The sequence below is a fragment of the Lentzea jiangxiensis genome (assembly GCF_900104175.1).
Classification (GTDB): Bacteria; Actinomycetota; Actinomycetes; order Mycobacteriales; family Pseudonocardiaceae; genus Lentzea; species Lentzea jiangxiensis.
Genome location: NZ_FNIX01000002.1, coordinates 1 through 812,562 on the forward strand (window position 1 = coordinate 1; position 812,562 = coordinate 812,562).

The following is an 812,562-nucleotide window of genomic DNA, read 5'->3' on the forward strand; positions in this document are numbered from 1 at the left end:
GTCATTTCCGCAGGCTAGCGTTGTCGTCATGCGGCTCTCGGGCGGGCGCGCCGCCGTCGTCGCCCACTCCGCTGCCGCTCTGCTGTTCGGGTGAGTTTCGCCTGGTCAGACGTTGGATGTTCATTTTTTGTCAGACCCCCGTGGCAGCATGTCGAACAGGTGTTCGTGTGCGTGCTCAAGGAGGTCAGTCCCGATGCAGATCGAACCCCGTCGCTGGCCGGGCCGCGTGGTGCCGTCCACCACCGCCGACGTGGACGTCGCCGTCGAGTCCCTGTGCGTGCGCGCCTCCTGGCCGGACGCCGACCGCCGCTGGGTCCGCCGCCTGCTCGAGCCGTGGTTCACCGCGGGCTGGAGCGTCGACGCCCTCCTGATCGCCGTCGACAAGAAGCCCGACGGCACCCGCCAGGGCGCCCCGCGCTCCCGCACGCAGGTGGCGCACGAGTTCCTCAGAGCCCGCCTCCGCACCTGGACGGCGGACGGCGCCGGCCTCGCCACCCCACCGCTGAAGGGCGTCAGCCTCGGCGAGTGGTACCGCGTGAACCGCCGCAACGCCGCCCTGCACGCCCCGCGCCGGAGCTCCGGCCTGACCTCGGAGGGCGAACGAGCCCGCGCCGAGTCCCGCGCCCTGGCCCACCGCCGCGACCCGGTCGAGCGCAGCCGCGAGAAGGGCCGGCGCCGGCAGGAGGTGCTGGACAGCCTGCTCGTGCCGGGGCAGGAGGTGCCGTCGTTCGCCGACTCGTGGCGACTGGTCGCCGAGCTGGTGCCGGTGCCCCGGGTCTGCTCGGCCTGCGGGCACGTGCGGAACGAGGTGGCGCGGCCGGCGCACCGGGTGGCCTAGGAGGTTGAGCGAGGCTGTGCCGGGAGACGGTGGTCGGCGCGGCGAGGCGGCACGCCACCCGTGCGTCGCCTGACACGAGCCGTGAATGCCCGCTCGTCGTTCCCCGACCAGGCCATCTGCCTGCGACTTCGGTGAGCGGTGGTTGAACCCGCCACCCGCCGGGAACACGGGACGAGTTTCCTGTTTCCGATGTAAGGGGCCCGACATGCTCGAAGTGACGCCGATGGCCGCCGAGGTCATCAACGAGTTGACGTCACAGTCCGAGGGCGCCAACGACGACATCGGCCTGCGTTTCGCCCTGGCCACCGAGCAGGAGCAGGCGGCTCTGGAACTGTCGCTGAGCGAGGTCGTCGACGGCGACGAGGTGGTGGCGGCCCCGGCGGGCGCCAAGGTCATGATGGAACCGGCGGCGGCCCAGTACCTGGACGACAAGGTCCTCGACGTGCGCCAGGACGAGCAGGGCAACCCCGCCTTCGCGATCGCGCGCCAGGACCACCAGGAGCCCCAGGCCTGAGAAGGCCGGCGGAGCCCGGGCGTCCGCCGGTCCCCACGACGAAGGGGCCGCACCGTCCGGTTCTGCCCGCGGTCCCCGGGATCAGGGAATGGTCAGCACCTGACCGGGGTGGATGAGGTCGGGGTTCGCGATGCCGTTGGCCGCCGCGATCTCCCCGTAGCGGTTGCCGTCGCCGTAGTGGTTCTGCGCGATCGCCCACAGCGAGTCGCCGCTCTGCACCTCGTAGGTCCGCACGGCGGGGGCCGCCGGGGCTTCCTCGGCCGGAGCCGGAGCCGGAGCCGCAGCGGCGGCGGGTGCCTCGGACGCGGCCTGGGGCGAGTCGGTGTTGGTGTTCGTGGCCCACTTCGGGCTGCCGTCGCCGCCGATGACGACCAGGTTCCTGTCGTCCTGCAGGACCAGGCGGGCGCCGGGGTTGCCCATGGTGCCGGTCGCCCAGACGGCGTTGTCGCCGTCCGCGTAGAGCACGAAGTTGCCGTCGTCCTGCATCGTGGCGCGGACGGCGCCCTTGCCGTCGGTGCCGCTGGCCCACACCGTGCCGGTGTTCTCCGACAGGACCAGGTTGCCGTCGGGCTGCAGCGTCAGCATGTAGCCGTTGGTGGTGATGAGCTGCTCGCCACGGCTGAGTTCCTGACCGGCTTGCAAGGTGTCCACTGAACGCTCCACTTCGGACTGTGACGACCGCCGGATGGGCGGTGCCCGAAGCGGAAACCTAGCCAAGGGGCAGGAATCCCGCCGGGTCACGAGGGCACGTGCACCCGCTGGGGTGACAGCAGAACGCCTCCCGCCCATCGGGCAGGAGGCGTTCGCACGAAGCGGGGAATCAGCCCTCGATGCGGCGGATCGCGGTGACCGGGCCGATCGAGTCGATGTCGGCGACCTTCACCGGCACACCCTCGGTGGACGCGTGCACGGCGCGGATGCCGTCGATGGCCATGGCCACGTGGGACTGGCTGGAGTAGTACACCAGGATGTCGCCGGCCTTGACCTCGCTGCGGCTGACCGGACGGCCCGCGGCCGCCTGCGCGTAGCTGGTGCGGCCGATGGAGACGCCCGCGGAGCGGTACGCGGCCTGGATCAGCGAGGAGCAGTCCCACGAGTCCGGGCCGTTGGAGCCGTAGACGTAGGGCTTGCCGCGCTGGTTGAGAGCGAACTGCAGCGCACGGCCCGCGGTGCCCGCCGGCACCGAGATGTTCGACATGTCGCCGGACTGCGCGAGCTGGTTCTTCACCGTCGTGCTGAGCGAGCGGTAGTGCGCCTGCGCCTCGGCGAGCTGCTTGTCGAGGTCCGCCTTCTTCTGGCCCATCTCGGCCAGGAGCTTCTTCGACGCCTCGGTGGCCTCGTTCGCCGACTTCGTCGCCGCGTCGGCCGTGTTGACGGCGTCGGTCAGCTTCTGCAGGGCCTCGGCGTTGTCGGCCGCGAGGATGTTGATGGCCGACATGCGGTTGAGGAAGTCCTGCTGCGAGTCGCTCACGAGCAGCGCGGAGATCTGGCTGAAGTTGGCGCCGGAGTTCGTGGCCTCGGTGAGGAGGTCCACCTGGCCGCGGAGGGTCTCCTCGGCCTTCTGCGCGTTGGCCAGGTCGCCCTTGGCCTTGTCCAGTTCACCCTGCTTGGCCTTGAGGTCGTCCTGGGCCTTCAGGTGGTCCTGGTTGAGCTTGGAAGCCTGCTCGGACAGCTCGTTGTACTTCTTGAGCGCGTCCGCCGCGTTGTTCGGCTGTGCGGTGGCCGGGGCCGTGGGGAGGGCTGCTGCGACGACCGCTGCGGTCGCCACGAGTGCTCCACGCACGGTACGGCGTGAGGGTTGCGACACCACGTCGCGGGTCCTCCTTTTTTCCGGCAGCCGCCCTCGCGAGAACTACTCCGCGTAAGGCAGCAACCTTGGCGTGTGCCCCGAGTGGGTTAACTGCTGGGCCGAAGGTCTCGGACAGGTTATGGAATGACCTTGTTCCCGTCCAGCACCGGTTCCTCAGCGGTTCCCCGGTCAGCACGCTCTCACAGTCGTCTACGTCGGCTTATCGCGGGGTGGGAGAGACGCGTCACCCGACTACGCGACGAATCACCGAAATGGGTCCGATGGAGTCGATGTTCGCAATCTTCACCGGCACGCCCTCGGTCGACGCGTGCACCGCGCGCGTGGCGTCCACGACCATGGCGACGTGCGACTGACCCGAGTAGTAGATGACGAGGTCGCCGGGCGCGACCGCACCGCGGGTCACCGCGCGGCCGAGCTTCGCCTGGTCGTACGTCGTGCGCGGGATCGACACCCCGGCGGCCCGGTAGGCGGCCTGCATCAACGACGAGCAGTCCCACGAGTTCGGCCCGTTCGACCCGAAGACGTACGGCTTGCCCTGCTCGCCCAGCGCGAAGTTGAGCGCGATGCCGGCGGCGCCCGCGGGCACCGGCACGGAGACCTTGGGCGTGGGCGCCGCGAGGGTCTGCTTCTGCGGCGCGCTCAGCGACTGGTACTTGGCCCGCGCGGTGGAGACCTGCTGTTCCATCGCGACCTTGCGGGTGGACACGTCGGCGGCGAGCTTCTCGGCGGCCGAGGCGGCGTTCGTGGCGTCGGTTCGCGCCTTCTGGGCCGCGGACAGGGTGGCGTCGAGGCGCACCACGGCCTCGTTCTGGTCGGCGGCGATGATCTGCATCGCCTGCATCCGCTCCAGGAAGTCCTGCTGCGACGACGAACTGAGCATCGCCGACAGGTTGGTGAAGCGGGCGCCCTCGAACGACGCCTCGGTCAGCGTGTCGACCTGGCCGCGGAACTGCTCGGACTCGGCGAGCGCCTTCTTCTCCGCCTCGGTGGCGGTGGCGACGGCCGCGTTCGCCGCGGCGAGGTCGCTCTGGGCCTTGAGGTGGTCCTGGCTCAGCTTCTCGGCTTCGCGGGTGAGGTCGGTGTAGACCTTCAGCGCGTCGTCAGCGGGCTGGGCGTGCGCCGAAGGCATCGACACCACCGTCGCGGCGATCACGGCGGCCAGGGCAGTGGTCCTTGCAGCACGGCCGGGCACGCGGCCTCCTCGGAGTCGGAATCGGCTTCTGAGGAGGCGTACGGCCGAACGGCCGTCCCGGTTCAGCCTCCGACGTGGTCGATCACGTCGTCGGGGCCGGTGCGGCTTCCACTGGAACTTCCTGTTGCCGCACGGCTCCGCACGGTGACAACCGCGCCTCGATTCTCGTTTTGCCGGAGCTTCTTGATAGGTTAGGCATGCCTAATCAGGAGGTGGACAGGTGCGCAGGACAATCGCCGCGGTTCTGGTGCTCGGCCTAGTGGCCGGGTGTGGTGGAACCGCTCCCGCGGAGCAGCAGCAGAGTGGCCAGTGGTCCTTCAAGGACGATCGGGGCAAGGAGGTCACCGCGGAGAAGCGTCCGGAGCGCGTCGTCGCGCAGGTGTCCGCCGCGGGTGCCCTCAAGGACTACGGGATCAACGTCGTCGGCACGTTCGGCCCGCTCAAGCGCGCGGACGGCACGACGGACCCCGAGGCGGGCAGCATCGACCCGAGCCAGGTCACCGACGTCACGGGACCCGGCTACGGCGAGATCGACTTCGAGAAGTTCGCCGCGCTGAACGCCGACCTGGTCGTCGCCGGCTACTACCCCGAGGTCAGCGGCCTCTGGCACCTCACGGCCGAGTTCGAGGAGAAGGTCCTCAAGGTCGCCCCGACCGTCGGCATCGGCCAGTCGAAGATCCAGCTGCCGGACGGCGTCAAGCGCTTCCGCGAGCTCGCCAAGGCGCTCGGTGCCGACATCGAGTCCGCGAAGGTGAAGGCCGACGAGGCGGCCTTCGACAAGGCTGCGGCGCGGCTCAAGGACATCGGCGGGAAGATGACGGCCGCGAACCAGAAGATCCAGGTCGTGGGTGCCGACCCGAAGCTCTTCTACGTCGCCGTCCCGGCCCGCAACCCCGACCTCGACTGGTACGCCGAGGAGCTGGGCCTGCCGCTGCTCACCCCGGACAAGCCCGACTCCGAGGGCGGCGGCTACTTCCAGTCGCTGTCGTGGGAGAACTCCGGCACGTACAAGGAACACGTGATCATGTGGGACACCCGCCAGCACGTGCTCGACCCGGAGAAGATGAAGGAGGGCCACCCGGTCTTCCAGGCCCTGCCCGCCGTGCAGGCCAACCGGTTCGTGGAGTGGAACGCGGTCGCGCCGCTGAGTTACGCGTCCTATGCCGCGATCATGAACAAATTGGCTGACCAGTTGGACCAGGTGTTGGCAAAGTAACCGTGTGCTGACGCTTCTGAAGGAAAACGGCCCGTTGCGCGTGCTCAGCACCGCACGGGTCGTTTCCGTCGTGGGGGACGCGCTCAGCCTCGTCACGCTGATGGTGCACGTGCAGTCCGTGCTGGGGAAAGCCGTCGCGGTGGCGGCGCTGCTGCTCGTGGGCGACTTCGCGCCGTCGTTGCTCAGCCCGCTGACCGGCCTCATCAGCGACCGGTTCGACCGCCGCACGGTCATGATCGCCTGTGAGGTCGCGCAGGGCGTGCTGCTCGCGGTCATCGCGTTCACCCTGCCGCCCCTGCCGGTCCTGCTCGCGCTCGTCGGCGTGCGGGCCGTGATCGGGCAGATCTTCGTCCCGGCCTCCCGCGCGGCGGTGCCGAGCCTCGTCGCCGAGAAGGACCTGGGACAGGCGAACACCGCGCTGGGCCTGGGGTCCAACAGCGCCGACGTGATCGGGCCCTTCCTCGCCGCCGTGCTCCTGACGTTCCTGGACGTCCGCGGGGTGCTGCTCGTCGACGCGGTCTCGTTCGGACTGTCGGCGTTGCTGCTGCTGCGCCTGCCGAAGCTCGTCGTGCCGTCCGGACCGGGGGAGTCGGTGCTCGCCGACGTCAGGGCCGGCGTGGGCGAGATCCGGCGCAACCGGGCGCTGCGGATCCTCTTCCTCGGCTTCTGCGGTGTCGTCGCGTGCACCGCCATCGACGACGTCGCGGTGCTGCAGCTGACGATGGGCGTGTTCGGCGAGCCGGACAGCGTCGCCGGCGTCGTGCTCGGCGCTGTCGGCGTCGGCCTGCTGCTGGGATACGCGTTGCTGGCCAGGGGATCCACCCGGTGGGGCATGGTGGCGCTGCTCGTCACCGGGTTCCTGATCAGCAGCGCCGGCAACCTGTTCACCGGTCTCGCGTGGGGCGTGGCGTCGGCGTTCGCGCTGCAGGCCGTGCGCGGGCTCGGCATCGCGGCCATGGACGTCGCGCACAGCACGCTGATCCAGCGGCTCGTGCCCGCCGATCGGACCGGCCGGGTGTTCGGCAACTTCTACGGCGGCATCGGGGTCGCGGCGGCGGTCTCGTACGTCGCCGGTGGCCTCGTCATCGACGTGATCGGTCCGCGGCTGACGCTGGTCGTCGCCGGTGGTGCGGGAGTTGTGGTGGCGCTGTGGGTGTTCGCCGCTTCACGGGCGAGAGGTGTCGACTGGGAGCGGGCCTCCTGAAGGGGGCACCGCTGTCGGTGCCGCTCGGTACGCTCGATCCCGTGGAGCCCTACGAACACGGCATGCTCGACGTCGGCGACGGCAACCAGGTCTACTGGGAGACCGTCGGCGATCCCGGCGGCAAGCCCGCGGTGTTCCTGCACGGCGGCCCCGGCGCCCCGTCGCAGGGCGCCCGCAAGGCCCTCGGGCCGGGGTTCCGGCTGGTGGTCCTCCACCAGCGCGGGTGCGGCCGCAGCACCCCGCACGCGAGCGACCCGGCCGTGGACATGAGCGTCAACACGACCGAGCACCTGATCGCGGACCTGGAGAAGCTCCGCGAGCACCTGGGCATCGAGAAGTGGTTGGTGTACGGCGGTTCCTGGGGCACGACGCTCGCGGTCGCCTACGCGCAACGCCACCCCGGACGCGTCTCCGAGATGGTCTTGATCGCGGTCACGCTCGCCTCGGAGCGCGAGCTGGACTGGCTCTACGGGGGCGTCTCCCGGTTCTTCCCGGAGGCGTGGGCGAGGTTCAGCGGGCACGTCGGCGACGCGCCGGACGTGGTGCGCGCGTACTCGGACCTCATGGAGAGCCCGGACCGGGAGGTGCGCGAGCAGGCCGCCGCCGAGTGGTGCCGCTGGGAGGACACGGTGCTGTCACTGGAGGACTTCGGCCAGCCGGACGTGTTCTCGGGCAGGCCGGACGACGACGTGATCGCGCTCGTTCGGATCATCACGCACTACTACGCCCGCAAGGGTTTCGTGGGCGACCTGCTGGGAGGCGCCGGCAAGCTCGCCGGCATCCCCGCGGCGCTGGTCCACGGCCGGCGCGACCTGAGCTGCCCTGCCGACACCGCGTACGCGTTGGCGAAGGCGTGGCCGGACGCCGAGCTGACCCTCGTGGACGACAGCGGCCACAAGGGCAGCCCCGCCTTCAGAGAGGCGATCGAGGCCGCGGTCAGGAGGTTCTCCCCATGACACAACGGAAACCGCACGCCACGGACTTCGAGACGTGGGTCGACCGGCAGATCCGCGAGGCCCAGGAGCGCGGCGAGTTCGAGAACTTGCCGAGCGCCGGGAAACCGTTGCCGGGCGCGGGCGAACCGCTCGAAGAGGACTGGTGGATCAGGAGGAAGGTCCGGGAGGAAGAGGGCACGACAGGGTTGCCCCCTTCCCTGGTCCTGCGCAAGCGGGCCGAGACCGCCAGGGCGCGTGCCCTGGCGGCCCGGACCGACGACGAGGCGCGCGCGATCATCGGCGAGGTGAACGCGGAGATCCTCGAAGCGCTGCGGAAACCGTTGTCCGGTCCGCCTTTGGCGCTGATGCCGTTCGACGTCGACGAGCTGCTGCGTGAGAGGAAGGGGACCTCACGCGGTGGGTGATCAGCTCGCGTTGATGTCGATGCAGGAGTAGAAGGCCATCGGTGTGTCACCGATGTTCCACACGGCCAGGACCTTGTGCCTGCCGGGGGAGCCCACGTTGACGGTGTGCGACACGGTGGCCGGCGGCTGCTGGTTGTTGCCGCTGAACGTCGCAACCTTGCGGCCGTCGACGAAGTAGTCGTAGTCGCGCGTGCGGTGGCGGGCGGTGAACGTCCAGTTGAACGTCACCGAACGACCGGTGTTGTGGACCCTCCAGCCCTTGTTGTCGTTGCTCAGCACGGAGAACTGCGACAGGTTGGCGTGGCAGCTCTGCAGGCCCTTCGGGCCTTCGACCGACTGCGGCTCCCACTGGATCGACCCGCAGTCCTTCACGACGCCGCTGGCGCACTGCGCCTGACGGCTGGCGGGGGCGGACACGTAGCCGTGCGCGTTCGCGGTACCGGTCGGGAGAGCCACGACGATCAACGGAGCGGCGAGAACGCCGGCCATGGCAGCAGTAACCCTGCGTCCACTCTTCATGTGACTTCCTTTGCCTTGATGTCTGAGTTGCTCCCGTTGCATCGCGGCGGCGATTGAAGGTCTAGACCATACCGCGCGTAATCGCGGTGCCACAAGGTGTGCTGGTGGATCAGGCGGGAAAGGTTGTGTCCCGTCCAGCCGAACATCGCGGTGTCCAGGGCAAGTTTGCGGTGCTTGCTACGGCGTCCGAGCTGGTTTGCGGGCCGCCACACGTTCTGCCTGAAGTTGGCGCATTCTCAACAACCGCGTTGGATCCCCGCCGACGGCCTGTAGCGCCTGTACGCAGCCTCGAGGTCAGGGCAAGCATGCCGCGACCTTGCGGCCACCCATGTGCCACGCCGTGGTCAGGCGGCCTCCAGGACGAAGAACATGAAGCTCAGGAAGGCCCCGGAGGGGAAACTCGCCATCTCGTCGGGAAAGAGTTCGTGGGCTTCCGGCGCCGGAGGCGGCTCGCTGATGACGGCGGTGCGGAAGCCTGCTGCGGTGAAGGCATCGGTCATCGCGTGCAGCGGCCGGTGCCAGTAGGTGAGCACGGCCTTCTGGCCGTTGAAGTCGTACTCGTCGGACCACTTGGTGGTCGCGAAGTAGTCAGTCTCGCGATGCACCATCTTGAGGAGGATGGGGTGGTTGACGACCACGATCAGCCGGCCACCGGGCTTCAGCACCCGCCGCAGCTCAGCCAGAGGTGCGGTCCAGTCCTCCAGGTAGTGCAGCACCAAAGCGGCGACGGCGTCGTCGAACGCGCCGTCGGGGTACGGCAGCGGGCCCGTTATGTCGGCGACCCGCAGGTCCACGTCGTCGCCGAGCCGCTGCCGGGCCAGCTCCACCATCTTGGCGCTGCGGTCGAAGCCGCTCACGACGGCTCCCCGATCACGTAGCGCCGCGGACACAGGACCAGCACCGCAGCCGGCGTCGAGAATTCGTCGGCCGGCCACGTCGCCGGCCAGGTCCACGATCGCGGGCCGGGCGTAGTAGGCGTTGAGGAGGCTGGTCTCGTTCTCGGCCGTGTACGCCTCGGCGAAGCCGTCGTAGTCGTTCTCCACGGCCACATCGGCGATGACGGCGGAGCTCTCGGGAATGGCAGGCATGTTTCCCATACTGCCCAGTGATCAATCAGGGCCGCCAGGAGATCATCTCCCTCGCCAACCGCCCTCTTGGGCAGCGCGCTCCCAACGCGAGACACGGGCCGCCAAGCTCCACGCACACCCACCAACCAGCACCGGCAGCGCCACGCTCCCCGGCATCGAAGGAGACACCCTCGCGCTCGCAGGCGAGCAGTTCGAACGCCCCCAGCCAGTGTCCTCACCGTTCTGGGACACCGCGATCGAGCCGATTCCCTGGCCTCCCCGACCACGACAGACGGTTCGTTCCCGCCTTGACCCTTGGCCAACATCGACGACCCAGGGCCTGGCTTGGCCATCCGTGAGGTCGGAGCGGACAGGACAAAGGATTTCCGAACAGCTTCGTACAACGCCGATGCTGAGGGCGTCGACCGCCGGAGTGGTTGTGCCGTGGCGAGTTGTGAGGCGCCGTGCTCAGCGGCGGGCTTCGTCGCGCAGGTTCGCGGGCAGCCGCGGGAACGGCCCGCGCCGGATGTAGCGCCAGTGCGAGACGAACACGACGAGGGTCATCACGAGGTTGACCAGCCCCCAGAACAGGTAGGCCGTCCAGTCGTCGTACACGTGCACGCCCAGGGCGATCGAGGCGGCCAGGAACGCGCTGTTCCACAGCAGTCCGCGCAGCGTGAAGTGCTTGACCTCGCGCATCCGCTCACGCTGCTCGGCGTCCATCTCGCGCTTCCCCACCCACCGACTGTCCCACGCCGGGCAGCGGCGGGACGACGCTTTCAGAGCATCGGCAACAAGTCGCCCGCGACGGGGTAGCGCCCGTTCTCCAGCCTGAACACGCAGGCGCGGAGGCCGGTCTCCAGATCGCCCGCCAGGTAGAAGAAGTCGCGTGCACTCGCTCGCGACGTCCATCCCCGAGCAGGCCAGGGACTACCCGTTCGCGCGCATCGGGTCGCTCGACCGCTACGCGCCGGACCGGATCGACTTCGCGTGGGTCAACCCGACCTCGGACAGGTCGGTGATCCACGCGCACGCCCGGCTCGACCTCAAGTGGGTCGAGGTGCAGGGGTACTCGGAGGCGGGCACGGTCACCGAGGTGATCGACCTGGTGCGGGAACGCGTGCGGCGGCAGCTCGTCTCGATGAGGGGCGTGCTCGCGCACCACTGACCTCGTGAGCCGATTCCACCACCCGGCGGTGGACGGGTGGTGGACCGCTGCACCCTCGCCACGGGTGCCACGGCCCGCCGGTTGCGCCGAACACCTCCAGCGGGCCCTCCGTCGACCGCTCGCGGGACGCGCCCTTGTCCCCCGGCTGTCGCCAGGACCGCGCGCGGGTCGTCGAGCGGGAGGATCAGCGGGATCATGGCCGCCGTGGTGTCGAATCCGGGCTACCGCGTTCGTACAAGGGGGAAAGGAGACCACGATGACCCAGAAGTACCTGCTCGGCATCTACCAGCCCGACGGAGAGGCTCCTCCGCCCGAGGTGCTCGACCCGATCATGGAGAACCTGGCCGCGCTGAACGAGGAGATGCGGGCCAAGGGGGTGTGGGTGTTCGCCGTCGGCCTGCACCCGCCGTCGACCGCCACCGTGCTGCGGGCCGAGGGCGACGACGTGCTGATGACCGACGGCCCGTTCACCGAGGGCAAGGAGCACATCGGCGGCTTCACGGTGATCCGGGCGGAGGACCTCGACGAGGCGCTCGAGTGGGGCCGCCGGCTCGCCGGGGTGCTCAGCCCGCTGCCGGTCGAGGTCAGGCCGATCGCCGTCTGATGGTCGAGGAGGTCTTCCGGGCCGAGTACGGCCGAGCGGTGTCCGTCCTGACCCGCGTCCTCGGGGACATCGACCTCGCCGAGGACGCGGTGCAGGACGCCTTCGCCACGGCCGTGCGGAGGTGGCCGGTTGACGGCGTCCCCGCGTCCCCGGCGGGCTGGATCATCACGACCGCCCGCAACCGCGCCGTCGACCGGCTGCGCCGCGCGGCCAAGGGCGCGGAGAAGCACGCGCAGGCCGCACTGCTGGCGCACGAACCGGAAGAGGGGGAGGTGGGAGACGTGCCCGACGACAGGCTCCGGCTGATCTTCACGTGCTGCCACCCCTCGCTGGCGCCGCAGGCCAGGGTCGCGCTGACGCTGAAGCTGCTCGGCGGCCTGAGCACGGCGGAGATCGCCAGGGCGTTCCTGGTCGCGGAAACCACGATGGCGCAACGGATCGTGCGCGCGAAGGGCAAGATCCGGGCGGCCCGCATCCCGTACCGGGTGCCACGTGACGCCGATCTGCCCGCGCGCCTCGAAGCCGTGCTCGCCGTCGTCTACCTGATCTTCAACGAGGGCTGGCTCGACAGGGCGGACCTCGCGGACGAGGCGATCCGGCTCGGCCGGGTGCTCGCCGAGCTCATGCCGGACGAACCCGAGGTGTGGGGGCTGCTCGCGCTGATGCTGCTCGTCGCGTCACGCCGGGAGGCACGGCTGCGCGACGGCGAGATCGTGCTGCTGCGCGATCAGGACAGGTCGCTGTGGAACGCCGCGCTGGTCGCGGAGGGCCAAGACCTCGTGCGCCGCTGCCTGCGCTGGAACCGGCCCGGGCCCTACCAGATCCAAGCCGCCATCAACGCCGTGCACAGCGACCCGCCGACCGACTGGCACCAGGTCGTCGCCCTCTACAACCAGTTGATGGCGATCGCGCCCAGCCCGGTCGTCGCACTGCACCGCGCCGTGGCCGTCGCCGAGGTGGAAGGACCCGCGGTCGCGTTGCTCGAGGTCGACACCCTCGACCTCGACCGCTACCACCTCTTCCACGCCGTGCGCGCAGACCTGCTGCAACGCCTGGGGAAGAACCCCGTGCCGGCGTTGGAGGCCGCGCTCGAGCGGGCGGAACACCCGGCCGAGCGCGACCTGCTGCGGACGAGGCTAGGCCTGGCGGCGGCGGACCAGCAGGATCGCGCCGACGACGACCACCAGCGCGACCACGATCCACACCCAGACCGGCACGCCGCCGGACTCCGGCGGCGTGGCCGCCGAAGGTGAGTTCGACACCGGCGCGCTCGGCGTCACCGACGACGGCGGCGCCGCGGACGACGACGGCTGCCCCGCGACGTTCATCGTGAAGGCGATCGTGCCGGAGATGGTGTCCCCGTCGTCGGCCTTGGCCAGCCAGGCGATCGTGTGCGGGCCCGCCTTCGCCGCGGACGGGTCGATCGTCGCGGTGATGGTGTTGTCGAGCGCGTGCACCTGCGTGACCGGCCACGAGGTGCCTTCCGGTCCCGTGATGGTGACCGGTGTGCCGTCGGGCAGGCTGACCACGCCGGTGAACACCAGCTCGACGTTGCGGGGGAGGGCGTCGAGGGCCGCGCCGGACGCCGGGTTGCTGCTCTTGAGCTCGGCGTGGGCCTGCGCGGGGACGGCCACGGCCGTCGCGGCGAGCAGTGCCAGCACGAGCGCGCTGAAGTAACGCCTCACGTGCGCAGCGTAATGGCTTCGTCGATCAGTGCGGCAGGTCCGCGGGACCGGGTCGCGGCACGGGTGACGCCGCGACGGGCAGCAACGACAGCACCACGGCGAGCGCGGCCGCCGCACCGGCGGCGATCACCGGCACGACGGGACCCACCTCGTGGAGCACGGTGCTGAGCACCGGCCCGGCCACGAACGTCAGCCCGCTCGTCATCGTCACCAGCCCGGCGACGATCCCCTGGTGCCGCGGCGCGACGCCGAGCGACGCCGTCGCCGCGAACCCGGTGATGGCGAAGCCGACACCGATCGACACCACCAGGAACGCCAGGGCCATCAGCGACGGCACGGCCGCGACGACCGCGTACCCGGCCAGTGCGATCGACGCGCCGGCCTTCATCAGCCGCGCGGGGGACCACTTCAGCAACGGCACGAGCAAGCCCTGCGCCAGCACGAGCCCGGCGGCCCCTGCGAGCATCACGCCCTCGACGGCACCCGGCTCCGCGTCCCGGTGGAGGGCGGCGACCTGCACCAGGCCGAGGGACAGGTTCGCCAGCAGGCCGACGCCGAAGGCGGGCAGCAGCTCCCAGCTCCGCGACGGCGCGACGTCGTGCGGACGATCACCGGGCTTGTACGTGGCGAGCACCAGAACCATGACCAGCAGGACGAGCACGGGCGCGAGGTAGAGCGGGACCTGCAACGACGCCACGACGAGAGCGCCGCCGACGAAAGGCCCGAGCAGGCTGGCCAGTCCCTGGGCCGCACCGACGAGACCGACAGCGGTCGTGCACGCGGTCACCCCGGAGACCGAGGTGCCGGCGACGGCCAGCGCGACGACCGGCAGGGCGGCGAGGCCCGCGCCGAACAGGAAGCCGCGGAACACCAGCAGGAAGACGAACGCCAGCTCGGGCGCCGAGGTCTCGCCGGCGGCGACCGTGACCGCGGCGGCGTGGCCCACCAGGCCGAACAGGCCCAGGCCGAGGCCCGCGACCAGCACGGGGCGGGGTCCGGCGGCGTCGAGCAGCAGGCCCCAGAGCGGGGCGGCGAGGGTGATCGCCACGGACGACACCGCGAAGACGAGCCCCAGCTGGGACGCGCTGAGCCCGAGGTCGATCGAAGCAGGGCCGAGGAGCAAGGTGAGCATCTGGTGCACCGACTGCACGACCAGCAGTGCGATCAGCGGCAGCGACAGCGTTCTGGGCACGCGGTTCCCCCTGGAGTGCGGCGGAGTCGTGAGAGTAGTTCAGTCCGGTGAACAAGTGGTTTGGCCGTTGATGCACTGGGGTAACCGCCCGCGGAACTGATCAACTGACCGAGGAGCGGTTTGGCTCGCGACCAGGCAGCGGCGTGGACGGGTGAGGCGGCGGACCTGCCCCTGGGCAGGCAACGGCCGTCGCTCGCGGCCGTCCGGCGCTGGGTGCGCCTGGAACTGATGCGCGAGGACGCCGACGCGGTCGCGGACGTGCTGCTCGTGGTGAACGAGCTCGTCAGCAACGCGTACCGGTACACGTCGGAACCGTCGTTCCTGCGCGTCGTCGTGGAGACGTCCAAGATCCATGTCGAGATCGCCCACGACGCGCGCGCCCACCCGCCGCTGCGCAAGGTGTCCCGGCCGCAGCGCGGGTACGGTCTGGTCCTGGTGGCCCGGCTGTCCGACCGCTGGGGCGTCGACAGGGCCCACGGCGGCACCGTGGTCTGGGCGGACCTCCCGAGGGCGCCGTGAGTGCAGTTCGCCGTGTTTTGATTTGCGCGTCCGTGGGTATGGAACCTCCTGCCCTGCACGAAGAGGGCGCGGGGAGAGGCTGATGGGAATCGCAGGACGGTCCAGCGAACGACTGGACCTGGTCCTACCGGATGGGGGCCTGCCGCTCGCCGACGTGCGGGCGGAGGTCCGTCGACTCCTGCGGGGGATGCACGAGAACGTCGTGGTCGACGTGATGGTCGTGGCGACGGAGCTCGTGAGCAACGCGTACCACCACGCCGCCCCTCCGCGGCGTGCCCGCATCCTTTGCCTGCCGGAGCGCGAGGTCGTGCGCGTGGAGGTCGACGACGGCACGCCCGGCCGGTTCCCGCAGCTCGGGCGGATCGGGTTCCTGGGGCGTCGGCAGCGGGGTCTGCTGCTGGTCAACGGCCTGGCGCAGGTGTGGGGGCACAACCGGTTCCCCGACCTCAAAACCGTGTGGGCGGACGTCTCCTCGGTCAGGTGAGGGTTTCGACCACGTAGGCGGCGGCTTCGGCGACGAGAGCCTCGTCGTAGTTCGCGTCCGCTGCCCGCTTGCTGGACATGACCGCGATCAGCAGCGGTTCCCGGCCGGGCGGCCACACGACGGCGATGTCGTTGACGGTGCCGTACGAGCCGGTGCCGGTCTTGCTCGCGACCCTGCTGCCCGCGGGCACCCCCGCCCGGACGCGCCTGGCTCCGGTGACGGATCGTTCCAGCAGGTCGTTGAGGAAGTCGCGCTTGTCCCGGGGCAGGGCGTCGCCGAGCACGAGCCGCTGGTAGTCGGTGCCGAGCGAGCGCGGGGTGGCGGTGTCGCGCGGGTCGCCGGGCACGGCCGAGGTGATGTCCGGCTCGACCCGGTCCATGCGGGTCTCGGTGTCGCCGAGTTCGCGCAGGTACCCGGTGAGCTCCGCCGGACCGCCGAGGTCGCGCAGCAGCAGGTTGCCGGCGGTGCCGTCGCTGTGGCGGACCGCCGCGTCGCACAGGTCGCGCAGCTTCATGCCCGTCCCGACGTTCCGCTGGGTGATCGCCGAGCTCTTCATCAGGTCGGCCTCGGTGTAGGTGACGACGGTGTCCAGGTGCGCCATCGGGTTGCGGTGCAGGACGGCCGCGGCGGCGAGGCCCTTGAACGTCGAGCAGAACGCGAACCGCTCGTCCGCCCTGTGCTCGATCGTCCTGCCGGTGTCGCTCATCGCGTACACGCCCAGGCGTGCGTCGTACTTCTTCTCCAGTTCGAACAGCGCGTCGTGCCGCACGGGCGCCGCACTGGTCGTCGTGGTGGTCGTGCCGGTGGGCGTGGTCGGCGTCGCGGTTCGGGATGCCGGTGGGGTGGCGCAGCCGGCGAGCGGGAGGAGGGCGAGGGTTTTCAGGACTGCGCGTCGATCCGTCACCCTTCCACCGTATTTGATCTCGGCAGCGCGAGGTGCGCGCGGTCGCTGCGCAGCAGGACCGCCGACCGGCCGGCCGCCTGGCCGCGCGCGTCGTGGCTCAGCCACGTGACGGACAGGACCGGGGTGGCCGCGCGGACCTCCAGCCGGGCGGCGACGTGAGGTGTGGCCAGAGTGGTCGCGCACTGCGGTTGTGCGGTGCTCTCGAACCCGTAGGTGTCCATGAGGAACTTCGGCAGCGGGGTGGTGCGGTCGTAGAGCCGGGCGAGGCCGGGGAACCGGGAGACGCGCAGGGACGCCGACCGCACGCCGATCGGCTCGTCGCCGTGCACCAGCACCGATTCGACGACGACCAAGTCCTGTGCGACCGATCTGACCGTGGTCGACTCGCGGGTGACCAGGTCGCGGACCAGGGCGTCGAGGCCCAGCCGGTGCACGGGCCTGCGCGGTGCGACGGCGGTGCCCCGGCGGCCCGCCCCGCGCACGAGCCTGCCCTCCAGCACGAGCTCGTCCAGCGCCTTGCGGATGGTGGCGCGGGACATGCCGAAGAGGTCGGACAGCGCGCGCTCCGGTGGGAACGGCGTGTTGTCCTGCCGTTCGTTCAGCAGGTCGAGGAGCTTGGCCTTGGCCTGGTAGTAGCGCGGGACGGGCACGCCCCGACGCTAGGGCCGGGCGATAACCGGCGACTCATCGTGCTTCTCGTGCGTCCGGCACGGAGCCGATTTCCTCGTAGACCCGGACGGCCTGCGCCCTGTCGCCCGCCAGGTACGCGGTGGCGGCGTCACGCCAGCGCGACCACGACACCCCCACCAGGCTCTCCGGGCCGTGCCCGGTCCGGGCGAGCACGATCGGCAGGCCCGCCCCGACGAGTCCGGTGATCTGGCGGCCGGGCAGCGACGTCAGCAGCTCGCCGACCTCCGGCCGTTCGCCGCGGTGGAGCGCGATGCGGGCCTGGAGCACGAGCGGGTGCTGCAGTTCGCCGGGATGGCCCTTGGCCCTGGCGAGGTGCAACGCCGTGCGGGCGTCCTCGGTGGCGCCGGCGAGGTCACCGGCCAGCAGCCGGCCACGGCCGCGGTCGGCGTGCAGGTGGGACTGGCCGGGGGAGCGGGCGATCACCCCGTCGAGGTTCGCCAGCGCTTCGGTGAGGCGGCCGTCCCAGAACAGCTCGGCGTACTGCGACGAGTCGAGCCACGAAAGCGTGTAGCTGTCGCCGCGGCGCAGCGCGTCCACCCTGGCTCCGGTCCTCGTGGCGAGCCGCTCGCCGAGGTCGCCGAGCACGGAGTGGGCGGTGCTCAGGTTGAACAGGCAGAGGCCGGGGGACAGTCCGGCCGCGCGGCGGTCCGCCACGGCCTGCCGCAGGTCGTCGAGACCGCCCGGGTCGCCCTGCTCGACCCTGGCCAGTCCCCGCGCCTCCAGGGCGATGGCGCGGTGCTCGCCCGCCGCCGACGCGAGGGCCGCCTCCGCGGCGGTGACGGCCTCGTCCGGCCTGCCCGCCAGCGTCAGGGAGTGGGCGAGGTGGGCCTGGACGCCGGACACCCGGTCACCGGGTCCGGCCTGCGCGAGGAACTCGATGGTCCGGTCGAGGTGTCGTCCGGCCGCCGCGTGGTCGCCGCGGTGCCACGCGGCTTTCCAGGACGCCCGCGACGCCTCCGCCGCGCCTGCGAAGTCCCCCGCGTCGAGGTGGAGCGCGATGGCCTCGGCCAGCTCGTCGAGGCCGCCGCCGTTCCAGGTGAGGCTCGATCCCAGCAGCGTCAGCAGCTCGACCCGATCGGGCAGCCCCGGTGGGCAGACCGCGAGGGCGGCGCGGTAGCAGCGGATCGCGGTGTCCCTCGCGGCCAGTGCACTCGCCCGGCGGCCCGCGTCCGTGAGAGCTGTTCGCGCCGCGCGTCCCATGATGTCGCACGGACGCCCGGAAGCCTCCGCGAGCCACACGGCTTCCTGGAAGTGGTGCGCCAGCAGGGGAACGTGCTCCAGCGGCAGCGCCCGCACCCACTCCGCGGCGCGGTAGTGCTTCATCGCCTTGGTGCCGCGCGGCACGCGGTCGTAGGCGACGTCGCGCACCAGCACGTGGCTGAACGCGTACTCGACCTCGCCGACGACGTTGCTGGTGGTCCGGCGCTGCAGGAAATCGCGCTGCCGCAACACCTCCAGGCACCGCGAGACCTCGTCGACGTCGCGTTCCGCGACCATCGCGACCGCGCCGGGCCAGACCGTCGAACCGAGGACCGCCGCGTCCTGAAGCACGGCCTTCTCCCGCGGCGGCAACGAGTCCAGTCGCGCGCCGATGACGCTCTGCACGGTGTCCGGGAGGGCGTCCGGCACGCCGTCGCGGAGCATGCGGACGTACTCGCCGGCGAACAGCGGGTTGCCCGCCGATCGCCGCAGGAGCGCCAGCAGGTCGGCGGTCACGTCGTGCCGGCTCAGCAACGCTTTCAGCAGCACCGCCGTGTCCTCTTCGGACAGTGCGTCGACCACCAGGGTGCTGCGCCAGTCCGGGCGGCGGTGCAGGAGCTCCGGCCGTGCGGTCATGAGCACCAGCAACGGCACGTCGTCCGTGCTGTCCGTCAGACCGTGCAGGAAGTCCAGCACCAGGTCGCCGGCCCAGTGGACGTCCTCGACGACCACGACGAGCGGTTCCGCGGCGAGGTGCTCGACGAACCTCCGCCACGCCATCAGCACGTCACCACCCCGCGGGCTCACCCCGACCAGCGCGGACAGCTGCGTGACCAGCCAGGGGTCGTCGGTGACCGCCTCGATCTTCGCGGTGACCACGTCGGCAGGGTCGGTGTCGAAGATCCGGGCGTGGGCCCGCACGATCTCGGCCAGCGGGGCGAAGGCGTCGTTGCGGGCGAACGGCGGGGTGCGTCCCGTGAGCGTTCTCCTGCCGGTCGTGAACTCCTTGACGAGCCTGCTCTTGCCCGCTCCCGGTTCGCCGATCAGCGTGACCGCGCTCGGGCGGCTCGTGGTGACCGTCCGGTGGTGGACCTCGGTCAGGTGAGCTGTTTGCCTTGCGCGGCCCACGAACGGGGTGTCGTCGTCCACCGGGGCGAGCAGCCGTTCCGTCACCGGGCAGGTCTTGACCTCGTTCGGGCTCGTGCCTGCCAGCAGGCGCAGGGCGGCGTCCAGCACGGTGCCACCGACCTCGACGCGGTCGCCGGACGTCACGAGCGCCGGGCCGGTGGACACCGCGGCCGCGGCGGGGTGCTCGCCGGTGACCTCCCCAGCGGCGCGGACCGCCCGTGCGGCGTCGTCTTCCCGGTTGACCGGGGCACCGAACGCCGCGCAGATCGTCGAGCCGAGCGTGGTGACCGTCATTCCGCCCATCGCCTCGATCCGCTCCTTCACCCGGGCGACGGCGGTTTCGAGTCGTTCGTCGGCGGCTTCGCCTTCTCCCCGCTGGTGCAGGCGGACCACCAGGACGCTGACCTTCTTGCGTTCCAGCAGGGGCGGTGCCGCGGACGTGGTGATCGTCAGCGCCGGGTCCCCGGTGAGGATCGCCCGGTGCAGGTCCGCGAGTTCGCGGCTCGGCACGATGCCGAGTTCTTCGGTGAACCTGTTGTGCGCGTTGCGGTACACCGCCAGTGCGTCCGCCTGTCTGCCGGATCTGCAGAGAGCCAGCATCAGGTGGCCTTGCAGCCGTTCGCGCAGGGGGTGGTCGCGGATCAGCGCCCGCAGTTCCGGGATGACCTCGTGGTGGTGGCCCGCCGCCAGCTCCGCTTCGAACCTGTCCTCGACGGCCTGGTCGCGCAGGGTGGTGATCTCGGTCAGGGCCGGCCAGGTGACGCCCTCCGCGGCCAGGTCGGCGAGGACCGGCCCCTTCCACAGGGCCAGGGCTGCGCGGAGGGTGGTGGCGGCCTGGTCCGGGGTGGGGGACGCGGCGGCGTGGCGCAGAGCGGTCCGGAACCGGTGCAGGTCGACGGCGGCCGGGTCGGTGTTCAGCTGGTAGCCCGGTTTGCGGGTGGTGATGTCCAGACCGGCTTTGCGGAGCGCGGAGATCGCGTTGAGCAGCATTCCCCTGGCTGTCGGGGGCTGTTCGTGTGGCCAGATCGCCGTGGTCAGGTCGGTGGTCGCGACCGTGCGGTTCGCGTTGAGCAGGAGGTAGGCGAGGGCCGCTCGGCGGGTGAAGCCGCCGATGTGCTGGTCTCTGCCGTCGAGGTGGACCCGGAGGGGGCCCAGGACGGCGAACTCCGCGGACATTGGTTCGGACCATACCGGGGATCCGCGGTGTGCGGGGGTTGCCGCCTTCGGGTTCGCGGGCTTGTGGGCTCGGTGATCCGGTGCCATGTTGGGGGGTGACGTACCGGCTGGTCCTCTGGGTGGGGAGATCACGGATGCGGCGAACGGCGGGACTGGGGCTGCTGGCGGTGTGCGGGTTGCTGGCGGGGTGCCTGGGGCAGACGCAGAGCGGTGATCAGGCGCGCAACGCCGACGCCAAGGAGATCACGCTGACGATCGTGGCCAACGCGGTGTCGGGCGGGAAGAACGCCCGTGGGGCCGGGTGGTTGCGGAACTGGGTGATCCCGCGGTTCACCGAGCTGCAGAAGGCCAAGGGTGTGACGGCCACCGTGGAGTTCGAGCAGAACGGGGCCGGGGACGAGGACTACAAGACCAAGGTCGCGCTCGACCTCAAGACCGGTGGCGGGGGCGACGTCGTCGAGATCGACGGGATCTGGCTCGGGGAGTTCGCGCAGGCCGGGCTGATCAAACCGTTGGACGAGGTCGTCGGCAGCACGGACTGGGACGGGTGGGAGCAGATTCCCGACGCCGTGCAGGGGCTGGGGGAGTTCGGCGGCAAGCGGTACGGGGTGCCGATGGGCACGGACGGGCGCGTGCTGTTCTTCAACAAGAAGCTGTTGGCGCAGGCCGGGTTGCCGGTGGAGTGGCAGCCGCGGTCGTGGCAGGACGTGCTCGACGCCGGGGCCGAGCTGAAGGGGCTGGCGGGGGTCACGCCGATCCAGCTCAACGCCGGGACCGCGATGGGCGAGGCGACGACCATGCAGGGCGTGCTGCCCGCGCTGGCGGGTGCGGGGCGGCCGATCTACGAGAACGGGAAGTGGCAGGGGGATTCCGCTCAGGTCAAGGACGTTCTCGAGCTGTACCGGAAGGTGTACGGGGGTGGGCTCGGGGATCCCGTGCTGCAGCAGGAGGTCAAGGGGCGGGACCGGTCGTTCCAGCTGTTCAGCGAGAACAGGATCGGGATCCTGCTGGAGAGCGACTACTTCTGGCGGTCCGTGGTGGAGCCGCGCAACGGCGTGGCCAGGATGGCCGACCGCGACACCGCGGTCGGGTGGGCGCTCATCCCGGCCAGGCAGGCCGGGGCCGGTGTGGGTGGGCAGGACTTCGTGAGCATGTCCGGGGGCGGAGTGCGGGTGGTCAACCCGAACACGAGGTACCCGAAGCAGGCCTGGGAGTTCCTGCAGTTCCTCAACTCCGCGGAGGCCGTCGAGGAGTCCCTGGCCGGTACGGCGCAGCTGACCCAGCGGCAGGACGTCAACGACAAGGTGCTCCGAGGTGACCCGATGCTGACGTTCGTCTCGGAGAAGGTCCTGCCCATCACGCGCTACCGGCCCGGGCTGGCGGACTACCCGAAGGTGTCCGCGGCGTTGCAGCAGGCCACGGCGGACGTGGTCGCCGGGAGGAGCCCGGACGAGGCGGCCGGTGCGTACCGGGCGGCGCTGGTGAAGGCCGTCGGCGAGGGCAACGTTGGATAGCTCCGGGCTGGGGGTCCGGCGCGCTGTCGGGTTCGTGGCGCCCGCGCTGCTGCTGATCGGGGTCTTCCTGGTCTTCCCGGCGTTGTGGACGTTGTACATCGGCATCACGGACTACCGGCTCACCGGACCGGCCGCGGCGAACCCGCGGGTGGTCGGGGTGGACAACCTCGTCGAGGCCGTGCGGGACCCGCTGTTCACGAACTCGGTGTGGCTCACGGCGTTGTTCGTGCTGGGGTCCGCGGTCGTCGGGCAGAACGTGCTCGGGTTCGGGCTGGCCTGGCTGCTGCGGACCGTGCGGCCCGGGGTGCGGCGGCTCGTCGAAGGGCTGGTGCTGCTGTCGTGGATCCTGCCGGGCACGGTGGTGGCGTACCTGTGGTTCGCGGTGCTGAGCCGCGACACCGGGACGCTCGGGCTGCTGCTAGGGTCGCCGGAGACGGCGTGGCTGGTGCGGTACCCGATGACCAGCCTGATCATCTTCAACGTGTGGCGCGGGACGGCGTTCTCGATGCTGCTCTACACCTCGGCGCTGGCCGCGGTGCCGCCGTCGCAGCTGGAGACCGCGCGGCTGGTGGGCGCGTCGGGGTGGCAGACCGTGCGGGACGTGGTGTTCCCGCACATCCGCGGGCACGTGCTGACGAACACGCTCCTGATCAGCCTGTGGACGGCCAACGACTTCACGCCGTTCCTGCTGACCGCGGGCGGGCCGGACCACCGGTCCGAGGTGCTGCCGGTGCTCATCTACCGGCAGGCGCTGGAGAGCGGGCAGCTCGGGTACGCGTCGGCCCTGTCGATCCTGCTGCTGGTGGGCAACCTGGCCATCGCGCTCGTGTACCTGCGGTTGCTGCGGAGGCGCGCGTGAGTCCTCTGTGGATCGTCCGCCGGATCGGCTTGTACGTGCTGGTCTCGGTGGTGCTGGCGTTCTTCGCGGTGCCGATGCTGTGGCTCGCCTCGGCGCCGTTCGACGCGAAGCCGGGGCTGGGACTGCGCTGGCCGGACTGGACCTCCTCGAACGTCGTGGCGACCTTCGAGCACCCGTACGCGCTGACGTCGTTGGTGAACTCGCTGGTGTTGTGCGTCGTCGCGACCGTGGTGACGACGGTGCTCGCGGCGCTGGCGGCCTACGCGCTGTCGCGGGTGCGCATCCCCGGCCGGGACCTGCTGCTGTACCTGCTGTTGCTGCTGTCGAGCGTGGTGACGGGCACGGCGGCGATGGTGCCGATCTTCGTGATGATGCTGCAGCTCGGGCTGATCAACTCGCAGCTCGGCACGGCGCTCGTGATCTCGGGCGGCCTGCTGCCCGCGGCGATCTTCATCCTCAAGGACTTCATGGACGCCGTGCCGCGTTCGTACGAGGAGTCGGCACGGGTGTTCGGCGCCTCGCCGCGGCAGGTGCTGAGCCACGTGGTGCTGCCGGTGGCGCGGCCGGGGGTGGCGACGATCTTCGTGTGGGCGTTCGTCAACGCCTGGGGCAACTTCCTGCTGCCGTTCCTGCTGCTGCGCGACGTCGGCCGGCAGCCGGCGGCGGTGCTGTTGCGGACGCTCTACGACGAGGGCGGCAGCGCCAACCTGACCGTGATCCCGGTGTTCTCGCTGCTGTACTCGATCCCGGTGGTCGTGCTGTACCTGTTCGTGAACAAGCGGTACGGGTTCCGATTCCACGGAGGCATCAAGAGCTGATGGCGAGCATCACTGCCGAGGGCCTGTCGACCGTCTACCCCGGCGGGGTGCGGGCGGTGGACGACCTGGACCTCGAGATCGCCGACGGCGAGCTGTTCGCCCTGCTCGGCCCCTCCGGCTGCGGCAAGACCACGCTGCTGCGCACCATCGCGGGACTGGAGGCGGCGGCCGGCGGTGCCGTGACGATCGGCTCGCGGGACGTCACCCGGCTGCAGCCCGGTGACCGCCGGGTGGCGATGGTGTTCCAGGACTACGCGCTGTTCCCGCACATGACGGTCGCCGAGAACATCGCCTACCCGTTGCGGGTGCGGGGCGCGGCGAAGTCCGTGCAGCGGGAGACGGCCGCCGGGACCGCCGCCGGGCTGAGCCTCGACGGGCTGCTCGGACGCCGGCCGGGACAGCTGTCGGGCGGCCAGCAGCAACGGGCGGCGCTCGCCCGCGCGGTCGCCGCGTCGGCCGAGGTGCTGCTGCTCGACGAGCCGTTGTCCAACCTGGACGCCCGGCTGCGGCTGGAGGCGCGGACGTTCCTCAAGAAGCTGCAACGGGAACTGGCGCTGACGACGGTGTTCGTCACGCACGACCAGGCGGAGGCGCTGGCGCTGGCCGACCGGATCGCCGTGATGGACGCCGGGCGGATCCGCCAGCTCGGCACACCGCGCGAGGTGTTCCAGCGACCCGCGGACACGTTCGTGGCGAACTTCATCGGCTCCACGCCCATGAACCTCGTGCCGCGCGGCTCGCAGATCATCGGAGTGCGGCCGGAATACCTGGCACCGGCCGAGGAGGGGCTGTTCACCGGTGTGGTGTCCATTGTGGAGAACCTCGGCGTGACGTCGCTGGTGACGCTCGACTGCGGCGACGAGCAGATCGGGTACGTCGTGCCGGAGGACGACGAACCGCCGGTCGGCACCGCGGTGACGGTGGACGCCCCGCCCGCGCGTGTTCTGAGCTACGACAGGGAGACCGGCCTACTCGTGAGGTGACGCCCGATGTTCCAGACCGACGGCTACGAGACGTACGAGAGCGTGCTCGCCCCAGACCGGTTCGAGGCGCTGGTGGCGCACTTCGAGGCCAAGCTGGCGGCTCTGCCGCGAGGACGGCGTCCCGAGCACATGGACGTGCCGCACCTGACCGATCCGGCGCTGTTCGAGTGGCTGCTGGACCCGGACGTCCTCGACCTCGTCGAGTCGCTGATCGGGCCCGACATCGCGCTGTTCTCGTCGCACTTCATCTGCAAGCCCGCCGGTGACGGCCGGCCCGTGCCGTGGCACCAGGACGCGCACTTCTGGCGCGACAGCCTCGACCCGGCCGGTGACGCCATCACCGTCTGGCTCGCGATCGACCCGTCGACCACCGAGAACGGCTGCCTGCGGGTGATCCCCGGCAGCCACCTCGCCGCCGCCGAGCACACGGGCAGCGCCGACTCGTTCTTCAACCAGGAGACGGCGGTCGACGAGTCGCTCGCCGTGGACGTGGAACTGGAGCGTGGGGCGTGCAGCGTCCACTCGGCGATGCTCGTGCACGGGAGCCCGCCGAACCGCAGCACTTCGAGGCGGTGCGGCTACACCATGCGGTACGTGCCGACGACCGTGCGTTTCCTTCAGCCGGACAGCCACCGGATCTACCTCGCCCGTGGCCGCGACCACGCCGGCAACACCTACAGCTCGCCCGGGAGCCCCTGAGAACAGTCGAGCTGGAGCTCGTCGCCTTCGGGCGCGGCACCACCTGATGACCGGCTGGGTCAGCCGAACGTGAGAACGCCCTGGGCGGCCGGCTGCAGCGTCCCGACCTCGGCCTCGCTGACCCTGAGCGAGCTGAGGTCCGCGACCGGCCGGCCGTCCGCGCCGATGACGGTGACCTCGGCGGGCGTCGCGCCGGGCAGCTCGGCGGTCATCGACCCGATGGCGACCGAGCCGGCCTCGTCGCCGACGTCGAGCCGCACGCCGGCGAACGCGGTCCGGCCCGGCTCCAGGGTGATCGACGGACCCTCGCCGGGCACGAGCTTCTGCTCGACCGGGATGGCGGCGAGCTCGTCCGCAGGGGTGGTGAACGAGAGCTTCGGCCACCCCCGGAACGTGAGCGGTGTCGTGCCCTCGTTCGTCACGGTGAGCAGGCCCAGGCCGGGCTTGCCCTGCAGGGTCAGCTCGGCCTTCAGCGTCGGTTCGCGCTTGTCGGACACCGTGGCGGACGTCGACGCCGGGGACTGCGTGGACTGAGGGGTCTGCTGGGCCGCCGGGCCGGGCGTCGGCGTCGCGCAGGCCGTGGCGGCGATCGCGAGAACAACGGCGAGGACGGTGACACGCATTCGCTTACCCCTTGGCCGGCCGGCGACGGATGTTGATCATCGCCGAGTAGCCGGCCGGTCACCGGGACAAACCGCCGTCGCCCGATCGGGTGTTCAGAGGGTGGCGGTCCGCACCGCCTTCGCCATCGCCTCGAAACCCCGGTCACCGGGGTGCAGGTGGTCGCCCTCGTCGTAGTCCGGCCTGATCCGCTGCGGGTCCGCCGGGTCACGGATGACCTGGTCGAAGTCGACGACCGCGTCGAAGTCGGAACTGGTGCGGATGAACGCGTTCACCGCCTGGCGCACCGACTCGAGCTCCTCGGTGTAGCTGTTCCAGCCCTTGAACGGCGTGATGGTCGCGCCGACGACCCGCAGGCCGCGGTCGTGCGAGCGCTGGGCGATCTGCTTCAGCGCCGCGATGATCCGGGCCGGGTCGGTCTGGTGCGGCGTCTGCTGGATGTCGTTGATGCCCTCGAACACGATCACCGAGCGGACGCCGGACTGGGTGAGCACGTCGCGGTTCAGCCTCGCCGGTGCGTTGGGGCCGGACGAGCCGCCGTCGAGCAGGAGCCGGTTGCCGCTGATGCCCGCGTTCAGCACGCCCAGCCGGGTGTTGACGCGGTCGGCGAGCTGGTCGGGCCAGCGCAGGTTCGCGCCCCACGTCGAGTTCGCGCCGTCGGTGATCGAGTCGCCGAGCGCCACCACGCTGCCCTTCAACGTCGACGAGCGCACGTCCACGCCCGAGACGTAGTGCCAGTTCGTCGTGCGTTCGCGATAGGCGGCCGCGGACTCGTCGGCTGTGTGGTTGCCTTCGCGGGTGAAGTACGAGTTCTGCATGGCCAGTTGGTGGTGCGTTACGGGGCCGCCGGGCTCAGGCGTGTAAACGCTCACGAGCAGGTCGGAGTCCGCCGGGACGGTCAGCGCCACGCCGTCGCTCACCACGTCGGCACCGGGCGGAGCCGTGACGGACCGCGAACCGCCGAACGTGAGCGTGCGCATCGTGCCGGGCAGCGCCAGCGGCGTGTCCGGGCCCGCCGCGCGCGCCACCGTGACCTGGCCGAACACGACGGGCGTGCGGCCGTAGGCGTTGGAGAGGCGGACGCGGATCTCCTTGCCGCCCGCGCTGACGTGCACGATGTTGCGGATCGAGTGGTCGACGTAGCCGTTGTCGGTCCCCGGCACGGCCGAGGACGGCGCTGCCGCCCAGGTGCCGACCCATCGGGGCGGTGCGGCCTGCGCGGGTGAGGCCGCCGCCACGAGCAACGCCACCGCCAGCAGAAAGCGCGTCATGTCCTCGACCTTGGCAGCGCTCTCCCACGTCCGGTAGCCGCCGATCTTCGGATCTATGCTGTGCCGCGTGTGGAACGGGGCGGAGTACCAGCGCAGGTTTGACTCGCTCGCCGAGTCGGGGATGGACGTGCACGGCGAGGCGACGTTCGTGCGCGCGTACGAACCGAAGACCGTGCTGGACGCGGGCTGCGGCACCGGGCGCGTCGGGATCGAGCTCGCACGGCACGGCATCGAGGTCGTCGGCGCGGACCTCGACGCCTCGATGCTCGACTACGCGCGCGAGCAGGCACCGCACGTCAGCTGGGTGCGGTCCGACCTGGCCGAGCTGGACCTCGGGCGCACGTTCGACGTGGTCGTCATGGCGGGCAACGTGCCGCTGTTCACCGCACCCGGCACGCAGGACGCACTCGTCGCGGGCGTCGCGCGGCACGTGGGCGGCGTGCTGGTCGCCGGGTTCAGCCTGGACCGCGGGTACACCGCCGAGGAGTACGACGAGCACTGCGCGCGAGCGGGCCTGCGGCTGGTCGAGCGGTTCGCGACGTGGGACCGCACACCGTTCGAGGGCAACGACTACGCGGTGTCCGTCCACCGCCTCGACGGGACAGAGCGCTAGAGGCGCGCGTGCGCCTGCGTTGCCGCTTCGACGAAGTCCCTGGTGAGCGGGTCGTCCTCGCGCCACGCGATCAGGACGGGGCTGGGCGGCAGGTCGGCCAGCGGGACGACGACCAGCCCGTCGCCGAGGTCGTGGCCCAGCGGGGCGAGACCGACGGATCCGTTCCACAGCACGGATTGCACGCACTCCTGCACGGCCCGGACGGTCGGGCCACCGCGGGGTGCGCCGCCGTTCCAGTAGTCGCGCCAGACCGGGTCCGTGCCCTCCGGGAACTGGAACCACTCGCGGCCGGCGAGGTCGGTGGTGGTCAGGTGCCGCGATGTGGCGAGCGGGTCGTCGGCCCGCAGCACCGCTCCAACCGGGTCGTGGCGCAGGATCCGGGTGCGCAGACCGCTTTCGTCGAACGGGCCGCGCGTCAGGGCCACGTCGACCCGCCCGGTGCGCAGGCCGCAGGTCGGGTCCGTCAGGTCGGTCTCGCGGACGCGGACCTCGACGTCCGGGCGCCTGCGCCGGAACGCGGCGGCGACCCGCGCCGCGCCGTGGTCGCCGAGCACGCCCACGGTGATCGTCGTCCGGGCGATCTTGGCCCGGATGCGGCCGGCGTGGTCGAGCAACGCCCTCGCCTCGTGCAGCAGCAGGCGGCCCGCGTCCGTGAGCGCGACGCCGGCGGGGGAGCGGTGCAGGAGCGCCGTGCCGAGGTCGTTCTCGAGCTGTTTGATCGCCCGGCTGAGCGGCGGCTGGCTCAGGTGCAGGCGGCGCGCGGCGCGGCCGAAGTGCAGCTCCTCGGCGACCGCGACGAAGTACCGCAGCGTGCGCAGCTCCATGACCAGGCACGATACTCGTCCGGTATCGGGTGTGCGCACACGGTCTTGGACGGCAGCCGGGCAGCGCCGGTGGAGTGGGGGCATGAACCTCCCCGACCCCGCCGTCCACGTCTCCGCCGCCGTCGAGGTGGCCGCGGACGTGCTGGTGATCCCCAACGAGCACGTCAGCCTGGTGCCCAACATCGGGATCATCGGCGGCTCCGAGGCCGTGCTCGTCGTCGACACCGGACTCGGCCTCGCCAACGCCTCCGAGGTGCTCGCGTTCGCGTCCGAGGTGGCGCGCGGCCGGCGCGTGCACCTCACGACCACCCACTTCCACCCCGAACACGCCTTCGGCGCCTCCGCGTTCGACTCCTACCTGGTCAACCGCGCGCAGGCGGACGACCTGCGCCGCAAGGGATCCGGCTACCTGGAGATGTTCCGCGGCTTCGGCGGCGCGGTCGCCGAACGGCTGGCCGGCGTCGAGGTGCCGGTGCCGGACCTCGTGTTCGACGGCGTCCACGCGCTCGACCTCGGCGGCCGGACGGTGCTGCTGAGGCCGACCGGCCGCGGCCACACGCCGGGGGACCAGGTCGTCGAGGTGCCGGACGCGGGCGTGCTGTTCACCGGCGACCTGGCCGAGACCGGGCAGTTCGCGATCTTCCCGTGGTTCCCGCCGCACGACACGGACGTCTCGGGCCTCGGCTGGATCGACGTCCTGGAGCGGTTGATCGCCTCGGAGCCGCGGACCGTCGTACCGGGACACGGGTCGGTCGGTGGTCTCGCGGTGCTGGAGGACGTCCGGGACTACCTGCGGGAGCTGCGCGACGAGACCTGGCGGCGGCGCTCCGCCGCGGACCTCGCCGAGGTCGTGGCGGAGGTGCGGGCCGTGCTGGTCGAGCGGCACCCGGAGTGGGCGGGGCGGGAGTGGATCGAGCCCGGGGTGGGCTGCCTCTGCTCGGAGGGTTTGTCCGCTTGATGACTTCAGTGTCGACTAAATAAAATCCTCGCCGAGGTGGGCGCGGATGACCTTCTTGGGCACGCACATCGTCCAAGCGCCCGTGACGAGCTCCGTCATCTCCTCGGCGTCCAGCTCGGCCATGGAGGCGTGCACCCACTGGAAGCGCATGTCGGACTGGCTCGGGAACGCGAACTTGACCGGGTCGCTCGCGACGAGCGCCTCCCGCTCCTCGCGCGGGTAGCCGAAGCCGAGCACCGTCTCGTCGTGGGACAGCGCCGCGTAGACGATCCGGCCGACGCGGAACTTCACGCGGTCGCGGATCAGGTGCTCGGTGGTGCGGGGCAGTGTCAGCGCGACGGCGCGGACGTCGGCGGTGGTGACCATGCCGGAATCCTCCTCGTCGCGCTGTCCCGTGTCTCGTCACTCGCGGTGACGGGTGCAATTGCAAGCCCTTGGCGATTCCGAATTCGGCAATGGGAACGAATCGGACAATAGCGATTTGGAACTTCGTGGTTCATCATTTCTGCGGCTTGCTCCGGTTGTTGCGGTGACAACTTCTGTTGCTGGTTTCGGCGCGGGTGAGCTGCGCTGATGTTCCGGATTGCACCTTTTGACCCACTGCTGTCGAAGGTGTTGTTCCAATTAAGACGAGGGAGTGAGTTCTTGGGGTGAGAGTGCGAACACACTTCGCTTCCCCATTTCACTCGATCGGGTGAAAAGTGGGGCGATGAACCTCAAGCGGTCCCTTCCGGGCCTTCTTCCGCTCGTGCTCACCGCGTCGTTCTTCGCCGTCGGCTCCGCCGAGTCGGCCACCCCGACGCAGAGCCCGATCAACGTCACGCCCCAAGCGATCCGGCTCGACCCGCACGCGGCGAAGCTCGACGTGACCTACGGCCACTCCGCACTGGAGCTCAAGTACGTCCGCAAGGACACGGCCAAGGCCGACGGTTGCACCACCCGCGACCACGAGGAGACGGAGGAAGCCGAGGTCGAGCCGGGCGCAGGCCACGTCACCGTGGCCGGCACCCGCTACGACCTGGTGCAGTTCCACTTCCACACGCCGTCCGAGCACCAGTTCGGCGGCCGCGGTACCCCGCTGGAGATGCACCTCGTGCACCGCAGCGCCGCCGGCAAGCTGCTGGTGGTCGGCGTCCCGCTCGTCGTCGGCTCCCACTCGGTCGTGGACGACGTGCTGGCCACGCTGTCGCCCGAGTGCGGCGCGCCGGTCGAGATCGAGCCGATCGACCTCAACCGCCTGCTGCCCCCGGGACACCACACGCTGCACTACACGGGCTCGCTGACCACGGCGCCGTTCACCGAGGGCGTCGAGTGGTACCTGACCGGCCCGCAGCACGTGACGGCGGCGACGATCGCCCGCTTCCAGGGGCTGTTCACCACCGGCAACGCCCGTGCGCCGCAGCCGCTCAACGGTCGGACGATCGTCGAGGTGCCGCGGATCTGACGCCGGGGTGCTCGGTGGGCCGGTCCCGGGGATTCGGGGCCGGCCCTGTGGCTTGTCGGGGTGGAGGGGTGCGGGGTGGCAGTGGTACGGCTGGATGGCGGTTTGGGCGGCGCGGCTTGGGGTGGCGCGGGAGGGTGGGCCGAGCGCTGGTGGGGCGCTGGCGGGATAGCCGCCACCGGCCGCCACCGCCGCGGCGTTCAACCTCGGCAACGCTGGGCCACCCGGCTCGGTCGATCGCGATCGGCAACGGGGGCTCGGACACACCACGCCCGACTGGATCGGAGCGCTGCTCGCGCTGGGCAGGCTCGCGGTGGCGCTGATGCCGGTATTCCGCGCCCGGCGTGTGAGCATCGGCACCGCTCCGGAGCCTTCTGAAGCGCGTCAGAAGAACCGTAGGATCGATGCGGTAGCTAACTAATCTGCCCACCACCTGTCTGGGGAAGCCTTGAACACCACCCGCGCCATGACCGCGCTCGCGCTCGGCGGGTTCGGCATCGGAACGACCGAGTTCGCGACGATGGGTCTGTTGCCGCAGATCGCGGAGACGTTCGGCATCCCCGACTACGAGGCGGGCCACGCGATCAGCCTGTACGCCGCCGGTGTCGTCGTCGGTGCGCCGTTGATCGCGGTCTTGGGCGCCAAGTTGCCGCGCAAGGGCATGCTGATCGGCCTGATGGTCGCGGTGGCGCTCGGCAACGGGCTCTCCGCGGTCGCCCAGGACAAGACGCTTCTGCTCATCGCGCGGTTTGTCGCGGGACTGCCGCACGGTGCGTTCTTCGGCATCGCGGCGGTCGTCGCCGCGGCGCTCGTTGCTCCCGAACGGCGTGGCACGGCTGTTGCGCGCGTGATGGTCGGTCTCACCGTGGCGAACCTTGTGGGCGTACCGCTTGCCACGGCGGCGGGGCAGCAGATCGGCTGGCGCACGGCCTACCTCGCGGTCGCGGTGATCGCCGTGATCACCGCGCTGGCGATCGCGGCCTGGGTGCCGCGGGTGCCGAAGGTCGAGGGTGCGTCGATGAAGGCCGAGGTGCGGGCGTTCGGCCGGCCGACGGTCTGGTTCGCGATCTTCACCGGCATGATCGGCTTCGGCGGCATGTTCGCCGTCTACTCCTACGTCGCGCCGCTCACGACCGAGGTCGGCGGGCTGCCGGCGGGCGCGGTGCCGTGGGTGCTCGCGGTGTTCGGCCTCGGCATGACGCTGGGCGCGACGTTCGGCGGCCGGTTCGTGGACCGGTCGGTGACGGGCTCGGTGTTCGGCGGGCTGGTCGCGGTCTGCGTGATCCTCGTGCTGTTCGGGCTCACCGCGACCGTTCCGGTGCTGCTGTTCGCGTTCTTGTTCCTGCTGGGCTTCACCATCCAGATTCTCGCGGCGGCGCTGCAGATCAGGCTTATGGACGCCTCACCCGACGCGCCGTCGCTCGCGGCCTCGTCGAACCACTCGTCGCTCAACGTCGCGAACGGCGCGGGCGCGTGGCTCGGCGGGCTGGCCATCGCGGCGGGCTGGGGCTACACCTCGACGGCGTGGGTCGGCGTGGCCCTGTCGCTGGCGGGCCTCGCGATCGCGGTGGTGTCGGTGTTCTACGAGCGGCGGGCCTTGGACCGCGAGACGACGAACCAGATGATGGCGATGGCCAGCCCGGCGAGCACGACGATGGAGACCCAGCCCAGGTAGCGGTCGACGAGCTCGTAGTTCTCGCCGAGCGCGTACCCGGCGAGGATCAGCGCGGTGTTCCACACGAGGCTGCCGGCCGCGGTGTAGACCGTGAACTTCAGGATCGGCATCCCGGACACCCCGGCCGGGATGGAGATCAGGCTCCGCACCACCGGCACCATGCGCCCGAAGAACACGGCCTTGTTGCCGTGCTTGTCGAACCACTCGTCGGCTTTGTCCACATCGGACGCCGTGACGAACGGGATCTTGTCCGCCGCCTTGCGCAGCCGGTCGACCCCGAGCCACGCGCCGAGCCCGTACAGCACCAGGGCTCCGACGACGGAGCCCGCCGTGGTCCACAGGATCGCCGCGATCAGCGAGATCTTGCCCTGACCGGCGGTGAACCCGGCGAGCGGCAGGATCACCTCGCTCGGCACCGGGGGGAACACGTTCTCCAACGCGACGGCGATGCCCGCGCCGGGCGAGCCCAGCGCCTCCATCAGGCGGGTGATCCAGTCCATGGTCGTCGAATTACCCGTTTCGCCCGGTGATCCAACCTCCGGCCGGTCACGCGACCCCGGCGAGGCCCGGCTGGCCGCTGATCGTGCACGGGTCTACCGTTGTTCGCCTTCCCTTTCTGGAGGTAGACCGTGCGAGGCGCGATCGCGGCGGGCCACCCGCTCACCGCACAGGCGGGCGCGGCGGTGCTGCGCGCGGGCGGGAACGCCGTGGACGCCGCCGTCGCGGCGATGCTGACGTCGTGCGTCACCGAACCGCTGCTGACCGGCCTCGGTGCCGCCGGGTACATGATGATCGCGCCGGCCGGCGGGACCCCGGTGCTGCTCGACTTCTCCGCCGAGGCACCGGGCCGCGCGAAAGCGGGGGACAGGGCGCCGCTCGACCCCATCACCGTCCACTTCGGCGACGCGCAGCAGGAGTTCCACGTCGGACCGTCCTCGGTCGCCGCGTACGGCATGCCCGCGGGTGCCGCGAAAGCCGCCACGTACGGGCGAGCGCCGTTGCACGAGCTCGTCGCCACGGCGGCGATGCACGCCCGCGAAGGCCACCGGGTGAACCGGTACCAGGCCTACGTGACGTCGTTGCTGCTGCCGCTCGCCCAGAGCGCGGGCCTGAACGCCTTCGAGGAGGGCGAACTGCTCGTGCAGCCCGAGCTCGCCGAAGCCCTCGACCGGCTCGGCAGCGACGGCGCCGCGCCGTTCTACACCGGCGACGTCGCGGCCGCGATCGCCGACGAGATCTCCTCTCGGGGCGGTGACCTCACGCGCGCCGACCTCGCGGCGTACGAGGCCGTCGAGCGCGAGCCGTTGCACGTGCGGCACCGCGGCCGTGACATCCACACGAACCCGCCACCCGCGGCGGGCGGTGCGCTGCTCACGCAGATGCTGGAGGCGTTGCCGGACACCCCTTCGCAGCAGGACCTCCTGCGCGCGCTCGCCACCCCGAAGACGCACCTGAACCGCCTCGGCTCCACGACGCACATTTCCGTGCTCGACGCCGACGGCACCGCCTGCGGCGTCACGACCACGAACGGCGCCGGCTCGGGCATCTCGATCGCGGGCGTGCACCTGAACAACATGATGGGCGAGGAGGACCTGTCCCCGGACGGGTTCTTCAGCCACGCGCCCGGCGACCGCCTGCCGTCGATGATGGCGCCGACCGTCGTCACGCACCGCGGCGGGACCGAGCTGGTGCTCGGCAGCGCGGGCTCGAGCCGGATCTGCGGCGCGATCCTGCAGGTGCTCGTGAACGTGCTCGACCGCGGCATGCCCGCCCAGGAGGCCGTTGACGCGCCCCGGATGCACCTGAGCGGGGACCACCTGCACGTCGAACCGGGAATCCGGCCGGAAAGCGAGCTGCCGGTGACGCGCTTCCGCGCCCCGAACATGTTCTTCGGCGGGTGCCAGGTGGTCGAAATGACCGGATCGGGCCAGCTCAGGGGTGGTGCGGATCACCGTCGGGGCGGCGCGATCGTCGTTGTGTGAGATGTTGCCCGCATAATGGGATATTTGGTTTCCTGATTCACCGCTCGACGCGCACGATGGGCGGGTGACGGCACTCAGCGACAGAAGATCCTCGCCGCTCCTGTCCCGTACGTTCCTCCAACTCTCCGTCATCAGCGTCGTGTCCGGCGTGTCGATGGCGTTCGCCCTGCCGTTCAACTCGCTGTTCCTCACGAGCGAGATCAAGGTGACGCCGTTCCAGCTCGGCTTCTTCCTGATCGCGAGCCCGCTCGCGTCGGTCGTCGCCAGCACGATCATGGGCAAGCTGTCCGACGGCCGCGTGCAGCGCCGGTACATGCTCGCCGCGGGCGGTGTCGCCGGTGCCGTCGGCTACGGCCTGTTCGCCGTCCTGCGCGACTACTGGTTCCTGCTCGGCACGTCCGTCGTCTTCATCGCGATCACCGGGTCGTTGCTGCCGCAGCTCTTCGCGTACGGCCGTCAGGTCTCCCGAGGGCCGTCGATGGTCGTCAGCGTTCTGCGCACGCTGCTGTCGGTCGCCTGGGTCGCCGGACCGCCGGTGGCCGCGCTGCTCGTCGCGAAGACCGGGTGGGTCGGCCTGTTCGCCTCCACGGCCGTGCTGCAGCTCGGCGTCGCGGTCCTCGCGCTCACCCTCCCCGTGCCGCCCGCCCGGGACGAGGAGGCGGAAGCGGCCGAGGAGGTCGCGGGACCGGCGCGCGGCAACATGACCGTCGTCTCCGCCGCGTTCCTGTTCCTGCAGGGCGCCGTGGCGCTCGCGGTGAGCGGCCTGCCGTTGTTCGTCACGACCGAGCTGGACGGCACGGCCGGCGACGCCGGGCTCGCGATGGGTCTGTGCGCGGCGCTGGAGATCCCGATGATGCTGTGGTTCGGCTCGCTGGCGAACCGGATGTCGCAGCACAAGCTCGTGCTCATCGGCGCCGTGATCGCGTTGGGCTACCACGGAGTGATGGTGTTCACCGACGCCATCTGGCAGGTGATGGCCGCACAGCTGCTGCACGCCACCGTCATCTCGTTGATCATGGGTGTCGGGATCACGTACTTCCAGAGCCTCGACCCCGGCCGCCCCGGCCACGCCACGACGATGTTCAGCAACACCCAGATCGTCGGCGGCATGGTCGCGGGCGCGTTGCTCGGCGTCTCCCAGGGGCTGGGCTTCCGCTGGGTCTACGGCTTCAGCCTCGCGATGAGCGTGCTCGGACTGGCGCTGCTGCTCGTCGCGGGCAGGCTCACCGCACCGTCGAGGCGGTGACCCGCGGCTTCTCGCCGACGCCGAGGTAGAAGATCCCCTTGATCGTCTCGAAGCCGAGGCTGGGGTTGCGGCGCAACGTCGAGCCGCCCTCCACCGACAGCGAGCCCGTCCTGTCGTTGCTGACGAAGAAGATCGCGCCGCCGCCCTCGTTGGCCTGGTTGTCCTCGATCAGCGTGCCGGCGATCCGCAGCGTGAACGTGTTGCCGTCGTTGTAGATCGCGCCACCGCTGCCGCCACCGGGTGTGCCCGCGCGCGCCGGGTTGGCGCCGCGGCCGATGGCCTTGTTGCCCTTCATCAGGCTGTTGAGCACGACCCACGACGCGCCGATGCTGCTGAGCGCGCCGCCGTTGGAGCACACGCCGCCCTCGAACGTACTGCCGGTGATGTGGACCGGCTTCTTCTCCTCCCAGGCGACCACGCGGATCGCGGCGCCGCCCAGGTCGGGACCGGCCGCATCGCAGCGGTTGTTCGCGAAGCGCGAGTTCACGACCTTGAGCTGGCCGCCGAGCACCATGATCGCGCCGCCGCCCCCGCCCCCGGCCGTCTCACCGGTCGAGTTGCCGTCGGCGAGAGTGATGTTCTGGACGACCAGCCGGGGAGCGTTCTGCTCGAGCAACCGGCGCTGTCCCTGGCCGCTCAGCGTGATCCGGCCGCCGCCGTCGAGCACCGTCCGGGCGCGGACCTTCGCGGTCGCGGTCATCGGGATGGTGTGCGCCTGCGGACCGCAGTCGAACGTGACGACCCCGCCGGCGGCGACCGCGGCGACCACGGCCTGCGACGTGCAGCTCGCGGGCGTGCCGGTGCCGATCACGCGGGTGGGCTTCGAGGTGTCCTCGGCGGCGGCTTCGGGCGGGACGGCGGCGGTGCCGGCCGGGTTGCCGAACTTCGCGGCGGGAGCGGGAGGAGCCGGGGACGGCGGAGCAGACGGGGGAGAGGCGCTGCTCGGCGGTGGTGTCGTCGGCACGACCGTCACGGTCTGCGAGGTCGACGTCAGGGGTAACCGCGGTCCTGCGACGGGGGAACCGGGGATCGCCGTGCCGCACCCCGCCACGAGGGCGGCAAGCAGCACGACGGCCTGTCTACCTGAAGGCATGGCGGGCACCCTAAACGGGTTGGGAGGGCTTGGCCAGCACTTGCCGGCCGAGGCGAGATCAAGGCGTTCTCCAGGTGTTTCCCGACCGTGATCGGCTCTGCCGGAACCCGCTCTGGTCCGGTCGTCGTGACGGTGCGTGGACAAATGGCGCAACGACCGGCACGGCATGCGGTGCATTGAAGGCAAACGACCCATTCGTGAAAGAACCACACGTTTGAGTGCTCCCGCCGCCCTGGCACACTGCGCTCCGTGCCGACCCAGTTCCCCGACGAACCACCGACCGAGCGCCACGTGGCGCCCGACCCGGCGTTGATGGAGGCTGCCCGCGCCAGGGGAGCCGCTCGCTGGGCCGCGGCCGGTGACCGGGCGGCGCGGCAGGAGAAGCCGCCGGCCGGCGGCCCGCTCAAGCCGCGCGCCGCCGCGATCGCCGCCACCGTCGCGCTGCTCGTGCTCGGCGGGATCGCGGTCGCGACGTTCGACGGTGACCCCGGCGTCGGCGGGACCGACCTCGCGCAGCCCTCGCACAGCTACATCCCCGGCCTGATCACCCCGCCGGAGGAGCTGCCGGAGGAGTCCGCGCCGAGCCTGGTGCCGACGCAGAACGCCGTGCCGCCACCCGCCCCGGACACGGGCAGGGCGCCCGCGGGCGTCAAGTCGTTCACCACCGGCCCCGGCTGCGGCGGGTTCAGCGGCGTCGGCTCGTACCGCGACGGCCGCAAGGGCTGGGTCGACCGCGGCGACGGCCGGTGCGGCTCGACGTTCGTGTCGATCCCGATGTCCGGTGACGCCCGTCGCGACGAAAGCTCCGCGTACGGCATGTGGACGTTCGCGGCTTCCGGCACGTGCGAGCTCTCGGTGCACATCCCGAACGGCAACCTCGAACAGGTCGGGGGTAACCCGACCGTGTACTACGTGTTCGACCGCAACGGCGTCGGCGGCACCCCGATGGCGTCGTTCGCGATCAAGCAGGTGGACAAGCGCGGCCAGTGGGTCGTCGCCGGGAAGTTCAAGGCCAGCGGAAACCTGACCGTGCAGCTGCTCACCCGAGGTCAGGACTGGAACGGCTCCGGACCCACCTACGCCCATCACGCCGCCGGTGCCGTCAGGGCAGACTGCACGGCGTGACAAGAGATCTGCACCTGGTCCGGCACGGCGAAGCGACGAAGGACGGGGCCCGGCTGACGGCACGGGGCCGCAGGCAGGCCGAGGCGCTCGCGGAACGGTTGCGGGGCACGGGTTTCGCCGCAGTGCACCACGGTCCGGCCGCCCGCGCGGCGGAGACCGCGTCGATCATCGCCGGTGTGCTGCGCGTGCCCTGCCGAGTCGAGTCGGCCGCCGACGACTACGTGCCGCACTTCGTCCCGGACCACGACGACTTCTTCGACCGGTTCCCCGAGTCCGAGCGCACCCGCGGCCCCGCCCTGGCGCACGAGGCCGAGACCCGGTTCGCACGCCCCGGCGACGGCCCGGTGCTGGTCGTGACGCACGCGTTCCTGATCGGCTGGCTCGTGCGGGACGCCCTGGACGCCCCGCCCGAGCGGTGGCTGACGCTGAACCACGACCACGCCGCGCTGACCGTGATCCGCTACACGACCGGCGAGTCACCCCGCCTGGTGCGGTTCAACGACGGCGGGCACCTCAACTCGCCTTGAGCGTGAGCAGCGTGATCTCGCTGGGCGCGAAGACGCGCATCGGCGGGCCCCAGAAGCCGGAACCGCGGCTGGTGTAGAGCTGCGTGCGGTCGCCGTGCCTGCTCAGGCCGGCGACCACCGGCTGCTGCAGCCGCACCAGGTAGTGGAACGGCCAGATCTGACCGCCGTGCGTGTGCCCGGACAGCTGCAGGTCCACGCCCGCCGCGACGGACTTCTTGACCTCCGACGGCTGGTGCGCCAGCAGCACGACCGGTGCGCCGGGATCGGCACCGCGCAGCGCCGTGGCGAGGTCAGCGGCGTGACCGGGCTCGCCGGAGTGGCTCGCCGTGACGTCGTCGATCCCGGCGAACACGAGCTTGGCGCCACCGCGCTCCAGCACCACGTGCTCGTTGCGCAGCGCCCTCCAGCCCAGGCGGGTCATGAGGTCGACCCAGCCCTGGCCGTTCGAGTAGTACTCGTGGTTGCCGGTGATGTAGAAGCGGTGCTCGGTGTTGACGTCGCCGAGCGGGGTGGCCTGCTCCAGGCGCTGCTCGGCGGTGCCGTCCGCGATGTCGCCGACGTGCACGGCGACGTCCGCGCCGAGCCCGTTGACCGCGTCGACCATGCCCCGGGACCACTTCGCGCGGTTGATGGCGCCGTAGTGCGTGTCGGTGACGACCGCGACGGTCAGGCCGTCGAACGCGGGGTCGAGCCGGGGAATCGTCACGGCTTGCCGCTTGATCCGGGGCACGCGCATCGCCTCGTACACGCCGTACACCGTCACGGTGACGATGAGGACGGCCAGCAGCACCGCGATGAACCGGGAGCGGAACGGGTTCTCGACCCCCGCCACCGCCAGGCCGATCCGCACCACGTCGGAGATCAGCGTCCAGACGAACGCGATCCAGGCGAAACCGAGCAGGAACTGCGAGATGCGTGCCGCCCGGTCACTGCCGCGCTGCGTGAACAGCACGATCATCGTGATGGCCGCCGCGACGAACACGACCGCGGCGATCGGGCGGACCGGGTCCGGCCACTCGGCGCTCGCCGCGAACAGCCCCTCGAAGGGCACCCAGAACAGCAGCGTCGTCACGGTGAAGAGGACGAGCGTGAACACCACCCGCCGAACCGTGACGCGGGGCCGGGCAGCGGTGGTCGTCATGCTTGCATCCTCCTGAAAGGGCTTGGAACTCGTTCAACGCACAACGGCCGCCGTTTGTTCGCTTCCGTCGGCGTAGACGTCCGTCACAGGCGTTTCCGCTGTCCGCAACGCAACCGGTGAGGCGCTCGGGAGTCCTCTGAGCAACACCGGAACAACGACCTGGAGTGGACCACATGATCTTCTACACCGACGAGGAGAGCCGCACCCTGCGCACCGCGGTGTACGGCGCGATGCTGCTGGTCTCGCACGCCGACCCCGGTCCCGTGCTGGAGGAGCGCTTCGCCGGCCTGCGTGCTCTGCGCAACCTCTCGCCGGACCTGCGCACCGTCCTGGGCGGCGCGCGCCCGTCGGTGCCGGCGGGGACCGACGAGGAGATCGAGCCGGTCGTCCTCGAGGCGCTGCGCTCGTCGATGAAGACGCTGGCCGCCAAGTCGCCGGAGGACGCCGTCGAGTTCCCCCGCGGGGTGCTCGCGATCTGCCGTGAGGTCGCTGAGGCGGATGGTGTCGTGGTGGACGCCGAGGACGCGATGGTGGCCCGGATCGAGGGCGCGCTGGCGCTGTGAGCCGTGGGCTGTTGCGGTGAACGGCCCTGCCGCGGACTCCGCGTCCCACTTGGTGGGCGCTGCTCCGAACGGTAGATGGCGCGGCCGCGGTGCGGTGCCAGGGTGGATCTCCGAGGGGATCGACACCGGGGAGTGCCGCCATGGAACTGTCGCGTCGCGAACTGCTGACCCGCACCGGGCAGGCCGCCGCCGTCGCCACCGCCGCCTCCGCGCTCACGACCGGCGCCGCGCGGGCGGAACCGGGGTCGCGGGTGAAGCTGACGCAGGGCACCAACATCTCGGTCGCGCGATCACGGGACGGCCGGTGGCTCGCCATCGACCTCGTCACCGCCATCTGGGTGCTGCCGGCCTCGGGCGGGGAGGCGCGCAAGCTCACCGGCGAGCTGCAGGACGCCACGCTGCCTTCTTTCGGACCCGGTGACCGGATCGCGTTCCAGTCCTACCGGGACGGCAACTACCACCTGCACGTCATCGGGTTCGACGGCCGCGGGCTGGAGCAGCTCACGTCCGGCCGGTACGACCACCGCGAGCCCGCTTTCTCGCCGGACGGCAAGCGCATCGCGTTCGTCAGCGATCGGGCGGGCAGCTACGGCGTGCACGTGCTCGACGTGGCCACGAAGCAGATCACGCAGCTCACCGGTGTGCCGGACGAGGCCGCGGCACCGCAGTGGTCCGCCGACGGCACGCGGATCATCTTCACCGTCGGCAACGCGGCGGTCGACACCGTGACGCTCGACGGCAAGCGTGAACGTCTCGTCACGGCCCCCACGGGCACGCAGTTGTTCGGTGCGGCGTTCGGACCCGGCGATCAGCCCAGCTACACGCGGATGCGGCCCGGTCAGGCCGACCTCGTGCTCGGCACGACCGCGGTCGTGAGCGGGCAGGACGTCTTCGGGTTCGCGCCGATCTGGGACGGTGACAGCGTTCTCTACACGGCGGACGGCAAGATCCGCTGCCTCGCCCGCGGGTCCACGAAGGACATCCCGTTCGAGGCTACGGTTCCGGTGCGGGAGAACCGCGGGCAGCGCCGGGCCGGGAACCTCACCGGTGGCGCGGTGAAGGGCATCGCGAGCCCGGTCGTGTCGAGCGACGGGAAGATCGCGTTCCGGGCGTTGAACGCGCTGTACCTGCTCAGCGGCGGCAAGGCCGTGAAGCTGACCGGCGGCCGGTACTTCGACTCCGACCCGGACTTCTCGCCCGACGGCAGGAAGCTCGTCTACGCGAGCGACCGGACCGGCGTCGCGCAGCTGCGGGTCCGCGACCTGGCTTCGGGCGAGGACGAGCTGTTCGCGCCCGCACCGCACGCGCAGACCACGCCCCGGTTCTCGCCGGACGGGACGCGGGTCGCGTACCTCGACCAGGACGGCCAGGTGTGGATCACGGACCGGCAGGCGCGCAGGCAGGTCACGCCCGCGTTGTTCCAGCCGGGCCGGCCGACCTGGTCGAAGGACGGCGGCACGATCGCGCTGGCGGCGGTGAAGCCGTTCTCACGGCGGTTCCGCGAGGGCACCAGCCAGGTCCTGAGCGTCGACCTCGCGAGCGGCGAGCTGAGGTACACCGAGCCGATGCCGTTCCGCTCCATCGCGACCCGCGGCGACGACGGCCCCGTGTGGTCGCCGGACGGCAAGCACCTCGCGTTCGTCGTGGAGAGCGTCGCGTGGGTCGTGCCGGTCGACGCCAAGGGCACGTTCCAGGGCGAGCCGCGCAAGGTGACGAACGAGGTCACCGACTCGCTGGCGTGGCACGGCAACGACGCGCTGGTGTACCTGAACAACGGCCGGCTCCGCAAGTCCACTGTGGACGGCAGGGTCACGACGATCCGCCACGGCCTGACGTGGCGCAGGCCGAAGTCCCCGAACCGCAAGGTGGTCCGCGTCGGCGCCTACTGGGACGGCGAGGCGCACCAGCTCGAGCGCGACGTCGACATCGTCGTGGCGAACGGCGAGGTCGAGGAGGTCCGGCCGCAGCGGGGACGGGCCGATGTCGATGCGGCGGGCCTGACCGCCATCCCCGGCCTGATCGACGCGCACAACCACTGGCACCTGCGCGGCCGCCAGTGGGGCGCGCGGCAGGGCAACGTCTGGCTCGCCTACGGCGTCACGACCGTCCGCTCACCCGGCGACCCGGTCTACCAGATGGTCGAGACCAGGGAGGCGCTCGCCGCGGGAACCCTGACGGGGCCGCGGTTCTACGCGACCGGCGAGGCCGTCGACGGCTCCCGCGTCTACTACAACTTCATGCGGCCGACGCTCAGCAGGGCGCAGCTCGACCTGGAACTGCGCCGCGCCCACGAGCTCGGCTACGACCTGATCAAGACCTACGTCCGCCTGCCCGTCGAGCTGCAACGCGCCGCCGTGCAGCGGTCACGCGTGCCGCTCTCCAGCCACTACCTCTACCCGGCGGCGAACATCGGCATGGACGGCATGGAGCACGTGGGCGCCACCAACCGCCTCGGCTACTCCCACACGATCACCCGCCAGGGCAAGGCCTACCAGGACGTGGTGGCCCTGTTCACCCGCTCCGGCATGTCCATCACGCCCACGCTCTTCCAGTCGCGCGCCCTCTACGACACCGACAAGTCGCTCGTCATCGACGAACGCACCCGCGTGCTCTACCCGCCGTGGGAGTACGAGCGCTACGTCGCCGACGCCAACAACCAGGGCACCCCGGCCGGCACGTCGTCGCGCGCGATCCTGCGCGGCTGGGTCGAGCTGGCGCTGCAGGTCCACCGCGGCGGCGGTTTCGTCATCACCGGCACCGACGCACCGCTCGACAGCCCCGCCACCGCGACGCACATGAACCTGCGCGCCCTCGTCGAATACGGCTTCACACCACGGGAAGCGCTCATCACCGCGACCCGCAACCCGGCGAGGTGGCTGGGCCTGCCGCTCGGCGCGATCAAGCCCGGTGCGCCCGCCGACATCGCTTTCGTCGAGGGTGATCCGCTGGCGGACATCAAGGCCGCGGCCGACGTGCGGCAAGTGATGGTGGGTGGGCGGCTCCACAGCGTGTCCGAACTGCTCGAGCCGTACCGGCAGACGCCGGCTCTCGCGATGTCGGCGGCGCTCGACCCGTTGCCTTCGGCGGAGAAGAAGCACTGGTGGCACGAGCCGGAGTGGGCCGAGCGGGTCTGCTGCGACCACTGAGCCGGCACGACGTCGAAGCGGGAGCGCCCACGCCCCGTCCGTCCGGGATGACCTGTGGTCGGGCGCACGCCACGAATCCGCCGCCGGTGCGGGGCCGCCGTAAATGATCTGCGGCCACCCGCGTCGTCGTGACACGATCCCCGTCATGACAGCTTTCGCGACCCCCGAAGAGATCGCCCACCGCACCACCGCGGCCCGTGACGCCGCCGTGGCCGCGGGGCGCGAGCTCGGCCTGGAGATCACCGAGGGCAGGGTGCTCTACGAGCTGTTCTCCGTCGTCGTCCACCTCGCCCCGTCCCCCGTCGTGGCGCGCGTCCCGACCGTCCTGCCGCACACCACGACGCCCGAGAGCCTCGCCAAGCGGCAGCAGCAGGAGCTCGACGTGGCGCAGTGGCTGCACGACCGGGGCACGCCGGTGATCCCACCGAGCCCGCTGGTCGAGCGCAAGCCCGTGCGGCGCGACGGGTTCTCCATCACGTTCTGGCCGTTCACCGACGAGGACGGGTCGTCCGAACCCGACTACGTCAAGAACTCCGAGCTCAGCGCCGACCTGCACAAGGCGCTGCGGGACTACCCCGGCGAGCTGGAGTTCCTGTCGTCGGCGGAACCGCGGTTCGTCCGGGAAGGCCTGCGACGGCTCGAAGGCGGGGACCTCGTCACGCCGGCCGACCTGCGGCGGGCCAGGGCCGAGTGGGAGGTGCTGGAGCCCCTCGCCAGTGACGAGGCGGCGTTCCGGGCGAAGTTCCCGCAGGTGGACCTGCAGCCGATCCACGGCGACTCGCCGCCCGCGAACATCTTCGCGAGCACGGACGGGCCGCTGTTCTCCGACTTCGAGCTGATCACGTACGGGCCGGTCGAGTGGGACCTCGCCGGCCTCGGACCGGAGCTGACCGCCGCCTACGACCGGGGCGCGCGGAAGAACGGGCTGCGCGAGCTCGACCCGGAGGTGCTCCGGTTCGTCAACGCCGTCGGCGCGATCCGGGTGCTCGCCTACCTGTCGTGCGCGGACCAGCTGCCCGCCATGGTCGAGTTCATGCAGCCGTTCATCAACCAGTGGCGGGACACCGATCCCTACGCGTGAGCCGCCGCCCGGTCACCGAGCCAGGACACGACTTCCTCGGCGGGCAGCGGCTCGCTGAGGAAGTACCCCTGCACCACGTCGCAGCCGGCCTCGGCCAGCGCGGTCCAGGTGTCCTGGTCCTCCACGCCCTCCGCGACGGCCTGCAGCCCGAAGTTGCGGGCGAGGGCCACCAGGGCGTGCACGATCGCCGAATCACCCGCGTCGGTGCACATGTGCGTCACGAACGACCGGTCGAGCTTCATCTCGTGCACCCGCATGCTGCGCAGGTACGAGATCGACGAGTAACCGGTGCCGAAGTCGTCGATCGAGAGCCGCACGCCGAGCTCGGTCAGGCCGCGCAGCACCTCCACCGCGCGGTCCGGGTCGGAGATGATCGCCGACTCGGTGATCTCCAGGGTCAGCAGGCGCGCGGGCAGGCCGTGGCGCTTGATCAGGTCGGCCACGTCGCCGGGGAACTCGGTGTGGTGCAGGCAGGCGGCGCCCACGTTCACCGACACCGGCACCTCCCAACCCGCGTCGGACCAGGCGCGGCACTGGCGCAGCGCCGCGTCGATCACGTAGCGGGTCAGCGGCTCGATGAGGCCGTTCTCCTCGGCGACCGGGATGAACTCGTCCGGGCGCACCAGGCCGCGCGTCGGGTGCTGCCAGCGGGCCAGGGCCTCGACGCCGCACACCACGCCCGTGTCGGCCAGGGCTTTCGGCTGGTACTGCAGGAACAGCTCGCCGCGGTCGATCGCGTGCCGCAGTTCCGTCACGGCGGTCAGGTGGGCGGCGCCGCGTTCGTGCAGGCGTGCGTCGTACACGGCGACGCCGGACTTCTCGCGCTTGGCCGCGTACATCGCTATGTCCGCGTGCCGCAGCAGTTCGTGGCCGTCACCGGAGTCCGCCGGGCACAGCGCCACGCCGACGCTGCCCACTATCTCGAGTTCCAAGCCCTCCAGCGTCACCGGCATGGCCAGCGCCTGGAGGATCTTCTCCGCCACCATGCCGGCGTTCTCGGCCGAGCCGACGCCCGGCAGCAGGACGGCGAACTCGTCGCCGCCCAGGCGCGCCACCAGGTCCGTGTCGCGCACCGCCCACGAGAGGCGGTTCGCCACCTGGCGCAGCAGCAGGTCGCCGATGTGGTGGCCGAGCGAGTCGTTGACCTCCTTGAACCTGTCGAGGTCCACGATCAGCAACGCCAGCGGCTCGTCGTTCTTGCGCGCCTTGTCGACGGCGGTCTCCATCCGGCGCGCGAGCAGCGTGCGGTTCGCGAGACCGGTCAGGGCGTCGTGGTGGGCCTCGTGCTCGTTCTTGGCGGCCTGGCGCAGGATCTTGCGGCGGTGGCCGAGCAGCACCATGCCGAACAGCGCCACCAGGAGCCCGTCGACCACCAACGCCACGATCTGCGCGATCCGCAGCCGCGCGTTCTTCTCGTCGGCCGCGCGCAGGTACTCGGTGGTGTCGAGGCGCTTCGCCCCGATCTGCGCGGAGACCTGGCGCCGCAGCGACGAGTGCGCGAGTCCGGCCTGGTCGACCTGCGGCGGGTCGTCCCCGGCGACGACCTCGCGCAGGATCTCCGTCGTCTGGTCGTAGAACGGCAGCAGCCGTGCGGCGACGCCGGCGTCGGACGGCATGCCGCTGGTGCGCAACCACTCCAGCTCGCCGCGCGCCGAACCCGCCGAGCTCCGCAACGGCTCGATCGTCTGCGGCGTCCGCTTGAGCCGCAGGTCGCGCAACGCGTCATCAGCGACGTTGACGTGTTCCAGCACGCGGGCCCACCGCTCGCTGGTCTCGTTGAGCTGCCGCACGTGCGCGGTCGTGGCCTGCGCGCTGACACTGCTCCACAGCGCCAGCCCCGCGAGGGCCAGCAGCCCGACCGTCAGCCCCGCCGTCGCCACCCGTGCGGTGGCGCGGCCCTCCCCAAAGCTCACCGTGCCTGCTCCAACGGTCGCACCCAGCTCGCCGGATCCTCGGCGAAGCTGTCGATCTGAGGCTGGAAGAACTCCCCGCGCGCCTTCCCGGACTCCTGCCTGTGCAGCACCGTGCCGAGGTTCGCGGTGGTCACCGTGAGCCCCGGGGTCTCGATCCAGCCCTGCGGCAGCACCTCTCCGCCTTTCGCGTGCCTGGCGAGCAACCAGCCTGCCACAGCGCCCTCGAGGTAGTGCTCGGGTGAGATCGTCGCCACCATGGCGCCGTCCCGCACCGCCCGCAACGTTCCCGGGTCGACCCCGAACCCGCCCACCAGCCACCTCGCCGACTTCTCCGTCTTCAGCGCGGCGGGGCTCACCCCGTCGCAGTCGCCCGTTCCCTCGAACGCGAGCGCGTCCGGGTTCGCCGAGACCAGCCTTCGCCGCGCGTCGCGGTTCGCTTCGTCATCACGTTGTGTGTCGAACGGCCCCAGCACCACTACCCCCGGTAGCTTTTCGGCGAAACGGCCCCGGATCCCGTCGGCCCGGTCGTCGACACCGGCGAGTCCGGGAGCGGTGCTGCCCACCACCACGGTTCCGGTCGCGTCCGGGGGCAGTCGGCGCATCAGTTCGTCAGCCAGCTTTTCGCCGAGTTCGTAGTTGCCGTTACCGATGTGCAGCCCGACCCCGGAGCTCGCGGTGAGGCGCGTGTCCACGCCGATGACGGACACGTGCCGGGCCGGCGCCTCACCGATCGACGGCGTCATCAGCGCCGGTTCGGACGTGGCGACGGCGATTCCGCCTTTCGCCGCCATCGTCACATCGCGGAACAACTCGACTTCCTCGTGCCCGTCCTGCCCGGGAGGACCCGTCACGGTCGCGCTCACTGCGCCGACCCGCCCGACACCCTCGTGGAAACCGCTGGTCATCTCCTGGGCGAACGAACCACCCGTGCGCTTGACGACGAAACCGACGTGCGGCAACGCCTCGGAGCGGGCGGCGCCACCGCAGCCCGCCAGCAGCACCAGACCCAGCACCAGTGCCGCAGCTCGCATGGATGACCTCGGGCTCGCTCGACCTTCAGGTGATTGATCTCCGGAGCGGCCGATGCTACATCGCTTGGTGTCAAATCGAGACAACGCCTCCCGTACCGGGAAGCGCTTTCACGTTCCGCGGGTGTCAGGCGGGTTCATATCCCAGGTTGGGGCGCAGCCACTGCTCGACTTCCGCGAGAGGCTTGCCGTATCGGCGCGCGTAGTCCTCGACCTGGTCGCGCCCAAGGCGCCCCACGGTGAAGTACTTCGCCTCCGGGTGCTGGAAGATCAGCCCGCTCACGCTCGCCGCCGGCGTCATCGCAAACGATTCAGTCAGTCCCACCCCGATTTCCTCGGCGCCGAGGAGGTCGAACAGTTCGCGCTTCACCGCGTGGTCGGGGCAGGCCGGGTAACCGAGAGCGGGGCGGATGCCGCGGAACTTCTCGGCGTGCAGGTCGGCGAGCCGGGGCTGCGCGTCCGGCTCGAACCAGTCGCGGCGGGCCCGCAGGTGGATCCACTCGGCGAACGCCTCGGCGAGCCGGTCTGCCAGCGCCTTCGCCATGATGGCGCGGTAGTCGTCCTGCTTGGCCTCGTAGTGCGCGGCCAGCTTCTCCGCGCCGAGGATCGTCACCGCGAAACCGCCGATGTGGTCGCCTTCCGGTGCCACGTAGTCCGCGAGGCACCGGTTCGGACGCGAGAGCGGCTTTTTCGTCTGCTGGCGCAGCATCGGAATGAGCACGCCGTTGTCGAGGCGGATGTCGTCACCCTCGGAATGCGCGGGCCAGTAACCGTAGACGCCCTTTGCGGTGAACAGGTCTTTCTCGACGATTTCGTCGAGCAACGCCGTCGCGTCGTCGTACAGTTCGCGCGCTACGGGCTGTTCGAGGATCGCGGGGAACTTGCCTTTGAGTTCCCACGCGAGGAACAGGAACGTCCAGTCGATGAACTCGCGCAGTTCCGCGAGCGACGGCGTGATCGTGCGGGTTCCGGTGAACGCCGGGGTGGGCAGTTCGGAGAAATCGACCTCTTCCCGATTCGCGCGCGCGTCCTCGAATGCGAGCAGCGCGACCTGCTTGCGGTTCTCGTGCTGTTCGCGCAGCCGTGCCTGTTCGGCGCGGTTCGCGAGGTTGAGCTCGTGGGCACGGCGGTCGTCGAGCAGGTCGGAGACGACGCCGACGACCCGCGAGGCGTCGAGGACGTGCACGACCGGCTCGTCGTAGACGGGGGCGATCTTCACGGCCGTGTGCTGGCGGGACGTGGTGGCGCCGCCGATCAGCAGCGGCAGCTTCATGCCGCGCCGCTGCATCTCCTCGGCGACCGAGACCATCTCGTCCAGCGACGGCGTGATCAGCCCGGACAGGCCGATGACGTCGGCGTGCTCCTTGATCGCCGTGTCGAGGATCTTCGCGGCGGGGACCATCACGCCGAGGTCGACCACCTCGTAGTTGTTGCAGCCCAGCACGACGCCGACGATGTTCTTGCCGATGTCGTGGACGTCGCCCTTGACCGTGGCGAGCACGACCTTGCCGTTGCCGCCGGCCGTCGACTTCGGCTCGGCGTCCATGAACGGCTCCAGGTACGCGACCGCGCGCTTCATCACGCGGGCGCTCTTCACGACCTGGGGCAGGAACATCTTGCCCGCGCCGAACAGGTCGCCGACGACCTTCATGCCGTCCATCAGCGGGCCCTCGATGACGTCGAGAGGCCGGGGGAGCTGCTGACGCGCCTCCTCGGTGTCGGACTCGATGAAGTCGACGACGCCGTGCAGGATCGCGTGCTCGAGCCGCTTCGCGACCGGGGCCTCGCGCCACGACAGGTCGACGACGCGCTTCTGGCCGGGGCCCCTGACGGTCTCGGCGTGCGCGACGAGGCGGTCCGTCGCGTCCTCGCGCCGGTTGAAGATGACGTCCTCGACCAGTTCCAGCAGCTCCGGCTGGATGTCCTGGTAGACGACGAGCTGGCCCGCGTTGACGATGCCCATGTCCAGGCCGGCTTTGACGGCGTGGAACAGGAACGCCGAGTGCATGGCCTCGCGGACGACGTCGTTGCCGCGGAACGAGAACGACAGGTTCGAGATGCCGCCGCTGGTGCGGGCTCCCGGACATCGCTGCTTGATCAGCGGCAACGCGTCGATGAACGCCCTGGCGTAGCCGTTGTGCTCCTCGATGCCGGTCGCCACCGCGAGCACGTTCGGGTCGAAGATGATGTCCTCGGCGGGGAACCCGGCCTGCTGGGTGAGCAGGTCGTACGCGCGGGCGCAGATCTCGACCTTGCGCTCGGTCGTGTCCGCCTGGCCCTGCTCGTCGAACGCCATCACGACGACACCGGCGCCGTAGTCGCGGATCGTGCGGGCCTGCCGCAGGAACGGCTCCTCGCCCTCCTTGAGGCTGATCGAGTTGACCACGCCCTTGCCCTGCACGCAGCGCAGGCCGGCCTCCAGCACGCCCCAGCGCGAGCTGTCGACCATCACCGGGATGCGGGCGATCTCCGGCTCGGTCGCGATCAGGTTCAGGAACGTCGTCATCGCCTGCTCGCCGTCGAGCAGGTCGGCGTCCATGTTGACGTCCAGCAGGTTCGCGCCACCGCGTACCTGCTCCAGCGCCACGTCGAGCGCCGCCTGGTGGTTGTCGGCCTCGATGAGCCTGCGGAACTTGGCCGAGCCGGTGACGTTGGTGCGCTCGCCGATCATGACGAACCCGGTGTCGGGGCCGATCTCGAACGTCTCCAGGCCGCTGAACCGGGTGGAGCGGCGGGAGGCCGTGACCTCGCGCGGCGCCCTCCCGCGCACGGCGTCGGCGATGGCCCTGATGTGCGCGGGGGAGGTGCCGCAGCAGCCGCCGACGACGTTGACGATGCCGTTGCCCGCGAAGTCCTCCAGCAGGGCGGCCGTCTCGTCCGGGGTCTGGTCGTAGCCGCCGAACGCGTTGGGCAGGCCCGCGTTCGGGTGGCAGGCGACGTAGGTGTCCGCGAGTCGCGCCAGATCCGTGACGTGCGGGCGCATCTCCTCGGCGCCCAGCGAGCAGTTCACGCCGACGACGAGCGGCTCGGCGTGCGCGATCGAGTCCCAGAACGCCTCGACGGTCTGGCCGGAGAGCGTGCGGCCGGACAGGTCGACGATCGTCACCGAGATCCACAGCGGCAGGTCGGGCGCGACCTCGCGGGCCGCGGCGATGGCGGCCTTGCAGTTCAGGGTGTCGAAGATCGTCTCGATCAGCAGCAGGTCGACGCCGCCCTCGTGCAGCGCCGAGATCTGCTCCGCGTAGGAGGCCTTCACCTGGTCGAACGTCACGGCGCGGAACGCCGGGTCCTCGACCTTGGGCGACAGCGACAGCGTGACGTTGAGCGGTCCGACCGACCCGGCGACGAACCGGCCGCCGAACTCGTCCGCGGCCTGGCGGGCGAGCCGCGCGCCGGCGATGTTCATGTCGCGGACGCGGTGCTCCAGCCCGTAGTCGGCCTGGCCGATCGAGGTGGCGGTGAACGTGTTGGTGGTCGTGATGTCCGCGCCCGCGGCGAGGTACTGCCGGTGCACGTCGAGCACCAGGTCCGGGCGGGTGAGGTTCAGCAGGTCCGGGTCGCCCGCGACGTCGAGGTGGTGGTCGCCGAACTCGGTGCCGTAGTAGTCGGCCGGGGACAGTCCCGCCTGTTGGAACATCGTGCCCCAGGCGCCGTCGAGCACGACGATCCGCTGGTTCAGCAGGGACTTCAAACCGGCCACGCGCGCTCCCGAAAAGTCGGAAGCGCCCTTGTTCCGTGGTGGTGCAAAGCCGAGCGTGGCAGGCCCGCGGGCCCGTTGCAGCGCTTCTCGGCTTCGCCGCCAAGGTTACCAACACCGACCATGGACCAGGAGCCCGTCCCACTCCATAGGATGGTGGGCGTGACCGGACAACGCGCATTGGTGCTGGGTGGCGGTGGTGTCACCGGAATCGCCTGGGAGACAGGGCTTTTGCACGGACTCGCCGAACAGGGTGTCGACCTGGCGGAGGCCGACCTGTTCGTGGGCACGTCGGCGGGGTCGGTGGTGGCCGCCGAGCTGGCGGGCGGCTCGGCGCTCGCCGACCTCTACGCGGGCCAGCTGCTGCCGCCGGACGGGGAGGTCCCTGCCCGGCTGACCCCGTGGATGCTGGCGAGGTACGCGCTCTCCTACGTGATGCCCGGCAAGCCCGCGGCGAAGCGCGCCCGGCTCGGCCGTGCCGCGCTGAAGGCCCGCACGCCGTCCGAGGAGTCGCGGCTCGCGGTGTTCGACAGCCGGCTGTCCACCAGGGACTGGCCGGACCGCGCGCTCAAGGTGACCGCCGTGGACGCCACGACCGGGAAGTTCGTCGCGTTCGACCGGGACAGCGGGGTGCCGCTCGTGAAGGCGGTGGCGTCGAGCTGCGCGGTGCCGCTGGTGTGGCCGCCGGTCACCATCGACGGCAGCCGGTACATGGACGGCGGCATGCGGTCGGTCGCGAACGTCGACCTGGCGGCCGGCTACGAGCGCGTGGTGGTCGTGGCGCCGTTGACGCGCGCGGCCAGTGCCGCCGCGACGCCGCAGGCGCAGGCCGCGAAGCTCGGGGTGCCGTCGATCGTGGTCAGCCCGGACGGGCAGGCGCTGGCCGCCATCGGCACGAACCTGCTGGACCCGGCCCGGCGCAAGCCCGCGGCCGAGGCGGGCAGGGCACAGGCCGCCTCGATCGCCGACGCCGTCCGGGAGGTCTGGGACAGGTGACCGGACAAGTGGGGCGCACCTCTTGTCCGGAGGTGGCGAACCGGCCTACTGTCGCGCCGACCGCGATCAGGCAGGTTTGTTAACCAATAGGCATGAGGTGGTTCATGGCCAGGAAGTGGCTGTTGGGGACGCTCGTGCTCGGGCTCCTCGCGACAGGGACGACCAGCGCGACGGCGGCGGATCCGCTGGTCTCCCGCGGCAAGGCGGTGACGGCCTCCTCGGTCGAGGCCGCCGGGCTCGAGGCGGGCAAGGCGGTCGACGGCAGCACGTCGACCCGCTGGGCCTCGGTGGAGGGACGCGATCCCGAGTGGATCCGGATCGACCTGGGCTCGACGCACTCGGTGAGCCGGGTGCGCCTGCACTGGGAGACCGCGCACGCCAGGGCGTACCAGGTGCAGACGTCGGCGGACGGTGTCGTGTGGACGGACGTCCACTCGACCGGCAGCGGTGACGGCGGGGTCGACGACCTGACCGTCTCCGGCACCGGCCGGTACGTGCGGGTGCACGGCACGGCGCGTGCCACGGAGTGGGCTACTCGCTCTGGGAGTTCGAGGTCTACGGCACCCCGTCGTCCACCGGGGTGGCGGTGCCGTTCGGCAGCAGGCAGCAGCCGTACGCGGCGGGGATCCTCCGCCCGTCCGGCAGCACGGCCACCCTGGACGCGCAGGTGGTCGACCACTACCGGCGCTGGAAGTCGGCGTTCGTGCGGCAGAACTGCGGAAACGGCTGGTACCAGGTGATCTCGCCCGACGCGGACCACCCGTACGTCGCCGAGGCGCAGGGCTACGGCATGGTCGTCGTCGCCACGATGGCGGGCGCCGACCCGGACGCCCGCAGGATCTTCGACGGGTTCGTGAAGTGGAAGATCGACCACCCGTCGTCGATCAACCCGGACCTGCTCGCGGCCGAACAGGACGTGAACTGCCGCAGCGTCAACGGCGGTGACGGCGCCACGGACGGCGACCTCGACGTGGCCTACGGGCTGCTGCTCGCCGACCGGCAGTGGGGCAGCTCCGGCACCTACGACTACAGGCAGCTGGCGATCCGGCACATCAACGCGATCAAGGCCAGCGAGGTCAACCCGTCGACGAACCTGCTCAAGCTCGGCGACTGGGCGAGCGCGGGCAGCCAGTACTACTACCTCTCGCGGTCGTCGGACTGGATGGCCGACCACTTCCGGGCGTTCCGGAAGGCGACCGGTGACCCGGCGTGGGACACGATCCGCACCGCGCACCAGAACCTGGTCGCGCGGCTCCAGCGGGACTACGCGCCGAACACCGGGCTGCTGCCGGACTTCGTGGAGAACACGAACTCCTCGCCGCGCCCGCCGGCCGGGCAGGTGCTCGAGAGCGTCAACGACGGCAAGTACTACTGGAACGCGTGCCGCGTGCCGTGGCGGATCGGCGCGGACGCGGTGACCAGTGGCGACCCGGCGTCGCTGGCGGCGGCCCGCAAGCTCAACACGTGGGTGAGGGCGAAGACCGGCGACAACCCGAACGGCATCGCGATGGGCTACCACCTCGACGGCACGCAGCTCTCCGGCGGCAGCGCGGCGGCGTTCTTCGCGCCGTTCGCCGTCGTGGCCGCGACCGACCCGGGCAGCCAGGCGTGGCTGGACGCGTTGTGGGGCAAGATGCTCCAGACGCCGATCGACTCCAGCAGCTACTTCTCGGCGAGCATCCAGCTCCAGGTGATGATCACGGTGACCGGCAACCACTGGGTGCCCTGATCCGCTCCGCTCCGCTCCGCTCCGCACCGCCCCGGCAGGCCGTTCCCGGCTGCCGGGGCGGTGTGCTGTCCGAACGTGCGCCTCTTGTTGCGGTGTCCGGGGTGGGTACCAGCTGAACGGGATCCAGTCGCAGCTGGTGGACGGGGTCAGGACCGTCACCGGGCGGTGTCGGGCACGGAGTCCCCTCGCCTGACTCGAGTCCGGCTTGAGCCGTCCGTCCTACGGTCGAATCCATGAAGATCCGACGGGTGATGTGCGTGGTCTTGGCTGGTCTTCTGGTCGTGTCCGGCGCGGGTCCCGTGTCGGCCGGGGAGCGGCAGTTGCTGTTCTACAACCACGTCTGGGGCACTTCCGACCGCTTCACCGCGGACGCCGTGGAGCGGTCGGCGTACCTCAGGGACTTCGCCGACTTCGAGGTGCGCACCACCAAGGGAGCCGACGGCAAGGTGTGGACGGGGCGCTACCTGCGCGGCCGCGAGACGTACCTGGAGGTCTTCGGGCGCGGCGACGTTCCCGGGAAGGACGGTGAGCCCGGGGCCGTGGGGCTGGGACTCTCGACCGAGCGGGACGGCGACGTCGAGGCGCTCGAGGTCCGGTTGCGCGAGGCCGGTGCCGAGCCGATCGACTTCACGCAGACCCGCGACTTCGGCGACGGCAAGCCCGTGCCGTGGTTCGACTCCGTGTACCTCGCCCAGGAGTACCAGCGGTTCGGGGCGTGGGCGATGGAGTACCGGCAGGAGTACCTCGACGACCCGCGCAGCCGGGTCGAGCCCGCGCGGTTCCCCGGTGACGTGACCCGCGAGCGGTACCTGCCGGACGTGTACCGGGACAAGCTGATGCGGGACGTCACGTCCATCCGCCTCGCCGTCACCGAGCGGGACTTGGCCGACACCGTGCCGCTGCTGCGCGCGGGCGGGTTCGCGCTGCAGGTCCGGCCCGAGTCCGTCGTCGCCACGCGCGGGGGGACGACGATGCGGTTCGACGAGGTGCCGTCCGGGAGGACAGGGCTCAAGCGGGTCGACTTCGAGCTGAACCGCGCGGTGGCGCGGCACGTCGAGGAGTTGGGCACGTCCACGCTGGTCGTCGGTCCGGGCAAGCGCGCGGTCTGGACGTTCTGACTTCCCCGTCCGGACGGATCGGCGGATCCCGCGAGCGGTTCAGCGGGCGGTTCGAGCACCGGATCCCCGACGGGACCGGGCACGACGCGCCGCTGAACCGCCCCCGGTCAGCTCGGCGGCGTGAGGATGCCGCCGGCGGACGTGCGGATGCGCAGCGAAGAGGCGCGCGCGTCCCGCACGATCCGGTCGACGTCGTAGGCCACCAGCCGCCCGCCGCGCTTGACGATCCGGCCGTCCGAGAACACGGTGTCGACGTTGGCGGGGTTCGCCGCCTGCACCAGCGTCGTCTCGACCAGCCCGCCCGGAGCGAGGTTGATGTCGTTCGTGCGCACGAGGACGACGTCCGCCCGCTTGCCGACGGTGATCGACCCGGTGACGTCGCCGAGGCCGAGCGCGCGAGCGCCGTCCAGCGTCGCCATCCGCAGGACCTCCCGGAAGCCGACCTCCGGCAGGCCCGCGGACGGCGTGCCCTGCCACGGGATCCCGGTGTTCCAGACGAGCCGCATCGCCTCGAACATGTCCGACGGCGCGATGGACGTGGCGTCCGAGGACAGCGACACCGTCACCCCGGCCCGGCGGAACCGCAGCAGCGCGTCACGCGGGTCGCCCGCCGAGCCGAGCCGGAACTCCGAGTGCGGGGACCAGCTCAACGGCGTGCCGGTGCGGGCCATGACCTCCATGTCGCCGTCCAGCGCCGTGACGTAGTGCGTCAGCAACGTCCGCGGGCCCAGCCAGCCGCGTCGCTCGTAGTCCGCGGCCTCCACGATCCGCGGCGGCGCCTGTCCGGCGTGGATCGCGATCGGAAGGCCGCGCCGCACCGCGGCGTCCATGTCCGCGAAGAACGCCGGTTCCGCGCTCTGGGAGAGCCCGCGGACCGCGACGCCCAGGTGCACCAGCCCGTCGAACGCGCTGCCCGCGGAGAAGTACTGCTGCCGCACGCGGTCCACGTCCGTGAAGTCCATCGGCACGTCACGCGACATCTGGTCCACGTGTCCATACGAGAATCGTGCGCGCAGCAGACCGTCTCGGTGCGCCCGCAGTTCTGCGTCGGCGTGGGCGGGGGAGCGGGTGTTGTTGGACCAGTTGTGCACGGTCGTCACGCCCGCGTTCGCCAGTTCGGCCAGTCCGAGCAGGACGCTGCGGTAGACGTCCTCGGCGTCGTACAACGTGGACGTCGCCCGTTTCGCGGCGAAGTACGGGAACCCGTCGGCCACGAAGTTGCGGCCGAGCGCGCTCCACATGTGGAGGTGGGTGTTGACGAAGCCGGGCAGGACGATCATGTCGGTGGCGTCCACGACCTTGGCGCCACTGGCGTCCAGGTCGCGGCCGACTCCGGCGATCGCGCCGTCGTCGATCAGGACGTCCGCGCGCGGGAGCACTCCCAGCGCGGGGTCGGCGGTGACGACGGCGCCGCCGCGGACCAGGTAGCGGCGGCGCCGTGAGTCCTCGTCGTCCGCGCCGGCGACGCCGGTCGTGGCGGTCGCGGCCAGTGCCATGCCGAGTGTCTTGGTGAGAGTCCGGCGGTTGATCATGCGGCCTCCAAAGGCAGGGATCGCCGCCATGCTCGCCGACGCCTCCGCCGGCTGTCACCGCGCGGACGTGCCGCTGCGCCGCCTGGCTCAGCGAGCCTGGTCCAGTGGACGGAGGTGCTTGAGCGGGTTCGCGGTCAGCTCGTCGATCCGCGGCCGCGCCGCCTCCATCCGGGTCGCCTCGCTGGACTGGCGGTGGATGATCTCGTCCACGTTGGACGCCCGCACCAGCAGTCCCGGCGCGACGAACCAGCCCTCCGGCAGCTTGCGGCCGCTCTTGGCGTGCTGGGCGAGCATCCAGCCGGACACCGCGCCCTTGAGGAAGTGCTCGGCGGAGATCGTCGCGAACAGATGACCGTCCTTGACGCCCTGCAGCGCCTTCGCGTCGATGCTGAACGCCGCGGCCAGCCACGTCGCGTTCTTCTCCGCGTGCACGGCCGCGAGGTTGATGGCGTCTACGTCCCCCACGCCCAGCAGCGCGAGGGCGTCGGGGTTCGCGTCGGCCAGCCGCCGCCACGTGGCGAGGTTCGTCGTCAGGTCGCGCCCGGTGTCGAGCGGGCCGAGCACCTGCAGCTTCGGCAACCGTTCGGCCAGCCGGGACCTTATCCCGAGCGCCCGCTGGTCGAGCGCGGGCATGCCGGGGGAGTTGCTGCCGATCACGACCTTGCCGGCGGCGTTGGGCGGCAGCCGATCGGCCGTGGCGTCCGCGAGCATCGCGCCGAGCCCGAAGCTGTCGTTCTCGATCATGAACTTGACGCCGCTGCCGGGCGCGACCTGCCCGCCCGCGACCGCCATCACCGGAATGCCCTGCTCCACGACCCGCGCCACCGGCTCGGCGACCAGTTCCGGCGCCACCGCGGACACGCCGATGCCGCCCCTGGCGCGCGTGGCCAGGCCCTTGAGCAGCTCGACCTGCTTGAGGCCGTCGTGCGTGTCCGGTCCGGTGACCTCGGCGTTGACGCCGCCCGCGATCCGCACGCCCGCCCGGAAGCCCTCGCTCATCTCGCGCGAGAAGTCGCGGCTGTTGTTCTGCGCCAGGAACCCGATGGTGGGCGGGTCATCGGACGTCTGCGCCGGACCGCATCCGCCCACCCCCGCCACCGCGAGCAAAACCGCAGGCAGGACGACATGGGCGACGCGGATCATCAAGAAGCCCCATCAGTTGGTCCTGGAAAGCCGTCAAGGTTAGTGCACTGCCGATGGCTGTGTCGGCTTGCGTGCACTCCTTTGGCTGCGTACCAATAGCACCTTCGCCGGAAAGCGATGTCCGAGTGAGGCGCCGGTAGATGCTGTCCAACTGGGTCGAGTCCCGCACCACCGTGCAGACGACCGTCATCAGCCTGACGATCGGTCTCGCCGCGCTGGCGGGTCTCGCGCTGTGGACGAGCCTGAGCATGCAGCGCGCCGCCAGACACCTGCACGAGCTCAACGAGATCAGCGACCGGTGGGGTCTGGTCGTGCAGAACGTCGACGTCGCCGACCACGCCCTCGCCGACCACCTGCGCTCCGGCACGCCCGTGATGCGCCAGCCCGTGGCGAACGCCGCCGGCGCCGCGGAGGAGAGCCTGCGGTGGCTCGAGGACCACGGCGGCACGGCCGACGTGCGGGCCGCGGTGATCGTCAGCGACCTCTACGGCGACTACTCGGTCCTGCTGCGCGAGACGGTCGCCGCCGGCGACCGCGGGGACACGACCACCGCGTCCCAGAAGGCCGACCAGGCCGAGCTCACGCTCGTGTCGTTGCGCAAGCAGCTCTCCACGGTCGTGCAGCTCAAGCGCCTGGAGACCACCGACTACCTGCGGTCCGCGGAAGGCCAGAACGGGAGGCTGCGCTTCGCCGCGGTCCTCGCGTTCGTCGTCGACCTGGGCCTGGTGGGGTTGTGCGGGGTGGTGCTGCTCGGGCACCGGCGGCAGATCCTGAGGCAGGCGGCCAAGAGCGAGCACGAGGCGATGCACGACGCGCTGACCGGCCTCGCGAACCGCACGTTGCTGGTGCAGCGCGCCCAGCAGGCCATCGGGCGCTCCGACCGGACGGGCGACCCGCTCGGCCTGTTCCTCATCGACCTCAACCGCTTCAAGCCGATCAACGACACCCTCGGCCACGCGTTCGGCGACCGGCTGCTCCAGCTCGTCGCGAACCGCCTGACCGCCGCGGTCCGGGACGTCGACACGGTGGCGCGCCTGGGCGGCGACGAGTTCGCGGTGCTGTTGCCGATGGTGAGCTCACCGGCGAACGCCCTGGTGGTCGCCGAACGCGTGCACCGGGTGCTGGAGGAACCCTTCGACCTCGACGGGCTGTCGGTCGACGTCGGCTGCAGCATCGGCGTCGCGATGTACCCGGCCGACTCGGCGGACGTCCACGAGCTGCTCAAGCACGCCGACATCGCCATGTACGCGGCCAAGCGCGCCCGGCTCGGCACGTCGGTCTACGAACCGAGCCTCGACGTGCACAACGCCGCCCAGCTCACCGTGATCAGCGACCTGCGCCATGCCATCGACCAGGCCGAGCTCGTCCTGCACTACCAGCCCAAGGCGGACGCGCGCACCGGCGCGGTCTGCGGCGCCGAGGTCCTGTGCCGCTGGCAGCACCCGCGCCTCGGCCTGCTCGGCCCCGACCGGTTCATCCCCGCCGCCGAGGAGACCGGCCTGATCGAGCCGCTCACCCGGTACGTGCTCGACCACGCGCTCGCGCAGTGCCACGCGTGGCACCTCACCGGCTGGGACGTGCCCGTCTCGGTCAACGTCGGGGCACAGTGCCTGCACGACACGACGTTCCCCGACCAGGTCGCGGGCCTGCTCGCCCGCCACGGCCGCCCCGCCTCCGCGCTGACCCTGGAGATCACCGAAAGCGCGATCATCGCCGACCCGATCCGCGCGAGCGACGTGCTGACGAAGCTGCGGGAGCTGGGCGTGCGGCTGTCGATCGACGACTTCGGCACCGGCTACTCGTCCATCGCCTACCTGCGCACGATGCCCGTGCACGAGATGAAGATCGACCGGTCGTTCACCACGAACATGCGCACGGACGCGTCCAGTGGCGCGATCACCCGCTCGTTGCTCGGGCTCGCGCAGAACCTCGAGCTGGAGGTCGTGGCCGAGGGCGTCGAGGACGAGGAGACCTGGAGCGCCCTCGCCGCCCTGGGCTGCGACATCGTGCAGGGGTACTGCCTGAGCAGACCGCTGCCGCCCGACGATTTCGCCACGTGGCTGCGGGACCGCGTGCTCGGCGAGCTGACGGCCCCGACGTCCTAGACCGCGTCCCGTGGGCCGTTCGAGACCTGCGGGACACGGTCTATCGCCGGCTGGCCAGCCGGTAGGCCGCCGCGCCGATCAGCTCCAGCGACACCTGCAGCCGCTCCAGGCTGATGTTGTCGCGGATCGTGTCCTCCGGCGTGTGGTAGATCGGTTCGAGCTGTGCCGGCCCGCCCTCACCGCGCCAGCTGAAGTTCGCCGACGCCAGCCCCTTCTCGTGGAACGGCACGTGGTCGCTCGACCCGCGCGCCACCGGCCCGTGCACCCGCGGGTCGTAGCCGAGGCGTTGAGCGGCGGCGCGCACCGCCGCCGTGGTCGCGTTGTCGGCGCCGTCGACGGACAGCAACCAGTACGCCGTCGCCGGGTCGTGGCTGGTGGCGACCATGTCGTTCTGGAACACGCCCTTGATCCGCGCGATCTCCTCGGGCGGGAGCTGCGAGACGTAGTGCCGCGACCCGAGCAGGCCCTGTTCCTCCGAGCCCCACAACGCGAACCGCAGCGCCTTGTTCGTCGGCAGATGCCGCAGCACGCGCGCGAGCTCCAGGCACAGCACGGTGCCGCTGCCGTCGTCGTTGGCGCCCGGTGAGCCCGGCACGCTGTCGTAGTGCGCCGTCACCATCACGACCCCGTTGTCCCGCCACGGGAACGTCGGCGGCCGGTCGGCGATCACGTTGTAGGAGGTCAGGTTCGGGTGGTGCGTCGTGGTGATCGTCAGCTCGCCGGAACCCCGGGCGCGCAGCTCCTCCGTGTGCACCTGGGCGAGCCCGATCACCGGAACCGCGACGGTGCGGTCGAGGGTGGGGGAGAAGGCGCCGGCCTTGATCGCGGTCGCGGAGAGCCGGCCGAGGACGACCGCCACGGCGCCGCGTTCGATCGCCGCGTGCGTGGGTCCGGAGCCGGCGGGGGCGTTGACGTAGAAGGCGATCTTGCCGGTCAGGTCCGGCAGCCGGCCGTCCACCACCTCGACGAACGGGGCCTTGACGGTCACCCCGAGCGCGCCGAACCGCGAGGCGCCCGACTGCCACCGGCCGTTGACCTCGGCGAGGTACTTGTCCGGCACGGTGAACGGCTGCGTCGTCACCTGGTACCGCAACGCCTCGAGCTCGCGGACGAGGTAGTCGCGGGCCCGGTGCTCGGACTCGGTGCCGCCGATGCGCGGCCCGATCCGGTCGCTGAGCACCTCGAGGTGTTCGAGCGCCCTGCGCGCCCGGACCCTCGCCACGACCGGGAAGTCGCCGAGGTCGAGGTCCGGCGCCTGCGAGGCGCCCGGTCGTCGTCCCGTCGCGGCGAGCGCGCTCGCGGGGCTGGCCACGACAGCGGCGACCCCGGCCGCCGCGGCGAAGAAGTCACGTCTGCGCAAGTCGTTCCCCCATCTCCGAAGGTGCAGGCAGAACGTAGGCAGGCGGACCGGGACGGGGCAACCGACTAGTGGCTGGCTTTCGGCATCTCGGCGTCGGCGTGGTCGAGCACCAGGTCCTGCACCTGTCTGCGCGCGTCGGCCCGTGCCTTCTGCACGCACGCCATGAGTTGCGCCGAGAGCACCTCCGGGTCGAGCTCGCGGACGGCGGGGCTCAGTTCGATGCCGGTGGTGAGGCCGTTCGAGTCGACGGTCACGCTGATGCCGCCCCGTGTCGCGGCACCGCTGACGGCCGCGAGCGACTGCACCAGGTCGAGGTAGCGGCGCTGCTCGCGCTCGGCGGCGGCGTCGCGGCGCTCCTCCCACCACGCGATCCGGCGGCGCAGCAACGCCTGCGCGGTCAGAGGGTCGGACACCGGGACCGTCCACGAACCGGAGGTGGTGTGCAGCACGATCGCGTGCGAGTGCGCCGTCACGCGCTGAACGCGGGCGAACGAGACCCCGGCGTCGACCCGGCCGCCGTGGCGAGTGGTCCAGTCGGCGCGGTCGGTGCCGATCACGAGCCGCGTGCCGTTCCCCGCCAGCACGAGCGGGAACGCCGTCGAGCCCAGTTCGAGCACCGGCGCCGAGAGCAACGAGCGGTGGGCCAGCCGGGCCAGTGCGCTCGCGGACCCCGCGCCGAGCACCCCGGCCGCGCACAGCGCCTTCACCGCGATCGCCGCACCGGGGCTCAGCCGCAGGGCGATGCCGGAACCGGGCAGGACGCCGAGCACGAGCTGTGCCGACGTCATCAGGGTCGTGGCGGGCAGCCACGAGTGCGGGTCGCTCAACCCGTTGCGGCGCAACCACGAGAGCAACGCGCAGGCGCACGCCGCCGCGGCGACGGCCGGGATGGCCGACCACCACGGCATGATCTGCCGCCCGGCCGATGTCATGCCGGCCAGCACGATGCAGACGATGCCGATCGCGACGGGCAGCACGCCGGCGGAGAGCAGCAGCAACGTCCTGGTGCGGCGCCAGCGCGCGGCCAGCGCGTGCACGACCTCGGGATCGTTGATCGCGGGGATGGCACGGGGAATGAGAGTCATCAGGGCACCCCTCGTCAGCTCTCCGCCGCCACCTGCGTGTGACGTGCGGGCCGACCAGACTTCCCGGCTCACCTGCCCGTCACTATGCCGCAAATGTCCAGTTCAGGCAAGCTATGTCCACTGTGGACGGTAGCGGCGCGTGGTTCGCGCCACACCGTTGCGTTGTGTCAGACCGTTTTCGCGCGCCGGCCGAGCAGGACGTCGACGACGAGGAAGACGACGAGGCTGATCCCGAGCAGCGGCGCGAACCACCCGACGAGCAGCGCGCCGAGGCCCAGACCGGCCAGCGCGCCGCGCGGAGCCTTGCGCCACTGGCCGCGCGGGGCCGGGCGGCCGAAGCCGCTCGTCGGCCTCCGCTTCCACCACATCCGGTAGCCGAGCACGACCAGGGCGACCAGGCCGCCGCCGATGAGCAGCAACAGCAGCTGGTTGGGCCAGCCGAACAGCACGCCCATGTGCGCGTCGATGCCCCACTTGGTGAGCTTCGCGCCGAGCGGGAAGTCGTCGAACTCCACCGACGCCACGACCGCGTCGTCCTGGACGGCCACGGAGTCGCCCTGGGAGGGCAGGCCCTTCTCGATCTCGACGACCTTCCAGGCACCGCCGGGCGTGGCGGGCAGGCCGATCTCGACCAGTTTCGCGTCGACACCCCACGACCGCGCCGAGCCCAGCACCGCGTCGATGTCGCCGTGCCCGCCTCCGGTCGAGGTGTGCTCGGCGTGGTCACCGTGACCACCGCTGCCGCCGGGGATCTGCAGCGTCGGCGTGGACCACCCCACGGCCTCGCGGAGCACGCCGACGTTCTCGCCCGCGTAGGCCGACCACGTGAGACCGGTGGCGGACAGGAACAACGCTCCGGCGAGCACCCACACGCCGATCAGGCCGTGCGTCCGGACGCGCTTGCTGCTGCGCGCCCGGGAGATCCACAGGACGAGACCGCCCAGCGCGACGACCCACAGCCACGACGCGGCGAGCTCGCTGTAGAGACGACCGGGTTCGCCGAGCATCAGGTTGCGGTGCAACTGGTCGAGCGTCGTGCGCAGCGGCAGGACGCCACTGGTGCCGTAGACGACGAGATCACCGGTGACGCGGCCGGTGCCGGGGTCGACGAAGACCGCACGGCGTTCCGACTCGCCCAGGCCCTCCTCGGCGAACAGGACCCGCGTGGTGGCACCGGGTTCGGGCGCGGGGCGCACCGCGACGAGCGAGCCCCGCGGTGACGTCGCCACCGCGGCGTCGACCTGCTGGGACAGCGGGAGCTGCTGGGAGGTGGCGGGAACGCGGAGCTGGTCGGAGTAGACCCACGACTCCAGCTGCGGGGTCAGGGCGTACAGGACGCCGGTCAGCGAGGCGATCAGGATGAACGGTCCGACGAGCACACCGGCGTAGAAGTGCAGGCGCAGGAAGAGTCCCCGCCACGCGAACGACGTGCGCGGCGGAGTGGCTGCGGTGGTCATGGAGCTCCAAAAGGCGTGAACAGGGGCAGGACTGCTCGGTGAGCGGCCCTGTGGGGAGGGAGGTTTCAGGCCTGTTCAGCCGGAGGGCCGCGCCACGACAGCACGGCGGGCAGGACGGTCGTGACCGGCACGCGCGCGGGCGTGGCGACGACCAGGGGAGCGCTGGCGGGCAACGGGACGGGCCTGCGCGGCAACACGGAGGCGACGGCACGGGCCAGCGCGAGCACGGTGCGTTCCGCGAAGGTCAGCAGGGCCACGGCAAGGGCGGTGGCCAGGACGTGCGACACGATCATGTGCGCCGGGTTCGCGGGGTGCTCGTGCCGCGACACGGCCAGGGACACCAGGACGTGCATCGCGGCCTGTCCGCCGCCGATCAGCAGGAGCAGCCTCGTCCACGTCAGCTCGTGCCTCGCGAACCCGCTCGTCGCCCACGCGAGCAGCCCGACGAGTGAGAACACCAGCCCGGCGTCGGGCAGTTCGCCGTCCGCGTTGGAGTGGGCGAGCACGGCCAGAGTCCCGTTGACCACGCCGACGACCGCACAGCGCGCACGGCGCAATGGAGCGGTCGGCAGGGCCATGACCAGGAGCCTAGCGTCGAACGCGGGCGAAACCAGCCCCACGTGAGTTCGACGGAGTTGGTTCAATTCGACGGTGATCACTTATGCCACCGATGTCGGCGACCTCACCGAGGACGACCTCACCGGGTTCTTCGTCGGCTGGCCCCAGCCGCCGTCACCCGCCCAACACCTCGCCGTCCTGCGCGGGAGCTACCGCGTGGTGGTCGCACGCTCCGGCGGCACCGTCATCGGTTTCGTCACCATGATCAGCGACGGTGTGCTGACGGCGTTCGTCCCGTGGCTCGAGGTGCTGCCGGAGTTCCAGGGGCAGGGCGTCGGCACCGAGCTGATGCGCCGGGTGGTGGCCGAGGCGGCGCACCTGTACTCGGTGGACCTCGTGTGCGACGACGCTCTGCGGCCGTACTACGAGCGGCTCGGCATGACCGCGGTGACCGGCATGATCCTGCGCAACCGCGACGCCTGCGGGGGTTAGATCCCTTCCAGCTCCAGCTCCAGCTCCAGCGTCTGCTGGTGCGGGCCCCCGGTGAACGAGCTGGCGAGCAGTCCGGCGCTGCGGCACCGGCCGCACGTCACCGGTGAGGTCGTGGCCTTGAAGCGGGTGAAGTCCCAGCTGCCCGTGCCGACGTGGCAGCCGGGGCCGGGCACCTCGAGGCCGAGCCAGCCCTGCAGCCGCACGGCGTGCACGACGTCCGACCCCTCCAGGTAGCCGTTGAGCCGCCCCGCGAACCGGTCGCGCGCCTGCGCCGCGGGCGCGCTGAGTGCCTCCTGCAACACCGAGATGCCGTTCATGAGCCCGATTCAACCTCACGTCGCCGCGTCGAGCCGGGCACCACGCCGCTCCAGCACGGTGAGGCTCCGGGCACACCACCGCACGTTGTCCCGCTCGAACGACAGGCCGCGCAACAACGTCAGGTAGGGCCCGACCCGCTCGGCCGTGGCCAGGAACTCCTCCTCGGTCCGGCCGCCGAGCAGCTTGGCCCGCAACCGTTCGTACCGCTCGACCTTCGCCTCCGCCCACCGCCGGCGCCGCGTGATCGACGCCTTCACCGCCTCGAGGTCGCCGGAGTCCGCCGCCATCACGGCGACCAGCAGCTCGTCGCGGATCGCGGCGGGCTTGTGCTGTGCGGCCGTGAACCTCGACAGCTCCTCGACCCCTTTGCCGGTGAGCGAGAACAGGCGCTTGTTCGGCCGACGCTCCTGCTCGACCACGCGGGCGGCGACGAGCCCGTCCGCCTCCATGCGGTCGAGCTCCCGGTAGAGCTGCTGCGGCGTGCACATCCAGAAGTTCGCCACGGACGCGTCGAACGCCTTGGCCAGGTCGTAGCCGGACGACTCCCCGTCGAGCAGGGTGGCCATCACGGCGTTGCGCAGTGACATACCCGCAGGTTACGGTGCCTCAACCTAGTCAACAAGTTGAGTATGCGAGGAACCGGCGTGGACGCATTCCGCAAGGCGGTCGAAGCACGCGACACCGACGCGATGGCGGCCTGCCTGGCCGACGACGTCGTGTTCACCAGCCCCGTCGCGTTCAAGCCGTATCCCGGCAAACCCATCACCGCGGCGATCCTGCGCGGCGTCATGCGGGTCTTCGAGAACTTCCGCTACGAGCGCGTGATCACCGACGGCCCGAACCACGCGCTGGTGTTCCGGACCGAGGTCGGCGGCAAGGAGATCCAGGGCTGCGACTTCCTGCACCTGAACGCCGACGGGTTGATCGACGAGTTCACCGTGATGGTGCGGCCGTTGTCCGGCGCCCAGGCGCTGTCGGAGGCGATGGCGGCCCAGTTCGAGCAGATCCAGGCCGAAGCTGTGGAAGCGTTCGACTCCTAGGGGTGTCAGGGCCGGGTTGCCCGACCCCTGCTGGGCTCGCGGACGGAGGAGCTGACCCCGTTCGACGCGGCCTGCCGGGAACTCGCTTGCCGCACAAGAACGTCACGCGGCTCTTTCGTAGACGCTCACGTGCCGCGTGCTGTCGGCCGTGAACGGCTCGCCGTTCCACCCGCCCCACCGGTCGCGCAGCCGCAGCCCCGCGATCCTCGCCATGAGGTCGAACTCGCCGGGGTAGGTCAGGCGTTGGCGGATCGGGCCGAACCGGATGCCGTCCACGCCGATGTGCACGTGGTTCTCGTCGAGCATCTGGGTGACGGGGTCGTAGCGGTTGACGTCCAGGCGCACGTGGTCGACCTCGACGGCCTCCACGTCGACGAACTGGTGGCGGTCCCGCGCGGCCCAGCCCGGCAGGCCGCACTCGACCACGAACACGCCGTCCGGTGTGAGGTGGCGTGCCGCGTTCTCGAAGCAGCGGACCTGGTCGTCCTGGGTGAGGAGGTTCGTGATCGTGTTGAAGACCAGGTACACCAACGGGTACGTGCGGCCGGTGCCGGCGGTGGACATGTCGCCCAGGACCACCTCGACCGCCTCGCCGCCGGGTTTCTCCCGCATCCGGGCGACCATGTCCGGCGAGAGCTCGACGCCGTCCACCTCGACGCCGCTTTCCCGCAGCGGCAACGCGATGCGGCCGGTGCCGATCGCGAACTCCAGCGCTCTGCCGCCGAACCCCGCGAGGAAGCGGACGGTCTCCGCCTCGTCGCCGCGGGGCGAGTTGTCGTAGTTCCTGGCCGTTTCGGGACCGAAGCTCGGGTTGAAGCCCTTCACGACTGCCACGGTAGCTCCGGCCGCCACCGATTTTTCCGGTCGAGCGCCCGCAGCAGCGCGAGGTCGTGCAGGTCCCGTTCGCGTGGCTCGTAGTCCTGGTGGAGGTGCAGCTGCTGTTCGACGGACAGGCACGGCACGGTGGTGCCGAGGATCGTGCCGGTGACGAAGCACCCGGCCGGGTACCGGAACGGCTCACCGGGCGTGAGCGAGGTCTGCTCGGCGCCGCCGTCCTCCGTGAACCGCAACGGGTGCAGGTCGATCTCGCGTCCCCGGCCGTCGGTGACCACGAACCGCACCGGCCGCCACGACAGCGTTTCGGTGAACCCCAGCGCGGCCAGGGCCGCCACGACCCCCGGCTCGTGCTCCTCGCGGTGCAGCAGGTCCAGGTCGTCGTGCGGGCGCGTCTGCTCGCCGGCCAGCGCGTCGACACCCCAGCCACCTGCGACGTGGACGTCGAAGGCCCGCAGCGCGGCCAAGATCTCGAGCACGTCGTCGCCGGTCACGCCCCACAGCGTGCAACCGGGGTGTGCACACCGCCACGGCTTTTCGTCCGGCGCTGCTACTTTCAGGCCCGTGACGGACTTCAAGCTGCCGCTCTACGGCGCTGACACCGAACGCGGCGACCTCGCTCCCTGAGCCGCTCCCGTTCCTCCGCCACCCCCACCTCCGCCCTGCCAGGGAGCTTCGCCATGCGCTCGTTCGTCCACGCCCTGCCCAAAGTCGAGCTGCACGTCCACCTCGTCGGGTCCGCCGGCCTCGACACCGTCCTGGAACTCGCCCGGCGCCACCCGGAGGCCGGGGTGCCGACGGACCGCGCCGAGCTGGAGCGCTTCTACGCGTTCCGGGACTTCGACCACTTCCTGCGGGTGTTCTGGGCCGTCCAGTCGATGATGAAGGGCCGCGACGACGTCCACAGCCTCGTCGTCGGTCTCGCCCGTGAGCTGGCCAGGCAGAACGTCCGGTACGCCGAGGTCACCGTGACGCCGTACAACCACCTGGTGGACGGCCTGTCCGGTGACGAGGTGCTGGCGGGCCTGCAGACCGGTCGCGCCGAGGCGTCGGCGCTCGGGGTCGAGCTGGCGTGGTGCTTCGACATCCCGGGCGAGAAGGGCTTGGCCGCCGGCCGGGAGACGCTCGCGTTCGCGCTGTCGGAACGTCCGGAGGGCCTGGTCTCCTTCGGGCTCGGCGGGCCGGAGGCCGGTGTCGGCCGAGCCCAGTTCGCGCCCTTCTTCGACGCGGCGCGGGAAGCCGGTCTGCACAGCGTGCCGCACGCGGGGGAGACCACCGGCCCGGAGACCGTCTGGTCGGCGGTGCGGGACCTGCGGGCCGAGCGGATCGGCCACGGCACGAGCTGCGTCGAGGATCCGGCGCTGGTGGAACACCTGGTGCACAAGGGGATCGCGCTGGAGGTGTGCCCGACGTCGAACGTCCGGACGCGGCAGGTGGCGTCGATCGAGGCGCACCCCGTGCGGCGGATGCTCGACGCCGGGGTGGTGGTCACGCTGAACACCGACGACCCGCCGTTCTTCGGCGCCACGCTGGAAGGGGAGTACGTGGCCGTGGCGGAGGCGCTCGGACTCGGCCACGCGGACGTGGCCCGGCTGGCCGAGAACGCGGTGCTGGCCTCGTTCCTGCCGAACAGCCGCAAGACCGTTCTGCTGGAGGAGATCGCAGGCGTGCTCGCGTCGATCCGGTAGCAGCAGCCGACAGTCCACTTCGGACGGATTTCGGCGCGCCGCCCGGATCTGACGGGCCAGACGGCGCTGCGGTGCGTGACCGTCCGCACCGGTGGAACCGTCCGTCTTGGCGATGGACACCGCCGGTGCGGGCGAGGATCGTGCTGGACGTGGAGCAGGTCGTCGAGGTGACGGACTTGGACGCGGCCAACGAGGTGTTGAACGCCGCTTATGGCCAGATGCGGCTCAACCGCGGCATCGAGCACCCGCACATGTGGATGTCGTCGCGGATACACGGGCAGATGAGGTTCGACCAGCTGCACGGGAGCATCAGACTCGAGGTCAGCGTCGACCCGATGCAGAACTACGTCTTCGGGCACACGGGTGCGGGGATGGTCTACTACGGCTCGGGCGGCGAGGACCGCTACTGGCTGCCCGGCGAGTCGTTCCTCACGGCACCACCCGACAGCAGGTTCATCGGGGCGGTCTTCGACCCGCGGCTGTCGACGGTGACGCTGCCCCGGCCGGTCGTCGACGAGGTGGCCGACGGCGTCCGGTTCGCGGGCTTCCGGCCCCTCTCGCCCGAGGCCGGTGCCGCGTGGTGGTCCACCTGCGTGCACCTGCGCGACGAGGTGCTGCCGCTGTTCGGGGACCACCCGCTGGTGTCGGCCAACGCGACCCGGTTGCTGGTGTCGGCGACGCTCGCCGCGTTCCCGAACAACTCGCTCGGCGGCCCGCCACCGTCCGATCGGCGCGACGCGCACCCTCGGACCGTGCGTCGCGCCATCGCGTTCGTCGAGGCCAACGCCGCGAATGACATCACCGCCGCCGACATCGCCCGCGCCGCGCGGGTGTCGATCCGGGCGGTCCAGCTCGCGTTCCGCCGCCACCTCGACATGACACCGATGGCCTACCTCCGGCGCGTGCGCCTCTCTTGCGCGCACGCCGACCTGCGTGCGGCGAACGGCACCGTCACCACGATCGCCGCACGCTGGGGCTACGCCCGTCCGAGTGTCTTCGCGGCCCACTACCGCGCCGCGTACGGGGTTGCGCCGTCGAAGACGCTGCGGTCGGGCTGAGGCACTTCGTTTTCCCGGGCGCCGCTTCGTTCCCGCTGCTATCGACCGGGCCCCCGGTGCGGTGAAGTGGTGGTGTCCCGTCCAGGGAGGCGAAATCTGATGACCACCTGTGACACCACCCCGTTCGCCGTGCGGACGCAACGCTCCGGCACCCGCTTCGTGGCCACGTGCCACGGCGAGCTGGACATGACGACCTGCGAGGTGTTCTTCGCCGCCGTGCTGCCCGGCATCACGGACACCACCACCGACCGCGTGCAGGTCGACCTCGCCGAGGTGACGTTCCTGTCCGCGAGCGGCCTGCGCACCCTCCTGCTGCTGCTCTGCGCCGCGCACCGCAACGGCAAGTCGTTCGAGCTGCACCACCTGCGGCCCCAGGTGCGCCGGGTGCTCGACCTGTTCGGCTGCACCACCTTCGCAGCGGGCCTTGTGTGGGAGGCAACCATGTCGCCGGGAGGCCGCCGTCACTAGCTTGACCAGCTATGTTGCTGCCCCTGGTCCTGGTGCTCGCGCTGACCCCGCCGACGTCCGCGATGACGGTGCCCGGCGCCGAGCACCAGCAGCTCACCCACCTCGCCGACCTCACCACCACGGGCCTGGTCGCCACCGGTCACACCGACCCGGCCGACTGGGCCGGCCTCACGAGCGCCGCCCTGCCCGTGCCCGGCGCCGTCCCGGGGATCCAGATCGACGGCTACTTCCCGGACACCTCCCGCACCAACACCAACCACGGCTGGCACGACTCCCAGTTCGTGGTCAGGCTCCCGGACCGCTGGAACGGCGGCCTGGTCGTCACAGGCGCACCGGGCGTCCGCGAGCAGTACGCCAACGACCGCGCCATCTCCGACTGGGTCCTCTCCCGCGGCTACGCCTTCGCCTCCACAGACAAGGGCAACACCGGCGCCCAGTTCTACCGCGACGGCCGGGCGGTGGAGGAGTGGAACCACCGCTTCACCCAGCTGACCCTCGCCGCGAAGAAGGTCGTGTCCCAGCGCTACGGCCGCGCCCCGCGCCGCACCATCGCCACCGGCATCTCCAACGGCGGCTACCTCGTCCGCTGGCAGCTGGAGAACCGCCCGCACCTCTACGACGGCGGCGTGGACTGGGAAGGGACGCTGTGGACGGTCGCGGGCCCGAACCCGCTGACGTTCCTGCCGCCCGTGCTCCGCGCCTACCCGGCCTACCTGGCGGGCGAACCGGGCGCGCACGAGGCGATGGTCGCGGCGGGCTTCCCGGCGGGCACGGAGTTCCTGTGGGACTACCACCACCGCTATTACTGGGACCTGACGCAACGCATCTACCGCGAGGAGTTCGACCCCGGTTTCGACGGGGCTCTGGAGGCTGGCGTGCCGTTCTGCGCTTCCGGGACGCCCGCCTGCGACGCGGACTACTCGTACTCGGATCGCCGCCGGGTCGCGGGGCCGGCGGTGTCGCGGGTCGCGTTGACGGGGAAGGTGAAGAGGCCTTTGCTGACCGTGCACGGGACCTATGACGTGTTGCTGCCGATCAGCCAGGACTCGGACGTCTACGCGGGGATGACGCCCGACCGCCTGCACCGGTACTACCGGGTCGAGCAGGGAACCCACGTCGACGGGCTCGTGGACGCCTACCCGGATCGGTTGAGGCCGTTGGCGCCTTGCCACCGGGCGGCTTTCACGGCGTTGGAGCGGTGGCTGGACGGGGTGCGGCCACCGGCTTCGGCGACGCTGCCCAGGCCCGCTGACGTGGCCACCTGTCCGTTGTCGTGATCCAATCGGGGACGTGACCACCATCGAGTACGTCCTCGGCGACATCACCGAGCAGGAAGTCGACGTGATCGTCAACGCCGCCAACTCCTCCCTCCTGGGAGGCGGCGGCGTGGACGGCGCGATCCACCGCAAGGGCGGCCCGGAGATCCTCGCCGAGTGCCGCGAGCTCCGGGCGGGGCACTACGGCGGTGGGCTCAAGACCGGTCAAGCCGTCGCCACCACCGCGGGCAGGCTCCGGGCGCGCTGGGTCGTGCACACCGTGGGTCCCGTGTACTCACCCACCGAAGACCGCTCCGCTCTCCTAGCTGCCTGCCACCGCAACTCCCTCCGGGTGGCGGCGGACCTCGGCGCGCACACCATCGCGTTCCCCGCCATCTCCACCGGCATCTACCGCTGGCCGGTCGAGCACGCCGCCGAAATCGCCCACGAGGCAACGAAAGACGCCCCGCTGGACCTGATCAGGTTCGTGCTGTTCGACCAGACCGTCTACGACGCCTACGCGCGCCCGTAGCCGTGGTCCGGGCCGGACGTCACCGGGCCACGGTGCTTTCCCTGACCAGCAGGGAGAACGGGGTCTGGACGTCCTCCAGGGCGTCGTCGCGGGCCTCGACCCGGCGGTGCAGCAGGTCGACCGCGGCGCGGGCGATGGCGGTCTTGTCGGGGGCCACGGACGTCAGGGACGGGGAGCTGTAGGCGCTTTCCTCGTTGTTGTCGAAGCCGACGACGGCGAGGTCGGAGGGCACCCGGACGAGGCGTTCGGCGGCGGCTCGCATGGCACCGATGGCGAGGAGGTCGTTGAAGCAGAACACCGCGTCCGGTGGGGTGCTGAGGTCCAGCAACGACTTCATCGCGGCGGCGCCGTCGGCGCGGTGGTAGTTCAGGGCCGGCACGACCAGCTCGTCGACGAACGGCAGGGAGGCCTCCTCGAGGGCGGTGCGGTAGCCCTCCAGGCGCAGGGCGGCGGTGCCTCGGTGGGGGTGGGCGCCGATCGCGGCTATGCGCGTGCGTCCCAGCGAGATCAGGTGCTTCACGGCGGTCTGGGCGGCGGCCACGTTGTCGATGCCGACGCGGTCGATCGGGACGTCGACGGCGTGCTCGCCGAGCAGGACCGCGGGCACTGACAGCTGGAAGTCGTCGTCCTGCAGCGCCTCCGGGCTGAGGATCGCGGCGTCCACCAGGTGCGGGCCCAGGGACGCGAGCGCCGAGCGTTCGCCCGCGAGGGTGCCGAAGGTCTGCTCGATGAGCACGTTCCACTCGTGCTCCTGGGCCGCGGCGATGACGAGGCCGGCCAGCTCCGCGAAGTAGGGGATCGAGAGCTCGGGCAGGACCAAGGCGATGAAGCCGGTGCGGCCGCGGCGCAGGTTGCGGGCGCCGAGGTTGGGTCGGTAGCCGGTCGCCTCCAGCGCCTCCTCGACGCGGCGGCGGTTGTCCGGTTTCACGAACGAGTAGCCGTTGACCACGTTCGACACGGTCTTCACCGAGACGCCCGCCAGGCGAGCGACGTCCTTCAGCGTGGCCAACACAGCCTCCTGGAAAAAGGTACCGGGAAGAGTACCGGGAAGTCCTCAGTCTTTACATCGTTGGAACAACGATGCAAATCTAGCGCCTGAGAGCGCGTCCACGCATAGCCCGGTGTAGGAGCCAAAGATGTCTCGCTTACTGCTCGTCGCTGTCGCCGCCCTGCTCGTGACCGGTTGCACCGCGAGGGAGAACCCGCAGACCACGACCAGTGGCGGGCCCGCCGCCAGTGCCGCGCAGAACCAGGCGTCCGGTCCGGGCTGCTCGCGCGGCAGGTCCGGGTACCCGCAGGTGGACCTCAAGGGCGCCGTCGTCGGCTTCTCCCAGTCGGAGAAGGAGGCCAACCCGTTCCGCACGGCCGAGACGCAGTCGATCAGGGACGAGGCCGCCAAGCGCGGAGCCGAGCTTCTCTACACCAACGCGCAGAGCGACTTGAACAAGCAGATCAGCGACATCAAGTCGCTGATCGACCGCGGCGCGAAGCTGCTGGTCGTGGCGCCGCTCAACTCCGACGGCCTGCAGCCCGCGTTCGACGCGGCCAAGGCCAAGCAGGTGCCGGTCGTGACGATCGACCGCAAGGTGACCTCGCAGCCGTGCACGGACTACCTGACGTTCATCGGCTCGGACTTCGTCGAGCAGGGCAAGCGCGCCGCCCAGCAGATGATCAAGGCGACCGGCGGCACCGGCAAGGTCGCGATCCTGCTCGGGGCGTCGGGCAACAACGTCACGGTCGACCGCACCAAGGGCTTCAAGGACGGCATCGCGGGCACCCCCGGCCTCACCGTGGTCGCCGAGCAGACCGGTGAGTTCGACCGGTCGAAGGGCCAGGCCGTGATGGAGCAGCTCATCCAGAGCAACCCGGACATCACCGCTGTCTACGCCGAGAACGACGAGATGGGCCTCGGCGCCGTCACCGCCCTCAAGGCCGCGGGCAAGCAGCCGGGCAAGGACGTCAAGATCGTCTCCGTCGACGGCACGCGCAACGCCGTGCAGCTCGTCGCGGACGGCAGCTACACCGCGGTCGTCGAGTCCAATCCGCGCTTCGGCCCGCTCGCGTTCGACACGCTGGAGAAGTTCGGCAAGGGCGACGAGATCCCGAACACCATCGTGATCTCCGACGACGAGTACGACACCACCAACGCCGCGCAGAAGCTCGCCAATGCCTACTGACACGCCCACCGGCCCCGTCATCGAGGTCGCCGGCGTCACGAAGACCTTCGCCGGCGTCCGCGCCCTCGGCGACGTGGACTTCACCCTCGCTCGGGGTGAGATCCACGCGCTGGTGGGGGAGAACGGCGCCGGCAAGTCGACGCTGATCAAGGTCCTGACCGGCATCCACACCCCGGATGCCGGCCGGGTCACCCGGAACGGGCGGATCTCCACGATCTACCAGGAGGTCAACCTCGTCCCGCTGATGAGCGTGTCCGCCAACCTGTTCCTCGGCAGGGAGCCGCGCAGCCGGTTCGGCCTGATCGACCGCGCCCGCCGGGACGCCGACGCCGCGGAGCTGTTGCGCGGCTACGGCATCACGGCGGACGTGCGCAGCCCGCTCGGGACGCTCGCGGTCGGCGAGCAGCAGATGGTCGCGCTCGCCAGGGCGGTCGAGGCCGACGCGGACGTCGTGATCATGGACGAGCCCACGTCGTCGCTGGAGCCGCGCGAGGTGGAGACGCTGCTCGGCGTCGTGCGCACGCTGCACGAGGCCGGGATAGCGATCATCTACGTGAGCCACCGGATGGACGAGCTGTACCGGATCTGCGACACGGTCACGGTCCTGCGCGACGGGCGGAACGTGCACAGCGGCCCGTTGCGGGACCTCCCGCGCATCGAGCTGGTCTCGCTGATGCTCGGCAGGTCGGTGAAGGAGATCGAGAGCCACGGCACCACGGCGTTCGGCGAGAGCCACCACGCCGACGCGCAACCGGTGCTCGAGGCGCGGAACCTGAGCAGCAAGCCGCGCATCAACGGGGTCAGCGTCTCGATCCGGCCCGGCGAGGTCGTCGGCCTCGCCGGCCTGCTCGGGTCCGGCCGCACGGAGACCGCGAAGGCGATCATCGGCGCGCTCCCGATCGACGGCGGCACCGTCGTCGTCGCGGGCGCACCGGTGGCGCGCGGCGTCAAGGCGGCCACCAGGGCGGGCATCAGCATGCTCGCCGAGGACCGCAAGACCGAGGGGATCATCCCGAACCTGTCCGTGCGCGAGAACATCGTCCTCGCGGCGCTGCCGAGGCTCAGCCGGTTCGGCGTGGTCAGCAGGGCGAAGCAGGACAGGATCGTCGGCACGTTCGTGAAGCGCCTGCGCATCAAGGTGTCGAGCCCGGAGCAGAAGGTCTCGGAGCTCTCCGGCGGCAACCAGCAGAAGGTGCTGCTGGCCCGGTGGCTGTGCACCGAACCGAAGATCCTGCTCCTCGACGAACCGACGCGCGGCATCGACGTCGGCGCCAAGGCCGAGGTGCAGGCCCTGATCGACGAGCTCGCGCGGGAGGGTTTGGCGGTGCTGTTGATCAGCTCCGAGCTCGACGAGCTGCTCGACGGCGCGGACCGGCTCGTCGTGCTGAGGGACGGCACCGTCGCCGGGGAACTGGAAGGAGACCGGCTCACCCGTGAGCACGTGCTCGAGGCCATCGCGGCGGAGGTGACCGATGACGCTGAAAGCCACTAGAACGGCCGCACGAACGCGGTGGTTGCAGGACAACGGCGTCTACGTCGCCGTTGGCGTGCTGCTGCTGTTCAACGCCCTGTTCACGGCGAACTTCCTGACGCTGGGCAACGTCACCACCCAGCTCGTGCAGGCGGCACCCGTGCTGATCGTCGCGCTCGGCATGGCGCTGGTGATCGGCACCGAGGGCGTCGACCTGAGCGTCGGCGCGGTCATGGCGCTGGCCGCCGCGATCATCCCGCTGTACCTGGGCGCCGGACCGCTCGTCGCGATCACGATGGCCCTGGTGGCGGGCGTGCTCGCCGGGGTGTTCAACGGCTTCCTCGTCGCCAGGGTCGGCATCCAGCCGATCGTCGCGACCCTGGCGCTCCTGGTGGGCGGGCGCGGCCTGGCGCTGGTCATCGCGGACGGCCAGCTCGTCCAGCTGCACGACCCGGCGTTCCTCGCGCTCGGCACCGGCGACGTGCTCGGCGTCCCGATCAGCGTGCTGGTCGCGGGTGTGCTGGCGGTCGCGGTGGCGGCGTTGACGAACCGCACCACGTTCGGCCGCCAGCTCGTCGCGATCGGCGGCAACCGCAAGGCGGCCACCCTGGCGGGGCTCCCGGTCACCCGGGTGCTGATCGGCGTCTACGCGATCTGCGGCGTGCTCGCCGCGGTCGCGGGCGTGCTGGCCACGTCGAGGCTGTCCGCCAGCGACCCGGCCGACATGGGCCTGCTGATGGAGCTGTCCGCGATCACCGCGGTGGTCGTCGGGGGGACCCCGCTCACCGGGGGCAGGGTCCGGGTTCTCGGCACGGTGTTCGGCGTGGTCCTGATGCAGCTCGTCAGGGCGACGCTGATCAAGCACGACCTGCCGGACTCGATCGCGCAGATGATCCAGGCCGCGATCATCATCGCCGCCGTCTACGTGGCACGGGAGCGCCGATGACCACCACCGCCACACCGGCGAACACCGCCGCGGTCCCGGCCGGGGCGTCGCGGACGAAGGTCCTGCAACGCCAGGGCGCCGCCGTCGCGCTCGCGCTGGTGGTCGCGGTGTCCTGGCTGGTCTTCCCGCGCTTCGGCAGCCTCGACAACCTGCGCGACCTCGCGCTGCAGGGCGCGTTCCTCGCGGTCATCGCGCTCGGCATGACGTTCGTGATCATCACCGGCGGCATCGACCTGTCCGTGGGCTCGGTCTACGCCCTGGGCGGTGTGCTCGCGGCCTGGGGCTCGCAGCACGGGTTCCTGGTCGCGTTGCTGCTGCCGCTGGTGGTGTGCGGGCTCATCGGGCTGGTCAACGGCCTGCTGATCGCCCGCACGAACATGGCGCCGTTCATCGTCACGCTGGCGTCCCTGCTGTTCGCGCGCGGCCTGCTGCTCGTCATCACCGACGAGGGCGCCACCACCTACCAGATCCCGCCGGACAGCGCGTTCGTCGAACTCGGTCGCGGCACCGTCTTCGGCTTCGGCTACCCGATCTTCGTCGCGGCCGTGCTGTGCCTGCTGGGCGGGGTCGTGCTGAACCGCACCAGCTTCGGGCAGAACGTGTTCGCCACCGGGGGAGCCGAGCAGTCGGCCGTCCTCATGGGCGTGCCGATCGCCAGGACGAAGGTCCTCGTCTACACGACGAGCGGCACGCTGGCAGGCCTCGCCGGCGCCCTGACCGCCGCCTACCTGCAGTCCGGCGTCACGGTCATCGGCGTCGGCCTCGAACTCGACGCCATCGCCGTCGTCGTCATCGGCGGCACCCTGCTGACCGGCGGCATGGGCACGGTGCTCGGCACCGTGATCGGCGTCGGCCTGATCAAGGTCATCCAGAACGTCATCAACCAGATCGGCACGCTCGACAGCAACTACCAGTCGGTGGTCAGCGGCGTGTTCCTCCTGATCGTCGTCGTCCTGCAACGAATACTCCGGAGATAGGAGCATCATGACCAGACGCGTCCTGGGCGTATTGGTCGGCATCCTGATCACATCCACCTTCCTCACCCCCACAGCGCACGCGGCGGAGTGGGTCCCCAAGACCCCTCCGCTGTCGACGCCCTGGACCTCCCAGGTGTCGCCGGCGAATGCGCTGCCCGAGTACCCGCGTCCGCAGCTCCAGCGCCCCGAGTGGCAGAACCTTAACGGTGTGTGGGAGTTCGCGGGCGCACCGGACCTCGGCAACCCGCCGATCGGCAGGCCACTGGCCGAAGGCGTCCTCGTGCCGTACCCGATCGAGTCCGCACTGTCGGGCATCAAGCGGCACGAGGACAACATGTTCTACCGCCGGACCTTCACCATTCCGTCTACTTGGAACGGTCGCAACGTCAAGCTCAACTTCGGCGCGGTGACCTGGGAGACGCGCGTCTGGGTCAACGGCCGGCAGGTCGGCACGCACACCGGCGGCTTCGACGCGTTCTCGTTCGACATCACCTCCGCGCTCCAGGCGGGCACGAACGAGATCGTCGTCGGCGTGCACTCGCCGGTCGACGGCAGCCGGTACCCGATCGGCAAGCAGCGCCGCAGCCCGAGCGGCATCTTCTACACCGCCGCGTCGGGGATCTGGCAGACGGTGTGGCTCGAACCGGTGCGCGGCGCGCACATCACGCGGCTCGACACCACGCCGAACGTCGCCGCGGGCGCTCTCGACCTGGTCGTGCAGGGCACCGCGGGGCAGGCCGTCACCGCCGAGGTGCTCAGCGGCGGCCAGGTCGTCGGCAGGCAGACCGGCACGACCGGCACCTCGCTGCGGGTCCCCGTGCCGAACGCCCGGCTGTGGTCGCCCGACGACCCGTTCCTCTACGACCTGCGCGTGACCCTGGGCAGCGGTGACTCCGCCACCGGCTACTTCGGCATGCGCTCGCTCGGCAAGGCGGTGGTCGGCGGCGTCATGCGGCCGTTGCTCAACGGGAAGTTCGTCTTCCAGAGCGGCACGCTCGACCAGGGCTACTGGCCGGACGGCATCTACACCGCGCCGACCGACGCGGCCCTGAGGTGGGACCTCGAACGCCAGAAAGCACTGGGGTTCAACATGGTCCGCAAGCACATCAAGGTCGAACCGGCGCGCTGGTTCTACCACGCCGACCGGCTGGGCCTGCTGGTGTGGCAGGACATGCCGTCGCTCGACGCGGTCGACGAGGTGCCGAACGGGCGTGCGAACTACGAGTCCGAGCTGCGCCGGATGATCGACCAGCTCAAGGGCATCACGTCGATCGTGCAGTGGGTGCCGTTCAACGAGGGCTGGGGCGAGTACGACGCCGGCCGGATCGCCGACCTCGTGCGCTCGATCGACAACACCCGCCTGGTCAACCACAACTCGGGGTCCAACTGCTGCGTCTCGGACCCCGATCCCGGCAACGGCGACGTCATCGACGACCACCACTACCAGATCTCCGCGAACACCCGGCAGCCCGACGCCAACCGGGTCGCGGTGCTCGGCGAGTTCGGTGGCCTGGGCCGCAGGGTCGTCGGCCACGAGTACCAGCCGGGTGCCGGATTCGCCTACGGAGCCCTGTACCCGGACGAAGCGTCGCTGACCAAGCGCTACGAGGAGGTCATCAAGCAGGTCCAGCGGCTGGTCCACACACGCGGGTTGTCCGCGATGGTCTACACCGAGCCCTACGACGTGGAGAACGAGGTCAACGGCTTCTACACCTACGACCGGCGCGTGCTGAAGATGACCGAGTCGCGGGTGCGGGCCGTCAACCTCGGGGTGCTCGCCGTCGCGCGCGGCACGGCGGTGAGCCCCGACGACGTGGTGTCGTTGCGCGTCACCACTTCCGGCTACACGAACCGGTACCTGCGCCACCAGGACTCGCTGGCCCGCACCGACGTGGTCAGCACCGACCTCGGCAGGCTCGACGCCACGTTCCACCCGCGTCCCGGACTCGCCGACGCGGCCTGCCTCTCGTTCGAGTCGCGGAACTTCCCCGGCCGGTTCCTCAGGCACAGCAACGGTCGCATCCGGACCGACGTGAACAACGGCACGATCGCGGCAGACGCCACGTTCTGCGCGCGGGAAGGTTCGGGCGGCACCGCGCTGGAGTCCTACAACGTGCGCGGTTCGTTCGTGCGGCACTACAACGAGGGCGTGCACCTGGCGCGCTCCGGTGGCCCGAACCCCTGGGACACCGCGAGCTCGTTCGCCGCGGACACCACGTGGGCGGTCGGCACAGGCCTGTGGCGCAGCGGCGCGGACCTGCCCCTCGACCAGGCGCGGTCGTTCCGGGTGACCACGCCCGGCTTCGCGGACCGCTACCTGCGGCACCGGGAGTCGTTGGCGCGCACGGACGTCGTGACCGGCACGAGTGACGCGCTGACGAAGGGCGACGCGACGTTCGTGGTGCGCCGCGGGCTCGCCGACCCGACCTGCTACTCGCTCGAGTCGCGCAACATCCCGGGGCAGTTCCTGCGGCACGCGGACTTCCGCGTCCGGCTCGGCAGCAACGACAACACCGACGTGTTCCGCCGCGACGCGACGTTCTGCGCGCAGCAGGGCAGTGGAGGCGTGCGGCTGGAGTCGGTCAACGAACTGGGCACGAACATCCGGCACTACCAGGAGGAGGTCTGGGTCGCCTCGAACGGAGGCGCGCACGTCTACGACAACCCCGTCTCGTACGACCAGGACGTGAGCTGGGCCGTCAGCTCGCCCTGGACGCCGTAGGGGAGATGGCCGCCGCCTGGGGACGCGTGCGTCCCCAGGCGGTGTCAGGTGAACAGGATCCGCTTCGCCACGGCCTTTCCCGGCGGGGTGCGCAGTGCGTTGAAGGCGAGCTCGGCGAGACCCGGCCCGCGCACGAGCGACAACCCGCGCCGCAGCAGGGACCTGCCGCGGTACCGGCGCCGCAGGGCCGCCGCGTCGTAGTGCTCCAGCACGTACCTGTTGCCGCTGCGCAGGTAGTCGAACGTCACCGACGCGGCGAGCTCGGACATCCGCATGCACGGGTCGAGCCCGCCCGCCGTGAGCGGCGAGACCGCTCCGGCCGCGTCCCCGACCAGAAGACCTCGCGGCGACACGATCCTGCGCAGCAGCCCGCCGACCGGGATCGGCCCGCCCCGGCGCTTGACCGGGCCGGCGGGCTCCGGCGTCGGGAAGCTGTCGCGGAAGCGCCGCAGCAGCTGGGGGAGCGGTGCGCCGAACCGGTCGGCGCGGCCCGCCAGCCCGACGTGCGCGTGCTCGCCGTCGTCGATGACCCAGGCGATGTAGCCGGGGGCGAGCCGGGGGTCGACCACGCAGTGGAACGTCGGCACCGAGCCGGTCCTGACCGGGTAGACCTCCTCGATGCCGGTGATCAGCTGCCGGTTGACGTCGAGGCCGAGGGTCTTCGCCACGGTGGACCGCGCGCCGTCCGCGCCGATCGTGAACCGCGCCTTCGTGGACCTAGCCGGGTAGCTCGCGTTGAGGCGGACCTGCGCGCCCGCGCGTTCGGCGTCGCGGACCGCGGCGGCGTAGATGGCCTCCATGTCACCGACGCGGAACTCGTCACGGGCGCTCACGAGCTCGACCGGTTCCCGCAGAGATGGCGGGTAGAGGAGCACGCGCCGCACCGCCGGCCCGAGGTGCGGCAGCTCGTAGTCGTCGAGCGTGTGCCGGACGAAGATGCCGGTGGTGCGGATGCCGGTCTCGAGGCTCGTCCTGCGCTCGCACACGGCCACGTCGAGCCCCGCGCCGGCGAGCAGCCGCGCGGTGTTGAGGCCGGCCAGCCCGGCGCCGACCACGAGCACGTCCACGGTGTCCATACCGCATGACGCTAGATCCGGGTACGGTCCGGATTTCCGCCTACGGCCACACCTTCACCGGATCTGCACCGGATCTCCACAGGTGTGGCGAGGTGGCTGTGCTGCCGCGTCGCGCAGACGTGAGTGCGATGGCGTTCGCCGGGAGCGACCAGTACCGGCTCGTGGTGCACATGCCACCTCGTCGAAGGGCACCACGGTGTGCCGGAATGAACAGAGGGTGTTCCCAGAAGGCCTTCCACAGGCGAGAATTACCCGTGTGGGGGATGTACACGGACGAACTGTCGAGAGCAGGGCCGGCGTGGCCGCCTTCCTGGCCGGCGTGTGGCTGGTCGCCGCGCCACCGGTGCTGCACTTCGGCGCTTCGCTGCACGCTTTCCGGCCGTACTGGTGGCCCATGGGCCTGGCCGTCGTCATCATGCTGCTCGGCATGGTGCGGGCGATGGCGCCGCTGGACGTGCCGTTCATCCAGCCGGTGACGATCGCGCTGGCCGGGTGGCTGATCATCGTGGCGCTGCGGCCGGCGGAAGGCGGCGTGTGGGCCGTTTGGCTCAACCAGCTCGTCGTGGCGGGCATTGTCGCGCTGTCCGCCGGGATCGCGTTGTTGATCAGTCTGCGCCGTTGAGGTCGTGGCGCGGTCCGCGGTGCTCGTCACCGCGTCGACCGGCCGCGGTCAGGCTTCGCGGGCACTGCTCCGCGTCGTCTTCGTCACTCAACTTGATAGTCAAAGTTAGTGACTATACGGTGGAGGCATGACGGAGAAGAAGATCGTGGCCGTGGTCGGGTCGACCGGTGAGCAGGGCGGTGCGGTGGCGCGGGCGCTGCTGGCCGACGGGGAGTTCGCGGTGCGCGCGCTGGCCCGCGACCCCGAGTCCGCGGGAGCGCGCAAGCTCGCCGCGCTCGGCGCCGAGGCCGTGGCGGCGGACCTGTACGACGTGGAGAGCCTGCGGAAGGCGTTCGACGGGGCTTACGGCGCCTACCTGGTGACGCCGTTCTTCACGCACATGTCGCCCGCCAAGGAGTTGGAGGAGGTGCGCAACCTCGTCGCGGCGGCCGACGGGGTGCGGCACGTCGTGTGGTCGACGCTGGAGGACACCCGCGAGGTCGTGCCGCTCGACGACGACCGGATGCCGACGATCGAGGGGAGGTACAAGGTCCCGCACTTCGACGTGAAGGGCGGCGAGGCCGACCCCCTGTTCGAGCAGGCCGGCCTGCCGACGACGTACCTGCGGCTGTCGTTCTACTGGAACAACCTGCTGCGCGGCATGGCCCCGCGCCGCGCCGAGGACGGTTCGCTCGTGCTGTCGCTGCCGATGGGGGAGAGCCGCCTGTCCGGCATCGCCGCCGAGGACATCGGCAAGGCCGTGGTGGGCATCCTCCGCGACCCGGCGACCGTCGGGCGGACGATCGGTCTCGGCGTCGAGCACCTGACCGGGCAGGAGGTCGCGCGGGCGTTCAGCGAGGTGCTGGGCGAGGAGGTCGTCTACCGGCCGATCCCGCACGACGACTACCGCGCCCTCGGGTTCCGCGAGGCCGTCGAGATCGGCAACATGTTCCAGTACTACGCCGAGTTCGACGGGCACGTCCTGGCGCTGCGCCCCACCGCCGAGACCCGGGAACTCGTGCCGCAGTGGCTGACGCTCAAGGACTTCCTCGCCGCGCACCGCGACGAGGTCGTGCTCGGCTAGTACGTGCGGGCGATCTCGTCGAACACGGCCTTGAACTCCGCGAACCGCTCCGCGCCGACGAGCTCGGCGAACCGCCCCTCGATCTCACCGACGATCCTCCTGGCCAGCACCATCTCCGCGCGGCCCCGCTCGGTGGGCACGACGAGCTTCGCGCGGCGGTCCGCCGGATCAGGCTGGCGGATGACGTAACCGAGGGTCTCCAGCTCGTCGATCAGCGTGCCGATGACCTGCTTGTGCTGCCCGGAGCGTTCGGACAGCTCGCTCGCCCGGCTGCCGTCCGCGCCGAGGTGGGCCATGACGGCGCCGTGCCGCGGGCGGAGCTGTCCGTGGCCCGACTCGGAGAGACGGGTGAAGAGCTCCTTCTGGAACCCGGAGAGCAGGTGCGCGGAAAGGACGCCGACGTCTGGCATGGCGACGATGGTAACGCGGGCGGACGGGTCGTCCGAAGAGGACGGACGGGTGGCCCGTCCCGCGGCGGGCCACCGGGGGTCGGCCTTGCGGCTCGTACAGGCTGAACGGCGTGCCCTGGTCGTCGGTGCAGTGGGCGATGCGGCCGACCTCCGGCACCGCCTGGACGTCGTCGGCCTTGCCGCCCAGCTCGGCGACCCCGAGCACGGACGCGTCGATGTCCGCGTGTGCAAGTGGATCCGCGGCTGGGTGGGCCGGGTGTGCCTGGCCGCGCCGGCGCCGGCCGCGCCGTTGGTGATCACGTGGTGGTCCTCGCCCATCGGGCTGGTGTCCCAGCCGAACACCCCGGCTTAGAAGGTCCGCGCCCGCCCGGTGTCGTCGGCGGGCAGTTCGAACCAGTTGACCTGTCCGGACATCTCGATCGCTCCTTCGGCGCGGTCGGTGTGGCGAGCGGGGAGCCCGGAACTCGACATCAGGTCCGCAAATTCCTCGTGCCCTGGTCGAAGTGGTCGAGGGCGGCACCCACGGCGGCGGCGACGGTCACCTCGAAGATCTCGTCCTCGGTGTGTTCCCGCGCCAGCCGTGCCACGTCCTCGTCGGTGATCCGGTGGGAGGCCGACCGGACCGTTGCGGCATAGGAACCCCACGCCTCTCCGGCGGCCGCCGCACGGCGCAGTGCGACGGGCGTGCGGGCGGGGGTGTCGAGCACGGCACGGCGCAGCTCTTCGGGACCACCGGCGCCCGGACCGGTGAGCAGGCGCGGGAACCGGTAGCCGAACCTGTGCAGCGACCGGGTGCCCGACTCGAGCTGGCCCGGCCGCAGTGCGAACCCGAAAGCGTTCGCGAGCCGGTTCACCACGTGGAAGACCAGGCTGACGTCCAGCGCTTCCGCCAGAGCGGTCCGGGACACAGCTCCGGGAGGGGACAGGGTCTCCAGGAACCGCGAGGCCGCGACGAGCTCGGGACGCGGCGGCGACGGGTCTCCGGCGATCTTCAGCAGTTCGGCGTGCGTGGTCGCGCAGAAGGGGCACCGCAGGAGCTCGGACGTGCTCCGCGCCAGGTGCTCCCGTTCGCCCGCCGTCCAGGACGACGGTCCGCGCATCGTCCTGGCCGTGAGGTCGAGGAACACCGCGCCGAAGAACTCCGGGCGGTACAACAGCGCCTTCGGCACGTCCGACATCGGAACGCCCGACACCAGCCTGCTGAAACCGAAGAACAGCCGCACCGCCGGCCGGTGACCGCGGTCGAGCACGTCCAGCCTCATCAGGACAGCAAGCTCACGATCATCACCCGGACGTGCTCCCAGCACCGTGACGGCCTTGCTCTTTTCGCGGACCTCTCATCAATGATCTGCATCGGTCCACCCTCCGATCGTCGGTCCCGCACCGCGCCAATGGATGTAATCATGCCGCGTCGAGTGGACTGAACGAGTTGCTCCACTCGGCCATCCCTGCACCGTTAGGAAGTCAACATGGCGAACAGCCTCCGTCGGCGCGCGTTCCGCGTGTCGTTGCTCGCGGTCGTGGCCGCATCGGGTGTGGCGGGACTCTCCACCCCCGCCCAAGCCGAGCCAGGGGAGTCCGCGGCGATCCTGCACGCCGCGCCCGGCCAGACCGTGGTGAAGGACCGGTTCGTGGTGGTGTTCAAGGACACCACCGTGGGAACCGCAGCCGTCCGAACGACCGCGGACAACCTGCTCAGAGCGCATGGCGGGCACCTCCGCCACACCTACGACAGCGCACTGCGCGGTTTCTCCGCGGACATGACCGAACAAGCCGCGCAGGCCGTGGCGAAGAACCCGAACGTCGCCTTCGTCCAGCAGGCCTACGAGGTCAAGGCACTCGACACCCAGACCAACGCCACCTGGGGCCTCGACCGCGTCGACCAGCGCGACCGCCCGCTCAACGGCACCTTCACCTACCCCGCCAACCCCGGCCAGGGCGTGCGGGTCGTCGTGATCGACACCGGCATCAACGCGAGCCACGCCGAGTTCACCGGCCGCGTGGCCGCCGGGTACGACTTCGTCGACAACGACTCGAACCCCAGCGACTGCAACGGCCACGGCACCCACGTCGCGGGCACGGCGGCGGGCCGGACCTACGGCCTGGCCAAGGCCGCGACCATCTCCGCGGTCCGCGTGCTCAACTGCCAGGGCAGCGGCAGCAACGACGACATCATCGCGGGCATCAACTGGGTGAAGAACAACGCGCCGCGCCCCGCCGTCGTCAACTACAGCATCGGCTGTTCGCAGCGCTGCTCGGACCCCGCGACCGACCAGGCCGTCAAGGACCTGATCGCCAGCGGCGTGCAGTTCGTCCAGGCTGCGGGCAACTCCAACGACGACACCTGCTACTACAGCCCGCAGTACGTCAGCGCCGCCATCACGGTGGGCAACTCGACCAGCACGGACACGCGCTCCAGCTCGAGCAACTGGGGGAGCTGCGTCGACATCTTCGCGCCCGGCACGAGCATCACCTCGGCCTGGCACACCGGCACCACCGCCACCAACACCATCACCGGCACCTCGATGGCCTCGCCCCACGTGGCGGGCGCGGCGGCGATCTACCTCGGCCAGAACCGCGCGGCGACGCCCGCCCAGGTCCACGGCGCGCTGGTGAACAACGCCTCCACCAACAAGCTCACCGGCATCAACACCGGCTCGCCGAACCGCCTCCTCCACACGGCGTTCATGAACGGCACCACCCCGTCGCCGACGTGCCCGGCGGTCACCAGCACCACCGACGTCACCATCCCGGACAACACCACGGTGCACAGCAACATCGGCATCTCGTGCACCGGGAACGCGTCGGCCGGCAGCACCGTCACCGTGGACATCGTGCACACCTACCGAGGTGACTTGGTGATCGACCTGGTCGCCCCGGACGGCAGCACCTACCGCTTGAAGAACTCCAGCGACAGCGACAGCGCTGACAACGTTTCCGGCACGGCGACGGTGGACCTGTCCGGCGAAGCCCGCTCCGGCACCTGGCGCCTGCGCGTCCAGGACATCGCCACAGGCGACACCGGCTACATCAACAGCTGGACGCTCCAGCTGTGACGTGACACCGCCGCACGCGGCGGTGGTGCGAGCGCGTGTGAGGCACTCGGCTGCTGCGAACACCGAGCCGGGCGCCTCACACGCGGGCCGGTCCGGCCGCGCTGCAAGCGCCGCACCTCAGGCCGTGCCGGGACTTGTCGACCCGTTCCACGTCGGGTCCTCCCGGCGAAGCCGCCGAGCGGGCGAGGCAGAGCTCGGCGTTGTTGCGCGCCGCTCTGGTCGGTTGAAGGGCGGCGAGGCTGTGATCACCGCCTTCGCGGCGGCGCTTGACACTCGGCACACCTGTCGCGATGGCGTGCGGCTCTTCGGCGGCTCGTGTCGGACAGCAGTCTCGCGCGGTCTTCTGCTTGGTCCGAGCGTTCATCGCGACGGCATCGTGCGAGCGGATCGCGGACTACCTCCGCTCGGCTGAGAAGGCACCCGCCCGAAGCCGCGTAGTACTCATGGTGGGAGAACTACCGTGAGGCCATGATCGATCCCCATGCCAGGCGTCGCTGGCCGGCGTACACCCTGGCGCTGCTGTTCCTCGGCTACGCCGCCGGCAAGGCGGTGTTCGCCGCGCAGTCCCGGCTCGGTTTTCCCGGCGGCCCGCCCGTGTCGGAGGCGGAGACCGAGGCCTACCTCCTCGACCCCGCTCTCGCCCAGTGGTTCGCGACCGCGTCGGGCCTGATGGGTGCGGTGATCGCCCTCGCCACCGTGACGGAGTGGGGGCTGCGCACGGTGCCGCGGCCGCTGATGCTGGTGGTGCTCACCGGACTGGCGCTGGCCGTCCTGGGCGGCGCCGGGATCATGGTGCTGGACGGGTTCATCGGGCTGGGCGTGGGCTGGCGGTGGTACCACGGCCTCCTGGGGCTCGCGGTGGGCGCGCTGTGCGTGGAGATGCTGCGGTCCTATGTGAAGGCGACGAACCGTGTCGCGGCCTGACGGCGGGCGATGGGCCGGGTACGGCGCAGCGGCGTGCGCGGCTGCCTACGGCTCGATGAAGCTGGCACAGGCGTTGGGCGCCAACGCTTTGGCGGACAAGGATCCGTTGCCACCCCATCTGCGCGAACGGCTGTTGGCCCGCGACCCCTTCTTCGTGACCAGCCATTGGGTGCTGGCCGGCGCGGCGGTCGTCGGTGTCGTGGTCGCGCTGGCCACCGTCCGCGGCGGGCCGGTGCCGCGCCTGCTGCGGCTGATCTGCTGGACCCTGGCCGTCTTCATGATCACGCGGTCGATCGGCTTCGTCGGCTGGGGGATCGTCGGTGACGTCCTGACGCTGACCGGCCTTCGCCGGCCACCGGCCGAGCACGCCGAGCTTGCCCGCATGCTGGCCCGATGGGATTTGCTGCTGTGGTCGCCGTTCTTCCTGCTGTGGGGCGGGTGCTGGGCGGTCGCGGGGTGGCGGCTCGGCCGGATGCGCCGCGCACGGGCGGCGGGTGCTCCGGACCGGCAGCGCGTACTGGATCTCCTCGAACCGGGGGAGCGGCACCGGCTCCGGCGCGGAACCGGACGATAGCGACGGCGCGGAGAGCACCTTGCTGTCCGATGTGGACTCCATTCGAGCGTCCGTCATACGCGCTCGCGGACAAGACGGGGTCGACCTCGTAGGTGCCGCGATCCGTCAGAGGAGCTGTGGTGGCGTCCAGTGCTGTCCGAGATGTTCCCGCGCGCCGAGCCCGCTCGTCCGTCCACAGCGGCGTGGACATCGCCGTCCAGTGGGATGAACACGCCGTACGCCGAGGAATGAGCGGAGGAAGAGCCAGGCTCCGAATCGGCGAACCCCGCGGTTGTGGCGGCGGCGTGTCAGGGCAGGGTGCGCAGCAGGTCCGTCAGGTGGGCGATGTTCTCTGCGCCCACACGACTGGCCAGGGCTTGTTCATGGGCGGTGGCCAAAGCTTCCAGCCGGCTCAACCTGGTGTGGCCCAACGCGGAGACGCCCACCACGACACGACGGCGGTCCTGCTCGGACTGTGAGCGGTACAGCAAGGCCGAGTCGGCGAGCGCGTCCACCACGCGGGTCAGGGTCGGGTGGGGGATCTCGACGGCGGCGGCCAGGTCGCCCATCGTCCGTTCCTGGGACGCCAACGCGCGCAGCACCCGCCACTGGTCGACCGTGAAGCCCTCCTCCTCCAGGACCGCGCCCAGGTCGCGGACCAGCGCGCGCCGGGCTCGGGTCAGCAGGTCGACCAAGTCCGCACGGGCGACCTGGGCGTCGTGCTGACCAGCCATGACGAGCCTTCCTCCGCGAGTCTGGACACCGAGCATACTGTGACCCCCATGAACTCCGCGTCGGTCGTGCGCGCGGTCGTGCGGGATCGGATCGAGGTCGTGGTGGCCGGGCCGGACCCGGGCGCGCTGCGTCTGGGCATGCTGCTGCCCCTGTCCGGCGCGCTGGGGCTGACCGGTCCGTCGGGGTTGTCCGCCGCCGCGTTGGCGGCCACCGAGCTCAACGCGGCGGGCGGGGTGCGCGGCCGGCGGGTGGAGCTGGTGCTGCTCGACGCCGGGCGTGCGCCGCACGAGGTCGCCGCCGACGCCGTCGGCATGGTGGGCTTGGTCGACGCTTTCGTCGGCTTCCACACCAGTGATGTGCACCGTGCCCTGGAGCGCTGCCTGGGCGGCAGGGCGCCGTACGTGTTCACCCCGCCGCACGAAGGCGGCTCGCGCGCGCCGGGCGTCGTGCTGCTCGGCGACTCTCCCGCGCGCCAGTTCGCTCCCGCCGTGCGGCGGCTGGCGGCCGGGCACGGACTGCGTCGCTGGGCCTTGGTGGGCAGTGACTACATCTGGCCGCGTGCGGTGCACCGGGCGGTTTCGGTGATCGTCCGCGACGCCGGCGCCGAGGTCGTGTGGGAGCGGCTGGTGCCGTTCCCGGGCTCCGGGGCCGACATCGAGCGGATCGTGGCCGCGCTGGCCAGGTCGCGGGCGCAGGCGGTGCTGGTCAACCTGGTCGGCCGGGAGCTGGCCCGGTTCAACCTCGTGTTCGCCGCGTCGGCGCTGGCGCGGCGGGTGGTGCGGCTCTCGGGGGCGCTGGAGGAGAACGTCCTGCTGGCCACGGGCGGGGACGAGACCGGCGAGCTGTACGCGGCGATGCGGTCGTTCGCGGGCCAGGGCGACGACAGGCGGATCGCGCTGGCGCAGCGGTACCGGGCGTTGTTCGGTGGGAGTGCTCCGGTGCTCGACGCCTACGCCGAGGGGTGTTACGACGGAGTGCTGCTGACCGCCGCCCTGGCCGCGTCCGGCGCGCTCACCGCGTCGGACGCGCAACGCGGGGCGGCGCGGTTGCTGGCCGCACCGCGGCGCGCGTGGCCGGCGGCGTCCCTGGGGCCGCCGAGTCCCGGCGGTTACCTCGCCCGCGCCGACGGTTTGGACCTCACCGTCATCGCCCGCCTGTGAGACCAAGATTCTTCCGAATGAAATCTTTCCAACTGGAAGGAGTCCATCTAGGCTGCGCGCACTGTCGAACGGCGAGGAGGACGGCGATGAGCCAGGACACGGAGCTGGGCCGCTACGGTTACACCCAGGAGCTGCGGCGCTCACTCGGCTTTCGGGACCTGCTGGTCTACGGGTTGATCTTCATGGTGCCGATCGCCCCGTTCGGCATCTTCGGCGGCGTCTTCCAGGGCTCCGGTGGCATGGTCGCCCTGACCTACGCCATCGGCATGGTCGCCATGCTGTTCACCGCCAACTCCTACGCCCAGATGGCCAAGGCCTTCCCGCTCGCCGGATCGGTGTACACCTACGCGGGCCGGGGCATCGGCGCGCCGGTCGGCTTCCTGGCCGGGTGGATGGTCCTGCTCGACTACGTGCTGGTGCCCGGACTGCTCTACCTCATCGCCAGCGTGGCGATGAACTCGCTCGTGCCCGGTGTCCCGGTGTGGTTGTGGCTGGTGGTGTTCGTCCTGCTCAACACCGCAGTGAACTACCTGGGCATCGAGATGACAGCCAAGGTCAACCGGATCATGCTGGTGGCCGAACTGGTCGTGCTGGCGGTTTTCGTCGGGATCGGCGTCGTCGCGGTGGCACAGGGCAAGGGCAGGGGCTTCAGCTTCGACGCCTTCTTCACCAGCGAGACGTTCTCCTGGCCGTTGGTCTTGGGCGCGGTGTCCATCGCGGTGCTCAGCTTCCTCGGTTTCGACGGCATCTCCACGCTGGCCGAGGAGAACCGCGAGTCCGCGCGGGCGATCGGCCGGTCGATGGTGGCCGCGTTGCTGCTGGTCGGCGTGCTGTTCGTGGTGCAGACGTGGGTGGCGGCCATGCTCGTGCCCGACGCGCAGGCCCTGATCACCGACGGCGACCCCGGCGGCACGGCGTTCTACGACGCGGCACGCGTGGCGGGCGGCGAATGGCTCGCCGTCCTGACCGCCGCGGCGACGGCTGTGGCCTGGGGTTTCGCCAACTCGCTGGTCGCGCAGGCGGCGACCTCGCGGTTGCTGTACGCGATGGCCCGCGACCGGAGCCTGCCGAAGTTCCTGGCCAAGGTGCACCCGACGCGGCGCGTGCCGGTCAACGCCACGCTCCTGGTCGCCGGCGTCTCACTGGTGCTGGGCCTCTACATGCAGTCCCGTGAGGACGGCATCACGCTGATGAGCTCACTGGTGAACTTCGGCGCGATGATCGCGTTCCTGGTCCTGCACGTGGCCGTGGTGATGCACTACGTGGTCCGGCAGCGCAGCCGTGACTGGTGGAAGCACCTGGTGGCCCCGGTCATCGGGTTCGCGATCCTCGCGTTCGTCGTGATCAACGCGAAGCTGGCCGCGCAGACCAGCGGCCTGGTGTGGCTGGGCGGTGGCATCGTGCTGATGATCATCCTTCTCGTGACGGGCCGAGGGCTGCGCCTGTCCGGGATCGGCGGGACGGAGGAGGAGAAGTGAGCATCGAGGTCGTGCGCCTGGACTCCGAGCCAGGCCGATTCGCCTACGCCTTCGGCGGGCAGGCGCCGGTGCTGACCGTGCGGCCCGGCACCGTGGTCGAACTGTCCACAGAGGACTGCTTCGGCGGGGCGGTGCGCACCGTGGACGACCTGCCCAGCCGCGTCTGCACCTTCCCCTACCTCAACCCGGTGACCGGACCCATCGCGGTCGAGGGCGCCGAGCCGGGAGACGCGGTGGCTGTGCACTTCGTGGACATCCGCCCACTGCGCGACTGGGCTGTGTCCACGACGTTTCCGCACTTCGGAGCGCTGACCGCCACCCACGCCACGGCCATGCTGCACGACGCCCTGCCCGAACGGGTCTGGCGCTACGACGTGGACGTGGCCAGAGGCGTGTGCCGGTTCCGCGCGCGCGGCGGCGATTTCGAGGTGGAACTGCCACTGGACCCGATGCACGGCACGGTCGGCGTCGCCCCCGCCGCGAACGAGGTGGTGATGAGCATCAGTCCCGGTGCGCACGGCGGGAACATGGACACCCCGGAGATGCGTGCGGGTACCACGGCGTACTTCCCGGTCAACGTGCCCGGCGCGCTGATCTCCCTCGGCGACGGCCACTGCCGCCAGGGAGAGGGGGAAGTCTGTGGCACGGCGGTCGAGGCGGCGATGTCCACGGTGGTCGTGATCGACCTGATCAAGGGCGCGGCTCCGGCCTGGCCCCGCCTGGAGAACGACGACCACCTCATGTCCACCGGGTCGGCGAGGCCGTTGGAGGACGCCTTCCGGATCAGCCAGCACGACCTGGTGGGGTGGACGGCGGAGCTGCTCGGGCTGGACGCGCTCGACGCCTACCAGCTGGTCAGCCAGGCGGGTCTGGCCCCGGCGGGCAACGTGGTGGACACGAACTACACGATGGTGGCGAAGTTTCCGAAGAACGTCCTGGGGCGGGTCACCGCCTACGACGGCATCCACGCGAGGCTGCGCGAGACCGCGGCCCGCTACGTGGCCGAACGGTGACCGGCCGGGGCGCGGTCTCGCGCCCTCGGTGCCCGCCGGTTCTGCTGTGCGCGGCTACATCCGATCAACTTCCGCGATCTGGAGTCTGCTCAGCGGTTCAAGAAGTACGTCATCGTGCCGATCAAGGTGAAGCCGGCTCGTAACGATCCTCGTGTCGAGAGGTGGCAGCCGGACATGACAGTCTGGAGGTATAGGAGTACCTCAAGCCCCAGGTGACCGCGTTCGTGAGCGCCGTCTTGCCGAACCCCCGCTTGCGGGAGATCGGGTTCAGGCGGACATCGACGAGGACGTCGGTCCTCAATGGACTTGAACGAAACCATGTCGACCTGCGGAAGTCTTGTTTCCGCAGGTCGACAAGGTCTCGGTCTCTCAGTGGCCGCCGAGGTGCTCGTGCGCCTCGGCGAACGGCCCGTCGGTGAGCATCGCCCTGCCCTCCCGCACCCGCACGGTGGTCGCCTTGATGACGGGTTTGAGCGGGTCACCGGCCACGAACGCGCCCCGGCGGCGGCACTCGTCGGCGAAGGCGTTGACGCGGGTCAGGATCTCCTCGAACCCGGCTCACCGGCTTCGGGCGGTCCTCGCAGTTGTGGACGAGGAACGAGTAGTGCATGCCGTGTCCTCCAGTCGTCGTTCCGAGGACGAACGAGGTCCCGGGAACTCGACATTCGAGCACGCGGTCTTCCCCACGGCACGCCGGGCAGCGGTCAGGGCTGGGCCGCGAGGTCGGAGGGGTGCGTCGCGAGCGGGGTCACCTCGACCCGCATGAACTCCCACAGCGGTAACGACGACAGCAGCGCGTGCAGCTCGTCGTGGGTGGGCACGTCGAAGATGCCGATGTCGCCGTACTGCCCGACCACGCGCCAGAGGTGGAGCCACACGCCCATCTTCTGCAGCTCCAGCGCGCGGTCCTTCTCGGCGCGCACCAGCTCGGCGCGGCGGTTCGGGTCCAGGTCGTGGGGCAGGGAGACGTCCATCCGCACGTGGAAGAGCACGATCACCTCCGGGTCTGGCCGCCGTCGTGGCGGCGATGCGGGTCGGCGGCCCTCTCGCACGGGCGACGCCGTGAGCAGGAATACCCGCCCCGACCTCGATCGAAGCGACGGGCGGGTGGGGTGTGCGCTGCGCAGTCGGGCGGTTCCACCGCGCAGTCGGCGCCGGTGGGGAGGTCCTCGCGCGTAGAAGTCGCCGAGCCAGGTCGCCCGGCGCCGCGACCGGGCGCTGACGAGCTGGTGGAGGGTGGACGCCAGGGAAACGTCCGCCCTCCACACCCCCAGGTTCGGCGTCGTTGACGCCTGCTCATGATCATAAATCTGAGTTGACGCCACTCTCGCACGCACCGGAAAGTGCGGTCAAGCGGATGCCGTGTGATCGCGGTCAACTAGGATGGGCGGGTGGTAGCCCAGGGGGAGCAGCCCGGCTCGCTGGCCGGGCGGCTGGATCGGCTGTTCAAGGCGGTGCGCCCGGCGGGTCAGCGCGAGTACACCTACGAAGAGGTGGCCGCCGCCATCCGCGAGGCCGGCATCTCGATCTCGCACACCTACGTCTGGCAGCTGCGCAAGGGCCTGCGCGACAACCCGACCAAGCGCCACCTCGAAGGTCTCGCGCACTTCTTCGGCGTGCCGACGTCGTACTTCCTCGACGACGACACCAGCGGCATCGAGGACCAGCTGGAGCTGCTGGTCGCGCTGCGCGACAGCGATGTGCGTTCACTGGCGTTGCGCGCGAACGGACTCTCGCCGGCGAGCATCAAGGCCGTGCTCGGGATGGTCCAGCACGCCCGCTCGATCGAGGGCCTGCCGCCCGCCGGGGACGACGACGAGCCGTGACGGGGTGGGGCCGGCTGCGCAGGCGGTCGCGGGAGCGGCTCGCCGGGTTCGAGGTGCCCAGGCCGTTCTCGATCGAGGCCCTGCGCGCGCAGGTCGCCGCCAGTCGCGGGCGTGAGCTCCACCTGCACCCGCTGCCCTACACGGGCGCGGCGGACCTGCCGTGCGGGCTGTGGGTGTCGACGGCCGCGGCCGACCACGTCTTCCACGCGCGCGGCGCGTCCGCGCTGCACCAGCAGAACATCATCCTGCACGAGATCGGGCACATGCTCTGCGACCACACGCTCGCCCACGACGACAGCGGGCTCACCGCGCTGCTCGGTGACCTCGACCCGGCCGTCGTGCGGCGCGTGCTGCTGCGCACCCGCTACTCCACGCCCGAGGAGCAGGAGGCCGAGATGGTCGCCGCGCTCATCCGCGAGCAGGCGGGCTGGGGTGCCGCGCCGCCGCGTCCGGACGGGGCGCTGGGCGTGATCAACGACGTGTTCGGCCCATCGGGAGACGGCTAGTGCTCAAGTTCCCGTCCGTGGAGCTGCCGGCTCCGGTGTTCGCCGTGCTGGTGGTCGTCTGGGGCTTCGTCGTCTTCCGGCTGCGCACGATCAGCCGGTCCCCGCAGGACCGGGTGGTGGCGCTCGCGTTCCTCTGCTTCGCCGTGTCCGCCACGACGGTCGTGCGCGAGCTGCGGTACGCGATCGACCAGGTCACCGGTGTGCCGGACCTCGCGATCATGATCGGGCACCTCGCGGCGCTCGCGGGCGTCGCGTCCGTGCTGCGGTTCGGGCTGATGGTGACGGGCAGGCGCACCCGGCTGGTCACGGCGGGCCTGTGCGTCCTCGCCGGCGCCGCCGTGGTGATGACCGCGATGTTCCTGGTCGTGCCGCGGTCCCTGGAGGAACCGGACTTCGCCTACTGGCACCCGGCGCACCCCGCGACGATCGTCTACCACCTGACGAACATCGCCGTCACGAGCGCGGGCATGGTCGCCGGAGCGGTGCTGCTGTTCCCGCTGTGGCGCCGCGAGGCCCGCGGACCTCTGCGGGTGGCGTTGTTCCTGCTGTGGCTGGCCTGCCTGGCGAACCTCGCCTACTCGGGCCTGCGGTGCTGGTACGTGGTCGCGTACGGCTTCGGGTTCGTGCCGCGCGGCACCCGGTACGTGACGTACGGGCAGATCACGGAACTGACGCTGTTCCTGGGGATCCTGCTCGCCGTCACGGCCGGGCTGGTCCAGGTGGGCCTGAACGTCGCGCGCTGGGTGCGGCGGCTGCGCGGGTACCGCCGGCTGGGTCCGTTGTGGACGGAGCTGGCCGAGGCGGTGCCCTCGGTGGTGCTCGGAGCACCGCCGCGCTGGTTCGCCGGGTCGCTGGAGCTGCGGCTGTACCGGCGGACCGTGGAGATCCGCGACGCCCAGCTGGAGCTGTCCGGCCGGGTGTCGCCGGACACGCGGGCCTTCGCCGGCGTGGAGCTGGGGGAGGCGGGCGTCGTGGAGCCGCTGGCGCTGGACGCGTGCGTGCTGCGGATCGGGCTGCTGTCACCGCCGGCGCTGCACCCGGCGGAGACCTCCGCGTGGTCCGCCGCGTCCGATGTGGACGCCGAGGTGGCCGACCTGCTGGCGCTGCAACGGCATCTGCGCGACCCGGCCGTCGTGGCGGCGGCGCGGCGCAGCCTCACGCCCCGGTGACGCCGTCGATCCCCTCGCGCAGGAAGTCCGCGTGGCCGTTGTGCCGCGCGTACTCGTGGCACAGGTGGTTCATGACGAGCCGCAACGACACCTCCTCGCCCCACCGCGGCTGGTAGCCCGTCACGTCGAGCGACTCGGCCTCGCGTTCGATGCGGCGCGAGTGCTCGACCTCGGCCTGCCACGCGGCGAACGCCTCGGACCTCGTCGACCCCGAGGCGTCGTAGGCGACCTGGTAGTCGCCCTCGTCCGACCACACCAGCGGGACGTCCTCGCCGTTGATGACCTTGCGGAACCACGTCCGCTCGACCTCGGCCATGTGGCGGACCAGCCCGAGCAGCGTGAGCGTGGACGGCGGCATGGAGCGGCGGCGCAGGTCGTCGTCGGACAGGCCTTCGCACTTCATCGCGAGAGTGGCGCGGTGGAAGTCGAGGAACGCGCGCAGGGTCTCGCGTTCGCCCGCCTGGAGTGGTGGACTGGGACGTTCGGTGATCATCGAGCCAGTCTGCGCACGAAAGGGGTCACGCGCATCCGGATTTGGTGTACGTCCGAAGACGTCGTCCACGTGGTTCTGGGGGAATCATGATGCGTGGATCAGCGCTGGCCGACCCCTCCGCCTGCGAGTGGGCCGTCCCGGTGCCGTCCGTGTGAGGCGCCACAGCACGCCCCTCGCCGAACGGCGCTAACGTTGCCGCGGAGAGAGGGGCGCGCTGATGTCGCAGCAGCTGGACCGGGCAGAGTCGGCGTTCGCGGCGGCGAGGCCCAGGCTGTTCGGCATCGCGTACCGCATGAGCGGCAGCGTGGCCGACGCCGAGGACCTGGTGCAGGAGGTGTGGCTGCGCTGGCAGCTCGCCGACCGCGCCGCCGTGCACAACCCCGAGGCGTACCTGGCCACCGCCATCACCCGGCTCGCGATCAACGAGTCGCGGACCGCGCGAGCCCGCCGCGAGACCTACGTCGGCCCGTGGCTGCCCGAGCCGGTGGACACCTCGGCGGATCCGCAGGTCGGGGCCGAGCAGGGTGCGGTGCTGGAGCTCGCGGTGCTGATGCTGCTGGAGAAGCTCACCCCGGCCGAACGGGCCGCGTACGTGCTGCGCGAGGCGTTCGACTACCCGTACGGGGAAATCGCCGAGATCGTGCAGACCAGCGAGGCCGCCACGCGGCAGCTGGTCAGCCGGGCGCGCAAGCACCTTGCGGCCGGGCGGCGCGCGCCCGTCGACCGCGCGGACCAGCGCAGGCTGCTGGAAGCGTTCGTCGCCGCCGCGCAGGCCGGTGACCTGGCGGCGCTCGAGGAGCTGTTCGCGCGGGACGTCGTGAGCTACTCCGACAGCAACGGCGCCATCAGGGCGGCCGGCCGTCCGCTGGTCGGCGCCGCCTCACTGGCCAAGATCGTGTCGGGCTGGGCGCCGTCGTTCTGGGCGGGTGCGGAAGCGTCGTTCGTCGAGGTGAACGGCCTCGCCGCGATCCGGTTGCGCAACGAGAGCGGCACCTACGCCGTGATCACCGTGACGGCCTCGCGAGAGGGCATCGATCAGGTGTTGTGGCTGGTCAACCCCGAGAAGCTGAAAGCGTTCCAGTAGGTCTGTCACAACCGCGGGGGCTGTCCTGTCTTAGCTCGTGAACACCCGCACGGGGCGGGCTCACGAGAGGAACGGACCCATGAGGATCGTTGTCATCGGCGGCACGGGCTTGATCGGCGGCAAGGTCGTGAAGAGGCTCACCGGGCACGGCCACGACGCCGTGCCCGCGTCCCCGAACAGCGGCGTGAACACGCTGACCGGAGAGGGCGTCGAGGAGGTGCTGAAGGGCGCCGACGTGCTGGTCGACGTGTCGAACTCGCCGTCGTTCGCCGACGACGACGTCATGGACTTCTTCACCACCGCCACGACCACCCTCGCCAAGGCCGCCACCGAGGCGGGCGTGGGCCACTACGTCGCGCTGTCGATCGTCGGCACGGACGAGCTGCCCGAGTCCGGCTACCTGCGCGCGAAGGTGGCGCAGGAGAAGCTGATCCGCGAGTCGGGCCTCACGTTCTCGATCATCCGCGCCACCCAGTTCTTCGAGTTCGCGGGCGCCATCGCGAACTCCGCCGAGGCCGACGGCACCGTGCGCCTCCCGCACGGCGGCGTGCAGCCGGTCGCGGCCTCCGACGTCGCCGCGGTGGTGGCCCGGACCGCCGCCACCGAGCCGGTCGGCGGCGTGCTGGAGATCGGCGGACCGCAGGAGTTCACAATGGACGGTTGGGTCCGCACCGTGCTGACGCACCGCGGTGACGAGCGCGAGGTCGTGGGTGACCCGCGGGCCAAGTACTTCGGGACGTCGCTGACGGGCAGGCAGCTCGTGCCGGGCGAGGGCGCGCAACTGCAGCCCACCAGCTTGGCGGAGTGGCTGGCCGCAGGGAACTGAGCCTCGTGCGGAGGGTCGGCCCTCCGCGTGAGTCCACATCGGACTGACTGCCGGAAGTGGGTGGGAAGGCCTGGTCACGACGATCTCCCCGCTGGTAGGGTCGACCCCGTTGACTCACAGATCTGGGGGGATGAGATGAGTCGTGTTCTGGGCATTGCGCTGTCCACGGCGCTGTTCGTGTCGGTCGCGTCGGCACCGGCACACGCGGCCACCACCGTGACGGAGCTCGACAGGCTTCCCGGCACCACGGCGCACCAGGCGGAGGCGGTCAACGACGCGGGCGTCGCGGTCGGCACCGCGACGCTCGGCGGTCAGATCCGCGCGGTGAGGTGGGACGCGGACGGCGGGATCAGGGACCTCGGCGGCCCCGCGAGTGCGCCGGACATCAGGGCGAAGGCGGTCAACAGCGCCGGCGTCGTCGCCGGTCAGGTGGGGACCAAGGCCGCGCTGCGGTTCGACCTCGACGGGACGCACACGGTCCTGAGCACACCTCCCGACCGCCGCACCACCGTCACCGGGATCGACGACACCGGCGTGGTCTACGGCTACTACCTCGATCCGGTGGGGCTGACCGAGTGGGTCGCGGTCCGCTGGGACGTCCACGGCGTGCCGACGCCGTTGGCGGTGCCGGAGGGCACCCGCTTCAGCCAGGTGAACTCGGTGTCGCCCAACGGTTTCGCGACCGGGTGGATCGACGACGGAACGACCAGGGCGGTCCGCTGGAACCCCGACGGGTCGTACGCCCTTCTCGACTCGCCGGGGAGCCGTTCGTCCAAGGGGACCGGCGTGAACCGGCACGGTGACGTCGTCGGGGAGTCGGAGGGGCGCTCGGTGCGCTGGAACAGCAACGGTTCCACCACCGAGTTCGGCGGCAACGGCCGCGCGGCGTGGATCGACGACAGCGGCTCCGTCGTCAGCACGGTGAACTCCAAGCCCTACCGGTGGAATGCCGCCGGTGAGCGGATCGCCTTGCCGTTGCCCGCCGGCACCTACGTCGGCAGGGTGACGGCGGTCAACGGCGGCGGTGTCGCCGTCGGCTCCGCCGGGGACGTGGACGAGATGGCCAGGACCGCGGTCAGGTGGACTTCGGGCTGAGCCGGGTGGCTGGAACTTCGCGTCGCGCAACCGCCGGCGCGAAGTCGCCCCGACCTCGCCGGACACCTCGCGCAGGTGCCGCTCCACGGTGCGAGGGCTGAGGAACAGCCGCGCTTCTGCGTCCGGGGAGGAGATCCGGGCTCGCCGTAGGGGTCGTCCCCGATGTGGCCGGGTGCCTTCACCGCCTACCTTTCTGCGCAAGTGAGGGAGGCCGAGATGAAGGCGATCGTCCAGGACAGGTACGGCTCCGCGGACGTGTTGGAGCTCAGGGAGGTCGAACGGCCGGTGCCGGGCGACGGCGAGGTCCTGGTGCGGGTGCGGGCGTCGTCGGTCAACGCCGCCGACTGGCACATCATGCGCGGGGACCCGTACTTCGCCCGGCTGTTCCTCGGGCTGAAGGCGCCGAAGACGCGCATCCGGGGGAGGGACTTCGCGGGGGTGGTCGCGGAGGTCGGGCCCGGTGTGAGCGGGATGCTGCAGGTGGGGGACGAGGTGTTCGGCGAGGTCGAGGGCTCCTTCGCCGAGTACGTCCGCGTGCCGGCGCACCTGGTGGAGCACAAGCCGTCGAACTTGACGTTCGAGCAGGCGGCGACGCTGCCGCTGGCGGGCAACACCGCGTGGACGGGGCTGCGCGAAGTGCGGGCCGGGCAGAAGGTGCTGATCAACGGCGCGTCGGGCGGCGTGGGGTTGATGGCGGTGCAGATCGCCAAGGCGCGCAAGGCGGTCGTGACCGGTGTGTGCAGCACGCGCAACGTCGAGCAGGTGCGGTCGGTCGGGGCCGACCACGTCGTCGACTACCGGACCACCGACTTCACCCGCACCGGCGAGCGCTACGACGTCGTCTTCGACCTGGTGGGGAACCGGTCGATGCGCGAGCTGCGGGGGCTGCTCGCGCCGGACGGCACGCTGGTGCTCTCGGGCGGGGGCAGCTTCACCGGAGGAGTGCTGTTCGGGCCGTACCGGCTCATCATCGGGGGCAAGCTGCTCGGCTCGTTCACCCGGCAGCGGCTCGTGGTGCTGGAAGCCAAGCCCGGCAAGGAGAACCTCGCGGCGCTGCGGGACCTCGCCGAGTCGGGACGGCTCGTGCCGGTGATCGAGCGGGTCTACCCGCTCACCGACGCCCCGGACGCGATCCGGCACGTCGAGTCGGAGCACGCGCGGGCCAAGGTCGTCGTGACGGCCTGAGCGGCCCGGTGGTAATTCCCTGGCCCTCCCGGGGGTGCGGGGGTCACGATCCGCGCATGGTCGACGTGAGGGTGGACGCTGGGACTGTTCGTGGTGCGGTGGAATCGGGCACGGCGGTGTTCCGCGGCATCCCGTTCGCGACGCTGCCGGTGCGGTTCGGCGCACCGGCACCGGTCGAGGCGTGGGGCGGTGTGCGGGACGCGCTCGCGTTCGGTCCGCCGCCACCGCAGCCCTCGGTGTTCGGCATGGACGAGCTCGGCGGCAGCGGCGACGACTGGCTCACGGTGAACGTGTGGTCGCCGGACGTCACGGACTCGTTGCCGGTCATGGTGTGGATCCAGGGCGGTGCCTACCTCTTCGGCACGTCCGGTCTGCCCGAGTACGACGGCGCCCGGCTCGCTTCCGGCGGCGTCGTGGTGGTGACGTTCAACTACCGCGTCGGCATCGAGGGTTTCGCGCAGCTGGAGGGCGCTCCGCCCAACCGCGGCCTGCTGGACCAGGTGGCGGCGCTGGAGTGGGTGCGCGCGAACGTCCGCGCGTTCGGCGGCGACCCGGACCGCGTGACGGTCTTCGGGCAGTCGGCCGGCGGCGGATCGGTCGCCGCGCTGCTCGCGATGCCCCGCGCGCGAGGCCTGTTCCACCGGGCGGTCGCGAGCAGCGTGCCGGGCACGTTCTTCACGCCGGAACTCGCCTCCGACATCGCCGGGGTGTGCGCCGCCGAACTGGGCCTGCGCCCCACCGCCGCCGATCTGTCCACTGTGGAACCGGAGCTGCTGCCGGCCGTGTGCGACGAGGTCATGTCCCGAATGGACCGGTTCACCGAGCGGTGGGGACAGGCCGCCCACAAGATGATCCCGTTCGCCCCGGTGGTCGACGGTGACGTCCTGCCGGTGACGCCGTGGGAGGCGCTGGAGTCGGGGACGGCGCGCGAGGTGGAGCTGGTCGTCGGTCACACCCGGCACGAGCAACGGCTGCTCTCCGCCGTGCTGGGGTTGCTCGGCGAGGTGACCCACGAGCAGGCGTCCGTTGCGGCGCAGGTCTTCGCGCCCGGCTTGACGTACCCGGACCTCACCCCTGGCGAGCTGTTCGAGGAGGTCTGCTCGGACTGGCTGTTCCGGATGCCGACGCTGCACCTGGCGCAGGCCGCGATCGCCGGCGGCGGCCGCGCCCACGTCTACGAGCTGACCTGGGAACCGCCGGGCGGGCTCGGCGCGTGCCACGGACTGGACGTGCCGCTGGTGTTCGGCACCCCCGGCCTCGGGCAGACCGCGGCGATCGTCGGTGACGTCACCGACGAGACGCTCGCCCTGTCGGACCGCATGCGATCCGCGTGGACGGCGTTCGCGCGCACCGGCGACCCGGGCTGGCCTGCCTACGGCGCCGACCGGCTCACGCGGGTGTTCGACGTGCGGGACGAGGTGCGCGCCTACCCGGAGGAGGTCTCGCGGCGGATCTGGCAGCACCACACCTTCCGCGCGCTGCAGTGAGGGAATACCAGCCGGTGCGCGGCGTTGTACGCGTCCGGAAGGGAGGTTCTGCGATGGGGAACGAATTCGCGGTGCACGACAGCACGGGGTACGACTTCAACGCGTACCACCGCAACGGTGAGGTGGCGGCCGATCGCTGGGTGACGGCGACGCGCCTGTTCGACGCGGGCCACGTCGAGACGCCGGCCGAGAAGTGGGAGCGCGCACAGCTGCTGTTCGAGGCGCGCGACTACATCGGGGCCGCGCGGCTGCTCGCGTCGGTCGCCGGGGAGGTGCCGTTCCAGACGGACCTCCACCTGCTGCTGGCCCGCGCCTACTACCACTCGGCGCAGCTGGGCAAGGCCGAGGCGACGCTCCGCGTGGTCGTGGACCGCGACCCGGTCGAGCACTACGCCCACCTGCTGCTCGGGCGGACGCTGGAGCGGCAGGGACGGTCTGAGGAGGCCGCGCCCTGGCTGCGGCTCGCTGCCGCGTTCGGCGGGGAGCTGGCGGAGGTCTGACCTGGCGGTGTGGCTCGGCGACGTGCCGAGCCACACCCCGCCTACCCGAGGTCGAGCTTGGCGAACGTCCGCAACAACCCCGGCGCCACCCGGCCGGCGATCCGGGCGGCCTTCGCCTCGACCGTCACCGGCACCACCGGGCGGTTGCGCCGCACCGCCCGCACGATCTCGGCGGCCACGCGCTCGGGACCGAAGCCGCGCCGGGCGTAGAGCCGGGACGCGCGGTCCTGCTTGCGGCGTTCCTCCTCGGCGCTGACGCCGGAGAACGTCGTGGTGGCGGTGATGTTCGTGTTCACCACGCCGGGGCAGATCGCGCTGACGCCGATGGCGTGCGGGGCGAGCTCGGCGCGCAGGCAGTCCGAGAGCATGAACACCGCCGCCTTGCTCGTGGCGTACGCGGAGAGGATCTTCGACGGCAGGTAGGCCGCCGCCGAGGACAGGTTCACGATGTGGCCGCCCTCTCCGCGTTCCACCATCAGCTCGCCGAACGCCCGGCAGCCGTGCACGACGCCCCAGAGGTTGACGTCCAGCACCCGCCGCCACTGCTCCGCGGACGTCGACAGGAACGATCCGGAGTGGCCGATGCCCGCGTTGTTCACGACGACGTCCGGCACGCCGTGCTCGTCCGCGACCCGCCGTGCCCACGCCCGCACGGCCTCTTCGGACCGGACGTCGACCTCGTAGGCGTGGCCGTCGACCATGCCCGCGGTCTCCTCCGCCGCGGCGAAGTCCACATCGGACACGACCACGCGGGCGCCCGTCGCGGCGAACGCCACGGCCGTCGCCCGGCCGATCCCGCTGCCACCGCCGGTGATCACGACCAGCCGCCGCGGGGGAGTGGCGTCCTCGACGAACTCGGAGATCATCCGAGCGAGCTGTTCCGGGTGGGTCAGCGGTGCCCAGTGCCCGGCCGCGATCCTGCGCCGCCGCAGGGACGGCACCCAGCGTTCGAGGTCGAGCGGCTCGGTGCGGATGTAGCGGTCGCGGGTCGGCTGGACCACCTGCACCGGCATCGGTGCGCGGCGCTGCCGGGGTGAGCGCATCACGGGGCGGATGTTCGCGCGGTACAACGACAAGCCGTTCACCGCGTCCGAGGCGATGGTCGGGGCGGGCTCGGTGCGGACGCCCTCCAGCCGCCGCAGCACGTCTCCCCAGCGGCGCGCGAGGTACAGGCGCCAGAACAGCGGTGCGAGCACCGGCACGTGGAACGCGCCGATGTACCAGGACCGGACGAACTGCCTCAGGTGGGCGAGCGACAGGCCTCCGCGCGACCAGTGGCCCATGTGGTCGAGGCACGGCCCGGAGATCGAGGTGAAAGTCGCGATCCGCGCGCCGGGGGTGGTGACGGCCTCCCACGACTGGATCGAGCCCCAGTCGTGCCCGACCAGGTGCACCGGTTCGCCGGGGCTGACCGCGTCGATCACGGCGAAGAGGTCCGCCGCCAGCCGTCCGAGCCGATAGCCGTCCTGAGTGGACGGTGCGGTCGAGGCCCCCGCGCCGCGCACGTCGTAGGTGACGACGCGGAAGTCGCCCTCCAGCAGGGCGGCGACGCGGTTCCAGACGGCGTGGGTGTCCGGATACCCGTGCACCAGCACCACCGTCGGCCCGGACGTGCCGCGCACCTGCACGGCGAGGTCGACTTCCCCGGAACGCACCTTCACAGTTCCTCCAACACGAGCCGGTCACCGGTGGGCCTGTCCACGTCGCACGTGCCGCAGAACCCCTGGCGGAGCCGACCGGTCGGCGGGCACGTCGAGGGATACCCCGCCGCGGCGCGGTTCGACCGTGAACGAGTGGCCGTCCACGACCGGGGGCGGGCTGAAGCGCTCGCGGTGCGGCCGGCGCGAGGAGAGCTCGGTCCGCACCCGCTCGGGCATCGACGCCGGTCCTCCTGCTCGACGAACCCGGGCACCTCCTCGGGCAGCAGCAGGTACGGGACGTTCATGCCGTGCGTGGTCACCGGCTCGTCCGGCTCCATCGCACACCTCCCCGCATTGCTACGCGCCCGTAGCTTGGTGAAAGCTACGCCACCGTAGCAATATGGTCCGGTGAGCACAACGCGCCGGAAGTACGCCCGCCGCCTGCCGCCGGGGGAGCGCCGCGAGCAGCTGCTGGACGCCGCCCTGCGCCTGATCCCGGCGGGCTTCGACACCGTCACGATGGAGTCGGTCGCGAAGGAGGCGCAGGTCACCAAGCCCGTGCTCTACGACCTGTTCGCGAACAGGGGAGAGCTCATCAGCGCGCTGCTGGAGCGCGAGGCGGGCAGGGCGACGGACCAGGTCCTCGCCGCCCTGCCCACCGACTTCGCCACGCGCTCGCCGGACGACGCCTTCGCCGACGCCGTCCGCGTCTTCGTCCACGCGGTTGTGGAGGCGCCCGACCGGTGGCGTCTCGTGCTGCTCCCGCCCGAGGGCACGCCGGCGGAGTTCCGCGCCCAGGTCGAGCGGGTGCGCGCGGGGGTCGTCGCCCAGGTCGAGGACCTCGCCGCCCTGGGGCTCGAGCAGCTGGGTCTTCAGGAGTTGGGCGGCCTGGACGACCTCGACTCGGCCCTGCTCGGGCACGCGATGCTGGCGCTCGCGGAGATGTCCGGGCGGCTCGTGCTGACCGACCCGGACAGGTTCACACCGGACCGGCTGGTGGCCTTCGTGACCCGGATCGCGCACGGACTCCGTTGAGCTGCGTCAGCGCACCCGAGCGTGCGTGAGCAGCGCGAGCCCGGTCGGGTCGTGGGTCACCGACACGTCGCACCTCGGCAGCAGCGCGCGCACGGCCTGCTCGTCGCGCTCGATCACCTGCCAGTCCATCAGGTACTCCAGCGGCCACCGGAACTCGTTGCCGGGAACCGTGCCGGCGAAGTAGACCGTGCTGCCGGGACGGGTGAGCTTGGTCAGCACGGCCTCGGTCAGCCGCACGGCCGCGCGGTCGTTGAGGTAGCCGTACAGGCCGTTGGCGAGCACGAGGTCGTACGGTCCCTGCTCGGCGAGCTTGGGGATGGCGCGGAAGATGTTGCCGGGGACCGCGGTCGTGAACTCGTTGAGCGGGCCGAGCCGCTGCTGCGCCAGCTCCAGCGCGTCCGGGTCGACGTCGGTGAGCACGAACCGGTCGCCGGGCCGCACGATGCCGGGCGGGAGGGTGCGCAGGTCGGGCGCGGCACCGGCGTCGATCACCAGGATCGTCCGCGGGCCGGAGCGCGGCGCGGTGAGGCAGTCGCCGATCAGCCGGGCCTGGTGCACCACCCGGTTGCGCAGCTGCTGGGCCAGCGCCGAGCGCTGCAGCTGGGCCTCGACGTGCCAGCCGAGCGTGCCCGGCGCGCCGCCGTTGGCCTGGGCGAGGACGTGCTCGACGAGCCGGAAGTCGCTCGGGTAGCCGCGCGCCCACTCGTTCTCGTCGCGCATGAACGGCGAGCGCGCACAGGCCGACTTCGCGGGCTGGACGATCGCGGCGACGTCCTCCTCGGGCACGCCCGCGAGGACGGTGGCGCCGATCTGGTCGCCCAGCGCGCGGAAACGGCCGCCGACGAGGCCGTTGGCGGCGGGATCGGCGAGGTCGAACTCCTTCTCACTGCGCAGGAAGCCGTCCACGGTGTCGCTGAGGCGGTGCAGGACATCGGTGCTGTGCATCGTCACTTCCTCGCTGTGGCAACGGTTCCGAAGCCTGTCAGCTGCGGTGGCCGCACGACAGGGTCTTTCGGGTAGTACGGGCAAGATCCTGCACCGGTTCGGGTGAAGATCACCAACTTGACGCGCCGGACCTGCGCGTCCTCATCTGCTCGCGGCCGTGACGGCGTCCGCGATGGCCTGGTGGCCCGCGGGCGTCGGGTGCACGTCGGTTCGGTCGCAGAAGTAGGTGAGCGAGCACACCTTGGCGACGGAGACCGGGATCTGGCCGTACTTCGGGTCCGGGGCCAGCTCGGTCAGCGCGCCGTAGCCGCCCGTCGCGGTCGTGACGTCGGCGAACCGGGCCCCGAACTTCCCGTACTGGGCGGCGATCCGCGAGTTGAAGTCCTGGAACATCGTGACCGACAGCCGGGCGAGGTTCTTGCCGTTGGGGAACGACGGGTTCACCCACGCGCCGAGGAAGACGTCCGGGTAGGTCAGGCCGACGATCTTCACGTCCGGCGCGGCCGCCCGCAGCTCGGTGAGCACGCCGGCGACGTTGGTCTGGATGCCGGCGACGGTCCTGGTCGCGCACTCGACGGGGTCCTGGACGATCGCGCACGGCGTCAGGTCGTTGCCGCCGATCACGATGGTGACGAGGTCGACGTTCCCGCCCTTCAGCGTCTCGGCCGCGGCGTCGAGCTGGGTCTTGCCGCCGGCGTCCGGCCCGCAGGCCGTCCTGGTGGCGAGGTCGGCGGACGTGGCGCCGTCGCAGGCCAGGTTGACGAGCCGCAGTCCGGCCGTCTCGGCGACGATCTGGGCGAAGCTCGTGTTCTTGCCGCCCGGCGCGAAGCCGGTGGCGTAGGAGTCGCCGATCGAGAGGTGGATCTTCTTCTCCGGCACGGGCGCCGGCGCGCTGCCGTCCGGCGCCGGTGGGGAGGCGGGCGGTGGCGGGGTCGAGGTGCACGCCGCCAGCGCTGTCAGCAACGCCACGACCAGGGCGAACCTCGGCACAACCGCTCCTTCGCATCGGAAGCTGATGTGCCGAGGTTACGAGATCGCCCGTGAGGGTCGTGTCAGCGGAGGCCCCGCAAGCCGGCCGAGCGCGCCAGTGGCAGTGCGGCGACGGTGATGGCGGACACTCGAGACAGGCCGTGGCGAGCGTCCGCCGCGGCCATCAGGTCGCGCGTGCCGGCGGTGGTGCGGGGCCTGCGGCCGGCAGGGGAGGCCGCAGACCCCGCAGGCCCGCGCGGTCAGGCGCTTTCCGCAGCGGCTGCCCGGCCCGCGACCCGCCCGGAGAACAGGCAGCCGCCGAGGAACGTGCCCTCGAGCGCCCGGTACCCGTGCACGCCACCGCCGCCGAACCCGGACACCTCGCCCGCCGCGTAGAGGCCGGGGATCGGCTGCGCGTTCGCGCCGAGGACGCGTCCCCGCAGGTCGGTCTGCAGGCCGCCCAGCGTCTTGCGGGTCAGGATGTTCATCCTGATCGCGATCAGCGGGCCGGCGGCGGGGTCGAGGATCTTGTGCAACGAGGCCGTGCGGGCCAGGCTGTCGCCGCTGTAGGCCAGCGAGTTGCGGATCCCCATCACCTGGACGTCCTTGGTGAACGGGTTGTCGACCTGCTGGTCGCGCGCGACGATCTGGCGCCGCAGCTCGTCGAGGCCGACGAGGTTCTGCCCGGTCAGCGCGTTCATGCCGGCCACCAGGTCCGGGAGGTTGTTCCTGATGACGAAGTCGACGCCCCTGTCCATGAACGCCTTCACGGGTGGCGGCGTGCTGTTCAGCAGCCGCATCGCGAGGTAGGCGACCAGGTTCTTGGCGGTGATCTCCGGGTTCTGCTCGGAACCGGAGAGCACGAACTCCTTGTCGATGATCTTCTTGTTGAGGATGAACCACGAGTAGTCGTAGCCCGACCTGCCGATCAGCTCCAGCGTGCCGAGCGTGTCGAGCGACGGGATGCCCGGGTTCGCGAACCGGCGGCCCCGCGCGTCGAACCACAGCGACGACGGCGCGGCCAGCACGCGGATGCCGTGGTCGGGCCAGATCGGCGTGTGGTTGATCATCCCCTCCGTGTAGTGCCACATGCGGTCGCGGTTGACCAGCCGCGCGCCCGCGAGCTCCGAGATCGCGAGCATGCGGCCGTCGACGTGCGCGGGGACACCGGTGACGAGCCGCTGAGGGGCCGGGCCGAGGCGGGCGGGCCAGTTGCGGCGCACCAGGTCCTTGTTGCCGCCGATGCCGCCGGAGGTCACCACGACCATCGGCGCGTGCAGCTCGAAGTCGCCGACCTTGACGCGGGAGCTGGGCTTGCCGCGCTGGGCGGTGCTGGGCTCGAGGACGCTGCCGCGCACGCCGGTCACAGCGCCGTTGGTGACGATGAGCCCGTCGACCTGGTGGCGGAACCGGAAGGTGACCTTGCCGTCGCGGACCGCGTCGCGGACCTTCTTCTCGAACGGCTCCATCACGCCGGGACCGGTGCCGAGCGTCATGTGGAAGCGCGGCACGGAGTTGCCGGGACCGTCGGCGAACTGGCCGCCGCGCTCGGCCCAGCCGACGATCGGCACCCAGCGCACGCCGAGCCCGTGGAGCCACTCGCGCTTCTCGCCGGCGGCGAAGTCCAGGTAGGCCTCCGCCCACTTCGCGGCCCAGTGGTCCTCGCCGCGGGGGTCGTTCACGCCGCGGTCGAACCCGGCGGTGTTGAACCAGTCGGCGCGGGCCAGCTCCAGGGAGTCCTTGATGCCGGCGGTCCGCTGCTCGGGGGAGTTGACGAAGAAGAGACCGCCGAGCGACCAGAACGCCTGGCCGCCCAGGCTGGCCTCGGGTTCCTGGTCGAGCAGCAGGACCCTGCGGCCCGCCGCGGCCAGCTCGGACGTGGCGACGAGCCCGGCCAGGCCGTGCCCGATGACGATGACGTCCGCGTCGACCCGCGGCGCCGCCCCGGCGACGGCCTGTCCCAGCGTCCCGCTCGTGGCGATCGCGCCGATCGCCCCGCCGGCGGCCAGGAGGGTGCGACGGCTGATGTTCCGGTCCGACATCCCAGGGCCTTCCTCGTTGAAGGGTGGTGCCAACGCGAATTACTCTCGCGTAAAGCAACTAACCAGCAACCGGAGAGCCGGGGATAGGGTCCCGCCACCAAACGGCGACGGCCGCGTTGTGGCCGTCACACAACCTGTGCTGCGGAGGTGTCGTGCCGGGGATGTCCGCGATGGTCCGGCAGGTCCTCGAAGCCGTCGCCGCCGACGACGAGGTGGTCGGGCGGGTCGTCGACGCGGCGCGCGGCCACTCGCCGGAGGTCGCCCGGCTGCCCGCGGAGGAGAACCGCCGGCACATCGCGTTCCTGCTGGCCGAGGGCATCGCGCACCTCGAACGGGGCGGGGCGCCCGACGACGGCGACTTCTCCGCCGCCCTGGCGCTGGGAGCCGACCGCGCCGCCCAGGGCGTGTCGATGGCGGGACTGCTGCGCGGCGTGCACGCCGGCCGGACCGAGCTGATCAGGGCCGCGGTCGAGCTGGCGCGGTCGCTCGGCGTCGACGACGGCGCGATCCTGGACTTCATGATCGACCTCGACCAGTACGTCGGCGCGGTCGAACGGCACGTCGTCAGCGGCTACCACGCCGCCGAGCTCCAGCTCTCCCGCACGGCCCGCGACCTGAACGCCCAGGTGCTGCGGCGGCTGCTGGTCTCCGGTGAGCTCCCCGACGCGTCCGAGCTCGCGCGTGCCGGGCTGCGGCCCGACGGCCGGTACCACTGCGTCGTCTCCGGGGTGACCGACCCGAGCCGCGCGCGGGCGCTCGAACAGCGGCTGCACGCGTCCGGCGGCGTGTACGGGCTGGTCGAGGGAAGACTGGTCGGACTCACGCCCGTGCCGCCGTCGTGGTCGGACGACCTGCTCGTGGTGTCACCGGCGACCGCGCTGAAGTCGTTGCGGGGCATGTACTCGATGTGCGCGCAGGCACTGGCGGCCGCGGGTGCGCCGCTGGGGGTGCGGCGCCTGGTCGACCTCGCCGCCGAGACCGCTCTCGCGGCGTTCCCGGCACTGGCGGAGACGCTGGCGGACTCGGTGCTCGGCCAGCTCGACCCGAAGAGCACGTTCCACCACGAGATCGTGGCGACGGCGCTGTGCTACCTGGACAACGGAGGCCGGCTCAGCGCCACGGCCACGGCGTTGCACATCCACGCGAACACCGTGCGGTACCGGCTGGACCGGCTCGTGGAGCTGACGGACGCCGACCTCGGCGAGAACCCCGTCGCGGGGCGCTCGCACGTGCTGACGACGCTGCACACCTGGTGGGCGCTGCGGTCGTGGATCGACCGCAGCGCCAGGTGATCCTTTAAAGGCGGTAGAAGTTCGCGTAGTGGTCGGGCGAGAAGTACACGTAGCCCGTCGTGCGGTCGACGACGATCCGGTACGCGTCACGGGACGCGTTGCAGGCGCGCGGGTAGACGTCGAACTCCTGGTAGCTGTGGCCGGACGGCAGCTGTCCCTCGCGGTTCTGGAACGTGCCACCGGCGAAGTTGCACTGGCCGTTCGGCCAGCTGTACCAGCCGCGCGAGCCGGGGTAGCCCTTCGACCTCCACGTCGAGTTGGCCGAGCTGGCAGCGGAACAGCGCGTCTGCGTGCAGGAGGTGTGGACGGCGGCGTCGGCGGCGGGGGCGACCACCGTGGTCACGGCGAACACGGACGCGACGACGGCGAGGGCGGCGAGCAGTCGACGTGTCCAGTGCGGTTGCAGGGTGTGCACTTCAGACCTCCATCGGCGGGGAACGAGGAACGTGGTGATCATTTCGGTCGAGCACCACGAGCCGGTGAACGGCAGGGAACCATCCGTGCAATTGTGCCCCCGGACCCGCACACCCCGCGCCGTCCGGCCGCGCGACGACTCCGAAAGCCAGCGTTGATCAACTCCGAACAGCCGATTGCGGATGCTGCCTCCGGCGATAGATTCGTCCAATGGCAGCACGGAAGCACATTTTGGTGCTGTTGACCTTGCTCGTGGCCGGGTGCACGGCCGAACACAGCGGCGCGCCCCGTCCCGCGCCGCGAGCCCCTTCCTCCTCTTTGGAGCAGCAGCCGTCCACAAAGGTGCGCACCGTTGTGGACGCTCGCACCGTCGAGCTGGCCGACGGCACGCGGGCGCGCGTCTCCCTGCTGGCGGAACCGCCGTCGTGCGTCGCTGCCGCCGCTCTGGACTTCGCTACGAAAGTGTTGCTGGACAAGGAGGTCCGGGTCAGCAGCATCACGCCGGGCGAGGTCTCGCTGGAGCTGCCCGACGGCACGGACTACGCGACGCTGGCCGTGCAGCACGGCTTCCTGCGCACCACCGGCGTCGACGGCGGCCCGCTGCTCGAGGCGGAGACCAAGGCCTCGCAGGCGAAGCTCGGCCTGTGGGCACAGGACTGCTCCACCTCGACGCCGGCGCCACCGCCTCCCGCGCCGGCCTGCGTCGTGGTCTACCGGGTCACCGGCGAGTGGAGCGGCGCGTTCCAGGCCGAGGTGACCGTCCGCAACGTCAGCGGCGCGCTGGTCAACGGCTGGTCGTTGAGCTGGAGGTTCACCGACGGCCAGACCGTGTCGCAGGCCTGGAACGCCACCGTGTCCCAGCCGTCCGGGGACGTGGAGGTGACCGACGCGGGCTACAACGCGCTGATCGTCGTGGACGGCTCGGTCTCGTTCGGCTTCAACGGCACGGTGTCCGGGTCGAACTCCGTGCCCGGCTCGTTCACCCTGAACGGAGCGCCCTGCACGGCGGGCTAGGTCCTGTGCCGAAGCCCCCGTTCGACGGGAGTCGCGCCTGAGGTGGTTCCCGGCCGTGCCCTCCGGCTGCCGATGTGAGCGGTCGTCTCGACGACGTCGAATCGAGGAGCACCTTTCCGTTCAGCGGAAGCGTGCTGTCGACTCCGGCGCGGTCCGTCCCTAGGGTTGCACCGCGTGACGACCAGCCAGCACGAGATCAGCGACGAGATCGCGAAGATCCACGCCGACTCACCGGGGGGTGCGCCGCTGCTGGACTTCCCGCCCTACCGCAGCACCCTGCTGCGCCACCCCACCAAGGAACCGCGCCACGTCGACCCCGAGGGCGCGGAGCTGCTGGCGCCGGTCTTCGGCCACTCCGACGTCGCCCCGGTCGAGGCCGACCTGACCGTGCAGCGCGGCGGCGACCCCATCGGCGAACGCATCCGGGTGCACGGCCGCGTGCTCGACGGCGACGGCCGCCCGGTGCGCCGCCAGCTGGTCGAGATCTGGCAGGCCAACGCCGCCGGCCGCTACTCCCACCAGGGCGACCAGCACCCGGCGCCGCTCGACCCCCACTTCACCGGCGTCGGCCGCTGCCTCACCGACGACGACGGCCGGTACTCGTTCACGTCGATCAAGCCCGGCCCGTACCCGTGGCGCAACCACCACAACGCCTGGCGGCCCGCGCACATCCACTTCTCGTTGTTCGGCACCGACTTCACGCAGCGGCTGATCACGCAGATGTACTTCCCGGGCGACCAGCTGCTGGCGCTCGACCCCATCGCGCAGTCGATCACCGATCCCGCGGCGCTGAACCGGCTCATCGCGGCGTACGACCACTCGCGGTCGGAGCACGAGTGGCTGCTCGGCTACCGCTGGGACATCGTGTTGACCGGGAGCCACGCCACCTACCTGGAGCCGTCCGATGACTGAGGCGACACCGGGCCAGACCATCGGCCCGTTCTTCCACCACGCGCTCGCGTTCCCGGGCGACTGCGAGCTCGTGCCGTTCGGCTCGGCCGGGTCCGTGGTGCTGCACGGGTACGTCCGCGACGGAGCCGGTGACCCGGTGCCCGACGCGATGATCGAGATCCGCCAGTCCGACGCCGCCGGTGTCGTGCCCCGCTCGGGCGGCTCCCTGCGGCGCGGGGGAGCCGAGTTCACGGGGTGGGGCCGCTGCTGCACCGACGCCGCCGGGCACTACTGGTTCAGCACGGTCGAGCCCGGCCTGCCGTTCTTCGCGGTCACGATCTTCGCGCGTGGACTGCTCGACCGGCTGTTCACGCGCATCTACCTGCCCGGTGCCGCCGGCGCCGTGGACGGGCTCGTGGCCGAGCGCGAGCCGGACGGGCGGCTGCGGTTCGACCTGCACCTGCAGGGACCGTCCGAGACGGTCTTCCTGACCTACCCGCGGACGTGATCGTGCTCCCCGGTTCCCACCGCGCCGCCGGCCTCGTCGACGACACCGCCCTCGTCCGGGCGATGCTCCAGGTCGAGGTCGCCTGGGCCCGCGTGCTCGGCACCCCGATCTCGGTGGACGGCTGGGTCCCGGTGCTCGACCCGGTCGAGGTCGAGGCCGCGGGCAACCCGGTGCTGCCCCTGGTGACGGCTCTGCGCGCCAGGGTTCCCGGTCCGGTCCACACCGGACTGACGAGTCAGGACGTCCTCGACTCGGCGTTCATGCTGCTGGCGCGCGGGGCGGTGGAACGGGCCTCGGCCGACCTCGCGCGGGTCGCCGGCGCGCTGGCCCGGCTGGCCGGGGAGCACCGGTCCAGCGTGATGGCGGGACGGACGCTGACGCAGCACGCCGTGCCGATCACGTTCGGGCTCAAGGCCGCGCGGTGGCTGGTGGGCGTGTTGGACGCGGCCGGCGAGCTGGAGGCCGTGCCGCTGCCGGCGCAGTGCGGGGGCGCCGCCGGGACGTTGTCGCGCGCGGAGGACCCGATCGCGTCCGCCACGGCGTTCGCGGAGCACCTCGGCCTGGTGTGGCCCGGCATGCCCTGGCACACCTACCGCGCGCCGGTCACCCGCCTCGGTGACGCGCTGGTGCGGACGTGCGACGCGCTCGGTGTGATGGCCGCGGACCTGCTGACGCTCGGACGGCCGGAGATCGGCGAGGTGAGCGAGGGCGCCGTGGCCGGGCGGGGCGGGTCGTCGACCATGCCGCACAAGCGCAACCCGGTGCTGGCGGTGCTGGTGAACAGCGCGGCCCTGCAGGCTCCGGGCCTGGGCGCGCGGCTGCACCTGTGCGCGGCAAGGGCGGTCGACGAACGGCCGGACGGCGCCTGGCACGCGGAGTGGCCCGCGCTGCGGGCGTTGCTGGAGCTGGTGGTCGTGGCGGCCTCGCAGGCCGCCGAACTGGTCGAGGGCCTCGAGGTGCACGCGGACGTGATGGCCCGGCGTGCCGGGGAAGCGGCCGCGGACCTGCTGGCGGAGCGCGGCGGCGGCACGGATCCCGGCGCGTACCTCGGCGCGGCGGAGACTTTCGTGGACGAGGCGCTGAAGCGGTGGAAGGGATGAGGACGCGGTGTCGTACGACGACGGGATGAAGGTCCGGCGCGAGGTGCTCGGGGACGCGCACGTGGACAGGGCCGAACCGGACGAGTTCACCGCCGACTTCCAAGACCTCATCACGCGGTACGCGTGGGGTGAGATCTGGACGCGGCCCGGCCTCGACCGGCGCACGCGCAGCGCGATCACGCTCACGGCGCTGATCGCCCGGGGGCACTGGGAGGAGTTCCAGCTGCACGTCGCCGCGGCGGTGCGCAACGGGTTGAGCCAGGACGAGATCGGCGAGGTGATCCTGCAGAGCGCCGTCTACTGCGGGGTGCCCGCCGCCAACCACGCGTTCTCCGTGGCGCGTCCGGTCTTGAAGGAGCACTCGTGACGCGCACCCAGGTCGGGATCGTCGGCGGGGGCCCTGCCGGCCTGATGCTGTCACACCTGTTGTCGCTCAACGGGATCGACAGCGTCGTGGTCGACAACAGGACCAGGCCGGAGATCGAGAACACGGTCCGCGCCGGCATCCTGGAGGCCGACAGCGCCCGGCTGCTCGTCGACACGGGCGTGTCCGACCGGGTGTTGCGCGACGGGCACCCGCACGAGGGCATCGACCTGCGGTTCGGCGGCGAGAGCCACCGCGTGGACTTCCGCGCGCTGGTGGGCGAGCCGGTCTGGCTGTACCCGCAGACCGACGTGTTCGTGGACCTCGCGAACGCCCGCGCACGCGACGGCGGCGACGTGCGGTTCGGCGTCAGCGACACCTCGGTCGACCTCACCGGGCCCGCGATCCGCTTCACCGACAGCGAAGGCGTGCGCCAGGAGGTGCGCTGCGACCTGCTCGTCGGCGCCGACGGCTCCCGCTCGACCTGCCGCGCCGAGATCCCGGAAGCCGTGCGCACGCACAGCTTCCGCGAGTACCCGTTCGCCTGGTTCGGCATCATCACCGAGGCCCCGCGCAGCGCCGACGAGCTGGTCTACGCGCACTCGTCGCGCGGGTTCGCGCTGATCAGCCAGCGCACCGAGACCCACCAGCGCATGTACTTCCAGTGCGACCCGTCGACCGACGTGGCGCAGTGGTCCGACGACCGGATCTGGGAGGAGCTGCAGGCCCGCGTCGCCGGACCGGACGGGTTCACGCTGAAGGAAGGCCCGATCACCGAGAAGACGGTGCTGCGCTTCCGGTCGTTCGTCGCGGAACCCATGCGGCACGGCAGGTTGCTGCTCGCCGGCGACGCCGCGCACACCGTGCCGCCGACCGGTGCCAAGGGCCTGAACCTGGCGCTGCAGGACGTCCGCGTGCTCGCCGAGGTGGTCGAACGGGCGTTGCGCAAGGACGACCTCGACGCGCTGGACGAGTACGGCCCGCGCGCCCTCGGCCGGGTGTGGAAGGCGCAGCACTTCTCGTACTGGATGACGACGATGCTGCACGCGCTGCCCGCGGCCACCGAGTTCGACGTCCGCAGGCAGCTCGGCGAACTGGCGTCGGTGGTCGGTTCGGAGGCGGGGTCGAGGTTCCTGGCGGAGGGGTACACGGGCTGCTGGCCCGCTTGAGCGGGGCCGGTGGGACCGGCCCCGCGGACGTCGCGGCGCTGCGCACGCGGCTGATGCGCGGCTCGATTCACCGAGTCCTGGCCGAGGACGTCCGCCGGAATGCTGTGGCGGCCCGTGCTGGAGACCTCCGTGGAGGCGCAAGCGGCCGTCAGTGGAGGACGAGCCCGCCGACCGGGACCGCGGGGACGTGACCGGTCGGCGGCCTCGACCGCGCCAGCTCCAGGCCCACGTCGACCAGCGACGCCCGGCGCAGCCCGCCGACCTCGGCGAGCGCTGTCCACAGAGGATCGAACGTGGCGCCGTCCGGTTCCGGCCGCGGCGCGCCGGTGATGCGGACGAGGTAGAAGACACCGACGTTCTGGTGCACGCCCTTCTCCGGCTGGTGGCGCTCGGCCGCGGGAACGACCCGCGAGTCCACGCCCAGCAGGCGCTCGACCTCCGCGGCGCACCCGGTCTCCTCGGCCACCTCCCGGACGACGGCGTCGATCGGGTCCTCGCCGTGTTCCACCGCGCCGCCGGGCAACGTCCAGTGGCCCTCGTCGAACTCCGACGCGCAGCGGACGAGCAGCACGCGGTCGTTCTCGATGCCGACGGCGTAGGCCCCCAGCCGAAAGGTCGTCATGGGACCACGTTAGTCCGGAAGGCGTCCTCCGCGAGGATGATGCCGCGCGGCGGACGCGATCTTGAACGCGCCGCTCTACCGTTCCGGTCATGTTGACTGTGAGGGGGATCAGCCGGAGCTTCGGCGATCACAAGGTCCTCGACGAGGTGAGCTTCGACGTGCGGCCCGGCCGCATGACGGGATTTCTGGGCGCGAACGGGTCGGGCAAGACGACCACGATGCGCATCGTCCTGGGGGTGCTCGCCGCGCACGGCGGGACGGTGAGCTGGAAGGGGACCGAGGTCGGGCCGCAGAACCGGCCGGACTTCGGGTACATGCCGGAGGAGCGCGGGCTCTACCCCAAGATGAAGGTGCGCGAGCAGATCACGTGGCTGGGGCGCCTGCACGGCGTCGACCGCGTCACGGCGGAGCGCAACACCGACGAGCTGCTCGAGGACCTGGAGCTGACCGGCCGGGCCGGTGACCGGCTGGAGGCGTTGTCGCTCGGCAACCAGCAGCGCGTGCAGATCGCCGCCGCGCTGGTGCACGACCCGGACGTGCTGATCCTCGACGAGCCGTTCTCCGGCCTCGACCCGATCGCCGTCGAGACGGTGCTGGACGTGCTGCGCAAGCGCGCCGCGAACGGCGTGCCCGTGCTGTTCTCGAGCCACCAGCTCGCGATCGTGGAACGGCTCTGCGACGACGTCGTGATCATCTCGAAGGGACGGATCGCGGCGAACGGGTCGCGCGAGGAGCTGCGCACCCGGCACGCCGGCGAGCGCTACGAGATCGTCGTCGCCCAGGACGCGGGCTGGGTCCGCGACGTGCCCGGCGTGACGATCCTGGAGCTCGACGGCCCGCGCGCGGTGTTCGAGGCGGAACCCCAGCAGGTGCTCAGGACGGCGCTGGACCGCGGCGAGGTCCGCTCGTTCACGCCCGTCGTGCCCACGCTGGACGAGATCTTCAAGGAAGTGGTCTGACATGGCGCGCGCGTCCTTCAGCCAGGCGACGTGGCTCGTCGCCGAACGCGAGATGAAGACCCTGGTCACCACCAAGGGTTTCTGGATCGGTTTCGCCTTCACGATCATCGGCCTGTTCGCCCTGACGGTGCTGCCCACGGTGTTCGGCGGTGACGACCCGAAGGTCGCCGTGGTCGGGTCCGCCGCGCAGGCGGTGCAGGGCAAGGCGCTCGACGTCCAGGAGGTCGGCAGCGTCCAGGAGGCCGCGGACCTCGTCCGCGCCGACGACGTCGAGGCCGCGATCGTGCCCGACGGCGCCGGCATCAAGGTCCTCGCGCTCAACAGCCCGCCGAACGACGTGGTCCGCGAGCTCGTCGAGTCGCCCCCGGTGGAGCTGCTGGCGGCGTCGGCGGTGACCTCGGGCCAGCGGTCCGTCACGGTCATCGTGTTCGGGCTGGTGTTCCTCATGTTCGGCATGGGCGGCGCGGCGATCGCGCAGAGCACCGTGACCGAGAAGCAGACGCGGATCGTCGAGATCCTCGTGTCCACGGTGCCGGTGCGGGCGCTGCTCGCGGGCAAGATCCTCGGGCACACGATCCTGACGCTCGGCCAGGTGGTCGTGCTCGCGCTCACGGCACCGATCGCGTTGCGGGTCGCCGACCTCGGCACGCTGCTGGGGGTGGTGGCGCCCGCGCTGGGCTGGTTCATCCCGTTCCTGATGTTCGGGTTCGTGCTGATCTCGTCGATGTGGGCGGTCGCCGGCGCGCTGGTCAGCCGCCAGGAGGACCTCGGCTCCACGATGGGCCTGGTCATGCTCGCGGTGATGGGCCCGTACTTCGGCGTGCAGTTCTTCTACGAGAACCCCGCGGTGCTCAAGGTGATGTCGTTCGTGCCGTTCACCGCCGGGGTCGCGATGCCGGTGCGGTTGTTCGCCGAGCAGGCGCAGGCGTGGGAGGCGTTGCTCTCCCTCGGCATCCTCGCCGCGACCGTGGTCGTGATCCTGCTGGTCGCGTCGCGGCTCTACACCGGCTCGCTGCTGCAGACCGGTGGGCGGGTGAAGCTCGCCAAGGCGTGGGCACCGGCAGAATAGGCCCATGACCGCTGATCCGATCCGCCTCGCCGTCGTCGGCCTGGGAGCCATGGGCACCCGGATGCTGACGGCGGCGCGGGCACATCCCGGCTACACCGTGGTCGCGGGTGTCGACGTCGCACCCAGGACCCTCGACCTCCCCGTCGTCACGTCGCTCGACGACGTGCTGTCCGAAGTGGACGCGGTGTACGTCTCGACGCCACCCGCCTCGCACGCCGGGCTCGTGCTGAAGGCCTTCGCGGCGGGCAAGGCGGTGTTCTGCGAGAAACCGCTCGCCGTCGACCTCGGCGAGGCCCGCGCGATGGCCGAGGCCGCGCGGGGCCGTCCCAACGCGGTCAACTTCGCGCTGTCGGACATGGTGGCGACGATCGAGATCGAACGGCTGCTGCCGGAACTGGGCACGCTGCGCGGCGTGGAGGTCCGGTTGCAGTTCCCGCGCTGGCCCAGGGCGTTCCAGGAGGAGGCGACCTGGCTCTCGCACCGCGAGCAGGGCGGGTTCGTCCGCGAGGTGCTGTCGCACTTCGTCTACCTCACCGACCGGCTGCTCGGCCCGCTCACCGTCGAGTCGGTGTCGTCGGACTTCCCCGGGCCGGACGCGGCCGAGGTGGCCGCCCGCGGCGTGCTGCGCGGCAGCGGGGTGCCCGTGCACGTGTCGGCGTTCTCCGGACTGGCCGGTCCGGAGGTCTACGAGTGGACCGCGTGGGGCACCGAACGGTCGCTGCGCCTCGACCAGTGGGCGCTGCTGTCCACTTCGGACGGCGGCCCGTGGGAACAGGTGCCGCTGGAGCAGACCGGGTCCGACCACTCGCGGCTCACCCTGTTCGCGCAGGCGGTCCGGGGAGAGCACCCGCGCGACCTGGCGGACTTCGCGAGCGGTCTGCGGGTGGCCGAGGTCGTCGAGGCGTTCCTGCGGTAAAACCTCTTGACCCGGTTCGGCAGGATCGGTGGATGGGCATCCTGTTCGTCACACTCGCCGGGCACGGCCACGTCACGCCGACGCTGGCGGTGGTCGAGGAACTCGTCGGACGCGGCGCCGATGTCGAGTACGCGACCGGCGCCGAGCACGCCGAGGCGGTGAGGAGCGCGGGCGCGCGGTGGGTGGAGCTCCCCGCGCTGCCCGAGTTCCGGCCCGTCACCGCCAACCCGGTCGACGAGTGGTTCCCGCACTACTTCGCCGCGATGAGCGTCGCGTACCCGATCCTGCTCGACCGCTGCCGGACCGCGAGACCCGAGCTGATCTGCTACGACGCGACGAACTGGCCGGCGCGGCTCGTGGCGCGCAAGCTCGGCGTCCCGGCGGTGCGCACAGTGCCGCACATCGCGTCCAACGAGCACCACCGGGTCATGGACGTCGACCTCGACCGCTACCTCACCGGGCACACCTCGCGGTTCGCCGCCGAGCACGGCGTCGAGCTCGACCCGTGGAGCACCGTCGATGCGCCGGAAGCGTGCAGCATCGTGTTCGTGCCGCGCGAGTTCCAGCCGTGCGGGGAGACTTTCGACGAGTCGTTCCACTTCGTCGGGCCCGTGCTCGGGCGCCGGGCCGACGAGCGGTGGGCACCACGCCGTGACGACCGGCCGCTGCTCTACGTCTCGCTCGGTTCGATCATGAGCGACCCGGCCTTCTACCGGGCGTGCGCCGACCAGTTCTCCGACGGCGTCTGGCAGGTGGCCATGAGTGCGCGCGGTGTCGCCGGGACGCACGACGTCGAGGTGCGGCCGTGGTTCCCGCAGCCCGCGGTCCTGCGGCACGCCAAGGCGTTCATCAGCCACGGCGGCATGAACTCGACGATGGAGGCGCTGCACGGGGCAGTGCCGCTGGTCGTCGTCCCGCAGACGCCGGAACAGGAGCAGAACGCCGACCGCGTCGCCGAACTGGGCCTGGGCGAACGGGTCGACGACCACGCGGACCTGCGCGCGGCCGTCGACCGGGTCGCGGCGGACGGCACGATCCGGCGCAACCTCGACCGGATGCGTGCCGCCATCGCGAGCAGCGGCGGCGCCGCGAGGGCCGCCGACGTCGTCCTCAGCCGAGCACCTCGCGGAGCTTGACCGCGAACTCCTCGGGCTTGCCCGCGTACCCGAACTCGCCACCGAGGAACCCGCCGTGGTGGCTCGGGAACACGACGGCCTCCTGGCCGAGCAGCCGTGCCGTGTGGATGGCCGTGCGCGCCGTGAACGTGTCACCGGTCTCCTCGCCCACGGCGATCACGACACGGGTGGGGGCGGCGGCCAGCGCGTCCACCCGCACCTCGTAGTCGGTGATGGCGAGCGAGGAGGTGCCCAACAGCGGGTCGTCGCGCCTGCCGTCGTCCTCGGACGGCATGCCGAACTGGGCGGGGTCCGGTGCGGGCAGGGCGAAGTACTCGTCGGTGTACTCGCCGGCCCACGAGCTCATCTGGATGAACGCGGCCATGCCGGCACCGCCGCCCTTGGCCTGGTACACGTCCATGAACGCGTCACGGGCGCGGCGGGCGGCGGCCGCGTCGGGCAGCACGTCGATGATCGGCGGCTCGTGCGCGACGAGCGTGACGACGTCGTCCGGGTAGGCCGCGACGAGCTCGAGCGCCGTCACGGCACCGCCGCTGGACGCGAACAGGTCGACCGGGCCGCCGACGGCCTCGATCACCGCGTGCACGTCCGCGGCCTGGGTCTGCGGCGTGTTGTCGGTGCGGCCGTCCGACCGGGTGCTCCTGCCGAGACCGCGCGGGTCGTAGGTGATCACCTTGCGGTCCGGGAACTGCGCGCGCAGGGCGGTGAAGCCGCTGGCGTCCATCGGCTGGCCGATCATCATCAGCGGGCGGCCCTCGCCGCTCACGTCGTAGGCGATGGAGGCGCCGTCGGTGTCCAGGAAATGGGTTTCCATGTGGGTTCTCCCCAGTGGAGTCGGGTCTGGACAGCCTAGTCGCAGCACAGCGCGGCGCGGCGGACCTCGAAGCGGTGCGGGCGCTGAGCGACCTGCCGTCGCGAGTGGACGTTCCGGCGACCGGCGACGTGGCTCGGGGTTTCTACGGCGCGGCCGAGGCGGCACCGTGAGCGAGGTCCTCGCGGTCCTGCGGCGAACGGCCGCGCGGGCACAACACCGCCCGAGGTCACCGGCGTGAACGGCGGGGAGTCCTCTGATCCGGACCCGGGAGATCAGTCGCTGTCGACGGTCTCCTCGGACGTCTTGTGGTCGTGGTAGGTCCGGCGGGTCTGCTCCGCGTGGCGGTGCATGACCTCGCCGGCCCGCTCGGCGTCGCCGTCGGCGATGGCCGTGACCAGGTCGGCGTGCTCGTTCCACGAGTCGCGGCTGCGGGGGCGGGCGATCGGCGTGTAGTACCAGCGCACCCGGCGGTCGACCAGCCCGATCATCTCGGACAGGACCTTGTTGCGGCCGATCGTCGCGACCGCCGCGTGCAGGTCGGCGTTCGCCTTGACGAGGCGGTCGACGTTCGCGGAGGCGAGGGCTTCCTCGCCGGCCTTCTGCAGCTTCCTGAGGTGCTTCACGTCGGTCGCGGTGGCGTGCTCGGCGGCGAGCTTCGCGGAGTAGGTCTCCAGCACGCCGCGCACGGCGAGCAGCTGGTCGGCCTCTTCCTCGGTCGGCGTGTGCACGAAGGCGCCCTGGGCTGGCCGCAGGTCGACCCAGCCGTCGGTCTGCAGGCGTTGCAACGCCTCGCGCACCGGCTGCCTGCTCACGCCGAGGTGCGCGGCCAGTTCGGCCTCGACCAGGTGCTGGCCGGGGGCGAGGGTGCGGTTGACGATGAGCTCGAGCAGTGCCTCGTAGACGGCCTGGCGCAGCGGAGCGGGTCGTTCGACCCGGCGCGTCGCAGCGGCGCTGAGGGGGCCACGGGGAGCCCGGCGCCGACTGGACGGGGAGGTCATGCCGCGAGAGTACAGCTTTTCGTATGCAAAAAGCCCTGCTGGACCACGCCAGGCGGGTTGTTCGGAGGAATCAGTGCCCACGTCGGCGCGGCGGTGCACCGCGCAGGCGTGGAAGTGCACCTGCCTCGCGCGTGGAGGCGCGCTCGCCGCCGCGTTGTCCTCGAGCCGACGGTCATCCGGCCCTCCGGCAGGTCTCCGCGACGATCTCCAGCACCTGGCCGGACGGCACCGGGGGCGCCTCGGTGCGGCGGACGTGACCTCGGGGTGGCGGGACAGGAGGCGGGACAGCCGGCGCAGGTGCAGGGCGTTGGTGAGGTCCGCGTGCTCTCCGGCGTCACCACCCGGCCCGCGGCCGTCCAGCCAGGCTGGAGAAGCGCGATGCGGCACGGATCGCGCTCCGCTTGGCCGCAGCCGCTACAGGCGCCCGCGGACCTCGTCGGCCTTGGGTTCGCCCAGTTCCTCGAACAGGGCGACCGACTCGAGCCAGCACTTCTCCGCTCCCCGGCGGTCGCCGAGGCCGTCCAGCGCCAGCCCGAGGTTGTCGAGCGACTCGGCCTGCCCGTACAGGTCACCGATCTCGCGGAACACCACCAGCGCGCGGTCGACCACCGATGCGGCCTCGGCGAAGTCGAGCAGGCCCCGGTGCGCCTCGCCGATGTTGTTGAGCAGGATGGCCTCGCTGTACGGGTCCTTGATCTCCTGCCGGATCTCGAGCGCCCGCAGGTACCGCGCCAGGGCGACGTCGAACCGGCCCGCGTCGGCGTGCAGCAGGCCGATGTTGTTCAGCAGCACTGCCTCGGTGTGCGCGTTGCCCAGCTCACGGGCGATCTCGGCGGACTGCTCGTAGCACGCCAGCGCCTCGTCGACCCGTCCCTGGACCATGTAGGCGATGCCCAGGTTGTTGAGCGCCGGTTCCTGTCGCGACCGGTCCCCGGTGGCGCGGAAGATCGCGAGGGCCTGCTGGGTGTGCTCGATCGCCTCGTCGTGCCGCCGGACCTCGCGCAGCGCGATGCCGAGCGTGATCAGCATCCTGCCCTCGGCGGCCCGGTCGCCGGTCGACCGCGCGGCGGCCAGCGCGATGCCGTGCGTGTCGATCCAGTCCGCCCAGTGCTTGCGCAGGTTGAAGAAGTCCCACAGGCACTGGGCGAGGCTCCAGGAGTGCTCCGGCAGGTCGTGTTCGGCGGCATCTCGGACGGCGGCGACGAGGTTCGCGCGTTCGGTGTCGCACCACAGCAGGGCGGCGTCCCGGTCGGCGAACGAACGCGGGTGCACGGCCGGGTCCGGTGCCGCGATCTCCAGCTTGCGCTGCGGGTTCAGCCGCCGGGCGCTCTGCCACGCGGTGTTGACGTACCAGTCGAGCACCCGGCGCCGCGCCAACGCCCTGGCCGGCGGCGGTTCGGCGGCCGTGACCTGTTCGACGGCGTACGCGCGCAGCAGGTCGTGCAGGCTGTAACGACCCGGGGTGTGCTGTTGCAGCAGGTGTTCGTCGAGCAACGTCTCCAGCAGGTCGCCCGCCTCGAACGCGGTCAGCCCGGCGAGGGCGGCGGCGGACTCGGCGGTGACGTCCTCCCCGGGGTGGAGTCCGAGGAGGCGAAACAGACGCCTCTGGTTTTCGGGCAACGCCTGGTACGAGAGGTCGAACACGCCCCGCGCACCGAGACCGCCCCCTCGCTCCAGTCGGGTCAGGAGGTCCCGCATGGTCCACTGTGGACGACGGGCTAGGCGTTTCGCGGCCAGTGCCACGGCGATCGGCAGGTGCCCGCACAGCTCGGCGATCCGCTCCGCCGCCTCGCGGTCGGCCTGCACGCGGTCCTCGCCCGCGATCCGGGAGAGCAGTGCCAGGGCCTCGGTGGCGGTGAAGACGTCGAGGAAGAGCGACCGCACGCCGTCGAGGCGCAGCAGCGTGCGGCGGCTCGTGATCAGCACCATGCAGGTCGCGCCGCCCGGCAGCAACGGCAGCACCTGGTCCTCGCCGGCGGCGTTGTCCAGCAGCACCAACGCGCGCTTGCCCGCCAGCCGGTCGCGGTAGAGCGCCGCGCGTTCCTCGAGCGACTCCGGGATCTGCGCGCCGGACACGCCCAGCAGGCGCAGGAAGCTCTCCAGCACGGCGGACGGGTCCGCGGGCAGCTCGTCGGCGTCGAAGCCGTGCAGGTCCGCCCACAGTTGCACGTCCGGATACCGCTGCACCAGCTGGTGTGCGGCCCTCACGGCGAGCTTGGTCTTGCCGACCCCGGCCATGCCCTCGATCGCGGAGATCACGACCGTGGTCTGCGGTCCCGGTGCGCACAGCTGCCGCAGCTCCGACTCGCGGCCGGTGAACTCGGCGATGTCCATCGGCAGCTGGCGGTGCGCGTTCAAGGCCGCGGGTGAGGGCACCCGGCTCTCCAGGACCACCTGCTGCAACTGGCGCAACCGCGCGCCCGGTTCGACGCCGACCTGCTCGACCACGTGCCGCCGGGCCGCGGCGTAGGCCTCCAGCGCCTCGCCGCGGCGCCCGGAGCGGTCCAGGGCGATCATCAGCTGCGCCCAGAGCTCCTCGCGCAGCGGGTGCAGCGCCGTCTCCAGCCGCAACCGGTCGATCACGTCGTCGAACCGGCCGAGCTCCAGCGACGCCTTGGCGAACCGTTCGACCGCCGTCAATCTGCGCTCCTGGATCCGGGTGAGCTCCGCGCGCAGCAACGGTCCCGCGTTGAGCTCGGCGGTCGGGACACCGCGCCAGAGGGCGAGCGCCCGTCCGAAGTGGTCCGCCGCCGCTTCGGCCGCACCTTCGATGAGAGCGCTCTCACCTGCTCGGAACTGGTCTTCGAACACGTCCAGGTCGAGCTCGCCGGGTTCGACGACGAGCTCGTAGCCGTGACCCGGTCTGGTTCTCAACCGGTCCCCGAGGACCTTGCGCAACCCTGCGACGTACGTGCGCAGGTTCGACTCGGGGGAAACGGGCGGTGAGTCCCAGGCGGCGTCCGTCAGCTGTGCGACGCTGACAGCCTCGTTGGCGTGCAGCAGCAGCATGGTGAGCACCGCGCGCCGCCTCGGTCCGCCCAGCTCCAGCAGTGTGCCCGCCCGCCGTGCCTCCAGCGAACCGAGCAGCAGGAACTCCACAGGTGCATCTCTCCTCGATGATCCGGGCACCGGGGTGCACAGCCATCCTCGCGCACTTCCGGGCCACCTGTGCGCGGCCTGGGCGAAATCTGTGCGCGCCTCCTGGCACCTTTGTACCCAGATCCGGAACCTGCGCCGCCAGGCCCGGTCAACCTCCCGGGAGTGGGGGTCGGCGCAGTTCCCGGGTCCGGTTCCCCCAGAACCCGGCCGGCGTGTGAAAGTCACCGCGCACGTCGGCCACCTTTCCGCAAGACCGGTGGCCCGGACGGGTCCCCCAGACTGAATCCGGGCCACCACCTTGCGGGAGCTGTTCCAGGCGTTCGAGCGCCTCACGACGTTCCGGCAGCGTCCGCCGCCTTCGCTCTGGACTCCTCACCCGGGAGGTCCACCCGCGACTGGGCGCGGTCACCCCTTCCCGGCCGGCAGGACGACCCGGACGTCACCGAGCCCGCGGGCGATCAGCACCTCGCCGCCGGTCAGCGGGTGCCAGCCGTCCGCCCACACCCGTTGCACGCGCTCCGAACACGGCACCTCGACCCGCGCGGTCTCGCCGGCGCCGACGTCCGCGACCGCGAAACCGATGAGGCGCACCGGTTCGTCCCGCGGCCGCAGGTAGACCTGCACGACCTCGCGACCGTCCCGTTCGCCGGAGTTGGTCAGCTCCACCTCGACCCGGCTGATCGTCCCGTCCGCGACGGACGTGGAGGCCTCGCCGTACTCCCAGGTCGTGTAGCCGAGGCCGTGGCCGAACCAGAACAACGGGTCGGTCGCCGCCCGGTAGCCGAGGGCGGTGCCCTCGCAGTAGCGCAGTTCGCCGTCGGACGGAACGGGCGGCAACGCGTCCTCGTCGGTGCGGGGGAACGTGGTGACCAGGCGTCCGGCCGGCTCGACGTGGCCGAGGAGCGCGGCGGCGACGGCGTCACCGGCTTCCTGGCCGGGCAGTCCCGCCCACAGCACCGCGTCGACCTCGGCGAGCCACGGCATCAGCACCGGTGTCGCGGCGTTCACCACGACGACCGTGCGCTGCGCGGCCGCCGCCACCGCCGCGACCAGCGCGTCCTGTTCGCCGGGCAACGCGAGCGTGGTCTTGTCGAAGCCCTCGGTCTCCTGCTCCTCGGTGAGGCCGACGACCACGACCGCCACGTCCGCCTCGCGCGCGGCCCGCACGGCGGCACCGATCGCGTCGGCGGGAGCGCGGGGGACGGGCTGGGTGATGAGGCCGGCCAGCGCGCTGGCCCCGCGGACGCGCGCGGTGATCCGGTCCCCGGGGGCCAGCAGGACCTCGGTCGTCCAGTGCGGCGGCTTGAGCAGCGCTTCCTCGACGATGCCGTCGGCCCAGGCCAGGTGCTCGGAGTACGTCGATCCGGCGGCCTCGACCGTCCACTCGCCGAACCCGCGGACCCCGACGAGCATCCGCGCGGGCGCGGCCGCCGCGAACTCGCCGGACAGTTCGATCGACGCGGCGCCCTGCGCCCAACCGCCGTACGCGGCGAGCTCCGCGATCTCCATCTCGCGCGACGCCAGCACCTCGCCGTTCGCGTCGAACGTCGTGGCGCGGATGTTCCGCAGCACCCCGGCCAGAGGAGCGGCGTGGCGCAGGCGGACCTCCACACCGTCCACAACGGACACCCGGTCGCCGAGCAGCGAGGTCAGGCCGTCCGCGATGCTGACGACGTGCGGCGGCCGCACCCCGGCCGAGCCACCGCCCTGCGCGACGGTGTCGGTGGCGTGCCGGCCGATCAACGCGATCGCGGGCTCGGCCAGCGGCAGCACACCGGAGTTCTTCAGCACGGCCATGCCGCCCGCGGCGAACCTCCTCAGCTGTTCGCGGCGTTCCGGGCTGTCCGGCGCGGGCAGGTCCCGCGGCCACGACCGGGGGACGCCGAACGCGCCGGTCCGCGACGCCAGGAGCAGCAGCCGGCGCACGTGGTCGTCGACGACCGGCTCGGCGACCTCGCCCGCCTCGACGGCCGCGACGAGCCGGTCCTCCCAGGGGCCGCCGGGACCGGGCATGACGAGGTCGAGGCCGCCGTTGGCGCTCGCCGCCGTGGACTTGGTGGCGAACCAGTCGGACATCAGCAGGCCGTCGAACCCCCACTCGCCCTTCAGCACGCCCTCCACCAGTTCGGTGTGCTCGGTCGCGGGAACGCCGTTGACGTTGTTGTAGGCCGCCATGACCGCCCACGGCGAGGAGTCCTCGACCACGATCTCGAACGGCAACAGGTACACCTCGCGCAACGTCTTGTCGTCGAGCACCATGCTCGCCGTGCGCCGCTCGGTCTCGGACTCGTTGGCCACGTAGTGCTTCGGCGTCGCCGCGATGCCCTTTCCCTGCAGGCCCCGGACGTAGGCGGCCGCCAGCGCTCCCGTGAGCAGCGGGTCCTCGCTGTAGGCCTCGAACAGGCGGCCGCCGAGCGGGGTGCGGTGCAGGTTGACCGTCGGCCCGAGCACGACGTGCACCTGCTGCGCCTGCGCCTCGTCCGCGAGCACCTCGCCGACCTCGTGGGCCAGCGCCGTGTCCCAGTGCTGGGCGAGCAAGGTGGCGTTCGGCAGTACGCACGCGATCGTGCCGCCCCGGAGCTCCGCGCCGCGGACACCGGTCGGCCCGTCGGACAGCTTGAGCGACGCCAGTCCGATCCGGGGCTCGTCGTGCAGCGCGAAGAGCGCGGAGCCCGTCAGCAGCCGCACCTTCCCGGGCAGGTCCAGGGCCGCGATCGCCTTCTCGATGTCCATGACCCGAGCACACCAGCCCGGTCGACCGGGCGGTTGGCCGGTGTGTCCGCCGTCACCATTCGGTTGTTCTCGGTGATGTGCCGTGCTGCGACCCCATGTCCGGAGAGGACTCAGCGATCTTCCAGGTAGCGGGTGTGGTCGGCCTGCCGTTGTGCGTCGGCCGCGTGGAACCGCTCCGCCGCGGTGATCGCGTCGGCGTGCAGCAGGTCCAGCTGCCGGAGCAGTTCCGCGCCGGAACCGCGTGCGGCGGAGTACCACCACGGCAGGTTCAGGTACGACTGCACGGACAGCGGCAGGTCCGTGCCGACGAGCCGGGTGACGGCGTGCAGGGCGTCCGGGTCCGCGCGCAGCTCGCGCGGGCGGTTCAGCATGCCGCGCAGCACCTCGGCGACCTCCGCGATCCTCGGCACGGCCTCGGCGGGCACGCGCAGGCCCGCCACCCGGTTCACCAGCGCGTCCAGCTCCGACCGCAGCGCGCCGGCTTCCTCCTCCGGGTCCGTCACGAGGGTGATCCGCTCGGGTGGCGCGGCCAGGGCGCCCGCGCCGTACAGGCCGGCCACCACGAGCAGCCAGTAGGAGCCGGCCAGCCCGGCGAAGTGCAGCCCCAGGCCGATCAGGCCGCCGGCGCAGCCCGCGAGGTTCTTCCAGGAGGCGAGGTACCTACTGATAGCCACGGATCTCCTTGAAGGCGGAGGAGAGCGAGCGGCTGCGGGCGTCGAACACCTTGCCGCCGCTCATCTTCGCCACCTGCTCCATCTCGGCGGTCGCGCTCTCGCCGAACAGCACCGGGAAGATCGGGACGCCCTTGAGGTCGCGCGGCAACGCCTGGTGGAACAGCTGGAAGTCGGTGACGCCCTCACTGCCCGTGTTCTCGCCGTCGGTCATGAGCACGATCGACGTGAACCTGTCCGGATCGGCGTCGACCTGCCGGCGCAGCACGTCGTAACCGCCGCGCAGGCTGCTGTAGATCGCCGTGCCGCCGGCCGCGTCGAGCGAGGTCGCCGTCGAGCGGATCCGGTCGAGCACCGGCCGCGGGTCGTCCTGCGGCACCTCGTAGGTCAGCGGCGGCCGCGCGGTGCTGCTGAACGGCAGCAAGGTCACCTGCTCGCGGCCGTGGAAGCGGCTGAACCTGCCGGCCAGCGACTCGTCGGCCCCGGTCAGCCCGGTCAACGCCTGGCGCAGGCCCTCGATGCGGTCGCCCTGCATCGACCCGGACGTGTCGAGCACGTAGAGGGTGCGCGACGGGCGGCGCAACTGGTCGAAGTACGTGGTGATCAGACCGTCCACAGCGGACTGGCTGCCGGGGAACGGGAGCTCCACCAGGTCCTTGACGGCGAACCTGTCACCGAGCTGCACCTGCGGCACGGCGGGGCGGCGGTGGGTGGTCTCCACGATCCTGCGCTGGACGTCGGCGCCGCGGAGGTGGTCCGACAGCTTCCGGTGCGCCTCACGGGCTTCCGCCGACGCCGAGGTGAGCAGCGTCAGCGGGTAGTCCGCGGTCACCACCCCGTCGCTCGGGTAGACCAGGGTCAGCGGCTCGGGCAGCGACAGCAGCACCGACTCGTAGTTGATCAGACCGTCCACGCCGGCGCCGGGGTCCTCGCCCCTGGCTCGCCTCGTGTAGGCCTCGGACAGCCAGCCCGACGAGCCCGCCGACAGCGTCTGCGCCGAGAAGAACTGCTTGAGCTGCGGCGCGACCGCGTCGATCCGCGCCGCGTCCAGTGCCGAACCCGATCCCGACAACGCGGCCGCGACGCCGACCAGCGCGGAGAACCCGGAGTTGGAGGCGGACGGGTCGGTCATGCCGTACGTGAACTTGCGCGCCCCGGCCGCTTCGGCGATCTCGGCCCAGCCGACGCGCCTGCCGTCCCAGCCGAGCTCCCTGACCTTCGCGGCGGGCAGTCCCAGCACGACCGGGGAGGACATGACCTTGGTCGGCGTGCCGAGCCGCTTCTGGGCGTCCGGCACGAGTTCGAGGTAGCGGTTGGAGGAGAACCAGACGGCGTCGAAGCCCTGCTCGGCCGCGCCGCTCGCGACCTTCTCGGCGCCCTCGACCGTGCCGGTGAAGCTGAACTTCACGCTGACGCCGGTGGCCCTGGCGGCCTCGTCGAGGATCGGCTGGAGGTCGGCCAGTTCGCTGCCGGCGAGAACGCGCAGCGTGCCGGGTTCGGCGTCGCCGACGGGTTTCGCCGGGTCGGGGGAGTCGGAACATCCCGCCAGCAGCGCCACGACGGCGGCTGCGGGAAGGAGACGGCGGATCATGCTTGCTCCTCGGCGCCGCGCACGCGGCTCAGGTGGTCGTGGGCGCGGCGGATCTCGGCGTCGAGCGCGGTGACCGTGCTCGCCAGGGAGTCGGCCGCGCGGGCCTTGAAGGTGTCGATCGAGTCGATCGCGGCGTAGATCCGGTCGAACGACGTCCGCACCGCCTCGACGCCGACGGCCGGGGTGGCGGCGATGCGCTGGACGTCGTGCCCCTGCGAGGACATCAGTGCCGCGTTGGACTCCAGGATCGAGTCGGTGAGCCCGCGCACGGCGTCGACCTGGTCGACCACCTCGCGCTGCCCGGCCAGCGCCGCCGCGACCGCGACACCGATCCGCAGCGCCGTCACCGTCGTGGTGACGGCTCGTTCGACGCCCTTGACCAGTTCGTCGTTGTTGCGCCGCACGACGTCCAGCGCCATGTACCCCTGTGCACACACGGCGAGCTGGGTCAGCAGGTCCTGACGTCGTTGCCGCAGTCCGAAGAGGACGTCGGCGCGCAACGCCTCGGCACGCTCGGGTTCGGCGAGGTCGAGGATCGCGACCTGGCGTTCGACGGCCTCGTCCATCTCGGCGGCCAGGGCGGAGGCCCGCGACAGCTCGGTCATCAGGTCCCACAGCCGTTGCCGCTCGCCCTTGATGGCCGCGTTGTCGCGTTGGAGGGCGTCCTGGCTCGACCGCAGCCTCAGCACGATCCGGTTGACCGGCTCGTCCGCCGCCCGCAGCCGTGCCAGCAGCCCCTTCGCCGCGCCGCCGCCGGGGAGGAACCCCAGGACCTTGCGGCCGGTGAGCTTGCTCAGGTCCCGCGGGTCGAGTTCGCGCACCGAGCGGCGCAGCTCGGCGAGGCTCGTCGACACCTGTGCGCCGAGCGGTGACGAGACGGACGCCAGCGTGCGGTCGAGCATCCTGCCCGCGATCTGCGCCGCCACGCGCATCTCCGCCTCGCCGAGCACCAGCGCCTCGTCCACGATCCGGCCGAAATCGGGGGACCGCGGGTCGACAGCACCCAGCGCGGCGACGAACGCCTCGGCGCGCGAGGACAGCTCGGCGGAGTCGGTGACGGGGATCAGCCCGGCGGCGCGGTCCGCGGCCACGGGCTCGACGGGTTCCGGTGGGGTCAGGACGAAGTCGGCCACGTCAGTACTGCTTCGCGATCGCCTCGAGCATCCGCTCGAGCGTCTCGTGCGCGGGCGGCTCGACCACGTCCACGATCGTCCGCGGCACGGTCAGCCGCTTCTCCCGCACGACGTCGTCGAAGTGCTTCGGGTCGGCCGTGCGGAACCCGAACGCCGCCGCGAGCCGTCCCAGCTCGGCGTCGGTCTGGAGCAGCTGCCCGACCCGGTCACCGGCCTCGCGCAGCGGCACGAGCGTGTGCTTGGACAACACCGTCGGCGCCGGGTAGAGCAGCTCCATGTCCGGCCGGACCGTCGAGTCGCCGCGCACCACCCGGTCGACGAACTGCGCCTCGTACGCGAGCACGAGCGGCGTCTTGCCCATCCCCGCGGACAGGTAGTCCTCGAACGGCCCCTCGGTGCTGCTCTGCGTGTACCCCTGCTCCAGGAACAGCCGCGACACCGCGGGCAGCACCTTCGCCTCGGCGTCCGGACTGCTCACGACACCGCCGTTGGCGACGAACGACGTGATCGCGAGGTACATCGCCGCCGAGTTCGAGTCGCGCGGGTCGGTCGTGGTGACGAGCAGGTTCTTGCGCGCGGGGTAGAAGCTGTTGCCCGGCAGCTGGTCCCACCGCGTACCGGTCGCCGCGATCGCCAGGTAGGCCTGCACGTCGAACGTCCGGTAGCCCGGTCCGGCCTTCACCACGCCCGCCTTGGCGAGCAGGTCGACGATCGGGTCGAACGTCGCGACCACCATCGGCGAGGAGAACGGCGCGTACGTCCGCGCGGCCTTGCGGTCGCGCTGGATCTTCTCGGCCGCCGGCGCGCTCGACGGGAACGCGAAGTCGTACGGTTCGAGGTCGGTCGCCGTCGCGATCTGCCGCGACCCGGCCGGGTCCACCTCGACCACCAGCCCGTGCCTCGCGAACACGTCCTTGACCCGCTGGTCGGCGAAGAACGCGAGCTTCTCCGAGCCGATCACCCCGCGCACGGTCCGGAGGCCGGCGGCCCCGTCGCCCCGACCCAGGACGATCGCGGTGACCACACCCGCGAGCAGCACGACCGCGAGACCGATGCCGAGCGTTCTCTTCACTTCCCACCTCTGCGGAAAAACCCTGTCGGAGAACAGATCTTTCGTCACTTCGACGCCGTCGCGAGGGTGGTGGTGGCAGCCATGAGGTGAACAGTCGATGAACGTGCCGATGAGTTCCGGGCCGCCGGGGAGTCGGTACCGGTGAAGGGGTCCGGAACGAGGAGGTTCAGCGGTGAAGTTCGTGACGATCGGCTATGGAGAGCGCTCGGACTACGACCGGACCGACCCGGCTGTCCGCGATGCCGCGCACGCGCACGACGACCGGCTGCGGGCGGCGGGGGCCGAGATGGGCATCGCCGGGGCACCGGTGCAGGTGCGCAACCCGGGCGGGGCGGGCGTGGCGGTGGCGGAAGGGGCGTTCCTGAGGTCGGACCTGCCCGTCGCGGGGTTCGCGATCATCGAGGCCGAGTCGGTGGAGGAGGCGGTCCGGATGGTGTCCGGGACCCCGTGCGCCGTTGCGCACGGGGTCGTCGAGGTGTGGCCGCTGACGCAGGGTTGACCTCGGCCGCCCCGACTGGCCGTCCATTCAGGACAGTGGAATGAGTCGTCGACGGACAAATCAGGTCTGCTGTTCCAGGCCACGACTCTTCCGGGAACACGCTCCAGCACCGGTGCTGATCCCGTCCTGGCCGAGCAGGGGTTTCCCCTGCTCAGCTCAGCAACCAGGCCACGTCGCGCACCAGCGCGTGCCGCCAGCCCACCCGGTCGTGCCCCGACGGCGACCGGTTCACCCGCACCGCCGCACCCGCCTGCGCCGCGAGCTCCTCCACGACCGAGCAGTGCCGGTGCGTCCGAGGCTCGTGCTCGCCGACGTCGAACGCCACCCGCAACCCCGACAGGTCCGGCAGGGCGCTCAGGCGTTCGGCGGTGTCCCCACCGGCGGGCCCGTCCAGGGACAGGCCCCGGTCCGGCAGGTCGCGCGTCCACCAGAACGACCCCGACTGGCACGCCACCCGCGTCACGAGGTCCGGGAAGTCGAGCGCCGCCCGGAAAGCGCTGAGACCGCCCAGGCTCTGCCCGGCGACCACGAACCGCGAGAGGTCGACCGCCACGCCGTTGCTCGCCAGCAGCGGCAGCAGCTCGTCCCGGATCGCCTGCCACAGCTCGGGTGAGCTGTACTCGGCGGCGCGATCACGGGGCGTGGGGAGGAAGACCAGCGTCGCCGGCGGCATCTCGCCGTTCTCCACCGCGGACTCGAAGGCGGCGAGAGCGGGGTGTGCGTACATCCAGTCGTCGCCGTCGAGCAGCAGCACGACCGGTTCGCCGCCCTGGTGCACGCGCACCGTCTTGCGCCCCAACGCGCCTGTCCACCGGATGCGCAGCGACGGCACGTCCAGCACCTCGTCGGGTCCGACGACGGGCCAGTGCGGCTGCGGCTCGAGGTCCGGGGTCGTGAAGATCGACCGGTTCGGGCCCGCTCCGGCCGGGTTCGACGGGTCGGCGTGCTCCTCGCCGTCGGCGTCGGCGAAGTGGTACGTCACGCGCAGCCGGGGTGGCATCTCGACCTCGGCGGCGAAGAGGTCGCCTTCCTCGTGCCGCAGCTCGACCGGGGCCAGCACGTCCTCGAACCGGAGCTCCGCGGGCCCTCCGCGCCACTCGAACCTCGTCATCGGGCCACCGCCAGCTGGTAGGAGGAGTCGCGGCCGAGCAGTTCGCGGTGCGTGCCCTCGGACGTCACCGTGCCGCCGTCGAGGACGATCACGCGGTCGGCGGCGTCGAGCAGCGCGGGGCTGCTCGTGAGCACGATCGTCGTGCGGCCGCGGCGCAGCTCGGCGAGGTTGCGGGCGATGAGCTGCTCGGTCACCGCGTCGACGGCCGTGGTCGGGTCGTGCAGCACCAGGATCTCCGGGTTCGCGGCCAGGGCGCGGGCCAGGGACAGGCGCTGGCGCTGGCCGCCGGACAGGTTCGCGCCGCGGTCGCGGACGGCGTAGTCGAGGCCTTCGGAGTGCAGCGCCACCACGTCGGTCAGCATCGCGGCGGACACCGCCTCCTCCACCGACGTGCTGGTGCCGGACGGGTCGACGTTCTCGCGCAGGGTGCCCGCGAACACCTCGTGGTGCGACGGGTTCACCAGCAGGTGGGTGCGCAGGCTCTCGATCGACAGCGACGCGACGTCGTGCTTGCCCACCCGCACGACGCCCTCGTACGACGACGGCGGCACGTCGGCGGACAGCACCGACGCCAGCTCGGCCGCGGCCTGCGGCTGGTAGGCCGCGACCGCCACGAACTCACCGGGCTCGACCGAGAACGTCAAGTCCCGCAACGTCCCGTGGGTGACCGACGAGAGCTCGAGGCCGCTGTCCGGGTCCGGTTCCTCGACGCCCGGCGTCATGCGGGCCGGCGCCGCCAGCACCAGCGCCATCCGTTCCGCCGACGCCCGCGCGATCATCACGTACTTGGGCATCTCGGAGAACAGCTTCAGCGGCTCGATCAGGAACTGCGCGAGCCCGACGACCATCACGAGCTCGCCGATCGTGATGTCGCCCCGGAACGTCAGCAAGCCCGCCCACAGCGTGACCGCCGCCGCCAGCACCGAGTTCAGCGCCAGCGACAGACCGGCGTAGACGCCGTTCACGCGCGCCACGACGATCGACTGCTCCTTGGCCTCGGTGCTCACCTTCCGGTACGCCTGGAAGGCCGCGTAGCTGCCGCCGAAACCGTGCAGCGGCCGCAGACCCGCGATCAGGTCGGACACCTTGGCCCCGGCCCGCGCGACCTTCGCCTGCTGCACCTGCGTGTTCGAGCCGATCCGCCGGGACATGACGCCCAGCACGCCCAGGATCCCCACCGTGCCGGCGAAGACCAGCACGCCGAGCGGCACGCTGATGACCGCCAGCACGACACCGGTGATCACCACCGAGACCAGCGAGCTGATCAGCAGCGGCACCACCTCGATGATGTCCGCCGTCTGGTCGGCGTCCTCGGTGGCGACGGTGAGGACCTCGCCGGACTTCAGGTCGATCTCGCGGGCGACCGGCCGCAGGCCGCGGTCGGCGACCGCGACCCGCCACCGGTGCGCCTCCGTGGTGTTCGCCTTCTGCAGGATGCGCATGCCGAACCGCCACGAGTACGACACCGTCGCCATGACGAGCCCGAGCGCCAGCAGCGCGAGGCCGAGCGAGCTGAGCCGGCCGCCGCGCAGCGCGTACTCGACGATCACGCCGAGCAGGATCGGCACGGCGGTCTCGGCTGCCTGGTAGGACCCCATCAGCAGGGTCCCGGCCGTCATGGCGCCGCGGTTGCGGCGCAGGGCGATCCGCAGGATCTCCCTGCCGGTGCGGACTTCAGTGTTCGTCAACGTGGCGCGCAATCGCTTCGGGGGTGGAGAGGGACAGCAGGTCCCGGATGGTGACGACGGGGCCGAACTCGCGGCGCAGCAGACCGATGAGGCGCACGGCGAGCATCGAGTGCCCGCCCAACTCGGTGAAACCGCTCGCCATGCCCACCTCGTCCTCGTCGAGGTCGAGCGCCTCCGCGAACATCTCGCGGACGAGCGTCTCGGTCTCGGTCAGTTCCCGGTCCTCGGCCTTGGTCATCAGCGTGCCGAGCGGGCGGGCCTCGGGCAAGGCCGACGTGTCCGCCTTGCCGTTGACCGTGAGCGGGATCGCGTCCACCGCGGCGTAGTGCGTCGGCCGCAGGTAGTCCGGCATGCCCGCGCCGACCTCGGCGGCGATCGGCGGGATGTCCGCCCCGTCGGCCAGGACCAGGTAGGCCGCGAGCCGGTAGGCGCCGTCGACCTGCGGGTCGGCCTGTGCGACGGCGGCGACGAACCGGACGTCCGGGTGCGCGGCGAACCGCGCCTCGACCTCGCCCAGCTCGACGCGGTGGCCGCGGATCTTGACCTGCTTGTCGGTTCGCCCGAGGTAGAGCAGGTTGCCGTCGGAGCGCCGGATCACGAGGTCGCCCGTCCGGTACATCCGCTGGCCGGGGACCCACGGGCACGCCACGAATCGTTCCGCGGACTGCCCAGGCTGGCCGAGGTAGCCGCGCGCGATGCCCACACCGCTCACGTACAGCTCGCCCGCGACCCCGTCCGGCACGTGCCGCAGCCACGGGTCGAGGACGTGGACATCGGTGTTGTCGATCGCCACGCCGACCACCGGGTCGACGCAGTCGAACGTGCCGACGCCGAGCGTGTTGATCGTGTACTCCGTCGGCCCGTAGAGGTTGTAGCCGACCACGCCGGGGGTGTCGGCGAGCAGCTGCCACAGCGCCGGCGTGACCGCCTCACCGCCCAGCAGCACCAGCGCCGGCTTGTGCTCGCCACCGAGCAGCCCCTCGGCCACCAGTTGCTGCGCGTAGGTCGGCGTCACGTTGACGACGTCGATCTCGTGCTCCAGGCAGTACTCGACCAGCCCGGTGGCGTCGCGGCGCAGCTCCTCGTCGCAGATGTGCACCTCGTGGCCGTCGGCGAGCCAGAGCAGCTCCTCCCACGACATGTCGAAGGCGAACGACACGGTGTGCGCGATCCGGAACGTCCGGTGCCCGTGCTCGGCCAGCACCGGCTCGAAGATCCGCCGCTGGTGGTTCACCAGCATGTTGGTCAGGCCCGCGTACTCGGTCACCACGCCCTTGGGCTTGCCGGTCGAGCCGGACGTGTAGATCGTGTAGGCCGCGTGCCGGAGCCGGTTCGGGTTCTCCGGTTCGAACGTGGTCACCGGCTCGGCGTCCGGCCACGGCTCGTCGAGCACGAACACCTCGCCGGAGATCCTGGGCGCCACCGCGGTGGTCGTGATGACCAGCGACGGCCGTGCGTCGTCGATGATCGCGGCGATCCGCTCGTCCGGGTGGTCCAGCTCCAGCGGCACGTACGCCGCGCCGCAGCGCAGGATGCCGAACAGCGCGACGACCCAGTCCAGCGACCGCGGCACCGCGATGGCGACCGACGTCTCGACGCCCACGCCCTTGTCGCGCAGCACTCCGGCCAGGTGACGGCTGCGGTCCCTGAGCTGCGCGAAGGTCATCGTCGCGCCGTGCGCCACGAGAGCGACCCGGTCGGGGTTGCGGTCGGCGGCCTGGTCGAACAGGTCGACGACCGTGAGGGTGCCGAAGTCGTTGGCGGGGTTGAGGACCGGCTGCGGACCGGTGCCCGCGATCGCGCCCAGCGGCCCGTCGGCGGTGAGGTCCCGCAGGATCCGCAGGTACTCGTCGAACAGGCGCTCGGCCCGCGCGGGGGCGGTGACCTCCGGCCGGTACTCGAGCTTGACCGTCAGCCGGCGGCCCGGCGTCACGACCCAGGTGAACGGGTAGTGCGTGGAGTCCTCCGACTCGTGGCCGACGATGCCGTTGGCGCGGTTGAGCTCGTCGAACGTGCTGTCGTCCAGGAAGTTCTGCAGCACGAACAGGGTGTCGAAGAGCTGGTCGTGGCCGCTGGCCCGCTGGATCTCGCCCAGCCCGACGTGCTCGTGCTCCATCGCGTCGACCCGCGACGCCTGCACGCTCGCGAGGAACTCGGGCACGGTGTCGTGCGGACGGGCGGACACGCGCATCGGCACGGTGTTGAGCAGCACGCCGACGATGTCCTCGGTGCCTTCCTCCTCGCGCCCGGAGACCGTGACGCCGAAGACCGCGTCACCCCGTCCGGTCTCGCTGCCGAGCAGCACCCCGAGAGCACCCGTGACGACGGAGTTCAGCGTGACGCCGTGCCTGCCGGCCGTCTTGCGCACGAGGTCGGAGTCCTCTTCGGACAACGTGCGCACGATCTTCGTCGGCAGTGAGTCCGAAGTGGACCCGTCGCTGAGCAGCGTCGGGCCCGGCAGGTCCGCGAGGTACCCCGCCCAGAACCGTTCCGCGGCCTGCTGGTCCTTGGCCGCGAGCGCGCGGCAGTGGTTCTCGAAGCTCGGCGCCGGCGTGGTGTCGGGCCGGTCGCCGTTCAGCAGCGCCCGGTAGGCGCCGAACAGGTCGCGCAGCACGATCTCGCGCGACCACCCGTCCCACAGCAGCAGGTGGTAGCTGAACAGCAACGCGTCCGTGCCGTCCGGCAGCCGCAGCACGGTGAGCCGCACGAGCGGAGGCCGTTCGAGGTCGAAGCCCCGGGCGCGGTCCTCGGTCCGCATCGCCTCGACGGTGTCGTGGTTCAGGACGTCGACCACGCGCACCTCCGCCTCGCCGCCGGGCGTGATGACCTGGACCGGCGTGCCGTCCTCGTCCGCGAACCCGGCACCCACGACGGGGTGCTTGGCGATGACGTGCCGCACGGCCTTCGCCAGGGCGTCGGTGTCGAGCCGCCGGTCGAACGCGAAGTAGCTCTGCGCGACGTAATGGCCGGCGTTGCTGCTGAGGGCCTGGAAGTACAGACCCCGCTGCAACGGCGACAACGGCGCGGTGCGGGTAGTCGTGACCGAGGTGTCCGCGATCCGTTCGAGCGCCAGCAGCCACCGCGCCGCGATCTCGTCCGACACGTCCTCGGAGAGCGCGAACGTGGCTTTGAGGCTCCCGCTCGTCGTGTCGGCCCAGCAGTTCACCTCGACCGCGTACGGGCTCGGCTGGGAACCCGTGTCGAGGTGCAGGGCCTGCGACTCGCTGCCGCGCCCGAGGTAGTTGAACAGCACCTGCGGCCGCGGCAGCGCGGCCAGCACCGGCGCGGTCTGCGGGTTGAGGTACCGCAACCGCCCGAACCCGACGTGCCGCTCCTCGTCCGGCTGCCGCGCCGTGAGCTCCCGCGCGGCCTCGATCGGGTCGGTGTGCGGGCTGAGCTTCACCGGCGCGATGGAGGTGAACCAGCCGACCGTGCGCGTGTAGTCGTGGTGGTCCAGAACCGGCACACGGCCGTGGCGTTCGAGCTCGACCACGAGGTCCGTCGGCGTGCCCTGGATTTCGGTCAGCGCGGTGCGCAGCGCGCCGCACAGCAACTCCGTCAGGCCGAGGCCGAGGGCCTGCGGAGCGGTGCGCACCACCCGGTCGGTGATGTCGGCCGAGAGGGTGACGGTGACTTCGCGCTGGACGCCGATCTCCGGGGTCAGCGGCGGGGTGTCGAGCACCTCGACCCAGTGGCGCAGGTCGGCGCCGGACTGCGCCTGGAGGGTCAGGGCGCTCGCGTAGGCGCTGAACGGGGTGGTGGTCGGTGCGAGGTCTTCGCCCCGCACGGCCGCGGCGATGTCGTCGAGGAGGATCAGCCAGGAGACGGCGTCCACGGCGAGGTGGTGGACGACGACGACCAGGGTCTTCGAGTCTTCCAGCCAGGTGAAGGCGGTCAGGACGCCGGACTCGGGGTCGAGGCGGCGGGCTGCCCGGCCGGCGGCGGTGTCGAGGTCTCCGGTGGCGGTGACGACCGACCCCGCCCGCGCGTCCGGATCGATGCTCAACGACCACACGCCGTGCTCGACCGTAAGCCGCATCCGCAGCGCCGCGTGCGTCTTCACCACCGCCCGCGCGGCCCGTTCGGCGTCGGCGAGGCTCGCGCACGGCAGGTGCCGCGCCTGTGCGAACAACCGGAGGTCCCCGCCCAGCTCCCGCTGCCGCAGCACGATCGGCGTCGGCACCACGGCCCCGTCCGCGACCTCGGGGACGGCGGTCACCGGAACAGGCGCGGCAGCCGGGGCGACGGCGGCGGCCAGAGCGCGCGGAGTCTTGTGCAGGAACAGATCGCGCGGCGCGAGCCGCACCCCGGCCGCACGCGCCCTGTTCACCACGCCGATCGCGATGATGCTGTCCCCGCCGGCCACGAAGAAGTCCGTGTCCGCGTCGACCGGCACCCCGGGCAGCACGTCGGCGAAGATGCCGACCAGCGAGTCCAGCGCAGGCGAAGCGACCGGCACCGCGGCCGGTTCGTCCGCGACCCGGGCCCGCTGTTCCAGGGCCTTGCGGTCCAGCTTCCCGTTCACCGTCAGCGGCAGCGCGGGAAGCGGGAGGAACCGCTGCGGCACCATGTGCGCGGGCAGCTTCGACGAGAGCACAGCCGCAACGTCGGAAGCAGGTGACCCTACGACGTGCGCGACGAGGTGGTCGAGGGTGTCCGCCACGGTCACGGCCACGTCGACGACACCGGGGACGGCGCGCAGGGCCGACTCGACCTCGCCGAGCTCGATGCGGAAGCCCTTGAGCTGCACCTGGTCGTCGGCGCGGCCGACGAACTCCAGCGAGCCGTCCAGCGCGCGCCGGGCCAGGTCGCCCGAGCTGTACATGCGCGAGCCGTCGCCCGCGAACGGGTCCGCCACGAAACGCGCCGACGTCAGCGACGGCTTGTCGTGGTAGCCCTGCGACAGCTGCGGGCCGGACACGTAGATCGCGCCGACCTGGCCGGGGGCGACCGGGCGCAGCGACGGGTCCAGCAGGTACGTGCGCAGGCCCGGGACGGGGCCGCCGATCGGGCTGACCTCGCGGCCGGACGTGAAGTCCGCCGGCTCCAGCACGCGGTGCGTCACGTGGACCGTGGTCTCGGTGATGCCGTACATGTTCACGAGCTCGGGCCGCGAGGTGCCGTAGCGCTCGACCCAGCCGGAGATGCGCGACAGCTCCAGCGCCTCACCGCCGAAGATCACGCGGCGCAGCGCGGTCAGCGGCTCGCCGAGCCTGTCCGCCTCGACGAACTGGTAGAACGCCGACGGCGTCTGGTTGAGCACGGTGACCCCGCGCGCACGGACCAGGGCGTGGAAGTCGACGGGGGAGCGGGTCAGGGCGTGGTCCGGCACGAGCAGCTCGCCGCCGTGGACCAGGGCGCCCCACAGCTCCCAGACCGCGAAGTCGAACGAGTACGAGTGGAACTGCGTCCACACGTCGTCCGGGCCGAAGCCCATGTCGGGCTGGGTGTTCGCGAGCAGCGCCACGACGTTGGCGTGTGACACGACAACGCCCTTGGGCTTGCCGGTCGAGCCGGACGTGTAGATCACGTACGCCGGGGTGCGCCAGTCGAACGAAGGCAGCGGCGCGTCTCCCGGGACCTCCTCGCCGTGCACCAGCACCCGTGCCGCCACACCGGCCTCCGCGAGCAGCCGCTCGAAGCGCTCCCGGTGCTCGGCCTCGACCAGCACGACCTGCGGTGCCGAGTCGGCGAGGACGTACCGCAGGCGCTCGTCCGGGTACGCGAGGTCCAACGGCACGTAGGCGCCGCCGGCCGACACGATGCCGACCAGCGCGACGACCTGCTCCAGCGAACGCCCGATGGCGACCGCGACCCGGTCGTGCGGTCCGACCCCGGCGTTGACCAGGGTCCGGGCGAGCCGGTTCTTGGCGTCGGCCAGCATCCCGTACGACAGGCCCTCGGCACTGCCGTCGAGGTGGCACGTCGTCACGGCCCGCGCGGACGGGTCGCGCGAAGCCGCCGCGTCGAACAGCTCCGCCAGCGTGGCCGGTTCGACCTCGGCCGCGGCCCGCGCCGTGCCGAAGGACGGCGCGGGAACGCTTTCCCCGTGCAGCAACGAGTTCAGCGTGTCCGAGAACGCCTGCACGATCGCACGGGCACCCTCGCCGCGCACGACGGTCGTGTCGTGGATCAGGTTGAAGCGCAGCCCGCCGTCCAGCGACCGCTCGACCACCAGCGTCAGCGGGTAGTGCGAGGCGCCCTCGTTGACGATCTCCTCGATCGTGAACGGCCCCTTCAGCGCGGTCACGTCCGTGGCGACGTCGAACACCACGAGCGTGTCGAACGCCCCGCCGTGCTCGGCCAGCCGCCCGATGCGGGTCAGCGACACGTGCTGGTGCGGCAGCACCGCGGTCTGGTGGTCGCGCACCGACTCCAGCAACGACCGCGCGGTCGACGACGCGGACCACCCGACGCGCACGGGGACGGTGTTGATGAACAGGCCGACCATCTCGTCGATGCCCGGCACGTCGGCGTCGCGCCCGGACACCGTCGACCCGAACACGACGTCCCGGCTGCCCAGCAGCGCGCCCAGCGTCACGCCCCAGGCGCTGTGCACGGCGGCACTCAGCGGCACACCGGCGGCTCGCGCCGCGGCGTCCAGGTCCGGGGCCGCGTCGACCACCATGTCGGCGAACGACTCCGACGCCGTGTGCCCCTCCGCCACGAACGACGGCGAGGTGAGCCCGGCGAGCTCCGACGCCCAGACCCGGTCGCTCTCGTCGGCGTCGGCGTCGGCCAGCCAGCGCACGTAGTCGGCGTAGCTGCCGCGCACGTGCACCGAACCCGGGGTGTCGTACTCGGCCAGCAGCGCGCGCAGCATCGGCGGCACCGACCAGCCGTCCGCGATGATGTGGTGCACGGTCTGGACCAGCACGAACCGCTGCGGTGCCGTGCGGATCAGCGTGTAGCGCATCAACGGACCGGTCGCGAGGTCGAACCCGGCGACGCGGTCGCGTTCGGCGTACTCCCGGATCTCCTCCTCGGTCATGCCCTGACCGTCCACAGTGGAGAACTCTGGTCGGACACCGGACTCCAGCACCGACACGACCCGGCCGTCGGCGAGACCGGTGAAGCGGGCGGCGAGGTTCGGGAACAGCTCCAGCACGCGGGTCGCGGCCGCTTCGAGCCTGCGGGCGTCCACGGCGCCGGTCAGGGTCAGCAGCTGCTGCTCGACGTACCGGTGCGCCGACTCGCCGTCGAAGATCGAGTGGAAGTAGAGGCCCTCCTGCAACGGCGTCAGCGGCAGGACGTCCCGCAGCGCGGGGGAGTCCAGCGCGTCGACGTCGGCCTGCGTGAGCGGCACCAGGTCGAAGTCGCTGGGGGAGTGGCCGCCCTCGCTCAGCGCCGCCAGACCCTCCAGCGCCTCGACGAAGTACGAGCCGATCTTCTCGGTGTCGGCGTCGGTGAACACCCCGGACGGCCACGAGATCACCGTGACCAGCTCCAGTTCGCCGTCGGCGCCGGGCTCGGCGGAGGCGTTGAACTCCAGGGCGCGCGGCAGCCGCATCGCCGGGTCGCGCTTCTCACCGAGCTGGCCCGCGTTCTCCGCGAGCTGCCAGTCGCCGGTGGTGCCGCCGCCGAACCGGCCCAGGTAGTTGAACAGCACCTGCGGCCGCGGGGCATCGAAGTCGTGGCGTCCCAAGTACCTCAGCGCCCCGTACGAGACGCCGTTGCTCGGCACCCGTGCGAGGTCCTCCTTGACCCGCTTCAACGCCGAGCCCAGGTCGTCGACGTCGACGGGGTCCACCGTCACGGGGAACAGCGTCGTGAACCAGCCGACCGTGCGGGACAGATCGGGGTCGAGCGGCACGAACCGGCCTTCGCGGCCGTGCCCCTCCAGCTCGACGTGCGCGAAGGTCTGGTCCTGCCCGTTGTCGCGCCGCCACTTCGCCAGCGCGACCGCCAGACCGGTCAGCAGCACGTCGTTGACCCTGGCGTGGAACAGTGCGGGCACGTCGCCCAGCAGGGCGGCGGTGGACTGGGACCCGACCGTCACCGTGCGGACCCGTTCGCCCGCGACGACATCATCGTCGGTCAGCTCGCGGCGGCCGAGCAGCCGGTCCTCACCCGGCAGGGGCCGCCGGTAGTACTCGCGGTCCGCCTCGAAGCCCGCCTGCTCCAGCAGTTGGGTCCAGCGCCGGAACGACGTGCCGACCGGCCGCAGCTCGACCGGGGCACCGGAGGAGACCTGCTGCCAGGCCAGCGCGAGGTCGTCGAACAGGATGCGCCACGAGACGCCGTCGACCACGACGTGGTGGATCACGATCACGAGCTGCCGGGCCCCGGACCGCCACACCGCGCGCAGCATGACGCCCGCGTCGGGGTCCAGTTCCCGGGTCGCCGCGGCGACGCACTCCTCCAGCGGCGCGGTGCTCTCCTCCCACAGCGCCCGCCCGTCCTGCGGGATGTCGAACGACCAGCGCTCGCCGCGGACCAGCTTGGCGCGCAACATGTCGTGCCGCTCGACCAGGGCGTTGAGGATCTGCGTCAGGGCGTCGGCGGTCAGCGCTTCGGGCGTGTTCAGCACGACCGACTGCACGAACCCGTCGATCGCGTCAGTGGTCTCGCCGAGCCACTGGACGATCGGCAACCCCGCCACCGGCCCGGTGGGGACGTCGTCGTGGTCGACCGCGGAAGCGCCGTCCCGCGACGCGACGGCGGCCAGCGCGCGAGGCGTGCGGTGGACGAAGATCTGGGTGGCCGTGACGAAGACGCCCTCGGCCCGCAGCGCGGACAGCAGCGAGATCGCGAGGATGCTGTCGCCGCCCAGCTCGAAGAAGTCCTGGTCGGCGCCGACCTGCTCGACCCGCAGCACCGACGCGGCGGCGGAGCAGATCGCGGCCTCGACGTCGTTCTCGGCCGCGGTCACCGGACCGGTCTCGACCGCCGGCTCCGGCAGCGCGCGGCGGTCGAGCTTCCCGTTGGGCGTCAACGGGAACTCGCTCATCACCACGATGTGCGCCGGCACCATGTACTCGACGAGGTTCTCGGTCGCCCACTGCTTCACGGCGTCCGCGGTCAGCTCGTCGTCCGACGGGACGACGTAGCCGACGAGGTAGTTGCCCCCGGCCGAGTTCTTCCTGACCACGACGCACGTGTGGCGCACCCGCGGGTGCTCGGCCAGGGCGACCTCGACGTCCTCCAGTTCGAGCCGCATGCCGCGGATCTTGACCTGGTTGTCGACGCGGCCGAGGAAGTCGAGCGACCCGTCCGGGGCGAACCGCGCCAGGTCGCCGGTCCGGTAGAGGCGCGACCCGTCGGAGGCGAACGGGTTCGCGACGAACCGCGACGCCGTCAGGCCCGGTGCGTTCACGTAACCGCGCCCCAGCAGGAAACCACCGATGTAGAGCTCCCCGCCGACGCCGACGGGGCACGGCCGCAGCTCGTCGTCGAGCACGTACAGGTCGGTGTTCGGGTTCGCCTTGCCGATGGACGTCGACAACCGCTCGGCCTCGCCGCGGTAGATCACGTGCGAGACGCCGATCGTGGCCTCCGCGGGGCCGTAACCGTGGTACATCGGGATGTCGAGCTGCGTGCGGAACCGGTCGTACAGCTCGGGCGTGAGCACCTCGCCGCCGCACCACACGTGCCGCAGGCTGGAGAGCTCCCCGTCGCCCGCGATGTTCAGCAGCACGTCCAGCATCGACGACACCAGGTACACGAACGTCACGCGGTGGCGGGCGATCGTGTGCAGCAGGTGGTGCGGGTCGCGCTCGCCGCCGGACCGCACGACGACGGTCCGCCCGCCGCACACCAGCGGCAGGAAGACCTCGTTGACCGAGATGTCGAACGACAGCGGCGCCTTGAACAGCGAGGCGTCGGAGTGTCCGAAGTGGAGGATCTGGTCCACCTGCCACAGCAGGCGTTCGCTGATGGCCTCGTGCCGGATCATCGCGCCCTTGGGGCGGCCGGTCGAGCCGGAGGTGAACATGACGTACGCGAGCTGTGCGCCCTTGACCGAGATGTCCGCGGGCTCACCGGAGTAGCCGGAGAAGTCCCACTGCGCGAGGTCGACCGCGACGGCGGGAGGCTCGCCCTCCTGGCCGGTGCCGAGGAGCAGCACCACCCGGGCGTCGGTGATCACGGACTCGCGGCGCGACGCCGGCCACTGCGGGTCGAGCGGCACGAAAGCGCCCCCGGCCTGCAGCACGGCCAGCAGGCTGATCACCATCTCGGCCGAGCGGTCCAGCGAGATGCCGACGACCTGCTCGGTGGTCAGACCGCGCTCGAGCAGGTGGCGGGCGAGCTGGTTGGACAGGGCCAGCGCCTCGCCGTAGGTCACCGCCCGGTCGCCGTCGTTGATCGCGACGGCGTCGGGGCGCTGCCGGGCCTGTTCGCGGAACAGCTCGACGACGGACGGCCGGTCGCGCGGGAACTCGTTGTCGTTCCAGCGGGCCAGGTCCGCGAGCCGCTCCTGCGCGGTCTGCGAGGTCAGGGTGCCGATGGCGCGGTGGGGGAACTCCGCGAGGTCGTCGAGCACCCGTTGCGCCTCGGCGGCGTCCACGCCGTCCGGGAGCGGGATCGTCCAGCCGTCCGGGGTCTCCGCGACGTCGGACCGCTGCCCCTTGTCGGCCCACACGAGCAGGTCGCCGAACGGCGTGGCGGGGGTGAGCTCGAAGCCGTCGACCCGGAACGCCGGGTCGGCCCAGTGGTGCAGCGCGACGGCGGTCGCGATGGCGATGGTCCGCTGCGGGTACTCACCCGCCCGGCGCCGAACGGAGGCGATCCGGGCGGTCGGAAGAAGTACGTCACGCTCGGCCATCTGTTCCATCGACGACTCAGCCATCCCTTCACGATCGGTGAAGGTAGCCTAACCTAAGTAGTTGCGGTTCCGAATCGCCAAGCGGCCCAAAGTGCCGCGTAACGCCCGTCACGCGCCACAAGTTCTTCGTGCGTGCCGTACTCCAGAACGCGTCCCGCGTCGAGGACGGCGACGCGGTCGGCGGCGATCGCCTGGGTCAGGCGGTGCGCGACCAGGAGCGTGGTGCGGCCGCGGCAGGCCGCGAGCGCCGCCCGTTCCAGCGCGGCGGCACCCTGGCTGCCCGCCTCGGCCGTCGACTCGTCCAGCACGACGACGGGGGAGCGGCCGAGCACGAGCCGGGCCAGCGCGATCTGGGCGACCTTGGTGACGTCGAGGCGTTCACCGCCCTCGCCGACATCGGTCCGCAGCCCCCGGGGCAGCGCCGAGACCCACGTGTCCGCGCCGACGGTCCGCAGCGCGTCCATCAGTTCGTCGTCGGTCGCGTCGGGAGCGGCCAGCCGCAGGTCCTCGGCGAGCGGGCCGGCGAAGACGTGGGCCTCCTGGGTCAGGATGCTGACCAGCGCGCGGGCCCCCGCCTCGTCGAGATCGGCGAGGTTCGAGTCGCCGATGTGCACGGATCCGGTCAACGGCGTGCCGGTGCCCGCGACGAGCGCGGCCAGCGTCGTCTTGCCCGCTCCCGTGGCGCCGACGAGTGCGAGCGACGTCCCGGCGGGGATCTCGAGGTCGACGTCCCGCAGCACGTCGTGCTCGGATTCGGGGTAGCGGAAGGAAAGCCCGCGCACCGACACCGGCAGGGGCCGGGCGTCCGCGTCGACGGCCACCGCGCTGCGCACGAGGTCGTCGCCGTCGGACTCGGAGAGCACACCGACCAGGCGCGTCAGACCGGCGCCGGACTTCTGCGCCTCGTCGAAGAACGCCATGATCAGGCCGAGCGGCACGAAGAGCTTGTGGAACAGCAGAGCCGCGACGGACACCTGGCCGAGCGAGGACTGCCCGTTCGTCACCAGGAGGTAGCCGACGACGAGGATCAGGCCGAGTCCGATGAACTCCGCGCGGTTCTCCCGGCCGATGAACCGCCCGAAGAACCGGAAGACCTCGATGCCGATGTTGCGCACCCGCCACGATTCGGCGGTCACCTTGTCCCGGAACGCTTCCTCCAGGCGATAAGCCCGCACGGTCGCGATTCCGTCGAGGCCGCTGATCAACGCCTGGGCGCGGTCGGCCTGGGCTTCGGAACGGGCGCGGTAGAGCGGTTGCGAGCGGGGCAGGTACCAGCGCAGCGCGAACCAGTAGGCGGGCAGCGCGCAGGCGCCCGCGAGGCCGAGCCGCCAGTCGAGGCCGAACATGCCGGCCGTGGCGATGACGACCAGCACGGCCGCGGAGAAGATCGTCGGGATCGCCGTGCGGAAGCCCTTGGAGATGACGGCGACGTCGTCACCGACGCGCGAGAGCACGTCGCCGCGGCCGACCTCCTCGATCCGCGCGCTCGGCATCCCGAGCACGGCGCGGACGGCGCCTTCCCTCAGGCGTGCCAGCATCTCCGCGCCCACGCGGCCGACGAGGTAGGTCGAGACCGCGGTCATGACCGCGCCGGCCAGCGCCGACACGACCGTCGCGACGCCGATCGTCCAGAGGATCGACGCGTCACGCCCGCCGACGACACCGTCGACCACGGTGCCCAGCAGGAAGACGGGGACGATCTGCAGCACCGCGCCCACCACCGTCGCCACCGCGGTGGCGATCGGCAGGGCGGGGGCGGAGCGGCAGTGGTCGAGGATCCACCGGGAGGCCTCCCGCCCGGACGCCGTGCGCAGGATCTTCGACGGCGCCGCGGACAGGGTTGTGCTCACGGGGTTCCTCTCGTGGTGCCGGGGTGGGTCAGCCGGCGGACTTGGCGGCCTTGACCAGCTCGTCCACCGCGTACGGCATGGACGCGAGGGTCGCCTGCGAGATCGCGGCACCGACGGCGGGGCCCTCGCTGTCGAGGATCCAGTGGACCTTGCCGGCCTTGACCGCGGGCAGGTTGTTGAACAGCTCGAAGCCCTTGAGCGACTTCTGGTCCGCCTCGTCCGCGATCACGAAGATGCGGTCGACGTTCATCACGTCGATGCGCTCCGGGGACAGCGACACGTAGAACTTGCCGGCCGCGAGCTCGTCGACCTTCGTGTTGCCCTTGAAGCCGATGCCGGTGACGACCTGGCCGCGCACGTCGGTCGTCGCGAACGGCGCGACGGCGTCCTTGTACCAGGAGGTCACGACCGCGGTCTCGTTCGCCCACGCCGGGTTGGCCTTCTTGGCGTCGGCGATCTTGTCGTCGATCGCCTTGATGGCCTTGGCGCCCTCGTCGCCCTTGCCGACCGCCTTGGCGACCTGCAGCGCGTTGTCCTGCCACTTGGCGGAGAAGGGCTCCTTCTCCGCCTTGGTGCGGCCGACGGTCGGCGCGATCTTGCTGAGCTTGTCGTACCAGGCCTGGTCGGCCTCGGAGTAGACCGCGACGATCAGGTCGGGGCGCAGCTGCGCGATCTTCTCGTAGTTCGGCTCGGTGTCACCGTTCTTCATGATGACCTCGGGCGTGGTCGAACCCCACTTGTCCTTCACCCAGGGCCACTGCGTGTTGATGTCGGGCTTCTTGCCCTCGGGGTTCGGGTACTGGTCGACCATGCCGACCGGGACCACGCCGAGCGCGAGCAGCGTCTGGTCGTCGGTGTAGCCGAGGGAGACGACGCGCTTGGGCGCTTCCTTGATCTCCGTCGTGCCGAAGAAGTGCTCGACCTTGGTCGGGAACGTGCCACCGGAGGCGTTGCCCGTGCCGTTCGTCGTCTCAGGCGTGGAAGAACCGCACCCGGCGAGGACGCTGGCACCGACCACCGCGGCCGCGGCCACTGCGGTCAGTCGCTTCCAGGTCATGGTCGTTCTCTGGCCCATTCGGCACCTCGTTCTTCGCTGCCCACGCGGCGGGGAAATTAGGACAGCCGAACCTTATCACCCGGTTAGGGCAGGCTAACCAAGGTTTTGGTCACTCTTCGGTACCACGTGGGTCCGGCCGATCGGCACGATCAACGGCCGCTCGCTGACGGGGTCGTCGATCACTCTCGCCTGCAGCCCGAACGTGTCCAGCAGCAGTTCGCTCGTGATCACCTCGCTCGGATGTCCCTGCGCGACGATCGACCCCGACTTCATCACGATCAGGTTGTCGCTGTAGCGAACGGCCAGGTTCAGGTCGTGCAGCACCATCACGACCGTGCAGCCGCCCTCGTGCAGGTCGTCGACCAGGTCGATCACGTCGATCGCGTGCGCGAGGTCGAGGTAGGTCGTGGGTTCGTCCAGCAGCAGCAGATCGGTGCCCTGGGCGAGCGTCATGGAGATCCACACCCGCTGCCGCTGCCCGCCCGAGAGCGAGTCGACGGGCCGGTGCGCCAGGTCGGCCACCCCGGTCATCCGCAGCGCCTCGGCGACCACGTCCGCGTCGTCGCTCGACCACTGCCGCACCCAGCTCTGGTGCGGGTGGCGCCCGCGCGCGACCAGGTCGGCGACCGTGAGCCCCTCCGGCGCGATCGGCATCTGCGGGAGCAGACCCATCCGCTTCGCGACGTCCTTGGTCTTGAGCCGCGCGATGTCGTGGCCGTCGAGCAGCACCGTGCCCTGGCGCGGTTTGAGCAACCTCGACAGCGTCCGCAGCAGCGTCGACTTGCCGCAGCCGTTGGGCCCGATGACCGTCGTGATCACCCCGGTCGGGATGGTGACGTCGAGGTTGTCGAGCACGACCCGGTCGGCGTACCCGACCGTGACGCCCTCGGCGCCCAAGCGGGCGGCATCGTTGCGCAGCGCGGTCATAGGGCAACCTTACTTAATGCAGGCTTGCCTCAGGCGGCGCGCTTCACGTTCGCGCGCACCAGGAGGTAGACGAGGAACGGCCCGCCGATGATCGCGGTGACGATGCCGACGGGCAGGTCGTTGGGCAGCACGACCCTGGCGATCAGGTCCGAGCCGATCAGCAACAAAGCGCCGAACACCCCGGACGCGAGCAGCGGCGGCACGGGGGAGCGCACCAGCCGCATGGCGATCTGCGGCGCCACCAGTGCCACGAACGGCACCGGGCCCGCCGCCGACACCGCGACGCCGGCCAGCAGCACCGCGCACAGCAGGAGGACCGCGCGCACGGCGCCGTAGCGGACCCCGAGACCGGCGGCCACGTCGTCACCGAAGTGCATGGGCCGCAACTGGAACGACACCACCACGACCACCAGGACCAGCGCCGCGGTGACCCACAGCGTCGTCCAGACCTCGTTCCACGACCGCGAGTCGAGCGAGCCGACGAGCCACGCCTGCGCGCGGGCGACGTCGCGGATGTCCGCGAGCGCCAGCAGCCACGTCGTGACCGCCTGCATCGCCGCGCTGACCGAAACGCCGATGAGGATGAGCCGGAACCCGTCGATGCCCCTCCTCCACGCGAGGAAGTAGACGAGCAACGCGGTCAGCAGTCCGCCGGTGAGCGCCGCCGCGGGCAGGCCGATCGCGCTGGACACCGCCGCCCCGCCGCTCGCCGTCACGACGAAGACCGCCGTGGCGCTGGCGCCGAAGGTGATGCCGAGGACGTCGGGACTCGCCAGGGCGTTGCGCGCGATCGACTGCGTGAGCGCGCCGGAGATCCCGAGCGCGAGGCCGACGACCAGGCCGACGAGCGCACGCGGCATCCGCAGGTCCATGATCACGAACTCGTCGACCCGCTCGCCCTGCCCGATCAGCGTCCTGAACACCGCGGGCAGCTCGATCGTGAAGTCGCCGACCGCGATCGACACGCAGAACACCAGGAACGTCGCCACGGCCAGGACGAGCGTGACGAGCACGACCCACGGCCGCCAGACCCAGGACCAGCCGCCGACGCGGACACCGGGGTGCATCCGAGTGCTCATGCCTGCCTGAACTTCCCGAGCCAGACCAGCGCCGCGAAGAACGGGGCGCCGATCACGGCGATGACGATGCCCGCCTGGAGTTCGGCGGGACGCACGACGAGCCGTCCGACGACGTCTCCCAGCAACAGCACGACCGAGCCGAGCAGGCCGGCGTACGGCACCATCCAGCGGTAGTCCGGCCCGGTGATCCACCGGGCGACGTGCGCGACCATCAGCCCGAGGAACGCGATCGGCCCGCACGCCGCCGTCGCCGCTCCGGCGAGCAGCGTGACGGCCACGACGCCGACGGTCCGCCCCGCCAGGACGTTCACGCCGAGGCCGCGCGCGACGTCGTCACCGAGGTTGAGCAGGTTGAGCGCGGGGAGGTTGACCAGCGCCAGCACGATCCCGACGGCGATGAACGCCGAGGCCGTCCCGATGACGTCGTACCCGACGCCCTGCACCGACCCCGCGTTCCAGAACCGCAGCACGTCGAGCGACTGCGTGTTGCCCAGCGCCACCGCGGTGGTCATGGCGGCGAGGAAGATCGTGACGCCCTGACCCGCGAGCACGAGCGTCAGCGGGTTGCCCGCACCCCGGCCGAGGCTCGACAACCCGAACACGACCACCCCGGCCGCCGCCGCGCCGAGCAGGGCGAACCACAGGTACTGGACGGGGCTCCGCAGGCCGAACAGGGCGATCGAGAGGACCACCGCGAACGACGCCCCGGAGTTGACGCCGAGCAGCCCGGTGTCCGCGATCGGGTTGCGGGTGTGACCCTGGATCACCGCGCCGGCCATGCCGAGCGCGAGCCCGGCCACGATCGCGAGCACCGTCCGCGGGACGCGCAGCGTGTGCACGATCAACGTGATCTCGGTGAGCTGCTGGTCGGTGCCGGGGTCGCCGAACAGCCCCTGCCACACCTCGGCCGGCGTGAGCGACCGGGCGCCGATCACGAGCGACAGCACGGCCACGGCGGCGAGCCCCGCGACCAGGAGTGCCAGGCCGAGGAGCCGCCTGCGCTGGGGGCTGCGCCCCGGTGGTGCGGACTGCGGTCCGCGTTGCTCCACGACCATGCTCACGACGGGCAACGTTAGCTTCCGCCGCTCGGCTGACCCAGGGCACCCTTACCTAACCGACTCCGCCGGCTCGTGCGGAGGGGTCGCCGGCGTGGGCCGTGCCGGGGGACAGGTGGCCGCCGAGACGGTGATCGGGCCCCGCGCGGCGTCGGCGGGTGCGCCGCCACCCGTCGCCCCACCGGCCTGCCGGTGACCGTGCGGGTGTGGCCGGACCGCCCGCCCCACGAGGTGGAGTCGACGGTCCGGGCCACGACGCGACCGACGTGCCCACTCGGGGGATCAGCTCGGAGCCCGTTGACCACCCCGGTCGATCACGCCCTGAGCCGGCGCGTGAGCCACTCCCGGATGTCGTGGCGTGCCGCGCGCGCCATGCCCGTCTCGCGGTTGGTGAAGCCGTGCAACGACTCCGGGTAGACCCGCAGGTCGGCCTCGCCGCCCGCCGCCCACACGCGGGCGGCCATCGCCAGGTTGTCCTCCAGCAGCACGTCGAGCTCGCCCACGACCATCAGCAGCGGGGGAAGGCCGCGCAGGTCGCCGTAGACCGGGGAGATGTCCGGCAGCGTGCGGTCGGGCGCGTGTCCCGCGTAGGCCTCGAGGAAGAACTCGTCGGCGATCCGCCGGCCCGCCGGGGTCAGGCCGCTCAGGTCGTACGTGCCGAACTGCAGTGCGGCCCCGGAGAAGCGGTCGCCCAGGCCGCGGTCCTTCAGGCGCAGCAACGTCGTCATGGCGAGGGTGGCGCCCGCCGAGAAGCCGCCGATGACGAACCGGTTCGTGCCGAAGCGGTCCTTTTCGAGGAGCCACAACGCCGCGGTTTCGCAGTCGTCGGGCGCGGCGGGCCACGGGTTCTCCGGGGCGAGCCGGTGGTCGACCCCCACCACGACCACCCCGAGGGAGTCCGCGAGCCGTTGGTTCCGTTCGCCGTCCTGTGCCGTCGGTCCCAGGTAGAAGCCGCCGCCGTGGAAGTTCAGGTACACGCCGCGCGGTGCGGTGCCGGTGGGGGAGCAGACCCTGATCGGCACCCGCCGCCCGCCGGCCTCGACCACCCTCGCTCCCGGAGGCGCCTGGGACCTGATCGCCCGCAACTCGTCGAGGGTCCTCGGTCCCCGTCTGGTTCCCCGCGCCGCGTTCAAGGCCCGCGACTCTTCGGCGAACCCGGCGAGTTTCGGGTCGACGAATCCGGCCAAATTCCTGCGATTTCCTGCTGTCACTCGTTGTGTCCTTGTGATCTCTGAGAGTTATCGGTACGGTTAATGGTCTGGGAGCGTTCCCAATCCGCCGCCGCCGTTCGATCATCCCAGAATGGAGGGCTCGTTCATGCGCACGCGCGGCACCTTTGGATCACTCACCAGAAGGCGTGGCCTCGTCACGCTGATCATCGGCGTGCTGCTGTGCACGTTCGTCTGGGCGCCACCGGCTTCGGCGCACGGCACGATCGCCAGTCCTGCCACCCGCGCCTACCAGTGCTGGCAGACCTGGGGCAGCCAGCACACCAACCCGGCGATGCAGCAGCAGGACCCCATGTGCTGGCAGGCCTTCCAGGCCAACGCCGACACCATGTGGAACTGGATGAGCGCGCTGCGCGACGGGCTGCGCGGGAACTTCCAGGGGTCCACTCCGGACGGACAGCTCTGCAGCAACGCCCTGGCCCGCAACAACGCGCTGAACACGCCGGGCCGGTGGAAGACCACCAACCTTGGCAGCAACTTCACGATGCACCTGCACGACCAGGCCAGCCACGGCGCTGACTACTTCCGGGTCTACGTCAGCAAGAACGGCTTCGACCCGACCACGCAGCGCCTCGGCTGGGGCAACCTGGACCTCGTCACGCAGACCGGCAGGTTCGCGCCTGCCAAGGACATCAGGTTCAACGTCCAGACCAACGGCTCCTACCGCGGTCACCACATCGTCTTCACCATCTGGCAGGCCTCGCACCTCGACCAGACCTACATGTGGTGCAGTGACGTGAACTTCGGCTAGGCGTCCGGTCCGATCGTGGTGCGTGCCCCAGGGCGCGCACCACGATCACGCCGCTCGCAGACCCTCGACGAGGGTCTCCACCAGGAAGCGGTGGCTCCGGGCGACATCGCGGGGCAACCCGAACCCGCCCGCGCATTCCAGCGAGACGAACCCGTGCAACGCCGAGCGCAGCACCCGTGCGGCGTCGACCGCCTGCGCGCCGTGCAGCCCGAAACCGTTGAGGACGTTCAAGAAGACCTGCATGGCTTCGCCGACCACGCGCTGGCCTTCCTCGTCGTCGGTGGCCGGTGCGCGCACGGTGGCGGCGTGCCGTCCAGGGTGGTCGAGCACCCAGCGGCGGTGGGCACCGGCGATCGCGCGGACCGCGTCCGGTCCGGACCGCCCGGCCACTGCTCCGGCGACCGCGTCCCGGAGCTCGCGCATCGCCTGGACGCAGATGCCGTGCCTCAGGGCCTCCAAGGACTCGACGTGCTTGTAGAGCGACGGAGTTCGCACCCCGACCCGCTCGGCCAGCAGGCCCATGGTCACGTTCGGGAAGCCGATCTCGTCGGCGAGCGCGGCACCGGCGGAGATCACCGCGGCGCGGTCCAGGCCCGCCCTAGGCACTGACCTCGCCCAGGAACGCGAGAGTCAGCGCCACCACCTGCTCCGGGAACTGGACGTGCGGGTAGTGGCCCGCGCCGGGGATCACCTCGAGGTGTCCGAGACCGGCGGGCAGCGCCGCGACGACGGCTTCGCCCTCCGCCCGCGGTGAGACCCAGTCGGGGTCGAGCGCGCCCTCGACGACCAGCACCGGGCACCGCACGTCGCCCAGGCGCGCACCGGCGTCCGCGGGACTCGTCAGACCCATCTTCCGCAGCGCCTTCATCCGCCCCGGTTCGCGCAGGCTCGCCTCGATCCGCGCGAGGCGTTCGTCCCAGTCGGCCGGCTTCGATCCGGGGTAGGCGATGTCCAGGTACTCCTTCCAGAGCCGGGTGCTGCCGAACAGGGCGGTGCCGAGCAGCCGCAGCGTGCCGCGGCGGTACCGGGTGACCCGCAGGTCGCCGATGCTCTGGGCGCGGGTGAACGGCGCCAGTTCGACGACGGCGGTGACGAGCTCGGGGGCGTCGGCCGCCGCGATGGTCGCGGCGCCGCCCGAGATCGAGTGGCCGACGAGCACCGCCGGGCCGCCGAGGTGCTTCACCAGGGCGACCAGGTCGCCCGCGATGTCCGTGCGGGAGAAGGAACTCCAGTCGGCGCTCGACTCGCCGCACCCCCGCAGGTCGACCGCGGCCACCCGGTACCCGGCCTCGGCCAGCATCGGCGCCATGAACCGGTACGCCTCCCGGCTGTCCCCGATGCCGTGGGCGAGCACGACGAGCGGCCCGGTGTCCCCGGTCAGTTCGTAGGCGAGCGTGCCGCCTTCGACGGTCAGCAGTTCCGGCATGACGACCTCCGTAGTAGCTAATGGTGTTAGCTGAAGGCTAATGACATTAGCTAGGGGCGTCAAGCGGTCCTCTCGCACCGATTGAGACGCATACGTCGAGAGAGCGCTTTCAGTGCTACGTTCGGTGAGGAGTGGACCACTCGGAGTGGAGCGGCCTGTGACCGTCCTGTGGGGAGTTTCGTTCGACGCCACGGCGATGTCCGGCGTGGTGGTGGAGTTCATCAAGATCGCCAGAACCTTCGCGGACCGGGGGTACCGGGTCCACCTCGACCTCGGTTACGACATCAAGGCCGACAAGGGGCGGTTCTTCCAGCCCTACAGGGAAGAACGGGTACCGGACTGGATCGCGCTGGACCGGGTGGACGGTGTCGCGGAGATCTCCGGCTACGACGAGGAGTTCGTCGCGGGGACGCTGGAAGCCGTGCGCCGGGACCGGGTTCCGGACACCGGCGGCGTCACGGCCCGGCTCGCCGACGCGATCGTGCGGACCTGGGAGGACCGCGGCGTCACGCTCGTGATGGTGGAGAACGGCACGCTGCCGGAGAACGTCGCGTACACGAAGGCGCTCTACCGGGCGATCGCCGTCTACGGAGCCAGACACGACCTCGGCAGATACGTCCTGTGGCGCGACCACGACCTGATGTGGCAGAGCGAACCGGACAAGTACGGCAGTTTTCCCTATCCGGCAACGCCTCCGATGGTCGACTCGCCGCACATCCACTACTTCGCGCTGCACGAGGAGGCGAAGCGGCGCACGCTCGAGTGGATGCCGCACCTGCGCAACCTCGACGTGCTGCCGAACACCTTCCTCCCGCCCAGCCGCCCGGGACGACCGGACTTCCGCTCCCACCACGGCATCGCGCCGCACGAGAGGATCATCGCCCGGTTCACGAGGATCATCCCGCAGAAGCGCGTCGACCGGGACCTGCACCTGGCCGCCCTGCTCCCGGGAACGTGCCTGTTCGTCGCCGGGGACACCGAGGAGAACCCCGACGAGACCAGGAGGCTCCGCCTGCTCGCGGACGAACTGCGGGTCCGGGTCGTGTTCGGCGGCGTGCTCGAACCGTGCGAGTCGACGGGCGACGGCTTCTCGGTGCGCGACCTGCTGGCGCACGCCGACGTCGTGTCGTTCCTGACGTCCTACGACTACGAGAGTTACGGAAACCCGATCGGCGAGGCGATCGCGGCCGGTGTGCCCTACATCGCGAGCCGCTACGCCCTGTACGACACGGTGTACGCGGGCTTCGAGGCGCCGCTGCTGGACATCTCCGAGCACGACCTGCCGACGCCGGAGTTCGCGCGCCAGGTCTCGGAACTCATGACGAACGCGGAGAGGCGGGCGGAAGTGGTGGAGCACAACCGGAAGCTGGGCACGCACAACCGCGAGGCCGCGACCGCGCTGGTGGAGGACCTGTTCCCGCCCGCGATGGGCGAGAACGTGCGGCTCAGCGTCGTGCTGCCGGTCTACAACGAGGCCGCGAACATCCACGACGTGCTGCGGTCCCTGCTCGACCAGGACGACATCGGTCCCGAGGCGTACGAGATCGTGCTGGTGGACAACAATTCCACCGATGACACGGTCGCGATCGCACGCCGGTTCGCCGAGAGCACCGAGGTCGCGCTGCACGTGATCAGCGAACGCGAGCAGGGCGTGGCACCGGCGCGCAGGACGGGCATGGAGTTCGCCGTGCGGCGCAGCCGTGAGCGCAAGAACCCCGGTGAGCGCTTCTACCTCGTCTCCGCCGACGCGGACTGCCGGGTGGACCGCCGGTGGCTCGTCGAGCTCTTCGCCGCGATGGAGGAGGACAAGGCCGCGATCGGCGTGTGCGACTACTACTACAACGCCGACCACTTCGTGGGCAGGCCACGGCTCTGGGACGCGATCCAGCGCACGTTGCGCTGCCGCGCGGTGACGTTCTCGCTGTTCGGCGGCTTCCCGGACGGCAAGGGCTTCGCGGTGGAACGCGAGGCCTACGAGAGCGTCGGCGGCATCGAGATCTTCTACCAGCTGCGGGACGGGCGGTTCGTCAACCACCTCTCCGACGACTGGGACTTCGGCATCAAGGTCCGCGGCTCCGGCCACGACATCACCTACGCGCCGCGGTCGAGGGTCGAGATCAACCCCCGGCGCGTCAACCACGCCATCGACGAGGTGATCACCGGGCGCGCGTACGGCACCGACGGCATCATCGTCATGCGCGACATCAGGCCCGAGGCGCCGGAACGGGCCGTCGACCTCACCGAGGAGGAAGCGCTGCAGGCGTGGGAGTTCTCCATCAAGGACTTCACGCCGAAGAACGTCGTCCTGCCTATCCTGCTCACCCCGTCCTTCCTGGACTCCGACGCCGTGGTGGCGTTCCTCGGCGAGGACCTGGCGGACCGGCTGGGCCGGCGCATCGCGGAGGTCAAGGCCGAGATGAGCGTCGTGGACTTCGTCCCGATCCACTCCTACAAGACGCCGTCGTACCGGCTCTACCTGGAGTTCCGGGACGAGATCTTCGCGTGCCTGCGCGCCGCCGTCGGTGAGGACGTCGGATACCCGCCACCGCTGCCGGAGTGCTTCGACGACGTGCCGCCGGAGCGGTTCGCGGAGTTCGTGAAGTACTACTGCGAGGACCGCGAGTCCGGGGAAGCGCACAACTACTTCGGCAACGGCGGGGTGTTCTGATGGAACCCAAGGTCTGGGCCGCGCTGCAGGACCCCGCCAACAGGCACCTGCTGGACTACGTCACCGAGGACCCGTTCGGCGCGCACGTCTTCCCCGGCAACGTTCCCGGCTACGGTGTCGAGGACTTCCTGGACGACCTGAGCGACCAGCTCACCCGCACCAACCCGATCCACCTGTGGTCGTACATCCCGACGTGCGCCTACAAGTGCCGCTTCTGCCAGTACCCGGTCGTGCTCGTCAAGGGCGGCCGGAACGAGGAGAAGCTGTCGCAGTGGGTGGACTGGAACATCCGGGAGGCCGAGCTGTGGCTGCGGCGGGTCCCGGAGCTGGCGAACGCCCCGGTGGGGGAGTTCAACGTCTTCGGCGGCACGCCGTCGTTGCTGCCGGAGAAGGACATCCGGCGGCTGCTCGGCTTCTACCGGGACAACTTCGGGTTCACCGGGGACACGACCATCCGCTTCGAGGGCGACCCCAGCACGTTCACCCCGGCGAAGCTCGAGGTGCTGCGGGAGCTGGGCTGCACCAAGCTGTCCAGCGGCGTGCAGTCGTTCGACGACCACGTGCTGCGCGAGTGCGGCCGCGAGCACTCCTCGCGGATGTGCGTCGACTTCGTGCGCAACGCCCAGGCCGCCGGGTTCGACTGGATCAGCATCGACCTGATGTACGGGCTGCTGGACCAGACCGTCGACAGCGTCCGGCGCGACCTCGACGTGGTGCTGGAGAACGAGGTCACCGCCGTGGTGTGCACCAAGCTGCACCTCAAGTCCTACGCCGAGACCAGGACCGGCGTGGCGGGGGAGCAGCCGGCGCCGTGGCAGCTGCCGCAGTACCGCGAGAAGCTCGTGCTCGACGGGCACTTCTGGCCGGAGCTGCGGGACCAGTACCTGATGCGCGAGGTGCTGACCGACGGCCTGCGCGCCGCCGGCTACACCGAGCACCCCACGATGTACTTCGCGCGCGACGGCCTCGGCCCGGAGAAGTGGAAGTCCATCATGGTGGACCAGGACAAGCAGGAGGCCGAGGTCGCGATCGGCCTCGGCGGCAGTTCGAGCTGCCGGGTCTCCGAGGCGATCACCGACGTGAACTGGAAGAACTACGCGGCGGCTGTCGAGGAGGGCCGCGTGCCGCTCGGGTCGGCGACCGGGTTCGACGCCGACGCCCGGGAGGCCAGGGCGGTGAAGATGGCCCTGTCGACGCTGCAACCGGTGCGAGAGGACCTGCACCGCGCCACCTACGGCCGTTCGTTGCACGACTCGCCGTGGCGCGAGAAGTTCGCGTCACTGGCCGAGCGCGGACTTCTCGTGGTCGACGAAGGGGGAGTGGCGTTGACCGAGGACGGCGAGGTGCTGGTCGAGGCGATCATCAACACCGAGCTGTGACGGCCGGGGCGCCGGCCGTCACAGCCGTTCGTCAGAGCGCGCCGATCGCCTCGCAGGCCTTGCGCACGCCCTCGCCGTAGGCCGGGTCGGCCTTGGCGCAGTTGCTGACGTGCCGCTCGACGGTCTCCCTGCGAGCACCCTTGATCGCTCGCGCGGTGTTGTCGAACAACGCCTGCTGCTGGTCGCCGGTCATCAGCCGGAAGAGGTTCCCCGGCTGCTCGTAGTAGTTGCTGTCGTCCTCGCGGAAGTCGAACCGGTCGGCGGTGGCGCCGACGGCCTGCGCGGGCTCGGCGTAGGCGGGCTGCTCGGCCCAGCGGCCGAAGTTGTTCGGCTGCACACCGGGCACCCCGCCCTGGTTGCCGTCGACCCGCATGGCGCCGTCGCGGTGGTAGCTGTTGACCAGCCGCGCGCCGTTGGAGCGGTTGACCGGGATCTGGTGGTGGTTGACGCCCAGGCGGTAGCGGGCGGCGTCGCCGTAGGAGAAGAGGCGTCCCTGCAGCATCTTGTCCGGGCTGAACGAGATGCCGGGCACGACGTTGGCCGGCGTGAAGGCGGCCTGCTCGACGTCGGCGAAGTAGTTCTCCGGGTTGCGGTCGAGCGTGAGCACGCCCGCCTCGACCAGCGGGTAGTCCGCCTTGCTCCACACCTTGGTGAGGTCGAAGGGGTGGAACCGGTAGCCGGCGGCGTCCGCCTCCGGCATGACCTGGACGAAGAGCTTCCAGGACGGGAACTCGCCCCGCTCGATCGCCTCGTGGAGGTCGCGCTGGTGCGACTCGCGGTCACCGCTGATCAGCCCGCCCGCCTGGTCGTCGGTGAGGTTCTCGACCCCCTGCTCGGTGCGCAGGTGGAACTTGACCCAGTGCCGCACACCGGCGGCGTTGACCATGCTGAAGGTGTGCGAGCCGAAACCGTGCATGTGCCGGTACGAGCGCGGGATTCCCCGGTCGCTCATGACGATCGTGACCTGGTGCAGCGCCTCGGGCAGGTTCGTCCAGAAGCCCCAGGTGTTCTCGGGGTCGCGGAGGTTGGTGCGGGGGTCGCGTTTCACGGCGTGCGCGAGGTCGGGGAACTTCAGCGGGTCGCGGAAGAAGAAGACCGGCGTGTTGTTGCCGACCAGGTCCCAGTTGCCCTCGGTGGTGTAGAAGCGGGTCGAGAAGCCGCGGATGTCGCGTTCGGCGTCGGCGGCACCGCGTTCGCCCGCCACCGTCGAGAAGCGCACGAACGTCTCGCACTCGTTGCCGACCGCGCTGAACAACGCGGCGCTGGTGTAGGCGGTGAGGTCGCCGGTGACGGTGAACCGGCCGAACGCGCCGGAGCCCTTCGCGTGCATCCGCCGCTCCGGGATGACCTCGCGGCCGAAGTGGGCGAGCTTTTCGAGCAGCCACAGGTCCTGCAGCAGCACGGGGCCGCGTGCCCCGGCGGTGAGGCTGTTCTGGTTGTCGGCGACCGGGGCGCCGGCGGCCGTGGTCAGCGGGGTGGTGTTGTCCTCGAACGACATCTGGTGGACTTCTCCGATCAGGGGTGGTGGACACCGGGCCGGCAGGCGGGGCACAGCCCCCGGTGCAGGACCTCGGTCTCGTCGACGCGGAACCCGAGCGCCTGCGGGAGGTGCGGAGGTGGGGAGTCGCTCCGCTCGACGTCGGCCAGCGCGCCGCAGCCGCGGCACACCACGTGGTCGTGGTCGTGGCCGCGCAGTTCGAAGCGCGCCGGCTGCCCGGTGTCGAGCCGCCGGACCAGGCGCGCGTCCGTCAGCGCGGTCAGCACGTCGTAGAGGGCCTGCGTGGACACGGATCCGAGGTCCTCGCGGACGATCCTGCCCAGCTGGTCGACGTCGGCGTGCGGGTGGTGCGCCAGGGCGGTCAGCACGGCGATCCGCTGCTTGGTGACCCGCAACGAGGCGCCGCGCAGGGCGGTGACCGGGTCGTCTGGGGGCAACTCGCACTCCTCAAGTAGGTAGGACTCCTAGCTATACTGTGGCATGCTGGGCGCACTCGGGGCAAGTAGTCCGGACCGGTTCAAGAAAACGAGGTCTTCCGTGCGCTCGGTCGTCATCCAGCACGTTCCGTTCGAGGGGCCGGGGCTCATCGCGCCGGCGTTGTTCGCCGTGGGGAGCAAGGTCGCCGTGGTCCGCGCCGATCTCGACGACGAGCTGCCCGCCGCCGCCCAGCTCGACGTGCTCGTGGTCCTGGGCGGGCCGATGGGGGCCCTCGACGACCACGACCACCCGCACCTGGCGCGCGAGCGCGAGCTCATCGCGGAGTGCGTCCGGCTCGGCAAGCCGGTTCTCGGCGTCTGCCTCGGCGCACAACTGCTCGCGGCCGCTCTGGGAGCCCGTGTGCGGCGGGGGCCGGTGCCGGAGATCGGTGCCGGCGCGGTGGAGCTGGTGAGCGCGGACGATCCGGTGTTCTCGCCCGCCGGGCCGCGGATCCCGGTCGTGCACTGGCACCAGGACACGTTCGACCTGCCGCCGGGAGCCGAGCTGCTGGCGAGCTCGGACCTCTACGCGCACCAGGCGTTCCGGGTCGGGACGGCCTACGGACTGCAGTTCCACGTCGAGATCGGCCCGCAGGAGCTGTGGGAGATCACGCCGCACCTGCCGCCGGACGGGAAGATCACCCTCGCCGAGGTCGACGAGGTGCAGGCCGTGGGAGTGCAGGTGCTGCGGCGGTGGGCGGCCTGCGTTGCCGCCGTGGTGGAAGGGGGCCGATGAGCAAGGCGCGCGTGGTCGTCGTGTCGACCGGTGCGGTGCGGCAGCTTCCGTGGCGAGGACGTGCCGTGCCCACGGCGATCGCCAAGGCTCCCGTCGAGGGGCGGGTGGACGTCGGTGTCCTCGGTCTCGCCGGTGACGAGCAGGGCGACCGGGTCCACCACGGCGGCCGGGACAAGGCGGTCCTGCTCTACGCGAGCGAGCACTACGCGTCGTGGGCCGATGAGGTCGGTGTGCTGGACACGCCCGCGTTCGGCGAGAACCTCACCATCGCCGGGTTGCTGGAGAGCGACCTGGTGATCGGCTCCGTGCACGCCGTCGGAACCGCGCTGCTGCAGGTGAGCCAGCCGCGCCGGCCCTGCTTCAAGCTCGCGGCGCACCACGGCGTCGTGGACATGGCCGTGCGGACCCAGCGCACCGGCCGCACCGGTGTCTACTGCCGCGTGCTGCGGCCGGGAGACGTCGGTGCGGGTGACGGGATCGTGCTCGTCGACCAGCCCTCGCACGGGATCACGGCCGCCGAGGTGCACCGCGTCGTCAACGTCGACCGGGATGACGCCGAGGCCGCCCGGCACCTGCTGCGGCACGACGGCGTGCTGCCCGAGTCGTGGGTGCGGCTGCTGTCCCGGCGCTTCGACGGAGTGCTGGAGGACCAGGCCGCGCGGCTGCACGGCTGACAGGTCACTTGCCGGCGGTGCGCTTGCGCCGGCCCGCCGGGGCGTCGGCCGGTTCGTGCTCCGGGCAGTCCGTGCGCAGGCCCGCCAGCGGCAACGGCATCCGCAGCAGGTGGCAGTGGTGCGGCACGGCCGGGTCCGGGTGCTCGTCGCGCCCGAAGAAGCGGCACGTGGTGCACGTGTGCGTCACGTTCACCACGCCCGTCCGGTGCAGGCCCTCGATCACCCGCAGCAGGGTGTGCAGCGTGGTCGCGCGGTCGGCCTCGGGGATCCCGGCGAGCGCACCCGTCAACGGGTCGTCCCAAGAGGACAGTCCACCCGCGACCTCCGCGCCGGACCCGGTCAGCGTCAGCAGTCGGCGGCGCCCGTCCGTGCCGGGGGAGCGCGTCACGAGCCCCTTGCGCTCCAGGGCCGCCACCGCGTCGGACATCGTCGGCGTGGACACGTCGAACTCCGCGGCGAGCGCCGCCACCTCGTGACGGGTCTGCGGGTGCTGGGCCAGTGCCAGCACCGCCTGCTGCTGCAGCGGCGTCAGCGCGTACTCCCGCGCCGTGCGCTGCGCCAGCGCCCGCATGCCGTGCCCGAGCCGCTCGAGCGCGTCGGCCAGCCGCCGGTCGAGCCCGGCCGTGCCGTCGGTGTCAGTCATGCGTTCCGCCTCGCCAGTGGGACTTTCCACGCCGATCGTACGTGCATTCCCGCTTGAGACCTGGATCACCGTGGAGCAAAGTTGGTAGGAGTCCTACCTAGTTTGTGGCAGACTGGCGATCGCACCACCGAGGAACCCCCGCTTCGACCACCACGAAGGAAGCGACGATGACGTCATCCGAACCAGTACCGGGCTACACCCACGACGACCCGGACCTCGCGCCGTCCCCGGTCACCCGCGCCGAGCTCGACCTGCTGCTGGCGAGCGTCCTCTTCGGACCGGCGGACCAGCAGGCGCTGCACACCGCCGGTAAGGTCCTCAGTGGACAGATCGAGCAGATCCTCGACGTCTGGTACGGCTTCGTCGGCTCGCACCCGCACCTGGTGGCCTACTTCTCCACCCCGGACGGCGCCCCGATCGGCGACTACCTGGCACGGGTGCGCGCCCGCTTCGCCCGCTGGATCGCCGACACCTGCACCCGCCCGTACGACGAGCGGTGGCTGGCCTACCAGCACGAGATCGCGCTGCGGCACACCGAACCGAAGAAGAACGAGACCGACCACGCCGACTCGGTGCCGCACATCCCGTTGCGCTACATCATCGCGTTCATCTACCCGATCACCGCGACGATCCGCCCGTTCCTGGCTGCCGGTGGGCACTCCGAGGAGCAGGTCGAGGCCATGCACCAGGCCTGGTTCAAGGCGGTCACCCTCCAGGTCGCGCTGTGGTCGCAGCCCTACGCCGGCCGGGCCTGGTGACGGCATGAGCCTGCTGATGTCGCCGTCGAGCAGCCTCCTCACGCCCGCCCCGCCCTGGGAGACGACGCAATGGTTCAACAGCGAGCCGTTGGACCTCGCCCAGCTGCGCGGCCGCGTGGTGGTGCTGGAGGCGTTCCAGATGCTCTGCCCGGGCTGCGTGAGCCACGCCCTCCCGCAGGCCGTGCGCCTGTCCAGGACGTTCGGCGACGACCTCGCCGTCATCGGCCTGCACACCGTCTTCGAGCACCACCAGGCCATGACCCCGACGAGCCTCGAGGCGTTCCTGCACGAGTACCGCATCCCGTTCCCGGTCGGCGTCGACGCGTTCCGCAGCGCCGATCCGGCACCGGTCACCTTCAGCCGCTACCGCATGCGGGGCACGCCGACGACGGTGCTCATCGACCGTGACGGCGTGCTGCGGGCGCACAGGTTCGGCCAGGTCGACGACATGGCGCTCGCTTCGGCGGTGACCCGCCTGCTCGACGGGGCGGCGCCGCGCCTGCTCGACGAGGAGGCGGCGCCGGGCGTGTGCGCCGTCGACGGCACCTGCACCTGACCTGAAAGTCCTCGCGGCGGCGAAGTGCGCCGCCGTCCCACCCGAGACCGGCGCTTCCCGTCCGGCCCCCAACCCGCTCCACCCAACACATCGAGGAGAACCACCATGTCCCGCGTCGAACTCACCAACCCCGACCAGATCACCGACGAGCGCGCCGAGACCCTCGCCCAGATCAAGGGCGCCTTCGGCATCGTGCCGAACATGTTCAAGGCCGTCGCGAACTCGCCCGCCGCCCTGCAGAGCATGTGGGCGCAGTTCGGCGCCCTCGGCAGGGGCACGCTGGGCGCCAAGGTCGGCGAGATGATCGCCGTCGCCGTCGCCGACCAGAACCGGTGCGACTACTGCCTTTCCGCGCACACCATGCTCGGCAAGAAGGCCGGCGCCACCGCCGAGGAGATGAGCAACGCGCAGGGCGGCAGGTCCGACGACCCGCGCACGGCGGCCGTGCTGGCGCTGGCCACCGCGCTGATCGAGCACCGCGGCCAGATCTCCGACGCCGACGTGCAGGCCGCGCGGGACGCCGGGCTGAGCCAGGAGGAGATCGTCGAGACGGTGGCGCACGTCGCGCTGAACGTGTTCACCAACTACATCAACGTGGCTCTCGACGTCCCGGTCGACTTCACCCGCGTGGCGCTCACCCGCTGAGGACACGGGGAGCCCGGTCCCGCAACCGGGCTCTCGTCCGAAAGTACTAGAGGGCAACTCGTTGTGGTGCAACGGCTCCAGGTGCGCCCTACGGTCGTGATCATGACTACTGCAACGGGTAGGACCACGCCGCCGAGCACCGTCATCGCCGCGTTCATGGGGTTCCTCGTGTCCTGCGTCTTCGCCGTGACCTCTGCCGGTGTCCTGGTGGGCACCCACGACGACCTCGTCGAGGCGCTGAGGTCGTCGGGGACGTCGATGACCGAGGAGCAGCTGCAGAGCGCTGCCACCTTCACCCAGGTCCTGGTGGCGAGCATCGCCGTCGTGATCGCGCTGGTCCAGCTGTGGCTCGCGTTCAAGCTCCGGTCGGGGCGCAACTGGGCGCGGATCCTGCTGACGGTGTTCACGGTGTTCCAGATCGGCAGCCTGTTCATCGGGCAGGGAGCGGCGACGCTGCCCGCGTACGGGGGCGCGCTCGTGGCCGCGTTGGCGGTGGTGGCGAGCTACCTGCCGGCGTCCAACGCGTACTTCGCCAAGCGGGCGTAGCGGAGAATGCCGGTATGACCGCAGGGGGAGCGCCGGCGCCGCGGCGCAGCGTGTTCGTGGCCGAGGTCGTCGCGCTGGTCGTGGCCGTGGTGGCCGACGGGGTGCTGGCCGCCGGTGGCGACGCTCCCACGGGCGTCCTCGGGCCGCTGCTCACGATGGTCGTGCCGTACGCCGGTGAGGCCGCGGCGGTCCTCGCGGTGCTGCGCCGCCGGTTCCCCCGCCAGTTGGAGCTGCTGGCCGGTGCGGTCGTCGCACTGTCCCTGCTGGGCACGGCCGCGGCCGGACTCGTGGACCGGGTTCCGGCCCAGCCGCCGGTGACGGAGGTGCTGGCGGTGCTGTTGCTGGCCGCCGCCGGATGCCGCCGGCTCCCTCCGGCGCGGGCGGCGGTGCTCGTCATCGCCGCCTGCGCCACCGTCGTGCTCGCCCCGCTCGTGCGCTACGGCCTCGGCCACGCGGCCCCGGTGGCCGCGGCGCTCGCGTGGGGAGCCGCGGTGGCGCTGGGACTGATCCTGCGCGACGCGGACGCCCGGCACCGCAGCGAGCTCGCGCGCATCCGCACCGAGGACCGGCTCCAGGTGGCACGGGACCTGCACGACCTGGTGGCGCACCACGTGACCGGCATCGTGGTCCGGACCCGCGCGGCGCAGGCGCTGGCCGCGAACCCGGCGGCACCGGTCCAGGACCCCGCCGAGGTCTACGACCAGATCGAGCACGCGGCGGCCGAGGCGCTGACCGCGACGCGCGGCCTGGTCGGTGTGCTGCGCAGCGACGAACCGCTGCCGTCACCGAGCCTCGTGCTGGGCGACGTGGTGCGGGCCGCGGTGGGCGACGGGGCTTCCGTCCACATCGCGCACGACGTCGAGGCCACCACGTTGCCGCCACAGGTGTCCGTCGCGCTGCACAGGCTGTTGCTGGAGGCGTTGACGAACGTCCGCCGGCACGCGCGGGCCACCGAGACCAGGGTCGAGGCGCGTTCCGACGACGGCGACCTCGTGCTGGAGGTCGACAACGACGGCGTTTCCGCGCCACCACGGGAAGGCGGGCACGGCATCATCGGGATGACCGAACGGGTGGAGGCGTTCGGCGGCGAGCTCGCCGCGGGTCCGCGGGACGGCGGCTGGCGGGTCACCGCGCGGCTGCCGCTGGGCGACGGCCACGCCGGGCCGAGGGGGATCTGATGACCATCCGGGTGCTGATCGCCGACGACCAGACCCTCGTCCGCACCGGGTTCCGGCTGGTCCTCGACGCCGAGCCGGGCATCAAGGTGATCAGCGAGGCCGCGGACGGCGAGTCGGCGGTGCGGATGGCGCGGCAGCTGCGCCCGGACGTGACGCTGATGGACATCCGCATGCCGAAGCTCGACGGCCTGCGCGCGACCGAGCTGCTGGCGGGCCCCGGCGTGGAGAACCCGTTGAAGGTGCTGGTCGTGACGACCTACGACGTCGACGAGAACGTCTACGCGGCGCTGCTCGCCGGCGCCTGCGGGTTCCTGCTCAAGGACGCCCGGCCGCGGTTGCTGGTCGAGGCGGTGCACGCCGCGCACCGGGGAGAGGCGATGGTCTCGCCCGCGGTCACCGTGCGGCTGCTCTCGCACTTCACCAGCGGCGCCGAGCAGCGGGGAGCGCCGCTGACCGGCCGGGAGCTCGACGTCGTGCTGGCCGTGGGCCGCGGCTTCACCAACGCCGAGATCGCGCAGCGGCTGACCGTCTCGCTCTCGACGGTGAAGTCGCACCTCACGAACGTCCAGGGCAAGCTCGGCGTCCGCAACCGCACCGAGATCGCCATCTGGGCGTGGCGCAACGGACTGCTCAGGTAGCGCGCACCACGACCGTGCCGGCCACCATGTCGCCGAGCCGCTGGTGCCGGGGCGTCACGGCGATCAGCACGGCGCCGACCAGGCCCAGCAGCAACCCGTCCACGGCCATCAGCAGCCACCGCACGAAGTACGCCCGCAACGGCGGCTCACCGCCGCGCAGCGTCGTGATCCGCAGACCGAGCCACCGCATCGCCGGTGTCGCCCCGCCGTGGCGGAACGGGTACCAGATCTCCATCCACAGCACGCCGAGCAGCGACACCACCACGACCGCCGCGAAGGGCAGGACCCGGAACAGCTCGACCGGCAGACCGAGCTTGATCAGCGGCAACGACAGCAGGACGCCGAGGACGAGGCTCAGGACGGCGGCGACGCACAGCAGGACGAACTCGACGACGTGCTGGCAGTACCGGCGGAGCACGACGGAACGGGCATCGGTGGCCACCCGCCCATCATGCCAAGGGGGCGCGCGGGGGTGTCGCGCGGCCGGTACTTCGCCCGTCGGTGACCAGCGCGGCATGACCGGACCGCCCAGGGCGCCCGAGGACCTGGCTGCTGGGGGAACCACCGGTTCTGCGCGAGTGGGGGTGAGGCTTCGCGGGTCGGCTTGGGGTGGCTGGGCGCCGGCACGGCTGGGTCGCGAGGATGTCGCGCGAGTCGGGACGAAGCGCCGGGGTCGTCGTGCTGGAGTGCGGTCGCGTGCGTCCGCCCGGCCTGTGTTGCGGGTCGGTTCGTGAGACTGCCGCCTCCCGCCTCTTCGCAGGCCGACTTACGTCCACAAAGGACCGGAATCGAAACGTCCCGGCGGCGTTCGACGAAGAGTTCGACGGCGTTCGACACCTCCCTTGACGCTGGTGGTGCACCGATGCAGACTCCGGAAAGCGTTTTCCCGACTACGGGGTCAGGAGTTCATGAGCGCCCTCGACGAACTGCGGCAGCTGCGCCGGGGTGGTGTGCAGGTCCGCAAACGCGACAACAAGGCGGCGTTCTGGTTCTTGCTGCCGTGGTTCGCCGGGCTGGTCTTCATCACGGTCGGGCCCGTGCTGGCCTCGTTCGCGCTCGGGTTCACGAAGTACAACCTCATCCAGCCCCCTCGGTTCATCGGACTGGACAACTTCGCGCGGGTTCTCGGTGACGAGCGGTTGCACAACGCGCTGCGGGTGACGTTCACGTACGTGTTCGTGTCCGTGCCGTTGCAGTTGGCGTGCGCGCTCGGGGTCGCGCTGTTGCTCGACAAGGGGTTGCGCGGGCTTGCGTTCTACCGGTCGGCGTTCTACCTGCCTTCGCTGCTCGGGTCGAGCGTGGCGATCGCGGTGCTGTGGACGCAGGTGTTCGGCACCGACGGGTTGGTCAACCGGGTGCTCGGGTTCTTCGGGGTCGAGGGCAGGGGGTGGATCTCGGACCCCGACACGGCGTTGTCGACGCTCATCGTGTTGAACGTGTGGACGTTCGGGTCACCGATGATCATCTTTCTGGCCGGGTTGCGGCAGATCCCGGTGGTGTACTACGAGGCTGCCGCGATCGACGGGGCCGGGTGGTGGTCGCGCTTCCGGCGGATCACGATGCCCCTGCTGTCGCCGATCCTGTTCTTCAACCTCGTGTTGCAGATCATCCACGCGTTCCAGTCGTTCACGCAGGCGTTCGTGGTGTCCGGGGGGACGGGAGGGCCGTCGGACTCGACGATGTTCTACACGCTCTACCTCTACCAGCAGGGGTTCAGCCGGTTCGACATGGGCTACGCGTCGGCGCTGGCGTGGTTCCTGCTCCTGATCATCGCCGCCTTCACCGCGGTCAACTTCTGGGCGGCGAAGTACTGGGTGTTCTATGACGACTGACGTCCGCAGAAGGATTTCGGTGCCCCTCAAGCACGTCGGGCTCGTGCTGATCGGGTTCGTGATGCTGTACCCGGTGCTGTGGATGGTCGTGAGCTCGTTGCGGCCCGGTGATGAGATCTTCCGCAGCCCGGGGCTGGTCCTCGACAGCTTCCAGACCGAGAACTACGTCGAGGGGTGGAACGCGCTCACGCCGTCGTTCGGGACGTACCTGCTGAACTCGGCGGTCCTGGTGCTCGGGTGCATCGTCGGGAACCTGGTGTCGTGCTCGATGGCGGCGTACGCGTTCGCGCGGTTGCAGTTCACCGGGAAGCGGTGGTGGTTCGGGATCATGCTCGGCACGATCATGCTGCCGATCCACGTGATCATCGTGCCGCAGTACGTGCTGTTCTCGCAGATCGGGTGGGTCAACACGTTCCTGCCGATCATCGTGCCGAAGATCCTCGCCACCGACGCGTTCTTCGTGTTCCTGATGGTGCAGTTCATCCGGGGGCTGCCGCGCGAGCTCGACGAGGCGGCGCGGATCGACGGGTGCGGGCACCCCCGGATCTTCCTGCGGATCGTGCTGCCGCTGATGACGCCGGCGCTCGCCACCACCACGATCTTCACGTTCATCTGGACCTGGAACGACTTCTTCAGCCAGTTGATCTACCTGACGGACCCGGAGATGTACACGGTTCCCGTCGCCCTGCGGTCGTTCGTCGACTCGACGGTCGCGACGTCGTGGGGCTCGCAGTTCGCGATGAGCGTCGTGTCGCTCGTCCCGATCTTCCTCGCGTTCCTCATCGGCCAGCGGTACCTCGTCAAGGGGATCGCGACGACCGGGGGCAAGTAGCCGGAGGGAAAGCCCATGCTCAGAGGTGTTCGCCGCGGGACCGCGTGGGCGGTCCTGCTGTCGGTGACCGCGTCCCTGCTCGCGGCCTGCGGATCCGGGTCCGACGCCGGTGGTGACCTGACGACGGAGAAGGTCACGCTGCGCTTCACGTGGTGGGGCGCGGACGACCGGCACAAGCGCACCCAGAAGGTCATCGACATGTTCCAGCGCAAGTACCCGAACATCACCGTCAAGGGTGAGTTCAAGGAGTGGAACGGCTACTGGGACAGCCTCGCCACCACGATGGCGGCCAACGACGCCCCGGACGTCATGCAGATGGACGAGCTCTACATCGCCTCCTACGCCGAGCGCGGCGCGCTGCTCGACCTCAACGAGGCCAAGAAGCACCTCGACACCTCGAACTTCGACCAGAAGGCGCTCGCCACGGGCACGATCGCCGGCAAGCGGTACGGGCTGCCGGTCGGTCTCGGCATGTACTCGATCATGGTCAACACCGACCTGCTCGCGAAGTACGGCATCCCGGTGCCGGACGACACCAAGTGGTCGTGGGACGACCTCAAGACCATCGGTGAGCAGGTGTCCAAGGCCGGCGGTGGCGCGGTGTTCGGCGTCCAGTCGCCGGGCATCAACGACGCGGCCGGGCTGAGCATCCGGGCGCGGCAGCAGGGCCACGCGATGTTCGACGCCGACGCCAAGGTCGTGCTGCCGCAGGAGATCGCGCGCGACTACTGGCAGTACGTCCTCGACCTGTCGAAGTCCGGTGCCGCGATGTCGCCGTCCGCGACGATCGAGAAGGCCTCCGCGGGCCTCAACCAGTCGGCGACGGCGACGAACACGGCGGCGTTCGGCCTGTGGTGGAACACGCAGCTGACGGCGCTGACGGCAGCCAGCGGTGCCAAGCTCAAGCTGCTGCGGCTGCCCGGTGAGACGCAGGGCAAGGCACCCGGCGCGTACTACAAGTCGTCGATGTTCTGGTCCGTCTCCGCGCGGTCGAAGTACCCGGCCGAGGCGGCGGCCTTCGTGAACTTCCTCGCCAACGACGAGGAGGCCGCCAAGGTGCTGCTGACCGAGCGCGGTGTGCCCGCCAACCAGAAGATCCGCGAGACGATCTCGGGGCAGCTCAAGGACACGGACAAGGCCGCCAAGGAGTACCTCGACACGGTGCCCGTGAGCGACCCGCCGCGGATCACGCCGAACGGCGCCAGCACGCTCGACACGATCCTCAAGCGGCACACCGAGGACGTCCTGTTCGGCCGGACGACACCGGACCAGGCCGCCGCGTCGTTCATCAGGGAAGTCCAGTCCGAAGTGGACGCCGCGCGGTGAGGCGCGCCGCCGTCGTCGGCACGGGTTCGATCGCCGCCGCCCACGCCGAGGCGCTGCGGGCCGTGGGGGAGCGCGTCGAGCTCGTGGCGGTCGTGGACGTGGACGCCGATCGGGCGACGGCGTTCGCCCGGGAGTGGGGTGTGCCGCGGACGCACCCCACTCCCGCCGCGCTCCTCGACGCGGAGGACCTAGACCTGGTGCACGTGTGCACGCCACCGCGCCACCACGTGCCGCTCGCGCTCGACTGCCTCGCCGCCGGGGTGAACGTGCTGGTGGAGAAGCCCCCGGCGATGTCGCTGAGCGAGGTCGACGCGCTGATCGCGGCCGAACGGCGCTCGGCGGGGCGGGTCGCGACGGTGTTCCAGCACCGTTTCGGCCCCGCGGCGCTCCGGTTGCGGCGCCTGGTCGCCGAGGGCGTGCTCGGCCGGTCGTTCGTCGCGAAGTGCGACACCCTCTGGTACCGCGGCGACGCCTACTTCGAGGTGCCGTGGCGCGGGACGTGGGACAGCGAGGGCGGCGGCCCGACGATGGGCCACGGCATCCACCAGTTCGACCTGCTGCTGTCGGTGCTGGGGCCGTGGCGGGAGATCCGGGCCGTCGCGGCACGGCAGGCGCGCGACGTGCAGACCGAGGACGTCTCGATGGCCCTGGTGACCTTCGCCGACGGCACGGTCGCCTCGGTGGTGAACTCCCTGCTCTCACCGCGGGAGACCTCCGAGCTGAGGTTCGACTTCGAACGCGCCACGGTCGAGGTCGAGCACCTGTACGGCTACACCGACGCGCACTGGACGATCACCCCCGCACCCGGCCACGAGGACGTCGCCGCACGCTGGCGGGAAGGGCGGTCGGGGATCGTCAGCGGTCACCGGTGCCAGGTCGAGGCGCTCCTCGACGCCCTGGACGAGGGCGCACCGCCACCGGTGGCGCTGGCGGACACGCGGATCACGATGGAGTTCATCGCCGCGCTGTACGCCTCCGCGTTCACCGGGACCGTGGTGAAAGCCGGGCAGATCGGCCCTGAGAACCCGTTCTACGCGACGATGGAAGGGATCGGTGCCCCGTGGGCGACCGCGCGGTGACTTTGCGGCACGACGACGAGGAGCTCGTCGCGTCCGCCGGTGACGTCGAGATCTTCCGGTACGTGCACCGGCCGTCGACGCCGGCGTTCGAGGGCCCGAAGCCCTACCTGCACCCCGTGCGCACGCTCGCCGGCGACGTCGTGACGGCGTTCCGGCCGCACGACCACCGGTGGCACAAGGGCGTGCAGATGACCGCGACGGACGTGTCGGGGGAGAACTTCTGGGGCGGCGTCACCTACGTGCGCGACCAAGGCTACGTGGTGCTGCCCAACGTCGGCACCATGCGGCACGACGGGTTCGAGGTCGACGGGCCGCGCGTCGAGGAGCTGCTGTCGTGGTTCACCGAGGCGGGCGAGCACTGGGTCGCTGAGCGGCGCTCGTTCGCCGTGCGCGACGTCGAGGACGACTCGTGGACGCTCGAGTTCGCGACGACGCTCACGAACGTGCGGCCGGAGACCCTGGTCTTCGGCAGCCCGACGACGAACGGCCGCGAGCTCGCGGGCTACACCGGCTTCTTCTGGCGTGGACCGCGCTCCTTCACCGACGGCGAGGTGATCGCCGCCGGCGGGGGAACGGGGCAGGAGATGATGGGCGAGGCCGCGGCGTGGCTCGCGTTCGTCGGGCGGCACGACGAGGTGGACCGGTCGTCGACCCTGCTGTTCCTCGACCACCCGGACAACAAGAGCACGCACTGGTTCGTGCGCAGCACACCGTTCGCGGCGGTCAACCCGTCCTTCGCCTTCCACGACACGGTCGAGCTGCCTGCCGGTGAGGTGCTGGAGCTGCGGTACCGGCTCGTCGTCGCCACCGGGGAGTGGGGCCGGGAACGGCTGGAGTCCTACGTGGAGGCGCACCCGTGGTGACGCCCTTCCCCGGCGGGGTCGGCCTCTCCGGCCTGAGGGTGTACGACTGGCCCGCGGTGGACGGGGTGTGCGGCGGGTCGCCGCACGTGCACCTGGCCTGCGCGGAGTGCTACTACGTGATCGGCGGGCGGGGCAGCGTGCAGACGCTGACCCGGCGCGGGTTTGCCGAAACCGCGCTGCACGAGGGAGTCGTCGCCTGGTTCACGCCCGGCACGATCCACCGCCTGGTCAACGACGGCGACCTGCGGATCATCGTCGTGATGCAGAACAGCGGTCTGCCGGAGGCGGGCGACGCGGTGTTCCCGTTCCCCGCCGAGGTGCTCGCCGACGAGGAGAGCTATCTCGCCCACGCCGGGGCGGGCGACGAGAACGCTGCTCGACGACGCCGGGACCTCGCCCTGGAAGGGTTCCTGGAGCTGCGACGGCGGGTCGAGTCCGGAGAGGACGCGGCGCTCGACGACTTCTACCGCGCCGCCGTCCGCCTCAAACGGGGTGTGCTGGACGACTGGGAGGAGCGGTGGCGCGGCGGGGCGCTGGCCTCCGCCGAACGCACCGGGGAGCACCTGACCCTGTTGCGGGACGGGAAGATCACGCACCTCGCCGAGGCGGACATCCACGTGGTGCCGGCGCGGGGACCGCGCCCGGGGATGTGCGGCAGGCTCGACACCCACGATCCCTCCGAGGGTGGATCTCCTTACTGATCAACGCTTTCGTCGATTCGATTCGAAGAAATCCCGCGCGGTGCGTTCGACTTGTTCGACGCTACCGTCACCCGTATGAAACGTTTCAATTCGGTGAGACTCAGTGTGCTGCTCGCGGTGGTGCTGACCGCGGGCGGCGTTCCCGCCCTCGCGGACGAGGTGCAGGAGCGCGGGCTGGTCAGCATCAGATCGGTGCACGGCAACGGGAACTTCGTGTCTTGGCGGCTCCTCGGCTCGGACGCGGCGGACGTGGCGTTCAACGTCTACCGCGACGGCGTGCGGGTCAACCGGGCCCCGGTGACCACGGCGACGAGCTACCTCGACGCGGGTGCGCCCGCGACCGCGTCCTACTCGGTGCGCCCGGTGGTCGGAGGCGTGGAACCGGCGGCGGCCACGCGGTCCGTCGGGACGCTGGCGACCAGCAGGGACGTCCCCCTGCAGATCCCTCCCGGCGGAACGACCCCCTCGGGCGAGGCCTACACCTACGTGGCGAACGACGTGTCGGCAGGCGACCTCGACGGCGACGGCGAGCAGGACCTGGTGCTGAAGTGGGATCCCACGAACGCCAAGGACAACTCGCAGTCCGGCTACACGGGCAACGTGTACCTGGACGCGTACCGGTTGAACGGCACCAGGTTGTGGCGGATCGACCTCGGCCGCAACATCCGGGCCGGCGCGCACTACACGCAGTTCCAGGTGTTCGACTACGACGGCGACGGCCGCGCCGAGGTGGCCGTGAAGACCGCCGACGGCACGCGGTCGGGCACGGGGCAGGTGATCGGCAACTCGGGCGCGGACCACCGCAACAGCAGCGGCTACGTCCTCGCCGGGCCCGAGTACCTGTCGGTGTTCCGCGGCACGGACGGCGCGGTGCTCGACACCGAGAGCTACGTGCCCCCGCGCGGCACCGTGTCGTCGTGGGGCGACAACTACGGCAACCGGGTCGACAGGTTCCTCGCCGGAACGGCCTATGTGGACGGATCACGGCCGAGCATCATCATGGCGCGCGGCTACTACACCCGCAGCGTGATCTCCGCGTGGGACTTCCGGGGCGGCCAGCTCACCCAGCGCTGGACGTTCGACTCGGCCGCGCAGCCGAACCGCGCGGCCTGGGAGGGCAAGGGCAACCACCAGCTGTCGGTGGCCGACGTCGACGCCGACGGCCGCGACGAGATCATCTACGGCTCGATGGCGATCGACGACAACGGCCGGGGCCTGTGGCAGAACGGCACCCGCCACGGCGACGCGCTGCACGTCGGCGACTTCATCCCGTCCCGCGCGGGCCTCGAGGTCTTCAAGCCGTCGGAGTCGACCACCGATCTCACGCACTGGATGGGCGACGCGCGCACCGGCCAGATCATCTGGAGCGCGCCGTCGTGCGGCTGCGACAACGGCAGGGCGGTGACCGCCGACATCTGGGCGGGCAACCCCGGTGCGGAGGCGTGGTCGTCGTCGGTCGCCGGCCTGCGCAGTGCCACCACGGGCGCCCAGGTCTCGGCCCGCAAGCCGGGTTCCACGAACTTCGTGATCTGGTGGGACGGTGACGCCCAGCGCGAGCTGCTGAACGGCACCACGATCGACAAGTACGGTCCCAACGGCGACACGAGGCTGCTCACGGGGTCCGGCGTGGCGTCGAACAACGGCAGCAAGTCCACGCCGGCGCTGTCCGCGGACATCCTCGGTGACTGGCGCGAGGAGGTCGTCTGGCGCACCTCGGACAACCGGGCGCTGCGGATCTACTCGACCACCGAGCCGACGGACATCCGGCGGGTGTCGCTGATGCAGGACCGGCAGTACCGCGTGGCGGTGGCGTTCCAGAACACCGCCTACAACCAGCCGCCGCACCCGAGCTTCGCCACGCCCTGAGGCGGGTGGAGGTGGTGGCGCGACACGAGCCCGGCGGGACCGGTCGCGCCACCTGCGGGAACGGCCTACAGGTGCTGACGCAGGTGCCGCAGCTGCGTCTCCAGGTGGCTGGTGGGCGTGGTGTGCTTGCCGAACGGCGACACCGTGATCTCCTTGGGCGCGCGGACCTCGTGGTACGCCGCGTACACGGTGGACGGCGGGCACGTCTCGTCCATCAGCCCGACGCTGAACAACGTCGGCGCGGTGATCCGCCGGGCGAGCAGGGCGCAGTCGACGTACCGCAGGGTGTTCAGGGCGGTGGGCACGAGAGCGTCGTGCTGCGCCAGGAAGTCGCTGATCTCCGTGTAGGGCGGCGTGGTGCCGATGCGGACCGCGCGGTGCAGGTCGCACAGGAACGGCACGTCGGAGTGGCAGACCTTCACGCGGTCCGCGCGCAACGCGGCGGCGGCCAGCGCGAGCGCGCCACCCTGGCTGCCCCCGGTCACGGCGATGCGGCCGGGGTCCACGCCCGGTAGTCCGGCGGCGACGTCCACAGCCCTCGCGGCGTCGAGGAACAGCCGCGTGTAGTAGTAGCCCTCCGGGCTGGAGATGCCCCTGGTCATCACGCCGGGGTGCTCCGGACCCGTGCCCGCTCCCGCGTCGGCGGTGGCGCCCACGGACCAGCGGCCGCCCTGGGCCCTGCTGTCCATCACGAACTGCGCGAAGCCGAGGCTCGGCAGCAGCGTGTGCTGGGCGGGGACACCACGGCCGCCGCCGTAGCCGATGTACGTCACGACCACCGGCAACGGGTCGTCGCCGGCGGGGCGCAGGTACCAGCCGCGGACGGGGTGGCCGTGGGCGCCGGAGAACTCCACGTCGTGCACCACCAGCGGCCGGTACAGGTCCGGTTCGTGCGGCGTCAGCACGGGCGGGCTCGCGGCGGCCGACGTCTCGGCCAGCCGGGCCGCCCACCACTCGTCGAGGTCGTCCGGTTCCGGGGTGGTGACGCGGTGCCGGAGCAGGTCTTCCTCGGGCATGTCGACGACGGGCACGCAGATCTCCTCACTCGAGCGGTCCCTGCGATCTTCACACGGGTCAGCGGCGCGGCGGCAGGGGAACGCGCGACCAATCGGTGTCCGAGGCGAGGTGGAAGCCCGGGTGGGACGGCTGGTTGTAGGCGGTCTGCTGGCGGGCGACCTCGACGCGGTACTGGCGGTCGTGCATCAGCGTGTACGTCTTGTGGTTCGTCGGCTCGGTGCTGAGGTGGAAGCGCAGCGCCGAGCTGTCCAGGGTGCGCACCACCAGTTCCTCGCGCCAGTCGCCGAGGACGTCGGCCACCAGCGACGGCGTGCCCTTGGTGCCGTTGTTGGTCCGCGTGCCGATGGCCGTCAGCAGCGTGCCGCGCCGCCAGTCGTCGATGGTCGGCGTGGCGTCCTGGGCGCCGTTCACGATCTGCGTGGTCAGGTCACCCGCCCAGCGGATGCTCATGTTCGTCCCCGGCGAGCGGGTGTCCAGCCGGCGGCCGTCCGCGCTCCAGAGGCCCGAGGAGTCCGAGCCGCTCGGCATCGACGCCCACGTCTCGATGCCGCGCACGTCCGGCCGGACGTCGCCGATCATGCCGCGGCCCGTGTCCATCCCGGAGTAGCCGCCGTGGAGCACTTCGCCGGTCCGCGCGTCGCGCAGCGTGTAGCCGTACGGCGCCGAACGCGCTCCCTCGTGCACCATGTGGATCTCCAGACCGGGCCGGTCCGGGTCGACGTCGGTGACGTGCAGGGCGTCGCCGTGGCCGATCCGCGCCACCGCACCGGGATCGGCGCTGCCCGGTGGCAGGACGCCCGTGGAGCTGTACTTCAGCGAGCCGTCGTCGTCGAGCGTCGCACCGCCGTAGACGATCTCGTGGCGGCCGTCCCCGTCGACGTCGGCGACGCTCAGCGAGTGCGCGCCCTGCGTGGTGAGCTTCGCGTGGCTCGGGTTCGTGCCGTCACGGCCGTGCGGGGTGTCGCGGAAGGGGTTCGCCATCGGCACGTGCCCGCTGTCGGCGAGCCACCTCTTCGTGAGCTTGCGGCCGTTCCAGTCGTACGCGGCGACCGTGGAGCGGGTGTAGTAGCCGCGGGCGAAGATCGCGGACGGGCGCTTGCCGTCCAGGTAGGCCACGCCGGACAGGAACCGGTCCACGCGGTTGCCCGGCTCGATGCGGCTCATGGCGTAGTCGCCCCACATCAGCCCGTCGTCGCCGCGGCCCGGTTCGTAGCGCACGGTCTGCAACTCCCGGCCCGTCGCGCCGTCGAACACCGTCAGGTACTCCGGGCCGTCGACGACGAACCCCGCGAACTGGCGCAACCGGTTGCCGGCGCTGCGGGAGGGCGCGTAGACGTCGATGAAGTGGTCGGCGAGCGCGGCGGCGTCGGTCTCCGACAACGGGTAGGCGTAGCGAGGTTCGAGGCCCAGCGCCTGCTCCAGCGTCGCGGGCCACCGCCCGGCGACGACCTCGGGGTGCGCGTGCCAGCCGCGGAAGACGCCGATGAGGTGGGTGCGGTACCCGTCGGCGCTCAGGCGGTAGTCGTCGGTGTGCGCGTAGCCCGCGCGGACGTCCTCGCGCGGCAGGGTGATGTACCGCGACCGCCCGTCCCGGTCCACGGTCCTGGTGCCGGGCGCGGTCTTCGTCATCAGCTCCGACCTGCCGTCGCCGTCGAAGTCGTAGACCAGGAACTGCGTGTAGTGCGCGCCCGCCCTGATGTTCACGCCGAGGTCGATCCGGTGCAGCAGCGTCCCGTCCAGGCGGTAGGTGTCGAGGTACACCGGCCCGGTGTAACCGGTCTGCGAGACGTCCTTGGAGTTGCCGGGGTCCCACTTCACGACGTACTCGTACCGGCCGTCCCCGTCCACGTCGCCGACGCTGACGTCGTTAGCGGAGTAGGTGTAGCTCTCGCCGGCCGGCGTCACCCCGTCCGCGGGCCTGCGCAGCGGGAGGTCGTGGTGCGGCGCGGCCCAGGCCTTCACCGCCCGGCCGCGTCCGAGCGGCACCCCGCGCACGACGGGAGCCACCTGGTAGCGCGCGCCGGGCCGGGGGTCCGGGTCGGTGTGGGTGGTGCTGCCGGTGACGGTCGCGATCCGCCTGCCGTCCCGGAAGACCGCGAAGTCCGGACCTGCGAGACCGGTCGCGGTCGCACCGGTGGCCTCGTGGCCGAGCAGCCGCCAGCTCAGGTGCACGCCGCCGGGCGTGGGAACCGCGACGAGCCCGCGGTCGAGCCGTTCGGGGACAGCGGGCCGCGCGGCGGGGTTCCGCCTCCCCTCCCCAGCGGCCCACGCGGAGGCGGGAGCCTGTGCCGTGAAGAGCGCGATGACCACCAGCGGGAGCAGAACGCTTCGTCGCAGATCCACGGGCGCTACCCTGGCCCGTCCGCGCCGAGCAGCGCAAGAGGTGGTGCCGCGGAATCTGGAAAGCGTTTTCCGAATCGAATTCGCGGCACCGTTCGAACGTGGTCCGTCGAACGGGGCGAACGGCGAGTCGATGGCGGCGAGACGGCGTGGGGCTTGTCCGGCAGGACATGACGAGGTCAGCCGGTCGCCTGCGGCGGACAGGCGTTCGCGGTGGTCCACTCGGCGGTGTCGCCGGGTGGTCGGCTGGTTAGTGTCCCGGTTCTGGGAGCGCTCCCAGAACCGGACGTACCAGCCCTTCTTCCTCCCAGGAGGTCGTCGTGACCTTGCGATTTCTCCGAGCGGTGGTGACCGGTCTGCTGCTGGCGGCCTGCGTCGTCATCGCCGCGTCCCCGGCGAACGCCGCACCAGCGCGGGTGATGGCGCTCGGCGACTCGATCACCGGCTCGCCGGGGTGCTGGCGGGCGTTGCTCGCGAAGCACCTGCAGGACACCGGGCACAGCGTTGACTTCGTCGGCTCGCTGCCCGCGCCGGGCTGCGGGTTCACCTACGACGGTGACAACGAGGGCCACGGCGGCATCCTGGCGACCGGCATCGTGCGCGACAACCGGCTGCCCGGCTGGCTGTCGGCCGCGCGTCCCGACGTCGTCCTCATGCACCTCGGCACCAACGACGTCTGGAGCAACATCCCGGCGAACACGATCCTGGGCGCCTACACCACGATGCTCGGCCAGATGCGGGCGAGCAACCCGGCGATCAAGCTGGTGGTGGCCCAGATCGTCCCGATGAACCCGTCGAACTGCACGGCGTGCGCGCAGCGGGTCGTGGACCTGAACGCCGCGATCCCCGGCTGGGCGCGGGCGAACAGCACCGCGGCGTCGCCGATCACCGTGGTCGACCAGTGGACGGGGTTCGACACCGCGGCCGACACGACCGACGGCGTGCACCCGAACAGCTCCACCGGCATCCAGAAGATCGAGAGCCGCTGGTACCCGGCCGTCGTGGCGGCGCTCGGCTCGCAGCCCCCGGCGGCGGTGGGTCTGCGCGTCGACGGCACGCGGGTCGTCGAGGCCGACGGCACCCCGTTCGTGATGCGCGGCGTGAACCACGCGCACGTCTGGTACCAGTCGCAGACGAGGGCGTTCGCGGACATCAAGTCCTTCGGCGCCAACACGGTCCGCGTCGTGCTCGGCAGCGGCCAGCGCTGGGGCCCGACGCCCGCCTCCGAGGTCTCCAGCGTCATCTCGCTGTGCAAGCAGAACAAGTTGATCTGCGTGCTGGAGGTGCACGACACCACCGGTTACGGCGAGCAGAGCGGGGCCGCGACCCTGGACCAGGCCGCCACGTACTGGATCAGCGTGGCGAGCGCGCTCAAGGGGCAGGAGGACTACGTCGTCATCAACCTCGGCAACGAGCCGTTCGGCAACAACGCCCAGGTGAGCGCGACGTGGGCGAGCGCCACGAGCAGCGCGATCAGCCGCCTGCGCGGTGCGGGGCTGCAGCACCTGCTGATGGCCGACGCGCCGATGTGGGGCCAGGACTGGGGCAACATCATGCGCGACGGCGCGGCCTCGGTGCTCAACGCCGACCCGCAGCGCAACACCGTGTTCTCCATCCACATGTACGGCGTCTACAACACCGCGGACAAGGTCAACGCCTACTTCGACGCGTTCCGCACCGCCGGCCTGCCGCTCGTCGTGGGGGAGTTCGGGCACGACCACAGCGACGGCGACCCCGACGAGGACACGATCATGGCGCAGGCCCAGGCGCGCGGCCTGGGCTACCTCGGCTGGTCGTGGAGCGGCAACAGCGGCGACGTCGCCTACCTGGACATGGTCAACTCGTTCAACCCGGCGAGCCTCACGCCCTGGGGTGAGCGGTTCCTCAACGGCGCCAACGGAGTCCGGCAGACGTCGAAGGAGGCCACGATCTACGGCGGTGGTGGCCCCGCGGACACCGAGGCGCCGACCACGCCCGGCACCCCTTCGGCCTCGGGCGTCACGTCCACCGGCCTCACGCTGAGCTGGGCGGCGTCCACGGACAACGTCGGCGTCACCGGCTACGACGTGCTCCGCGCGACGGGCAGCGGTTCGTTCGCGCAGGTCGGCACGTCGGCGACGACAACGTTCGCCGACAGCGGCCTGACCCCGTCGACCACCTACCGCTACCAGGTGCGGGCCAGGGACGCGGCCGGCAACGTCTCGGCGGTCTCGGCCGCCGGCACGGCGACCACGAGCGCGGGCGGCGGCACGGGCACCTGCAAGGTCGCCTACTCCGCCCAGAACTGGGGTGGCGGCAGCGGTTTCACCGCCAACGTCACCATAACGAACACGGGTGCCAGCGCGATCAACGGCTGGACGCTGGCGTTCAGCTACGCCAACGGCCAGAAGGTGACCCTGCCGGGCTGGGGCGCGACATTGGCGCAGTCCGGCGCCAACGTCACCGCGACCAACCTGTCGTGGAACGGCTCGCTCGCGCCGAACGCGTCGACCGGCATCGGGTTCAACGGCACGTACAGCGGCTCCAACCCGGCGCCGTCGTCCTTCACACTGAACGGGAGCACCTGCACGACCGGTTGAGGTTCGAACGATTCACCAGGCTGTCCGATTGCGGACAGCCTGGTGTCGTCTGCCTCGACTCGCGGATCCCGGTGGCCTAGGCGAAGGCCGGCGGTGTGCTGCGGCTGACCGTCGAGGTGCCGGTCGGCGCCATCGCCGAGGTGCACGTTCCCGGCTCCTCGGCGATGGCGGTGCCGCACGGCAGGTGGACGTTCAGCGGAAGAGCCTGAGAGGAACGGACTCCGCCAGCATCCGGTACCCCGTGGGGTTGAGGTGCAGGCCGTCCCCGACGTCCGCGACGGGCAGCAGCCGTCGCGGGCGCGCGGGATCCCTGACGACGGCGTCGAAGTCGAGGACCGCGTCGAACCCCCGGCTGGTGCGGATCCAGTGGTTCACCGCCTGCCGGGCCGACTCGCGGAAGCCTCCGGCGTCGTCGTAGCCGTGGCCGCCGAACGGCAGGAGCGTCGCGCCGCAGACCTTGATGTCGTGGGCGTGGGCGCGGTCGAGGACCTGCCGGTAGGCGGCGATCAGGTCCTCGGCCACCGCCTTCTGCGCCACGTCGGTCGCGTCCGCCGTGCCGATGTCGTTGACGCCCTCGAACAGGACCAGCCACCTGACCCCGCTCTGGGCCAGCAGGTCGCGGTCCAGGCGCGCCAGCACACCGGGGCCGAGACCGTCCTGCAGCACGCGGTTGCCGCCCGCGGCCTGGTTGACCACCGCGACCCGGCCGCGCAGGCGGTCGGAGAGCTGGTCGGGCCAGCGGTCGTTGCCGTTGGTGGTGGAGCCGCGGCCGTCGGTCAGGGAGTCGCCGATCACCACGACGGCGTCCGCCTCCGACGGCACCTCGACGCCGCTGAGGAAGTACCAGTGGTCGGTCGGTGTCGCGCCCGGCAGCGCGACGGACCCGGTGTGGTCGCCGGCGACCAGGTGGGACGTCGTGCGGGAACCGGGATGCGAGGTGATGTCGGTGGAGGCCTGGCCACGCGCGAGGTACGCCGTCACGGTCAGGTTCGTGCCGGGCTCGACGGCGAAGTCCAGCGGATCGGACACGACCAGAGCGCCCACCGGGACGTCCGCGGACGTGCGGCCGCTGAACGTCACCCGGCGCACCGAACCGGGCTCGACCGCGCTGGTGCCCGCACGACCGTCCTGCGGCCGGGCGACGGTGACGGCGGTGAGCGGCAGCACCGCGCCACCGAACGCGTTGCTGAAGCGCAGCCGCAGTCGTGGGCCACCGGCGGTGACGCGGACGGTCTGGCGCAGCGTGGCGTCGGCGAGCACCAGGCCGTCGCCGGTGAAGGGTGTCGGTGGCATGTTGTGCGGTTCGGTGAGCTGGGGCATGGCTGCCCAGGTGGTCAGCCAGCGGGCCCGGCGGGGGAGCTGAGCCTGCGCCACGGCGGGGGTGAGAACGCCGGTGGCGGCCAGGCCGAGGAAGGAGCGCCTGCGCATCTGTGCCGTCCTTTCGTCAGCGGGGCAGATAACGCTGGAGCGGCTGCGACCTTCCTACCAGTTCGCGGAGTTCGGCGAGAGTGCCTTCGACGGCTCCCGCGGCACGGGCCTGCACGAGGACGTTGCCGAGCGCGGTGGCCTCGGCCGGTCCCGCCACGACGGGAAGTCCGCACGCGTCGGCGGTCAGCTGGCACAGCAAGGCGTTGCGCGAGCCGCCTCCGACGACGTGCACGACCTCGACCTCCTTGCCGGACAACCGTTGTGCGTCCACGATGGCGTCGCGGTGCGCGAGAGCGAGACTGTCCAGGACGGACCGGACGACCTCCGGCCTCGTCATGCTCCTCCCGCACCACCGCTCGATGCGGGCGGGCATGTCACCGGGCCGGAGGAACACCGGGTCGTTGGGGTCGAACGTCGAACCGGTCGCGTTCGACGCCTCGCGCAGCAACGGTTCCAGCTCGGCGCCCCACGTCCGCAGGCACTCCTGCAGCAACCAGAGGCCCATCACGTTGCGCAGGTAGCGGATCGTGCCGTCGACGCCGCCCTCGTTGGTGAAGTTCGCCGCCCTGCTCGCACCGGTGAGCACGGGAGCGGTGAGCTCCACGCCCACCAACGACCAGGTGCCGCACGAGATGTAGGCGAACCGGTCGGTCCCGGCGGGGACGGCGACGACGGCGGACGCGGTGTCGTGCGAGCCGACCGCCGTGACCGGGACGCCGTTCCAGGAGCCCGCCGGATCGCCGGGGTGGCGCAGCTCCGGCAGCAGACCGGGTGGGAGGTCACGGGTCAGCGACGGCGACCACCGTCCTGTTCGGACGTCGATCAGGCCGGTGGTCGTCGCGTTGGTGTACTCGGCGCCGCGTTCGCCGGTCAGCCAGTAGGACACCAGGTCCGGGATCAGCAGGAGCTGGGAGGCGCGGGGGAGCAGCGGTTCCACGCGCAGCTGGAACATCGTGTTGAACGGCTGGAACTGCAGGCCGTTGACCTCGTAGAGCCCCTCCTCCGGCTTGATTCCCCCGGTGCGGGGATCGCGGTGGTGCACGGGGTCGCCGAGCAGCTCGCCGGAGCCGTCGAGCAGGCCGTAGTCGACCGCCCAGCTGTCGATGCCGATGCTGCCGACCTCACCGGCCAGGCGCAGCCCGGTGAGGATCTCGCGGTACAGGCCGCGCAGGTCCCAGTGCAGCCGGCCGCCGGAGTGCACCGGCCCGTTGGGGAACCGGTGCACCTCCTCGACCGCGACCCGGCCACCGGTGACGACCCCGCGCACCACGCGGCCGCTGGACGCGCCGAGGTCGACCGCGGCGACCGCCGTCATCGCAGGAACGCCGCCGCGACACCGGCGTCGACCGGCACGTGCAGGCCGGTCGTCAGCGAGAGGTCGCCCGCCGTCAGCGCGAACACCGCCGCGGCCACGTGCTCGGGCAGCACCTCGCGCTTGAGCAGGGTGCGCCGGGCGTAGAACGAGCCGAGTTCCTCCTCCGGCACGCCGTAGACGGCGGCGCGCCGGGCGCCCCACCCGCCGGCGAAGATCCCCGAGCCGCGGACCACGCCGTCCGGGTTGATGCCGTTGACCCGGATGCCGTCGCCGCCCAGCTCCGCCGCCAGCAACCGCACCTGGTGCGCCTGGTCGGCCTTGGCGGCACCGTAGGCGACGTTGTCCGGACCGGCGAACACGGAGTTCTTGCTGGAGATGTAGACGATGTCGCCTCCCACGCCCTGAGCGCGCATGACCTTCGCGGCCTGCTGGGAGACCAGGAACGAGCCCTTGGCCATGACGTCGTGCTGGAGGTCCCAGTCGGCCTCGGTGGTCTCCTCGAGCGGCTTGGAGATCGACAGACCGGCGTTGTTGACCACCAGGTCCACGCCGCCGAACGCGAGTGCCGCGGCGCGGAACGCTTCGGCGACGCCGCCCGCGTCGGTGACGTCGACGGTCACCGGCACCGCCACGTCCGCCGGCCCGATCGCCTCGGCGACCTCCCTGGCGGCGTCGCCGTCGCGGTCGGCCACGACGACGCACGCGCCCTCGGCCGCCAGCCGGTGCGCGACCGCCCTGCCGATGCCCGATCCGCCACCGGTGACGAGCGCGACGCGCGTGGCGAGCGGCCTGGGCTCCGGCATCCGCCGCAGCTTCGCCTCCTCGAGCGCCCAGTACTCGATGCGGAACTTCTCGCGCTCCTCGATCGGCGCGTACCGCGAGACCGACTCGGCGCCCCGCATCACGTTGACGGCGTTGACGTAGAACTCCCCCGCGACGCGCGCAGTCTGCTTGTTCGCGCCGAAGCTGAACATGCCGACGCCCGGCACGAGCACGATCGCCGGGTCGGCGCCGCGCATCGGCGGGCTGTCCGGCTCCGCGTGCCGCTCGTAGTAGGCCCGGTACTCCTCGCGGTAGGCCTCGTGCAGCTCCTTCAGGCGCGCCACCACGACTTCCAGCGGCGCGTCGGGCGGCAGGTCGACCACCAGCGGACGGACCTTCGTGCGCAGGAAGTGGTCCGGGCACGACGTGCCGAGGGCCGCGAGATCCGGATGCCGTTCGCGGGACAGGAAGTCGAGCACCACGTCGGCGTCGGTGAAGTGACCCACCTGCGGGCTGTCCGCGGACGCCAGCCCGCGGATGACCGGCGCGAGCTCGGCGGCCCTGAGACGCCGGTCCGCCTCGGGCAGCGGCGCGTGCACCACCGGGCCGAACGGCTCGGGGCGGCCGTGCTCGTCGAGGTAGCGCCGGGCGGTCCGGATGATCTCCAGCGAGTGCGCCTCGCACTCCTCGCTCGTCGCACCCCACGCGGTGATCCCGTGCCCGCCCAGCACGACGCCGATGGCCTCCGGGTGGTCGCGCTCGACCGCCGCGATGTCGAGGCCCAGCCGGAAACCGGGCCGCCGCCACGGCACCCACGCCACGCGGTCGCCGAAGCACGCCTTGACCAGGGCCTCGCCGTCGGCCGCCGTGGCGAACGCGATGCCCGCGTCCGGGTGCAGGTGGTCGACGTGCGCCGCGCCCACGAGACCGTGCATGGCCGTGTCGATGGACGGCGCCGCGCCTCCCTTGCCGTGCAGGCAGAAGTCGAACGCGGCGACCACCTCGTCCTCGCGCTCGACGCCGGGGTACACCTCGGTCAGCGCCCGCAGCCGGTCGAGCCGCAGCACCGCGAGCCCGGCCTCGGTCAGCGTGCCCAGGTCGCCGCCGGACCCCTTGACCCACAACAGGTCCACGGGCTGCCCGGTCACCGGGTCGACGGCGGACCCCTTGGCCGAGGTGTTGCCGCCCGCGTAGTTGGTGTTGCGCGGATCCGCGCCGAGCCGGTTGCTGCGGCCCAGCAGGGCTTCGACCTCGCTCATCACGCACCCCACCCGGCGGCCTCGCCGCCGACTCGTTCCCGGACGATCTGCTCGGCGTACCCGGACCGCCGGTACGCGGCCACCGGGTCGGGGTCCAGCCCCATGTCCTCGCGCAGCTCCCGCAGCAGCGGCCGCACGTCGGTGTTGTAGGCGTCCATCAGCACGGCGTTCGCCCCGAGCACGTCACCGGCGCGCTGGGCCTCGTCCAGCGCGCCGTGGTCGACGAGCAGCGCCTTCGCCGTGGCCTCCTGGACGTTCAGCACCGACCGGATGACCGCCGGGATCTTCGGCTCCAGGTTGTGGCACTGGTCGAGCATGAACGTGATGCCGGCCGCCGGCTCCAGCGCGTCGGCCAGCACGATCTCGTGCATGATCCGGAAGAGCTGGAACGGGTCGGCCGCCCCGGCCATCAGGTCGTCGTCGGCGTAGAAGCGCGAGTTGAAGTCGAACGCGCCGAGCTTCCCCGCCCGCAGCAGGAACGACACGATGAACTCGATGTTCGTGCCGGGGGCGTGGTGCCCGGTGTCGATCACCACCTGCGCCTGGTCGCCCAACGTCAGGCAGTGCGCGTACGCGGTGCCCCAGTCCGGCACGTCGGTCACGTAGAACGCGGGTTCGAAGAGCTTGTACTCCAGCAGCATCCGCTGATCCGGACCCAGTCGGGCGCACGTCTCGCGCAGCGCCTCGGCCAGACGGTCCTGGCGGGCGCGGATGTCGTCCTGGCCGGGGTAGTTGAGCCCGTCGGCGAACCACAGCTTGAGGTCGCGCGACCCCGTCCGGTCCATGATGTCGACGCACTCGAGCAGGTGCCCGACCGCCTTGCGCCGCACCAGCGGGTCCGGGTGGCAGACGCTGCCGAGCTTGTAGTCGTCGTCCTGGAACACGTTGGAGTTGACGGCGCCGAGCGCGACACCGCGGTCCCTCGCGTAGGAGGCGAGCTTGCCGTAGTCGTCGACCCTGTCCCACGGGATGTGCAGCGCGACGGTCGGCGCGATCCCGGTGAGCCGGTGCACCACCGCCGCGTCGTCGATCTTTTCGTACGGCGTGCGCGGGACCCCCTGCTGCGCGAAGACCTTGAACCGGGTACCCGAGTTCGCGTAGGCCCAGGAAGGGGTCTCGATCCGCTGCCCGCGCAGCGCGTCCTTCACGCTCATGGTGTTCTCCCCAAACTCAGTCGAGGTGGAAGACCTCGTCGAGGGGCCGCATCCGTTCGTCGGCGTTGCCGCCGCCGACGAAGAACTCCGCCATTTCGGTCTGCCAGCGCGCGTTGACCTCGGTGCGGGCCATCTCCGCGAGGGCCGCGTCGAAGTCGTCGCACTCGAGGTAGCCGATGAGCAGGCCGTCCTCGGAGAGGAAGAGCGAGTAGTTGTGCCAACCCGCCTCGGTGAGGGCTGCCCGCATCTCGGGCCACACGTCGCGGTGGCGCGCCCGGTACTCACCCAGACGATCCGGGCGGACCCGCAACGTGAAGCAGACGCGCATGTCAGAAGTCCCTTGCAGAAGAGCTGGAGAGTCGCGGCTGACCATCCGGCGCACCATGGCCCGCCGGTGCGACACGAACAGCACGGCCGTGTCCTGCGACCGCAACGCCCGCACCGCGCCGAAGAGCCGCCGCACCTCGTGCTCGGACAGGCCGCGGTCGGCTCGTCCACCACGATCACACGGGCGTCGAACGACAGCTCGCCGAACAGCGCCGGTTCCCGGTAGATGATCGCGATGCCCGCGGCGAGCGCGTCGGCGGGACCGGAGAACCTCCGCGGAGAACCGTCGACCAGCACCTGGGCGGAGTCCGGGCGGTGCACGCCGGCGAGCGTCTTGATCAGCGTCGACTTGCCGGTCCCGTTCTCCCCGAGGAGTGCGTAGGCCTCGCCGGACAGCAGCCGCAGCGACACCCCGTTCAACGCACGCACGGCGCCGAAGGACTTGCTCACCCCGTCCAGTGCCACCACGGGAGGTCGGTTCACATCCGTCCCCTCGGTGTTGAACCGTTTCAACGTTGAGCTACGAGCACTCTGGGCATGCTGCGTCACCATGTCAAGGGCTGCGGGTACGATTGGTTGCCACGTTTCAACCAAGGAGCCGCCGGTGAGGCCGTCAGTGGGCATCCGCGACGTCGCGCGGCACGCCGGCGTGTCCAACGCGACCGTCTCGAACGTGCTGAACCGGCCCGACGTCGTCGCTCCGGCCACGCGGCAGCGGGTGCTGGCCGTGATCGAGCAGCTCGGCTTCGTGCGCAACGAGTCCGCGCGCCAGCTCCGCGCGGGCCGCAGCCGGGTGCTCGCCTACGTCGTGCTCGACGCGGCGAACCCGTTCTTCACCGACGTGGCGCGCGGCGTGGAGGACGCGGCGCGGGAGGCGGGGTTCGCGCTGTTCCTGTGCAACAGCGCCTCCGACGGCGGTCGTGAGCGCGAGTACCTGGAGCTGCTGCACGAGCAGCGGGTCGAGGGCATCCTGATCACCCCGGTCGACGCCGAGAGCGCGCTGCTCGCCGAACGCGGCACGCCCGTCGTGCTGGTCGACCGCGAGGCCTCGGACGGGGCGCGGTGCTCGGTGGCGGTGGACGACGTGCTCGGCGGCGAGCTCGCGGTCACGCACCTCGTCGAGAACGGTCACACCCGCATCGCCATGATCGGCGGCCCGCTGTCGATCCAGCAGGTGCGCGACCGGCGCGAGGGCGCGTTGCGGGCGCTCACCGGCGCCGGGCTGCCCGCGGACGCGCTGACGTTCCTCGAGACCAGGGGGCTGCAGGTCGCGGAGGGCAGGGGCGCGGGGGAGCGGCTCGCCGGCCTGCCCGCCTCGCGCCGGCCCACGGCGGCGTTCTGCGCCAACGACCTGCTGGCGCTCGGCCTGCTGCAGTCGATGACCCAGCAGGGCCTGCGCGTCCCGGACGACCTCGCCGTGGTCGGCTACGACGACATCGAGTTCGCCGCGGCCGCCGCCGTGCCGCTCACGTCGGTGCGCCAGCCGCGCGAGGAGCTCGGCCGCACCGCCGCCCGGCTGCTGCTGTCGGAGAACGACGCGGACCACGAGCACCGGCACGTGAAGTTCCAGCCGGAGCTCGTGGTCCGCGCGTCCACCGCGGTGCGGCGGACTACCTGACGATGGAAATCACGCGGTCTTCCTCGACCGTGCGCGAATTGTCCGGCGGGAGGAAGGCGTTCAGCGAAGCGGTCGAGAACGCGACGCCCGGCCGAAATGCTTTCGTGCGCGACACCACGGTCACGTCGACCTGGTGGAAACCGCCGGTGCACGGAACGCTCGGCGTGTACTTGTCGCCGATCGCGAGCTCACCGCGCACGTTCTGCGTGACCTGGAGCCACATCGACCCCGTGGCGCCGTTTTCGCACATCACACGGGTCGGCACGGTGACGGCGGCACCCCGTGCCTCCAGTCGCGCCTGTGCCTGCAGCGCGAGGGACGCTTCGACCTGCGCCGCCGATGCCGGCAATGCGCTCGCCACCAATGCCGCACCGGTCAGCACGATCGCCGAAATTGCACGCACGATTGTTCACCTCGTTCGAGTGGAAGGGCTGAATGCGGCCGCGAACCGACATTAGCCACGAGGTGAAGAACGTCGCGAGGGGCCATTGATCGTGGGTGCGGACCCATTCCGCGTGCGCCGGAGCACGCAGTACGGCCGTGACGAGCCACCGCGAGTGGATGAGCGAGGCCCCGCACACGCCCCACTGGGGACGCTTTCCGGGATGGGGCCGCGAACTCGTGGCGTGCGGAAGAGTTTTGCCCGTTGACGATGAGGTTCGCGCACCGCTGACCGTGGCGCACGACAGGCCCGTCACCAGTGCTGTTCCCGGTACGTGCACGGCGCCGGCCCCGCCGTCCGCCGAAGAAGATCCACCCACCTGGCCGCCGTCGTGAGGCGGAGTCCGCTCCAGCGTGATTGGAAGATCGGCCGGGTGGGTATCCGGGACCCATGCCCGACACCCTCCTCCTCGCCAACCGGTACCAGGTCGGCGCCCTGCTCGGCGCCGGCGGCATGGCCGAGGTGCGCAGGGGACGAGACACCGTGCTGGTGCGCGACGTCGCGATCAAGCTGTTCCAGCCCGGCGAGGACGTCGCCGACGCGCAGCGCATCGACAACGAGATCCGCACGCTCGCGGGCCTGTCGCACCCCGGCCTCGTCGCGGTCTACGACGCCGACCCAGGCGGAGAGACGCCGTACATGGTGCTGGAGCTGGTCGAGGGCCGCACGCTGCACGCCCGCATCGCTGAGGGGCCGATGCCAGTCGAGGACGTGCGCCGCCTTGGTGCCGCGGTCGCCGACGCGCTGGCCCACGTGCACGAGCGCGGCATCATCCACCGCGACGTCAAACCGTCCAACGTTCTGCTGGGCGACGAGGACGCTCCCCGCCTCGCCGACTTCGGCCTGGCGCGGCTCGCCGACAGCGCCCGGCTGACCAGGGCGGACCAGGTCGTCGGCACGGCGGCCTACCTGTCGCCCGAGCAGGTGCGCGGTGACGCGATCACCCCGGCCGCGGACGTCTACGCCCTCGGGCTGGTGCTGCTGGAGTGCCTGACCGGCCGCCGCGAGTTCCAGGGCGGGGAGGTGGAGGCCGCCGTCGCGCGCCTGCACCGGTCGCCCGAGGTGCCCGCCGACCTGCCGTTCGACCTGCGGCGGCTGCTGATGCTGATGACCTCCACGACGGCCGCCCGCCGTCCCAGCGCGCGTGAGTGCGCGAGGGTCTTGAGCGCGGAGGGACCGGCGACGGTCGCCGCACCGCTGCCGCGCCGGTCGCGCGGCGCGTTCGTCGCGGCGGCGGTCGTGCTCGCCGCCTCCGTCGGCACCGGGCTCCTGCTGCAGGGCGGTCCCGCCGTGCCGGCCGAGTCGGCGCCGCCCGCCACCACCGAACCGGCCTCGACCCGGGTGCACACCGTGCAGTGGACGCCCGCACCCGCGCCCGTGGCCCACACCGAGGCCGAGGTCCAGGCCCCGCCTCCCGCGCAGCAGCAGGTCAGGGCCGAACCCGGGATGGTCAAGCCCAAGCCCGCCAAGGCGGGACCCGGCGACGGCAAGGGCAAGAAGAACCCCTGACCCGTCAGTCCCGTTCCGGTTCCCGGTGGCCGCGCAGGGAGCCGGGGTGCGCCTTGGCGGACGGGTCGTTGCGGGTCTTGACCAAACTGGCGACCGTCACGACCACCAGGATCGCGATGATCACGCCGAGGCTCAGCGGCGTGGGCACCTCCGGCACGCTCGGCGAGATGTCCACGTGCGCCCAGTGCAGGATCAGCTTGACCCCGATGAACGCGAGGATGACCGCCAGACCGGCCGAGAGGTACACCAGCCGGTCGAGCAGGCCCTTGACCAGGAAGAACAACGCGCGCAAGCCGAGCAGCGCGAACGCGTTGGCGGTGAAGACGATGTACGGCTCCTCGGTCACGCCGAACACCGCGGGGATCGAGTCGAGCGCGAACAGCAGGTCGACGCCGCCGATCGCCACCAGCACGACGAACAGGGGAGTGGCCATCCGGCGGCCGTCGAGGCGGGTGAAGATCTTGCCGCCCACGTAGTCGTCGGTGACCGGCAGCAACTTGCGCGCGGTCTTCACCACGACGTTGTTCTCGACGTCCGGGTCCTCGTCGCGGTGCCGGAACAGCTGCACGGCCGTGAAGATCAGCAGCAGGCCGAACAGCAGGAACATGAACGAGAACAACGACAGCAGCGTCGCGCCGACCGCGATGAAGATGCCGCGCATGACCAGCGCCAGCACGATGCCGAACGTCAGCACCTTGTGCTGGTGCTCCTCCGGCACCAGGAACGTCGTCATGATGATCACGAAGACGAACAGGTTGTCGACCGACAGGCTCTTCTCGACGATGTAGCCGGCGAAGTACTCCGCGCCGTACCCGCCGCCGTGCGCGGTGGCGAACCACACGCCGAACCCGACCGCGACCAGGATGTAGAACACCGACCACAGGCTCGCCTCGCGGAAGCCGATGCGGTGCGGCCGCCACGCGGCGAGCACCAGGTCGACCGCCAGCAGCGCCACGATCACGCCGATCGTGGCCGCCCACGTCAGTCCGCTGATCTCCAGCACAGAGCACCCCTCCGACGACCCGGTTCGTCCGCAGTGGACGTTACCGGGGCGCCGGAGGTGGTGCGGGGACGTCAGGGGGTGTCGAACACCGGGGTCAGGACGCGGTCGAAGCCGACCGCGCGCCGCGGTCCCGTCATCGACAACCGCAGCCTGGTGTGGATGTTCGCGCTCGACGTGCCGACGTGGAGCTCGACGTCACCGGGATCGACCTGCCGCTGCCCGGCCCGCCCGGTGTAGGAGGTGAGGTCGGCGTGCAGCGCCGCGCTCACGGTGCGGGTCTGGCCGGGTTCGAGGTCCACCTTCACCGCGCCGATCAGCTGCCGCACCGGCCGGGCGACCTCGGCCACCGGGTCGTGCAGGTAGATCTGGACGACCTCGGAGGTGACGACGTCCGACTCGTTGCGCACGACCACGTGCACCCGGCAGACGCCGTCCGTCGGCCACTCCCGCTCTTCGGAGCCCACCGCCACCCAGGTCGCGGGCGCGTAGGAGAGCCCGTGGCCGAAGGGGTAGAGCGCGGTCGGGTCGACCGTGCTGACCTCCGTGCGCGCACCGAGCTGGGCGGACAGGTAGGTCGACGGCTGGCTGGAACCGGCACCGGGGAAGCTGACCGGGAGCCTGCCGGACGGGTTGACCCGCCCGGAGAGGACGCCGGCGAGCGCCGCGGCACCCTCCTCGCCGGGGTAGAAGCCGCACACCACGGCGGCGAGCCGGTCGGCCTGCCGGGACAGGTCGTAGGGCCGGCCGGACAGCAGCACGAGCACCACCGGCATCCCGGTGCCGAGCACCGCCTCCAGCAGCTCCTCCTGGCGGCCGGGCAGCTTGAGGTCCGCGGCGTCGCAGCCCTCGCCGGAGGTGCCCTTGCCGAAGAGCCCCGCCAGGTCGCCGAGCACGACGACGCAGACGTCGGCCTGCCGGGCCGCCTCGACGGCCTCGGCGATCTCCTCGTCGGTGCCGCCGAGCACGGGACAGCCCTGCGCGAAGACGACGTCGTGCTCGGCGCGCAGCGCGTCCAGCACGGTCGGGACGTCGATGCCCATCTCGGCGTCCGGGTGGTGGACGCCGACGTGCAGCGGGAAGGAGTAGCAGCCCATCATCGCGCCGGGTTCGTCCGCGCGCGGGCCGATGACGGCGAGGCGCTTGCCCGCCAGCGGGAGGACGCCGTCGTTCTGCAGCAGCACGACCGAGCGCTCGGCGATCTCGCGGGCCAGGGCGCGGGACTCGTCGTCGTCCAGGTCGAGGTCCGCGGAGGGCGCGGGGGAGTAGCCGGGGTCGAGCAGGCCGAGCTCGAACTTCTGCGCCAGCACGCGGGTGAGCGCCCGGTCGACGAGGGCCATGTCGATCCGGCCGGCCTCCAGGCCCTCGAGCAGCGGGTCGCCGAAGCAGTCCACAGTGGGCAGTTCGACGTCGATCCCGGCCGCCAGCGCCAGTTCCGCCGCCTCCTCGCGTCCGGCGGCGACCCCGTGCAGCTTGTGCAGGAACGCCACCGAGAAGTAGTCGGACACGAGGGTGCCGGTGAAGCCGTACTCGTCGCGCAGCCGGTCGGTGAGCAACGCCGAGTCCGCCGCGGCGGGCACGCCGTCGTTGTCGGCGTAGGAGTTCATCACCGACCGGGCACCGGCCCGCAGCGCCATCTCGAACGGCGGCAGGATCACGTCGGCGAACTCGCGAGGCCCGATCGAGACCGGCGCGTGGTTGCGTCCCGCCCGCGACGCCGAGTACCCGGCGAAGTGCTTGAGCGTGGACACGACCCCGGCCGACTCGAGACCCTCGACGTAGGCGGCGCCGACGACGCCGACGAGGTGCGGGTCCTCGCCGATGGTCTCCTCGACCCGGCCCCAGCGCAGGTCGCGCGTGACGTCGAGAACCGGGGCGAGGCCCTGGTGGATCCCGAGGCGGCGCATCGAGTCGCCGAACTTGGCCGCCATGCGCCGCACCAGGTCCGGCTCGAAGCTCGCGCCCCAGCACAGCGGCGACGGGTACACCGTCGCCTGCCACGCGGCCAGACCGGTCAGGCACTCCTCGTGCGCCAGCGCGGGAATCCCGAAGCGGCTCGCCTCGACGATCTGCCGCTGGGTGCGGGCGAGCGTGCGCGCGCCGACCTCGGGATCGATCGGCCGGGTGCCGAAGACCCGGGTGAGCTGACCGATGCCGTGCTTGGTCAGCTCGTCGAAGTCCCGCGGTGCCACGGCGAACTCGTGCTGGTGCGGTGCCATCTCGCCGCCGGCGTCGATGCCGGCCCAGATGCCCTGCAGCTGCGCGAGTTTCTCCTGCGGCGTCATCCGCGCGACGAGGTCGCGCACACGGTCGGCCACGGGGGCGTGCGGGTTTCGCCAGACCTCGTCCGGCGTGGTGGCTTCTGTCGTCACAGGAGGAACCTCAGGGTGAGAGTGGACGTGTCGACTGCCGGACGACCAGATCGGTGCCCAGGGTGACGTGCGTGTCGGCGGGCTCGTCGCCGTTGATGAGCCGCACGAGCAGCTCGAGGGCGCGGTGGCCCATTTCGCGGATCGGCTGCTGCACCGTCGTGAGCGGCGGTGTGCACAGCGCGGACTCGGGGATGTTGTCGAAGCCCACCACCGAGATGTCCTCCGGCACGCGCAGGCCGAGCTCGAGGGCCGCCTGGATGGCGGCGATGGCGGTGGTGTCGTTGGCCGCGAAGATCGCGGTCGGCCGGTCGGGTCCGGTCAACAGGTCGCGCGCCGACGCGGCGGCCACGTCCGCGTCGTAGTCACCGCGCCGGACCAGGTGCTCGTCCACCGCCACGCCGGCGCTGGCGAGCGCCCCGCGGTAGCCGGTTTCGCGCTGCTGCGCCGATTTCAGGTCCTCGCGACCGGTGAGCATCGCGATCCTGCGGTGGCCCAGCGCCAGCAGGTGCTCCGTCGCCAGGCGGCCGCCGTGCAGGTTGTCGGAGTCGACCGTCGGCAGTGCGGCGCGCCCGGTGTGCGGGTCGACCGCGACGACGGGCGTGCCGGGGATGCCTTCGAGGTCGACGGCGGGCGTGACCAGCACGGCGCCGTCGACGAGCGTGCCGCTCAGCCGCGTGAGGTACCGGTGCTCCCAGCCGTGCGGGTCACCCGTCCGGCCGCCCGCCGAGTAGACGACCAGTTCGAAGCCGGTGCCGCGGATGGCGTCCGCCGCGCCCTTGAGCAACTCGGTGCTGAACGGCTCGATGTCGGCGACCAGGATGCCGATGACGTTGGTGCGGTGGTTGCGCAGGCTCTGCGCGACGAGGCTGGCCTCGTACCCCAGTTCCTTGATGACCGCGGTGACGCGGGCGAACGTGTCCGCCGAGACGCCGTACCGCTGGTTGAGGACCTTGGACACGGTGGCTACCGAGACGCCGGCCTGAGCGGCGACGTCCTTGATCGTGACGCGAGAGCGTGGAGGCACCGGGTCAGGCTAGCCGTGTAAAACGTTATCGACAACGATTGACACGGGGCGGGTTCATCCGAGAGTCTCTGGCCCCAACACAGGCAGTCCAACCGGCCGACGTCGTCAGGAGTGGACCCCCAATGCGTTCGAGAAAGCCCCTTGCCCTCTTCGCCGCCGCGGCGTTCGTGCTGGCCGGGTGCGGTGGCGGCGGCACAGACGCCTCCACCGAAGGACCCGTCACGCTCACCTGGTGGCACAACCGCACCACCGAACCGATGAAGTCGAAGTGGCAGCAGATCGCCGACGACTTCCACAAGACCCACCCGAACACCTCGTTCACGATCGAACCGCTGCAGAACGAGCAGTTCCAGACCAAGGTCCCGCTCGCACTGCAGGGCAACACCCCTCCGGACCTGTTCCAGCAGTGGGGCGGCGGCGCGCTCGCCGACCAGATGAAGTCCGGCAAGATCGCCGACATCACCCAGGCCTCGTCCGGCTGGATCGGCCCGCTGGCGAAGAACGCCGACGGCTGGAAGGTGAACGGCAAGCAGTTCGGCGCGCCGTACCTGATGCACGCCGTCGGGTTCTGGTACCGCAAGGACGTCTTCGCCAGCGCGGGTGTCACCTCGCCACCGACCACTTTGGACGAGTTGAACGCGGCCGTCGCGAAGCTGAAGGCGGCGGGCGTCGTACCGATCGCGCTCGGCGGCAAGGACCGCTGGCCCGACGCGTTCTACTGGGCGTACTTCGCGGTGCGCCAGTGCTCGGTCGACACGCTGAAGAAGGCGGTCGAGAAGACCGAGCTGACCGACCCGTGCTTCACCAAGGCGGGAGAGACCCTGAAGAGCTTCCTGGACACGAAACCGTTCCAGGACGGGTTCGTCGGGACGCCCGCTCAGCAGGGGGCCGGCAGCTCGGCGGGCCTGGTCGCCAACGGCAAGGCGGCCATGGAACTGCAGGGCGACTGGAACCCGGACGTGATGCAGGCGCTCACCGAGGACAAGGAGATCGGCTCGAAGATCGGCTGGTTCCCGTTCCCGAGCGTGCCGGGCGGCCAGGGCGATCCGAGCGTGCTGCTCGGCGGCGGTGACGGGTTCTCGTGCACCACCCGCGCGGCCAAGGCGTGCGCGGAGTTCCTCGGGCACCTCGTCGGCGACGACGTGCAGAAGATCCTCGCCGAGACCAACTCCGGTCTGCCGGTGACCCCGGCCGGTGTGGCCGCGCTGAAGAGCGAGCCGCACAAGACGATCGCCGATGCCATGACCAAGGCGTCGTACCTGCAGTTCTACTTCGACACCGCGTTCCCGACCAAGGTCGGTCAGGCCCTCAACGACGCCATCGCGAACTTCTTCGCGGGGCAGGGCACACCCGACACCATCGTGAAATCGGTGAGTGAAGCAGCAGCCGGGAACAAGTGATGAGTGCCGCGATCACCACGCGGCCGCCGACCGCCCCCGTGCCGCACGCGCCAGCGGCCGGGGGCACCCGGCGGCGGTCCCGACTCCGCACCCGCCTCGAACTCGCCCTGCTGCTGACGCCGGCACTGGTGTTGTTCACCGGGTTCGTCCTGATCCCCATCGGCGTCGCCGCGTACTACAGCCTCTACTCGTGGAACGGCTTCGGCCCGCTCACGGACTTCGTGGGGCTGGACAACTACGCCGACGCCCTCTCCGGTGACGTCTTCCAGGGCGCCATCGGGCACAACCTCATCATCGCGGTGCTGTCCATCGTCGTGCAGCTGCCGCTCAGCATCAGCCTCGCGATGCTGCTCAACCGGAAGCTGCGCGGCCGGGCCTTCCTGCGCATGGTGGTGTTCGCGCCGTACGTGCTGTCCGAGGCCGTGACCGCGGTGATCTGGCTGCTGATGCTGCAGCCCGGCGGGTTCGTCGACGAGGTCCTGCGGGCCGTGGGCCTGGGCGGGCTGGTGCAGCTGTGGCTCGCCGACCAGTCGATCGTGCTCTACACGCTGTTCGCGGTGATCACCTGGAAGTACATCGGGTTCGGCGTGATCCTGCTGCTCGCGGGCCTGCAGGGCGTGCCGGCCGAGCTGAGGGAGGCGGCCGCGCTCGACGGCGCGAGCTCCTGGCAGACCACCCGGCACGTCGTGCTCCCGTTGCTGGGACCGACGATCCGCGTGTGGATCTTCCTGTCGGTGATCGGGTCGCTGCAGCTGTTCGACCTCGTCTGGATCATGACGCTCGGCGGTCCCGCCAACGCGTCCACGACGATGGCGACCTACCTCGTGGACCACGGTTTCAAGCGCTACGAGTTCGGCTTCGGCAGTGCGGTCGCCGTGATCCTGTTCATCATCTGCTTCGTGTTCGCGCTGTTCTACCAGCGGTTCGCCCTGCGCCGGGACACCGAGGGCGCTTTGACGGGGGTTCGCTGAGATGACACGTCGCAACACAATCGGCTACCTCGCCGCGTTCGCCGTCATCGGCATGACGGTGGTGCCGCTGCTGTTCGTGGTGCTCGGCGGGTTCCGCACGACGGCGCAGATCAACGCGTCGCCGGCCGGGTTGCCCGGCCCGTTCGTGTGGGACAACTACGCGGAGGTGGCGACGTCGCCGGTGTTCTGGCGGCTGCTCGGCAACAGCGCGCTGATCGCGGTCATCGCGACGACGCTCGCGGTCGTGCTCGGTGCGATGGCGGCGTTCGCGTTGTCCCGCTACCGGTTCCGGGGCCGTGAGGGCTTCTACGCGCTCTTCACGCTCGGCCTGCTGTTCCCGCTCGGCGTGGCGACGCTGCCGTTGTACCTGTGGCTGCGCCAGCTCGGGATGCTCGAGAACCCGCTCGGCGTCGCGATCCCGGAGGCGGCGTTCTCGCTGCCGGTGACGATCGTGATCCTGCGGCCGTTCATGCACGCCATCCCCGGCGAGCTGGAGGACGCGGCGCTGCTCGACGGTGCCGCCAAGCTCGGCTTCTTCTGGCGGATCCTGCTGCCGCTCTCGCGGCCGGCGCTGATCACGGTGTCCGTGCTCGCGTTCGTCACCAGCTGGAACTTCTACCTGTTGCCCTTGCTCGTGTTCAACGACTCCACGAACTTCACGCTCCCGCTCGGCGTGGCCATGTTCCAGTCCGAGCACACCCAGGACACCGCGAAGGTGCTCGCCTTCACCGCGCTGTCCATGATCCCCGCGCTCACGTTCTTCGTGCTCGCCGAACGCCGGATGGTCGGCGGACTGACCGGCTCAGTGAAGGGATGATCGTGAAAACCCGATTGGCTGTTGGCCTGGCCGTGCTCGTGGTGGTGGCGCAAGCAGCGCCCGCCTCGGCCGCGGGACCGTTGAAGCACACCACGAACAGGTACGTGGGCAGCGCGGTGGCTGCCCAGCACCTGGCCGCCGAGGCCGACTACAAGAAGGTGCTGACGCGCGAGTTCGACAGCGTCACGCCCGAGAACGAGATGAAGTGGGGCACCGTCGAGGCGGTGCGCGGCCAGTACGACTGGTCCGGCGCCGACGCGATCGTCGACTACGCCCGCAGGACCGGCAAGTCGATCCGCGGGCACACGCTCATCTGGCACAGCCAGCTCCCCGACTGGGTGGGCGGCCTGGAGGCGGCCGAGCTGCGCGAGGTCGTCAAGGACCACATCCGGACCGAGGCGGGCCGCTACCGCGGCAAGATCCGCGCCTGGGACGTCGTGAACGAGGCGTTCAACGAGGACGGCACCCGCAGGCCGACGGTGTTCCAGGAGAAGCTCGGCGACCGCTACATCGCCGACGCGTTCCGCTGGGCGCACGCCGCCGACCCGAAGGCGAAGCTCTACATCAACGACTACAACGTCGAGGGGCTCAACCCCAAGAGCGACGCCATGTACGAGCTGGTGAAGTCGTTGAAGCGCCAGGGCGTGCCGATCCACGGGGTCGGGATCCAGGCGCACCTGTCGCTGATGTACGGGTTCCCGTCCGGCATGAAGGAGAACATCGCCCGGTTCGCCGCGCTCGGCCTGGACGTCGCGATCACCGAGGCCGACGTGCGCATCCCGCTGCCGGTCACGCCGGAGAAGCTCGAGGACCAGGCGGACTACTTCGAGCAGGTGTGGGACGCCTGCCACGCGGTGCGCCGGTGCGTCGAGTTCACCACGTGGGGCTTCACCGACCGCCACTCGTGGGTGCCGGACGTGTTCCCCGGTGAGGGCGCGGCCTGCCTGTTCGACGAGAACCTGGCTCCGAAGCCCGCCTACACGCGCCTCAACCCGTAGCGGGAGCGTCTGAGTTGGCACAGTTCACGAACCCGGTCCTGCCCGGCTCGCACCCCGATCCCTCGGTGTGCCGGGCGGGATCGGACTTCTACCTCGTCACGTCCACCTTCGAGTACTTCCCCGGCCTGCCGATCTACCACAGCAGGGACCTGGTGCACTGGCGGTTGCTCGGGCACGTGCTGGACAGGCCGTCGCAGCTGCCGTTGCAGGGCGTGCGCGCGTCCGGCGGCCTGTACGCACCGACGATCCGGCACCACGAAGGCGTGTTCTACGTGGTGTGCACGCTGGTCGACGGCACCGCCAAGAGCGGCAACTTCGTCGTCACGGCAACGGATCCGGCGGGGGAGTGGTCGGAACCGCGGTGGCTGCCGGAGGCGGACGGGTTCGACCCGTCGCTGTTCTTCGACGACGACGGCGGCGCGTGGTGGACCGCGACCCGCGAGGTGCCCGGCGGCCGGCCGGGGCAGACCGAGGTGTGGCTGCGCGAGTTCGACACGCTGGGTCTCGACCTGGTGGGTGAGGAGCACGTGCTGTGGACCGGCGCGTTGCGCGACTCCGTCTGGCTCGAAGCACCTCACCTCTACCGCGTGGACGGCAAGTACGTGCTGCTGTGCGCGGAGGGCGGCACGGACTTCGAGCACTCGGTGGTCGTGGCGACGGCGGACGAGGTCACCGGGCCGTACACCGGCTCCCGGCTCAACCCGCTGCTCACGCACCGCCACCTCGGCCGCGGCCACCCGATCGCGGCGACCGGGCACGCGGACCTCGTCCGCACGCAGACCGGCCAGTGGTTCGCGGTGCTGCTCGCGACCCGGCCGTACGGCGGCTACTTCGACAACCTGGGGCGCGAGACGTTCCTCGTGCCGGTGTCGTGGGAGGCGGGCGGTCCGGTGTTCAGCCCGGGAACCGGCCGGGTCGAGGAGCGCTACGACGTCCCGGACCTGCCCGCCCACCCGTGGCCGCGGGCCGCGGCGACCGACGACTTCGACGCGCCGGTGCTCGACCCCGCCTGGATGTTCCTGCGCACGCCGGACGAGGTGTTCTGGTCGCTGACCGACCGCCCCGGCCACCTGCGGCTCGCGGTGCGCTCGGAGCAGGTCACCGACCCGGTCACGCCGAGCATCGTGCTGCGGCGCCAGCAGCACCAGGACTTCCACGCGTCCTGCGAACTCGACTTCACCCCGGCGGGACCGTCGGAGGCGGCGGGTCTCGTGCTGCTGCAGAACAACGACCACCACGTCCGGCTGATGCTCGGCGCCGGACGCGAGGTCACCCTCGTGCTCCGCGTCGGCGGACGCGACGAACCGCTGGCCGGTGCGCGCGTGCCGGAAGGCCCGGTGCGGCTGGGGTTCGAGGCCACCGGCCAGGAGCACCGGGCACTGGTCGCCGCCGGTGACGGGGAGTGGACGCCGCTGGGGGAGCCGTTCGACGGGCGGGTGCTGAGCACCCGGGCGGCCGGCGGGTTCACGGGTGTCCACATCGGACTCTACGCGACCGGCGGTGGAGCGCCGAGCACGTCGTGGGCGGACTTCGGCAGCTTCACCTACCGCAGTCTGGAGGGGTGACCGCGGGCGGAGGCGATCCCGGGCGCGGGGTCGCCTCCGCCGGTCACGCCCTCCCGCGACCGGTGGCCACCTCGCCGTCCGCCGCGGTGATCCCCGTCAGCGGGCCGCCGTGCTCCCCCGGTCGGTGAGCCTCGGCTGGAGCAGGCGGACCTCCGGCGCCTGATCCCTGGCGAGCCGGGAGACGACCATGTCGACGGCGATCGCACCCAGCTCCTGCGCCGGCACGGAGATCGAGGTCAGTGGCACCGGAAGGCCCACGGCGGCGTCGTCCGGGCACAGCGTGACCACCGACAGGCCGGCCGGGACGTCCAGCGAACGGCGCCGCAGCTCGAGCAGCAGCTGACCGAGGACCGCCTCGTTGTGCACGACCAGCCCGGTGATCCCGCGGCCGGGCTCCAGCACGGTGTCGAGGCACGCGGCGACCGAGTCGTAGCCGGGGGCGCACGAGTGCACCGACGCCGGCAGGTTCCTCCTCGTGGTCTCCCGCTGGAACCCGGCCAGCAGGCGGGTGGCGTAGCTGGTGCCGCGTTCGTACACGGCCGGAGGCGAGCCGATCAGCGCGATCGACCGGTGGCCGAGGTCCGCCAGGTGCGCCACCATCCGCCGGCCCGCGGCGGCGAAGTCGAGGTCGACGCAGCTCAGGCCCTCGTGGTCGTCCGGCACGCCCAGCAGGACCACCGGCGCGTCGACGGTGCGCAGTTCGGGCACGCGCGGGTCGGCGCTCTCGACGTCCATCACGATGATCGCGTCCGCCATCGACCGGGCCGTGACGCGGTGGGCCTCGCCGGGGCCGGCCTCCTTGGTCAGCAGCAGCACGTCGTAGTCGTGGTCGCGCGCCCTCGCCACGATCGCCGACACGAACTGCATGACGACGGGCAGGTTCTGGTCCGAGTGCAGCGGCACGACGAGACCGATCACGTGGGAGCGGCTCGAGGCGAGTGCGCGGGCACCGGCGTTCGGGTGGTAGCCGAGGGCCGCGATGCTCTGCTCGACGCGGCGCTTCGTCTCCTCCGAGATGCTGCGCTTCCCGCTGAGCACGTAGGACACCGTGCTGATCGACACGCCGGCGTGACGGGCCACCTCCTTGATCGTGATCATGCCCGCCCCCTGTCGTCGGATGGTGGCGATCATCGTAGTGCCGCCACCGGCGTCACCGGCGCTCCAGCGCGCCGGTGACCTTCGACGACGTGATCGTCGAAATCGTCGAACGCGGGGCAATTCCTTGACGGCCCAGTTTCGGCTGTGTCACATTCTGGAACCGGTCGAAGCGCTTCGATTCGTTGCGGTCCGGAGGTGTCGGCGTGGTCACCATTGTGGACGTGGCGAAACACGCGGGTGTTGCCCCGAGCACGGTTTCCTACGTGCTGACGGGCAAACGCGCGGTTTCCGCGGACACCCGAGTGCGAGTGCGGGAAAGCATTCAGCTGCTCGGTTATCGCCCGCACGGGAATGCGTTGGCACCGATGCACAGGAGGACGAACGTCCTCGCTCTCGTCCTGCCGTTGCGCGAAGGCGTGCACCTGCCGGTCGTCATGCGGTTCGTGACGTCGGTCGTCACCGCCGCCCGCGCCCACGACATGAACGTGTTGCTCGTGACCGCCGACCAGGGCGCGGCGGGCCTGCGCGCGCTGGCGGGGGGCGGCAGGGTCGACGGGTTCCTGGTGATGGACGTGGAGCTCGACGACGAACGGGTCCCGGCGCTGCGCGAACTGGGCCGCCCGTCCGTGCTCCTCGGCCACCCCACGGCGTTGAAGGGCCTCACCTGCGTCGACCTGGACTTCGAGGCCGCCGGCGCGCGCTGCGTCGACCACCTCGCCGACCTGGGACACCGCAGCATCGGCTTCCTCGGCGCGCCGAGCATCGTCTACGAGCGCAACACCGGCTTCGCACAACGGACTCTCGCCGGCTTCGGCGCCGCGGCCATGCGCCGGGGGGTCGCCTCGACCGCCCTGCCCGCCGAACAGCGGCACGACTCCGTGCTGTCGGTGGTCAGCACGTTGCTGCGCGAGCTGCCGCGGATGTCCGCGCTGGTCGTGCAGAACGAGGCGGTGCTGGGCCAGGTGGTGGACTGCCTGCGGGCGAGCGGGAAGCGGGTGCCCGAGGACGTCGCGGTCGTGGCGATCTGCCCCGACGAGCTCGCCGAACGGCTGCGGCTCACCTCGGTCCAGCTGCCGGTCGAGGCGCTCGGCAGGCGGGCCGTCGACCTGCTGATGGCGAAGCTGAACGGACGCCAGCCACCGGCGTTGACGTTGCTGCCGCCCAAGCTCGCGTGCCGGAGCGCCCAGCGGGGCGCTCCGGTGCTGAGGGTCGCCGAGTGACTCAGCCGGTCCTGAACCGGAAGGCGGCGAGCCGGACGCCGCCGTGCAGGACGACCCGGAGGTCGTGGACGCCCTCCAGCGGTGCCGGCAGGGCGAGCGACATCGTGGTCCACGCGTGGCGGTCGCCCGTGGCGGGGACGCCGATCGCCGCCAGCGGCGCGGAACCGGACCGGAACTCCAGCCTGCCGTCGTCCTCGCCGGCCACCTCGACCTCGACGGAGTGCGCGCCCGCGAGGTGGGTCGAGCGGAAGACCAGCGTCGCGGGCGTCGACGGATCCGCCGCTGTGACGGCATCTCCGGTCGTGCGGGTGGCGTCGACGAGGGTGGCGCGGTCGTGGTCGTCGAAGTCGGCCGCGAGCAGACGGCGGTCGACGCCGGGGCGTGGTCCGGGCGCGGGGCCGGTGACCGTGAGAGGGGCGGTCAGCACGACGTCCCGGGCGGAACGGGCGACGAGCACCTCGTAGTCGCCCGGATCGACGGTGAACGCGCCGGTGGTGACGTCCCAGTGGGAGAGCTGCCCGGACAGGCGCACGGTCACCACCTCGCTCCCGCCGGGAGCGAGCGACACCTTGCCGAAACCGGCGAGCCGCAGCAGCGGCGCCTCGTACCGGGCGTCGAGCGCGCGGACGTAGACCTGCACGACCTCGCTGCCCGTGCGCTCGCCGGTGTTGGTCACCGCGACCGACACGTCCACCGCGCCGTCCTGGGGCAGGGAGGCGGACGACAGGACCAGGTCGTGGAGCTCGAACTCCGCGTAGGAGAGCCCGTGGCCGAACGGGTACAGGGGATCGGCGCGGTGGTACTGGTAGGTCCAGCCGGCCTTGATCACGTCGTAGTCGAGCGGGTGCGGCAACGGGTCGTCACCGCGGTACCAGGTCTGCGGCAGCCGTCCGGCGGGGTCGGCCTCGCCGAGCAGGACGGCGGCCACCGCCCGGCCCGTCTCCTGACCGCCGTGCGAGGTCCACACCACGGCGGGCAGGTTCGCGTCCGCCCAGTCGAGGGCGTACGGGTAGCTGCTCATCACGACCAGCACGGTGTCCGGGCGCACGCCGGCGACCGCGCGCAGCAACGCGTCCTGCGGGGAGGGCAGCGCGATGCCGGTGCGGTCCTCGGTCTCCCGGCCGTGGATCAGCGGGTGGTTGCCGAGGACGACCACCGCGACGTCGGCCGCCAGCGCTGCGGCCAGCGCCTCCTCGGTGCCGTCGCGCAGCACCTCGCGCTCCCAGCGCTCGGCGGCGTCCGCGGACTCGGCCGTGACGCTCACCCGCCCGTCCACCGGGTCCACGACGGCGTACCGGCCCGTCAGGACGTTCTGCAGCAGCACGGAATCCTCGACGGGCACGAGGCGGAACGTCTCGCGGACGTCCCAGCTCTTGATCAGCTTCTGGTCGGCCACCAGCGCGGTGTCGTGCAGGCTCAGGTACCGGCCGGTCTCCGCCGACCGCAGCGTCAGCACCCCGTCGCCCCAGTCGACGACGTCGAACGCCGTCTTGCCCAGCAGCGCGCCGCTCGTGCGCGACCGCAACGCGACCCGGTCCGCGCCGTCCGAGACGGTCACCTCGCCGCCGTGCACCGCGCTCAGTCCACTCGCGACGGAGACCTGGTACGGCAGCGTGCCGCTGTACCAGTCCTCGCACACCGTGTCGGCGAGCGGCCCGATCACCGCGATCTTCGGCGCGGCGAGGGGAAGCAAACCGGTGTTGCGCAACAACACCACCGACTCGGTCGCCGCTCGCAGGGCGAGGGCGCGGTGCTCCTGGCAGTCGATGACCTCGGGTCCGATGGCCGCGTACGGGTCGAGGTCCGGGTCGAACTCGCCGAGCCGGAAGCGGACCTCCAGCTGCCTCCGCACCGCGCGGTCCACATCGGACTCGTCGATCAGTCCGCGCTCCAGGGCTTCCCGCAGCCGGCCCAGCGGGGTCGCGCTGTCCTCGCCGTGGTCGGTGAAGCTGTCGATGCCCGCCTTGAGCGCGGCGGCGTGCGACTCGGCGTGGTCGTCGAAGTAGTGCTCCTCCGAGACCAGGTTGGACGGCGCCTCGGCGTCGCTGACCACGAAGAGCTCCTGGTCGGTCCAGCGCCGCAGCTCGTCCGCGAGCAGCGGCGTGACGTGGCACGGACGCCCGTTGACCAGGTTGTAGGCGGCCATCACGCCGGTGGCCGCACCGGAGGCGATCACCGGGCGGAACGCGGCGAGGTCGTACTCGTGCAGCACGCGCGGGCGCAGGCCCGACGACGTGACGCAGCGGTCGTTCTCGTTGTTGTAGGCCAGGAAGTGCTTGAGCACCGGGGCCGCGCGCAGGAACCGGTCGTCCTCGCCCGCGAGCCCCCGGCAGAACGCCGTGCCGAGCTCCGCTGTGTGCAGCGGGTCCTCGGAGTAGCCCTCCTCGTTGCGCCCCCAGCGGGGATCGCGCAGCAGGTTCAGCACCGGCGCCCACGCCTGCAGGCTGTTGCGGCCCGTTCCGACGGCGGGGAAGCGGTGGTAGTGGAACGCCCGCAGCTCGACGGAGACGGCCTCGGCGACGCGGCGCACCAGTTCGGGGTCCCACGTGGCACCGAGACCGACGGCCTGCGGGAAGACGGTGGCGGGACCCAGCCACGCGACGCCGTGCAACGCCTCCGTCCCGGTGCGGAACGCGGCGACGCCCAGCCGCGGCACGGCCGGCGAGTACTGGTGCAGCATCGCGATCCGCTCGTCGAGCGCAAGTCGCCCGAGCAGGTCGTCGATGCGCTTGCGCGTCGGCAGCGCCGGGTCGCGAAACGGCGGCCGATCGGCGCCGGGATCGTGCTCGAAACCCACGTGGCAACCCCTTGGGTCGGTGCTGTCAGCGAAGCGTTTCGACGTTGGCACGACCGCGTTTCCGCTGTCAACGGTCTTGTCACCTGAGACGGGCGTCACTAGCCTCGCCGACATCTGTTTAAGCGCTTCGACACTTCGACGACGAAGGATCGGTTCCGCCATGGGCATCGAGTTGAACCGCAGAAGCTTCCTCAACGCCGCCGCCACAGCCGCCGCCCTCGCCGCGGCGGGACCGCTGTTGTCGGCCTGCGGTGGCGGTGGGGCGCAGCGGGCAGGGGTGAACTCCGAGTCGGGGCTGCGCGCCGCCCTGCCCGCCCACGTGCCGCTCAGCTCGATCAAGCCGGACATCGCGTCGATCGCGGGTGGCCCGGACGCCCTGACCGATCCCGGTTTCCTCACCTACCCGGCGAACCGCGTCGCCACCGTGCCCGGCGTGCCCGGCAAGGGAGGCAGGTACTCCGCCGTCGTTCCGCTGTGGGGCACCATCCCACCCGCCGACAACGCCTTCTACCAGGCCATGGACAAGGCGCTGGGCATCCGGCTGGAGATGAAGCCCGCCGACGGCAACACCTACAACACGATCGTCTCGACGATGACCGCGGCGAAGCGGCTGCCCGACTGGATCACCCTGCCGTCCTGGTGGAACCCGAACTTCAACACCGGCGGCCTGGCCGGCAGCCAGCTCGCCGATCTCACACCGTTCCTCTCCGGGGACAACGTCAAGAAGTACCCGAACCTCGCCGCGATCCCCACCGCCGCGTGGCGGGCCGGGGCGTGGGGCGACAAGATCTACGGCATCCCGAGCTTCTCCTCGGGCTTCGCGATCACCGGCACCACCTTCTACCGGCGCGACGTGCTGGAGGCCAGGGGGATCACCGCGGACCAGGTGAAGTCCGCCGACGACCTGATGAACCTCGGCAAGGAGCTGACCGACGCGAAGGCGGGCGTCTGGGCGTTCGACGACCTCTACACCTACCTGTACACCTCCTTCGGTGCGCCGCTGAAGTGGAAGGTGGACAACGGCAAGCTCGTGCACCTCTTCCAGACCGACGAGTGGTTCGAGGCGCTCGACTGGCTGCACCGGCTCGCCACCGCGGGGTACGTGCACCCCGACGCGCTGGCGGGCGACCAGGCCGGCACGACCCGGTTCTACGCGGGCAAGGTGCTGATCGCCGGTGGCGGCACGGGCGCGTGGAACCTCGCCGACCACCAGAACGGCGTCGCCGCGAACCCGGCCTACCGGCGCGGCGCGTTCGACTTCTTCACCGCCGACGGCAAGGGCACCCCGCGCGTCGACATGGGCCCGGCCACCAGCATCGTCAGCTACCTCAACGCGAACCTCAAGCCGGAGCAGGTCGAGGAGCTCCTGGCCGTCGCGAACTACCTCGCCGCGCCGTTCGGGTCCGCCGAGTACACGATGGTCAACTTCGGCGTCGAGGGAACGCACTTCACCACCGAGGGCGGCGTGCCGGCGCCCACCGAGGCCGGGCGCAAGGAGGTGCAGGCGCAGACCTACCCGTTCCTCGCCTCGCCGGCGCAGGTGATCAGCAACCAGACAGCGCCGAACGTCACGAAGGACCTCGCGGCCTGGCAGGCCGCCAACGTGAAGGCGCTCGCCAAGCCGGTGTTCTGGGGGATGAACGTCAGCATGCCGCAGGCGCAGGCCACCGCCGAGGCCGCGCAGGCCGTGATGGACACCGTCAAGGACTGCTACCACGGCAAGAAGAAGGTGCAGGACGTCAAGGACGCCGTCGCCACGTGGAAGGGCAGCGGTGGTGGTGACCGGCTGATCGCGTGGATGGACGAGAACGTGCTCCAGAAGCACGGCACCGGGCAGTGACCGCCCTGCGACCGGCCCTGCGACCGGCGCGGCGGAACTGGCGGGTGAGACTGCGCCGCGACCGCTCGCTGGTGCTGATGGCGTTGCCGGCGGTCTTGCTGCTGCTGGTGTTCAACTACGTGCCGCTGTTCGGGCTCGTCACCGCGTTCCAGGAGTACGACCCGCTGTCCGGCGTCTCCGGCAGCGCGTGGGTGGGCCTCCACCAGTTCGAGCGGCTGTTCGGCGACCCGCTGTTCTGGAGCGCCGTGCGCAACACCCTGTACCTGAGCTTCGTGCAGCTCGTGTTGTTCTTCCCCGTGCCCGTCGCGCTCGCGCTGCTGCTCAACTCCGTGCTGAGCGATCGGATCCGCAACTTCATCCAGTCCGTGGTGTACCTGCCGCACTTCTTCTCGTGGGTGCTGGCGATCACGATCTTCCAGCAGATGCTCGGCGGCGCGGGCGTGCTCAACCAGTTCCTGCGCTCCCACGACATCGGCACGTGGGACGTCATGACGAACCCGGACACGTTCGCGCTCCTGGTGACCTCGCAGGTGATCTGGAAGGAGGCGGGCTGGGGGATCATCGTGTTCCTCGCCGCGCTCGCCGCCATCAACACCGACCTCTACGAGGCGGCCGCGGCGGACGGCGCCGGGCGCTGGCGGCGGTTGTGGCACATCACCCTGCCCGGCCTGCGCGGCGTGATCGTGCTGATGCTGGTGCTGCGCCTCGGGAACGCGCTGACCGTCGGCTTCGAGCAGTTCCTGATCCAGCGGTACGCGGTCGGCCACGACACGGCGGACGTGCTCGACACGTTCGCGTTCTACTACGGCATCGCCACCAACGACTACAGCTACGGCGCGGCGGCGGGCCTGTTCAAGAGCATCATCTCGCTGCTGCTCATCTGGGGTGCGAACAAGCTGGCGCACGCCTTCGGCGAAGACGGGTTGTACCGCGCATGACCGACACGCTGACGATCGCCCGGACCGAGGAGCACACCGTTGCGCCGCGACCACCGCGGCGCAGGAGGCGCGGCGCGCGCCGGTCGTGGGAGGAACCACCGACCGCCGCCGGCGAGGCCGCCAAGGGCGTGACCCTCGGCGGGGTGCTCCTGGTGGTGCTGGTGCCGCTGTGGATCGTCGTCGTCACCAGCCTGTCGACGCAGGGATCGGTGAACCGCGCCGGCGGGCTGGTGATCTGGCCGGACGAGCTGACCTTCGCCGCCTACCGCGTGATGCTCGAGGACGGGACCGTGCGCACCGCGCTGCTGGTGAGCCTCGGCATCACCGCCGTCGGCACGCTGGTGTCGATGGTGGTCTCGGTCCTGTGCGCCTACGGCCTTTCCCGGTCGCGGTCGTTCGCCCACCGCTTCCTGCTGACGCTGCTGATCGTCACGATGTTCGTCAACGGCGGACTGATCCCGACGTTCCTCGTCGTGACGGGGCTGGGCGGGTACGGGCAGTGGTGGTCCCTGGTCCTGCCGAGCGCCGTGTCGGTGTTCAACATCCTGATCCTGCGGGCCTTCTACTCGAGCACCTCGGCCGACCTGGTCGAGGCGGCGCGGATCGACGGCGCGGGGGACTGGCGGATCCTGTGGTCGATCGTCCTGCCGACCTCGCGGGCCGTCACGGCCGTCATCGCCCTCTTCTACGGCGTCGGCTACTGGAACTCGTTCTTCAACGTGATGCTCTACCTGCCGACGGACAGCGAGAAGTGGCCGTTGCAGTACGTGCTCTACACCTACGTGAGCCGGGGCAACGGCATGCCGGGCTCGGTCAACCAGGGCTTCGGCGACGCGCTCTCGCAGACCGCGCCGCTGTCGTTGCAGATGGCCGTGGTCGTGCTGACGCTCGTGCCCCTGCTCATCGTCTACCCGTTCGTGCAGAAGCACTTCCGCACGGGCGTCCTCACCGGCGCGATCAAGGGCTGAACCATGGTGACCATCGCCGACGTGGCCCGGCACGCGGGCGTGTCGTCCAGCACCGTCAGCTACGTGCTGAGCGGCAAGCGCGCCATCTCGGAGGAGACCCGGTCGCGGGTGCAGAGCTCGGTGCGCGAGCTCGGCTACCACCCCAACGCGGGCGCGAGAGCGCTGGCCGCGAGGCGGTCGCACATCATCGCGCTGATGGTGCCGCTGCGCACGGACGTCTACGTGCCGGTGATGATGGAGATCGCCATCGCGGTGACCACGGCCGCCCGCCGGCACGGCTACGACGTCCTGCTGATCACCAACGACGAGGGCCCGGACGGGGTGCGCAGGATCGCCGCCAGCGGCCTCGCCGACGGCCTGGTCCTGATGGACGTCGAGCTGGACGACGAACGCATCCCGGTGCTGCGGGCGCAGGGCACCCAGGCCGCGCTCATCGGCCTCGCGGACGACGCCCGCGGACTGTCCTGCGTGGACCACGACTTCGCCGCCGCCGGGGCGTTGTGCGCGAACCACCTCGCCGACCTCGGGCACCGCGACGTCGCCTTCATCGGCTACGGCTCCGGGGTCTACCACCGGCACGCCGGCTACGCCGAGCGCACGATCGCCGGATTCCGCTCGCAGGCCGAGGAACGCGGCCTGAGGTTCCTGCACCGGACCTGTGAAGGCACCTACGAGAGCACGGCGGGCGCACTCGCCCGCGTTCTCGCCGACCGTCCCCGCACCACGGGGTTCGTGGTGCAGAACGAGGGCGCGATCGGGCCGCTGCTCAGCCTGCTGCGCACCAGCGGGCGCACCGTTCCCGAAGACGCCTCCGTGGTCGCGCTCTGCCAGGACCAGCTCGCCGAGCAGTTCGCGCCGCGGCTCACGGCCGTGACCGGGTCGGCGCAGGACCTCGGCCGGGTCGCCGTCGAGCAGATCATGCGCCGGCTCGCCGCGGCGAACGACGGCGGCCGGCCCGCCGACGACCGCGTCCTGCTCACCCCCGTCCTGACCGTGCGCGACAGCACGGGACCCGCGCCGCGCCTGCCCTGAGCTCACCCACGCCCCGCGAGGAGTTCCGCATGTCCCCGTACTTCCGAGACCTCGGCACGGCGCTCGAGTGGCGTGCCAAGGGGGAGACCCTCCGCGTCGAGGCCTGGGGTCCCGACGCCGTCCGCGTCCGGGCGACCCCCGCGGGGCCGTTGCTCGACGACCTCCCCGGCGCGCTGCTCGCCACCCCGCCGCCCGGCGAGGTGCGGGTCAAGGTGTCCGAGCACCACGCCACGCTCGTGAGCGGCGCGCTGACCGTGCGGATCGACGCGGGGACCGAAGGCGCGCTCACGCCCGAGCTGTGGCCGTCGGCGGGACGGCTGACGTTCGGCAGGACCGAGGACGGCACCGAGCTGCTGGCCGAGGAACCCGCGCACTTCTGGTGGCCGGGGCCGCGGCTGGCCACCGCCACCGGTAACGGTCATCACCGCCTCGAACAGCGCTTCCGCGCCTACCGGGAGGAAAAGCTCTTCGGCCTCGGTCAGCACACCCACGGCCTGCTGGACCAGAAGGGCGCGGTCATCGACCTCGTGCAGCGCAACGCCGAGGTCTCCATCCCGCTGCTGATCTCCGACCGCGGCTACGGCCTGCTGTGGAACTCGCCCGCGATCGGCCGCGTGGAACTGGCCGAGACCGGCACGCGCTGGGTGGCCGACAGCGCCCGTCAGATCGACTACTGGGTCACCGCCGGCCCACCGGCCGACGTGCTGCGCCGCTACGCCGCCGTCACCGGGCACTCGCCGGAGCTGCCCGAGTGGGCCTCCGGCTTCTGGCAGTGCAAGCTGCGCTACCGCACCCAGGACGAGCTGCTGGAGGTCGCTCGCGAGTACCGCCGGCGCGGCCTGCCGCTGTCCGTGATCGTCTGCGACTTCTTCCACTGGACGCACCTCGGCGACTGGCGGTTCGACCCCGCCGAGTGGCCCGATCCCGCCGCGATGGTCCGCGAGCTGGACGAGATGGGCGTCAAGCTGATGGTGTCGGTCTGGCCGTCGGTGAGCCCGGCCAGCGAGAACTACCACCCGATGCTCAACCAGGGCCTGCTGATCGGCACCGAGTTCGGCCCGATGGCGCACGCCGACTGGCCGGACAAGGGACTCGGCGCCTACTCCGCCCAGGTCGCGTTCTACGACGCCACGAATCCCGAGGCGCGCGACTACGTCTGGGAACGCCTCCGGCGCGGCTACCACGACCTCGGCGTGAAGGTGTTCTGGCTGGACGCGGGCGAACCCGAGATCAAGCCCGGCAACCAGTACAACCTGCGCTACCACGCCGGACCCGGCCTGGAGGTCGGCAACCTCTACCCGCGCGAGAACGCCCGCACCGTCCACGACGGACTCCGGGCGGCGGGGGAGACCGAGGTCATCTCGCTCAACCGCTCGTCGTGGGCAGGCGCGCAGCGGTACGGCGCGGCACTGTGGTCCGGTGACATCGGCACCGACTTCGCCACGCTGCGCACGCAGATCAAGGCCGGGCTCAACGTGATGCTGTCCGGCATTCCGTGGTGGACCACGGACATCGGCGGGTTCCACGGCGGCGACCCCGGCGATCCCGCCTACCGCGAGGTGCTCGTGCGGTGGTTCCAGTACGGCACGTTCTGCCCGTTGTTCCGGCTGCACGGGTTCCGCGGCTCCGAGCAGGTGCTGGAGCCAGGCATGAGCGGTCTGCCCAACGAGGTCTGGTCCTACGGCGAGGAGGCCTACGAGATCCTCGCCGCGCACCTGCGCCTGCGCGAACGCTTGCGCCCCTATCTGATGGAGCAGATGCGGGTGACCTCGCGGACCGGTCTCCCGCCGATGCGCCCGGTGTTCCTCGAGTTCCCCGACGACGCGGAGGCGTGGCGGGTCGAGGACGCCTTCCTGCTCGGTCCCGACCTGCTCGTCGCCCCGGTGACCGAGGCGGGTGTCGCACAACGGGAGGTGTGGCTGCCCGCCGGTGCGCGGTGGACAGACGCGTGGACCGGTGAGGAGCACGCCGGCGGGCAGACGGTGGTGGCCGCGGCACCGATCGAGCGGATCCCGGTGTTCCTGCGCGACGACGCCCGGCTGCCCGTGCGGGACGAGTCGTGATCACGCGACGCCTGGGAGGCCTGGCGTTCGGGGGCGACTACAACCCGGAGCAGTGGGGCGAGGCGGTGTGGAAGGAGGACGACGCGCTGATGCGCGAGGCCGGGGTCAACCTGGCCACGGTCGGCGTCTTCTCGTGGGCGTTGCTCGAACCCGAGGAGGGGCGTTACGACTTCGCCTGGCTCGACGCGCACCTGGACCGGCTGCACGCCAACGGTGTCGCGGTCGACCTCGCCACCCCGACCGCCTCGCCGCCGCCGTGGTTCACCCTCGCGCACCCCGACGCCCTGCCGACCACCCCGGACGGCGTCCGGCTCGTGCACGGCAGCCGCGACACCTACTGCCTCACCGCGCCCGCCTACCGCGCTGCCGCCCGCACCGTCGCCTCGGCGCTCGCGGAACGCTACGGCGACCACCCGGCGGTGGCGTTGTGGCACGTGCACAACGAGTACGCGACGTTGTGCTGGTGCTCGCACACCGCCGCCGCGTTCCGGGTGTGGCTGCGGGCGCGGCACGGTTCGCTCGACGCGCTGAACGAGGCGTGGGGGACGGCGTTCTGGAGCCAGCGCTACACCGACTGGGAGCAGGTCCTGCCACCGCGCGCGACCCAGTGGCACCGCAACCCCGGTCAGTCGCTGGACTTCAGCCGGTTCTTCTCCGACGAGGTGATCGCCGCGTACCGGGAGCAGCGGGACGCGATCCGCGCGGTCAGCGACCGGCCGGTGACGACGAACCTGATGCTGCCGGGCTACCAGAACGTCGACCTGTGGGCGCTCGGCCGCGAGGTCGACGTGGTGGCCGTCGACCACTACCCGGACGCGCCCGGTCTCGACGCCGCAGCCGACGTCGCGTTCGCCGCGGACCGCGCGCGGTCGTTCGCCGGGGGCAGGCCGTGGCTGCTGATGGAACAGGGGACCAGCACGGTCCACGCCGGTGACCGGGTGCTGGCCAAGGAACCGGGGGAGGTGCTGCGGCACTCGCTCGGCCACGTCGCGCGCGGCTCGGAGGGGGCGCTGTTCTTCCAGTGGCGCCAGTCGCGGGCCGGTGCCGAGCAGTGGCACTCGGCGATGGTCCCGCACGCCGGACCGGACAGCCGGATCTTCCGCGAGGTCAAGGAGACCGGTGCGGCCCTCGCCCGGCTGGCCGAGGTGGCGGGGTCGGTCGTGACGGCTTCGGCGGCCGTGCTGCACGACTCGGACGCCTGGTGGGCGTTGAGCTCCGACGGCCTGCCTTCGTCCGAACTGGACTACCACCCGGCACTGCGCCGCGCTCACCGGGCGCTGTGGGACGCCGGGGTGGTGGCCGACTTCGCGCACCCGGAGGCCGACCTGAGCCGCTACCGGCTGGTGCTGGCCCCGGCGCTGTACCTGCTGTCCGACGAAGGCGCGGAGAACCTGCGCCGGTTCGCCGCGAAGGGCGGAACGGTGCTGGTGCAGCACTTCAGCGGGGTCGTCGACGGCCGCCTGCACGCCCGGCTCGGCGGATATCCGGCCGCACCCCTGCGGGAGGCGCTCGGCATCCGGGTCGAGGAGCACCGGCCGTTGCGCCGCGACGAGCGGATCACGTTGTCCGACGGTTCGCACGGCACCGCCTGGAGCGAGTCGATCCGGCTGGAGGGCGCCGTGGCGGTCGCCTCGTACACGCACGGCGTGCTCGACGGATCTCCCGCGCTGACCAGGAGGCGCACCGCCTGGTACCTGTCCACCCGCCTCGACGCCGTGGACTACGCGGCACTGGTCGGCGAGCTGCTGGACCTCGCCGGAGTCCGCCCGGCGCTGCCGGGACTGCCTCCCGGCGTCGAGGCCGTCACCCGCACCGGTGAACGGCACCGCTGGCACTTCCTGCTCAACCACCGCGCCGAGCCCGTGTCGCTGCCCAGGCCCGCCCTCGACCTGCTCACCCGCAGGAGGGTGGACGCACTGCCGGCCGGGGGGTGCGTCGTGGTGCGGGAAGGACGGCAGCGGTGATCCCGGGGATGCACCCCGACCCGAGCGTGTGCCGCGTCGGGGACGACTACTACCTGGACTGCTCCAGCTTCGAGTACTTGCCAGGCACGCCGCGGGACGCACGGTCCGGTCCCGACACGCTGTCGTTCGGCGTCGAGGCCCCGGACCTCACGGTCCTGGCCGCGCTCGACGGCAAGTACCTGTCGACCGAGGTGGCGGGTGGCTTCACCGGACGCGTCATCGGCCTGTACGCGGCCGAGGGCACCGTCCGCTTCGACTGGTTCGAACACCGGCCGTTCAACTGATTGCGAGGGTTCATGAACGGATCACGCAGGACAGTGGCAGTTCTCGTCGCGGTGGCGGCCCTGGTGGTGCCGGCGGCGCCGGCGACCGCGGGGGTCCTGGCGCAGGCGCACACCGCGGGCCGCGTCACCGCGGCGGGCCAGTACACGTGGCCCGGCGTCTACTTCGAGGGGAGGTTCTTCGGCACCGGCGTCGGGGTCGTCCTCGACGACTCGGTGAACGACTACGACGTGCAGGTCGACGGCAGGACCGTCGCGTCGCTCGTGACACCGGGCCGCACCACGCACTGGGTCCGCGGTTTGAGCGACGGCGTGCACCGCGTCCGGCTGGTCAAGCGGACCGAGAGCCCGTGGGCGGCGGGGCAGTTCGGCGGCTTCGTGGCGGACGGGGCGGTGCTCGCGAAACCGGCTCCGCGCACCCGGCAGATCGAGTTCGTCGGCGACTCCCTGACCGCGGGCTACGGCAACCTCTCGACCACCCGCGACTGCTCCGCGAACGGCGGCGTCACCCGCAACACCAACACCGACCTGAGCTTCGGCGCGCTCACCGCCCGCGCGTTGAACGCCGACTACCAGGTCAACGCCTTCTCGGGCCTCGGCGTGGTGCGCAACTACAACGGCCACTCCGCCGGGACCAGCTACCGCACCTACTACGACCGGGCGTTGCTGAACGTCGAAGGCGACGTGTGGCGCAAGCCCGCGTCGTGGAGGCCGCAGGTGGTCGTCGTGGGCCTCGGCACCAACGACTTCTCCACCCCGCTCAACCCCGGCGAGCCGTGGACGCCGGACACCCTGGTGGCCGACTGGAAAGCGGCCTACCAGGGCTTCCTCGCCAAGCTGCGGACCAGGTACGGCACCGCGACCACGATCGTGGTGAGCGTTCCCGAGGCCACCGGCACGTTCGCCGACGCCGCCCGGCAGGTCGTGCGGGAGAGCGGTGACCCGCGCGTGCGGCTCTGGAACTACGCCGACCCGGCGCTCGACCGGCTGGGCTGCGACTGGCACTTCTCCGCGCGCGACCACCGGTTGATCGCGGGAAAGCTCGGCGAGTACCTCGCGGGCCTTTCCCTGCGCTGGTAACGGTCATCTCGGGTCGAGCACGAACAGCGGGGCTTGAACTCCGGCCGGATCGACGTCGCTTGAACCGCGGCGCGGCTGGCCGGCGCCTGCCGGTCCTCCCGACTGCGCGTCGACAGGTCTGAGCACGTGCGGTGTGCCGACCGACCTGGATCCCGATCGCGTAGCACGGGCGGTGATGGCTTTGCTGCACGGCTTGCCCTGCAGTGCACGGCGTTCGGGCTCGACGACATCGCCGACCTGCTCCGACGAGCTAACCGGCAGGCTCCAGGCAGATCGCCGGCAGGACGAACGAGCGCAACGCCTCGAAGTCCTCCGGCAGGCCGGTGGGCCCGTCGTCGACCACGTCAGCGCGAGCCCAGAGCAAGCGCCGGGCGTCTTCCAGTTGAGTCGCGAGCATCGTGTCGTCGGCGCAAGTCGTCGCCGACGGCGCGTGTGTGGTCACCGCGGAGCGCAGATCTGGCAACCCCGGCGGGAGGGGAGCCGTGTCGCGGTGCCGCCACAGTCCCGCCATCGGGTCGAAGGTGTAGTCGCTCAGCAGGCGGTGGCCGTATCGGGCGACCAGTCGCACGGCCTCGACGAGGTAGTCGCGGACGGCGTCGGTGATGAAGTAGTTGAAGTTGAGCCGAGCCCAGCCGGGCTTGACCCCGTGGCAGCCGACGGCGGCGTTGCGGTCGTAGCCGTCGGACTGCTCGGTGGTGATCTGGAGCAACCGGTGTCCGTAGGGCCCTGCGCACGAGCACCCACCGCGGGACTGGACGCCGAACAGGTCGTTGAGCACGGCGATGACGAAGTTGTGGTGCAGGAACCGTTCTCCGCGACGAATGCGGAACGACACGATCGACAACCGGTCGGCGTGGTGGTTGCCGAGGACCTCGATGGCGGGTTCCTGCTCCCACTCGGCGAGGGCGTGCCGCCACAGCCCTTCTTCGCGCGCCTGGATCACCTCGGTGCCCACGGCGTCCTTGAGCGCGAACACCAGACCCGCGCGAATGGACTCGACGATCGCGGGGGTGCCACCTTCTTCCCTGGTCACCGGGTCGTCGAGGTAGCGGTGGCCGTGGGGGTGGACGAACGCCACCGTGCCGCCGCCCGGCGTCGTGGGCACGCTGTTGTTGACCAGGTCACGGCGCACCACCAGCACACCCGGCGTCTGCGGACCGCCGACGAACTTGTGCGGTGACAGGAAAACGGCATCCTTGTGGTCCCCGCGCCCCGGCGCGCTCTCCCGGACGCGGATGGGAACGTGCGGGCCGGCTGCCGCGTAATCCCAAAAGGACAGTGCGCCGTGTTCGTGCAGCAGCGCCGCGATGCTGTCGGTGTCGGTCAGCACCCCGGTCACGTTGGACGCGGCCGAGAAACTGCCGATCCGCACCGGGCGGTCGGCGTGGAGGACCAGCTGCCTGCGCAGTTCGGCGATGTCCACCTGTCCGCGGCTGTCTTCCCCGATGACCACGACGTCCGCGGTGGACTCGCGCCACGGCAACTCGTTCGAGTGGTGCTCGTAGGGTCCGACGAAGACGACCGGCCGCTCCTCGTGCGGAATCCGTTCTGCGAGTGAGTACTTCTCGTCCAGCCCTGCGGGCAGCCGGATCTCGAGGATCCCGATGAGCTTGGTGATCGCGGCGGTCGCACCGGAACCGCAGAAGATCACGAGGTCGTCCTCCGTGCCGCCGACGGAGTCGCGGATGAGCCGTCTGGCCTGTTCCCGCAGCAGAGTGGTGTACCGGCCGGTGCTCGAGCTCTCGGTGTGGGTGTTCGCGTAGTGGGGCAGGACGTGCGCACGAACGAAGTCTTCGACGAAGTCCAGCGCCCGGCCCGACGCGGTGTAATCCGCGTAGATCATCCTTCGCGGACCGTAAGGACCGTCGAGTACCGCGTTGTCGCCGATGAGTCCGCGTCGGACGCGTTCGAGCACCGGCACATCCGATGAGCTGGGATTTTTGCCGATCACCTTTCGAGTGTAGATCCGAATCAGCGCCGCGAGCCAGCAGATCAATGTACTTTTACAAGTTTCTTGTCTCAATTGGAGTTGCGCGTACGACGCGAATCTATTTGCGGGAACAAATTCATCGCGGCAGGGAAGTGGTGATCAGTTCCCTGCCGCCGTCAGTGCGCCAGCCCCAGCCGCCGTCCGCGTGTCGACCCCGCAGGACGAAGTTCAGCGCTCGCCCGTCGGCCCTTGGGACGGACAGGGGGAGTGAGCCGGTGTTCGTGAGGTCGCCGGCACCGCCCGGACCCATCACGGAACCTCTGGCTTGAGCATGAGGACGTCTTCGCGACCGGCGCCGTTCCCGATCCGCAGCGACATCGCGTGGTCACGCCATCCTTTCGGCCGCGAGGCTGACGCGGTAGCAGTCAGATCGCGGATGGAAGATCCTTCACCAGTTGGAGAACATGTCGCCGGAGAACTCCGCCGGCCCGATGACGTGCTGACTGGTCAGCTCCACAACACCGCCGGATCAGATCCGGCGTGAGCGGATTCTCCTTCCGGGTGCGTGACGACGGCCCGGAGGAACTCGCTTTCGGCCGCGACTTGGAGTTCCGGGGGAAGCACTCCGCGCCTTGGCGGATGACGAATGCCGTGAACGGCTCCGGGTTGCGTTCGACGTGGTTCGCGGTGCTCGGGTAGCAGATCCGCAGGACGCTCCACAGCGCGAAGCCGCGCGGCTTCGGGAACGCCGAGCCAGCAGAACGAGTGCATCGGTGCACACCGTCGAGGCCTCGACCGGCATTGCCGGTCGAAGCCTCCAACGTCCGCTGGTCGGCAGCAACACGCTCAAGCAACACGCTCCGCGGCATGACCGGATGTTCGTGATGACGCGAACAAGATGGTCCTGTGGTGCTTGCCGGTCTGCGATTGGTCCATGATCGTCGCGATTTGGCGGTGTTGTCGATCCATGTTTGTAGTGCGTCGGCTTGGTCGTGCTGATCAAGGTCGCGGAGAACCGAGACGAGATTGCGCCCCGTCCGCAGGGTGTCGGGGTGGTCCTCGCCCAGCACGCGGCGGTAGCGCGCCAGGGTGTCCTCGTCGAGATCGCGCGCGGCCCGATGGTCGCCTGTGGTGTGTAGTCGGAGGGCGAGGTCGTTGGCGGTGCCGAGGGTGGTGGTTGGGTTCTTCACCAGCCCGCCCGATCCCTGCACGAGCAGGGCCGAGCTGTTGAGCAGGGTGGTGGCCTCGCGGTAGCGGGCCAGCGCCTGGCACAGGATGGCGAAGGCGTCGGCGTCCCAGACGGTCAGCACCTTGCGGGCGACCAGTCCGGGTGCGAGCCGGTCCCGGATCGCGCGGGCCGAGTCGGACAGCCAGTCCGGCGGTTCGACCTCGGCATCGGGTGGGACCGGCTCGCGGGTGTTGATCCGGTCGGGGCGGTCACCGTGCAGCACGCGCAGCGACGTGGGCTTGGGTACGGGTCCACGCTTGCCCACTGACCACCCCGTCTCGTGGCAGTCGGCGAGCTGATCGGAGGGCTGGAACCCGTACAGGCGGGGGATGCGCTCGCCCTGGCAGCCACGAACGTCATTCGTATTAAGGTGAGCCGGTGTCCATGACGATCACGGTGCCGTACGACGAGCGCCTGTTCAAGCGCACGACCCAGTTCCTGCTCCGTCCGCAGCTCAACCGGCTCTACGTGCTGGGCGCGGTGCTCGTCGCGCTTGGCGTCGCCATGCTGACCCTGACGACGATCGACAAGGTGGTGGGGGTCGTCTGTGCGATCCTCGGCCCCCTGCTGGTGTTCCGCATCGGGCGGGTCACGGCCGCCCAGGCGCTGGAGGCGCAGTGGTCCGCCACTCGGGCCGCGTTCAACCTGGTGATCGACGACCAGTGGGTGAGCATCGCGTACCCGCTGGCCCAGATGCGGTGCCACTGGGAGACGCTGGCGCGGGTCGTGGAGAAGCCCGACGTCTGGTACCTGATGTTCACCAAGTCGCAGGCCGTCCCGCTGCCCAAGAACCTCATGACCCCGGAGCAGCAGGCCGAGTTCGCCGCCCTCGCCGCCGCGCGGACGTCGATGGTCCCGCTACGGCGTGCGCCGGCCCAGCGCGCGTGAAATAGACCGGCCACTGGCCCGCACGGCGGGCAGCACGGTGTCGGTGCGGGTCTCGATCGGCACCACCACGGAGACGGCGGCCACCACGTCGCCGTTCGGGCCGCGCACCGGGGCGGCCACCCGCACCCGCAGCACGGCCTTCTCCACCGCATCCACGAACGATCCACCCACAGGGTACTTCCGCAGCTCGGAGGTATGACTGAGAAACACCCGCCGAGCCGACCCACCCACCACGAACCCCCAAGCCCACGACACCGATACCCCCACATCGTCCCGACAATCCACTACGTTGCACCACGCAACACGCGGTCATCGGCATGAGCGTGCTCGGCCTGCGCTCAGGGAGCCATGAGAGCGCGTTCCATCGTTGAGCGCAGGTGCAGGTTCTGCGCGGTGCGCCTCCGGTCGCATTGGTGCGTGGTGGGAAGGAAGCGCAGTCGGTGCCGGGTGTTGCCCGAGACTCGATCAGGCTGACTGTGGCGATCGAGGTCGGTCGATCAAGGCCGGGCGGAGAAGGACACGCTTTCCGCGCCCACGAACGGCAGCAGGCGTTGAGCCTCGTCCTCGAGCGCGGCCCGGTTGTCGACCGTCAGCGGCCGGAACGGCGTCAGCCGCAGCTCCCCGCCGGACAGCGACCAGCTGCCGTGCACGCGGCCGTCGACGAGGAACGCGGGCAGGACCAGCGCCCGGCCGGGCATGATCCGCTTCCGGTCCTCGTCGGCGATGATCCGGGTCCGGTCGGTGTGCCCGAGCAGAACGTTGTCGAATGCGGGCAGCAACCGCACAGGAGCCGGGGTGTCGGCGTCGGGCAGCTGGGCATCGGCCAGGTCGACCAGTTCCCTGCCGTGCGGATCCCGGTAGCGGCGCAGCTCGCCGCTCATGCTCGCGACGACCTCGCTCAGCCGGGTCAACCCGCTCCACGCCTGCACGTCCTGGACGCTGGCCGGCCCGAACGCCGCGAGATAGCGGCGGATCAGTTCCTCGGCGTTCGCCGGCTCTCCGACACCGACGGCCGTGACCGACACGGACGGCCGGGTCCCCCAGGCACCCCATCCAGCGGTGGCCGGATCGTGGATCAACGCGGACCGCATTTCCACCTCGCTGGCCAGGATCCGTCCGTCACGACCCCGTAGGTCTCCGCCAGCCGCCGGGCCAGCTCCCTGCGGGGCATCGCCCGATCGCCGAGGAACTCCAAGCCGGCCGCCACCAGCTCGCCGGTGTCCAGGCCCGCGCTGGTGCGGCTGAAGCAGGTCGCGCTCGCGGTGCGGTCGAGCACCGGTTGCAGCAGCGGCCGGAACCGGCGGAAGTCGTCGGCCAGGGTGAGGTGCTGAGTGCTGCGCAGCAAACCCGATCGCACGACTCGCCGGTCCTCCAGCAGGGTGGTGAGCCCGGCGTGCTCGAATTCCCGGATTCGGCTCCACAGTCCGACGAACGGCCAGTTCGGCTCCTGGGCCTGCATCGCGACCAGCCGCCTGATCACCTCCAGCGGGGTGTGCCCGGGTCGCGCCAGCAGGAACTGCCGCTGCAGCAGGGCCCGGTTCAGGACACGAAGCGGCAGCGTGCTCACGTCAAACGCACCGAGACGTTGCCGCGGTAGGCGCCCTGGAGCAAGGCCAGGAACGCCTGTGGCACATCGGTGATCGCGCCCTCGACCACAGTCTGCGGGTAAACGAACCGTCCTTCGTCCAGCCAGGCGCGGAAGTGCTTCTGCCAGGCCGAGATCTGCTCTGGAGTGTGGTGGCAGGAGAACGGCGACAGCACGACGCCCCTGGCTTCCGCTTCGGCGCGGTCCGGTTGCGGGAATCGCTCGGCGGCGTCGCCGAGCTGGCTGGACAGCGAGCCGCACAGCGCGAACCGCGCGCCCGGCCGTGCCACCTGGAGCGCGGCGTCGTACTGCGCGCCGCCGACGACGTCGAAGAACACGCTGATGCCCTCGGGCGCCAGTTCCTTCAGCCGTGCGGCGGGATCGTCGTGGTAGTCGAACGCGGCGTCGAAGCCGAGATCGTCGACCAGGTGGTCGACCTTCGCCGCCGTGCCCGCGCTGCCGATCACCCGCGCGGCGCCGAGCTGCTTGGCGATCTGGCCGGCCAGCGAACCGACACCGCCCGCCGCGCCGGACACGAACACGACATCTCCCACGCCCACCTGCGCGATGTCGGCCATGCCGTAGAAGGCGGTCGGGCCCTGACCGAGGTGGAAGCCGGGATCGGGGAACGCGTCGCGGTCGAGTTCGACGTAGGACCGGGCGGGACCGGCGGAGTACTCGCTCCAGCCCGTCATCGACTGGACCAGGTCGCCCACCTGGAGCGCGTCGCTGGCTGAGCGGACGACGGTGCCGATCGCGGCCAGGCCCACCCGCTGACCCGGCTGCCACGCCGGCACGGGGAGGTGGCAGTCGGCGCGCATCAGCTCCAGGTAGGTGGCGGCCAGCCCCACCTGCTCCGTGCGCACCAGCACCTCACCGTCGACGTCCGCCTCGGCGACGGTGAAGTGCTCCAGGCCGGGGACGCCGGTGACGTGGCTGCTCAACTGGATCTCGCGGGTGATCATCGTTCTTCCCATCGGTCGATTCGGCCTTCGGGGAGAACGCTAGGCAGGCTTCCGGTCACTTCTTGTCCTGAAGCCCTGGCAGGATCGGCGACATGGCGAACACCAGCTCCCGCGCGCTGCGATTGCTGTCGCTCCTGCAGACCCATAGGCACTGGACAGGACCTGAACTGGCCGACCGGCTCGACGTTTCCGAGCGCACCCTGCGCCGCGACATCGACCGGCTGCGCGACCTGGGGTACCCCGTCCAAGCCTCCCGGGGCACCGACGGCGGGTACCAGCTGGCGCCGGGCGCCGTCCTGCCGCCGCTGGTGCTGGACGACGAGGAGGCGGTCGCGCTCGCGGTCGGCATGGGCGATGCCGCGCAGAGCGGGATCGGCGGCATCGAGGAAGCCGCCGTCAGGGCGCTCACCAAGGTCGTGCGGGTCCTGCCGCCCAGGCTGCGCGCACGAGTGGACGCGTTGCGCGCCATGACCGTCTCGCCGGCCTTGGCTGGACCGGTCGTCGCGGCCGGCACCCTCACCGCGGTCGCTCAGGCATGCCGGGACGAGGAACGTCTCCGGTTCGGTTACGCGGCACGAGGTGCCGCGGCGACCGAACGCGAAGTCGAACCGCACCGGCTGGTCGCGCAGGGCGGACGCTGGTACCTGGTCGCCTACGACCTGACCCGGCACGACTGGCGCAGCTTCCGCCTGGACCGGCTGACCGACCCCCGCCCGACCGGGGCGCGGTTCCTGCCGCGCGAGCTGCCCGCCGAGGACGCGGCGGCCTTCGTGCGCACCAGCGTCGGCGCTCCCGCTGTTCACACGGTCCGGGCCTTGGTCCATGCACCCGAAGCGCGGGTACGGCAGATGGTAGGTCAGTGGGGGACGGTCGAGCCCGCCGGAGAAGACCGCTGCCACCTCACCATGATCTCGACCGGTTTGGACTGGCCGACACAGGCGCTGGGCAACGTCGGCGCGGACTTCGAGGTGCTCGGGCCGCCTGAGTTCACCGCGCACCTGCTCGAATGGGGCACCCGGTTCGTGCGGGCCGGCGGGCCGGCCGCAGAGGGAGCATGACGAAGTTCTCGGCCCGCGCCGGTCTCATTCCCCGGCGCGGCGGAACTGCGCCTTCGTGGCCTGCACGGCGCCGGGCCGGATCGGCAGCGCGTCCACGACCAGGCGTTCGCCGTGCAGGTCGGTGATCGCGACGGGACCCCCGCAGCCCGCGCCGTTCTCGGAGAGGAAGTGGTTGTACTCGGCGCGGGGCAGTGGCCGCCACTGGCTGCCGACCCGCACCTCGAGCCGTGCCACCGGGTTGCGGTGGTCGAGGACCTGGATGCCGCACCAGTGCCGGCTCGACCCGGACTTGTAGCGCAGGGAGAGGGTTTTGGACGTCTCCGGGCTGACGAGGGTCCAGGTCACCGGGAGCTCGCCCCGCACCGGCGGGGCGAGCATCGCGAACGCTTCGGCGCTCAGGTCCAGCTGACCTGAGCGGCACGGCGCCGGGCAGAGGTTCGTGACCCGCACGGTGATGCTCTTGCCGGCCGCCTGGACGAGGAGGTGCGCACCGCACGCGGCGGAGTTCTCGTAGTCCGCCACGTTCATCGCGGCGGTCAGCGGGTCGGGGCCGGGGTCGTAGGAGCACGCCCCGCCGCCGTCGGAGTCGTAGAACGTCGCCACGCCCTGGCGCGGCTCGCCCGGCTTGATCTTCCCGGCCGGGGACGCCGCCGCCCGGCTGGTGGTCGTCGTGACCGGCGCCGTTGTGGTCGTCGTGCTAGGGGGTGGTGGGGTGGTCGTGGGCACGGCGGCGGCCGAATCGGCCACCGGCGTACCCGCGACGCCCTCCGGATCTCGCAGCACCACCACGCCGACGGCCGCCACCAGCACCGCGACCAGGACGAACAGCAGTGGGCGAGTACGTCTCACCGCCGAACCATAGTCCGTTGCACCGCGATGAACACCAGCAGCAGCACGCCGATCACGATCTTCGTCCACCACGAGCTGAGCGTGCCCTGGAACGAGATCAGCGTCTGGATCGTGCCGAGCACCAGCACCCCGGCCAGTCCGCCGAGCACGTAACCGACCCCGCCCGCCAGCAGCGTGCCGCCGATGACGACGGCCGCGATGGCGTCGAGCTCCATGCCGACCGCGTGCAGGCCGTAGCCGGACAGCATGTACAGGCTGAACAGCAGACCCGCCAGCGACGAGCAGAGACCGCTGATGACGTACACGCCCACCTTGACGCGGGTGGTCGGCAGCCCCATCAGCAGCGCGGACGACTCGTTGCCGCCGACCGCGTAGACCGTGCGGCCGAACCGCGTGCGGTGCAGCACGTACATCGCGGCCGCGACGACCAGCAGTGCGATCACGACGTTGTAGGTGATCGTGACGCCGCCGGGCAGCTCGATCGCGGCCGTGGCCACGGCGCGGAAGGTCTTGTCCTTGATGGACACCGACTCGACGCTGATCAGGAAGCACAACCCGCGGGCGAGGAACATGCCGGCGAGCGTGACGATGAACGGCTGGATGTCGAACTTGTGGATCACCAGCCCCATCAGCAGGCCCAGCGTCGAGCCGATCAGCAGCACGGCGACGATGACGAGCGGCACCGGCCACCCCGCCTGCAGACCCGACGCCGTGACCATCGTGGACAGCGCGACGACCGACCCGACGGACAGGTCGATGCCGCCGCTGAGGATCACGAACGTCATGCCGGCCGCGAGCACGATCAGGAAGGCGTTGTCGATGAACAGGTTCGCGACGACCTGGCCCGACGCGAACCCGTCGTAGCGCGCCGACCCGACGCCGAACGCGAGCACGAAGAGGACGACGGTCGCGAGCACCGGCAGGAACCGCGACGGCACCCGTTGCGCGAGAGCGGTCATGATGGGACGGCCACCTTCCGGAAGCTCAGTGCGGCACGGGCCTTCGGCGCCTGGACGAGGCACACGGCGATGACGACGATCGCCTTGAACACCAGCGTCACCTCGGGGGCGACGCCGATCGTGTAGACGGTCGTGGTGAGGGTCTGGATGATCAGCGCGCCGAGCAGCGTCCCGGTGAGCGAGTACCGGCCGCCCGCGAGCGAGGTGCCGCCGATGACGACCGCGAGGATCGCGTCCATCTCGATCCACAACCCGGCGTTGTTGGCGTCGGCCGCGCTGACGTTCGAGCTGATCATCAGCCCGGCGATGCCCGCGCACACCGCGGCGAAGACGTAGACGGTCCAGATGATCGTGCCGGACCGCACCCCGGCCAGCCGCGACGCCTCGGGGTTCACGCCGACCGACTCGATCAGCATGCCCAGCGCGGTCCGGCGGGTCACGAACGCCACCAGGCCGAGCACGAGCAGGCTGATCAGGATCGCGACCGGCAGCACCACGAACCCGGCGCCGACCTGCTTGTAGGCGGAGTTGTTGACCGTGACGATCTGCCCCTCGGTCACGAGCATCGCGATGCCGCGACCCGCCGTCATCAGCACCAGGGTCGCGATGATCGGCTGGATGCCCATCCCCGCGACCAGGAACCCGTTCCACAGCCCCAGCAGGGCGCAGAGCAGCAGCGCCATCGCCATGCCCGCGAACGCCGTGCCGGCGCTGTCCGACGTTCCGATGTGGACACACGAGACCGCGCCCGCGATGGCCGCGACCGCGCCGACGGACAGGTCGATGCCCCGCGTCGCGATCACCAGCGTCATGCCGAGCGCGATCAGCAGGGTCGGCGCGCCGTTCTTCAGCACGTCGACCAGACCGCCGTAGAGGGCGCCGTCCTGGATGCGCAACGCGAAGAACGACGGCGTCACGACGAGGTTGAGCAGGAGCAGGGCCGCGAGTGCGACCAGCGGCCAGATGAGCCGGTTCTTCACGACACCACCTTCTCGGGAACGGGTTCGCCGCGGTGGGCGTGGGGACGGGTGGCGGCGCGGTGGAAGGCGCCTCGGTTCTCGTGGGCGGCGGTTCCTCCGGGGTGCTGACCGGTGGCCCCGCTCGGCGCGCTCACGACACCACCTTCTCGGGTTCCGGCGCGGCTCCGCCGGCGATCAGCTCGACCACCTCGTCCACCCCGGTCACCGACCCGTCCAGCTCCGCGATCTTGCGCCGGTCCCGCAGCACCACGATCCGGTCCGCGATGCGCACGACCTCTTCCAGCTCCGCCGAGATGAACAGCACCGCGGTGCCCTCGGCGGCCAGAGCCGTCACGAGCTGCTGGATCTGCGCCTTGGCGCCGATGTCGATGCCGCGCGTCGGCTCGTCGAGGATCAGCAGCCGCGGTTCGGTGACGAGCCAGCGCGCCAGCAGGACCTTCTGCTGGTTGCCGCCCGACAGGGTGCGCACCAGCGCGTCCGGGTTCGCGGGACGGATGTCCAGCGCCTTCAGGTACTTCTCGACCAGCTGGTCCTTCGTCCTGCGCGACAGCGGCCGGGTCCAGCCCCTCGCCGCCTGCATCGCGAGCACCAGGTTGTCGCGGATCGACAGGTCCGCGACCAGCCCCTCGCCCTTGCGGTCCTCGGAGCTGAACGCGATGCCGGCCGCGATCGCCGACCGCGGTCCGCGCAGGCGCAGCGGCGCGCCGTCCACGAGCACCTTGCCCGAGTCGGCGCGATCGGCGCCGAAGAGGAGCCGCGCCAGTTCGGTGCGGCCGGAGCCGAGCAGACCGGCCAGGCCGACGACCTCGCCCGCGCGGATCTCGAGGTCGAACGGCTCGATCGCGCCCTTCCTGCCGAGACCGGACGCCTGCACCAGCACCGGACCACCGGTCTTGCGCTTCTCCGCCGCGTCCTCGATCGCCTCCAGCGCGCCGAGGTCGCGGCCGATCATCTGCGCGATGAGCGTCCGCCGGTCCACCTCCGCGGTGAGGTGCTCACCGACGAGGGTTCCGTTGCGCAGCACCGTCATCCGGTCGGAGATCTCGTAGACCTGGTCGAGGAAGTGCGACACGAACAGGATCGCGACGCCCTCGTCGCGCAGCACGCGCATGATCCGGAACAGCTCGGCGACCTCGCCGGCGTCCAGGCTGGACGTCGGTTCGTCGAGCACGAGCACGCGGCAGTCGACCGCGATGGCGCGGGCGATCGCGACCAGCTGCTGCACGGCGATCGGGTGCTCGCCGAGGCTCGACGCCGGGTCGATGTGCACGCCGATGCGCGCCAGCACCTCCGCGGCGCGCTTGCGCATGGCGGAGAAGTCGACACCGCCGAACCGCCGGGGCTCACGGCCCAGGAGGATGTTCTCCGCGACCGTGAGGTTCGCGCAGAGGTTGACCTCCTGGTACACCGTGCTGATCCCGGCGTGCTGCGCCTCGCCGGGGGAGGAGAACGCCACGTCGGCACCCGCCAGCGAGACCTGCCCGCTGTCGGGGCGGTGCACGCCGGTCAGGGTCTTGATGAGAGTGGACTTCCCGGCGCCGTTCTCGCCCATGAGAGCGTGCACCTCGCCGGGGAACAGCCGGAAGTCGACGTCCTGCAACGCCTTCACGCCGGGAAACGCGAGACTGATGCCCCGCATCTGCACGACAGGGGGCGGTGACTCGGTCATGGGCTCTGGCCTTCGTCGGTGGGCCGCGGGACCCGTCACCGGATGCGCCGGGTGACGGGCCCCGCGGGGCTGCGGGGTGAACTCAGTACTGGCGCTGGGGCAGGGCGGTCTTCGCCTGCTCCTGGGTGAACGTGCCCTCCTCGGTCACGACCCGCGCCGGCACGTCCTCACCGGCGACGACCTTCTTCGCGAGGTCCATCAGCTGCTTGCCCAGCAACGGGTTGCACTCGACGATGAAGTTGATCTCGCCGTTGGCGAGCGCTGTCATGCCGTCCTTCACCGCGTCCACGGTGATGATCTTGATGTCCTTGCCGGGCACCTTGCCCGCGGCCTTGATGGCCTCGATCGCGCCCAGGCCCATGTCGTCGTTGTGCGCGTACACCACGTCGATCTTCGGCTGGGACTTCAGGAACGCCTCCATGACCTGCTTGCCACCGGAGCGCGTGAAGTCACCGGTCTGCGAGGCCACGACCTTGATGTCGGGCTTGGCGGCGATCTTCTCCTCGAAGCCCTTCTTGCGGTCGTTGGCCGGCGCGGCGCCGGTCGTGCCCTGCAGCTCCACCACGGTCGTGGGGCCGGACGCGTTGGCGACGAGCCAGTCGCCCGCCTTGCGGCCCTCCTCCACGAAGTCCGAACCGAGGAACGTCTTGTAGAGCGACGTGTCGTCCGAATCGATCGAGCGGTCGGTGAGGATCACCGGGATGTTGGCGCGCTTGGCTTCCAGCAGCACCGTGTCCCAGCCGGTCTCGACGACCGGGCTGAAGGCGATCACGGACACCTTCTGCTGGATGTAGGACCGGATCGCCTTGATCTGGTTCTCCTGCTTCTGCTGCGCGTCGGAGAACTTGAGGTCGATGCCGGCGGCCTTGGCCTCGTCCTGGATCGACTTGGTGTTGGCGGTGCGCCATCCACTCTCGGCGCCCACCTGGGCGAAGCCCATCGTGATGGTGCCACCGCCGTTGGACGGAGCAGTACCCCCACCACCTCCCGAGCTGCACGCGGTGAGCGCGCTCAGCAGGACCACGCTGGCGACGGTCGTGATCTTCTTCAGCACTGGGATTCCTCCGGTGTGACGACGGTGTCGCGGAGCTCCACCGCGTGTCCGCGGTTGTCAGGTGGACAAGAGTGAACGTTCACAACTTCTGCGTCAAGGCCTTGCTCGTAACGAGTTCGCAGCCCTATGTTAACGCTCACTTCCGAGTGAGGGAGGAAAATCCCGTGCCCCGCAAGCACGTCCTGCTGAGCGCCGCTCTCGCGGCCAGTCTCCTGGTCGCCGTTCCCGGCTCGGGAACGGCCGCCGACACCGATTACACGCTGAAGGTCGACGCCACGAAGAAGGGCGCGCCGATCGACGACACGATGTACGGCGTTTTCTTCGAGGACATCAACCGCGCCGCGGACGGTGGTCTGCACGCCGAGCTGGTGCAGAACCGCTCGTTCGAGTACGACCCTGTGGACAACGCGAGCTACACCGGACTCACCTCGTGGGCCCCGCACAGCGGCACGCTCGACGTCGTCGACGACAGCGGCCGGCTGAACGAGCGCAACCGGCGCCACCTGAAACTCGGCCTGCCCGCGGGCGTCATCAACTCCGGCTACAACAGCGGGATCGCCGTGCGGAGCGGCCAGCGCTACGACTTCTCGGTCTGGGCGCGCACCGACCAGGTGAGCACCCCGCTCACCGCCGCGATCACCGACCCCGCCGGCACACCGCTCGGCGACCCCGTGAAGATCGACGTCCGCGGCGACGGCTGGACCCGCTACACCGGCACCGTCCGCGCGAAGACCTCCTCGACGACCGGCCGGTTGCTGGTGACCGGTGGCGGCACCGGCACCCTGCGCCTCGACATGGTCTCGCTGATGCCGCAGGACACCTTCAAGGGCCACGGCCTGCGCCGCGACCTCGCCGAGAAGATCGCCGCGCTGAAGCCCGGCTTCGTCCGGTTCCCCGGCGGCTGCATCGTCAACACCGGCAGCCACCACGGCTACGAGGCGCCGAACTACGAGCGCCGCCGTTCCTTCCAGTGGAAGGACACGATCGGCCCGGTCGAGCAGCGCGCGACCAACTGGAACTTCTGGGGCTACAACCAGTCCTACGGCCTCGGCTACTACGAGTACTTCCAGTTCGCGGAGGACATCGGCGCCATGCCGCTGCCCGTCGTCCCCGCCCTGGTCACCGGCTGCGGGCAGAACCGCGCCACCGACGACCCCGCGCTGCTGCAGCGGCACGTCCAGGACACGCTCGACCTCATCGAGTTCGCGAACGGTCCGGCCGACTCCACCTGGGGCCGCAAGCGCGCCGAGATGGGGCACCCCGAGCCGTTCGGGCTCACCCACCTCGGCGTGGGCAACGAGGAGAACCTGCCCGACGAGTTCTTCGCGCGGTTCACCGAGTTCCGCAAGGCGATCAACGCGAGGTACCCGGACATCACCGTCGTCAGCAACTCCGGCCCGGACGACACCGGTGCCACGTTCGACCGCCTGTGGCAGCTCAACAGGCAGGCCGGCGTGAAGATGGTCGACGAGCACTACTACAACAGCCCGAGCTGGTTCCTGGAGAACAACAACCGTTACGACTCGTATGACCGCAACGGTCCCAAGGTGTTCCTCGGTGAGTACGCCTCGTTGGACAACAAGTTCTTCAACGCGCTGAGCGAGGCGTCGTTCATGACCGGGCTCGAGCGCAACGCCGACGTCGTGAAGCTCGCCTCCTACGCGCCGTTGCTGGCCAACGAGGACTATGTCCAGTGGCGGCCGGACATGATCTGGTTCAACAACCACGCGTCGTGGGGCTCGGCGAGCTACGAGATGCAGAAGCTGTTCATGACCAACGTCGGTGACCACGTCGTGCCGAGCACCGCGTCGGCCACGCCGTCCACCCGGGAGCCGATCACGGGCGCCATCGGGCTGTCGACGTGGGCGACGGCCGCGACCTACGACGATGTGAACGTCACCGACGCCGCCGGGCGGTCGCTGTTCAGCGACGACTTCTCCGCAGGCGACACCCGGTGGACCAAGTCGGGCCGGGGCGCGTGGAACGTCGTGAACGGCGCCTACGTCCAGTCCGACGCCGCCGCCGAGGACACCCTCGTCACGGCGGGGGACAGGACGTGGCGGGACTACACGCTGAACGTGAAGGCCACCAAGCAGTCCGGCCGTGAGGGCTTCCTCGTGGCGTTCGGCGTGAAGGACACCGGCAACTACTACTGGTGGAACCTCGGCGGCTGGAACAACACCCAGTCCGCGGTGGAGAAGGCGGTCGGCGGTGGCAAGAGCGTGCTGGTCTCCGACGGCACCCGCATCGACACCGGGCGCACGTACGACGTGCGCGTCGAGGTGCGCGGGCGGCACGTCGCGCTGTACCTCGACGGCCAGAAGTGGGGCGAGTTCACCGACGACGAGGTGGCCGAGCCGTTCCGCCAGGTCGTCACCCGCGACCTCACCACCGGCGAGCTGATCGTCAAGGTCGTCAACGCCCAGGACAACGCCGCCCGCACCCGCGTCGACCTCGGCGTGCCGGTGTCCTCCACCGCGCGGGCGACGGTGCTGCAGGGCCGCCCCGACGACGTGAACACCGAGTTCGCCCAGCCGATTCGGGCCCGCCACGAGCAGGTCGGGGTCGCGAGCAGCTTCACGCACACCTTCCCGCCGAACTCCGTCACGTTCCTCCGGATCAGGAGCCGCTCGTGATCAACCGACGATCCCTGCTGCGCACGGGCGGCGTCCTCGCCGCGACCGGAGCGCTCGCCTCGGCCGCGCCGGCCACCTCCGCCGCCGCCGAGCCCGAGGTGGAACTGACCACCCGCAACCCGCTCGTCGAGCAGCGCGCCGACCCGTTCATCACGCCGCCGACCGACGGCATGTACTACCTGACCGGGTCCGTGCCCGAGTACGACCGGGTCGTCATCCGCGGCGCGTCCACTCTGGACGGTCTGTCGTCCGCCCGGGAACGCACGATCTGGCGCCGTCCGGCGTCCGGGGCGATGGGCGGCTACATCTGGGCGCCGGAGCTGCACCGCATCGACGGGAAGTGGTACGTCTACTTCGCCGCCGGGGACGAGGACGAGCCGTTCCGCATCCGCACCTACGTGCTGGAGTCCGCGAACGCCGACCCGCGCGAGAGCGGCTGGGTGCTGCGCGGGCAGATGGTGACGGCGTGGGACACGTTCACACTCGACGCGACCACGTTCGCCCACCGCGGCAGGCGCTACTTCCTGTGGGCGCAGAGCGAACCCGGCATCGCCACCAACTCGAACCTCTACATCGCCGAGATGGCCTCGCCGCTGGCCCTGAAGACGGCGCCGGTGCGGATCGCGACGCCCACGCTGCCGTGGGAGGTGCAGGGCTTCAAGGTGAACGAAGGGCCCGCGGTGCTGATCCGCAACGGCCGCGTGTTCGTGACGTTCTCCGCGAGCGCCACCGACGCCCGCTACTGCATGGGCCTGCTGACCGCCGACGAGAACGCGAACCTGCTCGACGCGCGCTCGTGGACGAAGTCGCCGAACCCGGTGTTCACGACGAACACGGCAACCTCGCAGTACGGGCCGGGGCACAACTCGTTCACCACGGTGGGCTCGACCGATGTGCTGGTCTACCACGCGCGCGACTACCGCGACATCACCGGTGACCCGCTGTTCGACCCGAACCGCCACACCCGCGTGCAGCGGCTGCACTGGAATGCCGACGGCACACCGTCGTTCGGCGTCCCGGTCGGCCGCGGCGGCCCGATCGTGCGCTTGTCGCCCGGGGACGCACCCGCGCTGGTGGTGCGGCACCACGAGTACCGGTTGCGGGTCGACGGCAACGTCCGCGACGTCGCCGACAGCCAGTTCCGGTTCGTGCCGGGGTTCCTCGGCGCCGGTACGGTCGCGCTGCAGTCGGTGAACTTCCCGGACCGGTACGTGCGGGTGAGCCCGGACGCGATCACGATCGACCCGTTCGAGGACACCGACGCGTACGGCCGCGCGGCGAGTTTCGTTCGCCTGCCCGGCCTTTCGGACAGGAGCGCGGTTTCGCTGCGGGCCGGCACGGACACGTACCTGGCCCACGACAACGGCCGCCTGGTGTTGTCCAGACCTGGCGGTGACCGCGACGCGCGCCGACGTGCCACATTCCGGCTCGAATGAGTGGACAATGAGCACTGCATCGAAGCCGACCTGGTGTTATCGCTAACATCACCGGCGCAGATCAAGGATCGGAGACCGCCAGTGGAGAAGACCTCGCGTGACCCCGCGATGACCGATGTCGCACGACTCGCCGGGGTGTCGCACCAGACGGTCTCGCGTGTGCTCAACAACCACCCCAACGTGCGCGAGCAGACCCGGCTGAGGGTGCAGGCGGCCATCAAGGAGCTGGACTACCGGCCCAACCGCGCCGCCCGCGCCCTCGTCACCGGCAAAACGCAGCTCATCGGCGTGGTGGCGCAGAACTCGACGCTGTACGGCCCGGCCTCGCTGCTGTCGGCCTTCGAGGAGGCGGCGGGCCAGGCCGGCTTCGCCGTCAGCGTCGGCAGGGTGAAGGTGCTCGACCGCGGCTCGATCGCCGCGGCCGTCGAACGCCACCGCGACCAGCGCGTGGCCGGCATCGTCGTGATCGCCCCGACCTCCTCGGCCGCCGACGCCCTGGCCGACGTCCCGGCGGGCGTCCCGCTCGTGACCGTCGACGGCGATCCGGACCGCCCGACCCCGCTGGTCACCGTCGACCAGGCCAGGGGAGCCTTCGAGGCGACCATGCACCTGCTCAAGGCGGGCCACGAGACGGTCTGGCACGTCTCCGGCCCCGCCGACTGGTTCGACGCGGCGGGCAGGGTCGAGGGCTGGCGCCAGGCCCTCGACACGGCGAGCGCCGAGGTCCCCCCGGTGGTGGCGGCGGACTGGAGCGCCGCCTCGGGCTACCGCGCCGGCCAGATGCTGGCCCGCATGCCCGAGGTCACCGCCGTCTTCTGCTCGAACGACCACCTCGCCCTCGGCGTGCTGCGGGCGATGAGCGAACGGGGCAGGAGCGTCCCGCGCGACGTGAGCGTCGTGGGCTTCGACGACGTGCCCGAGGCGGCGTACTTCATCCCGCCGCTCACCACCGTCCGCCCGGACTTCGCCGCGGTGGCGCGGGAGACGCTCGGGCTGTTGCTGGAGCAGGTGAGCGACGGGGAGACGACACGGCCGCAGCGGACGATCGCGCCGATGCTGGTGTCGCGGGAGAGCGTGGCGCCGCCGCCCAAGTAGTCCGCGGGCAGGCCGTGGGAGTGGAGCCGCCGCTCCCGCCGGACGTCGGTGGGGCGGCGGTGCGGTGGAACGCCGCGACATAGGCCGGGGGACGTCCCGCGCCAGAGGCACCGGTGAGGCGATGGCATGCCGGCAGCGGCGAACGCCGTGCGCCTCGGCCTCGCCCGCTTCGCGCGGGGGCGTGTGACTGGCCGTCGGCTTCTTGCTGAGGCGGCACCGCCGACCTGGTCCACCTTCACCACGATGTGTCGGCGCGGGGGGCATGACCGGCGGTCGGCTTCTGCGGAATGCGGCACCGCCGACCTGCTCCACCTCTGCCACCAGGCGCCGGCGCGGCTGGACCGGGCGGTGTCGCTGCTCGACCCGAGCGGCAACGACTACGGCAAGGCCTTCTGCGGGAGATCTGGTGACCACCCGCCGCCGTCGTGCCTTTCCACGACTGCTCGCGGCGCCGCCCGCCGTCCTCTCCCGTGCTCGCCCCCGCTCGCCACAGGACCTCCTCAGCAGGTCACGCGACCAGTCCGCACCCTTCGGCTCCCCACGAGCCGGCCCTCGTCCGCGAGCCCCGTCCGCCGTGTCTGCGGCACCGCTGTGTTGTCGTGCGCTCACCCGTAACACATTTCGGCCGCTCCCAGGGAAATCACGATGTATCGGGCGCATCTTGACTCGCGGAATGTTAGCGATAACACTCAGGTCGTGACTGACATGACGATCGACCGCGACGCGTGTGTGGTGGGTGTCGACTTCGGCACGCTGTCCGGCCGCGCTGTGGTCGTGCGCGTCCGTGACGGTGCCGAGCTCGGGACCGCCGTGCACGACTACCGCCACGGAGTGGTGGACCAGGTTCTGCCCGCCACCGACCGGCCGTTGCCACCGGAGTGGGCGTTGCAGGTCCCATCCGACTACCTCGACGTCCTGCGCACCGCCGTCCCGCAGGCCGTCGAAGCGGCCGGCATCTCGGCGGACCAGGTGGTCGGCATCGGCACCGACTTCACGGCGTGCACGATGGTGCCGGTCACCGCCGACGGGACCCCGCTGTGCGACCTGCCCGAGTTCGCGGAGAACCCGCACGCCTACATCAAGCTCTGGCGCCACCACGCCGCCCAGCCGCAGGCCGACCGCATCAACGAGCTCGCGCGGCAGCGCAAGGAGCCGTGGCTCGCCCGCTACGGCGGGCTCATCTCGAGCGAGTGGGAGTTCGCCAAGGGCTTGCAGGTGCTGGAGGAGGCGCCTGAGGTCTACGCGGCGATGGAGCACTGGGTCGAGGCCGCGGACTGGATCATCTGGCAGCTCACCGGCACCTACACGCGCAACGCGTGCACCGCCGGGTACAAGGGCATCCTCCAGGACGGCCAGTACCCGGGCGAGGAGTTCCTGAAGGAGCTCAACCCGGAGTTCGCGCGGTTCGTCGCCGACAAGCTCGACCACCCGCTGTCCGCGCTGGGCGACAGGGCCGGATCCCTGACCGCGCAGGCCGCGGGGTGGACGGGTCTGAAGGAGGGCATCGCGGTCGCGGTCGGCAACGTCGACGCCCATGTCACCGCGCCCGCCGCACAGGCGGTGGAGCCGGGGCAGATGGTCGCGATCATGGGCACCTCCACGTGCCACGTGATGAGCGGCGACGTGCTGCGCGACGTTCCCGGCATGTGCGGCGTCGTCGACGGCGGCATCATCCCGGGGCTGTGGGGCTACGAGGCCGGGCAGAGCGGTGTCGGCGACATCTTCGCGTGGTTCCTGCGCAACCAGGTGCCGCCCGCGTACCACGAGCAGGCGGCCGAACGCGGCATCACCGTGCACGAGCTGCTCTCGGAACTGGCCGCACGGCAGGAAGTCGGCGAGCACGGGCTCGTCGCGCTCGACTGGCACAGCGGCAACAGGTCCGTGCTCGTCGACCACGAGCTGTCCGGCGTGGTCGTCGGCCAGACGCTCGCCACGAAGGCCGAGGACGTCTACCGCGCGCTGCTGGAGGCGACGGCGTTCGGCACGCGGGTCATCATCGACACCTTCACCGACGCGGGCGTGCCGGTGACCGAGCTCGTGATCGCGGGCGGCCTCACCAAGAACCCGTTGCTCATGCAGATCTACGCCGACGTCGTGAACCTGCCGCTGTCGGTGATCGGGTCGGCGCAGGGACCGGCGCTCGGCTCGGCGATGCACGCCGCGGTCGCCGCGGGTGGGTACAGCGACATCCGCGAAGCCGCGGCCGCGATGGGGTCGGTGCGGCGCAACGTCTTCACGCCCGTCCAGAAGAACGTCGAGGCGTACGAACGGCTGTTCCTCGACTACCTCGAGCTGCACGACTACTTCGGCCGCGGCGCCAACGACGTCATGCACCGCCTGCGGGGATACCGCCGCGACGCCCTGGAGGGGAAGAGCTGATGTCCGCCACGGCAGAGCTGCGGCGCACGGTCGCCGAGCTGCACCGCGAGCTGACCCGCTACGAGCTGGTGAGCTGGACGGCCGGCAACGTGTCGGCCCGCGTGCCCGACCAGGACCTGATGGTGATCAAGCCGTCCGGTGTCTCCTACGACGAGCTGGGTCCTCACGCGATGGTCGTGACGGACCTGCACGGCAAGCTCGTCGAGGGTGAGCTGGCGCCGTCGAGCGACACGGCCGCGCACGCGTACGTGTACCGGCACATGCCGGACGTCGGCGGAGTTGTGCACACGCATTCCCCTTACGCGACGGCGTGGGCGGCGCGCGGGGAGCCCATCCCGTGCGTGCTCACGATGATCGCCGACGAGTTCGGCGGCGACATCCCGGTCGGGCCGTTCGCGCTGATCGGCGACGACTCGATCGGCAAGGGCATCGTGGAGACGCTGCGCACCAGCCGGTCCAAGGCCGTGCTGATGCGCAACCACGGCCCGTTCACCGTCGGTGCGACGGCGAAGGCGGCCGTGAAGGCCGCGGTGCTGCTCGAGGACGTCGCCCGCACCGTCCACTTCGCACTCCAGCTCGGCAAGCCGGACGTGATCGACCAGCAGGACGTCGACCGGCTCTACGAGCGCTACCAGAACGTTTACGGCCAGTGAGCCCAGAAGGAGAGCACATGCCGGACAAGCCCCAGATCTGGTTCCTCACCGGCAGCCAGCACCTCTACGGCCCCGAGACGCTCGACCAGGTCGCGGCCCAGTCCCAGCAGATCCAGCGGATGCTCTCGGACTCCGGCCGGATCAGCGCGGAGATCGTGTGGAAGCCGGTCCTGACCGACTCCGGCGCGATCCGGTCGGTGATGCAGGAGGCGAACAACGACCCGTCCTGCGTCGGCGTGATCGCGTGGATGCACACCTTCTCCCCGGCGAAGATGTGGATCACCGGTCTGGACCTGCTGCGCAAGCCGTTGCTGCACCTGCACACGCAGCTCAACGAGGCGCTGCCGTGGTCCACGATCGACATGGACTTCATGAACCTCAACCAGGCCGCGCACGGTGACCGCGAGTTCGCCTACGTGCAGACCAGGATCGGGGTGGCGCGCAAGACCGTCGCGGGCCACGCGAGCGATCCCGTGGTGGCCGAGCGGATCGACGGCTGGGCGCGCGCGGCGGCCGGCGTGGCGCACCTGCGCGGGCTGCGGCTCGCCCGGTTCGGCGACAACATGCGCGACGTCGCGGTGACCGAGGGCGACAAGGTCGAGGCGGAGCTGCGGTTCGGCGTCTCCGTCAACACCTACGGCGTCAACGACCTCGTCGCCGTCGTCGACGAGGTGCCCGACGCCGGCATCGACCTGCTCGTCGCCGACTACGCCGAGGCCTACCGCCTCAGCCCGGAGCTGGCGCGCGGGGGAGAGCGGCACGAGTCGCTGCGCTACGCCGCCCGCATCGAGATCGGTCTGCGGTCCTTCCTGGACGACGGCGGGTTCGGCGCGTTCACGACGAACTTCCAGGACCTGGGCGGGTTGCGGCAGCTGCCGGGTCTCGCCGTGCAACGGCTGATGGCCGACGGCTACGGCTTCGGCGGTGAGGGCGACTGGAAGACCTCGGCGCTGCTCGCGGCGGTGAAGGCGATGGGCACCGGCACGGGCCGCGGCACGTCGTTCATGGAGGACTACACCTACCACTTCGGGCCCGGCGAGCCGAAGATCCTCGGCGCGCACATGCTGGAGGTCTGCCCGACGATCGCCGCCTCCCAGCCGTCCTGCGAGATCCACCCGCTGGGCATCGGCGACCGCGAGGACCCGGTGCGGCTGGTGTTCGACGCCGCGTCCGGACCCGCCGTCGTGGTCGGGCTCGCCGACATGGGCGACCGGTTCCGCCTGGTGGCCAACGAGGTCACGGTCGTCCCGCCGGACGAGCCGCTGCCGAAGCTGCCGGTCGCGCGGGCCGTGTGGAAGCCGGAGCCGTCGCTCTCGACGTCCGCGGAGTGCTGGCTCACGGCGGGCGGCCCGCACCACACGGTGATGACGCAGGCCGTCGGGGCCGAGGTGCTGCGCGACTTCGCGCAGATGGCCGCCACGGAGCTGGTGCTGATCGACTCCGCGACGACCCCCGCGTCGTTCGCCGACCGGTTGCGCTGGAACGCCGCCTACCACCGCCTGGCGGCCGGGATCAACTGACGGGCGTGGAACTCGGCTATCTGCCGCCACGTGGCGACGGGGTTGGAGTACATCGGGAGATGTCCGCTGTGCGGGATCTCCGCGAGCTCCACCCCGTTCGCGTCGAGCAGCGGCAGGTAGGAGAGCCCGGCGCACTGCTCGCCGTAGACGAACAGCCGCGGGCACGGCAGTGACAGGAACTTCGGCAGCAGGTCGCCGTGGTCGGCGAGCTCGACCATCGAGCGGAACAGCGTGGCCACGGCGCCGCGCCGCACCTTGTTCGGCAGGTTCGCCGCGAACAGGCCGCCGCCGTAGCAGGGCGAGTCGCGGCAGCTCTCGGCGAGCTGGAACAGGTGCTCGCCGGGATCGCGGTGCGTCAGCGCCTCCCGGCTGAGCACGCAGTCCTCCGGCGCGAGGATGCCCTTGATGTTCACGAAGCTCAGCACGCGGCCCGGTTCCTGGTGCGCGAGCAGCAAAGCCGTCAGCGCGCCGCTCGAGTGCCCGACGACGTGGAACCGGCCGATGCCCGCGCGGTCGAGCACGGTGCGGGCGGTGTCGGCGAGGAACGGCAGGTCGACCTCACCGAGGTCGGCGCACTCCGTTGCGCCGCAACCCGGTGCGTCGTAGGCGAGGAACGGGCGTCCGGCGAAGTCGTGCCGCTGGTTGACGTCGAGGTAGTCCTCCTTGCTCGTGCCGAACCCGTGCAGGAAGACCACCGGGGCGTCGGTGCCTCCCCGGCGCACCGACGCGACCTTGACGTTGACCCCGCGGACGCGCAGCGGGATCTGTTCGTGGACGACTCTGTCTGCCGACGGCATGGCTGTTCCCCGGATTCTTCGCAGGTGCTGACTGCGGCGGAATGAAGCGAGAGCATGCCATCGGCTGTGAACGCTCACAAGTAGTTGAACCCTTTACCTTTCCGGTCCGTATCCCGTTGTGCCGGCAGCAACGTCCCCTACTCGTGAGGTTCGAAGATGTCGAGAGCGCATGCACGACCGCAACGGAGCAAGCGGGTCATCGTCGCCGGAGTCGCCGTCGCGGCGACCCTGACCGCGGTGACGGCCGCCGTCGCCTTCGCCGGAGGGGAGACCGCGACCGGCTCGATCGCGTGCCCGCAGCCCGTCGTCGCGGCGGTGCCCGCCGCGGCGCAGGTCGAGGTGCAGCGGGAGCTCGCCAACCTCGACAAGCAGATCGCCGAGGCCGACGAGCGGCTCCGCGCCTCGGCCGGCGAGGGCGGGCCCGACTTCGTGCAGAACGCGATCCTCGGTCCGCTGGCGAGCAAGCGGGTCGCGGCGCTGAACCGCATCGAGACCGCCATCGGCCGGGTCGCCACCAAGCCGGAGGGGCTGGAGAGGTTCGCGACCTGCGGCCTCGGTCAAGCGCCGGCCGTGTCCGCGCCGCCGGCCACGTCCCGGACGTCCCCCGCGGGCTCCACCGGGTCGGCCGCGCCGGTCGCGGCCGGGACCATCGAGTGCCCGTCACCCGTGGTGCAGAACGTTCCCGCGGCGGCGCGGGCGGAGGTCGACCGCGAGATCGCCAACCTGGGCAAGCAACTGGCGGAGGCCAACGAGCGGCTCCGCACGTCCGCGGGCCAGGGCGGGCCGAACTTCGTGCAGAACGCGATCCTCGGTCCGCTGGCGAGCAAGCGCGCCGCCGCGCTGGACCGGATCGCGCTCGCCATCGGCCGCGTGGAGGCGCGGCCCCAAGGGCTGGAGCGCTTCGCCACCTGCTCGCTCGAGTAACTCTCCTCGGGGTTCGAGCGGCAGTCCCGTCTCCTCGGGAGCGAGCGTTCCGAAAGGTCCTGCCGGTGGCCGCGCCTCCACCGGCAGGACCTTGACGCACCAGTAGGTTCTCGATAGGTGTTAGCGTGAACATCGCGCGTTCAACGGAGAACCGATGACCAGACTTCTCGCTCTGCTCGCCGTTTCGGCGCTCACGCTCTCCACCGCGGCGCCCGCTGCCTCCGCCGTCGAGCAGGTGTCGGTGCGACCGGATCCGACCTACCAGCAGGAGCCGTTCCAGGGCTGGGGCACGAGCCTGGTGTGGTTCGCCAACGCCACCGGCGGCTACCCGGACGAGATCCGCGACCGGTTGGCGGAGCTGCTGTTCGGCGAGGACGGCCTCAACCTGAACATCGCCCGCTACAACGTCGGCGGCGGCAACGCGCCGGACGTGCCGGAGTACCTGAGGGCGGGTGCGGCGGTCCCCGGCTGGTGGAAGGCGCCGGAGGGGACGACCCGCGAGGACACCGACTGGTGGAAGCCCGGCGACTCGCGCTTCCTCGACACGGCGGCCGATCCGCGCCAGCGGTGGTGGGTCGACCGGATCAAGCGGGACGTGACCCGCTGGGAGTCGTTCAGCAACTCGCCACCGTGGTTCCAGACCGTGAGCGGGTACGTGTCCGGCGGCTTCGACCCGAACGCGGACCAGCTGCGGGAGGACAGGATCGGCGACTTCGCCGCCTACCTCGCGCAGGCCACGGCGGAGCTGGAACGGGCGCACGGCATCAGGTTCGCGACGGTCGACCCGTTCAACGAGCCCAACACCCCCTACTGGCGCACGACCCTGGGACCGGACGGCAACCCGACGGGCGGCCGGCAGGAGGGCGCCCACATGGGTCCGGCGCTGCAGGCGAAGGTGGTGCCCGCGATGGCGGAGGCTTTGCGCGCCACAGGCCTCGGTGCCGCGGTCTCCGCGCCGGACGAGACCAACCCGGGGCTCTTCGCCGACGACTGGGCGGGCTACCCCGCCTCGGTTCGCGCGCAGGTCGGCCAGTTGAACGTGCACACCTACGGCACCGCACGCCGCACCTCGGCCCGCGACATCGCCAAGGGCGCGGGCACACCGCTGTGGATGAGCGAGGTCGACGGGCACTGGGGCTCCGGGCAGAGCTTCACGAGCATGGACCCCGGCCTCGGCATGGCCGAGCGGGTGATCGACGACCTGCGCGAGCTGGAGCCGCGCGCCTGGCTGCTCTGGCAGGCGGTCGAGGACTACGACAACATGAAGCCCGGCGCCGAGTCGCCGAACGGCATGAACTGGGGCGTCGTCCAGATCCCCTTCGACTGCGGGCCGCGGGACACGCTCGCCACGTGCCCGGCGCGCGTCAACACGAAGTTCCACACCCTGCGCAACTTCACCCACTTCGTGAAGCCGGGCGACCGGCTGGTGAAGGTGAACACCACGACCGACGTGGCGGCGGTGCGCGACACCGAGCTGAAGACCGTGGTGCACCTCAACAAGACCGACCAGGCGCAGTCCGTGACGCTGGACCTGTCGGCGTTCGCGACCGTGCGGCAGAACGCGTCCGTCCGGCCGGTCGTGACGGATCAGCACGGCGCGTTGGTGAAGGGCGCCTCCGTGCGTGTGCAGGACCGGAAGGCGACGCTGTCCGCGCCTGCCAGGTCGGTCACGACGTTCGAGGTGAGCGGGGTCAGCGGCGTGAACCGCGCGGCCGCGCTCGGCGGGGAGTACCGGCTCACCGGCGTGCAGAGCGGCAAGTCCCTTGCGCCGTCGGGCACCTCGCTCGTCCAGCGCACCACGGACCTCGCCGCGGCCGACCAGGTGTGGCGGGTGGAGCGGCGGTCGGGCGGGTACGACCACCGCGCCCAGTTCTCCATCACCAACTCCGCCACCGGGCAGCGCGTCGCAGCCGCGGGAGGCGACGTCGTGCTGGGTGTCGCGGACGGCCCTGCCGCGCGGTGGGTGCTGTCCTCGACAGGGGACGGCACGTGGACGTTCGTGAACGCGGCGACGGGTGGTCTGCTGGACGTCATCGCCGAGTCGCGTGAGGACGGTGCCAGAATTGGTCTGTACCAAGCGACTTCGGGCGCGAACCAGCGCTGGTTCGTCGTTGCGCGCGGCTAGCGGACTCGTGGCGGCCCTGGTGCTGTTCGCCGGGGCCTGCACCGCGGAGCCACCGGCGCCGGCGGCACCCAGGACGCGGACGCCGTTGAAGCCGCCCACGCTCATCAACGAGCAGGTGCGGTCGGAGCGCGTGCTGCACGTCGTGCGGGACGTGATCGACGGCCGGACCGTCGAGCTGGCGGACGGCACGAAGGTGCGCGTGGCGCAGCTGGCGGCTCCGGCCGAGTGCTGGGCCGCGGGAGCGCTCACCTTCGCCAGGGCGACGTTGCTGGCTGCCTCCGTCCGCATCAGCCCCGTGCTGTCGGGAGACGTGGACCTCGCGCTCGAGGACGGCACCGACTACGCCCTGCTGGCCGTGCGGCAGGGCGCTTTGCGGCCCGAGGGCGTCGACGGGGGAGCGCTGCTCACCGCCGAGTCCGAGGCGGCGGCCGCCGACCGGGGGTCGTGGGGACCGCCGTGCGACGGCCAGGCGGTCGCGCCTCCCGTCGTGACGACACCCGGCGCGACGACCACGACGACCACACCTCCTCCCACGACCACCACGCCACGGCCGCCGGCCAGGACGTGCGCCGTGGCCTACCGCGTCGTCGGGCAGTGGCCCGGCGGGTTCCAGGCGACTGTGAACGTGCGCAACACCGGCACCGCGCCGGTCGACGGGTGGACGGTGCAGTGGGCGTTCGCCACTGGACAGGTCGTGGGTGAAATGTGGAACGCGACGCCGCGGCAGTTCCGCGGACTGGTCAACGCGGCCAACGTCCACTACAACTCGAAGATCGCACCGGGCGGTTCGGTGGAAATCGGGTTCAACGGCTCGGTCAGAAGTGACAACGCCGTTCCTGAGGCGTTCAGCCTGAACGGCGTCCCGTGTTCGGTGGAATGATCAGGCGCTGTCCCGGACGACGAGCGTGGACGGGTAGAACGTCGCCCTGGCACCGTCCCTGCGGTCGAGCACGGAGGTCGCCGCGGCCGTGGCGATCTCCTCGACCGGGTGCGTGCTGGTCGTGAGCGCCGGGCGGCTGAGGCCGGCGAACGCGATGTCGTCGAACCCGGCGACCGCCACGTCGCCCGGCACCCGCACGCCGAGCGCGTGCAGTCCGTCGAGGACACCGAGGGCGGTGAGGTCGCTCAACGCGAAGACCGCGTCGGTGTCGGGCCAGCGCTTCATGACCTCGATGGCGGCGTCGGCACCCCGCGCGGCCGTGAAGTCGCCCTGGACGAGGCGCGGCTCGCCACCGGTCTCGTGCAGCACCTGCCGGTACGCCTCGACGGCGCGGTCGCAGCAGGGCAGCCACGACGGCCCGGTGACCATCGCGATCCGCTGCCTGCCGGTGCGCACCAGGTGCCGCACGACTCCGTCCGTGCCGGCGCGGTTGTCGACGTCGAACGAGGGCACGTCGCGGGTACCGACCCCGACGGCCGCGACCCGGCCGCGCAGCCCCCGCGGCACGGTCTCGAGCGCGGGTCGCGTCGGGTTGACGACCACGAGCCCGCCGAGCCCGCGCCCGTCGGCGAGCCGGGCGAGCGATCCGGGGTCGTCGAGGGGCAGCCAGTGCAGGGAGACGCCGACCTCGCGCTCGGCGGCGACGTGCGCCGCCGAGGTCAGCACACGGCCCACGTACGGGTCGTCGAGCACGGCGGCGCTGTGCCCGATGACGGCGATCGCGAGCCGCGTGCCGGTGCGCGTGACCAGTGCGCGGGCGGAGGCGTCCGGCACGTACCCCAGCGCCGTCACCGCCGCGGTGACCCTGTCCCGCGCCCGCGGTGAGGCGGGGCCCTGCCCGGTGATGACACGGGAGGCGGTCGCCCGGGACACGCCTGCGGCCCGTGCCACGTCGTCCAGCGTCGCGGTGCGTTCTGCCGTCATACCGGCAGTATTGCGGTGGAAGCGCTTCCATGTGTGGGGTGAGTACTTCGTGTATCGAGAAAGGGAGGGACCGGGATGTCGGTCACGGTGCCACGCAGCCAGGTCCGAGCCGCCGCGGCGGGCGTGGCGGTCACCTTCGGGTTGAACGGCGTGGCCGTGGCGACCTGGTTCGCCCGCGTCCCCGCCGCCCGCGACGCACTGGGGCTCACCCCCGGCGCCCTGGGCCTGCTGCTCCTGTCGATGTCCGTGGGAGCCTGCCTGGCGATGCTCACCGCGGGCGAGGTCACCCACCGCCTCCGCCCACGCCGCACGGTGGCGGTCTCCGCCGTGACCGTCGCCGTGGGCCTCGCGGTGGCGGGCGTCGGTATCGGCGCGCACCCGTCCGCCGTGCTGACCGCCATCGGCATCTTCACGCTCGGCTACGGCTCGGGCCTGTGCGACGTCGCGATGAACGTCGAGGCCGCCGAAGTGGAACGCGCGCTCGGCAAGACGGTCATGCCCCGCTTCCACGCGATGTGGAGCCTCGGCACCGTCGTCGCCGCGGGCCTGGCCTCCTTCGCCGCCTGGGCCGTCCTGCCCGTGACCGCCCACCTGGCGGTGGTGGCCTTCATCGTCGCCGCCGGCACGCTCGTGGCGTCGCGCACCTACCAACTGGCGGTCGAGGCCGAGCACGGTGGCGGCAGCGGGGTCCTGGCCGCGTGGCGCGAACCCCGCACCTTGCTCATCGGGCTACTCGTGCTGGTGCTGGCGTTCACCGAGGGCACCGCGAACGACTGGGTGGCGGTCGCGTTCATCGACGGCTACGCACTGGACCCGGCGCTGGGCGCGGTGGTGTTCGGCGTGTTCGTCACGACGATGACGTTCGGCCGGATCTTCGGCACGATCGCGCTGGACCGCTGGGGAAGGGTGCCGGCGATCGTCGTGTCGATGCTGCTGGCGGCTTCCGGGGTGGCTCTCGCGGTGTTCGCCGGATCCGTGTGGCTCGCGGTCGCCGGGGTGGCCGTCTGGGGGCTGGGGACCGCCCTCGGGTTCCCCGTCGGGATGAGTGCGGCGGCGGATGACCCCGAGCGGGCCGCCGCCCGGGTCAGCGTGGTCGCCGTGATCGGGTACACGGCGTTCCTGGCCGGGCCTCCGTTGGTCGGGTTCCTCGGGAACGGCGTGGGTGTGTTGAAGGCTCTGCTCATCGTGCCGTTGCTGTTGCTGCCCGCTTTGGCGTTGGTGCCGATGTTGAGGCCGGTCAAGAGCTGACCACCGCGCCGTCGCGGAGCTACGACGGCAGCACCGCTCTCCTGCCGTCCGCGTGCCACGGGGTCTCCCGTCGCACGCGGACGGTTTTGTTTGTGGCGCGTGGACGAGCTGGACATGAGTTCACGAACATGAATTGATCAATCGCTGATCCACCTCACCGTGAATTCGACGGCGTTCGATTCGAACAATCGTCGAACGCCGGGTCGAATTGTCGAATGAATTCACTTCGTTGACGCACGCCGGACGCATTCGTAATACTCGTTTCACGATCGTGGACGCTGTTCAAGAATGTGAATCCTTTGCGAAGGGTATTCCGTCATGCGGCTTTTCGTTGGCGCGCTGGCTGTGGCCTGCGCGTGCACCGGGGTGGTGAGCGTTCCCGCGCACGCCGGCCACGACCCCGCCCGGCAGGTGCTGCCCGCGGGTGACGGCTGGGGGTCGGCCGGCACGGGGACCACCGGTGGTGCGGCGGCGCCCAGGGGGAACGTGCACGAGGTGCGCACGCGGGCCGAGCTCGTCGCGGCGCTCGCGGCTCCGGCGCCGCGCATCATCAAGGTCAAGGGTGTGATCGACGCGAACAGCGGCGATGACGGGAAACCGCTGCGGTGTGAGGACTACGCGACGGACGGGTACACGCTGGCCGGGTACCTCGCGGCCTACGACCCCGCCGTGTGGGGGTGGGAACGCGAGCCCGAGGGGGTGCTGGAGGAGGCGCGGAAGGCTTCGGCGAAGAAGCAGGAAGCCGTCATCGCGCTCGACGTGCCGTCGGACACCACGATCGTCGGCGTCGGCGGCGGGGCCGGGATCACGGGCGGGAGCCTGCGGATCCACAACGTGCGCAACGTGATCGTGCGCAACCTGACCTTCCGCGACACCCGCGACTGCTTCCCGCAGTGGGATCCCACCGACAACAGCCCCGGGGCGCCTCCCGGCAACTGGAACTCGCTCTACGACTCGGTGTCGGTCCAGCGCTCCGAGAACGTGTGGGTGGACCACAGCACGTTCACCGACGAGCCGAACGTCGACAGCACCCAGCCGCTCCACTTCGGACGGCCCTACCAGGTGCACGACGGGCAGCTCGACATCACCAACGGCAGCGACCTGGTCACCGTGTCGCGCAACGTCTTCGCCGAGCACGGCAAGACGATGCTGATCGGGTCGTCGAACTCGTCCACGACCGACCCGGGCAAGCTCAGGGTCTCCGTGCACCACAACGTCTTCCGCAACGTGCTGGAGCGCGCGCCGCGGGTGCGGTTCGGGCAGGTGCACGTCTACAACAACCTCTACGAGGGCGCGCAGACCTACAGCTGGGGCGTCGGCGTCAAGTCGCAGATCGTCGCGCAGAACAACTTCGTCAAGGGCATCGCACCGGAGAAGGTCGTCTACAACTGGGGCGGCACGGCGATCACCGACACCGGCAACCTCCTCGACGGGCGGCCGTTCAGCTTCGTGAACGCTCACAACGCCGCGTTCCCCGACAAGGCGCTCGGCACGGACGCGGGCTGGACGCCGACGCTGGCCCGCGGCCTCGAACCCGCGCACCGCGTCAAGCACCTGAAGGCGGGCGCGCAGCCGGCGGGACGTCACCTCGTCGTCGGCAAGGGCTTCCCGTCCGTCCAGGCCGCGATCGACGCGGCGCCAGCTGGAGCCGTGATCACGGTGCCCGAGGGCGTGCACCGCGAGGTCGTGAAGATCCCGGGCAACAAGCAGAACCTCACGCTGCGCGGCGCCACCGGCAACGCCGCGGACGTCGTGATCGACTACGACAACGCCAGCGGGACGAAGAAACCCGACGGCACGACATACGGCACCACCGGCAGCGCGACGGCGACCATCGCCGCGGACGGGTTCACCGCGAAGGACATCACCTTCCGCAACTCGTTCGACCGCGCGAAGCACCCGGAGATCACGGCCACCCAGGCCGTCGCGGTCAAGGCCACCGGTGACCGGGTGTTGTTCGACCGCGTCCGGTTCGAGGGCCACCAGGACACCTTGTACGCGGACACGCCGTCCACGACGGCCCGGTCGCGCCAGTACTACCGGGACTGCGCGATCACCGGTGACGTCGACTTCCTCTTCGGGCGGGCGACGGCGGTCTTCGAACGGGCGACCATCACGGCGCTGAGCCGCGGCCAGGACCCCAACGGGTACGTGACCGCGGCGAGCACCCGCAGGGACAACCCGCACGGCTTCCTGATCGTCGACTCGAAGATCCGCAGCGACGCCCCGGCCGGGACGTACTTCCTCGGCAGGCCGTGGCACCCCGGCGGTGACCCGGACGCGATCGCCCAGGTCGTCATCCGCGACACCGAACTGCCGGCGGCGATCAAGGCCGGGCCGTGGACGGACATGTCCGGCTTCCCGTGGCGGGGCGCCAGGTTCGCGGAGTACCGCAACACCGGGCCTGGCGCGGGCACGAACGCCGACCGCCCCCAGCTCACCGACGAGCAGGCGCGCCGGCACACCAGGGCGGCCTACCTGGGCGGGTGGAACCCGGCGTGAGGACCCGCACCTGGGCGCCCTACGCCCTGATCGCCCCGACGCTCGTGCTGATGGCGGTCTTCCTGGTCTACCCGATCGCGAGCGTCGCCTGGTTCAGCCTGCGGCAGCACACCGTCACGCAGCCGTGGAAGAACGGGTTCATCGGCTTCGAGAACTTCCGGCGGATGCTGTTCGAGGACCAGCTGTTCTGGCAGAGCCTCGTGTTCAGCGCCAAGTGGGTCGTGGTCGAGGTCGGCCTGCAGCTGGTGCTGGGCCTGGTGCTCGCCCTGATCGTCAACGAGACGTTCGTGGGCAGGGCACTGGCGCGAGCGCTGGTGTTCTCGCCGTGGGCGGTGTCGGGCGTGCTCACGACCGGTATCTGGATCCTGCTCTACAACCCGTCGACGGGCGTCTTCCAGCAGCTCGCGCAGTGGGGCATCGGTGACCCGGGCACGTCGGTGCTCGGCGACCCGGCGACCGTGTTCCCCGCGACCGTCGTCACCGAGCTGTGGCGCGGTGTGCCGTTCTTCGCGATCCTGCTGCTCGCCGACCTGCAGACCATCCCGAAAGACCTGTACGAGGCCGCGAGCGTCGACGGTGCCGGTAGGTGGCGCCGGTTCGTGAGCGTCACGCTGCCGCACCTGCGCGACGCGATCGTGCTGTCCACGTTGCTCAGAGCGGTGTGGGAGTTCAACAACGTCGACCTCATCTACACGCTCACCGGTGGTGGCCCGGCGAACCAGACCACCACGCTGCCGCTGTACGTGGCGCGCAAGGCCGTCGACTCGCACGACTTCGGCTACGGCTCGGCGCTCACGATGGCGGGCTTCGTGATCCTGCTGTTCTTCTCGATCCTCTACCTGAGGCTGTCCAAGTTCGGGAGCCGGGCATGACCCAGACGCTGATCCGCCCGGAAACGCCGGTCGTGCCACCGCCGTCGCGGCCGAGGCGCTCGAAGCACCGCGACCCGAGCCGGTTCTTCCGGCTGCACCTGCCACTGGTGCTCTACCTGTTGTTCACGCTCATCCCGTTCTACTGGATGCTGGTGTTCGCGGTGCGGCCCGCGGGGGAGACCTCGCTCGTGCCGTGGCCGATCACGTTCGAGCACTTCGACACGGTGTGGAACGGCGTCGGCTTCGGGTTGTTCTTCCAGAACAGCCTGATCATCGGCGTCGGCACCCTCGTCACGGTCACGGTGTTCGCGCTGATGGGCGGCTACGCGCTGGCGCGGTTCAAGTTCCGGGGCCAGCGGGTGTTCCTGCTCGCGTTGCTGTGCACGCAGTTCATCCCCGGCGCGATGATGCTGATCCCGTTGTTCGTGATCTTCAAGTCCGCCGGGCTGCTCAACAGCCTGACGGGGCTCATCATCGCGGACACCGCGTTCCAGCTGCCGCTCGCGCTGATCCTGATGAGCGGGTTCGTGCGCAACGTGCCGGTGGAGCTCGAAGAAGCGGCGATGGTCGACGGCTGCACGAGGCTGCGGGCGTTCTTCGCGGTCACGCTGCCGCAGCTGCGCCCGGCGCTGGTGGCGGTCGGGTCGTTCGCGTTCATCGGTGCCTGGAACAACTTCCTGTTCGCGCTGATGTTCGCGAGCAAGCAGGACAAGTTCACGTTGCCGGTCGGGCTGAGCTACGCCCTCGGCGAGTTCAACACCGACTTCGGGGCGCTCGCGGCCGGCGGCGTCGTCGCCGCGGTGCCCGTCGTGCTGGTTTTCGCCGTGGTGCAGCGGTTCCTGGTGCAGGGACTGAGCGCCGGCGCGGTCAAGGGATGAGGGAGAGAAGCATGAGAAGACTGCTGCTCGCGCTGGCGCTCGTGCTGAGCGCCTGCTCCGCGGGAGGGGACGGACCCACGACGATCACGTTCTGGGACAACAACGGCGGCCCCGGCCGCACGCCGATCTACCAGGAGCTGATCAAGAGGTTCGAGGCCGCGAACCCGGACGTCAAGGTCGAGTACGTCGGCATCCCCAGCTCGTCGGTGCAGCAGAAGTACGACACGGCCATCGCCGGCGGCTCCACCCCGGACGTCGGCGGCGTCACGACGTCCTACCTCGCGCACCTGGTCGGCCAGGACGCGCTCGAGCCGGCCGACGAGCGGATCGAGAGCGGCCCGCTCAAGGGCAAGCTGCTGAACGGCCTGCTGGAGACCGTGCGGCAGACCGCGCCGGACGGCAAGCTCTACGCCGTCCCCGCGTCGGGCAACATGGACGTGATCTGGTACCGCTCCGACCGCTTCGAGGAAGCCAAGATCGCCGAGCCGTCCACCTGGGACGAGCTGGCGAACGCGGCTGTGCGGCTGACCAACCCGGCGGCCAACCAGTACGGCTTCACGATCCGCGGTGGCGCCGGCTCGGTCTTCCAACTGCTGTCCGAGGCGTACTCCTACTCGGGCGTCGAGAAGTTCTACGAGGGCGGCAGGAGCACCGTCGCCGACCCGCGCAACGCCGAGCTCGTGCGGAAGGTGGCCGAGCTGTACAAGAAGGCCACGCCCGAGGCCGACGTGAACAACAACTACACCCAGATGGTCGCCCAGTTCACCGGGGGCACGGTGGCCATGATGCACCACAACCTCGGTTCCACCGCCGACGTCATGAAGGCGCTCGGCCCGGAGCGGGTCGCCGCCATGCCGCTGCCGAAGGGACCTTCGGGCAAGCGGACCGTCGTGCCGAACCCGACCGACGGCTTCGCGGTGTTCAAGGGCAGCCGGAACCCGGACGCGGCCTGGAAGTTCGTCGAGTTCCTGACCTCTGCCGAGAGCAACGGCCACTGGAACGAGAAGGTCGGCCAGATCCCCGCCAACACCGACGTCCGCGGCGCGGAGTGGATCCAGAAGAACGCGGCCGTGAAGATGGCGCTCGGCGTGCTGGAGGACCCGGCGACCGTGCTCGTGCCCGCGCCGGTCTACCTGCCCGAGTACTCGTCGATCACCAAGACCGACACCGAGCCGATGTACCAGAAGGTGCTGCTCGGGCAGATGTCCGCGCAGGAGTTCCTCGACCAGCTCGCGGCCAAGCTCACGACCGCCCAGCAGGACTGGGAGAAGCGCAGGTGATCGAACGGGTAGCGGTGCGCACGTTCACCACGACGGCGTGCACCTCGGTCGACGCGGAGGGGCACCGGCACCCGGCACCCGAGCACGAGGTCACCGAGGCGCTGCTGGAGATCACCGACACCGACGGCGCCACCGGCTACTGCGCCGTGCAGCCCGACCAGGTCCGCCCGGCGGTGCTGGACAAGCACGTGCGGCCGGTGCTGCTGGGACAGGACCCGTGGGACCGCGAACGGCTCTGGCGGCTGCTCGCGAGGCGTCAACGCGGCTCGCACGGCGGTTTCACCGACCGCGCGCTCGGGTTCGTCGACACGGCGCTGTGGGACCTGGTGGCGCGCAAGGCGGGACTGCCCGCGTGGAAGCTCGCCGGTGGCGCGCGCGACCGGATCCCGGCCTACGCCAGCACGATGTGCGGCGACACGGACGGCCTGGCGACGCCGGGGGACTACGCGGACTTCGCGAAGCACCTCGTGTCGGTGGGCTACCGGGCGATCAAGCTGCACACCTGGATGCCGCCGGTCCCCGGCGCGCCGAGCGTCTCGCGGGACGTCGAGGCGTGCCGGGCCGTGCGGGAGGCGGTCGGACCGGACGTCGCGCTGATGCTCGACGCGAGCCACTGGTACTCCCGCACGGAGGCGCTGCGGCTCGGCAGGGCGTTGCAGGAGCTCGACTACTACTGGTTCGAGGAACCGATGGAGGAGGCGTCGGTCAGCTCCTACCGGTGGCTCGCGGACCAGCTGGACATCCCGGTGATCGGTCCGGAGGTGGCGTGGGGCAAGCACCACACGCGCGCCGAGTGGATCAGCTCGGGGGCCTGCGACGTCCTGCGCGCGGGTCCGGCGGGAAGCGGCGGGATCACGCCGGTGCTCAAGACCGTGCACCTCGCCGAGGCGTTCAACGTCGACTGCGAGATCCACGGCAACGGGTCGGCGAGCCTGACCGTGCTCGGCGCGACCGATGCGGGACGGTGGTACGAACGGGGGCTGCTGCACCCGCACGTCGACTTCGACCGGGTTCCGCCGCACCGCGGCTCGATCGTCGACCCGCTGGACGACAACGGGAACGTGACCCTCCCGGTCCGGCCGGGAATCGGGGACGACTGGAATTTCGAACACATCGGAGTTCACACTCTTGAAGAATGGTGAGAAAAGCCCCGGCGCCGCGCCGGGGCTTTTCCTCTACCGATAGGTGATGTCCGAGGACTTGAACAGGCAGTGGGTGCTGTCGGAACCGGTTCCGATTTTCTTCGGCTCACCGCTCGTGACACCCTGGTACTTGTCGCAGACAGCGATCTTCCTGCTGCTGTCGCCGACGATGGTGATCCGCGAGAACCGCGCGGTGTCGCCGTAGTTGGTGTTGATGCCGGCGAGGTTCTTGCCAGGGGAGAACGCCGTGACGTTCTCCACCACGACGTGCCGCTTGTGCTGGGTCTTGCAGTTGCCGCAGGACCGGTAGAGCTTGCCGAAGTCGTCCACCTGGAAGTTGCGGATGATCATCGTGCCCGGCCCGTTGTGCTGGAACACCTTGTCGGAGGCCTTGCGCGCGCCGCCACCGCTGATGGTCATGGTCTGCGAGGACGACGTGCCCTTGAACGTGGCCGCGTCCTCGCCGACGTCCTCCCACCACACGTTGGTGAGCGTGCACGTGCCGAGGCAGTGGACGCCGTCCGCGGCCGGCGCGCCGAGCACGACGTTCTTCAGCGTCGCGCCGTCGGCCAGCTGGAAGATCGGGTCCTGGCCCTCGTTCTGGCCGCCGGAACCGAGGTTGCCGGTGCCGTGGAACCGCTGCATGCCTCCGTCGTACGTGCCGGCCCCGACCTTGATGGTCGCGCCGACGGGTTTCGGTCCCGTCGGCGTCGGGAACGTGCTGCCCGCCGCTTGTGCCACAGGGGCGAGAAACGCGGCCAACGCCGTGGCCAGAACCGCTGTCAGAACTTTCTTCATGTGCGCTCCGCTTGCAGGTGGATGCGCGGCGGTAATTCAATCCTAGGGCGGGTGCCGGTCGAGTCAACCGATTTCGATTGTTCGAGTCGAATATCGTCGAACTGGTTGACCGTTGCCTTTGTGGCTGGTTGTGTGGTTTGCACCGCCGCTCACGAATTGGGAGCGTGGAATGATTCCAAAGCGTGCAGCACTAGTTTCCGCCACCGCGCTGGTCCTCGGTGCGGTCTTCGTCCCCCAGGCGACCGCCGCCCCGTTCGGGCTGGTCGGCTGGGCCACCCAGGGAGGAGGCACGACGGGAGGCGGCAGCGCGTCGCCGATCACCGTCACGACGGCGTCGGCGTTCGTCGAGGCCGCGAAGTCGTCGAGCGCCGCGGTGATCCGGGTCTCCGGCACGATCTCGCTGCCGAGCATGACCAAGGTCGCCTCGAACAAGACCATCGAGGGCGTCGGCTCCAGCGCGGCGATCACCGGGCAGGGCCTCAACATCGCCAACGCCTCGAACGTGATCGTGCGCAACCTCAACTTCCGCAGCTGGGGTGACGACGCGATCAACGTGCAGTACTCCACCCGCGTGTGGATCGACCACAACACCTTCTCCAACGGCTACGACGGTGCGGTCGACGTCAAGCGGGCCTCGGACTACGTCACGGTGTCGTGGAACAAGTTCACGAGCCACAACAAGACCATGCTGCTGGGCCACAGCGACGGCAACGGCTCCGAGGACCGCGGCAAGCTCCGGGTGACCTACCACCACAACTGGTTCGACGGAACGCAGCAGCGCCACCCGCGCGTGCGGTTCGGCAACCCGGTGCACGTCTACAACAACTATTACGGCGGTGTGACCGACTACGGCGTCGCGTCGACCGTCGAGGGTGGTGTCCTCGTCGAGGGCAACTACTTCGAGAACACGAAGGACCCGTTCCACCGCGGTGAGGGCAGCTCGCCCGGTGGCTCGCTCGTGGCGCGCGACAACCACTTCGTCAACTCGGGAACGGGTGACCAGGGCGGCTCGGTCAAGAGCGTGCCCTACTCGTACCCGCTCGACAGTGCGAGCAGCGTGAAGAGCGTGGTCACGGCCGGGGCCGGAGCCGGCCGGGGCTGACGAGTCCAGGGGACGCCCCGACTGGCGGAGGGGCGTCCCCGTCTTCGTCTGGGACCGCTCCCAGAATTCCACTCGAAGAGAGCAGCAAGAGGAACTGGCGGACGTATCCCCGTTGCGCCGCAAGAACTATCCACGAGCACCCTTCGGTGCAACTTCCGTTGCAACGGCGGCCGGTTGGCTGATGTGGCCCACGTTACAGTGCCGTGAACTCTGGGAGCGCTCCCAGTTGTCGAGAGGGCGGCGGCATGACTCGGCGAACATTGGCGTTGACGGTTGCGGCGGTGGTGCTGGCCGGCGGGGTTCCCGCCGTCGCGGCACCAGCCGCGGTGGCCTGCACCGTCACCTATCAGATCACCAACGAGTGGAACACCGGATTCGGCGCGGCCGTGTCGATCCGGAACGACGGGGAGGCGTTGAACGGCTGGAACCTCACGTGGACGTTCCCCGACGGGCAACGCGTCACGCAGGGCTGGAGCGGCACCTTCACGCAGAACGGCGCTGCCGTGAGCGTGACCAACCCGCCCTGGGCCCCGGCGCTGGCCGCGGGTGGCACCGCGCAGGTGGGCTTCAACGGCAGCAAGGGCTCGACCAACCGGCCACCGACGGACTTCGCCGTGAACGGCGTGTCCTGCACGGGACCGAACCAGGCGCCCTCCGTGGCGCTGACGGCGCCCACGAGCGGCAGCAGCTACACCCTGCCGGCGCAGATCCCGCTGGCGGCGACCGCGACGGACACCGACGGCACGGTGGCCAAGGTCGACTTCTACGCCGGCGACACCCTGGTCGCGACCGACACCAGCGCGCCGTTCAGCGGCACGTGGACGTCGGCGCCGGCCGGTGACCACAGCATCACCGCGCGAGCCACGGACAACCGCGGCGCCGTGAGGACCTCCGCACCCGCGGCGGTCAAGGTGCTGGAGGGACCGGCGGTCCTCGCGTCACCGAGCGCGGTCTCGGTCAAGCAGGGCCAGACGGCCACGTTCGACGTCTCACTGGCCACGGCACCGAGCCAGCCCGTCACGGTCACGATCGCCCGCAGCGGCAGCGCGGACCTGACGGCGACCCCGGCGACGCTCACGTTCACCGGCACCGCGAAGCAGACGGTCACGGTGACGTCGGCGAACAACGGCGGCGAGCTCGGCACGGCGACCTTCACGGCGTCGGCCACCGGCTACAGCCCGGCGAGCGTCACGGTCAAGGAGCTCGACCCGTCGACCTCGGACTTCAACAAGGCGTTCCTCGACCAGTACAACAAGATCAAGGACCCGGCGAGCGGCTACTTCCGCAAGTTCGGCGACCTGCTCGTGCCGTACCACTCGGTCGAGACGCTGATGGTGGAGGCACCGGACCACGGCCACCAGACGACGTCCGAGGCCTTCAGCTACTACCTGTGGCTGGAAGCGAGCTACGGCCGCGTCACGGGCGACTGGGCGCCGTTCAAGTCGGCCTTCGCGTCGATGGAGAAGTTCATCATCCCCGCGAAGGCGGACCAGCCGACCAACGACAAGTACGACCCGTCGAAGCCGGCGACCTACGCGCCCGAGCACCCGAGGATGGACCAGTACCCGTCGACGCTGGACGGCACCGTCCCGGTCGGCCAGGACCCGATCGCGGCGGAGCTCAAGACCGCGTACGGCAACTCGGACGTCTACGGCATGCACTGGCTCATCGACGTCGACAACACCTACGGCTTCGGCCGGTGCGGTGACGGCACGACAGCGCCCGCGTACATCAACACCTACCAGCGCGGCTCGTCGGAGTCGGTGTGGGAGACCATCCCGCAGCCCTCGTGCGACACGTTCAAGCACGGTGGCCCCAACGGGTTCCTGGACCTCTTCACCAAGGACTCGTCCTACGCCAAGCAGTGGAAGTACACCAACGCGCCGGACGCGGACGCCCGCGTGGTGCAGGTGGCGCTGCTCGCCCAGCAGTGGGCGACGGCGCAGGGCAAGGCCGGCGACATCTCGGCGGAGATCGGCAAGTCCGCGAAGATGGGCGACTACCTGCGGTACGCCATGTTCGACAAGTACTTCAAGCGCATCGGCAACTGCAACAGCCCGTCGTCGTGCCCCGGCGCGACCGGCAAGAACAGCGCGCACTACCTGATGTCCTGGTACTACGCGTGGGGTGGCGCGACCGACACGTCCGCCGGCTGGGCGTGGCGCATCGGTGACGGTGCCTCGCACCAGGGCTACCAGAACCCGCTGGCAGCGCACGCTCTCGCGAACGTGCCCGCGCTCAAGCCGTTGTCCGCCACCGGGCAGCAGGACTGGGCGACGTCGCTGAACCGGCAGCTCGAGATGCTGCAGTGGCTGCAGTCGGCCGACGGCGGTCTCGCCGGTGGCGTGACGAACAGCTGGGAGGGCCAGTACGCCTCGCCTCCCGCCGGCACGCCGACGTTCTACGGCATGCACTACGACGCCCACCCGGTGTGGCGCGACCCGCCGAGCAACCGGTGGTTCGGCTTCCAGGTGTGGGGCATCGAGCGCACGGCCGCGCTGTACCGGCTGACCGGTGACGCGCGTGCCAAGAAGATCCTCGACAAGTGGGTTCCGTGGGCGATCGCGAACACCACGACCGGCACGAACTTCCAGATCCCCGCGGACCTGGAGTGGTCGGGAGCGCCGGACACGTGGAACGCGACCAACCCCGGCTCGAACGCGAACCTGCGGGTGCGCGTGGTGAACCACAACCAGGACGTCGGCATCGCCGCGTCGTACGCGAAGGTGCTGCTGAACTACGCGGCGCGGTCGGGCAACGCCTCGGCCAAGACCACGGGTGAGGCGCTGCTGACCGGGCTGCTCGCGCACCAGGACAGCCTCGGCATCGCGACGCCGGAGACGCGCGCGGACTACAACCGGTTCGACGACGTCTACAACACCTCCACCGCGGAAGGCCCGTACGTGCCGAGCGGCTGGACCGGCCGGATGCCCAACGGGGACCAGATCGGGCAGGGCTCGTCGTTCCTGTCGATGCGGTCGATGTTCCGCAACGACCCGCAGTGGCCGAAGGTCCAGGCCTACCTGGACGGCGGACCGGCACCGACGTTCACCTACCACCGGTTCTGGGCACAGGCGGAGATCGCGACCGCCTTCTCCCTGCACGCCGAGATCTACGGGTGAGGAGTTCGCAGATGAGGAAACGCATAGCACTCCTGGCCGTGGCGGCCGCGGTCGGCGCCGTCCTGGTGCACACCGGTGGCACGGCCGTCGCGCACGGCTCGATGGTCTGGCCCGGCAGCCGCACCTACCTCTGCTACGAGGACGGCCGCGTGGGCGGCGGTGGCGGCGACCTGCAGCCCACCAACCCGGCGTGCGCCGCGGCGGTGGCCCAGGGCGGGAAGCAACCGCTGTGGGACTGGTTCGGCAACCTGATCAGCAACGCCGCCGGACGCCACCGGGAGATCGTGCCCGACGGCAGCCTGTGCGGTCCCACCACGAAGTTCGCCGCCTACAACCTGCCGCGGGCCGACTGGCCCACCACGCAGGTAACGGCGAACAGCACCGTCACCTTCCGGTACAACGCCTGGGCACCGCACCCCGGCACGTGGGAGCAGTACGTCACCAAGGACGGCTTCGACGCCACGAAGCCGCTCAAGTGGTCGGACCTCGAGTCCGTGCCGTTCGACAAGGTGACGAACCCGCCGCTGGCGAACGGTGAGTACGCCTGGCAGGCCCGGCTGCCCAACAAGACCGGCCGCCACATCATCTACTCGCTGTGGCAGCGCTCGGACAGCCCGGAGGCGTTCTACAGCTGCTCGGACGTCGTCTTCGGCGGCGGCACCGGCACGCCGGACACCACCGCGCCGTCGGCACCGGGCACTCCCGTCGCCTCCGGCGTCACCGGGAGCTCGGTGAAGCTCGACTGGGCGGCGTCGACGGACAACGTCGGCGTGACCGGGTACCGCGTCTACAGCGGTGGCCAGGTGGTCGCGACCTCCGCCACGAACTCGGTGACGGTCACCGGGCTCAGCGCGGACACGTCGTACTCGTTCACCGTGGTCGCGACGGACTCGGCCGGGAACGCCTCGGCGGCCTCGTCGGGCGTCGCGGTCAGGACGTCGGCGGGTGGCGGCGGTCCCACCGGTTCCTGCACGGTCGCCTACTCGCGGCCGAGCACGTGGAACGGCGGGTTCACGGCCAACGTGACGGTGACGAACACCGGCACCAGCGCGCTCAACGCCTGGGAGCTCGTGTGGGACTTCCCCGCGGGGCAGCAGCTCTCGCAGGCGTGGTCGTCGACCGTGACCGTCGCGAATGGACGGGCCACCGCGAAGGGCGTGTCGCACAACGCGAACATCGCGCCCGGTGGCACGGCGTCGTTCGGCTTCAACGCCACGACGGCGTCCACGCCGGCTGATCCGACGTCGTTCACGCTCAGCGGTTCTTCGTGCGCCATCCGGTGACGAGGGCGTTGATCGCCCTTCTGGTGGTGGGTTCGGTGACGTTCGCCCTCCTCGTAGGACGCGCCGAACCCACCCCCGACCTGAGCAGGGGCGTCGACGGCATCGCCGCCTGGCTGAACGAGCTGACCGACGAGTGCGCCACCGTCCGGCGGGGTGATGACTTCACGGACTTCGCCGGACCGGTGCGGTCGAAGGTCTACGCGCCGTTCGTCGCCGAATGGGGGACCTGCGCCAAGGAGCCGTACGGGCGGCTCGGGCTGCTGGTCCTGCGGCCTGGCTTGGACCAGGCCTGGCGGACGGCGCTCGCGAACGGCGAGGTCCGGGGCGACCCGGACCTCGCCTTCGGGGACGGCTTCGCGCTGACCGGCTCGATCGGCATGGAGTACCTCGGCCTGAAACGGCTCGAATGCACGCCCTCCGCGTGCTCCCTGGTCCAGATCCAACACCACTAGGAAATCAGGAGATCAATGAAGCTCAACGGACAGAGGCGGTGGGCCGCGGCGGGTGTCGTGGTCGCCACCGCCGTGGCGACCTTCGGGGTGGCGATGAGCGCACCCGCGGGCGCCGCACCCGGCTGCCGCGTCGACTACAAGGCGAACAGCTGGGGCGGCGGAGGGTTCGGAGCCTCGGTGAAGATCACCAACCTCGGTGACGCCGTGTCGGGCGGCTGGACGCTCAAGTTCACCTTCCCGGGCAGCCAGCGCGTGGCCCAGGGGTGGAACGCGACCTGGTCGCAGTCCGGCGCCGACGTGACCGCGACGAGCCTGTCGTGGAACGGCAACCTCGGTACCGGTGCGTCCATCGACCTCGGCTTCAACGGGTCCAACGCGGGCGCCAACGACGCCAACCCGTCGGCTTTCACGCTGAACGGCACGCTGTGCACCGGTGACACGGTGCCCACCACCACGACGACCACCACTACCACCACGACGACGTCGAACGGACCTGGCCCCGGCCCGGGCCGCGTCGACAACCCGTACGTGGGTGCGAAGCAGTACGTGAACCCCGACTGGGCGGCCAAGGCCGCCGCGGAGCCCGGCGGCAGCCGGATCGCGAACCAGCCCACCGGTGTGTGGATGGACCGCATCGCGGCGATCAACGGCACGGTCGACTCGCGCGGCCTGGTCGGACACCTGGACGAGGCGGTGCGCCAGGCGGCGGGCTCACCACTCGTCATCCAGGTGGTCATCTACAACCTGCCCGGTCGTGACTGCTCGGCCCTCGCCTCGAACGGTGAGCTCAAGCCGACGGAGATCGACAAGTACAAGACCGACTACATCGACCCGATCGCGGCGATCTTCGCCAGGCCCGAGTACGCGAACCTGCGCATCGTCACGACGGTGGAGATCGACTCGCTGCCGAACCTGATCACCAACGTGTCCCCGCGGCCGACCGCTGTGCCGGCGTGCGACGTGATGAAGGCGAACGGCAACTACGTCACCGGTGTCGGCTACGCGCTCGCGAAGCTGGGTGCGGTTCCGAACGTCTACAACTACCTGGACATCGGCCACCACGGCTGGATCGGCTGGGACGACAACTTCGGCCCGACGGCCGAGCTGCTGTACCAGGCCGCGAACGCCTCCGGCAGCACGAAGGCGAACGTCCACGGCTTCATCGCCAACACCGCGAACTACGGCGCGCTGCGCGAGCTGTACTTCAAGATCGAGGACTCGGTGGGCGGCACCTCGGTCCGCCAGTCGAAGTGGGTGGACTGGAACCGCTACGTCGACGAGCTGTCCTACGCGCAGGCGTTCCGGCAGCGCGCCGTGCTGGCGGGCTTCGACGCGAACGTCGGCATGCTGATCGACACCAGCCGCAACGGCTGGGGCGGCAGCGCCCGTCCGACGGGCCCCGGCCCGACGACGGGTGTGGACGCCTACGTCAACGGTGGCCGGATCGACCGGCGCATCCACCTCGGCAACTGGTGCAACCAGTCGGGTGCCGGTCTGGGTGAGCGCCCGAAGGCGGCTCCGGAGCCCGGTATCGACGCCTACGTGTGGATGAAGCCTCCGGGCGAGTCCGACGGTGCGAGCGAGGAGATCCCGAACAACGAGGGCAAGGGCGCGGACAAGATGTGCGACCCGGCCTACACCGGCAACGTGCGCAACGGCAACAACATGTCGGGCGCGCTGCCGAAGGCACCGTTGTCCGGCAAGTGGTTCTCCGCCCAGTTCCAGGAGCTCATGCGCAACGCCTACCCGGCGCTCTGAGCTGCGGGATGTGAGCGTGCCCATGCGGCCGGCGCCGGATCACGGTGTCGCGCCGCGTGGGTGCGCTCTTCCACCCTGCACTGGTCTTCCGTCCAGCAAGTTTCCAGACAGAGGCGAATTCGTCTGGACCACTCGAAAAGCGCAATGTTAACGCACACATAACTCTTGATGTCATCAGAAGGTGCTCCTTATGGTGTCGACACCGTCACTGACTGCGAGCGGGAAGGGGGGCTGTGTGGTCACCATCGCCGACGTCGCGAGGCACGCCGGGGTCGCTCCGAGCACGGTCTCCTACGTGCTGACGGGCAAGCGGTCGATCTCCGCGGACACGAAGTCGAGGGTCCGGGAGAGCATCAGGCAGCTCGGCTACCAGCCGCACGCGTCCGACCGCGCGGCCTCGGCCGGCAGGACGAACGTGATCGGCCTCGTGCTGCCCCTGCGCGCGGGCACGCACCTGCCCGCCGTGATGCGCTTCGTCACCGCCGCCGTCACGACCGCGCGCCGCTACGACATGGATCTGCTGCTGATGACCGCGGACGACGGCGCGGCCGGCCTGCGCCGGGCCGCGAACAGCGCCCAGGTCGACGGCTTCCTCGTGATGGACGTGGAGATGGACGACGAGCGCGTGCCCCTGCTGCGCCAGCTGTCCAAACCGTCCGTCCTCATCGGACATCCGGCCGCCGCGCGCGGCCTCACCTGCGTGGACCTGGACTTCGAGGCGGCGGGCGCCAAGTGCGTCGACCACCTCGCGGACCTCGGCCACCGCTCGATCGGCTTCCTCGGCGCCCCCAGCGCGGTCTACCGGCGCAGCACCGGTTTCGCGCACCGCACGATGAACGGTTTCAGCGCCGCCGCCATGCGCAGGGGAGTCGCCGCGACGGCGTTGTCCGTCGAGGGCGACCACGACTCCGTGCTCAGGGCGACCAAGGCCCTGATCCGGGCCCACCCGTCGATGACGGCGCTGGTGGTGCACAACGAGGCGGCTCTCGGCTGGATCACGACGTGCCTGCGCGCGGCGGGCCGCCAGGTCCCCGGCGACGTGGCCGTGGTGGCGATCTGCCCGGACGAGGTGGCCGAGCAGACCTCACCCCTGCTCACCTCCGTCCGGCTGCCCGCGGAAGAGCTCGGCAGGCATGCCGTGGACCTGCTCGTGGCCAAGCTCTCCGGCAAGCAGCCGCCCGCGCTGATGCTGCTGCCTCCCCGGCTCTCCCGCCGGGCGAGCACACCGGATCCCGCCGCGCACCGCGGCGCCACCGGCTGACCGGTTCCCGTTCCGGGAACCGGTTGTCGACGGACGGCCGTCGAGATGATGTTGCCCCGTGCGAAAATGCGGCGCGCACGGGTCGGCGTCGGCTCCGGCGGTCGTTCTGGGGGAGTGCGCGATGTTCTCGGCGGAGCGGCTGTCGCGCACTCCTCCTCACCACTCGTTCCGTAGACTTCTCCGGGTGGAACTGGCAGCGGCGCTGGCGCAGCGGGTGGTCGTGCTCGACGGTGGCATGTCGACCGCCCTGGAGCTCGCCGGGCACGACCTGTCCGACGAGCTGTGGTCGGCACGGCTGCTGCTGAGCACCCCGGACGCCGTGCGCGCCGCCCACCTCGCCTTCTTCCAAGCGGGCGCCGAGGTGGCCATCACCGCGAGCTACCAGGCGAGCTTCGCCGGTTTCGCCCGCCGGGGCATCAGCTCGCGGGAGACCGGCCGCCTGCTGAGGTCCAGTGTGGAGCTGGCTCGCTCCGCCGCGTCCGATGTAGACGGCCGGCGGTGGGTCGCCGCGTCGGTCGGCCCGTACGGCGCGGTGCTGGCGGACGGGTCGGAGTACCGCGGGCGGTACGGCCTGAGCCGGCAGCAGCTGGCCGAGTTCCACCGGCCGCGCATCGAGGAGTTGTGCGCCGCCGATCCGGACGTGCTCGCGGTCGAGACCGTGCCGGACGTCGACGAGGCCGTCGCCGTGCTGGACGTCGTGCGCGGCAGCGGCGTGCCGCTGTGGCTGTCCTACAGCGTGCGAGGCGGCCTGACCTGCGCCGGGCAGTCGCTCGAGGAGGCGTTCTCGGTGGTGTCCGGCGTGGACGAGGTGATCGCGGTCGGCGTCAACTGCTGCGCGCCCGCGGACGTGGCCGAGGCGGTCGCCGTGGCGCGGCGGGTGACGGGGTTGCCCGTCGTGGTCTACCCGAACAGCGGCGAGGAGTGGGACGCGGACGCGCGGGCGTGGACCGGGGACGGGACCGGGTTCGCCGCGTCGGCGGGGGAGTGGACCGAGGCAGGGGCGCGGTTGGTGGGCGGGTGCTGCCGGACCGGGCCTTCGGCGATCTCGGTGCTCGCGGGAAGCCTGGCGGCGCGGGCCTGAGCGGTTGGCCGGGCGAGGTGCCCGCAGCGCGGTCGGTGCCGGTTCGCCCGCGTGGGACGCGGACTCGTCGACCGGGGCATGGGCGGGTTCGCGACGCGGTCGAATGCCACCATGTCGGCGTGGAACGCATTCGACGGGCCATGACCGGAGGAGGAGTGCGCCCCGCGGCGGGCGCGTGAGCCTGGCTCGCGGGTGGATCTCGCCGGACCGCAACCCCGGCATCTCGGTGCTGGAAGCCGCGCTCCGCCGTCAAGCCCGGAACGGCTTGCCGGGCGAGGCGCCCCGCCGGCGTCGAACGCCGGTTCTCCGTGCGGTCGAACGATTCGACACCCGTCAACCGCAACGGGGTTCGCCGCACCGGTGGCGCGCTGGGCCGAAGTCAGGGCCCGGCTGGTGGGCGGCTGCTGCTGGACAGGCCCTCCGCGCCTCCCGGTGCCCGCGGAGAGTCTCGCGGCCGAGCCCGCAACGGTTCGCCGGGCACGCTGCCGCACCGTGGTCGAACGCCGGTTGTCGTTGCAGTCGAACGCATTCGACGCGCCTTGACCACGCGGAGATCGTCCTCCACAGTTTGGAGACGACCCGGTTCCAGCATCCGTCGTAGTTCATCGGCGTGATCGCTGCTCGTCCCCCGGAGCGCGTGGTGGACCGCTCGGCGCAAACGGTCCATCGAACGTCGTTTCTCACCGCGGTCGAACCCCACCTCGACGAAGAGGAGCACGCCCATGGCCGGATCAGGCCATCGCCCACCCGTTCCCCGCGCCCGCGGACGTCATCGTGCCGCCGCCGTCACCGCCGCCGTGGCGGTTCTGCTCGGCGGTCTGCTGGCGGCTTTCAGCACCACACCCGTGTCGGCGGCGACCGTCGACACCTCCGCCTGGTACGTCCTCGTCAACCGCAACAGCGGCAAGGCGCTCGACGTCTACAACCTCGCCACGAACGACGGCGCCCGCATCACCCAGTGGACCCGCAACGACGGCAACCAGCAGCAGTGGCAGTTCGTCGACTCCGGCGGCGGCTACTACCGGCTGAAGTCGCGGCTGTCGGGCAAGGTGCTCGACGTCCACAACTTCTCCACCGCCGACGGCGGCAACATCGTCCAGTGGGCCGACTCGAACGGCACCAACCAGCAGTTCCGCCTCGCCGACTCCGACGGCGGCCACGTCCGGCTGGTCAACCGCAACAGCGGCAAGGCCGTCGAGGTCCAGGGCGCCTCGACCGCGGACGGCGGCAACGTCGTGCAGTACAGCGACTGGAACGGTTCCAACCAGCAGTGGCAGCTCGTCCGCGTCGGTGGCGGCACCGGTCCCACGACCACGACGACCACCTCGCCGGGCGGCACCTGCCAGCTCCCGTCGACCTACCGCTGGTCGTCGACCGGTCCGCTGGCGCAGCCGAAGCAGGGCTGGGTGTCGCTCAAGGACTTCACCCACGTCCTGTACAACGGCAAGCACCTGGTCTACGCGACGACGCACGACACCGGGTCCACGTGGGGCTCGATGAACTTCGGCACGTTCACGAACTGGTCGGACATGGGCTCGGCCAGCCAGAACGGGATGAGCCCCGGCGCGGTCGCGTCCACGCTGTTCTACTTCGCCCCCAAGAACATCTGGGTGCTGGCCTACCAGTGGGGACCGACGGCGTTCAGCTACCGGACGTCGAACGACCCGACCAACGCCAACGGCTGGGGCCCGGCGCAGACGCTCTTCACGGGCAGCATCCCCAACTCCGGCACCGGTCCGATCGACCAGACGCTCATCGCCGACGGCCAGAACATGTACCTGTTCTTCGCCGGCGACAACGGCAAGATCTACCGCGCGAGCATGCCGATCGGGAACTTCCCCGGCAGCTTCGGCTCGTCCTGGACCGAGATCATGAGCGACACCCAGGCCAACCTGTTCGAGGGTGTCGAGGTCTACAAGGTGCAGGGCCAGAACCAGTACCTGATGATCGTCGAGGCGATGGGGCGCAACGGCCGCTTCTTCCGCTCGTTCACGTCCAGCAGCCTGAACGGCTCGTGGACGCCGCAGGCCGCGACCGAGAGCAACCCGTTCGCGGGCAAGGCCAACAGCGGTGCGAACTGGACCAACGACATCAGCCACGGTGACCTCATCCGCAGCAACCCCGACCAGACCAAGACCATCGACCCCTGCAACCTGCAGCTGCTCTACCAGGGCCGCGACCCGAACTCGGGTGGCGACTACGGCCGCCTGCCCTACCGGCCGGGTCTCCTGACGCTGCAACGCTGACCGTCTGACACAGCACGAGGCCCTCGGCGTTCTCGAACGCCGAGGGCCTCGTGTTCTGGCGTCAGCCGGTGGTGCAGGTGTTCCCGTTGAGGCTGAACGACGACGGCGCGGCGGCGTTGCCGGTGTGCGTCGCCTGGAACCCGACCGTGATCGAGGCGCCGGCAGCGATGCCGGGGTTGTAGGAGACGTTGCGCGCCGTGACCTGGCCCGAGGTGGGGGAGTACGTGGCGCTCCACCCGCCCGTGATCGTCTGTCCGCCGGGCAGCGTGAAGGCCAGCGACCACCCGTCGACCGCGGACGAACCGGTGTTGGTGATGGTGATGTTCGCCGTCAGGCCGTTGTTCCACGCGTTGACCGCCGTGCTCACGCGGCAGGCCGCGTCACCGGGAGGCGGGGTGGTCGTGGTGGTGGTCGTGGTCGTGGTCGTAGGCACGTCGCCGGCGAACTGCGTGAGGAACTTCCACGCCTCACCGGAGGTCCACGTGCGCCAGCCGTCGCCGCCGGAGTCGATCGGCGCCGGTGTGTGGCCGCCGTCGAACGCCGCCCACACGACGGGATATCCCGCCCGGCACCCGCTGTACGTGGTGACGATGTGGGTGCGGCTTCCCGCGGAGGGTTCGCGGGGGTTCTGCGGTGTGCAGCCGTTGTTGCGCACGAACGTGTCGCGCAGACCGCGGCCCAGGCCGATGCCCAGCACGTTGTCGCTGATGCCGTGGAAGCCCAGGTAGCCGATGGGCTGCGTGCCTCCGTCGCAGCCGCTGAGCTGCGCGCCGGCGTAGACGACGACAGCGCGGAAGACGTTGGCACGAGCGCAGGCGACGGCGTAGGACATGCCACCGCCGTAGCTGAAGCCACCGGCGAAGCGTTGGGTCGTGTCGATGCACAGGCTGGAGCCGAGCAGCGCCACGAGGTCGTCGACGAACCTCAGGTCCTGGCCGCCGGGGTTGGCCCAGCCGTTGCCGTTGCCCTGCGGCGCCACGAAGATCGTGCCGTTGTTCGCGGCGTCGGAGAGCCTGCGCAAGCCGTAGTAGGACCAGTTGTAGCCGTCGGACCCGCCGGAGTCGACGTCGTTCGCCGTGCCGCCGCGCCAGTGGAAACCGACGAACAGGCGGTACTGGCGGTTGTTGTCGTAGTTGGGGGGCAGTCGCAGGATGTAGGACCGGTTCTGCCCACCGCTGCTGATGGTGTGCTGGCCGCTCGTCAGTGCCGGTGGCTTGCCGCAGCCCGGCGTGGCCGCCGCCGTGCCGGTCTCCCCGGCGACGGCACCGCCGACGGCGATGCCGGCCGCGCCGAGGAAGACCACCGTGCTCGCGACGGCCGCCGCGAGCACCGACCTATGCCGGGACATGGCTCGTCCCTTCGAGTTCGTGGTACATCGGGGATCCCTTCATGGCGCTGGATCAGGCGACGGCGCACTGCACGCCGTTCAGCGTGAACCCGGTGGCGGGCGCGCTGTTGCCGGTGTGCGTGGCCTGGAGGCCGATCGAGATCTGGGCGGAGGGCTGGATCTGACCGTTGTACGAGACGTTCGACGCGGTGACCTGGCCCGTGGTGGGGGAGTAGGTGGCGCTCCAGCCACCCGTGATCGTCTGTCCGCCCGGCAGCGTGAACTGCAGCTTCCAGCCGTTCACGGCCGCGGACGACGTGTTGGTGATGGTGATCGTCTCGGTCAGGCCGTTGTTCCAGGCGTTGACGGCGGCCTTGACCGAGCAGCCCGGGGACGGCGGCGGGGTCGTGGTGGTCGTAGTCGTGGTGGTCGTAGTCGTGGTCGTCGTGGTGGTGGGGTCGGTGCCGGGGCGGTCCAGGCCGAGGAACGTGATGGCGTACCCGACCATCCCGGCGGTCGGCACGTCGTGCCCGGTTCCCTGGGCGCTGATGCCCTCGACGACGCCCGAGGCGCCGTAGCGGGTGCGGGTCCAGTTCGCCTGGGGCTGGTCGGTCGACACCGGGGTCCTGCTGACGCCGTGCACGTTCGTCCACTGGTCGAGCGCCTCACCGAAGTTCGGGTACGCCAGCGTGGTGTCGTTCGTGCCGTGCCACAGCTGCATCCGCGGGTAGCTGCCGGTGTAGCCGGGGAACATGGCCCGCGCCTGGTCGCCCCACTGCTGCGGCGTCTTCAACAGGGTGCCGCCGGAGCACTGGCTGTTCCACATCGACCCGTCCGCGGTCGCGAAGCACCCGGCGGGCACACCGGCGAACGCCGAGGCCGCGCTGAACACGTCCGGGTACTGGGCGGCCAGCACGTTGGTCATCATCGCGCCGGACGAGATGCCGGAGACGACGATGCGCGACGGGTCGACGTTGTAGCGCTGGCGCGCGTACGACACCATGGACATGATGCCGGTGGAGTCGCTACCTCCGTTGCGGCGCAAGCCGTTCTGGGTGGAGACGTCGAAGCAGCGGCCTTCCCGCGTCGCCTCCGGGTAGACGATGACGTACCCGTGCCGGTCCGCGGCGGCGACGTAGTCCCGGCCACCGCCGTTGTGCACCGCGCTCGCCGTGCCGGTGCAGTAGTGGATCATCAGGAGCAGCGCGGGACGGGCGGCGAGCCGGTCCGGCGCGTAGACGTACATGTTGAGGTTCGTCGGGTTGGTGCCGAAGCCGGTCACCCGCGTCAGGGACGCGGCGTGCGCCTGCTGCGGCGTGTAGGAGAGGGCGACGGCGGCGATGACCGACAGCACCGCCGCGACGAGCGCGATGACTCGGTACCTGGTCGTGTGCTGCCAGGAGGAGTGGGAGAGGGTCACGGTGACCTCGTTCTCGTGCTGGGAAGGGAGTTCGAGGGGATCAGGCGCTGCACTGCCACTGGTTCACGTCGAGCGGGTGGCTGCCGCCGCCGGTGAGGCCGTTCACCGCGCAGGAGGCGGTGGTCCACGTGTGCCGGCCGCCCGTGTCCGGGACGGAGCAGCCGCCCGCGAGACGCCGGCTTCACGTGGTAGCCGTGGTGGTGAGCGCACTGGTCGCGGGTGGACAACCCGCGGTCCGGCTCGACGGCGCTCTGACCGGCAGGGGCGGTTTCACCCGCTCCGCCGCGAGGATCGCCTGCAAGACCTCGCGGCTGTCACTGCCGCGCAAGGGCAGGCGGGCTCCCGCGGAGGACGGTTACGTCGCACCGCGGGAGCCCGCCGGGATCGTCAGCGCGCCGAGCAGGTCGGGTTCAGCTCCGCACCGCTGCCGCTGCCCTGGAAACCGAACTCGGTGGACCCGCCCGCCGGTACCTCGGCGTTGTAGTCCACGTTGGTCCAGGTGACGGATCCGCTGTTGCCGCTGCGGTTCGCGCTCCACGAACCGGTGACCGTGCCGTCGGACAGGGTGGTCGTGACGGTCCAGCCCCTCAGCGCGCTGGACCCCGCCGTGACCTTGACCGTGGCGACGAAGCCCTCGTTCCACTGGTTCAGCGACACCGTGGCCGTGCAGGCGCCGTTACCGGGATCGTTGCTCGTCGTCGTGGTGGTCGTGGTGGTCGTGGTCGTCGTCGGGCCGGGGCCACCAGCCGCGTTGAGCGCGGCCAGCGTGGAGTTGTACGCGGCCTTCTTGTTGCCGTTGCCGTCGAACAGCAGCGGGGTGCCCGAGGCACGCCACGAGTCGGTGTCGCGGATGCCCCACACCGTGATGCCGGTGCAGCGCGCGACGTTGAGGCACGCCTGGGTGACCCTCTGGTAGTTCTGGGCCTGCGTGCTGCCGGAGCCCTCGATGTCGAGCTCGGTGATCTGCACGTCCACGCCGAGGTTCGCGAAGTTCTGCAGCGTGGTCTGGTAGTTGGACGGCACCGGGCTGTTGTTGTTGAAGTGCGACTGCAGCCCGACGCAGTCGATCGGCACGCCGCGGGACTTGAAGTCCTGCACCATCCGGTAGACGGCCTGGGTCTTGGCGTGCGTCCAGTCGTCGGTGTTGTAGTCGTTGTAGCAGAGCTTCGCGCCGGGGTCGGCGGCCCTCGCCGCGCGGAACGCCGCCTCGATCCAGTCGTTGCCGGTGCGCTGGAGGTTGGAGTCGCGCCGCGCGCCGCTGCTGCCGTCGGCGAAGGCCTCGTTCACGACGTCCCAGGCGTAAATCTTGCCGCGGTAGTACGTGGCGACCTGGGTGACGTGGTTCAGCATCGCGTTGCGCAGGGTGGTGCCGGACATGCTCTGCATCCAGGCCGGCTGCTGCGAGTGCCACGCCAGCGCGTGACCGCGGATGCGCTTGCCCTGACCTCGGGCGTGGTTCACGATCCGGTCCGCGTTGCCGTAGTTGAACCGGTTCTGGGCCGGCTCGGTCGCGTCCATCTTCATCTCGTTCTCGGCCGTGACCATGTCGAACTCACGGTTCAAGATCCCGACGTAGGTGGAGTCGCTCAACCTGTTCGCCGCGACGGCGGTGCCGAAGTACCGGCCGCTCTGCTGAGCGGCGGCGGCGAGGGTGGTCGCCGCGTTCGCGACGGGTGGGGCGATCAAGGTGGCGCCGATCGCGGCGGTCGCGACCGTGGCGATGATCGGGATCAGGGTCACTGACTTCGATGTCAGTCTCATCTTCCACACTTCCCGGGGTCGACCCGAATGCAAGGCGGGTGATGGGCAGGACAGAAGGCCGGACCCGGTGCGCCATTGCCGGATCGCGGTGGGCGGTGAGAATTGACGGGAGTTGTTCCGCCGCCGCCCTCCGTTGCCGTTCCGGAGTGTCGCAGCCACTGCGGCGCGGTCACAAGAAGTGGTCGTCGAATTCGACAGCAGGTTGCCCTGATCGGCGTAAACCGGTGCGGGAGCGCTCCCAACTACCACGTCACAGCGTTGATCGCAGTTCAGGGAAAAGTTTCGAAACTTCCTCTCCGGCATCGACGGGTGAACGCTCCCAGCGTTGACGATTCAGAGTTCCGTGGTTACGTTGGCCCGAACTCGCATTCGCTTCTCCGACGTTATGAGAGCGCTCTCGCGTCGCTGATTCTCAACTCCGGACAGCAATGACGCTGCGAGAACTGAATCACTGCAACCGAGCGAACTGGAGACACGATGACACGGTGGAAGCGGGGTGCGGGCGCGGGCCTGCTCTCGGCGGCGGTCGTCGCGGGAACCGTCACACTGGTGGTCGGAGGCGGTGCGTCCGTCAGCGCCGCCGAGTCGGCGTTCTACGTCGACCCGGCGAGCTCGAGCGCGCGTTGGGTGGCCGCGAACCCGGGCGACTCCAGGGCGGCGGTCATCCGCGACCGCATCGCGTCGGTCCCGCAGGCGCGCTGGTACACCACGACCAACACCTCGACGGTGCGGTCCGAGGTCAGCTCCTTCGTGGGGGCGGCGGCTTCCGCGGGCAAGATCCCGATCCTGGTGGTCTACAACGTCCCCAACCGCGACTGCGGCGGCCCGAGCGGCGGCGGCGCGCCCTCCCACGCGGCGTACCGGGCCTGGGTCGACGAGGTCGCGGCGGGCCTCGCCGGCCGTCCGGCGACGATCGTGCTGGAGCCGGACGTGCTGCCGTTGATGACGAGCTGCCAGGACGCGGACCAGCAGAACCAGACCAAGGCGTCGATGGCCTACGCGGGCAAGAAGCTCAAGTCCGGGTCGAGCCAGGCCAAGGTCTACTTCGACATCGGCCACTCCGCGTGGCTGAGCCCGTCGGAGGCGGCGAACCGCTTGCGCGGGGCGGACATCTCCAACAGCGCCGACGGCATCTCGACCAACGTGTCGAACTACCGCGCGACCTCGGACGAGGTGAACTTCGCCAAGAACGTGCTCAACGCCATCGGCGACAGCCGCCTCAAGGCCGTGGTCGACACCAGCCGCAACGGCAACGGTCCCGCCGGCAGCGAGTGGTGCGACCCTGCCGGGCGCGCGATCGGCACGCCCAGCACGACGAACACGGGCGACTCGAGGATCGAGGCGTTCCTGTGGGTCAAGCTGCCGGGCGAGTCGGACGGCTGCATCGCGCCGGCCGGTCAGTTCGTGCCGCAGCGGGCCTACGAGCTCGCGATCGCGGCGGGCCCGATCACGACTACGACCACCACTACTACCACCACCACCACCACCACCACGTCCGGCGGTGGCAACCCCGGTGGCTGCACGGCGACCCACCGCGTGACGAGCCAGTGGCAGGGCGGCTACTCCGCGGAGGTCGTGATCGTCAACCGCGGCGCGGCTCTCAACGGCTGGACCTTCTCGTTCTCGGCCCCCGGTGTGTCGGTGACGCAGGGCTGGAACGGCACGTGGAACGACACGGGTGACGAGGTCCGGGTCACGAACGCGGCCTGGAACGGCACGCTCGGGTCCGGCGCCCAGGTGAGCATCGGCTACAACGCGAACTACAGCGGCACTCCGCCGTTCTCGTCGCCGGTGCTGAACGGCGTCGCCTGCTCCTGATGTGGTGACGAGGGGTCCCTGGCCGCTGCTCCGGCCAGGGACCCCGTTCCCGTGCCGTCGCAACGGCGGCTCCCGGCCCGAGAGCGGCAGGAGGCGGACCCGCGGTGGGACGTTCGCGCGTGACCCTGGCCGACGTGGCGGCGGCGAGCGGGGTGTCGGTGACCACGGCTTCGCTCGTCCTGACCGGACGGGCGAGGGAGCTGCGCATCTCCGAGGCGGCGGAGCAACGGGTGCGGTCCACGGCGAGGGAGCTGGGCTACCGGCGGGGCTCGCCGGAGGCGTCGCGGCCGGGGCTGTCGCGGACGATCGGGTTCGTCCTCGACGCCGTGGAGTCCCCCGGCTCCACCGGCGACCTGGTGAAGGGCGCCCTCGAGGCGGCTCACCGCCTCGGGTTCATGCTGCTCGTCGCCGAGTCCGGCGGAGACCCGGCGCGGGGGCGGAGCCTGGTCGAGGCGATGCACGACAGACGGGCGGACGGCGTGGTGTTCGCCGCCGTGCGTTCGGGGGCTGTCGCCGAAGCGCACGGCCTGCGGTACGGGCCGGCCGTGCTGCTCGGCGCCACCGCACCCCGCTCCGGCCTGCCCGCCGTGGTGGCCGACGAGGCGCAGGGCGGCCGCTCGGCGGCGCGACGGCTGCTGGAAGCCGGGCGCGCCCGCGGCATCCACCTGATCGGCGCCGACCCGGGCGCCCGGGACGTCCCGGGACGGCTCACCGGTCTGCGCGAGGTGTTCGAGGCTTCCGGCGCGGAGGTGGTCAGCGCGCTCGACTGTCCTGAACGGACGCCGGAGTGCGGGTACGCCGCGACCGCGGAACTGGTGCGCCACCGGCGTCCGCAAGCACTGGTCTGCCTCGACGACCGCCTCGCGTTCGGGGCGTACCAGGCGCTCGCCGACGCCGGGCTGTCGGTGCCGGGCGACGTGTCCGTGCTCGGGTTCGGCGACCTCCCCGCCGCTTCCTGGATGCGTCCCCGGCTGACCACGATCGCCACGCCCCACCACGAGCTCGGTGAGCGGGCCGTGGAGGTCCTGGTGGAGCTCGTGCAGCGGCGTGGACGCGTCGGCAGGACGCCACTGGTCCACCGGGTGCCGATGCGGGTGCGCGAGGGTGGTTCCGTGGCGCGAGCGACCGGGTGACGTTCGCATGTTTGCGTTAACAGTGCGCTTACCAGCCACGTTGAGCAAGTGGTTCCGATAACTGGAAGTGCTAAAAGTTAGCGCTCACATTTAGCTTTGACCCCGAAGAAAGCGCGTAGTTACAGTGCTGGGAGCCGCCCCTGCCGTTGACCGTCGTCGACGAAAGGCTCACCATGCCGTGCCTGCCGAAAGCGCTGTGCGGTGCGCTGGTCGCCGCCCTGCTGGCCACCTCACCCGCGCTCGCCGACCAGTCCACCGCGCAACCAGCGGCCGATCCCGTGCGGGTGATGCCGCTGGGCGACTCGATCACCCAGGGCGGCTCGATCGGCGGCTACCGGCTCGACCTCGGCGCGAAGCTGCGCGCCGCCGGACGCACCGTCGACTTCGTCGGGTCGCTCGCCGACGGTCCGGGCTCGCTGCCCGACCGCGACCACGAGGGCCACCCGGGCTGGACCATCGCCCAGATCGACGCGATCGTCGTGAACCGGCTCAGGACCTACACCCCGCGCACGATCCTGTTGCACATCGGCACGAACGACATGTACGGCAGTGATCCCGCCGGCGCGCCACGACGGCTCTCCGCGCTGGTGGACAAGATCACCGCGCAGGCGCCGGGTGCGGAGGTGTTCGTCTCGACGATCATCCCGATCCGGTTCGCGGACGCCACCGTGCGCAACTACAACGCGGCCATCGTCCCGATGTTGCGGGCAAAGGCGGCAGCGGGCAAACGCGTGCACGTCGTGGACATGTACCCGGCCGTGCCGATCTCCGACCTGCCCGACGGCATCCACCCCAACGCCGCCGGCTACAGCAAGATGGCGAACGCCTGGTTCAACGCCCTGTCGTCGGTGCCCGGCAGCATCGGTGACCCGCCGGCACCCGGCGGCACCTGCACCGCGACGCCGAAGGTGACGGGCACGTGGAACGGCGGCTTCCAGGCCGAGGTCACCGTCACCAACCCCGGTGCGACCGCCACCGCCGGCTGGACCGTGCGGTTCACGCTGCCCGGCGGGCACGTCGTGACGCAGCTGTGGGGCGGCACGGCGAGTGGCCAGGTCACCGTCACCAACGCGGCCTACAACGGCGCGATCGGTCCCGGCGCCTCGACGACGTTCGGGTTCATCGCCTCCGGTTCCTCCGCGGCCCAGGTCAGTCCGGCCACCTGCGCCTCCGCGTGATCCCCGCCCCCTCCAACGACGAAGGGTGATCATGTTCTTCGCACGGTTGTTCACGTCCCGGCGTGCCCGGCTCACCGCGCTGGCGGCGGTCCCGCTCGTCGCGGTCACCACGCTGACCGCGGTGGCCCACCAGCCCGCCTCGGCCGCACCCGGTTGTTCGGTCACCTACACGGCACCGTCGCAATGGGACGGTGGCTTCACCGCCAACGTCGTCGTCACCAACCTCGGTGACGCCGTCGACGGCTGGACGCTCACCTGGAGCTTCGGTGCCGGGCAACAGGTGCGGCAGGCCTGGAACGCCCAGGTGACCCAGTCCGGCGCGGAGGTGACCGCCCGCAACGTCTCCTACAACGCGGCGATCCCGACCGGCGGGCGCGTCGAGTTCGGGTTCAACGGTTCCAGCAGCGGCTCCAACCCCAACCCGACCGCCTTCACCCTCAACGGGACCCTGTGCACCGGCGACGTCGGTCCCACCACGACGACGACCACGACCACGACCACGACGGGCAACCCGCCGGTGGGGAACCTGCCGTCGAGCTTCCGCTGGTCCTCGAGCGGCCAGCTGATCAGCCCGAAGCCCGACGCCACGCACCCCAACGTCGCGGTCAAGGACCCGAGCGTCGTGTACTACAACGGCAAGTACCACGTCTTCGCGTCGACCTACACCAACGGCTACAACCTGATGTACACGAGCTTCAGCGACTGGTCACAGGCGTCGTCGGCACCCCACTACTACCTCGACCGCTCCGGCATCGGCGGTGGTTACCGGGCCGCGCCGCAGGTGTTCTACTTCGCGCCGCAACGCCTCTGGTACCTCGTCTACCAGACCGGGTCGAACGCCTCGTACTCCACGACGACCGACATCTCGAACCCCTCGTCGTGGTCGGCGCCGAAGAACTTCTACGCCAACGGGATGCCGCAGATCATCCGCGACAACATCGGCAACGGGTACTGGGTCGACTTCTGGTTGGTGTGCGACACCGCGAAGTGCTACCTGTTCTCCTCCGACGACAACGGCCACCTCTACCGCTCGGAGACGAACCTCTCGCAGTTCCCCAACGGCTTCACCAACACCGTGATCGCCATGCGGGACAGCGACCGCAACCGGCTCTTCGAGGCGTCCAACGTCTACAAGATCGCCGGCAAGAACCAGTGGCTGCTGGTGCACGAGGCGATCGGCACCGACGGCCGCCGCTGGTTCCGCTCCTGGACCGCGCCCTCGATCACCGGGCCGTGGACGGCGCTGGCCGACACCGAGTCGAACCCGTTCGCCCGCGCCAACAACGTGACGTTCCCGGGTGGACAGTGGACCCGCGACATCAGCCACGGCGAGATGGTGCGCACGAACGTCGACCAGACGATGGAGATCAGCCCCTGCAAGCTCAGCTACCTCTACCAGGGCATGGATCCCAACGCCGGTGGTGACTACAACCGGTTGCCCTGGCGGCTCGGGCTGCTGACGCAGACCAACTCGACCTGCTGATCCCCCCAGGACAGACGCCGCCGGTCGCGCCGCCGGCGGCGTCTCCCACCCCTGCCAGAGAGGGGCGACGATGCCCACCCGGTTCCGAAAGATCGTCCTCGCCGCAGCCGTGCTGGCGGCGACCACCACCTCGCCGCCGGCCGCGGTCGCTGCACCCGGCAGCCCGGCCCTGACCCCGCCGCTGGGCTGGAACAGCTGGAACAGCTTCGGCTGCGGCATCACCGAGAGCCAGGTCTGCCAGGCCGCCGACGCGATGGTGTCGTCGGGCATGCGCGACGCCGGCTACCAGTACGTCGTCGTGGACGACTGCTGGTTCGACCCGCAGCGCGACGCGTCCGGTGCCCTGCGTTCACACCCGACGAAGTTCCCGAGCGGCATGAAGGCCCTCGGCGACTACATCCACGCACGCGGCCTCAAGTTCGGCATCTACCAGGTGCCCAACGAGAAGACCTGCGCGCAGGGCACCGGCGCGTTCCCCGGTTCGACCGGCAGCAAGGGCCACGAGGTCCAGGACGCGCGCACCTTCGCCTCCTGGGGCGTCGACTACCTGAAGTACGACTGGTGCTCCGGCGCCGGCACGCGCGACGAGCAGGTCGCCCGGTTCACGATCATGCGCGACGCCCTGCGCGCCACCGGCCGCCCGATCGTCTACAGCATCAACCCCAACAGCTTCCACCCCATCACGGGCGACCGGTACAACTGGGGCGAGGTCGCCGACCTGTGGCGCACCACCGAGGACCTGCTGGACATCTGGCAGAACGGCAACACCAACAGCTACCCGATGGGGGTCGGCAACGTCGTCGACGTCACCGCCCCGCTCGCCGTCCAGGCGGGGCCCGGCCACTGGAACGACCCGGACATGCTGGTCGTCGGCCGGCCGGGACTCACGCTGACGGAGTCCCGCTCGCACTTCGCGCTCTGGGCTCTGATGGCGGCGCCCCTCATGGCGGGCAACGACATCCGCACGATGTCGGCCGACGTGAGCGCGATCCTGCGCAACCAGCGCCTGATCGCCGTGAACCAGGACCGGCTCGGAGCGGGCGGCCGTCGGGTCCGCGACGACGGTGCCATCGAGGTCTTCGCCAAACCGCTCTCCGACGGCTCGGTCGCCGTCGGCCTGTTCAACCGGGGCGGCGGCACCGCGACCGTCGCCACCACCGCCGCCCAGATCGGTCTCTCCGGGAGCGGTTTCACGCTGACCGACCTGTGGACGGGGGGCACTTCGACCACGTCCGGCGCGATCTCCGCCTCGGTGCCCGCCCACGGCGTCGCCGCGTTCCGGGTGAGCGGCGGCAGCTTCATCGAGAACACCACCTCCCGGCTGCGGGGCGCGGGGTCGAACCGCTGCCTCGACGTGGAGAACGGCTCCACGGCCTCGGGAGCCGCCGTCGTGGTCCAGGACTGCCTCACGCCCGCTTCCCAGCACTGGACGTCCTGGGCGAACGGTGAGCTCCGCGTGTTCGGCGACAAGTGCCTCGACGCTTACGACCAGGGCATGACCAACGGCACGCGGGTCATCGTCTGGCAGTGCAACGGCCAGGCCAACCAGCGGTGGACGCTCGGCTCCGACGGAACGGCCCGCAACGCCGGCGCCGGGCTGTGCCTCGACGTCGAGGGCGCCGCGACCGGGAACGGCTCCCGGCTCGTCCTGTGGACCTGCAACGGCCAGTCCAACCAGAGGTGGGGGCGATCATGAGATGGGTTCCGGCAGGAGCGGCGCTGTCCGCCCTCGTCCTGGTGGCCGCGGGTGTCGCGGCGAGCACCACGGCGCAGGCGGCACCGGGGTGCTCGGTCACCTACACCAAGACCTCAGAGTGGCAGGGCGGCTTCGGGGCGTCCGTCTCCATCACCAACACCGGTGACGCGATCACCGGCTGGACGCTGGAGTGGACCTACGCGTCGGACCAGCAGGTCGGGCAGCACTGGAACGCCGTGATCACGCAGAGCGGCGGCCAGGTCAGCGCGCGCAACGTCTCCTACAACGGGTCCGTGCCGACCGGTGGCAAGGTCGAGTTCGGGTTCAACGCCACGGCCGGCTCCACCAACACAGACCCGGTCTCGTTCCGCCTCAACGGCACCACCTGCGGCGGTACAGGAGGCCCGACCACGACCACGACGACGACCACCACCACGACCACCTCCACGACCCCGTCGTCGTTCACGAACCCGGTGTTGTGGCAGGACTTCGCGGACATCGACATCATCCGGGTCGGCGACGCGTACTACTACTCGGCGTCGACCATGCACTACTCGCCGGGTGCTCCCGTGCTGCGGTCCTACGACCTCGTGAACTGGGAGTTCGCCGGGCACTCCGTGCCGCGCCTGGACTTCGGCTCCAAGTACGACCTCAACGGCGGCAGGGGGTACGTGCGCGGGATCTGGGCGTCGTTCCTCAACCACCGCAAGAGCAACAACACCTTCTACTGGGGCGGCTGCGTCGACTTCGCCCAGACCCACATCTACACGGCCACGTCGGTGGACGCGCAGTGGTCGAAGCTGTCGACGATCAACAAGTGCTACTACGACGCCGGGATGCTGGTCGACGACAACGACACGATGTACGTCGCCTACGGCAACACGACGATCAGCGTGGCGCAGCTGTCGGCCGACGGGAAGTCCGAGGTGCGGTCGCAGCAGGTGTTCCAGACGCCGTCCAACATCGGCACCCTGGAGGGCGCGCGGTTCTACAAGCGCAACGGCAGCTACTACATCTGGCTCACCAGGCCCGCGAACGGCCAGTACGTCCTCAAGGCCTCCAGCCCCTTCGGCCCGTACACGGTGCAGCAGGTGCTGCTGGACATGCGCGGCCCGATCCAGGGCGGGGGAGTGCCGCACCAGGGAGGCATGGTCCAGACGCAGAACGGCGACTGGTACTACATGGCCTTCGTCGACGCCTACCCCGGCGGCCGCGTGCCGGTGCTGGCCCCGATCACCTGGACCTCCGACGGCTGGCCGCGCGTCACCACGGTCAACGGCGCCTGGGGGGTGAACTACCCGAGGCCGAACCTGCCGTCGAGACCGGTGAAACCGATGACCGGTGTCGACACCTTCGACGGCACGGCGCTCAAACCGCAGTGGGAGTGGAACCACAACCCGGACACGACGAAGTACAGCGTCAACAACGGTTTGCGGCTGTCCACCGCGACCGTCACCAACGACCTCTACAGCGCCCGCAACACCCTCACCCACCGGGTCCAGGGTCCGACCTCGACCGCCACCGTCACGCTGGACCTCGCGTCGATGCGCGACGGTGACCGCACCGGGCTCGCGATGCTGCGCGACTCGTCGGCGTGGATCGGCGTCAAACGCGACAACGGCCGCAACAGGGTGGTCATGGTCAACGGCCTCACCATGGACAGCAGCTGGAACACCACGGGCACGGGAACGGAGGTGGCGAGCGCGACCCTGTCCGGCACGAGGATCTGGTTGCGCGCCAACGCGGACATCCGGCCCGGCAGCGGACGCCAGGCCCGGTTCTCCTACAGCACCGACGGGGTGAACTTCACGCCGCTGGGCACCGGCTTCACGCTGAAGAACGAATGGCAGTTCTTCATGGGCTACCGCTTCGGCATCTTCAACCACGCCACCCAGGCGCTGGGCGGGTCCGTCGCCGTTCAACGTTTCGAGCTCACGACTCCATGACCCCGTTCTCCAGCAGCGTGCGCCTCAACGCGTGCAGACCGTGGTGCAGCCGCGACTTCACGGCACCCTGCGGCAGCTCCAACGCCTCGGCGAGCTCGGCGACGGACTCACCGCGGTAGAAGGCCCGCACGACCACCACCCGGTGCTCGGGCTCCAGCGCCGACAGCGCGTCGGCGACGAGCGAAGCGCCGGGTGGCAGGTCGTCGCGGGCCTTGCGCGTGGTCACGGACGCCCGCCCTACCCGCGCAGGGCGGGCGAACGTCCGTCCAGGCAGGACAGCAGGGCGCGTCGATCGACCCTGCCGCGCCCGGTGGTCGGCAGCGCGTCGACCGGAACGATCAGCGTCGGCACGCAGTAGTGCGGCAACCGCTGGGAGACCGCGAGCTTGGCCAGTTCCGGCGCCGCGGTCCGGGGGCTGATGAACCCGACCAGCCTGCCGTCGTGCACCAGGGTCGTGGCCTGCTCGCAGTCCGCCGCGCGTTCCAGGGCGGCGGTGACGGTGTCCAGCTCGAACCGGTACCCGAGCACCTCGACCTGGTCACCGGCGCGGCCGTGGTGCTCCAGCTGCCCGTCGGCCGTCCAGCGGCCCAGGTCGCGCGTCCGGAACATCAGACGGCCACCACCGAGGAACGGATCGGGGCGGTAGCGCCGCGCCGTCAGCTCCGGGTCGCCCACGTAGCCGGCGGTCACGCCCGCGCCGCCGACCCACATCTCCCCGATCTCGCCCGGCGGAAGCGGCTCCTGCGCGTCGTCGAGCACGTACACGGTCGTGTTCGGCACCGGCCGCCCGATGGTGAGCTGACCGCGACCGGCCTCGTAGCGCTGCACGGTGTTGACGATCGTCACTTCGGTGGGACCGGACGCGTTGTGGAAGGTCGCCCGGCGGGACCACCTGTCCGCCAGCGACTGCGGGCAGCGCTCACCGGCGACGGCGACCGTGTGCACCCGCGGACACGTTTCGGGGTCCACAGTGGCCACGACGCTCGGCGTCGCGATCAGGACGTCCACCGCTCGCGCCGTCTGCCGGACGTCCTCACCGCGCAGCACGAGAGTGCCGCCGTTGGCGAGCGTGCCGAGCACCTCCCACATCGCGAGGTCGCAGCCGATGTCCAGCAGCTGCGCCACCCTGGTGCCCGGCGTGACGCCGAGTGAACCGGGAGCGGTGAGCAGGAGGTTGCACAGGCCGGCGTGCGAGATCCGCACGCCGCTGGTGCCGGTGAAGACGACGGCGGCGATGTCCGACTCGGCGGTGTTGGTGCGGCAGAACGACCCCACGTCGGGCAGGGTGTCGATCGCGACGACCGCGGCCAGGTGGCCGGGCAGGGTGTCCGCGCTCGTGGTGAGCACGACGTCGATGCGCGCGACGCGGACGGCGTGCCGCAGCTGCGCCTCCGGCGTGGTGCTCACGTCCAGCGGCACGTACGAGGCACCTGCTTTGAGCACGGCGAGAACGCCCACGACCATGGAGATCGACCGCGTCAGGAACAGTCCCACGTGGTCACCGGGGCGCACGCCGCCGCGGACCAGGAACTCCGCCAGCAGTCCGGCCTTGGCGTCGAGCTCCGCGTACGTCAGCGACTCACCGAGGTGCTCCACGGCCGTCAGCCGCGGATGCCGCGCGACGTGCGCCTCGAAGGCGTGGTGGACGTGGTCGAACGGAGGGGTTCGGATCGGTCCGGCGCCGTACGCCTGGAACAGCGCGCGGTCGGCGGCGGACAGCTCTCCGAGAGCGGGTTCGAGGAACTCGGCTGTCACAACGGCCTCCTCTCGTGCGGTGTTCTCCATCTTGAACGAGACAGACCACTGAACGCGGGCGAGTTGTCGAATCACCTGTCGAATCGATTAAGTTCCTGTGTCGCAGGAACTTGCCGCACGCAGCCGACGCAGGCAGAGTCGCGGTGTGGACGAAGGCACCAACATCGTGATGATCAACCCCGCCGGCCAGGTCCTGCTGTACCTGCGCGACGACAAACCCGACATCCGGTTCCCGAACACGTGGTGCCTGCCGGGCGGCTACCTCGAAGAAGGAGAGCGGCCGCACGAGTGCATCAGGCGGGAGATCGAAGAGGAGATGGGCGTGGTGCTCGCGCCGGACGCCGTCCACTCGTTGTGCTCCGAGCGAAGGCCGTACGGCGTCGAGCACACGTTCTGGGCGGAAGCCGACCTCGACCTCAATCAGGTCGTGCTCACCGAAGGGCAGCGTCTCAGGTGGTTCACCCGCGAGGAGGTCGAGGCGCACGAACTGGGGTACGAGGACAACGCCGTCCTCGCCGAGTTCTTCGCGCGCCGCGACCGGGGCGACCTGACCACCTGACCGTTACCCGGACAGCTGATCAACCTCGGGACGACCACCTGCACGCGACCTGGCGTATCAATCCGTTGTGGACAGCTGGAAAACCGTCTCCTGCCGGTAGACCTCGCCGGGGCGCAGCACCGCGCTCGGGAAGTCCGGGCGGTTCGGCGAGTCCGGGAAGCGCTGGGCCTCCAGGGCGAAGCCGGCGCCGCGGCCGTAGGGACGGCCGCCGGTGCCGACCAGGTCGTCGGTCAGGAAGTTGCCCGAGTAGAACTGCAGGCCCGGCTCCGTGGTCCACAGGGTGAGCAGGCGGCCCGACTCCGGATCGCACGCCTGCGCCGCGAACGACGCCCCGGAGGAGTCCAGCACCCAGTTGTGGTCGTACCCGCCCGCGACGTCGAGCTGCGGGTCGGACGCGCCGATGCGGGCGCCGATCGCGGTCGGCAGCCGGAAGTCGAACGGGCTGCCCTCGACCGGTGCGGGATCCCCCACCGGGATCAGGTCGTCGTCGACGCGGCAGTAGCGGCTCGCGTTCAGCATCAGCGACTGGCGGAGCACGTCGCCGCTGCCCTCGCCGGCGAGGTTCCAGTAGGTGTGGTTGGTCAGGTTGAGCACCGTCGGGGCGTCCGTCGTCGCGTGGTAGGCGATGCTCAGGCGGTTCTGCCGGTCGAGCCGGTACGTCACCTGCGTGGTCACGGTGCCGGGGAAGCCGCTGTCGCCCGCCGGGCTGACCAGCTCGAGCCGCACGCCCACGCTGTCGGCTTCGTGCAGCTCGGTCGCCGACCACACCTTCGTGTCGAAGCCCTCCGGCCCGCCGTGCAGGCTGTTCGGGCCGTTGTTGAGCGGGAGCCGGTGCACCACGCCGTCGAGGGTGAACGTGCCGCGGGCGATCCGGTTGGCGTACCGGCCGATCAGGGCGCCGAAGAACACCCTGTTCGCGCCGGGCTCGCTGTTCTTGACGTAGTCGTCGAGCGAGGGGAACCCGAGCACCACGTTGGCGGGAACGCCGTCGCGGTCCGGTGCCTCCAGCGACTGGACCACGCCGCCGTAGTCCAGCACCCGCACGGTGACCCCGCCCGGCCACGACAGGACGTACCGGTGGACGTCGGCTTCACCGACCCGGCCGAACGGCTCGCGGACGAGCCCGGGTTCCCGCTGTGACATCGAACTCCTCGGATCAGTTGACCAGGGCCCGGCAGTGCTGAGGCCGGATCCGTTGTGGTGCGGCGCTTTCGGGAGTCGGCGCAGCGGGGACGATCACACCGTCCCTGCCGAACCTCGTCCTGTCGATCGTGGTCTTCCGGTGCGTGCCGTCCCTGCTGGGATGGCGAAGCGGTGCTGGACCAGGTACCAGTCGTCGGTGCCCGGCGCCTGGAGCACCGAGCTGTGGCCCGTGCCCAGGATCCCGAGGTCCGGCTCCTTGTTCAAGATCAGACCCCTGTTCGTGAAGGGGCCGGTGGGGCTCGGAGCGGTGGCGTGGGCGACGCGGTAGTCCTCGCTGCGGGTGTCGTCGACCGACCGCCGACCGGCTGCCGGTGCGCTGCGCCGCGTCCCAGCCGCGGCCACCGTCGCTCTTCAGGGCGGTGGCCGGCAGGGAGAACCTGTCGCGCACGCCCACCTCGCCGAGGCCTGACGTCAGGATCGGCCGGCCGTTGCCGAGCCCGGAGAAGTCCGGCGCGGCCGCCGCCGTCCGCACGAGCGGTTCGGCGGCGGCCGGCGGCACCGGGACCAGCGCGTCCGTCACGACCGCGACGGGGCAGAGGTGGCGCAGGGATGCCATGGTCGCCTTCAGGGCTGGTGAGGGGTCAGGCGCGGCGCTTGGTCCAGACGTCGTAGGCAACCGCGATGAGCAGGACGAGACCCTTCACGAGCATCACGCGCTCGCTGGGCGCGCCGATCAGCGACATGCCGTTGTTGATCACACCCATGATCAGGCCGCCGGTGATGGCGCCGATGACCTTGCCGACACCGCCCTGCACCGCCGCGCCGCCGATGAACGCGGCCGCGATGGCGTCGAGCTCGAAGGACATGCCCGCCGTCGGCCCGGCCTGGTTGAGCCGTCCGGCGAAGATGACGCCGGCGAGCGCGGCGAGCGCGCCCATGTTGACGAACACCCAGAACGTGACGGCCTTGACCTTCACGCCGGACAGCGTGGCGGCCTGCAGGTTGCCGCCGATCGAGTAGATGTGCCGCCCGAACACGGAGTTGTTCGCCATCAGCGAGTAGCCGAGCGCCAGCGCCGCCAGCAGCACCAGCACCCACGGCAGGTTGCGGAACCGGGCGAGCTGCACCACGACGGCCATGACGACGACGGCCACGCCCACGATCTTGAGCACGAACATCGGCATCGGGTCGACGGTCTGGCCGTACCCGAGCCGGGCCGAGCGCTTGCGCCACTGCGACAACGCGAAGCCCGCGACGCACAGCCCGCCCGCCAGCAGGCTCACGAGGTCGGCGCCACCGAGCGGGCCGAGGCCGACGTTGCCGAGGTAGCTGCCGGTGAACCCGTTGGCCAGCGAGCGGATCTCGTCGGGGAACGGCCCGATGCCCTGGTTGCCGAGCGTCGTCAGGGTGAGAGCGCGGAACACCAGCATGCCGGCCAGCGTCACGATGAACGCGGGGATGCCGAAGTAGGCGATCCAGTAGCCCTGGGCCGCGCCGATGAGCGCGCCGGACAGCAGCGTCAGCAGCACCGCGACCGGCCACGGGAGTCCCCATTGGACGGTCAGCACCGCGCAGATCGCGCCGGTGAGCGCCACGGTGGAGCCGACCGAGAGGTCGATGTGCCCGCCGATGATCACCAGGATCATGCCGATCGCGAGGATCAGCACGTAGGAGTTCTGCACGATGATGTTCGAGATGTTCTGCGGCTGCAGCAGTGCGCCGTCGGTCAGCACCGTGAACAGCACGACGATCAACGCGAACGCGACGTAGATGCCCGACTGCCGCAGGTTGATGTTGATCCGGCGGGACGGCAGCGGAGGAGCGGCGGCCGGAGCGGGGGCGGTCTTCGTGGTCATGAGCTCTGTCCTCGCGTCATGTACTGCATCAAGCGTTCCTGCGTGGCCTCTTCGCGGCTCACCTCACCGGTGATGCGGCCTTCGGACAGCGCGTAGACGCGGTCGCACAGGCCGAGGAGCTCCGGCAGCTCCGAGGAGATCACCAGCACCGCGCGGCCCTGGGCGGCGAGGTCGTTGATGATCGAGTAGATCTCGTACTTGGCGCCGACGTCGATGCCGCGCGTCGGTTCGTCGAGGATCAGCACGTCCGGGTCGGTGAACATCCACTTCGCCAGCACGACCTTCTGCTGGTTGCCGCCCGACAGCGTGCCGGTCGGCGTCGTCACGGTGGACGTCCTGATGCCCATCGACCTGCGGAACCGCTCCGCGACCGTGTACTCCTCGTTCTCGTTGACCCAGCCGCGCTTCGAGAGCTTGCCGAGCGCCGCCGCGGAGACGTTGCGCTGCACGCCCTCGATCAGGTTGAGCCCGTAGCGCTTGCGGTCCTCGCTCACGTACGCGAGCCCGTTGCGGATCGCGGCCTGCACCGACCGGGTGTCGATCTCCCGGCCGTCCTTGAGCACACGTCCGGAGATGCCGACACCGTAGGAGCGGCCGAACACGCTCATCGCGAGCTCGGTGCGACCCGCGCCCATCAGCCCGGCGAGACCGACGATCTCCCCGCGCCGCACCGACAGCGTGGCGCGGTCGACGACCACCCGGTCCGGCTGCGCGGGGCTGTGCACGGTCCAGTCCTCGATGCGCAGCACCTCCTCGCCGATGTCCGGGGTGCGCGGAGGGAACCGGTGCTCGAGGTCGCGGCCGACCATGCCGGCGATGATGCGTTCCTCGCTGAGACCCTGCGCGGGCAACGTCTCGATGGTCCTGCCGTCGCGCAGCACCGTGACGGTGTCGGCGATCCGGGTGACCTCGCCCAGCTTGTGGGAGATGATCACGCAGGTGATGCCCTCCGACCGCAGGCCCTCGAGCAGGTCCAGCAGGTGCTGCGAGTCGTCGTCGTTGAGCGCCGCCGTCGGCTCGTCCAGGATCAGGAGCTTGACCTCCTTGGACAGCGCCTTGGCGATCTCGACGAGCTGCTGCTTGCCGACGCCGAGGTCGTTCACCGGCGTCGTGGGGTTCTCGCGCAGCCCGACGCGGTCCAGCAGGGCCTGCGCCTCGTGGTTGGTGCGGTTCCAGTCGATGAGCCCGCGCCGCGCCCTCTCGTTGCCCAGGAACAGGTTCTCCGCGACGGAGAGCTGACCGCACAGGGCCAGTTCCTGGTGGATGATCACGATGCCGCGGCGCTCGCTGTCGCGAACACCGCCGAATGCGCACGGCTCGCCCTCGAAGAGGATCTCGCCGTCGTACGTGCCGTGCGGGTGCACCCCGGACAACACCTTCATCAGCGTGGACTTGCCCGCGCCGTTCTCACCGCAGATCGCGTGGATCTCACCGCGCCGCACGGTCAACGAGACCTCGTGCAGCGCGGTGACCCCGGCGAACCTCTTGGTGATGCCGCGCATCACCAGGACGTCGTCAGACACTCGGCTTACCTGAGCTGGTCGGCGGTGTAGTAGCCGGACTCGACCAGTTCCTTCTGGTAGTTCGCCTTGTCCACGGTGACGGGCTGCAGCAGGAACGAGGGCACGACCTTGTTGCCGTTGTCGTAGTCCTTGGTGTTGTTGACCTCGGGCTTGCCGCCCTTGAGCACCGCGTCGGCCATCTTCACCGTGACGTCGGCGAGCTTCCGCGTGTCCTTGTGGATCGTCGAGTACTGCTCACCGGCGATGATGGACTTCACCGAGGCGACCTCGGCGTCCTGACCGGTGACGATCGGGTACGCCTGCGCCGGCGTGCCGTAGCCGCTGCTCTTGAGCGCCGACAGGATGCCGATCGAGATGCCGTCGTAGGGCGAGAGGACGCCGTCGACCTTGGCACCGCCGTAGGTCGAGGTGAGGATGTCCTCCATGCGCTTCTGCGCGGTGGCCGGGTCCCAGCGCAGGATGGCGACCGTCTTGAAGTCCTTCTGACCGGACTTCACGACGAGCTTGCCCTGGTCGATCAGCGGCTGCAGCACGGACATGGCGCCGTTGAAGAAGAACGTGGCGTTGTTGTCGTCCGGCGAGCCCGCGAACAGCTCGACGTTGAACGGCCCCTCGCCCTTGGCCTTGAGACCGGCGAGGAGGGAGTTCGCCTGCTCGACGCCGACCTTGAAGTTGTCGAACGTGGCGTAGTAGTCGACGTTCGGGCTCTTGCGGATCAGCCGGTCGTAGGCGATGACCGGGATCTTCGCGTCCGCGGCCTGCTGCAGCTGCGAGGTGATCGCGGTGCCGTCGATCGAGGCCACGATCAGCAGCTTGGCGCCCTTGGTGATCTGGTTCTCGATCTGGTTGGCCTGCGTGGGGATGTCGTTCTCCGCGTACTGGAGGTCGACCTTGTACCCCTTGCCCTCCAGGGCGCTCTTGATGTTGTCGCCGTCGTGGATCCAGCGCTCCGACGACCGCGTCGGCATGGTGACGCCCACCAGCGCACCCTCGCTCGAGGTGCTCTGCTGGTCGACCGTCTTCTGCGCCGAGCCGCAGGCGGCGAGGGTGACGGCGAGTGCGGTGGTGGCCGCTATCCGGACAAGCCTCATTGGTTCTCCTCGATGTCACCTACTGGCAACAGTGCTGTTGGCGAGGGAGTGTTATCGCTAACAACTTTGCCGTCAAGTGTCATCTGTATAACGCCAGGTTGGGGCTGTTAGCGCTCACAGTGAAGAGTTCAGCGGAGGTGAGCTGCCGGGCGGGCGCCGTGCGCGGTCGAGGGGCAATGGTCTGGTTGAGGTGAATTCTGGTGGGTGACGGCGGAGCTGGCAACAGGAGGCGGCGTGTTGCTGTTCGGTCCTGTTCGTTGTGGGCTTTTGTGCGTCACGTGCGGGGTGTCATGGCTGCGCAAGTCGGCGTGGTGGGCGGTCGCCTCGGGTCGCGAAGTGGGCGTGGTGAGGTGGTCGCCTTGCGGTGCGAAGTCACCTCTGCGGGGCGGTCACCTTCGCAGTGATGTCACCCGGGGATGGTGGTCGCCTCGGGTGCCGCATCGCGCGTGGGTCGGGTCATCGCGACCTCGCCGCTTCCTCCGCGACCCGAGGGTTCGCGGCTCGCCTTCGGCTGCGCGGGTGGTTCCGCCGGCGGAAGCCAAGCGCCCGCTGCCACCGGAGTGGCAGCGGGCGCATCCCTGGTGCGTGCCTGTGGATCAGGCGGTCTTGCAGGTCTTGCCGTTGACCGTGAAGGAGGTCGGATCAGTCCCGGCGCCCGACCCGTTCAGCCCGATGTAGACGGACTTGCCGGGGTCGACCTTGCCGTTCCAGGACAGGTTGGCCGCCGAGACCTCCTGGCCGGTCTGGCTCCAGGTCGCCGACCACCCGGTGGTGAGCCGCTGGGTGCCGGGGAACGTGAAGCCCAGCTTCCAGGACGACCAGGCGGAGGAGCCGGTGTTGGTGATCTTCACGGAAGCCGAGAGGCCGTCGGACCAGCGGTGGGCGGTGAAGCCGACCTCGCAGTCGGACTTCGGGGTGGTGGTGCCGCCGGACTTCTCGGCTGCCCAGCCGGAGACCCAGGCGAGGGCCGAGTTCCAGTTGATCGCGACCTCGTTCACCGAGTAGGCGCCGATGTCGTCGACCCAGCACTTCTGCTGCGGGCAGCCCGTGAGCAGGCGTTGGGCGACCGGGTCCTGCAGTCCGCTGTTCGGGCCGCCGGAGAGGGAGCCCGCGGGGGCGATGGGGAGGGTCGGGTCGTTCTGGTGTGCCCAGAAGCGGTGGTGGGCGTTGACCATCGCCTGGTCGCCGTAGCCCGCGACGTAGGAGGTGCTGAGCGGGTTGCGGCCCTGGATGTAGTGCAGGGCCTCGAAGACGCCGTCGCGGTACTTGGTGGCTCCGGTGAAGTCGTGGGCCAGGGCGAGGACCTGGGCGTTGTTGAGGACCGTGGAGTTCGAGCCCCAGACGTAGCCCGCGGTGCTGTTGTCGTACGGGGTGGCGTAGCCCATCGCCGCCATGGCGGTCAGGTGCTCGTCGGCCACGGTGGCGAACTTCTGCTTGATCGCCGTCACGTCCGCCGCCGGGAGGCCGGGGACCAGGGCGAGGGTGATGTCGCCCAGGGGTGCCGTGCCGCCCCAGTGGAAGCCGCCGCGGTTCAGGCTCGCCGCCTTGTAGTGCGGTGAGGCGGTGACGTCGGTGCGGTAGGTGCTCTCGCCCGTGGTGGCGAGCAGCTCCGACGCGGCCCAGTAGAACTCGTCGGTCACGGTGTCGTCGCTGTAAGCGCCGCCGCCGGTGCCGTCGTTGGGGTCGGCGAGCTTGGCCGGGTTCGCCTTGGCCGCCGTGTAGGCCTTGCGGGCCGCGGCGAGCAGGGTGGCCGAGTAGGTGGCGTCGACGCCCTTCCACAGGCGGGACGCCTGGGCCGCCACCGCGGCCAGGTTCAGCGTGGCGGCGGTGCTCGTCGCCGAGAGGCGGCGGGGCTGGTCGTCCAGTTCGGGACGGGTCGGCAGGGCGGTCCAGTTGGCGTCGTGGATCTTGTGGTGTGCCATGCCGTCGGGCGCCTGCATCTTCAGCAGGAAGTCGACCTCCCAGCGGGCCTCGTCGAGGAGGTCCGGGACGCCGTTGGACTTCTCGGGGATGTTCAGCGAGCCGTCGCGGTACGCGGTGGCGTCGCCGAGCACGGACGCGCGCTCGTAGGCGTTGAGGAGCTGCCAGGTGGCGATGCCGCCGTTGACGACGTATTTGCCGTGGTCACCCGCGTCGTACCAGCCGCCGCGCACGTCCAGGGTGTAGCCGCAGGCGAGGTCCGCGCGGCACGGCACGTTGTTGTCGCCCTGGTTGGGGGCGACGTTCACGTGGCCGGCGGGACGCGCGTACTCCTCACCGACGTACTGCGCCTCGATCGGCGTGCCGCTGCGCTGGTGGTAGAAGAACGCGAGCGAGTCGTAGCGCAGGCGCTTCACCGGGTCGGCGGAGATGTCGAACGGGAAGCTGCTGTCCTCGCCGACGGACAGCACGTAGCCGGTGCCGGCCGTGTCGAACGACGAGAAGTCGATCAGGTGCACCGAGTCGCCGGACGTGGCGTCCAGGCCCTTCGGCGTGCTCTGCCCGGACGCCACCGTCGCGCCCGCGGAGTTCTTGAGGGTCCACGTCTGCGGCGTCGTGGCCGTGGAGACGAGCGTCGCGCGCTTGGGCAGGCCCGGCACGTACGCCACCAGGTCGACCTGGACCTTCTTGGTGGGGTTGGGGTTCACCCCGCCGGGCGGCTTCACGCCGCCGATCACCGAGACGTTGTCGACGCAGATCGTGTTGTCGGACGGCTGGCCGCCCAGCTGGAACGCGACCTGGCCGTTGCCCGCGTCCGGGAAGTCCAGGGTGGACGTGAAGGTGAACGAGAAGCGCTGCTTCTCCGGGGAGACCGTGAACTGCTTGCTCGCGATCCCGCGGTACGGGCTGACGCTCTCGCCCGCGGCGGCCGTCACGGGCTGCGCGGTCGTGGCGCGGGCGTCGAACGAGAAGGTGTAGGACTGGCCCTCCTCGAACGGGACGCCGTTCTGGCCGATCAGGGCGTCCCACGGGTTGGTGGTGCCGCCGGTGACGGCCGCGCACAGTTCCCCGCCGGTCACGCGGTGGGTGACGCCGGCGCCGGCCCACCAGGGGTCCGCCGAGCCGCTGTCGAACGTGCCGTTGAGCACGCGCTCGTAGTCCGCGGCCGCGGCGGCGGACTGGAGCGAGGTCGCCGTCAGCACCGCGAGCAGGGTCGCGGCGAGGAGACGTGGGGGTTGAGATCTCATGCTGTGAGGTTCTCCGTCCTCGTCGACGGTGCGTCTGGGAGCGCTCCCAGGGGCACCGTAGGACGAGTCCGGCGACGGCAACAAGCTCCGGCGCGGTCATCGGTCGAATTCGACGCGTGATTCGACTCGAACCGAACGGGGGAGTCAGCGCAGGAGGCGGTCGAGGAGGTCGTGCCAGCCCGCTTCCGCCCGTGCGAGCGCCCTGTCGCGGGGGTGGCCGAGGTGCTCGACGAGGACCACATCCACCGACGCCAGCAGGGTGTGGGCGAGCAGGTCGGCGTCGGCGTCCGGGAGGGCCGCGCGCACCAGCAGGGCCACGTGGCGGTGGCGCAGCTGCCGGGCGGGGACCGTGAACCGGCGTTCGGGCGACGGCTCGGCGGCGAGGTAGAGGTCGAAGTGGGCGTGTTCGTGGCGCAGCAGGGCCGGGCCGAACGCCCGCAGCCTCGTCACCGCGTCGGCGTCGGGGCCGAGCGGCGCGGGGCCGCTCAGGAACGCTTCCTGGAACCGGCGCTCCGAGTGGTCCAGCAGGGCCTGCAGCAACCCGTGCCGGTCGCCGAAGCGGCGCGACACCGTGCCCTTGCCGACGCCCGCCGCGGTGGCCACGGACTCCATCGTGATCGCCGCCGCCCCCCGTTCCGCCGCCAGTCGCGCCGCCGCTTCCAGCAGCAACGCCCTGTTGCGCACGGCGTCCGCGCGCAGGGGAGCCTCCGGCCCGGCGAGGGGGAGAGGTGTGCCGTCGCTCACCTCGGCAGCCTAGCCGGAAGATAGACGGAACACGTCCCGTTTAAGGTGTAGTCGTTCAACCGCACCCCGTACACAGGAGTCCCGCCATGACCGTCCGCATCCTCACGCTCGTCGGCAGCCTCCGCTCCGGATCGCACAACCGACGGCTCGCCGAGGCCGCGGTCCAGATCTCGCCGGACCACGTCGAGGTCGGCGTGTTCGAGGGCCTGGACACCGTGCCGTTCTACAACGAGGACATCGACACCGAGGGCGCCGTTCCCGCCCCCGCCGTGAAGCTGCGCGAGGCCGCCGCCGAGGCGGACGCGCTGCTGCTGATCTCGCCCGAGTACAACGGCACCATCCCCGCCGTGCTGAAGAACGCCATCGACTGGCTGTCCCGCCCCTACGGCGCCGGCGCCCTGTCCGGCAAGCACGTCGCCGTCGTCGGCACCGCGTTCGGCCAGTACGGCGGCGTGTGGGCGCAGGACGAGGCCCGCAAGGCCGTCAAGATCGCCGGTGGCGTGCCCGCCGAGGACCTGACCCTGTCGATCCCGGGTTCCGTGGTCCGCTTCGCCGAGCTGCACCCGGTCGACGACCCCGAGGTCACCGAGAAGCTGTCCGGTGTGATCGAGGGCCTGGCCAGCCGCGCGAAGGCCGCTGTCTGACCACGAGCGGGGGCTAGGCGCTCGCCCGGCGCACCAGCGACGTCGGCAGCAGCATCGACGACGGGAGCTTCTCCTCGCCAGCCAGCTCGGCGAGGAGGCGCCACGTCATGGTGCGCCCCAACTGCTCGACGTCCTGGCGCACGGTGGTGAGCGGCGGCGTCGCGGTCGAGGCGAGCACGGAATCGTCGAACCCCACCACGGCGACGTCGTGGGGAATCCGGTAGCCGCGCGCGTGGAGCACCCGCAACGCGCCCACGGCCAGGATGTCGGCCGCCACGAAGACCGCGTCGAGATCGGGTGCGCGGCGCAGCAGGTCCTCCATCGCGAACGCCCCGCTCTCGGGCGTGAAGTCGCTGCTGTGGGCCACGAGCCCCACGGGCATCCCGTGTTCGGCGAGGCCGCACCGCCAGCCGCTCAGGCGGTCCATGCCGACCGCCATGTCGTGCGGGCCGGCGATCGTGGCGATCTTCTCGCGGCCCAGTGAGATCAGGTGGCGCACGGCCCCCAGCGCGCCGTTGAAGTTGTCCGCGTCGACGAACGGGACCGCGCCGCCCGCGAGCGGACGGCCGCCCGACACCACGGGCAGCCCCGTCTCGTGCAGGATCCTCGGCAACGGGTCCTCGCCGTGCAGGCTCACGACGAGCGCCCCGTCGACGTGCCCTCCGGTGAGGTAGGCGACCTGGTCCTCACCGTCGAGCGGCTGGTTCATCATCAGCAGGAGCTGGACGTGCCGTCCGGTGAGCTCGGCGTGCACCCCGCGCAGGATCCCGGCGAAGAACGGGTCCGCGAGGACCTGGCTGCCCTGTTCGGAGATCACGAGCGCGATCGCGTTGGCCTTGCTGCCCGCCAGGGTGCGCGCGGCGTGGTTGGGGCTGTACCCGAGCATGGCGATGGCGCGGTGCACCGCCTGGCGCGACCGCTCGCTCACGTACTTCTCGCCGTTGATCACCCTGGAGACGGTGGACTTCGACACCCCGGCCACGCGCGCCACTTCCTCGATGCGCGGGCCGGGGCGACGACTCCTGCCTTCGGTCATGAGGTGGCGACCAGCGCGTTGTCGCGTGCCACCCTGCTGAACCACCTCGCACTCATCTTCGGGGTGCGGATCTGGGTGTCGTAGTCCACGTGGACGATGCCGAACCGCTTCGCGTAGCCCTCTGCCCACTCGAAGTTGTCGAGCAGCGACCAGCAGAAGTACCCGCGCAGGTCGACTCCCGCCTCGATCGCCGCGTGGGCGGCGCGCAGGTGGGAGGCGATGAAGCCGGTGCGGTCCACGTCGTCGATGGCACCGTTGCCGGTGAAGTCGTCGCGGAACGCGGCGCCGTTCTCGGTGATGTACAGCGGGAGCCGCGGGTAGTCCTGGTGCACCCGCATCAGCACGGTGGTCAGCCCGTCCGGCCTGACCTCCCAGCCCATGTCGGTGACCGGGGCGTTGCGGACGGGGAACGACGCGTGCTCCACGCCGACCCACGGGTTGCGGCCGCCGTCGTCGCCGTTGGGCGTCGAGCTGACGTAGTGCTCGGTGTAGTAGTTGACGCCGAGCATGTCCATCGGGCCGGAGATGACGCCGAGGTCGCCGTCCTTGATGTGGTCGCCGAAGCCGAACGGCTCCAGGTCCTCGAGGATGTCGGCCGGGTACTCGCCGCGCAGCAACGGGTCCAGGAAGATCCGCTGCTGCAGCCCGTCGAGCCGGCGGGCCACGTCGAGGTCGGCCGGGTTGTCGGGGTCGACCGGGATGATCGGGTACATGTTGAGCGTGATGCCGACCTTGGCGTCCGGCTGGGCCGCGCGGATGGTGTCGGCGGCGAGCCCGTGGCCGAGCAGCAGGTGGTGCACCGCGGCGACGGCGGCCTTCGGCTCCTGGCGGCCGGGGGCGTGGATGCCCGCGGCGTAGCCGAGGAACGCCGAGCACCACGGCTCGTTCAGCGTCGTCCACGTGCCGACCCGGTCACCGAGCGCCTCGACGGTGGCGGCGGCGTAGTCGGCGAACCGGTACGCGGTGTCGCGGTTGGCCCACCCGCCGTTCTCCTCCAGCGTCTGCGGGAGGTCCCAGTGGTAGAGCGTCGGCCACGGCACGATGTCGTGCGCCAGCAACGAGTCGATGAGCCGCTTGTAGAAGTCGAGACCCGCCGGGTTGACCTTCCCGCCGTCCGGCCGCACGCGCGGCCAGGCGATCGAGAAGCGGTAGGCCTGGAGCCCGAGGTCCGCCATCATGGCGACGTCCTGCTCGAACCGCCGGTAGTGGTCGGCGGCGGGTTCACCGCAGTCGCCGCCGACCACCCTCCCGGGCTGCCGGCAGAACTCGTCCCAGATGGAGTCGGTGCGGCCGTCCACGGCGGTCGCACCTTCCACCTGGAACGCCGCGGTAGCGGCTCCCCACAGAAATCCCTGTGGGAAAAGAATGTTCTCCATTTTCACCCCTTGACGGCGCCCTGCATCACACCGGCGACGATCTGCCGCCCGAGCACGAGGAAGACGATGAGCACCGGAACGGTCGCGAGCGTGGTTCCGGCGAGTACGAGCGAGTAGTCGACGTAGTAACCGCTCTGCAGCTTCTCCAGAGCGACCTGCAGCGTCGGGTTGTCGGCGTTGAGGACGACCAGCGGCCACAGGAAGTCGTTCCAGGACTGCATGAACGTGAACACGCCCAGCATCGCGGCGGCCGGCCGGGCGGCGGGCAGCGCGACGTGCCAGAACGCGCGCCACAGGCTGCAGCCGTCCATGCGCGCCGCTTCGACGAGCTCGTCGGGAATGGCGTCGACGAGGTACTGGCGCATCCAGAACACGCCGAACGCCGTGACGAGGTTCGGCACGATGACGGCTTCCAGCTCACCGGCCCAGCCGAACTCGGCCATCGCCATGTAGAGCGGGATGATGCCGAGCTGCGTCGGCACCGCCAGCGTCGCCACGACGAACAGGAACAGCACCCCGCGGCCGCGGAACTTCAGCTTGGCGAAGGCGAACCCGGCGAGCGTCGACAGCAGCACCACCGAGAACGTCACCGTGCCGGAGACGATGAAGCTGTTGCCCAGCGCCTTCCAGAACGGGACCGTGTCGAACACGCGCGAGGCGTTGGTCCAGAAGTTCCCGCCGGGGACCAGCGTGAAGTCGCCGGTCAGCACCGAGTTGTCGCGGCTCGCGACGAGGAACGACCAGTAGAACGGGAAGGCGGAGCCGAGCACGAACGCGGCGAGGATGCCGTAGATCGCGAAGGACGGTCGTTTCATCATCGGACGGCCCTCCTGGTGAGGAAGAAGTTGAGGACCGCTACACCGATCACGACCAGGAACAGCACCCACGCGATCGCGGAGGCGTAACCGAGGTCGAGCCCCTGGAAGGCCGACTGGTAGAGGTAGAGGACGACGGTCTGGTACTGGTGCTCTGAGCCGCCGCCGCTGCCGCCCGCGGGCTCGAACAGCTTCGGCTCGGTGAAGATCTGCAGGCCACCGATGGTCGAGGTGACGATCACGAAGATCAGCGTGGGCTTCAGCATCGGGAGCGTGATGCTGAAGAACCGCCGCAACGCGCTCGCGCCGTCGACCAGCGCCGCTTCGTACACGTCGCGCGGGATCGCCTGCATCGCCGCGAGGATGATCAGCGCGTTGTAGCCGGTCCACCGCCAGTTGACCATCGACGCGATCGCGACGTGGCTGCCGAAGGTGCTGGCCTGCCAGTCGATCGGGCTGATGCCGAACAGACCGAGCACGTCGTTCACGAGGCCGTACTGCGGGCCGAACAGGCTGCCGAAGATGATCGTCAACGCCACGAGGCTCGCGACGTAGGGCAGCAGAACGCCCATCCGCCAGCCGGTGCGGGCGCGCAGGTTCGCGTTGAGCAGTGCCGCGATCACGACAGCGACGATGATCTGGGGGACGCTCGAGAGCAGGAAGATGCTGAACGTGTTGAACAGCGCGTTCCAGAACTGGTCGTCCTCGAACAGCGTCCGGTAGTTCTCCAAGCCGATGAACAGCGGCTCGTCGGCGCCCACCTCCCAGTCGAACAGGGAGACGTAGGCGGTGTACAGCAGCGGGAAGAGCCCGATGGCGCCGAAGAGCACGAAGAACGGTGCGACGAACAGGTAGGGCGAGACCTTGGCGTCCAGGTTGGACAGCCGGTACCGCCGCGGAGGCCGCGGGCCGGCCTCCTGTGCCGGCCCGCGGTCCACCTTGGAGAGAGTGGCGGTCACTACTTGGCCGCCTTCTGAGCACCCTCGACAGCGGCCTTCCAGGCCTCTTCGGAGCTCTTGCCCTGCTCGACCGACTGCAGAGCCGGGCTGAACACCGTCTCCTGGATCTGGCCGTCGGCCGGGCCCTTGTACTGCGCGGCCTTGATCTTCTTGGCCTGGGTGGCGAACAGCGCGCCGGCCTTCACGTCACCGAAGTAGGCGTTGGTCTGCTCCAGCAGCTCCGGCGCGTCGAGAGCCTTGAGCTGGCTGGGGAAGGTGCCCTTGGCCTTGAACGCCTTGACCTGCTGCTCCGGCGCGGTCAGCCACGCGGCGAGCTCGGCGGCCTTCTTGGCGTTCTTGCTCTGCTTCGGCACGGTCAGGTACGAGCCGCCCCAGTTGCCGCCGCCGTTCGGGAACGCGTCGGTGACCGCCCACTTGCCCTTGTTCTCGGGACCGGCCTGCGTCTCGACGACACCGAGCATCCACGACGGGCACGTCTTGGTGGCGAACTTGCCGAGCTTGAAGCCGGTGTTCCACTCGGGGCTGAACGCCGCGAGCCGCGCCGACTGACCCTTCGCGACGGCCGCGGTCACCGCGGTCCAGTCCTTCTTGATGTCGGCGTTGGTGTCGACGACCAGCTTGTCGGACTTGTCGTAGTAGCCCGTCTCGAGCTGGTTGTGCATCGCGTTGTAGACCTGGGCCGCGCTGTCGAACCAGGCGACACCCGGAACCTTCGCGATGAACTGGTCACCGGCGGCGAAGTAGCTGTCCCACGTGGCGAAGAGCGCCTTCACGCCCTCGGGGTCGGACGGCAGGCCGGCCTGCGCGAAGAGGTCCTTGCGGTAGCACATGGCCAGCGGACCGATGTCCGTGCCGTAGCCGATGAGCTTGCCGTCCTTGGACGTGATCGCGTCGGTCTTCCACTGCAGCCAGCGGTTGTCCTCGATCTTCGGGCCGATCTCCTTGAGATCGTTGAACTGCCCGGACTTCGACATCACCTGGCTGAGGTAGCCCTCTTCGACGCCCTCGATGTCGGCGAGGCCGGAGCCGGCGCCGAGCTTGGTGAACAGGTTCTGGTGGTGGGGCTGGCCCTGACCGGTCTTGCGCTGCGTGATCTTGACGTCCGGGTGAGCGGCTTCGTACTCCTTGAACAGCTCTTCGTAGCCGAACTCGTTGAACGTCGCGATGGTGAGCTCGGTCTTTCCGTCTGCGGACTGGCTCGCTCCACCTGACCCGCACGCTGTGGTGGCGGCGGCGGACACGGCGGCACAGATCAGCACGCTGACCCAACGGTGTCGCACGGGAGAACTCCTCTGGTCTCGGCGGCGGGTTCTGGGAGCGCTCCCAGACGGGGAGGAGTGTCGTACCGGCTTCGAACGTGTGTCAAGACACACTCCTGGGTACACCAGGTGTTTACGCCGTCGCTCGACCGGGTGACCTCGTGGTTTGCGGCTCAGGTCACAGTTGAGAAAACTGGGAGCGTTCCCGGAAGTGTGACCTTTGGGTTAACACTGAGTGCTGCGGCCGGTACGTACAGCGCCAGTGCCGGCGAGGGGAAAGCGCGCGCCCAGGGCTCGGGCCGGGGGCTGTGGTGGGAGCAATGCCCTGGTGCGACCGGACGTGTGGGGATGAGGACGAACGGCGCGCGGTGGCTGGGTCGGTGAGGGACCGCGCGGGGTCGCGGGTGAACGCGCGGGTGGCCTGGGGGTGACCCCCGCAAGGCCGCGGGGGCGGGCGGCGGAAGGGGGCGAGGCCGTCGCGTCAGGCGCTCGCCCGGCGCACCAGTGAGGTCGGCAGCAGCAGCGACGGCGGCAGCCCGTCGTCCCCGGCCAGCTCGCCCAGCAGCCGCCACGTCATCGTCCGCCCGAGCTGCTCGACGTCCTGCCGCACCGTGGTGAGCGGCGGGGTGGCGGTCGACGCCAGCAGCGAGTCGTCGAACCCGACGACCGCCACGTCCTCCGGGATGCGCCGCCCGCGGGCGTGCAGCACCTGCAGCACACCCAGCGCGATGATGTCCGCGGCGACGAACACCGCGTCGATGCCGGGGGCGCGGTCGAGCAGCTCGGTCATCGCACGCGCGCCGCTCTCCGGCGTGAAGTCCGCCTCGACCACCAGGTCGGCGGACAGCCGGGCCTCACCCAGCCCCCGGCGCCAGCCGCTGAGCCGGTCCAGGCCCGCCGCCATGTCGCGCGGCCCCGCCACGGTCGCGATGCGGTTGCGGCCCAGCGAGACGAGGTGCCGCACGGCGTCGAGGCCGCCGGTGAAGTTGTCCGAGTCCACGAACGGGACCGAGCTGGCGCCGAGCGGCCGTCCGCCCACGACCACCGGCAGGCCGACCTCCTGCAGGCGGTGGGGGAGCGGGTCGTCGCCGTGCAGGCTCACGAGCAGCGCGCCGTCCACGTGGCCGCCCGCCAGGTAGACGAGGAGGTCGTCGTGGTCCTGCGGGCGGCTCATCATGAGCAGCAGCTGGACGTGCCGGCCGGACAGCTCGGCGTGGACGCCGCGCAGGACGCCCGCGAAGAACGGGTCGCCGAGCACCCGGCTGCCCTGTTCCGAGACGACCAGCGCGATGGCGTTCGCCTTGCTGCCCGCGAGGGAGCGGGCGGCCTGGTTCGGGCTGTACTTCAGGTGGGTGATCGCCGTGTGGACGGCGTCGCGCGCCCTGGCGCTCACGTACTGCTCGTCGTTGATCACCCTCGAGACGGTCGACTTGGACACGCCGGCCAGCCGGGCGACCTCCTCGATGCGGGGGCCTGGCCGGCGGTACCGGTCTACGTCCGTCATGATGCTCATCGTAGGAGCACGCGAAGATCAATTCGAACGTGACGAAACGCCCGCGTGTCACCGTGAGAGCGCGACCGCGGCCCGGCGGCGTGCGCGGGGTGCGGCTGGGATCGGGGCGGGACGCCTGTGCCGCGCAGAACGTCCCGCCCCGAAGATCGTCAGGGCTCGACGCCCCACACGAGCGTGTCGCCGGTGTGGGCGGTGACCCTGTCGAAGTCGGTGAGCGCGCCGCTCACCCGGTAGCTGTGGTCGTCGGTCTGGGTGAAAGTGGACCAATCGGACTTCGCGATCCGCACCTGGACGTCACCGGTGCTCGCTCCCGCCGCGAGGCTGCCGGAGGTGAACGACACCTCGGCGTACGCGTCGGCGCCGGGCCGGGCGGCGGGGAGCTTCACCACCCGCACCTGCACGCCGGCACACCCGATCCGGGCCCAGTCGCACCACGCCTGGTAGCTCGCCGAGGGAGCGTCGCCGGTGAACCAGTACCGGATGGTCGTGCCGGTGAGGCTGACCGGCGTCGTGCCGCGGTTCGTCAGCTGCACCGTGGCGCCGATCTGGTTGGCCGTGGCCGCCCCGGAACCCCTGTGCTGCACGGACAACGTGCTCGCGCTTCCCGGCAGCGTGCGCGTGGTGACCGGAACGCTCGTGGCGGACACGTTGCCGGACGTGTCTCTCGCCCGCACCGAGAACGTGTACGGCGTGTCCGGAGTGAGGCCGGTGACGACAAGACCGGTCGTGGCCGACGAACCCGTGACGGTAGTGCCGTCGAGCACGTCGTACCCGGCGACGCCGACGTTGTCCGTCGAGGCCGTCCAGCTCAGCGTCGCGCTCGTGCTCGACACGGCCGAGACCGTGAGGCCGCTGGGAGCCGAGGGCGGTTCGGGGTCGTCGACGACGCCGCCGGGCTCGGCGCCCCACACCGTCCTGCCGTCCTGCCGCAGCACGATCCGGTCGGTCTGCACGACCGCGTTGCCGGTGCCGAGGCCCACCGCCGACCAGTCGTTGGACGGGTCCCAGGTGCCGGCGCTGGTGATCCGGAACTGGACCTCCTTGCGGAACGCCGACTGCCCGGCCGGGGCCACGCCGGTGCACGGGATCTCGACGTAGTACACCGAGCCGCGGTACTGCACGGGGGCGCTCGCCGCGCCGCACTGGTTGTAGTTCGTGGTGACGCTGATCTGGCTCGGCGCGGTCGTGCCGTCGAGGGTGAAGTAGTAGCGCAGCGTGCCGTTGAACGTCCGCGCGGGCCAGGCGCTCTTGTTGAGCACGAACGCCTTGACCTCGGTGAACTGGGCGGCGCTCTGGTTCACCGACGCCTGGACCGTGAGCTCAGGGCCGTCCGGGGTCTCCACGACCGGGAACGAGGCGAGCGGCGTGCCGCCGTACTCCCCGTACAGGCGGGCGAGCGCGCCGGTGAAGCCCGCGTTGTAGTCGAGCGCGACCTCGTTCATCACGTAGTCGCTGCGGCTGTCGGTGTAGGCGTCGTTGTTGGTGCTGGGACCACCGACCAGTGCGCCGTAGAGCACGTGACGGCTGACGGCCGGTTCCTGGATGCTGTCGGCCCACGAGCCGTGCGCGCCGCGGTGGTGCGGGTTGCGCGGCGGGTTGGCGCCGAACCCTACGACGTAGCTCGCGTTGCGCGGGTTGTCGCCGAGGGCGTAGTTGATCTGCCGCACACCGAAGTCGTGGTAGGTCTTCGCGCGGGCGGTGTCTCTTGTGGACAGCCAGTCCGAGTAGGTCAGGGCGGCGAACGCCGTGTTGGCGGCGTAGCGCAGGGAACCCCAGCTGTCGAGCACCGCCTGGCCGCCGGGGGAGTAGCGCACCCGGTTGCCGTTGTAGCCGGTCGTCCAGAAGTCGAGCCACCGGTTGGCGTCGGTGATGTAGGTCTGCTCGCCGGTCAGCTTGGCCATCAGGACGTAGGCGCCGTAGGACTTGTCGTCCCACGCGATCGTCCACCGGTAGGAGCGCTCGGTGCTCTGCGGTTCGGTGCCGAGCTTCTGGTACTCGGTCTTCGCCTTGGTCAGGTAGCTCGCGTCCCCGGTGGCGCGGTGCAGCCAGATCGCACCCCACACCAGCTCGTCCTGGTAGCCGCTCCAGGAGTTGTAGAAGGTCGCGGCGTCGGTGATGCACGAGCTGTACTTGCCGCGGTAGGTGTCCGCGAAGGTGTAGAGCTGCTTGGCGTGCGTGAGCAGGGTCGCCGCGTACGTGGGATCGGTGTCCTTGAAGACCATCGACGCCGACGCCATCGCCGCCGCGTACTCGCCCGCGAGGTCGGAGCCGGGGCACGAGGCGTCCACCTTGTAGGACGGACGGGCCATCGGCATCACCTCGGCCGAGCCCCACCAGGCGTGGTCGGGGTTGCCGGCGCCGACCTGGCCGTAGACGACGTTCGGGGACGGGTGCGCCTTGATGATCCAGTCCGTGCCGTGCCGCAGGTTCGCGAGCAGGTGCGGGAGTTGCCCGGAACTCGCGTAGGCGGCCCGGTTCTCCACGGCGCCCCAGGCGAGCATGGACATGCTGAACGCGAACGGCAGCCCGAACTTCACGTGGTCGCCCGCGTCGTAGAAACCGCCGGACAGGTCGAGCCCGACGTCCGCGCCGTCGCGCAGGGCCGAGTCGGCGCGCCAGCTCACGCGGTTGCCCGCCGGCAGCTGCCCCGACCGCTGGGCGTCGTAGAACCAGACCGACTTCTGCAGCGCCTCGCCGTAGTTGAACGCGGGCGCGGCCACCGAGGGCCGCACCAGCGGACCGGTCGCCGCCGCGAGCACCGCGACCAGCGCGGCTGCGACAGCTCTCCACCTGCGACTGTGCACGTGGGCCTCCGAGGAATCCGGGCTCCGACTGAATCTGGGAGCGCTCCCAGGTTCGGGACTGTAACGGTCACGAATCCGGTCCGACAGGGGTGGAGGTGAATGTTCGCGACAGGACCGCTGCTCGGCGCAATTTCACCCGGCATTTGCGAGCAGGACGATTTCCGGCGCTCACCGCAATGTCGTGGCCGTTCGACGATTCGATGCACAGTGCGTGGTCAGCGCCTCGGCCGTGTGGGGTACGCCGCTGGGCGAGAAGTGCTAAACAAAGGACGACGACCTGTCGCGGAAAGTGCAACATGAGGTTCGCTATCGATTCGACCGCGATTCGACAGCACTTCCTCGGGATGTTGCCGGGTGATTACAGTCCGCCCCAATCTGGGAGCGTTCCCAGGCTTGGAGGTGTGTCATGACCGGAAGGCGCGGCGTCGCGCTGCTCGCGGCCTTCGTCTCGGTGACCGCGACCGTCGGCCTGGCGGTGGTCGCCCCGGCCGCGGCGGCACCCGGCTGCAAGGTGGACTACGCGGTGCCCAGCCAGTGGCAGGGCGGGTTCACCGCGAACGTGGCCGTGACGAACGTCGGGGACCGCGTCGACGGCTGGCGGCTGACCTGGACGTGGCCGTCCGGGCAGAAGGTGACGCAGGCGTGGAACGCCACCGTGACGTCCTCGGGTGCCGAGGCCACGGCCGTCAACGTGGGGTACAACGCGGTGATCGAGCCGAACGCCAAAGTGTCGTTCGGCATCAACGGCAGCTGGTCCGGTGCGAACACGGCACCGACGTCGTTCGCCCTCAACGGCGTCACGTGCACCGGCGGCGGCACGGACCCGACGACGACCACGACCACCACCACGACCACCACCACGACGTCGAACAACCCGGTGCCGGGTGACGCGATGGCCCAGGTCGCGGCGATGCAGCCGGGGTGGAACCTCGGCAACTCGCTCGACGCGACCGGCGCCGACGAGACGTCCTGGGGCAACCCGCGCATCACCGAGGCGTTGCTGGACAACGTGAAGGCGCAGGGCTTCAAGAGCATCCGCATCCCCGTCACGTGGGGGCAGCACCAGGGCGGGGCACCGGGCTACCAGATCGAGGCTGCGTACCTCGACCGCGTCAAGGAGGTCGTCGGCTGGGCGCTGGCGGACGGCTTCCAGGTGATGATCAACATCCACCACGACTCGTGGCAGTGGATCTCGGCGATGCCGTCCGACCGGACCGGTGTGCTCGCCCGCTACAACGCGATCTGGACGCAGCTCGCCACCGCGTTCAGGGACTCACCCGCGAAGCTCGTGTTCGAGAGCGTCAACGAACCGCAGTTCACCGGCAGCTCGGGTGACGCCCAGAACGCCCAGCTGCTGCACGAGCTGAACGCGTCGTTCCGCACCATCGTCCGGAACTCGGGTGGCAACAACGCGAGCCGCCTGCTCGTGCTGCCCACCCTGCACACCTCGTCGGAGCAGGCACGCCTCGACGAGCTGGCGGCGTCGATCAGCGGGTTCGGCGACAGGAACCTGGCCGCGACCGTGCACTACTACGGCTACTGGCCGTTCAGCGTGAACGTCGCCGGTGGGTTCCGCTTCGACGCGACCGCGCAGAAGGACCTCACGGACTCGTTCGACCGCGTCTTCAGCACCTTCGTCTCCCGCGGCATCCCGGTGATCCTCGGCGAGTACGGGCTGCTCGGCTTCGACCGGCACACCGGCACGATCGAGCAGGGCGAGAAGCTGAAGTTCTTCGAGCTCTTCGGGTACTACGCGCGGACCAAGAAGATCACGACGATGCTGTGGGACAACGGCCAGCACCTCGGCCGCACGTCCTTCCAGTGGAGCGACCCGGAGCTGATCGCGCAGATCAAGTCGAGCTGGACGACCCGGTCCGGCACGGCGTCGGGCGACCAGGTGTTCAGCGCCCGGTCGAGCGCGGTCACCGCGAAGACGATCACGTTGCACCCCAACGGGACCACGTTCACGGCGCTGCGCCAGGGCTCGACGGACCTGGTGCGCGGCACGGACTACACGGTCTCGGGCGATCAGCTCACCCTGACCGCGGCGGCGATGACCAGGCTGAGCGGTTCGCGGAACTACGGCACGAACGCCGTGCTGACGGCCCACTTCTCCGCCGGGGTGCCGTGGCGGATCAACCTAATCACCCACGACACCCCGGTGCTGTCGGCCGCCACGGGCACGACGAGCGCGTTCTCGATCCCGACGAACTTCCGCGGCGACGTGCTCGCCACGATGGAGGCGAGGTACGCGGACGGGTCGAACGCGGGGCCGCACAACTGGACGTCCTTCAAGGAGTTCGACCGGACGTTCGCGCCGAACTACACCACCGGCGCCACGACGCTGACGCCCGAGTTCTTCGCGGAGGTCAACGACAACGCGCGGGTGACGCTGACGTTCCACTACTGGAGCGGAGCGACCGCCACCTACCACGTGACGAAGTCGGGAAGCACGGTCACGGGGAGCCTGTGACCCCGAGCCCGCGGCGCAGCGCGTCCACCTCGCCGGCGAACATCCGGCGTGAGGTGGACGCGCTTTCCACGAGCGACGAGGAGGACGGCCACCCCGTGGCGCCTGATCGGCTCGTCCCCCCTCCGCAACCCGCCGTGGACATCCGAACGAGCGGCGCTCGACACCTCGGTGAGGTCAGGGGACGAGGTGGTACGCGACCGTGGGCCAGACCTCGCCCTTCACCTCGCGGTCCTCGTCGCGGGCGGGGTCGCGGACGAACCCGGCGCGTTCGGCGACCTTGCGGGAACCGGCGTTGTCGCGGTGGGTCCACAGCCTCAGCTCGGTGACCGGGTGGTGCGCGAGGATCCACGCGACGAACTCGGTGAGCGCCCCGGTCGCGAGGCCCCGCCCGCGGGCTTCGGCCGCCACGAGGTACGAGACGTGCCCGACGCCGTCCTGGAAGTCGACGGCGACGTTGCCGCAGCGCTCACCGGCGTCCTCGACGCAGAACGACGCGACCGCCGGGTTGCCGGGCAACGCCTGGATCGCCGCGGCGACCTGCTGCTCGGTGGTCGTGGGCGGGTCGGTGGTGTACCGCTGGACCTCGGGGTCCCTCGTGACCTGCGCGTACCAGGCGGCGTCCTCGACGGTCCACTCGCGCAGCCTCACCCGAGCTCCGCCGAGTCGGTGAGCCGCAGCTTGCGCCGCGCCCGCTGGTAGAAGGTCGTCATCCCGAGCCGCACCACCCGCGCGGCACGGGCGCGTCCGCGCAGCGACACCCGCTGCCCCGGCTCGACGTACCCGGCGACCATGCCGTCCACCTCGACGGCCAGGCGGCCGCTCGACGGCAGCAGGTCGAGGTCCACCTCGTCGTCGACCGACAGCACGACGCCGCGGCTGTAGGCCGAGTGCGGGGAGGCCGGGGTGACGAGCAGCGCCTCCACGGACGGGCTGGTGATCGGCCCGCCCGCGCTGAAGCTGTAGGCCGTGGAACCGGTCGGCGTGGCGACGATGACGGCGTCGGCGGAGTAGCTCACGAACGGCTGGCCGCCGACGCGGACGGCGACCCGCGCACTGCCCTGGCCGGGAGTGCGGACCACGGCGATGTCGTTGAACGCCGTGACCTTCCGGTCGGCGAACACCGCGTCGACGGCGAGGCGTGGCTCGACGGTGAAGTCGTGGGCGTCGATGGCCGACAGCGCCGCCGGCAGGTCCGGGACGTCGACCTCGGCGAGGAAGCCGAGCTTGCCGAGGTTCACGCCCAGCACCGGGGCGTGCGCGCCGTCGGCCAGGCGCATGGCGCGCAGCATCGTGCCGTCGCCGCCGAGGCTCACTACCAGGTCGGCGCGGCGGCCCAGCTCCTCCGCGGTGACCGGGGTGGCCTCGCAGCGCAGGCGCTGGATCTCGTCGGAGATGCCGAGGATCTCGACACCCCGGTGGGCCGCCCAGCCGAGGACGGCCTCGACGGCGGCGGCGGAGTCCCGTCGCGGGTGCAGCACCAGGCCGGCGGCGTGCACGTCAGCACTTCCTCAGTCGGGTCACCCGACCAGTCTGCCGAATTCCCACGGGTCGTGTGCGCTGAAGAGCGTGACCTCGGCGGAGTGGTCGCGGGCGAGCGCCCTCAGCCTGTCCTGGGTCGTGACGCGGTCGCCGTGGTCGTGGGCGGAGCGGGTCTGCACGACGTCGAGAACCGGGTGTGTTTCGGGCGTTTCCTCCAGTTCGCGGTGGTAGTAGTAGGCGTCGCCGCAGTGCAGGAGCCACCGCGAGCCGTCGTGCACCGCGATTCCCGCATGGCCTTGCGTGTGCCCCGGCAGCGGGACGAGCTTGAACTCCTCCGGCAGGCCTTCCGGCTGGACGGCGCCGAAACCGAACCACGAGTCGTCGGCGGACTCGTAGGCGCGCCACTGCGGACCGTGCGCCCAGTGGGCCGGGCGGTAGCGGTAGCTCGGGGCCTGGGTCAGGGCGGTGCGCAGTTCGGCGGCCAGGACGTGGACCGTGGCACGGGGGAAGTCCGGCAGACCACCGCAGTGGTCCACGTCGAGGTGGGTGACGAGGACGTGCCGGACGTCGGCGGGGTCGTGGCCGAGGTCCTCGACCTGGCGGAGAGCCGTTTCCGCCTCGTCGAGAACCGGTTGCGCCATCTCGGTCCAGGCCTCGCCGAGCGTCTCGAGCGGAGTGCGGACGTCCGCGAGCCCGAGTCCGGTCTCGACCAGGACGAGGCCCTCGCCGGTCTCCGCCAGCAGGCAGTGGTTCACCGCGGGGGCGCTCGGCAGACCCGCGCGGGTGGGGTCGAGGCGGCGCATCGAACCGCAGTTCAGGTGGTGGATCTTCATGGCGCAGAGCGTGCGACTTGAAGCGCGGTTCAAGTCAAGCCCCGCGTCCGGTCGGCCTGGTCCGAGGCCGGACTAGCCTCGATCCCGTGCTGGACATCGCCGAAGTCGCGCAGAGGTCAGGGCTCGCGCCGTCCGCCCTGCGGTTCTACGAGAAGAAGGGCCTGCTCTCCTCGAACGGCCGCAACGGGTTGCGCCGCACCTACGAACCCGAGGTGCTGCACCGGCTGGCGCTCATCAGCTGCGCCCGCCGGGCCGGGTTCTCCGTCGCGGAGATCGGGAGGTTCCTCCTCGCCATGCCCGGCGACACCGCCGTCCAGCAGCAGATGGCCGTGAAGGCAGCGGCGCTGGACGAGGACATCGCGCGGTTGCGGCGCATGCGCGACAGCCTCGACCACGCCTCCACCTGCACCCACGAACCGCTGGTCGAGTGCCCCGAGTTCAAGCGGATGCTCGCCCCTTAGGCGCAGAAGGCCGCGATCGTTCCGGTCAGGACGTCGGTGAGCCGGTCGAGCGAGGCGAGGTCGACGTGCTCGGTGGCCGCGTGGGCTCCGGCGCCGTCCACGCCGAACAGCAGGCAGGGGATGCCGGCGCGGTCGAGCAGGGCGCAGTCGGTCCAGAACGGCTCCGCCCGGACGACCGGCGGTTCGCCGAGCGCGGCGACGAGGGTCCGCACGATCTCCGCGTCCGGGTCGGCCTCGAACGGCTCCCTGGCGAGGCCGCGGGTGAGCGTGGCGCTGAAGTCCGGGACGGTGGCCTCCAGCCGGTCGATGATCGCCTGCAGCTCGTCCTCGGTCCGCCGCGGTGACTCGCCGGGAACCGTGCGGCGTTCCAGCGTGATCCGGCAGCTCGCCGGGTAGGTCGACGCCTCCTCGCCGCCGCTGATCAGCGACGCGTGCACGGTTCCGGTGCCCAGCAACGGGTGCTGCGGTCCGGTCGCGAGGTCGTGGCCGAGCTGTTCCAGCGCCACGAGGAAGTGCCCGGCCTTGGCGATCGCGTCGACACCGAGCTCCGGCCGCGACCCGTGGGCCGCCCTGCCCCCGATCTCGACCTCGAACCACACGAAGCCCTTGTGCGCCAGCGTGACTTCGAGGTGGCTGGGTTCGGTGACGATCGCCGCGTCGGCGGTGAACGACTCCAGCACCTCCTCGGTGCCCGAACTGCCGTGCTCCTCGTCGGCGACGCACGCGACGATCACGTCGCCGCGCAGCGGTCGTCCGGTGGCTCGGGCGGCCGCCACCATCATCGCCGCGATGCCGCCTTTCATGTCGAACGTGCCGCGGCCGAACATCCTGCCGTCCTCGACCACCGGTTCGAGCGGGTCGCCGTCGTAGCCGGCCAGGCCGACCGTGTCGACGTGACCGTTGAGCATCAACGACTTCCCGCCGCCGGTGCCCTTGCGGACGGCCACGATCGAGGGCCTGCCCGGTCGCCTCTCCAGCCGGTGCGCCGCGAAGCCGCGCTCCTGGAACCACCTCGCGCAGAAGTCGGCGATCTCGCGTTCGCCGTTGCCACCGGGGACGAGGTCGGGGTTGACCGAGTCGATGGAGACCAGCCGCGCCAGCAGGTCGCGTGGTGTCACGAACGTCCCTCCGTGCTGATGAGGACAACGGTGCCGAGGTGGCCGAGGTCGTCCCGGATGGCACGCAATCCTGCGAGAGCAGCGGCACCACACGGTCCTGAATGGACGTTCTGCGCGAAGAGGTCTTCGACGGCTTCGGCGCACTCTTCTTCGGAGACGGACACGGCGGCGTCCAGGCCGTTCTGCAGGAATGGCCACGCGGTGCTGGAAGGCGTACCGCAGTTGAGGCCCGTCATGATCGTGTGGCCGGTCGGGATGCTCCTCAGCTCGCCCGCCAGGAGGCTTTCGAGGACGCAGGCGGCCCGGTCGGGTTCGACGGCGAGAATCCTGGTGCGCGAGTCGCGGCCGCGGTAGTGCGTGATCACGGCCTGCGCGAACGACCCGACGCCCACGGGGACGACGACCAGGTCGGGTTCGGAGCCGAGCTGCTCGTCGACCTCGTGGCAGAGCGTGCCGTAGCCCTCGACGATCCAGCCGGGGACCTCCTCGTAGCCGTCCCAGCCCATGTCCTGCACGAGGATCCCGTCGGCCTGCGCGGCCAGTGCCACCGCGTCGTCGTACGTGCCGTCGACGACGGTGACCTCGGCGTTCTCCGCGCGGATCGCTTCGATCGCCTTCTCGGGCACCGTGTTCGGCACGAAGACGTGCGCGCGTTGACCGCGGAGCCGGGCCATGCGCGCCACCGCCCGGCCGTGGTTGCCGTCGGTCGCGGTGGTGAGCGTGACCTGCCCGGTTCGTCCCTCCAGAACGCGGTGGACGGCCCAGGACGCGCCGAGGGCCTTGAAAGCGGGCAGGCCGAGCCGGGAGGATTCGTCCTTGACGAACAACCGGCCGATCCCGAGTCCCGCGGCGAGCGCGGGCAGCTCGGTCAGCGGGGTGGGCGCGTAGCCGGGCAGCCCGGCGTGGAAGTCGCGCACGCCGGCGGGTGCGGGCGGGCACTTCCAGCGCGGGGCGTCTGGCCGCAGGAACCTCATGTCCGACAGCGTGCTGGTGGCCCGGATCATCGGTCCAGCACATGTTGCCGACGTGTACCGGTGGGAGAATTCGACGAGTCGGGGAGAGGAGGAGCAGGTGACCGAGGACGAGCTGGTCGTCGAGTTCGCGCTGACCCGCCTCGACCACCCGGGCCTCGACCTGGAGGAGGTCGCCGCACTCGTGGTGCGGCGGGTGGGACCCGACCGCATGCTCGAGTTCGCCGGGCGGACCCTGGCGCACCGCGACGAGCTGCGCGGAGCCGTGTTCCCGGCCGCGGTCGAGCACGTCCTGCGGGTGGTGCTGACGTTGCGCGGGCCGCGCGACTAGAGCTCGCCGGCGACATCCCCGGTCAGCTCGCCCACGCGTGCAGCACACGGCTCGACTTCGGCGGGGCTGGTTCGTTCGGCAGATCAGCCACCGCCGTTCAACGGCCTCCAAACGACCTGTCGTCGCCTCTGGACCCGGTGTGCGGGCGGATCGCTGATCGACCACAGCCTCAACCTCGTGCTGCTGTCGGTCGTGCTCACGACGTTCTGGAAGTCGCGGCTGCCGGACGGCGAGTGGCGCACGTTGATCGAGTCGCTCCACGAGCGCTGCGACGAACCGCCCGTGCCGGTGCTCGGGATCGGGATGCCCGTGCCGGCCACTGTGGACACCAACGGCCTCGCGGGGCGGACGTCGTTGCGCGAAGCGGCCAGGGAGGCCCGCTTCACCGGTGGCCCCGACTCGGCGTTGCTCGACATCATCGACGGCCTCGGGGTGCCGCGCGTCGACCACGGCACCGAGTTCGCGGTGCTGGACGCGTGGCTGGGCTCCACGAACAGGGCTGCCGGCACCCGCCACACCGGCGGGTGGACCTGGTGGTGGTGCTGCGGTCCGTGGACTTCGGCGGGATCCGGCAGCACCGGCCGGACGTGGTCTGCCGAGCGGGGACCGTGGCTCACGAGATCGGGTTGTTCGACTGAGCTCGAACGCGACTCGAGCACGGCTCCGGGCACGACCGTCCATTTTTGTCGGTCCCGCCCGGTAACGTCCCGCCCATGAGTGCTGGGGACCGGATTCAGGAGCTCGCCGCGCGGATCGTCGAGCTGCGTGACGCGTACTACCAGGGCGAGCCGCTGGTGGCGGACGCCGAGTACGACGCGATCGAGGACGAGTTCCGTTCGCTGATCGCCGAGCACCCGGAGTCGGCGCCGGCGGACAACCCGCTGGACCACGTGGGTGCGCCGTCGGTGCTGCACGCGCCGGTGCGGCACTCACGGCCGATGCTGTCGCTGGAGAAGGCGAACAAGCCCGAACAGGTCGAGGCGTTCTTCTCGCGGTTCCCGGGCCAGCCGGTCGTCGTCATGCCGAAGCTCGACGGTCTGTCGTTGGCGCTCGTGTACGAGAACGGCCGCCTTGCGCGCGCTGTGACGCGTGGGGACGGCACGACGGGTGACGACGTCACGTTCCTCACGCGCGCGCTGTGCGACGGCGTGCCGGACAAGGTGGACGCGCCGGGCCGTGTCGAGGTGCGCGGCGAGTGCGTGATGCTGCGCTCGACGTTCGACGAGTACAACAAGGCGCACCCGGACAAGCCGTTGATCAACCCCCGCAACGCGGCCGCCGGCACGTTGCGCGCGAAGGACCCGAAGGCCGTCGAGGGCAGACGGATGCAGTTCTTCGCCTTCGACCTGACGACCGAACCCGAGAGCGCCGACTCCGACCTCGACGCGGGCCTGCGCAAGCTCGGGTTCAGCGTCGCCGAGATGCGCCACTGCACCACCGCTGCCGAAGCGCAGGAGCTCATCGGCGGCATCGAACAGGCCCGCAACGCACTCGACTACGACCTCGACGGGGCCGTGCTGCGCCTGGCCAACCGCGACGCGTTCGCCGCCGCCGGCACCCGCTCGTCGTCCCCGCGCGGCGCCATCGCCTACAAGTTCGCCGCCGAGGAGAAGACGACGGTCCTGCTCGACGTGAAGTGGGACGTCGGCAAGACGGGCAAGATCGCGCCGGTGGCGTGGCTGGAGCCGGTGTTCGTGGGCGGCACCACCGTCACCCGCGCGACGCTCGCCAACCAGGAGGTCATCCGCTCCCGCGGCATCAAGATCGGCGACACGGTCCTGGTCCGCCGCGCGGGCGACGTCATCCCGTTCGTCGCGGGCGTCCTGGACGAGTCGAAGCGCACCGGCGAGGAGCGCGAGATCGTGCCGCCGTCGCAGTGCCCCTCCTGCGCCCAGCCGCTGACCGAACAGGGCAACAGCCGCGAGCTGTTCTGCACGAACGCGGCCTGCCCGGCCCAGACCGTCCGCCGCCTGATCCACTGGTCCTCCCGCGCCGCCGCCGACATCGACGCCATCGGCCAGGTCTGGATCGAACGCCTGGCCGAAACCGGCGACCTGGTGAACCCGTCCGACTTCTACACCCTCACCAAGGAACGCCTGCTGGAGTTCGACCGCGTGGGCGAGGTCTCCGCCACCCGCATGATCGAGTCGATCGAGCGCAGCCGGGCCGTGGGCCTGCGCCGAGCCCTGATCGGCCTCTCCATCCCGATGGCGTCCGAAGGCACCGCCGCCCGCCTCTGCCGAGCGGGCTTCGGCTCCCTGGAAGAGGTCGCCGACGCGGGCGTCGAGGAGCTCGTCGCCGTGGAGGACATCGGCGCCAAGGTCGCCGAGTCCCTCACCCACCACCTCGAGCGCCTGCGCCCGGAGATCGAACGCCTGCGAGCCCGAGGCGTCTCCCTCGACGTCCGCTCCGAAGACCTCCCGCCCGTCGTCGTCGCCGGCGCCCCGCTCGAAGGCAAATCGGTCGTCATCACCGGCTCCATCAGCGACCCGCGCTCCGGCGAGAAGGTCACCCGCCCGACGTTCCAGAAGATGTGCGAACGAGCCGGCGCCACCGCCGCCTCCTCGGTGTCGGCCACCACCGACCTGCTCATCACGGGCGAGGGCGTCGGCGCGAGCAAGCTGACGAAGGCGGAGAAGCTCGGCGTCGAAGTGGTGGACCAGAGCGAGATCTGGGCGAAGCTGATCGCCGCCGGGGTGGCCTGACCGGCCAGTTCCGCGCTGTTCCGCCCAGTCGATCGAGCACGTGCATGCGGGCGTTCTCCGTCCACCGGCAGGCGTTGCGCCTGCCGGTCGGAGGTTGCGAAGCTGGTACGAGGGGGATCGGCGCCTCCTGTCGCAGGGCGCCCCGACGGCCTTGAGTGGGGAGTGGCGTTCGTAGTGGCGCAGCTCGGTTCCCGCGGACGGCGCAGGATCGTCCGACAACCTGTGCATCCGGTCTGTGCCGGCGGCGAAAGCCTGTCGGCACAGGGACCGCTCGGGGGCTTCCTCGCGGCCCGAGGACTCCTGTGTGCGATCTGCGGGTACGCGGCAGGAACGGAGATGGGCCGGTACCCGGACAGAACTGGAAGGGATACCCGCTGTCAGCGAGATCTGGTGGTGCTCCACCGGCCGGTGCATCCTGGTCGCATGCCTGAGCGGTTCAGGGTGCACAACGTCGTCAACGGCGATGTCACGGGGACTGTCGTGCAGGTCGGCGAGGTCGTCGTCCAGGCTGGGCGGCCAACGCCCCGGCAGTTGCCCGCCTCGCCGTCGCGCTTCGTCGGCAGGGCCTCCGACGTGGCCGTTCTGGCTGACAGCCCTGGGGTGCACGCGGTAGTCGGGATCGGCGGTGTGGGCAAGACGTGGCTGGCGGTGCACTGGGCGCATGCCCACCGGCACCGGTTCCCGGACGGCCAGCTGTTCGTGGACCTGCGGGGGTTCTCGCCGGACCAGCCCCTGGCTCCCGCTGTCGCGCTACGCGGTTTCCTCGACGCTCTCAACGCCTTGGACGTCCCGCCCGATCCGCACGCACAGGTTGCGCTCTACCGGAGCCTGACCGCGGACAGGCGGCTGCTGGTGGTGCTCGACAACGCCGCGGATGCGGCTCAAGTGGAGCCGCTGCTGCCCGGTGGGTCTTCCTGCACGGTGCTGGTGACCAGCCGCCGTCAGCTGACCTCGCTGGTCACCCGGTGGGGAGCGCTGCACTTCCGGCTCGGCCCGCTCGGCGACGCCGAGCCCGCGCCCTGCTGGTCGCGCGACTGGGATCTGCCCGGGTCGATTCGGACCCCGAGGCGGTGCGGCGGATCGTGCGGCACTGCGCGGGACTGCCGTTGGCCCTGGGGATCGTGGCCAGTCGTGGCCAGATGTCTCCCGAGACGCCGCTTGCGCGGATCGCTGACGAGCTGGGGCAGTTCGACGACGAGGACCCGAGCACCAGCGTGCCGGCGGTGCTGTCGTGGTCGTTGCGCGGGTTGACCGACGCGCAGTCGCGCGTCCTCGGTCTGCTCGCCGCCGCGCCGGGCCCGGACATCGGCCCTGCCGCCGTGGGCAGCCTGACGGGATCGATGTCCGAACTGCCTGCTCTGGAGCGTCTGTGCCTGCTGGAGAGGAAGGCCGATGGACGCTACCGCATGCATGACCTGGTCCGGGCCCAAGTCCGCGTCGAGGACGTCGACGCCCTGCGGCGGGTGGTCGACCACTACCTGCACACCGCCCATGCCGCGGATCGCTGTCTCCAACCGCACGGATCGCCTGCGGCCTTGCCGCCGATGTCGCGTGGATGCCGCCCGGAAGCGCCTGCGGACGTCGACGCGGCGCTGGCCTGGTTCGATGCGGAACACCAGTGCCTGCTCGCAGCCGCGGACACCGCCGCGGAGTACCGGTGGCACGACGTCGTCCGGCATCTGGCGCGAACACTGACCACCTACCACCACCGGCGAGACCAGCCTGACGCCGACATCCGCACCTGGAGCCTCACGCTGCACGAGCGGGAACGAAGTCCAGCCCTGGTGACCTCCCACCGGCGACTCGGTGAAGCTCTGGCCCGCGCTCACCGCTACTCCGAGGCTTTGGCACACCTGCGGGAAGCACGCGTCCTCGCCGAGCAGTTGGGCGACGTGCACCAGCTGTACCGCGTCCATCGCGCCCTGGCGTGGGCACTCGGTCGCCAAGACGAAGACGTCGAAGCGCTGCACCACGCCCAGGAAAACCTGCGTCTGTCTCGGGAACTCCACGACACCACCAGCGAAGCACACGCCCTGAACGCGGTCGCGTGGTTCACCGCCCGACTCGGAGATCTGGGCCGGGCTCGCACGTTCGGTGAAGCTGCCCTTGCCGCGCAACCCCACCCGGAAGGTGAGGCGTCCTGCCGGGAAACCTTGGGCTACGTAGAACATCGCGCCCGCCGACCGGGCAGGTCGATCGAGCACTACGAGCGGGCTCTCGCTCTACGGCGCGCCCACGGCTACCTCAGGCATGTGGCCAACACCCTCGACAGGATGGTCGCCCCTCTGCGCGACCTGGGCCGCGATGAGGAAGCCGAAGCCCTGGCGCGAGAAGCAGAAGAGCTGTTCATCCTACTTCGGAGATGACCCGCCGCACCTCTGCGCGCAGGTTCCCTTCAACCCCACAGCGGTCGAGCTCGCCTGGCAAGACGACGGAAGCCCCCACACTGCCTGGGGGAGGACGGCAGCCTGGGGGCGAGTAAGGGTGGTCGGTGTGGCGGTCGCCTCTCGGCGGTGTGCACGACGCGGCTCCAGCCGAACGGTGTTCCGCGAAGGCTGTCTGGTGGGGCCCGGGGACTCGTTCCGCACCGACCACCTGGTCCAACAGAGCTGGCTTCTGTTGTGTTCCAACGGTGATCTGTGTGGTGGCTCACCGCTTGGAGTTGCTTTCCCTTGACGTGCAAGGGGTGTGAGAGTGGGAAGGCCCTCGAGCCGGCTGGGGGGTGGGCGGCCCGAGGGCGTGGCTTGTGGTCGGTGTGGCGGTCGCCTCTCGGCGGTGTGCACGACGCGGCTCCAGCCGAACGGTGTTCCGCGAAGGCTGTCTGGTGGGGCCCGGGGACTCGTTCCACACCGACCATCTGGTTCAACGGCGCGGGCTTCCGTTGTGTTCCAACGATGATCTGTGTGGTGGCTCACCGGTCAGGTGGAGCAACCACCCGCGGTTCCGTTGTGTCGCAAGGTGCGAGTACGGGTGGCCGACGCGGCAGGAGAGTTCCGCGCCGGCCCGACGTCCCCAGGCCACCTGTCGGGGAGAGCTGCGGCCTGGGGACGGGCTTTCGTGGAGGTCGGTGCGGCGGTCGCCTCTCGGCGAGGGGCTCAACGCGGTACCAGCCGAACGGTCTTCCGCGAAGGCTTTGAGGTGAGGCCCGGGGGACACGGACCGCACCGACCAATCTGTACAACGGGGGCCGTGCCCGCGGTGTTTCCGTGCGGGCTGTGGGGTCGCTCACCGTGTCCACGAGGCCTGGAATCCCGGTGGGACAGGGGAAGCGGCGGCGGGGAAGCGGCGAGGGGTGAAAGCCTGCCGAGCCCCGGAGCGAGCGGAACAGCGAACCATCACGGCGCCAGCTCGGCCCACCACCTGGCCGCCGAGCAAAGGCCCCGACGCCGAGAACCGAGGGCCGGACTCCGCCCCGACTCGGGGCAGCGGGAACAACCGGTCCGAGGCGGCGACGACGGCTTGGGTGGGCGTGTGACCGCCGAAGCGCGGAGTCCTACCCGCGCTCGGGGGCCTGCGGCACGACCAGGCCCGACTCGTAGGCGATCACCACGAGCTGGGCGCGGTCGCGGGCGTGCAGCTTCGCCATCGCCCGGTTGACGTGCGTCTTGGCGGTGAGCGGGCTGATCACCATGGTCGCGGCGATCTCGTCGTTCGACAGGCCCCGCGCGACCAGCACGAGGGCTTCGCGCTCGCGGTTGGTGAGCTGGTCGAGGCACTGCTTCGGCCGCGGAGGCTGGCTCACGTACCGGTCGATCAGGCGGCGGGTGATCGACGGGGCGAGCAGCGCGTCGCCGCGGGCCGCGACCCGGACGGCGTGCAGGAAGTCCTCCGGCTGGACGTCCTTGACCAGGAACCCGGCCGCGCCCGCCTTCAGGGCGTGGAAGACGTACTCGTCGAGGCCGTAGTTGGTGAGGATCACGACGTGCGTGCCCGCGAGGTCCGGGTCGGCGGCGATCCGCCGCGTCGCCTCGATGCCGTCGACCTCCGGCATCTGGACGTCGACCAGGGCGATGTCCGGGCGGTGCTCCCTCGCCCTGGCGACGCCTTCCGCCCCGTTCGCGGCCTCGGCGACGACCTCGATGTCGTCCTCCGCGTCGAGCAGTGCGCGGAAACCGCTGCGGATCAGCGGCTGGTCGTCCACCAGCAGGACGCGGATCACGGCTGTGCCACCGGGAGCTCGGCCCGCACGGTGAACCCGCCCTCGGAGCGCGGCGCCGCCTGGAGGCTGCCGCCGAGCGCGGTGACGCGTTCACGCATGCCCAGCAGGCCCACGCCCGATGCTGCCGCCTTCGGCGGTGCCGTGCCGTCGTCGTCGACCCGGATGACCAGCGCTTCCGGCGTGCAGTCGATGTGGATCCGGGCGGTCTCGGCGGCGGCGTGGCGGGCGATGTTGGTGAGCGACTCCTGCACGATCCGGTAGGCGGTGCGGTCGACGGCGGCCGGCACGTCCTCGTGGCGGCCCTCGATCGTGAGTCGGGCGTCCAGGCCGGTGGACCTGGCGCGCTGGACCAGGTCGGGGACGTCGTCGATGCCGTGCGGCGGGTTCTTGCCGTCGTCCCTGAGCGCTTCCAGCGTCGCTCGGAGCTCCCTCGCGGCTTCGCGGCCGGCGTCGCGGATCACCAGCAGCGGCTCGGGTGGTTCCTCGCCGCGCTTGCGGGCGAGGTGGACGGCGACCTCGGCCTGCAGCTTGATCACGGAGATCTGGTGGGTGAGCGAGTCGTGCAGTTCGCGGGCGATGTGGAGGCGTTCCTCGTTGGCCCTCCTGCGTGCCGTTTCCTCTTTGCTGCGTTCGGCTTCGTCTGCTCGTTTCTCGGCTTGTCTCAGTGCTTCGCCCGCGGCTGCCGCGGCGATGAGCCACGCGATCTGCAGGACGTCCCGCGTCTGCGCGAACGCCTCGTAGGTGGTGAGGTCGCGGGGCGAGAGGAGAGCGGCAAGGGGGAGCGAGGCAAGCATCAGCACGGAGCCGATGAGGGTGAAGACGCGGTGGCCCGCCCGCATGGTCGAGTAGACGGCGAAGAGGAACGCGATCACCGGCACGTCGGCGCCCGTCGCCTGGTAGCCGAGCGCGAGGAGGCCCGTCGCCACGAGCACCGCTCGCGGTGCCGTCCGCCGCGCGACGAGCACCAGCCCGCTCGCGGCCAGCAACGCGTAGCCAGGACCGGTGGCGGGGTGCCCGGCCACCACCAGGCTCGCGGCGACCCCGGCGGCGATCGACCGGTCCAGCCAGCGCCTGCTCATGCGGTGCAGCCTATGCCCCCGTCGGCGCTGGTAGATCGTGCGCCGGGAGGACTTCCCGACTACCGCGGACGCGGTAGTCGTTGTCTGCGCCGACACGACGACCTGATGTGATTTCGCGGCCAGGCTTGTCGGCATGGTGCTTGCTGCTTATGAACTGAGTGCTGGACGTGCGTGGTCTCTGGTCGGTGCGGTGCTGGGCGTCGCAGGTGTCGTGTTCGGCGTGTTGGCGCTGACCCGGCTCCGGGGTGCGCTGGTGGCCGTGGCGCTGGGGGCGGCCGGGGTGGTGATCGGCGCGGTGGTCGTGCTGATGGCCGAGGGCGGTCCCGGCACCGGCTACGGCATCGTCGGCGGCTACGTGTCCGCGGTGGTGGGGCTTGCCGGCGTGGTGCTGGGCGTCGTGGCTAGGCGAAAAGGCGCTCGGGCTGCTGCACAGCGCGCCTCGTGATCAACCCCGCCGCGCCCCGGACGACCGCGAACTCGCCGAGCGGTGAGGCGAGCAGGCGCGTGTGCCGTTCGCCTCCCGCGAGCACCCTGCCGTCCATTTCGGACTGCACAGCTTCGCTGAGGTGGTCGTACAGCACGGCGTAGCTGCCGCCGAGGACGACCGTGGGGACGTCGAAGAGGTTCATCAGCGTCGCGATCCCGACGCCGAGGGCCTCTCCGGCGTTCCTGACGGCCCCCACCGCCCTGGGGTCGCCGGCCTGCAACGCCTTGCCGAGCGAGTCGAGGTGCCTGCGCCCCGCCTCGCGCAGGATGACGTCGAGTCCCGCGTACCGCTCGACACAACCGCGGCTGCCGCAGGTGCACCGGACGCCGTTGCGCTCTATCACGACGTGCCCGAGCTCGCCCGCGAACCCGCTGGCCCCCCGGTACACCTCGCCGCCCAGCACGACGCCCGCACCGATGCCGACGTCCGCGGTGACGTGCACGAAGTCCTCGCCCGCCAGGTGCTTCGGCCACAGGTGGGCGAGCGCGGCGAGGTTCGCCTCGTTGTCCAGCTCGACCTCGACGCCGAGCCGTGCGGTGAGGCCTTCCGCGAGGGGCACGCCGACGAGTTTCGGCAGGTTGGGCGCACGGACCACGACGCCGTCGTGCACGACACCGGGGATCGCGAGCCCGGCACCGAGGAGCTTCCGCGGTCCGCTGACCTCGCGCACCAGCGCGGCGACGCGGTCGAGCACCTCGTCCGCCGGGACCTTGCGCATGTCGGCGGGCACGAGGTGCCGGTCGAGCGTCTCGCCGTCGAGCCCGAGCGTCTCGACGGCGAGGTGGCTGACGTTGATCTCGGCCCCGACCGCGACCGGCCCGTCGGGGTGGAAGCGCAACGGCTTGGACGGCCTGCCCATGCCGGCCAGCGTGGCGGGCTCCTCGACGAGGATCCCGTTGGCCAGCAACGGCTCGGTGAGGTTCGACAGGGTCGCCTTGGTCAGGCCCGTGCGCGCGGCGAGGTCGGCCCGGGAGCCGGGGCGGTCGACCAGGGCGAGCAGGACCGTCCGGAGGTTGCCGAGGCGAACCTGGCGCAGGTGGTCGACTGTGGTCATCGGACCCAGTATCGCGGCGAGGGGGTGCGGGGGTGCGCGCGCGGGTGCTGTGCCGGCCGCGGACGGCCGGGCGCGAGCGGCAGCGTCGCGGCCGGCCTCGACCGGCCCACCCCGCCACCTCGCCGCTCTCCGCCCGGCCTCCGCCCGGTCATCGCGTCAGGTACCGCTCGGCAGCCTCGCGGTAGCGCTCCCGGACCGAGGCCACCGCATCAGCCTCGTACCGGGTGCTCTCCGCCCCGGCCCACTCCGGCGGTGTGGCACCGCCGGTGAGCGTCCAGGCCGCCTGCCGTGCCGCCCCGTCCGCCACGTACTCGCCCGGAGCCGGCACCGTGACCGGCACGCCGAACACCGTCGGCGCGATCTCCCGCACCGCGCGTGAGGCGGCAGCGCCACCCACGAGCCGCACGCCGCTGACGTCCGCTCCCTGCGACACCAGGGCGTCCAGGCCGACGGCGAGGCCGCAGAGCATGCCCTCGACCGCGGCGCGGGCGATGTTCGCGGGGGTGGCGTTGGTCAGGGTCAGGCCGTGCAGCGCACCGGTGGCGTCCGGCAGGTTCGGCGTCCGTTCGCCTTCCAGGTACGGCACCAGCACCAGTCCCTCGGCACCCGCGGGGGCCGAGAGGGCGAGGGTGCTGAGCTGCTCCAGGTCCACGCCCAGCATGCGGGCCGTCGCGTCCAGGACGCGGGCGGCGTTGAGGGTGCACGCCAGGGGCAGGTACCGGCCGGTGGCGTCGGCGAAGCCCGCGACGATGCCCGACGGGTCCTCGGCGCGGACGTCGCTGGTCGCCGTCACGACGCCGGACGTGCCGAGGGACACCACGACGCCGCCGCCCACGCCGAGCATCGCCGCGGCGTTGTCCCCCGCCCCGGCGCCCAGGCGGACCGGGCCCTCGACGAACTCGGCCGGGCCGAGAACGCGCGGCAGCACCACGTCGGAGCGGCCCAGGCCCAGGGACACCAGGTCCGGGACGTAGGAGTCGGTCACCGAGTCGAAGTAGCCGGTGCCCGAGGCGTCCGAGCGGTCCGTGACCAGGTCGGCCAGGTCGCCGGTGCCGCGCAGCCGCCACGTCAGCCAGTCGTGCGGGAGGCAGACGGCGGCGGTGCGCTGGGCGTTGGCCGGCTCGTGCCGGGCGAGCCAGCGGAGCTTCGTGATGGTGAACGACGCGACCGGCACGAGGCCGATGCGCGCCGCCCACTCCGAGGCACCGAGCTCGGCGGTCAGGTCCGCCGCCGCCGCCGCGGAACGGGTGTCGTTCCACAGCAGCGCCTCGCGCACCACCTCGCCGTTCTCGTCGAGGCAGACCATGCCGTGCTGCTGACCGGCGACGCTGAGCGCCGCCACGTCGTCCAAGCCGCCGGCGTCGGACAGCGCGGTCTGCAACGCGGACCACCAGTGCGAGGGGTGCACCTCGGTGCCGTCCGGGTGGGAGGCGCGCCCCTCGCGGACGAGCTCGCCGGTCTCCGCGTCGCGGATCACGACCTTGCACGACTGCGTCGAGGAGTCGACGCCGGCGACCAGCGTCATGTCAGCGCGCTCCGGTGAGGTGCTCGAGCGCGAGCTGGTTCAGGCGCACGAAGCCGAAGCCGCGCTCGGCCGCCTGGTTCGGGTCGAACCCGTCGTCGTCCTTCAGCAGGTCGTCGTAGGACTCGCCGGCGTTCAGGGTCGGCTGGCCCAGCTCGGCGACGCCCGCGATCTGCAGCGCCTCCTGCACCTCGGGGTCCGCGCGGAAGGCCGCGGCGCGGTCGCGCAGCAGCAGGTACGTCGCCATGTTCGCGCGCGCGGAGTCCCAGACGCCCTTGATGTCCTCGGTCCGCGACGGCTTGTAGTCGAAGTGGCGCGGGCCGTCGTAGCCTGCGGTCTCCAGCAGGTCGACCAGCGCGAACGCGTTCATCAGGTCGCCGTGGCCGAACACCAGGTCCTGGTCGTACTTGATGCTGCGCTGGCCGTTGAGGTCGATGTGGAACAACTTGCCGTGCCACAGCGCCTGCGCGATGCCGTGCACGAAGTTCAGGCCCGCCATCTGCTCGTGCCCGACCTCGGGGTTGAGCCCGACCAGTTCGGGCTGGTCCAGCTCGGAGATGAACGCGATCGCGTGCCCGATCGTGGGCAGCAGGATGTCGCCGCGCGGCTCGTTCGGCTTGGGCTCCAGCGCGAACCGGATGTCGTAGCCGCGGTCGGTGACGAACTGCGTGAGCAGGTTCATGGACTCGCGGTACCGGTCGAGCGCCGCCTGCACGTCCTTGGCGGTGTCGTACTCGGAGCCCTCACGGCCGCCCCACAGCACGAACGTCTTGGCCCCGAGCTCGGCCGCCAGCTCGATGTTGCGCAGCACCTTGCGCAGCGCGAACCGCCGCACGCCGCGGTCGTTGCTGGTGAGACCGCCGTCCTTGAACACCGGGTGCTCGAACAGGTTCGTCGTCACCATCGGGATGACGAGACCGGTCTCGGCGAGTGCGCCCTGCAACCGGCTGATCTGCTGGTCGCGGTGCGTGGCCTCGAAGCCGAACAGGTCGTCGTCGTGGAACGTCAGGCCGTACGCGCCGAGCTCGGCGAGCCGGTGCACCGCCTCGACCACGTCGAGCTCGGGCCGCGTGGCGTGGCCGAAGGGGTCGCGACCCTGCCAGCCCACGGTCCAGAGACCGAAGGAGAACTTGTCCGCCGGAGTGGGCGTGCTCATCATCCACCTCATTCGTTCAATGCTTGAACTTAGTGCGGACAGTACGACGTCACGGCCTTGATCGCAATCGGTCAGGCCGACCGCCGTGCCGCGACGGACTCCACGGCGGGGGCGAGCGCGGTGGCGATCTCGCGGTAGCCGGCGGCGGACGGGTGGAAGCGGTCGGCGGCGAAGAGCGACGGGTCGGAGGCGAAGCGCGGGGTGACGGCACGCTCGACGTGGGCGACCACGCCTCCCGCCCGGATGACGGCCTGCTGCTGCACCCTGGCGTAGTCGCGGCTCACGGTCGACACGACGTCGCGCAGCGCGGGCGGCACGTGCGAGACGATGCTCAGGTCCGGTGCGGTGGCGACGACCACCTCGGCTCCGGCGGCGCGGAGGTCCGCGACGGCGTCGTGCAGCTGCTGCGCGCCGACCTGGGCCGGGACGAACCTGGTGAGGTCGTTCGCACCGATCACGACCACCGCGATGTCGATCCCGCCCGCCACCGCGGCGCGCACCTGGGACCGCAGGTCGGCCGAGCGGGCGCCGGCGACGGCGTGCACGCGGAGGTCGACGTGGTGTCCGGCGGCGCGGAGGTGGGTGGCGAGCAGCGGGCCGAGCGTGTCCTCCCGGCGGGTGCTGCCGACACCGGCGGCGATCGAGTCTCCGAGCAGGCACAGTCGCATACCCGTAGCAACGTCGAGGATGGTGGAGGTGTTCCTAAAAGCGTTGTGAGGCGCCGCTCACGGTGTCTACACTCCACGATCAACATCACCTGGGACGACGAGAGGGGACCGGCCGTGCGCACCACCGTCGTCCTCCCGTCCCGTTTCGACGTGATCCTCGTGTCTCCGCGCCCCGGCTGCTCGCTGCGCGCCGGGCACCGGAGTGTCTGACGAACCTCTCCCGAGGTGTTCGTCGGGTCATCGCGCTGACCCCGCAAGTCCTTGACACCAAAGGCACACGACCATGCGCACGACCACGTTGAACACTGTCCGCAACATCGGCATCCTCGCCCACGTCGACGCGGGCAAGACCACGCTCACCGAACGCGTCCTGTACGCCACCGGCAGCACCTACAAGCGCGGCGAGGTCCACGACGGCACCACCGTCACGGACTTCGACCCGCAGGAGCGCGACCGCGGCATCACGATCTTCGCCGCGGCCGTCACCTGCACGTGGGACGGCCACCGCGTCAACCTCATCGACACGCCGGGGCACGTCGACTTCTCCGACGAGGTCGAACGCTCCTTGCGCGTGCTCGACGGGGCGGTCGCGGTGTTCGACGGCGTGGCCGGGGTGGAACCGCAGAGCGAGTCGGTGTGGCGGCAGGCGGACCGGCACGGCGTGCCGAGGATCGCGTTCGTCAACAAGCTCGACCGGGCGGGCGCTGACCTCGACAACGCCGTCGAGTCGATCCGCACGCGCCTGCACACCGTGCCGCTCGTCGTGCAGCTGCCGATCGGCGCGGAGGACGGGTTCCGCGGTGTCGTCGACCTGGTGCGCCTGCGGGCGCTGGTCTGGGACGACGACGGGATGACCGAGGGGCCCGTGCCGGAAGCGCTGCTGGCGGAGGCACAACGCCGTCGCAGGCTGTTGGAGGAGGCGGTGGCGGAGCTGCACGCCGACGCCGTCGAGGAGTTCTTCACGGGAGGGTTGTCCGAAGAGACGCTCCGGAACGCTCTGAGGGAGTTGACGGGTCAGGGCAGCGGGACCGTCGTGCTGTGCGGCTCGGCCTACCGCAACCGCGGTGTCGAACCGTTGCTGGACGCGGTGATCGCGTATCTGCCGTCCCCTGTGGACGTTCCGCCGGTGCGGGGCGTCGACGGCGAGGAACGGGAAGCGGATCCGGACGCGCCGTTCGCGGCGTTGGTGTTCAAGGTGAACTCCACCGCCACCGGACGGCTGGCGTACGTCCGCGTCTACTCGGGCACCCTCCACAAGGGAGAGACCGTCCTCGTGGCCGGCCGCGGCGAGCGCATCGGCCGGGTCCTGCGCGTCCAGGCCGACCGGCACACGCCGGTCGACCGGGCCGTCGCGGGGGACATCGTGGCACTCGTCGGGCTGAGGTCGGCCCGCATCGGGGCGACCCTGTGCGCGCCGGACGCTCCTCTGCTGCTCGAACCGCCGGTGTCGGCCGACCCCGTCGTGTCGGTGGCGGTGGAGGCGAGGACCAGCGCGGACAACGCCCGGCTGGCCGAGGCGCTGGCGCACCTGGTCGACGAGGACCCGTCCCTGCAGGTCAGGACGGACCCGGAAACCGGCCAGACCGTGCTGTCCGGCCTGGGCGAGCTGCAGCTGGAGGTCGCGGTGCAGAAGGCTCGCACGAGCCATCGCGTCGAGATCGGCATGGGACGTCCGCGGGTGTCCTACCGCGAGACCGTCGCGAGCGGTGTCACGGGGTTCGTCTACCGGCACGTGAAGCAGGACGGGGGTGCGGGCCAGTTCGCCCACGTGGTGATCGACACCGAACCGCTGGAGGCCGGGTTCGAGTTCCGCTGCGCCGTCACCGGCGGCCGGGTGCCGCGGGAGTTCGTCCGCGCGGTCGAGCAGGGCTGCCGGGACGCGCTCGCCGAGGGGCCTCTGGGCCACCCGGTGACCGGCCTGCGGGTGACGCTCACCGACGGGTCCACGCACGTCAAGGACTCGTCGGAGATGGCGTTCCGCACGGCGGGACGGCTCGGGCTGCGCGAGGCGCTGAAGGCGGGCGCCACGACGCTGCTCGAACCGATCGCCGAGGTCACGGTCACCGTGCCGGAGGAGTACCTCGGTGGTGTGCTGGGCGACCTGGCCTCGCGGCGCGGCCGGATCCTCGGTTCGCGGGCGAGAGCCGGTGAGACGGTCGTGACGGCGAGCGTGCCGCTGGCGGAGATGTTCGGCTACGTGACGAGGTTGCGCAGCCGGACGCAGGGCCGCGGCACCTTCACCAGCACGCCGACCGGCTACGCGCCCGCTTAGGTGAACACGGGCCTGCCCCTTGCCCGGGGCAGGCCTGTGCCATGCTCGGCACGGTGTCGACCTTGAGCGTGATGTCGTTGAACCTGCGGTACGCCTCGGATGCCGAGCCGAACTCGTGGGCCACGAGACGGCCGGTGATGGCGCAGCTGCTGATGAGCACGCTGCCGACCGTCATCGGCACGCAGGAGGGCCTGTACGGGCAGCTCGGCGACATCGCGCACGACCTGCCGGACCACTACGACTGGATCGGCCTCGGCCGGGCGGGCGGCAGCCGCGACGAGTTCATGGCGGTCTTCTTCGACACCATCCGGGTGCAGCCGCTCGAGTTCGACCACGAGTGGCTGTCCGACACGCCGAACGTCGTCGCCTCGCGGTCGTGGGGCAACAACGTGGTCCGCATGGTCACGTGGGTCAGGTTCGCGGACCGCCTCACGGGCAAGCAGTTCGTGCTGGTCAACACCCACTTCGACCACGAGTCGGCGAACGCGCGCCTGTGCGCGGCCGAGTTCGTGCGCGACCGCCTCGCCGCGCAGACGTTGCCGGTGGTCGTCACCGGTGACTTCAACGACGTGCCCGGCTCACCGGCCTACGCCACCCTGACGTCGATCCTGACCGACACGTGGGTCGCCGGGCCGCAGACCACGCCCGCCTACGGGACGTTCCACGGCTTCGGCCCGCCGGTGCCGAACGGTCCGCGCATCGACTGGATCCTCACCCGCGGCGCCGCGGTCGAGGCGGCCGCGATCAACGCCTTCCAGCGGGACGGCCAGTACCCGACCGACCACCTCGCCGTCCAGGCGTTGATCAGGTTGTAGCCCGCGCGGCCGACGGCCAGGTGAGACGGGTTGTCAACGGTGAAGGGAAATGGTTCATACCAATCTCCGCTACGGTCCGCGGGATGCGCCTGAAATCGACGTCCGGACGCGTCGCGGTGATCGCGTGCGCGCTGCTGTTCACCCTCGGCTCGACCGCGGTCGCGAACGCCTCGCACGGCCGCGAATGCGCCACCCCGTCCATCGACCGGTACCAGCAGTGGATCGCCAGTGGTGAAGGTGCCACGGAACCCGCGACCGGGAGCATCCTCGTGCCGAAGGGACGGCACGACCACACCGCGAAGATCAAGTTCCTCGCCGACGACTGGGCCGTCATGGTCGTGTGGCTGGGCAACAGGTTCGAGGCACAGGCAGACCTGTCGGACTCGCGCGGTTTCTGGCTCACGTACCGCGCCACCGACGACCTGCACGTCCAGCTGCGGCCCGCCGAGTTCTGGAGCGGCGGCGACAAGTGGGTCACCAAGATCCCGTCGACCGGCGGCCGGCTCGTGAAGGAGTTCTTCAGCTTCAAGGCGGAGAACTGGACGTACCTGCCGGCGCTCGGCAAGCCGTCCTACCCGCTCGCCGAGGCCCTCGACGACGCCCGTGGCCTGGTGTTCGTCGGCAACACGAAGAACGACCTGGAGTTCCAGGGCCTGAAGGTCGACGGCTACCGGCCACCCTGCGTTCACTGAAACCGGGTTGGGGTCCGGGACGTGAGAGCGCTCCCGGTCCTCCTGGTCACTGTCCTCACCGCCGCACTGGCGACCCCCGTCAGCGCGGCGGTGGGAGACGACACCCGGTACGTCGACCCGCTGATCGGCTCGGCGGGCGGCGGCAACACCTATCCGGGCGCCGTGCGGCCGTTCGGGATGATCTCCTGGAGCCCCACGTCGACCCGCGGCGACCAGACCGGCACCGGTGCCGCCAACGAGTACGCCTACGACGCCACCAGGGTCCGCGGCTTCAGCCTCACGCACGTCAACGGGGCGGGCTGCCACCCCGGCGCCGCGGGCGACGTCCCGATCATGCCGCACGTCGGCGAGATCACCTCGTCGCCGACCGCGGACACCCGGGACCAGATCTTCGCCAGCGACTTCTCGCACGCCGACGAGAAGGCCGAGGCCGGCCGCTACCGCGTGGGCCTGAAGTCCGGTGCCACGGCGGACCTGTCCGTCACGACTCGCGCGGGCATCGGCGAGTTCACCTTCCCGGTCAGCGGTTCGCTGCTGTTCCGCACCTCCAACTCGCTCAACGGCAGCGAGGACGCCGACATCACGATCGACCCGGCGACGAGCAGCGTCTCCGGCTCGGTGCTGACCGGCGCGTTCTGCGGCCGGCGCGCGAACGGCGGCGCGAACAACCAGAAGACCTACTACCGCCTGCGACCTCGGCACGATGTCCGCCTGTACGTCTTCGCCGCGCTGGGCCTCTACCCGCGCACGCCGAGCAGCGCCGAACTCCACCTGTCCAGCCCGATGTTCCCCCGGGCCCGGATCACGAAGAAGAACATCACGGTCCTCGCCACCGGCACCCCCGGTGTCCACGTGCGGGAGACGCGGTGGAACGGCCGCGAGGTCGAGCGGCCGTGGCTGCCGGAGGCTTTCGTCGAACGCGGGGGAGTGCTGGTCTCCCGTCTCGAGGGCTGACCCGGCAGCGATCGGACCCCGGCGAGGAGCCGCGGTTCACGACGCCCTCTGCGCCCAGCTCGACAGGGCCGAAACCGGCAGCTCTCCCCGTGCCGAACGGCCTGGGTGTCCGCTGAGCTGGTGTTTGCCGCCGACGACCACGGGAAGACCCACGTCGACGACGCAGGGAGGCGGAAACGTGAAGGCTGTCGTGTGGCACGGCGAAGGCGACATCAGGCTCGACGACGTGGAGGACCCGAAGGTCCTCGAACCGACGGACGCGGTCATCCGGATCACCCGCAGCGCCATCTGCGGCACCGATCTGCACATGGTGCGCGGCACGATGCCGGGCATGGTCGAGGGGACCGTGCTGGGGCACGAGGCGGTCGGTGTCGTCGAGGAGGTGGGGTCCGCCGTGCGCGGGTTCTCGCCGGGCGACCGGGTGGTGATCCCGTCCACGATCGGGTGCGGCACGTGCTCCTACTGCCGCGTGGGCTACTACGCGCAGTGCGACACCGCGAACCCGAACGGCCCGGCCGCCGGCACCTGCTTCTTCGGCGGACCCGAGGCGACCGGCCCGGTCGACGGCCTGCAGGCCGAGTTCGCCCGGATCCCGTACGCGGCCACCACGATGGTGCGCATCCCGGACGGCGTGAGCGACGACCAGGCGGTCCTCGTCTCCGACATCTTCCCGACCGCGTGGTTCGGCTCGCGCCTCGCCGAGGTCGGCTCCGGCGACACCGTGCTGGTGCTCGGCGCCGGGGTGGTCGGCCAGTTCGCGATCGCCTCGGCGAAACGGCAGGGAGCCGGCCGCGTGATCGTCGTCGACGGCATCGCGTCGAGGCTCGACAAGGCCCGCGAGCAGAACGCCGAGACCGTCGACTTCAACTCCGAGGACCCCCTCGAGGTCGTGAAGGACCTGACCGGCGGCATCGGGCCGGACCGCGTGATCGAAGCCGTCGGTGTCGACGCGGAGAGCCCCGGAGAGCGCGGGCGCGAGCAGTGGAAGCCGGGCGACTCGCCGGCGCTGGCCCTGCAGTGGGCCGTCGAGCTCGTCGCCAAGGCGGGCTCGATCGGGATCATCGGCGTCTACCCGCCGGGGTTCGGGCAGTTCCCGATCGGCGACGCGATGAACAAGAACCTCACGCTGCGCATGGGCAACTGCAACCACCGCCGCTACATCCCGAACCTGCTCGACCTCGTGCTCACCGGCGTGGTCGACCCGACCGCGTTCATCACCCGGCACGAGTCGCCCAGCGCCGCGATCGAGGCCTACCGGTCGTTCGACCTCCGCGAGGACGGCTGGCTCAAGACGGTGCTCGATGTCGCCTGAACGAGTGGTCGTGACGGGCGGGGCGGGCTTCCTCGGTTCGCACGTCTGCGAGGCGCTGCTGCGGGAGGGCGTGGACGTGGTGTGCGTCGACTCGTTCCGCACCGGGTCGCGCGAGAACGTGCCCGCCGGGGTGGGGATCGTCGTGGCCGACGTGTCGCGGCCGCTCGACCTGCTCGGCCCGGTCGACCTCGTCCTGCACCTGGCGTGCCCCGCCTCGCCCGCGGACTACCTGCGCATGCCGGTGGACACGCTGAAGGCGGGCGGGTTCGGCACCTACCACGCGCTGGAACTGGCGCGCCGCAAGGGAGCCCGCGTCGTCGTCGCGTCGACCAGCGAGGTCTACGGCGACCCGGAGGAACACCCGCAGCGCGAGTCCTACTGGGGACACGTGAACCCGATCGGGCCGCGCAGCGTCTACGACGAGGCCAAGCGGTTCGGCGAGGCGATGACCGTCGCGTTCCGGGCGGAACACGGCGTCGACACGGGGATCGTGCGGATCTTCAACACCTACGGGCCCAGGATGCGCGCGCACGACGGCAGGATGATCCCCACGTTCCTGCGGCAGGCGCTGGCGGGCGAGCCGCTGACCGTCCACGGCGACGGGTTGCAGACCCGTTCGCTGTGCTACGTGGACGACCTCGTGCGCGGGCTGCTCGCGATGGCGCGCTCCGACCACCCCGGACCGATCAACCTCGGCAACCCGGACGAGGTCACCGTGCTCGACGTCGCGCGCCGCAGCATCGAGGTGACCGGCAGCTCGTCGGTGATCCGCCACGTCGAGTCGATGGTGGACGATCCCCGCCGCCGGCGCCCGGACATCGCCCTCGCGCGGGAGGTCCTCGGCTGGCAGCCGAGCGTTCCGCTGGAAGAGGGACTGCGGTCGTTTGTCCGGGAATTCGCCGGGTAGCCGCACGTCATGCGAGTTCTCGGGATCAACGCGGTGTTCCACGACCCCGCCGCGGCTCTGGTGGTCGACGGTGAGGTCGTGGCGGCGGCGGAGGAGGAACGGTTCTCCCGCCGCAAGCACGGCAAGCGTCCGGTGCCGTTCTCCACGTGGGAACAGCCCGAGCTGTCGGCGCGCTGGTGCCTGGAGCGGGCCGGCCTGACCGCCGCTGATCTCGACGCCGTCGCGTACTCCTACGACCCCGCCCTGGTCGACGCGGAGTACGCACCATGGGAGGAACTGCGGACGACCTACGCGCGCAAGGCTCCGCAGTTCCTCGCCACCTCGCTGCCGGGTCTCGATCCCGACATCGTCCAGTTCGTGCCGCACCACGTCGCGCACGCCGCGTCCACCGGCCTCGCCGCGCCCTTCGGCGGCAACTGCGCCGTGCTGGTGGCCGACGGCCGCGGCGAGTGCGGCTCGCACCTGGCCGGGCGGTACGTGGACCAGACGCTGACGACCTTCGCGTCCCAGCGCCTTCCGCACTCGCTCGGCCTGATGTACGAGGACCTGACCGAGCACCTGGGGTTCCTGCGGTCCAGCGACGAGTACAAGGTCATGGCGCTGGCCTCGCACGCCGAACCGGTGCACCTCGACCTGCTGCGCGAGCACGTCGTGGTGCGCGACGGCGGCTTCGAGATCCGGCCGCTGGACTGGAGCACGCTCGCAAAGCAGCGCGGCGAGGACGAGGACCTCACCCGCGAGCACGCCGAGCTGGCGGCGAGCGTGCAGGTGCGCCTCGAGGAGGTGCTGCTGGAACTCGTGCGGTGGCTGCACGAACGCACCGGCGAGACCCGGCTGACGATGGCCGGCGGCGTGGCGCTGAACTGCGTGGCCAACACCAGGATCTTCGCGGAGGGGCCGTTCGACGAGGTGTGGGTCCAGCCCGCCGCCGGGGACGCGGGCACCGCGCTGGGAGCGGCGCTGCACGCGAGCGCGGACGTCGTGTCGCCGATGCCGGGCGCGGACCTCGGGCGCGGCTTCACCGACGACGAGATCGAGTCGGCGCTGCGGGTCGCCGCCGTGCCGTACAAGAGGTCCGACGACGTGGCGGGGGAGGTCGCCGAGGCGCTGGCCGCGAACAAGATCGTGGCGTGGTTCCAGGGCCGCAGCGAGTACGGCCCGCGCGCCCTCGGCCGCCGCTCCCTGCTCGCGAACCCCTGCTACGCCGAGAACCTGACGCGGCTCAACGACGTGAAGGGCCGCGAGCAGTTCCGGCCGGTGGCGCCCATGGTGCTCGCCTCGCGTGCCGCGGACGTGTTCACGCGCGGCCCGATTCCCAGCCCCTACATGCTCTTCGTGCACGACGTCCGTCCGGAGTGGACCGATCGCATCCCGGCCGTGGTGCACGTGGACGGCACGGCCCGCGCCCAGACCGTCGACGGTGACCCGCTGCTCGAGCGGATGCTGCACGAGTTCGAGGCGCGCAGCGGCGTCCCGGTGGTCGTGAACACCAGCCTCAACACCGCGGGACGGCCGATGGTCGACAGCCCGCGCGACGCGCTGGAGTGCTTCGGCTCGTCCCCGATCGACCTGCTCGCCATCGGCCCCTTCGTGGTGCGTCGATGAGCTACTCCGTCGTGATCCCCACCGTCGGGCGGCCGAACCTGGACGTCCTGCTGCGCGCGCTGGCCGAGGGCGAGGGACCCGACCCGTGCGAGGTGCTCGTGGTGGACGACCGCGAGACCCGCCTCGGCCCGGCCGCCGCGCGCAACACCGGCTGGCGGGAGGCGACGGGCGACTGGGTGGCGTTCCTCGACGACGACGTGGTGCTAGCGCCCGACTGGAAGGCGCGGCTGTGGGCGGATCTCGCCGACCTGCCCGAGGACGTCGGGGCGAGCCAGGCGCGGATCGTCGTGCCGCTGCCGCAGGACCGCAGGCCGACCGACGCCGAGCGCGGCACGGCGGGTCTCGCCACCGCCCACTGGATCACCGCCGACATGGCGTACCGGCGTGAAGCCCTGGCGCGGGCCGGCGGGTTCGACGAACGGTTCCCGCGCGCCTACCGCGAGGACGCCGAGCTGGCGTTGCGCGTGCAGGGCCTCGGTTACCGGATCGTGCGCGGCTCCCGCGTCACGACGCACCCGGTGAAGCCCTCGACCTTCCTCACCAGCGTCCGCGACCAGCGCGGCAACGCCGACGACGCCCTGATGCGCCGGCTGGTGGGACCGAAGTGGCGTTCGCGGATCGGCGGGCAGCGAGGACGGCTGCCGTCGCACGCGGCGACCACGGCGTCCGGCCTGCTCGCGGTGCTGTGCGGAGCGCTCGGCCTGCGCCGCGTGGCGGGGGCGTGCGTCGCGGTGTGGGCGGGACGCACGGTGTGGTTCGCGGTCGTGCGGATCGCACCGGGACCGCGGACCTGGGACGAGGTGGCCCGGATGCTGGTGACGAGCGCGCTGATCCCTCCCGTCGCCTGCTGGCACCGGGTGCGCGGCGAGCTGCGGCACCGGCGGGTGCGGCCGTGAGGATCCTGGTGCTGCGGGCGCTCGGGCTGGGCGACCTGCTGACCGCCGTGCCGGCCCTCAGAGGGCTGCGGGCGGCGTTCCCGCGGGCCGGGATCACCCTCGCCGCGCCCGAGTGGCTCGCGGACGTGGTGTCCAGGATCGAGGCGGTGGACGCGCTGCTGCCCACCGCGGAACTGGCGCCGATCGACTTCTCCCGGCCCGATCTCGCGGTCAACCTGCACGGCAGGGGACCCCAGAGCGTCGAACGGCTGCTCGCCACACAGCCGCGCCGCCTGATCACCTACGCCGACGGCCGGTGGGACGAGAGGGTGACCGCCCTCGAGTGGCCCGCCGAACAGCACGAGGTGCTGCGGTGGTGCCATCTGCTGCAACGGCACGGTATCCACTGCGATCCCGACGACTTCAGGCTGGCGCCCCCGGGAGAGCGGACCGGCCGGATCGTGGTCCACCCCGGCGCGAGCACGGGCGCGCGGAGGTGGCCGGCGGAGAGGTACGCCGCGGTCGCGCGGGCGCTCGGACCCGAGGTGGTGATCACCGCCGGACCGGGGGAGGAGGACCTCGCCCGCCGGGTGGGACCGAACGTCGTGGCGGGCACCCTCGCCGACCTGGTGGACCTCGTCGGCACCGCCCGGCTCGTCCTCTGCGGCGACACCGGGGTCGCCCACGTGGCCACCGCCTACCGGACGCCGTCGGTGCTGCTGTTCGGCCCGGTTCCGCCTGCCCTGTGGGGACCGCGCCGGGGCCCGCACCGGGCGCTCTGGCACGGCACGACCGGCGACACGTTCGCCGACGTCCCGGATCCGGGACTGCTGCGGATCACGGTCGAGGAAGTCCTGGACGCCGCGGGAGGTGTGCTGTGCGAATCGGAGTCGTCGGCGCCGGCTACGTCGGCCTGACCACCGCTGCCTGCTTCGCCCACCTCGGGCACAGGGTGACGTGCGCGGACGTGGACGCGGCCAAGGTGCGGGCGCTGTCCGCGGGCGAGGTGGCGCTGCACGAGCCGGGGCTGCGCGAGCTCGTCGCGGAAGGGCTGGAGAGCGGCCGCCTGCGGTTCGTCCAGGGCAGCGCTCTGTCCGATGTGGACTACACGTTCATCTGCGTGCAGACGCCGACCGGTGCCGACGGCGAGGCCGACCTGTCCGCCGTCGAGGACGTGCTGGGCCGGACTTCGACCCCGGTCGTGCTCAAGTCGACCGTGCCCGTCGGCACGGCGGCCAGGCACCCCGGTGTCGTGTCGAACCCGGAGTTCCTGCGCGAGGGCCACGCCGTCGAGGACTTCCTGCGCCCGCAACGGATCGTGGTCGGCGCGCAGGACGAACGGCAGGCCCGCGAGGTGGCCGGGCTGTACGGGGCGACCCGCGCTCCCGTCGTCCTCACCGACAACACCAGTGCCGAACTGGTGAAGTACGCGAGCAACTGCTTCCTGGCGCTGAAGCTGTCGTACGTCAACACGCTGGCCGAACTGTGCGAACAGCTGAACGCCGACATCGACGGCGTCACGGAGGGGATGCGGCTCGACGACAGGATCGGCGCGTCGTGCCTCGCGCCCGGTCCGGGCTGGGGAGGCTCGTGCCTGCCCAAGGACACGCTGGCGCTGCTCGCGACGGCGCGCACCGCCGGAGTCGACTTCGCCACGCTCGAGGCGGCCATCGCGACCAACCGGCACCAGCCGCGGCGGGTCGTCGACCGGATCCGTTCGGAGACCGGGCCGCTCGCCGGGGCCCGGATCGGGTTGCTGGGGCTGACGTTCAAGGCGGGCACCAACGACCTGCGCGACTCGCCGGCCCTGGTGGTGGCGGGGATGCTCGCGCGGGAAGGCGCCACGCTGACGGCCTACGACCCGTGCGTCACGGGCAACAGGCCCGGCATCGCGGTGGTGGGCAGCGCGGCGGAGGCGGCGGCCGGGGCGGACGTCCTGGTGGTGCTGACGGAGTGGCCGGAGTTCGCCGAGCTGGACTGGCCGGAGCTGGCGCAACGCGTGCGCGTGCCGCTCCTCTTCGACACCCGTCACGTGGTGCCGCCGGAGAAGGCGGAGGAGGCCGGGTTCCGGCTCGTCAGAATCGGGCACTGAGAACCGGGCACTGAGAACCGGGCACTGGGGGGGAAGGCGCCCCGACTGGGCACCGGCGTCTCCGGCCGATCAGGACCTGGTGCGGGGAACCCCGAGGTGGACCACCTTGGTCGTGGTCATCTCGTCGAGCAGCTCCGGCCCGTAGCCGAACCCGGTGCCGGACGCGCCACGCGGCTGGGCCGCGCCGCCGGGCGCGCCGCCGAACACCGCGTTGACCTTCACCGTGCCCACCGGCAGCTCCCGCCAGGCGCGCTGGGCGTTCTCCATCGACGCGGTCAGCACCGTCGCCGCGAGGCCGTAGTCGCCCGTGCAGGCCTCGGTCAGGCCCTCCTCGAACGACGACACCAGCTGCACCGGCGCGACCGGGCCGAAGGTCTCCTCGCACATCACCCGCATCGCGCTGCCGCAGTCCGCCAGCACCGTCGCCGGGTAGAACGCGCCGGGACCGTCGGGCACCGATCCGCCCACCAGGGCCGAGGCGCCTGCCGCGAGGGCGCTCGACACCTGCTCGTGCACGAACTCGCGGTGCCGGGTGTCGACCAGCGGCTGCGGATCGGTGTTCCACTCGCGGGCCCGCGCGCACAGCGCCTCCAGGAACGGCGTCGCGATCGCCTTGTGGAGGTAGATCCGCTCGACCGAAGTGCAGAGCTGACCCGCGTTGGTGAACGCCCCCAGCGCGGCCTGGGAGGCGGCCCACGCCGGGTCGACGTCGTCGTCGACGAGCAGCGGGTCGTTGCCACCGTTCTCCAGCAACAACTTCGCCGACGAGGTGCGTGCGATCGCACGGCCCGTCGCGGTGCTGCCGACGTGGGCGACGAGGTCGACGTCGGGGGAGCGGACGAGCGCGGAGCCGACCTCGCCGTCACCGACCAGCGTCTGCAGCACCCCGGCGGGGAAGTGCGGCCGCAGCACGGTCGCGAGCAGCAGTCCGGTGTGCGGGCAGCGCTCGCTCGGCTTGTGCACCACCACGTTCCCCGTCACCAGTGCGGCGCCGAGAAGGCCGCACGCCACCGCCACCGGGTCGTTCCACGGTGTCAGCGCCACGACGAGCCCGCGCGGTTCCGGGACCATGAAGTCGACGGCGGAGCCGAGCAGGGACCGTCCGCGGTGGACCGGGCCGAGCTCGGCGTACTGCTCCAGCGTGGAGACGCCGGCCATCACTCCCTCGCGCGCGGAGGCGAACGGCCGTCCCGTCTCGGTCTCCACCACCGTCGCGAGGTCGTTCGCCCGCTCCCGCAACGCCGCCGCGGCTTCGCGCAGCGCTGCTCCGCGTTCGGCGGCGGGGGTGGCGGCCCAGCCGGGGAAGGCCGACCGGGCGGTGGACAGCGCGGAGGAGACCTCGGACGGCGTGGCGGTGGGGAGCCATCCGACGAGCTGCGAGTCGCGCGGGCTGTGGACATCGATGGCGTGCATGGTCGTCATGTCGTTCGGGTACCCGTCATCGCAGGTGAAAACCTTGGAGGAGAGCCATGCCCGGACGGCAGGAACTGCCCAGCACGGTGGCCCGCTCGTCGGAGAAAGCGCAACGGACGTGGATCAAGGCGCACGACTCGGCAGTGGAGTCCTACGGCGAGGGCGAACGTGCGCACCGCACCGCCTTCTCCGCGTTGAAGCACGGCTTCGAGAAGGTGGGTGACCACTGGGAGGCCAAGGAGGAGAAGGGGCCCTCCGACCCGCAGGCCGAGCGCGGCACCCCGGCCGCCGGCGAGACGGCCGGCGGAGTCGACGCGAACGCGAGCAAGGAGCACCTCTACGACATCGCGACGAGGCTGGAGATCGAGGGCCGCTCCCGGATGACCAAGGACGAGCTCGTCGACGCCATCCAGAAGGCGAACGACCGCGAGACGGCGAGGGCGCGCTCATGAAGGTCGTCGTCACCGGTGCGAGCGGGAACGTCGGAACGGCTCTCTTACGCCGCCTGGCCCAGGAGCCGGACGTCCAGGTGCACGGCCTGTCCCGTCGCCCGCCGGGCGACGCGCCGCCGTACCGCGGGGTGCCCTGGACACCGGTCGACCTCGGCCGGGCCGGCGCGGAAGAGGTGCTGAAGACGGCTTTCGAGGGAGCCGACGCCGTGGTGCACCTGGCGTGGATGATCCAGCCCTCCCGCGACGAGCGGCGGCTGTACCGGACGAACGTGGCCGGCTCCGCGCAGGTCTTCAGCACGGCGGCCGAGGTCGGTGTGCCGCACCTGGTGCACATGTCGTCCGTCGGCGCGTACTCACCGGGCGGCAAGGACCGGCACGTGGACGAGTCGTGGCCGGTCAACGGCGTGACGTCGTCGTTCTACAGCAGGCACAAGGCCGCTGTGGAGCACATGCTGAACAAGTTCGAGTCGCAGCTGCTGATCTCGCGTCCGCGCCCCGGCCTGATCCTGCAGTCCGACGCCGGGTCGGAGATCCACGAGTACTTCCTGGGCAAGCTGGTGCCGAAAGCGCTGTTCCGGCAGCGCATCCCCGTCCTGCCGCTGCCGCGCCGCCTGATGCTGCAGTTCGTCCACGCCGACGACGTCGCCGACGGACTGGCCCTCATCCTGAAGCACCGGCCGCACGGCGCGGTGAACCTCGTGGCCGATCCCGTCGTCACTCCCCGTGTTCTCGCGGAGGTCCTCGGCGGTCGTCACGTCACGGTCCCGGAAGGGCTGGTGCGGGCTCTGGCGAGCGCGAGCTGGCACCTCCGGCTGCAGCCCACCCCGCCCGGTTGGGTGGACCTCGCGCTGAAGTCTCCGCTGCTCGACGCCTCGCGCGCACGAATCGAGCTCGGTTGGAAACCCCAGTTCGACGCGCAGGAAGCCCTCCGGGCACTGGTGCGCGGGATCGGGGAGGGCAAGGACGTGCCGGCGAGTCCGGCGCTCTAGAAGCGCTTCGCCGAGTAGCGTTTCAAGCCGCTTTTCTCGGCTAACTCTCCTCTATGGACGAGCCTTTCGACGCGGTGCTGTTCGACCGCGACGGCACGCTGATCCGGGACGTCCCGTACAACGGCGACCCGGATCGCGTGACCCCGATGCCAGGTGCCCGCGAGGTGTTGCGGGCCCTGCGCGCCCGTGGTCTGCGCACCGGCGTCGTGAGCAACCAGTCCGGGATCGGCCGCGGAATCCTGGCCCACGAGCAGGTCGCGGCGGTGAACGCGCGCGTCGAGGAACTGCTGGGCCCCTTCGGCACCTGGCAGATCTGCCCGCACCACCCCGACGAGGGCTGCGCGTGCCGCAAACCCGCGCCGGGTCTGGTGCTGGCGGCCTGCGAGGCCCTGGACGTCCGCCCCGAACGCGTTGTCGTCGTCGGTGACATCGGGGCTGACGTGGACGCGGCCGCCGCGGCCGGTGCGTCGTCGGTGCTCGTGCCCACCGAGGTCACCCTCCGCGAAGAGGTCGACAGGGCACCGCGCACCGCGCCCGACCTCGAGTCCGCGATCGGGATGATCTTGTGAGGACGCTCGTCGCGCGTCTGGACAGCGACGGGGACGTGCTGCTGGCCGGGCCGGCGGTGCGTGCCGCCGCGACGGCGGGTGAGGTCGTCTTCCTCTGCGGCCCGAACGGCGTCCGGGCCGCGGAGCTGCTGCCCGGCGTCACCCGCGTCATCGAGTGGGAGTGCCCGTGGATCGCGAACCCGGCTCCCGAGGTCCGCCCGTTCGACGTCGAGGCCGTCATCGCGTTGCTGCACGGCGTGCGCGCCGACGTGGCGTTGATCCTGACGTCCTTCCACCAAAGCCCGCTGCCACTCGCTCTCGTCCTGCGGCTCGCGGGCCTGCCGAAGATAGTCGCGCGGTCGGTCGACTACCCCGGTTCGCTGCTCGACGTACGTCTGACCGGCGACGAGGACGTCCCCGAGACGCAGCGGGCGCTGGAGGTCGCGCTGGCCGCCGGGTTCGCGCTCCCGGACGGCGACGACGGCCGCCTGGCCGTCGTCGACCCCCCGAAGTCACCACTGGGCCGTCCGTACGTGGTGGTGCACCCTGGTGCGACGGCTCCCGCCCGCACCTGGTCGCCCGACAGGTGGGCCAAAGCCGTGGTCGCCCTGACCGCGGCCGGCCACCGCGTGGTCGTGACCGGAGGACCGGCGGAAGCCGCGCTCACCGGGCACGTCGCGGGCGCGTGCGGAACCGATCTCGGCGGACGCACCAGCTTGCTCGAACTGGCCGGGGTGCTCGCCGGCGCCGATGCCGTCGTGGTCGGCAACACCGGCCCGGCCCACCTCGCCGCCGCGGTCGGCACTCCCGTCGTGTCGCTGTTCGCCCCGGTCGTCCCGGCGGCCAGGTGGGCACCGCACGGCAGGCACGTGCTGCTCGGTGACCAGAACGCGCCGTGCCGCGGGACGAGGGCCCGCCACTGCCCGGTGCCAGGACATCCCTGTCTCGACCAGGTCGACCCGGCTGACGTCGTGGCCGCGGTGGCGGAGGTGACGGCGTGAAGATCCTGCTGTGGCACATGCACGGCTCCTGGACGCACTCGTTCGTCCAGGGCGGTCACGAGTACCTGGTCCCGGGGCCGCCTCACGGCATCGGGCTCGCCGGGAGGCCGTGGGACGCGCGGGAGGTCGATCCGTCCGAAGTGGACGCCGACGTCGCGGTCGTCCAGCGGCTGGAGGAGCTGTCGCAGGTGCCGTCCGGGATCCCGGTGGTGTACCTGGAGCACAACACGCCCAGCCGTCCGGCGCAGGAGCACCCGCTGGCCGGCTGGGACGGGACGCTGGTCCACGTCACGCACTTCAACGACCTGATGTGGGACTGCGGCACGACGAGGACCGTCGTGATCGAGCACGGCGTCGTCGACCCCGGGCCGCTCTACACCGGAGAGCTCCCACGTGCGGCGGCGGTCATCAACGAGCCGGTCCGCCGCGGCCGGATCGTCGGCACCGACCTGCTGCCGAGGTTCGACCCGGTCGACGTGTTCGGCATGGGGACCGAGGAGATCGGCGGCATGGGCGACCACGGACTCCAAGCGCTGCACCGGGAACTGGCCCGGCGCCGCGTCTACGTGCACACCCCGCGCTGGACCTCCCTCGGGCTGTCGCTGCTCGAGGCCATGCACATCGGCATGCCGGTCGTCGCGCTGGCGAGCACGGAGGCGATCAGGGCGGTGCCCCCGGAAGCCGGCGCGATCTCGACGAACGTGGACGAACTGGTGGCCGCGACACGGGAGCTCATCGCCGATCCCGTTCTCGCACAGGAGAAAGGACGACGGGCTCGCGAGACCGCGCTGGCCCGCTACGGGCTCGACGCGTTCCTGCGCAACTGGGACGCGACCCTGAAGGAGGTGATCGGATGAGGATCGCGATGGTGTCGGAACACGCCAGTCCGCTCGCGGCTCTGGGTGCTGCCGACGCGGGAGGGCAGAACGTGCACGTGGCCGCGCTGGCGGCCGCGCTGGTGCGGCGTGGTCACGAGGTCGTGGTCTACACCCGGCGCGACTCGCGCCGCCTGCCCCGCCGGGTGGGCACCCCCGACGGCTACGAGGTCGTGCACGTGCCCGCAGGTCCTGCGAAACAGGTGCCCAAGGACGACCTGCTGCCGCACATGACCGAGTTCTCCCGCTTCCTCGCGCACGACTGGGGCGATCGGCCGCCCGACGTGGTGCACAGCCACTTCTGGATGTCCGGCCTGGCCTCGGTGCTCGCCGTGCGGCACACCCGGATCCCGCTCGTGCACACCTACCACGCCCTCGGCACGGTCAAGCGCCGCCACCAGGGCGCGCAGGACACCAGCCCGGCCGAACGGATCGCCGTGGAGCGCCTGGTCGGCCACGAAGCCGACGCCATCGCCGCCACGTGCGACGACGAGGTCGAGGAGCTCCTCTCCATGGGCCTGCGGCGGAACAAGATCGCGGTCGTGCCGTGCGGCGTGGACACCGCGTTGTTCAGCCCCGCCGGTCCGGCGGCGCCGCGGACGGGCCGGCGCAGGATCGTGTCGGTCGGCAGGTTCGTGCCCCGCAAGGGTTTCGACGACCTCATCGCGGCGCTGCCGCTGGTGCGGGACGCGGAGCTGGTGATCGCCGGTGGACCGCCCGACCTGAAGGCCGACCCCGAGGCGCGCCGGCTGCTCGCCCGCGCGGAACTGTGCGGGGTGGCGGACCGCGTGCGCCTCGCCGGGCAGGTGGCGCGTGCGGACATGCCCGCGTTGCTGCGCTCGGCGGACGTGGTGGCGTGCGTGCCGTGGTACGAGCCGTTCGGCATCGTCCCGCTGGAGGCGATGGCCTGCGGCGTCCCGGTCGTCGCGTCGGCGGTCGGTGGTCTCACCGACACCGTCGTCCACGGCGTCACCGGTGTGCAGGTGCCGCCGCGTGATCCGCGCGCTCTCGGACGGGCGCTGCGCGAGCTGCTGGCGAACCCGTCGCGCGGCTTCGCCTACGGGATCGCGGGCAAGGACAGGGTGGACGTCAAGTACACCTGGGACGAGATCGCCGCCCGCACGGAGCTCGTCCACCGGCGGGCGCGGACGACCGGAGACCTGGCGGTGGCCCAGTGACCGTGGAAAGCCACCTCGACGGGCTGACGACCACCCTGGCGGGGCTGCGCGCCCAGTCCTCCCGCATCCACCGCTGGGGGGAGCACCTGGCGCGGCTGCTCGTGAGCGGCGGCCGGGTGCTCGCGGCCGGCAACGGCGGTTCGGCCGCCGAGGCCCAGCACCTCACCGCCGAGCTGGTCGGCCGCTACCGCGACGACCGCGCGCCGTTCTCCGCGCTGGCGTTGTGCGCCGAGACCTCCAGCGTCACGGCGATCGCCAACGACTACGGCTACGACCAGGTCTTCGCCCGCCAGGTCACGGCGCACGCCCGGCCCGGCGACCTCGTGGTGCTGCTGTCCACCAGCGGCAGCAGCCCGAACCTGCTGGAGGCCGTGCACGCCGCGCGGCGGGCGGGAGCGATCTCGTGGGCGCTCACCGGGCCGCTGCCGAACCCCCTGGCGTCCCTGGCCGACGACGCGCTGGCCCTGCCCGGTCAGGCCTGCAACGTGCAGGAGGCGCAACTGGTCGTCGTGCACGCGCTGTGCGAGGCCTTCGAAGCGGCGCTGCCGTCGTCGATGAGGAGGGCGTCGTGAGGATGGTGGTGGTCGGTGACGCCCTGCTCGACGTCGACGTGGAGGGGACCGTCGAGCGCGTCTGCCCGGACGCCCCCGCCCCCGTGCTGGACGTCGTCGGCGAGCACGCCAGAGCCGGGGGCGCTGCCCTGGCGGCGATGATGGTGGCGCGCGACGGCGTGGACGTGACGCTGGTCAGCGCGCTGTCGTGCGACGAGGCGGGGGAGCGGCTGCGGTCGCTGGTCGAGGTCCCCGCCCTGTACGGGCGCACCGGGGCGGTGCCGGTCAAGACGCGGCTGCGGTCCGGTGGCACCTCCCTGGCGCGCGTGGACCGCGCCGGTTCGGGAACGCCCGAGGTCACCGACGACATGCTCGACGTGGTGCTGTCCGCCGACTTCGTCCTGGCCTCCGACTACGGACGCGGGCTGCTGCGCGACGAACGGCTGCGGTCGGTGCTCACGCGCGTCCCGGTGGTGTGGGACCCGCATCCCCGCGGCCCGGCGCCAGTGCCGGGCGCGCGCCTGGTGACGCCGAACCTGGCCGAGGCCACGGCGTTCAGCGGCCTGGCCGCCCCCGACGAGGCGGCGCGCGAGCTGGCGGCCCGCTGGCGGGCCCGTGCCGTCGTGGTGACGCTGGGCAGCCGGGGCGCCCTGCTGCACTGCGGCGGGACGCCCGTCGCCGTGCCCGCGCCGGCGGTGCGGGCGGCGGATCCCTGCGGAGCGGGGGACCGGTTCGCCGCGTCGGCGGCCGTCCAGCTCGCCGGGGGCGCCGCGCCGGACGACGCGGTGGCACGGGCGGTCGCGGACGCGGCCGAGTTCCTCGCCGGCGGCGGGGTCTCGGGCCTGCGGGTGCCGCTGCCGTCCACTGTGGAGTCGGTGCGCCGTCGTGGCGGGAAGGTCGTCGCCACGGGCGGGTGCTTCGACGTCCTGCACACCGGGCACGTACGGATGCTCGCCGCCGCCCGCGCGCTGGGCGACTGCCTGGTGGTGTGCCTCAACTCCGACCAGTCCGTGCGGAGGCTCAAGGGCGAGGGACGGCCGGTCAACCGGGAGTCCGAGCGCGTGGAGGTGTTGCGCGCGTTGGAGTCCGTGGACGACGTGGTCGTGTTCGGGGAGGACACCCCGGAGAACGTGCTGGGCCGGTTGCGCCCCGACGTGTGGGTGAAGGGCGGCGACTACACCGCCGACCAGCTGCCGGAGACCGTTGTCCTGCGGCGCTGGGGTGGGCGGACGGTCGTCGTGCCGTACCACCGGGGCCGTTCGACGACCGCGATCCTGTCGAGGAGGGCTTGATGCTGGGCAACGTGCTGGTGACCGGAGGTGCCGCCGGACTCGGAGCGGCGGTGGCGCAGGCGGTGCGCGAAGCCGGGGGGACACCGCTGGTGCTGGACAAGTCCGCACCGGACACCGGGGAGTTCGAGCTGGTCGACCTCGCGGACGGGCGTGCCGCCGAAGAGGCGGTCCGGACGCTCGCCGAACGGCACGGCCGCTTCAGCGGTGTGGTGACCGCGGCCGGCATCGACCGCTGCGGCACGCTCGCCGAGGTGCCGCCCGACGAGTGGGAACAGGTGGTGCGGGTCAACCTGTTCGGCACGGCGGCGGTGATCAGGGCCGCGTTGCCGCACCTGGAGAACGGCCGCGTGGTCACGGTCGCCTCGACGCTCGGGCTGCGCGCTGTCAGCGACGCGACGGCCTACTGCGCCTCGAAGTTCGGCGTCGTCGGGTTCACCCGCGCACTGGCCGCCGAGACCGCGGGGGAGGTCGGCGTCACGCTGGTGGTGCCCGGCGGGATGCGCACGAACTTCTTCGACGACCGCACCGAGCAGTACCGGCCGCGGGACCTCGACAAGCTGAACCCGCCGGACCGGGTGGCGGCGGCGATCGTGTTCGCGCTGAGCCAGCCGGAGGGCTGCGAGATCCGCGAGCTCGTCATCGCCCACGCGGAAGAGCCGTCCTGGCCGTAGGTTGGCGAAATGGCGTTCCGGGTACACGACGCGTCATGAGCGGCGCGGACGAGCTGGAAGAACTGGACGCGGACTCGTTGCACGACAGCGAGGCGCTGCCCTTCAGGCGTCCGCACCCCGTCATCATCGCCGCCAGCGTCACGGCACGCGGTGGCGTGCTGTGGTTGCCGGTGGCCGGCCTGCTCGCGCTGGCCGGGCGGCGCAGGACCGCGAAACGCGCGCTCACCGCGGCCGCGGTGGCGATGCCGCTGGGCCATCTGGTGAGCTTCGTGGTGCACCGCCGCAGACCGCCCGCCGCGAACCTGCCCGCACGGCAGGCGTTGCCGGAGCACCCCGACTCGTCGTCGTTCCCCTCCAAGCACGCGGTGACGGCTGCCGCGTTCGGCACCGCCACCGCGCTGGAGGACCCCGCGGCCGCCGTGTTCGTGATCCCGCTGGTGCTGCTGGTCGCCTACAGCCGCCTCAGGACCCGTGTGCACTGGCCGACGGACGTCCTGGGCGGCTTGGCGATGGGTGCGCTCGTGGCGCTGGCCCAAGCCGGGGCAGGGCGTTCGGCCAGGGCCAGGGCGACGGCGCGCAGGCTGGCGGCCGTCGTGCGATCGGTCTTCTCCGGCCACTCGTGACCTTCGTCGGTCTCGGAGATCGTCGTGTCCACCCGCTCCAGCACCCGCTGCGTGAACGTGGACGGTTGGACTGATCGGGGGCGACCTTTTGAAGGTCAGCTCAGCGCCACCGCACGCATCAGGGCTGCCTCCACTTCCCGTCGGTCATCAGCTGGCTCGCCTGCGGGCCCATCAGGGACATGCCGCCGTCCACGACGAGCGACGCCCCGGTCACGTAGCTCGCGGCCGGGGTGGCGAGGAACGCCACGACCGCGGCGACCTCGTGCGCGCTGCCCGGCCTGCCGAGCGGCACGCCCGGACGGGACTCGGTGTGCGGGTCCACGTCCTCCTGCCCGGTCATCGGCGTCGAGATCTCACCCGGCGCCACGGAGTTGACCGTGATGCCGTGCTCGGACAGTTCGAGCGCGAGCACCTCGGTCAGCGCGCCGAGCCCCGCCTTCGCGGCGCAGTACGGCGCGGCACCCACCCGCGGCAGGTGCTCGTGGACCGAGGTGATGTTGATGATCCGGCCGCCGCGCCCCGCGGCGATCATGTGCTTGGCGGCGCGCTGGCAGCACAGGAACGCGCCGTCGAGGTCGACGGAGAGCACCTCGCGCCACTTGTCGAACGACATGTCCACGACCTTCTCGCTGCTGCCGGTGCCGGCGCAGTTCACCAGGACGTCGACGCCACCCAGTTCCCCGGCGAGCTCGTCGACGACGGCCGCCGCCGCGGGCAGGTCCGTGAGGTCGAGCTGCCGCACGGCGCACCGGGCACCGGCCTCGCGCACCTCGTCCGCTGTTCTCGTGGCTCCGTCGGCGTCGCGGTGGTAGGTGATGCCGACGTCGAGGCCGCCCCGTGCCAGCGCGACGGCGATGGCCTTGCCGATGCCGGAGTCGGCTCCGGTCACCACGGCGTGCAGAGGTGTGTTCATGCGACGCGAGTACCCGTCGGCGTGGTCCGCAAGCGGATCGCGAAGTGGTTCAGCGTGGCGGGCAGCGGGGCGGTGAGCGCCGGGAACGACAGGTGCTCGCCGAGCGTGTCGAGCACCGCGGCGCCGGTGGCCAGCACCAGGTCGCGGCCGGGGCACACGCCGGGTCCACCGCTGAACGGCACGATCGCCGGGTCGAGAGGCCGGTCCCAGATCTCCGGCGCGTACCGGTCGGCGTGCGGCAGCCGGTCCGGGTCGCGGTGGAAGAACGGCGTGAACACCACGAACAGGGTGTCCTCCGGCAGCCACGTGCCGTGCCAGCGGGTGGCGATCGTGCTCTCCCGCAGGATGACGGGCGTCGTCGGCCACAGCCGCGCCGACTCGAGGATGCCGTGCGTCCCGCGTGCCCCGATGGCCAGCGCTCGCATCGTGACGATCCCGGCGGCGTCGAACGCGAACAGCCAGTGGGGGACCTGGCCGGAGAGGTCACCCGGCTGGGCGGCCAGGCTGCCCTTCTCGGCGCGGGCGAGGTGGTCGTCGAGCCTGCGCTGGAAGCGTTCGCGCAGGCCGCGCTGCTTCGGGTGCAGGAACGCCCAGTTGGCGTTCTGGCGGAGTGCCAGCAGGTCGTCGGTGAGCTGGTCGTCACCACGCGCACCGTCACCGAGGACGATCCTGCGCACGATCCGCCACCACGTCTGGGAAAAGGCGTCCCAGGTGAGCTCACCCGTGCTCATCACGTGGCGGGTGAGCAGGTCGGCCTCGTCACGCACGATCGCCTCGACCGGCACGTTCTCCGGCCGCAGCGCCCGTTCGTTGATCTCACGCAGCCGCTCCCTCTCCGCGCCTTCCGAGATGAGCACGCCGTGCGGCTGGAAATGCTGGAGCGCGGCCTTCTTCTCCTTGGTGGCCAACGCGAACGGCTCGGGTGACTCGTCGAGCAACCGGTGAACGTCCGTCGGGTCGACGAGGACCGCGATGCTGCGGCCGGTGACCCGCAGCCGGATCGGTTCCGGTCCGTAGCGGTCGCGGAGCTTGCGCATGGTCTCGACGGCGCGCTGGTCGGACTGGAGCTTCCCGGCCGCCGCCATGACACCCGGCCTGCGGACGATGACGCCTTTGGCGAGGGTCGGCAGCAGCACCGTCGCCAGCACACGCGCGGTGTCGAGTCGTGAGGAAATCGCCATGTCCGGGGTTACCCGGTGACCCAGGTGTGAACCGCACCGGCCGGGGGTACTCGCGGGCCAGCACCGAGCAAGGAGGTCGTGATGCCCGCGGGATCGAACGCGAAACGCGAACGCCAGTACCAGCACATCAAGGACTCCGCTGAAGACCGCGGCGCGTCGCCCAAGCGCGCGAAGGAGATCGCCGCACGCACGGTGAACAAGAACCGCGCCCAGGCCGGGGAGTCCAGAACCGCCAGCAGGTCGTCCACCCAGGACACGTCGCCGCAGAAGCGCGGTGGTCAGCGGTCGGGCACGAACCGGCCGAAGGGCCTCACCAAGGAGCAGCTCTACGACGAGGCCAAGAAGAAGAACGTCCAGGGCCGCTCCACCATGACGAAGAAGGAGCTGGCGAGCGCGCTGGGTCGCTGATGTCTGATGTGGACAAGTCCTCGATCCTGACGATCCTCACCACCGAGCACTACACGTTGCAGATGGTGCGCACCGCGACGATCACCGACGCGGCCAGCCGGGCGGGACACCTGCTCACCACGATCTCCGCGTCGATGATCGCGATGGGGTTCGTGGCCCAGCTGGTGCCGCCGGAGGTGCTGCTGGTCATGATGCTGGTCATCTCCACCGGACTGTTCCTGATCGGGCTCGCGACCCTGTTCAGGACGGTGGAGCTCACCATCGAGGACGTGCAGGCGGGTCTGGGGATCAACCGGATCCGGCACGTCTACGGCGATCTCGAACCCTCCACCAGAGACGTTTTCGTGCGGCAGATGCACGACGACACGACCAGCGTGCAGCTCGACGCCGGTCAGACCGGCTGGCGCAACGCCAGGCGGCCGCGGCTCATCGGCACCGCACTGGGCGTGTCCGGCCTGGTGAACCTCGTGAACGGACTGCTCGCCGGCGTCATCGCCGGTGCCGCCGCGGGGCTACTCGACGCGGGCCTGACCTGGTCCATCGCGATCGGTGCCGTTGCCTGTGCGGCCGTCATCAGCGGCTTCGGCATCGCGCTCGGACGCATCGGACGGCGCGGCGTCGCGCCCATCACCACGCGCTATCCGAGGAACAACCCGAACTGAAGGGGAAACCACCACCATGCAGTACGACGTCGTCGACCTGATCATGCAGGACCACCGCGAGGTGGAGCGCCTGTTCGACGAGCTGAAGAACCACCCGGAGAAGCGACCCCTGCTGACCCCGGTGCTCTGCGGTCTGCTGGTCGCCCACAGCCGGGCCGAGGAGGCCGAGGTCTACCCGGTCGCCAAGGACGCCGGCGGCGAGGACGAGGTCGAGCACAGCCAGGAGGAGCACGCCGAGGCCGAGCAGTTGCTCGCCAAGCTCCTCGACACCGCCTACGACTCGCCGCAGTACGAAAAGGCGCTGCAGGAGGTCGTCGACTCCATCACCCACCACGTGGAGGAAGAGGAGAAGACGGTGCTCCCGGGCATGCGCCAGCGCCTGAGCGCGGAACGCCGCCACGAGCTCGGCGAGGCGTTCGCGCGCAGCCGCGCCGACCACCTCGGTGAGCTGCCCGGCCAGGCCACGCGCGAGGAACTGCTCCTGCAGGCCAAGAACATGGGCCTGGACGGCGCGTCGAGCATGACCAAGGAGCAGCTGCGCCGCGAGCTGCAGAAGGCGGCGTCCTCCTAGGCGTCGTCCGTCCGCACCGTCTGGATGTGCACGATCCGGGCGCCGGTGTGCGCCTCCCGGCCGTGCCAGCAGCGGTAGTTGTCGAGGGCCAGCACGTCGCCCTCGTCGAGCTCGATCCTCGGCAGCTCCCGCTGGACCCGCTCGACCTCGGTGTCGAAGCGGGCGAGCATCTCCTCGACGTGGTCGGCCTCGGGGTCGCGGTGCAGGGCCGTGACCCCGTCCGAGCGCCGGGTGATGCGCCTGCCCGTGCGGGTGTACTCGATGTGGCAACCTACCCGCGGTGTCGCGGGTAGGCCGCGCGTCTGCGCCCAGCGTCCGTAGAGGTCGACGTCCTTGCCCCGCAGGAACTCCCTGAGCTCCGCGTCCAGCGAGTCCGTGAACTCGTGCGCGTCGAGCACGAACGACTGACCTCCGCACGGCGCCCGCGACGCGAGCAGCACCAGGACGTGGTCCTCGTCGGGATGCCTGCGCCGCACCGGTTTCCCGCCGACGTCCACCACCACGTCGAAGCTGTCCGCATGCAGACCCACCACCCCGCCGTCCACGGACCGGCGCGTGCGGTGGGGGAAGAGCTCGCGCAACGCCGTGCCGAACAGCAGCGCGGCGGCCGCCGGCAGCGAGCCGGGGGAGTTCGGCAGCCCGGTCAGGACCACCGCGCCGTTCTCCGCCAACGCGGTGCGAGCGGCGGGGTCGGGGACCGGGACGCGGGGGACGATCACCGGCGCGGCCCGAAGTCGCGGGACGACGGCACGAGCGCCGCCAGGGCGGGTGCGGCGAAGCAGATCACCGCGCAGACCGCGAGCACCGCCGGGGCACCGAACTCGGAGATGGCCGGGGCGATGAGCGCGAGGCCGACCGGCGCGAGGCCGTACGACATCAGGAAGTCCAAAGAGGACACCCGAGCGAGCTTCGAGGGCTCCACCTCGCGCTGGGTCGCGGTGAACCACGGCACGTTGAACAGCTCGATGCCGATGCCGGCGACGACGTAGGCGGCGATCACGACGAACGGGTGCACCGGCAGCAGCAGGCTCAGCGGCGCGAACCCGTACAGCGCCAGGCCGGACAGCGCGGTCCACCCGGCGTGGCGCGGCCGCCAGCGGGCGATCAGCAGCGCCCCGGCCAGTGCGCCGAGGGTGTAGGCGGTCATCGCCCCGGCGAGCACGGCCTCGGTGTCGTAGCGGTCGCGGCTGACCAGCGGCAGCACCACACCGGTCGCCGAGTAGCCGGTTGCGATCACGGCGGTGAGCGCGCCCAGGCCCGCCAGGAACCACGGGTGGCGCCGCGCCTCCCGCACGCCCTCCCAGAAGTCGGCCACGAACCCGTTGCCGCTGCCCGGTGCGGTGAGCCCGGTGCCGGCGGGCGGGACCAGCGCGGCCACGAGCCACAGCGCGCCGATGCCGAGCAGCAGCACCTGGGTGTTCACGAACAGCGCCAGCAACGCCGTGAGGCCCGGTGCCACCAACGTGGTCACGCGCACCGACAACGTCATCGCGGCGTTGGCCTGCTGGCGCTGGTCGCCTTCGACGACCTCGGCGGTCAGCGCCTGGAACGCCGGGCGGCACGCACCCTGTCCCGCACCCATCGCCGCCGCCGCGAGAGCCGCCACCACGAGCGAATTGCCCACGAACGCGGCCAGCACGGGGGCGGCGACGGCGGACGTCAGACCCGACCACAGCACGACCTGGCGGCGCGCGTAGCGGTCGGCGAGCACACCGCTGACCGGCACGGCGGCGAGGAAGCCCACCGTGCGCGCGGCCAGCAGCACGCCCAGCTCCACGGCGGTGATGGAGCGGGAGAGCACCGCGAGACCCAGCACGAACGGCAGCGCCCAGGTCGCGATGCCGGACGCCGTGGTCGCGGTCCAGAGGCGGAGAAAAGTGGTGCTGCGCAGCACCGACGGGCTGCGCACTGTGTCGTGGACCACGTGTTCGACCTCTCGGCAGGGTTGCAATGAAAATGATTGTCGTTACAGTAGCGCAAGCCGTTCGAGTGAATCTCTGGAGGATCTGATGTCACACCCGAGCCGGTTCGGCCCGGTGTTGTTGGTCGCGGTGCTCGCCGCGGGCTGCGCCACCCCAGGAGGTGCCGAGGTACCGGCGGCGCAGTCGGTGGTGGTCGAGAGCTGCGGCAAGCGGCTGTCGTTCGCCGGCACTCCGCAGCGGGTGGTGACGCTGGACCAGAACTCGACGGAAACCCTGCTGGCGCTGGGACTTCAGGACAAGATCGCCGGCACGGCGAACCTGAAGACCAAGGTCGCGCCCAGGTTCGCCGAGGCCTACGCCAAGATCCCCGTCCTCTCGCCCAAGGTCCTCACCTCGGAACCGTTGCGGGCGGCCAACCCCGACCTCGTGGTGGCGTCGTTCAAGGAGCTCTTCACCGCCGACCGCGCCGGCACGCGCGACGAGCTGGAGTCCCTGGGCGTGCCGACGTTCGTGAGCGCGGTGAACTGCTCCGACGGCGCGACCGCGCCGTTCGAGCGGCTGTTCCGCGACTACGAGAACTTCGGCAAGATCTTCGGCATCCAGGACCGGGCGAACCAGCTCGCCGCCGAGCAGCGCGCCGCCGTCGCCGAGGTGCAGGCCGTCAAGCGGGAACCGGTGAAGGTCGTCTGGGTCTACTCGGTGTTCAAGGGCGTCCCGTACGTGGCGGGCAGGGACGGCATGGCCAGCCAGATGAGCAAGATCGCCGGTGCGGTCAACGTCTTCGACGACCTCAACCAGGAGTGGCCGGAGGCGTCCTGGGAGGAGATCGCGCGCCGCGACCCCGACGTCGTCGTGATCGGCGACCTGTCCGAGCGCGGCAACCCCGGTGACAAGGCGAACGAGAAGCTCGCGATGATGCGTGAACACCCGGCCGTGTCGCAGCTCAAGGCCGTGCGGGAGAACAAGGTCATCGAACTGCCCGGCATCGAGATGGACCCGTCGGTCCGCACGGTCGACGCGCTCAAGGCGTTGGGCGCGGGACTCGACAAGATCGCCGGCCGTGGCTGACGCCGCCGTCCTCGATCAGGACCCGGTCGTCGCCCCGGCCCCGAAATCCCTGCACGGCAGGAAGAACACGTTCGTCGTCGTCCTGAGCCTGGTCGTCCTCGTCGTGTCGCTGGTGCTCGCCGTGCGCATCGGCGTGGGGGCGGGCTGGGCGGAGATCGGTCGTGCCGCGGGCAGCCGCCTCGGGCTCGCCGTGGTGCCGCTGCCGCGCCTGCTGGACTCGTTGATCTGGGACCTGAGACTGCCCCGGGTGCTGCTCGCGGCACTCGTCGGCGCGGCTCTGGCGGTCTGCGGCGCGGTGCTGCAGAGCGTCACGCGCAACTCGCTCGCCGACCCCTACCTCCTCGGGGTGTCCTCCGGTGCCTCGACGGGCGCGGTGGTCGTCGTGGTGCTCGGGTTCGCCGGGTCGCAGCTCGGCATCACCGGTGGTGCGCTCATCGGCGCGCTCGTGTCGTTCGGGCTGCTGATGGTGCTGTTGCGCCGCACCGGCCTCGACTCCTCGCGGATCGTGCTGACCGGTGTGGTCGTGGGGCAGCTGTTCGCGGCGCTCACGTCGTTGATCCTGCTCTCGTCCGGTGACGCCGACAGCATCCGCGCGGTCACCAACTGGCTGCTGGGCTCGCTGGCCTCGGCGCGTTGGACGTCCGTGGCGGTGTGCGCGGTGGTCCTCGGTGTGGGGCTGCTCGTGGTGTGGCTGTGCTCGGCCGCGCTGGACGGGTTCGCGTTCGGCACCGACACGGCGTCCTCGCTCGGCGTCGACGTCCGCGCCACCAGGGCCGTGCTGCTGGTGACCACCTCGGTGCTGACCGCGGTGGCGGTGGCCGCCGTGGGTGCGGTCGGGTTCGTCGGGCTGATCATCCCTCACGGCGTCCGGTTCCTCGTGGGTCCGTTGCACCGCAAGCTGCTGCCGATGTCGGCGGTGGTCGGCGCGGTGTTCCTGGTCTGGACGGACGCGCTGACCCGCGTCGTGTTCTCGCCGCTGGAGGTGCCGGTGGGCGTGTTCACCGCGCTGATCGGCGTGCCGCTGTTCCTGCTGGTGCTGCGCAAGCGGGGTGAGCTGTGAGGATCGAGGTCCGCGACCTCAGCTGGGGCGTGCCGGGCAAGACCATCGTGCACGACGTGAGCCTGGTGGTGGAGCCGGGGGAGACCGTCGGGTTGATCGGACCGAACGGCTCCGGCAAGTCGTCGCTGCTTCGGTGCGTCGCCGGGCTGCGCACCCCGACCGGCGGAACCGTGCTCTACGACGGCGCGGAGATCGGGGCGTGGTCCGCCCGCGACCGCGCGCGCAAGCTGGCGTTCGTCGAGCAGACGGCGGACACCGAGAGCGACCTGCGGGTGGCCGAGGTGGTCATGCTCGGCCGCACGTGCCACCGGTCGCGCTGGCGCGGCCCGGACGCCTCCGACCACGAGATCGTCGCCGCCGCGCTGGCGCGACTCGACCTGACCGGGCTGGCGGACCGCCCGTGGAAGCAGCTCTCCGGGGGTGAGCGGCAGCGCACGCACCTCGCGCGGGCGCTGGCGCAACGCACGTCCGGGCTGCTGCTCGACGAGCCGACCAACCACCTGGACGTCCGCCACCAGCTCGAGCTCATGGAGCTGGCGGGCAGCACACCGCAGACCGTCGTGGTGGCGCTGCACGACCTCGCACTGGCCGCCCGGTACTGCGACCGGCTGGTCCTGATGCACGGCGGCGCGGTCGTCGCGGACGGCCCGGCGACCGAGGTGCTGACGGCCCCGCTGCTGCGCGAGGTGTTCGACGTGGAAGCCGAGATCGGCCGCGACGGCCTGGGCCACCTGGCCGTGGGCTACCGCGAGCCGGTTCGCCGATGAGCCCCGGGATTCGCGCCGCGATCCGGAACGACCAGACGAGGGTGAGCTATGTCCACTGTGGATGAACTGACGACAGAGGTGCTGGAGGGGAAGCACGGTCCCGACCCCCGGGAGATCCCGGCGACGAGCGTGTTCTGGGTCCACCACGGCACCAGGCTGGCGGGCGGCGACACGACCTACCGCAACCAGTACGTGCTGGCGCGCATCGGAACCGCGTTCGGCGCGTGCGCGTTCGCGGAGGGCGACGCCGATCCCGCGGTCTGCGCGAACTACTCGGGCGCCCCGGTGGCCGAGCTGCTGACCGAGGCGCCCGCCCCGGTCCGGGTGGCGGCGCTCGACGCCTACCTCGGCAGCGTCCGTCCACATCGGACCTCCGACGCCGAGCGGGTCGTGCTGCCGGTGGGAACGCCGGAGGAGCGGGCGCGAGCCCGGGACGCCGCCGTGGCCGGGTTGCTGGACGTGCCGGTGGGCGCCAAGGTCGCGTTGATCGGCGTGGTGAACCCGCTCGTGGCGGCGATCCGCGACCGCGGGGCCGAGTGCCTGCCCTGCGACCTCTCGCTGCGCGCGACGCAGTGGGGCGACCCGGTGACCCCGGACATGCGCGACGTCCTCGGTGTCGCGGACGCCGTCGTCGCCACCGGCATGACGATCGGCAACGGCACCTTCGACGAGATCCTGCGCACCTGCCGCGAACGCGACGTCCCGCTCGTCGTCTACGCGCAGACCGCGAGCGCCGTCGCCCGCCACTTCCTCGGGCAGGGGGTCACCGCGGTGTCCGCGGAACCGTTCCCGTTCTCCCAGTTCAGCGCCGACGAGACCGCTCTGTACCGCTACCGAGTCCGGACGTGAGAGAAGACGTGGACCACCACATCGCAGACGCCCTCAGCCGCCCCGCCCTGGTTCGCCTCGACTCCCGCACCCTCTGCCTGCGCTTCGAGACCATGAAGGTCGCGTCCGCGCTCGAAGCCGTCCGGTTCCTCCTCGAACGCGGCACCATCGCGCACGGGGACACGCTGGTCGACAGCTCCAGCGGCATCTACGCGCACGCCCTGGCGCTGGCCTGCCACCGCTACGGCCTGCACTGCCACATCGTCGCCTCGACGACGGTCGACGCGACGCTGCGCACCCAGCTGGAGATCCTCGGCGCGACGGTGGAGCCGATGCCGCCGTCGGCGAGCCTGAAGCTCGACCAGAGCAGGCGGGTGGCACGGGTGCGCGAGATCCTGCGCGACCACCCGCGGCACCACTGGATGCGCCAGTACCACGACGACGTCCACTACCGCGGCTACCGGCCGATCGCCGACCTGGTCCGCGAGCACGCCGACTGCTCACGGCTGTCCGTCGTCGGCGGTGTCGGCACCGGGGCGTCGACCGGGGCGCTGACGAGCTTCCTGCGCGAGACCTCGCCGGAGGTGGAGCTGGTGGGTGTGCAGCCGTTCGACAGCGTCACGTTCGGCAGCGAGCACGTGCACGACCCGGAGATCATCATCGCCGGGATCGGCAGCTCGATCCCGTTCGGCAACGTCGACCACACGCTCTACGACACCGTGCACTGGTTCGGGTTCGACGCGGCGCTGAGCGGCAGCGTGGCGCTCCTGCGCGAGCACGCGATCTTCGCCGGCCTGTCGGCGGGAGCGGCGTACCTCGCGGCGCGGTGGGAGCAGCGCCTCGACCCGGACCGGCACGTGGTGGTGCTGGCACCGGACACCGGGCACCGCTACGTCGACGCGGCCTACTCCCGGCACGCGCAGGCCCCGTCGCCCGACGAGCTGGAGCCGCGTCAGATCAGCAGGCTCGCGGACATGGACCTGCCGTGGTCGCGGATGCGCTGGAACCGGGCCGACGCACCACCGAAGGCGGTGGCGAAGGCGGCGATCCCGGTGGCGTCCTAGAGCAGGAGCAGCGCCAGCGCGACGACCAGGACGCCCGCCAGGACGGACAGCAGCACGGCGGCGAACTGGCGCCGGCGCTGAGCCTCGGGGCCGTCGCCGAGCGCGCGGGCGAGGTCGGGATCGGAGGCGCGGAACCACCGCTCGATGTCGAGCAGCTGCTGCTGTTCCTGAGCACTGAGCACGTCCGCTCCCCAGGTCGGTCCGGCCTGACGACCGCGTGTACCCAGGGATTTCGGCGTTCAAACCACCGATGTGCGGTGCGTGGCGGATTTCTCCGCCACGCACCGCATTCGGCTTCTCAGAGGGGCCTCGGCTCCGGCGGCAGGGGATCCGGGTCGGGTCCCGGCGGCCGCAACGGGTCGGGATCGGGACCCGGTGGCTGGGGCTGGTCGGGTCCGGTCGGTCGTGGCTGGTCCGGGCCCGGCGTCGTCGGCACGGGCTCCGCTGGGGGTACTGGCTGGCTCATGTCCACTGGATACCCGCCTGCCAAACCCTTTCGCACCCGCTTCGAACCACTGGGAACGCGCCACCGAGCCGCCCGCGCTGATCGGCAATCCGTCGAGTCGCCCGTTCAGGACCGGCAGAACGGGGGCGGCGTGTCCCGTTCGCGCTGTACGACGGCTCGGTGGAGCCACTTCGTCCACGCCGGGGTGTCGCAGCAGGTCAGCGTTCCGCGCCCAGCACCGGCTTCACGTCCACGACCGGCGTGCCGTCGAGCGCCTCCAGGTGCGCCACCCGCACGCGCACGCCGTCGACGGCGACGATCCGCACGTGGTGCAGCCCGATCGGGTTCGGCCGGTCCGGTGAGCGGGTCGAGAACACCCCGGTCTCCGGCCGGTCGAGGTCGTCGCGCGGGTGCACGGCCAGCACCGACCTGTCGGCGCGGTCGAGCCACGTCAGCACCAGGACGTCCTGGCCGGGCGCGAGCTCCCGCATCGCCCGCTCGTACTCGGGTGCGAACACGAGCCAGGCCTCCGGCGCGCCCTCGTCGGCCTGCCGGGGCGCGGCGGAGCGGTCGGTGAGGGGCGACTCGACGTGGCCGATCGGTTGCAGCTTCATCAGGTCCCGCAGAAGGTCCGGTAGGTGGCGCTGAAGTCCTGCGGCGCCGGTGCGGCGAAGTGGTGCAGACCGGGGCGTTCCCCGTACGGCGAGGTCACCGCTTCGAGCAGGTTGTGCAGCGGAGCCAGGTCGCCGGCGGCGCCCGCAGCCAGCGCTTCCTCCACGAGGTGGTTGCGCGGGATGTAGACGGGGTTGACCCGGTCCATCTCCTCCGCGTCCGGACCCAGCTCGCGCCAGCGCGCGATCCAGGCGTCGATGCCCGCGAGGTCGAGGAACAGCGACCTGGCCGGTTCGGCGTCGCCCCGCGCGGCCTTGCCGAGCAGGTGGAAGAACGAGGTGTAGTCGACGTGGTTCTCTTGCATCAGCACGAGCAGGTCCTTGAGCAGCGGTTTCACCTCGCCGGACACGCCGAGCTTCCTCCGCGTGCCGCTGATCCAGGCCTCCTCGAACCGCGTGCTGAACGTGCCGAGCACCTCCATCGCCAGTTCGACGGCCTTGTCCTGGTCGTCGGCGAACAACGGCAGCAGCGCCTCGGCGAGACGGGCGAGGTTCCACTCGGCCACGATCGGCTGGTTGCCGAACGCATAGCGGCCGCGATGGTCGATCGAGCTGTACGTCGTCGACGTGTCGTAGGCCTCCATGAACGCGCACGGGCCGTAGTCAATCGTCTCGCCGGAGATCGTCATGTTGTCCGTGTTCATCACACCGTGGATGAAGCCGACGTGCATCCACCGGGCCACCAGGGACGCCTGCGCGGCGACGACGTGGTCGAACAGCTCCAGGTGGGTGCTGCCGGGGTAGTGGCGGGCGATCGCGAGGTCGGCGAGACGGCGCAGCAGGTCCACGTCGCCGGTGTTGCGGGCGTACTGGAAGCTGCCGACCCGCAGGTGCGACGAGGCGACCCGGGCCAGGACGGCGCCCGCCAGCGGTTCCTCGCGCTGCACGACCGCTCCGGTCGACACCACGGCGAGCGAACGGGTCGTGGGGATGCCCAGCGCGTGCATGGCCTCGCTGACGACGTACTCGCGCAGCATCGGGCCGACCGCCGCGAGCCCGTCGCCGCCGCGAGCGAACGGGGTGCGGCCGGAGCCCTTGAGGTGCAGGTCGCGCAGCCGGCCGTCGGCGCCGGTCAGCTCGCCCAGCAGCAGGGCGCGGCCGTCGCCGAGCCGGGGGGAGTAGCCCCCGAACTGGTGACCCGCGTAGGCCTGGGCGACCCCGCGGCCGCCGGCGAGGAACGGCAGGCCGTCACCCCGCAACCAGGCGGGATCGAGGCCCAGCTCCTCCGCGAGGGGCTCGTTGAGGAGGAGCAGTTCCGGTTCGGCGACCGGGACGGCCTCCCACGAGACCGCCATCTCCGGCACCGCTGTCGCGAAATCGCTGCTCAGGCTGATGTCCACGTCTTCCAAGGTACCCGGTGCCGCCCTGTCGACCTGTGATCGCGGTCTCACGGCGAACTCGGCTGAACCGTTTCCGCGCCGCGCACGTGACAGGGGTGAACAGGTTGGTGCAAGTCCACTCGGGAATGAGAAAAACAATGCTTCGCAAGCAAGTGGGGATCGCTGCTGCCCTTTTCGCGATCGGTGCCGTCACGTTGACGGCGTGCGGACAGGGTGCCACGCAGACCGGAAACGCCGCTCCCGCAACAGAACAGGCGCAGGTCGGGGAAACGTCGCAGGCGCCGGCCGACGAGTCCGGAGTGGACTTCCTCCGCGGATCCGCGAACTCCAACAACGCCGACAAGACCACGGGCGACCGCGCGCCGGAGTCGGCGCCCGCCGAGGTGAAGCAGAAGTGGGTGGAGCTGCGCGTCGGCAACGCCGGTGGTCTCGAACCCGCTGTGGTGAACGGGAAGGGCCTGTCCGTCTACTGGTTCAGCGACGACCCGGTGAAGGGCGGGGTGTCCAACTGCAACGGTGACTGCGCCAAGACCTGGCCTCCCGTCACGGTCACCAAGGGCACGAAGCTCTTCTTCCCCGGCATCAAGCGCGAGAACATCGGGTTCGTCAAGCGCCAGGACGGCCAGACGCAGGTGACGATCGGCGGCCGCCCGGTCTACCTGTTCTCCAAGGACAAGAAGGCCGGTGACGTCCTCGGCCAGAACGTCGGGAACAAGTGGTTCGTGATCAACCCCGAGGGCGGGCGCGCCGTCGCCCCCGCCGAGGCGCCGACGACCCAGCCCGCGCCGACGACGTCGGGCGCCAAGCCCGCCACGTCCGTGACCTTCTTCACCGGCAAGAACTTCGACGATTTCAGCGGCGACAACTTCGCCACCGGCGTGAAGCCCGAGGCGAAGTGCGCGGACCTGCGCGGCGCCTTCCGGTCGCTGTCGCCGTCCGGTGCGGTGAAGATCTGGTCCGAGCCGGGCTGCAAGGGCAAGTCCGCCGTGGTGAGCGAGGACGTCCGCGACGCGGCCGAGCTCGGCTTCGCGAACGGTGTCCGGTCCTACATCCTCCCCTGACCTGATCGGGTGAACGACCCCGGCCGCCGGAGCACTCCGGCTCTGGCGGCCCCTCCGCCTCGCTACGCTCCAGGCATGCGCTACTCCGCCATTGCGCTGGCTTTCCTGCTGGCCGGGTGCGGTACCGGGACCTCGTCCCTGCCCACGATCACCCCGGCCCCCGCCTCCTCGGCCGGCTCACCGCTGCCGGACCTGCAGCCCCGGCTCGACGCGATCGGTGTCCTGCTCACGGACTGCGCCGCCCGCCTGCGCGGCGAACCGGTCGACCCCGCCGACAACTGCACCCACGTCATGCCCGACGTGACAGGCGTGGTCGCGGAGGTCGAGAAGCAGTCCTCCAAGCTCCCGCCCGCGGGCCAGGCCGCCCTCGCCGAGGTCCGCACCCAGCTCGCCGCCATCACGCCCTGCGAGCCGTGGTTCGCGGCCGGTGGCACGAGTGCGGACAGGGAGCTCGACGCCCGCTGCAAGAAGGCCTGGGACGCGCTGTTCCGGGGGTACAGCGCCGTGCGGAACACGGCCTGACCGCGACTCCACTGTGGACAGGGCGGTCGGGGCCGGTGTCCGTCAGGGCGCCGGGTCGACCGGCGTGAAGCGGCTCGTGAGCTCGGCCGAGATCTCGTAGTGGCGCACCAGGAACGCGCGCTCGTCGAGCTTCTTGCGCCGCAGCCAGCCCGTCACCTCGGCGTTGCACTTGCTGGCATTGCAGGAGCCGCACGCGGGCACGACGTTCGCGAGCGTGTAGCGGCCTCCGCGCGAGAGCGCCTGCACGCAGTCCTTCTGCAGCGAGGTGGCGGGGGCGCCGCAATAGGCGCAGCCGCCCCACGACGTCTTGAGGGCGTCCCACTGCGCGTCGGTGAGGTCGTTGACGACGCCCGCCATGCGCTTCTTGCGCTTGCGCGCGGCACGAACCTGTTTGCTACCGCCGGTCGGCACGATCGGTGAGACTACGCGTCGCGATGGCCAGGAGGTCGGCGGCGGGGCCCCGGGGTGTCCTGCCCGCCGGCCACACCGCCCGCAGCGCGCGGTGCAGGTTCACGCCGGCCACCTCGACGCGCACGAGCGTGCGGGCGGCGACGTCGGTGGCGACGGTGTGCAGGCTCAGCACGGCCGGGCCGATGCCGCCGATCGCGGCCGCCTTGATGGCCGTGGTCGACGACATCTCCAGCAGCGGACCGGCGGACTCGCCCACGCCCGCGGCCGTCAGGGCGTGCTCCCACGCCTGGCGCGTGCCCGAACCGGGCTCCCTGACGACCAGCGGGGTCGCGGCGGCCTTCCCGGCCGTGACGCGGCGGCGCCGGGACCAGGGGTGGCCGGGAGCGACGACGAGCACCAGTTCGTCGTGGGCGACGACACGGGTGGCCAAGCCCGCCGGCACGTCGGTGCTCTCGATGAAACCGAGGTCCGCGCGGTCGGCCAGCACCTGCTCGGCCACGTGCACCGAGTTGCCCGCGGACAGCACGGTCGCCGTGTCCGGGCTGACGGCCCGCAGCGCGATGAGCCACGCGGGCAGCAGGTACTCGGCGACGGTGAGGCTCGCGGCGACGCGGAGGTGGCTCTGCCGGTCCGCGCGCAGGCTGGTGATGCCGGCGTCGAGGTCGGCCGCCCGCTCGAGCACCTGCGCCGCCCACCCGGCGACGAGCTGGCCCTCCGTGGTGAGCCGGGCACCGCGTGGGGTGCGGTCGAGCAACGGCACGCCGACGCGGGACTCGAGCGTCCTGAGCCGCTCGCTGGCGCTGGGCTGCGACATGCCGTGGGCGCGGGCCGCCCGCCCGATGCTGCCCAGCTCCGCCACGCTCAGCAGCAGGTCGAAACCGGTCAGGTCGGCGACCCTGGACGGCAGAGGCATAGGGGCAGCCTATGTGCACATCGGTGATCGCCGCCTACCGGAGCCGGTGCGGCGGGAGGATCGTCATGTCGTGACCGCTCTCGCACCTCAACCACACCGTGCCCCCGAGGTGCGACGAGCGGCGCCCTTCGGCCCGAACCTCTTCGCCTCCGTGATGGGGACCGGGATCGTCGCCACGGCCGGTGCCTCGATGCCCGGCCTGCGCGCCGCCGCCACGTACGTCTGGGCGCTCGACGCCGCGCTGCTGGTCTTCCTCGTGGCCGCCGCCGCGAGGCGCTGGACGTGGTCCGCGGTCCGGGCGCAGCTCGCCGACCCCGTGATGGCGCAGTTCTGGGGCGCGCCACCGATGGCGCTGATGACCGTCGGCACCGGCGCGTTGCTGCTCGGCGGGGATTGGATCGGGCTGCCCGCGGCCCTGGCCGTCGACTGGGCACTGTGGACGGTCGGCAGCCTGCTCGGCCTCGCGACGTCGGTGCTGGTCCCGCTTCGGATGATCGGCAGCGGCGAGCGCGCGTCCGGCGGCTGGCTGATGCCCGTCGTGCCGCCGATGGTGTCCGCGGCGTCCGGCGCCCTGCTCGCCGGGCACCTGCCGGAAGGACCGCTGCGGCAGGGCCTGGTCCTCTGCTGCTACGCCCTGTTCGGCGTCAGCCTCTTCGCGACGGTCGTGATCGTGCCGCAGATCTGGCAGCAGCTCGTCCGGCACGGGCCGGGAGCTGCCGCCACCGTGCCGACGCTGTGGATCGTGCTCGGCCCGCTCGGCCAGTCGATCACCGCCGCGAACCTGCTCGCCGGCGTGCCCGTGCTCCCCGGCCAGACCGCGTTCGGCGTCCTGTACGGCACGATCACGTGGGGCTTCGCGTTGCTGTGGACGGCACTCGCGGCGGCCGTGACCGTCCGGACGGCGCGGCGCGGCCTGCCGTTCGCGTTGACGTGGTGGAGCTTCGTCTTCCCGCTCGGCACTCTCGTGACCGGGACGAGCGCGCTCGCGACGCGCGTGCCGTCGCCGATGTTCACCGGTGTCGCCGTTGTGCTGTACGGAGTGCTGGTGCTCGCATGGGCCACTGTGGCCGTTCGCACGCTGGTGCGGCGTTAGGGATGCCCTAGACTGCCCCGAAAGCTCTGGGGGGATCGCAGTGGGTGTGGACGTCGACAGCTGGGGCCTGCGGGACCACTACGCCGCGGAAGAGGACCCGAACGTCCGGTACGTCATCATTCTCGTTGAAGGCCAACGGCTTCCGCACGCCGTCGTGCGACTGGCCGGCACGGTGGAGGAAGCCTTCGGCCACGAGCTGCGGTGGGAACCGTCGGACCTGTTGAGCCGCGTGGAGTCCGAGCCGTCGTGGACGGCACGTGACGCGAACGTCGGCTACGCCAACGGCTTCCTCGTCGAGATGATCCGCGTGCTCCGTGCGCGCAGGCACGAGTCGGAGCTGGCGGACTACAAGTACTACGCGAGCTTCAAGCACGCCCTCGGCGTGCTGGACCTCGGCAACGCCGACCGGCTGATCCGCCGCCCCGAGGGCAGCGTCGAGGAGGAGTACGCCGGCCACGGGACGTGGGAGCGGTCCGACAAGCTCCACCGCGTCGACTTCGGCCACGACCCGGACGACGAGTACGTCGCGATCAGCGAGTCCGAGGCCCTTCGGCTCAAGGAGCTGATCGACGACAGGTGGGACCGCGGTTGCAGCCACCACGTCGTGCTCGTGGACGGGAACCCGGTCGCCGTCGTCGTCAAGGTGCGCGCCAGCCCGGACGACGAACTGGCCTGCACCGGCGAGGCGGAGCCCCAGCCGTCCCGGCTGCTCGACCAGGCGACGCGGGAGCCGCGGATGAACGCCGTCGAGGTCACCATGCGGAAGGCCGTCGAGGTGATGGCTGTGCTCACCCAGCGCCGCCGCCTGCGCGACCAGGCCACCCTGACCGGTGGCTTCGCGCTGTTCGACAGCCTGACCGACGTCCTCGACCCGGACGCGGCCACCGAGGTGGTGCCCGCGCGCGAGGACCGGCAGCGGATCTTCGCGCCCCTGAGCCCCCGGGAGGCCGAGCAGGTCAGCCTGCGCCTGCACGTGCGGGAGGCCCGCCGCACCGCCGAACCGGTCGGCGGCCACCACCACTTCGCCGTCTTCTCGCGACTCCAGGACGTCGTCGACCCCGTCGTCGCGTCCTCGGTGATCCGCGTGGACCCGCACGGCCACTGGGAGATGTACCTGCGTGGGGGAGTGTGGCTGCGCACCCCGAAGCCGTCGAGGCTCATCACCCTGCCGCTGGCCGGGTCCGGCCTCGACCGCGTCACGCGCGCGCTCGACGACCTGCGGCCCCGCTACTTCGAGGCCCGCGGGCCGCAGGGCCGGGTAGCGCTGCTCCGCCTGGCCGGGAGCACCGAGGAGTCCGCGCGCGACCTCCGGTGGGAGCCGTCGGCGTTGCTGTCGCGCTGGCAGGACGAACCGGACCGGGTCATCACCGAGTACGACGAAGAGGCGATGACCCTGGCGAGGTACCACCGGGCGAGCAGCGAGAGGGCCGAGCGGCACCGCGGCGACGCTTGCGGGTACTTCGCGGTCTTCGCCGACTTCGCGGCCGCGCTGGACTTCCGGCGCGCCGAGACGGTGGTGCGGCGCAGGGACGACGTCGACGAACGGCACGTCGAGCGAGGCCGGTGGGTCCAGACGGACCTGTTGTCCCGCAACCCGAGCGTCCCGTACCTCGCCGTGGGCGAAGCCGAGCTGGAACGGTTGGGCCAGAACTGATCTACGACCAGTAGGGCGCAACCTAAAGGGTATAGGCTAGGTCGCATGCGCCAAGCCCTGACCGCACCGGCTGTGATCGCCGAAGCAGCCACCCTGGCCGACGAGCAGGGCTTCCAGGCCGTGACCCTCTCGGCCGTGGCACGACGCCTGGGCGTGCAAGCCCCCAGCCTCTACACCCACGTCCAGGACCTGGAAGCCCTCAAAGACGGCGTCACCGCACGAGCACTGGCCGAACTGTCCGCCGGGATCAGCGAGGCGATAGCCGGAAGATCCGGCAGACACGCCCTCCAGGCCTTCGCCGACACCCACCGCGGCTACGCGCGGGCGTTCCCGGGCCGCTGGCAGTCCCTCCAACGCCGGGCAGGCCGGCCGGTGGTCCGCTCGGACGCGGCCAGGACCCTGGCGGAGCAGGCCGGCGCGGTCCTCAGGGGCTATCCGGTGCCCTCGACCGAGCACGTGCACGCCATCCGCCTGCTGGGCAGCACGATCAACGGCTTCCTGTCCCTGGAGCGCACCGGCGGCTTCGACCACAGCGAGCCGGCGCCGGAGGAGTCCTGGCACAGGACGGTGACAGCCCTCGACGCACTCCTGAACGCCTGGCCCTCCACCCGGGACGAGACGCGACCATGATCACCACCCCGCTGACCGACGAGATCGTGCGAGGCGCCGCCGAGCTGGAGCGGACCAGCCGAGGCGTCCGCCCGCACCGCCTCCCCGCCTGGGTCCGCACCCGTTTCCCGGACCCCCGGCTGCTCGGCGCGGAAAGCCGCCCGGCGGGCGTGCGCCTGGTGTTCGCGACGAAGGCCACCACGATCGAGCTGGACCTCCACACCACCCATGTCTCGTACACGGGCGTCAGCCGCCCACGCGGCTATGTCGACCTGGTCGTGAACGGCGACCGAGTCGCGAGCGACCAGGTCGGCGGCGGGGACCGGGTCGAGATCGACCCGGAGACCGGAGCGACGCGGCTCCACGCGGGCGTCCCGTGCACCACCAGGTTCAGCGACCTCGGCACGGACGAGAAGCACGTCGAGCTCTGGCTGCCGCACAACGAGACCGTGGACCTGCGGGCCCTGCGCACCGACGAACCGGTCGTGCCGCTGACCTCGGCCAGGCGGATCTGGCTGCACCACGGCAGCTCGATCAGCCACGGGTCGAACGCCACGACGCCCACCCGGACCTGGCCCGCCGTCGCGTCCCGCCTGGGTGACGCCGAGCTGCACAGCCTCGGCTTCGGCGGCAGCGCGCTGGTCGACCCGTTCGTCGCCCGCGTGATGCGCGACCGCCCCGCCGACCTGATCAGCGTGAAGCTCGGCATCAACGTGGTGAACTTCGACGTGATGCGGCTGCGGGCGTTCGTGCCGGCGGTGCACGGGTTCCTCGACACGATCCGCGACGGCCACCCGGAGACGCCGCTGGTGCTGATGTCGCCGATCTTCTGCGGCGCCTACGAGGACACGCCCGGTCCCGGCCGGATGGACCTCGACGGCCGGGGCGGGGTGCGCTTCTCCGCGACCGGTCCGCACGGTCCGGCGCCGCAGCTCACCCTGCGGGTCGTCCGCGAGGCCCTGGAGTCGCTCGCCGGGCGCAGGGAGGACCCGAACCTGCACCACCTCGACGGCACCCGGCTCTACGGCGAGCAGGACGCGGCCGAGAACCCGTTGCCGGACGCGCTGCACCCGGACACCGCCGCGCACGAGCTGATCGGCGAGCGCTTCGCCCGCTACGCCTTCGCACCGGGCGGCCCGTTCGCGACCCGGTGAGCGCTACCGCCCGCGTCCGGCACCGCGATCCCGGGCAGCCACGCCGTCCGGAGCGTCACGGGGTCGCGGTGCAGGGCACGACCGCCCACACGGCCTTACCGGTCTCCTGCGGTGTCACGCCCCAGCGCTCGCAGAGCTGGTCGACCAGCACGAGGCCACGGCCCCGCACGGAGTCCGGGGAGGACGGCTGCAGCGCCGGGGGAGTGGCGGAGGCGTCCTCCACCACGACCTCGACGCCGTCCTCCGCGCCGGTGCGGTGCAGCCGCAGGCGCGCGGGGAACCGGCCGTGGTCGTAGACGTTCGACACGAGCTCGGTCACGACCAGCTGCACGTCGAGCAGGTCGTCCTCGTGCAGCGACGGCAGCGAGGTGCGCGCCCACTGGCGGACCACGGCGATGTCAGGCACCTCACTGTCCAACTCCAGCACGTGGGAGGAATCAGGAGGGTCGTCGACGACGGCCAAGAGCGTGCCTTCCTGTCACTGGTGAGCAGGCAGGAGTTACCTCCGGGACGAACCTCCTAAACGTGGTGACCACCTGTGGTGGTTCCCGGGTGCACGGCTACTGTCTGCGGAGAGGTTGACCGTTTGAGGAGGACCGAGTGACTTCGGACGCAGGGCATGCCCCGCGCTTGATCGAGTTGTTGCGGACGAACACCGAGTCCTTGATCGACAAGTGGGTGGACGCCGTGGCCGTCCTGCTGCGGGGACGGTCGACCAAGGCCGAGCTCGAGTCCGACTTCAAGGAGTTCTTCGCGGTGCTGCTGCCCCTGGTCGGCACCGACGGCAGGGACACGAGCAGGCCGGAGTTCGCCGAGATCCGGTCGCTGCTGGAGGAGTACTCGCGCAACCGGGTGCGGTCCGGCTTCACGCCGTCGGAGACCGCGTCGAGCCTCTTCTCGCTCAAGCGCGAGGTCTTCGGCCTGACCGAGGGTGACGAGGACCCGGAGCTCTTCCGCCAGGTGCTGGAGTTCTCCAGCCTTCTCGACGCCCTCGGCCTGCTGACCTTCGAGTTCTACGCGCGGGCGCGCGAGGAGATCATCCGCGAGCAGTCCGAGCAGCTGCTCGAGCTCACCACCCCGGTCGTGAAGATCTGGGAGGGCGTGCTGGCGGTGCCGCTCGTGGGCACGCTCGACTCCGCGCGCACCCAGGTCGTCATGGAGAAGCTGCTCGAGATGCTGGTCGAGACCGGCTCCGAGCACGCGATCATCGACATCACCGGTGTGTTCGCCGTGGACACCCAGGTCGCGCAGCACTTGCTCAAGACCGTCGTCGCGGCACGGCTCATGGGCGCGGAGTGCATCGTGTCCGGCATCCGCCCGCAGATCGCGCAGACGATCGTGGCGCTGGGCATCGAGTTCGGCGACATCGTCACGAAGGCCTCGCTGGCCGACGCCTTGCGGCACGCGCTGCGCCGGGACGGCGTGGACGTCGTGCGCCGCGAGGTCGTGTGATGGAACGCGTCCCGATTCTGAAGATCGGCGGCGTGCTGCTCGTCTCCATCCAGATCGACCTGCAGGACCAGAGCGTGCTGGCGCTGCAGGAGGACCTGGCGGAGAAGATCAGCACGACCGGCGCGCACGGCGTGGTCATCGACATCTCCGCGGTGGAGATCGTCGACTCGTTCATCGGCCGGATGTTCGCCACGATCGCGTCCATCTCGCGGCTGTTCGACGCCGACACCGTCGTGGTGGGAATGCGTCCGGCCGTCGCGATCACGCTCGTGGAACTGGGTCTCACGCTCGGTGGCGTGCGCACGGCGCTGAACCTCGAACGCGGCATGAAGATCCTGGAGCAAGTCCGGCGGGACGCCTGATGCCGCCCCGGTCCGACGGCCCGGAGGAGCTGTCGATCACCGGTGACGACGACGTGGTGCGCGTGCGCCAGCTCGTCCGCACGTACGCGCAGCAGACGAAGCTGTCGCTGGTCGACCAGACGAAGCTGGTCACCGCGGCCAGCGAGCTCGCCCGCAACACGCTGATCTACGGCGGCGGGGGCTTCGCCCGCGTCGAGGAGGTCAACGACGGACGGCGCGCCGGCGTCCGCGCGTCGTTCCACGACGAGGGTCCCGGGATCCCCGACCTCACGCTCGCCCTGGCCGACGGCTGGAGCAGCGGGAGCGGACTCGGCCTCGGGCTGAGCGGCGCCCGCCGCCTGGTCGACCAGTTCGACCTCGACACCGAGGTCGGCCGCGGCACGGTGGTGACGGTGGTCAAGTGGAAGAGATGACCACCGCGACCTGCCTGCCGCTGGTGCGCGACGAGGCCTGGCTGCCGGTCGAGGAGACCGCCCACGTGGGCAGGGTGCGGCGAACGGCCACGGTGCTCGCCGAACGACTCGGGTTCTCCGAGTCGCGCGCCGCCGAGGTCGGTCTCGCGGTCACCGAGATCGGGACGAACCTGCACAAGCACGCCCGGCAGGGCGTCGTGCTGGTCAGGTCGGTGCGCGGTGAGCAGGACGCGGCGGTCGAGGTCCTGGCGGTGGACCGCGGCCCCGGCATCGGCGACCAGGCCCTGGCGTGGCAGGACGGGCACTCCACCGCCGGCACGCTGGGCGTGGGGCTCGGCACGGTGCGCAGGCTCGCGTCGAGCTGCGCCATGACGTCCCGCCTGGGCAAGGGGACGGCGCTGGTCGCGCGGTTCGCGTCCCGGGCCGGGTGGACACCCGAGTGGGGCGTGGAAAGCGCCGCCGGGGTGACCAGGCCGATCAAGAACGAGGACGTGTGCGGTGACGCGTACGCGGTGTGCCGCAGCTCCGACCGGCTGACGCTCATGATGTGCGACGGCTCGGGCCACGGACCGCTGGCCGCCGCGGCGTCCGATGCGGCCGTGCGGTACTTCCAGGCGAACGCGCCCCTGCCGCCGGACCAGATGGTCACGCGGCTGCACGCGGCGTTGCGCGGCACCCGCGGCGGAGCGGTGGCGGTCGCCGACATCGACCTGGTCGCACGGACGGTGCGCTACTGCGGGCTCGGCAACATCGCCGCCGCGGTGCTGGCGGACGGGCGCAAGCACGGCATGATCTCGGTGCCCGGCGTGGCGGGCCACCAGGCGCGCACGATCCGGACGTTCGACTACGCGCTGCCGGACCGCGCGGTGGTGGTCCTGCACTCCGACGGCCTCACCGAACGCTGGGGCGTCGACCACGGCAGCGACCTGGTCAACGACGCGCCTGTGCTGATCGCGGCGACACTGCTGCGGGAGGCCGGTGTCCGCAACGACGACGCCTGCGTGCTCGTGGCCAGACCGGCATGACGACGACCGAGCTGCTGCGCCTGGTGATCGGCGACGAGCGGGACGTGTTCCTGCTGCGTCAGCGCGGTCGCCAGGTCGCGGCCGCCGTCGGGCTCGACGGGCAGAACCAGGTCCGCGTGGCGACCGCGCTGAGCGACATCGGCCGGGAGCTGGTGCGCCAGGACGTGAGCACGACCGCGGTCTTCCGGCTGCGGCGCACCCGTCCCTCCGCGCTGCTCGTCGAACTGTCGTGGCAGGCCGGGGTGACGGCGTCCGGGCCCGGCTGGGACACCGCGACCAGGTTGATGGACGAGCTCGTCGTGACGGCGAGCGGCGCGACCCTGGTGAAGAACGTGCACCAGGTGGCCGCACCGGACGAGGGTCTTCTCCGGGACCTGCGCGAGGACAGCGGCACCAGTGCGCTCGACGAGCTGCGCACCCAGAACCAGGAGCTCCTGGAGACGCTCGAGAACCTGGAGGCGAAGAGCAAGGAGCTCGAACGCCTCAACGACGAGCTCGAGGAGACCAACCGCGGCGTCGTCGCGCTCTACCAGGAGCTGTCCGGCGAGCTGGAGCAGACCAACCAGGGCGTCGTCGCCCTGTACGCGGAGCTGGACGCGAAGTCCGCCGAGCTGCGGGACGCCGCGGCCGCGCGCATCCGGTTCTGGTCCAACATCAGCCACGAGCTGCGCGCGCCGATCAACTCCGTGGTCGGCCTGACCCGGTTGCTCGCCGCTCCCGGCGGCGACCCCCTGACCACCGACCAGCGCCACCACGTCGACCTGATCAACGAGTCCGCGGCGACGTTGCTCGCGCTGGTCAACGAGCTGCTCGACACCGCGAAGGCCGAATCGGGCAGCCTGCAGCCCCGGATGGCGCCCGTCGCGCTCGACTACGTGATCACCCAGCTGCGCTCGGCCGTGCGGCCGATGCTGCGCTCCGGTGACGTGAGCCTGGTCGTGGACGCGATCCCGGAGCTGCCGTCGCTGGTCACCGACGAGACGATGCTCGTGCGGATCCTGCGCAACGTGCTCTCCAACGCGGTCAAGTTCACCAAGCGCGGCGAGATCCGCTTCACCGCGGAGAAGGGACCCGGTCCGGACGAGATCCGGTTCGTGGTCAGCGACACCGGCATCGGCATCCCGCCCGAGGAGCAGGACCGGGTGTTCGAGGAGTTCTACCAGGTGCCGAACGCGTTGCAGGTAGGGGCGAGCGGCACCGGGCTCGGCCTGTCGTACGCGCGCAAGCTCGCCGAGATCCTCGGCGGCGCGCTGGTGCTGAGCAGCACCCCCGGCGTCGGCACCGAGGTCGTGCTGACCCTGCCGACCGCGACGGACGAGTTCGTCCAGCCGGCGCCCGTCGCGTGCGCGCTGATCGCGGACGGCGACGAGAAGGCCCGCGCGCTGCTGCGCGACGCGGTGCGGGACATCGCCTCCGAGGTCGTCGAGGCCGAGGACGGCCGCACCGCCCTGAACCTCGCGAAGGCCCGGCGGCCCGACCTGGTCGTGGTGAGCGCGAGCACGCCCGTGATGAGCGGCAGCGCCGTGCTGTCCGTGCTGCGCCTCGACCCGGACCTGCGGACGGTGCCCGTCGTCGTCGTGTCCGGCGACGATCCCGGTGGTCTCGCCCGCAGCGTGCACAGCCTCGGGGCCGCGCTGGTGCACGAGTCGCGGATCTCCCCCGAAACGGTGGGCCGCGCGATCAGGGACGCCCAGCTCACGGCGCGCAGAACGGAGGGCCGATGAACCCGTCAGCCATGGGGGGCGGACCGGCCAGGGTCCTCGTCGTCGACGACCTGGAGGCGAGCCGGTTCATCGCGTGCAGCTGGTTGCGCCGCAGCGGCCACACGGTCGTGGAGGCGACCACCGCGGCAGAGGCGCTCAGGGCGCTGGGGTCCCAGTCGTTCGACCTGGTCCTGCTGGACGTGCACCTGCCCGACATGAGCGGCTACGACGTCACGGAGAGGATCAAGGCCGACCCGCGCACGAGCTCGATCCCGGTCGTGATGCTCTCCGCGACCTACATCGAACCCGAGGACAAGGTCACCGGCCTGACCAGGGGAGCGGACGCCTACCTCACCGAGCCCGTCGACCCCGGCGAGCTGCTGGCCAACGTCGAGGCCGCGCTGCGCTACCACCGCGCCCGCGCGCTCGCCGAGCACCTCGCCGTCCGGCTCACCCGGCTCACCACGGCGACGTTCGCCATCAACGCCGCGACGACGTTCGAGGGCCTGGCCGAGGCGGCCGCGATCGGGGCGGCGGACGTGCTCGACGCGGAGGCCACGGCCGTCCTGACCAACCCGGACGGCGTCGTCTGCGTCGCGACGGGCGGTGTGCGGCAGCCGGAGGCCCGGTTGCGCCCCGGCAACGCCGACGTCGAGCAGTGGATGTCGTCGCACAACCCCGGCGTCGGCGTCACGGTGGTGGAGGCCGACTCGGTGCCGTGGCACGCGGCGCTCCCGGCCGTGGCGGCGCTGGCCCGCACGAAGCTGCGCAGGCCACCCATCGGCATCGCGGTGCCGCCGTGGGCCGTGATCGGCGACGACGACCGCAACCTGCTGCGCCAGCTCGCCCAGGCGACGGCACTCGCGGCGGAGGGCCTGCTGACGTTCGCCGAGGAGCACTCGCTGGCGCTGACGTTGCAGCGCAGCCTGCTGCCCCGCGAGCTGCCGCACAACGCCGATCTGCCGATGACGGCCCGGTACGTGCCGGCGTCGAGCAACGCCGAGATCGGCGGCGACTTCTACGACGTGATCGAGCTCGACGGCCGCATGCTGATCGCCATCGGCGACGTCTGCGGCCACTCCATCGAGGCCGCGACGGTGATGGCCGAGGTGCGCCACACCCTGCGCGCCTACGCCGTCGAGGGCCACCGCCCCGCCGAGATCCTGCGCCGGGTCGACGCGCTCCTCGAACGCTTCCACCCGACCGGCGGCCTCACCACGATGTGCCTGCTGCTGGTCGACCTGGAGGCGGGCACGATGGCCGTCGCGAACGCGGGCCACGTGCCACCGCTGATCGCCGATGAAGACGGCGCCCGCTACAGCACGGTCAAGGGCCCGCTGCTCGGCATCGGCCTGGACCGCCCCGAGGCCACCGAACTGCCGTTGCCGCGCGGCACCACCGTCCTGCTCACCACCGACGGCCTCGTCGAACGCCCCGGTGTCGACCTGGACGAGGGCATGGAGAGGCTGCGCGCCGCCGTCTCGCACGACGACGACATGGACGACCTCGCCGACCGCCTGCTGGCCGAGCTCGGCCAGGGCAAGCAGGACGACATCGCCCTGCTCGTGCTGCGTCGGCGCGCATGACACCCCCCGTCGTGGACGTGCCGGTGCGGCCGGGCATGTCGATGTCGCGGCTGCGGCACGACCTCACCACCGCCTTGGCCGACGTCGGTGAAGACCACCTCTACGACGTGCAGCTCGTGGTCACCGAGCTCGTGTCGAACGTCCTCGACCACACCCCGGGCACCGGCCACCTGCGCATCGTGCACCACCGCGACCCGTGCGTGGTGGCCGTGGAGGTGGACGACGAGTCGCCGGTCGAGCCGGTGTACGGGCGGTCCCGGCTGGGGGAGCACCGGGGACGGGGGATCATGGTGGTGGACAGCATGTCGCGGCGGTGGGGGTACCGGGCGCGGGCCGGTGGCGGCAAGACGGTGTTCGCGCTGGTGGAGTGCACGGGCTGACCGCGGGGTGCGTCGGCCGGTGGGCGTTGCCGTCGCTTGCGGCACCTCCGCCGGCGTCTGCTCCCGGCCGCGCCTCAGTCGCGCGTCGTGTGGGCGAGCCCTGACAGCTCCAGGATCCGGGCCGGAGCCCCTGCCGCCACCAGCGTCAGCTCCCGCCCCCGTCCTCTCGCGGCCGCCATCGCCTGCAGCAGCAGCGCCACCCCGGAGCTGCTGAGGTACCGCAGCCCCGTCAGGTCGACCTCCACCGGTCGCGGGTCGGCCACGTCGATCCGGCTCAGCAGCGGTGCGCGCAGCTCGTCGACCGTGGCGATGTCGAGGTCACCGGTGAGCAGGACGACCTGCGCCCGTTCGTGCGGGACGTCGGTCAGGCCGGTGGCCGCGGCGGGTGGGACCACGCGCTTGACGGCCGCCGGGGTGGCCGGTGGGGTGGCGGGGACGTGGAAGCGGATGGTGGTGCCCCGCTCGCCCGCGTCGAGGTCGGTCTCGTCGCTGAGCGCGCGGATCATGGTCAGGCCCCGGCCGCGGTTGCCCTTGTCGGCCGGCTGGGGGCGCCAGTGGCCCTCGTCGGCGATCGTGACGCGCACGCCGCGGCCCGACCACTCCAGGGTCGTGTCGAAGGTGCCGCCACCGTGGGGGTAGGCGTGGTCGACGACGTTCGCGGCGGCCTCGCCGATGGCGAGTTCGAGGTCGTACACCGCGTCGTCGGACAGGCCCGCCGCCGCCCCCCAGGCCGTGGCGGTCCGCCGGAGCGCGGACAGTTCCGAGGCCGAGGCGGGCAGGTGGCGGTGCAGCGGCGCGGGCAGGTGGCGGGCCACGACCAGTGCCACGTCGTCCGACTGGTCTTCCGCCAGCAACGCCTCGACGACGAGCTGGACCAGTGCCTCGGGAGGCAGGGCCGCGGCGGCGTCCACGGCGGAGATGAGCCTGCGGACGCCCTCGTCCACCACCTCGTCGCGGCGTTCGACCAGACCGTCGGTGTAGAGCACCACCGAGGCGCCCGGCGGTAGCGGTGCGGCGTGTTGTGGATGCGCCGAAACGGATCCCGCACCGAGGACGGGGCCCGTCCCCCCGGTCAGCGACCAGGCTCCCGAGCCGTCGACGACCACGGGCGGAGGGTGGCCCGCCGACGCCCAGCAGAGCTCGCCCGAGCTCCAGTCGAAGACGCAGCACGCGCTCGTGCTGCCCACCGCGCCGTTGATGCGCCTCGCGAAGACGTCCAGGCGCTGCAACGACTCCGCGGGCGAGTGGCCGTCGAGGAGGTAGCCGGTGAGCGCGCTGCGCAGCTGGCCCATGACCGCCGCGGCGGCCGGTCCCTTGCCGACGACGTCGCCGACCGTCAGGCCGACGCGCGTGCCACCGAGCGGCACGACCTCGTACCAGTCGCCGCCGATCTGGGAGTGCTGCGTGGCGGGCAGGTACCGCGCGGCGCACGTGAGCCTCGGCAGTGCCGGGAGCTCGCGGGGCAGCAGGCCTTCCTGCAACGCCGCCGCGATCTCGTGCTCGCGTTGCAGCAGCAGTTCGCGCTCGGCCTCCGCGCGCTGCCGCTCGGTGACGTCCCTGCCGATCGCCTGCAGACCCGTCGGGGTGGCCTGCGTGCTGAGCTCGAGCGCGACCTCGCTGCCGTCGGCGCGGCGCATCGTCACGACCTGGGACACCGACAGGTCGGCGGGCAGGCCGTCCACGAGCAACCGGGCGATCTCGGTGCCGACGAGCTCGTCCGCCTCGTACCCGAGCAGGTGACCGGTCGCCGGGTTGACCGAGACGAACCGCAGGTCGTGGTCCAGCAGCCAGATCGCGTCCGTGGCGCGTTCGACGAGCTGGCGGTGGCGCTGCTCGCTGTCGCGCAACGCCCTGTCGGCGTGCGTGCGCTGCATCCACTCCCAGCACCGGTTCACCACCACGGACACCAGGTCGATCTCGGCCCGCGTCCAGTGCCGGACACCGGCCTGGTGCACCGCCATCGCGGCCACGAACCGGCCGCCGCGCAGCAGGGGCAGGCAGATCACGGCGCGGATGCCCGTCACGCGGTAGGCCGCCAGGTCCTCGGCGCCGAGCCGCTCGTCGTTCAGCGCGTCGTCCACGACCCAGGGTTCGCCCGCGCGCATGGCCTTCAGGGCGCCGTCGCCGAACTCCCGCATCGCGAACCGGCCCGGCAGCGGCGGCAGACCGGTCGCGTGGTCACCGCTCATGACGATGTGGTTCTCGTCGGCCTCGGTGCGGGCGTAGGCGCAGCGGTCCACGTCCAGGTGCTCGCCCAGCAGCCTCGTGGCGAGCGACATGAGGTCCTCGGCGTCGTCGAGCAGCTGCGACTCGCGGTCGAGCAGGTCGAGGAACCGCTGCCGCTCGTCCGCCGCCTGCTGTGCGGTCACGTCGATCAGCACGCCGCTGCGGCGCGTGCCGTGCACCCGCGCCTTCTCCAGCAGCCACATGACCTCGCCGGTGGCCGTGGCGACGCGGTAGACCTTCTCGTAGTCGGTGTCCGAGCCCCAGCGCAGCCGCAGGGTCTCCTCGCGGTCGTTCGCGTGCGTGATCTCCGCCCAGAAGCCGGGGTCGTCGAGCCAGCGCCGCGCCGGGTGGCCGAGGAGGCGCTCGACGGTGCCGGACAGGTATGTCAGCGCACGGCTGTGCGACTCGCCCTGCCAGACGACCACGGGGAGGTCGTCCACCAGTGCGGTCAGCTCGTGTTCCGAGTCGTTCATGTACCCGCGGCCTCCGGGTGAGGTGGAGTCCACGACGCCGGCTGTTTGACGCCCTTCACCGCATCGTACGGGCACCGGTCCGGCCGGCCCCGTTCCGCCTGATCTGCGGGCACCGGGGCGGTGGGCTACGGTCGGAAGTGGGTTCAACCCGCAGCCCTCCGTCCCGGCGCCGCCGTGCGGACTGGGAGGTGCTGCCGTGCACGTCGCCGGTCGGCCGTGCTTCCGCCGTTCCGAGCAGGAAGCAGACAGATGAAGATCTCCATGGTGCTCGCCGCCGGGAACCCGCACGTCGCGGACCTCTCCGCAGCTCTCATCGCGGCAGGCCACGAGGTCACCGTCCACAGCAGCGACGTCCTCGAGACCACCTCGGCCGACGGCCGGGAGCCCCACCTGGGCGACTACGTCGACGCCTTGCGCGCCGAGTGGGACAGCGCGCCGCCGGACCTCGTGCACGCGCACCACTGGCGTCCGGGCCTGGCCGCAGTGCTCGCCGCGCAACGGGCGGGCCTGCCGGTCGTGCAGTCGCTGCACGGCTGCGGCCGGCGGACGGACGTCGAACGGCTGCTGGGCCGGGAGTCGGCGCTGGTGCTGGCGAGCTGCGAGCAGGAGATGCTCGACCTGGCCGCCGCGGGGGTTCCGCGCTCACGGATCTCGGTCGTCGCCCGAGGCGTCGACGTCGACCTGTTCAAGCCGCACGGCCCGGCCTTCGCGCGCAGCGGCCTGCGCCGCGTCGTCACGGTCGTGGACCCGTCGTCGGACAGCGGCGTGGGCGGCCTCGTCGCCGTCCTGCCGCGGCTGAAGGACGCCGAGCTGGTGGTCGCCGGGCCGATGCCGCCCGCCGCGGCGGACGCCCTGCGCGGACGGGCGCGCAGGCTCGGCGTGGAGGAACGCGTGCGGCTGCTCGGGCCCGTCACGCGTGCGGACATGCCCGCGTTGCTGAGGTCGGCGGACCTGGTGGCGTGCGTGCCGGACCGGGCGTCGTGGGACGTCTGGCCGTTGGAGGCGATGGCGTGCGGCGTGCCGGTGGTGGCCACTGACGTCGGTGGGCTCACCGACGCGGTGACCGACGGGGTGACGGGCCTGCTCGTGCCGGTCGGCGACCTGAAGCAGCTGATCAGGAAACTGCGGCTGCTCCTCGACGACGACACGCTCAGGACGTCGCTGAGCATCGCGGCGGTGGACAGGGTCGACGCCCGCCACACCTGGCCGGACGTCGCGCGCGGGGTGGACCGGCTCTACCGGCTCCTGCTCGACCCGCCGCAGCCCGTGCGCCCCCGCTCCGCCAGGAGGAGCGCGGGCGGAGCACCGGCGGTGGCGTCGCAGGCCGACGAGTCCTGCACGACCTGACCGGGCCCCGTCACCCGGCCGGACAGCGCCTCCGCCGCGTCGCCCCGATCAGGGTCAGACCGGCGTCTGGGCGGCGTTGTCCGCGCCGCCCTCCTGCCGCCGCTTGCGGTCGAGCAGCCACATGACGGGCGACGCGGACAGGCCGTGGACGAGGACGGACCCGACGACGACCAGCCCCACGATCCGCCAGATCGAGTCGTGGTCCGTGAACTGGCCTTCTTGCAGCGCGTAGGTCACGTAGAACAGCGAACCGACACCGCGGACGCCGAAGAACGCGATGACCGTGCGTTCCCGTGGACCCGTGCGCCCTTTCAGCAGCCCGATCCACCCCGCCAGCGGCCGCACGACCAGCACGACGGCCGCGGCGACGGCGATCTCGCGCCAGCTCGTCCCGGCGAGCAGCCCGGTGGCCGCGGCACCGCCGAGCAGGAAGACGATCAGGACGGTGAGCATCCGCTCGGCCTGTTCGACGTAGCGGTGCAGGACCTGGTGGTAGCCGTGGTGCCGTTCCGCCGCCCTGATCGTGCAGGCGGCCACGAAGACCGCGACGAACCCGTAGCCCTCAAGCAGTTCCGTGATGCCGTACGCGAGGAACGTCGCCGCGAGCGCCACGAACCCCTCGGCGTGCTCGGCGAGGCGGAACTTCTCCGACGGCGCGGAGAAGAACAGCTTGCCCAGCAACCAGCCGATGCCCACGCCGATCGCGAGACCGCAGGCGAGCCGCCACACGACGTCCACCCCGAGCCAGTGCCCGAGCCACGCCGACGGCGCCGCGCCGACGACGCTGATCGCGATGGCGGCGTAGGTGAACGGGAACGCCAGCCCGTCGTTCAGCCCCGCCTCCGAGGTGAGCGCGAACCGGGCCTCGTCCTCGTCCTGGTCGGGGTTCTCGGCGGGTTCGGCGACCTGCACCTCGCTGGCGAGAACCGGGTCGGTGGGCGCGAGCGCCGCCGCCACGAGCACCGAGGACGCGACACCGAGCCCGAGCGCGCCCCACCCGAGCAACCCGACGGCGAGCATCGACAACGGCATCGTGATCGCGAGCAGGCGCCACGTGGTGGCCCAGCGGCGCAGCCCCGGCGGCCGGTTCAGCGCGAGACCGGCACCCATCAGCGAGATGATCACGCAGATCTCGGTGAGGTGCAGCAGCACCGTGACGTGCTCGTCGGGATCGGGCGAGGGCAGCGCGTCGACGACCGTGAACGTGAGGGCTCCCGCGCCGAGGAAGAGCATCGGCATCGACACCGGAGCGCGGTCCAGCAGCCGGGGCAGGAAGGCGGCGGCCAGGGTCGCGAACCCCGCACCGGTGTACAGCAGGGAGCCAGGATCCACAGTCGGCCTTCCGCGTCGTCGGGTGAACGGACGTGATACCCGTGCCTTAGCAGGGCAAACCGCGACGCGACGCCCGTCACGCCGGGCGTGACGGGCTGGTCCCCGCGCGGAATGTCCCGAGTGGATCAGGCGTTGACAGGGCTGGACCAACTACAGGGACGGACGTACCGCACGGCATGAAGAAGATCGGTTTTCTCTCGTTCGGGCACTGGTCGGACAGCCCGCATTCGCAGACGAGGACGGCGGCGGACACGTTGCTGCAGTCCATCGACCTCGCGGTGGCCGCCGAGGAGCTGGGCGCGGACGGCGCCTACTTCCGCGTGCACCACTTCGCGAGGCAGCTCGCGTCGCCGTTCCCGCTGCTCGCGGCGGTCGGCGCCAAGACCGAGCGCATCGAGGTCGGCACGGGCGTGATCGACATGCGGTACGAGAACCCGATGTACATGGCGGAGGACGCCGGGTCCGCCGACCTCATCGCCGGCGGCAGGCTGCAGCTCGGCATCTCGCGGGGATCGCCCGAGCAGGTCGTCGACGGCTGGCGCTACTTCGGCTACCAGCCCGCCGAGGGCCAGACCGACGCCGACATGGCCCGCGGCCACTCCGAGGTGTTCTTGAAGGTGCTGGAGGGCGGCGGATTCGCCCAGCCGAACCCGCGGCCGATGTTCCCGAACCCGCCCGGGCTCCTGCGGGTCGAACCGCACGCGCCGGGCCTGCGCGACCGAATCTGGTGGGGCGCCGGCTCCAACGGCACCGCGGTGTGGGCGGCCGAGCAGGGCATGAACCTGATGAGCTCGACCCTGAAGTTCGACGAGGGCGGCGCGCCGTTCCACGTCCAGCAGGCCGACCAGATCCGGGCGTTCCGCAAGGCCTGGACCGAGGCGGGCTGGGAGCGCGAGCCGCGCGTGTCGGTGTCGCGCAGCATCTTCGCCATCACCACGGACCTCGACGACGCGTACTTCGGCGACGACGGCGAGAGCCGCGACAGCGTCGGGTTCATCGACGGCCCCACCAAGGCGATCTTCGGCCGTTCCTACGCCGCCGAACCGGACGTGCTGGTGGAGCAGCTGGCCGAGGACGAGGCGATCGCCGAGGCCGACACGCTGCTGCTGACCGTGCCGAACCAGCTGGGCGTCGAATACAACGCGCACGTCCTGGAGAACATCCTCGTGCACGTCGCCCCGGCGCTCGGCTGGCGCTGAGACGGCTCCCTTGTCGGAATGTTGACATTCCGACAACTCGTTCTGACTGCCCGGCACCCGAGTGGGTGCCGGGCAGCGGCGTTTCAGGCGTTCGCCCACCTCATGACGTCGGCGACGGCCGCGTTCCCGCCGCACACCACGATCCCCAGCCGGGCACCTCCGCCGACGCGGTCGAGCACGGTGCGGGCCGCCGGCACCAGACATCCGGCAGCGGGCTCGGCCCACGCCTTCTGCCGCTCCGCCAGCGCGATCGACCCCCGCGCCGCCTGCGCGTCCGAGACCGTGAGGACGTCCTCGAGCAGCGCGACGGCGTGGTCGTACGTCAGCTGTGACACGTGCGGCGCTGACAGCGTCGACACGACCGATGTCGGCGTGATCTCCACAGGACCACCCGCGTCCAGCGCCTGCCGCATCGCGTCGGCACCCTCGGTCTCGACACCCCACACGCGCACACCGGGCACGAGCGCCCGGAACGCCGTCGCCACCCCCGCCGCGAGCCCGCCGCCGCCGATGCTCACCAGCACGTCGGTGACGTCCGGCGCGTCCTGTGCGAACTCCAGTCCCACGGTGCCCTGCGCGGCCGCCACAACGGGGTCGTCGTAGGGGTGCACCAGCGTCGCCCCCGCCTCCACCAGCTCGCGGAGCAGCCCGAACGCCGCCGCCAACCCGTCCGTGAGGCGTACATCCGCCCCCGCCGCACGAGCGAGCTCCACCGACCGGGCGGGCGCGGACGAGGGCATCACGACCGTCGCCGCCACCCCCAGCTCACCCGCGACGTCGGCCAGCGCGATCCCGTGGTTGCCGCCGCTCACCCCGACCACACCCGCCGCCCGCGCCTCGTCGGACAGTGAGAGGATCTTCGCGAACGCCCCGCGCGCCTTGAAAGAACCGCTGCGCTGCAACAGTTCCAGCTTCACGGTCGTCGGAACGCCCAGCAGCGCCGACAGGCCGGGGGAGGGCAGGGTGGGCGTGCGCAGCACCCGTCCGTCGATCGCCTCGGCGGCGGCCCGGACGTCGTCGACGGTCAGCAGTTCAGCCACGCCGTCACCCTAGTGCGAGCGGCTCCGGGGTGGCGGTCACGGGCGCAGCAGGCGTTCGCTCAGCCAGGTGAGCGATGCCGTGATCTGCTGCTGGGTCAGGCCTCGGCGCCGCTGTTCCTGGTAGACCTCGGGCGCCAGCGGGGCCAGCAGGGTCTCCAGGAGGGCGTCCGGGTCCGGGGCGTCGGTGAGCAGGGTTCGGACGTGCGTGCGCCAGAAGCCGTAGGCGCCGGTCACGGGGCAGCAGGTCGCCTCCGCGGTGATCGATCACCGCGGCTCCTTCCGGATGCCGCGCAGGCCGCTCACCGCCGTTCGCCTCGCAGGGCTCTCGCTGCTCGTCGCCGGCTCGCTGCTCGTGCAGCTCACCTAGTCGTGCCGGCGCGGGGGAGTCCACGCGATGAGGCTCGCGACCAACGCTCCGAGCGCCACCACGCCGAACATGACGCCCGCGACCCGGTGCGCCTGGTCGTTGTCGGCCAGGGCGGCGTCGGCCACCCGGCCCTCCCGGAGGTCGTACCGGACCGTCACTCGCTCGCCGGGCCGGCGGGCCGGGCCGTTCTCCGACAGCGTCGCGACCTGCTTCGAGCCGTCCGGGAGGGAGTACTCGACCTCGACCGAGACGCTCTTTCCGGACTTCAGCCGTTCCCGCACCACGCCCTCGGTGCTGGCCCACGACCGCTGCTCGGCGGAGTTCTGGAGCACGACCACCACGCCCAGAACGGCACCCACCAGCACGGCACCGGCCACGAACCGGCCCGTGCGCGACTTCAACGTCTTCGCCACCACGCCTCCTCCGCGGAGAAGATCGCCGGGAGGAGCAGGAACGTCACAGCCGCGCGACCGTTCACCGCGGTGGCGAGGTCGTCCGATCGCGAGATCCGTCAAGCGGGGTGATCTTCTCGTTGCGTACCATTCTTCGTACCGCCCGCGCGGCGGGAGGAGCAGAAGGCGTCCGAGGTTCAGCAGCGTGCCCGGGACGCATGGCGGGAGGGCGCGCCGTGAGCGTATTTGACATGCAGGAACCGCAGGGGTTCGTGGCGGTCGAGCAGGACGACCTGCGGACCCTTTTCGGGCAGTCCGCGGCCGTCTACGCGGCGTTCGTGGGGCCGGAGCACGTTGTCGAAACGGCCAACCCCGCGTTCCACGCCGCTGTCGGGGAAGAGCGCGCGCTGCTCGGTCGTGCCGTGGCGGAGGTGCTTCCCGAACGGGGCGACCAGGGGTTTGTCGCGCTGCTGAACCAGGTGTACCGCACCGGTGAGCCGAGCACGGGGCGTGACGTGCGGGTCGTGCTGGGCACCGGACCGCACGCGCGGGAGGCGTTCTTCGACCTCACCTGCGAGCCGCGCCGCGATCGCGACGGCGGCGTGGCCGGGGTGCGCGTCATCGGCGTGGAGACCACGCAGGTCAAACACGCGCAACGGTTGATGGCCGAGCACCGCGCGTTGCTGGAGCAGATCGCGCGCCAGGCGCCGCTGACCGAGGTGCTCGACGGGATGGCCCGGTGCATCGAGGAGCTGACGCCCGACGAGATCCTCGTGTCGGTCCTGCTCGCCGACGCCGACGGACGGCACCTGCGGCACGGCGCCGCGCCGAGCCTGCCCGACTTCTACAACGAGGCCATCGACGGCATCGCCACCGGGGAGGGCGTCGGTTCCTGCGGTACGGCGGCGCACCGGCGGGAACCGGTGATCGTCACCGACATCGCCACCGACCCCTTCTGGGACGACTTCCGCCCGCTGGCCGACCGCGCCGGACTCGGTGCCTGCTGGTCCACGCCGATCCTGGCGCGCGACGGGACACTCCTGGGCACGTTCGCCATGTACCACCGGACCGCGAGGGCCCCGCAGGAAGCGGACCTCGCGCTGGCCAGGCTCTTCGCCGACACCGCGGCCCTTGCCGTCGAACGCCACCGCAGCGAGGTGGCGCAGCGCGAGGCGGAGGCACGGGCGGAAGCGGCGCGCAAGGCGCTGGCGGAAGCCGTGCGCGCGGAACGGGAGCTGCGTGCCGAGGCCGAACGACGTGCCGACGCCGCCGCGGAGCTCAACGCCCAGATGCGGGCCGCGGCGGCCGCGCAGGCGAACGCGCCGCACCCCGAGCACTGCCAGCTGGGCGGGACGGCCGGGTGCGCCGCGGCGGCGGAGATCAAGGTGGCCGACTCGTGGGGCGACTCGGCGTGGGGGTGTCCCGTGCACGTCGAGGAGGCGTTGATCCACGTGCGGTCGGTGTTCATCGCGGGCGAGGAGCTGGGCGGGCTGGCCGCCTACCTCCACCGCTGATCGGTGGTGCGGGCCGCGCGGGAGAGCGGGGCCGGGGCGGCACGGGTGGCCAGGGCGGCGTGTCGTGCGGCCAAGGGGTGAGGCGGCGCGTAACGCGCGGCACGGATGGCCCGTCGGCAGGGGTGGCGTGGTGGGCGGCGGAGCCGGGAACTTCGCGGTGCGGCAGCCCGTCTACTTCGAACGCTGTCCGGCGGCGCGAGCGGCACGGCCCGCCAGGTCGGCGAACGCCTCGCGCAGCGCGGGCGGCCCGACCACCTCCACCTCGGCGTCGAAGCGCGCGAGCCGGGCGGCGAGCGCTGCCCACGACCACGAGCCGGTCACCAGCCGCGTCCGGCAGGGGCCGGTCTCCTCCGCCGTGTCGCCGCCGGCGAAAGGCGCCACGTCGGCGAGCGGCAGGTGCAGGACCACCTCGCCCCGGCACGGCCAGGTGCCGGTCTCCGAGCCCCGGAAGCGGGCCGACAGGAACGCGGCGACGTCACCGCCGGGCACCTCGCGCGGGGTGAAGCGCGGGCCGTTCGGCACGCGCAGGGTCATGCGGTCGGCTCGGTAGGTGCGCCAGTCCTGGCGGTCCGGGCTCCAGCCGACGAGGTACCAGCGGCCCGAGCGGACGACGAGGTGGTGCGGTTGCACCCGGCGGGGTGGCTGCTCGGGTGACGGAGGGCGGCCCGGCGCGTCGTAGTCGAACCGCAGTTCCTCGCGGGCACGGACGGCGGTGCTCAGCGCCATCAGCAGGTCGGTGTCCACCTGGGGGCCGCGGCCGGCCGGCTCCACCTCCAGCGCGTCGATGCGGGCGCGCAGCCGGGCCGGCATGACCTGGCGGACGGTGGCGAGGGCTCGGGCGGCGGCCTCCTCGATGCCCGCTCCCGTGCCCACGGCGATCCTCAGCGCGACGGCCAGGGCGACGGCCTGGTCCTCGTCGAACAGCAGGGGCGGCACCTGGCTGCCCGCTTCCAGCCGGTAGCCGCCGTCGGGGCCTTTCACGGCGTGGACGAGGTAGCCGAGCTCGCGGAGGCGGTCCACGTCGCGGCGCACGGTGCGTTCGCTGACGCCGAGGCGGTCGGCGAGCAGGAGGCCCGGCCAGTCGCGGCGGACCTGCAGCAGCGAGAGCAACGACAGCAGGCGGGCCGAGGTGGTCGTCGAGGTGGCGATCGGCATGGTTTCACCATCTCACGAGTAGCGGACGTTCCCTGTCCGGTACTGCTGACAAAGTCGTGTCCATCGCCGGAGACCTCCGGCGGCGGAACGAACCGAAGGACCGAGAAGATGCCGCTCAACGCTGTTGCCCACCTGAACTTCCGCGGCCAGGCGCGGGAGGCGCTCGAGTTCTACCGCTCGGTCTTCGGCGGGCAGCTCAACGTCGTCACCTACGCCGACTTCGGGATGCCCGCCGAGGTGCCCGGCGCGACCGGCGTGGTGTTCGGCGAGGTCGTCGCCGAGAACGGGTTCCGCGTCATGGCCTACGACGTGCCGGGCGCGGGCGAGCCGGGCGCGCCGGGCGCGCCGACCACCCGCAGGGAGAACGGCACCACGGTGACCGAGGAGCCGTTCTTCCTGTCCGTGCGCGGGCAGACCGCCGACGAGGTCGCACCGGTCTGGAAGGGCCTCGCCGAGGGCGGCACGGTGATCGAGGAGTTCGCACCGAGCCAGTGGTCTCCCGGGTTCGGGATGCTCGCCGACAGGTTCGGCGTCACCTGGATCGTGGACGTCGCGGTCGCCCACGCCTGAGCCCGGTGAGGGTGGGATGCCGCGGGCATCCCACCCTCAGCCGAGGATCTCGACGTAGCCGTCGGTGCCGTTCACCCGGATGCGCTGACCGTCCCGGATGGACCGGGTGGCGCCCTCGACGCCCACGACCGCGGGCAGGCCGTACTCCCGCGCGACCACAGCGCCGTGGGTCATCAGGCCACCCACCTCCGTCACCAAGCCCGCGGCCGCGACGAACAACGGCGACCAACTGGGGTCCGTGTGCGCGGTGACCAGGACGTCACCCGGTTCGAGGCCGGCCCGGGCCATGTCCAGCACGACCCGGGCACGGCCCTCGACGGTGCCACCGGACACCGCGAGCCCGACCAGTGCACCGGCGGGCAGGTCCTCGCGCCGGTACGTGCCCGAAATGGCCTCACCATCCGAAGTGAGCACCCGCGGGGGCGTGAGCGACTCGTGGGACGCGAACTCCTCCCTGCGCCGGCGGATCAGGGCGGAGTCGGCCTGGGAGGTCCGCGCCACGTCGTGGAATTCCTGGAACGTCAGGAAGAAGGCGTCCTCAGGCGTGTCGAGCACTCCGGCGCGCGTGAGGCGCTTGGCCTCCTCGAGCAACGCCACCTTGTAGGCGAAGTAGCGGCTGACCATGCCGTACTTGGGATACTCGCGGTATCCGATGAACGTCCGCAGTCGGTCGACCATCCGCTTGGTCTCGGCGGCCTTCTCCTCGCCGCCGGGCAGCACCCGCAGGCGCTCCAGGACATCCTGCTCCTTCTTCCACGCCTCCTGCCGGCCCTGCTCGAAGCGGTGCTCGCCGGCGCCCTGCTCGAAGTTCCGGACGTTGGTGAGGATCAACGGCAGCAGAGCCGCCGGGCGCTCGCTCCACCGCTGCCTGGTGATGTCGATCTCGCCGACGCACCGCATGCCGTACCGCGCGAGATAGCCCTCGATCGCGTCACGCGCCTGCCGTCCACCGGGCACACGTGGCAACTCCTCGAGGAAGTCGTCCCCGGCCTTCTCCAGCAACGCCACGACCTCCGGGTGCGGGCGGACGGCATCGGCGACGTCGAGGAGCGCCAGCCCCATCTCGGAGGTCACGTTGTGGGGAGCGGACAGCGACAGCGCGTCGGCGGCGTTCTTCTCGCCCAGCCACTCCCGCAGGTTCTCGTTCAGCCACCACGTCGCCTGCATGCCGGCCGTGATCACCTGGCTGCCGCGCGGGTCGAACAACAGCCGGCGCAGCTCCCGCAGGTCGGCGAGGACGAACTCGAAGAGCTCCGGTCCCGACCTGCCGCGGATCTCCCCGCGGAGCGCGGCCACGGACGCCTCGGTGGTGCCGATCAGCTCGGTGACGACGTCCGGGTCGGTGTCGATCGTCGCCGGCGCGGCACCGACGATCGGTGGCACGTCCTCGTCGGTCCGGGCAGGAGGGAGGAAGCCCTCGCGGTCGAGGACCGTCCGCATCGCGTCGCCCATCAGCGGGTCGGACTTGCCGAGGACGTCGAGGTAACCGGCACGACTGGACGGCGTGGTCAGGATCCGGGTCACGTCCACGAACAACCGCCCGCCCACCACCGTCATCGGCCGGGGCGTCGTGAGCTGCCAGATGGACAGGCCCAGCGGCTTCATCGCGTCGGTCATCATCTGCTGGTGCCCGACGGACACGTAGACGTGGTTCTCGCCGTCGTCGGTCTCCGGTACGGGGAACAGCGTGGTGATCGGCCGGCTCTGCACCACCCGGAACCCGCTGCCGTCCAGGCACCACTCGACGTCCTGGGGCCGGCCGAAGTGCGCCTCGATCCGCCGCCCGAGCCGGACGAGCTCCAGCACCTGCTCGTCCGCCAGAGCCGGTTCCCGCTGCCGTCCGGGAGCGACCACCTCCTCGCGCGTGCCCCCTCCGGCAGCGGCGTGCAGGGCGGTTTCCTTGGCAGCGATGGACTTCCGCAGGATCCCGGTGTCCGCGACCTGGTAGACGTCCGCGTTCACCAGGCCGGAGACGAACGCCTCCCCGAGACCGAACGTCGCCTCGACGCAGGCGACCTTCCGGTTCGACGTGGCCGGGTCGGCGGTGAAGAGCACCCCGGCCGCGTGCGGGAAGACCATCCGCTGCACGACGACGGCCATCTCGGCCCGGTGGTGGTCGATCCCGTTGCGCTGCCGGTAGGACACGGCCCGTTCGGTGAACAGCGACGCCCAGCACCGGCGGACGTGCTCCAGGACCGCGTCCGCTCCGACGACGTTGAGGTAGGTGTCCTGCTGGCCCGCGAACGACGCCGCCGGCAGGTCTTCGGCCGTGGCGCTCGACCGGACGGCGAACGCGGTCCCGCCGGGGAACCCCGCCACCGCCGCGGTGATCTCCTCGGCGACGTCGGCCGGGATCGTCACGTCCTCCAGCCGCGACCGGACCGCCTCCGCGTCGCAGTGCGCCTCGATCGAGGACGGGTCGAGAACCCGCCGGTACGCGTCGGTCGTCACGCAGAACCCCGCCGGGACGTCGATGCCGCCGATCCGCGTGAGTTCTCCGAGGTTCGCCGCTTTGCCACCGCACAGCGCCACCCGGGTGCCGTCGACGTCGCCCAGGTCCAGCACGAAACTGCCCATCTGCGTTCTTCCCCCTGTTCACAGGCTCCGGCCGCAGAGTGTGGAGCACGGCCGGGGTCTTGCCGCAAGACCCCGGTCGCGCTATAAGTTGGGTGTGGCGGGGAGAGGGGGTCTCCTCGCTTCCGTCGTTTCCGCGGTGGGGGTCAGGCGGTGCCGACCGCCGGCCGCGGGCTCCTGCACCTCCGGCCGCTCGGCCCTGACCGACGCGATGCCCGCGAGGATCAGCAGACCACCGGCGAGCTGCAGCGGGGAGAGCTCCTCACCCAGCAGGACCCACGCGAACAGCGACGCCGAGACGACCTCCAGCAGCGCGATGAACGACGCCACCCGCGAGCCGAGGATCCCCGAGGCGGTGATGCCGGACGCGTAGGCGAGCGCCGTGCCGACGACCGCGACCACGAGCAGCGGCACCCACCAGGCCGTGGTGGCGCCCAGCAGCCGCAGGTCGTCGAACGTGGCGGTGAACGGCAGCAGGCCCAGCGCGCCGACCAGTGCCAGCACGGGCGCGGCCAGCAGCAGGCCCGCACCGGCGAGCGCGACCGGGGGAAGGCCGTTGTTGGGGCGTGCGGCGATCACGAAGTAGACGGCGCACCCGATGGCGGCGCCGAACGCGGCGGCGAGGCCGATCGGGTCCACGGCCCGGATCGCACCGGGCCCGATCACGAGCACGAGACCGCCGAGCGCGAGCACCGAGCCGACCAGCACCACGGGCGCGGGCGTCTTCCTGCTGACCGCCCACGTGAACCCGACCAGCAGGAGCGGCGCGAGGAACTCGATCAGCAGCGCGGTCGCCACCGGGATCCGCTGGATGGCGGCGAAGTACAGCACCTGCGTGACCGCCACGCCGGCCAGTCCCATGCCCAGCACCGGCCACCGCGCCTGCCACAGCACGGTCCACTTGCCGCGCAACGAGAACAGGACGAACGGCAGCAGCACGAGTCCCGCGACGAGCGCGCGGGCCGTCACGGCGGCGGTCGGCGACCAGCCCGCCTCCAGCAGCGGTTTGACGAACGCCCCGGAGGTGCCGAACGAGATGAACGAGATCGCGGCCGCGACCAGACCGGCCGACTTCGACGCCATTCCCACGGTCTGCCTCCCGGCCCTCGGTGCTGTCATGACCTAATCTGTTCTTCACCCCTGACGTTAGGTGCGTCCGAGTGAGGAGTCAACTTGCGTTTTGCCCCTGACACAGAGGAGTCGCTGGCCTTCGTCGTGGCCCTGTGCAACACCCACCCGTCGGCGTCGCGCGGCGGCGAGGACGAACTGGCCACGGTCGACGGGCTCATGGCGCTGCTCGGCCGCTACCCCTACACGGGCCGCATCGACCGCGACGAGGCCGAGCTGCGCGAGGTCCGGAACACCCGCGAGCTGCTCAGGCACGTGTGGACGCTCAGCCGCGACGACGCCGTGGAGGCCGTCAACAAGATGCTCCGCGACGGCAAGGCGCTCCCTCGCCTCGTGCGGCACGACGACCTCGACTGGCACATCCACGCCACCGAACCCACCTCCCCGCTGGCCGAGCGGATCCGCGTGGAGGCGGCGCTGGCCCTGATCGACGTGATCAGGACCGACGAGGTGGACCGCCTGCGGATCTGCGCGGCCGACGACTGCGAGGGCCTGCTGCTCGACCTGTCCCGCAACGGCCTCAAGCGGTTCTGCGGCGTGCGCTGCGGCAACCGGATGAACATGATCGCCTTCCGCGAACGACAGGCAGAGCGCGGCTGACGAGCGGTGCGCCGCGCCCCCGCCGGCGCTCGCGGGCACTACGGTGGTGATCAGCGAAGCGGCGAGAGGGGCGGGGACGCGACATGACGTCGTGGAACGAAATCGTCAACTACGTTCGGCTGCGGTACGAGGTGCTGGAGGAGACCGACGTCTGGCTGCGGTTCCGGCTCGACACCGGGAACGGGCGCACCCAGCAGGTCTCGGCGCACCACGTGCACGAGTCCGACGTGGACTGGATCGAGATCTCCTCCGCCGTCGGCCGGGCCGAGGAGATCGACCTGCGCCGGTTCCTCGAGCTGGCCGGTGTGTCGCTGATCGGCGGTGCGGGCGTGGTCGACGGCATCGCGCTGCTCAAGCACACGGTGCCCCTGGAGAACCTGAGCGTGCGCGAGGAGTTCGAACGCCCGTTGGCGCTGCTGGTCGCCAGTGCCGACGCGTTCGAGCACGAGCTGACCAGCAGCGACCACTTCTGAGGCCGCTCAGCCGCGCTCGCGCGCGGTGAGCAGCTCCAGCATCTCGGTCAGGTCGAAGAACCGCGCCACGTCGAGCGCCGACCGCGGCCCGAGCGCGGGATCGGCACCTGCTCGCAGCAGCAGCTCCACACTGCGCCGGGAGCGGCGGAAGACCGCCGCTCCCAGTGCCGTCTGGCCCCGGTCGTTGACCCTCCCGGTGTCGGCGCCGCGCTCCAGCAACGCCGCGACGGTGTCCGGGTGGTCGTGGTACGCGGCCAGCACGAGCAGCGAGTCGCCCGCGCCGTTGGTGAGGTTCACCGGCACCCCCGCGTCGACCGCCTCGGCCAGCCGGGCGGTGTCGCCGGTGCGGGCGAGGTCGAACAACGAGCGGAGGAAGGCGAGGTCCTCCTCGGTCAGCGCTTCGGTCACGAGCGGGCTCCTCAGGAGATCGTGGCGGGGAAGCGTTCCCAGACGCGGTGGGCGCCCAGCAGCGCGGCCACCTCGCCGAGCACCTTCGTCGCGTCGTCGCCGACCGCGATGCCCGCACCCGCGACCCCGGAGGCCTCCAGCGCGGCCTGACCGGCGCCCCACGCGCCGATGGCCTTGGCGTGCCGGAAGCACTCCTGGACCATCAGCACGACGCGCGGGTCGACGAGACCGCCGGGCGCACCGGCCTTCGCGTCACGGGCGGGCGCCGCGTCCGGACCGGGCGGCGGGCTGCCCGCGAGCAGCAGGGCGTCGAACTCGACCGACCGCGCCGTGAGGAACGTGCGCTGCGCCACCAGGCCGGAGTCCCCGATCGGGCCACCGGTCGGAGCGATCAGCAACGGCACCATGCCGGCCGCCAGGATCGTCTCGCGGACCGTGCGCACACCGTCGAGGTCGGCCGGGTCGACCACGATGCCGATCATGCGGCCGTCGGTCGGCCAGGTCTTCCCGACCTGCGACAGGGCGGGACTGGGCGCGACCTTCTTCGGCTGGACGGCCGGTGCCGGTGCCGGGAGCCCGAGACCCTTCGCCACCTCCGCGCACAGCGTCGGGTCGACGTTCGCGAGCACCCGCAGCTGGCGTTCCTTGATCGCCTGCTCGTAGCACTTGCCGAGCTCGAAGGTGAACGCGCGCACCAGGTGTTCCTTCTCGACCGGCGACAGGCTCAGCCAGAACAGCCTGGGCTGCGTGTAGTGGTCGGAGAACGAGGCGGGCGACTGCCGGACCTTGGCCGCCTTCGGCAACGGCTGCGCGACCTCGACGAACGGCCGATCCGCGGCCGAGGCCTCGAACGGGTTGCCGCCGTCGAGGGTGTTCGGCTTGTACGGCGCCACGCCCGCGTGCACGGCGTGCTGGTGGTACCCGTCGCGGAACATGTCGTTGACCGGCGCGTGCGGGCGGTTGATCGGGATCTGGTTGAAGTTCGGCCCGGCGAGCCTCGTCAGCTGCGTGTCGAGGTAGGAGAACAGCCGGGACTGGAACAGCGGGTCGTCGGTGACGTCGATGCCCGGCACCAGGTTGCCGAGGTGGAACGCGACCTGCTCGGTCTCGGCGAAGAAGTTCATCGTGTTGCGGTTGAGCGTGAGCAGGCCGATCGGCTGCACCGGCGCGAGCTCCTCCGGCACGAACTTCGTCGAGTCGAGCAGGTCGATGCCCTCGAACGTCTGCCGCGGCGTGTCCGGGAAGAGCTGCACGCCGAGCTCCCACTGCGGGTGCGCGCCGGACTCGATGGCGTCGGCGAGGTCGCGGCGGTGGAAGTCCGGGTCGATGCCGTTGATCATCTGCGCCTCCTCCCACACCAGGGAGTGCACGCCGAGCTTGGGCTTCCAGTGGAACTTCGCGAGCGTGGTCCCGCCCTCGGCGTTGACCAGCCGGAACGTGTGGACGCCGAAGCCCTCCATCGTCCGGTAGGAGCGGGGGATGCCGCGGTCGGACATGTTCCACATGACGTGGTGGGTGGCCTCGGTGTGCGTCGAGACGAAGTCCCAGAACGTGTCGTGCGCGCTCTGCGCCTGCGGGATCTCCCGGTCGGGGTGCGGCTTGCCCGCGTGGATGACGTCGGGGAACTTGATCCCGTCCTGGATGAAGAAGACCGGGATGTTGTTGCCCACGAGGTCGAAGTTGCCCTCCTGGGTGTAGAACTTCGTCGCGAACCCGCGGGTGTCGCGCACGGTGTCCGCCGAGCCGCGCGACCCCAGCACGGTCGAGAACCGCACGAACACCTGCGTCTCGACGCCGTCACCCAGGAACGCGGCCTTGCAGACGTTCGAGGCGGTGCCGTAGCCGACGAACGTTCCGTGCGCGCCATAGCCACGTGCGTGCACCACGCGCTCGGGGATGCGCTCGTGGTCGAAGTGCATGATCTTTTCGCGCAGGTGGTGGTCCTGCAGCAGCGTCGGGCCGCGCTCGCCGGCCTTCAGCGAGTGGTCGGTGTCGTACAGCCGCGCACCGGCCGAGGTGGTGAGGAACTCGCCCTGCTGCCCCATGCTGAGCTTCGGGGCACCGGTCGGCGCGCCCGTCGGGGACACCGTCTCCGGCCCCGTCTGGTCCGGCTTGGGCGGTAGCGGCGCGCGGGGCTCGGTCGGCTCGTCGAGCGAGGGCGGCTCGCTGTTCGGGACTCCGGGGATCGGCGGGTTCACCATCTCGGTGACCTTGTCCACCGCCTTCTCGACGGCCGCCTTCACGAGCTTGCCTGGCTTCTTGCTGGCCAACTGCGTCCTCCTCAGAACAAGCAACGTACGAAGGCGTTACCCGCGATCTCGCCGTCTATGCGTCATCGCCGTGTATTGGCGATGTATCGGCCGTGGATGCAGCCCCGGGACGCTGCCCCAGCAGTGCAAACGTTGGGAAAAGGGGATGTCATGCGGTTCACCAAGATGACGGCGGCGGTAGTCGGCCTGCTGGGTGCGGCTCTGATCGGCACGGCGGCGCCGGCCGGTGCGGCGAGCCAGGAGGTGTTCAGCCCGAGCGTCGAGGTCGCGCAGCCGTGGCTCGAGGACACGGCCTCCGTGAGCGTCGCCGAGGGCGACGTCTCGATCCAGCAGACGGCGGCCGGCGCCATCAGGTGGATGTCCGACCGCCGCGGCAGCACCGCGTACGAGGGCTACTGCGAGCGTGCCGTGCGGCTCGCGTGGAACCGCAGCACGCACCATGCGTCGGCTATCGCGCACTGGCGTTCATCGGACGGCACGCGGCGCACCACCGGCACCCCGCCGAGGGGCGCGTTCGTCTTCTGGAACACGAGCCAGTACGGCCACGTGGGCATCGCGGACGGCAACGGCGGCTTCTGGTCGACCAGCGTCGGCGGCAGGATCGGCCACGCGAGCTCGGTCGGCTACTTCCGCAACTACCTCGGCTGGAAGCCCGGCAACAGCAACTGATCGAGTGCGCCCGCCGCGCGTGCCAGCGTGCGCAGCGCGGCGGGCTCGCCCTCGCGGTTGCCCGTGCGGCGGTAGGTGTCGAGCGCCTGGCACACCAGGTCGTGCGCCGCCTGCGGGTGACCGTTCGACAGCAACGCCTCGGCCAGCTCGACCTGGGCGAACGCCGTGCACCGCTCGTCGGTGAGGTCCATCAGGATCATCACGGCCCGGCGCGCGCTGACCAGTTCCGCGTCGTGCTCGCCGGTGCGGCGGTACAGCGTCGCGAGCCGGACCAGCACGAGCGCCTCCCGGTGCGCGTCACCGAGGTCCGCGGCGAGCCGCCGGGCACCGGTCAGCCACGCCCGTGCCTCCTCCAGCGAGCCCAGAGCGCAGTGCACCGCGCCGATCGACGCCCGCACGTGCGCGATGGAGTGCAGGTCGCCGGCGGACTCCAGCAACGCCAGGGCCTCGCGGTAGCAGGCCATCGAACGCTCGTGCTCCGCCCGCAGCCGGTGCACCACGCCGAGGCCCGCCACCGCGGTGCCCTGGCCGCGTTCGTCGCCGGCCGAGCGGTAGAGCTCCCGCGCGGCGAGCAGGTCGCGTTCGGCGTCCGCGAACTCGTCGCGGTAGATGTGCACCTGGGCCAGGCCCCGCAGCAACGCCGCCTCGCCCGCCGCGTTCCCTGCCGCGCGGACGCACTGCAACGCCCTCGTGTGCGTCCTGGCCCAGTCCTCGTAGTGGCTGTGCAGGTCGAAGAACGGCACGCAGGCCGCCGCGAGCTGCCACGCCACGTCGTCGAGCCCGGCGGAGGCCGCGAGGTCGACCAGCCCGCACAACGTCCTGCGCTCCGCCTCGAACCACGCGACCGGCTCGGCCAGCAGGTGCTCCGGCGCGCGCACCCGGTCGACGGCCGCGATCGTCGTGCCGAACGTGACGGGCAGCCGGTGCGCCGCCGTCACCGCGAGCCACAGCCACGCCCGCACCGTCCGCTCCAGTGCGCTGTGGCGGTCGGCCGCCGTGCCGGCGAGTTCCAGCGCGTGGCAGCGCAGCAGGTCGTGCAGCCGGTAGCGGGGCTGGCCGATGCCGTCCGCACCGCACGACTCCAGCAGGTTCGCGTCGACCAGCTCGTCGAGGAGGTCCTGGCTGTCCGGCTCGCCGAGCAGCGTCTCGACCACCCAGCCGGGGAAGTCGTGCGGACCGAGCAGCGCGAGCCGCGCGAACGCCCGGTGCTCCCGGTCCGCGAGCTGCCGGACGCTGAGGTCGAAGCTCGCCCGCACGGCCAGCTCCCCGGAGCTCAGCTCGCGCAGCCGCGTCGACTCGTCCACCAGCCGTTCCCGCAGCACCTGCATCGACCACCCGCTGCGGCCCGCGAGCCGTGCGCCCGCCACCCGGATCGCGAGCGGCAGGTGACCGCACGCGAGGGCGACGGCCGCGGCCTCGGCGGGCTGGGCCCGCACGCGGTCCTCGCCCGCGATGCGCGCGAGCAGCGCGGTGGCCTCGTCCGGGGCGAACGGCCGCAGCTCCACCTGCACCGCGCCGGGCAGCTCCGGCAACCGGCGCCGGCTCGTCACCAGCACCGCGCACCCGGCGCCCGCGGGCAGCAGCGGCACGACCTGGCTCACCGACGCGGCGTCGTCGAGCACCACCAGCACGCGTGTGCCGGCGAGCCGCGAGCGGTAGAGCGCGACGCGGGCGGTGAGCTGCGACGGCAGCCCGGCACCGGTGATCCCGAAGGCGTGCAACAACTCCGTGATGACGTCGCCCGGATCGCGCGGCTCGCCGGTGGTGCCCGCGAGGTCGACGTGGAGCTGACCGTCCGGGAAGTGGCCGCCGACCAGGTGCGCCACCCGGAGCGCGAGCGTGGACTTGCCGACGCCGGGCGGTCCCGTCACCCCCGCCACCGGAGCGGACACCGAGTCGCGCCGCAACGCCGCCACCAGCACGCCGATCTCGTCGTCCCGGCCGCAGAAGTCCGACACCGACGGCGGCAGCTGCCGGATCGGCGTGCCCGTGGGTTCCTCCCGCAGCACCGCGAGCTGGGCTTCGCGCAACGCCGGTCCCGGTTCCAGGCCGAGCTCGTCCGCGAGGCGCGTGCGCATGTCCGAGTAGACCTGCAACGCCTCGGCCCGCCGGTTGTCCCGCCGCAACGCGACCACGAGCTGCGCGCAGACGCTCTCGCGGTAGGGGTGCTCCGCCAGCAACGTCCGCAGCTCGGGGATCGCGGTGGTGGTCTCACCCCGCGCCACCTGCAACGTGAGCCGCTGCTCGGTCGTGGCGAGCCTCGCCTCCTGCAGCCGGGCGATCGCGGGTGCCCACGCGTCGTGGTCCGGCAGGTCCTCCAGCGGCCGGCCGCGCCACAGGGACTCCGCCCGCCGCAGCAGCTCCAGCGCGGCGCCGGGCCTGCGGCGGGCGTCGGCCACCAGTTCGTCGAACAGGAGCGCGTCGAGCTCGTCCGGCCGCACGGCCAGGACGTAGCCGGTGCCGTGGGTGCGCAGGTGGTCGTCGAGGACCTTGCGCAGCTGCCAGACGTACGTGCGCACGTTCGACACCGCCGACCTCGGCCGGGAGACCGGCCACAGCGCCTCCACGAGCTGGTCGAGCGAGACCCCGGTGTTCGCGTGCAGGGCCAGGTGCGCGAGCAGCGCCCGTTGCCGGACCCCGCCCAGGCCTTCGCGGCGGCCGTCCCGCCACACCTCGAGCGGTCCCAACACCCGCACGCCCAAGCCGCTGATGGCTCCTCCGCTCGCCGGGCCCTCCGGCGGGAGGGCGGTGGTGCCACCGGCGGCGTCGTGCGGGACTGCGGCAGTTCGTCAACCGGCGGCCTCACTCCGACGCTTGCGCCGCTCGACCAGTTCCGTGCCGATGCACACCCCGAGGAACGAGAACGCCGCACTGACGAGCCACCTCGCGGAGTCGTGGAACACGACCGCGAGCACGACCAGCACGACGAAGACGGCAGCTTGGAGGAGGAAGGGGAGACGGCGTCCGCGCTTGATCCGGTCCACGCCTGCGGATACCCCGTGCGTCAGCAGTTCGCACGCAGCAGCGCGCCGCTCGTGCCCGGCAGCTTCACCGACCTGACCTGCTTCCCGTCCTGGTCGGTGTGGGTGCGCGGGAGCCGCACCTCGACCTCGCGGCTCCCGGTCGGGTTGGCGTTGACCACGACCGCGCCGCAGGTGAAGTCCCGGCGGTAGACCTTGTCCGCCACGGCCCGGTACACGCCGGCCGGGTGGCCGAGGTGCCAGTCGTACTCGGCGTGCCACGGCGTCGGGTCGCCGTAACCGTCGGTCTTCGCGACCTCGGCGATCGCGGTGTTGCCGTTCGTGGTCATGAACATGCCGGCCACCGCGTACCGGAACGCCTTCGCGTCGCCCACGTCGAAGTGCGGCTGCACCCACGTCATCTTCCCGGCGGCCTCGTTGGCGGCGATCTGCGCGACCTGCTTGCGCCAGCCCTCCGCGTAGTCCTCCAGCAGCCCGTTGCTCGCGAACACGAGCCACCACTCGTCGAACCCGCCGTCGAGGAAGGCGCTGTAGGTCTCCCAGCCACCCGGCTGCAGGCGGGCGTTGGTGAGGTTGCCGACCGCGAGCAGCCCCGCGGCCGAGAACCCGGTCCTGACCTCGGCGAGCATGCCCCTGTAGGCCCGCTGGAACGACGCGTGGTCCGGGTACTTCGCCGGGCACGTCCCCGAGTGGTAGGCGTCGCAGGTGAAGAGGGCGTTGTCCAGGAACACCCCGTCGAACCCCGTGGCCTCGGCGTTCGCGACGACCGCGGTCACCCACGCCCTGCGGTAGCCGGGGTTGCCGACGTCCATCTGCCAGTGGCCCTCGTAGCCGGAGTAGACCAGCTCCCTGCCGCCGGTCCCGCGCAGGAACCACTCGGGGTGGGTGGCGCGGACCCGGCAGTAGCCGAGCCCGGCGGGCAGCTGTTCGTCGTCCCTGCCGTTCTTGCACGCGTACGAACGGGTGGAGGAGAGGTCCTTGTAGACGTAGACCTTCACCGCCGGGTTCACGGCCTTGAGCTTGCGGAGGAGGTCGCCCTCCCAGGCGTTGAGCACGATGTGCGCGCGCCGTCTCGCCTCGACGGCGAGGGTGGCGTCGTCGACCGGGGTGCTGTTCAGGTGCAGCCAGAAGGACTGGGCGCGTCCTGCGGGAGCGGCTTCCCGCGCGGCCAGCGGTGGCGCCGCGGAGCCGGTCAGGAGAGCCGCCACGAGTAAGAGGGAACTCCCCGCGATGCCTGTCCGCTCAACCATTTTTCCTCCTGGCCCGGAAAGGTCTTCGTTTCGCAAGCGCATTCCCGGGATGCCCGCTCTCCGGTCCACGGGCGGTACTTGCGCGGTAAACCACCTGGTGCGGTCCGGGGATCGGGTCCGAACGACACCGAGGGTGTGCCCGAAGTTCCTGATGGCGCAGCGGTGCGGCCAAGAGGGCGGCATCCGTTGCAGAACGCGCACACTCCGCGTGCGGCGCGATGACATCGACCGCGCAGTGTCGGAGGAGTCGGATTCCGGCACCATTCACGGGAGATCAGCGGTGGTAATGCGAACGGTTCCGGTGGCCGCGCTCGTCCTCGCGGTGGCGGCCTGCGCACCCGGAGCGGATCCCTCGCCCATCGGCACCACCGGGGACGGCAGCATCCCGGCGAACCAGAGCATCTCGCTGGACGACAGCGGCCACGCCGCCCTCGCGAACCTCGACCCCGCGCTGCTGGCCGCGGTGCGGGCGGCCGCCGCCGACGCGGCGGCGCGCGGGGTCGAGCTGAAGGTGACGTCGGGCTGGCGCAGCAGGGAGTACCAGCAGCGGCTGCTGGACGAGGCCGTCGCCCGCTACCGCAGCGAGGAGGAGGCCAGGAAGCTGGTGCACCCGCCGGACAGGTCCAGGCACGTGACGGGGCAGGCGATCGACATCGGGCCGACCGCCGCCGCCGACTGGCTGGTCCAGCACGGCGCGGACTACGGGCTGTGCCAGGCGTACGCCAACGAGATGTGGCACTTCGAGCTGCTGACCACGCCCGGCGGCCCGTGCCCGCAGCCGCAGGACAGCGCGAACGGGTGAGGGGCCGTCAGCGGCAGGCCGCCTCGATCAGCGCCGCCAGCGACCGCGCGGCCCTCTGCTCGCCGCTGATCCCGCGCAGCATCGCCGCCCCGAGGGCCTCACCCGCCCCGACCAGGCCGATGCACCGCCGCTTCAGCTCGGCCAGGGACAGGGACGAGTGCGGCTTCAGCACCGACGCGAACAGCCGCACGTAGCCGTCGAGCAGCTCGTGGTGCACGGCCACCTTCTCCGCGCTGCCCTCCAGCGCCGCGCCGATGGCGTGCCACTCGCCGCCCGTGTCGAGGAAGCAGCGGATGTACGCCACCGCCAGGACGTCCGCGGTCTCCCGGAGGTCGCGCCCCCGCGCGAGCTCGGTGCGCAGCGCCTGCACCTGTTCGGCGTCGATCGTCCGGTACAGCTCGATGAGCAGCACCGACCGCGAGGGGAAGTGGTCGTACACGACCGGCTTCGACACGCCCGCCCGTTCGGACAGGCGGGCCAGCGTCAGCCGGTCCGCGCCGTCCTCGCGGACCATCCGGCGGGCCGTGGCGAGCAGCTGGTCGCGGCGTTCCTGCTTCGAGAGGCGCTTCACGGCGTCAGGTCGGCCCGGTGGTCCGCGGCGAAGGCGGCCAGGGTGCGCGCGGGGCGGCCCGTGACCTTCTCGACCACGTCCGTCACGTCGGCGAACACGCCGTCCGACACCCGGTCGAGCGTCCAGACGAACTCTTCCCGCTCGAAGCCCTCGAGACCGGAGACCGCCTCGTCGGCCGTGACCTCCTCGTGCGCGATCGGGCGACCGAGCGCCTCGGTGAGCACCGCGGCCGTCTGGGGGAGCGTGAGCGACTCCGGGCCCGTCAGTTCGTAGACCCGGCCGTCGTGACCCTCGTCGAGCAGCGCGCACTCGGCGACCGCGGCGATGTCCCGCGCGTCGATCCACGCCAGGCTCGCCCCCGCCCCGGCGAACGGCAGCCGCCCGTGCTCGGTGATCTCGCCGCGGTAGAACCGGTCGTCGGTCAGCACCTGCATGAACCAGCTCGGCCGCAGGAACGTCCACGGGTGCCCGCTCTCCCGGACAGCGCTTTCCGCCCGCACGGACCAGTCACCCGGTTCGAACGAGTCGACGTCGCGCTCGGACAGCAGCACGATCCTCGTGGTGGTGGGGATCCTGGTGAGCAGGGAGGAGATGAGCTCCGGGGCGTCCGGGCGGTCGGGCCGCACCAGGAACACCGCGTCGACGCCCTCGACCGCGGCGTCCCAGCCGCCGGGGTCGTCCCACGAGAACGCCGTCGGGACCACACCTCCGAGGGTCACGGACGACGGGTTGCTGCTCCCGCCCAGGACCTCGACGCCGGGGCGGGCCGCGAGCAGAGCGGCGAGCGGGACTCCGGTCTTGCCGCGGACTCCCGTGATCAGAACGCGGGGCATGGAAGCTTCTCCTTCGACGGTCTCGGCTGAACTGCTTCTGGCACCGGCACCACCTTACCTACTTTTTGTAGGTTACGCGGATCGCTGTGCGCCGTTCCACATCGCGGGAGCCCTTGCCGCACCTGCTCCGCTGCTCTGACCATTGCCGCCACCACGAGTGGACGGAGGGGCGGCGTGAGCGCGGAAGAGGGTGTCGGCCGCGAGCGCAGGCTCGCGGTGAACGAGGACTGGGCGGCGACGATCGCCGGACTGGTGCTCCTGGTCCTGGTGCTGGCGCGGGTCGTGCCCGGCTGGCTGGTGCCGTGATGGCGGAAGTCGAGACGGGGCGACGTCCTCGGCTGCTCCGGGCGGTCGGCGGCGCGGTCGTCGTCGTGGTGCTGGCGGCGCTGACCCGCTACCTGGAGCAGAACGTCCCGGTGTTCACCAAGGGCACGTGGCTCGGCGGCATCGCGAAGAGCGTCGAGTACCCGGTCTACGCGATCCTGCTCGGCCTGCTGGGCAACGCGGTGCTGGCCGGACTGGGGGTGCGGGACAGGCTCGCCGCGGGGTTCCGCACGGAGTTCTTCATCAAGACCGGCCTGGTGCTGCTCGGCGCGTCGATCAACTTCGCGGTGGTCGTCAAGGCGGCCGGGCCCGCGATCGCCCAGGCGTTCCTGCTCATCGCGCTGGTCTTCGGCTTCACGTGGTGGCTCGGCGGCAAGCTCGGCCTCGACTCGAAGCTGCGGGCGCTGCTGTCGTCGGCCGTGTCGATCTGCGGCGTGAGCGCGGCCATCGCGGCGGCGGGCGCGGTGCAGGCCAAACGCGAACAGCTCGCGTACACGGCGAGCCTGGTCATCATCTTCGCGCTGCCGTCGATCTTCGTCCTGCCGTTGCTGGTCGACGCCCTCGGGCTGTCCACGGCGGTCGCGGGCGCCTGGATCGGCGGCAACATCGACACGACCGCGGCGGTGAGCGCCGCCGGCGCGCTGGTCGGTGAGGAGGCGTTGCAGATCGCCACGATCGTCAAGACGACGCAGAACGCGTTGCTCGGCGTCGTCGCCGTGGCGCTGACCGCCTACTTCGCGCTGAAGGTCGAGCGGACCGGTGACGCGAAGGTGAGCGGCCGGGCGCTGTGGGAGCGCTTTCCCAAGTTCGTGCTCGGGTTCCTGGCGGCGTCCGTCATCGCGACGGTGTTCCTGGAGTCCGGCGGCGACAGGTCGGTGATCACCACGGTCAACGACCTGCGCACGCTGTTCCTGATCCTGGCGTTCGTGTCGATCGGCCTGGAGTTCCGGGTGGCGCCGCTGCGCGAGGCCGGGTGGAAGCCGATCGGCGTGTTCGCCGGCGCGACCGTGTTCAACCTGGCGGTGGGTCTCGGCCTGGCCAGCGTGCTGTTCGCGGGGTTCGGCGGGTAGAGGTGAGCGGGTCGGGCGGTGCCGCCGGTGCGTTGCCGGCGGCACCGCCGCGAAGCCGGCCACGATCCGGGCCTTGCATCCGCAAAAGCGGAGTCTAGGATGTTCTCATGCCGAATCTGCGGATAAGCGAGGCGGCCGGACTGCTCGGCGTCAGCGACGACACCGTGCGGCGGTGGATCGACAACGGGCGCCTGACGTCCACGACGCTCGAGAACGGCCGCAAGGCCATCGACGGCAAGGAGCTCGCGGCGTTCGCGCAGCGGCTGACGGAGTCGTCCGAACCCGGCGTCACCGTCGCCGCCTCGGCCCGCAACCGGATGCGGGGGATCGTCACCCGCGTCGTCAAGGACGGCGTCATGGCGCAGGTCGAGATGCAGGCCGGGCCGTTCCGCGTCGTGTCGCTGATGAGCCGCGAGGCCGCCGACGAGCTGGGGCTCGAGGCCGGCAGCGTCGCCGTGGCGTCGATCAAGTCCACCAACGTCGTCGTGGAAATCCCGGAGGCTTGAGCCCCATGCGCGCGAGCGTGCTCGCCACCGCCGGTGCGGTGCTGGTCCTGGCCGGCTGCGGCCCGGCCGCGCCGTCCACATCGGACAGCGGGAAGGCAGGCGGCGGCGTGACCGTCTTCGCCGCGGCGTCGCTGACGGAGGCGTTCGCCCGGCTGGGCGAGGACTTCGAGGCCGCGAACCCCGGCACGGAGGTGAAGTTCAACTTCGCCGCCAGCTCGGCGCTCGCCCAGCAGCTCAACCAGGGCGCCCCCGCGGACGTGTTCGCCTCGGCGGCGCCCGCGAACATGAAGCAGGTCACCGACACCGGGGCCATCACGGACACGCCCACGACGTTCGTGAGGAACAAGCTCGCGATCGCGGTGCCGAAGGGCAACCCCGGCAAGATCACCGCGCTCGCCGACTTCGCCGTGGCCGACAGGAAGATCGCCCTGTGCGCGGAGCAGGTGCCGTGCGGCGCGGCGTCGCGGAAGGTGTTCGACGCCGCCAAGGTGACGCCCGCGCCGGACACGCTGGAGCAGGACGTGAAGGCCGTGCTCACCAAGGTCGCGCTCGGGGAGGTCGACGGCGCGCTGGTCTACAGGACCGACGTCAGGGCCGCGGGTGAGAAGGTCGAGGGCATCGACTTCGCCGAGGCGGACCAGGCCGTCAACGACTACCCGATCGCCCCGGTCGCCAAGGCCCGGAACGCGGCCGCGGCCAAGGCCTTCGTCGCGTTCGTGCTGTCCGCCCGGGGCCGTTCGGTGCTCGGCCAGGCCGGTTTCGTCCTCCCGTGACGCGTCATCGAGCCCGGGGACGGCTTCCGGTCGTCCTCGCCCTTCCCGCCTTCATCGGCCTGGCGTTCCTGCTCGTGCCGCTGGCCGGGCTGCTGGTCAGGGCGCCGTGGGGCAGCCTGGCCGGTCAGCTCTTCAACGCCGAGGTCGGCCAGGCGCTGAGGCTGTCGCTGATCTGCGCCTCGCTGGCCACGGTGCTGTGCCTGCTGCTCGGCATCCCGCTCGCCTGGTTGCTGGCGAGGTCCGGGCTGCCGGGTCGCGGGTTCCTCCGTGCGCTGGTGACGGTGCCGCTCGTGCTGCCACCGGTGGTCGGCGGTGTGGCGTTGCTCCTCGTGCTGGGCCGTCGCGGCCTGATCGGGCAGCACCTCGACGCGTGGTTCGGGATCTCGCTGCCGTTCACCACGGCCGGGGTCGTCGTGGCCGAGGCGTTCGTGGCCATGCCGTTCCTGGTGATCTCGGTCGAGGGAGCGCTGCGGGCCGCCGATCCCCGGTTCGAGGAGGCCGCGGCCACGCTCGGAGCGTCCCGCTGGCTCACCTTCCGGCGCGTGACGCTGCCCTCCGTGCTTCCCGGTGTGGTGGCCGGTGGCGTGCTGTGCTGGGCACGGGCGCTCGGCGAGTTCGGCGCGACGATCACGTTCGCGGGCAACTTCCCCGGTGAGACGACGACCATGCCGCTCGCGGTGTACCTCGCCCTCGAAACGGATCCGGACGCCGCGATCGTGCTGAGCATCGTGCTGCTGCTGGTGTCCGTCGGGGTGCTGGCCGGTCTGCGCGACCGGTGGATCAGCGGGCCGACATGACCCTGCGCGCCGAACTCCGCGTCACGCGCGGGAACTTCACCCTCGACCTCGACCTGACCATCGCGCCGGGGGAGGTCGTCGCCCTGCTCGGCCCGAACGGCGCCGGCAAGTCCACCGCACTGCGGGCGCTGGCGGGACTGCTGCCGCTGACGTCGGGGCGCATCACGGCAGGTGAGTCCACCTGGGACTCCCCGGAGTCGTTCGTCCCGCCGGAGAAGCGCCCGATCGGTGTGGTGTTCCAGGACTACCTGCTCTTCGCGCACCTGTCCGCGTTGGAGAACGTGGCTTTCGGCCTCCGGGCGCGCGGCACCCGGCGCGCCGAGGCGAGGGCGGAGGCCGCGCGCTGGCTCGACCGCGTGGGGCTGGCCGGGCACGCCCGGGCCAGACCCCGTTCCCTGTCGGGAGGTCAGGCCCAGCGCGTCGCCCTCGCCCGGGCGCTCGCCACCGGCCCGAGCCTGCTGCTGCTCGACGAACCGCTCGCCGCGCTCGACGCGAGCACCCGCCTGCAGGTGCGGTCGGAACTGGGCCGGCACCTCGCGGACTTCGGCGGCCACACCCTGCTGGTGACGCACGACCCGCTCGACGCCATGGTCCTCGCGGACCGGCTGGTGATCCTCGAGGACGGACGCGCCGTCCAGCAGGGCCCGCCTGCCGTGGTCGCCAGGCAGCCGCGCACCGACTACGTCGCGAACCTCGTCGGCCTGAACTTCTACCGCGGCACGGCCTCCGGCACCGCGGTGGACCTGGACGGCGGCGGCAGCCTCACCATCCCGGCGCCGGTCGACGGACCGGTGCACGTGGTGTTCCCGCCGACCGCGGTCAGCCTGCACCCGCGGCGGCCGACGGGCAGCCCGCGCAACGCCTGGCCCGTCACCGTCGCCGCGATCGAGCAGCACGCCCACACCACCAGGGTGCGGCTCGACGGCGTCCCGGCCGTGCTCGCCGACATCACCACGGCGACGCTCGCCGAGCTGCGGCTGCGTCCCGGTGACGAGCTGTGGGCCGCGGTGAAAGCCACCGAGACGCACACCTACCCGATCTGACGACCGGGGCTGCGCGGAGCCGAGCGGGAAGTCGCGGACGACCGGGACGTGCAAGGCGTCCTTCCACCTCGCGCAGTACTCTCGTGGGCACGGAGTGACGGAGAGGTGGCATGGTCCAGTCCGGAAGTGCACCGATCCGCCTGCGCGTCCTCGACGCCGTCACCGACAGCGCGCTCAAGGAGTTCGACCTCGACAAGCTCCTGGACGTGCTGCTGGAGCGGACCCGCGAACTGCTCGCGGTCGACACCGCCACCGTCCTGCTGGTGGACCGCGGCGGCACGCAGCTCGTCGCGAGGGCGACCACCGGGCTCGAGGAGGAGGTCTTCCAGGGCGCGCGGGTGCCCGTCGGGAAGGGCTTCGCGGGCCGTGTCGCCCAGCTCCGGGAAGCGGTGCAGATCGAGCAAGTCGACCCGTCCACCGTGGTCAACCCGCTGCTGTGGGAGCACGGTCTGCGCGTGCTGCTCGGTGTGCCGATGATCGCCGAGGGCGAGCTGACCGGGGTCCTGCACGTCGGCAGCACCACCTCGCGCCGGTTCACCGACGAGGAGGTCGACGCGCTGCAGCTCGTCGCCGACCGCCTGGCCGTGGCCGTCTACATGGACCGCACGCGGTCCGAACGCGCCGCCGCCACGCTGTTGCAGGAGAGCCTGCTGCCCGCGAGCCTGCCGGCCCCCGAGGGCTGGGACCTCGCGGCGCGGTACGTCGCCGGCGCGGAGAGCGGTGTCGGCGGTGACTGGTACGACGTGTTCGAACTGCCCGGCGACCGCATCGGCGTGGTCATCGGGGACGTCGTCGGCAACGGCCTGCGGGCCGCCGTCGTGATGGGCCGGCTGCGCAGCGCCTTGCGCGCCTACGCCCTGGAGTACCTCGACCCCGCGCAGGTGCTGAGCAAGCTCGACCGCAAGGCGAGCCACTTCGAGCACAACACGATGGCCACCGTCGCCTACGCGATCATCGACACGGCCACCCACCGCATGACGCTCGCCGTAGCCGGGCACCTGCCGCCGGTCATCGCCGTGCCGGGTGAGGAGACCCGGTTCGCGTCGACCCACGTCGGCCCGCCCGTCGGGTTCGACCTCGGCATCTCCGGCCGCCGCAGCACCGGCGTCGACGTCCCGCCGGGCACCCTCGTCGTCCTCTACACCGACGGGTTGGTGGAGCGCCGCGGGCAGGACCTCGACTCCGGAATGGAGCACCTGCGGCAGGCGGTGAGCGCGATGGAGCCGGAGGCCGCGTGCATCCAGGTCATGGCCACGATGGTGGGCGACCAGCCGGCGACCGACGACATCGCGCTGGTGGCGATCCGGCGCAGCGGGTGACCTACGGGTGGTGTGAGCGCGGCACCGGGTTCGCGCGGGTCCAGTCGTCGACGTGGAACGGCCTCTCCGCGCCCGGCAGGGCCTTCGCCGCGTGTGCGGCCACCTCGGCCGGCAGCGGTCCGCCGGTCAGGGAGAGCCGGGAGCGGTAGTCCGCCGCGAACGCCGCGGCGACCTCCTCGGCGGTGAGCGCCGGCGCGTAGTCGGCCAGCCCCGCGATGGAGCTGCGCCGCAGGTCGTAGCCGAGCGCCTCGGAGACGTCCGTGATCACCGCCCGCACCCGGTCGGAGACCACGACCTGGACGACCGTGCTGAACAGCGAACCGGTGGCGGTGACGCGCTGGGCCGAGCCGACGACCTTCGCGGTGCCACCGACGTTGATGCTGTGCTCGCCGGGGCAGTACTCGCCGTCCACCTCGCCGATGCGGGCGTCGACGTCGCCCAGGTCGCGGAGCACCCGCACGTGGCTCCCGGCGTTCGCGGCGAAGGTCGCGCTGCCCGCGTGCCGGATGTCGGTGGTGCGGTCGAGGTGGTCGATCACGACGGCACCGCTGTCGTAGGCGACCATGCGCCCGCCCGGTGACCGGACGACCGTCTCGAAGCCCGCCGCCCTGGCGACCTCGGTGGCGTCGGCGATGCCGGGGGAGCGCAGGTCGCGGCCGCTGAACGCGACGGTCGGGCCGTCCGGCACGTAGACGTGGACGAGCTCGGACCACGCCGCACCGGGGGTGCGCAGCAGCAGCGCCGGGGTCACCAGCTCGGTGACGGCGTGACCGGCGCTTCCGGTCACGAGCAGCCGGGCGTGGTCGAGGTTCTCAGCGGTCGGCACACCGCGATTCTCGGCCACGTCCCGGCCGGGCACCCGGTCAGGGCGCTCCCAGGAGAGCGAGGAACTCCGCTCGCGACCGTTCGATGCGCGCGCCCAGCTCCCGTGCCGTCGCGCTGGTGCCGGACGAGAGCTCGGCGCGCGCCACGGTGCACGCCTCCTCGGACTGCGTGCGCAGCAACGCTTCCAGGTGTTCGTCGAACGCCTCGCCGTCGGCGGCCCCGACGGCCGCCAGCTCGGCGGCCGTGATCATGCCCGGCATGTCGTGACCCTCGTGCTGACCGGACTCCGGACGGCCTGCGCGGGCGAGCAGTTCCCGCGCCAGGGCCAGCTCGGCGCGGTAGTCCTCACCGAGCCGGTCCGCCACCGGGCGCAGCGCCGAACCGGGCCTGGTGGCCGTCAGGGCGAGCGCGGCGAGCGCGGACTCGTTCTGCGGGATCACCAGGTCCACGAATGCCAGGTCCGTGGCACCCAGGTCCGCGGCGGCCGGGCTCGCGGGTGCACCGGGCGGTGCGGGCCGCGAAGTCCCGCAGCCCGTCACCACCACCAGCGCCGCCGCGACGACGAGAGCTCGCACTACGGGCGGCCGTTCGGTCCGCACTTGACGATCCGGTTGATGCAGTCGCGCACGCGCTGCGCCATCTCGGTCTGCGGCCAGGCGTTGAAGAAGTCGCCGTGCATCGTGAAGCCGGGGCCGGAGGACAGCTTGAACCGCGCGGGGTCGCCGCTGGCCGGGTAGCGCAGCACCTGGCGCAGCTTCGGCACGGGCACCGGGTGCGTGGCCGGGCAGTCGCCGGCGACCGGGTAGGACATGTGGCTCTTGTGGTCGGGCGAGTCGAGGTCCTTGCCGTTCCAGCACTGCGGGAAGTCCAGGTAGGACTCGATCATCGTGCCGGCGGGGCAGTTCACGAAGTCCTTGGAGGCGCCGACGTGGCCCGCGTGCAAGCACGACCAGCGCGACTGCGTGCTGCCGTCCGGCGCGGTGGCCTTGGCGTTGCCCGCGACGATCCGCAGCCCGTACGGCAGCGGCTGGGTGCGCGCGATCACGTCGTCGCGCACGCCCTCACCGAGGTAGTAGAACGTCGTGCCGGTCGGTTCGACGGGCTGGCCGTCGACCAGCAGCGTCGGCACCCAGTACGACGAGAGGTCGGCCTTCGGGCTGCACGTGCTGGTGGCCTTCTCCAGGCTCGCGATGTCCGAGTGCGCGTTGGTCGAGACGTTGCCGAAGAAGCTGTGCAGGTGCGACGCGCCGGGCAGGTTCGGCATGACGATCGGGTCGTCCGGGAGCCGGTGCGTGAACGGGCACTCGGCGACGAACTCGGCGACGCGCACGGCGTTCGGGGGGATCGGTTCCTGCGGCGGCAGGGGAGCGGCGGCCTTGGTGGTCGCCGGAGCTGCCGCAGGAACCGAAGTGCCGGGCTCCGCGGGCGCGGACGTCGCCGGAGCGGCCGTCCGGTGCTGCGAGGTGGTGGTCGTGGCCGTGGTCGTCGTGGAGACGGCGCTCGGCCGCGGCTTGGGCGGCGAGAAGAACATCGCGTTCGCGGTGACCGCGGACGCCACGACACCCGCCACGGCGAGGGTGGCGATCAGCACGCGTCGCCGCAGCCGGGAGGTGGGGACGGGGGACATGGAGAAGTCCTTTCGGGCAGGGTGAACTGACACAGGGGTGGTGCGGGATCGGCGAGCGGAGGGACTCAGCCCGCGTCGCGGTAGGCCTGACCGGCCTGGTTCGGGGTGCCACCGGGGGCGTAGAGGCCGGTGCCCGGCTTGTCGGCGGGCAGCGCGAACCACGCGTACCGCTCGACGTAGGGGAGGCCTTCCATCATGGCGCTGGAGCCGCGGGCGAACGCCGCGAGCTGCGCCTGGGTCGGGTAGCGCGGTGAGCCGCCGGAGAAGTCGATGAGCGCGTACTCGGTGAGCCACACCGGCTTGCCGTACCGCTTGTGCACCGCTTCGAGGTAGTTCTTCAGGTGGCCGACGGCGGCGTCGCTGAAGTCCGAGCCGTACCAGTGCACCGCGATGAAGTCGACGCGCAGGCCGCGCTGGGCGGCACCGGTCATGAACCGGTCGAGCCAGCCACCCGCCTTGTCACCGCTGTGCGCGACGGCGGGGCTGCCGAGCCGCAGCCCGGTCGCCGCCAGCTTGGGCCACAGGTCGAGCGCCTGCTCCGGCGTCATGTTCGCCTGCTCGGGGAAGTCCGGCTCGTTGAACCCGAGCAGCACCTTGCCGCCTGCCTTCGCGCGGGCGATCGTGGCGTCGTCGGTGGACTTGGCGCCCCAGATCATCGGCACGAACTCGACGTTCTTCGGCGCGGTGACGCCGTCCGGGTGCGCGGCCCAGTTGTAGTACCAGCCGGCCCGCACGTCGCCGAGCGCCTTGCCGACGCCGTCGAAGTTCCAGGTGCTGACGCCCTTCTTCACCGACGCCGCGACGGCGGTCGGGGGAGCGGCGGGCACCGGCGGCGGGACGGTGGTGGTGGTCGTCGTCGTGGTCGCGGGTGCGGACGAGGTGGTCGTCGTCGTGGTGGTCGTGGGCGCGACCGATGTGCTGGTGACGGTGACCTGCGCGACCGGCTCCTCGCGCGAGGGCAGCACGGCGACCACGATCCCCGCGGCCACCACCACCGCCGCCGCGGCCGCGATGGGCTTGACCAGCGCGCCCTTGAACAGCAGCCCGATCTTGCCCGTCGTGACCGGGTCCGCGGGAACGGCCGAGATGGAGGTCTGGGTGCCGCCGAGCGCCGCCGGGTCGAACGCCAGCGCGGCGGGCAGCGGCACCAGCGGCAGCCGGGCGATCAGCCCCTCCACCGCCGCGAGGTCGTACCCGCAGCGCTCACACCGGCGGCAGCCGCGGCTGTGCCGGGCGATCCGCTTGCGCCACAACGCACTCGGGTCACCGTCCCAGTCGGCCAGCACCTCGGCCAGCTCGGGACAGCGCGGCGTGCTCTCCAGCGTCCGCACGACGATGCGCGCCGCGTCCAGCTGCGCCTTGACCCGCTGCACGCGCACGGCCGTGTGCTGCGGCGTGAGCTCGAGCGCCTCGGCGACCTCCGCGCGGGTGAGCCGCCCGGCAGCCTCCAGCCACCAGAGGCTCAGCAGCTCGCGTTCGTCCGCGCTGAGCCACCGCGTGGCCGCGACCACCTCGCGGCGCTGCCCCGACAGCTGCAGGCGCATGATCGTGAGGTCGACGAAGTCCGCACCGGGGTCCGCCACGTCCTCCGGCACCGGACCGGTGACCGGCACGCGCTGCTGTTCGCGGTGGCGCAGCCGGATCTGGTTCATGGCGATCACGACCAGCCACGACCGGAACCCCGCCGGGTCCCGCAACCCGGTCAACCCGTGCACCGCCCGCAACATCGTCTCCTGGACGACGTCGTCGGTGTCGGCGTGCCCGCCGAGCGCGTGGCCCACGATGTTGTAGACGAGGGGCAGGTACCCGCTCACCAGGTCGTCGAGCGCGCGCTGGTCACCGTCGCGCGCGGCCACCACCGTCGCGACGCCGGGTTCCTCGGCCACCGCCATGCCCACCTCACTTGCCGATCCAGAAGTCCTCTGACCAGGAGATGTCCTCGGGACGCGGCAATAACGAAAAATTTTCGACGAGTTGGATCCGGTTGGGCACGGGCTCGTCGGACAGGGGAAGTAGAGCACGGTGGGGGTCTCGGGCCGTGTGAGGCCGGGTGGGACGGGGCTGGGGGCACGGAGGTCTGCGAGGCGGGTTGCCGGCGAGGTCGGGTGAGCGGGAGGTGCCGGGTGAGCTGGGACCGCGAGGTCAGGCGGACCAAAGCTGCCGCGCGCCGCCGGTCCGGCTCGGTGAGGCCGCCGGCCGCGGCGCGCTGGGTCAAGTCGGGCAGCGCTGGGCGGGCGGCCCCACCGGGTGGACCGGCGGACGCCGGAGCGGGCTGGACGCGGCGATCTCCAGTAGGGCCCCACCAGCCGGTCTCCCGGCCAGAGCTCGGTCCAGGGTGCGCGCGGACCGCGGCAGACGGAGATCGTCCTGCCCTGCTCCTGGGACTGCAGGCCGTACCCGTTGTCGATCTGCGCCACGGCGGTGCACTGGCGGAAGTCCCGCCCCAGCTGCGGGCACCCGCACGCCCCAGGCCGAGTCGCCGAACAGCACCGCGCCCGCCTTCGCGAGCAGCGGCGCGAGGGCGGGCTGGTCGAAGTAACCTCAGCGCGGGTCGTCGCCCAGCATCCGGAAGTACAGCTCGTCCGCCATGAGCCCGTAGCTCCCGGCGAACGGGAACACCAGGGCCGCGTAGAGCACCGCGACCACCGCCACCGGGCGTCGCGCGAGCGGTGCGGCCCCACTTCCGCGCGCCACCGCGTCCTGCGCCGTCAGCGTTCTCCCCTCGAGGCCGCGGCCATCCGCGTTCTTCGGCCACTGGCACGCGCGTTCACGATGCTGTAGATGGTCGACTCACCCCCTTTGCTCCGATCGGCGGCATTCGCCGCCGATGTGGAAGGACATCAGGAACACTTATGGCAAAAAGAGGTGTGGGTGATGTGAAGAGAATTCTGTGATTTTCCGTGTGGTGGGAATTGGAGCGCGCGTGGAATTCGCGGTTCTACGTATCTTTCTCCGGTGTCGCTGTCGATGCGGTTCGACAGCGAGAACGACGCGGACGTCATGCCGCAGGACCGGTGCGCGACACATCGCAAGGCTGTCCGGATTTGGCCGGATGAGAGGTTTCGTCCGAACTGGCGTCGTCGTGTCGACCGCAACGCGGCAGTGCGGCGCGAAGTGTCTCAATTGGATCGCCACGAGGCTTCGCTGGTCGCGGGTGTGTCCGGCCAGGTCTGAGCGCCGAGCGCCGGTGCGTCGATGGGATCTATCGGCGCTGAATCGATCTGTCGAGCCGTTATGGTGCGACGACCAGCGCGGGGTCCCATGATCGGGGTGTCTGGTTTGCGCCATTCCACGTCGGAGGGCGCAGTGTCGTCGGGGTCGGGTTCGAAGGTCCCGGGTCTCGGGCTCGTGGTGCGGAACCCTATCTGCTACGTGGCCTGAATGTGGGCGAAATGGCGATTCTTCTGAGGTGGCCAAAAGGGGTGATCGCTCGTTCGTGTGCGGCGCGAGCCATCGGAGACCCTGATCGCAGGGAGTGCGTGTGCGGATGCACGAGGTGACTGGTACTCGCGCGCGTCGATACGTCGGCTCGGAACTTGTTGAATTGCACAGCACCTGAAATTCGACTGTTCGGCGGATCCGTCCCGGTCGCGGTGATGGCTAATCTGCGGGTGTCACCGATGTGACACGGGGGTTTTCTTTGGGGCGGACGCTTCCGGTTGATCGAGGATTCACGTGCGTGCCACGTGAATCTGTGAGTCGGCGGATGACGCAGGGGGCATGTTTGTCGAACGAGCGATTCTGTACACCGCGCGAACAGGCTGGTTACCTGTTCCCGCGTTGAGTCAAATCGCCTGGAACTGGAGGTTCCGGGTCTTCCCGGTCATGTGATCGGCGTCGTGCGGTAGCGAGGTGCAGGGGCCTCGTGCGCCGCCTCAACGGCGACGGTCCCAACAGCCTGCACGCGGCGTTCAGCCGTGCCGTTCGCGCTCACCGTGAGTAGCTGCGGCGTCGCTGGATCCTGCGCTTTCGCGGCGCTCCTTCACTCGCTGTATCTGCGACTCGAGCGGTCGTTCCCTGGTAGCGGAGCGGTTTCGTACTTCCCGGCAGCCGCACGCCAACGCATCCGTGAGGTGCCGGGGGGCAACGGTTCGAGAGGGAGCGGTTCAGTTGGTGGAGCGGCGTGCGGCAGGGGATCGGTACTCGCTGACCGCGGCGCAGGTGGACATGTGGCTGTCGGCGGAGCTGCTCGGGGACACCCCCGAGTTCAACCCCGCCCAGTACGTGGTGCTGCGCGGGCCTCTCGACGTGGAGCGCCTGCGGGCCGCCGCCCGTGTGGTGGCGGAGGAAACCGAGGCGTACCGGCTGTTCTTCGGCGAACACGCCGACGGGTCGCCGTGGCAGGCCTTCGCCGACGAGCTGCCCGCCGACGTCCTGCCGGTGGTCGACCTCCGCGGTGAGGACGACCCCGCGGGGGCGGCGCGGGCGTGGATGCGCGCCGACAGCGGCCGGCCGCTCGACCACCGGACGGCTCCGCTGTGGCGCTGGGCGCTGCTGCGCGTCGCCGACGGCGAGAACTGGTGGTACCACCGGGCGCACCACCTGATCACCGACCTCTTCTCGTTCGCGCTGATCACCCGTCGCGTCGCCGAGGTCTGCGCCGGGGACGGCCCGCGCTCGTTCGGCTCCTGGGCCGACGTCGTGGCGGAGGACCAGGCCTACCGGGGATCCGCCGACCGGGCCGACGACGAGCGGTACTGGCTCGAGTCGGTGGCGGAGGCGGTGCGGAACCGCGAGACCGAGCGCCGGCCGGAACGGCGACGACCGTCCCGGCGCCGCACGGTCGCGGTCGACGGGGCGTTGCGCGACGCCGTCCGCGATCGCAGCGCGGAGCTCGGCCTGCGCGTGCCGCACTTCCTCGTGTCGGCTTTCGCGGCGTACCAACGGGAACTGACCGGCCGCGACGACGTCGTGTTCAGCCTGCCGACGGCCGCGCGCCGCAGTCCGCTGGCCCGCACCACTCCCGGACTGCTGGCCAACGTCGCACCTCTCGCACTGCACGTGCCGGAGGGCACCACGATCCGGCAGCTGGCGGACGCCACCGCCGCACGCCTGGCCGGGAACGCCCCGAGGTCGCGGTACCGGGGTGAGGACCTCGCCCGGAAGCTCGGCGTGACCGGCGGTGGCGCCTGGTTCGGCCCGGCGTTCAACGTCGTCGACTTCAGCCGCCCGCTGAGCTTCGGCCCGGACGTGCACGCCGGCACACCGCGGAACCTGGCGGTCGGCCCGATCCGCGACCTGACCGTCACGACCTACGGCTGGTCCGGCGGTGACCGGGCGTGGCTGGACGTCGACGTCGAGGACGGTGTCGCCGCCGAGGCCGAGCTGGCGCTGCACGAGGAACGGTTCCTCAGCGTGCTCGACCGGCTCGCGCGTGGACCGGCCGGCAGCGCACCGAGACCCTCCACCGTGGACCTGGCGCGGACCCGCAGCTGGGGAGCCGGTGCCGCCCAGCCCGGTGCCGCCCAGCCCGGTGCCGCCCAGCCCGGTGCCGCCCAGCCCGGTGCCGCCCAGCCCGGTGCGGCCTGCGTTCCCGATCTCGTGGCGGACCACGCCGGCACGCGTCCGGGAGCAACGGCGGTGGTGTGCGGCGACGAACGGCTCACCTTCGGCGAGCTCGGGGAGCGGGCCGACGCGCTCGCCGCCCGGCTGCGCCAGGCCGGGGTGACCGTGGGTTCCCCGGTCGCCGTGCTCGTTCCCCGTGGGCTCGACCTGGCGGTGGCGTTCCAGGGCGTGCTGCGCTCCGGCGGCGTGTACGTGCCGGTCAACCCAGGCCTTCCGGCGGAACGACTGGCGTTCCTGCTGGCGGACGCGGGCGTGGTGGCCGCGGTCACGACGTCGGCGCTGGCCGGTGAGCTGACCGGGTCAGCCGGAGACGTGCTGCTGCTCGACGACCACGTTCCGGCCGGCAGCGCGCCGCCGGTCGGCGTCGACCCGGAGGCGGTGGCCTACATCGCCTACACGTCAGGATCGACGGGACGTCCCAAGGGCGTGGCGGTGACGCACAGGGCGTTGTCGTCGTACGTCGCCGGCTGGACGCAGGCGCTTGAACCGCTGGGCGGTGCGGGCACGGTGCTGTCGATGTCCGGTCCGGGTTTCGACGTGTCGATCGGCGACATGACGCGCGCGCTGGCGTTCGGGCGGACGCTGGTGTTCCTGCCGCACGACGAGCACGTGACCGTGGAGTCGTTGCACCGGACGTTGGTGGACCACGAGGTCGAGGTCGCGGAGATCGTGCCCGGCATGCTGCTGCGCGACCTGGCCGCGCACTGCCGTGAGGCGGGACCGGTCGAGTCGCTGCGCCTGGTCATCTCGGGCACTGACATGTGGACCTACGACGCGTTGACGGCGGCGGTCGAGGCCGTGGCGCCGAACGCGGTGCCGGGCAACGTCTTCGGCGTCACCGAGGCCGCGATCGACTCGATCTTCCACCCGGTGGTGGCACGGCCGGAGCACGAGGGTGAGGTCGTCCCGATCGGCGTGCCGCTGGCCGGTGTCGACGTCTTCGTGGTGGACGGCCTGCTGCGACCGGTGCCCGTGGGCGTCGAGGGTGAGCTGCTGGTCGGCGGTGCCGGCGTGGCCCAGGGCTACGTGGGTCGCCCGGACCTGACCGCCGAGCGGTTCCTGCCCGACGTGTTCGGCGCTGCCGGTGGACGTCTCTACCGCACGGGTGACCGGGCGAAGTGGCGTGCGGACGGGGTACTGGAGTTCCTGGGCCGGGTGGACGAGCAGGTGAAGATCCGCGGCTATCGCGTCGAGCCCGGTGAGGTCGAGGTCGTCCTCGGCGATCACCCCAGCGTGCGTGATGTCGTTGTGGTGGCGCGGGATGGTGGCCCGCACGGCGGTAAGCGCCTGGTGGCCTACGTCGTCGCCGAGGACGCGGGCGCCAGCGGTCAGGAGTTGCGGTCGTGGCTGCGGGAACGGGTGCCGGACTACCTGGTGCCGTCGGTGTTCGTGGCGCTCGACCGGCTTCCGCTGACGCCGAACGGCAAGGTCGACCGCCGCGGCCTGCCCGACCCCGAGCCGGAGGCGACCGGGGCCTACGAAGCGCCGCGATCGTCTGCGGAGGACACTCTGGCGGCGGTGTGGGCACAGGTGCTCGGTGTCGAGCGCGTCGGTGTGCACGACAACTTCTTCGAGCTGGGCGGGGACTCGATCCTGAGCCTGCAGATCGTGGCACGCGCCCGTGCCGCCGGTCTGGGCGTGGACGTGGCCGACGTGCTGTCCCACCAGACCGTCGCCGGGCTGGCGGCCGTCGTGCGCGACGCCCCCGCCGTGACGCTCGCGGAGCAGGGCGTGGTCACCGGTCCCGTGCCGCTGACGCCGATCCAGCACTGGTTCACCGCTCAGGACATCGGCGACCGGGACCACTGGAACTGGTCGGGCGTGTTCGAGCTGGCGCCGGGGACCGATCCCGGACGACTGGCCGAAGCCCTCGACACCCTGGTCGCGCACCACGACGCCCTGCGCCTGCGGTTCTCGCCCGAGGGCCAGCACAACGCCGGGATCGAAGCCGCGGACCTGCTGAAGGTCGTGGCAGGCGACTCGGCGGTGGCCGAGGAGATGACGGCGGCGCAGAAGTCGTTGCGGCTGACCGACGGTCCGCTCCTCGCGGCCGTCTTCTTCGACCGCGAGGATGAGCCCTCGTGGCTCGGGCTGGTCGCGCACCACCTGGTGATGGACGGGGTGTCGTGGAACGTCCTGCTGGAGGACCTCGGCACCGCGTACCGCTCGGAGGCGTTGCCCGCCAAGACGACCTCGTTCCGGCAGTGGGCGGAGCTGCTCCGGACCTTCGACGCCGCCGCCGAGCGGGACCACTGGGCCGCCGCGACCTCCGGCGTCGTCGCGCTGCCGGTCGACGGTGGAGGACCGAACGACGAACGTTCGTCCCGGATCCACACGACGCTGCTGGACGCCACGACGACCGCCGCGTTGCTGGGTGACGCGCACAAGGCGTACCGGACGCAGGGCATCGACCTGCTGCTGGCGGCACTGGTGCGCACGCTGGGCCCGTGGGCCGGCACCGATTCGCTGACCATCGACCTGGAGAGCCACGGCCGCGAGGCGATCGCGGACGGCGTCGACCTGTCCCGCACGGTCGGCTGGTTCACGTCGATCTTCCCGGTGCGGCTGAGCCGGCACGAGGACCTCGGCGCCACGGTGAAGGCCGTCAAGGAACAGCTGCGCGCCGTGCCCCGCCGCGGTGTCGGCTACGGCGCTCTGCGGTGGCTGCACGGCGAACTGTCCGACGCGCCGGATCGACCGGTGCTGTTCAACTACCTCGGATCCGTCGCGGGCACGGGAGACCTGCTCCGCCGTGAGCTGCCGGTGGCGCTGCGGGGTGCGGCGACGTCCGGCCGCGGCACCCGGTCGCACGTGCTGAACCTCGAGGTGACCCGCACCGCTGACGGGCAGTTGCAGGTCGAGTGGCACTACAGCGCCGAACTGCACGAGGCCGCGACTGTCGCGCGGCTGGCCGAGACCTACCGGCGTGAGCTGGAGGCGCTCGTCGAGCACTGCCGGTCGGGAGCCGCGGGGCTCACGCCGTCGGACTTCCCGCTGGCCTCGCTGGCGCAGGACGAGGTCGACCGGCTCGCCGCCCGCTTCCCGGGCCTGGCCGACGTGTACCGGCTGGCGCCGGTGCAGTCCGGCATGCTGTTCGGTGTCGCGGGCGCACCGGCCGAGGGCGACGGGCTCTACTGGGGCCAGGGGATCTACGAGCTCACCGGCACCGTCGACGCGGACCGCCTCGCTCGCGCCTGGCAGGAGGTGATCTCCCGGCAGGCCGCGCTGCGCAGCGCGTTCGTGTGGGAGGGCGTCGGCGAACCGGTGCAGGTCGTGCTGGAGGCCGTCGACGTCCCGCTCCAGCTCCGCGACTGGTCCGATGTGGATGGTGACGTCCAGGACGCGCGGCTGCGCGAGCTGCTGGCGCAGGACCGCGCGCTGGGCTTCGACCCGGCGGCGCCACCGCTGACGCGCCTGTACCTCGTCGACCGGGGTCACGGGCGGTACTGGCTGGTGTGGGGGCTGTACCAGGGCCTGTGCGACGGGTGGAGCCTGCCCGTCGTGGTGGACGAGGTGTGCGCCGCCTACGAGGGCACGACCCTCGCCCCGGTGAGGTCCTACCGCGAGTTCATCGCGTGGCTCGACCGGCGCGACCCCGCCGAGCCGGAGCGCTTCTGGCGGTCCTACCTGGACGGTTTCGAGGCGCCGACGCCGTTGCCGGTCGACCGGCTGGCGGCGCACCACTACGCCCAGGACCGGCGCGGGACCGCGCTGACCCCGGACGTGACGGCGAAGATCGTCGACCTGGCGCGTCGCGAGCGCGTGACGCTGTCCGCGGTGGTGCAGGCGGCGTGGGCCAAGGTGCTGTCGGCGGCCTCGGGCGAGGACGACGTCGTGTTCGGCCTGACCGTGTCGGGCCGCCCGCCGGAGCTGGCCGGGGTCGAGTCGACCGTGGGGCTGTTCATCAACACGCTGCCGGTGCGGACCACCGTGCCCGCGGACGTGCCGTTCACGTCGTGGCTGCGCGACCTGCGGGACAACCAGGTCGCGGTGCAGCGGTTCGAGTACACGCCGCTGGTCGACGCGCAGCGCTGGTCGTCGGTGCCCGGCGGCCGCGCGCTGTTCGACAGCATCGTCGTGCTGCGCAACTACCCCGGCGGCCGGACGCGCGTCGCCGGTTTCGAGCTGTCGCCGCTGCTCGACTCGGTGGAGCAGGGCAACTACCCGCTCACGTTCGCGGTCGACCTGGGCGAGACCCTCCAGGTCGAGGCCGAGTTCTCCACCGCCGCGTTCGACGCCGCCACCGTGGACCGGGTCCTCGACCAGATCGCGGTCGTGCTGACCGCGGTGGCCGAGCGGCCGGACCTGCTGGTCCGGGACGTGCCGCTGCAACGCCCGGAGCAGGCGGCGGTGCTGGTGGCGTGGGGCGAGACCCCCGAGCCCGCCACCGAGCGGCCGGTGCCCGACCTGGTCGACGACTGGGCGCGGATCTCCCCCGAGGTCGCCGTGATCTGCGGCGACGAGCGGCTGACGTTCGCCGAGCTGGGCTTCCGGGCGGAAGCGCTGGCCGGGCGGCTCCAGCAGACCGGCGTCACCGTCGGATCGCGCGTCGCCGTGCTGGTGCCGCGCGGGGTCGACCTCGCCGTGGCGTTCCAGGGCGTGCTGCGCGCCGGTGGCGTGTACGTGCCGGTCAACCCCGGACTTCCCGCCGAGCGACTGGCATTCCTGCTGGCCGATGCCGGCGCGTCGGTCGTGGTGACGACCTCGTCGTTCGCGGGCGAGGTGGCCGGGCTCGCCGAGGTGCTGCTGATCGACGACGAGGCCCAGGGGTTCGGCGCCCTGCCGGTGCCCATCGACCCGCACTCGCTCGCGTACATCGCTTACACGTCCGGCTCGACCGGACGTCCCAAGGGCGTGGCCGTGACGCACGCCGCGTTGTCGTCCTACGTCGCTGGATGGCGGCGAGGACTCGTCGAGCTGGGCGGTCCGGGCACGGTGCTGTCCATGTCCGGCCCCGGTTTCGACGTGTCGATCGGCGACATGACGCGCGCGCTGGCGTTCGGCCGCACGGTGGTCTTCCTGCCCCACGACGAGCACGTGACCGTGGAGTCGTTGCACCGGACGTTGGTGGACCACGAGGTCGAGGTCGCGGAGATCGTGCCCGGCATGCTGCTGCGCGACCTGGCCGCGCACTGCCGCGAGGCGGGACCGGTCAAGTCGCTGCGCCTGGTCATCTCCGGCACCGACATGTGGACGCACGACGCGCTCACCAGCGCGGTCGCCGACGTGGCGCCGAACGCCCTGGCGGGCAACGTGTTCGGCGTGACCGAGGCCGCGATCGACTCGATCTTCCACCCGGTCACCGAGGACCACCCGGCGTCGGTGGTGCCGATCGGCACGCCGCTGGCCGGCGCGCGGGCGTTCGTCGTGGACGGCGCGCTGCGGCCGGTGCCGGTGGGGGTGCCGGGTGAGCTGCTGGTCGGTGGTGCCGGTGTCGCTCAGGGCTACGTCGGCCGCGCGGACCTGACGGCGACGCGGTTCGTGCCGGACGTGTTCGGCGGTTCCGGTGGACGCCTGTACCGCACGGGAGATCGGGCCCGGTGGCGTGCGGACGGCGTGCTGGAGTTCCTCGGCCGGGTGGACGAGCAGGTGAAGATCCGCGGGTACCGGGTGGAGCCCGGTGAGGTCGAGGTCGTGATCGGTGATCACCCGGACGTGCGTGATGTCGTTGTGGTGGCACGGGATGGTGGCCCGCATGGCGGCAAACGCCTCGTGGCGTACGTGGTCGCCGAGGACGCCGAGGTCACCGGTTCCGCGTTGCGGTCGTGGCTGCGCGAGCGTGTGCCGGACTACCTGGTGCCGTCGGTGTTCGTTGCGCTGGAACGGCTTCCGCTCACGCCCAACGGCAAGGTCGACCGGCGCGGGTTGCCGGAGCCGGAGCCCGAGGCGGCCACCGAGACCTACGTGGCTCCCCGCAACGCCGTCGAGGAGACCCTGGCCGCCGTGTGGAGCGGTGTGCTCGGCGTCGAGCGCGTCGGTGTGCACGACAACTTCTTCGAGCTGGGCGGCGACTCGATCCTGAGCCTGCAGATCGTCGCCCGCGTGCGCGCGGCGGAGCTGGGCGTCGACGTGGCGGACGTGTTCGCCCACCAGACGATCGCCGAGCTGGCCCTCGCGGTGCGCGAGGCCCCCGAGGTCTCGGTGGCCGAGCAGGGCGTCGTCACCGGTCCCGTGCCGCTGACGCCGATCCAGCACTGGTTCCTGGCGCAGGACGTTCCGGACCGGGACCACTGGAACTGGTCCGGGATGTTCGAGCTGGCGCCCGGCACCGATCCGGAACGGCTGCGGCAGGCGTTCGACGTCCTGCTCACCCACCACGACGCCCTGCGCCTGCGGTTCTCCGCCGACGGCCAGCACAACGCCGGGATCGAGGCCGCGGACCTCCTGCGGGTCGTCGAGGGCGACTCGGACGTGGTCGCCGAGATGACGGTGGCCCAGAAGTCGTTGCGGCTGGCCGATGGCCCGCTGCTCGCGGCTGTCTTCTTCGACCGCGGCGGCGAACCGGCGTGGCTCGGTCTGACCGTGCACCACCTGGTGATGGACGGCGTGTCGTGGAACGTCCTGCTGGAGGACCTCGACACCGCGTACCGCTCGGAGGCGTTGGGACCCAAGACGGTCTCGTTCCGGCAGTGGGCAGGACACGTCCTGGAGCTGGACGCCGGCGGCGAACGGGACCACTGGGCCGCCGCGACCTCGGACGTGGTCGCACCGCCGCTCGACGGCGACGGCCCGAACACCGGGGAGTCCGGCGCCGTGGTGCGCACGTGGCTCGACGCCTCCACCACCTCCGCCCTGTTCGGCGAGGCCCACAAGGCCTACCGGACGCAGGCCAACGACCTGCTCCTCGCCGCTCTGGCCGACGTGCTGGGGGAGTGGACCGGGAGTGACCACGTCACGGTCGACCTGGAGAGCCACGGCCGCGAAGACCTCGACCTCTCGCGGACGGTCGGCTGGTTCACGTCGATCTTCCCGGTGCGGCTGAGCCGTCGGGAGGACCTCGGCGGGACGGTCAAGGCTGTCAAGGAGTCCCTGCGATCGGTGCCGCGCCGCGGTGTCGGCTACGGCGCCCTGCGGTGGCTGCACGGCGAGTTCGCCGGTGCGCCGGACCGCCCGGTGCTGTTCAACTACCTCGGCGCGTTCGACGCCGTCGACCCGGCGGGTCTGCTCCGCCGTGAGCTCCCCGCCGACCTCGCCGGGCCGATGGAGGCACCGGGCGGGACGCGGGCCTACCCGCTGCAGCTCGAGGTCGTGCGCGAGGACGACGGCCGGCTGCGCATCGAGTGGCTGCACAGCACGAACCTGCACCGCACCGAGACCGTCGAGCGCGTCGCGGACCGGTACGTGGCGGCGTTGCGCGCACTGGTGGAGCACTGCCGGTCGGGCGTCTCCGGCTGCACGCCGTCGGACTTCCCGCTGGCGTCGTTGACGCAGGCCGAGGTCGACGGGCTGGCGGCGCGGTATCCGCTGGCGGACGTGTACCGGTTGGCGCCGGTGCAGTCGGGCATGCTGTTCGGTGTCGTCGGGTCGCCGGTCGACGGCCTCTACTGGGGCCAGGGCGTCTACGACCTCGCCGGCCCGGTCGACGCCGAACGGCTGGCGCGGGCGTGGCGCGAGGTGGTCTCCCGGCACGCCGCGCTGCGCAGCGGGTTCGTCTGGGAGGGCGTCAGCGAGCCGGTGCAGGTCGTCCTGGCGGAGGTCGACGTCCCGCTCGCGGAACGCGACTGGTCCGGCCTCGACGGGGCCACCCAGCAGGCGCGGTTGCGGGAGTTGCTGGCGGAGGACCGCGCGCTGGGTTTCGACCTCGCCGTGCCGCCGTTGACGCGCCTGTACCTGGTGGACCGCGGCGAGGGCCGGTTGTGGCTCGTCTGGGGGCTGTACCAGGGTCTGTGCGACGGGTGGAGCCTGCCGGTCGTCCTGGACGAGGTGTTCGCCGCGTACGACGGTGAAACCCTTGCCCCGGCACGGTCCTACCGCGAGTTCATCGCGTGGCTGGACCGGCGCGACCCCGACGAGTCCGAGGAGTTCTGGCGCCGGGCGCTCGACGGGTTCGAGGCGCCGACGCCGTTGCCGGTCGACCGGCTGGCGACGCACCACTACGCCCAGGACCGCCGCAGGACCGCGCTCGACGAGGACGTCACGGCCAGGCTGGTGGAGCTGGCCCGCCGCGAGCGCGTGACGCTGTCCACGGTCGTGCAGGCGGCGTGGGCGAAGGTGCTGTCGGCGTCCTGCGGCGAGGACGACGTGCTGTTCGGCCTCACCGTCTCGGGCCGCCCCGGTGACCTCGCCGGCGTGGAGTCCATGGTCGGGTTGTTCATCAACACCCTGCCGGTGCGGACCACCGTGCCCGCGGACGTGCCGTTCACGTCGTGGCTGCGCGAGTTGCAGGACAACCAGGTCGCGGTGCAGCGGTTCGAGTACACGCCGCTGGTCGACGTGCAGCGGTGGTCGGCCGTCCCGGGTGGCCGGGCGTTGTTCGACAGCATCGTGGTCTTCGGCAACTACCCGCACCAGGAGCTCCCCGACGACCCGGAGGCGATCTCCGGCGGCTACGCCACCGTCGACTCGGTGGAGCAGGGCAACTACCCGCTCACGTTCGCGGTCGACCTGGAGCGCCGCCTCCGGATCGAGGCCGAGTTCTCGACGGCCGCTTTCGACGCCCTCACGGTCGAGCGGATCCTCGACCAGCTGGTGGTCGTGCTGACCGCCGTGGCGCGGCGACCCGGGCTGGTGGTCGCCGAGGTGCCGTTGCAGCGTCCGGAACAGGCCGCGCAGCTCGTGGCGTGGGGCGAGACGCCGGTTCCCGCCGCCGAACCGCCGGTGCCCGAGCTGGTCCGCGGCTGGGCCGGCTCCGGCGCCGTGGCCGTGGTGTGCGGTGAGGAGAGCCTGACGTTCGCCGAGCTGGACGCTCGGGCGGATGCGTTGGCTGCACGGCTTCGGCGCGCCGGGGTGACCGCGGAGTCGCCGGTGGCCGTGCTGGTGCCGCGGGGGCTTGATCTGGCGGTGGCGTTCCAGGGCGTGCTGCGCTCCGGTGGCGTGTACGTGCCGATCAACCCCGGTCTGCCCGCCGAACGCCTGGCGTTCCTGCTGGCGGACTCCGGTGCGGTCGCCGTGGTCACGACTTCGCCGCTGGACGGCTTCGCGGGTGCGGTGCTGCTCGTGGACGACTCGACGGCGCCGGCTGAACCGCTTCCGCCGGTCGACCCGTCGGCGTTGGCGTACATCGCCTACACCTCGGGTTCGACCGGTCGTCCCAAGGGTGTGGCGGTGACGCATGCGGCGTTGTCGTCCTATGTGGCCGGTTGGCGTGATGGTCTGCGCTCCTTGGACGGTCCGGGCACGGTGTTGTCGATGTCGGGTCCGGGTTTTGACGTGTCGATCGGTGATATGACTCGTGCGTTGGCGTTCGGGCAGACCGTGGTGTTCCTGCCCCACGATGAGCACGTGTCGGTGGAGTCGTTGCACGCCACGTTGGTGGAGCACCGGATCGAGATCGCCGAGATCGTGCCGGGCATGCTGTTGCGCGATCTGGCCGCGTACTGCCGGACTGCCGGTCCCGTCGAGTCGTTGCGGTTGGTGATCTCGGGTACGGACATGTGGACGCATGACGCGTTGACTTCCGCGGTGGCCGAGGTGGCGCCGAATGCGGTGCCGGGCAACGTGTTCGGTGTGACCGAGGCGGCGATCGACTCGATCTTCCACGCCGTAGCGGAAGATCATCCTGCTGCTGTGGTGCCGATCGGCACGCCGCTGGCCGGTGCTCGTGCCGTCGTCGTGGACTCCGCGCTGCGGCCGGTGCCCGTGGGCGTTCCCGGTGAGCTGCTGGTCGGCGGTGCCGGTGTGGCGCGGGGGTACCTGGGGCGCCCCGACCTGACGTCGGTCCGGTTCGTCCCGGATCTGTTCGGTGAGGCCGGCGGGCGGCTCTACCGCACGGGCGACCGGGCGAAGTGGCGTGCGGACGGGACGATCGAGTTCCTGGGCCGCGTGGACGAGCAGGTGAAGATCCGCGGGTACCGGGTCGAACCCGGTGAGGTCGAGGTTGTCCTCGGTGACCACCCTGATGTGCGTGATGTTGTTGTGGTGGCGCGGGATGGTGGTCCGCACGGTGGCAAGCGCCTGGTCGCCTACGTGGTCTCGGAGGGTGAGTTCAGCTCGAAGGCGTGGCGCGACTGGCTGCGCGAGCGTGTGCCGGACTACCTGGTGCCGTCGGTGTTCGTTGCGCTGGAACGGCTTCCGCTCACGCCCAACGGCAAGGTCGATCGGCGCGGTCTGCCCGAACCGGAGCCCGAGGCGACCGGGGAGGCGTATGTCGCGCCCCGGACGGCCGTCGAGGAATCGCTCGCGGCGGTGTGGAGCGGTGTGCTCGGGGTCGAGCGCGTCGGTGTGCACGACAACTTCTTCGAGCTGGGCGGGGACTCGATCCTGAGCCTGCAGATCGTGGCGCGCGTGCGGGCGGCGGGTCTGGGTGTCGAGGTGGCGGACGTGTTCGCCCACCAGACCATCGCCGCGCTGGCGGGCGTCGTCCGCGACACTCCCGCGGTCACGCTGGCCGAGCAGGGCGTCGTCACCGGTCCCGTGCCGCTGACGCCGATCCAGCGGTGGTTTCTGGCGCAGGACGTTCCGGACCGGGACCACTGGAACTGGTCGGGGATGTTCGAGCTGGCGCCGGGCACCGATCCGGTCCGGCTCGGGCTGGCGCTGGACGCCGTGGTCGCGCACCACGACGCACTGAGGATCCGGTTCACGCCGGAGAGCCAGGTCAACGCTCCCGTGGGCGACGGCGGGCTCCTCCGGGTCGTTGACGGTGAGTCCGTGGTCGAGCGGATGACCGAGGCGCAGAAGTCGTTGCGGCTGGCCGATGGTCCGCTTCTCGCGGCTGTGTACTTCGACCGTGGCGACGAGCCGGCGTGGCTTGGTTTGGCCGTGCACCACTTGGTGATGGACGGGGTGTCGTGGAACATCCTGCTGGAGGACCTCGACGCGGCTTACGCGGGCCGGGAGCTCGCGCCGAAGACCACGTCGTTCCGGCAGTGGGCCGAGGTGCTGGGGGAGCTGGACGCGCGGGACGAGCGGGAGACCTGGCTCGCCCAGACCGCCGACGTCGTGGACCTGCCGCAGGACCACCACGGGCCCAACGACGAGACCTCGGCCGGCGTCGTCCGGTCGTGGCTGGACGCGGACAGCACCGCCGCCCTGCTCGGCGACGCCCACCGCGCGTACCGCACGCAGGGCAACGACCTGCTGCTCGCCGCTCTCGCCCAGGCGCTGGGGGAGTGGACCGGCACCGGTCACGTCACGGTGGACCTCGAGAGCCACGGCCGTGAGGCGGTGGCCGACGGCGTCGACCTGTCCCGCACGGTCGGGTACTTCACGTCGATCTTCCCGGTGCGCCTCACGCACGAGAGCGACCCGGCGGCGGCGATCAAGGCCGTCAAGGAGGAGCTGCGGGCGATTCCGCGCCGTGGCGTCGGCTACGGCGCGTTGCGCTGGTTGCAGGGAGACCTGACCGGTGCGCCGGACCGGCCGCTGCTGTTCAACTACCTCGGCGCCTTCGACGCCGTCGACTCCGTCGGCCTGGTCCGCCGGGAGCTCCCCGCCGAACTGGCCGGCCCGAGCGAGGGCCTCGGGGGAACGCGGTCGCACGTCCTGCAGGTCGAGGCCCAGCAGGACGCCGACGGACGCCTGCGGGTGGAGTGGCACTTCAGCCACAACCTGCACGACGGCGCCACCGTCGAACGCGTCGCCGCGCGCTATGTCGAGGCCCTGCGTGCGCTGGTCGCGCATTGCCGTTCCGCCGGCGGCTTCACGCCGTCGGACTTCCCGCTGGCGTCGCTGACGCAGGCCGAGGTCGACGGGCTCGCCGAGCGTTATCCGCTGGTCGACGTGCACCGGTTGGCGCCGGTGCAGTCCGGCATGCTGTTCGGTGTCGCGGGTTCTCCCGTGGACGGCCTGTACTGGGGTCAGGGCGTCTACGACCTGACCGGTCCGCTCGACGCCGGGCGCCTCGCCCGGGCCTGGCGTTCGGTGATCTCCCGGCACGCCGCGCTGCGCAGCGTCTTCGTGTGGGAGGGCGTCAGCGAACCCGTCCAGGTCGTTCTGCCGGACGTCGAGGTGCCGCTGGAGCAACGCGACTGGTCCGGCCTCGACGACGCCGCCCAGCAGGAACGCTTGCGGGAGCTGCTCGACGAGGACCGCGCGCTGGGCTTCGACCTCGCCGTGCCGCCGTTGACGCGCCTGTACCTGGTGGACCGCGGTGAAGGCCGGTTGTGGCTGGTGTGGGGCCTGTACCAAGGCCTGTGCGACGGGTGGAGCCTGCCGGTCGTCATGGACGAGGTGTCGGCGCTCTACCAGGGGCGTCCGCTGGAGCCGGTGCGGTCCTACCGGGACTTCATCGCGTGGCTCGACCGGCGTGACTCCGCTGAGTCGGAGGGGTTCTGGCGCAGGTACCTGAGCGGTTTCGAGGCACCGACGGCACTTCCGGCCGACCGGCTCGCGACCGGCCACCACGACCAGGACCGCCGTCGCATGCACCTGGACGAGGCGGTCACGGGTCGGCTGGTCGAGCTGGCCCGCCGCCAGCGCGTGACGTTGTCGACGGTCGTGCAGGCCGCGTGGGCGTTGCTGCTGTCGGCCTGCTCGGGCGACGACGACGTGGTGTTCGGCCTGACGGTCTCGGGTCGTCCGGCTGATCTGGCCGGTGTCGAGTCGATGGTCGGGTTGTTCATCAACACCCTGCCGGTCCGGGCGACCGTGCCGGCGGACACCTCGTTCGCGGCGTGGCTCCCGGTGTTGCAGGACGACCAGGTCGCGCTGCAACGGTTCGAGTGCACGCCGCTGGTCGACGTGCAGCGGTGGTCGGCTGTCCCGCACGGCCGCGCGCTGTTCGACTCGATCGTCGTGTTCGGCAACTACCCGCAGGAGGAGCTGCCGGAGGACCTGGACGGGCTGCGGGCCGCGGACTCGGTGGAGCAGGGCAACTACCCGCTCACCTTCGCCGTCGACCTGGACCGCACGCTGCGCGTCGAGGCGGAGTTCTCGACGGCGGCGTTCGACGCCATCACCGTGGAACGGATCCTCGACCAGCTCGCGGTCGTGCTGACCGCGGTCGCCGAGCGCCCCGGGCTGGCGGTGCGCGACGTGCCGGTGCAGCGGCCGGAGCAGGCGGCGGAGCTGGTGGCGTGGGGTGCCACGCCGGTGCCGGCCGCCGAACCGCCGGTGCCGGAGCTGATCGCCGCGCGGACCTCGTCCGAGGTCGCCGTGGTCTGCGGCGACGAGCGGCTGACGTTCGCCGAGCTGAACGCGCGCGCCGATGCTCTCGCCGCCGGGCTGCGCCGTGCCGGTGTGACCGCGGGAGCGCCGGTGGCCGTGCTGGTGCCGCGGGGGCTTGATCTGGCGGTGGCGTTCCAGGGCGTGCTGCGCTCCGGTGGCGTGTACGTGCCGGTCAACCTCGGACTCCCCGACGAACGCGTGGAGTTCCTGCTGGCCGACGCCGGTGTGGTGGCCGCGGTGGCGACGTCGCCGCCGGCCGGGTTCACCGGTGAGGTGCTGTCGCCGGACCTGCCCGCCACCGTCGATGAACCGCTTCCGCCGGTCGACCCGTCGGCGTTGGCGTACATCGCCTACACCTCGGGTTCGACCGGTCGTCCGAAGGGTGTGGCGGTGACGCACCGGGCGTTGTCGTCCTATGTGGCCGGTTGGCGTGATGGTCTGGCTGCTCTGGGTGGTCCGGGCACGGTGTTGTCGATGTCGGGTCCGGGTTTCGACGTGTCGATCGGTGATATGACCCGTGCGTTGGCGTTCGGGCAGACCGTGGTGTTCCTGCCGCACGACGAGCACGTATCGGTCGAGTCGCTGCATCGGACGTTGGTGGACCATCAGGTCGAGGTCGCGGAGATCGTGCCGGGCATGCTGTTGCGCGATCTGGCCGCGCACTGCCGGACTGCCGGTCCCGTCGAGTCACTGCGGTTGGTGATCTCGGGTACGGACATGTGGACGCATGACGCGTTGACTTCCGCGGTGGCCGAGGTGGCGCCGAACGCGGTGCCGGGCAACGTCTTCGGTGTGACCGAGGCGGCGATCGACTCGATCTTCCACGCCGTGTCCGAGGACCATCCTGCTGCTGTGGTGCCGATCGGCAGGCCGCTGGCGGGCGCGCAGGCGTTCGTCGTCGACGGGTCCCTGCGGCCCGCGCCGGTCGGTGTTCCGGGCGAGCTGCTGGTCGGCGGTGCCGGTGTGGCCCAGGGGTACGTGGGCCGGCCCGATCTGACCGCTGAGCGGTTCGTGCCCGATCTGTTCGGCGGGTCGGGCAGCCGGTTGTACCGCACCGGCGACCGGGCGAAGTGGCGTGCGGACGGCACGATCGAGTTCCTCGGCCGCGTGGACGAGCAGGTGAAGATCCGCGGGTACCGGGTCGAACCCGGTGAGGTCGAGGTTGTCCTCGGTGACCACCCTGATGTGCGTGATGTCGTTGTGGTGGCGCGGGATGGTGGTCCGCACGGTGGCAAGCGCCTGGTCGCTTACGTGGTCTCGGAGGGCGAGTTCAGCTCGAAGGCCTTGAGGGACTGGCTGCGTGAGCGCGTGCCGGACTACCTGGTGCCGTCGGTGTTCGTTGCGCTGGAACGGCTTCCGCTGACGCCGAACGGCAAGGTCGACCGGCGCGGTCTGCCCGACCCGGAGCCCGAGACGACCGGGGAGGCGTACGTCGCGCCCCGGACCACCGCCGAGGAAGCGCTGGCGGCCGTCTGGTCGCAGGTGCTCGGTGCGGACCGGGTCGGTGTGCACGACAACTTCTTCGAGCTGGGCGGCGACTCGATCCTGAGCCTGCAGATCGTGTCGCGCGTCCGGGCGGCTGGCCTGGGGATCGACGTCGCGGACGTGTTCACCCACCAGACGATCGCGGAACTCGCGCTCGCCGTGCGCGACACCGTTGCGGTGACGTCGGCCGAGCAGGGCGTGGTGACGGGCGCGGTGCCGTTCACGCCGATCCAGCGGTGGTTCCTGGCGCAGGACCTGCCGAACCGCGACCACTGGAACTGGTCCGGCATGTTCGAACTCGCCCCCGGCACGGACCCGGTCCGCCTCGGGCTGGCGCTCGACGCCCTGATCGCGCACCACGACGCACTGAGGATCCGGTTCACGCCGGAGAGCCAGGTCAACGCTCCCGTGGGCGACGGCGGGTTCCTGCGGGTGGTCGACGGTGAGTCCGTGGTCGAGCGGATGACCGAGGCGCAGAAGTCGTTGCGGCTGGCCGATGGTCCGCTTCTCGCGGCTGTGTACTTCGACCGTGGCGACGAACCGGCGTGGCTCGGTCTGACCGTGCACCACCTGGTGATGGACGGGGTGTCGTGGAACATCCTGCTGGAAGACCTCGACGCGGCCTACGCGGGCCGGGAGCTCGCGCCGAAGACCACGTCGTTCCAGCAGTGGGCGGTGCGGCTGCAGGACGACGAGGCGGAAGGCGAACGGGACCATTGGGTTGCCACGACCGCCGACGTCGTCGAGCTCCCGGCGGACGGCGACGGCCCGAACGACGACGCGTCCGAGGCGGTCGTGCAGTCCTGGCTGGACGCGGACACGACCGCGATCCTGCTGGGCGACGCGCACAGGGCGTACCGCACGCAGGGCCACGACCTGCTGCTGACCGCGCTGTTCCAGACCCTGGGGGAGTGGGCCGGCAGTGACCACGTGACGATCGACCTGGAGAGCCACGGCCGTGAGGGCGCGGACCTGTCGCGCACGGTCGGCTGGTTCACGTCGATCTTCCCGATCCGCCTGAGCGGCGGCGGCGATCCCGGTGCGGTGATCAAGGCGGTCAAGGAGGAGCTGCGGGCCGTCCCGCGCCGGGGTGTGGGTTACGGCGTGCTGCGCTGGCTGCGGAACGAGCTGGCGGAGGCGCCGGATCGCCCGGTGCTGTTCAACTACCTCGGCGCGTACGACGGTGCCGACTCGGACGGGCTGATCCGGCGCGAACTTCCCGCCGACCTCGCGGGTCCGAGCGAGGCCGGGGGCGGCACGCGGTCGCACCTGCTGCAGCTCGAGGTGCAGCAGACCGCGGACGGCCGGTTGTCGATCGAGTGGTTCCACTCCACCAACCGCCACGACACCGCCACCGTCGAACGGATCGCGGACCGCTACGTCGAGGCGCTGCGGGCGCTGGTCGAACACTGCCGCACGGCCACCGGGTTCACGCCGTCGGACTTCCCGCTGGCCTCGTTGACGCAGGCCGAGGTCGACGGGCTGGCGGCGCGGTATCCGCTGGCGGACGTGTACCGGTTGGCGCCGGTGCAGTCGGGCATGCTGTTCGGTGTCGTCGGGTCGCCGGTCGACGGCCTCTACTGGGGTCAGAGCGTCTACGACCTGGCCGGCCCGATCGACCTCGACCGGTTCGCGGCGGCGTGGCGCGCGGTGGTCGCGCGGCACCCGTCCCTGCGCAGCGGGTTCGTCTGGGAGGGCGTCAGCGAACCGGTGCAGGTCGTGCTGAACGAGGTCGACGTGCCTTTCGAGGCTCACGACTGGTCGTCGTTCGACGAGGCCGTGCAGCGGGTGCGGCTGGAGCAACTGCTGGAGCAGGACCGCGAGCGCGGGTTCGACCTGGCACGGCCGCCGTTGATGCGCCTCTACGTCGTCGACCGCGGCAACGGGCGGAACTGGCTGGTCTGGGCGCTGTACCAGGGCTTGTGCGACGGGTGGAGCCTGCCGGTCGTCCTGGACGAGGTGTCCGCCGCCTACCAGGGCGGTGCCCTCGCACCGACCCGGCCGTACCGGGACTTCATCGCGTGGCTCGACGGACGTGACCCGGCCGAACCGGAAACGTTCTGGCGCACCTACCTCGACGGCTTCGAGGCACCCACGCCGGTGCCCGCGGACCGGCTGGCCGCGAGCCACCACGCGCAGGACCGCCGGCGCACGCACCTCGACGACGACGTCACCGCCAGGCTGGTCGGCCTGGCGCGGCGGGAGCGCGTCACGTTGTCGACGGTCGTGCAGGCCGCGTGGGCCAAGGTCCTCGCGGACACCTCCGGTGAGGACGACGTGGTGTTCGGCCTGACCGTGTCCGGTCGTCCGGCCGATCTGGCCGGTGTCGAGTCGATGGTCGGGTTGTTCATCAACACGCTGCCGGTCCGGGCCGTGGTGCCGACGGACGTGCCGTTCAGCTCGTGGCTGCACGAGCTGCGGGACAACCAGGTCGCGGTGCAACGGTTCGAATGGACGCCGTTGGTCGATGTCCAGCGCTGGTCGGCTGTTCCGCACGGCCGCGCGTTGTTCGACAGCATCGTGGTGTTCGGCAACTACCCGCAGGAGGAGCTGCCGGAAGACCTCGGCGAGGACTGGCTGCAGGCCACCGAGTCGGTGGAACAGGGCAACTACCCGCTGACGTTCGCGGTCGACCTGGAGACGACGCTCAAGATCGAGGCCGAGTTTTCCACGGCCGCGTTCGACGCCACGACCGTCGAGCGCGTGCTCGACCAGATCGCGGTGGTGCTGACCGAGGTGGCACACCGGCCGGACCTGCGCGTCGGGGACGTCCCGCTGCACCGGCCGGTCCAGGCAGCCGAGATCGTCGAGTGGGGCAGCACGCCCGCACCGGCTGTCGAGCTGCCGGTGCCGGACCTGGTCGCGGGGCAGGACTCCTCCGAGGTCGCGGTGATCTGCGGAGACGAGAAGCTGTCGTTCGCAGGGCTCGTCGCAAGGGCAGATGCGCTCGCGGCACGCCTTCAGCAGGCGGGCGTCACGGTGGAGACTCCGGTGGCCGTGCTGGTGCCGCGTGGGCTTGACCTGGCGGTGGCGTTCCAGGGCGTGCTGCGCTCCGGTGGCGTGTACGTGCCGATCAACCCCGGTCTGCCCGCCGACCGTCTCGCGTTCCTCCTGGAGGACGCCGGTGCGCGGATCGCGGTCACGACGTCGGCTCTGGCCGGGGAGCTGACCGGGCTCGCCGAGGTGCTGGTGCTGGGCGAAACCGCGCCGGTGCACGACTTCGAGCCGGTTTCCATCGACCCCGCCGCACTGGCGTACGTCGCCTACACGTCCGGCTCGACCGGGCGTCCGAAGGGTGTGGCGGTGACGCACCGGGCGTTGTCGTCGTACGTGGCGGGCTGGCGGGACGGGCTCGCTGGGCTGGGTGGGCCGGGTCCGGTCCTCTCGATGTCCGGGCCTGGTTTCGACGTGTCGATCGGTGATATGACCCGCGCGCTGGCGTTCGGGCAGACCGTGGTGTTCCTGCCGCACGACGAGCACGTGTCGGTGGAGTCGTTGCACCACACGCTCCGCACGCACGAGGTGGCCATCGCGGAGATCGTGCCGGGCATGTTGCTGCGCGATCTGGCGGCTCACTGCCGGGTCGCGGGGCCGGTGGAGTCGTTGCGGTTGGTGATCTCGGGTACGGACATGTGGACGCATGACGCGTTGACGTCCGCTGTGGCCGAGGTGGCGCCGAACGCGGTGCCGGGCAACGTGTTCGGTGTCACCGAGGCGGCGATCGACTCGATCTTCCACCCGGTCACCGAGGACCACCCGGCGTCGGTGGTGCCGATCGGCACGCCGCTGGCCGGCGCGCAGGCGTTCGTCGTCGACGGGTCCCTGCGGCCCGCGCCGGTCGGTGTTCCGGGTGAGCTGCTGGTCGGCGGTGCCGGTGTGGCCCAGGGCTATGTCGGTCGCCCGGACCTGACCGCGGAGCGGTTCGTGCCGGACGTGGTCACCGGCTCCGGCGGACGGCTCTACCGCACCGGTGACCGGGCGCGCTGGCGGGCCGACGGGACGATCGAGTTCCTCGGCCGCGTCGACGAGCAGGTGAAGATCCGGGGCTACCGGGTGGAGCCGGGTGAGGTCGAGGTTGTCCTCGGTGACCATCCCGGCGTGCGTGATGTCGTTGTGGTGGCACGGGATGGTGGTCCGCACGGAGGCAAGCGCCTGGTCGCCTACGTTGTTCCGGAGGGCGAGTTCAGCTCGAAGGCCTTGAGAGACTGGCTGCGTGAGCGCGTACCGGACTACCTCGTGCCGTCGGTGTTCGTTGCCCTGGAACGACTTCCGCTCACCCCGAACGGCAAGGTCGACCGGCGCGGGCTGCCCGACCCGGAGCCGGAGATGGCCGGGGAGGTGTTCGTAGCACCCAGGACCGCGGTCGAGGAGACCCTCGCGGCGGTGTGGAGCGTCGTGCTCGGCGTGGAGCGCGTCGGCGTGCACGACAACTTCTTCGAGCTGGGCGGCGACTCGATCCTGAGCCTGCAGATCGTCGCCAGGGCGCGCGCCGCCGGACTCGGCATCGACGTGGCGGACGTGTTCGCCCACCAGTCGGTGGCCGAGCTGGCACCGGTGGTGCGGGACGCCCCGGCGGCGACGCTCGCCGAGCAGGGCGTGGTGACGGGTCCGGTGCCGTTCACGCCGATCCAGCGGTGGTTCCTGGCGCAGGACCTGCCGAACCGGGACCACTGGAACTGGTCCGGCATGTTCGAGCTGGCTCCCGGGACGGATCCGGTCCGCCTCGGGCTGGCGCTGGACGCCGTCGTCGCGCACCACGACGCCCTGCGGATCCGGTTCACGCCGGAGAGCCAGGTCAACGCACCGGTCGAGAACGGCGAGCTCCTGCGCGTGGCGGGCGGCGACTCGGTCGTCGAGCACATGAGCGAAGCGCAGAAGTCGTTGCGGCTGGCCGATGGCCCGCTCCTCGCGGCCGTGTACTTCGACCGCGGTGACGAACCGGCGTGGCTCGGTTTGACCGTGCACCACCTGGTGATGGACGGCGTCTCGTGGAACATCCTGCTGGAGGACCTCGACACGGTCTACAACGGCGGATCGCTCGCGCCGAAGACCACGTCGTTCCAGCAGTGGGCGGTGCGGCTGCAGGACGACGACGCGAGCGGCGAACGGGACCACTGGGCCACGGCGACCGCGGACGTGGTCGCGCTGCCGGCGGACGGCGACGGCCCGAACGACGACGCGTCCGAGGCGGTCGTGCAGTCCTGGCTGGACGCGGGCACGACCGCGGCCCTGCTGGGCGACGCGCACAAGGCGTACCGCACGCAGAGCCAGGACCTCCTGCTCGCGGCTTTGGCCCAGGTGCTCGGCGAGTGGGCCGGCAGCGACCACGTGACGATCGACCTGGAGAGCCACGGTCGCGAGGGCGCTGACCTGTCGCGCACGGTCGGCTGGTTCACGTCGATCTTCCCGGTGCGACTCAGCAGCGGGAACGACCCGGCGGCGGCGATCAAGGCGGTCAAGGAGGAACTCCGCGCGGTGCCGCGCCGGGGCGTCGGCTACGGCGTGCTGCGCTGGCTCCGCGACGAGTTCGCCGAGGCGCCGGACCGTCCGGTGCTGTTCAACTACCTCGGTGCGCACGACGGCGCCGATGACCCGGCCGGTCTGATCCGGCGGGAGCTGGACGCCGACCTGGCGGGTCCGAGCGAGGCCGGGGGCGGCACGCGGTCGCACCTGCTGCAGCTCGAGGTGCAGCAGACCGCCGAAGGACGCCTGTCCATCGAGTGGTTCCACTCGACAGGTGTCCACGACACCGCGACGGTCGAACGGGTCGCGGCCCGCTACGTCGAGGCGTTGCGGGCGCTGGTCGAGCACTGCCGCACGGCCACCGGCTTCACACCGTCGGACTTCCCGCTGGCACCGCTCACCCAGGCCGAGGTCGACGGGCTGGCCGGGGACCATCCGTCCCTTGTGGACGTCTACCGGCTGGCGCCCGTGCAGTCCGGGATGCTGTTCGGCGTCGTCGGCGCTCCGGACGAGGGCGACGGCCTCTACTGGGGCCAAGGCGTCTACGAGCTCGCCGGTCCGATCGACGCCGACCGGCTCACCGCCGCCTGGCGGGAGGTGATCGCGAGGCATGCCGCCCTGCGCAGCGGGTTCCTGTGGGAGGGCGTCAGCGAACCGGTGCAGATCGTGCTCGGCGACGTCGAGGTGCCGGTGGCGGTCCACGACTGGTCCGCGCTCGACGACGCCGCGCAGCAGGAGGAGCTGCGGGAACTGCTGGCGGACGACCGCGCGCTCGGCTTCGACCTGGCCCGGCCGCCGCTCACGCGCCTGTACCTCGTCGACCGCGGCAACGGGCGGAACTGGCTGGTCTGGGGCCTCTACCAGGGCCTGTGCGACGGGTGGAGCCTGCCCGTCGTCATGGACGAGGTGTCGGCGGCCTACCGGCGGCAGCCACTGCCGCCCGCCCGGCCGTACCGGGACTACATCGCCTGGCTCGACCAGCGCGACCCCGCGGACACCGAAGCGTTCTGGCGCACCTACCTCGACGGCTTCGAGGCACCCACCGCACTGCCGGTGGACCGCCTGGCCGCGAGCCACTACGCGCAGGACCGCCGGCGCACGCTCCTCGACCACCACGTCACGACGAGGCTCGTCGAGCTGGCCCGGCGCGAACGCGTCACGCTGTCGACGGTCGTGCAGGCGGCGTGGGCCAAGGTCCTCTCCGCCGGTTCGGGCGAGGACGACGTGGCGTTCGGCCTGACCGTCTCGGGTCGTCCGGCCGACCTGGCCGGCGTGGAGTCGATGGTCGGGTTGTTCATCAACACGCTGCCCGTGCGAGCGGTGGTCCCGCGCGGCACGCCGTTCGCGACGTGGCTGCACGAGTTGCGGGACAACCAGGTCGGGCTCCAGCGGTTCGAGCACACCCCGCTGGTCGACGTCCAGCGCTGGTCGGCTGTTCCGCACGGCCGCGCGTTGTTCGACAGCATCGTGGTGTTCGGCAACTACCCGCAGGAGGAGGCACCCGCCGACGCCGACGAGGAGTGGGCCGACGCCGTCGAGTCCGTCGAGCAGGGCAACTACCCGCTCACGTTCGCGGTCGACCTGGAGGACACGCTCAAGATCGAGGCCGAGTTCTCCACGGCCGCGTTCGACGCCACGACCGTCGAGCGCGTTCTCGACCAGTTGGTCGTCGTCCTCACCGCCGTCGCCCACGAGCCGGAGCTGGCCGTGGCGGACCTGCCGTTGCAGCGCCCGGAGCAGGCCGCGGAACTCCTGGCACGGGGCACGACCACGGCACCGGCCGCCGAACCGCCAGTGCCCGAACTGGTCCACAGCTGGGCGCGCACCGGTGCCGTGGCCGTGAAGTGCGGCGACGAGCGGCTGACGTTCGCCGAGCTGGACGCGCGGTCCGCCGGTCTCGGCGCACGGCTGCGGCGGGCGGGCGTGACGGTGGAGTCCCCGGTGGCGGTGCTCGTGCCGCGGGGGCTCGACCTCGCCGTCGCGTTCCAGGGCGTGCTGCGCTCCGGTGGCGTGTACGTGCCGGTCAACCCCGGTCTGCCGCGGGAACGTCTCGCGTTCCTGCTCGCCGACGCCGGGGTGGTCGCGGCGGTCACCACCGAGGACCTCGCCGGTGAGCTGTCCGGGTTCGGCGGCGAAGTCCTGGTGCTGGACGGCACGGTCGGCGACCTGCCGGTGCGGATCGACCCGGACGCGGTGGCGTACGTCGCTTACACGTCCGGCTCGACCGGGCGTCCGAAGGGTGTGGCGGTGACGCACCGGGCGTTGTCGTCGTATGTCGCGGGCTGGCGGGACGAGCTCGCTCGGCTGGGTGGACCGGGTCCGGTCCTCTCGATGTCCGGGCCTGGCTTTGACGTGTCGATCGGTGATATGACCCGTGCGTTGGCGTTCGGGCAGACCGTGGTGTTCCTGCCGCACAACGAGCACGTGTCGGTGGAGTCGTTGCACAGCACGCTTTCCGATGACCGCGTGGCGATCGCTGAGATCGTGCCGGGCATGCTCCTGCGCGACCTGGCGGCTCACTGCCGGGAGGCGGGTCCGATCGAGTCGTTGCGGCTCGTCATCTCGGGCACGGACATGTGGACGCACGACGCGCTCACCACCGCCGTGGCCGAGGTGGCGCCGAACGCGGTGCCGGGCAACGTGTTCGGTGTGACCGAGGCGGCGATCGACTCGATCTTCCACCCGGTCACCGACGACCACCCGCAGGCCGTCGTGCCCATCGGGACGCCGCTCGCCGGCGTCCGCGCCGTCATCGTCGACGACGCGCTGCGCCCGGCCCCGGCCGGTGTTCCCGGTGAGCTGCTCGTCGGCGGTCCCGGTGTGGCGCGGGGCTATGTGGGCCGCCCGGACCTGACCGCGGAGCGGTTCGTGCCGGACGTGTTCGGCGGCTCCGGAGGCCGGTTGTACCGCACCGGCGACCGGGCGAAGTGGCGTGCGGACGGCACGATCGAGTTCCTCGGCCGCTTCGACGAACAGGTGAAGATCCGCGGCTACCGGGTCGAACCCGGTGAGGTCGAGGTCGTCCTCGGCGACCACCCCGGCGTGCGTGATGTCGTTGTGGTGGCACGGGACGGCGGTCCGCACGGCGGCAAGCGCCTGGTGGCCTACGTCGTAGCGGAAGGCGGGTGCGACTCGAAGGAACTGCGGTCGTGGCTGCGTGAACGGGTGCCGGACCACCTGGTGCCCTCGGTGTTCGTGGCCCTCGACGAGGTGCCGCTCACGCCCCACGGCAAGGTGGACCGGCGCGGATTGCCGGACCCCGAGCCGGAGACGACCGCGGAGGTCTTCGAGGCGCCCCGGACGTCCGTCGAGGACACCCTGGCGGCCGTGTGGGCACAGGTGCTCGGCCTCGAACGCGTCGGTGTGCACGACAACTTCTTCGAGCTGGGCGGCGACTCGATCCTGAGCCTGCAGATCGTCGCCAGGACGAGGGCGGCGGGCCTCGGCGTGGACGTGGCGGACGTGTTCGCCCACCAGACCATCGCCGAGCTGGCGCCGATCGTCCGCGACACCCCGACGGCGACGCTGGCCGAGCAGGGCGTTGTGACCGGACCCGTCCCGCTCACGCCGATCCAGCACTGGTTCGTCGAGGAGGACGTCCCGGACCGCGACCACTGGAACTGGTCGGGCGTCTTCGAGCTCGCGACCGGCACGGAGAAGGAGAGGCTCGCGAGGGCGCTCGACGCCGTTGTGGCGCACCACGACGCGTTGCGCATCCGGTTCCGCCAGGAAGGCGACACCTGGGTGCAGGACAACGACGGTGAGCTCACGGACGTCCTGCGCGTTGTCACCGCACGGACCGAAGACGAGGTCATCGCGCACATGACCGAGGCTCAGACGTCGTTGCGCCTCGCGACCGGTCCGCTCCTCGCCGCGACCTACTTCGACCGCGGCGACGAACCGGCCTGGCTCGGTCTCACCGCGCACCACTTCGTCATGGACGGCGTGGCGTGGAACGTCCTGCTGGAGGACCTCGACACCGCCTACGAGGCGGGGCCGGAGGCCTTGGCGCCCAAGACGACCTCGTTCCGGCAGTGGGCCGAGGTGCTGCACGCCGACGACCCCTCGGCCGAACGCGACCACTGGGCCGCGCAGACCGAACGGGTCACCGCCGTCCCCGTCGACGGCCGGGGTGCCAACACCGAGGCGTCCGCCGACACCGTCCGGACGTGGCTCGACGCGAAGTCCACCGAACTGCTGCTCGGCGAGGCGCACAAGGCGTACCGCACGCAGATCAACGACCTGCTGCTCGCGGCACTGCTGCGAACGCTGGGGGAGTGGGCGGGCGTCGGCGACGTCACGATCGACCTCGAGAGCCACGGCCGTGAGGCAATCGCCGACGGTGTCGACCTGTCCCGCACGGTCGGCTGGTTCACGTCGATCTTCCCGGTGCGCCTGCGGCACCCGCGTCTCGGCGACAGCGGCGAGCTGATCAAGGGGGTCAAGGAGCAGCTGCGCGCCGTTCCGCGCCGCGGCGTCGGCTACGGCGTCCTGCGTTATCTCGAACGCGACGAACGACTGGCCGACGCACCCGCGCGGCCGGTGTTGTTCAACTACCTCGGCGCGTTCGACGCGGCGGGCGACGACGCGGTCGGGTTGATCCGGAAAGAACTGCCGTCCGTTCTCTGCGGGCCCACCGAGAACGAAGGGGGAAGCCGCTCGCACCTCCTGCAGATCGAAGCCGAGCAGACCTCGGACGGCCGTTTGCTCGTCGAGTGGTATTTCAGCACCAATGTGCACCGGGCGGCGACGGTTGAACGGCTCGCCGCGCGTTACATGACCGTTCTGCGCGAGCTCGTGGAGCACTGCCGATCGGGAGCCGGCGGTGTCACGCCGTCCGACTTCCCGCTGGCCAACATCGACCAGGCTGCTCTCGCCGCCGTGCTCGAGCAGATGGGAGGCTGATCCCGGCAAGTCAGGGGCATCCAGCGCACCGGGGCCGCGCATCTGGGGCAAGGAATTGACCGGTGATGAAGAGTTCTTTTCGGCGCGCCATTTTCAATTGTTCATGACAACTGTTGATGCCCCTCATGCGAATGCCTTATGACGGGTCGAGCGGAATGGCTTGACCCCTTAAATGACAGTTGTGTAAAAAGGGTGTCAGGGGAGGATCAGATCTGTGATCGAAGATATGTATCCGTTGGCGCCCGTTCAGCAGGGCATGCTTTTCCACGTCCTGGAAGCGCAATCGGACAAGGGTGTCTACTGGGCGCAGGGGCTCTACGAGTTCGACGGCGTCCTCGACGTCGACGCCATGCGACGGGCCTGGGCGCAGGTGGTGCACCGCCACGCCGTGCTGCGCACCGGCTTCGTGTGGGAGGGCGTGCCCGAACCGCTCCAGGTCGTCATGAGCGACGTCCAGGTGCCGTTCGAGGTGCACGACTTCTCGGGCGTCGACGACCAGCAGGCGGCGCTCGACGACCTGCTCGCCCGCGACCGCGCCGAAGGCTTCGACCTCACCAAGCCGCCGCTCATGCGCGTGCACCTCATCGACGACGGCACGAGCCACCACCGCATGATCTGGGCGCTCTACTCCGGACTGTGCGACGGCTGGAGCGTGCCCGTCGTCCTCGAAGAGGTCGGTGCCACCTACGACGCCCTCTGCCGCGGCACGACGCCCGACCTCGAACCCGTCCGGCCCTACCGCGACTTCATCGCCTGGCTCGCCAAGCGCGACCGCGCCGAGGCCGAGGCGTTCTGGCGCGGCTACCTCGCCGGCTTCGACGCCCCGACGGCGCTGCCCGTCGACCGCGCGGTCCGCGACCACTGGGCCCAGGGCCGCCGGCGCGTCGAGCTGCCGCAGGACCTGACCAGCTCGATCATGCACCTGGCCCGCCGCCGGCACGTCACGCCGTCGACGATCGTCCAGGCCGCCTGGGCACTGCTGCTGTCCGCCTACTCCGGCGACGACGAGGTCGTCTACGGCCTCACCGTGTCCGGCCGCCCCGCCGACCTGCCCGGCGTGGAGTCGATGGTGGGCGTCTTCATCAACACGCTGCCGGTGCGCGTGCGGGTGTCGTGGGAGTTGTCGTTCGCCGACTGGCTGGACGAGCTGCAAGCCGGCCAGATCGCGGTGCAGCGCTACGAGTTCACCGCGCTGTCGGACGTCAAGCGCTGGTCGGACCTGCCGCGCGGCAGCGGTGTCTTCGACAGCATCGTGGTGTTCGGCAACTACCCGCAGGCTCTGCTCGCCGAAGAGGAGGAGAGCGACGACGAGGACCGCTTCGGCGCCGTCGACTCCATCGAGCAGGTCAACTACCCGATCGCGTTCGCGGTCGACCTCGAGGACACGCTGAAGATCGAGGCCGAGTTCTCGACCGGCGCGTTCGACGAGAGCACCGTCGACCGGCTGCTCGAGCAGCTGCAGGCCGTGCTGACGAGCGCGGTCACCCGTCCCGATCGACCCGTGCGCGCGGTGACCGCCGCGCCCGCCCTCGGCTGGGGCACCGGTCCGGCCTTCGACGAGCCGTACGTCGGTCTGGCCCAGCGCTTCCGCATGGCCGTCAACGACTTCTCCGGTCAGGTCGCCGTCCGCGGTGGTGGTGTCGAGCTGACCTACGCCGAACTGGGCGAGCAGGTGGCACGTGTGGCATCCGGCCTGCGCGCCGCCGGTGTGCGAGAGGAAACCCGCGTCGGGCTGTGGTTCGAGCGTTCGGTCGACCTCGTCGTGGCGGTTCTCGCCGTGGTGCAGGCGGGTGGCGCGTACGTGCCGCTCGATCCGGCACTGCCGCACGGCCGGCTCCGCGACGTGATGACCGCCGCCGGCGTCGACCTGGTCGTGTCGCGGGGCGACTACGCCCTGGACGCGCCGCGCCTCGGCGTCGTCGAGCCGGCGGACCTCGCCACCGCGCCCGCCGAGTGGCCTGAGCTCGCCGCCCTGCCGGGACGTCTGGTCTACACGATGTTCACGTCCGGCTCGACCGGCGTGCCCAAGGGCGTCGAGATCGCCGAGGAAGGTGTCGTGCGCGTGGCGCTCGACCCCGCGGTGGCCGCCGCGCCCGGCGACGTCGTGGCGCACATGGCCGCGGTGTCGTTCGACGCGTCCACGTGGGAGATCTGGACGGCGTTGCTCGGCGGTGCGACGCTGGCCGTCGCTCCGGCGAACCTCGCCGAACGCCTGGACGTGGCGAAGCTGTACGCCGAGCACGGCGTCACGGTGTCGTTCATGACCACCGGGTTGTTCCACCAGCTCGCGGACACCGACCCCGCCGTGTTCTCCGGGCACCGCCTGGTGCTGGCCGGCGGCGAGGCGATGTCACCGGTCCAGGCCCGCAAGGTGCTCGACGCGAACCCGGCCGTGGCGATCCACAACATGTACGGCCCGACCGAGTCCACTGTGTACGCGTCGTCGCACGACATGCGCGCCGGACGCCTCGGCCCGTCGTCCGTCCCGATCGGAACGGCGTTGCGGGGCCTGCGTTTCCAGGTGCTCGACCGCTGGCTCCAGCCGGCCCCGGTCGGCGTGCCGGGGGAGCTGTACATCGGTGGCACCGGTCTGGCGCGCGGCTACGCGGGCCGGCCGGACCTCGCCGCCGAACGCTTCGTGCCCGACCCGTCCGTTCCCGGCGCCCGGATGTACCGGACCGGTGACCTGGTGCGCTGGGGTGCCGACGGCGCCGTCGACTTCGTCGGCCGCACCGACGACCAGGTGAAGATCCGCGGGTTCCGCGTGGAGCCCGGCGAGGTCGAGCACGTGCTCGCCGGCCACCCCGGCGTCGCCAACGCCGCTGTGGTCGTTCGCGAGCTGCAGCAGGGCAAGCGGCTCGTGGCGTACGTCGTGGGCACCGCCTCGCCCGCCGAGCTGCGCGAGTTCCTCGCCGGGCGGCTGCCCGAGTTCCTCGTCCCGTCGGCGATCGTGCCGCTCGACGAGCTGCCGTTGAACAGCAACGGAAAGCTCGACAAGCGAGCACTGCCGCTGCCCGACGCGCCGGAGTCGGCGTCGTACGTGGCACCGGGCACAGACGTCGAACGCACCCTCGCCGCCGTGTGGCAGGACGTCCTCGGCGTCGAGCGCGTCGGCGTGCACGACAACTACTTCGAGCTGGGCGGCGACTCGATCGTCAGCCTGAAGATCGCAGCCAGGGCGCGGGAAGCCGGCCTGGAGCTGAAGATCGCCGACATCTTCACGCACCAGACCGTCGCCGAGCTCGCCGCCCACACCGGGGTCGCCGCCACGGAGGCGGCTGAGGTGAAGCCGCTGGCGGACCTCGAACCTCTCCGCGAGCGGGTGCCGGGTCTGGTCGACGCCTACCCGTTGTCGCCCCTGCAGCAGGGCATGCTCTTCCACGTCCTGGAGGCGCCCGCCGACACCGCGGTGTACTGGGCGCAGGACGTCCGCGAGATCCGCGGGCCGCTCGACGCGGCCGCCCTGCGCGAAGCCTGGCGCACGGTCGTCGGCCGGCACCCCGCGCTGCGCAGCGCGTTCGTGTGGGAGGGCGTCGAGGAACCGCTGCAGGTCGTGGCCGGCGAGGTCGACGTGCCGTTCGAGGTGCTCGACTGGACCTCCGTCACCGACCCCGACGCCGCGCTGGACGAGCTGCTCGACGCCGACCGGCGCCGTGGCTTCGACGTCACCACCGCGCCGTTGCTGCGGGTGTACGTGGCCGACCGGGGCGACCGCCAGTGGGTCGTGTTCACGTTCCACCACCTGTACCTCGACGGCTGGAGCATCCCGCTCGTCTGGGACGAGGTGATCGCGGCCTACCGCGGCGAGCCGCTGCCGCCGGTGCGCCCGTACCGCGACTACATCGCGTGGCTGCGGGAGCAGCCCCCGGCCGACGACTTCTGGCGCACGTACCTCGACGGCTTCACCTCGCCCACCGCGCTGCCGGTCGACCGCACCACGCGGCTGCACTGGGAGCAGGGCAGGCGGCACCGCGAGCTGCCCGAGACCGTCGCCCTGAGGCTGGAGGACCTGGCCCGCCGCGAACGCGTCACGATCAGCGCCGTCGTGCAGGCGGCCTGGGCGCTGCTGCTCGCGTCGCACAGCGGTGACGACGACGTGGTCTTCGGCCTCACCGTCTCGGGTCGCCCCGCGGACCTGGCCGGCGTCGAGTCGATCGTCGGCCTGTTCATCAACACGCTGCCGGTGCGGATCGCCGTCCCCGGCGACCGCACGCCGTTCGACCAGTGGCTGCGGACCGTGCAGACCGGCCAGGTCGCCGTGCAGCGGTTCGAGCACTCGCCGCTGGTCGACATCCAGCGGGTGGCGGGCGTGCCGAGGCTCTTCGAGAGCATCGTCGCGGTCCAGAACCTGCCCGGCGGCGCCGACGACGGCGCCGACGGTGCCGACGGTGGGGACGAGTTCGACTCGCCGGCGTTGCTGGAGCAGGGCCGCTACCCGCTGAAGCTCGTCGTCGACGTCGACGGTCAGCTCGCCCTGCTGTGCGAGTACTCGGCGGGCGCGTTCGACGACGCCACCGTCGAGGCGCTGCTGGACCAGCTGGAGCTGATCCTCATGACCGTCGCCTCCGCTCCCGGCACGCCCGTGCGGGAGGTCGCGCTGCTGGACGCCGGTCAGCGCGCCGAGGTGCTGTCGTGGAGCACGTCCGAGCCGCGCGAGCTGCCTTCCGCACACCTGGCGGCGTTGTTCGGACGCCAGGTGGCCGCCCACCCGGACCGGGTGGCGCTGCGCGGCGGCACCGAGTTGACCTACGCGCAGCTCGACCGCCGGGCTGCCGGGGTCGCGGAGCAGTTGCGGGGCCTGGGTGTGGGCGTGGGGACGCGGGTCGGGCTGCACCTCGACCGGAGCGCGGAGCTGATCGTCGCGATGCTCGGGGTCGTGGGGACAGGTGGCAGCTACGTGCCGCTGGACCCGGCCCAGGGCACGGCACGGCTCGGGCAGATGGTGAAGACGGCCGGGGTGGAGCTCGTCGTGACGGCGGGCGGGTGGCCGGAGTCCGAGGTGCCCGGCGTGCGCGTGGTCACCCTGACGGACGCGACGGCCGAAGGCCCGCTCCCCGTCACCGGTGACGCTGCTGACGAGCTCTACGTCCTGTTCACCTCCGGCTCGACCGGCGTCCCCAAGGGCGTGTCGCTCACCCACGAGGGTGTCGCCAGGGTCTGCACCGACCCGGCCGTCCGCGTCGAGCCCGGCGACGTCGTCGCGCACCTCGCCGGCATCGGCTTCGACACCGGCGCCTTCGAGATCTGGCTCGCGTTGCTGGGCGGAGCCACCCTCGTCGTCGGCCCGGCGGACCTCGCCGAGCGGATGGACGTCGGGAAGTTCCTGCGCGACAACGGCATCACGGCCTCACTGCTCACGACGGGCCTCTTCCACCAGCTGGTCGAGACCTCGCCCGACGTGCTCGACGGCCTGCGCCTGCTCGTCGTCGGCGGTGACGCCCTGCAGGCGCAGCACGCCCGCACGGCCCGCGAGCGCCGGCCCGGCCTGCGCATCGTGAACGCCTACGGGCCCACCGAGACCACCATGACGTGCACGATCCACCCCCTCGGGGAGATCGGCGCGCACGTGCCGATCGGCCGGCCGTTCGCGGGCATGCGGGCGTTCGTGCTCGACCCGTGGCTGCAGCCGGTCCCGGCCGGGGTGGCGGGCGAGCTGTTCGTCGGAGGTCCCGGTGTGGCACGCGGGTACGTCGGCCGTCCGGACCTCACGGCCGAGCGGTTCGTGCCCGACCCCACCCGGTCCGGCGCACGCCTGTACCGCACCGGGGACCGGGCGCGGTGGAGGGCCGACGGCACGCTGGAGTTCCTCGGCAGGGCCGACGACCAGGTCAAGATCCGGGGCTTCCGGGTCGAGCCCGGCGAGGTCGAGGCGCTGCTGAACACGCACGGGGACGTGCGTGCCGCCGCGGTCGTCGCCCTGGCGTCCGGCACCGGCAAGCGCCTCGTGGCCTACGTGGTCACGGACGCCGGAACGGCGGAGCTGCGCGCGTTCCTGCGCGGGCAGCTACCCGACCACCTGGTGCCGTCGGCGTTCGTGACGCTCGACGCGCTGCCGCTGACCGCCAACGGCAAGCTCGACCGCCGCGCCCTGCCCGAGCCCCCGGCACCGGAGGCGGACGGCGCGTACGTCGCCCCCCGCACCGAGGGCGAACGGGCACTGGCCGGCATCTGGGAGCGGTTGCTGGGCGCCGAAAGGGTCGGCGTGCACGACAACTTCTTCGAGCTGGGCGGCGACTCGATCGCCAGCCTGCAGGTCGTGGCGCGGGCGCGTGCCGCGGGTCTCGGCCTCGCGGTCGCGGACCTGTTCACCCACCAGACGGTCGCCGAGCTGGCCGCCGCGGCGACCGCCCCGGCGCAGGTCGAGGAGGGCCCGGTCACCGGACCGGTGCCGCTCACGCCCATCCAGCGGTGGTTCACCGGTGCCACGATCGACGACCGCGACCACTGGAACTGGTCGGGACTCTTCGAACTGGCACCGGACGTCGACGCCGGCAGGCTCGCGGAAGCGCTGAACACCTTGGTGACGCACCACGACGCCCTGCGCACCCGCCTGCACCACGGGCCCGGCGGCTGGCACCAGCGGATCGCCGAACCGGGTGAGGCGGCGAGGTTCGCGGTCGTGCGGGGCGACGTCCGGCACCACATGGACGAGCTGCAGCGGTCGCTGGACCTCGCCGAAGGCCCGCTGGTGGCGGCAGTGCTGTTCGACCGCGGCGACGCACCGGCGTGGCTCGGCCTCGTGGTCCACCACCTGGTCGTCGACGGCGTGTCGTGGAACGTCCTGCTGGAGGACCTCGACGCGGCGTACCGGGGCGAACCGCTCCCGCCGAAGACGACGTCGTTCCGGCGCTGGGCCGAGTCCGCCACCGCGTTCGCGGACAGCGGCGAGGCGCGCGACGAGCTGCCCTACTGGCTCGACAAGGTCGAGACGGCCTTCACGCTGCCGGTCGACGCCACCGGTGCCAACACCGAGGACTCCGCGGCGGTCGTCGAGGTCGCCGTGGACGCCGGGACCCTGCCCAACGCGCAGGTCCTCGACGTGGTCCTGGCCGCGCTCCACCAGACGCTGGGGGAGTGGGCCGGCACGGACACCGTGGTCGTCGACCTCGAGCACCACGGCCGCGAAAGCCTCGCGCCCGCAACGGACCTGTCGCGCACGGTCGGGTGGTTCACCTCCGTCCACCCGGTGGTGCTCCGGCACGACGACCTGACCGACGGCGCCGGAGTCCTCGACGCCGCAAGGGAAAGCCTGAACTCCGTGCCACGCCACGGAGTCGGCTACGGCGCACTGCGCCACCTGACGGCCGAGGACCCGGAGGTGCGCCGCCTGCGCGACGCGCCGGAACGGCAGATCAACATCAACTTCACGGGCGGGCTCGACGCCGTGAACGACGACGGGGTCAGGGGCCTCGTCGTCGACGAACTACCGGGTGACCTGTGCGGCGACAGCACCAGCGGAGGTGTCCGCCCGTACGCGCTGCACCTGGAGATCGAGCGCACCGGCGGGGGAGAGCTCCTCGTCGAGTGGCACCACAGCACCAACCTCCACCGCACCGAGACCGTGCAGCGGGCCGCCATCCGCTTCCGGCAGGCCGCGGAGGCCCTGATCGCCCACCTGAACAGCAACTGAGGGGGAGCAGTCCTTGTCCACGCCCAAACGCATCTACACGCTGTCGTCGGAAGAAGCCGCCGAGGCCGAGAACCTGACGCTGCGCATCGCCAAGGAGTACTCGGGTCCCGCCGACGAGCAGCTGCTGCGCGACCTGCCGCTGCTCGCCGCCGAACTGCCCGTCGGACAGCGCCGCTTCCTGCGCGACTTCGCGCTCGAGGACGAGCTCGGCTACTGCGTCGTCCGCGGTCACAACATCGACGACGCCCGCATCGGCCCGACGCCGCAGCACTGGCGCGGCCGCCCGAACCCGACCCCGGAGTTCGCCGAGGAGATCCTCCTCCTGCTGCACGGGGCCCTGCTCGGGGAACCGTTCGGCTGGAAGACCCAGCAGGACGCCCGGCTCGTGCACGACATCTTCCCCATCAAGGGGTTCGAGACCGAGCAGATGGGGATCGGCAGCACCGACACGCTCACGCTGCACACCGAGGACGCGTTCCACCCGTGGCGCGCGGACTACCTGCTGCTGGAGTGCCTGCGCAATCCCGACCGGGTCGCCACGATCGTCTCCGAGCCGGACCTGCGCTCGCTCGACCCCGAGCACCTCGCGCTCCTGCACGAGCCGAACTTCCTGATCCGGCCGGACGACTCGCACCTGGCGAAGCACAACGTCACCCAGGGCGTCGACGCCGAGTTCTCCGAGATCGACGAGATGAAGGCCGACGACAACCGCGTCGCGGTGCTCTACGGGTCGCGCGAGCACCCGTACATCCGCATCGACCCGTACTTCATGGAGATCCCGACGGACCCGGCGCCGCGCGCGGCCCTGCAGGCCGTCAGCGACCTGTTGGAGGCGTCCTGCCTGGACGTCGCCCTGACCCCCGGCGACGTCCTCGTCATCAACAACCACCGCCTCGCGCACGGGCGGCAGGCGTTCCAGGCCCGCTACGACGGCACGGACCGCTGGCTCAAGCGGGTCAGCATCACGACCGACCTGCGGAAGTCCCACGAGCGACGCGCCTCGGCGACCGCACGTCTCATCTGACGGATACGGAAGTCATGCCTAACCCGCTCCACGGCCTCCCGCCCACCGCCAGGGGCATCCTCGCCGTCCTCCGGGTACTGCCCCGGGTCAGCCGGCCGCGCACGGTGCTCCTGGCGGGCGGCGTGGTGGTGAGCGCCGTCCTGCCCATCGGGATCGCGGTCCTCAGCGGACTGCTCATCGGCGCGATCCCCGATGCGGCCAGGGACGGCGCGGGCTCACCCGCCGCAGACCGGGTGGGATCCCTGCTCGTCGCGGTCGCCGTCGCGATCCTCGTCGAACGCCTGACGTCCCCGCTGCTGCGGGCCGCGGTGTCGACGCTCGGCCGCGACGTCGACCGGTACCTCCAGGAGGTCGTGCTCACCGCACTGGGCCGCCCGAGGGGCATCGCCCACCTCGAGGACCCCGATGTGATGGACGAGGTCCGCATCGTGCGTGGCCTCGGCATGAGCGCGCACCGGCCGGGCCAGACCGTCGAGGCCCTGCCGGAAGTGCTCACGTCGTGGCTGCGGGCCGTCGGCTCGGCGGCCGTGCTCACCTGGTTCCACTGGTGGCTCGGCCTGCTGTGGCTCGTGGTCTGGCCGATCATCGTCTACCGGATGCAGCGCGACTACCTGCGCGTCGGCGAGGAGGGGTTCGGGCAGAGCGCCCAGCTCCGCCAGGCCGAGTACGCGCGAGACCTCGCGCTCGACCCGGCCCCGGCCAAGGAGGTCCGCCTCTGGGGCGCCCTCGACTGGCTCGTCACGCGGTTCGACACGTTGTGGCAGGCCGGGATCGGCCCCATCCGCAGGGCCCGCCGGCCGCGGCCCGGCATGGTGCTCGGGTCGGCGTCCGCGATCCTAGTGATCAACGTCCTGTCGTACGGCCTGCTCGCGTACGCCGCGGTGGAGGGCGACCTGACGCTCGCCGCCCTCGCCGTGTTCGTGGAGGCGCTGGCGAACGCCAACGAGTACGCCGTCGGCGACGAGCACCTGTACCTCTCGAACGCCGCCGTCACCGTGCCGAAGCTCCTGTCGCTGGAGAAGCGGCTCGCGGACAGCGGGCCACCCCAGTCCGGCCTGCCGGTCGGGGCGGACGTCCCGGCGCGGGAGATCCGTTGCGAAGGCGTGTCCTTCAGCTACCCCGGCAACGACCGTGAAGTCCTGAACGGACTGGACCTCGTGATCCCCGCCGGGAAGTCGCTGGCGGTCGTCGGCGACAACGGCGCCGGCAAGACCTCGCTCGTGAAGCTGCTGGCCGGTTTCTACGAACCCACCGGCGGCAAGATCACCGTCGACGGCGCCGACCTCGTGGGTCTCGACCCGCAGGAGTGGCGCAGGCGGGTCGCGGTGCTGTTCCAGGACTTCACCCGCTACCACCTGCCGGTGCGCGACAACATCGGGCTGGGCGCTCCCGAGCACGCGGGCGACGAGGCCATGCTGCGCCGCGCCGCCGAACGGGCCGGGATCGGCGATCTGGTCGAGTCGCTGCCCAACGGCTGGGACACCGTGCTGTCCCAGGCCTACAGCGACGGCGTCGACCTCTCCGGCGGGCAGTGGCAGCGCGTCGCCCTGGCCCGTGCGATGTTCGCCGTCGAGGCGGGCGCGAGGGTCCTCGTGCTCGACGAACCCGCCGCGGCACTCGACGTGCGGGCGGAAGCCGAGCTGTACGAACGGTTCCTGGACCTCACCCAGGGCCTCACCACGATCATCATCTCGCACCGCTTCTCCACCGTGCGGCGCGCCGACCGGATCGTGGTCGTGTCCGAGGGCCGTGTCGTCGAGAACGGCGGCCACGACGAACTGCTCGACCTCGACGGCCGCTACGCCCACCTGTTCCGCCTGCAGGCGGAGCGCTTCCAGCCGGCGGGAGGCACCGATGCGTGACACCTGGAGGGCTTTCCTCACCACCATCAGCTTCGGCTTCCGGGCGGCGCGCCGGCACGCGGTCTTCCAGATCGTCACGGAGATCGCCCTCGCGCTCACCGGTCCCCTGATCGCCTACAGCGCCGGCAACCTGGTCGACGCCGCCCACGACGGCGACCTGGAGGGCGCGCTCACCGCCGGGTTCGGCATCGCCGCCGCCACCGGCCTGCTCATCGTCGCCCAGTACTACAACGCCCACTGCGTGTTCGCCGTGCTCGAACGCACGCAGGCGTTGTCGGACCGGACGCTGATGCGCCTGCTCGGCGGGATCGGCAGCCTCGCCCCGCACGAGAACCCGAAGTACCTGGACCAGGTCCAGCTCCTGCGCGAGGAGCGCGAGAGCCTCGCCGAGATGACCAACGCGACCGCGGGCCTGATCAGCGCGGTCGTCGGCTTCGGCACCACCGCGCTGCTGCTCGCCGACGTGCACCCCGCGCTGATCTCGCTGGCCCTGCTGGCGTTCATCTCGCTGTGGATCACCAGCCGGGCCAACGACCTCGCGGTGGACGCCCAGGAGGACACCGGCGAGACCGAGCGGTTGCGCCGCCACCTGTTCGACATCGGCACGACCGCCGGCGCGGGCAAGGAGCTGCGGATCTTCGGGCTCACCCGCGAACTGGTGCGCCGCCACCACGAGGTCTCCGACGAGGTGCTGGACACCCGCAACCGCGCGGCCTGGCGCGGCGCGGCGCTCAAGAGCATCGACGCCGTCGTCAACGCGGCCGGGTTCTTCGGCGCCATCGCGCTCGTGGTCTGGCTCGCGGTGCAGGGCAGGGCGACGCCCGGTGACGTCGTCCTGGTCCTCGCGCTCACCATCGAGATGGCCGCCGTCGTCGCCTCGTCCGTCGGCTACAGCGGCGACTTCCTGTGGTGCCTCAAGCAGGCCCGGCGCTACGTGTGGCTGGAGCGGTTCGCCGCGTCCGCCGCGAAACAGCCGGACGAGCCGGTCACCCCGCCCGCGTCGCTGAGCCGCGGCATCGACCTCGTCGACGTCACCTACCGCTACCCCGGCAGTGAGCGCACCGTCCTCGACGGCGTCTCGCTGCACCTGCCCGCCGGCTCGGTCGTGGCGCTGGTGGGGGAGAACGGCGCGGGCAAGTCGACGCTCGTGAAGCTGCTGTGCGACTTCTACGAACCCGACGAGGGCAGGGTCGAGGTCGACGGCGTCGACCTGCGGCGCTTCCCCGTCCCGCAGTGGCGCGCCCGGCTCACCGGTGCCTTCCAGGACTTCGTGGAGCTGCGGTTCGCGGCCCGCGAGAGCATCGGGGTCGCCGACACCGCGAAGATCGACGACGACGCCGCGTTGCGGGGCGCTCTGCGGCGGGCGGGAGCGACGTCCGTCGTGGACCGCCTGCCGCACGGCCTCGACACGCGGCTGGGCCGGGACTGGGACGGTGGCGTCGAGCTGTCGGGCGGCCAGTGGCAGAAGCTGGCGCTCGCCCGCGGCCTGCTGCGCACCGATCCGTTGCTGGCGGTGTTCGACGAACCGACCGCCGCCCTGGACCCGCAGACCGAGCACGCCTTGTTCGAGCGCTTCGCCGAGGCGGCACGGGAAGGCAGGTCGCGCGGCACGGTGACCCTCCTGGTGTCGCACCGCTTCTCGACCGTGCGCATGGCCGACCTGATCGTCGTCCTCGACGGCGGCCGCATCCGCGAGGTGGGCAGCCACGCCGACCTCATGGCCCACCCCGACCTCTACGCCGAGCTGTACGAGCTGCAGTCCTCGGCCTACCGCTGAAAGGAGCCGTCCCGATGAAGTTCGAACCAGCACCTCTCGAGGACTGGATGCGTCTGTACTACTTCGCGGTCGACGACGACATCGGCAGCAGCGGGGTCGAGGACTACTCGCTCGCCGACCTGCGGGCGATGCTCGGCATCGACGCCGCCGAGCTCGACGCCGTGGTGTTCCGCGACAGCACGTCGTTCGGCAGCGAGGAGGTCCGCACCGCCATCGCCGACGAGTGGGGGACCGGCGACCCCGAGCGGGTCATGGTCACGCACGGCGGCAGTGAGGCGATCTACCTCGTGCTCAGCACGCTGCTCGACCCGGGCGACGCCGTCGTCGTCACCGAGCCGACCTACCACACGCACACGTCGATCGCCCGGACCATGGGCTGCGAGCTGCGGGTGTGGCCGCTGCGCCCCGAGAACGGGTTCCGGCCCGACCTCGACGACCTGCGTGCCGTGGTCGGCGGTGCCAAGGCCGTCGTCGTGAACTTCCCGCACAACCCGACGGGGGCGTCGCTCACGCCGGAGCAGCGCGACGAGTTCGTCGCGATCTGCCGCGAGGCGGGCGCGTACCTGGTGTGGGACCAGGCGTTCCGCGAGATGGTCGTCGAGGGTGAACCGCTGGCGGACCCCGTGCACGACTACGACAGGGCCATCTCGATCGGCACCCTGTCCAAGGGCTACGGCCTGCCGGGGCTGCGGGTCGGCTGGGCGATCGGGCCGCAGGACGTGCTGCGCGGCACGCTGGACCTGCGCGACCGCATGACGCTGCACCTCTCGCCGTTGGTCGAGCTGCTCGCCACCCGCGTCGCGCGCAACGCGGGTCTCCTGGTCGGTGTCCGCATGGAGCAGGCCCGCCACAACCTGGGGCTGCTGCGCCGGTGGGCCGCCGACCACCCGGACCTGATCGACCTGCCGGAGCCGATGGGCGGCGCTTCCACGTTCCCGCGGCTGCTCGGTCACGCCGACACCACCGGCTTCTGCCACGACCTCGCCAGGGAGCACCGCACGCTGCTCGTCCCGGGGTCGTGCTTCGGTGACCCGGCCCGCGTCCGGCTGGGCTACGGCGGCCCCACCGCCTCGTTCACCCGAGGCCTCGACACGCTCGCACTCGCAGGGGAGAAAGCCCGTGTTCAGAATTGACCTGTCCGACTCCGACGTCGCCGAGGCCGGCGCCCTGGTCGCGTCGCTGGCCGAGCGCTACCGCACGGTCGAGGACCCGGCCTTCGTGCGCGACGCGACGATCATCGCCCACGAGCTGCCCCGCGCCCTGCGCGCGGGCCTGACCGAGTTCCGCCTGACCGAGCCGCACCCGCTGTGCGTCGTCGGCGGCTACCGGATCGACGACGCCGGCATCGGCCCGACGCCGGCGCACTGGAAGGACTGCGGCGGCGAGGGACGTCCCACGCTCGCCGAGGACCTGTTCTTCTACCTGTGCGCGTCGCTGCTCGGTGACCCCATCGCGTGGTCCACCCAGCAGGACGGCCGGCTGCTGCACGACGTGTTCCCCATCAAGGAGCACCAGTACGAGCAGCTCGGCTCCGGCAGCGAGGAGCTGCTGACGTGGCACATCGAGGACGCGTTCCACCCGATGCGCACGGACTACGTGGGCCTGATGTGCCTGCGCAACCCCGACGGCGTCAACACCACCTACGGCTCGCTGGAGGGCGTCGACCTCCCCGCGGACGTCGTCGAGGTGCTGCGCCAGGAGCGCTTCCCGATCCGGCCCGACCGCTCGCACCTCGCCGCCAACCGCCAGAACGACGAGGAGGACGAGCAGCTGCGCCGCCTGCGCGACCGCAGCTACGAGTGGATCTCCGGCCTGGACGCGAACCCGGAGCCCATCGCGGTCCTGTTCGGCCCGCAGGAGGACCCGTACCTGCGGCTGGACCCGTACTTCATGGAGGTCCCCGCGTCGGACCCCGAGGCGGCCGCCGCGCTGGACGCGATCGTGAAGGCGATCGACGCCAACATCTCCGGCTACGCCCTGAAGCCCGGTGAGGTCCTGTTCCTGGACAACTACCGCGGCACGCACGGCCGGGAGCCGTTCAAGGCCCGTTTCGACGGCACCGACCGGTGGCTCACCCGGCTGAACATCGCCCGCGACCTCCGCAAGTCGCGTGCCCACCGCCGCAGCGCGGACGCCCGCACCATCTACTGAAAAGAGCCGATCGATGCGCACCAGCCCTTTCGACGACGAGGACGGCCGCTTCTTCGTGGTGGTCAACGACGAGGGCCAGCACGCCCTGTGGCCCGCGACGCTCGCCACCGTGCCCGACGGCTGGACCGTCGTGCACGGCGAGGAGACCCGCCAGTCGTGCCTCGACTACGTGAACGAGCACTGGACCGACATGCGCCCGCGCAGCGTGCGCGAGCAGCTCGACCGCGCCGCCGCGCGGCACTGAAGGCGTGAACGCAAAACCCCGCGCCCGGCCGGTCCGGGTGCGGGGTTTTGCGTTGAGGCGCAACAGCTGCTGCGAGTGCGCGCTGTTTACTGCCGCCGTGCGTTCGAGGAGCTTCCGCAGGATCGTCCGCTGGGTCGCCGCCGCAGCAGCGGCGGCGCTCTCGGTGATCACCGTGAACATCTCGCCCGCCGGTGCCGCCGCGCAGGAGTTCCCCTTCTCGGGACCGAACCACGGCTACGCCGGGGCGACGTTCGACTGGACCGGCCGGTGTACGCGTACTTCCTGTTCTGCAACGGAGGACCGCTCGACCTACGACAACCTGTCCGGCCGCAACCCCTACGCCTGAGCGGTCAGCACGATCCTGCCGAAGACCTCGCCCGCGTCCATCTTCCGGTGCGCGAGCGCGGCCTGCTCCAACGGCAGCGTCTCGTGCACGACGGCCCGCAGTTCGCCGCGGACCGCGGCGGCGAACTGCGCAGCCCCCACCGTCCGCCTGTCCTCTCCGGACACCGAATCGGCGCTGAAGGTGCTGAAGGACAACGATTTCCGGAACGCCGCCATCATCCGCGCGCTGACGTCGCCGGGCGGAGGCCCGGCGACGGCGCCGACCACGACGAGCCGCCCGTTGGGGTTGAGCCTGTCGAGGAACGACGGCAGGTCCTGCCCGGCCACGACGTCGACAACGACGTCGTAGCCGTCGTCCGTGGCGCCGGAGCGGCCCAGCACGCGGGTCGCTCCGAGCACGCGCAGCCGTTCACCCCGTGCGGCCGAGGACGTCGTGACCGCCACGGCTTTCGCGCCCCGCCGGGCCGCGAGCTGGACCGTCATGATGCCGATGCCGCCGGACGCACCGCGCACCAGCACGGACTCGCCGGGGGAGAAGCGGGCGTGGGCCAGGCCGAAGTGCGCCACCACCCCGGCGCCACCGAGCGCCACCGAATCCTCGGCGGACAGTCCCGCGGGAAGCTCGACGACCTCGCCGGCCGGCACGACCGCCAGTTCGGCGTACCCGCCCCCGACACCGGTGGGCGCCCACACCCGCCGCCCCACCCAGGACGGGTCGACCCCGCTGCCTGCGGAGAGCACGGTGCCCGCGACCTCCCCGCCGGGCACGTGACCCTCCCGGAAACCGTAGGCGGCGAGGTCACCGCGCCTGATCAGGACGTCGGCACCGCCGACCCCGGCCGCTTCGACCGCCACGAGCACCTGCCCCTCGGCGGGAACGGGATCGGGGAGGTCGACGGCGACCAGTCCGTCCGGCGAGCCGAACGTCTGCACCACAATGGCTTTCACAACATCGACGGTAGATGGACGCACCCGTCCGCTTCGCTAAAGTGAGAGTCATGACAGCGCGTTTGTCCCACCCCGTGCGCTCCGATGCCCGGTACAACCGCGAGCACATCCTCGAAGCGGCCCGCGAGGTGTTCGCCACCGACGGCCTGGGCGCGCCGATGCGCGAGGTGGCCCGCCGCGCCGGCGTCGGCCCCGCGACCCTCTACCGCCACTTCCCGACCAAGGAGGCGCTGGCCACCGAGGCGTTCGCGGAGCAGATGCAGGCGTGCGAGGTCATCGTGCGCGAAGGGCTCGCGGACCCCGACCCGTGGCGCGGCTTCTGCACCGTCATCGAGAGGATCTGCGCCCTGCACGCCCGCGACCGGGGCTTCACCGCGGCCTTCACCTCCAACTTCCCCCGCGCCCTGGACTTCGCGGGGAGCCGCGAGCGGTCGCTGAAGGCGGTCGCGAAACTCGCCCGCAAGGCCAAGCGGACCGGGCGGCTGCGCGAGGACTTCGTGGTCGACGACCTCGTCCTGGTGCTCATGGCCAACGGCGGCATCCGCGCCACGACCCCGGAGGGCCGGGCCGCCGCGTCCCGGCGCTTCGCCGCGATCGTGATCAGGGGGTTCGCGGCGCACTGATCACGTCGCCCGGGCCGGACCGATCCCCGCCACCGCCACGGCGAACAGCCGTCCGGCCGACGCGGCCGGATCGCGGTGGTGCTCGGTCACCATCGCGATCCCGACGATCAGCGACACCAGCTCGACCGCCGTGACGTCCGGCGTCACCGCGCCCTCCGCCACCGCCCGCCGCAGCAGCGGTCCGGCGGCCTCGCTGATCACCGTCGCGCAGGAGTTCTCCCCGACCGGGTCCCCGTCGTGGGCGAGCGCCGTGGCGAGCCCCTTCGCGGTCACGCAGTAGGTGACCAGCTCATCCAGCCACGTCAGCAACGCCTCCCGTCCGTCCGGAGCACCGGTCAGCTCGCGGGCCCGCTCGCACAGCAGCTCGATCCGGTGCCCCAGCACGGCTTCCAGCAACGCCTGGCGGGTGGGGAAGTGGCGGCGCACGGTCGCCGACCCGACGCCCGCGACCCTGGCGATCTGCTCGAGCGAGGCCTGCGCGCCGTGCGCGGCGACCTCCCGCTCGGCGACGGCGAGGATCCGCTCGTGGTTGCGCCGGGCGTCGGCGCGCTGGCGATCGGTCATGACCACCTCGTGGTTGATAAACGGCGGGGGCCGCCATATCGTAGCGGACACCTAAACGGCGGCCCCCGCCGTTTTCAACCGAGGAGAGCCATGTCCGCACCAGTTCTGGTCACGGGAGCCACCGGCAAGCAGGGAGGCGCGGCCGTTCGAGCCCTGAAGGCGAACGGGGTGCCCGTGCGCGCGTTGGTCCGCGACCCGCAGTCCGAACGCGCGAAGGCGCTGGACGTCGAACTCGTCACCGGCGACCTGCACGACCGCGAGTCGCTGCTCCGCGCCACCCGGGGCGCCCGCGCGGTGTTCTCGGTGCAGATGGCCGAGTTCGACGGGACGAACTTCGACTTCGACGGCGAGCTCACCCAGGCCGCCAACCTGGTGGACGCCGCACGGGAACAGGGCGTCCGGCAGTTCGTCCAGACGACGGTCGACGGTGCCGGCCCGCGCGTCGAGGACGAGCTGCACCCGGTCCGGGCCGCGTCGCTGAACACCAAGGCCGCGATCCAGGACCGCGTCCGCGAGGCGGGCTTCGAGCGGTGGACGCTGCTCAAGCCCGGCTTCTTCATGGAGAACTTCCTGCCGTCGGCGGCGTTCCTCTTCCCGCGCGGGGTCGAGGGCGGCCTGGTGAGCATGCTCAAGCCGGACACCCGGCTGGCCCTGGTCGCGGTGCGGGACATCGGCACGGCGGTCGCCGCCGCCGTCGCGGACCCGGCGCGGTTCGACCGCGTGGAGCTGGAGCTGGCGAGCGAACACCTGTCGATGGCGGAGATCGCCGCGGTGCTCTCGCGCGCGCTCGGCGTGGAGCTCCGGGCGCCCGACCTGACGCTGGAGCAGGCCCGCGCGGCCGGGATGCCGGAGATGGGGGCAGGGCACGACCGGATGAACGAGACCGGCATGGCGGGCCGGCCGGAGTTCGCACGGGCGCTGGGCCTGCCGCTCACGAGCTTCGAGGAGTGGGCGCGACAGCACCTGGCCTGAGGCCGCCGGGTCGAACGTGTCGCGGCCGACCGCCTTTCCCCGCGTGAGCGGCTCCACCACGCCACTAGTCACGGCTGGTGAAGTGTTCAAACGACTACAGACTGATGACCCGAATCGAGAAGCAATGGACAAGGCATCCGTCGCTCGCTTCCTGCTGCTGGCTTTGCTGTGGGGGAGCAGCTTCACCTTCATCAAGGTGTCCCTTGAAGGCCTGACGCCGGGGCAGCTCGTGCTCGCCAGACTCGTGCTGGGCGCGGCGGTGCTGCTCAGCATCGTGGCCGTCCGCAAGGTCACCCTGCCGCGCTCCGCCCAGGTCTGGGGCCACATCGCCGCCGCCGGCCTGTTCGGCAACGTGATCCCGTTCCTGCTGCTGTCCTACGGCGAGAAGACCACGGGCGCGGGCATCGCGGGCGTCCTGATCGGCGCGACACCGCTGTTGACGCTGGCGCTCGCCACGGCCGCGCTGCCGACGGAGCGGGCGACCTCGCGCAAGGCGGTCGGCCTGGCGCTGGGCTTCGTCGGCGTGGTGCTGCTGATCGGCCCGTGGCACGAGTCGCTCGGGTCGCTCAGCGGCAGGCTGGCCTGCTTCGGCGCGGCCATCAGCTACGCGATCGGCTTCGTGTACGTGCGCAAGTACCTGTCGCCGCTCGGCCTCGCGCCGCTCGCCCTGGCCGCGTCGCAGCTCGTCTCGGCGGCGGTGCTGCAGGCGCTCGTGACCCCGTTCCTCGAGTGGCGCACACCGCACTTCACCGGCCCGGTCACGCTCAGCATCGTGCTGCTCGGCCTGCTCAGCACCGGCCTGGCGTACGTGCTCTACTTCCGCCTCATCGGCGACGTCGGCGCCACCACCGCCTCGGCGGTCAACTACGTGGTCCCGGTGTTCGCCGTGCTCGTCGGCGTGACGTTCCTCGGCGAACCCGTCACGTGGAACCTGCTGGCGGGCGGCCTGGTCGTGATGGTCGGCGTGGCCTACGCGGAGAACCGGCTCGGGCAGCTGCGCAAGGACAAGGCGGGAGCGGTCCGGTGACCCCGCGGGCGCTGCTGCGCGTGGTCACCGACGACCTCGACATGGTCATGGACCGCGACCCGTCGATCCTGTCGCGCAGCGAGGCGCTGCTGCACCCGACGGTCATCGCGATCTGGGGCTGGCGCGTGTCGCACGGGCTGCACCTGCGGGGTCACCGGCGCGGCGCCCGCCTGGTCATGGTCCTCGCCCGCCTGCTCACCGGGGGCATCGAGATCCACCCCGGTGCGCGGATCGGCCGCGGCTTCTTCATCGACCACGGCGCGGGCGTCGTGATCGGCGAGACGGTGGAGATCGGCGACGACGTCACGATCTTCCACCAGGTGACGCTCGGCGCGGTCGGCTGGTGGCACGACAACCAGCGGCCCGAGGGGTCGCGACGGCACCCGAAGCTCGGCGACCGGGTGGTCGTCGGGGCCAACGCGACGATCCTCGGTCCGGTCACCGTCGGGCACGACTCGGTGGTGGGCGCCCAGGCCCTCGTGATCCGGGACGTGCCGGCCGACTCGCGCGTCCTCGCACCGTTCTCCATCCCGAACCTGAGGTCGAGCCGCAGCGTCGCGAAGGCGGCCCGCCCGCGCCAGTCCGTGGTCGTCGCGGGCCAGCGGCACAAGGGCGCAGCGGTGTTCCCCAGCTGGTGAAAACCAACCGATCGGAGTGCTCGTGGAGACCCGGCTCAGTCAGCCCCTCACCCGGCGGCCGCCCGCCCACTCGCTCGTCGACCTGATCGGCGGCACACCCACCGTCCGGCTCGACCTCGGCGTCACGACCGCGCAGCTCTTCGCCAAGCTGGAGATGGCCAACCCGCTGTCCAGCGTGAAGGACCGCGCCGCGCTCTACATGATCAACGGCGCGGAGCAGCGCGGGCAGCTCAGCAGGGGCACGGGCACCATCGTCGAGGCGACCTCGGGCAACACCGGCATCTCGATGGCCGCCATCGCCGCGGCACGCGGCTACAGGTGCGTGATCGTCCTGCCGGACAGCGCCACCAGCGAACGCCTGCAGCTGCTGCGCGCGTTCGGCGTGGAGATCGTGCTGACCCCGTACCAGGAGGGCTACGCGGCGGCGATCGCGAAGGCCGAGGAGATCCACCGCGAACGGCCGGGTTCGTGGTTCGCCTGCCAGCACGAGAACCCCGACAACGTGGCGGCGCACTACGCCACCACCGGCCCGGAGATCTGGAACGACACCGACGGCGAGGTGGACGTCTTCGTCTGCGGCGTCGGCACCGGCGGAACGCTCAGCGGCACGGCGCGGTACCTGAAGGAGCGCAATCCCGCGATCCGCGTGGTCGCGGTGGAGCCGGAGGGCTCACCCGTGCTCAGCCAGGGGTGGGGCGGCCTGCACCGCATCCCCGGCCTGAACGGCGGTTTCGTCGCCCCGACGACCGATGTCGACGTGATCGACGAGGTTCTGGCGGTGTCCAACGAGGACGCCTACGACACCGCGCGGGAGCTGGCGCGGACGGCGGGACTGCTGGTCGGCGTCTCGTCCGGCGCGGCGGCACACGCCTGCCGGGTCCTCGCGGCACGCCCGGAGTTCGCGGGCAAGAACTTGGTCACCGTCTTCCCGGACACGGGCGAGCGGTACCTCTCGTGGTTCAACCAGGAAGACACGACGGCTCACAGCGGCGAGAAGCGCGAAGCGATCAACGAGGAGTGACCAGACATGACTCAGGTGTCCAACATCCTGCTTCCCGGCGAGGGTGAGTCGGTGCAGATCGGCACCACCACCCACACGACCTTCAAGGCGAGGGGCAGCGAGACGGACGGCCGGCTCGGCCTGTACGAGCACCGCATGGCCGCCGGAGCCCCCGGTGCCTCGCCGCACGTGCACAACGAGCAGCTCGAAGCGTTCTACGTCCTGCACGGCATGGTGGAGCTGCACCTCGACGGCAAGTCGTTCGCCGCCCCGCCCGGCACCTACGTGAACGTGCCGATGGGGGTCTCGCACGGGTTCCACAACCCGTACGAGGACCAGGCCACGATGCTCATCATCTTCACGCCCGCGCTCAACCGCGAGGAGTACTTCCGCGGCCTCGCCGAGATGTACGCGGACGGCAACAAGCCCAATGAGGACGAGCTGCTGACGCTGATGGCGAAGTACGACCAGTTCGAGGTGACGATGAACGGCCACAACGTCCCGAACTGGGGCCGGCACTGAGAACGGGCACTGAGAACGGGCACTGAGAACGGGTGCGGGGCGGGCGCTCGAGGGCGCCCGCCCCGCACCGGTCAGGGCAGGGCCACGAACGGGCGCAGGAAGTCCCGCGCGCCGGGTGTGTCGAGCCGGTAGACGACGTTGGTCGCGTAGCACGGCGAGTCACCGGTGATCGTGGTGGCGGCGAGGACCCGCTTGCCGTCGATCGTGGCGAAGTTCGGGCCGCCGGAGTCGCCGTAGCAGGCCCCGCCGTTGCCCTGCGGCGCGGTCATGGCGAGCCGGACCCACGCGTTGTTCAGGGCGTTGAACGTGACCGGCGCCTTCATCCGCACGCCGCCACCGGGGTGCGTGTGGCCGCCGGGACCGCGGCGGGCCTCCTGCGTGCCGTAACCCGCGACGACCCACGACGTGTCGTCGAGCCCCTGCGGGCCGAGCTGCCCCAGGCGGTTCGCGGCCGGCAGCGTCGCCGGGGTGAACGACCACCGGGCCTTCATCTGCTCAGCCGAGACCTCGACGACCGAGATGTCGTGCGTGTCGGCCGCCGTGCCGGGGTAGGCCGGGTGGTTGTGCGCGGTGCCGGGGACGCCGACGGCCGCGGCGATCTGCGCCGGGGTGCCGGTGGCGCTGTCGAGCGCGGACTGGACGTCCTGGTGCAGCGAGACGTAGAACTTCACGTTCGCCGGCCAGTCGCTGGTGCAGTGCGCGGCGGTGAGGAAGGTGTCGGCGTCGGCCATGGTGCCGCTGCACACCCAGTCCACGCGGTCCGGGGTCGCCGGGTCGTCGTCGTCGTCCCAGGTGGCGACGAGTGCGCCGACCTCGGTGCGTTCCGGGGCGGGCGTGGCGTTGTAGGAGTTGATCGCGGACGCGGGAAGCGCTGCCGCGACGAGGATCGCGGCGGTGGCCGCGGTTGCTCTGATCAGACGCATGGAGTTGCTCCTTCGACGGCTGCGCGGATTCAACCTCCGCGCGCGCCGTCCCGGAAGCCTTCACAGATGACTGGCGCGGCCGCCGCGGGCGAACAACACCCTGAACGCGGGTATGCGCTGCCACGCGTCTTGGCGTGCTGGACATCGATGCCCGCTTCGCCGCGCAGCACCGGTGCCGCGGCCTGGAGCCCGCCCGCGACCCGCCGCCACCGCGGCACCTTCGCGGACACGAGCCTCAGCCGCCGGGAGGCCGAACTCCTCACCGGCTCCCGGTCGTGCTCTCACACGACCGCCACCGGGAGCCGGACCGCGCGGACTTCTTCTCAGGGACAGGCGGAGAACAACTTCCGGGTGCCGGGACCCGCGTACGCCGCGCGATCGGTGAACCGGCACCCGAACGTCTCCGAGGCCACCGCGGACCGGTCACCGACGGCGTCACCGGCGGGCTTCCTGCCGCGGTCGGTCCACGCCACCAGGTCGTCCCAGGCCGCACCGACCTCCGAGGGCGAGAACTCGCAGTGGTCCACCGTGCGGATCGCCCGCTGCACCAGCCACCTCGACTGGCCGTTGCGGGCGACGTCGCTGCGGTACTCCTGCTCCATCGAGAACGGCACGAACAGGTCGCCCAGGCCGTGCAGGGAGACCACCGGCACCCGCGGCTTGCCCGCGATCCTCGGGACCTCGGTGAGCGCGGGGGACAGGCGCGAGCGCCAGTCGGCCGGCAGGACTCGCTGCACCGTGCGGTTCAGGTCGACCGGCGAGCTGGGCCGGTAGCGGGTGCCGAGGTTGGTCGCGAGGCGGCCCGGGTCGAAGGCGAGCGGCGCGTCCGGGGCGGGAGGGGAAGCGAGGCCGAAGAGGAAGTTCTTCCAGAACGCGAACGCGGGGGTCGCGCCGGGACGGGGGCCGCCGCTGCGTTCGACCGTGACCGCGCGGAACTGGGCGCCGCGGTCCGTCACGGTGTCGGGGCCGCCCGGCAGGAGGGTGGTCAGCCCCAGTTCCTCCTGGATGCGCGGCACCACCGCGGTGAGGTAGTCGGCCGGGACCGGGTAGGTGCCGATGCCGGAGAGCTTCTGCGCCGTCAGCTGGTAGTCGAGGAAGAAGTCGAACAGCTCGTGGTCGCCGAGCACGCCGCACATCGGCAGGGCGCCGTCGTAGAAGCCGGGGTACTGCTCCAGCGAACGGCCGATCACGTGGCCGCCCATCGAGACGCCCGCGATCAGGACCTGCTTCGGCCTCGCCACCAGCGTGCCGAAGTGGCGGGCCAGGTCGTGCGTGGCCTGCACACCGGCGCGGACGTCGTACCCGTTGCCGTAGTAGGAGGACGCCGCCCACGCGTAGCCCTGGCCGAGCAAACGGGTGCGCAGTCCGTAGGCGGGCGGGTCCACGGTGAGGACGGTGCCGGTGCCCCGGTAACCGTGCGCCCACATGGCCAGCCGGCCGTTCCAGTCCGGGGGCACCTCGACGATGTACGCCGAATGCTTGTGCACGCCCTGCAGCACGCGCGTCGGCTTGCCACCGACGACCTCGGGCTTCAGCGGCGGGTTCGAGATCGTGTAGCCCGGCAGGGGCTGGTCACCGGGCGTCGGTGGTGACGCCAGAGCGGGAGCACCACCCGCGAAGAGCACCAGTCCGAGCAACGACACCACGAGCCGTGTACGCATGCCACACCTCCGTCGGGCTCCATTCCACCCGCCGGACGCGTCCCGGTCACCCCCTCAACGGCCGAATGACGAACCCGTCCGGTCGTCGCCGAGGAGGCCGGGGTGGTCCTTGAGCTGACGGCGCGAGGCCACGCCGAGCTTGCGGAAGATCGCGCGCAGGTGCGCGTCGACCGTGCGCTTGCCGATGAACAGCTGGGTGGCGACCTCGGCCGACGTGACCACGGCGGTCGCCGCCGCGGTCCAGAGGACCACCGCCGCGGTCACGGCGGTCGTGGTGACCACCGTGACCTGACGGCTGCCGGGGCGCTCGGAACACGAGCGCGGGCAGGAGAGCGGTTCGAGCCGCGGGAGGGTGGTGCGGTCGAGTCGCAGGATTGGGCCGGACGGTGCCGGTAGCGGCACGACGCCGTGGCAGTGCTTGCCACTGCCACGGCGCCGCCCAGTGCCGCAACGCCTTTGCGCGCTGAGGCTGCGGGCATCGCGGCCACCGCCGTCAGCCGCGATGCCCTGCCCGGTGCGGGAGGGTCCCGACGGGAGCCGGGGCCCTCCCGCCCCCGATCACGCGGCCTGGCAGGAGATGCTCGGCCAGTTCCAGTTGCCGCCGTGCTGGATGGTGAACCCGAACGTGTTGCCGCTGCCGTTGGGCCGTGCGGTCATGACGTTCGCCGACGACCAGGTCGCGCTGGTGTTCCAGGTCGCGATGATCCGCTGCGGCGAGCTGACGGTGACCGTGACGACCCAGTTGTCCGTGCCCGTGACGGTGACGTTGCCGTTGAAGCGGTCATTCCACTTCTCGCCCTCGGAGTACGTCGCGGTGCAGCCCCCGCCGCCGGGGTTGCTGGACGTGGTCGTCGTCGTGGTGGGCGGCGTGGTGCCGGTGCCGCTGTTCAGGACGTTGAGGACCGAGTTGTACGCGGCCTTCTTGTTGCCGCTGCCGTCGAACAGCAGCGGGGTGCCCGAGGCACGCCACGAGTCGGTGTCGCGGATGCCCCACACCGTGATGCCGGTGCACCGCGGGACCGAGAGGCACGCCTGCGTGACGCCCTGGTACTGCTGGGCCTGCGTGTTGCCGGAGCCCTCGATGTCGAGCTCGGTGATCTGCACGTCGACGCCGAGGGCGGCGAAGTTCTGCAGGGTGGTGTGGTAGTTGGACGGAACGGGGTTGCCGCTGTTGAAGTGGGCCTGGAAGCCGACGCAGTCGATCGGCACACCGCGGGACTTGAAGTCCTGCACCATCCGGTAGACGCCCTGGGTCTTGGCGTGCGACCAGTTGTCGGTGTTGTAGTCGTTGTAGCAGAGCTTGGCCCCGGGGTCGGCCGCACGGGCGGCGCGGAACGCCGCCTCGATCCAGTCGTTGCCGGTGCGCTGGAGGTTCGAGTCACGACGTCCGCCGCTGTTGCCGTCGGCGAAGGCCTCGTTCACGACGTCCCAGGCGTAGATCTTGCCGCGGTAGTACGTGGCGACCTGGGTGACGTGGTTCAGCATCGCGTTGCGCAACGCCGTGCCGGACATGTTCTGCATCCAGCCCGGCTGCTGCGAGTGCCACGCCAGCGCGTGACCGCGGATGCGCTTGCCCTGACCTCGGGCCTGGTTCACGATCCGGTCCGCGTTGCCGTAGCTGAACTGGTTCTGGTTCGGCTCGGTCGCGTCCATCTTCATCTCGTTCTCGGCCGTGACCATGTCGAACTCACGGTTGAGGATCCCGACGTAGGTGGAGTCACCGAGCTTGTTCGCCGCGACGGCGGTGCCGAAGTACCGGCCGCTCTGCTGAGCGGCGGCGGCGAGGGTGGAGGCGGCACCACTGGCGGGCGAGGCCGCGAGGACCGCGGCGCCCACGGTCGCGGCGACCAGGGTCGACACGAGCGATGCTCGTGCAACTGACTTCGCTGTCAGCGTCATTTTCGGCGCTTTCTGGAGAGCACCCGCGAAAATGCGGGTGGAAACGGTTTTCGGGCGAGGAGAACCCGGTTCGAGCGGGCGGATCGCGCCAAATCCGCACTCCGCTCGACTCAGGTCTCCAGCAGTATCAGCAGACGTGCTCGGCCCGATCAAGGCCTGTTCACCCGGCTGGTCTCCCGTCGGAGGGGATCGGGAACGGGCGAACCGGAGTCGAATCACCGTCGAACGCGCAAGTCGGCGGGTCGATCGGTGTCCGGCCGTTCGACGCGGTGGTTGTGAATGTTTCGAAAACTTCCGGGCCGAGAATTGCCGTGATTCGCGGCCCGTCCTCTCAGGAGGGACCGGCGAGGTAGCGGGTCACCATGTCGACGAGCTCCTCCTCGATCTTGTCGACGGGCCGCTCGAACGCCGCCAGGCGGTGCGTGTTCAGCTCCACGGTGAAGACGACGAGGTCGACCGCCGCGTCGAGGTCCCGCACGCGCACGTCCGGGTGGCGGGCGAACACGGCGCGGACCTCGGCGATGCGCTGCTCGCCGTGCCGGGTGATCGTCTCGCGCAGCTCCGCGGAGAGCTGGCCCTCCTCGATCATGATCCGCAGCAACCGCGGGTCGTCGCGGTGGTTGTCGATCGCGTCGCGGACCAGCGCCCGCACGACCGACTCCAGCGAGCCCGGGGAGAAGTCGAGCCGGTCGGCCCGCGTCCAGGTGCCGCGGTCGATGTGGCGGACCATCAGCTCGGCGAGGATCGCGTCCTTGTTCGGGAAGTACTGGTACAGCGACCCGATCGACACGCGGGCCTGCTCGGCGATGCGGTTGGTGGTGCCCGCGGCGTACCCGTGCTCGGAGAAAACGTGAGCAGCCGCGGTCAGGATGCGGTCGCGGGTCAGCTCCGCGCGCACCTGCCGGGGCTTGCGACGTGGCTCGACATCGCGGTTCGACGACGGCATGGCGTCCTTTCCGAGTGCGGGGCGAAAGCGAGTACCCAGAACATGAGCAAAAGCTCATAATAGTGCCATGAGCTGCGAAAATGATGTGACACACCGGCTCGGTACCGTGGAGGAGGTCGAAGCCGTCGTCGGGCGCCCGGCGTCGATGATCATGCTGAAGCAGCTCTCCGCGCTCGACGACGGCTGCCTCGACGTCCTCGCCCGCAGTCCGATCGCCGGCTTCGGCCACCGGGACTCCGCGGGCACGAGCAGGACCACGTTCGTCGGTGGCGCAAAGGGTTTCGTGCGCGTGCACTCGCCGACGCGGATCTCCTTCCCGCTCGACGGGGCCGCCGACGGCCCGGCGTCGCTGGTCTTCCTCCTGCCGGGAACGGGGGAGACGTTGCGGGTCAACGGTGTCGTGCGCCGAGGCGGTTTCGACGTCGAGGAGGTGTACGTGCACTGCGCCCAGGCCGTGCTGCGGTCGGGGTTGTGGCAGGCGCCCGCGGTGGCGCCGCCCGCCCCGGAGGTGGAGGACGGCCCGCTCGCGGCGCCCGGCGTCGCGGACTTCGTCGCCGCCGCACCGTTCCTCGTGCTGTCCACCTGGGACTCCTCGGGCGGGAGCGACACGAGCCCGCGCGGCGACCAGCGGCAGGTGGCGCGGATCGTCGACGGCCGCACACTCGTCCTCGCGGACCGCCGGGGCAACCGGCGGGCGGACACGCTCCACAACCTCCTGAGCGACAACAGGATCTCGTTCGCGGCGCTCGTACCGGGGCGCAACGGCGTGCTGCACGTCCGCGGCCGGGCGACGATCACCGCGGACCCGGCCGTGCTGGAACCGTTGTCGCTGCGCGGCATCCCGCCGCACGCCGCCTTGCTGATCGACGTCGAGGCCGCCGAGCTGACCGCGAACGACGCGGTGACGCGCTCCCGGCTGTGGAACCCGGCCGCCCGCGGGGAGGTCCCGGACCTGATGGCCCTCGCGAGCCGGCACCTCGCCGCGAACTCCCCGAAGGGGCGCTCCGCGCTGCTCGGGATCGCGGAACGGGTGCCGGCGCGGTGGCTGCGGGCGTTGATGAACCTCGCCTACCGCTCGGGCCTGCGCAAGGAGGGCTACGAGGTCGCCCCTCTCGAAGTCCGCGCGACCGCACCGCAAGCCGATCCGGTGCGGGAGGTGCGCGTCGTCGAGGTGCGGCACGAGACGCCGAGCGCCGTGACGCTGGTGCTGGAGGACGGCAGGCAGTTCGACTTCCGGCCCGGCCAGTTCTTCACGCTGGTGACCGACATCGACGGCGAGCAGGTGCGCAGGCCGTACTCGGCGTCCTGCGCACCGGGTGGCACGCGCCTGGAGGTCACGGTCAAGCAGACCGGCCGGTTCTCCACGCACGTCCGCTCGCTGCGGCCCGGCGACCGGCTGGGCGTGCGCGGCCCGTCCGGTGACTTCCGGGTGGGGACCGGCCACGACGTCGTGCTGGTCGCGGCGGGCAGCGGCATCACGCCGGTGATGAGCGTGATCCGCACCCTGCTCGCCGGACCGGGCGGCGACCGGATCGCCCTGCTCTACAGCAACCGGACCGCCGAGGACGTGATCTTCGCCGCCGAGCTCGCCGCACTGGGGGAGAAGCACCCCGATCGGCTCTCGGTCACGCACGTGCTGACGTCCCGCGACGGACGCCTCGACGGCCCTCGTTTCCGGAGCTGGACGCGAGAGCTCGCGCTCGGGCCGGCCGCCCGGTTCTACCTCTGCGGTCCCGAGCCCCTCACGGAGGCCCTGCGGCGGACGCTGGAGCAGCTCGGCGTCCCGGACGACCACGTCCACGCCGAGAGCTACGCCAGCTCCTCGACCTCCGCCTCGACCCCGGTGGGAGCCGCCACCCCGCAACGGGTGCACGTCGAGAGCGGTGGCCGCGCCGTCGGCACGGCGGTGGTCGAACCGGGCCAGACGCTGCTCGACGCCGGCCTCGCCGCGGGCCTGCCGATGCCCTACAGCTGCACGGTCGGCAGTTGCCGGGAGTGCGCGGTGAAGCTGCTCAGAGGACAGGTCTCCCGGCAGACGGACGACGGCCGTGTGCTCACCTGCACGAGTGCACCGCTGACGGACGTGACGCTGGAGGTGTAGCCCTCGTCCAGTTCGCCCGGGTCCCCGGTCCGGCGGAGCTCGGGGGCCACGGCCCGGGTTGATCTTTTCGCGGCAGCGGGTAGCGTGCGCCGCACGGCTGCGATCAACGTTGGGGGCGTGGATGACGGACGAGACTGCTGCTCCGGGCGGGGTGGACCTGACCCGCCCGAGCGCGGCGCGCGTGTACGACTACTACCTGGGTGGCGCGCACAACTTCGCCGTGGACAGGGAGATGGCCGAACGGGCGATCGGGCTGTGGCCGGACCTGCCGCAGATCATGCAGGCGAACCGGGCGTTCCTGCGGCGCGCTGTGCAGTTCTGCGTCGACGCCGGCATCCGCCAGTTCCTCGACCTGGGCTCCGGCATCCCCACGGTGGGCAACGTGCACGAGGTGGCGCAGAACCTGGCGCCCGACGCCAGGATCGTCTACGTCGACAACGACCCCGTCGCCGCCGCGTACAGCGAGAACATCCTGCGCGGCAACGACCGCACGGCCGTCGTCCAGGCCGACCTGCGCCAGCCGGACCAGGTCCTGGACCACCCGGCGGTGCGGTCGCTGCTCGACTTCGACGAGCCGGTCGCGGTCATGATGGTCGCGGTGCTGCACTTCGTGCCGGACAGCGACGACCCGGCGGGCATCATCACCCGGTACCGCGAGGTGATGGCGCCCGGCTCCTGCCTGGTGCTGTCCCACGCGAGCCAGGACGGCCAGCCGGGGCAGGCGGACTCCCACCAGGACCTCTACCGCCGCACGGCGACCCCGATGACCATGAGGTCCAAGTCGCAGGTCGCCGCGCTGCTGGCGGACTTCGACGTCGTCGAGCCGGGAATCGTGTTCTTCCCGCAGTGGCGGCCCCTGTCGCCCGAGGACGTCGACGACAACCCCGAGCGCTTCACCGGTCTCGCGGCGGTCGGCCGCAAGCCCTGACCGGTCCGGGCACCGTCCTGTGCGGACGGTGCCCGGCTCCTGCCACTACCGCGCCACGACCACGGTCGTCTCCGCCACGCGCTCGTTGTCGGTGGGGTTGTTGTCGTCCCGGCCGTCGAGGCGCACCCGCGCCTTGAGCGTCGCCTTGCCCAGCGCCGCGTCATCCGCGGAGTAGGTGTAGGGGAACGACACGACCTCCGTGCCGTCCTTCGCCACGGTCCGCCGGGCCGTGCCGACGACGGTGTGGTAGCCGTCCGCCCTGCGGCGCAGCAGCTCCACGACCACGGCCTCGTCGTAACGGGTGTTGGTCACCGACACCACGACCTGGCCGGTCTCGCCGACCTTCGCGGAGGCGGGGGCGACGACGTTCGACACCGTGACGTCGTGCGTCTCGATCTTCACCTTTTGGGTCGTGGTGCCGGTGCGGCCGTCCGCCGTGTACCCGGTGATCGTGAGCTCGTACTCGCCGTCGGCGGCGTAGCGGTGCGACACCTCGGCCTGGCCGGGAACCGCGGGGATCGGCGCCGACGTGCCGTCACCGAAGCGGACCTCGCCACCCGAGAGCCAGCGGCCGGCCGGGTCGCCGGGGTCGATGCCGAAGCGGACCTGGTCGAAGACGCCGGGCTGCTGCGGCAGCACCCACGACGCGAAGGGCTTGACCTGCGGCGCTTCCTCCAGCCGCACCGTCAGCGGCGCCGAGCCGTAGACGTCGTCCGAGACCCGGACGTAGTAGGTCTCGCCGGGCGTGACGGCGAAGACCACCAGGTCGTGCGAGGTGTGCCGGCAGTCCACTTCGGACAGCGAACCGAGTGCGGTGCCGCGGAAGGCGGCGACGGCCGCGCCGCTGCTGGGCTGGGTGACCTTTGCCGCGAGGAACCCGCTGCCGCCCGCGGTGTGGCGGTACCACACAGACCGCGTGGAGGGGTACTGGCACGCGGGCTTCGGCTCACCCGGCTCGAGCGTGGAAGGGCTCGGGTCACCGGGGACGTCGGTGTTCAGCGGCAGGTCGGCGGCCGACGCGAAGTCGTCGTTCGCCGCTCTCGGCACGAGCTCCAGCCCGAGCGTCACAGGCCCGGCGAACGTCGTGTCCTGCACCAGGAAGTGGTAGGTGGTGCCGGCGGTGACGGCGAAGGTGGTGGAGCCGCCGCCGTGCGGGGCCTGGCAGGCGTCCGTGACCCACGTCAGCGCGCCGCGTTCGCCCGTGTAGGCGGAGACGGCGGGCTTCTCACCGTCGGGCCGGTCGGTCGACACCTTGACGAACCCGTCGGCGGGCGCGGTGTAGCGGTACCAGACGCTGCTGGTGCCCCACCAGCAGTGCGAAGGGTCGTCGCTGCCCGTGGTGGCCCCACGAGTGTCCACAGTGGACGCAAACGGCAGTGAGGTGACCGCCGTGGCGTCGGCGAAGTCGTCGTTGGACGGTGGTGCCGCGTGGGCGGAACCCGGTGCCAGCGCGGCGGTCAGCAGGACCGCCGCACCGATCATCAATGCGCGCAAGGAAGAACCCCAGTGTCCGTGGGCCGCTCCGGCGCGGCCCCTCATGGGCAGAAACGCGCGCCACGGCACCGGGGATGGCTCCCCGCGCGAATTCGATCATCCGCACCAACGGCGCGGGGCCAACGGGAGGCACCCCGCCTACGCCGCGCCGAACCAGCGGGCGAGGTGGTCGTCGAGGTCCTGCTGGAGCTCACCGGCCCAGGCCACGTACCCGTCGGGTCGCACCAGGACGGCCGGGAGGTCCAGCTCCGCGGCGGGATCGGTGACGAGGTCCACGCGGTTCCGCCAGGCTCCCGCCGCCAGCCGTCCGGTCCGGTCGAGCACCAGGCCGCGGCCCGCGCGCAGCCGCTCGTGGAGCCGGCCCTCCTCCAGGGCGACGTCCGGCATCCTGCGGCCGACCAGGTCGTGGCCGGAGCCCAGGTCGTAGCGGATCCCGAGCCCGGTGATCTTCTCGGTCAGGTGCCGGTTGACCTCCTCGAAGCCGACCAGTTCGGTGACCAGCCGCCGCAGCGCCCGCGCGCCGGGTTCGGGGGAGTGCAGCGCCACCTGGGCGCGGGTGTTGTCGAGGACGTCCGCGGCGACCGGGTGGCGTTCGGCGTGGTAGGTGTCGAGCAGCGTCGCGGGCGCCCACCCGCGGACCTGCGCGGCGAGCTTCCAGCCGAGGTTGACGGCGTCCTGCAGGCCGAGGTTGAGGCCCTGGCCACCGGCGGGCGGGTGGACGTGCGCCGCGTCGCCCGCCAGCAGCACCCGTCCGACCCGGTACCGGTCGGCCAGCCTCGTGGCGTCGCCGAAGCGGGACAGCCAGCGCGGCGAGTGGACCCCGAAGTCCGTTCCGGCGACGGCCCGCAGCTCCCGGCGGAAGTCGTCGACGGTGGGCGGTTCCGCGCGGTCCTCGCTGACCGCCGCGCAGGGGACGACGACCCGGTAGATCCCCTCGCCGAACGGCCCGAAGGAGAACACCCCGCTCGTCCGGCGGACCTCGGCGACTCGGGCGGCGATCTCCTCCGGCGCCGCGCTCGCGGCCATCTCGCCCATCAGCGTGTCGTTGCGCGAGGGTTCGCCGGGGAAGCCGACACCGAGCAGCTTCCGCACAGTGCTGCGCGCGCCGTCGCACCCGACGAGGTAGCGCGACCGCAGCCGCTCACCGCCCGCCAGCGTGACCGTGACGCCCTCGTCGTCCTGCTCGACACCGGTGACCGCGCCACCGCGCCGGACCTCCGCGCCCAGGGCGAGCGCGTGTTCCTCGAGCAGGCGCTCGACGACCGGCTGCGGGATGCCGAGCAGGTGGTCGTGCTCGGAGTCGAGGCCTTCGGGCGCCGGTGCCGGGATGGCGGCGAAGAGACCGGCGGCCGGCCGCCGCCTCCCGTGTTCCAGGAAGCGGTCCAGCAGGCCGCGCATCGCCAGGACCTCGAGGCTGCGCACGTGGAGGCTCACCACGCGCACGAACGACGACGTGGGCTCGGGCTCTTTCTCCAGGACGAGCACCCGCACGTCGTGCAGCCGCAGCTCGGACGCGAGCACCGCACCCGTCGGCCCGCACCCGGCAATGATCACATCGAACATGAACCACCCGTTCGCACAGAGTTCCACTTGATCGCGGCGGCCGATTGTTCGGCAGCCCGGTGACCGGTCGCAACCGATTTGCGGGTCTGACGTGCGGGCCCGGGCCGCACCGGAGATCCTGGACACGACGGAGGAGGTCACCGTGAAACGCGTGGGCGTGGTCGTGCTCGGAACAGTGCTGCTCCTCGTGGGGATCGCGCTGCTCGTGCTGCCCGGCCCCGGTCTGCTGCTCGTGCTCGCCGGCCTGGTCACGCTCGCGTCGGAGTTCCCGAAGCTGGAGCGCTACGTCGACCCGGTTCGCGACCGCGCGATGAAGGCGGCGGAGGACAGCGTCTCCACGCCGCTGCGCATCGCCTTCTCCGTGGCGGCGGGCCTGGGGCTGATCGCGGTGGGCGTGGTGTGGGGAGTCGTCGAGTGGGTGCCCCTGGCGGGGTGGAGCACCGGCACGAGCCTCATCCTGTCCGGGCTGGTGCTGCTGGGCCTGCTGGGGTGGAGCTACCGCAAGGTCCGTGCGCGGCGGGGCACCGCGAGGTCACGCGGCTGACCGGTCCGGATCACCGACGACGACCTCGGTGGCGGGCTCGTGCCGCAGCCGCGCCGTGCCGTCCACCACGAGCGTCGCCCTGCGCCAGGGCTGCTCGCGGAGCAGGAACGGCAGTTCCTCGGCCAGCCACCCGGCGACGTGCCGCCGTTGTTCGGGGGAGTCGCCGTCCCGCGTCACCAACCGCCGTTCCTGCTCGTCCAGGTCGCCCTGCACCCAAACAGCGGCGTCGAACCACGGAGCGAGCGCCTCGCGGACGACCCCCGTGCCCTCCACCCACACGACGTCCAGGCCCGCGGGGACGCCGATCGCGCCGGGCCGGCCGTGCGCGGCCCAGGCGGGCGGCCGGAACCGCACCGCCTCGCCCCGGTGCAGCGGCCGCAGCACGTTGTCCGCCAGCAGGTCCGCCCAGTCGAAGAACGCCTGGTTCCACGCGATGTCGTCGGTGTGCACCACCGCGGACGAGGTGACGACCGACCGCAGCCGCCGCACGAGGGTGGACTTCCCGGCGCCACCGCGCCCGTCGACGGCGATGAGCACCGGACGTCCCTCCACGCCGGGCGGGCGCAGCCGGGCGGCCACGTCGGACAGCCGCTCGACCCGCCAGCCCGTCGCCTCGGTCTCCCCGGGGTGCAGCCGCACGTCACCTCCCTCCGTCAGCGGTGGGCGACCGCGATGTCGTCGAACGCCGCACCGGTGTTGAAGACGCGGACACCGTTGGCACCGCTGGTGAAGCTGGTGTCCGTCACGGAGATCCTGGGCGTCGTCAGGTCACCGGCGTAGACCTTGATCGACGAGCCGATCGCCTCGACCCGCAGGCGGTGCCGGGCGTTCGGCCGCACGGTCATCGGCGCCGACGCCAGCTGAGTCCAGCTGCCGTCCGCCTTGCCGAGCACGACCCGGCCGCTGCCGGTGATGCCCGCGTAGTAGCCGCGGTAGGCGTCCGTTCCCGTGCCCGCGGCCGTCGCGCGGAACACGACGCCGCTGTCCCCGGCGGCGGACCTCGGGATCACGGTGGCGTCCTGCACGAAGTCGGAGAAGTTCGTGTCCAGCAACGACTTCCCGCCGAAGGAGTGACCGGTCTCGTAACGGCCGGTGCTCGCCGACCAGGTGCCGCCGTGCGTGGTCCAGCCGAGGGCGTTGCGGTCGTCGAAGTCGTCCTGCACCCGCATGGTGACCGGCTGGATCGTGCCGTCGGCGTTGAACGTCATGCGGTCGTAGGCGAGCTGCCGGTCGTTGGCGCCGGTGCGGCTCAACGGCCTGCGGTGGTAGACGATGTACCAGATGTCGGTGCCCGGCACGTTGAGCACGGAGTTGTGGCCGGAACCCCGTGCCACGGCGGCGTCCTGGGCGAGCACCCGGCTGATCTTGGTGAACGGGCCGGTGGGAGAGTCGGAGATCGCGTAGGACACCGCGTAGTTCGGGCCGGTCCAGCCGTCCTCGGACCACATGAAGTAGTACTTGCCGTCGCGCTTGAACATCTGCGCACCCTCGGTGAAGTTCGCCGGGGTGATCTCCTTGTACGTGCTGCCGTCCGGGAACTGGCCGAGGCTCGTCATGTCCGCGTTGAGCTTGACGACGTTGGCATGGCCCCAGCCGCCGTAGTACATGTACGCCTGGCCGTCGGTGTCGATGAAGACGTCCTGGTCGATCGGCTGCGCCCCGTTGACGAACTGGCTGATCAGCGGCTTGCCGATCGCGTCCCGATACGGGCCCTCCGGCCGGTCGGCGACCGCGACGCCGATGCCGCCGAGCTCGGAGTTGCTCTGGATGTCGTTCGCGCCGAAGTACAGGTAGTACTTGCCGTTGCGCTGCACGGGTGCGGGTGCCCACACGGCCCGGCGTGCCCACGAGACGTCCGCCTTGGTCAGGACGTCGGGGTGCTTGGTCCAGTTGACGAGGTCGGTCGAGGAGAAGGCGTCGAGGTAGGTCTGCTCGTCGTAGGGACGGGACGAGGTGGGGAAGACCCAGTACCTGCCGTCGTACACGGCCACATCGGGGTCGGCGTACCACCCGTCCACGAAGGGGTTGCCGGCCTCCGCCGTCGAGAAGTCGGGCACGGCGGCCGCGGAGGAGGCCACCGCGGGCACACCGCCGAGCAGCAGGGCGGCCAGAGCGGCGCTGATCAGCCTTGACGTCAACGTCTTGTCCAATCTGCAGGGTCGGACAGGTTTACAACGTTGTAACCACGCTGCGCATCGATCCAAACACCCGCCGTGCGGTGCTGTCCAGGCCGGGGAACGACAACGCGGTGGCCGGCACGCCGCCGGCCACCGCGTCGTGGGTGCTCCGGCGTCAGATGCCGCAGCTCGGGGCGGACCAGAAGCGGGACGACTTGTGCGCGACGTGCACGTGGTCGTTGTGGCCGGTGTAGCCCGGGCCGAGGATCTCGTTGAAGCCGTGGTTGCGGGCCTGCCGTGCCAGCGCGCAGAAGCCCTGGGCACCGGCGCCCAGGTCGACGGCGTCGCCGTAGAGGTGGCGGCTGCCGGCCGCGCCGCCGACGGCGTTGTTGCAGGAGACGCTGCGGAAACCGCCGTTGACGTCGATCGGGCGGTCGCCCATGGCGTGCCGCATGGCCTGCAGCTTCCACATCGACACCAGGGCGTTGGCGCGGGCGGTCGCGGCGGAGACGTTGCCGCCGGACCAGTCGGAGTTGCAGTTGTTCAGCTCGTCGTAGGAGAAGTTGACCGGCGTGCAGTCGTCGTCCTGCAAGGCGTAGAGCTTCGAGAAAGTCGCCGAACCGGCGATGCCGTCCGCGCCGAGGCCGTAGGCCTGCTGGAACCGCGTGACGGCGGCCTTCGTGGCGGGCCCGAACTGGCCGTCGATGCCGAGCACGGCGCCGTAGCCCGGGTAGCCCGCCACCCGGATCTGCAGCTGGCGCACGTCCTCGCCCGACGCGCCTTCCGACAGGGTGCGTCCCCAGGTGTAGCAGGCGTCGGCGGCCGTCACCGGGTCCGCCTGTGCTGCCGCGACGGGGGTGACGACGACGGCGGAGAGCAGGGCGACGACCGGTAAGAGGAAGCGGAGTTTCATGACAAGCGGCACCTTTCGATCACAGGGAGGTGCAGCTTTTCGAGTCCGCGCCGGATCTGTCAACGAGCCACCAAATGAACTCTGAGTTCGACGAAGAGGAACCACCTGGATGGCCCTGTCACGCCCGCTGGTCGCGGCGCCGGACCAGGCACGCGATCTCCGCCGTGTTGCCCGTCAGCTCGACGGCCCGGTCGTAGGCCGCCCGGGACTCCGCTCTGCGTCCCAGGCGGCGCAGCAGGTCGGCACGCGTGGCGTGGAACGCGTGATAGCCGGCCAGTTCCGGCTCCAGGCGGTCGACGACGGCCAGCGCGACCTCCGGCCCGTCCAGCTCGGCCACCGCGACGGCCCGGTTGAGCGCGACCACGGGGGAGGGGTCGATGCGGACGAGCAGGTCGTAGAGCGCGAGGACCTGCGACCAGTCGGTGTCGTGCATGTGGCGGGCCGAGGTGTGCACGGCGTTGATCGCGGCGAGGACCTGGTAGCGACCGGGAGCCACCCCGGCGGCGAGCCGTTCCCGCACCAGCGCGTGCCCCTCGGCGATCAACGCGTGGTCCCAGGCGCCGCGGTCCTGTTCGTCCAGCGGGACCAGCTCGTCCCCGGCGACGCGGGCCGGGCGGCGGGCCTCGGTGAGGAGCATCAGCGCCAGCAACCCGGTCACCTCGCCGTCGTGCGGCAGCAACGCGTGGAGCAGCCGGGTCAGCCGGATCGCCTCGGCGGTCAGGTCCGGCCGCACGGGGCCGGTGCCGGTGGCGAGGTAGCCCTCGTTGAACACCAGGAAGAGGACGGTGAGCACGCTCGACACGCGGGCGGGCAGGTCCTCGGCCGACGGCACCCGGTACGGGACGCGCGCCGCCTTGATCTTGGCCTTCGCACGCGTGATCCGCTGTCCCACGGCGCTTTCCGCCACCAGGAACGCGCGCGCGATCTCGGGCACGGTCAGCCCGCCGACGAGGCGCAACGTCAGCGCCACCCGCGCCTGCACCGCCAGTGCCGGGTGGCAGCACGTGAAGAGGAGCCGGAGCCGGTCGTCATCGATGGCGCCGTCGGCGCCGGTCGGCTGCGGCTCGTGCACCACGAGTGCCTCCCGGTGCTTGTCGTCGCGCTTGGCCTCCCGCCGGAGCCGGTCGACGGCCTTGCGCTGAGCGGTCGTGGTCAGCCAGGCGCCGGGGTTGGGCGGCACGCCGTCGGCCGGCCACCGTTCGACGGCGGTCGCGAACGCCTCGGCGGCCGCCTCCTCGGCGACGTCGAGGTCACCGAACCGCCGGGTGAGCGCGGAAACCACCCGCGCCCACTCGTCGCGGTGGGCGCGGGTGACCGCCTCGGTCACCGAAATGGCCGGACCTCGACCTTGCGGTGGCAGCTGCGCGACCCCGCGGAGGCGAGCGCCAGCGCCACGTCGAGGTCGGGCGCCTCGACGACCCAGAAGCCGGCGAGGTACTCCTTCGACTCGAGGAACGGCCCGTCGGTGACCAGCGCCGCGCCGTCCCGGTTGTCGACGACGGTGGCCGCGTCGGGCGAGGCCAGCCCGCCCGCGAACACCCAGTGGCCCCCGGCCCGCAACCGGTCGTTGAACACGTCGATCGCGGCGTCCACCTCGGGGCCGGTGATGCCCGTGCCGTCGTCGACCACGGAGAACAGGTACTGCATCGAACGATCCTCTCCTGTGCTTCAGCGGCCCGCGTACCGCGGCCGTCCGGCGGGCCGGTACACCTGCGTCATCACGCCCTTCGAGTCGACGCGCGACTCCACGAGGTCGAGCGCGAGGTCCGGCCCGTTGTCCGGGAACAGCCGAGCGCCCTGACCGACGACGACCGGGACCACGATCAACGTCATCTCGTCGACCAGCCCGTTCGCCAGCAGCCACCGGACCAGCGTGCCACTGCCGTGCACCTGCAGCTCGCCGCCGCGCTCCTCCTCGAGCCCCGCGATGGCGTGCGCGTCGGACAGCACGGTGGTCCCCGCCCATTGCGCGCTGCCGAGCGTCTTGGACACCACGTACTTGGGTCGCGCGTGCAACGCCCGCCGCACGGGCTCCCACTCCCCGGAGTCCTGTTCGGTCATGGCTCCCCACGACGCGGCGAACAGGTCGTAGGTCCGCCGCCCGAACAGGAACGCGTCGGCGCGTGCGTAGGTCTCCTTGATGAACGCGTGCGTGTCGGCGTCGCCCTTCCCGAGGGCCCAGCCGCCGCGGTCGAACCCGTTCGCGCGGTCCTCGTCGGTCGCGCCGCCGTTGCCCTGCACCACACCGTCGAGGGTGATCTGCGTGGTGGTCGTCAGCTTCATGATCGGGTGCTCTTCCTGTCCGGGTGCCGTCCGCTCGTGGACGGCCTCACCCTTGCTACGAACGCGGCCGGCCCGATCCGACATCGCCTCCGGGATTTCTTCGATGAACTCTCTCGGGAACGACGCAGGGATGCTGCGAGAGGTGGCCAGCGAGAAACGCCGGCGTTCCGAGCACCCGGTCCTCGGGAACACCGGACGTGGTCCCATGATCTGGCCGGCGGCAAGCGCGCGCAGGATCGAGCTTTCGGATCGCGGGAGGCTGCTGATGCGGGCAAGAGGTTGGAGCAACGGATCACCGCTACCGTCCGGGGCCGGCTACGGCGTGCGGATGTCTTCGACGGACCGGGACCTGTACTTCGAGCCGGCCTGGTCGTGCGTGGAAGTCGCCCTCGGATCCGGTGATTTCGTGAAGGTGCCCGTGACGAAGTCGTTCTGGCGGAAGTGCACCGAGTTGCGCAGCACCGCGATCGGTCAGTGGCTGCTGACCCCCGGCCTTGCGCCGTGGCCCAGAGGAGCGCCACCGCGCCTGGAACTCGTGCGCTCGGAGGACAACCGGTTCCGGCTGATCGCGCCGTCGTCGCGATCGTGAACGTGGCGCATGCCCAGATTTCCGCCAATCCGCACGGCGTCTTCACACGGTGGCTGAATCGACCGTGCACTGCGCCCTCTCTGCCATTTCTTCCGTCGAAGTGCCGCCTTCTCCACGAATCTCCGCAAGTGATCTCGCTCCGCCAATACCGTGGCGCCCCGACCACGACGAAGGGGGAGGCACATGGGGGACGGCTTCACCACCCAGCTCGAGAACCTGGACAAGGCCGCGACCGTTCTGGAGCAACGGATGGCGGGTGGGATGGAGGCGACGCGACGCAGCCTGACCTCCGCGGTGGAAATCGAGTTCAAGGCGTTCGACACGGCCGATCAGTGCGTGTACCACCTGTTCAGCCGCCTCGGACGTGAGTTTCGGGAGACGGCCGACTTCATGCAGCAGGTGCTGGAGGACAACCGCGACAACCTCGTCCTCGCCGCGCAGGCCGTGCGGGAGATCGCGCACCGCTACCGCGAAGCGGACGGTCAGGCATGAGCGCCGACGGCGACTGGAAGCGCAGCATGATGGAGCTCAGCGGCAGGTTCACCGAGATGCTCGAGAACGCCGCGCTCGAGGACGGGCGGTACGGCGAATACCGCGAACACGGACCACGCATCGCGCCGTTGTTCGGTGTCTTCGCGTCTGGGCAGATCCTGGAAGTCCAGGCGATGGCGAAGCACGTCAAGAACGCGCTCGACAACCTCATGGACGTCTACACCAAAGACGCCGGCGAGGTGAACATCCTCCTCGCCGAGTGGGAGGGCGAGGCGGCCTCCGACTTCAAGATCTACATGAACGACATCGCGTCCGCCGCGGAGCAGTACTTCTTCTGCTTGGAGGCGTTGAAGCTCATCATCGAGGGCGCCGAGCGGCTCATGACCAAGCTCCGCGAAGACGTCAACGGCCTGGTCGCGCGAACGCTGACTGCCTACGACGCGGCCGCTCAGAGCCAGGAGAAGATCGAGCTCGCGGTGGCAACGGCGTTCGTCGGCCTGCTCAGCGCGGCGAGCGGGTCGCTCACCGGTGTCATCCTGGCCGGGCTGACGGGATCGATCGGCGTGAAGATGGAACAGCTCGGCGCCGACAACGAGGTCGACGTCATCAAGAGCATGATCGAGCAGGGCCACCAGATCGTCCGCGGCGTCGACGTCGAACGCGACAAGCTCGAGGACGCCCTCGACAACCTCTGCACGTACGTGACGGGCGCGAAGCTCAAGAAGGTGCGCCCAGAGCGGCCGAGCGTCATCACCGCGCCCAGCTTCGACCCCGGCGCCTTCGGCCTGCCGCCGCACCTGCAGGGCGGCCACCGGCGCCCCGCGCCCGGCGGTGAGCTGGTCGAGGAGCCGCAAGCCAAGGCGGACGGTCCCTACGACGAGAAGACGGTCGACTCGGGAGGCAAGGAACGCGTCCGGGACCGCTACGAAGAGCAGGTGCCGCGATGACCGACCCGGGATCGCTGGCGGGTCAGGCAGGCCAGCTCGTCGAACAGGCCTCCTTCCTGTCGGACCGCGCACGCCGGAGGCTGGAGGCCTTGCGGTCCACGAGGGAGAGCGCTCTCGCCTCCACGGGGGAAGCGTCCACCCCGGACGGTTCGGTGCGCGCCACCGTCGACGCGGGCGGCATGCTGACCGCTCTCGTGCTCACACCCGCCGCGCTGCAGCAGAACCCGCGCCGTCTCGCGGCGGCGGTTCTCCAGGTCGCGCAACAGGCCGCGTCCTCGGCACGGGCCGGGGTGCGGCAGGCGTACACGAGGCTGGAGAACGAGGGACTGGTGAAGCACATGCCCTTGCTGCTGCCGGAGGTGTCCGTCGCCCCGCCCGCGCCCGCACCGGCGCCGGTGCGACGGCGGCCGGTGGAGGAGGACGAGGAGTTCGGCGGCCCGGTCATGAAGGACCAGGGCTGGTGAACACGACCGTGCCGTCCGGAGCAGCGCCGAACGGCACGGTCACGATCGACTCCGTCATCGCCCGCCCCGGTTCCGCTGTGGGAAGTCGGAACGTCTCACGCCCTGGTCGCAATCGGGTGGCGCTTGGCGTGCAGGGAGGGGCAGATGCCGTTGATCGCGGAGTAGGCGACGGCGGTCCGCGCTCACCGGATGACTCGCCTCCAGGTCGCGATCACTGCCAGGATCGGGGGCCGGTGACGCGACCATCGGGAGGGGCGAGTGGTGCGGAACGAACGCCGATCGGCACGCGCGATCAGGAGGGCGGCGGCCGTCCTGGCGACGTTCGTGGCGGTGTCCTCGACGGCAGCTGTGCCGGCACGAGCGGCGACCGGCTCGGTCGAGTACCTCCCGGCGACGCCGGTGGTGGTCGCGCCGACGGGGGAGGCGGTGAGCACGGCCGCCGAACGGTTCTGGGAGCTCCAGCTGAACCTGTGCAACAGCGGGATCGCCGGCTGCTACTCGCAGGGCCGGGCGGTCCCCGAGGCGGCGGACCTCATCCGTCAGGTGCGCCCGAACCTCGTGACGCTCAACGAGATCTGCTCCGGCGACCTGCCCGCGCACCTGGTCCCGGCGATGGTGTCGGCGTGGCCGGGCGACGCGGTCTACCAGGTGTTCGCCCCGGCCGTCCGGCGCGACACCGGCACGCCGGTGAAGTGCGCCAACGGCCAGGACTACGGCAACGCCGTAGTCGGTCGCGTGGCGGCGGCGAGCCACCGGGGCGTGCGGGCGTGGACCGGCCGCTACACCAGCCAGGACAGCGGCAACGAGCAGCGCACGTTCGCCTGCGCGTACGCCGTGGGGGACCACCTGAGCTGCGCGACGCACCTCTCGGCGAGCAGCGAACCGGTCGCGCTGGCCCAGTGCCGGGCGCTGCTGTTCGACGTGGTCCCGGACATCCGGTCCGCCGAGGGCCTGAGCGGGAAGACGGTCGTGGGCGGCGACTTCAACCTGGAGTACGACACGTCCGACCCGGAGAACGCGCAGAACTGCGTCCCGCCCGGTCACGTCCGCAAGGGTGACGGCGACGTGCAGCACGTGGTGTTCTCCAGCGACAACGCGTTCGTCAGCACCTCGAAGCACGGCTTGGTCCACACCGACCACGACGGCTGGCTGGTGCGGCTGACCAAGCCGTGACCCGGGGCGTGCCAGTCCACTTCGGACTGACACGCCCGCCCCCGGTTCACCCGCGTTTGCCGTGGCGGTCCAGCAGTGCGCGCAACGCGGACATCTCCTCGGCCAGCGCGGTGCGTCCCGCGGCCGTGATGCTCACCCAGGTCCTCGGGCGCTTGCCCTCGTACCCCTTCTCCACCACGAGCAGCCCGGCCTCCTCCAGCACCGCGATGTGCCGCGACAGGTTGCCCGCGGTGAGGCCCAGGGTGGACTTCAGGTACCCGAACTCCACCTTCCCGGCCTCGTCCGCGATGGTGAGGATGCCCAGCCGGTGGCGCTGGTGGACGACGTCGTCCAGCGCCGCTGTGGGGTGCTCGCTCATGCGGCGCCCCGGCGCGCGGCGAGCGCACCCAGGCCGCCGAGCACGAGCACCGTCGCGGGGAGCAGGACGTCCTGGGCGAAGCCCAGCGCGGGGAGTGTCACGGCTGAATTGTTGACGATCAGCACCGTCGCCGTGAACACGGCCGTGATCACGGCGCACAGCACGCTGCGTTCGAGCCACGCCAGGGTCGCGAGCCCGAACGCCATCACCGTGAACTGCGCCATGCCGCCCATCCCGAGGTCGACGTCGACGTCGGGCACCTGCAGCAACGACAACGACATCGACAGCAGCAGCAGGCCCACCGGGACGAACAGCGGCCTGCGGTGCCGGGCGCGCAGGGCGAACACGGCCGGCACCAGCAGCAGCGCCATCGCGATCGCGACCACGAGCGGGGTCGGGTAGACCGGGCTGTACTCGTAGAACAGCGTGAGGCTCAGCGGCAGCCCGAACAGCACGGCGACCATGCCGAACACCGCGGCGAGGACGTACGTGCGGGTCGGGGTCTCCACCCCGACCCGCCGGGCCCGCCACTGGTACCACCAGACGGTGGCGACCACTCCGACGACCAGGACCGCGAGCCAGTACAGCGAGAGCGGCAACGGGTGCAGCACCTCAAGTTGAGACCTCGGCCCGAGATGGACCAACGGGTTGAGGAAGCTCCACGGATCGCCCTGCGTCATGTGGTCGGTCGGGTTCGGATCGGGCCGCGTGAGCGGGATCGCGCCGAGCGACAGGACTCCGAGAAGCAGCAACGGGAACCAGTACCCGTGCCGGTCGTCGCGCGCCCGCCTGCGCAGCCCCGCCAGTTCGTCGAGCAGTTCCGCCGGATCGTCTGCCATCGTCATCCCCCAAGTTGACTGTTTTGCCATCAGGTTTGCACTGCAAACGTGATGCGTCAACCCGGAGGCGGCCTCAGTCGTTGCCGGCGACCCCTTCGGCGAGGGAGGCGAGCGCGGTCTCCGCGCTGGCGGCCATGTGGTCGCGCAGTGCCTCCGCGACGGTCGCCCTTCCAGGTGGCGCTGGAACTGATGCGCTCATCACTATCATTTCAGTGTTGATCAAAACCAAACCTCGTCGGAGGGGCACCCGCAGGACGGCTGTGCCGGTCGCAGCACTACCAGGACGAGGGACGGGGAACGCCGGCCGACGTCAGGTGGACACCGGCTGGTGCTCGCCGAAGATGAGATCCCAGTCCAGTTCCGGCGCAGGCGCCGGGCGTGGTTCGGGGACGTGGCCGTGCGCCGGGACGATCGAGCCGTTGAGGAACTGCCACACCTCATCGCCGACGCGCTGCTGCGCGAGGACGGCGGCCTTGCGCTGCTGGGGGATGCCGGTCGGGATCGTTGCCACGAAACGGATGCCGCGGAACCCCTCGGCGTCGGTGGCCTCCAGCGTGCCCTGGTGCCGGGTGGCGATGCGCCGGGCGATCGCGAGCCCGAGGCCCGCGCCGCCCGCCGCACGGGTGCGGGCCTCGTCGAGCCGGGTGAAGCGGTCGAAGACGCGTTCGCGGTCGGCCTCGGGGATGCCGGGGCCGTCGTCGATGACCTCGAGCGTCGCCGTGGTCCCGCCGCGCAGCCGCACGACCACCGCGGTGCCGGCGTGGCGTTCGGCGTTGTCCAGCAGGTTGCCGAGCAGGCGGGACAGCTGGGCGGGCCGGCCGGGGACGAGCACGTGCTCGTCGGCCTCCAGGGTGACCATGGCCCGGCGGGAGACCTCGCGTGCCACGACGGCGCTGAGGTCGACGGTGTCCTGCTTGTCGAGGGCGTCGGCGTCCAGCCTGGCCAGCAGCAACAGGTCGGTGGTCAGCTCCTGCAGCCGTTCGGCGTCCTCCAGCGCGGCCTTGACGACCGTGGGCCAGTCCGCCATGTGCGGGTGCGACAGCGCGATCTCCAGCTCGGCCCGGAGCGCGGCCAGCGGGCTGCGCAGCTCGTGCGAGGCGTCCGCGACGAACCTGCGCGTGTCCTCGACCCCGCGGTGGACCCGGTCGAGGGTCTCGTTGAGCGTGGCGCCGAGGCGGGCGATCTCGTTGTCGGCGGACGGCACCGGGACGCGGCGGGTGAGGTTGTGCTCGTTGATCTCGGCCAGTTCGGCGCGCATCACCTCCACCGGCCGCAGGACCCGCACGGTCGTGGCCAGCACCGTGATCGACACCAGGGCGGTGACGGAGGCGAGCACGCTGAGCAGGGTCAGCGTGGCGCGGTTCAGTTCGTCCTGGGCCTGCGCCGCGATCGACCGGGCGGTCTCGGCGACGGGGTCCGGTCCCTCCCCGGCCACCTGGTACGGGGTCCCGGCCGGGTCGGAGAGCGGCCACAGCGACAGCTTCGGCCGTATCTCGGTGCTCGCGTAGTGGACGGGCGACACGGGCGTGGGCACTGGCGTCCGCGTGTGCAGCGGGACGCAGACCACGATCGAGCACATGTAGTGCCGGCGTGAGCTGTCCGCGGTCTGGGCGGTGATCTGGTCGCGCTGCGCCACGAGCATCAGCGACCCGGCGAGGGCGATCAGCAGCGCGGTGATCACCGTGGCCAGCGCGGTGACCTTGAACTGCAGCGACCTCACCGGTCCACCAGCCGGTAGCCGACACCGCGCACGGTGGTGATGCTCCGCCGGTCGAACGGGGTGTCGATCTTGCGGCGGAGAGCGCTGATGTAGACCTCGACGAGGTTGGGGTCGGGGTCCTGCGCCGAGTCCCACACGCCGTCGATGATCTCGGACTTGGTGACGACCTCGTTGGTGTGCCGGAGCAGGAAGTTCAGCACCGAGAACTCCTTCGCCTTCAGGTCGATCCGCGTGGTCCCCCGGTGGCACTCGCGGCTGACGGGGTCGAGCACCAGGTCGCCGGCCCGCAGCAGCACCGGCTGGGCGGTGCGCGACCGCCGCGCCAGCGCCCGCAGCCGCGCCACGAGCACCACGTAGGAGAACGGCTTGGTCAGGTAGTCGTCCGCGCCGGTGTCGAGGCCCTCCGCCTCGTCGAACTCGCCGTCCTTCGCCGTGAGCATGAGGATCGGCGTCCACACGCCCGCGTCCCGCAGCTCCTGGCAGACCCGGTAGCCGTTGAGGCCGGGCAGCATGATGTCGAGGACGATGACGTCGTACGGGTGCTCGCGCGCCCGCCACAGCCCGTCGGTGCCCGTGCGCTCCACGTCGACGGCGAACCCTTCGGCGGTCAGGCCGCGGGTGAGCAGGTCGGCGAGGCGGGGGTCATCTTCCACGACGAGCACGCGCATGGGGGCAGCGTGCCGCATCGATCATGGTCGCGTCCTGAAATCCGGTTCAGGATCTTTCAGCGTCCCTTCAGGTTCACCCTGGCAGGCTCTGCACCGTGGACAAGGGGGATCCACGATCGGGGGGAGGAGGTGGCGGCGCGCTCCGGGGGGAAGCGGCGCCGCCACCTCTTGGTCGTCGGCGGGGGCCCGGGTGACCGGATGCGTGCGCCCGTCTCCCGCGTCCGGCTCGCCAACCGCCTCCGCTGCCGCCTACGCTCACCTCCGCGGCTCCGTCCGACGCGGCGGACTGGCCTCCGCCACCCCTTCTGGTCAAGGGAAAAGATGGCCGATATGTGCCACTTCAACTACCTTGACCGGCTGAAAACCCGCTCCTACGGTGAGTCCTCGTAAGGCCGAATTCCTTCTGGCACAACGGTTGCCAGGCCCCCGGAGGACTCAATGGCGAGCTCACCCGCGCGTTGCCGCGCGCTCGACCGGCCGTGGACGGGAGTGTCCCGATGACGGCCGCCGCACTGCTGTCCGTCCGGGGGGTCGTGAAGCGCTTTCCCGGCGTGACGGCCCTGGGTGGCGTGGACTTCGAGGTCCGCGCCGGTGAGGTGCACTGCCTGCTCGGGCAGAACGGTGCCGGCAAGTCGACGCTGATCAAGGTGTTGTCCGGTGCTCATCGGCCCGACGAGGGGGAGATCCGCTGGCGGGGCGAGGTCGTCGAGTTCGGCAACCCGACCGCGGCGATGCGCAGCGGTGTCGCCGCGATCTACCAGGAGCTGGACCTCGTGTCGGGGTTGTCCGTGGCGGACAACGTCTTCCTCGGGCACGAACTGTCCAAGGCGGGCTTCACCAAGCGAGCCGACGCACGGCGCAGGACGCGGGCGTTGCTGCGACGGCTCGGGCACCCGGAGATCTCGCCCGACCGCGATGTCGGCCGGTTGTCAGTGGCGCACCAGCAGATCGTGAGCATGGCGCGGGCGCTGTCGCTGGACGGGCAGCTGCTCATCATGGACGAGCCGTCCGCCGTGCTGGACCCGGACGAGGTGCGGGTGCTGTTCGGGATCATCAGGGAGCTCACCGCCCAGGGGGTGGCGGTGATCTACATCTCGCACCGGTTGGCCGAGATCAGGGAGATCGGCGACCGGGTGACCGTGCTCAAGGACGGCCGCACCGTCGCGACGGGACTGGACGCGCGTGAGGTCAAGACGGCGGACCTGATCGCGTTGATGACCGGCCGGGTGCTGGAGAACGTGTACCCGCGGCGGAAACCGGTCGACCCGGCCGCGCCCGTGGTGCTGCAGGTGCGCGGGCTGGCTGACGAGGACCGCTTCCGCGAAGTGGACTTCACCGTCCACGCCGGGGAGGTGGTCGGGCTCGCGGGCCTGGTGGGGTCCGGGCGGTCGGAGATCCTGGAAACCGTCTACGGCGCGAGGAAAGCAGCCGGGGGAACCGTCGAGGTCGACGGCAGGAGGTTGCGCCGCGGGAGTGTCGGCGCGGCCGTGCGCGCGGGGATGGGGTTGTGCCCGGAGGAGCGCAAGAGCCAGGGGCTGCTGCTCGACCAGGCCGTGTACCGCAACATCACCGTCAGTTCGATGTCGTCGTTCGCCCGCTTCGGGTTCCTGGACGACCGCGCCGAACGCGCCCGTGCGGCCACGCTCACCGAGTCGCTCGACGTGCGGCCCGCCGGCGTCGAGCGTGTCGTGCGCGGGCTGTCGGGCGGCAACCAGCAGAAGGTCGTGCTCGCGCGGTGGTTGCTGCGGGAGTGCCGGGTGCTGCTGCTGGACGAACCCACCCGCGGCGTGGACGTGGGTGCGCGCAGCGAGATCTACGAGCTCATCCGCGCGCTGGCGGACTCCGGTGTGGCCGTGGTCGTCGTGTCGAGCGACGTCGAGGAGGTCCTCGGTCTGGCCGACCGGGTCCTGGTGGTGCGTGAGGGACGGGTGGTCCACGACGGCCCGGCCGACGAGATCGACGAGTCCCGGGTCCTCGACCTGGTCATGGAAGGACACGCCGCATGAGCGAGGACACCGCCGCCGTGCCCGCGCAGCAAGTGAAAAGTGCTCCGGCGAAGAAGGAATCCGGCATCTCGGCGCTGCTCGGCTCGCCGGCCGGGCGCAACACGGGTCTCGTGGTCGCCCTGGTCCTGTTGTGCCTGGGCGGTGTCGTCACCGCCGGGGACCGGTTCGCCGACGTCGACAACGTGCTCACCATCCTGCGGCTCGCCGCCGTGATCGGGGTCGTGAGCGTCGGCATGACGTTCGTGATCACCGGTGGCGGGATCGACCTGTCGGTGGGCGCGATCGTCGCGCTGTCCTCGGTGTGGGCCACGACCCTTGCCACACAAGGCATCGCGAACGACTCGCACTGGATCGTCATGGTGTTCACCGCGTTGCTGGTGGGCGGTGCGTGCGGGCTGGTCAACGGCGCGCTCATCGCCTACGGCCGGGTCGTGGCGTTCATCGCGACCCTGGCGAGCCTCGCCGCCGCACGCGGGCTCGCCGAGATCATCTCCAACCGCAAGACGCAGATCGTGAACGTGCCCGGCTTCACCGCGTTCTTCGACGCGTCGGTGCTGGGGGTACCGGTGCTCGTGGTGATCTTCGCGCTGGTCGCCGCCGGCGGCTGGGTGCTGCTCAACCGCACCACGTTCGGGCGCCGCACGTTCGCCGTCGGCGGCAACCCGGAGGCGGCGCGCCTGGCCGGCATCGACGTGCGGCGCCACACCGTGATGCTCTACACGCTGCTCGGCCTGTGCTGCGGGCTGGCCGCCGTGATGCTCATCGCCCGCACCACCACCGGAAGCGCGACGCACGGCGGTTTGTACGAGCTCGACGCCATCGCGGCGGTCGTCATCGGCGGCACTCTGCTCTCCGGCGGGCGCGGCACGATCGCCGGCACCGTCTTCGGCGTCCTGATCTTCACCACGCTGTCGAACGTCTTCACGCTCAACAACCTCTCCATCTCCGCCCAGGCCGTCGCGAAGGGGGCGATCATCGTCGTCGCCGTCCTCCTGCAGCAGCGGCTCGCCCGACGCAGCGGCGCTTGACGCCGCACCTCACGACCGCTGCCACCCGAGGAGACAAAGAACCCCATGCAACTCAAGAGAATCACCCTTCTCGTCGCCGCCTCCGCGCTCGCGCTCACCGCCTGCACCGGCAACACGCCGCAGAGCCAGGGCGGTGACCAGGGAGGCGGCGCGAAGGTCGCCAACGACGAGCCCGGCGACAAGGTCGTCATCGGCTTCTCCGCCCCGGCGGCCGACCACGGCTGGATGGCCGCGATCACCGACGCCGCGAAGAAGGAGGCCGGCAAGTACTCCGACGTGGAGCTGCGCGTCGTCGAGGGCACCAACGACGTCAACCTCCAGATCAGCCAGGTCGAGACGTTCATCAACGACAAGGTGGACGCGATCGTCCTGCTGCCGTTCGACGGCGCCGCACTCACCCCGGTCGCGCTCAAGGCCATGAAGGCCGGCATCACCGTGATCAACGTCGACCGGCAGTTCGACAGCCCGTTCGCCGCCCGCTCCACGGTGCTGGGCGACAACTACGGCATGGGCGTCTCCGCCGGCACGTACGTCTGCGAGCGGCTCAAGGACAAGCCGAACGCCGTCGTCGCCGAGATCGCGGGCATCGACTCGCTGCCTCTGACCCAGGACCGCAGCAAGGGCTTCGCGGAGGCGCTCTCGGGCTGCGGGCTGAAGGTCGGCAACCGCGTCGCCGCCGAGTTCACCGTCGAGAGCGGTGAGCGGGCCGCCGCGAACCTGCTGCAGGCCGCGCCCAAGATCGACGCGCTCTGGAACCACGACGACGACCAGGGCGTCGGCGTCACCGCCGCGATCAAGAACTCCGGTCGCAGCGAGTTCTTCATGGTCGGCGGCGCGGGCTCGGCGAACGTGATGCGCGAGATCAAGGCGGACAACGGCCCGCACAAGGCGACCGTCATCTACCCGTCCACCCAGGGCGCGGACGGCATCCGCCTCGCCCGGCTCGCCGTGCAGAACAAGAGCCTCGGCGACCTGGTCGAGGTGGAGATCCCGCGCCAGGTGCAGCTCTACGCGCCTGTCGTGACGAAGGACAACGTCGACCGCTACCTGCCGACCGCCTTCGAGTCCTGAGAACCTGAGAGGACCGCATTGTGACGACGCAGGACCTTGGCATCGCGATGATCGGCCACGCCTTCATGGGAGCCGCGCACTCCCAGGCGTGGCGGGTCGCGCCGCGCTTCTTCGACCTGCCGCTGCGGCCGGTCATGTCCGTGCTGGCCGGCCGCGACGCGGACCGCACCGCGGCGGCCGCCGACCGCCTCGGCTGGGCGGAGGCCGTGACCGACTGGAAGGCCGTGCTCGACCGCGACGACGTGCACGTGGTGGACATCTGCACGCCGGGCGACACGCACGCCGAGATCGCGATCGCCGCGCTGGACGCGGGCAAGCACGTGCTGTGCGAGAAGCCGATGGCCAACAGCGTCGACGAAGCGGCCGCGATGGCCGAGGCCGCCGCACGCGCCGCACAGCGCGGTGTGCGCGCGATGGTCGGTTTCAGCTATCGGCGGGTCCCGGCCCTGGGCCTGGCCCGCGACCTGGTCGCGCAGGGCAGGCTCGGGCGGATCCACCACGTTCGCGCCCAGTACCTGCAGGACTGGATCGTCGACCCGGCCGCGCCGCTGTCGTGGCGGCTCGACAAGGACAAGGCCGGTTCCGGCGCGCTCGGCGACATCGGCGCGCACATCGTGGACGCGACCCAGTTCATCCTCGGTGACACGATCAGCGAGGTGATGGGGACGCTCGTGACGTTCGTGCCGGAGCGCCCGCTGGCCACCAGCCACTCCGGGCTGTCCGGCACCGCCTCCGACGAGACCGGGCCGGTCACCGTGGACGACGCCGCGTTGTTCCTGGCGCGGTTCGCCGGCGGCGCGCTCGGCTCGTTCGAGGCCACGCGGTTCGCCAACGGCCGCAAGAACGCGCTGCGCATCGAGGTCAACGGCTCGGCGGGCAGCCTGGCGTTCGACTTCGAGGACATGAACGTGCTGCAGTTCTTCGACGGCGCGGAGGACTCGTCCGTCGCCGGGTTCCGCCGGATCATGGTCACCGAACCGGAGCACCCGTACGTCGGTGCCTGGTGGCCCGCCGGGCACGGTCTCGGGTACGAGCACGCGTTCACCCACCAGGCCGTCGACCTCGTGCGGGCCATCGCCGAGGGCGCCGACCCCGCACCGACGTTCGCCGACGGGCTCCAGGTGCAGCGCGTCCTCGCCGCCGTCGAGGCGAGCGCGGAGTCCCGCACCTGGCAGCAGCTTTGAGGAGGAGACCCCAGATGGCACGTCCGATCACGCTGTTCACCGGCCAGTGGGCCGACCTGCCGTTCGAGGAGGTCTGCCGCCTTGCCTCGGGTTGGGGCTACGACGGTCTGGAGATCGCCTGCTGGGGCGACCACCTCGACCCGTGGCGCGCGGCGGAGGACGACGACTACGTCGCCGACCGGCTCGCGGTCCTCGCCGAGCACGACCTGCGGGTGTGGGCGATCTCCAACCACCTCACCGGTCAGGCCGTGTGCGACGACCCGATCGACGAGCGGCACCAGGGCATCCTGTCCGCCCGCAACTGGGGCGACGGCGACCCCGAGGGCGTGCGGCAGCGCGCGGCCGAGGAGATGAAGATGACCGCGCGGGCCGCGGCGAAGCTCGGCGTCGACACCGTCGTGGGCTTCACCGGCTCGTCGATCTGGAAGACCGTCGCGATGTTCCCGCCGGCGCCCACGTCGATGATCGACGCCGGCTACCAGGACTTCGCCGACCGCTGGAACCCGATCCTGGACGTGTTCGACGAGGTTGGCGTCCGGTTCGCGCACGAGGTCCACCCGTCGGAGATCGCCTACGACTACTGGACCACCGTGCGCGCGTTGGAGGCCATCGGGCACCGGCCGGCGTTCGGGCTGAACTGGGACCCGTCGCACTTCGTCTGGCAGGACCTCGACCCGGTCGGGTTCCTGTGGGACTTCCGCGACCGGATCTACCACGTCGACTGCAAGGACGCCCGGCGTCAGGTCGGCAACGGCCGCAACGGCCGGATGGGCTCGCACCTGCCGTGGGCGGACCCGCGGCGCGGCTGGGACTTCGTCTCCACCGGACGCGGCGACGTGCCGTGGGAGCAGTCGTTCCGGATGCTCAACACCATCGGCTACTCGGGGCCGATCAGCGTCGAGTGGGAGGACGCGGGCATGGACCGGCTCGTCGGCGCCCCCGAGGCGCTCGAGTTCATCCGCCGCAACGCCTTCGACCCGCCGTCGGCGTCGTTCGACGCCGCGTTCAGCTCCGGCGGCTGACCGGGGCGCGGGACGAGAGCCCGCCTCGCGGAGCCGATGGGACAATTGATCGATGGAGAGCACCTTGGGTGTCGAGGCGGGGTCGCCGGCCGCTGTGCTGCGCATGCTGATGGACGGCGGCCCGAGCACCCGTGCGGAGATCGTGGCCGCGACCGGCCTCGCCCGGTCCACGGTGCGGGCGAGGCTCGACCTGCTCGTGGCCGCGGGCCTGGTGACCGGCAGCGGCACGGGGGAGTCGACCGGCGGCCGTCCCGCCGGCCGGTTCGGCTTCAACCCCGGCGCCCACCTGGTGCTGGCGGCCGAGGTCGGCGCCACCCACGCCACGGTCGCGGTCTCCGACCTCTCGTGCCGCCTGCTCTCGGTCGAACAGGTGGACCTCGACGTCGCGGACGGGCCGGAGGCGATCCTGCCGCTGCTCGTCGCCACCTGGCGCTCGTTGCTGACGACCGTGCCCGCCGCCGAGGTGGCGGGCGTGGGCATCGGCCTGCCCGGCCCCGTCGAGCACTCCACCGGCCGCCCGAACAACCCGCCGATCATGCCGGGCTGGGACGGCTTCGACGTGCCGGCCGCCATCACGGCGGAGCTCGGCGTGCCGGTGCTCGTCGACAACGAGGTCAACCTGATGGCGCTGGGCGAGCACACCGCCTCGCACCCGGACGTCCGCCACATGATCGTGGTGAAGGCGGCGACCGGCATCGGCGCCGGCCTGATCAGCAACGGCGTGCTGCACCGCGGCGCGGCGGGTGCGGCGGGCGACCTCGGGCACATCAGGGTCCCCGACGGCGGCGAGGTGCTCTGCCGGTGCGGCAACACCGGGTGCCTGGAGGCGGTCGCCGCCGGTCCCGCGCTGGCCGCGAAGCTCCGCGGCCTGGGACATCCCGCGCACTCGACGGCCGACGTGGTGAATTTGGTCCGCGGCGGCACCCTCGAGGCGGGCCGCGTCGTGCGGCAGGCGGGGCGTGACATCGGTGAGGTGCTCGCCGGGTGCGTGAGCATGTTCAACCCGTCGCTCGTGGTCATCGGCGGTCTGCTCGCGGAGGCGGGCGAGATGCTGCTGGCGGGTGTGCGCGAGTCGATCTACCGCCGCTCGCTGCCGCTGGCCACCGAGAACCTGCGGATCGTCGCCTCGGGCGCCGGGGTGACGGCCGGGGCGCTGGGGGCGGCCGCGATGGTGGTGCGGCACGTGCTGTCGCCGGAGGTGCTGGACGCGCGGCTCGGTGAGATCGCGGCGGGTGTCTCGACGCGCGAGGTGCAGCTCTCCTCTCACGCCACGTAACACCCGTTGTTGCTTGCCCAGGAAGGCCTTCGTGCATCCGCACGGAGGCCTTCCTGGCGTTCGCGCACCTGGGTAATGACGGCGCTCATCCTTAAGATGGGTTCGATATGACAACAAGCCGATGACTTTTGATTGACAGTCGCCAATAGTCTGCCTACCGTCACCTCATGACTGTGACCCGCGCTACACCGGGGGTGGCCGCACACCCCGCTGGGCGAACGCGCGCGCTCGTGGCAGCCGTGGGCAAGGAGCCCACGACGGCGACCCAGCACCTGCTGGGTCTCATGCGCACCGGCGCGACGGACCGGGCGATCGCCCGTGAGCTCGACGTCAGCCTGCGCACCTTGAACAGGCGGATCTCACGACTGCAGTCGTTGCTCGGCGTGCAGTCGCGGTTCCAGCTCGGTGTGCTCGCGGCCGAGCTGGATTGGCTGTCCGCGGTGCCGCCGCGGGCAGTGGGGGAGTAGGGCTCAGGCGCCCACCGGCCGGTGGCCGTCGAGGAACCGCCGCACCACGGCCACGGGATCGGCGGGCGCCTGGGTCGCCCGCCGGTCGACCCGCCGGGCCAGCGACCGCATCATCAGCGGGCCGACCAGAGCGAAGAACGTGTGCCGCGGCGGCTCCACGACCAGGGCGCCTCGCCGCTGGTGGTGCAGGATCACCTCGTCGACCCGTTCCAGCAGCTTCTCCGGCTCGGCGAGCACCGCCGCCACCTCGGGGCTGAACTTCGCCTCCCGCATCAGCGTGAGCACCACGCCGCCCCGCGTCTCGTAGAGCCTCGCGTAGTAGCTCACGATCGTGACGAGGTCGGCCTCCACGTCGTCGCCCGGTGAGCCGAGGTCGAGCGCGAATCCCTTGAAGTTGCCGCGCACGGCCTGGCGCAGCAGGTTCTCCTTCGAGGTGAAGCGCCGGAAGAGCGTGGCCTCATTGATCCCGGCGGCGTCGGCGATGGCGCGCGTGGTCGCCCGCTCGTAGCCCTGCTGGGCGATCACCGCCAGCACGGCGTCGAACACCTTCTCGTCGGGCACCCGGCCGGCCACACACTCCTCCTCGCTCAAATGCAAGTGGGCACTTGCACAAGTGTGGCCGGGATGGCTACCTTGATTGCAAGTGACCGCTTGCATTCAGCCTATCGAAGGACAGGGCCATGGCCGACACCAGCCTCCCCGCACGCTCCTCAGTTCTCGCGCCCTCCACCGGCGAGATCGTCGTCAGCCTCCTGGGCGCCGCGGTCGTCTCCGTGGCCGCCAACGCACTGATCGCCTTCGTCGCGGGCAAGTTCATCCCCGAGGGCACCGAGCGCATGGGGCTCGCGCTGGCCGAGTACGCGCCGGCCACGGTGATCGGGATCCTGCTCGGCACGCTCGGCTGGTACCTCGTCCGCCGGTTCGCCGTCCGCCCGCGCCGGGTGCTGCGGTCCCTCGTGCCCGCGGTCGTCATCGCCTCCTGGATCCCGGACATCGGCATCCTCGCGGGAGGCGCGAGCATCGTGAACTCGCTCGCGCTCGTCGCCATGCACGTCGTCGTCGCGGCGATCGCGGTGCCCACGCTGTCGCGCGTTCTGCCGCTCGGCAACAGGAGCTAGCCGAGCGGGCCGGCGACGTCCTCCTGGTCCGGCGGCTTGGTGCCGACCCGGTGCAGCCAGCTGTCGAACAGGTCCCGGTAGCGCGCCGCGCGAGGGGAGGGGTCGTCGGTGCCGATGCGGTCGTAGAACTCGAACGGCCGGATGCGCCCGTTCTCGGTCCATTGCAGGTACGACAGGAAGACCGTGCCGTCACCGAAGCGGAAGCCGTGCACGACGGGCACGCACGCGTAAGGCTTCAGCTCCACGGTGATCTTGCGGCGCGCGAGGTCGTCGGCCTCGTCGGCGAGGAACGACCGGATGCGGTGCTGGCTGCGCCGCGCCTCGGCGGCCCAGTCCTCGGGCAGTTCGCCGGACCGTGCGAGGAAGTCCGGGTCCAGGCAGTGCAGCGTCACCTTCCAGCCGTGCGGAGGGGCGTTCGAGGTGAGCCACGCGGCCAGCGCGGGCCACGTCGTGTTCAGCGTCAGCCCCAGCACCTCCACCTGCCGCGCCCGCCGCCCGGTCCCGGTCGCGCCCATGACCGCCAGCACGTCGGTGAGGGAGTGCGTGACGTCGCGCCGCTCCCGTTCGGTGATCAGCGCCCGCAGCGCGCGGACGTCCCTGCCGTGCTGGTAGATCGCGATGGTGGCGATCTCCAGCATCACGGCGACCAGCGCGACCAGCCCCTGCAGGTCGAGCTTGCCGACGTAGCGCTCCAGCACGATCCGCGTCGGCTCGATGGTCGTCAGGACCAGGTAGACGCCGGCGAGCAGCGCCAAGGTCGTGGTGACGAGCTCCCACCCCCGCCGAACCCGAGCCGAGATCGCGCCGCGGCCCCGCCGTCTCTTGATCGCCACCGTCGCATCCTCATCCACCCGGCCGCGAGGCACGACGTCCGAACGGATGAGATGGGTTCTCGCACTCCGCCACCTCGCCGGATCACGACTTTGTAGGCTGCTCCCCGCAGGCTGCGGAACCCGAGCCGGTCGGCGCGCGTCGACACGGACGGACATGGCGCTCGGGACGACGAGGACGATGACGGAAGAGACGTTCGGGCCGTACCGGATCGAGGAACTGCTCGGTCGCGGCGGGATGGGCGAGGTGCACCGCGCCTACGACACGGCGCACGACAGGATCGTGGCGCTCAAGAGGCTGTCGCCCGGCTACCACGACGACGAGGAGTTCCGGGCCCGCTTCCGCCGGGAGGCGCAGATCGTCGCGCGGCTGCGCGAGCCGCACGTCATCCCGATCCACGCCTACGGCGAGATCGACGACCGCCTCTACCTCGACATGCGGCTGGTCGAGGGCGCCGACCTCTCGGACCTGATCAGCGACGGCCCCATCGACCCGTCCCGCGCCGTGCGCATCGTCGACCAGGTCGCGAGCGCCCTCGACGCCGCGCACGCCGACGGCCTCGTGCACCGGGATGTGAAGCCGTCCAACATCCTCGTGACCTCCGGCGACTTCGTGTACCTGGTGGACTTCGGCATCGCCCGCAGCGCCTCGCCGGCCGCGACGAGCCTGACGGCGTCCGGTTCCGTCGTCGGCACCCTCGACTACATGGCCCCGGAACGCTTCGAGAGCGTTCCGGTGGACGGCCGTGCCGACGTCTACGCCCTGGCGTGCGTGCTGTTCGCCTGCGTGGCGGGGCGGCGCCCGTTCACCGCGGAAGGCACGGCGGCGCAGATCTGGGCGCACATGAAGGAGGAGCCGCCCAAGGCCTCGCCGTTGAACCCGGCGGTCCCGGCGGCCCTGGACGACGTCATCGCGAAGGGCATGGCGAAGGACCCGGCGGATCGGTACGCCACGGCCGGGGAGTTCGCCCGTGCGGCAGCGCTCGCCCTGACGGCTCCGGCCGCGGGGTTCGGGTTGCCGGGCGCGCCGGTGACTCCGCCCGGTGGGCAGCCGGGGTTCGGCGCTCCCGTGCCTCCACCGGGGTTCGGCGCGGCGGCACCGTTCGGCGCTTCCGCTCCCGGCCGGCCCGGTGCTCCCGCCGGATCGCGTGGTCCGTCGGCCCCCGGTACGCCACCCGGCGGTCAGCCGATGCCCGGTGGCCCCGGCACCCCGCCCGCAGGACTCGCCACCCCACCCGGCGGCCAGTTCCCGCTCGCCGGCCGACCCCCGCTGACCGCTCCGCCGCACCCCGCGACGACCGGTCCGCAGCACCAGCCCTCGTGGCCCCCGTCCGGCTTCGGGCACACCACGACCGGCCCCCGGCCCCAGTACCCACCGGCCCGGTCCCAGCCCGGCTCCCGCTCCCGCGCCAAGCACCTCGCCCTCGTCGGCGGCGCCCTCGCCGTCGTGGCGGCGGTCGTCACAACGCTGCTGATCGCCGCGAACGGCGACAGGAAGCTCGGCTCGGGCACCTCCAGCACCACCCCGACCAGCTCCACGACGGTGAAGACGACCACGACCACCACGAGCGCGTCGAAGACCACCACCACGACCCGCTCACCCCAGGACGACACCCTGATGAACGCCCTGCCGGGCGTCTACAAGACCGCCAACTCGTGCGTGTCCGCCACTCCGGAGAACGGCGTGGCCGCCGCGGTCCGCTGCGGCACCCCGAACACCGCCGACGACCCCAGGCTCGCCACCCCCGAGGTGGCCGAGTTCCGCCTCTTCGCCGACCGCGCCGCCCAGGACGCGTACTTCCAGGCGCTGGTGACGAGCCGGGGCATCCCGCGCAGGGACGACCGCGGCGGCTGCCGGCCGAAGGACGACCCCATCCACTACGCGCTCTTCTGGCGCGACATGTCCGGCCCGCTGCCGGGCGAATTCACGACGTGCTTCCTCGAGGCCGGCACCGCCCAGGTGTGGTGGGTCGACTCGAAGACCCTCACGATCGGCGCGCTGAAGAAGCCGGGCGACATCAACGTCCTCGACAAGCTCCACCTGTGGTGGAACACCTCGATCCTGACGAAGTACTAGACCCGCGTTCGTCGCGCCGCACCTGACCCGCTCTCTCGTCGGCGGCAGGCACGCGCGGGTCATCCCCGCCGGAAGTGCTGCCTGCGCAAGGGGTTGTCAGGCCCGGGTCGCCAGCGCGGCCGCCGGGCGTGGTGCGGCCGCGGGTCCGAACCGCTGGGGGCTATCGAGTCCTGGCCAGGGCGCGCAACGGCGTGGGGCCGCGGTACTCGGCGAGCCTGCGCCGCGACTGGTTCTCGTCCAGCGCGACGGCGTCGAGGAGCTCGAAGAGGTTCCTGGTCCGCTCCACGGCCGCCTCGTCCTGGGCGAACACCTTCGCCAGGTCGGACTCCACGTAGACGAGGGGCGTAGCCTTCTCGAACTCGAACAGCGTGCACGTCGACTGGAACGCGGCCGTCGCGGCCTCGGCGGGCACGATGCGCACGAGGTTCGAGTTCGCCATCAGCCACGCGCACTGCTCCGCCATCACGTGGGCGTCCCCGAGCCGCAGCCGCAGCGCCAGTTCGTGGAGGTAGAAGACGCAGTCGGGTCGCGTCGGCCGGCGCAGCACCGCCTGCCGGTCGACGTCGTCGGGCACGGTCCCCGTCACCGCCTGCAGGGCGGTCGCGTAACCCGGTGTCTGCAGGAGGCTGTTCACGGTCAGCACGTCGTACGCCGTGATCTTGGTGGCCATCGCCTCCGTCATCACGAGCGTGCGCGGGTTGTCCGGCACCTGGGCGAGGTACGGGTCGAAGGCGTTGCGGTAGCGGCGGAAGAAGCCCTCGATGAAGTCGATGTCCTTGCCGCAGGCCGTGAGGTACTGCACGAGGTCGATCTCGCTCGCCCGGACCTTGCCGTGCTCGATGTTGGACACCTTGCTGGGATCCCAGCCGAGCTGCACGGCGAGCCCGCGGCCCCTCAGCCCGGTGAACCTCTGCCGGAGCCGGCGCAGTTCGTCGCCCAGATCCCTGCTGTACGCGGTGGAAGTCGTCACGGTCACGACCTCGAACGTATGGGTTGGAAACAGTCCAAGGTACGCGCTCGTTCGGGTGAAAACGGGCTCCGCGACGCTCTAGTCGAGCAGCTTGCGCAACTCCGCGTCGAAGTCCACGAAGTCGTTCTCACAACCGGGGGCGACCACGTCGTAGGTGGAGTTGAGGAACTCCTGCAGCTCGGACGACCGCACGTGGAACACCGCGTGCGACACGTCGGACTGCAGCTCGAGCACTGCGGTCGTCGAGTTGTGGGGGCGCAGCCGCACGTCGCCCGCGCCACTGGTGGTGATCAACCCGTCGGCGAGCAGGTCGCGGCTCACGAGCCACACGGTCTCCTGGCGGCCCATGCGGAACGTCATGGTCACGGCGTGCGGGTCGTCGGCGCGGTAGCCGAGCTCGACCTCGACGGGCATGGTGCGCCCGGAGGGGGCGATGAAGGCGAAGACCGACTCGGCACCCACTCGTGTCACGTTCGTCATGCCCCCTTGGACGCGCGGCACCCTTCGTGGATGCCTCGATCAGGAAAAGCGATGGGAACGTGATTTTCAATGGTCCTGAAGTATGATTTGTGACAACCGGGGTCGGCCACGGGGTGAGACGAGTCAACTCACCTCGTCTGACCTGGTGTTTTCATCACTTTGCGCTGGTGGGTTCGGTCATCTGTGGATGGCGGCGCGGCTTCGGCTGCCCGAATGTCGAGACCGTGGGATGACGCCACCTTGCATTCGACTTAAGGAATTCGGCGCTTTCCGTAGGTGGTTCGGCACGGAAAGTGAGGGATGCTCGTGTGGCGCTGTCGGGCCGCCGACGGGCGGTTCGCCGCCCTCCTGTCAGGCCGGGTTGCCGCGCGGCCGCAACCGCCCACCCGGCAGCGGCGGCGCCGGCAGCCGGTCACCGGGGTAGCCCTCGACCCGGCCGAACCGGTCTCCGCCCGCCTGCCACTCGTCGCGGAACGCCACGATCTCGTCGTGCGTGCGGCCGACGAAGTTCCACCACATGACGATCTCCTCGCCGAACGGCTCGCCGCCCAGCAGCACGATCCGCGCGCCCTCGGCCGACGACAGGGTGAGCGTGGAGCGACCCGTGCCGACGTACCCGAGGTCTCCTGGCCGCAGAGCGGTCTCCCCGACCGCGACATCGCCCGTGTCGAGCAGGACGCCGTGTTCGAACGCCGGGTCGACGTCCAGGGTCAGCGTGCTCCCGGCCGGCAGGACGACCTCGGCGCCGAGCAGCGGCGTGAACGTGCGGACGGGGGACGTCGAGCCGGCGAGCGAGCCGAGGAACACGCGGACGGCGGCGCCGTCCACCTCCACGGTCGGCGGGGCGTGGTGCTGGAAGTCGCGCGGGGCGTCGCGGTGGGCGTCGGGCAGGGCCAGCCAGAGCTGGACGCCGTGCAGCACGGTGGAGGAGGGCGTGGAGACCTCGGAGTGGGCGATGCCGCGGCCGCCGGTCATCAGGTTCAGCTCGCCGGGGCGCACGTGCGCGTGGACGCCGAGGCTGTCGCGGTGCTCGATCTCGCCGGTGAAGAGCCAGCTCACGGTCTGCAGACCGGTGTGGGGGTGCGGGGCGACGTCCATGCTGACGTCGTCGGGGCCGTAGTGGTCGCAGAAGCACCAGGCGCCGATCAGCGAGCGCTGCTTCTGCGGCAGCGTCCGACGCACCGTCATCGCGCGCGGGCCGCCCAGCGGGACGTCTCGCGGACCGAGGACCTCCACGCCGCCGGGGGTGGAGGTGCACGTCACTTCTGCGGGCTCGGCCTCGACATTGCTCACGGGTCCGATCGTAAGCTGGCGCGGGGGTGGCGGTGGATCTTCGGGCACACGTGTCGAGCAGCGGGTACGTGCTCGACGAGGCCCAGCTGGCGGTGGTCGCGCGGCTGGAGGAGCTGGGGGAGCGGCGCCGGGGCGTCTACCTGCACGGTCCGGTGGGGCGGGGCAAGAGCTTCCTCGCGGACGCGTTCTTCGACGTGGTGCCGGGACCCAAGAAGCGGGTGCACTTCCACGCCTTCTTCCGGGAGCTGCACGCGCGGATCTCCGAACGGCTGCACCGGCGCGGCGCCGTCGAGAAGGCGGTGGAGGAGCTCGTCGGCAAGGCCGAGGTGCTGGCGTTCGACGAGTTCCACCTGCACGACGTCGGTGACGCGATGCTGATGACCCGCCTGCTGGAGTTCCTCCGGCGGCGGCGGGTGATGATCATCGCCACCTCCAACCACCCGCCGGACGGCCTGCTGCCCAACCCCCTCTACCACGACCACTTCCTGCCCGGCATCGCGCTGGTGAAGGAACTGATGGACGTCGTCGAGCTCCACGGCCCCACCGACTACCGGCACCTGCACGGGACACCGCGGTCGCGGTTCGAGACGGGGGAGATCCGCGGGCACGCCGAGGTCCCCGCCACACCCGTCACGCTCGATGTCCACGGTCGGGCGATCACCGCCCTCGGCGTCGAGGGGTCGCGGGTCTGGTTCGGCTTCGGCGACCTGTGCGAGAAACCGACGTCCACGCACGACTACCTCGCACTCGCCGCGCGTTTCGACGACTGGGTGCTCGTCGGCGTGCCGCGCATGAGCACGTGCGACCGCGAGGCGCAGCAACGGTTCGCGAACGTCGTGGACGTCCTCGTGGACGCCGACGTGCGGCTGACACTGGTGAGTGACCACGCCCTCGCCGAAATCATCGGTGGCGATGCACTCGACCTCGCCCGCACCGCCAGCCGACTGGAGCTGATCAACTCGACCGGGTGAACGGTGAGGCCGCTCCCACCGCCGATGGGGAGCAGAACCCCTGCCATTGGCGTGATCGTGGTCAACGCGATCACGCCGGGAAGCCGAGACGTCGACCGTCCCGCAGGCGGAGTTCGGGCCGCTGCCGACGACGATCGGCCACTTGGCGCTCGCGATCTTCGCGTTCGAGTCATCCGGTAGGGCGCGGGAACCCCACGAAAGTGGGGGGTCCAGGACCCGTTGGCCAGGTTAAGGGACCTGTACGCACAAGCATTGCGGCCTACCCGTTCGTGTCCGAACCAAGCCTGAACGGTGGATCGCTCGTTGGGCCGGAAGCTGCAAGGGTCAGTGGCTGTTCGACAGTGAGCGTTCCAACGAACAGGAGCCACCCAGGTATGGCGAGCCCCACTGTGAAGCCGGTCCTGCGCACCGACTACCAGCGTTCCGTAGCGGACTACTGGAACAAGGAGAAGGACCCGGTCAACATCAAGCTCGGCGAGGTGGACGGCCTCTACCACCACCACTACGGGCTCGGGCAGTACGACCCCGCGGTGCTGCAGGCCCCGCCCTCGGTGCGCGACCAGGTGATGATCGCCGAGATGCACCGGCTGGAGACGGCCCAGGCGGAGGTGCTGCTCGACGCGTTCGGCGACCTCCCGGCCACCCCCCACCTGATGGACGGCGGCTCCGGCCGCGGTGGCACGAGCTTCATGGCCAACGCCCGGTTCGGCGCTCGCGTCGACGGCGTCAGCATTTCCGAGGAGCAGGTGGCGTTCGCCAACCGGCAGGCCGTCGAGCGCGGTGTCGCCGACCAGGTGAAGTTCCACTTCAAGAACATGCTCGACACCGGCTTCGAGACCGGCTCGTTCAACGGCATCTGGACCAACGAGACCACGATGTACGTGGACCTCCAGCAGCTGTACGGCGAGTTCGCGCGGCTCATCGCCCCCGGCGGCCGGTACGTCTGCATCACCGGCTGCTCCAACGACCTGACCGGCCTGCGGTCGCGCGCGGTCAGCCAGATCGACCAGCACTACATCTGCAACATCCACCCGCGCAGCGAGTACTTCCGCGCGCTGGCGGACAACGGGTTCGTGCCGATCAGCGTCGTCGACCTGACGCCGGACACCATCCCGTACTGGGAGCTGCGCGCCCAGTCGTCGGTCGCGACCGGGGTGGAGGACCCGTTCCTCACCGCCTACCGGGAGGGGTCGTTCCACTACCTGCTGATCGTCGCCGACAGGATCTGACGCCACCGTGTCCGACTTGAGGGATCTCCTCACCAGGCCGTCCGGGCTGGGCACCTCCGCCGCCCGGTTCGGACGGCCCGGGGCCGCCGAGCTGTCCGCCGACGCCGGCTACGCCGACCGCCCGTGGGGTGACGGCACGGCGCCGCCGCTGTACGTGCCGGTGCTCGAGCGCGAGGACGCCCTGCTGGCGGCCGCCGTGGACGAACGGCTGGTCGCCTGGGCGCGGGAGTGCGGTTTCGAGGAGCCGGAACGGTTCCTGGGCGGCCTCTTCGGCCGGCTCGCGGTGCTCACGCACGTGGACACCGACGACGTCGACCAGCTGCTGATCGCGGCCAAGCTGAACGCGGCGTGGTGGGCCGCCGACGACCTGTACGCCGACGACACCGAGATGGGCGCCGTCCCGGCCGAGCTGCCGCCGCGCCTGGCGCTGGCGATGGCCGCGATGGACCCGGTGGCGCCCGCCGCCGAGTTCACCGAGGACCTCGAGGGGAGGATCGCGTCCGACCCGGTGCTCGTCGGCCTCAGATCGGGCATCGCGCACCTGGCTTCGCGCAGCACGGCGACCGTTGTGCAGAGGGTCTGCTACTCCACGTTCGCGATGTTCGTGTCGTGGGGCGCCTACGCGGCCTGGCGTCACACGGGCAACTACCCGCCAGCGTGGCAGTACCTCGCGACAAGGCAGCACGACACCTTCTACACGTCGATGACGCTGATCGACGCCGTCGGCGGCTACGAGCTGCCGGCACCGCTGTACTACGACCCGCGCGTGCGGCAGCTGCTCACGGCCGCGGGCACGGCTTCGGTGGTCGTGAACGACCTGGTGTCGGTGGAGAAGGACGCCGCCGACGAGAAGCCGGTCTGCAACATGGTGCTGCAGATCGCCGCGGACAGGGGCTGCTCGATCGCCGAGGCCACCGCGCGGACCGTCGAGCTGCACAACCAGCTGGTGCGCGACTTCGAGGCCGGGCACAGGGCGCTGCTCGCCGTTCCGTCGCCGGAGCTGCACCGGTTCCTGAAGGGCACCAAGGCCTGGATGGGCGGCGGCTTCGAGTGGCACACCACCCACCCGCGCTACCGGTAGCCGCCACGCCCCTCGCGGGTACCCGCGAGGGGCTCAGGCGAGGGACCAGCCGCGGACCCAGGGCGCCGGCCGGCCGCAGCACGAGCACCGGCACGCCGTCCGCGTCCTCTTTGGTGACTGCGCCACCCGGTCAGTTCGGCGCCGGTGAGCACCCGCCCGGAGGCTCGCCGTTCCGCGAGGGCGGATTCCCTTGGTGGTGAGGGATTCCGATGCCGTCGCCCTCGGCCCGCTCGGCCTCTCCCTCTCCCGAGGACGCGTCGTCGTGCGGTTCGACCGGGGGCCGGGAACTCGCTCCCGCGCTGCGGTCGACGTCGTCGGGCACCTGTCGTGCACGGCGGATGCAGCTCCTGGCCGTGCCGCACGACGGGACCTCCACTCTCGCGACCACGGCGAGTTAGTCCATTGTGGACGGATAGATTCACTCTGATGTCGCAATTGCATCGCGCATGTTCGCGCAGCTCACGGGGTATTCGATGGTCCCAAACCCCAGGTCCCCCGTTCGGGTAACTGCCCGGACGCGTGTGTCCTCCGTCGGTCGTGAGGAGTGGTTGTCATGGCACACGTGCGTCATCTCGTGGACGTTCGCACCGGTGACGAGTTCGATCAGCCGGTTCCCTTCGGCCTGGTGTACCCCGTGTGCACCGCCGACGGCTCGGCGCCGCCCAGTCAGCGCGGGCGGACCTGGGAGCACCTCGTGGCGAGCGATCGGGAGCTGCGCCAGGTCTCGTGAAAACCGTGTGAAGTCCACCCTCGCCGGGTACTGCCTGGTGAGGGTGGCCCTGCCGGGCGCCCGTGCGAAGGGAGCTCGACATGGACTTCCAACAGGGGCTGACCGACGCCTGGCGCGCCGTAGCCACCTTCGTGCCGAAGCTCGCGGCGTTCCTGCTGATCCTGCTGATCGGGTGGTTCGTCGCGAAAGCGGTCTCGAAGCTCGTCGACAAGGTGCTCGAACGGGTCGGCTTCGACCGGCTCGTGGAGCGCGGCGGCGTGAAGCAGATGCTGGCGCGCAGCAAGTACGACGCGTCCGACCTGCTCGCGAAGCTCGTCTACTACGCGCTGATCCTCATCACGCTGCAGATCGCGTTCGGCGTGTGGGGCCCGAACCCCGTCTCCGAGCTGCTGACGGGCATCGTGGCGTGGCTGCCCAGGGCAGCGGTCGCGATCATCATCGTCGTCGTGGCGGGCGCCGTGGCCACCGCGGTGAAGGACTTCATCGGTGGTGCGCTCGGCGGGCTGTCCTACGGCCGGATCGTCGCCAACATCGCCTCGGTGTTCATCTGGGCGCTGGGCATCATCGCCGCGCTGAACCAGATCGGCGTCGCCACCACGGTGACCACGCCGGTGCTGATCGCGGTGCTCGCGACGGTCGGCGGCATCCTCGTCGTCGGTGTGGGTGGCGGCCTCGTGCGGCCGATGCAGCAGCGCTGGGAAGGCTGGCTGGGTCGTGCGGAGCAGGAGCTGCCCCAGGCGCAGGCACAGGCACAGGCCTACCAACGCGGGCGTGAGGACGCCGTGCGCGGTGGGGTCCAGCCGACCCCGGCCGAGCCCATGACCGAGCCGGTCCCGGCGGTGGGCCGGCAGGCGCCGGTGGAGGACCCGGTGCTCGGCACGCGGAGGCCTGAAGACCGCTGACCCCGGCTCGTCGAACGAGGCGCATCCCGCTCGGGGCGCGCCTCGTTGTTCATGCGAGGCGGGGGAGCGCCACGACGTCGTCGTTCAGCGGTTTCACGTCGTGCAGGTGCGCGAGCTGGCAGACGGCCATGAGCCGGACACCGAGCCAGGACGTCGGCGTCCAGTCCGCGTCGGTCACGTCGTCGAGCAGACCACGTCCGTACGCCGCCAGGAGCACGACCGCGCCCACGGTGCCTGCGCCCTCCACGCCGAGCAGCAGGATGTCGCGCACGGCCGCGCCGTGCTGGTCCACCTCGGCGGCGAGTGCGGGCGTCATCGCCAGCGCCGTCCACCCGGCCAGCCCGATCCGGCCGGACAGTTCCGAGATCCACTGTCGCGCGTTCTTCTCACGCCAGGTCGCACGCATCCCGCCACGGTATCCAAAGTCCCCTCCAGCGCCGGTTTGGGGGTGCTCGAAAGGGGGTATCCGGCTCAATTGCAGCAAGCAGTCGGCGCGATCCACGGCTGTTAAGGCGGGCGATGACCGTGACCACGGAACTCGACGAAACATCACTGCGGCAGATCCGCATGACCGCGCTGGAGAAGCTGGACAACGCCGTCTGCTCGGCGCTGGCCGACGTCGAGGGGCACGATGCGCGGAAAGGCCTCAGGGAGGCCGTGGCCGCGTGCGCCGCTGCCGGGGCGGTGGTGTCCCCGCAGGTCGTGGGGTGTGTCGAAGCGGCGGAGGAACATCTGCGCTTCGGCGAGCGGATGGAGGCGAGAATGCTCCTGACCGTCGCGCACCGCCTGCTCGCCGGCGTGCGGCCCGCAGTGGTCGTGCCCGGGCCGTCCACTCCGGGGGACGTCGTCCTCGGCCGGTGATTAAGCCGCCGTCACCCCGGGTATCTCGAACGGGCGTTCGAGTGAAAGGGGACGGTAGTGAACCGCACGCCCGAGAAGGACCCGCAGGACTGGACGACCGGTGACGAGCCGATGACCGGCCCGCAGGAGTCTTACCTGAACACCCTCGCCCAGGAAGCAGGCGAGGAAGTGCCCGCCGAGCTCACCAAGGTCGAGGCGTCGCAGCTCATCGACCAGTTGCAGGACAAGACCGGCCGGGGGAACTGACCACCCGGACGGACCTGGCCCGACAACGCCGGGCCGGACGGGTGCGCCTGTCCGCCCGGCGGGCCGCGTCCCTCCCGCGTGCCGTTTGCTGTGTGTGATCGGGGGAACCCGGTCCGCGTGGACATCAAGCACGAAGTGACCAGGACCGAGTCGAGCCTGCTCGCGACCTTCGCCGACTACCTCGGCGCCCAGCGGCTCGTCGACAGGATGTCCGACGACGGCTTCCCCGTGGAGAGCGTGCGGATCGTCGGCGACGGCGTGCGCACCGTCGAGCAGGTGACCGGACGGCTGACCAGGGGCCGCGCGGCGTTGGCCGGCGCGGCCAGCGGCGCGTGGTTCGGCGTCTTCATCGGCCTGCTGTTCGGGTTGTTCTCCGCCGACACCACCTGGGTGTGGTTCGTGCTGATCAGCCTCGTGATCGGTGCTTTCTGGGGAGCGGTGTTCGGCTTCGTCGCGCACTGGAGCACGCGCGGCCGGCGAGACTTCTCCAGCGTGATGTCGCTGGAGGCCCAGCGGTACGAGGTGCACGTCGACCGGGAGCGGGCCGCGGAGGCGGCGCGTTACGTGCTCTGAGCCGTGCAGACCTTCCTGCCGTACCCCGACTTCGCCGCTTCAGCCCGTGTGCTGGACCGGCGGAGGCTCGGAAAGCAGCGGGTCGAGACCCTTCAGGTGCACCGGGCGCTGGTGGTGCCGGGGCACGGCTGGCGCCACCACCCCGCGGTGAAGATGTGGGTCGGGTTCGAGGAGGCGCTCGTCCGGTACGGCGTCGAGATCTGCGCGGAATGGCGGGCCCAGGGGTTCGTCGACACCTGCGAGGCCACGATGCGCACCGACCTCGCCCAGGCCAGGGGCATCACGGTGGTGCGCACGCAGGCCGAGCTCGCCGCCGCGGGTGAGCTGCCGGGGTGGCTCGGCGACGAGGCGGTGCACCGCAGCCACCAGTCGGCGCTGGTCCGCAAGGACCCCGGGCACTACCGCCGGTTCTTCCCGGATGTGCCCGACGACCTGCCCTACGTCTGGCCGCCCACGCTCACCCGCACGGTGAACCCGTCGGCGTCGCGGCCCATCGACACGTAGTCGCACGTGCGGTGCAGGATCCACAGCCCGAGCCCGGCTGACAGGGTCTCGGTGGTCGGCACCAGGCCCGCCAACGGGTCGGACGGTCCGCTTCCCTGGTCGGTCACCGAGACCACCACGCGCTTTTCGTCCGCCCACAGCCGGAACCTCACCGGAGCGGTGCCGTGCGTCAGCCCGTTCGTGACGATCTCGCTGGACGCGTAGACGACGTCGTGCGACTCGTCCTCGCCCAGGCGCAGCCGACCGATGACCGAGCCGACGGCTTCGCGCACCGCGCCGGCGGTCGGGTCAACGAGCTCGACCAGCGGACTGCGCCGTTCCAGCGGGTCGGGGACCTGCGTCGAGCCGGGGACGCCTTCGCGGTAGCCGGGGTTGACCTCGTGGGTGCCGGGTGCGGTGGCCACGTTCGGGTGCGTCCTGGTGACGTCGGCCAGCACCTCGGGCGGAGTGGTCCTCGTGTCGTACGGGCACAGGCCCCACACCGGGAACTCCGCGTAGGCCTGGTTCACGGCGGCCTCGTACCGGGCCCACCAGTCCCACCGCACGCCCACGCCGGGGTGCGGCACGTCGCCGACCACGCGCATCTGCCGCGAGCCCGCCTCGGTGTGCTCTCGGAACAGGGCGCGGTACTGCGAGATGGCCTCGGACGGCCGCGAGTACTGGTCGGCGCCGGGCACGTAGAGAACAGCCGTGCCACGGCCGAGAGCGCCGCGCACCAGGGAGGTGTTCCACTCGCCGCACGCCACCACCGACGGCTCTCCCGCGCGCAGCCCGTTCTCGAGGAACGGAACGACATGTGCGAGGAAGTCGTCGTCGGAGCCGTAGAAGGCGGTCTCGTGGAAGAAACCGGTCACGACGACCGATATTACCTCGAAATACCGCAGGCCGATCGAGGCAGCCGCAGCGCGGCCGATGCCGGGGAATCCGTCGCTCCGCGTGCACACGGGGACTGCGCTACGGTCGGAGCGGGTTGAGCAACCAGCCCGTGCGACGGCCGTTCGCGCCGGGTCCGACTGGAGGTTGCCTCGTGCTCACCGACGGTGAAGTCCCCTTCCGAGCCACCCGCGAGAGAGTGGGCGACGCCGTCCTCGTGCACGTCGCCGGCGAGATCGACTGCACAACGGCCGACCACCTGTCGAACTGCCTCGCCGAGGCGGTAGGTGCCGTCGTGCCGCCCGCTCCCGTCGTGGTGGACCTGACGGGCCTCGCGTTCCTCGGTGCCCAGGGCATCGGCCTGCTGCTCGACCACCGGGACCTGAGCCTGCGCCGCGGCAGCGCGCTGGTGGTCGTGGCGAATTCCGCCGTGGTGCTGCGGCCGTTGCGGGCGCTGGAGCTGACCGGCGTGCTGGGCGTGCGGTCGTCCGTGAGGGACGCGTTCCTGCCGCCCGCCGTGGCCTGACCCCGTCGGACCCGCATCCGCCCCTGCGTTCAGGAGGGTGGCACCCCCGCCGTGGTCCGGGACGGCGAGGACGTCAGGCCTCGGTCCTGGCCCGTTCCTCCGCGCTGCGCAGCACGCAGAACTCGTTGTCCTCCGGGTCGGCGAGGATCGCCCACCCGGTGCCGTCGGGGTTGCGGTGGTCGCTCACGAACGTGGCGCCGAGGCCCAGCAGCCGCTCGATCTCGTCGTCCCGCGTGGTCTCGGGCCGCAGGCACAGGTGCAGGCGGTTCTTGACCTGCTTGGGCTCCGGAACTTGGTTGAAGTGCAGCACCGGGCCCTCGGCGAGCAGCACCTCGACCTCCGCGTCGCCCGGCTTGTCGTCCGGGTGCATCGGGCGGCCGGTCACCTCGCTCCAGAACCGGGCCAGCTCGTAGGCGTTGGCGCAGTCGATCGCCACGTTCTGCAGCACCGAGACCATGCGGGACAGCCTAGACCTCCTGCGAAGGACTAGAGCATCGGCGGCATCAGCCGGTAGCTGTCGGCGTAGTACTCGTCGGTGCGGCCGCGGTAACCGTCGTGGTCGTCGGCGTCGTACTCCGGCGCGTTCTTGATCTGCTCCTTGGTGCGGTCGACGTGGACCTTCCGCTCGGCGTGGTCCACGTGCCGCACGGTGCCGACCGGCAGCACCACCTTGCGGCCGAAGATCCACGGACCGGTGTCGACCATCAGGCAGTCGTGCGGGACCTTCGCGTTGTCCTCGTCGACCTTGCCGATGCCGCCATCGGTGGCCTCGACCTCGTAGCCGATCAGGCCGGTGTCGGGGCGGTCGGCGAGTTCGTCCTGGTCGTGTTCCGGCGGGTCCACCCAGGACGGGTCGCGCCAGACCCACGGGATGAACGGGACGGGTTGCATGTCGGCCTCCTCGGTCGGGGCTGGTGGTAGCGCGGCTCCGGCCGGACTCAGCGGTGGTCGGAGCGCGGCACGCCGTCGATCAGGAGGGACAGGCCGATGCCGAGCAGCCACACGTCCTTCGCGAGGCCGATGCCCTCGTCGGTCGGCCAGATGCTGCCTTCCTGCCGCATCCCGGGCGTCTTCGCGTAGAGGCCGAGCAGGCCCCCGGCGAACCCGGTGAGCGCCAGGCCCGCGACGGCCGCCGGGACGAAGGGCGCCAGCAGGACCGCGCCGACGGCGATCTCGCCCGCGGACAGGAGCTTCGCGAACCGCTGCGCGTCGATCCGGCGCAGCACCGGGTAGGTGCTCGACGCCCAGCCGTGCAGACGTTCGGCCGTCTCCCGGTCGGCACCGCGCTTGCCGAGACCGGAGTGCAGCACGAACGCCCCGGTGACGGCGCGGACGGGCAGTTGCCCCAGCAGTGAGCGGCTGATCATGGCCTGACCTCCTCGGTGCGTGACCACCGAGTACCCGTCACGTCGTGCCGAGGAACTTCTTCATCAGGCCGATCTGGGCCGTGCGGGACTTCTCGATCCGGTCCGCGAGGTCCTTCACCTCCTGGTTCGCACCGCTGCCGACCTCCCACCGCGCCATCTGCACGGCGTCGTCCTGGTGGGCGATCATGACGTTGAGCAGGCGTTCGTCGAACTCCGCGCCGCGCAGCGCCGACAGCCGGGCGACCTCCTGCGGATCCGACTGCCGCATGCCGCCGTGGCCCGCGTGCGAGTCCGGCGGTGCCGTCAGCGGCTCTCCCCACGACGTGAGCCAGTTCCTCATCGTGTCGGCCTCGGTCGCCTGGGTCTTCTCGATGGCGGCCGCGAGCATGCGGAGCTCCTCGTTGCGGGCGCGGTCGCGGGCAAGCGCGACCATCTCCACTCCCTGCTGGTGATGGGGGAGCATCATCTGCAGGAACATCACGTCGAGCGGATCGCCGCGCAGCACGGCGTCCGGCTGCGTGGTGGCGCAGCCGGACACCGCGAAGGCGAGCGCCAGCAGCAACAACCGCATCAGAGGCGTCGCCACAGGGCGGGCGTGTTCGGCGGTTCCCAGCCGGCGAGGGCGGTGTGCGCGAGCTGGCACTCGTAGTTCACGCCGCCGTAGGTGACGCGGTTGCCGACCGAGTACGTCGTTCCCGCGGCCCACGTGCCCCCGGCAGGCGGGGGAGTCGTCGTGGTGGTCGTGCTCGGCGGGGGTGTGGTGGTCGTCGTGCTCGGCGGCGGCGTGCCGCCACCGCCGTAGTCGACGTCCGAGCAGGTGTAGAAGGCCTCGTTGCTGCCGACCACGCGCTGCCAGATCGAGTAGAGGACGTGGCGGCCGGAGCGCTGCGGCAGGTTCAGCGTCCAGTTGGTGAACGTGCCGGGGTTCTGGTTGTTGAACGTCTGCAGGTGCACGAGGTCCGACCACCGCAGCGGCTGCGTCGGGTTCCAGCCGTCCCTGGTGATGTAGAACTCGAAGTTGCTGTTCGAGTGCGGCGCGGACGCGTGGTAGGTCACCGTCAGCGGCCCGGCGGAGACGCGCTTCGCGGGCCAGTCGGCGCGTTGCAGGTCGAGGCCGCGGTACTTGTCGCGGCCCGCGCTGCACAGCTTGCCGTCGGGGATGAGCTGGCGGTGTCGGCCGCCGGCTTCGAGCAGCGACACCTCGTTCCAGTCGTAGTACGCCTGGGTGCCACCGGCGGCCACGGCCGCCTTGCACGCGTCGGACTTCGGCGTCTCGGGGCCCTCGTTCTTGCACGTGTAGACCCGGCTCGCCGGGTCGGACATGGTGCCGTGCGCGATGGCGGGAGTGGTGGGGACGATGAACGCGACGACCACGGCGGTGGTGGCCGTGAAGCTCGCAAGGGCAAGCCGGTTCCGTGTCTTCACAACGCCTCCTGGCAGGCGGAGGTGGCGAACACCCCACGGGGAGGTGGTCGCGTGTCGGGTTCGGCGGCCCTGTTCACGAGTGTAAAGAGGTGGTTGAACCATTTCACTGCGTCAACCGGACGAATCGCCCTCATTCGGACACCGTCCACAACGCACTCGCGGTGTGCGGCACGCCGAGGTGCTTCGACAACCTGCCGCAGCCGCGTCCCGTCCTCCCGCGAGTGCGGCGAGATCGTCGTAGAGTCGGGCGGATGAGCGACGAGGACGTGCTGGGCCGTATCAACGAACTGGTCGACGAGGAGCACAGGCTGCGTGAGCAGCTCGCGGCCGGCGAGATCTCGACCGACGAGGAGCACGCCCGGCTGCGGTCCGTCGAGGAGGCCCTGGACCAGTGCTGGGACCTGCTGCGCCGGCGCCGGTCGGCACGGGCTCGGGGCGAGGACGCCGACGACGTCCCCGCCCGCCCGGTCGGCGAGGTCGAGGGCTACCTGCAGTAGGTCAGGCTGCAGTAGGTCAGGCTGCAGTAGGTCAGGCCTTCGCGTCGCGGAAGACGACCCACCGCATCACGCTGTACATGAACGCGGCCTCGCACGCCCCGGCGACGATCCGGGACAGGTGGTACTGCAGGCCGAGCTCGGTCAGCGCGCTGCCGACGCCGAGGACGAACGCCAGGTAGTTGACCAGGACCGCGACCGCGTAGAGCCCGGCCTGCGGCCCGACCGGCGCGTGCGAGCGGAAGTTCAGCGCGCGGTTGAGCGCGAAGCTCAGGCCGAACGCGATCACGTAGGCGATGGTGAACGCGATCGGCACCGGCAGTCCCAGGCCGCCGCGGAAGAGCGTGAGCAGCAGCAGGTCGACGCCGAACGTGAACCCGTTGATCAACGCGAACCCGAGGAGGCTCGGCGCCACGACGCGGGAGAGGCCGAACGGCAGCCACCTCGCGACGACTTCCATCGCGTCGTGGAACCTCGCACCGAGGTCTCGTCGGCCGTCGTGCACGGTGGTGGTGCCGGTCATGCCCCCGACAGTGCCATGCCGCAACGGGACGAATCCGGCGAACCGCGGGTGATCGACAGGCCGTCCCCGGGAGTTCAGCGCCCGTTCAACTGGTTCGACCCGCGCCACCGCGTCGGGCTCGTCCCGTGCACCTTGCCGAACGTGCGCGCGAAGTAGCCGGGGTCCGGGAAGCCCACCTGCCGCCCGATGTCGCCGATCGGCAGGTCCGTGACGGCGAGCAGCCGCCGCGCCTGCACCATCCGGCGTTCGGTGATCCACTCCTGCACCGTGCGGCCGGTCCGCCTGCGCACCGTCGAGGTGAGGTGACCGGGGGAGATGCGGACCGCGGCGGCGACCTCGCGCAGCGACAGCGGTTCCGGGTAGCGGCGTTCGATCACGTCGAACACCTCGGCCAGCAGCGGTTCCGCGTTCTCGCGCAGGTCGCCGACGACGTCCGCGGCGAGCCTCGACACCGCGACCAGCAGCAGGACGAGGTGTGCCGAGACCGCCTCCCGGTAGCCCTCGCGGCGGTGCCGCAGCTCGTCGTGCAGCGCCTCGACGCGGGCGGTCCACTCGCCGCGCTGCTGCTCGGGAACCCTGAGCCGCAGGGCGTCGACGGCCCGGCCGTGGACGAACGGGAACAGCAACGGGTGGGTGCGCCAGGCCAGGTGCGCGCCGGGGGTGTCGGGGCCGAGCGCGTCGGCGGTGAAGAAGACGCCCCAGCCGTGCGCGTCGAGCAGGTCGTCGCTGTGGGTCCGGCCCATCACGTCGCCGGGCGCGATGACGAACAGGTCGCCGGCCTCGACGTGGCGGACCTGCTTGCCGGTGCGCACGACGCCACCCGGCTCGGCGAAGTACGCGAGGCCGGGGAAGTCGTGGGCGTGCGCCTCGTGAGCGCCGTTGACGTCAGCGCCGTGGCCGAGCCGCATGGCCGCGACCGCCAGCTCGCCGGGAGCGGGCTGCCAGGTGTAGGTGGCGGGCTCGTCGGCGTTCGGTGCCGTTCGTCGGGTGCGCACCGTCAAATCATCCCACTCAAACCGTCAATCGACGCAGAAACCTTGCTGTCCTGGGCGCGAGAATGGGTTCATGACCGAAACATCGTCCCAGGAGCGGGACTACCTGCCCGGCATGGGCAAGCACTACCTGCTGCCCTTCTACGAGGTCGTGCACCGGGTCTCCGGACTGGGTCGTGTGCACGGCAGGATGGCCGCGGCGGCGGGGCTGAGGCCGGGGCAGCGCGTTCTCGACGTCGGCTGCGGCACGGGAAACCTCTTGCGCACCATCGGGAAGCAGCACCCCGGTGTCGAGCTCACCGGCGTGGACCCCGACCTGAAGATGCTCGCGAGGGCGGAGAGCAAGCTGCGCCGCGCCGGCCTGCGCGTGCGGCTGGACCGCGGCTTCGCGCAGGAGCTGGACTTCCCCGACGACTCGTTCGACGCGGTGTTCTCCAGCCTGATGCTGCACCACCTGGACACGTCGTCGAAGGACGAGATGCTCCGCGAGGTGCACCGCGTGCTGCGGCCGGGCGGGGTGCTGGTGCTCGCCGACGCCGTGTTCCACGACCACGGGCACATGAGGGAACACCTGCGCGACAACGTCGGTGACGCGGTGCCGAAGCGGATCGCCGCCGCCGGGTTCTCCGTCGAGCCCACCAGGCGCCACCGGCTGCGGCTGTTCGGCGAAGTCGGCGTCGAGGTCGCGACAGCCCACTAGCGGCAAGTCCATTGTAGACCGATTGGGCCTGCGCGATGTCGCCTTGACGCCAACGGTTCCGGTAGCGGGGAAGCTCGGTGGCGCACCGCTACCGGCTCGTCGGCGTGGAAGGAGTGGATCTGCTCGCTGTGCCCGAGCCCGGATCATGACGGCCGCCACGTGCTCCCCGCTCCCTGACCGGCGTGGCTCCACGGGCGAGTCCGTCCTGGTGGGACAAACTGCACGTCATGCAGGAATGGGCCTTGCTCGCCGTCGCGGCCGTGCTGATCATCGTGGTGGTGTCGTACGCCGCGCCCGGGCTGGGCGTCGCGGCGCCCGTGCTGCTGGTGCTCGTCGGCATGGGGTGCAGCCAGCTGCCCGGCGCGCCGCACCTGGTCGTGGAACCCGAGTGGATCCTCGTGGTCGTGCTGCCACCGATCCTCCACGCGGCGGCGGTGAACGTGCCGGTGGTCGACTTCCGGCGCAACCTCGCCACGATCGGCTCGCTGTCGGTGCTGCTGGTGGCGGTGTCGGCGTTCGGCACCGGCCTGCTGATCTGGTGGCTGCTGCCCGAGATCGGCTTCGCGGCGGCGCTGGCGCTCGGCGCGGTGATCAGCCCGCCGGACGCGGTCGCCGCGACGTCGATCGGCAAGAAGCTCGGCCTGCCGCCCAGGCTCGTCACGATCCTGGAAGGTGAAGGCCTGGTCAACGACGCGACCGCGCTCGTCCTGCTGCGCACGGCCGTACTGGCGATCACGGCGAGCGTGACGTTCGGCGGCGCACTGGGCGACTTCGCGTACGCGGTGTCCGTCGGTGTCGTGGTCGGCGCCGCCGTCGGACTCGTGTCGGTGTGGGCGAGGTCGAGGATCCAGGGCCAGCCGGTCCTCACGACCGCGATCTCCTTCGTGGTCCCGTTCCTCGCGTTCATCCCGGCCGAGGAGCTGCACGCGTCGGGCGTGATCGCCGTCGTCGTGGCGGGACTGATCACCGGTCACCTGAGCGCCCGCCGGTTCAGCGCGCACGACCGCATCTCCGAACGCACGAACTGGCGCACCATCCAGCTATTGCTGGAGAACGGCGTCTTCCTGCTGATGGGCTTCGAGCTCACCTCGGTCGTCGGTGCCGTGGCCCGCGACGGCGTGACGCGGGCTCTCGTCATCGGCGTCGTGGCCACCGCGGCTCTCGTCGTGCTGCGCGTGGCGTTCATGGTTCCGCTGATCGCCTTGCTGCGCCGCCAGCAACGCCGCGCCGACGCGTTCACCGGCAAGCTCGACTCGTTCGTGGACCGGTTCACCGCCCGTGGACCTCGTCCTGGTGAAGAGCGCAGGTACGACCGCGGGATCCGCGTGCTGCGACGGAAGCAGGCCGACGTCGCCTTCTACGCGAGCGAAGGCCTGAGCTGGCGAGGTGGCGCGGTGCTCGCCTGGTCGGGCATGCGCGGGGTGGTGACGGTCGCCGCCGCGCAGACGTTGCCCGAGGACCTGCCGTTCCGCTCCGAGCTGGTCCTGATCGCCTTCACGGTCGCGATCGTGACCCTGGTCGTGCAGGGCGGTTCGTTGCCGCTGGTCATCCGCTGGCTCGGCATCCGCGGCAACGACGCCGACCACGAACGGCGCGAGTACGCCCGCCTCGCCGGGGAGCTCGTGACGGCCAGCAGGACGCTGCTGGAGAGCTCGGCGTTGTGCCGCGAGAACGGCGAGCCGTTCGACGACGAACTGCTGGAGCAGACGCTGGAGCGGACGATCGCGATGAGCGAGAGCATCGAGGAGAAGCTGGTCGAGCAGGACGGGGACAGCCGGCTGCACCAGCGGTTCGAGCTGCAGCGCCTGATGCTGGACGCTCAGCAGAACGCCCTGCTGGACGCGCGGGCGAGCGGGACCTACGCCTCGCACACGCTGGAGAAGGCGCAGAACTTCATCGACAGCCAGAGCGCCCGCTTCGCGTGATCAGAACGGGCCCGAGCCGCCGATCCGCGCCTGCACGTCCACGGTGCTGCGCGGCGACGCCCCGAGCGTCAGCCGCGACATGATCCGGTACCGGTCCCCGCGGTAGATCGAGTGCACGTACTCCACCTGCCGCCCGTCGGCGTCGGTGGTCAGCCGTTCGAACAACAACGCGGGTGCCAGCACGGGCACCCCGAGCAGCGAGGCCTCGGACTCGTTCACCACGGTCGGCTCGATCGACTGCACGGCCTCGAGGACGTGCACCCCGTGCTCCCGAAGGCGGTCGTAGAAGTCGCCGGACTCCATGTCGTGCAACGTCAGCGACGGCGCGACGGCGGCGGGGACGTGCAGGTGCTCCAGCGCCATCGGCTCGCCGTCCACGAGGCGCAGCCGGGCGATGTAGTGGATCTCGGCGGCGGGGGAGAGGCGCAGGCGCCGGCCCACCCGTGCGCCCGCCGGGATGCGGGCGTGCTCGAGCACGCGCGACGCCCAGGTGCCCGAAGCCCGGGGCAGGGACATGGACCCGGGGCCGGAGACCATCTCCTGGGTGATCTTGGCGCGGGCCACGAAGGTGCCGCGGCCGTGCTGGCGGACGAGCAGGCCGGTGTTGACCAGCTCCTCCACGGCCGAGCGGACGGTCGGGCGCGAGACCGAGAGCTGCTGGCACAGCACGCGTTCGGCCGGGATGGGGGCGCCCGCCGGGTGGGTCTCGATGAGTTCGAGCAGGTAGTCGCGAACCTGCTCACGTTTGAGGATCGCCTCGCCCATGCCTCTCCGCTTCGTAGGCGGCCAGTATGGCATACCACTGGTAAGTAACCAGTCTGATCCACGCCGAGAGCGCTCTCACGCATCCAACCAGGGTATTGACCTGAGAAGTGGTCTATGCCACTTTCTACTTCACCCGTCGAGACCTGACCAATTGGTCATATCCCAGCGAGAGGTGAGTCGTGTCGCGCTCCGCTGCCCTGTTAGTCCTCGCGCTCACGTTGTCCGCCTGCGGCACGTCCGCGGGAGGGGGTGAGAAGCAGGAGATCACCGTGTGGCTGATGAAGGACACGGCCACCGAGGAGTTCGTGTCGAAGTTCGAGAGCGAGTTCGAACGCGATCACGCGAACCTCGACCTGAACATCCAGATCCAGGAGTGGAACGGCATCACGCAGAAGGTGACCAGTGCTCTGGCCAGCACCGATCCGCCCGATGTGATCGAGGTCGGCAACACCCAGGTCGCGCAGTACGTGGCCAGCAAGGGTGTCACGGATCTGTCGGCGCGCAAGGCCGAGCTGCGGGGTGACGACTGGATCCCCGGCCTCGCCGAGCCCGGCGCGGTCGACGGAAAGCAGTTCGGCATCCCGTTCTACGCGGCCAACCGGGTGGTGATCTACCGCAAGGACCTGTTCGAGGCCGCGCAGGTGACGCCGCCGAAGACGCGCGCGGAGTGGCTCGCCGCCACCGCGAAGCTCGACCAGGGCGACCAGCAGGGCATCTACCTGCCCGGCCAGAACTGGTACACGCTGTCCGGGTTCGTCTGGGACGAGGGCGGTGACCTCGCGAAGAAGGACGGCGGCAGCTGGAAGGGCTCGCTGAACACGCCGGAGGCGTTGGCGGGCATGGACTTCTACAGGCAGCTGCAGGCGCTCGGCGACGGCCCGAAGGACTCCGACGAGGCCAAGCCGCAGCAGACCGACGTGGTGGCGGGAGGCAAGGTCGCCCAGTTCATCGCGGTGCCCGGTGCGGCGAAGCTCGTCACGAAGGCCAACCCGGAGCTGGAGGGCAAGATCGGCTTCTTCCCGATCCCCGGCAAGACCGCGGACAAGCCCGGCGCGGTGTTCACCGGAGGTTCCGACCTGATCGTGCCGCTCGCGTCCAGCAGGCAGGACGGCGCGTACGAGGTCGTCAAGGCGCTCGCCGGCGACAAGTGGCAGGTCGAGCTCGCGAAGGCGATGAACTACGTGCCGAACCGCAAGTCGCTCGCGTCCTCGGTGGGCGACGACCCCGGCACGGCGGCGATGGCAGTCGGCGCGGCCAACGGCTTCGCCACCCCGAACTCGCCCAACTGGACGGCGGTCGAGGCCCGCAACCCGATCAAGGAGTTCCAGACCGCCGTGCTGACGGGCGCCGACCCGAAGACGGCGGCCGCCAAGGCCGACGAGGTCATCACCCAAGCGCTCAACTCGGGCAAATGACGTTGCTCGCCGAACGGCCGGTGCGGGAGAGCGCGCCGGCCGCCCCGAAACGCCGCAAGCGACCGGTGCTGCCGTACCTGCTGATCGCACCGACCCTCCTCACCACCGCCTACCTGCTGCTGTACCCGTTGGTCCGCAACGTGGTCATCTCGCTGCAGGAGTTCGGGCTGCCGCAGCTCGTGCGCGGGGACGCGAGGTTCGTCGGCCTCGCCAACTACGCGCGGGTGCTGGCCGACCCGGAGTTCTGGGCGGTGGTGAGGCGGACGCTGTGGTTCACCGCGATCAACGTCGTGCTGATCATGGTGCTGTCCACCCTGGTCGCCCTGCTGCTGATCCGCCTCGGGAAGTGGTTGCGGCTGCTGGTGATGGGCGGGCTCGTGCTCACCTGGGCCACGCCGGTCATCGCCGCCACCACGGTGTTCCAGTGGCTCTTCCAGTCCCGGCTCGGCGTCGTGAACTGGGCGCTGGTCGCACTCGGTTTCGAGGAGTACCGCGACTACACGTGGTTCGCCGACGGCGAGGCGACGTTCGGCATCCTCGTGGCGCTGATCGTGTGGCAGTCGATCCCGTTCGCCGCGCTGTCGCTGTACGCGGCGATGATCACCGTGCCGCAGGAGCTGTACGAGTCCGCGCGGATCGACGGCGCCGGGGCGTGGAGGGTGTTCACCACCATCACCTTCCCCCTGCTGCGGCCCATGTTCGGCCTGATCACGTGCCTGGAGGTGATCTGGGTCGTCAAGGCGTTCGTGCAGATCTGGGTCATCAGCCAGGGCGGCCCGGGGCAGGCCACGACGACGCTGCCGGTCTACGCCTTCCAGGTCGCGCAGTCGTTGCAGCGCTACGACCTCGGCGCCGCGGTGTCGATGCTCATGGTGCTGCTGCTCGTGCTCGCCCTGCTGGCGTACTTCCGCCAGCTCTACCGGCAGGAGCGGGAAGCATGATCGGACGGATCTCCCGCACCACGGCGGCGTTGCTCGTGTTCGCCGTCTCGGTGTTCCCCGTGTACTGGATGGTCCTCACGGCCTTCAAGCCCACCAGGGACATCCAAAGCGCCACCCCGACGTTCCTGCCGATCCCGATCACGTTCGACCACTTCGGCACCGCGGTCGCCGCGAAGGGGTTCTTCTCCTTCTGGCGCAACAGCCTGCTGGTCGCGGGCGGGGCGGTGCTGCTCGCGCTGCTCGTGGCGCTGCTGGCGGCGTTCGCGATCGCCCGGTTGCAGTGGAAGGGGCGCAGGGGTTTCGTGCTCATGGTGTTCATCGCGCAGATGACGCCCTGGGAGGCGTTGCTGATCCCGATCTACGTCATCGCCAGGGACACCGGCATGCTCGACACGCTCTGGATCCTCACGCTGGTCTACTTCATGATGACGCTGCCCTTCACGATCGTGACGCTGCGCGGGTTCCTCGCGGCCATCCCGGTCGACCTGGAGGAGGCGGCGCAGGTCGACGGCTGCTCGCGCGGGCAGGCGTTCCGCAAGGTCGTGTTCCCGCTGCTCGCGCCGGGGCTGCTGGCGACGTCGCTGTTCGGGTTCATCACCGCGTGGAACGAGTTCGCCTTCGCCAACGTGCTGATCATCAAGGACCAGGACGACCGCACGCTGCCGGTCTGGCTGTCCTCGTTCAACAACACCTTCGGCACCGACTGGGGGGCCACCATGGCCGCGTCGACGCTGTTCATGCTGCCCGTGCTGCTGATCTTCATCGTCCTGCAGGGCCGGGTGACGACCGGCATCGTCGGAGGGGCGGTGAAGGGGTGATCGTCCCGCTTCCCAGCAGGACCGTGCGCCGCGGCAAGGGGTTCACGCTGGACGCCGGCACCGGCGTCCGGGTGACGCCGGGCGCCGAGCCCGCCGCGAGACTGCTGCGCACGCTGCTGCGCCCCGCCACGGGCCTGCCGCTGCCCATCACCGACCACGGCCAGGTCCTCGTCACCCTCGACGCCAAGCTCGTCGGGCTCGGGGCGGAGGGCTACGCGCTGACCGTCACCGAGCACGGCGTCCTGCTGCGGGCCGGCACCGCTGCCGGTCTGGCGCACGGCGTCCAGACGATCCGCCAGCTCCTGCCGGTCGAGGCGCTGCGGTCGCAACGCGTGCCCGGCGTGGCCTGGACGTTGCCCGGCGTCGACATCCGGGACCTGCCGAGGCTGCCGTGGCGCGGGTTCATGCTCGACGTCGCCCGGCACTTCCAGCCGGTGCCCGTGCTGCGCCGGTTCATCGACCTCATGGCGTTCCACAAGCTCAACGTCCTGCACCTGCACCTGACCGACGACCAGGGCTGGCGCATGCCGGTCCCGAGGCACCCGCTGCTCACCTCGGTCGGCGGCTGGCGCACCGAGACCAACGGCGACGGCGTCCCGCACGGCGGCACCTACTCCCGCGCCGAGCTGGAGGGCCTGGTCGCCTTCGCCGCCGAGCGCGGCGTCCGGGTCATGCCGGAGATCGAGATGCCCGGTCACGCCCGCGCCGCGCTCGCCGCCTACCCCGACCTGGGCGTCGCGCCGGAACCGCTGCCGGTCTGGACCCGCTGGGGCATCAGCGACGCCGCGTTCGGACTGCACGCCCTGGGGTTCGTCCGCGAGGTGCTCGACGAGGTGCTGTCGGTCTTCCCCGGCGAGCACGTCCACCTCGGCGGCGACGAGTGCCTGCTGCCCGAGGACGTGCACGGCAGCTTCCTGCGCCAAGCCGCCCAGTACCTGCTCGACCACGGCCGCGTCCCCGCCGCCTGGGAACCGACCGGCGACCCGCGCTCGGTCGTGATGCCGTGGAAGGACGAGACCCAGGCGGAGAAGGCCCTCGAACGCGGCCAGCCGGTCGTGATGACCCCGCACACCTCCACCTACCTCGACTACCCGCAGTCGGACGGCACGCACGAACCGCCCGGCCAGCCCGGGTACGTCGTGACCGCCCGCGACGTCTACCACGTGCCGCTGCCCGACGGCGTGTTCGGCGCCCAGTGCCAGCTGTGGACCGAGCACGTCCGCACCCGCGACCACCTCGAGTACCTGGCGTTTCCCCGCCTCGCCGCGCTGGCCGACACCCTCTGGTCCCAGCGTCCCGAGTGGGAGGGCTTCACCACCCGGATGCGCTCCCACTCCTCCAGGCTCGCCGCCCTGTCCATCCCTGCCGAAATGAGGAGAGAACGTTGCGAGCACTCCTAGCCGCGTCCTGCGCGGCGCTCGCCGTGGGGGCGCTGGCCGTCGCGCCGAACGCCTTCGCCGCCGACGCGATCACCGCCCAGTACCGGACCAGCGCGTCCGGTGCGACCGCCGACCAGGTCGAGCCCTGGCTCAAGCTGGTCAACTCCGGCACGACCAGCGTGCCGCTGTCCGACATCAAGGTCCGCTACTACTTCAGGAGCGAGACGCCCGACGTCGGCTACCGCTTCGCCTGCTCCTGGGCGGTGCGCGGCTGCGGCAACGTCACCGGCCAGTTCGGCACGCTCACCGGCGGCCCGGCCGACCGCTACCTGGAGGTCGGCTTCACCTCCGGCGCCGGCACCCTGGCCCCCGGCCAGGACTCCGGTGACCTCCAGCTGCGGTTCTACCGCACGAACTGGGGCCCCATCACGCAGACCGACGACTACTCGTTCCGCGCCGACAGCTCGTACACGGCGTGGAACCGCGTGACGGTCCACCGCGGCGGCACGCTGCTGTGGGGCACCGCCCCCGGCGGAACCCCGCCCACCACCACGACGACGTCGTCTACCCCGCCGAACCCCAACGGCCCCAGGATGTTCGACGACTTCGCCTACAACAACTCGAGCGACTCGCGGATCAGCCAGCGCGGCTGGACCGTCCGCTCGGGCGCGGGCGGCCCCGGTGTGCCGGGAGCCGAGTGGGACGCGTCGCGCGTGACGTTCCCGACCGTCGACGGCCAGAAGGTCCTGCGCCTCGACTCGTGGAACAACGGCTCCGCCGCGAAGCAGACGGAACTGTTCCACCAGCGCAAGTTCTTCGAGGGCACCTACGCCGCCAGGGTCAGGTTCAGCGACGCGCCGGTCTTCGGCCCCGACGGTGACCACGTCGTGCAGACGTTCTTCACCATCACGCCGCTCGACGCGCCGATGGCCCCGAACTACGGGGAGATCGACTTCGAGTACCTGCCCAACGGCGGCTGGGGCGAGCAGGGCAACATCATGTACGAGACCACCTGGGAGACCTACCAGAACGAGCCGTGGGTGGCGGACAACATCCACAACTCCCAGCGCCAGAGCTACAACGGCTGGCACGACCTCGTGTTCCAGGTGTCGAACGGCCGCGTGAAGTACTACATCGACGGCACCCTCGTCGCCGACCACGGCGACAAGTACTACCCCGAGACGCCGATGTCGATCAACTTCAACCTGTGGTTCATCTCGGGCGGCCTGCAGGGCAGCTCGGCCGAGCGCGCCTACCAGCAGGACGTCGACTACGTCTACTTCGCCAAGGACCAGGTGCTGAGCCCGGCCCAGGTGAGGACGGCGGTGCAGGACTACCGCAACTCCGGTGTCACGCACGTCGACAACGTGTGACCGTGCGGGCGCCTCGGGATCCGGGGCGCCCGTTCACCGGTCAGGTTTGACCGGGCACGACATCGCCGAACCCCGGGGGAGTCGCCGACCGGTGCGGGCGGCCTGGGGAAAGGAGCGGCTCCGTGCTGCGCAAGATCCGCGTGTGGGAAGTGCTCGGCCTGGTCCTGCTCGGGTTGGTCGTCGGGATGGCGACGGCACTGCTGGGCGTCGAGCTGCTTTGGGCCTATGTCGTGGTGGGAGTGGTCGTCGTCATCGTGGTGCCGGTGGTGCTGCGGCGGCTCGAGCGCCGGTGACCAGGCCTAAGCGCCGCGCTCCAGGTACTTCTTGATGCAGTGCACGACTCCCTGGCGGCTCGCGAAGGCGTTGAAATCGCCCAGCCGGTGCACCGTGAACCCCAGGCCCGTCCACAGCCGGTCCATCTCGTCGTCGATCGCGGCGAGGTCGGCGTTCTCGCCGTGGCCGAACGTCGGCAGGTAGACGTTCTTGCCTGCTTCGGCGCTGTTCTCGACGAGGCAGTTGTTCCAGGTGATGTGGTGCCACGCGCGCACGTTGATCGTCGTGTCCGGTTGCGCGCCCGCTGCGGCGAACTCACCGACCACCTCGCGCAGTTCGGCACCGTCGGGCGTGTCGGCGAACGCGCGCAGGACTTCGAACGACAGCCGCTGGGAGATGTGCGGCCGGTGCACCAACGGGTTGCGCACGACCTCGAAGCCGCGCGTGTCGAAGTCCGCCGCGATCTCGTCGTAGGCGTTCTGCAGCCCGAACGGCGAGGTGGTGCCGAGAACGGCGTCGGCGAGCGCGGGACTGCCGACCAGCACCCGGAAACGCCCGTCCTCCCGGCCCGCGAGCGTCACGAACATGTCGATGTGGAAGATCGGCTGGACGTCACCGACACCACCGCCCGGGATGTCGAGGTGGTACTCGCCGGCCTCGACTGTCGCGTAGTACGGCTTCAGCCCCAGCGGTCGCTTCGTGCCGACGAGAACCAGTTCACGCGCGCTGTCGACGTGCCGGCGGAACAGTTCGCCGACGAACTCCACCGCGGTCCGGCCCGGCGGCACCGAGATCGGCAGCTCGCCGCTCTGCACCAGCTCCAGCGTGTCGAGGAAGTAGTCCGTGCCGAGCAACCAGAAGTCGTCGCCCACCAGGCAGTTGCCGCCCTGGAACACGAGCGGCGCCTGGGTCGCGCGCACGGGGCCGTGCTCCTCGACGGCGTCGGCGATCAGCGAGTCGCCGGAACGCGGGAACGACCACGGCTCCAGCAGGTACGTCCCGGTCTCGCCCTGGTCGGTGAGCGCGAGGTAGCCGTCCTCGGCCCAGTCGGTGAAGTCGACGTAGTCGGGCATCGGCACGAACTGGGCGCTGTGCCCGGCCTCGCGGAACCAGGCCTCGACGGTCTCGCGGTCGCTCTCGTGGTGCACCACCACGAACCCGGTGTCCGGCCGCAGCGCGCCGATCACCGAGCGGTAGCCCGCGGCCAGTTCCGGGCTGTGCACGCCGTAGGACGGGAACGCGAGCAGCACCCGGTCGATCGACCCTGACCAGGAGGAGACCAGGCTCGGGTTCGCGATGCCGGGTGTGGTGCGCAGCTGGTTCAGCGTGCCGATGCGCGACGGTGCCAGCGCCGGGGCGCCGTCGCCCTCGGTGCGCCGGTGGCGGGGAGCGTCGGGAACGAGGAACCGGAAGGCGGCGTCGCCGTGCAGACCCATGCCCCGATCCTAGTGACCCGGCCGGTGCGCCGAGGTCACTTCAGCAGCAGGCGGACCGTCAGCTCCAGGCGGTTCGCCACGTCCGTCGCCGTGGCACGGCGCGTCACCCACGCCACCAGGTTCGACAGCCACACGTCGCCGATCACCCGCGCGATCGCCTTCTGCTCGTCGGTCGGTTCGTCGTCGCTCATCGCCTTGGTGAACATGCTCTCCATCAGCAGCGAGACGCGGTCGATCTCGGCGCCCGCGGAGGCGTCGGCGAACGTGAACGCGCGCGTCATCGCCTCGGTGAGGTGCGGGTTGCGCTGCAGGCCGCGGGTGATGCGGCCGAGGACGAACAGCACGCGCTCGTACGGCGACTCGCCGGGAACGGTGGTGCGGTCCATCTTCTCCTGGGCGCGCTCCAGCTCCACCGCGAGGCTCGACACGAGCAGGTGGACCTTCGACGGGAAGTAGCGGTACAACGTGCCCAGCGCGACGTCCGCCCTGTCCGCCACGGCGCGCATCTGGACGGCGTCGAACCCGCCCTTCGACGCCAGCGCGATGGTCGCGTCGACGATCCGCTTGCGACGTTCGCGCTGCGCGGCCGAGCTCAGCTCGTCGCCCGCCATGAGCGCGTCCGTGCGCGACTTCGAAGGTGACACGGAGATGATCCTCCTGGAACGTGTTGCACCGGCGCGCTCATCGTACTCGATCGGTTTCGCGGCCATGATCTGTTGCCGGAGATAGAACACGTTCTATAAACTTCTTCACGTACTGGAGGAGGCCGCATGCCGATCGCCACGACCGGGGACCAACGAGCGTTGCGCGACAGCGTGGACGCCACCAAGGGCGAGTGGGCCGATCTGGTCCGGGTCGGGTTCTTCGAGGTGACGCGGGAGGGCGGCACGGTCGCCGATCTCGCGGTGCTGCTGGAGCGGGCGGCGGAGAACCTCGTGCCGGGACCCCTGCTGCCGACGGCGCTGGTGTCGGTGCTGGTCCCCGGCTTCGAGGGCGTCGCCGGGTTCGGCTTCACCTCCCGGCACGTGGTCGGTGCGGCCGAGGCGACGCACCTGTTGCTCAGAACGGACAGGTGGGTCCTCGTGCCGGCCGGCCAGGCCGAGATCACGCCTCTCGAAGCCGTGGACCGCTCACGTTCGCTCGCCCGGGTGGTGGTCACCGGGTCCGGTGAGGAGACGGCGGACCCGGCCGACCTCGCGATCACGCTCATGGCCGCCGAGGCGAGCGGGGTCGCCGCGTGGTGCCTGAACACCGCTGTGGAGCACGCGAAGCAGCGCCGGCAGTTCGGGCGTGCCATCGGGTCGTTCCAGGCCGTCAAGCACCTGTGCGTCGAGATGCTGTGCCGCGCGGAACAGGCGTCCTCGGTCGCGTGGGACGCGGCGCGTTCCTTCGGGGAGGACGAACACCCGCTGGCGGCCGCCGTCGCCGGGGCGGTGGCGTTCGACGCGGCCGTGCGCAACGCCAAGGACTGCATCCAGGTGTTGGGCGGCATCGGGTTCACCTGGGAGCACGACGCGCACCGGTACCTGCGACGGGCGCTCGCGTTGCAGCAACTCGCGGGCGGTGCCGCGCGGTGGCGCCGGCGCGTCGCGGAACTGGTCCTGGCCGGCGCGCGGCGTTCGCTGTCGGTCCAGCTCGACTCCGATCCGGACGTGGCGGCGTTCGCGCGGGAGGTCGCCGCGCTCGACCCGGCCGCCCAGCGGGAACGCCTGGCGGACAGCGGGTACCTGGTGCCGCACTGGCCGAAGCCGTTCGGGCAGGACGCCGGACCCGCGCGGCAGATGGTTCTCGACGCCGAGTTCACCCGCGCCGGGGTGCGCAGGCCGGACCTGGTCATCGGCGGCTGGGCGGGACCCACGATCCTCCGCCACGGCACGCCCGGGCAGCAGGAACGGTTCGTGCGGCCGACGTTGCGCGGCGAGCTGACCTGGTGCCAGCTGTTCAGCGAACCCGAGGCGGGCTCGGACCTCGCGTCGTTGCGCACCAGGGCGGTGAAGGTCGACGGTGGCTGGAGGCTCACCGGGCAGAAGGTGTGGACGTCGCTCGCGCACGAGGCCGACTGGGCGATCTGCCTGGCCCGCACGGATCCGGGCGCCCCCAAGCACAAGGGCATCACCTACTTCCTGGTCGACATGCGGTCCGACGGCGTCGACGTGCGGCCGTTGCGGGAGATCACCGGGGAAGCGCGGTTCAACGAGGTGTTCCTGGACGACGTGTTCGTGCCGGACGACTGCGTGGTCGGCGAGGTGGGCGACGGCTGGCGGCTGGCCCGCACGACCCTCGCCAACGAGCGCGTCGCGATGGGGTCGTCGCTCGGCGAGCCGTTGGAGGACGTGCTGAGGTCACCGGCCGCCGCGGACCACGCGGAGCGGCTGGGGGCGTTGGTGGCGCGGGGACTCGCCGTCTCGGTGCTCGACCTGCGCGCGAGCCTGCGGGTGCTGAGCGGGCAGGAGCCGGGCGCGGAGTCGAGCGTCCGCAAGCTCGTCGGTGTGCGGCAACGGCAGGACGTCGCGGAGTTCGCCGTCGAGCTGCTCGGCCCGGACGGTGCCGTGGACGGCGGCGAGATCCACGAGTTCCTGCTGTCGCGGTGCCTGAGCATCGCGGGCGGGACGACGCAGGTGCTGATGAACCTGGCGGGAGAGCGGATTCTCGGCTTACCGAGGGAGCCCTAGATGGACTTCGAGCTCGACGGGACCCAGCGCGAGATCGCCGCCCTGGCGGCCGACGTGCTGGGCAGGGAGAGCGGCACCCCCTGGAAGGCGCTGGGGGAGGCGGGGCTGCTGGCCCTGGCCGTTCCGGAACGGCTCGGTGGTGACGGGCTCGGCGTGCTGGAGACGGCCGTGCTGCTCACCGAGGTCGGCCGGCGGGCGGTGGACGTCCCGGCGCTGGCCACGCTCGCGCTCGGGGTGCTGCCGATCGCGCGGTACGGGACGGCGGAGCAGCAGGACGCCCTGCTGCCGTTGGTGGCGGAACAGCACGGGGTGCTCACGGCGGCGTTGAGCGAGCCGTCGAGGCCCCTGCCCGCCGCGCCGGAGACCACGGCGGGACCGGACGGCATCTTCGGCGTGAAGATCAACGTGCCGCACGCCGCCGACGCCCGGCGGATCCTGGTGAGCACCGGCAGCGGCGTGTTCGTCGTCGACCCGGCGCAACCCGGAGTGTCCATTTCGGACGACACGGTCCGCTTCGAAGGCGCGCGGGGCGAGCTGCTGGAAGGCGCGGAGGAGGGGATCCGCCGGTTCGCCCTCGCCGGGGCCTGCGCGGTGGCGGACGGCGTGCTGGCCGGGGCCCTCGACCTCACCGTCCGGCACGTCGGCACCCGGCACCAGTTCGGCAAGCCGCTGGCGGCGTTCCAGACCGCCGCCTGCCTGGTCGCCGACGTCCACATCGCCTCCCGCACACTGCACCTGGCCGCGTTGGCCGCCTGCTGGAGCCTCGACGACGCCGACCTCGCCACCGCGGCCTACTGGCTCGCGGCCGAGGCGCTCCCGGCCGTGCACACCTGCCACCACCTGCACGGCGGGCTGGGGCTCGACATCACCTACCCGCTGCACCGCTACTACGGCATGGCCAAGGAGCTGACGCGGTTCGTCGGCGGGGTGGAGCACCGCTTGGGGGCCATCGATGTTCATTGACCTCACCGACGACCAGCGCAAGCTCCGCGATGAGCTGCGCGAGTACTTCGCGGGCGTCATGACCGCCGCCGACCGCGAGGCGATGCTGACCGAGCGGCACGGCGAGACCTACCGCGAGCTGGTGCGCAGGCTCGGCCGCGACGGACGGCTCGGCGTCGGCTGGCCGCGCGAGTACGGCGGCCTCGGGTTCGGCCCGGTCGAGCAGCAGATCTTCGTCAACGAGGCCGCGCGCGCCGACGTCCCGCTGCCGTACGTGACGCTGCAGACCGTCGGCCCGACGCTGCAGGCGTACGGAACGCAGGAGCAGAAGGACTTCTTCCTGCCGAGGATCCTCAGCGGCGACCTGCACTTCGCCATCGGCTACACCGAACCGCACGCCGGCACCGACCTGGCGTCGTTGCGCACCAGGGCCGTGCGGGACGGTGACCATTACGTCGTCAACGGCCAGAAGACGTTCACGACCGGTGGCCACGACGCCGACCACGTCTGGCTGGCGTGCCGCACCGGAGCGCCGGACTCGCGGCACAAGGGCATCACGATCCTGATCGCCGACACCAAGGACCCCGGCTACTCGTGGACGCCCATCATCACGTGTGACGGCGCGAACCACGTCAACGCCACCTACTACAACGACGTCCAGGTGCCCGAGAACCGCAGGGTCGGCGAGGAGAACAAGGGGTGGCGGCTCATCACCACGCAGCTCAACCACGAGCGCGTGATGCTCGGCCCGTCCGGCCGCCTCGGCGCGCTGGTCGAACGCGTGCACGGCTGGGCCCGCGAGCGCGGGCTGCTCGACGAACCGGACGTGCGGCGGGCGCTGGCCGAGGCCCGGGCCGTGGTCAGGGTGAACGAGCTGCTCAACTGGCAGGTGGCGAGCGGTGAGCTGGAGGTCGCGGACGCCAGCGCCACCAAGGTGTTCGCCGCCGACCGCACCCAGCGCGTCGGCCGGCTGCTGGAGGAGCTCGTCGGACGCCACGGCGCCGACGCGGAGCTGGTGCGGTGGCTCGACGTGCAGGCCCGGCGCAACCTCGTGCTGACCTTCGGCGGGGGAGTGCAGGAGATCCAGCGCGAGCTGATCGCGAACATCGGACTGGGTCTGCCACGGGTGGTGCGATGATCGACATCGAGAAGGAAGCCGCACGCGTCGCCGAGCAGGGCGAGAGCGCACCGCGCCTCGCGCGCGACCCGGTCAACCTGCCGATGATCCGCAACTGGCTCGAGGCCCTCGGCGACGAGCACCCCGGCTACACGGAGGTCGCACCGCCCGCGATGGTGCAGGTGTGGACGATGGCCGGCCTGCGCGGTCAGCGGTCGCCGGACGACCCGCTCGGGCAGATGATGGCGATCCTGGACGAGGCCGGGTACACGTCCGTGGTCGCGACCAACAGCGACCAGACCTACCACCGGTACCTCGGGGTGGGCGAGCAGCTGTCGGTGACGACGAGCCTGGAGGACGTGACCGGGCCGAAGAGGACGGGGCTCGGCGAGGGGTGGTTCGTCACGACGCGGAGCACGTGGTGGGTCGGCGACGAGGCCGTGGCGGAGATGCGCTTCCGGGTGCTGAAGTTCAAGCCCGCGCGGAAACCCGAACCGCGGAGACGGGAACCGGGGGCGCAGGCGATCAGACCGTCCGTCAACCGCGACACCGAGTACTTCTGGGAGGGCACGCGGCAGGGTGAGCTGCGCATCCAGCGCTGCGGCGGCTGCGGCCTCCTGCGCCACCCGCCGGGCCCGATGTGCCCGGAGTGCGGCGCCACCAAACCGACGTACCTCGTCTCGGACGGCTACGGCGTGGTCTACAGCTACGTCGTGCACCACCACCCGCAGGTGCCCGGCAAGCAGACGCCGTTCGTCATCGCCCTCGTGGAGCTGGACGAGGGTGTGCGGATGCTGGGCGAGCTCGACGGCGAGCCGAGCATCGGGCAGCGGGTCGAGGTCGTGTTCACGGAGATCGACGACGAGCTGACGATGCCGAGCTGGAGGCCCCGTGCGGATCGGTGATCCCCTGCCCGAGTGGCACGTCGAGGCCACGCCGACGTTCGTGATCAGCACCGCGCTGGCCACCCGCGACTTCCAGGACGTCCACCACGACCGCGACCTCGCGGTCCGGCGCGGCTCGAAGGACATCTTCATCAACATCCTCACCACGACCGGCCTGGTCCAGCGCTACGTCACCGACTGGGCGGGGCCGGAGGCGCTGGTGCGCCAGGTGAACATCAAGCTCGGCGCGCCCTGCTTCGCCCACGACACCCTGAAGTTCTTCGGCCAGGTCGTCGGGCGTGAGCAGCAGGACCTGACCATCGAGGTCGTCGGGCGGACCGCCCACGGCGACCACGTCACCGGCACCGTGAGGATCGAGGTGCCCGCGTGGACGCCGTGATCGCCGGGATCGGCGCGACCGACTTCTCCAAGGACTCCGGCCGCAGCGAACTGCGGCTCGCCGCCGAGGCGGTGAGGGCCGCGCTGGAGGACGCCGGCCTCGAACCGTCCGATGTGGACGGGCTGGTCAGCTTCACCATGGACACCAACGCCGAGATCGCGGTCGCGCGCGAGCTGGGCATCCCGGAGCTGACGTTCTTCAGCCGCGTCCACTACGGCGGCGGGGCGGCGTGCGCGACCGTCCAGCAGGCCGCGATGGCCGTCGAGACCGGCGCCGCGAAGGTCGTCGTCTGCTACCGGGCGTTCAACGAACGCTCCGGCCACCGGTTCGGGCAGGTGCAGACCGCGGCCGCCGCGAACGTCGACAACAGCTGGTCGTACCCGATGGGCCTCGGCACGCCGGCCGCGATGGTCGCCATGTTCGCCCGCCGGTACATGCACGAGTACGGCGTCACGAGCGAGGACTTCGGCCGGATCGCGGTGATCGACCGCAAACACGCCGCCACGAACCCGCACGCGTGGTTCCACAACCGGCCGATCACCCTGCGGGAGCACCAGTCGTCGCGCTGGATCGCCGAGCCGCTCCGGCTCCTCGACTGCTGCCAGGAGAGCGACGGCGGGGTCGCGCTCGTGGTGACCTCGGCTGACCGGGCGGGAGACCTGCCCAACGAGCCCGCGCACGTCAGGGCCGCCACCCAGGGCAGCGGTCCCGGCCAGTTCACGATGACGAGCTACTACCGCGACGACCTGACCGGGCTGCCCGAGATGGGTGTCGTCGCACGGGGCCTGTGGGAGAGGTCCGGCATCGGCCCGTCCGATGTGGACGTCGCCGTGCTCTACGACCACTTCACGCCGTTCGTGCTGGTGCAGCTCGAAGAACTGGGTTTCTGCGGCAGGGGCGAGGCCGCGGACTTCGTCAGGACGGGCGCGCTCGAACTGGACGGGAGCCTGCCGCTCAACCCGCACGGCGGCCAGCTCGGCGAGGCCTACCTGCACGGCATGAACGGCATCGCCGAGGGTGTCCGCCAGATCAGGGGCACCGCGGTGAACCAGGTCGCGAACGTGGACCACGTCCTCGTCACCGCCGGCACCGGCGTCCCGACGAGCGGCCTAGTCCTCGGCCGGGGTTAGCACCGCGTCCGCGAGAACGGGACGGTCTCCGGCCGAGGTGGTCAGCACGAGCCGCGGACCGTCCCGCCACACCCGCGTCGTCAGCGTCTCACCGGGGAAGACCACGCCGGCGAACTTCGCCCCGAACGACGACACCCGCTCCGGCCCGTCGAGCACCGCGTCGACCACCGCCCGGCACACCACGCCGTAGGTGCACAGGCCGTGCAGGATCGGCCGGTCGAACCCCGCGCGCCGCGCGAAGGCGGGATCGGCGTGCAGCGGGTTGCGGTCACCGCAGAGCCGGTAGAGGTAGGCCTGCTGCGGCAGGGTCGGGGTCTCGATCACGAAGTCCGGCTCGCGGGAGGGCGGCTCCACCTTGCCCGACGGCCCGCGGTCGCCGCCGAACCCGCCCTCACCGCGGGCGAAGATGCCCGACCGCGTCGTGAACAACGCCGTCCCGTCCGGGGTCACGGCCGTGGCCTCCTGGACGATGACCGCGGCCTTCCCCTTGTCCCACACGTCCGAGATCCGCGTCCGCAGGACCGCCTCACCGGAGGCGGGCAGAGGCGTGTGCACGGTGATCTCCTGCGTCCCGTGCAGCACCCGTGCGAGGTCGATCTCGACTCCGGGGAACGACACGACCGGTGGCGCCGTCTCGTGGAACCGGGGTGCGACCACGCCGAACGTCGGCAGCACCCGCAGGCCTTCCTCGTAGACGTAACGGAGTTCCGTGGCGCCCAGCGCCAGGTGGTAGAGCAACACGTCCGAGTGCGTCCAGGTGAACTCGACCTCGGGCAGTTCCGCCCCGATCGCAACGGCGGGATCGATCGGCATCAGGCGCCTCTCACTCGTAGGTGATCTTCACGGTGTCGGTGACCGGAACCGACTGGCACGCCAGCACGATGCCCTCGGCGACGTCCTCGGCGTCGAGCACGTCGTTGTTGAGCATCTTCACCTCGCCCTCGACCAGCCGGCACGCGCACGCGCTGCACGCGCCCTCCCGGCACGAGTAGGGCGCGTCGAGCCCGTTCTCCAGCAGCAGGTCGAGCAGCTTCGTCCGCGCGGGCCAGGCCAGCCGGTGCTCCTCGCCGTCGAGGGAGACCTCGACCACCGCGTCCGGCCGGTCGGCGGCCACCGGCACCACCTCGGCGAACGGATCGCTCGACAGCGACACGAACTTCTCGACGTGGACGACCGGGACGTCGTGCAACGCCTTGCGGGCAGCCTCCATGAACGGCCCCGGACCGCACACGAACGCCTCGTCGCACGACCGGACGAACGCCCGGAGCCCGGTCGCGGAAGGCAGCCCCTGCACCGACTCCAGCCAGTGCACGACGGTCAGCCGGTCCGGGTGGGAGCGGACCAGCCCGGAGAGCTCCCGAGCGAAGATCACCGAAGCCTCGTCCCGGTTGGCGTAGAACAGGAACACCCGCCCCGAACCCCCGGTCAGCACCGCCCGGATGATCGACATCACCGGCGTGATCCCGCTGCCCGCGGCGAACGCCAGCAGCGAGGAGTCCAGCGACGACGGCGTGAACACCCCGGCCGGCGCCAGCACGTCGAGCTCCATGCCCGCTCTCAACGACGAGCACATCCACGCCGAGCCGTACCCGTCCGGCGTCCGCTTCACCGTGATCTTCAACGGCTCACCGGGCGCGCTGGACAGCGAGTAGCAGCGCGCCACGTCGCCCGCCCGCACCGTCAGGAACTGCCCCGGCTTCACGTCGAACGACGCGCCGGACAGGACGAACGAGCGCGCGTCGGCGGTCTCCTCGATCACGGCGTCGACCCGGAGCCGGTGCACCTCAGCCATCGGCGACCTCCAGCGTCCCGTCGCGCACGGCCTTCTCGATGCTGTCGCGCAGCCGCAGGCAGGTCGGCACCAGCGCGGCCCTCGCGCCGCACAGCTCGGGGCAGTCGCGGGTGTCGGACAGCCACTGCACGCTCGTGTGCTGGGGACTGTTCTTCTTGACCAGCACCCGGTTCCCGCAGTCGCAGCCCACGGGGACCATGCCTGCGGCCAGGAACTCGTCGCGCTCGCTCACGTGGCCTGCTCCTGGGGCTGCTGCTGCCGGGCGAGGTTCTCCGCGACCTCCTCCTCCCACACCTCGATCGCGCGGCTCGTGTCGACCTCGAACTCGAAGCGCCGCACCATGTCGTCGGTGACGTCCTCGACGTCGACGTAGAACTGCTCGTACCAGCGCCGGAGCTGGTAGACCGGCCCGTCCTCCTCGCACAGCAGCGGGTTGTCGACGCGGGTCTTGTTCTGCCAGATCTCGACGTCCTGCAGGAACCCGACGCCGATGCCGCGCGCGAACTTGGCCGCGATCCTGTCGGCGTGCTCGTCGTCCACGCCCGGCAGCTTCTTCACGATCGCGCCCCACTGGAGCTTGAACGACGTCGGCGAGATCGGGTAGTGGCAGTTGATCAGCACCGTCTCGATCTCGAGGCCCTTGTAGTCGTTCCACAGGTAGTCGATCATGTAGGACGGCCCGTGGTAGGCGGCCTCCGACCGCACCTCGACGTCCCCGGTGTAGTTCGAACCCATCGCCACGTCCGGACGGCCGCGCGTCGTCAGGTACTGCGAGGCGACGTGGCCCTCCATCACGTTCTTGAAGTACGTCGGGAACGCGAAGTGGATGTAGAAGAAGTGGGCCATGTCGACGACGTTGTCGATGATCTCGCGGCAGTTCGCGCCGTCGATCACCACCGAGTCCCACGTCCAGTTGCTCCACTCGTCGCTGAACGCGGCGTCGATGCGCGGGATCGTCACGTGCTCCGGCGGCGGGTTGCCCTGCGGGTCGTTCCACACGAAGAGCTGCTTGTTCTCCTCGAGCGTGATCCACGACCGGGTGCGCGCCCGCAGCGGAACCCTTTTGGCGTAGGGGATGTCGACGCACCTGCCGTTGCCCGCCCAGCGCCAGTCGTGGAACGGGCAGGCGATGGTGCCGCCCTTGATCGTGCCCTGCGTGAGGTCGCCGCCCATGTGCCGGCAGTACCCGTCGAGCACGTTGATCTTGCCGTCCCCGGTCGCGAACACCACCAGCTTGGTGCCGAACGCCTCCACGGCGTGGGGTTCGCCGTCGCGGAAGCTGTCCGCGAGCCCGAGGCAGTGCCAGCCGCGCGCGAACCGTGCCGGCGGCGTGCCCGCGTCGATCGTCCGCACGCTGTCCTGCGTCATCGCTCTCCTCCAGAGATGTCGAGGCCGGCGAGGTACCCGAACGTCATCGCCGGTCCGAGGGTGGCGCCCGCGCCCGCGTAGGTGTGGCCCATGACCGAGGCGCTCGTGTTGCCCGCCGCGTACAGGCCGTCGATCACCGAACCGTCCTCGCGCAGCACCCGCGCCCGCGCGTCGGTGCGCAGGCCGCCCTTGGTGCCGAGGTCACCGGGCACGATCCTGACCGCGTGGAACGGGCCGGTGGTCAGCGGCGCCAGGTTGGGGTTCGGCTTGTTCCGGGGATCGCCGTAGTAGCGGTCGTACGCGCTGTCACCGCGGTGGAAGTCGGTGTCCCTGCCGTCCACCGCCAGCGCGTTGAAGCGCCGCACGGTCTCGGTCAGCTCCGGGAGTCCGGCCTGCCGGGCGAGCTCTTCCAGGCTGGGAGCCGTCAGCACGGACTCCTTCCAGCGCCGGGGGAGCGGGCGGCGGGGCGGGATGCCGCAGAACGGGTAGCGGCCGCGGTAGGTGTGGTCGAAGACGAGCCAGGTGTCGCCGGTCATCGCGTTGACCACGTCGATGTAGGGCGCCGCCTCGTTCACGAACCGGCGCCCGGCCCCGTCGACGAGCACGCAGCCGGGCAGGGAGCGTTCGGCGAGGAGGAAGAACGGGCCGCGCGGCAACGGGACCGACGGCCCCCACCAGGCCTCGTCCATCAGCCCGACCGCGGCACCGGCCCGTTGGCCTGCCTCGATGCCGTCACCGGTGTTGGCCTTCGCACCGACCGTCCACTCGGTACCGGTGTTCTGGTGCTGCTTTCGCATCCGCTCGTTGTGCTCGAACCCGCCGCACGCCAGCACCACGTGCTCGGCCAGGACCAGCCTGTCGCCGGCCGTGATTCCCGCCACCCGGCCGTTCTCGTGGTGCAGGTCGGTCATCGCGGTGTCGAGCCGGATCTCGACGCCGAGCGCCTTCAGCCCGGCGCGCAGTCCCGCGACCAGCGCCTGCCCCATCGTGAGGCGGCGGCCGGGCAGGAACCGGCGGCCGAACACCTTGGCGGCGGTGAGGACGCCGCGCGGATGGCGGCCGATCAGGGTCAGCCAGCGGTAGTCGGTCTGGGTGATCACGATGCCCGCCGGGGTCGGCACGTACGGCGGTTCGAGGTCCCGGATCTCCTCGCCGAGCAGCTTCACGTTGAACGGCAGCGGTTCCACGGAGCGGCCGCGCGGCTGTCCGCCGGGCGCCTCGGGGTAGTAGTCGGCGTAGTCGCGCACCCAGCGGAACCTCAGCGGCGTGTGGTCCTGGACGAAGGCGAGCATCGCCGGGCCGGCGTCCAGGAACGCCTGCCGCAGTTCGGCCGGGACCTCGGGGGCGATGTGCGCCAGGTAGGTGGCGGCCCGCTCCGGCGAGTCGGCGATGCCGCCGGCGGCGACCACGGCGTTGTTCGGCACCCAGATGCCGCCGCCGGACCGCGCGGTGGACCCGCCGTAGTGCCCGGCCTTCTCGACGACGAGGGTCCGCAAGCCGTGCCGAGCGGTGCAGAGCGCGGCTGTCATGCCCGCCGCGCCGCTGCCGACGACGATCACGTCGTACATCGCACCTCCCCGAAGCCAAGACTAGAACAGGTTATAGTTCTGGGGCGGTTTGGCGCTATGGTGTAGCAGTTCCAGGCAAGCCGACTCACCAAGAACCTGTTTCCGGCAAGTACCTGTTCCAGGAGGGCTGCGTGGAGGTCACCGCTGACGTGGTCGTCGTCGGGTTCGGTGCGGCGGGTGCGTGTGCCGCGATCGAGGCCGCGACGGCCGGTGCGTCGGTGGTGGTGCTGGACCGGTTCGCCGGTGGGGGCGCGACCGCGTTGTCCGGCGGGGTCGTCTACGCGGGTGGCGGCACGCGGCAGCAGGTCGAGGCCGGGGTCGCCGACTCGGTGGACGCGATGGTCGCGTACCTGCGGCACGAGGTCCGGGACGCGGTGTCGCCGCAAACCCTGCGGCGGTTCTGCGAGGACAGCGCCCAGTCGCTGGCGTGGCTGGAGGACCAGGGCGTCCCGTTCGGCGCGCGCGTGTCGCCGTTCAAGACCTCGTACCCGACCGACGACTACTACCTGTACCTGTCCGGCAGCGAGGACGCCTGGCCCGACCCCGCGCCGCGCGGGCACCGGACCAGGGCGAAGGGCACCTCGGGCAGGGTCTTCTTCGCCCGGCTGGCCGGGGCGACCCGGCGCGCGGGCGCGCGGATCATGCCGCAGACGCGAGCCGTCGGCCTGGTGGTCGAGGACGGCCGGGTCACGGGCGTGCGGTGCCGGACGCTGACCGGGCTGCCGCGCGTCCTGCACCGGGCCCTGTCCAGGGCGGGCGCCAAGCCGTGGCTCTACCACCCGCCGTTGGGCAGGAGGCTGTTCGGGCTGGCAGCGCGGCTCGAACGGTTCGGCCGGCCGCTGGTGGTCCACGCCGGGCAGGGCGTCGTGATCGCGGCCGGCGGCTTCATCGCGAACCGCGCCCTGGTGCACGAGCACGCTCCGGCGTACCGCGGCGGACTCGCGCTGGGCACGCCCGGCGACGACGGCAGTGGCATCCGGCTCGGTGTCGCGGCCGGTGGGAAGACCGCGCGGATGGACAGGATCTCGGTGTGGCGGTTCGTCACGCCGCCCAGCGCGTTGCAGCGCGGCGTCTTCGTCGACTCGGCCGGGCAGCGGTTCGGCGACGCCACCCGGTACGGCGCGGCCAACGGGACCGAGATCGTCGAACGCGGTGGCAAGGCCTGGCTGCTGGTCGACGACGAGATCCTCCGGGTCGCTCGCGCCCAGGTGAAGACCCAGACCGCGCCGTTCCAGCGCTGGCAGGTCCGCCACCTGCTCGGCCGCGGCCTGGTCACGGCGCCGACGATCGAGGAGGTCGCGGCGAAGGCGGGCATCGCGCCGCCCGAACCGTTCGGGACGCCGCCCTACTCGCTGATCAACGTGTCGGTGCGCGCGGGGTTCGGCTACCCGTGCCCGATGCTCACGCTCGGCGGGCTCGTCGTGGACGAGGACACCGGTCAGGTGCGGGGCGTCGCGGGCCTGTACGCGGCGGGCCGGTCGGCGGTCGGGGTGTGCTCGGAGTCCTACGTCAGCGGCCTCGCGCTCGCCGACTGCGTCTTCTCCGGCCGCCGGGCAGGGCAACACGCAGCGAAGGAGGCCAGGTGCTGACGATCCAGTCCAGGGAGGCTGCCGCCGAGTTGCTGCGCGCGGCCGAACGCGACCGCGTGCCGATCAAACCGCTGGTGGAGCTGTACCCCGAGATCGACGTGGTGGACGCGTACGAGATCCAGCTGCTCAACGTCCGCCACCGCAACCGTGACGTGATCGGCCACAAGGTCGGGCTGTCGTCGCTGGCGATGCAGCAGATGATGGGCGTGGACGAACCGGACTACGGCCACCTGCTCGACGACATGCAGCTCGCCGGCACCGCGGACGCGTCGGCGTACCTGTACCCGCGCGTGGAGGTGGAGATCGCGTTCCTGCTGGCCCGCGACCTGCCCGGTGAGGGGTGCACGGTCGAGGACGTCCTGGAGGCCACGGAGTTCGTCGCGCCGGCCATCGAGCTGATCGACAGCCGGATCGAGAACTGGCGGATCGGGTTGCAGGACACCATCGCCGACAACGCGTCCTCGGCCGGGTTCGTGCTCGGCTCCGAACGCGTGCGTCCCTCCGAAGTGGACATCGGCGCGGTTGCGGCCACCCTGCGGCGCAACGGCGAGGTCGTCGCCGAGGGACGCGGTGACGCCGTGCTGGGCGATCCGGCGATCGCGGTGGCCTGGCTGGCCGCGAAGGTCGCGAGTTTCGGCGTCCGGTTGCTGGCCGGGGACATCGTGCTGCCCGGTTCGTGCACACGCGCCATCGACGCCCGGCCGGGTGACGAGTTCCGCGCCGAGTTCGCCGGACTCGGCTCCGTCGACTTGAAGTTCGAATGAGGTGACTGGGTGAAGGCGGCCATCGTCGGCTCCGGCAACATCGGCACCGACCTGCTCCACAAGCTCCGGCGCTCGTCGGTGCTGGAACCCCGCTGGATGGTGGGCGTCGACCCGGCCAGCGAAGGGCTCCGGCGTGCGGCGGACCTCGGGCTCGAAGTCTCGGTCGACGGCGCGGACTGGTTGCTGCGCCAGGACGAGCTGCCGGACGTCGTGTTCGAGGCGACCTCCGCGGCGGTGCACCGGGCCAACGCCCCGCGCTACGCCGAGGCGGGCATCCGGGCGATCGACCTGACCCCGGCCGCGGTCGGCCCGTACGTCGTGCCGCCGGTGAACCTCGGCGAGCACCGGGACGCGCCGAACATCAACCTGATCACGTGCGGCGGCCAGGCCACGATCCCGATGGTGCACGCGGTCTCGCGGGTGGTCCCGGTGTCGTACGCGGAGATCGTCGCGAGCGTCGCGTCGGTGTCGGCGGGACCGGGGACACGGGCCAACATCGACGAGTTCACCCGCACGACCAGCCGCGGCATCGAGGTGATCGGCGGTGCCGCGAAGGGCAAGGCGATCATCGTCCTGAACCCGGCGGACCCGCCGATGATCATGCGCGACACGATCTTCTGCGCGATTCCGGAGGACGCCGACCCCGGCCCGGTCACCGACTCGATCGCGCGGATGGAAACCGACATCCGGTCGTACGTCCCGGGATTCCGGTTGCTGCGCGAGCCGCAGTACGACCCCGGCCGCGTGGCGATCTTCGTGGAGGTCGCGGGCGCGGGCGACTTCCTGCCGGAGTACGCGGGGAACCTCGACATCATGACCGCCGCCGCGACGAAGGTGGGGGAGGAGATCGCCCGTGCAGCAGCGTCTGAGCCTGCGGTTGACCGACACGTCACTGCGTGACGGCTCGCACCACAAGCGGCACCAGTTCACGGCCGACGACGTGCGCTCGATCGTGGCGGCGCTGGACGGTGCCGGCGTGCCGATCATCGAGGTGGCGCACGGCGACGGGCTGGGCGGGTCGTCGTTCAACTACGGCTTCAGCCACACACCGGAGCAGGAGCTCATCAAGGTCGCGGCCGAGACGGCCACGCAGGCCAAGATCGCCGTGCTGATGCTGCCCGGCGTCGGGGTGAAGGACGACATCCTGGTGTCGCAGGACAACGGCGCCTCGATCGTCCGGATCGCCACGCACTGCACCGAGGCCGACGTGTCCGTGCAGCACTTCGCGTTGGCTCGCGAACGTGGCCTGGAGACCGTCGGCTTCCTGATGATGGCGCACTCGCAGCCATCGGAGGCGTTGGCTCGCCAGGCGAGGATCATGGCCGACGCCGGGTGCCAGTGCGTCTACGTGGTCGACTCGGCCGGAGCCCTGGTGCTGGAACAGGTTTCCGAGCGGGTCGAGGCACTGGTCGCCGAGTTGGGCTCCGATGCCCAGGTCGGCTTCCACGGGCACGAGAACCTCGGGCTGAGCGTCGCGAACTCCGTGGCCGCGGCCCGAGCCGGAGCTGCGCAGATCGACGGCAGCGTACGCGGATTCGGGGCAGGCGCCGGAAACACGCCCCTCGAAGCGTTCGTCGGCGTCTGCGACAAGCTGGGTTTCTCCACCGGCGTCGACTTCTTCAAGATCGTGGACGCGGCCGAGGACGTCGTGCGGCCCGTCATGCCCGAGGAGTGCCTGCTCGACCGGATGGCGCTGATGATGGGCTACGCGGGCGTCTACTCCAGCTTCCTCAAACACGCGTACACGCAGGCCGAGCGCTACGGCGTGTCCGGCGCGCAGATCCTCGTCCGCGCGGGCGAGCGCAAGCTCGTCGGCGGGCAGGAGGACCAGCTGATCGACATCGCACTGGAGCTGAGCAGGGAGAACGTCCGATGAGCGAGGAAATCCTCGGCAAGGTGCGGGAGCTGCTGCCCTCCCTGAGGGAACGCGCGGCGGAGGCGGAGGAACTGCGCAGGGTGCCGCCGGAGTCGGTGAAGGCGTTGCAGGAGACCGGGTTCTTCCGGATGCTGCAGCCCGCCCGGTACGGCGGCTTCGAGTCGCACCCGCTGGACTTCTACACCGCGGTCAGGATGATCGGCAGCGCGTGCGGGTCGACGGGCTGGGTCGCGTCCGTGCTGGGCGTGCACCCGTGGCACGTCGGGCTGTTCGACGTGAAGGCGCAGGACGAGGTGTTCGGCGAGGACCAGGACACCCGGATCTCGTCCTCCTACGCGCCGACGGGCCGCGCGACGCCGGTCGAGGGCGGGTTCCGGTTCAGCGGCAAGTGGAGCTTTTCGTCCGGCTGCGACCACGCCACGTGGGTGCTGCTCGGCGGCCTGGTCATGAACGACGAGGGCAAACCGGTCGACTTCCGGACGTTCCTGCTGCCGATCTCCGACTACCTGATCAACGACGTGTGGGACGCGGTCGGCCTGCGCGGCACCGGCAGCAACGACATCGTGGTGGAGGACGTCTTCGTGCCGGAGCACCGGGCGCTGAGCATGATGCACACCGCGCGGTGCAAGTGCCCCGGCCAGGAGGTCAACCCCGGCCCGCTGTTCCGCATGCCGTACGGGACGATCCACCCGTACGCGATCACCGCGCCGATGATCGGCATGGCGACCGGCGCGTACGAGCTGCACGTCACCGCGACCCGCGAGCGCGTCCGGGCCGCCTACCTGGGCGAGAAGTCGGTGGACGACCCGTTCGCGCAGGTGCGCGTCGCCACGGCGGCCGCCGACATCGACACGGCGTGGTGGCAGCTGGAGAAGGACATCACCGAGGAGTGGGAGCACGCCGTCGCCGGCACGAAGATCCCGGTCGAGCTGCGCCTGCGGGCGCGGCGGGACCAGGTGCTGGGCAGCGCGCGGGCGATCTCCGCGATCGACCGGCTCTTCGAGAGCGCGGGCGGCAAGGCGATCAACGCGGGACTGCCGCTGCCCCGGTTCTGGCGCGACGCGCACGCCGCACGCGTGCACGCGGCCAACGACCCCGAGCGCGTGCTGGTGCTGTACGGCAAGAACGAGCTCGGCATCCAGGTCCGCGACGGGTTGTTCTGAGAGGGCGTCGATGAGCGTGCGGTTGCACTACCACGAGGCGGGCGCGGACAACGCCGAGACGCTGGTCCTGCTGCACGGCGGCGGGCCCGGTGCGTCGGCGATGTCGAACTTCCGCGCGAACATCCCGGTGTTCGCGAAGTCCTTCCGGGTGCTGGCGGTCGACCTGCCGGGCTACGGCCAGTCGGACAAGCCCGCCGAGCACGACCAGTACTTCTCCTTCGCCGCCAGGGCGGTGAAGGACCTGCTGGACTCGCTGGGGGTCGAGCGGGCACACCTGCTCGGCAACTCGCTGGGCGGCGGCACCGCGGTCCGGTTCGCGCTGGACAACGGGAAGCGCGCCGGGCGGCTCGTGCTGATGGGCCCGGGCGGGCTGTCGGTGAACGTCTTCTCGCCCGACCCGACCGAGGGCGTGCGCAGGCTCAGCGCGTTCGCCCGCACACCCACGCGGGAGAAGATCGAGGAATTCCTGCGGATCATGGTGTTCGACCAGTCGCTGATCACCGAGGAGCTGGTCGACGAACGGTTCGAGGCGGCGCGTCAGCCGGAGTCGCTGCGGGCGATGGCCGCTCTGGGCCGGTCGTTCTCCGGCCCGGACTTCGAGCAGGGCATGCTCTGGCGCGAGGCCCACCGGCTGCGCCAGCGGGTGTTGCTGGTGTGGGGCCGCGAGGACCGGGTGAACCCGCTGGACGGCGCGTTGCTGGCGACGAAGCTGATCCCGCGCGTGCAGTTGCACGTGTTCGGCGGGTGCGGGCACTGGGCGCAGCTGGAGAAGTTCGACGAGTTCAACAGGCTCGCCCTCGACTTCCTGAGCGAACCATGATCTGGCGGGAGGCGTGATGGGAATCCGGTCGCTGGGCTATCTGCGCATCGAGGCCACCGACGTGGACCGGTGGCGCGAGTTCGCCCTGAAGGTGCTGGGGATGGTCGAGGGCAGGGGTACCACCCCCGGTGCGCTCTACCTGCGGATGGACGACTTCCCGGCGCGTCTGGTGATCGTGCCGGGCGAGGAGGACCGCCTGCGGGCCTCCGGGTGGGAGACCGCCACCGAGGCCGATCTGGAGGAGGTCGCGAAACGCCTGGCCTCGGCCGGGGTCTCCTACGTCGAGGGGACGGCGGAGGACCTGGCGGAACGGCGGGTGAACGGGCTCATCCGGTTCGAGGACCCGTCGGGCAACACGCTGGAGGTGTTCCACGGCGCCGCCTTGGAGCACCGGCGGGTCGTCTCGCCGTACGGGCACCGGTTCGTGACGGAGGAGCAGGGGCTCGGGCACGTCGTGCTGTCCACTTCGGACGACGAGGCCGCACTGCACTTCTACCGCGACGTGCTGGGCTTCCGGCTGCGCGACTCGATGCGCCTGCCGCCGCAGTTCGTCGGCAGGCCCGAGGACGGCCCGCCCGCGTGGCTGCGGTTCTTCGGCTGCAACCCGCGCCACCACAGCCTCGCGTTCCTGCCGATGCCGACGCCGAGCGGGATCGTGCACCTCATGGTCGAGGTCGAGAACACCGACGACGTGGGCCTGACGCTCGACCGCGCGCTGCGCCGCAAGGTGCCCATGTCGGCGACCCTGGGCCGGCACGTGAACGACCTGATGCTGTCGTTCTACATGAAGACACCCGGCGGGTTCGACGTCGAGTTCGGTTGCGAGGGACGGCAGGTGTCCGATGAGGACTGGATCGCACGGGAAAGCACGGCGGTGAGCCTGTGGGGACACGACTTCAGCGTGGGAGTCCAGCGGTAGCGACCCGCTACCGCTCCGTCCTCGGCCACTTCTGCACGGGGGTGACCGTGGTGACCGGCACGTCCCCGGACGGGCCGGTCGGGTTCGCCTGCCAGGCGTTCGCCGCCCTGTCGCTCGACCCGCCGCTGGTGCTGTTCTGCCCACAACGGACTTCGCGCAGCTGGGCCGCGATGGCCTCCACCGGCTCGTTCTGCGTGAACGTGCTGGCCGAGGACCAGCGCGAGGTGTCGACGGTGTTCGGCAGGGCGGGCGCGGACAAGTTCTCCGGCCTCTCCTGGACGCCGTCGCCCACCGGGGCCCCGGTGCTCGACGGCGTCCTGACGTGGGTGGACTGCCGCGTGACGGTCGTGCACGACGAGGGCGACCACCACGTCGTCATCGGCTCGGTCGTCGAGTTGGGTCCGGTGCGCGAGGCGCAGCCGCTGCTGTTCTACCGCGGCCGCTACGCCTCGCACGCCGAGCTGGACCCGCGCGGCTGGTCCGGCGAGGTCCTCGACAACCTCCTGACCTGGCAGCGCCAGTCAGAGTGGAGCTGACGCCGTGACGTGCCAGCACGCGCCCGGGATCCGCACCTCGTCGTCGTGCACGAACCCGTCGAACGCGCTCCGCACCCCGGCGAGGATCCCGGCCCGGTCCTCCTCCGGCGCCTCCCTCAGCGCGCGGGCGATCGGGCCGAGGTTGCCCAGGTACGTGCCCAGCAGCTTGTCGGGCATCGTGCAGATCCGGTCCACCGGCCTGAGACCGACCTCGCCCCACCCGGCCCGATCGAGAATCTCGCGGGTCTTGCGGGCGTCCGCGAGCGAGAACGGCCCCGGCCCGTCCGGGTCCGGCGCGGGCGCGTCGGGCACCAGCTCCTCCGCGGCCCTCGACGCGGTGGTCATGAACGGGTTCTCGTCCGCCGTGCGCCAGACGACCAGGCTGAGCTCACCGCCCGGCGTGGTGGCGTCGAGCAGGTTGCGGAAGGCCGCCTCCGGATCGGCGAAGAACATGACCCCGAACCTGCTGAGGACCAGGTCGAAGCTCTCGCCGAACGCGTGCACCTGCGCGTCGGCCTCGACGAACCGCGCCACGCCGTGCTCCCGTGCCGCGGCGAGCATCGTCGAGGAGATGTCGACGCCCAGGCAGTCCGCCCCGGTGGCCTCGGTGACCGCCCGGGTGACGCCGCCCGTGCCGCACCCGACGTCGAGGACCTTGACGCGCGGCCGTTCGAGAGCGTGCCGCACCAGCACGTCCTGGAACGGCCGCAGCACCATCTCCACGACGTCCTGCGCGTTCGCCCAGCCCCGGCCCGCCGCGTTCCACCAGGCCGCCTGCTCGCTGTTGACCTCAGATGTCATGCTCACACCGTCCTACTTCAAGTCGGCTTGAGGTCAAGTGTCGTGGACTTCGCGGAAATCGGCATCGGTGAGGTCGTCCGCCGCTCCGGCGTGCCCGCCTCGACCCTGCGCTACTACGAGGAACGGGGCCTGATCGCGTCCCTGGGCCGCCGCGGCCTGGCCCGCGTGTTCTCGTCGGCCGTGCTGGAACAGCTGGCGCTGATCGCCGTCTGCCGCTCGGCGGGGTTCTCCCTCGACGAGATCACGCTGATGTTCTCGCCCGACGGCCGTCCGTCGCCGAACCGCGCGATGCTCGCGGCCAAGGCGGACGAGCTGGACGCGACCATCCGCAGGCTCGCCTCCATGCGCGACGACCTGCGGCACGCCGCGGACTGCCCGGCGCCGTCGCACCTGGAGTGCCCGAAGTTCCGCCGCGTGCTGAGGGAGGGGTTCAGGCGGCCGGACGGCGACGCGGGTCCATGACCGCCGCGCTCACCCGCGGGTGATGCGGGCGAGTCTTCCCAGGTGGACCTGCGGACTGCCGAACAACTGCCCGCTCCCGTGCGCCCGCTTCAAGTACAGGTGCGCGTCGTGCTCCCAGGTGATCGCGATACCGCCGTGCATCTGCACCATCTCGGCCGCGACCTTGAAGAAGGCCTCGGAGCAGTACACCTTCGCCACCGCCGCCGACACCTCGTCCACCGCCGCGAGCGAGGCCGATCGCGCCGTCTCCACGAGCACGTGCAGGTCGGCCATCCGGTGCTTCAGGGCCTGGAACGACCCGATGGGCTTCCCGAACTGGACCCGCGTCTTGGTGTACTCGACGGTGAGCTCGAGCGCCCGTGCGGCAGCACCCACCTGCTCCGCGCTCAACGCCGCCAGCGCGATGTCGCGCACGCGGGAGGACCACGGCCCGAGGTACGTGGCGGCACCACCGGTCAGCCGGACGGTGGCGAGGCGGCGCGTCGGGTCCATCGCCGGGGTGTGCGAGCGGGTGACGCCGGCCGGGTCGGCCTCGTACAGCGAGACGCCGTCCGTGACGAGCAGGATCTCGGCGGTGTCCCCGTCCAGGACGTAGCGGACGCTGCCCTCCAGAGGACCCTCCGAAGCCGCCGTGGTGGTCTCCGGGTGATCCGGCGGCGCGACGCTCACCCCGTCACCGGCGGCCCACGGCCAGGCGAGAGCGGCGATCTCCCCGCCGGCGATCCGGGGCAGCAACCGGGCGCACGCCTCGGCGTTCCCGCTGGCCAGCAACGCCTGCGAGGCGAGCGTCGAGGCGAGCAGCGGTGCCGGGGTGAGGGTGCGGCCGAGTTCTCCCAGCGCCACGTGGGTCTCCGGCAACCCGGCGCCGGAGCCGCCGTACTCCTCGGGGATCGGGAGCACACCGATGTCGCACAGCCGCGCCCAGAGGTCTTCGTCGTGGCCGTGCGGTGCCTCGATGGCCGTGCGGACGTCCGAGTGCCTGTCGAGCAAGCCGCGGACGGCGTCGCGCAACGCCAGCCGTTCCGGTGTCACAACGCCTCCAGCACTCGGGCCCGGTGCGTCGACGGGCTGCCCCACGCCGTGCGCAGGGCTCGGGTCTGCAGCAGGAACCTGCCCAGCTCGTGCTCGGCGGTGTAGCCGATGGCGCCGTGCACCTGCAGGGCGGTGCGGGCGGCCCGCCAGGCGGCGTCGGAGGTGGCCACCTTGGCGGCGGACACGTCGCGGGAGGTCATGGTGACCGCGGCGCCGAAGACCAGGGGCCGTGCCATCTCCAGGCCGACCAGGACAGTCGCGAGGTGGTGCTTGACGGCCTGGAACCGGCCGATCGGCTGGCCGAACTGCGCGCGTGCCGTGGCGTACGAGGTGGTCATCTCCAGCATCGCCCGGCCCAGGCCGAGGAGCTGGGCCGAGCAGGTCAGGACACCCAGGTCGAACGCGCGGGCGGCCTGCACGCCGGTGGCGACGACCGGGCCCGCGGCCAGTTCGGCCAGGCGGCGGGACGGGTCCACGGACCGCAGGAACGAGGTCGGGGACGCCTCGTGCACGTCGGAGCCCTGGACCAGGAAGTACCGGTCGGCCTCGACGGCGTGGGGCACCAGGGGCGGGAAGGCGACGGAGCCGGGACCCACCCCCAGGGCGGGCAGCACCGCGAGGGACTCGACCAGGGACCCGGCCGACGCGTGGTGCCCCAGCTCCTCGAACACCACCACCAGGTCCACCGGGTCGGTCACCTCGTCCAGATCGAGCGCGCCGAGGTCGGTCCTGCCCGCGGCCAGGAAGTCGTGCAGCACGGAGGCGAGGACGGTCTGCTCGGCGGACAGCGTGAACATCATCGCGGCAGCCCCAGGAGTCGTTCGGCGATCACGTTGCGCTGGATCTCGTTGGTGCCCGCGTAGATCGGTCCCGCCAGCGAGAACAACCACCCGTCCCGCCAGCCCGGCGCCACCTCGCCGAGCAGGTCGAGCGCGGTCTCGTGCAGGGCCACGTCGAGCTCGGACCAGAACACCTTCGTCACGCTCGCGGCAGGCCCGCTCAACGGCTGCGACAACGCGCCGAACGTGTGGAGGCGGTAGGCCTGCGCGCCGATCCACGCGTCCACGACCCGGTCGCGCAACGCCGGATCGGGGTTCTCGCGGTACAGCTCCACCAGGCGCGTGGCCGCGGCGGTGAACCGGCCCGGGCTGCGCAGGGTCAGGCCGCGCTCGTCGCCCGCGGTGCTCATCGCCACGCGCCAGCCGTCGCCGGGTTCGCCCACGACGTCTCGGTCCGGCACGAACACGTCGTCGAGGAAGATCTCGGCGAAGCCCGGCTCGCCGTCGAGCTGGGCTGTCGGCCGCACCGCCACGCCGGGGGCGCGCAGGTCGAACAACAGGTAGGTGAGGCCCCGGTGGCGTTCGCCGGGGCCGGTGCGGAAGAGCCCGAACGCGCGGTCCGCGAACGCCGCCCGGGAGCTCCAGGTCTTCTGGCCGCGCAGCAGCCAGCCGCCGTCGCGGCGGACGGCGGTGCTGCGCAGCGACGCCAGGTCCGACCCCGCCTCGGGTTCGGACCAGGCCTGCGCCCAGACCTCGTCGGCGCGTGCCATCGCGGGCAGGATCCGCGCGCGTTGCTCGTCCGTGCCGTGCGCGAACAACGTCGGCGCGAGCAGGAAGATGCCGTTCTGGGAGACGCGGCCGGGTGCGCCGGAGGCGTGGTACTCCTCCTCGAACACCAGCCACTGCAGCAGTGAGGCCTCCCGGCCACCGAACTCCTCGGGCCACGAGACGACCGACAACCGCGAAGAGGCGAGAAGGCGTTCCCAGGCCCGGTGTTCCTCGAAGCCCTCCGCGGTGTCCATCGAGGACAGCGGACGGACGTGCGCCGCCAGCCACGAGCGCACCTCGGCCTGGAACTCGAGAGTCGACGCGTCAAGGGAAAGATCCATCAGCCGGAGGCCTTCTTCATCGCGCGGGCGTCCATGCCGGCCAGCGCGTCGGTGCCGGCCTCGGCGTTGTGCGCGTGCGCGAAGTGGTGCAGCCCGAACACCGAGTCCATCCCGGCCCGCATCCCCATCAGGTCCTCGGACTGGTTGACCGCCTTCTTCGCGAGCGCCAGCCCGAACCGCGGCATCGCCGAGATCCGCCCGGCCAGCTCGAAGACGGTCGCCTCCAGCGACTCCCGGGGAACGACGCGCGACACCATGCCCCACTCGTGGGCGCGCCGGGCCGAGAACCGGTCACCCGTGAACAGCACCTCCTTCGCGGCACGAGGGCCGAGGACCCACGGGTGCGCGAAGTACTCGACGCCGGGAATCCCCATGCGCACCACGGGGTCGGCGAAGAACGCGTCCTCGGAGGCGACGATCAGGTCGCAGACCCACGCCAGCATCAGGCCACCGGCCACGCACGCGCCCTGCACCATCGCGATCGTCGGCTTCGGGATCTCCCGCCACCGGCGGCACATCCCGAGGTAGACCTCCATCTCGCGCGCGAACCGGAGGTCGCCGCCCTCACGGCCGACGTGGTCCCACCACAGGACTGCCTTGCGTTCGAACGAGGTGTCGACGTCACGCCCCGGTGAGCCGATGTCGTGGCCCGCGGAGAAGTGGTCGCCGGCACCGGCCAGGACGACCACCTTGACCTCGTCGTCGTCGACCGCGCGGGTGAAGGCCTCGTCCAGCGCGTAGGTCATCGCCGAGTTCTGCGCGTTGCGGTACTCCGGGCGGTTCATGGTCACGACGGCGACCGCGTCCCGCCGCTCATACGACACAGTCACGGGTTCTCCTTGCGCAGTCGGGTTTTGAGGACCTTGCCCATGGCGTTGCGGGGGAGCGCGGGGTGGAACTCCACCGCACGCGGCACCTTGTAGTTCGCGAGCCGCTCCCGGCAGAACGCGATCACCTCGTCCGCCGTCAGCGTGGAACCGGGCGCCGTGACGACGTGCGCCACGCCGACCTCGCCGAGCCGCGCGTCGGCCGTCCCGACCACCGCCGACTCCGCGACCCCCGGCAGCCGGGCCAGCGCCTGCTCGACCTCCGCCGGGTAGACGTTGAACCCGCCGCAGATGTACATGTCCTTGAGCCGGTCGGTGATCGAGAGGTTCCCGTGCTCGTCGACCGTCCCGGCGTCACCCGTGTGCAGCCAGCCGTCCGCGTCGACCGCGGCGGCCGTGGCCTCGGGATCGTCGAGGTAGCCGAGCATCACGTTCGGGCCGCGCAACAGCACCTCGTCCCGCTCGCCCAGCCGCAGCTCGAACCCCGCCAGGGGGCGCCCGCACGTGTGCGCGACGGTCTCCGGCGAGTCGCCGGGCCGGCACATGGTGGCGACGACCGCCTCCGTCAGCCCGTAGGCGGTGAGCACGGTCAGCGACAGCTCCGACCGCATGCGCTCGACCAGCGCCACCGGGACGACCGCGGCACCGGTGACGGCCAGTCGCAGGCTCGACAGGTCGAACGAGGCGCGCCCGGGGTGGTCCAGCAGCGCCTGGAAGATCGTCGGCGGACCCGGCAGCACGGTGATCCGCTCCCGCTCGACCAGCCGCATCGTCTCGGCGACGTCGAACACCGGCTGCGGCACGATCGTGGCGCCGCTCGACAGGCACGCCAGGATCCCCGCCTTGTAGCCGAAGGTGTGGAAGAAGGGGTTGACGATCAGATAGCGGTCCGCCGAGGTCAGTTCGCCGCACGAAGCCCAGGCCTCGGCCACCCCGAGCGACTGCCGGTGCGCGCTCATCGCCCCCTTGCTGCGCCCGGTCGTCCCGGACGTGAACATGACGTCGCACAGCTGGTCCCCGGTCAGGGCGGGCAGGTCCACGTCGGCCGGGACCCAGGACGTCGGCAACCGCACCACCTCCGGGAGTTCCGGCGACAACGCCCGCAGCTCCGCCTCCCTGTCACGCCCCAGGAACTCGCCCTCCACGACCAGCACGCGGGCGGCGCTGCGGCGCACCACGTCCAAGGTCTCCGTCGCGGTGAACCGCGTGTTGATCGGCACGAGCGCCGCGCCCGCGTGCAGCGCCCCGAGTGCCGCGACCACCCACTGAGCGGAGTTGGGCGCGCACAGGGCGACCCGGTCACCCGGCCGCACGCCCATCCCCACGAGCGCGCGAGCGGCGTCCAGCACCGCGGAACGCAGTCCCGCCCAGCCGATCCGGACCTCGCCGTCCACCAACGCCTCCGCGTCGATGTACGAAGCAGCGGCCCGGTCGAGCACGGCTGAAACCGTGTGCCTGCTTGGATCTACGGCCACAACGCCTCCAAAGCAAGTGCTTGGTAGGTTAGAGTATGGCGCATGGAGTCCTTCCGGCGCGAGGTGCGGGAATGGTTGTCCGCCAACCTCGTCGGTGAGTTCGCTCAGCTGCGCGGCCTGGGGGGACCGGGCCGCGAGCACGAGGCGTTCGAGGGGCGCTTGCGCTGGCACCGGCACCTCGCCCGGAGCGGGTGGACGTGCCTCGGCTGGCCCGGCGAGCGCAGCGTCGAGGAACAGGTGGTCTTCCACGAGGAGTACGCGGAGGCCGACGCCCCGGCGAAGGTCGACATCGTCGGCGAAGGCCTGCTGGGCCCGACGCTCGTCGCGTTCGGCACGCCGGAGCAGAAGGAGCGCTTCCTGCCCAAGATCCGCACCCTCGAAGAGCTGTGGTGCCAGGGCTACTCCGAACCGGGCGCGGGATCCGATCTGGCGTCCGTGCGGACCAAGGCGCGGCTCGAAGGCGGTCAGTGGGTGATCGACGGCCAGAAGATCTGGACGTCGAACGCGCACCACTCGGACTGGATCTTCGTGCTGTGCCGCACCGAACCGGGCTCGCGGCGGCACCAGGGCCTGTCGTACCTGCTCGTCCCGCTGCGCCAGCCGGGGATCGAGGTGCGGCCGATCCGCCAGCTCACCGGCACGTCCGAGTTCAACGAGGTCTTCTTCGACGGCGCGGTCACGGCGCGGGAGAACGTCGTCGGCCGCCCCGGTGAGGGCTGGAAGATCGCGATGGCCACCCTCGGCTTCGAGCGCGGTACGGCGATGCTCGGCCACCAGGTCGCGTTCCGGCGGCAGCTCGACGCGATCACGGCGCGGGCTCCGGCCGACGAGAGGCTCACCAGGGCGTGGGTGGAGCTGCACGTCATGCGCTCGCACACGCTGAGGACCCTGGAGGACGAACCGGAGGCGTCCGTGCTGAAGCTGTTCTGGGCGGGCTGGCACCGCAGGCTCGGCGAGCTCGCGGTGGACTCGCTCGGACCCGAGTCGATGATCGACGACAACGAGTGGCAGCGCCTGTTCCTGTTCAGCCGCGCGGAGACCATCTACGGCGGCTCGGACGAGATCCAGCGCGAGATCATCGCCCACCGCGTCCTGGGGCTGCCGCGATGACCGGCCACGACCTGCTGAAGGGCAAGGTCGTCGTGGTCACGGCCGCGGCGGGCACCGGCATCGGCTCGGCGACCGCGAAGCGGTGCCTCGAAGAAGGCGCCACCGTCGTCATCAGCGACTGGCACGAACGCCGCCTCGGGCAGACCCACGAGGCACTGGGCGCCGCCCACGCCATCCCGTGCGACGTCACCGACGAGCAGCAGGTGCAGCGGCTGGTCGACGAGACGGTCGAGCGCTACGGCCGCATCGACGTGATGGTCAACAACGCCGGCCTCGGGGGCGAGAACTCGGTCCTCGACATGGCCGACGAGGAGTGGTCGCGGGTCCTCGACGTCACGCTGAACGGCACCTTCCGCTGCACCAGGGCCGCACTGCGCCAAATGGTCGTCCAACGAAGCGGTGTCGTCGTCAACAACTCCAGTGTGATCGGCTGGCGCGCCCAGAGGGGTCAAGCCCACTACGCGGCAGCGAAAGCGGGGGTCATGGCGCTCACCAGGTGCGCCGCGATGGACGTCGCCGAGCACGGCATCCGGGTGAACGCCGTCGCGCCGAGCTTGGCGGCGCACCCGTTCCTGGCCAAGGTCACCAGTGAGGAGTTGCTGACCGAACTGGCGTCCCGCGAGGCTTTCGGGCGCGCCGCCGAGCCCTGGGAGGTCGCGAATGTGATCGTGTTCCTCGCCAGCGACTACTCGTCCTACCTGACAGGCGAGGTCGTCTCGGTGAGCAGTCAGCACCCGTGAGAGAGGAACGACCGATGAGCACCCGGAGGGCCGAGCTGTTGGAGCTCGCCGCGCAGATGTTCGCCGACCGAGGCTACGGGCAGACCACGGTCAGGGACATCGCGGACGCGGCCGGCATCCTGTCCGGCAGCCTCTACCACCACTTCGACTCGAAGGAGTCGATGGTGGACGAGATCCTGCGGACGTTCCTGGACGAGCTGTTCACCCGGTACCGGGAGATCGTCGAGGCCGGCGTCGGTCCGAAGAAGACGCTCAAGGCGCTGGTCGTGGCGTCGTTCGAGGCGATCGACACCCGGCACGCCGCGGTCGCGATCTACCAGAACGAGGCCAAGCACCTGGCGCCGCTGGAGCGGTTCTCCTACATCGAGGACCGCAGCGTGGAGTTCCGCAAGCTGTGGACGGTGCTGCTGGAGGAGGGCATCAGCGCGGGCGTGTTCCGCGCCGACCTCGACGTCGACGTGGCGTACCGGTTCATCCGCGACACGGTGTGGGTGGCCGTGCGCTGGTACCGGCCGGACGGCGACCTGTCCGCGGAGACGGTGGCCGACCAGTACCTCGCCATCCTGCTCGACGGCATCGCCACGGGACGCCGGACGAACTCGAAGACGTAGAAGGAGGGCCCTCGTGGCCGAGGCGTACATCATCGAGGCGGTGCGGACCCCGGCGGGCAGGCGCGGTGGCGAGCTCAGCCGCGTGCACCCCGCCGATCTCGGCGCGCACGTGATCACCGCACTGCTCAACCGGGTCGACGTCGACCCCACGGACGTCGACGACGTGATCTTCGGGTGCGTGGACACCGTCGGCCCGCAGGCGGGCGACATAGCGCGCACGTCGTGGCTCGCGGCGGGGTTCCCGGAACAGGTGCCGGGCGTGACGGTCGACCGGCAGTGCGGCTCGAGCCAGCAGGCGCTGCACTTCGCGGCGCAGGCGGTCATGAGCGGCACGGCCGACGTCGTGGTCGCGGGTGGCGTGCAGAACATGTCGCAGGTGCCGATCGGGTCGGCCATGACGGCCGGTCCACGGGCGGACGGCCCGTTCGAGGGCTGCGAGGGCTGGCGGCACCGCTACGGCGACGAGGAGGTCTCGCAGTTCCGCGCGGCCGACCTGATCGCCGTGCGGTGGGACCTGTCGCGGCGCGAGATGGAGGAGTTCGCGCTGCAGAGCCACCTCCGCGCGATCACCGCGATCAAGGAGGGCCGGTTCGACCGCGAGATCGCCCCGGTCAACGGCGTGGCGGCCGACGAGTGCCCGCGCCCGGACACCAGCGCCGAGAAGATGGCGAAGCTGGCGCCGTTGCGGCCGGGCGGCCGGACCACCGCCGCGCTGTCGTCGCAGATCTCCGACGGCGCCTCCGCGGTGCTGGTGGTGTCGGAACGGGCCGTGCGCGAGCACAGGCTGACGCCGCGGGCACGCGTGCACCACCTGTCGGCGCGCGGGTCCGACCCGATCTACATGCTGACCGCGCCGATCCGGGCCACCCGGTACGCGCTGGAACGCGCCGGGATGTCCCTCGCGGACATCGACCTGTTCGAGATCAACGAGGCGTTCGCGTCGGTGGCGCTGGCGTGGGCCAAGGAGCTGGAGATCGACCTCGGCAGGGTCAACGTCAACGGGGGAGCGCTCGCGCTCGGCCACCCGATCGGCGCGACCGGCACGAAGCTGTTCACGACGTTGCTGCACGAGCTGGAGCGGACGGGCGGCCGGTTCGGGTTGCAGACGATGTGCGAGGGCGGTGGCCAGGCGAACGTGACCATCATCGAACGGCTCTGAGCCGGTCGATCGCCGCCTCGGCGTCCCGCACGATCCCCTCGACCAGGTCCGCGCACGTGGGCAGGTCGCCGAGCAGTCCGGCGACCTGGCCGGACGCGAGCACGCCCGCGTCGGTCCTGCCCTCGACCAGACCGGCTTTGAGCAGCATCGGCGTGTTCGCGGCCATGACGACCTGCGACCACGTGAGGTCCCTGCCGTGCCTGAGGGCCAGGCCCTCGCGGATCATCGCGCGCCAGGACAGCCCGGTGTGCCGCCGGAACCGGGCCGCGTTGGCGACGGCCCTGGCCAGGCCGCTGACCCGGCCGGACCTCTCGAGGTGCTCGACGAGGTCCGACCGCAGGACCCGGTGCGGCAGGCCGTCGACGCGGGTGGTCACCACCGTGCCGTTCAGGTCCCGTCGCAGGTAGGCCTGTTTGACCGCGTCCGGCACCGTGCTCTCCCGCGTGAGCAGGAACCGGGTGCCCATCGCGATGCCGGCCGCGCCGTACGCGAGCGCGGCGGCCAGTCCGCGTCCGTCGAAGAAGCCGCCGGCCGCGACCACCGGGACGTCCACGGCGTCCAGCACGCTCGGCAGCAGCAGGGTCGTGGCCACGCCGCCGGTGTGGCCACCGCCCTCACCGCCCTGGACGATCACGGCGTGCGCGCCCCACTTCGCGACCTTCTCGGCGTGCCGGGCAGCGCCGACCGACGGGATCACGACGACACCGGCGTCGTGCAGCTTCGCGATCATGTCCGGTTTCGGGGCCAGCGCGAACGAAGCGACCCGGACCCGTTCGCGGATGAGCAGGTCGATCCGCTCCGGTGCGTCGTGGGCGTCCGCGCGCAGGTTGACGCCGAACGGCGCGGTGGTGCGCGAGCGGGTCTCCCTGATGGCGGCTTCGAGCTCCGGGTAGGTCATCGTGGCCGAGGCGAGGATGCCGAGCCCACCGGCCTCGGCGGTCGCGGACACGAGCCGCGGGCCCGCGACCCAGCCCATGCCGGTCTGCACGACCGGGTGCCGCACGCCGACCAGGTCGGTGAACGCGGTCCTCACCGCGGCACCTCCCTGTCGCGCGTGGCGTGCGGGTCGAGCCTCGTCCTGATCAGGTCGAGCTCCTCGCCGGTCGGGAGCCTGGTCTCGGTGACCCCGTCGGCGACCAGGGGGAACGACGTCTGCCTCCGCACCTCGTCGACGGACACGCCGGGGTGCGCGGACACGATCCGCATCGAGTGGTCCGGGGTGGCGAAGTCGAGCACGGCGAGGTTCGTGACGACGCGGTGGACGTCGTGGAAGGGCCCCACGGCCCGGTCGTAGCCGACTCCGGACACCACGTCGACCGCCTCGACGAGCACGCGCGGGCTGTGCCGCGGCACCCAGTAGCTGGTGCGGTGGTTGATCGTGTTGCCCGGCGCGCCCCGGAAGCCGAGGAGCTGGCGCGTGGGCCGCGCGTGGTCGCCGATCGCGGAGATGTTCTGGTTGCCGAACCGGTCGACCTGGTTCGCGCCCATCACGACGTGCCGGCGGCCGTGCGCGACGACGTCGAACACCTTCCGGTACGGCAACCACCCCTCCACAGCGGACTCCGCCGTGAGCAGGAACGCCTCGCCGTCGCTGAGCAGCAGGCCGGGTTCGGTCGTCAGCCGGGCGAGCTTCGCGCCGAGGGACGGGATGAGGCCCATCGGGCTGGCGAGCGTCTCCCCGGCGCCGAGGAACAGGTCGGCGCACGCGGCGACGCAGACTTCGGCGCGCGTGATGTCGCTCATCCGAGGAACCTCTCGTAGAAGTCCGGCCACTGCTCCAGGTCCGTGGCGGCGCTGGCGTACTCGCGCTGGAGGGCCTCGTCACGGCCGTAGTCGGGCACGCAGCTCGTGAACCCCGCGCCACCTGGTGCTTCCACCACGCCGTCCACCATCATCCGGTTGAGCAGCAGGGTTTGCGGCGGTCCGTCGAACGTCTCGACGACCTGCTCGCACGAGACGTACCTCTTGTCCGCGGCCAGGCAGAACAGGTCGTCGAAGTACGGGTCCGGCCCGAGGTACTGGGCGTTGCCGTGCCTGTCGGCGCGGTTGAGGTGCACGAGAGCCACGTCGAGCTTGAGCGCGGGCATCGCGACCAGCTCCTCGCCGTCGTCGTAAGGAGATCGCACGGTCTTGAGCTCCGGCGCGCACCGCAGCACGTCCGACCCGAGGCCCGCCCGGATCGGCAGGAACGGCAACCGGTGCCCGGCGGCGCGCAGCCCCGTCTGGAGCATGCCCTCGTCGAGCTCCAGCACCTCGATCGCACCGGTCTCGCGCGCCCGCTTGAACCACGGGTCGTACGGGATCGAGTCGAGCGAGACGAAGCCGTAGACCAGCTTGCGGACCTTGCCGGCCGCGCACAGCAGACCGGCGTCCGGACCGCCGTACGTCACGACCGTGAGGTCGGTGACGCCGGACCGCAGCAGGGCCTTGACCAGGGTCATCGGCTTGCGCCGCGAGCCCCAGCCGCCGATGCCGACGGTCATCCCGCCCTCGATCCCGCCCACGACCTCGTCAGCCGTCATTCGCTTGTCGCGCATGGTCTCCGTCCAGGAAGGCCTGCCGGGCGTGGTCCGACACGCCGGTGAGGTTCAGCTCGAAGGTGAAGCCCTGCTCGAAGCGGTAGCTCCGGTGCACGCGCTGCGGGTCGATGCCGTTGATCGCCTCCTTGGCGGCGCGGATCACCGTGGTGTCCTTCTTCGCGATTTCTTCCGCGATCTCGCGCGCCGCGTCGTCGAGCTGTGCGCGGGGCACGACCTCGACGACGCTGCCGTGGTGGTGCAGGGTTTGCGCACTGACGTTGCGGGCCGTGTAGTAGAGCGTGCGCATGAGGTGCTGCGGGACGAGCCGCGCGAGGTGGGTGGCCGCGCCGAGCGCGCCGCGGTCGACCTCGGGCAGTCCGAACGTGGCGTCGTCGGACGCGACGACGACGTCCGCGTTGCCGACCAGCCCGACACCGCCGCCGAGGCAGAACCCGTTGACGGCGGCGATCACCGGCACCTCGCAGTCGTAGACGGCCGCGAACGCCTTGGCGCACCCGCGGTTGGCCGCCACGAGCGCGTTGTAGCCCTCCGCGCGCTGGATCTCCTTGAGGTCGACGCCCGCGCAGAACCCGCGGTTCTCCGCGCGCAGGACCACCACCCGCGCTCGCGGGTCCTCGCCCGCGGACGTGACCGCCGTGGCCAGGTCGAACCAGCCACGGGAGGGGACGGCGTTGACCGGGGGGTAGTCGATGGTGACCTCGACGATGCCGTTTTCGGTGTGGCTGCTGGAGATCCCCATCGCGCCGCCTTCCGAACCAAGCGATTGCTTGGTAATTTAGCAGTGCCGGAGCGACCGGGGTAGGTGCTGGTGGAACTGGACCTCGACTCAGCGGTGGTCCTGGTGACGGGCGGCGTGCGGGGTGTCGGTCTCGGCATCACCCGTGCGTTCCTCGCCGCCGGAGCCGTCGTCGTCACGTGTGCGCGGCGTCCCGCGGAGGTCGACGGCGCGTCGTTCGTGCCGTGCGACGTCCGGGACGCGGACCAGGTGGCCGGCCTGGTGTCCGGTGTCGTGGCCGAGCACGGCCGGCTCGACGTCGTGGTGAACAACGCCGGCGGAGCGCCGTTCGCGTGGGCGGACAGGGCCTCGCCGCGGTTCCACTCGAAGATCGTCGAACTGAACCTGCTGGCGCCGCTGCTGGTCTCCCAGGCGGCGAACGCCGTGATGCAGACCCAGGGGTCCGGTGGCGCGATCGTGAACGTGAGCAGCGTCAGCGGCCGGCGCCCGTCACCGGGAACCGCCGCCTACGGTGCCGCGAAGGCGGGGCTCGACAACCTGACCTCGACGCTGGCCGTCGAGTGGGCGCCGCGGGTCCGGGTCAACGCCCTGGCCGTCGGCATGGTGCGCACCGAGCAGTCGCACCTGCACTACGGCTCCGAGGCGGGGATCGAGGCGGTCGCGAAGACCGTGCCGCTGGGACGCCTCGCCACGCCGGACGAGGTCGGGGCGTGCGCCGTGTTCCTGGCCTCGCCGCTGGCCTCCTACGTGAGTGGCGCGACCTTGGTCGTCCACGGCGGGGGAGAGGCACCCGCGTTCCTGTCCGCAGCCGAGGGGGGATCTTCATGAGCCGGGTCGTGGTCGTGACGGGGGCCGGTCGGGGCATCGGCCGAGCTCACGCGCTGGCGTTCGGCGCCACCGGAGCCAGGGTCGTGGTGAACGACCTGTCCGCGGCCGTCGCGGGCGAGGTGGCGGAGCTGATCGGGCCGCGAGCGGTGGTCAGCACCGACGACGTCGGCACGTGGGCCGGTGCGCGGCGGCTGGTCCAGACGGCGGTCGAGACGTTCGGCGGGCTGGACGTGCTCGTGAACAACGCCGGCATCGTGCGCGACCGCATGGTCGTGAGCTGCGGCGAGGACGAGTGGGACGAGGTCGTCCGCGTCCACCTCAAGGGCCATTTCGCGACGCTGCGCCACGCCGCCGCGCACTGGCGGGCCGTGCACAAGGCCGGGGGCGCGGTGAGCGGCCGGGTCGTCAACACCTCGTCCGGCGCGGGCCTGTTCGGCAGCGTCGGCCAGGCGAACTACTCGGCGGCCAAGGCGGGCATCGCGGCGATGACCCTGGTGGCGGCCGCCGAGCTGGCCCGTTACGGCGTCACGGTCAACGCCATCGCACCGGCCGCGCGCACGCGGATGACCGAGGCGACGTTCGCGGAGGAGATGGCGGCGCCGGAGGACGGCTTCGACGCGATGGCGCCGGAGAACGTCTCGCCGCTCGTGGTGTGGCTCGGCAGCGAGGAGGCCGGGGACGTGACCGGGCGGATGTTCGAGGTCGACGGCGGACGCGTCTGCGTGGTGCACGGCTGGCGGCGCGGCCCGGAGGTCGACAGGGGTGAGCGCTGGTCGCCGGACGAGCTGGGCGACGTCGTGCGCGAGCTGGTCGCCGACGACCACCCGACCCCTGTCTACGGCGCCGGGTAGCGTCGACCGGGTGACCCGTCCGGCCTCCCACGCCGCCGTCTCGGCCGCGTTGTCCCAGTTCGGCGACGACGACCTTCTCGCTCTGCTGGAACGGGCCAGACCGGCGGGAAAGGGCATCGGCGGTCCGACGGCGGTGCTGGAGGTCGAGGGCACGCCGGTGTTCGTGAAGCGGTTGCCGCTGACCGACCTCGAGCTGCGCGACGCCGGATCGACGGCGAACCTCTTCGGCCTGCCCGTGCACACCCACTACGGCGTCGGGTTGGTCGGGGGAGCGGGCTTCGGGGCGTGGCGGGAGCTGGCCGTGCACAAGATGACCACGAACTGGGTGCTGGAGGGCGAACACCCGGGCTTCCCGCTGATGTACCACTGGCGCGTCCTGCCGCACCCCGGCCAGACCCTGCCCGGCGAACTGGAGCAGGCGGTCGGCTACTGGGGACCGGACATCGCTCCCCGGATCGAGGCGCTGCGGGCGTCCACGTGGAGCATCGCGCTGTTCCTGGAGCACTTCCCGCACAACCTGCACGACTGGCTCAACGGCGTCGCCGACCTCGAAAGCGCCTGCGAGATGGTCGAACGGGAGCTGGCGGCCGGGGTGGAGTTCATGAACTCCCGCGGCCTGCTGCACTTCGACGCCCACTTCCAGAACGTCCTGACCGACGGCGAACGCCTCTACTTCGCCGACTACGGCCTCGCGATCTCCTCCGCGTTCGACCTGTCCGAGGAGGAGACCGCGTTCTTCGCCGAGAACGTCGACTACGACCGCTGCTACACCGTCACGCACCTGGTGATGTGGTTCGCCCACGCCCTGCGGGCACAGGGGGTTCCGCCGCGGATCGCCGCGGTCCTGAACCGCCACAACGAGGTCGCGGCGGTGATGAAGGACTTCTACCGGCGGTTCCAGCACGAGAGCAGGCGCACCCCGTACCCGGCCGGGGACCTCAGAGCCGTTCGATGATGGTGCCCGTCGCCATCGCCCCGCCCGCGCACATCGTGATCAGCGCGGTCGACGCGTCCCGGCGCTCCAGCTCGTGCAGCGCGGTCGTGATGAGCCGCGTCCCGGTGCTGCCCACGGGGTGCCCGATGGCGATGGCTCCGCCGTTGACGTTGACGCGGTCGAGGTTCGGCCGGTGCACCGCCGCCCACGACAGGACCACGGACGCAAACGCCTCGTTGACCTCGAACAGGTCGATGTCGGCCATCTTCATGCTGCTGCGCTCCAGCAGCCGCGCGGTGGCGTCCACCGGCCCGTCCAGGTGGTAGTACGGGTCGGAGCCGACCAGGCACTGCGTCACGATCCGGGCGCGTGGCTTGAGCCCGTGCGCCCGCGCGAACTCCTCGCTGACGACCATGACCGCCGACGCGCCGTCCGAGATCTGCGACGACGTCCCCGCGGTGTGCACGCCGTCCGGGACGACGGGCTGCAACGCCGCCAGCGCCTCCAGCGACGTCTCCCGCAACCCCTGGTCGACGTCCACCAGGTCCTCGCCGACCTTCACCGGCACCACCTCGGCGGCGTAGCGCCCCGCCGCCCACGCCGCCCGCGCCCGGTTCTGCGACTGCACGCCGAACCGGTCGACCTCCTCACGCCCGATCCCGCGCCGCGCGGCGACCCGTTCGGCGGCGACGAACTGGTTCGGCAGGTCGACGGTCCACGACTCGGGCCGCGGCATGCCGGCCTCGCCGATGTTGCTGCGCAGGGGCACCCGGCTCATCGCCTCGACCCCGCACGCGATGCCGGCGTCGATCGCCCCGGCCGCGATGAGGCCCGCGACCAGGTGGGTGGACTGCTGGGCCGAGCCGCACTGGGCGTCGACGGTGGTGCAGCCGGTGGTCTGCGGCAGGCCGGCGTGCAGCCAGGACGTCCGGGTGATGTTGGTGGACTGCTCACCCGCCTGGGTGACGGTGCCGCCGATGACCTGTTCCACCGTGGACGGATCGACACCGGTCCGGTCGAGCAAGCCCCGCTGGGCCGCGCCGAGGAGCTCGGCGGCGTGCACCCCGGCCAACCAGCCGTTGCGCCTGCCGATGGGGGTGCGCACCGCTCCCACGATCACCGGACTGCCCACGCGAGCCTCCTCGCCTAGAAACTAGAACACGTTCCTGCGTTTCTCCAGATTGGCCGCATGGGGGCTTCAACACAAGTCGCAAGCGTGTTTGAATCGGATAGAACGCGTTCCACCAAGGAGGTGCCTGTGGGCAAGCCCCGCATCCCGGAAGGCTTCGACTTCACCGACCCGGACATGTACGCGACCCGGCTGCCGTTCGAGGAGTTCGCCGAACTGCGCCAGACCGCGCCGATCTGGTGGAACTCCAAACCGCTGGGCCAGGGCGGGTTCCCCGACGAGGGCTACTGGGTGGTGACCAAGCACCGCGACGTCAAGGAGATCTCGCGCAACAGCGAGCTCTTCTCCAGCAGGGAGAACACGGCGATCATCCGGTTCCGGGACGACATGCCGCGCGACAACATCGAGATGCAGCGGCTGCTCCTGCTGAACATGGACCCGCCCACGCACACCAAGCAGCGCGGCATCGTCTCGCGCGGGTTCACGCCCAAGGCGGTCAACAGCCTGCGCGACGCCCTGACCGAACGCGCCGGACGCATCGTGTCCGAGGCGCTGGAGAAGGGCAGCGGGGACTTCGTCACCGACGTGGCGTGCGAACTGCCCCTGCAGGCGATCGCCGAGCTGATCGGGATCCCGCAGGAGGACCGGCGCAAGATCTTCGACTGGTCCAACCAGATGATCGCCTACGACGATCCCGAGTTCGAGATCGAACCGCTCGCCGCCGCCACCGAGCTCCTCGGCTACTCGTGGACGATGGCGGAGGACCGGCGCAGGTGCCCGCGGTCCGACATCGTCACCAAGCTCGTCCAGGCCGATGTGGACGGTGCCGGCCTCGCCTCGGAGGAGTTCGGCTTCTTCGTGCTGCTGCTGGCCGTCGCCGGCAACGAGACCACCCGCAACGCGATCACGCACGGCATGAAGGCGTTCTTCGACCACCCCGAGCAGTGGGAGCTGTTCAAGGACTCCAGGCCCGCCACCGCCGGGGACGAGATCGTCCGGTGGGCCACGCCGGTCGTGTCGTTCCAGCGCACCGCGATGGCCGACACCGAGCTCGGCGGCGTCGAGATCAAGCAGGGCCAGCGGCTCGGCATGTTCTACTCGTCGGCCAACTTCGACGAGGAGGTCTTCGCCGAGCCGGAGAAGTTCGACATCCTCCGCGACCCCAACCCCCACCTCGGGTTCGGCGGCAGCGGCGCGCACTTCTGCATCGGCGCCAACCTGGCCCGGCTGGAGATCGACCTGATCTTCAACGCCATCGCCGACGCCATGCCGAACATCAGGCAGGTGGCCGAGCCGCGGCGGCTGCGGTCCGGGTGGCTCAACGGCATCAAGGAGTTCCGGGTCCAGTACGCGTGAGAGACGACCGAGGCCCCTCCACCGGCGGATGGAGGGGCCTCGTGCTGTGACGGGTCAGGGTTCGACGCGGAACGTGGCCATCGCGCGTTCGGTCTCCCAGAACGCGCGCACCGACCTGATCAGGCCGTCCTCGCCCACGTTGTAGACGAACACGCCCTCGGTGTCGACGCGTGCGCCACCGGGCAGGAACGCGCTGATGGTGCCGACGTTCGCGCATTCGGAACCCGCCGCGAACGAGTCGTGCACCGCGAACTCGAAGCGCTCCACGTTGGCGATCGCGAGGTCCCAGAACGCCGCGATGGCCTCCTTGCCGTGGTGGCCCTTGCCCTCCTCGTCGAACATCGAGGGACCCACCGGGTCCTCGACGACGGCGTCCTCGGCGAACAGGGCGAGCCACTCGTTCTTGGCGCCGCGCGTCACGCAGTCCATCGAACGCCACGAGGCCACGCGGGCGGGCGTTTCGGCCTTGGAGGCCGTCCAGGTCACCGCGGTCATGCGAACTCTCCGATCACCTCGTCGGCGAAGCGCCGAAGTCCGTCCTTCTTGGCCTGGAGGCTGCCGTCGAAACCGACGCCGTAGAACAGCCAGGGCACCACGATCGTGTCGGTCACGCCGATCCCGGCGAGCTGCCGGTAGCCGTCGAGGCCGAAGCGGTCGACGCACACGGCCTGGACCTCGAACGGGCGCTCGAAGGCGCCGAGGTCGGTCAGGTCGGCGATGACCTGCTCCAGATCGGCGAACTTGATCATCGCCGACGTCCAGCCGTCGCCGGCGCGGGCGGCGCGCTTCAACGCCGCGGGGGAGTGGCCACCGACGTAGAACGGCACCGGCTCGGTGGGGGCCGGCGACATCTGCAGGCGGTCGAAGTCGAAGTAGTCGCCGTGGTACTCGACCATTCCGCCGCCCAGCACCAGTTTCAGGACGTCGATCATCTCGTCGACGCGCGGCCCGCGGTTGCGGTACGGGACGCCGCACCACTCGAACTCCTCGGGCGACCAGCCGAGGCCCACGCCGAGGCCGAAGCGGTTGCCGGTCAGGTGCGCGACCGAGCCGACCTGGCGGGCGAGCAGCAGCGGGTTGCGGGAGCCGAGCTTGAGGACCTGCGTGTAGAAGCGGATGCGCGACGTCACGGCACCCATCGCGGCGGCCGCGACGAACGGGTCCACCCACGGGGTGTCGGCGTTCCACATCCGGGAGCCGTCCGGGGTGTACGGGTAGTCCGCGGACACCTTCTCCGAGAAGAACAGGGAGTCCGGGAGCGCGATCGACGAGTAGCCGCACTCCTCGGCGCACCGGGCGAGCTCGGTCAGCTGGTCGAGCGGGCTCATGGCGATGCCGACGGTGAACTTCATGGCTTCTCCGATCCGACCACCCACATGGCGAAGAACTGCGACCCGCCGCCGTACGCGTGGCCCAGCGCGACCCGGGCGCCGTCGACCTGGTGCTCTCCCGCGGTGCCCATGACCTGCATGGCGGCCTCGGCGAAGCGCAGGAGCCCGGACGCGCCGATCGGGTTCGAGGACAGCACGCCCCCGCTCGGGTTCACCGGCAGCAGCCCGCCGATCTCGGTCTGGCCCGCCTCGGTGAGCTTCCAGCCCTGACCGACGTCGGTGAAGCCGAGGTTTTCGAGCCACATCGGCTCGAACCACGAGAACGGGACGTAGATCTCGGCGGCGTCCACCTGGGACAGCGGGTCGGTGATGCCCGCCTGCTTCCACAGCGCGCTCGCCGCGTCCCTGCCCGCCTGCGGGTTGACCTGGTCGCGGCCGGCGAACGTCGTCGGCTCCGTGCGCATCGCGGTCGCGCGGATCCAGGCGGCACGCCCCGACGTGGGTTCGGAGGAGATGACCACGGCACAGGCGCCGTCCGAGGACGGGCAGGTCTCGTCGTAGCGGATCGGGTCCCACAGCATCGTGGACGCCCGCACCGACTCGACGGTGATGTCCGGCTGCTTCAGGTGGGCGTAGGGGTTCTTGGCGCCGTTGCGGCGATCCTTGGCGGCGACCATCGCGCCGACGTGCTCGGGAGCGCCCGCACGGCGGATGTAGGAGCGGACGTGCGGGGCGAAGTAGCCGCCCGCGCCCGCGTGGACGGGCATGGTGAACGGCGTCGGCACCGACAGGGCCCACATCGCGTTCGACTCCGACTGCTTCTCGAAGGCCACGGCCAGCACCCGGTCATGCACACCGGACTGGACGAGGCTCGCGGCCACGTTGCCGGTGCTGCCGCCGACCGAACCCGCGGTGTGCACGCGCAGCAACGGTTTCCCGACGGCGCCCAGCGCGTCGGCCAGGAACAGCTCGGGCATCATCACGCCTTCGAAGAGGTCCGGCGCCTTGCCGAGGACCACGGCGTCGATGTCCGGCCAGTCGACCCCGGCGTCGGCCATCGCGCGGTCGACGGCCTCGCGGCACAGGCCCGCCATCGACACGTCGAGGCGCTTGGCGGCGTGGTGCGTCTGGCCGGTGCCGACCACTGCTGCCGGTCGCATCACTCACGCCCTTCCATCACGCAGACGAGGTTCTGTTGCAGGAGAGGCCCGCTGGTGGCGTGGCCGAGGACCTTCGACGCGGTGCCGTCGTGGACGCGCCTCGCGGCCTCGCCGATCCGCGCGAGACCGGCCGAGAACATCGGATTGCCGGCCAGCACGCCCCCGGACGGGTTCACGCCGACGTCGTCGCCGAGCCCGAGGGCTTGGCGCAGCAGGATCTCCTGGTGGGTGAACGGCGCGTGCAGCTCCGCGACCTCGACGCCGTCCGCCCCCGCGGCCTTGCCCGCGGCCACGGCGGACGGGGAGGTCGTGAGGTCGCGCGTGCCGAACGACGGCGAGTCGGTCCGGTGCTCGAACCCGGTGATCCACGCCGGGCGCTCGCACAGTTCCCGTGCCCGGTCACCCGCCGCCAGCACGATCGTCGCGGCACCGTCGGTGATCGGCGCGCAGTCGTGGCGGCGCAGGGGCTCCGCGACGTACGGCAGGTCGAGCAGCTCGTCGGCGGAGACCGTCCCGGACAGCTGCGCCAGCGGGTTGGACAGGGCGGCGGCCCGGCTCCGCGCGGCCACGGCGGCCATCGACCGCTCGTCCCAGAGCCCCGCCTCGATGCCCATCCGGGCCTGGATCCCGGCGAGGCCGAGCGTGTCCGGCCACAGTGGAGTGACGAGGTAGGGGTCGAGCTGCATCGCGAGGACGCGGCGCAGCTGACCGGCCGACGACTTGCCGAAGCCGTAGACGAGAGCGGTGTCGACCTCGCCGCACAGCAGCTTCACCCAGGCCTCGTAGAGCGCCCAGGCGGCGTCCATCTCGACGTGCGACTCGGCGATCGGGGGGAAGGCGCCGATCGCGTCGACCGCCGAGACGAACGAGAACGCGCGCCCCGCCAGGTAGTCCGAGGAGCCCGAGCACCAGAAGCCGATGTCGGCCTTGGTGAGCCCGAGGCCGCCGAGGACCTCGTGGAAGATCGGCACCAGCATCTCGACGCCGTTGGTGGTGCCGTCGGTCTCGCGCACGCAGGGCGTCTGCGCGAAGCCGACTACCGCGATGTCACGCACGTGAGCCTCACAGGTGCTGGGAGTAGGAGTCGAACGGGGCGTCCGGTTCGCCGGAGGGCTTGAAGTGGTCGATGTTCTGCATCGTCGGACCCCACTCCTCGCGCGGCTTCCACACCGCCTCCACCCGCATGCCCATCCGCACGTCCTCCGGCGCGACGCCGAGCAGCAGGTGCAGGAACGGGATGTCCGCGCCGTCGAGCAGCACGTACGCCGAGACGTACGGCGGCGGGATGCGCTGACCGAGGAACGGCACGTTGACCACGCAGAACGTGGTGATGGTGCCGCGGTCGGCCAGGTCGACCTGGTCCGTCGTCGGCACGCCGTCGGTCGGGCAGGCGGGCCGCGGCGGGAAGTAGACCTTCTCGCACTCCGGGCAGCGCTGCGCGATCAGGCGGCCCTCCATGAGCCCGCGCAGGAACGGGTCTTCGGTCGGTGACGCCGAATGCGTGTAGTGGAGGTTCACCGGCGTGGTGACCATCGTGACGTCGTCGGCCTCGGCCGGCGGGTCGGCGGGGGCGTCGGAGATCTCGAAGCACTCGATGTCGGTGATGGCGCCGACGCGGTCGCCGCGCCACCTCGCCCGCACGCGTGCTCCTGTGGAGATCCCTTCCGGAGAACCGGCGTCGACGGCGTGCAGCAGCGAGGTGTCCGCTCCGTCGAGCTGGATCAACGCCCACGCGAACGGCCGGTCGAGCGGCTGGCCCTCCAGGGGTTCGGGGGTCCACGACCAGCCGCGCACGACGCCGGTCGCCGCCACCTCCACGAACTCCGACAGGCGTTCGGCGGTCACGGGGTCGTACTCCAGCGGTGGTACGTGCACGCGTCCGTCGCTGCCGCGGATCCCGGTCACCCTGCGGCGGCGCAGATCGGAGAGGAACCGGCCCAGCGTCGGGCCGAGGGAGCGCGTGTAGTCGAAGCCAACGTCGAGCGGAGCACTCAGCGGCCGAGTCACAGATCAAAGTGAAACAGGTTCTCGAAATGGTGGCAAGATGAGTGCATGAAGCTCGGTCTGCAGCTCGGGTACTGGGGCGCCGGTCCGCCTCGGAACGCCGCCGAACTCGTGGCGGCGGCGGAGGAGTTCGGCTTCGACGCGGTGTTCGCCGCCGAGGCGTGGGGCTCGGACGCCTTCACGCCGTTGGCGTGGTGGGGATCGGAGACGCGGCGGGTGCGGCTGGGCACGTCCGTCGTGCAGATGTCGGCCCGCACGCCGGCGGCCTGCGCGATGCAGGCGCTGACGCTCGACCACCTGTCGGGTGGCCGGTTCGTGCTGGGCCTCGGCGTGTCCGGGCCGCAGGTGGTGGAGGGCTGGTACGGCAGGCCGTTCGCGAAACCCCTTGCGAGGACCAGGGAGTACGTGTCGATCCTGCGGCAGGTGATGGCGCGGGCGGCGCCGGTGGTCAACGACGGCCCGCACTACCCGTTGCCCTACCGGGGTCCCGGCTCGCTCGGCCTGGGCAAACCGCTGAAGCCGATCACCCACCCGCTGCGCGCCGACCTGCCGATCTGGCTCGGTGCGGAGGGTCCGAAGAACGTCGCGCTGGCGGCGGAGATCGCGGACGGGTGGCTCGCGATCTACTACGCGCCCCGGCTCGCCGGCATGTACGACGAGTGGCTCGCCGACGGGTTCGCGAAATCCGGCCGGAGCAGGGAGGACTTCGAGGTCGCGGCCACCTGCCAGGTCGTCGTGACGGACGACCCGGCGGCCGTCAGGGCGGTGCTGAAGCCGTTCGTCGCCCTCTACGTCGGCGGGATGGGCGCCCCCGGCATGAACTTCCACGCCGAGGTCTTCACCCGCATGGGATACGGCGAGGTCGTGCGGGACGTCGGCAGGCTCTTCCAGGCGGGCCGCAAGGAGGCGGCGGCGCGGGCCGTGCCGGATGAGCTCGTGGCCGAGATCAGCATCGTCGGGACGGCGGAACACGTCCGGGCGGAGATCGGCAGGTGGGAGAAGGCAGGCGTCACGATGCTGCTCGTCGGATGTCGTGACGTCGCCTCGATGAAGGCCGTCGCGGAGGCTTGTCAGTAAGTGAAACGCGTTCTACTTTGAGGGTGTGGTCACAGGACTCTGGAACATCGCCGCCGATCAGCCGGACCTGACCGCGCTGGTGGGTCCGAGCGGTCGGGAGATCAGCTACTCCGGGCTCGCGGATGCCGCGAACCGCTACGGGCGGGGGTTCCGGTCACTGGGGCTGGAACCCGGGGACAGCATCGTGCTGATGCTGCCCAACAGCGCCGAACTGGTGGCGGTGTACTTCGCCGCCTACCAGACCGGCCTCTACGTGGTGATGGCCAACTGGCACCTGACCGGGGCCGAGGTCGCTTACCTCGTGCAGGACAGCGGCGCCAAGGCGTTCGTCGGCCACGAACGCTTCGCGGCGGCGGCCGTGGAAGCCGCGGCGGGCCTGCCTGCGGGCGCGCGGTTCGCCGTGGGCGAGATCGACGGGTTCGAGCCGCTGACCGCGCTCGGCGAGGGCGAGGAGGGCAGGCCCGGCGACCGCACCACCGGGTCGCCGATGCTCTACACCTCGGGCACCACGGGACGGCCCAAGGGCGTGCGCCGGCCGTTGACCGGAGCCGACCCCGACGTCGTCCCGCCGTCCGCGGCCTGGTTCTTCGGCATCTTCGGGATCAAGCCGCACGACGGGCACGTGCACCTGTGCGGGTCTCCGCTCTACCACACGGCCGTGCTCAACTTCGTCACCATCTCCGTCCAGCTGGGCCACACCGCGGTGCTCATGGACCACTGGGCGCCGGAGGAGATGCTGCGGCTGATCGAGCGGTACAAGGTCACCCACAGCCACATGGTGCCGACCCAGTTCCACCGGCTCCTCGCGCTGCCGGACGACGTGAAGTCCAAGTACGACATGGGTTCCCTGCGCGCGATGATCCACGGCGCCGCGCCGTGCCCGGTGGAGGTCAAGCGCCGCATGCTCGACTGGTGGGGGCCGGTCGTGATCGAGTACTACGCCGCCACCGAGGGCGGTGGCACGGCGATCACCGCCCAGGAGTGGCTGCGCAAGCCGGGCTCCGTCGGGTTGCCGTGGCCGACGTCCGAGATCAAGATCCTCGCCGAGGACGGCACCGAGCTGCCGGCGAGCGAACAGGGTCTGGTCTACATGCGGATGGGCGACTCGACGTTCGAGTACCACAAGGACTCCGAGAAGACCCGTGCCGCGCGCGTCGGCAAGCTGTTCACGTTGCAGGACATCGGTTATCTGGACGAGGACGGCTACCTGTTCCTGTGCGACCGCAAGAACGACATGATCATCTCCGGTGGGGTGAACATCTACCCGGCGGAGATCGAGAACGAGCTCGTCTGCCACCCGAAGGTCGCGGACGTCGCCGTGTTCGGCGTCCCGCACCCGGACTGGGGCGAGGCCGTCAAGGCGGTCGTGCAGCCCGCGGACGGGGTCGTCGGCGACGACGCGCTGACCGAGGAGCTGCTGGAGTTCGCCCGCACGCGTCTCGCGAAGTTCAAGCTGCCGCGCACGGTCGAGTACGTGGCCGAGCTGCCGCGCGACCCGAACGGCAAGCTCTACAAGCGGAAGCTGCGCGAGCGTGCGTGACGCGATCAGGATGACGGCCGCCGAGGTCGAGGACTTCCTGCGCGGGCAGAAGACGTTGGTCGTGGCCACCATCGGCCGCACCGGGCTGCCGCACCTCGCGCCGATGTGGTTCGCGTGGGTGGACGGCGAGATCGTGTTCTGCACCGACCGCAAGTCGCAGAAGGTCGTGAACCTGCGGCGGGACCCGCGCTGCAGCGTGCTCGCCGAGGCGGGGGAGTCCTACGGGCAGCTGCGCGGCGTCCACATGGAGGGCGTCACCGAGTTCACCGAACTCGGCCCGGTCGTGGACGCCGTGGTGGAGCGCAACTTCGGCGAGGTCGGCGACGACCCCCTCGCCCGTGAGGCCCTGCGCAAGGCGATGGCGAGGCGCGTCGCCGTAATCTTCCGTCCGACCAGGACCGCCAGCTGGGACCACCGCAAGACGATGTCGGGAGCGACCCCATGACCGTGAACCGCCGCCAGGTGCTCGCCGGAGCCGGCCTCGCGCTGGCCTCCGGACTGGTCAGACCCTCCAGCGCGGCCGCCGGCCTCGGCGAGTTCGACGTCGTCGTGGTCGGAGCGGGCGCGGCCGGCATGACCGCCGCCCTGACCGCCGCCAAGCGCGGCCTGAGCTGCGTGGTGCTGGAGAAGGCGCCGACCTACGGCGGGTCCGCCGCCCGGTCCGGCGCGGGCATCTGGATCCCGAACAACGAGGTGATCCTCGCCGCCGGGGTGCCCGACACCCCGGCCAAGGCCGCCCAGTACCTCGCGGCGGTCGTCGGCGACGTCCCGGTGGCGCGCCAGCAGGCCTACCTGGCGCACGGGCCGCGGATGATCTCGTTCGTCATGTGCAACAGCCCGCTGCGCTTCCGGCACATGGACGGCTACAGCGACTACTACCCGGAACTGCCCGGCGGCATCGCGAAGGGCCGGTCGATCGAACCGGAGATGATCGACGGCCGCATCCTCGGCGCCGAGCTCGCGAACCTCAACGCCCCCTACCTCGCCACCCCGGCCGGCATGGTCATCTACGGCGCCGACTACAAGTGGCTCGCCCTCGCCCTGGTCAACGCCAAGGGTGCCGCCACCGCCGCCGCCGCTCTGGCCCGTGGCACCGCCGCGGCCGTGGCGGGCCAGAAACCGCTGACGATGGGCCAAGCCCTGGCAGGCGGTCTGCGCGCGGGTCTGGCGCAGGCCGGGGTGCCGGTGTGGCTGAACACCGGCCTGCAGGACCTGGTGGTGGAGAACGGCGCGGTCAGGGGAGTCGTGACCACCCGGGGCGTCGTGCGCGCCCGCCGCGGCGTGATCATGGGCTCCGGCGGCTTCGAGCACAACGCGGCCATGCGCGCCCAGTACCAGCGCCAGCCCATCGGTACGCAGTGGACGGTCGGTGCCGAGGAGAACACCGGCGACGGCCACCGCGCGGGCGAGCGCGCGGGTGCCGCCCTCGACCTGATGGACGACGCCTGGTGGGGTCCTGTGATCCCGACGCCCGGCTCCCCGTACTTCTGCCTCGCCGAACGCACCCTGCCCGGCGGCCTGATGATCAACGCGGCCGGTCGCCGCTTCGTCAACGAGGCCGCGCCCTACAGCGACGTCGTGCACGTCATGTACGACAAGAACCCCGCCGATCCCTGCATCCCGGCCTGGCTGGTCGTCGACCAGAACTACCGCAACAGGTACCTGTTCGCCGACGTCGCCCCGGCCCTGCCGCTGCCGGACGGCTGGTACCGGTCCGGTGCCGTGGTGAAGAACTGGTCGCTCGACGGCCTGGCGTCGGCGATCGGCGTGCCCGGCGCCGCGCTGAAGGCCACCGTCAGCCGCTTCAACACCCAGGCGCTGACGGGCCGCGACACCGACTTCCGGCGCGGCGACAGCGCCTACGACCACTACTACACCGACCCGGCGGTCATCCCGAACTCGTGCCTCGCGCCGCTGTGGCTGGCGCCGTACTACGCCTTCAAGATCGTGCCCGGCGACCTCGGCACCAAGGGCGGGCTCGTGACGGACGCGCGGGCTCGTGTGCTGCGGCCGGACGGGTCGGTGATCCCGGGGTTGTACGCGGCGGGCAACGTGAGCTCCGCGGTGATGGGGCGGAGCTACGCCGGGGCGGGTTCGACGATCGGGCCCGCGATGACGTTCGGGTACATCGCGGCCAACGACGTCTGAAGGCGGTGGTGGACTGCGGCCGGCCTTCGCCAGGGTGGCGGGCAAGGGCGGCCAACCACCATCCGAAGGTGTTCATGCACTACGGCCCGAGCACGGGCTCCGGCTTCTGCGGTCAGTACGACGACCAGTTCTGGTCCATCGGCAGCAGCGGCATGATCCAGAACCTGTTCAGCGGCAACTGTCTCGCGACGCACGGAGCCGAGGTCTTCACCTCGACGTGCAACTCGAACTATGCGGACCAGCGCTGGAACAGGTAGGTCCTCGGTGGAGCACCTGGCCCGCGAGGCCGAGTGCTCCACCGCCTAGCGGCCCTTGAACTCCGGCTTGCGCTTCTCCGCGAACGCCCGCGGCCCCTCCTTCGCGTCTTCGCTGGAGAACACCTCCATCCCCAGGCGGGCGTCCACTGTGAACCCGTCGTTCTCGTGCATCGCCTCGGTCTCCCGCATCGTCCGCAGGATGTTGCGCACCGCGAGCGGCCCGTTCGCCGTGATCAACGCCGCCAGCTCCATCGCCTTGGTCAGGGCTTGGCCGTCCGGCACGACGTGCCCGATCAGCCCGATCTCCTTGGCCTCCGCGGCCCGGATGTGCCGGCCGGTCAGCAGGAGGTCGGCCGCGACCGTGTAGGGGATCTGGCGCGGCAGCCGCACCGCCGAGCCGCCGAGGGGGAACAGGCCCCAGCGGGCCTCCGAGACGCCGAAGCGGGCGCTCTCGCCGGCCACGCGGATGTCCGTCGCCTGGAGGATTTCCGTGCCACCCGCGACCGCCGGTCCCTCCACCGCGGCGATGAGCGGTTTCGTCAACCGGCGACCTTTCAGCAGTGGTTCGATGACGGAGAAGTCGAACTCGCCCGCGTTGTCACCGGGGTGGTGGGACGTCATGGCCTTGAGGTCGGCGCCCGCGCAGAACGCGCCGCCCGCGCCGGTCAGGACGCAGACGCGGACCTCCGGATCGGAGTCGACGCGGTCCCAGGCGTCCCGCATGATCGCGAGCATCGGGCCGGAGAGGGCGTTGCGGACCTCCGGGCGGTTCATCGTGACGACCAGAACGTTGTCGACCAAGTCCACCAACGCGTGTGGTTCCGTCGTGGTCGTCATTCGCGCGCCTCCTGGATCGAGTCTGACCGCACGGGGGATTGTCGAGAACAGTAACACGTTCTACTTTGCGTGCTATGGCCCTCAACGTCGCAGACCTCGTCGAACACGCCGCAGACACCGTGCCCGACCGGACCGCGCTCGTGTGCGGGGCCAAGAGGGTCACCTACGCCGAGCTCGAGGAACGAGCCAACAAACTGGCTCATCACCTGGCAAAGAACGGCGTGACGCAGGGTGCGCACGTGGGGCTCTACGCGCGCAACTCGATCGAACTGGTCGAAGCCATGATCGCGGTCTACAAGCTGCGGGCCGTGGCCATCAACGTGAACTACCGCTACACCAAGAACGAGTTGCAGTACTTGTTCGGGGAAGCGGACCTGACCGCTCTCGTGCACGAACGGCGGTACTCGCCGTTGGTCGCGGAGGTCGGCGTGCCCGGCCACGCGGTCGTGATCGACGACGGGACCGAGGAACCGTTCGAGGGCGCGGACTACGAGACCGCGCTGAGCGAGGAGTCCGGTGAACGGGACTTCGGGCCGCGCAGCCCGGACGACCTCTACATCCTCTTCACCGGCGGCACGACCGGCATGCCCAAGGGCGTGATGTGGCGGCACGAGGACGTGTGGCGCACGCTCGGCGGCGGCATCGACTTCGTGACCGGCGAGCGGCTGACCGACGAGTGGCACCAGGCGAAGTCCGGCAGGGACTTCGGGCTCGTCCGGCTGTGCCTGCCGCCGCTGATCCACGGCGCCGCGCAGTGGGCCGTGCTCGGCGCCCTGTTCTGCGGCAGCACGGTGGTGCTGGTGCCCAAGTTCGACCCCGCCGAGATCTGGCGGGTGATCGAGAGGGAGAAGGTCCAGGTCGCCGCGATCACGGGAGACGCGATGGGCCGGCCGCTCATCGAGGAGTTCCAGCGCGGCGGCTACGACGGCTCGTCGCTGTTCATCCTCAACAGCAGCGCCGCCCTGTTCTCCTACCCGGTCAAGAAGCTCTACCAGGAGCTCCTGCCGCACACGACGCTGCTGGAGTCGATCGGGTCGAGCGAGACCGGGTCCACCGGCATCGGCGCGGTGCCCAAGGAGATCGTCAAGACCGACGGCACCAAGGTGAAGCTCAACGAGGACACCATCGTCATCGACGAGGACGGCAACAAGCTCGAACCGGAACCCGGCGTCGTCGGCAGGCTGGCGCGCGGCGGGCACGTCCCGATCGGCTACTACAAGGACCCCGAGAAGACCGCCCGGATGTTCGTGGAGGTCGGCGGCAGGCGGTTCACGGTGCCCGGCGACTTCGCGCGGTTCGAGGAGGACGGCGACATCACGTTGCTGGGGCGCGGCAACACCTGCGTCAACACCGGTGGCGAGAAGGTCTTCCCCGAAGAGGTCGAGGGCGTGCTGAAGTCGCACCCCGACGTGTTCGACGCGCTCGTGATCGGTGTGCCGGACGACCTGCTCGGTCAACGGGTCGGCGCCATCGTGCAGCCGCGCGACGGGGCGACGCCCACGCTGTCCGAACTGGACGCCCACGTCCGCGAGGCGCTCGCGGGCTACAAGGTGCCGCGGTCGCTGTGGCTCGTGGACGAGATCGGCCGCACCCCGAGCGGCAAACCCGACTACCAGTGGGCCCAGCGCCACGTGGAGGACCATGCGCACCAGCCTGTGTGACGAACTGGGCATCGAGCACCCCGTCTTCGGCTTCACGCCGTCCGAGCACGTGGCGGCGGCGATCAGCCGGGCCGGGGGACTCGGTGTCCTCGGGTGCGTGCGGTTCAACGACGCGGAGGACCTCGACCGCACGCTGACATGGATGGACGAGAACACCGGCGGCAAGCCGTACGGCGTCGACATCGTCATGCCCGCGACCGTGCCGGAGGAGGGCACGCAGATCGACCTCGCCGGGCTCATCCCGCAGAGCCACAAGGACTTCGTGCAACAGACGCTGCTGAAGCTCGGCGTGCCACCGCTGCCGGACGGCGAAGGTGGGGAGGGCGTGCTGGGCTGGCTGCACAGCGTCGCCCGCTCGCACGTCGACGTGGCGCTGGAGCACCCGATCCGGCTGATCGCGAACGCCCTGGGCTCGCCGCCCGCCGACGTGGTCGAACGCGCGCACGCCCACGGCGTCCCGGTCGCCGCGCTGGCCGGGAAGGGCGAGCACGCACGGCGGCACGTCGCCAACGGCGTCGACATCGTGGTGGCGCAGGGCTACGAAGCCGGCGGCCACACGGGTGAGGTCGCGACGATGGTGCTCGTGCCGGAGATCGTCGACGCGGTGGACGTCCCCGTGCTCGCGGCCGGCGGCATCGGCTCGGGACGCCAGGCGGCCGCGGCGATGGCGCTCGGGGCGTCCGGCGTGTGGATGGGCTCCTGCTGGCTCACCACCGCCGAGTACACCCTGGGCAACTCGAGCACCCAGGAGGCGTTGCTGGCGGCCGGGTCCAGCGACACCGTCCGCACCCGCGTCTACACCGGCAAACCCGCGCGGCTGCTCAAGACGCGGTGGACCGAGGCGTGGGCCGCCGCCGAGGCTCCCGAACCGCTGCCGATGCCGTTGCAGAACCTGCTGGTGAGCGAGGCGCACCTGCGCATCGCCCGGTCCGACGACCCGTCCGTGGTCTCGATGCCGGTCGGGCAGGTCGTCGGGCGGATGAACGAGGTGCGGCCGGTCGCCGAGGTGGTGGCGGACCTGCTGGCGGAGTTCGACGCGACGGTCGAGCGCCTCACCAAGCTGCGCTGAGCGCGAGGAGCTGGGCGGTCGCCCCGCCCAGCTCGAACTCGTGGCGCTTGGCCGCGGTGAAGTACCGGTGCACCTGGTGGCTCATGTCGATGCCCGTGCCGCCGTGGACGTGCACGGCGGTGTGAGCCACGCGGTGCCCGGCGTCGGCGGCCCAGAACTTGGCCGTCGCCACCTCCTCGGCCGCGTCGAGGCCCTCCGACAGGCGCCAGGCGGCCTGCCAGAGCGTCAACCGGATCGCCGCGACGTCGATGTAGGCGTCAGCGAGGCGTTGCGCCACGGCCTGGAAGCTGCCGATAGGACGGTCGAACTGCACGCGGGTCCGCGCGTGCTCAGCCGTCAGTTCCAGCGCCCGTTCGGTCACACCGAGCTGCAACGCGCACAACCCGAGCGTGTACCGCGTGATCAGCCAGCCGGGGGAGAGGCCGGGCACCACCTCGCCGGTGCCGCCGAACTCGAAGCAACCCGCGTCCGAGCCGTCGACCAGCTCCTGCGCGAGGATCTCCAGCTGGTCCGCCTCCACGAGGAACACCCGCTCCTCGTGCGCGACCAGGAATGCCGCTGCGGTGCCGGCGAACGGCACGGTCGTCTTCACACCGTCGGCCTCGGACAGCGCGACCGACAGGACGGTTCCGGGCGTCCGCCAGCGCGACCGCTGCTCCGGCGTCCCGAACTCCGCGAGCGCCGCCGACGCCACCGTCGTGGGCAGGTAGGGAACGGCCGAGACCGCCCGGCCCAGCTCGACGAGCACGGCGCACTGTTCCAGCACGCCGAACTCCTCGGGCTGCTCCGGCACGACGCCCGACTTCACGAGGTCGGACCACGGCGCGTCCGACGACTCCAGGATCTTGCGGGTCAGGGCGGCCAGCTCGCGCTGCGCCTCGGTCAGCGTGAAGTCCACGGAATCTCCCTACCGAGGTGCGGCGGGCAGTCCGAGGCCCGCCCGCGCGATGATGTCCCGCTGGATCTCGTTGGTGCCGCCGCCGAACGTGAGGATCAGCGACGAGCGGTGCATGCGTTCCACCCGGCCGTGCAGCACCGCTCCCGGTGAGCCGGCGCGCACGATCCCGTTCGCGCCCAGCACCTCCATCAGCAACCGGTAGCCCTCGGTCGCGAACTCGGTGCCGAACACCTTGGTGGCGGAGGCCTCGGCGGGGGACGGTGCCTCGTCGGAGCCGGACGCGATGCGCCAGTTGACGAGCTTCAGGAACTCGGTCTTGGCGTGGACGCGGGCGAGGTGCAACCGCACCCACTCCTGTTCCACTGCACCGGTTTCGTCCGCCCATTGACGAACCTCGCGCAGCGCTGCCTGCAACGGCGCGGCCGAGCACAGGGCGACGCGTTCGTGGTTGAGCTGGTTGGTGATGAGCTTCCAGCCCTTGTGCTCCTCGCCGATGAGGTTGCCGGCCGGCACGCGCACGTTGTCGTAGAAGGTGGCGCTGGTCGTGGGCCCGGACATGGTCGGCACGGGCGTCCAGGAGAAGCCGGGCGAGGTGGTCGGCACCATGATCACGCTCAGGCCGCGGTGCCGCTGCGAGTCGGGGTCGGTGCGGCAGGCGAGCCACACGTAGTCGGCGTACTGGATGAGGCTCGTCCACATCTTCTGCCCGTTGACCACGTACTCGTCGCCTTCGCGGACGGCCCGCGTGCGCAGGGCGGCGAGGTCGGTGCCCGCCTCCGGCTCGGAGTAGCCGATGGCGAAGTGCAGCTCGCCGGACGCGATCTTCGGCAGGTAGAAGGCCTTCTGCTCGGGCGTTCCGAGCGACATGATCGTCGGCCCGATGGAGTTCAGCGTCAGGAACGGCACCGGCGCGCCGGCCGCGGACGCCTCGTCGAGGAAGATCAGCTGCTCGAGCATCGGGCGGTTGCGCCCGCCGTACTCCTCCGGCCAGCCGATCGTCAGCCAGCCGTCGAGCCCCATCTGCCGGACGGTGTCCTTGTAGACCGCGGCGTCGCCGTAGTCGCCGCCCCCGGCCAGGCCCGCCCTGCGTTCCGGCGTCATGAGCGCGGCGAAGTACGCCCGCAACTCCTGGCGCAACTGCTCCTGTTCGGGCGTGAAACCGATGCGCATGCTCGCTACTCTAGAACAAGTTCTACTTTCTGTCAGGAGGTCGCGATGAAGGTCGGCGTGGACCCCTCGCTGTGCGAGGCGCACGGGGAGTGCGTGGCAATCCTGCCTGAGGTGTTCGACCTTGATGATGACGAGGTTCTGCAGATCCGGGAGGGTGAGCTGGCGTCGGCGGAGGAGGCTCCGGCGCAGCGGGCCGTCGTCGCCTGCCCCAAGGGCGCACTGCGCCTCTCACGCTGATGGGCCTTGTCAAGAACAGGAACAGATTCTAGTGTCCGTCGAGTACGTCGACCGTGCGCTCAGCGAGGAGTGATACCGGTGAAGGCTGCCGTGCTCAACCAGGTAGGCGACGACAAGCTCGAGCTCCGCGACGACGTCACGACCACACCCGTGGGACCGCAGGAGATCCGCATCAGGATCAAGGCGTGCGGGGTCTGCCACAGCGATCTGTCCGCAATGGACGGCACGCTGCCCGCGCTCGCGCCCGGTGTCATCGGGCACGAGGGCGCCGGTGAGGTCGCGGAGGTCGGCAGCGCCGTGACCTCACTCGCGGTCGGCGACCACGTGGCGATCACCTTCGTTCCGCCCTGCGGCAAATGCGCTCAATGCGTCACCGGTCAAGCGCATCTGTGCCTCGTGCACACCATCTCCGCTTTCACGTCACCGCGGTTCGTCGTCGGGGGCAACCCGGCCTTCGGGTACGCGGGGCTCGGGGCGTTCGCCGAGGAGATGGTCGTGCCGGCGGACGCGGCGGTGAAGATCGACGACGACGTGCCGTGGGACGTCGCCGCTTTGCTGTCGTGCGGCATCCTGACCGGCGTCGGCGCCGTGCTCAACACCGCGAAGGTCGAACCGGGTTCCAGCGTCGCGGTCATCGGCTGCGGTGGTGTCGGCGTGGCGGTCGTCCAGGGCGCCCGGCTCGCGGCCGCCGCGCGGATCGTCGCGGTCGACCCCGTCGAGGAGAAGCACGAGGTGGCGCGGAGGTTCGGCGCGACGCACGCGACGGCGCCCGACGGCATCGCGGACCTGAACAACCAGCTGAACATGGGGATGGGCTTCGACTACGTGTTCGACGTCGTCGGCATCCCCGCCACGATCCGGCAGGCGTGGGACCTCACGCGGCGCGGTGGCCACACGGTCGTCGTCGGTGCGGGCCGGGCGGACGCGATGGTGTCGTTCAGCGCCCAAGAACTCTTCCTGCACGACAAGACGTTGCACGGGTCGTTCTACGGGACGGCGAACTTCCGGCGGGACGTGCCGCGCATGATCGCGCTGTGGCGGCAGGGCCGGCTCGACCTCGAGGGCATGATCTCCAAGCGGATCAGGCTCGAGGACGTGAACGAAGGCCTGCAGGCGTTGCGCGGCGGCGGATCGCTGATCCGCCAAGTCATCCTGTTCGACTAGGGAGTCTCTTGTGGACCTTGCGGGAAAGGTCGCCGTCGTCACCGGCGCCGGCGCCGGGCTCGGCCGCGCGGAAGCGCTCGAGCTCGCGCGGGCCGGCGCCTCGATCGTGCTCAACGACCTGCCGGGCTCGGCCGGCGCCGCCGCGGCCGAGATCGAGGAGCTGGGCGCGAAGTGCGTTGTGGTGGAAGGGGACGTGGGCGAGCGGAGCACCGCCGACGCCCTCGTCGCCGCCGCGGTGGAGCAGTTCGGCGGGCTGCACGTCGTCGTGAACAACGCGGGCGTGCTGCGCGACCGGATGCTGTTCAACATGACCGACGAGGAGTGGGACCTGGTCGTGCGGGTGCACCTGCGCGGCCACTTCCTGCTCTCGCGCAACGCCGTCGCGCTGTGGAAGCAGCAGTCCAAGGCGGCGGGTGAACCCGTCTACGCGCGGATCGTCAACACCTCGTCGGAGGCGTTCCTGCTCGGGTCCGAGGGGCAGGCCAACTACGCGGCGGCCAAGGCGGGCATCACCGCGTTGACCGTCGCGACGGCCAGGGGGACGAGCCGGTACGGCGTGCGCGCCAACGCGATCTGCCCGCGCGCCAGAACGGGGATGACCGCGCACGTGTTCGGCGAGGCGCCGCAGGGCGACGACCCGCTGGCCCCCGACCACGTCGCGAAGTTCGTGGCACACCTGGCGGGACCGTCCGCCGAGAAGATCAACGGACAGGTCTTCGTCGTGCACGGCGGCAAGGTCGCGCTCATGGCGCCGCCGACCGTCGAGCAGGAGTTCGGCTCGTTCACCGATCTCGACGGCCACTTCGCCGGCCGGGATCCGCAGAGGACTTTCGCCTGTACGGAAACGATGGCCCTGTAGGAGGAGCTGTGACGCTCACCGTCCAACCGCACCGCGAGACGCTGGGACTCGAGGACGGCCGGCTCCTCATCGGAGGCGAGTTCCGCGAGGCGGACAAGACCTGGACCCACCGCCACCCGGCGACGGGGGAGGAGGTCGGCAGCTTCGCCGTCGCCTCGGAGCAGGACGTCGACGCCGCCGTGCGCGCCGCTCGCAAGGCGTTCGACGAGGGCCCGTGGCCGCGGTCGAAGGCGGGCGAGCGAATCAAGGTCCTGCGCCGCTACGGCGATCTGCTGCGCGAGCACGCCGACGAGCTGAAAGGCCTGCAGGCACTCGACAACGGCGTGCCGCTGTCGTTCGGCCAGATCTACGCGACCTCGGTGAGCATCGCGGCCGACATCTTCGACCACCACGCGGGGTGGATCGACAAGGTCGGCGGCCAAACCCTGCCGCCGTACCAGGGCGGCGATCACCTCGCGATGACGTTCCGGGAACCGGTCGGCGTCGTCGCAGCCATCCTGCCGTGGAACGCGCCGTTCGTGCTGTTCGCCCAGAAGCTCGCCCCCGCGCTGGCGGCGGGCTGCACGGTCGTGGTGAAACCGTCGGAGTACGCGAGCTTCTGCGTGATCCGCATGGTCGGGCTGCTGCTCGAAGCGGGCCTGCCCGAAGGCGTCGTCAACCTCGTCACCGGCCCCGGCACCCCGACCGGCGAGGCGCTGATCACCCACCCGCTGGTCGACAAGATCAGCTTCACCGGCAGCCGCGCCGTCGGCCGCCGGATCGTCGAAGCCTCCGCCGGCACGATGAAGCGCGTCTCCCTGGAACTGGGCGGCAAGTCGCCCGCGATCGTGTTCTCCGACGCCCCGAACGTCGGCCTCGCCGCGATGACCTGCATGGGCATGGTCACGATGGGCCTGTCCGGCCAGGCGTGCGTCGCGCACACGAGGGCGTTGGTGCAGCGCGACGCCCAGGAGGAGTTCATCGCGATGGCGCAGGTGCTCGCGGGCGCGGTGACGTTCGGCGACCCGTTCGACCCGGCGGTGCTGGCCAGCCCGCTGATCAACGCCAAGCAGCTCGACCGCGTGCTCGGCTACGTCCAACGCGGCCAGGAGGACGGCGCGCGGCTCGTCACCGGCGGCACGAGGCTCGAAGGAGATCTCGCGTCCGGCAACTTCGTCGCACCGACGATCTTCGCCGACGCCACCAACGACATGGCCATCGCCCGCGACGAGATCTTCGGCCCGGTGCTGACCGTCGTGCCGTTCGACACCGAGGAAGACGCCATCCGCATCGCCAACGACACCGAGTACGGCCTGGGCGCCGGCGTCTACACCAACGACGTCCGCCGCGCGTTCCGCGTCTCGAAGTCGTTGCGCGTCGGCATGGTCGGCATCAACGGCTTCCAGCTCGAACCGCACATCCCGTTCGGCGGTTACAAGCAGTCGGGACTCGGCCGCGAGGGCGGCCAGAGCGCCTACGAGGCCTACACCGAGCTCAAGACCGTGATGATGCCGCTGACCGACGAGATGATGTAGATGCGCCTGAACGGGAAGGTCGCCCTGATCACCGGCTCGGCGCGCGGTCAGGGCGCGGCCGCGGCACGCCGGTTCGCCGCCGAGGGCGCACGGGTGGTGATCACCGACGTCCTCGACGAGAAGGGCAAGGAGCTGGCCGCCGAACTGGGCGCCGAGTACTGCCACCTCGACGTGTCGTCGGAGGAGTCGTGGGCCGAGGCGATCGCGCTCACCACCTCGGCGTTCGGTGACATCACGGTCCTCGTGAACAACGCGGGCGTCCTGCACTTCTCCGCCCTGGCCGAGACGACGCTCGCGGACTACCGGCGCGTGATCGGCATCAACCAGGTCGGCACGTTCCTCGGCATGCGCGCGGTCGTGCCGTCGATGAGGCGGGCGGGCGGCGGTTCGATCGTGAACGTGTCGTCCGTCGAGGGCCTCGGCGGCATGCCGTACCTGGTGGCGTACACGGCGTCGAAGTTCGCGATCCGCGGCATGACCAAGGTCGCCGCGATGGAACTGGGACAGCACGGCATCCGCGTCAACTCGGTGCACCCCGGCGCGATCGACACCCCGATGGTGAGCGAGGCGCTCGGCCGGCCGATCGACGTGTCGCCGATCGGGAAGAAGCTGGCGCTGCGGCGGATCGGGCAGCCGGAGGACGTCGCGAACGTCGTGCTGTTCCTCGCCGGCGACGAGAGCGCGTACTGCACGGGTGGCGAATTCGTGGTGGACGGAGGGGCGACGGCGACGCACGCGCTGAGCTGACCAGCGCGCAACTGAGCGGCCGCACCCCCGGATCTGGCCTACGTTGGGGTGCATGCGGAACCCGTTGAGCGCCCTGTCGCTGGACCGGCTGCGGCAGCGCACGAGCGTGAAGTGGCGCGAGTTCCCCGGCGACGTGCTGCCGCTCTGGGTGGCCGAGATGGACGTCGACCCGGCCGAGCCGGTCAAGAAGGCCCTCGTCGACGCCCTCGAACTCGGGGACACCGGCTATCCGGCCGGCACCGCCTACCAGGAGGCCCTCGCGGCGTTCGCGAAGAAGCGCTGGGACTGGGACCTGCCCGTGGACCGCACGGCGCTCGTGTCCGACGTGATGCTCGGCGCCGTCGAGCTGATCAAGCTGGTGTCCGGCCCGGGCGCCCCGGTGATCGTCAGCCCGCCGGTGTACCCGCCGTTCTACCTGTTCGTCCGGAGCGCGGGCCGCGCGGTCGTCGAGGCGCCGCTGCACGACGGGCGGCTCGACCTGGACCTGTTGGAACGGACGTTCCGGCACGTCAAAGCCGACCGCCCGGTGTACCTGCTGTGCAACCCGCAGAACCCCACCGGCACCGTCCACACCGCCGAGGAGCTGACGGCCCTCGCACGACTGGCCGAGGAGCACGGCGTCCGCGTGGTCGCCGACGAGATCCACGCCCCGCTCGTCGCCACGACCTCGAAGTTCGTGCCGTACCTGAGCGTCGACCCGCGCGGCCTGTCGCTCATGTCCGCGTCGAAGGGCTGGAACCTCGCGGCCGTGCGCGCCGCCGTCGCCACCTCGAACACCGACGAGCTCGCGGCCCTGCCCGAGGAGGTGAGCCACGGGCCGAGCCACTTCGGCACGATCGCGCACGCCGCCGCGTTGCGGAAGGGCGGCGAGTGGCTCGACGCGGTGCTGGCGGGCCTCGCCGAGAACCGGGTGCTGCTGCGGGACCTGCTCGCCGAGCACCTCCCCGAGATCGGCTACACACCCTCCGAGGCGACCTTCCTCGCCTGGCTGGACTGCCGCGCCATCAGCGACGACCCCGCCGCGTTCTTCGTCGAACGGGCGCGGGTCGCACTGATGCCGGGCGCCGGGTTCGGCAGCGGGGGAGAGGGCCACGTCCGGCTCAACATCGGCACCTCGTCCGAGATCATCACCGAGGCCGTGCGCCGGATGGCGGCCGCTGTCAGGGGCTGACAGCGCGCTGTGCGCGGTCTGCCAGCGCGGCGGCGCAGACTTCCACCGGAACCACAGGGAGGAACGATGGCGCTCGCGATCAGGGCAGAAGGCCTGGTCAAGCACTACGGGGAGACCAAGGCGCTGGACGGTGTCGACCTCGAGGTGCCGGAGGGGAGGGTCGTGGGGGTGCTCGGGCCGAACGGCGCGGGCAAGACCACGGCGGTGCGGGTGCTGGCGACGTTGCTGCGCCCGGACGCGGGGCACGCGACGGTCCACGGGCACGACGTCGTGAAGGACCCGCGGGCGGTCCGGTCGCTGATCGGGCTGACGGGGCAGTACGCGTCGGTGGACGAGGACCTGTCCGGCACGGAGAACCTCGTGCTGCTCGCGCGGCTGCTCGACCACTCGCGGGCGGGGGCCAGGGCGCGGGCGGCCGAGCTGCTGGAGCGGTTCGAGCTCACCGACGCCGCCGGGAGGGCCGCGAAGACGTACTCCGGCGGTATGCGCCGCCGGCTCGACCTCGCCGCCAGCCTGGTCGGCAACCCGTCCGTGCTCTACCTGGACGAACCGACCACCGGGCTCGACCCGCACGCCCGCAACGAGGTGTGGGCGGTGGTGCGCAAGCTCGTCGCGAACGGTGTGACGGTCCTGCTCACCACGCAGTACCTGGAGGAGGCCGACCAGCTCGCCGACTCCATCACGGTGTTCGACCACGGCCGGGTGGTGGCCGAGGGACGGCCGGACGAGCTGAAGCGCCGCGTGGGCGGGCAGACGCTGCAGGTGCGGCCCACGTCGCTGAGGGACCTCGACGTCGTGCAGCGGATCCTCGGTGACCTGACCGGTGTGCGGCCGACGCGCGACGACGACACCGGACTGCTGACGGCGCCGGTGAACGACCCGGTGCTGCTGTCCACCCTGGTCCGCAAGCTCGACGACGCCGGGATCACCGCGGACGAACTGGCGTTGCGGCTGCCCTCGCTCGACGAGGTGTTCCTGGCGCTGACCGGCAAGCAGACCGAAGGGAGCCCGGCATGAGCACGATCGCACTGGACCGGGGCGTGCGCCACGGCTTCTCGCTGGCCTGGCGGGGAATCCTCAAGATCCGGAAGAACCCCGAGCAGCTGATGGACGTCACGCTCGCGCCGATCATCTTCCTGGTGATGTTCACCTACCTGTTCGGCGGCGCGCTCGCCGGCAGCACCGACAGCTACCTGCAGATGCTCGTGCCGGGGATCATGGTGATGAACATCCTGCAGGCCAGCATGACCGCCGGCGTGCAGCTCAACACCGACGTGTCCAAGGGCGTGTTCGACCGGTTCCGCTCCATGCCGATCGCGCGTTCGGCGCCGTTGGTCGGGGCGGTGCTCGCGGACGTCGTGCGGTACGTCGTGTGCATCGTCGTGCTGCTCGTGGTGGCCACGATCATGGGCTTCCGGGTGCAGACCGGGCCGGTCGAGCTGCTGGTCGCGGCGGGACTGACGATCGCGTTCGGGCTGTGCTTCTGCTGGGCCTCGGTCTTCGTGGGCATGCTGCTCAAGACCCCGCAGGCCGTGCAGGGCATGATGTTCGTGCTGATCATGCCGTTGACGTTCGGCAGCAACGTGTTCGTCGGCACCGACACGATGCCGGGCTGGCTCAAGGCGTGGGCCGACATCAGCCCCGTGAGCCTTCTTTCCGACGCGCTGCGCGGCCTGCTCAACGGCGGCGCGATCGCCGGGCCGCTCACCGGGTCGCTGGTCTGGATGGTCGCGGCCGTGGCGGTCTTCTTCCCGCTGGCGACGTGGGCCTACCGCAAGCGCGTGTGAGCCGAGAGGGACGGGCGGGCTTCAGCCGGTGCTGAAGCCCGCCTCTTCGCGTATCCGCCGCAGCGCCTCGGCTTTGGTGATCGCCAGGCGTTCGGGCTCGCCCAGCTCGGCGACCAGCCGCCGCACGTCCGGGTCGCCCATGTCGAGGCTTCCGCGGACGACCTGGGCCAGGGCGAGCAACCGCTCGGTCGCCCGGGCGCGGCCCTGGGCGTGCCGGACCAGGGCGAGCAGTTCGGTGGCCGTCGCGAGGTCCGGCATGTCGGCGCGCTCCGACGTCGTCCCGACCGCCACCGCGGCGAACCCGGCGGCCTCGTCGAACCGGCCGTCGGCGAGGGCGATGCGCGTGTCGAGCATGGCCACCCACTCCGCGATGAACGACCCGAGCGCGGTCGGCGTCGCGGCGCGCTGCCTGAACGCCGCGCTCAGCGCACGTGCCTCCTCGACCCTGCCCGCGCGCAGCCGGACCTCGGCCTTGGCGTAGTCGAGCATCGTGGACAGCTGCTCGTTGCCGACCGTCCTGACGAACTCCTCGGCGCCGGTGATCTCACGCTCTGCCGCGGCGTGGTCTCCCATCCGCGCGTACTCGACCGCGAGCCGCCACCGCTGCTGCACGGCGTCGTCCTGGGACCGCAGCTCCGTCGCCACCGCCAGCCCGCGCTCGTACAGGTCGATCGCCGCCTGGTTGTCGCCGGTGTGCGAGACGAACGCGGCCTTCATGCCGAGCGTCATCGCCGATCCCCACCGGTCGCCGACGGCGGTGAACTGGTCGTACGCGCGGTCGCGGGCCCGTTCGGCGCCTTCGAGGTCGCCCTCGTCGACCAGCATGAAGCTCAGCGCCCACTCCGCGCCCGCCCGCGCCCACGGGTCCTCGCTCTCCGCGGCCCGCTTCACCTCGCGCCGGGCGAGCTCGAAGTTCTGGCTCAGGAAGCCGAGCATGGGCAACGCGATCGCGAGCGACGGATACTTCTGCACGGCCCCGCTGCTGACGCAGTGCTCGATGACCGCCGCGGCCTCGGCGGCGTCCGTCACGCCGGGTATCGCGGCCATGAGGAGCTGCATCGCCCGGAACGTGGCGTAGCGGTCGGGCGGCAGCAGGTCGCCGAGCGCGAGGACGTCGCGCACCGACATCTCCGCGCGTTCGTTGTCGCCCTTGACGAGCCAGTACCAGAACGTGCCGCCGAGCAGGTCCGCCGCCAGCTCGACCTCGCGGTCGTCGATCGCCCCGCGCAGGGCCGCCACGACGTTGTCCTGCTCCGCCTCGTACACGTCGATCGCCTCGAGCTGGCGCGCGGTGCGGGTGAGCGGTTCCCACCGCTGGGTCAGCTCGCGGTAGTGGCGCCGGAACCGGCCGACGACCTCCCACTTCTCTCCGGACGCGTCGAGCTGCTCGTCGGCGTAGACCCTGATGGTCTCCAGCATCCGGTACCGCGGCTCGCCCGCGATCTCGACGACGTCCACTATGGACTTCTCCACCAGGGACGTGAGCACGTACAGCGCGTCCGGCAGGCAGACCGCCTCGATCGCGGCGAGGTCGGCGCCGGCCGGGAAGACCGCGAGCCGCCGCGCGAGCCGCAGCTCCTCCTCGGTCAGCAGGTCCCAGCTCCACTCGACGACCGCGCGCAGCGTCCGCTGGCGCGGCAGCGCGGTGCGGCTGCCCGAGGTGAGCAGCCGGAACCGGTCGTCGAGGCGCTGCGTGATCTGCCGGACCGTCATCGACCGCAGCCGCGCCGCCGCGAGCTCCAGCGCGAGCGGCATGCCGTCGAGCCTGCGGCAGATCAGCCGCACGTCGTCCACAGTGGACTCGTCGAGCCGGAAGCCCGGCCTCACCGCGCTCGCGCGGTCGAGGAACAACCGCACCGCGCCGAAGCCGGACAGGTCCGCCTGGCCGTCCGGCACGGCGAGCGGGCCGACCGGGCACAGCGACTCGCCGTCGATGGCGAGCGGCTCGCGGCTGGTCGCCAGCACGCGGAGGTTCGGCACCCTGCGCAGCAGCTCGGTGGTGAACTCGGCCGCCGCGCCGACGAGGTGCTCGCAGTTGTCCAGCACCAGCAAGGACTCCCCGGCGCCGAGGACCTCGGCCATCCGGTCCATGCCCTCGCCCGCCCGCCGCCGCGGGTCGCCGGCGAACGTCACCTCGAACGCGCTGAGCACCGCACCGGCCAGGTCCTCCGCCGCACGCACGCTCGCCAGCGCCGCGAACCACACGCGTCCCTTGCCGTGCAACGGATGCCGCGCCGCCACCTCGGTGGCGAGGCGCGTCTTGCCCGCCCCGCCGGGCCCGACCAGCGTCACGAGCCGGTACCGGCCGAGCCCCCCGGTGATCTCCGCGAGCTCGTCGTCACGCCCGACGAAGCTGGTGAGCCGCACCGGCAACCGGTCGACGACGGGCCGCGGCCCGAGCTCGCCGCGCAACGCCGCGAGGTGGACGTTTTGCAACTCCTGCGAGGGGTCGACGCCCAGCTCGTCCGCGAGCCTGCCGCGCACCTCGGCGTAAAGGCGCAGCGCCTCGGACTGCCTGCCCTGCGCGCACATCGCCCGCATCAGCAGACCCGCCAGCCGTTCGCGCAGCGGGTGCTTCTCGTGCAACGCCGTCAGCGCGGCGACGTCCAGCTCACCGCGGTCCTCCTCGGCGGACAGCCGCGCTTCCTCGAGGCGAGCGGCGGTGGGCCCGGCGAACGGTGCCTCCCGCACGTCGGCCAGCGCGTCACCCCGCCACAGCGCCAGCGCCTCGCCCGGCCGTCCGGCGGCACGCAGTCGTTCGAACCGGAAGACGTCGACGTCCTCGGTCGCGACGCCCAGCCGGTACCCGCCGGGCTCCAGCGCGACCGGGCAGACCTTGCGCAGCCGCGACACGAGCGACTGGAGGGCGTTCCCGGCGTCGGCCGGCGGCTGCTCGCCCCACAGGTCGTCGATCAGCGTCGTCGTCGGCACCGGCCGGCCGGGGTCGAGCGCGAGACGGGCCAGGAGCATGCGGACGCGGGCACCACCGATGTCCACCGGTGTGCCGTCGTCGGTCTCGACCGCCGTGGGGCCGAGCAATGCCACGCGCACAGGTCCAGCTTCCCAGATCACGTGCCGAGGTCAGGCGAGAACGCCGAGTGCGCGGTGCAGCGCGTCGGTGATCATCGTCTCGAACCCGGCGTCGGCGGTGCCGCGCGGCACCCGTTCGGTGAGCATGATCGAGTACAGGTAGGCCTGGTAGGCGGCCAGCCGGACGCGGGCCGAGTCGGTGAACTCGAAGCCGTACGCCGTCAGGAAGTCCTCGTCGTCCTCGATCGTCCCGAAGAGAGCGAGCGACACGAACTCGGCGACCGGATCGCCCCAAAACGCCCGCTCCCCGTCGACGAGTCCGGTCAGCCCGGTGCCGGCGAGGACGTTGCCGTCCCACAGGTCGAAGTGCACGAGCGCGGGCCGCCGCACCTCGTCGAACGCCTTGGCGTGCTTGCCCAGGCCGGCGGTCGGCAGCCGCACCCCGTACCGTTCGGCGTCGGCCAGCACGGCCCCGAACATGCCGGAGAACGCCCCGGTCCACGTGTCGTGCAGCCCGAGCTGCGGATAGCCGAACCCGGGCCCGGTCACCTCGTGCAGTGCGCGCGTCGTCTCGCCGAGCCGGCGGCGGAGCAACGGCCAGTCCAGGTCGGACCGGCCGAAAACGGGCGTGCCCGGCAGGAACGTCGTGAGGAGGAACGTGGCGTTGTCGGTGTGCACGACCTGAGGCACCGGCGCGACCGGGGACGCGAGCGTGCAGAACATCGCCTCGGTGCGGATCAGCCGCCGCTCGTAGGTCAGGCCGGGCTGCTCACCGGGTGCCACCTTCAGCACGAACTCGCCCTCGTGCGCCGACACCCGGTACACCGAGTTGTAGGTGCCGCCGCCCAAAGGGCTGGTCCGAGCGCCGGTGAGGCCGGCGGTGGCCAGAATCCGCTCCACAGTCACTCCCGCGAATGTAATCGGGTGCGGGGCGAGGTGGCGGGGGACCGCCGAGGCGGTGGGCGCTAGGCGGGCGACCAGCCCAGTTCCGGGCCGAGCTCCGTCGCGATGTCGGTGAGGATCTGCACGTAGTCCTCGTGCTCGAAGCTGAACGGCAGCGCGAACGCCACCTCGTCGACCTCCTGGAACGCCGCGTGCGCGTAGAGCTGCTCGGCGATCTCCGCGGACGTGCCGACGAGGTCGCGCTCGAACATCATCCGGCGCGGCCCGAACGTCTTGCCGATGCGCCCGGCCCGTCCCTCGACGTACGCCCGGTACTTCGCGCGCTGCTCGGGCGTGGCCGAGTCGGTCGGGATCACCACGAGGCCCTGCGACACGCGTCCTCCGCCGTGCTCGCGGAACGTCCGGATGTGCGCCAGCTGGGTCTCGGCGAAGTCCTCGGAGCCCTCGGACTGGGCCACGTTGCTGGTGAGCAGGTTCAGGCCGTGCTCGCCCGCCCACGCCGCCGACCGCAGGCTCCCGCCGCCGTACCAGATGCGGTCGCGCAGACCGGCGGCGTGCGGCTGCACGCGGTCCGACCAGACCTCGATGCCCTCGACGCCGCTGAACGACGCGACCTTCTCGCCGCCGACGAAGTCCAGCAGCCGCTGCACGCGGTCGTAGCCGAAGTTCTCGACGTCGGCCGTGTCCGGGTAGAGCGCCTGCTTCACGTCGTCCCAGTGCATCGGCGGGCCGACGCTGACGCCGGGGTTGAGCCGCCCACCCGACAGCACGTCGACCGTGGCGAGGTCCTCGGCCAGGCGCAGCGGGTTCTCCCAGCCGAGCGGGATGACCGCGGTGCCGAGCTGGATGCGGCTGGTCCGCTGGGACGCCGCGGCGAGGACGGCGACCGGCGACGAGATGCCGAACTGCAGGTGCCGGTGCCGCACCCACGCGCTGTCGAACCCCAGCTCCTCGCCGAGCACGATGACGTCCAGGGTGGCCCGATGACCGGCTCCCGGATCGTGCTCGTCGAAGAGCCCGATGGTCAGAAAACCCAGCTTCCGCAGCGGCTCTGTCTTGCGGGGCACGGAACCCTCCTCAGTCGTCTGCCGCCAGTTTAGGTGACATCTCAACTAGTTCCAGATGCTGGAACCACCGCGTGCAGGGCGTCGAGCACCACGGTGATCGCGGCGCGCGAGTCGCGGCGTACGGCGGCGGTGATCCTCCGCGTCACCGGCAGCTCCTTCGTGACCACGTCGAACCGCCGGTCGACGGCGAGCGCGGGCAGCACGGCGACCGCGAGCCCGGCCTCGACGTGCTTGAGCGTCAACATGTAGTTGCTGAACCTGCCCACGACCCTCGGCTCGAACCCCGCCTGCCGGCACAACCGGGTCGCGAGGTTCGCCATGTAGGAGCCGGGGACGTCGAACGCCCACGGCTCCTCCGCGCACGCCGCGAGGTCGGTGCGCGGCTGTCCGGGCGGCGAGAGCAGCACGATCGGGTCCTCGCCGAGCGGCACGACGTCGATGTCACGCGGCACCGGCTGCTCCACGAAGTCGGTGGTCGTGATGATCACGTCGACCTCACCCGCCAGCAGCGCGGGCATGCTCGCGTGCGGTTCCAGCTCGACGAGCTCGACGTCGAGGTGCGGGTGGCCGAGCCGCTGCACGGCCGGCACGGCGAGCGTGTGGATCGAGCTCTGGAACGCGCCGAGCCGGATGAGGCCGGACGGTTCGTCGTTCAGGGCGCGCAGCTCGGCCTCGACGGCTTCCATCTGGTCGAGGATCGACCGCGCCCGCCGCGCCAGGATCAGTCCGGCCGAGGTGAGCCGGACGCGCCGCCCGGTCCGTTCGATCAACTGCGTGCGCGTCTCGCTCTCGAGCACCGCGAGCTGCTGCGACACGCTCGAAGCACTCAGGTTCGCGGCCTGCGCCACGGCCCGCACGGTGCCCAGCGCGTCGAGCTGGCTGAGCAGGCGCAGGCGCCACGGGTTGAGCGTCATGCTGTGCAGTATTTCCGAACAGCGAGCGTGGAATCGTGAGATGGACCTGATCCTCGGCGCGTCCTAGCGTTTTCCGCATGGAGACCTTCTGGGACGACGTCGACCGCCACCTCATCCGCTACGGCGGCACGTTCACGCGCGAGATCATCGACAGCGCGTCGGGGAGCTTCCTGTTCACCGAGGACGGCCGCCGCGTCCTGGACTTCACGTCCGGGCAGATGAGCGGCATCCTCGGCCACTCGCACCCGCGCGTCGTCGAGACGGTGCGGCGCCAGATCGCGAACCTCGACCACCTGTTCAGCGGCATGCTCAGCCGCCCGGTGGTGGACCTGGCGCGGCGCCTGGCCGAGACGCTGCCCCCGTCGCTGTCCAAGGTGCAGCTGCTCACCACGGGAGCCGAGTCGAACGAGGCCGCGCTGCGCATGGCCAAGCTCGTGACCGGCAAGCACGAGGTGGTGGCGTTCGCGAGGTCGTGGCACGGCATGACCGCCGCCGCGGCCGCCGCGACCTACAGCGCGGGCCGCAAGGGCTACGGCCCCGCCGCACCCGGCAACTTCGCGATCCCGGCGCCGTCGGCCGGTGACTGGCAGGCGCAGCTGGACCTGGCGTTCGACCTGGTCGACGCCCAGTCCGTCGGCTCGCTGGCCGCCTGCATCGTCGAACCGATCCTCTCCTCCGGCGGCATCCTGGAACCACCGCCGGGCTACTTCGCCGCGCTGCAGCGGAAGTGCCGCGAGCGCGGGATGCTGCTGATCCTCGACGAGGCCCAGACCGGCCTGTGCCGCACCGGCACCTGGTACGCGTTCGAACGCGACGGCGTGGTGCCGGACATCCTGACGCTGTCGAAGACCCTCGGCGCCGGCCTGCCGCTGGCCGCCGTGGTCACCTCCGCCGAGATCGAGGCCGAGGCGCACGCCCGCAACTACCTGTTCTTCACCACGCACGTGTCGGACCCGCTCGTGGCCGCCGTCGGCAACACGGTGCTGGACGTGCTGATCGAGGAACGGCTGGACGAGCGGGCCGCGAAGCTCGGCGCGGTCCTGCGCAACGGCCTGACCGACATCGCCTCCCGCCACCCGCTGGTCACCGACGTGCGCGGACGCGGACTGCTCGTCGGACTGGAGATCGCGGACGAGTCGCTGTCCGCGCCGATCACCCAGAAGTGCCTGGACCTGGGCCTGCACATGAACATCGTGCAGATGCCGGGCATGGGCGGGGTGTTCCGGATCGCGCCGCCGCTGACGGCCACGGAGGAGGAGCTGGCGCTCGGCGTGAGCATCCTGGACGAGGCCATCGGGTCCTTCTGACCACATGGCCACCCGGCCTCGGTCAGCCAGCCGAGGCCGTCCGGCACCCGTGCTCCTACGATCGGCCGGGTGGGGGGACTTCGCCGCAGCTCACTGCTCATCGCCACCGCGGTCCTGTGCGTCAGCGGCTTCGTGGTGACCGGGCGGATCATCGGCTTCGACCGGGCGGTGCTGCTGCGCAGCAGCCAGGGCGTGGGCGCGGACACCTTCGTCGACCACCCGGTCTACGCGATCGTCGAAGGCGCCGTCGTGCTGGTCGTGGTGTTCCTGCACGCCTGGCGGACCCGTCCGACCGTGGCCGTGCTCTCGATCGCGGCACTCCTGGTCGTCTTCGAGCACGCCGCGTTCTACCGTCCGCACACCATGCTCAGCCGTGCGGACTCCGTTCAGCTGATGCTGATCCTGAGCGCCATCATGGTCGCGGGCGGCCTGTTGCTGCGCCTGCGGGAACGGTCGCGCGAGGCGCTCGCGGCGGCCGCGGAGGAACGGGCGCGCCGCGACGAACGCCTCGACATGGCCCGTGAGCTGCACGACGTGGTGGCGCACCACGTCACGGGCATGCTGGTGCAGGCGCAGGCCGCACTGGTGGTGGCGGAGCAGGACAAGGCCAAGGCGTGCGCGATGATCCCGGGCATCGTGGAGGGCGGCACGGAGGCGTTGGGGGCGATGAGCGCGATGGTCAGGACGTTGCGGGACAACGGCGCCGCGACCGCGACCACCGACCTCACGGCCGACCTGCACCGGCTCGCGGAGCGGTCCGGGCTGCCGGTGCGCACGACCGTCGAGCTGACCGAGGACGTGCGGCCGGAGCTGGGGCGGTCGGTGCTGCGGTTGGTGCAGGAGGCCTTGACCAACGTGCGCAAGCACGCCTTCGACGCCACGAGTGTGGAAGTGGACGTGCGGCTCGGCGCGAGCGCGGTTCAACTGTCCGTTGTGGACAACGGCCGCACGAGACCGGCGCACTCGGGCGGGTTCGGACTCGTGGGCATGCGCGAACGCGTGCACGAGCTGGGCGGGCGGTTCTTCGCAGGGCCGACCGGGGAGGGCTGGCTCGTCACCGCCGAGCTGCCGCTGGAGGTGCGCGCGTGATCTCCGTGCTCATCGCCGAGGACCAGGACATGGTGCGGGCCGGGTTCCGGCTGATCCTCGAGGCCCAGCCCGACATCAGCGTCGTCGCCGACGTCCCGGACGGGGTCAGCGCCGTGCAGCGCGCCCGTGAGCTGGAGCCGCAGGTGTGCCTGGTCGACGTGCGGATGCCGGGCCTCGACGGTCTGGAGGTCACCCGCCGGCTCGCGCCGCACACCCGCGTCGTCGTGGTCACGACGTTCGACAGCGACGAGGTGCTGGACAAGGCGCTGGACCTCGGCGCGTGCGGGTTCCTCACCAAGGACGCGAGCCCCGGCCTCCTCGCCGAGTCCGTCAGATCGGCCGCGCGAGGCGACGTTCTCGTGTCACCCCAGGTGGTGCGGCGCGTGCTGCGGCGTTCGGTGCCGCCCGTGCCGAACGCCGACGCCGGCGTGCTGAACCCGCGTGAGCTCGATGTGGTGCGGCACGTCGCACAAGGTCTGAGCAACAACGAAATCGCCGCGGCGATGAAGGTCTCCGTGTCGTCGGTCAAGGCCTACCTCGCCTCGGTGCAGGCCAAGGTCGGCGCCCGCAACCGCGTGGAGATCGTCGCGTGGGCCTTCCGCGCGCACGTGGTGGCCACCTGACCATGACCGTCCGGCCAGTCCGGGCGTCGCGGCTGCCCCTCCGGCCATGATCTCGCGGCTGCCGGGCCGATCCGCCGGCACCTCTGCTCGCAGCAGGCTCGTCCACATCGGATTTCGGTGTGACGAAGGGTTCTGGCCTGTGAACGACGTGCTCGCGCGCCGCCTCTGGGGCGTCGTGGTGGCCGGCCTGCTCGCCTGGGTGGTCGTGCGGAGCTTCGGCAGCGGTGTCCTGGACCTGCGCGTGTACCTCGCGGGCGGTGGCGCGTGGCGCGCGGGCACCGACCTCTACACCGCCGACTTCCACGGTCCCAGGGGACTCCCGTTCACCTACCCGCCGTTCGCGGCGCTGCTGTTCAGCGGCCTGTCCCCGTTGCCGCTGCAACTCTCGGCCCTGCTGTTCACCGCCGCCGCCATCGCGCTGTTCACCGCGGCCTGCCACACCACCGCGCCGTCCGGCTTCGGCCTCGCCGCGCTGTGCCTGCTGCTCGAACCCGTCCGCATCAGCCTGGACCTCGGGCAGGTCAACCTGGTCCTGCTCGGCCTGGTCGCCGCCGACTGCCTCCTGCCGCGCGCACCGTGGCCGCGCGGCCTGCTCGTCGGCCTCGCCGCCGCGATCAAGCTGACGCCTTTGGTCTTCCTGCTGTTCTTCCTGTCCCGCAAGCGGTGGCGGCCCGCATTGACCGCCGTGGCGACGTTCTCGTCGTGCGGCCTGCTCGGCTGGCTGCTCGCACCGGAGCAGTCCGAGCGGTTCTGGTTGCACGCCGTGCTCGACCCCGGCCGCGTGGGCGGACTCGGCTTCACCGCGAACCAGTCGGTGCGCGGCTTGCTGTTCCGCCTCGGCCTCCCGGAGGGGGTGTGGCTCGTGGCAGCGCCGGCAGTGCTCGCTTTCGCCGTGGCGGTGCTGCCGAGGCTGCGCGACGACCTCACCGCCCTCGTCGCGGTCGCGGTGACGGGCCTGCTCGTCTCGCCGGTGTCCTGGTCGCACCACTGGGTGTGGATCGCACCCGCGCTGGTGCTGCTGCGCGGCCACGTCCGCACCGCCGCCGTGGCGGTGTTCGCCGTCGGCCCGCACTGGCTGCTGCCGAGCGCCGGCGACCGCGAACTCGCCTGGACCTGGTGGCAGCACCTCGCCGGCAACACCTACGTGTGGCTGGGACTCGCGTTCCTCTGCTGGTGCGCCGGCAGCTTGCCGATCAGCGCACGGATCAGGCGCCGGATGTCGGCCTCCTCGTGGCCGAAGTCCGAGAGGTAGTGGCGCAACGCGTGCCGGAGGAGGACGAGCTCCTCGTGGGTCAGCTCCAGGGTCGTCGTAGTACCCATGAACCCATGTTAGGACTGCTCACGGCGTTCTGCGCGCCAGAGCGGAGGCTGCGGGACGTACCACTGACCGCGTTGCGCCCGCCTGCGGGATCTGCCCGGGCTTGCAGACGGCCGCGGCCCCAATGGCGGTTGGGACGACGGCGGCGCCGAGCATCAACACGACCGCAGGGCGACCGGTCCTGGTTCCGGTTCCCCGCGCGGCCCTCAGCGGCACCAGGACTGCACGGTCTCCTCGAAGTCCGGGAACTCCGCCCGCGCCTTGGCGAGCACCTCGGCGGGCGTCCGCGGCTCGACCCCGGAGTGCTTCTCCGCGATCGCGCGGAGCTCCGGGTGGGGCACGCCGCTGTCCGTCCCGAACTCGACGGCCTCCTGCGGCCCGACGCCGCCCGCGAGCAACCACAGGAACTCACCCAGGTTCGCCGCGACGGGTCCGACCTCGCCCTCGGAACCGAAGAACACCACGGGCTGCCCGGTCAGCGGTCCCTCCCGCACCAGCCACAGCACGGCCATGCCGCCGGTGCCGTCCTTGCCGAAGAGCCGGAACCGGTCGCCGTCGAGCTCCTGGTTCCCGGTCCACGACCGGATCCAGTCGGTCGTGTCCCCGGCCGACTCGAACTCGTCGTACGGCTCGTAGTCGATGTTGGTCGGCGCCGGCTCGTCGCCCTCCTCGTCGTGGTCCCAGGGGAACTCGACACCGCTCAGGGCGGTCAGCGCGGCGGGGAAGGCGCGGTCGGCAGTGATCTCCACGCGCGCACGCTACTTCACGGGTCGCGCGTGGACGGAACCTCAGTCCGGGAGAGCGGGAATGGAGCGCTCAGGATCGTTGATCGGCACATCCAGCGCGTTCAGGTGAACATCCATTCGGGACCGATGTGGAATCTCCTGCCAGGTCACGGTTTCCGCGAGGAGCGGCTGCTCTGATGGTGCGGACATCCGTCGCACGCGGGTGACAGCGGTTCGACCGGTCGGCGGGGCCCTTAACGTCGGCGGCCTGTTCCTGAACCGCATCCGCCCCAGAAGGGATCCCGCCCGTGCGAAGACGCTTGCCGGCGATGGCGCTGGCGACGGTGCTCGCCGGTAGCGCGCTCACCGCCGCCCTCCCCGTGGCCGCCCAGCCGTCCGTCTCGACGCTCACCAAGTCCGTCCAGGGCGTGGCCGACCCCGCCGCCCACGGGGACGTCGCCACCTGGGTCGTGTCGTACTCCAGCGGTGCCAACGGTGCAGCGACCATCACCGACACCATCGGCGCCGGCCAGACCCTCGTGTCCGGCTCGCTGCGGGTGCCGCCGGGCTGGACCGGCACCGAGGGCAACCCCGTCAGCGCCACGAACCCGAACGTGCGCAACGGCGGCACCGCCCTCTCGAGCCTGCTCACCCCGCCCGTGCAGGCCAGCGCGAGCAGCACCGGCGGTGACGGCTTCACCCCGATCCTGCACCGGACGCCGGACGGGCGCCTGCAGGCGTGGAACGTCTACCACCACGTGGCCGAGGCCGGTCCCAAGCTCGTCTGCACCGACCTCACCACCAGCGCCCTCTGCGCGGGTGGCCCGTGGCCGAAACCGCTGAACACGACGCCCGGCCCGTTCGGCGCGGGCAACACCGGGGACATCGCGAGCCCCCTCGAACCCCAGTACGTCCGCGACCCGGCCAACGCCGCCAGGGTCTACTACTCCGCCACCACCGCCTCCTCGATCGGCGTGGCCTGCCTCGACCTCGCCGCGCCCGGCAACTGCGGGTACTGGCCGCTGATGCCGCGCTCCGGGGCGACGTTCGAGATGGCCGGGCTCGTCGAGGCCGGCGGGAACCTCTACGGCGTCGCGACTTCCGGGCACGTCGTGTGCTGGGCGATCGCCACCCGGGGTGCCTGCGCGGGTCAGCCGTACGCGCCGGTCGTGCCGCCGACCAACCACGGCGGCTACTACCTCGGTGCGCTGGCGGTGGCCGGGGGCAAGCTGTTCGCGTCGTCCTCGCAACAAGGCGCCAGGGCACCCGTGCTCGGGTGCTTCGACCCCGCCACCGCGGCCGCGTGCGCGGGCTGGCCCGCCCCGAAACCCTTGGGGCCGTTCGGGAACTTCAGCTACAACGCCTACACCGCCTACAGCACGACGGGTGCGGAGGTCGGCGCGTGCTCCAGCACGACCGGCGGCCAGAACGTCACCACCTGCTATGCGGTCGACGGGTCGTCGCTGCCCGCGCCGTCGGCGCCCGCCGGGCTGGAGTCCAACGTCATCTCGTTCAACCCCGAGGTGATCCGCACCGGTGACCGGGTGCGCAGCTACCTCGGCATCTGGGGCGGCCCGTACTCGGGTGCCGCGGTGTGCCACGACTGGAGCACCGGGGCGTCGTGCGCCGGTCTGCCGGCGCGCATCACCCACCCCACCGTGAACGGTGGCGACACGAGGGATTACGGCTACGCCCACGACGCGCCCACCGGGTGCCTGATCGGCCTCGGCGACGCCGGCGTGCTGTTCTCGATGGATCCTGACACGGGGGCGTCGCCATGCGTACGCAGTGGCGCCTCCGTGTCGCTCAACCCGGCGCAGTTCTACTGCGACGGCAAACCGCACGACGTCACCTACGGCAAGGCCCGGCTCACCGGTGTGACACCGGCGAACGTGAACTTCGGCGCGTCGACCGTCAAGGCCGTCGACCAAGGCGGGAACCCCGTCAGCACACCGGGTTTCGCGCCGGACGGCACCGTCGACCTGACCGGGGTCTCCGCCGCCTCGCTGACCGTGACGGCGTCGATCGTGCTGAACAACGCGTCCGACTTCGGCGGCGGCAACCAGCCGGCGCTGGTCGTGGAGTTCACCGGTGACGCACCGCAGATCTGCTTCCGCACCAACATTTCCGCGGAGTGCTCGGTCACGTCCGTCGCCAACACCGCGGGCGGCACCGACGCGACCGGCGGGTTCACCTCCAACACCGTGACGCGGCAGGTCGCACCCGGTGCGTCGTGCCTGCCGAACGTGGTGGTGAACAAGGAGATCTGCGGCTCGCACACCCCCGCCCACTGCAAGGCGGGCGGTTCGGGCCCGTGGGTGAAGCAAGCACCCGTGGGCGTGCTCGGACTGTTGCACGCCACCGCGTACTGGCGGATCACCGTGACCAACAACGGCCCGATCGCCGTCACCGACGCCTACGTGCTCGACGACGTGGAACCGTCCTGCCACACCGGCCCGTTCTCGCTGCAACCGGGTGAGTCGAAGCGGGTGCACTGCTCGACCTACGCGTTGCTCTCGCTCTTCCCCCTGATCAACGAGGCGAAGGCGAAGTACACGCCGGTGAACGGCACGAGGCTCTACACCGCCTGGTCGTCCGCCAAGGCCTGCTCACTGCTCTGCGCGCTGAACTGACCTCCGCGGACTCGCCGCGGCCGGGCTGGAACCACCACCAGCCCGGCCGCCCCGAGCGGTCATCGCCGCCAGTGCCACCACGACCGCGGGAACGGCGGCGGCACCGGTGAAGGCCAGCACCACCAGCACGACCACGAAGGCGGCCGCCGCGGCGACGCGCACCCCGCCGTCCAGCAGCCGCCACGCCGCCGCCGTGCACCCGAGGTACACCACCAGGAACAACGCACTGGGAACGGTCACCAGTGACTCGAGCTCCAGCACCCCGCCGGCGAGCAGGCCGATCAGCACGACGCCGGAGGCGAGGATCGCGAGGTTCAGCCACCGGGGCGGCGTGTCCGCGTCGTCGTGGGGCTTCGTCAGGGTGCGCGCCAGGTTCGCGGCACCGGAGACGTAGGCGTTGATCGTGCCCATCGTGAGGACGACCGCGCACACCGACGCCAGCACCACACCGGCCGGGCCGACGGCGAGCACCAGCAGTTTCGCGACGGGCGTGGAACTCCCCGCCTCCGGCCCCAGCGCCGCCACGGTCACCGCCGCCAGCGACAGGTAGAGCAGGCTGGTGACGACGAGCGTGGTGGCGACGATCCTCGGCAGCTGCCGGCGCGGGTCCGCGAGCCTCGCCGTGAGCGGTGCGGCGGCCTCCCAGCCGACGAACGACAGCATCAGCGGCGCCGCGGCCGTCCCGATCGCGGCCCACCCGTGCGGTGCGAACGGCGTCCAGTTCGCGGCCTCAGCGGCCGTGGCTCCGCCGATGACGCTGACCGCCACCACCACCAGCAGCAACACGACGAGTCCGAACTGGACGGTCGACGACGTCCGCAGGCCGCGGGACGTGATCGCGAGGACCGCCACCAGGATCGCGGCGGCGAGGAGGCAGGCGGTGACGCGGCCGGCCCCGGCGAGCTCGGCGACGTATGCACCGCCGATCACGCACACGATCGGGGCACCCGCGACGATCCCGGCGAGGAAGCACCACGACGTCGCCGCCGACGCCCGGCGGCCGAGCCCGAGCGCCACGTAACCCCGGACCCCGTCCGCGGACGGCAGCCGGATGCCCAGCGCGGCGAAGACCCAGCCCAGCAGACCGGAGAGCACCAGCAGCGCGGCCCAGGTCACGACGGACGCCGGACCGGCCAGGGCGGCGGTCAGCCCCGGCAGCATCAGCAGGCCGGGACCGAGCAGGGCGCCGACGTACATCGCCGAGCCGCGCACCACGGACAGGGGAGAGGAGGACATGGACGAATTCTGCGGCGCGGAGCACGGCAGCCGCTGCGAAGTTGAAGCGCCTGGAACCGGTCACGTGCAACTCAGTTGCGCAGGAGCACGGAATATCCGAATATTCTGCACATGGAGAGGTTCGACGCCGTCGACAGGGCGATCCTGCGGAGGCTCCAGATCGACGGCCGGGTGCCGAACAACGAGCTGGCCGAAGCGGTGCGCCTCTCGCCGTCCGCCTGCCTGCGCCGCGTCCGCGCCCTGGAGAGCGCCGGGATCATCGCGGGCTACCGGGCCGAGCTCGACCGGGCGAAGGCGGGCCTCGGCCTCACGGTGTTCCTGGAGCTCAAGGTGACCGGCCACTCCGCGGAGGCGGCGCGCGAGGTGGAGGAGGCGTTGCTCGCGATCCCGGCGGTGGTGGCGTGCCACCTCGTCACGGGCTCCGCCGACTTCTTCGTCGAGGGCGTGCTGCCCGACCTGCCGTCCTACGAGCCGTTGCTGCTCGAGCACGTGCTGGCGATCCCCGTCGTGGTCGACGTGCGCAGCTCGTTCGCGATCCGGACCATGCGCTCGCGCGGCCCGCTGCCGGTCGGCCACCTGAGGTGAGCGGGCGTCACGGTCGCCTGATCACGGCCAGCGCGTGCTCGCGGGCCGGGGCGCTCAGCCGGCTGTTCAGCTCCTCGAACAGCGCCTCGGCCGTCACCCCGTTCCAGCCCGGCGGCAGCAGGGACAGGGGCAGGCCGGGATCGCTGTAGGGCAGACGCCGCCACTGGGTCAGCATCGGCACGTACGTCTGGAACGCCTGCTCGGCGGTCGTGATGCCGGCGTCGAGGATCGGGCGGTGGCGCCGGACGAAGTCCGCGTAGAGGTCCGCCAGCTCGTCGAGGTCCCACCACGCGCGCACCTTGGAGCGCAGGTCGCCGAACGCGAAGTGCTGACCGGCGAAGAGGTCCACGTACTCGGCCAGGCCGCGCCGCGCCAGGCTCCGGCGGGTCTCGGTGGCGAGGTTGCCCGGAGCGACCCAGACGCCGGGGGCGGCGGTGCCGAAACCGAGCTGGGTCAGGCTGGTGCGCAGCTCGTGGCGCTTCTCGCGTTCGGACTCGGGCACGGAGAACACGACGACGAGCCAGCCGTCCTCGGTGGTGGCGCGGCGGCGTTCGAAGATCCGCGCGTCCCCCTCGGCGAGGGTCTCGAGCGTCGGTTCGGCGAGGGCGTACCCGGCGGCGCCGTCGCGGCGGTCGGCGCGGACCACGCCGCGCCGCTTCAACCGGGAGATCGACGAGCGCACGGCCTGGCCCTCGACGCCCAGGTCCGCCATGAGCTGCACGACCGAGGCCACCGAGAGCCAGTTGTCCTCGCCGCGCGCGTACAGGCCGAAGATCGTGATGATGAGCGGGCCGAGCCGGTCGCGCCCGGCGGGAGCCGCGGCCTCCGCGGTCATGTCCGCGACGTCCAGTGCCCTCTCCTCACCTCGATCAGCTGCCGGGAAGAGTATCGCCCGGCCCGCCGAGGTCGGTCAGCCTCACGGTGTTGCGCAGCTCGCCGAGCCCGCTGACCCGCGTCACCACCACGTCGCCGTCGCGCAGGAAGACCTGCGGCTCGCGGGCGTTGCCGACGCCGCTGGGCGTGCCGGTGAGGACCACGTCGCCGGCGCGCAGGGTCATGCCGTGGCTCAGCTCGGCGATGATCCGCGCGAACGAGAACGCCATCTGCCCGCTGGAGGCGTTCTGCAGCAGCACGCCGTTGACCTCGCACTGCACCTGCAGCCGCGTCAGGTCGTCGATCTCGTCGGGCGTCGTCACCCACGGGCCGAGCGGCATCGTGGCGTCGAGGCTCTTGCCCTTGAGCCACTGCCCGCCATGTGCACGCTGGAGATCGCGCTGCGACACGTCGTTCGCGACGAGGAAGCCGAACACGTGGTCCAGCGCCTTCTCCTCCGGGATCGACCTGCCGTCGCGGCCGATGACCATCGCGATCTCGGCCTCGTAGTCCCACTTCCGCGACAGCCGCGGGTCGTAGGCGATGTCGTCGAACGGGCCGATGACCGTGTCCGGCCCCTTGGTGAAGAAGGCCGGTCGCTCCGGGAGGGACGCAGGGTCCTGCCCCTCGCGCTTGCCCTTCGACTCCTCGAAGTGGTCGAGGTAGTTCCAGCCGGTGCACAGGACGTCGCGGTTGAAGCGGTGCAACGGCGACTCCAGCCGCACCCGCGACAACGGCACGCTTCCGTCGGGAACGACCTCCGCACCGCGCACCACGTCGTCGGCCGTCGCGGTCAGCAGCGTGATCGAGTCGCCGTCCACGACGCCGCCGCGCCGCACGCCGTCGACTCTCACCGAAGCCAGCTTCACCCGCGGACCTCCTCCGATATTGCGTTCACATTCCGTGGATCATGAAAACGCTATCGATTCAGCTCGGGCGGACCAGGCGTTCCTCCGGGATCACCGCGACCCCGAGGATCTCGATCAGCGCCTCCGGCTGCCACAGCGCGGTGCAGCCGATGCCCGCCATGGCGGGGTAGACCGGTCCGGCGAGCTCGCGCCACACCTCCCCGATCTCCTTGCCGTGCGCCTGGTAGCCGGGGATGTCGGTGAGGTAGATCGTGATGCTGACCAGGTCTTCCGGTTCGCCGCCCGCCGCGCGCAGCGTCGTCAGGACGTTGCCGAACGCCTGGCGGAACTGCTCGACGATCCCACCGGGAACGATCTTCATGTCGGCGTCCAGCGCCGTCTGGCCGCCGAGGTGGAGGGTGTTGCCGGCGAGCGTGCCGTGGGAGTAGCCGCTCGGCTTCGGAAGACTGGCCGGGTTCACTGCTGCGGGCCTCATGAGTATTGACACTATCTGACGGTCGTGAAGAATACGAGATATGGAGCCCGACCTGAGCAGGTACCAGCTCGAAGGCGACAACTCGATGTACCGGCTGCCGAGTGGCCTGGTGGCGCCGGTCGTGACGCGCGGGGGTGCCGAGAACCCGGACACCGCGGACTCCGGTGGCGCGGTCCGGATCTCGGGCGTGAGCATCCAGCACACCCCGGCGACGAAGCTGTGGTTCGGCAAGGTCACCAACGAACCCGGCTACCGCTCGGTGACCCACCACCACGGCGAGGCCGAGACCGGCGGCTACGTGCTGTCCGGGCGTGCGCGGATCTACTTCGGCGAGAAGTTCGAGGACTACGTGGACATGGAGGAGGGCGACTGGGTCTTCGTGCCGCCCTTCATGCCGCACATCGAATGCAACCTCTCGCGCAACAACCCGCTCACGTGGATGACGACGCGCACGCCCGAGAACATCGTCGTGAACCTCGACGACGTCCCGGACGAAGAGCTCCGCGACTGGCTGACCCGATGACCGCCGGGATGCTCGCGACATCCGAGATCTTCACGTCGGCGATCACGCTGGAGCAGGCCGAGCCGGAGCACTTCGACCTCGCCTTCACCGCCGTCACCCAGCCCTGCCCGTGGCCCAAGGCGTACGGCGGTGACCTGGTCGCCGCGGCGGTGGCCGCCGCGATGCGCTCGGTCTCCGACGGCAAGACCGTGCACTCGATGCACAGCTACTTCCTGCGCCCCGCCGACATCGGCGCCCCGGTGCGGTACGAGGTCGAGCTGCTGCGCGACGGCCGCGGCTACAGCACCCGGCAGGTCCGCGGCTACCAGAACGGCAAACCCCTCTACACCTGCCTGGCGAACTTCGCCGCCGGCGAGCCGGGCGGCACCTTCCGGGCCGAGGTCGCCGCCGACGTGCCCGGTCCCGAGGACCTGCCCAGCTCGGCGGACTTCCTCGCCGCGCGCGGCGGCGGCACCATGACCGGCGAGTCGAAGGCGTACTGGTCGGGTGGCCGCAGCTTCGACATGCGGCACGTTCCCGGCCCGGTCTACCTCGCTGTCGAGGGCGAGAAGGTCCCGCGCCAGGCGGTGTGGGTGAAGCCGTTCGACCCGCTGCGCCCCGTCGAGGGGCTGACCGCGGCGCAACGGGACCTGGCCGCCCTCGCCTACGTCTGCGACTACACGATCCTGGAGCCGGTCCTGCGCGTGCTCGACCTGCCGTGGGCGAGGCCGGGCCTCGTCACCGCGAGCCTCGACCACGCCATGTGGTTCCACCGCGAGAGCCCGGTCGGCGACTGGCTGCTCTACGTGCAGGAGGCCGTCGCCGCCGACTCGGGCCGCGGTCTGGGGTACGGCCGCTTCTTCACCCGCGATGGTGTGCACATCGCGACCGTTGCCCAGGAGGGCATGATCCGCGCTTCCTGACCCGCCGCCCGCGGAAGGACTCACCGATGGACACCTTCGCCCGCGACCACCTCCCGCCCACGGCGCTGTGGCCGACGATCGAGTTCACGACGCCGGAGCTGCGGTACCCGGACCGGCTCAACGCCGCCACCGAGCTGGTCGACGTGCCGGTGGCGCGGTTCGGCCCCGACCGGCCGGCGCTGCGCACGCCGGCGGGGGAGGTGTGGTCCTACGGCGAGCTGCTGACCCGAGCCAACCAGGTGGCCCAGGTGCTGGTCGAGGACTTCGGTCTCGGTGCGGGACAACGGGTCCTGCTGCGCTCGCCCAACAACCCCTGGACCGTGGCGGCGTGGCTCGGCGTGCTGAAGGCGGGCGGTGTCGTGGTGACGACCACGGCCGCGCTGCGGACGCGGGAGCTCGAGCCGATCGTCGAGCGCACCCGTCCGTTCCTCGCGCTGGTGGACGGGCGGTTCGCGGAGGACGTCCGAGCCCTGCCCTCGCTGACCGTCGTGGACCACGACGACCTCCGGGCGCGTGCCGCGACCAGGCCGGGGGAGTTCACCGCCGTGGACACCGCGGCCGACGACGTGGCGCTGCTCGCGCCCACGTCCGGCAGCACCGGCTCACCCAAGATCACCGCGCACTTCCACCGCGACGTCCTGTCCATCGACAACACCTTCGGCCGGCACGTGCTGCGGCTGGTGCCGGACGACCTGGTGGCGTGCACGGCGCCGTTCGCCTTCACGTTCGGCCTCGGCATGCTCGTCGTGTTCCCGTTGAGAGCGGGCGCCTGCGCCCTGCTGACCGAGGCGGCCACGCCCGCCCAGGTGGCCGATCTGGTGGTGGAGCAGGAAGTCACGGTGCTCGCGACGGCACCGACCGCGTACAAGGCGATCCTGCGCGACGGCGCCGAGGAGAAGCTGCGCGGTCTGCGGGTCGCGGTGTCGGCGGGCGAGCACATCCCGCGGGACACCTGGCAGCGGCTGCACGACCGGCTCGGGCTCCGCGTGGTCGACGGCATCGGTGCCACGGAGCTCCTGCACATCTTCATCTCCGCCGCCGGCGACGACATCCGGCCCGGGGCGACGGGCCGGCCCGTGCCGGGCTACCGCGCCACCGTCCTCGGTCCCGGCGGGGAGGAGCTCGAACCCGGCGAGACGGGGCGGCTGGGCGTCATCGGGCCGGTCGGCTGCCGCTACCTCGACGACGCGCGGCAGGAGGACTACGTGGTCAACGGCTGGAACGTCACCGGCGACGTCTTCCACCGCGACGAGGACGGCTACTTCCACTACCACGCCCGCAGCGACCACATGATCGTGTCATCCGGGTACAACATCGGCGGGCCGGAGGTCGAGGAGGCCATCGACACGCACCCCGACGTGCTGGAGTCGGCCGTGGTCGCCAAGCCCGACGACGAGCGCGGCTCGGTCGTGTGCGCCTTCGTCGTGCTGCGCGAGGGCGTCGAGGGCGACGCCGCCAAGATCAGGGAGATCCAGGACCACGTGAAGCGGACCATCGCGCCGTACAAGTACCCGCGCGACGTCCGGTTCCGGACCTCGTTGCCGCGCAACGCGAGCGGCAAGCTGCAGCGCTTCGCGCTCCGCAGGATCGTCGAGGAGGAGGTGCCGCGATGAGGATCGCCGTCGTCGGTGGTGGCCCCGGTGGCCTCTACTTCGCCGCACTGGTGAAGCAGCTCGACCCGTTGCATGACGTGACCATCTGGGAGCGCGATGCCGCGGACGTGACGTTCGGTTTCGGCGTGGTGTTCTCCGACGAGACGCTGGGCGGCATCGAGAACGCCGACCCGGAGTTCGCGGAGGCGATGGCGCGGAGGTTCGCGCGGTGGACGGACATCGACATCCACCACCGCGGGGAGACGCACACCGTCGGCGGGCAGGGTTTCGCCGCCCTGAGCCGCAAGGAGCTGCTCCGCCTGCTCCAGCAGCGGTGCCGCGACCTCGGCGTGGCCGTGCGCTTCTCCACGCCCGCGCCCGCCGTCGAGCTCCTGCGCTCCGAGTACGACCTCGTCGTCGGTGCGGACGGCGCCAACTCGGTGGTGCGTCAGGCGTTCGCGGACGTCTTCGGCTCCACTGCGGACCGTCGGAGCAACAGGTACATGTGGCTCGGCACGGACCTGGTCTTCGAGGCGTTCCAGTTCTTCGTCAAAGTCACGCGGTGGGGGACCATTCAGGTCCACGGCTACCCGTACTCGGAAACCGGGTCGACGTTCATCGTCGAGATGCACGAGGACGTCTGGCGCCGCGCCGGGTTCGACACCGGTGAGGAGTTCCCGCCCGGTGTCTCGGACGACCGCGCCGTCGAGCGGATTCGCGAGCTGTTCGCGGAGGAACTGGCGGGGCACCAGCTGTTCGCGAACAACTCGAAGTGGCTCAGCTTTTCCACCGTGCGCAACGAACGCTGGCACGACGGCAACCTCGTCCTGGTCGGCGACGCCGCGCACACCGCGCACTTCTCGATCGGCTCCGGCACGAAGCTCGCGATGGAGGACTCGCTCGCCCTCGCCGCGTGCCTGCACGAGCACCCCGGCGTCGAGGCCGCGCTGACCGCCTACGAGGCCGAGCGGCGTCCCGTCGTGGAGTCGACGCAACGCGCGGCCCAGGCGTCGCTGGAGTGGTTCGAGAACATCGGCATGTACGCGGACCAGGAGCCGACCCGCTTCTGCTTCAACCTGCTCACGCGCTCACGCCGCATCACCTACGACAACCTCCGCACCCGCGACGCGGAGTTCGCCGACCGCGTCGACGCCGCGTTCGCCGCCTCGCAGGGCTCGGAGACCGTCGTGCCCGCGATGTTCCAGCCGTTCCGCCTGGGACAGCTGGAGCTCAAGAACCGCGTGATCGTGTCACCGATGGACATGTACTCCGCCGTGGACGGCGTGCCGGGCGACTTCCACCTGGTCCACCTCGGGTCGAAGGCGATGGGCGGCGCCGGCCTGGTGATGACCGAGATGGTCTGCGTATCCGAAGAGGGCCGCATCACGCCCGGCTGCACCGGCCTGTGGACCGACGAGCAACGCGACTCGTGGGAACGCATCGTGTCGTTCGTCCACGAGAGGAGCACCGCCCGCATCGGCCTGCAACTCGGCCACTCCGGCCGCAAGGGTTCGACGCGCCTGATGTGGGAGGGCATGGACGAGCCGCTGCCCGACGGCGGCTGGAACGTCGTCGGCCCGTCGGCCCTGCCCTACGGCCCGGGGTCGGCCGTCCCGTCCGAAGCCACCCGCGAGGACCTGGACCGGATCACCGCCGAGTTCGCCGCCGCCGCCCGCCGAGGCGCCTCGGCGGGCTTCGACCTGCTCGAACTGCACTGCGCACACGGCTACTTGCTGTCGTCGTTCCTCTCGCCGATCGCGAACCGGCGCACCGACTCCTACGGCGGCTCCCTGGCGAACCGCCTGCGCTTCCCGCTGGAAGTGTTCGACGCCGTCCGCTCGACGTGGCCGGCCGAGCGCCCGATGATCGTGCGCATCTCCGCGACCGACTGGGCCGAAGGAGGCAACACCGAACACGACGCCGTGGAGATCGCCAAAGCTTTCATCGCCCACGGCGCCGACGCGATCGACGTCTCGTCCGGCCAGGTCACCGCCGAAGAACGCCCGGCCTACGGCCGCTCGTACCAAACCCCGTTCGCCGACCGGATCCGCCACGAGGTGGCCGCCGCCACCGGCACGGCCGTGATCGCCGTCGGCGCCATCGCCTCCTACGACGACGTCAACTCGATCCTGCTCGCGGGCCGCGCCGACCTGTGCGCCCTCGGCCGCACCCACCTCTACGACCCGCACTGGACCCTGCACGCCGCCGCCGACCAGGACCACCGCGGCCCCGGCGCGGACTGGCCGGTCCAGTACCGGGCCGGCAGCCGCAAACCGCCGGCCTCGCGCACCGACGCGGTCCGGCCGCGACTGTCGCTGTTGCGGGCGGACCCGCCGGATCGGGCCGTGCACCTGCGGTGGAGGCCGCACCGCGAACCGGCGGCCCTCGGGTAGGGGTGTTGGGGCTGGCGGCGAAGAGCGGTCGGCAGAGGATGGCTGCTCAAGTGGCCGCTTGAGCGGCCGCTCGGGTGGTGGCGTCGCAGGCAGCGTGTGGGGCGTGGCGGCGAAGGGCGGGTCAGGGCTGGCACGGAGCGGTGATGTGCGCGTGCGGGGCGGGCCTTCGGTGCGTGTGCGGACGTGGTGGGTGGTACGGGCTGGCGTTGGCGCGTGGTCCGCGGGCCACGGCGGGTCCCACTCCCAGTTCCGAAGCGGGTGCTGATGACCTGGGCCGCCCAACACTTGTAGGAATGTTGACATTCCTACAAGCGGGCTGCTCGCACCTCGACCGACCGTCGCGTCACAGAAGCTGAGGCGCTCACCGCTGATACACCTCAGCGCCGATACCCCTCCGCGCTTCCCAAGCGGTCCACCTGCCAGCAGCTCAACTCAGACGCTGATGTAATCTGGATGATGTCATCATCTGAAATCGGCGTCCGAGAGGAGCGGTCATGGTCCGGCTGACCAGAGCGCAGCAGCAGGCGCGCACGCGTGCCGCTGTGCTGGCCGCGGCGAGGGAGGAGTTCGCCGAGCGCGGTTTCGTGCAGGCGAAGGTCGACCGGATCGCCGAGCGGGCTGAACTCACGCGAGGGGCGGTGTACTCCAACTTCCCGAGCAAGCGCGCGCTGTACCTGGCGGTGCTGATCGACCTGATCGAGAGGTCGGCGGAGGGGGAGCCACGGGCGACGGTCTCGCCGTCGTCGCGGCTGGACGCGCTGGGTGTGTTCGCCAGGGTGTGGCTGGAGCGGTTGCCGCTCACCACCGGCACGTTGTCCGGCGGGCGGCTGCAGTTGCGGTCGCTCGACGGCGTTCTCGACGACGAGCACGGGCCCGCCGTGCTCGCGCAGGTGGCGCGGCTGGAGGCGTTGTTGCTGGCCGTCGGGCTCGAGCGGGGTGCGCCGTACCGGCACGTGCGGCTGGCCGAGCTGGCGCTGACGCTGCTCGACGGTGCCGGCCACCGGGCGGAGACGGCGCCGGGCTTCGGTGACCCGTTCGACGTGGCGCTCGCGTGCCGGCACCTGGCCACCATCGACCTCACGGACACGTGGTCGCCGCCGCACCTGCCGTACGTCGCCCCGGCGCGCACGTGCAGCGAGGAGTGGACCGCTCCCACGGGGCTCGTCGACCAGATCAGCGGCGTCGAGGTCGACTTCGACGACGGGCTCGTCGTCGTGCTCGGTGCGAACCGGCTCGGTGCAGCCGAAGAGGGCGTCAGGTCCGGCAAGCGGGTCACGCTCGTGGTCGTGACGAGCGATCCGGAGGAGACCGGCCGCCTCGTGCGCCTCAAGGTGACCGACGCCGTGAGCTGCCTGCGGAGGGTGTTCGCCGCCGAGGCCTTCGCCCGGGTCCGCCTGGTGCTCGACGACGAGGCGGTGGTCGCGGCGGCCCTCGGGATCGCCGGCGCCGGTGACGACACCGAAGCCGCGGTCGAGGTTCGGAACGGTGCCGTCACCGCTCGGGCGCTGGGCCGGGGCGCGGCGCACGCGGTGGGTGTGCGCAGGCGGGAGGCCATGCCGTGAGCCACGACCTGCTGGTGTTGCACGCCTTGCGCTGCGTGGGCGCGGCCGGGCTGGCGCGCGTCGCGTCGTTCACGGGGCTGTCCGAGGCCGAGGTGGAGTCCGAGCTGATCGACCTGGCCGTCGCCGGTCTCGTCACACACCACCGGGAGTTCGGCGGCTGGGCGCTCACCGCGTCCGGGAAGGCTGCCGACCTCGAACGGACCACCGCCGAGCTGGACGCCGCCGGCACGCGCCGGGAGCTCGCGGAGGCGTTCGACCAGTTCCTCGTGCTCAACCCGGAGCTGCTCGACCTGTGCACGGCGTGGCAGATCCGGTCCACCGACGGCACCGTCAACGACCACGGCGACGCCACCTACGACGCCCGCGTCCTCGGGCTCTTCGAGGACTTCCACGGTCGTGCGGTGAAGGTCATCGCGGCGCTGTCCACCGCCTTGCCCCGCTTCGCGCGCTACGAGGACAGGCTCGCGCAGGCCCTCGGCCGGGCGCGGGCCGGGGAGCTCGGGTACGTGGCCGACGAGATCGGGTCGTTCCACGCCGTGTGGGCCGAGCTGCACGAGGACCTGCTGGCCACTCTCGGGATCCAGCGGTGGTGAGCCACGACGCGCCGCGGTGGGTGAGGCGGCTGTCCGCCGACCTCGACGAACCGCCCGAGGTGATCGGCGGCAAGGCGCACGGGCTCGTCGTGCTGCACCGGCTCGGGCTGCCGGTACCCGCCGGGTTCGTCGTCACCACGGCGGCGTGCCGGGCGTTCCTGCGCGACGGCCGGCTGCCGGACGGGCTCCGCGACGAACTCGCCGCCGCGACGCTGCCGCCGGTGGTGTCGGTCAGGTCCGGGGCGGCGGTGTCGATGCCCGGCATGATGGACACGGTCCTCAACCTGCGCCCGGCTCCCGACGCGCTCGAGGACGCGCTGAAGGCGGTGTTCTCCTCGTGGAACACACCCAGGGCACGCACCTACCGCACCCTGAACGGCATCCCGCACGACCTCGGCACCGCCGTGGTGGTGCAGCAGATGGTGTTCGGCGACCGGGACGAGCGCAGCGGCTCCGGTGTCGCGTTCAGCCGGGACCCGAACACCGGCGAGAACGTGCCGTCCGGTGAGGTCCTCTTCGGACAGCAGGGCGACGCCGTCGTCTCCGGCCGGTCGCTGACGCTGCCGCTGGAGGCGCTGGCCGAACGAGAACCGTTGGTGTGGCGGGCTTTGCGCGACGCGTTCGGCAGGATCGAGGAGCACTACCGCGACGCCTGCTACGTCGAGTTCACCTTCGAGTCGGGTGTGCTGTGGCTGTTGCAGGTGCGGCGGGGCAGGTTCGGCGGGGCCGCCGCCGTGCGCGTCGCCACCGACCTCGCCGACGAAGGCGCGATCGAGCGGGAAGAAGCACTGCTGCGGGTGTCGGCGCAGCACCTCGCGCACGTCCGCACGCCCCGGATCGCACCCGGTGCGGAGGTCCTCGCCCGCGGCCTGGGCGTGTGTCCCGGCGTGGCGGCCGGGCGGGTGGCGCTCACGGCCGACGCGGCGGTGCGGATGGCCGCGGACGAGCCGGTGGTGCTGGTGCGGCCCGAGACGTCACCCGAGGACATCCGCGGGCTGGCGGCGGCGACCGGCATCGTCACGGCGCGGGGTGGGCCCGCCAGCCACGCCGCTGTGGTCGCGCGGTCGATGGGCAAACCCGCTGTCGTGGGGGTCACCGACCTCGTCGTCGGCGCCCACTCGGTCTCCGTGCGGGGGCACGAGGTCGGCGCCGGCGCGGTCATCGGCCTCGACGGGACAGGTGGTGAGGTCGTCCTCGGCACGCCGCGCGTGGTCACGGGTGCGGCGGACGCGCACCTGGGCCGCCTGCTGGAGTGGGCGGACCAGGTGTCCGGTGACCGCTCGGAGCGCGACGAGGCCGCGCGGCTCGAAGCAGCACACGCGGTGCTCCACCGGCGATGACACCTAGGCCTTGGACCGCAGCGCCTCGACGTCCTCGCGCAGCCTCCGGACCTCGGTGAGGATCTCCATCGTCGCGGCCATCTCCTCGCGGTCGTGCTCGGCGTGCTCCTCGGCCATCTGCGTCTGCATGGCGCTGACGGCGACCGCGATGAACAGGTTGAGCACGGTGAACGTCGTGACGGCGAGGTAGCCGACGAAGAAGATCCACGCGAACGGCTTCTCGGCCATGACGTGCCGGGCGACCTCCGACCACGCCTCGCCGGTCATGACCTGGAAGAGCGTGAACAGCGAGTCGCCCAGGTCGCCGAAGTACCCGGGCGCGACACCGCTGAACAGCTTGGTGGCGATCACCGAGGACACGTAGAGCACCAGCGCCAGCAGCGCGGTGATGGACGCCATGCCCGGCAAGGCGGTCAGCAGCGCGGACACCACCCGGCGCATGCTCGGCACGACGGACACCAGGCGCAGGACCCGCAGCACCCGCAGGGCGCGCAGCACCGAGAACATCCCCGACGCCGGGAGCAGCGTGACGCCCACGACGATCGTGTCGAACCAGTTCCACGGGTCGCGGAAGAAGTCCCTGCCGCAGGCGCCGAACCGCAGTGCCAGCTCGACCACGAACACGGTCAGCGCCAAGCGGTCGACGAGGTGCAGCACGTCCCCGTACGACGCCATCAGCTCCGGCGAGGTCTCGGCGCCGAGCGTCACCGCGTTGACCAGGATCACCGCCGTGATCACCTTGGTGAACCAGGGGGCGTCCACCAGGACGCGCAGCCGACCACTCGGGATCAACGGGAACTCCTGGCGCGGCGAGAAGGCGGAGCGGACGAAGATCAACCTATCGAGTGACCTCCGTCGCCGGTCGCTTCGCCCGTTCGGACGCTGCCCGCGCCGGTGACCTCCGCACGCGGGCTCCGGCCGGCGCGCTACGCGTTCGGGACCCGCCCGAGCAGGTGCCGCAACGCCGGTTCCAGCTCGGGGTACCGGAACCGGTGCCCGAGCTCCGCCAGCGCCGCGGGCCGGACGAGCTGGCTCGCCTCGGCCAGTTCCCCGGCACCCTGCTCGCCCAGCAGCACGCGCGGCCCGAACGCCGGCACCGGCAGCAGTGCGGGACGCCTCAGCACCTTCGCCAGGATGGCGGTGTAGGCGCTGTTGCGGACCGCGCCGGGAGCGACGGCGTTGACGGGGCCCGAGACCGCCGTGTCGTAGAGGGCGCGGTGGTAGACGTCGACCAGGTCGTCGATGCCGATCCACGACTGCCACATGCGGCCGTCGCCGAGCCTGCCTCCCAGGCCGGTGGAGAACAACGGGTAGAAGATCCTGAGCGTGCCGCCGGCGGGTGACTGCACCAGTCCTGTCCGGACGGTCACGACCCGCATGTCCGCGGTCGCGGCGGAGGTGGCGGCGGCCTCCCAGTCGGCGACCACGTCGGCCAGGAACCCCTCGCCGCGTTCGCTGTCCTCGGTGAGCTCCTCGTCGCCGCGGTCGGGCCCGTAGATCCCGATCGCCGAGGCGCTGACGAACACGCGGACGCCCGCGGCGGCGGCCAGCCCGGCGAGCGCCCTGGTCGGCCCCACCCTCGACGCCCGGACGGCACGCCGGTGCGACTCGGTGAAGCGCCCGGCGATCGAGGCCCCGGCCAGGTGCACCACCGCGTCCACACCGGACAGCAGGCCGGGGTCGGGCGCGTCGGGGTCCCACCGCCGCTCGTCCGGTCCGGCGGGGTCGCGGCGGACCAGCCGGACCACCCGGTGCCCGGCCGTGGTGAGGAACGGGCCGAGCGCCTTGCCGACGAACCCGCCGCTGCCGGTCACGGCGATCGTCATCGGCACGTCCCCGGCCCGGCGGGCGGCGGCCTGCGCGGCGAGGTCGGCCGCGACCTGCCGGTGCCGGTAGGCGAACATCTGCCGCAGGAAGGCCGCCGGAACGGGCGTGTCGACCCGGTCGGTCATCCGCGTCCGGCCGCCCTCGGCCGCGAACTCGTGGGAGTGCGTCCAGCGCAGCACCCAGCGCAGCGGCGCGGAGTCGAGCTCGTCGACGAACCTGTGCGGAGGCTCGTAGCCGCTGTGCCGCGCACCCCACCGCAGCCCGAGCGGGAAGCTCAGCACGGCGCGCCCGTCGTCGAGGGACTCCGCTTCCCGCACCACGCCGATCGGCTGCCACGGCGGGGAGAGCCGGTGGATCGCCCCCGGTCGTTCATGCCACGCGAACACCTCGTCGAGCGGAGCGTCGACGACGCTCGAGTAGATCAACGACATGGTTCAACGCTAGGTGAGCCGCTGCCCGGACGCTCAACGGGAGAACACCCGTTCGCCATCATGCAGACGCCGTCGGGCGGCCATAGCGTTGTCCGCAGTGACCCTGGAGACGCGAAAGGTGATCTCATGCGCCGCTTCACCGCCCCGGCGGCCGCCCTCGTGCTCGGACTCTCCCTCGTTCCCGCACCGGCTTCGGCGCAGGCGCCGGGCGCCGAGGTGCGTCCCGTGCGCTCGGTCGACCTCGAGCGCTACCAGGGCCGCTGGGTGCAGGTCGCGGCGATCCCGCAACCGTTCCAGGCGCAGTGCGCCCGCAACGACAACGCGGTCTACACCCTGCTGCCGCAAGGGCAGGTGCAGGTCGTCAACTCGTGCACGCGCGCGGACGGCGGGACGACGTCGCTGGAGGGCCGCGCACGTCGGGAGAGCCCTGGTTCGACGTCGAAGCTGCAGGTGTCGTTCGTGCGGACCACCGAGGGGTGGAACTTCGACCGGCCGGGGACCTACTGGGTCATCGGCCTCGACCGCGACTACCGCTGGGCCGTGGTGGGTGCTCCGGACCGAAGGTCGGGTTTCGTGCTCTCGCGCACGCCGGCTCCGTCCAAGAAGGACATCGCCGGTATGACGACGGCGTTGCTCCGCAACGGTTACGACCTGTGCGACTTCGAGATCACGGCGCAGGACGGCGGTGCACCGGAGTCCGTTCCGCTGTGCCCGGCCGGGTAGCGCCGTGGGAAAGCCGAGGGCCTCGTGAGCTCACCACCCCCGCCGACCGGCGTGCGGGACGACCCGCTCGCCCACGCTGCCTCGTCCCCGGCGTCCGGCCTGGGTGACCTGATGGCCGCCGTCGCCCGCGGTGACCGGACCGCGTTCGGCCGCGTGTACGACCTGCTCTCCGGCCCGTTCTACCGCCTGGTCCTCCTCAGGCTGCGCGCCGGTGACCAGGCCGAGCGCGAGGCGGTGGCCGAACAGGCCGCGCTGGACGCGTGGACCGGCGTCTGGCGCGACGCCCCGCAACTCCTCCGGCGGCGGAGCAGGGCGCTCACCTCCGCCGAGGCCACGGCCTGGGTCCTGGCCAGGGCGACCGGCTCCCCGGCGGCCTGACGCGAATCGCGGTTGACCTTCCAGCGGCTGCAAAGTCCAGGATTCACCGCATGGACACCAGCACCGGCCTGCTCACCATCGGCCAGCTCGCCCGCCGCACGGGCGTCTCGGCGCGCACGCTGCGCTTCTGGTCGAACGAGGGGGCGATCGAGCCGGCGGGCCGCTCGGCGAGCGGCTACCGGCTCTACGACGCCGCCTCCGTCACGCGCGTCGAGCTCGTCCGCACCCTGCGGGAGCTCGGCCTCGGCCTCGACGACGTGCGCCGCGTGCTCGAACGCCGGGTCACGGTGGCCGAGGTCGCCGCGGCGCAGGTGGCGGCGATCGACGCGCAGATCCGTTCCCTCAAGGTGAGCCGTGCCGTGCTGTCCACCGTGTCCGAACGGGGATCCACCACTGAGGAGATAGCACTGATGAACCGGCTGGCACGGCTTTCCGCCGCCGAACGACTCCAGATCATCGACGACTTCAAGGCCGAGGTGTTCGGTCCCCTCGACCTCGAACCACGGCTGCGCGAGCGCGTGCGGGAACTCGGCATCGACCTGCCCGACGACCCCACGCCCGACCAGGTGGACGCCTGGGTCGAACTGGCGGAGCTCGTGCAGGACGAGGGTTTCCGGGCGCGGATGAGGACCTTCCTCGCCCTGACCACCCCGTCACCGGGGCGGCAGGCGCCGCCCGGTGCGAGCATCTGGTGGGCCCGGCAGGTGGTGAACAGGGTGGCCCAGGTCAGGGGAGAGGGCGTCGCCCCCGACGGCCCCCGCGCGGCGGAACTGGTCTCGGCGCTGTTCGGCGACGCCGAGCCGGACGCGGTGCTCAGGGCCCTGGAAGCGGGGATCGAGGCGGGCGCGGAACGGTACCGCCTGCTCGTCGGCCGCGTGAAGGGACAACGCAAGGCACCGGACGCCACCGAAGAGCTGCTCTGGCTGGCCTCGGCTCTTCGGTGCGCGGTCGCGCGGAGCTGAGGCTCACGACCCGCGCGTGGCCGACTCGATCAGGGCGACGGTGACGCGCGGGTCGTCGACCTCGACGACCAGGCGGGCGTAGCGCTCGTCCGCCAGTTCGATCACCACGGCCTTGGCGGCGTCCCGCACGTCCCAGAAGATCCTTTCGCCCTCCTGGTGGAACGTGCCCGCGGTGATCACGCCCGGCAGATGGGTGCCCGGCGCGCGGATGCCCTTGCTCTGCTTGACGATCCCGGGGTCGACCGTGGCGCCGCGCACGTTGCGCAGCGGGATGGTGAGGCTGCTCTTCAGGGCCCAGAGCTTGTCCAGGCCTTCGATGGTGACCACCAGGTCGTGGTCCTGGACGGTGACGCGTGCCATTCGTGTTCTCCTGTTCTCATTCGCCCAGCCGGTGGGCCAACGCCCCGGCGAGGTCTTCTGTGGACGGTCCGGTCGCCCTGGCGCGCAGGCGCACCCCGAGCAGCGCGGCGGTGAAGGCGCTCGCCAGCGCATCGGGCAGCAGGCCGGCGAGGGCGCGGTCGAGATCGCCGAACGCCCGGGCGACCACCTCGGCGACCTCCGGGTCGTACGGGGCTCGTTCGACCGCCGAGACCAGCAGCAGGTCCAGTGGCGCCGCCGTGATCAGGCGTGCGGCCTGCTCCAGGTCGGCGGCGCTGCCGAGCGCCTCGGCCAGCGGACGCACGTGGTCGTCCGCGTGACGGCGCAGCGCCACCAGGTAGAGGCCCTTCTTGCTGCCGAACGTCTTGTAGAGGCTGTTGCGGTGCACGCCCAGGTGGGTCACCAGGTCGTCCACCGAGATCCCGTCGTAGGCGCGGGTGGCGAACAGCTCCACCGCCGCGCGCACCACGGTGTCCTCGTCGAACTGCCTCGTTCTTCCCATGCGGCCACCCTAGGCGATTCAGGAACGATCAGTCAAGAACGATCGTTCCCGAATTCGAGGTGGCTGCCAGAGGCCGGACCCGGTGACACATTCGGTGGAGCAGGCCGGTGACCTCCGCCTGGCGCGCGGCGCGTGAGATCGCGTCGTCGAAGAAGTGGTGCGGCTCAGCCGGCCACGTGGCCGAGGTCGCACCGCTGCGCGGCCTCCTGCAGGGCGCGCAGCGCGGCTCGGCACGCGGGGCGGTTCGTGCTGCTGTCGCGCCACAACGCGAACACCCGTCGCCGGGGCGTCGGCAGCAGCGGCACGAACCGGACGCCCTCCGGCGCCCGGCCGCGGCCGAGCCGGGGGATGATCGCGACGCCGAGCCCCGCCGCCACCAGTGCGAGCTGGGTGGAGTGCTCCGAGGCGGTGTGCCGGACCCGGCGGCCGATCCCGCTGCGGCGCAACGTGTTCTCGAGCCAGCCGTGGCAGAGCTCGTCGCTGGGCCAGCCCACCCAGTCCTCGTCGCGCAGCTCCTCCAGGGTGACCGCGGCCCGGTCGGCGAACGGGTGCCGGTCGGGCAGGGCCACGTCGAGGACGTCTTCGAGCACCGGGGCGCACGAGAGCCCGCCGGGGATCGCGAGAGGTTCCTCGGGCCAGTCCTGCACCACCGCGAGATCGACGTCGGCGTGCCGCAGCTGGGCGATCGACTCGACGGGCTCCAGCTCCACGAGCCGTGCCACCAGGTCCGGGTGCCGCTGTCGCAGCGCGTGCAGCATCGGCGGCACGAGGCCCCGCGCGGCCGTGGCGAACGCGGCCACGGCGAGGGTTCCGGCCACGGCTCCCCGGTGGTGGGCGAGGTCGGTCTCGACGAGCTCGACTTGGCGCAGCAGCCTGCCCGCGTGCTCGGCGAGCAGGTCGCCGACGTCGGTGAGCCGGATGCCGCGGCCCTGCTTCTCCAGCAGGCGCTGCCCCACCTCGCGTTCCAGCCTGGCCAGTTGCTGCGACACCGCCGAGGTGGTCACGTGCAGCGCCTCGGCGGCGCCGCGGACCGATCCCGTGGTGGACACCGCGTGCAGCGTCCGCAGGCGTTCGAGGTTCAACACATCAGCGATGCTACGCGGTAGCGCTAAGAATGTTTCGATTGTCTTAGCAAAGCCGGGTCGGCAGGGTTGGGGCCTGAACGAACCGACACTGCAAGGAGATCCCGTGCGTTCCGATCGGCACTTCGTCCTCGGTGGCGACCTTCCCGTGCACCGCCTGGGTTTCGGCGCCATGCGGATGCCCGCGCACGACCCGGCCGCGGCGCACGCCCTGGCCCGTCGCGCGGCAGACCTCGGCGTCACGCTCTTCGACACCGCCGACTCCTACGACCTCGGCCGCAACGAGGAACTGCTGGCCGAAGCCCTCCACCCGTACCCGGACGGCGTCGTCGTGGCCACCAAGGCCGGGCAGTGCCACCCCGGCGACGAGTGGATCCCGCTCGGGCGGCCGGAGTACCTGCGCCAGCAGGCCGAGCTGAGCCTGCGGCGGCTGCGGCTCGACCGCATCGACCTGTTCCAGTTGCACCGCATCGACCCCGAGGTGCCCCTGGCAGACCAGATCGGCGCGCTGAAGCAGCTCCAGGACGAGGGGAAGGTGCGCCATGTCGGGCTGTCCGAGGTCTCCGTCGACCAGATCGTCGAAGCCGGCCGGATCACGCCGGTCGTGAGCGTGCAGAACCGCTACAACCTCGACGACCGGCGGTGGGAGGACGTGCTGGTGCACTGCGAGCGGCACGGCATCGCCTTCCTCCCCTGGCTGCCGATCGCGCCGAGCGTGCGGCCGGGCTCACCGGTGGCCGGGGTCGCCCGGCGGCTCGGCGCCACCGCGGCGCAGGTCGCGCTGGCGTGGCTGCTGCGCCGCTCGGAGGTCGTGCTCCCGATCCCGGGCACGTCCTCCCCGCGCCACCTCGAGGAGAACGTCCGCGCGACCGACCTCGAGCTGTCCGACGAGGACTTCGCGCTCCTCGACCGGCCCGCCGCGCTGCTGTGACCCGAACTTCCTCCAGCGTCCTTCGGAGACCACCTCGACGGAGCCGTCGTCGACCTTGATGGCGGTCTGCTCGTCGATGGCGTACGCCGGGACGCCGAGGCCGGCGGCCCACTCCTCGGCGTGCGCCAGGGTGTTGGTGGGGAAGGCGTCCAGGTGGGGGAAGATCGAGAAGTCGACCACGCCGAGGGTGCGGTCGTCCGGTGCGGACGGCCACTCGACGAAGTACGTGCCGATCCTCGGCGTCAGCACCATGCTCCCCGCGCTCACACCCACCCACACCGTGTCGGGCAGCGAGGGCAGCAGGTCGGCCAGCCCGGACTCCCGCAGCCAGTGGCAGAGGTAGGTCGCGTCGCCGCCGTCGACCAGGAGCACGTCCGCCTCCCGCACCCAGGGCACCCAGCGCTGAGGGCCGATGCTGGGCAGGGCGGTCAGCTCGAGGACGCCGAGCGACGCCCAGCCCAGGCCGGAGAGGTGCCGCGACCCGGCCTCGGCGGCGACGAACCCGCGCACCGATCCCGGACCGCACAGCGGGTGGCCCCACTGGGCGGTCGGGACGCACAGGGCGTGGCACTCGGAGATCGGTTTGCGCAGGAGCCGCACGAGCGCCGAGTGGATGCTGGGGTTCGTGACGCCACCCGCGGTGAGCAGGAGCTTCACGGCAGGCCTCCGGAACGTTCGGGGGAGGGGGACGTCCCGGTAGACCCCCGGCCGGGCCGGAACTCATCGCGGCGCCGGCTCAGCCGGGCACCTCGTCCAGGTAGGCCTTCGCCTGCAGCGTGAACAGCTCGGCGTACCCGGCCCCGGCCGCCATCAGCTCCTCGTGCGTCCCGTACTCGGCGACCCTCCCGTGCTCCAGCAACAGGATCCGCTCCGCCTGCCGCACGGTGGAGAACCGGTGCGAGATGTAGAGCGTGGTCCTGCCCTCCGACAGCTCCCGCAGCCGCGAGAACAGGTCGTGCTCGGCCCGCGCGTCCAGCGCGGACGTCGGCTCGTCGAGCACCAGGATCGGCGCCTCGCGCTGGAACGCCCTCGCCAGCGCGATCTTCTGCCACTCACCGCCGGACAGGCTGACGCCCTGGTCGAACCAGCGGCCGAGCGGGGTGTCGTAGCCCTGGGGCAGCCGCTCGATCCGTTCGGCGGCGCCCGCGCGGCGGGCCGAGTCCTCGACGTGCGGCCGGTCCTCGAGGCGGGTCAGGTCGCCGAGGCCGATGTTCTCCGCCGCCGTGCCCTGGTACGTCACGTAGTCCTGGAACATCGCGCTGATCCGCGTGCGCAGCTCGACAGGGTCGTACTCGCGGATGTCCACGCCGTCGAGCAGGATGCGGCCGTCGGTCGGGTCGTAGAGCCTGCAGAGCAGCTTGAACAGCGTCGACTTGCCCGCGCCGTTGCGGCCCACGACCGCGACCGTCTCGCCGGGCCGGATCTCGAAGCTGACGTCGTCGAGCGCCGGTTCGTCCGAGCCCGGGTAGCCGAAGGTCACCGAGTCGAACTCGATGTGCCCCTCCACCGAGGACGGCACCGGCCGCGGCGACGGCGGGGCGGTGATCGCGGGTTTCGTGTCCAGGAACCGGTAGAGCGTGTCGAGGTACAGATTGTTCTCGTACATCCCCGAGAACGCCGTGAACAGTCCGGACACCGAGGTCTGCACCGAGGCGGCCGCGGCGGTGTAGAGCGCCAGGTCGCCGAGCGTGAGCCGTCCGCCGACCGCTTCGAGCGCGATGTACAGCGTGATCGCCGAACCGGCCAGCGTGCTCAGCAGCCCCCAGGACGTCGAGCTGATGTTGCGGTTGACCGTGAGCTTCCGCTGCCGCTCGTAGGAGACCGTGCCGAGCCGGCGGAACCGGTCGACGAAGTACGGGCCGAGCCCGAAGAGCTTGGTCTCCATGGCGTAGGTGTCCGTCGTGACCAGGGAGGACAGGTAGTCCATGCGCCGCTTGATCGGCGACATGACGAAGGTCAGCCAGAATGCCCGCGTGCCGTACCGCGACTGCGAGATGAACGCCGGGATCGGTGCCACGAGCGCGACCAGGGCCAGCAGCGGGCTGATCGAGACGAGCAGCGCGACCATGCTGCCGAACGTGATCAGCGTCCGCAGCAGTCCCAGCGCGGAGTTCATCATCGACAGCGGCCGCGTCGGTGCCTCCTGCGCGGCCTGCCGCAGCACGTCGTACGACGCCGAGCCCTCGAAGTAGGCGAGGTGCAGGTCGCTGGCGTGCGCCATCACCCGGTGGCGGATGGTCAGCGTCATGCGCTCCTGCAGCAGCGACTGCGCGATCGACGTCAGCGCGCTGCTGACCGCGGTCGCGGCCAGCACGCCGAACTGCAGCAGCGCGACGTCCACGATGTCGCGCGTGGTGCCGGTGCCCTGGATCGCCGCGACGACCGAGTCCAGCAGCAGCTTCGCGATGTAGGCGGTCGCGGTCGGCAGCAGGCCCGACAGGAGGGTGATGAGCGCCAGGACGACGGTCAGGACCGGGCTCGCCTGCCACGTCAGCTTCGCGACCTTCGGCAGGCCGCGGACGGTGCCCGCCACGGACGTCCTCACGCGCTTCAGCCGGGAGCGCAGGTCCTTCGGCCCGTCCTCCGGCGTGGCCTCGGGGATGTCGACCGGCCCGGTGAGCCCGCTGTCCGGCACCGTCGTGGCGCGCCGCCGCCGGCCGCGCCGGCTCAGCACGAACTCCAGGCCGCCCCCACCGCCCGGCATCATCCGGCCTCCACGGCGCCGTGCAGGAAGAAGTCGACCACCTGGCGCGTGGTTGGCGAGTCGGCGGACGCCGTCCGGCGCCCGCCGGACAGCAGGGCCAGGAAGAGGGCGGCGAGCTGCTCGGGCGGCAACCTCAGGCGGTCGGCGTCGGGCGCGAAGAGCTCGGCCAGCGCCTCCCGGATGGCGGCCATCGACTCGCGGCGCCCGCCCTTCCAGGTACCGCGCTGGTCGGAGTCGCGGGGCTTGAGCCGCCCGGAGGCGCGCAGAGCGCCCATCAGGGCACCCATCCGCTCGAGGTGCGCGCCGAGGGCGTCGGCGGCGTCGACGAGGCGGTCCTCCAAGGGGCGGTCGAGGGGAATCTCGGCGATCGCGTCGAGCACGTGGTCGGGCTTGAACGCCTCTGCCGTGCAGGCGTCGAACAGCTCGTCCTTGTCCTTGAACGCGCGGAAGACGGTGCCCTCGCCGATGCCCGCGGCGCGGGCGATCTGGCTGCTCGTCACGGTGGTGCCGTGCTCGACGAGGAGCGGCAGCACCGCGTGCACGATCATGGCGCGCCGGTCCTCGGCGCTCATGCCCGGCGCTCGGCGCCGGGTCTCGGGTGCTGGTGTCATGCGCCCATCCTGCGGAGTGAGCGCTCACTCCGTCAAATTGTTTCGGGTCACCCCGCCCGTGACACGGCCGTGTCGTCGCCCACCGTGAGGATCGAGGGCCGCGCGACGCGACCAGCAGTCGTCATGCGCCCAGCCGAACACCGGTGCCCGCCGCAGGTACCGTCTGGCCGTGACCACAACCTGCGAACACGTAGCGGAGCTGGGCCCCGACCCCGCTCCCTCCACCCCGGAGGGGTGCGAGGACTGCCTGTCCACCGGCGGCAGGTGGGTGCACCTGCGCCTGTGCCTCGGCTGCGGCAAGGTCGCCTGCTGCGACTCCTCACCCGCCAAGCACGCCTCGAAGCACTTCGCCGACGAGGGCCACCCCGTCATCCGCTCGTTCGAGCCGGGGGAGAACTGGCGCTGGTGCTTCGTGGACGACGCGGTCGTCTGATCCTCGCGGCGGGGTGCGTCGCACGCCGCCGGACCGTCGCGTGGGGAAGCTGTGGCCCGATCGAAGGTTGGCGCCCCGCCGGGCAGGGCATCCGGGTGCAGATCACCGGAACGTTCGCCGTCGAAGGAGGACCAAGTGGGCACCGACGACAAGATCGACGCCAACGCCGACCAGCTCAAGGGCAAGGTCAAGGAAGGCGTCGGCTCCCTCACCGACGACGAGGGCCTGGAGGCCGAAGGCCAGGGCGACCAGGCCAAGGGCCACCTGAAGGAAGGCGTCGAGAAGGTCAAGGACGTCTTCAAGAAGGACTGAGCAGGTCGGGATGAGGACCCAGGCCCGCGTGGGACGTCAGCACAGGACCCGGTAGTCGTAAGGCGGCAGATCGGGGTCGGCGTCCCACTCGGCCTGGGTGAGGCCCCGGCGGACGAGTCCGCCGGGGATCGGCTGCCGGGGACGACTCACATCCCACAACGTGACGACGCCGTTGAGGAATCCGGTGGCTGGCAAGGGTTTGGCCGGCGAGAACGCCGCCACCACCTGGGCCGTCGGGCCGGCACCACGACTCGGCCGTTGCGCGGGTTCCAAAAGCGGACGAGCCCGTTCTCACTGCCGACGGCTCTCCGCCTTTCTGCAGGAATACTGTCACGCGTCCAGGTCGCGATTGCTGTGACGGGAGAGCGGTGGCAGGCAAATACGCACCCCTGACGGCCTACCTCGTGGATGCGGCCGGGCACGGTCGAGAGAACGTCGAGCTGTCGTTCGCCGAGCTCGCCGACCTCGTGGGCGGTCTTCCGCCGTCGGCGTTCGAGCACCGGGCGTGGTGGGCCAACGGCACGTTGTCCCAGCAGTCGGCGTGGCGCGGCGCCGGGTGGTCGGTCGACTTCGTCTCCCTGCACCGCCGCCGCGTGCGGTTCGCTCGACATGCCGCTCCGTCGGCCGCTTCGCCCCGGAGCCCGCGCGATGTCAGGCCGGTTGAACTACCTCTCGACGAAGACACCCCCGCTTTGGACGTCCGCGTGCGTTGCATGTGGAGGTTCGCCGGTGAGGTCGGGTTGTCGGGCGGCAAGCTGGTCTTCCCGAGCCTGCCCGGCGTGGCCGCGATCTACCGCTTGACGCTGAACGGCCTGACGGGGAGGCCTCGAATCTACGTCGGCGAGACCGACAACCTCCGTCGTCGCGCCGGCAATTACCGCAATCCTGGTCCGACGCAGCAGACGAGCCAGCGGCTCTACGACGAGCTCGTCCGGCATCTGGCGTCGGGCGGCACGGTCAGCCTGTCCGTGGCCACCGAGGCCGAGATCGAAACGGGCGGCCTCCGCTCCGCACTGCCCCTGACGCGCAAGACGGCCCGCGTTCTCGCAGAACACGCTGTGCTCGCTCTGGCCTACGTCGACGACGCGGTGGACATCCTGAACGCTGACCGAGGGGTGGAGTGACGGGCCGCTGCTCGTCGGCGAGGCCTGGCACCGCCTCTCGTACGATGACACCATGTTCGCCCTCCTGCGGTCGGTGTGGGACGAGCCCCGGCCGGCTCGGGGCGCGGCACGGCTCTGGTGGGACTGGGCGCTCGTCGTCGTCCTGCTGCTGATCGCGGCACTCGAAGCGGTGCTGCGTCCCGGTTTGGAGACGAGGGCGGGCTCGCTCGCCGTGGCGGTGGCGTTGCTGCCGTTGCTGCTGATACGTCGAACCAGGCCGCTGGTGGCGGTCGCCGGGGCGTTCGGGGTGGCCGCGGTCGCCTCGCTCGTGTTCGCAGGCGAGCCCGAGCTCGGCGTGCTGGTGTTCATGGTGCTGTTCCCGTACTCGCTGTTCCGGTGGGGGTCGGGACGTGAGGCCGTCATCGGGCTGGCGGTCATGCTCGGCAAGGTCGTGCTGTCCGCGGTGCTCGGGTACGTCGGCGCGGGTGAGACCGTGGCCGGGGGTGCGGTGCTCGGGGCCGCGTGTGCCGCCGGGGCCGCGGTGCGGTACCGGGGGCGGGCGCGGGCTCGGGAGTTCGAGCAGGTCAAGTTGCTGGAACGGGAGCGGCTGGCGCGGGATCTGCACGACACGGTGGCGCACCACGTGTCGGCGATGGCGATCCGGGCGCAGGCGGGGCTCGCGCTGGCGCCGGCGCGGCCCGAGGCGGCGGTCGAGGCGCTCGCGCTGATCGAGTCGGAGGCGTCGCGGGCGCTCACCGAGATGCGCACGATGGTGAGAGCCCTGCGCCGCAACGACTCCGCGGACATGGCGCCCAGTCCGGGCGTTGCCGACGTCGCGCTGCTCGCCAGTCACGGGAAGCCCGGCCCCGAGGTGGACGTGCGGATCGACGGGCCCGTCGGCGACCTGCCCCGGTCGGTGGGCACCGCCGTCTACCGGCTCGCCCAGGAGGCCGTCACCAACGCGCGGAGGCACGCCCGGCACGCCACCCGCGTCGAGGTGCGCGTCACCGTCGGCGACTCGTCGGTGCGCCTGCGGGTGAACGACGACGGCGACTCCGGCACGGCGGCGGGGGAGGGGCACGGGCTGATCGGCATGAAGGAGCGCGCGAGCCTGCTCGGCGGGAGCTGTGAGGCGGGACCCGGTGCCGGCCGGGGCTGGACCGTGACCGCCGTGCTGCCGCTGACGGGAGCGGGCCGGTGAGCGTGCGGGTCCTGGTCGCCGACGACCAGGAGATCGTCCGCACCGGGCTCGCGATGATCCTCGGCGCCCAGGAGGGCATCGAGGTCGTCGGGGTGGCACCGGACGGGCGGCAGGCCGTGGAACTGGCCAGGCGCCTGCGGCCCGACGTGTGCCTGTTCGACATCCGGATGCCGGAGGTCGACGGCATCGAGGCCACCCGCCTGCTCACCGCGTCCGGCGCCGCCGACGCACCGGCCGTCGTCGTGATCACCACGTTCGACCTCGACGAGTACGTCTACGCCGCGTTGCGCGCGGGTGCCAAGGGGTTCCTGCTCAAGGACGCCGGTCCCGCCCTGCTCGCCCAGGCCGTCCACGCGGCGGCCGCCGGCGACGCCCTGATCGCGCCGAGCGTCACGGCGCGGCTGATCGAGGCGTTCGCCGACACCGGGCCCGCGGGACCGGACGTGCGGCCGGCCGAACCGCTCACCGAACGCGAGGAGCAGGTCCTCGCCGCCGTCGCGGGCGGGCGCACCAACGGCGAGGTCGCCCAGGAGTTGCACATCACGCTCAGCACCGTGAAGTCGCACATCGCCAGCCTGATGGCCAAGATCGGTGCCAGGAACCGGGTCGAGATCGCCATCTGGGCCTACGAGACCAGGCGCGTCCGAGGCGGGTTCCGGCCGCGATCAGCCGAAAGTACGACGACGGCGCCCGACCATCGGCCAGGATGATCGAAGCCTTTCCGCCGATGAGGTGACGACCCCGCACACGCCACGATCTGGTGCATGACCTCCACCAAGCGGGACGTGCTCATCCCGGCCGCGATCCTCCTCTTCAGCGTCGTCCCGGTGCTCGGCGGCGTCCTCCGGCTGGCCGAGCTCGGCGGCGGCGCGGAGATCACGCCGGACAACGCGCGGTTCTTCGCCTCACCCGTTCCGGTGGTGGTGCACGCCATCACCGTCAGCGTGTACTGCCTCCTCGGCGCCTTCCAGTTCGCTCCCGGGTTCCGCCGGCGCAGACGCGGCTGGCACAGGGTTTCCGGACGAGTCCTGGTCCTATGTGGACTGATCGGGGCGCTGTCCGGTCTGTGGATGACCGCGTTCTACCCGAAACCCGACGACGTGGGCGCCTTCCTCACCGGCACGCGACTGGTGTTCGGCACGGCCTGGGCGGTGTTCCTCGTCCTCGGCCTCGCCGCCGTCCTCCGCCGGGACATCTCCGGGCACCGGGCGTGGATGATCCGCGGGTTCGCGGTCGGGCTGGGCGCCAGCACGCAGGCCGTGACGATGGGACCGTGGATCGCGCTCGCCGGCCCGCTGGACCGGCACAGCAAGGCGGTGCTCATGCTCGCGGCCTGGCTCGTCAACCTCGCCGTGGCGGAGTGGATCATCCGCCGTCCCGCTCGCACCGCCGGTCCGCTACGCGCCCGGCTGGCGGTGGGGGAGAACCGGTGAGGGCGGTCGCCCGGCCTCACCGGCGGTCGAACGCCCTCAGCAGCTTCGCCGGGGCCTTGAGCCGCCACGCCTGCTCCACCAGCTCGGCGAGCTGCCCGGAGTCCACTTCGGCCAGATCGACCAGGATCGCGCCGTACCTGTCGTAGTGCGGCGTCGTGAAGAACGCCGGGTCGCCGGACGCGAGCAGCGCCGCCTTCTCGTCCAAGCCGCACAGCAGCACGAGCCCTCCCTCGGCCTCGCTGCGCAGCCGGGCGAAGCCCTTGCCCGCCACCTTCAGCGCCGGCGTCCGGTACCAGGTCTCCTCCTCGACCTCCGGCAGTCGCGAGGCCAGGGCCACCACGTCGTCCCAGTTCGTCATGGTCGCCATCGTCGCAGCGCACCGGCGCGTCCGGCTTGGACGAATGGAAACTCGCGGAGGGGTGACCAACGGCGTGCGACTGGGTACTCGTGAGCGGCCGGAGCGCACGCTCCGGCGCCGGGAGGTCACATGAGTGCGCAGCTCGACATCAGCCTGCTGACCTGGCTGCTGACGATCGGCCTGGTCGTGGCGCTGCTCGCGGTCGACCTGGTCGTCGCGGCCAAGCGCCCCCACCACGTCGGGATCGGCGAGGCGGCCGCGTGGTCGGTGGGTTACGTGGCGATCGCCATCGGGTTCGGCGTCTGGTTCACGCTGCACTACGGCGGTGGGCCGGGCACCGAGTTCTTCGTCGGCTACCTCGTCGAGAAGAGCCTCTCGGTCGACAACCTGTTCGTCTTCGTGATCATCATGTCGACCTTCTCGGTGCCCGACCGGCACCGGCACAAGGTGCTCACCTTCGGCATCGTGCTGGCGCTGGTCATGCGAGGGATCTTCATCGCGCTCGGCGCCACGCTGCTGTCGCTGTTCTCGTTCGTGTTCCTGCTGTTCGGCCTGCTGTTGATCTACACGGCGGTGCAGCTGTACCGGCACCGGGACGAGGACCCCGACATCGAGGACAACGTCGTGGTCAAGACCTCGCGCCGGGTGCTGCCCGTGACGGACGACTACGCGGGCGGCGACCTGTTCACCCACGAGGGTGACAAGCGGATGGTGACGCCGCTGTTCGTCGTGCTGATCGCGATCGGGACCATCGACCTGCTGTTCGCGCTCGACTCCATCCCGGCGGTCTTCGGCATCACGTCCCAGCCGTACGTCGTCTTCGCCGCCAACGCCTTCGCCCTGCTGGGTCTGCGCGCGTTGTTCTTCCTCGTCCAGGGCCTGCTGGACCGCCTGGTGTACCTGTCGGTCGGGCTGTCGCTGATCCTGGCGTTCATCGGGGTGAAGCTGATCCTGCAGTGGGCGCACGAGGACGTCAGCAAGAGCGTGCCCGAGATCCCCACGCTGCTCAGCCTCGCGGTGATCGCCGTCGTGCTCGCGGTCGTGACGGTGGCGAGCCTCGTCAAGACGAAGCGGGACCCGTCGGTCAAGGCCCACCCGGCCTCGCTGCGGACGCGCCGGGCGTCCGCCGGGCGCTCGGAGAAGGGACAGCCCCAGGCAGCGGATCGCCGGTCGTCCTAGCCGCGGCGCCCCGACGGGTGTCCTGCCCGGCCTGCCCAGCGCTCCACAGGGTGAAAACCGGCTGCGCCACGCCGGGCCGGGTGTTTACCTGGTCGGCATGACGAGCTGCGGCCGTGCGCCGGCATCCCTGTCCCGCGAACGGGTCCGGTCCGGTGTCCGCTGACACCGCGACGGCGCGACCCGATCTCGGCGCCGGGCTGCGCCGCGTGCTGGTCGTCCTGTGCACCACCGAGATCATCAGCTGGGGAGTGCTCTACTACGCCTTTCCGGTGCTGCTGCCGACCATGAGCGCCCGGACCGGGTGGTCGCTCGCGGCGATCACGGCCGGGTTCTCCGCGAGCCAGGTCGTCGCGGGCCTGGTGGGCATCCCGGTGGGCGGGCTGCTCGACCGGCACGGTCCGCGCGCCGTCATGACCACCGGCTCGGTGATCGCCGTGCTCGCGCTCGTGGCACTGGCGAGCGCGAAGTCGTTGGTGTGGTTCACCGCGGCGTGGCTGCTGGCCGGTGTCGCGATGGCCGGTGTCTTCTACGCACCCGCGTTCGCCGCCCTGACCCGCTGGTACGGGTCGCGCCGGGTGACGGCCCTGACCGCGCTGACCCTGGTCGCCGGTCTGGCGAGCACCGTGTTCGCGCCGCTCGCCGCGGTGCTGAACGACCGGCTCGACTGGCGCGGCACCTACCTCGTGCTCGCCGCTTTCCTGGCGGTCACCACGATCCCGCTGCACCTGTGGGGTCTGCGGCTGCCGTGGCCCGCGATCGAGCACGAAACCGTCCACACGCCGTCGGCGGTGGCGCGCAGCAGGCCGTTCCTGGTGCTCGTGGTCGCGATGAGCCTGGCCGCGTTCAGCGTGTACGCCGTCGTGATCAACCTCGTCCCGCTGCTCACCGAACGCGGCATGACCACCTCGGGCGCGGCTGTCGCCCTCGGCCTCGGCGGTGTGGGCCAGGTGCTCGGGCGCCTCGGCTACGCCAGGCTGGTCGCGAGGACCTCGGTGCGCGCCCGCACCCTGGCGGTGCTCCTCGTCAGCGCGGCGGTGACGATCCTGCTCGGGCTCGTTCCCGGACCCGCGCTCCTGCTGATCACGGGCTCGGTGCTCGCCGGTGTCACGCGCGGGATCTTCACCCTGGTGCAGGCGACGGCGATCACCGACCGGTGGGGCGCCGTCCACTACGGACAGCTCAACGGCCTGCTCACGGCACCGGTCATGCTCACCGCGGCCGTCGCGCCGTGGGCGGGCAGCGCACTCGCGGCGGCACTGGGCGGTTTCCCGGCGGTGTTCGTCGTGCTCGGGCTGATCGGGGTGCTGGCGGCCGCGCTGTCCACCGCGAGCGTGCCGCGTTAGCCCACCGGTCCTCGGTCACCTGCGGTGGCGGATCCCGGCGTGGAGGAAGGTGCCCCGGCGAAGGCGACCGCGAGGCCCGCCCACCCGCGCTGGTTCGCGGCCATCACCGACTCGTACTGGTCCTCGGTGAGCTCGCGGACGACGGCGCCGTCCTCGGACTCCACGTACTTCCCGTTCCGCTGCTCGAAGCTCCCGGCGGTGGTGTCGGTCAGCAGCGGGTGGGCGAAGAGGAAGGCGCCGCCCAGCAGGGCGATCGTCACGGTAGGGCCGGGAAACCGTTCCCCGGCCGCAACGGCGATCTTCGTCCGCGTCAGCGGGACAGCGACAGGATGAGCGTCCGCTGACGGCCGTCCTCGCACTGACCGATGACGGTCCAGCCGGCTGACTCGTAGAGCCGCCGCGCGGGTGCGTCGGGGTGGGTGCCGAGCCAGGCCGTGGGGTGTCCTTCGACGACGCGGTCCAGCAGCCGCCGGCCCAGCCCGCGCCGCCGGTGGGCCGGGTCCACCGCGAGCTCCGCGACCTCGAACGCCGGCGGCCGGAGCAGGTGGTGCAGGTGCGGCGCCACGCAGCTGTGCACCAGGGCGTAGCCGCGATCTCCGGGCACCTCCCCGCGAGCGGGCCAGCCGTAGACCAGCCCGGCGACGGTCTCACCGTGCCACGCCACGAACCCGTGAGCGCCCGGTGTGGCCATGCCCCGGTCGAACCGCCCGTCCGTGAAGCGGGCGATCTCCTCCTCGGTCTCCGAGTAGGGCGGCGCCGCGAAGCACGAGCGGTACAACCGGAACACCTCCGATCGCAGCTCCAGCAACGCCTCCGGGTCCGCGAACCGCACCTGGTAACCCACGGCGACCAGGATGGCGGCCTGCCGGGGTTCTGTCACGACCCCCTGCGCCGGAGCTCACCCCAGGCGTGGTGCGGCGACGATCCGCTCGGCGACCAGTGGCGGCGGCGCGGCGACACCGGGACCGCCCGCGTCAACCCAGTCGGCGACACCGTGCACCGCCTCGTCGTCCAGGACCGATCCCACCCACACGGGTTTCGCCCCCGCGGCGCGCGCGGCCGGGCTGGGCTGGACCACGACCACGTTCGACCTCTCGCAGGCGTCGAGGCAGTCGGCCACGCGCACGGACGGGAGTCGTTCGCGCAACAGTTCCAGCTGGCGGTCGTGGTCGACCTCGGGGTGCTTGCGCGCGGTGCCGCAACAGCAGCCGCGGCAGACGGTGATCCGTGACGTCATGACGTTGTCCCACCCGCTTGCGCGCTGGAGCCAGGACAGCGGCGAGTGCCGGACGTCTGCATCGGAACCCTTTCCCGCACATCCACGACAGGAGTTGGTGACACCGCGCGGAACGGGTGATCGGGCTCGCCTCGCGAGGAGGCACACCGTTGCGGGACAGCGCCGGACTCGCACCGGACTTCCCCCACGCCGCGCTGAACGTCTCCAGGCTCTCACGTCCTGGGCGGAGATCCGATGTGGGGAGGAACACCGCGTGCGGGACGACGCTCAGCCCTTGCCGGGGTGCCCTTTGCCCTTGGCCGGCGGCGCGGGCTTGCCGTGCTCCGGCTTCTTGGCGGGCTCCTCGTGGTGCGGGCTCACCTCGGCGACCAGGACCGGGGCCGGCGTCTGCGTCCGGGGTGAGTCGGTTGTCGGTGCCGGGGCGTCGGTCGTGGACGCCGGAGGAGGTGCGGTGGTGGTCTGCGCGGGTGCGGACTCGCTGGGAGGCGACGGTGAGAGGACCGCGAAGGCGACGCCCGCGGCGGCCATCACGGTCGCCGCGGCCGACGCGGCGAGCAGACGTGTCGTGCGACGTGGTCGCGCGGGAGGTACGACGTGGGTGATCGGCCGGTCCGGATCGCGCAACACCCTCGCGCACTCCGCGGCGCTGGGGCGGCGGCGTGCGGACAGGGACGTCATCAGCATCAGCAGGCGTTCGAGGTCGGGAGGAAGGCCTTCGGGGATGAAGGGTTGCCGGTGCAGCCGCGCCACCGCGGCCTCGATCTCGCTGCCCTCGTACTCGCGGTGGCCGGTGAGGCATTCCAGCAGGACCAGGCCGAGCGCGTAGATGTCGACCGCCTGGCCGAACTCGTCCCCGCGCACCTGTTCCGGGGCGAGGTAGGCGGCGGTGCCGACCACCTGGTCGGTCCGGGTGAGCCGCGTCGAGCCGATCAGCCTGGCGAGGCCGAAGTCGGCCAGGTGGGCGTTGCCGTGCCGGTCGAGGAGGATGTTGGACGGCTTGATGTCGCGGTGGACGACATCTCGCGCGTGGACGTACGCGAGCGCATTGGCGAGCTGGGTGCCGAGGTGCCGAACGTCGTCCACCGCGAGCGGCCCGTCGGTGAGGCGCTCGCGCAGAGTGGGACCGTCGATGAGCTGCAGGACGACGAACGGGGCGCCGTCGGCGGTGCCCGCGTCGTGCACCCGGACCAGACCGGGGTGGGACAACGCGGCGAGGGTCTTGACCTCGTTGGCGAACCGGCGCTCGTGCGAGAGCTCGGAGCCGGCCCGGAAGAGCTTGACCGCGACGTCGCGGTGGAGCCTGGTGTCCCGGGCGCGGCGGACCTCGGCCACGCCGCCGGTGCCCAGCAACTCGGCGATCTCGTAGCGGTCGGCGAGCATGCGGTCGTGAGCGGACGAGGTCATCGCAACCCTTCTCCGGCGGTCGGTCGCCCCTGTGTTCCCCCGTCCCGGGAACCCCAACCACCCGATTCCGCCGGGCGGTCGCCGATGACGACCGCCCGGCGGCTGGCAGGTTCCCCGGCTCAGCCGCTGACCGAGGCCGAGAAGTTGTCGACCGCCAGGCCGACGCCGCCGTTCCACGGCTCGAACCCGGCCTGGATGCTGGTCAGGTACCAGGAACTCGTGATCGCACCACGGGCGCGCACGTCGTTGATGAAGTCGAGCACGTTGAACGACCACGAGGTGATCGCCGACGGCGCGACGTAGGAGATGACGTTGTTGGAACCGTTGCTGCCGCGCCACACCTGCCAGCTGCGCCCGCCGATCGTGGTCGTGCCGACCGCGCTGCCGATGGGCTGGATCGAGCCCTGGCGGTGGAACCAGATCATGATCTCCATCTGGTTCACGCCGTTGGTCTTCGGCGTGGGGTCGAGCCAGATGTCGTACGAGGCGTTGTAGGTGCCGCCCGCGTACCGGTAGTTGATCGACGACGTGGCGCTGCGGATCCGGCTGACCTGCATCGGCAGGGTCGAGCCGGGGGAGCAGTTGGTGTAGTGGCAGCCGAGGAACACCGACGGGTACGACACCGGCGCGCCGTTGGTCGGGGCGGAACCCTGCTGAGTGGTGATCTGGAAACCGGACGACGTGGCGTTGATGCACTGCTGCGCCGAGGTGCCCCACCGGTTGTTCTGGACCACGTAACGGCCCTGGATGGTGGTCGAGCCGTACTGGTCGCAGATGGTCACATCGGCCTGGGCCGGACCCGTCGTCGCGATCAACGTGCTCGCGACGAGGAGGCCGGCGGCAGCGACGGCACGGATGGTCCTTCGCATGATGACTCCTACAGGAGATTATGGGAGCGCTCCCAATGTACCGGCGTGTCAATGATCAGGAGGATTTGTCGAATGAGTGCTTGAATGGTCGCGTGATGGAGAAACCCCTGGCAGCGCTTGGTTTTGTGACCATTTCCCTACCGCCGCCGGGTGTCGAACGGCAGGTCGAATCGACGGGGCCGCTTTTCCGAGTTCGCGCCGTTGCCGGATCCGGCAACGGTCTTTTCAGTCGTGGGCGAACATCCGGCCTGTGCCTCGTGCGGGCTCGCTAGGTTTGATCCACCCGCCTCGACCACCTCGCCCGGGGGAACAGTGCACCGTTTCGCGGCCAGTCCCGCCCTGGCGAGACTGGAATGGATCCTCGACGGCCTGGACGGGAAACCCGGCTGGGGAGCGGACGCATCCGACGTGCTCGCGGCTGCGTTCACCGCCGTTGTCACGCCCGAGCGGTACGTCGAGGTCACCCGCGGCCGCGCTGCCCGCTACGCACCGGTCGTCGTGGTCGGTCTCGACGTCGGCGAGACCACCGCGCGGGCGCGGATCCTCCGCCGCGACGGCACCGTCGACGTCGTCACCTGCGTCGTCGAGACCGCACGGCCGCATCGGATCGCCACCACGTGGGTCGAAGGACTGGTGCCGGCCGGTCTGACACCGGGGTTGCCGGTCGATTTCACCGACCACGACCTGCCTTCCGCCGCCACGGGTGCCCGGCTGGTCGTGTTCTCCGGGGTACCCGGTAGCGGGAAGAGCACCCTGGCCGACGCCGCGGGCGCCGAGCTGGGGATCCCCGTCTTCGCCACCGACTGGCTGCTCGGCGCGCTGACGCCGTTCGGAGGGCGTCATTTCGAGGACCCGCTGGCGATGGCCGAAGAGATGCTGACCACGCTCGCCCTGCGACAACTGCTCGCCGGACAGTCCGTCATCCTCGACCACCCCACCGAACTGGTCACGACCAGGGAGCGCTGGCGCAGCCTGGCCCGCCGGGCCGGTGCGGAGTTCCGCGTGGTCGTGTGCCGGTGCTCCGACCCGCAGGTCCACCGTGCGAGGCTCGAAGGCCGCGGCCGCGGAATCCCCGGTTGGCACGACTCGGGCGACTGGTCCGATGTGCGGCAGCGACTGGCGAGCTTTCCCTGGCACGGCGAAGCGCTCACCGTGGACACCGTGCAACCGCACGAGCTCGCCTTGGCCGCGGTTCTACGGCACATCATCGCCTGACCGGCTTCCGCGCCACGGCGGTGGCGGGTGCTACGGGGTGGCGTCCTGCTGCTCCAGCCACTTCAAGACCGCCCGGTTCAGCTCTTCCGGCCGTTCCTGCTGGATCCAGTGACCGGCGTCGAGGCTGATCACCTCCGCGCGGGGCACGAACTCCGTCAGCCTCTCCGACCGGGCCACCGGGTCGCGGTCGCCGTGGACCACGAGCGCGGGCTGCCGCAGGACCGGGTCCACGTCCGCCAGCAGGTGCCAGTTGCGGTCGAGGTTCCGGTACCAGTTGATGCTGCCCGTGAACCCCGTCGCCTCGAACGCGGAGACGTAGACGGCCAGTTCGTCGTCGCTCAGCAGGGGGTCGCCGAGCGGTGTCTCCGCGGTGGCGAGGTCGATCATCACCATGCCCGGCCCGGGGGCACCCGGGGGCACGTTCTTCCGGTAGAGGTTGCGCAGGAAGCGGGACGTGTTCGCGTCGAGCACGGCGTCCGCGACTCCGGGCTGCCGGGTGAAGTGGACGAAGTAGAAGTCGCCGCCGAGCACCGCTTCCATCGACTCGATCCAGGGGCGGTCCCCGCGCTCCTGGTAGGGCAGGCTCAGGTTGACCAGCTTGCCGACTCGGTGCGGGTGCAGCAGGGCCAGTCCCCAGACGACGAACGCACCCCAGTCGTGGCCGATGAAGGTGGCGTCCTCGTAGCCGTAGTGGTCGAGCAGTCCGACGAGGTCTCCCGTCAGGTGTTCGAGGTCGTAGTCCGCCACGCCGGCCGGGCGGGACGAGTTCCCGTACCCCCGCTGGTTCGGGACGATGACGTGGTAGCCCGCCTCGACCAGGGCGGGCAGCTGGTGGCGCCAGGAGAAGGCGTGTTCGGGCCAGCCGTGGCAGAGCACGACGGGCTTTCCCGCGTTGTGCAGCCCCGCTTCGAAGACTTCGAGCTGCACGCCGTTGACCGGGACGAGGGTGGGCTCGGGAAAGCGGTGGAGCTCGCCGGTGATGTCATGACGCGATCATGCCGACCGAAACCGGTCACCCCGTGACCGCTTTGTCTGGGAATCTTGCGACGTGCGCACCGATCGACTCCTGGCCGTCCTCCTCCTGCTGCAACGACGCGGGCAGGTGACGGCGGCGGAGGTCGCCCGTGAACTGGAGGTCTCCGAACGCACCGCCCGCCGTGACCTCGATGCCCTGGCCACGGCCGGGGTGCCGGTGTACGCCCTGCGGGGCAGGGGTGGCGGCTGGCGTCTCGTGGGTGGCGCCCGCACCGACCTGTCCGGGTTGACCGCGAGCGAGGCCCGCGCCCTGTTCCTGGTCGCCGGCCCGGCCTCGGTCGCGGCACCGGGCGTGAAAGCCGCTCTGCGCAAGCTCGTCCACGCCCTGCCGGAGCCCTTCCGGGAGCAGGCCGAGGCAGCGGCGTCGTCGGTGGTCGTGGACCCGCGGCGGTGGGGGGCGGGTCCGGACGGGCACCGGCCGCCTCGCTTCCTCGACCAGCTGCAGGACGCGGTGATCCGCGGCGTCCAGGTGCGGCTCGGCTACGTCGACCGCGAGGGCGCCGAGACCGGGAGGACCGTCCACCCGCTGGGCGTCGTCGCCAAAGGCCCGGCGTGGTACCTCGTGTCCCACACCGAAGCCGGTCGCCGGACCTTCCGGATCGACCGCGTGTCGTCCGTGGACCCGACCGGCGACCCCGTGCACCGGCCCGAGGGCTTCGACCTGGCCGAGAGCTGGCGCGCGATCGCGGACGAGGTCGACCGCAGGCGAACGCCCCTCGGGGCCCGGGCGCTGTGCACGCCCGGTGAGCTGGGAGTGCTCCGGATCGCGTTCGGCGGCCGTCTCGAGGTGGGCGGTGCCGCGGCGGACGGCCGCATCGAGGTCGTGGTCCGCGGCCACGACGAGCACGTCCTCGCCGGCGAGCTCGCCGCGCTGGTCGACTGGGTCGAGGTGACCGGTCCCGCCGGTGTGCGGGACCGCCTGGCCTCGATCGGCAGCGCGCTCGTCGGCAGATACGCCTGAGACAGCGGCAGATCGCCGAGCTCGCCCTTCACGGCCGTGAGGGTGAGGCCGGCCCGCGGCTCAGTCCCGCAGGCCGCGCTCCGCGAGCTTGCGCTGGGTCCGGCGGCCCTGCGCGACCATCACCGGGATCGCGCGCAGGCCGAAGCGCGGGAACGCGTCGGCGAGCCGGGCCAGTGCTCCGCGCCATCCCGGCACCGTGGTGACCGGTTTCGGCCTGTCGAGCACCCTGGCGACGGCGGCGGCGATGTCGGCGGGCTGCAGCAGCGTGCCGGAGAACGACAGCGCTGCCGCCGGATCGTCGAGCTTGTCGTACAGCATCGGGGTCCAGATGCCGTCCGGGCAGACGCACGAGATGTCGACGTCCCGCACACCCGCCTGCCGGAGGTCGGCGAGGGTGCTGAGGCTGAAGCCGATGGCCGCGTGCTTGGAGGCGGCGTAGACCGCCTCGCCCACCACAGCTGTGATGCCCGCGAGGGACACGACGTTCACGACGTGGCCGCCGCCGCGACCGCGCATGGCCTGGATCGCGGCGACCGTCCCGTTGATCGTCCCGAGGGCGTTGACCTCGACCATCAGCCGCCGGGTGGCGGCGTCCTGCTCCCACGCGGGGCCGGTCACGAGGACGCCCGCGTTGTTGACCCAGACGTCGAGCCGGCCGGCGCGGGCGACGATCTCGTCGCGCGCCGCCGCCACGGCCTCGTCGTCACGCACGTCGAGCACCCGTGCGATCGCGCCGAGCTCGGTGGCCGTCGCGGTCGCCGTGGCTTCGTCGACGTCGGTCACCATCACCGTGTGACCGCGTTCGACCAGCATCCGCGCGACCAGCTTGCCCACGCCGCGTCCGGCTCCGGTCACGACCGCGCCCGCTTTTGCCGTCATGGCAGGAGTATCGCGTCCTTCCGCGTCACCGCGAGAGGCATCAGGCGGAGTGCCACGTCACGGCGCTGTCGGTGTCCGCGCGGCTGGTGCGGAAGCCGTTGGCCGGGTGCGTCGTGTCCGGGTGGCCGAACGAGACGCCGACGACGACGCGCCGGGAGTCCGGGAGCCCGAAGTGCTCGCGCAGGAAGCCGGAGCACCCCGCGAGCGCGGCCTGGGGTGCCGCGCCGAGGCCGAGGCTCTGGGCGGCGAGCAGGAACGAGTTGAGGTAGAGCCCGCAGTCGATCGCGCCGTAGACGCCGAGGTCGGCTTCGGTGGTGATGATCGCGACGTGCGGTGCGCCGAAGAACTCGAAGTTGCGCAGCATCTGGCGGGCGGCGCCCTCGTGATCGCCGCGTTCGATGCCGAGGCTCGTGTAGAGCTGCTTGCCGCACTCGCGCCGGCGTTCCTGGTAGGCGCCCGTGTACTGCGCGGGGAAGGGGAAGTCCGGCTGGCCGGGGCTGGTCCGCAGGTGCTCGAGCAGCCCGGCGCGCACCCTGTCCGTCGCGGCGCCTTCGGTGACGATCACGTGCCACGGCTGGGTGTTGCACCACGACGGAGTGCGCTGAGCGAGGGTGAGCATCTGCTCGATGGTGTCCCTCGGGACCGGCTCGGGCAGGAACTGCCGGCAGGTCCACCGCTCGGCGAGCAGGCGGTCCAGCGCCTCGTGCAGGTCCGGGGACGTGACGGCGGCCGTGCTCACGGGAACCTCCAACGTGGTCTCTTTTCGAGACGGACGCTAGCACGAACCAGTCTCGAAAAGAGACCACCTTCGGTAGGCTTCCTCTCATGCGGTACGAACAGCTCGCCGACCTGCCCTGCTCGATCACCCGCCCGCTGGTGGTGCTGGGGGACCGGTGGACGCTGCTGGTCCTGAAGGAGGCGTTCTCGGGGGTGCGGCGGTTCAACGCGTTCCAGAGCAACCTCGGGATCCCGCGCAGCCGCCTGCAGGACCGGCTCGGCAGGCTCGTGGACCACGAGATCCTGGTGCGGAGGCAGGCCGACGACGGCGACCACGCCGAGTACCGGCTCACCCGCAAGGGACACGACCTCTACCCGGTTCTGATGGCGATCAAGGACTGGGGCGACGCCCACATGGCACCGGACGGTCCGCCGGTGCGCTACCGGCACCGCGAGTGCACCGGCGAGGCACGGGTCGCGCTGGCGTGCGACTGCTGTGGAGAGCTGATGACGGCGCACGACGTCCACCCCGAGCCCGGCCCCGGTCTTCAGCCGTACGTGGAAGCGGGTGCACGGAACTAGTTCTCCTGCGGCCACGGCAGCTGGATCCGGTCACCGGCTCGGCGCCTGACCATGTGGCGGTGGTAGTGGAACACCGTCTGCGACGCGTCGGCGCCGACGTTGTCGATCATGTTCAGGTGCTCCCAGCCGAGCGCGTTGGCGAGCTGGGCGGCCCGCACCGCCACGGTGCCGGTGACCGTGGGGTCCTCGGTCGCGGTGGCGACGTGGCAGCGGGGCAGGACGAGGACGTGGCCTCCGCCGGCGGTGACGGCGTTGGGGGGAATGATCGCGATCGCGTCCGGCCACTCGTGGACGACCTGGGCCGGGACCTCGCCGGCGGCGATGGAGCAGAACGTGCAGGTCTGGGTGGTCGGCATGATTCCACCCTGAGTCGAGTGATCGACTGGAGGAAGGCGTTGCCCGTTTCCTCGCGCAACAGGAAACGGCACGTCTCACTTCCGCCGTGCCGCACGCAGGGCGTCAGGTTCGAAGTGCGCGACAAGCTCGCCGACCAAGCCGGCCGGCGCGCGGCGAACCGCTGGCATGCCGGACAGGGCTCACCCGGGTCACCGGTTCACGGCGTCCCGACCCGCTCGGCCACCGCGGCGAGACGGCGTGAGTTGACCGGGTCGGGTGCCCGGAAGTGCAGTTGCCGCGCCATCTCGAGTGCTCGGCGCGCTGCGTCGAGGTCGCCCGTCGCGGCGTGCACTTCGGTCACGTCGAGATGGGCGGCGACGGCGAGATGCACGTCATCCGTGTCGTGGTAGAGCTGTGCGGCGATGTCGAAGTGGCCGGCCGCGGCCTTGGTGTCGCCGATGACGCGGAGGCTGCGGCCCAGCTCGCTGTGCGCCAAGCCCTCGGTCATCTTGTTGCCGGCGTCGGAGACCGGTGCCAGCGAGGCGCGGAAGTGCTCTACCGCCTCGCGGTGCCGGTGGGCCCGTGCGTGCGCCTGACCGAGGGAGACCAGCGAGTCGCCTTCCTGGCCGACGAGACCGTCCTCGCGGGCGATGGCCAGTGACCGTTCGAGAGCTTCGACCGCGCCGGGGAAGTCACCGAGCAACGACTTCGCGTCGCCGATGTTCTGCAGGGTGATCGCCAGGTAACCACGGTCATCCGTCGCGGTGAACATCGGCAGGGTCGCCTCGTACGAGGCGAGAGCGCGGGTGTCGTCGCCCAGTTCGTGGTACATCCAGCCGAGGTTGTTGAGCGTCGCCGCTTCTCGCTGGCGGTTCCCGGTTTCCCGCGCGAGCGCGAGGCACCGCTGCTGTTCCACCACAGCCTCGGCGACGCGTCCGGCGCGGACGAGGGCGATCGAGAACTGCACCCTGACCGGGCATTCGAGGTCGGGGTCGCCGAGCTCCATCACGGCGTCGACCGCGGTCCGCAGCAGGCGCGTGCCGAGCGACCACGCGCCGCGGTGCTCGAAGAAGCCGCCCATCAGGAACGGGATCTGCCAGGCCGCGTCGTGCCGTCCCGTGGACGTGGCGTGGCGGACCAGCGCGATGAGGTTCGACTTCTCGTCGTCCAGCCACGCCAGCGCGTCGAGCGCGGTGTCGAACGGTGCCGCCGGGTCGGCCGCGAAGACCATCGGGCGGTACGGCAGGAGCAGCCGGTCCACCGCGGCCAGTCTGCCGACGTACCACGCGTAGAGCCGGTCGAGCGCCGCCCCGCGGTCCCTCGGGTCCTCCTCCTCGTCCGCGCGTTCGCCGGCGTACAACCCGATCAGGTCGTGGAACCGGTAGCGACCGTCCACGTGGGACTGCAGCAGGTGGGCGTCGTGCAGCAGCTCCAGCAGCCGCGTGCTCTCCGCTGTGCCGGTGGCGTCCAGCGCGGCGGCGGCCTCGGGTGTCGCGTCGAACCCCGGGACCAGGCCGAGCCGCCGGAACAACCTGCGCGGGGACGGTTCCAGGCGTTCGTACGACAGCGCGAACACCGAGCGCACGGCCGCCTGGCCGTCGTCCGCGACCTCCAGCGCGCACAACCGGTTGCGGGCCAGGTCGGCGACGAAGTCCGCGAGGCGGCGGCGTGGTTGGTCCAGCAGGTTCGCGGCGGCGATCCGCAACGCCAGCGGCAGATGACCGCAGGCCTCGGCGACCGCGGCGGCGGCCTCGGGTTCGGCGTCCACGCGCCTCTCGCCGAGGAGCGCCACGAGGAGCTCGTGCGACTCCTGCGGGCTCAGGGGCGCCAGCAACAGGCGGTGCGCCCCGTTGATCGCGACGAGACCACCGAGACGGCTCCGCGAGGTCACCACCGTCACGGTCGTGGCCGTGCCGGGCAGCAGCGGCCGGACCTGGTCCACGTCGTGCGCGTTGTCCAGCAGCACGAGCATTCTGCGGTCCGCCACCAGGGACCGGTACAGCCCGGCCGCGTTCTGGGGTTCCTGGGGAACCTGCTCGGCCGGCACGCCCAGCGCGCGCAGGAACTCGCTCAGCGCGTGTGCCGCGTCGACCGGCTCGGCGGTGGCGGCTCCGCGCAGGTCGACGTAGAGCTGGCCGTCGGGGAAGTCGGCACGCCTGTGGTGCGCCCACTGCAACGCGAGCGCGGTCTTGCCGACCCCGGCCGCACCCGCGATCGCGGAGATCGTCACCAGGCCCGCACCGCGCGCCACCACGGCGTCCAGTTCCCCGAGCTCGCCCACCCGGCCGCTGAAGTCGCGGGGCGCTGCGGGCAGCTGCGCCGGCCGGGGACGGCTCGGCCGCGCCGGGAGGTCCAGCACCGGATCGGCCCGCACCACTTCCTGGTACCGGGTGCTCAGTGCCTCACCGGGATCGACTCCCAGTTCGTCGCGGAGCAGTTCCCTCGCGTGCTGGTAGGTCGCCAGCGCGTCCGCCTGCCTGCCGCAGCGGTAGAGGGCGAGCATGAGCTGGGCCCGCAACCGTTCGTGCAACGGGTGTCGCGCCACCACCTCGGTCAGCTCCGCCACGAGGTCGCCGTGCCTGCCGAGCTCCAGGTCAACGTCGACGCGTTCGGCCAGCACCGCGAGCCGGCGGTCGGCCAGCGCGTCGGACATCGTCAGCACGGCGGGAACGTCGGCGAACTCGGCGAGCGGAACACCGCGCCAGAGCCCCAGTGCTTCGCGCAGCAACGCGGTGCGCCGGCCCAGGTCGACGGTCGCGTGGGCGTCCGCGACCAGCCGCCGCATCTCGTCGGCGTCGCACTCGTCCGGTGCCACGACGAGCCGGTAGCCCGCGGGCCCGTGGACTATCCGGTCCGGATCGCCGAGCTTCCTGCGCAGCCGGTGCACGTAGAGCTGCAGCGTCTTCCTCGCGGACGCGGGCGGTTTCGCCTGCCACAGCGCATGGGCGAGCGCGTCGGCGGAGACCGGCGAGTTCGCGTTGCAGAGCAGCACGGCGAGCAGACGGCGGAGCATCGGCTGGTCCAGTTCGACGTCTTCCCCGTCCACCGCGAGGCGAAGTGGACCGAGCACGCCGAATTCCATCTTCATGACTGCCTCCCCAGGGACAACGGTGGCACCGCGCCGATGAAACCGCGGTGAAACCGATGAACTCCAGGGTGTTCCGCAGACGTTCCAGTCGAATTTCCAGCTACCGCGGAATCGCGCGTGAACAAGGGAGAGAACATGCTGTGGAGGAAGTTCGCCGGCAAGCTCAGGACCGCGGGGGTCGCCGTGGCCTCGCTGACCGGCGTCGTCCTGGCGGGGCAGCCGGCGACAGCCGGCACACCGGCCGTGATGGCCGACAGGTCCTGCACGGTGACCACTCAGTGGATCTGCAAGACGGCACCGCTGTGGGTCGGCAGCGGTGCCAACCCCCACATCGCCACGGTGGGCATCCCGTGGGGGGCGCCGTGGGAGCCGGGCATGCCGGAAGAGGTCAACTCGTTCGTCATCGTGCGGTACCTCGACGCTCCGGGGGACCCGGAAATCCTGCGCGACAACAAGAAGCGCGGAGAAGAACACGACATCTGGCGCAAGGGCTGGCCGGCCGGCAACTACTCAGCCGAGCTGCACTGCCGCTATTCGTGCCAGGGCGCCACCCTCTACTTCGACAACTGACGGATCAGGAGCGACGAATGCGCAGAAACGGTGTTCTCCCGGCTTTTCTCGGTGCGGCCCTCGTGGCGGCGCTCACCTGGACCACCCCGGCGTCCGCCGCCCCGGACCAGCGATCCGGCGGTGTCACCGCACTGGCCGACTGCCCGCGGGTCTCGAACTCCTACGACATCGGACCCGGCGCCACGGGCGGCAACGTCCTGGAGGTGCAGTGCCTGCTGAACCGCACGCTCTCCTGGAACGCGTTCCCGTTCGTGATCAAGCGGGACGGCGAGTACGGCCCGGTCACCACCGCGGCGGTGTGGGAGTTCCAGGAGTGCGTCAACGCCAGGGGCACCCCGATCGGGGTGGACGGACGTGTCGGCCCGCAGACCCTGCCGCACCTGCGCTGGTGGGGCAACGTGCACAGCCCCGCCACCGGTGAGCGGATCTGCTGACGGACCGGCGAAGCTCCTGGAGGGGGACATGAAGAAGAGGCTCTCGAAACGGATCGCGGCCGCCAGCGCCGCCGTGCTGCTGCTCACCTCGGCGCAGGCGGCGGTGCCACCGGCAGGGATGGCGGCCAGACCCGCCTGTCCCGCAGAGCTGACGGACCCGATGTCCGCCGCGATGGCGGCACGGGCGTGCGACGGCCGGGTGGAGGTGCTGTCCCAGCGCACGGAGACGGCCAGGGTGTGGGCCCGGCCGGAAGGCGGCTTCAGCACCGAGATCCACGCCGGTCCCGTCCGCTACCGCGACAACGGCGCCTGGCGGGACGTCGACCTGACGCTGCGGCAGACCGCCGACGGTGCGGTGGAGCCGGTCGGGCATCCGCGCGGCCTGCGTTTCTCCGGCGCCACGACGAGCTCCGGCGAACGGGTGCTCGCGCGGGTGGAGACCGGTGACGACTCGGTCAGCACGCTGTGGACCGGTCCGCTGCCGGTTCCGGTGCTGGACGCGAACAAGGCGACCTACCGGGAGGTCCGGCCGGGCGTCGACCTGGTCCTGACGGCGACCCGGCTCGGGTTCGAGCAGTCGCTCGTCGTGAAGGACCGGACGGCGGCGGCGCAGGTGGCGACCCTGACCATGCCGTTGCGCAGCAAGGACCTCAGCTTCGAGGCCGACGGCCCGGTCTCGTTCGCGATCCGCGACGGCCGGACCGTCGTCGGCCGCGTGCCGACGCCGGTGATGTGGGACTCCTCGGTCGGCACGAGCGGTGAGCGGGCGCGGGAGAAGGAGCTCGCCGTCCAGGCCCTGTCGCGCGGATCGGCGCGGTCCGCGGTCGACCTCAGCCTCGCCGCCGACCGGAGTTGGTTGCAGGACCGGGAAACCCGGTACCCGGTGACGCTGGACCGGCAGGTCGAGCTGGACCCCACGTCCGACACGATCGTCCGCAGCGACCAGCTCTCCACCAGCGGCAAGCCGGACCACTCCGGCGCCGACTACCTCGCCTACGGCAAGGCGACCAGCTACCTCGCGCGGTCGTTCATGCAGTGGCCCGCGGCGCAGCTCTCCGGCGCCCGGATCACCGGCGCCACGCTGAACCTGTGGAACTGGTACTCGGGCAGCTGCTCGCAGACCGGCTGGCTCGTCTGGGACACCGCCCCGTACACCAACCCGATCTACTGGGACACCGCGCCAGCGCTGCTGAGCAACGACGGCTACTCGACCCGGACGGCCGGCTTCAGCCCGGCGTGCGACGACGCCTGGGTGAGCGCCGCGGTGGTCCCGCTGTTCCAGCGCGCGGCCGACGCCGGCAAGCCGACCGTGTTCATGGGCCTCACCTCGTACAACGAGAGCAACCCGAGCCTGAGCTGGAAGCAGGTGCGGTCGTTGCAGGCACCGGATTCGTCGAAGATCCCGGTCGTGCGGATCGACTACGAGTACCCGCCGCAGAGCGGCCTCTACCGGTACGGCGTGAACTACCCGTACGGGGTGGGTGCGGTCGACTACGCCTATTCGGCCGAGCACGGCATGTGGAAGAACGTGGACGGGCTGACTTACGGCCACAACTACTACAAGGAGTTCTTCATCCCAGGGCGGGTGGAGAAAGAGTGGAAACCGCCGCACGACGTCAACAGGACGGCGCTGCAAATAGCGGCAGGAGAGGCCGGTGCCCGCTACACCGCCAAAGACGCGAACGAGCATCTGCTGTTCGACGCCAACCGCGATGACGTGCTCGACCAGCCGACCGGCGGTCACGCCTTCCACGAACACGCCGGCCGCAGCAGGAATGGGGAGGTCCCCAGCGGCCAGATCCCGTTCCACAACTTCTGGTTCGACGACAACTGGTTGGCCAGGCACATGGCCCAGGCTTACGGCCGCCAGCAACCCAACGGCCTGAGCGATCTCGGCGGTCCGCGCGACCACGTCCGCTGGAGGGTTCTCTCCGGCGATCAGAACTGGTACCCGTACGACAGCGTCGCAGGCATCGACCCGGACCACGTGGACAGGCTGGCGTTGGACGGTCTCTTCTACCTGTCCAAGGGCCCGCAGCAGACCGCTCTCGACAAGTGGAGCCGGATCCTTGCGAAGGCGGGGAGCTTCTTCGACTTCTCCACCCGCCTGCACACCTACCCGTCGCTGCACGAGAACTACCACGTCGGGCTGGCCAAGCTGCTCGTCGACCAGATCCTCGCCCACCACAGCGGGCTGACCGCTGTCCAGCGAGCCGAACTGACGCTGCACTCGGTCTCGTTGCGAGGGCTGATCATCCAGAAGCAGCAGCGGATGGGCGGCACCGGTGCGCTGCTCGGGTGGACAACGGCGACGGACCTGGCGGCGAATCCCAGGTCGTTGATGAACACCGAGTCCCTCGCGGTCAACGCGCTGGCTCTCGGCGCCGGCGCCAAGCAGACGTACAGCCCGGGCCAGGCGCCGCTGCAGACCGCGGCGGGAGGCAACTACCTGAGAACGCCCAGTGGCCTGCTCCAGGCCCTTCCCGGCACCAGCAGCGCGGGCCACATGACCTACGGGCCGAACCACGCCCTGGCTCCGGGCAGCTACAACGTGGAGTTCGTGCTGCGCTCGATCACCCCTGCCTCTGGCAGTCAGGTGGCCAACATCGAGGTCTACGACGCCAGGACCCGTGGCCCGGTCACCCCGATCAGGATCCTCAGGGCTGAGGATTTCGCGACCGGCGGCACCTACGACCGGTTCGTCAGGTTCACCGTCCCGATCACGGTCGCCTCGGCCGACAACAGCCTGGAGTTCCGGGTCTGGTGGTACGGCTCGAGCCCGCTCGACGTCGCCGAGATCCGGGTGCGCTGACGAAGTCGGCTCGGCTTTCCGGTGGCCGCTCCTCGGAGCGGTCACCGGTTCGCCGCGTCCGGGCGTTGCCACGGTGGGCAACCACGGGCGAATGGGGGTTCGAACGTGACGACGCATCTGTCCTATGTGGACGGAATCGTCCGTCTGGTCGGTCAGGGCCCCGGAGAGTTCCGGCCGGAACTGACCTGGGACACCGTGGAACGCGAGTTCGGTCTGCGGTTCCCGTCGGACTGCCGGGCCTTGATGGAACGGTTCCCCTCCGGCGGCTTCCGTGAGTGCGTGGAGGTGGTGTGCACCGGTGAGGACAACCTCCTGAGGTGGACCTGTCGGGCATGCCGGTCGAGTTCTTCAGGTACCTGCGCGGGTTCTGGCGAGGCCGTACAGCGGCGCGTCAGGCGGCCTGGCGTGAACGGTTCTCCACCACACGGACGTCAGCCGTCGGCGAGGTCCTGCCCCATGAGCCGGCCCGTGAGCTCGACGCAGCGCATCCGGGCGGGGGAGAAGTCGTACGGCATCTTGGTGAACGCTTCGTAAGCGCTCATCTCCCTGTCCTGCTCCACGTCGTCGTCGAGCGCGAACAGCTCCTCGTCGGCGGCGTCCAGCCCGGCGGCCTCGATGGCGCGCTCCAGTGCTTTGTGGTGGGCGAAGCGCTGGGCGGCCAGTTCGTCGACGCGCGGGTCGTCGGGTGCGACGCCGTCGTCCAGGGTGGCTTCGGCCGCGTCGAGGCGGTCCTCCTCGGCCCGCAGCCCGGGGTGGGTGGCCAGCACGACGAACACCCCCGCCTGGACCGCGGCGGCCTGCGCGCCGAAGATCCGCTCCGTGATCATCAAAGCGTCCACATCGGACGGACGCAGCGCGCCGGGAGGCAGGTGGCGGAGCCGGTCCGCCACCAGGTCCGAGAGCAGTCCCAGCGGGCTGCCCACCTCGCGCAGGCGCTGGACGGCCGCTCGCTGACGACGGATGGCGGCTTCCCGGGCGGCGAGCGTCTCCTCCAGGCGGCCCAGGTTCTCCTCGACGTCGCGGCTGCCGTCGAACGCGGCCCGCATGTCGTCGAGCCTGATGCCGGTCTCCGCCATCTTGCGGATCCACAGCAGCCGGACCATGTCGTCGTGGCCGTAGCGGCGGCGGCCGTCCGCGCTCCGCTCGGGCTCCGGGAGCAGGCCGATCTGGTGGTAATGGCGCACGGCGCGCGGGGTCGTGCCGGCGAAGGCGGCGGCGTCGCCGATCTTGACGTGGCGGGGAGGCGTGAACGAGAGGTGCATCGCGGACGGGGCCTTTCGAGCTGGGGTACCTCGAAGGACAGCACATGCCGCTGCGTCAGGTGCAACTCCCCACCCGCCGAGCCCGGACCGGCCCGCCGAGCCCGGACCGGCCCGTCGGGTGACGGGCCGGGCCGGTGGGTCAGCCGGTGAGGTGGCCCGCGATCGTGCCGGCGATCTCGGCCATCGATACCGGGTGGGTCATGTCGCCGTGGGTGGTGGCGACGGGGTGGACGTGGAGGGTGCCGGTGAGGTGCGGCGTCCACGCGCCGGGGTGGGGTGAGGAGTCGGTGCGGCCTTCGGTGGCCAGGAAGAACAGGGCGTCGCCGCGGAAGGGGGTCGTGGGGGTGTGGGTGTCGGAGAGGTGGCGGTTGTGGGCGAAGACGGCAGGGAGGGCGGCCACGGCGCGGGCGCCGAGGACGGGGACCAGGTCGTCGAGGGAGGTGCGGCCCAGGGACGCCAGCAGGTCCGCGGTGGGGTCGACGTCGGTGGAGGGGGAGGCGGGGTTGCCGGGGTAGCCGTCCAGGAGCGCGAGGAACGCGACCTCCGCGTTCTCGGCCTGCAGGCGGGTGGCGACGGCGTGGGCGACCTGGGCGCCGAAGGACCAGCCCAGCAGGTGGTAGGGGCCTTCCGGCTGGACGGCGCGGATCTCGGCCACGTAGTCCTTGACCATCTCGTCCAGGGTGCCGTTCCACGGTTCGGTGAGGGCGCGGGACTGCAGGGCGTGGACGGGACGGTCGTCGAGGTGGCGGAGCAGTCCCGAGTAGACCCAGCCGATGCCGGCGGCGGGGTGGACGCAGAACAGCGGTGCCCTGGAACCGGTGGAGCGCAACGGGAGCAGGACGTTGAGGGGATCGGTGCCGGCCTCCTCCAGGCGCGTGGCCAGTCCCGCGGGGGTCGGGGCGTCGAAGACGGAACGGATCGTGGCGCGCACGCCCAGGGCGCGGCGGACGCGGTCCACGAGGCGGGTGGCGAGCAACGAGTGGCCGCCCAGGTCGAAGAAGTCGTCGTCGACACCGACGGAGTCGAGGCCGAGGACGTCGGCGAACAGGGCGCAGAGGACCCGTTCGCGGTGGTCGCGCGGCGCACGGGTGGGGGTGCGGGTGAAGTCGGGGGCTGGCAGGGCCCTGCGGTCGAGCTTGCCAGACGGGCTCAGGGGCAGTTCCGGCACCGCGACGACGGCCGCGGGGACCATGGCCTCGGGCAGCGACCGCGCCGCGAACTCGCGCACCGCGGCCGGGTCGAGGTCACCCGAGGGGACCGCGTAGACGACCAGGCGCTTGTCACCGGGACGGTCCTCGCGGACCACCGCGGCCGCCTGGACCACCGACGGGTGCGCGGAGACGGCGGCGGCGACCTCGCCCAGCTCGATCCGGACGCCGCGGATCTTGACCTGGTCGTCGGTGCGGCCCAGGTACTCCAGCACGCCGCCGTCGTGCCAGCGGACCAGGTCACCGGTGCGGTACATCCGCTCGCCCGGCCGGTGGGGGTGGGGGACGAACCGCTGGCCGGTCGTGGCGGGGCGGTTGAGGTAGCCGGTGGCCAGCTGGGTGCCGGAGAGGTAGAGCTCACCGGTCGCGCCGGCGGGCACCGGGGACAGGGCCGGATCGAGGACGTAGACCTGCGTGTTCCACACCGGGCGGCCGATGGGGACGGACGGCGTCGCGTCGTGCCGGAACCGGTGCCAGGTCACGTCCACGGACGCCTCGGTGGGGCCGTAGAGGTTGTCGAGGTGGGCGGCGAAGCCCGCGGTGAAGCGCTCGGCCAGCGGGGCGGGCAGCGCCTCGCCGCTGCAGACGACCTGGCGCAGGCCGGGGCAGCGGCCGGGCGCGACGGAGGCGGTGAAGACCTCCAGCATCGACGGGACGAAGTGGGCGACGGTGACGCCGGCGTCCTCGACCAGGTCGGCCAGGTAGGCGGGGTCCTTGTGGCCCTCGGGCCTGGCCACGACCAGGACCGCGCCGGTGGTCAACGGCCAGAAGAACTCCCACACCGACACGTCGAAGCTCGACGGCGTCTTTTGCAGGACGCGGTCCGCCGGGGTGAGGTGGTAGCGGTCCTGCATCCACAGCAGGCGGTTCACGATGCCGGAGTGGGGGACGACCACACCCTTGGGCTTGCCGGTCGAACCCGAGGTGTAGATGACGTACGCCGCGTCGTCCGGGGTCGCCGACGGCAGCGCGACGTCCTCGGCGACCGCGGGAAGGGCGGCCAGCGACTCCGGCGTCAGGACGAGCACCGGGTCGGCGTCGGCCACCATGTGCGCCACCCGGTCGGCCGGGTAGCCGGGGTCGACGGGCAGGTAGGCCGCGCCCGTCTTGTGCACGGCGTACAGCGCGACGATCAGCTCCAGCGACCGCGGCAGCGCCACACCGACCGTGCGGCCGGGGGCGGCACCCGCGCGGTGCAGGGCGCGGGCCAGCGCGGTGGCGCGGTCGTCCAGCTCGGCGTAGGTCAGGCCGGTGCCGTCGAACTCGACGGCGGGGGCGTGCGGGGTCCGGGCGACCTGGGCGGAGAAGAGGGCGGGCAGGGTCGTCGCGGGCACGTCGGCGTCGGTGTCGTTCCAGTCGCGGAGGATCACCGCGCGCTCGGCCGGGTCGAGCACGTCGATCTCGCGGGTGCGCAGGCCGGGATCGGCGGCGACGGCGGCCAGCACGCGGACGAACCGGTCGGCGAGGCCGGAGGCGGTGCCCGCGTCGAACAGGTCGGCGGAGTAGGCCAGGGAGCCGTCCAGCCCGCCGGCGGGGTTCTCGGCGAAGCCCAGGCCCAGGTCGAACTTGACGCTCTGCGCGCCGATCTCGTGCTCGGCGACCGCCAGACCCGGCAGGGACAGGTCGGCCTGGCCGGTGTTCTGCAGCACCAGCGACACCTGGAACAGCGGGTGCCTGGCCAGGGAGCGGGCCGGGTTCAGCTCCTGCACGAGCCGTTCGAACGGCAGGTCCTGGTGCTCGAACGCGCGCAGGTCGGTCTCCCGGACCCTGGCGAGCAGGTCGGTGAACGCGGGGTCGCCCGCGGTGTCGACGCGCAGGACGAGGGTGTTGACGAAGAACCCGACGACGTCGTCGAGCGCGCGGTCCGCGCGACCGGCGACCGGGGTGCCGATCGGGACGTCGGTGCCCGCGCCGAGGCGGGTGAGCAGGGTGGCGAGCGCGGCCTGCAGGACCATGAACAGCGTCACCCGGTGCTCCCGGGCGAGCTCCAGCAGCCGGGCGTGCAGGGCGGCGCCGATCTCGACGGGCACCGTGCCGCCCCGGTGGGTGGCGACGGCGGGACGGGGACGGTCGGTGGGCAGCGCCAGCTCGTCGGGCAGGCCCGCGAGGGCGCCGCGCCAGTGCTCGACCTGGCCGGTGAGCAGCGAGTCGAGCAGGTCGCGCTGCCACAGGGTGTAGTCGGCGTACTGCACGGGCAGCGGTGCCCAGCCGGGTTCGGCGCCCGCCAGCCGTGCGGTGTAGGCGGTGCGCAGGTCTCGGACCAGCGGCCCGAGGGACGCGCCGTCGACGGCGATGTGGTGCAGCAGCAGGAGCAGCACGTGCTCGTCGGGACCGACGGCGAACAACGTGGTGCGCACCGGCGCGTCGACGGCCAGGTCGAACTCCTCGCGGGCGGCGTCGGCGAGTGCGGTGTCGAGGTCCGCCGGCGCGAGGCCGACGACGTCCAGCGCGGGCCGCCAGCCTTCGAGGACGACCTGGCACGGGGTGCCGTCGACCTCGGGGAACACGGTGCGCAACGCCTCGTGCCTGCTCACCACGTCGTGCAGGGCGGCCTCGAGCGCGACGCGGTCCAGCGCACCGGTCAGGCGCAGTGCGTACGGGACGGCGTAGCCCGCGCCCTGGTTCTCCAACCGGTTGAGGAACCACAGCCGCGACTGGGCGGGCGACAGGGGCAGCACCCCGGGCCGGGGTGCTGCGACCAGCGGCGGCCGGACGGGCCTGCCCTCGGCGCGGTCGACGGCGGCGGCGACGCCTTCGACGGTGGGATCGGCGAACAGGTCGGCCAGCGCGAGCTCCACCTCGAACGTGGTGCGGACGCGGGCGATGAGCTTGGCGGCCAGCAGCGAGTGGCCGCCGAGGTCGAAGAAGCTGTCGCGCACCCCGACACCGTCGACGCCGAGCAGGTCGGCGAACAGACCGCAGAGGATTTCCTCCCGCGCCGTGCGCGGGCGGGCCTGGTCGGCGGGCGCCTCGGCCGACGGGGCGGGCAGGGCACGGCGGTCGAGCTTGCCGTTGGGCGTGAGCGGCAACGCGTCGAGCACGACGAACGCGCCGGGGACGAGGTAGTCGGGCAACGCCGCGGCGGCGTGGCGGCGAACAGCGGCGATGTCGAGCGCGCGGGCCGCGGCAGTGCCGGGCGCGCCATCCTCGGCGGTGTCGAGCGCACGCACCTCGGCGGTGCCGTCCGTGTCCGACCCGGTGCTGCCGTCCGCGGCCACCAGGTAGGCGACCAGGCGCTTGTCGCCGGGCCGGTCCTCGCGGACGACGACGGCGGCCTGGGCGACGGAGGGGTGGCGGGTGAGCACCGCGCCGACCTCGCCCGGCTCCACCCGGAAGCCGCGGATCTTGACCTGGTCGTCGGTGCGGCCGACGTACTCCAGCACGCCGCCGGCGCTCCAGCGGCCCAGGTCGCCCGTGCGGTACATGCGTTCGCCGGGGCCGTCGAACGGGCTGGTGACGAACCGGCCCGCGGTGAGCCCTGACTGGCCGAGGTAGCCCTCGGCGAGCCCGAGGCCGGACAGGTACACCTCGCCGACCACACCGGGCGGCACCGGCTGGAGGGCCGCGTCGAGCACGTGGGTGCGCTTGTTGGCGAGGGACCGTCCGATCGGGACCGACCGGCCGAGCGCGTCGGCCGGTGCCACGGCGTGGCTCGTGCCGATGATCATGTTCTCCACCGGGCCGTAGCCGTTGACCAGGCGCACGTGCGGGTGGCGGCGCAGCAGTTCGCCGACGTGGCGGGTGGAGGCGGCCTCACCGCCGGTCATCACCTGGTGCAGCCCGGCGAAGACGTCCGGGTGCTCGTCGACGAGGTAGTTGAGCAGGCTGGCCGACAGGTAGGCGGTCGTGACGCCGTGCTGGGGGATGAGCCGGGCGACGACGGCGGGTTCGGGCCGCGACCCGGGGTGCAGCACGCAGGCGGCGCCGGTCAGCAGCGGTGAGAACAGCTCCAGCACGAAGGCGTCCCACGACGCCGGCGAGCACTGCAGCCACACCTGCTCCGGGCCGAAGTCCAGGAACGACTGCGACAGCAGGCTGGCCACGATCGAGCGGTGCGAGCCCAGAATCCCCTTGGGACGCCCGGTGGAACCCGAGGTGAACATGACGCAGGCCGCGTCCGTCGGCGCGCCGGGGACCTCGACCGGCGCGGCGGACACCCCGGCGACCTCCGCCATCCGTTGCGGTGTCAGAGTTTCACCGACGCCGGCGTCGGCGCTGATCTCGCGGACACGGTCGGCGGGCAACGCCGGGTCGAGCACGGTGTAGGCGGCGCCCGCCTTGAACGCGCCGAGCACGGCGGCGACCAGGTCCACACCCCGGTCCAGCGCGATGCCGACGACGTCCCCGCGCCGCACACCGGAGTCGCGCAGGTGGCGGGCGACGCGGTTCGACCGCTCGTCCAGTTCGCCGTAGCTGATCCCGGCGTCGTCGGTGATCAGCGCGACGGCGTCCGGGTGGGCGGCGGCGCGGGCGGAGAACAGGGCGTGCACGGTCGAGGCCGGGAAGGGCGTGCCGGTGTCGTTCCACTCGCGCAGCACCAGCGCGCTGTCGGCGGGGGAGAGCACGGGCAGGCGGTCGACGGCCCGGCCGGGGTCGGCGGCGACGGCGTCCAGGACCAGGGTGAGGGCGGTGAGCAGGCGGCGCGCGGTGGCCGGGTCGAACAGGTCGGTGCCGAACTCCAGCGTGCAGTCCAGGCCCCCGGCGAGGGGCTTCTCGTCCACGGTCAGGGTGAGATCGAACTTGGCGTTGCCCTGCGTGCCGTCGGCGAGGCGCACGCCGAGCCCGGCCAGGCGGGGACCGTCCCCCTCGCCGCCGGTCAGCGACAGCGCCACCTGGAACAGCGGGTGGCGGGCGAGCACGCGCGGCGGGTTGAGCTCCTTCACCAACCGGTCGAAGGGCACGTCGGCGGCGGCGTAGGCGGCCAGGTCGGCGTCGCGGACGCGGGCCAGCAGGTCGGTGAACGCGGGCCCGCCGCCGGTGTCCACGCGCAGCACCAGCGAGTTGACGAAGAACCCGACCAGGTCGTCCAGGACCTCGTCCGGGCGGCCCGCGACGGGCGTGCCGACGACGACGTCGGTGCCTGCGCCCATGCGGGTCAGCGCGGTGGCGAGGGCGGCGTGCACGACCATGAACAGCGTGGCCTGGTTGGCGCGCGCCAGGTCGGTGAGGGCGGCGTGGGTGCCGGCCCCGACGCGGGCGGTGACGGCGTCCTTGGCGTGGGTCGGGTCCGTCGGGCGGGACCGGTCGTAGGGCAGGGACAGCTCCTCGGGCAGGCCGTCCAGCACCGTCTTCCAGTGCTCCACGCGGCCGTCGAGGTCCAGTTCCCGCTGCCAGAGCGTGTAGTCGGCGTACTGCACCGGCAACGGTGCCCAGCCGGGCTCACGGCCGGCCAGCCTCGCCTCGTAGGCGGTGTCCAGGTCGCGCAGCAGCGGACCGCTCGACACGCCGTCGCCCGCGATGTGGTGCAGGGCCAGCACGAGCACCGCTTCGGTGTCGCACGTGGACAGCAGGGTGGCGCGCAGCGGGAGGTCGGTGGCGAGGTCGAACGAGGCGCTCGCGGCCTCGTCGACGAGGCGGTCGAGGTCGGTGGCGGAGCAGCGGTGCGAGGTGAGCACGTCGCCGAACTCGGTGAGGACGTGCTGGCGCGGCTGCCCGTCGACGGCGGGGAACACCGTGCGCAGGCTCTCGTGGCGGGTGACGACGTCGCGCAGGGCGGCGGCGAGGGCGGGCGCGTCGACGCGCCCGGTCAGGTGCAGGGTCAGCGGGATCGTGTAGGCGCGGTCCTGGCCGCGCACGCCCGCGAGGAACCACAGGCCCTGCTGGGCCGGCGAGAGCGGCACCACCTCCGGGCGCGGGCGCGCCGCCAGGGGCGGGTGGACCGCGCCCGAGGCCTTGTCGAGAGCGGCGGCGACCCCGGCGACGGTGGGCGCGCGGAAGAAGGCGCGCAGGCCCAGTTCGGCACCCAGTGCCGCGCGGACGCGGCTGATCAGTCGCGTCGCGAGCAGGGAATGCCCGCCCAGGGCGAAGAACCCGTCGTGGACGCCGACCGACGCCAGACCGAGCACGTCGGCAAACAGTCCACAAAGGATTCGTTCGCGCTCGTCGCGCGGCTCGCGGCGGACCGGTGCTCCGTCGGCGGGTGCGAGCTCCTCCTCGTGCACCGGGGCGGCCGGCGCGGCCGGCAGGCCCAGGAGGGACAGCGAAACGTCCGGAGTGGACAGTGCGAGGTCGAGCAGTCGCACCAGGGTCTCGCCGAGGTGTGCCACGAAGGCGCGGTCGAGCCGGTCGGCGGCGTACTCGAGCTGGCAGTCCACGCCGCCGTCGGCGCGGCCGGCGAACACCACGCTCAGGTCGAGCTTGGCCGCGGCGAGGTCGAGCGGTTCCACGGCGACGTCGAGTACGCCCAGCCGTGGCGGGGCCGAGTCCTCCTGGAGCACGAGCATGACCTGGTAGACCGGGTGCGCACGGGAACCGCGGTCCACGCCGAGCCGTTCGACGACCCGTTCGAACGGCACGTCCTGGTGGGCGTAGGCGTCGAACGCGGTCTCCCTGGCCCGGCGCAGCAGCTCGGCGAAGCCGGGGTCGCCGGAGAGGTCGGTGCGCAGCGCGAGGGTGTTGCCGAAGAAGCCGACCAGGTCGTCCAGCGCGGGGTCCTGCCGGCCCGAGACCGGCGTGCCCAGCACGACGTCCGGTCCGGCGCCGTTCAGGCCGAGCACGGCGCTGACCGCTGCCTGCAGGCCGACGAACGGGGTGCAGCCCGCCGCACGGGTCGCTTCGGCCAGCCGTGCGCAGAGCGCCGCGGGCAGCGCCACCTCGACGATCCCGGCCCCGGTGCCGCGTCCGCCGGCGGGGAGCGCGATCCGCTCGGGAAGGCCGGCGAGCTCGTCCTCCCAGTACGCCAGCTGCTCGGCGAGCAGGCTGCCCGGGTCGTCCTCGGCTCCGAGGACCTCCCGCTGCCACAGGGCGAAGTCGCCGTACTGGACCTCCAGCGGTTCCCAGTCCGGGGCGATGCCCGCCGCACGGGCGGTGTAGGCGGCGTCGAGGTCGCGCAGCAACGGGCCGAACGAGCCGCCGTCGGCCGCGATGTGGTGCAGCAGCACCAGCAGCACGTGCTCGTCGGGTGCGACCCGGAACAGCGTGGTGCGCAACGGGATCTCGGTCGCGAGGTCGAACGGCCGCGTCGCCGCCGCGACCAGCGCCGCGGGCAGCTCGGCGTCGACGACCTCGAACGGCGGCCTCACGTCCTCCACGACGAGGTGCCCCGGCGTCCCGTCCACGACGGGGATGACCGTGCGCAGCACCTCGTGCCGGTCCGCCACGTCCGCCACGGCGGCGCGCAGGGCGGTGATGTCCAGTGGTCCGCGCAGCCGCAGGGCGACCGGGACGTTGTAGGCGGAACCGGGACCGTCGAGCTGGTCGAGGAACCACAACCGTTGCTGGCCGAACGACAGTGCGGACATGGCGGGCATTCCTTTCTAGGCGGACGGGATCCGCAGCGCGCGGGCGGCCGTGATCGGCCCGCCGAACGCGACCAGCGCGGTGACCGCCCAGGCGAGCTCGGGCGAGGTGAGGCCGGCGAGGGCGCCGGAGAGGGCGTAGGCGAAGGGGGCGCAGCCGATGCCCGCCAGCGCGAGCATCGCCATGGCGGTGCCGAGCCGGTCGGCCGGGGCGGCCTTCTGGTAGAGCGTGACGGCCGCAGGCCCGTTGAGCCCGGAGCAGACGCCGAGGGCCGCCGACAACACGGCCATCACCGCCAGGGACGGGGCGAGCACCATGCCCACCAGCAGCACGCCGATGCCGATGCCGCTGCCCACCAACCGGATCGAGAGCGGTACGCGTTCGCCGACGACGGCGCTGATGCCGGCTCCGGCCAGCGCGCCACCCGCCCAGCAGGCGATCACCAGGCCCACGGCGGAGACAGCCCAGCCGCGGTCGATCACCAGCACCGGCAGGCCGGGGTTCATCGGCCAGGCGAAGGCGAAGTCGAGGCACAGCGCGGAGAGGAACAGCAGGCGCAGCTTGCGGTCGGAGCGCAGCAGCTTCAGCCCGTCGCCGGTGCGCTTCCACATCGGCACCCCGCTGGGCGCGCCGGTGGGGGCGGAGATCTCCTTCGTGACCGGTGCCAGGCACAGCAGCGCGACCACGCAGCCGACCGTCACCACGCCCAAGGCGACCGGCAGCTGGCCCTCGGCCACGAGCCACGCGCCGAACGGTGAGCCGACGATCGGTGCGAACCGGGCCACCATGGTGCGCACGGAGTTCGCCCGGCCGAGCTGTTCGCCGCCGACCATGCGCGGCATGAGCGTGCCGAACGACGGGGTGCCCAGGCCCAGCAACGCGCCTTCCAGCGCGGCCACGGCCACGAGCAGCCACACCGACGGCGAGGTCAGCGCGATCACCGTGGCGACGGCGAGCACCGCGATCCGCACGGAGGTGGTGCGCAGCAACACGACCCGAGGTCCCAGTGCGTCGCACAGCACCCCGCCGAAGATCATCGCCAGCGCGCGGGGCACCGACTCGGCCAGGGTCACCAGGGTGACGGCGGTGGTCCCGCCCATCTGCGCGGCCGCCCACACCGCGGCGATGAAGAACACCTGGTCGCCGATCAGCGACACGCCCTGACCGCCCAGCACGATCCCGACGCGGGACCAGGGAGGCCTTCGGGGTGGGGACGGGCGTGCGTCGCTGACAGTCGTCTGGGACATGGGAAGGACCTCTCTCAGCGCGCGTGCAGGGTGACGGGCAGGTGGTCGAAGCCGAAGTTGATGATCGACTGGTTGTGCACCGGCTGCCCGGTCACCTCGATCTCGGCGACCTGGTCCAGCAGCGCCCGGTAGACGGCGCCGAGCTCGGCCTTGGCCAGCGGCGCGCCGATGCAGTAGTGCGGGCCGACGCCCAGTGCCAGGTGCCGGTTGGGCGAGCGGTCCAGGCGCAGCTCGTGCGGGGCGTCGAAGGCGGCCGGGTCGTGGTCGGCGGCCCACGTCCACACCGCGACCTTGTCGCCGGCGCGGACGTCGGCCCCGCCGAGCCGGGTGTCGCGGGTGGCGGTGCGCAGCACGTGCAGGCCAACGGAGGTGTAGCGCAGCAGCTCGTCGGTGGCGGAGTCGACGTCGACGGCGCCCTCGCGCAGCCGCTGGAACTCGGCGGGGTTGTCCAGCAGCGCCATGATGCTCATCGCCGCGGTGTGCCGGACGGTCTGCACGCCGCCGACGATGATGTTGTCCAGGTTGAGGACGACGTCCTCGATCGGCAGCGGCCTGCCCTTCACCCTGTGGGTGGCGAGGACGCTGATCAGGTCGCCGGCCGGCGCCATCCGGCGGCGCATCGCCTGGTCGAACAGGTACGGCAGCAGCCGCTGGTGGGCGGCCCTGCGGTCCTGCGGCGTGGTGCCGAGGAACGCCGCGTCGCACACCGACACGACCATGTCGCGGTCGGCCTCGGGGATGTCGAGGACGTCGCACATGACGACCAGCGGCACGGTGGCCATGACCTCGACGAGGTCGACCTGACCGCGGGCGACCGCGTCGGCGACCACCTGCGCGGCGAGGTCGTCGATGCGCTCGGTGCTGCCGCGCACGCCCTTGGGGGAGAAGAACGGCAGCAGCGGCGCCCGCAGGTCGCGGTGGTGCTTGCCGTCGGTCAGCGCCATCATCTTCCCGGCTCCGGCGGGTGCGCCGCCGGTGCCGAGCAGGGAGCCGCCGGCGGAGGTGTAGGTGGCGGCGTCGGTGAGCACGGCCGAGGCGTGCTCGTAGGACAGCACCGACCACACCGGACCGTCCTCGGCGGTGTGGGTGAGCTGCACCGGGGCCAGAGCGCGCAGGTCGTCGACGAGCGCGCCGGTGCCGGGGTCTGCCCAGAGGCGGGCGTCGGTCAGGTCAACGGTCGTGGTGGTCGCTGTGGAGATCACTGCGCGCTCCCAGGCAGAGGGTTCGGAGGAGGTCGGCCGGTCCGGGGTCGCCGGGCGCGACGAGCAGGTGCCCGCCGGGCAGCACCGCCGAGGTGAACGGCCCCGTCGTGGTGCCGGCCCACGTCCCGGGCGGGCTCGCGCCGGTGTCGGCGGCGCCCGCCAGGGCGTGGACGGCGAACCGGGCAGGTACGCCCGGCCGGTGCCGGTAGGTGGCGCCGACGGCGATGTCGGCGCGCAGCACGGCCAGCACCAGGGCGCGGACCGCGTCGTCGTCGGGCACGGTCAGCCCGCACTCGGCGAGCAACCGCTCCGCCCCGGCTGCCGGGTCCGCCGCGACCGGGAGGACGGTGCGTTCCCAGTCGGCCGGGGCGGGGGCCGAGGCGGCCACGACCGCCGCCGGCCCGGCGCGCCCCAGCGCCACCGCCACCTCGTAGGCGAGCAGGGCGCCGAAGCTCTGGCCGTAGAACACCGCGCCGGGGCCGAGCCGGGGGCCGATGCCCGCGGCGACCGCGGACGTCAGCTCGGCGAACGTCCCCGGCAGCGGGTCGGTGAAGCGCCCGCCCCGGCCGGGCAGCCGGACGGCGAGCACCTCGACGTCCGGTCCGACCGAGGCGGCCAGTTCCGCGAACGTGCCGACGTCGCCGCCCGCGTGCGGGAAGCACACCAGGCGCTGGGCCCCCGGCCCTCGCGGACAGGGCAGGTAGGACCAGTCGTCCAGGACGGCCGGACGGGCGACGGCGGTGGTCATCGCGTGCCGCGCCGGCCGGTCAGGCGCACCACCGGCCGGGCGGGCGCGCCCGCCTCGGCACGGGCCCGCACGGCGGCGGTGAAGTCGGCGAGCGTGGCCGCCGACATCAGGTCGCGCAAGGTGACGGCCACGCCCAGGCGGTCCCGCAGCAGGTGCACGGCGCGCACCGCCTGCTGCGAGTAGCCGCCCAGTGCGAAGAACCCGTCGGTCGGCGCGACCCGCTCGACGCCGAGCACGTCGGCCCAGACAGCGGCGACCACGCCCTCGACGTCGGTGGTGGCGGTCATGTCAGACCCCCAGCGCGGTGCGCAGGCTCAGCGGGCGGATGTCGGTCCACACCTCGTCGATGTAGTCGAGGCACTCCTGCTGCGGGCCGCTCTTGCCGACCGTGTGCCAGCCCGCCGGCACGTCCAGCTCGGTCGGCCAGATCGAGTACTGCTCCTCGTGGTTCATCACCACGGCGAAGTCGGTGAACGCGTCCATGGGTGTTCCTTTCTCCGATGGGGACAAACGGGGGCTAGCGGGCGAACGCCGGGACCCGCGGGTCCGCGGTGGCGTCGCCGGCGAGCACGTGCAGCGCCTCGACGTAGGCGTCGGCGTAGGCGTCGGCCACCTCGTCGGGGACGACGGAGGGCAGGTGGTCGACGGCGAGGAGCACCCGCGCCGACGACGGGTCCTGCACCAGGGCGGCGCCGAGGGCGAAGTTGGTGGGCTCGTAGCGCATGGTCGGCTCGCAGCCGATGCGGTCGTCGAGCAGCTTGGTCGGGGAGTCGGCCAGCCTGCCCAGCGAGTGGAACCGCAGGAAGGCGAAGCAGGCCTCCAGCCGGGTGTCGGCGAGGTGGCGGGCGATGCGGGCGAACGGCATCCGGCGGTGGGGCAGCATCGCCGCCTCGGCCTCGTGCATCGCCTTGATCAGATCGGCGCCGTTCTCGGTGAAGTCGACCACCAGGGGCACGGTGTTGAGGAACAGGCCGTACGCCTCGGTGCCGCCGTCGGTCTCGAGCCTGCCGTTGACCGACAGGCCGGTGGTGAAGCGCGGCAGACCGGTGATCCGGTGCAGCGCGGCGACGTGCGCGGCCAGGCCGACGGTCTTCACCGTGACGCCGTGCCGGCGGGCGGTGTCGCGCAGCACCTCGTCGGCGCCGGGGATCACGCGTTCGATCGTGCGCGGGATCTCCGGGTCGCTCAGCTCCGGTGGTCCGCTGGACCAGATCGCGCCGCTCACTCCGTCCAGTGTGGACTTCCAGTACCGCTCGCTGTCCCGCGAGGCCAGCGCTTCCCGTTCGACGGCGACGAACTCGCGGAAGGTCGACCGGGGTGCGGGCAGCGGGTCACGGCCGGGCGCGCTGTGCCGTTCGAGGATCTCGGTGAGCAGCGAGGTGAAGCTCCAGCCGTCGAGGACGGCGTGGTGCTCGGCGACGGTGAGCTGGAACGCGTCGCCGGCCAGGTGCTGGGCGGTGACCCGGAACAGCGGGGCGGTGCGGAGGTCGAACCGGGCGGCGACGTTGTCGTCGAACACGTCGGCGACGGCGTCGGCCTGCTCCTCGGGGCTCAGGCCGCGCAGGTCCTCCACGAGGACCGGCACCGGGGCTTCGGCGTGCACCAGTTGCAACGGCTCGCTGTAGCGGGAAACGTCCAAGGTGGTGCGCAGGACGGGGTGGCGGTTCATGGCGTCGCCGACGGCCTGGCGCAGCGCGGTCTCGTCGAGCGTGCCGGCGACCCGGTAGCTGTTGACGTTGTGGTAGCCGCCGGCGTCGTCGGACAGCTCCATGTGGTAGATCATCGACATCTGCATGGCCACCATCGGGTAGGCGTCCACGACGTCGGCGGGCAGCTTCGCACGGTCCTCTTCGGACACCAGGTCGAACGGCTCGGACCGCTTCGCGGGGCCGGTGCAGGCCTTCAGCAGCGGACCAAGCTCGGCCGGCGTCGGCGCGCCGAAGAGGTCCGGCAGCGACAGGGTCCAGCCGCGTCCGCGCAGCTTCCCCGCGAGGTGCACGGCGCGGATGGAGTCGCCGCCCAGGTGGAAGAAGTTGTCCCCGGCGCCCACGCCGTCGACACCGAGCACCTCGGCGTAGACCTCGGCGAGCGCCTGCTCCTGCGGTGTGGAGGGGTCCACGTGCGCGTCGGTGTCGCGCACGGAGCCGAGGTCGGGAGCGGGCAGCGCCGCCCGGTCGACCTTGCCGTTGACGGTCAGCGGGATGACGCCGAGCACGGTCGCCGTCGCCGGGATCATGTGCTCGGGCAACGTCTCCGCGAGGAACGCGCGCAGTTCGGCGTACGACGGCGGCGTGCCGTCGACGGTGACGTACGCGGCGAGCCTGGTGTCGTGGACGGTCACCACGCAGGAGGTGACCGCGGGGTGGGCGGTGACGGCGTTCTCGACCTCGCCGAGCTCGATGCGGAAACCGCGGATCTTGACCTGGTCGTCGCAGCGGCCCACGTACTCCAGGCCACCACCGGGCAGCCGCCGGGCCACGTCCCCGGTGCGGTAGAGCCGTCCGCCGGGCACGACGCCGTACGGGTCGGGCAGGAAGCGCCGCGCCGTGAGCCCCGGACGGCCCCAGTACCCGTTGGCCAGCGACCCGCCGCCGATGTACAGCTCGCCGGCGACGCCGATCGGGCACGGCTGCAGGCGCTCGTCGAGCACCAGCGCCGACAGGTGCGGCATGGGCTCGCCGATCAGGCTGCGGCCGAACGCTTCCGCGTCGGGCAGGTCGAGCGTGGTGACGTGCACCGTGGTCTCGGTGATGCCGTAGAGGTTGCACAGGACCGCGGGCGGGCACTGCTCCAGCGCGAACCAGCGGCGCACCACGGCCGGGTCGAGCGCTTCGCCGCCGAGCATGACCGTGCGCAGCGCGGGCAACGGGAGCGGCCAGGTGCGCAGGACGCCCTCGAGGGTCCGCAGCGCCGACGGGGTCAGGCACAGCCGGGTGACGCGTTCGGTGGCCAGCAGGTCCGCGAACGCCTCGGGCGAGCGGCTGACCACGCGGGGCACCACGACCAGCCGGCCGCCGTGGTGCAGCGGCCCCCACAGCTCCCAGACCGTCCAGTCGAAGGCGTAGGAGTGGAACAGGGTCCACACGTCGGTCTCGGCGAAGGCGAAGTGGTCGTCGCCCGAGCGCATCAGCCTGCCGGCGTGCTCGTGCGAGACCGCGACGCCCTTGGGCCTGCCGGTCGAGCCGGACGTGAAGATGACGTAGGCGAGGTCGGCCGGGTCGACGGGCACCTCCGGCCGGTGCGACGGCGCTTGCGCGAGCCGCGGGTCGGCCAGGTAGTCGTCGGTGACGACCACCTCGACGCCGGTGTCGGCGAAGACGAAGTCGGCGCGGTCCCGCGGGGTGGCCAGGTCGACGGGGACGTAGGCGGCACCCGCCTTGAGCACGCCCAGGATCGTGGTGACGACGCGCTCGCCGCGTTCCAGCAGCACGCCGACCCGGTCACCCCGGCGCACGCCGTCGGTGGCGAGGGTGTGGGCGACCCGGTTGGCGGCGGCGTCGAGCTCCGCGTACGTCCAGGACTGATCGCCGCACGTCAGCGCGAGGCGGTCGGGGTGGGCGCCGGCGGCGGCCTCGAACGCGCGGTGCAGCGGCAGGGGAGCGTCCGGGACGGCTCGCGGGGGCGCGAGCGCGGCGGCCTTCTCGGCGGCGTCGAGCGGGCTCAGCCGCCACAGCGGGAGGTCCGGCGCGTCCAGCGCGGCGCCGAGCAGGGTGCGCCAGTGGCCGACCAGGCGCAGCACGGTGTCCCGGTCGAACAGGTCGGTGGCGTACTCCACCTCGCCGCGCAGCTCGCCGTCGTCGAAGGTCGACCAGGTCAGGTCGAACTTGCTGGTGCCGTTGTGGTGCATGCGCCGGGTCGCGGTGGCCGCGCCGAAGCGCAGCGGTGCCGGGTCCTCGGCGTGCGCGCCGAAGACGACCTGCACCAGCGGTGCGTGGCGGGCCGAGCGCTCCAGCGCCAGCGCGTCCACGACCTCGTCGAAGGGCACGTCGAGGCAGGCGTAGGCGTCGAAGGCGGCGTCGCGGACCTGCTCGACCAGGTCGGCGAACGTGGCGGCGGGGTCGATGCTCACACGCAGGGCGACGATGTTGACGAAGTAGCCGACCACGTCGGCCAGTTCGGGGCGGTCGCGGGTGGTGACCGGGGTGCCGACCACCAGGTCCCGGGCGCCCGTGCAGCGGTGCAGCAGAGCGGCGAACGCGGCGACCTGCACCACGAACGGCGTGGCGCCGAGGTCGGCGGCCAGGTCGCGGACGCGTGCGGACGTGCCGACCGGCAAGCCGAACACCTCCGTGTCGCCGGCGAACGTCCGGCTGGGCGGGCGGGGGTGGTCGGCGGGCAGCGCGAGCTCGGCGGGAGCACCGGCGAGCCGCCCGGTCCAGTACCCCAGCGAGTCCTCAGTGGACAGCGCGCTGTCGTCGACGGGCCACAGGGGAGCCAGGTCGGGTTCCCGGTCCTGTGCGAGGGCGGTGTAGACCTCGGCCAGCTCGCGCTCGAACACGCCGGCCGACCACCCGTCCCACACGATGTGGTGCACGACGAGGACGAGCGTGTCCGCCACCCCCGGCCCGGTGGCGAGGGTGGCCCGCAGCAGCGGCCCCTCGGCCAGGTCGAACCCGGTGCGGGTCTCGGTGTCCAGCAGGGCGCGCAGAGCGGCCCGGCCGTCGACCGCGACCTCGGCGAACGGCAGTCGCACTCCCGTGTGGACAGTCCTCACCGGACCGTCCGGGCCGAGGTCGAAGGTGGTGCGCAGGGCGTCGTGCCGTCCGACCAGCAGCCGAAGGGCGCGGTGCAGGAGGCCGGCGTCGACCGGGCCGTCGAACTCGAAGACCCACGGCACGAGGTAGGCGGCGGATCCGGGGTTCCAGCGGTCCATGAACCACAGGCCGCGCTGCAGGCCGGAGACCGGCGTCGTGGTGGTCACTGTGCTGCTCCAGTCGTCTCGAGCGTGCGGGCGAGGGCGCTCACGGTCCGCGCGGCGAACACCTGGCGGGGCAGGACGCGGGACCCGGTCGCGCTGGACAGGTGCATGGCGACGCGCACCGCGGCGAGGGAGTTGCCGCCGACGCGGAAGAAGTTGTCGTCCGGGCCGACCTCGGCGAGCCCGAGCACCTCGGCCCAGACCCGCGCCACCAGCTGTTCGGCGTCGGTCGCGGCCTGCCCGCCGGAGGGAGGGGCAACGGTCCCGGTGGGGGCGGGCAGCGCGGCCCGGTCGAGCTTGCCGTTGGCGGTCAGCGGAAGCGCGTCGAGGACGGTGACGCTGGACGGCAGCATGTAGTCCGGCAGCAGGCCCTCGAGGTGCCGGTGCACGCCGGCGAGGTCCGGGACGACGTCGCCGCGGGCCGTGACGTAGGCGGCGAGACGGGGCCGGCCGGGCTCGGGCTCGTGCGCCACGACGGCGCAGTCGCCGACCCCGGGGCACCCCGCCAGCGCGTGGGCGACCTCGCCGGGCTCCACCCGGAACCCGCGGATCTTGACCTGGTCGTCGGCGCGGCCGGTGATGGCCAGGGTGCCGTCGGGGTTCCAGCCGCCGATGTCACCGGTGCGGTACATCCTCGACCCCGGAGGGCCGAACGGGTCGGGCAGAAAGCGTCCGGCGGTGGTGCCGGGCTGGGCGACGTAGCCCAGGGCGAGGCCTGCGCCGGTCACCCAGATCTCGCCCGGCTCGGTGCCGCCGACGGGCTGGAGCTTGTCGTCGAGGACGTGGACCCCCTTGTGCGCCACGGCCCTGCCGATGGGCACCGCCGCGGTGGGGTCGGCGTCGGTCACGTCGTGGGTGGTGGTGAAGCCCATGCTCTCCACCGGTCCGTAGCCGTTCACGACCCGCACGTGCGGGTAGCGCTCGGCGAGACGGGCGATGTGTGCGGCCGAGGCGCGCTCCCCGCCGGTGAACGCCATCCGCAGGCCGGCGAAGACCTCCGGCAGGTCGTCGACCAGGAAGTTGAACAGGCTCGACGACAGCTGCAGCTGCGTGACGCCGTGCCGGGCGACCAGCTCGGCCATGGTCTGCGGGTCGGGCCGCTGGCCGGGGTGCAGCACGCAGGTCCCGCCGAACAACAGCGCCCCGTACAGCTCCAGGCCGAACGCGTCCCACGACACGGGCGAGCACTGCAGCCACACCTCGTCGGGGCCGAACCCCGCGTAGTCCTGGCCGCTGTAGGTGGCCGCGAGCGCCCGGTGCGTGGCGGCGACGCCCTTGGGACGACCGGTGGAACCGGAGGTGTACATGACGCAGGCGACGGCGTCGGCGTCGACCGGCACCGCGAAGCCGGTGGTGTCGCCGGTGGCCCCGGCCACGGTCTCGGCGGTGACGACCAGGCGCACGCCCGCATCGGTGATCACCTGGTCCTGCCGTGCGGCCGGCAGGTCCGGGTCGAGCAGCGTGTAGGCCGCACCGGCCTTGAGCACGGCGAGAAGCGCCACGACCAGGGCGGTGTCACGGGGGATGCGGACGGCCACCACGTCGCCGGGGCGGACCCCGAGCCCGGCGAGGTGCCGGGCGGCGCGGTTGGCGGCGGCGTCGAGCTCCGCGTAGGTCAGCGACTCCTCGCCGGACACCAGGGCGGCCGCGTCCGGGGTCCGTGCGGCCTGCGAGGCGATCCGGACGTGCACGGGGGTGTCGACGTCGACGGGCGCGGCCGGTGCGGGCAGCTCCGCGTCGAGGTCGGCGACCAGCTCCTCGACCACCGCCCGCCACTGCGCGCCCAGCGCCGCGGCGGTGGAGGGGTCGAACAGGTCGGTCGCGTACTCGACGCGGCCGTGGAGGCCCACCCCGTCGTCCTCGACGGACCAGGACAGGTCGAACCGGGAGAACTCGTTGGCGTGCAACCGCTTCTCGACGGTCACCTCGCCGTACGGGGCTGTCCCGGCGTCGGCGGTGTGCATCTCGAAGACCAGCTGGAACACCGGGGTGCCCGAGCCGCTGCGCTCGCCGGACGTCGCGGCGACGATCTCCTCGAACGGCACGCCCTGGTGGCGGAAGCCGTCCAGCGCCACCGAACGCACGTGGTCGAGCAGGTCGCGGCCGGTCAGCTCCTCCTCGTCGGGCCGGAAGCGCAACGGAACGAGGTTGATGAAGTAGCCCACGAGGGCGTCGAGCTCGGCGCGGTCGCGGACGCTGACCGGCGTGCCGATCACGACGTCGGAGACCCCGCGGCGCCGGTGCGCCTCGACGAGGGCGGCCAGCAGCACCAGGTACGGCGTGGCGCCGGCGGCACGGGCGAGGCAGCGCACCCCCTCGGCGAGTCCCGGTTCGAAGGCGAAGGGCAGGACCCCGCCCCGCCCGGTGGCCGCGGCGCCGTCGCGGTCGGGGCGGATAGCGGGTGTCGACGGTGCTCCGCGCAGGTGCTCGACCCAGTAGTCCACATCGGACTCGTCCGCCGCGGACCAACGGGCGTAGTCGCTGTACTGGACGGCCAGCTCGGGCAGGCGGGGCGCACGGCCCTCGACGGCGGCGAGGTAGCACTCGCGCAGTTCGCGGTCGAGCACCCGCAGCGATCCCTCGTCCCAGACGATGTGGTGCACGACGAGCACCAGAGTCGCCTCGCCGGGGCCGGTGTGCACCAAGCGGGCGCGCACCAGCGGCCCTTCGGCCAGGTCGAACGGGAGCTGCGCCACGGCGGCGACCTCCTGGTCGAGATCCGCGTGCGACTCGGTGAACGGCACCTCCACGCGGTCGTGGACGACCAGCACGGGTGCCATGTCCGCGTCCGTGCCGACGGTCGAGCGCAGCGCGTCGTGCCGGTCGGCCACCGACTGCAGGGCTCGGCGCAAGGCGGCCGTGTCGAGCGGGCCGGAGAAGTGGAACAGCCAGGGCACGTTGTAGACCGAGCCGCCGGGCTCCCAGCACTCCCGCAGCCACAGACCGCGCTGGAAGCGCGACAACGGCGCGGGGACACCGGGCCGGGCGACCGGACCGGGCCGTGCCGGCGTCGATCCGGTCCGCAGCGCGGCGGCGAACCCGGCGAGCGTGGGCGCCTCGAACACCAGGTACGGCGAGACCGGTCCGAACGCCTCGAACACGCGGCTCGCGACCCGGACGGCGGTCAGCGAGTCTCCGCCGAGGTGGAAGAAGTTGTCGTGCGCGCCGACCCGGCGGACGCCCAGGACGTCGGCCCAGATCCCGGCGAGCAGCTGTTCGGTGTGGTCGCGGGGCGCGTCGTCGGCCACGGGTGCGGCGGCGGCCGGCGCGGGCAGCGCGGCGCGGTCGACCTTGCCACCCCCGGTGAGGGGCAGGCGGGCGAGCGCGGTCACCGAGGCGGGGACCATGTGCGCGGGCAGCCGCCGGGCGAGGAAGTCGCGCACCTCGGCGGTGTCCACCGCGCCGGTGACGTAGGCGGCCAGGCCGGTGCCGTGCGGGACGACCGCGCAGGTCTCCACGTCCGGGTGCGCCGCGAGGGCGTGCTGCACCTCGCCCAGCTCCACGCGGTAGCCGCGGACCTTGACCTGGTCGTCGCCGCGTCCGACGAAGTCGAGCACGCCGCCGGCGCCGCGGCGGACGGTGTCGCCCGTGCGGTACATGCGCGATCCCGGCGGGCCGGACGGGTCGGGCAGGAAGCGCGCGGCCGTCAGCGCGGCGCTGCCCAGGTAGCCGACCGCCAGTTCGGGGCCACCGAGGTACAGCTCGCCCTCCTCGCTCGGGCGCAGGCCGTCGAGGACGTGTGCGCGCCGCCCGCCGACCGGCGTGCCGATCGGCACCGAACCGGTCTCGCCGGCGGTCTCGTGCACGGTCGCGGTGATCACGGTCTCGGTGGGGCCGTAGGCGTTGAACAGCCGCACGCCGGTGCGCCGCGTCCACTCGGCCGCCGCGGCCGGGGACAGCCGGTCGCTGCCGGAGACCATGACGCGCAGCGACGGCGGCACCCGGTCCAGGGCGGCGGTGAAGTCGTGGAAGTAGCCGGCGGGGAGGTTGGCCACGGTGACCTGCTCGTCCTCGACCAGGCGCAGCAGCTCGTCGACCGACAGCAACCGCCGCTCGGGCAGCACCAGGCACGCGCCCGAGGTGAGCGCGGTCAGCACCTGCTCGACGGCGACGTCGACGGACGGGCCCGCGAGCTGCAGCACCACGTCGTGGCCGGTGATCCCGAAGCGCTCCGCGACGGCCGGCACGTGCGCGGCCAGTGCCCCGTGACCGACGGCGACGCCCTTGGGCCGGCCGGTGGTGCCCGAGGTGTAGATCAGGTAGGCCAGTCCGGCGGTCGCGCCGCGGGCGGCGACCGCGGTCTCGCGGACAGCGCCGTCCTCGATGATCAGAGCGGCGCCCGAGTCGTCGAGCATGTCCTGGGTGCGCCCGGCGGGGGCCTCGGGGTCGAGCGGCAGGTACACGCCGCCCGCCCGCCACACGGCGAGCATCGCCGTCACGTAGTCCGACCGCGAACGACTGCGCACCGCCACGACGCCGCCGGGCCGCAACCCCGCGCCGGCGAGTGCCGCGGCCAGCTCGCCCGCCGTCCGGTCGAGCTCGGCGTAGCCCGTCGACCTTCCCCCGAACCGCACCGCGGTGCGGTCCGGCGTGGCGGTCGCGATGCGGCCGACCTCCTCGTGCAGCGACATGTCACCCTCCGGATCGGTGTGCGCGGTGGACGTTCGAGTCGAAAGCTAGGCGCGCGCCGAGGGCCGGATCGGCAGGTCGAGCGGCACCTTGGCGGAAGCCCGCACCTGCCCCAGCAGCTGCCGCACCGCCTGCCGCACAAGGGTTCGCGGCCTCCCTAGCGTCGGCACCACGCCAGCAGAGAGGAACTGCGATGAGCCCCACCGCTTTGTCAGGAACGACGCCGTTGGTGTGCACGATCGAGCCCGGCGCGCCCGCCACCGTGGACGCCGAGGACGTGCACTCGATCGAGCAGGCCGCGGAGTGGTTGCGGGCCAACGCCGACGCCCTGCGGGACCTGCTGCACGAACACGCCGCGGTGTACGTGCGCGGCCTGCCCGTGCACGACGTCGACGACTTCGCCCTCGTGCGCGACACGCTGATGCCCGAGCGCACCCCGTACCGGGAGAAGGCCACCCCGCGCAGCGACTTCGGCAACGGCGTGTTCTCGTCCACCGACCTGCCCGCCGCGCAGCCGATCCACATGCACAACGAGAACAGCTACACCCTGACGTTCCCCGGCCTGCTCATGTTCGCCTGCCTGATCGCCCCGCCGGAGGGCGGCGCGACCCCGGTGGCCGACTGCCGCAAGGTGCTCGCGTCGCTGCCGGTGGAGCTGGTCGCCAAGATGCGGGAGGTCGGCTGGCTGCTCAACCGCAGCTACTCCGAGCACATCTCGACCTCGTGGCAGACCGCGTTCGCCGCGGCCACGAAGGACGACGTGGAGGCCTACTGCGCGGAGAACCTGGTGTCCTGCCAGTGGCAGTCCGACGGCCACCTGCGCACCACCCAGCTGCGCCCCGGCATCATCTCGCACCCGGTGACCGGCGCGGAGGTGTGGTTCAACCACATGGCGTTCTGGAACGAGTGGGCGCTCGACGAGGAGCTGCGCGACGCGCTGGTCGACGAGTTCGGCGTCGAGGACCTGCCGTTCAACACCGCCTTCGGTGACGGCACCGTGCTCAGCCGCGAGGAACTCGCCACCGTCCAGGCCGCCTACGAGGCCGCCACCACCCGCCGCCGCTGGGGCCGCGGCGACCTGCTGCTGGTCGACAACGTCCTGTCCACGCACGGCCGCGACCCGTTCCGCGGCGACCGCAAGATCGTCGTCGCGATGGGCGAGCCGGTCTCCGTGCTGGACTGCGCGCCCACCGTCGCCCCGTCGGCGACCCCGATGAGCGGAGAGGACCGATGACCGGCCGGGACCTGCTGTCCCGCTTCCACGACGTCGTGCGGACCGCGCCCGGACGGGTCGCCGTGCGCGACACCGCCGGCGCGCTGACCTTCGCCGAACTGGAGGCCCGCACGGCCGCGCTGGCCGCCGTGCTCGCCGGGCGCGGGGTGCGCCGCGGTGACCGCGTGGGCGTGAGCGTGCCACGCGGCAACGGGCTCCTCGTCGCGCTGCTCGCGGTGTGGCGGGCCGGCGCGGCGTACGTGCCGCTCGACCCTGCCTACCCGGCTGACCGCCTGGCGCACATGGCCACCGACGCCGCCGTGCGCACGACCGTGACGCCGGACGACCTGGCCGGTGCCCTTCAGGGGGAGCACACCGACGTCGTCGTGTCGCCCGGCGACTCGGCCTACGTGATCTACACCTCCGGCTCCACCGGACTGCCCAAGGGGGTGCTGGCCACCCGCGGCGGCGTGGCGTCCCTTGTGGACGGACTGGAGCAGATGGCCGTGTACGCGGCCGAACCCCGGGTCGTGGCCTGGAACGCCAGCGCGTCCTTCGACGCGTCCGTGCAGCAGTGGGCGAGGGTCTGCCGCGGCGACACGGTGGTCGTCCTGGAGGACGCGCACCGCACCGAGCCCGCCAAGCTCGCCGCGTGGCTCGACGAGTGCGGTGTGTCCGATGTGGACATGACGCCGACGCACTGGGAGATGCTGCGCGAGCACCTGCTGCCCGGACGCCCCGACGGCAGGCGGCTGCGGCTGTTCATCGGCGGCGAGCCGATCAGCGTGCCGGTGTGGCGGGAGCTGGCCGCCGCCCGCACCGTGGAGGCGTTCAACCTCTACGGCCCGACCGAGTGCACCGTCGACGCGACGGTCGCCGTGGTGGAGGGCGACCACCCCGGCATCGGCGACCCGCTGCCCGGCAACCGGCTCCTGGTGCTCGGCGCCGGGCTGCGCGAGGTCCCCGACGGCGAGATCGGCGAGCTCTTCGTCGCCGGTCCCCGCGTCACCGACGGCTACCTCGGCCGCTCCGGCCTGACCGCCTGCCGCTTCCTGCCGGACCCGTCCGGAGAGCCCGGCGCGCGCATGTACCGCACCGGCGACCTGGTGCGCCGCACCGGCGACGGCCTGCTCGAGTTCCACGGCCGCGCCGACCGCCAGGTCAAGATCCGCGGCCACCGGGTCGAGCTGGGGGAGATCGAGACCGTCGTGCGGTCGTCCCCGGCCGTCGCCGCGGCCGCCGTCGTCGTCCGCGACGACCTGGCGGGCCAGCCCGTCGCCTACTACGTGCCCTCGGGCCTCGCGGGCGCACGGGAGCTGCGCGAGCACGCCGCGGCCTCCCTGCCGGAGGTCATGGTCCCGGCCGCGTTCGTCGAGGTCGCCGCGCTGCCGCTGACCCCGGGCGGCAAGCTCGACACCGCCGCCCTGCCCGCGCCGCCGGCAGTCGCCGGCACCGCTCCGGAAGGCGAGTTCGAACAGTTCATCGCCCAGGTGTGGGCCGAGGTCCTCGGCCGCGACGCGGTGAACGCCGACGACGACTTCTTCGCCCTCGGCGGCCACTCCCTGGTCGCGCTGCGGGTGGTGTCGAGGGTGAAGAAGACCTTCGGCCTCAAGATGTCCCCCCGCGACGTCTACCGCCACCCCCGCCTGACCGATCTCGCCCGGCACGTCGAGTCCCTGCGCGTCTAGGAGGACTGGTGGACAACATCGACAACGTGGTGGTCCGCCCCCGCCGCAAGCCGGAGGCCACGAGGTCGCTGGTGTGCCTCGGGTTCTGCGGCGGCGGCGCGGGTCCCTACCTGCCGTGGGCCGACGTCCTGCCGGCCGACGTGGAGCTCGCCGCGATCTGCTACCCCGGACGGGACGGGCGGTTCCTCGAGGACCACGCCGAGGACTGGCAGGCCCTCGCGGCCGACGCCACCGAGGCCGTGCTCGCGGCGGCGACCCGGCCGTACGTCCTCTTCGGGCACAGCATGGGCGGGTGGATGGCGTTCGACGTCGCCGCCCGGATCGAGCAGGCGGGCGGGCGCCGCCCGGACGCCCTCGTGGTGTCGTCGGCCAACGCGCCGAGCCGGGGGCTGACGCCGCGCGACATGTTCCCCGCGCAGAGCGACACCGACGCGGGACTGCTGTCGTGGATGACGGTCAACGGCCTGCTCGCGGACTACGTCCTCGGCAACGAGGAGCTGCGGGAGATGGCGCTGGAACTGATGCGCGCCGACATCCGCGTCCGGGACACCTTCGCCTACACCGGCGGGACCGCGGTCGGCGTGCCGCTGCAGGTGCTGACGGGTGCCGACGACGACGTGATCGTCGCGGACACGGCGGCGCAGTGGCGGGCGCTGGCCGGCGGTGAGTACCGGCACGTGGAGCTGCCGGGCGGGCACTTCTACACCGAGGAGGTGTGGCGGACGCTGCCCCGGTTCATCCCGGCGCTGGGGTCCGTCCCCGCCGGGGTGTGATCGTGGTGCGGGCGGGCGTGGAGGCCTCGGGGCTTCCGCGCTCACCACGCGGCAGGGAGCCCTCGTCGTTCCGCTCAGCCTGCCGCGACCAGCGTGGGTGCCTCTCGCACCGGTAACGCCGCCAGCTCGGCGCGGATCGTGGCCGCGGCTCTGTGGTCCAGGATCCGCTCGCGCACGGCGAGCGCCTCTTCGAGGTACGAGCGGGCTTCGGCGTGACGACCGGCGGCGGCGCTCACCTGGCCCAGGTTGCGCAGGAGCTGGCCCTCGCCGATGACGTCACGGGCCTCCCGGACCATGTCGAGGACGCGGCGCATGGTCGAGGTGGCCTCGGCGTGCTCGCCCGCCACGGCCTGCACCTGGGCGATCCGGTTGAGCGTGCGGGCGGCGCCCCCGGTGTAGCCGACGGACTCGTGGACCGCCATCGCCTCGGCGAGGTCGGTGCGGGCACGGGAGATCTCGCCGTCGCCGGCCAGGATGAAGGCCCGCTGGGTGAGGACGATCGCGCGGCCCACGACGTCGTCGACCGCCGTGAAGCCCGCGAGGGAGCGGTCGTAGAGCCGCAGCGCGGTGGTGTCGTCCCCGGTGTTGCGGGCGATCAGGGCCAGGTCGCGGTGGCACAGCGCCAGGCCGTGGGTGTCGCCCAGCTCCTCGAACAGCTCCCTGGCCGGGAGCAGGGCGTCGCGGGAGGCGTCGAGACGGCCGCGGTTGATGTGCAGGGTGCCCAGCGAGCTCAGGACCGCCGCGGTGCCGCGGGTGTTGCCCGCCGCGCGGACGGCGGTGAGGGCCTCGGCGTGGGTCCGCTCCCAGTCGTCGAGGTAGCCCCGCGACTCGAACAGGGTGACGGAGGTGACCGCGAGGTCCCAGCACAGCTCGTCGAGGCCGGCGGCGGCCGCCTGGTGGACGGCCGCGCACAGGTTCTCCAGCTCGCCGTCCATCCACTCCAGGGGGTCGGCGGGCGCACCGCCGGACGGGGGCCGCCAGCGCGGCGCGGTTCCGTGCAGCGAGGAGTAGTCACCGCCGTAGATGTCGCGGTGCGCCTGGTCGGCCAGCGCGAGCCACCCGCCGAGCAGGCGGGACACGGCGGCGGCGCGGTCACCGGCGGGGATCTCCTCCGCGGCCTTCTCGCGGGCGAACAGGCGCAGGATGTCCTGGTAGCGGTAGCGGAACTCGCCGGTCGGCTCGACCGACACCACGTCGAGCACCTGCACGTCCACCAGCGGTTCGAGCAGGTCCGACGGGAACGGCCGGTCGTCGTCGAGCACGGCGCCCGCGACCCAGCCGGGGACGGCGGGCCCCTCGGCGAGGCTCAGCAGCCCGAACAGCAGCCGGGACCGGCGGTCGAGGCCGTCGTGGGTCAGCGCGAGACTGGCGCGGATGGTCAGCTCGCCGTGGGCGAGCTCGTCGAGCCGGTGCCGCTCGCTGGCGAGCCGCTGCACCATCGACGCGAGCGTCCAATGTGGACGTGCGGCCAGGCGGGCGGCGATGATCCGCAGCGCCAGCGGCAGTCCGCCCACGGTGCGCACGAGTGCCTCGGCGGCCTCGGGCTCGCGGTGCACCCGGTGCTCCCCGACGACCAGGCCGAGCAGCCGCAACGACTGCGCGGTGCCGAGGACGTCCAGCTCGACCTGCCGGGCGCCGGGAAGACCGGTCAGCCGCGACCGGCTGGTCACCACCACCGCACACGTGCTGCTGCCCGGCAGCAACGGCAGGACCTGGGCCTCGGTGGCCGCGTCGTCCAGCACGACCAGCACCCGCCGGTCCGCGAGCAGCGTCCGGTACATCTCCAGCCTGGCGTCGACGCCGTCGGGGATCACGGGCCCGGGGATGCCCAGGGCGAGCAGGAAACGGCCCAGCACCTCGTCCACGGTGGACGGGGTGCCGGTGCCGTGCAGGTCGCAGTGGAGCTGTCCGTCGGGGAAGTGCTCCTGCGCCACGCGGTGCGCCAGGTGGGCGGCCACCGTGCTCTTGCCGACCCCGGGCCGCCCCGTGATCACCACGACCCCGACGGCCGAGCGCCCGGCGTCCCCGACGAGCACGGACTGCGCGTCGCGCAACACCTCCTCGTCGCCCACGAAGTCGGCGGTGTCGGCGGGCAGCTGCCGCGGCCGGGCAGGCTGCACGGTCTCGGCCGCCCGCGGTGCCGGTGCCACCGCGCCGGCCCGGGGCCGGGTGGGGGTCTCGCCGGCGAGGATCGCCGCCTCCAGCTCGCGCAGCCGTTCTCCCGGCTCCAGGCCGAGCTCCTCGACCAGCAGGGCACGGCCGTCGCGGTAGGCGTCGAGGGCCTCGGCCTGCCTGCCGGAGCGGTGCAGCGCCAGCATCAGCAGGGCTCGCGGCCGTTCCCGCAGCGGGTGCTCGTGGACCAGGCGCGTGACCTCCCCGACGAGCCGGTGGTGCTGGCCCAGGTCCAGTTCCAGCTCCAGGTGGTCCTCGACGCAGGTGAGCCGCTCCTCGTCCAGCCGCAGCGCGCGGGTCCGCAGCGACCGGTTGGGGGCTCCGCCCAGACACGGCCCGCGCCACAGCGCCGCGGCCTCCCGCAGCAGCGCGGCCGCCTCGGCGGTGCGCCCCTCCTTGACCAGGACGCGGGCCTCGGTGGTGCCGGCGAGGAAGTCGGCGAGGTCCAGCGCGTCCCCGTTGAGCCGCAACCGGTAGCCGGGCGGACGGGTGTCGATCATCGCGGCCAGGCCCGCTCCGTCCAGGGTGCGGCGCAGCCGGGAGACGCAGATCTGCACCTGCGTGCGGGCGGTGTCCGGCGGGTTCTCGTCCCACAGGGCGTCGACCAGCGTCTCGGTGCTCACCACCCGGTTGGCCTCCACGAGCAGCAGGCCGAGGATCACCTGCTGCCTGCCCGGCGGGATCCGCGCCGCACCGCCGGGACCGTCGACCTCGACCGGACCGAGCACCCGGAAACCTCCTGGTGACATAGAGCGCGGCCGCCTTCCCGGGGTCTGAGGTGCCCCGAGGGTAAGCACACGGTCACGCAGGAGGACAAGCCCTCGCGATAGCGAGAAGATATCGGCAGGTTGCCGTGCGGCGGGACGGTTGCCGTTCAGCGCGTGAGGAGAACCGCCATGAGCACCGCCGCAGGCGTCGACCACGTCCGCCTGTCCTACCACTACCTCGACACGGGGGACCTGGACGGGTACGCCTCTTTGTTGCACGAGGACATGCAGCTCAAACGCTGTGACGCGCCACTGGGGCACGGCCGCGACCACACCGTGCGGCTGCTGAGCGCCTCCGCGGCCCTGCGCGGCCGGCACCACCTCCACAAAGTGGTGGTGGACAAGGACACCGTGGTCGTCGTCGGCCGCTACACCCCGCCCGCGGGGGCGGAGTGCCGCACACCCTCCGAGTTCGCCGACGTGGTGACCCTTTCGGACGAAGGGCTGCTGCTGTGCAGCCGACGCTTCTACTACCTCGATCCGCCGTCCCTATAGCGGCAACTGCCGGACGGCTGCCGTCGCCGCTGCCTGGCGACGTGCGGCGCGGCTTCTAGTTTCGGGACAGGGAAACACCCGCGACAGAGGAGCTCGCCCCATGGAGTTGGACGCCGCCCTGCCGGACGCAGCCCGCCTCGACATCGTGGTCTCCGGGCTCGCCTCCGACGCGCACACCTGGAACCTCGTGTACCTGCAGCTGGTGCTGGAGGAGATGGGACACCGCGTGACCAACCTGGGTGCGTGCGTCCCCGACGGGCTGCTGACGTCCCGGTGCGAACAGGCAGGACCGGACCTCGTCGTGCTCAGCAGCGTCAACGGGCACGGGTTCCAGGACGCCAGGCGCGTCATCGGACCGCTGCGCGCACGGCTGGCGGGCACCCCGGTCGTCGTCGGCGGCAAGCTCGGCGTCGACGGCGCGGGCGGCCGCGCGGAGGCGTTGCTGGCCGCCGGCTTCGACGCGGTGTTCGAGGACGCCGACGCGATCGCGGCGTTCCGCTGCTACGTCGACCGGCTCGCCGCGGGGGTGCGGTCGTGACCGGTGGCTCGTTCGGCGGCTACGTCGCCCGCGCGGCCGCCGCGGGTGAGCTGGTCGTGCAGCCCAGGATGGGCGTGGCCCACCCGGCGCGGATGCGGGCCGGGCTCGCCGCGGTGCGCGGAGCCGGGGTGCGGGCGGCGGGCACGATCACCGTCGACAGCTTCACGCGCGTGGGCGACCACCACGCGGTGCGCAAGGCGCTGGCCACCGGTGCCGACCTCAACGGCTATCCCATCGCCGCGCACCCGACCGAGACGACCCGGTCCGTGCTGGACGGGCTGCACGGACCGGGGTTCCCGGTTCAGGTGCGCCACGGCTCGGCGTGCCCGCAGAAGATCGTCGCCGCCCTGCTGGCCGCCGGGCTGGACGCGACGGAAGGCGGGCCGCTGTCGTACTGCCTGCCCTACAGCCGGGTCCCGGTCGCCGAGTCGGTGCGCGCGTGGGCCGAGTCCTGCCTGCTGCTGTCCGACGCCCGCGAGCGTGGCGCCCGGCCGCACCTCGAGTCCTTCGGCGGCTGCATGATGGGGCAGCTGTGCCCGCCAGGCCTGCTGGTGGCGATCAGCGTGCTGGAGGGCCTGTTCTTCCGCCAGCACGGCATCGACAGCATGTCGCTGAGCTACGCCCAGCAGACCGACCCCGACCAGGACGCCGAGGCCGTGGCCGCCCTGCGCACCCTCGCCGCCGAACACCTGTCCGATGTGGACTGGCACGTCGTGCTCTACACGTACATGGGCGTGTTCCCGCGCACCCCGCGCGGTGCGACCGCCCTGCTGGAACGGTCCGCGGAGCTGGCCGTGCGCACCGGTGCGGAGCGGCTGATCGTCAAGACGACGGCGGAGGCGCACCGCATCCCGACCGTCACCGAGAACGTCACCGCGCTGGTGACCGCCGCGGCGGCCGCGTCGCGGGCCGAGCCCCGCGGCGCGGCCGAGGACACCGGCGTGCTCGCCGAGGCCCGCGCGCTCGTCGACGCCGTGCTCGACCTCGCGCCCGACGTGGGCATCGCCCTGGTCCGCGCGGTCGAACGCGGCTACCTCGACGTGCCCTTCTGCCTGCACCGGGACAACGCCGGCCGCACGCGGGCGTTCGTGGACACCGACGGGCGGCTGCAGTGGTCGCGCCTCGGAGCCCTGCCGCTGCCCGCCGGCCGCGCCGTCCCCGCCGCCGATCCCACCGCCGACGAGCTGCTGCGCTCGCTCACCCACGTCGAACGCATCTTCGACCGCGCCTGACCCCCGCCCCGTCCCCAAGGAGTGACCACGATGGACACCACCACGCCGGCGCCGGCGGATCCGCGCGCCCACCTCACCTCACCGGCCACCCGCGCGGTGCTGCGCGTGCAGCACCGGGTGCTCGACGCCGTGCGCGAGCACCTGGGCGGGCAGGGCTTCACCGAGATGCTCCCGCCTGTCATCGGCCCGGTCACCGACCCGGGCGCGCGCGGGGCCAAGCAGGTCGACGTCGACTACTACGGCCACCGCTACAAGCTGATGACCAGCGCCATCCTCTACAAGCAGGCGTCGCTGACCGCGTTCGACCGGATCTTCTGCATCGCCCCCAACGTGCGCCTGGAGCCGTTGGAGACCAGTTCCACGAGCCGCCACCTCGCCGAGTTCCACCAGATCGACGTCGAGGTCGCCGGCGCCACCCGCGACGACGCGACGCGGGTGGCCGAGGACCTCGTCGTGCACGTCGTGCGCCGGGTCGTCGAGCGCTGCGTCCCTGAGCTGGAGGTCCTGGGCCGCGACCCGGACGCCTTCACCGACCTGCTGTCCGGCCGCGCCTTCGAGCGGCGCACCCACGCCGCCGCGGTCGCCGACCTGCACGAGACCGGCCACGCGCAGAACCCCGACGCCGAGATCGACTGGGAGGGGGAGGCGCTGCTGTCGGCCAAGGCCAGCAGGCCGTTCTTCCTCACCGACTACCCCAAGGGCTCGCGCGGCTTCTACGACCGCGAGAACCCGGCGGCCCCCGGCCGGCTGCTCAACTTCGACCTGCTGGCCCCCGAGGGCTACGGCGAGCTGTGCAGCGGCAGCGAGCGCGAACACGAGTACGCCGCCATCGTCGCCCGGATGCGCGAAACCGGTGAGAACCCGGCGAAGTACGCCTGGTACCTGAAGATGGTGCGCGAGGGCGTCCCGTCCAGCGCGGGCTTCGGCATCGGCCTCGAGCGGCTGGTCCGCTTCCTGTGCGGGCTGGACGCGGTCTGGCAGGCCAGCGCCTTCCCGAAGATCCCCGGCGTGGTGTCCCCGTGACCGCCCTGCGCGCGGACACCTTCCCGGAACAGGCCGTCCGGGAACGGGCCCGCAGCGGTGCGGCGGCGGTGTTCCCCGCCCTGTCCGACTACGGCGCCGCCCTGCTGGGCGAGCCGGTGGGGCCTCCGCCCGCCGACGCCCTCGACGCCGCCCGCCTGGTGCCGCCGGTGTTCATGCCGCTGCGCCTGGAGAAGCTCATCGACCTGGCCCGCGAACCTCTGCACGGCGACGTGGACCTCACCACGACCGTCGGCGGGTTCACCGCACACCTGCCGCTGTACCTGTCGGCGTTCGGCTCGACCAGTGCCGTGGGCACCGATCTGGGGCGTGCCGCCGCGGCCCAGGCGGGTGCCCTGGGCATCCCGATGGTCGTCGGCGAGAACGTCGTCCCGGTCGACGGCTACAACGGCGAGCGGTCCCTGCTGGCCAGGATCACCGCCTACGCCGACCACGCCCCGGACGGTGCCGGCGGGGTCGTGGTGCAGCAGAGCACCGAGGACGCCGACGCCGAGGTCTGGAACCGCGTCTACAGCGACCCGGCCACGCGCCCGCTGCTCGAGTCCGGACGGCTGGGGTTCGAGCTCAAGGTCGGCCAGGGCGCCAAACCCGGCCTCGGCGGACTGACCGTCGTCGACCGCGCCCAGGCGGACCGCCTCGCGGACCGGTTCGCGCTGGAACCGCTGGTCGACCCCGAGGGGGACCGGGTGCTGCGCTGCGCCAGCCCGGGAACGTTCACCGAGGAGATCCTGCGGCAGCAGGTCCGCCTGATGCGCAACAACTACCCGCGGGCGCGGGTGTGGGTGAAGCTCCCGCCCGGACGCGACGTCGCCGCGGCGGCGGACGTGGCGTGGCAGGCCGGAGCGGACGCGGTCACCGTGGACGGGGCCGAGGGCGGCAGCGGCTGGGCTCCCACGGCATCACTGGCGGGAGTCGGCCTCCCGCTGGCGGAATGCCTGCGCCGCATCGGTTCCCCGCGCGGCTGCCTGCTCGTGTCGGGCCGCGTCTGGGAGGGGTTGCGCGCCGTGAAGTGCCTGGCCGCCGGGGCGACCGCCACGGGACTCGGCAGGGCAGCGCTGCTGGCGGTCGACGAGAACCCCCGTTCGGGTCTGACCCGCCTGGTCGAGGCGATGACCCTGGAACTGCGCCTGCTGATCAGCGCACTGGGTAAATACCACCCGTCCACACTGTCCACTGAGGACCTGTGGTCACCGGCGGGCTGGGCTGTCCCCACCAGTCCGATGGCGGTCGCTCAGGTCTGACCATCACCGCCGCGTCCTTCGAACGCCCTGTGCCCGCACCGATTGCCGGTGCGGGCGCAGGGCGTTCGCTCAGGCCAGCCCCGCGGCGGCCCGGAGGCCGCACAGGTGGACCGGGTCGGCCCGCAGGCGGACCGCGAGGTCCGGTGGCGGCCCCGGCGGCCGGTGCCCGCCGGCCGCGGCGTCGGCGACGGCGAGAGCCGTGGCCACGCACTCCGCGCGGGCGTCGGGGGAGGGGGAGACCAGGCAGATCAACCCGCCGACGTGGTCGTAGCCCAGCGCTCGCAGCGCCCACGCCGCGGCCCGGCGGGCGTGCGGGGCGGGCGGCCACACGACGAGGATCTCCGGGCCAGCGGGAACGAAGAAGGCGTGCACGGGGGATTCCGTCGCGGCGCCTATCGGACCGTTGTCGGTCATGGGGTCCATCGGTCACGCTCCCGGGCTAGGCGAGGCACCCAGTCCACCACGAGGTGGGCGGTGTCCTCGGCAGTAGCGCAGGCAGGCCGGGGGCGTGCAGGGACACACCCCGTGGCTGCCCGCCGACTGGTCAGGGCGTCGGCGGCGTGGCCGCCAGCACCGAGCGGACCAGGGGAGAGACGGTGAAACTGCGCCCTGTCTCCGTCTCCACGGGTCGCACCAGGCCGCGTTGCAGGAGGTCGCGCAGCAGACGCCCGGTGTCCGCCGACGGCCCGAAGCGCGGCGGCAGCTCCTGCAGCACCCGGCGGTAGGGCTCGGCGGCGGCGGTCAGAGAGCGCAGGAGGGTGTCGTCGAGCAGGCAGGCGGGGTCGGTGGCGGCCAGCTCCCGCAACGGGTAGACCGACAGCCACGAGCCGACGGCGGCGAGCGCGGCGGGCAGTCCGTCCAGGGCACGGCACAGGCGGCCGACCTCCACCGGGTCCGCCGCACCGGGGTGGTCGGCGAGCAGCAGCCGGGCCGCGTCGTCGGACTCCAAGCCGGACAAGAGGAACACGCGTTCCCCGGCGAGCCCGCACGGCGCCGGCGCGGTGATCAGCACCCGCACACCGGGGCAGTCGGCGAGCAGCCGCAGCACGCTCGCGCCGCACACCGGCCCGTCGACCCCGTCGAGCACGACCAGCGCGGAACGGGCACCGATCACCTCGGCCAGGTCGTCGTCGACCCGCCCACCCGTGCGCACGGCCGCCGACCACGCCATCACCAGCCCGGCCAGTCGCGGGTCCCGCAACGGCGTGCTGTCCGCCCCGGCCCACAGCACCGGCATCCGGGCGTGCAGCACCCCGGCCACCGCCGCCGCGAACCGCGTCTTCCCCACACCGGGCAACCCCACGACGGTCGCGAGCCGGCACCCGTCCGCCAGTTCGGCGGCCAGCCCCCCGGTCTCGAGCTCCCGCCCCACCTGCGCGGTCAGCGAGGTGGGCGGTACAGCGGCCGCCGCGTCGACCTCGGTGCGCCGGTCCGGGTCCGCGGCGACCTCCAGGTCGTGCCGGGCCCGGCTGCCCAGCCGCAGCCCTTCGGCGATCAACCGCACCGTGTCCGGCCGCGGCCGCAGCGCCCGCCCCTGCTCCAGGTCCCGGATGGCCCGCACGCTCACCGTCGACAGGTCGGCCAGCTCCCGCTGGGTCAACCCGACCCGGCTGCGATGCCTGCGCAGCAGCTGGGCGAAGGGCGGGAGTCCGGGGTCCAAGGCGGGCGGAACGGCCATCTCGGCATCCTCTTTCACGCAGGTGGTTTTGTCGGGCCGATCGTGTGCGCCGCCGCTATCACGCTGCCATCCCCGCGGATATCCCGGTCGCAAAACAGCGGCCCCGCCCTGCTTCCTCCCAGCTCAGAGCATGTTCGACAACGTCATCATCGCCGCGATAGCGCCGAGATAAACCGCGCGATAGTGCGGAGATCAACGGCCCTCATAACGTTCGTCTCATCGCCGGAAAACATTCCCCGAGGAGCCCCGAATGATCCGCACCCTCATCACCAAGATCGCCGCCGTCGCCCTCGCCGCCGCGGCCCTCACCACGGTCGCCGCCACCACCGCCCACGCCGTCACCGACACGGCCCCCGTCACCGCGTCCGGCAGCAACCCCTGGGAGTGACCCCGGTGGTCGTCGCGCGGGTCCCTCAGGCGTCGTGCCGGTCCAGCGCCTCCAAGCCCTCCTGCCACCGCTGCCGCCGCTGGCCCGCCGTCTGCTCCCACCACGGCGTGCCGCGCTCACCGAGAGCCACCTTCGCGAGCTGGACCCGTGCCCGAGCCTCACGCTCCGCCTCGGCGTCCTCAGCGCGGAGGGCGGCACCGACGTCCCGGCGAGCCGCCATCAGCAAGCTGCGCAACCGCGCCGAGGTCTCGGGCGGGATCTCGGGATCGGTCGCCCGCCACCGCCGCCCGTTGATGATCACGAAGCGCCCGTCCGGCGTGTGCTCCGGCTCAGCCATCACACCAGCATCGCACTGTTCGGCAGCGCGGGCGTGACCTGCCGCGCCGGCCGGTGTGGACGATGATGGGACGATGGCGGAGGGCGACAGCGTGGCGCGGATCGCGGCCCGCCTCGACGCCGCCACCGCAGGCTCGCTGATCGTCCACAGCGACGTCCGGCACCCCCGCTTCGCCACCGCCGACCTGGCGGGACAACGCATCCTCGAATGGCGCGCGCGGGGCAAGCACCTGCTGTCCCGCACCGACGCCGGCCTCACGGTGCACTCGCACCTCAGGATGACCGGCTCGTGGTCGGTGCTCCGTCCGCACAAGCGGTTGCCCGCACGGGTCATGCCCGATCTGCGGATAGCGCTGCGCCTGGACGACGGCCGCACCCTCGTCGGAGTCGCGCTCCCGGTGCTGACCGTGCTGAGGACGCGTGACGAGCACACGGTGGTGGGACACCTCGGCCCGGACCTGCTCGGCACGGACACCACGGGCATCGACAGCATCACCGTCGCGGCGAAGCGGGTCGCCGCCGCGGGCGACGAGACGATCGTCGCGGCATTGCTGGACCAGCGCCGGGTCGCGGGTCTGGGCAACATGTGGGCCCAGGAACTGCTCTTCCTGCACCGCGTCAACCCCTGGCAGGCCGCCGGCACGGTCGACGACGTCGAAGTGGTGCTCACCGACGCCCGGCGGCGGTTGGAGCACGCGGTCCGCGCGAACCCGGCTCAGAACACGACCGGCATGCCGCGGCCCCGACACTGGGTGTACGGGAGGGCGCGACGCCCGTGCCTGCGTTGCGGCACACCGATTGCGTTCCGTCCGGCCGAACACACCCCGCACGGCCGCGAGACCTGGTGGTGCCCGGTCTGCCAGGCTTGACGCGCACCAGGTTCGGGTCCGGACGCGCCAAGGCCGTCCATGCCCTCGCTGCGGGCACGGACGGCCTCGGTGCGATCTGACCGATGCGTCAGGTGACCGCGGGTCCCGATTCACTCGACCCGGACAGCTCCGCGATGAACGTGTGGCACTGCTTGGCGCGCGCGGAGTCCTCCTCCATGACGCTGCGGAAGAAGTCGGCGATGTCCTGGCGGCCGGCGTTCTCCGCGTCGCGGACGTACTGGCCGTAGTCGTGCCCCGCCTTGAGAGCGTGGTACTGGACGGAGATCAGGTCGTAGGTGACGTCGTCGAAACCGGTCTCACCGGTTGCCATCGCTACCTCCCGTGGTTGTGGGTAACGGTGTAGTAGCCCCGGGAGACCGGATCAAACCGATGCCGCCGACATTGCCGCGTTCCACCGGACGGCGCGCCCGGGGTGATCACCGGGTCGGCACCGGGGCGCGTACCTCGGCGGTTGGACGGGTAGTGCGTGCTCCGCCTCGGAACCGGTGGCTGAGGGACTCTGCCCGTAGTCCTCGAGAAGGACGGGAAAGTCAGACCACGGGCCGATGTGCGAGCTGAGCCCGTTCCGGTCAACTGTCCGGCAGAAGAGGCGCGATGCCGGGGGCATCGGTGCGCCCTCGAGCCGAACTTCCGCTTTGCCGACTGGGGAGAGTGCATGTCCTTCCTGACCGACGCCCTCGAAGGGCTGGCCGGTCTGCCGCAGCCCGCCGTGCTCGCGGTGACGGGTGCGTTGACGCTGGCGGAGTGCACGCTCGGCGTGGGTTTCCTGGCGCCGGGTGAGAGCGCTCTGCTGCTGGCCTCGACGACGGTGACGAGCGTGCCCCGGTTCCTGGTCATGTGGCTCGTGGTCTCGGTGTGCGCGATCGCGGGCGACAGCATCGGCTACCACCTCGGCCGCCGGTTCGGCGACCGGCTGCGGGACAGCAGGCTGGTCCGGAAGGTCGGGCGGCAGCACTGGGACAAGGCGGCGGAGCTGCTGCGCACCCGCGGCGCCTGGGCGGTGTTCGTCGCGCGGTTCATGCCCGTGGTGCGGACGCTGGTCCCCGCGTCGGCGGGTGCGTCCGGAATGGAGTACCGCCGGTTCCTGCCCGCCTCCGTCGCGGGCGCGGTGTGCTGGTCGGCGCTGCACATCGGCATCGGCTCGGCCGCGGGCGCCTCGGCCAAGTACGTCGAATCGGTCTTCAACGGGGCGATGTGGGTGCTGCTGGCCATCGCTGTCGTGATCGGCGCGGTCGTCGTGCTCCGCCGCCGCAGGCAGGCCACCGAGACCAGGGAGCTGGAGGAGGTCGCCTGAAGCGGCCGGTCTGGCAGTAACCTTTCGCGGGCGAAGACCACCCGATCCGGGTATTCGCGGCGCGTCGGCTCGTCCGCGGTGGCGTTCGTCGGCAGGCTGCCACGGCACGGCGACCAAGGAACGCGAAGGGATGACGACTCGATGATCCGGATCGTGCCTGCGAAGGACCAGCAAGTGCGAGTCACGTGGGCGTTGCCCCGGCACGAGCCGCCGGGGCCCGTCAGCGTGGTCGGCGACTTCAACGACTGGACGCCGGGAACGACCGAGCTCCGCCCCCGCTCCAACGGCAAGCGCACCGCGGCGGTCGTCGTGCCGCGAGGCACCACCCTGCGGTTCCGCTACCTCGGCCCGGACGGCCACTGGTTCGACGACGAGGACGCGACCACCCACGACGGCCAGGGTGGTCTGATCAGCGTCTGAAGAGGCCCTCAGCCGACGGACGCGGTCCACGACGCCAGGAGCGGCAGGACGTGCGCGGTGGGGGAGCCGGGTTCCACGGTGTAGACCACCAGCCGCTGGTGGGGGGCGTGCGGCACGGTGACCGCCTCGATGTGGAACCGCAGGTCTCCCGCCACCGGGTGGACGATCTGCTTGACCTGGGACGTCCGGTCCGCCACGCCCTGCTCGTCCCACCACCCCGCCACCTGGGGGTTGGCCGCGCGCAGCTCGTCGACGAGCGCGGTGAGCAGCGCGTCCCCGGGGTTGCGGCCGAGTTCCAGGCGCAGCCCGCCGACCGCCGCCGCGGCGAAGTCCCGCCAGTTCGCGATGCGCTCGCGGGCGGCGGGGTCGGTGAACAGGTAGCGGGGGAACGAGGTGCCCGCCGGCATGGCGTGGCCGAGCACCTCGGTGAGCAGCGCGTTGCGCGCCAGGACTTCCGCCCGCCTGCCCAGCAGGAGCACGGGAAGGTGGTCGAGGCTCGTCATCACGCGCAGCAGGCCCGGTTCCGGTCGCTGGGGCGACGACCACGCGCCCGCGGTCCTGCGCGAGGTGGGGGCGGCGAGGTCGCGCAGGTGCCCGTGCTCGACCCCGGTGAGGCGCAGTGCCCTGGCCAGCGCGTCGACCACGTCGTCGGACACGCGCGACTGGCGGCCCTGTTCCAGGCGGCTGTAGTGGTCGGTGCTCAGGCCCGCGAGCAGCGCGGCCTCCTCCTTGCGCAGACCCGGCACCCGTCGTCGGCCGGGGAACGCCTCGATGCCCGCCTCCGCCGGGGTCAGGCGGTCGCGGCAGGCGCGGAGGAACTCGCCCAGCGCGGCACGGTCTCGGGTCACGCCGCCAGCCTAGGCGCGCGGACGCCGCACAGCCTGGTCATGCCGTGCCCGGGGTGGACGTGCGCTGGTTGCCGCCCCCTGAAGCGAGTGTGGTGGGGACATGGCAACACATGCACTCATCACCGGCTCCACGTCCGGGATCGGCGCGGCCACCGCACGGGCGCCGGCCGCCACCGGCGCCCGCGTGGTGATCACCGGCCGCGACCGGCCCAGGGGTGCCGCGCTGGCGGACGAGCTCGGCGCGGTCTTCCTCCCGTCCGAGCTCACCGCGCCGCCCGCCGAGCTGCGGGCGTTCGCCGCCCGCACGACCGAGGCGCTCGACGGACGCATCGACCTGCTCGTAAACAACGCGGCCGTCTGCCCGCCCACCACCACACCCGATCTGTCCGACGACGAGCTGGACGCGACGCTGGCGGTCAACGTCCGGGCGCCGCACGTCCTGGTCGCCGCGACGCCCGCCCGGCGCCCGGTCACCACCGCCGCGGTCGCCCAGGCGGTCGTCTGGCTCGCCTCCCCGGCGGCGGAGTTCGTCCACGGCACCACCATCGCCGTCGACGGTGGCATCGGCGCGACCCGGCTGGAGTGGAACCGATGACCGCGCTGCGGTGGGTGCTGCCCCCGGACGCCGTCTCCGCCGACGCGTTGCGGCTCCACGAGGTTCCGCTGCGGCAGCCCGGACCGGGTGAGGTGCGCGTGCGAGTGCACGCCGTGTCCCTCAACGGCCGCGACCAGATGGTGCTGCGCGGACCGTTCGGCCGGATCCCCGGCCGTGAGCTCGTGCCGCTCTCCGACGTCGCGGGAGTCGTCGACGCGGTGGGCGACGGCGTCGCGGAGTTCGAGGTGGGCGCGGCCGTGACCAACCTGCACTGGCAAGACGCCCCCGTCCCCACCCCGCCGCTGGGACTCGGCGCCCTGGACGCTCCCGGAGTCCTCGCCTCGCACGTCGTCCTGCCGGTGAACCAGGTGGTGCGGGCTCCCGCGCACCTCGGGCACGTCGAGTCGGCGACACTGCCCTGCGCCGGCGTCACGGCGTGGAACGCCCTGTTCGGCGGCCGTGAGGTGGCGGCGGGGGAGAAGGTCGCCTCGCTGGGCACGGGTGGTGTCGCGCTGTACGCGATGCAGCTCGCGAAAGCCGCAGGCGCCGACTACTTCGGGGTCGTGCGCCGAGCGTCAGCGGAGCGGCGGCTGCGCGACGCGGGAGCGGCCGAGGTCGTGAACAGCGCGGACTTCCCGCAGTGGGGCGCGAGGCTGCGCGAGATCACCGGAGGCGTCCGCAACGTCGTCGACACCGTCGGCACGGCCACGATCACCGACTCGCTCACCGCGCTCGCTAGGCAGGGCGAAGTCGCCCTGGTCGGCCTGTTCGCCCGCGAACCGCTGCCGCTCGACCCCATGCTCCTGTTCGGCTCGGGAGGGTCGCTGCGCGGCGTGGCCGTCGGCACCGCGGCGCAGCACCGGGAGCTGATCGCGTTCATGGAACGGCACGACCTCCGCCCGGTCGTGGACAGCGTCCACGAGTTCGGTGACGCGCGAGAGGCGTTCGCGCATCACCAACGCGGGGGTGTGGTCGGCAAGGTCGTCATCACGGTGCCGTGACCGCGACCTCGGCGGATCGCAGCAGCCGGGAGTCGCGGGGCGTCTGCCGATCAGCGTCCCCAATGCGACGTGCCCAGACGTGACGACCTGGACCGCGTCAGGCTCACCCCCCCCCGGCGCACCGCCGCCGAGGACCGCGACGAATGAGCCGGCACACCGTGGCACGAGCACGTGCCGGCCCGGCTCGAAGCCGCACCGACCAGGCGATCGATCAGTCCACGGGATCGGTGAACGTCAGCGCGAGGTCGGCGTCGACGACGGTCACGAGGACGTGGTGCCCGGCGCGCAGATCGCCCGCGAGCAGCGCGCGGGACAACCGGCGGTCGAGCTCCTTGGCGATCGTGCGGCGCAGCGGCCGGGCTCCGTACTCCGGCGCGTAGCCGCGGGCCGCGAGCCAGTCGACTGCCTGGTCGTCCACCTCCAGCGTGATGCCCTGCTCGCGCAGCCGGTGGCGGGTGCGCTCGAGCAGCAGCGCGGTGATCTGGCGCAGCTGGCCGGGGTCGAGGCCGCGGAACAGGATGATCTCGTCCAGGCGGTTGAGGAACTCCGGCCGGAAGCACCGGCGGACCGCGGCCATCAGCGGCCCGCGCACCTGGTCCACCTCGACCCCCGAGGCGCCCGCGGTGAGCAGCTGGTCGGCGCCGATGTTGCTGGTCATGATGATCACGGTGTTGGCGAAGCCGGCGGTGCGCCCCTGACCGTCGGTGAGCCTTCCCGCGTCGAGCACCTGCAGCAGGGTGTTGAAGACGTCCGGGTGCGCCTTCTCGATCTCGTCGAGCAGCAGGACCGAGTACGGCGCGCGCCTGACCGCCTCGGTGAGCTGGCCCGCGTCCTCGTAGCCCACGTAGCCCGGTGGTGCGCCGATCAGCCGGGAGACCGCGTGCTGCTGCCCGAACTCGCTCATGTCGAACCGGATCAGCCGGTCCTGCGACCCGAAGAGCGCCTCCGCCAGCGCCCGCGCGACCTCCGTCTTGCCCACGCCGGTCGGGCCGAGGAACAGGAACGAGCCGACGGGCCGTTGCGGGTGCTTGAGACCGGCCCGCCCCTGGCGGACCGCGTCGGCCACCGCCTCGACCGCCTCCTCCTGTCCGACGATCCGCTGGTGCAGCAGGTCCTCCAGGTGCAGCAACCGGTGTCGTTCGGCCTCGGTGAGCTGGGCGACTGGGATGCCCGTGCTGCGCGAGACGACCTCGGCGACGTCGTTGGACCCGACCTCGGGCGCGTCGGCCAGCGCGGCGCGGGCGGCTTCCAGGTCCGCCACGGCGCGGCGCAGCTCGTCGTCGAGGAACGGCACCTCCTCGGCCGGTGCGGTGTCCCTCTCCCGCTTCAGGCGGTGCACGCGCTGTTCGAGCTGCGCCGGGTCCGGGGGCATCGGGGCCTTCTCCCGCAACCGGACGCGCGCGCCCGCGCGGTCCACCAGGTCGACCGCCTTGTCGGGCAGGAACCGGTCGGTGACGTAGCGGGCCGACAGCTCGACGGCCGACACGATCGCCTCGTCGGTGATCCGCACCCCGTGGTGCGCCTCGTAGCGGGCGCGCAGGCCGCGGAGGATGGCGATCGCCTCGCCGGGCGACGGTTCGGCGACGAGGACCGGCTGGAACCGCCGTTCGAACGCGGCGTCCTTCGCGATGTGGCGGCGGTACTCCTCGGCCGTGGTGGCCCCGATCACCTGCAGCCGTCCGCTCGTGAGCACCGGTTTGAGCATGTTCGCGGCGTCCATCGGCGCGTCTTCGGCACTACCGGCCCCCACGACCGTGTGCAGCTCGTCGATGAACAGGACCACCATCCGGTTGGACGCCGCCACCTCTTCGATCACGCCTTCGAGCCGTTCCTCGAACTCGCCCCGGTACTTCGCCCCGGCCACCATGCCCGCCAGGTCGAGGGAGATCAGCCGGCGGTCCCGGAGCGTGGCGGGCACGTCGCCACCGGCGATCCGCGCCGCGATGCCCTCGACGATGGCGGTCTTGCCGACTCCCGGGTCACCGATCAGGACGGGGTTGTTCTTGGTGCGCCGCGACAGCACCTCGAGCACCTCGTCGACGACGTCGTCCCGGCCGATCACCGGGTCGAGCAGGCCGTCGCGCGCCGCCGCGGTGAGATCACGGCCGTAGTGGTCCGTGCGCCTGGTCGCGGACGGCGGCTGGCCCAGCCCGCCGAACAGCTTCCCGACGACGTCCTCCCACGAGTTGGACCCGAAGCCGAACACCCAGTCGTCACCGCGCACGGCCCGCCACCTCCACCCGATCGAGGGACTTCCTTTCTCGATCCTGCTCTGCATGCGCGGTGAGCACAGATCAGTCGTGCGGGACTGTCACGGTCGGCCGCACCGCCCGCCGGGGCCGTGACCTCGGTGGACACTCCGCGACGCCGGTCTGTTGTCACCTGCTGTAGCAGGGCGCTCACCAGCGGCTATGTGACCATCAACACTGGACCGTGACGTTCTCGTGCTCATTTCGTAATGTGGCGGGCCGTGTGAGCATGCCCTGTCCCCAACGCAAGGTGTCTGAATTGCCGGGCCGACATAGAACGCAAGGCACACCCAACCGAAAGCTGCCCATCGCGGTGGCCGCCACCCTCACCGCGGGTCTCGTCGCGACCTTCTGGGTCGTCCGCGATTCCGGTCAGCCGGTCGACCCCACCGGAGCCGCCGCCCTCCTGACGGCGCCGTCGACGTCCGTGAGCCAGAGCCAGTCGCCTGTCACGTCGACCACCGCGTCGTCCCCGTCGTCCCCGTCGTCCTCGCCGGCTCCGGTGACCACCACGCCGCCTCCGGTGACCACGACCACGCCGGAGACGACCACGCCGCCACCTCCACCGCCTCCACCCCCTCCGCCGCCCTGCCCGACCACGCTGAACGGCGTGAAGCCGCACGTGGCCCAGGTGGGACACCACGTCGGGGGCAAGTTCGGCGTCGAGGACATCGGTGGCGCCGCCGGCAGGGCCGGCGGCGGTGACCACCCCACCGGTCTGGCACTGGACTTCATGGTCGACACGGCCACCGGCAACTCGGTGGCCGAGTACGTGCTGGCCAACCGCAAGGCGTTCGGCGTCACCTACGTGATCTGGCGCCAGCGCTACAACGACGGCAGTGGCTGGTCGGTGATGGAGGACCGGGGAAGCCCCACGGCCAACCACATGGACCACGTGCACGTGTCGTTCCAGGCGAACGCGACCGTCAAGGTCACCTGCTGATCCCGCCGCAGTCGCCTGCGCTGTCCTGTGTGGACTGAACTCGTGGGACCCGCAGTGACCGGAAGGTCTTGCGGATCTCGCCGGTGAGGACCTCCGGTTGCTCGAGCGCGGCGAAGTGGCCGCCCCGCTCGAGCCGGGCGTGGTGCAGCACCGTCTCGTAACGCCGCTCGACCCAGCGCCGCGACGCCTGCACCGCCTCGCCGGGGAAGATGCTGAAACCGGCGGGAACGGGGTTCGGCGGCGGGGAGCCGGCCGCCGCGCCGCCCCAGCCCTCCTCCCAGTACAGCCGTGCGGAGGACGCCGCGGCGTTGGGCAGCCAGTAGAGCATCACGTCGTCGAGGATCTCGTCGCGGTCGATGACGTCCTCGGGGTTGCCGTCGCTGTCGGTGACGTCCTCGAAGAGCGTGTAGATCCAGGCGGCGAGGCCGGCCGGTGAGTCCGCGAGCGAATAGCCGATCGTCTGCGGCCGGGTCGCCTGTTCCTGGGCGTACGCGCTCTGACTGCTCTGGTAGCGCTGGGCGCGGGCGATCATCCGCTGCTCTTCGTCGGTGGCCTCGGCGATCTCCTGCGCGGTCGGGAACACCAGCGGCAGGTTGAAGTGCGCGCCCAGGCACCGCTCCGGCGCCTTGCGGGTGATCTGCTCGACGACGGCCGCGCCCCAGTCGCCACCCTGCGCGAACCAGGTGCCGTAGCCCAGGCGCCGCATGAGGGTGATCCACGCATCGGCGATGCGCGAGGTGTTCCAGCCGGTGGTGGTCGGCTTGCCGGAGAAGCCGAAGCCCGGCATCGAGGGGATCACCACGTGGAACGCGTCGCGGGCGTCGCCGCCGTGCGCGACCGGATCTGTCAGCGGTCCCACGAGGCGGCGGAACTCCAGGACCGAGCCGGGCCAGCCGTGGCAGAGCAGCAGCGGCACGGCATCGGGCTCGGGTGACCTGACGTGCAGGAAGTGGATGTCGACGCCGTCGATGGCGGTGCGGGACGAGCCGAGGTCGTTGATGTCCCGCTCGGCGCGCCGCCAGTCGTAGCCGGTGGCCCAGTGCTCGCACAGGGCGCGGAGGCGGTCCAGTCGCGGCCCTTGACTGCCGTCCTGGACCGTTTCCCGGTCCGGCCACCGGGTGTCGCCCAGTCGGCGCCGCAGGTCCTGCAGAGCAGCTTCGGGCACGGCGATCGGGAACGGTTCGACCGCGTCGGCGGGTGCGAAGGGCACGGGTGCTCCAAGGCTGGGGGAGAACTGGACGGCACGATCGTAGGCATAAGTGGAAGAAATCTTCAACTTGGAATTTGTCTTCCGCTTCTCTAGGGTCGGGTAGGTGACCGAAGCACCCCCTCCTCTGCGCCGGGACGCCGAGCGCAACCGCCAGTTGTTGTTGCGCACCGCGTACGAGCTCATGGCCTCGCAAGGGCTGGACGTCTCGTACGAGGACATCGCCCGTGCCGCCGGCACCGGGATGGGCACGATGTACCGCCGGTTCCCGCAGCGGCAAGACCTGCTGAACGCCCTGTTCAGCGAGCACGTCGACATGGTGACCGACCTCGCCGAGCAGGCCTCCCGCTACGACGACGCGTGGGCCGGGCTCACCTGGTTCCTCGAACGTCAGCTGGAGGTCGAGGCGCGCAGCAGGGGACTGGGGGAGCTGCTGCGAGGCCGAAGTCAGGCCATCGAACTGGTGCGACGGGCGCACGACCGGATGACCCCGCTCGTCGCCGGGCTCGTCGACCGCGCCGTCCGGGCGGGCCAGCTGCCGCCTGGGGCGACGCCCGCCGACTTCGCCGCGGTGCACGTGATGGTGGGCAGCGTCATGGACGTCTCCCGCCAGAACGCCCCGTGGCTGTGGCGCCGCGCGCTGAGGATCGCCCTCGCGGGCCTGCGCCACGCCGACCTCTCCGGCGAGCAGCCGGACGAGACGGTCATCGACCACCTCTACAACGACCAGGCGAAGTGAGACCAGCACATGACGGCTCTGCCCGATGATCTGATCGGCGTCCTCAACGACAGGGCGATCTGCTTCGTGACCACGCTCATGCCGGACGGATCGCCGCAGATCTCCCAGACCTGGGCGGGCACGGACGGCGTGCACGTCCTCATCAACACCGTCGACACCCACCGGAAGACCCGCAACGTGCGGCGTGATCCGCGGGTCGCCCTCGGCATCGCCGACCCCGCGGCGCCCTCGCGGTACTGGGCCCTGCGCGGCAGCGTCGTGGACGTCACCGAGGCCGGCGCCCGGGAGCACGTCGACGAACTGTCCGAGAAGTACCTCGGCCGGCCCTACCCCGGTTTCGGCGGCAGTGGGCAGCGGCGCGTCGTGCTCACGGTCAAGGTCGACCGGATGCACACGCCCTGACGTCCGGCCGCCTCGGGCGGCCGGACCGAATGGTCTGGCAACATGACTTCGTCTGTGGAGCAGGAAGAAGAGGAGGGTTCGCCGATGGTCGGGAGACGCTTGGTGATCGCTGCGCTGTGGCTGCTCGCCCTGGTGCTCGCGATCCTCTTCCGCGACGAAGCACCGGGTGCCTTGCCCGCTGCCCTGGCGGGTGGGTTCGTCCTGCTGCTCACGCAACCCGTGACGCGCTGGGCGGCGAGGCGCAAGAACGGGCCGTGACCCGCTGAGCGGGGGAGATTGAATCGATCGGCCTGGTCGACATCGGGAGCGGGGTGCGCGGCGCCGCACACCCGACTCACCCCGTCCGCCGATCTACGAGCAGCCGTGTCCAGCTCGGCGAAGCCGCGAGCCTCGAACAGTGCCCTTGCCGTCCATCTGGAACGGGCCGCCGCGGTCGATCTCGCGGTGAATCCGTTGAGGCGCACCGTTTCCGGCGTCGGGATCGCGGCCAGCCGGGCCACCGGCCAACGCCCGCTACCTCCTGGGCAGCGGGGTCCCGGTCGGACTCGCCGGCGTCGCCGACGCGGCACCTCCCGGCTTCGGCCCGTCGCGTCCGGCTCGGCCCGCGCCGGTACGGTTCGGCCATGAGCCAGCCGATCCCGTTCACCGACGCCAACTTCAAGCTCGCCGTCGTGCAGGAGCTGATGTACGACCAGGACCTCCTGCCGAAGTTCGACCTGCGCGAGTACGCCGCCGCGCAGGGCTTCACCTACGACGGCGGAAGCTTCGAGGCGGTGCCCGAAGCCCTGGCGTACTTCGAGGCGCTCGAGGTCCCCGGCGAGCTCGCGGAGAAGATCACCGAGATCGGGATGGACGGCGGCAACGAGATCTACCTCGAGATCGCGCCGAACTGGGACGGCGAGGACGGGCTGTTCGACGTCCACGAGTTCGCCGACGTGCGGCACTTCCCCAACCTGAAGTCGATGACGCTGTTCTACACGGGTGACGAGCAGGCCCTGGAGGCGCTGCGTGCCCGTGGGATCGAGGCGGACTGGCTCTGACCCGCGGGCTGTTCGAGAGGGGAGAACCGGGCTTCGGACCCGATCATGAGGTCCGCGGGCCCAGCAAGCCCCGTGCGGCGAGGTTCTCCATCAGCGCCGTGATGCCGAACGTCCAGTCTTCGGCGTCCTCGGCCGTGTTCACGACGTTCGTCAACGCGCCCAGCAGGGGCGAGGAGATGCGGACGACGTCCCCGATCTTGTGGGTGAACCCCTCGCCGGGCTGGTCCCGGTCCTCGGTGGGAGCGAACATCGTGCCGGTGAACAGCGCGAAGCCGTCGGGGTAGCGGTGGTGGGCGCCGAACGCGTGCGACACGAGGTCCTCGAGCTCCCGGCTGATCTCGGAGACGGGGTTCACGCCGTGCAGCTCGAAGCCGTCGGGACCGGTGACGTCCAGGGCGATTTCGGTGGCTTTGGCGTCCGCCAGGGTGAACCCGTCGTCGAAGAGCCGCAGGAACGGCCCGATGGCGCAGGAGGCGTTGTTGTCCTTCGCCTCGGTGAGCAGCAGAGCGCTGCGGCCCTCGAAGTCGCGCAGGTTGACGTCGTTGCCGAGCGTCGCGCCGACCGGGTTCCCGCGCGAGTTCACCACCAGGACGAGCTCGGGCTCCGGGTTGTTCCAGGCCGAGCGGGCGAGAACGCCGATGTCGGCTCCCAGTCCCACCGCCGAGAGCACCGGGGCCTTGGTGAAGATCTCCGGGTCGGGGCCGATGCCGACCTCGAGGTACTGCGACCACAGGCCCTCGGCCTGCAAGACCTCCTTCACCTCCGCGGCCTCGGCGGATCCCGGTTCCAGGTGGGAGATGTGGCCCTGGACGATCGCGCCCACCTTCTCGCGCACTTCCTCGGCTCGCGCGGGATCGCCGTCGGCGCGCTCCTCGATGACCCGCTCCAGCATGCTGCGGACGAAGGTCACGCCGGCGGCTTTGAGCACCTGCAGGTCGACCGGTGCCAGGAACCGGGGAACAGCGCCGGTCGGGTCCGTCGTGGCGGCCAGGACCTCCTCGAACGGCCACGACGTGCCGCCCGGGTGGTTCTTGACGATCTCCAGCGCGTCCGGCCGCTCGAGCAGCGACGACACAGTCGGTGTCACGTGAGACAGGTCGACGACCTCGTCGCCGCGGATCGCCACGACCGAAGGGCCGCCCGCGGACGGGTCGAAGACCCGTGCGACCAGGGCGGCGTCCGCTGCGTCTCGGGGGAGAACGTCGGCGGAGTTCAGCGAGATCCCCATGGAAGTCCTTCCTGCGGTTCAGCTCGAAGTCGACGGCGCCCACGCGCTGCCGTGCCACGAACTCGGCGATTCTCGCGGACGAAGTGCGAGTAGGTCACGGGTGCGTGGCCGAGTACCGCACCGACCTGTTCGCCCCCGGCCACTATCGCGAAGTGGGCGCGCTCGCCGCGCGGTTCGCCCGAGTGGATCAGCTCTGCGCGCCGCGCGCTCCTGTGCCAACATCGGGCAGTGCTCCAGGTGTGCCTCAACGGTGCCTTGCCCCGCTCCGCGTCCGCCCATCTGCCGTTCACCCCCGCGGAGCTGGCTGAGGCCGCGCGCGCCGCGGTGGCGGCGGGGGCGCAGGACGTCCACCTCCACCCGAAGGACCCCCGCGACCAGGACACGCTGTCACCCGAGCACGTCGGAGCGGCGGTCGAGGCCGTGCGCGCCGCCGTGCCGGGGGTCGCGGTCGGCGTGACGACGGGCGACTGGATCGACCCGTCACCGCAGCGCAGGGCCGCGCTCATCAGGTCGTGGACCGTGCTGCCCGACCACGCCTCGGTGAACTGGCACGAGGACGGCGCCGAGCTCATCGCGGAAGCCCTGCTGGACAGGGGTGTCGGCATCGAGGCCGGGCTGTTCTCCGGCACCGGGGGCGCCAAGCGGTTCCTCGACTGGCCGCACGCGCACCGCGTTGTGCGGGTGCTCGCCGAGATCACCGACACGAACCCGGAGACGGCGCCCGCCGCCGTGGAGACGGCGCTGCAAGACCTCGCCGGCTTCGACCGTCCCGTGCTGCTGCACGGCGAAAAGGACGCCGCGTGGGTGGTCCTGCGCATCGCGCTCGCCCGCGGCCTGGACACCCGCATCGGCTTGGAGGACACCCTCGTCCTGCCCGGCGGTGAGCCCGCGACCGGCAATGCCGCCCTCGTCCGCGCCGCCCTCGCCGGCGACCTGCCCACGTGATGGGAAGGTGCTGCGTTCGATCCCGCTTTCGTGGTGGTGTCCATGGCAAGCAGGTTCAGGTGGGCGGCTGCACCCCGTGCTGACAGCAGCCCCTGGGAAGGACCATCACCCCTGCGGTGACGGTCCTTCGCCGTGTCGAGGCTTCCTGCCGGCGACAGCCGGGAACGCCGATGAGCAGGGGACGACCCGGAGTAGCGGGCTTGGGTGACCGGCACCGCGGACACCGGCTGTGACCATGACCGACATCCGGGCACGCCGTGCCCCGGACGGGTGCCGTGGCATTCGCCGCCGGAGGTGGCAGGATCGCCGGGTGGACGTCATCGCCAGGAACAACGTGGTCGTGACCGGCAACGAGACCGGACCGACCGTTCTGCTCGCGCACGGGTTCGGCTGTGACCAGAACCTGTGGCGTCTGGTGGTTCCCCTGCTCGCGGAAAGACACCGGGTGGTGTTGTTCGACCACGTCGGTGCTGGCCGGTCGGACCTGTCGGCGTGGACGGCCGAGCGTTACACCTCGCTCGAGGGGTACGCCGACGACGTGCTGAGGATCTGCCGCGAGCTGGACCTGCGCGACGTGGTGCTGGTCGGGCACTCGGTCAGCGCGATGATCGCGGTGCTCGCGGTGAACCGCGAGCCTCAGTGGTTCGCGAAGCTGGTGCTGCTGACGCCGTCACCGTGCTATGTGGACGATGGTGACTACCGGGGTGGGTTCAGCCGCGCGGACATCGACGAACTGCTCTACTCGCTGGAGTCGAACTACCTCGGGTGGTCGGCGGCCATGGCACCGGTGATCATGGGCAACCCCGGGCGTCCGGAGCTGGGTGAGGAGCTGACGAACAGCTTCTGCCGCACCGATCCCGTCATCGCGCGGGCGTTCGCCCGGACCACGTTCCTGTCCGACAACCGCGCCGACCTGACCGAGGTCTCGGTGCCCACCCTGGTGGTCCAGTGCGCTCGTGACGCCATCGCGCCGCGTGAGGTCGGCCAGTTCGTCCACGAGCAGGTGCGGGGCAGCCGGCTCGTGACGCTGGACGCGGTGGGCCACTGCCCGCAGCTCAGCGACCCCGGGCCGACCGCCGAGGCGATCACGGCGTTCGTCGGTGCTCATTGATGCGGGCGGCGGGCGAGTGGCCCGGTGGTGGGACAGGACCCCCGTTCTCGGCGTTGCCGGAGGAGAACGTCGAGGACCTGTACGACAACGCGCCGTGCGGATACCTGTCGACGTCGCTCGACGGCACGATCGCGAAGATCAACGCGACCCTGCTGCGCTGGCTCGGCTACGAGCGGGACGCGTTGGTGGGGCGCAGGAGCTTCTCCGACCTGCTCACCGTCGGCGGCCGGATCTACTACGAGACGCACTTCGCGCCGCTGCTGCAGATGCAGGGCGAGCTCGGTGGTGTCGCGCTGGAGTTGAAGACCGCGGACGGCACGCGGTTGCCGGTGCTGCTGACCTCGGCCGTCAAGACCGGCGCGGACGGCCGGCCGCACTCGATCCGGACGATGGTGTTCGACGCGCACGACAGGCGGGCGTACGAGCAGGAGCTCCTGCGTGCGCGCGAAGAGGCCGAACTCGAACGCGACCGGGTGCAGCGGCTGGCCAGGACGCTGCAGCAGACCTTGTTGCCTCCCGCACTGCCGGAGGTGCCCGGCATGGAGGTCGCCGCCTACTACCACCCCGCGTCGCTCGACCAGGTCGGCGGTGACTTCTACGACCTGTTCCCGCTGTCCGGCAACACCTGGGGGTTCTTCCTCGGCGACGTGTCCGGCAAGGGGGAGAACGCGGCCGTGGTGACCTCCCTGATCCGGTACACCCTGCGGGGGGCGGCGGTCTACGACCCGGACCCCGCGAGCGTGCTGGCCCACCTCAACACCGTGCTCTACCAAGCCCACCAGGGCGAGTACCCGCGCTTCTGCACGGTCATCTACGGCAACCTGCGCCTCGACGGTGCCGGCGCCGTGATGACCGTGGCCGGTGGAGGCCACACGCCGGCTCTGGTGCTCCGCGCGGACGGGACGTCGTCGTTGCTGCACCTGCGCGGCGGACAGCTGGTCGGAGCGCTGGAGGAGGCGCGGTTCGTCGTCGACGAGATCCGGCTGGAGCCCGGCGACGCGATCCTGCTCTACACCGACGGCCTGACCGAGGCGCGGACCGGCGCGGACCGCTGGTACAGCGAGGAAGACCTGAGGGACGACCTCAGCGGCCTGGTGCCGGCGACCGCGGCGGTCGTGATCGACGCCGTCAACCGGCTGTTGGAAAGCCTCGGCGACGGTGTCGAGGACGACACCGCGCTGCTGGCGATGAGCGTGCCTTCACAGGACGGTGCTGGAACATGAGCGACGACGCCTTCTCGATGTCCCTTCGTCCTGTCGCGGCCGGTGTGGTCCTCGGCCTCAAGGGGGACGTCGACACGCACACGGCGCCCGGAGTGCTCGCGGGGATCCGCGGTCTCGTGCTGCGCGAGGGGGAGTTGCTCGTCCTGGACGTGTCAGGGATGCGCTTCTGCGACTCGAGCGGCATCTCGGCGTTCATCGCGGCCAGGAACCACGCGGCCGCCGCCCGCGCCGACGTCGTCCTCGTCGGCGTTCCGCGTCAGACGCTCAGGGTTCTCGGGATGATCGGCCTGGACGCCCTCTTCACGTTCCGCCCCAACCTGGACGACGCGCTGTCGGCGCGCGACGCGAACAGCGCGGGAGGTGCTTGAGCGACGTCCCGGCCCCGTCTGCGCGCGCTGAACGGGCGCATCTCGCGATGCGCCCGTTCAGGGAGGTCAGAGGAAGCGGAATTCCGTGGTCCCGGTGAACCACTTCACGGTTCCCTGAGTCATCGATGATCTGCTTCGGCCGGCCGGGACACACCGAGCGCATCTGGGAACGTCATGTTCGTCGGATGCGCGGGGGGCACGACGGTCGGCGCGAGGTTGGACAGCCCCAGCATCGTGAGCAGGTCCAGGCAGTCACCGGCGTCGCGCGCGTGCTCCGCGACCCTGCGGGCGGCCTGGCGCTGCTGGACGAACTCGGCCTGCTCCGCGGCGATCCTGGCGTTCGCGAAGCAGGCGGCGGCTCCCAGCGTCACAGGCGGCGTCATGAGGTCACCGGTTCCTGGAGGGAGACGAACTCACTGAGGGGCAACGAGAAGTACGGGCGATCCGGCTGCAAGCCGGTGCTCCTGTCCCCGGCCGGAGGAAGAAACCCGGACCGGATCGGATCGGGGACCGCGGCGGCTGGATACCGGCAACTGGAAACCCCAACGCCTCCGACCCTACCCCAACGACGAGCGGCACCGGGCAACACGGCGGTCACCGGAACCCCGGGGCGGACCGCCACCTGGTGCTCGCGGACTTCACGCCTTCACCTGATCAGGTGGGAGTCGGGTCTCGCCGCAGGCGTTCGAGGCGCTCAGCTGTCCGAGGAGGAACGCTGAACCGGCACCGGCTCCTGGAACAGGTTGAGCCAGGACGGCTGGTGTGAGTCGGATGAACCCGTCGCGGCGGACGGGTCGTGGGCTTCCGGGTGGCTGAAGAGCGCGTCCGGGGAATGCAGCGGCACAGATGGTTTCCGTTCGGAAGAAGAGGGCGTGGTGCGGGCCTGACCGGCTGCGCCACGCGCGGGAGACGCAGAACGCGTCCATCCCTCGACCCGATAGTACGCCCTTTCCCGATCGCGTGCGCGGAGTTCAGCGGTTCGACGAGGGGAACTGCCCGTCCGCGCTGCCGAGCGCGACGAGATCGGTGTACTGGTCCTGCCACGACCGCTCGGTGGCGAGCAGGTCGGCGAGGCGCTGAACCCACTTCCCGTTGACGGGTGGCGTGCCCGCGGCCAGGTGCCGCGCTGTCTCCTCGCGCGCCTTGAGCCACTCGGACAGCGTCGGCTGCAGCGTGGGGCCGCCTTGTTCTTCGGTCATGCAGGTGAAGGTACTGGGGTGGTCGACGGCCTCGCCCGTCGATGGGAACCCGGGCCTCGGCCGACGGCGGCAAGACGCTGTCGGCCGTGGTCGGCTACCAGGCAGGACTGGCCGCCGCCTTCCACCTGCGCCGGGCCGGGATCGACCACGTCGTGCTCGACGCACAGCCGGTGCCCGGCGGGGCGTGGCCGCACGCGTGGAACTCGCTGCGGCTGTTCTCCGTCGCACGGCACAGCTCCCTGCCCGGTTGGCCGATGCCGCCCTTCCCGGACGGCTACCCGACCGCGCGGCACGTCATCAGCGCGACCGGCACCTGGTGGCGTCCGTTCCGCCCGCTGGTGGACCGGCCGGGCCGCCAGTTGCACACCGCCGACTACCGCGACCCGCTCGAGTTCCCGGGCCGGAAGGTCGTGGTGGTGGGTGGCGGCAACTCCGGCGCCCAGATCGCCGCCGCGGCGGCTTGACGCTCACACCGCGATGGCACGCCGTTCACCGGCAACGCTGCTCAGCATCGCGGCCATCCGGCCGGCCATCTCCGGCCGCGCCCGGTAGTACACCCACGTGCCCCGCCGCTCCGAATCCACCAAACCGGCCTGGCGCAACAGCTTCAGGTGGTGCGAGATCGTCGGCTGCGACAGCTCGAACGCGGGCGTCAGCTCACACACGCAGACCTCGCCCTCCGGACGGAAGGCGATCATCGAGAACAACCGCAGGCGCACCGGGTCGCCGAGCGCCTTGAACATCAGCGCCAGCTCCGCCGCCTGCTCCACGGCGGGCGGTTCCTCCGGCGGCGGCTCGCAGCAGCCCGGCCCTTGCTTCGACATGTCTCAATGTTGGTCGCGCAACGGCCTCGGTGCAACAGGTGTTCCGGTGCTCACAGCGCACGGCAGGTCCTGAGGTAGCTGAGGAACGAGGCCTGCAGGCCGGTCACATGCGTTTCGCGCAGCACCTCACTGGTGACGGCCGCGCCGCGGGAGGTGAGGAGGTGCAGGACGGTGGCCGCGTTCTTCGCGAGGTTCTGGTAGACGGGCACGGTTCCGAGCAGCTCCCGGTCGTTGAAGGTCAGGTGGAGCTTGGCCGGCTGGTCGGCCAGTTCGCGGATCTGCGCGAAGACGCGGCTTCCCTCACTGGCGACACCGGGGCTTCCAGCGCCGATGCTCTCGAAGAGCGTCGTGCCGCTGAGCCAGGCGTAGAGGGTGAACAGTCCGCCGTAGGAGTAACCGAAAAGGCCGTGACCGCTCGTGGCCGTGCCGTAGTCGCGTTCGATCCGGGGGTGCAGTTCGTCGGTGATGAAGCTCAGGAACGCATCGCCTCGGGTGTCGCGCAGCTCGTCGACGTAGGCGTCGGCTTCCTCGCGGGTCATCGAACCCGTCCGGACCCCCATGTCGACGGCGTCGAGGAACTCCTGGGCGACGGGCTCGCCGGGCGGCACGAGGTCCCTGTTGCGCAGCCTCGCCCAGTGCTCCGCTTCTCCGCCCGCGTAGCCGATGCTGACCTGGACGTACGGTTTGATCTTCTGCATGGGGTCCTGCTGGGTGACGATGAGCGGGGCCGTCAGGCCGACCGCCCAGTTGCCGTCGAGCACGTACACGACGGGCGCCTGCGCCGTGGCGGGGTCGTAGCCCGGTGGCGTGGTGACCCAGACGCCGTAGTCGTGCCCGCCGCTGGAACGCAGCTCGAAGTAGTCGGTGTCGGCGAAGCAGCCGTGCCACATGGTGCTCATCGGAGATCCTTCACAACACGTCCGGTTTGGACGGCTAGTACGGCGTTGGCGGGGTCGGCGAAGACGGCCGGGGCGTCGAGCGGGTTGCCGTTCCACAGCACGAGGTCTGCCTGCTCGCCGGGAGCGAGGGCGCACAGACAGGACGTGGTGGCCGCCTGCAGCTCGGTGATGCGCCCGTCCTCGACTGTGACGGCGACGTCGCACGGATCGCGACCCGAGCCGTCCACGACCACCGCATCCACTACCCGAACCCTCCGACCGATTTTCCATTGGATAAATCTTATCCAATGGATAAACTAGGCGTGTGGTCCTGTCAAGCAACGGCGATGCCCGCCAGCGCCTCCTGGCGCGTCTCCTCGACGTCTTCGACGACGGCCTTCCGCCACCGGAGACCTCCCTGCGCGAGATCGCGGCCAGGACCGGGACCAGCCACGCGCTCCTGCGGTACCACTTCGGGTCGCTCGCGGGCGTTCTGGCGGCCGTGCTCGCGGTCCAGCGGACCCGCGACAACGAGGCGCTGTTCCGCGACGCCGGGCAGGGCACCTTCGACGACCTCGTCCTGGCGATCTGGCGGGTCTACACCCGACCTGAGCAGCTGTCGCGCGTGCGCGGGTTCTTCCACGTCGTGGCGCTGGCCGCGTACAGCCCGGACGACTTCGGCGAGTTCGTCTCGTCGCTGGACGACCTCACCGGCGTGCTGGCCTCGCTGGCGGAGTGCGAAGGGCTCGACGCCCGGAAAGCGCGGACCAGGGCCACCGTCGCCGTCGCCGCGATCCGCGGTCTGCTGTTGCAGGAGGTGCTGACGCCCGGGGCCTGCTCGGAGGACGCGGTCGCGTTGATCCTCGGCATGGGCGCGAACGGGTAGGGGTCCAACCCGGGGCGCGGACCCAATGACCCAGGGCGCGAGATCGTCCGCGAGTCCCGGCGCGTCGGTGGCGCTCGCCCTGCGAGTGCGCCACCGACGCGGACGTGCATGCCTACGCGAGGCGGGCGCTGGGGTGGTCCTGCGCGGCGAACCGGCTCGCCGGTCGCGGCAGACCGTAGTGATCGCGCAGCGTGCGACCGGTGTACTCGGCGCGGAAGAGGCCACGTGCGCGCAGCAGCGGGACGACGTGGTCGACGAACTCCTCGAGGCCGGACGGCAGCAACGGCGCCATCACGTTGAAGCCGTCCGCCGCGCCCGTGGTGAACCAGAGCTCGATGTGGTCGGCGATCTGCTCGGGTGTGCCGGCCACGACCTGGTGCCCGCGTCCGCCGCCGAGCCTGCCGAGCAGCTGGCGCAGGGTCAGCCGTTCGCGCTCGGCCAGGTCGCGGACCAGTTGGAAGCGGCTCTTGGCGCCGTTGACGTGGCTGACGGGCGGCAGTTCCGGCAGCTGCTCGTCCAGCGGGTGTCCGGTGAGGTCGATGCCGATCAGCTCGGTCAGCTGGCGCACGGCCCGCGCCGGGATGATGAGGTCGTCGAGTTCCGCGGCCAGCGCCAGCGCTTCGGCTTCGGTGCCGCCGAGCACGGGGACGATGCCGGGCAGCACCTTCACCTCGTCCGCCGGGCGTCCGTGCGCCTGCACCCGCCGTTTGAGATCGCTGTAGAACGCGGTCGCCTCGCCGTGGGTCTGCTGGGCGGTGAACACGGCTTCGGCCCATGCGGCGGCGAACGCCTTGCCGTCCTCGCTGGAGCCGGCCTGGACGAGCAGCGGGCGTCCCTGCGGGCTGCGGACGGCGTTGAGCGGGCCGCGCACCGAGAAGAACTGTCCTTTGTGGCCGATCTCGTGCACCTTGGCGTCGTCGGCGAACACGCCGGTCTCCGGGTCGACGATCAGCGCGTCGTCCTCCCACGAGTCCCACAGGGCGGTGGTCACGTCGAGGAACTCGTCGGCGCGCCGGTAGCGCTCGGCGTGCTCGGTGTTGACCTCGCGGTTGAAGTTCTGCGCCGAGCGGTCCTGCGCGGTGGTGACGATGTTCCAGCCCGCGCGGCCGCCGCTGATGTGGTCGAGGGACGAGAACAGGCGGGCGAGGTTGTAGGGCTCGCTGAAGCCGGTCGACGCGGTGGCGATCAGTCCGATGTGGTCGGTCACCTGGGCGAGCGCGGTGAGCAGGGTGAGGGGTTCGAAGTGGCCCGCCGCGGTGTGCCGGACGTCGCCCCAGATCTGCACCCCGTCGGCGAGGAACACCGAGTCGAACGTACCGCGTTCGGCGATGCGCGCGAGGTTCTGGAAGTGGGTGACGTCGCCGAGCGCGCGCGGGTCGGTGCGCGGGTGGCGCCACGCGGCCTCGTGGTGGCCGACGCCCATCAGGAACGCGTTGAGGTGGAGCTCGCGTGCGGACAACTTCAGACTCCCTGCCAGACTGGGTTTCGGATGTTCAAGGGATCGGAGTAGAGGGCGTCGAGCTGCACGGCGCAGGCCGCCACGGCCAGGACGTCCTCGCCGAAGCTGCTCGTCAGCACCGCGTCGGCGGACGCGCGGGACATCGCCGTCACCTCGTCCCTGAGCGCGGCGGCGCAGCCGGGCAGGCGGTTGGTGCCGAGCTCGGTCACGACGAGCACCTCGGGGTCGAGGAAGTCGAACAGCACGGCCGCCGCACGACCGACGGCGCGGGCCCGGTCGACCAGGTGCGCCCCGGCCGCCGGGGATCCGGCCACGGCGTCGTCGACCAGGTCGAAGACGTACGGCCTGCTGATCACGCTTTCGCGGTGTGCCCGCGCCGCCCAGGCCTGGTCGGACACGGTGGCTTCCAAGCACCCGCGCTTGCCGCACCGGCACTGCACGTCCGGGTCGCCGAGAGCGAGGTGCGCGACGTCGCCGGCGGCCGAGCGCGGGCCGCGGTGGGCCGCACCGGCGGTCACGAACGCGGCGTCGACCACGTTGCCGACGAACAGGTGCAGCAACGACTCGCGGCCGTTGGCGGCGCCGAAGAGCTGCTCCGCCCTCGCCAGCGCCCTCGCGTGGCTGTCGACCCGCACGGGAAGTCCCGTCCGGGCTGTGAGCAGGGCCGCGACCTCGACGTCGCGCCAGCCGAGCGAGGCGTGCCGGACGATCACCCCGTCGCGCGGGTCGACCCAGCCGCCCGCCGCCACGCCGAGGCCGATCGGGATGTGCGCCGGGAACCGGTCGGCGTGCACGCGCAGCAGTTCGTCGGCCGCGGTCGTCAGCACCTCCCGCGGGTCGTCCGGGTCGGCGTGGGGGACGGTCCTCCGGAGGAGCACCCTGCCACGCAGGTCGGCGAGCGCCAGGGTGGAGAACGGGTGGGCGACGTGGATCCCGGCCACGACGTGCCGGCTCGTGTCGATGTCCACCGGTACGTGCGGCCGCCCCACGCCCTGGTACGGCACGGCTTGCGGTACCTCGACGAGCAGGCCGAGCTCGGTGAGCGCGGCACAGGACCGGGTCACCGCCGCCGGGCTCAGGCCGGACGTGCGGGCGATCGTGCTGCGGGCGACCGGCCCGCACCGCAGCACGGTGCCGAGCACCACCGACGCGGCCGTGCTCATGAGATCAGCGGCGGGCCGGCGGGGGAGAGGGCGGGGCCGACGGCGCGCGCGGCTCCCGGCGTGCGGCCGTGGCCCCACCCGATCTCCCTGCGGTAGCTGCCGAGCAGACCGGTCCGCCGCAGGTGCTCCTCGTCGTGCGCGTACGACTCCGCGGGCAGCGGATGGGTGTGCGGCGCGACGAACAGCGCGTCGGCCGGGCAGTTGGCCTCGCACTGGAAGCACGTCTGGCAGTCGGACTGCCGGCTGACCACGGGCAGTCCGTCCTCGCCCCGGTCGAAGACGTTGGTGGGGCAGACCTCGATGCACTTGTCGCAGGCGATGCACTGCGCCGCGGAGACGAGCTCGATCACGCCGCGGCTCCTTCCGGCCGCGCCCACACCTGGTCCAGCCCGCCGGAGGTGATCCGGTGGTGCTGCGCGGGATCGAGCCCGGGGTGGTCGAGCCGCTTGGCCATGCCGCGGCTCTCCACGCGCAGCAGGGCTGAGGTGTACATCCACCGCGCGTGCGCGACCATGGCCACCGCCTGGCGTGCGGTCACCGTCGAAGCCCCCTCGGCACGCAGGTCGGAACGGACCGATCGCCAGGCGCCGTCGAGCTGCCGCAACGCCGACCGCAGCACGTCGCCGTGTCGCAGGTAGTTCTTGTCGTAGGGCAGGACCTCGGCCTGCACGGTCCGGATGATCTCGACGACGTCGACGTCCTTCGCGCCGCGGGTGGGGCGCAGCCCGGCGCCACCGGCCGCGCTCACCTGCCGTGCGCCGCGGCCGAGCGCGCGGGCGAACCGCGCGGCGGAGCGACCCGCCCAGGAGCCGGAGGAGATGGCCCACGCGGCGTTGTGGCTGCCGCCGCCGGTGAACCCGCCGCAGATCAATTCGCGCGTGGCGGCGTCACCCGCGGCGTAGAGGCCGGGAACCGTGGTGGCACACCCGTCGTCCACGATCCGGATCCCGCCCGTGCCGCGCACGGTGCCCTCGGCCAGCAACGTGATCGCGAACGGATCGGTGAACGGGTTGATGCCCAGCCGGTCGAAGGTGAGGAAGAAGTTCGGCTGCGCCAGCCTCATCGCCCGTTGTGCGGCGTCGTCGGCCAGGTCGAGCTTGCAGAAGACCTTGCCCGACAACAGGGTGCGCGCGATCACCGACCGGCCGCGCTGGCTGCCGGCGCCTTCGAGCACCTCGCCGTCGGCGCGGTAGAAGGTGGCGTAGTTGTAGAAAGCGGTCTTGGTGACCGAGGTGTGCTCGGGGGCGATGCCGTAGGCGTTGGAGAACTCCATGCCCGACAGCTCGGCGCCCGTCTCGGCGGCCAGCAGCGCCCCGTCACCCGTGTTGACGTTGCACCCGAACGCCTTGCTCAGGAACGCGCACCCGCCGGTGGCGAGCACGACGGCACCGGCGCGCACCTCGAAGGGCTGGCCGGCCTGCCGCCGGTACCCCGCGGCACCGGCCACCGCGCCGTCGGCGTCCGTCAGGAGCTCGGTGACGGGGCTGTGGTCGAGGACGGTGACACCGGCGCGCTTGACCCGGATCCGCTGGCGCCGCATGTACTCCGGGCCCTGCAGGCCGTTGCGCAACGGGGTGCCGTCCGGTCCGGTGGGGAACGGGTAGCGGCCTGCCTCGGCCAGCTCGTTGACCCTCTCGTAGGTCTCGTCGAGCACCCTGGCCATCCACCGGCGGTCGGCGAGGTGGCCGCCGAGCGCTTCGCGGCTGGACATGGCGGCTTCACGGGCTTTCTCGTCCGGCGGCACGTACCAGACGCCGGTGCCGACGGACGCGGTCGCGCCACTGGTTCCGCAGTAACCCTTGTCCGCGAGCACCACGGAGGCGCCTTGCTCCGCGGCCTTCAGCGCGGCCCACGTCGCGGCGGGGCCACCGCCGACGACCAGGACGTCAGTTGTGAGTGTCATGACGGCTCCTCATGCTCCGACCGGGACTCGCCAGGAGGTGAAGCGGCGTTCGAGGCCGACCAGCACCTGGTTGAACAGCACGCCGATGGCGGAGAGCGTGATGATCCCCGCGTACATCTGCGGGATCGCGAAGTTGAACTGCGAGGCGTTGATCAGGTAGCCGAGACCGGCCTTGGCGCCGACCATCTCCGCGGCCACCAGCACGAGGATGGAGAGCGCCCCGGCGAGCCGGATGCCGGTGAAGACGGTCGGCACGGCCGCGGGGAGGATCACCTTCTGGAACAACCGGAAGCCGTTGAGGTCCATCGACCTCGCGAGCCGCAGCAACGTCGGGTCCACCGCCCGCACGGCGCTGATGGTGTTGAGCAGGATCGGCCAGGTGCACGCGTAGAACACGATCGCGATCTTCGACGTCTCGCCGATGCCCAGCAGCAGCACGAACACCGGCAGCAACGCGAGCGCGGCGGTGTTGCGGAACACCTCGAGCAGCGGGCTGAGCAGCGTCGCGACCGGCTTGTACCAGCCGATGAGCAGGCCGAGCGGGACGGCGGCCGCGACCGCGAGCCCGAAGCCGGACAACGACCTCACGAGACTCGCCTGCGTGTTGTCGAGCAGCTTCCCGCTGACCAGCAGGTCCCACCACGACACCGCGACCGTGGTGAACGGGGGCAGGAACGTGGCGTCCACCAGCCCGAGCCGGGGCGCGACCTCCCAGACGACGAGGAGCGCGGCGACGGCCACGACCTTGCCGAGGCCGGTCAGCACCGCGTCGGCCAGCCGCGACACCGCGCGCCGTGGCCGGGATGCCGCCGGCGTCGTCCTGTCCACGGTCGCGGACGGGGTCTCCAGCAGTGCGGTCATGCGCCCACCACCTCCTTCTCCTGTTGCTGGGCACGGGACACCTCGTCGTGCAGCAGGTCCCAGATGCGGTGCCGGTACCGTGCGAACTCCGGGCTGGAGCGCGGATCCTCCTGCCGGGTCCGGTCACCGAGGTCGATCGCCACGGTCTCCTTGACCCGGCCCGGCCGCGAGGTCAGCACGACGACCCGCTGCCCGAGGTGGACGGCCTCGTCGATCGAGTGCGTGATGAACACGACCGTCTTGCCCGTCCGCTGCCAGATCCGCAGCAGCTCGTCCTGCATCGACTCGCGGGTCTGCGCGTCGAGGGCGGCGAACGGTTCGTCCATCAGCAGGACCTGCGGGTCGTAGGCGAGGCTGCGGGCGATCGCGACCCGCTGGCGCATGCCGCCGGACAGCTGGTGCGGGTGGCGGTCCTCGAAGCCGGTCAGACCCACCAGGTCGAGGAACTCGCGAGCCCGCTCAGCGCGGTGCCTGCGCGGGACACCGGTCGCCTCCAGTCCGAACTCGACGTTGCCCTGCGCGGTGCGCCACGGCAGCAGCGCGTACTGCTGGAAGACGATGCCGCGGTCGAGGCCGGGGCCGGTGATCCGCCGTCCGTCCAGCAGGATCTCGCCCTCGCTCGGCTCGGTCAGGCCCCCGAGGAGGTCGAGCAGCGTGGACTTGCCGCACCCGCTGGGGCCGACCAGCACGACGAACTCGCCGCGTTCGACGTCGAGGTCGACGGTGTCCACCGCGGTGAACTCGCTGTGCTGCCGGGAGCCGCGGACCTTGACCTGGAACCGCTTGGAGACGCCGCGGAAGGCGATGTGGGCGCTCATCGGGCGAGCTCGTTGAAGTCGTTGGTGTAGAGGTCGGAGAGCTCGACCTGGTCCTTGGTGATCTCCCCGCGCTCGGCGAGCCAGTCGACCCAGATCGTCAGCTCCTGGTCGAGGATCTTGCCGCCCTTCTGCGCGACACCGGTGGACTTCCAGTACCTGAGCGCGGCGGGGTCCTCGTTGCGGCCGCGCCGGGTGAGGATCTCCACCTTGCGCGTGACGACCTCCTCGCGCGGGGTGGTGCGGCTCCATTCGATCGCCTTCGCGATGCCGGTGGTGAACGTCCGGACCGTGCCGGGGTTGTCGCGCAGGAACTTCTCGGTGAACACGTACGTGCCCGCGGTGAACGGCCCCAGCAGGTCGAAGTCGGAGAACAGCTTGCGGACGCCGCCCTTCTCCAGCGCCTTGTCGCGCAGGATGCCGCCGAGCACGCCGACCTCGATCTGCTTCTGCCGCACCGACTGCTCGATGTTGACCGGCGGGACGACGATCGGCTCGACCTTCTTGATCTCGTCCTGGCTCAGCCCCGCCCGCTTGAGGTAGATGCCGAGCATGGCCTCGTGGTGCGCGCCGAGGGTGTTCATCCCGACCTTCTTGCCGAGCAGGTCGCGAGCCGTGCGGACCGGACTGTCGTCGAGCACGTAGAAGCCGCTGTAGGCGTTCTCGTCGGAGCCGTAGTAGCCGATCACCGACTTGATCGGGGCACCGGCGGCCTTGAGCTTCACCACCGCTCCGTTGAAGGCCCCGCCGAAGTCGACCTGACCGGTGGCGGCCGACTGGATGTCCTGCGGACCGCTGATCGTGTTGCCGACCCACTCGAGCTTCACGTCGCCGAGGTAGCCGAGCTCCGCGGCCAGTTCGGGGAGCGTGACGTCTCCCGCCCAGCCCTGGTAGCGCAGCGTCTTGGTCTCGGCCCCCGCACCGGACGCCGTCGAGCAGCCGACGGTCGCCGCTGTCAGACAGAGCAGTGAGAGGCCGAGGAAGTTCCGTCGCGTGGTGGTCACGGCAGATCCTTTGCTGGAAGGGAGAAGGGCGCGCTGAAGAGCGGGACGACGGTCCCGTGTGGAATGACAGGGGTGGGTTTCAGCGGCCGGCGCGACAGAAAGCGCTGGCATGGCGTCGAAGATCGACGTGCCGGCGCGAGGTGAAGAAGGCGGCTTGGGTCACGGAGCGAGCGTCACACCCGCGTCGAGCCGGGTCAACGGCCGGAACGGACGTCCCACATCATGGAGCCGAGCTGGACGCAGCCGCCTATTTTTCACGCTGGAAGAAAGTCCGCCGGTCAATCTCTTCCAGTTGCTGGGACGACATCATTTCCTGCCGCGCACAGTTGCGCGAGCGGTGCCCGGCTCAGCACCGTGGAGGGGGAAGTCCCTCCCACGAAAGGAAGTTCGCGATGACCGCACAGCTTTCCGTCACCGTCTCCCGAGTGGGGGCGGGCATCGGCGCGAGGATCGACGGCGTGCGGCTCGGCGGTGACCTGCCGGAAGACGTCGTCGCGGAGATCCGGACCGCGCTGCTGGCCAACAAGGTCGTGTTCTTCTCGGGCCAGCACCACCTCGACGACGCTGGCCAGCTCGCCTTCGCCCGCCTGCTCGGCCAGCCGACCCTCGCCCACCCGACGGTCAAGGGGCAGAACCACACCAACGTGCTGGCGATCGACTCCGACTACGGCAAGGCCAACAGCTGGCACACCGACGTCACCTTCGTCGACCGCGTACCGGCGATCAGCATCCTGCGCGCCGTCGAACTGCCGCCCTACGGCGGCAGCACCGTGTGGGCGAACACGGCACGCGCCTACGACGAGCTGCCCGACGCCCTGAAGGCACTCGTCGACCGGCTGTGGGCATTGCACACCAACGTCTACGACTACGCGGGCCACGTCGACTCGACCCGCATCGGCGGCATCGACGTGAAGGAACGGGCCTACCGCGAGGAGTTCGAGTCACAGCGCTACGAGACCGAGCACCCGCTGGTCCGCGTGCACCCGGAGACGGGCGAGCGCGCCCTGCTGCTCGGTCACTTCGTCAAGCGGATCGTCGGCGTCAGCCCCACCGAGTCGCGGGCGATCTTCGACCTGCTGCAGAACCGCGTGACCAAGCTCGAGAACACCGTGCGCTGGCAGTGGTCCGACGGCGACGTCGCCGTGTGGGACAACAGGGCCACCCAACACTACGGCGTGGACGACTACGACAACGCCCGCCGCAGACTGCACCGCATCACCATCGCCGGTGACGTCCCGGTCAGCGTCGAGGGCGTCCCGAGCACGACGGTGGTGGGCGACGCCGCCCACTTCTCCGCCCTCTGAGGCGCGAGGGACTCCGGCCACGTGAGTCCGGCGTTGCCGAGGTGCCGGGAAACCGGCCCCTCGGCAACGCGGCCCTGGTGAGGCGGAGTTCCGCACCGGGGCGTCAGCGGTCGCCACACCGCGAAACGCCCCGCGTGATCAGCTCCTGAGCTTCGTCATCGTCCAGTACGCGGTTCCCGACTGGCAGGCCCGCAGGCCGACGGCTTGTCCGTGGCCGCCCTGGTTGTGCAGGCAGAGTCCGGTCGACACGTTGGTGAAGCGCTTCTTCGTCGTGGACGACGTCCTCCAGTCGGTCGCGTTGACCGAGCAGGAGGTGGTGAACACCGACGACTGCCCGCCGGCCAGGCACAGGCCGGTCCTCTTGTTCTTGAACTTGCCGGGCGTGTAGTTGTCCCACTTCTGGTGGTCGTTCCTGTCCTGGCAGTTGTGCGTGTACACGTCGCCTTGTGCGTTGGAGTCCAGGCAGCGGGCGAGGTTGTCCGCGAACCTGATCCAGTACAGCGACTCGGCCTGCGGTGCCGCGGCGCCCGCGGGCGCGGCAACGAGCACCAACGCCGTGGCCGCGAGCAATCCCGTGATCCTGAGCAGCATTTGCTTGGACGTCGACAACGGAGTCCTCCTGAGTGATTGGTCACCCTCGATGTTCCGGAGCGCGCAGTCAACACGGCGATTTCGGTGGAAGTGATTTCCTGTGAAGTCCGCGAGCGCGTTCCGGACAAACAATGCCGATGACCCCGCAATGGAGGCAACGTACCGCCGTCCCGACATGATGTGACATGCCCTGGCCAGGTGATATCCACGCGGGTGGGATGGCTGCCATACTGGCCCGCGACACCGAAGGCTTGGGGAGGGCGGTAGGTGTGGCGGGAGACAGGGGCGAGCTCGCGTGCCGTCTGGCGGCGCTCAAGCAGCGCAGCGGGCTGAGTTATTCGGAGTTGGGGAGGAAGTCGCACATCAGCAGTTCGACGCTGCACAGGTATTGCTCGGGAACGACTGTTCCGCCGGACTACCGGACCGTGGTCGGAATCGCGACGGCGTGTTCGGCGGACGACGAGGAACTGGTCGAGTTGCTGGCCCAGTGGAGGGTCGCGGCCGGCCAGGCGGCACTTCCGGAAATCGTGCGCCCGGCGCCGGAATCCCGGCGGTCGCCACGTCCGCGCACCTTTTCCGTGATGTCCACCGGGCTCGTCCTGGTGCTCGTTCTCGTGTCGCTCACGGCCAGTGGTGCGGACGTGGCAACCATCCCCGTGCGGCAGCAGGTCGCCGGTCCGTCCTGGCAGCGGGAACGGCCGCTGACGCCGTCGTTGTTCGGCGTGACGGCGTCCTCGTCGAGCGGGGTGATGCCGTCGTTCCGGGTCGGCAGTCTGCGGTTCTGGGACAGCGGCACCCGGTGGGCGAGGCTGCAACCGCGGCGCGACGCCTACGACTGGACTGTGCTCGACCGGCTCGTCGCCGGCGCGCGGAAGGCGGACCTGCCCGCGACGCTGGTGTTCGGCGGCACACCGGCGTGGGCCGCGCCTGCCGGGCCGAAAGCACCGTACGGCGACGATTCCCGCAGCGCGCCACCCGACGACCTGGCGGTGTGGGAACGGTTCGTCAGCACCCTGGCGGCCCGCTACCAGGGCCGCATCGACGCCTACGAGGTCTGGGTCCACGCCAACGACCAACGGTACTTCTCCGGTTCGACGGAAACCCTGGTCGAGATGACCAGGCTGGCCGGGCGCGCCATCAGGGCCGTGGACCCGCGAGCGGTCGTGGTGTGCCCGTCGATCGCCCGGCTGTGGACGGACGAGGGCCGCGCCGTTCTGCGCCGGTTCGCCGAACTGCGCGGCTACGACCACTGCGACGTCGCGGGTCTGAACCTGCACCAGCAGCACGCGGCCGATCCACCGGAGACCATGATCGGCCTTTTGCGGCAGATCGACGGTGCCCTGCACGACGCGGGCGTCCACCCGCGTTTGTGGAACACCGGCGTCACCTACGAGTACGTTCGCGACGACCGGCTGGACGAGCAACGCGCGGCCGACTACGCCGTGCGCTTCTACCTGGCCGCAATCCACGGCTCCCACTTCAGCCTCGAACGCACCTACTTCTACAACTGGGGCGGTGGCGGCCTGCCCATCACGCTGCAGGCCGTCGGAAGCCCGCCCACCAAGGCCGCGCTCGCGGTGGAGGAGCTGCAACGGTGGCTGACCCGCACCAACACCCAGTCATGCGGGCAGGGCCTCGCCATCGGCTTGCCGGCGAACGTGTGGCAGTGCCAGTTCACCGCGGACGACAACCGGCTGCTCACGATCCGCTGGACGCACGAGGGCACCGCGATGACGTCACTCCCACCACACGCCGAGGAGGTGCGCGGCCTTGACGGCACCAGCCGTCCGGTGCGGGCGGGCGACACCCTCGCAGTTTCCGGAACGCCCGTGCTCGTCGTGCAGCAGCCAAGGGGCTAGCAGCGAACCACGCGACCGACTCTGCACTGTGAGAAGACGAATGAGTCGTTGAGGCGCCTTCGTGAACCGCCCGCTATCGCGCGTAAGCCTTGCGGCGGGGTAGCGGACCGACACCGGCGCGCCGGCCGGGCCGCATCGCGGCGTGGCGTTGTCCGGGCCCGAGACCGGAGCGGGCGGCCAAGGCGTCAGCGACAACACCGGTGGCGAAGGCGTAGACGCCCTTGTGCAGCAGGTCCACCACCAGTTCCCGGCGGGGCCAGGTGGGCGGCGGGGCCCCGACACCGGTCGCGTTCTCCAGGATCTGGTCGTTGGTCACCCGGACCACGGCGAACTTCGCCGAGGACCACGGGCCGCGCAGCCCGGCGTGCGCCATGACCGAGCGCAGCACGCCGAGCACCATGCCCTGACCGAAGTGCATCGCCAGGTTCAGCGGCACGGGCTGGCGGCCACCGGGCCGTTCACGGAGACCGGTGAGCCGTTGCAGGACCCTCGCCGGTACGTGGGAGTCGGGTCGGCCGGTCAGGCGTTGCTCGGCCTTCTCGCCGAGAGTCATCACCAGCACCCCGGTGGTGCCGGCCAGCAGACCCTCCCACAGAACGCGTTTCATCATGCCGCCACGAGTACCCGGCTCCGGGTGACCTATCCACGGCCTCGAGTCGATCGCGTCGCAGCAGGGTCCGGTAGCTCTGGTACGGCGGACGGCCTGGGCCGGGTTGCCGTCGGCGAGGTGCAGTCGGCGAGGTGCAGTTCGACGAGGGTGCGGTGCGCCTGGTGTCCAGGCGGAATGTTGGAGGGGATCTACTTCGGACTGTCCTCGCCGCTCAGCGCGCCCTCGGACACGCCCTTGGCCGAGCGGGCGTCGCCCAGTGCCGCTACTTCTTCCGGGGGGTCCGGTCGCAGCAGGGTGCCGGAGACCGGCCGTCCGGCGTAGCCGAGGTCGTTCATCCGCTTGGGCAGGGGAGTGCCCTGGTAGGTCAGGGGCTTGTCGGACAGCGGCTGGTGGACCTCGATGAACTGGCCGTGCGGCAGCCGTTTGATCGTGCCCGTGGCGATGCCGTGGTCGAGCACCTCGCGGTCGGAGCGCTGCAGCCCGATGCAGGCGCGGTAGGTGAGGAGGTAGGCGAGCGGCGGCAGCACCAGCATGCCGATGCGGCCTGCCCACGTCATGGCGTTGAGCGAGAGCTGGAACCTCTCGGCGATGACGTCGTTGCCGCCCGAGACGAGCAGGACGCAGAAGAACGTGATCGCCATGGCACCGAGGCTGGTGCGCACCGGAACGTCCCTGGGGCGTTGGACGAGGTGGTGGTGGGCGTGGTCGCGGGTGAGGCGGCGCTCGATCCACGGATAGGCGCCGGCGAGCCCGAACATGACCAGCGGCAGGACCACCGTGGGCCAGAACTGGGCGGGGATGCGGTAGTCGCCGAGGAAGAGCTCCCACGCGGGCCACAGGCGGGTCGAGCCGTCGAGCCAGCCGATGTACCAGTCCGGCTGGGAACCGGCCGAGACGTGCGCGGCGTTGTACGGGCCGAACAACCAGATGGGGTTGATCTGGAACAGCCCGCCCATCAGCCCGAGCAGGCCGACCACCGCGGCGAAGAACGCGCCGCTCTTCACCGCGAAGATCGGCAGGATGCGGACGCCCACGACGTTGTTCTCAGTGCGGCCGAGGCCGGGGAACTGGGTGTGCTTCTGGTACCAGACCAGGGCCAGGTGCACGGCGACGAGCGCGAGGATGATCGCGGGCACGAGCAGCACGTGCACGAGGTAGAGCCGCGGGATGATCTCGGTGCCGGGGAACTCGGAGCCGAAGACCAGCCAGTGCGTCCAGGTGCCGGCGACCGGGATGGACTGCACGATGCCGGACATGATCCGCAGGCCCGTGCCGGAGAGCAGGTCGTCGGGCAGCGAGTAGCCGGCGAAGCCCTCGGCCATGCCGAGGATCAACAGCAGGATGCCGATCACCCAGTTGATCTCGCGGGGTTTGCGGAAGGCGCCGGTGAAGAACACGCGGAGCATGTGCACGACGATCGCGGCCATGAAGACGAGAGCGGCCCAGTGGTGCACCTGGCGGACGAACAAACCTCCGCGCACCTCGAACGAGATCTCGAGCGCGCTCTCGTAGGCCCGCGACATGTCAATGCCGCGCAGGCCCTCGTAGCTCCCCGAGTAGGTCACCTCGGTCATCGACGGGTCGAAGAACAGGCCGAGGTAGGTGCCGGACAGCAGCAGCACGACGAAGCTGTAGAGCGCGACCTCGCCGAGCAGGAACGACCAGTGCGTCGGGAACACCTTGTTGATCTGCCGCCGGACCGCGGCGGCCATGTGCAGGCGGTCCTCGGCGAACCCGGCTGTCCCGGCGACGACGCGGCGCGGTGCCTTGGTCGGACGCTCGCTCATGGCTTCAGCTCCCAGAACCCCGGTCCGACGACTTCGGCGAAGTCGCCGCGGGCGACGAAGTACCCGTCGTCGCCGACGGTGATGGGCAGCTCGGGCAGTGGACGGGTGGCGGGACCGAAGATCGGCACGGCACCCGCGAACACGTCGAACTGCGACTGGTGGCACGGGCACAGCAACCGCCCGGTCTGCTGCTCGTACAGCGATGCCGGGCAACCCAGGTGCGTGCACACCTTGGAGTAGGCGTAGAAGTCACCGTGGTGGAAGTCCTCCCGCCCCGGACGGCTCGTCACCGTCGTGCCGGGGCGGAAGCGGAACAGCATCACCGCGCTGTCGGCCCTGCGCAGCGCGGCGTGCAACCGTTCGGGCTCCTCCCGGTCGGTCTCGCGGAACGGGAAGACCGTGACGTACCCGCCCGCGCGGAGGTCCTCCGGCCGGACCAGCACGACCTCGTCCGGGTCGCCGGTGTCCAGCCTCAGGTAGACCGTTTCGCCGTTGATCGGCTTCCAGCCGGTGCGCCACAACGAGTCCGGGCTGTCACCGTGCTTCCACGGATCCCGCACGAGAGGGCCGATCGCCATGACCCCGAGGCCGAGACCGAACAGGCCGGCGGACGTCGCCGCGACACGCCGGAACAAGGTGCGCCGTTGCAGGCCGCTGCGGGTGCCGGCGTCGCGGAACTCGGCGGCGACCGTCCGCTTGTCCGCCTCCGAGGAGCTGCCGGAATGTCGCTGCTGCACGGCGAGCTCCTGTGGCAGGAACTTCTTGGCGTAGGCGACGGCACCGACCGCCAGGCCGAGCAGCGTGAGCCCGAACGTGAGGCCGACCATCGGGGTGTAGAGCGTGCGGACCTGGTAGCCGGGCGCACCGGGCGGCAGGTACTCGTACGGCCAGAACACGAACACGCCGATCAGGGCGAGCGCCGACACTCCCGCCAGCACGAACCAGCCGGTGACGTGCCGCAGCGCCCGCCGCTCCATCTTCGTGCCGGGCACGGGCCAGCGTTCGGCGTACTGGACGAGCCGCACGTCGTCGAGACGCGTCCCGAGCCGGACCAGCTCGTCGTCGGACATCCGGTCCAGCTCGTCGGCCGAGATGGCGTCCTTGTCGCGTTCGCTCATGCCCGCGCCCCGATCCACAGGGTGAGCAGCACGAGCGCGACGATGCCGACCACCCACGCCACCGCGCCCTCGGACACGGGCCCCAGCGAGCCCAGCGGGTGCCCGCCGTAGTTGTTGCTCTCGTGCTGCACCGACTCGACGTAGGCGATGATGTCCCGTTTCTCCTCGGGGGAGAGCTGCCGGTCGCCGAACACCGGCATGTTCGACGGGCCGGTGAGCATGGCCGTGTAGATCTGCTCCTCGTTCGCCGGGTCGAGGCTCGGCGCGTACTTGCCCGAGGTGAGCGCGCCTCCGCGGCCGGTGAAGTTGTGGCAGGCGGCGCAGTTGAGGCGGAACAGCTCACCACCGCGCGCGACGTTGCCCCGCAGCGCCTCGCCGCGTTCCTCCGGCATCTTGGCGCCGCCGCCGCCGAAGCTGTCGACGTACGCCATCAGCGCCCGGATCTCGTCGTCGCTGAACTCGACGGGCTTGCGCTGCCCCTGCGCCTGCTGGCGCGCCAGCGGCATCCGCCCCGTCGACACCTGGAAGTAGACCTTCGCCTCGCCCGCCCCGACCAGGCTCGGCCCCCGGCCCTCCACCCCTTCCAGCTGGGCGCCGTGGCACGTCAGGCAGGTGTTGAGGTAGATCTGCTCACCCTGCCGCTGCGTTCCCGACTCCTGGGCCACCGCCGTCTGGCGTTGCGGGGTCAGCAGGCCGGCGAGGGTCCCGGCGGCGACGAGGGCCAGCAACAGGAAAGCCCACCGCCGCAGCCGGCGTCGTCGTGGAGAGGTGCGCCGTTGTTGCGACATAAGCACTCCCGTGCCGTTGAACGGGCGGTGGGTCACGCCCGGCTACCACTCAAAACGCACTTCAACCTGCTCCCGCGCAAATGCCCCCGAAGGGGCTTTCACCACGGTGCGTGGTGATCATGTCGACCGCGCCGAGGATCGTGCCGAGACCACCTACGACCAGGCCGGAGGTCCACAGGTCACCGCCGACGCCGGGGAGTGGACCGCGCGACAGGTGCCGCGCAGCGTCCGGCCTACCCCTCGAAAGTCACCCGACACCGGCGGTTTCACATCCGTTCGGGTGAAACACCGCTGGAACACGGCTGCATGACGGTCTTCGCGGTCCGGGTTCGAAGCCCCGGCGCCGGGTATGCCGCACGGGCCAAGACGCGTCCAGGAGGTGTGCTGTGACGGAACCGACCGAGAACGAGCAGACGGAACGTGGTGCCGCCGAGGAGGCGAGCGGGACACCCCTCACCGAGACGGAGGTCGAGGTCTCGAAGCGGCCACCGAGTGATCCGCCGAAGAACGACGGCATGGGCTTGAGCGAAGACGACGTCGAGTGAGTCGTAAACACCGGACGCCTGCGACGGCTCGATCAGCCGATGGCTTCCCGGCTGCCGGCGGCGCTTTCCGGCGGCTCGACCTGCATGATGTTCGCGGTGTCGAGCACGGCGATGGTGCTGTCGGGCAGCAACACCGGTATCCACAGGTGAGAGGTCTCCGGATCGACCACGTGAGCCCCGAGCACCACGCCGCTCAGCACAGCGGCGGGATGCAGGACGTCCGGGTTGAGGTAGGTGATGACCGCGCCGCGGCCGGGGCAAGGTGTCAAGGGCATGGCGGTGTCCGTGAGGTCGGGGCACGCCCCGCCTCGGGCGGGTGCGGCCACAGCGGTGTGGGATCGCCGTTTGCTCGACGTTGTGCCTGGATACCCGTGCCGGTCCGGTCGAACCCCGTCACGCACGGGGGAGCGGGCCACAGGCGTCGGACTCCGCGGATTCCTTCCAGGGGACCGGGGTAGGCCGTCTTGGTGAGCTCGGTCGAACAACGGCTGGAACGCGTGATCCTCGACTTGGCCGGCGCCCGCGGCCCGGCGAAGTCGATCTGCCCGTCGGAGGCTGCGCGAGCGGTCGGTGGCGAAGGCTGGCGCGAGCTGATGGACCCGGCCCGCTCGGCGGCCAGGCGACTGGCGGCGCGAGGCCGGGTCGTCGTGACGAGCCGCGGGCAGGAGCTGTCCCCGGCCGAGGAGTGGCGCGGTCCGATCCGGATCCGCACGACGGAATCCGGCTGACCCGCTCCCGGTGCTCGGGTGCGGTCAGCACGGCCGTTGCGAAGAGAACACCCGGCCGTTGTCACATGGTGGATGCCGGCACGAGCTGCTCCACGAAGTGGGTGAGCGCGTCGGGGTCGTTCGCGATCTCCGGCAGCACCGAGGGCGTGGCGCGTTTGAGCTGCATCCAGCCGACGTAGGCCGAGTACGCGGATACCGCCTGGTAACGGGCGTTAGCGGCGGGCAGGCCGATTTCGGCGTAGACCTCGGCGAGGAAAGCGACGCGGCGCTGGGTCACGCGGTGCAGCGCCGGAGCCACTGCCGGATCTCCGGCGTGCGCCACGAGCGCGGGCTCCAGCCCGCTGGTCGGATCCTCGACGATGGCGATGTGCAACAGCGTCCGCAGCCGCTGCCGGGGGTCCGTGATGGCGTTCACCCGTTCGATGACCAGTTCGGTGCCCTGCAACTCCCACCACTCGAGCGCTTCGCGCAACAGGGCGTTCCGGTCGGCGAAGTGCCAGTAGAAACTGCCCCGGGTGACGCCGAGCCGCTGGGCCAGCGGCTCGACCGCGACGGCCGCGACCCCGCCTTCCGCCAGTGCGTCGAGTGCCGCGTGTAGCCAGTCCTGCTTGGAAAGTCGCTGCTTCGCCACGATCCGTACAGTACTGTATGGAAAACCGTACAGTGGTGTATGGACGAGGGGGTTGTGATGACAGGATTGGCAGTGTTGACAGCGGTGGTGCTGCTGCTCGTCGGTGGGCTGCACGTGGTGTGGACGTTCTCGCCGTGGCCGCTGCGCACGCGTGAGGACTTCGCTCGCCGCGTCGTCGACGTCCCCGTCGACAGGTTGCCGACGCCGGGAATGACACTGGTGGTGGCGCTGCTTCTTGCCGTGGCCGGCTATCTGGTCGCCGCCCAAGGCGCACTTGTTGCCGTGCCGGGACCGGCCTGGCTCCCGGTCGTGGGCACAGGCGCCGTGGCGGCCGTGCTGCTGCTGCGCGGCGCTGTCGGCTTGGCGCTGTCGCTTCGCCGGGACACCGAGTTCGCCAGGCTCGATCGGCGCTATTACTCGCCGTTGTGCCTGGCCCTCGCTGGCTGTTGCGCGCTCCTGGTGGTGCTGTAGCCCTTTCTCCGGGCTCAGGAGCGCGGCAGTAGACCCACGAGCGATGTGATGATCGCGAGCCGCAGGGCTGTCGGCAGTTCGATGCGGTGGACCGCCAGCGCGGGCTCGGACTCGTAGACGGCCAGCAGGCTCGGCGGCGGCGGGGTGTAGGTCGACAGCGCGCCCGCCACCAGCAGCACGTTCAGGCAGAAGTGCTCTGCGCGGTCACCGACCTCGGGCAGGTGCCGCCGGACGAGGCCGGTCATCACCGCGAGGTTGCTCAGCGAGGCCCGCTTGTGCCGGCGGACCGCCTCGACCGAGACGTTGTGCTCGAGCACTCCACCCTGCGCGCCGTAGAGGTCGCAGAGCGCACGCCGGGCGGCGAGTGAGCGGCTGATCACGTCGGCGGTCTGCTCGGCCCGTTCCGCCACGGGCCGGTCCGGGGCGACGTCGCGGGCCAGCTCCTGCTCCAGTTCGGCCAGCCAGGTCGCCGTCCGGTCGTCCATCAGGTCGAGCAGCACCGCCTCGCGTGACTCGAAGTAACGCAGCACCGCCGTCTTGGCCAGGCCGACCCGACGGCTCAGCTCGTTCAGGGTCACCTCGGCCACCGGCATCTCGTCGAGCATCGCCGAGGTCGTCTCGAGGATCGCCCGGCGACGGACCTCCCGCTGCTCTTCGGTGCGCGCCCGCTGGAACGTCATGGCACCGATCCTAGCTTGGGTACCGCCGGTACCTTGACAGTGTACCGGCGGTACATTACTGTTCCGGCTATAAGTTACCGGCGGTACATTAGGAGAGCCCGATGAAGTGGACCGAGCAGCACATCCCGCGCCAGGACGGCCGCGTCGCCGTCATCACCGGCGCGAACACCGGACTGGGCTTCGAGACCGCCCGGCGGCTCGCCGAGCGCGGGGCGGCGGTCGTGCTGGCCGTGCGCGACACCGGCAAGGGAAGGCAGGCCGCAGCCCGGATCAACGGCGACGTCTCCGTGCGGGAACTGGACCTGACCTCGCTGGACTCGGTGCGCGCCGCCGCGGCCGACCTGCGCACCACCCACCCGCGGATCGACCTGCTCATCAACAACGCCGGGGTGATGTACACCCCCCAGCAGACCACCCGCGACGGCTTCGAGATGCAGTTCGGCACCAACCACCTGGGCCACTTCGCGCTCACCGGCCTGCTGCTCGACCTGCTGCTGCCGGTGCCCGGCTCGCGGGTGGTCACGGTCAGCAGCACCGGTCACCGCATCCGCGCGGACATCCACTTCGACGACCTGCAGTGGGAGCGCTCCTACAGCCGGATCGGCGCCTACGGCCAGTCGAAGCTCGCCAACCTGATGTTCACCTACGAGCTGCAGCGCCGGCTGGCCGCGCACGGCACCACCACCGCGGTGGCCGCGCACCCCGGTGTCTCCAACACCGAACTGGTCCGCAACACCCCGCCGTTCGCTCGCCGGTTGATCACCTGGCTCGCTCCGCTGGTCACCCAGTCCGCGGCGGCGGGCGCGCTTCCCACCCTGCGTGCCGCCACCGACCCGGCCGTCCTCGGCGGCCAGTACTACGGACCCGACGGTCTGGCCGAGGTCCGCGGCTACCCGAAGCTGGTCAGCTCCAGCCCCGGCTCCTACGACCTGGCCGTGCAGCAACGCCTCTGGGCCGTTTCGGAAGACCTCACCGGCGTGCGGTTCCCGGTCGGTCAGTCAGCCGCCGTGGCGTGAGACCCGTTCCGGGGGCGGCACGGCGTGAACCTCGCAACCACAGGTGCGTCACGCCGCTGGAGGACGCACCCGTCGGAGCGCTGGGGCAGTGTCGACCTCGAATTGCTGCTGTGGTTGGCGCGCAACGAAATCATCCTGCGTACATCGCCGACGCGGAGCGTGCAGGCGACGGTGAGCTGGCGGACTTCTTGCGGCGAGCCGCAAGGGTGCCGACGAGGGCAAGGAACTGCTGATCCGGCGGTCGAACGGCTGACGCCGCCATGGGGGATGCCAGCGACCCGGTTCACCGGATCGCGGGCACCGCCCGGAGGGTCACGTCACGGCCGAGACCGACCGTCATCCTGGTGGTGTCGTTGCGCGTGGCGGACCCGTGCACGCGCCGGCCGCCGCTGGCGGGGATGCGGCCGATCTTCTTGTCGTTCATGTGGACCAGCTCGCCCGGTTGGTCTCGTTCGTGGCGGATCGCGGTGGTCTTGCTCGATCGGACACGGCGCCGGAGTTCGGCACTGGTGCGGTGCGGTAAGCGGTGCGGCCGCGAGAACGTTGACGCAGGTCTGCCTTGTCCCGTGACATGCCGGCCCGGCCAGGTGCGGCTATTGGGCACGGACCACGTTCTGTGATCGGCTTCGGCGCTGCTCGCTTCGTTGTCAGAGGACCGCGTTCGGGCCGAGCCAATCGACGAAGTTCGTCACCGTGTCCGACTTCCGGCGTTCGAGCATGGCGATTCCCCGAAGTGTCTCGCGGACCATCGGGTGCAGGCGCGTCTGCTGCGGTGCCACCTTCCGGCCGAGCAAGAAGGTCGACATCGGCTGGCACCAGTTCATCCTGAACACGCAGGAGTACGCCACGTTCTGCGAGCGGGAGGCCGGCTACTTCATCCACCACGTACCGGATGAGTTCGCTGCGCCGCAGCGCACCGAGACCGATGTCCGACAGGTGCTGGCCCCTACGGTGGAAGCCATCACCAAGGCCGGATTGCCGTTGCACCCGGAACTGTGGCTCGACGGTGGCGGACGCTGCTCTCAGTGCCACAGCGGGTGCACCAACTGCGGCCAAGGCGACGACCCCAGCTAGCAGACCGAGACAGAGGAGCCCGACGATCAATCGCCTCAACTGGAGTGACCTGCCCGCAGGCGTGGCCGCCGCTGTCAGCGAGCACACGGGACATGTGACCGAAGTGGAGGAGGCCTTGGCCGGTCGCAACTCCGCGATCGCCGCGTCGCTGATGACGGAGGACGGCTGGGTGTTCTGCAAGGGCATCAAGGCGGACGATCACCAGGCCTTCATGCACCGCAACGAAGCGGCCGTGAACCCCTTCCTGCCGAAGGACGTAGCTCCACGATTGCTGTGGCGGGTCGACACCGATGGTTGGCTGCTGCTCGGGTTCGAGCACGTTCCCGGGCAGCACGCCGACTTTTCGCCGGGCTCAACCGGCCTGCCGATGGTCGCGGACGCGGTTCGGACGATCACCACCACCGACGCGCCCTCTGCCCTCGCCGTGAAGCGAGAGATGGCGAAGCAGTGGGCGGCGGCGCTGGACAGTGAACTGAACCTGGAAGTGCCTGACGACGCGCACGCGTGGTCGAAGAAGAACTCGACCACGGTGGCGAAATGGGCACGTCGGGCACCGGCCTACATGGACGGTTCGACCCTGATCCACTCCGACTTGAACCCGTTCGACTTCCTGGTCTCGGACAAGGCTCGCGTGGTGGATTGGGCGTGGTGGAGGCCGGGCGCTGCCTGGGTAGACGTCGCTCAGGTGGCGGTTCGGTTGGTCGCTGCGGGACACCAGCCCTCAGACGCCGAAGCCTGGGCCGAACAGCTCGACGCATTCCGCACGGCCGATCCCGACGCGATCACGGCGTACACCGCGTCTCTGGTGCGCATGTGGGAACGGAAGTTCGCCGGGACGGCCGCCACCGAAGGAGCGCGTCGTTGGTTCGAGTACAGGCTCGGCAACTGCTGAGGCTGCCGCTCACGAGAGGCCTCGCCGAAGCTCGGCGAGGCCTCTGCTTTCGGCGGAGGATGCTCGACCGCCGTGCCGCTGAAGATCACACCGGGGTGAGCACCCCGTTCTCCCGCAAGGCGGTGAGGGAGAGCGTCTTGTAGCCGACGTCGTCGAACAGCACCATCACCCGGTCGGCCTCGTGGTGCACGACCACGCCACGGCCCCATTGTTCGTGGCGCACCGGGGAGTTCGGCGGGTACTCGCTGCTTCCGGAGTCTTCGTCGGACAAGCCCTCGTCGCAGTTGTCGCAGTGGCCGCAGGGCTGGTCGAGCTCCTGACCGAAGTAGCCGATCAGGAACCGCCGGCGGCAGTCGCGCGTGTCGGCGTACTGGTGCATGACCTCCAGTCGCGAGCGGTCCCGGTTCTCCTGCCGCTCCGCCTCCTCCGTCACCGCCGCGACGGCCTTGGCCGGTGGGGGAGCGCCTTCCGCGTACCGCACGTGGTCGTGACCGGTGTGCACGACCTCCACGCTCTCCAGCAGGTTCACCACGGCGGTGACCTTCCGGCGGGACCGGTCGAGCCGCCGCACCAGGTCGGTGATCGCCACGCCGGACCGCCGGCGGCGCACAGCGGTGGCGACCTCGCGCACGCACTCGCGGTCCAGCGTCCTGCCGGTCAGGAACCGTTGCAGGCTCTGGTCTTCCGGCCGGTGGAACAACACCACGTCGGCAGGCTCGCCGTCGCGGCCCGCGCGGCCGATCTCCTGGTAGTACGCGTCCAGCGAGCCGGGCGTCGCGGTGTGCACGACGAACCGCACGTCCGGTTTGTCGATGCCCATGCCGAACGCGGAGGTGGCCGCGACCACGCGCACGTCACCCCGCATGAACCCGTCCTGCACCCGCTTGCGGTCAGCGGCCTTCATGCCGGCGTGGAAGGCCGCGGCGGCAACGCCTCGCGCGGCCAGGTCGTCGGCGTACCGCTCGGCGTCCTTGCGGGTGGGCACGTACAGCAGGCCGTGCCCGGTGCGGTCCGCCGCCCAGTCGACGACAGTCCGCCTGCGTTGGTCGTCGTCGGTGCAGAACCGCACTGCCAGGTGCAGGTTGGGCCGGTCGAACCCGGCGACGATCACCGCCGCGTCACGCAGACCGAGGTGCTCGACGACGTCCGCGCGCACCGGGCCGCTCGCGGTGGCGGTGAGCGCGAGCACTGGCGGGTGGTCCAGCCTCTCGATCACGTGCCGCAGCCGCAGGTAGTCGGGCCGGAAGTCGTGTCCCCAGGCCGACACGCAGTGCGCCTCGTCGACGACGAACAACGAGGGCTTGGCCTCCCGCAGCCGCTCGAGCGTTCCGGCGTCGGCGAGTTGTTCGGGGGACAGGAAAAGGTACTTGGTCCCGCCCTCGGTGAACTCCTGCCAGGCCTGCTCGGTGACCTCCGCGGTCTGAGCGGAGTTGACCGCTGCCGCCGCCGGCGCACCGGCCGCCCGCAGCGAGGCGACCTGGTCCCGCTGCAGGGCGATCAGCGGCGACACGACCACGGCCGGGCCGTCGAGCAGGATCGCCGGGACCTGGTAGATGGCCGACTTGCCGGCCCCGGTCGGCATCACGACCAGCGCGTCCCGGCCGTCGAGGAGGTGCCGCATGGCGAGCTCCTGTTCCTCGTGCAGCGTGGTCCAGCCGAAGACCTCTTCCGCCGTCCTGAGGAGCTGGTCGTCAGCCGACATGGCACTGGCACATTCGTGTCGTCTCCGTTCGTCGCGTTGTCCGGTGTGGAGGATTAGCCCGGCAGCGTGTCGGCAAACACCGGCAGCGTCACATTCGCCGGTACGTCGCGGGAGCTGTGCACGAGCGCCTGGAGCACCCCTCCGATCACTTGCGACGAGCCGCGCCCGGCACCTTGACGACTCGGCTTGGCGTTGGCGCGACCGGTGGTGGACCTGAGCCGAGGACCTGTACCGTCCGGACGGTACAGTGGGCTACATGGCCGATACCCGTGACCAGATCCTCGACGCGGCTGAACGGTTGCTGATCGCCGGCAAGGTGCCTCCACCGCTGCACGCCGTGGCGCAGGAGGCGGGGGTGAGCAAGGGCGGTGTGCTCTACCACTTCACCACCACGACGCTGCTGCACGGCGTCGTGCAACGCGCTGTCCGGCTCGCCGACGAGCGGCTGACGGCCGCCGCCGCACAAGGTGCGATGGCTGCCGCGTGGTTGCGGCTGTCGGTCCCCGACGACCAGGACCGACGCCTGTTCCAGGCGGTGCTGTCGATGGTGAAGGTGACCGCCGCCGGAGATCTCGACCTGCCGGCGGAGGTGGGGGAGGCCGCCGAGCGCTGGGACCGCATGCTGCTGGCGGAGCTGGGCGATCCCGCTCGCGCCCGCGTGGTCCGCCTGGTCGGCGACGGGCTGTTGTTCAACGCACTCACCTCGCAGCCACCTGACGCGGCCGACGTCGACGCTCTCGTGAGCCACCTCGGCCTGCCGCCGGGCGTCGAATGAGTCCCGTCCTGCTCGCCGGCATCGCGGGCTTGGCGCTGCTGGACGCGCTGAACCCGGCGACGATCGCCGGTGTCGCGTTGCTCCTGCTCTCTCCTTCGCGCCGGCCCGTGACCGCCGCGGCCCTGTTCGCGCTCGGCGCCTACACCGCGGTGCTCGCGCTCGGCGTCGTGCTCCTGGTCGGTGCCGACGTCGCGGCGGGCGTCATCACCGACGCCATGACCTGGTTGCGCCGTGCGGCGCTGTTGCTCGGGGCCGGCTCACTGGTGGTGGCCGGTGTCCGGCGCTTCCGCACACGTACCCGGACTGCCGTGGTGTTGCCGGCATGGGTGTCGGTGCGGACCGCGGTGCCGCTGGGTGTTGTGGTCACGGGCGCCGACCTGCCCAACGCCTTCCCGTACTTCCTGGCCGTCGAACGGCTGGTCACCGCCGGCGTCCACACCGGACAGGCGCTCCTCGTCCTCGCCGCCTACGCGCTGATCTACTGCCTGCCGTGTGTCGTCCTCGTCGTGCTGGGCGCGGCTTTCGGCGGGAAGGTGCGGCCCCGGCTCGACGGCCTTTACGCCCGGCTCGGTGCGGAGAAGGCCGTGCCGGCGAACGTCGGACTGGGCGTGCTGTGGCTCCTGCTCGCATGCGGCGTCGTGCTGCTGGCTTTCCTGTGGTGAGCCGGCGTGGCGGTCCTCCGGGTGCGCATCCAGTTGGCGGTGACCGCCACAACAGCGCGCCGCTGCTCGAAGCCGCACTGCTCGTCAGGTCGCGCTCACCTCCGCCGGGCCTGATAGCGGATCCGCGAGCGGTCACGCATCTGGACCAGTCCGGTATCAAGGCGCTGATCAGCAGCGATGAGTTCGCCAACGCGGCAGGCGTCCGATTGGCGGTGGTGGCACCTCGTGCCCGATTTGTACGAGGATCTGGCCGAGGCGGTCCGTGCGTTGATCGCCAGCAGCCCGGTGCCACCGTGTCAGACGTGGACAACCTCGTGCCGGTGATCGTCTGAAGCTCGGCTTGGCGCTGCAAGGCAGGTCGGACCCTGCCCGAGTTCGGTCACTTGCGGAGCGCCCAGGCGGCAAGCGGTCCCGCTACTCCTCCCGACCCGATGACCCCGTCCCGTGCGGCGGCTGGTCCAGGGGATGCACGGCGATGGCGATCTTGCCGCGGGGTCGCCCGCGCCCTTCGGTGGGGGAGCCGCCTTCGAGCAGGGTGTGCGCCTGCGCGATGTCGGCCAGCGGTAGCACCGCGCCGATCACCGGTCGGAGTTCTCCCCGGTCGACCAAGCGGCCGAGGGCCTCGAGCTTCGCCCGGCCGGGACTGACGAAGACGAAGTGGTAAGTCGCGTTCACGCCCCACGCGGCGAGCAGGTTCTGAGGTTCGGAGATGTCCACGATGGACACCACACGGCCTCGGTCAGCGAGGATCTCCGGGCTGCGGGTGAGGGTGTCCCCGCCCACGGTGTCCAGGACGACGTCCACCCCGCCCATCGCGCGGACCTGTGGCGCGTAGTCCCCGGCCGAGAAGTCGATCGCGGTGCCGGCGCCCAGTCCGGTGACGAACCCGTGATCCCTGGCCCGCGCGGTGGTCACCACCTCGGCTCCGAGCGCCCTGGCGATCTGAATGGCGGCGGAGCCGACTCCGCCTGCTCCGCCGTGCACCAGGACCCTTTCCCCGGCCCGCACCCCGGCGCGTTCGACCAGCGCTTCCCACACCGTCACGCCCACGAGCGCGAGGCCGGCGGCCTCGACGTGCGACAGGCGTGCGGGCTTGCGGGCGACCAGTGCCTGGTCGACGACGTGGAACTCGGCATAGGTTCCCAGTCCGGCGAACACCGGCGCCAGGTACCAGACTTCGTCACCCGGCTGGAAGTCGTCTGCTCCACGACCGGTCTCGACCACCACCCCGGACACGTCGTTGCCGATCACCGCGGGCAGCGCGACCTGGTCGCGGTAGTCGCCGCGCCGGGTTTGCAGATCGAGGGGGTTCACGGACGTGGCCATCACCCGCACCAGTACCTGGCCGGGTCCCGGAACGGGCTGCGGCAGCTCTCGGGTGGCGAACGCGGTGTCCGCGCCACCGAAGCGGACGAGTTCCATCACTCGCATCGAAGTGGACATGCGGCCACGATATATCGACACATTGCGAATAATCAATGTGATGCTGCGTTACGATGATCACGTGTTCTCGGAAGCGGAGTTGCTGGCTGTGTTCCGGGCCCTGTCCAACCCGGCCCGCCGCCAGATGCTGGTGTGGCTCAAGGAGCCGATGAGCTTCCCCGGTCAGGAGCTCGACGACGTCGAGATCGGCGTCTGCGTCACCGACATCCAGCGGCGTGCCGGTCTGAGCCAGCCGACCACCTCGCAGTACCTCACGACGCTGCGACAGGCGGGGCTGGTGATCGCCACCCGGCGCGGCAAGTGGACCTACTACCGCCGCGATGAGGAGAACATCGCCCGCCTGCTGGAGACCCTGCGCGACGTCTTCTAGGCCATCCGGTGTGTGTTCGCCGGTCATTCACGGCGGTCGACCTCGCGGCCGTCGACCGCGCAGGAGACGAGGTGGCAGATCAGTCGTACCGCCTTACCGCGTGGACATCGCACTGGGCAGGTCGGCGTGCAGGTCGAGCATCTCGTTCACGCCGGCGGTCCTGAGCACCCGGGACGCGAAGCTCTGCTCGGGCACGACCACCGCGAGTTTCGTGCCGCCGTCCTCGGCTTCCAGCTGGCTGTGCACGAGCACGTGAATGCCTGCCGAACCGATGAACTCGACACCGCTCAGGTCGAGGACCAGCACGTCCGGTTTCATCGCGAGCCGGGCGTGGACCTCGTTCCAGACGAGGTCGGCGGTGCTCATGTCGATCTCGCCGGCGACCGCTGTCACGGGCACGGCTTGGTCTTGGCTGGTGTGCACCGAGATCGGCGCACGGTCGCTCAGCTCGGTCATGGTCATCGCTCTTCCGACTGGGGTGTGCGCTGCCCGGCACAGCCGCCCGCTCGGACCGTCGGCGGCTCGTCACCGAGACGGGCAACGCTTCTCACGCTGCAGTAGTCCTGACCAAAACAAGGCGAGGCTACTCAGCGGAGCGCAGCCGGGCGAGTTGACGCAGCAGCGCCTGGCGGACGGGCTCCACCTCGGCGACGAGTTCGGCGAGCTCGTCGAGACCCACGGCGTCCGGATGAGTCCGGCGCCACTGCTCCAGCTGCGCCGCCATCGCCGCCTGGCCGGCACCGGCGTCGTGGTATTCCTCCGCGAGCTGATCGCACCACAAGCGGTTGACCTGCGCGGGAGTCTCCCCTTCGAGCCTGCGGGCCAGATCGCGGGCCTCGGTGAGCTCGGCGCGCAGATTCGCTATCGCGATGGGCAGCACCTCGATGCCCAGCTCGGAAGGCTCCTGACCTTGTGCGCGTTCTTCTCCCACGCCTGCACGATACGAACGGAGCTGCCGGCACGAACGAAAGACACACACGCGTTCGTGCAAGTTCGCCGGTCTGTGCGACTTCCTGTCGATGTGCTCACCGATTGCGACGACGGCGACCCCGGCTGCGCACCGGGACGTGAGTGTCCACACTGGACGTGGCAGTCGCAGGCCTGACCGGGACCGTCACGCGGCGAGGATGAACGACAGGAAGAAGCCGCCGGCCGTGGCGAACGCGTTGAGCGGCCTGCCGTGCTCGAACGCCTCGGGCATCAGCGTGTCGGCCAGTGAGGCGATCACGGCACCACCGGCGAAGGACAGCGCGATGGCGAGGACTGCGTCGCTGAGGCCGCCCGCGACCAGCCTGCCGAGCACCACCGCGCCGGCCAGCAGCACCGCGCACGCCACCCAGGTCATGACCACGCTGCGCTTGCTCTGCCCCGACTCGCGCATGGCGACGGCACCGACGAGCGCCTCGGGGAGGTTGGAGAAGAAGATCGCCACGAGCAGGGTCAGCGACACCCCGCTGGCCAGCGACACCCCCAGCGCCAGGTTCTCCGGCACGCCGTCCAGGGTCACCGCGGCGAGCAGTGCGAAACCGACGCCGCCGCGCGCACCGGCCTTCGTCACCTCCCGCTGTTCCGGGCCGACATGACCGGTGACGTAGCGGTCGAGAGCGGAGTCGACCAGCACGAACGTGGCCGCACCGGCCAGCAGGCCGAGTCCGGACCGCACGGCGCCACCGAGGTGGAAGGCCTCCTCGAACAGTTCGAACGCCAGGGCCGAGATCAACGCCCCGCTGGCGAAAGCCAGCAAGACCCCCGTCAACCACCGGGGCGGACGCCACAGCGACCCGGCGATCGCACCGACCACCAACGCGCTCGATGCGGCCAAGCCGTACAGCACAGCGGTCAGCATGCCCCTGATTCTGCCGTCCGCGGGGTGTCCGCACCACACGGTGAAGATCGCCGCAGTCGTTTTCTCCTCCGGTCACCTCGTTCTGGCGGGTGCCGCATGCAACAAAACTCCCCGCGTTGTCGCTGCGGTTGTGCTTATCGGTGTGCTGACATACGGTGGGAGGTCGTCTTTCGAACCACCAATTTTTCCAGTCGAGGTGTATCTACAGGTTTTCCGGGTTGGGCAGCGGCTCGCGTCGGCGCTTCTCGCGGTGGGCCGATGGGAGTGCGATGAACGACCAGTACAACGGAGCTTTGGACGTGCTGACCACCCAACTGGTGGAGGATGCGGGCGTCGTAGTCGTCGTCCTGACCGGCGAAGTCGACATGGTGACGGAGCGGTCACCGCTCGCCAAGGCCGTCGAGGCGTTGGAACGCGCCCCGGCCGGGCTCGTCATCGATCTGCAGGGTGTGACCTTCTTCGGTTCATCCGGAATGGCTCTGCTGCTGACGGTGCAACAAGACGCCCAGCAGCGGGGAGTTCCATTCGCCGTCGTCGCAGCGCATCACGCCGTTCTGGCGCCTCTTGCCATGACGGGGACCGACGTGTTGCTCCCGTTGTTCGCGAACTTGCCGGACGCTCTCGCTGCCGTCCGCGCCACGCCGGCGGTGCCACCGCAGCAGCGGCGGTAGGAGAACCGCTCAGCCGTCGCGCCCCTTGCCCTCCTGCTTGCCTTGGGCCTTTTTCCCGCCCTTGCCTTCCTCGGACTTGTCGTCGTCCTTTTCTCGTCCTGCTTGTCCTCGCCTTTGAGGTTGACCTGCGTGGGAATCGCAGCGGGTGGGTTGTTCCGCGGTTGAGCCGGTTCGGCGACGGGTGGGAGCACGCTGGTCGTGCCCGGGACGGCGGGCGTCGTGGTGGTCTGTTGCGGTGCGGACTCCGCAGGCGGTGGAGGCGACAGGAACGCGGCGGTGACACCGGCTGTCGTGAGCAGTGCCAGTGCCGCGGATGCCACAAGCACGCGGACCGGGCGCTGCGGACGGACGGGCACGTCGAGCAGAGCGACCGTCCCGGACGGTTCTCGAAGCGCCCGTGCGCAGTCGGCGGCACTCGGGCGTCGGCGCGGGGACAAAGAGGTCATCAGCGTGAGCAGGCGCTTGAGGTCCTCGGGCAGCTCGTCGGGAACGGCGGGCTGGCGGTGCAGGCGGGCGACCGCCGACTCGATCTCGCTGCCCTGGTACTCCCGCTGCCCGGTGAGGCACTCGAGCAGCACGAGCCCGAGGGCGTAGACGTCCACCGGGCAGCCGAACTCCTCGCCGCGCACCTGTTCCGGAGCGAGGTAGGCGGCGGTGCCGACGAGTTGGTCGGTGCCGGTGAGCCGGGTCGTGCCGATCAGACGCGCGAGCCCGAAGTCCGCCAGGTAGGCGCCGCCGTCGCGGTCGATGAGGATGTTGGACGGCTTGATGTCGCGGTGCATCACACCCCGCGCGTGCACGTAGGCCAGGGCATCGGCGAGGTTCGCGCCCAACCGGCGCACCTCATCGCTGCTCAAAGGTCCATCGGCGATGCGGTCGCGCAGCGTGCAGCCGTCGACGAGCTGCAGGACGACGAAGGGGGTGCCCGCGGTGGTTCCGGCGTCGTGGACCTGCACCAAGCCGGGATGCGACAACCCGGCCAGCGTCGTGATCTCGTTGTCGAACCGGCGCGCGTCACCCAGGTCGGACCCGGCCCGGAACAGCTTGACCGCGACCTGCCGCCGCAACCGGGTGTCCCACGCGCGACGGACGTCGGCCACGGCGCCCGACCCCAGCGACTCGGCGAGCTCGTAGCGCTCGGCGAGCAGGTTGTCGTGGGCGGACGCTGACATGGCGGCCTTCCGGTCGGCGGCTGACTGCGAGCCGGGTTCCCGATCACCATGATCATCAATCCCGGGGGTTTCGGCAACGGCGGTGCCGGTGACCAGGCGAGACGACGTGGTTGCGAGTCGTTGCCGGCCTCGGCGCCGGTGCGCGGCCGGCGGCGGGTTCGTCGCGCTGCGAACCGAGCCGTTCTCGCCGACCATGTCCAGGGGGAGGAGCGCAGGAGGTGGTCAGGTGGGAAACGCGGCGCCCGCAGCCGAACCGCTGGGCATCGTCCGGCCGATGCTCGCTTCCCCGGGCAACCCACCCGACGGCGACGGGTGGGCCGTCGAGTTCAAGTGGGACGGCTACCGGGGTGTCGCCCATTGCCAGGGCCGGGGCGTGCGGGTGCTCAGCCGCAACGACATCGACTTCCTGGGCCGCTTCCCCGAGTTGGGCGTCCTGCCGGAGCTGCTGCGCCACCGCACGGCGGTGCTGGACGGCGAGATCGTCGCCCTCGACCAGGAGGGACGCCCGAACTTCGGCCTGCTGCAGCAGCGCGACAAGATCGGCTCGGGGGTGCGGGAGCTGCGGCGCACCCGGCCGCCCATCGCCTACTTCGTGTTCGACCTGCTGCACCTGGACGGCCGATCACTGCTGAACAAGCCCTACCACGTGCGGCGCGCCCTGCTCACCGAGCTCGCGCTGCCCGGCAACCACGCCGTGCAGGTGCCTCCGTCCTTTCCGGACACCGACCCGGCGGACGTCCTGCACGTGGCGAGCCAGTACGGGTTCGAGGGCATCGTCTCCAAGCGCGTCAAATCCACCTACGAACCCGGCCGGCGGTCGCCCTCCTGGGTGAAAACTCCCCTTCGGCACACCCAGGAGGTCGTCATCGGCGGATGGCGGGTGGGGCAGGGCAACCGGTCAGGCCGGATCGGATCCCTGCTCCTCGGCGCCCACGACGCGGAAGGCCGCCTGGTCTACGTCGGACACGTCGGCACCGGCTTCAGCCGCGAGATGCTCGCCGACCTGCAACGAGACCTGGAGCGGCGAGCGCGGCGCACCAGCCCGTTCGACGTCGAGGTGCCACGCGAGCACGCCCGCGACGCCCACTGGGTCGAACCGGGGCTGGTGGGCGAGGTCGAGTTCCGCCAGTGGACCTCCGACGGGCGCCTGCGGCACCCGGCGTGGCGAGGACTGCGTCCCGACCGCGACCCCTCCAGCGTCGTGCTTCCCGGCGAGCGATGACAGAAGACGGCTTTGCGGGTGTTCGAGTGCGGGCGGTGCGGAAAGTCCACCCGATCCGGTGATCACGCGCATCACCTCGTGATCAATAGGATCCGCTCACCGTCGTGGTTCGAGACCTGGATGCGTGAACAGTGGCTCTCCTCACCAAATCCTGCCGTGCGCTCGGCGTCGCCGCCGCCGTGCTCCTGTCCACGGCTGTTCCCAACGCCGTCGCGCTCGCGAACGAGCTGGCCGCCGTGACGTGCACGACGTCGTCGAACTGGACCTACTCGCCCGGTGTCGTGCTCCTGCCGCGACCGGTGCGCACGTCGGTGAAGGACCAGTACACCTCGTGCACCAGTGCGAGTGGGGCGGTCGCGCAACGCGGGAGCAGCGAGTTCGTCGTCGACCGCACCGCGGGCTGCCTGGAACCTCTCGCCGCCGTGGCGGAAAGCCGCCTCATCAGCTGGACGGACGGAAGGACCAGCACCTTCTCCTACACGGTGACGATCACGTCCGCCCCCGGCGCCGACGTGATCACCAAGGTCGGCACCATCACCGACGGCGTGTTCGCCGGGCGTCCCGCTCAGGCCGTGCAGGCGGCTCCGGCGGTCGACCTGGCGCGGTGCCTGACCGACGAAGGGATCGTGCGGCAGTCTTCGCTGGGCACGTTCACCGTTCTCTGAGCGCGTTGTGCTGACCATCAGCGGTGTGCCGCTCGACGAGGGCGTGAAGCTGTTGCGGCAGCACGCACCTCATCTGACCTGGCAGGACCGATCGCCGTTCCTCGGTGCGGCAGCGGCGCCGGCGATTCCGTGGTTGCGCTTCGCCCGCCGGGACCACCGGCGCGAGTCCCGCCTCGTGCTCCCCGCGGACCCGCCGGTCGCGCAGGGGCTCGCGGTGAGCTTCGCACCCGAGGACGGGACCGGTGCCCACATCTGGGCGGCCACGGCAGGTCTGCGGCTGCTCGCCGCCGATCCGGCCGCCGTCGCGGCCGCAGCGGACAAGATCACGTCGCTGGAGCTGTTCACCGCCGCCGGAGTGGACACGCCGCGCACTTGGGTCGTCGACGGCGAGATTCCCGACGCCGCAACGGGTCCGCTCGTGGTGCAGCGTCGGGCGAACAACCTCACCGGCAAAGGCACCCGCCTGGTCACCACACCACGGCAACGGGACGAGGTGCTGCGTGAGTGGACCGGCGAGACGCTGCGGGTCTCGGCTCATGTCAACGGGCTCACTGTGACCGTGAGCGGGTGCGTGACGCGATGCGGCACCGTGGTGTCGGCGCTGTCGCACCAGTTGGTGGGAATCCCCGCCCTCACCTCATACTGGGGCGCGCACTGCGGCAACCAGTTGATCGCCGACAACGCCCTGCCACCCGGTGCGGCGGCACGCTGCCGCGAGGTCTGCGCGCTCGTGGGCGACCGGCTCGGCGAGCTCGGCTTCCTCGGCGCTTTCGGGCTCGACCTGCTCGTCACGCCCGATGCGGCGGTGCTCGCGATCGAGATCAACCCGAGGTTCCAGACCGTGGTGTCGCTGGTGCAGGCGCAGGAACGCGCCGCAGGACTGCTTCCCACCCTCGGCACGCACACGCTGGCCGCGCTGTCGCCCTCGCTGCCCGTGCGGGAGGTCAGCACGACGCACCTGCCGCTCAGCCAGCTCGTCATCACCGCGGACCGGCACGGTGTGCTGAGAGAGCGGGCCGAGCCGGGCCCGTACCGGCTGGAGGCCGGTCTGCTGCACCACCAGGCGGAAAGCGACCTCCTCGCGCTACGTCCCGGCGAAGCGCTGTTGTGGTGCCACGCCCATCCCGGCGATGCCGTCCGGCCGGGGGAGGAGCTCTTCCTGCTGCAACTCGCCGGACCGGCTGCCTCCCTCCAGCCGGAACCGGAGCTCACAGCGGAGGCGGGGGAGTGGGTGCGGGCAGTGCGCCGTTCGGTGGTGCTCGACGGTGCCTGACGAAGCCGGGTGGCTCGACCTGCCACCGGAGCGCATGCGCGAGCTCGGACACCAGGCAGTCGACTTGGTAGTCGACCACCTCACCGGCTTGCGCGCACAACCGGTCAGAACACCCGCGACACCGGCCGACCTGCGGCACGTGCTCAGCGAGCCCGTGCCGGAGCACCCCGCCGACCCCGGCCTGCTCCTCGAGCTCCTCACCCGCGAGGTCCTGCCGCGCTCCCTGCGGCTCGGGCACCCCGGCTGCCTGGCGTTCATCCCCAGCGCCAACAACTTCCTGAGCGTGCTGGGCGACCTGCTCGCATCCGGGTTCAACACCTCTCCCGGCGCGTGGCCGGTCGGAGCGGGACCCGCCGCCGTCGAACTGGTGACCGCGCGCTGGCTCGCCGAACTGCTCGGCCTGCCGGAGGGAACGGGTGGGGTGTTCACCCCCGGCGGCACGCTCGCCAACCTGACGGCGATCGCCGCCGCACGGGACGACCGCCTCGGCGCCGACTCGGCCGGCGGCGTCCTCTACTGCTCGGACCAGACCCACCCCGCCGTGCTGAAGGCGTGCCACGTCCTGGGCCTGCGCCGGGAGCAGGTGCGGCTGCTGCCGGCGATGAACGCGGAGCCCGTGCGGCAGGCGGTCCACGCCGACCGGGCAGCGGGCCTGCGCCCGTTCCTGCTGCTGGCGAACGCGGGCACAACGGCGACCGGTGCGATCGACCCGCTGCCCGAACTCGCCGAGCTCAGCCGTGCCGAAGGCCTCTGGCTGCACGTGGACGGAGCACACGGCGCCGCCGCAGCGCTGACCGAACGCGGCCGGACCGCCCTGCGCGGCCTGGCCGAAGCCGACTCGGTGGCGGTCGACCCGCACAAGTGGCTGTTCCAGCCGTACGAGATCGGCTGTGTGCTGGTGCGGAACCCCGACGTGCTGCACAGGGCGTTCACGATCGACCGGTTCCGCGCCGGAACGGACTACCTCACCGTCTCCCGGCCCGCAGCCACCGAGACGAACCTGTCCGACCACGGCGTGCAGTTCACCACCGCGGCCCGCGCGCTGAAACTGTGGTTGTCGCTCAAGGGTTTCGGTGTGTCGGCCTTCCGCGCGGCGATCGACCACGGTCTGGACCAGGCCGAACACGTCGCCCACCGCGTCGCGGTCAGCCATGAGCTCGACCTGGTCACCGGCCCGAGCCTCGGCATCGTCTGCCTGCGCTACCGCGACGGCTCGGATGAGACCCAGGCGGCGATCTGCCGCCATGTCAACGAAAGCGGCGACACGTTCGTCGCGACGACCACAGTGGACGGTCAGCTGGCGTTGCGGCTGTGCACGATCAACCCGCGCGCCACCCGGGCCGACCTCGACCGCGTGCTCACGGCGATCGTGACCGCCGGTCGGTCCGCCGCCGTCTGACGTGGTGGCTCGCAGGGCCACAGAGCCGCGGGTACTGTGGGCTTCGTGGTTCAGGTCGTCATCCAACCCTCCTACGGCACTCCCGGTGCTCGCAGGCATTGGGCGGACACCTTGGCGCAAGCGGTGCCGTTCGAGCCGATCCGTCCGAGTCCGGCGGACCTCGCCCAGCTGAACACCGTGCACCCCGGCGGCCGGGCGCGGTTCTGGGGCGCCACGGCCAAACACGACAAACGCATGGACAGCCTCGCCCTCGGCGACGTCGTGTTGCTCACCGGCCGCAAGCACGTGCTGGCCATCGGCGAGGTCGGGCACCCGTTCCGGGATCCGGCGTTCGCACGACGTCTGTGGCGCCCCGATCCGACGAAGTGCCTGTGGAGCAACGTCTACAGCTTCCGCCACTACTGGCCGGTGCACATGCCCTACGAGGAGATCTGGGCGCTGCCGGGCTTCACCACGGGTGACAACTTCATGGGACTGCGCTTTCTCGCACCCGAGAAGGCAGCCGTCGTGCTGGCGCACATCGCCGCGGACCGCCGGAGTGCGCCCGCGGCCGACGACGAGATCTGCCACGCCGCGGTCTGATCCGGCAGAACTCGACGTAGCGGGTGTCGTCGGCATGCTCGGAAGTCGTCTGCCCGGAACAGCTTCCTTTCAGTGCTGTCCGCCAGGTCGTAGCAAAGGCCGACCACAGCGGTTGTGCCGGCGGACACGCGCTCGGCGAGCAGGCGCGAACGGTCGAGCAACAGGCCGGCGGTGTGACTGACGTGCTCGGCGAGGATCTCGTCGGCCCGCAGGCGTCCGGCAGCCCGTGCCATCAGCACGCTCGGCCTCACCGGCGCGCACCAGAAGTCGGTGAGGACCCAGAACGCCTACGCCACCGACCTCGGCGTGCCGCGCGGCCGCCAGCGGTGGCGGCCTGCCCCGAAGGACAACCGCGGCCGCCGTTCGACCGATGACCTGCATCCAGACCGTTCACCGGTGAGCAGATGTCGCTCGAACCTGGACTGTTCAGAAAGTCGTAGCCGCCGATCGGGACGTGGTTCCACCAGCCCAAGATCCACATGCGTTGTCGTGAACGCGACCAGTGGGGCAACCACGTACGAGCAAACCCTCGCCGCGGGCCTGGCGCTGCAGGTCCTCGAGCATGCCGCCGAGCCGGATGGCGTAGGAGCGCACGGGCCGGACGCCGTGGATCACGGCCGGCGACCATGACGTCGAGGCGATTTCCCGCGACTACCTCGACGCGGTGAACTCCCGCCTGAGCGACACCGGGCTGAGTGTTGACCAGAACGGCGACGTGCTCGCGGACGGGTTCGTCGGCGACGATCCGCGCGAGCTCCTCGACGACACGCTGTTCAGAGCGGACCTGCAGGCGATCAGAGCGGTATCGACGTTGAGCACGGCACCGGCTTCGACGGCCAACGCGGCGCGGCGCACATGGGCTGTGCTCGGTACCGGCGAGCACGAACGCGTGTCGTGCCTTGAGCTCGCCTGGGTCTCTCGCTTGGTTCGGCGCGGAGGTAGAGGCTGCGGCGGACGGTACCTCCGACGGGCCGGTCGGGGTGGTCGGCCGGTAGCCAGCGGAGCCGCTGGTTGTGCTGCACCCGGACCGGGTCAGGCGGCAGGAACCCAGCCGGTAACGGCACGCCGTGATGCCCGGGTGGTGATCACCACCCGGTAGACCCGCCTGCCGTCGTGGGCGGGCGAGATCTCGGTGAACCCGAGGACCTCCTCACCGCGGCGGACCGTGATCTCACCAGCCGCGCCGGGATCGGCCGGCGTCCCGCGCAGCACGGTCAGCCCCATGCCCGGCCACGCCGCTGCCGATGCGCCGAAAGCCTCACCCAGCTCGGCCGAGCCGAGGAACACGTTCATCATGGCGCGCAGCCTGTCACGGCACACCGACAATTCCGTACTCACCGGTTCAACGCTGATGCGGCACGTGCCCGAGGACCTGCCGCTGGCTTTCGCTGGAGGCCGGTGGCCACCCGTGCACGTGGATGGTCGAGGGCGAGGAGGTTCCTGACACGGTCCGCCTGCAGCCGGAACGGCGCCCACGTGCGCTCGCACGCGGCCTTCCCGAGTTGTGGCGTGCGCTCCTGCCTGGCGATGACACGTCGGACCTGGCTGCTGATGGTCGTGGCTCACGCACCGGGTTGTTGCGGAAGCCGCACCTTGTGGCCGTTGTACACGCCTCCCAGACACTGGAGGTTCTGGCCGTCCTCGGAGACGGGGATCGGCAGACCGCCACCGACCAGGCATTCGACAATCGAGACGTCTGGTTCCGCGATAGCAGAGCCGGCAGCACCCACTACCGCACCGGACGCCAGCGCCGCAGAGGCCAGCACCGTCATCATCCGTCGCCTCATGACCACTCCTTTGTTTTCCTCTTGGCCAGGCGTTCCTGCTCCTGTCGGCTACCCGGCTGGCTCTGAGGGATCCGTTGCTTCACTCCTACGAGCGATAAGCCTTCCGACCCTCTTGCCAGAACGCGCATCGGTATCTCAGGAGTCGTTCAGCTTGGCGGCCTCGTACCCCCTGGATCCTGGTGGTGCGATGCGCCGCGGAGAGGGCCTGGCATGCTGGCCTCGACATGCCAGGCCCGTCCGCGTCATCAGGGCCGCAATGAGTCAACCCAGTCGAGGGTGGTCTCGCAGGAGTGGTTGTCGCGCCGGGTGGCTGTCACGGTGACAGTGGTGGCGTCTGCCGGTAGCGGCAGCGCCAGCGGCTGACTGCTGCGGTCGCCTTGCAGCGTGCCGTTGTCGAGGTGCTTCTGTCCTGTGGTGATGGTCCAGTCCAGGATGGCTTCATTGCAGGTGCCACGTTTGATTCGCTCGCCGATCACCCGTCCGGGCCGCGGTGTGCCGCTGAGGGTGAAGGTGGTCTCGACGCGGCCGCCGGCGGCGACGCTCCACCGCCAGTTCAGGTGCTGGACTGAGCACATCCCGTCCGTGCAGGCGCCGTCGGACCAGGTGTCGTGGGCGGCGGTGCCGTGCTGGTAGGTGAAGCTCGACTTGGCCGCGTTGGCCGACATGTACACCAGCGGTGGGCACGCCCGCCATGGCCAGTACCAAACTCGTCCCGGCCGCGACCGCCTTCCACGACCGGGCCGGCCGCTTACGCTCGCCCTGGTCGTGAGACGAAGACCGTCTGCCCCGCGGACCTCGGCGATGTCGTGGGACCTGACCAAGACGCCCTTGGTTTGCTGGGCTTTTCTCGTGTTGGACGGGTCGGACGGGCGTGGCGTGAGCGGGCTGCTGGTCCTGCTCGGCCGCCAGAGCGTCTTGGACACTGCTTGTGCCGTCGCGGCCGGTGTCATTGCCGCCGAGGGCGTCGTTCGTGGTGGTGTGGGTGTCTTCTGGTTGCGCCGTCGTCTCGGCGAGGACGTCGTCTCGGCGGATCCGGTACTCATCTTCGGATATCCGCCTCGCGGTCAGGTCCTCATCGAGCAGGCGCAGCTGCTCGACCCAGACCGGTGCCTTGGTGGGCGGGACCGGCGGGGCGGGGTCGGGGCTCGGCTGAACCGGCCCGGTATCGGTGAGGAGGTGCGCGGGCGTGTCCGCGTGCTCGGGGCTGTGGATCGAGGGCGGCGCGAGCATGTGCTGGATGCCGACGGTCGCGGGTGGCGGGGATGGCTTCAGGTCGGCATCCGGGTGTACGGGAGGGTCGCCGGCCTGCGGTGGCAAGACGTCGGGCCGAGTGGAGTGGTCGGAGACCTCGGAGCTGGTGTAGCCGGGGTCGGGCTCGTCGGGTGCCGGAGGGGCCACGGTGGTGTTGCGCGGGTCGCGCAGCTCCAACGCGGTCTCGGTGAACCGCCGGACGTCGTCGGCGGTGCCGTTCGCGCCCTCGACGAGCAGTGTGAGCAGCTGCTCGAGCTGGCGGATCTTCCTCGGCACCCGGTCGGCTTTGCGCAGGGCGTAGAGCTGGCTGCGGCCCAGGGCGTGATCGTGCCCGAAACGCTTCGGCCACGTCGTGACCAGCTTCGGGACGCTGAGCCCGCTGCGCTCCCAGAGCCGGCGGACCGCGTGCATGTAGTCAGCTTCAGTGCCGACCTCGCGTAGCAGGCTCACCGCGAGCTGGTCCTGGGGCGCGGCGCTGCTGCGCGCCTGTAACCGCGACGTCGGCGGGCTGATGCGCACCCGTGGTGCGGGGGTGTCTTCGGTCATTGGGCTCACCGGCCGGCGCGGGTGCCGGCCAGCAGCGCCAGCGCCGCGGCGACCGCGAGCTCGGTGTCGTGCCCGAGCGCGGCCATGAGCACGACGAACGCCAGCAGCAGCGCCAGCACCGGCACCGGACCGGTGAACCGGCCGCCGCTACGGCGGCGGGCGGGCGGGCGTGCTGGAGAAGCGGGCCGGGATGTGGAAAGGGGCATGGGTCACCTCGAACAACGTGGCCTAGGCGGAACACGGACAGGTATCGCGTCTCGTCACCACACGCGCTGGAGCGACCGGTTGCAGCCAGTCATCTCTCGTAGCTGGGAGGCACGACGCGACCATGCTGCCCCACCGGCACGGGGTCCGGGACCCTTCTCGGAAGCCGATTTCGTCCGAAATCAGATGTGCTTCCCTGGCGTGTGCCCGGTCCGAGGCCGTCCGGAAAAGTCCGGCTTCGCCCCGGACCGTTCGTACGATGGCGGGCGCACCGGTCCGGCAAACGCCCAGCACAACACGATAGGGGCGCTGTTTGCGCTGATCAGAGTCGGTCCGGAAACGTCCGGGTTCGCCGCGAGCGCTCGACGCCAGCAATCCGGTTTGCTTGACTGAGACTCGTCACCCCCCTCGGGACACCTCCCGCAGCGGGTCGTGACCCCGGCATGGCGCGGCCTGGCCTAGGCGGAACCACCGGGACCACGGCACGACGAGACACCGGCGCGTTGCAGCGCGCCCTCGTCGTGCCGTCCCACAAGACATACCCCGTTACCTTCTTCGTGCTCCTGATCATGGAGCTGTGGTCACCAGGTCCGGCATGACTATCTCCCCAGTCGAACGCAGAAACACAACGCCGCGCTGATCTGCCTGGCCCGACGCCGCTGCGATGTCTTGTTCGCGATGCTGCGCACCAAGACGTTCTCCGGACACCGGACACCGGACACCGGACACCGGACACCGCCGCAGCCGCATAGCATCACCAGCGTGATCGAACTCGACCTCGCCCAGTTCAGTGCGGCCGTGCGGGCTTACGCGCCGCAGTGGGCACGCGCGGGGATCCGGTGGCAGCTGACGTTCGGCCCTGAGCGTGACAAGTCCGCCGCCTGGGTCGTCTGCGAGACCGGTGATCTAGCAGGCCAGCTAACCGTGTGGACCAGCGGTGAGGCTGAACTCGATGCCGGGAACCTCGCGACTGGCGTCATCGACCCAGCTCACCATGAGCTGACAAGCGCACAGGACCTCGGCATCTGCCTGGACGAGCTCACGCACCGGCTCACCGAGCAGCGACTCGGCCGTCCAGGTGCAGCAGGCCGAAGATGAAGCACTGCACGGGCGCCTCGGCCGGTGCGAAACGGCTCGGCGCGCCGTGGCGGTGCTGTAACCGCCCGAGGTTCGGGTGTCCGGCGAGGCCGACCGCGACATCGAGCACCACCTCGTGCCGTTCCAGCACCTGCGGTTCCGTGAACCGCGACAGCGTTGTAGCGAGGTTCAGAAGGTCAGCCGTAGGCGCAGCGGCCGTCGTTGTCGGGTGGCCGGTTGGGTGCGGCCGCGCTGTTCGGTGTCGTTGTCCTGGGCGCGGTGTTCACCGTGATGTGGCTGTGGATCAACACCACGCCTGCGACCGGGGAGCAGAAGACGACCGCGCACCTCGAGGTGTTCAAGACCACCGCCAGCGTCGCGGTCATGCTCGGCGGGATCGGCGCCCTGTACCTCGCGGCACGTCGCCAGCGAACCCAGGGAGCCGAACACGCCCACGCCGTGCGCGTCGCGGAGATCAACCGGCTGCACGCCGAACGAGTGGCCGCTGCCACCGAGGACGATGCGGTGCGCCGCCGGGTCACCGAGCTCTGCACCAAAGCCTCTGAGCAGTTCGGCTCCGACAAGGCACCGGTACGACTGGCCGGGCTGTACGCGCTGGAACGCCTCGGCCAGGACAACCCCGACCAACGCCCTACGATCGCCAGCCCGTGGTGCGCCTGCCTGCGCATGCCCTACACCCCACCACCGACGACAGCCCTACCCGCCACGCACCCGGCTGCAGGGGTGACCCGGCCGCTGCTCCGCGATCCCTGCTGACGCCTCGGCCCCCGATCCCGCACGACCTGATGGATGACCCCAAGACCGCACACGCCGAAGCCGTGCAAGAGCGCGACGTCCGCCTCTCCGTGCAACGCCTGCTCGCCAAGCACCTCCGCCCCCAATCAAACGACAGCGGCCAACCACACCGCGACTACTGGCCCGAGATCCCCGAAATCGACCTCACCGAAGCCACCCTGATCGAACTCGACCTGAGCGTGCTCATGCCCGGCAGCGCGGGTGTGGTGTCGCCGATGGTGGTGGTGCCGGGGAGTTGGTCGGCGTGTTCGCGGGCGGGTAGCGCGGCGTTCCACAGCGCGGTGCGCCGGTCGGCGCCCGCCAGTTCGCCGAGCGCGCCTGCGGTCGCGAGGGCTTCGAGCTGCGGTTCGGTGAGCCGGGTGCGGCGGCCGACGTCGGCGAGGTCGCGGAAGGGGCCGTGGGCGAGACGGTCGTCGACGACGTGCTGGGCGATGTCGGTGCCAAGGCCGCGCACGCCGGCGAGACCGAGCTGGACCGCGTGCCCGCCGGCGCTACTTGCTTGAGGGTGGGGTGGGGCGAGGCTGCGGGTGATGACGCCGTGGCGGCGGCCGTCGGCGACCAGCGACTCCGGCGAATGGAAGCCCATCGGCTGCGCGCAGCAAGCCGGCGGGGAACGCGGCGGGGTAGTAGAGCTTGAGCCAGGCGCTGGTGAACGCGTGGCGTGCGAAGGACAGCGAGTGGCCTCAGCGCGAAGCCGTAGCCGGAGAAGGCCTTGGCCTGGGTGTAGATCCTGTCGGCGAGCCGCCCGCGATGTCGTTGCCCGCCATGCCTTCGTAGAACCGGGCCCGGAGTTGCTCCATTTTGGACTGACTGCGTTTGGAGCCCATCGCGCGGCGCAGCTCGTCGGCCTCAGCGGGAGTGAAGCCGACGACGTCGATCGCGATTTGCATGACCTGTTCTTGGAACAGCGGCACGCCGAGCGTGCGGTCCAGAGCGCCCGCGAGCAGCCGGTGGTCGTGCTTCCAGGCGGCGCCGTTGCGGCGGGCGATGTAGGGGCGCACGGAGCCGCCCTGGATCGGGCCAGGCCTGATCAACCCCACCTGAACAGCCAGGTCCCAGAAGTTGAGGGGGCGGACGCGGGGCAGCGCGCCCATCTGCGCGCGGCTCTCCACCTGAAAAATCCCGACAGTGTCCGCGGCGCAGAGCATGTCGTAGACGTTGGAGTCATCGAGGTCGAGATGCGCGAGGTCGACGTCAACGCCGTGGTGCTCGGCGACCAGGTCGACCGCGTAGCGGATCGCGGAGAGCATGCCCAGGCCGAGCAGGTCGAACTTGACCAGGCCGATCGCGGAGCAGTCGTCCTTGTCCCACTGACACAGACACCTTTCCGGTCCAGGTTCATCGGCAGGTCCACGAGGCCAACGGCCTCGATGGCCAGCTCACGCCCGAATTGCTACGACAGAGTTCTCATACTGTGTAGTCAAGTGCACCATCGCGGCCCGCGCCGCAGAAGCCAGGACTGGACACAGTGGACTTGAGTACTGTCCTGGCTTCCCGCTGATGCGCACTCCAGCGGCATCGAAGAACAGGTTCCGCCGACCCCGATGCAACGCAGATCCGGCTGATCAGACTGCGGTGACGCCAACATCCAAGCCCCGGGCCGCAACGAGGCGTGCGCTGCCGTCGGCCAGGCGGTAGCACAGACCGACCACGGCCGCGGTACCAGCGGCCACCCGCTCGGCCAGTAGGCGCGAGCGGTCGAGCAGCAGGTCGACGCTGCGGCTGACGTGCTCGGCGAGAATCTCATCGGCCTCCAGGCGACCAGCGGCCCGCGCCGCCAAGACGCTCGGCGTCACCCGCTCGACGACATCCCGGATGTATCCACCCGGAACCGTGCCGTCGTCCAGCGCGGCGCACGCTGCGGCTACGGCGCCACACGCGTCATGGCCGAGGACCACGACCAAGGGGCAGTCCAGAACCTCTACTCCGTACTCGACGCTGCCCAACACCTCCGAGCCGACGACATGGCCGGCGGTGCGCACCACGAACAGGTCTCCCAGGCCGCGGTCGAAGATGATCTCAGCGGCCAGCCGGGAGTCGGAACACCCGAACAGCACCGAGAACGGGCGTTGGGCAGGTGCGATCTCGGCGCGGCGTGTCGCGTCCTGGTTCGGATGCTCGGGTGTACCGGCGACGAAGCGCTGGTTGCCCGAAAGCAGCAGTTCAAAAGCTTCCGCAGGACTCAGGGACGTGGACTCGGCCATGATCACATCTTAAAACAGATCGTCGTGTGGCGCGTTTCGCGCAACCCGTTCTCGTGCTTCTGTTCACACTGCGGCCCGAGCCATGATCACCAATTACCCGGCAGCGGCAGCGGTCCCGCAGATCACGTCGCGCGACTGGGAACAGCGCTCGCCTCCCGGGCCGCTTCAGTCCATCGCCCTGGTGTCACGGGGTGGGGCGACCGGGTCCTCGCCGTTGGACTCGCCGATGGCCATGCGCCGGCCGCGTTCCAGTTCCGCGTCCAGTTCCGCGCCGAGCAGCAGGGCGAGGTTGGAGATCCACAGCCAGACCAAGAAGATGATGACGCCGGCCAGGGAGCCGTAGGTCTTGTTGTAGGAGCCGAAGTTGGAGACGTAGAACGCGAAACCCAGCGACGCGGCGACCCACACCACCACGGTGAGGAATCCGCCGGGCGTGAGCCACAGGAAGCTCGGTTGCCGCACGTTGGGCGAAGCCCAGAACAGCAGGCCGATCGCGGCGCTGGCGAAGAGGAACAGCACGGGCCACTTGGCGACGTCCCACACCGCGACGAACGTGGAACCCAGGCCCAGCAGGTCGCCGAGCCACTCGGCGACCCCGCCGGTGAGCGTCACGCCCAGCGCGACCAGGGCCAGCAGCACCACCACACCGACGGTCAGAGCCAGCCGCAGCGGGATGACCTTCCAGAACGGGCGGCCCTCTTCGACGTCGTAGATCGAGTTCGCGGCGCGCATGAACGCACCTACGTAACCCGACGCCGACCACAGCGCGGTGACCAGGCCGACGACCGCCAGCAGTCCGCTGGCCTCGGAATTCTGCAGGTTCTCGATCGCGCCCGCGATGAAGTCCTTGGCTTCGCCGGGCCCCAGCGCGTCCAGACTGTCCACGATGGTCTGGGTCGCGCCCGGCCCGAGCAGGCCCAGCAGCGAGACCAGCAGCAGGATGCCGGGAAACAGCGACAGCACGGCGTAATAGGTCAGCGCCGCGGCCCAGTCGGTGAGGTTGTCGTCGTCGAACTCCTTCACCGTTCGCTTCAGGACTGCCCACCAGGAACGCCCTGGCAGTTGCGTGGGTGCGTCGAGTGCCTGCGCCATGCGCGACGGGTTTCCCCCGAACATCGGGCGTACACCACCGCCGTTCTGGGTAGAGGTGGATCAAGCTGGGAGAGGATCGCAGGGCTCGTGCCGCCAGGCCGCCGTCGTCGCGACCCTCGACCAGCGCACCGCCAGCATCAGTGAAAGGGCACACCGATGAGCGACAAGAACGTCCCCGCCGACGCGGGCGAACTGCGCGCCGAAACCGCACAGACGCGTTGGGAGCTCGGTGACAGCGCGCCCGTGCCCGCGCCCCAGAGGAACGTGCCCGGACCGGTCAAGCCCGGCGTGCAGGCCGGAGCGGAACCGAAGCAGAACGACACGAGGGCCGGGAAGCCGGCGCCAGCAGCGGCCGGGCCGGCGACCGGCGCAGCGGGCAAGACGGGGGAGAAGCCCGACCAGCCCGCTGCCGCCGAGGCGACGGGTGTGGCCCGGGAGAAGGTGACCGCCGCGGCCGCCCAGGCGGGTGAGAAGGCGACCCAGGTCGGTCAGAAGGCCAGTGCGGTCGCCGGCCAGGTGACTGCCGCCGCCGCTCAGGTGGGCGGGAAGGCCGGTGCGGTCGCCGGCCAGGTGGGCGAGAAGGCGACCGCCATCGCGGGCCAGCTCGGTGAGAAGGCCGACGTCGTGGCCACGCAGGTCGGCGTCACCGCCCTCGAGGCGGTCGACGCACTACCCGAGCCCGTGCGGCAGCGCGTAGAGCAGGGTGTCCGCCAGGCCCGCCAGCACCCGGCGGTGGTCGCGGCCGGCGTGGCGACGGCCGTGCTGCTGCTGTGGAAGCTGCTGCGCCGAGGGCGGTGAACCCGACCGTCGGCAGGCACTGACACCTGCCGACGGCAAGTCCGCTTGGTCACACGGGAACCGCTGTGCTGGGGCCGGGGCGCACGGTGCCGTCTTCCGCGGGGCGTTGCCAGCGGAACACCCCGGCTCCCTGGGCGTAGGCGAGGTGGCCACCGAGCGCCCCGCCCACGCCCATCGCCGTCAGTCCGAGCAGGCTCAGCAGCTTTCCCCGGACGTGAGCTCCCTGTCGTCGTGCGGCGTAAGAGGCGGTGAAGCAGGCCAGTGCGGCGGTGTTGGCGATCGCGTGCACCACGCCGACGCGCTGTTGCCGCCTGCTCAGCCGGTCGTAGTCGGCCAGTCCCAGCAGGACGGTCGGTGGGGCCGCCGCCAGGCCGATGCCGGTGAGGCGGCGTGCTGCCTCCTCGTTGCCCGCGCGGGCGTCCAGGACCGATGCGCAGACCCACGCCCCGATGGGCACGGTGATCATCAAGGGGTGCAGCGGATGGCCGAGCCACGATCCTCGCAGCGCCCGCTGGAGGCGGGGCGGCCGCATCAACCGCCGGGCCACCGCCGCGACCGCGGCTGCCGGCCGGTCAGCGGCACGGAGGTCTTCGGCGGCTCGTAGGGCCTCATGAAGGTTCATGCGTGCGGTTACCCCGCCGCGCACCACCCATCCCGATGACTTGGCCCCTACCCGAGGCGGGTTCGATCCGGTCATCCGAGCTTGCGCGCCAAGAAGTCGTGGATGAGCGGGAAGACCTCGCTCGCCTTGTCCTCCAGCAGGAAGTGACCACTGTCGAAGAGGTGGAACTCGATGTCGGTCAGGTCGCGCCGGTAGGGGTGGGCTCCGGCGGCCGGGAAGATGACGTCGTTGCCGCCCCAGACGACGAGGGTCGGTGGCTGCTTGGTGCGCAGCCACTCCTGCACGGCGGGGTAGAGGCCGGGATTCGTGCCGTAGTCCAGGAAGTAGTCGAGCTGGATCTCGTCGTTGCCGAGGCGGTCCAACAGCGCCTGGTCGACGATCCAGTTGTCCGGGGAGATCCGTTCCGGGTGCGCCATGCCGTCGGTGTACTGGAACGTGGTGGTGTCGATGGTGAGCAGGTGGCGCAGGGCGTCGCGGTTGTCCTGGCTCCGGTCCGCCCAGTACCGCTTGATCGGCTTCCAGAAGTCGTTGTCGATGCCCTCGTCGTAGGCGTTGCCGTTCTGCACGATCAGCGCGGTGATCGCGTCCGGGGTCGCGAGGGCGAGCCGCCATGCCGTGGGGGCGCCGTAGTCGAAGACGTTGACGGCGTAGCGCGTGATTCCGAGGCGGGTCAGGAGCTTCTGCACGAGCTCGGCCGCGTTGTCGAACGTGTACGAGAACTCGGTGTGGTCAGGTGCCGCGCTCTGCCCGAAGCCGGGAAGGTCGGGGGCGATGACGTGGAAGCGGTCCGCGAGGAACGGGATGAGGTTGCGGAACATGTGCGACGAGGTCGGGAAGCCGTGCAGCAGGAGCACGACGGGCGCGTCAGCGGGTCCGGCCTCGCGGTAGAAGAGCTCGAAGCCGTCGAGGTTCTCGACCTTGTGGTCGACGACGGGGTACGCGGCGGTGGCTGCCTTGGTCACAGTGGTGCTCCTCGCAAGTGCGGAAGTGGATGCCGCGAACATACATACCTCTAGGTATGGTGGCAATACCTAGAGGTATGTATGGACCTCGGGTAGGGTTGTGCCGTGGACAACAGGCAGAAGATCGTGGCCTCCGCCAAGGAGATGTTCTGGCGCCACGGCTACTCGACGACGAGCCCGCGCCAGGTGATGGAGGCCTCCGGGGTCGGCCAGGGCAGCTACTACCACCACTTCCCGGCCAAGACCGACCTCGCACGTGAGGTGGTGGCGGCGAACGGTCGCGACCTGCTCGAGGCGACCCGCGCGGCGACGCGGGACCTGCCGACCGGCCGGGAGCGGCTGGCCGGTGTGCTCTCGCTGGCCGGTGACGCACTGGCCGGCTGCCGGGTCGGAGGGTTCACCTACGACGCCGGGATGCTGGCCGAGCCGGAGCTGCGGGAGGCGATCGGCTCCGTGTTCGCGACGCTGGCGGAGGTGGTCGAGGAGGCGGTCCGCGACGGCAAGGCGGACGGCTCGTTGTCGTCCGAGCTGGTACCGGAGGAGACCGCAGCGATGTTGCTCGCGGTGCTCCAGGGAACGTTCGTGCTCGCACGGGCGTCGGGGAGCCAGAAGTCGGCCGATGCCGCCGTGGCCGGTGCTCTTGCTCTGCTCATGCCGTAGCCCCCGGACCGCACGTGCGCGCCGACGTGATCTCGTGAACAGCGGGTACCCGGCCGGTGGTGCGACCCGGACGGTGGTCGCCGGTCCGAGGGAGCGAGATGAACGCGCGAACCAGGGGCTCGCCGGCCAAGGGCAACCAAGCGCTGGCCAGCGTGCCGAGCGGCCTGAACGTCCTGGCCGGGATCTGGCTGATGGAGGCCGCGGCGCTGTTCGGCCCCCGCGGGAACGTGGCGGGTCTGGACACCCGCTGGGTCGACCTGGCGATCGGGCTCGTCATCGTGGTGGTGGCGTTGACCCGCGCCATCGCGCCGCGAGCTGTGGCCCGGGTCGGCTGGGGCGTCAACGTCGTGCTGGGCACGTGGTTGGTGGTGGCTCCCCTGGTGTTCGACTACGGCGGTACGCAGGTTGTCGTCAACGACGTCGTGGTCGGTGTCGTCGTGGTGGTGCTGACCTGCGCGAGCCTTGTGCTCACGAAGCGGGCGCGGCCGGAACGGGACATCGATCGGCAGGTGGGCGACTCGGCCCGCTTCCAGTGAGCGCTCGCGGTTCGCGGGCACGTGCCGGCGTAGCCGTCACGGATCCGGATCCGCGTCGAGGAGGGCTGACGTGACCACAACGACAATGCCGGTGCTGGAGAGCCACCCCCGCTGAGATCAACCTCGATCGCGGCAAGCTGGCGGCGACCATCGACGCACTGATCGCGTGGGCTAGCTGGTCACCGCCGATCCGCCATGAGCGGTGCCGGGGTGCGCGCACTACCGGGCGGCTTCGGGCAGCGGATGAAGTGCCGGGATCTTGTGGGCGGGCGGTTCCGACGCCTCGCGAAGACCGACGCGCCGGTGCAGGCGGCGCATCGGCGCGGGAGCCCACCACGCATGGCGGCCTAGCAGCCGCATGCCGACCGGCATCAGCACGCCGCGGATGAGCGTGGCGTCCAGCAGAACGGCCAGCCCCGCACCGATGCCGAACATCTGGACGAAGCTCACGCCGCTGATGGCGAAGGCGAAGAGGCTGACCGCGATCAGCGCCGCGGCGGTGGACACGAGTCGCCCGGTGCGGGACATGCCGAGGATCACCGCCGAGTGGTGGTCGATGCCCTGGTCGTGAGCCTCCTTGATCCGGCTCACCACGAACAGCTCGTAGTCCATGGACAGTCCGAGGATGATGGTGAACATCAGCACCAGCATGCAGATGTTGAGCGGTGACGGGGTGAAGCCGAGAACCGGCGACAGCCACCCCTCCTGGAAGACCAGCACCAGCACGCCGATCGTGGCCGACAGGCCGAGCACGTTGAACGCCACCGCCCGCAGCGGCTGCAGCAAGCTCCCGGTGAACAGGAACAGCAGGAGGAACGTGGTGATCGCGATCAACGCGATCGCCAGCGGCAACCGGCCTCCGATCGCGTCGTGGCTGTCTGCCAGGAGCGCCGCCTCGCCGCCGACCACGACCGACGTGCCGGCCGGCTCCGGCAGCGCGCGGATCGCGCTGATCAGTTCGCGGGCCTGCGCGGAGCTGGGTTCGGGTTCGGCTGCCACGAGAAGGCGCTGGCTGTCGGCACGGGCGAGCGTGGCGCCGGCGGGAGCCGGTCCGCTGTCGTGACCGCGGACGAACGCTCCCGCGCTGGACGTCACCCGCAGCACACCGGGAAGCTCGGAGATCCGGCGCGCGTGACCGGCGACCGCGGCCGGCTCGGCGGTGCCCTGGATGACGACCTGGATCGACCTGCTGTCCTCGTTGCCGAAGTGTGTTCGCAACACGTCGCCCACCACCCGGCTCTGGGCCGAACTGGGTAGCACCCGGTCGTCGGGCATGCCGAGGTCGGCCCGCAGCAGCGGCACCGCCGCCAGCAGCAGCAGGACGACCACCGGCGCCCCGGTGAGCAGCGGCCGCCGCATGGCCGCGCCGGCCAGCCTTCCCCAGAAAGCCGAACCGGAGCCGAGGGGGTACCGGTGCGCCCACGGCAGGCGACCCGCGTTGACCTTCGGCCCGAGCACGGTCAGCAGCGCGGGCAGCACGAGCACCGCGCTGATCATGGAGGCGGTGACCACCCCGATCCCGGCGTAGGCGAACGAACGCAAGAAGTACATCGGGAACAACAGCAGCGCGGCGAGCGCGACGGCCACCGTGACGGCGCTGAACACGATCGTCCGACCGGCGGTCTGCACGGTGCGGACCACCGCGGCGGAGGTGTCGAGCCCGGCGGCCAGCTCCTCGCGGAACCGGCTCGTCATCAGCATCGCGTAGTCGACGGCGAGTCCCAGGCCCAACCCGACGGCCATGTTGATCGAGTAGATCGACACGTCGGTCAGCGACCCGATGACCGACAACTCGGCGATGGTGCACACGATCGCGATGCCACCCATGAGCACCGGCAGTACCGCGGCCACGATCGTGCGGAAGGCCAGCACGAGCAGGAGCAGGATCATCGGAACGGCGATCAGCTCGGCCAGCAGCAGATCAGCGGCGAGCTGCCGGTCGGCGTCCAGTTCGACCGCCGCCGTGCCGCCGATGTGGACGGTGATCGCACCTCGATCGCCGGCATGGCGCTCCCGCAGCCGCTCGACGGTTTTCTCGTTGTCCGCGAAGTCACCGGAGAACTGGCCGAGGGCGAGCGCGTGCCGGCCGTCGTCGGAGCGCAACTGCGGCGCCCCGGTGGCGAAGTAGGAGGTCACGTCGGACAGCACGGGGTCGGCCGCCAGGTGCGCGGTCAGCTCGCCGCCGGCCTGCCTGACCGCCGCGTCGTCGACCGTGCCGTCGCGGGCGGTGATCAGGACCAGGGCGTTGGCGCGACCGCCGAAACGCTCCTCGATGAGGGTCTGCGCCTGCCAGGACTCCGAACTCGGGTCACCGAAACCGGACGTCGTCAAAGCACCGGACGCGGAGAAGGCGAGTATTCCGGCACCGATCACCACCGACACTCCGGCCACGAGGACGACGCGTGCATGCCCGGTGACGAACCTGCCGATAGCTTTGAACACGCAACGACTCCCTCTGCATCGGATGCCGGTGGACCGTCCTGCCTGTCGCACCGAAAGCTATTGCCACCCGGTTTGGTGCGCTTGTTTGTCGCCCGATCGAGCGTCCCTCAGAGGGTGCGCGCAGAGAAAATCAACCAAAAATGTGACCGTGTCACGTGCCGTAAATTCACGCCTGTCAGTCGGCATGCCCTATACGGCCCCAGATTCGGCGTAGGCGGGCCGCGGTGGGATCACCGCGGCCCGCTCACCCGCCGTGCAGATCAGCCGGTGTTGTCGACGACCGCGGTGGTGATCGCCACCGACGTCAGGACGGTGCCCTCGGCGATCCAGCTGCAGCTGTGCTCCGGGCTCGCGATCATGCGGTTGCCGATGAAGAACCGCGCTGGCTCGTGCCGGTGCGCAGTCAGTCGTGGAGGGCAGCCGGGTCGCGTGGCAACGAGGCGTAGAAGGCGGGGGAGTCCCAGTCGGTCGTGCTTGCACCTCGTCCGTCGACGGCCCGACGATCATGCCGCGGGTGTACGTCCCGTGCTCCGTGATCAGGCGGTACTGGCCGGGCGCCAGCGGCTGGTCCACCGTGATCGGCACGAATTTTCTGCGGCGCAGCGGAACAACGTTCGTGGAGGTGGCTTCGAGCACCTTGGCCCGCACGTCACCGAGCGGCCTGCTGCTCGTCCTGTCCTCCGGTGGTGCGGGCTCCACCTCCGACGGTCGAGCACTCTCGACGCCGACAGGCGGGTTGCCTGCATGGTTCCGTCCACAGTGAACGGAAAGGATTGGTCTCGTTCGTCATTTTCGTTGTGAAGGAAGAGCATGTCGAGACTGAAGTCCGTGCGCCGTGGAGTGGTTCGGATGGCCGGCGTCCTGCTGGCGGGTGCGTTCGCCACCACGGCGCTCACCGGCACCGCCGGTGCGATCATCAACGGGGAAGATTCCGCGGAGCGCTATGAGTTCATGACCTCGATCCCGTTGACGGTGCCCAGCGCGGGCAACGCCAAGGGCGTGTGCGGGGCGTCGCTGATCCACCCGCGGTGGGTGGTGACGGCAGCGCACTGCGTCGGCCAGAGCGGGGAAGGGGCGGTGCTGGACGGCACTGTGCGCGTCGGCAGCGACCGGCGGACCTCCGGTGGCACCGTCAGGGTCATCGACCGCGTGGTGCGCCACCCGGGCTACCAGGTGCTGCCGGGCATGCAGCCCAACCGCAACGACATCGCGCTGGTGCGCCTGGACCGCCCGGTCGCCCAGCAGCCGATCCGGATCGCGAACCGGGCCGGCACGCCCGGCACCCCCACCCGGCTGCTGGGATTCGGCACCACGGTCGAGGGGGCCGGCCTGGACGAGTGGAAGTTCGCTGAGCGCCTCCAGCAGCTCGACACCCGGCGCGCTGCCGAGTCCGAGTGCGCGCCCGGTTTCGCCGATCGCACCCGGCTGTGCACCGTGAGCCGGAAGGCGGGCGCCATGGCGTGCTCGGGCGACTCCGGCGGGCCGCAGCTCCAGCGCGGGAAGTGGGGTCGGTGGGAACTGATCGGCGTCACCTCCGGTCCCGGTGACGAGGACGTGCCCTGCGCGAACGGGCCGGGCCTGTACACCAACGCGACCGCGTACACCGGCTGGATCCAGAAGACGATCAACACCAACCGCTGATCCCACGCCGGAACGTCCGGCGTGACCGGGTGCCGCCGCGATCCCCTCGCCCGGCGGCACCCGGTGCTTCGCGCTCCTGAGCATCGACCGGTGCGGACCGCTGTGCGGCAGGGCATGCTGAGCACATGGCCGTTGATCCACGTGGTGCGGACTTGAAGCGACTGCTCGCCGAGGACTCGGGCGGGCCGGTGGTGATGCTGAACCTGCTCCGGTTCGCCGAGGGCGGCGACGAGGCCTATCGGGAGTATGCGCGTCATCTGAGCGAGACGTTCCTGCCTCGCTACGGCGGCGAGGTCCTCTACGCCGGCACCGGATCCACGGTGCTGGTGGCGGAGGAGGGGCAGAGCTGGGACGCGGTGATCGTCGTGCGCTATCCGGATCGGGCCGCGTTCAGCCGCATGGTGGCTGACCCGGACTACCAGGAGGTGACGCGGTTGCGCACCGAGGCGTTGACCGAGGCGGTGCTCCAGGCGACCACCCCCTGGACCTGATCCGGCCCAGTAGCAAGGCCTTTGAGGCCGGCAGCGGTGCCGGACTACCCGTTTCCCGGTGCCCCGGTTCGCCAGCCGAGGAGGATCGCGCGGAGCGCGTGCTCGGCGAGCCGCCGGGCGCGTTCGTTGCCGACGGTGCCGAGACAGCCGAGTGAGGCCATGCCGTAGAGCGTGCCCCAGATGATCTCGCAGGCCTCATCGGGGGCGGCCAGCACGACGTCATGTGCGTCGGACCAGGCGGCGAGCAGGTCCTTCAGGACGGCGATGGCCGGTTCCGCGGCGTGCCGGCGCTCGTCCGCGCCGACCACTGTGCCGTTCATGACCTCGTAGAGGTGCGGGTGCTCGCCGGCGAACCGGACGTAGTCGGATGCGATGCGCATCATGCGCCGGTCGATGTCGGGTTCCTCGGCGGCCTGCCGGAACTCGGCCAGCATCAGGCGGTGGCCGTGCGCGACCAGCTCCAGCACGAGCGCGTCCTTGTTGGCGAAGTGCTGGTAGACGACGGGTGCGGAGTACTCGATGTCGGCCGCGATGCGCCGGATCGTCAGCGCCGCGACGCCCTCCGCCTCGAGGACGTGCAGCGCGGCCTCGATGATCCGCTCGCGGGTCCGCACCCGTTCCCGGGCCCGTCTCGTGCTGGTCGGCATGCTCCGCCACTTCGCTTCGGTGGTGTCGTCGGACAGTAGCCGCCGAGCCTTGACGACCACATCCCGACCTGGTTCAGCTAATGAGGTTAGGAAATCTAACGTCGTTAGCGTTCCGAGTCGCCGGAACGCGGGTCGGGGTGCCGGCCTGCACCGGTTTCGGCCGAGATCCTGGAACCCCAAGGAGAAGCTCGTCATGGCCGAACATGTCATCATCGGTGCCGGCTCCATCGGCACGAACGTCGCCCGCCTGCTGGTCGAGCGCGGCGACAGCGTCCGGATCGTCACGCGCAGCGGCTCCGGCCCTGCGCACCCACTGGTCGAGCGGGTAGCCGCGGACGCCTCCGACCCGTTGCGGATGACCCAGCTGTCCCGCGGTGCGAAAGCGATCTACCACTGCGCGAACCCGACCTCGTACACCCTGTGGGAGCGCTTGTCGCCACCCCTGCGAACCGCGGTGATCGCCGCCGCGAAGGCCAATGACGCGGTCCTGGCGCTCACCGGCAGTCTCTACGCCTATGGACCGCAGCCCGATGGCCGGATGGACGAGCACACCCCCATGTCCGCCACCGGGCGCAAAGGTCGCCTGCGCAAACGGATGTGGGAACAGGCCCTCGGTGCCGGCATCCGCACTACCGAGGTCCGCGGCTCCGACTACATCGGCAAGGACGCGGTTGGCATCTACTCCATGCTGATCGAGCCGGCGTTGAAGAAGGGCCGTGCCGCGTGGATCACCGGGCACCTGGACATGCCGCACACCTTCACCTTCAACGGCGACATGGCCAAGACCCTGGTTACGCTCGCCAGGACGAACGCGCATGGGGTCGGGCCTGGCACGTGCCGTCCCCACCAGCCGTCACCATCCGCGAGCTCGCACGACGCTACGCCATCGCCGCGGGCCGGCCGCCGGCCAAACTGGTCCAGCTGCCCCGCATCGCGATGCGCACGGCCGGGCTGGTCGTGCCCATCGCCCGCGAGGCGGCCGAGATGGACTACCAGTGGTACGCGCCGTTCCACATGGACGCGACAGAAACGGCGGAAACCTTCGGCCTGACCGCCACCGACCTCGACGCCGCCATCTGCGACCAGGTCACTCTCGCCGCCGCGTGATGGAGCGGTGGTTCGGTGATCCTGCCGGAGCTCGTGCCGTGGACGACGCCGCTCCTATGCGAGTCGGTCGAGTGCGGCCAGTTCGCGCTGCACCGCGGTGGCCTCCGGGGAATCCAGGCGTAGCAGTGTGGCGACCACATCGCGCAGTGCGGCGCGTGCCGCCTCGTAGTCGCCGAGCGTTGCGTGGTCGGTGGCCATGAAGCGGAGAGTCGTGCAGCGCGTGAGGTGGTTCCCGCGCTGTTCGCACAACGCGAGCGCCTGTCGGTAGAAGTTCAGGGCCTTCCTCGGCTCGCCGACACCCGAGTACGCGCGCCCCAGGCACTCGAGGACGTGGGCGTAGCCGTCGGGGTCGGTGCCGATGGTGCGGTACAGGTCGAATGCCTGGAGACAAGGGGACAGCGCCTCGCCGGGCTCGCCGTACTCCAGGTGGCACCAGCCGATGTTGTTGAGCGCCTTGGCTTGCCAAAGCTGGTGGCCACCGCGCCGGGACAGCACCAGCGCTGTGCGGCTCTCGGCGAGGGCCTGTGCCCGGTCGCCGGTCAGGCCGTACAGGTACCCCAGCGCGTAGCAGGTGTGGGACAACCCGTTCAGGTCGTCCAGCTCCTCGAAGCGGCGCAACGCTTCTCGGAGGTGTTCGCGAGCCTCTTCGTGGCGCCGAGCGCGGATGAGAGCGCGGCCGAGGAGCCTGTGGGCCATGGCCCGCGCTTGAGGCGTGCCTGAACGTTCCGCGGCGGCCACGGCAAGGCGTTGGGTGTGGACGAAGTCCACACGGTGGTTCCCCCGGTCGAGGTAGGTGGCCATGGCGCGGGCCAGCCGCCAGGTGTGGTCGGAACCGAGGGCCGTGCCGTGTTCGAGGACGCTCAGCAGGACGGCGTGTTCGGCGCGGAACCAGGCGAGCGCGTCGGCCTGGCTGCCGATGTGCCGCAGGGTCACAGCGCCGGTCGGCGGTCCGATGTGGACTTCCTCCCAAGGGGCGTCCATGTGCCGGTCCGCCGCAACGCTGGTGTGCAGGTAGTGGTCCAGCAGCCGGTGTCGGGCACGGTCGCGGAACACGGGGCGGACTTCGGCGTTGCAGCGATCGCGGGCGTACACCCGCAGCAGGTCGTGCATCCGGTAGCGCCCCGGTTTGTGCTGCTCGACGAGGTGTGCCCGGCTGAGCTCGAGCACCAGCTCCCGCGCCTCGTGGAGTCCGGCTCCCGCCAGTGAGGCCAGTGCCGGCAGGGTGAAGTCCGGTCCTGGATGCAGTCCCAGCAGCCGGAAGAGCGCAGCCGCCGCGGAGTCGAGGGCGTGGTAGGACCAGGAGAACACCGAGGCGACCGCGAGCCCGGCCTCGCCGCAGTCGAGGAAGCTGAGGCGTCTGCGGTGATCGCGCAGTTCCGCGGCGAGCGTGCGCAATGACAGGTGTGGTTCCTCGACGAGCCGGGCCGTCAAGATCGTGAGCGCGATCGGCAGCCGGGCGCACTGCCTGACGAGCTCGGCCGCGGACCGAGGATCAGCCGCGATGCGGTTCTGCCCCAATGCCGTGGCGAGCAGGGCCAACGCCTCGTCGTCGGCCAGCACGTCCACCTTGACGGTGTGAGCACCGAAACGCGCCACCACACCGTCCAACCGGTAGCGGCTGGTGATCACCGCTCGACAGCTCGGGCTCCCGGGCAGGAGGGATGTGACCTGGTCGCTGTCCCTGGCGTTGTCCAGAACGACCAGCATCCGCCGCCCGGCGAGCAGGCTGCGGTAGAGGCCGACCCGCCGGTCGAGCCCCGCGGGCGCCATCTCGCCGGGCACTCCGAGCGCGTCCAGGAACGCGCAGATGGCCTCACCCGGCTCCACGGGCGCGCTCGTCGGGTCGAACCCGCGCAGGTCCACGTAGAGCTGGCCGTCGGGGAACCGGTCCTCGCGCTGGTGCGCCCAGTGCACCACCAGGGACGACTTGCCCACCCCCGCCATGCCGTCGACCACCGAGATCCCGACCGCGTCACGGTCCTCGACCAGCGCGTCGAGCGCCGCCAGTTCCTCCTTGCGCCCCACGAAGCCGGTCCTCGACGGCGGGAGCTGCCGGGGCACCGCCGTCTGCCAGGCTGCCTGGTGGACCACGACGCCACCGCTGATCGACCCCGCCTGGACGACCGCGCCGGCCACATCGCCCACCACGCTGTTGACCACACGATCGACGGACCCGGCCTCGCCCATGGACGAAACTGTATTCGCGCGCCAGCTCGACATCACTGGCCCGATCGCGCACACCCGATCGAGAGAACGCTATTCCGCGTGACAGCGCACCTTTCCTCGACAGGGAAGGCCATTCCGACGTCCGGGTCGAGAACGGCCGCTTCACCGAGATCGGCTGAGTCAAGCCGTTCGACACGCACGGCACGATCACCAGGACCGTCATCTGGGGGCCGCCCACCGGTGGGCCGACCGGGGAACCGGGCGAGAATCGTGAGCCACGCGGGTCGAGCCGCGACCGGGGGCCGACCCCGGACAACCCCAGGGAGCGCCGGTGAGGTTCACCAGGTTGACCGCCGTGCTGCTGTGCGCGGTGCTGACCGCGGGCTGCCAGTCGTGGTGGAACGGAGGGACGAACGGGCGCACCACCGAGGCCGCCGGCAAGTCCGGCACCGGCGAACTGCGAACCGACCTCGAGCCGCTCACCAAGCGGTTCGCGGCCCTGGGCACTCCGGAGCAGGCGCGTTGGATGTCGGGCACCTTCGGCTCCGATCGCGCACCCGGCCCGTCGACCTACTGGATCGATGCGGTGATCACGCTGCCGAAGAACGAGGTGGACGAGCTGAGGTCCGCGTACGGTCCCGAGTCCGCAGGCGAGACGCCGGACGTCGTCGACGGCCTGCGCGGTGAGCTGCCCAGTGGCAGTTTTCTCACCGGTGAACGGCTCGACCGGGCCTTCGCCGCCGACAGGTGGTTCGCCAAGGTCTACCTCGTGCCGGATGAGCGCGCGCTCGTGCTCGTCGCCACCGGGAGCTGACGCCTGCGGCACGCACGAAAACCGGCGTCGTGCCGATCCCTGGCGGCCGTGCCGTTCGAAATCCACGGATGGGGCGGGGCAAGCGGAATCGGATTGCGTCTCGCCTGCGGTTTGCGCCGCTCTGTCAAGGGCAACCATCGGCAGGCAATGCAAGTGTCGTCGATCTGGACAGGAGAACCGACATGACCAGCGCAGCAGGTCCGATGGGCGGCGGCATATCCGGGAGTTCAGGCTGGCAAGGTGGCAGGGTCGCGGGTGACCTCGCCACCGGAGCGCCCGTGGCGCACAGAGCGGATCCAGAGACCAAGTCGTCGTTCAAGACCACGGAGTTCTTCGTGTTCCTCGCTGCGGTTGCCGCAGTGGTGGTCACGGCATTGATGGTGAGCGGTGACGCCAACACCGCCGACCCGTTCAACGCCGAACAGGCGTTGCGCTACATCACCTTCCTGGCCATCGGTTACATGATCAGCCGCGGACTGGCCAAGGCCGCCAGTCACCGGCGCGACGGCGCCGACCACTGAACAAGGGGAACAAACCAGGTGAAGATCCGTCCCCTTGGTGGGCGTCTCGGCTGCCTCCTGATGATCGCCTTTTCGGTGGTCGCCTCCGTTGTGCTGACCCTCCTGCTCAACCTGGTCTTGTGAGCGTGTCACTGCACAAGCAAAAGTCCGTCTTACTTCAAACGGCTCGCCGGTCGAGCTCGACCGGCGAGCCGTTCGCGCGCGAAATCCGGTAGCTGGGGCGTCAGCTGTTCCGGGAGACCGGCGGCGACGACCAGGCCGGGGTTCTCGAACTTGACGGAGCGCGAGATCCGGTCGCCGGTCACGGTCAGCACCCACAGGCAGTCGGCGCGCAAGACCCCGGAGCCGTCGCGGCGGTACCCGGCCGCGGCGGGCTGGCCGTTGGCCCTCGTCGGCAGCATCCTCACGTCTCCGTTCCTGGCGGCGAAGTTCTTCTCCAGGAACGGGACGCACACCCGCACGCCCCGGAACCACACCGGGTGCGGCACGGCCTCGAGGCTGAAGTCGTCGTGGATGACCTCGCGGATGGCGGCGGAGTCGCCCGCCTCGAACGCAGTGACGTAACGGGCGAGCAGCGCACGTTCGAGTTCGAGGTCCGGCTGCCGGGGCCTCAGGTCCGTCAGGTCCAGCTCGTCGAGCCGCCTGCGGGCCCGTTGCAGCAGGCTCTTCACCGCGGGAACGCTGACGCCGAGCGTCTCCGCGATCTCGGCGGCCGACCACGACAGGACCTCCCGCAGCAGCAACGCCGCCCGTTGCCGCACCGGCAGGTACTGCAGTGCCGCGATCAGCGCGAGCCGCACGGACTCGCGCAGCACGACCACCTCGCCCGGCTCGTCGTCGCGGTGGTGCAGCAGGGCGTCGGGCAGCGGTTCGAGCCAGGCGATGGACTCGTCGGAGTGGACCCGCGCGTCCGGATCGGTCTCGGGCGCTCCGAGACCGGCCGGCAGCACCCGGCGGCTGCGGTGGGACAGCGCGCTGACGCACGTGTTGGTCGCGATCCGGTACAGCCAGGTCTTGACCGACGACCGCCCCTCGAACCCCGCCCTGCCGCGCACCGCCCGCAGGTACGTGTCCTGGACGACGTCCTCGGCGTCCTGGTACGACCCGGTCATCCGGTAGCAGTGCGCGACCAGCCCCGGTCGTAGCAGGTCGAACTCGTCGTGCAGCCGCACGCTGGTCAACGGTGGGAGCACCTCGGCAGACACGTCACGCTCCTGGTCGCGGGTCGTCAACTACCCATTGGACACCGCCGGCCGCGAAAAGGAATCGCTATCGCGCGCCCAGTCGTTCCAAGGCGTCGCGCATGGTCGCCAGGCCTCCTGCCCGGTAGAAGCGGGGACCGAACGACACCCTCGCCACTCCCAGCGCCCGCAACGCCTCCAGGTCGAGCTCGTCGGTCGTGTTGCCGTTGACCGGGCCCTCCGCGACCAGGGGCGGAAGGGTGTCCCCGGCGGACCCGCCGATCGGGTAGACGCAGTCGACACCCGCCTCGCGGTAGAGACGCGCCCGGCGGAGCGCCTCCGGCAGCCGGTCGGCCTCCCCGATGCCGCTCGACGGCAGGAACGTGTCGATCCTGGCGTTGACCACGACCGGGACCCCGGCGGCGTCGGCAGCCGCGCGCACCCCGGCGAGCCGGTCTGCCTGCTCCTGGGCGTCCAGCAGTCCGCCCCGCCGGTGATCGGTGTCCTCCAGGTTGCACCCGACGGCACCCGCGTCGAGGAGCGCGGCCACGAAATCGTCGGGGGACAGGCCGTACCCCGCCTCCGCGTCCACGGTCACCGGGACGGGCACGGTCCGCGTGATCCGGGCGACCGCCGCGAACATCTCCCGCCACGGCGCCTTCTCGCCGTCCGCGTGGCCGAGCACGTCCGCCACGGCCGCGCTCGACGTCGCCACGACCGGGAATCCCAGCTCCACGACCAGTTCCGCGCTGGGCTCGTCCCACGCGTTCGGCAGCACGAGCATCGAGCCGTGGTGCAGTTCGCGCAGCAGGCCGGCGTGTACCTCGAGGTCGGACATCTATCGCACCTTTCGCGGGATGAGTGATCCGGCCAGGGCGCCCACGACCGCGAGCGCCGCACCGGTCAGGACAGCGGCGGTGAAGCCGCGGGAGAACTGCTCGCCCGACGCGTAGCTCCCGGCCTTCGAGAACCCCACGACGAGGAGCGCGACACCGAACGCCCCGCCGAGCTGCCGCATCGAGCTGAACGCGCCGGAGGCCTTGCCGAGGAACCGCGGCTCCACCGATGTGAGCACGGCGCTTTGCGCTGCGGGCAGGCACAGGGCGATGCCCGTTCCGGAGAGCACCATCGGCACCACGATCGCCGCGTACCCGGTCGCCGGGCCGGCGACCAGCGCGAGCCACACCATCGCGAGGGCGTGCAGCCCGAGCCCCGCCACGACGAAGGGCCACTCACCGAACCGGCCGATCCTGCGTCCCACCCACTGCGGGACGATCACCGTCGTCAGTCCCCACGGCGCCAGCGCGAGCCCTGCGGCCAACGGCCCGTACCCGAGCCCCGTCTGCAGGAACTGCGCCATGAAGAACACCACCCCGAACGCCGAAGCCCAGTGGAAGAAGATCACGACGTTGGCGGCGGAGAACCTCCGCGAGCGGAACAGGTGCAGCGGCAGCATCGGGTGGGCGGCACGGCGTTCCCAGAGGACGAACAACACCAGCGTGGCACATCCGGCCACCGCGGGCACCACACCGCCCTGGACCAGCGCCCACATCAGCCCGAACGTCCCCGCGCCCGCGAGCACCAGCCCCGGCACGTCGACGGCGCTGTCCGGGCCCCTGCTCTCACCGATCTTCGTGAGGGTGAGGAAGGCCAGCGCGGCGCCGATCGGCACGTTGATCCAGAAGATCCACTGCCAGGACACCCCCGCGACCACGGCGCCGCCGACGAGAGGCCCCAGCGGGACGGCCACCCCGCTCACGCTCGCGAAGACACCGAGTGCGCGCGGCCGGAGCTCCCCCGGGAAGGCCGAGCTCAACAGTGCGAGGGCGAGTGGCATGACGAACGCCGCCCCGGCACCCTGGAGCAGCCGCCCCGCGATCAGCGTCCCGACGTCCGGGGCCGCGGCACACACCAGCGACGCCCCCGCGAACACCGCCACCCCGGCGGCGAACACCTTCCGCCGCCCCCACCGGTCGCCGACGGCCGCCGCCGTCATGAGCAGCACGGCGAAACCCAGCCCGTAGGCGTTGACCGTCCACTCCAGTTCGGCGAGCGAGGCACCGAGGTCCGTCCTGATCGCCGTCAGGGCCGTCGCGACCACCAGTGCGTCGAGCACGACCATCAGCGACGCGACCGAGGTGATCACGAGCACCCAGGTCCTGGTTCTTCCCTCGACCGCCGGTTCGCCCGCGGTCCTCGTGTGGGTCGGCACTTGGTCCTCCTTCTGCGCTCTTCGGAGGTGTGGACTCGAGGGAGCGGCAGAAGGAATCGGTGCCGGGGACAAGAGTTGATCCGTTGCTGCTCCAGTTCGAGTTCGGCCTGTTCGGCGGGGTCGTGGTGTGCACGGTCGCGATGACCGCGACACCTGCCCCGCCCACGTCGGCAAGGAGAGTGATGTCCGCGGTGACACCGACGACCGTCGTACTGGCCGAACCTGCCCGAGGCCGAACTCCGGCGGGTTCGTGAGCGCGCCGATCACGTGCGCGAATTCTTCTGCGGATGCTGCACCGGCTCACCGGAGTTCGCGGTTGTGGTGGCTTGCCGGGTCGGATCGGCGGGTCCTGGCCACCGATTCCTTTGGACCGCTCACCCTCCGCTTCCACCCGGCAGTGTGGTGACCCGACCCGAACGGAGCTACCCGGCCGTGCCCGACCCTCCGATGTTGTAGGCAGGTTCAGGTACCCACCACACCAGTCCGGAGGATGCAGTGCCTCTCACCGACCTGCTCAAAGCCAAGATCAACCACGGCTTCGCCCACCTGGACGCGGACGGCGACGGCCTGTTGACTGAGCAGGACCACGTCCTGATGGGCCGCCGCGCCGCCGAAGTCCTGGGCCACGCCTCCGGCTCGGCAGAGGAGCAGCGCATCGTCGACGCCTATGTGGACATCTGGCGCGACCTGCACGAACCGCACATCCCCGACGGCGGCCAAGCCATCAACCGCGAGCAGTTCCTCGCCTCCACCGCCAGCCTCGCCGACGACCCGCAGGCCGCTTCCGCCACCGTGGGAGCGATCGCCAGGGCATTTCTGGCGATCGCCGACACCGACGCGGACGGCAACGTCAGCCCGGCCGAGTTCCGGAAGTTCCAGCAGGGGCACTTCCCGAACCTGACCGAGGAGGAGTCCGCGAAGGCGTTCGACCACCTCGACCTCGACAGCGACGGGTTGCTGACGGCGGAGGAGTTCGTCCGGGCGTGCGTGGACTACTGGACGAGCACCGACCCCGACTCTCCCGGAAACTGGTGGGCAGGTCGGGCACTGAGCTGAGGACCCCGTCCCGTCGGACCGGCTTCGCGCACGTACCGGGCGAGGCCGGGAAGTCGGAGTCGCACAATGCCCGCAGCACGTCGACCGGGCGTTGATACAGCCGCCGGGTTCTTCGCCGCCATCGCCAAACCCGCGCCCAGAAGCCTGGTCACCACATGATTGGCTGGCCTGCTCGACCTCCCAGCGGCAAGCGTGACCGGTTTGGGCGGGCCGGTGCTCCCCGCACGCGCAGGGGGTGGTCTCGCGGCTCGAGCACTGGTCTGTGACCAAGGCATCACACCGTGATCGCCCGCCGCATGAAGTTCGGCAGCAGCCGCCGTGGGTCAGCGCGCGATCTGTTATAACGGCCCAGCGGTCGACTCCCTCGAAAGCTTATGGAGGGAGCCAAGGACGAGTTCGTCGACGATCGCAAGGACATCAACTTCGCTGCTACCGGTTGATGTGCCGTTCGATCGTCTCGAAGATGTCGCAGTCGGTCTGCCGCCACCACTCAGGCATGTCGTTCCAAGCGGGGATGTGGGAGGGTTTCGGCTCTGCGACGTGCTTGCGGACCTGTTCGCGCCAGCACACCGCGACGAACTGTCCTTTTTGCACGCGGCTCAGCTTCGCCGTGTCATCACCGGCTTTGATGAAGTCGGCAACGTAGTCGTAGACCGCGCTTGCGCAGGCCCTCTCCCAACCCGGGGTCTCGTCCCAGGGCGTGATGTAGCTGTCCTTGGGGGTGCCGGGGAAGTGCTCGGCGATGCCGGCGATCCAAGCTTCGCGGAAGATGCGGCCGCGGTCGTCCTGCACGTCGTGCTCCTGTCCTATCGGGACGAAAAACCTGTCAGGGCCTTGATCTCACCGCTGAGGCGTTGCACCTGCTTGTCGGCGAGCAACGGCACCAAGTGCCGATGGAGGCCGGTGAGTTTGCGGCGGATGACGTCGGAGCCAGTGTTGCGGGCCTCGGCGAGGACCGCGTTGGCGTAACTGATGACGCGGTCGGCGTCGCGCTGTTGGGCGCCGATCACGGCCAGATCGGCGAGCACGCTGGCACGCCGTCGGGGAGTGAGCTTTTGGCGCAGTGCGTCGGTGAGCGCGACTTCGGCGAGGTCGTGGCGTCCGAGGGAGGCGTAGCAGGTGCCGCGTTCCTCGGCGAGCCTGGCGCCGTCGAACCGCAGCCATCCGCCGTTGTGGATCGTCCCGGTCAGTGCGCGCACTTCTTCGGCGGCGTCGAGCGCGCGCTGACAGGCGGCCAGGTCGCCGAGCCCGGCGTGGGTTTCGGCTTGGACGACCGCGACCCAATGTCGGGTGGAGAGGCTGGGGTCGCCGCGGCGGGCGAGCTCAGCGGCGAGGTCGAGCATGGGCGCGGCCTCGCCGAACCGGCGCTCGTAGACCGACAGGAACGAGTGCCGGGTCATCGCGCAGGCCCACAGGTCGAAGTCGCCGGCGGTTTCGCTGGCGTGGGCGGCAAGGCTGTAGCTGTCGGCGGCTGCGGTGTAGTCGTTGCCGTCGAAGTGGATTTCGCCTTTGAGCTGGTAGAGGTCACCGGCGGCGGCGCAGATGCGCCGCTTGACCGCCAGGCTGCGGCTGCACTGCAGCTGGGTGTTCAGCACGCCGAGTTGGGTGCGCACGACCGGCAGGACCTGCGCTTTGGATGGGGCGAGTGCGTAGACCTGCCAGAGGTGACTGTTGAGCTTGGTGTAGTCCTCGGCATCGAAGTCGGTGGCGGCGGGCGTGCCGCTGTCGGCCGACCACAGTGCCAGCATGGTGCCGACCATGCTGAACGCGCGTAGTGCTTCACGACGGTGCATATCGTCAATCTCCGCGGGGTCCTGCTGGCGGCGGTAAGCAAGAGCCAACTCGGGGTCATCGAGGTTCCGTTCGCCGCCTCGTTGTGCGAGGTGGCCGCTCAGGGCCTGCTCCCGAAACGCCGCGCCTGCGCCGGGTGCCGCCCCCCAGTCTGCCTGCCTGCCGCCTGAACGTGTAGCGCCGGGCGTCCCAGTGAAGAGGGCGTCGAGCTGTTTCCTGGTCAGTCGCAACGCTTTCGCGAGCATGTTGCGTGTCAACAGCTGTGGCACGCGCTCCCCGGCTTCCCAGCGTTGAACTGTCCGGCGATCAACGCCGGTTTGTTCAGCGAGGCCTTCCTGCGTGAGATCGAGTTCAAGGCGGCGACGCGCGAGAGGGTGCTGCTCTTCGGTCATCCCTGCGCCTCCCGTGCCGCCCGCCGAATTACTTCGGTCGAGTCACCGCTGGTCAGGCGCCCGCATGTCGCCTGGTGTCGCCATCCTGCCGCATCGCGGTCGTGGTGCTCGCACGCCGTTACCGGTTGTGTGCACCTGGCAACGTGATCCGAGTCTCAACATAACTGAGGAGGCGTCGATGACCAGCATGCATACCCCTCTTGCCGTACTCGGCGACGGTTACAGGTTGCGTGGCGGACCGAGCGGCAATGTCGCGGTTGGTGACCTCCTCGATGGTCCCGGCCGCGGCATCGCGTTCACGACGCCGTACTCCGCTTCCCGTGCTGTGCGGCAGGCGCCGAGCCCGAAGGACACCCGATCATGCCCGTCTTGCTCGCCGAGCCTCCTGACGATCGCGAACCACATTGGCGGCCGTTGTTCCGTCGGTCGCGATCAAAGCTGACCGGCCGGCCGCTGAGCCTGTCTTGCGGACTTTCGGCGCGCATGCTCGCTACCGCCATGCTGACGCGGCAGGAGCGGTGGTGAGCGAGTTCGTGTGGTGGGTCTCGCCGCACGACGGCGAGTCCCACGCGATCCCGCGCAGCCAGGCGGAGGCTGGTGCCAACGACGGCACTGTGGACACCGAGTGCGACAAAGTGTTGCTGATCGAGCATGCGCAGCACTGCTCGAACGGCAAGTTCTGCCAGAAGTGCCTGGTGAAGGTTGGGCAACGCGTCATCGACCGCAGTTGGTACGTGTGACGGTGGTGGCGCAGCACGTCCACCGCGACGGAGACCGGTGGGGCGTCACAGTGCGCGAGCTGATCCAAGCCGCGGTTGATGAAGGACGCCCGGTGCGGCTGCACTGGAACGAGGCCGGGACTGAATGGGATTGGCCGGGCAACGAGTTTCACACCATCGTCATGCCCGCCGTCAGCGAGCAGCTGCTCGCTGACCACAACAGATGGTCGGGCCAGGCAGGTTAGCCGCAATGACGCCCTCGCAGCTCCTGTGTGACGTGATCGCTCAAGCCCGGCACACCATCGACAGCGCCGCCTCGCTCACGGCTCCGCATAGATGAGCGTGCGCTACCGGCGATGTGTGGGGAGATCTGCGGGTCAACCCCTCGCCAACACGTATGCAGCGAGTCGCTGGCTGATCTGCGACACGTGCCGCACCACCACGACACATTCCGTCGTGGCCCCACTGACTGGTGTGTCCCGCAGGCGCACCAGCCGCGCATGCACGCGGCCTGAGAAAATCGCACCATGTGAGGAGAAGCAATTATGACCACTGCAACGACCCTGCGCGACCCGCGCACTTGTGTGTCGGCTGAGGTGTGGGACCGCGAGGTCCGGCTGATCATGCGCGACCACGACATGGATCGAGACCTGGCCGAGCGCACCTTCGGCCAGACCATCGCTTACCTCGTCGTCGCGGGCGAGAACCCGGACCTTCCGATGGGACCCACGCCGGCCGTCGACAAGGGCGTCCACAGCTTCACTCTCGACACGCCCCACTACTTCGCTTTCTGTGAGGAGAACGCGGGCCGCTACATCCACCACATCCCGCACCTGCCCGAGGACGGTGAAGAAGGCCCGCTGGTCCTGAACAGCACGATCCGCGCCATCCGTGCGGCCGGGTTCCCACTCGATACCGAGCTCTGGAATGCCAAAGCCGCAGACTGCAACCAGTGCTACGCCGGCTGCCACGACAGCCCCAAGTAGCACCGGCATACCGCACCACCGCTGATACGGTCCCTCGTCCTGTGCCCTCTCTAGGGCGGGACGAGGGACTCCCCGAGGAAGGACCGTTGGTGAACAGCCCCCAAGCAGAGATATGGGAGCGGTACGCCGCCAAGTACACGCCGCGTCGACCGGTGAACGCCGCAGGAGCATCGACCTGGCTGAATTGGACCCAGTACCCCGACCACGGGCCAGACGAGTCCGTGCTCGGAGACCTCAAGGGCAAGCGCGTGCTGGAACTCGGCTCCGGAGCCGGCGCCAACCTCGCTCACCTGGCGACCTTGGGCGCTGTCTGCACCGGCATCGACATCGCCCCCAGCCGCGCCCACACAGCACAACAGACGTGGGGCAACCTGGGCGAGATCACATTCGCCACAGCCGACGCTGTCGAATACCTCGCCACCACAACCACGACGTTCGACATCGTCTACTCGATCTTCGGCGCCGTCTGGTTCACCGATCCGGAAATCCTCTTTCCCCTGGTGCGCAAACGAGTCAGTGATGAAGGTATTTTCGCGTTCTCGCACCCCCCAGCCAGCCCTCAGGAATACAAGCCCGGCCAGGTCATCCGACAGTGGCACCTTGCTCCTACCCGATGGACCGACCTGCTCACCGACACGGGCTTCGCCGACGCCGCCGCCGAGGTCATTGACGCACCCGAACCCGGCAAGCCCGGCACCGTCCTCGTGTACGCATCCGCCACCTGATCCCAAGATCGCCATCACGACTGCTTCGGCATACGCGACCCCACCATGTTGCCGACAGTCGGCCGACTGCGAGGAACCCACCGGATGTCTACTGCCGCCACCCCACGCATCGGCGCTCGGGTGCTGCTGCTCGATGCTCACGACCGCGTGCTGCTCATCCATGCCTGCGACCCGCACGACCGCCACCATCATTGGCGGGAGCTACCCGGGTGGAGGCCTCGAGCAGGGCGAGCAACCAGAGGATGCCGCTGTGCGTGAGGTCGCGGAGGAGACCGGACTCATCATTCCGTCCCTGGGCCACAAGCTGTGGATCCGCGAATCGCGCTTCCACTACAAGGGACGCGACCACCACCGCCAGGACCACGTCCTCCTCAGCCGCATCACCGACGCCGCGCCAAAGGTGGCGCTCAAGCCCACCGAGAACGAGAAGGCCGGACTGATCGAACGACGCTGGTGGTCAGCAGCCGAGCTACGCCGCTGCACCGACAAGCTGATTCCCGCTCAACTGCCCAGTCTGCCGACAAGTTCCTTGCGGGCACTCTCGACGTCACGCCGCTGAGCTTGCTCGACTGACACCGCCTCAAGGTCACCGGCGAGGTCAGGAGGCCACGCTTGAGTGATCCGCTACAGGGCCGCAGCCGCCTCAGTGAGAAGTTCCAGCGACTTGTCCTCTTCGAGCGCCATCGCCCACTGGACGCCGAACCGCTCCGCCCAGGTTGGCAGGCTCGATCTGCAGAAGCCTCAAGAAGCCTTCACGCCGCTCGTGGCCAGCTGGTCGCTTCGACGGATCGTGCGTGCACTACTCGCCATGACGATCAGCACACCGCCGCGCCGGCTCCCGATCCGACAAATCGTGCAACGTCCGCAACACCAGCACCGACGCGGCGATCTCGCCCGCAGGTCACTGCCGAGCGGTCGTCACGCGGGTAGGCGGTCGAGGAACGCGGTCAGCAGCGCGTCCAGCTGCCCCGGCTCCGGACGGCCATCCAGCAGGTCACGCAGGCGTGCCCACTCGGGCAGCTCGAACGCGCCGGCGAGGCTCGACACGGGCTGCGGGTAGCGGGCCTCGTGCGGGGCCACGAACAGGCCGCGCAGGGTCTCGCAGTCGCGGTCGGCGGCGGCGAACAACGCGTGCGTGAACCGGTCGGCGAGCCGGTAGCAGCCGAAGTCGACCATCCGGCGGTCCGTGGTGACCTGCACGTTCACCCCGTCGATCAGTACTTCGCGGCCGTCGAAGCCGACCGCCGCCGCTACCCGCGCGAGCCGTCGCGGCTCGAGCGGCACGACCACGCCGTCACGCACGACCTCCGGGCCGCCCACCCGGTGGCGCAGCCGGAAGCGGATCGCGCCGGAGGAACTCGCGGTGATGCCGTACCGGCGCAGGGTCAGCTCGACGTCCAGCAGTTCCGCGGCGGTGCCCGTGCCGGGGTCGCGATCACCCCACTGGAACTCCGGCCGGGTGCGGGCCTGCCGCACGAGCAGCACCGCCGGCTCGCCGGGCCGGCCCGCCCGGTCCAGGACGTCAACGCCCAGGTCGACGATCGCGTAGTGGCCGACCGGGCTCATCGGGTGGCCGGCGCGGCGCAGGGCCGTCCGGGCCAGACGTGCCAGGGCGACTTCTCGCACGGCCTCGCCCAGCCCCAACAACCCGTGCGCGCCGCCGGGGACCGGCCGGTACCCGGGCCGCACGCCGCAGCCCTTGACGTCGAACAGCACGGTGGCGCCCGCCGGTAGAACGACCGGGACCAGCGCCGCCCGCGTGTAGCGGGGCGGGCGGTGCACCCGCCGTTCCGGGCCCACCGCCCGCAGCCGGGTCTGCGCCCGGTCCTGGGCCGCCTGCGTCCGGGACAACACACCGACCTGCCGAGTCAGCCATCCGAGGTCGGTCAGGTCGTCGGCGGTGATCAGGTCGCCCAGGTCGCGGGCCAGGGCGTCCCGGTCGGCGTGCAGCAGGCGCGCGCCGGGGACGGTCACCACGTTCTCCGGCCGCCACTCGCGGCCGTAGAACTCCTCGAACTCGTCGAGTCGGGTGACCGCCACCGGCGTGGCACCGCTCACTCGGCCGTGCCTACTTGCACTTGTCCTCCTTGCAGCCCTGGAGGATCTCGCACGGCACGCCCCGCAGCACCTGCACGGTCCGCGTGGGCGAGACGTCGCCGGACTCGGACCGGTGCAGCCGCCACATCGTGCCCTTGAACTCCGCGAGGGCGGAGATCGGTTGCGGCGTGGAGGTCAGCGTGCGCGTCGCGGGGTCGTTGGTCTCCATCAGCAGTTCGTCGCGCTGGACGGGGAAGTGGTCGTGCAGCAGGCACAGGCCGAAGCGGTCGATGTTGCCGTGCCGTTCGAGCAGGTCACGCAGTTCGGCGATGAACTCGGCATCGCGTTCGCCGAGGGCTTCGGCTTCGGTGAACCCAGGCAGTGTCGACTCCAGCATCTCGTTCACATCTCCTTCGCGGTCACCGCCGCCCGGCGTTGTCCGGGAGCGGAGCTTGAGGGGGTCAGTGCTGCGGGTGGTCGGTCCAGTCGCGCCAGGCCAGCTCCAGCCGGTCGAGCACGAGCAGCGGGCTGGGCGGCACGTCGCGGCCGGGCGAGCTGGTCAGCACGGTGAAGGTGAACCTCAGCGGCCCACCGGGGGTGGGGTGGGTGGCGTCGAACCACGCGAGCACGCCGGCGGAGACGACGGCGGGCAGGTCGGTCGTCGCGGGGTCGCAGGCCAGCGGCGGCAGGAACAGCACCGGCGTGGCGGGCGTGGCCGCGGCGGGCAGGGCCGGGTTGAGCGCGATCGCGTAGGTGGCGCTCACCTGGACCAGCTGTGGTCCTTCCGGCGCGGTGGCGAACAGGGTGGCCAGCAGGTTCTCCCACTGGCCTCGCAGGGTTCGCGGCACCGGGCCGGTGCCGCCGATCGCCGCCATGTCCAGCGGGTCCGCGACGGTCACGGTCGGCCGCAGCGGTGTGGGGAACGCCGCCGGCGCGGTGCGGTAGACGAACGCGTCCGCGGTGGTGCGGCCGGCCACGAGGTGGCGGTTGCGCTCGGTCCACATGGTCGTCGTGGCGTTCTGCGCGGCCATGATGTCCAGGCCCGCCAGCGTCACCACCCGGTCGGGGATGGCCTGCCCCTTCGCCGCGGGCAGGAGGGTGCCGTCGGCGTCGCGGTAGGTCCAGGCGTACCGGTAGCCGGGCGGGGGCGTGTCGGGCACGGCGTGGTAGCCCGGCACGTCGATGACGGGTGGGTCGTCGATGCCCGTCGGCACGGCATCCCGGGCCGCCACCACCAGCACCTCGGTGGCGTCCTTGATCACCGACGACTCGGTGACCACGGTCTGCCAGGGCAGTTGGCCGCGCGTGGACGCTTCCGGCGCGGCACCCGCCCCGCCGGCGGTGAACGCGGTCAGCGAGGCCGCCGCGCGTTCGCACAGCCGCACGAACGCCTCCAGCACGACCGCCGCTCGGTCGATCCGCTCGATGTCGGAGGACTCGGTGACGGTGGCGACCAGGTCGAGCAGGTCCGTGCGCACCTGCGGGTAGACCAGCGCGAACTCCGCCAGGTCGGGGACCGGGTCGGCGGTGCCGGCAAGCGCGCCGGAGCCGCTGACGGCCACGTTGAACGCGGCGGTGAGGTGCAGGTCGTCCTGCGGGTAGTGGAACTGCTCGGCGTAGGTGACGAGGTAGTCCCAGCGCAGCACGTCCGCCCACGCGAACCGCGCCGACGGGGGCTTGCCCGCCCGCTGGTCGACCATCGTCGGCGGGCCGGGGAACGCCCGCAGCGGCAGTGGTACCTCGCAGGTGGGCAGCTTGCCGTCCAACGGCCACCGGTCATCCACTGTGGACGGTGGTAGGACGAACGCCAGCCACGACGACGCGAGGTAGTCGGTGATGCCCGGCAGCGGGCCGATCCGGTGCTCGACCGACGCGCCGCGGAAGGTCACGTCGAGCACGGCGTTCTTGCGGACCGCGCCGCCCGCGCCCGTGCCCGACGCGGTGACGGTGAACGTCAGCGGCGTGACGCCGTCGACCAGGGTGATCTTGGCCGCCGACACGGCCATGTCCGGATCGGAGCCCTGCCCGGGCAGGAACGTCCCGTACAGCTGCGGCGGGTGGGCGGCCTCGCCGAGGTCGGCGTGGACCGAGGCCATCACCTGCATGACCGCCGTGATGGCGTAGTTGTTGGACAGGGCGATCAGGAGCTGTTGGCGGAACTCCTCCTGCGCGGCGGCGAGCTGGCCGGCGTCGGGCGCCTCGTCCTGGAACACCGGCACGACCAGACGGGACAGGGCGTCCGCCAGCGACTCCTTGACCTCGCGCAGGCGTTCGTCCCACGCCAGCGGTGTGGTCGCGAGCCGGGTCACCAGGGCGGTGGCCACCAGCAGGTCGGGTGCGAACGCCGCGTCGACGGCGGCCAGCAGCCGGCGCAACCAGACGTCGGTGTCCACACCGGTGAACGAGCGCACCCCCGACGGCCGGCCGAAGTCGATGCCCGTCGCCGTCCGGTACTCGTAGTACGGCACGTCCACACGGGATTGCAGGCTGGTGTAGAGCGGGCGGGCCGCGTACACCAGTGGCGCGACGTGGGCGGGGACGTCGAACCCGAACCCGCCGGAGCCCTCGTCGCCGACCCGCAGCACCCACAGCCGCGCGGTGCCGCCCCCGGCGCCGACCTCCTGGCGGTCCACCCCGGAGGCCAGCTTGCGGCCGGGCAGGCACGCCTCGAACGCGGTAGCGAACCCGACCAGGCTGTGCGTGCCGTCGCCGGCTTGAGCGGGCGCGACCACGGTGTCGTCCGCGCCGACGGACGTGCCGGCGAACCGCGGGTCGACCAACGCCGCAGGCCTGGCCAGGCGCAACACCACCGACAGCTCGACCGCCTGGGCGGGAGCGACCTGGTCGGCGGTGAACGCGAAATCGACCACCAGCGGTGCCGGCGGCACGGCCGAACGGTCACCCGCCGCCCGCGCCACCAGGAACGGCAGGACGCCGTGGGTCGCGACCAGCCACGCCACCAGCGCGGCCCGCCGGTCGGCGTCGAACCCGAGGTCCACCTCGGGCAGCAGGGCGGTGACCAGCGCGACGGCCGGCGGCGGCGAGGCGGCGAGCTGGTCGCCCACCCGCTGGTAGACCGGCACCGCTTGGCGGGCCTTCTCCCGCCACGCGCCGTCGTCCGGGCCGGCGGCGGGCGGCGAGTACGCCGAGGCGTCCAGGGACGCGGTGAACCGCAGCGTCGGACCGGACCCGGTGTCCAGCACGCGGTAGGCGGCGGCCACGCCGGGCCACTGGCTCAGACCCACCAGCGGATCGGTGTAGGCCACCGGCATCGGCGTGCGCCGGGCCGGCGCCGGGTCGCCCAGCTCGCCGACCACGCGGTTGCCGAACGGGTCCACCCAGAACAGCTCCGGCTGGGCAAGCCCGCCGACCCCGGCGTAGGGGCTCGCGTTCGCCGACAGCGTGGTGTTGGCGGGTGGCGTGGTGTTGGCGGCGACCGGAACCACGCGGTGGAACCGCCACGGCTCGCCCTCCGGCAGGGCGGCCGGGGTGCGGGCCCGATCGGCCAGCGTGGCGCCGGGCACCGGGGTGTCGTGGCTGATGGGCAGGCCCAGGCCGGTCGCCTCGAACCACGCGTTGCCGGTCAGCCGGTAGCCCAGCAGGCTGAACTGCCGTTGCAGGTACAGCCGCGCGAACCCCGGGTCCGCGGGCGGTGGCGGCGGCGCCGGCGGGGTGCGCGTCGCGGCCAGGCCGAGACAGCCCGGCGCCGTGGTCGGCACGCGGCTGGTGGGACCGGTCGGCACCCGCAGCTTCTGGCCGGCCGCGAACAGCGGCGCCACTGTGGCGTTGTCGGCGGCCAGGGCGGCGACGGTGGTCCCGTAGCGGCCCGCGATGGCGGCCAGGTCGGTGCCCACCGCGCCGGTGCCCACGGCCAGCGTCAGCGCGGGCAGCAGCAGGGCGGTGCCCACCGGCAGCGGCCCCCACGAGGTGATCTGCGGGTTGGCGCGTTCCAGGTCGGCGGTCGTGGTGCCGAAGTGCGCGGCGATGCGGGCCGGGTCGCCGCCCGGGTCGGCGGCGGTCACCAGGTAGTCGCCCCGGGCGGACCGCAGTGTCGTGCCCCTGGCCAGCGGCGCCGTCAGGTTGGCTTCGGCGATCGTCGTCGTCCGCGTGTAGTAGCGGTGCGCCAAGGCGTCCAGGGACGGGTTGTCTCCGTCCACAAGGGACACGTCAACCACTGCGGGGACGCTTTGCGCGTAGACCGTCGCCGAGGACGTGTCGAACGGCGCGACGGTGGCCAACGTGTTGACGTACCGGTCGGCTGACTGCGTGTCCCACACGACGAGCACGCTCAACGCGGCCTCGCCCTTGTCGTTGAACAGGTAGTCGGGCAGCCCGTGCCCGTCGTCCTCGTAGTACAGGTAGTAGCCGCCCGAGCGGGTGATCCCGCCCTCCCACAGCAGGCGCAGGAAGTCGTACGGCGAGGTGAGGTTCCCGGCCCGCTCGGCGTCGGCGAGCGTCGGCGGCGCCGTGGTGGTGGTGAGGTTGGCTTGCAGGAGGCCGAAGGTCACCGCGTCGGCAGCGCCGGACCGCAGGCCGGCCGGTGCGCCCGCGACGGCGTCGGCCGGGAACACCACGGTCAACCCGGCCACCGGCGCGCTGCTGCCGTCCAACGCGGCCAGCGCCCGTTCCAGCAGCACGATGTCCGCCTCGCCGACGGTGAGCAGCTCGCAGGCCGGCACGTCGGGCAGGCGCTTGACCGTGAAGCCCACCAGGGTGGCCCAGCCGTAGCAGTCGATCGGGGACTCCACGAGCGTCCCGCGCGCCTCGTCGTACCGGCCCAGGACCGGTCGCATCCGGGGCGGGGCGTAGCGCAGCGGGTCGGCCAAGCCCGTGAGCGTGCCGGGCAAGGACCACAGCCGCGGTTCCCGGGTGCCGGCCGGCGGTGCGCCGTGGGGCAGCACGACGGGGCCCGCACTCAGCCACGGCGTCACCCCCGTCGTCGGGTACGTCGTGGGCTGGTCCGCATAGGACGGTTCGACGCCGACGGTGGCGCCCGGTGGGGCGAACCGGTAGTCGGGGGAGGCGAGGAACTCCTGCAAAGCCGTGATGGTGGGCCACAGCGAGTCGGGTGCCCCGTGCGCGATCGACACGGTGAGCTGGTCGCCGCCGCCGAAGTCCACCCACGTCAGCCCGGCCGGCCGCACCAGCGAGAGCGTCAACGGCTTGTCCTTCTCCAGCGCGGGCAGCGGGATCTGCTGGCCGGTGAGCGCGTACAGGCCCAGGTCCGGTTCCGCCGGGGCGGGCGTGACGCCCCGGGTGGGCAGGCGCAGCCCGTGCAGCGCGTACCGGCCCGCCATGCCGCCGATGCGGGACAGGCCGTTGGTGGCGGTGATGTCGTCCAGCAGGGCGCCGAGCGTCAACCGGCCCAGGTGCGGCAGGTCCAGCGGTGTCGCCGGGTCGAACCGGACCGCGTCGAGGGCGGGGTTGGCCAGCGCCGCGACGGGCAGGCCGAACCGCGCGGCCACGCCCGCCGGGGTGTCACCGGCGGTGGTCGGGTAGACCAGGTCGGGCAGCAGCAGCACCGAGGGCACCACCAGCAGACCCGCCTGCGTCAGGAGGCCCGGCGCCCGGTCCAGCAGGGTGGGCAGGTCGACACCGAAGTGCGCGGCGACCTTGTCCAGCGTGTCGTCGGGTTCGACGACGTAGGGCTGCCCGTCGGGTCCGGTCAGCACGGCCGCGGGCCGCAGCACGTCCCGCTCGTCGTGGTTGGCCAGCGCCAGCCCGCGCGCGGTCACCAGGTCACCGGTCGCCCGCGCCAGGGTGGTGAACGTGTCGGTCGCGCCGGCCTGGACGACCGCGCCCCGCACGGGGATCGCCTGCCCGGCCGAGAACGGGTGGTCCCGGTTGCCCTCCACCAGGTCCGCCGCGGTGAAGTCGGTGGCCCCGGCGCCGGTCGCCCACGCCACGACGTCGCCGATGCTCTCGCCGGCCCGCAGCGGGTAGCGGTAGGAGCGCAGCGCGTCCCGGGCCGCCTCGCACGCCTGCTGCGCGATGAGCCGGAAGTAGTCGGCGAAGGCGAAGCTGCCCACCGACTCGCCGTCCCCGCCGCCGAGGTCCGCCCCCACCTCCGCCCCCACCTGGACCGACAGGTCGGCGAAGTACTCGCGCAGCGACGCGAGGTAGCCCGCGCTCGTGGTGTTGAAGTCGGCGAACGTGTAGTCCAGCGCGGGCGCGCCGCCGTACGCGGGCATCCGCAACGCCAGCGGCGGCGGCATCGGCAACGGCGCCGCGTCGACCCGCCCCGCACCCGACGGCACGCTCACGTCCAGCCGGAACTGGGCGGCCAGGAACGCGCAGATCGCGTCCACCGGCACCGGGGTGGCGGTGGCCCGGTCGGCGAGCACGGCCGTGACGGCGGCCAGGTCGTCGTCGGAGAACACCGCCGCGTCCACCGCCGCGACGCTGTAGGGCGCGCCCGAGACGGGCAGCGACGCCGCCGCGACCCACCGCAGCACCTGCCGGGCCAGCAGGTCGAAGCCGCTGTCCTCGGTCTCCGGGCCACGCGGGACCGCCGGGTCCGCGGACTCGACCGCCAGCAGCACGACCGCGCACACGGCCTGCTCGGCGGCGGTCCGCGCCCCGTCGGCCGACACCGTCACCGATGGCACCAGGTAGCAGGTCAGGCCCTGCGGCTCGGCCGCCGCAGCGAGGTTGCCCCAGTGCAGCTCCGTGACCGCCGAGACGGCGGGCAGCGCGCGGCGGCCCGCGTCGCGCAGCCGCCGGCGGTGAGCATCGGCCAGCGGGGAGGACACCCGCCACGGCGCGGTGCCGCTGTTCTTGATCACGAAGGTCTCCTTCACCGTGAGGGAGAAGGAGAAGTGCAGGGTGATCGAGAACAGGCCGAAATCCAGTTCCAGCGACGCCCTGGCGTCCACGGCGGCGACCACCGAGACCGGGATGTCGTGGTAAGCGATGTAGGTGATCTGCGCGTAGGCCTTGATCTTGATGTCGACCGACGCCTTGATCACGGCGAAGTCCACGGCCCCGTACAGCTCGCCGATGATGCCGAACGTGCCGTCCAGCGAGAAGAAGTACCCCTCCTGCAACTGGCCGGCCGCGCCGTCGCCGCCCGCGCGTGAGTTGGGGTGCCACTTGGCCAGCACGCCCTGCACCACGCCGAACACGGTGATCGCGATGCCCGCCTTGAGCGGACCGTACTGCACCTTCTTGCCCACGCCGACCTGGACGCCGAGCCCGAACACGATCACCGGGTCGAACCGGCCGTTGGTGGCGGCGGGCACCTTCGAGGACGTCTCGCTGCTGAGCTTGCCGAAGTAGAACCCGGCCGCGCCGAGCACCGGGATGCCCGGGGGCACGATCGCGCTCACCGCGAAGGACCGGCTGAAGTCGTTGTTCCAGGGGAACCCGAAGTCCACCTGGAAGTCACCGTTGGTGTAGATGGCCAGGCCCAGCGCGGGCATGGTCACCGAGAACGCCCCCAGCTCGATCGTGCGCATCGCCTCGGGCAGCACCAGTTCGGTCTGGTAGACGCCGACCGTGTCGCTGATCCGCCGGTAGAGCACCTCGAACGCCAACCCCGCCAACACCTTCGCCGCCGGACCGGTCAGCGCCACGCGCAACCCGTACAGCACCGGGTCGTTGAACACCGCCGACAGCTCGACGGTGTACCCGCCGGTCTCCTCGATGCGGATGAGGCCGAAGTTCGTCGCCACCAGCCACCCGCAGTCGGGGTCGAACGACACCCCGCCCCGGGGCCCGGCGATCGGCGCGTCGCCCGGGCCGAGCTTGCGCAACTCCTCGATGACCTTGCGCACCGTGCTCAGGTCGCCGGCCACCCGCACGTGCTGGCCCAGCGCCGCCAGCCGCAGGTCGAGCAGCTGGTTGCCGCCGCCGGGCGGCGCCGGGGTCTGCTGCGGCTGGGTGGCGTCCCAGTTCAGCGTGTCGCCCTGCTGCCACGCGAACGACCCGGTGAGCCCGATCAGAACCTTGCCCTTGTCGGCGTCGTAGCCCACGCTGATCGACTTGATCGTGCAGAACCCCAGGTTCACCGGGCCGACGTCCACGACGAACCCGACCGCCTTGGTGGTGAAGTTGAACGTCACGTTGACCTTGGCGAGGGTGATCGACTCCAGCAGGTTCCACGGCGCGGCCAGCCCGTAGCGGCTGCCCGTGGCGTAGGAGATGAAGTCCTCCACCAGCTTGCCCAGCGTGACCGTGCGCAGCGAGCCGGTGGCGACCCACTCCTTCTTCTCGTTCTGCTTCACCTCCGCGTGCAGCACGCCCCAGTCCAGCAGGTACACGTACTGCTCACCGAAGCGGCACTCCAGCACCAGGTCCATCCCGCACCAGTGCACGGTGGCCTTCAGCTCGCCCGAGTAGGCGTTCTTCGCGTACGCCAGCCGCATCGCGGCCTCGATGGTGAGCGAGTCGAGGAACGGCACCCGCCACGGTTGCGCGGTCCGGCCGCTGATCTCGTAGGAACCGGTCGTCGGCTCGGCGCGCAGCGCCAGGGCGGTGATGCCGTAGTCGTCGGGCGGCGCGAAACCGTCCAGGTACCGGCGCATGAGCTTGGTCAGCGACAGCTCGCCGCCCGTCTTGCCGGCGAACCGCCACCCCTTCTCCGCGCCCAGGTAGGCGGCCTCCAGGGTGAGCTCGAGGGCGTTGTCCGGGTCGTCGGGCAGCAGGGTGGCCGAGCCGGTGAGGGTGCCGGTGGTCACGCCGGTGGCGCGGTCGACCAGCAAACCGATGCCGTCCAGCCGGATGATCGGCAGATCGCGGGAGGGGATCGGCCACGCGAAGCCCAGCGCGCAGCTCAGCGTGAAGTCACCGGTGGCCTTCGTGCCGTCGAGGGAGAACTGGGTGATCGCCGGCGGCGACGGCGGGGCGAGGGTGACACCGGGCAGGAACAACGCCAGCAGGTCGGTCAGCTCGATCCGGCCGTCGACCAGCGCGCCCCGGTAGGCCAGCTCCGGCGCGGCGACGCTGACCTCGACCACGCCGGTGCCGATGGCGAACCGGCCGGTGATCGTGCCGCGCACGGTGCGGGCCTGGCCCGGGTCGCGCACGGTCAGCCCGATCGTCAGGTCCTTGAGCAGCACGCGGGGCAGCAGCTCCCAGCCCACCGGGTCGTGCCAGCCGAGGCGGAAGGCGAAGTAGTCCACCGCGAACGAGGTCGGGTCACCGTCGGCGGTCAGGCCGAACTCGGCGTGCTCGACGGCCAGCGCGGCGACCACGTCCAGCGGCTTGGGCAGCACCGACACGAGGCTCACCCCGCCGACGAGCTGGTAGAAGGCGTCGATCGACACGCCCGTCACGTGGTCGGCGGTGAACACCGCGCCCCGCAGCGTCGGCGGGACCGGTGCGCTGAAGTCGAGTTCCACGCCGCCGCACCGCAACCGCCCGCCGAGCAGCCCCGCCACGCCCGCGCCCGCGTCGGCCACCAGGAACCCGATGAACGGCGCGGCGAAGCCGATCCACGGCAGGCCGTCCGGCCGCCAGTCCAGCGGTGTGGCGAACCGGAAGTCCAGCACCACGCCGTCCCCGGTCTGGGTGAACCGTGCGGTGACCGGCGAGCCCAGCGGCCCGAGGGTCCCCTCGCCGGTGACCAGCACCTCGGTGATCTTCCCGGTGGCGGGCTGCCTGGTCACCGTGGCGCCGGCGATCGTCAACCGCCCCTGGAACGCCGACTGCAACCGGGCGGTGAACTTCCCGATCCCGCCCGCCGGGTTGAGCTGCGCGGCGAAGTCCACCGGGCCGCTCGCCGCGGCGGCCGAGAACTTCTGGTGGAGACCGGCCAGCGTGTCCGGCGGCTGGGTCGGCAGGGTGGAGTCGAGGTAGGCCACCGCCATGTTCAGCTTGTCGTTCTCCGGTTTGCCGTAGAAGTCGCGCACCCCGGTGAAGTAGTCGTAGTAGGGGCCCCACTTCGCGCGCACCTGGTCGAGGTAGGTGCTGATGAACGCCGGGACCGCCGTGGTCGGGCTGTCCCCGCGCAGCGGCCAGTCCTTGGGTTGCAGGTTGAACCAGTTCGCGACCCGCTGGACCCGGCCGGCGACGGCACTGGTCCCGTTCGGCGACAGGATGCCGCTGGGGTAACCGGGGTTCGCGTCGCCGGCGCGGCGCAGCGGCACGTGGTCGACCAGGAAGTACGCCTTGCCGGTGGTCATCATCAGGTTGGCGCTGCCCTGGTCGGCGAACACCGGGGGCAGCGTCGACCGGGTCAGCACGTGGTCGCACAGGATCGGCGCGACGGGCGCGGCCGTGCGGCCCAACTGCACGTACAGCAGGCGGCGCGGGTCCTTGTCGGCGGCCTTCAGCAGCCACCCGTTCACGGCTTCCTGGACCCGGGCGAGGTTGTCCTCGCGCGCGGGCAGGTAGTCGAGGACCTGCAACCGCGACGCGGAGTGCAACAGCGCGAACGCCTGCTCCGAAGCCTTCCTCCGCACGGGTGAGCGGTCGTCGGGGAAGTGCGCGCGGCAGGCCAGCACGTCCTGCACGAACGCGAACGTGTTCTGCGGGAACTCCTGGTCGTCGCCCTCGTAGGCGTCGAGGTTGACCACGACCAGCGGCTTGGTGTCGGGCCGCAAGCCCCGCGCCAGGTAACCGGCCAGGGTGACCGCCAGGACCTCGCCCGCCGTGCCGATCTCGCACTCACCCGGGTAGCGGATGCCCCGCACCGCGCACAGGTCGGCCTGGTCCAGCAGCGCGTCACCGGTCAGGTACTCGACGATCGCGGACTGCTGCCCCTGCTCGGCGCCCCACGCCGGCGCGGGCGGCGACAGGCGGTAGGCGCGTTGCGGGAACCCGGCACCGCCCAGCAGCGCCACCTTCTCCAGGTCCACTGTGGACCCGTCGGCGTTCTCGATCGTGTGGGGCGCGGGAGAGCGGTAGGGCTGCAACCGCAGGAAGTGCTCGACGTTGAGGGCCTTGGCGTAGTCCATGTCCTCGACCGCGCCGCCGGTGAACCCCAGCGGCACGCTCTGCGCCGGCGGGGTCGCGCCGCGCCGCAACTCCGGGAAGGTGACCGTGGCGCCCTGGTCGCCGCCGAACCGGTAGGTGCCCGGCGAACCGGTCACCGGCACCAGTTCGGGCAGCAGGAGCAGCATCGCGGCCAGCCGGGCCGGGTAGCCGCCGTCCGCGGTCAGCAGGTACACCTCGACCGCGCCGGTGTAGCCGTAACCCGGGACCGTCCCGCTCGGCGGCGTGCACAGCCGGCGCACGACGTTGGCGCTGGACGCCTGGTACTCCGGCCCGCCGCCGTCGTCGACCAGGACCCGCGTGCCGGGGCTGCCCGCGAGGCGCTTGCGGAAGGCCTCGAACGCGGCGCCGGTGCTCGCGGTGTTGCCCGCCTCCATCACGTCGAACAGCAGGTGCAGGTTGGCCAGTGGCGAACTCATCGGATCCCCGCCTTGGGCTTGTCCTGGTTGTAGACCGCGTACCAGCCGATCCCGCGCGGGTCGCCGCCGGCGTCCGGTCCGCCGAAGCAGGCGAACCCGACCGCGCCGTTGGGCGGGATCTTGAGCAGGCCGAGGAACTTCAGCGCGATGTCGTTGAGCCACAACACCCAGTACCGCGACGCCGAGGGCGGCGCGGGCTCGTAGGTCAGCCGCAGGTCGCCGACCGACAGCTTCAGCACGCTCTGGACGGTCAAGCCGCGGCTCTTGCTGGTCACCCCCGGCAGTCGCAGACCCGCCATCGCGTCGTAGGGCACCACGGTCGTGCTCGAACGGTCGCGCACGGGTCCGGGCGACCACGCGACGATCAGCCCGGCGCTCAGGCCGACATCGCTCGCCAGCGCGCCGATCGTGCCCAGGTCGAGCTGGAACTCCAAGGCGTACCAACGCTTCCCGGCCACCCCGGACAGCGGCGCGCTCGTCGGCACCGGGAGGTAGTCCTGTGCGGACGGGTCGTCGGTCGTGTCGCCGTGCAGGAGGTCCTTCAGCCGCAGGCCGAACGCCTGGTAGAGGCTGCCGGGCCGGGACGTGGACCGGGACGGGTCGAAGGTCAGCGCCCCGACGTCGAAGCCGTACGCGGGCGGGTCGACCGAGGTGTCCATGACGACCGACAGACCGGAAAAGCTCAGACCGGCACGCGAACGCGGCCTCTTGGGCGGACTGCCGAAACCGAACAGGTCGAACGGCACGTCCTGCACCCCCGGCACCGCGCCGACGGCGCACAGCACACCGAAGTCGAGGAAGCCCCACAGGTCGAACCGCACGGTCGTGGCGTCCGTGGTGACCATCTGCGCCTTGGTGACCTCGACCCGGCGCAGGACGTCCCCGTCGAGGGTGAACACGCTGTCGTCGGTGTTGTCGAGCACGAACGCGCCCACGTCGCCCTGGAGCTGGTAGGCGCACTTGAGCAGGATCGTGTGGTAGACGTCGTCCGGGTCGTCCATGTGCAGCACCCGGTCGCCGAAGAACTCCGACAGGGTCAGCTGGGCCAAGCCGTCGAACCCGCGCACGGAGGTGTTCTCGAACAACGCCCGCAGCGTCAACAGCCGGAAGTCGTAGGGGCCGGGACCGGCCGGGGGCAGCGGTGCCACCGGCTCCGGGTCGGGCAGCGCCGGGTTGGCGTAGTCGACGAGCTGGAACAGCGAACTGGAGCCGGTGATGTCCAGCCGGCGGTCGCCGGTGATGCCGATCGGGCTGATCGCGACCCCGAGGTGGTGGGCGTAGGAGTCCTCCCGGTCGATCACCGCGAGCAGCCCGGCGAGATCGCCCGGCAGCGCGGTGAGCGAGGCCTTGAGGACCAGCACACCGGTCCAGGCCGGGTCGGTGGCGATGGCCCGGAAGTTGTCGAACCACACGCCGGGCCGATCGATGCCCGCTCGGACGTAGTCGGCCAGCCACTGGGCCAGCACCGGCAGTTCCGCCTCGTCGCCACCGTCGGCGCGCAGCGCGAAGTCCGCCGCCTGGGTCCACGCGGTGGGCTTGGCCACCAGGTCGACCAGGCGCCCCCGGCAGCCCTTGACGATCAGCACGTTGCGGTAGTCGCCGTAGGTGTTGTCGCGGCCGACGTCGATGGTGGTCTCCCACCCCTCGATCGACATCCGGTTGTAGAACGTCGGCGTGCCGTCCGGGGGCGGCGGGCCGGCGCCGGCGGGGCTGGGCCTGCCGGCCCCGAGGTGCTTCGGGTCGACCGCGACCAGGAACAGGTCCGAGGTCTGCAACGCCTGCCGCAGCACCGGGTCCGGGTCGTTGAACGCCAGCCAGCAGCCGGTGGCGCGGTTGACCCCGAGGACCACGGAGGTGAACGCCCCACTGGCCGGGTCGACCGACGCCAGCAGCCCGGCGGGCGTGGTCGTCCACTGGAGGTCCGCGCCGCTCGGGGAGGCCGGTCCGGGCGGGCCCAGGCACGCGCGGCGGGTCGACGCCACGGCGAACTGCTCCACCCCGGCGATGTCCTCCTCGCCGAAGCTGATCACCGGGCCGTACTCGCGCGGCACCGCGAGGCCGTACGGGACCAACGGGAACGGGTCGGTGTGCGGCACCGGCACGGCGGGCCGGACCGGGCCGAGCAACTCGTCGCTCGTCGGCCGGACGACCGTGTCGAAGCCGTAGAGCGGCGAGCCCTGGGGTTGGGCGCTGTAGCGGGCGGTGCCGCCCGCCGCCGGGACCACCGCGACCCATGCCGTGCGGTAGCGGTCGTCCAGCGCCGGCGCCGCCGGGTCGATCGGCACGCCGAGCGTGGTCGCGACCGGCGGCGGGTAGTCGCCCGCGAAGGCCGGCCGGTTGGCGGTGAACCGCAGCCGGTCCCCGGACGGCCCGCCCCGGACGGTCATGGTCTCCGTGGCGCTCAACCCGCACAACAGCTCCGTCTCGGCGTCGACGGTGAAATCGCCCTCCGGGCCGAACGCGAAGCCGGGCGGGCTGGGCGTCCTGGGGCTGCCCAGCGCCAGCGTCAGACCGGCCGGGTGGTCGCCCGAGGTGACCGGGACCAGGGTGACCTTGCCGCCGTGCGCGGTGCGGAACCCCGAGACCAGTTCGGTCGCGGTGGTGAAGCCCAGCCGGGTCCGCCCGGCCAGCCGGGCGTTGGTCGGGTCGCTCGGGTCGACCGACGCGGCGAACGGCACGACGTCCGGCGCAGTGGCCTCCGCCAACGGGTACCACTGCGCCCGCACACCGCCCACACCCGGGCACAGCAGCTGAAAGCCCCACCGCAGGTCGGTGAGCAGCTGCTTGCGCGCGATCGACACGCCGAACACGACCGATCCCGCCCGCGTGCCGCTGAACGGCAGGGTCACCGGCCCCTCGACCACCGCCGACGACGGCGCGGCGGCCCCCGTGAACCCCAGCACGGCGCCGGCCACCGGGGTCAGGGTGACCACGTCGCCGTCGAGGGCGACACCGACGCCGTTGCCCACGGTCAGGAACAGGTTGCCGGGCACCAGCGGCAGGCCGCGGCCCGGGCTGACGACCGTGACGCCGAGGAAGGTGCGCAGACCGATCACCTGGGCGCCCTCACCGGGGCGACGCGGGTCGGTCAGCCACACGATGCCCCGGTCGGCGTGGGCGTCGCGCAGCACGAGCGGCACGGCGGCCACGACGGCCCCGGCGTGGTGGCCGAGGTCCAGGCCGGGCGCGGCGGAGAACACGAACGTGCCGGGGCCCGCGAAGGCGTCGGCGAGCGTGATCGAGGCGGGCGGCGGGGCGGGCGGGTCGGGCAGGTAGAGCGCGACCCAGACCCCCGGTGCAGGCGCGGCGTACAGGTGGGGCGAGTCCGTCGGGCTGAAGACGACCATGCTCCCGGACCCGTCAGGTCGAGAACGTGCAGGTGGCGGCCAGGGTGGTGAGCGACTTCCCGGTGAAGTAGCCGATGGTGTAGGTGGTGTCGCGGGTGTAGGTGCCGTGGACCGGGACGCGCCCGGTAGCACCGGACGGCGCGTCGGCCCGGAACTTGGGCGGGTTGGTGAACGAGCCGGTGGAGGCGACCCAGATGCCCACCCAGTTCTTGTTGGCGCCGGCGTCGTTGCCGGCCGGGGTGCTGTACTTGGCGACGACCACGTCCGACGTGACGCCACCGGGCACGGGCGCCGTCGTGGTCGAGAAGTACTGGAAGCCCTCCTCCTGCGGTGGGATGTAGGCCCACGAGGCGATCGACTCGACGGTGCCGCCGGTGGAGTAGCCCAGGACGTAGTCGAGCCCCATCTTGACGTCGAACTCCACCGACGTCGTGCCGCTCGGGCTGTTGCCCTTCAACGGCGTGGTGGCCAGCGGGGGTGCGCCGTAGGGGATGGCGGCTTCGTTCTGCCAGACGAACACGGCATTGCCGTAGGTGCTGGGGTGGTTGCCGTTCAGCCCGGTGTACCCCAGCGTCACCCCGTTGGCGCCGACGGCGATGACGTTCAGCGAGATGGAGTTCGCCTGGGTCGGGTCGGCGTCGAGGCGTTCACCGGGTAGTTCGCCCAGGCGGTCGCGGTCGAGGGGGGTTGCGATGAACTTCTTCTCGGTCCTGGTCATGAACACTCCGTCCAACTGGTGCCGGGGTGCACAGGGTCCATCCGAACCAACGGGGCTAATAACCCCTTTCACCGGAACGAGTTGGATCGGCAGAGTCGCAACGACCGGGTGGCCCACGTCCCCTCATCGGGTGGACTTCGCTCTGGTCGCCGCCGGAGCCGGCCGCCGCGGTTCCCTTGTTCAGCCCAACAACCCCGAAAATTCGGAGCCGATGGCGCAGCACGAGCACCCCGAGTAGTGAAGAGTGCACTCGTTCGACGAGCTGTCCCCGCCCCGACCGGGGGACGCGCTCGCAGCCCAGGCGCACACCCACCGCGCCGCCACCCCGGTCGAGGTCCTGGTGAGCCACCACGACCCGGCCGAACTCCGCTGCGATTCGGGACTTCCGTTCCTACCAGTCGGTACCCCGGCTGGACGAGGCGTGACCGGCCGCGCGGATCGAGGCGGGGTTGGGCGCGGCCGGGTTCACCGAGCGTGCGTGACGGCATTTCCGTCGCGGGAGCGTTGCTGCGCGAGGCCTTCTGGCGCTGATGAGCGAGGCTGAGCCGCTGGAGAGCCCTCGTGCGGCTGCTGATCGACGTCGTACTCGCGCTCACCACAAGCCCCGTCGCCCTGGGACCTCGCGGCCCCCGGCAGTTCCCCGGCGACGTACTCCTCGAGCTCACCCGGAACTTCCAGCGCTGCGTCACCGACCGCGTGTGAGATCGCGTCGGCCAATGCGGAGACGGTCAGGGCCGGTGGGGGAGTGGACGCGGCGCAGCACCCGCGGCGTGCATGCGCTGAGCCCAGTGCGGCTGGCCGGCGACGAACGGGCACACGACCTGGGAAGTGCCCGCGGCGAGTGTGGCGGCGGTCGTTCCTCCTCCGCCGTGGTGCACCACGGCGGACATCCTGGGGAACAACCAGTCGTGCGGTGCCTGGTCGATCACGTGGAGGTCAGCGGACGTGTGAGTTGCGCCGCTCGTTGTGCAGCCCCCGATCACGCCGCCTTCGGGTAGTGGCGGCGCACGGTGGTACCGATGACGCGGTCGAGCGTGCGGTCGGACAGGATGCGGGTCAGGCGGGTGAGCACCGCGGCGTCCCGGCCTACGGTGTACCGGGTGCGGGGCCTGCGCGCGGTCACGACCTTCGCGATCGCCTCACCGGCGGCCTCGGCGGTGACGCCGGACGACGTGCCGGACGCCATCAGCGAGTTGATCGCCTGGACCAGGCCGCCGTAGCGCTGGTCCTGCTCGGGGCTCATCCGTGCCGCCAGGTCGTTCGCCGTCGCGATGCCGCGGGTGGCCATTTCGGTGCGCACACCGCCGGGCTCGACCACGACCACGCGCACGCCCAACGGTTCCACCTCGCGGCGCAGCGCGTCGCTGACGGCCTCCAGCGCGAACTTCGCACCGGCGTAGGCGCCGTAGGTGGGCATGGCGGCCTTGCCGCCGATCGAGCTGATGTTGACCACGCGTCCGCCGGTGCGCAGCAACGCGGGCAGCAGGGCCTGGGTGACGGCGACGTGGCCGAAGAGGTTGACCTCGAACACGTGCCGCCACTCGGGCAGCGGCAGTGCTTCGACCGGGGCGTTGACCTGGATTCCGGCGTTGTTGACGACTGCGTGCAACGGGCGCGGGTCAGCGGCGACGCGGGCGGCGAGGGCCTCGACGTGTTCGGGGTCGGTGATGTCCAGGAGGACCGGCTCGATGCCGGGTGCGCCGACCGGGTCGCGGCGCACGCCGGCCAGGACGTGGAAGCCCCGGGCGGCCAGCGAGCGGGCGGTGGCGGCGCCCATGCCGGTGGAGGCACCGGTCACGACGACGAGCTTCTGAGTTTCAGATGACGATGTCACCTGAACGACGCTATCAGATGACAGCGTCAACTGTACGATGGGCGTCATGGTCACCCGCGCGGAGTCAGCCGCCGCCACTCGCCGCGCACTGCTCGACGCAGCCGCCGAACTGCTCGACCTCGGTGGCCCGGAAGCGGTGACGTTGCGCGAGGTGGGCGCGCGAGCCGGCGTGACGAGGGGAGCGCCTTACCGGCACTTCGCGGACAAGGACAGCCTGCTGACCGCGATCGCGGCCGAGCGGTGGGAGCAGCTCGCCGACCAGGCGCACACGTTGCGGAGCGGAGAGCTGCCGCCGGCCGGGAAACTGCGCGCGGCCCTGCAGGCGCTCATCGGCGTCGGCCGGGAGCAGCCGCACCTGTACGCGATGCTGTTCCGGTGGCGCGACCACCGGCCGGGGCCGCTCGGGCGCCTGCACCGGGAGGTGTGCGGGCCGGTGGGTGACCCGGACGCGGCCGACCGCGCGGCCGGACGGTTCCAGGACGAGTTCCTGCGCATCGTCGCCGACGCCGTGGGTGAGCGGGACGCCCAGCACTACGGCGCGTTGCTGCTGACCGGCGCGCACGGCATCGCGGGGCTGGAGCACAGCGGGCACCTCGGTGCGGACAAGTGGCGGACCAGCGCCGACGCGCTGGTCGACACACTCATCCGGATGGTCGGCGCCGGGAGTCGGCAGTGACGCCCTGATCAGCCGCGATCCGCTTCACCTCGACGATCGAGCGCTCGATCCTGTCGGGGGCCACGACGTCGATCGCGACGGTGACGCTGATCGAGGTTTCACCAAACGGCGCAATGACCCCGCAGCGGTCACCGCCGAGTCAATCGCACCGAACGCCGCCGCAGAGCCAAGATACCGATCGGCAATCGCCGGACAGCATCCCTCCCGGCGTCCTCTCTTCGGGCGCCGTCGGGTGTCTTGATCATCAACTTGCGTTCGCGACCCAGGCGTCCGCTTCTGCTGCCACGATGAGACCGACCCTGCCCAGCACTGACGGGAAGACCTCGCCGCACGTGGCCGTTCTACAAGAACCAAGCGCGGCCGGGTGCGGTGGGGAGCGGCGGCGACGCGGTCCCGCTGGAGCTCGATGACGACCTCGCCGTGCGCGATCACGTTGAACGCCAGTGGCTTCCCAGTCGCCTCACGGGTTCGCCCCGGTCGACTACGCGGCGGAACTGCTCAGCACGGCTTCACCCCGATGGAATCGGTGACTGGGGGAGAACCGCGGCCGAGTCCTGACCGACGCACAGCGCTGGTGACACATGGAGCCGTTGTCCCCCGTGAGGACTACAGAAACGTGTCCACGCCAAGGGGATTCGTGACGTCCCGGTCCTCCATAGGTTTCGTTGGCAACGGCGTTGCTGCGTCGCGGTATGCGAGAGCTGGAGGGCAAGGGCGTTGAAGACGGTGCAACGGTCAGTGGGAAGCGGTATCTCCCGGAGGTTCGTCAGGCTGGTGTGCGCGGTGGTGCTCACCGTCGCCGCGGTGGCGGCCTGTGACGCCGACTCGCCAGGAGACGCGGCAAGTGAAGACGCACCACCCGATGTCGCTGAGGCGGCTGCTGCGCCGCCGATCGCCTGGGGCGCCTGCCCGGCGCTGGCCCAGGGCGTCAGTCGCGACCCCCGGCTCGTCTGCGGAACGGTGGAGGTTCCGCTGGACTACCGCGACCCCGGTGGCGCGAAGATCGAGGTGGCCGTCTCGAAGCTGCCGGCGGCGCAGTCCCGCGACCGCCGCGGTGTCCTGCTGCTGAACCCGGGCGGCCCGGCGTTGTCCGGTTTGGACACACCGGGTGTCGTGGCACCGACCCTGCCGCCGTCGGTGCTGGCGGCCTACGACCTGATCGGCTTCGACCCGCGCGGGGTCGGGCACAGCACCCCGCAGAGCTGTGGCCTCGACGACCCGTCTCTTGCGGGCCTGTTCCCGTACCCGGCCGCGGACGGCTCGATCGCCGCGAACGTCAAGCATGCCCGTGCCCACGCCGGACGGTGCGCGACGAACGCCGGCGAGAAGCTCCGGCACTTCACCACCGCCAACACGGCCCGCGACATGGACCGCATCCGCGCGGCGCTCGGTGAGGAAAAGATCTCCTACTGGGGTCAGTCGTACGGCACGTACCTCGGCACCGTCTACGCGTCGCTGTTCCCGGAACGCGCCGATCGGGTGGTGCTGGAGGGCAACGTCGACCCCACGAAGGTCTGGGCCAAGGCGAAGGACAACTGGGGCAAGGCCATGTCGGAACGTTTCCCCGACGCGGCAAGGGTTGCCGCGGCGCAGCACGCCGCACTCGGACTGGGCGGCACCGTCGACGAGGTGACCCGGAGGTACCTCGAACTCGCCGACCGGCTCGACCGCACGCCCGCGCTCGTACCCGGCACCTCCAATGCCTTGACGGGTTCGATGCTGCGCACCGTCACCTATAGCCTTCTGCTGCACAACGAAACCCTTCCGGTGCTAGTGCAGTTTTGGAAGGCCGCCGTCGGCCTGGCCGACGGCAAGCTCACCGAGGCGGACGGCCAGGTGCTGCGGCAGGTGTTCACCGCGCCGCAGCCGACCCCTGGCGTGCCGGCTGACAATCAAGCCACCATGTTCCTCGCACTGACCTGTGGCGACGCCCGGTGGTCCGACGACGTCGACGAGTACGCCCGCCGCACCGCCGAGGACCGCGCCGCCTGGCCGCTCACCGCGGGGATGCCCGCCAACATCTGGGCGTGCGCGTTCTGGCCGAAGCCCGTCGAAGAACCCGTCCGCGTGACCGACAGGGGATCCCGCAACACGCTGATCCTGCAGAACCGCAGGGACAACGCCACACCGTGGGAGGACGGCCTGGGACTGCACGAAGTCCTCGGCGGGCGAGCGGCGTTCGTCGGCGCGGACAACGGCGGGCACTACGTCTACAACCAGGGCTCCCGGTGTGTGGACGAGGCGACGGTGACGTTCCTGACCACCGGCCAGTTGCCGGACGAGAAGGTCGACTGCACCGACATCGCCCCGAAGTGACCGTGGTCGCTCGCGGTCGGCGTGGCGAGACTGGAAGCTGTTGCTGATGCGGGCCGAACCGCACCAACTGACTTGCGACGCGTAGCGGTTGCGGCGTTACCAGCCCTTCCCGGCAATGGGACCCCTCCCGCCGCCATGTCCGCAGAGCAAGCTGGCGACAGCCACGGTTCCGGAGCCGCATCTGGCAGTTCGTGAGGGCCTGCGTGGTGCACTCGCTGCGCCACAGCTTCCGCTAGGAGGCGGGCGCGTAGAGCCGGTACAGCCAGAGCCAATTGCCTTCGAGGTCCGTCATCTCGGCGAAGTAGTTGTCACCGCCGTCGGGGAAGGCCTTCGGCTTCATCCCGGGCCCGATGTAGGGACCGAACACGGTGCCGGCGGAAGTTCCGTCGTCATACGCGTAAACGGTGTACTTCGGAGGTTCACCCTTGCCCAGCGACACGTTGATCCACGCCTCCACCGGCGCGTCCTTCGTACCCTGCAACAGGAACTCGAAGTCGGTGACCTCCGATGTCGCCCACGCGCCGGAGTTGTAGCGGTCAGTTTCGAACGAGAACGAGCTCTCTGCGTACTCCTTGACCCTCAGGCAACCTCCCGTGCCGCCGTAGTCGGTGATGTACGGCGCCTCGACGTAGTGCGTCTTCAGCGCCCACAAACGGATGAACGGCATCCGGGGAACGAGGAAGCGGAACTGCGCGGTGGTCCGAACCGAGGTGCTCTTGTCGTCGACGTTCAACATCTCGAACCTCCTATTTCTTCGAGATCGCGCTTTCGCGATCGAATCTTACTCGGACCAGAAGATCATCGGAATCGAAATACACTGTAGGGCAAACCAGTCAGCCTGATTGATTAACGTCCGATCACTCATGGACGCAGACCTCAAGGCTGGCGGACGTAGGCCGTTGGCTTGTCACCCGACAGCTTGCGCCACGGTTGAAGGGTGCATCCCCGCACCTGAACCTGCAGGAGCGGTGAGATGCTGCCGAGGGCATGAGACGCACGCACCTCATGATTTACTTTCAGTCAGGTGTCGTGCGATCACGGTTGTTGACAGAAGCGATGCGGTGGGGGTGGACGTTGTACGCGTTCTGTCGATACGGGGCTGCGTTCGTGCTGGTCCTATATGGGTTTGCGAAGCTCAACGGATCGCAGTTCGCCGTTCTGTCGTCCGAATTGGACAAGCCGATGGGTGATGTCTCGGGTTTCTGGCTGACTTGGCACTACTTCGGCTTCTCGCCGATTTTCGGCACGCTGGTCGCGCTGGTCCAGATCACTCTCGGGGTACTGCTGTGCTGGCGCAAGACCACATTGGTGGCCGCGTGCGGCGGACTGGGCGTGCTCGCCACGATCACGCTGATCGATCTGACCCATGGCGTCGACGCCACGGGTACGGTGATGGCTGCGGCAACCACCGCCCTGCCTGGGTTTCGTCGTGGCCCGGCATCGTGCTGACCTCGTGCGCGTGCTCTGGACCGACCAGCACTCCACCGACGCACGAGGTATGCGCGAGGTCATCGTGAGGGTGGTCATCCAGGTCGCGGTGTTGGTCGCCGCGTTCGCTGGCACGTACTGGATCGCCAACGAGAACAACCGTGCGCCGACGCCGTTGGACGGTGCCTGGGACGTCCGTGCCGGGACCTACCAGCCAGCCGGCGCGGCTCGACCTCTGGAGCGCCTGTACTTCGAGTGCAACCGCGCCTACCTGGTGGTCTTCCGCTTCGGCGACCAATGGGTCGAGCACCATTTCGAGGTTAATCCCACGCGGCGAGAGCTGCGGATGTGGGAACATTGGCTCCGCAGGGACAAGCCCCTGTCGTCCAATGGTGTCTATGAGCTGTCCGGCGATCAACTGGTGATCACCGGAACCTTCGACGACAACACCACCCCCGTTCGCCTCGAGCTCACCCGGCTCCGGAATCGCTGAAACGGGTCCAAGTCATTGTTTTCGCCTGTCAACGGCGCGCTCATGACTCTGTTCATGTCAAGGGGCGGCCTCGGCGAGGTCGGGCTCGCGGGTGGCAGGTCCGGTTGTGGCTTGTCCGAAGGGCCGGCGTCCGAGGTCAGGCCACCACGGCCGAAAGGGGCACTCCCACACCTCAACCTCGAGCACTTCGGCGGTGCATGGCAGCAGACCGCGTGCTGCGTGTCGGCGAGGTCCATCGATGCAGCTCGGAGCGTCTTGTTGTTCGCCATGTTCACCGTCATCCTGACGGAGCGGCGTGCGCGGAGCCGCTGCACGGCTTCGCCCCGATCCCAGCCGGATGCCGGGTACCGGGGCGAAGCGGGAGATTCAGCCGGTGGTGTTGCGTCGGCGGCGGAAGAGGAAGAAGGCGCCGGCCACGAGCACGAGCGCCGCACCTGAACCGCCGACGAGCGCCGGTGCCGTGGACGACGCGCCCTCCGCCCCGCTCGCGCTGCCGTAGCCGCTCGACATTCCCTTGGTGTCGTACTCCGATGCGGGCAGCTTGTCGGCATAACGGGCCTTGACCAGCTTCTGGTAGTCGCTCAGCGACATCGACGACCTGCCGCCCAGTCCTTCCCGTGCCTGGTCGTTGAGCGGCTCCACCGTGACGAGCTTCAGCAGGTACCAGCCGCGGATCTGCGGCTCGGCGAACACCAAGGTCCCCACGCCGGCCTTGTCGGCGTACGTGACGTCGCCGTCACCCTCGCGCACCGCCGCCAGATGCCAGCCGCCGCCCTGCGTGGGAGCGAGCATGACGGTGACCTGGCGGTCGTTGACGGTGGTGCTCAGCGAGGACACCAGACGGGTCAACTTGACCGCCTCGGCGGCGATCGGCTGGGACGTGCCCGCGACGAAGCCCGGCGTGATCTCGCTGACCGGCAGCGGGTCCTTGACCGTGAAGGCGGGCATGCCTTCGCACGGATCGGCCTTGTCCGGGATTGTTTGCACCGTGTCGGACCCGCCCTGGGGCACCGGCACGCTGAGGAAGCGGCACACGGCGTTGCGGATGTCGGCCGACCTCACAGCATCGAGAGCGGCCTGGTAGTCGGGGATGTCCACGGGTAGCGGGTCGTTGACCGGGGCCGCGTGGACGGGGCCGGACAGCAGCACGGACGCGCCCATTGCCAGCACAGCGGTCAGGCGGGAAAGGCGGGAAGCTGCCCACCGTCCAGACGTTCTTGGTTCGCGCATGATGCCTGCCTTAACGGGAGATGCCGATCCGGGAGTGCGTCCACTTGAACGAGCTGTTGTTGACGTAGTCGTTGTAGTTCCACCACGTGTAGGTGGCGGTGTCCGGCCACGGGTCAGCGACCGCGATGGTGTTCTTCGAGGTGTCGAAGCCGTAAACGACGTTCATGTGACCCCCGCCTGAAGTCCACCCGATGCGCGCGCCAACGGGACGGGCGGCCTTGACGTCGGTGTAGACCTGGTTGAACGAGGCCGCGCTGCTCAGGCCCGAGCCGGGGTGAGCCATGCCGAGGCTGCTCCAGCCCCTGGCCATGTCGTCGAGCGTGGCAGGCTGGTTGTTGCAGCCGTAGTAGGGCTGGGCCCGGTTGCAGAAGTCCGTCTGCGTGCTGCCGAGGCCGTGGTACTTGGCGATCGTCAGACCGGAGGCGACCCAGCACCACTGGGTCTTCTCCTGCTTGTACATGCTGATGTTGTCGTACCCCGATTCCGCTTGAGCCGCGCCTGCTGCGGCCACGAGCAACCCCGAGGTCGTCAGCGCGATGGCCGACGCCGTGATCGCGAATCTGGATCTACCCATTTCCCTGTCCTCCTGCATGTGATGAGTACCGGGAGACCTGAGGACATGAAAGCGCGAAATTCGTTGCCATGCAGAAGCGGCGTACAAATACGCTCGCAAGAGTGAACTCCGTGAAATGTGAATCGCCATGCCGAAGTCATGAACCGCCGAACATCAACAACGAGCCGCCGAGACTTCCGCTGATTCCATCCTCTTCCGTGAAAGTTGCGGAACTGCACTCTTTACGGTGTCGAAGACGGTTGAAAAGGCCACCGTCCGCTCCCGTCCACGGGAATGCGGGGGTGAGTTGGACACTTTGAGGTGAATGCATGAGGTTCCCGGTGGTCGCGGGCTGTCCGGCAGCAGCAGCGATCCACGTGCGGGGCCGTGGCCTGTCGTCGGTGCGCGCCACACGTCGATCCCCTCGACCGGGTCGCCGGTCGGTCACCCACGCACCTGCCGGTGGTCCAGGGCCGAGATCCCGCTGTCGCCGACGACGGGGAACGCCTGCTGACGCGTCTCAGGTCAGCGAGCTGACGCCTCGCGCTTCCCCGGATGCTCCCTGGGTGAACGCGACCACGAAAAATCCGCTCATGTCGATGAGCGGACGGTGCCTCGTGTGATCCACTCTGGGCGCACGCAGGTGGGCGGGGTGGACCAGGGCCGTGGACAGGACCAGTACCCCGGCGGTGGGCAGTTGGTTCCAGTCAAGCCCGCAGCGCGTCGGTCAAGACGTCCTGGCGCACACCGCGATCTTGAACGTCCTGCCTTGTGGAGCGAAGCCGAGACGCCAACTCGTTTCCACTCGATCGCTAAGGGTCCAGCTTGAGCGAGCCGTGGCCGACGTCGGTGCTGTCGGCGATGGCGCGGATCAGGTGCAGCAGGTCGTTGTGGAGTTCGTCGGTCATGCGGCCCTCGGCGACGCCGCGGAGGAACACGTGGGTGACACCCCTGATCGCGGCTCGGCCCGCCGCTCCGAACAGGTCGTCGCGATCGGCTCCCTCGAAGGGGAAGCCGGTTCCGGGGGTCCGCTGTGAGACCTCGGCCTCCGCCATGGCGACCACGCCGGGGTTGACCAGGGCCATGGCGCGGGTGAGCGCGGCTTCCTCCTGGTCGACGTTGTCGCGCAGGTCGTGCCACCACCTGTCCACCAGATCGATGAACTCCAGAGAGGGATCCTCCTGGTGCAACGCGATGATCCGCCGCTCGATGGCCGCCGGCCATTCGGTGATGAAGTCGAGCTTCGACGGGAAGTAGCCCGTCACGGTCCGCGGTGCGACCTCGGCCGCCTCGGCGATGTCGGCGATCGTGGTCCGTTCGTACCCGTGTTCGGTGAACAGGCGCAGGGCCGTGTGCAGGATCAGGCGCCGTCGTCGTGCTTTCGACCGCTCCCGAAGCCCTGGACCGTTACTGGTCACCGTCCCACTCTCCTGCACTCCGTCGATCGCCGCCCGCGCACGCCTCAGCATACATGCATCTCACGGCTAAAATGCCTTCTTGTGCAAACTTGCCGTCTATGGCAATATTTCGTCGGGTGGTCGAGTCGATCACCCAACGAGTCCGTGGAGCAACGGGTTCATCGACGAACGGTCTGAGAGGACACCCATGAGCACGTCCTATGCGGACGCCGCCGGCTTCCCGGTCAGCGACCCCACCCCCATCCTCAGCTACAGCCCCATCTCGCTCGAGGTGCCGGACAGGCCCGTGCCGCTGGAGATCAAGGTCTCGGCGCCCGTGACCGGGACCAACCTGCCGGTGGTCCTGCTCTCGCACGGGCACGGCATGGCCAACTTCATCTCCTCGCTGCGCGGCTACGGCCCCGTCGCGGACTTCTGGGCCGCTCACGGATTCGTCGTCGTCCAGCCGACACACCTGGACTCCACAGTGCTCGGGCTGCGCGACCAGGACCTGCCCGACGCGCCGCTGTTCTGGCGCGACCGCGCCGTCGACATGCACACCGTCCTCGACCACCTGGAGGAGGTCCTCGCCGCGGTTCCAGGGCTACCGGGCCGTGTCGACACCGAGAAGGTGGCCGCGGTCGGGCACTCGGCCGGTGGCCACACGGTCTCGCTGCTGCTGGGTTCCCAGGTGGGTGACCCGAACGACCTCCGGGAGAAGGACCTCTCCGATCCCCGCGTCAAGGCCGGCGTCGTGATCGGAGGACCTGGCATCGCCGACGAGCACTTCTCGCCGTGGGCCGCCGAGCACTACCCGATGATGAAGTACATCGACTTCGGGCAGATGACCGGCACCGCGCTCGTCATCGCCGGCGACGAGGACCTGAACCCCAACTTCTCCTCCCGGCTCAGCTACCGCTGGGACGCCTACACCCACAGCCCCGGCGGGAACAAGACACTGCTGACCTTCCTGGGCGCGGGACACCTGTTCGGCGGGATCTCCGGCTACGACGCCGCAGAAACCTCCGACGAGAACCCCGAACGAGTCGCCGCGCTGCGGGCGCTGGTGTGGGCCTACCTGCGTTCCCAGTTGTTCCCCGGCGACACGTCCTGGGACATCGCCGTGAAGGCCCTGGAAACCCGGGAGACGCCCCTGGCGAAGGTCGAAACCAAGTAACCCGCGAGGTGCGGCTGCTCGTCGCTCGACACCGCACCCCACAGGTCGATCACCCGAACCTCCCCGGGAAGAACCCATGAGAATCGCGATCCTCGGCACGGGCAAGGTCGGCTCCGCACTGGGGACACGACTGGCGTCCACCGGTCACCACGTGGTCCACGGATCACGGACGCGCGCAGGTGGAGCAGGAACCCTCAGCCCGCGCGAGGCCGTCGCGTCCAGCGAAGTGGTCGTCACCGCCATCCCGGGCACGGCCGTGCTCGGCGCCTTGGAAGCCGTCGGGGACGACGTGCTGGCCGGCAGAATCGTGCTGGACCCCTCGGCAGCTCTCACGCCGCAGATGACGATGGCCTACCCCGGCGACAGCGTGGCCCAGCAGGTGCAGGCGCGTTTCCCACGGGCCCGTGTCGTGAAAACGCTCAACACGATGAACTTCACCATCATGGTCGACCCACTGGCCTCACTGCCCCAAGCCACCGTTTTCGTCAGTGGCGACGACAGCGCGGCCAAGACGGTGGTCACAGCCTTGCTCGGTGACCTGGGGTGGCCCGAAAGCAGCGTCCTGGACCTGGGCGGCGTCCACACCGCCTTGGCCACCGAGCATGCTGCCCCGTTGTTCTTCGCGACCGTCAGTGCCCTGGGAACCGCGAAGTTCGCGATCTCCATCTCCCGGTAGGAGGTGAACCGCGCTCGACTGCGGGACCCGCCGCAACGAGCTCCACGACCGTCGCCGGATCACCGGAACCGATTCCCTGTTCAGCCGGACCGCTCGAGCCCTCAGCTCATCGGGGTACTCCGGTGCTGCCGCGGACGACTCCCTTCGGGTCCTGTCGGACCATGCTTGAAAGCCTCCGAGCGACCGGGGAACCTCAGCGGATCATGTTGTGTGGTGGCTGATGCGGTGGTGGCGAGCCGGAGCGGGTCATTCCGTCATCCCCGCCTCGTATGCGGTGATGGCCGCCTGTACGCGGTTCTGCACGCCGAGCCCGCGCAGGATCGCGGAAAGGTGCGCCTTCACCGTGCCCTCCGCCAGGCGCAGGCGTGCCGCGATCTCCTGGTTCGACAGCCCCCGCCCGACCAGGGCCAGCACGTCCCGCTCGCGCGGGGTCAGCGCCTCCACCTTGCGCTTCGCCGCCGCCGGTCGCGTCAATCCCGACCGCAGGCCGGCCAGGACACGGCGGGCGACCCGTGGTGACAGGTACGCGGCACCGTCGGCGACCGCCCTCACCGCGATCAGCAATTCCCGCGGGTCCGCTGCCTTGAGCAGGAAGCCGCTCGCGCCGTCCTCCAGGGCTTGCGCCACGTACTCGTCCTCGTCGAACGTCGTCAGCATCACCACCGGGGCGACGTCGCGCAGCTCGCGGGCCGCGGCGAGGCCGTCGAGGCGCGGCATGCGGATGTCCATCAGCACGACGTCCGGCTGGTGCGCGTGCGTCAGCTCCACCGCCGCGCGTCCGTCGTCCGCCTCCGCCACCACGGTGATCTCCGGATCCGTCGCCAGCACCGCTGCCAGCCCCGCCCTGATCATGGCCTCGTCGTCGGCCAGCAGCACTCTGATCACGTCAGCGGCACCCGTGCGACCAGTGTGAACAGCCCGTCCTCCGCCGTCACCGCCAACTCGCCGCCCAGCAGCCGCAGCCGCTCTGCCAGCCCCGCGAGGCCGCTGCCCCTGCCGACCGGACCTGTCAACGGATTCCTGACCTCCACCGTCACCAGCCGCTCCGCGACCGTCACCACCATCGTCACCGGCTCGCCCGGCGCGTGGCGGGCCGCGTTCGTCAGCGCTTCCCGCGCGACCCTGCGCACGGCCTGGTCCAGCACGTCCGGCAGGTCGGCGAGCCCGTCGACCGTCACGGACATGCCCGCGTCCCGCGCGTTCGCCACCAGGTCCGCGACCGGTGGCACGTCGTCGCGTTCCCGCAACATCGCGATCGCCTGCCGCAGCCGGTCCGTCGCCGCCACCGCCGACGCCCGCACCGCACTCGCCGTGCGGGCGTATTCGCTGGTCAGACCCGGTGAAAGCTCGAGTGCGCCCGCGCGCAGCGCGATCAGTGCGAGGTCGTGTCCGAGCGAGTCGTGCAGCTCCGCCGCGAGTCGGCCCCGCTCCCGCAGCCGCGCCCGCTCGGCGACGTGCTCCTGCTCGCGCTCCAGTTGCCGCACCCGCTCCTGCTCAGCCTCGATCAGCAGTGCCTGTTGCCGCCGGTACCGCCCGGCGAGCCACGGCAGCACGACCGTGATCAGCAGGACGACCAGCGCCGTCATCACCTCGGTGGGTTTCAGGAGAGCTACGGCCGCCGTGCCCGCGATCGCGACCCCGGTGAGGACGTGCCAGCCGAAGCGCGCGTTGACGTGCCTGCCGTGCAGGTACGCGAGCGCCGCCAGCACCAGCCACGCGCACACCAGCCAGACCGGCAGGCCGCCCTCCGTGTTCAGCCCGCCGGCCAGGCCGAGAACCGCGAGGACCCCGAGACTCACCGGACCGACACTAGCCGCACGACGCGTGCGGTGAGCACCGCGATCCCGGCCAGCGCGGCGGCGGTGAGCGTGACCGTGACAGGCAGCGCGAAGTACCAGAGCTGCGCCCACAGCACCGTCCGGCCCGAGCTGACGAACGACACGACCTGCGGGTAGAGCACGAACAGCACCGCCGGCAGCGCCACGACCACGAGCCGCGCGACCGTCAGCCACGGGTGACGAGGGCTCCGGCGTCGCGCCCAGCGTCGTGCCCGCACCACCCCGAGCACACCGAGCGCGACGGCCAGCAACCCGATCGCGGCGAGCACCCACTCGACGAGCTGCCGTGAGCTGCCGGGCCTCGCCGGTGTCTCACCACGGCTCAGCGCGATCAGGCCGGCGAGGATCGTGCCGGTGTCATCGACGACGCCGGCGCCGTTGGTCATCACGGCGTAGCCGTGACCGGACTCGGGGTCGATGGCCTGGATCGCGTTGTAGGTCCACAGGTTGCCGCTGTGCACGAGCATGCCGTTGTTGTCGGGCTGCCAGCCCATGCCGTAGTCGTGCACGTCAGACGGCCCGTGCATGGCCGCGAGCGACTCGGTGGCGAACGGGCCGTGGCCGTTCTGCGCGACGAGCCAGCGGCCCATGTCGTGCGCAGTGGTGATCACCGTGCCCGACCCGCCGACCGCCGGGCCGTCGCCCAGTTCGGGCCGGTCGAGCCAGATGCCGCAGAGCGAGTTGAAGCCGTTCGGCGCGTCGCCGCCCGCCCGGCTGTCGTGCATGCCGAGCGGCTCGAACACGTTCTGGCGCAGGTAGTCCTCGTAGGGTTGACCGGAGACCACCTCGACCAGCCGGGCGGCGACGTTGTAGTTGACGTTGCTGTAGGCGAACCGCGTGCCCGGCTCTGCTGCGTCGACGGGTCGCAGGAGGTCGACGTACTCGGCGAGCGTCCGTGCCCCGGTCAGCTGTCCGATGTCGACGGACGCGTCGGAGATGCCGGAGGTCTGGTTCAGCAGGCGGCGCACCGTGATGCGCGGCGGGAGCTGGGGGAGGTGGTCGTGCACCTCGTCGTCCAGCCCGACGCGGCCGTCCTCGACGAGCGTCATCACCGCGGCGGCGGTGAACGACTTGCTGACCGATGCGACCCGCATCGGCGTGTTCTCGGTGACGGCATCGCCGTGCGCGTCGTGCCCGGCGCCAGTGGCGTGCACGATCTCGCCGCCGCGGGTGACGACGACCGAGACGCCGGGCAGCCCGGTCGCGTTGAGCGCTTGGTCCAGATAGGTGTCGATCGATGCCGGAGCGGGGCCGGGGAAGAAGGCCAGCACCAGCCCGGCCACGAGTGTCCTCATGTGCCAGAACGCTATGGATCACCAGGTCGTCGCCGGATCCGCCGATCGACCACGGTCACCTCTGCCGATCGTCGGGGGTGGCCGTGGCGGACGGTCAACGCGAGGCGTGCGCGCGGGAAGTGCGCAGAGTCGCGTGTTGCTGGCGCGCAAGGAACAGCCTGTCGGCGACAGGCGGGTTGGTCACCGAGGCCAGAACTGCTCCCACCGGCGCTCGTGATCAGCTCAGCCGCTCTGAGCGTGGTCTTTTTCGCTTTCCCCAGCCAAGTCGGGAAGTCCGGCGGCGAACGCGATGAAGTGACGTTGACGGCGCTCGATGGGGGCGGTGGAGAGCAGCTCCGTGATGCGCCGCTGCTGCGTGGCGGTCGGCCGCGAGTACATCGGCAGGTCGCGCTGCCGGCCCGAACCGGCCAGCCGCGGGTCGGAGTCGTGGAGGAGCTCGAGATCAGCGATGACTGCTTCCCACCCGCCGCGGCGGCGGTGGATCCACCAGGCCCTGCGGCGGAGTTCCGGGTCCTCGGCCGCCTTGAACGGGGCCAGTTCGGCGACTGTCCACAACCGGGGGTTGTCGATGAGGACCTCGCCGGCCAGGCGAGCCACTCGCGAGTGGTCACCGGCCACCGACCGGAGCAACAACGGGATGTCCTCCTCGGTGGCACGGCTCCGCAGCAACGACAGGCCGACTTTCCGCAGCGGAAGCTCCGTGCTGCGGACGAGAGCGACGACCTCTCGGCGTTCGATGGCGGTGCCGGTCTCGGCGAGGCCGATGTGGGCGCGAGCGCGCACGATCGGCGTGGCGGTCGAACGCGCGGACGTGGCATAGACGACCGCTGGATCACGTCCCATTTCCTGCCAGCGACGACGAGCCCACAGACGGGTGAGCACAGAGGAGTCGAGCAGAAGCCGTTCCACGTCGGCCGGGTCGAGCTGCGCGGCCGACAGCTTCACCAAGGCCAGGGTGCGGCTCTCGGCGGACCGGTCTCGAAGCAGCACCTTGGCGATGATGTCGGGAGCAGCGGAGTCGGCGATGATCTCGATGAGCCGCCGCCGGACCACCTGGTCCCTCTCGCCGGGCAGCAGCACGACCGCGTCCGGCAGCCCGAGCAGTCCGGAGTCGAAGCTGTGCCGGAAGGCGGCGCGCCGGAGGTCGTGGTCCGCGGAACTCCGCAAGCGGGCCCACACGTTCGCCTCACCGTGCTCGGTGATCAATGCCCGCAGGTACAGCGCCAGGACCTCGAAACCCCGGCCGCGCTGCTCGATCCGGTGCAACACCGGCACCACGCGCTCGGCGTTGTCCAACGTCCGTCGTCGCAGCACCTCACGCACAGCCACCTCGCGGATCACCCTGACGTGATCGCTGACCCGGACCGCCAGCGCGCGATCGCTCACCGCATCGGGCGAGGTGACCAACGACCGAACGGCGCGCTCACGCACGTATCCGTTCGGGTGCATGCTGGCCAGCACCGCGACGACGGGCACCGGACTCGCCAGAACCTCGCTCGTCCACTTCTCCGGCTCTCCCAGCGCTGGTCCCTCGTAGCGGAACCGGCGAGCATCGTGGTCGATCCGCAGCAACTCACGTGCGGTCACCGAGGTGAGCCAGGACGCGGTCTCGTCCAGAACGAGCCGGTCGCCCCGCCAGGCCGCTGCGGCACTCCCACCCAGGCGGTTGCGGATCTGCGGCGGATTCAGCATGCAGCCGATTCTGGCGGCTGCACGTCCAACGGTCATCTGAAATGAACCGGCCGCAGCCGTACCACGCCCCACACCACCGGAATGTCAGGATTCGGCTCGGGTCGTAGGGCGCAGAAGCCGGGCGAGGACCAGTTGTAGTGTTTCGCGTTCGCGCGCCGGTGCGAAGCTCGCGTCCACCGCGACGCGGTTGAACAAGCCGTCCACCAGGGTGGCGAGCCAGGTGGCGGTCGTCACCGGGTCCAGCCCGGGATCGATCCGGCCCGCCTCGGTGGCTCGCTCGACCAGGTCGGCCAGGCCGGATCGCACCGACCGGTCATTGGCCGCGACCAAAGCCGCGATCTGCTCGTCGCGGTGGGCTTGGGCGGAGATCTCGAGGACGAGACGGGCGTACTCCGTGTCCGAAGCCAGGTCGACCACCAGGTCGAAGAACCTCGTCAGCGCGTCCCAAGGCTCGGCGGTGGACAGGTCGGCGAACAGTGCCGAGGTGTCGACGCCGTCCTGTTCGACGACCGCGGCGAAGATCTCCTGCTTGCTGCCGAAGTAGTAGAACAGGTTGCCGGGACTCATTCCCGCCTCGGCGCAGATGTCGGCGGTGCGGGTCTGACCGAGCCCGGTTCGCGCGAAGCACCGCGCCGCGGCCTCCAGGATCTGGAGTCGCTTCGCCTGGCGCTTGGCTGGGTCGACGGTGCGCATGTCTCGATTCAACCAGGAGGTTGACGGGGGAGGACCACCGCCATCAATATTAGACCGACTGATCGATCTATGAAAGGTGTGTCGGTGACCACCAACTCCCGCCTCGTGCGGTTGGACGCGCTGCGCGGGTTCGCCTTGTTCGGCATCCTGGCTGTCAACGTGTGGGCGTTCGCGACCGGCTACTACGTCTCCGGGATCGCCGACCCGGCACGCGATCCGGTCATCCAGTGGATCGTCTCGATGTTCTTCGAGACGAAGTTCTACCTGCTGTTCTCGTTCCTCTTCGGCTACAGCTTCACGTTGCAGGCGGACTCCGCGGCCCGCGCGGGCGCCGCGTTCTGGCCGCGGATGCTGCGGCGGCACGCCGGGCTCATGGCGATCGGCTCCGCGCACGCCGTGCTGCTGTTCCACGGCGACATCCTCACCACCTACGCGGTGCTCGGCCTGGTGCTGCTGACGCTGCGCGGCATCTCTCCCAGGCGCGCGGTGTGGCTGGCGGTGAGCCTGCTTGTCGTCAGTGGCGTGTTGTGGACCCTGTTGGGAGTCCTAGACGTGTTCACCCACACGCCGATCGACGCCACCGAGGTGTCCGCACGGGTCGCCGAAACCGTGACCGCCTATCAGGGGACTCCCGAGACGGTTGTCGCCGAACACCTGCGACGGCTGCCCGAGACGCTCCAACTCGTCGTGTTCGTGCAAGCTCCCAGCGCGATGGCGATGTTCCTGCTCGGGTTCGCGGCAGGCAAGCGGCAGGTCCTCGCCGAACCTCGGCGGTACCGGGCACTGTGGTCGTGGCTGCTGCGCGCCGGCGCGCCGATCGGACTCACCGGGGCCGCCTTCTACGCCTACGTCGTGGTGAACCATCCGGGAAGCGGCACCGAAACCCTCGCGATGGGCGTCAGCATCCTCACCGCGCCACTGCTCACTGGCGCCTATGTCGCCGCGCTGCTGCGCCTGTTCGACACACGTGTCGCGGAGGTGTTCGCCCCGGCGGGCCGCGTCGCGCTGTCGAACTACATCCTGCAATCGGTCGTCCTGGGCGTCGTCTTCACCGCGTACGGACTCGGCTTGGTGGGCCGGCTGTCCTACGGCGCGATTGCCGGGGTCGTCATCGGCGTCTACGCGATCCAGCTCGTAGTCAGCGCGCTGTGGCTTCGCAGCCACCGCTACGGACCGCTGGAACGGCTCCTCCGCACGGTGACGACAGGTACATGGCCCACTGCCGTTCGCAGGTAGTCCCCGTCGCAATCCGCTCGAGGCCGAAGTGGATGCTCGGAAAACCGTGTCGGGTGCGGCTTTGGTGCATTTTCGATGGTCGAGCGGCACCGTCTGGCTGACATGACCTCGGCGCGGCTGCTATCTGCGACGGGGATCTCGGTCGGCGGCCGGCTGCTCGGCCGCCGCCGACTGGCCGGAGAATTTCGGTGAACGGCAACGAGAACGCGTGGAAGGCTTGGCTGCACCCTCGCCGGCCCCGCACCCGCGCCGTTCCGCTTCGTCCTCAAGACGTCGAGTGGACGGAGGACGCGAACTGGTGCAACGAGCACAAACCAGACAGGTCCACCGATCCGCCGCCCGCAGGTCGTGGATGCGGGCCGAGTCCAGTCAGTGTCTGTTCGAAGAACCGGAACACGTGTTCCACGGCCACAACGGTTCGGTCGCTTGGTTGATCTCGCCGATCGATGCCGGCTCGTCCTCATGGTCACCCGGAGTGCGGCGTGACCTCGATGATGTGCTTTCCCCGGACGCCGCCCGCTTCGAGTGCCGCGTGTGCCGCTGCGATGTCCGAGAGCGGGTGCACGGTGTCCACGACCGGGCGTACCTCGCCAGCTTCGGCCAGCTCCACGAGTTCGGTGAACAACTCGCGTTGTGGGTTCCCACTGAAGAAACGGACTCGCTTGGAGCCGTGCACAGTGGACGCCAGCAGGTAGCCAATGCTGCGGAAGACGCGTGATGGGTCGAACGAGATGGAGACCATGCGTCCGGTTGGGCTCAACAACCGGCGGTACGCGGCGTGATCGGTGCCTGCGGTGTCCAGCACGACGTCGAAGTGCCCAAGCTGCCCGGGCTGCGTCGTGCGGTAGTCGAAGACCTCGTCAGCGCCCAGATCGCGCACGAAGTCCAGATTGGCCTTTCCGGCCAGGCCGGTCACATGCGCACCGAACGCCTTGCCGATCTGAACGGCCATGCTGCCGACGCCCCCGCTGGCCCCGCGCACCAGCAGACGTTCACCCGGCAGGAGATGAGCGACATCGCGCAACGCGGTGATCGATGTGGTGCCCCCGCCCAGGATGGAGGCAGTCTCGACAGACGTCAGGTTCCGCGGCTTCCGGGTGACCCGGTGCGGCCTGACGGTGATGTATTCCGCCGCGCTTCCCCTTCGCCCGATCAGCTCGGTGGAGCGTGGCAGCACGCCACACACGAGTTCGCCGTTCCGGACATCGGTGACCGCGCTGCCGACGTCCACGACCTCGCCGACGAAATCCATGCCGATGTGCCTGGGGAACCGGCGCCCCATCAACAGTCTCAGCTCTCCGGCGCGAGCGGCGAGCTCGCCACCGTTGACGGTCGTGGCGTGCACGCGCACCCTGATCTCTTTCGACGTGTGGCGCGGAATGGGCACCTTGGCCTCATACAACACCGATGGTGGGCCGTAGCGGTCGAAAAGCGCCGCACGCATCTCGCTCTCCGCCAGATGATCATGGTCTGCAGGGGTCATGAACAGTCCCTTCCGGACGGTCGTCCAGTGTGGTCGCGATGTGAATCGAGCACGAAACCTGCGCGTGGCAAGTCGCCTTCTACCAGGTGACCACGAGTTCGTGGAGGCCGAAGACGGCCGCGTCGTTCTTGAGCGTCTCGTCGGTGACCGGCTTGGCCAGTTGCAGTGCGGGAATCCGGCGGAACAGGGTGTCGAAGACGATCTCGAGTTCCGCTCTGGCGAGGTTCTGGCCCAGGCACTGGTGAGGGCCGTAGCCGAAAGCGACGTGGTGCCGGGCGCCGCGTTCGAGATTCAGGTCGTCCGGGTTGCCGAACACCGCGGGATCCCTGTTGGCGGCGTGGCCCAGAACCAGCACGCCTTCGCCTGCGCGGATCGTCACACCGCCGATCTCGGCGTCCTCGACGCACAGTCGCGTCACAGCTATGTCGACGATGGTGAGGTACCGCAGCAACTCCTCGACAGCACCGGGCGTCTTGGCCGGATCAGCGACGATCCTGGTGAGCTGGTCGGGGTTCTCCAGCAAGGCCAAAGTGCCGAGCGTGATCATGTTCGCGGTTGTCTCGTGCCCGGCGACCAGGAGCAGCAACGCTTCCGCGACCAACGACTCACGTCGGTAGCCGCCATCGGCCCTGCGCCGCTGGATCTGGCGGCTGAGCAGCTGTTCGTCCGGGTTGGTCTCCTTCGTGCCGATCAGCTCGTCCAGGTACGAGCTGATCGCACCGAATGCGGCTACCCGTTCCTGTGGCGGTGTCTCCCGCAGCAGGAACTTCGCCGAATTGCGCTGGAAGAACTCCTGGTCGGCATGGGGGACGCCGAGGATGTCGCAGATGATCAGGGACGGCACCGGCAACGCCAGCGCGCGGACGAGGTCGACCGGTTTCGGTCCGGCCAGCAGAGCGGCCACGTGCTCGTCGACGATTTGCTGGATCCGCGGCCGCAGCACGTCCACGCGGCGAACTGTGAAGTCGCCGAGCACGGCACGCCGGGCGTGTCCGTGCTCCGGCGGATCCATCATGATCATGGACTTCTCGTCGGACAGTCCGCCCGGTGCGATGACGGGGAAGTCGGGGTGCAGGCGGTTCGAGCTGAACCGGCGGTCGGCCAGCACTCGCCGCACGTCCTCGTGGCGAGACACAGCCCAGGCCCACCCGCCGAACGGCAGGGAGACCTTGACCACCCCGTGTTCCTCGCGGATCTCGCGGTACTCCGGCGGCGGAGCGAACGGACAGGAGCGCGAGAGCGGAAAAGCGTACTGATGTCGCCCGGTCACCGTCATTGGTCAGTCTCCTCAACAGATCGATCGATCTCGATGATGTTTTCCACGCGGATCAGCGCTCGATCAGTCGGGCGGCCTGCTCGAGGTCGGCGTTGCGCATCGTGAATGCTTTGCCGTTCACACCGACCAGCCGCTGCACCGTGCCGGCCAACGGTGAGCGCGCCAGGCGCAGCATTGCCGATCGGAGCACGGTCTCCGGCCGGTTGGCCGGAGTGAAGAGCAGTCGGCCACGCGTTGCGAAGGCCTGGAAGTACTCCACGTAGGGACGCGTCGTCTTCTCCCATTCGATCAACGCCCTTCCCGGATCTTCCGGGTAGCGGGTGAGCATCGTCCCGAGGAGCTCCGCGCCGGCGATCCCGTTGGACACACCCATGCCCGCGTAGAGGGTGACGCACCACGCCGAGTCGCCGACGAGCACGACGCGGCCGCGGTGCCAGGAGTCGAGGTGCACCTGTTCGACCGAGTCGAACAGGTACTGGTCGGTGTCCTCCAGGAACCGCACGGCCTGTTCCAGTGTCGGTCCCAGGGGCTCCGGCCCGTAGACCTCGCGGATGCGTTGGGCCGCCGGGACCGCGAACTCCGCGTCGACGTCGGTGGTCCGATAGGAGAACAGCACGGCCGGCGGCTGGTCCGCGAACGGGAACAGCCAGAAGGAGCGGCCGGGCTCGGCCAAGGTCGCCCCTTCACCCTGCGCGAGACCAGGAAGAACCCCTGGGAGCTGGTAGGCCGCGATCATGTAGTTCAGGCGGCGCAGGTAGTCCTCATCCGGCCCGAACACCAGCTTGCGCACCGTGGAGCGCAAGCCGTCCGCCCCTATCACGAGCTCGAAGCGCTCGGTGTGCTCCGTCCCGTCCACCACGTTGCGCGTGGTGACCTCGACACCGCGGGCGTGCTGGTGGATCACGACGGGGACGGTCGAGTAGCGGATCTCGACATCCGGATCCAGCGCGGCGAACGCCGCCTGCTCCACATCGCCCCGCACCATGAGGGCCGGGCCTCCCGGCTGGTCCGAGAACCCCATGGCCGGCCGCTTGGTGCCCTTCCGGTCCAGTTGGTAGGTGATCCGGTTCGCCGGGGTGCGGTCCTCGAGCCCGTGCGAGATGCCCAACCGTTGCGCCGCGTTGCGCCCCACACCGAACAGGCCGATGAAGTAGCCGCCCCGCCTCCGGCCCGGCGCCTTCTCGATCACGACCGGAGTCCAGCCTGCCTTCTTCAGTGCGATGGCCGAGGAGATGCCACTGATCCCGAGGCCGACGACGAGGGCTCTGCGGGTGTCCTCCGGGGAAGTCATGACACCACCATATGACCAACTGACCCAATCAGTACTTTGGTCAGTATGTGATGCGGAGCACTCCTTTGCTTGCGAACTGATTTGTCGGGGCGTGCCCGCACCCAAGGGCAGGGGCATTCGCTCGGATCGCGGGATGAGGCGCCGCGCTGCCAGTGTGGTAAGACGTGTCACGCCAGGCGTTGCTTGCGTGGAGCGTTACGCGATGCGTCTGGCATGGGCGGAATCGGAGTTGACGACACATGGCGACGCGTACGGGACGAAGTGCGGACAAGGTCACGCGTATTCTCGCTTCCGCCGAGGAGCTCCTTCTGAAGCGCGGCTTCCGCGGAGTGACCATCGCCGATATCGCTGAACGCGCGCACGTCGGTAAGGGCACGGTCTACCTGTACTGGAGCACGAAGGAAGACGTCTTCCTCGAACTGCTCGCCCGCGACGTCCTCACGCTCATCAACGGCTTCCGCGAGGCGGCGACGCGGAACCTCGAGCTCACCCTGCCGCACCGGCTCTGTTCGCATCTCGTCCGGTCCGCGCTCGAAAGGCCCCTGGTCCGGGCCCTTCAGGCAAACGACGCCGACGTACTGGGTCTCGTCATCGACCATCCCCGCAGCCAGGACTTGGTCAGGCAGCACGGGGCACCGGCCCTGATCAAGGCTCTTCTGCCGATCTGGCGCCGGCACGGCGTGGTTCGCACGGACTGGGAACTGGACGACCAGGCATACGCGGTGCAGAGCCTTGCCCTCGGACACCTGGAGATCCAGTTGCGCAAGCACGTCAGCCCGAGCACCACCATGCCGCCCGAGGACGTTCTCGCGGCCGCCGTGGCGGCACTGCTGGGTGTCGAGAGTGGAGCCACGAAGGACCTCGGCGCCGTCGCGGCCGAGGTCCTCCAGGTGTTCACGACCTCCGCCGCCATCCTCGAAGCGGACAACGCCTGAGCCGTCCGGTTGGGATGGTGGGCGGCGTGACCTCGCTGTCGAGGTACCGCATTCTGCTCCATCGTGAGAGAAGACCGCGATCGTCGCAGCCGCGGGCGTCTTGTCCGGCGTGACCTTCGCGCTGAGCGCGTCGCGGCGCGCTCAGCGCGGAAACGTTGCTCAGTTGGGTGCAACGGCGGGTAGTTCGGCGCGCGCCATGAACTTCACCATGGCTGCGGCGAGCTCGTCCGGCGCTTCCTGTGCGACGAGGTGGCCGACGTCCCGCAGTCGCAACGAAGTGATCTCCGAAGTGGCGACACTGCGGAAGGTCTGCTCCGTGAAGGAGCCGCTGGCCGCGTCGACGGTGAGAACCGGGACGGGCAGAGGGCTCGATGCCGCCAGCGCCTTGGTCGTGCCCTTGTCGGCGAAGATCTCCCGGTAGAGGGCGGCGGTGCCGCTCCAGCCGTCGGTGCGGGCGTAGGTGCGGATGAACTCGTCGAGGTCGGCTTCGGTGACGGCCCCTTCCGTCGCCGTCATCATGGGGTAGGCCCAGTCGGCGATCATCCGCCGTTCGACGCCGGGCAGGAACAGCTCCGGAATCCCTGGGGCGCCGAGGAAACCGACGTGCCACGAGCCGCCGTTGTTGACGTCGGCCAGGTTCTCCAGGCCGAAACCGATCAGCGCCGTCTCCACCGCGGTCAGGGTGAGCACGTCGGCCGGGTGCGTGGCGGCGAGCCGGAAACCGGTGTTCCCGCTGATGTCCTGGCACGACAGGTGAACCGGTCCGACTTCGAGGTGTTCGATCAGCTGGTGCAGGTCTTCGACGTAGGTGGCCGCGTCGACGCCGCTGCCCGTGGTGTCGGAGTCGCCGAACCCGCGCAGGTCGACGGCGAAGACCCGGTGGCTCCGCGCGAGGAGGGGGATCAGCTTGCGGAACGCCCACCACGTCTCGGGCCACCCGTGCACCAGCAGCACCGGAGAGCCGTCGGTTCCGGCCGAGACGTAGTGCAGCCGAGTGCCGTTGACGGCAGCCACGTGGTGGGTGACGTCCGGGATGGTGGCACCCGCGGGGGAGATGGCAGACACGATCGGCTCCTCAAATTGGACAGCCTGGCTGTCGAAATTTAGACAGCCAGGCTGTCGATGTCAAGATGATTGCTAGACTTCCCCCGTGTCTCGATCCGGTGCCGACCTGGCTCTGCTCCTGCTCGGCGGGTTCCGCAACCTGGCTGACCGCGCTACCGACGAGCTCGCCACGCGTGGCTACGAGGACGTCCGCACGGCCCACGACTTCGCGCTCACGGCGATTTTGTCGGGCGCTGACAACGTCTCCGAACTGGGCCGGCGGCTGTTCATCACCAAGCAGTCCGCCGCGAAGATGGTCGCCGTTCTGGAAAAGCGCGGGTTCGTGAGCCGAGAGCCCGACCCGGTCGACCGCCGCCGGATGCGCCTGCTCGTCACCGAACGTGGGCTGGCCATGAGGCGGGAAGGTCAGGCGATCTTCGACGACATGCGGGAGCAGTGGGAAAAGCAGGTGGGCGCCGACACGCTCAACACGGTCGAGGACGCACTGCGCCGGCTGCTGGGTGACAACGTGGGGCGGCTCGACTCACCGGGGTGGCTCATCAGGGACCTGCCCACCGACTCCTGATGCGGACGTGCGCCGGCCAGAACAACGACATCGCTTCGGGTCGCACGTGAGCGCGAACCGAAGCGATGTCTGTGACGGGAATTTCAAGTACCCCGGCATTTGTGGCCGAGCGCCTCACAGGTCGTCGGCGCCCGGTCGGTCCCGCTCGACCGAGATCTCGAATCCCTGTGCTGATAGCCGGTTGACGAGGTGGTGACCCATCGCGACGGACGGCGTGAGCACACCGCCACCTGATAGGGCAGCCAGTCGCCTCTTCACCCACCGCAACACCGTGGTCCGCAGACTGGCTCGGGCCGACGAACTCCTCCCAATTCCGTTGGCGAACAACGTTTTGCGGGTCGGAGTGGCACTGGAGGTCATCCGGTGGCGCGGACGCGGCTGAGCGAACCTGGTCCGCGGACGCGTGATCGGTTGTGCCGGTACCGCCTCAGCAGTGCTTCGACCCGAGTGCGGTCAGCATTTCGTGCAGCTTCATCTGATGCGTGGGTTTCACACCCGTACGACTTCTGCGCCGTACTTGGGGGAGTGGACGAAGCCGTGCCACCTGGTGGGCTCGAGCTCGGCGTGGACCGGCTCGAGGGCGAAGCCCGACAACGCCGCGGCGAGGATGGAAACACTTCGCTCGATCCCCAGCAGCTCACCCAGGCAACGCCTGATGCCGCCGCCGAAGGGCAGCCACTCGTGTGCGGGGCGTTTGCGCCCGACGAACCGCTCAGGCCGGAACTCGCGGGGTGCTTCGTAGATCGACTCGTCGAGGTGCAGCATCCGCGCGTTGACCGCGATGGTGACGTCCGCGGGAAACAGGTGGGGACCGAGTTCACAGTCCGCTTTGGTCACTCGTACCACGGGCAGTTGGTCAGGCGGGCAGAGCCTCAACGCCTCCCGCACCGCGCCTTCGAGCAGAGCCGTCGAGCCGGCCGCGACTTCTTCGCGGACGGCGGCGAGCGTCAACGGGTTGTGCAGGAGGAAGAGCAGCGTCCAGGCCGTCGTCGCCGCGGTCGTGTGGTAACCACCGACGATCATGGCCTTGATGTGGGAGACAGCTCCGCCGATCGGATCCTGCGGCATCCAGTCCGCGGTCTCGTCCAGCGCCATGCGGATCACGCAGCGGGGTGTTCCGTCGTCGCCGCAGTCCTCGTGCCGCACCACCTCGGCGTGCAGCAGACGATCCAGGTCCGTCTCCGCGGCGGTGAACGTCGCCCTGGCGCGGGAGAACCGGCCGGCGATCCGCTCGGCGTTGCTGTCCAGCAGCAGCGGGTGGACACCGGAGCTCACCCACCTGTGTCCGGCCGCGACCAGCCGATCGCGCTCTGGGCCGGGGCGGACGTCCAGCCCGTCACCGAGCAGCGCCTCCAGCACGACGACCTCGATGAGATCGCGGAAGGAGAACGGCTCCCGCTTCGGCTTGGCGGAGAGCGCGCGGTCAAGCGACTCGCGCAGCCGGTCCTCGCCGACGCGCGCAGACAGCGTCATCCGCTTGAACAAGGCGATCTGGTTCCTCCGCGCGACGACGTGCGCGTCACCCTCACTGGTGAGCAGGGGATGCTGCCCGAGCATGTGCGCCATGTTGCCGGGGATCGTCCTCATGCCGATGGGTCCGCTGTCGCCGTACCGTGTGAACAGATCACGGACGATGCGCTGATCGCTGGTCACCACGGTACGACCGAACGGGTACCAGCTCATCTCGAACGTCCTGCCGAGACGATCGGTCATGCGCTCGAAGAACTCGTCAGGCCTGGCGAAGGACCACAGCGTCTGCACCGGTTCCGGCAAGCGCACCCCGGGGATCGCCGAGAGCTTCACGTCAGAAGGTGCCAGCGGGTCGTACGCGGGAAAAGATGGCCGAGACATTTGGATCCCCTGATTTCGTAGCGATATGTGCAGCAAGGACACGGCGCAGCGCTTTGTGCGCCTTTTCGCATGGTCGGTTTGCGTCGGCGAGCACCGCGGGCTGCTCCGGCCGCAGCCACCGGTACGCGGTGACGGGCAGCGGCGTACTCCGGACTGGTCCGGGCACGTGTGCTGGTCAAGAATCCGCGCACGGCGGGAAGGCTGACGACCAGTTGTGAGGCCAGCGCGTATGTCACGCACCCAACACACGCGGGAGCGTCAGGGCGGGGCGGGAGGACGCCCTGAACCTGCGCCGTGGTGTCCTCGCCCACGGGAACCTCGATCTCACGATCGCGGACGCGAGTGAGTGCGCGGTGGAACTCGGCGTTACCGCCGCTGGTTCACCGAACGTCGTTTGACGCCGGCACGTTCGAAAAACCCCTCAGTCAGGAACGGGGCGGATCGGTTGGGGTCTGGTGAACGCCTCCCGCGCTGGGATGCGGCTGATGTGGGAGGCGAGGTGAGTCGGCCGCTGCGCCCTCGTCGACGAGACGCTGCAGCACGTCGGCCAGCCAGCCGCGCAGTTGTGGGCCGGTGGCGGCAGCGACCGCACCGGTGTTCAGCATCCTGCGGGTCACGACAGTTCCGACGATGAAGGACTGGATCGCGTTCGCGGTGTCAACCGCCTGGTGGTCGGAGAACCCCCACGACATCAGCGCCCTGGTCAGCGGTCCGGTCGCTTCCTTCTCGAGGAAGTCGCCCAGTGCCGCCGGGCGGGAAGAGGCCGAGCGCAGCAGGGCCAGCAGGGGGTCGGCGT

729 protein-coding genes, 6 pseudogenes and 1 riboswitch are annotated in these 812,562 nt (G+C 71.2%); of the genes and pseudogenes, 401 read left to right on the plus strand and 334 right to left on the minus strand.

From position 1 onward, the window contains the following. The first annotated feature begins 193 nt into the window (after positions 1–193). Complete coding sequence (locus BLQ91_RS07805) at positions 194–838, plus strand: hypothetical protein (RefSeq protein ID WP_176959623.1); 645 nt, start codon at positions 194–196, stop codon at positions 836–838. 205 nt (positions 839–1,043) lie between these two features. Next, entirely contained in the window at positions 1,044–1,352 is a 309-nt protein-coding gene (locus BLQ91_RS07810) for a hypothetical protein (protein WP_090096088.1), read from the plus strand. Positions 1,353–1,433: 81 nt separating this feature from the next. On the opposite strand, the gene BLQ91_RS07815 is transcribed toward BLQ91_RS07810, so the two are convergent. The 3 genes from BLQ91_RS07815 to BLQ91_RS07825 form a co-directional block, all read right to left on the minus strand. Continuing rightward, entirely contained in the window at positions 1,434–2,003 is a 570-nt protein-coding gene (locus tag BLQ91_RS07815) for a LysM peptidoglycan-binding domain-containing protein (RefSeq protein ID WP_245733263.1), read from the minus strand. A 169-nt stretch (positions 2,004–2,172) separates the two neighbouring features. Continuing rightward, positions 2,173–3,120: a C40 family peptidase gene (locus BLQ91_RS07820; RefSeq protein ID WP_245733264.1), complete on the minus strand. Its 948-nt coding sequence runs from the start codon at positions 3,118–3,120 to the stop codon at positions 2,173–2,175. Between the two features lie 265 nt (positions 3,121–3,385). Next, entirely contained in the window at positions 3,386–4,354 is a 969-nt protein-coding gene (locus BLQ91_RS07825) for a C40 family peptidase (RefSeq protein ID WP_245733265.1), read from the minus strand. 220 nt (positions 4,355–4,574) lie between these two features. On the opposite strand from BLQ91_RS07825, the gene BLQ91_RS07830 reads away from it, so the two are divergent. From BLQ91_RS07830 to BLQ91_RS07845, 4 genes are read left to right on the plus strand one after another with little or no spacing between them, the layout of a single operon-like run. Beyond that, positions 4,575–5,570, plus strand: a complete 996-nt coding sequence (locus tag BLQ91_RS07830; protein WP_090096091.1) for an ABC transporter substrate-binding protein — start codon at positions 4,575–4,577, stop codon at positions 5,568–5,570. Positions 5,571–5,574: 4 nt separating this feature from the next. Next, positions 5,575–6,774 carry an MFS transporter gene (locus tag BLQ91_RS07835; RefSeq protein ID WP_218130174.1) on the plus strand — a complete coding sequence of 400 codons (1,200 nt, stop codon included), beginning with the start codon at positions 5,575–5,577 and terminating at the stop codon, positions 6,772–6,774. 41 nt (positions 6,775–6,815) lie between these two features. After that, on the plus strand, positions 6,816–7,730 hold the full coding sequence (pip, locus tag BLQ91_RS07840) for a prolyl aminopeptidase (protein ID WP_245733266.1): 915 nt from the start codon (positions 6,816–6,818) through the stop codon (positions 7,728–7,730). After that, positions 7,727–8,134: a DnaJ family domain-containing protein gene (locus tag BLQ91_RS07845; RefSeq protein WP_090096093.1), complete on the plus strand. Its 408-nt coding sequence runs from the start codon at positions 7,727–7,729 to the stop codon at positions 8,132–8,134. Before pip ends, BLQ91_RS07845 begins: the two co-directional genes overlap by 4 nt. On the opposite strand, the gene BLQ91_RS07850 is transcribed toward BLQ91_RS07845, so the two are convergent. From BLQ91_RS07850 to BLQ91_RS07860, 3 genes are all read right to left on the minus strand, one after another. Continuing rightward, entirely contained in the window at positions 8,135–8,653 is a 519-nt protein-coding gene (locus BLQ91_RS07850; protein ID WP_090096094.1) for a lytic polysaccharide monooxygenase auxiliary activity family 9 protein, read from the minus strand. Between the two features lie 344 nt (positions 8,654–8,997). Continuing rightward, entirely contained in the window at positions 8,998–9,741 is a 744-nt protein-coding gene (locus BLQ91_RS07855) for a class I SAM-dependent methyltransferase (protein WP_090096095.1), read from the minus strand. 447 nt (positions 9,742–10,188) lie between these two features. Beyond that, complete coding sequence (locus BLQ91_RS07860) at positions 10,189–10,458, minus strand: hypothetical protein (protein WP_090096096.1); 270 nt, start codon at positions 10,456–10,458, stop codon at positions 10,189–10,191. Between the two features lie 151 nt (positions 10,459–10,609). On the opposite strand from BLQ91_RS07860, the gene BLQ91_RS07865 reads away from it, so the two are divergent. The 3 genes from BLQ91_RS07865 (at position 10,610) to BLQ91_RS07875 (ending at position 12,745) form a co-directional block, all read left to right on the plus strand. Further along, positions 10,610–10,888, plus strand: coding sequence for a hypothetical protein (locus BLQ91_RS07865; protein ID WP_090096097.1), 279 nt, complete (start codon positions 10,610–10,612; stop codon positions 10,886–10,888). Between the two features lie 256 nt (positions 10,889–11,144). Then, entirely contained in the window at positions 11,145–11,492 is a 348-nt protein-coding gene (locus tag BLQ91_RS07870) for a YciI family protein (RefSeq protein WP_090096098.1), read from the plus strand. Further along, positions 11,492–12,745: an RNA polymerase sigma factor gene (locus tag BLQ91_RS07875; protein WP_090096099.1), complete on the plus strand. Its 1,254-nt coding sequence runs from the start codon at positions 11,492–11,494 to the stop codon at positions 12,743–12,745. The genes BLQ91_RS07870 and BLQ91_RS07875 overlap by 1 nt, the downstream gene beginning before the upstream one ends. On the opposite strand, the gene BLQ91_RS07880 is transcribed toward BLQ91_RS07875, so the two are convergent. Together BLQ91_RS07880 and BLQ91_RS07885 are read right to left on the minus strand one after the other, a co-directional pair. Further along, positions 12,629–13,177 carry a copper resistance CopC family protein gene (locus tag BLQ91_RS07880; protein ID WP_176959624.1) on the minus strand — a complete coding sequence of 183 codons (549 nt, stop codon included), beginning with the start codon at positions 13,175–13,177 and terminating at the stop codon, positions 12,629–12,631. The genes BLQ91_RS07875 and BLQ91_RS07880 overlap by 117 nt on opposite strands. Positions 13,178–13,202: 25 nt before the next feature. After that, positions 13,203–14,369: an MFS transporter gene (locus tag BLQ91_RS07885; protein WP_090096101.1), complete on the minus strand. Its 1,167-nt coding sequence runs from the start codon at positions 14,367–14,369 to the stop codon at positions 13,203–13,205. Between the two features lie 120 nt (positions 14,370–14,489). On the opposite strand from BLQ91_RS07885, the gene BLQ91_RS07890 reads away from it, so the two are divergent. Both BLQ91_RS07890 and BLQ91_RS07895 read left to right on the plus strand, forming a co-directional pair. Further along, positions 14,490–14,888, plus strand: a complete 399-nt coding sequence (locus BLQ91_RS07890) for an ATP-binding protein (RefSeq protein WP_090096102.1) — start codon at positions 14,490–14,492, stop codon at positions 14,886–14,888. 82 nt (positions 14,889–14,970) lie between these two features. Further along, positions 14,971–15,372 (plus strand): ATP-binding protein, encoded by a 402-nt coding sequence (locus tag BLQ91_RS07895; RefSeq protein ID WP_143022559.1) that lies wholly within the window; start codon positions 14,971–14,973, stop codon positions 15,370–15,372. On the opposite strand, the gene bla is transcribed toward BLQ91_RS07895, so the two are convergent. The 3 genes from bla to BLQ91_RS07910 are packed head-to-tail and all read right to left on the minus strand — an operon-like array spanning position 15,365 to position 20,470. After that, a complete protein-coding gene (gene bla, locus BLQ91_RS07900; protein ID WP_245733267.1) occupies positions 15,365–16,276 on the minus strand; it encodes a class A beta-lactamase in 912 nt (303 codons plus the stop codon). The genes BLQ91_RS07895 and bla overlap by 8 nt on opposite strands. Next, entirely contained in the window at positions 16,273–16,926 is a 654-nt protein-coding gene (locus BLQ91_RS07905) for a GntR family transcriptional regulator (protein ID WP_090096104.1), read from the minus strand. The genes bla and BLQ91_RS07905 overlap by 4 nt, the downstream gene beginning before the upstream one ends. Before the next feature lie 34 nt (positions 16,927–16,960). Then, the gene (locus BLQ91_RS07910; protein ID WP_176959625.1) at positions 16,961–20,470 is read right to left on the minus strand and encodes an ATP-binding protein; all 3,510 of its coding nucleotides are present in this window, start codon (positions 20,468–20,470) and stop codon (positions 16,961–16,963) included. Between the two features lie 134 nt (positions 20,471–20,604). Between BLQ91_RS07910 and BLQ91_RS07915 the strand changes: the two genes are divergently transcribed. The 5 genes from BLQ91_RS07915 to BLQ91_RS07935 are packed head-to-tail and all read left to right on the plus strand — an operon-like array spanning position 20,605 to position 25,343. After that, on the plus strand, positions 20,605–21,984 hold the full coding sequence (locus tag BLQ91_RS07915) for an extracellular solute-binding protein (protein WP_090096106.1): 1,380 nt from the start codon (positions 20,605–20,607) through the stop codon (positions 21,982–21,984). Further along, positions 21,977–22,843: a carbohydrate ABC transporter permease gene (locus tag BLQ91_RS07920; RefSeq protein WP_090096107.1), complete on the plus strand. Its 867-nt coding sequence runs from the start codon at positions 21,977–21,979 to the stop codon at positions 22,841–22,843. The genes BLQ91_RS07915 and BLQ91_RS07920 overlap by 8 nt, the downstream gene beginning before the upstream one ends. Continuing rightward, positions 22,840–23,661 (plus strand): carbohydrate ABC transporter permease, encoded by an 822-nt coding sequence (locus tag BLQ91_RS07925; RefSeq protein ID WP_090096108.1) that lies wholly within the window; start codon positions 22,840–22,842, stop codon positions 23,659–23,661. The genes BLQ91_RS07920 and BLQ91_RS07925 overlap by 4 nt, the downstream gene beginning before the upstream one ends. Beyond that, positions 23,661–24,644 carry an ABC transporter ATP-binding protein gene (locus BLQ91_RS07930; RefSeq protein WP_090096109.1) on the plus strand — a complete coding sequence of 328 codons (984 nt, stop codon included), beginning with the start codon at positions 23,661–23,663 and terminating at the stop codon, positions 24,642–24,644. The genes BLQ91_RS07925 and BLQ91_RS07930 overlap by 1 nt, the downstream gene beginning before the upstream one ends. Before the next feature lie 6 nt (positions 24,645–24,650). Beyond that, a complete protein-coding gene (locus BLQ91_RS07935; protein WP_090096110.1) occupies positions 24,651–25,343 on the plus strand; it encodes a phytanoyl-CoA dioxygenase family protein in 693 nt (230 codons plus the stop codon). A gap of 59 nt (positions 25,344–25,402) precedes the next feature. Here the strand turns inward: BLQ91_RS07935 and BLQ91_RS07940 are convergent, their stop codons facing one another. Then, positions 25,403–25,966, minus strand: coding sequence for a DUF4232 domain-containing protein (locus BLQ91_RS07940; RefSeq protein ID WP_090096111.1), 564 nt, complete (start codon positions 25,964–25,966; stop codon positions 25,403–25,405). Positions 25,967–26,059: 93 nt separating this feature from the next. Further along, positions 26,060–27,235 carry an SGNH/GDSL hydrolase family protein gene (locus tag BLQ91_RS07945; protein WP_090096112.1) on the minus strand — a complete coding sequence of 392 codons (1,176 nt, stop codon included), beginning with the start codon at positions 27,233–27,235 and terminating at the stop codon, positions 26,060–26,062. A 67-nt stretch (positions 27,236–27,302) separates the two neighbouring features. On the opposite strand from BLQ91_RS07945, the gene BLQ91_RS07950 reads away from it, so the two are divergent. After that, positions 27,303–27,848: a class I SAM-dependent DNA methyltransferase gene (locus tag BLQ91_RS07950; protein WP_245733268.1), complete on the plus strand. Its 546-nt coding sequence runs from the start codon at positions 27,303–27,305 to the stop codon at positions 27,846–27,848. Here BLQ91_RS07950 and BLQ91_RS07955 read toward each other — a convergent pair. Then, complete coding sequence (locus BLQ91_RS07955; protein WP_090096114.1) at positions 27,845–28,672, minus strand: LysR family transcriptional regulator; 828 nt, start codon at positions 28,670–28,672, stop codon at positions 27,845–27,847. The genes BLQ91_RS07950 and BLQ91_RS07955 overlap by 4 nt on opposite strands. Before the next feature lie 82 nt (positions 28,673–28,754). On the opposite strand from BLQ91_RS07955, the gene BLQ91_RS07960 reads away from it, so the two are divergent. Continuing rightward, the gene (locus BLQ91_RS07960; protein WP_090096115.1) at positions 28,755–29,630 is read left to right on the plus strand and encodes an MBL fold metallo-hydrolase; all 876 of its coding nucleotides are present in this window, start codon (positions 28,755–28,757) and stop codon (positions 29,628–29,630) included. A gap of 15 nt (positions 29,631–29,645) precedes the next feature. Here the strand turns inward: BLQ91_RS07960 and BLQ91_RS07965 are convergent, their stop codons facing one another. Beyond that, positions 29,646–29,996, minus strand: a complete 351-nt coding sequence (locus BLQ91_RS07965; protein ID WP_090096116.1) for an MmcQ/YjbR family DNA-binding protein — start codon at positions 29,994–29,996, stop codon at positions 29,646–29,648. A 52-nt stretch (positions 29,997–30,048) separates the two neighbouring features. Between BLQ91_RS07965 and BLQ91_RS41090 the strand changes: the two genes are divergently transcribed. The 3 genes from BLQ91_RS41090 to BLQ91_RS07975 all read left to right on the plus strand — a co-directional run bounded on the left by BLQ91_RS41090 (position 30,049) and on the right by BLQ91_RS07975 (position 32,746). Beyond that, entirely contained in the window at positions 30,049–30,204 is a 156-nt protein-coding gene (locus BLQ91_RS41090) for a hypothetical protein (RefSeq protein WP_176959626.1), read from the plus strand. Positions 30,205–30,339: 135 nt separating this feature from the next. Beyond that, positions 30,340–31,074, plus strand: coding sequence for a carbonic anhydrase family protein (locus BLQ91_RS07970; RefSeq protein ID WP_090096117.1), 735 nt, complete (start codon positions 30,340–30,342; stop codon positions 31,072–31,074). Positions 31,075–31,537: 463 nt separating this feature from the next. After that, entirely contained in the window at positions 31,538–32,746 is a 1,209-nt protein-coding gene (locus tag BLQ91_RS07975) for an MFS transporter (RefSeq protein WP_090096118.1), read from the plus strand. Here the strand turns inward: BLQ91_RS07975 and BLQ91_RS07980 are convergent. After that, positions 32,653–33,246 carry a DedA family protein gene (locus BLQ91_RS07980; protein WP_090096119.1) on the minus strand — a complete coding sequence of 198 codons (594 nt, stop codon included), beginning with the start codon at positions 33,244–33,246 and terminating at the stop codon, positions 32,653–32,655. The two genes, BLQ91_RS07975 and BLQ91_RS07980, sit on opposite strands and share 94 nt — an antisense overlap. A 129-nt stretch (positions 33,247–33,375) precedes the next feature. Here BLQ91_RS07980 and BLQ91_RS07985 point away from each other — a divergent pair, with 129 nt between their 5' ends. Both BLQ91_RS07985 and BLQ91_RS07990 read left to right on the plus strand, forming a co-directional pair. Further along, the gene (locus BLQ91_RS07985; RefSeq protein ID WP_090096120.1) at positions 33,376–34,728 is read left to right on the plus strand and encodes a gamma-glutamyltransferase; all 1,353 of its coding nucleotides are present in this window, start codon (positions 33,376–33,378) and stop codon (positions 34,726–34,728) included. Positions 34,729–34,792: 64 nt separating this feature from the next. Next, a complete protein-coding gene (locus BLQ91_RS07990) occupies positions 34,793–35,974 on the plus strand; it encodes an MFS transporter (RefSeq protein ID WP_245733269.1) in 1,182 nt (393 codons plus the stop codon). On the opposite strand, the gene BLQ91_RS07995 is transcribed toward BLQ91_RS07990, so the two are convergent. Beyond that, positions 35,952–37,067 carry a hypothetical protein gene (locus BLQ91_RS07995; protein ID WP_090096678.1) on the minus strand — a complete coding sequence of 372 codons (1,116 nt, stop codon included), beginning with the start codon at positions 37,065–37,067 and terminating at the stop codon, positions 35,952–35,954. The genes BLQ91_RS07990 and BLQ91_RS07995 overlap by 23 nt on opposite strands. A gap of 249 nt (positions 37,068–37,316) precedes the next feature. Here BLQ91_RS07995 and BLQ91_RS40145 point away from each other — a divergent pair, with 249 nt between their 5' ends. Then, a complete protein-coding gene (locus BLQ91_RS40145) occupies positions 37,317–38,192 on the plus strand; it encodes a hypothetical protein (RefSeq protein WP_143022560.1) in 876 nt (291 codons plus the stop codon). Beyond that, positions 38,189–38,719 (plus strand): histidine phosphatase family protein, encoded by a 531-nt coding sequence (locus tag BLQ91_RS08005; RefSeq protein WP_218130175.1) that lies wholly within the window; start codon positions 38,189–38,191, stop codon positions 38,717–38,719. Before BLQ91_RS40145 ends, BLQ91_RS08005 begins: the two co-directional genes overlap by 4 nt. Here the strand turns inward: BLQ91_RS08005 and BLQ91_RS08010 are convergent. After that, positions 38,706–39,860: a metallophosphoesterase gene (locus BLQ91_RS08010; RefSeq protein ID WP_090096122.1), complete on the minus strand. Its 1,155-nt coding sequence runs from the start codon at positions 39,858–39,860 to the stop codon at positions 38,706–38,708. The two genes, BLQ91_RS08005 and BLQ91_RS08010, sit on opposite strands and share 14 nt — an antisense overlap. A gap of 173 nt (positions 39,861–40,033) precedes the next feature. Between BLQ91_RS08010 and BLQ91_RS08015 the strand changes: the two genes are divergently transcribed. The 3 genes from BLQ91_RS08015 to BLQ91_RS08025 all read left to right on the plus strand — a co-directional run bounded on the left by BLQ91_RS08015 (position 40,034) and on the right by BLQ91_RS08025 (position 44,650). Continuing rightward, positions 40,034–40,423, plus strand: coding sequence for a hypothetical protein (locus BLQ91_RS08015; protein ID WP_090096680.1), 390 nt, complete (start codon positions 40,034–40,036; stop codon positions 40,421–40,423). Between the two features lie 140 nt (positions 40,424–40,563). Next, positions 40,564–43,569 (plus strand): amidohydrolase family protein, encoded by a 3,006-nt coding sequence (locus BLQ91_RS08020; protein WP_090096123.1) that lies wholly within the window; start codon positions 40,564–40,566, stop codon positions 43,567–43,569. A 145-nt stretch (positions 43,570–43,714) separates the two neighbouring features. Beyond that, the gene (locus BLQ91_RS08025) at positions 43,715–44,650 is read left to right on the plus strand and encodes a phosphotransferase (RefSeq protein ID WP_090096124.1); all 936 of its coding nucleotides are present in this window, start codon (positions 43,715–43,717) and stop codon (positions 44,648–44,650) included. Here the strand turns inward: BLQ91_RS08025 and BLQ91_RS08030 are convergent. The 3 genes from BLQ91_RS08030 to metH all read right to left on the minus strand — a co-directional run bounded on the left by BLQ91_RS08030 (position 44,641) and on the right by metH (position 51,291). Then, positions 44,641–46,563 (minus strand): putative bifunctional diguanylate cyclase/phosphodiesterase, encoded by a 1,923-nt coding sequence (locus tag BLQ91_RS08030; protein ID WP_143022561.1) that lies wholly within the window; start codon positions 46,561–46,563, stop codon positions 44,641–44,643. The genes BLQ91_RS08025 and BLQ91_RS08030 overlap by 10 nt on opposite strands. Further along, on the minus strand, positions 46,560–47,594 hold the full coding sequence (locus BLQ91_RS08035) for a sugar ABC transporter substrate-binding protein (protein ID WP_090096126.1): 1,035 nt from the start codon (positions 47,592–47,594) through the stop codon (positions 46,560–46,562). Before BLQ91_RS08035 ends, BLQ91_RS08030 begins: the two co-directional genes overlap by 4 nt. A gap of 124 nt (positions 47,595–47,718) precedes the next feature. Further along, the gene (metH, locus tag BLQ91_RS08040) at positions 47,719–51,291 is read right to left on the minus strand and encodes a methionine synthase (protein ID WP_090096127.1); all 3,573 of its coding nucleotides are present in this window, start codon (positions 51,289–51,291) and stop codon (positions 47,719–47,721) included. Positions 51,292–51,304: 13 nt separating this feature from the next. Next, a riboswitch (S-adenosyl-L-homocysteine riboswitch) is annotated at positions 51,305–51,386 on the minus strand. A gap of 64 nt (positions 51,387–51,450) precedes the next feature. On the opposite strand from metH, the gene BLQ91_RS08045 reads away from it, so the two are divergent. The 4 genes and pseudogenes from BLQ91_RS08045 to BLQ91_RS08055 all read left to right on the plus strand — a co-directional run bounded on the left by BLQ91_RS08045 (position 51,451) and on the right by BLQ91_RS08055 (position 55,131). Beyond that, the gene (locus BLQ91_RS08045; protein WP_245733270.1) at positions 51,451–52,284 is read left to right on the plus strand and encodes a patatin-like phospholipase family protein; all 834 of its coding nucleotides are present in this window, start codon (positions 51,451–51,453) and stop codon (positions 52,282–52,284) included. Between the two features lie 104 nt (positions 52,285–52,388). Continuing rightward, positions 52,389–52,763 (plus strand): annotated as a pseudogene (locus tag BLQ91_RS43735) (discoidin domain-containing protein); the annotation flags it as partial. A 47-nt stretch (positions 52,764–52,810) separates the two neighbouring features. Continuing rightward, entirely contained in the window at positions 52,811–54,013 is a 1,203-nt protein-coding gene (locus BLQ91_RS08050; RefSeq protein WP_218130176.1) for a family 8 glycosyl hydrolase, read from the plus strand. A 233-nt stretch (positions 54,014–54,246) separates the two neighbouring features. Next, positions 54,247–55,131 carry a DUF5829 family protein gene (locus BLQ91_RS08055; protein ID WP_218130177.1) on the plus strand — a complete coding sequence of 295 codons (885 nt, stop codon included), beginning with the start codon at positions 54,247–54,249 and terminating at the stop codon, positions 55,129–55,131. 107 nt (positions 55,132–55,238) lie between these two features. On the opposite strand, the gene BLQ91_RS08060 is transcribed toward BLQ91_RS08055, so the two are convergent. Both BLQ91_RS08060 and BLQ91_RS08065 read right to left on the minus strand, forming a co-directional pair. Further along, a complete protein-coding gene (locus tag BLQ91_RS08060; protein ID WP_090096129.1) occupies positions 55,239–56,663 on the minus strand; it encodes an amidohydrolase family protein in 1,425 nt (474 codons plus the stop codon). Between the two features lie 87 nt (positions 56,664–56,750). Further along, the gene (locus BLQ91_RS08065; protein ID WP_090096130.1) at positions 56,751–57,806 is read right to left on the minus strand and encodes a sugar ABC transporter substrate-binding protein; all 1,056 of its coding nucleotides are present in this window, start codon (positions 57,804–57,806) and stop codon (positions 56,751–56,753) included. A gap of 140 nt (positions 57,807–57,946) precedes the next feature. Between BLQ91_RS08065 and BLQ91_RS08070 the strand changes: the two genes are divergently transcribed. Continuing rightward, positions 57,947–59,911: a putative bifunctional diguanylate cyclase/phosphodiesterase gene (locus tag BLQ91_RS08070; RefSeq protein ID WP_090096131.1), complete on the plus strand. Its 1,965-nt coding sequence runs from the start codon at positions 57,947–57,949 to the stop codon at positions 59,909–59,911. Between the two features lie 40 nt (positions 59,912–59,951). Here BLQ91_RS08070 and BLQ91_RS08075 read toward each other — a convergent pair whose 3' ends face one another. The 4 genes from BLQ91_RS08075 to BLQ91_RS08090 all read right to left on the minus strand — a co-directional run bounded on the left by BLQ91_RS08075 (position 59,952) and on the right by BLQ91_RS08090 (position 64,391). Next, complete coding sequence (locus tag BLQ91_RS08075; protein ID WP_090096132.1) at positions 59,952–61,271, minus strand: M28 family peptidase; 1,320 nt, start codon at positions 61,269–61,271, stop codon at positions 59,952–59,954. A 65-nt stretch (positions 61,272–61,336) separates the two neighbouring features. Continuing rightward, complete coding sequence (locus tag BLQ91_RS08080) at positions 61,337–62,356, minus strand: YbaB/EbfC family nucleoid-associated protein (protein WP_090096133.1); 1,020 nt, start codon at positions 62,354–62,356, stop codon at positions 61,337–61,339. 167 nt (positions 62,357–62,523) lie between these two features. Next, positions 62,524–63,813 carry a PepSY-associated TM helix domain-containing protein gene (locus BLQ91_RS08085; RefSeq protein WP_090096134.1) on the minus strand — a complete coding sequence of 430 codons (1,290 nt, stop codon included), beginning with the start codon at positions 63,811–63,813 and terminating at the stop codon, positions 62,524–62,526. A 65-nt stretch (positions 63,814–63,878) separates the two neighbouring features. Then, entirely contained in the window at positions 63,879–64,391 is a 513-nt protein-coding gene (locus BLQ91_RS08090) for a hypothetical protein (protein WP_143022562.1), read from the minus strand. A gap of 73 nt (positions 64,392–64,464) precedes the next feature. Here BLQ91_RS08090 and BLQ91_RS08095 point away from each other — a divergent pair, with 73 nt between their 5' ends. Next, complete coding sequence (locus BLQ91_RS08095) at positions 64,465–64,863, plus strand: GNAT family N-acetyltransferase (protein WP_218130178.1); 399 nt, start codon at positions 64,465–64,467, stop codon at positions 64,861–64,863. Here BLQ91_RS08095 and BLQ91_RS08100 read toward each other — a convergent pair. Beyond that, positions 64,860–65,180 (minus strand): hypothetical protein, encoded by a 321-nt coding sequence (locus BLQ91_RS08100; RefSeq protein ID WP_090096136.1) that lies wholly within the window; start codon positions 65,178–65,180, stop codon positions 64,860–64,862. The two genes, BLQ91_RS08095 and BLQ91_RS08100, sit on opposite strands and share 4 nt — an antisense overlap. A 15-nt stretch (positions 65,181–65,195) precedes the next feature. Further along, a complete protein-coding gene (locus tag BLQ91_RS08105; RefSeq protein WP_090096137.1) occupies positions 65,196–65,768 on the minus strand; it encodes a PadR family transcriptional regulator in 573 nt (190 codons plus the stop codon). Positions 65,769–65,825: 57 nt separating this feature from the next. On the opposite strand from BLQ91_RS08105, the gene BLQ91_RS08110 reads away from it, so the two are divergent. After that, a complete protein-coding gene (locus tag BLQ91_RS08110) occupies positions 65,826–66,221 on the plus strand; it encodes a nuclear transport factor 2 family protein (protein WP_090096138.1) in 396 nt (131 codons plus the stop codon). A 102-nt stretch (positions 66,222–66,323) separates the two neighbouring features. On the opposite strand, the gene BLQ91_RS08115 is transcribed toward BLQ91_RS08110, so the two are convergent. Continuing rightward, the gene (locus BLQ91_RS08115; RefSeq protein WP_218130179.1) at positions 66,324–67,055 is read right to left on the minus strand and encodes a class I SAM-dependent DNA methyltransferase; all 732 of its coding nucleotides are present in this window, start codon (positions 67,053–67,055) and stop codon (positions 66,324–66,326) included. Continuing rightward, positions 67,043–67,549, minus strand: a complete 507-nt coding sequence (locus BLQ91_RS08120; protein ID WP_090096140.1) for a nucleotidyltransferase domain-containing protein — start codon at positions 67,547–67,549, stop codon at positions 67,043–67,045. Before BLQ91_RS08120 ends, BLQ91_RS08115 begins: the two co-directional genes overlap by 13 nt. A 186-nt stretch (positions 67,550–67,735) precedes the next feature. Between BLQ91_RS08120 and add the strand changes: the two genes are divergently transcribed. The 5 genes from add to BLQ91_RS08145 all read left to right on the plus strand — a co-directional run bounded on the left by add (position 67,736) and on the right by BLQ91_RS08145 (position 72,057). Then, positions 67,736–68,743: an adenosine deaminase gene (add, locus tag BLQ91_RS08125; protein WP_090096141.1), complete on the plus strand. Its 1,008-nt coding sequence runs from the start codon at positions 67,736–67,738 to the stop codon at positions 68,741–68,743. A 125-nt stretch (positions 68,744–68,868) separates the two neighbouring features. Next, a complete protein-coding gene (locus tag BLQ91_RS08130; protein ID WP_245733271.1) occupies positions 68,869–69,801 on the plus strand; it encodes a helix-turn-helix transcriptional regulator in 933 nt (310 codons plus the stop codon). 99 nt (positions 69,802–69,900) lie between these two features. Further along, positions 69,901–70,269 carry an STAS domain-containing protein gene (locus BLQ91_RS08135; RefSeq protein ID WP_090096142.1) on the plus strand — a complete coding sequence of 123 codons (369 nt, stop codon included), beginning with the start codon at positions 69,901–69,903 and terminating at the stop codon, positions 70,267–70,269. Between the two features lie 11 nt (positions 70,270–70,280). Next, entirely contained in the window at positions 70,281–71,546 is a 1,266-nt protein-coding gene (locus BLQ91_RS08140) for a tannase/feruloyl esterase family alpha/beta hydrolase (protein ID WP_218130180.1), read from the plus strand. Positions 71,547–71,559: 13 nt separating this feature from the next. Then, on the plus strand, positions 71,560–72,057 hold the full coding sequence (locus BLQ91_RS08145; RefSeq protein WP_090096143.1) for an O-acetyl-ADP-ribose deacetylase: 498 nt from the start codon (positions 71,560–71,562) through the stop codon (positions 72,055–72,057). 19 nt (positions 72,058–72,076) lie between these two features. On the opposite strand, the gene BLQ91_RS08150 is transcribed toward BLQ91_RS08145, so the two are convergent. Then, complete coding sequence (locus BLQ91_RS08150) at positions 72,077–73,069, minus strand: LacI family DNA-binding transcriptional regulator (protein ID WP_176959628.1); 993 nt, start codon at positions 73,067–73,069, stop codon at positions 72,077–72,079. A 124-nt stretch (positions 73,070–73,193) separates the two neighbouring features. Between BLQ91_RS08150 and BLQ91_RS08155 the strand changes: the two genes are divergently transcribed. Genes BLQ91_RS08155 through BLQ91_RS08175 form a run of 5 tightly spaced genes read left to right on the plus strand, consistent with a single transcriptional unit; the run spans position 73,194 to position 80,350 of the window. Further along, the gene (locus tag BLQ91_RS08155; RefSeq protein ID WP_090096144.1) at positions 73,194–74,234 is read left to right on the plus strand and encodes an ABC transporter substrate-binding protein; all 1,041 of its coding nucleotides are present in this window, start codon (positions 73,194–73,196) and stop codon (positions 74,232–74,234) included. After that, the gene (locus BLQ91_RS08160) at positions 74,224–75,726 is read left to right on the plus strand and encodes a sugar ABC transporter ATP-binding protein (RefSeq protein WP_090096145.1); all 1,503 of its coding nucleotides are present in this window, start codon (positions 74,224–74,226) and stop codon (positions 75,724–75,726) included. Before BLQ91_RS08155 ends, BLQ91_RS08160 begins: the two co-directional genes overlap by 11 nt. Then, the gene (locus tag BLQ91_RS08165; RefSeq protein ID WP_090096146.1) at positions 75,707–76,651 is read left to right on the plus strand and encodes an ABC transporter permease; all 945 of its coding nucleotides are present in this window, start codon (positions 75,707–75,709) and stop codon (positions 76,649–76,651) included. Before BLQ91_RS08160 ends, BLQ91_RS08165 begins: the two co-directional genes overlap by 20 nt. After that, complete coding sequence (locus BLQ91_RS08170; RefSeq protein WP_090096147.1) at positions 76,648–77,628, plus strand: ABC transporter permease; 981 nt, start codon at positions 76,648–76,650, stop codon at positions 77,626–77,628. Before BLQ91_RS08165 ends, BLQ91_RS08170 begins: the two co-directional genes overlap by 4 nt. Before the next feature lie 7 nt (positions 77,629–77,635). Continuing rightward, the gene (locus BLQ91_RS08175; protein ID WP_090096148.1) at positions 77,636–80,350 is read left to right on the plus strand and encodes an AbfB domain-containing protein; all 2,715 of its coding nucleotides are present in this window, start codon (positions 77,636–77,638) and stop codon (positions 80,348–80,350) included. A gap of 44 nt (positions 80,351–80,394) precedes the next feature. On the opposite strand, the gene BLQ91_RS08180 is transcribed toward BLQ91_RS08175, so the two are convergent. Further along, positions 80,395–81,426, minus strand: a complete 1,032-nt coding sequence (locus BLQ91_RS08180) for an FAD-dependent oxidoreductase (protein WP_090096149.1) — start codon at positions 81,424–81,426, stop codon at positions 80,395–80,397. Between the two features lie 298 nt (positions 81,427–81,724). Here BLQ91_RS08180 and BLQ91_RS08185 point away from each other — a divergent pair, with 298 nt between their 5' ends. Together BLQ91_RS08185 and BLQ91_RS08190 are read left to right on the plus strand one after the other, a co-directional pair. Beyond that, complete coding sequence (locus tag BLQ91_RS08185; protein ID WP_090096150.1) at positions 81,725–82,048, plus strand: hypothetical protein; 324 nt, start codon at positions 81,725–81,727, stop codon at positions 82,046–82,048. 127 nt (positions 82,049–82,175) lie between these two features. Then, positions 82,176–83,111: an NmrA/HSCARG family protein gene (locus BLQ91_RS08190; protein ID WP_090096151.1), complete on the plus strand. Its 936-nt coding sequence runs from the start codon at positions 82,176–82,178 to the stop codon at positions 83,109–83,111. Here BLQ91_RS08190 and BLQ91_RS08195 read toward each other — a convergent pair. Beyond that, positions 83,108–83,521 (minus strand): MarR family winged helix-turn-helix transcriptional regulator, encoded by a 414-nt coding sequence (locus tag BLQ91_RS08195; RefSeq protein WP_090096152.1) that lies wholly within the window; start codon positions 83,519–83,521, stop codon positions 83,108–83,110. The genes BLQ91_RS08190 and BLQ91_RS08195 overlap by 4 nt on opposite strands. Between BLQ91_RS08195 and BLQ91_RS41095 the strand changes: the two genes are divergently transcribed. Further along, positions 83,520–83,873, plus strand: coding sequence for a hypothetical protein (locus BLQ91_RS41095; RefSeq protein WP_176959629.1), 354 nt, complete (start codon positions 83,520–83,522; stop codon positions 83,871–83,873). The genes BLQ91_RS08195 and BLQ91_RS41095 overlap by 2 nt on opposite strands. On the opposite strand, the gene BLQ91_RS43305 is transcribed toward BLQ91_RS41095, so the two are convergent. Together BLQ91_RS43305 and BLQ91_RS08205 are read right to left on the minus strand one after the other, a co-directional pair. Then, positions 83,870–83,992, minus strand: a complete 123-nt coding sequence (locus BLQ91_RS43305) for a VOC family protein (RefSeq protein WP_281199316.1) — start codon at positions 83,990–83,992, stop codon at positions 83,870–83,872. The genes BLQ91_RS41095 and BLQ91_RS43305 overlap by 4 nt on opposite strands. Then, positions 83,992–84,783 (minus strand): carboxymuconolactone decarboxylase family protein, encoded by a 792-nt coding sequence (locus BLQ91_RS08205; RefSeq protein WP_090096153.1) that lies wholly within the window; start codon positions 84,781–84,783, stop codon positions 83,992–83,994. Before BLQ91_RS08205 ends, BLQ91_RS43305 begins: the two co-directional genes overlap by 1 nt. Before the next feature lie 207 nt (positions 84,784–84,990). Here BLQ91_RS08205 and BLQ91_RS08210 point away from each other — a divergent pair, with 207 nt between their 5' ends. From BLQ91_RS08210 to BLQ91_RS08220, 3 genes are all read left to right on the plus strand, one after another. Beyond that, a complete protein-coding gene (locus BLQ91_RS08210) occupies positions 84,991–86,577 on the plus strand; it encodes a S8 family serine peptidase (protein WP_090096154.1) in 1,587 nt (528 codons plus the stop codon). Between the two features lie 468 nt (positions 86,578–87,045). Next, entirely contained in the window at positions 87,046–87,501 is a 456-nt protein-coding gene (locus tag BLQ91_RS08215; RefSeq protein WP_090096155.1) for a hypothetical protein, read from the plus strand. After that, entirely contained in the window at positions 87,488–88,075 is a 588-nt protein-coding gene (locus tag BLQ91_RS08220; protein ID WP_218130181.1) for a DUF3995 domain-containing protein, read from the plus strand. The genes BLQ91_RS08215 and BLQ91_RS08220 overlap by 14 nt, the downstream gene beginning before the upstream one ends. 287 nt (positions 88,076–88,362) lie before the next feature. On the opposite strand, the gene BLQ91_RS08225 is transcribed toward BLQ91_RS08220, so the two are convergent. Further along, positions 88,363–88,788: a MarR family winged helix-turn-helix transcriptional regulator gene (locus BLQ91_RS08225; protein ID WP_245733272.1), complete on the minus strand. Its 426-nt coding sequence runs from the start codon at positions 88,786–88,788 to the stop codon at positions 88,363–88,365. 48 nt (positions 88,789–88,836) lie between these two features. Between BLQ91_RS08225 and BLQ91_RS08230 the strand changes: the two genes are divergently transcribed. The 3 genes from BLQ91_RS08230 (at position 88,837) to BLQ91_RS08240 (ending at position 92,440) form a co-directional block, all read left to right on the plus strand. Further along, positions 88,837–89,949, plus strand: coding sequence for an ABC transporter substrate-binding protein (locus tag BLQ91_RS08230; protein ID WP_090096157.1), 1,113 nt, complete (start codon positions 88,837–88,839; stop codon positions 89,947–89,949). An 86-nt stretch (positions 89,950–90,035) separates the two neighbouring features. Then, a complete protein-coding gene (locus tag BLQ91_RS08235) occupies positions 90,036–91,427 on the plus strand; it encodes an APC family permease (protein WP_090096158.1) in 1,392 nt (463 codons plus the stop codon). Continuing rightward, entirely contained in the window at positions 91,424–92,440 is a 1,017-nt protein-coding gene (locus BLQ91_RS08240) for an acetamidase/formamidase family protein (protein ID WP_342670617.1), read from the plus strand. Before BLQ91_RS08235 ends, BLQ91_RS08240 begins: the two co-directional genes overlap by 4 nt. A 121-nt stretch (positions 92,441–92,561) precedes the next feature. On the opposite strand, the gene BLQ91_RS43740 is transcribed toward BLQ91_RS08240, so the two are convergent. Then, positions 92,562–92,741: a DUF488 family protein gene (locus BLQ91_RS43740; RefSeq protein ID WP_218130182.1), complete on the minus strand. Its 180-nt coding sequence runs from the start codon at positions 92,739–92,741 to the stop codon at positions 92,562–92,564. Positions 92,742–93,144: 403 nt separating this feature from the next. Beyond that, positions 93,145–93,432, minus strand: coding sequence for a muconolactone Delta-isomerase (locus tag BLQ91_RS08245; RefSeq protein WP_090096688.1), 288 nt, complete (start codon positions 93,430–93,432; stop codon positions 93,145–93,147). Positions 93,433–93,831: 399 nt separating this feature from the next. Between BLQ91_RS08245 and BLQ91_RS08250 the strand changes: the two genes are divergently transcribed. From BLQ91_RS08250 to BLQ91_RS08260, 3 genes are read left to right on the plus strand one after another with little or no spacing between them, the layout of a single operon-like run. Further along, positions 93,832–94,266, plus strand: a complete 435-nt coding sequence (locus BLQ91_RS08250; RefSeq protein WP_090096159.1) for a helix-turn-helix transcriptional regulator — start codon at positions 93,832–93,834, stop codon at positions 94,264–94,266. Beyond that, positions 94,263–94,772, plus strand: a complete 510-nt coding sequence (locus BLQ91_RS08255) for a hypothetical protein (RefSeq protein WP_090096160.1) — start codon at positions 94,263–94,265, stop codon at positions 94,770–94,772. Before BLQ91_RS08250 ends, BLQ91_RS08255 begins: the two co-directional genes overlap by 4 nt. After that, on the plus strand, positions 94,772–95,941 hold the full coding sequence (locus tag BLQ91_RS08260; protein ID WP_090096161.1) for an MAB_1171c family putative transporter: 1,170 nt from the start codon (positions 94,772–94,774) through the stop codon (positions 95,939–95,941). Before BLQ91_RS08255 ends, BLQ91_RS08260 begins: the two co-directional genes overlap by 1 nt. Here the strand turns inward: BLQ91_RS08260 and BLQ91_RS08265 are convergent. Then, entirely contained in the window at positions 95,928–96,434 is a 507-nt protein-coding gene (locus BLQ91_RS08265; protein WP_090096162.1) for a DinB family protein, read from the minus strand. The two genes, BLQ91_RS08260 and BLQ91_RS08265, sit on opposite strands and share 14 nt — an antisense overlap. Before the next feature lie 217 nt (positions 96,435–96,651). Between BLQ91_RS08265 and BLQ91_RS08270 the strand changes: the two genes are divergently transcribed. From BLQ91_RS08270 to BLQ91_RS08295, 6 genes are all read left to right on the plus strand, one after another. Next, on the plus strand, positions 96,652–97,518 hold the full coding sequence (locus BLQ91_RS08270; protein WP_090096163.1) for an RNA polymerase sigma-70 factor: 867 nt from the start codon (positions 96,652–96,654) through the stop codon (positions 97,516–97,518). Positions 97,519–97,597: 79 nt separating this feature from the next. Then, positions 97,598–98,344, plus strand: a complete 747-nt coding sequence (locus BLQ91_RS08275) for an SDR family oxidoreductase (RefSeq protein WP_090096164.1) — start codon at positions 97,598–97,600, stop codon at positions 98,342–98,344. 135 nt (positions 98,345–98,479) lie between these two features. Further along, positions 98,480–99,439 (plus strand): hypothetical protein, encoded by a 960-nt coding sequence (locus BLQ91_RS08280; RefSeq protein ID WP_090096165.1) that lies wholly within the window; start codon positions 98,480–98,482, stop codon positions 99,437–99,439. Between the two features lie 216 nt (positions 99,440–99,655). Beyond that, on the plus strand, positions 99,656–100,624 hold the full coding sequence (locus BLQ91_RS08285) for an NAD(P)-dependent alcohol dehydrogenase (protein WP_090096166.1): 969 nt from the start codon (positions 99,656–99,658) through the stop codon (positions 100,622–100,624). A 56-nt stretch (positions 100,625–100,680) separates the two neighbouring features. After that, positions 100,681–102,111 carry a carboxylesterase/lipase family protein gene (locus BLQ91_RS08290; RefSeq protein WP_090096167.1) on the plus strand — a complete coding sequence of 477 codons (1,431 nt, stop codon included), beginning with the start codon at positions 100,681–100,683 and terminating at the stop codon, positions 102,109–102,111. A gap of 53 nt (positions 102,112–102,164) precedes the next feature. Then, on the plus strand, positions 102,165–102,611 hold the full coding sequence (locus BLQ91_RS08295; protein ID WP_090096168.1) for a tetratricopeptide repeat protein: 447 nt from the start codon (positions 102,165–102,167) through the stop codon (positions 102,609–102,611). Positions 102,612–102,652: 41 nt separating this feature from the next. On the opposite strand, the gene BLQ91_RS08300 is transcribed toward BLQ91_RS08295, so the two are convergent. Then, positions 102,653–104,266 carry an SDR family oxidoreductase gene (locus BLQ91_RS08300; protein ID WP_245733273.1) on the minus strand — a complete coding sequence of 538 codons (1,614 nt, stop codon included), beginning with the start codon at positions 104,264–104,266 and terminating at the stop codon, positions 102,653–102,655. Positions 104,267–104,268: 2 nt separating this feature from the next. Next, on the minus strand, positions 104,269–104,589 hold the full coding sequence (locus tag BLQ91_RS08305) for a hypothetical protein (protein ID WP_090096170.1): 321 nt from the start codon (positions 104,587–104,589) through the stop codon (positions 104,269–104,271). A gap of 70 nt (positions 104,590–104,659) precedes the next feature. Here BLQ91_RS08305 and BLQ91_RS08310 point away from each other — a divergent pair, with 70 nt between their 5' ends. Then, positions 104,660–105,286 carry a TetR/AcrR family transcriptional regulator gene (locus BLQ91_RS08310; RefSeq protein WP_090096171.1) on the plus strand — a complete coding sequence of 209 codons (627 nt, stop codon included), beginning with the start codon at positions 104,660–104,662 and terminating at the stop codon, positions 105,284–105,286. A 6-nt stretch (positions 105,287–105,292) separates the two neighbouring features. Here BLQ91_RS08310 and BLQ91_RS08315 read toward each other — a convergent pair whose 3' ends face one another. The 3 genes from BLQ91_RS08315 to BLQ91_RS08325 form a co-directional block, all read right to left on the minus strand. Continuing rightward, positions 105,293–106,231 carry a class I SAM-dependent methyltransferase gene (locus BLQ91_RS08315; protein WP_143022563.1) on the minus strand — a complete coding sequence of 313 codons (939 nt, stop codon included), beginning with the start codon at positions 106,229–106,231 and terminating at the stop codon, positions 105,293–105,295. Positions 106,232–106,372: 141 nt separating this feature from the next. After that, positions 106,373–107,221 (minus strand): SGNH/GDSL hydrolase family protein, encoded by an 849-nt coding sequence (locus BLQ91_RS08320; protein ID WP_176959630.1) that lies wholly within the window; start codon positions 107,219–107,221, stop codon positions 106,373–106,375. Between the two features lie 239 nt (positions 107,222–107,460). Then, the gene (locus tag BLQ91_RS08325) at positions 107,461–109,242 is read right to left on the minus strand and encodes an FAD-binding dehydrogenase (protein WP_090096174.1); all 1,782 of its coding nucleotides are present in this window, start codon (positions 109,240–109,242) and stop codon (positions 107,461–107,463) included. A gap of 161 nt (positions 109,243–109,403) precedes the next feature. Between BLQ91_RS08325 and BLQ91_RS08330 the strand changes: the two genes are divergently transcribed. Then, complete coding sequence (locus tag BLQ91_RS08330) at positions 109,404–110,534, plus strand: PucR family transcriptional regulator (protein ID WP_245733274.1); 1,131 nt, start codon at positions 109,404–109,406, stop codon at positions 110,532–110,534. A gap of 4 nt (positions 110,535–110,538) precedes the next feature. Here the strand turns inward: BLQ91_RS08330 and BLQ91_RS08335 are convergent, their stop codons facing one another. Next, positions 110,539–110,949, minus strand: coding sequence for a ribonuclease domain-containing protein (locus tag BLQ91_RS08335; RefSeq protein WP_245733275.1), 411 nt, complete (start codon positions 110,947–110,949; stop codon positions 110,539–110,541). Between the two features lie 209 nt (positions 110,950–111,158). Here BLQ91_RS08335 and BLQ91_RS08340 point away from each other — a divergent pair, with 209 nt between their 5' ends. The 6 genes from BLQ91_RS08340 to BLQ91_RS08365 all read left to right on the plus strand — a co-directional run bounded on the left by BLQ91_RS08340 (position 111,159) and on the right by BLQ91_RS08365 (position 115,994). Next, positions 111,159–111,962 (plus strand): cellulose binding domain-containing protein, encoded by an 804-nt coding sequence (locus tag BLQ91_RS08340; RefSeq protein ID WP_090096177.1) that lies wholly within the window; start codon positions 111,159–111,161, stop codon positions 111,960–111,962. A 174-nt stretch (positions 111,963–112,136) separates the two neighbouring features. Beyond that, positions 112,137–112,874: a protocatechuate 3,4-dioxygenase subunit beta gene (pcaH, locus tag BLQ91_RS08345; protein ID WP_090096178.1), complete on the plus strand. Its 738-nt coding sequence runs from the start codon at positions 112,137–112,139 to the stop codon at positions 112,872–112,874. Further along, positions 112,867–113,361 carry a dioxygenase family protein gene (locus tag BLQ91_RS08350; RefSeq protein WP_090096179.1) on the plus strand — a complete coding sequence of 165 codons (495 nt, stop codon included), beginning with the start codon at positions 112,867–112,869 and terminating at the stop codon, positions 113,359–113,361. Before pcaH ends, BLQ91_RS08350 begins: the two co-directional genes overlap by 8 nt. A gap of 2 nt (positions 113,362–113,363) precedes the next feature. After that, positions 113,364–114,461, plus strand: a complete 1,098-nt coding sequence (locus BLQ91_RS08355) for a lyase family protein (protein WP_245733276.1) — start codon at positions 113,364–113,366, stop codon at positions 114,459–114,461. Positions 114,462–114,468: 7 nt separating this feature from the next. Beyond that, positions 114,469–114,828, plus strand: a complete 360-nt coding sequence (gene pcaC / locus BLQ91_RS08360) for a 4-carboxymuconolactone decarboxylase (RefSeq protein WP_281199318.1) — start codon at positions 114,469–114,471, stop codon at positions 114,826–114,828. Next, on the plus strand, positions 114,825–115,994 hold the full coding sequence (locus BLQ91_RS08365; RefSeq protein ID WP_281199319.1) for a 4-hydroxybenzoate 3-monooxygenase: 1,170 nt from the start codon (positions 114,825–114,827) through the stop codon (positions 115,992–115,994). Before pcaC ends, BLQ91_RS08365 begins: the two co-directional genes overlap by 4 nt. A gap of 148 nt (positions 115,995–116,142) precedes the next feature. On the opposite strand, the gene BLQ91_RS08370 is transcribed toward BLQ91_RS08365, so the two are convergent. Beyond that, on the minus strand, positions 116,143–116,616 hold the full coding sequence (locus BLQ91_RS08370) for an NUDIX hydrolase (RefSeq protein WP_090096180.1): 474 nt from the start codon (positions 116,614–116,616) through the stop codon (positions 116,143–116,145). Between the two features lie 89 nt (positions 116,617–116,705). On the opposite strand from BLQ91_RS08370, the gene BLQ91_RS08375 reads away from it, so the two are divergent. Genes BLQ91_RS08375 through BLQ91_RS08390 form a run of 4 tightly spaced genes read left to right on the plus strand, consistent with a single transcriptional unit; the run spans position 116,706 to position 120,696 of the window. After that, on the plus strand, positions 116,706–117,575 hold the full coding sequence (locus BLQ91_RS08375) for an ABC transporter ATP-binding protein (RefSeq protein ID WP_090096181.1): 870 nt from the start codon (positions 116,706–116,708) through the stop codon (positions 117,573–117,575). A 1-nt stretch (position 117,576) separates the two neighbouring features. Beyond that, on the plus strand, positions 117,577–118,644 hold the full coding sequence (locus tag BLQ91_RS08380; protein ID WP_090096182.1) for an ABC transporter permease: 1,068 nt from the start codon (positions 117,577–117,579) through the stop codon (positions 118,642–118,644). 4 nt (positions 118,645–118,648) lie between these two features. Then, the gene (locus BLQ91_RS08385; protein WP_090096183.1) at positions 118,649–119,560 is read left to right on the plus strand and encodes a Gfo/Idh/MocA family protein; all 912 of its coding nucleotides are present in this window, start codon (positions 118,649–118,651) and stop codon (positions 119,558–119,560) included. A gap of 32 nt (positions 119,561–119,592) precedes the next feature. After that, positions 119,593–120,696 carry a macrolide family glycosyltransferase gene (locus BLQ91_RS08390; protein ID WP_090096184.1) on the plus strand — a complete coding sequence of 368 codons (1,104 nt, stop codon included), beginning with the start codon at positions 119,593–119,595 and terminating at the stop codon, positions 120,694–120,696. Here BLQ91_RS08390 and BLQ91_RS08395 read toward each other — a convergent pair. Next, complete coding sequence (locus tag BLQ91_RS08395) at positions 120,671–121,510, minus strand: alpha/beta fold hydrolase (RefSeq protein ID WP_090096185.1); 840 nt, start codon at positions 121,508–121,510, stop codon at positions 120,671–120,673. The genes BLQ91_RS08390 and BLQ91_RS08395 overlap by 26 nt on opposite strands. Positions 121,511–121,524: 14 nt before the next feature. Between BLQ91_RS08395 and BLQ91_RS41100 the strand changes: the two genes are divergently transcribed. Further along, positions 121,525–121,680: a hypothetical protein gene (locus BLQ91_RS41100; RefSeq protein ID WP_176959632.1), complete on the plus strand. Its 156-nt coding sequence runs from the start codon at positions 121,525–121,527 to the stop codon at positions 121,678–121,680. 102 nt (positions 121,681–121,782) lie between these two features. Here the strand turns inward: BLQ91_RS41100 and BLQ91_RS08400 are convergent, their stop codons facing one another. From BLQ91_RS08400 to BLQ91_RS08430, 7 genes are all read right to left on the minus strand, one after another. Further along, positions 121,783–122,508: a GntR family transcriptional regulator gene (locus BLQ91_RS08400; protein ID WP_090096186.1), complete on the minus strand. Its 726-nt coding sequence runs from the start codon at positions 122,506–122,508 to the stop codon at positions 121,783–121,785. A 414-nt stretch (positions 122,509–122,922) separates the two neighbouring features. After that, positions 122,923–125,607, minus strand: a complete 2,685-nt coding sequence (locus tag BLQ91_RS08405; RefSeq protein WP_090096187.1) for an AfsR/SARP family transcriptional regulator — start codon at positions 125,605–125,607, stop codon at positions 122,923–122,925. A gap of 405 nt (positions 125,608–126,012) precedes the next feature. Next, complete coding sequence (locus BLQ91_RS08410) at positions 126,013–128,340, minus strand: glycoside hydrolase family 3 protein (protein ID WP_090096188.1); 2,328 nt, start codon at positions 128,338–128,340, stop codon at positions 126,013–126,015. Between the two features lie 110 nt (positions 128,341–128,450). Continuing rightward, positions 128,451–129,014, minus strand: a complete 564-nt coding sequence (locus tag BLQ91_RS08415; protein ID WP_342670618.1) for a hypothetical protein — start codon at positions 129,012–129,014, stop codon at positions 128,451–128,453. Further along, positions 129,001–130,602 (minus strand): vWA domain-containing protein, encoded by a 1,602-nt coding sequence (locus BLQ91_RS08420; protein WP_090096189.1) that lies wholly within the window; start codon positions 130,600–130,602, stop codon positions 129,001–129,003. The genes BLQ91_RS08415 and BLQ91_RS08420 overlap by 14 nt, the downstream gene beginning before the upstream one ends. After that, the gene (locus BLQ91_RS08425; RefSeq protein WP_090096190.1) at positions 130,599–131,735 is read right to left on the minus strand and encodes a toxic anion resistance protein; all 1,137 of its coding nucleotides are present in this window, start codon (positions 131,733–131,735) and stop codon (positions 130,599–130,601) included. The genes BLQ91_RS08420 and BLQ91_RS08425 overlap by 4 nt, the downstream gene beginning before the upstream one ends. A 1-nt stretch (position 131,736) precedes the next feature. Beyond that, positions 131,737–132,807: a hypothetical protein gene (locus BLQ91_RS08430; protein WP_090096191.1), complete on the minus strand. Its 1,071-nt coding sequence runs from the start codon at positions 132,805–132,807 to the stop codon at positions 131,737–131,739. Positions 132,808–132,979: 172 nt separating this feature from the next. Here BLQ91_RS08430 and BLQ91_RS08435 point away from each other — a divergent pair, with 172 nt between their 5' ends. Further along, the gene (locus BLQ91_RS08435) at positions 132,980–133,306 is read left to right on the plus strand and encodes a YciI family protein (RefSeq protein WP_090096192.1); all 327 of its coding nucleotides are present in this window, start codon (positions 132,980–132,982) and stop codon (positions 133,304–133,306) included. Positions 133,307–133,457: 151 nt separating this feature from the next. Here BLQ91_RS08435 and BLQ91_RS08440 read toward each other — a convergent pair whose 3' ends face one another. The 9 genes from BLQ91_RS08440 to BLQ91_RS08480 form a co-directional block, all read right to left on the minus strand. Continuing rightward, a complete protein-coding gene (locus tag BLQ91_RS08440; protein ID WP_090096193.1) occupies positions 133,458–134,417 on the minus strand; it encodes an alpha/beta hydrolase-fold protein in 960 nt (319 codons plus the stop codon). Continuing rightward, complete coding sequence (locus BLQ91_RS08445; RefSeq protein WP_218130183.1) at positions 134,414–136,105, minus strand: ABC transporter ATP-binding protein; 1,692 nt, start codon at positions 136,103–136,105, stop codon at positions 134,414–134,416. Before BLQ91_RS08445 ends, BLQ91_RS08440 begins: the two co-directional genes overlap by 4 nt. After that, complete coding sequence (locus BLQ91_RS43310) at positions 136,092–146,894, minus strand: non-ribosomal peptide synthetase (RefSeq protein WP_218130184.1); 10,803 nt, start codon at positions 146,892–146,894, stop codon at positions 136,092–136,094. Before BLQ91_RS43310 ends, BLQ91_RS08445 begins: the two co-directional genes overlap by 14 nt. A gap of 29 nt (positions 146,895–146,923) precedes the next feature. Continuing rightward, positions 146,924–148,720: an ABC transporter ATP-binding protein gene (locus tag BLQ91_RS08455; RefSeq protein ID WP_090096194.1), complete on the minus strand. Its 1,797-nt coding sequence runs from the start codon at positions 148,718–148,720 to the stop codon at positions 146,924–146,926. A 28-nt stretch (positions 148,721–148,748) separates the two neighbouring features. Next, entirely contained in the window at positions 148,749–149,777 is a 1,029-nt protein-coding gene (locus tag BLQ91_RS08460) for an iron-siderophore ABC transporter substrate-binding protein (protein WP_218130185.1), read from the minus strand. Positions 149,778–149,870: 93 nt separating this feature from the next. Next, complete coding sequence (locus tag BLQ91_RS08465) at positions 149,871–150,704, minus strand: ABC transporter ATP-binding protein (RefSeq protein WP_090096196.1); 834 nt, start codon at positions 150,702–150,704, stop codon at positions 149,871–149,873. A gap of 29 nt (positions 150,705–150,733) precedes the next feature. Continuing rightward, the gene (locus BLQ91_RS08470; protein WP_090096197.1) at positions 150,734–151,783 is read right to left on the minus strand and encodes a FecCD family ABC transporter permease; all 1,050 of its coding nucleotides are present in this window, start codon (positions 151,781–151,783) and stop codon (positions 150,734–150,736) included. Continuing rightward, a complete protein-coding gene (locus tag BLQ91_RS08475; protein ID WP_090096198.1) occupies positions 151,780–152,838 on the minus strand; it encodes a FecCD family ABC transporter permease in 1,059 nt (352 codons plus the stop codon). The genes BLQ91_RS08470 and BLQ91_RS08475 overlap by 4 nt, the downstream gene beginning before the upstream one ends. Positions 152,839–153,152: 314 nt before the next feature. Continuing rightward, on the minus strand, positions 153,153–154,049 hold the full coding sequence (locus BLQ91_RS08480) for an alpha/beta hydrolase (protein WP_245733277.1): 897 nt from the start codon (positions 154,047–154,049) through the stop codon (positions 153,153–153,155). A gap of 91 nt (positions 154,050–154,140) precedes the next feature. On the opposite strand from BLQ91_RS08480, the gene BLQ91_RS08485 reads away from it, so the two are divergent. Next, entirely contained in the window at positions 154,141–154,818 is a 678-nt protein-coding gene (locus BLQ91_RS08485) for a lytic polysaccharide monooxygenase auxiliary activity family 9 protein (RefSeq protein ID WP_245733278.1), read from the plus strand. Positions 154,819–154,863: 45 nt separating this feature from the next. Here the strand turns inward: BLQ91_RS08485 and BLQ91_RS08490 are convergent, their stop codons facing one another. Further along, entirely contained in the window at positions 154,864–155,424 is a 561-nt protein-coding gene (locus BLQ91_RS08490) for a TetR/AcrR family transcriptional regulator (RefSeq protein ID WP_090096200.1), read from the minus strand. After that, positions 155,417–156,244 (minus strand): alpha/beta fold hydrolase, encoded by an 828-nt coding sequence (locus BLQ91_RS08495; RefSeq protein WP_090096201.1) that lies wholly within the window; start codon positions 156,242–156,244, stop codon positions 155,417–155,419. The genes BLQ91_RS08490 and BLQ91_RS08495 overlap by 8 nt, the downstream gene beginning before the upstream one ends. A 157-nt stretch (positions 156,245–156,401) precedes the next feature. Between BLQ91_RS08495 and BLQ91_RS08500 the strand changes: the two genes are divergently transcribed. Together BLQ91_RS08500 and BLQ91_RS08505 are read left to right on the plus strand one after the other, a co-directional pair. Next, positions 156,402–158,912: a glycosyltransferase gene (locus tag BLQ91_RS08500; RefSeq protein WP_245733279.1), complete on the plus strand. Its 2,511-nt coding sequence runs from the start codon at positions 156,402–156,404 to the stop codon at positions 158,910–158,912. Continuing rightward, positions 158,912–160,291: a radical SAM protein gene (locus BLQ91_RS08505; protein ID WP_090096202.1), complete on the plus strand. Its 1,380-nt coding sequence runs from the start codon at positions 158,912–158,914 to the stop codon at positions 160,289–160,291. The genes BLQ91_RS08500 and BLQ91_RS08505 overlap by 1 nt, the downstream gene beginning before the upstream one ends. 31 nt (positions 160,292–160,322) lie before the next feature. Here the strand turns inward: BLQ91_RS08505 and BLQ91_RS08510 are convergent, their stop codons facing one another. Together BLQ91_RS08510 and BLQ91_RS08515 are read right to left on the minus strand one after the other, a co-directional pair. Further along, entirely contained in the window at positions 160,323–161,789 is a 1,467-nt protein-coding gene (locus BLQ91_RS08510; RefSeq protein WP_090096203.1) for a catalase, read from the minus strand. 17 nt (positions 161,790–161,806) lie between these two features. Further along, positions 161,807–162,226 carry a Fur family transcriptional regulator gene (locus BLQ91_RS08515; protein WP_090096204.1) on the minus strand — a complete coding sequence of 140 codons (420 nt, stop codon included), beginning with the start codon at positions 162,224–162,226 and terminating at the stop codon, positions 161,807–161,809. A gap of 100 nt (positions 162,227–162,326) precedes the next feature. Here BLQ91_RS08515 and BLQ91_RS08520 point away from each other — a divergent pair, with 100 nt between their 5' ends. Both BLQ91_RS08520 and BLQ91_RS08525 read left to right on the plus strand, forming a co-directional pair. Further along, positions 162,327–163,001: a type 1 glutamine amidotransferase gene (locus BLQ91_RS08520; RefSeq protein WP_218130186.1), complete on the plus strand. Its 675-nt coding sequence runs from the start codon at positions 162,327–162,329 to the stop codon at positions 162,999–163,001. Next, positions 162,998–163,675 (plus strand): MOSC domain-containing protein, encoded by a 678-nt coding sequence (locus BLQ91_RS08525; RefSeq protein ID WP_090096206.1) that lies wholly within the window; start codon positions 162,998–163,000, stop codon positions 163,673–163,675. The genes BLQ91_RS08520 and BLQ91_RS08525 overlap by 4 nt, the downstream gene beginning before the upstream one ends. A gap of 4 nt (positions 163,676–163,679) precedes the next feature. Here the strand turns inward: BLQ91_RS08525 and BLQ91_RS08530 are convergent, their stop codons facing one another. Next, a complete protein-coding gene (locus BLQ91_RS08530) occupies positions 163,680–164,318 on the minus strand; it encodes a MarR family winged helix-turn-helix transcriptional regulator (protein ID WP_090096207.1) in 639 nt (212 codons plus the stop codon). A gap of 167 nt (positions 164,319–164,485) precedes the next feature. Here BLQ91_RS08530 and BLQ91_RS08535 point away from each other — a divergent pair, with 167 nt between their 5' ends. The 6 genes from BLQ91_RS08535 (at position 164,486) to BLQ91_RS08560 (ending at position 168,639) form a co-directional block, all read left to right on the plus strand. After that, complete coding sequence (locus tag BLQ91_RS08535) at positions 164,486–165,076, plus strand: protoglobin domain-containing protein (RefSeq protein ID WP_090096208.1); 591 nt, start codon at positions 164,486–164,488, stop codon at positions 165,074–165,076. Between the two features lie 4 nt (positions 165,077–165,080). Further along, positions 165,081–165,632, plus strand: coding sequence for a redoxin domain-containing protein (locus BLQ91_RS08540; protein WP_218130187.1), 552 nt, complete (start codon positions 165,081–165,083; stop codon positions 165,630–165,632). Positions 165,633–165,737: 105 nt separating this feature from the next. Beyond that, a complete protein-coding gene (locus BLQ91_RS08545) occupies positions 165,738–166,277 on the plus strand; it encodes a carboxymuconolactone decarboxylase family protein (RefSeq protein ID WP_090096209.1) in 540 nt (179 codons plus the stop codon). Between the two features lie 102 nt (positions 166,278–166,379). Beyond that, entirely contained in the window at positions 166,380–166,823 is a 444-nt protein-coding gene (locus BLQ91_RS08550) for a hypothetical protein (protein WP_090096698.1), read from the plus strand. A gap of 14 nt (positions 166,824–166,837) precedes the next feature. After that, on the plus strand, positions 166,838–168,001 hold the full coding sequence (locus BLQ91_RS08555; protein ID WP_143022564.1) for a sensor histidine kinase: 1,164 nt from the start codon (positions 166,838–166,840) through the stop codon (positions 167,999–168,001). Further along, entirely contained in the window at positions 168,001–168,639 is a 639-nt protein-coding gene (locus tag BLQ91_RS08560; protein WP_090096211.1) for a response regulator, read from the plus strand. The genes BLQ91_RS08555 and BLQ91_RS08560 overlap by 1 nt, the downstream gene beginning before the upstream one ends. Here the strand turns inward: BLQ91_RS08560 and BLQ91_RS08565 are convergent. After that, complete coding sequence (locus BLQ91_RS08565; protein ID WP_176959633.1) at positions 168,632–169,081, minus strand: RDD family protein; 450 nt, start codon at positions 169,079–169,081, stop codon at positions 168,632–168,634. The genes BLQ91_RS08560 and BLQ91_RS08565 overlap by 8 nt on opposite strands. A 466-nt stretch (positions 169,082–169,547) precedes the next feature. Between BLQ91_RS08565 and BLQ91_RS08570 the strand changes: the two genes are divergently transcribed. From BLQ91_RS08570 to BLQ91_RS08600, 7 genes are all read left to right on the plus strand, one after another. Next, positions 169,548–170,471: a carbohydrate ABC transporter permease gene (locus tag BLQ91_RS08570; protein WP_090096213.1), complete on the plus strand. Its 924-nt coding sequence runs from the start codon at positions 169,548–169,550 to the stop codon at positions 170,469–170,471. Between the two features lie 19 nt (positions 170,472–170,490). After that, complete coding sequence (locus BLQ91_RS08575) at positions 170,491–171,303, plus strand: carbohydrate ABC transporter permease (RefSeq protein WP_245733280.1); 813 nt, start codon at positions 170,491–170,493, stop codon at positions 171,301–171,303. A gap of 15 nt (positions 171,304–171,318) precedes the next feature. Then, a complete protein-coding gene (locus tag BLQ91_RS08580) occupies positions 171,319–172,629 on the plus strand; it encodes an ABC transporter substrate-binding protein (RefSeq protein WP_090096215.1) in 1,311 nt (436 codons plus the stop codon). Continuing rightward, positions 172,626–173,708 carry a Gfo/Idh/MocA family protein gene (locus tag BLQ91_RS08585; protein ID WP_090096216.1) on the plus strand — a complete coding sequence of 361 codons (1,083 nt, stop codon included), beginning with the start codon at positions 172,626–172,628 and terminating at the stop codon, positions 173,706–173,708. The genes BLQ91_RS08580 and BLQ91_RS08585 overlap by 4 nt, the downstream gene beginning before the upstream one ends. Continuing rightward, entirely contained in the window at positions 173,690–174,571 is an 882-nt protein-coding gene (locus BLQ91_RS08590) for a DUF6807 domain-containing protein (protein WP_090096217.1), read from the plus strand. Before BLQ91_RS08585 ends, BLQ91_RS08590 begins: the two co-directional genes overlap by 19 nt. Then, complete coding sequence (locus BLQ91_RS08595; RefSeq protein ID WP_245733281.1) at positions 174,565–175,272, plus strand: cupin domain-containing protein; 708 nt, start codon at positions 174,565–174,567, stop codon at positions 175,270–175,272. The genes BLQ91_RS08590 and BLQ91_RS08595 overlap by 7 nt, the downstream gene beginning before the upstream one ends. Before the next feature lie 75 nt (positions 175,273–175,347). Beyond that, the gene (locus BLQ91_RS08600) at positions 175,348–177,138 is read left to right on the plus strand and encodes a rhamnogalacturonan lyase (RefSeq protein WP_090096218.1); all 1,791 of its coding nucleotides are present in this window, start codon (positions 175,348–175,350) and stop codon (positions 177,136–177,138) included. 65 nt (positions 177,139–177,203) lie between these two features. Here the strand turns inward: BLQ91_RS08600 and BLQ91_RS08605 are convergent, their stop codons facing one another. Further along, the gene (locus tag BLQ91_RS08605) at positions 177,204–178,169 is read right to left on the minus strand and encodes an acetylxylan esterase (protein WP_090096219.1); all 966 of its coding nucleotides are present in this window, start codon (positions 178,167–178,169) and stop codon (positions 177,204–177,206) included. Between the two features lie 43 nt (positions 178,170–178,212). Next, complete coding sequence (locus tag BLQ91_RS08610) at positions 178,213–180,498, minus strand: rhamnogalacturonan lyase (RefSeq protein WP_218130188.1); 2,286 nt, start codon at positions 180,496–180,498, stop codon at positions 178,213–178,215. Positions 180,499–180,815: 317 nt separating this feature from the next. On the opposite strand from BLQ91_RS08610, the gene BLQ91_RS08615 reads away from it, so the two are divergent. Next, positions 180,816–183,074, plus strand: a complete 2,259-nt coding sequence (locus BLQ91_RS08615) for a cellulase family glycosylhydrolase (protein ID WP_090096220.1) — start codon at positions 180,816–180,818, stop codon at positions 183,072–183,074. A 192-nt stretch (positions 183,075–183,266) separates the two neighbouring features. Here the strand turns inward: BLQ91_RS08615 and BLQ91_RS08620 are convergent, their stop codons facing one another. From BLQ91_RS08620 to BLQ91_RS42525, 6 genes and pseudogenes are all read right to left on the minus strand, one after another. Then, complete coding sequence (locus BLQ91_RS08620; protein ID WP_090096221.1) at positions 183,267–184,502, minus strand: SGNH/GDSL hydrolase family protein; 1,236 nt, start codon at positions 184,500–184,502, stop codon at positions 183,267–183,269. Between the two features lie 16 nt (positions 184,503–184,518). Beyond that, on the minus strand, positions 184,519–185,817 hold the full coding sequence (locus BLQ91_RS08625; RefSeq protein WP_090096222.1) for a rhamnulokinase: 1,299 nt from the start codon (positions 185,815–185,817) through the stop codon (positions 184,519–184,521). Then, entirely contained in the window at positions 185,814–187,838 is a 2,025-nt protein-coding gene (locus tag BLQ91_RS08630) for a bifunctional aldolase/short-chain dehydrogenase (protein ID WP_090096223.1), read from the minus strand. The genes BLQ91_RS08625 and BLQ91_RS08630 overlap by 4 nt, the downstream gene beginning before the upstream one ends. Beyond that, positions 187,838–188,992 carry an L-rhamnose isomerase gene (rhaI, locus tag BLQ91_RS08635; RefSeq protein WP_090096700.1) on the minus strand — a complete coding sequence of 385 codons (1,155 nt, stop codon included), beginning with the start codon at positions 188,990–188,992 and terminating at the stop codon, positions 187,838–187,840. The genes BLQ91_RS08630 and rhaI overlap by 1 nt, the downstream gene beginning before the upstream one ends. 16 nt (positions 188,993–189,008) lie before the next feature. Continuing rightward, positions 189,009–189,320, minus strand: coding sequence for an L-rhamnose mutarotase (locus BLQ91_RS08640; RefSeq protein ID WP_090096701.1), 312 nt, complete (start codon positions 189,318–189,320; stop codon positions 189,009–189,011). A 248-nt stretch (positions 189,321–189,568) separates the two neighbouring features. Then, positions 189,569–189,943, minus strand: a pseudogene (locus BLQ91_RS42525) (ATP-binding cassette domain-containing protein); the annotation flags it as partial. Between BLQ91_RS42525 and BLQ91_RS08650 the strand changes: the two are divergent. Next, complete coding sequence (locus tag BLQ91_RS08650; protein WP_245733282.1) at positions 189,924–190,937, plus strand: LacI family DNA-binding transcriptional regulator; 1,014 nt, start codon at positions 189,924–189,926, stop codon at positions 190,935–190,937. The pseudogene BLQ91_RS42525 and the gene BLQ91_RS08650 overlap by 20 nt on opposite strands. On the opposite strand, the gene BLQ91_RS08655 is transcribed toward BLQ91_RS08650, so the two are convergent. Continuing rightward, the gene (locus tag BLQ91_RS08655) at positions 190,930–191,319 is read right to left on the minus strand and encodes a hypothetical protein (RefSeq protein WP_090096225.1); all 390 of its coding nucleotides are present in this window, start codon (positions 191,317–191,319) and stop codon (positions 190,930–190,932) included. The two genes, BLQ91_RS08650 and BLQ91_RS08655, sit on opposite strands and share 8 nt — an antisense overlap. Before the next feature lie 450 nt (positions 191,320–191,769). On the opposite strand from BLQ91_RS08655, the gene BLQ91_RS08660 reads away from it, so the two are divergent. Then, positions 191,770–192,888, plus strand: a complete 1,119-nt coding sequence (locus tag BLQ91_RS08660) for a serine/threonine-protein kinase (RefSeq protein WP_090096226.1) — start codon at positions 191,770–191,772, stop codon at positions 192,886–192,888. 4 nt (positions 192,889–192,892) lie between these two features. Here the strand turns inward: BLQ91_RS08660 and BLQ91_RS08665 are convergent, their stop codons facing one another. From BLQ91_RS08665 to BLQ91_RS08675, 3 genes are all read right to left on the minus strand, one after another. Beyond that, positions 192,893–193,891, minus strand: a complete 999-nt coding sequence (locus tag BLQ91_RS08665) for a TerC family protein (protein WP_090096227.1) — start codon at positions 193,889–193,891, stop codon at positions 192,893–192,895. Between the two features lie 71 nt (positions 193,892–193,962). Further along, on the minus strand, positions 193,963–196,260 hold the full coding sequence (locus BLQ91_RS08670) for a beta-xylosidase/alpha-l-arabinosidase (protein WP_090096228.1): 2,298 nt from the start codon (positions 196,258–196,260) through the stop codon (positions 193,963–193,965). 10 nt (positions 196,261–196,270) lie between these two features. Then, on the minus strand, positions 196,271–197,284 hold the full coding sequence (locus BLQ91_RS08675; RefSeq protein ID WP_090096229.1) for a LacI family DNA-binding transcriptional regulator: 1,014 nt from the start codon (positions 197,282–197,284) through the stop codon (positions 196,271–196,273). A gap of 122 nt (positions 197,285–197,406) precedes the next feature. On the opposite strand from BLQ91_RS08675, the gene BLQ91_RS08680 reads away from it, so the two are divergent. The 5 genes from BLQ91_RS08680 to BLQ91_RS08700 are packed head-to-tail and all read left to right on the plus strand — an operon-like array spanning position 197,407 to position 203,035. Further along, entirely contained in the window at positions 197,407–198,684 is a 1,278-nt protein-coding gene (locus tag BLQ91_RS08680) for an extracellular solute-binding protein (protein ID WP_090096230.1), read from the plus strand. Next, positions 198,684–199,655 carry a carbohydrate ABC transporter permease gene (locus BLQ91_RS08685; RefSeq protein WP_090096231.1) on the plus strand — a complete coding sequence of 324 codons (972 nt, stop codon included), beginning with the start codon at positions 198,684–198,686 and terminating at the stop codon, positions 199,653–199,655. Before BLQ91_RS08680 ends, BLQ91_RS08685 begins: the two co-directional genes overlap by 1 nt. A 1-nt stretch (position 199,656) precedes the next feature. After that, a complete protein-coding gene (locus BLQ91_RS08690) occupies positions 199,657–200,472 on the plus strand; it encodes a carbohydrate ABC transporter permease (RefSeq protein ID WP_090096232.1) in 816 nt (271 codons plus the stop codon). Between the two features lie 2 nt (positions 200,473–200,474). Continuing rightward, a complete protein-coding gene (locus BLQ91_RS08695) occupies positions 200,475–201,470 on the plus strand; it encodes an endo-1,4-beta-xylanase (protein ID WP_245733283.1) in 996 nt (331 codons plus the stop codon). A gap of 14 nt (positions 201,471–201,484) precedes the next feature. Continuing rightward, positions 201,485–203,035, plus strand: coding sequence for a glycoside hydrolase family 43 protein (locus BLQ91_RS08700; RefSeq protein WP_090096233.1), 1,551 nt, complete (start codon positions 201,485–201,487; stop codon positions 203,033–203,035). Positions 203,036–203,131: 96 nt separating this feature from the next. Here the strand turns inward: BLQ91_RS08700 and BLQ91_RS08705 are convergent, their stop codons facing one another. Both BLQ91_RS08705 and BLQ91_RS41105 read right to left on the minus strand, forming a co-directional pair. Beyond that, positions 203,132–204,166 carry a LacI family DNA-binding transcriptional regulator gene (locus BLQ91_RS08705; RefSeq protein ID WP_342670620.1) on the minus strand — a complete coding sequence of 345 codons (1,035 nt, stop codon included), beginning with the start codon at positions 204,164–204,166 and terminating at the stop codon, positions 203,132–203,134. A 19-nt stretch (positions 204,167–204,185) separates the two neighbouring features. Further along, the gene (locus BLQ91_RS41105) at positions 204,186–204,344 is read right to left on the minus strand and encodes a hypothetical protein (protein WP_176959634.1); all 159 of its coding nucleotides are present in this window, start codon (positions 204,342–204,344) and stop codon (positions 204,186–204,188) included. 52 nt (positions 204,345–204,396) lie between these two features. On the opposite strand from BLQ91_RS41105, the gene BLQ91_RS08710 reads away from it, so the two are divergent. Continuing rightward, positions 204,397–205,353: a LacI family DNA-binding transcriptional regulator gene (locus BLQ91_RS08710; protein ID WP_342670626.1), complete on the plus strand. Its 957-nt coding sequence runs from the start codon at positions 204,397–204,399 to the stop codon at positions 205,351–205,353. A gap of 1 nt (position 205,354) precedes the next feature. Here BLQ91_RS08710 and BLQ91_RS08715 read toward each other — a convergent pair whose 3' ends face one another. Then, entirely contained in the window at positions 205,355–208,150 is a 2,796-nt protein-coding gene (locus BLQ91_RS08715; protein ID WP_218130189.1) for a glycoside hydrolase family 3 protein, read from the minus strand. Between the two features lie 160 nt (positions 208,151–208,310). Between BLQ91_RS08715 and BLQ91_RS08720 the strand changes: the two genes are divergently transcribed. The 8 genes from BLQ91_RS08720 to BLQ91_RS08755 are packed head-to-tail and all read left to right on the plus strand — an operon-like array spanning position 208,311 to position 218,316. Further along, a complete protein-coding gene (locus BLQ91_RS08720; protein ID WP_090096237.1) occupies positions 208,311–209,990 on the plus strand; it encodes a type 2 periplasmic-binding domain-containing protein in 1,680 nt (559 codons plus the stop codon). Positions 209,991–210,034: 44 nt separating this feature from the next. Beyond that, entirely contained in the window at positions 210,035–210,928 is an 894-nt protein-coding gene (locus BLQ91_RS08725) for an ABC transporter permease (protein WP_245733284.1), read from the plus strand. Next, complete coding sequence (locus BLQ91_RS08730) at positions 210,925–211,896, plus strand: carbohydrate ABC transporter permease (RefSeq protein ID WP_090096238.1); 972 nt, start codon at positions 210,925–210,927, stop codon at positions 211,894–211,896. Before BLQ91_RS08725 ends, BLQ91_RS08730 begins: the two co-directional genes overlap by 4 nt. Before the next feature lie 3 nt (positions 211,897–211,899). Next, on the plus strand, positions 211,900–212,928 hold the full coding sequence (locus BLQ91_RS08735; RefSeq protein WP_090096239.1) for a LacI family DNA-binding transcriptional regulator: 1,029 nt from the start codon (positions 211,900–211,902) through the stop codon (positions 212,926–212,928). A 29-nt stretch (positions 212,929–212,957) separates the two neighbouring features. Further along, a complete protein-coding gene (locus BLQ91_RS08740; protein WP_090096240.1) occupies positions 212,958–214,991 on the plus strand; it encodes a glycoside hydrolase family 31 protein in 2,034 nt (677 codons plus the stop codon). Continuing rightward, a complete protein-coding gene (locus tag BLQ91_RS08745) occupies positions 214,988–216,955 on the plus strand; it encodes a beta-galactosidase (protein WP_245733285.1) in 1,968 nt (655 codons plus the stop codon). The genes BLQ91_RS08740 and BLQ91_RS08745 overlap by 4 nt, the downstream gene beginning before the upstream one ends. Further along, a complete protein-coding gene (locus BLQ91_RS08750; protein WP_245733286.1) occupies positions 216,952–217,239 on the plus strand; it encodes a beta-xylosidase family glycoside hydrolase in 288 nt (95 codons plus the stop codon). The genes BLQ91_RS08745 and BLQ91_RS08750 overlap by 4 nt, the downstream gene beginning before the upstream one ends. A 33-nt stretch (positions 217,240–217,272) precedes the next feature. Continuing rightward, entirely contained in the window at positions 217,273–218,316 is a 1,044-nt protein-coding gene (locus BLQ91_RS08755) for an SGNH/GDSL hydrolase family protein (RefSeq protein WP_245733287.1), read from the plus strand. Between the two features lie 250 nt (positions 218,317–218,566). Here the strand turns inward: BLQ91_RS08755 and BLQ91_RS08760 are convergent, their stop codons facing one another. Continuing rightward, complete coding sequence (locus BLQ91_RS08760) at positions 218,567–220,159, minus strand: aminotransferase class V-fold PLP-dependent enzyme (RefSeq protein ID WP_090096705.1); 1,593 nt, start codon at positions 220,157–220,159, stop codon at positions 218,567–218,569. Between the two features lie 512 nt (positions 220,160–220,671). Beyond that, a complete protein-coding gene (locus tag BLQ91_RS08765; RefSeq protein ID WP_090096242.1) occupies positions 220,672–221,739 on the minus strand; it encodes a P27 family phage terminase small subunit in 1,068 nt (355 codons plus the stop codon). Positions 221,740–221,858: 119 nt separating this feature from the next. Here BLQ91_RS08765 and BLQ91_RS08770 point away from each other — a divergent pair, with 119 nt between their 5' ends. Continuing rightward, positions 221,859–222,362, plus strand: coding sequence for a YcxB family protein (locus BLQ91_RS08770; RefSeq protein WP_090096243.1), 504 nt, complete (start codon positions 221,859–221,861; stop codon positions 222,360–222,362). On the opposite strand, the gene BLQ91_RS08775 is transcribed toward BLQ91_RS08770, so the two are convergent. The 3 genes and pseudogenes from BLQ91_RS08775 to BLQ91_RS08785 form a co-directional block, all read right to left on the minus strand. After that, on the minus strand, positions 222,333–222,518 hold the full coding sequence (locus tag BLQ91_RS08775) for an IclR family transcriptional regulator domain-containing protein (RefSeq protein ID WP_245733288.1): 186 nt from the start codon (positions 222,516–222,518) through the stop codon (positions 222,333–222,335). The two genes, BLQ91_RS08770 and BLQ91_RS08775, sit on opposite strands and share 30 nt — an antisense overlap. A 341-nt stretch (positions 222,519–222,859) precedes the next feature. Next, a pseudogene (locus tag BLQ91_RS42530) lies at positions 222,860–223,821 on the minus strand (winged helix DNA-binding domain-containing protein). A 104-nt stretch (positions 223,822–223,925) separates the two neighbouring features. Then, on the minus strand, positions 223,926–224,924 hold the full coding sequence (locus BLQ91_RS08785) for an MDR family NADP-dependent oxidoreductase (protein ID WP_218130192.1): 999 nt from the start codon (positions 224,922–224,924) through the stop codon (positions 223,926–223,928). Between the two features lie 80 nt (positions 224,925–225,004). Between BLQ91_RS08785 and BLQ91_RS08790 the strand changes: the two genes are divergently transcribed. Beyond that, positions 225,005–225,970: a helix-turn-helix transcriptional regulator gene (locus tag BLQ91_RS08790; protein ID WP_090096245.1), complete on the plus strand. Its 966-nt coding sequence runs from the start codon at positions 225,005–225,007 to the stop codon at positions 225,968–225,970. Between the two features lie 24 nt (positions 225,971–225,994). Here BLQ91_RS08790 and BLQ91_RS08795 read toward each other — a convergent pair whose 3' ends face one another. From BLQ91_RS08795 to BLQ91_RS08815, 6 genes are all read right to left on the minus strand, one after another. Continuing rightward, complete coding sequence (locus BLQ91_RS08795; protein ID WP_245733289.1) at positions 225,995–226,819, minus strand: expansin EXLX1 family cellulose-binding protein; 825 nt, start codon at positions 226,817–226,819, stop codon at positions 225,995–225,997. Beyond that, positions 226,816–227,778 (minus strand): galactofuranose ABC transporter, permease protein YjfF, encoded by a 963-nt coding sequence (gene yjfF, locus BLQ91_RS08800; protein WP_090096246.1) that lies wholly within the window; start codon positions 227,776–227,778, stop codon positions 226,816–226,818. The genes BLQ91_RS08795 and yjfF overlap by 4 nt, the downstream gene beginning before the upstream one ends. Beyond that, positions 227,775–228,758, minus strand: coding sequence for an ABC transporter permease (locus BLQ91_RS08805; protein WP_090096247.1), 984 nt, complete (start codon positions 228,756–228,758; stop codon positions 227,775–227,777). The genes yjfF and BLQ91_RS08805 overlap by 4 nt, the downstream gene beginning before the upstream one ends. Beyond that, the gene (locus BLQ91_RS41110; protein WP_176959635.1) at positions 228,755–228,892 is read right to left on the minus strand and encodes a hypothetical protein; all 138 of its coding nucleotides are present in this window, start codon (positions 228,890–228,892) and stop codon (positions 228,755–228,757) included. Before BLQ91_RS41110 ends, BLQ91_RS08805 begins: the two co-directional genes overlap by 4 nt. Continuing rightward, the gene (locus BLQ91_RS08810) at positions 228,889–230,427 is read right to left on the minus strand and encodes a sugar ABC transporter ATP-binding protein (RefSeq protein ID WP_090096248.1); all 1,539 of its coding nucleotides are present in this window, start codon (positions 230,425–230,427) and stop codon (positions 228,889–228,891) included. The genes BLQ91_RS41110 and BLQ91_RS08810 overlap by 4 nt, the downstream gene beginning before the upstream one ends. Before the next feature lie 82 nt (positions 230,428–230,509). Next, positions 230,510–231,487, minus strand: coding sequence for an ABC transporter substrate-binding protein (locus tag BLQ91_RS08815; protein WP_425412457.1), 978 nt, complete (start codon positions 231,485–231,487; stop codon positions 230,510–230,512). A 158-nt stretch (positions 231,488–231,645) separates the two neighbouring features. Between BLQ91_RS08815 and BLQ91_RS08820 the strand changes: the two genes are divergently transcribed. The 6 genes from BLQ91_RS08820 (at position 231,646) to araA (ending at position 241,200) form a co-directional block, all read left to right on the plus strand. After that, the gene (locus BLQ91_RS08820; RefSeq protein WP_218130193.1) at positions 231,646–234,117 is read left to right on the plus strand and encodes an alpha-L-arabinofuranosidase C-terminal domain-containing protein; all 2,472 of its coding nucleotides are present in this window, start codon (positions 231,646–231,648) and stop codon (positions 234,115–234,117) included. Next, positions 234,114–235,553 carry a family 43 glycosylhydrolase gene (locus BLQ91_RS08825; protein ID WP_090096250.1) on the plus strand — a complete coding sequence of 480 codons (1,440 nt, stop codon included), beginning with the start codon at positions 234,114–234,116 and terminating at the stop codon, positions 235,551–235,553. The genes BLQ91_RS08820 and BLQ91_RS08825 overlap by 4 nt, the downstream gene beginning before the upstream one ends. A 108-nt stretch (positions 235,554–235,661) precedes the next feature. Next, positions 235,662–236,648, plus strand: coding sequence for a LacI family DNA-binding transcriptional regulator (locus tag BLQ91_RS08830; protein WP_090096708.1), 987 nt, complete (start codon positions 235,662–235,664; stop codon positions 236,646–236,648). 705 nt (positions 236,649–237,353) lie between these two features. Further along, positions 237,354–239,027, plus strand: coding sequence for a ribulokinase (araB, locus tag BLQ91_RS08835; RefSeq protein ID WP_090096251.1), 1,674 nt, complete (start codon positions 237,354–237,356; stop codon positions 239,025–239,027). Beyond that, positions 239,027–239,680, plus strand: a complete 654-nt coding sequence (locus tag BLQ91_RS08840) for an L-ribulose-5-phosphate 4-epimerase (RefSeq protein ID WP_090096252.1) — start codon at positions 239,027–239,029, stop codon at positions 239,678–239,680. The genes araB and BLQ91_RS08840 overlap by 1 nt, the downstream gene beginning before the upstream one ends. A 17-nt stretch (positions 239,681–239,697) precedes the next feature. Beyond that, positions 239,698–241,200 (plus strand): L-arabinose isomerase, encoded by a 1,503-nt coding sequence (gene araA / locus BLQ91_RS08845; RefSeq protein ID WP_090096253.1) that lies wholly within the window; start codon positions 239,698–239,700, stop codon positions 241,198–241,200. Here araA and BLQ91_RS08850 read toward each other — a convergent pair. Beyond that, positions 241,170–241,997, minus strand: coding sequence for an alpha/beta fold hydrolase (locus tag BLQ91_RS08850; protein ID WP_090096254.1), 828 nt, complete (start codon positions 241,995–241,997; stop codon positions 241,170–241,172). The genes araA and BLQ91_RS08850 overlap by 31 nt on opposite strands. 156 nt (positions 241,998–242,153) lie before the next feature. Here BLQ91_RS08850 and BLQ91_RS08855 point away from each other — a divergent pair, with 156 nt between their 5' ends. The 3 genes from BLQ91_RS08855 (at position 242,154) to BLQ91_RS08865 (ending at position 245,926) form a co-directional block, all read left to right on the plus strand. Next, positions 242,154–242,921: a hypothetical protein gene (locus tag BLQ91_RS08855; protein ID WP_090096255.1), complete on the plus strand. Its 768-nt coding sequence runs from the start codon at positions 242,154–242,156 to the stop codon at positions 242,919–242,921. A 154-nt stretch (positions 242,922–243,075) separates the two neighbouring features. Further along, positions 243,076–245,046: an RICIN domain-containing protein gene (locus BLQ91_RS08860; RefSeq protein WP_090096256.1), complete on the plus strand. Its 1,971-nt coding sequence runs from the start codon at positions 243,076–243,078 to the stop codon at positions 245,044–245,046. Further along, positions 245,033–245,926, plus strand: a complete 894-nt coding sequence (locus BLQ91_RS08865; RefSeq protein ID WP_176959636.1) for a cellulose-binding domain-containing protein — start codon at positions 245,033–245,035, stop codon at positions 245,924–245,926. The genes BLQ91_RS08860 and BLQ91_RS08865 overlap by 14 nt, the downstream gene beginning before the upstream one ends. Here the strand turns inward: BLQ91_RS08865 and BLQ91_RS08870 are convergent, their stop codons facing one another. Further along, the gene (locus BLQ91_RS08870) at positions 245,927–246,910 is read right to left on the minus strand and encodes a LacI family DNA-binding transcriptional regulator (protein WP_090096257.1); all 984 of its coding nucleotides are present in this window, start codon (positions 246,908–246,910) and stop codon (positions 245,927–245,929) included. Between the two features lie 75 nt (positions 246,911–246,985). On the opposite strand from BLQ91_RS08870, the gene BLQ91_RS08875 reads away from it, so the two are divergent. The 6 genes from BLQ91_RS08875 to BLQ91_RS08900 all read left to right on the plus strand — a co-directional run bounded on the left by BLQ91_RS08875 (position 246,986) and on the right by BLQ91_RS08900 (position 254,832). Then, the gene (locus tag BLQ91_RS08875; protein WP_090096258.1) at positions 246,986–248,158 is read left to right on the plus strand and encodes an MFS transporter; all 1,173 of its coding nucleotides are present in this window, start codon (positions 246,986–246,988) and stop codon (positions 248,156–248,158) included. A 318-nt stretch (positions 248,159–248,476) separates the two neighbouring features. After that, positions 248,477–250,660 (plus strand): pectinesterase family protein, encoded by a 2,184-nt coding sequence (locus BLQ91_RS42535; protein WP_245733291.1) that lies wholly within the window; start codon positions 248,477–248,479, stop codon positions 250,658–250,660. Further along, positions 250,657–251,532: a carbohydrate ABC transporter permease gene (locus tag BLQ91_RS08885; RefSeq protein ID WP_090096710.1), complete on the plus strand. Its 876-nt coding sequence runs from the start codon at positions 250,657–250,659 to the stop codon at positions 251,530–251,532. The genes BLQ91_RS42535 and BLQ91_RS08885 overlap by 4 nt, the downstream gene beginning before the upstream one ends. After that, the gene (locus BLQ91_RS08890) at positions 251,529–252,410 is read left to right on the plus strand and encodes a carbohydrate ABC transporter permease (RefSeq protein ID WP_090096259.1); all 882 of its coding nucleotides are present in this window, start codon (positions 251,529–251,531) and stop codon (positions 252,408–252,410) included. The genes BLQ91_RS08885 and BLQ91_RS08890 overlap by 4 nt, the downstream gene beginning before the upstream one ends. 11 nt (positions 252,411–252,421) lie before the next feature. Further along, a complete protein-coding gene (locus tag BLQ91_RS08895; protein ID WP_090096260.1) occupies positions 252,422–253,690 on the plus strand; it encodes an ABC transporter substrate-binding protein in 1,269 nt (422 codons plus the stop codon). Further along, entirely contained in the window at positions 253,687–254,832 is a 1,146-nt protein-coding gene (locus BLQ91_RS08900) for an enolase C-terminal domain-like protein (protein ID WP_090096261.1), read from the plus strand. The genes BLQ91_RS08895 and BLQ91_RS08900 overlap by 4 nt, the downstream gene beginning before the upstream one ends. Positions 254,833–254,865: 33 nt before the next feature. On the opposite strand, the gene BLQ91_RS08905 is transcribed toward BLQ91_RS08900, so the two are convergent. Then, complete coding sequence (locus tag BLQ91_RS08905) at positions 254,866–255,630, minus strand: pectate lyase (protein WP_090096262.1); 765 nt, start codon at positions 255,628–255,630, stop codon at positions 254,866–254,868. A gap of 169 nt (positions 255,631–255,799) precedes the next feature. Between BLQ91_RS08905 and BLQ91_RS08910 the strand changes: the two genes are divergently transcribed. The 8 genes from BLQ91_RS08910 to BLQ91_RS08945 all read left to right on the plus strand — a co-directional run bounded on the left by BLQ91_RS08910 (position 255,800) and on the right by BLQ91_RS08945 (position 267,935). Next, positions 255,800–256,732 carry a pectate lyase family protein gene (locus BLQ91_RS08910; RefSeq protein WP_090096263.1) on the plus strand — a complete coding sequence of 311 codons (933 nt, stop codon included), beginning with the start codon at positions 255,800–255,802 and terminating at the stop codon, positions 256,730–256,732. A 245-nt stretch (positions 256,733–256,977) separates the two neighbouring features. Continuing rightward, positions 256,978–259,854: a glycoside hydrolase family 48 protein gene (locus BLQ91_RS08915; protein WP_090096264.1), complete on the plus strand. Its 2,877-nt coding sequence runs from the start codon at positions 256,978–256,980 to the stop codon at positions 259,852–259,854. Positions 259,855–259,865: 11 nt separating this feature from the next. Beyond that, complete coding sequence (locus BLQ91_RS08920) at positions 259,866–261,137, plus strand: lytic polysaccharide monooxygenase (protein ID WP_090096265.1); 1,272 nt, start codon at positions 259,866–259,868, stop codon at positions 261,135–261,137. 35 nt (positions 261,138–261,172) lie between these two features. Continuing rightward, entirely contained in the window at positions 261,173–261,589 is a 417-nt protein-coding gene (locus BLQ91_RS08925; RefSeq protein ID WP_143022565.1) for a hypothetical protein, read from the plus strand. Positions 261,590–261,604: 15 nt separating this feature from the next. Beyond that, the gene (locus tag BLQ91_RS08930; protein WP_176959637.1) at positions 261,605–263,347 is read left to right on the plus strand and encodes a glycoside hydrolase family 6 protein; all 1,743 of its coding nucleotides are present in this window, start codon (positions 261,605–261,607) and stop codon (positions 263,345–263,347) included. Positions 263,348–263,582: 235 nt separating this feature from the next. Beyond that, positions 263,583–264,608: a LacI family DNA-binding transcriptional regulator gene (locus BLQ91_RS08935; protein WP_218130194.1), complete on the plus strand. Its 1,026-nt coding sequence runs from the start codon at positions 263,583–263,585 to the stop codon at positions 264,606–264,608. Between the two features lie 184 nt (positions 264,609–264,792). Beyond that, complete coding sequence (gene mmuM / locus BLQ91_RS08940) at positions 264,793–265,689, plus strand: homocysteine S-methyltransferase (protein WP_281199322.1); 897 nt, start codon at positions 264,793–264,795, stop codon at positions 265,687–265,689. Positions 265,690–266,411: 722 nt separating this feature from the next. Beyond that, on the plus strand, positions 266,412–267,935 hold the full coding sequence (locus tag BLQ91_RS08945; RefSeq protein ID WP_090096270.1) for a non-reducing end alpha-L-arabinofuranosidase family hydrolase: 1,524 nt from the start codon (positions 266,412–266,414) through the stop codon (positions 267,933–267,935). 61 nt (positions 267,936–267,996) lie between these two features. Here BLQ91_RS08945 and BLQ91_RS08950 read toward each other — a convergent pair whose 3' ends face one another. The 3 genes from BLQ91_RS08950 to BLQ91_RS08960 all read right to left on the minus strand — a co-directional run bounded on the left by BLQ91_RS08950 (position 267,997) and on the right by BLQ91_RS08960 (position 272,443). Then, on the minus strand, positions 267,997–269,283 hold the full coding sequence (locus BLQ91_RS08950; protein WP_090096271.1) for a CE1 family esterase: 1,287 nt from the start codon (positions 269,281–269,283) through the stop codon (positions 267,997–267,999). A 52-nt stretch (positions 269,284–269,335) separates the two neighbouring features. After that, positions 269,336–270,682 carry an extracellular catalytic domain type 1 short-chain-length polyhydroxyalkanoate depolymerase gene (locus BLQ91_RS08955; RefSeq protein WP_090096272.1) on the minus strand — a complete coding sequence of 449 codons (1,347 nt, stop codon included), beginning with the start codon at positions 270,680–270,682 and terminating at the stop codon, positions 269,336–269,338. A 387-nt stretch (positions 270,683–271,069) separates the two neighbouring features. Beyond that, complete coding sequence (locus BLQ91_RS08960) at positions 271,070–272,443, minus strand: glycoside hydrolase family 10 protein (RefSeq protein ID WP_090096711.1); 1,374 nt, start codon at positions 272,441–272,443, stop codon at positions 271,070–271,072. Between the two features lie 477 nt (positions 272,444–272,920). Here BLQ91_RS08960 and BLQ91_RS08965 point away from each other — a divergent pair, with 477 nt between their 5' ends. The 6 genes from BLQ91_RS08965 to BLQ91_RS08990 all read left to right on the plus strand — a co-directional run bounded on the left by BLQ91_RS08965 (position 272,921) and on the right by BLQ91_RS08990 (position 281,697). Continuing rightward, positions 272,921–274,261, plus strand: coding sequence for a glycoside hydrolase family 6 protein (locus tag BLQ91_RS08965; protein ID WP_090096273.1), 1,341 nt, complete (start codon positions 272,921–272,923; stop codon positions 274,259–274,261). 104 nt (positions 274,262–274,365) lie between these two features. Beyond that, positions 274,366–275,394, plus strand: coding sequence for a LacI family DNA-binding transcriptional regulator (locus BLQ91_RS08970; RefSeq protein WP_090096274.1), 1,029 nt, complete (start codon positions 274,366–274,368; stop codon positions 275,392–275,394). A 146-nt stretch (positions 275,395–275,540) separates the two neighbouring features. Further along, complete coding sequence (locus tag BLQ91_RS08975) at positions 275,541–276,572, plus strand: cellulose binding domain-containing protein (protein WP_245733292.1); 1,032 nt, start codon at positions 275,541–275,543, stop codon at positions 276,570–276,572. A gap of 31 nt (positions 276,573–276,603) precedes the next feature. Further along, positions 276,604–278,055, plus strand: coding sequence for a glycoside hydrolase family 62 protein (locus BLQ91_RS08980; protein WP_090096713.1), 1,452 nt, complete (start codon positions 276,604–276,606; stop codon positions 278,053–278,055). Positions 278,056–278,125: 70 nt separating this feature from the next. Further along, positions 278,126–279,751, plus strand: a complete 1,626-nt coding sequence (locus BLQ91_RS08985; protein ID WP_090096275.1) for a glycoside hydrolase family 27 protein — start codon at positions 278,126–278,128, stop codon at positions 279,749–279,751. Continuing rightward, entirely contained in the window at positions 279,748–281,697 is a 1,950-nt protein-coding gene (locus tag BLQ91_RS08990; protein ID WP_090096714.1) for a family 43 glycosylhydrolase, read from the plus strand. Before BLQ91_RS08985 ends, BLQ91_RS08990 begins: the two co-directional genes overlap by 4 nt. Here the strand turns inward: BLQ91_RS08990 and BLQ91_RS08995 are convergent. After that, positions 281,684–281,923, minus strand: coding sequence for a sigma factor-like helix-turn-helix DNA-binding protein (locus BLQ91_RS08995; protein ID WP_218130195.1), 240 nt, complete (start codon positions 281,921–281,923; stop codon positions 281,684–281,686). The genes BLQ91_RS08990 and BLQ91_RS08995 overlap by 14 nt on opposite strands. 11 nt (positions 281,924–281,934) lie before the next feature. Continuing rightward, positions 281,935–283,452, minus strand: a complete 1,518-nt coding sequence (locus tag BLQ91_RS09000) for an AMP-binding protein (protein ID WP_245733293.1) — start codon at positions 283,450–283,452, stop codon at positions 281,935–281,937. 145 nt (positions 283,453–283,597) lie between these two features. Between BLQ91_RS09000 and BLQ91_RS09005 the strand changes: the two genes are divergently transcribed. Continuing rightward, entirely contained in the window at positions 283,598–284,011 is a 414-nt protein-coding gene (locus BLQ91_RS09005; RefSeq protein ID WP_218130196.1) for an NUDIX domain-containing protein, read from the plus strand. 57 nt (positions 284,012–284,068) lie between these two features. On the opposite strand, the gene BLQ91_RS09010 is transcribed toward BLQ91_RS09005, so the two are convergent. The 6 genes from BLQ91_RS09010 to BLQ91_RS09040 all read right to left on the minus strand — a co-directional run bounded on the left by BLQ91_RS09010 (position 284,069) and on the right by BLQ91_RS09040 (position 293,535). After that, the gene (locus BLQ91_RS09010) at positions 284,069–285,154 is read right to left on the minus strand and encodes an aldose epimerase family protein (RefSeq protein WP_090096278.1); all 1,086 of its coding nucleotides are present in this window, start codon (positions 285,152–285,154) and stop codon (positions 284,069–284,071) included. A gap of 641 nt (positions 285,155–285,795) precedes the next feature. Further along, the gene (gene mmsB / locus BLQ91_RS09020) at positions 285,796–287,010 is read right to left on the minus strand and encodes a multiple monosaccharide ABC transporter permease (RefSeq protein ID WP_090096279.1); all 1,215 of its coding nucleotides are present in this window, start codon (positions 287,008–287,010) and stop codon (positions 285,796–285,798) included. Continuing rightward, complete coding sequence (gene mmsA / locus BLQ91_RS09025; RefSeq protein WP_090096716.1) at positions 287,007–288,512, minus strand: multiple monosaccharide ABC transporter ATP-binding protein; 1,506 nt, start codon at positions 288,510–288,512, stop codon at positions 287,007–287,009. The genes mmsB and mmsA overlap by 4 nt, the downstream gene beginning before the upstream one ends. Positions 288,513–288,538: 26 nt before the next feature. After that, positions 288,539–289,624, minus strand: a complete 1,086-nt coding sequence (chvE, locus tag BLQ91_RS09030) for a multiple monosaccharide ABC transporter substrate-binding protein (protein ID WP_090096280.1) — start codon at positions 289,622–289,624, stop codon at positions 288,539–288,541. 596 nt (positions 289,625–290,220) lie between these two features. Then, positions 290,221–292,791 carry a glycoside hydrolase family 9 protein gene (locus BLQ91_RS09035; RefSeq protein WP_090096281.1) on the minus strand — a complete coding sequence of 857 codons (2,571 nt, stop codon included), beginning with the start codon at positions 292,789–292,791 and terminating at the stop codon, positions 290,221–290,223. Between the two features lie 144 nt (positions 292,792–292,935). Further along, positions 292,936–293,535: a TetR/AcrR family transcriptional regulator gene (locus BLQ91_RS09040; RefSeq protein ID WP_090096282.1), complete on the minus strand. Its 600-nt coding sequence runs from the start codon at positions 293,533–293,535 to the stop codon at positions 292,936–292,938. An 86-nt stretch (positions 293,536–293,621) separates the two neighbouring features. On the opposite strand from BLQ91_RS09040, the gene BLQ91_RS09045 reads away from it, so the two are divergent. Continuing rightward, positions 293,622–294,179 (plus strand): NAD(P)H-dependent oxidoreductase, encoded by a 558-nt coding sequence (locus BLQ91_RS09045; protein ID WP_090096283.1) that lies wholly within the window; start codon positions 293,622–293,624, stop codon positions 294,177–294,179. A gap of 13 nt (positions 294,180–294,192) precedes the next feature. Here BLQ91_RS09045 and BLQ91_RS09050 read toward each other — a convergent pair whose 3' ends face one another. The 7 genes from BLQ91_RS09050 to BLQ91_RS09080 form a co-directional block, all read right to left on the minus strand. Further along, positions 294,193–295,215, minus strand: a complete 1,023-nt coding sequence (locus BLQ91_RS09050) for a LacI family DNA-binding transcriptional regulator (protein ID WP_090096284.1) — start codon at positions 295,213–295,215, stop codon at positions 294,193–294,195. After that, positions 295,212–296,591, minus strand: a complete 1,380-nt coding sequence (locus BLQ91_RS09055) for a GH1 family beta-glucosidase (RefSeq protein ID WP_090096285.1) — start codon at positions 296,589–296,591, stop codon at positions 295,212–295,214. The genes BLQ91_RS09050 and BLQ91_RS09055 overlap by 4 nt, the downstream gene beginning before the upstream one ends. Before the next feature lie 2 nt (positions 296,592–296,593). After that, the gene (locus tag BLQ91_RS09060) at positions 296,594–297,406 is read right to left on the minus strand and encodes a carbohydrate ABC transporter permease (protein WP_245733294.1); all 813 of its coding nucleotides are present in this window, start codon (positions 297,404–297,406) and stop codon (positions 296,594–296,596) included. Next, positions 297,406–298,365 (minus strand): carbohydrate ABC transporter permease, encoded by a 960-nt coding sequence (locus BLQ91_RS09065; RefSeq protein ID WP_090096287.1) that lies wholly within the window; start codon positions 298,363–298,365, stop codon positions 297,406–297,408. Before BLQ91_RS09065 ends, BLQ91_RS09060 begins: the two co-directional genes overlap by 1 nt. Further along, positions 298,365–299,645, minus strand: a complete 1,281-nt coding sequence (locus tag BLQ91_RS09070) for an ABC transporter substrate-binding protein (protein ID WP_090096288.1) — start codon at positions 299,643–299,645, stop codon at positions 298,365–298,367. The genes BLQ91_RS09065 and BLQ91_RS09070 overlap by 1 nt, the downstream gene beginning before the upstream one ends. A gap of 460 nt (positions 299,646–300,105) precedes the next feature. After that, positions 300,106–301,128, minus strand: a complete 1,023-nt coding sequence (locus BLQ91_RS09075; protein WP_090096717.1) for a LacI family DNA-binding transcriptional regulator — start codon at positions 301,126–301,128, stop codon at positions 300,106–300,108. A 158-nt stretch (positions 301,129–301,286) separates the two neighbouring features. Continuing rightward, positions 301,287–303,941, minus strand: a complete 2,655-nt coding sequence (locus BLQ91_RS09080; protein ID WP_090096289.1) for a glycoside hydrolase family 9 protein — start codon at positions 303,939–303,941, stop codon at positions 301,287–301,289. Between the two features lie 406 nt (positions 303,942–304,347). Between BLQ91_RS09080 and BLQ91_RS09085 the strand changes: the two genes are divergently transcribed. Beyond that, entirely contained in the window at positions 304,348–306,414 is a 2,067-nt protein-coding gene (locus BLQ91_RS09085; RefSeq protein ID WP_090096290.1) for a cellulase family glycosylhydrolase, read from the plus strand. A gap of 174 nt (positions 306,415–306,588) precedes the next feature. Here BLQ91_RS09085 and BLQ91_RS09090 read toward each other — a convergent pair whose 3' ends face one another. The 3 genes from BLQ91_RS09090 to BLQ91_RS09100 are packed head-to-tail and all read right to left on the minus strand — an operon-like array spanning position 306,589 to position 308,726. Then, the gene (locus BLQ91_RS09090) at positions 306,589–307,062 is read right to left on the minus strand and encodes a GNAT family N-acetyltransferase (protein ID WP_090096291.1); all 474 of its coding nucleotides are present in this window, start codon (positions 307,060–307,062) and stop codon (positions 306,589–306,591) included. Beyond that, positions 307,059–307,910, minus strand: a complete 852-nt coding sequence (locus BLQ91_RS09095) for an NAD(+)/NADH kinase (RefSeq protein WP_090096292.1) — start codon at positions 307,908–307,910, stop codon at positions 307,059–307,061. Before BLQ91_RS09095 ends, BLQ91_RS09090 begins: the two co-directional genes overlap by 4 nt. A 21-nt stretch (positions 307,911–307,931) precedes the next feature. After that, positions 307,932–308,726 carry an MBL fold metallo-hydrolase gene (locus tag BLQ91_RS09100; RefSeq protein ID WP_090096293.1) on the minus strand — a complete coding sequence of 265 codons (795 nt, stop codon included), beginning with the start codon at positions 308,724–308,726 and terminating at the stop codon, positions 307,932–307,934. Between the two features lie 86 nt (positions 308,727–308,812). Here BLQ91_RS09100 and BLQ91_RS09105 point away from each other — a divergent pair, with 86 nt between their 5' ends. After that, positions 308,813–309,187 carry a MerR family transcriptional regulator gene (locus BLQ91_RS09105; protein ID WP_090096294.1) on the plus strand — a complete coding sequence of 125 codons (375 nt, stop codon included), beginning with the start codon at positions 308,813–308,815 and terminating at the stop codon, positions 309,185–309,187. Here BLQ91_RS09105 and BLQ91_RS42005 read toward each other — a convergent pair. Continuing rightward, positions 309,184–310,305 (minus strand): ArgE/DapE family deacylase, encoded by a 1,122-nt coding sequence (locus tag BLQ91_RS42005; protein ID WP_218130198.1) that lies wholly within the window; start codon positions 310,303–310,305, stop codon positions 309,184–309,186. The two genes, BLQ91_RS09105 and BLQ91_RS42005, sit on opposite strands and share 4 nt — an antisense overlap. After that, positions 310,302–311,309: a pyridoxal-phosphate dependent enzyme gene (locus BLQ91_RS42010; RefSeq protein ID WP_245733295.1), complete on the minus strand. Its 1,008-nt coding sequence runs from the start codon at positions 311,307–311,309 to the stop codon at positions 310,302–310,304. The genes BLQ91_RS42005 and BLQ91_RS42010 overlap by 4 nt, the downstream gene beginning before the upstream one ends. Before the next feature lie 67 nt (positions 311,310–311,376). On the opposite strand from BLQ91_RS42010, the gene BLQ91_RS09115 reads away from it, so the two are divergent. From BLQ91_RS09115 to BLQ91_RS09130, 5 genes are all read left to right on the plus strand, one after another. Next, on the plus strand, positions 311,377–311,607 hold the full coding sequence (locus BLQ91_RS09115) for a hypothetical protein (RefSeq protein ID WP_090096295.1): 231 nt from the start codon (positions 311,377–311,379) through the stop codon (positions 311,605–311,607). 177 nt (positions 311,608–311,784) lie between these two features. After that, positions 311,785–312,324 carry a hypothetical protein gene (locus BLQ91_RS40160; protein ID WP_143022566.1) on the plus strand — a complete coding sequence of 180 codons (540 nt, stop codon included), beginning with the start codon at positions 311,785–311,787 and terminating at the stop codon, positions 312,322–312,324. Further along, positions 312,321–314,312 (plus strand): NAD-dependent DNA ligase LigA, encoded by a 1,992-nt coding sequence (gene ligA, locus BLQ91_RS09125; protein ID WP_090096297.1) that lies wholly within the window; start codon positions 312,321–312,323, stop codon positions 314,310–314,312. Before BLQ91_RS40160 ends, ligA begins: the two co-directional genes overlap by 4 nt. A 423-nt stretch (positions 314,313–314,735) precedes the next feature. Beyond that, entirely contained in the window at positions 314,736–315,563 is an 828-nt protein-coding gene (locus BLQ91_RS40165) for an NB-ARC domain-containing protein (protein ID WP_143022567.1), read from the plus strand. Then, positions 315,452–316,678, plus strand: coding sequence for a tetratricopeptide repeat protein (locus tag BLQ91_RS09130; RefSeq protein WP_143022568.1), 1,227 nt, complete (start codon positions 315,452–315,454; stop codon positions 316,676–316,678). Before BLQ91_RS40165 ends, BLQ91_RS09130 begins: the two co-directional genes overlap by 112 nt. A 1,127-nt stretch (positions 316,679–317,805) precedes the next feature. Here BLQ91_RS09130 and BLQ91_RS09135 read toward each other — a convergent pair. Together BLQ91_RS09135 and BLQ91_RS09140 are read right to left on the minus strand one after the other, a co-directional pair. After that, positions 317,806–318,471 (minus strand): response regulator, encoded by a 666-nt coding sequence (locus tag BLQ91_RS09135; protein ID WP_090096299.1) that lies wholly within the window; start codon positions 318,469–318,471, stop codon positions 317,806–317,808. Continuing rightward, positions 318,468–319,550, minus strand: coding sequence for a sensor histidine kinase (locus BLQ91_RS09140; protein ID WP_090096300.1), 1,083 nt, complete (start codon positions 319,548–319,550; stop codon positions 318,468–318,470). The genes BLQ91_RS09135 and BLQ91_RS09140 overlap by 4 nt, the downstream gene beginning before the upstream one ends. A 190-nt stretch (positions 319,551–319,740) precedes the next feature. Between BLQ91_RS09140 and BLQ91_RS09145 the strand changes: the two genes are divergently transcribed. Beyond that, a complete protein-coding gene (locus BLQ91_RS09145) occupies positions 319,741–319,995 on the plus strand; it encodes a DUF6223 family protein (protein ID WP_245733296.1) in 255 nt (84 codons plus the stop codon). Here BLQ91_RS09145 and BLQ91_RS09150 read toward each other — a convergent pair. From BLQ91_RS09150 to BLQ91_RS09165, 4 genes are all read right to left on the minus strand, one after another. Further along, on the minus strand, positions 319,952–321,091 hold the full coding sequence (locus tag BLQ91_RS09150) for an ROK family protein (RefSeq protein WP_090096302.1): 1,140 nt from the start codon (positions 321,089–321,091) through the stop codon (positions 319,952–319,954). The genes BLQ91_RS09145 and BLQ91_RS09150 overlap by 44 nt on opposite strands. Positions 321,092–321,239: 148 nt before the next feature. Beyond that, positions 321,240–322,616, minus strand: a complete 1,377-nt coding sequence (xylB, locus tag BLQ91_RS09155; protein WP_090096303.1) for a xylulokinase — start codon at positions 322,614–322,616, stop codon at positions 321,240–321,242. A gap of 1 nt (position 322,617) precedes the next feature. Further along, the gene (xylA, locus tag BLQ91_RS09160) at positions 322,618–323,772 is read right to left on the minus strand and encodes a xylose isomerase (RefSeq protein ID WP_090096304.1); all 1,155 of its coding nucleotides are present in this window, start codon (positions 323,770–323,772) and stop codon (positions 322,618–322,620) included. A 68-nt stretch (positions 323,773–323,840) separates the two neighbouring features. After that, positions 323,841–324,437: an SGNH/GDSL hydrolase family protein gene (locus BLQ91_RS09165; protein WP_090096305.1), complete on the minus strand. Its 597-nt coding sequence runs from the start codon at positions 324,435–324,437 to the stop codon at positions 323,841–323,843. Positions 324,438–324,720: 283 nt separating this feature from the next. On the opposite strand from BLQ91_RS09165, the gene fusA reads away from it, so the two are divergent. From fusA to BLQ91_RS09215, 10 genes are all read left to right on the plus strand, one after another. Next, complete coding sequence (fusA, locus tag BLQ91_RS09170) at positions 324,721–326,709, plus strand: elongation factor G (RefSeq protein WP_090096306.1); 1,989 nt, start codon at positions 324,721–324,723, stop codon at positions 326,707–326,709. Between the two features lie 53 nt (positions 326,710–326,762). After that, positions 326,763–327,524, plus strand: a complete 762-nt coding sequence (locus tag BLQ91_RS09175) for an endonuclease/exonuclease/phosphatase family protein (RefSeq protein WP_245733297.1) — start codon at positions 326,763–326,765, stop codon at positions 327,522–327,524. 83 nt (positions 327,525–327,607) lie between these two features. Further along, a complete protein-coding gene (locus tag BLQ91_RS09180; protein WP_090096308.1) occupies positions 327,608–328,216 on the plus strand; it encodes a hypothetical protein in 609 nt (202 codons plus the stop codon). Positions 328,217–328,237: 21 nt separating this feature from the next. Then, the gene (locus tag BLQ91_RS09185) at positions 328,238–329,170 is read left to right on the plus strand and encodes a glycoside hydrolase domain-containing protein (protein ID WP_176959639.1); all 933 of its coding nucleotides are present in this window, start codon (positions 328,238–328,240) and stop codon (positions 329,168–329,170) included. 178 nt (positions 329,171–329,348) lie between these two features. After that, positions 329,349–330,482, plus strand: coding sequence for a zinc-dependent alcohol dehydrogenase (locus BLQ91_RS09190; RefSeq protein WP_090096309.1), 1,134 nt, complete (start codon positions 329,349–329,351; stop codon positions 330,480–330,482). Continuing rightward, on the plus strand, positions 330,472–331,389 hold the full coding sequence (locus BLQ91_RS09195; protein ID WP_090096310.1) for an NAD-dependent epimerase/dehydratase family protein: 918 nt from the start codon (positions 330,472–330,474) through the stop codon (positions 331,387–331,389). Before BLQ91_RS09190 ends, BLQ91_RS09195 begins: the two co-directional genes overlap by 11 nt. 9 nt (positions 331,390–331,398) lie before the next feature. Further along, entirely contained in the window at positions 331,399–332,994 is a 1,596-nt protein-coding gene (locus tag BLQ91_RS09200) for a carbamoyltransferase family protein (protein WP_090096311.1), read from the plus strand. Next, the gene (locus tag BLQ91_RS09205; protein ID WP_090096312.1) at positions 332,991–333,890 is read left to right on the plus strand and encodes a glycosyltransferase family 2 protein; all 900 of its coding nucleotides are present in this window, start codon (positions 332,991–332,993) and stop codon (positions 333,888–333,890) included. Before BLQ91_RS09200 ends, BLQ91_RS09205 begins: the two co-directional genes overlap by 4 nt. Further along, the gene (locus BLQ91_RS09210) at positions 333,887–334,786 is read left to right on the plus strand and encodes a glycosyltransferase family 9 protein (protein WP_218130199.1); all 900 of its coding nucleotides are present in this window, start codon (positions 333,887–333,889) and stop codon (positions 334,784–334,786) included. Before BLQ91_RS09205 ends, BLQ91_RS09210 begins: the two co-directional genes overlap by 4 nt. Further along, positions 334,747–335,961 (plus strand): UDP-glucose dehydrogenase family protein, encoded by a 1,215-nt coding sequence (locus BLQ91_RS09215; protein ID WP_090096313.1) that lies wholly within the window; start codon positions 334,747–334,749, stop codon positions 335,959–335,961. Before BLQ91_RS09210 ends, BLQ91_RS09215 begins: the two co-directional genes overlap by 40 nt. 69 nt (positions 335,962–336,030) lie before the next feature. Here BLQ91_RS09215 and BLQ91_RS09220 read toward each other — a convergent pair whose 3' ends face one another. Continuing rightward, positions 336,031–337,383, minus strand: coding sequence for an aldehyde dehydrogenase family protein (locus BLQ91_RS09220; RefSeq protein WP_090096314.1), 1,353 nt, complete (start codon positions 337,381–337,383; stop codon positions 336,031–336,033). A gap of 47 nt (positions 337,384–337,430) precedes the next feature. On the opposite strand from BLQ91_RS09220, the gene BLQ91_RS09225 reads away from it, so the two are divergent. Genes BLQ91_RS09225 through BLQ91_RS09270 form a run of 10 tightly spaced genes read left to right on the plus strand, consistent with a single transcriptional unit; the run spans position 337,431 to position 345,554 of the window. Further along, the gene (locus BLQ91_RS09225; protein WP_090096315.1) at positions 337,431–337,826 is read left to right on the plus strand and encodes a ChaB family protein; all 396 of its coding nucleotides are present in this window, start codon (positions 337,431–337,433) and stop codon (positions 337,824–337,826) included. Further along, positions 337,823–338,815, plus strand: coding sequence for an NAD-dependent epimerase/dehydratase family protein (locus BLQ91_RS09230; protein ID WP_090096316.1), 993 nt, complete (start codon positions 337,823–337,825; stop codon positions 338,813–338,815). Before BLQ91_RS09225 ends, BLQ91_RS09230 begins: the two co-directional genes overlap by 4 nt. 53 nt (positions 338,816–338,868) lie before the next feature. Further along, positions 338,869–339,384 (plus strand): D-glycero-alpha-D-manno-heptose-1,7-bisphosphate 7-phosphatase, encoded by a 516-nt coding sequence (locus BLQ91_RS09235; RefSeq protein WP_090096317.1) that lies wholly within the window; start codon positions 338,869–338,871, stop codon positions 339,382–339,384. Further along, positions 339,381–340,364, plus strand: a complete 984-nt coding sequence (locus tag BLQ91_RS09240) for a glycosyltransferase family 9 protein (RefSeq protein ID WP_090096318.1) — start codon at positions 339,381–339,383, stop codon at positions 340,362–340,364. The genes BLQ91_RS09235 and BLQ91_RS09240 overlap by 4 nt, the downstream gene beginning before the upstream one ends. After that, a complete protein-coding gene (locus BLQ91_RS09245; RefSeq protein ID WP_090096319.1) occupies positions 340,361–341,221 on the plus strand; it encodes a glycosyltransferase in 861 nt (286 codons plus the stop codon). Before BLQ91_RS09240 ends, BLQ91_RS09245 begins: the two co-directional genes overlap by 4 nt. Then, on the plus strand, positions 341,218–342,417 hold the full coding sequence (locus BLQ91_RS09250) for a glycosyltransferase (protein WP_090096320.1): 1,200 nt from the start codon (positions 341,218–341,220) through the stop codon (positions 342,415–342,417). Before BLQ91_RS09245 ends, BLQ91_RS09250 begins: the two co-directional genes overlap by 4 nt. Positions 342,418–342,419: 2 nt before the next feature. Beyond that, positions 342,420–342,989, plus strand: coding sequence for a D-sedoheptulose-7-phosphate isomerase (locus BLQ91_RS09255; RefSeq protein WP_425412458.1), 570 nt, complete (start codon positions 342,420–342,422; stop codon positions 342,987–342,989). A 2-nt stretch (positions 342,990–342,991) separates the two neighbouring features. Continuing rightward, positions 342,992–344,260 carry a D-glycero-beta-D-manno-heptose 1-phosphate adenylyltransferase gene (gene rfaE2, locus BLQ91_RS09260; protein ID WP_218130231.1) on the plus strand — a complete coding sequence of 423 codons (1,269 nt, stop codon included), beginning with the start codon at positions 342,992–342,994 and terminating at the stop codon, positions 344,258–344,260. Continuing rightward, complete coding sequence (locus BLQ91_RS09265; protein ID WP_090096323.1) at positions 344,260–344,931, plus strand: SDR family oxidoreductase; 672 nt, start codon at positions 344,260–344,262, stop codon at positions 344,929–344,931. Before rfaE2 ends, BLQ91_RS09265 begins: the two co-directional genes overlap by 1 nt. A gap of 35 nt (positions 344,932–344,966) precedes the next feature. Then, positions 344,967–345,554: a phosphatase PAP2 family protein gene (locus BLQ91_RS09270; protein ID WP_090096324.1), complete on the plus strand. Its 588-nt coding sequence runs from the start codon at positions 344,967–344,969 to the stop codon at positions 345,552–345,554. Between the two features lie 118 nt (positions 345,555–345,672). Here BLQ91_RS09270 and BLQ91_RS09275 read toward each other — a convergent pair whose 3' ends face one another. Then, positions 345,673–346,467, minus strand: coding sequence for an SDR family oxidoreductase (locus BLQ91_RS09275; protein ID WP_090096325.1), 795 nt, complete (start codon positions 346,465–346,467; stop codon positions 345,673–345,675). After that, positions 346,464–347,648: a cytochrome P450 gene (locus BLQ91_RS09280; RefSeq protein WP_090096326.1), complete on the minus strand. Its 1,185-nt coding sequence runs from the start codon at positions 347,646–347,648 to the stop codon at positions 346,464–346,466. The genes BLQ91_RS09275 and BLQ91_RS09280 overlap by 4 nt, the downstream gene beginning before the upstream one ends. A gap of 81 nt (positions 347,649–347,729) precedes the next feature. Here BLQ91_RS09280 and BLQ91_RS09285 point away from each other — a divergent pair, with 81 nt between their 5' ends. Genes BLQ91_RS09285 through BLQ91_RS09295 form a run of 3 tightly spaced genes read left to right on the plus strand, consistent with a single transcriptional unit; the run spans position 347,730 to position 349,289 of the window. After that, positions 347,730–348,056: a plasmid stabilization protein gene (locus tag BLQ91_RS09285; protein ID WP_090096720.1), complete on the plus strand. Its 327-nt coding sequence runs from the start codon at positions 347,730–347,732 to the stop codon at positions 348,054–348,056. Next, positions 348,056–348,718: a hypothetical protein gene (locus tag BLQ91_RS09290; RefSeq protein WP_143022569.1), complete on the plus strand. Its 663-nt coding sequence runs from the start codon at positions 348,056–348,058 to the stop codon at positions 348,716–348,718. The genes BLQ91_RS09285 and BLQ91_RS09290 overlap by 1 nt, the downstream gene beginning before the upstream one ends. 16 nt (positions 348,719–348,734) lie before the next feature. Then, positions 348,735–349,289 carry a hemerythrin domain-containing protein gene (locus tag BLQ91_RS09295; RefSeq protein ID WP_090096328.1) on the plus strand — a complete coding sequence of 185 codons (555 nt, stop codon included), beginning with the start codon at positions 348,735–348,737 and terminating at the stop codon, positions 349,287–349,289. On the opposite strand, the gene BLQ91_RS09300 is transcribed toward BLQ91_RS09295, so the two are convergent. Together BLQ91_RS09300 and BLQ91_RS09305 are read right to left on the minus strand one after the other, a co-directional pair. Beyond that, complete coding sequence (locus tag BLQ91_RS09300; protein ID WP_218130200.1) at positions 349,286–350,008, minus strand: TauD/TfdA family dioxygenase; 723 nt, start codon at positions 350,006–350,008, stop codon at positions 349,286–349,288. The two genes, BLQ91_RS09295 and BLQ91_RS09300, sit on opposite strands and share 4 nt — an antisense overlap. Further along, a complete protein-coding gene (locus tag BLQ91_RS09305) occupies positions 350,005–351,183 on the minus strand; it encodes an MFS transporter (RefSeq protein WP_090096721.1) in 1,179 nt (392 codons plus the stop codon). The genes BLQ91_RS09300 and BLQ91_RS09305 overlap by 4 nt, the downstream gene beginning before the upstream one ends. 115 nt (positions 351,184–351,298) lie before the next feature. On the opposite strand from BLQ91_RS09305, the gene BLQ91_RS09310 reads away from it, so the two are divergent. From BLQ91_RS09310 to BLQ91_RS09330, 5 genes are read left to right on the plus strand one after another with little or no spacing between them, the layout of a single operon-like run. Further along, a complete protein-coding gene (locus tag BLQ91_RS09310; protein ID WP_090096329.1) occupies positions 351,299–352,279 on the plus strand; it encodes a helical backbone metal receptor in 981 nt (326 codons plus the stop codon). Beyond that, positions 352,272–353,339: a FecCD family ABC transporter permease gene (locus BLQ91_RS09315; RefSeq protein WP_245733298.1), complete on the plus strand. Its 1,068-nt coding sequence runs from the start codon at positions 352,272–352,274 to the stop codon at positions 353,337–353,339. Before BLQ91_RS09310 ends, BLQ91_RS09315 begins: the two co-directional genes overlap by 8 nt. Then, the gene (locus BLQ91_RS09320) at positions 353,336–354,106 is read left to right on the plus strand and encodes an ABC transporter ATP-binding protein (RefSeq protein WP_090096330.1); all 771 of its coding nucleotides are present in this window, start codon (positions 353,336–353,338) and stop codon (positions 354,104–354,106) included. The genes BLQ91_RS09315 and BLQ91_RS09320 overlap by 4 nt, the downstream gene beginning before the upstream one ends. A gap of 48 nt (positions 354,107–354,154) precedes the next feature. After that, positions 354,155–354,955 carry a Rossmann-like domain-containing protein gene (locus tag BLQ91_RS09325; RefSeq protein WP_090096331.1) on the plus strand — a complete coding sequence of 267 codons (801 nt, stop codon included), beginning with the start codon at positions 354,155–354,157 and terminating at the stop codon, positions 354,953–354,955. 8 nt (positions 354,956–354,963) lie between these two features. Continuing rightward, complete coding sequence (locus BLQ91_RS09330; protein WP_090096332.1) at positions 354,964–355,998, plus strand: pyridoxal-phosphate dependent enzyme; 1,035 nt, start codon at positions 354,964–354,966, stop codon at positions 355,996–355,998. Here BLQ91_RS09330 and BLQ91_RS09335 read toward each other — a convergent pair. The 3 genes from BLQ91_RS09335 to BLQ91_RS09345 form a co-directional block, all read right to left on the minus strand. Beyond that, positions 355,995–356,180: a DUF3040 domain-containing protein gene (locus BLQ91_RS09335; RefSeq protein ID WP_143022570.1), complete on the minus strand. Its 186-nt coding sequence runs from the start codon at positions 356,178–356,180 to the stop codon at positions 355,995–355,997. The genes BLQ91_RS09330 and BLQ91_RS09335 overlap by 4 nt on opposite strands. A gap of 481 nt (positions 356,181–356,661) precedes the next feature. After that, on the minus strand, positions 356,662–357,057 hold the full coding sequence (tsaA, locus tag BLQ91_RS09340; protein WP_090096334.1) for a tRNA (N6-threonylcarbamoyladenosine(37)-N6)-methyltransferase TrmO: 396 nt from the start codon (positions 357,055–357,057) through the stop codon (positions 356,662–356,664). Then, a complete protein-coding gene (locus BLQ91_RS09345; protein ID WP_245733300.1) occupies positions 357,057–358,454 on the minus strand; it encodes a protein adenylyltransferase SelO in 1,398 nt (465 codons plus the stop codon). The genes tsaA and BLQ91_RS09345 overlap by 1 nt, the downstream gene beginning before the upstream one ends. Before the next feature lie 137 nt (positions 358,455–358,591). Here BLQ91_RS09345 and BLQ91_RS09350 point away from each other — a divergent pair, with 137 nt between their 5' ends. After that, positions 358,592–359,515: a hypothetical protein gene (locus tag BLQ91_RS09350; protein ID WP_090096335.1), complete on the plus strand. Its 924-nt coding sequence runs from the start codon at positions 358,592–358,594 to the stop codon at positions 359,513–359,515. A gap of 75 nt (positions 359,516–359,590) precedes the next feature. Beyond that, positions 359,591–360,037 carry a hypothetical protein gene (locus BLQ91_RS09355; RefSeq protein ID WP_090096336.1) on the plus strand — a complete coding sequence of 149 codons (447 nt, stop codon included), beginning with the start codon at positions 359,591–359,593 and terminating at the stop codon, positions 360,035–360,037. A gap of 42 nt (positions 360,038–360,079) precedes the next feature. Here BLQ91_RS09355 and BLQ91_RS09360 read toward each other — a convergent pair whose 3' ends face one another. Together BLQ91_RS09360 and BLQ91_RS09365 are read right to left on the minus strand one after the other, a co-directional pair. Next, positions 360,080–360,448, minus strand: a complete 369-nt coding sequence (locus tag BLQ91_RS09360; RefSeq protein ID WP_218130201.1) for an HNH endonuclease — start codon at positions 360,446–360,448, stop codon at positions 360,080–360,082. Beyond that, positions 360,432–361,361 carry a LysR family transcriptional regulator gene (locus BLQ91_RS09365; RefSeq protein ID WP_176959640.1) on the minus strand — a complete coding sequence of 310 codons (930 nt, stop codon included), beginning with the start codon at positions 361,359–361,361 and terminating at the stop codon, positions 360,432–360,434. The genes BLQ91_RS09360 and BLQ91_RS09365 overlap by 17 nt, the downstream gene beginning before the upstream one ends. 70 nt (positions 361,362–361,431) lie before the next feature. On the opposite strand from BLQ91_RS09365, the gene BLQ91_RS09370 reads away from it, so the two are divergent. From BLQ91_RS09370 to BLQ91_RS09385, 4 genes are read left to right on the plus strand one after another with little or no spacing between them, the layout of a single operon-like run. Then, on the plus strand, positions 361,432–362,454 hold the full coding sequence (locus BLQ91_RS09370; RefSeq protein ID WP_245733301.1) for a TDT family transporter: 1,023 nt from the start codon (positions 361,432–361,434) through the stop codon (positions 362,452–362,454). Between the two features lie 46 nt (positions 362,455–362,500). After that, on the plus strand, positions 362,501–364,108 hold the full coding sequence (locus BLQ91_RS09375) for a hypothetical protein (RefSeq protein ID WP_090096337.1): 1,608 nt from the start codon (positions 362,501–362,503) through the stop codon (positions 364,106–364,108). A 45-nt stretch (positions 364,109–364,153) separates the two neighbouring features. Beyond that, positions 364,154–364,738, plus strand: coding sequence for a TetR/AcrR family transcriptional regulator (locus BLQ91_RS09380; protein WP_218130202.1), 585 nt, complete (start codon positions 364,154–364,156; stop codon positions 364,736–364,738). Then, positions 364,735–365,871 carry a GDSL-type esterase/lipase family protein gene (locus tag BLQ91_RS09385; RefSeq protein WP_090096339.1) on the plus strand — a complete coding sequence of 379 codons (1,137 nt, stop codon included), beginning with the start codon at positions 364,735–364,737 and terminating at the stop codon, positions 365,869–365,871. Before BLQ91_RS09380 ends, BLQ91_RS09385 begins: the two co-directional genes overlap by 4 nt. Positions 365,872–365,926: 55 nt before the next feature. Here the strand turns inward: BLQ91_RS09385 and BLQ91_RS09390 are convergent, their stop codons facing one another. Continuing rightward, on the minus strand, positions 365,927–366,277 hold the full coding sequence (locus BLQ91_RS09390; RefSeq protein ID WP_176959641.1) for an ATP-binding protein: 351 nt from the start codon (positions 366,275–366,277) through the stop codon (positions 365,927–365,929). Positions 366,278–366,471: 194 nt separating this feature from the next. Between BLQ91_RS09390 and BLQ91_RS09395 the strand changes: the two genes are divergently transcribed. The 7 genes from BLQ91_RS09395 to BLQ91_RS09425 are packed head-to-tail and all read left to right on the plus strand — an operon-like array spanning position 366,472 to position 372,792. Beyond that, positions 366,472–367,323 carry an STAS domain-containing protein gene (locus BLQ91_RS09395; protein ID WP_218130203.1) on the plus strand — a complete coding sequence of 284 codons (852 nt, stop codon included), beginning with the start codon at positions 366,472–366,474 and terminating at the stop codon, positions 367,321–367,323. Continuing rightward, entirely contained in the window at positions 367,323–367,685 is a 363-nt protein-coding gene (locus BLQ91_RS09400) for an STAS domain-containing protein (RefSeq protein ID WP_090096342.1), read from the plus strand. Before BLQ91_RS09395 ends, BLQ91_RS09400 begins: the two co-directional genes overlap by 1 nt. After that, positions 367,685–368,098, plus strand: a complete 414-nt coding sequence (locus tag BLQ91_RS09405) for an ATP-binding protein (protein ID WP_090096343.1) — start codon at positions 367,685–367,687, stop codon at positions 368,096–368,098. Before BLQ91_RS09400 ends, BLQ91_RS09405 begins: the two co-directional genes overlap by 1 nt. After that, positions 368,095–369,123 (plus strand): ATP-binding SpoIIE family protein phosphatase, encoded by a 1,029-nt coding sequence (locus BLQ91_RS09410; protein ID WP_090096344.1) that lies wholly within the window; start codon positions 368,095–368,097, stop codon positions 369,121–369,123. Before BLQ91_RS09405 ends, BLQ91_RS09410 begins: the two co-directional genes overlap by 4 nt. Then, positions 369,120–370,847 (plus strand): ATP-binding response regulator, encoded by a 1,728-nt coding sequence (locus BLQ91_RS09415; RefSeq protein ID WP_090096345.1) that lies wholly within the window; start codon positions 369,120–369,122, stop codon positions 370,845–370,847. The genes BLQ91_RS09410 and BLQ91_RS09415 overlap by 4 nt, the downstream gene beginning before the upstream one ends. Beyond that, complete coding sequence (locus BLQ91_RS09420; protein WP_090096346.1) at positions 370,844–372,412, plus strand: SpoIIE family protein phosphatase; 1,569 nt, start codon at positions 370,844–370,846, stop codon at positions 372,410–372,412. Before BLQ91_RS09415 ends, BLQ91_RS09420 begins: the two co-directional genes overlap by 4 nt. Continuing rightward, positions 372,409–372,792: an ATP-binding protein gene (locus tag BLQ91_RS09425; RefSeq protein ID WP_090096347.1), complete on the plus strand. Its 384-nt coding sequence runs from the start codon at positions 372,409–372,411 to the stop codon at positions 372,790–372,792. The genes BLQ91_RS09420 and BLQ91_RS09425 overlap by 4 nt, the downstream gene beginning before the upstream one ends. Positions 372,793–372,866: 74 nt before the next feature. On the opposite strand, the gene BLQ91_RS09430 is transcribed toward BLQ91_RS09425, so the two are convergent. Then, on the minus strand, positions 372,867–375,491 hold the full coding sequence (locus BLQ91_RS09430) for a SpoIIE family protein phosphatase (RefSeq protein WP_090096348.1): 2,625 nt from the start codon (positions 375,489–375,491) through the stop codon (positions 372,867–372,869). Positions 375,492–375,740: 249 nt separating this feature from the next. Here BLQ91_RS09430 and BLQ91_RS09435 point away from each other — a divergent pair, with 249 nt between their 5' ends. After that, the gene (locus BLQ91_RS09435) at positions 375,741–376,838 is read left to right on the plus strand and encodes a glycosyltransferase (RefSeq protein WP_090096349.1); all 1,098 of its coding nucleotides are present in this window, start codon (positions 375,741–375,743) and stop codon (positions 376,836–376,838) included. 54 nt (positions 376,839–376,892) lie between these two features. Here the strand turns inward: BLQ91_RS09435 and BLQ91_RS09440 are convergent, their stop codons facing one another. Next, a complete protein-coding gene (locus tag BLQ91_RS09440) occupies positions 376,893–378,170 on the minus strand; it encodes a cation:proton antiporter (RefSeq protein ID WP_218130204.1) in 1,278 nt (425 codons plus the stop codon). Positions 378,171–378,346: 176 nt separating this feature from the next. Here BLQ91_RS09440 and BLQ91_RS09445 point away from each other — a divergent pair, with 176 nt between their 5' ends. Continuing rightward, positions 378,347–379,369: an LLM class flavin-dependent oxidoreductase gene (locus tag BLQ91_RS09445; protein ID WP_090096350.1), complete on the plus strand. Its 1,023-nt coding sequence runs from the start codon at positions 378,347–378,349 to the stop codon at positions 379,367–379,369. 83 nt (positions 379,370–379,452) lie between these two features. On the opposite strand, the gene BLQ91_RS09450 is transcribed toward BLQ91_RS09445, so the two are convergent. Both BLQ91_RS09450 and BLQ91_RS09455 read right to left on the minus strand, forming a co-directional pair. Beyond that, complete coding sequence (locus BLQ91_RS09450; RefSeq protein WP_245733302.1) at positions 379,453–380,409, minus strand: pyridoxal-phosphate dependent enzyme; 957 nt, start codon at positions 380,407–380,409, stop codon at positions 379,453–379,455. A 36-nt stretch (positions 380,410–380,445) separates the two neighbouring features. Further along, a complete protein-coding gene (locus tag BLQ91_RS09455) occupies positions 380,446–380,643 on the minus strand; it encodes a hypothetical protein (protein WP_090096351.1) in 198 nt (65 codons plus the stop codon). A 22-nt stretch (positions 380,644–380,665) separates the two neighbouring features. Here BLQ91_RS09455 and BLQ91_RS09460 point away from each other — a divergent pair, with 22 nt between their 5' ends. Continuing rightward, positions 380,666–380,776, plus strand: a complete 111-nt coding sequence (locus tag BLQ91_RS09460; RefSeq protein WP_090096352.1) for a DMT family transporter — start codon at positions 380,666–380,668, stop codon at positions 380,774–380,776. On the opposite strand, the gene BLQ91_RS09465 is transcribed toward BLQ91_RS09460, so the two are convergent. Beyond that, a complete protein-coding gene (locus BLQ91_RS09465; RefSeq protein ID WP_143022571.1) occupies positions 380,773–381,189 on the minus strand; it encodes a DUF3592 domain-containing protein in 417 nt (138 codons plus the stop codon). The two genes, BLQ91_RS09460 and BLQ91_RS09465, sit on opposite strands and share 4 nt — an antisense overlap. A gap of 230 nt (positions 381,190–381,419) precedes the next feature. On the opposite strand from BLQ91_RS09465, the gene BLQ91_RS09470 reads away from it, so the two are divergent. Beyond that, a complete protein-coding gene (locus BLQ91_RS09470) occupies positions 381,420–382,682 on the plus strand; it encodes a GAF domain-containing protein (protein ID WP_090096354.1) in 1,263 nt (420 codons plus the stop codon). Positions 382,683–382,853: 171 nt separating this feature from the next. Here the strand turns inward: BLQ91_RS09470 and BLQ91_RS09475 are convergent, their stop codons facing one another. Continuing rightward, entirely contained in the window at positions 382,854–383,837 is a 984-nt protein-coding gene (locus BLQ91_RS09475; RefSeq protein ID WP_090096355.1) for a helix-turn-helix transcriptional regulator, read from the minus strand. 108 nt (positions 383,838–383,945) lie between these two features. On the opposite strand from BLQ91_RS09475, the gene BLQ91_RS09480 reads away from it, so the two are divergent. Next, a complete protein-coding gene (locus BLQ91_RS09480) occupies positions 383,946–384,407 on the plus strand; it encodes a VOC family protein (RefSeq protein ID WP_090096356.1) in 462 nt (153 codons plus the stop codon). Between the two features lie 36 nt (positions 384,408–384,443). On the opposite strand, the gene rph is transcribed toward BLQ91_RS09480, so the two are convergent. Both rph and BLQ91_RS09490 read right to left on the minus strand, forming a co-directional pair. Then, entirely contained in the window at positions 384,444–386,984 is a 2,541-nt protein-coding gene (gene rph / locus BLQ91_RS09485; protein WP_090096357.1) for a rifamycin-inactivating phosphotransferase, read from the minus strand. Positions 386,985–387,065: 81 nt separating this feature from the next. Continuing rightward, positions 387,066–388,100, minus strand: a complete 1,035-nt coding sequence (locus BLQ91_RS09490) for an EamA family transporter (protein ID WP_218130205.1) — start codon at positions 388,098–388,100, stop codon at positions 387,066–387,068. 54 nt (positions 388,101–388,154) lie between these two features. Between BLQ91_RS09490 and BLQ91_RS09495 the strand changes: the two genes are divergently transcribed. Both BLQ91_RS09495 and BLQ91_RS09500 read left to right on the plus strand, forming a co-directional pair. Next, on the plus strand, positions 388,155–388,709 hold the full coding sequence (locus tag BLQ91_RS09495) for a CGNR zinc finger domain-containing protein (protein WP_090096359.1): 555 nt from the start codon (positions 388,155–388,157) through the stop codon (positions 388,707–388,709). An 83-nt stretch (positions 388,710–388,792) separates the two neighbouring features. Further along, positions 388,793–389,182 carry a hypothetical protein gene (locus tag BLQ91_RS09500; RefSeq protein ID WP_090096360.1) on the plus strand — a complete coding sequence of 130 codons (390 nt, stop codon included), beginning with the start codon at positions 388,793–388,795 and terminating at the stop codon, positions 389,180–389,182. Positions 389,183–389,188: 6 nt separating this feature from the next. Here BLQ91_RS09500 and BLQ91_RS09505 read toward each other — a convergent pair whose 3' ends face one another. Both BLQ91_RS09505 and BLQ91_RS09510 read right to left on the minus strand, forming a co-directional pair. After that, the gene (locus BLQ91_RS09505; RefSeq protein ID WP_090096361.1) at positions 389,189–389,590 is read right to left on the minus strand and encodes an ankyrin repeat domain-containing protein; all 402 of its coding nucleotides are present in this window, start codon (positions 389,588–389,590) and stop codon (positions 389,189–389,191) included. Positions 389,591–389,601: 11 nt separating this feature from the next. After that, entirely contained in the window at positions 389,602–391,860 is a 2,259-nt protein-coding gene (locus BLQ91_RS09510; protein WP_281199323.1) for a catalase, read from the minus strand. Between the two features lie 150 nt (positions 391,861–392,010). Here BLQ91_RS09510 and BLQ91_RS09515 point away from each other — a divergent pair, with 150 nt between their 5' ends. Next, positions 392,011–392,529: a hypothetical protein gene (locus BLQ91_RS09515; RefSeq protein ID WP_245733303.1), complete on the plus strand. Its 519-nt coding sequence runs from the start codon at positions 392,011–392,013 to the stop codon at positions 392,527–392,529. Here the strand turns inward: BLQ91_RS09515 and BLQ91_RS09520 are convergent. From BLQ91_RS09520 to BLQ91_RS09530, 3 genes are all read right to left on the minus strand, one after another. Then, positions 392,496–395,225: an AfsR/SARP family transcriptional regulator gene (locus BLQ91_RS09520; RefSeq protein WP_245733335.1), complete on the minus strand. Its 2,730-nt coding sequence runs from the start codon at positions 395,223–395,225 to the stop codon at positions 392,496–392,498. The genes BLQ91_RS09515 and BLQ91_RS09520 overlap by 34 nt on opposite strands. 93 nt (positions 395,226–395,318) lie before the next feature. Further along, complete coding sequence (locus BLQ91_RS09525; protein WP_090096363.1) at positions 395,319–395,513, minus strand: hypothetical protein; 195 nt, start codon at positions 395,511–395,513, stop codon at positions 395,319–395,321. 20 nt (positions 395,514–395,533) lie between these two features. Then, positions 395,534–396,718: a putative glycoside hydrolase gene (locus BLQ91_RS09530; RefSeq protein ID WP_176959642.1), complete on the minus strand. Its 1,185-nt coding sequence runs from the start codon at positions 396,716–396,718 to the stop codon at positions 395,534–395,536. 328 nt (positions 396,719–397,046) lie between these two features. Here BLQ91_RS09530 and BLQ91_RS09535 point away from each other — a divergent pair, with 328 nt between their 5' ends. Then, positions 397,047–397,562 (plus strand): M15 family metallopeptidase, encoded by a 516-nt coding sequence (locus BLQ91_RS09535; RefSeq protein ID WP_090096365.1) that lies wholly within the window; start codon positions 397,047–397,049, stop codon positions 397,560–397,562. A gap of 7 nt (positions 397,563–397,569) precedes the next feature. Here the strand turns inward: BLQ91_RS09535 and BLQ91_RS09540 are convergent, their stop codons facing one another. Both BLQ91_RS09540 and BLQ91_RS09545 read right to left on the minus strand, forming a co-directional pair. After that, the gene (locus BLQ91_RS09540) at positions 397,570–398,133 is read right to left on the minus strand and encodes a TetR/AcrR family transcriptional regulator (protein WP_218130206.1); all 564 of its coding nucleotides are present in this window, start codon (positions 398,131–398,133) and stop codon (positions 397,570–397,572) included. Next, on the minus strand, positions 398,130–398,966 hold the full coding sequence (locus BLQ91_RS09545; protein WP_090096366.1) for an NAD(P)H-binding protein: 837 nt from the start codon (positions 398,964–398,966) through the stop codon (positions 398,130–398,132). The genes BLQ91_RS09540 and BLQ91_RS09545 overlap by 4 nt, the downstream gene beginning before the upstream one ends. Positions 398,967–399,140: 174 nt before the next feature. Here BLQ91_RS09545 and BLQ91_RS43315 point away from each other — a divergent pair, with 174 nt between their 5' ends. The 7 genes from BLQ91_RS43315 to BLQ91_RS09575 all read left to right on the plus strand — a co-directional run bounded on the left by BLQ91_RS43315 (position 399,141) and on the right by BLQ91_RS09575 (position 404,798). After that, positions 399,141–399,272 (plus strand): hypothetical protein, encoded by a 132-nt coding sequence (locus BLQ91_RS43315; protein ID WP_281199325.1) that lies wholly within the window; start codon positions 399,141–399,143, stop codon positions 399,270–399,272. Then, positions 399,272–400,360 carry a YeiH family protein gene (locus BLQ91_RS09550; protein ID WP_090096367.1) on the plus strand — a complete coding sequence of 363 codons (1,089 nt, stop codon included), beginning with the start codon at positions 399,272–399,274 and terminating at the stop codon, positions 400,358–400,360. The genes BLQ91_RS43315 and BLQ91_RS09550 overlap by 1 nt, the downstream gene beginning before the upstream one ends. A 107-nt stretch (positions 400,361–400,467) precedes the next feature. Further along, positions 400,468–400,866, plus strand: coding sequence for a TOBE domain-containing protein (locus BLQ91_RS09555; protein WP_090096368.1), 399 nt, complete (start codon positions 400,468–400,470; stop codon positions 400,864–400,866). A gap of 5 nt (positions 400,867–400,871) precedes the next feature. Further along, positions 400,872–401,639 (plus strand): molybdate ABC transporter substrate-binding protein, encoded by a 768-nt coding sequence (modA, locus tag BLQ91_RS09560; RefSeq protein ID WP_090096369.1) that lies wholly within the window; start codon positions 400,872–400,874, stop codon positions 401,637–401,639. Further along, positions 401,636–402,436 carry a molybdate ABC transporter permease subunit gene (gene modB, locus BLQ91_RS09565; protein WP_090096370.1) on the plus strand — a complete coding sequence of 267 codons (801 nt, stop codon included), beginning with the start codon at positions 401,636–401,638 and terminating at the stop codon, positions 402,434–402,436. The genes modA and modB overlap by 4 nt, the downstream gene beginning before the upstream one ends. After that, positions 402,433–403,479 carry an ABC transporter ATP-binding protein gene (locus BLQ91_RS09570; protein WP_090096371.1) on the plus strand — a complete coding sequence of 349 codons (1,047 nt, stop codon included), beginning with the start codon at positions 402,433–402,435 and terminating at the stop codon, positions 403,477–403,479. Before modB ends, BLQ91_RS09570 begins: the two co-directional genes overlap by 4 nt. Positions 403,480–403,589: 110 nt before the next feature. Then, positions 403,590–404,798: a PP2C family protein-serine/threonine phosphatase gene (locus BLQ91_RS09575; RefSeq protein ID WP_090096372.1), complete on the plus strand. Its 1,209-nt coding sequence runs from the start codon at positions 403,590–403,592 to the stop codon at positions 404,796–404,798. 1 nt (position 404,799) lies between these two features. On the opposite strand, the gene BLQ91_RS09580 is transcribed toward BLQ91_RS09575, so the two are convergent. The 5 genes from BLQ91_RS09580 to BLQ91_RS41120 form a co-directional block, all read right to left on the minus strand. After that, positions 404,800–405,624, minus strand: coding sequence for a lipoyl protein ligase domain-containing protein (locus BLQ91_RS09580; RefSeq protein WP_143022572.1), 825 nt, complete (start codon positions 405,622–405,624; stop codon positions 404,800–404,802). A gap of 37 nt (positions 405,625–405,661) precedes the next feature. Beyond that, on the minus strand, positions 405,662–406,198 hold the full coding sequence (locus BLQ91_RS09585) for a DUF305 domain-containing protein (RefSeq protein WP_176959643.1): 537 nt from the start codon (positions 406,196–406,198) through the stop codon (positions 405,662–405,664). Then, the gene (locus tag BLQ91_RS09590; RefSeq protein WP_218130207.1) at positions 406,198–407,250 is read right to left on the minus strand and encodes a DUF1996 domain-containing protein; all 1,053 of its coding nucleotides are present in this window, start codon (positions 407,248–407,250) and stop codon (positions 406,198–406,200) included. Before BLQ91_RS09590 ends, BLQ91_RS09585 begins: the two co-directional genes overlap by 1 nt. 65 nt (positions 407,251–407,315) lie before the next feature. Beyond that, entirely contained in the window at positions 407,316–409,142 is a 1,827-nt protein-coding gene (locus tag BLQ91_RS09595; RefSeq protein WP_090096734.1) for a sigma-70 family RNA polymerase sigma factor, read from the minus strand. A 649-nt stretch (positions 409,143–409,791) separates the two neighbouring features. Then, positions 409,792–409,944 carry a hypothetical protein gene (locus tag BLQ91_RS41120; RefSeq protein ID WP_176959644.1) on the minus strand — a complete coding sequence of 51 codons (153 nt, stop codon included), beginning with the start codon at positions 409,942–409,944 and terminating at the stop codon, positions 409,792–409,794. A 261-nt stretch (positions 409,945–410,205) separates the two neighbouring features. On the opposite strand from BLQ91_RS41120, the gene BLQ91_RS40175 reads away from it, so the two are divergent. From BLQ91_RS40175 to BLQ91_RS09640, 10 genes are all read left to right on the plus strand, one after another. Next, positions 410,206–410,424, plus strand: a complete 219-nt coding sequence (locus BLQ91_RS40175) for a hypothetical protein (RefSeq protein ID WP_143022573.1) — start codon at positions 410,206–410,208, stop codon at positions 410,422–410,424. Positions 410,425–411,363: 939 nt separating this feature from the next. Beyond that, a complete protein-coding gene (locus tag BLQ91_RS09600; protein ID WP_143022574.1) occupies positions 411,364–437,934 on the plus strand; it encodes a non-ribosomal peptide synthase/polyketide synthase in 26,571 nt (8,856 codons plus the stop codon). A gap of 214 nt (positions 437,935–438,148) precedes the next feature. Further along, positions 438,149–445,564: a non-ribosomal peptide synthetase gene (locus BLQ91_RS09605; RefSeq protein ID WP_143022575.1), complete on the plus strand. Its 7,416-nt coding sequence runs from the start codon at positions 438,149–438,151 to the stop codon at positions 445,562–445,564. Positions 445,565–445,577: 13 nt separating this feature from the next. After that, positions 445,578–446,588, plus strand: coding sequence for a guanitoxin biosynthesis L-enduracididine beta-hydroxylase GntD (gene gntD, locus BLQ91_RS09610; RefSeq protein ID WP_090096377.1), 1,011 nt, complete (start codon positions 445,578–445,580; stop codon positions 446,586–446,588). 14 nt (positions 446,589–446,602) lie between these two features. After that, positions 446,603–448,450: an ABC transporter ATP-binding protein gene (locus tag BLQ91_RS09615; protein WP_090096378.1), complete on the plus strand. Its 1,848-nt coding sequence runs from the start codon at positions 446,603–446,605 to the stop codon at positions 448,448–448,450. Further along, entirely contained in the window at positions 448,443–450,227 is a 1,785-nt protein-coding gene (locus BLQ91_RS09620) for an ABC transporter ATP-binding protein (protein ID WP_090096379.1), read from the plus strand. Before BLQ91_RS09615 ends, BLQ91_RS09620 begins: the two co-directional genes overlap by 8 nt. Before the next feature lie 14 nt (positions 450,228–450,241). Further along, positions 450,242–451,360, plus strand: a complete 1,119-nt coding sequence (gene vioD, locus BLQ91_RS09625) for a capreomycidine synthase (RefSeq protein WP_090096380.1) — start codon at positions 450,242–450,244, stop codon at positions 451,358–451,360. Further along, entirely contained in the window at positions 451,347–452,378 is a 1,032-nt protein-coding gene (gene gntD / locus BLQ91_RS09630; RefSeq protein ID WP_218130208.1) for a guanitoxin biosynthesis L-enduracididine beta-hydroxylase GntD, read from the plus strand. Before vioD ends, gntD (BLQ91_RS09630) begins: the two co-directional genes overlap by 14 nt. A 13-nt stretch (positions 452,379–452,391) precedes the next feature. After that, a complete protein-coding gene (locus tag BLQ91_RS09635; RefSeq protein ID WP_090096381.1) occupies positions 452,392–452,622 on the plus strand; it encodes an MbtH family protein in 231 nt (76 codons plus the stop codon). Between the two features lie 97 nt (positions 452,623–452,719). Then, positions 452,720–452,968 (plus strand): hypothetical protein, encoded by a 249-nt coding sequence (locus tag BLQ91_RS09640; RefSeq protein WP_090096382.1) that lies wholly within the window; start codon positions 452,720–452,722, stop codon positions 452,966–452,968. Here the strand turns inward: BLQ91_RS09640 and BLQ91_RS09645 are convergent. Continuing rightward, positions 452,959–453,906: a zinc-binding dehydrogenase gene (locus tag BLQ91_RS09645; protein ID WP_425412459.1), complete on the minus strand. Its 948-nt coding sequence runs from the start codon at positions 453,904–453,906 to the stop codon at positions 452,959–452,961. The genes BLQ91_RS09640 and BLQ91_RS09645 overlap by 10 nt on opposite strands. 59 nt (positions 453,907–453,965) lie before the next feature. Here BLQ91_RS09645 and BLQ91_RS09650 point away from each other — a divergent pair, with 59 nt between their 5' ends. Beyond that, positions 453,966–454,538, plus strand: coding sequence for a TetR/AcrR family transcriptional regulator (locus BLQ91_RS09650; RefSeq protein ID WP_090096384.1), 573 nt, complete (start codon positions 453,966–453,968; stop codon positions 454,536–454,538). On the opposite strand, the gene BLQ91_RS09655 is transcribed toward BLQ91_RS09650, so the two are convergent. Further along, positions 454,539–455,102, minus strand: coding sequence for a TetR/AcrR family transcriptional regulator (locus tag BLQ91_RS09655; RefSeq protein WP_090096736.1), 564 nt, complete (start codon positions 455,100–455,102; stop codon positions 454,539–454,541). Positions 455,103–455,192: 90 nt separating this feature from the next. Between BLQ91_RS09655 and BLQ91_RS09660 the strand changes: the two genes are divergently transcribed. From BLQ91_RS09660 to BLQ91_RS09680, 5 genes are all read left to right on the plus strand, one after another. Next, the gene (locus BLQ91_RS09660; RefSeq protein WP_090096385.1) at positions 455,193–456,074 is read left to right on the plus strand and encodes an NmrA family NAD(P)-binding protein; all 882 of its coding nucleotides are present in this window, start codon (positions 455,193–455,195) and stop codon (positions 456,072–456,074) included. A gap of 124 nt (positions 456,075–456,198) precedes the next feature. Next, complete coding sequence (locus BLQ91_RS09665) at positions 456,199–457,101, plus strand: DMT family transporter (RefSeq protein ID WP_090096386.1); 903 nt, start codon at positions 456,199–456,201, stop codon at positions 457,099–457,101. Continuing rightward, a complete protein-coding gene (gene epsC, locus BLQ91_RS09670) occupies positions 457,098–457,739 on the plus strand; it encodes a serine O-acetyltransferase EpsC (protein WP_218130209.1) in 642 nt (213 codons plus the stop codon). Before BLQ91_RS09665 ends, epsC begins: the two co-directional genes overlap by 4 nt. A gap of 22 nt (positions 457,740–457,761) precedes the next feature. Then, complete coding sequence (gene cysK / locus BLQ91_RS09675) at positions 457,762–458,760, plus strand: cysteine synthase A (RefSeq protein WP_090096738.1); 999 nt, start codon at positions 457,762–457,764, stop codon at positions 458,758–458,760. Between the two features lie 6 nt (positions 458,761–458,766). Continuing rightward, positions 458,767–459,261: a cupin domain-containing protein gene (locus BLQ91_RS09680; protein WP_090096387.1), complete on the plus strand. Its 495-nt coding sequence runs from the start codon at positions 458,767–458,769 to the stop codon at positions 459,259–459,261. Between the two features lie 71 nt (positions 459,262–459,332). On the opposite strand, the gene BLQ91_RS09685 is transcribed toward BLQ91_RS09680, so the two are convergent. The 5 genes from BLQ91_RS09685 to BLQ91_RS09705 form a co-directional block, all read right to left on the minus strand. Then, on the minus strand, positions 459,333–460,184 hold the full coding sequence (locus BLQ91_RS09685; protein ID WP_090096388.1) for a trypsin-like serine protease: 852 nt from the start codon (positions 460,182–460,184) through the stop codon (positions 459,333–459,335). Between the two features lie 323 nt (positions 460,185–460,507). Then, on the minus strand, positions 460,508–461,845 hold the full coding sequence (locus BLQ91_RS09690) for an alpha/beta hydrolase family protein (protein WP_090096389.1): 1,338 nt from the start codon (positions 461,843–461,845) through the stop codon (positions 460,508–460,510). Positions 461,846–461,899: 54 nt separating this feature from the next. After that, entirely contained in the window at positions 461,900–462,127 is a 228-nt protein-coding gene (locus BLQ91_RS42540; protein WP_245733304.1) for a LuxR C-terminal-related transcriptional regulator, read from the minus strand. A gap of 276 nt (positions 462,128–462,403) precedes the next feature. Next, the gene (locus tag BLQ91_RS09700) at positions 462,404–463,744 is read right to left on the minus strand and encodes a glycoside hydrolase family 10 protein (RefSeq protein WP_090096391.1); all 1,341 of its coding nucleotides are present in this window, start codon (positions 463,742–463,744) and stop codon (positions 462,404–462,406) included. Positions 463,745–464,075: 331 nt separating this feature from the next. Continuing rightward, positions 464,076–464,690: a TetR/AcrR family transcriptional regulator gene (locus tag BLQ91_RS09705; RefSeq protein ID WP_090096392.1), complete on the minus strand. Its 615-nt coding sequence runs from the start codon at positions 464,688–464,690 to the stop codon at positions 464,076–464,078. Between the two features lie 106 nt (positions 464,691–464,796). On the opposite strand from BLQ91_RS09705, the gene BLQ91_RS09710 reads away from it, so the two are divergent. Both BLQ91_RS09710 and BLQ91_RS09715 read left to right on the plus strand, forming a co-directional pair. Further along, a complete protein-coding gene (locus BLQ91_RS09710) occupies positions 464,797–466,791 on the plus strand; it encodes a 2Fe-2S iron-sulfur cluster-binding protein (protein ID WP_245733305.1) in 1,995 nt (664 codons plus the stop codon). 121 nt (positions 466,792–466,912) lie between these two features. After that, the gene (locus BLQ91_RS09715) at positions 466,913–467,719 is read left to right on the plus strand and encodes an SAM-dependent methyltransferase (protein WP_090096394.1); all 807 of its coding nucleotides are present in this window, start codon (positions 466,913–466,915) and stop codon (positions 467,717–467,719) included. 45 nt (positions 467,720–467,764) lie between these two features. Here BLQ91_RS09715 and BLQ91_RS09720 read toward each other — a convergent pair whose 3' ends face one another. Together BLQ91_RS09720 and BLQ91_RS09725 are read right to left on the minus strand one after the other, a co-directional pair. Beyond that, complete coding sequence (locus BLQ91_RS09720; protein WP_143022576.1) at positions 467,765–469,213, minus strand: hypothetical protein; 1,449 nt, start codon at positions 469,211–469,213, stop codon at positions 467,765–467,767. Positions 469,214–469,351: 138 nt separating this feature from the next. Continuing rightward, positions 469,352–470,776 (minus strand): FAD-dependent monooxygenase, encoded by a 1,425-nt coding sequence (locus tag BLQ91_RS09725; RefSeq protein WP_090096739.1) that lies wholly within the window; start codon positions 470,774–470,776, stop codon positions 469,352–469,354. A gap of 142 nt (positions 470,777–470,918) precedes the next feature. Between BLQ91_RS09725 and BLQ91_RS09730 the strand changes: the two genes are divergently transcribed. Beyond that, positions 470,919–471,320 (plus strand): PGPGW domain-containing protein, encoded by a 402-nt coding sequence (locus BLQ91_RS09730; protein WP_090096740.1) that lies wholly within the window; start codon positions 470,919–470,921, stop codon positions 471,318–471,320. Here BLQ91_RS09730 and BLQ91_RS09735 read toward each other — a convergent pair. From BLQ91_RS09735 to BLQ91_RS09760, 6 genes are all read right to left on the minus strand, one after another. Next, positions 471,309–471,959 (minus strand): uridine kinase family protein, encoded by a 651-nt coding sequence (locus tag BLQ91_RS09735; RefSeq protein ID WP_218130210.1) that lies wholly within the window; start codon positions 471,957–471,959, stop codon positions 471,309–471,311. The genes BLQ91_RS09730 and BLQ91_RS09735 overlap by 12 nt on opposite strands. A 14-nt stretch (positions 471,960–471,973) precedes the next feature. Then, a complete protein-coding gene (locus BLQ91_RS09740; protein ID WP_090096742.1) occupies positions 471,974–473,458 on the minus strand; it encodes a family 43 glycosylhydrolase in 1,485 nt (494 codons plus the stop codon). A gap of 154 nt (positions 473,459–473,612) precedes the next feature. Further along, complete coding sequence (locus BLQ91_RS09745; protein WP_090096396.1) at positions 473,613–474,350, minus strand: D-Ala-D-Ala carboxypeptidase family metallohydrolase; 738 nt, start codon at positions 474,348–474,350, stop codon at positions 473,613–473,615. 118 nt (positions 474,351–474,468) lie between these two features. Beyond that, positions 474,469–475,677, minus strand: a complete 1,209-nt coding sequence (locus BLQ91_RS09750; protein ID WP_245733306.1) for an RNA polymerase sigma factor — start codon at positions 475,675–475,677, stop codon at positions 474,469–474,471. After that, positions 475,674–475,997, minus strand: a complete 324-nt coding sequence (locus BLQ91_RS09755) for a YciI family protein (protein WP_090096397.1) — start codon at positions 475,995–475,997, stop codon at positions 475,674–475,676. The genes BLQ91_RS09750 and BLQ91_RS09755 overlap by 4 nt, the downstream gene beginning before the upstream one ends. 21 nt (positions 475,998–476,018) lie before the next feature. Then, positions 476,019–476,633, minus strand: coding sequence for a dihydrofolate reductase family protein (locus tag BLQ91_RS09760; RefSeq protein WP_090096744.1), 615 nt, complete (start codon positions 476,631–476,633; stop codon positions 476,019–476,021). A 328-nt stretch (positions 476,634–476,961) separates the two neighbouring features. Here BLQ91_RS09760 and BLQ91_RS09765 point away from each other — a divergent pair, with 328 nt between their 5' ends. The 5 genes from BLQ91_RS09765 (at position 476,962) to BLQ91_RS09785 (ending at position 480,298) form a co-directional block, all read left to right on the plus strand. Beyond that, positions 476,962–477,222, plus strand: a complete 261-nt coding sequence (locus tag BLQ91_RS09765; RefSeq protein WP_090096398.1) for a hypothetical protein — start codon at positions 476,962–476,964, stop codon at positions 477,220–477,222. 183 nt (positions 477,223–477,405) lie between these two features. Beyond that, positions 477,406–477,714 carry a hypothetical protein gene (locus BLQ91_RS09770; protein WP_090096399.1) on the plus strand — a complete coding sequence of 103 codons (309 nt, stop codon included), beginning with the start codon at positions 477,406–477,408 and terminating at the stop codon, positions 477,712–477,714. Beyond that, the gene (locus BLQ91_RS09775) at positions 477,711–478,661 is read left to right on the plus strand and encodes a WXG100 family type VII secretion target (protein ID WP_090096400.1); all 951 of its coding nucleotides are present in this window, start codon (positions 477,711–477,713) and stop codon (positions 478,659–478,661) included. Before BLQ91_RS09770 ends, BLQ91_RS09775 begins: the two co-directional genes overlap by 4 nt. Beyond that, positions 478,658–479,125, plus strand: coding sequence for a YbaB/EbfC family nucleoid-associated protein (locus tag BLQ91_RS09780; RefSeq protein WP_090096401.1), 468 nt, complete (start codon positions 478,658–478,660; stop codon positions 479,123–479,125). Before BLQ91_RS09775 ends, BLQ91_RS09780 begins: the two co-directional genes overlap by 4 nt. Positions 479,126–479,383: 258 nt before the next feature. Further along, complete coding sequence (locus BLQ91_RS09785) at positions 479,384–480,298, plus strand: endonuclease/exonuclease/phosphatase family protein (protein ID WP_090096402.1); 915 nt, start codon at positions 479,384–479,386, stop codon at positions 480,296–480,298. Positions 480,299–480,344: 46 nt separating this feature from the next. On the opposite strand, the gene BLQ91_RS09790 is transcribed toward BLQ91_RS09785, so the two are convergent. From BLQ91_RS09790 to BLQ91_RS09805, 5 genes are all read right to left on the minus strand, one after another. Next, positions 480,345–480,656, minus strand: coding sequence for a winged helix-turn-helix domain-containing protein (locus BLQ91_RS09790; protein ID WP_090096403.1), 312 nt, complete (start codon positions 480,654–480,656; stop codon positions 480,345–480,347). After that, positions 480,653–481,501, minus strand: coding sequence for a hypothetical protein (locus tag BLQ91_RS09795; RefSeq protein WP_090096404.1), 849 nt, complete (start codon positions 481,499–481,501; stop codon positions 480,653–480,655). The genes BLQ91_RS09790 and BLQ91_RS09795 overlap by 4 nt, the downstream gene beginning before the upstream one ends. A 67-nt stretch (positions 481,502–481,568) precedes the next feature. After that, a complete protein-coding gene (locus tag BLQ91_RS43320; RefSeq protein WP_281199328.1) occupies positions 481,569–481,694 on the minus strand; it encodes a hypothetical protein in 126 nt (41 codons plus the stop codon). A gap of 111 nt (positions 481,695–481,805) precedes the next feature. Continuing rightward, the gene (locus BLQ91_RS09800) at positions 481,806–483,215 is read right to left on the minus strand and encodes a sensor histidine kinase (RefSeq protein ID WP_090096405.1); all 1,410 of its coding nucleotides are present in this window, start codon (positions 483,213–483,215) and stop codon (positions 481,806–481,808) included. Further along, the gene (locus BLQ91_RS09805; RefSeq protein WP_090096406.1) at positions 483,212–483,883 is read right to left on the minus strand and encodes a response regulator; all 672 of its coding nucleotides are present in this window, start codon (positions 483,881–483,883) and stop codon (positions 483,212–483,214) included. Before BLQ91_RS09805 ends, BLQ91_RS09800 begins: the two co-directional genes overlap by 4 nt. A 497-nt stretch (positions 483,884–484,380) precedes the next feature. Here BLQ91_RS09805 and BLQ91_RS09810 point away from each other — a divergent pair, with 497 nt between their 5' ends. The 7 genes from BLQ91_RS09810 to BLQ91_RS09840 all read left to right on the plus strand — a co-directional run bounded on the left by BLQ91_RS09810 (position 484,381) and on the right by BLQ91_RS09840 (position 491,937). Next, positions 484,381–485,889 carry a sugar ABC transporter ATP-binding protein gene (locus BLQ91_RS09810; protein ID WP_090096407.1) on the plus strand — a complete coding sequence of 503 codons (1,509 nt, stop codon included), beginning with the start codon at positions 484,381–484,383 and terminating at the stop codon, positions 485,887–485,889. Then, a complete protein-coding gene (locus tag BLQ91_RS09815) occupies positions 485,886–486,917 on the plus strand; it encodes an ABC transporter permease (protein ID WP_090096408.1) in 1,032 nt (343 codons plus the stop codon). Before BLQ91_RS09810 ends, BLQ91_RS09815 begins: the two co-directional genes overlap by 4 nt. 45 nt (positions 486,918–486,962) lie before the next feature. Continuing rightward, complete coding sequence (locus tag BLQ91_RS09820) at positions 486,963–487,988, plus strand: substrate-binding domain-containing protein (protein ID WP_090096409.1); 1,026 nt, start codon at positions 486,963–486,965, stop codon at positions 487,986–487,988. A 47-nt stretch (positions 487,989–488,035) separates the two neighbouring features. Then, on the plus strand, positions 488,036–489,172 hold the full coding sequence (locus BLQ91_RS09825; RefSeq protein ID WP_090096745.1) for a Gfo/Idh/MocA family protein: 1,137 nt from the start codon (positions 488,036–488,038) through the stop codon (positions 489,170–489,172). Positions 489,173–489,186: 14 nt separating this feature from the next. Continuing rightward, complete coding sequence (locus BLQ91_RS09830; RefSeq protein WP_090096410.1) at positions 489,187–490,194, plus strand: sugar phosphate isomerase/epimerase family protein; 1,008 nt, start codon at positions 489,187–489,189, stop codon at positions 490,192–490,194. A 52-nt stretch (positions 490,195–490,246) separates the two neighbouring features. Then, positions 490,247–491,470, plus strand: a complete 1,224-nt coding sequence (locus BLQ91_RS09835; protein WP_090096411.1) for an ROK family transcriptional regulator — start codon at positions 490,247–490,249, stop codon at positions 491,468–491,470. A gap of 167 nt (positions 491,471–491,637) precedes the next feature. Continuing rightward, positions 491,638–491,937: a helix-turn-helix domain-containing protein gene (locus tag BLQ91_RS09840; RefSeq protein ID WP_143022578.1), complete on the plus strand. Its 300-nt coding sequence runs from the start codon at positions 491,638–491,640 to the stop codon at positions 491,935–491,937. Positions 491,938–491,940: 3 nt separating this feature from the next. On the opposite strand, the gene BLQ91_RS09845 is transcribed toward BLQ91_RS09840, so the two are convergent. Next, a complete protein-coding gene (locus BLQ91_RS09845; protein ID WP_176959645.1) occupies positions 491,941–492,510 on the minus strand; it encodes a TetR/AcrR family transcriptional regulator in 570 nt (189 codons plus the stop codon). Between the two features lie 107 nt (positions 492,511–492,617). On the opposite strand from BLQ91_RS09845, the gene BLQ91_RS09850 reads away from it, so the two are divergent. Beyond that, positions 492,618–493,055: a DUF6069 family protein gene (locus BLQ91_RS09850; protein WP_090096414.1), complete on the plus strand. Its 438-nt coding sequence runs from the start codon at positions 492,618–492,620 to the stop codon at positions 493,053–493,055. On the opposite strand, the gene BLQ91_RS09855 is transcribed toward BLQ91_RS09850, so the two are convergent. Then, complete coding sequence (locus BLQ91_RS09855) at positions 493,052–493,888, minus strand: hypothetical protein (RefSeq protein WP_090096415.1); 837 nt, start codon at positions 493,886–493,888, stop codon at positions 493,052–493,054. The genes BLQ91_RS09850 and BLQ91_RS09855 overlap by 4 nt on opposite strands. Positions 493,889–494,066: 178 nt before the next feature. Here BLQ91_RS09855 and BLQ91_RS43325 point away from each other — a divergent pair, with 178 nt between their 5' ends. After that, positions 494,067–495,962, plus strand: a complete 1,896-nt coding sequence (locus BLQ91_RS43325; RefSeq protein ID WP_281199329.1) for a serine/threonine-protein kinase — start codon at positions 494,067–494,069, stop codon at positions 495,960–495,962. Between the two features lie 160 nt (positions 495,963–496,122). Here the strand turns inward: BLQ91_RS43325 and BLQ91_RS09870 are convergent, their stop codons facing one another. The 3 genes from BLQ91_RS09870 to BLQ91_RS09880 all read right to left on the minus strand — a co-directional run bounded on the left by BLQ91_RS09870 (position 496,123) and on the right by BLQ91_RS09880 (position 498,705). Beyond that, on the minus strand, positions 496,123–496,938 hold the full coding sequence (locus tag BLQ91_RS09870; RefSeq protein ID WP_176959646.1) for a helix-turn-helix domain-containing protein: 816 nt from the start codon (positions 496,936–496,938) through the stop codon (positions 496,123–496,125). A 72-nt stretch (positions 496,939–497,010) separates the two neighbouring features. Beyond that, the gene (locus tag BLQ91_RS09875; protein WP_090096418.1) at positions 497,011–497,412 is read right to left on the minus strand and encodes an SsgA family sporulation/cell division regulator; all 402 of its coding nucleotides are present in this window, start codon (positions 497,410–497,412) and stop codon (positions 497,011–497,013) included. A gap of 351 nt (positions 497,413–497,763) precedes the next feature. Then, a complete protein-coding gene (locus BLQ91_RS09880) occupies positions 497,764–498,705 on the minus strand; it encodes a pirin family protein (protein ID WP_090096419.1) in 942 nt (313 codons plus the stop codon). A gap of 32 nt (positions 498,706–498,737) precedes the next feature. On the opposite strand from BLQ91_RS09880, the gene zapE reads away from it, so the two are divergent. The 5 genes from zapE (at position 498,738) to BLQ91_RS09900 (ending at position 503,618) form a co-directional block, all read left to right on the plus strand. Then, the gene (gene zapE / locus BLQ91_RS09885; protein ID WP_090096746.1) at positions 498,738–499,676 is read left to right on the plus strand and encodes a cell division protein ZapE; all 939 of its coding nucleotides are present in this window, start codon (positions 498,738–498,740) and stop codon (positions 499,674–499,676) included. A 374-nt stretch (positions 499,677–500,050) separates the two neighbouring features. Continuing rightward, the gene (locus BLQ91_RS09890) at positions 500,051–500,905 is read left to right on the plus strand and encodes a geranyl diphosphate 2-C-methyltransferase (RefSeq protein WP_090096420.1); all 855 of its coding nucleotides are present in this window, start codon (positions 500,051–500,053) and stop codon (positions 500,903–500,905) included. A gap of 16 nt (positions 500,906–500,921) precedes the next feature. Continuing rightward, positions 500,922–501,986: a family 2 encapsulin nanocompartment cargo protein terpene cyclase gene (locus BLQ91_RS09895; protein ID WP_245733307.1), complete on the plus strand. Its 1,065-nt coding sequence runs from the start codon at positions 500,922–500,924 to the stop codon at positions 501,984–501,986. Positions 501,987–502,539: 553 nt separating this feature from the next. Further along, a complete protein-coding gene (locus BLQ91_RS41125) occupies positions 502,540–502,716 on the plus strand; it encodes a hypothetical protein (RefSeq protein ID WP_176959647.1) in 177 nt (58 codons plus the stop codon). Between the two features lie 80 nt (positions 502,717–502,796). Continuing rightward, positions 502,797–503,618: a mechanosensitive ion channel family protein gene (locus BLQ91_RS09900; RefSeq protein WP_090096422.1), complete on the plus strand. Its 822-nt coding sequence runs from the start codon at positions 502,797–502,799 to the stop codon at positions 503,616–503,618. Positions 503,619–503,667: 49 nt separating this feature from the next. On the opposite strand, the gene BLQ91_RS09905 is transcribed toward BLQ91_RS09900, so the two are convergent. Then, positions 503,668–504,024 carry a DUF6401 family natural product biosynthesis protein gene (locus tag BLQ91_RS09905; protein ID WP_090096423.1) on the minus strand — a complete coding sequence of 119 codons (357 nt, stop codon included), beginning with the start codon at positions 504,022–504,024 and terminating at the stop codon, positions 503,668–503,670. Positions 504,025–504,137: 113 nt separating this feature from the next. Here BLQ91_RS09905 and BLQ91_RS09910 point away from each other — a divergent pair, with 113 nt between their 5' ends. The 4 genes from BLQ91_RS09910 (at position 504,138) to BLQ91_RS09925 (ending at position 505,802) form a co-directional block, all read left to right on the plus strand. Continuing rightward, positions 504,138–504,479 (plus strand): hypothetical protein, encoded by a 342-nt coding sequence (locus BLQ91_RS09910; RefSeq protein ID WP_090096424.1) that lies wholly within the window; start codon positions 504,138–504,140, stop codon positions 504,477–504,479. Between the two features lie 57 nt (positions 504,480–504,536). Beyond that, on the plus strand, positions 504,537–504,725 hold the full coding sequence (locus BLQ91_RS09915) for a DUF3072 domain-containing protein (protein WP_090096425.1): 189 nt from the start codon (positions 504,537–504,539) through the stop codon (positions 504,723–504,725). Between the two features lie 117 nt (positions 504,726–504,842). Beyond that, on the plus strand, positions 504,843–505,298 hold the full coding sequence (locus BLQ91_RS09920) for a general stress protein (protein WP_090096426.1): 456 nt from the start codon (positions 504,843–504,845) through the stop codon (positions 505,296–505,298). 3 nt (positions 505,299–505,301) lie between these two features. Then, positions 505,302–505,802 (plus strand): MSMEG_6728 family protein, encoded by a 501-nt coding sequence (locus BLQ91_RS09925; protein ID WP_090096427.1) that lies wholly within the window; start codon positions 505,302–505,304, stop codon positions 505,800–505,802. On the opposite strand, the gene BLQ91_RS09930 is transcribed toward BLQ91_RS09925, so the two are convergent. Beyond that, entirely contained in the window at positions 505,736–506,746 is a 1,011-nt protein-coding gene (locus tag BLQ91_RS09930) for a sensor histidine kinase (RefSeq protein WP_245733308.1), read from the minus strand. The two genes, BLQ91_RS09925 and BLQ91_RS09930, sit on opposite strands and share 67 nt — an antisense overlap. A gap of 83 nt (positions 506,747–506,829) precedes the next feature. On the opposite strand from BLQ91_RS09930, the gene BLQ91_RS41130 reads away from it, so the two are divergent. Continuing rightward, positions 506,830–507,201 (plus strand): STAS domain-containing protein, encoded by a 372-nt coding sequence (locus BLQ91_RS41130; RefSeq protein WP_176959648.1) that lies wholly within the window; start codon positions 506,830–506,832, stop codon positions 507,199–507,201. A 73-nt stretch (positions 507,202–507,274) separates the two neighbouring features. Here the strand turns inward: BLQ91_RS41130 and BLQ91_RS09940 are convergent, their stop codons facing one another. Genes BLQ91_RS09940 through BLQ91_RS09960 form a run of 5 tightly spaced genes read right to left on the minus strand, consistent with a single transcriptional unit; the run spans position 507,275 to position 509,993 of the window. Beyond that, entirely contained in the window at positions 507,275–507,658 is a 384-nt protein-coding gene (locus BLQ91_RS09940) for a VOC family protein (RefSeq protein ID WP_090096428.1), read from the minus strand. A gap of 29 nt (positions 507,659–507,687) precedes the next feature. Beyond that, entirely contained in the window at positions 507,688–508,092 is a 405-nt protein-coding gene (locus tag BLQ91_RS09945; RefSeq protein WP_090096429.1) for a hypothetical protein, read from the minus strand. Positions 508,093–508,139: 47 nt separating this feature from the next. Beyond that, the gene (locus tag BLQ91_RS09950) at positions 508,140–508,568 is read right to left on the minus strand and encodes a hypothetical protein (RefSeq protein ID WP_090096749.1); all 429 of its coding nucleotides are present in this window, start codon (positions 508,566–508,568) and stop codon (positions 508,140–508,142) included. A 37-nt stretch (positions 508,569–508,605) separates the two neighbouring features. Beyond that, positions 508,606–509,154: a DUF305 domain-containing protein gene (locus BLQ91_RS09955; protein WP_090096430.1), complete on the minus strand. Its 549-nt coding sequence runs from the start codon at positions 509,152–509,154 to the stop codon at positions 508,606–508,608. Further along, positions 509,139–509,993 (minus strand): lytic polysaccharide monooxygenase, encoded by an 855-nt coding sequence (locus tag BLQ91_RS09960; protein ID WP_245733309.1) that lies wholly within the window; start codon positions 509,991–509,993, stop codon positions 509,139–509,141. The genes BLQ91_RS09955 and BLQ91_RS09960 overlap by 16 nt, the downstream gene beginning before the upstream one ends. A gap of 251 nt (positions 509,994–510,244) precedes the next feature. Between BLQ91_RS09960 and BLQ91_RS09965 the strand changes: the two genes are divergently transcribed. Beyond that, the gene (locus BLQ91_RS09965) at positions 510,245–510,490 is read left to right on the plus strand and encodes a DUF2630 family protein (RefSeq protein WP_090096432.1); all 246 of its coding nucleotides are present in this window, start codon (positions 510,245–510,247) and stop codon (positions 510,488–510,490) included. A 31-nt stretch (positions 510,491–510,521) separates the two neighbouring features. On the opposite strand, the gene BLQ91_RS09970 is transcribed toward BLQ91_RS09965, so the two are convergent. After that, complete coding sequence (locus BLQ91_RS09970) at positions 510,522–511,010, minus strand: GtrA family protein (RefSeq protein ID WP_425412451.1); 489 nt, start codon at positions 511,008–511,010, stop codon at positions 510,522–510,524. A 74-nt stretch (positions 511,011–511,084) separates the two neighbouring features. Continuing rightward, entirely contained in the window at positions 511,085–512,005 is a 921-nt protein-coding gene (locus BLQ91_RS09975; protein ID WP_218130211.1) for an AraC family transcriptional regulator, read from the minus strand. 70 nt (positions 512,006–512,075) lie between these two features. Here BLQ91_RS09975 and BLQ91_RS09980 point away from each other — a divergent pair, with 70 nt between their 5' ends. Then, on the plus strand, positions 512,076–512,702 hold the full coding sequence (locus BLQ91_RS09980) for a class I SAM-dependent methyltransferase (protein ID WP_090096433.1): 627 nt from the start codon (positions 512,076–512,078) through the stop codon (positions 512,700–512,702). Between the two features lie 227 nt (positions 512,703–512,929). Next, a complete protein-coding gene (locus BLQ91_RS09985) occupies positions 512,930–514,627 on the plus strand; it encodes a cation:proton antiporter (protein WP_090096434.1) in 1,698 nt (565 codons plus the stop codon). Here the strand turns inward: BLQ91_RS09985 and BLQ91_RS09990 are convergent, their stop codons facing one another. Next, entirely contained in the window at positions 514,628–515,392 is a 765-nt protein-coding gene (locus BLQ91_RS09990; protein ID WP_090096435.1) for a GntR family transcriptional regulator, read from the minus strand. A gap of 179 nt (positions 515,393–515,571) precedes the next feature. On the opposite strand from BLQ91_RS09990, the gene BLQ91_RS09995 reads away from it, so the two are divergent. The 6 genes from BLQ91_RS09995 to BLQ91_RS41135 all read left to right on the plus strand — a co-directional run bounded on the left by BLQ91_RS09995 (position 515,572) and on the right by BLQ91_RS41135 (position 521,611). Continuing rightward, a complete protein-coding gene (locus BLQ91_RS09995; protein WP_218130212.1) occupies positions 515,572–516,807 on the plus strand; it encodes an extracellular solute-binding protein in 1,236 nt (411 codons plus the stop codon). Continuing rightward, complete coding sequence (locus BLQ91_RS10000; protein WP_090096436.1) at positions 516,804–517,748, plus strand: carbohydrate ABC transporter permease; 945 nt, start codon at positions 516,804–516,806, stop codon at positions 517,746–517,748. Before BLQ91_RS09995 ends, BLQ91_RS10000 begins: the two co-directional genes overlap by 4 nt. Further along, positions 517,745–518,566 carry a carbohydrate ABC transporter permease gene (locus BLQ91_RS10005; RefSeq protein ID WP_090096437.1) on the plus strand — a complete coding sequence of 274 codons (822 nt, stop codon included), beginning with the start codon at positions 517,745–517,747 and terminating at the stop codon, positions 518,564–518,566. Before BLQ91_RS10000 ends, BLQ91_RS10005 begins: the two co-directional genes overlap by 4 nt. Next, entirely contained in the window at positions 518,563–519,966 is a 1,404-nt protein-coding gene (locus BLQ91_RS10010; RefSeq protein ID WP_090096438.1) for a beta-N-acetylhexosaminidase, read from the plus strand. Before BLQ91_RS10005 ends, BLQ91_RS10010 begins: the two co-directional genes overlap by 4 nt. Further along, positions 519,951–521,318: a cellulose binding domain-containing protein gene (locus BLQ91_RS10015; RefSeq protein ID WP_090096439.1), complete on the plus strand. Its 1,368-nt coding sequence runs from the start codon at positions 519,951–519,953 to the stop codon at positions 521,316–521,318. The genes BLQ91_RS10010 and BLQ91_RS10015 overlap by 16 nt, the downstream gene beginning before the upstream one ends. Before the next feature lie 122 nt (positions 521,319–521,440). Next, positions 521,441–521,611, plus strand: coding sequence for a hypothetical protein (locus BLQ91_RS41135; RefSeq protein ID WP_176959649.1), 171 nt, complete (start codon positions 521,441–521,443; stop codon positions 521,609–521,611). Positions 521,612–521,617: 6 nt separating this feature from the next. Here the strand turns inward: BLQ91_RS41135 and BLQ91_RS10020 are convergent, their stop codons facing one another. Further along, positions 521,618–523,027 (minus strand): hypothetical protein, encoded by a 1,410-nt coding sequence (locus BLQ91_RS10020; protein WP_090096440.1) that lies wholly within the window; start codon positions 523,025–523,027, stop codon positions 521,618–521,620. Between the two features lie 35 nt (positions 523,028–523,062). Beyond that, positions 523,063–523,638: a cholesterol catabolism transcriptional regulator KstR gene (kstR, locus tag BLQ91_RS10025; protein WP_245733337.1), complete on the minus strand. Its 576-nt coding sequence runs from the start codon at positions 523,636–523,638 to the stop codon at positions 523,063–523,065. 159 nt (positions 523,639–523,797) lie between these two features. Between kstR and BLQ91_RS10030 the strand changes: the two genes are divergently transcribed. From BLQ91_RS10030 to BLQ91_RS10055, 6 genes are read left to right on the plus strand one after another with little or no spacing between them, the layout of a single operon-like run. Beyond that, positions 523,798–525,699, plus strand: a complete 1,902-nt coding sequence (locus tag BLQ91_RS10030; protein WP_090096441.1) for an acyl-CoA dehydrogenase family protein — start codon at positions 523,798–523,800, stop codon at positions 525,697–525,699. Then, a complete protein-coding gene (locus tag BLQ91_RS10035; protein ID WP_090096442.1) occupies positions 525,700–526,662 on the plus strand; it encodes an acyl-CoA dehydrogenase family protein in 963 nt (320 codons plus the stop codon). Then, positions 526,652–527,779, plus strand: coding sequence for an acyl-CoA dehydrogenase family protein (locus tag BLQ91_RS10040; RefSeq protein ID WP_090096443.1), 1,128 nt, complete (start codon positions 526,652–526,654; stop codon positions 527,777–527,779). Before BLQ91_RS10035 ends, BLQ91_RS10040 begins: the two co-directional genes overlap by 11 nt. Beyond that, positions 527,779–528,663 carry a bifunctional MaoC family dehydratase N-terminal/OB-fold nucleic acid binding domain-containing protein gene (locus BLQ91_RS10045; protein WP_090096754.1) on the plus strand — a complete coding sequence of 295 codons (885 nt, stop codon included), beginning with the start codon at positions 527,779–527,781 and terminating at the stop codon, positions 528,661–528,663. Before BLQ91_RS10040 ends, BLQ91_RS10045 begins: the two co-directional genes overlap by 1 nt. Then, complete coding sequence (locus BLQ91_RS10050) at positions 528,650–529,042, plus strand: MaoC family dehydratase (RefSeq protein ID WP_090096444.1); 393 nt, start codon at positions 528,650–528,652, stop codon at positions 529,040–529,042. The genes BLQ91_RS10045 and BLQ91_RS10050 overlap by 14 nt, the downstream gene beginning before the upstream one ends. After that, the gene (locus tag BLQ91_RS10055) at positions 529,030–530,172 is read left to right on the plus strand and encodes a lipid-transfer protein (RefSeq protein ID WP_090096445.1); all 1,143 of its coding nucleotides are present in this window, start codon (positions 529,030–529,032) and stop codon (positions 530,170–530,172) included. Before BLQ91_RS10050 ends, BLQ91_RS10055 begins: the two co-directional genes overlap by 13 nt. On the opposite strand, the gene BLQ91_RS10060 is transcribed toward BLQ91_RS10055, so the two are convergent. The 5 genes from BLQ91_RS10060 to BLQ91_RS10080 are packed head-to-tail and all read right to left on the minus strand — an operon-like array spanning position 530,152 to position 534,900. After that, positions 530,152–530,985, minus strand: a complete 834-nt coding sequence (locus BLQ91_RS10060) for a MaoC/PaaZ C-terminal domain-containing protein (protein WP_090096446.1) — start codon at positions 530,983–530,985, stop codon at positions 530,152–530,154. The two genes, BLQ91_RS10055 and BLQ91_RS10060, sit on opposite strands and share 21 nt — an antisense overlap. Before the next feature lie 10 nt (positions 530,986–530,995). Further along, positions 530,996–531,964 carry a ferredoxin--NADP reductase gene (locus tag BLQ91_RS10065; RefSeq protein ID WP_090096447.1) on the minus strand — a complete coding sequence of 323 codons (969 nt, stop codon included), beginning with the start codon at positions 531,962–531,964 and terminating at the stop codon, positions 530,996–530,998. Next, positions 531,957–532,196 carry a hypothetical protein gene (locus tag BLQ91_RS10070; protein ID WP_425412452.1) on the minus strand — a complete coding sequence of 80 codons (240 nt, stop codon included), beginning with the start codon at positions 532,194–532,196 and terminating at the stop codon, positions 531,957–531,959. Before BLQ91_RS10070 ends, BLQ91_RS10065 begins: the two co-directional genes overlap by 8 nt. Continuing rightward, positions 532,193–533,332, minus strand: coding sequence for a 3-ketosteroid-9-alpha-monooxygenase, oxygenase component (locus BLQ91_RS10075; protein ID WP_090096448.1), 1,140 nt, complete (start codon positions 533,330–533,332; stop codon positions 532,193–532,195). Before BLQ91_RS10075 ends, BLQ91_RS10070 begins: the two co-directional genes overlap by 4 nt. Continuing rightward, a complete protein-coding gene (locus BLQ91_RS10080; RefSeq protein WP_090096449.1) occupies positions 533,329–534,900 on the minus strand; it encodes an FAD-dependent oxidoreductase in 1,572 nt (523 codons plus the stop codon). Before BLQ91_RS10080 ends, BLQ91_RS10075 begins: the two co-directional genes overlap by 4 nt. Positions 534,901–535,031: 131 nt before the next feature. On the opposite strand from BLQ91_RS10080, the gene BLQ91_RS10085 reads away from it, so the two are divergent. From BLQ91_RS10085 to hsaB, 8 genes are read left to right on the plus strand one after another with little or no spacing between them, the layout of a single operon-like run. Continuing rightward, a complete protein-coding gene (locus BLQ91_RS10085; protein WP_090096450.1) occupies positions 535,032–536,489 on the plus strand; it encodes an FAD-binding protein in 1,458 nt (485 codons plus the stop codon). Then, the gene (locus BLQ91_RS10090; RefSeq protein ID WP_090096451.1) at positions 536,483–537,253 is read left to right on the plus strand and encodes a 2-keto-4-pentenoate hydratase; all 771 of its coding nucleotides are present in this window, start codon (positions 536,483–536,485) and stop codon (positions 537,251–537,253) included. The genes BLQ91_RS10085 and BLQ91_RS10090 overlap by 7 nt, the downstream gene beginning before the upstream one ends. 9 nt (positions 537,254–537,262) lie before the next feature. Next, positions 537,263–538,153 (plus strand): acetaldehyde dehydrogenase (acetylating), encoded by an 891-nt coding sequence (locus tag BLQ91_RS10095; RefSeq protein WP_090096756.1) that lies wholly within the window; start codon positions 537,263–537,265, stop codon positions 538,151–538,153. Continuing rightward, positions 538,107–539,129: a 4-hydroxy-2-oxovalerate aldolase gene (dmpG, locus tag BLQ91_RS10100; protein WP_090096452.1), complete on the plus strand. Its 1,023-nt coding sequence runs from the start codon at positions 538,107–538,109 to the stop codon at positions 539,127–539,129. Before BLQ91_RS10095 ends, dmpG begins: the two co-directional genes overlap by 47 nt. Continuing rightward, entirely contained in the window at positions 539,126–540,292 is a 1,167-nt protein-coding gene (gene hsaA / locus BLQ91_RS10105) for a 3-hydroxy-9,10-secoandrosta-1,3,5(10)-triene-9,17-dione monooxygenase oxygenase subunit (protein WP_090096453.1), read from the plus strand. Before dmpG ends, hsaA begins: the two co-directional genes overlap by 4 nt. Positions 540,293–540,302: 10 nt before the next feature. Further along, the gene (gene hsaD / locus BLQ91_RS10110; protein ID WP_090096454.1) at positions 540,303–541,112 is read left to right on the plus strand and encodes a 4,5:9,10-diseco-3-hydroxy-5,9,17-trioxoandrosta-1(10),2-diene-4-oate hydrolase; all 810 of its coding nucleotides are present in this window, start codon (positions 540,303–540,305) and stop codon (positions 541,110–541,112) included. Between the two features lie 16 nt (positions 541,113–541,128). Continuing rightward, complete coding sequence (gene hsaC, locus BLQ91_RS10115; RefSeq protein ID WP_090096455.1) at positions 541,129–542,031, plus strand: iron-dependent extradiol dioxygenase HsaC; 903 nt, start codon at positions 541,129–541,131, stop codon at positions 542,029–542,031. Beyond that, the gene (gene hsaB, locus BLQ91_RS10120; protein ID WP_090096456.1) at positions 541,995–542,567 is read left to right on the plus strand and encodes a 3-hydroxy-9,10-secoandrosta-1,3,5(10)-triene-9,17-dione monooxygenase reductase subunit; all 573 of its coding nucleotides are present in this window, start codon (positions 541,995–541,997) and stop codon (positions 542,565–542,567) included. The genes hsaC and hsaB overlap by 37 nt, the downstream gene beginning before the upstream one ends. Here the strand turns inward: hsaB and BLQ91_RS10125 are convergent. Beyond that, positions 542,553–543,368, minus strand: a complete 816-nt coding sequence (locus tag BLQ91_RS10125) for a class I SAM-dependent methyltransferase (RefSeq protein ID WP_090096457.1) — start codon at positions 543,366–543,368, stop codon at positions 542,553–542,555. The two genes, hsaB and BLQ91_RS10125, sit on opposite strands and share 15 nt — an antisense overlap. A 42-nt stretch (positions 543,369–543,410) precedes the next feature. Between BLQ91_RS10125 and BLQ91_RS10130 the strand changes: the two genes are divergently transcribed. Beyond that, complete coding sequence (locus BLQ91_RS10130) at positions 543,411–543,830, plus strand: helix-turn-helix domain-containing protein (protein WP_176959651.1); 420 nt, start codon at positions 543,411–543,413, stop codon at positions 543,828–543,830. A 9-nt stretch (positions 543,831–543,839) separates the two neighbouring features. Here BLQ91_RS10130 and BLQ91_RS10135 read toward each other — a convergent pair whose 3' ends face one another. From BLQ91_RS10135 to BLQ91_RS10155, 5 genes are read right to left on the minus strand one after another with little or no spacing between them, the layout of a single operon-like run. After that, entirely contained in the window at positions 543,840–544,862 is a 1,023-nt protein-coding gene (locus tag BLQ91_RS10135; RefSeq protein ID WP_090096458.1) for an acyl-CoA dehydrogenase family protein, read from the minus strand. After that, positions 544,859–545,662 carry an acyl-CoA dehydrogenase family protein gene (locus BLQ91_RS10140; protein WP_090096459.1) on the minus strand — a complete coding sequence of 268 codons (804 nt, stop codon included), beginning with the start codon at positions 545,660–545,662 and terminating at the stop codon, positions 544,859–544,861. The genes BLQ91_RS10135 and BLQ91_RS10140 overlap by 4 nt, the downstream gene beginning before the upstream one ends. Beyond that, the gene (locus BLQ91_RS10145) at positions 545,659–546,750 is read right to left on the minus strand and encodes an acyl-CoA dehydrogenase family protein (protein ID WP_090096460.1); all 1,092 of its coding nucleotides are present in this window, start codon (positions 546,748–546,750) and stop codon (positions 545,659–545,661) included. The genes BLQ91_RS10140 and BLQ91_RS10145 overlap by 4 nt, the downstream gene beginning before the upstream one ends. Next, entirely contained in the window at positions 546,750–547,580 is an 831-nt protein-coding gene (locus tag BLQ91_RS10150) for an enoyl-CoA hydratase (RefSeq protein WP_090096461.1), read from the minus strand. The genes BLQ91_RS10145 and BLQ91_RS10150 overlap by 1 nt, the downstream gene beginning before the upstream one ends. Then, on the minus strand, positions 547,577–549,016 hold the full coding sequence (locus tag BLQ91_RS10155) for a FadD3 family acyl-CoA ligase (protein WP_281199330.1): 1,440 nt from the start codon (positions 549,014–549,016) through the stop codon (positions 547,577–547,579). The genes BLQ91_RS10150 and BLQ91_RS10155 overlap by 4 nt, the downstream gene beginning before the upstream one ends. A 78-nt stretch (positions 549,017–549,094) precedes the next feature. Here BLQ91_RS10155 and BLQ91_RS10160 point away from each other — a divergent pair, with 78 nt between their 5' ends. Genes BLQ91_RS10160 through BLQ91_RS10175 form a run of 4 tightly spaced genes read left to right on the plus strand, consistent with a single transcriptional unit; the run spans position 549,095 to position 552,672 of the window. Then, the gene (locus tag BLQ91_RS10160; RefSeq protein ID WP_090096463.1) at positions 549,095–550,162 is read left to right on the plus strand and encodes an acyl-CoA dehydrogenase family protein; all 1,068 of its coding nucleotides are present in this window, start codon (positions 549,095–549,097) and stop codon (positions 550,160–550,162) included. Beyond that, entirely contained in the window at positions 550,159–550,902 is a 744-nt protein-coding gene (locus BLQ91_RS10165; protein ID WP_090096464.1) for an SDR family oxidoreductase, read from the plus strand. Before BLQ91_RS10160 ends, BLQ91_RS10165 begins: the two co-directional genes overlap by 4 nt. Before the next feature lie 14 nt (positions 550,903–550,916). Further along, entirely contained in the window at positions 550,917–551,513 is a 597-nt protein-coding gene (locus BLQ91_RS10170; RefSeq protein WP_090096465.1) for a TetR/AcrR family transcriptional regulator, read from the plus strand. Positions 551,514–551,526: 13 nt separating this feature from the next. Further along, positions 551,527–552,672, plus strand: coding sequence for an acetyl-CoA C-acetyltransferase (locus BLQ91_RS10175; protein ID WP_090096466.1), 1,146 nt, complete (start codon positions 551,527–551,529; stop codon positions 552,670–552,672). Here BLQ91_RS10175 and BLQ91_RS10180 read toward each other — a convergent pair. The 4 genes from BLQ91_RS10180 to BLQ91_RS10195 are packed head-to-tail and all read right to left on the minus strand — an operon-like array spanning position 552,656 to position 555,951. Continuing rightward, positions 552,656–553,705 (minus strand): NAD(P)H-dependent flavin oxidoreductase, encoded by a 1,050-nt coding sequence (locus BLQ91_RS10180; protein WP_090096467.1) that lies wholly within the window; start codon positions 553,703–553,705, stop codon positions 552,656–552,658. The two genes, BLQ91_RS10175 and BLQ91_RS10180, sit on opposite strands and share 17 nt — an antisense overlap. Continuing rightward, entirely contained in the window at positions 553,702–554,415 is a 714-nt protein-coding gene (locus BLQ91_RS10185) for a CoA-transferase subunit beta (RefSeq protein WP_090096468.1), read from the minus strand. The genes BLQ91_RS10180 and BLQ91_RS10185 overlap by 4 nt, the downstream gene beginning before the upstream one ends. After that, positions 554,412–555,209 carry a CoA transferase subunit A gene (locus BLQ91_RS10190; RefSeq protein ID WP_090096469.1) on the minus strand — a complete coding sequence of 266 codons (798 nt, stop codon included), beginning with the start codon at positions 555,207–555,209 and terminating at the stop codon, positions 554,412–554,414. Before BLQ91_RS10190 ends, BLQ91_RS10185 begins: the two co-directional genes overlap by 4 nt. After that, positions 555,184–555,951, minus strand: coding sequence for an enoyl-CoA hydratase family protein (locus BLQ91_RS10195; protein ID WP_090096470.1), 768 nt, complete (start codon positions 555,949–555,951; stop codon positions 555,184–555,186). The genes BLQ91_RS10190 and BLQ91_RS10195 overlap by 26 nt, the downstream gene beginning before the upstream one ends. A gap of 63 nt (positions 555,952–556,014) precedes the next feature. On the opposite strand from BLQ91_RS10195, the gene BLQ91_RS10200 reads away from it, so the two are divergent. Genes BLQ91_RS10200 through BLQ91_RS10210 form a run of 3 tightly spaced genes read left to right on the plus strand, consistent with a single transcriptional unit; the run spans position 556,015 to position 558,582 of the window. Then, entirely contained in the window at positions 556,015–556,776 is a 762-nt protein-coding gene (locus tag BLQ91_RS10200) for an SDR family oxidoreductase (RefSeq protein WP_090096471.1), read from the plus strand. Further along, the gene (locus BLQ91_RS10205; protein WP_090096472.1) at positions 556,773–557,627 is read left to right on the plus strand and encodes an SDR family oxidoreductase; all 855 of its coding nucleotides are present in this window, start codon (positions 556,773–556,775) and stop codon (positions 557,625–557,627) included. Before BLQ91_RS10200 ends, BLQ91_RS10205 begins: the two co-directional genes overlap by 4 nt. A gap of 10 nt (positions 557,628–557,637) precedes the next feature. Then, positions 557,638–558,582, plus strand: a complete 945-nt coding sequence (locus BLQ91_RS10210; RefSeq protein WP_245733310.1) for a protein kinase family protein — start codon at positions 557,638–557,640, stop codon at positions 558,580–558,582. On the opposite strand, the gene BLQ91_RS10215 is transcribed toward BLQ91_RS10210, so the two are convergent. After that, positions 558,566–559,693 (minus strand): steroid 3-ketoacyl-CoA thiolase, encoded by a 1,128-nt coding sequence (locus tag BLQ91_RS10215; protein WP_090096473.1) that lies wholly within the window; start codon positions 559,691–559,693, stop codon positions 558,566–558,568. The two genes, BLQ91_RS10210 and BLQ91_RS10215, sit on opposite strands and share 17 nt — an antisense overlap. A 126-nt stretch (positions 559,694–559,819) precedes the next feature. Between BLQ91_RS10215 and BLQ91_RS10220 the strand changes: the two genes are divergently transcribed. After that, positions 559,820–561,046, plus strand: a complete 1,227-nt coding sequence (locus BLQ91_RS10220) for a cytochrome P450 (RefSeq protein ID WP_090096474.1) — start codon at positions 559,820–559,822, stop codon at positions 561,044–561,046. 54 nt (positions 561,047–561,100) lie between these two features. Here BLQ91_RS10220 and BLQ91_RS10225 read toward each other — a convergent pair whose 3' ends face one another. The 5 genes from BLQ91_RS10225 to BLQ91_RS10245 are packed head-to-tail and all read right to left on the minus strand — an operon-like array spanning position 561,101 to position 565,544. Beyond that, on the minus strand, positions 561,101–561,541 hold the full coding sequence (locus BLQ91_RS10225; protein WP_090096475.1) for a nuclear transport factor 2 family protein: 441 nt from the start codon (positions 561,539–561,541) through the stop codon (positions 561,101–561,103). Continuing rightward, complete coding sequence (locus BLQ91_RS10230; protein ID WP_090096476.1) at positions 561,538–562,398, minus strand: TIGR03619 family F420-dependent LLM class oxidoreductase; 861 nt, start codon at positions 562,396–562,398, stop codon at positions 561,538–561,540. Before BLQ91_RS10230 ends, BLQ91_RS10225 begins: the two co-directional genes overlap by 4 nt. After that, positions 562,395–563,537 carry a thiolase domain-containing protein gene (locus BLQ91_RS10235; protein WP_090096759.1) on the minus strand — a complete coding sequence of 381 codons (1,143 nt, stop codon included), beginning with the start codon at positions 563,535–563,537 and terminating at the stop codon, positions 562,395–562,397. Before BLQ91_RS10235 ends, BLQ91_RS10230 begins: the two co-directional genes overlap by 4 nt. Next, positions 563,537–564,592 carry a thiolase domain-containing protein gene (locus BLQ91_RS10240; RefSeq protein WP_090096477.1) on the minus strand — a complete coding sequence of 352 codons (1,056 nt, stop codon included), beginning with the start codon at positions 564,590–564,592 and terminating at the stop codon, positions 563,537–563,539. The genes BLQ91_RS10235 and BLQ91_RS10240 overlap by 1 nt, the downstream gene beginning before the upstream one ends. 7 nt (positions 564,593–564,599) lie before the next feature. Then, positions 564,600–565,544 carry a Zn-ribbon domain-containing OB-fold protein gene (locus tag BLQ91_RS10245; protein WP_090096478.1) on the minus strand — a complete coding sequence of 315 codons (945 nt, stop codon included), beginning with the start codon at positions 565,542–565,544 and terminating at the stop codon, positions 564,600–564,602. Between the two features lie 45 nt (positions 565,545–565,589). On the opposite strand from BLQ91_RS10245, the gene BLQ91_RS10250 reads away from it, so the two are divergent. The 5 genes from BLQ91_RS10250 to BLQ91_RS10270 all read left to right on the plus strand — a co-directional run bounded on the left by BLQ91_RS10250 (position 565,590) and on the right by BLQ91_RS10270 (position 570,563). Further along, positions 565,590–566,618 carry an LLM class F420-dependent oxidoreductase gene (locus BLQ91_RS10250; protein ID WP_090096479.1) on the plus strand — a complete coding sequence of 343 codons (1,029 nt, stop codon included), beginning with the start codon at positions 565,590–565,592 and terminating at the stop codon, positions 566,616–566,618. A 25-nt stretch (positions 566,619–566,643) separates the two neighbouring features. Then, positions 566,644–568,158 (plus strand): acyl-CoA synthetase, encoded by a 1,515-nt coding sequence (locus BLQ91_RS10255; protein WP_090096480.1) that lies wholly within the window; start codon positions 566,644–566,646, stop codon positions 568,156–568,158. Beyond that, positions 568,151–568,603 (plus strand): pyridoxamine 5'-phosphate oxidase family protein, encoded by a 453-nt coding sequence (locus tag BLQ91_RS10260; RefSeq protein ID WP_218130213.1) that lies wholly within the window; start codon positions 568,151–568,153, stop codon positions 568,601–568,603. The genes BLQ91_RS10255 and BLQ91_RS10260 overlap by 8 nt, the downstream gene beginning before the upstream one ends. Then, positions 568,600–570,306 carry a 3-oxosteroid 1-dehydrogenase gene (kstD, locus tag BLQ91_RS10265; RefSeq protein WP_090096481.1) on the plus strand — a complete coding sequence of 569 codons (1,707 nt, stop codon included), beginning with the start codon at positions 568,600–568,602 and terminating at the stop codon, positions 570,304–570,306. Before BLQ91_RS10260 ends, kstD begins: the two co-directional genes overlap by 4 nt. Positions 570,307–570,374: 68 nt before the next feature. After that, entirely contained in the window at positions 570,375–570,563 is a 189-nt protein-coding gene (locus BLQ91_RS10270; protein ID WP_090096482.1) for an RICIN domain-containing protein, read from the plus strand. A 45-nt stretch (positions 570,564–570,608) separates the two neighbouring features. Here the strand turns inward: BLQ91_RS10270 and BLQ91_RS10275 are convergent, their stop codons facing one another. Next, positions 570,609–571,400 carry a crotonase/enoyl-CoA hydratase family protein gene (locus BLQ91_RS10275; protein ID WP_090096483.1) on the minus strand — a complete coding sequence of 264 codons (792 nt, stop codon included), beginning with the start codon at positions 571,398–571,400 and terminating at the stop codon, positions 570,609–570,611. Positions 571,401–571,474: 74 nt separating this feature from the next. On the opposite strand from BLQ91_RS10275, the gene BLQ91_RS10280 reads away from it, so the two are divergent. Next, entirely contained in the window at positions 571,475–573,061 is a 1,587-nt protein-coding gene (locus BLQ91_RS10280) for an acyl-CoA synthetase (RefSeq protein ID WP_090096484.1), read from the plus strand. Further along, positions 573,042–574,130 (plus strand): NAD(P)H-dependent flavin oxidoreductase, encoded by a 1,089-nt coding sequence (locus tag BLQ91_RS10285; protein WP_090096485.1) that lies wholly within the window; start codon positions 573,042–573,044, stop codon positions 574,128–574,130. Before BLQ91_RS10280 ends, BLQ91_RS10285 begins: the two co-directional genes overlap by 20 nt. Here the strand turns inward: BLQ91_RS10285 and BLQ91_RS10290 are convergent. Both BLQ91_RS10290 and BLQ91_RS10295 read right to left on the minus strand, forming a co-directional pair. Continuing rightward, the gene (locus BLQ91_RS10290) at positions 574,114–575,028 is read right to left on the minus strand and encodes an acyl-CoA dehydrogenase family protein (RefSeq protein WP_090096486.1); all 915 of its coding nucleotides are present in this window, start codon (positions 575,026–575,028) and stop codon (positions 574,114–574,116) included. The genes BLQ91_RS10285 and BLQ91_RS10290 overlap by 17 nt on opposite strands. A gap of 9 nt (positions 575,029–575,037) precedes the next feature. Continuing rightward, on the minus strand, positions 575,038–576,198 hold the full coding sequence (locus BLQ91_RS10295; RefSeq protein ID WP_090096487.1) for an acyl-CoA dehydrogenase family protein: 1,161 nt from the start codon (positions 576,196–576,198) through the stop codon (positions 575,038–575,040). Positions 576,199–576,243: 45 nt separating this feature from the next. Between BLQ91_RS10295 and BLQ91_RS10300 the strand changes: the two genes are divergently transcribed. The 8 genes from BLQ91_RS10300 (at position 576,244) to BLQ91_RS10335 (ending at position 583,677) form a co-directional block, all read left to right on the plus strand. Further along, complete coding sequence (locus tag BLQ91_RS10300) at positions 576,244–576,435, plus strand: ferredoxin (protein WP_090096488.1); 192 nt, start codon at positions 576,244–576,246, stop codon at positions 576,433–576,435. Positions 576,436–576,513: 78 nt separating this feature from the next. Further along, the gene (locus tag BLQ91_RS10305) at positions 576,514–577,599 is read left to right on the plus strand and encodes an alcohol dehydrogenase catalytic domain-containing protein (protein ID WP_090096489.1); all 1,086 of its coding nucleotides are present in this window, start codon (positions 576,514–576,516) and stop codon (positions 577,597–577,599) included. A gap of 10 nt (positions 577,600–577,609) precedes the next feature. After that, positions 577,610–578,458, plus strand: coding sequence for an SDR family NAD(P)-dependent oxidoreductase (locus BLQ91_RS10310; protein ID WP_090096490.1), 849 nt, complete (start codon positions 577,610–577,612; stop codon positions 578,456–578,458). Between the two features lie 8 nt (positions 578,459–578,466). After that, on the plus strand, positions 578,467–579,972 hold the full coding sequence (locus BLQ91_RS10315; protein WP_090096491.1) for an aldehyde dehydrogenase family protein: 1,506 nt from the start codon (positions 578,467–578,469) through the stop codon (positions 579,970–579,972). Next, on the plus strand, positions 579,973–580,719 hold the full coding sequence (locus BLQ91_RS10320) for a glucose 1-dehydrogenase (protein WP_090096492.1): 747 nt from the start codon (positions 579,973–579,975) through the stop codon (positions 580,717–580,719). 52 nt (positions 580,720–580,771) lie between these two features. After that, entirely contained in the window at positions 580,772–581,890 is a 1,119-nt protein-coding gene (locus BLQ91_RS10325) for a MalY/PatB family protein (RefSeq protein WP_090096493.1), read from the plus strand. Positions 581,891–581,956: 66 nt separating this feature from the next. Then, a complete protein-coding gene (locus tag BLQ91_RS10330) occupies positions 581,957–582,907 on the plus strand; it encodes an ATP-binding cassette domain-containing protein (RefSeq protein ID WP_090096494.1) in 951 nt (316 codons plus the stop codon). After that, entirely contained in the window at positions 582,904–583,677 is a 774-nt protein-coding gene (locus BLQ91_RS10335; RefSeq protein ID WP_090096495.1) for an ABC transporter permease, read from the plus strand. The genes BLQ91_RS10330 and BLQ91_RS10335 overlap by 4 nt, the downstream gene beginning before the upstream one ends. Positions 583,678–583,698: 21 nt before the next feature. Here BLQ91_RS10335 and BLQ91_RS10340 read toward each other — a convergent pair whose 3' ends face one another. From BLQ91_RS10340 to BLQ91_RS10355, 4 genes are all read right to left on the minus strand, one after another. After that, entirely contained in the window at positions 583,699–586,728 is a 3,030-nt protein-coding gene (locus BLQ91_RS10340) for an AfsR/SARP family transcriptional regulator (protein WP_090096496.1), read from the minus strand. Positions 586,729–586,758: 30 nt separating this feature from the next. Then, entirely contained in the window at positions 586,759–587,607 is an 849-nt protein-coding gene (locus BLQ91_RS10345; RefSeq protein ID WP_176959653.1) for an aminoglycoside phosphotransferase family protein, read from the minus strand. Positions 587,608–587,672: 65 nt separating this feature from the next. After that, a complete protein-coding gene (locus BLQ91_RS10350; protein WP_090096497.1) occupies positions 587,673–588,677 on the minus strand; it encodes an LLM class flavin-dependent oxidoreductase in 1,005 nt (334 codons plus the stop codon). A 41-nt stretch (positions 588,678–588,718) separates the two neighbouring features. Further along, positions 588,719–589,591 carry a LysR substrate-binding domain-containing protein gene (locus BLQ91_RS10355; protein ID WP_090096498.1) on the minus strand — a complete coding sequence of 291 codons (873 nt, stop codon included), beginning with the start codon at positions 589,589–589,591 and terminating at the stop codon, positions 588,719–588,721. 77 nt (positions 589,592–589,668) lie between these two features. On the opposite strand from BLQ91_RS10355, the gene BLQ91_RS10360 reads away from it, so the two are divergent. From BLQ91_RS10360 to BLQ91_RS10375, 4 genes are all read left to right on the plus strand, one after another. Next, complete coding sequence (locus BLQ91_RS10360) at positions 589,669–590,898, plus strand: aspartate aminotransferase family protein (RefSeq protein WP_090096499.1); 1,230 nt, start codon at positions 589,669–589,671, stop codon at positions 590,896–590,898. A gap of 69 nt (positions 590,899–590,967) precedes the next feature. Beyond that, a complete protein-coding gene (locus BLQ91_RS10365; protein WP_090096500.1) occupies positions 590,968–591,987 on the plus strand; it encodes a sensor histidine kinase in 1,020 nt (339 codons plus the stop codon). Further along, positions 591,984–592,610, plus strand: a complete 627-nt coding sequence (locus BLQ91_RS10370; protein WP_090096501.1) for a response regulator transcription factor — start codon at positions 591,984–591,986, stop codon at positions 592,608–592,610. Before BLQ91_RS10365 ends, BLQ91_RS10370 begins: the two co-directional genes overlap by 4 nt. Before the next feature lie 139 nt (positions 592,611–592,749). After that, complete coding sequence (locus tag BLQ91_RS10375; RefSeq protein WP_176959654.1) at positions 592,750–593,862, plus strand: glycosyltransferase 87 family protein; 1,113 nt, start codon at positions 592,750–592,752, stop codon at positions 593,860–593,862. A 272-nt stretch (positions 593,863–594,134) separates the two neighbouring features. Here BLQ91_RS10375 and BLQ91_RS10380 read toward each other — a convergent pair whose 3' ends face one another. Beyond that, positions 594,135–594,677, minus strand: coding sequence for an SMI1/KNR4 family protein (locus BLQ91_RS10380; protein ID WP_090096503.1), 543 nt, complete (start codon positions 594,675–594,677; stop codon positions 594,135–594,137). A 284-nt stretch (positions 594,678–594,961) separates the two neighbouring features. Here BLQ91_RS10380 and BLQ91_RS10385 point away from each other — a divergent pair, with 284 nt between their 5' ends. After that, positions 594,962–597,286: a DUF7617 domain-containing protein gene (locus BLQ91_RS10385; protein ID WP_090096504.1), complete on the plus strand. Its 2,325-nt coding sequence runs from the start codon at positions 594,962–594,964 to the stop codon at positions 597,284–597,286. Here BLQ91_RS10385 and BLQ91_RS41140 read toward each other — a convergent pair. Further along, a complete protein-coding gene (locus tag BLQ91_RS41140) occupies positions 597,263–598,522 on the minus strand; it encodes an APC family permease (RefSeq protein WP_176959655.1) in 1,260 nt (419 codons plus the stop codon). The two genes, BLQ91_RS10385 and BLQ91_RS41140, sit on opposite strands and share 24 nt — an antisense overlap. Positions 598,523–598,633: 111 nt before the next feature. Between BLQ91_RS41140 and BLQ91_RS10395 the strand changes: the two genes are divergently transcribed. Beyond that, entirely contained in the window at positions 598,634–599,107 is a 474-nt protein-coding gene (locus tag BLQ91_RS10395) for an Lrp/AsnC family transcriptional regulator (protein WP_090096505.1), read from the plus strand. 7 nt (positions 599,108–599,114) lie between these two features. Here BLQ91_RS10395 and BLQ91_RS10400 read toward each other — a convergent pair whose 3' ends face one another. From BLQ91_RS10400 to BLQ91_RS10410, 3 genes are read right to left on the minus strand one after another with little or no spacing between them, the layout of a single operon-like run. Further along, positions 599,115–599,942 (minus strand): PaaX family transcriptional regulator, encoded by an 828-nt coding sequence (locus BLQ91_RS10400; RefSeq protein ID WP_090096506.1) that lies wholly within the window; start codon positions 599,940–599,942, stop codon positions 599,115–599,117. Positions 599,943–599,976: 34 nt separating this feature from the next. Then, entirely contained in the window at positions 599,977–600,849 is an 873-nt protein-coding gene (locus BLQ91_RS10405; RefSeq protein WP_090096507.1) for a fumarylacetoacetate hydrolase family protein, read from the minus strand. 58 nt (positions 600,850–600,907) lie between these two features. Next, on the minus strand, positions 600,908–601,324 hold the full coding sequence (locus BLQ91_RS10410; RefSeq protein WP_090096508.1) for a RidA family protein: 417 nt from the start codon (positions 601,322–601,324) through the stop codon (positions 600,908–600,910). 40 nt (positions 601,325–601,364) lie between these two features. On the opposite strand from BLQ91_RS10410, the gene BLQ91_RS10415 reads away from it, so the two are divergent. The 7 genes from BLQ91_RS10415 to BLQ91_RS10445 all read left to right on the plus strand — a co-directional run bounded on the left by BLQ91_RS10415 (position 601,365) and on the right by BLQ91_RS10445 (position 610,229). Further along, on the plus strand, positions 601,365–601,847 hold the full coding sequence (locus BLQ91_RS10415; RefSeq protein ID WP_090096509.1) for a cupin domain-containing protein: 483 nt from the start codon (positions 601,365–601,367) through the stop codon (positions 601,845–601,847). An 8-nt stretch (positions 601,848–601,855) separates the two neighbouring features. Further along, the gene (locus BLQ91_RS10420; protein WP_090096762.1) at positions 601,856–602,749 is read left to right on the plus strand and encodes an acyl-CoA thioesterase; all 894 of its coding nucleotides are present in this window, start codon (positions 601,856–601,858) and stop codon (positions 602,747–602,749) included. Positions 602,750–602,775: 26 nt separating this feature from the next. Further along, positions 602,776–604,362, plus strand: coding sequence for an AMP-binding protein (locus BLQ91_RS10425; protein WP_090096510.1), 1,587 nt, complete (start codon positions 602,776–602,778; stop codon positions 604,360–604,362). After that, entirely contained in the window at positions 604,359–606,734 is a 2,376-nt protein-coding gene (locus tag BLQ91_RS10430) for a bifunctional salicylyl-CoA 5-hydroxylase/oxidoreductase (protein WP_090096511.1), read from the plus strand. Before BLQ91_RS10425 ends, BLQ91_RS10430 begins: the two co-directional genes overlap by 4 nt. A gap of 494 nt (positions 606,735–607,228) precedes the next feature. Continuing rightward, entirely contained in the window at positions 607,229–608,296 is a 1,068-nt protein-coding gene (locus BLQ91_RS10435; protein WP_090096512.1) for a TetR/AcrR family transcriptional regulator, read from the plus strand. Continuing rightward, entirely contained in the window at positions 608,293–608,889 is a 597-nt protein-coding gene (locus BLQ91_RS10440; RefSeq protein WP_090096513.1) for a transcriptional regulator, read from the plus strand. Before BLQ91_RS10435 ends, BLQ91_RS10440 begins: the two co-directional genes overlap by 4 nt. Continuing rightward, the gene (locus BLQ91_RS10445; RefSeq protein WP_090096514.1) at positions 608,883–610,229 is read left to right on the plus strand and encodes a PEP/pyruvate-binding domain-containing protein; all 1,347 of its coding nucleotides are present in this window, start codon (positions 608,883–608,885) and stop codon (positions 610,227–610,229) included. The genes BLQ91_RS10440 and BLQ91_RS10445 overlap by 7 nt, the downstream gene beginning before the upstream one ends. A gap of 3 nt (positions 610,230–610,232) precedes the next feature. Here the strand turns inward: BLQ91_RS10445 and BLQ91_RS10450 are convergent, their stop codons facing one another. Both BLQ91_RS10450 and BLQ91_RS10455 read right to left on the minus strand, forming a co-directional pair. After that, the gene (locus BLQ91_RS10450) at positions 610,233–611,063 is read right to left on the minus strand and encodes an ion transporter (RefSeq protein ID WP_425412460.1); all 831 of its coding nucleotides are present in this window, start codon (positions 611,061–611,063) and stop codon (positions 610,233–610,235) included. Between the two features lie 92 nt (positions 611,064–611,155). Then, complete coding sequence (locus BLQ91_RS10455) at positions 611,156–612,487, minus strand: TIGR01777 family oxidoreductase (protein WP_090096515.1); 1,332 nt, start codon at positions 612,485–612,487, stop codon at positions 611,156–611,158. A 126-nt stretch (positions 612,488–612,613) separates the two neighbouring features. On the opposite strand from BLQ91_RS10455, the gene BLQ91_RS10460 reads away from it, so the two are divergent. From BLQ91_RS10460 to BLQ91_RS10470, 3 genes are read left to right on the plus strand one after another with little or no spacing between them, the layout of a single operon-like run. After that, complete coding sequence (locus BLQ91_RS10460; RefSeq protein WP_176959656.1) at positions 612,614–613,210, plus strand: lipocalin family protein; 597 nt, start codon at positions 612,614–612,616, stop codon at positions 613,208–613,210. A 24-nt stretch (positions 613,211–613,234) separates the two neighbouring features. Beyond that, a complete protein-coding gene (locus BLQ91_RS10465; RefSeq protein ID WP_143022579.1) occupies positions 613,235–613,588 on the plus strand; it encodes a sigma-70 family RNA polymerase sigma factor in 354 nt (117 codons plus the stop codon). Between the two features lie 50 nt (positions 613,589–613,638). After that, positions 613,639–614,550 carry a helix-turn-helix domain-containing protein gene (locus tag BLQ91_RS10470; protein WP_090096518.1) on the plus strand — a complete coding sequence of 304 codons (912 nt, stop codon included), beginning with the start codon at positions 613,639–613,641 and terminating at the stop codon, positions 614,548–614,550. A gap of 3 nt (positions 614,551–614,553) precedes the next feature. Here BLQ91_RS10470 and BLQ91_RS10475 read toward each other — a convergent pair whose 3' ends face one another. From BLQ91_RS10475 to BLQ91_RS10485, 3 genes are all read right to left on the minus strand, one after another. Beyond that, positions 614,554–614,910 (minus strand): hypothetical protein, encoded by a 357-nt coding sequence (locus tag BLQ91_RS10475; RefSeq protein ID WP_090096519.1) that lies wholly within the window; start codon positions 614,908–614,910, stop codon positions 614,554–614,556. Between the two features lie 16 nt (positions 614,911–614,926). Beyond that, positions 614,927–615,430, minus strand: coding sequence for a TetR/AcrR family transcriptional regulator (locus BLQ91_RS10480; protein WP_090096520.1), 504 nt, complete (start codon positions 615,428–615,430; stop codon positions 614,927–614,929). A 164-nt stretch (positions 615,431–615,594) separates the two neighbouring features. Then, the gene (locus tag BLQ91_RS10485; protein ID WP_090096521.1) at positions 615,595–616,515 is read right to left on the minus strand and encodes a LysR family transcriptional regulator; all 921 of its coding nucleotides are present in this window, start codon (positions 616,513–616,515) and stop codon (positions 615,595–615,597) included. Positions 616,516–616,684: 169 nt separating this feature from the next. Between BLQ91_RS10485 and BLQ91_RS10490 the strand changes: the two genes are divergently transcribed. After that, positions 616,685–617,443, plus strand: coding sequence for an aldo/keto reductase (locus tag BLQ91_RS10490; protein WP_245733340.1), 759 nt, complete (start codon positions 616,685–616,687; stop codon positions 617,441–617,443). Between the two features lie 42 nt (positions 617,444–617,485). Here the strand turns inward: BLQ91_RS10490 and BLQ91_RS42555 are convergent. The 3 genes and pseudogenes from BLQ91_RS42555 to BLQ91_RS10505 all read right to left on the minus strand — a co-directional run. Further along, positions 617,486–618,100: pseudogene (locus BLQ91_RS42555) on the minus strand (Type 1 glutamine amidotransferase-like domain-containing protein); the annotation flags it as partial. Positions 618,101–618,179: 79 nt separating this feature from the next. Next, entirely contained in the window at positions 618,180–620,126 is a 1,947-nt protein-coding gene (locus BLQ91_RS10500) for an ABC transporter ATP-binding protein (RefSeq protein WP_090096764.1), read from the minus strand. A gap of 20 nt (positions 620,127–620,146) precedes the next feature. Continuing rightward, positions 620,147–620,719 (minus strand): TetR/AcrR family transcriptional regulator, encoded by a 573-nt coding sequence (locus BLQ91_RS10505; RefSeq protein ID WP_090096523.1) that lies wholly within the window; start codon positions 620,717–620,719, stop codon positions 620,147–620,149. Positions 620,720–620,927: 208 nt separating this feature from the next. Here BLQ91_RS10505 and BLQ91_RS10510 point away from each other — a divergent pair, with 208 nt between their 5' ends. The 6 genes from BLQ91_RS10510 to BLQ91_RS10540 all read left to right on the plus strand — a co-directional run bounded on the left by BLQ91_RS10510 (position 620,928) and on the right by BLQ91_RS10540 (position 625,240). After that, positions 620,928–621,191 carry a ubiquitin carboxyl-terminal hydrolase 14 gene (locus BLQ91_RS10510; protein WP_176959657.1) on the plus strand — a complete coding sequence of 88 codons (264 nt, stop codon included), beginning with the start codon at positions 620,928–620,930 and terminating at the stop codon, positions 621,189–621,191. Between the two features lie 135 nt (positions 621,192–621,326). Then, on the plus strand, positions 621,327–621,503 hold the full coding sequence (locus tag BLQ91_RS10515) for a CsbD family protein (RefSeq protein WP_090096525.1): 177 nt from the start codon (positions 621,327–621,329) through the stop codon (positions 621,501–621,503). Positions 621,504–621,871: 368 nt separating this feature from the next. Beyond that, the gene (locus BLQ91_RS10525; protein WP_143022580.1) at positions 621,872–622,627 is read left to right on the plus strand and encodes a DUF7662 domain-containing protein; all 756 of its coding nucleotides are present in this window, start codon (positions 621,872–621,874) and stop codon (positions 622,625–622,627) included. Between the two features lie 52 nt (positions 622,628–622,679). Beyond that, entirely contained in the window at positions 622,680–623,807 is a 1,128-nt protein-coding gene (locus tag BLQ91_RS10530; protein ID WP_090096528.1) for a sensor histidine kinase, read from the plus strand. Beyond that, positions 623,804–624,517 (plus strand): response regulator, encoded by a 714-nt coding sequence (locus BLQ91_RS10535; RefSeq protein ID WP_090096529.1) that lies wholly within the window; start codon positions 623,804–623,806, stop codon positions 624,515–624,517. The genes BLQ91_RS10530 and BLQ91_RS10535 overlap by 4 nt, the downstream gene beginning before the upstream one ends. A gap of 54 nt (positions 624,518–624,571) precedes the next feature. Next, positions 624,572–625,240 carry a DUF2306 domain-containing protein gene (locus tag BLQ91_RS10540; protein ID WP_090096530.1) on the plus strand — a complete coding sequence of 223 codons (669 nt, stop codon included), beginning with the start codon at positions 624,572–624,574 and terminating at the stop codon, positions 625,238–625,240. A 16-nt stretch (positions 625,241–625,256) separates the two neighbouring features. Here the strand turns inward: BLQ91_RS10540 and BLQ91_RS10545 are convergent, their stop codons facing one another. Next, positions 625,257–625,598: an MmcQ/YjbR family DNA-binding protein gene (locus tag BLQ91_RS10545; protein WP_090096531.1), complete on the minus strand. Its 342-nt coding sequence runs from the start codon at positions 625,596–625,598 to the stop codon at positions 625,257–625,259. Positions 625,599–625,727: 129 nt separating this feature from the next. Here BLQ91_RS10545 and BLQ91_RS10550 point away from each other — a divergent pair, with 129 nt between their 5' ends. Together BLQ91_RS10550 and BLQ91_RS10555 are read left to right on the plus strand one after the other, a co-directional pair. Continuing rightward, the gene (locus tag BLQ91_RS10550) at positions 625,728–626,777 is read left to right on the plus strand and encodes a TerC/Alx family metal homeostasis membrane protein (RefSeq protein WP_090096532.1); all 1,050 of its coding nucleotides are present in this window, start codon (positions 625,728–625,730) and stop codon (positions 626,775–626,777) included. A gap of 152 nt (positions 626,778–626,929) precedes the next feature. Then, positions 626,930–628,120 (plus strand): MFS transporter, encoded by a 1,191-nt coding sequence (locus BLQ91_RS10555; RefSeq protein WP_245733312.1) that lies wholly within the window; start codon positions 626,930–626,932, stop codon positions 628,118–628,120. Here the strand turns inward: BLQ91_RS10555 and BLQ91_RS10560 are convergent. The 5 genes from BLQ91_RS10560 to BLQ91_RS10580 all read right to left on the minus strand — a co-directional run bounded on the left by BLQ91_RS10560 (position 628,117) and on the right by BLQ91_RS10580 (position 631,630). After that, entirely contained in the window at positions 628,117–628,380 is a 264-nt protein-coding gene (locus tag BLQ91_RS10560; RefSeq protein WP_090096533.1) for a hypothetical protein, read from the minus strand. The two genes, BLQ91_RS10555 and BLQ91_RS10560, sit on opposite strands and share 4 nt — an antisense overlap. A gap of 50 nt (positions 628,381–628,430) precedes the next feature. Next, positions 628,431–629,000, minus strand: coding sequence for a GNAT family N-acetyltransferase (locus BLQ91_RS10565; RefSeq protein WP_090096534.1), 570 nt, complete (start codon positions 628,998–629,000; stop codon positions 628,431–628,433). Between the two features lie 18 nt (positions 629,001–629,018). Beyond that, positions 629,019–629,357 carry a hypothetical protein gene (locus tag BLQ91_RS10570; RefSeq protein WP_090096535.1) on the minus strand — a complete coding sequence of 113 codons (339 nt, stop codon included), beginning with the start codon at positions 629,355–629,357 and terminating at the stop codon, positions 629,019–629,021. Positions 629,358–629,624: 267 nt separating this feature from the next. After that, on the minus strand, positions 629,625–630,761 hold the full coding sequence (locus tag BLQ91_RS10575; RefSeq protein WP_090096536.1) for a serine/threonine-protein kinase: 1,137 nt from the start codon (positions 630,759–630,761) through the stop codon (positions 629,625–629,627). 119 nt (positions 630,762–630,880) lie between these two features. Beyond that, a complete protein-coding gene (locus tag BLQ91_RS10580) occupies positions 630,881–631,630 on the minus strand; it encodes a GH12 family glycosyl hydrolase domain-containing protein (RefSeq protein WP_090096537.1) in 750 nt (249 codons plus the stop codon). Between the two features lie 312 nt (positions 631,631–631,942). Here BLQ91_RS10580 and BLQ91_RS10585 point away from each other — a divergent pair, with 312 nt between their 5' ends. Next, positions 631,943–632,845, plus strand: a complete 903-nt coding sequence (locus BLQ91_RS10585; protein WP_176959658.1) for an AAA family ATPase — start codon at positions 631,943–631,945, stop codon at positions 632,843–632,845. 30 nt (positions 632,846–632,875) lie between these two features. On the opposite strand, the gene BLQ91_RS10590 is transcribed toward BLQ91_RS10585, so the two are convergent. Beyond that, on the minus strand, positions 632,876–633,772 hold the full coding sequence (locus BLQ91_RS10590) for an alpha/beta fold hydrolase (protein ID WP_245733313.1): 897 nt from the start codon (positions 633,770–633,772) through the stop codon (positions 632,876–632,878). A gap of 121 nt (positions 633,773–633,893) precedes the next feature. Here BLQ91_RS10590 and BLQ91_RS10595 point away from each other — a divergent pair, with 121 nt between their 5' ends. Next, complete coding sequence (locus BLQ91_RS10595) at positions 633,894–634,841, plus strand: helix-turn-helix transcriptional regulator (protein ID WP_090096540.1); 948 nt, start codon at positions 633,894–633,896, stop codon at positions 634,839–634,841. Positions 634,842–634,901: 60 nt separating this feature from the next. On the opposite strand, the gene BLQ91_RS10600 is transcribed toward BLQ91_RS10595, so the two are convergent. Both BLQ91_RS10600 and BLQ91_RS10605 read right to left on the minus strand, forming a co-directional pair. Further along, entirely contained in the window at positions 634,902–635,720 is an 819-nt protein-coding gene (locus BLQ91_RS10600; RefSeq protein WP_090096541.1) for an SDR family oxidoreductase, read from the minus strand. A gap of 40 nt (positions 635,721–635,760) precedes the next feature. Further along, positions 635,761–636,459 (minus strand): nitroreductase, encoded by a 699-nt coding sequence (locus BLQ91_RS10605; RefSeq protein ID WP_090096766.1) that lies wholly within the window; start codon positions 636,457–636,459, stop codon positions 635,761–635,763. A gap of 86 nt (positions 636,460–636,545) precedes the next feature. Between BLQ91_RS10605 and BLQ91_RS10610 the strand changes: the two genes are divergently transcribed. Beyond that, on the plus strand, positions 636,546–637,019 hold the full coding sequence (locus tag BLQ91_RS10610) for a winged helix-turn-helix transcriptional regulator (protein ID WP_090096542.1): 474 nt from the start codon (positions 636,546–636,548) through the stop codon (positions 637,017–637,019). Here the strand turns inward: BLQ91_RS10610 and BLQ91_RS10615 are convergent. Both BLQ91_RS10615 and BLQ91_RS10620 read right to left on the minus strand, forming a co-directional pair. Beyond that, positions 637,016–637,375 carry an HIT family protein gene (locus tag BLQ91_RS10615; protein WP_090096543.1) on the minus strand — a complete coding sequence of 120 codons (360 nt, stop codon included), beginning with the start codon at positions 637,373–637,375 and terminating at the stop codon, positions 637,016–637,018. The genes BLQ91_RS10610 and BLQ91_RS10615 overlap by 4 nt on opposite strands. A gap of 197 nt (positions 637,376–637,572) precedes the next feature. Then, the gene (locus tag BLQ91_RS10620; RefSeq protein ID WP_090096544.1) at positions 637,573–640,443 is read right to left on the minus strand and encodes an AfsR/SARP family transcriptional regulator; all 2,871 of its coding nucleotides are present in this window, start codon (positions 640,441–640,443) and stop codon (positions 637,573–637,575) included. A gap of 135 nt (positions 640,444–640,578) precedes the next feature. On the opposite strand from BLQ91_RS10620, the gene BLQ91_RS41145 reads away from it, so the two are divergent. From BLQ91_RS41145 to BLQ91_RS10635, 3 genes are read left to right on the plus strand one after another with little or no spacing between them, the layout of a single operon-like run. After that, a complete protein-coding gene (locus BLQ91_RS41145; RefSeq protein ID WP_090096545.1) occupies positions 640,579–641,013 on the plus strand; it encodes a hypothetical protein in 435 nt (144 codons plus the stop codon). A gap of 17 nt (positions 641,014–641,030) precedes the next feature. Continuing rightward, the gene (locus BLQ91_RS41150; protein WP_176959659.1) at positions 641,031–641,447 is read left to right on the plus strand and encodes a peptidoglycan-binding domain-containing protein; all 417 of its coding nucleotides are present in this window, start codon (positions 641,031–641,033) and stop codon (positions 641,445–641,447) included. A 28-nt stretch (positions 641,448–641,475) separates the two neighbouring features. Next, positions 641,476–644,259, plus strand: coding sequence for a DNRLRE domain-containing protein (locus BLQ91_RS10635; protein ID WP_090096547.1), 2,784 nt, complete (start codon positions 641,476–641,478; stop codon positions 644,257–644,259). A 431-nt stretch (positions 644,260–644,690) separates the two neighbouring features. Here the strand turns inward: BLQ91_RS10635 and BLQ91_RS10640 are convergent, their stop codons facing one another. The 9 genes from BLQ91_RS10640 to BLQ91_RS10680 all read right to left on the minus strand — a co-directional run bounded on the left by BLQ91_RS10640 (position 644,691) and on the right by BLQ91_RS10680 (position 666,933). Then, positions 644,691–645,521 carry a MerR family transcriptional regulator gene (locus BLQ91_RS10640; protein ID WP_090096548.1) on the minus strand — a complete coding sequence of 277 codons (831 nt, stop codon included), beginning with the start codon at positions 645,519–645,521 and terminating at the stop codon, positions 644,691–644,693. A gap of 139 nt (positions 645,522–645,660) precedes the next feature. Further along, positions 645,661–654,189, minus strand: a complete 8,529-nt coding sequence (locus BLQ91_RS10645; protein WP_090096549.1) for a non-ribosomal peptide synthetase — start codon at positions 654,187–654,189, stop codon at positions 645,661–645,663. 15 nt (positions 654,190–654,204) lie between these two features. Beyond that, positions 654,205–655,434, minus strand: coding sequence for an MFS transporter (locus tag BLQ91_RS10650; RefSeq protein ID WP_090096550.1), 1,230 nt, complete (start codon positions 655,432–655,434; stop codon positions 654,205–654,207). A gap of 14 nt (positions 655,435–655,448) precedes the next feature. Further along, entirely contained in the window at positions 655,449–656,636 is a 1,188-nt protein-coding gene (locus BLQ91_RS10655; RefSeq protein WP_245733314.1) for a cytochrome P450, read from the minus strand. Further along, positions 656,605–657,384 carry a thioesterase II family protein gene (locus BLQ91_RS10660; RefSeq protein ID WP_090096551.1) on the minus strand — a complete coding sequence of 260 codons (780 nt, stop codon included), beginning with the start codon at positions 657,382–657,384 and terminating at the stop codon, positions 656,605–656,607. Before BLQ91_RS10660 ends, BLQ91_RS10655 begins: the two co-directional genes overlap by 32 nt. After that, positions 657,381–657,671 carry a phosphopantetheine-binding protein gene (locus BLQ91_RS10665; RefSeq protein WP_090096552.1) on the minus strand — a complete coding sequence of 97 codons (291 nt, stop codon included), beginning with the start codon at positions 657,669–657,671 and terminating at the stop codon, positions 657,381–657,383. Before BLQ91_RS10665 ends, BLQ91_RS10660 begins: the two co-directional genes overlap by 4 nt. Before the next feature lies 1 nt (position 657,672). Further along, on the minus strand, positions 657,673–657,867 hold the full coding sequence (locus BLQ91_RS10670; protein WP_090096553.1) for an MbtH family protein: 195 nt from the start codon (positions 657,865–657,867) through the stop codon (positions 657,673–657,675). A gap of 34 nt (positions 657,868–657,901) precedes the next feature. Then, on the minus strand, positions 657,902–662,305 hold the full coding sequence (locus BLQ91_RS10675; RefSeq protein ID WP_245733315.1) for an amino acid adenylation domain-containing protein: 4,404 nt from the start codon (positions 662,303–662,305) through the stop codon (positions 657,902–657,904). After that, positions 662,302–666,933, minus strand: coding sequence for a non-ribosomal peptide synthetase (locus BLQ91_RS10680; RefSeq protein WP_090096554.1), 4,632 nt, complete (start codon positions 666,931–666,933; stop codon positions 662,302–662,304). The genes BLQ91_RS10675 and BLQ91_RS10680 overlap by 4 nt, the downstream gene beginning before the upstream one ends. A gap of 191 nt (positions 666,934–667,124) precedes the next feature. Between BLQ91_RS10680 and BLQ91_RS10685 the strand changes: the two genes are divergently transcribed. Genes BLQ91_RS10685 through BLQ91_RS10695 form a run of 3 tightly spaced genes read left to right on the plus strand, consistent with a single transcriptional unit; the run spans position 667,125 to position 670,605 of the window. Next, the gene (locus BLQ91_RS10685; protein WP_090096555.1) at positions 667,125–668,165 is read left to right on the plus strand and encodes a TauD/TfdA family dioxygenase; all 1,041 of its coding nucleotides are present in this window, start codon (positions 667,125–667,127) and stop codon (positions 668,163–668,165) included. Continuing rightward, positions 668,162–669,832 carry a non-ribosomal peptide synthetase gene (locus BLQ91_RS10690; protein WP_090096556.1) on the plus strand — a complete coding sequence of 557 codons (1,671 nt, stop codon included), beginning with the start codon at positions 668,162–668,164 and terminating at the stop codon, positions 669,830–669,832. Before BLQ91_RS10685 ends, BLQ91_RS10690 begins: the two co-directional genes overlap by 4 nt. 8 nt (positions 669,833–669,840) lie before the next feature. Then, the gene (locus tag BLQ91_RS10695; protein WP_090096557.1) at positions 669,841–670,605 is read left to right on the plus strand and encodes a thioesterase II family protein; all 765 of its coding nucleotides are present in this window, start codon (positions 669,841–669,843) and stop codon (positions 670,603–670,605) included. A 74-nt stretch (positions 670,606–670,679) separates the two neighbouring features. Here BLQ91_RS10695 and BLQ91_RS10700 read toward each other — a convergent pair whose 3' ends face one another. Further along, the gene (locus BLQ91_RS10700) at positions 670,680–673,505 is read right to left on the minus strand and encodes an AfsR/SARP family transcriptional regulator (RefSeq protein WP_245733316.1); all 2,826 of its coding nucleotides are present in this window, start codon (positions 673,503–673,505) and stop codon (positions 670,680–670,682) included. A 168-nt stretch (positions 673,506–673,673) separates the two neighbouring features. Here BLQ91_RS10700 and BLQ91_RS10705 point away from each other — a divergent pair, with 168 nt between their 5' ends. The 5 genes from BLQ91_RS10705 (at position 673,674) to BLQ91_RS10725 (ending at position 678,091) form a co-directional block, all read left to right on the plus strand. Then, positions 673,674–674,039, plus strand: coding sequence for a nuclear transport factor 2 family protein (locus BLQ91_RS10705; protein ID WP_090096559.1), 366 nt, complete (start codon positions 673,674–673,676; stop codon positions 674,037–674,039). Between the two features lie 100 nt (positions 674,040–674,139). Continuing rightward, positions 674,140–674,577: a cobalamin B12-binding domain-containing protein gene (locus tag BLQ91_RS10710; protein WP_090096560.1), complete on the plus strand. Its 438-nt coding sequence runs from the start codon at positions 674,140–674,142 to the stop codon at positions 674,575–674,577. Then, complete coding sequence (locus tag BLQ91_RS10715) at positions 674,574–675,809, plus strand: methylaspartate mutase (RefSeq protein ID WP_090096561.1); 1,236 nt, start codon at positions 674,574–674,576, stop codon at positions 675,807–675,809. The genes BLQ91_RS10710 and BLQ91_RS10715 overlap by 4 nt, the downstream gene beginning before the upstream one ends. A gap of 30 nt (positions 675,810–675,839) precedes the next feature. Then, the gene (locus tag BLQ91_RS10720) at positions 675,840–676,832 is read left to right on the plus strand and encodes an asparagine synthetase A (RefSeq protein ID WP_090096562.1); all 993 of its coding nucleotides are present in this window, start codon (positions 675,840–675,842) and stop codon (positions 676,830–676,832) included. Continuing rightward, complete coding sequence (locus tag BLQ91_RS10725) at positions 676,829–678,091, plus strand: glutamate synthase-related protein (protein WP_090096563.1); 1,263 nt, start codon at positions 676,829–676,831, stop codon at positions 678,089–678,091. The genes BLQ91_RS10720 and BLQ91_RS10725 overlap by 4 nt, the downstream gene beginning before the upstream one ends. A 69-nt stretch (positions 678,092–678,160) precedes the next feature. Here BLQ91_RS10725 and BLQ91_RS10730 read toward each other — a convergent pair whose 3' ends face one another. Both BLQ91_RS10730 and BLQ91_RS10735 read right to left on the minus strand, forming a co-directional pair. Continuing rightward, positions 678,161–678,514: a hypothetical protein gene (locus tag BLQ91_RS10730; RefSeq protein WP_143022582.1), complete on the minus strand. Its 354-nt coding sequence runs from the start codon at positions 678,512–678,514 to the stop codon at positions 678,161–678,163. 121 nt (positions 678,515–678,635) lie between these two features. After that, positions 678,636–679,769: a helix-turn-helix domain-containing protein gene (locus BLQ91_RS10735; protein WP_090096565.1), complete on the minus strand. Its 1,134-nt coding sequence runs from the start codon at positions 679,767–679,769 to the stop codon at positions 678,636–678,638. Positions 679,770–680,019: 250 nt separating this feature from the next. Between BLQ91_RS10735 and BLQ91_RS41155 the strand changes: the two genes are divergently transcribed. Continuing rightward, positions 680,020–680,157 carry a hypothetical protein gene (locus BLQ91_RS41155; protein WP_176959660.1) on the plus strand — a complete coding sequence of 46 codons (138 nt, stop codon included), beginning with the start codon at positions 680,020–680,022 and terminating at the stop codon, positions 680,155–680,157. Between the two features lie 25 nt (positions 680,158–680,182). On the opposite strand, the gene BLQ91_RS10740 is transcribed toward BLQ91_RS41155, so the two are convergent. Beyond that, the gene (locus BLQ91_RS10740; RefSeq protein WP_090096769.1) at positions 680,183–680,494 is read right to left on the minus strand and encodes a hypothetical protein; all 312 of its coding nucleotides are present in this window, start codon (positions 680,492–680,494) and stop codon (positions 680,183–680,185) included. A 73-nt stretch (positions 680,495–680,567) separates the two neighbouring features. Here BLQ91_RS10740 and BLQ91_RS10745 point away from each other — a divergent pair, with 73 nt between their 5' ends. Then, entirely contained in the window at positions 680,568–681,362 is a 795-nt protein-coding gene (locus BLQ91_RS10745) for a DNA-formamidopyrimidine glycosylase family protein (protein ID WP_090096566.1), read from the plus strand. A gap of 88 nt (positions 681,363–681,450) precedes the next feature. Here the strand turns inward: BLQ91_RS10745 and BLQ91_RS10750 are convergent, their stop codons facing one another. Next, positions 681,451–681,693, minus strand: a complete 243-nt coding sequence (locus BLQ91_RS10750) for an acyl carrier protein (protein WP_090096567.1) — start codon at positions 681,691–681,693, stop codon at positions 681,451–681,453. Between the two features lie 345 nt (positions 681,694–682,038). On the opposite strand from BLQ91_RS10750, the gene BLQ91_RS10755 reads away from it, so the two are divergent. Both BLQ91_RS10755 and BLQ91_RS10760 read left to right on the plus strand, forming a co-directional pair. After that, entirely contained in the window at positions 682,039–682,677 is a 639-nt protein-coding gene (locus BLQ91_RS10755; protein WP_090096568.1) for a DedA family protein, read from the plus strand. 174 nt (positions 682,678–682,851) lie between these two features. After that, positions 682,852–683,097, plus strand: a complete 246-nt coding sequence (locus BLQ91_RS10760) for an early set domain-containing protein (RefSeq protein ID WP_425412454.1) — start codon at positions 682,852–682,854, stop codon at positions 683,095–683,097. Between the two features lie 8 nt (positions 683,098–683,105). Here the strand turns inward: BLQ91_RS10760 and BLQ91_RS10765 are convergent, their stop codons facing one another. Then, complete coding sequence (locus tag BLQ91_RS10765) at positions 683,106–683,945, minus strand: helix-turn-helix transcriptional regulator (protein WP_090096570.1); 840 nt, start codon at positions 683,943–683,945, stop codon at positions 683,106–683,108. 100 nt (positions 683,946–684,045) lie between these two features. On the opposite strand from BLQ91_RS10765, the gene BLQ91_RS10770 reads away from it, so the two are divergent. Next, the gene (locus BLQ91_RS10770) at positions 684,046–684,540 is read left to right on the plus strand and encodes an SDR family oxidoreductase (RefSeq protein ID WP_090096571.1); all 495 of its coding nucleotides are present in this window, start codon (positions 684,046–684,048) and stop codon (positions 684,538–684,540) included. Beyond that, positions 684,537–685,541 carry a zinc-dependent alcohol dehydrogenase family protein gene (locus BLQ91_RS10775; RefSeq protein ID WP_090096770.1) on the plus strand — a complete coding sequence of 335 codons (1,005 nt, stop codon included), beginning with the start codon at positions 684,537–684,539 and terminating at the stop codon, positions 685,539–685,541. The genes BLQ91_RS10770 and BLQ91_RS10775 overlap by 4 nt, the downstream gene beginning before the upstream one ends. Positions 685,542–685,752: 211 nt before the next feature. Here BLQ91_RS10775 and BLQ91_RS10780 read toward each other — a convergent pair whose 3' ends face one another. Together BLQ91_RS10780 and BLQ91_RS43595 are read right to left on the minus strand one after the other, a co-directional pair. Then, a complete protein-coding gene (locus BLQ91_RS10780; RefSeq protein ID WP_245733317.1) occupies positions 685,753–687,765 on the minus strand; it encodes an ATP-dependent Clp protease ATP-binding subunit in 2,013 nt (670 codons plus the stop codon). A gap of 397 nt (positions 687,766–688,162) precedes the next feature. Then, the gene (locus BLQ91_RS43595; RefSeq protein ID WP_342670622.1) at positions 688,163–688,342 is read right to left on the minus strand and encodes a hypothetical protein; all 180 of its coding nucleotides are present in this window, start codon (positions 688,340–688,342) and stop codon (positions 688,163–688,165) included. Positions 688,343–688,400: 58 nt separating this feature from the next. Between BLQ91_RS43595 and BLQ91_RS43600 the strand changes: the two genes are divergently transcribed. Continuing rightward, positions 688,401–688,733 (plus strand): VldE C-terminal domain-containing protein, encoded by a 333-nt coding sequence (locus tag BLQ91_RS43600; RefSeq protein WP_342670623.1) that lies wholly within the window; start codon positions 688,401–688,403, stop codon positions 688,731–688,733. On the opposite strand, the gene BLQ91_RS10790 is transcribed toward BLQ91_RS43600, so the two are convergent. Then, positions 688,723–689,943 carry an epoxide hydrolase family protein gene (locus BLQ91_RS10790; protein WP_090096574.1) on the minus strand — a complete coding sequence of 407 codons (1,221 nt, stop codon included), beginning with the start codon at positions 689,941–689,943 and terminating at the stop codon, positions 688,723–688,725. The two genes, BLQ91_RS43600 and BLQ91_RS10790, sit on opposite strands and share 11 nt — an antisense overlap. Positions 689,944–690,046: 103 nt before the next feature. Here BLQ91_RS10790 and BLQ91_RS10795 point away from each other — a divergent pair, with 103 nt between their 5' ends. From BLQ91_RS10795 to BLQ91_RS10810, 4 genes are all read left to right on the plus strand, one after another. Next, positions 690,047–690,679 carry a TetR/AcrR family transcriptional regulator gene (locus BLQ91_RS10795; RefSeq protein WP_090096575.1) on the plus strand — a complete coding sequence of 211 codons (633 nt, stop codon included), beginning with the start codon at positions 690,047–690,049 and terminating at the stop codon, positions 690,677–690,679. A 9-nt stretch (positions 690,680–690,688) separates the two neighbouring features. Continuing rightward, on the plus strand, positions 690,689–691,081 hold the full coding sequence (locus BLQ91_RS10800) for a TIGR03618 family F420-dependent PPOX class oxidoreductase (protein ID WP_090096576.1): 393 nt from the start codon (positions 690,689–690,691) through the stop codon (positions 691,079–691,081). A 42-nt stretch (positions 691,082–691,123) separates the two neighbouring features. Continuing rightward, positions 691,124–691,339 carry a hypothetical protein gene (locus BLQ91_RS10805; RefSeq protein WP_143022584.1) on the plus strand — a complete coding sequence of 72 codons (216 nt, stop codon included), beginning with the start codon at positions 691,124–691,126 and terminating at the stop codon, positions 691,337–691,339. 365 nt (positions 691,340–691,704) lie between these two features. Next, positions 691,705–692,121, plus strand: a complete 417-nt coding sequence (locus BLQ91_RS10810; RefSeq protein WP_090096578.1) for a DUF6892 domain-containing protein — start codon at positions 691,705–691,707, stop codon at positions 692,119–692,121. Positions 692,122–692,164: 43 nt separating this feature from the next. Here BLQ91_RS10810 and BLQ91_RS10815 read toward each other — a convergent pair whose 3' ends face one another. Continuing rightward, complete coding sequence (locus BLQ91_RS10815; protein WP_090096579.1) at positions 692,165–693,349, minus strand: fumarylacetoacetate hydrolase family protein; 1,185 nt, start codon at positions 693,347–693,349, stop codon at positions 692,165–692,167. 228 nt (positions 693,350–693,577) lie between these two features. On the opposite strand from BLQ91_RS10815, the gene BLQ91_RS10820 reads away from it, so the two are divergent. The 4 genes from BLQ91_RS10820 to BLQ91_RS10835 all read left to right on the plus strand — a co-directional run bounded on the left by BLQ91_RS10820 (position 693,578) and on the right by BLQ91_RS10835 (position 696,996). Continuing rightward, a complete protein-coding gene (locus BLQ91_RS10820) occupies positions 693,578–694,294 on the plus strand; it encodes a 3-keto-5-aminohexanoate cleavage protein (RefSeq protein WP_090096580.1) in 717 nt (238 codons plus the stop codon). A gap of 310 nt (positions 694,295–694,604) precedes the next feature. After that, complete coding sequence (locus BLQ91_RS10825; protein ID WP_090096581.1) at positions 694,605–695,405, plus strand: alpha/beta fold hydrolase; 801 nt, start codon at positions 694,605–694,607, stop codon at positions 695,403–695,405. Then, positions 695,405–696,628, plus strand: coding sequence for a PP2C family protein-serine/threonine phosphatase (locus BLQ91_RS10830; protein WP_090096582.1), 1,224 nt, complete (start codon positions 695,405–695,407; stop codon positions 696,626–696,628). The genes BLQ91_RS10825 and BLQ91_RS10830 overlap by 1 nt, the downstream gene beginning before the upstream one ends. After that, a complete protein-coding gene (locus BLQ91_RS10835) occupies positions 696,625–696,996 on the plus strand; it encodes an STAS domain-containing protein (RefSeq protein ID WP_090096583.1) in 372 nt (123 codons plus the stop codon). The genes BLQ91_RS10830 and BLQ91_RS10835 overlap by 4 nt, the downstream gene beginning before the upstream one ends. A gap of 119 nt (positions 696,997–697,115) precedes the next feature. Here the strand turns inward: BLQ91_RS10835 and BLQ91_RS10840 are convergent, their stop codons facing one another. After that, positions 697,116–697,379, minus strand: a complete 264-nt coding sequence (locus BLQ91_RS10840) for a hypothetical protein (RefSeq protein WP_143022585.1) — start codon at positions 697,377–697,379, stop codon at positions 697,116–697,118. A gap of 588 nt (positions 697,380–697,967) precedes the next feature. Next, positions 697,968–698,195, minus strand: coding sequence for a hypothetical protein (locus BLQ91_RS10845; protein WP_090096585.1), 228 nt, complete (start codon positions 698,193–698,195; stop codon positions 697,968–697,970). A gap of 41 nt (positions 698,196–698,236) precedes the next feature. On the opposite strand from BLQ91_RS10845, the gene BLQ91_RS10850 reads away from it, so the two are divergent. Further along, positions 698,237–698,659, plus strand: a complete 423-nt coding sequence (locus BLQ91_RS10850) for an NAD(P)-binding domain-containing protein (RefSeq protein ID WP_090096586.1) — start codon at positions 698,237–698,239, stop codon at positions 698,657–698,659. A gap of 3 nt (positions 698,660–698,662) precedes the next feature. Here BLQ91_RS10850 and BLQ91_RS10855 read toward each other — a convergent pair whose 3' ends face one another. From BLQ91_RS10855 to BLQ91_RS42560, 3 genes are read right to left on the minus strand one after another with little or no spacing between them, the layout of a single operon-like run. Then, complete coding sequence (locus BLQ91_RS10855; protein WP_090096587.1) at positions 698,663–699,019, minus strand: ArsR/SmtB family transcription factor; 357 nt, start codon at positions 699,017–699,019, stop codon at positions 698,663–698,665. A 50-nt stretch (positions 699,020–699,069) separates the two neighbouring features. Further along, complete coding sequence (locus tag BLQ91_RS10860) at positions 699,070–699,918, minus strand: alpha/beta hydrolase (RefSeq protein WP_090096588.1); 849 nt, start codon at positions 699,916–699,918, stop codon at positions 699,070–699,072. Then, on the minus strand, positions 699,915–700,160 hold the full coding sequence (locus BLQ91_RS42560; RefSeq protein ID WP_090096589.1) for a hypothetical protein: 246 nt from the start codon (positions 700,158–700,160) through the stop codon (positions 699,915–699,917). Before BLQ91_RS42560 ends, BLQ91_RS10860 begins: the two co-directional genes overlap by 4 nt. Before the next feature lie 62 nt (positions 700,161–700,222). Here BLQ91_RS42560 and BLQ91_RS10870 point away from each other — a divergent pair, with 62 nt between their 5' ends. Beyond that, positions 700,223–700,783 (plus strand): TetR/AcrR family transcriptional regulator, encoded by a 561-nt coding sequence (locus BLQ91_RS10870; protein ID WP_090096590.1) that lies wholly within the window; start codon positions 700,223–700,225, stop codon positions 700,781–700,783. Positions 700,784–700,895: 112 nt separating this feature from the next. Here BLQ91_RS10870 and BLQ91_RS10875 read toward each other — a convergent pair whose 3' ends face one another. The 8 genes from BLQ91_RS10875 to BLQ91_RS43750 form a co-directional block, all read right to left on the minus strand. Then, positions 700,896–702,242, minus strand: a complete 1,347-nt coding sequence (locus BLQ91_RS10875; protein WP_281199353.1) for an LLM class flavin-dependent oxidoreductase — start codon at positions 702,240–702,242, stop codon at positions 700,896–700,898. Positions 702,243–702,244: 2 nt separating this feature from the next. Beyond that, positions 702,245–703,405, minus strand: coding sequence for an ROK family transcriptional regulator (locus tag BLQ91_RS10880; protein WP_090096591.1), 1,161 nt, complete (start codon positions 703,403–703,405; stop codon positions 702,245–702,247). After that, positions 703,402–703,755: a 4Fe-4S dicluster domain-containing protein gene (locus tag BLQ91_RS10885; RefSeq protein ID WP_090096772.1), complete on the minus strand. Its 354-nt coding sequence runs from the start codon at positions 703,753–703,755 to the stop codon at positions 703,402–703,404. Before BLQ91_RS10885 ends, BLQ91_RS10880 begins: the two co-directional genes overlap by 4 nt. After that, positions 703,752–705,308: an FAD-dependent oxidoreductase gene (locus BLQ91_RS10890; protein ID WP_090096592.1), complete on the minus strand. Its 1,557-nt coding sequence runs from the start codon at positions 705,306–705,308 to the stop codon at positions 703,752–703,754. Before BLQ91_RS10890 ends, BLQ91_RS10885 begins: the two co-directional genes overlap by 4 nt. 9 nt (positions 705,309–705,317) lie before the next feature. After that, complete coding sequence (locus BLQ91_RS10895; RefSeq protein ID WP_090096593.1) at positions 705,318–706,169, minus strand: ABC transporter permease; 852 nt, start codon at positions 706,167–706,169, stop codon at positions 705,318–705,320. Then, on the minus strand, positions 706,166–706,987 hold the full coding sequence (locus tag BLQ91_RS10900) for an ABC transporter ATP-binding protein (protein ID WP_090096594.1): 822 nt from the start codon (positions 706,985–706,987) through the stop codon (positions 706,166–706,168). Before BLQ91_RS10900 ends, BLQ91_RS10895 begins: the two co-directional genes overlap by 4 nt. Further along, entirely contained in the window at positions 706,984–707,988 is a 1,005-nt protein-coding gene (locus BLQ91_RS10905) for an ABC transporter substrate-binding protein (RefSeq protein WP_245733318.1), read from the minus strand. Before BLQ91_RS10905 ends, BLQ91_RS10900 begins: the two co-directional genes overlap by 4 nt. A 79-nt stretch (positions 707,989–708,067) precedes the next feature. Further along, the gene (locus tag BLQ91_RS43750; RefSeq protein ID WP_425412461.1) at positions 708,068–708,151 is read right to left on the minus strand and encodes a putative leader peptide; all 84 of its coding nucleotides are present in this window, start codon (positions 708,149–708,151) and stop codon (positions 708,068–708,070) included. A 229-nt stretch (positions 708,152–708,380) separates the two neighbouring features. Between BLQ91_RS43750 and BLQ91_RS10910 the strand changes: the two genes are divergently transcribed. Continuing rightward, positions 708,381–709,292, plus strand: a complete 912-nt coding sequence (locus tag BLQ91_RS10910) for a TauD/TfdA dioxygenase family protein (protein WP_090096596.1) — start codon at positions 708,381–708,383, stop codon at positions 709,290–709,292. Positions 709,293–709,430: 138 nt separating this feature from the next. Here the strand turns inward: BLQ91_RS10910 and BLQ91_RS10915 are convergent, their stop codons facing one another. Beyond that, a complete protein-coding gene (locus BLQ91_RS10915; RefSeq protein ID WP_143022586.1) occupies positions 709,431–709,901 on the minus strand; it encodes an RICIN domain-containing protein in 471 nt (156 codons plus the stop codon). Positions 709,902–710,152: 251 nt separating this feature from the next. Here BLQ91_RS10915 and BLQ91_RS10920 point away from each other — a divergent pair, with 251 nt between their 5' ends. Beyond that, positions 710,153–711,742, plus strand: a complete 1,590-nt coding sequence (locus BLQ91_RS10920; protein WP_218130215.1) for a helix-turn-helix domain-containing protein — start codon at positions 710,153–710,155, stop codon at positions 711,740–711,742. Positions 711,743–711,815: 73 nt separating this feature from the next. On the opposite strand, the gene BLQ91_RS10925 is transcribed toward BLQ91_RS10920, so the two are convergent. The 4 genes from BLQ91_RS10925 to qcrC form a co-directional block, all read right to left on the minus strand. Beyond that, positions 711,816–712,352, minus strand: coding sequence for a hypothetical protein (locus tag BLQ91_RS10925; protein WP_090096599.1), 537 nt, complete (start codon positions 712,350–712,352; stop codon positions 711,816–711,818). Positions 712,353–712,540: 188 nt separating this feature from the next. Beyond that, positions 712,541–714,139, minus strand: coding sequence for a cytochrome bc1 complex cytochrome b subunit (gene qcrB / locus BLQ91_RS10930; protein WP_090096600.1), 1,599 nt, complete (start codon positions 714,137–714,139; stop codon positions 712,541–712,543). Next, positions 714,136–715,257, minus strand: coding sequence for a cytochrome bc1 complex Rieske iron-sulfur subunit (gene qcrA, locus BLQ91_RS10935; protein WP_090096601.1), 1,122 nt, complete (start codon positions 715,255–715,257; stop codon positions 714,136–714,138). The genes qcrB and qcrA overlap by 4 nt, the downstream gene beginning before the upstream one ends. Further along, complete coding sequence (gene qcrC / locus BLQ91_RS10940; RefSeq protein ID WP_090096602.1) at positions 715,254–716,045, minus strand: cytochrome bc1 complex diheme cytochrome c subunit; 792 nt, start codon at positions 716,043–716,045, stop codon at positions 715,254–715,256. Before qcrC ends, qcrA begins: the two co-directional genes overlap by 4 nt. A 386-nt stretch (positions 716,046–716,431) precedes the next feature. Between qcrC and BLQ91_RS41160 the strand changes: the two genes are divergently transcribed. Next, positions 716,432–716,590: a hypothetical protein gene (locus BLQ91_RS41160; protein WP_176959661.1), complete on the plus strand. Its 159-nt coding sequence runs from the start codon at positions 716,432–716,434 to the stop codon at positions 716,588–716,590. 32 nt (positions 716,591–716,622) lie between these two features. Here BLQ91_RS41160 and BLQ91_RS10945 read toward each other — a convergent pair whose 3' ends face one another. Next, positions 716,623–716,865 carry a hypothetical protein gene (locus BLQ91_RS10945; RefSeq protein ID WP_143022587.1) on the minus strand — a complete coding sequence of 81 codons (243 nt, stop codon included), beginning with the start codon at positions 716,863–716,865 and terminating at the stop codon, positions 716,623–716,625. A gap of 192 nt (positions 716,866–717,057) precedes the next feature. Between BLQ91_RS10945 and BLQ91_RS10950 the strand changes: the two genes are divergently transcribed. Next, entirely contained in the window at positions 717,058–717,318 is a 261-nt protein-coding gene (locus BLQ91_RS10950; protein ID WP_176959662.1) for a DUF3253 domain-containing protein, read from the plus strand. A 61-nt stretch (positions 717,319–717,379) separates the two neighbouring features. Here the strand turns inward: BLQ91_RS10950 and BLQ91_RS10955 are convergent, their stop codons facing one another. Continuing rightward, positions 717,380–717,949: a TetR/AcrR family transcriptional regulator gene (locus BLQ91_RS10955; protein WP_218130216.1), complete on the minus strand. Its 570-nt coding sequence runs from the start codon at positions 717,947–717,949 to the stop codon at positions 717,380–717,382. A gap of 57 nt (positions 717,950–718,006) precedes the next feature. On the opposite strand from BLQ91_RS10955, the gene BLQ91_RS10960 reads away from it, so the two are divergent. Further along, positions 718,007–718,420: a DUF3995 domain-containing protein gene (locus tag BLQ91_RS10960; protein ID WP_218130217.1), complete on the plus strand. Its 414-nt coding sequence runs from the start codon at positions 718,007–718,009 to the stop codon at positions 718,418–718,420. Positions 718,421–718,434: 14 nt separating this feature from the next. On the opposite strand, the gene BLQ91_RS10965 is transcribed toward BLQ91_RS10960, so the two are convergent. Continuing rightward, complete coding sequence (locus BLQ91_RS10965; protein WP_090096605.1) at positions 718,435–719,100, minus strand: TetR/AcrR family transcriptional regulator; 666 nt, start codon at positions 719,098–719,100, stop codon at positions 718,435–718,437. 101 nt (positions 719,101–719,201) lie between these two features. On the opposite strand from BLQ91_RS10965, the gene BLQ91_RS10970 reads away from it, so the two are divergent. After that, complete coding sequence (locus BLQ91_RS10970; protein WP_090096606.1) at positions 719,202–720,116, plus strand: SDR family NAD(P)-dependent oxidoreductase; 915 nt, start codon at positions 719,202–719,204, stop codon at positions 720,114–720,116. A 283-nt stretch (positions 720,117–720,399) separates the two neighbouring features. Here BLQ91_RS10970 and BLQ91_RS43755 read toward each other — a convergent pair whose 3' ends face one another. Next, a complete protein-coding gene (locus tag BLQ91_RS43755) occupies positions 720,400–720,540 on the minus strand; it encodes a hypothetical protein (RefSeq protein WP_176959664.1) in 141 nt (46 codons plus the stop codon). A 269-nt stretch (positions 720,541–720,809) separates the two neighbouring features. Between BLQ91_RS43755 and BLQ91_RS41170 the strand changes: the two genes are divergently transcribed. Continuing rightward, on the plus strand, positions 720,810–721,190 hold the full coding sequence (locus tag BLQ91_RS41170; protein WP_176959665.1) for a glycine-rich domain-containing protein: 381 nt from the start codon (positions 720,810–720,812) through the stop codon (positions 721,188–721,190). A gap of 94 nt (positions 721,191–721,284) precedes the next feature. Further along, a complete protein-coding gene (locus tag BLQ91_RS10980; protein ID WP_090096608.1) occupies positions 721,285–722,082 on the plus strand; it encodes a hypothetical protein in 798 nt (265 codons plus the stop codon). 85 nt (positions 722,083–722,167) lie between these two features. On the opposite strand, the gene BLQ91_RS10985 is transcribed toward BLQ91_RS10980, so the two are convergent. Then, the gene (locus BLQ91_RS10985; RefSeq protein WP_090096609.1) at positions 722,168–723,784 is read right to left on the minus strand and encodes a RecQ family ATP-dependent DNA helicase; all 1,617 of its coding nucleotides are present in this window, start codon (positions 723,782–723,784) and stop codon (positions 722,168–722,170) included. Positions 723,785–724,040: 256 nt separating this feature from the next. Here BLQ91_RS10985 and BLQ91_RS10990 point away from each other — a divergent pair, with 256 nt between their 5' ends. Next, on the plus strand, positions 724,041–724,559 hold the full coding sequence (locus BLQ91_RS10990; RefSeq protein ID WP_143022588.1) for a TetR/AcrR family transcriptional regulator: 519 nt from the start codon (positions 724,041–724,043) through the stop codon (positions 724,557–724,559). Next, positions 724,556–725,221, plus strand: a complete 666-nt coding sequence (locus tag BLQ91_RS10995) for a GAP family protein (RefSeq protein WP_090096611.1) — start codon at positions 724,556–724,558, stop codon at positions 725,219–725,221. The genes BLQ91_RS10990 and BLQ91_RS10995 overlap by 4 nt, the downstream gene beginning before the upstream one ends. A 414-nt stretch (positions 725,222–725,635) precedes the next feature. On the opposite strand, the gene BLQ91_RS11000 is transcribed toward BLQ91_RS10995, so the two are convergent. After that, a complete protein-coding gene (locus BLQ91_RS11000) occupies positions 725,636–726,664 on the minus strand; it encodes a zinc-binding dehydrogenase (RefSeq protein WP_090096612.1) in 1,029 nt (342 codons plus the stop codon). A gap of 61 nt (positions 726,665–726,725) precedes the next feature. On the opposite strand from BLQ91_RS11000, the gene BLQ91_RS11005 reads away from it, so the two are divergent. Further along, positions 726,726–727,034: an ArsR/SmtB family transcription factor gene (locus tag BLQ91_RS11005; RefSeq protein WP_090096613.1), complete on the plus strand. Its 309-nt coding sequence runs from the start codon at positions 726,726–726,728 to the stop codon at positions 727,032–727,034. 93 nt (positions 727,035–727,127) lie between these two features. Here BLQ91_RS11005 and BLQ91_RS11010 read toward each other — a convergent pair whose 3' ends face one another. From BLQ91_RS11010 to BLQ91_RS11020, 3 genes are all read right to left on the minus strand, one after another. After that, complete coding sequence (locus tag BLQ91_RS11010; RefSeq protein ID WP_176959666.1) at positions 727,128–727,490, minus strand: STAS domain-containing protein; 363 nt, start codon at positions 727,488–727,490, stop codon at positions 727,128–727,130. A 127-nt stretch (positions 727,491–727,617) separates the two neighbouring features. Further along, positions 727,618–727,965: a hypothetical protein gene (locus BLQ91_RS11015; RefSeq protein ID WP_090096615.1), complete on the minus strand. Its 348-nt coding sequence runs from the start codon at positions 727,963–727,965 to the stop codon at positions 727,618–727,620. Between the two features lie 183 nt (positions 727,966–728,148). Further along, complete coding sequence (locus BLQ91_RS11020) at positions 728,149–728,880, minus strand: ZIP family metal transporter (RefSeq protein WP_090096616.1); 732 nt, start codon at positions 728,878–728,880, stop codon at positions 728,149–728,151. A 269-nt stretch (positions 728,881–729,149) separates the two neighbouring features. Between BLQ91_RS11020 and BLQ91_RS42570 the strand changes: the two genes are divergently transcribed. Continuing rightward, positions 729,150–729,551 carry an STAS domain-containing protein gene (locus BLQ91_RS42570; RefSeq protein ID WP_090096617.1) on the plus strand — a complete coding sequence of 134 codons (402 nt, stop codon included), beginning with the start codon at positions 729,150–729,152 and terminating at the stop codon, positions 729,549–729,551. A gap of 404 nt (positions 729,552–729,955) precedes the next feature. Here BLQ91_RS42570 and BLQ91_RS42575 read toward each other — a convergent pair. Continuing rightward, positions 729,956–730,918: pseudogene (locus tag BLQ91_RS42575) on the minus strand (serine/threonine-protein kinase); the annotation flags it as partial. A 31-nt stretch (positions 730,919–730,949) separates the two neighbouring features. Between BLQ91_RS42575 and ligD the strand changes: the two are divergent. The 5 genes from ligD (at position 730,950) to BLQ91_RS11055 (ending at position 735,864) form a co-directional block, all read left to right on the plus strand. Further along, a complete protein-coding gene (gene ligD / locus BLQ91_RS11035) occupies positions 730,950–731,945 on the plus strand; it encodes a non-homologous end-joining DNA ligase (protein ID WP_342670624.1) in 996 nt (331 codons plus the stop codon). A gap of 131 nt (positions 731,946–732,076) precedes the next feature. Continuing rightward, entirely contained in the window at positions 732,077–732,610 is a 534-nt protein-coding gene (locus tag BLQ91_RS11040) for a hypothetical protein (protein WP_090096619.1), read from the plus strand. A gap of 7 nt (positions 732,611–732,617) precedes the next feature. After that, the gene (locus tag BLQ91_RS11045) at positions 732,618–733,883 is read left to right on the plus strand and encodes an ATP-grasp domain-containing protein (RefSeq protein ID WP_090096620.1); all 1,266 of its coding nucleotides are present in this window, start codon (positions 732,618–732,620) and stop codon (positions 733,881–733,883) included. Continuing rightward, complete coding sequence (locus BLQ91_RS11050; RefSeq protein ID WP_218130220.1) at positions 733,876–735,282, plus strand: pyridoxal phosphate-dependent decarboxylase family protein; 1,407 nt, start codon at positions 733,876–733,878, stop codon at positions 735,280–735,282. Before BLQ91_RS11045 ends, BLQ91_RS11050 begins: the two co-directional genes overlap by 8 nt. 45 nt (positions 735,283–735,327) lie before the next feature. After that, positions 735,328–735,864 (plus strand): hypothetical protein, encoded by a 537-nt coding sequence (locus tag BLQ91_RS11055; protein ID WP_090096777.1) that lies wholly within the window; start codon positions 735,328–735,330, stop codon positions 735,862–735,864. 1,032 nt (positions 735,865–736,896) lie between these two features. Here BLQ91_RS11055 and BLQ91_RS11070 read toward each other — a convergent pair. From BLQ91_RS11070 to BLQ91_RS41175, 3 genes are all read right to left on the minus strand, one after another. Next, the gene (locus BLQ91_RS11070) at positions 736,897–737,202 is read right to left on the minus strand and encodes a hypothetical protein (RefSeq protein WP_143022589.1); all 306 of its coding nucleotides are present in this window, start codon (positions 737,200–737,202) and stop codon (positions 736,897–736,899) included. A gap of 224 nt (positions 737,203–737,426) precedes the next feature. After that, the gene (locus tag BLQ91_RS40190; RefSeq protein ID WP_143022590.1) at positions 737,427–737,651 is read right to left on the minus strand and encodes a hypothetical protein; all 225 of its coding nucleotides are present in this window, start codon (positions 737,649–737,651) and stop codon (positions 737,427–737,429) included. 245 nt (positions 737,652–737,896) lie between these two features. After that, positions 737,897–738,316 (minus strand): hypothetical protein, encoded by a 420-nt coding sequence (locus BLQ91_RS41175; protein ID WP_176959667.1) that lies wholly within the window; start codon positions 738,314–738,316, stop codon positions 737,897–737,899. Positions 738,317–738,452: 136 nt separating this feature from the next. Between BLQ91_RS41175 and BLQ91_RS41180 the strand changes: the two genes are divergently transcribed. Continuing rightward, complete coding sequence (locus BLQ91_RS41180; RefSeq protein WP_090096624.1) at positions 738,453–739,343, plus strand: hypothetical protein; 891 nt, start codon at positions 738,453–738,455, stop codon at positions 739,341–739,343. Between the two features lie 110 nt (positions 739,344–739,453). Here the strand turns inward: BLQ91_RS41180 and BLQ91_RS40205 are convergent, their stop codons facing one another. Beyond that, positions 739,454–739,654 carry a hypothetical protein gene (locus BLQ91_RS40205; protein WP_143022593.1) on the minus strand — a complete coding sequence of 67 codons (201 nt, stop codon included), beginning with the start codon at positions 739,652–739,654 and terminating at the stop codon, positions 739,454–739,456. 676 nt (positions 739,655–740,330) lie between these two features. Between BLQ91_RS40205 and BLQ91_RS11085 the strand changes: the two genes are divergently transcribed. Both BLQ91_RS11085 and BLQ91_RS11090 read left to right on the plus strand, forming a co-directional pair. Beyond that, entirely contained in the window at positions 740,331–740,750 is a 420-nt protein-coding gene (locus BLQ91_RS11085; RefSeq protein ID WP_245733319.1) for a hypothetical protein, read from the plus strand. 216 nt (positions 740,751–740,966) lie between these two features. Continuing rightward, positions 740,967–741,506 carry a hypothetical protein gene (locus BLQ91_RS11090; RefSeq protein WP_090096625.1) on the plus strand — a complete coding sequence of 180 codons (540 nt, stop codon included), beginning with the start codon at positions 740,967–740,969 and terminating at the stop codon, positions 741,504–741,506. A gap of 214 nt (positions 741,507–741,720) precedes the next feature. On the opposite strand, the pseudogene BLQ91_RS11095 reads toward BLQ91_RS11090, so the two are convergent. From BLQ91_RS11095 to BLQ91_RS11105, 3 genes and pseudogenes are all read right to left on the minus strand, one after another. Next, positions 741,721–742,873 (minus strand): annotated as a pseudogene (locus tag BLQ91_RS11095) (helix-hairpin-helix domain-containing protein); the annotation flags it as partial. 237 nt (positions 742,874–743,110) lie between these two features. Then, on the minus strand, positions 743,111–743,749 hold the full coding sequence (locus BLQ91_RS11100) for a carbonic anhydrase (protein ID WP_090096779.1): 639 nt from the start codon (positions 743,747–743,749) through the stop codon (positions 743,111–743,113). 165 nt (positions 743,750–743,914) lie between these two features. Beyond that, a complete protein-coding gene (locus BLQ91_RS11105; protein WP_342670625.1) occupies positions 743,915–744,772 on the minus strand; it encodes a YihY/virulence factor BrkB family protein in 858 nt (285 codons plus the stop codon). A 225-nt stretch (positions 744,773–744,997) separates the two neighbouring features. On the opposite strand from BLQ91_RS11105, the gene BLQ91_RS11110 reads away from it, so the two are divergent. After that, positions 744,998–745,639, plus strand: coding sequence for a hypothetical protein (locus BLQ91_RS11110; protein ID WP_090096627.1), 642 nt, complete (start codon positions 744,998–745,000; stop codon positions 745,637–745,639). A 49-nt stretch (positions 745,640–745,688) separates the two neighbouring features. Here the strand turns inward: BLQ91_RS11110 and BLQ91_RS11115 are convergent, their stop codons facing one another. Further along, on the minus strand, positions 745,689–746,261 hold the full coding sequence (locus BLQ91_RS11115) for a DUF2231 domain-containing protein (RefSeq protein WP_090096628.1): 573 nt from the start codon (positions 746,259–746,261) through the stop codon (positions 745,689–745,691). 71 nt (positions 746,262–746,332) lie between these two features. Then, positions 746,333–747,223: an alpha/beta fold hydrolase gene (locus tag BLQ91_RS11120; RefSeq protein ID WP_245733320.1), complete on the minus strand. Its 891-nt coding sequence runs from the start codon at positions 747,221–747,223 to the stop codon at positions 746,333–746,335. Between the two features lie 105 nt (positions 747,224–747,328). On the opposite strand from BLQ91_RS11120, the gene BLQ91_RS11125 reads away from it, so the two are divergent. Both BLQ91_RS11125 and BLQ91_RS11130 read left to right on the plus strand, forming a co-directional pair. After that, positions 747,329–747,883 carry a TetR/AcrR family transcriptional regulator gene (locus BLQ91_RS11125; RefSeq protein WP_090096630.1) on the plus strand — a complete coding sequence of 185 codons (555 nt, stop codon included), beginning with the start codon at positions 747,329–747,331 and terminating at the stop codon, positions 747,881–747,883. Between the two features lie 98 nt (positions 747,884–747,981). Next, entirely contained in the window at positions 747,982–748,419 is a 438-nt protein-coding gene (locus tag BLQ91_RS11130) for an SPW repeat domain-containing protein (RefSeq protein WP_090096631.1), read from the plus strand. 219 nt (positions 748,420–748,638) lie between these two features. Here BLQ91_RS11130 and BLQ91_RS11135 read toward each other — a convergent pair whose 3' ends face one another. Beyond that, positions 748,639–750,861: an MMPL family transporter gene (locus BLQ91_RS11135; RefSeq protein ID WP_090096632.1), complete on the minus strand. Its 2,223-nt coding sequence runs from the start codon at positions 750,859–750,861 to the stop codon at positions 748,639–748,641. An 810-nt stretch (positions 750,862–751,671) separates the two neighbouring features. On the opposite strand from BLQ91_RS11135, the gene BLQ91_RS11140 reads away from it, so the two are divergent. Both BLQ91_RS11140 and BLQ91_RS11145 read left to right on the plus strand, forming a co-directional pair. Then, positions 751,672–752,502 (plus strand): S1 family peptidase, encoded by an 831-nt coding sequence (locus BLQ91_RS11140; RefSeq protein WP_090096633.1) that lies wholly within the window; start codon positions 751,672–751,674, stop codon positions 752,500–752,502. Between the two features lie 152 nt (positions 752,503–752,654). After that, on the plus strand, positions 752,655–752,993 hold the full coding sequence (locus tag BLQ91_RS11145; protein ID WP_245733321.1) for a DUF1330 domain-containing protein: 339 nt from the start codon (positions 752,655–752,657) through the stop codon (positions 752,991–752,993). Between the two features lie 44 nt (positions 752,994–753,037). Here BLQ91_RS11145 and BLQ91_RS11150 read toward each other — a convergent pair whose 3' ends face one another. Continuing rightward, entirely contained in the window at positions 753,038–753,640 is a 603-nt protein-coding gene (locus BLQ91_RS11150) for a TetR/AcrR family transcriptional regulator (protein ID WP_090096780.1), read from the minus strand. A gap of 193 nt (positions 753,641–753,833) precedes the next feature. Between BLQ91_RS11150 and BLQ91_RS11155 the strand changes: the two genes are divergently transcribed. Next, a complete protein-coding gene (locus BLQ91_RS11155; RefSeq protein ID WP_218130221.1) occupies positions 753,834–754,691 on the plus strand; it encodes an NAD-dependent epimerase/dehydratase family protein in 858 nt (285 codons plus the stop codon). A gap of 110 nt (positions 754,692–754,801) precedes the next feature. Here BLQ91_RS11155 and BLQ91_RS11160 read toward each other — a convergent pair whose 3' ends face one another. Then, a complete protein-coding gene (locus BLQ91_RS11160) occupies positions 754,802–756,934 on the minus strand; it encodes an ATP-binding protein (protein WP_176959668.1) in 2,133 nt (710 codons plus the stop codon). A gap of 310 nt (positions 756,935–757,244) precedes the next feature. Here BLQ91_RS11160 and BLQ91_RS11165 point away from each other — a divergent pair, with 310 nt between their 5' ends. Together BLQ91_RS11165 and BLQ91_RS11170 are read left to right on the plus strand one after the other, a co-directional pair. After that, the gene (locus BLQ91_RS11165) at positions 757,245–757,727 is read left to right on the plus strand and encodes a hypothetical protein (protein WP_218130222.1); all 483 of its coding nucleotides are present in this window, start codon (positions 757,245–757,247) and stop codon (positions 757,725–757,727) included. Positions 757,728–758,005: 278 nt separating this feature from the next. Continuing rightward, positions 758,006–758,248 carry a hypothetical protein gene (locus BLQ91_RS11170; protein WP_090096636.1) on the plus strand — a complete coding sequence of 81 codons (243 nt, stop codon included), beginning with the start codon at positions 758,006–758,008 and terminating at the stop codon, positions 758,246–758,248. Positions 758,249–758,400: 152 nt separating this feature from the next. Here BLQ91_RS11170 and BLQ91_RS11175 read toward each other — a convergent pair whose 3' ends face one another. From BLQ91_RS11175 to BLQ91_RS11185, 3 genes are all read right to left on the minus strand, one after another. Next, on the minus strand, positions 758,401–759,453 hold the full coding sequence (locus BLQ91_RS11175; RefSeq protein ID WP_245733322.1) for an RNA polymerase subunit sigma-70: 1,053 nt from the start codon (positions 759,451–759,453) through the stop codon (positions 758,401–758,403). Between the two features lie 64 nt (positions 759,454–759,517). Further along, positions 759,518–760,267 carry an isocitrate lyase/PEP mutase family protein gene (locus tag BLQ91_RS11180; protein ID WP_090096637.1) on the minus strand — a complete coding sequence of 250 codons (750 nt, stop codon included), beginning with the start codon at positions 760,265–760,267 and terminating at the stop codon, positions 759,518–759,520. Further along, positions 760,268–761,641, minus strand: coding sequence for an MFS transporter (locus BLQ91_RS11185; RefSeq protein WP_245733323.1), 1,374 nt, complete (start codon positions 761,639–761,641; stop codon positions 760,268–760,270). It lies immediately after the preceding gene. 495 nt (positions 761,642–762,136) lie between these two features. Between BLQ91_RS11185 and BLQ91_RS11190 the strand changes: the two genes are divergently transcribed. Then, positions 762,137–762,697, plus strand: coding sequence for an EF-hand domain-containing protein (locus tag BLQ91_RS11190; protein ID WP_176959669.1), 561 nt, complete (start codon positions 762,137–762,139; stop codon positions 762,695–762,697). A 429-nt stretch (positions 762,698–763,126) separates the two neighbouring features. Here the strand turns inward: BLQ91_RS11190 and BLQ91_RS11195 are convergent, their stop codons facing one another. Beyond that, complete coding sequence (locus BLQ91_RS11195) at positions 763,127–763,489, minus strand: hypothetical protein (protein ID WP_090096638.1); 363 nt, start codon at positions 763,487–763,489, stop codon at positions 763,127–763,129. A 14-nt stretch (positions 763,490–763,503) separates the two neighbouring features. Beyond that, positions 763,504–764,880, minus strand: a complete 1,377-nt coding sequence (locus tag BLQ91_RS11200; RefSeq protein ID WP_090096639.1) for a helix-turn-helix transcriptional regulator — start codon at positions 764,878–764,880, stop codon at positions 763,504–763,506. Positions 764,881–765,401: 521 nt separating this feature from the next. Here BLQ91_RS11200 and BLQ91_RS11205 point away from each other — a divergent pair. The 5 genes from BLQ91_RS11205 to BLQ91_RS11225 all read left to right on the plus strand — a co-directional run bounded on the left by BLQ91_RS11205 (position 765,402) and on the right by BLQ91_RS11225 (position 767,869). Continuing rightward, entirely contained in the window at positions 765,402–765,620 is a 219-nt protein-coding gene (locus tag BLQ91_RS11205; RefSeq protein ID WP_143022595.1) for a hypothetical protein, read from the plus strand. Beyond that, positions 765,617–765,844 carry a hypothetical protein gene (locus tag BLQ91_RS41185; RefSeq protein WP_090096641.1) on the plus strand — a complete coding sequence of 76 codons (228 nt, stop codon included), beginning with the start codon at positions 765,617–765,619 and terminating at the stop codon, positions 765,842–765,844. Before BLQ91_RS11205 ends, BLQ91_RS41185 begins: the two co-directional genes overlap by 4 nt. 300 nt (positions 765,845–766,144) lie before the next feature. Next, entirely contained in the window at positions 766,145–766,585 is a 441-nt protein-coding gene (locus BLQ91_RS11215) for a glycine-rich domain-containing protein (protein WP_090096642.1), read from the plus strand. Positions 766,586–766,674: 89 nt separating this feature from the next. Next, positions 766,675–767,310 (plus strand): class I SAM-dependent methyltransferase, encoded by a 636-nt coding sequence (locus BLQ91_RS11220; protein WP_090096785.1) that lies wholly within the window; start codon positions 766,675–766,677, stop codon positions 767,308–767,310. Positions 767,311–767,560: 250 nt separating this feature from the next. Next, positions 767,561–767,869, plus strand: coding sequence for an NUDIX domain-containing protein (locus BLQ91_RS11225; RefSeq protein ID WP_245733324.1), 309 nt, complete (start codon positions 767,561–767,563; stop codon positions 767,867–767,869). 359 nt (positions 767,870–768,228) lie between these two features. Here the strand turns inward: BLQ91_RS11225 and BLQ91_RS11230 are convergent, their stop codons facing one another. The 5 genes from BLQ91_RS11230 to BLQ91_RS11250 form a co-directional block, all read right to left on the minus strand. Next, on the minus strand, positions 768,229–769,350 hold the full coding sequence (locus BLQ91_RS11230) for a hypothetical protein (protein WP_143022596.1): 1,122 nt from the start codon (positions 769,348–769,350) through the stop codon (positions 768,229–768,231). A gap of 28 nt (positions 769,351–769,378) precedes the next feature. Then, positions 769,379–769,744 carry a PH domain-containing protein gene (locus tag BLQ91_RS11235; RefSeq protein ID WP_143022597.1) on the minus strand — a complete coding sequence of 122 codons (366 nt, stop codon included), beginning with the start codon at positions 769,742–769,744 and terminating at the stop codon, positions 769,379–769,381. A gap of 64 nt (positions 769,745–769,808) precedes the next feature. Then, entirely contained in the window at positions 769,809–780,701 is a 10,893-nt protein-coding gene (locus BLQ91_RS11240; RefSeq protein WP_090096645.1) for a LysM peptidoglycan-binding domain-containing protein, read from the minus strand. After that, on the minus strand, positions 780,698–784,048 hold the full coding sequence (locus BLQ91_RS11245; RefSeq protein ID WP_090096646.1) for a hypothetical protein: 3,351 nt from the start codon (positions 784,046–784,048) through the stop codon (positions 780,698–780,700). Before BLQ91_RS11245 ends, BLQ91_RS11240 begins: the two co-directional genes overlap by 4 nt. A 13-nt stretch (positions 784,049–784,061) precedes the next feature. Further along, positions 784,062–784,766, minus strand: coding sequence for a hypothetical protein (locus BLQ91_RS11250; RefSeq protein ID WP_143022598.1), 705 nt, complete (start codon positions 784,764–784,766; stop codon positions 784,062–784,064). Positions 784,767–785,327: 561 nt separating this feature from the next. On the opposite strand from BLQ91_RS11250, the gene BLQ91_RS41190 reads away from it, so the two are divergent. Next, positions 785,328–785,468 carry a hypothetical protein gene (locus BLQ91_RS41190; RefSeq protein WP_176959670.1) on the plus strand — a complete coding sequence of 47 codons (141 nt, stop codon included), beginning with the start codon at positions 785,328–785,330 and terminating at the stop codon, positions 785,466–785,468. A 26-nt stretch (positions 785,469–785,494) separates the two neighbouring features. Here the strand turns inward: BLQ91_RS41190 and BLQ91_RS43605 are convergent, their stop codons facing one another. Further along, complete coding sequence (locus BLQ91_RS43605; RefSeq protein ID WP_342670629.1) at positions 785,495–785,656, minus strand: hypothetical protein; 162 nt, start codon at positions 785,654–785,656, stop codon at positions 785,495–785,497. An 89-nt stretch (positions 785,657–785,745) separates the two neighbouring features. Further along, complete coding sequence (locus BLQ91_RS11260; RefSeq protein ID WP_245733325.1) at positions 785,746–786,600, minus strand: SDR family oxidoreductase; 855 nt, start codon at positions 786,598–786,600, stop codon at positions 785,746–785,748. Between the two features lie 46 nt (positions 786,601–786,646). On the opposite strand from BLQ91_RS11260, the gene BLQ91_RS11265 reads away from it, so the two are divergent. Together BLQ91_RS11265 and BLQ91_RS11270 are read left to right on the plus strand one after the other, a co-directional pair. Further along, positions 786,647–787,276: a TetR/AcrR family transcriptional regulator gene (locus BLQ91_RS11265; protein WP_090096650.1), complete on the plus strand. Its 630-nt coding sequence runs from the start codon at positions 786,647–786,649 to the stop codon at positions 787,274–787,276. Positions 787,277–788,014: 738 nt separating this feature from the next. Next, positions 788,015–789,592: an alpha/beta hydrolase gene (locus BLQ91_RS11270; RefSeq protein ID WP_245733326.1), complete on the plus strand. Its 1,578-nt coding sequence runs from the start codon at positions 788,015–788,017 to the stop codon at positions 789,590–789,592. Between the two features lie 232 nt (positions 789,593–789,824). On the opposite strand, the gene BLQ91_RS11275 is transcribed toward BLQ91_RS11270, so the two are convergent. Then, positions 789,825–790,328, minus strand: coding sequence for a hypothetical protein (locus BLQ91_RS11275; protein WP_090096652.1), 504 nt, complete (start codon positions 790,326–790,328; stop codon positions 789,825–789,827). A 251-nt stretch (positions 790,329–790,579) separates the two neighbouring features. Here BLQ91_RS11275 and BLQ91_RS11280 point away from each other — a divergent pair, with 251 nt between their 5' ends. Next, complete coding sequence (locus tag BLQ91_RS11280) at positions 790,580–791,041, plus strand: hypothetical protein (protein WP_143022599.1); 462 nt, start codon at positions 790,580–790,582, stop codon at positions 791,039–791,041. 10 nt (positions 791,042–791,051) lie between these two features. Continuing rightward, positions 791,052–791,513 (plus strand): hypothetical protein, encoded by a 462-nt coding sequence (locus BLQ91_RS11285; protein WP_143022600.1) that lies wholly within the window; start codon positions 791,052–791,054, stop codon positions 791,511–791,513. Positions 791,514–791,879: 366 nt separating this feature from the next. On the opposite strand, the gene BLQ91_RS11290 is transcribed toward BLQ91_RS11285, so the two are convergent. The 3 genes from BLQ91_RS11290 to BLQ91_RS11300 all read right to left on the minus strand — a co-directional run bounded on the left by BLQ91_RS11290 (position 791,880) and on the right by BLQ91_RS11300 (position 794,714). Next, positions 791,880–792,674, minus strand: a complete 795-nt coding sequence (locus BLQ91_RS11290) for a hypothetical protein (RefSeq protein WP_245733327.1) — start codon at positions 792,672–792,674, stop codon at positions 791,880–791,882. 79 nt (positions 792,675–792,753) lie between these two features. Then, the gene (locus BLQ91_RS11295; RefSeq protein ID WP_090096656.1) at positions 792,754–793,317 is read right to left on the minus strand and encodes a papain-like cysteine protease family protein; all 564 of its coding nucleotides are present in this window, start codon (positions 793,315–793,317) and stop codon (positions 792,754–792,756) included. Positions 793,318–794,108: 791 nt separating this feature from the next. After that, on the minus strand, positions 794,109–794,714 hold the full coding sequence (locus BLQ91_RS11300; RefSeq protein WP_245733328.1) for a TetR/AcrR family transcriptional regulator: 606 nt from the start codon (positions 794,712–794,714) through the stop codon (positions 794,109–794,111). Between the two features lie 187 nt (positions 794,715–794,901). Between BLQ91_RS11300 and BLQ91_RS11305 the strand changes: the two genes are divergently transcribed. Both BLQ91_RS11305 and BLQ91_RS11310 read left to right on the plus strand, forming a co-directional pair. Further along, on the plus strand, positions 794,902–795,870 hold the full coding sequence (locus BLQ91_RS11305; protein WP_090096658.1) for an alpha/beta hydrolase family protein: 969 nt from the start codon (positions 794,902–794,904) through the stop codon (positions 795,868–795,870). A gap of 76 nt (positions 795,871–795,946) precedes the next feature. Beyond that, complete coding sequence (locus BLQ91_RS11310; protein WP_090096659.1) at positions 795,947–796,546, plus strand: NADPH-dependent F420 reductase; 600 nt, start codon at positions 795,947–795,949, stop codon at positions 796,544–796,546. Between the two features lie 246 nt (positions 796,547–796,792). On the opposite strand, the gene BLQ91_RS11315 is transcribed toward BLQ91_RS11310, so the two are convergent. The 5 genes from BLQ91_RS11315 to BLQ91_RS11335 all read right to left on the minus strand — a co-directional run bounded on the left by BLQ91_RS11315 (position 796,793) and on the right by BLQ91_RS11335 (position 802,064). Then, on the minus strand, positions 796,793–797,431 hold the full coding sequence (locus BLQ91_RS11315) for a response regulator (RefSeq protein WP_090096660.1): 639 nt from the start codon (positions 797,429–797,431) through the stop codon (positions 796,793–796,795). Then, positions 797,428–798,345, minus strand: a complete 918-nt coding sequence (locus BLQ91_RS11320; protein ID WP_090096661.1) for a sensor histidine kinase — start codon at positions 798,343–798,345, stop codon at positions 797,428–797,430. The genes BLQ91_RS11315 and BLQ91_RS11320 overlap by 4 nt, the downstream gene beginning before the upstream one ends. Beyond that, positions 798,342–799,679, minus strand: a complete 1,338-nt coding sequence (locus tag BLQ91_RS11325) for a serine hydrolase domain-containing protein (RefSeq protein ID WP_090096662.1) — start codon at positions 799,677–799,679, stop codon at positions 798,342–798,344. Before BLQ91_RS11325 ends, BLQ91_RS11320 begins: the two co-directional genes overlap by 4 nt. 222 nt (positions 799,680–799,901) lie before the next feature. Beyond that, on the minus strand, positions 799,902–801,371 hold the full coding sequence (locus BLQ91_RS11330; RefSeq protein ID WP_090096663.1) for a hypothetical protein: 1,470 nt from the start codon (positions 801,369–801,371) through the stop codon (positions 799,902–799,904). Positions 801,372–801,455: 84 nt separating this feature from the next. After that, positions 801,456–802,064, minus strand: coding sequence for a TetR/AcrR family transcriptional regulator (locus BLQ91_RS11335; protein WP_090096664.1), 609 nt, complete (start codon positions 802,062–802,064; stop codon positions 801,456–801,458). Positions 802,065–802,148: 84 nt separating this feature from the next. Between BLQ91_RS11335 and BLQ91_RS11340 the strand changes: the two genes are divergently transcribed. Continuing rightward, the gene (locus BLQ91_RS11340; protein WP_218130225.1) at positions 802,149–803,300 is read left to right on the plus strand and encodes a DUF418 domain-containing protein; all 1,152 of its coding nucleotides are present in this window, start codon (positions 802,149–802,151) and stop codon (positions 803,298–803,300) included. Between the two features lie 466 nt (positions 803,301–803,766). Here the strand turns inward: BLQ91_RS11340 and BLQ91_RS11345 are convergent, their stop codons facing one another. From BLQ91_RS11345 to BLQ91_RS11355, 3 genes are all read right to left on the minus strand, one after another. Beyond that, positions 803,767–804,783, minus strand: coding sequence for an NAD(P)-dependent alcohol dehydrogenase (locus BLQ91_RS11345; protein WP_176959671.1), 1,017 nt, complete (start codon positions 804,781–804,783; stop codon positions 803,767–803,769). A gap of 79 nt (positions 804,784–804,862) precedes the next feature. Continuing rightward, positions 804,863–806,059 (minus strand): cytochrome P450, encoded by a 1,197-nt coding sequence (locus BLQ91_RS11350; RefSeq protein ID WP_090096667.1) that lies wholly within the window; start codon positions 806,057–806,059, stop codon positions 804,863–804,865. 52 nt (positions 806,060–806,111) lie between these two features. Then, positions 806,112–807,350: an FAD-dependent monooxygenase gene (locus BLQ91_RS11355; RefSeq protein WP_090096668.1), complete on the minus strand. Its 1,239-nt coding sequence runs from the start codon at positions 807,348–807,350 to the stop codon at positions 806,112–806,114. 239 nt (positions 807,351–807,589) lie between these two features. Here BLQ91_RS11355 and BLQ91_RS11360 point away from each other — a divergent pair, with 239 nt between their 5' ends. Further along, a complete protein-coding gene (locus BLQ91_RS11360) occupies positions 807,590–808,285 on the plus strand; it encodes a TetR/AcrR family transcriptional regulator (RefSeq protein WP_090096669.1) in 696 nt (231 codons plus the stop codon). A 159-nt stretch (positions 808,286–808,444) separates the two neighbouring features. Here the strand turns inward: BLQ91_RS11360 and BLQ91_RS11365 are convergent, their stop codons facing one another. Continuing rightward, positions 808,445–809,350 (minus strand): alpha/beta fold hydrolase, encoded by a 906-nt coding sequence (locus tag BLQ91_RS11365; RefSeq protein WP_090096670.1) that lies wholly within the window; start codon positions 809,348–809,350, stop codon positions 808,445–808,447. 85 nt (positions 809,351–809,435) lie between these two features. Here BLQ91_RS11365 and BLQ91_RS11370 point away from each other — a divergent pair, with 85 nt between their 5' ends. Together BLQ91_RS11370 and BLQ91_RS42580 are read left to right on the plus strand one after the other, a co-directional pair. After that, positions 809,436–809,915: a MarR family winged helix-turn-helix transcriptional regulator gene (locus BLQ91_RS11370; RefSeq protein WP_090096671.1), complete on the plus strand. Its 480-nt coding sequence runs from the start codon at positions 809,436–809,438 to the stop codon at positions 809,913–809,915. A 214-nt stretch (positions 809,916–810,129) separates the two neighbouring features. Continuing rightward, the gene (locus tag BLQ91_RS42580; protein ID WP_281199369.1) at positions 810,130–810,297 is read left to right on the plus strand and encodes a helix-turn-helix domain-containing protein; all 168 of its coding nucleotides are present in this window, start codon (positions 810,130–810,132) and stop codon (positions 810,295–810,297) included. 107 nt (positions 810,298–810,404) lie between these two features. Here BLQ91_RS42580 and BLQ91_RS11380 read toward each other — a convergent pair whose 3' ends face one another. Next, positions 810,405–811,766: a cytochrome P450 gene (locus BLQ91_RS11380; protein WP_090096673.1), complete on the minus strand. Its 1,362-nt coding sequence runs from the start codon at positions 811,764–811,766 to the stop codon at positions 810,405–810,407. 425 nt (positions 811,767–812,191) lie between these two features. Further along, positions 812,192–812,562, minus strand: a 371-nt coding sequence (locus BLQ91_RS41195) for a TetR/AcrR family transcriptional regulator (protein ID WP_176959672.1), incomplete at its 5' end; no start/stop codon positions are given.

What these genes read in the sequence shown, in the direction of transcription:
- BLQ91_RS10995 (WP_090096611.1), top strand. Translation starts at nt 724,556, where the DNA reads ATGAGTCCCGTCCTGCTCGCCGGCATCGCGGGCTTGGCGCTGCTGGAC.
- BLQ91_RS08330 (WP_245733274.1), top strand. Translation starts at nt 109,404, where the DNA reads ATGTCCGCGATGGTCCGGCAGGTCCTCGAAGCCGTCGCCGCCGACGAC.
- BLQ91_RS09475 (WP_090096355.1), bottom strand. Translation starts at nt 383,837, where the DNA reads ATGCCGATCGCCACCTCGACGACCACCTCGGCCCGCCTGCTGTCGTTG.
- BLQ91_RS08855 (WP_090096255.1), top strand. Translation starts at nt 242,154, where the DNA reads ATGTCGAGAGCGCATGCACGACCGCAACGGAGCAAGCGGGTCATCGTC.
- BLQ91_RS08180 (WP_090096149.1), bottom strand. Translation starts at nt 81,426, where the DNA reads ATGGACACCGTGGACGTGCTCGTGGTCGGCGCCGGGCTGGCCGGCCTC.
- BLQ91_RS11000 (WP_090096612.1), bottom strand. Translation starts at nt 726,664, where the DNA reads ATGTCCACTTCGATGCGAGTGATGGAACTCGTCCGCTTCGGTGGCGCG.
- BLQ91_RS08505 (WP_090096202.1), top strand. Translation starts at nt 158,912, where the DNA reads ATGGAACCCAAGGTCTGGGCCGCGCTGCAGGACCCCGCCAACAGGCAC.
- BLQ91_RS08020 (WP_090096123.1), top strand. Translation starts at nt 40,564, where the DNA reads ATGGAACTGTCGCGTCGCGAACTGCTGACCCGCACCGGGCAGGCCGCC.
- BLQ91_RS10720 (WP_090096562.1), top strand. Translation starts at nt 675,840, where the DNA reads ATGGACACCACCACGCCGGCGCCGGCGGATCCGCGCGCCCACCTCACC.
- BLQ91_RS09055 (WP_090096285.1), bottom strand. Translation starts at nt 296,591, where the DNA reads ATGGAGAACATTCTTTTCCCACAGGGATTTCTGTGGGGAGCCGCTACC.
- BLQ91_RS10435 (WP_090096512.1), top strand. Translation starts at nt 607,229, where the DNA reads ATGGTCCGGCTGACCAGAGCGCAGCAGCAGGCGCGCACGCGTGCCGCT.
- BLQ91_RS09690 (WP_090096389.1), bottom strand. Translation starts at nt 461,845, where the DNA reads ATGCGTACACGGCTCGTGGTGTCGTTGCTCGGACTGGTGCTCTTCGCG.
- BLQ91_RS10810 (WP_090096578.1), top strand. Translation starts at nt 691,705, where the DNA reads ATGAGCCAGCCGATCCCGTTCACCGACGCCAACTTCAAGCTCGCCGTC.
- BLQ91_RS10745 (WP_090096566.1), top strand. Translation starts at nt 680,568, where the DNA reads ATGGCGGAGGGCGACAGCGTGGCGCGGATCGCGGCCCGCCTCGACGCC.
- BLQ91_RS10900 (WP_090096594.1), bottom strand. Translation starts at nt 706,987, where the DNA reads ATGAGCGCCCACATCGCCTTCCGCGGCGTCTCCAAGCGGTTCCAGGTC.
- BLQ91_RS08210 (WP_090096154.1), top strand. Translation starts at nt 84,991, where the DNA reads ATGGCGAACAGCCTCCGTCGGCGCGCGTTCCGCGTGTCGTTGCTCGCG.
- BLQ91_RS08990 (WP_090096714.1), top strand. Translation starts at nt 279,748, where the DNA reads ATGAGATGGGTTCCGGCAGGAGCGGCGCTGTCCGCCCTCGTCCTGGTG.
- BLQ91_RS10860 (WP_090096588.1), bottom strand. Translation starts at nt 699,918, where the DNA reads ATGAGCACCATGTGGCACGGCTGCTTCGCCGACACCGACTACTTCGAG.
- add (WP_090096141.1), top strand. Translation starts at nt 67,736, where the DNA reads ATGCGCTCGTTCGTCCACGCCCTGCCCAAAGTCGAGCTGCACGTCCAC.
- BLQ91_RS08950 (WP_090096271.1), bottom strand. Translation starts at nt 269,283, where the DNA reads ATGTCCCGGCATAGGTCGGTGCTCGCGGCGGCCGTCGCGAGCACGGTG.
- BLQ91_RS08315 (WP_143022563.1), bottom strand. Translation starts at nt 106,231, where the DNA reads ATGCACAGCACCGATGTCCTGCACCGCCTCAGCGACACCGTGGACGGC.
- BLQ91_RS08225 (WP_245733272.1), bottom strand. Translation starts at nt 88,788, where the DNA reads ATGGCTGGTCAGCACGACGCCCAGGTCGCCCGTGCGGACTTGGTCGAC.
- BLQ91_RS08875 (WP_090096258.1), top strand. Translation starts at nt 246,986, where the DNA reads ATGTCGGTCACGGTGCCACGCAGCCAGGTCCGAGCCGCCGCGGCGGGC.
- vioD (WP_090096380.1), top strand. Translation starts at nt 450,242, where the DNA reads ATGAAGTTCGAACCAGCACCTCTCGAGGACTGGATGCGTCTGTACTAC.
- BLQ91_RS10945 (WP_143022587.1), bottom strand. Translation starts at nt 716,865, where the DNA reads ATGCCCTTGACACCTTGCCCCGGCCGCGGCGCGGTCATCACCTACCTC.
- BLQ91_RS09835 (WP_090096411.1), top strand. Translation starts at nt 490,247, where the DNA reads ATGGAGAGCACCTTGGGTGTCGAGGCGGGGTCGCCGGCCGCTGTGCTG.
- BLQ91_RS10615 (WP_090096543.1), bottom strand. Translation starts at nt 637,375, where the DNA reads ATGCCGACCACCCAGACCTGCACGTTCTGCTCCATCGCCGCCGGCGAG.
- BLQ91_RS09760 (WP_090096744.1), bottom strand. Translation starts at nt 476,633, where the DNA reads ATGAAGCTGACGACCACCACGCAGATCACCCTCGACGGTGTGGTGCAG.
- BLQ91_RS08550 (WP_090096698.1), top strand. Translation starts at nt 166,380, where the DNA reads ATGACTACTGCAACGGGTAGGACCACGCCGCCGAGCACCGTCATCGCC.
- BLQ91_RS10650 (WP_090096550.1), bottom strand. Translation starts at nt 655,434, where the DNA reads ATGTCCCAGACGACTGTCAGCGACGCACGCCCGTCCCCACCCCGAAGG.
- BLQ91_RS10410 (WP_090096508.1), bottom strand. Translation starts at nt 601,324, where the DNA reads ATGAGGCCCGCAGCAGTGAACCCGGCCAGTCTTCCGAAGCCGAGCGGC.
- BLQ91_RS09635 (WP_090096381.1), top strand. Translation starts at nt 452,392, where the DNA reads ATGCGCACCAGCCCTTTCGACGACGAGGACGGCCGCTTCTTCGTGGTG.
- BLQ91_RS41150 (WP_176959659.1), top strand. Translation starts at nt 641,031, where the DNA reads ATGCGCAGAAACGGTGTTCTCCCGGCTTTTCTCGGTGCGGCCCTCGTG.
- BLQ91_RS07975 (WP_090096118.1), top strand. Translation starts at nt 31,538, where the DNA reads ATGACCGCGCTCGCGCTCGGCGGGTTCGGCATCGGAACGACCGAGTTC.
- BLQ91_RS08830 (WP_090096708.1), top strand. Translation starts at nt 235,662, where the DNA reads ATGACCGATGTCGCACGACTCGCCGGGGTGTCGCACCAGACGGTCTCG.
- BLQ91_RS10770 (WP_090096571.1), top strand. Translation starts at nt 684,046, where the DNA reads ATGGCAACACATGCACTCATCACCGGCTCCACGTCCGGGATCGGCGCG.
- mmsB (WP_090096279.1), bottom strand. Translation starts at nt 287,010, where the DNA reads ATGACCACGAAGACCGCCCCCGCTCCGGCCGCCGCTCCTCCGCTGCCG.
- BLQ91_RS07980 (WP_090096119.1), bottom strand. Translation starts at nt 33,246, where the DNA reads ATGGACTGGATCACCCGCCTGATGGAGGCGCTGGGCTCGCCCGGCGCG.
- BLQ91_RS07810 (WP_090096088.1), top strand. Translation starts at nt 1,044, where the DNA reads ATGCTCGAAGTGACGCCGATGGCCGCCGAGGTCATCAACGAGTTGACG.
- BLQ91_RS11355 (WP_090096668.1), bottom strand. Translation starts at nt 807,350, where the DNA reads ATGACTTCCCCGGAGGACACCCGCAGAGCCCTCGTCGTCGGCCTCGGG.
- BLQ91_RS09810 (WP_090096407.1), top strand. Translation starts at nt 484,381, where the DNA reads ATGACGGCCGCCGCACTGCTGTCCGTCCGGGGGGTCGTGAAGCGCTTT.
- BLQ91_RS08760 (WP_090096705.1), bottom strand. Translation starts at nt 220,159, where the DNA reads ATGATCTACGCGGATTACACCGCGTCGGGCCGGGCGCTGGACTTCGTC.
- BLQ91_RS11360 (WP_090096669.1), top strand. Translation starts at nt 807,590, where the DNA reads ATGGCGACGCGTACGGGACGAAGTGCGGACAAGGTCACGCGTATTCTC.
- BLQ91_RS11350 (WP_090096667.1), bottom strand. Translation starts at nt 806,059, where the DNA reads ATGACGGTGACCGGGCGACATCAGTACGCTTTTCCGCTCTCGCGCTCC.
- BLQ91_RS11265 (WP_090096650.1), top strand. Translation starts at nt 786,647, where the DNA reads ATGGTCACCCGCGCGGAGTCAGCCGCCGCCACTCGCCGCGCACTGCTC.
- BLQ91_RS41145 (WP_090096545.1), top strand. Translation starts at nt 640,579, where the DNA reads ATGCTGTGGAGGAAGTTCGCCGGCAAGCTCAGGACCGCGGGGGTCGCC.
- BLQ91_RS08305 (WP_090096170.1), bottom strand. Translation starts at nt 104,589, where the DNA reads ATGGAGCCGGACGAGCCGGTGACCACGCACGGCATGAACGTCCCGTAC.
- BLQ91_RS09850 (WP_090096414.1), top strand. Translation starts at nt 492,618, where the DNA reads ATGGCCGACACCAGCCTCCCCGCACGCTCCTCAGTTCTCGCGCCCTCC.
- kstR (WP_245733337.1), bottom strand. Translation starts at nt 523,638, where the DNA reads ATGGCGGGCGACGAGCTGAGCTCGGCCGCGCAGCGCGAACGTCGCAAG.
- BLQ91_RS09230 (WP_090096316.1), top strand. Translation starts at nt 337,823, where the DNA reads ATGAAGGTCGTCGTCACCGGTGCGAGCGGGAACGTCGGAACGGCTCTC.
- BLQ91_RS10840 (WP_143022585.1), bottom strand. Translation starts at nt 697,379, where the DNA reads ATGACGCCGCCTGTGACGCTGGGAGCCGCCGCCTGCTTCGCGAACGCC.
- BLQ91_RS09150 (WP_090096302.1), bottom strand. Translation starts at nt 321,091, where the DNA reads ATGACCACAGTCGACCACCTGCGCCAGGTTCGCCTCGGCAACCTCCGG.
- BLQ91_RS43605 (WP_342670629.1), bottom strand. Translation starts at nt 785,656, where the DNA reads ATGTCCGCCGTGGTGCACCACGGCGGAGGAGGAACGACCGCCGCCACA.
- BLQ91_RS09665 (WP_090096386.1), top strand. Translation starts at nt 456,199, where the DNA reads ATGGACAAGGCATCCGTCGCTCGCTTCCTGCTGCTGGCTTTGCTGTGG.
- BLQ91_RS10205 (WP_090096472.1), top strand. Translation starts at nt 556,773, where the DNA reads ATGAGCCGGGTCGTGGTCGTGACGGGGGCCGGTCGGGGCATCGGCCGA.
- BLQ91_RS09045 (WP_090096283.1), top strand. Translation starts at nt 293,622, where the DNA reads ATGACCGTCCGCATCCTCACGCTCGTCGGCAGCCTCCGCTCCGGATCG.
- BLQ91_RS11280 (WP_143022599.1), top strand. Translation starts at nt 790,580, where the DNA reads ATGAGACGCACGCACCTCATGATTTACTTTCAGTCAGGTGTCGTGCGA.
- BLQ91_RS08195 (WP_090096152.1), bottom strand. Translation starts at nt 83,521, where the DNA reads ATGCCAGACGTCGGCGTCCTTTCCGCGCACCTGCTCTCCGGGTTCCAG.
- BLQ91_RS10530 (WP_090096528.1), top strand. Translation starts at nt 622,680, where the DNA reads ATGTTCGCCCTCCTGCGGTCGGTGTGGGACGAGCCCCGGCCGGCTCGG.
- BLQ91_RS42010 (WP_245733295.1), bottom strand. Translation starts at nt 311,309, where the DNA reads ATGATCCGGGCCACCAGCACGCTGTCGGACATGAGGTTCCTGCGGCCA.
- yjfF (WP_090096246.1), bottom strand. Translation starts at nt 227,778, where the DNA reads ATGACCGCTCTCGCGCAACGGGTGCCGTCGCGGTTCCTGCCGGTGCTC.
- BLQ91_RS08640 (WP_090096701.1), bottom strand. Translation starts at nt 189,320, where the DNA reads ATGCGCGTCTGCTTCACGTTGCGGGTCCGCCCGGATCGTCTGGGTGAG.
- BLQ91_RS10740 (WP_090096769.1), bottom strand. Translation starts at nt 680,494, where the DNA reads ATGGCTGAGCCGGAGCACACGCCGGACGGGCGCTTCGTGATCATCAAC.
- BLQ91_RS11380 (WP_090096673.1), bottom strand. Translation starts at nt 811,766, where the DNA reads ATGTCTCGGCCATCTTTTCCCGCGTACGACCCGCTGGCACCTTCTGAC.
- BLQ91_RS10895 (WP_090096593.1), bottom strand. Translation starts at nt 706,169, where the DNA reads ATGACCGCACTGCTGGAGACCCCGTCCGCGACCGTGGACAGGACGACG.
- BLQ91_RS10960 (WP_218130217.1), top strand. Translation starts at nt 718,007, where the DNA reads ATGACAGGATTGGCAGTGTTGACAGCGGTGGTGCTGCTGCTCGTCGGT.
- BLQ91_RS11100 (WP_090096779.1), bottom strand. Translation starts at nt 743,749, where the DNA reads ATGGCCGAGTCCACGTCCCTGAGTCCTGCGGAAGCTTTTGAACTGCTG.
- BLQ91_RS08100 (WP_090096136.1), bottom strand. Translation starts at nt 65,180, where the DNA reads ATGAACGGCATCTCGGTGTTGCAGGAGGCACTCAGCGCGCCCGCGGCG.
- BLQ91_RS07965 (WP_090096116.1), bottom strand. Translation starts at nt 29,996, where the DNA reads ATGGTCACCACCGCCGACGTCCGCGCCGTCGCGCTGACACTGCCCCGC.
- BLQ91_RS09535 (WP_090096365.1), top strand. Translation starts at nt 397,047, where the DNA reads ATGCGAACGGTTCCGGTGGCCGCGCTCGTCCTCGCGGTGGCGGCCTGC.
- BLQ91_RS08905 (WP_090096262.1), bottom strand. Translation starts at nt 255,630, where the DNA reads ATGAAGAAAGTTCTGACAGCGGTTCTGGCCACGGCGTTGGCCGCGTTT.
- BLQ91_RS08190 (WP_090096151.1), top strand. Translation starts at nt 82,176, where the DNA reads ATGACGGAGAAGAAGATCGTGGCCGTGGTCGGGTCGACCGGTGAGCAG.
- BLQ91_RS10805 (WP_143022584.1), top strand. Translation starts at nt 691,124, where the DNA reads ATGACTTCGTCTGTGGAGCAGGAAGAAGAGGAGGGTTCGCCGATGGTC.
- BLQ91_RS10075 (WP_090096448.1), bottom strand. Translation starts at nt 533,332, where the DNA reads ATGACGCAGGACAGCGTGCGGACGATCGACGCGGGCACGCCGCCGGCA.
- BLQ91_RS08235 (WP_090096158.1), top strand. Translation starts at nt 90,036, where the DNA reads ATGAGCCAGGACACGGAGCTGGGCCGCTACGGTTACACCCAGGAGCTG.
- BLQ91_RS09355 (WP_090096336.1), top strand. Translation starts at nt 359,591, where the DNA reads ATGCGCTACTCCGCCATTGCGCTGGCTTTCCTGCTGGCCGGGTGCGGT.
- BLQ91_RS10195 (WP_090096470.1), bottom strand. Translation starts at nt 555,951, where the DNA reads ATGGGGATCTCCAGCAGCCACACCGAAAACGGCATCGTCGAGGTCACC.
- BLQ91_RS08205 (WP_090096153.1), bottom strand. Translation starts at nt 84,783, where the DNA reads ATGAGGCTGGACGTGCTCGACCGCGGTCACCGGCCGGCGGTGCGGCTG.
- BLQ91_RS09130 (WP_143022568.1), top strand. Translation starts at nt 315,452, where the DNA reads ATGTCTCCCGAGACGCCGCTTGCGCGGATCGCTGACGAGCTGGGGCAG.
- BLQ91_RS08440 (WP_090096193.1), bottom strand. Translation starts at nt 134,417, where the DNA reads ATGACGAGGTTCGAGTGGCGCGGAGGGCCCGCGGAGCTCCGGTTCGAG.
- BLQ91_RS10065 (WP_090096447.1), bottom strand. Translation starts at nt 531,964, where the DNA reads ATGGCTGAGGTGCACCGGCTCCGGGTCGACGCCGTGATCGAGGAGACC.
- BLQ91_RS11180 (WP_090096637.1), bottom strand. Translation starts at nt 760,267, where the DNA reads ATGTCCGACCTCGAGGTACACGCCGGCCTGCTGCGCGAACTGCACCAC.
- BLQ91_RS08295 (WP_090096168.1), top strand. Translation starts at nt 102,165, where the DNA reads ATGGGGAACGAATTCGCGGTGCACGACAGCACGGGGTACGACTTCAAC.
- BLQ91_RS41180 (WP_090096624.1), top strand. Translation starts at nt 738,453, where the DNA reads ATGTCGTGGGACCTGACCAAGACGCCCTTGGTTTGCTGGGCTTTTCTC.
- BLQ91_RS08630 (WP_090096223.1), bottom strand. Translation starts at nt 187,838, where the DNA reads ATGAGCGAGGTCGAAGCCCTGCTGGGCCGCAGCAACCGGCTCGGCGCG.
- BLQ91_RS09180 (WP_090096308.1), top strand. Translation starts at nt 327,608, where the DNA reads ATGCGCCTGAAATCGACGTCCGGACGCGTCGCGGTGATCGCGTGCGCG.
- BLQ91_RS08890 (WP_090096259.1), top strand. Translation starts at nt 251,529, where the DNA reads ATGACCCAGACGCTGATCCGCCCGGAAACGCCGGTCGTGCCACCGCCG.
- BLQ91_RS09200 (WP_090096311.1), top strand. Translation starts at nt 331,399, where the DNA reads ATGCGAGTTCTCGGGATCAACGCGGTGTTCCACGACCCCGCCGCGGCT.
- BLQ91_RS08105 (WP_090096137.1), bottom strand. Translation starts at nt 65,768, where the DNA reads ATGTCACTGCGCAACGCCGTGATGGCCACCCTGCTCGACGGGGAGTCG.
- BLQ91_RS08860 (WP_090096256.1), top strand. Translation starts at nt 243,076, where the DNA reads ATGACCAGACTTCTCGCTCTGCTCGCCGTTTCGGCGCTCACGCTCTCC.
- BLQ91_RS09615 (WP_090096378.1), top strand. Translation starts at nt 446,603, where the DNA reads ATGCCTAACCCGCTCCACGGCCTCCCGCCCACCGCCAGGGGCATCCTC.
- kstD (WP_090096481.1), top strand. Translation starts at nt 568,600, where the DNA reads ATGACCGTGAACCGCCGCCAGGTGCTCGCCGGAGCCGGCCTCGCGCTG.
- BLQ91_RS10880 (WP_090096591.1), bottom strand. Translation starts at nt 703,405, where the DNA reads ATGAGCACGGCCGCGTCGGTGGTGCTCGGCACCGTGCTGCGGTGCGGG.
- BLQ91_RS41155 (WP_176959660.1), top strand. Translation starts at nt 680,020, where the DNA reads ATGATCCGCACCCTCATCACCAAGATCGCCGCCGTCGCCCTCGCCGCC.
- BLQ91_RS09225 (WP_090096315.1), top strand. Translation starts at nt 337,431, where the DNA reads ATGCCCGGACGGCAGGAACTGCCCAGCACGGTGGCCCGCTCGTCGGAG.
- BLQ91_RS09775 (WP_090096400.1), top strand. Translation starts at nt 477,711, where the DNA reads ATGAGCGCCGACGGCGACTGGAAGCGCAGCATGATGGAGCTCAGCGGC.
- BLQ91_RS10970 (WP_090096606.1), top strand. Translation starts at nt 719,202, where the DNA reads ATGAAGTGGACCGAGCAGCACATCCCGCGCCAGGACGGCCGCGTCGCC.
- BLQ91_RS09905 (WP_090096423.1), bottom strand. Translation starts at nt 504,024, where the DNA reads ATGCGTGCGACCTGGCGTGAGAAGAACGCGCGACAGTGGATCTCGGAA.
- BLQ91_RS09820 (WP_090096409.1), top strand. Translation starts at nt 486,963, where the DNA reads ATGCAACTCAAGAGAATCACCCTTCTCGTCGCCGCCTCCGCGCTCGCG.
- BLQ91_RS10250 (WP_090096479.1), top strand. Translation starts at nt 565,590, where the DNA reads ATGAAGCTCGGTCTGCAGCTCGGGTACTGGGGCGCCGGTCCGCCTCGG.
- BLQ91_RS10125 (WP_090096457.1), bottom strand. Translation starts at nt 543,368, where the DNA reads ATGACATCTGAGGTCAACAGCGAGCAGGCGGCCTGGTGGAACGCGGCG.
- BLQ91_RS08275 (WP_090096164.1), top strand. Translation starts at nt 97,598, where the DNA reads ATGAGGATCGTTGTCATCGGCGGCACGGGCTTGATCGGCGGCAAGGTC.
- BLQ91_RS08920 (WP_090096265.1), top strand. Translation starts at nt 259,866, where the DNA reads ATGAGGAAACGCATAGCACTCCTGGCCGTGGCGGCCGCGGTCGGCGCC.
- BLQ91_RS09945 (WP_090096429.1), bottom strand. Translation starts at nt 508,092, where the DNA reads ATGCAACCCGTCCCGTTCATCCCGTGGGTCTGGCGCGACCCGTCCTGG.
- BLQ91_RS10550 (WP_090096532.1), top strand. Translation starts at nt 625,728, where the DNA reads ATGAGTGCGCAGCTCGACATCAGCCTGCTGACCTGGCTGCTGACGATC.
- BLQ91_RS10755 (WP_090096568.1), top strand. Translation starts at nt 682,039, where the DNA reads ATGTCCTTCCTGACCGACGCCCTCGAAGGGCTGGCCGGTCTGCCGCAG.
- BLQ91_RS09350 (WP_090096335.1), top strand. Translation starts at nt 358,592, where the DNA reads ATGCTTCGCAAGCAAGTGGGGATCGCTGCTGCCCTTTTCGCGATCGGT.
- BLQ91_RS10355 (WP_090096498.1), bottom strand. Translation starts at nt 589,591, where the DNA reads ATGACGCTCAACCCGTGGCGCCTGCGCCTGCTCAGCCAGCTCGACGCG.
- BLQ91_RS11020 (WP_090096616.1), bottom strand. Translation starts at nt 728,880, where the DNA reads ATGCTGACCGCTGTGCTGTACGGCTTGGCCGCATCGAGCGCGTTGGTG.
- hsaD (WP_090096454.1), top strand. Translation starts at nt 540,303, where the DNA reads ATGAGCGTGCGGTTGCACTACCACGAGGCGGGCGCGGACAACGCCGAG.
- BLQ91_RS08980 (WP_090096713.1), top strand. Translation starts at nt 276,604, where the DNA reads ATGTTCTTCGCACGGTTGTTCACGTCCCGGCGTGCCCGGCTCACCGCG.
- BLQ91_RS08475 (WP_090096198.1), bottom strand. Translation starts at nt 152,838, where the DNA reads ATGGTCGTGGAGCAACGCGGACCGCAGTCCGCACCACCGGGGCGCAGC.
- BLQ91_RS09250 (WP_090096320.1), top strand. Translation starts at nt 341,218, where the DNA reads ATGAGGATCGCGATGGTGTCGGAACACGCCAGTCCGCTCGCGGCTCTG.
- BLQ91_RS09570 (WP_090096371.1), top strand. Translation starts at nt 402,433, where the DNA reads ATGACCCTGCGCGCCGAACTCCGCGTCACGCGCGGGAACTTCACCCTC.
- BLQ91_RS09700 (WP_090096391.1), bottom strand. Translation starts at nt 463,744, where the DNA reads ATGACGCTGACAGCGAAGTCAGTTGCACGAGCATCGCTCGTGTCGACC.
- BLQ91_RS08460 (WP_218130185.1), bottom strand. Translation starts at nt 149,777, where the DNA reads ATGACCTGGAAGCGACTGACCGCAGTGGCCGCGGCCGCGGTGGTCGGT.
- BLQ91_RS08470 (WP_090096197.1), bottom strand. Translation starts at nt 151,783, where the DNA reads ATGAGCACTCGGATGCACCCCGGTGTCCGCGTCGGCGGCTGGTCCTGG.
- BLQ91_RS08870 (WP_090096257.1), bottom strand. Translation starts at nt 246,910, where the DNA reads ATGACGGCAGAACGCACCGCGACGCTGGACGACGTGGCACGGGCCGCA.
- BLQ91_RS09220 (WP_090096314.1), bottom strand. Translation starts at nt 337,383, where the DNA reads ATGACGACCATGCACGCCATCGATGTCCACAGCCCGCGCGACTCGCAG.
- BLQ91_RS08600 (WP_090096218.1), top strand. Translation starts at nt 175,348, where the DNA reads ATGAAACGTTTCAATTCGGTGAGACTCAGTGTGCTGCTCGCGGTGGTG.
- BLQ91_RS07930 (WP_090096109.1), top strand. Translation starts at nt 23,661, where the DNA reads ATGGCGAGCATCACTGCCGAGGGCCTGTCGACCGTCTACCCCGGCGGG.
- BLQ91_RS10035 (WP_090096442.1), top strand. Translation starts at nt 525,700, where the DNA reads ATGGACTTCGAGCTCGACGGGACCCAGCGCGAGATCGCCGCCCTGGCG.
- BLQ91_RS08785 (WP_218130192.1), bottom strand. Translation starts at nt 224,924, where the DNA reads ATGGGAAGAACGATGATCACCCGCGAGATCCAGTTGAGCAGCCACGTC.
- BLQ91_RS08265 (WP_090096162.1), bottom strand. Translation starts at nt 96,434, where the DNA reads ATGATCACCGAACGTCCCAGTCCACCACTCCAGGCGGGCGAACGCGAG.
- BLQ91_RS10275 (WP_090096483.1), bottom strand. Translation starts at nt 571,400, where the DNA reads ATGACGACCACGACGGAACCACACGCGTTGGTGGACTTGGTCGACAAC.
- BLQ91_RS09100 (WP_090096293.1), bottom strand. Translation starts at nt 308,726, where the DNA reads ATGAAGATCCACCACCTGAACTGCGGTTCGATGCGCCGCCTCGACCCC.
- BLQ91_RS09795 (WP_090096404.1), bottom strand. Translation starts at nt 481,501, where the DNA reads ATGACGATGGCAGACGATCCGGCGGAACTGCTCGACGAACTGGCGGGG.
- BLQ91_RS08390 (WP_090096184.1), top strand. Translation starts at nt 119,593, where the DNA reads ATGGGCATCCTGTTCGTCACACTCGCCGGGCACGGCCACGTCACGCCG.
- BLQ91_RS08915 (WP_090096264.1), top strand. Translation starts at nt 256,978, where the DNA reads ATGACTCGGCGAACATTGGCGTTGACGGTTGCGGCGGTGGTGCTGGCC.
- BLQ91_RS08215 (WP_090096155.1), top strand. Translation starts at nt 87,046, where the DNA reads ATGATCGATCCCCATGCCAGGCGTCGCTGGCCGGCGTACACCCTGGCG.
- chvE (WP_090096280.1), bottom strand. Translation starts at nt 289,624, where the DNA reads ATGAGGCTTGTCCGGATAGCGGCCACCACCGCACTCGCCGTCACCCTC.
- BLQ91_RS11010 (WP_176959666.1), bottom strand. Translation starts at nt 727,490, where the DNA reads ATGACCGAGCTGAGCGACCGTGCGCCGATCTCGGTGCACACCAGCCAA.
- BLQ91_RS09715 (WP_090096394.1), top strand. Translation starts at nt 466,913, where the DNA reads ATGACGGACGAGACTGCTGCTCCGGGCGGGGTGGACCTGACCCGCCCG.
- BLQ91_RS43310 (WP_218130184.1), bottom strand. Translation starts at nt 146,894, where the DNA reads ATGGCTGAGTCGTCGATGGAACAGATGGCCGAGCGTGACGTACTTCTT.
- BLQ91_RS41140 (WP_176959655.1), bottom strand. Translation starts at nt 598,522, where the DNA reads ATGTCCTCCTCTCCCCTGTCCGTGGTGCGCGGCTCGGCGATGTACGTC.
- BLQ91_RS09685 (WP_090096388.1), bottom strand. Translation starts at nt 460,184, where the DNA reads ATGCGTCTGATCAGAGCAACCGCGGCCACCGCCGCGATCCTCGTCGCG.
- BLQ91_RS08055 (WP_218130177.1), top strand. Translation starts at nt 54,247, where the DNA reads ATGAAGATCCGACGGGTGATGTGCGTGGTCTTGGCTGGTCTTCTGGTC.
- BLQ91_RS08485 (WP_245733278.1), top strand. Translation starts at nt 154,141, where the DNA reads ATGGAGGGCTCGTTCATGCGCACGCGCGGCACCTTTGGATCACTCACC.
- BLQ91_RS11215 (WP_090096642.1), top strand. Translation starts at nt 766,145, where the DNA reads ATGACCACTGCAACGACCCTGCGCGACCCGCGCACTTGTGTGTCGGCT.
- BLQ91_RS10300 (WP_090096488.1), top strand. Translation starts at nt 576,244, where the DNA reads ATGAAGGTCGGCGTGGACCCCTCGCTGTGCGAGGCGCACGGGGAGTGC.
- BLQ91_RS10225 (WP_090096475.1), bottom strand. Translation starts at nt 561,541, where the DNA reads ATGACCGCGGTGACCTGGACGGCCTCCAAGGCCGAAACGCCCGCCCGC.
- BLQ91_RS09550 (WP_090096367.1), top strand. Translation starts at nt 399,272, where the DNA reads ATGGCGGAAGTCGAGACGGGGCGACGTCCTCGGCTGCTCCGGGCGGTC.
- BLQ91_RS10230 (WP_090096476.1), bottom strand. Translation starts at nt 562,398, where the DNA reads ATGAAGTTCACCGTCGGCATCGCCATGAGCCCGCTCGACCAGCTGACC.
- BLQ91_RS09195 (WP_090096310.1), top strand. Translation starts at nt 330,472, where the DNA reads ATGTCGCCTGAACGAGTGGTCGTGACGGGCGGGGCGGGCTTCCTCGGT.
- BLQ91_RS08375 (WP_090096181.1), top strand. Translation starts at nt 116,706, where the DNA reads ATGTTGACTGTGAGGGGGATCAGCCGGAGCTTCGGCGATCACAAGGTC.
- BLQ91_RS07845 (WP_090096093.1), top strand. Translation starts at nt 7,727, where the DNA reads ATGACACAACGGAAACCGCACGCCACGGACTTCGAGACGTGGGTCGAC.
- BLQ91_RS09310 (WP_090096329.1), top strand. Translation starts at nt 351,299, where the DNA reads ATGTCACACCCGAGCCGGTTCGGCCCGGTGTTGTTGGTCGCGGTGCTC.
- BLQ91_RS08840 (WP_090096252.1), top strand. Translation starts at nt 239,027, where the DNA reads ATGTCCGCCACGGCAGAGCTGCGGCGCACGGTCGCCGAGCTGCACCGC.
- BLQ91_RS10705 (WP_090096559.1), top strand. Translation starts at nt 673,674, where the DNA reads ATGAGCACCGCCGCAGGCGTCGACCACGTCCGCCTGTCCTACCACTAC.
- BLQ91_RS09410 (WP_090096344.1), top strand. Translation starts at nt 368,095, where the DNA reads ATGACCACCGCGACCTGCCTGCCGCTGGTGCGCGACGAGGCCTGGCTG.
- BLQ91_RS11345 (WP_176959671.1), bottom strand. Translation starts at nt 804,783, where the DNA reads ATGACCCCTGCAGACCATGATCATCTGGCGGAGAGCGAGATGCGTGCG.
- araB (WP_090096251.1), top strand. Translation starts at nt 237,354, where the DNA reads ATGACGATCGACCGCGACGCGTGTGTGGTGGGTGTCGACTTCGGCACG.
- BLQ91_RS10005 (WP_090096437.1), top strand. Translation starts at nt 517,745, where the DNA reads ATGATCGGACGGATCTCCCGCACCACGGCGGCGTTGCTCGTGTTCGCC.
- BLQ91_RS10190 (WP_090096469.1), bottom strand. Translation starts at nt 555,209, where the DNA reads ATGCGCGACAAGCGAATGACGGCTGACGAGGTCGTGGGCGGGATCGAG.
- BLQ91_RS09235 (WP_090096317.1), top strand. Translation starts at nt 338,869, where the DNA reads ATGGACGAGCCTTTCGACGCGGTGCTGTTCGACCGCGACGGCACGCTG.
- BLQ91_RS11150 (WP_090096780.1), bottom strand. Translation starts at nt 753,640, where the DNA reads ATGCCGACCAGCACGAGACGGGCCCGGGAACGGGTGCGGACCCGCGAG.
- BLQ91_RS08270 (WP_090096163.1), top strand. Translation starts at nt 96,652, where the DNA reads ATGTCGCAGCAGCTGGACCGGGCAGAGTCGGCGTTCGCGGCGGCGAGG.
- BLQ91_RS43320 (WP_281199328.1), bottom strand. Translation starts at nt 481,694, where the DNA reads ATGAGCGCATCAGTTCCAGCGCCACCTGGAAGGGCGACCGTCGCGGAG.
- BLQ91_RS09725 (WP_090096739.1), bottom strand. Translation starts at nt 470,776, where the DNA reads ATGTTCGATGTGATCATTGCCGGGTGCGGGCCGACGGGTGCGGTGCTC.
- BLQ91_RS07960 (WP_090096115.1), top strand. Translation starts at nt 28,755, where the DNA reads ATGAACCTCCCCGACCCCGCCGTCCACGTCTCCGCCGCCGTCGAGGTG.
- BLQ91_RS08555 (WP_143022564.1), top strand. Translation starts at nt 166,838, where the DNA reads ATGACCGCAGGGGGAGCGCCGGCGCCGCGGCGCAGCGTGTTCGTGGCC.
- BLQ91_RS11235 (WP_143022597.1), bottom strand. Translation starts at nt 769,744, where the DNA reads ATGCTGGAGTCGACACTGCCTGGGTTCACCGAAGCCGAAGCCCTCGGC.
- BLQ91_RS09380 (WP_218130202.1), top strand. Translation starts at nt 364,154, where the DNA reads ATGCGCCAAGCCCTGACCGCACCGGCTGTGATCGCCGAAGCAGCCACC.
- BLQ91_RS09660 (WP_090096385.1), top strand. Translation starts at nt 455,193, where the DNA reads ATGTCCGCACCAGTTCTGGTCACGGGAGCCACCGGCAAGCAGGGAGGC.
- BLQ91_RS11140 (WP_090096633.1), top strand. Translation starts at nt 751,672, where the DNA reads ATGTCGAGACTGAAGTCCGTGCGCCGTGGAGTGGTTCGGATGGCCGGC.
- BLQ91_RS10685 (WP_090096555.1), top strand. Translation starts at nt 667,125, where the DNA reads ATGAGCCCCACCGCTTTGTCAGGAACGACGCCGTTGGTGTGCACGATC.
- BLQ91_RS10845 (WP_090096585.1), bottom strand. Translation starts at nt 698,195, where the DNA reads ATGACCGAAGAACAAGGCGGCCCCACGCTGCAGCCGACGCTGTCCGAG.
- BLQ91_RS10490 (WP_245733340.1), top strand. Translation starts at nt 616,685, where the DNA reads ATGCGGATGCCCGCGCACGACCCGGCCGCGGCGCACGCCCTGGCCCGT.
- BLQ91_RS08015 (WP_090096680.1), top strand. Translation starts at nt 40,034, where the DNA reads ATGATCTTCTACACCGACGAGGAGAGCCGCACCCTGCGCACCGCGGTG.
- BLQ91_RS08175 (WP_090096148.1), top strand. Translation starts at nt 77,636, where the DNA reads ATGACCAGACGCGTCCTGGGCGTATTGGTCGGCATCCTGATCACATCC.
- BLQ91_RS08010 (WP_090096122.1), bottom strand. Translation starts at nt 39,860, where the DNA reads ATGACGACCACCGCTGCCCGGCCCCGCGTCACGGTTCGGCGGGTGGTG.
- BLQ91_RS09900 (WP_090096422.1), top strand. Translation starts at nt 502,797, where the DNA reads ATGGACTTCCAACAGGGGCTGACCGACGCCTGGCGCGCCGTAGCCACC.
- BLQ91_RS08280 (WP_090096165.1), top strand. Translation starts at nt 98,480, where the DNA reads ATGAGTCGTGTTCTGGGCATTGCGCTGTCCACGGCGCTGTTCGTGTCG.
- BLQ91_RS10295 (WP_090096487.1), bottom strand. Translation starts at nt 576,198, where the DNA reads ATGCGCATCGGTTTCACGCCCGAACAGGAGCAGTTGCGCCAGGAGTTG.
- BLQ91_RS07915 (WP_090096106.1), top strand. Translation starts at nt 20,605, where the DNA reads ATGCGGCGAACGGCGGGACTGGGGCTGCTGGCGGTGTGCGGGTTGCTG.
- BLQ91_RS10635 (WP_090096547.1), top strand. Translation starts at nt 641,476, where the DNA reads ATGAAGAAGAGGCTCTCGAAACGGATCGCGGCCGCCAGCGCCGCCGTG.
- BLQ91_RS10400 (WP_090096506.1), bottom strand. Translation starts at nt 599,942, where the DNA reads ATGACCGCGGAGGCCGCGGCTCCCGCCGGGCGCGACCGGCTCGGCCCG.
- BLQ91_RS09035 (WP_090096281.1), bottom strand. Translation starts at nt 292,791, where the DNA reads ATGAGATCTCAACCCCCACGTCTCCTCGCCGCGACCCTGCTCGCGGTG.
- BLQ91_RS40190 (WP_143022590.1), bottom strand. Translation starts at nt 737,651, where the DNA reads ATGAGGCGACGGATGATGACGGTGCTGGCCTCTGCGGCGCTGGCGTCC.
- BLQ91_RS11290 (WP_245733327.1), bottom strand. Translation starts at nt 792,674, where the DNA reads ATGGGCGCGTCCGTGCTGCTGTCCGGCCCCGTCCACGCGGCCCCGGTC.
- BLQ91_RS08370 (WP_090096180.1), bottom strand. Translation starts at nt 116,616, where the DNA reads ATGACGACCTTTCGGCTGGGGGCCTACGCCGTCGGCATCGAGAACGAC.
- BLQ91_RS10835 (WP_090096583.1), top strand. Translation starts at nt 696,625, where the DNA reads ATGAGCGACGACGCCTTCTCGATGTCCCTTCGTCCTGTCGCGGCCGGT.
- BLQ91_RS10285 (WP_090096485.1), top strand. Translation starts at nt 573,042, where the DNA reads ATGCGCACCAGCCTGTGTGACGAACTGGGCATCGAGCACCCCGTCTTC.
- BLQ91_RS09980 (WP_090096433.1), top strand. Translation starts at nt 512,076, where the DNA reads ATGACCGAAACATCGTCCCAGGAGCGGGACTACCTGCCCGGCATGGGC.
- BLQ91_RS09325 (WP_090096331.1), top strand. Translation starts at nt 354,155, where the DNA reads ATGTCCACTGTGGATGAACTGACGACAGAGGTGCTGGAGGGGAAGCAC.
- BLQ91_RS08790 (WP_090096245.1), top strand. Translation starts at nt 225,005, where the DNA reads ATGGCGAACACCAGCTCCCGCGCGCTGCGATTGCTGTCGCTCCTGCAG.
- BLQ91_RS09205 (WP_090096312.1), top strand. Translation starts at nt 332,991, where the DNA reads ATGAGCTACTCCGTCGTGATCCCCACCGTCGGGCGGCCGAACCTGGAC.
- BLQ91_RS10750 (WP_090096567.1), bottom strand. Translation starts at nt 681,693, where the DNA reads ATGGCAACCGGTGAGACCGGTTTCGACGACGTCACCTACGACCTGATC.
- BLQ91_RS07935 (WP_090096110.1), top strand. Translation starts at nt 24,651, where the DNA reads ATGTTCCAGACCGACGGCTACGAGACGTACGAGAGCGTGCTCGCCCCA.
- BLQ91_RS11245 (WP_090096646.1), bottom strand. Translation starts at nt 784,048, where the DNA reads ATGGTCGTCTTCAGCCCGACGGACTCGCCCCACCTGTACGCCGCGCCT.
- BLQ91_RS11250 (WP_143022598.1), bottom strand. Translation starts at nt 784,766, where the DNA reads ATGACCAGGACCGAGAAGAAGTTCATCGCAACCCCCCTCGACCGCGAC.
- BLQ91_RS08810 (WP_090096248.1), bottom strand. Translation starts at nt 230,427, where the DNA reads ATGACCGAGTCACCGCCCCCTGTCGTGCAGATGCGGGGCATCAGTCTC.
- BLQ91_RS09165 (WP_090096305.1), bottom strand. Translation starts at nt 324,437, where the DNA reads ATGCGACTGTGCCTGCTCGGAGACTCGATCGCCGCCGGTGTCGGCAGC.
- BLQ91_RS11240 (WP_090096645.1), bottom strand. Translation starts at nt 780,701, where the DNA reads ATGAGTTCGCCACTGGCCAACCTGCACCTGCTGTTCGACGTGATGGAG.
- BLQ91_RS10145 (WP_090096460.1), bottom strand. Translation starts at nt 546,750, where the DNA reads ATGGATCTTTCCCTTGACGCGTCGACTCTCGAGTTCCAGGCCGAGGTG.
- BLQ91_RS08160 (WP_090096145.1), top strand. Translation starts at nt 74,224, where the DNA reads ATGCCTACTGACACGCCCACCGGCCCCGTCATCGAGGTCGCCGGCGTC.
- BLQ91_RS10710 (WP_090096560.1), top strand. Translation starts at nt 674,140, where the DNA reads ATGGAGTTGGACGCCGCCCTGCCGGACGCAGCCCGCCTCGACATCGTG.
- mmsA (WP_090096716.1), bottom strand. Translation starts at nt 288,512, where the DNA reads ATGCGCGGCATCACCAAGAGGTTCGCCGGGGTCACCGCGCTGCACGAG.
- BLQ91_RS08910 (WP_090096263.1), top strand. Translation starts at nt 255,800, where the DNA reads ATGATTCCAAAGCGTGCAGCACTAGTTTCCGCCACCGCGCTGGTCCTC.
- BLQ91_RS10775 (WP_090096770.1), top strand. Translation starts at nt 684,537, where the DNA reads ATGACCGCGCTGCGGTGGGTGCTGCCCCCGGACGCCGTCTCCGCCGAC.
- BLQ91_RS08140 (WP_218130180.1), top strand. Translation starts at nt 70,281, where the DNA reads ATGTTGCTGCCCCTGGTCCTGGTGCTCGCGCTGACCCCGCCGACGTCC.
- BLQ91_RS08085 (WP_090096134.1), bottom strand. Translation starts at nt 63,813, where the DNA reads ATGACCACCGCAGCCACTCCGCCGCGCACGTCGTTCGCGTGGCGGGGA.
- BLQ91_RS09825 (WP_090096745.1), top strand. Translation starts at nt 488,036, where the DNA reads ATGATCGGCCACGCCTTCATGGGAGCCGCGCACTCCCAGGCGTGGCGG.
- BLQ91_RS10330 (WP_090096494.1), top strand. Translation starts at nt 581,957, where the DNA reads ATGGCGCTCGCGATCAGGGCAGAAGGCCTGGTCAAGCACTACGGGGAG.
- BLQ91_RS07970 (WP_090096117.1), top strand. Translation starts at nt 30,340, where the DNA reads ATGAACCTCAAGCGGTCCCTTCCGGGCCTTCTTCCGCTCGTGCTCACC.
- BLQ91_RS10320 (WP_090096492.1), top strand. Translation starts at nt 579,973, where the DNA reads ATGCGCCTGAACGGGAAGGTCGCCCTGATCACCGGCTCGGCGCGCGGT.
- BLQ91_RS41125 (WP_176959647.1), top strand. Translation starts at nt 502,540, where the DNA reads ATGGCACACGTGCGTCATCTCGTGGACGTTCGCACCGGTGACGAGTTC.
- BLQ91_RS08720 (WP_090096237.1), top strand. Translation starts at nt 208,311, where the DNA reads ATGGGCATCGAGTTGAACCGCAGAAGCTTCCTCAACGCCGCCGCCACA.
- BLQ91_RS43305 (WP_281199316.1), bottom strand. Translation starts at nt 83,992, where the DNA reads ATGTCGAGTTCCGGGCTCCCCGCTCGCCACACCGACCGCGCCGAAGGA.
- BLQ91_RS09555 (WP_090096368.1), top strand. Translation starts at nt 400,468, where the DNA reads ATGCCGAATCTGCGGATAAGCGAGGCGGCCGGACTGCTCGGCGTCAGC.
- BLQ91_RS08690 (WP_090096232.1), top strand. Translation starts at nt 199,657, where the DNA reads ATGACACGTCGCAACACAATCGGCTACCTCGCCGCGTTCGCCGTCATC.
- BLQ91_RS09830 (WP_090096410.1), top strand. Translation starts at nt 489,187, where the DNA reads ATGGCACGTCCGATCACGCTGTTCACCGGCCAGTGGGCCGACCTGCCG.
- BLQ91_RS11275 (WP_090096652.1), bottom strand. Translation starts at nt 790,328, where the DNA reads ATGTTGAACGTCGACGACAAGAGCACCTCGGTTCGGACCACCGCGCAG.
- BLQ91_RS08395 (WP_090096185.1), bottom strand. Translation starts at nt 121,510, where the DNA reads ATGGAAACCCATTTCCTGGACACCGACGGCGCCTCCATCGCCTACGAC.
- BLQ91_RS08285 (WP_090096166.1), top strand. Translation starts at nt 99,656, where the DNA reads ATGAAGGCGATCGTCCAGGACAGGTACGGCTCCGCGGACGTGTTGGAG.
- BLQ91_RS08960 (WP_090096711.1), bottom strand. Translation starts at nt 272,443, where the DNA reads ATGAGACTGACATCGAAGTCAGTGACCCTGATCCCGATCATCGCCACG.
- BLQ91_RS10855 (WP_090096587.1), bottom strand. Translation starts at nt 699,019, where the DNA reads ATGTCGAAGCAAGGGCCGGGCTGCTGCGAGCCGCCGCCGGAGGAACCG.
- BLQ91_RS08620 (WP_090096221.1), bottom strand. Translation starts at nt 184,502, where the DNA reads ATGCGCAGGCGCTCCTTCCTCGGCCTGGCCGCCACCGGCGTTCTCACC.
- BLQ91_RS11085 (WP_245733319.1), top strand. Translation starts at nt 740,331, where the DNA reads ATGCTGCGCACCAAGACGTTCTCCGGACACCGGACACCGGACACCGGA.
- BLQ91_RS10420 (WP_090096762.1), top strand. Translation starts at nt 601,856, where the DNA reads ATGCTCGCGACATCCGAGATCTTCACGTCGGCGATCACGCTGGAGCAG.
- BLQ91_RS09990 (WP_090096435.1), bottom strand. Translation starts at nt 515,392, where the DNA reads ATGGGCGAGGCGATCCTCAAACGTGAGCAGGTTCGCGACTACCTGCTC.
- BLQ91_RS08740 (WP_090096240.1), top strand. Translation starts at nt 212,958, where the DNA reads ATGTCCCCGTACTTCCGAGACCTCGGCACGGCGCTCGAGTGGCGTGCC.
- BLQ91_RS08560 (WP_090096211.1), top strand. Translation starts at nt 168,001, where the DNA reads ATGACCATCCGGGTGCTGATCGCCGACGACCAGACCCTCGTCCGCACC.
- BLQ91_RS08545 (WP_090096209.1), top strand. Translation starts at nt 165,738, where the DNA reads ATGTCCCGCGTCGAACTCACCAACCCCGACCAGATCACCGACGAGCGC.
- rhaI (WP_090096700.1), bottom strand. Translation starts at nt 188,992, where the DNA reads ATGAGCGTGAAGGACGCGCTGCGCGGGCAGCGGATCGAGACCCCTTCC.
- BLQ91_RS10480 (WP_090096520.1), bottom strand. Translation starts at nt 615,430, where the DNA reads ATGGGAAGAACGAGGCAGTTCGACGAGGACACCGTGGTGCGCGCGGCG.
- BLQ91_RS08135 (WP_090096142.1), top strand. Translation starts at nt 69,901, where the DNA reads ATGACCACCTGTGACACCACCCCGTTCGCCGTGCGGACGCAACGCTCC.
- BLQ91_RS09400 (WP_090096342.1), top strand. Translation starts at nt 367,323, where the DNA reads ATGGAACGCGTCCCGATTCTGAAGATCGGCGGCGTGCTGCTCGTCTCC.
- BLQ91_RS09655 (WP_090096736.1), bottom strand. Translation starts at nt 455,102, where the DNA reads ATGACCGATCGCCAGCGCGCCGACGCCCGGCGCAACCACGAGCGGATC.
- qcrA (WP_090096601.1), bottom strand. Translation starts at nt 715,257, where the DNA reads ATGAGCGAACGCGACAAGGACGCCATCTCGGCCGACGAGCTGGACCGG.
- BLQ91_RS43325 (WP_281199329.1), top strand. Translation starts at nt 494,067, where the DNA reads ATGACGGAAGAGACGTTCGGGCCGTACCGGATCGAGGAACTGCTCGGT.
- BLQ91_RS10325 (WP_090096493.1), top strand. Translation starts at nt 580,772, where the DNA reads ATGCGGAACCCGTTGAGCGCCCTGTCGCTGGACCGGCTGCGGCAGCGC.
- tsaA (WP_090096334.1), bottom strand. Translation starts at nt 357,057, where the DNA reads ATGAAGCTGCAACCGATCGGCCACGTCGAGTCGCCCCTCACCGACCGC.
- BLQ91_RS10830 (WP_090096582.1), top strand. Translation starts at nt 695,405, where the DNA reads ATGCGGGCGGCGGGCGAGTGGCCCGGTGGTGGGACAGGACCCCCGTTC.
- BLQ91_RS11295 (WP_090096656.1), bottom strand. Translation starts at nt 793,317, where the DNA reads ATGGGTAGATCCAGATTCGCGATCACGGCGTCGGCCATCGCGCTGACG.
- BLQ91_RS10185 (WP_090096468.1), bottom strand. Translation starts at nt 554,415, where the DNA reads ATGAGCGACATCACGCGCGCCGAAGTCTGCGTCGCCGCGTGCGCCGAC.
- BLQ91_RS10680 (WP_090096554.1), bottom strand. Translation starts at nt 666,933, where the DNA reads ATGTCGCTGCACGAGGAGGTCGGCCGCATCGCGACCGCCACGCCGGAC.
- BLQ91_RS09075 (WP_090096717.1), bottom strand. Translation starts at nt 301,128, where the DNA reads ATGACGGACGTAGACCGGTACCGCCGGCCAGGCCCCCGCATCGAGGAG.
- BLQ91_RS09420 (WP_090096346.1), top strand. Translation starts at nt 370,844, where the DNA reads ATGAACCCGTCAGCCATGGGGGGCGGACCGGCCAGGGTCCTCGTCGTC.
- BLQ91_RS09490 (WP_218130205.1), bottom strand. Translation starts at nt 388,100, where the DNA reads ATGACAGCACCGAGGGCCGGGAGGCAGACCGTGGGAATGGCGTCGAAG.
- BLQ91_RS07955 (WP_090096114.1), bottom strand. Translation starts at nt 28,672, where the DNA reads ATGGAGCTGCGCACGCTGCGGTACTTCGTCGCGGTCGCCGAGGAGCTG.
- BLQ91_RS10640 (WP_090096548.1), bottom strand. Translation starts at nt 645,521, where the DNA reads ATGCACCTCTCGTTCACGCCTCCCCGCCACGTCAAGATCGGCGACGCC.
- BLQ91_RS09705 (WP_090096392.1), bottom strand. Translation starts at nt 464,690, where the DNA reads ATGCCGTCGTCGAACCGCGATGTCGAGCCACGTCGCAAGCCCCGGCAG.
- BLQ91_RS08025 (WP_090096124.1), top strand. Translation starts at nt 43,715, where the DNA reads ATGACAGCTTTCGCGACCCCCGAAGAGATCGCCCACCGCACCACCGCG.
- BLQ91_RS10415 (WP_090096509.1), top strand. Translation starts at nt 601,365, where the DNA reads ATGGAGCCCGACCTGAGCAGGTACCAGCTCGAAGGCGACAACTCGATG.
- BLQ91_RS08155 (WP_090096144.1), top strand. Translation starts at nt 73,194, where the DNA reads ATGTCTCGCTTACTGCTCGTCGCTGTCGCCGCCCTGCTCGTGACCGGT.
- BLQ91_RS09890 (WP_090096420.1), top strand. Translation starts at nt 500,051, where the DNA reads ATGGCGAGCCCCACTGTGAAGCCGGTCCTGCGCACCGACTACCAGCGT.
- BLQ91_RS10925 (WP_090096599.1), bottom strand. Translation starts at nt 712,352, where the DNA reads ATGATGAAACGCGTTCTGTGGGAGGGTCTGCTGGCCGGCACCACCGGG.
- BLQ91_RS10460 (WP_176959656.1), top strand. Translation starts at nt 612,614, where the DNA reads ATGCGCCGCTTCACCGCCCCGGCGGCCGCCCTCGTGCTCGGACTCTCC.
- BLQ91_RS09365 (WP_176959640.1), bottom strand. Translation starts at nt 361,361, where the DNA reads ATGCCTCTGCCGTCCAGGGTCGCCGACCTGACCGGTTTCGACCTGCTG.
- BLQ91_RS09415 (WP_090096345.1), top strand. Translation starts at nt 369,120, where the DNA reads ATGACGACGACCGAGCTGCTGCGCCTGGTGATCGGCGACGAGCGGGAC.
- BLQ91_RS40165 (WP_143022567.1), top strand. Translation starts at nt 314,736, where the DNA reads ATGCCTGAGCGGTTCAGGGTGCACAACGTCGTCAACGGCGATGTCACG.
- BLQ91_RS10645 (WP_090096549.1), bottom strand. Translation starts at nt 654,189, where the DNA reads ATGTCCGCACTGTCGTTCGGCCAGCAACGGTTGTGGTTCCTCGACCAG.
- BLQ91_RS09280 (WP_090096326.1), bottom strand. Translation starts at nt 347,648, where the DNA reads ATGGCGATTTCCTCACGACTCGACACCGCGCGTGTGCTGGCGACGGTG.
- BLQ91_RS10665 (WP_090096552.1), bottom strand. Translation starts at nt 657,671, where the DNA reads ATGACCGCCACCACCGACGTCGAGGGCGTGGTCGCCGCTGTCTGGGCC.
- BLQ91_RS10990 (WP_143022588.1), top strand. Translation starts at nt 724,041, where the DNA reads ATGGCCGATACCCGTGACCAGATCCTCGACGCGGCTGAACGGTTGCTG.
- hsaA (WP_090096453.1), top strand. Translation starts at nt 539,126, where the DNA reads ATGAGCGAGGAAATCCTCGGCAAGGTGCGGGAGCTGCTGCCCTCCCTG.
- BLQ91_RS09595 (WP_090096734.1), bottom strand. Translation starts at nt 409,142, where the DNA reads ATGGCGGTGGCCGAGGAACCCGGCGTCGCGACGGTGGTGGCCGCGCGC.
- BLQ91_RS08400 (WP_090096186.1), bottom strand. Translation starts at nt 122,508, where the DNA reads ATGACCTCCCCGTCCAGTCGGCGCCGGGCTCCCCGTGGCCCCCTCAGC.
- BLQ91_RS08230 (WP_090096157.1), top strand. Translation starts at nt 88,837, where the DNA reads ATGAACTCCGCGTCGGTCGTGCGCGCGGTCGTGCGGGATCGGATCGAG.
- BLQ91_RS11110 (WP_090096627.1), top strand. Translation starts at nt 744,998, where the DNA reads ATGAGCGACAAGAACGTCCCCGCCGACGCGGGCGAACTGCGCGCCGAA.
- BLQ91_RS10080 (WP_090096449.1), bottom strand. Translation starts at nt 534,900, where the DNA reads ATGTACGACGTGATCGTCGTCGGCAGCGGCGCGGCGGGCATGACAGCC.
- BLQ91_RS09770 (WP_090096399.1), top strand. Translation starts at nt 477,406, where the DNA reads ATGGGGGACGGCTTCACCACCCAGCTCGAGAACCTGGACAAGGCCGCG.
- BLQ91_RS09545 (WP_090096366.1), bottom strand. Translation starts at nt 398,966, where the DNA reads ATGCCCCGCGTTCTGATCACGGGAGTCCGCGGCAAGACCGGAGTCCCG.
- BLQ91_RS08525 (WP_090096206.1), top strand. Translation starts at nt 162,998, where the DNA reads ATGAGCAAGGCGCGCGTGGTCGTCGTGTCGACCGGTGCGGTGCGGCAG.
- BLQ91_RS09970 (WP_425412451.1), bottom strand. Translation starts at nt 511,010, where the DNA reads ATGACCGGCACCACCACCGTGCACGACGGCCGACGAGACCTCGGTGCG.
- BLQ91_RS09470 (WP_090096354.1), top strand. Translation starts at nt 381,420, where the DNA reads ATGCAGGAACCGCAGGGGTTCGTGGCGGTCGAGCAGGACGACCTGCGG.
- BLQ91_RS09405 (WP_090096343.1), top strand. Translation starts at nt 367,685, where the DNA reads ATGCCGCCCCGGTCCGACGGCCCGGAGGAGCTGTCGATCACCGGTGAC.
- BLQ91_RS10660 (WP_090096551.1), bottom strand. Translation starts at nt 657,384, where the DNA reads ATGACCACCGCCGTCGCCCGTCCGGCCGTCCTGGACGACTGGTCCTAC.
- BLQ91_RS09295 (WP_090096328.1), top strand. Translation starts at nt 348,735, where the DNA reads ATGCAGTACGACGTCGTCGACCTGATCATGCAGGACCACCGCGAGGTG.
- BLQ91_RS08540 (WP_218130187.1), top strand. Translation starts at nt 165,081, where the DNA reads ATGAGCCTGCTGATGTCGCCGTCGAGCAGCCTCCTCACGCCCGCCCCG.
- BLQ91_RS07910 (WP_176959625.1), bottom strand. Translation starts at nt 20,470, where the DNA reads ATGTCCGCGGAGTTCGCCGTCCTGGGCCCCCTCCGGGTCCACCTCGAC.
- BLQ91_RS10575 (WP_090096536.1), bottom strand. Translation starts at nt 630,761, where the DNA reads ATGACCTCGTCCGCTCACGACCGCATGCTCGCCGACCGCTACGAGATC.
- BLQ91_RS08930 (WP_176959637.1), top strand. Translation starts at nt 261,605, where the DNA reads ATGAAGCTCAACGGACAGAGGCGGTGGGCCGCGGCGGGTGTCGTGGTC.
- BLQ91_RS08625 (WP_090096222.1), bottom strand. Translation starts at nt 185,817, where the DNA reads ATGACGGCGGTCGCCGCGGTCGACCTCGGCGCGTCCAGCGGCCGCGTG.
- BLQ91_RS10815 (WP_090096579.1), bottom strand. Translation starts at nt 693,349, where the DNA reads ATGGGGATCTCGCTGAACTCCGCCGACGTTCTCCCCCGAGACGCAGCG.
- BLQ91_RS07940 (WP_090096111.1), bottom strand. Translation starts at nt 25,966, where the DNA reads ATGCGTGTCACCGTCCTCGCCGTTGTTCTCGCGATCGCCGCCACGGCC.
- BLQ91_RS08705 (WP_342670620.1), bottom strand. Translation starts at nt 204,166, where the DNA reads ATGATCGCCACCATCCGACGACAGGGGGCGGGCATGATCACGATCAAG.
- BLQ91_RS09445 (WP_090096350.1), top strand. Translation starts at nt 378,347, where the DNA reads ATGAAGAAGATCGGTTTTCTCTCGTTCGGGCACTGGTCGGACAGCCCG.
- BLQ91_RS10470 (WP_090096518.1), top strand. Translation starts at nt 613,639, where the DNA reads ATGGACACCAGCACCGGCCTGCTCACCATCGGCCAGCTCGCCCGCCGC.
- BLQ91_RS08465 (WP_090096196.1), bottom strand. Translation starts at nt 150,704, where the DNA reads ATGACCGCGCTGCGCAACGATGCCGCCCGCTTGGGCGCCGAGGGCGTC.
- BLQ91_RS11130 (WP_090096631.1), top strand. Translation starts at nt 747,982, where the DNA reads ATGAACGCGCGAACCAGGGGCTCGCCGGCCAAGGGCAACCAAGCGCTG.
- BLQ91_RS09275 (WP_090096325.1), bottom strand. Translation starts at nt 346,467, where the DNA reads ATGAACACACCTCTGCACGCCGTGGTGACCGGAGCCGACTCCGGCATC.
- BLQ91_RS09425 (WP_090096347.1), top strand. Translation starts at nt 372,409, where the DNA reads ATGACACCCCCCGTCGTGGACGTGCCGGTGCGGCCGGGCATGTCGATG.
- BLQ91_RS08070 (WP_090096131.1), top strand. Translation starts at nt 57,947, where the DNA reads ATGCTGTCCAACTGGGTCGAGTCCCGCACCACCGTGCAGACGACCGTC.
- BLQ91_RS11115 (WP_090096628.1), bottom strand. Translation starts at nt 746,261, where the DNA reads ATGAACCTTCATGAGGCCCTACGAGCCGCCGAAGACCTCCGTGCCGCT.
- BLQ91_RS09290 (WP_143022569.1), top strand. Translation starts at nt 348,056, where the DNA reads ATGTCTGATGTGGACAAGTCCTCGATCCTGACGATCCTCACCACCGAG.
- BLQ91_RS09780 (WP_090096401.1), top strand. Translation starts at nt 478,658, where the DNA reads ATGACCGACCCGGGATCGCTGGCGGGTCAGGCAGGCCAGCTCGTCGAA.
- BLQ91_RS10475 (WP_090096519.1), bottom strand. Translation starts at nt 614,910, where the DNA reads ATGGCACGCGTCACCGTCCAGGACCACGACCTGGTGGTCACCATCGAA.
- BLQ91_RS08530 (WP_090096207.1), bottom strand. Translation starts at nt 164,318, where the DNA reads ATGACTGACACCGACGGCACGGCCGGGCTCGACCGGCGGCTGGCCGAC.
- BLQ91_RS41095 (WP_176959629.1), top strand. Translation starts at nt 83,520, where the DNA reads ATGGCGACGATGGTAACGCGGGCGGACGGGTCGTCCGAAGAGGACGGA.
- BLQ91_RS08965 (WP_090096273.1), top strand. Translation starts at nt 272,921, where the DNA reads ATGACACGGTGGAAGCGGGGTGCGGGCGCGGGCCTGCTCTCGGCGGCG.
- BLQ91_RS07805 (WP_176959623.1), top strand. Translation starts at nt 194, where the DNA reads ATGCAGATCGAACCCCGTCGCTGGCCGGGCCGCGTGGTGCCGTCCACC.
- BLQ91_RS08350 (WP_090096179.1), top strand. Translation starts at nt 112,867, where the DNA reads ATGACTGAGGCGACACCGGGCCAGACCATCGGCCCGTTCTTCCACCAC.
- BLQ91_RS08420 (WP_090096189.1), bottom strand. Translation starts at nt 130,602, where the DNA reads ATGATCCGCCGTCTCCTTCCCGCAGCCGCCGTCGTGGCGCTGCTGGCG.
- BLQ91_RS09910 (WP_090096424.1), top strand. Translation starts at nt 504,138, where the DNA reads ATGACCGTGACCACGGAACTCGACGAAACATCACTGCGGCAGATCCGC.
- BLQ91_RS10910 (WP_090096596.1), top strand. Translation starts at nt 708,381, where the DNA reads ATGACCGCACAGCTTTCCGTCACCGTCTCCCGAGTGGGGGCGGGCATC.
- modA (WP_090096369.1), top strand. Translation starts at nt 400,872, where the DNA reads ATGCGCGCGAGCGTGCTCGCCACCGCCGGTGCGGTGCTGGTCCTGGCC.
- BLQ91_RS08770 (WP_090096243.1), top strand. Translation starts at nt 221,859, where the DNA reads ATGACGATCACGGTGCCGTACGACGAGCGCCTGTTCAAGCGCACGACC.
- araA (WP_090096253.1), top strand. Translation starts at nt 239,698, where the DNA reads ATGCCGGACAAGCCCCAGATCTGGTTCCTCACCGGCAGCCAGCACCTC.
- BLQ91_RS07870 (WP_090096098.1), top strand. Translation starts at nt 11,145, where the DNA reads ATGACCCAGAAGTACCTGCTCGGCATCTACCAGCCCGACGGAGAGGCT.
- BLQ91_RS10620 (WP_090096544.1), bottom strand. Translation starts at nt 640,443, where the DNA reads ATGAAGATGGAATTCGGCGTGCTCGGTCCACTTCGCCTCGCGGTGGAC.
- BLQ91_RS10455 (WP_090096515.1), bottom strand. Translation starts at nt 612,487, where the DNA reads ATGTCGTTGATCTACTCGAGCGTCGTCGACGCTCCGCTCGACGAGGTG.
- BLQ91_RS10430 (WP_090096511.1), top strand. Translation starts at nt 604,359, where the DNA reads ATGAGGATCGCCGTCGTCGGTGGTGGCCCCGGTGGCCTCTACTTCGCC.
- BLQ91_RS09755 (WP_090096397.1), bottom strand. Translation starts at nt 475,997, where the DNA reads ATGCAGTACCTGTTCTCCGTGGTCGACGACGGCACGGGCATCACCGGC.
- BLQ91_RS10730 (WP_143022582.1), bottom strand. Translation starts at nt 678,514, where the DNA reads ATGGACCCCATGACCGACAACGGTCCGATAGGCGCCGCGACGGAATCC.
- BLQ91_RS07850 (WP_090096094.1), bottom strand. Translation starts at nt 8,653, where the DNA reads ATGAAGAGTGGACGCAGGGTTACTGCTGCCATGGCCGGCGTTCTCGCC.
- BLQ91_RS10545 (WP_090096531.1), bottom strand. Translation starts at nt 625,598, where the DNA reads ATGACGAACTGGGACGACGTGGTGGCCCTGGCCTCGCGACTGCCGGAG.
- BLQ91_RS10580 (WP_090096537.1), bottom strand. Translation starts at nt 631,630, where the DNA reads ATGCGAAGGACCATCCGTGCCGTCGCTGCCGCCGGCCTCCTCGTCGCG.
- BLQ91_RS11305 (WP_090096658.1), top strand. Translation starts at nt 794,902, where the DNA reads ATGAGCACGTCCTATGCGGACGCCGCCGGCTTCCCGGTCAGCGACCCC.
- BLQ91_RS10690 (WP_090096556.1), top strand. Translation starts at nt 668,162, where the DNA reads ATGACCGGCCGGGACCTGCTGTCCCGCTTCCACGACGTCGTGCGGACC.
- BLQ91_RS08735 (WP_090096239.1), top strand. Translation starts at nt 211,900, where the DNA reads ATGGTGACCATCGCCGACGTGGCCCGGCACGCGGGCGTGTCGTCCAGC.
- BLQ91_RS08035 (WP_090096126.1), bottom strand. Translation starts at nt 47,594, where the DNA reads ATGCGAGCTGCGGCACTGGTGCTGGGTCTGGTGCTGCTGGCGGGCTGC.
- BLQ91_RS08065 (WP_090096130.1), bottom strand. Translation starts at nt 57,806, where the DNA reads ATGATCCGCGTCGCCCATGTCGTCCTGCCTGCGGTTTTGCTCGCGGTG.
- BLQ91_RS09950 (WP_090096749.1), bottom strand. Translation starts at nt 508,568, where the DNA reads ATGATCAGCCGCTCACTGCTGGGGCAACTGCCCGTCCGCGCCGTCACC.
- BLQ91_RS09265 (WP_090096323.1), top strand. Translation starts at nt 344,260, where the DNA reads ATGCTGGGCAACGTGCTGGTGACCGGAGGTGCCGCCGGACTCGGAGCG.
- BLQ91_RS10395 (WP_090096505.1), top strand. Translation starts at nt 598,634, where the DNA reads ATGGAGAGGTTCGACGCCGTCGACAGGGCGATCCTGCGGAGGCTCCAG.
- BLQ91_RS08325 (WP_090096174.1), bottom strand. Translation starts at nt 109,242, where the DNA reads ATGTCGGACCGGAACATCAGCCGTCGCACCCTCCTGGCCGCCGGCGGG.
- BLQ91_RS10030 (WP_090096441.1), top strand. Translation starts at nt 523,798, where the DNA reads ATGCCGATCGCCACGACCGGGGACCAACGAGCGTTGCGCGACAGCGTG.
- BLQ91_RS09050 (WP_090096284.1), bottom strand. Translation starts at nt 295,215, where the DNA reads ATGACCGAAGGCAGGAGTCGTCGCCCCGGCCCGCGCATCGAGGAAGTG.
- BLQ91_RS09270 (WP_090096324.1), top strand. Translation starts at nt 344,967, where the DNA reads ATGAGCGGCGCGGACGAGCTGGAAGAACTGGACGCGGACTCGTTGCAC.
- BLQ91_RS09430 (WP_090096348.1), bottom strand. Translation starts at nt 375,491, where the DNA reads ATGAACGACTCGGAACACGAGCTGACCGCACTGGTGGACGACCTCCCC.
- BLQ91_RS08945 (WP_090096270.1), top strand. Translation starts at nt 266,412, where the DNA reads ATGGCCGGATCAGGCCATCGCCCACCCGTTCCCCGCGCCCGCGGACGT.
- rph (WP_090096357.1), bottom strand. Translation starts at nt 386,984, where the DNA reads ATGGGCAGTTTCGTGCTGGACCTGGGCGACGTCGACGGCACCCGGGTG.
- BLQ91_RS10000 (WP_090096436.1), top strand. Translation starts at nt 516,804, where the DNA reads ATGACGTTGCTCGCCGAACGGCCGGTGCGGGAGAGCGCGCCGGCCGCC.
- BLQ91_RS10280 (WP_090096484.1), top strand. Translation starts at nt 571,475, where the DNA reads ATGGCCCTCAACGTCGCAGACCTCGTCGAACACGCCGCAGACACCGTG.
- BLQ91_RS09500 (WP_090096360.1), top strand. Translation starts at nt 388,793, where the DNA reads ATGACGTCGTGGAACGAAATCGTCAACTACGTTCGGCTGCGGTACGAG.
- BLQ91_RS08380 (WP_090096182.1), top strand. Translation starts at nt 117,577, where the DNA reads ATGGCGCGCGCGTCCTTCAGCCAGGCGACGTGGCTCGTCGCCGAACGC.
- BLQ91_RS09940 (WP_090096428.1), bottom strand. Translation starts at nt 507,658, where the DNA reads ATGGTCTCGGTGCTGCAGAACGTGGCGATCGACTGCGCCAACGCCTAC.
- BLQ91_RS10425 (WP_090096510.1), top strand. Translation starts at nt 602,776, where the DNA reads ATGGACACCTTCGCCCGCGACCACCTCCCGCCCACGGCGCTGTGGCCG.
- BLQ91_RS40205 (WP_143022593.1), bottom strand. Translation starts at nt 739,654, where the DNA reads ATGCCCCTTTCCACATCCCGGCCCGCTTCTCCAGCACGCCCGCCCGCC.
- BLQ91_RS08340 (WP_090096177.1), top strand. Translation starts at nt 111,159, where the DNA reads ATGGCAGCACGGAAGCACATTTTGGTGCTGTTGACCTTGCTCGTGGCC.
- BLQ91_RS08090 (WP_143022562.1), bottom strand. Translation starts at nt 64,391, where the DNA reads ATGGCCCTGCCGACCGCTCCATTGCGCCGTGCGCGCTGTGCGGTCGTC.
- BLQ91_RS10570 (WP_090096535.1), bottom strand. Translation starts at nt 629,357, where the DNA reads ATGACGTCACGGATCACCGTCTGCCGCGGCTGCTGTTGCGGCACCGCG.
- BLQ91_RS09385 (WP_090096339.1), top strand. Translation starts at nt 364,735, where the DNA reads ATGATCACCACCCCGCTGACCGACGAGATCGTGCGAGGCGCCGCCGAG.
- BLQ91_RS08580 (WP_090096215.1), top strand. Translation starts at nt 171,319, where the DNA reads ATGCTCAGAGGTGTTCGCCGCGGGACCGCGTGGGCGGTCCTGCTGTCG.
- BLQ91_RS10160 (WP_090096463.1), top strand. Translation starts at nt 549,095, where the DNA reads ATGGAGTCCTTCCGGCGCGAGGTGCGGGAATGGTTGTCCGCCAACCTC.
- BLQ91_RS09435 (WP_090096349.1), top strand. Translation starts at nt 375,741, where the DNA reads ATGAAGATCTCCATGGTGCTCGCCGCCGGGAACCCGCACGTCGCGGAC.
- BLQ91_RS09285 (WP_090096720.1), top strand. Translation starts at nt 347,730, where the DNA reads ATGCCCGCGGGATCGAACGCGAAACGCGAACGCCAGTACCAGCACATC.
- BLQ91_RS07945 (WP_090096112.1), bottom strand. Translation starts at nt 27,235, where the DNA reads ATGACGCGCTTTCTGCTGGCGGTGGCGTTGCTCGTGGCGGCGGCCTCA.
- BLQ91_RS10985 (WP_090096609.1), bottom strand. Translation starts at nt 723,784, where the DNA reads ATGTCGGCTGACGACCAGCTCCTCAGGACGGCGGAAGAGGTCTTCGGC.
- BLQ91_RS08730 (WP_090096238.1), top strand. Translation starts at nt 210,925, where the DNA reads ATGACCGACACGCTGACGATCGCCCGGACCGAGGAGCACACCGTTGCG.
- BLQ91_RS11310 (WP_090096659.1), top strand. Translation starts at nt 795,947, where the DNA reads ATGAGAATCGCGATCCTCGGCACGGGCAAGGTCGGCTCCGCACTGGGG.
- BLQ91_RS07995 (WP_090096678.1), bottom strand. Translation starts at nt 37,067, where the DNA reads ATGCCTTCAGGTAGACAGGCCGTCGTGCTGCTTGCCGCCCTCGTGGCG.
- BLQ91_RS08410 (WP_090096188.1), bottom strand. Translation starts at nt 128,340, where the DNA reads ATGGACATCGAGAAGGCGATCGCGGCCCTGGACCTGCCCGGGAAGGTG.
- BLQ91_RS07875 (WP_090096099.1), top strand. Translation starts at nt 11,492, where the DNA reads ATGGTCGAGGAGGTCTTCCGGGCCGAGTACGGCCGAGCGGTGTCCGTC.
- BLQ91_RS10165 (WP_090096464.1), top strand. Translation starts at nt 550,159, where the DNA reads ATGACCGGCCACGACCTGCTGAAGGGCAAGGTCGTCGTGGTCACGGCC.
- BLQ91_RS42535 (WP_245733291.1), top strand. Translation starts at nt 248,477, where the DNA reads ATGCGGCTTTTCGTTGGCGCGCTGGCTGTGGCCTGCGCGTGCACCGGG.
- BLQ91_RS09815 (WP_090096408.1), top strand. Translation starts at nt 485,886, where the DNA reads ATGAGCGAGGACACCGCCGCCGTGCCCGCGCAGCAAGTGAAAAGTGCT.
- BLQ91_RS11160 (WP_176959668.1), bottom strand. Translation starts at nt 756,934, where the DNA reads ATGGGCGAGGCCGGGTCCGTCGATCGTGTGGTCAACAGCGTGGTGGGC.
- BLQ91_RS10040 (WP_090096443.1), top strand. Translation starts at nt 526,652, where the DNA reads ATGTTCATTGACCTCACCGACGACCAGCGCAAGCTCCGCGATGAGCTG.
- BLQ91_RS08570 (WP_090096213.1), top strand. Translation starts at nt 169,548, where the DNA reads ATGAGCGCCCTCGACGAACTGCGGCAGCTGCGCCGGGGTGGTGTGCAG.
- ligA (WP_090096297.1), top strand. Translation starts at nt 312,321, where the DNA reads ATGAGTGCTGGGGACCGGATTCAGGAGCTCGCCGCGCGGATCGTCGAG.
- BLQ91_RS09875 (WP_090096418.1), bottom strand. Translation starts at nt 497,412, where the DNA reads ATGACGAACGTGACACGAGTGGGTGCCGAGTCGGTCTTCGCCTTCATC.
- BLQ91_RS10335 (WP_090096495.1), top strand. Translation starts at nt 582,904, where the DNA reads ATGAGCACGATCGCACTGGACCGGGGCGTGCGCCACGGCTTCTCGCTG.
- BLQ91_RS08510 (WP_090096203.1), bottom strand. Translation starts at nt 161,789, where the DNA reads ATGTCGTTCGAGGACAACACCACCCCGCTGACCACGGCCGCCGGCGCC.
- BLQ91_RS07855 (WP_090096095.1), bottom strand. Translation starts at nt 9,741, where the DNA reads ATGCCTGCCATTCCCGAGAGCTCCGCCGTCATCGCCGATGTGGCCGTG.
- BLQ91_RS09010 (WP_090096278.1), bottom strand. Translation starts at nt 285,154, where the DNA reads ATGTCACAGCGGGAACCCGGGCTCGTCCGCGAGCCGTTCGGCCGGGTC.
- BLQ91_RS09985 (WP_090096434.1), top strand. Translation starts at nt 512,930, where the DNA reads ATGCAGGAATGGGCCTTGCTCGCCGTCGCGGCCGTGCTGATCATCGTG.
- xylB (WP_090096303.1), bottom strand. Translation starts at nt 322,616, where the DNA reads ATGACGCTGGTCGCCGGCGTCGACTCCTCGACGCAGTCGTGCAAGGTC.
- BLQ91_RS10600 (WP_090096541.1), bottom strand. Translation starts at nt 635,720, where the DNA reads ATGACGGCAAAAGCGGGCGCGGTCGTGACCGGAGCCGGACGCGGCGTG.
- BLQ91_RS08985 (WP_090096275.1), top strand. Translation starts at nt 278,126, where the DNA reads ATGCCCACCCGGTTCCGAAAGATCGTCCTCGCCGCAGCCGTGCTGGCG.
- BLQ91_RS08680 (WP_090096230.1), top strand. Translation starts at nt 197,407, where the DNA reads ATGCGTTCGAGAAAGCCCCTTGCCCTCTTCGCCGCCGCGGCGTTCGTG.
- BLQ91_RS09140 (WP_090096300.1), bottom strand. Translation starts at nt 319,550, where the DNA reads ATGAGCAGGCGCTGGCTGGACCGGTCGATCGCCGCCGGGGTCGCCGCG.
- hsaC (WP_090096455.1), top strand. Translation starts at nt 541,129, where the DNA reads ATGGGAATCCGGTCGCTGGGCTATCTGCGCATCGAGGCCACCGACGTG.
- BLQ91_RS09575 (WP_090096372.1), top strand. Translation starts at nt 403,590, where the DNA reads ATGGTCCAGTCCGGAAGTGCACCGATCCGCCTGCGCGTCCTCGACGCC.
- BLQ91_RS09085 (WP_090096290.1), top strand. Translation starts at nt 304,348, where the DNA reads ATGACCGGAAGGCGCGGCGTCGCGCTGCTCGCGGCCTTCGTCTCGGTG.
- qcrC (WP_090096602.1), bottom strand. Translation starts at nt 716,045, where the DNA reads ATGTCGCAACAACGGCGCACCTCTCCACGACGACGCCGGCTGCGGCGG.
- BLQ91_RS10735 (WP_090096565.1), bottom strand. Translation starts at nt 679,769, where the DNA reads ATGGCCGTTCCGCCCGCCTTGGACCCCGGACTCCCGCCCTTCGCCCAG.
- BLQ91_RS10610 (WP_090096542.1), top strand. Translation starts at nt 636,546, where the DNA reads ATGCGGTACGAACAGCTCGCCGACCTGCCCTGCTCGATCACCCGCCCG.
- BLQ91_RS09515 (WP_245733303.1), top strand. Translation starts at nt 392,011, where the DNA reads ATGCGGTTCACCAAGATGACGGCGGCGGTAGTCGGCCTGCTGGGTGCG.
- BLQ91_RS11335 (WP_090096664.1), bottom strand. Translation starts at nt 802,064, where the DNA reads ATGCGCACCGTCGACCCAGCCAAGCGCCAGGCGAAGCGACTCCAGATC.
- BLQ91_RS09620 (WP_090096379.1), top strand. Translation starts at nt 448,443, where the DNA reads ATGCGTGACACCTGGAGGGCTTTCCTCACCACCATCAGCTTCGGCTTC.
- BLQ91_RS08535 (WP_090096208.1), top strand. Translation starts at nt 164,486, where the DNA reads ATGACGTCATCCGAACCAGTACCGGGCTACACCCACGACGACCCGGAC.
- BLQ91_RS11155 (WP_218130221.1), top strand. Translation starts at nt 753,834, where the DNA reads ATGGCCGAACATGTCATCATCGGTGCCGGCTCCATCGGCACGAACGTC.
- BLQ91_RS41175 (WP_176959667.1), bottom strand. Translation starts at nt 738,316, where the DNA reads ATGTCGGCCAACGCGGCCAAGTCGAGCTTCACCTACCAGCACGGCACC.
- BLQ91_RS10670 (WP_090096553.1), bottom strand. Translation starts at nt 657,867, where the DNA reads ATGGACGCGTTCACCGACTTCGCCGTGGTGATGAACCACGAGGAGCAG.
- BLQ91_RS09680 (WP_090096387.1), top strand. Translation starts at nt 458,767, where the DNA reads ATGACTCAGGTGTCCAACATCCTGCTTCCCGGCGAGGGTGAGTCGGTG.
- BLQ91_RS09590 (WP_218130207.1), bottom strand. Translation starts at nt 407,250, where the DNA reads ATGTCCCCCGTCCCCACCTCCCGGCTGCGGCGACGCGTGCTGATCGCC.
- BLQ91_RS10850 (WP_090096586.1), top strand. Translation starts at nt 698,237, where the DNA reads ATGGGAACCCGGGCCTCGGCCGACGGCGGCAAGACGCTGTCGGCCGTG.
- BLQ91_RS10505 (WP_090096523.1), bottom strand. Translation starts at nt 620,719, where the DNA reads ATGAGCGCCGAGGACCGGCGCGCCATGATCGTGCACGCGGTGCTGCCG.
- BLQ91_RS08080 (WP_090096133.1), bottom strand. Translation starts at nt 62,356, where the DNA reads ATGACTCTCATTCCCCGTGCCATCCCCGCGATCAACGATCCCGAGGTC.
- BLQ91_RS42570 (WP_090096617.1), top strand. Translation starts at nt 729,150, where the DNA reads ATGAACGACCAGTACAACGGAGCTTTGGACGTGCTGACCACCCAACTG.
- BLQ91_RS10890 (WP_090096592.1), bottom strand. Translation starts at nt 705,308, where the DNA reads ATGACACTCACAACTGACGTCCTGGTCGTCGGCGGTGGCCCCGCCGCG.
- qcrB (WP_090096600.1), bottom strand. Translation starts at nt 714,139, where the DNA reads ATGAGCGAGCGTCCGACCAAGGCACCGCGCCGCGTCGTCGCCGGGACA.
- BLQ91_RS08290 (WP_090096167.1), top strand. Translation starts at nt 100,681, where the DNA reads ATGGTCGACGTGAGGGTGGACGCTGGGACTGTTCGTGGTGCGGTGGAA.
- BLQ91_RS08170 (WP_090096147.1), top strand. Translation starts at nt 76,648, where the DNA reads ATGACCACCACCGCCACACCGGCGAACACCGCCGCGGTCCCGGCCGGG.
- BLQ91_RS10360 (WP_090096499.1), top strand. Translation starts at nt 589,669, where the DNA reads ATGGAGACCTTCTGGGACGACGTCGACCGCCACCTCATCCGCTACGGC.
- BLQ91_RS43755 (WP_176959664.1), bottom strand. Translation starts at nt 720,540, where the DNA reads ATGAACGACAAGAAGATCGGCCGCATCCCCGCCAGCGGCGGCCGGCGC.
- BLQ91_RS08385 (WP_090096183.1), top strand. Translation starts at nt 118,649, where the DNA reads ATGACCGCTGATCCGATCCGCCTCGCCGTCGTCGGCCTGGGAGCCATG.
- BLQ91_RS09840 (WP_143022578.1), top strand. Translation starts at nt 491,638, where the DNA reads ATGACTGTGACCCGCGCTACACCGGGGGTGGCCGCACACCCCGCTGGG.
- BLQ91_RS10235 (WP_090096759.1), bottom strand. Translation starts at nt 563,537, where the DNA reads ATGCGACCGGCAGCAGTGGTCGGCACCGGCCAGACGCACCACGCCGCC.
- BLQ91_RS11330 (WP_090096663.1), bottom strand. Translation starts at nt 801,371, where the DNA reads ATGCTGAATCCGCCGCAGATCCGCAACCGCCTGGGTGGGAGTGCCGCA.
- BLQ91_RS08060 (WP_090096129.1), bottom strand. Translation starts at nt 56,663, where the DNA reads ATGATCAACCGCCGGACTCTCACCAAGACACTCGGCATGGCACTGGCC.
- BLQ91_RS11200 (WP_090096639.1), bottom strand. Translation starts at nt 764,880, where the DNA reads ATGACCGAAGAGCAGCACCCTCTCGCGCGTCGCCGCCTTGAACTCGAT.
- BLQ91_RS09765 (WP_090096398.1), top strand. Translation starts at nt 476,962, where the DNA reads ATGTCTTCGACGGACCGGGACCTGTACTTCGAGCCGGCCTGGTCGTGC.
- BLQ91_RS07895 (WP_143022559.1), top strand. Translation starts at nt 14,971, where the DNA reads ATGGGAATCGCAGGACGGTCCAGCGAACGACTGGACCTGGTCCTACCG.
- BLQ91_RS10540 (WP_090096530.1), top strand. Translation starts at nt 624,572, where the DNA reads ATGACCTCCACCAAGCGGGACGTGCTCATCCCGGCCGCGATCCTCCTC.
- BLQ91_RS10965 (WP_090096605.1), bottom strand. Translation starts at nt 719,100, where the DNA reads ATGACGTTCCAGCGGGCGCGCACCGAAGAGCAGCGGGAGGTCCGTCGC.
- BLQ91_RS08660 (WP_090096226.1), top strand. Translation starts at nt 191,770, where the DNA reads ATGCCCGACACCCTCCTCCTCGCCAACCGGTACCAGGTCGGCGCCCTG.
- rfaE2 (WP_218130231.1), top strand. Translation starts at nt 342,992, where the DNA reads ATGGTGGTGGTCGGTGACGCCCTGCTCGACGTCGACGTGGAGGGGACC.
- BLQ91_RS10020 (WP_090096440.1), bottom strand. Translation starts at nt 523,027, where the DNA reads ATGGGTCTGCACGGCGACGCCGCCTTCCGGTTCCTCGTTCCCGACGCT.
- BLQ91_RS10060 (WP_090096446.1), bottom strand. Translation starts at nt 530,985, where the DNA reads ATGCCGATCGATCCCGCCGTTGCGATCGGGGCGGAACTGCCCGAGGTC.
- BLQ91_RS10170 (WP_090096465.1), top strand. Translation starts at nt 550,917, where the DNA reads ATGAGCACCCGGAGGGCCGAGCTGTTGGAGCTCGCCGCGCAGATGTTC.
- xylA (WP_090096304.1), bottom strand. Translation starts at nt 323,772, where the DNA reads ATGATGAGCACGCCCACTCCGGCGGACAAGTTCTCCTTCGGTCTCTGG.
- BLQ91_RS11325 (WP_090096662.1), bottom strand. Translation starts at nt 799,679, where the DNA reads ATGAGGACACTCGTGGCCGGGCTGGTGCTGGCCTTCTTCCCCGGCCCC.
- BLQ91_RS10140 (WP_090096459.1), bottom strand. Translation starts at nt 545,662, where the DNA reads ATGATGTTCACGCTGTCCGCCGAGCAGACCGTCCTCGCCTCCGTGCTG.
- BLQ91_RS08685 (WP_090096231.1), top strand. Translation starts at nt 198,684, where the DNA reads ATGAGTGCCGCGATCACCACGCGGCCGCCGACCGCCCCCGTGCCGCAC.
- BLQ91_RS09060 (WP_245733294.1), bottom strand. Translation starts at nt 297,406, where the DNA reads ATGAAACGACCGTCCTTCGCGATCTACGGCATCCTCGCCGCGTTCGTG.
- BLQ91_RS08165 (WP_090096146.1), top strand. Translation starts at nt 75,707, where the DNA reads ATGACGCTGAAAGCCACTAGAACGGCCGCACGAACGCGGTGGTTGCAG.
- BLQ91_RS09805 (WP_090096406.1), bottom strand. Translation starts at nt 483,883, where the DNA reads ATGCGCGTGCTCGTCGTGGAAGATGACCCCCGCCTCGCCGACCTGCTC.
- BLQ91_RS09745 (WP_090096396.1), bottom strand. Translation starts at nt 474,350, where the DNA reads ATGAAACTCCGCTTCCTCTTACCGGTCGTCGCCCTGCTCTCCGCCGTC.
- BLQ91_RS09480 (WP_090096356.1), top strand. Translation starts at nt 383,946, where the DNA reads ATGCCGCTCAACGCTGTTGCCCACCTGAACTTCCGCGGCCAGGCGCGG.
- BLQ91_RS09965 (WP_090096432.1), top strand. Translation starts at nt 510,245, where the DNA reads ATGAGCGACGAGGACGTGCTGGGCCGTATCAACGAACTGGTCGACGAG.
- BLQ91_RS09790 (WP_090096403.1), bottom strand. Translation starts at nt 480,656, where the DNA reads ATGAGCGAGCACCCCACAGCGGCGCTGGACGACGTCGTCCACCAGCGC.
- BLQ91_RS08895 (WP_090096260.1), top strand. Translation starts at nt 252,422, where the DNA reads ATGAGAAGACTGCTGCTCGCGCTGGCGCTCGTGCTGAGCGCCTGCTCC.
- BLQ91_RS09650 (WP_090096384.1), top strand. Translation starts at nt 453,966, where the DNA reads ATGACAGCGCGTTTGTCCCACCCCGTGCGCTCCGATGCCCGGTACAAC.
- BLQ91_RS10800 (WP_090096576.1), top strand. Translation starts at nt 690,689, where the DNA reads ATGACGGCTCTGCCCGATGATCTGATCGGCGTCCTCAACGACAGGGCG.
- BLQ91_RS08495 (WP_090096201.1), bottom strand. Translation starts at nt 156,244, where the DNA reads ATGCCGGAACTGCTGACCGTCGAAGGCGGCACGCTCGCCTACGAACTG.
- BLQ91_RS08850 (WP_090096254.1), bottom strand. Translation starts at nt 241,997, where the DNA reads ATGCCGTCGGCAGACAGAGTCGTCCACGAACAGATCCCGCTGCGCGTC.
- fusA (WP_090096306.1), top strand. Translation starts at nt 324,721, where the DNA reads ATGCGCACGACCACGTTGAACACTGTCCGCAACATCGGCATCCTCGCC.